Origin of the sequence: Enterobacter sp. T2 (assembly GCF_010692925.1) — a bacterium.
Lineage (GTDB): Bacteria > Pseudomonadota > Gammaproteobacteria > Enterobacterales > Enterobacteriaceae > Enterobacter > Enterobacter kobei.
On record NZ_CP048736.1, the window covers coordinates 3,960,488 to 4,854,376 of the forward strand.

Annotated in this window: 809 protein-coding genes, 17 tRNA genes, 13 rRNA genes, 1 other RNA gene, 16 pseudogenes and 2 riboswitches (1 of these 858 running past the window's edge); of the genes and pseudogenes, 377 read left to right on the plus strand and 479 right to left on the minus strand. The window is 54.4% G+C overall.

Annotated elements, in window-relative coordinates:
• The 4 genes from speA to G0034_RS18950 form a co-directional block, all read right to left on the minus strand.
• Window positions 1-1,372 carry the 5' portion of a biosynthetic arginine decarboxylase gene (speA, locus tag G0034_RS18930; RefSeq protein ID WP_014885182.1) on the minus strand. 605 nt of this gene lie to the left of the window's left edge, so only the first 1,372 of its 1,977 coding nucleotides appear in the window; the start codon lies at window positions 1,370-1,372; the stop codon falls past the left edge of the window.
• Between the two features lie 8 nt (window positions 1,373-1,380).
• Window positions 1,381-1,512, minus strand: a complete 132-nt coding sequence (gene yqgB, locus G0034_RS18935) for an acid stress response protein YqgB (RefSeq protein ID WP_127312443.1) — start codon at window positions 1,510-1,512, stop codon at window positions 1,381-1,383.
• A gap of 94 nt (window positions 1,513-1,606) precedes the next feature.
• Window positions 1,607-1,750: a small protein YqgG gene (gene yqgG, locus G0034_RS23695; RefSeq protein ID WP_418251728.1), complete on the minus strand. Its 144-nt coding sequence runs from the start codon at window positions 1,748-1,750 to the stop codon at window positions 1,607-1,609.
• Between the two features lie 68 nt (window positions 1,751-1,818).
• Window positions 1,819-2,037 (minus strand): hypothetical protein, encoded by a 219-nt coding sequence (locus G0034_RS18950; RefSeq protein ID WP_179121192.1) that lies wholly within the window; start codon window positions 2,035-2,037, stop codon window positions 1,819-1,821.
• Between the two features lie 138 nt (window positions 2,038-2,175).
• Between G0034_RS18950 and metK the strand changes: the two genes are divergently transcribed.
• The 8 genes from metK to ruvX all read left to right on the plus strand — a co-directional run bounded on the left by metK (window position 2,176) and on the right by ruvX (window position 9,222).
• Complete coding sequence (gene metK, locus G0034_RS18955) at window positions 2,176-3,330, plus strand: methionine adenosyltransferase (protein WP_014885184.1); 1,155 nt, start codon at window positions 2,176-2,178, stop codon at window positions 3,328-3,330.
• Between the two features lie 335 nt (window positions 3,331-3,665).
• Window positions 3,666-5,063, plus strand: coding sequence for a galactose/proton symporter (gene galP, locus G0034_RS18960; protein WP_014885185.1), 1,398 nt, complete (start codon window positions 3,666-3,668; stop codon window positions 5,061-5,063).
• A 58-nt stretch (window positions 5,064-5,121) separates the two neighbouring features.
• The gene (locus G0034_RS18965) at window positions 5,122-5,619 is read left to right on the plus strand and encodes a SprT family zinc-dependent metalloprotease (protein ID WP_014885186.1); all 498 of its coding nucleotides are present in this window, start codon (window positions 5,122-5,124) and stop codon (window positions 5,617-5,619) included.
• Between the two features lie 94 nt (window positions 5,620-5,713).
• Entirely contained in the window at window positions 5,714-6,421 is a 708-nt protein-coding gene (gene endA / locus G0034_RS18970; protein ID WP_014885187.1) for a deoxyribonuclease I, read from the plus strand.
• Between the two features lie 51 nt (window positions 6,422-6,472).
• Window positions 6,473-7,204: a 16S rRNA (uracil(1498)-N(3))-methyltransferase gene (gene rsmE, locus G0034_RS18975; protein WP_014885188.1), complete on the plus strand. Its 732-nt coding sequence runs from the start codon at window positions 6,473-6,475 to the stop codon at window positions 7,202-7,204.
• A 19-nt stretch (window positions 7,205-7,223) separates the two neighbouring features.
• Window positions 7,224-8,171, plus strand: coding sequence for a glutathione synthase (gshB, locus tag G0034_RS18980; protein WP_023331278.1), 948 nt, complete (start codon window positions 7,224-7,226; stop codon window positions 8,169-8,171).
• Window positions 8,172-8,245: 74 nt separating this feature from the next.
• On the plus strand, window positions 8,246-8,806 hold the full coding sequence (locus tag G0034_RS18985; protein ID WP_008499752.1) for a YqgE/AlgH family protein: 561 nt from the start codon (window positions 8,246-8,248) through the stop codon (window positions 8,804-8,806).
• Window positions 8,806-9,222 carry a Holliday junction resolvase RuvX gene (gene ruvX / locus G0034_RS18990; RefSeq protein ID WP_006811925.1) on the plus strand — a complete coding sequence of 139 codons (417 nt, stop codon included), beginning with the start codon at window positions 8,806-8,808 and terminating at the stop codon, window positions 9,220-9,222. The genes G0034_RS18985 and ruvX overlap by 1 nt, the downstream gene beginning before the upstream one ends.
• A gap of 10 nt (window positions 9,223-9,232) precedes the next feature.
• Here ruvX and G0034_RS18995 read toward each other — a convergent pair whose 3' ends face one another.
• Window positions 9,233-10,213 (minus strand): type IV pilus twitching motility protein PilT, encoded by a 981-nt coding sequence (locus G0034_RS18995; RefSeq protein ID WP_071922901.1) that lies wholly within the window; start codon window positions 10,211-10,213, stop codon window positions 9,233-9,235.
• A 17-nt stretch (window positions 10,214-10,230) separates the two neighbouring features.
• Between G0034_RS18995 and G0034_RS19000 the strand changes: the two genes are divergently transcribed.
• The 6 genes from G0034_RS19000 to G0034_RS19025 all read left to right on the plus strand — a co-directional run bounded on the left by G0034_RS19000 (window position 10,231) and on the right by G0034_RS19025 (window position 13,947).
• Window positions 10,231-10,932, plus strand: coding sequence for a YggS family pyridoxal phosphate-dependent enzyme (locus tag G0034_RS19000; RefSeq protein ID WP_045134813.1), 702 nt, complete (start codon window positions 10,231-10,233; stop codon window positions 10,930-10,932).
• A gap of 21 nt (window positions 10,933-10,953) precedes the next feature.
• A complete protein-coding gene (locus G0034_RS19005; protein WP_014885192.1) occupies window positions 10,954-11,520 on the plus strand; it encodes a YggT family protein in 567 nt (188 codons plus the stop codon).
• Window positions 11,517-11,813: a DUF167 family protein YggU gene (gene yggU, locus G0034_RS19010; protein WP_014885193.1), complete on the plus strand. Its 297-nt coding sequence runs from the start codon at window positions 11,517-11,519 to the stop codon at window positions 11,811-11,813. The genes G0034_RS19005 and yggU overlap by 4 nt, the downstream gene beginning before the upstream one ends.
• Before the next feature lie 3 nt (window positions 11,814-11,816).
• A complete protein-coding gene (locus G0034_RS19015; RefSeq protein ID WP_023331280.1) occupies window positions 11,817-12,410 on the plus strand; it encodes an XTP/dITP diphosphatase in 594 nt (197 codons plus the stop codon).
• The gene (gene hemW, locus G0034_RS19020; protein ID WP_014885195.1) at window positions 12,403-13,545 is read left to right on the plus strand and encodes a radical SAM family heme chaperone HemW; all 1,143 of its coding nucleotides are present in this window, start codon (window positions 12,403-12,405) and stop codon (window positions 13,543-13,545) included. The genes G0034_RS19015 and hemW overlap by 8 nt, the downstream gene beginning before the upstream one ends.
• A 63-nt stretch (window positions 13,546-13,608) precedes the next feature.
• Window positions 13,609-13,947, plus strand: a complete 339-nt coding sequence (locus tag G0034_RS19025; protein WP_179121193.1) for an endonuclease domain-containing protein — start codon at window positions 13,609-13,611, stop codon at window positions 13,945-13,947.
• Window positions 13,948-14,028: 81 nt separating this feature from the next.
• Here the strand turns inward: G0034_RS19025 and G0034_RS19030 are convergent, their stop codons facing one another.
• Genes G0034_RS19030 through trmB form a run of 3 tightly spaced genes read right to left on the minus strand, consistent with a single transcriptional unit; the run spans window position 14,029 to window position 15,848 of the window.
• Window positions 14,029-14,745 carry a YggN family protein gene (locus tag G0034_RS19030; protein ID WP_014885197.1) on the minus strand — a complete coding sequence of 239 codons (717 nt, stop codon included), beginning with the start codon at window positions 14,743-14,745 and terminating at the stop codon, window positions 14,029-14,031.
• Between the two features lie 57 nt (window positions 14,746-14,802).
• Complete coding sequence (locus tag G0034_RS19035; RefSeq protein ID WP_014885198.1) at window positions 14,803-15,129, minus strand: YggL family protein; 327 nt, start codon at window positions 15,127-15,129, stop codon at window positions 14,803-14,805.
• Window positions 15,129-15,848: a tRNA (guanosine(46)-N7)-methyltransferase TrmB gene (gene trmB, locus G0034_RS19040; RefSeq protein WP_014885199.1), complete on the minus strand. Its 720-nt coding sequence runs from the start codon at window positions 15,846-15,848 to the stop codon at window positions 15,129-15,131. The genes G0034_RS19035 and trmB overlap by 1 nt, the downstream gene beginning before the upstream one ends.
• Window positions 15,849-15,992: 144 nt before the next feature.
• Here trmB and mutY point away from each other — a divergent pair, with 144 nt between their 5' ends.
• The 4 genes from mutY to G0034_RS19060 all read left to right on the plus strand — a co-directional run bounded on the left by mutY (window position 15,993) and on the right by G0034_RS19060 (window position 20,072).
• Window positions 15,993-17,045 carry an A/G-specific adenine glycosylase gene (gene mutY, locus G0034_RS19045; RefSeq protein ID WP_014885200.1) on the plus strand — a complete coding sequence of 351 codons (1,053 nt, stop codon included), beginning with the start codon at window positions 15,993-15,995 and terminating at the stop codon, window positions 17,043-17,045.
• 26 nt (window positions 17,046-17,071) lie between these two features.
• Window positions 17,072-17,344 (plus strand): oxidative damage protection protein, encoded by a 273-nt coding sequence (locus G0034_RS19050; protein ID WP_003862425.1) that lies wholly within the window; start codon window positions 17,072-17,074, stop codon window positions 17,342-17,344.
• Window positions 17,345-17,468: 124 nt separating this feature from the next.
• Window positions 17,469-18,545 carry a membrane-bound lytic murein transglycosylase MltC gene (mltC, locus tag G0034_RS19055; protein ID WP_014885201.1) on the plus strand — a complete coding sequence of 359 codons (1,077 nt, stop codon included), beginning with the start codon at window positions 17,469-17,471 and terminating at the stop codon, window positions 18,543-18,545.
• A gap of 270 nt (window positions 18,546-18,815) precedes the next feature.
• A complete protein-coding gene (locus G0034_RS19060) occupies window positions 18,816-20,072 on the plus strand; it encodes a nucleoside permease (protein WP_014885202.1) in 1,257 nt (418 codons plus the stop codon).
• An 88-nt stretch (window positions 20,073-20,160) separates the two neighbouring features.
• On the opposite strand, the gene citG is transcribed toward G0034_RS19060, so the two are convergent.
• Genes citG through G0034_RS19100 form a run of 8 tightly spaced genes read right to left on the minus strand, consistent with a single transcriptional unit; the run spans window position 20,161 to window position 27,468 of the window.
• Window positions 20,161-20,964 (minus strand): triphosphoribosyl-dephospho-CoA synthase CitG, encoded by an 804-nt coding sequence (gene citG, locus G0034_RS19065; protein WP_032635576.1) that lies wholly within the window; start codon window positions 20,962-20,964, stop codon window positions 20,161-20,163.
• Window positions 20,942-21,481, minus strand: a complete 540-nt coding sequence (gene citX, locus G0034_RS19070) for a citrate lyase holo-[acyl-carrier protein] synthase (RefSeq protein WP_014885204.1) — start codon at window positions 21,479-21,481, stop codon at window positions 20,942-20,944. The genes citG and citX overlap by 23 nt, the downstream gene beginning before the upstream one ends.
• A gap of 2 nt (window positions 21,482-21,483) precedes the next feature.
• Window positions 21,484-23,001, minus strand: a complete 1,518-nt coding sequence (gene citF / locus G0034_RS19075; protein ID WP_179121194.1) for a citrate lyase subunit alpha — start codon at window positions 22,999-23,001, stop codon at window positions 21,484-21,486.
• A gap of 10 nt (window positions 23,002-23,011) precedes the next feature.
• Window positions 23,012-23,887: a citrate (pro-3S)-lyase subunit beta gene (gene citE / locus G0034_RS19080; protein WP_014885206.1), complete on the minus strand. Its 876-nt coding sequence runs from the start codon at window positions 23,885-23,887 to the stop codon at window positions 23,012-23,014.
• A 1-nt stretch (window position 23,888) separates the two neighbouring features.
• On the minus strand, window positions 23,889-24,176 hold the full coding sequence (gene citD, locus G0034_RS19085; protein WP_179121195.1) for a citrate lyase acyl carrier protein: 288 nt from the start codon (window positions 24,174-24,176) through the stop codon (window positions 23,889-23,891).
• 16 nt (window positions 24,177-24,192) lie between these two features.
• Complete coding sequence (citC, locus tag G0034_RS19090; RefSeq protein ID WP_179121196.1) at window positions 24,193-25,215, minus strand: [citrate (pro-3S)-lyase] ligase; 1,023 nt, start codon at window positions 25,213-25,215, stop codon at window positions 24,193-24,195.
• A 10-nt stretch (window positions 25,216-25,225) separates the two neighbouring features.
• Entirely contained in the window at window positions 25,226-26,089 is an 864-nt protein-coding gene (locus G0034_RS19095; RefSeq protein WP_023337766.1) for a fumarylacetoacetate hydrolase family protein, read from the minus strand.
• Between the two features lie 17 nt (window positions 26,090-26,106).
• On the minus strand, window positions 26,107-27,468 hold the full coding sequence (locus G0034_RS19100; RefSeq protein WP_179121197.1) for a 2-hydroxycarboxylate transporter family protein: 1,362 nt from the start codon (window positions 27,466-27,468) through the stop codon (window positions 26,107-26,109).
• Between the two features lie 347 nt (window positions 27,469-27,815).
• On the opposite strand from G0034_RS19100, the gene G0034_RS19105 reads away from it, so the two are divergent.
• Window positions 27,816-29,441 carry an ATP-binding protein gene (locus G0034_RS19105; protein WP_179121198.1) on the plus strand — a complete coding sequence of 542 codons (1,626 nt, stop codon included), beginning with the start codon at window positions 27,816-27,818 and terminating at the stop codon, window positions 29,439-29,441.
• Window positions 29,431-30,123 (plus strand): response regulator, encoded by a 693-nt coding sequence (locus G0034_RS19110; protein WP_023337769.1) that lies wholly within the window; start codon window positions 29,431-29,433, stop codon window positions 30,121-30,123. Before G0034_RS19105 ends, G0034_RS19110 begins: the two co-directional genes overlap by 11 nt.
• Before the next feature lie 54 nt (window positions 30,124-30,177).
• Here G0034_RS19110 and G0034_RS19115 read toward each other — a convergent pair.
• A pseudogene (locus G0034_RS19115) lies at window positions 30,178-32,312 on the minus strand (ornithine decarboxylase).
• A gap of 182 nt (window positions 32,313-32,494) precedes the next feature.
• Between G0034_RS19115 and G0034_RS19120 the strand changes: the two are divergent.
• Together G0034_RS19120 and G0034_RS19125 are read left to right on the plus strand one after the other, a co-directional pair.
• Complete coding sequence (locus G0034_RS19120) at window positions 32,495-33,208, plus strand: DUF554 domain-containing protein (RefSeq protein WP_023331294.1); 714 nt, start codon at window positions 32,495-32,497, stop codon at window positions 33,206-33,208.
• Window positions 33,209-33,303: 95 nt separating this feature from the next.
• A tRNA-Phe gene (locus G0034_RS19125) sits at window positions 33,304-33,379 on the plus strand.
• Window positions 33,380-33,519: 140 nt separating this feature from the next.
• Here the strand turns inward: G0034_RS19125 and G0034_RS19130 are convergent.
• Window positions 33,520-33,942 (minus strand): hypothetical protein, encoded by a 423-nt coding sequence (locus G0034_RS19130; protein ID WP_230278702.1) that lies wholly within the window; start codon window positions 33,940-33,942, stop codon window positions 33,520-33,522.
• Window positions 33,943-34,168: 226 nt separating this feature from the next.
• On the opposite strand from G0034_RS19130, the gene G0034_RS19135 reads away from it, so the two are divergent.
• Window positions 34,169-34,408, plus strand: a complete 240-nt coding sequence (locus G0034_RS19135; RefSeq protein ID WP_179121199.1) for a 2-thiouracil desulfurase family protein — start codon at window positions 34,169-34,171, stop codon at window positions 34,406-34,408.
• Window positions 34,409-34,454: 46 nt separating this feature from the next.
• Here the strand turns inward: G0034_RS19135 and G0034_RS19140 are convergent, their stop codons facing one another.
• Window positions 34,455-34,982 (minus strand): helix-turn-helix domain-containing protein, encoded by a 528-nt coding sequence (locus G0034_RS19140; protein WP_045134821.1) that lies wholly within the window; start codon window positions 34,980-34,982, stop codon window positions 34,455-34,457.
• A 672-nt stretch (window positions 34,983-35,654) separates the two neighbouring features.
• On the opposite strand from G0034_RS19140, the gene pgaA reads away from it, so the two are divergent.
• Genes pgaA through pgaD form a run of 4 tightly spaced genes read left to right on the plus strand, consistent with a single transcriptional unit; the run spans window position 35,655 to window position 41,803 of the window.
• Entirely contained in the window at window positions 35,655-38,093 is a 2,439-nt protein-coding gene (pgaA, locus tag G0034_RS19145) for a poly-beta-1,6 N-acetyl-D-glucosamine export porin PgaA (protein WP_179121200.1), read from the plus strand.
• 8 nt (window positions 38,094-38,101) lie between these two features.
• On the plus strand, window positions 38,102-40,051 hold the full coding sequence (gene pgaB, locus G0034_RS19150; RefSeq protein ID WP_179121201.1) for a poly-beta-1,6-N-acetyl-D-glucosamine N-deacetylase PgaB: 1,950 nt from the start codon (window positions 38,102-38,104) through the stop codon (window positions 40,049-40,051).
• Entirely contained in the window at window positions 40,044-41,375 is a 1,332-nt protein-coding gene (pgaC, locus tag G0034_RS19155) for a poly-beta-1,6-N-acetyl-D-glucosamine synthase (protein WP_023331300.1), read from the plus strand. The genes pgaB and pgaC overlap by 8 nt, the downstream gene beginning before the upstream one ends.
• Window positions 41,372-41,803, plus strand: a complete 432-nt coding sequence (gene pgaD, locus G0034_RS19160) for a poly-beta-1,6-N-acetyl-D-glucosamine biosynthesis protein PgaD (protein WP_014885222.1) — start codon at window positions 41,372-41,374, stop codon at window positions 41,801-41,803. The genes pgaC and pgaD overlap by 4 nt, the downstream gene beginning before the upstream one ends.
• Before the next feature lie 52 nt (window positions 41,804-41,855).
• On the opposite strand, the gene gss is transcribed toward pgaD, so the two are convergent.
• Window positions 41,856-43,718 (minus strand): bifunctional glutathionylspermidine amidase/synthase, encoded by a 1,863-nt coding sequence (gene gss, locus G0034_RS19165; RefSeq protein WP_063614122.1) that lies wholly within the window; start codon window positions 43,716-43,718, stop codon window positions 41,856-41,858.
• Between the two features lie 183 nt (window positions 43,719-43,901).
• Here gss and yghU point away from each other — a divergent pair, with 183 nt between their 5' ends.
• The 4 genes and pseudogenes from yghU to G0034_RS19185 all read left to right on the plus strand — a co-directional run bounded on the left by yghU (window position 43,902) and on the right by G0034_RS19185 (window position 46,149).
• On the plus strand, window positions 43,902-44,771 hold the full coding sequence (yghU, locus tag G0034_RS19170; protein WP_014885224.1) for a glutathione-dependent disulfide-bond oxidoreductase: 870 nt from the start codon (window positions 43,902-43,904) through the stop codon (window positions 44,769-44,771).
• A gap of 158 nt (window positions 44,772-44,929) precedes the next feature.
• Window positions 44,930-45,261: pseudogene (locus tag G0034_RS19175) on the plus strand (glycine zipper family protein).
• 195 nt (window positions 45,262-45,456) lie between these two features.
• Window positions 45,457-45,789, plus strand: coding sequence for a type II toxin-antitoxin system RelE/ParE family toxin (locus tag G0034_RS19180; RefSeq protein WP_058689869.1), 333 nt, complete (start codon window positions 45,457-45,459; stop codon window positions 45,787-45,789).
• Window positions 45,790-45,801: 12 nt separating this feature from the next.
• A complete protein-coding gene (locus tag G0034_RS19185; RefSeq protein WP_045268661.1) occupies window positions 45,802-46,149 on the plus strand; it encodes a helix-turn-helix domain-containing transcriptional regulator in 348 nt (115 codons plus the stop codon).
• A gap of 7 nt (window positions 46,150-46,156) precedes the next feature.
• Here the strand turns inward: G0034_RS19185 and G0034_RS19190 are convergent, their stop codons facing one another.
• Complete coding sequence (locus tag G0034_RS19190; RefSeq protein WP_045268660.1) at window positions 46,157-47,704, minus strand: methyl-accepting chemotaxis protein; 1,548 nt, start codon at window positions 47,702-47,704, stop codon at window positions 46,157-46,159.
• A gap of 257 nt (window positions 47,705-47,961) precedes the next feature.
• Here G0034_RS19190 and G0034_RS19195 point away from each other — a divergent pair, with 257 nt between their 5' ends.
• Window positions 47,962-49,002: an aldo/keto reductase gene (locus tag G0034_RS19195; protein WP_057058030.1), complete on the plus strand. Its 1,041-nt coding sequence runs from the start codon at window positions 47,962-47,964 to the stop codon at window positions 49,000-49,002.
• Between the two features lie 44 nt (window positions 49,003-49,046).
• Here the strand turns inward: G0034_RS19195 and G0034_RS19200 are convergent, their stop codons facing one another.
• Complete coding sequence (locus G0034_RS19200; protein ID WP_014171606.1) at window positions 49,047-49,535, minus strand: TIGR00645 family protein; 489 nt, start codon at window positions 49,533-49,535, stop codon at window positions 49,047-49,049.
• Between the two features lie 81 nt (window positions 49,536-49,616).
• The gene (locus G0034_RS19205; RefSeq protein WP_008499806.1) at window positions 49,617-50,120 is read right to left on the minus strand and encodes an ESA_00282 family adhesion-associated protein; all 504 of its coding nucleotides are present in this window, start codon (window positions 50,118-50,120) and stop codon (window positions 49,617-49,619) included.
• 104 nt (window positions 50,121-50,224) lie between these two features.
• Here G0034_RS19205 and G0034_RS19210 point away from each other — a divergent pair, with 104 nt between their 5' ends.
• Both G0034_RS19210 and G0034_RS19215 read left to right on the plus strand, forming a co-directional pair.
• Window positions 50,225-50,629: a hypothetical protein gene (locus G0034_RS19210; protein ID WP_014885230.1), complete on the plus strand. Its 405-nt coding sequence runs from the start codon at window positions 50,225-50,227 to the stop codon at window positions 50,627-50,629.
• Between the two features lies 1 nt (window position 50,630).
• A complete protein-coding gene (locus G0034_RS19215; RefSeq protein WP_014885231.1) occupies window positions 50,631-51,080 on the plus strand; it encodes a hypothetical protein in 450 nt (149 codons plus the stop codon).
• Window positions 51,081-51,122: 42 nt separating this feature from the next.
• On the opposite strand, the gene exbD is transcribed toward G0034_RS19215, so the two are convergent.
• Together exbD and exbB are read right to left on the minus strand one after the other, a co-directional pair.
• Entirely contained in the window at window positions 51,123-51,548 is a 426-nt protein-coding gene (exbD, locus tag G0034_RS19220) for a TonB system transport protein ExbD (RefSeq protein WP_014885232.1), read from the minus strand.
• 4 nt (window positions 51,549-51,552) lie between these two features.
• Window positions 51,553-52,284 (minus strand): tol-pal system-associated acyl-CoA thioesterase, encoded by a 732-nt coding sequence (exbB, locus tag G0034_RS19225; RefSeq protein WP_179121202.1) that lies wholly within the window; start codon window positions 52,282-52,284, stop codon window positions 51,553-51,555.
• Window positions 52,285-52,535: 251 nt separating this feature from the next.
• Here exbB and metC point away from each other — a divergent pair, with 251 nt between their 5' ends.
• Window positions 52,536-53,723 (plus strand): cystathionine beta-lyase, encoded by a 1,188-nt coding sequence (gene metC / locus G0034_RS19230; protein WP_014885234.1) that lies wholly within the window; start codon window positions 52,536-52,538, stop codon window positions 53,721-53,723.
• Between the two features lie 143 nt (window positions 53,724-53,866).
• Window positions 53,867-54,526: a DedA family general envelope maintenance protein YghB gene (yghB, locus tag G0034_RS19235; RefSeq protein ID WP_023338787.1), complete on the plus strand. Its 660-nt coding sequence runs from the start codon at window positions 53,867-53,869 to the stop codon at window positions 54,524-54,526.
• A 46-nt stretch (window positions 54,527-54,572) separates the two neighbouring features.
• Here the strand turns inward: yghB and G0034_RS19240 are convergent, their stop codons facing one another.
• Window positions 54,573-55,472, minus strand: a complete 900-nt coding sequence (locus tag G0034_RS19240; protein ID WP_179121203.1) for an AraC family transcriptional regulator — start codon at window positions 55,470-55,472, stop codon at window positions 54,573-54,575.
• A gap of 195 nt (window positions 55,473-55,667) precedes the next feature.
• Here G0034_RS19240 and yqhD point away from each other — a divergent pair, with 195 nt between their 5' ends.
• The gene (gene yqhD / locus G0034_RS19245; protein ID WP_023331305.1) at window positions 55,668-56,831 is read left to right on the plus strand and encodes an alcohol dehydrogenase; all 1,164 of its coding nucleotides are present in this window, start codon (window positions 55,668-55,670) and stop codon (window positions 56,829-56,831) included.
• Window positions 56,832-56,936: 105 nt separating this feature from the next.
• Window positions 56,937-57,764 (plus strand): 2,5-didehydrogluconate reductase DkgA, encoded by an 828-nt coding sequence (dkgA, locus tag G0034_RS19250; protein ID WP_014885238.1) that lies wholly within the window; start codon window positions 56,937-56,939, stop codon window positions 57,762-57,764.
• Between the two features lie 41 nt (window positions 57,765-57,805).
• Here the strand turns inward: dkgA and G0034_RS19255 are convergent, their stop codons facing one another.
• From G0034_RS19255 to G0034_RS19270, 4 genes and pseudogenes are all read right to left on the minus strand, one after another.
• On the minus strand, window positions 57,806-58,180 hold the full coding sequence (locus G0034_RS19255; RefSeq protein ID WP_230679503.1) for a carboxypeptidase-like regulatory domain-containing protein: 375 nt from the start codon (window positions 58,178-58,180) through the stop codon (window positions 57,806-57,808).
• A 129-nt stretch (window positions 58,181-58,309) separates the two neighbouring features.
• Window positions 58,310-59,320 (minus strand): annotated as a pseudogene (locus G0034_RS19260) (DUF3362 domain-containing protein); the annotation flags it as partial.
• Between the two features lie 114 nt (window positions 59,321-59,434).
• Window positions 59,435-59,764, minus strand: coding sequence for a hypothetical protein (locus G0034_RS19265; protein WP_000140246.1), 330 nt, complete (start codon window positions 59,762-59,764; stop codon window positions 59,435-59,437).
• Window positions 59,765-59,968: 204 nt separating this feature from the next.
• Window positions 59,969-63,244 carry a P-loop NTPase fold protein gene (locus tag G0034_RS19270; protein ID WP_023314849.1) on the minus strand — a complete coding sequence of 1,092 codons (3,276 nt, stop codon included), beginning with the start codon at window positions 63,242-63,244 and terminating at the stop codon, window positions 59,969-59,971.
• Between the two features lie 858 nt (window positions 63,245-64,102).
• Between G0034_RS19270 and G0034_RS19275 the strand changes: the two genes are divergently transcribed.
• Window positions 64,103-64,399, plus strand: coding sequence for a helix-turn-helix transcriptional regulator (locus G0034_RS19275; RefSeq protein ID WP_023314851.1), 297 nt, complete (start codon window positions 64,103-64,105; stop codon window positions 64,397-64,399).
• A gap of 423 nt (window positions 64,400-64,822) precedes the next feature.
• Window positions 64,823-65,479 carry an acrylate utilization transcriptional regulator AcuR gene (gene acuR / locus G0034_RS19280; RefSeq protein WP_023280966.1) on the plus strand — a complete coding sequence of 219 codons (657 nt, stop codon included), beginning with the start codon at window positions 64,823-64,825 and terminating at the stop codon, window positions 65,477-65,479.
• Window positions 65,480-65,541: 62 nt separating this feature from the next.
• On the opposite strand, the gene acuI (G0034_RS19285) is transcribed toward acuR, so the two are convergent.
• A complete protein-coding gene (gene acuI, locus G0034_RS19285) occupies window positions 65,542-66,525 on the minus strand; it encodes an acrylyl-CoA reductase (NADPH) (protein ID WP_023280857.1) in 984 nt (327 codons plus the stop codon).
• A 400-nt stretch (window positions 66,526-66,925) separates the two neighbouring features.
• Here acuI (G0034_RS19285) and G0034_RS19290 point away from each other — a divergent pair.
• The 5 genes from G0034_RS19290 (at window position 66,926) to fghA (ending at window position 70,499) form a co-directional block, all read left to right on the plus strand.
• A protein-coding gene (locus G0034_RS19290; RefSeq protein ID WP_223195083.1) for an IS1 family transposase occupies window positions 66,926-67,623 on the plus strand; the annotation gives its coding sequence in 2 pieces (ribosomal slippage) (window positions 66,926-67,175 and window positions 67,175-67,623; 699 coding nt in all).
• Between the two features lie 113 nt (window positions 67,624-67,736).
• Window positions 67,737-68,012 (plus strand): formaldehyde-responsive transcriptional repressor FrmR, encoded by a 276-nt coding sequence (frmR, locus tag G0034_RS19295; protein ID WP_017384071.1) that lies wholly within the window; start codon window positions 67,737-67,739, stop codon window positions 68,010-68,012.
• Window positions 68,013-68,046: 34 nt separating this feature from the next.
• The gene (gene frmA / locus G0034_RS19300; protein ID WP_017384070.1) at window positions 68,047-69,156 is read left to right on the plus strand and encodes an S-(hydroxymethyl)glutathione dehydrogenase; all 1,110 of its coding nucleotides are present in this window, start codon (window positions 68,047-68,049) and stop codon (window positions 69,154-69,156) included.
• A 43-nt stretch (window positions 69,157-69,199) separates the two neighbouring features.
• Entirely contained in the window at window positions 69,200-69,598 is a 399-nt protein-coding gene (locus G0034_RS19305; protein WP_012561111.1) for a VOC family protein, read from the plus strand.
• 64 nt (window positions 69,599-69,662) lie between these two features.
• A complete protein-coding gene (gene fghA / locus G0034_RS19310; protein WP_012561110.1) occupies window positions 69,663-70,499 on the plus strand; it encodes an S-formylglutathione hydrolase in 837 nt (278 codons plus the stop codon).
• Window positions 70,500-70,698: 199 nt separating this feature from the next.
• Here fghA and G0034_RS19315 read toward each other — a convergent pair.
• Window positions 70,699-71,832, minus strand: a pseudogene (locus G0034_RS19315) (IS3 family transposase).
• Window positions 71,833-72,448: 616 nt separating this feature from the next.
• Here G0034_RS19315 and G0034_RS19325 point away from each other — a divergent pair.
• Window positions 72,449-75,100, plus strand: coding sequence for an excinuclease ABC subunit UvrA (locus tag G0034_RS19325; protein WP_179121205.1), 2,652 nt, complete (start codon window positions 72,449-72,451; stop codon window positions 75,098-75,100).
• Between the two features lie 71 nt (window positions 75,101-75,171).
• On the opposite strand, the pseudogene G0034_RS19330 reads toward G0034_RS19325, so the two are convergent.
• A pseudogene (locus G0034_RS19330) lies at window positions 75,172-75,471 on the minus strand (IS66 family transposase); the annotation flags it as partial.
• Window positions 75,472-76,040: 569 nt separating this feature from the next.
• Window positions 76,041-77,174 carry a glutathione-independent formaldehyde dehydrogenase gene (locus G0034_RS19335; RefSeq protein ID WP_022651297.1) on the minus strand — a complete coding sequence of 378 codons (1,134 nt, stop codon included), beginning with the start codon at window positions 77,172-77,174 and terminating at the stop codon, window positions 76,041-76,043.
• Between the two features lie 431 nt (window positions 77,175-77,605).
• Between G0034_RS19335 and G0034_RS19340 the strand changes: the two genes are divergently transcribed.
• A complete protein-coding gene (locus tag G0034_RS19340) occupies window positions 77,606-77,932 on the plus strand; it encodes a four-helix bundle copper-binding protein (protein ID WP_022649401.1) in 327 nt (108 codons plus the stop codon).
• A gap of 447 nt (window positions 77,933-78,379) precedes the next feature.
• Window positions 78,380-78,976, plus strand: a pseudogene (locus tag G0034_RS19345) (LysR substrate-binding domain-containing protein); the annotation flags it as partial.
• A gap of 41 nt (window positions 78,977-79,017) precedes the next feature.
• On the opposite strand, the gene G0034_RS19350 reads toward G0034_RS19345, so the two are convergent.
• The 5 genes from G0034_RS19350 to G0034_RS19370 all read right to left on the minus strand — a co-directional run bounded on the left by G0034_RS19350 (window position 79,018) and on the right by G0034_RS19370 (window position 83,732).
• Window positions 79,018-79,677: an SDR family oxidoreductase gene (locus G0034_RS19350; RefSeq protein WP_007897903.1), complete on the minus strand. Its 660-nt coding sequence runs from the start codon at window positions 79,675-79,677 to the stop codon at window positions 79,018-79,020.
• A gap of 294 nt (window positions 79,678-79,971) precedes the next feature.
• A complete protein-coding gene (locus G0034_RS19355) occupies window positions 79,972-80,808 on the minus strand; it encodes a helix-turn-helix transcriptional regulator (protein WP_023279881.1) in 837 nt (278 codons plus the stop codon).
• Window positions 80,809-80,883: 75 nt separating this feature from the next.
• Window positions 80,884-81,735, minus strand: a complete 852-nt coding sequence (locus tag G0034_RS19360; RefSeq protein ID WP_023279882.1) for a DMT family transporter — start codon at window positions 81,733-81,735, stop codon at window positions 80,884-80,886.
• A gap of 106 nt (window positions 81,736-81,841) precedes the next feature.
• Complete coding sequence (locus G0034_RS19365) at window positions 81,842-82,717, minus strand: MBL fold metallo-hydrolase (protein WP_017384065.1); 876 nt, start codon at window positions 82,715-82,717, stop codon at window positions 81,842-81,844.
• An 82-nt stretch (window positions 82,718-82,799) separates the two neighbouring features.
• Window positions 82,800-83,732, minus strand: coding sequence for a LysR family transcriptional regulator (locus G0034_RS19370; RefSeq protein WP_158002126.1), 933 nt, complete (start codon window positions 83,730-83,732; stop codon window positions 82,800-82,802).
• A gap of 260 nt (window positions 83,733-83,992) precedes the next feature.
• On the opposite strand from G0034_RS19370, the gene G0034_RS19375 reads away from it, so the two are divergent.
• Window positions 83,993-85,117: an alkene reductase gene (locus G0034_RS19375; protein WP_023279877.1), complete on the plus strand. Its 1,125-nt coding sequence runs from the start codon at window positions 83,993-83,995 to the stop codon at window positions 85,115-85,117.
• A 95-nt stretch (window positions 85,118-85,212) separates the two neighbouring features.
• Window positions 85,213-85,521 (plus strand): ArsR/SmtB family transcription factor, encoded by a 309-nt coding sequence (locus tag G0034_RS19380; protein WP_032415288.1) that lies wholly within the window; start codon window positions 85,213-85,215, stop codon window positions 85,519-85,521.
• Window positions 85,522-86,067: 546 nt separating this feature from the next.
• On the opposite strand, the pseudogene G0034_RS19385 reads toward G0034_RS19380, so the two are convergent.
• The 5 genes and pseudogenes from G0034_RS19385 to G0034_RS19405 all read right to left on the minus strand — a co-directional run.
• Window positions 86,068-86,756, minus strand: a pseudogene (locus G0034_RS19385) (IS3 family transposase); the annotation flags it as partial.
• Window positions 86,757-86,846: 90 nt separating this feature from the next.
• Window positions 86,847-87,275: a hypothetical protein gene (locus G0034_RS19390; RefSeq protein ID WP_017384060.1), complete on the minus strand. Its 429-nt coding sequence runs from the start codon at window positions 87,273-87,275 to the stop codon at window positions 86,847-86,849.
• A 3-nt stretch (window positions 87,276-87,278) separates the two neighbouring features.
• A complete protein-coding gene (locus G0034_RS19395; RefSeq protein ID WP_017384059.1) occupies window positions 87,279-89,396 on the minus strand; it encodes a hypothetical protein in 2,118 nt (705 codons plus the stop codon).
• Complete coding sequence (locus G0034_RS19400; RefSeq protein WP_007897920.1) at window positions 89,384-91,150, minus strand: hypothetical protein; 1,767 nt, start codon at window positions 91,148-91,150, stop codon at window positions 89,384-89,386. Before G0034_RS19400 ends, G0034_RS19395 begins: the two co-directional genes overlap by 13 nt.
• Window positions 91,137-92,384: a tyrosine-type recombinase/integrase gene (locus G0034_RS19405; protein WP_007897923.1), complete on the minus strand. Its 1,248-nt coding sequence runs from the start codon at window positions 92,382-92,384 to the stop codon at window positions 91,137-91,139. The genes G0034_RS19400 and G0034_RS19405 overlap by 14 nt, the downstream gene beginning before the upstream one ends.
• A 613-nt stretch (window positions 92,385-92,997) precedes the next feature.
• Between G0034_RS19405 and G0034_RS19410 the strand changes: the two genes are divergently transcribed.
• Window positions 92,998-93,633, plus strand: coding sequence for a hypothetical protein (locus G0034_RS19410; protein WP_023279901.1), 636 nt, complete (start codon window positions 92,998-93,000; stop codon window positions 93,631-93,633).
• 135 nt (window positions 93,634-93,768) lie between these two features.
• On the opposite strand, the pseudogene G0034_RS19415 reads toward G0034_RS19410, so the two are convergent.
• Window positions 93,769-94,944: pseudogene (locus G0034_RS19415) on the minus strand (YgiQ family radical SAM protein); the annotation flags it as partial.
• Window positions 94,945-95,144: 200 nt separating this feature from the next.
• Between G0034_RS19415 and G0034_RS19420 the strand changes: the two are divergent.
• Window positions 95,145-96,620, plus strand: a complete 1,476-nt coding sequence (locus G0034_RS19420; protein ID WP_014885240.1) for a TrkH family potassium uptake protein — start codon at window positions 95,145-95,147, stop codon at window positions 96,618-96,620.
• 32 nt (window positions 96,621-96,652) lie between these two features.
• On the opposite strand, the gene ftsP is transcribed toward G0034_RS19420, so the two are convergent.
• From ftsP to G0034_RS19440, 4 genes are all read right to left on the minus strand, one after another.
• Window positions 96,653-98,065, minus strand: coding sequence for a cell division protein FtsP (gene ftsP, locus G0034_RS19425; RefSeq protein ID WP_023331309.1), 1,413 nt, complete (start codon window positions 98,063-98,065; stop codon window positions 96,653-96,655).
• A gap of 58 nt (window positions 98,066-98,123) precedes the next feature.
• The gene (gene plsC / locus G0034_RS19430; protein ID WP_179121206.1) at window positions 98,124-98,861 is read right to left on the minus strand and encodes a 1-acylglycerol-3-phosphate O-acyltransferase; all 738 of its coding nucleotides are present in this window, start codon (window positions 98,859-98,861) and stop codon (window positions 98,124-98,126) included.
• Window positions 98,862-99,024: 163 nt separating this feature from the next.
• Window positions 99,025-101,283 carry a DNA topoisomerase IV subunit A gene (gene parC, locus G0034_RS19435; protein WP_014885243.1) on the minus strand — a complete coding sequence of 753 codons (2,259 nt, stop codon included), beginning with the start codon at window positions 101,281-101,283 and terminating at the stop codon, window positions 99,025-99,027.
• Between the two features lie 118 nt (window positions 101,284-101,401).
• On the minus strand, window positions 101,402-101,803 hold the full coding sequence (locus G0034_RS19440) for a YgiW/YdeI family stress tolerance OB fold protein (protein WP_023337800.1): 402 nt from the start codon (window positions 101,801-101,803) through the stop codon (window positions 101,402-101,404).
• Window positions 101,804-101,942: 139 nt separating this feature from the next.
• On the opposite strand from G0034_RS19440, the gene qseB reads away from it, so the two are divergent.
• From qseB to lysM, 5 genes are all read left to right on the plus strand, one after another.
• Complete coding sequence (qseB, locus tag G0034_RS19445; protein ID WP_014885245.1) at window positions 101,943-102,602, plus strand: quorum sensing response regulator transcription factor QseB; 660 nt, start codon at window positions 101,943-101,945, stop codon at window positions 102,600-102,602.
• Window positions 102,599-103,936, plus strand: a complete 1,338-nt coding sequence (qseC, locus tag G0034_RS19450; RefSeq protein WP_014885246.1) for a quorum sensing histidine kinase QseC — start codon at window positions 102,599-102,601, stop codon at window positions 103,934-103,936. The genes qseB and qseC overlap by 4 nt, the downstream gene beginning before the upstream one ends.
• A 105-nt stretch (window positions 103,937-104,041) precedes the next feature.
• Window positions 104,042-104,623 carry an NAD(P)H-dependent oxidoreductase gene (locus tag G0034_RS19455; protein WP_014885247.1) on the plus strand — a complete coding sequence of 194 codons (582 nt, stop codon included), beginning with the start codon at window positions 104,042-104,044 and terminating at the stop codon, window positions 104,621-104,623.
• 31 nt (window positions 104,624-104,654) lie between these two features.
• Window positions 104,655-104,969 carry a putative quinol monooxygenase gene (locus tag G0034_RS19460; protein ID WP_008502984.1) on the plus strand — a complete coding sequence of 105 codons (315 nt, stop codon included), beginning with the start codon at window positions 104,655-104,657 and terminating at the stop codon, window positions 104,967-104,969.
• A gap of 151 nt (window positions 104,970-105,120) precedes the next feature.
• Window positions 105,121-105,561 carry a peptidoglycan-binding protein LysM gene (gene lysM / locus G0034_RS19465; RefSeq protein ID WP_014885249.1) on the plus strand — a complete coding sequence of 147 codons (441 nt, stop codon included), beginning with the start codon at window positions 105,121-105,123 and terminating at the stop codon, window positions 105,559-105,561.
• Between the two features lie 31 nt (window positions 105,562-105,592).
• On the opposite strand, the gene G0034_RS19470 is transcribed toward lysM, so the two are convergent.
• From G0034_RS19470 to G0034_RS19490, 5 genes are read right to left on the minus strand one after another with little or no spacing between them, the layout of a single operon-like run.
• Complete coding sequence (locus G0034_RS19470; protein WP_059373189.1) at window positions 105,593-106,468, minus strand: MurR/RpiR family transcriptional regulator; 876 nt, start codon at window positions 106,466-106,468, stop codon at window positions 105,593-105,595.
• Window positions 106,465-107,415 (minus strand): iron-siderophore ABC transporter substrate-binding protein, encoded by a 951-nt coding sequence (locus G0034_RS19475; protein WP_059373187.1) that lies wholly within the window; start codon window positions 107,413-107,415, stop codon window positions 106,465-106,467. Before G0034_RS19475 ends, G0034_RS19470 begins: the two co-directional genes overlap by 4 nt.
• A 9-nt stretch (window positions 107,416-107,424) precedes the next feature.
• Window positions 107,425-108,465 carry a FecCD family ABC transporter permease gene (locus tag G0034_RS19480; protein ID WP_059373185.1) on the minus strand — a complete coding sequence of 347 codons (1,041 nt, stop codon included), beginning with the start codon at window positions 108,463-108,465 and terminating at the stop codon, window positions 107,425-107,427.
• Entirely contained in the window at window positions 108,462-109,445 is a 984-nt protein-coding gene (locus G0034_RS19485) for a FecCD family ABC transporter permease (RefSeq protein WP_059373183.1), read from the minus strand. The genes G0034_RS19480 and G0034_RS19485 overlap by 4 nt, the downstream gene beginning before the upstream one ends.
• On the minus strand, window positions 109,442-110,254 hold the full coding sequence (locus G0034_RS19490; protein ID WP_059373182.1) for an ABC transporter ATP-binding protein: 813 nt from the start codon (window positions 110,252-110,254) through the stop codon (window positions 109,442-109,444). The genes G0034_RS19485 and G0034_RS19490 overlap by 4 nt, the downstream gene beginning before the upstream one ends.
• A 384-nt stretch (window positions 110,255-110,638) precedes the next feature.
• On the opposite strand from G0034_RS19490, the gene G0034_RS19495 reads away from it, so the two are divergent.
• Window positions 110,639-112,780 carry a TonB-dependent siderophore receptor gene (locus G0034_RS19495; RefSeq protein ID WP_179121207.1) on the plus strand — a complete coding sequence of 714 codons (2,142 nt, stop codon included), beginning with the start codon at window positions 110,639-110,641 and terminating at the stop codon, window positions 112,778-112,780.
• A gap of 83 nt (window positions 112,781-112,863) precedes the next feature.
• Here the strand turns inward: G0034_RS19495 and parE are convergent, their stop codons facing one another.
• Genes parE through nudF form a run of 5 tightly spaced genes read right to left on the minus strand, consistent with a single transcriptional unit; the run spans window position 112,864 to window position 117,272 of the window.
• On the minus strand, window positions 112,864-114,756 hold the full coding sequence (parE, locus tag G0034_RS19500; RefSeq protein WP_179121208.1) for a DNA topoisomerase IV subunit B: 1,893 nt from the start codon (window positions 114,754-114,756) through the stop codon (window positions 112,864-112,866).
• Window positions 114,757-114,784: 28 nt separating this feature from the next.
• A complete protein-coding gene (yqiA, locus tag G0034_RS19505; protein ID WP_023331317.1) occupies window positions 114,785-115,366 on the minus strand; it encodes an esterase YqiA in 582 nt (193 codons plus the stop codon).
• Window positions 115,366-116,193, minus strand: coding sequence for a 3',5'-cyclic-AMP phosphodiesterase (cpdA, locus tag G0034_RS19510; RefSeq protein WP_014885258.1), 828 nt, complete (start codon window positions 116,191-116,193; stop codon window positions 115,366-115,368). The genes yqiA and cpdA overlap by 1 nt, the downstream gene beginning before the upstream one ends.
• 27 nt (window positions 116,194-116,220) lie before the next feature.
• Complete coding sequence (locus G0034_RS19515; RefSeq protein WP_003862516.1) at window positions 116,221-116,643, minus strand: DUF1249 family protein; 423 nt, start codon at window positions 116,641-116,643, stop codon at window positions 116,221-116,223.
• The gene (nudF, locus tag G0034_RS19520; protein WP_008502974.1) at window positions 116,640-117,272 is read right to left on the minus strand and encodes an ADP-ribose diphosphatase; all 633 of its coding nucleotides are present in this window, start codon (window positions 117,270-117,272) and stop codon (window positions 116,640-116,642) included. The genes G0034_RS19515 and nudF overlap by 4 nt, the downstream gene beginning before the upstream one ends.
• 198 nt (window positions 117,273-117,470) lie before the next feature.
• Between nudF and tolC the strand changes: the two genes are divergently transcribed.
• The 3 genes from tolC (at window position 117,471) to G0034_RS19535 (ending at window position 120,977) form a co-directional block, all read left to right on the plus strand.
• Window positions 117,471-118,955 carry an outer membrane channel protein TolC gene (gene tolC, locus G0034_RS19525; protein WP_094166514.1) on the plus strand — a complete coding sequence of 495 codons (1,485 nt, stop codon included), beginning with the start codon at window positions 117,471-117,473 and terminating at the stop codon, window positions 118,953-118,955.
• 193 nt (window positions 118,956-119,148) lie between these two features.
• The gene (locus G0034_RS19530; protein WP_014885260.1) at window positions 119,149-119,814 is read left to right on the plus strand and encodes a DUF1190 family protein; all 666 of its coding nucleotides are present in this window, start codon (window positions 119,149-119,151) and stop codon (window positions 119,812-119,814) included.
• A gap of 2 nt (window positions 119,815-119,816) precedes the next feature.
• Complete coding sequence (locus tag G0034_RS19535; protein WP_023331320.1) at window positions 119,817-120,977, plus strand: glutathionylspermidine synthase family protein; 1,161 nt, start codon at window positions 119,817-119,819, stop codon at window positions 120,975-120,977.
• Between the two features lie 79 nt (window positions 120,978-121,056).
• Here G0034_RS19535 and ygiD read toward each other — a convergent pair whose 3' ends face one another.
• The gene (gene ygiD, locus G0034_RS19540) at window positions 121,057-121,845 is read right to left on the minus strand and encodes a 4,5-DOPA-extradiol-dioxygenase (protein ID WP_179121209.1); all 789 of its coding nucleotides are present in this window, start codon (window positions 121,843-121,845) and stop codon (window positions 121,057-121,059) included.
• Window positions 121,846-122,367: 522 nt separating this feature from the next.
• Here ygiD and G0034_RS19545 point away from each other — a divergent pair.
• The 4 genes from G0034_RS19545 (at window position 122,368) to G0034_RS19560 (ending at window position 127,255) form a co-directional block, all read left to right on the plus strand.
• Entirely contained in the window at window positions 122,368-122,928 is a 561-nt protein-coding gene (locus G0034_RS19545) for a fimbrial protein (RefSeq protein WP_014885263.1), read from the plus strand.
• A gap of 75 nt (window positions 122,929-123,003) precedes the next feature.
• Window positions 123,004-125,442: a fimbria/pilus outer membrane usher protein gene (locus G0034_RS19550; protein WP_179121347.1), complete on the plus strand. Its 2,439-nt coding sequence runs from the start codon at window positions 123,004-123,006 to the stop codon at window positions 125,440-125,442.
• A 6-nt stretch (window positions 125,443-125,448) separates the two neighbouring features.
• Window positions 125,449-126,210 carry a fimbrial biogenesis chaperone gene (locus tag G0034_RS19555; RefSeq protein ID WP_059373176.1) on the plus strand — a complete coding sequence of 254 codons (762 nt, stop codon included), beginning with the start codon at window positions 125,449-125,451 and terminating at the stop codon, window positions 126,208-126,210.
• On the plus strand, window positions 126,194-127,255 hold the full coding sequence (locus G0034_RS19560) for a fimbrial protein (protein ID WP_014885266.1): 1,062 nt from the start codon (window positions 126,194-126,196) through the stop codon (window positions 127,253-127,255). Before G0034_RS19555 ends, G0034_RS19560 begins: the two co-directional genes overlap by 17 nt.
• A 44-nt stretch (window positions 127,256-127,299) precedes the next feature.
• Here the strand turns inward: G0034_RS19560 and ribB are convergent, their stop codons facing one another.
• Window positions 127,300-127,953 (minus strand): 3,4-dihydroxy-2-butanone-4-phosphate synthase, encoded by a 654-nt coding sequence (gene ribB, locus G0034_RS19565; RefSeq protein WP_014885267.1) that lies wholly within the window; start codon window positions 127,951-127,953, stop codon window positions 127,300-127,302.
• Between the two features lie 106 nt (window positions 127,954-128,059).
• Window positions 128,060-128,210, minus strand: a riboswitch (FMN riboswitch).
• Window positions 128,211-128,329: 119 nt separating this feature from the next.
• Between ribB and ubiK the strand changes: the two genes are divergently transcribed.
• A complete protein-coding gene (gene ubiK, locus G0034_RS19570; RefSeq protein ID WP_014885268.1) occupies window positions 128,330-128,626 on the plus strand; it encodes a ubiquinone biosynthesis accessory factor UbiK in 297 nt (98 codons plus the stop codon).
• 102 nt (window positions 128,627-128,728) lie between these two features.
• Here the strand turns inward: ubiK and hldE are convergent, their stop codons facing one another.
• From hldE to G0034_RS19585, 3 genes are read right to left on the minus strand one after another with little or no spacing between them, the layout of a single operon-like run.
• Window positions 128,729-130,159, minus strand: coding sequence for a bifunctional D-glycero-beta-D-manno-heptose-7-phosphate kinase/D-glycero-beta-D-manno-heptose 1-phosphate adenylyltransferase HldE (gene hldE / locus G0034_RS19575; protein WP_179121210.1), 1,431 nt, complete (start codon window positions 130,157-130,159; stop codon window positions 128,729-128,731).
• Window positions 130,160-130,199: 40 nt separating this feature from the next.
• The gene (glnE, locus tag G0034_RS19580) at window positions 130,200-133,055 is read right to left on the minus strand and encodes a bifunctional [glutamate--ammonia ligase]-adenylyl-L-tyrosine phosphorylase/[glutamate--ammonia-ligase] adenylyltransferase (protein ID WP_179121211.1); all 2,856 of its coding nucleotides are present in this window, start codon (window positions 133,053-133,055) and stop codon (window positions 130,200-130,202) included.
• Window positions 133,056-133,076: 21 nt separating this feature from the next.
• Window positions 133,077-134,378 (minus strand): CYTH domain-containing protein, encoded by a 1,302-nt coding sequence (locus G0034_RS19585; RefSeq protein WP_179121212.1) that lies wholly within the window; start codon window positions 134,376-134,378, stop codon window positions 133,077-133,079.
• Window positions 134,379-134,607: 229 nt separating this feature from the next.
• Between G0034_RS19585 and G0034_RS19590 the strand changes: the two genes are divergently transcribed.
• Both G0034_RS19590 and G0034_RS19595 read left to right on the plus strand, forming a co-directional pair.
• Window positions 134,608-135,228, plus strand: a complete 621-nt coding sequence (locus G0034_RS19590) for a TIGR04211 family SH3 domain-containing protein (RefSeq protein ID WP_014885272.1) — start codon at window positions 134,608-134,610, stop codon at window positions 135,226-135,228.
• Between the two features lie 60 nt (window positions 135,229-135,288).
• Window positions 135,289-136,530 carry a multifunctional CCA addition/repair protein gene (locus G0034_RS19595; protein WP_014885273.1) on the plus strand — a complete coding sequence of 414 codons (1,242 nt, stop codon included), beginning with the start codon at window positions 135,289-135,291 and terminating at the stop codon, window positions 136,528-136,530.
• A 13-nt stretch (window positions 136,531-136,543) separates the two neighbouring features.
• Here the strand turns inward: G0034_RS19595 and bacA are convergent, their stop codons facing one another.
• Both bacA and folB read right to left on the minus strand, forming a co-directional pair.
• A complete protein-coding gene (bacA, locus tag G0034_RS19600; protein WP_023337815.1) occupies window positions 136,544-137,365 on the minus strand; it encodes an undecaprenyl-diphosphate phosphatase in 822 nt (273 codons plus the stop codon).
• A gap of 106 nt (window positions 137,366-137,471) precedes the next feature.
• Window positions 137,472-137,840 carry a bifunctional dihydroneopterin aldolase/7,8-dihydroneopterin epimerase gene (folB, locus tag G0034_RS19605; protein ID WP_014885275.1) on the minus strand — a complete coding sequence of 123 codons (369 nt, stop codon included), beginning with the start codon at window positions 137,838-137,840 and terminating at the stop codon, window positions 137,472-137,474.
• A 107-nt stretch (window positions 137,841-137,947) separates the two neighbouring features.
• Here folB and plsY point away from each other — a divergent pair, with 107 nt between their 5' ends.
• The 9 genes from plsY (at window position 137,948) to ureG (ending at window position 144,158) form a co-directional block, all read left to right on the plus strand.
• Complete coding sequence (gene plsY / locus G0034_RS19610; protein ID WP_014833311.1) at window positions 137,948-138,562, plus strand: glycerol-3-phosphate 1-O-acyltransferase PlsY; 615 nt, start codon at window positions 137,948-137,950, stop codon at window positions 138,560-138,562.
• Window positions 138,563-138,673: 111 nt separating this feature from the next.
• Window positions 138,674-139,501: an urease accessory protein UreD gene (locus G0034_RS19615; protein WP_045134842.1), complete on the plus strand. Its 828-nt coding sequence runs from the start codon at window positions 138,674-138,676 to the stop codon at window positions 139,499-139,501.
• Window positions 139,502-139,511: 10 nt separating this feature from the next.
• On the plus strand, window positions 139,512-139,814 hold the full coding sequence (locus G0034_RS19620; RefSeq protein ID WP_003862556.1) for an urease subunit gamma: 303 nt from the start codon (window positions 139,512-139,514) through the stop codon (window positions 139,812-139,814).
• 10 nt (window positions 139,815-139,824) lie between these two features.
• A complete protein-coding gene (locus G0034_RS19625) occupies window positions 139,825-140,139 on the plus strand; it encodes an urease subunit beta (RefSeq protein WP_014885277.1) in 315 nt (104 codons plus the stop codon).
• A complete protein-coding gene (gene ureC, locus G0034_RS19630) occupies window positions 140,132-141,835 on the plus strand; it encodes an urease subunit alpha (RefSeq protein WP_063614104.1) in 1,704 nt (567 codons plus the stop codon). The genes G0034_RS19625 and ureC overlap by 8 nt, the downstream gene beginning before the upstream one ends.
• Window positions 141,836-141,844: 9 nt before the next feature.
• Window positions 141,845-142,309, plus strand: coding sequence for an urease accessory protein UreE (gene ureE, locus G0034_RS19635; RefSeq protein ID WP_023337818.1), 465 nt, complete (start codon window positions 141,845-141,847; stop codon window positions 142,307-142,309).
• A 2-nt stretch (window positions 142,310-142,311) separates the two neighbouring features.
• The gene (locus G0034_RS19640) at window positions 142,312-142,857 is read left to right on the plus strand and encodes a HupE/UreJ family protein (RefSeq protein ID WP_179121348.1); all 546 of its coding nucleotides are present in this window, start codon (window positions 142,312-142,314) and stop codon (window positions 142,855-142,857) included.
• Window positions 142,857-143,531: an urease accessory protein UreF gene (locus G0034_RS19645; protein WP_179121213.1), complete on the plus strand. Its 675-nt coding sequence runs from the start codon at window positions 142,857-142,859 to the stop codon at window positions 143,529-143,531. Before G0034_RS19640 ends, G0034_RS19645 begins: the two co-directional genes overlap by 1 nt.
• 9 nt (window positions 143,532-143,540) lie before the next feature.
• Complete coding sequence (gene ureG, locus G0034_RS19650) at window positions 143,541-144,158, plus strand: urease accessory protein UreG (RefSeq protein WP_014885282.1); 618 nt, start codon at window positions 143,541-143,543, stop codon at window positions 144,156-144,158.
• A gap of 86 nt (window positions 144,159-144,244) precedes the next feature.
• On the opposite strand, the gene tsaD is transcribed toward ureG, so the two are convergent.
• The gene (tsaD, locus tag G0034_RS19655) at window positions 144,245-145,258 is read right to left on the minus strand and encodes a tRNA (adenosine(37)-N6)-threonylcarbamoyltransferase complex transferase subunit TsaD (protein ID WP_014885283.1); all 1,014 of its coding nucleotides are present in this window, start codon (window positions 145,256-145,258) and stop codon (window positions 144,245-144,247) included.
• 236 nt (window positions 145,259-145,494) lie between these two features.
• Between tsaD and rpsU the strand changes: the two genes are divergently transcribed.
• From rpsU to rpoD, 3 genes are all read left to right on the plus strand, one after another.
• The gene (gene rpsU, locus G0034_RS19660; protein ID WP_001144069.1) at window positions 145,495-145,710 is read left to right on the plus strand and encodes a 30S ribosomal protein S21; all 216 of its coding nucleotides are present in this window, start codon (window positions 145,495-145,497) and stop codon (window positions 145,708-145,710) included.
• Between the two features lie 115 nt (window positions 145,711-145,825).
• Complete coding sequence (gene dnaG / locus G0034_RS19665) at window positions 145,826-147,571, plus strand: DNA primase (RefSeq protein WP_014885284.1); 1,746 nt, start codon at window positions 145,826-145,828, stop codon at window positions 147,569-147,571.
• Window positions 147,572-147,736: 165 nt separating this feature from the next.
• Complete coding sequence (gene rpoD, locus G0034_RS19670; protein ID WP_014885285.1) at window positions 147,737-149,581, plus strand: RNA polymerase sigma factor RpoD; 1,845 nt, start codon at window positions 147,737-147,739, stop codon at window positions 149,579-149,581.
• 531 nt (window positions 149,582-150,112) lie between these two features.
• Here the strand turns inward: rpoD and mug are convergent.
• The gene (gene mug / locus G0034_RS19675) at window positions 150,113-150,619 is read right to left on the minus strand and encodes a G/U mismatch-specific DNA glycosylase (protein ID WP_014885286.1); all 507 of its coding nucleotides are present in this window, start codon (window positions 150,617-150,619) and stop codon (window positions 150,113-150,115) included.
• Window positions 150,620-150,744: 125 nt separating this feature from the next.
• Between mug and G0034_RS19680 the strand changes: the two genes are divergently transcribed.
• The 4 genes from G0034_RS19680 to G0034_RS19700 all read left to right on the plus strand — a co-directional run bounded on the left by G0034_RS19680 (window position 150,745) and on the right by G0034_RS19700 (window position 152,992).
• Window positions 150,745-150,820: transfer RNA gene (locus tag G0034_RS19680), tRNA-Ile, on the plus strand.
• Window positions 150,821-150,948: 128 nt separating this feature from the next.
• A complete protein-coding gene (locus G0034_RS19685; protein WP_023331330.1) occupies window positions 150,949-151,689 on the plus strand; it encodes a hypothetical protein in 741 nt (246 codons plus the stop codon).
• A 73-nt stretch (window positions 151,690-151,762) separates the two neighbouring features.
• Window positions 151,763-151,987: a helix-turn-helix transcriptional regulator gene (locus tag G0034_RS19690; RefSeq protein ID WP_023331331.1), complete on the plus strand. Its 225-nt coding sequence runs from the start codon at window positions 151,763-151,765 to the stop codon at window positions 151,985-151,987.
• A 357-nt stretch (window positions 151,988-152,344) separates the two neighbouring features.
• Window positions 152,345-152,992: a YagK/YfjJ domain-containing protein gene (locus tag G0034_RS19700; RefSeq protein WP_080350639.1), complete on the plus strand. Its 648-nt coding sequence runs from the start codon at window positions 152,345-152,347 to the stop codon at window positions 152,990-152,992.
• A 35-nt stretch (window positions 152,993-153,027) separates the two neighbouring features.
• On the opposite strand, the gene G0034_RS19705 is transcribed toward G0034_RS19700, so the two are convergent.
• Genes G0034_RS19705 through G0034_RS19730 form a run of 6 tightly spaced genes read right to left on the minus strand, consistent with a single transcriptional unit; the run spans window position 153,028 to window position 163,997 of the window.
• Window positions 153,028-153,645, minus strand: coding sequence for a hypothetical protein (locus tag G0034_RS19705; protein WP_023331334.1), 618 nt, complete (start codon window positions 153,643-153,645; stop codon window positions 153,028-153,030).
• Between the two features lie 21 nt (window positions 153,646-153,666).
• Window positions 153,667-155,025, minus strand: a complete 1,359-nt coding sequence (locus G0034_RS19710) for an McrC family protein (protein WP_179121214.1) — start codon at window positions 155,023-155,025, stop codon at window positions 153,667-153,669.
• Window positions 155,022-156,986: a DUF8426 domain-containing protein gene (locus G0034_RS19715; RefSeq protein WP_023331336.1), complete on the minus strand. Its 1,965-nt coding sequence runs from the start codon at window positions 156,984-156,986 to the stop codon at window positions 155,022-155,024. Before G0034_RS19715 ends, G0034_RS19710 begins: the two co-directional genes overlap by 4 nt.
• Before the next feature lie 29 nt (window positions 156,987-157,015).
• Window positions 157,016-160,264: a type I restriction endonuclease subunit R gene (locus G0034_RS19720; RefSeq protein WP_023331337.1), complete on the minus strand. Its 3,249-nt coding sequence runs from the start codon at window positions 160,262-160,264 to the stop codon at window positions 157,016-157,018.
• Entirely contained in the window at window positions 160,261-161,637 is a 1,377-nt protein-coding gene (locus G0034_RS19725; protein ID WP_179121215.1) for a restriction endonuclease subunit S, read from the minus strand. Before G0034_RS19725 ends, G0034_RS19720 begins: the two co-directional genes overlap by 4 nt.
• Window positions 161,637-163,997, minus strand: a complete 2,361-nt coding sequence (locus G0034_RS19730; RefSeq protein ID WP_179121216.1) for a type I restriction-modification system subunit M — start codon at window positions 163,995-163,997, stop codon at window positions 161,637-161,639. The genes G0034_RS19725 and G0034_RS19730 overlap by 1 nt, the downstream gene beginning before the upstream one ends.
• A 159-nt stretch (window positions 163,998-164,156) precedes the next feature.
• On the opposite strand from G0034_RS19730, the gene G0034_RS19735 reads away from it, so the two are divergent.
• A complete protein-coding gene (locus G0034_RS19735) occupies window positions 164,157-167,981 on the plus strand; it encodes an RNA-directed DNA polymerase (RefSeq protein ID WP_232952274.1) in 3,825 nt (1,274 codons plus the stop codon).
• Between the two features lie 292 nt (window positions 167,982-168,273).
• Here G0034_RS19735 and G0034_RS19740 read toward each other — a convergent pair whose 3' ends face one another.
• Complete coding sequence (locus G0034_RS19740; protein ID WP_023331342.1) at window positions 168,274-169,581, minus strand: tyrosine-type recombinase/integrase; 1,308 nt, start codon at window positions 169,579-169,581, stop codon at window positions 168,274-168,276.
• A gap of 561 nt (window positions 169,582-170,142) precedes the next feature.
• Here G0034_RS19740 and G0034_RS19745 point away from each other — a divergent pair.
• Window positions 170,143-171,312 (plus strand): coiled-coil domain-containing protein, encoded by a 1,170-nt coding sequence (locus G0034_RS19745; protein WP_023331343.1) that lies wholly within the window; start codon window positions 170,143-170,145, stop codon window positions 171,310-171,312.
• Here the strand turns inward: G0034_RS19745 and G0034_RS19750 are convergent, their stop codons facing one another.
• Window positions 171,313-172,077, minus strand: a complete 765-nt coding sequence (locus G0034_RS19750) for a siderophore-interacting protein (RefSeq protein WP_179121217.1) — start codon at window positions 172,075-172,077, stop codon at window positions 171,313-171,315.
• A gap of 147 nt (window positions 172,078-172,224) precedes the next feature.
• Between G0034_RS19750 and G0034_RS19755 the strand changes: the two genes are divergently transcribed.
• Window positions 172,225-172,719 carry a PadR family transcriptional regulator gene (locus G0034_RS19755; RefSeq protein ID WP_179121218.1) on the plus strand — a complete coding sequence of 165 codons (495 nt, stop codon included), beginning with the start codon at window positions 172,225-172,227 and terminating at the stop codon, window positions 172,717-172,719.
• Here the strand turns inward: G0034_RS19755 and G0034_RS19760 are convergent.
• Both G0034_RS19760 and G0034_RS19765 read right to left on the minus strand, forming a co-directional pair.
• A complete protein-coding gene (locus tag G0034_RS19760; RefSeq protein ID WP_179121219.1) occupies window positions 172,716-174,275 on the minus strand; it encodes a methyl-accepting chemotaxis protein in 1,560 nt (519 codons plus the stop codon). The genes G0034_RS19755 and G0034_RS19760 overlap by 4 nt on opposite strands.
• 336 nt (window positions 174,276-174,611) lie before the next feature.
• Window positions 174,612-176,132, minus strand: a complete 1,521-nt coding sequence (locus tag G0034_RS19765; protein WP_045134803.1) for a methyl-accepting chemotaxis protein — start codon at window positions 176,130-176,132, stop codon at window positions 174,612-174,614.
• Between the two features lie 435 nt (window positions 176,133-176,567).
• Here G0034_RS19765 and ygjG point away from each other — a divergent pair, with 435 nt between their 5' ends.
• Window positions 176,568-177,947, plus strand: a complete 1,380-nt coding sequence (gene ygjG, locus G0034_RS19770) for a putrescine aminotransferase (protein WP_023337828.1) — start codon at window positions 176,568-176,570, stop codon at window positions 177,945-177,947.
• A 72-nt stretch (window positions 177,948-178,019) separates the two neighbouring features.
• On the opposite strand, the gene G0034_RS19775 is transcribed toward ygjG, so the two are convergent.
• The gene (locus G0034_RS19775; protein WP_014885304.1) at window positions 178,020-178,622 is read right to left on the minus strand and encodes a helix-turn-helix domain-containing protein; all 603 of its coding nucleotides are present in this window, start codon (window positions 178,620-178,622) and stop codon (window positions 178,020-178,022) included.
• Window positions 178,623-178,664: 42 nt separating this feature from the next.
• On the opposite strand from G0034_RS19775, the gene G0034_RS19780 reads away from it, so the two are divergent.
• The 3 genes from G0034_RS19780 (at window position 178,665) to G0034_RS19790 (ending at window position 181,334) form a co-directional block, all read left to right on the plus strand.
• The gene (locus G0034_RS19780; RefSeq protein ID WP_023331348.1) at window positions 178,665-179,351 is read left to right on the plus strand and encodes a B3/B4 domain-containing protein; all 687 of its coding nucleotides are present in this window, start codon (window positions 178,665-178,667) and stop codon (window positions 179,349-179,351) included.
• Window positions 179,352-179,363: 12 nt separating this feature from the next.
• Window positions 179,364-180,212, plus strand: coding sequence for a dihydrodipicolinate synthase family protein (locus G0034_RS19785; protein ID WP_069602403.1), 849 nt, complete (start codon window positions 179,364-179,366; stop codon window positions 180,210-180,212).
• Window positions 180,213-180,362: 150 nt separating this feature from the next.
• Window positions 180,363-181,334, plus strand: a complete 972-nt coding sequence (locus tag G0034_RS19790) for a WaaS/CpsH family glycosyltransferase (protein ID WP_045134799.1) — start codon at window positions 180,363-180,365, stop codon at window positions 181,332-181,334.
• Between the two features lie 41 nt (window positions 181,335-181,375).
• Here the strand turns inward: G0034_RS19790 and lsrG are convergent, their stop codons facing one another.
• From lsrG to lsrA, 6 genes are read right to left on the minus strand one after another with little or no spacing between them, the layout of a single operon-like run.
• Entirely contained in the window at window positions 181,376-181,669 is a 294-nt protein-coding gene (gene lsrG / locus G0034_RS19795) for a (4S)-4-hydroxy-5-phosphonooxypentane-2,3-dione isomerase (protein WP_023331350.1), read from the minus strand.
• Window positions 181,666-182,553, minus strand: a complete 888-nt coding sequence (lsrF, locus tag G0034_RS19800) for a 3-hydroxy-5-phosphonooxypentane-2,4-dione thiolase (protein ID WP_014885309.1) — start codon at window positions 182,551-182,553, stop codon at window positions 181,666-181,668. Before lsrF ends, lsrG begins: the two co-directional genes overlap by 4 nt.
• Window positions 182,554-182,564: 11 nt before the next feature.
• Entirely contained in the window at window positions 182,565-183,566 is a 1,002-nt protein-coding gene (gene lsrB, locus G0034_RS19805; protein WP_014885310.1) for an autoinducer 2 ABC transporter substrate-binding protein LsrB, read from the minus strand.
• 1 nt (window position 183,567) lies between these two features.
• Window positions 183,568-184,545, minus strand: coding sequence for an autoinducer 2 ABC transporter permease LsrD (gene lsrD / locus G0034_RS19810; protein WP_179121220.1), 978 nt, complete (start codon window positions 184,543-184,545; stop codon window positions 183,568-183,570).
• Window positions 184,546-185,577, minus strand: coding sequence for an autoinducer 2 ABC transporter permease LsrC (gene lsrC / locus G0034_RS19815; protein ID WP_023338805.1), 1,032 nt, complete (start codon window positions 185,575-185,577; stop codon window positions 184,546-184,548).
• A complete protein-coding gene (gene lsrA, locus G0034_RS19820; protein WP_179121350.1) occupies window positions 185,574-187,061 on the minus strand; it encodes an autoinducer 2 ABC transporter ATP-binding protein LsrA in 1,488 nt (495 codons plus the stop codon). Before lsrA ends, lsrC begins: the two co-directional genes overlap by 4 nt.
• A 215-nt stretch (window positions 187,062-187,276) precedes the next feature.
• Here lsrA and lsrR point away from each other — a divergent pair, with 215 nt between their 5' ends.
• The 3 genes from lsrR (at window position 187,277) to G0034_RS19835 (ending at window position 192,067) form a co-directional block, all read left to right on the plus strand.
• Window positions 187,277-188,245: a transcriptional regulator LsrR gene (gene lsrR, locus G0034_RS19825; protein WP_179121221.1), complete on the plus strand. Its 969-nt coding sequence runs from the start codon at window positions 187,277-187,279 to the stop codon at window positions 188,243-188,245.
• 34 nt (window positions 188,246-188,279) lie between these two features.
• Entirely contained in the window at window positions 188,280-189,860 is a 1,581-nt protein-coding gene (gene lsrK, locus G0034_RS19830; protein ID WP_179121222.1) for an autoinducer-2 kinase, read from the plus strand.
• 185 nt (window positions 189,861-190,045) lie between these two features.
• Complete coding sequence (locus G0034_RS19835; RefSeq protein WP_032635479.1) at window positions 190,046-192,067, plus strand: NADPH-dependent 2,4-dienoyl-CoA reductase; 2,022 nt, start codon at window positions 190,046-190,048, stop codon at window positions 192,065-192,067.
• A gap of 82 nt (window positions 192,068-192,149) precedes the next feature.
• Here G0034_RS19835 and rlmG read toward each other — a convergent pair whose 3' ends face one another.
• Entirely contained in the window at window positions 192,150-193,286 is a 1,137-nt protein-coding gene (gene rlmG / locus G0034_RS19840) for a 23S rRNA (guanine(1835)-N(2))-methyltransferase RlmG (RefSeq protein ID WP_179121223.1), read from the minus strand.
• 83 nt (window positions 193,287-193,369) lie between these two features.
• On the opposite strand from rlmG, the gene G0034_RS19845 reads away from it, so the two are divergent.
• The 4 genes from G0034_RS19845 to sstT all read left to right on the plus strand — a co-directional run bounded on the left by G0034_RS19845 (window position 193,370) and on the right by sstT (window position 197,612).
• Window positions 193,370-193,873 (plus strand): YgjP-like metallopeptidase domain-containing protein, encoded by a 504-nt coding sequence (locus G0034_RS19845; RefSeq protein WP_014885318.1) that lies wholly within the window; start codon window positions 193,370-193,372, stop codon window positions 193,871-193,873.
• A 70-nt stretch (window positions 193,874-193,943) separates the two neighbouring features.
• Window positions 193,944-194,942, plus strand: coding sequence for a Gfo/Idh/MocA family protein (locus G0034_RS19850; protein WP_179121224.1), 999 nt, complete (start codon window positions 193,944-193,946; stop codon window positions 194,940-194,942).
• Between the two features lie 251 nt (window positions 194,943-195,193).
• A complete protein-coding gene (locus G0034_RS19855) occupies window positions 195,194-196,159 on the plus strand; it encodes a TerC family protein (protein WP_023331359.1) in 966 nt (321 codons plus the stop codon).
• Window positions 196,160-196,370: 211 nt separating this feature from the next.
• Entirely contained in the window at window positions 196,371-197,612 is a 1,242-nt protein-coding gene (sstT, locus tag G0034_RS19860) for a serine/threonine transporter SstT (RefSeq protein WP_023331360.1), read from the plus strand.
• A gap of 93 nt (window positions 197,613-197,705) precedes the next feature.
• On the opposite strand, the gene G0034_RS19865 is transcribed toward sstT, so the two are convergent.
• Together G0034_RS19865 and uxaC are read right to left on the minus strand one after the other, a co-directional pair.
• Window positions 197,706-199,193: a UxaA family hydrolase gene (locus G0034_RS19865; protein WP_023331361.1), complete on the minus strand. Its 1,488-nt coding sequence runs from the start codon at window positions 199,191-199,193 to the stop codon at window positions 197,706-197,708.
• A 17-nt stretch (window positions 199,194-199,210) separates the two neighbouring features.
• Complete coding sequence (gene uxaC / locus G0034_RS19870) at window positions 199,211-200,623, minus strand: glucuronate isomerase (RefSeq protein WP_014885323.1); 1,413 nt, start codon at window positions 200,621-200,623, stop codon at window positions 199,211-199,213.
• A 474-nt stretch (window positions 200,624-201,097) separates the two neighbouring features.
• Here uxaC and G0034_RS19875 point away from each other — a divergent pair, with 474 nt between their 5' ends.
• The 11 genes from G0034_RS19875 (at window position 201,098) to G0034_RS19925 (ending at window position 208,490) form a co-directional block, all read left to right on the plus strand.
• The gene (locus G0034_RS19875) at window positions 201,098-202,396 is read left to right on the plus strand and encodes an MFS transporter (RefSeq protein ID WP_023331362.1); all 1,299 of its coding nucleotides are present in this window, start codon (window positions 201,098-201,100) and stop codon (window positions 202,394-202,396) included.
• 181 nt (window positions 202,397-202,577) lie between these two features.
• The gene (gene exuR, locus G0034_RS19880) at window positions 202,578-203,354 is read left to right on the plus strand and encodes a transcriptional regulator ExuR (RefSeq protein ID WP_014885325.1); all 777 of its coding nucleotides are present in this window, start codon (window positions 202,578-202,580) and stop codon (window positions 203,352-203,354) included.
• Window positions 203,355-203,697: 343 nt separating this feature from the next.
• Window positions 203,698-204,360, plus strand: a complete 663-nt coding sequence (gene yqjA, locus G0034_RS19885; RefSeq protein ID WP_014885326.1) for a DedA family general envelope maintenance protein YqjA — start codon at window positions 203,698-203,700, stop codon at window positions 204,358-204,360.
• Window positions 204,361-204,362: 2 nt separating this feature from the next.
• A complete protein-coding gene (gene mzrA, locus G0034_RS19890) occupies window positions 204,363-204,746 on the plus strand; it encodes an EnvZ/OmpR regulon moderator MzrA (RefSeq protein WP_014885327.1) in 384 nt (127 codons plus the stop codon).
• 143 nt (window positions 204,747-204,889) lie between these two features.
• Window positions 204,890-205,258, plus strand: coding sequence for a DUF1090 domain-containing protein (locus G0034_RS19895; protein ID WP_014885328.1), 369 nt, complete (start codon window positions 204,890-204,892; stop codon window positions 205,256-205,258).
• 29 nt (window positions 205,259-205,287) lie between these two features.
• On the plus strand, window positions 205,288-205,593 hold the full coding sequence (locus tag G0034_RS19900) for an ElaB/YgaM/YqjD family protein (RefSeq protein WP_008503141.1): 306 nt from the start codon (window positions 205,288-205,290) through the stop codon (window positions 205,591-205,593).
• Between the two features lies 1 nt (window position 205,594).
• Entirely contained in the window at window positions 205,595-205,993 is a 399-nt protein-coding gene (locus G0034_RS19905) for a phage holin family protein (RefSeq protein ID WP_014885329.1), read from the plus strand.
• Window positions 205,990-206,286 carry a YqjK-like family protein gene (locus G0034_RS19910; protein WP_014885330.1) on the plus strand — a complete coding sequence of 99 codons (297 nt, stop codon included), beginning with the start codon at window positions 205,990-205,992 and terminating at the stop codon, window positions 206,284-206,286. Before G0034_RS19905 ends, G0034_RS19910 begins: the two co-directional genes overlap by 4 nt.
• Window positions 206,287-206,566: 280 nt before the next feature.
• Window positions 206,567-206,959, plus strand: a complete 393-nt coding sequence (locus tag G0034_RS19915) for a DoxX family protein (RefSeq protein ID WP_014885331.1) — start codon at window positions 206,567-206,569, stop codon at window positions 206,957-206,959.
• Between the two features lie 71 nt (window positions 206,960-207,030).
• On the plus strand, window positions 207,031-208,017 hold the full coding sequence (locus tag G0034_RS19920) for a glutathione S-transferase family protein (RefSeq protein WP_179121225.1): 987 nt from the start codon (window positions 207,031-207,033) through the stop codon (window positions 208,015-208,017).
• A gap of 107 nt (window positions 208,018-208,124) precedes the next feature.
• Window positions 208,125-208,490, plus strand: a complete 366-nt coding sequence (locus G0034_RS19925; RefSeq protein WP_014885333.1) for a DUF805 domain-containing protein — start codon at window positions 208,125-208,127, stop codon at window positions 208,488-208,490.
• A gap of 41 nt (window positions 208,491-208,531) precedes the next feature.
• Here G0034_RS19925 and G0034_RS19930 read toward each other — a convergent pair whose 3' ends face one another.
• Window positions 208,532-209,434 (minus strand): LysR family transcriptional regulator, encoded by a 903-nt coding sequence (locus G0034_RS19930; protein ID WP_014885334.1) that lies wholly within the window; start codon window positions 209,432-209,434, stop codon window positions 208,532-208,534.
• A 104-nt stretch (window positions 209,435-209,538) separates the two neighbouring features.
• On the opposite strand from G0034_RS19930, the gene G0034_RS19935 reads away from it, so the two are divergent.
• Window positions 209,539-210,240, plus strand: a complete 702-nt coding sequence (locus G0034_RS19935; RefSeq protein ID WP_014885335.1) for a pirin family protein — start codon at window positions 209,539-209,541, stop codon at window positions 210,238-210,240.
• 39 nt (window positions 210,241-210,279) lie between these two features.
• Here the strand turns inward: G0034_RS19935 and G0034_RS19940 are convergent, their stop codons facing one another.
• From G0034_RS19940 to garL, 11 genes are all read right to left on the minus strand, one after another.
• Window positions 210,280-211,581 carry an L-cysteine desulfidase family protein gene (locus G0034_RS19940; protein ID WP_179121226.1) on the minus strand — a complete coding sequence of 434 codons (1,302 nt, stop codon included), beginning with the start codon at window positions 211,579-211,581 and terminating at the stop codon, window positions 210,280-210,282.
• 20 nt (window positions 211,582-211,601) lie between these two features.
• Complete coding sequence (locus tag G0034_RS19945) at window positions 211,602-212,933, minus strand: SLC5/6 family protein (protein WP_014885337.1); 1,332 nt, start codon at window positions 212,931-212,933, stop codon at window positions 211,602-211,604.
• 260 nt (window positions 212,934-213,193) lie between these two features.
• Window positions 213,194-213,604: a Spy/CpxP family protein refolding chaperone gene (locus tag G0034_RS19950; RefSeq protein ID WP_023338812.1), complete on the minus strand. Its 411-nt coding sequence runs from the start codon at window positions 213,602-213,604 to the stop codon at window positions 213,194-213,196.
• Window positions 213,605-213,753: 149 nt separating this feature from the next.
• Window positions 213,754-216,048: a formate C-acetyltransferase gene (gene pflB, locus G0034_RS19955; protein ID WP_045268590.1), complete on the minus strand. Its 2,295-nt coding sequence runs from the start codon at window positions 216,046-216,048 to the stop codon at window positions 213,754-213,756.
• Between the two features lie 15 nt (window positions 216,049-216,063).
• On the minus strand, window positions 216,064-217,272 hold the full coding sequence (gene tdcD / locus G0034_RS19960; RefSeq protein WP_045268635.1) for a propionate kinase: 1,209 nt from the start codon (window positions 217,270-217,272) through the stop codon (window positions 216,064-216,066).
• Between the two features lie 30 nt (window positions 217,273-217,302).
• Complete coding sequence (gene tdcC / locus G0034_RS19965; protein WP_045281418.1) at window positions 217,303-218,634, minus strand: threonine/serine transporter TdcC; 1,332 nt, start codon at window positions 218,632-218,634, stop codon at window positions 217,303-217,305.
• Window positions 218,635-218,643: 9 nt separating this feature from the next.
• Window positions 218,644-219,633: a bifunctional threonine ammonia-lyase/L-serine ammonia-lyase TdcB gene (gene tdcB / locus G0034_RS19970; RefSeq protein ID WP_023331369.1), complete on the minus strand. Its 990-nt coding sequence runs from the start codon at window positions 219,631-219,633 to the stop codon at window positions 218,644-218,646.
• Between the two features lie 114 nt (window positions 219,634-219,747).
• The gene (gene tdcA / locus G0034_RS19975) at window positions 219,748-220,668 is read right to left on the minus strand and encodes a transcriptional regulator TdcA (protein ID WP_063434703.1); all 921 of its coding nucleotides are present in this window, start codon (window positions 220,666-220,668) and stop codon (window positions 219,748-219,750) included.
• A 687-nt stretch (window positions 220,669-221,355) separates the two neighbouring features.
• An RNA gene (gene rnpB, locus G0034_RS19980) (RNase P RNA component class A) lies at window positions 221,356-221,732 on the minus strand.
• A gap of 59 nt (window positions 221,733-221,791) precedes the next feature.
• A complete protein-coding gene (gene garR, locus G0034_RS19985) occupies window positions 221,792-222,682 on the minus strand; it encodes a 2-hydroxy-3-oxopropionate reductase (protein WP_023331370.1) in 891 nt (296 codons plus the stop codon).
• A gap of 20 nt (window positions 222,683-222,702) precedes the next feature.
• Window positions 222,703-223,473, minus strand: coding sequence for a 2-dehydro-3-deoxyglucarate aldolase (gene garL, locus G0034_RS19990; protein WP_014885347.1), 771 nt, complete (start codon window positions 223,471-223,473; stop codon window positions 222,703-222,705).
• A gap of 359 nt (window positions 223,474-223,832) precedes the next feature.
• Here garL and garD point away from each other — a divergent pair, with 359 nt between their 5' ends.
• The gene (gene garD, locus G0034_RS19995; protein ID WP_179121227.1) at window positions 223,833-225,404 is read left to right on the plus strand and encodes a galactarate dehydratase; all 1,572 of its coding nucleotides are present in this window, start codon (window positions 223,833-223,835) and stop codon (window positions 225,402-225,404) included.
• Window positions 225,405-225,484: 80 nt separating this feature from the next.
• On the opposite strand, the gene G0034_RS20000 is transcribed toward garD, so the two are convergent.
• The gene (locus G0034_RS20000; protein WP_117581451.1) at window positions 225,485-226,300 is read right to left on the minus strand and encodes a DeoR family transcriptional regulator; all 816 of its coding nucleotides are present in this window, start codon (window positions 226,298-226,300) and stop codon (window positions 225,485-225,487) included.
• Between the two features lie 251 nt (window positions 226,301-226,551).
• Between G0034_RS20000 and kbaZ the strand changes: the two genes are divergently transcribed.
• From kbaZ to G0034_RS20055, 11 genes are all read left to right on the plus strand, one after another.
• Window positions 226,552-227,847 (plus strand): tagatose-bisphosphate aldolase subunit KbaZ, encoded by a 1,296-nt coding sequence (gene kbaZ, locus G0034_RS20005; RefSeq protein ID WP_286079222.1) that lies wholly within the window; start codon window positions 226,552-226,554, stop codon window positions 227,845-227,847.
• Between the two features lie 20 nt (window positions 227,848-227,867).
• On the plus strand, window positions 227,868-228,341 hold the full coding sequence (agaV, locus tag G0034_RS20010; RefSeq protein ID WP_179121229.1) for a PTS N-acetylgalactosamine transporter subunit IIB: 474 nt from the start codon (window positions 227,868-227,870) through the stop codon (window positions 228,339-228,341).
• Between the two features lie 10 nt (window positions 228,342-228,351).
• Window positions 228,352-229,131, plus strand: coding sequence for a PTS N-acetylgalactosamine transporter subunit IIC (gene agaW / locus G0034_RS20015; RefSeq protein WP_023331376.1), 780 nt, complete (start codon window positions 228,352-228,354; stop codon window positions 229,129-229,131).
• Window positions 229,121-229,999, plus strand: a complete 879-nt coding sequence (gene agaE / locus G0034_RS20020; RefSeq protein ID WP_032635453.1) for a PTS N-acetylgalactosamine transporter subunit IID — start codon at window positions 229,121-229,123, stop codon at window positions 229,997-229,999. Before agaW ends, agaE begins: the two co-directional genes overlap by 11 nt.
• A 16-nt stretch (window positions 230,000-230,015) precedes the next feature.
• Window positions 230,016-230,450 carry a PTS galactosamine/N-acetylgalactosamine transporter subunit IIA gene (gene agaF, locus G0034_RS20025; protein WP_023331378.1) on the plus strand — a complete coding sequence of 145 codons (435 nt, stop codon included), beginning with the start codon at window positions 230,016-230,018 and terminating at the stop codon, window positions 230,448-230,450.
• A complete protein-coding gene (gene nagA, locus G0034_RS20030) occupies window positions 230,447-231,580 on the plus strand; it encodes an N-acetylglucosamine-6-phosphate deacetylase (RefSeq protein ID WP_032635452.1) in 1,134 nt (377 codons plus the stop codon). Before agaF ends, nagA begins: the two co-directional genes overlap by 4 nt.
• Window positions 231,581-231,826: 246 nt before the next feature.
• The gene (locus tag G0034_RS20035) at window positions 231,827-232,975 is read left to right on the plus strand and encodes an SIS domain-containing protein (protein WP_179121230.1); all 1,149 of its coding nucleotides are present in this window, start codon (window positions 231,827-231,829) and stop codon (window positions 232,973-232,975) included.
• 12 nt (window positions 232,976-232,987) lie between these two features.
• Window positions 232,988-233,860, plus strand: coding sequence for a tagatose-bisphosphate aldolase subunit KbaY (gene kbaY, locus G0034_RS20040; protein ID WP_023337849.1), 873 nt, complete (start codon window positions 232,988-232,990; stop codon window positions 233,858-233,860).
• A gap of 116 nt (window positions 233,861-233,976) precedes the next feature.
• Complete coding sequence (gene malX / locus G0034_RS20045; RefSeq protein WP_179121231.1) at window positions 233,977-235,548, plus strand: maltose/glucose-specific PTS transporter subunit IIBC; 1,572 nt, start codon at window positions 233,977-233,979, stop codon at window positions 235,546-235,548.
• A 12-nt stretch (window positions 235,549-235,560) separates the two neighbouring features.
• Window positions 235,561-236,733: a MalY/PatB family protein gene (locus tag G0034_RS20050; protein WP_023331383.1), complete on the plus strand. Its 1,173-nt coding sequence runs from the start codon at window positions 235,561-235,563 to the stop codon at window positions 236,731-236,733.
• A gap of 15 nt (window positions 236,734-236,748) precedes the next feature.
• Complete coding sequence (locus G0034_RS20055) at window positions 236,749-238,638, plus strand: alpha-galactosidase (protein WP_023331384.1); 1,890 nt, start codon at window positions 236,749-236,751, stop codon at window positions 238,636-238,638.
• A gap of 64 nt (window positions 238,639-238,702) precedes the next feature.
• On the opposite strand, the gene rsmI is transcribed toward G0034_RS20055, so the two are convergent.
• Window positions 238,703-239,566 carry a 16S rRNA (cytidine(1402)-2'-O)-methyltransferase gene (gene rsmI, locus G0034_RS20060; protein ID WP_179121232.1) on the minus strand — a complete coding sequence of 288 codons (864 nt, stop codon included), beginning with the start codon at window positions 239,564-239,566 and terminating at the stop codon, window positions 238,703-238,705.
• A 62-nt stretch (window positions 239,567-239,628) separates the two neighbouring features.
• On the opposite strand from rsmI, the gene G0034_RS20065 reads away from it, so the two are divergent.
• Genes G0034_RS20065 through dolP form a run of 4 tightly spaced genes read left to right on the plus strand, consistent with a single transcriptional unit; the run spans window position 239,629 to window position 243,341 of the window.
• Window positions 239,629-241,791 (plus strand): penicillin-binding protein activator, encoded by a 2,163-nt coding sequence (locus tag G0034_RS20065; protein ID WP_179121233.1) that lies wholly within the window; start codon window positions 239,629-239,631, stop codon window positions 241,789-241,791.
• Window positions 241,749-242,144 (plus strand): YraN family protein, encoded by a 396-nt coding sequence (locus G0034_RS20070; protein WP_014885358.1) that lies wholly within the window; start codon window positions 241,749-241,751, stop codon window positions 242,142-242,144. The genes G0034_RS20065 and G0034_RS20070 overlap by 43 nt, the downstream gene beginning before the upstream one ends.
• Window positions 242,145-242,165: 21 nt before the next feature.
• Entirely contained in the window at window positions 242,166-242,756 is a 591-nt protein-coding gene (diaA, locus tag G0034_RS20075; RefSeq protein WP_003861754.1) for a DnaA initiator-associating protein DiaA, read from the plus strand.
• Window positions 242,757-242,765: 9 nt separating this feature from the next.
• A complete protein-coding gene (dolP, locus tag G0034_RS20080; protein WP_014171764.1) occupies window positions 242,766-243,341 on the plus strand; it encodes a division/outer membrane stress-associated lipid-binding lipoprotein in 576 nt (191 codons plus the stop codon).
• A gap of 50 nt (window positions 243,342-243,391) precedes the next feature.
• Here dolP and G0034_RS20085 read toward each other — a convergent pair whose 3' ends face one another.
• Both G0034_RS20085 and G0034_RS20090 read right to left on the minus strand, forming a co-directional pair.
• Window positions 243,392-244,429 (minus strand): permease, encoded by a 1,038-nt coding sequence (locus G0034_RS20085; protein ID WP_023337853.1) that lies wholly within the window; start codon window positions 244,427-244,429, stop codon window positions 243,392-243,394.
• A gap of 40 nt (window positions 244,430-244,469) precedes the next feature.
• A complete protein-coding gene (locus G0034_RS20090) occupies window positions 244,470-245,114 on the minus strand; it encodes an NAD(P)H-binding protein (RefSeq protein ID WP_045268607.1) in 645 nt (214 codons plus the stop codon).
• Window positions 245,115-245,242: 128 nt separating this feature from the next.
• On the opposite strand from G0034_RS20090, the gene G0034_RS20095 reads away from it, so the two are divergent.
• On the plus strand, window positions 245,243-245,761 hold the full coding sequence (locus G0034_RS20095) for a type 1 glutamine amidotransferase domain-containing protein (RefSeq protein ID WP_023337854.1): 519 nt from the start codon (window positions 245,243-245,245) through the stop codon (window positions 245,759-245,761).
• Here the strand turns inward: G0034_RS20095 and G0034_RS20100 are convergent.
• Window positions 245,741-246,175 carry a YhbP family protein gene (locus tag G0034_RS20100; RefSeq protein WP_023331387.1) on the minus strand — a complete coding sequence of 145 codons (435 nt, stop codon included), beginning with the start codon at window positions 246,173-246,175 and terminating at the stop codon, window positions 245,741-245,743. The two genes, G0034_RS20095 and G0034_RS20100, sit on opposite strands and share 21 nt — an antisense overlap.
• 14 nt (window positions 246,176-246,189) lie before the next feature.
• On the opposite strand from G0034_RS20100, the gene G0034_RS20105 reads away from it, so the two are divergent.
• On the plus strand, window positions 246,190-246,519 hold the full coding sequence (locus tag G0034_RS20105) for a GIY-YIG nuclease family protein (protein WP_087530160.1): 330 nt from the start codon (window positions 246,190-246,192) through the stop codon (window positions 246,517-246,519).
• Here G0034_RS20105 and G0034_RS20110 read toward each other — a convergent pair.
• Window positions 246,506-247,009: a GNAT family N-acetyltransferase gene (locus G0034_RS20110; protein WP_014885364.1), complete on the minus strand. Its 504-nt coding sequence runs from the start codon at window positions 247,007-247,009 to the stop codon at window positions 246,506-246,508. The two genes, G0034_RS20105 and G0034_RS20110, sit on opposite strands and share 14 nt — an antisense overlap.
• Window positions 247,003-247,527, minus strand: coding sequence for a ubiquinone anaerobic biosynthesis accessory factor UbiT (gene ubiT / locus G0034_RS20115; protein ID WP_014885365.1), 525 nt, complete (start codon window positions 247,525-247,527; stop codon window positions 247,003-247,005). Before ubiT ends, G0034_RS20110 begins: the two co-directional genes overlap by 7 nt.
• A 211-nt stretch (window positions 247,528-247,738) precedes the next feature.
• Between ubiT and ubiU the strand changes: the two genes are divergently transcribed.
• The 3 genes from ubiU to G0034_RS20130 all read left to right on the plus strand — a co-directional run bounded on the left by ubiU (window position 247,739) and on the right by G0034_RS20130 (window position 250,706).
• A complete protein-coding gene (gene ubiU / locus G0034_RS20120; protein ID WP_117581473.1) occupies window positions 247,739-248,734 on the plus strand; it encodes a ubiquinone anaerobic biosynthesis protein UbiU in 996 nt (331 codons plus the stop codon).
• A gap of 7 nt (window positions 248,735-248,741) precedes the next feature.
• On the plus strand, window positions 248,742-249,620 hold the full coding sequence (locus G0034_RS20125; RefSeq protein ID WP_117581475.1) for a U32 family peptidase: 879 nt from the start codon (window positions 248,742-248,744) through the stop codon (window positions 249,618-249,620).
• Window positions 249,621-249,698: 78 nt separating this feature from the next.
• Window positions 249,699-250,706 (plus strand): luciferase-like monooxygenase, encoded by a 1,008-nt coding sequence (locus tag G0034_RS20130; protein ID WP_117581477.1) that lies wholly within the window; start codon window positions 249,699-249,701, stop codon window positions 250,704-250,706.
• A 62-nt stretch (window positions 250,707-250,768) separates the two neighbouring features.
• Here the strand turns inward: G0034_RS20130 and mtr are convergent, their stop codons facing one another.
• The 12 genes from mtr to G0034_RS20190 form a co-directional block, all read right to left on the minus strand.
• Complete coding sequence (gene mtr / locus G0034_RS20135) at window positions 250,769-252,013, minus strand: tryptophan permease (protein ID WP_117581479.1); 1,245 nt, start codon at window positions 252,011-252,013, stop codon at window positions 250,769-250,771.
• 142 nt (window positions 252,014-252,155) lie between these two features.
• Entirely contained in the window at window positions 252,156-254,051 is a 1,896-nt protein-coding gene (locus G0034_RS20140) for a DEAD/DEAH family ATP-dependent RNA helicase (protein WP_014885369.1), read from the minus strand.
• Window positions 254,044-254,124, minus strand: coding sequence for a protein YrbN (gene yrbN, locus G0034_RS20145; RefSeq protein ID WP_097397692.1), 81 nt, complete (start codon window positions 254,122-254,124; stop codon window positions 254,044-254,046). Before yrbN ends, G0034_RS20140 begins: the two co-directional genes overlap by 8 nt.
• Window positions 254,125-254,231: 107 nt before the next feature.
• Window positions 254,232-255,116 (minus strand): lipoprotein NlpI, encoded by an 885-nt coding sequence (gene nlpI / locus G0034_RS20150; RefSeq protein WP_013098912.1) that lies wholly within the window; start codon window positions 255,114-255,116, stop codon window positions 254,232-254,234.
• A gap of 109 nt (window positions 255,117-255,225) precedes the next feature.
• Window positions 255,226-257,364 (minus strand): polyribonucleotide nucleotidyltransferase, encoded by a 2,139-nt coding sequence (gene pnp, locus G0034_RS20155; protein WP_179121234.1) that lies wholly within the window; start codon window positions 257,362-257,364, stop codon window positions 255,226-255,228.
• A 242-nt stretch (window positions 257,365-257,606) separates the two neighbouring features.
• Window positions 257,607-257,876 carry a 30S ribosomal protein S15 gene (gene rpsO / locus G0034_RS20160; protein ID WP_003861789.1) on the minus strand — a complete coding sequence of 90 codons (270 nt, stop codon included), beginning with the start codon at window positions 257,874-257,876 and terminating at the stop codon, window positions 257,607-257,609.
• Window positions 257,877-258,030: 154 nt separating this feature from the next.
• Window positions 258,031-258,981, minus strand: coding sequence for a tRNA pseudouridine(55) synthase TruB (gene truB / locus G0034_RS20165; RefSeq protein ID WP_014885371.1), 951 nt, complete (start codon window positions 258,979-258,981; stop codon window positions 258,031-258,033).
• Entirely contained in the window at window positions 258,981-259,385 is a 405-nt protein-coding gene (gene rbfA / locus G0034_RS20170) for a 30S ribosome-binding factor RbfA (RefSeq protein WP_014885372.1), read from the minus strand. The genes truB and rbfA overlap by 1 nt, the downstream gene beginning before the upstream one ends.
• Window positions 259,386-259,472: 87 nt before the next feature.
• Complete coding sequence (infB, locus tag G0034_RS20175) at window positions 259,473-262,160, minus strand: translation initiation factor IF-2 (protein ID WP_014885373.1); 2,688 nt, start codon at window positions 262,158-262,160, stop codon at window positions 259,473-259,475.
• A gap of 24 nt (window positions 262,161-262,184) precedes the next feature.
• Window positions 262,185-263,687 (minus strand): transcription termination factor NusA, encoded by a 1,503-nt coding sequence (nusA, locus tag G0034_RS20180; RefSeq protein WP_014885374.1) that lies wholly within the window; start codon window positions 263,685-263,687, stop codon window positions 262,185-262,187.
• 28 nt (window positions 263,688-263,715) lie between these two features.
• Window positions 263,716-264,168 (minus strand): ribosome maturation factor RimP, encoded by a 453-nt coding sequence (gene rimP, locus G0034_RS20185; RefSeq protein ID WP_014833432.1) that lies wholly within the window; start codon window positions 264,166-264,168, stop codon window positions 263,716-263,718.
• A gap of 207 nt (window positions 264,169-264,375) precedes the next feature.
• Window positions 264,376-264,452 (minus strand) — tRNA-Met (locus G0034_RS20190).
• Between the two features lie 287 nt (window positions 264,453-264,739).
• Between G0034_RS20190 and argG the strand changes: the two genes are divergently transcribed.
• Entirely contained in the window at window positions 264,740-266,086 is a 1,347-nt protein-coding gene (gene argG / locus G0034_RS20195) for an argininosuccinate synthase (protein WP_014885375.1), read from the plus strand.
• A gap of 178 nt (window positions 266,087-266,264) precedes the next feature.
• Here argG and G0034_RS20200 read toward each other — a convergent pair.
• From G0034_RS20200 to rlmE, 6 genes are all read right to left on the minus strand, one after another.
• Window positions 266,265-266,351 (minus strand) — tRNA-Leu (locus tag G0034_RS20200).
• A gap of 9 nt (window positions 266,352-266,360) precedes the next feature.
• Entirely contained in the window at window positions 266,361-266,693 is a 333-nt protein-coding gene (secG, locus tag G0034_RS20205; RefSeq protein WP_003861803.1) for a preprotein translocase subunit SecG, read from the minus strand.
• A 223-nt stretch (window positions 266,694-266,916) separates the two neighbouring features.
• On the minus strand, window positions 266,917-268,254 hold the full coding sequence (glmM, locus tag G0034_RS20210; protein ID WP_014885376.1) for a phosphoglucosamine mutase: 1,338 nt from the start codon (window positions 268,252-268,254) through the stop codon (window positions 266,917-266,919).
• The gene (folP, locus tag G0034_RS20215) at window positions 268,247-269,095 is read right to left on the minus strand and encodes a dihydropteroate synthase (protein ID WP_014885377.1); all 849 of its coding nucleotides are present in this window, start codon (window positions 269,093-269,095) and stop codon (window positions 268,247-268,249) included. The genes glmM and folP overlap by 8 nt, the downstream gene beginning before the upstream one ends.
• A gap of 98 nt (window positions 269,096-269,193) precedes the next feature.
• Window positions 269,194-271,128 carry an ATP-dependent zinc metalloprotease FtsH gene (ftsH, locus tag G0034_RS20220; protein WP_013098921.1) on the minus strand — a complete coding sequence of 645 codons (1,935 nt, stop codon included), beginning with the start codon at window positions 271,126-271,128 and terminating at the stop codon, window positions 269,194-269,196.
• Between the two features lie 102 nt (window positions 271,129-271,230).
• Window positions 271,231-271,857, minus strand: a complete 627-nt coding sequence (gene rlmE / locus G0034_RS20225) for a 23S rRNA (uridine(2552)-2'-O)-methyltransferase RlmE (RefSeq protein ID WP_003861812.1) — start codon at window positions 271,855-271,857, stop codon at window positions 271,231-271,233.
• 127 nt (window positions 271,858-271,984) lie between these two features.
• Here rlmE and yhbY point away from each other — a divergent pair, with 127 nt between their 5' ends.
• The gene (gene yhbY / locus G0034_RS20230; RefSeq protein WP_003861814.1) at window positions 271,985-272,278 is read left to right on the plus strand and encodes a ribosome assembly RNA-binding protein YhbY; all 294 of its coding nucleotides are present in this window, start codon (window positions 271,985-271,987) and stop codon (window positions 272,276-272,278) included.
• A 151-nt stretch (window positions 272,279-272,429) separates the two neighbouring features.
• Here the strand turns inward: yhbY and greA are convergent, their stop codons facing one another.
• Window positions 272,430-272,906, minus strand: coding sequence for a transcription elongation factor GreA (gene greA / locus G0034_RS20235; RefSeq protein WP_014171793.1), 477 nt, complete (start codon window positions 272,904-272,906; stop codon window positions 272,430-272,432).
• A gap of 228 nt (window positions 272,907-273,134) precedes the next feature.
• Here greA and dacB point away from each other — a divergent pair, with 228 nt between their 5' ends.
• From dacB to pmrB, 3 genes are read left to right on the plus strand one after another with little or no spacing between them, the layout of a single operon-like run.
• Window positions 273,135-274,568, plus strand: coding sequence for a serine-type D-Ala-D-Ala carboxypeptidase (gene dacB / locus G0034_RS20240; protein ID WP_047026835.1), 1,434 nt, complete (start codon window positions 273,135-273,137; stop codon window positions 274,566-274,568).
• A gap of 2 nt (window positions 274,569-274,570) precedes the next feature.
• A complete protein-coding gene (gene pmrA, locus G0034_RS20245) occupies window positions 274,571-275,233 on the plus strand; it encodes a two-component system response regulator PmrA (protein ID WP_014885379.1) in 663 nt (220 codons plus the stop codon).
• A complete protein-coding gene (gene pmrB / locus G0034_RS20250; protein ID WP_023331397.1) occupies window positions 275,230-276,273 on the plus strand; it encodes a two-component system sensor histidine kinase PmrB in 1,044 nt (347 codons plus the stop codon). The genes pmrA and pmrB overlap by 4 nt, the downstream gene beginning before the upstream one ends.
• Window positions 276,274-276,307: 34 nt before the next feature.
• Here pmrB and cgtA read toward each other — a convergent pair whose 3' ends face one another.
• The 4 genes from cgtA to rplU form a co-directional block, all read right to left on the minus strand.
• On the minus strand, window positions 276,308-277,480 hold the full coding sequence (gene cgtA, locus G0034_RS20255) for an Obg family GTPase CgtA (protein WP_014885381.1): 1,173 nt from the start codon (window positions 277,478-277,480) through the stop codon (window positions 276,308-276,310).
• Window positions 277,477-278,451 (minus strand): DMT family transporter, encoded by a 975-nt coding sequence (locus G0034_RS20260; protein WP_014885382.1) that lies wholly within the window; start codon window positions 278,449-278,451, stop codon window positions 277,477-277,479. The genes cgtA and G0034_RS20260 overlap by 4 nt, the downstream gene beginning before the upstream one ends.
• 95 nt (window positions 278,452-278,546) lie before the next feature.
• On the minus strand, window positions 278,547-278,804 hold the full coding sequence (gene rpmA / locus G0034_RS20265) for a 50S ribosomal protein L27 (RefSeq protein WP_004385076.1): 258 nt from the start codon (window positions 278,802-278,804) through the stop codon (window positions 278,547-278,549).
• A gap of 19 nt (window positions 278,805-278,823) precedes the next feature.
• A complete protein-coding gene (gene rplU, locus G0034_RS20270) occupies window positions 278,824-279,135 on the minus strand; it encodes a 50S ribosomal protein L21 (protein ID WP_003025032.1) in 312 nt (103 codons plus the stop codon).
• Window positions 279,136-279,392: 257 nt separating this feature from the next.
• Between rplU and ispB the strand changes: the two genes are divergently transcribed.
• Window positions 279,393-280,364 (plus strand): octaprenyl diphosphate synthase, encoded by a 972-nt coding sequence (ispB, locus tag G0034_RS20275; RefSeq protein WP_032629753.1) that lies wholly within the window; start codon window positions 279,393-279,395, stop codon window positions 280,362-280,364.
• A 229-nt stretch (window positions 280,365-280,593) separates the two neighbouring features.
• Window positions 280,594-280,881, plus strand: a complete 288-nt coding sequence (sfsB, locus tag G0034_RS20280) for a DNA-binding transcriptional regulator SfsB (RefSeq protein WP_014885384.1) — start codon at window positions 280,594-280,596, stop codon at window positions 280,879-280,881.
• Between the two features lie 61 nt (window positions 280,882-280,942).
• On the opposite strand, the gene murA is transcribed toward sfsB, so the two are convergent.
• The 7 genes and pseudogenes from murA to mlaF form a co-directional block, all read right to left on the minus strand.
• A complete protein-coding gene (murA, locus tag G0034_RS20285) occupies window positions 280,943-282,202 on the minus strand; it encodes a UDP-N-acetylglucosamine 1-carboxyvinyltransferase (RefSeq protein ID WP_014885385.1) in 1,260 nt (419 codons plus the stop codon).
• Between the two features lie 50 nt (window positions 282,203-282,252).
• Window positions 282,253-282,507 carry a BolA family iron metabolism protein IbaG gene (gene ibaG, locus G0034_RS20290; RefSeq protein ID WP_008501458.1) on the minus strand — a complete coding sequence of 85 codons (255 nt, stop codon included), beginning with the start codon at window positions 282,505-282,507 and terminating at the stop codon, window positions 282,253-282,255.
• A 126-nt stretch (window positions 282,508-282,633) separates the two neighbouring features.
• A complete protein-coding gene (mlaB, locus tag G0034_RS20295) occupies window positions 282,634-282,927 on the minus strand; it encodes a lipid asymmetry maintenance protein MlaB (protein ID WP_014885386.1) in 294 nt (97 codons plus the stop codon).
• Window positions 282,927-283,562: a phospholipid-binding protein MlaC gene (gene mlaC / locus G0034_RS20300; protein WP_014885387.1), complete on the minus strand. Its 636-nt coding sequence runs from the start codon at window positions 283,560-283,562 to the stop codon at window positions 282,927-282,929. Before mlaC ends, mlaB begins: the two co-directional genes overlap by 1 nt.
• 17 nt (window positions 283,563-283,579) lie before the next feature.
• Window positions 283,580-284,128 (minus strand): outer membrane lipid asymmetry maintenance protein MlaD, encoded by a 549-nt coding sequence (gene mlaD, locus G0034_RS20305; protein WP_014885388.1) that lies wholly within the window; start codon window positions 284,126-284,128, stop codon window positions 283,580-283,582.
• Window positions 284,129-284,132: 4 nt separating this feature from the next.
• A complete protein-coding gene (gene mlaE, locus G0034_RS20310) occupies window positions 284,133-284,915 on the minus strand; it encodes a lipid asymmetry maintenance ABC transporter permease subunit MlaE (protein WP_032635433.1) in 783 nt (260 codons plus the stop codon).
• Between the two features lie 7 nt (window positions 284,916-284,922).
• Window positions 284,923-285,734 (minus strand): annotated as a pseudogene (mlaF, locus tag G0034_RS20315) (phospholipid ABC transporter ATP-binding protein MlaF).
• Window positions 285,735-285,961: 227 nt separating this feature from the next.
• On the opposite strand from mlaF, the gene G0034_RS20320 reads away from it, so the two are divergent.
• The 11 genes from G0034_RS20320 to npr all read left to right on the plus strand — a co-directional run bounded on the left by G0034_RS20320 (window position 285,962) and on the right by npr (window position 293,881).
• The gene (locus tag G0034_RS20320) at window positions 285,962-286,939 is read left to right on the plus strand and encodes a calcium/sodium antiporter (RefSeq protein ID WP_045134767.1); all 978 of its coding nucleotides are present in this window, start codon (window positions 285,962-285,964) and stop codon (window positions 286,937-286,939) included.
• A gap of 13 nt (window positions 286,940-286,952) precedes the next feature.
• Entirely contained in the window at window positions 286,953-287,939 is a 987-nt protein-coding gene (kdsD, locus tag G0034_RS20325; protein ID WP_050861515.1) for an arabinose-5-phosphate isomerase KdsD, read from the plus strand.
• A gap of 14 nt (window positions 287,940-287,953) precedes the next feature.
• Entirely contained in the window at window positions 287,954-288,520 is a 567-nt protein-coding gene (gene kdsC, locus G0034_RS20330) for a 3-deoxy-manno-octulosonate-8-phosphatase KdsC (RefSeq protein WP_023331400.1), read from the plus strand.
• Window positions 288,517-289,092, plus strand: a complete 576-nt coding sequence (gene lptC, locus G0034_RS20335) for an LPS export ABC transporter periplasmic protein LptC (RefSeq protein ID WP_014885393.1) — start codon at window positions 288,517-288,519, stop codon at window positions 289,090-289,092. Before kdsC ends, lptC begins: the two co-directional genes overlap by 4 nt.
• Window positions 289,061-289,615 carry a lipopolysaccharide ABC transporter substrate-binding protein LptA gene (gene lptA, locus G0034_RS20340; protein WP_023331402.1) on the plus strand — a complete coding sequence of 185 codons (555 nt, stop codon included), beginning with the start codon at window positions 289,061-289,063 and terminating at the stop codon, window positions 289,613-289,615. The genes lptC and lptA overlap by 32 nt, the downstream gene beginning before the upstream one ends.
• 6 nt (window positions 289,616-289,621) lie before the next feature.
• Window positions 289,622-290,347 carry an LPS export ABC transporter ATP-binding protein gene (gene lptB, locus G0034_RS20345; RefSeq protein ID WP_014885395.1) on the plus strand — a complete coding sequence of 242 codons (726 nt, stop codon included), beginning with the start codon at window positions 289,622-289,624 and terminating at the stop codon, window positions 290,345-290,347.
• Between the two features lie 47 nt (window positions 290,348-290,394).
• Window positions 290,395-291,828, plus strand: coding sequence for an RNA polymerase factor sigma-54 (gene rpoN / locus G0034_RS20350; RefSeq protein ID WP_014885396.1), 1,434 nt, complete (start codon window positions 290,395-290,397; stop codon window positions 291,826-291,828).
• A 22-nt stretch (window positions 291,829-291,850) separates the two neighbouring features.
• Window positions 291,851-292,138 carry a ribosome hibernation promoting factor gene (gene hpf / locus G0034_RS20355; RefSeq protein ID WP_014171818.1) on the plus strand — a complete coding sequence of 96 codons (288 nt, stop codon included), beginning with the start codon at window positions 291,851-291,853 and terminating at the stop codon, window positions 292,136-292,138.
• A gap of 82 nt (window positions 292,139-292,220) precedes the next feature.
• Window positions 292,221-292,712: a PTS IIA-like nitrogen regulatory protein PtsN gene (gene ptsN / locus G0034_RS20360; RefSeq protein ID WP_008501443.1), complete on the plus strand. Its 492-nt coding sequence runs from the start codon at window positions 292,221-292,223 to the stop codon at window positions 292,710-292,712.
• A 45-nt stretch (window positions 292,713-292,757) separates the two neighbouring features.
• Window positions 292,758-293,612, plus strand: a complete 855-nt coding sequence (gene rapZ / locus G0034_RS20365) for an RNase adapter RapZ (protein ID WP_014885397.1) — start codon at window positions 292,758-292,760, stop codon at window positions 293,610-293,612.
• Window positions 293,609-293,881 (plus strand): PTS phosphocarrier protein NPr, encoded by a 273-nt coding sequence (gene npr / locus G0034_RS20370; protein WP_003861872.1) that lies wholly within the window; start codon window positions 293,609-293,611, stop codon window positions 293,879-293,881. Before rapZ ends, npr begins: the two co-directional genes overlap by 4 nt.
• 38 nt (window positions 293,882-293,919) lie before the next feature.
• On the opposite strand, the gene mtgA is transcribed toward npr, so the two are convergent.
• The 5 genes from mtgA to lptF all read right to left on the minus strand — a co-directional run bounded on the left by mtgA (window position 293,920) and on the right by lptF (window position 300,179).
• Window positions 293,920-294,645, minus strand: coding sequence for a monofunctional biosynthetic peptidoglycan transglycosylase (gene mtgA, locus G0034_RS20375; RefSeq protein WP_179121235.1), 726 nt, complete (start codon window positions 294,643-294,645; stop codon window positions 293,920-293,922).
• Window positions 294,642-295,295, minus strand: coding sequence for an isoprenoid biosynthesis glyoxalase ElbB (elbB, locus tag G0034_RS20380; protein WP_014885399.1), 654 nt, complete (start codon window positions 295,293-295,295; stop codon window positions 294,642-294,644). Before elbB ends, mtgA begins: the two co-directional genes overlap by 4 nt.
• Window positions 295,296-295,527: 232 nt before the next feature.
• Window positions 295,528-297,861 (minus strand): aerobic respiration two-component sensor histidine kinase ArcB, encoded by a 2,334-nt coding sequence (arcB, locus tag G0034_RS20385; protein WP_179121236.1) that lies wholly within the window; start codon window positions 297,859-297,861, stop codon window positions 295,528-295,530.
• A gap of 135 nt (window positions 297,862-297,996) precedes the next feature.
• Window positions 297,997-299,079 carry an LPS export ABC transporter permease LptG gene (lptG, locus tag G0034_RS20390; RefSeq protein WP_014885401.1) on the minus strand — a complete coding sequence of 361 codons (1,083 nt, stop codon included), beginning with the start codon at window positions 299,077-299,079 and terminating at the stop codon, window positions 297,997-297,999.
• Window positions 299,079-300,179 (minus strand): LPS export ABC transporter permease LptF, encoded by a 1,101-nt coding sequence (gene lptF, locus G0034_RS20395; protein WP_014885402.1) that lies wholly within the window; start codon window positions 300,177-300,179, stop codon window positions 299,079-299,081. Before lptF ends, lptG begins: the two co-directional genes overlap by 1 nt.
• 266 nt (window positions 300,180-300,445) lie before the next feature.
• Between lptF and pepA the strand changes: the two genes are divergently transcribed.
• The 5 genes from pepA to ahr all read left to right on the plus strand — a co-directional run bounded on the left by pepA (window position 300,446) and on the right by ahr (window position 307,104).
• A complete protein-coding gene (gene pepA, locus G0034_RS20400) occupies window positions 300,446-301,957 on the plus strand; it encodes a leucyl aminopeptidase (RefSeq protein WP_014885403.1) in 1,512 nt (503 codons plus the stop codon).
• Window positions 301,958-302,075: 118 nt separating this feature from the next.
• Entirely contained in the window at window positions 302,076-302,519 is a 444-nt protein-coding gene (gene holC, locus G0034_RS20405) for a DNA polymerase III subunit chi (protein WP_014885404.1), read from the plus strand.
• A complete protein-coding gene (locus G0034_RS20410; RefSeq protein ID WP_014885405.1) occupies window positions 302,519-305,374 on the plus strand; it encodes a valine--tRNA ligase in 2,856 nt (951 codons plus the stop codon). Before holC ends, G0034_RS20410 begins: the two co-directional genes overlap by 1 nt.
• Window positions 305,375-305,497: 123 nt before the next feature.
• Window positions 305,498-306,001: a GNAT family N-acetyltransferase gene (locus G0034_RS20415; protein ID WP_014885406.1), complete on the plus strand. Its 504-nt coding sequence runs from the start codon at window positions 305,498-305,500 to the stop codon at window positions 305,999-306,001.
• A gap of 83 nt (window positions 306,002-306,084) precedes the next feature.
• Window positions 306,085-307,104, plus strand: a complete 1,020-nt coding sequence (gene ahr, locus G0034_RS20420) for an NADPH-dependent aldehyde reductase Ahr (protein WP_045134765.1) — start codon at window positions 306,085-306,087, stop codon at window positions 307,102-307,104.
• 43 nt (window positions 307,105-307,147) lie between these two features.
• On the opposite strand, the gene G0034_RS20425 is transcribed toward ahr, so the two are convergent.
• Window positions 307,148-308,788: a dihydroxyacetone kinase subunit DhaK gene (locus G0034_RS20425; RefSeq protein WP_179121237.1), complete on the minus strand. Its 1,641-nt coding sequence runs from the start codon at window positions 308,786-308,788 to the stop codon at window positions 307,148-307,150.
• Window positions 308,789-308,925: 137 nt separating this feature from the next.
• On the opposite strand from G0034_RS20425, the gene G0034_RS20430 reads away from it, so the two are divergent.
• Window positions 308,926-310,428: a helicase HerA-like C-terminal domain-containing protein gene (locus tag G0034_RS20430; protein ID WP_014885409.1), complete on the plus strand. Its 1,503-nt coding sequence runs from the start codon at window positions 308,926-308,928 to the stop codon at window positions 310,426-310,428.
• Here G0034_RS20430 and mnmL read toward each other — a convergent pair.
• Complete coding sequence (gene mnmL / locus G0034_RS20435; RefSeq protein WP_179121351.1) at window positions 310,408-311,349, minus strand: tRNA modification radical SAM protein MnmL/YtqA; 942 nt, start codon at window positions 311,347-311,349, stop codon at window positions 310,408-310,410. The two genes, G0034_RS20430 and mnmL, sit on opposite strands and share 21 nt — an antisense overlap.
• A 686-nt stretch (window positions 311,350-312,035) precedes the next feature.
• Here mnmL and gltB point away from each other — a divergent pair.
• Window positions 312,036-316,496, plus strand: coding sequence for a glutamate synthase large subunit (gene gltB, locus G0034_RS20440; RefSeq protein ID WP_014885411.1), 4,461 nt, complete (start codon window positions 312,036-312,038; stop codon window positions 316,494-316,496).
• A 9-nt stretch (window positions 316,497-316,505) separates the two neighbouring features.
• Window positions 316,506-317,924: a glutamate synthase subunit GltD gene (gltD, locus tag G0034_RS20445; protein WP_045134760.1), complete on the plus strand. Its 1,419-nt coding sequence runs from the start codon at window positions 316,506-316,508 to the stop codon at window positions 317,922-317,924.
• Between the two features lie 114 nt (window positions 317,925-318,038).
• Here gltD and G0034_RS20450 read toward each other — a convergent pair whose 3' ends face one another.
• From G0034_RS20450 to zapE, 9 genes are all read right to left on the minus strand, one after another.
• Complete coding sequence (locus tag G0034_RS20450) at window positions 318,039-318,599, minus strand: DUF1120 domain-containing protein (protein WP_179121238.1); 561 nt, start codon at window positions 318,597-318,599, stop codon at window positions 318,039-318,041.
• Window positions 318,596-321,016, minus strand: a complete 2,421-nt coding sequence (locus G0034_RS20455) for a fimbrial biogenesis usher protein (RefSeq protein WP_050861530.1) — start codon at window positions 321,014-321,016, stop codon at window positions 318,596-318,598. The genes G0034_RS20450 and G0034_RS20455 overlap by 4 nt, the downstream gene beginning before the upstream one ends.
• A gap of 4 nt (window positions 321,017-321,020) precedes the next feature.
• A complete protein-coding gene (locus G0034_RS20460) occupies window positions 321,021-321,725 on the minus strand; it encodes a fimbria/pilus chaperone family protein (RefSeq protein WP_014885415.1) in 705 nt (234 codons plus the stop codon).
• 120 nt (window positions 321,726-321,845) lie between these two features.
• Window positions 321,846-322,529, minus strand: coding sequence for a DUF1120 domain-containing protein (locus G0034_RS20465; protein ID WP_032635413.1), 684 nt, complete (start codon window positions 322,527-322,529; stop codon window positions 321,846-321,848).
• A gap of 453 nt (window positions 322,530-322,982) precedes the next feature.
• A complete protein-coding gene (gene sspB, locus G0034_RS20470) occupies window positions 322,983-323,477 on the minus strand; it encodes a ClpXP protease specificity-enhancing factor (protein ID WP_014885417.1) in 495 nt (164 codons plus the stop codon).
• Window positions 323,478-323,482: 5 nt separating this feature from the next.
• Complete coding sequence (sspA, locus tag G0034_RS20475) at window positions 323,483-324,121, minus strand: stringent starvation protein SspA (RefSeq protein WP_014885418.1); 639 nt, start codon at window positions 324,119-324,121, stop codon at window positions 323,483-323,485.
• Window positions 324,122-324,429: 308 nt separating this feature from the next.
• Window positions 324,430-324,822, minus strand: coding sequence for a 30S ribosomal protein S9 (rpsI, locus tag G0034_RS20480; protein ID WP_003860436.1), 393 nt, complete (start codon window positions 324,820-324,822; stop codon window positions 324,430-324,432).
• Window positions 324,823-324,837: 15 nt separating this feature from the next.
• The gene (gene rplM, locus G0034_RS20485; RefSeq protein WP_003860434.1) at window positions 324,838-325,266 is read right to left on the minus strand and encodes a 50S ribosomal protein L13; all 429 of its coding nucleotides are present in this window, start codon (window positions 325,264-325,266) and stop codon (window positions 324,838-324,840) included.
• Window positions 325,267-325,597: 331 nt separating this feature from the next.
• Complete coding sequence (gene zapE / locus G0034_RS20490; RefSeq protein WP_014885419.1) at window positions 325,598-326,722, minus strand: cell division protein ZapE; 1,125 nt, start codon at window positions 326,720-326,722, stop codon at window positions 325,598-325,600.
• A gap of 189 nt (window positions 326,723-326,911) precedes the next feature.
• Between zapE and zapG the strand changes: the two genes are divergently transcribed.
• The 3 genes from zapG to degS all read left to right on the plus strand — a co-directional run bounded on the left by zapG (window position 326,912) and on the right by degS (window position 330,008).
• Window positions 326,912-327,310, plus strand: a complete 399-nt coding sequence (gene zapG / locus G0034_RS20495; protein ID WP_010436126.1) for a Z-ring associated protein ZapG — start codon at window positions 326,912-326,914, stop codon at window positions 327,308-327,310.
• A 170-nt stretch (window positions 327,311-327,480) separates the two neighbouring features.
• Window positions 327,481-328,848 (plus strand): serine endoprotease DegQ, encoded by a 1,368-nt coding sequence (gene degQ, locus G0034_RS20500; protein ID WP_023331415.1) that lies wholly within the window; start codon window positions 327,481-327,483, stop codon window positions 328,846-328,848.
• A gap of 92 nt (window positions 328,849-328,940) precedes the next feature.
• Entirely contained in the window at window positions 328,941-330,008 is a 1,068-nt protein-coding gene (gene degS / locus G0034_RS20505) for an outer membrane-stress sensor serine endopeptidase DegS (protein ID WP_014885421.1), read from the plus strand.
• Window positions 330,009-330,099: 91 nt separating this feature from the next.
• On the opposite strand, the gene mdh is transcribed toward degS, so the two are convergent.
• On the minus strand, window positions 330,100-331,038 hold the full coding sequence (gene mdh, locus G0034_RS20510; RefSeq protein WP_014885422.1) for a malate dehydrogenase: 939 nt from the start codon (window positions 331,036-331,038) through the stop codon (window positions 330,100-330,102).
• 397 nt (window positions 331,039-331,435) lie between these two features.
• Here mdh and argR point away from each other — a divergent pair, with 397 nt between their 5' ends.
• The 3 genes from argR to yhcN (G0034_RS20525) all read left to right on the plus strand — a co-directional run bounded on the left by argR (window position 331,436) and on the right by yhcN (G0034_RS20525) (window position 332,923).
• A complete protein-coding gene (gene argR, locus G0034_RS20515) occupies window positions 331,436-331,906 on the plus strand; it encodes a transcriptional regulator ArgR (RefSeq protein ID WP_008502836.1) in 471 nt (156 codons plus the stop codon).
• A gap of 375 nt (window positions 331,907-332,281) precedes the next feature.
• Window positions 332,282-332,545, plus strand: coding sequence for a peroxide/acid stress response protein YhcN (gene yhcN, locus G0034_RS20520; RefSeq protein WP_014885423.1), 264 nt, complete (start codon window positions 332,282-332,284; stop codon window positions 332,543-332,545).
• Between the two features lie 111 nt (window positions 332,546-332,656).
• Complete coding sequence (gene yhcN / locus G0034_RS20525) at window positions 332,657-332,923, plus strand: peroxide/acid stress response protein YhcN (RefSeq protein ID WP_014885424.1); 267 nt, start codon at window positions 332,657-332,659, stop codon at window positions 332,921-332,923.
• 67 nt (window positions 332,924-332,990) lie between these two features.
• On the opposite strand, the gene G0034_RS20530 is transcribed toward yhcN (G0034_RS20525), so the two are convergent.
• The 5 genes from G0034_RS20530 to aaeX all read right to left on the minus strand — a co-directional run bounded on the left by G0034_RS20530 (window position 332,991) and on the right by aaeX (window position 337,968).
• Window positions 332,991-333,263: a barstar family protein gene (locus tag G0034_RS20530; RefSeq protein WP_045281399.1), complete on the minus strand. Its 273-nt coding sequence runs from the start codon at window positions 333,261-333,263 to the stop codon at window positions 332,991-332,993.
• Between the two features lie 44 nt (window positions 333,264-333,307).
• Window positions 333,308-334,762: an NAD-dependent succinate-semialdehyde dehydrogenase gene (locus G0034_RS20535; RefSeq protein ID WP_014885426.1), complete on the minus strand. Its 1,455-nt coding sequence runs from the start codon at window positions 334,760-334,762 to the stop codon at window positions 333,308-333,310.
• A gap of 89 nt (window positions 334,763-334,851) precedes the next feature.
• Entirely contained in the window at window positions 334,852-336,819 is a 1,968-nt protein-coding gene (aaeB, locus tag G0034_RS20540; protein ID WP_059372550.1) for a p-hydroxybenzoic acid efflux pump subunit AaeB, read from the minus strand.
• A gap of 5 nt (window positions 336,820-336,824) precedes the next feature.
• Window positions 336,825-337,757, minus strand: coding sequence for a p-hydroxybenzoic acid efflux pump subunit AaeA (gene aaeA / locus G0034_RS20545; protein WP_014885428.1), 933 nt, complete (start codon window positions 337,755-337,757; stop codon window positions 336,825-336,827).
• 7 nt (window positions 337,758-337,764) lie between these two features.
• Window positions 337,765-337,968 (minus strand): p-hydroxybenzoic acid efflux pump operon protein AaeX, encoded by a 204-nt coding sequence (gene aaeX / locus G0034_RS20550; RefSeq protein ID WP_003860416.1) that lies wholly within the window; start codon window positions 337,966-337,968, stop codon window positions 337,765-337,767.
• A gap of 179 nt (window positions 337,969-338,147) precedes the next feature.
• Here aaeX and aaeR point away from each other — a divergent pair, with 179 nt between their 5' ends.
• Together aaeR and G0034_RS20560 are read left to right on the plus strand one after the other, a co-directional pair.
• The gene (aaeR, locus tag G0034_RS20555) at window positions 338,148-339,074 is read left to right on the plus strand and encodes an HTH-type transcriptional activator AaeR (RefSeq protein ID WP_014885429.1); all 927 of its coding nucleotides are present in this window, start codon (window positions 338,148-338,150) and stop codon (window positions 339,072-339,074) included.
• 219 nt (window positions 339,075-339,293) lie between these two features.
• A complete protein-coding gene (locus tag G0034_RS20560) occupies window positions 339,294-339,908 on the plus strand; it encodes a YagU family protein (protein WP_023331418.1) in 615 nt (204 codons plus the stop codon).
• 46 nt (window positions 339,909-339,954) lie between these two features.
• On the opposite strand, the gene tldD is transcribed toward G0034_RS20560, so the two are convergent.
• The 8 genes from tldD to csrD all read right to left on the minus strand — a co-directional run bounded on the left by tldD (window position 339,955) and on the right by csrD (window position 352,220).
• A complete protein-coding gene (gene tldD / locus G0034_RS20565) occupies window positions 339,955-341,400 on the minus strand; it encodes a metalloprotease TldD (RefSeq protein WP_023331419.1) in 1,446 nt (481 codons plus the stop codon).
• An 84-nt stretch (window positions 341,401-341,484) separates the two neighbouring features.
• Window positions 341,485-345,282, minus strand: coding sequence for an AsmA2 domain-containing protein YhdP (gene yhdP / locus G0034_RS20570; RefSeq protein ID WP_014885431.1), 3,798 nt, complete (start codon window positions 345,280-345,282; stop codon window positions 341,485-341,487).
• Window positions 345,283-345,324: 42 nt separating this feature from the next.
• On the minus strand, window positions 345,325-346,794 hold the full coding sequence (gene rng, locus G0034_RS20575; RefSeq protein ID WP_014885432.1) for a ribonuclease G: 1,470 nt from the start codon (window positions 346,792-346,794) through the stop codon (window positions 345,325-345,327).
• Complete coding sequence (locus tag G0034_RS20580; RefSeq protein WP_014885433.1) at window positions 346,784-347,377, minus strand: Maf family protein; 594 nt, start codon at window positions 347,375-347,377, stop codon at window positions 346,784-346,786. Before G0034_RS20580 ends, rng begins: the two co-directional genes overlap by 11 nt.
• A gap of 10 nt (window positions 347,378-347,387) precedes the next feature.
• Window positions 347,388-347,876 (minus strand): rod shape-determining protein MreD, encoded by a 489-nt coding sequence (mreD, locus tag G0034_RS20585; protein ID WP_008502849.1) that lies wholly within the window; start codon window positions 347,874-347,876, stop codon window positions 347,388-347,390.
• The gene (gene mreC, locus G0034_RS20590) at window positions 347,876-348,892 is read right to left on the minus strand and encodes a rod shape-determining protein MreC (protein WP_008502850.1); all 1,017 of its coding nucleotides are present in this window, start codon (window positions 348,890-348,892) and stop codon (window positions 347,876-347,878) included. The genes mreD and mreC overlap by 1 nt, the downstream gene beginning before the upstream one ends.
• A 61-nt stretch (window positions 348,893-348,953) precedes the next feature.
• On the minus strand, window positions 348,954-349,997 hold the full coding sequence (gene mreB / locus G0034_RS20595) for a rod shape-determining protein MreB (protein WP_000913396.1): 1,044 nt from the start codon (window positions 349,995-349,997) through the stop codon (window positions 348,954-348,956).
• Window positions 349,998-350,279: 282 nt separating this feature from the next.
• Complete coding sequence (gene csrD / locus G0034_RS20600; protein WP_023337866.1) at window positions 350,280-352,220, minus strand: RNase E specificity factor CsrD; 1,941 nt, start codon at window positions 352,218-352,220, stop codon at window positions 350,280-350,282.
• A gap of 182 nt (window positions 352,221-352,402) precedes the next feature.
• Here csrD and acuI (G0034_RS20605) point away from each other — a divergent pair, with 182 nt between their 5' ends.
• The 16 genes from acuI (G0034_RS20605) (at window position 352,403) to G0034_RS20680 (ending at window position 369,507) form a co-directional block, all read left to right on the plus strand.
• Window positions 352,403-353,377, plus strand: a complete 975-nt coding sequence (acuI, locus tag G0034_RS20605; RefSeq protein ID WP_179121239.1) for an acrylyl-CoA reductase (NADPH) — start codon at window positions 352,403-352,405, stop codon at window positions 353,375-353,377.
• A 77-nt stretch (window positions 353,378-353,454) separates the two neighbouring features.
• A complete protein-coding gene (msrP, locus tag G0034_RS20610; RefSeq protein ID WP_023331424.1) occupies window positions 353,455-354,456 on the plus strand; it encodes a protein-methionine-sulfoxide reductase catalytic subunit MsrP in 1,002 nt (333 codons plus the stop codon).
• Window positions 354,457-355,056, plus strand: a complete 600-nt coding sequence (gene msrQ, locus G0034_RS20615) for a protein-methionine-sulfoxide reductase heme-binding subunit MsrQ (protein ID WP_014885437.1) — start codon at window positions 354,457-354,459, stop codon at window positions 355,054-355,056. It abuts the gene before it with no gap.
• A gap of 234 nt (window positions 355,057-355,290) precedes the next feature.
• A complete protein-coding gene (gene aroQ, locus G0034_RS20620; RefSeq protein ID WP_023331425.1) occupies window positions 355,291-355,743 on the plus strand; it encodes a type II 3-dehydroquinate dehydratase in 453 nt (150 codons plus the stop codon).
• Window positions 355,744-355,764: 21 nt separating this feature from the next.
• Window positions 355,765-356,226 (plus strand): acetyl-CoA carboxylase biotin carboxyl carrier protein, encoded by a 462-nt coding sequence (gene accB / locus G0034_RS20625; protein ID WP_010436174.1) that lies wholly within the window; start codon window positions 355,765-355,767, stop codon window positions 356,224-356,226.
• A gap of 10 nt (window positions 356,227-356,236) precedes the next feature.
• Window positions 356,237-357,586: an acetyl-CoA carboxylase biotin carboxylase subunit gene (gene accC, locus G0034_RS20630; RefSeq protein ID WP_003860388.1), complete on the plus strand. Its 1,350-nt coding sequence runs from the start codon at window positions 356,237-356,239 to the stop codon at window positions 357,584-357,586.
• Window positions 357,587-357,808: 222 nt separating this feature from the next.
• Window positions 357,809-359,710, plus strand: coding sequence for a M60 family metallopeptidase (locus G0034_RS20635; protein WP_179121240.1), 1,902 nt, complete (start codon window positions 357,809-357,811; stop codon window positions 359,708-359,710).
• A gap of 171 nt (window positions 359,711-359,881) precedes the next feature.
• Window positions 359,882-361,780 carry a M60 family metallopeptidase gene (locus tag G0034_RS20640; RefSeq protein WP_228037406.1) on the plus strand — a complete coding sequence of 633 codons (1,899 nt, stop codon included), beginning with the start codon at window positions 359,882-359,884 and terminating at the stop codon, window positions 361,778-361,780.
• 104 nt (window positions 361,781-361,884) lie between these two features.
• Window positions 361,885-362,127 (plus strand): YhdT family protein, encoded by a 243-nt coding sequence (locus G0034_RS20645; RefSeq protein ID WP_014885441.1) that lies wholly within the window; start codon window positions 361,885-361,887, stop codon window positions 362,125-362,127.
• Complete coding sequence (gene panF, locus G0034_RS20650; protein ID WP_045268628.1) at window positions 362,117-363,568, plus strand: sodium/pantothenate symporter; 1,452 nt, start codon at window positions 362,117-362,119, stop codon at window positions 363,566-363,568. The genes G0034_RS20645 and panF overlap by 11 nt, the downstream gene beginning before the upstream one ends.
• A gap of 11 nt (window positions 363,569-363,579) precedes the next feature.
• Window positions 363,580-364,461: a 50S ribosomal protein L11 methyltransferase gene (prmA, locus tag G0034_RS20655; RefSeq protein WP_014885443.1), complete on the plus strand. Its 882-nt coding sequence runs from the start codon at window positions 363,580-363,582 to the stop codon at window positions 364,459-364,461.
• 128 nt (window positions 364,462-364,589) lie between these two features.
• The gene (locus G0034_RS20660; protein ID WP_032635399.1) at window positions 364,590-365,330 is read left to right on the plus strand and encodes a carbonic anhydrase; all 741 of its coding nucleotides are present in this window, start codon (window positions 364,590-364,592) and stop codon (window positions 365,328-365,330) included.
• 330 nt (window positions 365,331-365,660) lie between these two features.
• Window positions 365,661-366,626, plus strand: coding sequence for a tRNA dihydrouridine synthase DusB (dusB, locus tag G0034_RS20665; RefSeq protein WP_179121241.1), 966 nt, complete (start codon window positions 365,661-365,663; stop codon window positions 366,624-366,626).
• 23 nt (window positions 366,627-366,649) lie between these two features.
• Window positions 366,650-366,946, plus strand: a complete 297-nt coding sequence (fis, locus tag G0034_RS20670; protein WP_000462905.1) for a DNA-binding transcriptional regulator Fis — start codon at window positions 366,650-366,652, stop codon at window positions 366,944-366,946.
• A gap of 179 nt (window positions 366,947-367,125) precedes the next feature.
• Window positions 367,126-367,290 carry a DUF2556 family protein gene (locus G0034_RS20675; RefSeq protein ID WP_014885446.1) on the plus strand — a complete coding sequence of 55 codons (165 nt, stop codon included), beginning with the start codon at window positions 367,126-367,128 and terminating at the stop codon, window positions 367,288-367,290.
• A gap of 135 nt (window positions 367,291-367,425) precedes the next feature.
• Window positions 367,426-369,507 (plus strand): putative bifunctional diguanylate cyclase/phosphodiesterase, encoded by a 2,082-nt coding sequence (locus G0034_RS20680; protein WP_023331429.1) that lies wholly within the window; start codon window positions 367,426-367,428, stop codon window positions 369,505-369,507.
• Here G0034_RS20680 and envR read toward each other — a convergent pair.
• Complete coding sequence (gene envR, locus G0034_RS20685; protein ID WP_032635392.1) at window positions 369,423-370,139, minus strand: acrEF/envCD operon transcriptional regulator; 717 nt, start codon at window positions 370,137-370,139, stop codon at window positions 369,423-369,425. The two genes, G0034_RS20680 and envR, sit on opposite strands and share 85 nt — an antisense overlap.
• Before the next feature lie 389 nt (window positions 370,140-370,528).
• Between envR and G0034_RS20690 the strand changes: the two genes are divergently transcribed.
• The 7 genes from G0034_RS20690 (at window position 370,529) to G0034_RS20720 (ending at window position 379,947) form a co-directional block, all read left to right on the plus strand.
• On the plus strand, window positions 370,529-371,668 hold the full coding sequence (locus G0034_RS20690; RefSeq protein WP_014885449.1) for an efflux RND transporter periplasmic adaptor subunit: 1,140 nt from the start codon (window positions 370,529-370,531) through the stop codon (window positions 371,666-371,668).
• An 11-nt stretch (window positions 371,669-371,679) separates the two neighbouring features.
• On the plus strand, window positions 371,680-374,793 hold the full coding sequence (locus tag G0034_RS20695) for an efflux RND transporter permease subunit (protein WP_179121242.1): 3,114 nt from the start codon (window positions 371,680-371,682) through the stop codon (window positions 374,791-374,793).
• 304 nt (window positions 374,794-375,097) lie between these two features.
• Window positions 375,098-375,319 (plus strand): lipoprotein, encoded by a 222-nt coding sequence (locus tag G0034_RS20700; RefSeq protein WP_008502867.1) that lies wholly within the window; start codon window positions 375,098-375,100, stop codon window positions 375,317-375,319.
• A gap of 474 nt (window positions 375,320-375,793) precedes the next feature.
• Window positions 375,794-376,819, plus strand: a complete 1,026-nt coding sequence (locus G0034_RS20705; RefSeq protein ID WP_014885451.1) for an amino acid ABC transporter substrate-binding protein — start codon at window positions 375,794-375,796, stop codon at window positions 376,817-376,819.
• A 67-nt stretch (window positions 376,820-376,886) separates the two neighbouring features.
• Window positions 376,887-378,068 (plus strand): amino acid ABC transporter permease, encoded by a 1,182-nt coding sequence (locus G0034_RS20710; RefSeq protein ID WP_014885452.1) that lies wholly within the window; start codon window positions 376,887-376,889, stop codon window positions 378,066-378,068.
• Between the two features lie 9 nt (window positions 378,069-378,077).
• Entirely contained in the window at window positions 378,078-379,181 is a 1,104-nt protein-coding gene (locus G0034_RS20715) for an amino acid ABC transporter permease (RefSeq protein ID WP_179121352.1), read from the plus strand.
• Window positions 379,182-379,188: 7 nt separating this feature from the next.
• Entirely contained in the window at window positions 379,189-379,947 is a 759-nt protein-coding gene (locus tag G0034_RS20720; protein ID WP_014885454.1) for an amino acid ABC transporter ATP-binding protein, read from the plus strand.
• Window positions 379,948-380,053: 106 nt separating this feature from the next.
• On the opposite strand, the gene rrf (G0034_RS20725) is transcribed toward G0034_RS20720, so the two are convergent.
• The 6 genes from rrf (G0034_RS20725) to G0034_RS20750 all read right to left on the minus strand — a co-directional run bounded on the left by rrf (G0034_RS20725) (window position 380,054) and on the right by G0034_RS20750 (window position 385,281).
• Window positions 380,054-380,169, minus strand: a 5S ribosomal RNA gene (gene rrf, locus G0034_RS20725).
• A gap of 43 nt (window positions 380,170-380,212) precedes the next feature.
• A tRNA-Thr gene (locus G0034_RS20730) sits at window positions 380,213-380,288 on the minus strand.
• Between the two features lie 14 nt (window positions 380,289-380,302).
• A 5S ribosomal RNA gene (gene rrf / locus G0034_RS20735) occupies window positions 380,303-380,418 on the minus strand.
• Between the two features lie 64 nt (window positions 380,419-380,482).
• Window positions 380,483-383,388, minus strand: a 23S ribosomal RNA gene (locus G0034_RS20740).
• 192 nt (window positions 383,389-383,580) lie between these two features.
• Window positions 383,581-383,656 (minus strand) — tRNA-Glu (locus tag G0034_RS20745).
• Window positions 383,657-383,741: 85 nt separating this feature from the next.
• Window positions 383,742-385,281 (minus strand): 16S ribosomal RNA (locus G0034_RS20750).
• The 16S, 23S and 5S rRNA genes sit together here with 2 tRNA genes alongside, the layout of an rRNA operon.
• Before the next feature lie 471 nt (window positions 385,282-385,752).
• Here G0034_RS20750 and G0034_RS20755 point away from each other — a divergent pair.
• Entirely contained in the window at window positions 385,753-386,307 is a 555-nt protein-coding gene (locus G0034_RS20755) for a gamma carbonic anhydrase family protein (protein WP_023337872.1), read from the plus strand.
• Here the strand turns inward: G0034_RS20755 and G0034_RS20760 are convergent.
• Genes G0034_RS20760 through dprA form a run of 6 tightly spaced genes read right to left on the minus strand, consistent with a single transcriptional unit; the run spans window position 386,283 to window position 390,067 of the window.
• Window positions 386,283-386,531 (minus strand): DUF1488 family protein, encoded by a 249-nt coding sequence (locus G0034_RS20760; protein WP_047624748.1) that lies wholly within the window; start codon window positions 386,529-386,531, stop codon window positions 386,283-386,285. The two genes, G0034_RS20755 and G0034_RS20760, sit on opposite strands and share 25 nt — an antisense overlap.
• On the minus strand, window positions 386,528-387,346 hold the full coding sequence (gene aroE, locus G0034_RS20765) for a shikimate dehydrogenase (protein WP_014885457.1): 819 nt from the start codon (window positions 387,344-387,346) through the stop codon (window positions 386,528-386,530). Before aroE ends, G0034_RS20760 begins: the two co-directional genes overlap by 4 nt.
• Before the next feature lie 4 nt (window positions 387,347-387,350).
• A complete protein-coding gene (gene tsaC, locus G0034_RS20770) occupies window positions 387,351-387,923 on the minus strand; it encodes an L-threonylcarbamoyladenylate synthase type 1 TsaC (RefSeq protein WP_023337875.1) in 573 nt (190 codons plus the stop codon).
• Window positions 387,916-388,470, minus strand: coding sequence for a DNA topoisomerase family protein (locus G0034_RS20775; RefSeq protein ID WP_023338824.1), 555 nt, complete (start codon window positions 388,468-388,470; stop codon window positions 387,916-387,918). Before G0034_RS20775 ends, tsaC begins: the two co-directional genes overlap by 8 nt.
• Window positions 388,471-388,497: 27 nt before the next feature.
• Window positions 388,498-388,971, minus strand: a complete 474-nt coding sequence (gene smg, locus G0034_RS20780) for a DUF494 family protein Smg (protein WP_008503477.1) — start codon at window positions 388,969-388,971, stop codon at window positions 388,498-388,500.
• The gene (gene dprA / locus G0034_RS20785; RefSeq protein ID WP_179121243.1) at window positions 388,943-390,067 is read right to left on the minus strand and encodes a DNA-protecting protein DprA; all 1,125 of its coding nucleotides are present in this window, start codon (window positions 390,065-390,067) and stop codon (window positions 388,943-388,945) included. Before dprA ends, smg begins: the two co-directional genes overlap by 29 nt.
• A gap of 128 nt (window positions 390,068-390,195) precedes the next feature.
• Here dprA and def point away from each other — a divergent pair, with 128 nt between their 5' ends.
• From def to mscL, 5 genes are all read left to right on the plus strand, one after another.
• Entirely contained in the window at window positions 390,196-390,705 is a 510-nt protein-coding gene (gene def / locus G0034_RS20790) for a peptide deformylase (RefSeq protein ID WP_006812188.1), read from the plus strand.
• Between the two features lie 25 nt (window positions 390,706-390,730).
• A complete protein-coding gene (gene fmt / locus G0034_RS20795) occupies window positions 390,731-391,678 on the plus strand; it encodes a methionyl-tRNA formyltransferase (protein ID WP_023331437.1) in 948 nt (315 codons plus the stop codon).
• Window positions 391,679-391,729: 51 nt separating this feature from the next.
• The gene (gene rsmB / locus G0034_RS20800; RefSeq protein ID WP_179121244.1) at window positions 391,730-393,016 is read left to right on the plus strand and encodes a 16S rRNA (cytosine(967)-C(5))-methyltransferase RsmB; all 1,287 of its coding nucleotides are present in this window, start codon (window positions 391,730-391,732) and stop codon (window positions 393,014-393,016) included.
• Window positions 393,017-393,038: 22 nt separating this feature from the next.
• Window positions 393,039-394,415, plus strand: coding sequence for a Trk system potassium transporter TrkA (gene trkA, locus G0034_RS20805; RefSeq protein ID WP_014885463.1), 1,377 nt, complete (start codon window positions 393,039-393,041; stop codon window positions 394,413-394,415).
• Window positions 394,416-394,561: 146 nt separating this feature from the next.
• Complete coding sequence (gene mscL / locus G0034_RS20810) at window positions 394,562-394,972, plus strand: large-conductance mechanosensitive channel protein MscL (RefSeq protein WP_014833515.1); 411 nt, start codon at window positions 394,562-394,564, stop codon at window positions 394,970-394,972.
• On the opposite strand, the gene G0034_RS20815 is transcribed toward mscL, so the two are convergent.
• The 33 genes from G0034_RS20815 to G0034_RS20975 all read right to left on the minus strand — a co-directional run bounded on the left by G0034_RS20815 (window position 394,973) and on the right by G0034_RS20975 (window position 411,887).
• On the minus strand, window positions 394,973-395,188 hold the full coding sequence (locus G0034_RS20815; RefSeq protein WP_014885464.1) for an alternative ribosome-rescue factor A: 216 nt from the start codon (window positions 395,186-395,188) through the stop codon (window positions 394,973-394,975).
• 57 nt (window positions 395,189-395,245) lie between these two features.
• Window positions 395,246-395,671 (minus strand): Zn(2+)-responsive transcriptional regulator, encoded by a 426-nt coding sequence (zntR, locus tag G0034_RS20820; RefSeq protein WP_014885465.1) that lies wholly within the window; start codon window positions 395,669-395,671, stop codon window positions 395,246-395,248.
• 2 nt (window positions 395,672-395,673) lie between these two features.
• On the minus strand, window positions 395,674-396,042 hold the full coding sequence (locus tag G0034_RS20825; RefSeq protein ID WP_014885466.1) for a DnaJ family domain-containing protein: 369 nt from the start codon (window positions 396,040-396,042) through the stop codon (window positions 395,674-395,676).
• 107 nt (window positions 396,043-396,149) lie between these two features.
• Complete coding sequence (rplQ, locus tag G0034_RS20830; RefSeq protein WP_001216368.1) at window positions 396,150-396,533, minus strand: 50S ribosomal protein L17; 384 nt, start codon at window positions 396,531-396,533, stop codon at window positions 396,150-396,152.
• Between the two features lie 40 nt (window positions 396,534-396,573).
• Window positions 396,574-397,563: a DNA-directed RNA polymerase subunit alpha gene (locus G0034_RS20835; RefSeq protein ID WP_002919219.1), complete on the minus strand. Its 990-nt coding sequence runs from the start codon at window positions 397,561-397,563 to the stop codon at window positions 396,574-396,576.
• Between the two features lie 25 nt (window positions 397,564-397,588).
• Window positions 397,589-398,209, minus strand: a complete 621-nt coding sequence (rpsD, locus tag G0034_RS20840) for a 30S ribosomal protein S4 (RefSeq protein WP_003863314.1) — start codon at window positions 398,207-398,209, stop codon at window positions 397,589-397,591.
• A 32-nt stretch (window positions 398,210-398,241) separates the two neighbouring features.
• Window positions 398,242-398,631 (minus strand): 30S ribosomal protein S11, encoded by a 390-nt coding sequence (rpsK, locus tag G0034_RS20845; protein ID WP_003863312.1) that lies wholly within the window; start codon window positions 398,629-398,631, stop codon window positions 398,242-398,244.
• Window positions 398,632-398,647: 16 nt separating this feature from the next.
• Window positions 398,648-399,004 (minus strand): 30S ribosomal protein S13, encoded by a 357-nt coding sequence (gene rpsM / locus G0034_RS20850; protein ID WP_003863308.1) that lies wholly within the window; start codon window positions 399,002-399,004, stop codon window positions 398,648-398,650.
• A gap of 146 nt (window positions 399,005-399,150) precedes the next feature.
• A complete protein-coding gene (gene rpmJ, locus G0034_RS20855; RefSeq protein ID WP_000868187.1) occupies window positions 399,151-399,267 on the minus strand; it encodes a 50S ribosomal protein L36 in 117 nt (38 codons plus the stop codon).
• Between the two features lie 31 nt (window positions 399,268-399,298).
• Window positions 399,299-400,630, minus strand: a complete 1,332-nt coding sequence (gene secY / locus G0034_RS20860; RefSeq protein WP_003863305.1) for a preprotein translocase subunit SecY — start codon at window positions 400,628-400,630, stop codon at window positions 399,299-399,301.
• Between the two features lie 7 nt (window positions 400,631-400,637).
• Window positions 400,638-401,072 carry a 50S ribosomal protein L15 gene (gene rplO, locus G0034_RS20865; RefSeq protein ID WP_014885468.1) on the minus strand — a complete coding sequence of 145 codons (435 nt, stop codon included), beginning with the start codon at window positions 401,070-401,072 and terminating at the stop codon, window positions 400,638-400,640.
• Window positions 401,073-401,075: 3 nt separating this feature from the next.
• Window positions 401,076-401,255 (minus strand): 50S ribosomal protein L30, encoded by a 180-nt coding sequence (gene rpmD / locus G0034_RS20870; RefSeq protein ID WP_003863301.1) that lies wholly within the window; start codon window positions 401,253-401,255, stop codon window positions 401,076-401,078.
• 6 nt (window positions 401,256-401,261) lie between these two features.
• Window positions 401,262-401,762, minus strand: coding sequence for a 30S ribosomal protein S5 (gene rpsE / locus G0034_RS20875; RefSeq protein WP_003863299.1), 501 nt, complete (start codon window positions 401,760-401,762; stop codon window positions 401,262-401,264).
• Between the two features lie 14 nt (window positions 401,763-401,776).
• Window positions 401,777-402,130 carry a 50S ribosomal protein L18 gene (gene rplR / locus G0034_RS20880; protein ID WP_003863297.1) on the minus strand — a complete coding sequence of 118 codons (354 nt, stop codon included), beginning with the start codon at window positions 402,128-402,130 and terminating at the stop codon, window positions 401,777-401,779.
• A gap of 9 nt (window positions 402,131-402,139) precedes the next feature.
• Window positions 402,140-402,673, minus strand: a complete 534-nt coding sequence (gene rplF, locus G0034_RS20885) for a 50S ribosomal protein L6 (RefSeq protein ID WP_003863296.1) — start codon at window positions 402,671-402,673, stop codon at window positions 402,140-402,142.
• Window positions 402,674-402,685: 12 nt separating this feature from the next.
• A complete protein-coding gene (gene rpsH / locus G0034_RS20890; protein WP_006178918.1) occupies window positions 402,686-403,078 on the minus strand; it encodes a 30S ribosomal protein S8 in 393 nt (130 codons plus the stop codon).
• A 30-nt stretch (window positions 403,079-403,108) separates the two neighbouring features.
• On the minus strand, window positions 403,109-403,414 hold the full coding sequence (gene rpsN, locus G0034_RS20895; protein ID WP_003863291.1) for a 30S ribosomal protein S14: 306 nt from the start codon (window positions 403,412-403,414) through the stop codon (window positions 403,109-403,111).
• Between the two features lie 14 nt (window positions 403,415-403,428).
• The gene (rplE, locus tag G0034_RS20900) at window positions 403,429-403,968 is read right to left on the minus strand and encodes a 50S ribosomal protein L5 (RefSeq protein ID WP_001096206.1); all 540 of its coding nucleotides are present in this window, start codon (window positions 403,966-403,968) and stop codon (window positions 403,429-403,431) included.
• Between the two features lie 14 nt (window positions 403,969-403,982).
• Window positions 403,983-404,297, minus strand: coding sequence for a 50S ribosomal protein L24 (rplX, locus tag G0034_RS20905; protein ID WP_003863287.1), 315 nt, complete (start codon window positions 404,295-404,297; stop codon window positions 403,983-403,985).
• Between the two features lie 10 nt (window positions 404,298-404,307).
• Window positions 404,308-404,679, minus strand: a complete 372-nt coding sequence (rplN, locus tag G0034_RS20910; RefSeq protein ID WP_002919748.1) for a 50S ribosomal protein L14 — start codon at window positions 404,677-404,679, stop codon at window positions 404,308-404,310.
• 166 nt (window positions 404,680-404,845) lie between these two features.
• Window positions 404,846-405,100 carry a 30S ribosomal protein S17 gene (gene rpsQ / locus G0034_RS20915; RefSeq protein ID WP_008503489.1) on the minus strand — a complete coding sequence of 85 codons (255 nt, stop codon included), beginning with the start codon at window positions 405,098-405,100 and terminating at the stop codon, window positions 404,846-404,848.
• Window positions 405,100-405,291: a 50S ribosomal protein L29 gene (rpmC, locus tag G0034_RS20920; protein WP_003863282.1), complete on the minus strand. Its 192-nt coding sequence runs from the start codon at window positions 405,289-405,291 to the stop codon at window positions 405,100-405,102. Before rpmC ends, rpsQ begins: the two co-directional genes overlap by 1 nt.
• On the minus strand, window positions 405,291-405,701 hold the full coding sequence (gene rplP / locus G0034_RS20925; protein ID WP_002919759.1) for a 50S ribosomal protein L16: 411 nt from the start codon (window positions 405,699-405,701) through the stop codon (window positions 405,291-405,293). The genes rpmC and rplP overlap by 1 nt, the downstream gene beginning before the upstream one ends.
• Before the next feature lie 12 nt (window positions 405,702-405,713).
• The gene (rpsC, locus tag G0034_RS20930) at window positions 405,714-406,415 is read right to left on the minus strand and encodes a 30S ribosomal protein S3 (RefSeq protein ID WP_000529945.1); all 702 of its coding nucleotides are present in this window, start codon (window positions 406,413-406,415) and stop codon (window positions 405,714-405,716) included.
• Window positions 406,416-406,432: 17 nt separating this feature from the next.
• Window positions 406,433-406,765: a 50S ribosomal protein L22 gene (rplV, locus tag G0034_RS20935; protein ID WP_002919773.1), complete on the minus strand. Its 333-nt coding sequence runs from the start codon at window positions 406,763-406,765 to the stop codon at window positions 406,433-406,435.
• Window positions 406,766-406,779: 14 nt separating this feature from the next.
• Window positions 406,780-407,058 carry a 30S ribosomal protein S19 gene (rpsS, locus tag G0034_RS20940; RefSeq protein ID WP_001138117.1) on the minus strand — a complete coding sequence of 93 codons (279 nt, stop codon included), beginning with the start codon at window positions 407,056-407,058 and terminating at the stop codon, window positions 406,780-406,782.
• Between the two features lie 16 nt (window positions 407,059-407,074).
• Window positions 407,075-407,896, minus strand: a complete 822-nt coding sequence (rplB, locus tag G0034_RS20945; protein WP_000301859.1) for a 50S ribosomal protein L2 — start codon at window positions 407,894-407,896, stop codon at window positions 407,075-407,077.
• Between the two features lie 17 nt (window positions 407,897-407,913).
• A complete protein-coding gene (gene rplW, locus G0034_RS20950) occupies window positions 407,914-408,216 on the minus strand; it encodes a 50S ribosomal protein L23 (RefSeq protein WP_000617546.1) in 303 nt (100 codons plus the stop codon).
• Complete coding sequence (rplD, locus tag G0034_RS20955) at window positions 408,213-408,818, minus strand: 50S ribosomal protein L4 (RefSeq protein ID WP_000424395.1); 606 nt, start codon at window positions 408,816-408,818, stop codon at window positions 408,213-408,215. The genes rplW and rplD overlap by 4 nt, the downstream gene beginning before the upstream one ends.
• Before the next feature lie 10 nt (window positions 408,819-408,828).
• Window positions 408,829-409,458, minus strand: a complete 630-nt coding sequence (rplC, locus tag G0034_RS20960) for a 50S ribosomal protein L3 (RefSeq protein WP_003863274.1) — start codon at window positions 409,456-409,458, stop codon at window positions 408,829-408,831.
• A 32-nt stretch (window positions 409,459-409,490) separates the two neighbouring features.
• Window positions 409,491-409,802 (minus strand): 30S ribosomal protein S10, encoded by a 312-nt coding sequence (gene rpsJ / locus G0034_RS20965; protein ID WP_001181005.1) that lies wholly within the window; start codon window positions 409,800-409,802, stop codon window positions 409,491-409,493.
• A gap of 247 nt (window positions 409,803-410,049) precedes the next feature.
• Complete coding sequence (locus G0034_RS20970) at window positions 410,050-410,415, minus strand: type II secretion system protein GspB, cryptic system variant (protein ID WP_023331440.1); 366 nt, start codon at window positions 410,413-410,415, stop codon at window positions 410,050-410,052.
• Window positions 410,412-411,887 (minus strand): peptidoglycan-binding domain-containing protein, encoded by a 1,476-nt coding sequence (locus tag G0034_RS20975; RefSeq protein WP_179121245.1) that lies wholly within the window; start codon window positions 411,885-411,887, stop codon window positions 410,412-410,414. Before G0034_RS20975 ends, G0034_RS20970 begins: the two co-directional genes overlap by 4 nt.
• Before the next feature lie 147 nt (window positions 411,888-412,034).
• Between G0034_RS20975 and gspC the strand changes: the two genes are divergently transcribed.
• The 12 genes from gspC to G0034_RS21035 are packed head-to-tail and all read left to right on the plus strand — an operon-like array spanning window position 412,035 to window position 422,743.
• Window positions 412,035-412,850, plus strand: coding sequence for a type II secretion system protein GspC (gspC, locus tag G0034_RS20980; protein WP_023331442.1), 816 nt, complete (start codon window positions 412,035-412,037; stop codon window positions 412,848-412,850).
• Complete coding sequence (gene gspD / locus G0034_RS20985) at window positions 412,851-414,836, plus strand: type II secretion system secretin GspD (RefSeq protein ID WP_179121246.1); 1,986 nt, start codon at window positions 412,851-412,853, stop codon at window positions 414,834-414,836. It abuts the gene before it with no gap.
• The gene (gene gspE, locus G0034_RS20990) at window positions 414,833-416,308 is read left to right on the plus strand and encodes a type II secretion system ATPase GspE (RefSeq protein ID WP_179121247.1); all 1,476 of its coding nucleotides are present in this window, start codon (window positions 414,833-414,835) and stop codon (window positions 416,306-416,308) included. Before gspD ends, gspE begins: the two co-directional genes overlap by 4 nt.
• Complete coding sequence (gene gspF, locus G0034_RS20995) at window positions 416,305-417,504, plus strand: type II secretion system inner membrane protein GspF (protein WP_179121248.1); 1,200 nt, start codon at window positions 416,305-416,307, stop codon at window positions 417,502-417,504. The genes gspE and gspF overlap by 4 nt, the downstream gene beginning before the upstream one ends.
• 9 nt (window positions 417,505-417,513) lie before the next feature.
• Window positions 417,514-417,957 carry a type II secretion system major pseudopilin GspG gene (gene gspG / locus G0034_RS21000; RefSeq protein ID WP_014885475.1) on the plus strand — a complete coding sequence of 148 codons (444 nt, stop codon included), beginning with the start codon at window positions 417,514-417,516 and terminating at the stop codon, window positions 417,955-417,957.
• Window positions 417,958-417,959: 2 nt separating this feature from the next.
• Window positions 417,960-418,460, plus strand: a complete 501-nt coding sequence (gene gspH, locus G0034_RS21005) for a type II secretion system minor pseudopilin GspH (protein ID WP_179121249.1) — start codon at window positions 417,960-417,962, stop codon at window positions 418,458-418,460.
• Window positions 418,457-418,825, plus strand: a complete 369-nt coding sequence (gspI, locus tag G0034_RS21010; protein WP_023331447.1) for a type II secretion system minor pseudopilin GspI — start codon at window positions 418,457-418,459, stop codon at window positions 418,823-418,825. Before gspH ends, gspI begins: the two co-directional genes overlap by 4 nt.
• Window positions 418,818-419,399 (plus strand): PulJ/GspJ family protein, encoded by a 582-nt coding sequence (locus tag G0034_RS21015; protein WP_023331448.1) that lies wholly within the window; start codon window positions 418,818-418,820, stop codon window positions 419,397-419,399. The genes gspI and G0034_RS21015 overlap by 8 nt, the downstream gene beginning before the upstream one ends.
• The gene (gene gspK, locus G0034_RS21020; protein WP_032635371.1) at window positions 419,396-420,355 is read left to right on the plus strand and encodes a type II secretion system minor pseudopilin GspK; all 960 of its coding nucleotides are present in this window, start codon (window positions 419,396-419,398) and stop codon (window positions 420,353-420,355) included. Before G0034_RS21015 ends, gspK begins: the two co-directional genes overlap by 4 nt.
• Window positions 420,252-421,496 carry a type II secretion system protein GspL gene (gene gspL / locus G0034_RS21025; protein ID WP_179121250.1) on the plus strand — a complete coding sequence of 415 codons (1,245 nt, stop codon included), beginning with the start codon at window positions 420,252-420,254 and terminating at the stop codon, window positions 421,494-421,496. Before gspK ends, gspL begins: the two co-directional genes overlap by 104 nt.
• A complete protein-coding gene (locus tag G0034_RS21030) occupies window positions 421,489-421,962 on the plus strand; it encodes a type II secretion system protein M (protein ID WP_032635368.1) in 474 nt (157 codons plus the stop codon). Before gspL ends, G0034_RS21030 begins: the two co-directional genes overlap by 8 nt.
• A gap of 1 nt (window position 421,963) precedes the next feature.
• A complete protein-coding gene (locus G0034_RS21035; protein WP_048339401.1) occupies window positions 421,964-422,743 on the plus strand; it encodes a prepilin peptidase in 780 nt (259 codons plus the stop codon).
• Window positions 422,744-422,777: 34 nt separating this feature from the next.
• Here G0034_RS21035 and bfr read toward each other — a convergent pair whose 3' ends face one another.
• From bfr to fkpA, 11 genes are all read right to left on the minus strand, one after another.
• Entirely contained in the window at window positions 422,778-423,257 is a 480-nt protein-coding gene (gene bfr, locus G0034_RS21040; protein ID WP_014885483.1) for a bacterioferritin, read from the minus strand.
• A gap of 72 nt (window positions 423,258-423,329) precedes the next feature.
• Entirely contained in the window at window positions 423,330-423,524 is a 195-nt protein-coding gene (gene bfd, locus G0034_RS21045) for a bacterioferritin-associated ferredoxin (protein ID WP_008503493.1), read from the minus strand.
• Window positions 423,525-423,703: 179 nt separating this feature from the next.
• Complete coding sequence (gene tuf, locus G0034_RS21050; RefSeq protein WP_014171903.1) at window positions 423,704-424,888, minus strand: elongation factor Tu; 1,185 nt, start codon at window positions 424,886-424,888, stop codon at window positions 423,704-423,706.
• Between the two features lie 69 nt (window positions 424,889-424,957).
• Window positions 424,958-427,072: an elongation factor G gene (gene fusA / locus G0034_RS21055; RefSeq protein WP_023331453.1), complete on the minus strand. Its 2,115-nt coding sequence runs from the start codon at window positions 427,070-427,072 to the stop codon at window positions 424,958-424,960.
• A gap of 96 nt (window positions 427,073-427,168) precedes the next feature.
• Complete coding sequence (gene rpsG, locus G0034_RS21060) at window positions 427,169-427,639, minus strand: 30S ribosomal protein S7 (protein WP_003861706.1); 471 nt, start codon at window positions 427,637-427,639, stop codon at window positions 427,169-427,171.
• A gap of 96 nt (window positions 427,640-427,735) precedes the next feature.
• Window positions 427,736-428,110 carry a 30S ribosomal protein S12 gene (rpsL, locus tag G0034_RS21065; RefSeq protein WP_000246815.1) on the minus strand — a complete coding sequence of 125 codons (375 nt, stop codon included), beginning with the start codon at window positions 428,108-428,110 and terminating at the stop codon, window positions 427,736-427,738.
• A gap of 124 nt (window positions 428,111-428,234) precedes the next feature.
• Window positions 428,235-428,522: a sulfurtransferase complex subunit TusB gene (tusB, locus tag G0034_RS21070; RefSeq protein WP_014885486.1), complete on the minus strand. Its 288-nt coding sequence runs from the start codon at window positions 428,520-428,522 to the stop codon at window positions 428,235-428,237.
• A gap of 7 nt (window positions 428,523-428,529) precedes the next feature.
• Window positions 428,530-428,889, minus strand: coding sequence for a sulfurtransferase complex subunit TusC (gene tusC, locus G0034_RS21075; RefSeq protein WP_014885487.1), 360 nt, complete (start codon window positions 428,887-428,889; stop codon window positions 428,530-428,532).
• A complete protein-coding gene (gene tusD / locus G0034_RS21080; protein ID WP_014885488.1) occupies window positions 428,889-429,275 on the minus strand; it encodes a sulfurtransferase complex subunit TusD in 387 nt (128 codons plus the stop codon). Before tusD ends, tusC begins: the two co-directional genes overlap by 1 nt.
• Window positions 429,275-429,997: a helix-turn-helix transcriptional regulator gene (locus tag G0034_RS21085; protein ID WP_014885489.1), complete on the minus strand. Its 723-nt coding sequence runs from the start codon at window positions 429,995-429,997 to the stop codon at window positions 429,275-429,277. Before G0034_RS21085 ends, tusD begins: the two co-directional genes overlap by 1 nt.
• A gap of 165 nt (window positions 429,998-430,162) precedes the next feature.
• Window positions 430,163-430,984: an FKBP-type peptidyl-prolyl cis-trans isomerase gene (gene fkpA / locus G0034_RS21090; RefSeq protein WP_023331457.1), complete on the minus strand. Its 822-nt coding sequence runs from the start codon at window positions 430,982-430,984 to the stop codon at window positions 430,163-430,165.
• Between the two features lie 237 nt (window positions 430,985-431,221).
• Between fkpA and G0034_RS21095 the strand changes: the two genes are divergently transcribed.
• The gene (locus G0034_RS21095; protein WP_008503009.1) at window positions 431,222-431,440 is read left to right on the plus strand and encodes a protein SlyX; all 219 of its coding nucleotides are present in this window, start codon (window positions 431,222-431,224) and stop codon (window positions 431,438-431,440) included.
• A gap of 51 nt (window positions 431,441-431,491) precedes the next feature.
• On the opposite strand, the gene slyD is transcribed toward G0034_RS21095, so the two are convergent.
• The 4 genes from slyD to kefG form a co-directional block, all read right to left on the minus strand.
• The gene (gene slyD / locus G0034_RS21100; RefSeq protein ID WP_014885491.1) at window positions 431,492-432,082 is read right to left on the minus strand and encodes a peptidylprolyl isomerase; all 591 of its coding nucleotides are present in this window, start codon (window positions 432,080-432,082) and stop codon (window positions 431,492-431,494) included.
• A 94-nt stretch (window positions 432,083-432,176) separates the two neighbouring features.
• Complete coding sequence (locus G0034_RS21105) at window positions 432,177-432,377, minus strand: YheV family putative zinc ribbon protein (RefSeq protein ID WP_003861689.1); 201 nt, start codon at window positions 432,375-432,377, stop codon at window positions 432,177-432,179.
• Window positions 432,378-432,390: 13 nt separating this feature from the next.
• The gene (gene kefB / locus G0034_RS21110; RefSeq protein WP_014885492.1) at window positions 432,391-434,196 is read right to left on the minus strand and encodes a glutathione-regulated potassium-efflux system protein KefB; all 1,806 of its coding nucleotides are present in this window, start codon (window positions 434,194-434,196) and stop codon (window positions 432,391-432,393) included.
• Complete coding sequence (kefG, locus tag G0034_RS21115) at window positions 434,196-434,747, minus strand: glutathione-regulated potassium-efflux system ancillary protein KefG (protein WP_014885493.1); 552 nt, start codon at window positions 434,745-434,747, stop codon at window positions 434,196-434,198. Before kefG ends, kefB begins: the two co-directional genes overlap by 1 nt.
• Window positions 434,748-434,885: 138 nt before the next feature.
• On the opposite strand from kefG, the gene G0034_RS21120 reads away from it, so the two are divergent.
• The 5 genes from G0034_RS21120 (at window position 434,886) to G0034_RS21140 (ending at window position 439,734) form a co-directional block, all read left to right on the plus strand.
• Window positions 434,886-436,790, plus strand: coding sequence for an ABC transporter ATP-binding protein (locus G0034_RS21120; RefSeq protein WP_179121251.1), 1,905 nt, complete (start codon window positions 434,886-434,888; stop codon window positions 436,788-436,790).
• A 15-nt stretch (window positions 436,791-436,805) separates the two neighbouring features.
• Window positions 436,806-437,747 carry a LysR family transcriptional regulator gene (locus G0034_RS21125; RefSeq protein ID WP_047027064.1) on the plus strand — a complete coding sequence of 314 codons (942 nt, stop codon included), beginning with the start codon at window positions 436,806-436,808 and terminating at the stop codon, window positions 437,745-437,747.
• Window positions 437,748-437,971: 224 nt separating this feature from the next.
• Entirely contained in the window at window positions 437,972-438,178 is a 207-nt protein-coding gene (locus G0034_RS21130) for a DUF4926 domain-containing protein (RefSeq protein WP_179121252.1), read from the plus strand.
• A 111-nt stretch (window positions 438,179-438,289) separates the two neighbouring features.
• Window positions 438,290-439,447: a DUF8093 domain-containing protein gene (locus tag G0034_RS21135; RefSeq protein ID WP_050862845.1), complete on the plus strand. Its 1,158-nt coding sequence runs from the start codon at window positions 438,290-438,292 to the stop codon at window positions 439,445-439,447.
• The gene (locus G0034_RS21140) at window positions 439,444-439,734 is read left to right on the plus strand and encodes a DUF6966 domain-containing protein (protein ID WP_014885498.1); all 291 of its coding nucleotides are present in this window, start codon (window positions 439,444-439,446) and stop codon (window positions 439,732-439,734) included. The genes G0034_RS21135 and G0034_RS21140 overlap by 4 nt, the downstream gene beginning before the upstream one ends.
• Before the next feature lie 334 nt (window positions 439,735-440,068).
• On the opposite strand, the gene mdcH is transcribed toward G0034_RS21140, so the two are convergent.
• From mdcH to mdcA, 8 genes are all read right to left on the minus strand, one after another.
• Window positions 440,069-440,965: a malonate decarboxylase subunit epsilon gene (gene mdcH / locus G0034_RS21145; RefSeq protein WP_179121253.1), complete on the minus strand. Its 897-nt coding sequence runs from the start codon at window positions 440,963-440,965 to the stop codon at window positions 440,069-440,071.
• A complete protein-coding gene (locus tag G0034_RS21150; protein WP_023337897.1) occupies window positions 440,965-441,582 on the minus strand; it encodes a malonate decarboxylase holo-ACP synthase in 618 nt (205 codons plus the stop codon). The genes mdcH and G0034_RS21150 overlap by 1 nt, the downstream gene beginning before the upstream one ends.
• Before the next feature lie 2 nt (window positions 441,583-441,584).
• Window positions 441,585-442,544 carry an AEC family transporter gene (locus G0034_RS21155; protein WP_023331468.1) on the minus strand — a complete coding sequence of 320 codons (960 nt, stop codon included), beginning with the start codon at window positions 442,542-442,544 and terminating at the stop codon, window positions 441,585-441,587.
• Window positions 442,545-442,667: 123 nt separating this feature from the next.
• Window positions 442,668-443,468 (minus strand): biotin-independent malonate decarboxylase subunit gamma, encoded by an 801-nt coding sequence (gene mdcE / locus G0034_RS21160; protein ID WP_014885502.1) that lies wholly within the window; start codon window positions 443,466-443,468, stop codon window positions 442,668-442,670.
• Complete coding sequence (locus tag G0034_RS21165; protein ID WP_014885503.1) at window positions 443,468-444,301, minus strand: biotin-independent malonate decarboxylase subunit beta; 834 nt, start codon at window positions 444,299-444,301, stop codon at window positions 443,468-443,470. Before G0034_RS21165 ends, mdcE begins: the two co-directional genes overlap by 1 nt.
• Entirely contained in the window at window positions 444,294-444,593 is a 300-nt protein-coding gene (gene mdcC, locus G0034_RS21170; RefSeq protein WP_014885504.1) for a malonate decarboxylase acyl carrier protein, read from the minus strand. The genes G0034_RS21165 and mdcC overlap by 8 nt, the downstream gene beginning before the upstream one ends.
• A 9-nt stretch (window positions 444,594-444,602) precedes the next feature.
• Window positions 444,603-445,460 carry a triphosphoribosyl-dephospho-CoA synthase gene (locus G0034_RS21175; RefSeq protein WP_179121254.1) on the minus strand — a complete coding sequence of 286 codons (858 nt, stop codon included), beginning with the start codon at window positions 445,458-445,460 and terminating at the stop codon, window positions 444,603-444,605.
• Window positions 445,460-447,115 carry a malonate decarboxylase subunit alpha gene (gene mdcA, locus G0034_RS21180; protein ID WP_014885506.1) on the minus strand — a complete coding sequence of 552 codons (1,656 nt, stop codon included), beginning with the start codon at window positions 447,113-447,115 and terminating at the stop codon, window positions 445,460-445,462. Before mdcA ends, G0034_RS21175 begins: the two co-directional genes overlap by 1 nt.
• A gap of 228 nt (window positions 447,116-447,343) precedes the next feature.
• On the opposite strand from mdcA, the gene G0034_RS21185 reads away from it, so the two are divergent.
• From G0034_RS21185 to G0034_RS21195, 3 genes are read left to right on the plus strand one after another with little or no spacing between them, the layout of a single operon-like run.
• A complete protein-coding gene (locus tag G0034_RS21185; protein ID WP_023331471.1) occupies window positions 447,344-448,366 on the plus strand; it encodes a hydrolase in 1,023 nt (340 codons plus the stop codon).
• A complete protein-coding gene (locus G0034_RS21190; RefSeq protein WP_003861664.1) occupies window positions 448,363-448,581 on the plus strand; it encodes a YheU family protein in 219 nt (72 codons plus the stop codon). The genes G0034_RS21185 and G0034_RS21190 overlap by 4 nt, the downstream gene beginning before the upstream one ends.
• Before the next feature lie 30 nt (window positions 448,582-448,611).
• Entirely contained in the window at window positions 448,612-449,481 is an 870-nt protein-coding gene (locus G0034_RS21195; RefSeq protein WP_014885508.1) for a phosphoribulokinase, read from the plus strand.
• 86 nt (window positions 449,482-449,567) lie between these two features.
• Here the strand turns inward: G0034_RS21195 and G0034_RS21200 are convergent, their stop codons facing one another.
• Window positions 449,568-449,972, minus strand: a complete 405-nt coding sequence (locus tag G0034_RS21200) for an OsmC family protein (protein ID WP_014885509.1) — start codon at window positions 449,970-449,972, stop codon at window positions 449,568-449,570.
• Window positions 449,973-450,283: 311 nt separating this feature from the next.
• Here G0034_RS21200 and crp point away from each other — a divergent pair, with 311 nt between their 5' ends.
• Together crp and G0034_RS21210 are read left to right on the plus strand one after the other, a co-directional pair.
• The gene (gene crp / locus G0034_RS21205; RefSeq protein WP_000242758.1) at window positions 450,284-450,916 is read left to right on the plus strand and encodes a cAMP-activated global transcriptional regulator CRP; all 633 of its coding nucleotides are present in this window, start codon (window positions 450,284-450,286) and stop codon (window positions 450,914-450,916) included.
• A 57-nt stretch (window positions 450,917-450,973) separates the two neighbouring features.
• Window positions 450,974-453,061 carry a YccS/YhfK family putative transporter gene (locus tag G0034_RS21210; protein ID WP_179121353.1) on the plus strand — a complete coding sequence of 696 codons (2,088 nt, stop codon included), beginning with the start codon at window positions 450,974-450,976 and terminating at the stop codon, window positions 453,059-453,061.
• Here G0034_RS21210 and argD read toward each other — a convergent pair.
• From argD to ppiA, 4 genes are all read right to left on the minus strand, one after another.
• On the minus strand, window positions 453,058-454,278 hold the full coding sequence (gene argD / locus G0034_RS21215) for a bifunctional acetylornithine/succinyldiaminopimelate transaminase (protein ID WP_286079223.1): 1,221 nt from the start codon (window positions 454,276-454,278) through the stop codon (window positions 453,058-453,060). The genes G0034_RS21210 and argD overlap by 4 nt on opposite strands.
• Window positions 454,279-454,364: 86 nt before the next feature.
• A complete protein-coding gene (gene pabA, locus G0034_RS21220) occupies window positions 454,365-454,928 on the minus strand; it encodes an aminodeoxychorismate synthase component 2 (protein ID WP_179121256.1) in 564 nt (187 codons plus the stop codon).
• Window positions 454,929-454,958: 30 nt separating this feature from the next.
• The gene (locus tag G0034_RS21225; protein WP_014885513.1) at window positions 454,959-455,543 is read right to left on the minus strand and encodes a putative adenosine monophosphate-protein transferase Fic; all 585 of its coding nucleotides are present in this window, start codon (window positions 455,541-455,543) and stop codon (window positions 454,959-454,961) included.
• Between the two features lie 105 nt (window positions 455,544-455,648).
• Complete coding sequence (gene ppiA, locus G0034_RS21230; RefSeq protein ID WP_014885514.1) at window positions 455,649-456,221, minus strand: peptidylprolyl isomerase A; 573 nt, start codon at window positions 456,219-456,221, stop codon at window positions 455,649-455,651.
• Window positions 456,222-456,498: 277 nt separating this feature from the next.
• On the opposite strand from ppiA, the gene tsgA reads away from it, so the two are divergent.
• Complete coding sequence (gene tsgA, locus G0034_RS21235; protein ID WP_023331476.1) at window positions 456,499-457,680, plus strand: MFS transporter TsgA; 1,182 nt, start codon at window positions 456,499-456,501, stop codon at window positions 457,678-457,680.
• Between the two features lie 18 nt (window positions 457,681-457,698).
• Here the strand turns inward: tsgA and G0034_RS21240 are convergent, their stop codons facing one another.
• On the minus strand, window positions 457,699-459,000 hold the full coding sequence (locus G0034_RS21240; protein ID WP_045134906.1) for a cytosine deaminase: 1,302 nt from the start codon (window positions 458,998-459,000) through the stop codon (window positions 457,699-457,701).
• A gap of 239 nt (window positions 459,001-459,239) precedes the next feature.
• On the opposite strand from G0034_RS21240, the gene nirB reads away from it, so the two are divergent.
• From nirB to G0034_RS21260, 4 genes are all read left to right on the plus strand, one after another.
• On the plus strand, window positions 459,240-461,783 hold the full coding sequence (nirB, locus tag G0034_RS21245) for a nitrite reductase large subunit NirB (RefSeq protein WP_069602426.1): 2,544 nt from the start codon (window positions 459,240-459,242) through the stop codon (window positions 461,781-461,783).
• The gene (nirD, locus tag G0034_RS21250; protein WP_014885518.1) at window positions 461,780-462,106 is read left to right on the plus strand and encodes a nitrite reductase small subunit NirD; all 327 of its coding nucleotides are present in this window, start codon (window positions 461,780-461,782) and stop codon (window positions 462,104-462,106) included. The genes nirB and nirD overlap by 4 nt, the downstream gene beginning before the upstream one ends.
• Window positions 462,107-462,241: 135 nt before the next feature.
• Window positions 462,242-463,615: a siroheme synthase CysG gene (gene cysG, locus G0034_RS21255; protein WP_014885519.1), complete on the plus strand. Its 1,374-nt coding sequence runs from the start codon at window positions 462,242-462,244 to the stop codon at window positions 463,613-463,615.
• 138 nt (window positions 463,616-463,753) lie between these two features.
• Entirely contained in the window at window positions 463,754-463,924 is a 171-nt protein-coding gene (locus G0034_RS21260; RefSeq protein ID WP_014885520.1) for a YhfL family protein, read from the plus strand.
• 144 nt (window positions 463,925-464,068) lie between these two features.
• Here the strand turns inward: G0034_RS21260 and trpS are convergent, their stop codons facing one another.
• The 12 genes from trpS to G0034_RS21320 all read right to left on the minus strand — a co-directional run bounded on the left by trpS (window position 464,069) and on the right by G0034_RS21320 (window position 474,030).
• A complete protein-coding gene (gene trpS, locus G0034_RS21265) occupies window positions 464,069-465,073 on the minus strand; it encodes a tryptophan--tRNA ligase (protein ID WP_045134907.1) in 1,005 nt (334 codons plus the stop codon).
• On the minus strand, window positions 465,066-465,827 hold the full coding sequence (gph, locus tag G0034_RS21270) for a phosphoglycolate phosphatase (RefSeq protein WP_014885522.1): 762 nt from the start codon (window positions 465,825-465,827) through the stop codon (window positions 465,066-465,068). The genes trpS and gph overlap by 8 nt, the downstream gene beginning before the upstream one ends.
• Window positions 465,820-466,497 (minus strand): ribulose-phosphate 3-epimerase, encoded by a 678-nt coding sequence (rpe, locus tag G0034_RS21275; protein WP_014885523.1) that lies wholly within the window; start codon window positions 466,495-466,497, stop codon window positions 465,820-465,822. Before rpe ends, gph begins: the two co-directional genes overlap by 8 nt.
• Before the next feature lie 41 nt (window positions 466,498-466,538).
• A complete protein-coding gene (gene dam / locus G0034_RS21280; RefSeq protein ID WP_014885524.1) occupies window positions 466,539-467,351 on the minus strand; it encodes an adenine-specific DNA-methyltransferase in 813 nt (270 codons plus the stop codon).
• A 67-nt stretch (window positions 467,352-467,418) separates the two neighbouring features.
• Window positions 467,419-468,714 carry a cell division protein DamX gene (gene damX, locus G0034_RS21285; protein WP_014885525.1) on the minus strand — a complete coding sequence of 432 codons (1,296 nt, stop codon included), beginning with the start codon at window positions 468,712-468,714 and terminating at the stop codon, window positions 467,419-467,421.
• 92 nt (window positions 468,715-468,806) lie between these two features.
• A complete protein-coding gene (aroB, locus tag G0034_RS21290) occupies window positions 468,807-469,895 on the minus strand; it encodes a 3-dehydroquinate synthase (protein WP_045268728.1) in 1,089 nt (362 codons plus the stop codon).
• Between the two features lie 56 nt (window positions 469,896-469,951).
• A complete protein-coding gene (gene aroK / locus G0034_RS21295; RefSeq protein WP_003861630.1) occupies window positions 469,952-470,473 on the minus strand; it encodes a shikimate kinase AroK in 522 nt (173 codons plus the stop codon).
• 286 nt (window positions 470,474-470,759) lie between these two features.
• Window positions 470,760-471,998 carry a DNA uptake porin HofQ gene (gene hofQ / locus G0034_RS21300; RefSeq protein ID WP_023331482.1) on the minus strand — a complete coding sequence of 413 codons (1,239 nt, stop codon included), beginning with the start codon at window positions 471,996-471,998 and terminating at the stop codon, window positions 470,760-470,762.
• Window positions 471,910-472,314 carry a HofP DNA utilization family protein gene (locus G0034_RS21305; RefSeq protein WP_032629558.1) on the minus strand — a complete coding sequence of 135 codons (405 nt, stop codon included), beginning with the start codon at window positions 472,312-472,314 and terminating at the stop codon, window positions 471,910-471,912. The genes hofQ and G0034_RS21305 overlap by 89 nt, the downstream gene beginning before the upstream one ends.
• Window positions 472,304-472,759 carry a HofO family protein gene (locus G0034_RS21310; RefSeq protein WP_023331483.1) on the minus strand — a complete coding sequence of 152 codons (456 nt, stop codon included), beginning with the start codon at window positions 472,757-472,759 and terminating at the stop codon, window positions 472,304-472,306. The genes G0034_RS21305 and G0034_RS21310 overlap by 11 nt, the downstream gene beginning before the upstream one ends.
• Before the next feature lie 3 nt (window positions 472,760-472,762).
• Window positions 472,763-473,257 carry a PilN domain-containing protein gene (locus G0034_RS21315; RefSeq protein ID WP_023331484.1) on the minus strand — a complete coding sequence of 165 codons (495 nt, stop codon included), beginning with the start codon at window positions 473,255-473,257 and terminating at the stop codon, window positions 472,763-472,765.
• Window positions 473,254-474,030 (minus strand): type IV pilus biogenesis protein PilM, encoded by a 777-nt coding sequence (locus tag G0034_RS21320; RefSeq protein WP_023331485.1) that lies wholly within the window; start codon window positions 474,028-474,030, stop codon window positions 473,254-473,256. The genes G0034_RS21315 and G0034_RS21320 overlap by 4 nt, the downstream gene beginning before the upstream one ends.
• 120 nt (window positions 474,031-474,150) lie before the next feature.
• Between G0034_RS21320 and mrcA the strand changes: the two genes are divergently transcribed.
• Window positions 474,151-476,703, plus strand: a complete 2,553-nt coding sequence (gene mrcA, locus G0034_RS21325; protein WP_014885532.1) for a peptidoglycan glycosyltransferase/peptidoglycan DD-transpeptidase MrcA — start codon at window positions 474,151-474,153, stop codon at window positions 476,701-476,703.
• A 79-nt stretch (window positions 476,704-476,782) separates the two neighbouring features.
• Here mrcA and nudE read toward each other — a convergent pair whose 3' ends face one another.
• Window positions 476,783-477,343 (minus strand): ADP compounds hydrolase NudE, encoded by a 561-nt coding sequence (gene nudE / locus G0034_RS21330; protein ID WP_179121257.1) that lies wholly within the window; start codon window positions 477,341-477,343, stop codon window positions 476,783-476,785.
• Between the two features lie 325 nt (window positions 477,344-477,668).
• On the opposite strand from nudE, the gene G0034_RS21335 reads away from it, so the two are divergent.
• The 5 genes from G0034_RS21335 (at window position 477,669) to pckA (ending at window position 483,836) form a co-directional block, all read left to right on the plus strand.
• Window positions 477,669-479,804 carry an intracellular growth attenuator family protein gene (locus tag G0034_RS21335; RefSeq protein WP_014885533.1) on the plus strand — a complete coding sequence of 712 codons (2,136 nt, stop codon included), beginning with the start codon at window positions 477,669-477,671 and terminating at the stop codon, window positions 479,802-479,804.
• 67 nt (window positions 479,805-479,871) lie between these two features.
• Entirely contained in the window at window positions 479,872-480,555 is a 684-nt protein-coding gene (gene yrfG / locus G0034_RS21340; RefSeq protein WP_059372990.1) for a GMP/IMP nucleotidase, read from the plus strand.
• Complete coding sequence (gene hslR / locus G0034_RS21345) at window positions 480,552-480,953, plus strand: ribosome-associated heat shock protein Hsp15 (RefSeq protein WP_014885535.1); 402 nt, start codon at window positions 480,552-480,554, stop codon at window positions 480,951-480,953. The genes yrfG and hslR overlap by 4 nt, the downstream gene beginning before the upstream one ends.
• Window positions 480,954-480,971: 18 nt before the next feature.
• Window positions 480,972-481,856, plus strand: a complete 885-nt coding sequence (gene hslO / locus G0034_RS21350; RefSeq protein ID WP_162184515.1) for an Hsp33 family molecular chaperone HslO — start codon at window positions 480,972-480,974, stop codon at window positions 481,854-481,856.
• 360 nt (window positions 481,857-482,216) lie between these two features.
• Entirely contained in the window at window positions 482,217-483,836 is a 1,620-nt protein-coding gene (pckA, locus tag G0034_RS21355; protein WP_023331490.1) for a phosphoenolpyruvate carboxykinase (ATP), read from the plus strand.
• Between the two features lie 101 nt (window positions 483,837-483,937).
• Here pckA and envZ read toward each other — a convergent pair whose 3' ends face one another.
• Together envZ and ompR are read right to left on the minus strand one after the other, a co-directional pair.
• Window positions 483,938-485,284: a two-component system sensor histidine kinase EnvZ gene (envZ, locus tag G0034_RS21360; protein ID WP_179121258.1), complete on the minus strand. Its 1,347-nt coding sequence runs from the start codon at window positions 485,282-485,284 to the stop codon at window positions 483,938-483,940.
• Entirely contained in the window at window positions 485,281-486,000 is a 720-nt protein-coding gene (gene ompR / locus G0034_RS21365; protein WP_001157751.1) for an osmolarity response regulator transcription factor OmpR, read from the minus strand. Before ompR ends, envZ begins: the two co-directional genes overlap by 4 nt.
• A 228-nt stretch (window positions 486,001-486,228) precedes the next feature.
• Here ompR and greB point away from each other — a divergent pair, with 228 nt between their 5' ends.
• The 5 genes from greB (at window position 486,229) to feoC (ending at window position 492,262) form a co-directional block, all read left to right on the plus strand.
• Window positions 486,229-486,702 carry a transcription elongation factor GreB gene (greB, locus tag G0034_RS21370; RefSeq protein ID WP_014885539.1) on the plus strand — a complete coding sequence of 158 codons (474 nt, stop codon included), beginning with the start codon at window positions 486,229-486,231 and terminating at the stop codon, window positions 486,700-486,702.
• Window positions 486,703-486,789: 87 nt separating this feature from the next.
• Complete coding sequence (locus G0034_RS21375) at window positions 486,790-489,120, plus strand: Tex family protein (protein WP_045135552.1); 2,331 nt, start codon at window positions 486,790-486,792, stop codon at window positions 489,118-489,120.
• Window positions 489,121-489,438: 318 nt separating this feature from the next.
• Complete coding sequence (gene feoA, locus G0034_RS21380; RefSeq protein WP_008503050.1) at window positions 489,439-489,666, plus strand: ferrous iron transporter A; 228 nt, start codon at window positions 489,439-489,441, stop codon at window positions 489,664-489,666.
• Window positions 489,667-489,696: 30 nt separating this feature from the next.
• Window positions 489,697-492,015, plus strand: coding sequence for a Fe(2+) transporter permease subunit FeoB (gene feoB, locus G0034_RS21385; RefSeq protein WP_014885541.1), 2,319 nt, complete (start codon window positions 489,697-489,699; stop codon window positions 492,013-492,015).
• 10 nt (window positions 492,016-492,025) lie between these two features.
• Window positions 492,026-492,262 carry a [Fe-S]-dependent transcriptional repressor FeoC gene (gene feoC / locus G0034_RS21390; RefSeq protein WP_069602427.1) on the plus strand — a complete coding sequence of 79 codons (237 nt, stop codon included), beginning with the start codon at window positions 492,026-492,028 and terminating at the stop codon, window positions 492,260-492,262.
• Window positions 492,263-492,306: 44 nt separating this feature from the next.
• Here the strand turns inward: feoC and G0034_RS21395 are convergent, their stop codons facing one another.
• Both G0034_RS21395 and bioH read right to left on the minus strand, forming a co-directional pair.
• Window positions 492,307-492,576 (minus strand): YdgH/BhsA/McbA-like domain containing protein, encoded by a 270-nt coding sequence (locus G0034_RS21395; protein ID WP_014885543.1) that lies wholly within the window; start codon window positions 492,574-492,576, stop codon window positions 492,307-492,309.
• Window positions 492,577-492,687: 111 nt separating this feature from the next.
• The gene (gene bioH / locus G0034_RS21400) at window positions 492,688-493,461 is read right to left on the minus strand and encodes a pimeloyl-ACP methyl ester esterase BioH (protein ID WP_023331493.1); all 774 of its coding nucleotides are present in this window, start codon (window positions 493,459-493,461) and stop codon (window positions 492,688-492,690) included.
• A 36-nt stretch (window positions 493,462-493,497) separates the two neighbouring features.
• Between bioH and gntX the strand changes: the two genes are divergently transcribed.
• The 3 genes from gntX to gntT all read left to right on the plus strand — a co-directional run bounded on the left by gntX (window position 493,498) and on the right by gntT (window position 496,495).
• Window positions 493,498-494,181 carry a DNA utilization protein GntX gene (gene gntX / locus G0034_RS21405; RefSeq protein ID WP_045135457.1) on the plus strand — a complete coding sequence of 228 codons (684 nt, stop codon included), beginning with the start codon at window positions 493,498-493,500 and terminating at the stop codon, window positions 494,179-494,181.
• A 61-nt stretch (window positions 494,182-494,242) separates the two neighbouring features.
• A complete protein-coding gene (nfuA, locus tag G0034_RS21410; protein ID WP_003861601.1) occupies window positions 494,243-494,818 on the plus strand; it encodes a Fe-S biogenesis protein NfuA in 576 nt (191 codons plus the stop codon).
• Window positions 494,819-495,178: 360 nt separating this feature from the next.
• Entirely contained in the window at window positions 495,179-496,495 is a 1,317-nt protein-coding gene (gene gntT, locus G0034_RS21415; RefSeq protein WP_014885546.1) for a gluconate transporter, read from the plus strand.
• A gap of 110 nt (window positions 496,496-496,605) precedes the next feature.
• On the opposite strand, the gene malQ is transcribed toward gntT, so the two are convergent.
• The gene (malQ, locus tag G0034_RS21420; protein ID WP_179121259.1) at window positions 496,606-498,684 is read right to left on the minus strand and encodes a 4-alpha-glucanotransferase; all 2,079 of its coding nucleotides are present in this window, start codon (window positions 498,682-498,684) and stop codon (window positions 496,606-496,608) included.
• A 9-nt stretch (window positions 498,685-498,693) separates the two neighbouring features.
• Complete coding sequence (gene malP, locus G0034_RS21425; RefSeq protein ID WP_047343549.1) at window positions 498,694-501,087, minus strand: maltodextrin phosphorylase; 2,394 nt, start codon at window positions 501,085-501,087, stop codon at window positions 498,694-498,696.
• Between the two features lie 585 nt (window positions 501,088-501,672).
• Here malP and malT point away from each other — a divergent pair.
• Window positions 501,673-504,378, plus strand: a complete 2,706-nt coding sequence (malT, locus tag G0034_RS21430; protein WP_014885549.1) for an HTH-type transcriptional regulator MalT — start codon at window positions 501,673-501,675, stop codon at window positions 504,376-504,378.
• Window positions 504,379-504,460: 82 nt separating this feature from the next.
• On the opposite strand, the gene G0034_RS21435 is transcribed toward malT, so the two are convergent.
• The 3 genes from G0034_RS21435 to glpE are packed head-to-tail and all read right to left on the minus strand — an operon-like array spanning window position 504,461 to window position 506,446.
• Complete coding sequence (locus G0034_RS21435; RefSeq protein ID WP_014885550.1) at window positions 504,461-505,219, minus strand: DeoR/GlpR family transcriptional regulator; 759 nt, start codon at window positions 505,217-505,219, stop codon at window positions 504,461-504,463.
• 16 nt (window positions 505,220-505,235) lie between these two features.
• Window positions 505,236-506,066, minus strand: coding sequence for a rhomboid family intramembrane serine protease GlpG (glpG, locus tag G0034_RS21440; protein ID WP_014885551.1), 831 nt, complete (start codon window positions 506,064-506,066; stop codon window positions 505,236-505,238).
• Between the two features lie 47 nt (window positions 506,067-506,113).
• Entirely contained in the window at window positions 506,114-506,446 is a 333-nt protein-coding gene (gene glpE, locus G0034_RS21445; RefSeq protein ID WP_014885552.1) for a thiosulfate sulfurtransferase GlpE, read from the minus strand.
• Between the two features lie 286 nt (window positions 506,447-506,732).
• Here glpE and glpD point away from each other — a divergent pair, with 286 nt between their 5' ends.
• Window positions 506,733-508,241 (plus strand): glycerol-3-phosphate dehydrogenase, encoded by a 1,509-nt coding sequence (glpD, locus tag G0034_RS21450; protein WP_014885553.1) that lies wholly within the window; start codon window positions 506,733-506,735, stop codon window positions 508,239-508,241.
• A gap of 87 nt (window positions 508,242-508,328) precedes the next feature.
• Here the strand turns inward: glpD and glgP are convergent, their stop codons facing one another.
• The 6 genes from glgP to asd form a co-directional block, all read right to left on the minus strand.
• A complete protein-coding gene (gene glgP / locus G0034_RS21455) occupies window positions 508,329-510,776 on the minus strand; it encodes a glycogen phosphorylase (RefSeq protein WP_014885554.1) in 2,448 nt (815 codons plus the stop codon).
• An 18-nt stretch (window positions 510,777-510,794) separates the two neighbouring features.
• The gene (glgA, locus tag G0034_RS21460; protein WP_014885555.1) at window positions 510,795-512,228 is read right to left on the minus strand and encodes a glycogen synthase GlgA; all 1,434 of its coding nucleotides are present in this window, start codon (window positions 512,226-512,228) and stop codon (window positions 510,795-510,797) included.
• A complete protein-coding gene (gene glgC, locus G0034_RS21465) occupies window positions 512,228-513,523 on the minus strand; it encodes a glucose-1-phosphate adenylyltransferase (RefSeq protein WP_023337914.1) in 1,296 nt (431 codons plus the stop codon). The genes glgA and glgC overlap by 1 nt, the downstream gene beginning before the upstream one ends.
• Before the next feature lie 17 nt (window positions 513,524-513,540).
• On the minus strand, window positions 513,541-515,514 hold the full coding sequence (glgX, locus tag G0034_RS21470; RefSeq protein WP_179121260.1) for a glycogen debranching protein GlgX: 1,974 nt from the start codon (window positions 515,512-515,514) through the stop codon (window positions 513,541-513,543).
• Window positions 515,511-517,697, minus strand: a complete 2,187-nt coding sequence (gene glgB / locus G0034_RS21475; RefSeq protein ID WP_014885558.1) for a 1,4-alpha-glucan branching enzyme — start codon at window positions 517,695-517,697, stop codon at window positions 515,511-515,513. Before glgB ends, glgX begins: the two co-directional genes overlap by 4 nt.
• Before the next feature lie 230 nt (window positions 517,698-517,927).
• Window positions 517,928-519,031 carry an aspartate-semialdehyde dehydrogenase gene (asd, locus tag G0034_RS21480; protein WP_023331502.1) on the minus strand — a complete coding sequence of 368 codons (1,104 nt, stop codon included), beginning with the start codon at window positions 519,029-519,031 and terminating at the stop codon, window positions 517,928-517,930.
• Between the two features lie 177 nt (window positions 519,032-519,208).
• Here asd and yhgN point away from each other — a divergent pair, with 177 nt between their 5' ends.
• A complete protein-coding gene (gene yhgN / locus G0034_RS21485) occupies window positions 519,209-519,802 on the plus strand; it encodes an NAAT family transporter YhgN (RefSeq protein ID WP_003861574.1) in 594 nt (197 codons plus the stop codon).
• Between the two features lie 100 nt (window positions 519,803-519,902).
• Here yhgN and tusA read toward each other — a convergent pair whose 3' ends face one another.
• Complete coding sequence (tusA, locus tag G0034_RS21490) at window positions 519,903-520,145, minus strand: sulfurtransferase TusA (RefSeq protein WP_014885560.1); 243 nt, start codon at window positions 520,143-520,145, stop codon at window positions 519,903-519,905.
• A 167-nt stretch (window positions 520,146-520,312) separates the two neighbouring features.
• On the opposite strand from tusA, the gene G0034_RS21495 reads away from it, so the two are divergent.
• Together G0034_RS21495 and G0034_RS21500 are read left to right on the plus strand one after the other, a co-directional pair.
• Entirely contained in the window at window positions 520,313-520,978 is a 666-nt protein-coding gene (locus G0034_RS21495) for a 7-cyano-7-deazaguanine/7-aminomethyl-7-deazaguanine transporter (RefSeq protein WP_014885561.1), read from the plus strand.
• A gap of 72 nt (window positions 520,979-521,050) precedes the next feature.
• Complete coding sequence (locus G0034_RS21500; RefSeq protein WP_023309515.1) at window positions 521,051-521,608, plus strand: DcrB family lipoprotein; 558 nt, start codon at window positions 521,051-521,053, stop codon at window positions 521,606-521,608.
• Window positions 521,609-521,611: 3 nt separating this feature from the next.
• Here G0034_RS21500 and G0034_RS21505 read toward each other — a convergent pair whose 3' ends face one another.
• Complete coding sequence (locus tag G0034_RS21505; protein ID WP_045135451.1) at window positions 521,612-522,829, minus strand: MFS transporter; 1,218 nt, start codon at window positions 522,827-522,829, stop codon at window positions 521,612-521,614.
• Between the two features lie 145 nt (window positions 522,830-522,974).
• Here G0034_RS21505 and G0034_RS21510 point away from each other — a divergent pair, with 145 nt between their 5' ends.
• Both G0034_RS21510 and acpT read left to right on the plus strand, forming a co-directional pair.
• Window positions 522,975-524,024, plus strand: a complete 1,050-nt coding sequence (locus tag G0034_RS21510) for an AI-2E family transporter (RefSeq protein WP_014885564.1) — start codon at window positions 522,975-522,977, stop codon at window positions 524,022-524,024.
• A gap of 100 nt (window positions 524,025-524,124) precedes the next feature.
• Complete coding sequence (acpT, locus tag G0034_RS21515) at window positions 524,125-524,721, plus strand: 4'-phosphopantetheinyl transferase AcpT (RefSeq protein WP_014885565.1); 597 nt, start codon at window positions 524,125-524,127, stop codon at window positions 524,719-524,721.
• Here the strand turns inward: acpT and arnF are convergent.
• From arnF to G0034_RS21555, 8 genes are all read right to left on the minus strand, one after another.
• Window positions 524,678-525,082 carry a 4-amino-4-deoxy-L-arabinose-phosphoundecaprenol flippase subunit ArnF gene (gene arnF, locus G0034_RS21520; protein WP_014885566.1) on the minus strand — a complete coding sequence of 135 codons (405 nt, stop codon included), beginning with the start codon at window positions 525,080-525,082 and terminating at the stop codon, window positions 524,678-524,680. The two genes, acpT and arnF, sit on opposite strands and share 44 nt — an antisense overlap.
• Window positions 525,079-525,414, minus strand: a complete 336-nt coding sequence (arnE, locus tag G0034_RS21525; RefSeq protein WP_014885567.1) for a 4-amino-4-deoxy-L-arabinose-phosphoundecaprenol flippase subunit ArnE — start codon at window positions 525,412-525,414, stop codon at window positions 525,079-525,081. Before arnE ends, arnF begins: the two co-directional genes overlap by 4 nt.
• Complete coding sequence (arnT, locus tag G0034_RS21530; RefSeq protein ID WP_179121261.1) at window positions 525,414-527,069, minus strand: lipid IV(A) 4-amino-4-deoxy-L-arabinosyltransferase; 1,656 nt, start codon at window positions 527,067-527,069, stop codon at window positions 525,414-525,416. The genes arnE and arnT overlap by 1 nt, the downstream gene beginning before the upstream one ends.
• Window positions 527,066-527,968 (minus strand): 4-deoxy-4-formamido-L-arabinose-phosphoundecaprenol deformylase, encoded by a 903-nt coding sequence (gene arnD, locus G0034_RS21535; RefSeq protein WP_050862867.1) that lies wholly within the window; start codon window positions 527,966-527,968, stop codon window positions 527,066-527,068. The genes arnT and arnD overlap by 4 nt, the downstream gene beginning before the upstream one ends.
• Window positions 527,965-529,947 carry a bifunctional UDP-4-amino-4-deoxy-L-arabinose formyltransferase/UDP-glucuronic acid oxidase ArnA gene (gene arnA / locus G0034_RS21540; RefSeq protein WP_014885570.1) on the minus strand — a complete coding sequence of 661 codons (1,983 nt, stop codon included), beginning with the start codon at window positions 529,945-529,947 and terminating at the stop codon, window positions 527,965-527,967. The genes arnD and arnA overlap by 4 nt, the downstream gene beginning before the upstream one ends.
• On the minus strand, window positions 529,944-530,927 hold the full coding sequence (gene arnC / locus G0034_RS21545) for an undecaprenyl-phosphate 4-deoxy-4-formamido-L-arabinose transferase (RefSeq protein ID WP_045135446.1): 984 nt from the start codon (window positions 530,925-530,927) through the stop codon (window positions 529,944-529,946). Before arnC ends, arnA begins: the two co-directional genes overlap by 4 nt.
• Before the next feature lies 1 nt (window position 530,928).
• Complete coding sequence (gene arnB / locus G0034_RS21550; RefSeq protein WP_023331508.1) at window positions 530,929-532,068, minus strand: UDP-4-amino-4-deoxy-L-arabinose aminotransferase; 1,140 nt, start codon at window positions 532,066-532,068, stop codon at window positions 530,929-530,931.
• Window positions 532,069-532,391: 323 nt separating this feature from the next.
• Window positions 532,392-532,898, minus strand: coding sequence for a phenolic acid decarboxylase (locus G0034_RS21555; protein ID WP_014885573.1), 507 nt, complete (start codon window positions 532,896-532,898; stop codon window positions 532,392-532,394).
• A gap of 99 nt (window positions 532,899-532,997) precedes the next feature.
• On the opposite strand from G0034_RS21555, the gene G0034_RS21560 reads away from it, so the two are divergent.
• Window positions 532,998-533,879, plus strand: coding sequence for a LysR family transcriptional regulator (locus G0034_RS21560; protein WP_014885574.1), 882 nt, complete (start codon window positions 532,998-533,000; stop codon window positions 533,877-533,879).
• A 32-nt stretch (window positions 533,880-533,911) separates the two neighbouring features.
• Window positions 533,912-534,706: an SDR family NAD(P)-dependent oxidoreductase gene (locus tag G0034_RS21565; RefSeq protein WP_047027090.1), complete on the plus strand. Its 795-nt coding sequence runs from the start codon at window positions 533,912-533,914 to the stop codon at window positions 534,704-534,706.
• A 5-nt stretch (window positions 534,707-534,711) separates the two neighbouring features.
• On the opposite strand, the gene G0034_RS21570 is transcribed toward G0034_RS21565, so the two are convergent.
• On the minus strand, window positions 534,712-535,158 hold the full coding sequence (locus tag G0034_RS21570; RefSeq protein WP_014885576.1) for an NlpC/P60 family protein: 447 nt from the start codon (window positions 535,156-535,158) through the stop codon (window positions 534,712-534,714).
• Between the two features lie 321 nt (window positions 535,159-535,479).
• Between G0034_RS21570 and G0034_RS21575 the strand changes: the two genes are divergently transcribed.
• Entirely contained in the window at window positions 535,480-536,142 is a 663-nt protein-coding gene (locus G0034_RS21575; protein WP_072093626.1) for an HAD family hydrolase, read from the plus strand.
• Between the two features lie 60 nt (window positions 536,143-536,202).
• On the opposite strand, the gene G0034_RS21580 is transcribed toward G0034_RS21575, so the two are convergent.
• From G0034_RS21580 to pcoA, 8 genes and pseudogenes are all read right to left on the minus strand, one after another.
• Entirely contained in the window at window positions 536,203-537,228 is a 1,026-nt protein-coding gene (locus G0034_RS21580) for a TerC/Alx family metal homeostasis membrane protein (protein WP_014885578.1), read from the minus strand.
• A 428-nt stretch (window positions 537,229-537,656) separates the two neighbouring features.
• Window positions 537,657-538,091, minus strand: coding sequence for a copper resistance system metallochaperone PcoE (gene pcoE, locus G0034_RS21585; protein ID WP_004388336.1), 435 nt, complete (start codon window positions 538,089-538,091; stop codon window positions 537,657-537,659).
• Window positions 538,092-538,306: 215 nt separating this feature from the next.
• Complete coding sequence (gene pcoS / locus G0034_RS21590) at window positions 538,307-539,707, minus strand: copper resistance membrane spanning protein PcoS (protein WP_002436614.1); 1,401 nt, start codon at window positions 539,705-539,707, stop codon at window positions 538,307-538,309.
• Window positions 539,704-540,384 carry a copper response regulator transcription factor PcoR gene (pcoR, locus tag G0034_RS21595; protein ID WP_001188930.1) on the minus strand — a complete coding sequence of 227 codons (681 nt, stop codon included), beginning with the start codon at window positions 540,382-540,384 and terminating at the stop codon, window positions 539,704-539,706. The genes pcoS and pcoR overlap by 4 nt, the downstream gene beginning before the upstream one ends.
• Before the next feature lie 54 nt (window positions 540,385-540,438).
• Window positions 540,439-541,317 (minus strand): copper resistance inner membrane protein PcoD, encoded by an 879-nt coding sequence (pcoD, locus tag G0034_RS21600; protein ID WP_233445827.1) that lies wholly within the window; start codon window positions 541,315-541,317, stop codon window positions 540,439-540,441.
• A gap of 55 nt (window positions 541,318-541,372) precedes the next feature.
• Complete coding sequence (pcoC, locus tag G0034_RS21605) at window positions 541,373-541,753, minus strand: copper resistance system metallochaperone PcoC (protein ID WP_000025662.1); 381 nt, start codon at window positions 541,751-541,753, stop codon at window positions 541,373-541,375.
• A 39-nt stretch (window positions 541,754-541,792) separates the two neighbouring features.
• On the minus strand, window positions 541,793-542,683 hold the full coding sequence (pcoB, locus tag G0034_RS21610; RefSeq protein WP_074133539.1) for a copper resistance outer membrane transporter PcoB: 891 nt from the start codon (window positions 542,681-542,683) through the stop codon (window positions 541,793-541,795).
• A gap of 5 nt (window positions 542,684-542,688) precedes the next feature.
• Window positions 542,689-544,505: pseudogene (gene pcoA / locus G0034_RS21615) on the minus strand (multicopper oxidase PcoA).
• A 234-nt stretch (window positions 544,506-544,739) separates the two neighbouring features.
• On the opposite strand from pcoA, the gene G0034_RS21620 reads away from it, so the two are divergent.
• Both G0034_RS21620 and G0034_RS21625 read left to right on the plus strand, forming a co-directional pair.
• Window positions 544,740-545,189, plus strand: coding sequence for a PcoE/SilE family metal-binding protein (locus tag G0034_RS21620; RefSeq protein ID WP_045268715.1), 450 nt, complete (start codon window positions 544,740-544,742; stop codon window positions 545,187-545,189).
• A gap of 288 nt (window positions 545,190-545,477) precedes the next feature.
• Window positions 545,478-546,215 carry a peptidoglycan DD-metalloendopeptidase family protein gene (locus tag G0034_RS21625; protein ID WP_044865871.1) on the plus strand — a complete coding sequence of 246 codons (738 nt, stop codon included), beginning with the start codon at window positions 545,478-545,480 and terminating at the stop codon, window positions 546,213-546,215.
• Between the two features lie 33 nt (window positions 546,216-546,248).
• On the opposite strand, the gene G0034_RS21630 is transcribed toward G0034_RS21625, so the two are convergent.
• From G0034_RS21630 to silC, 7 genes are all read right to left on the minus strand, one after another.
• Window positions 546,249-546,446, minus strand: coding sequence for a DUF2933 domain-containing protein (locus G0034_RS21630; protein ID WP_000843494.1), 198 nt, complete (start codon window positions 546,444-546,446; stop codon window positions 546,249-546,251).
• Between the two features lie 40 nt (window positions 546,447-546,486).
• On the minus strand, window positions 546,487-548,934 hold the full coding sequence (gene silP, locus G0034_RS21635) for an Ag(+)-translocating P-type ATPase SilP (protein ID WP_044865872.1): 2,448 nt from the start codon (window positions 548,932-548,934) through the stop codon (window positions 546,487-546,489).
• A 126-nt stretch (window positions 548,935-549,060) separates the two neighbouring features.
• A complete protein-coding gene (locus G0034_RS21640; RefSeq protein ID WP_000758228.1) occupies window positions 549,061-549,501 on the minus strand; it encodes a DUF411 domain-containing protein in 441 nt (146 codons plus the stop codon).
• 86 nt (window positions 549,502-549,587) lie between these two features.
• Entirely contained in the window at window positions 549,588-552,734 is a 3,147-nt protein-coding gene (silA, locus tag G0034_RS21645; protein WP_044865875.1) for a Cu(+)/Ag(+) efflux RND transporter permease subunit SilA, read from the minus strand.
• Between the two features lie 10 nt (window positions 552,735-552,744).
• Complete coding sequence (gene silB / locus G0034_RS21650; RefSeq protein WP_013087116.1) at window positions 552,745-554,037, minus strand: Cu(+)/Ag(+) efflux RND transporter periplasmic adaptor subunit SilB; 1,293 nt, start codon at window positions 554,035-554,037, stop codon at window positions 552,745-552,747.
• Window positions 554,038-554,150: 113 nt separating this feature from the next.
• Complete coding sequence (gene cusF / locus G0034_RS21655) at window positions 554,151-554,504, minus strand: cation efflux system protein CusF (RefSeq protein ID WP_001246153.1); 354 nt, start codon at window positions 554,502-554,504, stop codon at window positions 554,151-554,153.
• A gap of 28 nt (window positions 554,505-554,532) precedes the next feature.
• On the minus strand, window positions 554,533-555,918 hold the full coding sequence (gene silC / locus G0034_RS21660; protein WP_023331517.1) for a Cu(+)/Ag(+) efflux RND transporter outer membrane channel SilC: 1,386 nt from the start codon (window positions 555,916-555,918) through the stop codon (window positions 554,533-554,535).
• A 189-nt stretch (window positions 555,919-556,107) separates the two neighbouring features.
• On the opposite strand from silC, the gene silR reads away from it, so the two are divergent.
• From silR to copM, 4 genes are all read left to right on the plus strand, one after another.
• The gene (gene silR / locus G0034_RS21665) at window positions 556,108-556,788 is read left to right on the plus strand and encodes a copper/silver response regulator transcription factor SilR (protein ID WP_023331518.1); all 681 of its coding nucleotides are present in this window, start codon (window positions 556,108-556,110) and stop codon (window positions 556,786-556,788) included.
• The gene (gene silS / locus G0034_RS21670) at window positions 556,781-558,256 is read left to right on the plus strand and encodes a copper/silver sensor histidine kinase SilS (protein ID WP_023331519.1); all 1,476 of its coding nucleotides are present in this window, start codon (window positions 556,781-556,783) and stop codon (window positions 558,254-558,256) included. The genes silR and silS overlap by 8 nt, the downstream gene beginning before the upstream one ends.
• A gap of 250 nt (window positions 558,257-558,506) precedes the next feature.
• Window positions 558,507-558,938 (plus strand): silver-binding protein SilE, encoded by a 432-nt coding sequence (gene silE / locus G0034_RS21675; protein ID WP_023165800.1) that lies wholly within the window; start codon window positions 558,507-558,509, stop codon window positions 558,936-558,938.
• Window positions 558,939-559,085: 147 nt separating this feature from the next.
• Window positions 559,086-559,436: a CopM family metallochaperone gene (gene copM, locus G0034_RS21680; RefSeq protein ID WP_008786877.1), complete on the plus strand. Its 351-nt coding sequence runs from the start codon at window positions 559,086-559,088 to the stop codon at window positions 559,434-559,436.
• Between the two features lie 166 nt (window positions 559,437-559,602).
• On the opposite strand, the gene G0034_RS21685 is transcribed toward copM, so the two are convergent.
• Window positions 559,603-561,429 (minus strand): AAA family ATPase, encoded by a 1,827-nt coding sequence (locus tag G0034_RS21685; RefSeq protein WP_045268714.1) that lies wholly within the window; start codon window positions 561,427-561,429, stop codon window positions 559,603-559,605.
• A gap of 562 nt (window positions 561,430-561,991) precedes the next feature.
• The gene (locus G0034_RS21690; protein ID WP_001097217.1) at window positions 561,992-562,291 is read right to left on the minus strand and encodes a helix-turn-helix domain-containing protein; all 300 of its coding nucleotides are present in this window, start codon (window positions 562,289-562,291) and stop codon (window positions 561,992-561,994) included.
• 214 nt (window positions 562,292-562,505) lie between these two features.
• On the opposite strand from G0034_RS21690, the gene G0034_RS21695 reads away from it, so the two are divergent.
• Window positions 562,506-563,486, plus strand: a complete 981-nt coding sequence (locus tag G0034_RS21695) for an IS5-like element ISKpn26 family transposase (RefSeq protein WP_000019473.1) — start codon at window positions 562,506-562,508, stop codon at window positions 563,484-563,486.
• A gap of 581 nt (window positions 563,487-564,067) precedes the next feature.
• Here the strand turns inward: G0034_RS21695 and G0034_RS21700 are convergent.
• From G0034_RS21700 to phnC, 6 genes and pseudogenes are all read right to left on the minus strand, one after another.
• Window positions 564,068-564,587 (minus strand): annotated as a pseudogene (locus tag G0034_RS21700) (IS5-like element ISPst7 family transposase); the annotation flags it as partial.
• A 107-nt stretch (window positions 564,588-564,694) separates the two neighbouring features.
• Window positions 564,695-565,564, minus strand: coding sequence for a LysR family transcriptional regulator (locus G0034_RS21705; protein ID WP_004152692.1), 870 nt, complete (start codon window positions 565,562-565,564; stop codon window positions 564,695-564,697).
• Entirely contained in the window at window positions 565,558-566,568 is a 1,011-nt protein-coding gene (gene ptxD, locus G0034_RS21710) for a phosphonate dehydrogenase PtxD (RefSeq protein WP_004152693.1), read from the minus strand. The genes G0034_RS21705 and ptxD overlap by 7 nt, the downstream gene beginning before the upstream one ends.
• 8 nt (window positions 566,569-566,576) lie before the next feature.
• Window positions 566,577-567,404: a phosphonate ABC transporter, permease protein PhnE gene (gene phnE / locus G0034_RS21715; protein WP_004152694.1), complete on the minus strand. Its 828-nt coding sequence runs from the start codon at window positions 567,402-567,404 to the stop codon at window positions 566,577-566,579.
• An 8-nt stretch (window positions 567,405-567,412) separates the two neighbouring features.
• Window positions 567,413-568,276 (minus strand): phosphate/phosphite/phosphonate ABC transporter substrate-binding protein, encoded by an 864-nt coding sequence (phnD, locus tag G0034_RS21720; RefSeq protein WP_004152695.1) that lies wholly within the window; start codon window positions 568,274-568,276, stop codon window positions 567,413-567,415.
• Window positions 568,273-569,100, minus strand: coding sequence for a phosphonate ABC transporter ATP-binding protein (phnC, locus tag G0034_RS21725; protein WP_012637488.1), 828 nt, complete (start codon window positions 569,098-569,100; stop codon window positions 568,273-568,275). The genes phnD and phnC overlap by 4 nt, the downstream gene beginning before the upstream one ends.
• A gap of 341 nt (window positions 569,101-569,441) precedes the next feature.
• Here phnC and G0034_RS21730 point away from each other — a divergent pair.
• Window positions 569,442-569,750 (plus strand): annotated as a pseudogene (locus tag G0034_RS21730) (IS5/IS1182 family transposase); the annotation flags it as partial.
• Between the two features lie 145 nt (window positions 569,751-569,895).
• Here the strand turns inward: G0034_RS21730 and G0034_RS21735 are convergent.
• Together G0034_RS21735 and G0034_RS21740 are read right to left on the minus strand one after the other, a co-directional pair.
• On the minus strand, window positions 569,896-570,102 hold the full coding sequence (locus G0034_RS21735; protein ID WP_063151275.1) for a hypothetical protein: 207 nt from the start codon (window positions 570,100-570,102) through the stop codon (window positions 569,896-569,898).
• Between the two features lie 57 nt (window positions 570,103-570,159).
• Window positions 570,160-570,864, minus strand: a complete 705-nt coding sequence (locus G0034_RS21740) for an IS6-like element IS26 family transposase (RefSeq protein ID WP_001067855.1) — start codon at window positions 570,862-570,864, stop codon at window positions 570,160-570,162.
• Window positions 570,865-571,155: 291 nt separating this feature from the next.
• Between G0034_RS21740 and G0034_RS21745 the strand changes: the two genes are divergently transcribed.
• From G0034_RS21745 to G0034_RS21755, 3 genes are all read left to right on the plus strand, one after another.
• Window positions 571,156-572,394, plus strand: coding sequence for an IS110-like element ISEsa2 family transposase (locus G0034_RS21745; RefSeq protein WP_000219087.1), 1,239 nt, complete (start codon window positions 571,156-571,158; stop codon window positions 572,392-572,394).
• A gap of 475 nt (window positions 572,395-572,869) precedes the next feature.
• Entirely contained in the window at window positions 572,870-573,442 is a 573-nt protein-coding gene (locus G0034_RS21750) for a cytochrome b/b6 domain-containing protein (protein ID WP_001515348.1), read from the plus strand.
• Window positions 573,443-573,641: 199 nt separating this feature from the next.
• The gene (locus G0034_RS21755) at window positions 573,642-574,565 is read left to right on the plus strand and encodes a cation diffusion facilitator family transporter (RefSeq protein WP_000167917.1); all 924 of its coding nucleotides are present in this window, start codon (window positions 573,642-573,644) and stop codon (window positions 574,563-574,565) included.
• A 131-nt stretch (window positions 574,566-574,696) separates the two neighbouring features.
• On the opposite strand, the gene G0034_RS21760 is transcribed toward G0034_RS21755, so the two are convergent.
• On the minus strand, window positions 574,697-575,401 hold the full coding sequence (locus G0034_RS21760) for an IS6-like element IS26 family transposase (protein ID WP_001067858.1): 705 nt from the start codon (window positions 575,399-575,401) through the stop codon (window positions 574,697-574,699).
• On the opposite strand from G0034_RS21760, the gene G0034_RS21765 reads away from it, so the two are divergent.
• The 4 genes from G0034_RS21765 to G0034_RS21780 all read left to right on the plus strand — a co-directional run bounded on the left by G0034_RS21765 (window position 575,392) and on the right by G0034_RS21780 (window position 578,720).
• Window positions 575,392-575,868 carry a hypothetical protein gene (locus G0034_RS21765; protein ID WP_259820075.1) on the plus strand — a complete coding sequence of 159 codons (477 nt, stop codon included), beginning with the start codon at window positions 575,392-575,394 and terminating at the stop codon, window positions 575,866-575,868. The genes G0034_RS21760 and G0034_RS21765 overlap by 10 nt on opposite strands.
• Window positions 575,869-576,039: 171 nt before the next feature.
• Entirely contained in the window at window positions 576,040-576,309 is a 270-nt protein-coding gene (locus G0034_RS21770; RefSeq protein WP_004118036.1) for a metal-sensing transcriptional repressor, read from the plus strand.
• Between the two features lie 11 nt (window positions 576,310-576,320).
• On the plus strand, window positions 576,321-577,445 hold the full coding sequence (locus tag G0034_RS21775; RefSeq protein WP_004118031.1) for a nickel/cobalt efflux protein RcnA: 1,125 nt from the start codon (window positions 576,321-576,323) through the stop codon (window positions 577,443-577,445).
• A gap of 252 nt (window positions 577,446-577,697) precedes the next feature.
• Window positions 577,698-578,720 (plus strand): IS110 family RNA-guided transposase, encoded by a 1,023-nt coding sequence (locus G0034_RS21780; protein WP_000156887.1) that lies wholly within the window; start codon window positions 577,698-577,700, stop codon window positions 578,718-578,720.
• A gap of 408 nt (window positions 578,721-579,128) precedes the next feature.
• Here G0034_RS21780 and G0034_RS21785 read toward each other — a convergent pair whose 3' ends face one another.
• From G0034_RS21785 to G0034_RS21810, 6 genes and pseudogenes are all read right to left on the minus strand, one after another.
• Complete coding sequence (locus G0034_RS21785) at window positions 579,129-580,055, minus strand: hypothetical protein (protein WP_179121262.1); 927 nt, start codon at window positions 580,053-580,055, stop codon at window positions 579,129-579,131.
• Between the two features lie 11 nt (window positions 580,056-580,066).
• Window positions 580,067-581,623: a TnsD family Tn7-like transposition protein gene (locus tag G0034_RS21790; RefSeq protein WP_052684080.1), complete on the minus strand. Its 1,557-nt coding sequence runs from the start codon at window positions 581,621-581,623 to the stop codon at window positions 580,067-580,069.
• Between the two features lie 40 nt (window positions 581,624-581,663).
• Window positions 581,664-583,112, minus strand: coding sequence for an ATP-binding protein (locus G0034_RS21795; RefSeq protein WP_045269650.1), 1,449 nt, complete (start codon window positions 583,110-583,112; stop codon window positions 581,664-581,666).
• Window positions 583,112-585,234 (minus strand): annotated as a pseudogene (locus G0034_RS21800) (TnsB C-terminal domain-containing protein). The gene G0034_RS21795 and the pseudogene G0034_RS21800 overlap by 1 nt, the downstream one beginning before the upstream one ends.
• Complete coding sequence (locus G0034_RS21805) at window positions 585,221-586,063, minus strand: TnsA endonuclease N-terminal domain-containing protein (RefSeq protein WP_045269648.1); 843 nt, start codon at window positions 586,061-586,063, stop codon at window positions 585,221-585,223. The pseudogene G0034_RS21800 and the gene G0034_RS21805 overlap by 14 nt, the downstream one beginning before the upstream one ends.
• 142 nt (window positions 586,064-586,205) lie before the next feature.
• Window positions 586,206-587,408, minus strand: a complete 1,203-nt coding sequence (locus tag G0034_RS21810) for a BaiN/RdsA family NAD(P)/FAD-dependent oxidoreductase (protein ID WP_058690723.1) — start codon at window positions 587,406-587,408, stop codon at window positions 586,206-586,208.
• Between the two features lie 228 nt (window positions 587,409-587,636).
• Here G0034_RS21810 and pitA point away from each other — a divergent pair, with 228 nt between their 5' ends.
• A complete protein-coding gene (gene pitA, locus G0034_RS21815; protein ID WP_023337922.1) occupies window positions 587,637-589,136 on the plus strand; it encodes an inorganic phosphate transporter PitA in 1,500 nt (499 codons plus the stop codon).
• Window positions 589,137-589,189: 53 nt separating this feature from the next.
• Here the strand turns inward: pitA and uspB are convergent, their stop codons facing one another.
• Window positions 589,190-589,525, minus strand: a complete 336-nt coding sequence (uspB, locus tag G0034_RS21820) for a universal stress protein UspB (protein WP_003861224.1) — start codon at window positions 589,523-589,525, stop codon at window positions 589,190-589,192.
• A gap of 283 nt (window positions 589,526-589,808) precedes the next feature.
• Between uspB and uspA the strand changes: the two genes are divergently transcribed.
• Window positions 589,809-590,246, plus strand: a complete 438-nt coding sequence (uspA, locus tag G0034_RS21825; RefSeq protein WP_003861223.1) for a universal stress protein UspA — start codon at window positions 589,809-589,811, stop codon at window positions 590,244-590,246.
• A gap of 91 nt (window positions 590,247-590,337) precedes the next feature.
• On the opposite strand, the gene rsmJ is transcribed toward uspA, so the two are convergent.
• A complete protein-coding gene (gene rsmJ / locus G0034_RS21830) occupies window positions 590,338-591,090 on the minus strand; it encodes a 16S rRNA (guanine(1516)-N(2))-methyltransferase RsmJ (protein WP_014885581.1) in 753 nt (250 codons plus the stop codon).
• Window positions 591,091-591,096: 6 nt separating this feature from the next.
• A complete protein-coding gene (prlC, locus tag G0034_RS21835) occupies window positions 591,097-593,139 on the minus strand; it encodes an oligopeptidase A (RefSeq protein WP_023331525.1) in 2,043 nt (680 codons plus the stop codon).
• A gap of 206 nt (window positions 593,140-593,345) precedes the next feature.
• On the opposite strand from prlC, the gene G0034_RS21840 reads away from it, so the two are divergent.
• The 3 genes from G0034_RS21840 to G0034_RS21850 all read left to right on the plus strand — a co-directional run bounded on the left by G0034_RS21840 (window position 593,346) and on the right by G0034_RS21850 (window position 597,447).
• A complete protein-coding gene (locus tag G0034_RS21840) occupies window positions 593,346-594,188 on the plus strand; it encodes a 23S rRNA (adenine(2030)-N(6))-methyltransferase RlmJ (RefSeq protein ID WP_014885583.1) in 843 nt (280 codons plus the stop codon).
• A gap of 71 nt (window positions 594,189-594,259) precedes the next feature.
• Complete coding sequence (gorA, locus tag G0034_RS21845; protein ID WP_045269646.1) at window positions 594,260-595,612, plus strand: glutathione-disulfide reductase; 1,353 nt, start codon at window positions 594,260-594,262, stop codon at window positions 595,610-595,612.
• Window positions 595,613-595,797: 185 nt separating this feature from the next.
• Window positions 595,798-597,447: an alpha,alpha-trehalase gene (locus G0034_RS21850; protein ID WP_014885585.1), complete on the plus strand. Its 1,650-nt coding sequence runs from the start codon at window positions 595,798-595,800 to the stop codon at window positions 597,445-597,447.
• A gap of 53 nt (window positions 597,448-597,500) precedes the next feature.
• Here the strand turns inward: G0034_RS21850 and G0034_RS21855 are convergent, their stop codons facing one another.
• Complete coding sequence (locus tag G0034_RS21855; RefSeq protein WP_014885586.1) at window positions 597,501-599,090, minus strand: STY4199 family HEPN domain-containing protein; 1,590 nt, start codon at window positions 599,088-599,090, stop codon at window positions 597,501-597,503.
• A gap of 146 nt (window positions 599,091-599,236) precedes the next feature.
• Between G0034_RS21855 and G0034_RS21860 the strand changes: the two genes are divergently transcribed.
• Together G0034_RS21860 and G0034_RS21865 are read left to right on the plus strand one after the other, a co-directional pair.
• On the plus strand, window positions 599,237-599,776 hold the full coding sequence (locus G0034_RS21860) for a GNAT family N-acetyltransferase (RefSeq protein WP_023337926.1): 540 nt from the start codon (window positions 599,237-599,239) through the stop codon (window positions 599,774-599,776).
• Window positions 599,777-599,847: 71 nt separating this feature from the next.
• Entirely contained in the window at window positions 599,848-600,186 is a 339-nt protein-coding gene (locus G0034_RS21865; RefSeq protein ID WP_045269644.1) for a lysozyme, read from the plus strand.
• Here G0034_RS21865 and G0034_RS21870 read toward each other — a convergent pair.
• Both G0034_RS21870 and G0034_RS21875 read right to left on the minus strand, forming a co-directional pair.
• Complete coding sequence (locus tag G0034_RS21870) at window positions 600,165-600,767, minus strand: response regulator transcription factor (protein ID WP_014885589.1); 603 nt, start codon at window positions 600,765-600,767, stop codon at window positions 600,165-600,167. The two genes, G0034_RS21865 and G0034_RS21870, sit on opposite strands and share 22 nt — an antisense overlap.
• A gap of 173 nt (window positions 600,768-600,940) precedes the next feature.
• Window positions 600,941-601,699, minus strand: coding sequence for an SDR family NAD(P)-dependent oxidoreductase (locus G0034_RS21875; protein ID WP_023331529.1), 759 nt, complete (start codon window positions 601,697-601,699; stop codon window positions 600,941-600,943).
• Window positions 601,700-601,818: 119 nt separating this feature from the next.
• Here G0034_RS21875 and G0034_RS21880 point away from each other — a divergent pair, with 119 nt between their 5' ends.
• From G0034_RS21880 to G0034_RS21890, 3 genes are all read left to right on the plus strand, one after another.
• Window positions 601,819-602,718 carry a LysR family transcriptional regulator gene (locus G0034_RS21880; protein ID WP_023337927.1) on the plus strand — a complete coding sequence of 300 codons (900 nt, stop codon included), beginning with the start codon at window positions 601,819-601,821 and terminating at the stop codon, window positions 602,716-602,718.
• Window positions 602,719-602,768: 50 nt separating this feature from the next.
• Complete coding sequence (gene yhjD, locus G0034_RS21885) at window positions 602,769-603,794, plus strand: inner membrane protein YhjD (RefSeq protein ID WP_014885592.1); 1,026 nt, start codon at window positions 602,769-602,771, stop codon at window positions 603,792-603,794.
• Between the two features lie 261 nt (window positions 603,795-604,055).
• Window positions 604,056-605,378, plus strand: coding sequence for an MFS transporter (locus G0034_RS21890; protein WP_045135441.1), 1,323 nt, complete (start codon window positions 604,056-604,058; stop codon window positions 605,376-605,378).
• 94 nt (window positions 605,379-605,472) lie between these two features.
• On the opposite strand, the gene G0034_RS21895 is transcribed toward G0034_RS21890, so the two are convergent.
• Both G0034_RS21895 and pdeH read right to left on the minus strand, forming a co-directional pair.
• Window positions 605,473-607,515 carry an AsmA family protein gene (locus tag G0034_RS21895; protein ID WP_059373008.1) on the minus strand — a complete coding sequence of 681 codons (2,043 nt, stop codon included), beginning with the start codon at window positions 607,513-607,515 and terminating at the stop codon, window positions 605,473-605,475.
• A gap of 65 nt (window positions 607,516-607,580) precedes the next feature.
• Window positions 607,581-608,354 carry a cyclic-guanylate-specific phosphodiesterase gene (gene pdeH, locus G0034_RS21900; RefSeq protein WP_063944049.1) on the minus strand — a complete coding sequence of 258 codons (774 nt, stop codon included), beginning with the start codon at window positions 608,352-608,354 and terminating at the stop codon, window positions 607,581-607,583.
• Window positions 608,355-608,583: 229 nt separating this feature from the next.
• On the opposite strand from pdeH, the gene kdgK reads away from it, so the two are divergent.
• Window positions 608,584-609,513, plus strand: a complete 930-nt coding sequence (kdgK, locus tag G0034_RS21905) for a 2-dehydro-3-deoxygluconokinase (protein WP_014885596.1) — start codon at window positions 608,584-608,586, stop codon at window positions 609,511-609,513.
• Window positions 609,514-609,576: 63 nt separating this feature from the next.
• Here the strand turns inward: kdgK and G0034_RS21910 are convergent, their stop codons facing one another.
• The 9 genes and pseudogenes from G0034_RS21910 to bcsR all read right to left on the minus strand — a co-directional run bounded on the left by G0034_RS21910 (window position 609,577) and on the right by bcsR (window position 625,436).
• Entirely contained in the window at window positions 609,577-611,064 is a 1,488-nt protein-coding gene (locus tag G0034_RS21910) for a M16 family metallopeptidase (protein WP_179121263.1), read from the minus strand.
• A gap of 226 nt (window positions 611,065-611,290) precedes the next feature.
• A complete protein-coding gene (locus G0034_RS21915; protein ID WP_014885598.1) occupies window positions 611,291-612,577 on the minus strand; it encodes a dicarboxylate/amino acid:cation symporter in 1,287 nt (428 codons plus the stop codon).
• 159 nt (window positions 612,578-612,736) lie between these two features.
• Window positions 612,737-614,743: a biofilm formation regulator HmsP gene (hmsP, locus tag G0034_RS21920; protein WP_014885599.1), complete on the minus strand. Its 2,007-nt coding sequence runs from the start codon at window positions 614,741-614,743 to the stop codon at window positions 612,737-612,739.
• 119 nt (window positions 614,744-614,862) lie between these two features.
• Window positions 614,863-618,345 (minus strand): cellulose synthase complex outer membrane protein BcsC, encoded by a 3,483-nt coding sequence (gene bcsC, locus G0034_RS21925; RefSeq protein WP_023331534.1) that lies wholly within the window; start codon window positions 618,343-618,345, stop codon window positions 614,863-614,865.
• Complete coding sequence (bcsZ, locus tag G0034_RS21930; RefSeq protein ID WP_045135438.1) at window positions 618,327-619,433, minus strand: cellulose synthase complex periplasmic endoglucanase BcsZ; 1,107 nt, start codon at window positions 619,431-619,433, stop codon at window positions 618,327-618,329. The genes bcsC and bcsZ overlap by 19 nt, the downstream gene beginning before the upstream one ends.
• A 6-nt stretch (window positions 619,434-619,439) precedes the next feature.
• On the minus strand, window positions 619,440-621,860 hold the full coding sequence (bcsB, locus tag G0034_RS21935) for a cellulose biosynthesis cyclic di-GMP-binding regulatory protein BcsB (protein WP_176260954.1): 2,421 nt from the start codon (window positions 621,858-621,860) through the stop codon (window positions 619,440-619,442).
• A 10-nt stretch (window positions 621,861-621,870) separates the two neighbouring features.
• Window positions 621,871-624,487, minus strand: a pseudogene (bcsA, locus tag G0034_RS21940) (UDP-forming cellulose synthase catalytic subunit).
• Complete coding sequence (gene bcsQ, locus G0034_RS21945; RefSeq protein ID WP_014885603.1) at window positions 624,484-625,236, minus strand: cellulose biosynthesis protein BcsQ; 753 nt, start codon at window positions 625,234-625,236, stop codon at window positions 624,484-624,486. Before bcsQ ends, bcsA begins: the two are co-directional and overlap by 4 nt.
• Before the next feature lie 11 nt (window positions 625,237-625,247).
• Window positions 625,248-625,436 carry a cellulose biosynthesis protein BcsR gene (bcsR, locus tag G0034_RS21950; protein WP_008503237.1) on the minus strand — a complete coding sequence of 63 codons (189 nt, stop codon included), beginning with the start codon at window positions 625,434-625,436 and terminating at the stop codon, window positions 625,248-625,250.
• Window positions 625,437-625,610: 174 nt separating this feature from the next.
• Between bcsR and bcsE the strand changes: the two genes are divergently transcribed.
• The 3 genes from bcsE to bcsG are packed head-to-tail and all read left to right on the plus strand — an operon-like array spanning window position 625,611 to window position 629,036.
• Window positions 625,611-627,173 carry a cellulose biosynthesis c-di-GMP-binding protein BcsE gene (gene bcsE / locus G0034_RS21955; protein WP_063862187.1) on the plus strand — a complete coding sequence of 521 codons (1,563 nt, stop codon included), beginning with the start codon at window positions 625,611-625,613 and terminating at the stop codon, window positions 627,171-627,173.
• Entirely contained in the window at window positions 627,170-627,364 is a 195-nt protein-coding gene (gene bcsF / locus G0034_RS21960; protein ID WP_014885605.1) for a cellulose biosynthesis protein BcsF, read from the plus strand. The genes bcsE and bcsF overlap by 4 nt, the downstream gene beginning before the upstream one ends.
• Window positions 627,357-629,036, plus strand: a complete 1,680-nt coding sequence (gene bcsG, locus G0034_RS21965) for a cellulose biosynthesis protein BcsG (protein ID WP_014885606.1) — start codon at window positions 627,357-627,359, stop codon at window positions 629,034-629,036. Before bcsF ends, bcsG begins: the two co-directional genes overlap by 8 nt.
• Before the next feature lie 48 nt (window positions 629,037-629,084).
• Here bcsG and G0034_RS21970 read toward each other — a convergent pair whose 3' ends face one another.
• From G0034_RS21970 to pepQ, 12 genes are all read right to left on the minus strand, one after another.
• Window positions 629,085-630,077 carry a family 8 glycosyl hydrolase gene (locus G0034_RS21970; RefSeq protein ID WP_179121354.1) on the minus strand — a complete coding sequence of 331 codons (993 nt, stop codon included), beginning with the start codon at window positions 630,075-630,077 and terminating at the stop codon, window positions 629,085-629,087.
• Between the two features lie 16 nt (window positions 630,078-630,093).
• Entirely contained in the window at window positions 630,094-631,056 is a 963-nt protein-coding gene (gene birA, locus G0034_RS21975) for a bifunctional biotin--[acetyl-CoA-carboxylase] ligase/biotin operon repressor BirA (protein WP_023331541.1), read from the minus strand.
• A complete protein-coding gene (murB, locus tag G0034_RS21980) occupies window positions 631,053-632,081 on the minus strand; it encodes a UDP-N-acetylmuramate dehydrogenase (RefSeq protein ID WP_179121264.1) in 1,029 nt (342 codons plus the stop codon). The genes birA and murB overlap by 4 nt, the downstream gene beginning before the upstream one ends.
• 124 nt (window positions 632,082-632,205) lie before the next feature.
• Window positions 632,206-632,321, minus strand: a 5S ribosomal RNA gene (gene rrf, locus G0034_RS21985).
• A gap of 63 nt (window positions 632,322-632,384) precedes the next feature.
• Window positions 632,385-635,289: ribosomal RNA gene (locus G0034_RS21990) — 23S ribosomal RNA — on the minus strand.
• Window positions 635,290-635,469: 180 nt separating this feature from the next.
• Window positions 635,470-635,545, minus strand: a tRNA-Ala gene (locus tag G0034_RS21995).
• A gap of 108 nt (window positions 635,546-635,653) precedes the next feature.
• A tRNA-Ile gene (locus tag G0034_RS22000) sits at window positions 635,654-635,730 on the minus strand.
• A 70-nt stretch (window positions 635,731-635,800) separates the two neighbouring features.
• Window positions 635,801-637,340 (minus strand): 16S ribosomal RNA (locus G0034_RS22005).
• Between the two features lie 352 nt (window positions 637,341-637,692).
• Window positions 637,693-638,238, minus strand: a complete 546-nt coding sequence (hemG, locus tag G0034_RS22010) for a menaquinone-dependent protoporphyrinogen IX dehydrogenase (RefSeq protein ID WP_014885610.1) — start codon at window positions 638,236-638,238, stop codon at window positions 637,693-637,695.
• Between the two features lie 10 nt (window positions 638,239-638,248).
• On the minus strand, window positions 638,249-639,700 hold the full coding sequence (gene trkH, locus G0034_RS22015; protein ID WP_013099227.1) for a Trk system potassium transporter TrkH: 1,452 nt from the start codon (window positions 639,698-639,700) through the stop codon (window positions 638,249-638,251).
• Between the two features lie 41 nt (window positions 639,701-639,741).
• On the minus strand, window positions 639,742-640,356 hold the full coding sequence (locus G0034_RS22020) for an IMPACT family protein (protein WP_045281880.1): 615 nt from the start codon (window positions 640,354-640,356) through the stop codon (window positions 639,742-639,744).
• Window positions 640,356-641,687 carry a Xaa-Pro dipeptidase gene (gene pepQ, locus G0034_RS22025; RefSeq protein WP_045281881.1) on the minus strand — a complete coding sequence of 444 codons (1,332 nt, stop codon included), beginning with the start codon at window positions 641,685-641,687 and terminating at the stop codon, window positions 640,356-640,358. The genes G0034_RS22020 and pepQ overlap by 1 nt, the downstream gene beginning before the upstream one ends.
• A 190-nt stretch (window positions 641,688-641,877) precedes the next feature.
• Between pepQ and fadB the strand changes: the two genes are divergently transcribed.
• Together fadB and fadA are read left to right on the plus strand one after the other, a co-directional pair.
• Window positions 641,878-644,067 carry a fatty acid oxidation complex subunit alpha FadB gene (gene fadB, locus G0034_RS22030; RefSeq protein WP_179121265.1) on the plus strand — a complete coding sequence of 730 codons (2,190 nt, stop codon included), beginning with the start codon at window positions 641,878-641,880 and terminating at the stop codon, window positions 644,065-644,067.
• A 9-nt stretch (window positions 644,068-644,076) separates the two neighbouring features.
• Complete coding sequence (gene fadA, locus G0034_RS22035; RefSeq protein WP_008501515.1) at window positions 644,077-645,240, plus strand: acetyl-CoA C-acyltransferase FadA; 1,164 nt, start codon at window positions 644,077-644,079, stop codon at window positions 645,238-645,240.
• 182 nt (window positions 645,241-645,422) lie between these two features.
• Here fadA and fre read toward each other — a convergent pair whose 3' ends face one another.
• Together fre and ubiD are read right to left on the minus strand one after the other, a co-directional pair.
• The gene (gene fre, locus G0034_RS22040) at window positions 645,423-646,124 is read right to left on the minus strand and encodes an NAD(P)H-flavin reductase (protein ID WP_014885614.1); all 702 of its coding nucleotides are present in this window, start codon (window positions 646,122-646,124) and stop codon (window positions 645,423-645,425) included.
• Window positions 646,125-646,154: 30 nt separating this feature from the next.
• Window positions 646,155-647,660, minus strand: coding sequence for a 4-hydroxy-3-polyprenylbenzoate decarboxylase (gene ubiD, locus G0034_RS22045; RefSeq protein ID WP_023331547.1), 1,506 nt, complete (start codon window positions 647,658-647,660; stop codon window positions 646,155-646,157).
• A 170-nt stretch (window positions 647,661-647,830) separates the two neighbouring features.
• Between ubiD and rfaH the strand changes: the two genes are divergently transcribed.
• A complete protein-coding gene (gene rfaH / locus G0034_RS22050; RefSeq protein WP_020882871.1) occupies window positions 647,831-648,322 on the plus strand; it encodes a transcription/translation regulatory transformer protein RfaH in 492 nt (163 codons plus the stop codon).
• Here the strand turns inward: rfaH and tatD are convergent.
• The 9 genes from tatD to udp form a co-directional block, all read right to left on the minus strand.
• Window positions 648,319-649,101 carry a 3'-5' ssDNA/RNA exonuclease TatD gene (gene tatD / locus G0034_RS22055; RefSeq protein WP_032635121.1) on the minus strand — a complete coding sequence of 261 codons (783 nt, stop codon included), beginning with the start codon at window positions 649,099-649,101 and terminating at the stop codon, window positions 648,319-648,321. The two genes, rfaH and tatD, sit on opposite strands and share 4 nt — an antisense overlap.
• A gap of 41 nt (window positions 649,102-649,142) precedes the next feature.
• Window positions 649,143-649,913 (minus strand): Sec-independent protein translocase subunit TatC, encoded by a 771-nt coding sequence (tatC, locus tag G0034_RS22060; RefSeq protein WP_023331550.1) that lies wholly within the window; start codon window positions 649,911-649,913, stop codon window positions 649,143-649,145.
• Between the two features lie 2 nt (window positions 649,914-649,915).
• Complete coding sequence (gene tatB, locus G0034_RS22065; RefSeq protein ID WP_023331551.1) at window positions 649,916-650,458, minus strand: Sec-independent protein translocase protein TatB; 543 nt, start codon at window positions 650,456-650,458, stop codon at window positions 649,916-649,918.
• 3 nt (window positions 650,459-650,461) lie between these two features.
• A complete protein-coding gene (gene tatA, locus G0034_RS22070; protein WP_014885620.1) occupies window positions 650,462-650,716 on the minus strand; it encodes a Sec-independent protein translocase subunit TatA in 255 nt (84 codons plus the stop codon).
• A gap of 76 nt (window positions 650,717-650,792) precedes the next feature.
• Window positions 650,793-652,433 carry a ubiquinone biosynthesis regulatory protein kinase UbiB gene (gene ubiB, locus G0034_RS22075; RefSeq protein WP_014885621.1) on the minus strand — a complete coding sequence of 547 codons (1,641 nt, stop codon included), beginning with the start codon at window positions 652,431-652,433 and terminating at the stop codon, window positions 650,793-650,795.
• Window positions 652,430-653,035 (minus strand): ubiquinone biosynthesis protein UbiJ, encoded by a 606-nt coding sequence (gene ubiJ / locus G0034_RS22080; protein WP_179121266.1) that lies wholly within the window; start codon window positions 653,033-653,035, stop codon window positions 652,430-652,432. The genes ubiB and ubiJ overlap by 4 nt, the downstream gene beginning before the upstream one ends.
• A 13-nt stretch (window positions 653,036-653,048) precedes the next feature.
• Entirely contained in the window at window positions 653,049-653,804 is a 756-nt protein-coding gene (gene ubiE / locus G0034_RS22085; protein WP_014885623.1) for a bifunctional demethylmenaquinone methyltransferase/2-methoxy-6-polyprenyl-1,4-benzoquinol methylase UbiE, read from the minus strand.
• 66 nt (window positions 653,805-653,870) lie between these two features.
• A complete protein-coding gene (gene rmuC / locus G0034_RS22090; RefSeq protein ID WP_063614529.1) occupies window positions 653,871-655,328 on the minus strand; it encodes a DNA recombination protein RmuC in 1,458 nt (485 codons plus the stop codon).
• Window positions 655,329-655,467: 139 nt separating this feature from the next.
• Window positions 655,468-656,229, minus strand: coding sequence for a uridine phosphorylase (udp, locus tag G0034_RS22095; RefSeq protein WP_003860792.1), 762 nt, complete (start codon window positions 656,227-656,229; stop codon window positions 655,468-655,470).
• Window positions 656,230-656,484: 255 nt separating this feature from the next.
• On the opposite strand from udp, the gene G0034_RS22100 reads away from it, so the two are divergent.
• Window positions 656,485-657,288 (plus strand): dienelactone hydrolase family protein, encoded by an 804-nt coding sequence (locus G0034_RS22100; protein ID WP_014885625.1) that lies wholly within the window; start codon window positions 656,485-656,487, stop codon window positions 657,286-657,288.
• 41 nt (window positions 657,289-657,329) lie between these two features.
• On the opposite strand, the gene G0034_RS22105 is transcribed toward G0034_RS22100, so the two are convergent.
• From G0034_RS22105 to G0034_RS22125, 5 genes are read right to left on the minus strand one after another with little or no spacing between them, the layout of a single operon-like run.
• The gene (locus tag G0034_RS22105; RefSeq protein WP_023331554.1) at window positions 657,330-658,388 is read right to left on the minus strand and encodes a glycoside hydrolase family 130 protein; all 1,059 of its coding nucleotides are present in this window, start codon (window positions 658,386-658,388) and stop codon (window positions 657,330-657,332) included.
• Window positions 658,372-659,955: an alpha-amylase family glycosyl hydrolase gene (locus G0034_RS22110; RefSeq protein ID WP_179121267.1), complete on the minus strand. Its 1,584-nt coding sequence runs from the start codon at window positions 659,953-659,955 to the stop codon at window positions 658,372-658,374. The genes G0034_RS22105 and G0034_RS22110 overlap by 17 nt, the downstream gene beginning before the upstream one ends.
• 10 nt (window positions 659,956-659,965) lie before the next feature.
• Complete coding sequence (locus G0034_RS22115) at window positions 659,966-660,793, minus strand: carbohydrate ABC transporter permease (RefSeq protein ID WP_014885628.1); 828 nt, start codon at window positions 660,791-660,793, stop codon at window positions 659,966-659,968.
• Complete coding sequence (locus G0034_RS22120; protein WP_179121355.1) at window positions 660,794-661,660, minus strand: carbohydrate ABC transporter permease; 867 nt, start codon at window positions 661,658-661,660, stop codon at window positions 660,794-660,796.
• An 8-nt stretch (window positions 661,661-661,668) separates the two neighbouring features.
• A complete protein-coding gene (locus G0034_RS22125) occupies window positions 661,669-662,958 on the minus strand; it encodes an ABC transporter substrate-binding protein (protein ID WP_032635128.1) in 1,290 nt (429 codons plus the stop codon).
• Between the two features lie 186 nt (window positions 662,959-663,144).
• Between G0034_RS22125 and G0034_RS22130 the strand changes: the two genes are divergently transcribed.
• From G0034_RS22130 to G0034_RS22140, 3 genes are read left to right on the plus strand one after another with little or no spacing between them, the layout of a single operon-like run.
• Window positions 663,145-664,185 carry a LacI family DNA-binding transcriptional regulator gene (locus tag G0034_RS22130; RefSeq protein ID WP_179121268.1) on the plus strand — a complete coding sequence of 347 codons (1,041 nt, stop codon included), beginning with the start codon at window positions 663,145-663,147 and terminating at the stop codon, window positions 664,183-664,185.
• Window positions 664,186-664,214: 29 nt separating this feature from the next.
• Window positions 664,215-665,603, plus strand: a complete 1,389-nt coding sequence (locus tag G0034_RS22135) for a phosphohexomutase domain-containing protein (protein WP_179121269.1) — start codon at window positions 664,215-664,217, stop codon at window positions 665,601-665,603.
• Window positions 665,600-666,682 carry an ABC transporter ATP-binding protein gene (locus G0034_RS22140; RefSeq protein ID WP_014885633.1) on the plus strand — a complete coding sequence of 361 codons (1,083 nt, stop codon included), beginning with the start codon at window positions 665,600-665,602 and terminating at the stop codon, window positions 666,680-666,682. Before G0034_RS22135 ends, G0034_RS22140 begins: the two co-directional genes overlap by 4 nt.
• Before the next feature lie 32 nt (window positions 666,683-666,714).
• Here G0034_RS22140 and metE read toward each other — a convergent pair whose 3' ends face one another.
• On the minus strand, window positions 666,715-668,976 hold the full coding sequence (gene metE / locus G0034_RS22145) for a 5-methyltetrahydropteroyltriglutamate--homocysteine S-methyltransferase (protein WP_179121270.1): 2,262 nt from the start codon (window positions 668,974-668,976) through the stop codon (window positions 666,715-666,717).
• A gap of 115 nt (window positions 668,977-669,091) precedes the next feature.
• On the opposite strand from metE, the gene metR reads away from it, so the two are divergent.
• On the plus strand, window positions 669,092-670,045 hold the full coding sequence (gene metR, locus G0034_RS22150) for an HTH-type transcriptional regulator MetR (RefSeq protein WP_023331563.1): 954 nt from the start codon (window positions 669,092-669,094) through the stop codon (window positions 670,043-670,045).
• Here metR and G0034_RS22155 read toward each other — a convergent pair.
• From G0034_RS22155 to pldB, 3 genes are all read right to left on the minus strand, one after another.
• Window positions 669,933-670,832, minus strand: coding sequence for a carboxylate/amino acid/amine transporter (locus G0034_RS22155; protein WP_014885636.1), 900 nt, complete (start codon window positions 670,830-670,832; stop codon window positions 669,933-669,935). The two genes, metR and G0034_RS22155, sit on opposite strands and share 113 nt — an antisense overlap.
• Before the next feature lie 82 nt (window positions 670,833-670,914).
• Window positions 670,915-671,715: a sugar/pyridoxal phosphate phosphatase YigL gene (gene yigL / locus G0034_RS22160; protein ID WP_023331564.1), complete on the minus strand. Its 801-nt coding sequence runs from the start codon at window positions 671,713-671,715 to the stop codon at window positions 670,915-670,917.
• Window positions 671,716-671,746: 31 nt separating this feature from the next.
• Window positions 671,747-672,739, minus strand: coding sequence for a lysophospholipase L2 (gene pldB / locus G0034_RS22165; RefSeq protein ID WP_032629594.1), 993 nt, complete (start codon window positions 672,737-672,739; stop codon window positions 671,747-671,749).
• 111 nt (window positions 672,740-672,850) lie between these two features.
• Here pldB and rhtB point away from each other — a divergent pair, with 111 nt between their 5' ends.
• Entirely contained in the window at window positions 672,851-673,471 is a 621-nt protein-coding gene (rhtB, locus tag G0034_RS22170) for a homoserine/homoserine lactone efflux protein (RefSeq protein WP_014885639.1), read from the plus strand.
• On the opposite strand, the gene rhtC is transcribed toward rhtB, so the two are convergent.
• The 3 genes from rhtC to pldA all read right to left on the minus strand — a co-directional run bounded on the left by rhtC (window position 673,468) and on the right by pldA (window position 676,939).
• Entirely contained in the window at window positions 673,468-674,088 is a 621-nt protein-coding gene (rhtC, locus tag G0034_RS22175) for a threonine export protein RhtC (RefSeq protein WP_014885640.1), read from the minus strand. The two genes, rhtB and rhtC, sit on opposite strands and share 4 nt — an antisense overlap.
• Window positions 674,089-674,149: 61 nt before the next feature.
• Window positions 674,150-675,979 carry an ATP-dependent DNA helicase RecQ gene (gene recQ, locus G0034_RS22180; protein ID WP_087529447.1) on the minus strand — a complete coding sequence of 610 codons (1,830 nt, stop codon included), beginning with the start codon at window positions 675,977-675,979 and terminating at the stop codon, window positions 674,150-674,152.
• A gap of 90 nt (window positions 675,980-676,069) precedes the next feature.
• Complete coding sequence (pldA, locus tag G0034_RS22185) at window positions 676,070-676,939, minus strand: phospholipase A (protein WP_014885642.1); 870 nt, start codon at window positions 676,937-676,939, stop codon at window positions 676,070-676,072.
• A gap of 160 nt (window positions 676,940-677,099) precedes the next feature.
• Between pldA and yigI the strand changes: the two genes are divergently transcribed.
• Both yigI and rarD read left to right on the plus strand, forming a co-directional pair.
• On the plus strand, window positions 677,100-677,567 hold the full coding sequence (yigI, locus tag G0034_RS22190) for an acyl-CoA thioesterase YigI (protein ID WP_023331568.1): 468 nt from the start codon (window positions 677,100-677,102) through the stop codon (window positions 677,565-677,567).
• Window positions 677,568-677,618: 51 nt separating this feature from the next.
• Entirely contained in the window at window positions 677,619-678,515 is an 897-nt protein-coding gene (gene rarD / locus G0034_RS22195) for an EamA family transporter RarD (protein ID WP_014885644.1), read from the plus strand.
• An 84-nt stretch (window positions 678,516-678,599) separates the two neighbouring features.
• Here the strand turns inward: rarD and corA are convergent, their stop codons facing one another.
• From corA to lptM, 8 genes are all read right to left on the minus strand, one after another.
• Entirely contained in the window at window positions 678,600-679,550 is a 951-nt protein-coding gene (gene corA, locus G0034_RS22200; RefSeq protein WP_008501540.1) for a magnesium/cobalt transporter CorA, read from the minus strand.
• Window positions 679,551-679,700: 150 nt separating this feature from the next.
• Window positions 679,701-679,757 (minus strand): YsgD/CorL family protein, encoded by a 57-nt coding sequence (ysgD, locus tag G0034_RS23480; RefSeq protein WP_212743980.1) that lies wholly within the window; start codon window positions 679,755-679,757, stop codon window positions 679,701-679,703.
• Between the two features lie 149 nt (window positions 679,758-679,906).
• Window positions 679,907-682,069 carry a DNA helicase II gene (gene uvrD, locus G0034_RS22205; protein WP_014885645.1) on the minus strand — a complete coding sequence of 721 codons (2,163 nt, stop codon included), beginning with the start codon at window positions 682,067-682,069 and terminating at the stop codon, window positions 679,907-679,909.
• A 107-nt stretch (window positions 682,070-682,176) separates the two neighbouring features.
• Window positions 682,177-682,893 carry a 5-amino-6-(5-phospho-D-ribitylamino)uracil phosphatase YigB gene (yigB, locus tag G0034_RS22210; protein ID WP_023331570.1) on the minus strand — a complete coding sequence of 239 codons (717 nt, stop codon included), beginning with the start codon at window positions 682,891-682,893 and terminating at the stop codon, window positions 682,177-682,179.
• Window positions 682,893-683,795, minus strand: coding sequence for a tyrosine recombinase XerC (gene xerC, locus G0034_RS22215; RefSeq protein WP_014885647.1), 903 nt, complete (start codon window positions 683,793-683,795; stop codon window positions 682,893-682,895). Before xerC ends, yigB begins: the two co-directional genes overlap by 1 nt.
• Window positions 683,792-684,499, minus strand: a complete 708-nt coding sequence (locus tag G0034_RS22220; protein ID WP_023331571.1) for a DUF484 domain-containing protein — start codon at window positions 684,497-684,499, stop codon at window positions 683,792-683,794. Before G0034_RS22220 ends, xerC begins: the two co-directional genes overlap by 4 nt.
• Window positions 684,496-685,320 carry a diaminopimelate epimerase gene (dapF, locus tag G0034_RS22225; protein WP_179121356.1) on the minus strand — a complete coding sequence of 275 codons (825 nt, stop codon included), beginning with the start codon at window positions 685,318-685,320 and terminating at the stop codon, window positions 684,496-684,498. The genes G0034_RS22220 and dapF overlap by 4 nt, the downstream gene beginning before the upstream one ends.
• A 35-nt stretch (window positions 685,321-685,355) precedes the next feature.
• A complete protein-coding gene (gene lptM / locus G0034_RS22230) occupies window positions 685,356-685,559 on the minus strand; it encodes an LPS translocon maturation chaperone LptM (RefSeq protein WP_014885650.1) in 204 nt (67 codons plus the stop codon).
• A gap of 135 nt (window positions 685,560-685,694) precedes the next feature.
• Between lptM and cyaY the strand changes: the two genes are divergently transcribed.
• The gene (cyaY, locus tag G0034_RS22235) at window positions 685,695-686,015 is read left to right on the plus strand and encodes an iron donor protein CyaY (RefSeq protein WP_014885651.1); all 321 of its coding nucleotides are present in this window, start codon (window positions 685,695-685,697) and stop codon (window positions 686,013-686,015) included.
• 91 nt (window positions 686,016-686,106) lie between these two features.
• On the opposite strand, the gene cyaA is transcribed toward cyaY, so the two are convergent.
• Complete coding sequence (gene cyaA / locus G0034_RS22240; RefSeq protein WP_179121271.1) at window positions 686,107-688,650, minus strand: class I adenylate cyclase; 2,544 nt, start codon at window positions 688,648-688,650, stop codon at window positions 686,107-686,109.
• Window positions 688,651-689,000: 350 nt separating this feature from the next.
• Here cyaA and hemC point away from each other — a divergent pair, with 350 nt between their 5' ends.
• The 4 genes from hemC to hemY are packed head-to-tail and all read left to right on the plus strand — an operon-like array spanning window position 689,001 to window position 693,092.
• Complete coding sequence (gene hemC / locus G0034_RS22245) at window positions 689,001-689,942, plus strand: hydroxymethylbilane synthase (protein WP_032629599.1); 942 nt, start codon at window positions 689,001-689,003, stop codon at window positions 689,940-689,942.
• The gene (gene hemD / locus G0034_RS22250; protein ID WP_179121272.1) at window positions 689,939-690,679 is read left to right on the plus strand and encodes a uroporphyrinogen-III synthase; all 741 of its coding nucleotides are present in this window, start codon (window positions 689,939-689,941) and stop codon (window positions 690,677-690,679) included. The genes hemC and hemD overlap by 4 nt, the downstream gene beginning before the upstream one ends.
• 20 nt (window positions 690,680-690,699) lie before the next feature.
• Complete coding sequence (gene hemX / locus G0034_RS22255; protein WP_179121273.1) at window positions 690,700-691,890, plus strand: uroporphyrinogen-III C-methyltransferase; 1,191 nt, start codon at window positions 690,700-690,702, stop codon at window positions 691,888-691,890.
• Between the two features lie 2 nt (window positions 691,891-691,892).
• On the plus strand, window positions 691,893-693,092 hold the full coding sequence (gene hemY / locus G0034_RS22260; protein ID WP_032635138.1) for a protoheme IX biogenesis protein HemY: 1,200 nt from the start codon (window positions 691,893-691,895) through the stop codon (window positions 693,090-693,092).
• Window positions 693,093-693,641: 549 nt separating this feature from the next.
• Here the strand turns inward: hemY and G0034_RS22265 are convergent.
• From G0034_RS22265 to trxA, 17 genes are all read right to left on the minus strand, one after another.
• A tRNA-Pro gene (locus G0034_RS22265) sits at window positions 693,642-693,718 on the minus strand.
• 45 nt (window positions 693,719-693,763) lie between these two features.
• Window positions 693,764-693,848: transfer RNA gene (locus tag G0034_RS22270), tRNA-Leu, on the minus strand.
• Window positions 693,849-693,869: 21 nt separating this feature from the next.
• Window positions 693,870-693,945 (minus strand) — tRNA-His (locus G0034_RS22275).
• Window positions 693,946-694,012: 67 nt separating this feature from the next.
• Window positions 694,013-694,089: transfer RNA gene (locus G0034_RS22280), tRNA-Arg, on the minus strand.
• A gap of 102 nt (window positions 694,090-694,191) precedes the next feature.
• The gene (gene thrP, locus G0034_RS22285) at window positions 694,192-695,577 is read right to left on the minus strand and encodes a bifunctional threonine/serine APC transporter ThrP (protein ID WP_023331578.1); all 1,386 of its coding nucleotides are present in this window, start codon (window positions 695,575-695,577) and stop codon (window positions 694,192-694,194) included.
• A 197-nt stretch (window positions 695,578-695,774) separates the two neighbouring features.
• On the minus strand, window positions 695,775-696,515 hold the full coding sequence (wecG, locus tag G0034_RS22290; RefSeq protein WP_032635140.1) for a lipopolysaccharide N-acetylmannosaminouronosyltransferase: 741 nt from the start codon (window positions 696,513-696,515) through the stop codon (window positions 695,775-695,777).
• A gap of 12 nt (window positions 696,516-696,527) precedes the next feature.
• The gene (wzyE, locus tag G0034_RS22295) at window positions 696,528-697,880 is read right to left on the minus strand and encodes an ECA oligosaccharide polymerase (protein WP_045135417.1); all 1,353 of its coding nucleotides are present in this window, start codon (window positions 697,878-697,880) and stop codon (window positions 696,528-696,530) included.
• The gene (locus G0034_RS22300; protein WP_014885662.1) at window positions 697,877-698,956 is read right to left on the minus strand and encodes a TDP-N-acetylfucosamine:lipid II N-acetylfucosaminyltransferase; all 1,080 of its coding nucleotides are present in this window, start codon (window positions 698,954-698,956) and stop codon (window positions 697,877-697,879) included. The genes wzyE and G0034_RS22300 overlap by 4 nt, the downstream gene beginning before the upstream one ends.
• A complete protein-coding gene (gene wzxE, locus G0034_RS22305; protein ID WP_014885663.1) occupies window positions 698,953-700,203 on the minus strand; it encodes a lipid III flippase WzxE in 1,251 nt (416 codons plus the stop codon). Before wzxE ends, G0034_RS22300 begins: the two co-directional genes overlap by 4 nt.
• A gap of 1 nt (window position 700,204) precedes the next feature.
• Entirely contained in the window at window positions 700,205-701,335 is a 1,131-nt protein-coding gene (rffA, locus tag G0034_RS22310) for a dTDP-4-amino-4,6-dideoxygalactose transaminase (RefSeq protein ID WP_014885664.1), read from the minus strand.
• 4 nt (window positions 701,336-701,339) lie between these two features.
• The gene (gene rffC / locus G0034_RS22315; RefSeq protein ID WP_094166603.1) at window positions 701,340-702,017 is read right to left on the minus strand and encodes a dTDP-4-amino-4,6-dideoxy-D-galactose acyltransferase; all 678 of its coding nucleotides are present in this window, start codon (window positions 702,015-702,017) and stop codon (window positions 701,340-701,342) included.
• Complete coding sequence (gene wecC / locus G0034_RS22320) at window positions 702,014-703,276, minus strand: UDP-N-acetyl-D-mannosamine dehydrogenase (protein ID WP_179121274.1); 1,263 nt, start codon at window positions 703,274-703,276, stop codon at window positions 702,014-702,016. Before wecC ends, rffC begins: the two co-directional genes overlap by 4 nt.
• Entirely contained in the window at window positions 703,273-704,403 is a 1,131-nt protein-coding gene (gene wecB, locus G0034_RS22325) for a non-hydrolyzing UDP-N-acetylglucosamine 2-epimerase (protein ID WP_014885667.1), read from the minus strand. The genes wecC and wecB overlap by 4 nt, the downstream gene beginning before the upstream one ends.
• Window positions 704,404-704,459: 56 nt before the next feature.
• The gene (wzzE, locus tag G0034_RS22330; RefSeq protein WP_014885668.1) at window positions 704,460-705,506 is read right to left on the minus strand and encodes an ECA polysaccharide chain length modulation protein; all 1,047 of its coding nucleotides are present in this window, start codon (window positions 705,504-705,506) and stop codon (window positions 704,460-704,462) included.
• 13 nt (window positions 705,507-705,519) lie between these two features.
• A complete protein-coding gene (gene wecA / locus G0034_RS22335; RefSeq protein WP_014885669.1) occupies window positions 705,520-706,623 on the minus strand; it encodes a UDP-N-acetylglucosamine--undecaprenyl-phosphate N-acetylglucosaminephosphotransferase in 1,104 nt (367 codons plus the stop codon).
• A gap of 241 nt (window positions 706,624-706,864) precedes the next feature.
• A complete protein-coding gene (gene rho, locus G0034_RS22340; RefSeq protein ID WP_008501566.1) occupies window positions 706,865-708,124 on the minus strand; it encodes a transcription termination factor Rho in 1,260 nt (419 codons plus the stop codon).
• A gap of 344 nt (window positions 708,125-708,468) precedes the next feature.
• Entirely contained in the window at window positions 708,469-708,798 is a 330-nt protein-coding gene (gene trxA / locus G0034_RS22345; protein WP_006179218.1) for a thioredoxin TrxA, read from the minus strand.
• 144 nt (window positions 708,799-708,942) lie between these two features.
• On the opposite strand from trxA, the gene rhlB reads away from it, so the two are divergent.
• Both rhlB and gppA read left to right on the plus strand, forming a co-directional pair.
• Window positions 708,943-710,208, plus strand: a complete 1,266-nt coding sequence (rhlB, locus tag G0034_RS22350; RefSeq protein WP_014885670.1) for an ATP-dependent RNA helicase RhlB — start codon at window positions 708,943-708,945, stop codon at window positions 710,206-710,208.
• Between the two features lie 6 nt (window positions 710,209-710,214).
• Window positions 710,215-711,699 (plus strand): guanosine-5'-triphosphate,3'-diphosphate diphosphatase, encoded by a 1,485-nt coding sequence (gene gppA, locus G0034_RS22355; protein WP_014885671.1) that lies wholly within the window; start codon window positions 710,215-710,217, stop codon window positions 711,697-711,699.
• A gap of 55 nt (window positions 711,700-711,754) precedes the next feature.
• Here gppA and rep read toward each other — a convergent pair whose 3' ends face one another.
• Window positions 711,755-713,779, minus strand: a complete 2,025-nt coding sequence (gene rep, locus G0034_RS22360) for a DNA helicase Rep (protein WP_008501569.1) — start codon at window positions 713,777-713,779, stop codon at window positions 711,755-711,757.
• An 85-nt stretch (window positions 713,780-713,864) separates the two neighbouring features.
• On the opposite strand from rep, the gene ppiC reads away from it, so the two are divergent.
• Window positions 713,865-714,146, plus strand: a complete 282-nt coding sequence (ppiC, locus tag G0034_RS22365; RefSeq protein ID WP_008501570.1) for a peptidylprolyl isomerase PpiC — start codon at window positions 713,865-713,867, stop codon at window positions 714,144-714,146.
• 85 nt (window positions 714,147-714,231) lie between these two features.
• Here the strand turns inward: ppiC and ilvC are convergent, their stop codons facing one another.
• On the minus strand, window positions 714,232-715,707 hold the full coding sequence (gene ilvC / locus G0034_RS22370) for a ketol-acid reductoisomerase (protein ID WP_179121275.1): 1,476 nt from the start codon (window positions 715,705-715,707) through the stop codon (window positions 714,232-714,234).
• Between the two features lie 152 nt (window positions 715,708-715,859).
• Between ilvC and ilvY the strand changes: the two genes are divergently transcribed.
• Window positions 715,860-716,750 (plus strand): HTH-type transcriptional activator IlvY, encoded by an 891-nt coding sequence (ilvY, locus tag G0034_RS22375; protein WP_014885674.1) that lies wholly within the window; start codon window positions 715,860-715,862, stop codon window positions 716,748-716,750.
• Window positions 716,751-716,768: 18 nt separating this feature from the next.
• Here ilvY and ilvA read toward each other — a convergent pair whose 3' ends face one another.
• The 7 genes from ilvA to ilvL form a co-directional block, all read right to left on the minus strand.
• The gene (gene ilvA / locus G0034_RS22380; RefSeq protein WP_014885675.1) at window positions 716,769-718,313 is read right to left on the minus strand and encodes a threonine ammonia-lyase, biosynthetic; all 1,545 of its coding nucleotides are present in this window, start codon (window positions 718,311-718,313) and stop codon (window positions 716,769-716,771) included.
• 2 nt (window positions 718,314-718,315) lie between these two features.
• Window positions 718,316-720,166: a dihydroxy-acid dehydratase gene (ilvD, locus tag G0034_RS22385; protein WP_014885676.1), complete on the minus strand. Its 1,851-nt coding sequence runs from the start codon at window positions 720,164-720,166 to the stop codon at window positions 718,316-718,318.
• Between the two features lie 60 nt (window positions 720,167-720,226).
• Window positions 720,227-721,156, minus strand: a complete 930-nt coding sequence (ilvE, locus tag G0034_RS22390) for a branched-chain-amino-acid transaminase (protein ID WP_014885677.1) — start codon at window positions 721,154-721,156, stop codon at window positions 720,227-720,229.
• Window positions 721,157-721,174: 18 nt separating this feature from the next.
• Window positions 721,175-721,438: an acetolactate synthase 2 small subunit gene (gene ilvM / locus G0034_RS22395; protein WP_003860184.1), complete on the minus strand. Its 264-nt coding sequence runs from the start codon at window positions 721,436-721,438 to the stop codon at window positions 721,175-721,177.
• Window positions 721,435-723,081, minus strand: coding sequence for an acetolactate synthase 2 catalytic subunit (gene ilvG / locus G0034_RS22400; RefSeq protein ID WP_023331588.1), 1,647 nt, complete (start codon window positions 723,079-723,081; stop codon window positions 721,435-721,437). The genes ilvM and ilvG overlap by 4 nt, the downstream gene beginning before the upstream one ends.
• A gap of 2 nt (window positions 723,082-723,083) precedes the next feature.
• On the minus strand, window positions 723,084-723,134 hold the full coding sequence (ilvX, locus tag G0034_RS23580; RefSeq protein WP_201405605.1) for a peptide IlvX: 51 nt from the start codon (window positions 723,132-723,134) through the stop codon (window positions 723,084-723,086).
• An 86-nt stretch (window positions 723,135-723,220) separates the two neighbouring features.
• Window positions 723,221-723,319, minus strand: a complete 99-nt coding sequence (gene ilvL, locus G0034_RS22405) for an ilv operon leader peptide (RefSeq protein WP_094948593.1) — start codon at window positions 723,317-723,319, stop codon at window positions 723,221-723,223.
• A 341-nt stretch (window positions 723,320-723,660) separates the two neighbouring features.
• On the opposite strand from ilvL, the gene G0034_RS22410 reads away from it, so the two are divergent.
• Window positions 723,661-725,181 (plus strand): YifB family Mg chelatase-like AAA ATPase, encoded by a 1,521-nt coding sequence (locus tag G0034_RS22410; RefSeq protein WP_023331589.1) that lies wholly within the window; start codon window positions 723,661-723,663, stop codon window positions 725,179-725,181.
• A gap of 29 nt (window positions 725,182-725,210) precedes the next feature.
• Here G0034_RS22410 and G0034_RS22415 read toward each other — a convergent pair whose 3' ends face one another.
• Complete coding sequence (locus tag G0034_RS22415) at window positions 725,211-725,549, minus strand: MaoP family protein (protein WP_014885680.1); 339 nt, start codon at window positions 725,547-725,549, stop codon at window positions 725,211-725,213.
• 118 nt (window positions 725,550-725,667) lie between these two features.
• Here G0034_RS22415 and hdfR point away from each other — a divergent pair, with 118 nt between their 5' ends.
• The gene (gene hdfR / locus G0034_RS22420; protein ID WP_045269185.1) at window positions 725,668-726,489 is read left to right on the plus strand and encodes an HTH-type transcriptional regulator HdfR; all 822 of its coding nucleotides are present in this window, start codon (window positions 725,668-725,670) and stop codon (window positions 726,487-726,489) included.
• 93 nt (window positions 726,490-726,582) lie between these two features.
• On the opposite strand, the gene G0034_RS22425 is transcribed toward hdfR, so the two are convergent.
• The 9 genes from G0034_RS22425 to btuB all read right to left on the minus strand — a co-directional run bounded on the left by G0034_RS22425 (window position 726,583) and on the right by btuB (window position 734,944).
• A tRNA-Trp gene (locus tag G0034_RS22425) sits at window positions 726,583-726,658 on the minus strand.
• A 53-nt stretch (window positions 726,659-726,711) separates the two neighbouring features.
• Window positions 726,712-726,788 (minus strand) — tRNA-Asp (locus tag G0034_RS22430).
• A 56-nt stretch (window positions 726,789-726,844) separates the two neighbouring features.
• Window positions 726,845-726,960 (minus strand): 5S ribosomal RNA (gene rrf, locus G0034_RS22435).
• A gap of 64 nt (window positions 726,961-727,024) precedes the next feature.
• Window positions 727,025-729,929: ribosomal RNA gene (locus tag G0034_RS22440) — 23S ribosomal RNA — on the minus strand.
• Between the two features lie 180 nt (window positions 729,930-730,109).
• Window positions 730,110-730,185 (minus strand) — tRNA-Ala (locus G0034_RS22445).
• A 42-nt stretch (window positions 730,186-730,227) separates the two neighbouring features.
• Window positions 730,228-730,304 (minus strand) — tRNA-Ile (locus tag G0034_RS22450).
• Window positions 730,305-730,374: 70 nt separating this feature from the next.
• A 16S ribosomal RNA gene (locus G0034_RS22455) occupies window positions 730,375-731,914 on the minus strand.
• Window positions 731,915-732,297: 383 nt separating this feature from the next.
• Window positions 732,298-733,149, minus strand: a complete 852-nt coding sequence (gene murI / locus G0034_RS22460; protein WP_014885682.1) for a glutamate racemase — start codon at window positions 733,147-733,149, stop codon at window positions 732,298-732,300.
• Window positions 733,094-734,944, minus strand: a complete 1,851-nt coding sequence (gene btuB, locus G0034_RS22465; RefSeq protein WP_023338876.1) for a TonB-dependent vitamin B12 receptor BtuB — start codon at window positions 734,942-734,944, stop codon at window positions 733,094-733,096. Before btuB ends, murI begins: the two co-directional genes overlap by 56 nt.
• A 66-nt stretch (window positions 734,945-735,010) precedes the next feature.
• Window positions 735,011-735,186, minus strand: a riboswitch (cobalamin riboswitch).
• A gap of 104 nt (window positions 735,187-735,290) precedes the next feature.
• On the opposite strand from btuB, the gene trmA reads away from it, so the two are divergent.
• The gene (trmA, locus tag G0034_RS22470) at window positions 735,291-736,391 is read left to right on the plus strand and encodes a tRNA (uridine(54)-C5)-methyltransferase TrmA (protein WP_023338877.1); all 1,101 of its coding nucleotides are present in this window, start codon (window positions 735,291-735,293) and stop codon (window positions 736,389-736,391) included.
• 56 nt (window positions 736,392-736,447) lie between these two features.
• On the opposite strand, the gene G0034_RS22475 is transcribed toward trmA, so the two are convergent.
• Together G0034_RS22475 and fabR are read right to left on the minus strand one after the other, a co-directional pair.
• Window positions 736,448-736,807 carry a YijD family membrane protein gene (locus tag G0034_RS22475; RefSeq protein ID WP_008501783.1) on the minus strand — a complete coding sequence of 120 codons (360 nt, stop codon included), beginning with the start codon at window positions 736,805-736,807 and terminating at the stop codon, window positions 736,448-736,450.
• Between the two features lie 9 nt (window positions 736,808-736,816).
• On the minus strand, window positions 736,817-737,455 hold the full coding sequence (gene fabR, locus G0034_RS22480; protein WP_008501784.1) for an HTH-type transcriptional repressor FabR: 639 nt from the start codon (window positions 737,453-737,455) through the stop codon (window positions 736,817-736,819).
• Between the two features lie 196 nt (window positions 737,456-737,651).
• Here fabR and sthA point away from each other — a divergent pair, with 196 nt between their 5' ends.
• Window positions 737,652-739,052, plus strand: a complete 1,401-nt coding sequence (gene sthA / locus G0034_RS22485; protein WP_014885685.1) for a Si-specific NAD(P)(+) transhydrogenase — start codon at window positions 737,652-737,654, stop codon at window positions 739,050-739,052.
• Here the strand turns inward: sthA and oxyR are convergent.
• The 4 genes from oxyR to argC form a co-directional block, all read right to left on the minus strand.
• A complete protein-coding gene (oxyR, locus tag G0034_RS22490; RefSeq protein ID WP_014885686.1) occupies window positions 739,035-739,952 on the minus strand; it encodes a DNA-binding transcriptional regulator OxyR in 918 nt (305 codons plus the stop codon). The two genes, sthA and oxyR, sit on opposite strands and share 18 nt — an antisense overlap.
• A gap of 325 nt (window positions 739,953-740,277) precedes the next feature.
• Window positions 740,278-741,651: an argininosuccinate lyase gene (argH, locus tag G0034_RS22495; protein ID WP_032635165.1), complete on the minus strand. Its 1,374-nt coding sequence runs from the start codon at window positions 741,649-741,651 to the stop codon at window positions 740,278-740,280.
• A 77-nt stretch (window positions 741,652-741,728) separates the two neighbouring features.
• Window positions 741,729-742,505, minus strand: a complete 777-nt coding sequence (gene argB / locus G0034_RS22500) for an acetylglutamate kinase (protein WP_086527814.1) — start codon at window positions 742,503-742,505, stop codon at window positions 741,729-741,731.
• 6 nt (window positions 742,506-742,511) lie between these two features.
• A complete protein-coding gene (gene argC, locus G0034_RS22505) occupies window positions 742,512-743,516 on the minus strand; it encodes an N-acetyl-gamma-glutamyl-phosphate reductase (protein ID WP_023331592.1) in 1,005 nt (334 codons plus the stop codon).
• Between the two features lie 88 nt (window positions 743,517-743,604).
• On the opposite strand from argC, the gene argE reads away from it, so the two are divergent.
• The 5 genes from argE (at window position 743,605) to gldA (ending at window position 750,439) form a co-directional block, all read left to right on the plus strand.
• A complete protein-coding gene (gene argE / locus G0034_RS22510) occupies window positions 743,605-744,756 on the plus strand; it encodes an acetylornithine deacetylase (RefSeq protein ID WP_014885690.1) in 1,152 nt (383 codons plus the stop codon).
• A gap of 307 nt (window positions 744,757-745,063) precedes the next feature.
• Window positions 745,064-747,715 (plus strand): phosphoenolpyruvate carboxylase, encoded by a 2,652-nt coding sequence (gene ppc, locus G0034_RS22515; RefSeq protein ID WP_014885691.1) that lies wholly within the window; start codon window positions 745,064-745,066, stop codon window positions 747,713-747,715.
• Window positions 747,716-747,770: 55 nt separating this feature from the next.
• A complete protein-coding gene (locus G0034_RS22520) occupies window positions 747,771-748,532 on the plus strand; it encodes an AraC family transcriptional regulator (RefSeq protein ID WP_096218333.1) in 762 nt (253 codons plus the stop codon).
• Window positions 748,533-748,660: 128 nt separating this feature from the next.
• Entirely contained in the window at window positions 748,661-749,323 is a 663-nt protein-coding gene (fsa, locus tag G0034_RS22525; RefSeq protein WP_179121276.1) for a fructose-6-phosphate aldolase, read from the plus strand.
• Window positions 749,324-749,335: 12 nt separating this feature from the next.
• Entirely contained in the window at window positions 749,336-750,439 is a 1,104-nt protein-coding gene (gene gldA, locus G0034_RS22530; protein ID WP_014885694.1) for a bifunctional L-1,2-propanediol dehydrogenase/glycerol dehydrogenase, read from the plus strand.
• Between the two features lie 92 nt (window positions 750,440-750,531).
• Here the strand turns inward: gldA and katG are convergent, their stop codons facing one another.
• The 4 genes from katG to metB form a co-directional block, all read right to left on the minus strand.
• On the minus strand, window positions 750,532-752,712 hold the full coding sequence (gene katG, locus G0034_RS22535; RefSeq protein WP_023331595.1) for a catalase/peroxidase HPI: 2,181 nt from the start codon (window positions 752,710-752,712) through the stop codon (window positions 750,532-750,534).
• 148 nt (window positions 752,713-752,860) lie between these two features.
• On the minus strand, window positions 752,861-753,748 hold the full coding sequence (gene metF / locus G0034_RS22540; RefSeq protein ID WP_023331596.1) for a methylenetetrahydrofolate reductase: 888 nt from the start codon (window positions 753,746-753,748) through the stop codon (window positions 752,861-752,863).
• A gap of 225 nt (window positions 753,749-753,973) precedes the next feature.
• Window positions 753,974-756,406, minus strand: a complete 2,433-nt coding sequence (locus G0034_RS22545) for a bifunctional aspartate kinase/homoserine dehydrogenase II (RefSeq protein ID WP_023338878.1) — start codon at window positions 756,404-756,406, stop codon at window positions 753,974-753,976.
• A gap of 2 nt (window positions 756,407-756,408) precedes the next feature.
• On the minus strand, window positions 756,409-757,569 hold the full coding sequence (gene metB, locus G0034_RS22550; RefSeq protein ID WP_014885697.1) for a cystathionine gamma-synthase: 1,161 nt from the start codon (window positions 757,567-757,569) through the stop codon (window positions 756,409-756,411).
• A 275-nt stretch (window positions 757,570-757,844) separates the two neighbouring features.
• On the opposite strand from metB, the gene metJ reads away from it, so the two are divergent.
• The gene (metJ, locus tag G0034_RS22555) at window positions 757,845-758,162 is read left to right on the plus strand and encodes a met regulon transcriptional regulator MetJ (RefSeq protein ID WP_006179183.1); all 318 of its coding nucleotides are present in this window, start codon (window positions 757,845-757,847) and stop codon (window positions 758,160-758,162) included.
• Window positions 758,163-758,210: 48 nt separating this feature from the next.
• On the opposite strand, the gene rpmE is transcribed toward metJ, so the two are convergent.
• On the minus strand, window positions 758,211-758,423 hold the full coding sequence (rpmE, locus tag G0034_RS22560; RefSeq protein ID WP_003862040.1) for a 50S ribosomal protein L31: 213 nt from the start codon (window positions 758,421-758,423) through the stop codon (window positions 758,211-758,213).
• A 200-nt stretch (window positions 758,424-758,623) separates the two neighbouring features.
• Here rpmE and priA point away from each other — a divergent pair, with 200 nt between their 5' ends.
• The 7 genes from priA to rraA all read left to right on the plus strand — a co-directional run bounded on the left by priA (window position 758,624) and on the right by rraA (window position 766,583).
• A complete protein-coding gene (gene priA / locus G0034_RS22565; RefSeq protein WP_179121277.1) occupies window positions 758,624-760,819 on the plus strand; it encodes a primosomal protein N' in 2,196 nt (731 codons plus the stop codon).
• A 119-nt stretch (window positions 760,820-760,938) separates the two neighbouring features.
• Window positions 760,939-761,964, plus strand: coding sequence for a DNA-binding transcriptional regulator CytR (cytR, locus tag G0034_RS22570; protein WP_014885699.1), 1,026 nt, complete (start codon window positions 760,939-760,941; stop codon window positions 761,962-761,964).
• 93 nt (window positions 761,965-762,057) lie between these two features.
• Window positions 762,058-763,047, plus strand: coding sequence for a cell division protein FtsN (gene ftsN, locus G0034_RS22575; RefSeq protein WP_014885700.1), 990 nt, complete (start codon window positions 762,058-762,060; stop codon window positions 763,045-763,047).
• 94 nt (window positions 763,048-763,141) lie between these two features.
• Window positions 763,142-763,672 carry an ATP-dependent protease subunit HslV gene (hslV, locus tag G0034_RS22580; RefSeq protein WP_008501802.1) on the plus strand — a complete coding sequence of 177 codons (531 nt, stop codon included), beginning with the start codon at window positions 763,142-763,144 and terminating at the stop codon, window positions 763,670-763,672.
• A gap of 9 nt (window positions 763,673-763,681) precedes the next feature.
• Window positions 763,682-765,016: an ATP-dependent protease ATPase subunit HslU gene (hslU, locus tag G0034_RS22585; RefSeq protein ID WP_010436948.1), complete on the plus strand. Its 1,335-nt coding sequence runs from the start codon at window positions 763,682-763,684 to the stop codon at window positions 765,014-765,016.
• Window positions 765,017-765,084: 68 nt separating this feature from the next.
• Window positions 765,085-766,005 (plus strand): 1,4-dihydroxy-2-naphthoate polyprenyltransferase, encoded by a 921-nt coding sequence (gene menA, locus G0034_RS22590; protein WP_014885701.1) that lies wholly within the window; start codon window positions 765,085-765,087, stop codon window positions 766,003-766,005.
• A 92-nt stretch (window positions 766,006-766,097) separates the two neighbouring features.
• Window positions 766,098-766,583, plus strand: a complete 486-nt coding sequence (rraA, locus tag G0034_RS22595) for a ribonuclease E activity regulator RraA (RefSeq protein WP_014885702.1) — start codon at window positions 766,098-766,100, stop codon at window positions 766,581-766,583.
• A 77-nt stretch (window positions 766,584-766,660) separates the two neighbouring features.
• Here the strand turns inward: rraA and zapB are convergent, their stop codons facing one another.
• Window positions 766,661-766,900, minus strand: a complete 240-nt coding sequence (gene zapB / locus G0034_RS22600; protein WP_008501806.1) for a septal ring assembly protein ZapB — start codon at window positions 766,898-766,900, stop codon at window positions 766,661-766,663.
• 399 nt (window positions 766,901-767,299) lie between these two features.
• Here zapB and G0034_RS22605 point away from each other — a divergent pair, with 399 nt between their 5' ends.
• From G0034_RS22605 to fpr, 4 genes are all read left to right on the plus strand, one after another.
• Window positions 767,300-768,145 (plus strand): MIP/aquaporin family protein, encoded by an 846-nt coding sequence (locus tag G0034_RS22605; protein WP_014885705.1) that lies wholly within the window; start codon window positions 767,300-767,302, stop codon window positions 768,143-768,145.
• Window positions 768,146-768,166: 21 nt separating this feature from the next.
• A complete protein-coding gene (glpK, locus tag G0034_RS22610; protein WP_014885706.1) occupies window positions 768,167-769,675 on the plus strand; it encodes a glycerol kinase GlpK in 1,509 nt (502 codons plus the stop codon).
• 123 nt (window positions 769,676-769,798) lie between these two features.
• Window positions 769,799-770,809 carry a class II fructose-bisphosphatase gene (gene glpX / locus G0034_RS22615; protein WP_023331601.1) on the plus strand — a complete coding sequence of 337 codons (1,011 nt, stop codon included), beginning with the start codon at window positions 769,799-769,801 and terminating at the stop codon, window positions 770,807-770,809.
• A gap of 96 nt (window positions 770,810-770,905) precedes the next feature.
• Window positions 770,906-771,652, plus strand: coding sequence for a ferredoxin--NADP(+) reductase (gene fpr, locus G0034_RS22620; RefSeq protein ID WP_014885708.1), 747 nt, complete (start codon window positions 770,906-770,908; stop codon window positions 771,650-771,652).
• On the opposite strand, the gene G0034_RS22625 is transcribed toward fpr, so the two are convergent.
• Entirely contained in the window at window positions 771,653-772,072 is a 420-nt protein-coding gene (locus G0034_RS22625; protein WP_023331602.1) for a DUF805 domain-containing protein, read from the minus strand. It abuts the gene before it with no gap.
• Between the two features lie 112 nt (window positions 772,073-772,184).
• On the opposite strand from G0034_RS22625, the gene G0034_RS22630 reads away from it, so the two are divergent.
• Window positions 772,185-772,781 carry a DUF1454 family protein gene (locus tag G0034_RS22630; RefSeq protein WP_014885710.1) on the plus strand — a complete coding sequence of 199 codons (597 nt, stop codon included), beginning with the start codon at window positions 772,185-772,187 and terminating at the stop codon, window positions 772,779-772,781.
• Window positions 772,782-772,892: 111 nt separating this feature from the next.
• A complete protein-coding gene (tpiA, locus tag G0034_RS22635) occupies window positions 772,893-773,660 on the plus strand; it encodes a triose-phosphate isomerase (protein WP_003862019.1) in 768 nt (255 codons plus the stop codon).
• 81 nt (window positions 773,661-773,741) lie between these two features.
• Here tpiA and G0034_RS22640 read toward each other — a convergent pair whose 3' ends face one another.
• The 6 genes from G0034_RS22640 to cpxP all read right to left on the minus strand — a co-directional run bounded on the left by G0034_RS22640 (window position 773,742) and on the right by cpxP (window position 779,880).
• A complete protein-coding gene (locus G0034_RS22640; RefSeq protein ID WP_032635169.1) occupies window positions 773,742-775,046 on the minus strand; it encodes an SLC13 family permease in 1,305 nt (434 codons plus the stop codon).
• A 73-nt stretch (window positions 775,047-775,119) separates the two neighbouring features.
• A complete protein-coding gene (locus G0034_RS22645) occupies window positions 775,120-775,863 on the minus strand; it encodes a CDP-diacylglycerol diphosphatase (RefSeq protein ID WP_014885712.1) in 744 nt (247 codons plus the stop codon).
• Between the two features lie 107 nt (window positions 775,864-775,970).
• Window positions 775,971-776,960 carry a sulfate ABC transporter substrate-binding protein gene (locus G0034_RS22650; protein ID WP_014885713.1) on the minus strand — a complete coding sequence of 330 codons (990 nt, stop codon included), beginning with the start codon at window positions 776,958-776,960 and terminating at the stop codon, window positions 775,971-775,973.
• Between the two features lie 229 nt (window positions 776,961-777,189).
• Window positions 777,190-778,152, minus strand: a complete 963-nt coding sequence (gene pfkA, locus G0034_RS22655) for a 6-phosphofructokinase (protein ID WP_014885714.1) — start codon at window positions 778,150-778,152, stop codon at window positions 777,190-777,192.
• 174 nt (window positions 778,153-778,326) lie between these two features.
• Window positions 778,327-779,220, minus strand: coding sequence for a CDF family cation-efflux transporter FieF (gene fieF / locus G0034_RS22660; RefSeq protein WP_014885715.1), 894 nt, complete (start codon window positions 779,218-779,220; stop codon window positions 778,327-778,329).
• A 153-nt stretch (window positions 779,221-779,373) separates the two neighbouring features.
• Complete coding sequence (gene cpxP, locus G0034_RS22665) at window positions 779,374-779,880, minus strand: cell-envelope stress modulator CpxP (protein WP_023331606.1); 507 nt, start codon at window positions 779,878-779,880, stop codon at window positions 779,374-779,376.
• Between the two features lie 150 nt (window positions 779,881-780,030).
• Between cpxP and cpxR the strand changes: the two genes are divergently transcribed.
• The gene (gene cpxR / locus G0034_RS22670) at window positions 780,031-780,729 is read left to right on the plus strand and encodes an envelope stress response regulator transcription factor CpxR (protein WP_006179159.1); all 699 of its coding nucleotides are present in this window, start codon (window positions 780,031-780,033) and stop codon (window positions 780,727-780,729) included.
• Window positions 780,726-782,099, plus strand: coding sequence for an envelope stress sensor histidine kinase CpxA (gene cpxA / locus G0034_RS22675; protein ID WP_014885717.1), 1,374 nt, complete (start codon window positions 780,726-780,728; stop codon window positions 782,097-782,099). Before cpxR ends, cpxA begins: the two co-directional genes overlap by 4 nt.
• A gap of 53 nt (window positions 782,100-782,152) precedes the next feature.
• On the opposite strand, the gene yiiM is transcribed toward cpxA, so the two are convergent.
• Together yiiM and sodA are read right to left on the minus strand one after the other, a co-directional pair.
• Window positions 782,153-782,827, minus strand: coding sequence for a 6-hydroxyaminopurine reductase (yiiM, locus tag G0034_RS22680; RefSeq protein WP_014885718.1), 675 nt, complete (start codon window positions 782,825-782,827; stop codon window positions 782,153-782,155).
• Between the two features lie 71 nt (window positions 782,828-782,898).
• Window positions 782,899-783,519 carry a superoxide dismutase [Mn] gene (gene sodA / locus G0034_RS22685; RefSeq protein WP_004203668.1) on the minus strand — a complete coding sequence of 207 codons (621 nt, stop codon included), beginning with the start codon at window positions 783,517-783,519 and terminating at the stop codon, window positions 782,899-782,901.
• A 289-nt stretch (window positions 783,520-783,808) separates the two neighbouring features.
• Between sodA and rhaT the strand changes: the two genes are divergently transcribed.
• On the plus strand, window positions 783,809-784,843 hold the full coding sequence (gene rhaT, locus G0034_RS22690; RefSeq protein ID WP_014885719.1) for an L-rhamnose/proton symporter RhaT: 1,035 nt from the start codon (window positions 783,809-783,811) through the stop codon (window positions 784,841-784,843).
• Here the strand turns inward: rhaT and rhaR are convergent, their stop codons facing one another.
• Window positions 784,844-785,692, minus strand: a complete 849-nt coding sequence (gene rhaR / locus G0034_RS22695) for an HTH-type transcriptional activator RhaR (RefSeq protein ID WP_023336471.1) — start codon at window positions 785,690-785,692, stop codon at window positions 784,844-784,846. It lies immediately after the preceding gene.
• A gap of 72 nt (window positions 785,693-785,764) precedes the next feature.
• A complete protein-coding gene (gene rhaS / locus G0034_RS22700) occupies window positions 785,765-786,598 on the minus strand; it encodes an HTH-type transcriptional activator RhaS (RefSeq protein ID WP_050862892.1) in 834 nt (277 codons plus the stop codon).
• Window positions 786,599-786,899: 301 nt separating this feature from the next.
• On the opposite strand from rhaS, the gene rhaB reads away from it, so the two are divergent.
• From rhaB to rhaM, 4 genes are all read left to right on the plus strand, one after another.
• Window positions 786,900-788,369, plus strand: a complete 1,470-nt coding sequence (gene rhaB, locus G0034_RS22705; protein WP_045281586.1) for a rhamnulokinase — start codon at window positions 786,900-786,902, stop codon at window positions 788,367-788,369.
• Window positions 788,366-789,625 carry an L-rhamnose isomerase gene (gene rhaA / locus G0034_RS22710; RefSeq protein WP_179121278.1) on the plus strand — a complete coding sequence of 420 codons (1,260 nt, stop codon included), beginning with the start codon at window positions 788,366-788,368 and terminating at the stop codon, window positions 789,623-789,625. The genes rhaB and rhaA overlap by 4 nt, the downstream gene beginning before the upstream one ends.
• Before the next feature lie 72 nt (window positions 789,626-789,697).
• Window positions 789,698-790,528, plus strand: a complete 831-nt coding sequence (gene rhaD, locus G0034_RS22715) for a rhamnulose-1-phosphate aldolase (RefSeq protein WP_179121279.1) — start codon at window positions 789,698-789,700, stop codon at window positions 790,526-790,528.
• Window positions 790,529-790,555: 27 nt separating this feature from the next.
• Window positions 790,556-790,870, plus strand: coding sequence for an L-rhamnose mutarotase (gene rhaM / locus G0034_RS22720; protein WP_045134867.1), 315 nt, complete (start codon window positions 790,556-790,558; stop codon window positions 790,868-790,870).
• On the opposite strand, the gene G0034_RS22725 is transcribed toward rhaM, so the two are convergent.
• The 4 genes from G0034_RS22725 to G0034_RS22740 form a co-directional block, all read right to left on the minus strand.
• Entirely contained in the window at window positions 790,858-792,135 is a 1,278-nt protein-coding gene (locus tag G0034_RS22725; RefSeq protein ID WP_014885727.1) for an MFS transporter, read from the minus strand. The two genes, rhaM and G0034_RS22725, sit on opposite strands and share 13 nt — an antisense overlap.
• 44 nt (window positions 792,136-792,179) lie before the next feature.
• Window positions 792,180-794,303, minus strand: a complete 2,124-nt coding sequence (locus G0034_RS22730) for an alpha-galactosidase (protein WP_117582080.1) — start codon at window positions 794,301-794,303, stop codon at window positions 792,180-792,182.
• Between the two features lie 103 nt (window positions 794,304-794,406).
• Window positions 794,407-795,402, minus strand: a complete 996-nt coding sequence (locus tag G0034_RS22735; protein WP_014885729.1) for a LacI family DNA-binding transcriptional regulator — start codon at window positions 795,400-795,402, stop codon at window positions 794,407-794,409.
• 17 nt (window positions 795,403-795,419) lie between these two features.
• A complete protein-coding gene (locus G0034_RS22740) occupies window positions 795,420-795,968 on the minus strand; it encodes a helix-turn-helix domain-containing protein (protein ID WP_014885730.1) in 549 nt (182 codons plus the stop codon).
• 104 nt (window positions 795,969-796,072) lie between these two features.
• Between G0034_RS22740 and G0034_RS22745 the strand changes: the two genes are divergently transcribed.
• Both G0034_RS22745 and G0034_RS22750 read left to right on the plus strand, forming a co-directional pair.
• On the plus strand, window positions 796,073-796,732 hold the full coding sequence (locus G0034_RS22745; protein WP_014885731.1) for an AzlC family ABC transporter permease: 660 nt from the start codon (window positions 796,073-796,075) through the stop codon (window positions 796,730-796,732).
• Window positions 796,732-797,055, plus strand: a complete 324-nt coding sequence (locus G0034_RS22750; protein ID WP_117582082.1) for an AzlD domain-containing protein — start codon at window positions 796,732-796,734, stop codon at window positions 797,053-797,055. Before G0034_RS22745 ends, G0034_RS22750 begins: the two co-directional genes overlap by 1 nt.
• Before the next feature lie 40 nt (window positions 797,056-797,095).
• On the opposite strand, the gene G0034_RS22755 is transcribed toward G0034_RS22750, so the two are convergent.
• The gene (locus tag G0034_RS22755; protein WP_014885733.1) at window positions 797,096-797,308 is read right to left on the minus strand and encodes a YdgH/BhsA/McbA family protein; all 213 of its coding nucleotides are present in this window, start codon (window positions 797,306-797,308) and stop codon (window positions 797,096-797,098) included.
• A gap of 203 nt (window positions 797,309-797,511) precedes the next feature.
• Between G0034_RS22755 and G0034_RS22760 the strand changes: the two genes are divergently transcribed.
• Window positions 797,512-798,477, plus strand: coding sequence for a hypothetical protein (locus G0034_RS22760; RefSeq protein WP_286079224.1), 966 nt, complete (start codon window positions 797,512-797,514; stop codon window positions 798,475-798,477).
• A gap of 40 nt (window positions 798,478-798,517) precedes the next feature.
• Here G0034_RS22760 and G0034_RS22765 read toward each other — a convergent pair whose 3' ends face one another.
• A complete protein-coding gene (locus tag G0034_RS22765) occupies window positions 798,518-798,730 on the minus strand; it encodes a YdgH/BhsA/McbA family protein (RefSeq protein WP_014885733.1) in 213 nt (70 codons plus the stop codon).
• Window positions 798,731-798,844: 114 nt separating this feature from the next.
• Window positions 798,845-799,681, minus strand: a complete 837-nt coding sequence (gene fdhD / locus G0034_RS22770; RefSeq protein ID WP_014885735.1) for a formate dehydrogenase accessory sulfurtransferase FdhD — start codon at window positions 799,679-799,681, stop codon at window positions 798,845-798,847.
• 371 nt (window positions 799,682-800,052) lie between these two features.
• Between fdhD and fdnG the strand changes: the two genes are divergently transcribed.
• The 4 genes from fdnG to fdhE are packed head-to-tail and all read left to right on the plus strand — an operon-like array spanning window position 800,053 to window position 805,576.
• The gene (gene fdnG / locus G0034_RS22775) at window positions 800,053-803,103 is read left to right on the plus strand and encodes a formate dehydrogenase-N subunit alpha (RefSeq protein ID WP_179121280.1); all 3,051 of its coding nucleotides are present in this window, start codon (window positions 800,053-800,055) and stop codon (window positions 803,101-803,103) included.
• Window positions 803,104-803,115: 12 nt separating this feature from the next.
• The gene (gene fdxH / locus G0034_RS22780) at window positions 803,116-804,018 is read left to right on the plus strand and encodes a formate dehydrogenase subunit beta (protein WP_008501831.1); all 903 of its coding nucleotides are present in this window, start codon (window positions 803,116-803,118) and stop codon (window positions 804,016-804,018) included.
• Window positions 804,015-804,650 carry a formate dehydrogenase cytochrome b556 subunit gene (gene fdoI / locus G0034_RS22785; RefSeq protein ID WP_179121281.1) on the plus strand — a complete coding sequence of 212 codons (636 nt, stop codon included), beginning with the start codon at window positions 804,015-804,017 and terminating at the stop codon, window positions 804,648-804,650. The genes fdxH and fdoI overlap by 4 nt, the downstream gene beginning before the upstream one ends.
• A complete protein-coding gene (gene fdhE, locus G0034_RS22790) occupies window positions 804,647-805,576 on the plus strand; it encodes a formate dehydrogenase accessory protein FdhE (RefSeq protein ID WP_047343709.1) in 930 nt (309 codons plus the stop codon). Before fdoI ends, fdhE begins: the two co-directional genes overlap by 4 nt.
• Before the next feature lie 41 nt (window positions 805,577-805,617).
• Here the strand turns inward: fdhE and nadS are convergent, their stop codons facing one another.
• Together nadS and G0034_RS22800 are read right to left on the minus strand one after the other, a co-directional pair.
• Window positions 805,618-805,908 carry a NadS family protein gene (gene nadS, locus G0034_RS22795; protein WP_032635182.1) on the minus strand — a complete coding sequence of 97 codons (291 nt, stop codon included), beginning with the start codon at window positions 805,906-805,908 and terminating at the stop codon, window positions 805,618-805,620.
• Complete coding sequence (locus G0034_RS22800) at window positions 805,909-806,220, minus strand: hypothetical protein (protein WP_047624626.1); 312 nt, start codon at window positions 806,218-806,220, stop codon at window positions 805,909-805,911.
• Window positions 806,221-806,448: 228 nt separating this feature from the next.
• Here G0034_RS22800 and G0034_RS22805 point away from each other — a divergent pair, with 228 nt between their 5' ends.
• Window positions 806,449-807,369 (plus strand): alpha/beta hydrolase, encoded by a 921-nt coding sequence (locus tag G0034_RS22805; protein WP_179121282.1) that lies wholly within the window; start codon window positions 806,449-806,451, stop codon window positions 807,367-807,369.
• Window positions 807,370-807,377: 8 nt separating this feature from the next.
• Here G0034_RS22805 and fabY read toward each other — a convergent pair whose 3' ends face one another.
• The 6 genes from fabY to G0034_RS22835 form a co-directional block, all read right to left on the minus strand.
• On the minus strand, window positions 807,378-808,319 hold the full coding sequence (fabY, locus tag G0034_RS22810) for a fatty acid biosynthesis protein FabY (RefSeq protein ID WP_023336483.1): 942 nt from the start codon (window positions 808,317-808,319) through the stop codon (window positions 807,378-807,380).
• 44 nt (window positions 808,320-808,363) lie between these two features.
• Window positions 808,364-808,801, minus strand: coding sequence for a D-aminoacyl-tRNA deacylase (gene dtd / locus G0034_RS22815; protein ID WP_014885747.1), 438 nt, complete (start codon window positions 808,799-808,801; stop codon window positions 808,364-808,366).
• Complete coding sequence (locus G0034_RS22820; protein ID WP_014885748.1) at window positions 808,798-809,679, minus strand: virulence factor BrkB family protein; 882 nt, start codon at window positions 809,677-809,679, stop codon at window positions 808,798-808,800. The genes dtd and G0034_RS22820 overlap by 4 nt, the downstream gene beginning before the upstream one ends.
• Complete coding sequence (gene yihX / locus G0034_RS22825; RefSeq protein WP_045268693.1) at window positions 809,673-810,272, minus strand: glucose-1-phosphatase; 600 nt, start codon at window positions 810,270-810,272, stop codon at window positions 809,673-809,675. The genes G0034_RS22820 and yihX overlap by 7 nt, the downstream gene beginning before the upstream one ends.
• Before the next feature lie 119 nt (window positions 810,273-810,391).
• The gene (locus G0034_RS22830; protein ID WP_014885750.1) at window positions 810,392-811,192 is read right to left on the minus strand and encodes a DeoR/GlpR family DNA-binding transcription regulator; all 801 of its coding nucleotides are present in this window, start codon (window positions 811,190-811,192) and stop codon (window positions 810,392-810,394) included.
• Window positions 811,193-811,226: 34 nt separating this feature from the next.
• Window positions 811,227-812,123: a sugar kinase gene (locus G0034_RS22835; protein ID WP_179121283.1), complete on the minus strand. Its 897-nt coding sequence runs from the start codon at window positions 812,121-812,123 to the stop codon at window positions 811,227-811,229.
• A gap of 155 nt (window positions 812,124-812,278) precedes the next feature.
• Between G0034_RS22835 and yihU the strand changes: the two genes are divergently transcribed.
• From yihU to ompL, 7 genes are all read left to right on the plus strand, one after another.
• The gene (yihU, locus tag G0034_RS22840; protein ID WP_179121284.1) at window positions 812,279-813,169 is read left to right on the plus strand and encodes a sulfolactaldehyde 3-reductase; all 891 of its coding nucleotides are present in this window, start codon (window positions 812,279-812,281) and stop codon (window positions 813,167-813,169) included.
• Between the two features lie 17 nt (window positions 813,170-813,186).
• The gene (yihT, locus tag G0034_RS22845; protein WP_179121285.1) at window positions 813,187-814,062 is read left to right on the plus strand and encodes a sulfofructosephosphate aldolase; all 876 of its coding nucleotides are present in this window, start codon (window positions 813,187-813,189) and stop codon (window positions 814,060-814,062) included.
• A 14-nt stretch (window positions 814,063-814,076) separates the two neighbouring features.
• Window positions 814,077-815,318, plus strand: a complete 1,242-nt coding sequence (gene yihS / locus G0034_RS22850) for a sulfoquinovose isomerase (RefSeq protein WP_179121286.1) — start codon at window positions 814,077-814,079, stop codon at window positions 815,316-815,318.
• A gap of 17 nt (window positions 815,319-815,335) precedes the next feature.
• Complete coding sequence (locus tag G0034_RS22855; RefSeq protein WP_023336487.1) at window positions 815,336-817,360, plus strand: alpha-glucosidase; 2,025 nt, start codon at window positions 815,336-815,338, stop codon at window positions 817,358-817,360.
• 45 nt (window positions 817,361-817,405) lie between these two features.
• Entirely contained in the window at window positions 817,406-818,788 is a 1,383-nt protein-coding gene (locus tag G0034_RS22860; RefSeq protein WP_014885756.1) for an MFS transporter, read from the plus strand.
• Window positions 818,789-818,831: 43 nt separating this feature from the next.
• Entirely contained in the window at window positions 818,832-820,256 is a 1,425-nt protein-coding gene (locus tag G0034_RS22865) for an MFS transporter (protein WP_032635189.1), read from the plus strand.
• Window positions 820,257-820,330: 74 nt separating this feature from the next.
• Window positions 820,331-821,017 (plus strand): porin OmpL, encoded by a 687-nt coding sequence (gene ompL, locus G0034_RS22870; RefSeq protein ID WP_014885758.1) that lies wholly within the window; start codon window positions 820,331-820,333, stop codon window positions 821,015-821,017.
• 50 nt (window positions 821,018-821,067) lie between these two features.
• Here the strand turns inward: ompL and typA are convergent, their stop codons facing one another.
• Complete coding sequence (gene typA, locus G0034_RS22875) at window positions 821,068-822,891, minus strand: ribosome-dependent GTPase TypA (RefSeq protein ID WP_032635191.1); 1,824 nt, start codon at window positions 822,889-822,891, stop codon at window positions 821,068-821,070.
• 378 nt (window positions 822,892-823,269) lie between these two features.
• On the opposite strand from typA, the gene glnA reads away from it, so the two are divergent.
• From glnA to G0034_RS22895, 4 genes are all read left to right on the plus strand, one after another.
• On the plus strand, window positions 823,270-824,679 hold the full coding sequence (gene glnA, locus G0034_RS22880) for a glutamate--ammonia ligase (protein ID WP_008501856.1): 1,410 nt from the start codon (window positions 823,270-823,272) through the stop codon (window positions 824,677-824,679).
• Between the two features lie 169 nt (window positions 824,680-824,848).
• A complete protein-coding gene (glnL, locus tag G0034_RS22885; protein WP_014885760.1) occupies window positions 824,849-825,898 on the plus strand; it encodes a nitrogen regulation protein NR(II) in 1,050 nt (349 codons plus the stop codon).
• A gap of 11 nt (window positions 825,899-825,909) precedes the next feature.
• Window positions 825,910-827,322 carry a nitrogen regulation protein NR(I) gene (gene glnG / locus G0034_RS22890; protein WP_014885761.1) on the plus strand — a complete coding sequence of 471 codons (1,413 nt, stop codon included), beginning with the start codon at window positions 825,910-825,912 and terminating at the stop codon, window positions 827,320-827,322.
• Window positions 827,323-827,432: 110 nt separating this feature from the next.
• Window positions 827,433-827,543 (plus strand): YshB family small membrane protein, encoded by a 111-nt coding sequence (locus tag G0034_RS22895; RefSeq protein ID WP_023331639.1) that lies wholly within the window; start codon window positions 827,433-827,435, stop codon window positions 827,541-827,543.
• Window positions 827,544-827,642: 99 nt separating this feature from the next.
• On the opposite strand, the gene hemN is transcribed toward G0034_RS22895, so the two are convergent.
• Both hemN and yihI read right to left on the minus strand, forming a co-directional pair.
• A complete protein-coding gene (gene hemN, locus G0034_RS22900) occupies window positions 827,643-829,016 on the minus strand; it encodes an oxygen-independent coproporphyrinogen III oxidase (protein ID WP_047624616.1) in 1,374 nt (457 codons plus the stop codon).
• A 188-nt stretch (window positions 829,017-829,204) separates the two neighbouring features.
• On the minus strand, window positions 829,205-829,720 hold the full coding sequence (yihI, locus tag G0034_RS22905) for a Der GTPase-activating protein YihI (protein WP_014885763.1): 516 nt from the start codon (window positions 829,718-829,720) through the stop codon (window positions 829,205-829,207).
• 576 nt (window positions 829,721-830,296) lie between these two features.
• Here yihI and yihA point away from each other — a divergent pair.
• Window positions 830,297-830,926, plus strand: a complete 630-nt coding sequence (yihA, locus tag G0034_RS22910) for a ribosome biogenesis GTP-binding protein YihA/YsxC (RefSeq protein ID WP_179121287.1) — start codon at window positions 830,297-830,299, stop codon at window positions 830,924-830,926.
• 98 nt (window positions 830,927-831,024) lie between these two features.
• Here the strand turns inward: yihA and spfP are convergent, their stop codons facing one another.
• On the minus strand, window positions 831,025-831,072 hold the full coding sequence (gene spfP, locus G0034_RS23700; RefSeq protein ID WP_071892919.1) for a small protein SpfP: 48 nt from the start codon (window positions 831,070-831,072) through the stop codon (window positions 831,025-831,027).
• 166 nt (window positions 831,073-831,238) lie between these two features.
• Window positions 831,239-834,031, minus strand: a complete 2,793-nt coding sequence (gene polA, locus G0034_RS22915) for a DNA polymerase I (protein WP_179121288.1) — start codon at window positions 834,029-834,031, stop codon at window positions 831,239-831,241.
• A gap of 440 nt (window positions 834,032-834,471) precedes the next feature.
• Here polA and yihG point away from each other — a divergent pair, with 440 nt between their 5' ends.
• The gene (gene yihG / locus G0034_RS22920) at window positions 834,472-835,380 is read left to right on the plus strand and encodes a 1-acylglycerol-3-phosphate O-acyltransferase, YihG family (protein ID WP_032637788.1); all 909 of its coding nucleotides are present in this window, start codon (window positions 834,472-834,474) and stop codon (window positions 835,378-835,380) included.
• Window positions 835,381-835,403: 23 nt separating this feature from the next.
• Here the strand turns inward: yihG and dsbA are convergent, their stop codons facing one another.
• From dsbA to G0034_RS22935, 3 genes are all read right to left on the minus strand, one after another.
• Window positions 835,404-836,027 carry a thiol:disulfide interchange protein DsbA gene (dsbA, locus tag G0034_RS22925; protein WP_014885768.1) on the minus strand — a complete coding sequence of 208 codons (624 nt, stop codon included), beginning with the start codon at window positions 836,025-836,027 and terminating at the stop codon, window positions 835,404-835,406.
• A 27-nt stretch (window positions 836,028-836,054) separates the two neighbouring features.
• Complete coding sequence (locus G0034_RS22930) at window positions 836,055-837,041, minus strand: serine/threonine protein kinase (protein WP_179121289.1); 987 nt, start codon at window positions 837,039-837,041, stop codon at window positions 836,055-836,057.
• Window positions 837,042-837,116: 75 nt separating this feature from the next.
• Window positions 837,117-837,386 carry a YihD family protein gene (locus G0034_RS22935; protein ID WP_003861904.1) on the minus strand — a complete coding sequence of 90 codons (270 nt, stop codon included), beginning with the start codon at window positions 837,384-837,386 and terminating at the stop codon, window positions 837,117-837,119.
• Window positions 837,387-837,454: 68 nt separating this feature from the next.
• On the opposite strand from G0034_RS22935, the gene mobA reads away from it, so the two are divergent.
• Both mobA and mobB read left to right on the plus strand, forming a co-directional pair.
• Window positions 837,455-838,039 (plus strand): molybdenum cofactor guanylyltransferase MobA, encoded by a 585-nt coding sequence (mobA, locus tag G0034_RS22940; protein ID WP_014885770.1) that lies wholly within the window; start codon window positions 837,455-837,457, stop codon window positions 838,037-838,039.
• Window positions 838,036-838,539, plus strand: a complete 504-nt coding sequence (gene mobB / locus G0034_RS22945; protein ID WP_179121290.1) for a molybdopterin-guanine dinucleotide biosynthesis protein MobB — start codon at window positions 838,036-838,038, stop codon at window positions 838,537-838,539. The genes mobA and mobB overlap by 4 nt, the downstream gene beginning before the upstream one ends.
• Before the next feature lie 77 nt (window positions 838,540-838,616).
• On the opposite strand, the gene rrf (G0034_RS22950) is transcribed toward mobB, so the two are convergent.
• From rrf (G0034_RS22950) to G0034_RS22965, 4 genes are all read right to left on the minus strand, one after another.
• A 5S ribosomal RNA gene (gene rrf / locus G0034_RS22950) occupies window positions 838,617-838,732 on the minus strand.
• Window positions 838,733-838,796: 64 nt separating this feature from the next.
• Window positions 838,797-841,700 (minus strand): 23S ribosomal RNA (locus tag G0034_RS22955).
• Between the two features lie 192 nt (window positions 841,701-841,892).
• Window positions 841,893-841,968: transfer RNA gene (locus G0034_RS22960), tRNA-Glu, on the minus strand.
• Between the two features lie 85 nt (window positions 841,969-842,053).
• A 16S ribosomal RNA gene (locus tag G0034_RS22965) occupies window positions 842,054-843,593 on the minus strand.
• Window positions 843,594-844,045: 452 nt separating this feature from the next.
• On the opposite strand from G0034_RS22965, the gene G0034_RS22970 reads away from it, so the two are divergent.
• Together G0034_RS22970 and mdtD are read left to right on the plus strand one after the other, a co-directional pair.
• Entirely contained in the window at window positions 844,046-844,753 is a 708-nt protein-coding gene (locus G0034_RS22970; RefSeq protein WP_179121291.1) for a FadR/GntR family transcriptional regulator, read from the plus strand.
• Entirely contained in the window at window positions 844,750-846,183 is a 1,434-nt protein-coding gene (mdtD, locus tag G0034_RS22975; RefSeq protein WP_032635208.1) for a multidrug transporter subunit MdtD, read from the plus strand. Before G0034_RS22970 ends, mdtD begins: the two co-directional genes overlap by 4 nt.
• Here mdtD and rbsR read toward each other — a convergent pair.
• The 7 genes from rbsR to kup all read right to left on the minus strand — a co-directional run bounded on the left by rbsR (window position 846,149) and on the right by kup (window position 854,084).
• A complete protein-coding gene (gene rbsR / locus G0034_RS22980; protein ID WP_014881869.1) occupies window positions 846,149-847,141 on the minus strand; it encodes a ribose operon transcriptional repressor RbsR in 993 nt (330 codons plus the stop codon). The two genes, mdtD and rbsR, sit on opposite strands and share 35 nt — an antisense overlap.
• 3 nt (window positions 847,142-847,144) lie before the next feature.
• Window positions 847,145-848,074 carry a ribokinase gene (rbsK, locus tag G0034_RS22985; protein ID WP_050863397.1) on the minus strand — a complete coding sequence of 310 codons (930 nt, stop codon included), beginning with the start codon at window positions 848,072-848,074 and terminating at the stop codon, window positions 847,145-847,147.
• Window positions 848,075-848,180: 106 nt separating this feature from the next.
• Complete coding sequence (gene rbsB, locus G0034_RS22990; RefSeq protein ID WP_014881871.1) at window positions 848,181-849,071, minus strand: ribose ABC transporter substrate-binding protein RbsB; 891 nt, start codon at window positions 849,069-849,071, stop codon at window positions 848,181-848,183.
• 27 nt (window positions 849,072-849,098) lie between these two features.
• Window positions 849,099-850,064, minus strand: a complete 966-nt coding sequence (gene rbsC / locus G0034_RS22995; protein WP_045269673.1) for a ribose ABC transporter permease — start codon at window positions 850,062-850,064, stop codon at window positions 849,099-849,101.
• Window positions 850,065-850,068: 4 nt separating this feature from the next.
• Entirely contained in the window at window positions 850,069-851,574 is a 1,506-nt protein-coding gene (gene rbsA, locus G0034_RS23000; RefSeq protein ID WP_179121358.1) for a ribose ABC transporter ATP-binding protein RbsA, read from the minus strand.
• A 7-nt stretch (window positions 851,575-851,581) separates the two neighbouring features.
• The gene (gene rbsD / locus G0034_RS23005; protein ID WP_014881874.1) at window positions 851,582-852,001 is read right to left on the minus strand and encodes a D-ribose pyranase; all 420 of its coding nucleotides are present in this window, start codon (window positions 851,999-852,001) and stop codon (window positions 851,582-851,584) included.
• A 214-nt stretch (window positions 852,002-852,215) separates the two neighbouring features.
• A complete protein-coding gene (gene kup / locus G0034_RS23010) occupies window positions 852,216-854,084 on the minus strand; it encodes a low affinity potassium transporter Kup (RefSeq protein ID WP_014881875.1) in 1,869 nt (622 codons plus the stop codon).
• A gap of 222 nt (window positions 854,085-854,306) precedes the next feature.
• Between kup and ravA the strand changes: the two genes are divergently transcribed.
• A complete protein-coding gene (gene ravA / locus G0034_RS23015; RefSeq protein WP_023331650.1) occupies window positions 854,307-855,803 on the plus strand; it encodes an ATPase RavA in 1,497 nt (498 codons plus the stop codon).
• Window positions 855,797-857,247: pseudogene (viaA, locus tag G0034_RS23020) on the plus strand (ATPase RavA stimulator ViaA). Before ravA ends, viaA begins: the two are co-directional and overlap by 7 nt.
• Here viaA and asnA read toward each other — a convergent pair.
• On the minus strand, window positions 857,248-858,240 hold the full coding sequence (gene asnA / locus G0034_RS23025; RefSeq protein WP_014881878.1) for an aspartate--ammonia ligase: 993 nt from the start codon (window positions 858,238-858,240) through the stop codon (window positions 857,248-857,250).
• 151 nt (window positions 858,241-858,391) lie between these two features.
• Here asnA and asnC point away from each other — a divergent pair, with 151 nt between their 5' ends.
• The 24 genes from asnC to phoU all read left to right on the plus strand — a co-directional run bounded on the left by asnC (window position 858,392) and on the right by phoU (window position 883,439).
• Window positions 858,392-858,850, plus strand: coding sequence for a transcriptional regulator AsnC (gene asnC, locus G0034_RS23030; RefSeq protein ID WP_023331653.1), 459 nt, complete (start codon window positions 858,392-858,394; stop codon window positions 858,848-858,850).
• Window positions 858,851-858,940: 90 nt separating this feature from the next.
• A complete protein-coding gene (gene mioC, locus G0034_RS23035; protein WP_014881880.1) occupies window positions 858,941-859,390 on the plus strand; it encodes an FMN-binding protein MioC in 450 nt (149 codons plus the stop codon).
• Between the two features lie 374 nt (window positions 859,391-859,764).
• Window positions 859,765-861,654, plus strand: coding sequence for a tRNA uridine-5-carboxymethylaminomethyl(34) synthesis enzyme MnmG (gene mnmG, locus G0034_RS23040; protein ID WP_179121292.1), 1,890 nt, complete (start codon window positions 859,765-859,767; stop codon window positions 861,652-861,654).
• Window positions 861,655-861,761: 107 nt separating this feature from the next.
• Window positions 861,762-862,388, plus strand: a complete 627-nt coding sequence (gene rsmG / locus G0034_RS23045; RefSeq protein ID WP_179121293.1) for a 16S rRNA (guanine(527)-N(7))-methyltransferase RsmG — start codon at window positions 861,762-861,764, stop codon at window positions 862,386-862,388.
• Window positions 862,389-863,004: 616 nt separating this feature from the next.
• Window positions 863,005-863,385, plus strand: a complete 381-nt coding sequence (atpI, locus tag G0034_RS23050) for a F0F1 ATP synthase subunit I (protein WP_014881882.1) — start codon at window positions 863,005-863,007, stop codon at window positions 863,383-863,385.
• 8 nt (window positions 863,386-863,393) lie between these two features.
• The gene (atpB, locus tag G0034_RS23055) at window positions 863,394-864,209 is read left to right on the plus strand and encodes a F0F1 ATP synthase subunit A (protein ID WP_014881883.1); all 816 of its coding nucleotides are present in this window, start codon (window positions 863,394-863,396) and stop codon (window positions 864,207-864,209) included.
• Between the two features lie 49 nt (window positions 864,210-864,258).
• Window positions 864,259-864,498, plus strand: coding sequence for a F0F1 ATP synthase subunit C (atpE, locus tag G0034_RS23060; protein ID WP_000429386.1), 240 nt, complete (start codon window positions 864,259-864,261; stop codon window positions 864,496-864,498).
• 48 nt (window positions 864,499-864,546) lie between these two features.
• Complete coding sequence (gene atpF, locus G0034_RS23065) at window positions 864,547-865,017, plus strand: F0F1 ATP synthase subunit B (protein WP_003862370.1); 471 nt, start codon at window positions 864,547-864,549, stop codon at window positions 865,015-865,017.
• Between the two features lie 14 nt (window positions 865,018-865,031).
• Window positions 865,032-865,565 (plus strand): F0F1 ATP synthase subunit delta, encoded by a 534-nt coding sequence (gene atpH / locus G0034_RS23070; RefSeq protein ID WP_008500192.1) that lies wholly within the window; start codon window positions 865,032-865,034, stop codon window positions 865,563-865,565.
• 12 nt (window positions 865,566-865,577) lie between these two features.
• Window positions 865,578-867,119: a F0F1 ATP synthase subunit alpha gene (atpA, locus tag G0034_RS23075; protein ID WP_003862367.1), complete on the plus strand. Its 1,542-nt coding sequence runs from the start codon at window positions 865,578-865,580 to the stop codon at window positions 867,117-867,119.
• A gap of 51 nt (window positions 867,120-867,170) precedes the next feature.
• Entirely contained in the window at window positions 867,171-868,034 is an 864-nt protein-coding gene (gene atpG, locus G0034_RS23080) for a F0F1 ATP synthase subunit gamma (RefSeq protein WP_014881884.1), read from the plus strand.
• 31 nt (window positions 868,035-868,065) lie between these two features.
• Window positions 868,066-869,448, plus strand: coding sequence for a F0F1 ATP synthase subunit beta (gene atpD, locus G0034_RS23085; RefSeq protein ID WP_003862362.1), 1,383 nt, complete (start codon window positions 868,066-868,068; stop codon window positions 869,446-869,448).
• Between the two features lie 20 nt (window positions 869,449-869,468).
• A complete protein-coding gene (locus G0034_RS23090) occupies window positions 869,469-869,888 on the plus strand; it encodes a F0F1 ATP synthase subunit epsilon (protein ID WP_006177560.1) in 420 nt (139 codons plus the stop codon).
• Window positions 869,889-870,026: 138 nt separating this feature from the next.
• Window positions 870,027-871,397, plus strand: coding sequence for a bifunctional UDP-N-acetylglucosamine diphosphorylase/glucosamine-1-phosphate N-acetyltransferase GlmU (gene glmU, locus G0034_RS23095; RefSeq protein ID WP_179121294.1), 1,371 nt, complete (start codon window positions 870,027-870,029; stop codon window positions 871,395-871,397).
• Window positions 871,398-871,621: 224 nt separating this feature from the next.
• The gene (gene glmS / locus G0034_RS23100) at window positions 871,622-873,451 is read left to right on the plus strand and encodes a glutamine--fructose-6-phosphate transaminase (isomerizing) (RefSeq protein ID WP_014881886.1); all 1,830 of its coding nucleotides are present in this window, start codon (window positions 871,622-871,624) and stop codon (window positions 873,449-873,451) included.
• A 322-nt stretch (window positions 873,452-873,773) separates the two neighbouring features.
• Complete coding sequence (locus tag G0034_RS23105; RefSeq protein WP_179121295.1) at window positions 873,774-874,295, plus strand: fimbrial protein; 522 nt, start codon at window positions 873,774-873,776, stop codon at window positions 874,293-874,295.
• Window positions 874,296-874,396: 101 nt separating this feature from the next.
• Window positions 874,397-875,077, plus strand: coding sequence for a fimbria/pilus periplasmic chaperone (locus tag G0034_RS23110; protein WP_014881888.1), 681 nt, complete (start codon window positions 874,397-874,399; stop codon window positions 875,075-875,077).
• Between the two features lie 41 nt (window positions 875,078-875,118).
• The gene (locus G0034_RS23115; protein WP_502706673.1) at window positions 875,119-877,596 is read left to right on the plus strand and encodes a fimbria/pilus outer membrane usher protein; all 2,478 of its coding nucleotides are present in this window, start codon (window positions 875,119-875,121) and stop codon (window positions 877,594-877,596) included.
• 9 nt (window positions 877,597-877,605) lie between these two features.
• On the plus strand, window positions 877,606-878,661 hold the full coding sequence (locus G0034_RS23120) for a fimbrial protein (protein WP_179121297.1): 1,056 nt from the start codon (window positions 877,606-877,608) through the stop codon (window positions 878,659-878,661).
• A 246-nt stretch (window positions 878,662-878,907) separates the two neighbouring features.
• Window positions 878,908-879,948 (plus strand): phosphate ABC transporter substrate-binding protein PstS, encoded by a 1,041-nt coding sequence (gene pstS, locus G0034_RS23125; protein WP_014881891.1) that lies wholly within the window; start codon window positions 878,908-878,910, stop codon window positions 879,946-879,948.
• 81 nt (window positions 879,949-880,029) lie between these two features.
• Entirely contained in the window at window positions 880,030-880,989 is a 960-nt protein-coding gene (gene pstC, locus G0034_RS23130; RefSeq protein WP_014881892.1) for a phosphate ABC transporter permease PstC, read from the plus strand.
• On the plus strand, window positions 880,989-881,879 hold the full coding sequence (pstA, locus tag G0034_RS23135; protein WP_014881893.1) for a phosphate ABC transporter permease PstA: 891 nt from the start codon (window positions 880,989-880,991) through the stop codon (window positions 881,877-881,879). Before pstC ends, pstA begins: the two co-directional genes overlap by 1 nt.
• A gap of 47 nt (window positions 881,880-881,926) precedes the next feature.
• Complete coding sequence (gene pstB / locus G0034_RS23140) at window positions 881,927-882,700, plus strand: phosphate ABC transporter ATP-binding protein PstB (RefSeq protein WP_010426574.1); 774 nt, start codon at window positions 881,927-881,929, stop codon at window positions 882,698-882,700.
• Between the two features lie 13 nt (window positions 882,701-882,713).
• Complete coding sequence (gene phoU, locus G0034_RS23145; protein ID WP_008500182.1) at window positions 882,714-883,439, plus strand: phosphate signaling complex protein PhoU; 726 nt, start codon at window positions 882,714-882,716, stop codon at window positions 883,437-883,439.
• An 82-nt stretch (window positions 883,440-883,521) separates the two neighbouring features.
• Here the strand turns inward: phoU and yieH are convergent, their stop codons facing one another.
• Window positions 883,522-884,187, minus strand: coding sequence for a 6-phosphogluconate phosphatase (gene yieH / locus G0034_RS23150; RefSeq protein WP_179121298.1), 666 nt, complete (start codon window positions 884,185-884,187; stop codon window positions 883,522-883,524).
• A 165-nt stretch (window positions 884,188-884,352) separates the two neighbouring features.
• Here yieH and adeP point away from each other — a divergent pair, with 165 nt between their 5' ends.
• Window positions 884,353-885,690, plus strand: a complete 1,338-nt coding sequence (gene adeP / locus G0034_RS23155; protein ID WP_137675653.1) for an adenine permease AdeP — start codon at window positions 884,353-884,355, stop codon at window positions 885,688-885,690.
• A gap of 91 nt (window positions 885,691-885,781) precedes the next feature.
• On the opposite strand, the gene G0034_RS23160 is transcribed toward adeP, so the two are convergent.
• From G0034_RS23160 to G0034_RS23705, 10 genes and pseudogenes are all read right to left on the minus strand, one after another.
• Complete coding sequence (locus tag G0034_RS23160) at window positions 885,782-886,348, minus strand: NADPH-dependent FMN reductase (RefSeq protein WP_014881896.1); 567 nt, start codon at window positions 886,346-886,348, stop codon at window positions 885,782-885,784.
• Between the two features lie 36 nt (window positions 886,349-886,384).
• Window positions 886,385-887,131, minus strand: a complete 747-nt coding sequence (locus G0034_RS23165; protein ID WP_014881897.1) for a 4'-phosphopantetheinyl transferase family protein — start codon at window positions 887,129-887,131, stop codon at window positions 886,385-886,387.
• A 122-nt stretch (window positions 887,132-887,253) separates the two neighbouring features.
• Complete coding sequence (yidZ, locus tag G0034_RS23170; protein ID WP_032635227.1) at window positions 887,254-888,225, minus strand: HTH-type transcriptional regulator YidZ; 972 nt, start codon at window positions 888,223-888,225, stop codon at window positions 887,254-887,256.
• A complete protein-coding gene (locus G0034_RS23175; protein ID WP_063667056.1) occupies window positions 888,206-889,369 on the minus strand; it encodes an MFS transporter in 1,164 nt (387 codons plus the stop codon). The genes yidZ and G0034_RS23175 overlap by 20 nt, the downstream gene beginning before the upstream one ends.
• A gap of 111 nt (window positions 889,370-889,480) precedes the next feature.
• On the minus strand, window positions 889,481-890,845 hold the full coding sequence (mnmE, locus tag G0034_RS23180; protein WP_014881900.1) for a tRNA uridine-5-carboxymethylaminomethyl(34) synthesis GTPase MnmE: 1,365 nt from the start codon (window positions 890,843-890,845) through the stop codon (window positions 889,481-889,483).
• A gap of 72 nt (window positions 890,846-890,917) precedes the next feature.
• Entirely contained in the window at window positions 890,918-892,561 is a 1,644-nt protein-coding gene (gene yidC / locus G0034_RS23185) for a membrane protein insertase YidC (RefSeq protein ID WP_014881901.1), read from the minus strand.
• Between the two features lie 2 nt (window positions 892,562-892,563).
• Window positions 892,564-892,821: a membrane protein insertion efficiency factor YidD gene (gene yidD, locus G0034_RS23190; protein ID WP_001307474.1), complete on the minus strand. Its 258-nt coding sequence runs from the start codon at window positions 892,819-892,821 to the stop codon at window positions 892,564-892,566.
• Complete coding sequence (gene rnpA / locus G0034_RS23195; RefSeq protein ID WP_014072458.1) at window positions 892,785-893,144, minus strand: ribonuclease P protein component; 360 nt, start codon at window positions 893,142-893,144, stop codon at window positions 892,785-892,787. Before rnpA ends, yidD begins: the two co-directional genes overlap by 37 nt.
• A 16-nt stretch (window positions 893,145-893,160) precedes the next feature.
• Window positions 893,161-893,301: a 50S ribosomal protein L34 gene (rpmH, locus tag G0034_RS23200; protein WP_000831330.1), complete on the minus strand. Its 141-nt coding sequence runs from the start codon at window positions 893,299-893,301 to the stop codon at window positions 893,161-893,163.
• 228 nt (window positions 893,302-893,529) lie between these two features.
• Window positions 893,530-893,580: pseudogene (locus G0034_RS23705) on the minus strand (hypothetical protein); the annotation flags it as partial.
• Window positions 893,581-893,889 lie beyond the last annotated feature (309 nt).

The following is an 893,889-nucleotide window of genomic DNA, read 5'->3' on the forward strand; positions in this document are numbered from 1 at the left end:
CATGGCACATGTTCAGATAAAGCTGCTCCGCCCACGCACGCTCCTGCAGGCTGAAGGTGCCTGACGAGTAGCCGACGTGAATATCGTGCAGATCCATCTGGCTGTCGTGCAGCCATTCGCGCAGGGAGCGACGCGTGCCCGGCTCGTGCATCTCCTGCCAGGTTTCCCACATGCTTTGCAGGGAACGCGGTGCATCATCCTGCGGCGGCGTCGCTTCGGAAATTTCGCTACGCTCAACGCCGATGATATTAGAGACCAGCACCGTATGGTGCGCGGTCACCGCGCGACCGGATTCGGTGATCACCGTCGGGTGCGGCAGGCCGTGCTCTTCACAGGCATCACCGATCGCCCAGATGATGTTATTGGCGTATTCATTCAGACCGTAGTTCACCGAGCAGTCAGACTGCGAGCGGGTCCCTTCGTAGTCCACGCCCAGGCCACCGCCCACGTCGAAGCACTGAATATTCACGCCAAGCTTGTGCAGCTCAACGTAAAAACGGGCTGATTCACGCACGCCGGTGGCGATATCGCGAATATTGGCCATCTGCGAACCGAGGTGGAAGTGCAGGAGCTGAATGCTGTCCAGACGACCGCGCTCGCGCAGAATCTCCACCAGTTGCAGTACCTGGTTCGCCGCGAGGCCGAATTTGGATTTTTCACCGCCGGAGGACTGCCATTTACCGGAACCCTGAGACGCCAGACGCGCACGCACGCCGAGGCGTGGCACCACGTTAAGACGTTCAGCCTCTTCCAGCACGATCGCGATTTCAGTCATCTTCTCGATAACCAGATAGACCTTGTGGCCCATCTTCTCGCCAATCAGCGCCAGACGAATGTACTCACGGTCTTTGTAGCCGTTACAGACAATGACCGAACGGGTCATGCCCGCATGCGCCAGAACCGCCATCAGCTCCGCTTTGGAGCCGGCTTCGAGGCCCAGCGGCTCGCCGGAGTGGATAAGGGACTCAATCACGCGGCGGTGCTGGTTCACCTTAATCGGGTAAACCAGGAAGTAGTCGCCTTTATAGCCGTAGGATTCACGCGCGCGCTTGAAGGCGGCGTTAATAGAACGCAGGCGATGTTGCAGGATCTGCGGGAAGCAGAACAGTGCAGGCAAACGCTGGCCCTGTGCTTCACGGGCTTTCACCAGTTTGGCGAGGTCCACGCGCGCTTCAGGGACGTCCGGATCCGGGCAAACGCTGATGTGGCCCAGTTCGTTGACGTCGTAGTAGTTATTGCCCCACCAGGCAATATTGTATGTGCGCAGCATCTTGCTGGCTTCCTGGGAGCTCATCGCAACCTCCTGCATAGAACGTAGTACACCCTGTTCGCCCGCTGACGAAGGCGAAAAAGAAGACATGTCGTCAGACATAGCGAACCTCAACTCTTTGTATTAAGTGTAAAACAGTTGACTACTATCGCAGCGTTATACGGCGATAACAACCCATAAACGGCTCCGTTTCCCAGCAGAGTATGCTGAAATCCAGACCGTGCGACCGGTTTCTTATTCATATCATTGTAAAACACGTATCCGAACTCTGTATGACAAGGTTCGGCGAAACCACGAGAAAACTCTTGTATTAACAAGAGCGCCCTTGTTCAGTTTTCACACAGCCTGACCGGCCCTGGAATCCTGAGAAGCGCCGAGATGGGTATAACATCGGCAGGTTTGCAGACTAGAAATGCGGGTTGCGGGAATCAAATGCGCGCCAGAACGGCTGCGCTGAATTAGCGGAAAACGATGGTTCATTATCTCGTATCACCTCCACGGCCGCCTCTGCTGAAACGGACCCCAAGCCAAAGCTAAAAGTTCACTGCTTAACCCGGCTGGAAGTGGCGACTCGATGAGTTCATCGAGCGCTTATTTTGTATGAGCCGCGCGCCGCGTTTTATACCGAGAAGGGGGCTAAAAAGCAAAACAAAAATGCGTGGGTTGCCAGCGCCGTCAGGAAAAATTTCCAGCAGACATTTCAACGCCGTGAGAGATGAATCAAAAAAAACTGGAAATCGGGCGAAGATGTGACCTAAAATAGCCATCCAGATGTTAATCCATCTATACTGATTAACACTCATACTGCCAGTGTCAAAAACCTGCAGGCCTTGGTAGAATTATCTCCTTTGGCTATTCCACACAGCAGCTTGAGCTAACCAAATTCCTCTTAGGTGAAATAAAACATGGCAAAACACCTGTTTACGTCCGAGTCCGTATCAGAAGGACATCCTGATAAAATTGCTGACCAAATCTCCGATGCGGTGCTGGATGCGATCCTGGCGCAGGATCCTAAAGCGCGCGTCGCGTGCGAAACCTATGTCAAAACTGGCATGGTTCTGGTTGGCGGTGAGATCACCACCAGCGCATGGGTTGATATCGAAGAGATCACCCGTAACACGGTGCGTGAAATCGGTTATGTGCATTCTGATATGGGCTTTGATGCCAATTCTTGCGCGGTGCTGAGCGCCATTGGCAAACAGTCTCCAGACATCAACCAGGGCGTTGACCGTGCCGATCCACTGGAACAGGGCGCGGGCGACCAGGGCCTGATGTTTGGCTACGCGACCAACGAAACCGACGTGCTGATGCCAGCCCCGGTCACCTACGCGCACCGTCTGGTACAGCGTCAGGCTGAAGTACGCAAAAACGGCACCCTGCCGTGGCTGCGCCCGGATGCAAAAAGCCAGGTCACCTTCCAGTACGATGACGGCAAAATCGTTGGCATCGATGCGGTGGTACTGTCTACCCAGCATTCCGAAGAGATTGACCAGAAATCCCTGCAAGAAGCAGTGATGGAAGAGATCATCAAGCCGGTTCTGCCGACCGAATGGCTGAGCTCTGCGACCAAATTCTTCATCAACCCAACCGGACGCTTTGTTATCGGCGGCCCAATGGGTGACTGCGGTCTGACCGGACGTAAAATCATCGTTGATACCTACGGCGGCATGGCACGTCACGGCGGCGGTGCGTTCTCTGGTAAAGATCCGTCTAAAGTTGACCGCTCTGCGGCATACGCGGCACGTTATGTTGCGAAAAACATCGTTGCTGCCGGCCTGGCTGACCGCTGTGAGATTCAGGTTTCTTACGCCATCGGCGTGGCTGAGCCAACCTCCATCATGGTTGAAACCTTCGGTACCGAGAAAGTGCCTTCAGAACAGCTGACCCTGCTGGTACGCGAGTTCTTCGACCTGCGTCCATACGGACTGATTCAGATGCTGGATCTGCTGCACCCAATCTACAAAGAAACCGCGGCATACGGTCACTTTGGTCGTGAACATTTCCCATGGGAAAAAACCGACAAAGCCGCCCTGCTGCGTGAAGCTGCCGGTCTGAAATAATCGACTGACAAGAGCGTTAAAAAAGCCAGCCTTTGTGCTGGCTTTTTTTGTGTTTGGAACCGCTTACACGCCAGTCCATGTACCTCGCTTTCGGAATAATCTCTTTGCGTGATGGCATTTCTTGTGCTGTTACATTTCCTTTCAGTTAAGTCTGAAATGTATTCTTTCGCGATGCATATCACCTCATTTACCTCTATATTTTCAAAGCTTTAATAATTTTTACGGTTACACACCAGTGTAACCGATTACACCAATGTGATTAATCTCACATATTTTTACGGGTCACTCACCTACCCTTAACATCAATAAAACTGATAACCCAACTGGAGGGCATAATGCCTGACAATAAAAAACAGGGGCGTACGTCCAACAAGGCGATGACATTCTTCGTCTGCTTCCTCGCCGCCCTGGCAGGTTTACTTTTTGGCCTGGATATCGGCGTGATTGCTGGCGCCCTTCCCTTCATCGCAGACGAATTCCAGATTAACGCGCATACCCAGGAATGGGTGGTCAGCTCGATGATGTTTGGCGCAGCGGTTGGTGCTGTCGGCAGCGGCTGGCTCTCCTTCAAGCTCGGACGTAAAAAGAGCCTGATGATTGGTGCCATTCTCTTCGTCGCCGGTTCACTCTTCTCTGCTGCCGCTCCTAACGTTGAAGTGCTTATTCTTTCCCGCGTACTGCTGGGGCTGGCCGTCGGCGTCGCGTCCTACACCGCCCCGCTCTATCTCTCTGAAATTGCGCCAGAGAAAATTCGCGGCAGTATGATTTCGATGTACCAGTTGATGATCACCATCGGTATTCTCGGGGCTTATCTTTCCGATACCGCGTTCAGCTACAGCGGGGCATGGCGCTGGATGCTTGGCGTGATCATCATCCCGGCCATTTTGCTGCTGATTGGCGTCTTCTTCCTGCCGGACAGCCCACGCTGGTTTGCCGCAAAGCGCCGCTTCCACGATGCCGAACGGGTGCTGCTGCGCCTGCGCGACACCAGTGCGGAGGCGAAAAACGAGCTGGAAGAGATCCGCGAAAGCCTGAAGGTGAAGCAGTCTGGCTGGGCGCTGTTTAAAGAGAACAGCAACTTCCGTCGCGCAGTATTCCTCGGCGTGCTGCTGCAGGTGATGCAACAGTTCACCGGGATGAACGTCATCATGTATTACGCGCCAAAAATCTTTGAGCTGGCGGGTTATACCAACACCACCGAGCAGATGTGGGGCACCGTCATCGTCGGCCTGACAAACGTGCTGGCGACCTTTATCGCGATCGGCCTGGTGGACCGCTGGGGACGTAAACCTACCCTGACGCTGGGCTTCCTGGTCATGGCGATCGGTATGGGCGTGCTGGGCACCATGATGCACGTCGGCATCCACTCCCCAACCGCACAGTATTTTGCGGTAGGCATGCTGCTGATGTTTATCGTCGGGTTCGCGATGAGCGCCGGTCCGCTGATTTGGGTACTGTGTTCTGAGATCCAGCCGCTGAAAGGGCGTGATTTTGGTATCACCTGCTCAACTGCAACCAACTGGATTGCCAACATGATTGTCGGCGCGACGTTCCTGACCATGCTCAATACCCTGGGCAATGCCAACACCTTCTGGGTCTACGCCGGCCTGAACATCTTCTTTATTGTGTTGACCATCTGGCTGGTTCCAGAAACCAAACATGTTTCACTGGAACATATTGAACGTAACCTGATGAAAGGTCGTCCACTGCGCGAAATCGGCGCACACGACTAATCCTCCTGCGGGAGGCGCCTCTTGCGCCTCCCCGCTTCGCGCTTTATGCTCTGCCCCTATGAAAGCTCCCCGTCTCCCCATCGCCCTTCAGCAAGCCGTTATGCGCAGCCTGCGGGAAAAACTCGCCCAGGCGAACCTGAAGCTCGGTCGGAATTACCCTGAACCGAAGCTCGTCTATCAGCAGCGTGGCACCGCGGCGGGTACTGCCTGGCTGGAATCGTATGAGATCCGCCTGAACCCGGTGTTGATGATGGAAAACCAGCAGGCGTTTATTGAGGAAGTGGTGCCGCATGAGCTGGCTCACCTCCTGGTGTGGAAACATTTTGGTCGCGTCGCGCCGCACGGAAAAGAGTGGAAGTGGATGATGGAGGCAGTACTGGGCGTTCCGGCGCGCAGAACTCATCAGTTCGAGCTGGAATCTGTACGTCGCAATACGTTCCCTTACCGCTGCCAGTGTCAGCAGCATCAGCTTACCGTCCGCCGCCATAATCGCGTGGTCCGCGGCGAGGCGACCTACCGCTGCGTCAAATGCGGCGAACCGCTGATTGCGGAGTAATCATTTGAACATTCAGGAACTTTCCTGATCTGACTGATTGCATACAGGAAAAACATTCGTTACGTTGCGGGCTCGTTTTGACACGGAGTGTAAGATGTCCCGTAATTTTTCTCTCGCGGTCGCCTTTCTGACGACAGCGTTCTCAGGCCATGCTCTGGCCGATGGTATCAACAGTTTTTCCCAGGCCAAGGCAGCAGGCGTGAAGGTGAACGCCGATGTGCCGGGCGATTTCTACTGCGGCTGTAAAATTAACTGGCAGGGTAAAAAAGGGGTCGTGGACCTGGAGTCCTGCGGCTATAAGGTGCGTAAAAACGAAAACCGCGCCAGCCGCATCGAATGGGAACATGTCGTTCCGGCATGGCAGTTTGGCCACCAGCGCCAGTGCTGGCAGGATGGCGGTCGTAAAAACTGTTCTAAAGATCCTGTCTACCGCCAGATGGAAAGCGATATGCATAACCTGCAGCCCGCCGTGGGTGAAGTGAACGGTGACCGCGGCAACTTTATGTACAGCCAGTGGAACGGTGGCGAAGGCCAATATGGCCAGTGCGGCATGAAGGTGGATTTTAAAGAAAAAGTCGCCGAGCCGCCTGCCCGTGCGCGCGGCAGCATCGCCCGCACCTACTTCTACATGCGTGACCGCTACGACCTCAACCTCTCCCGTCAGCAGACGCAGTTGTTCAATGCGTGGGATAAGCAATATCCGGTGACGGAGTGGGAATGTCAGCGCGACGAACGCATCGCCAGAGTCCAGGGGAATCATAACCCGTACGTCCAGCGGGCTTGCCAGGCGCAAAAGAGCTAACCTACACTACGGCAATTCGCTTATCTCGCATGACATATGGAATTTCTGACTATGCGCATTCCTCGCATTTACCACCCTGAACTGATTACCGCAGGTCGCGAAATCGCCCTGTCTGACGATGCCGCCAACCACGTTGGCCGCGTGCTGCGCATGGGGGCTGGCCAGGCAATACAGCTTTTCGACGGCTCTAATCAGGTTTTCGAGGCGGAAATCACCCGGGCGGATAAAAAAAGCGTGCATGTGAATGTGTTGCGCGGTGAAGTGGACGATCGTGAATCGCCGCTGCACATCCACCTGGGCCAGGTCATGTCCCGCGGGGAAAAGATGGAATTCACCATTCAAAAATCCATTGAGCTGGGTGTAAGCCTCATTACGCCACTTTTTTCCGAGCGCTGTGGCGTTAAACTGGATGCGGAACGTCTGAACAAAAAGATCCAGCAGTGGCAGAAAATTGCCATTGCGGCGTGTGAACAGAGCGGCCGCAACCGCATACCGGAGATCCGCCCGGCAATGGACCTGGAGGACTGGTGTGCCGAAGAGGAGAGCGGACTGAAGCTCAATCTTCATCCGCGCGCCAGCGCCAGCATTAATACGCTGCCGCTGCCCGTTGAACGTGTACGCCTGCTGATTGGCCCCGAAGGCGGCCTGTCGGCGGACGAAATTGCGATGACGGCGCGTTACCAGTTTACTGATATTCTGTTGGGACCTCGCGTTCTGCGCACTGAGACAACGGCACTCACGGCCATTACCGCGCTACAGGTACGGTTTGGCGATCTGGGTTGAAGTATAAACGGAGAAGAACATGATTAAGCTCGGCATCGTGATGGACCCCATCGCAAACATTAACATCAAGAAAGATTCCAGCTTCGCTATGTTGCTGGAAGCGCAGCGTCGCGGCTATGAGCTCCACTATATGGAGATGAACGATCTTTACCTGATCAACGGTGAAGCCCGCGCGCGTACCCGCATCGTTAACGTCGAGCAGAACTACGACAAATGGTACGAGTTTGGCACCGAGCAGGATATTGCCCTGGCCGATCTCAACGTTATTCTGATGCGTAAAGATCCGCCGTTCGACACCGAATACATCTACTCCACCTATATCCTTGAGCGTGCCGAAGAGAAAGGGACGCTGATCGTCAATAAGCCGCAGAGCCTGCGCGACTGCAACGAGAAGCTTTATACCGCCTGGTTCTCAGACCTGACGCCTGAAACGCTGGTGACCCGCAGCAAAGCTCAGCTGAAGGAGTTCTGGCAAAAACACGGCGATATCATCATGAAGCCGCTGGACGGCATGGGCGGCGCGTCTATTTTCCGCGTGAAGGAAGGCGACCCGAACATTGGCGTGATTGCCGAAACCCTGACCGAACTGGGTACCCGCTACTGCATGGCCCAGAACTATCTGCCCGCCATTAAAGATGGCGACAAACGCGTTCTGGTCGTGGATGGCGAACCCGTACCTTACTGCCTGGCACGTATCCCACAGGGTGGCGAAACGCGCGGTAACCTGGCGGCCGGTGGACGCGGTGAGCCGCGCCCGTTGACAGAAAGCGACTGGGAAATTGCCCGCCGCGTTGGCCCAACGCTTAAAGCCAAAGGCCTGATCTTTGTTGGCCTGGACATCATTGGCGATCGCCTGACGGAAGTGAACGTCACCAGCCCAACCTGCATTCGCGAAATCGAAGCGGAGTTCCCGATCTCGATCACCGGAATGCTGATGGACGCTATCGAAAAACGTTTACAGAAATAATCTGTGACAGCGCCCGGCTTTATCCCCATACTGGGCGCTGTCGCTTTTTAAACCAGGAAACAGTACCTCTGACAATGAATTTACAGCATCACTTTCTTATTGCCATGCCTGCTCTCCAGGATCCGATTTTTCGCCGCGCCGTGGTTTATATTTGTGAATACAATGAAGACGGCGCGATGGGCATTATCATCAATAAGCCGCTGGAAAACCTGCAGGTTGAAGGGATTCTGGACAAGCTGAAAATCCCGGCTGAAGCACGACTGCCGGAGATCCGGCTTGATAAACCAGTGATGCTGGGTGGACCACTTGCAGAAGATCGCGGCTTTATCCTGCATACCCCGCCGGTATTCTCTTCCAGTATCCGCATCTCCGATAACACCGTGATCACCACCTCGCGCGACGTTCTCGAAACGCTGGGTACCGCAGAACAGCCTTCCGAAGTGCTGGTGGCGCTGGGTTACTCGTCGTGGGAGAAAGGCCAGCTTGAGCAGGAAATCCTCGATAACGCCTGGCTTACCGCACCAGCGGACATGAATATTCTGTTTAAAACCCCGATAGCCGATCGCTGGCGCGATGCGGCAAAACTGATTGGCATTGATATTCTGACCATGCCTGGTGTCGCGGGGCACGCCTGATGAGCGGAACACTTTTGGCCTTTGATTTTGGTACCAAAAGCATTGGCGTCGCTGTGGGTCAGCGCATCACCGGTACCGCGCGTCCGCTCACGGCCCTGAAGGCCAACGACGGCACGCCTGACTGGAATCTTATCGAACGACTGCTGAAAGAGTGGCAACCGGATGATGTTATCGTTGGGCTGCCGCTGAATATGGACGGCACCGAACAACCCCTTACCGCCCGCGCGCGTAAGTTCGCCAATAAAATCCATGGCCGCTTTGGCGTCTCCGTGAAGCTTCACGACGAGCGTCTTAGCACCGTCGAAGCGCGTGCTGGCCTGTTTGAGCACGGCGGCTTCCGGGCGCTCAACAAAGGCAGCGTAGACTCCGCCTCTGCCGTCATCATCCTCGAAAGCTATTTCGAACAGGGCTATTAATCTCAGGGGCCTATAGCCGCCCCTGCGCCCGTCTCTCCGCCACGCTTTGATCAAAGTTCTGCATTCCCGCCTGCTGGCCTGTTTGAATGATACCGGGCAGTTGCCACGTTTTTCCTTCACGAATAAGATTTGCCGCCGCCGGGGTATTCACCAGCAGTTCATACAGCGCGACACGCCCACCCTGCAGGTCGGGAAGCAGCCTCTGTGCCAGCACCGCACGCAGGCTACCGGCCAGCTGGTTACGTACCGGGTCTTTCTCCTGCGCCGGGAAGGTGTCCACCAGCCGATCAATGGCCTGCGAGGCACCCCGCGTATGCAGTGTCGCCAGCACCAGATGCCCGGTCTCCGCCGCCGTCAACGCGAGACGGATCGTCTCTGCATCACGCAGCTCCCCCAGCAAAATCACATCTGGATCCTCGCGTAACGCTCCGCGCAGCGCCTCGACAAAAGACGGGCAGTGCTGACCTATCTCCCGCTGCTGAATCAGGCAGCGTTCGCTCCGGTACAGATACTCCACCGGATCTTCAAGCGTGAGGATATGCCCGTCAGTATGGTGGTTGAGGAAATCGACCATCGCCGCCAGAGTGGTGGATTTGCCGCTGCCGGTCGCCCCCGTCACCAAAATCAACCCGTTGTCACTGGATAACAGTTCCGGAATGGCACGCGGCACGCCCAGCGAAGAGAGTGGCGAACAGGTGCGTGGCAGCAACCGCAGGGCGATGGACACCCCGTTAATCTGCTTAAACGCACTCCCGCGCAGACGCTGGCCTTCTGCCACCGTCACGGCAAAATCGACCTGACCGTGAGCCCACCAGCTTCCCTGCTGCTCATCATTGAGCCACGCTTTTAATAACGCCCCGACATCAGGCGGCGGAAACGGCGCGGGTTCAAGGCGTCCTGACCGGCGCCAGCGGGGTGGCGAATCACTGCACAGGTGTAGATCGGAGACGTTATGCTTTACACTAAGGGCCACCATTTCTTCCACATCCATAGACTACTCCTCGGAAAATGAACGACATTGCGCATAACCTGGCACAGGTCCGGGACAAAATCTCAGCTGCCGCAACGCGTTGCGGCCGTGCTTCAGAAGAAATTACGCTCCTTGCAGTCAGCAAAACCAAGCCTGCGAGCGCCATCGCAGAAGCGATTGATGCAGGCCAGCGCGCATTTGGTGAGAACTACGTGCAGGAAGGCGTGGATAAAATTCGCGACTTCCGGGAAAAGGGGAATACGGATCTTCAGTGGCACTTTATTGGTCCATTGCAGTCGAACAAAAGCCGTCTGGTGGCAGAGCACTTCGACTGGTGCCATACGATTGACCGTCTGCGCATTGCCACACGCCTGAACGAACAACGCCCGGCAGAGATTCCAGCGCTTAACGTGCTGATACAAATCAACATCAGCGACGAAAACAGCAAGTCTGGCATTGCGCTGAGCGAGCTGGATGCGCTGGCCGCAGACGTGGCCGCCCTGCCACGCTTAACCCTGCGTGGGCTGATGGCTATTCCGGCGCCAGAGTCAAGTTATGAAAGGCAGTTTGCCGTGGCACAGCAAATGGCTGTAGCATTTGAGGCGCTTAAAGCGCGCTACAACACGGTAGACACGCTTTCTCTGGGCATGTCGGATGATATGGAAGCCGCCATCGCGGCAGGCAGCACTATGGTGCGCATCGGTACCGCCATTTTCGGTGCGCGCGACTACTCCAAATAATAAGGAAACCTGAGGAACGCCATGAAGACGTTGACTTTCCTGCTCTCAACGGTCATTGAGCTGTATACGATGGCGCTTTTGCTGCGCGTCTGGATGCAGTGGGCCCGTTGTGATTTTTACAATCCGTTCTCCCAGTTTGTCGTGAAAATCACGCAACCTATTGTCGGGCCCCTGCGCCGTATTATCCCGGCCATGGGTCCCATCGACAGCGCTTCGCTGCTGGTAGCGTTTATTCTTAGCGTTATCAAAGCCATCGTGCTGTTTATGGTCATCACCTTCCAGCCGATTATCTGGATTGCCGCCGTGCTGATTCTGATCAAAACCGTCGGTCTGCTGATTTTCTGGGTGCTGCTGGTGATGGCCATCATGAGCTGGGTGAGCCAGGGGCGTAGCCCGGTAGAGTATGCCCTGATCCAGCTGGCCGAGCCGCTGCTGCGTCCGATCCGTAACTTACTTCCTTCTATGGGCGGCATCGACTTCTCCCCGATGATCTTGGTTCTGCTGCTCTATGTGATCAACATGGGGATCGCTGAACTGCTGCAGTCTACGGGCGACATGCTGTTGCCGGGGCTGTGGATGGCGCTATGAGTGCCGTAAGCACCTGCGCAGACGGGCTGGTTTTGCGGCTGTATATTCAGCCGAAAGCCAGCCGTGACAGTATTGTTGGACTGCATGGCGACGAGTTAAAAGTCGCCATCACCGCCCCGCCGGTTGACGGTCAGGCAAACGCGCATCTGACCAAATATCTGGCAAAACAGTTTCGCGTGGCCAAAAGCCAGGTCATCATTGAAAAAGGCGAACTGGGGCGGCATAAACAGGTAAAAATCCTCAACCCGCAATCCATCCCGACGGAAGTCGCGGCTTTGACAGAACAGGACTAAACCATGCAGAAAGTTGTTCTCGCGACCGGCAACGCCGGTAAAGTGCGCGAGTTGGCCTCGCTATTAAATGATTTTGGGCTGGATGTGGTCGCTCAGACCGATCTTGGCGTAGATTCTGCCGAAGAGACGGGGCTGACGTTTATTGAAAACGCGATCCTGAAAGCACGCCATGCCGCGCAGATTACCGGTCTGCCCGCCATTGCCGATGACTCCGGTCTGGCCGTCGATTTCCTTGGCGGCGCGCCGGGGATTTACTCTGCTCGTTATTCCGGTGTTGATGCAACCGACCAGCAGAATCTGGAAAAGCTGCTTGTTGCCCTGAAAGACGTACCGGACGAACAGCGGACCGCACAGTTCCACTGCGTGCTGGTCTATCTGCGTCACGCAGAGGACCCGACGCCGATCGTCTGCCACGGTAGCTGGCCGGGCGTGATTACCCGTGAAGCTGCGGGCAACGGCGGTTTTGGCTACGACCCGATTTTCTTTGTCCCGTCCGAGGGCAAAACCGCAGCGGAACTGACCCGCGAAGAGAAAAGCGCGATTTCCCACCGTGGGCGCGCACTGAAACTGTTACTGGAAGCACTGCGTAATGGCTAATTTGCCACCTCTGAGTCTTTATATTCACATCCCGTGGTGCGTGCAGAAATGCCCGTACTGCGATTTCAACTCGCACGCGCTGAAAGGTGAAGTGCCGCACGATGACTACGTTGCGCATCTGCTGGCTGACCTGGACGCCGATGTACCTTACGCACAGGGACGTGAAGTTAAGACCATTTTCATTGGTGGCGGTACGCCGAGCCTGCTGTCAGGCCCGGCGATGCAGACGCTGCTGGACGGCGTGCGTGCGCGCCTGAACCTGGCCGCGGATGCTGAAATTACGATGGAAGCCAACCCCGGTACCGTTGAGGCCGATCGTTTTGTCGAGTATCAGCGTGCAGGCGTGAACCGTATTTCCATCGGCGTGCAGAGCTTTAGCGAGCCAAAACTGAAGCGCCTGGGGCGCATTCACGGTCCTGAGGAAGCAAAGCGTGCGGCAAACCTGGCGACAGGACTGGGTCTGCGCAGCTTTAACCTCGATTTGATGCACGGCCTGCCGGACCAGTCGCTCGACGAAGCGCTGGACGATCTGCGCCAGGCGATTGAACTTAACCCGCCGCATCTGTCCTGGTATCAGCTCACCATTGAACCCAACACGCTGTTTGGTTCCCGTCCTCCGGTACTGCCGGATGACGACGCGCTGTGGGATATTTTCGAGCAGGGCCACCAGTTGTTAACCGCTGCGGGGTATCAGCAGTACGAGACGTCTGCGTATGCGAAACCGGGGTATCAGTGTCAGCACAACCTGAACTACTGGCGTTTTGGCGACTACCTGGGAATTGGCTGCGGCGCGCACGGTAAGGTGACTTTCCCGGACGGTCGCATTCTGCGTACCGCCAAAACCCGCCACCCGCGAGGGTATATGGAAGGCCGTTATCTCGAGCGCCAGCACGACGTTGAGGCGGCGGATAAACCGTTTGAGTTCTTTATGAACCGCTTCCGCCTGCTGGAAGCCGCGCCGCGCGCGGAATTTGCGCGTTACACCGGTCTGCCGGAGTCAGTGATTCGTCCTCAGATTGACGAGGCGCTGGCGCAGGGGTATCTGACTGAGTGTGAAGATTACTGGCAGATCACCGAGCACGGCAAACTGTTCTTAAATTCCCTTCTTGAGCTGTTCCTCGCCGACGATTCCTGAAGGCTAATTCAGGTTTTTGCATCCCGTTCTGCCAGCTGAGGGAAAGGCTGGCAGAGTGTGGGGATGGAAAACTCAAAACAACTTCGCAAACAAATGACGCCCGAAGAATTTCGCCTCTGGTATTTGCTCAGAGGTCGTCGGTTCTTTGGCTATAAGTTTCGCCGCCAGATGCCGATTGGGCCGTATGTTGCAGATTTTGCCTGTTTTAAGGCGAAATTGATTATTGAGCTCGACGGAGGGCAACATCAAAGCAAAGAGAAATACGATTCACGTCGTACAGAGTTTTTGCATACAAATGGCTGGGAAGTCGTGCGATTCTGGGACAATGAATTTACTTCTCAGGAAGAGGAAGTGCTGACGGTTATTCTTCAAAAATTGCAGAGCCTGATGCCCTCATCCTAACCCTCTCCCACAGGGAGAGGGAACGTTTACACCCTCTCCCCTGGGGAGAGGGCCGGGGTGAGGGGCCCAGCGCGCAGAGGATTACTTCAACGTCCCCACCAGCGCCTTCCGGCTATCTTCCAGCGACACCACGCGTTTACACACGTCTTTGCCGAACTGCTGGAAATCATCTTCCTGGTTCTTCCACTCGTTCTGAATTGAGGTCTGCAAGCCACCCAGACTGCCCAGCACGCCCTGCAGCGGGTTACCGCCGCCCTTCAGGACCGCTTTAGCCCCCATCTCGTTGATGCTGTCCTGCAGGATGCCGCCCATCGCCTGGTTCACCAGCTGCTGTCCGTCAGCACGGACCTGATCAATCGCCTTGTAGTGGAACGTCAGGCCATCAGAGCGCGTCTCGATAATCCGGTTCATCTGCTCTTTGAGCTGCTTATCGAGCTTCGTCAGGCGGGAGCGCATATTGCTGCTCTCCCCCACCTCTTTGGTAATGATCTTATCCAGTGCAACACGGCTTTTTTCAACGCGCGTCAGGGCACCTTCATTAATCCATGGCAGCGCGGTACGCAAATCGGCCTGATAGTCTTTCGCCTGCTCACGCTGTGCGGCTGTCAGATTGTACTCTTTGCCGTTAAAGGTGACGTTCCCTTGCGGCGTAATCACCAGATTGCCGTTCTCGCCTTTGACCTGCACGGTTTGCGGGCTTAACACCACGTCATCACGCGGGGTGACGCTACATTTATACTCCGCATGGGCGGTGAATCCGGTTGCCATCAAAGCAACAGCCAGCAACGTTTTGCGCATCTTAAACACTCCCTCAGACAAAATGGGCCAGCTAATGCTGGCCCCGTACTTGCTTTATTAGTCCCACCAAACGTCGAAAAGTTCGCTGACGCGGACATCTTCCAGCTTGTGGTCTTCAAGCCATTTACGAACCAGCGCCTGATGTTCTTCGGTGCATTTACCCACTTCCTGGGTGCAGATCAGACCTTCCCACGCCAGGTAACCGCTACCGTCGAAGGCCAGCTTGTTGGGCTCAATCACGTCGTTGATGAAGGCATCCACGTCCTGATCGATCTGTTCTACACTGGTGCCTTCCGGGAAACGCCACGCAACGGAGAAACCCACTTCCTGGAATTCTTCGATGTGCATTTTTTTACGCAGACGACGGCTACGATTCTTTGCCATTATTTCACCCTCTCGAACATTAAGTCCCATACACCGTGACCAAGACGATGGCCACGCTGTTCAAATTTCGTTACCGGACGTGAATCCGGACGCGGAACATAGTCGTTGCTTTCAGACTGGTTTTTATACCCGTCCAGAGACGACATCACTTCCAGCATATGTTCCGCATAAGGTTCCCAGTCGGTCGCCATATGGAAGACGCCGCCCAGTTTCAGCTTGCTTTTCACCAGCTCGGCAAACGGTGCCTGAACGATACGGCGTTTATTATGACGTGCTTTGTGCCACGGGTCAGGGAAAAAGAGCTGAACCATGGTTAAAGAATTGTCAGGAATCATTTTGTGCAGCACTTCCACCGCGTCATGACACATTACGCGCAGGTTCTCTACACCCTCTTCATGGGCAGTTGCGAGACACGCGCCGACGCCCGGGGAGTGCACTTCAATACCGAGGAAGTTTTGCTCCGGGCGAGCTTGCGCCATGGTCACCAGAGAGGTGCCCATACCAAAACCAATCTCCAGCGTGACTGGCGCTTCGCGGCCAAACAGCCCGGCAAAGTCCAGCGGCTGCTCGCTGAACTCAACGCCCATCACCGGCCAGTAGTTGTCCAGCGCATGTTGCTGCCCTTTTGTCAGGCGGCCCTGACGACGGACAAAGCTGCGAATACGGCGCAGCGGGCGACCGTTTTCATCAAATTCCGGTGAAATGACGTCGTTTTTCATAAAAGAGTTGTCTGCTTGTGAGAATGTTCGGGAAACGGGCATTATCCAAAGTTAAGGCGTCTATGCAAGCATGGGAAAGATCCGGTTTACAGCAGATTGACGCTGTGCTGCAATCTGCGTCCCTGATTATGTGAATCGATGACCATGCAAGCCTCTCAATTTTCAGCCCAGGTGCTGGACTGGTACGACAAATACGGGCGTAAAACCCTGCCCTGGCAAATTGAAAAAACGCCTTACAAAGTATGGCTCTCCGAAGTGATGTTGCAACAAACGCAGGTCGCCACGGTGATCCCATACTTTGAGCGTTTTATGGCACGCTTCCCGACGGTAACAGACCTGGCGAATGCCCCGCTGGACGAGGTATTGCACCTTTGGACAGGCTTGGGCTATTACGCCCGCGCGCGTAATCTGCACAAGGCCGCGCAGCAGGTCGCCACGCGCCACAACGGTAAATTCCCGGAAACTTTCGATGAAGTGGCAGATTTACCCGGCGTCGGGCGTTCAACGGCGGGAGCCATTCTCTCTCTCTCTTTGGGTAAGCATTTCCCGATCCTCGACGGCAACGTGAAGCGCGTGCTGGCACGTTGCTATGCCGTGGACGGCTGGCCCGGTAAAAAAGAGGTTGAGAAACGTCTGTGGGAGATCAGTGAAGCGGTTACCCCGGCCAACGGCGTCGAACGTTTTAACCAGGCGATGATGGATCTGGGTGCGATGGTTTGCACGCGCTCAAAACCCAAGTGCGAACTCTGCCCGCTCAATACTCTCTGCGTGGCCTACGCTAACCATTCGTGGTCGCAATACCCGGGGAAAAAACCGAAGCAGACGCTACCGGAGCGCACCGGTTACATGCTGCTGATGCAGCACGGCGACGAGGTGTTCCTGGCCCAGCGTCCACCGAGCGGCCTGTGGGGCGGTCTATACTGCTTCCCACAGTTTGAAGATGAAGATTTGCTGCGTGAATGGCTTAAACAGCGCGGTATTGCTGCCGATAACCTGACGCAGCTGACCGCGTTTCGCCATACCTTCAGCCATTTCCACCTGGATATTGTGCCGATGTGGCTTCCCGTGTCCTCATTTGCCTCGTGCATGGATGAAGGCACCGCTCTCTGGTATAACTTAGCGCAACCGCCATCAGTCGGGCTGGCGGCTCCCGTGGAGCGCCTGTTACAGCAATTACGTGCCGGTGCAATGGTTTAGCATCGACAAGAAAAAGAGGAATGAGTATGGCCAGAACGATTTTTTGTACTTTCCTGCAGCGTGACGCTGAAGGCCAGGATTTCCAGCTTTATCCGGGGGATCTGGGTAAACGCATTTATAACGAGATCTCCAAAGAAGCCTGGGGACAGTGGCAGAAAAAGCAGACCATGCTGATTAACGAGAAAAAGCTCAGCATGATGAACCCGGAACACCGCAAGCTGCTGGAACAGGAGATGGTGAACTTCCTGTTTGAAGGCAAAGACGTGCACATCGAAGGCTATACGCCTCCAGAAAAATAATATTGAGCGGCTGTTGCCGGGTGGCGCTGCGCTTACCCGGCCTACAAAACCGTAGGCCCGTGCAAGCGAAGCGCCGCCGGGCAATAGCAACGACTAAGCAAACACAACACGCACGCCCGGAATGATGAAAAAACTTTTAGCGCTAGCCCTTGTTGCGCCGTTGCTGGTCTCCTGTTCGTCAAAAAAAGGCGATGATTACAACGAAGCCTGGATCAAGGACACCAACGGTTTTGATATTTTGATGGGGCAGTTTGCCCACAACATCGAGAACATATGGGGATTTAACGAAGTTCTTATTGCCGGACCGAAGGACTACGTTAAGTACACCGACGCCTATCTGACCCGTAGCCACATCAACTTTGATGAGGGTACGATCACCATTGAAACCATCGCGGGTACTGACCCTGCGGCACGACTGCGTCAGGCGATTATCAAAACCCTGCTGATGGGTGACGACCCGGGATCTATCGATCTCTACTCCGATGCCGACGATATCACCATCTCGAAAGAGCCGTTCCTGTACGGTCAGGTTGTCGATCAAACCGGCCAGCCAATCCGCTGGGAAGGTCGCGCCACGAAATTTGCCGACTATCTGCTGCAGACGCGACTGAAGAGCCGCTCTAACGGCCTGAAGATAATTTATAGCGTCACCATCAACCTCGTGCCGAACCACCTCGACAAGCGTGCGCATAAGTATCTTGGCATGGTGCGTCAGGCATCACGTAAGTACGGCGTGGATGAGTCGCTGATCCTGGCGATTATGCAGACCGAATCGTCGTTCAACCCTTACGCGGTTAGCCGTTCCGACGCCCTGGGGCTGATGCAGGTAGTCCAGCACAGCGCCGGTAAAGATGTCTTCCGCGCGCAGGGCAAATCCGGCACGCCGAGCCGTAGCTATCTGTTCGATCCCCAGAGCAACATTGATACCGGCACGGCCTATCTGGCGATGCTGAACAATGTTTATCTCGGCGGCATCGATAACCCGACCTCACGCCGCTATGCCGTAATCACCGCCTATAACGGCGGCGCGGGCAGCGTGCTGCGCGTCTTCTCGAACGACAAAGTGCAGGCCGCAAACATCATCAACAGCATGGCGCCGGGGGATGTTTACTCAACCCTCACCACCCGCCACCCATCAGCGGAGTCCCGCCGCTATCTGTATAAGGTCAATACGGCGCAGAAGAACTATCGTCGTCGATAATCAACACACCTTCTCCTGCAAGGAGAAGGTGTTCTGCTTTCCCTCTCCCCGTGGGAGAGGGTCAGGGTGAGGGCATCAGGCCGCACTCACTCACCCCACCCATACGAAAATGTTATTTGCATCACAATCCAAACTGCAAATTAATGTGGATTGCATTTTTTTGCGGGAGGTAACAAAACATATCGTTGCCAACTGATAGAATTGCATCAAATAACAACCCTGAATGTTCCAAAAACAACATATCTCCCGCTCACTTGTGAGGAAAGTAACATGAACCTTAAGCTGCAGCTTAAAATATTGTCGTTTCTGCAGTTCTGCCTGTGGGGTAGCTGGCTGACTACACTCGGCTCCTATATGTTTGTGACGCTCAAGTTCGATGGTGCGTCAATCGGTGCCGTCTACAGCTCGCTGGGTATCGCGGCGGTCTTCATGCCAACACTGCTCGGTATCGTGGCGGATAAATGGTTAAGTGCGAAATGGCTGTACATGCTTTGCCATCTGGTGGGCGCGGGGACGCTGTTTATGGCGGCCGAAGTGACCACGCCGGGGGCAATGTTTATGGTGATCCTGCTTAACTCGCTGGCCTATATGCCAACGCTTGGGCTGATCAACACCATCTCTTACTACCGCCTGAAATCTGCCGGGATGGATATCGTGACCGATTTCCCGCCAATCCGTATCTGGGGCACCATCGGCTTTATCATGGCAATGTGGGGCGTGAGCTTCGCAGGCTTTGAACTGAGCCATATGCAGCTCTACATCGGTGCCGCGCTCTCCGTGCTGCTGGCGATCTTCACCCTGACGCTACCAACCATTCCGGTTTCAAACCAGCAGAAAAACCAGAGCTGGAGCACTATGCTCGGTCTGGACGCGTTCGCGCTGTTCAAAAACAAACGGATGGCGATCTTCTTTATCTTCTCCATGCTGCTGGGCGCAGAGCTTCAGATCACCAACATGTTCGGCAACACCTTCCTGCACAGCTTCGATAACAATCCGCTGTTTGCCGGAAGCTTTATCGTTGAGCATGCGTCGGTGATGATGTCCATCTCTCAGATCTCTGAGACGCTGTTCATCCTGACCATCCCGTTCTTCCTGAGCCGCTACGGCATCAAGAACGTCATGCTGATCAGTATCGCGGCATGGATGTTGCGCTTTGGTCTGTTCGCCTACGGCGACCCGAGCGCATTCGGCACCGTACTGCTGGTGCTGTCGATGATTGTTTACGGTTGTGCCTTCGACTTCTTCAACATTTCCGGTTCCGTATTCGTGGAAAAAGAAGTGAAGCCTGAAATCCGCGCCAGCGCTCAGGGCATGTTCCTGATGATGACCAACGGCTTCGGCTGTATTCTGGGCGGCGTGGTGAGCGGTAAAGTGGTAGAGATGTACACCACCAACGGCATCACCAACTGGCAGCCGGTGTGGCTGATCTTCGCCGCATACTCGCTGGTGCTGTTCTTCGCGTTCATCGCGCTGTTCAAGTACAAGCACGTGCGTGTGCCGAACGGTGCGCAGCCGATCGCGCACTAATCTTTGGTGTGTTGTGCCCGGTGGCGCTAACGCTTACCGGGCCTACAAAACCCAACCGTAGGCCGGGTAAGGCGAAGCCGCCACCCGGCTATTTTATTGCAGACAGCACCCACCCCACCGACAGCAAATCCGCGCTGCCCCCCGGACTCAGATTGCGTTCTATCAATGCGATATCCATTTTAAGCAACGCTTCGCGGTCCCAGCCGTTAGCCAGCAATTCCCGCGCGTAGTCCTGAACGTAGCGCAGCCCTTCCATGCCACCGCGCGACACCAGATTGCTGTCCTGATTGACTGACATCAGGCGTAACAGCAGGCTGTGAAGCGACCGTCCGTTCCACTGAGCCAACGCCTTACGCACTGTGGCAAAGCCGCTTTCCGCCTCACCGCGCGCGCCGGTTAAGCCGTGCTGCTGAAACTGCCGCTCGCCCGCCGTCGCCTGCCCGCTGCGCGCGGCCAACTCTCGCGACACCAGCCCGCGGCAGATGTTACCCACCTCACAACAGAGGCTGTCCGCAGAAAGATTGTTCACACGTCCGGCGGCGAAGCACAGTAAACCCAGGGCAAAAATCCCGCCTTTGTGCGTATTCACGCCGTTCGTCGCGGCGTACATCGCCTGCTCGCAGGCCATCCCCATTGGGCGGATAATCCGTAGCTGTGCGTCAGCGGGCTTATCTGCATGCGCGTTACCAAGTTCAGCAAAGCGCGCAAACCACGGCGTAATCGCCGCAATGCTGCGGGCAAACAGCGCGTGGTCCATATCGCGGTGGGAACCGTTATTGAGCTTGTCCACCAGCCCCGGTTTGGGCGTCAGCTCCAGCTCCTGCCACAGTGCCGCTTCGGCAAGCGCGGGCACGTCCGCAATGCGGGGTTTAGTCGCGAGCAAACCAGTCATCAATCATCTTCTCCACCCGGGAAACCACCTGCTCAACGGGATGGTTCCGCGAGCGGGAACAGGCATGCGCAGGTTCGTCGCAGATCAGGCAGCGTCTGAGATTTGCCCCCAGCGACTGACGCCCGACGTGGCCATGCTGAGGGCAGATAACATCCAGATCCCACAGCCTGCCGAGCGGGTGCGTCTGCTCCAGATCCGCGCAGTGCGCTTTAATTTCCGCTGCCGGATGAGCCACGCACCACAGGGCCTCGGGCCCGGTCGGAAGCCACAGCACCTGACGGTCCAGCACCTGCCAGCGGTTCTCCCATAGCAGCTGGTCGCACGTCTGGAGCGCTACGCCCATGGTGTTGCGATAGCGCAGGCTGTCTTTAATTTCCCCTGGCGTGACCAGCGTGAGGGAAATCACCGGTTGTTGATAGTGCTCAAGCATGTCAGCCTGACGCGCTGCGCGGCGCTCTTTCGCCGCCAGCAGTTCGTCCAGGCTGACACCCGTCCGCACGGGTGTCGCTACTGTCATAATCACTCCTTCACCTGTCGCACGGTGTCGATCACGCTGCCGTCGCGGTAGCGGATCACCCCGACGATTTTGTCGGTAAACTCAATCGGCTTTGGTACGCCCGTCAGCGATATCGCCCGTTCATAGAGCGCGTTGATATCCACAATCTTCAGCCCGGCAGCTATCAGCCGCTCACGCACCTCCGTGCGAGCCGGGTTAACCGCAATGCCGTGATCGGTGACCAGCACGTCGATGCTCTCACCCGGCGTGAGGCGCGTGGTGACGCGCTTCACGACCGTCGGAATGCGGCTGCGCAGCAGCGGCGCGACGACGATGGTGAGGTTCGCCGCAGCGGCCACGTCGCAGTGTCCGCCGGACGCGCCGCGCATCACGCCGTCGGAGCCGGTGATGACGTTGACGTTGAAATCAACGTCGATTTCGAGGGCGCTGAGGATCACCACGTCGAGCTGGTCGCAGCTTGCCGCCTTGCTGCCGGGGTTGGCGTAAACATTGGTGGAGATCTCCACGTGGTTCGGGTTGCGCGCCAGAGACGCCGCCGCCTGGCCGTCAAAGCACTGGGTGTCGAGCAGCTTTTCGATGAGCCCCTTCTCGTGCAAATCCACCAGGCTGCCGGTGACGCCGCCAAGCGCGAAGCGCGCCTTCACGCCGCTGCGCTCCATTTTCTCTTCCATAAAACGCGTGCAGGCGGTCGCCGCCGCGCCGGAGCCGGTCTGCATTGAGAAGCCCGGGTTAAAGTAGCCGGAATGTTCAATCACGTCCGCCGCATAGCGGGCGATCATCAGCTCGCGCGGGTTGCTGGTGACGCGCGCCGCGCCAACGCTGATTTTCGCCGGGTCACCGACGCTCTCAACCTGCACGATGTAGTCCACCTGGTCCTGCACCAGGCTGGCGGGCATATTGGGGAACGGCACCAGTTCTTCGGTCAGCAGCACCACCTTGCGGGCAAAGTGCGCATCCACCATGGCGTAGCCCAGCGAGCCGCAGCAGGATTTACCGTGGGTGCCGTTGGCGTTGCCAAACTCATCGCTGCACGGCACGCCGAGAAACGCCACGTCGATATTCAGCTCGCCGTCCTGCAAGAGCTTCACGCGCCCGCCGTGGGAGTGAATTTGCACCGGCTCGTCCATCAGCCCGTGGGAGATGGCATCCGCCAGCCTGCCGCGCATTCCGGAGGTGTAAATCCGGGTGATGACGCCGCTTTCAATATGCTCGATCAGCGCGTCATTGCAGGTCATCAGCGAGCTGGAGGCCAGCGTCAGGTTTTTGAAACCCATTCGCGCCAGCAGCGCCACGACGGTGTTGATCACCCGGTCGCCTTCGCGAAACGCGTGGTGGAAAGAGATGGTCATCCCGTCCTGCAGGCCGCAGCGCTTCACCGCCTCTTCAACGGAGGCGCAGAGTTTGCGGCGGTGCTTCGCGTCAGCATCCGCCAGCCACGGCGTCGCGCTGTGGGCGGTATCAAACGGTTTTAAGCCCCGCAGATGGGGGAAATTCATATGGAGAAGTTCAGTCTGGTTCATTCTGTCATCCTTACCGACGCACGCCGGAGGCCGCCGCGCGCTCCAGCACCACCTGCGCGTGGTTAATAATCGGTGCATCCACCATTTTGCCGTTGAGCGACACCACGCCCAGGCCGTTACGCTCGCCCTCTTCTGCCGCCTCAATCACTCGCTTCGCGTGTTCCACCTCTTCCTGCGTCGGGGCGTAAGCGTTATGCAGCAGGTCAATCTGGCGCGGGTTAATCAGCGATTTGCCGTTAAAGCCCATCTTGCGGATCAGATCGACCTCGCGCAGGAACCCGGCCTCGTCGTTAACGTCTGACCACACCACGTCGAAGGCGTCGATGCCCGCCGCACGGGCGGCGTGCAATACGGCGCAGCGGGCGTAGAACAGCTCGGTGCCGTCGCCGCGCTCGGTCTGCATATCCATCACATAATCAAAGGCGGCCAGCGCGATGCCGATGAGGCGCGGGGAGCTGCGGGCAATCGCCACGGCATTTATCACGCCAATGGCCGATTCAATCGCCGCCATGACGCGGGTAGAGCCGACTTCGCGGCCGCACTCGCGTTCAATACGCGCCAGGTGCCCCTCCAGCTCGTAGATATCGTCCGGGGTGTCCGTTTTCGGCAGGCGAATCACGTCCACGCCCGCCCGCACGGCGGCTTCCAGATCCAGCAGGCCAAACGGCGTGCTCAGCGGGTTAATGCGCACCACGGTTTCGATATCCTGATACATCGGGTGCTGTAGCGCGTGGAACACCAGCATGCGCGCGGTGTCTTTCTCGCGCAGGGCAACGGCGTCTTCCAGGTCAAACATGATGGAATCAGGCCGGTAGATAAAGGCGGTGGAAAGCATGGCGGCGTTGGCGCCCGGCAGGAACAGCATACTGCGGCGGAGTTTGCTCATTTCAGCGCCCCCAGTTGATGGTTTGATCATCGGCGGCACGCATCAGCGCGCTTTGCAGGCGGGCGCGAATAACACAGTCCAGCGCCCCTTTATCTTCAATAATGATGAGTCCCTGGTGCACGTTCATGGCGCGCAATGTGTCGTTGACCACCTGGCGAATCTGCTCGCCAAACTGCTTAATCACTTCACTGTGGATGACTATCTCCAGCTCGCCGTGAGCGGGAGCGATTTTCACCATCAGGTCGCTGGACTCCTGCGTGCCGGCCAGCGCCTCCCTTACAATATTCATGATAAATTCCTGGTAGTTATGCGACTTCGGCACTCGCACGGTAATGCGTTTCGAGATGCGCGAAGGTGGAGTCCGGGACAATCTCCCGGATCCGGGAAAACTGCTGTGCCTTGAGTAAACGGCGCACTTCGGACGCGGAAATGGCGTTGCCGGTGGCCTTGATGCGCGGCATTTCCACCACCTCAATATGCGAGGCCAGCAGGTCGTGCAGCGTCTGGTTGTACTGCCGGGTGATATCGCAAAAGGGCTCCGAGCCGATGAAGCGGTGAGTGATGCCCAGCGCCGGGGCAATAAAGTCGCGGAAAATCAGCACGTCGATTTCACTCCACGCCTGCTGCACTTTGCCGGTCTCCTTCAGGAAGTAGGCCGGGAAGGTGGCGCGGGAGATGATGTACTGCGAGCCTTCATGCACCACCACGTTCGGCAGATGTGCCACGCCCGCCCGCACCATCTCAATGCGCGCGCTAAACGGGAAGAACGACGCATCTTCACGCACCACGAAGAGATGCAGCGCATCGCACTGCTGCGCCGCCCGCTCCACCAGATGGCGATGGCCGAGGGTGAAAGGATTGGCGTTCATCACTATCGCGCCAATGTTCTCCCCGCTTTTGCGCTTCGCGCGCAGGGAACGGCAGTAGCGTTCGATCCCCTGCGGGGTGTTCTCCATCAGCACCGCGTTGTTTCCGCTCTGGGCAATCGGCCAGAAGCCACTGCGGGCAAAGCGCTCCCGGTTGCACGGACGGGTGCAGAGGAAGAGGTGAAAATGGCCGCGCTCCAGCGCCGCATTTTCCACCTCAGCCAGCAGCCGCGCGCTGAGGTTCTCGCCGCGAAGCTGCTCGTTGACCGCCACGCATTTGATGACGTTGGCGGCAAGCCCTGCGCAACCCACCAGCAGCGAGCCGGACCAGGCTTCGACAAACAGCGTGATGTCGTTGTCCAGGCCAAGGCCGCTGTCTGCCAGCAGGTAGCGAATCTGGCTTAAGCGTTCCGGATGCTTCGCCACCAGAGTGTGGCGAAAATCGATGGGTTGACTGTTCATGCCGTTTTACTCAGTGTGCTGCCGCAAGCCCGACGGCGGGCGCTTCCACGATCACGTTGCTCAGATGACCGATATGCTCGATCTCCACCTCAATGCGATCGCCCTCTTTCATAAACAGCGGCGGGTTACGCTTTTTCCCCACCCCGCCCGGGGATCCGGTGATGATCACATCGCCCGGGCTGAGGCGGGTGAAGGTGCTGATGTACTCGATCAGCTCCGCAACCTTGTGGATCATGCTGCTGGTGTTGTCTTCCTGCACCATGCGGCCGTTCAGCCAGGTGCGGATTGCCAGCTGGTGCGGATCCGGGATCTCATCCGCCGTCGCCATCCAGGGGCCAAACGCGCCGGTCTGACGCCAGTTTTTTCCGGCTGTAAACCAGGTGTGCTGCCAGTCACGGGCGGAGCCGTCCATGTAGCAGCTGTAGCCCGCCACGTGGCGCAGCGCGTCGTCGCGGCTGATGTTCTCCCCACCTTTGCCGATGATCACCGCCAGCTCGCCTTCGTAGTCGAATTCACTGGAGTGGCGCGGCTTCAGCACCGGTTCGTTATGGCCGGTCTGTGAATCCGGGAAGCGGACAAACAGCGTCGGGGCCGGGTTATGCTGGTCAAACTCCTTGCGCTTGTCGGCGTAGTTCATGCCCACGCAGAGAATTTTTTCCGGCTGCTCAATCACCGGTAAGAAGGTGATAGCGCTCATCGGCACGTCCACCGCGTCGTTCAGGTAGCGGGTGGCCTGCGCCAGCCCGTTGCCCTCCAGCAGCGCCTTGAGGTCGCTGTAGCGGTCGCCGAGACGGCGGCCTAAATCAATCACGCCGTCGGCCTGGACGATGCCGTAGCTGCGTTTTCCCTGGTATAAAAAGCTTGCGAGTTTCATTGTTCTTTCCTGAAAACTTAAACGAGGAAGTTGCCCAGAATCAGCAGAGAGACAGAGACGTTAATCGCTCCGCCGATACGGGTAGCAATCTGGGCGAACGGCATCAGGCTCATGCGGTTGCCTGCGGTCAGGATCGCCACGTCGCCGGTACCGCCCTGCCCGCTCTGGCAGCAGGAGACGATGGCGACATCAATCGGATGCATACCGATCTTTTTGCCGACGAAGAAGCCGGTCGCCACCAGCGCCGAAACGGTGCTGACAATCACCAGCAGGTTGCTGACGGTGAACGCCGCCACCAGTTCGTGCCATGGGGTGATAGCCACGCCGACGGCGAAGAGGATGGGGTAGGTCACGGAAGTCTGGAAGAATTTGTATACCACCTGCGAGCCCTCCAGCAGGCGCGGAGAGGCGCCGTTGCAGAGCTTCACCAGCACCGCCATAAACAGCATGCCGACCGGAGCAGGCAGGCCAATGAGCTTGTGGCCGAGCATGCCCAGCATGTAGAGCAGCACCGCCAGCAGCGCGCCAGAGGCGATAGTGGTCACGTCCGCTTTACCGGAGAACGCAGGCTGAGAGACGGTGGCATCGGCATTGGCGCGGTTAGGCATCAGCTGGCCTTCACCGGTCAGGTGCGGGTAGCGCTTACCAAGCTGGTTCAGGCAACCGGAGATAATGATCGCGGTCAGACCGCCGAGCATCACCATCGGCAGCACGCGGCCGAGCGCTACGCCCTGGTCCATGTGCAGCAGGGTGGCATAACCGATGGAAAGCGGAATTGCGCCTTCCCCGACACCGCCCGCCATAATGGGCAGAATGATAAAGAAGAAGATCTGGAACGGCTCCAGGCCCAGCGCGAGACCAACGCCCATCCCCACCAGCATGCCGACAATTTCACCGCACAGCATCGGGAAGAAGATGCGCAGGAAGCCCTGAATCAGCACCGTGCGGTTCATGCTCATGATGCTGCCGACGATAATGCAGCAGATGTAGAGATAGAGAATATTGGTGGATTTATAGAACTTCGTGGTGGACTCGACCACCACATCCGGCAGCAGGCCGTAATAGACCAGCGCGGAAGGGATAAAGGTGGCGCAAATCGCCGCCGCACCGAGCTTGCCGACAATCGGCAGGCGCTTGCCAAACTCACCGCAGGCAAAGCCGAAGAAGGCCAGGGTCGCTACCATCACCACGATGTCGCTCGGCAGCTTTCCGCCCAGACAATCAATCGCAATCAGTGCGCCCGCCAGAACAAACAGCGGCAGAGGGATAATCCCGATTTTCCAGGTATCCATAATATGCCACCAACGCTCTTTGAGCGAGGGTCGCTGAATTTCAATCGGGTCGTGGGTAACAGAGAAAGAATCGTCAGTTGTGCTCATAATAAGCCCCTTGGTTATTTTGTGCGTTCAGCTTAGAGTCACAAAGGCTTACTTTATGTGAGGGATGACATATTAAAAGCGAAGTTTTAATGGCCACTATGGTTTTAATGGTTTCTTTTATTTAATGTGATTTATGCCTTATTTATTATCGTGGTTTTTATGGTTTCTTTTCTGAACCGAACAAACAAATAACATTTATTCATATAGCCTGAACGAGTTAAGTCCTCAGGAAAAACATTTTACAGCCCCCGCTGTGCAAGGGATCACAAGTTTTCGGCAAAGCGCAGGCGGCCATAGAAAAAAAGATGATATATTGGCGATCTTTGTCGCTACCTTGCGTGATAGTTATGAAAGTCTCTTTCCAGATTAAGTTGTTTATTTCGCTGGTTGCCTTTTTCTCAGTGCTTTTTGCGTTACTGGGCGGATATTATTATGCCGATGTCGGTAAGCAGCTTTATCAGGAAATGAGTGCGCGCGCAAAAATACAGGCGGAGGAGATTGCGCTTATTCCGTCATTACGCAATGAAGTTGAACAAAAAGATATCACCGCGATCCATGATTTTATGCAGAAAATGGCTGCCCATAGCGATGCCAGCTTTATTGTCATTGGAGATAACACGGGAAAGCACCTTTTTCATTCCGTCTTTGCCGACAGAGTGGGCACGACGCTGGTTGGCGGCGACAATGAGGCCGTCCTGCAGGGGAAAAGCACGACAACCATCCGTAAAGGCGGACTGGGTATTTCGCTGCGCAGTAAAGCCCCTATCTTCAACGATGCCGGGCAGGTGGTTGGCATTGTTTCCGTGGGCTATCTCACCAGCTACCTGGATACCATTACCGTCAGTAAAGTGGTCAATATCCTGATTGCCGCCGTACTGCTGCTTTTGGCCCTCTTTATCTTCTCCTGGTTCTTTACCCGCAGTATAAAGAAGCAGATCTTCTCCCTCGAACCGCGAGAAATCGGCCTGCTGGTACGTCAGCAAAAGGCGATGATGGAATCTATCTACGAAGGGGTGATTGCCATTGATAACGAGCGGCGCATAGAAGTGATCAACCAGGCGGCGCGCAAACTGCTGGGGCTGAGCCAGCCGGCGCGTGAACTGCGCGGGCAGTTGATAAGCCAGGTGATCGACCCGGTCCCGTTCTTCGACACGCAGACGATGCTGGCTAAAGATACCCACGATGAGATTTGCCGTTTTAACGATCTCACGGTGATTGCCAGCCGGGTTCACATCATGCTTGAGGGCTCGCTACAGGGCTGGGTGATCACCTTCCGCGATCGCAACGAAATCGACTCTCTGAGCGCCCAGCTCAGCCAGGTAAAACGCTATGTCGATAACCTGCGCATTATGCGCCACGAGCAGTTAAACCGGATGACCACCCTCTCCGGCCTGCTGCATATGGGCCGCTATGAGCAGGCGATTGGCTACATACAGGCGCAGTCGGAACATGCCCAGGAGCTGCTGGACTTTATCTCGTCGCGCTTCTGCTCCCCGACCCTGTGCGGCCTGCTGCTCGGGAAAGCCGCCCGAGCGCGGGAAAAAGGCGTCGAGCTGAGTTTCGACCCGGCCTGTCGGCTGGATAAGCCGTTCCTGCCGCTTGGGGAGCAAGAGTTGATTTCGATTATTGGTAACCTGCTGGATAACGCCATCGAAGCAACACAGCGCTCGCCGCTTCCCCATGCCCCGGTGGAAGTGCTGATAAAACTCAGCGAGCAGGAGCTGATTATTGAAGTCGCCGACCAGGGCGTAGGCATTAAACCGGAGATCCGTGAGCGGATCTTTGAACGCGGCATCACCACCAAAACACGCGGCGATCATGGGATTGGTCTGTATCTGATCGAAAGCTACGTTACGCAGGCTGGCGGCGCGATAGAAGTTGCCGATAATACCCCACGCGGCGCCATTTTCTCATTGTTTATCCCGGCCTCGGGAACCGTCCGGCAACTGGAAGACACCGACTATGCAACATGAACTTATCGACGTACTGATTGTTGAAGACGAGAACGAACTGGCACAGCTGCACGCGGAGCTCATCAGCAAACACCCGCGTCTGAGACTGGTGGGGATTGCCTCGTCACTGGCCGACGCGCAGGTTCAGCTTGAGCGTAAACAGCCTCAGCTGATGCTGCTGGATAACTATCTGCCGGACGGCAAAGGCATCACCCTTATCAGTAACCCGATGCTGACCCGCGCCAACTGCTCGGTGATTTTCATCACCGCCGCCAGCGATATGGACACCTGCAGCCAGGCCATCCGCAACGGCGCGTTTGACTATATCCTCAAGCCGGTTTCCTGGAAGCGCCTCAGCCAGTCGCTGGAGCGCTTTGTGCAATTTGCCGAACAGCAGCGCGTCTGGAAGATTGTCGATCAGCAAAACGTCGATTCACTGTATCAACTCCAGGCGAAGAACTACCGCCAGGACAACGGCAGCAAAGGGATTGAGGAGAATACGCTGGCCCGGGTGCAGGCGCTGTTCAACGACAAGGCGACGCACTGCTTTACCGTGGATGAGGTGGTGAGCGAAACGGGGTTGAGTAAAACCACTACCCGGCGCTATCTGGAGCACTGCGTGGAGGCGGGGTTTCTGAGCGTGGAGATGCTGTACGGGAAGATTGGGCATCCAAGGAGGATGTACAAGCGTAGTGCGGTTTGATGAAACGTTCCCTCTCCCTGTGGGAGAGGGTTAGGGTGAGGGCAGCAGCCCGCACTACCTCAACACATACCCATACAGCCGTTTAATCCCGTCCGCATCCTTCTCGCTGTATACCCCTGCAGCTCCGGCGAGAAGCCCGGCAGCAGGTTGATGCCCTCTTCCAGCGCCAGGAAGTAACGCTGTACCGCCCCGCCCCAGACCTCACCCGGCACCACGCACAGCACGCCAGGCGGATAGGGCAGCGCCCCTTCGGCAGCAATCCGCCCTTCGGCATCCCGTATGCGCACCAGCTCCACGTTACCGCGAATGTAGGCCTGGTTCGCATCCTGTGGATTCATCACCACCTCAGGCAGGCTTTCTTTTCGGAACATCGCCTTCTGCAGATCTTTTACGTCAAAGCTGACATAAAGATCGTGCATCTCCTGACACAACTGGCGGAGGGTGTAATCCCGGTAGCGCACCGGATATTTCTGGTAGATGGTCGGCAGTACGTCCGACAGCGGCGTATCGTCTTCAATATGCTGCTCGAACTGTCCCAGCATTGCCACCAGCTGCGCCAGCTTCTCGCTGCTTTCAGCTGGCGTCAGCAGGAACAGGATTGAGTTGAGATCGCATTTCTCCGGCACGATGCCGTTTTCGCGCAGGTAGTGCGCAAGAATGGTCGCCGGAATACCGAACCCGGTATATTCCCCGGTTTCCGCATCAATACCCGGCGTGGTCAGCAGCAGCTTGCACGGGTCGACAAAGTACTGCTCGCGGGCATAACCCGCAAACCCGTGCCATTTCGCCCCCGGCTCGAAGCTGAAGAAGCGGCGCTCGCTGGCAATGGCGTGCGTCGGATGATCCTGCCACGGCCGCCCCGCCACCACCGGCGGGATAAACGGCTTAATCATATGACAGTTGGCAATGATCGCCTTGCGCGCCTCAATGCCCAGCTCAACACACTCCGCCCACAGCCTGCGCCCACTCTCGCCTTCATGAATTTTGGCATTCACATCCAGCGCTGCAAACAGCGGATAAAACGGGCTGGTGGAGGCGTGCAGCATAAACGCATTGTTCAGCCGCTTATGGGGGCAGAACCGCGCCTGGCCACGAATGTGGTTATCCTTTTTATGGATCTGCGACGTTTGCGAGAACCCGGCCTGCTGCTTATGCACCGACTGGGTCACAAAAATGCCAGGATCGTTCTCGTTCAGCTCCAGCAACAGCGGAGATGTTTCCGCCATCATCGGAATAAATTGCTCGTAGCCCACCCAGGCAGAGTCAAACAGGATGTAATCACACAGATGGCCGATCTTGTCGATCACCTGACGGGCGTTGTAGATCGTGCCGTCATAGGTGCCAAGCTGGATGATCGCCAGGCGGAACGGACGCGCCTCGTCGGCTTTCTCCGGCGCAGCCTCGCGGATAAGATCGCGCAGGTACGCGTCATCAAAACAGTGCTCGTCAATCCCGCCAATAAAGCCAAATGGATTACGCGCAGCCTCAAGATACACCGGCGTGGCCCCTGCCTGAATCAGCGCCCCGTGGTGGTTAGATTTATGGTTATTGCGATCGAACAGCACCAGGTCGCCGCGGGTCAGCAGCGCGTTGGTCACCACCTTGTTGGCCGCCGACGTGCCGTTCAGCACGAAGTAGGTTTTATCGGCATTGAACACTTTCGCCGCGAACTTTTGCGCATGCTTGGCGGACCCTTCGTGGATCAGTAAATCCCCGAGTTTTACGTCAGCATTGCACATGTCGGCACGAAACACGTTCTCACCGAAGAAATCAAAAAACTGTCGTCCCGCCGGATGCTTTTTGAAAAACGCCCCGTGCTGGTGACCAGGGCAGGCGAAGGTGCTGTTACCCATCTCCACGTACTGGCTCAGGGTGTCGAAAAACGGCGGCAGCAGATTCTCTTCGTAACGGCTGGCAGCAGTCTCCAGTTCCAGAAACTCCTGCGCTTTTCCCGAGATGACCGCGGTAGCACCGTCAGGCACGTCCGTTTGCTCCTGCGAGAAAATAAACACCGGTAACTGAAAGCCCGTGCGTTTCAGCAACGCGAGAATACCGCTGCGACTTTCAGCATTTGTCATGACGACTGCCGCCACATCGGTAAAATCCGTGTTATCCAGCGTCACCTTTTCACGGTGGGTTGAGACAGTGGAGAGCAGCTCGCGGCTGACGGCAATTTTCATGGTTTTCATAGGCGCTAGTTACCCTCACCGAATGGTGAGACAGGGAGGAGAAAATTCGCGCAATAATGTCACCTTTTATTTTGAGGTGCAAGAAGGAATCAATATGCACAAAACCTTCCAAAGCTAAGCGTAATGCCCGCTTTGCGTGTCATAATCATGCAATACCAATGATTAAGTAACAGGAGTTAGCGGTGGTAATTGGACCCTTTATCAACGCCGGCGCAGTGCTGCTGGGCGGCATACTTGGCGGCGTGTTAAGCCAGCGGCTACCGGAGCGTATTCGTACCTCCATGCCGTCTATTTTTGGCCTGGCCTCGCTGGGCATCGGCATCCTTTTAGTCATCAAATGCGCCAACCTGCCCGTCATGGTGCTGGCAACGCTGCTCGGCGCGCTGATTGGCGAATTTTGCTATCTGGAAAAAGGCATCAATAACGCGGTAGGCAAAGCCAAAAACCTGATTGCCCGACCCGGTAAGGCGAAAAACGGTTCGCACGAGTCGTTTATTCAGAACTACGTTGCGATCATTATTCTGTTTTGTGCCAGCGGCACCGGGATATTCGGTTCGATGCAGGAAGGGATGACGGGCGACCCGAGTATATTAATTGCGAAAGCGTTTCTCGATTTCTTCACCGCCACCATTTTTGCCACCACGCTCGGTATCGCCGTCGCGGCAATTTGCGTCCCGATGCTGCTGATTCAGCTGGCTCTCGCCACCTGCGCCGCGCTGATACTCCCGCTGACTACGCCGGCAATGATGGCGGACTTTACTGCCGTCGGCGGCCTGCTGTTGCTGGCGACCGGGTTACGCATCTGCGGGATTAAGATGTTTGCCGTGGTGAATATGCTGCCCGCGCTGCTGATCGCCATGCCGCTCTCAGCGCTCTGGACGCGCTTTTTCGCTTAAGAGTGCGGCGAAATGGCGAGAGATTGCGCAGTCCGTAACGAAAACAACATTTTTCGTTGACGACAGGAAGCAGATCAGGTTTAATGCGCCCCGTTGCCCGGATAGCTCAGTCGGTAGAGCAGGGGATTGAAAATCCCCGTGTCCTTGGTTCGATTCCGAGTCCGGGCACCACTATTTAGAAAACCCAGCCTATGGCTGGGTTTTTGCTTTATGGCTACGGCCGATTTCTGTGCGCTGATAAGCGTGGCTTTAATGCAGGCACGCTTACGCTAATAGCCCGATAAGTTAATACTGGCGGTGGCTCTTTTTTATCACTTAATTTTGCCGGATAAATTGCTGACCTGATTTGAAAGGTTGTCGTTGCTCCGCTTCATGTCATCAAGGCTTCTTTGCAAACGCTCGATCTTACTCTCCTGCTCAGAATTCTTTCTCTCAAGCTGCAAAACCTTCTGAGTTAGCTCATCGACTTTGCGGTTGTCGGACTTCATCTTCCTCAGGCTATCCTGCATCTCCCTTAGGTCCGACTCCCTGAAATCAGAAGACTCGATTTCATCTGCATTAGAAATTACCGGGATATATCCTCTATTAGCGCTGCTGGGTTTGATACTAACCTGAACTTTATTTAGCCCCGCAGAGTGCGCGTAACCTATTGAAGAAAAATAAAAAAAAGAAACAACACACAGACCAGACAGATATTTATTCATTTCTAACGTCCTTTTAAATTTTTCAATCACTTCCAGGAGTCTCCTTCTGGTATCACCCGCTCAGGATAAAACACATGGCTTAGCCTCTGGCAGTTCATAAACGGGGTTAAAGAGCAGAAGATACTGTTCGTTTTTCATTATAATACGCGTTTCCTCTCCCCCAAAATCCAACCGCCACCCGCTCATTTTCTGCCACCTTATATCCGCCGGTATCGAGATAAGCGCGTTACTACGCACCTTATCAAAGGTATCTCCCATGCCCATCCAAGATATAATCCTGCTTAGCGCCTGCCTGTCAGGGCACCTTGTCCGCTACAACGGTACCGATAAATCCTGTTCCTCAGATCTGCTGCAATACCGGCGCGAAGAAGGCCGTCTGGTCACCCACTGCCCGGAACTGGCGGCGTGGCTGGCGTTGAAAACTGCGCAGAGTCAGGGCGGGATTGAAAATCCCCGTGTCCTTGATTCGATTCTGAGTCCGAACACTACTGTTTAAAGAACCCGCCCAAAAGGCGGGTTTTTGCTTTTGATCTCTTTTCAATCTAGGGATCGTTCCCAATCACATCCAGCAGTTTATTTTTAAAGATAAACAAACACGCCTCATTGAAGTTCTCCGCCCCCAGCCGTTCCGAAAGTGCCGTTCGTTTGCGGTAGAGGCTTTTCACCGACGTATTCAGCTCATCGGCAACGGCTTCCATCGACATCCCTGCCCTCAGCAACCGCAGCATGATCGCCTCGTGCGTGCTAAGCCGTAAGTTAAGCAGCCATTTGGTTGTCAGACGCCTGCCCTTCATGTTGAGCACCAGATTAAACAGCGACGCCATATCCGGCGCGGTGAGCGACGTGTTCATAAACAACTTCATACTGAGTAGATTCTCTTCGCGATGTCGCATATCCAGCATAACGCAGCAGATCGTTTTCCTTGTTCTGGCCGGATGGCGTATCAGGTAATCATATAAACGGAGCGGAGAACGACTATCAATCAATACAGAGTATTCGTCGGCACCATTATCAAATATGTTTCTGTCAATCGAGTCGAGCAGGATAATATCTGGAAAAAAAAGCCTCATGCCCCTGACAAGATAGCGATCCTGAGTCACTAACACTATTGAAGTTGCCACTAACCATCCCTTTTAGATTAAAGCAAGAACGCTCCTTCCGAGAGAAGGCCGCCTTCGTTTTATAGCGCTGTTATATTAACGACAAATGTATTCTGGCTTTGAACATCCCTCAATACACACATTGATGAGTAAGACTTCCTGTAGACCATCATTCAATGTCTGACATTAATTATAAATAAAAAACAATCTCAGAAAAGACACTTCGCTAAACATTAAGAATTTTTGTCATGAAACTTCCCAAACATGCACAAGAAAGTACTTTAATTGATGCTTCCAGGCCTCATTAAAAATATAAACAAATTTGTCACAATAAAAATAAAATACTTAAATATCATAATGTTATAAATACAAAACCCCTTCAATATAATCATAAAAAACCGCTCACTACAGAATTATCTCAAAACCACCCACCCTCTATTCACCATATTTATCCGGCAACATATCAGGTGTACATTACCGTTTACCCAATCCACCGAGATAAGGATCCATAATTACCTTTAAGTAAGTACCCCATAACGTTACTGCATTCAGATTTAATGTTCTCATTTATCGCCTTTAACGCACAGTTAAAAGGCAGCCGTGTTATGCAATGGATTCATGATAAACAAATGGCAAATAGATATGGAAAGATCGCTTCGCTTCAATACGTTATTCTTTTATCGCACCCCGGGATTATTGTTACTGTTATTACTCTTTCCTGTTCTGGTTCAGGCAACGGAATCCGTTTATGAACAACAGATTCAACAGGCGCGTAACGGTAATTACACGCCGTTTCTTGATTATCTGCAGCATTATCAGCAACAGCACGCCCTGACGCCTGAACAGGTCGCAGACTGGTTACAGGTGGCATCCTGGGCAGGTCATGATGATGAGGTGATTGAGGTCTGGCAGCGTTATGGCATTTATATGCCGCTGCCCGCTCGCGGCGTTGCTGCCGTTGCCCAGGCCAGGAGAAATCAAAAAGCGTGGCAGCCAGCCTTATCGCTCTGGAAAGAGGCGTGCAGCCTTGCGCCGAATAACGATGATTATCGTATCGGCTATATCAAAACCCTGGCCGATGCCCGCATGGATGCACTCGCGCTGCAGGAAGCCCAGCAGCTGGTCACCCAAAACCTCACTCAGGCGCATCTTCAGACGCTCTCGTATGTCTGGTTACGCCAGGGAAAAAGCTGGGATCGGCTTCTGGCGGACACGCGCGCACTGGCTACCGCGCCAGAGAATAATGTCCTGCTCAGCGAGCTTGTCGACGCCCTGACGGATAACCGCGTGAATACCCCCGCGCTCGTACTTTCACAGCGGGTGCCGCTGTCCCCGGCGGAGCGTCGCCGTCTTGAGCGTAACGCCGCCGCCGAAAGGGTTCGCCTTGCCGATGTGCCAGGCAGAACAGAAAAGGAGCGCCTGCAGCTTGCGCAATCTGCGCTGAATCGTTACGACGTTCTGCTTTCTCGCTGGAAAAGCGAGCCGCAGGCGGCGGAAGATGTCATCCTTGCGCGTATAGACCGGCTCGGCGCGCTGTATGCCCATGCTGATTATCCGCGGGTCATCAGCGAGTATCAGGATCTTACGGCAGCGCAGCACCCGGTGCCGGACTGGGCAATCGGCTGGGTTATCTCCGCGTATCTGCAGGAGAAAAACGCCGATGCCGCCTTCTCGCTTCTGCAACGCTATCCGCAATACGCCGCCGATCCGCAGGACGAAGAGCACGCGCTTTTCTACGCCTGGCTGGATACCGGGCAGTATCGGGCCGCCCGCCAGTATGTAGAGCGCCAGACCCGTAACGTCCCCTGGACCCGCTACGATTTCGGTTCCCCTACCCCTCAGCCGAACGATCGATGGCTCACCGGGCAGTCTCTCCGTTTTAACTATCTGCTGGCGACCCACGCCCTGCCTGAAGCCGAAAAGCTGACTCAGCGTCTGGCGACAACGGCGCCGGGCAACCAGGGATTGCAGATTGACTACGCCACTTTGCTACAGGCGCGGGGCCTGCCGCGTGCGGCCGAGCAGAAGCTGAAAATGGCGGAGGCGCTGGAGCCATCAAATCTGGAGCTTGAGCAACAGCAGGCTTACGTCGCCATGGATCTACAGGAGTGGCAAGAGATGGATTTACTGGCCGACGACGTGCTTGCTCGCGCACCGGTCGATCGCAGTGCCCGTCGTCTGGACAGGCTCAGAACGGTTCATCATATGTCCGAGCTGCGCCTCAATGCGAGCAAGGGTTTGCACTCCGATAACCCCGTCAGCGGTACGCACGACCTGAACTGGGACGCCACGCTCTATGGCCCGCCAGTTGCGGATAACTGGCGGCTGTTTGCCGGCACCCGCTATGCAGAGGGTAATTTCGATGAAGGTAAAGGCACCAGCCGCCATCTCCTGGGCGGCGTGGAATGGCGGCCTCGTGATCTCCAGCTCGAAGCCGAGCTCTCCAGCAACCGCTATCACGGCGCGAACAAGCCGGGGGCTCGCCTTTCCACAACTTACTTTCTCACCGATAACTGGCAGCTCAGCGGCAGCCTTGAACGCGTATCTCGCACCACGCCCTTACGGGCATTACGCAACGGGATTAGCGCCAACCGGGGGGAAGGCGGCGTGCGCTGGTATCAAAACGAGCGACGTGAGTATCAGTTTAGCGCCGCCGTCAGCCGCTTCTCAGACCACAACCGCCGTCAGGAATACACCCTTACGGGTAAGGAGCGTCTCTGGCAAACCCCGTCCCTGACGCTGGATCTCGAACCGGGGATCGCCGCCAGTAAAAACAGCCTGCGGGACACGCTCTATTACAACCCGGCGCGGGATCTGTCCGTAACGGCCGCTCTGTCCGTCGATCATGAGATGTATCGCCATTACGACACCCTCTGGAGCCAGCAGTTCGTGGCAGGCGGCGGCAGCTACTGGCAGAAAAATCAGTCCGCCGGGGCCATCACCCTGCTGGGCTACGGACAACGCATCCAGTGGAACAACGTCATCGATACCGGCGTGATGCTGAACTGGGATAAACGCCCTTACGACGGCAAGCGCGAGAGCAATCTCTCCGTCACGTTTGATGCGACTTTACGCTTTTAAGGATGAATATGCTGAACATACGTTTTTCCATGAGTGTGATACTCATCGGCTGGTTCTGCCTCAGCGCGAGCATTTGCGCCCAGGCACTCCCGTTTATTGCCCCCAAAGAGAGACCCCAGCTGGAGGCGAGCAAGCCCTGGCCAACGAATCGATTTCTGGTGCTGGCCTACCACGACGTCGAAGATGATGCCGCCGATCAGCGCTACCTCTCCGTTCGCACCAGCGCGTTAAACGAGCAAATAAGCTGGCTTTTGCATAACGGCTATCACGCCATCAGCGTGCAGGACATTCTGGATGCCCATGACGGAAAAAAAACGCTGCCGCCGAAAGCCGTTTTGCTCAGTTTTGACGACGGCTACAGCAGCTTTTATACCCGCGTCTGGCCACTGCTTCAGGCCTGGAACGTCCCTGCCCTGTGGGCACCGGTAGGCAGTTGGGTGGACACGCCAGCAAATCAAAAGGTCAATTTTGGTGGTCTGATGACGCCCCGCGATCGCTTCGCAACGTGGGACATGGTGCGCGAGCTCAGCCAGTCTCCGCTGATTGAGATCGGCTCACATACCTGGGCCTCCCATTACGGTATCGTGGCTAACCCTCAGGGAAGCCGCGAGCCTGCCATCGCCAATCGCTTTTACGATAAGGCGACGGGCCGCTATGAAACCGATCGGCAGTTCAGCCAGCGGATCGGCGACGACGTGCATAAAGTGACCGAGAAAATCACGCAGGTGACGGGCAAAGCACCGCGCGCCTGGGTCTGGCCTTACGGTGCCGCCAACGGTACGTCGCTCGCCATCGCCAGACAACAGGGTTACCAGCTGGCCTTTACGCTGGAAGACGGTCTGGGGGACGTAAATGACCCTGGCAACATTCCCCGTCTGCTGATCGCCGGTAATCCTTCGCTAAAAACCTTTGCCAGTACGGTCAGCCAGATCCAGGAACACGATCCCGTTCGCGTCATGCACGTCGACCTCGACTACGTTTACGATCCCGATCCGGCCCAGCAAACCCAAAATATCAACAGGCTGATCCAGCGAGTTTACGACATGAAAATCAGCCATGTTTTCCTGCAGGCGTTTGCCGATCCGCAGGGCGATGGCCGGATCGAAGCGCTCTATTTCCCCAATCGTCGGCTTCCGGTCCGCGCCGATCTGTTCAATTTTGTCTCCTGGCAACTCCAGACCCGTGCGGGGGTGAAAGTCTTCGCGTGGATGCCGGTGCTCTCGTTCGATCTCGATCCCTCCCTGCCGCGCGTGCAGCGTCGGGATCGTCAAACGGGCCAGCTGCACGAGGCCACTGAACCTTATATACGGCTCTCCCCGTGGAACCCGCAGGTTCGCCAGCAGGTGACGGACATCTATGAAGATCTGGCCCGCTATAGCACCTTCAATGGGATTTTGTTCCATGACGATGCGGTGCTGACGGACGTTGACGATGCCGGACAAGACGCCGCTCAGGACACAACGCGTCAGAAAAGCCGTCTGCTGATGGGCTTTACCCGTGCGCTGGGCCAGGCGGTGAAGCACATCCGGGGACCGCAGATCAAAACCGCACGCAATATGTTCGTCTTACCCATCCTGGAGCCTGAAAGCGAAGCCTGGTTTGCACAGAATTTTGATGATTTTCTGGCGGCCTATGACTGGACGGTGCCGATGGCCATGCCGCTGATGGAGTCCGTTCCGGCGAACGAAAGCGACGCCTGGCTGACGCGTCTGGTTAACGTGGTCGCCGCACGGCCCGGCGCGCTCGATAAAACCATTTTCGAACTGCAGGCCAGAGACTGGGAGCAAAAAACGCAGCGTGCCGTTTCCGATAAACAGCTTGTCCAGTGGATGCGCGTTCTCCAGCTGAACGGCGTAAAAAACTACGGCTACTACCCCGACGATTTCATCAACAACCAGCCTGATATCTCCCGCATCAGGCCTGAATTTTCTTCCTACTGGTACCCTGACAATGACTGATCGCATCATCGCTTTTTCTATTTTGTGTCTGGTATTCGGGTTGCCTTTAGGCGTGGCCGCCCTTTTTACCGGCGAACTGATTCTGGATTTTGTGTTCTTCTGGCCGCTGTTCATGTCCGTGCTCTGGGTCACCGGCGGACTCTATTTCTGGTTTCAGCTTGAACGCCACTGGTCGTGGGATAAAGAGACCCCACCACCCTCGCTCGCTGGCGAGCCGCTTATTTCCATTCTGATCCCCTGTTTCAATGAGGAAAGGAACGCCAGAGAGACCATCAGCGCCGCGCTGGATCAGCGGTATAAGAATATAGAGGTTATCGCCATTAACGATGGCTCTTCTGATAACACGGCGGACGTGCTGCAGCAGCTGGCGCAGGAGCAGCCGCGCCTGCGGGTAATTAACCTCGCGGAAAACCAGGGAAAAGCCGTCGCGCTAAAAGCGGGTGCCGCGGCAGCCCGGGGCGATCTCCTGGTCTGCATTGATGGCGACGCCCTGCTCGACCGCGACACTGCGGTTTATCTGGTAGCCCCGCTGATTCAGTATCCTCACGTCGGCGCGGTCACCGGCAATCCGCGCATTCGCACGCGATCCTCGCTGATTGGGCGCATTCAGGTGGGCGAGTTCTCGTCCATTATTGGCCTTATCAAACGCACGCAGCGGATCTATGGCCGGGTCTTTACCGTGTCCGGCGTCATCGCCGCCTTTCGCCGCCAGGCGCTGGCGGACGTCGGGTACTGGAGCCCGGATATGATCACGGAAGACATCGACATAAGCTGGAAGCTTCAGCTGCGCCACTGGGATATCTTTTTCGAGCCGCGGGCGCTGTGCTGGATCCTGATGCCGGAGACGCTCAAAGGCCTGTGGAAACAGCGCCTGCGCTGGGCTCAGGGCGGCGCGGAGGTGTTTCTGGTCAACCTTCGCAAGGTTGTGCGCTGGGAGCATCATCGCATGTGGCCCCTGTTTCTGGAGTACGCGCTGTCCACGCTGTGGGCGTTCGCTTACGCGATGACGGTACTGCTGTTCATTATCAGCCAGGTCGCGCCGATTCCCGCCAGGCTGACCGTTGAGACCCTGTTCCCACCCGCGTTCACCGGTCTGCTGTTGGGCGTCATGTGCCTGCTGCAGTTCCTGGTCAGTTTGTTCATCGAGCGGCGATACGAGCGGAAGGTGGCAAGCTCGCTTTTCTGGGTGATTTGGTTCCCGATGGTGTACTGGATGATTGGCCTGTTCACTACCCTCGTCGCGTTTCCGAAAGTCATGCTTAAACGTCAGCGTGCCCGCGCGCGCTGGATCAGTCCGGACCGGGGAAAAGGAAGCATTCAATGAACGAAAATACCTTAATTTTGACTGAACATCGGCTGTTACCACGTCTTTTCGATGCCGCGTTAACTCTGGTGGCGTGGGGAGGATTTCTGTTTTTCCTGTATGCCAGGCTGTGGATGCAGTTAACCGAAGAGAGTGAACACCGGTGGAGCGTCATTATTGCCTCCTTTAATACGGTGTTGATCTATTTGCTGTTCGCCGCGCTTAACGGATGGCTGCTGATTTTGTGGTATCAGTACAACCGCCGCCGCACGCATGTAAGACGGCGTCAGCCGGGCTATTTTCACCAGGAGGAGCTGGCCCGCAGCTTTAATGTCTCACCACAGATCATCTCCGAGATGAGCCAGTACAACCTGCTGACGGTCTATCACGATCGGATTGGCCGTATTATTGATCTAAAGATCAGTCAGCAGGACGAGGAAGAAGAGTGAAGAAACGTCCCCGCAGAATGGTCTGCGGGGAGCTATTTCGAGCGGTTCTGAGTTACTTATCCTTCACCACAATCAGCGGTTCAATATCGCTCTCTTTCTTCACCACCAGCGAGTCATCTCCGCGCAGACAGGTGCCGCCGTAGTTCCCGCCGACGGTAAAGGTGCAGACCTGAATGTATTTGCCGTCAACGTTTGGCAGGCACCACAGCTGCTGGTAAATGTTTTTGCGATCGATAAACTTGCCGCTGGATTTATCCAGCAGTTCGTCCTGGGCGCTAATGAGATCGATATTGCTGCCGCAGCGTCCGGCAATCGGCTTGACGGCATAACCGGTCTGTTTCAGCAGGTCGTTAACCTCAAAATCGGTGTCGAGCAGGTAACGGTGGTTCGGGAAAAGCTGCCACAGTACCGGCAGAATGGCTTTGTTACCCGGTATCACCGTCCACAGCGGCTCAAAGACCAGCACTTCCGGACGCAGCAGGACGTCGATCAGGCGCACTTCACCCTCGGGATGTCCGGTCCGAATCGGCACGGCGGCATATTCGGTTTCGCTGACCTCGCGGATTTGCTCTATCGCCGTTTCCCACGCCCAGGTTTTCCACACGCAGTTGACGTGGCGACCTTCGTCGTCAATCAGCTGCCCGGCAGCATCCCAGCTTAGCGCCCCCAGCCCGTGCAAAATTTTGGTTTCAAACCCGGCCTGCAGCAGTGAACGCTGAATAAAGAGCGCGTGATAATCCTCTTCGACATCGTTGTCCTGCATGATGTGCACGAACGGACGCGCGTGGCTGTGTTTCCACGCGCCGGTCAGCTCTTCCAGCAACCCTTCTGCCGGGTTATGACCGTGGCCGCGATAACCGTTTTTCACCCACTCTTCGAGAATCAACCCGCCCTCGGTATGGCAGGACGCGGAGTCGGCATTGTACTCGTAGACCTTAATCCCGCGCTCATCCATGCAAAAATCCATACGGCCGGTGATCATATGGTGACGACGCCACTGCCAGGAGAGGCGCAGGCGCGGCCAGAGGATTTTTGGAATGTCGAAAAGCGCCAGCAAATTGTCATCTTTCAGCACCTTGTCCGTCGCGTGCAGGTACATCAGGTGCAGTTCGTTGGTGGCCTTGATCAGCTCCTGCTCGGCGCTTTCGGTGATGGTGAAGTACTGGCAGGGATCTTTATTGATCACATGACCGTTCGCGCGGATATACGCCTGCTGCAGCGCGTCATTTTCGTTGAGCCATTTTCCGTCGAACTGACGTTTGTTTTTCAGCCGCGCACCGCGAATTTTCAGCAGTTCGCCGTCGATTTCCTGCTGGGGAATGCTGTGTTCCGTGTCATCGGTCTGGATCATCCAGCCGAGAATTTCCGTGTCGCTGAAGGTGTCATGGATTGTGTAACATCCGTTCTCCACGCTCAGCCGCAGCTCGCGCGTCCACTGCTGCCCGAGCGGCAGCGGGGAGTGCAGGACGTTCTGCTCTGCAATGCGCACCTTGTCGTCCAGAAGCTGGGTGATTACCGCCACGTGGCCGGTCTCATGAAACTCACCGCCCTTTTGCCAGATCAGCAGCGCCCCGGCGCGCGGCGCGCGCTTCGAGCCGTTGGCAAACGCCTGAAGGGGCAGGATGTTATCGTTCACCACCTGACGCAAAAAGCGCAGGGAGAAGATCTCCCACGCCATGCCGACGTCGGTAAACACGAAACCATAGTTGAGGAACAGGAAACGGCGGGCAAACTCAACACACTGCCATTTGTGGCCCATGTATTCGTTGCCGATATAACTGCGAAAATCCGCATCTTCCGGGTATTTTCGCGGGTCCAGACTGCCGTAATTTGAAGAGTAAATCGCCACGCCACCCGGCGCATAGCCTAACAACGTCCCGAATGGCGCATCACTGCTTAACTTTCCTTTACGCATGTATCCAACCTAAAACAGGCAGGCGGCAATTTTTTGAAGGGTTGTCGTCGTCTGCACGTTGTAATTAACCTGACAGAGGTGGAATTATCATACACCTGCCCTGTCCATTACGCTCGCATCGTTAAACGGTTCCCCTGCCACCTGCTAAACTGCCTCAACACAACACCAAAGAGGCAGGCCAACATGTCAGACGAAAACACCTATCAGCCACCGAAAGTGTGGGAATGGAAAAAGAACGGCGGCGGCGCGTTCGCCAATATTAACCGCCCGATTTCGGGCGCGACGCATGAGAAAGATCTCCCCGTGGGCTCCCATCCGCTGCAACTTTATTCGCTGGGAACACCTAACGGCCAGAAAGTAACCATCATGCTTGAAGAGCTGCTGGCGCTGGGCGTGACGGGCGCGGAGTATGACGCCTGGTTGATCCGCATCGGCGAGGGCGATCAGTTCTCCAGCGGGTTCGTTGAAGTGAACCCGAACTCGAAAATACCGGCGCTGCGGGATCACTCCACGACCCCACCAACGCGCGTCTTTGAATCCGGCAATATCCTGCTCTATCTGGCAGAGAAATTTGGTCACTTCCTGCCGAAAGATCCGGCGGGACGCACCGAAACGCTGAACTGGCTGTTCTGGCTGCAGGGCGCGGCGCCATTCCTGGGCGGCGGTTTTGGTCACTTCTACAACTACGCGCCAGTGAAAATTGAGTACGCGATCGATCGCTTTACCATGGAAGCCAAACGCCTGTTCGACGTGCTGGATAAACAGCTGGCGCGCGGCCGTTACGTGGCGGGCGAGGAGTACACCATCGCGGATATGGCGATCTGGCCATGGTTTGGCTGCGTGGCCCTGGGTAGCGTCTATAACGCCGCCGAGTTCCTGGATGCCGAAAAGTACACCAACGTCCAGCGTTGGGCGAAAGACGTGGCGAACCGCCATGCCGTGAAGCGTGGACGCATCGTTAACCGCACCAGCGGCGAGCTGAACGAGCAACTGCACGAACGCCACGCGGCGAGCGACTTCGATACCAACACGGAAGACAAGCGTCAGGCGTAATGCTTTGCCGGGCGGGCCACCGCCCGGCAGATGAGATCCTTGCCAGGGGCATGATTAGCCTAAAGGTTGAGCCGCAATTGCTGGCACTATCTGGCCGTTTTTCTCGCGCAGATGTGAGAAACGACGTATCAACCGACAGCAGTCACAAAGGATCTGTTATGAAACTTCTTAAAACAACGCTGGTCATCAGCGCTCTCCTTTTTTCCACCTCGGGAATGGCCATCGACAAAACCGCCGCTGGCGCGGTAGCGGGCGCCGCCATTGGCGCGGCCACAGGCAAAGATCTGAAATCCACCGTCGGCGGTGCCGTTGTTGGCGCAGGTACAGGTGCCATGTTCAAAAACGGCGAAAAAGGTAAAGACGCACGTAAGGGGGGGCCGTGGGTGCCGTCGTTGGCGCAGGAGCGGCTGCCGTGACGGGCAAGAGTGTGCTGAAAGGAGCGGCCGTGGGTGCGGGCACGGGTGCACTGATTGGCGAAGCGACCCATTGATAAGCATTGCCGGGCAGCGCTGCGTTTTGCCCGGCCACAGCGTTGTTCAATAATCCCCCCCCCTGCCAAATCTCTCGTTTTTGCGATCCGCTTTCTGAAAATTATCTTCCCACTCAGTTATTACGATGCAAACAATTGCCTGTCGTAGCCTGAAGATTACAATGCTTTGCTTATCGTAAACTACAGGCTACAATAATGGCTAACGTTAAACACTACATTACAGCTGATGGATATGATCCTTTTGATGCATATCTGCGAAGTTTGAAAGATCCCATAGCAAAAGCCATGATTGCCACGCGTGTCGCCAGAATGTCGACGGGTAACTATGGCGATTGCAAACCATGCAGAGAGAGTGTTTCAGAGCTCAGAATTCACCGGGGACCCGGTTATCGTGTCTATTTTAGTGAAGTCTCCGATCCGGCAGATGGCGCAGTATGTCTGGTGCTATTGACTGGAACGAAAAAAAAGCAAAATGCAGACATTGAAAGGGCCGTTGAGTACCTCAACGACTACAAGCGCAGAATATAAGAGGAAATCGCAATGGCTAAATCAGCACTTCATGATGACGCAATGGTACAACTCCTGAAAGATTCTCCGGATTTCGCGCCCGTCTATCTTCACCAGGCTTTCATTGAAATTGACGAGCCAGGAGGCTATGAGGCGTTCATGCTCGCCTTACGGCATGTGATCGAAGCCTCTGGCGGGATGACTGTTATTGCAAAACGTGCTGGCATTTCTCGCGAATCACTTTATAAATCACTCTCACCAAACGGTAACCCCTCATTTAAGCGTATCGCAGAAGTGGCATCTGCAACGGGATATCCGATTTCTCGAATTGCAACAGCAGGGTTAAACGATAATACAAGGCCGCATCAGGCGGCCTTGTAACGTTGTGTTATGCCGTCAGGCGGAACTTCTGCACCGAACGCTGAAGCTCTTCGGTCTGACGTTCCAGCGCGGCGGCTGCCGCGGAAACCTCTTCCACCAGCGAGGCGTTTTGCTGGGTGACGCCGTCCATCTGTGTAATGGCAATCCCGACCTGCGAAATGCCCTTGCTTTGCTCTTCAGAAGCGGAAGCGATTTGCTTCATAATGGTCGTCACTTCCGTCACGTCGCGTAAGATGGCATCCATGGTCGTGCCCGTGTCGCCCACCAGCTGTGCCCCCTGTTCTACGCGATTAACCGAATCAGCAATCAGCCCCTCAATTTCCTTGGCCGCGTTGGCGCTGCGGCTTGCCAGATTACGGACTTCCCCCGCGACGACGGCGAAACCGCGGCCCTGCTCGCCCGCGCGTGCCGCTTCAACGGCTGCGTTGAGCGCCAGGATATTGGTCTGGAAGGCAATACTGTTGATGACGTTGGTGATTTCAGCAATTTTCTTCGAGCTTTCGGAAATACCGCTCATGGTGGTAACCACCTCTTCCACCAGCGAACCGCCGCGGCTGGCAGTCGTTGAAGCCACATCGGCAAGCTGGCTGGCCTGACGCGCGCTTTCCGCGTTCAGTTTCACGGTGGCGGTCAGCTGTTCCATGCTGGCCGCCGTCTCTTCCAGTGCGGCAGCCTGCTCTTCGGTACGCGAAGAGAGATCGTTATTGCCGCTGGAGATTTCCGTCGCCCCGCGCCAGATATTTTCACTGCCCGAGCGAATCGTACTGACGGCTTCACGCAGGCTGTCCTGCATGGCACTCAGCAGGGGAACCAGTTGTCCCACACAGTTGCGGCCGAACGGCGCAATGGGCTGGCTGAGATCGCCCTGAGCAATCTGGCGGAACTGCTGGCGGATACGCTCCAGCGGTTTTACCAGCATCGCCACCAGGTAACGGTCGGTAAAGAGCAGAATCAGCAGACCGATAATCGTGGCGACGATAATCACCGTGCGGGTCATACTGGTCAGGCCGTCCACCACCACGCGGGTACTGTCGAGCGTGTTCGCAGCGGCATTGTTGAACGCCTCGGCAGCCGCACCGAACGCACGGCTCAACGGTGGCGTGACGTTGTTGGCCTGCTGGCGGTAGCCTTCCAGAGCCCCCTGCTTCGCCTGCGCCATTTGCGGCGTCACGCCCTGGTCGAGCAGCGCCTGCCAGGAGCCGATCACCCGGGATGCGATCGCCTCATCCATCGGGCCGGGTGACATCGCTTTCATCTCGGCCAGTTTCTTGCCCATGTTATCCAGCGCCTGTTGGGCGGAGGACAAATCGGGCGTGCCGCCAGCGGCTTTGACTTCCATTGCGCGGCTCAGGCGGGTCACGAAGCGGAAATACTGATCGTTGCCCTGGCTCAGTACCGTCATCTGTTTCACCAGATGGCGATCAACTTCATTGCCCTCTGAAACGCGTGACAAAGACCAGGTGCTGTACAGCCCAACGCCCGCCCACATTAAACAAAAGATCCCGAGAATCGTCAGCATGACGAAGCGGATCGTGAAATTACGTAGCATATTCATAAGATTTCCTTGCCGTGAGGGTGAATTCGCCCAGAGGCGAGTACTCCTCTCTTTATCGGCAGGCAGCGCGGAAATTATAACCTTTTGTGATTATTTTTAATTAGCGCGGCTTCACAGGTCACACAGCCAGGGTTAATTATTACCTTTCAATATGAAGGGGTTAAACCCTGTCATCGCTTCTGTGAACAATTTATGATTTGATAAACGCAGAATAAAAACGCTGTTTCGAAAATTCATTAAATAAGAAAGGAGACATCATGTCCTGGCACCCTTCCCCTGACCGCTACGAGAACATGCAGTACCGCTATTGTGGAAAGAGCGGCCTGCGCCTGCCAGCGCTGTCGCTGGGTCTGTGGCATAGCTTTGGCCACGTCCAGCCTCTCGATGCCGAGCGCGCACTGCTACGTAAAGCCTTCGATCTCGGCATTACCCATTTCGATCTTGCCAACAACTACGGCCCACCGGCAGGGAGCGCAGAGGAGAACTTTGGCCGCCTGCTGCGAGAGGACTTTGCCGCGTACCGCGACGAGCTCATCATCTCCACTAAAGCCGGTTACGACATGTGGCCGGGGCCGTACGGTTCAGGCGGTTCACGCAAATACCTGCTCGCCAGCCTCGATCAAAGCCTGAAACGCATGGGGGTCGAGTACGTTGATATTTTCTACTCCCACCGCGTGGATGAAAATACGCCGATGGAAGAGACGGCCTCAGCGCTGGCTCACGCCGTGCAGAGCGGTAAAGCGCTGTACGTCGGGATCTCGTCCTACTCAACGGAGCGCACTCAAAAAATGGCCGGGTTACTGCGCGAGTGGAAGATCCCACTGCTCATCCACCAGCCGTCCTATAACCTGCTTAACCGCTGGGTCGATAAGACCGGATTGCTGGATGCGCTGGAAGCAAACGGTACGGGGTGCATTGCCTTTACCCCGCTGGCGCAGGGTCTGCTGACCGGGAAATACCTGAACGGCATTCCGGAAGGTTCACGCATGCAGCGAGAAGGGCATAAGGTGCGCGGGCTGACAGAGAAGATGCTGACCGACGCCAACCTGAGCAGTCTTCGTCTGCTCAATGAGATGGCACAGGCGCGTGGCCAGACCATGGCGCAAATGGCGTTGAGCTGGTTACTGAAAGATGCGCGCGTGACGTCAGTGCTGATTGGTGCCAGCCGTCCGGAACAGCTTGAGGAGAACGTGCGGGCGCTGGATAACCTGCGCTTTACAGAGGACGAGCTCACGCGGATTGACCAGCATGTTGCGGATGGGGAGTTGAATCTGTGGCAGGCGTCGTCGGATAAATAGTGCAGATTGATGCCCTCTCCCCTCTGGGGAGAGGGATATGCACTTTACTTCTTACTGATCTTATCCAGATACCCCATCACAAACGCCGACAGCACAAACGTCAGGTGGATAATCACGTACCACATCAGTTTATTATCCGGGACATTCTTCGCGTCCATAAACACGCGCAACAGGTGGATAGAGGAGATCGCCACAATCGACGCTGCCACTTTATTCTTCAGCGACGAGGCATCCATTTTGCCCAGCCAGTTGAGCTTCTCCTTGCGCTCGTCGATATCAAGCTGGGAGACAAAATTCTCGTAGCCGGAAAACATCACCATCACCAGCAATCCCCCCACCAGGGTCATATCCACCAGCGACAGCAGAACCAGAATCAGGTCCGCTTCGGCAATGGAAAAAATGTTCGGCAGAACATGCAGGATTTCCTGAAAAAACTTAATCGTCAGCGCGATAAGTGCCAGCGAAAGGCCAAAATAGACGGGAGCCAGTATCCAGCGGGAGGCGTACATGGCATTTTCAAAGAAGCGTTCCATAAAGTCCTGTTTGCAAAAGAAACCAGCGCCCAGTATATCTCAACGGCGCTGGCTGTTTGCAAGAACTCAACTGTTCATGACTTAGACGTTGTCTGGATTAACCTCCGGACGCGCATACTCCGGCCAGACCAGCACCACAAGTTCGGGGTAGGCTTCCAGACTGAACTCACGAAAACACTGGCGAAGGTTTAATACGTCCAGGTCTGAATACGAGACCTTCTCTCCGTTAAGACAGCGCTTTTTGATATTGTCGTAATATTTATAAACCGCTGAATTCAGGTCGCTGCAACGACGCTGCGCCTCAAACAGACCGGGCGTGTCATTAATTTCGGACATTTTCATACGCTTAATTGTCGCGTGTAAAAAGTCGATATATTCGTGATTTACCCGCCAGTACCAGACAGGCGTAACAGAGTTCATCAAAACAGAGAAATGGTCTTCACCTTCCTCTTTTGTCATCAGTTCAGGCTGTGGAGGTTCACTGGTGTCTTTCGACACTTTCGTTTTATTGAACTCCTGCATCAATAAAAGCACACCAGCGGTCAGTAATAGTAATGTGATGACCGTAAAAAAGATGCTGTTCATGGGTTGGCTCCATTTTTTTTGATTTTAAAATTGCCTCATGATATTGTCAACGAATCTCACGCCTTTACCAACCCCACCCTGTTGAAAATAAAGGAAATTAAAAAATGCTGCCCGACTATCTCGTCCCGGCTAAGTACCACATTACGCCTGTGGAACAGCAACCGACGGAAGAAGAAAAAAAGGCCAGTTTCACTCAGGGGAAAAGAAAGCTCTCCGATTTCGAGCCTGATATATTAATTGGTGTTTCCCGCACTGGCAAATCCCGTAATATGTTGCTGGAGGAGCACGATCGCCATATAAAAGACCGCTTATTTCGCGCTATAAAAATTGAGGCCTTCGTCCACCTGCTGAATGACCTCCAGGCTGAAGGCGAAATAGATGCCCAGAAACTAAGTCAAATAATGGCTGAAAAAACAAAAGAAATAAATGAAGCGGGCAATGAAATTTGGCTTAATCTAATTACGCGTGAAAAAAACAACCCTATTTTTTATACCCTTGGGGAAGATTAACGTGAAAGAAGTTAAAGACAACGACGTTTATTTGACTTTAGATGATAAAAAAAGTGATGAATTTATCTTAAAGCAAAATCTCGACGCCCTGAGAAACACAAAAAATATCGAGATGACGCGTATTACGCAAGACCTGGTATCGATTCCGGCGACGCTGGTGCGGCTGAAATGGCAGAATCGCCGCGAGATTTACCCGCTACAGGTCAAAGAAGAGATTTACGGTGCGGTGATAAATAGCCTCATCGAGCAGCAACCCGAGCTGAAAGAGAAGCTGCTGGGCCGGCTCGAGGCCAACTATCAGTATCTGCTTGCCAGAGAAGTCGCCACCCTGCGCCTGACGCGCAAGCTGTCAGCCGGTGAGTACCGTACCTCAAACGTCACCTGCGTTGCGCTCGACGAAGACACGCTGGCAACCTCCTCTGCCGCGCAGACGGATAATAAAAACGCATAAACCGACAGACATAAAAAAAGCCGGCTTTCGCCAGCTTCTTTACTATTTTTTGGCCGCTTTCTCTTCGCCGACCAGTCCAATCTTCAGATAACCCGCCTGATGCAGCGTGTCCATCACCTTCATCATGGTTTCGTAGTCGACGGTTTTGTCCGCACGGAAGAAGACGGTGGTGTCTTTCTTGCCGCCGGTTAGCTGATCCAGCGCCGGAATAACCGAAGCATCCGTTACCGGGTCGTTACCCAGGAACATCGATTTATCCGCTTTCACAGAAAGATAGATGGGCTTTTCCGGACGCGGCTGCGGCTGGCTGGACGAGGCCGGCAGATTCACCTTCACGTCCACCGTCGCCAGCGGCGCAGCGACCATAAAGATAATCAGCAGAACCAGCATGACGTCAATAAACGGCGTCACGTTGATCTCATGCATTTCACCGTTATCGTCCAGATTTTCGTTTAGACGCATCGCCATAATATCAACCTACGCGCAGTTTAGACGCCGCATGCACCGGTTTCACGGCGCTGGCATTCAGGTCGAGATCGCGGCTTTGCAGCAGCAGAACCTGAGCGGCAACGTCACCGAGCGTGGCTTTGTAGCTGCCAATCATACGCGCGAAAATGTTATAGATAACGACGGCCGGAATCGCCGCGACCAGACCAATCGCCGTCGCCAGCAGCGCTTCTGCGATACCGGGCGCAACAACCGCCAGGTTGGTGGTTTGGGTCTGAGCGATACCGATAAAGCTGTTCATGATGCCCCAGACCGTACCGAAAAGACCGACGAACGGCGAAATTGCGCCGATGGTAGCCAGATAACCATTACCACGTCCCATGTGTCGGCCAACGGCCGCAACGCGACGCTCCAGACGGAAACCGGTACGCTCTTTAATGCCTTCGTTATCTTCACTGCCAGCGGAGAGTTCCAGCTCGTTCTGCGCTTCGTTCACTAACAGGGTGGTCAGGCTTTTTGCGTGGAAGGATGAGGTCATATAAGACGCCTGATCCAGAGAGCGGGCTTCTGCCAGCTGCTGCTGTTCCCGCTTGAGGCGACGCTTCTGCGAAAGCAGCTCGGCGCTTTTGCTGAAGAAGATAGCCCAAGTGACAACGGACGCCAGAATCAGGCCGATCATCACAATCTTAACCACGATGTCAGCATGTTGATACATGCCCCAAACGGAGAGATCCGTCTGCATCAAATTATTACCCACTCTGTATCTCCAGGACGCAAATCACAAAATCTGAACGTAATAATATCAAAACGTCGTCGAATTGATAGTAGTTCTCATTAGTATTTGCATGGTGCCGTAATTTTCGCTCACTTTCCTTGCGCTTACGCAGTAAAAATTTCTTATGCGGTTTTTTGCTAATATTTTCTGCTTATTCGATAAGCATGCGGGTGAAGTTTTTCACAATCGTGGTAGTCTGGACGTCCAGACGTATAAAAACAGGGTTAGCGAACATGACTAAGAAGCATCTTGATACCACGCTGGTACAGGCCGGACGCAGCAAAAAATATACGCAGGGTTCGGTTAACAGCGTGATTCAACGCGCCTCCTCCCTGGTGTTTGACACCGTTGAGGAGAAAAAAATCGCCACGCGTAACCGCGCAAAAGGCGGGCTGTTTTATGGCCGTCGCGGCACGCTAACCCATTTTTCTCTGCAGGAAGCGATGTGCGAGCTGGAAGGCGGTGCGGGCTGCGCGCTGTTCCCGTGCGGTGCGGCTGCGGTCGCCAATACCATTCTGGCGTTTGTGGAACAGGGCGACCATATCCTGATGACCAACACCGCCTATGAACCCAGCCAGGACTTCTGCACCAAAATACTCAGTAAACTCGGCGTCACTACCGGGTGGTTCGATCCGCTGATTGGCGCAGGCATTGCCGAACTTATTCAGCCAAACACGCGCATCGTGTTCCTGGAGTCTCCCGGTTCAATCACCATGGAAGTGCACGACGTACCGGCTATCGTGAAGGCCGTGCGCAGCAAAGCGCCGGAGGCGATCATCATGATCGACAACACCTGGGCGGCGGGCGTGTTGTTTAAAGCGCTGGAATTCGACATTGATATCTCGATTCAGGCGGCGACGAAATACCTGATTGGCCATTCAGACGGGATGATTGGCACAGCAGTATCTAACGCACGCTGCTGGGATCAGCTGCGTGAAAATGCCTACCTGATGGGCCAGATGGTCGATGCAGATACGGCCTACATGACCAGCCGCGGTATCCGCACGCTGGGGGTTCGCCTGCGTCAACACCATGAAAGCAGCCTGAAAGTGGCAGAGTGGCTGGCTCAGCATCCACAGGTTGAGCGCGTTAATCATCCTGCGCTTGCGGGCAGTAAAGGCCATGAATTCTGGCAACGTGACTTTACGGGCAGCAGCGGGTTGTTCTCGTTTGTGCTTAAAAAACGGCTAGATAATGACGAACTGGCAAACTATCTGGATCACTTTACCCTCTTCAGCATGGCCTACTCCTGGGGCGGTTTTGAGTCCCTGATCCTGCCTAATCAGCCGGAGCAAATCGCGGCTCTGCGCCCTGGCGGCGAAGTGGACTTCAGCGGCACCCTGATTCGCCTGCACATCGGTTTAGAAAATGTGGACGATTTAATTGCGGATTTATCAGCAGGGTTTGAACGTATCGTGTAGAGTGCTCGCTGAAAATGTACTCCCCGGACGCTTTTCTTAACACTGCAAGCAGAAAAGTCTGCATGAGTTGCGCCTGCGATCAATCCCGGCAGGTATAATTGGGAGTACAATAGCGTTATCTCTGCTGTTCCACAGGAAAGTCCATGGCTGTTATTCAAGATATTATCGCGGCGCTCTGGCAACATGATTTTGCCGCACTGGCGGATCCGCACGTTATAGGCGTCGTCTATTTCGTGATGTTCGCAACGCTGTTTCTGGAAAATGGATTACTGCCAGCCTCGTTTTTACCCGGTGACAGTTTGCTTTTGCTTGCCGGGGCATTGATCGGTAAAGGCGTTATGGACTTTACGCCAACGATGGTTATCCTCACCTCTGCCGCGAGCCTGGGCTGCTGGCTGAGCTATCTGCAGGGCCGCTGGCTGGGGAACACGCGCGTCGTAAAAGGCTGGCTGGCGCAGTTACCGCATAAATACCATCAGCGGGCGACCTGTATGTTTGACCGACACGGCCTGCTGGCGCTGCTGGCCGGACGTTTTCTGGCTTTTATTCGCACCCTGCTGCCCACCATGGCGGGTATTTCCGGCCTGTCGAACCGCCGTTTTCAGTTCTTCAACTGGCTGAGCGGCCTGCTGTGGGTGGGGGTCGTGACCACGTTAGGCTACGCGCTGAATATGATCCCCTTTGTGAAACACCATGAAGATCAGGTGATGACTTTCCTGATGGTTCTGCCAATGGTCCTGCTGGTTGCAGGCCTGGTGGGAACCATTGCGGTGGTGATTAAGAAAAAGTACTGCAGCGCATAAACAAAAGCCGGGTGGCGGCTACGCCTTACCCGGCCTACGTTTCTCGTCAGGCGCCCTGCATCGTTCGTATACGCGACGCATCTTCTCCCGGCGTGACGCCGAAATAGCGCTTAAACTCCCGACTAAACTGCGACGCACTCTCATAGCCCACCCGCATTGCCGCCGCGCTGGCCTTCATGCCGTCGTGGATCATCAGCATCCGCGCCTTATGCAGCCGGTAGGTCTTGAGGTATTGCAGCGGCGAGGTGCTGGTCACCGATTTAAAGTTATGGTGAAACGCCGAGACACTCATGTTCGCTTCCGCGGCGAGCTGATCGACGTTGAGGTTTTCCGTGTACTGGCTCTCAATACGCTTGAGCACGCGGCTTATCAGACTGAAGTGGGTCTGTCGGCTCACCAGCGCCAGCAACGCTCCCCCCCCGGGGCCCAGCAGCACATGATAGAGAATTTCGCGAATGATCTGCTTGCCCAGGATACGCGCGTCCAGCGGCCGCTCCATGACGTCCAGCAGACGCTCGATGGCGCACAGGATCTCTTCAGACAGCGTGGCCGAGTTAATCCCGCTTGAAGCCATCGACGGCTGGAAGAGTTCATCTTCGCCTATCTCCATCAGCAGTTCCTGCAACTGAAGGATATCGACATTAACGCGAATACCCGCCAGCGGGACCTCCTCTGTCGCGAAAGTTTCACATTCAAAGGGTAAAGGTACTGTCAGAAGCAGATATTCATTGGTGTCGTAGCGGAACACGCGGTCATTGATATAACCAATTTTATGGCCCGAAAAGAGAAAAACGATGCCCGGCTGGTACATCACTGGCGTGCGCGTCCCGGGCTGCGTGCCATAGAGCAGACGAATATCAGGCAACGGTTCGCTGACACTATTTTCATTATCTATCAGTCTCTTAATCTGCGCGGTAAGCTGATGGCAGATCGCTTCACGGTTCATTTTTCGTTACTCCGGGTACGTTTTCCGACTTTTACAGTTTGCGCACTTTCCCGACGTTTCTCCAGCTCTCTGTAGAAATGGGCAAGACATTGGCAGGAATGTGCATTGAGAGCATAGCCCCGGACCGCCACAATGTGCAGCATCAGGCAGGCATCAGTGCCGCCACGGTTTTTCACCCACTAAAGGGAACGAGCAATGAACAATTTTAATCTCCATACCCCAACCCGCATTCTGTTTGGCAAAGACGCAATCGCTGACCTGCGTGCGCAGATCCCCGCTGATGCGCGTGTCCTGATCACCTACGGTGGCGGCAGCGTGAAAAAAACCGGCGTGCTGGATCAGGTTTACAGCGCCCTGGACGGTCTGGACGTGCGTGAGTTCGGCGGCATCGAGCCAAACCCGTCTTACGAAACGCTGATGAATGCGGTAAAAATCGCCCGTGAAGAAAACATTACTTTCCTGCTGGCGGTCGGTGGCGGTTCCGTTCTGGATGGCACGAAGTTCATCGCGGCGGCAGCGCACTACGCTGACGGCGTTGACCCGTGGCACATTCTGGAAACCCGCGGCAGCGACATTAAAAGCGCAATCCCGATGGGCTCCGTGCTGACACTGCCAGCCACCGGTTCCGAATCGAACAAAGGCGCAGTGATCTCCCGTAAAACCACCGGTGACAAACAGGCCTTTATGAACGAGCACGTGCAGCCTGTCTTCGCGATCCTCGACCCGGTTTACACCTATACCCTGCCTGCACGTCAGGTAGCGAACGGTGTGGTTGATGCCTTTGTTCACACCGTTGAGCAGTACGTGACCTACCCGGTGAATGCCAAAATTCAGGATCGTTTCGCGGAAGGCATTCTGCTGACGCTGGTTGAAGAAGGTCCGAAAGCGCTGAAAGAGCCGGAAAACTATGACGTTCGTGCCAACGTCATGTGGGCGGCAACGCAGGCGCTGAACGGTCTGATCGGCGCTGGCGTGCCGCAGGACTGGGCGACCCACATGCTGGGTCACGAACTGACGGCGATGCACGGTCTCGATCACGCTCAGACGCTGGCGGTGGTTCTGCCTGCGCTGTGGAACGAAAAACGGGATACCAAACGCGCCAAACTGCTGCAGTACGCAGAGCGCGTGTGGAACATCACCGAGGGTTCTGACGATGCGCGTATCGACGCGGCCATCGAAGCGACACGCAACTTCTTCGAAAGCCTGGGCGTACCAACGCGCCTGTCTGGCTACGGCCTGGATGGCAGTTCTATCCCTGCTCTGCTGGAGAAACTCGACGCGCACGGCATGACCCAACTGGGCGAGCACGGTGACATTACGCTGGACGTCAGCCGCCGTATCTACGAAGCGGCACGCTAAGCGTTTTTGTCCTCCCGACTTTCGTTTTTTGACATTTCGTCCAGACTTAATGCACACCCCATCGCCGGAGCCCCCCTCCGGCGATGCGCACCTGAAGGAGGAAAAATGGCAAACCAAACCGTAATCAAGCTGCAGGATGGCAACGTGATGCCCCAGTTGGGGCTAGGTGTATGGAAAGCCGGTAACGACGAGGTCGTCTCCGCCATTCATAAAGCCCTGGAAGTCGGCTATCGGTCAATTGATACCGCCGCCGCCTACAAAAACGAGGACGGCGTAGGCACTGCACTGGCCAGCGCCGGCGTCCCCCGCGATGAATTATTCATTACCACGAAACTGTGGAATGACGATCAAAAACGCCCTCGCGAAGCCCTGCAGGAGAGTCTGGAGAAACTTCAGCTCGATTTCGTCGATCTGTATCTGATGCACTGGCCGGTTCCCGCCATCGACCATTATGTTGATGCCTGGAAAGGGATGATTGAACTGCAAAAAGAGGGGCTGGTGAAAAGCATCGGCGTCTGTAACTTCCAGGTTCATCACCTGCAGCGCCTGATTGATGAGACAGGCATCGCACCGGTGATTAACCAGATCGAGCTGCACCCGCTGATGCAGCAGCGCCAGCTTCACGCCTGGAATGCGACCCACAAGATCCAGACCGAATCCTGGAGCCCGCTGGCGCAGGGTGGCGAGGGGGTCTTCGATCAGAAAATCATCCGCGACCTGGCGGATAAATACGGCAAAACGCCCGCACAGATCGTCATTCGCTGGCATCTGGACAACGGCCTGGTCGTCATTCCGAAATCAGTCACGCCATCACGTATTGCCGAGAACTTCGACGTCTGGGATTTCCGCCTGGACAAAGATGAGCTGGGTGAGATTGCGAAGCTGGAGAAGGGCAAACGCTTAGGGCCGGACCCGGATCAGTTTGGCGGTTAATACCTAAAACGAGCCCGGTCTTCCGCCGGGCTCGTTTTAATCTATAAATCTGACTGACATCTCGCTTCTCCGGGCAAGTCAGGCAATGTGCAAATAACGTTATACGCTTTCCCTTCAAGTTTATGTGGCCCACCGAGACCGCCGCCTGCTATTGCTTCATATTCCTTTCCGTTAATACTTATCTGGAGCGGGGTGTAATAAATCCAGTCCATCGGACCTATTGGCAGAAAAAAGATCCACTCATGCTGGCTCTGAAAAGCAAAACGACCGTTGTCGTCAGAAAGCGTTTGCTCCCTCTCTAATGTTATTTTAGCGCCCGGGACTGGCTTACCTGCGCTGTCGATTAGACGTCCTTCTACTTCTGGCTGTATCTGGCGGTGCATTACACAACCGCATAACGTCAGGCCAATCAGCATCGCTCCTGTTAACTTCCTTATTTTCATTTTGAGCCTCAGAAAAAAGCCGGGTGGCGGCTTCGCCTTACCCGGCCTACGCGCTGACCTGTAGGCCCGGTAAGCGCAGCGCCACCGGGCTTTGTTACAGGTTTAACCGATCTTACGTTTTACGTTCTTCTTCGTTCCCGCTCCACCGTTCGAACGCTGATGCACAATCGGCGTGTGCTTGGTCAGCGCCGGGCGCGTATTGCGGTTCTGGCGACGCGCTTCGCGCATCTCATCCAGCGTCGGGGCCGGTACCAGACAGTCGCGGCGTGAACCGATCAGGTGTTTTTTACCCATCTCTTCCAGCGCCTGGCGGATCAGCGGCCAGTTTTTCGGGTCATGATAACGCAGCAGCGCTTTATGCAGACGACGCTGTTTATCCCCTTTTGGCACCACCACCTCTTCACTCTTGTAGCCAATCTTACTCAGCGGGTTCTTGCCGGTGTAATACATGGTCGTCGAGTTGGCGAGCGGTGACGGGTAGAAGTTTTGCACCTGATCCAGACGGAAGCGACGCTGCTTCAGCCACAGTGCCAGGTTCACCATATCCTCATCACGCGTGCCGGGGTGCGCGGAGATAAAGTACGGGATCAGGTACTGCTCTTTGCCCGCCTGCTTTGAATACGTGTCGAACAGCTCTTTAAAGCGGTCATAGCTGCCCATACCCGGCTTCATCATCTTCGACAGCGGACCTTCTTCGGTGTGCTCCGGCGCAATCTTCAGGTAGCCGCCCACATGGTGGGTCGCCAGCTCTTTGATGTAGCGCGGATCTTCCACGGCGATGTCGTAACGCACCCCGGAGGCAATCAGGATCTTCTTGATGCCCTTCAGGTCGCGCGCGCGACGATAGAGATTGATCGTCGGCTCGTGGTTGGTATCCATATGCTCGCAAATGCTCGGATAGACGCAGGAGAGACGACGGCAGGTTTGCTCCGCGCGCGGCGACTTACAGCGCAGCATATACATGTTCGCGGTTGGGCCGCCAAGGTCGGAGATCACACCGGTGAAGCCTGGCACCGTGTCGCGAATCGCTTCGATCTCATTGATGATCGAATCTTCAGAGCGGCTCTGAATAATACGGCCTTCGTGCTCGGTAATAGAGCAGAGCGAGCACCCTATAATTCTGATCATTTAGAAATTTTTTTGCGTTTAAAATCAATGAATTGAAAGATTTCATTTTTCTAAGTCTGATAAAACAGATGAAAACCCAACTGACTATACTCATAAAACTCAATCTTTGCGCTGCTGTACGATACCAGTAATTACAGGCGCCGAGTTTAACATCATGAAAAGTAGCCCAATAATGAATGACGCAACGCCAGCTGCGGTGCCTAACTTCTGACTGAACACCATTGAAACAAAGTACATATTTGGGATAAAAACGGACATAGCAATCACGAAAAGTAACTTATTCAGATAATTATTTATTCGGGTCTTAACCTCAACTCTATCATAAAAAGCCATCGAAACGTAAGCAGTTATCAGTGAATAAAAAGACCATGTCATATAGTTAACCGATTCATTAAATGCCTCTCGCAAAAGCAAAGCACTTTCTGTCATTCCCTACCTCATTAAATCAATAGAAAATAAATCTGAATAATTTATTTTTAAAAGAAAAGAACACAACATAACTTCAGTAGTTATGATTAATCCCTGAATGATTATTTCTTAGCAAGATATAACATGCTTAATGTATATCAGGCAATAAAAAAACTCCCAAAGACCACCGCTGTGGTCTTCAGGTATAGGATTTAAAGAACGAACTCAGTCCGGAAACGTATCACTATCTTCTGTAACGTCCGCTTTCTCTGGTAACATTCTGTTTTTAATATACTGTGAATTCCTGCAGATGAGAGGAAAAATCTCCGAGTTATTCATTATACAACTCGTTGCCGTACGGGCGTCCTCCGGAGACCATGATGAAAATGAAAACGTCTGACGGTCAAGCCATTGAGACAATAATACATTATCAACAGAAGCGCTAAACAGCGCCGCAATAGCCCTGCGTTCAACGGCCTTCTCAGGTTCAATAAACGACAACTCATTATGAAAACGGGTAATAATCGCAATACGGCTGTCAATACGAATATGTCTTTCAAGTAAGACATCGTGCAACTCATCAAGTACAGTCTCTCTCTGGGTATCGTCGAGGCAAGACCACAGGAAATGAATGTTCTCGGCATTTGTGACAACGTCTGGCTCTGCATCACGGAACCATGATGCAAAGATACCCACACTACCTTCCATCCGGATATGCTGCCCCTGAAGTTGCATTTGTTCAAGGATAAAGCGCATGTTCACAGGAAGAACCGTAAAACACTCAATAAGCCTTTCAGAAGAACTAAATACTCCACATGCCAGGGCGTTCAGCTTTTTCTTCAAAATATCAAACTGCTCACCTGACTGATATACGTCATGGAGAAATACTGGACCCATAGCATTCACATCAGACTCAATTATTTTCTCTGACAGTGCTTTTTGACGCTCTCGCACAAATATTAAAAGAGAGGTTGCATTTGTAGCTTCTTTGATGACGTCATACTGACCTTTAACAAAGCTCAGGACAGGTATATTCACCAGAAGACCTAAATCAACAATCCTGCCAACAGCATTTTTGATGTACGGCAGAACATTTTTATCCTTAAGTGCTATAAAGATACTCTCGGCAGTACGTAGATAACGAAGATATGCAGCCAAAGCCAGGTCAAACCGTTCCTCACCAATATGTTCACTGTACGACTCGATACCGGCATAGTTACCATGGAGCACCATGTGAGCAACAGCCTGTGCAGCAAATTCCGCAGGGAAGAGATTCCTCGTCGCCGTATTATTAAGATAATATTGATTTAAAACATTATTATTCCAGTCCGGGCTCAGAACAATTTTTCTGAAATGGATAACGTCCTCAACAACCTGACGATTTTTAAGCGTCATTATTGCAGAGCTAACCTGAGCCCCACCTGTACCATCATTCTTTCCAATTACGTTCTGTACCGCCTTCGATGCAATATTGATATGCCGGATAATTCCCGGATTAAAAAGGTCTATCTGAGGTTGCTCAGCTCCATAGCGTAACATCTCCTCCCGACCGTGATTTCCGATATCTAGTGTGCCAATTTTCAGGTTTGACAAGGTCTCTTCATTATTGACAAGGTATTCCACATAAAATACGCCATCTACAAAATTCTCCATTTTATTCAGTAGTGATTCACCGGCCAGAACAGAGTATGAATCAGCTTCCTGCAGCAACGTCTGCGTGGATTCAGCCTCCAATTTTTCTGAATCCTGAATTTCATCAAGTTTACTCACAATAAACGATATTTGCCTTTCGACGAAAGGCTCTAGGCTTATCCGCCCGTCAGCCATCAGTTTCTGCAGACTCAATACGAAACCTTCATCATTCTTTTCTCTGAGTGAAACAGCATAACTCTGATTCAGCATTTGCACTGCGACTTTGAGTTGCGGTTCGGCGAGAGCCTGACACTTCTCATCCATCCGGCTATAAGAAACCAGCCAGTCTCGCATCTGAATATGTGGTGCCACTCGCTGCCATGCTTCAGCGAAACCCCACAAGGCCGTCAGTTCTTCAAGCCGTGGGATATTTATAGCACCAATCGCGTCTTTAAGAGGCGTATCAAGCAACTCGCTCCTGGCAAGCTCCACCGTGGACTGATAGTGGATGCTCATCAGAAATTCGCTCCATCTTTCTGTATCGTTATTAAAAATTCGGGATATTTGTTGATAAGTTAGCGAGAGCATCTCGTCAAAATCATCCGGAGCAATACCGGGTTCGGTCTGACTAGCTTTGGGATCGCGAAGTAATACTTTAATATCTCGCTCCCCGTATCTGACCACCAGTAAGTAGAGAGCAATAAGAATATGGCGATGATCTTCTGTTGCAGGAACGGTAAGGTTCAGAATATGAATATCATTAACAAACTTCTTCATTAATCGCGGTGTGATACGAGGATACTCAGAGGGTTTCCAGCGCTCAAGCAACACCGTTGCTTCCCGGCACGCTATCCCTGCATCCTCATTTACTGTTTCTTTCCAGTACTGCCTTAACGCTTCCTGCCATCCTGCCGAAATAAGAGGAGGAACCTGAAAACTTACAGGAATCCGCTTTGCAATAAACTCACGCCCGCTGAAACCCGCCACAGAAAGTGAGGCTGAAACCTGTCTTGCCGAATAGGGCACCACTATCCTGAAGTGTTCATGAGTGGCTCCGGCAATAAGCTCCATATCACTCCAGAGCTCTTTCACTTTGTCTGCACTGATTCGGTCCAGATTATCAATGATAAGGATGAAGCGATCTCCATGGGAAATGACCTCTTTGGAGGTAAATCCCTGCAGAGCTTCAGCCAGCTCAATAGCTCCGACCTCCTTATTAACTAGCCAAGTCTCTTCAATCCTGTCAGTACTGTTGCGTTTGAACAAATCACCAATACTCGAATACCCTTTCTTTCTGTACCATTCCATGTTCTGCAGGCATGCCAGTCCTGCGACCATAATGGCAGGAGAAAGAAACGCGGCCACCTCAACATAAAAAAGCCACCCTAATAATGACTCCTTGTTAGTAAAATATTGATTAAGGTCTGTTAGCACATAACGAAGCATCTGCACGGAAAGCAATGACAGTAAAATAAAAACGACGGTCAACCAGCTTAGCCTGCTGCTGACCCTCTTGTCGTATTCAACGATGTTACCCAGAGCCAGATTTTTATACTTATCCAACACATCCCGGGAGCCCGGACATTGTAGGCTGACCCCGTGGTGGATGACATCGATAAGCGCTTTTTTAGTTGAGCCATGATGGTAACGTTCTGCATCAAAGTTAATGAACGTAAAATCATCTTTAAGCTTTTTCTGCAGGAACTTCAATATTGTTGACTTACCTGAACCCAGCTCACCTTCCAGACCAATAATATTGACATCAGGTGTCCTGATGATCTGAGCCACATTCTCTGCAACTTTTTCATGACTGCTGCCTCTAAACATATCCTGGTCAGCGGGTGATTCCGTCTGCAATCGTAGAGTCATTCAGCAATTTCCTTCGTTATAACGTAAGATTCTTTCACTATTAGACACAGTACAGAGCCCACAGCAACCAAATGACTGCAGCCGGGGCAGTTTAGTTTTAAGCATGCATAAGCCGATTTCGATGGAATCCCTTTCACACAATAATATTGAATTGAAGCAATGAAAACATTAATGTGTTTGTTGTGACTAGCTGCAGGGGCCTGGAAGAAATTCCAAAGCCTGACAAACCGGAACAGGGCTTGCTCTGCTCCGGTTTTATCCAGTTCATCTTGAAGCCCTTGTTTTTGTTACATATCCCTGCTCACTCTTTCAGCCATTGTTAAGCTTCTTGTGTGTAATCTGCGAATAATACGGATGCAAAATTGATGCAATGGATTATACATACCTACAGCGCACGTTACGCTGAGCTGAATCGAATTTCAGAGAACGTTCTTCGCTATTACCCTGCCCAGCCAGTTGAACACATTTTATCATCCGGCCCCGAGAGTGACATGTTCTCTGCCTGGTACAGCCTTCATCAGAGTCAAACTAGACGTTATTTACAGGCAAAAGAAGACAGCTACAGAGTTTAAGTCTGACATTATTCGTGGCTGTGTCTGCCTTCGGAGTTTTCAGCTTATCCCGATAACAGCGGTTTTGAAAAATTGACGTTTTTTACACCGGTACATTGCCCGAACGCAATCTCCCCCGTAGCGAAATACCGCCCCGCAGAAAATCGTCCATGCTCGGCATGCCCCTGGAACATCAGCATCTTTTCAATAAAGGTTTTACAGCCTATAGTCTGTATAACACAAAATACACCTTACCTGCTGTATTACAGGGCGGTACTCCCTACTCAGTCTGCGAGGCAGGTCACTTATGAATAATCAGTTCCCGATAAAAACGCTGAACCAGCTCAGACCTGTGCTAATCGGGTTTCGCAAAATCAAGGGCTTCACGCAAAAAGATGTGTCTGAGAGGCTTGCCGTAACGCAGCAAACCTATGCCCGCCTGGAAGCAAACCCTGCTAGCGCCAGTATTGATCGTCTGTACAAGGTATTCAGTATTCTGGGCGTAGAAATAACGCTGTCATCTATTTCCCCTTCACCCTTCATTTCCCACACAGAGATGAGGGGGGCATTTGACAGCACTCCCGCCAGACGGGAGAAATGGTGACTATTAGAAGTTTGCTAGTTTTGTCGAATGACGCCAACTACATGTCCGCATCCATCGAGTAGTGGCTTCAAGCCACGATTGTCACTGCCTCCGCTGCCTTTTTCCAGTAACTCTCTCCTTTTAATTCTAATATTTAGGGGTGTCAACGCAAAGCAGAAACGGCACCTTCTTTGCGAGACAGAAATGACCTGTGATTGCCTGGCCGATTTATGGCAGCTAAGTGCGAGAAGCGGATATAGCGAATTCGCCATTGTACGGGATTAGCAGGTTTACTGAAGCAACCTGCGATGGCGTTATGGCAATAGTCAGTCCCCTGTCCAGTCGGCATAGGTGGCCACCTCGTCACCGCCGGGGATAAACTGATTGAAGCCTCCGCGCAAAATCACTTATTCTTTTCCGTTAATAAAATGCAGGAGCAAAGTCATGACTGGCGAAATTCGTGGGCGAGGCAGGCCACGAAAAACAGAGAGTACCTATACAGATACCCGTAATGACCTGATCCGAAGCGGGCTTGAACTGCTCACGCAGAATGGTTTTCTTTCAACGGGAGTCGATGCCATTGTCAAAAATGCCAGTGTTCCTAAAGGCTCATTTTATTACTATTTCAAGAGCAAAGAAGAGTATGCCCAGACTGTTCTGAGCGCCTATGACAGTTTCTTTGTGCATAAACTCCAAAAACATCTGTATGAATCATCCTTCACACCAATGATGCGTCTGGAAAATTTCATCGACGATGCCTGCGACGGCATTAAAAAGTACAATTTCACCCGGGGCTGTCTGGTTGGCAATATGATGCAGGAGAGTCCGGGTCTTCCACTGTCCTTTATCAAACAGCTCCACGAAATACTTGAGCGCTGGCAGGCGCTTGTGGCGTGCTGTCTGTCCGACGCGTTATCTTCGGGCGAAATCCGTTCCGATATGAATAATACGCAACTGGCGGCCATTTTCTGGAGCAGTTGGGAGGGTGCCGTAATGCGTGCCAAACTTTATTGCTCAACCCAGCCTGTGTACGACTTCTGGAGCTATTTCAAAAAGTCAGTACGCTATCAGCCCTCTAAGGACACGGCTGTTGAAAAGTAAAAAAGGGGCCGCAGCCCCTGATAATAATTATCAAACCCAGGCTGAGCCTGGCTTCCACTTCATTAGCTACACTGAATTACTGCCCGGCCACGAATTCCGCCACTCAGAAGTTTTTCGGCCACATTGATGGCATCACTCAGCGGATAAACGGTGGTCAGGCTATCCAGTCTGGACTCCGGTAAATACTGTACCGCCTGCTGCCAGATCGCCGCTCTTTTTTCCTTCGCGAACATGACACTGTCAATCCCTTTCAGCGTGACGCCACGCAGGATAAACGGAGCCACATTCCCCATTAGTTCCATCCCCTGTGCCATGCCGCAGGCTGCAACAATACTGCCATAACGCACCCCGGCGCATACATTGCAGAGCGTATGGCTACCGACTGTATCAATGGCGGCAGCCCAGCGTTCTTTCTGTAACGGTTTTCCGGGACAGGAGAGCTCGGAACGGTTAATAATCTCGTCCACACCGACCGTTTTATAGAGCCAGGCAGCCTCTTCCGGGCGTCCAGTAGACGCCGTAACGCGGTACCCCATTGATGCAAGGATCATGGCCGCAATGCTCCCGACGCCGCCGCTGGCACCGGTAACAAGTACCGGACCATCTTCAGGCTTAATACCATGATTCAGAAGTGCGTCTACGCACAGCATCGCGGTAAACCCAGCTGTTCCGATTGCCATTACGTGTTTGCCGTTAGCGCCAGCCGGGAGCGGCGTCAGCCAGTCTCCATTTACCCGTGCTTTTTCGGATAGTCCGCCCCAGTGTTTTTCCCCAACACCCCAGCCGGTCAGGAGAACCTTATCTCCGGCCTGATATTCGGGATGTGAACTGGCGGACACTGTACCGGTAAAATCAATGCCGGGCACCATGGGAAAGCGTCGGACGATTGGGCCCCGGCCCGTAATGGCCAGTGCGTCTTTGTAGTTGATGGATGAATAGTCAACATTGACCTCCACATCCCCCTGCGGTAGTTCACTTTCAGCGATTTCAGCAAGTTGCGCACTATAGCGTCCATCTGTTTTGTTGATTAATAAAGATTTAAACACGTTCACCTCGTTTGTCCGGGCGTTTACCGTTCAGTCATTAAGTCGTCAATAAATAATATTGACCGATCGTCTAATAATCAACACTACGATCCCAGTGCTTTGCCAGCATTCAAGAAACATTATTCATTTCATGCACTTAAAGCTGTCTTTTTTGACCGACATCAAACTGTATTCTGGTTTATCTGGTGCAGAGGGAAAATCAGCATCCCTGAAGATACATAGCTAATGCTTCAGAACACGGCTGATGATGCGATAAAACAACCAGGCTTTAATGAGTTAGTCTGAGCGGACCTTCGGCTCAGTAAATAGGTCCGCTCCGTGCCAAGAGCAGACGCTGGTAATTCGGGTAATGGTGCCAACTTACTGATTTAGTGTATGATGGTGTTTTTGAGGTGCTCCAGTGGCTTCTGTTTCTATCAGCTGTCCCTCCTGTTCAGCTACTGAAGGCGTGGTGCGTAACGGTAAAAGTACTGCCGGACATCAGCGCTATCTCTGCTCTCACTGCCGTAAAACATGGCAGCTACAGTTCACTTACACCGTCTCTCAGCCCGGTACACACCAGAAAATTATTGATATGGCCATGAATGGCGTCGGATGTCGCGCCAGTGCACGCATTATGGGCGTTGGCCTCAACACGATTTTACGACACTTAAAAAACTCAGGCCGCAGTCGGTAAACTCACGCATACAACCGGGCAGTGACGTCATTGTTTGCGCGGAAATGGACGAACAGTGGGGTTACGTCGGCGCTAAATCACGCCAGCGCTGGTTGTTTTACGCGTATGACAGGATACGGAGGACGGTTGTGGCGCACGTATTCGGTGAACGCACGTTGGTCACGCTGGAGCGTCTTCTGGGCCTGCTGTCGGCCTTTGAGGTCGTGGTATGGATGACGGATGGCTGGCCGCTTTATGAATCACGCCTGAAGGGAGAACTGCACGTTATCAGCAAGCGATATACGCAGCGCATTGAGCGGCATAACCTGAATCTGAGGCAGCATCTGGCAAGGCTGGGCAGGAAGTCACTGTCGTTCTCAAAATCGGTGGAGCTGCATGACAAAGTCATCGGGCATTATCTGAACATAAAACACTATCAGTAAGTTGGAGTCATTACCGGTGCTCTGATATATTTATTATACTATAGTGGGGTATGTGTTGATCTTAATGTAATACTCCCCTATAGTATAAGAAATACAGAGCAGTGAGGTAAGCAATGCCCAGTACTCCTGAAGAGAAAAAAAAGGTCCTAACCCGGGTTCGCCGTATCCGGGGTCAGATTGATGCTCTGGAAAGAGCACTTGAAAGTGGCGCTGAATGCCGTTCCGTTCTCCAGCAAATCGCCGCCGTCCGGGGCGCCGCTAACGGACTGATGGCAGAGGTGCTGGAGAGCCACATACGGGAAACCTTTGACCAGAATGACAGCTACAGTCATGAAGTCAGTAAATCAGTTGACGATACGATTGAGCTGGTTCGTGCCTATCTTAAATAGGTGAGGCCATTATTACATTGAGGATATATTACGTATGAAATCACGTGCCGCTGTTGCATTTGCACCAGGGAAGCCCCTGGAGATTGTTGAAATTGATGTTGCTCCGCCTAAAAAAGGCGAGGTGCTGATTAAAAACACCCACACAGGTGTCTGCCATACCGATGCCTTTACCCTCTCAGGGAATGACCCTGAGGGCGTTTTCCCGGTGGTTCTCGGCCACGAGGGAGCCGGTATCGTCGTTGAAGTTGGTGAAGGCGTCACCAGTGTGAAGCCGGGTGACCATGTTATTCCGCTCTACACCGCTGAATGCGGGGAGTGTGAATTCTGCCAGTCCGGTAAAACGAACCTCTGTGTATCGGTTCGCGAGACTCAGGGCAAAGGACTGATGCCTGACGGGACCACTCGCTTTTCATACAACGGTCAGCCTCTTTACCACTACATGGGATGTTCCACATTCAGTGAATACACCGTTGTGGCCGAGGTTTCTCTGGCAAAAATTAACCCGGAGGCGAACCATGAACACGTCTGCCTGTTGGGTTGTGGCGTGACTACCGGTATTGGCGCCGTCCATAACACGGCTAAAGTGCAGCCGGGCGATTCAGTTGCCATTTTTGGTCTGGGGGCAATTGGTCTGGCTGCGGTACAGGGGGCCCGTCAGGCAAAAGCGGGACGTATTATCGCTATCGATACTAATCCGACAAAATTTGACCTGGCCCGTCAGTTCGGGGCCACTGACTGCATTAACCCGAATGATTATGACAAACCGATTAAAGATGTTCTGCTGGATATCAACAAGTGGGGTATTGACCATACCTTTGAATGTATCGGTAACGTTAACGTCATGCGTGCAGCGCTGGAAAGTGCTCACCGTGGGTGGGGGCAGTCCGTTGTCATTGGTGTCGCAGGGGCCGGACAGGAGATTTCCACCCGTCCTTTCCAGCTGGTCACCGGGCGCGTATGGAAAGGTTCCGCGTTTGGCGGAGTAAAAGGCCGCACTCAGCTCCCCGGTATGGTCGAGGATGCCATGAAGGGGGATATTGACCTTGAGCCATTTGTAACCCATACGATGACACTGGATGAAATCAATGACGCCTTCGAGCTTATGCATGAAGGCAAATCTATCCGGACAGTGATTCATTACTGATCCCATCAGAATTTTAATCAACTCAAACTGAAGGAAGTGGAAAATGACAACTCCGGTAATTTCTGGTGACGGCATCTTTTCTCATGTGTTCATTGGCGCAGCCGATGTCGAGAAATCCTCCGCATTTTACGATGTCGTCCTGGGCACGCTTGGTATCAATAACCTCGGCCCGTTTGGCAACGGCTGGGTACTCTATGGCCGCGAAAAGCCGGCATTTATCATTGCCCGTCCGGGCAACGGTGAAGCACCTTCCGCTAACGGGGTGACTGTCGGCTTCGCTGCTGCCACCCCGGAAGAGGTTGATGCTTTCCATGCTGCCGGCCTTGCCGCCGGTGGAGCTGATGAAGGTCAACCTGGCCCGCGTGGTCACCTTCCCGGGGCCTATGCTGCCTACCTGCGGGATCCGGCGGGTAACAAAATCACGGCGTATACGTTTATCTGACGTCCGGATTTAAAGATACTTCCCCTGGCTTCGGTCAGGGGAAATAACCATGAGATAACGGCTGATGGAACTCATTGAGCAGCATGCCAGCTCTGGCGGCTGGCAAAACGTGTACCGGCATTATTCACAATCCCTTAATTGTGAAATGAATTTCGGTGTGTATCTTCCTCCCAAAGCAGTAACAGAAAAACTGCCGGTACTATACTGGTTGTCGGGCCTGACCTGTACTGAGCAGAATTTCATCACCAAATCAGGTATGCAGCATTATGCAGCCCGGCATAACGTCATCGTTGTTGTCCCGGATACCAGTCCCCGGGGTAATAATGTCCCGGATGCCGACAGTTACGATCTTGGCCAGGGGGCCGGTTTTTATCTGAACGCGACGGAACAGCCGTGGAATGTTCATTACAGGATGTATGACTATATTCTCAGAGAGCTTCCGGATGTCGTCATGAATCATTTTCCTGCAACGGCAAGAAAATCTATATCCGGTCATTCTATGGGAGGGCTGGGTGCTCTGGTGCTGGCTCTGCGAAATCCTGGTGAATATGTGAGCGTATCAGCATTTTCCCCGATAGTATCGCCTTCTCAGGTGCCATGGGGGCAACAGGCATTTAGCGCTTACCTGGGTGAAAACAGAAAAACGTGGGAAGCCTACGATCCAGTCAGCCTCATTTTACAGGGTGAAAAATTACCAGAAATCTTCATTGATCAGGGGCTGAGTGACGCCTTTTATGAAGAGCAACTGCGCACCAAAATCCTTGAGAGAGTATGCAATGAGATGAACCTCAATGCGTCGTTCCGATATCATACTGGATACGACCACAGCTATTATTTCATTTCCAGCTTTATTGGTGAGCACATTGCTTACCATGCCAACAGGCTCAGGCTGTCAGCATGAGTTGATTTCCAGCCTCAGAAAATGTGCTTAATTTTCAGGCCTGAACAGGGCCTGAACCCTGCAGACCTGAGATGTACTGTAACTGAATCGCCACGGATAATCTAGACACTTCCGAGCCGTTGATGGACTGACCCCGCCCCGGTAGACGATCCTGCCCTATAGTTTGGACTGACCCCACGCCTGTAGACAAATCCTGTCCTCACGACGAGGCCTGTTCGAAGGCCTCCGGACTGACGTCGCCGAGGTGGCTGTGGCGCCGGGACCGGTTATAGAAGACTTCAATGTAATCGAAGATCCGCCCGGGCCAGATCCCTGGTTTTATATATGCGTTTTCTGATCCGTTCTTTTTTCAGCGAACTGAAGAACGATTCGGCCACCGCATTATCCCAGCAGTTGCCACGCCGGCTCATGCTCGGCGCCAGGTTATTGGCCCGGTAGAAGCGCTGCCAGTCGTCACTGCCGTACTGGCTGCCCTGATCGCTATGTACGATAACCTCGCTGTCTGGTTTTCGGCGCCAGACCGCCATCATCAGCGCGTCGAGCGCCAGTTCGCGTGAGAGAGTGGGTTTCATCGACCAGCCGACCACATTACGGGCGAAGAGATCGATAACCACCGCCAGATACAGCCAGCCCTGCCAGGTGCGGATATAAGTAATATCGGTGACCCAGACCTGGGTGGCCCGGACAACGGTGAACTGCCGCTGCACGAGATTAGGAGCAACGACTGAAGGCCTGCCAGCGATACGACGTGGCGCTTTATAGCCGCGCACAGCTTTAATCCGGTCCAGTTGCATGATCCGACCCACCCGGTTTCTACCACAGGTTTCCCCGATTTCGTTCAGATCGCCATGAACCCGCCGGTAACCGTATACGCCTCCGCTCAGGGAATATGAGTCGCGGATAAGCATCAGCAGGCGCTGGTTATCTTTATCACGCGCCGAGACAGGGTTATGCAGCCACGCATAGAACCCGGCCCGGGCGACATTCAGTACCCGACACATCGTCATCACACCCCATACAGTTCGGTGCTCATTGATAAAGCGGTACTTCAGTCGGGCTCCTTTGCAAAGTACCGCGCGGCCTTTTTCAGGATATCCCGTTCTTCTTCGGTGCGTTTTAGCTGCGCCCGGAGTTTCAGGATCTCGCTTTTAGCTTCCAGTAAATCCCGGGCATGCTGCTCGCTGTTATCAGGTTTGATAGCCCGTAGCCACTTGTAGAGGCGGTGTGCAGAGACGCCCAGACGCTCAGATACTTAGGCGACGGAATAACCGCGTTCCGTTATCTGACGGACGGCTTCTTCCTTAAATTCAGGTGTAAATCGTGGTGTGCCCATACGCTCCTCCTATACTCAAACTATAGGGCAGGATCGTCTACCGGGGCGGGGTCAGTCCAGGGAGCCGTTAACGACCTGATGGCGGTTGTTCTGGAAAGCTATCTTCGGGAGGAATTCCCCGATACGGGCAAACGAAATGAGTCGCAGAAGAGGTCAATCGACGACACCATTTCGATAGTCCGCTCCTATCTCCGTTAACTCTGCCAGGCAGATGTCTGATGGGGTCTAAAACTGTAATGAAAGGAAATGACATATGAAATCACGTGCATTATTCATCTGTATTTTTTAATTGGTACCCGAAACCGCCTGAGTGTCGCCATCAGCTGGGTCTGGAACCACAGCGTCGCGTACCGGGGAGCCCGCATTATCACGGGAGCCAAATCTCCGGTCCCGGGTACGCCGCCAGCCAGTTCTCATACAGAAGGCGGATCCGCAGGGTACCGCTGAAACTTCAGCGGTGTCCCACATGGTACCACCGGGCCCAGCTTCAGCAATCTGTTTCCAGTCACACAAACGCTTTTTTCGACGGGCTTTCTGATCGAGCGGTCCGGCACACCAGATACCGTCACAAGAGGTGGCCTTATTAAGAGCGGACACACCTAGCACAGGAAATTCTATGGCAAAGAAACTTTTCGGTTATCATCCCATCCTGACTGACGACAACAATTCAGTTGTGATTCGCGGTGCTCGCGAGAACAACCTTAAAGAGGTGGATGTTTCCATTCCGCGCAACGCATTGGTTGTTTTTTCGGGTGTGTCAGGCTCGGGTAAGTCTTCACTGGCCTTTGGCACCATTTATGCTGAGGCGCAACGGCGCTACTTTGAATCGGTTGCCCCCTACGCTCGTCGCCTCATTGATCAGGTCGGGGTTCCGGATGTGGATGCCATTGACGGACTGCCGCCAGCCGTTGCGCTTCAGCAACAACGCGGTGCCAGTAACGCGCGCTCCTCTGTCGGCAGCGTGACCACCTTATCCAGTCTGGTGCGAATGATGTACTCACGGGCGGGCGCTTATCCTGCCGGACAACCGATGCTGTATGCCGAGGATTTTTCTCCCAACACGCCGCAGGGGGCATGCCCTTCTTGCCATGGTCTGGGCCATATCTATGAGGTAACTGAAACACTGATGGTGCCCGATCCCTCACTTAGTATCCGTGAAAAGGCTATTGCTTCCTGGCCCCCGGCCTGGCACGGACAGAATCTGCGGGATATTCTGGTGACGCTGGGGTATGACATCGACACTCCCTGGAAAAATCTGCCAGCGGAAGACCGTCAGTGGATCCTTTTTACCGAAGACACCCCCACTGTACCGGTTTTCTCGGGACTGAGTCCGGAAGATACGCGCGAAGCCGTCAGGAAAAAAATGACGCCGGGTTATATGGGGACCTTCACCGGGGCACGTCGTTATGTGCTACATACCTTCGCCAGCACGCAAAGCGCGTTGATGAGAAAACGAGTCTCCCGTTTTATGGAAGGCAAGCTGTGTCCGGTCTGTCACGGGAAAAGACTGAAGTCAGAATCATTGTCCGTCACCTTTGCCGGTGTGGACATTGGTGAATTTATGCAGATGCCCTTAGACCAGCTGGCGGAATTGCTCCTTCCAATCTCCCGGGGGGATTTCAGTGCCCACCACGCCGGCGCAGATGCCGACAGGGATATCACCCGTCGGGATCTGACAGAGCGTGCTGCATCCGGAAAAGCGGTCCATTCCGATAACGCCGATGTCTGCCGGACATCGGCGTTATCGGAAGAGAAACGACTGGCGGCACAACGGCTGACCGGTGGTGTCATGGCCCGGTTGTATCAGTTGCAGAAGCTGGGGCTGGGTTATCTTACGCTGGACAGAGCAACCCCAACTCTATCTGCAGGAGAGCTTCAGCGACTGCGTCTTGCCACGCAACTCAGTTCGATGCTGTTTGGTGTGGTCTATGTTCTTGATGAACCGTCTGCGGGTCTGCACCCCTCAGACAGTAAAGCGCTTTACGATGCGCTTGAGAACCTTCGTGATGCCGGCAACTCGGTGTTTGTCGTTGAACATGATCTTAACCTGATGCGACGGGCGCAATGGCTTGTTGATGTGGGACCGTCGGCTGGTGAACAGGGAGGACATGTTCTCTACAGTGGTATTCCTGAAGATCTGAAAGCCGTCACCCAATCTCGTACCGCGCGTTATTTATTTGATGAAGTCCGGCCACCACAATCTTTTGCCCGTATCCCATCCGGGTGGCTGAAACTGCAGGGGATCCATCGCCACAATCTTAAGTGGATCGATGTTGATATTCCTCTGGGTGTGCTGACAGCCGTGACGGGAGTCTCTGGCTCCGGTAAATCCAGTCTGATTGCCCAGGCCTTACCGGAACTGGTGCTTTCTTCACTTGGCGGTGAGCCAGAAGACGTGCTTTCCGAAGCCAGCGACGCTGAGGGGCCATCCGTAACGGAGAAAACGTACGGTACCCTGACCGGTGATACCGGACTGGTAAAGCGTCTGGTTCAGGTTGACCAGAAACCGATAGGCAGGACCCCCCGTTCAAACCTGGCGACATATACCGGGTTGTTTGATCCTGTTCGTAAGCTCTTTGCCGGAACGACTGACGCCAAACTCCATCATTACGATGCGGGTCAATTCTCTTTCAATGTGGCAAAAGGCCGCTGTGCAACCTGTGAAGGTGAAGGATTCGTCAGCGTGGAGCTGTTGTTTATGCCGAGCGTGTATGCACCGTGCCCGACCTGCCATGGCGCGCGGTATAACCGGGATACTCTCAGGATCTGCTGGCAGGACAAAAATATCGCGGAGGTCCTGCATATGACGGTGGATGAAGCCAGTCAGTTCTTTGCGACTGAAGAACCAGTGGCTCGTCCCCTCCGTCTGCTGAGTGAAATTGGTCTGGGCTACCTGCGTCTGGGACAACCAGCAACCGAGTTATCCGGAGGGGAGGCGCAAAGGATCAAGCTGGCAACCGAACTACAACGTAGCCAACGTGGCCACACGTTGTATATCCTAGATGAACCGACAACCGGCCTGCATGCTTCAGACGCCGACCGCCTCCTTGTGCAGCTGCAGCGGCTTGTTGATGCAGAAAATACGGTGATAATGATTGAACACGATATGCGGGCGGTTACTCAGGCAGACCAGGTTATCGACATCGGTCCTGGAGCGGGACATGAGGGAGGACGCCTGGTTGCCGCAGGAACTCCCGAACAGGTATCGCAGGTCAAAGAAAGCCGTACCGCACAGTATATTGCCAGGGAACTCTCACGGAACGGTTAAAAAGGGCTGTGTCGTCATTGCGTCAATGGCGGCACATTCCCGGCGTGTTCTGTATCAGTAATCTCCCGCAGGTATAATTTCAGCGCATCCCACTGGTTCAGCGCGTACGCGAACGCCTTCGACAGCTCCGAGTGCCGTGACAGCGTTTTCTGCTTTTCACGCAGCCAGCCCTCCAGCGCGGTCAGCAGCGGTACCGCTTTTTCCTGCCGAATGGCCAGCCGTTCCGCCGCGCTTTTGCCCCGGATGCCCGCCTCGATGCCATACAGCTCGCCGATACGGCACAGCGCTTCGGTCGTGGTGTCAGAGGGCGTCCGCACGTGCACGTCCGCCTGCAACACCCCGCTGAACCCCGCAAGATGCGACTGCGGATGTGTAACGCTGGCGTGATAGAAATTTTAAGTCAGTCATCAGGTGTCCACCTAATTAGGGGTCAGTTTGGATATCGAAAATTATTGTACGTCAAGGTTATTTTTTGACCTCTCTACTTTAGCGGGCCTCAGCCGACGAAACTTATCGGAAGCCGGTACCGGCCAGTCTGACTGAAGATGGAAGCAAAATTAATGCTGTGGGCTACCATACCTTCTTTAACAGGTGATTTGTGAACTGCAACTTCTCGGAACGGGAGTTTGCGCAAGGACCGGAAGTCCGCTTTTCGCTCATAGCGGACCGTTCCTGCGCACATGTCTGCTATGTGGTAGAGGCAGACAATACTTACAGCACAGGGCGTTAATAAATACGGAACAGATCAACCGCAGATGCCTCCTCCTGAATGTATTAATTTTGCTATCTCGTCGGCAAAATCAGGGAACAAGTCTGGATATGGAAGCGCCTGGCAGCTGAAAGTATGAATAATAACGCCCTGACAGGATATTTTATTGCACCCTGTCAAAAGTCATACATTCTTTCCCGGTTTTTGCTTTCTCATACCGGATAACTCTATTTAAGGCTTAAGGATAACCTTCGTCCATCCTTCATCCCGCTCATCGAAGTGCTTATATCCGGCAGGAGCCTCTTCAAGCGAAAGACGATGAGAAATTATTTTGCCCGGACTGGCTTTATCGTGATGGATGAGGCGAGACAGCTGACGGTTATAGGCCTTAACGTTCGCCTGGCCGGTACGGATTGCCTGTCCTTTAAACCAGAAACTCCCAAAATCAAATGGCATCTTACCCTCTCTGGCAAGCTCCGATTCAGCCCCCGGATCCTGAGGAATAAAGACGCCAACCACACCAATTCCCCCGGTTGCTTTCGTCGACGCAACAAGACTGTTCATGGTAACAGAGTTATCTTCATGGCCATGTTTGTTACAGCACTGATAGCCAACACATTCGCAGCCACAATCCGTACCGCGTCCATCCGTCAGGTCGAGAATTTTTTGTACAGCTTCATCGCCAGTAGCATTGATGCCCGTCGCCCCCATTTTTTCAGCCAGAGCCAACCGGTCTGTGTGCGTATCAACCACAAACACCTGTGAAGCACCTTTAATGATCGCCGAATGAGCTGCCATCAAACCGACCGGCCCCGCGCCATAAATGGCCACGCTTTCACCAGGCTTCAATCCGGCAAGTTCTGTTGCATGCCAGCCGGTAGGAAAAATGTCAGAGAGCATCACATAATCATCTTCTTTTTCTGCCGCATCAGGGGGAAGAACAAGGCAGTTAAAGTCGGCAAATGGCACCCGAAGCAGTTCCGCCTGACCTCCCTCCCAGGGACCCATTTCAGCAAAACCATAAGCTGCGCCTGCCGTACCCGGATTGGTAGTGAGACAAAAGCCGGTCAGACCTTTTTCACAGTTTTCGCAAAAACCACATCCCACGTTAAACGGCAGACAAACATAGTCGCCCACCTTAATACGTTCAACGCCTGAGCCAATTTCGACCACTTCACCCAGGTTTTCGTGACCCAGAATCCGTCCCTGTTCAAAGCTGGTCCGGCCCTCATACATGTGCAAGTCCGACCCACAAATGTTGGTGGTGGTGATGCGGACGAGTACATCCGTGGGGCGGACAATTTTCGCATCCGGTACGTCTTTTACTTTTACATCATAAGGACCGTTGTAAATTACTGCTTTCATGATCTTCTCCTTCTTGCGTGCGGAAAGGAAATGCTGCCCCGCGGATTGGGGTATCAATCGAGTTTAGCTGCCATAACAGATCTCGCGATCGGCGAAAGGACGATTAGGATGTTTCTTAACTAAGTGCATTGAAGTCTGTAAGACAGGTACTTACCGATGAAGGCTGCCTGGAAAACGTAAAAACATCACACGTTAATCCGGTTTTTTTAAGCAGGCAAGGGATTACGGACAGCTTTGAGCGAGAAGCGGATAAAGTAAATCTATCTCATTTCTGCATTGTGCCAGAAGTAGACATAGGTGAATTAGGTAACCCTAGAGATGCACTTTGAATCAATGATATGAAATGCTGAAAAGGTAATTAACTAATTCAAAATTTGAATAATCAGTTATCTCTTCCATGCTTAATACGTAACCTTAGCTAAGGAGAAATTATGTTAGACGAATACAAAAAATGCATCGAAGCCTGTTATCTATGTGCAACGGCATGTGATAACTGTGCGGCTTCGTGTCTCGACGAAGAGAATCTGGAGATGATGCGCGAGTGCATAAAACTGGATATGCAGTGTGCAAATATCTGCCGTCTTGCAGCTCAATTCATGACACTAAATAGCGGGTCTGCCCAGGATCTTTGCCGTCTTTGCGCTGATGTTTGTCAGAAGTGCGGTGACGAGTGTGGAAAGCATGAACATGACCATTGTCAGGATTGCTCAAGCGCTTGTCATCACTGCGCCGAACAATGCAGAAAGATGGCCGCCTGAGAAAAACTCAAATTACCAAACCCGCTTCGGCGGGGTTTTATATTCCCGGTAATAAGTCGTAGAAGGATGAGATAGATGAGTTTAAGAGTACGGGCGGGAAATAGATCTACTCGAAAGTACTAGCCTCAATGACAAATTCTGGCACAGATTATTTGATTGGCTCAATGTCCGTTTTCGCTGACAGCGGACTGCACCCCGCCGGGGTGACCGCTTCGTGCCAGAATTGGACGTTTCCAAAATCTGCATGCACTAATCGGTGGAGAGCAGATCTCACTGCATAGCCATGCAGACGCGCAGAAATCATCAGGGGCGTTTGAAAGGTGCCGGAAACAGGCGGGAGGCCGCAGAAACGTGCTGAGGGCGCCTGCGGCGGTGCGCCCAAGGGTTGTTATGTTTAATATGGCAGAACTTTCCTGTCGCTATCATTTTGACGCCCGCTATTCGCTCATAGATATGCCTGTCGCGTTTGCGGCTTTACTTGTTATACCCAACCTGCCTGATTTTTATCGCCAGCATCCCGGAATTGAAATTATCCTGAGCAGCTCAGACCGCCGACGGAATATGCTGCATGATGGCCTGGACTGCATACTGAGGGTGGGGGAGCTGGACGATGGCGACTATATCGCAAAGGAGGTGGGAACCGTTAAAATGACGACCTGCGCCAGTCCTGCGTATCTTGATCAACACGGCACCCCGGAAACAATGGACGAGTTGCAGCAGCATCAGGCCGTCAACTGGATTAACAGCAGCAACAGACAAGTTATGCCCTGGACATTCGGGACGTCAGAGGGCTCCACCGAAATTGAACTTCCAGGCAGGCTTGTCGTGGATAACTCAGAAGCCTACATTGCAGCAGGCCTGGCGGGGCTGGGAATACTACAGGGCATGAATATTTTTTTGCAGCCTTATCTCGATCGCGGGCTGTTGGTAGAGGTTCTGCCAGATAATACGTCCCCGAATCGCAAACTGTAACTTCTGTATCCGCACCGCCATCTCTCCCGAAAAGTACGGGCGTTTACCGACTGGCTGGAAAGTTTATTGTAAACGCCTGGGGGCCTGCAGCCTGCTGGTACGTGCGCTGCCTTTTATCGGCCCGCCAGCTTCTGTATGGCTTCACGGACAGGAGCATCGCCAGACGTCAGCTCAATGATGACGCGGCTGACGGCAGGTTGCTCAATGAGTTCAGCCAGCGTAGCCGCCACGTCATCACGGGGCACGTTACCATACGGGATGGCCAGGCCGGCACGTACATAACCCGTACCAGTCTTATCCTGCAGCGCGCCGGGGCGCAGGATCACCCAGTCAAGCTCGCTTTGTGCTAGTTCCACATCGGCCATTTTTTTAACACGCATATAATTTTCGAATGATTCAGAAGTGGTTTCTCCCCGTGCGGACTCCGGGAATGCAGAAACGAGCAGAAAGCGAGACACACCGGCACTGAGGGCGGCAGCTACCGACTTTTTCAGCCCTTCGCCGTCGACCGCATTGGTCATCTCCTGTCCCCCCTTACCGCCGGCACCGGCAGTAAACACCACTGTATCACTACCTGCAAAGTGCATCGCCAGCGCAGCTGCATCCAGCTCTGTCAGGCTCCCACTGACGGGCTCAGCACCCAGCTCGCCTAGCAATGCCTGCTGCTCTGGCTTACGGTAGAGGGCACGAACAGCATGCCCCCTACCTGAAAGGATCCTGCACAGACGCTGGCCGATTTTGCCTGCACCACCGATAATGAAAACATGAACCACAGTTGTCTCCTTCTGGGGTTATGATGTGTCCGAAATTATAACCTGACATCAGGTCAGTTCCTTTGAGCCTGACCGATTGCACTGCATGCTGCTGCCAGCACCAGACAGCTGGTCAGATACTCAGTTGTTCTTATAGCTGAGAACAACAGCCGTACCGATTTAGCTCTCCCGTCACGATGAGAACTCCTGAACCGGTTACACGCAATGCCGGCCAATATCTTCCGTTATATTCGAAAGATCCACGCAAGTTACTGAAGTGCGAGGGACGCAATGTGTACCTTGAACGAACTGAAGTCAGCGGAACCCTGAAGGTTCGATTCCATAGCGTTCAGAAAACTGCTTGCTGAAGCTCGATAGTGAATTGTAACCCACCCGCCCCGCGACCGTTTTTACCGGCAGCGTCGATGTCATCAGCAGGCGGAGAGCCTCCGCGATACGTGCATCGGCGATAACTGAGCGTAAGCTGGTTGACTCACTGGCCAGGTGGCGCCGAAGCGTGGGGCCACTGAGTCCCGTCAGATCTTCAATTTCAGCAGCACTCCAGGGATGAGCCGGTTTGTCCGCTACCATCTGACGGATTTTCATGGCCAGACTTGGCTGCCGGGCTCGCAGCAAAGCATGGTATCCCATGCCATAAAGCCAGAGCACCACTTCAACCATGGCGTGCAGGGAAAGCGGACGCTTCCCTTCCCGCATTGCGGCTGTCCAGCGGTTAAGGGGTGAAAGAAGAGCTGATACGGAAATGGCTGCGATGCTGCCGGTGTCCTGTGGTGGTGGTGCGGCAAGTAACAGCCTGGCTGCTTCAAGCTGTTCCTCCGCGAGCACCACGCTCAGGGCAACAAACTCACCACTTTGTTCTGAAGGGGCATATTCTATATCGATGCTACGGGCATTCGGGACGACCATAATCTCGCCCGGGATCACCCGGTGCCATTTCTCATTTTCACGATACCGGAATTCTCCTTCCAGCGGGAAGGAAAGGGTCGCACCTTCCACCTCGAACTTCTTTACCTGATGCGTCTGTTCTGCGCGAAGGCAATCGCAGGGAAGTGGAAAACGGGAGCGTGCCAGGGTAAGAAGCTCAGCGAGGAGATCATCAACGGGAGAATCGGAAAAGCTGACTGTTTGCATATTCATCCGGAATTTGACTTTGACCGCTATTATACGTCGCCATATACAAAAGCATACAGCGACGCGTGCGGTTGTCTATTCCCGGATGACAAAAATCAGGCCGATTATAGTTATTGCCATACCCACAAGCATGGGCAATGTAATGGCCTCTCCAAACAGCAACCACGCTTCAGCTGCCGTGAGAATGGGAACCAGGTAAAAGTAAGTAGCGACTTTGGTTGCTTCACCGCTTCGTATCATAAAAATCAGCAACATAATCGCCAGAACCGATACGCCAATAACCAGCCAGCCCAGACCCAGCGCAAATGATAAGCTCCACTGCGTCGGAGCAGATTCGAACATCAGGCTAATTGCACCCATCGATATTGTCAAAGTGACGTACTGTAAAAACGTGTTCGCAAAGATATGTCCATCTCCCTGAGCACGGCGCTGATAAAGCGCTCCGATCGTTACGCCAAATAACCCCAGCATGACCGACCCAAAAGCCACAGGATCCAGTGCAAAACTATGCTGGCCTGGCGAGAGCACCAGGAAAACGCCCGCAAAGCCAATCGCAATACCCAGCCATTTCCGGGGATGCAGGGACTGACGGTGCATGAGTGAAACCAGTATTGCAGTCAGTACCGGCTGCAGGCCGGTGATGAGCGCCACAATGCCTGACGGCATGCCACGATGGATGGCATAAAAGCATCCGCCCAGAAAGAAGCTCTGCAGGAAAAGTCCGACAATCAGGTTGCGAACCATTCCTCTGCCGGACGGAAAACGGGCCCTGAACCCCAGTGTAAGCAGCAGAAGGACCAGACAGGAAAATGCGCCACGCAGGAATAAAAGATGAAACGGCGCGCTGTACTGCACGGTAAATTTGGCTGCGACAAACCCTGACTCCAGAGGAATACAAAAAGCCAGGGCGCAAGAGTAATGAGCCATTTTTTTGTGAGGCAGTGATATTCATAGTATTGCAGGTGGGTTCTTGTCGGGCGATATGAAAGGGGATCTTCCCGGTCACTATTGTGTGCACCGGGAAGGAAGGTGATCAGACTGCGGGTGACCACAGGTCGTAATTCAGTGCGAAGCTGTTACCTTCACGGATAACCTTACCGGTAGTAGGCAGGTTGAAGTGCATACCACTGACAGCCAGGTTATCGCTCGCTGCGCGGTCAAGCACTTTGCTACGGATGGCCGCCGCCGCCGCAGGATCGCTGTCGAACGCGATAGTAACGTCAGGCTGAGCAACCTGAATGTGCGGGAAGTGAACAATATCACCCCAGATGAGCAGCGACTCTTTTTCATCACCCAGCAGATAACCGGTATGTCCTGGTGTATGGCCGAACAGCGGTACAGTCTGAATACCTGGTAAAATCGCTTCCTCGCGGAATGGCACCAGTTTGTCGTCATAAGCGCTGAAGGCGTTCCTTGCTACTTCAAAGAACGGCTTGAATGCGTCAGGCGCGCCAGCGGAAATGGTTTCATCACGCCAGAAAGCGAGTTCTTTCTCATGCACAAACAACTGCTGAACATTGCGGAAAACGGGAGTCTGCAGGGGGCCTGCAAGCCCGCCGATATGGTCAGGATGCGCGTGAGTCAGGAGAAGGGTATCAATCTGAAGCGGGTCAATGCCTGCCGCGGCCAGGGCTACCTGAAGCCGACCGCCCCAGCCATTGATACCTCCGGCACCACTGTCAATCAGGATGGTTCGCTCAGGCGTCTGGATAACGTAGACGTTGATATTAATACGGGGTACTGCTGGCACACCGCGCTTCTGCAGTAAATCCTCGGCACGTGAGCCGTCAATACCAGACAGCAGCTCAAAAGATACGTCCAGATAGCCATCACTCAGCATGGTCACAGTCATGTCACCTACTTTTTTGCGATTGATAGCCGGGGCCTGCCAGTTCAGTTGTGAAGTCATATTGGTCTCCGTTACGATTAGAGGTCATCAGGTTTTACTTTAGCAATAGTAACGAAATTTCTGGTTCGAACTGCTCATCCTGCTACGTAAACCGCTCATTCTTAAAATCCGGAGCACAGCAGGTTATATTGCTTTTGCCTTTCTCATGTAAGGTGTCGGTATTATCTTTACCGGAGCCTGTAATGGACATTATTGGAATTATCATGTCGGCGGGAAAAGCCTCTGACCAGTCCTCAAGCACCCGACAATAGTGTCCCGCCTCAATCCCCGCCAGGGCAGAAGACTCCGGCAGGTAGGCCAGGCCGTAGCCATCTTTTACTGCCTGAAGCATTGGATAAATGCTTGAAAAAGTAAGCTGCCCGTCCACTTTTTTCACAATCTCCCCCTGCCTGACAAATTCCCAGCCATACAGCGGGCCTGTGGGTGACAGACGTATATTGATGCAGTCATGTTTTTCCAGCTGAGAGGGATGTAGCGGCAGACCTCTTTCTGCAAGATAGGTGGACGATCCAATGACGACAAACCGTATGTCCGGTGCGATTCGGACGGCCACCATATCCTTTAATATGTCATCACCAATTCGGACTCCGGCATCAAAATTGCCCTCAACAATGTCGACAAAACCGTTCTGCTGCGACATTTCCACCTTGATATCCGAATATTTTTTTAGTAACGGTGACAATCGTGGCCAGAGACATTCATGAATCATGTGATCTGATACCGTAAGTCTGACCAGCCCAGCCGGTGTATGGCGCAGTCTCTGAAGAGCTGTCACGCCCGCTTCAATGCGCGCAAGACCGGGTTCAAGCGTCAGTAATAATTGTTTACCGGCTTCGGTGACAGCCACCCGCCTGGTTGTACGCATAAGTAACGGCATGCCAACGCGCTCCTCGAGACGACGTATCGTGTGTGAAAGCGTGGATGCCGAGATCCCGAGGCGGACAGCAGCCCGTGAAAAACTGCACTCCTGTGCTACTGCCATGAATGCAACATAGTCATTAAAATCGTGACGCATACCGTTCCCGTTCAGGATCTCCGATAACATTATCAGAACCATTTAGGTTCATGATGCCGATTCTGTGAGCCATCAGGCAACCCCCCCGTTCCGCTCATCCGATCATAATTTTTATAAATCTAGATATTGGTAAATCTCAATATGTGGAATAAAGTGTCGTGGTTCTGCGGCTACATCGGCCGAACGACGACATGCCAGGTCGTAAATGCTGAGACATGGCGTTTCAGTGATATTGAAAATTCGCTATATCAGGATATGTAATGAAGACGAAAAACCTGTTCTCTCCCACCAGACTAGGTCCCTACACCCTGAAGAATCGTGTTGTACTTCCGCCTTTAACCCGCTCACGGAGCTCACAACCGGGTGATATTCCGAACGAACTGATGGCTGAATATTACGCACAGCGCAGCAGTGCCGGGTTTATGGTGACCGAAGGAACACAAATCGAACCTCGTGGGCAGGGTTATGCGTGGACCCCGGGGATCTACAGCTCACGGCAAGTGGAAGGCTGGAAGAAAGTGACGCGGGCAGTGCATGAAAAAGAAGGCATCATTTTTGCCCAGCTCTGGCATGTCGGAAGAGTATCCCATAACTCCCTGCAGCCATGTAACGCCTCGCCTGTCGCTCCGTCGGCGATACCGGCAGGGGAAAACGTTAAGGTATTCATCGAAACCGGGCCGGGAGAGGGTGCGCTGGCTACCGCTTCCTGCCCCCGCGCACTGGAAAAAGAGGAAATTAGTGAGATTGTCAGGATGTACGCCGGGGCAGCTCAGAACGCCCTTGATGCCGGTTTTGACGGTGTGGAAATTCACTGTGCAAATGGATACCTGGTTAACCAGTTCATGTCATCCCATAGCAACAAAAGAGAGGATGAATATGGTGGCTCATTACATAACCGGCTGCGGTTTCTGCGCGAAGTGACGCAGGCTGTCGCTGATGTGGTCGGTAAAGACCGTGTGGGAGTCCGTTTTGCTCCGCTCTTTCAGACCACGGATGAAGTAAGGGTCTATCTTGGCCTGGTGGAAGATGATCCCCATGAAACCTATACCGAAGCCGTTAAAATTCTTGAAGAAATCGGAATAGCCTATATTTCTCTTGCTGAAGCCGACTGGGATGATGCTCCCGAATTGCCTGAAGCATTCAGAGCTGAAGTCCGTAAGTTATTCAGCGGTGTAATTATGTATGCCGGGCGATATACGCAAGAAAAAGCCGAACGGATTATCGGTGCTGGCTGGGGAGACATTATCGGATTTGGCCGCCCGTTCATAGCTAATCCGGATTTACCGCAGCGCCTTTATCATGAATGGCCACTGAATCCGGTCGATCCAACAACCATGTATGGTGGAACGGCAAAAGGCTACACAGATTATCCCGCCTTTGGCTAACCATTCTTATGAGCATCAGCTTTTCAAAAGCTGATGCTTAACGTAGAGAAGTATCGTAACATTGCAATTCCTCAATGCGACAAGTGACAGAGTTTATGCCTGATATTGATTTGAATGACGTGATTAAGGCGCTGGGAAACCCTGTTAGAAGAAAAATTCTGCATATGCTCAAGGAACCGAAAATACACTTCCATCAGCCTTATGCTGATGCGGACGAGTTCGGTGTGTGTGTCAGTATCATTCAGGAAAAGGTCGGGCTCTCACAGTCTACCGTTTCTCTTTACCTCTCAGCTCTTCAACGGGCACAACTTGTTACTTCTCAGCGCATCGGTCCCTGGACGTACTACAAACGTGACAATGATAAAATAAGGGTTGTTCTTGAGTTGCTGAAAAATACAATCTGATACAGGACTGAGCACATTCAGTGTAACAGTACCGGGGGTTCGTACTTGCGATCCCGGCAGGCATTCCATGAAAGCGCACTAATTCCTCAATATCAGGCTGCAGACCGGTCATAAGAGGCTAATAGTTTTGCAAAATATCCACCAGTTTGGGTCAAATCACTCTGTCGGTTGGTGTGCATACTCGGTGCAAGGACCTGCAGATATTTAAGATGGCGGATAGCTTGTTACAGTGCCGCTGATGACATTCCGACCCTGTTGCCGTCCGGGTAAGATAATACCTCTGACAGCGGTCATAAAAGCCCAACATAATTGTCTTTCGAGCCATATATTAATCGCTCATCGCGCTCTCTTTTTCGAAGAGGTGTCACTTAATCATGATCGGTCAGTACAAAAAGACAGTGCTTTTCCAAATTCCGGACGGTTGTATGCGAAAACGGTGAAGCTCAACAAATGGTGTCATCGCTGTGCAATGCTCTGCGGGCTCATTCTTTCAGTTAACTGTTTGGTTACAGCTTCAATGAAGTATTTCAGTTAATTCACAGCGAGGGTTTGAGGAAACCACGCTGTGATTACCCAACGCTCATCCGGAGCATCCGGATTGAACTGTCGCTGGAGCTTGTTGGGCGACACGATACTGGCCTCGCCTTTACATGCCCTCGGGCTCCGGTATCCGACCTGAGCCTTTATCCCGACACGTTTCATCAGTCGCCAGACTCTGTTCACTCCGCACTGTTGCCCGCTGTCCCGCAGATCCAGATGGATTTTGCGATAACCATAGACGCATCCCGATTCCAGCCAGAACTGTTTAATCTGTCCTGTCAGTCTCAGGTCTGCCTGATGGCGTTGTGAATGCGGCTGCTGAAGCCAGGCGTAAAAACCACTGGGATGTTCATCCAGCACCCGACAGAGCAGGCGAACAGGCCAGCAATAGGTGTTGTCACGAATAAAGGCGTACCTCAGTCGGACAGCTTTGCGAAGTACGCCGCGGCTTTTTTTAATATGTCCCGTTCGTCGGTAACCCGCTTCAGCTCTTTCTGAAGACGGCGGATCTCGGCCTGAGCATCTGACTGTTCTTTATTAGTGGAAGAATCCGGACCGTAGTTCTTTATCCAGGCGTAAAGGCTGTGGGTGGTGATATCGAGACGCGTTGCAACGCTGGCAACAGAATAACCGCGATCAACAACCTGTTTGACTGCTTCAATTTTAAACTCTTCAGGATAACGCTTACCGCTCATGGGCACCTCTCTTTAAGTCATCTTAAATGACTCTGAGGTGTCTGTTAAACCTGTGGCGATTCACCTCGCGTCCTTCCGTTCAGTATAGCCTCAGTCCCTGACACCACCCGAGAACGGAATGACGTCCCCTTTCTCCCTCCCGGTGTTGCGTTCAAGCTCCCTGACATACTGCTGTAAAAGTATAAGGTTATGTAACAGCTCTACATTTTCAGCCATCATCTTTTTGATTTCTTCCCTCAGCTCATTTCTCTGACGGCGATACTTTTCTTTCAGCTTGATCTGCTGCTCAATGCCCTGCTCATCAACCGGCGCGGTGCCCTGGCACGTTTTTTTCAGACTGCGGATAGCCTCCCTGACCTGCCTGTACTCAGGACAGTTATAATTCAGGGTGCCGTTTGCCAGCCCCGCTCGTTTTTCCACAGCATACTGGCTGATACGCTCCCCTGATAACATCAGTTCCCTCAGGGCCTGCTCTGCTCTTGCCTGTGTTTTTTTAACCCCCGACTGTTCGTTCGTCATGCTCTATTCATCCTTTTCAAAAAAACGGACAGCATCTGCATAAAAATCTCTCTCAAGCATCAGAAAATCCCTGTCAGCCTGAGGAGCATTATTTCGCACGGCAATCTCCAGAAGGTTGTCATAATGAGCCATCCTGCGTTTCCACACGGGAACAGAATCAGCTCCGGCCAGCATGTTCTCACATCCCGGATTGCAGGACGCTGACTGAACAACCGCCTTAAACTCGCAGTCATGGCCATTCATGCAATAAAAACCGTTTCCAAGAGATACCAGTTTTTGCCCGCCTCGTTTAGCCATGCTCATCGCTTTTTTCAGTGTAGGAAACGTCATCTGATGTAAGTGCCCACCTCTCTGGGACATCAGTAACTTCCCGCCTTCGCCATAAAGCAGGCCTTCATGCTGATAAGAAACAGCCCTGGAAGCTGAGAGTTCGGTATCAACCCTCTCAATCTCGGCAGCGAATGCCTGAGGGATCGCCCGGCTAAAATGCGAAGCGTTGAGTGCACCGGACATATACCACTCCGTCATGCCTCTGATTAAGTGCTTAAACTGCCGGATAAGATCATTAGTAGAAATCAGATCAAGACGCCTGAGGTGTACAGCAAGTGAACGGCGAAACTGATGGGTTCGCAATGGCCAGAAAGCCCCCTCCCGAATCTCCATCGCAACGCGTTCATCATCACGTATGTTTGGATTTAAAAGCCTGAACTCATCAATATGGTCACGTCGGATGAACAGATGGTGTCTTTTCACAAATTTCTTTGCCCACTCAGTCTGGCGCTGCGTCCCCATAAAAGAGAGTTTTTGCTCCGAGAACCACGACCTGATATTTAAAGACAATGGAACATTGTCCAGCGTCTTCCCGTCCAGGCCTGTCATGATTTGATTAATTCTGCGTAAATGCTGAAAAGGCTTTTCCACATAGCGACAAACAACCCAGTCTTCGTGACTTCCACCTTCCGGGGCGAACTTATGCAACACCGAACGAAGTCCCAGGATATCACCATCATAAATCAGTGAACCGTGCATCACGCCAAGCACTTCGCTGTGTCTCATCCCCGACATGGCCTGTATCACATTCATGACTTTTAACGTCAGCTCAAAATGCCAGGTGTTCAGCTTTATGTGATCAACGCCAATAAAATCAGATCTCCAGCGCTTATTTTTATGTACCGAGAACCAGCCCTGCATCCCGGGGCCAAGTGTCGCGAAAAGCGCCCGAATTTCCCCGGCAACAATATTGTAGTAATACGCGGCCCGGTAATCCGGTATGCTTTTTGCTGTCCCTCTTTTACGGGCTTCCAGCATCGACGTATAGTAAGGCGAATCATAAAAACCGTTTATGATAGCGCACAGCCGGGAAAACCCGTCAAAATCGAAATCACTGATTTCAGCATCCAGTTCAGTAATCAGCCCTTCCCAGACAGACATCATAAGACTGAAAGGCATACAATATGTCTGGTTTGAATCATCCACACTGTTGTAACTGTCGAAGCTAATATCAGGAAAGTAACCGTATTTTCGAAGACGGGTATGACCTGTCAGCGAGATATCCGCCAGGTCCATAAAGTAATTACGTAATGTTCTTTCAGAACGCTTCCTGCCGTGCTCATCCTCCTCCTTCATCTTTACAATGAAAGCATTCCGGACAAGCGGAAAACGAAGCTGAAACAGACTGCGATACCCCATAGACTCAATAATACGGGCTCCCGCCACAATGTTTGCACATTTCCGGATCAGGGACTGCGTCTTCGCGGTCCTGCCGACAATCCAGAGCAGGCTGGCTGAGATGATTTTGGCTTCAAGACGCAGTTCAGGATCCCGTATGCCTGAAAAATTAACGGTTCTTAACGTTTCACCAATATGGGTTCTGACATAGCGATTGGTCCAGACATCATCCCTGAAATAAATATTCAGCGTCTCCTCATTGATAAAACGCATATCATGTTCATCTGAGCTGGCGATAACCAGGCAGTTATTCAGACGTTCAAAGCTTTTGTTTTCTAGTGCCTCACAGATGATATCCTCAGTCGGAAACTCATCCCCTGAACGAAGCGGCGTTCCGGCAGGAAACTCCGCCATTCGACTACGGCTTACCTCTTTTTTCTTCAAATCTGCCATACCGGAGCCACACCTTCTCGCTGAAGTTTAACGCGCGCTTTTTTCAGGGTCGCCTCATCTACCAGCCCAAGCCGTAAATCAATCTTCAGGAGTAACGTTTCATAACGCTCCACAGCATTGACCGAACCGATGTACAACGGTTTTCCATACTCGATAGCATGCCTGAATGACAGCAGGAGCCATACAGACTCCAGCGTTTCCACAACGCAACTTTTTGAACATTCGACACAATGAGAAAAATCCGCACAAGCCTTTGGTGTCCGGCCAAATCGTTTTTGCTTTTTTATAAAGCGCAATTCAATATCTGTAGGCGGCTCCTGCGATCGACATCCCAGGCCATTCAATAAAAGATCCACACCCTCATCGCTTCCACGCAGATCGATCCCCAGCTCATCAGCAACTTTTACCCGCTCGGATAACGCACGTGTCGCAATCCCCTGATTCATAAGCGTATCAAGTGCAGCACTGAAGTTTTCCTTCGCCCCCTGTGGGTTACCTGCAGCATAATTCCGCCTGTAAGTGCCCCAGTTATGCTGTGCTTTTTCCGCCGTAATCAGACCATTCTTTAATGTTCTGTCCGTATACTGCTCAGACGTTTTGCGCAAGCCAGAAACGGTAATTGATGGAAGCGAGGGATTAAGCTGCCGCATCGTGGCCCACGCCCCCTCAGAGTTAGAAAATTTAGTCAGATGACTGGGATTAAGAGAATAAAGCTTACGGAATTTCACCTGCGGCTCACTCAGAAACAGCGCCTGTACCGGAGGGAAGTTATCTGCGGAAACCAGATAGTTAACGATGTCGTCCCTGAGCCTGATAAAAGACAGAAACCAGTAATAGCCCGCACGTTTGGTCACATACTCCGATTTACCTATCGTCAGACGTATATACTTATTCGCTCTCCCCTTATAAACATAATCAGTGCTGATACCCTTTTCATCCAGATGTATATCATCCCGCGTCAGACCCAGAACCTGAGAGGTGTTTCCCCATGTGTGGTAACAGAACAGAAAAAAAGAAGTAAGAAAGTAATTTTCCAGAACGTCCCTGATGATGATCTCTGCCCTGCTGACCCCGTTCTCTCCCGGATACCGGAAATACGCTTCATAAACAGGTGCCAGCAAAGACGGTGAGAAATGCCGCACCCCTTTTTCCGATTTAGCGATATGCTCCCGGATACATCCCGCAAGGAACTCATTCATGGATGACAACTGCCTCAGGATCTCGGAAAGTTCATTCCTGGTATAGCTATCCCTTCCCTGCTGCTGATACGTTCCTTTCGGTAAGAATTCATATTCATACCGCCTCTGAATCTGCCCGCCCGTAAGCAAAAACCGGTTGACCACGGACAAGTAGTGTCTTGCCATCCTGACTGAAATTTTTCGCCGACGAATATCGTTCATGAGATGTTTAATATACATTTCAACGCCTTCAGCCGTGCCATAGTCATACTGATTGACTGACTGCCATATAAAAAACATATTGAGATAACGGAAAATGGTTAACCTTCCGGCGGGACGGTAAGACAGAAGAAATCGTTTCAGAGAGGCAATAAAATCGCGTTTTTCAGGGCGGGCAAGATGCGAATGTTCACTAAACCATCCGGGGAGCAACACATAATCTGAAAAATGAGCCTGAAGATAAACGTCAAGTAAATAATATCGGTTCAGATCCCGCTGAGTGATGTGTCCGCTGACCGTCTCCCATGACAGCACATTTTCGGCCATCCACGTTATCTGCGTTTCACTCCGGCTCATATATGGCTCCATCGCGACCTGCAGCACCGTCAATCAATGCGTCCATGACCCCGGCGACTGCATCAGAAATCTGGTTTTGCTGAAGAAAGACGATGTATTTCATCGTCGTATTTTCGCTTTTATGGCCCATCCAGTATTTTACTGTACCCAGCGCATTTGCGGCCTGATCGGGATAGCAACTCAGTGCCGAGCGTAAAAAATGGGTCGCAAACGTTGCCCGCAAATCATGGGGTTTATGTCTGAACACATTTCCCGGAGCAGACCGGGCCAGGCGATGGCGAAAACTGTACCAGCGGGAGTAAAAGGCTTTTTCAGACATCCGTTTCCCGTTTGCCATTAAAAATAAAGGCTCGTGCCGCCCTTCCCCACCCTGTCGTGCACGCCATTTTTGGATCTTCTTTTCATACTCCTCATCCGCCAGATAATCCAGAACCTGCTCGTACAATCGTCTGGTGATGAAGAGTTCTCGCGTCATCCCAAACTTCGTATGAACTCCGCATCTCGGACCAATATGAAGCCCCCTGATGGTCAACTCAGATACAGGGACACTGGCAAGGTACTCTTCAGTAAAGAGTGACGACGGCAGGGTCAGCATTTCATCCAGCCGTAACCCACAATTTTTCATCAGCACAATCATTAAACTGAACAACCCGGACTCAGATTTCAGTGCCTCATCCAGGATATGAACCTCTGCATCATTCAGTGGGTTGATTGTCCTTTTTGTTGTGCTGGTTATCCTGATGGCAAGATCCGAACTTATCACCTTGCGTCGCCCGTCAACGACTTTTTCGACCAACGTAAAAAATGAGCTGGCAGCCAGCTCACCACACTTGCCCAGAAATACGTAAAACCGTCGGATAACGCTGATGTACACCGCCGCGGTGGATGAGGCGATGCGCCCCTGCCTTACGGCCCCCAGAAGATACTCCCTGAAGCCATATGTAGGGCTTTGGTATTTCAACGTTCCCGGGGTGAAAGGGTCAAGTCCGTTATCCTCCAGCCACCTTATCCAGCGTAAAAATGCCCGGGCTAAAGGCTTTAAATCCCTGGCCTGCAGGATAGCTTTATCCATAAGATAAAAGTGTACATATCGGCTCAGTTTTCGATTCTGGATGCCGCTAATATAAGGTATTTCAGCATACAGAAATCCGGGTTCAAATTTCAGTTTCGGCTCTGTTGCATCCAGTTTGCTGACACGCCCATAACGCGCATGAATGTTAGTGATTATCCTCACAGTCTGTCGCCCTGAAACGCCACCTCATGCCTACACTATAAATCCGGAAGAAGAAAAAACAAACAACCAGGTTGCCGGGAGTGAATATGCAAATCAGGAGGAAAGTAAAAGATGTAACGACACCATCACGATGCAATACATTGACCTCAACACGTTACCCGGACCATACGTGATAAACATCACAAATCCTTTGAGTGAAGAACTTAAGATGTGATTTTCATTTCCCGGCACAAACCGTGCCCTTAAAAAACAGGCAACGGATACATCTTAATGCCAGAAGTAAACCTTAATTGATTGAATACAGCCTGAGTCCATTGCAAAAATAACACACAGGGTAAATTCGCATATACAGAACCCAACGAAAAGCAAAAGAAACCTGTAACACATTTCGTTTACCTGTCACTTTCAATTGTAAAAGCCAGCAGAAAAAGCGCATATAACTATATTTATCCCTGCGGGGACTTTTGTTTGTGCTATATATTTTTTACAGAGAACCGCAACGCGTCCAAACACAAGAATATATTTACCTCTGGAAAATGGTCTGACTCCCTTTCACGTGGTTGTAGTGACCTGTTCTGTGATTCATGTAATGTCTTTTCTGGATGAGGAAAATATGTCATCACTGATATTTTATACAGACGAAGCACAAGCACTGATTGTAACAGATACCCTTGCCGTCACCGATAATGGGGAGCCGTTATCTTTTGTTTCCAAAGCAGGTTACATCCCCCAGCTAAGAACCATCATAGCAGGTACGGGGGCAGGTGGATTTTCTAACACCTGGTTGCTTGAAGCATCAACCAGAATGGTCGTATCAGGTATACAAAATCTCAATTATCATACATCGGCCTGTCTAAGGAGGCTGTGGAAACAATACAAGCATGACCATGCAATTCCCTCTTCTTCAACGGTGACAACCAGTGTTTATCAGTTCGCAATTTGCGAGGAAACAGGAAATATCGTTTCGTTCGCCTATCGCTCAGTCCATGATTTCGAATCAGAGCAATTACAATACGGAACAGGAGTAAAACCTGAGTGCCAAATCCTGGATGGGGATTTGTTGCAGACAATTCCTGTAATGATGAATGAACAAAGGGCTATACAGGCGACATACTCACACCCGGAACGGATCCATATTGGCGGTGAGATGATTGCGCATTATCTGACATCATCTATGTATCAATGCTTTAAGATTGGGGAATTTGAGGATTTCAGAACTCAGGGAGAGTATATATTGAGCAGGATTTAGGCAAAACGCGGTTCAGATAAAGTGCTTTTAACAGGCTTGCTGAACATTAAAAGGATATCTCTCAATTACGATGAATAGCTTGAATTCTAAAAATAGAAAAGTAGAGTTTAACTCTAAATACATAAAAACAAGAGTAAATGAACACCCGCCGAAGCAGCCGCGCATGATGTTGATCGAGAAACGGATCATCTCATACGCCGGGATACGGGCGTTGCCGTACGCCGGATGCGGCACGCGCTTGTACGGCAGCGCAAAGACGCTGTCCATCTCTTCGGTGGAGAGCGGGATCGCTGGCGGGTTGATCCAGATAAAGCGCTCGCCGTGCTTCTGCATTAACGCGCGGGCACAGCCCGGGTTGGTTTCGTGGTGCAAAATACGGGACGCATGGGCGTAGAGAACTTTGTCAGCCTTCACCTTCTCGTAAGACGGCAGCAGCACGTAGGTTTTTTCCCACGGTTTCGGGCGCGGCGGCTGCACGACAATCGCCTTTGCTTCCGCTTTCTTTGGCTCAACCGGTTTATTATCCGCACACGGCAAATCTTCGCCGTACGGGTGTGGGATAGGATCGATTTTGCCCGGCATATCAATGATGCGGGAATCCACCCCGCTCCAGCCCGGCAGCGCCTCTTTCACCATGATGGCCGTATTGCGCACGTCGCGGATGCTGCTCACCGGTTCACCCTGCGAGAGACGATGCGCCACTTCCACCAGCGGACGTTCACCGTTGCCGTAAATCAGCATATCGGCTTTGGAATCCACCAGCACCGAGCGGCGAACGGTATCTGACCAGTAGTCGTAATGCGCGGTGCGGCGCAGACTCGCCTCAATGCCACCCAGGATCACCGGCACGTCTTTCCAGGCTTCTTTACAGCGCTGGGTGTAGACGAGGGTAGCGCGGTCCGGACGTTTGCCCGCCACGTTATCCGGCGTATAGGCATCGTCATGGCGCAGCTTACGGTCGGCGGTATAGCGGTTGATCATCGAATCCATGTTGCCCGCGGTCACGCCGAAGAACAGGTTCGGTTTACCCAGACGCATAAAGTCGTCTTTGCTGTTCCAGTCAGGCTGGGAGATGATCCCCACACGGAAGCCCTGCGCTTCGAGCATACGGCCGCAGATGGCCATGCCGAAACTCGGATGGTCAACATAGGCATCGCCTGTGACCAGAATGATATCGCAGCTGTCCCAGCCAAGTTGGTCCATCTCTTCCCGGGACATCGGCAGGAACGGCGCCGGTCCAAAGCAGGCCGCCCAGTACTGGGGCCAGGAGAAGAGGTCACGATCCGGCTGGATCAGGGAAATGGCGCTCATAATGCTTCCGAAGAAAAAATAGACAAAAGGAGCGGGATTATACGCTGTTCATCCATCCAATTTGAAGAAAAGGATGCAGGAAGCAGACATAAAATCGCGGAAGTCGTTAAAATACAGCGCCCTGTTATTTTTGCATCATAATTACCCCTGACGCCTCCGGTTCTCTGCCGCCGGGAGGCATTCTGGCGTGGAGTTTCCGTGTGAAGTTCAACGATTCGTTACATGTGTCTCAACTGCGGGTTGTGCTCCACCTCTGCGGTTTCCTGGTTCTGCTGTACAGCCTTTCAATGCTGCCGCCGATGGTCATTGCCCTGCTGCACAAAGAGCGAACTTACTTTGCGTTTTTGACCACGTTTCTGACCTTTTTCAGCCTCGGGGGGTTAACCTGGCGGGCGACCCGTCACGCCGGCATACAGCTGCGCACCCGTGACGGTTTCGTGATCATTGTGCTGTTCTGGCTGCTGTTTTCAGTGATCAGCGCCATGCCGCTCTGGATGGATGATGGTCTGCATCTCTCTTTTGCGGATGCGCTCTTCGAAGGGGTGTCCGGGATCACCACCACCGGGGCAACGGTGATCGGGGACGTCAGCGCCCTGCCTAAGTCGTACCTTTATTATCGCGCCCAGCTCAACTTCATTGGCGGGTTAGGCGTCATCGTGCTGGCCGTCGCAGTACTGCCGCTGCTGGGCATCGGGGGCATGAAGCTGTATCAGTCAGAAATGCCCGGGCCGTTCAAAGAGGAGCGCCTGACGCCCCGGCTTGCCGATACTGCGCGTACCCTGTGGCTGACCTATTTCGCGCTGGGCGTGACCTGCACGCTGGCCTACTGGCTGGCGGGGATGCCCGTTTTTGACGCCATCTGTCACGGGCTTTCAACTGTGTCACTGGGCGGGTTTTCTACCCGCAGCGAGAGCATTGGCTTTTATGACAGCCACGCAATTGAACTGGTTGCCGGGGCCTTTTCGCTGCTTTCTGCCTTTAACTTTACCCTCTGGTACGTCGCCATTGTCAGACGCACCCTGAAACCGATCCGCCGCAGCCCGGAGGTCAAATTCTTTCTCAGTGCCGCCGCGGTGATTATCCTCATTACCGCCTGGCAGGTCTGGCATGCGGGAATGTACAACCCCACGGATAGCCTGGTGCACGCTTTCTTCCTTGCCAGCTCGATGATGACCGATAACGGTCTCGCGACGGCCGACTATGCCCAATGGCCTGCCCACACCATCTTTTTACTGTTGAGCGCCAGCTTCTTTGGTGGCTGCGTCGGCTCGACCTGCGGCGGGATCAAAGCGCTGCGTTTTCTCATTATGTTTAAGCAGAGTATTCAGGAGATGAATCAGCTGGCTCATCCGCGCGCGCTGCTGAGTATTAAGGTGGGCAAAAGCGTGGTGAATGAACGCGTTCTGCGTTCGGTATGGAGCTTCTTTTTTCTCTACGTGATGATTACCGGATTTTTTGTCTGGGCGCTTAATCTGATGGGCTATGACCTGTTTACGTCATTCGCCACGGTTGCCGCCTGTATCAACAATATGGGGCTGGGTTTTGGCGAGACAGCATCAACGTTTGGCACCTTAACCGAAGGGGCAAAACTGCTGATGTGCGCGGCGATGATCTTAGGGCGTCTGGAAATCTACCCGGTGCTGATTCTGTTCTCGCGCTTTTTCTGGCGGGCATAACACATTCCCGGCGAACCGGGAATGTCAGGGGGTTATGGCGCGGGGTTGATCAACATCTGCCCCACGGAGCCCCTGTCCATCATCTCCAGCGTCTGGCTATGGAACAGGAACGGGAAGTGCGGCCACGAAGGCTGGCCATAGTAGACAAGCAGTTCGACCTGACCATCCACCCAGACGGTATCTTTCCAGCCGCGATCTTCCGGGAACGGCATCGCACCGTTGACGTTACGGATCAGGAATGACACCCCTTCAATATGGAACGACTGCGGCATATCTGAACGGACCGTCCAGCGCTCCCAGGTGCCCTGCTGGGCGGTGATGTCGATACGGTTGACGTCCCACAGCGCGCCGTTGATGCCCGGATCGTCGCCCAGGCTGATATCACGGCTGCGCACCGGCGAACCGCCCATGATCTCCTGCGGCAGCAAACGCATCGGCAGGCTATCGGTGACCAGCGGCAGCAGGCCGGTTGGACGCAGGGTTAACACCAGCGTGGAGACCAGAATGCTCGACGGCTCGAAGAACCCGCGAATACGGTCAACAATGCTCGCGGCTTCGCCACAGGTGACAGAGACTTCATCCCCGTTGGTCATATCCACCAGAATTTCCCGACGTTCCCCCGGCGCCAGCGCCAGTTGCTTAACGGAGACCGGCGCAGGTAAAAAGCCCTGGTCACCGGAGATCACGTGGAGCGGGCGGCCATCGCTCATCTGCAGCTGATAACGACGGGAGTTAGAGGCATTAAGCAAACGCAGACGCACCCAACCGCGGGAAACTTCGACATACGGGCTTTGCGCACCGTTTACCAGCAGCGTATCGCCAACAAAGCCACCGCTCCCCGGCTCGCTGTACTCCGGCGTGCCAAAGTTATCCAGGCGCTTGTCCTGAATAATGATCGGGAAATCATCCACGCCGTAGTGGTTCGGGATCGGCAGCGACTTGCTGACCTCATCTTCCACCAGCCACATCCCGGCCAGACCGTTATAGACCTGCTGCGCCGTGCGGTTAGGCGTGTTGGCGTGATACCACAGCGTTGCCGCGCTCTGGCGGATCGGCAGGACGGGTGCCCAGTCGGCGTTGGGAGACATCATGCGCGCCGCGCCACCGATCAGCGGGCCTGGAACCTGTAAACCGCTGATGGTCATGGCAACATTTTCAGTGGTGCGGTTGCTGTAAATGAGCTTAACGTCATCGCCGTTCCACACGCGAACGGTTGGCCCGAGGTAGCGCCCGTTAATGCCCCATACCTGCGCGCGCGTGCCCTGGGTAAAAGACCAGTGGCTGCGCTGTAGCGTCAGAAATAGCGGCTGGCCGCGACGGGATTCAATCAACGGCGGAATGGGCAGCGGCTGTTGCTGCCCGGCGGCGCTGGCTGTCAGCGGCATCGCACCCGCACAGAGGGCAATCCCCGAAGCCTGAATAAACTGACGCCGACTGAGTGACATATAAGCTCCATCTGAAACGACTAACAACGCGGGAATTCGTTTTCCCTTTAACGCCGGATTAAATCTTACCGGCGGCTTCTCTTTCTGAGACTTCTTTGTCCAGCTGCGCAATACGCTGAGCCATCAGCTCGCGGCAATGTGCTGCCAGCTCGCGTACCTGGTCTTTACCGTATTTGCTGGTATCGACAGGCGGCAACATTTCGACAATCACCAGACCATTATTCAGGCGGTTAAGATTAATCTTATTCGAAGTATTGGAAACGCACACAGGAATAATTGGAACACCCGCCGCAATTGCGGCATGAAAAGCGCCCGTTTTAAACGGCAGCAGGCCACGCCCACGGCTACGCGTCCCTTCCGGGAACATCCAGATGGATATTTTGCGCTTTTTAAAATGATTCACCACTTCCGCAATGGTGCTGTGTGCTTTTGCGCGGTTATTACGGTCGATCAGCAGGTTACCGGTCAGCCAGTACAACTGGCCAAAAAACGGGATCCACAGCAGGCTCTTTTTCCCCACCGTCACGGTCGGCGGCAGAACGATATTGGAGGCCGTCACCATATCGTAGTTGTTTTGATGGTTGGCGATATAGATGGCATTACCGAAGTTCTCTGCCCCTTCAGGCAGGCGCTTTTCAACCTTCAGACCAAACAACGGTGCAAGGCGGCCGAACATATGGCCGAAGGTGGCAACGTGCTTAGGATTGCGCGGGCTGAACAGGCAATAAATTGAGCCGAAAACACAGACCAGAATACAGTAGATAACGGTAAGAATAAGACGAACAATATATAGCATAGCGACCTCTGAAGCCCCAACAGCTGACAATTATACTTCACCTGTGGCCAGGTAAGGACTTTATTACGAGCGCGTATTGTTAATCGCAACGCACGAATTAACAACGATTTTACGGGAAATTTTATTGAACTTCCCCCTCCGGACGGAGGGGGATATCACGAGACTACTCTTCGCTGTCACCCGCGCTGCTGCGCGCCGGTGAATCTATCTCCACACGGTCGATGCGCTGCAGGCCGCGCATCAGCGAACCGCGACGACCGCGTTCGCCCACCACTTTCTGCAGCTCTTCCGGGCGCAGTTTGATCTTACGCTTGCCAACATGAATGGTCAGCGTGCTCTGCGGCGGCAGCAGGAAGAGGTGCGCCAGACCATCTTCACCTTTCGCGGCTTCCGCCGACGGGATGTTGATGATCTTGTTGCCCTTCCCTTTCGACAGCTCCGGCAGGTCGCTGACCGGGAACATCAGCATGCGTCCGGCGGAGGTGATCGCCAGCAGCATATCGCTTTCGTTCTCGATCACCAGCGGCGTCATCACGCGAGCGTTGTCCGGCAGGCTAATCAGCGCTTTACCGGCACGGTTACGCGACACAAGATCGTTAAAGGTACAGATAAAGCCATAACCCGCGTCAGACGCCATCAGCAGCTTCTGGTCATCGGCTTCCATCAGCATATGATCAACCGTCGCCCCCGGCGGCAGCGTCAGCTTACCGGTAAGCGGTTCGCCCTGGCCGCGCGCGGAAGGCAGCGTGATCGGGTCGATGGCGTAGCTGCGACCGGTGGAGTCGATAAACGCCACCGGCTGGTTACTCTTGCCTTTCACCGCCGCTTTAAAGCTGTCTCCGGCTTTGTAGCTGAGACCCGGCGCGTCGATATCATGGCCTTTGGCGCTGCGCACCCAGCCGCTTTGCGACAGCACAATGGTCACCGGCTCGGAAGGCTGCATGTCATGCTCGTTCATCGCCTTCGCTTCTTCGCGCTCGTGCAGCGGAGAACGACGATCGTCGCCGAAAGCATCAGCATCCGCCTGCAGCTCTTTCTTCAGCAGGTTATTCATCTTGCGCTCGGACGCGAGGATCGCCTGCAGCTGATCGCGCTCTTTTTCCAGCTCGTTCTGTTCACCGCGGATCTTCATCTCTTCCAGTTTGGCGAGATGGCGCAGTTTCAGTTCGAGGATCGCTTCCGCCTGCGTCTCGCTGATGCCAAAGCGCGACATCAGGGCCGGCTTCGGCTCGTCCTCGGTACGGATGATCTCAATGACTTCGTCGATATTGAGGAACGCCACCAGCAAACCTTCGAGGATATGCAGGCGCTTCAGCACTTTCTCCAGACGATGGTTAAGACGACGGCGGACCGTATCACGACGGAACGTTAGCCATTCGGAGAGGATCTCCAGCAGGTTTTTCACCGCCGGGCGTCCGTCAAGGCCGATCATGTTCAGGTTGATGCGGTAGCTTTTTTCCAGATCGGTGGTGGCAAACAGGTGGTTCATCACCTGCTCCATGTCCACGCGGTTGGAGCGCGGCACGATCACCAGACGGGTCGGGTTCTCGTGGTCAGATTCGTCGCGCAGGTCGTCCACCATCGGCAGCTTTTTATTGCGCATCTGGGAGGCGATCTGCTCCAGCACTTTCGCGCCGGAAACCTGGTGCGGCAGTGCGGTGATCACCACAGCGCCGTCTTCTTTATTCCACACCGCGCGCATGCGCACGGAGCCGCGACCGTTCTGGTAGATTTTGCGAATTTCCGCACGCGAGGTGATGATTTCCGCTTCAGTCGGATAATCCGGCCCCTGAACGATATCCAGCAGCTCGTCGAGCGACGTTTTAGGCTGCTCAATCAGGGTGATGGCGGCTTTCGCCACTTCACGCAGGTTGTGAGGCGGAATATCTGTCGCCATACCGACCGCAATACCGGTGGTACCGTTCAGCAGGATGTTTGGCAGACGCGCAGGCAGCATCTTCGGCTCCTGCATCGTACCGTCGAAGTTTGGCACCCAGTCAACGGTTCCCTGACCCAGCTCGCCCAGCAGCACTTCGGCATATTTAGAGAGACGAGATTCGGTATAACGCATCGCCGCGAAGGATTTCGGATCGTCCGGTGCCCCCCAGTTCCCCTGACCATCCACCAGCGGATAGCGGTAAGAGAACGGCTGCGCCATCAGGACCATCGCTTCATAACAGGCGCTGTCGCCGTGCGGATGGTATTTACCCAGCACGTCACCGACGGTACGGGCGGATTTCTTGAACTTGGCGGTGGCGTTCAGCCCCAGTTCGGACATCGCATAGACGATGCGGCGCTGAACCGGCTTCAGGCCATCCCCGATAAACGGCAACGCCCTGTCCATGATGACGTACATGGAGTAGTTCAGGTAGGCGTTTTCCGTGAATTCATGTAGCGCGAGGCGCTCTGCCATATCGCTCATTACGTGTGATTCCTCAACTCAGAAACCGATGGGTTTCAGGCAATATTGCCGCAGATACTACCCTATCTGACGAGTTGAGTCACAAAGAAAAAGGGCCGGGTGAGCGGCCCTTTTCGGGTTATTTGTTCAGCTTGATAACCTGCTTCACATCGATTTCAAACTCGTTCCAGTCTTTATCGACTTTACCCTGCAGCTCCACTTTATCCTGCGGGGTCACGGTCACGCCGTTCCAGCGCTTGTGGTCAATTTCGACCACCACCGTACCGGACTCATCGCGGAAGGTGTAGCGGTCATCGGACAGGCGCTCGGTAATGTTCCCGCGCAGCTTCACCCAGGCATCGTCCTTCAGATCTTTCACTTTAGCCGCGGTGGTGAGGTTGGCGTTGTTATCGACAAAACCGCCCTGCTGAGTTTGCGTCTGGGCCGGCGTGGCGGATGGGCCACTAAAACCGCCCTGAGCAGCAAAGACCGGCGCGGTGGTCATCATCATGATGGCAGTAATTGCAGCGAATTTTTTCATCGTAATCTCTCCCTTTAATGTCGTTTCGCAGTCCATTAAACAGGGTAATCCTTAACAACTTCTTAAGGGGAAAATTTATTTATTTTTACTGTACACCAGCCGCTTAGAGAGGGTTTACTGGCGGCATCAAGGAGGGAACATGCGCATTTTACTGGTAGAAGATGACAAGCTCATCGGCGATGGCATCAAAGCGGGCTTAAGCAAACTGGGCTTTAGTGTGGACTGGTTTACCGAGGGGAAAACCGGGCAGGCCGCGCTCGCTTCCGCGCCCTATGATGCCGTGGTGCTGGACCTGACGCTGCCGGAAATTGACGGTCTGGACATTCTGCGCGCCTGGCGTGAAGGCGGACACAGCGAGCCGGTACTGATCCTGACGGCGCGGGATGCGCTGAACCAGCGTGTTGAAGGGCTGCGCCTCGGGGCGGACGATTATCTCTGTAAGCCTTTTGCCCTGATCGAAGTGGCTGCCCGCCTTGAAGCGCTGGTGCGCCGCAGCCACGGCCAGACGCGCAGCGAACTGCGCCACGGCAAGGTCACGCTCGATCCAGCGAGCCTTATCGCCACGCTGGATGGCGAAACGTTAACGCTTAAGCCTAAAGAGTTCGCGCTGCTGGAGCTGTTAATGCGTAACGCGGGCCGGGTACTGCCGCGCAAGCTGATCGAGGAAAAACTCTATACCTGGGACGATGACGTCTCCAGCAATGCCGTCGAAGTCCATGTTCATCATTTACGCCGCAAGCTCGGAAGCGACTTTATCCGCACCGTACACGGCATCGGTTATACCCTGGGTGACGCATGAAATTGAGCCTGAAGCTGCGCCTGACGCTGCTGTTTTTAGTCCTCTCTCTAACGGCATGGTTCGCCGCCAGCCTGGTGGCCTGGCAGCAGACCACCCACAAGCTGGATAAGCTGTTCGATACGCAGCAGATGCTGTTTGCCAAACGACTGCTGACGATGGAACTGGACGAGCTTCATGCGCCAGCGCGCATGCGAGAGGTGCCGAAAAAAGCCAAACACGGGCATCTTGACGACGACGCGCTGGCCTTTGCGATTTACGCTTCAGACGGCACGATGATCCTGAACGACGGCGAAAACGGCCGCGATATCCCGTATCACTATCGCCGTGACGGCTTTGACGACGGACGGCTTCAGGACGATAACGACGAATGGCGCTTTTTATGGCTAACCTCGCCAGACGGGAAATACCGCGTGGTGGTCGGCCAGGAGTGGGAGTACCGGCAGGATATGGCGCTCGACGTCGTCAGCTCACAGCTGACGCCTTGGCTGGTGGCGCTGCCGGTAATGCTGCTGTTGCTTATTGTCCTGCTGAGTCGGGAACTGAAACCGCTGAAAAAGCTGGCACAGACCCTGCGCGCGCGCTCGCCGGATGCCACCGATGCCCTGCCCACCCAGGGCGTACCGGCGGAAGTGCGCCCCCTGCTCGACTCGCTGAATCATCTCTTTGCGCGTACCCAGGAGATGATGACCCGCGAGCGCCGCTTTACCTCCGATGCCGCCCATGAATTACGCAGCCCGCTGGCGGCGCTGAAGGTGCAAACCGACGTGGCGCAGCTCTCTCAGGACGATCCGCAGGCGCAGGAAAAAGCGCTGACGCAACTGCACGCGGGCATCGATCGCGCGTCCCGCCTGGTGGATCAGCTCCTCACGCTGTCGCGTCTGGACTCGCTGGACAGCCTGGACGGTGTAGAACAGATAGCGATGGCCGATTTGCTGCAGTCCGCGGTAATGGATATCTACCCTCCGGCGCAGCAGGCGGGCATTGATATTCGTCTGAACATTAACGCGCCAGAGGTGACGCGCACGGGTCAGCAACTGCTCCTGAGCCTGCTGGTACGTAACCTGCTGGATAACGCCACCCGTTACAGTCCGCGCGGCAGCGTGGTGGATGTGACGCTGGATGCGCGTCGCTTTACCGTGCGCGACAACGGCCCGGGTATTTCCCCCGATGCGCTGGCGCGTCTCGGCGAGCGCTTTTACCGTCCGCCAGGTCAGGATGCCACCGGAAGCGGGCTGGGGTTATCCATTGTGAAACGCATCGCCGCCCTGCACGGGATGCACGTCGCGCTGGGCAACGCCCCTGAAGGCGGCTTCGAAGTGAACGTCAGCTGGTAAAAGATTATTGCATTTAACGCAAAAGACTTTGCACATTTTGCTCATTTTTCCGCTCCGTCCTCGCGCGTAGAATACCCGGCATACTCTCAGTCACGAGGACAAATAATGAGCAACATTTTGATTATCAACGGCGCAAAAGAATTTGCGCACTCTAAAGGCCAACTGAATGACACCCTGACCGAGGTCGCGGATGGTTTCCTGCGCGACGCCGGGCATGATGTTAAGGTCGTGCGTGCGGACAGCGAGTATGACGTGAAGGCGGAAGTGCAGAACTTCCTGTGGGCCGACGTAGTGATTTGGCAGATGCCGGGCTGGTGGATGGGCGCACCGTGGACGGTGAAAAAGTACATGGACGACGTCTTCACCGAAGGTCACGGTTCACTGTATGCCAGCGACGGCCGCACCCGTTCAGACGCGTCGAAAAAATACGGTTCCGGCGGTCTGATTCAGGGCAAAAAATATATGCTTTCCCTGACCTGGAACGCTCCTCTGGAAGCCTTCACCGAAAAAGATCAGTTCTTTGAAGGCGTGGGCGTCGACGGCGCGTATCTGCCGTTCCACAAGGCGAACCAGTTCCTGGGGATGGATCCGCTGCCGACCTTTATCGTCAACGACGTAATTAAAATGCCGGACGTCCCGAGCTATATCGCAGAATATCGCAAGCATCTCGCGAAAATTTTTGCTTAACTGGTAGCCTGGAATTAAAGGAGTAGTAACCATGCTTACAGTAATCGCAGAAATCCGTACTCGTCCAGGTCAACATCACCGTCAGGCGGTGCTGGATCAGTTCGCGAAAATTATCCCAACCGTACTGAAAGAAGAAGGCTGCCACGGCTACGCGCCGATGGTGGACGCCGCTACTGACGCAAGCTTCCAGGCCACCGCGCCAGACTCCATTATCATGGTTGAGCAGTGGGAAACCGTCGCCCATCTTGAAGCGCATTTGCAGACCGCACATATGAAAGCGTGGAGCGATGCGGTGAAAGGTGACGTGCTGGAGACCCACATCCGTATTCTGGAGCAAGGGGTTTAAGTTCGTGGAATTTGCCGGGTGGCACTGCGTTTACCCGGCCTACAAAACCTGAACCGTAGGCCCGGTAAGCGTTAGCGCCACCGGGCTTTTTTCGCACCTTAAACCTCAACTGCTATGCTTATTCTGACTTCATGATTAACAGGAGGATGGAATGGGTCTTTTTAACTTCGTAAAAGAAGCAGGCGAAAAGCTGTGGGATAACCTGACCGATCATAAAGGCCAGGGCGACAAAATCACCGAGCACCTCAAGAAACTCAACATTCCCGGTTCAGACAAAGTCCAGGTTAACGTTACCGACGGCAAAGCCAGCGTAACGGGCGACGGGCTGACCCAGGAGCAGAAAGAGAAAATCCAGGTCGCCGTCGGGAACATCGCGGGCGTCAGCGAAGTGGAGAACAATATCACCGCGACCGATGCCAAAGATGAAGCCACCTACTACACGGTAAAATCCGGCGATACCCTGAGCGCTATCTCCAAAACCGTGTACGGCGATGCCAACCAGTACAACAAGATTTTCGAGGCCAATCGCCCGATGCTCTCCAGCCCGGATAAAATCTACCCGGGCCAGACGCTGCGTATTCCTAAAGCGTGATCCACGAGTCGGGGGGGACCCCCGACTGTTTTTAACCGCTTTTCTTCCCCGGCTTTAACCCACGATGCAACTCATTGATACGCTTCATCGACTTAATGGTGCGCTGCGGTTCGGTGGAGGCAACGGATAAAACAATCATCTCCAGACACAGCAGCACCGTGCCATGAAGCGGGATTTTACCCTTCTCTCCGCCACGCGGGACGTGGATCACCACGCTGGCCTCTTTACTGAATTGTGAGTCGGTGGCATTGGTCAGCAAAACGGTGGGGATCCCCAGGCGTTTCGCCTCGCGCAGCGTGGTTTGTCCTTCCCGATGCGCAGATTTTTGCGCCATCATGATCAGCACATCGCCGCGCTGGAGCCCAATCAACTGTTCCGCAAGCCCTATCCCGGTACGGTTGAGCGGCATGGCGGGGAGTCCCATCCGGCTGAACAATCTGGCGGTGTATTCGGCCAGAACCCCGGACGCGCCAATACCAAACAGGGCAACCTGCCTCGCCTGAGCCAGCAGTGAGACCGCCTGCGCCATCGCGAGGCGGTTGTGGGGTTCAGACAAGACGTTACAGGTATGCTGGTGCCCCTCCAGCACGAAATCAATGCTCGCATTGACGTCGCTGGTAAGCGTATTCACCGTGGTGGAGATTTTTTCGCTGGAGGTCACCACCGGACCAAACCACTGCTCCAGCGTCTGCTTGAGATCGCGCAATCCACCAAAACCGAGTGCCTGGATGGCGCGGACGACGGTGGCATCCGACGTTTTAAGCAGCGTCGCGATCTCCATCGCCGTCTGTTCCATCACCGCTTCACGATTTTCATTGATATAGCGCGCCACCAGCAGCAGCCGCGGCGTAAGCTGGTGCGCCCGCGAGCGGAGGCGGTCGCCGAAAACATCGACTTTTCGGCTCATCGTGACGCCTCCGGCAAAGGACGTCCGGCAATCTGCGACTGCACCTGCGCGGCCATGAGCCCTAACGAGGCGAACGAGTTCGAGATGGCCTCTTCGCGCGAGATCAGTACGTAGTGGCCGGTTCGGCAGGCATTCAGGAACTGACACCAGCCGGGCATGACCGCATACATTGCTGCCAGCTCATCCTGCGGTTTGCCGCCCGTATCCCCGCGCCAGGTAGCGAAAACGAAATCAGCATCCAGCTCCGGCAGCCGTTCAGCACTGACGTCAATCCGTCCGCCCTCCGGGATGGACTCAATCAGCGGCGGGAAGGTAAACCCGGCATCACGCAGGACGCGCCCCAGCGAATGGTAGCTATGCATGGCGTTGATTTTCCCCTGATTAGCCTGAATCACCGACACGGTGATTTTGCGTGTGTCGATAGTCGCCTTCAGCGCCTTGATTTGTTCCTGATAGCGGCGTTCAAGAACCTTGAGCCGCGCCTGCGTGCCCGTCAGCTGCGCCAGTTTGCGGTAGATCTCCGGCGCGCCGCCGTCGAGATGATCGATACTCACCGTCGGGGCTATTTTTTCCAGCTGCTCCACCGGCGTGTTGCGGGTCGGCTCGGTAATGATCAGGTCCGGTTTTACCGCGGCGATGGCCTCAATGTCGATATCGGCAGTGCCGATAAATTTGATGTCGGAATTATCGAAGTCGACGCCGGTCAACATGCCGCTGGACCGCAGAAAGTGGCTACCGTCCGGTCGCGTGCGGCCATGGCTCGCCACGGGCGGTACGCCAAGCTCAATCAGTGGAATGGTGATATCCAGATCGTGTAACGAGACGATCCGTTTCGGATGTACCGGTACCACCACTTTCCGGTTCAGATCGTCCGTAAACGTCTGGGTCGGCTCGGCCGCACCCACCGCAAAGCCTACCAGCACCAGCATCGCAAACAGTACGCGCATCATAGTCTCCTAAAATCTGTCCCGACGCTGCCAGAGCAGCAGCAGGAAAAAGGGTCCACCAATCAGTGAAATCACAATGCCCGCAGGCAGCTGCAGCGGGAGGAATGCCAGCCGCCCGACGTTATCCGCCAGCAGCACCAGCAGCGCCCCCAGCACGGCGCTTCCCGTCAGGAGCGCGGTTTGCCCGCCGCGCAGCAGCAGGCGCGCCATATGTGGCGCAATGAGCCCGACAAAACCAATACTGCCCACGCAGGAGACGCAGGCCGCCGTCAGCACCACCGGGGCGAGAACGCGCAGCAGCGCCAGTCGGTTTGTGCGCACCCCCAGTCCCGCCGCCGCGTGGTTGCCGAGCAGCGCCACGTCGGCAGCGCGGGCGGTTAATAACAGCAGCGCAAATGCCGGAAGCGACCAGGCCGCCGCAATGCTGACCAGCGTCCAGTTTGCCGCGTGCAGGCTTCCCGCCAGCCATAGCATCGCCGTCTGCACGTCGCGCACGTCCGCCGTGGTCATAAAGACGCCCATTGCCGCGGCGAAGGCCCATGAAACGCCGATGCCGATCAGAATGAATCGTGGACGCGAAATATCACGCGCCAGGGCCACCACCAGCAGCGCAGTGAGTAGGCCTCCGGCTATGCCGACCAGCGGCCGCCAGCCTAGTCCCAGCGCCGGAAACTGAAAAATCAGCAGCAGTACCGCCGCGCTACAACCCTCTTTCACGCCGATAAGCCCCGGGTCCGCCAGGCCATTGCGGGTAATGGACTGCATTGCCGCGCCAGCCATGCCGAGCATCGCGCCGCACAGTACCGCCATCAGCAGGCGCGGCAGACGGATATCCATCACGATGTAGTGCGTCTCTGGGGTCAGGCTTTCGGGATAAAACAGCGCTCGCCCGATGGCGGATGCGGGGACGGGAAGCGAGCCGTGCGTCAGGCCAAAAGCGGTTAGCAAGCAGGCCGCCAGCGTCAGGACGGCCAGGCACGCCAGCGCTTTTGGACGAACCAGCGCCGAGAAAGCCCCCACGCGTAACGCACGCAATCCAGCCCGGTTCATTTGAACATCCTTGCAGCCATGAAGATAAAGACGGGCGCGCCGACCAGGGCAGTCATGATGCCGGTTGCCAGCTCCCAGGGCGTAAACAGCGTGCGGGCAGCAATGTCCGCCAGCAGCAGAACCAGTGCCCCGCACAAGGCAGACAGCGGCACCATCACGCGCAGATCGACCGACACCACACGGCGAATGAGCTGCGGCACCACAAGGCCGATAAAGCCAATCGGCCCGGCGAGGGAGACCGCCGCCCCGCAGAGCAGCGCGATAGAAAGCAGAGCGAGCAGGCGGGTTTTCAGCAGCGACACGCCCAGCCCCTGCGCCATCCTGTCGCCCATCGCCAGCATATTGAGCGAGGGCGATAACCCGAGCGCCAGCACAAACCCCATGACTGCCACCCACAGGGCAGCGGCGATCGTTTCACCGCTAAGCCCTGCTAAATCTCCCGCCAGCCAGGTCCGCATGGCGAGCAGCGTCTGTTCATCCAGAATGAGCACCGTGGCGGTAATCGACGCGGCAAACGCCGACATCGCCACGCCGCACAGGGTCACCTTCATCGGCGTGAGCCCGGCGCGGCCGGACGAGGAGAACATCAGTACCAGCAGAAACAGCGCAGCGGCGCCAGCGGCGGCAATCAGTGGGCGTCCAAACGGCAGCGTTAGCCCAAGCGCGCTCGTCAGTACCACCGCCAGTGCCGCCCCGGCATTGAGCCCCAGAATATGCGGTTCGCCGAGCGGGTTGCGGATCACGGATTGCAGCAGCACGCCCGCGACGCCGAGGGCAGCACCTGTCACCATCGCGCCGCAGAGACGCAGCAGCCGCAGTTTGATAATGATGTTATGGTCGAAATTGCGCGGGTCGAAATGGAAGAAGGCCTCCACCACCGTCTTCGGGGCGATAAAACGCGCACCGATACCCAGATGCGCAATCGCGCCCATCGCCAGCAGCAAGGTGAAAAGCAGGAAAGCCAGAGAGGTGCGCATCATGGCTGTTCCGTGACCTGGCGGAACGGCATAAAGAACGGTTTGCCGGTCAGCGGATTGATGGACATATGCACGTCGACATCAAATACCGCTTTAATCAACGCCGGCGTGCAGACGTCGCCCTCATGTAACACGCCCTCCACTTTTCCCTGGCGTAAAAAGACCAGTGAATCACCATAGTTCACGGCGAAGTTAAGGTCGTGCAGCACCACTATCACGGTACGTCCATGCGCGCGGGTCAGCGTATGCAGCAGTTCGAGGATTTCCACCTGATAGCGGAGATCGAGGAAGGTTGTCGGTTCATCCAGCAGGATATACGGCGTTTGCTGTGCCAGCGCCATGGCGATCCAGCAGCGCTGGCGCTGGCCGCCGGACAGGCTCTCGACAGGCCTATGGGCAAACTCCGCCGTGCCGGTCAGGCGCAGCGCCTCTTCCACCGCCCGCTCGTCTTCGTCGCTCCACTGGCGCATAAAATTCTGCCACGGAAAACGCCCGCGCGAGACCAGCTCGAAAACGGTTAACCCTTCCGGCAGCAGCGGCGACTGCGGCAGGATGCCAAGCTGGCGGGCGACCGCTTTCGTCGGCTGCGCGTGGATTGCCTTGCCGTCGAGAACGGCCGCGCCGCCCAGCGGCTGGAGTAAGCGCGCAATCGTACTCAGCAGCGTCGATTTTCCGCAGCCGTTCGCGCCCACCAGAACGGTTATTTTCTGCTGCGGGATCGCAAGGGAGATATCATCAACGATGATTTTTTTCTGGTAACCGGCAGAAAGATTCTCCAGAACCAGTCCCGGTTTTTGGGTGTTGTGAGCCACGTGAATGCCAACGTAATGAAAAACAGCAATAAATATAAATAAAAATCATTCTCTTTTGAGAGTTTGCCGCCGCGTCATGTAGTAGTCAAGTGAAGAAATACCCTTGAACAACCAGGGGTAACGGGGCATTTACACGCGACACAAAACACAAATAAGTATCTATTTTTCAATCAATTAAATGGTTAATCTTTTGTATTTCCGTCACGTTTCGCCTGTGTAGCCAATTTTTATCTTTTTTCATTTACTACTACATACCTGCATGATTGAATGATTCTCAATTACATGTTCGATGCCGGTTCTGGCTAACGAGCAGACCATTAAGGGCAATGACTCACACATTCTTCCGTGAAGGTGATTCACGGATATTTCGGGATAACAGATGTAATGGCTACGTTCACACCTTCACTCTCTGGGGTAAAAGGGCGCGCGCTCTTTTCTCTGCTGTTTATCGCACCGCTGGTACAGGCCGCAGACGCTAATACGGCTAAAGACGGCGAAACGCTTACCGTTATCGCCGATCCCACTGCCGTGGCGGAGGCCACCAACGGCTACCAGCCGCTGAACACCTCCACCGCGACGCTGACCACCATGCCCATGCTGGATATCCCGCAGGTGGTGAATACCGTCAGCGATAAAGTGCTTGAGGATCAGCACGCTACCACGCTCGATGAAGCGCTGTATAACGTCAGCAACGTGGTTCAGACCAACACCCTGGGCGGTACGCAGGATGCCTTTGTACGCCGTGGATTTGGCGCGAACCGTGACGGCTCGATCATGACCAACGGTCTGCGTACCGTCCTGCCGCGTAGCTTCAACGCCGCTACCGAACGCGTGGAGGTGCTGAAAGGCCCGGCCTCAACGCTTTATGGCATTCTCGATCCGGGCGGCCTGATTAATGTCGTCACTAAACGCCCGGAGAAAACCTTCGGCGGCGCAATTTCTGCCACCTCCTCCAGCTTTGGCGGCGGCACCGGACAGGTTGACGTGACCGGCCCGATTGACGGGACCCGTCTGGCGTACCGCCTGACGGGGGAGTATCAGGACGAGGACTACTGGCGCAATTTCGGTAACGAACGCAGCACCTTTATCGCCCCCTCCCTGACCTGGTTTGGCGATGATGCCACGGTGACCGTGCTCTATTCCCACCGCGACTATAAAACGCCGTTCGATCGCGGCACGATCTTCGACCTCAACACCAAACAGCCGGTGAACGTCGATCGCAATACCCGTTTTGACGAGCCGTTTAACATCACTGACGGGCAGTCCGATCTCGCTCAGCTTAACGCGGAATACCGCCTTAATAGCCAGTGGACCGCGAAGTTCGACTACAGCTACAGCAAGGATAAATACAGCGATAACCAGGCCCGCGTGATGGCCTACGATGCCAAAACCGGTAACCTCACCCGTCGCGTGGATGCGACCCAGGGCTCAACCCAGCGCATGCACAGCACCCGCGCGGATTTGCAGGGCAACGTGGATATCGCGGGCTTTTACAATGAGATCCTGACCGGCGTGTCGTATGAAAATTACGATCTGCTGCGTACGGACATGATGCGCTGTAAGAACGTCAAAGGTTTCAATATTTACCATCCGGTTTACGGCAAACTCGACAAGTGTACAACCGTCTCCGCAGCTGACAGCGACCAGACGCTGAAGCAGGAGAGTTACTCTGCCTACGCGCAGGATGCCCTGTACCTGACCGATAAATGGATCGCCGTCGCCGGGATGCGCTATCAGTATTACACCCAGTACGCCGGTAAAGGCCGTCCTTTCAACGTTAACACCGACAGTCGCGACGAACAGTGGACGCCAAAGCTGGGGCTGGTTTACAAACTCACGCCGTCCGTTTCGCTGTTTGCTAACTACTCCCAGACGTTTATGCCGCAGTCGTCCATTGCGAGCTATATTGGCGACCTGCCGCCGGAAACGTCGAATGCCTACGAAGTGGGCGCAAAGTTCGACCTGTTCGACGGGGTTACTGCCAACATCGCGCTCTTTGATATTCACAAACGCAACGTGCTGTATACCGAAAGCATCGGGGGCGAAACCATCGCCAAAACCGCGGGCCGCGTGCGTTCTCAGGGCGTTGAGGTGGATCTCGCCGGGTCGCTGACGGAGAACACCAACATTATCGCCAGCTACGGCTATACCGACGCGAAAGTGCTGGAAGACCCGGACTATGCGGGTAAACCGCTGCCAAACGTGCCGCGCCATACCGGTTCTCTGTTCCTGACCTACGATATTCATAATGCGTTTGCCGGGAATACGCTGACCCTCGGCGGCGGCGGGCATGGCGTGAGCCGTCGCTCAGCGACCAACGGTGCGGATTATTATCTGCCGGGCTATTTCGTGGCGGATGCGTTTGCGGCGTACAAGATGAAGCTGCAGTATCCGGTGACGCTGCAGGTCAACGTGAAGAACCTGTTTGATAAGACCTACTACACGTCATCTATCGCGACCAATAATCTGGGCAACCAAATCGGCGATCCGCGTGAAGTGCAGTTTACGGTGAAGATGGAGTTTTGATGTAAAAAAGCCCGGTGGCGCTCACGCTTACCGGGCCTACGATCCATTCCCTCTCCCCGTGGGAGAGGGTTAGGGTGAGGGCATCAGGCCTCAATATCCGCCATATCACCCTTCTCCTGCAGCCAGTTACGTCGGTCTTCCGAACGTTTCTTGGCAAGGAGCATATCCATCATGGCATTCGTTTGCTGTTCGTCTTCGTCGCTGATGGTCAGCTGCACCAGACGGCGCGTATTCGGATCCAGCGTCGTTTCACGCAGCTGCATTGGGTTCATCTCACCCAGCCCTTTAAAGCGCTGGACGTTAGGCTTGCCCTTCTTACGCTTCAGCTGTTCCAGCACGCCCGCCTTCTCTTCTTCCGTCAGTGCGTAATAAACCTCTTTGCCGAGGTCGATACGGTACAGCGGCGGCAGCGCCACGTGGACGTGACCGTTTTTCACCAGCGTGCGGAAATGCTTCACGAACAGCGCGCACAGCAGCGTGGCAATGTGCAGACCATCGGAGTCCGCATCCGCGAGGATACAGATCTTGCCGTAACGCAGCTGGCTCAGATCGTCGCTGTCAGGATCGATACCGATCGCTACGGAAATATCATGCACTTCCTGCGAAGCCAGCACTTCATCTGAAGAGACTTCCCAGGTGTTCAGGATCTTACCCTTGAGCGGCATGATCGCCTGATATTCACGATCGCGCGCCTGCTTGGCCGACCCGCCCGCCGAGTCCCCTTCCACGAGGAACAGCTCGGTACGGTTGAGGTCCTGTGCGGTACAGTCCGCCAGCTTGCCCGGCAGCGCAGGGCCGCTGGTCAGCTTTTTACGTACCACTTTCTTCGCCGCACGCAGACGGCGCTGGGCGCTGGAAATCGCCATTTCAGCCAGCATCTCTGCCGCCTGAACGTTCTGGTTCAGCCACAGGGTAAAGGCATCTTTCACCACGCCGGAGACGAACGCCGCACACTGACGTGACGACAGACGTTCTTTGGTCTGGCCGGCAAACTGCGGATCCTGCATCTTCACGGAGAGCACGTAGGCGCAGCGATCCCAGATATCTTCCGCCGACAGCTTCACGCCGCGCGGCAGAATGTTGCGGTATTCGCAGAACTCGCGCATCGCATCCAGCAGGCCCTGACGCAGGCCGTTGACGTGCGTACCGCCGAGCATGGTGGGAATCAGGTTGACGTAGCTTTCCGTCAGCAGCTCGCCGCCTTCCGGCAGCCACAACAGCGCCCAGTCCACCGCTTCGGTGTCACCGCTAAAGTTACCGACGAACGGTTTTTCCGGCAGCGTCGGCAGGCCGTTTACCGCTTCGCACAGATAGTCATTAAGACCATCGGCGTAGCACCAGGTCTGCTGGGTGTTGTTGACGTGATCGGTAAAAGTGATTTCAACGCCCGGACAGAGCACCGCTTTCGCTTTCAGCAGGTGCGTCAGGCGAGAAACGGAAAAACGCGGGCTGTCGAAGAAGCTTTCGTCTGGCCAGAAGTGGACGCTGGTACCGGTGTTGCGTTTGCCGCACGTGCCGACAACCTGCAAATCCTGCACCTTTTCGCCGTTTTCAAACGCGATGTTATAGACCTGACCGTCGCGACGGACGTTCACTTCCACCCGTTTGGACAGGGCGTTAACCACGGAGATCCCCACGCCGTGCAAACCGCCGGAGAACTGGTAGTTTTTGTTGGAGAACTTACCGCCCGCGTGCAGACGACACAGGATCAGCTCAACGGCAGGCACGCCCTCTTCCGGGTGGATGTCCACCGGCATGCCGCGCCCGTCGTCGATAACTTCCAGCGACTGATCGGCATGCAGGATGACGTCAACGCGTTTGGCATGGCCCGCCAGCGCTTCGTCCACACTGTTATCAATAACTTCCTGGCCCAGGTGGTTTGGGCGCGTTGTATCGGTGTACATCCCCGGGCGGCGGCGAACCGGCTCAAGCCCGGTGAGGACCTCAATGGCATCAGCGTTATAGGTTTGCGTCATGATTTAAACTAGCAATTCGCATTGATTGTCAGTGGCTGTGCAGTCCAAGAAAATCGACAATCTGGGTGAAATGATTCTCAAAGCCCGTGAAAGCATGGTTTCCGCCTTCTTCTATAGTCTGGCGGCAGGATGCGTAATACGCCACTGCCTGGCGGTAATCCAGCACTTCATCACCCGTCTGTTGCAGCAGCCAGATGAGATCCGGCGCTTCAAGCGGGTCGACCTGCATAACTTTGAGATCGTAAATATGGCGTGACTCTAGCACATATTGCTGCCCGGTGTAGGGGTTCTCGTTTTCACCAAGAAAGTCCCTCAGCAGCTCAAATGGCCGTACCGCCGGATTCACCACAACGGCCGGCAGCATAAAGCATTGCGAGAGCCAGGTGGCGTAGTACCCGCCCAGCGATGAGCCGACCACACCAAACGATTCACCGCCGTGTTCAAGCACGATGGATTCGAGCATTTCCGCCGCCTCCGCCGGATAAGGCGGCAGCTGCGGGATAATCATCTCAACATGGGGGTGATGCTCGCTCAGCCACTGGCGAAACTGTGTCGCTTTTGCGGAGCGCGGCGAGCTGTTGAATCCGTGCAGATAAAGGAGCGTAGACATCAATAGCCTTCTGAAGCGGTATCTGGTCGGAATTGTGCGCCTGCCAGACGGCAGACTTCCGTGGTCAGCGTGCCGTCGGCATGCAGTTCCAGCCAGCGCCAGCCTGGCGCGATAGTATCCAGCGTAAAGTTGGCACAGTGCGGTTTAAACTGCACGCAGGTCGACGGCGTCGCCAGCATGCGGCGCCCGTTCCAGTCGAGATCCTGTTCCTGATGAATGTGTCCGCACAGCAGATGTTTCACGCGGGGGAACTTCGTCAGCACGCGATCCAGCGCGGCGGAGTTACGCAGGCTGTGTTGATCGAGCCAGCTGCAGCCCGCCGGGAGCGGATGATGATGCAGCAACAGCAGGGTATGACGTTCAGGTTCGGCAGCCAGTTTGGTCTCCAGCCAGTCGAGTTGAAACTCGCTTAACTCACCGTGCGGGACCCCAAATACCTGGCTGTCCAGCAGCAGGATCTGCCACTTTTCACCCGCAAAAACACACTTCGCCGGAGAAATCCCCGCGTCCTGGAGCGAGCTGTACATCGCGGGCTGGAAATCGTGGTTTCCCGGCAGCCAGACGCAAGGCACGCTAAAGCTCGCGATGCCTTCAGCAAAATGCTGGTAGGCCGCGGAGGATTGGTCCTGCGCCAGATCGCCTGTTGCAACTATCAGATCGCAGTCGCGATGTTCAGCGTGAATGGCGCTAAGTACTGCCTGATAGCTCTCCCAGGTATTCACCCCGAGCAGCGTCTCATGCTTTTCGGCAAAAAGGTGGGTATCGGTGATTTGTAATATCCTGACTGGCGCCCCACCAGCAACAGTCAGGTTCAACAGGCTTTCCAAATGGTGTCCTTAGGTAGGTTTATGACGCTAACAAACCGGAATCGCCATTGCTCCATGTGCTAAACAATATCTTAGCCAGTCGGCTAAAAACTGGTTAATTTGATGCTTTTCGTCGCGTTGATGCAACTTTTTATTCGGGTAATCATACCGCGCCTTGAAGCGAAAGATCTGCTGACTCGAACACACTTCAGCGACCATCGCATCATGATAGAGGCGCACCGTCATTGACGGCAGGCTCCAGTAGCTAATGCTGGGCGCCGTTTGTTCAATTTCGACCAGCGTAGTGTAGCGCGTTGATTCTGTTATCGTTAACCGATACTGCGCATTGCTCACCTGATAGCTTACCGTTTCGCCGGGTGCGTCATTTCTCGGCAGCAGGCGGCGCAATTGTGCGAAATTGGTTTCGCACAGGCGCATCATTTCTGGGAAGTCAGGTGTATAGCGCTTCATTTTTTCCACTCGTTTCGTAATGTCTGATAATGCAGTTGCAGCCATTGCAGGGCAATGACAGATGCTGCGTTGTCGATTTTCCCCTCTTCTACCCACTGATAAGCCTGTTCCCGGCTCACCACATGAACCCGAATATCTTCGTTTTCATCAGCCAGACCGTGGATCCCTTCCGCCGTCGTGGCGTCCACTTCGCCCACCATGATGGACAAGCGCTCGCTGGTGCCCCCCGGGCTCGCCAGATAACTCAACACCGGTTTTGTACGACCAACCACCAGCCCGGCCTCTTCCAGCGCCTCGCGGCGGGCGACGTCTTCAACCGTCTCGCCCTCTTCGATCATCCCGGCCACCATCTCCAGCAGCCACGGGCTCTCACTGACGTCATACGCGGCGATGCGGATCTGCTCCACCAGCACAACTTCGTCACGCACTGGGTCAAAGGGTAGCAAGACAGCCGCATGCCCGCGCTCAAAAATTTCGCGTCTGATTTCGCCGCTCATTTCACCGTTAAACAGGCGATGCCTGAAACGGTAAAGATCCATTGAAAAAAAACCGCTATAAAGCGTTTCTCGTGCAATAATTTCTACATCGTTTTTGGCGAATGTCACGGGCAACTTTTCTGGTTTTTGCATGAGTCGAGTCCTGGTAGCAATGGTGATGAAATTGTGAATTTCAAGGCTGTTTGGCTGCCGTTTGTAAGGCTATATGGTAGATTGGTGCAAATTACCGCCAGATGGCACGTAACGCCAACCTTTTGGTGTGGATGATTCTGTTAGAATCGGCAATTATTTTTTAATTAGATCAGCGCTAATACTGCTTCACAACAAGGAATGCAAATGAAGAAATTGCTCCCCATCCTTATCGGCCTGAGCCTGACGGGCTTCAGTGCAATGAGCCAGGCGGAAAACCTGTTACAGGTCTACCAGCAGGCACGTCTGGGCAACCCTGATTTACGTAAATCAGCGGCCGATCGTGATGCTGCGTTTGAAAAGATTAACGAAGCGCGTAGCCCACTGCTGCCGCAGTTAGGTTTAGGTGCAGATTATACCTACAGCAACGGTTTCCGCGACGCTAACGGCGTTAACTCCAATGCTACCAGCGCCTCACTGCAATTAACACAGACGCTGTTTGATATGTCCAAATGGCGTGCCCTGACCCTGCAGGAAAAGAGCGCGGGTATTCAGGACGTCACCTATCAGACCGATCAGCAGACGCTGATCCTGAACACGGCCACCGCGTATTTCAACGTGCTGAGCGCCATCGACGCGCTCTCCTACACTGAAGCGCAGAAACAGGCGATTTACCGTCAGTTGGATCAAACCACCCAGCGCTTCAACGTGGGTCTGGTGGCGATCACCGACGTACAGAACGCCCGTTCACAGTACGACACCGTGCTGGCTAACGAAGTGACCGCGCGTAACAACCTCGACAACGCGCTGGAAGCGCTGCGTCAGGTCACCGGCAATTACTATCCTGAGCTGGCCTCTCTGAACGTGGACAGCTTTAAGACGGATAAACCGCAGGCGGTTAACGCGCTGCTGAAAGAGGCGGAAAACCGCAACCTGAGCTTGCTGCAGGCGCGTCTGAGCCAGGATCTGGCCCGCGAGCAAATTCGTCAGGCGCAGGACGGTCACCTGCCAACCCTGAGCCTGAGCGCTTCTACCGGCGTCTCTGATACCAGCTACAGCGGCTCTAAAACCAATACGTCACAGTATGACGACAGCAATATGGGCCAGAACAAAGTGGGCCTGAGCTTCTCCCTGCCGCTGTACCAGGGTGGTCAGGTTAACTCGCAGGTGAAACAGGCGCAGTACAACTTTGTTGGCGCGAGCGAGCAGCTGGAAAGCGCGCACCGCAACGTGGTGCAGACCGTTCGCTCTTCCTTCAACAACGTGAACGCCTCTATCAGCAGCATCAACGCCTATAAACAGGCCGTGGTGTCTGCACAGAGCTCCCTGGACGCGATGGAAGCCGGTTACTCCGTGGGTACACGTACGATTGTTGACGTGCTCGACGCGACCACCACGTTGTACAACGCGAAACAGCAGCTCTCCAGCGCACGTTACCAGTACCTGATTAACCAGCTGAACATCAAACAGGCTCTGGGTACGCTGAACGAGCAGGATCTGCAGATGCTGAACAGCACGTTGGGCAAACCGGTTTCAACGTCGCCAGAAAGCGTCGCGCCGGAGAACCCGGATCAGGTTGCCGCCGTTGATAACTTCAACGCTAACGGTAGTGCCCCTGCCGCACAGCAAGCCGCCGCGCGTAGCACGGCCCCCGTAAGCAGCGGTTCTAACCCGTTCCGTCATTAAGCATTGCCCGATGGCGCTTCGCTTATCGGGCCTACTTAATCGTAGGCCGGGTAAGCGAAGCGCTACCCGGCGCAAAATACCCCCGAACGTAAGCCAACGTAAAGATCCCCCTGATTCCGCCCCTCTTCGCTTCATTTTCAACCACTCATCCTCTATCCTGAGCGTTATTACCACTGGGTCCTGGAAGACAAATATGAAACGGACAAAAACGATTAATCACGCGTCGTTCCGCAAAAGCTGGAATGCGCGCCACCTCACTCCTGTTGCGCTGGCGGTTACGGCTGTCTTTATGCTGGCAGGCTGTGAGAAAAACGACGAAACGGTTTCGCTGTATCAAAACGCAGATGACTGTTCCGCTGCAACCGGTCAGGCCGCAGAATGTAAGACGGCGTACACCAACGCGCTGAAAGAGGCGGAACGCACTGCGCCGAAGTATGCCTCACGTGAAGACTGTGTGGCGGAGTTTGGTGAAGGCCAGTGCCAGCAGACGCCAGCTCAGGCAGGTATGGCGCCGGAAAATCAGGCGCAGGCGCAGTCCAGCGGCAGCTTCTGGATGCCATTAATGGCAGGTTACATGATGGGCCGCCTGATGGGTGGCGGCGCGGGTTACCAGCAGCAGCCGCTGTTTAGCTCGAAAAACCCGGCCAGCCCGGCCTATGGTCAATATACCGATGCCAGCGGCAAAGGCTACGGCGCAGCAACCCCGGGCCGTACCGTGACCGTTCCGAAAACCGCAATGGCGCCGAAACCTGCGACCACCAACACCATCACTCGCGGTGGGTTTGGTGAGTCTGTGGCGAAACAGACCAGCATGCAGCGCAGTGCGTCAGGCACCTCTAGTCGCTCAATGGGCGGCTGATCATGGAACGAGTCAGTATTACCGAACGCCCGGACTGGCGCGAAAAAGCGACCGAGTACGGGTTTAACTTCCACACCATGTACGGGGAACCGTACTGGTGTGAAGATGCTTACTACAAGCTCACGCTCGCTCAGGTGGAAAAGCTTGAAGACGTGACCGCAGAACTGCACCAGATGTGCCTGAAAGTGGTGGAGAAAGTCATCGACAGCGACGAGCTGATGACCAAATTCCGCATTCCAAAGCACACCTGGAGCTTTGTCCGTCAGTCATGGAAAACGAATCAGCCTTCGCTCTACTCTCGCCTCGATCTGGCATGGGACGGCGTGGGCGAGCCTAAGCTTCTGGAAAACAACGCGGATACGCCAACCTCTCTGTACGAGGCGGCATTCTTCCAGTGGATTTGGCTGGAAGATCAGATGAACGCCGGAAACCTGCCGGAAGGCAGCGACCAGTTCAACAGCCTGCAGGAGAAGCTTATCGCGCGTTTCGCCGAGCTGCGCGAGCAGTTTGGCTTCAACCTGCTGCACCTCGCCTGCTGCCGCGACACGGAAGAAGACCGTGGAACGGTGCAGTATCTGCAGGACTGTGCCGCCGAAGCCGATGTGGCGACTGAATTCCTTTATATCGAAGATATCGGTTTGGGAGAAAAAGGTCAGTTTACGGATATGCAGGATCAGGTGATCAGCAACCTCTTCAAGCTCTATCCGTGGGAATACATGCTGCGCGAAATGTTCTCCACCAAGCTGGAAGATGCGGGCGTGCGCTGGCTGGAGCCGGCATGGAAAAGCATTATCTCTAACAAAGCTCTGCTGCCGATGCTGTGGGAAATGTTCCCGAACCACCCAAACCTGCTGCCAGCGTATTTTGCAGAAGATGATTTCCCGCCGATGGAGAAATACGTCGTTAAGCCGATTTTCTCCCGCGAAGGCGCGAACGTGTCGATTATCGAAAACGGCAAAACGGTGGAAGCGGTTGAAGGACCGTACGGCGAAGAAGGGATGATCGTCCAGGCATTCTATCAACTGCCGAAGTTTGGCGACAGCTATACGCTGATTGGCAGCTGGCTGATTAACGACCAGCCCGCCGGGATTGGCATTCGCGAAGATCGAGCGCTGATCACGCAGGATCTGTCACGGTTCTATCCGCATATTTTTGTGGAGTAAGATCTGCCGGGTGGCGGCTTCGCCTGACCCGGCCTACGGTTTTGTAGGGCCGGTAAGCGTAGCGCCACCGAGCATGTTTTCACCCTACCTGCACCGACAGCATACTCAAACTACCCATCTCAATACCATCGACCGGGAGTGTCACCGGCTCCTGACCATCCCACGCGCCAAGAACGTACAGCAGCGGCAGGAAGTGTTCCGGCGTCGGGTTAGAGAGCGAACCGCCTTCGTGATCCAGATAGTTCACTAACGGGTGCTCTTCACCCGGTCCCTGCCAGGTCAGATTGGCTTTCACGTAATCGTTGAAAGCAGTAGCCCACGGGTACGGCGTATTTTCACCGTGCCAGCGTGCCGTGCGCAGGTTATGCACCACGTTGCCGCTCGCCACCAGCATGATGCTTTCGTCACGCAGCGTCGCCAGCTTACGCCCCATTTCCAGATGCCAGGCGGCCGGTTTGGTGCTGTCGATGCTGAGCTGCACCATCGGGATATCCGCATCAGGATACATTTTAATCAGCACGCCCCACGAGCCGTGGTCAAAACCCCAGGCCTCTTTATCCAGCGCTACAGGAACAGGCGCCAGCAGTTCGACCAGACGTTCTGCCAGTGCAGGCGAGCCCGGTGCCGGATAGTGCGTGTCATAAAGGGCCTGCGGGAAGCCGCCAAAATCATGTATGGTTTTTGGCGTTTCCATGGCGGTCACGCCCGTTCCCCGGGTGAACCAGTGTGCAGATACCACCACAATCGCTTTCGGCCGCGGCAACGTCTCCCCCAGCTGACGCCAGGCGCGGGTATAGACGTTGTGTTCGAGAACATTCATTGGGCTTCCGTGGCCTATAAACAGGGCGGGCATACGGGAAGAAGTCATGATGATATCCTTACAGAAGGTGTTAATTTAATGGTGCTACATTACGCGCAATCTGGCGCAGATGAACGCAGATAAGCATGAAGATCATCATCAGGAAATTTGAACATCCGAAACAACATAAGAAAAAATGAATGTCAGTGATGAGATTGAACCTGATTCAGCGCCAGGCAGCAGGCATCGGCGGTGGCAAACATACTAAAAATTAATAAATTCAATGAAAAAATAGTACTCACTGATAGTCTCTTTTTTTTACACGTATTTTTACATTTATTTATTTCCTGAAAGTCAACTTTTAAATAAGACATTATTATCGCTAATATCAACATGTTCTCACGTGGATAAAAATCCATTTTTCGCTGTTAATCCGATACTAAAGATCACTTCAAATTATATTTTAATGTTGACTACATTTATTTTTAAGAGCAATTAATCGCACTCACTCTTTTTTCACAGGTATAATCTCATGGTAATTTTCTGAAAATTAATATTCAGAGTATGAATTCATTGAAAAAGGATATTTTCATGCATGCAGGTAAAAAAGCACTGTTAGCCGTTGCGATGGCAACAATTGTCTCTGGTTCAGCATTTGCTGCCGATCAGGGCTCCGGGAAAATTAAATTTAAAGGCGTTGTTATTGACGCGCCTTGCAGCATTGCACCAGACAGCGTTGATAAAGAGGTGGATCTCGGTGAAGTGACCACCGCCGTCATCAATGCAAACAAGAAGTCCACCCCCGTTGCGGTAGATATTAACCTGCAGAACTGCGTTCTGTCAGATCCCGACGATGAGACGGCGACGCCAATAACCAAAGTGGAAGTGACGTTCAGCAGCACCGCCACCTACGCATCAGATACCAGCCTTCTGAGCAACACCTATGCAAGCGGTGCTGAAAACGTCGGTGTCCGTCTGCTGGACAACGACGAAGCAAACATCACCCTTGGCTCGGCAAAAACGGTGGATCTGCTGCCTAATTCAGACACCCAGACGCTGCACTTTAAAGCGCGCATGGAAGTGCCGACAGGTACCACTGCCACCGCGGGCCAGGTTGAAGCTAACGCCAACTATGTGCTGATGTATAAATAACGATTAAACATGATCCGTTATACCGACTGGTGATGTTTACCAGTCGGCTTTTTTATTTATTCGAGTAACAGAATGATGAAAAATAAATCACAATCGATAATCATCATTACTGCCATCTTGCTTGCGCACGCCGCCTCTGCCACTGAATTTAATATTAATGCTATCGATAAAGATTTACGGTCGGGCATTGATCTTTCTCGCTTTAAAGAAGAGACGTCCGTTACGCCAGGACGTTATTTTGTCACCGTCGCGATCAACGATATTCCACTGGCAAACGGCTGGGAACTGACCTGGAAAGAGGTTGATAACAAAGCCGAAGTCTGTATTCCCGCAGAACTGGCAGACACCTTTGGCCTGCAGGACACTGTTCGTAAGACCCTAACGCTTAAACAGGGCTGCGTGGATTTTACCCCGCAGGCGGATATTAAATTCCGCTTCGAGCAATCAACCCAAACGCTGCACGTCACCGTACCTCAGGCCATGATGCAATTTCGTCCGAACGACTGGATGCCCCCCTCCACCTGGGACAACGGCGTGGCCGGCGTGCTGCTGGACTACAACCTCTTTGCCAGCCATTATCAGCCGCAGGAAGGTAGCAGCACGGATAACGCGAACGCCTACGGAACCGCAGGTGCCAACCTGGGTGCATGGCGTCTACGTAGCGATTATCAGTACAATCAAACGCATGCCGAGGGAGGATCAACCCATAACGGCCGCTTCTCACGCGTCTATATGTTCCGTCCTCTGCCGACGCTTGGCGCGAAACTGACGCTGGGTGAGACAGACTTTCAGTCCGCTATCTTTGATGCCTTTACCTATACCGGGGCGTCGCTGATCAGCGATGAGCGCATGCTGCCCTGGTCTCTTCGCGGCTATGCACCGCAAATCGCCGGGATTGCGCAAACTAATGCCACCGTCACGGTGAGTCTCGCTGACCGCGTGATTTATCAAACTAAGGTGCCACCCGGCCCGTTTGTCATTCAGGATTTGAACCAATCCGTCCAGGGCACGCTGGACGTTAAAATTACCGAAGACGACGGCCGCGTGAGCACGTTTCAGGTGTCCGCCGCCTCCGTGCCCTTCCTGACGCGCAAGGGCCAGGTTCGCTACAAGCTTGCCGTGGGCAAACCCCGCGAAGATGCATCGCATGCCCTTGAAGACAGTGCCTTTATGAGCGGCGAGTTCTCGTGGGGCCTGTTCTCCAACACCTCACTGTACGGCGGCACGCTCGCCGATGGCGATAACTATCGCTCCATCGCAGCGGGCATCGGGCAAAACCTCGCGCTGATCGGGGCCCTCTCCTTCGATGTGACCCAGGCGACCAGCCAGCTCCCGAACAAACCCTCTCAGACGGGTTACAGCTATCGCTTCAACTACAGCAAACGCTTTGATACCACGGGAAGCCAGCTTACCCTGGCCAGCTACCGCTACTCCGACCCGCAGTTCCTCAGCTACGCACGCTTCCTGGACAGCGAGAATAATGACAGCCAGTCGGAAAAACAGACGTTTAGCATCACGGCCAGCCAGTACATTCCCGCGCTGTCACTCAATCTCTACCTTAGCCTGCTCCGACAGACCTGGTGGGACGAAGCGCCATCCAATACGGGCAGCCTGACCGCGGGGTATAACTTCGATCTGGGCCGCTGGAAAAACCTTGGCGTTTCGGCATCGTTCAGCAAAACCCACTATCAAGATCGTGAGGACGACAATCAGTTTTACCTGTCTCTCAGCGTGCCGCTGGATCCTGACCATCGCCTCAGCTATGACCTGCGCAACAGCGACAACCTGAGCCAGACCCTCTCGTGGTACGACACCTCTGATAAGAACAACACCTGGGGCGTTTCTGCCGGTACCGAAAGTCAGCAGACCGATGCAGGCGCGCAGTTCAGCGGAAACTACCAGCACTACTCCCCGCTCGGCGATCTCAACGTTTCCGGAAGTTATAAGGCGAATGACTACAGCTCCCTCAGCGCCAGCTGGAATGGGTCATTCACCGGTACGGCAAAAGGCATGGCCCTGCACCGCCGCAGCTACGGCAACGAACCGCGTGTCATGGTGAGCACGGACGGCATCAGCAATATTCCGCTAAACATGTCGCGTGACCAGACCAACGCTTTCGGGATCGGGGTGCTTCCTTCATTCTCCAGCTACTCACCGTCAAGCGTGCAGGTCAACCTGAACGATCTCCCCGAAGGCGTAGACGTGGATAACCGCGTCATGACCTCGACCTGGACAGAAGGGGCCATCGGCTACCGCCAGATCGCCACCCGGGCAGGAAATGATGTTCTGGGCATCCTGCGAACCGCATCAGGCATGCCGCCGCTGGGCGCGCGCGTCCAGATGGCGGATAGCGGTAAAGACGTGGGTATCGTCGCCGACGAGGGCCATGTCTGGCTGGGTGCCGTACAGCCCGAGCAGCAATTCCTGGTAACCTGGGGCGACGCCAGCCAGTGTCGCTTCACGCTACCTTCACACCTCACTAACCTTTCGCAGCTTATGCTGCCGTGTCAGTAAATTATGATGAAACTCACTCCACTGAAAAGCCTGTGCCTGATGTTGATCGGTACAGCATTCGCCAGCCAGGCGGCCATTAATCTGGATCGTACCCGCATCGTCTTTCCCGAAACCGACAAGGCCAGCAGCCTGAAGGTCGATAACCAGAGCAAAACGCTCCCCTATCTTGCGCTCTCCTGGATCGAAGACGAAAACGGTCGTAAGGAAGACAGCCACTTTATGGCGCTTCCTCCGATCCAGCGCATTGAACCCGGATCGTCATCCCAGGTCAGGATCGTGAAGCAGGCGGCCACCAACGCGCTGCCAAAAGATCGGGAATCGCTCTTCTACTTCAACCTGCGCGAAGTGCCACCAAAAAGCGCCAGCCTCGACGATGATCGCAGCGTCATGCAGGTCGCCATGCAGAGCCGTATCAAGCTGTTCTGGCGCCCGAAGGCTATCGTGAAAAAAGCAGGCGATCGTTCTGAAATGCGCATGGAGGTGACGGCAACGGCAAAAGGGCTGACAATTCATAACCCTACACCTTATTACCTCACCCTCGCCTGGCTAAGCAAAAATGGTAAAACCATGCTGCCCGGCTTTGACAGCCTGATGCTGGCACCCTTTGCCAGCGCCTCTGTCACCACCGGTGGCTATCACGGCAGCTATTACAGCATTGGTTATATCGACGATTACGGCGCACTGCGAAAGCTTGACGCGACCTGTCAGGGGACGTCGACCTGCCAACTTAAGGATGCGAAGGCCACAAGCGATGCGAAAGCTCACTAATGTTTTGATCGCGATGCTGCTGGCGCTGCTGCCCTTAAAAGCCGCGCTGGCGCTCGATTGCTATCTGGGCGCTCAGGGCGGCCCGGTGGAAGAGACAAAAACGATCAGTCCGTTTGCTATCCCCAGCAATGCACAGGTGGGGCAAAAGATCTGGGAATCTGACGACATTAAAATCCCGGTCACCTGTAACCACGATGTGGCCGGCAGCTTCGAAAAAGAGGACGTCTATGCCTGGGTCAACCCCTATCCAGCCGCTTCCGACCCTTACTACGAGCTGGGGGTCACCTATGAAGGCATGGATTATGACGCGACGGGGCAGCCAAACGGCGTAGATACCCGCCAGTGCCTTGATAATAACAACATCACCATGTACACCCCGGAACAAATTAAGCAAATGGGGTGGGAGAACCGACTATGCTCAGGCAATGCCAATGATATTCACACCACGCGCACGTTCATTGCCCGACTGCGCCTTTACGTTCGTATTAAGGCCGTTCCGCCGCACGGCTACAAAAGTTCGCTGGGGGACTACGTCGTGGTGCAGTTTGACGGAAAAGGCGGGGTTAACCAGATGGCCGATGCAAAAAACCTCAAGTACCACATTAACGGGTTAGAAAACATTACCGTCCTCGACTGCGGCGCAACCTTCAGTATTTATCCTGAGAACCAGGAGATAGATTTCGGTACCTTCAGTGCTCGCGACATCGTGAATCAGCAAACGCGCAACCGCACCTTTACGGTTAAAACCACGAAAGTGCAGGACGCCCAGTGTTCAGATGGCTTTAAAATGGACTCATCGTTTTACACGACGGAGTCGCTCTCCGAAAACGATACTGCCCTGTTGATTGGAAATGGCTTAAAGCTACGTATCCTCAATGGAACCCAGCCTTATACCTTCAACCACTACGAAGAGTATGCGGATTTCACCGGGAGTACATTGAACTATGAACAAACCTATACCGCGGAGCTCTCCCCCGACGCGGGAAAAGCCATTCAGTCAGGTCCGTTCGAAACGGTGGTGCTGTTTAAAATTAACTACCACTAGCCACAAAAAAGCCGGGTTTCCCCGGCTTTTTCACATCAGCGGTTTCAGCTGGCTTTGCGCTCGTGCGCCTGGCGGTACTCCACCAGATCTTCAATCGTGACTACCGGCATGTTGTGCAGACGCGCAAAGGTAATGCACTCCGGCGCGCGCGCCATGGTGCCATCATCGTTGGTCAATTCACACAGCACGCCAGCAGGTTTAAAGCCTGCCAGGGTCACCAGATCGATAGTCGCTTCGGTATGACCACCACGGGTCAGCACGCCGCCCGGCTGCGCACGCAGCGGGAAGACGTGGCCAGGACGGTGCAGATCGGAGGGTTTCGCCCCATCCGCAATGGCTGCACGCACGGTGGTCAAACGGTCAGCCGCCGACACACCAGTGGTTACGCCATGTGCAGCTTCAATGGTCACGGTAAAACCGGTCCCGAAGGCGCTGGTGTTGTTTTCAACCATCATTGGCAGATCAAGCTGCTGGCGGCGTTCTTCGTTGATACACAGGCATACGATGCCGCTACCGTGACGGATGGTCAGCGCCATCTGCTCAACGGTCATGTTTTCGGCAGCGAAAATCATGTCGCCTTCGTTTTCACGGTTTTCATCGTCAAGCACCATCACACCGCGGCCTTCGCGCAGTGCATCCAGTGCATGTTCAACACGTTGAATTGAAGTGCCAAAAGAGGAAAGTAGCGTCTGATTCATGGTAAAAAAACCTCATTAACATTATGGTTACCAGAATCAGGGCAGTCTTAGGAGCGCCGAACAAGCGGCAAAAAGATAACGTGAGCGGGCCCATGCCCGACTGGATCGTTACTCTCTCCCATCCGGACTCTAACCGTCGGCCCCGGAATTACACCGGATCTGCTGACCTTTGAGTAGTCACCCAAAGCGCTCGCGGGCTTTCAGCGTGAAGCTGATTTACCGCCGGTGGGGAATTTCGCCCCGCCCTGAGAATAAGCGAGATAACTATAACGCTATTGATTATGCTGGGCAATGCATAAGCATCAAACAATTTTGTTTACCCCGGGCATGACGCGCTACAATGGACACTGACACCTTTCCATCAAGGGAAACGACAATGATTGACCCAAAGAAAATTGAGCAAATTGCGCGTCAGGTTCATGAATCCATGCCAAAAGGCATTCGTGAATTTGGTGATGACGTTGAGAAGAAAATCCGCCAGACGCTGCAGGCGCAGTTGGTTCGCCTTGATTTAGTTAGCCGCGAAGAGTTCGACGTGCAGACGCAGGTTCTGCTGCGCACCCGCGAGAAGTTGGCGCTGCTGGAACAGCGTCTGAGCGAGCTGGAAAACCGTCATGCACCGGAAGAAGTGAAGCCAGCACCGGCGATTCCACCGGTGGATGATCAGGCATAAGTGCGGCCTGTTGTGCCCGGTGGCGCTTCGCTTACCGGGCCTACATGATCCCGGCGCAGCCGCCACGCGACATGAAAAAAACGGGCCAACTGGCCCGTTTTTTTACTGACTGTCTTTCTGGATCTTCCTGATGATGTTGGTGGTTGAACATCCGTCCTCAAAGTTGAGCACCATCACTTCACCACCGTTGGCCCAGACCTCTTCGCTACCTGCGATTTGCTCCGGCTTGTAATCACCGCCTTTGACCAGCAGGTCCGGCAGAATGCCAGCAATCAGGCGCTGCGGGGTATCTTCTTCAAACGACACCACCCAGTCCACCGCTTCCAGCGCGCCGAGCACAATCATGCGCTGCTCCAGCGGGTTCACCGGACGTGTTTCGCCTTTCAGACGTTTGGTCGACGCATCGCTGTTGACCGCCACAATCAGACGATCGCCCAGCTTGCGCGCATTCGCCAGATAAGAGACGTGACCCGCATGAAGAATGTCGAACACGCCGTTGGTCATCACCACTTTCTCGCCGCGTTTACGCGCAGCGGCAACAGCCACTTTCAGCTCGTCTTCGGTCATGACGCCAAAACCGGTGTCGGCACGCCCGCGCACCGCGTTTTCCAGCTCGATAGGGGAAACGGTTGAGGTCCCGAGTTTGCCGACGACCACACCCGCCGCAGCGTTCGCGAAGTAGCAGGCCTCTTCCAGGGAGTTACCCGCTGCCAGCGTCGCCGCCAGCACGCCGATCACCGTATCACCGGCACCGGTCACGTCGTACACTTCCTGCGCCTGGGTTGGCATATGCAGCGGCGCTTTGCCCGGCTGCAGCAGCGTCATCCCCTGCTCGGAGCGGGTCACCAGCAGCGCAGACAGCTCGAAGTCAGCAATGATCTTCATGCCGCGTTCAACCAGTTCTTCCTCGGTTTTGCACTTGCCCGCCACCGCTTCGAACTCAGAGAGGTTTGGCGTCAGCAGCGTCGCGCCGCGATAGCGCTCAAAATCGGTGCCTTTCGGGTCAATCAGCACCGGCACGTTAGCATCACGCGCCAGCTGAATCATCGTCTGCACGCTCGCCAGCGCACCTTTCGCGTAGTCGGACAGCACCAGCGCACCGATACTACCCAGCGCCTGGTTAATGCGCTCGTGCAGCGGCTCCGGATCAACGCCTTCAAACCCTTCTTCAAAGTCGAGGCGGATCAGCTGCTGGTTGCGCGACAGCACGCGCAGCTTGGTAATCGTTGGGTGGGTCGGAACAGAAACGAAGTCGCACTTCACGTTCACGTCCGCCAGCGACTTGCTCAGCGCACGCGCCGCATCGTCGATGCCGGTCAGGCCAACCAGACGCGACTGTGCGCCCAGGGAGGCAATGTTCATCGCCACGTTTGCCGCGCCGCCGGGACGCTCTTCAATGGTATCGACCTTAACCACCGGTACCGGTGCTTCCGGAGAGATACGGCTGGTTGGTCCATACCAGTAGCGATCCAGCATCACATCCCCGACAACCATTACTCCAGCACGTTCAAACTCTGGCAGTGTTACTTTCATTCCTGACTCCAGAAAGATTCACAATTTGCGCGCGATAATATCACACTTGATTTGTTACGCACGGCTCCACCAGCCATTTCTGCCAGCTTGCCGTCACCTGGGCGCGCTCTGCGGCAAAACAGTCCAGCGCGACATGTCCCGGCTGCTCCTGCAACGCCAGGTGATGAAGTTCATCGCGCAGCGTGGTGTAGGCGCGGGTTAAGGCCTGCGCCTCTTGCTCGTCCATAATGTCGTTTTGCGCCAGCAGTTCCAGAATGCGCACGTTATCCGACCAGCGCGTCAGCTTCGGCTTGTCGTGCGCGTGCAGCAGCACCAGATACTGAGTGATAAATTCAATATCGGTAATACCGCCCTCGTCGGCTTTTATATCAAAGCGATCGCGATGCTTATTGCCCAGATGCGCGCGCATTTTCTCGCGCATCTCGCGCACCTCGGTCTGCAACGTACTGCCCTCGCGCGGGGTGGTCATGACCGCCTTGCGAATCGCATCGAACTGCGCGTGCAGCTGCGGATCGCCATAGACCACGCGGGCACGCACCAGCGCCTGATGCTCCCACGTCCAGGCTTCGTTTTTCTGATAATCGGCGAAGGATTCCGTTGAGGTCACCAGCATGCCCGCCGCGCCGGACGGGCGCAGGCGCGCATCTACTTCATACAGAATGCCGGACGAAGTGCGGGTGCTGAACAGGTGCATAATGCGCTGGGCCAGGCGCAGATAGAACTGACGCCCGTCGATTTCGCGCTCGCCGTCGGTCATCACGTCCGCCGGGCAATCATGCAGGAAGATCAAATCCAGATCGGAACTGTATCCCAGCTCCCAGCCGCCGAGCTTGCCGTAACCCACCACCGCGAAGCCGCGCCCTTCTCGATCGGCCAGATGTTTTGGCTGACCGTAGCGGGCCACCATCTGCCCCCACGCCTGATGGACAACCGCGTCAATAATCGCTTCCGCAAGCCAGGTTAAGTGATCGCTCACTTTCATCACCGGCAGCGTTCCGGCAATATCGGCCGCCGCCACGCGCAGCATCTGTGCCTGTTTAAACTGGCGCAGCGCCTCCAGCTGTTGCTCTTCGTCCTCTTCAGGCACGCGCAGCAAATACTGGCGCAGCTCGTCACGATACGCATCCGTCGCCGTCGGCTGATAGAGCGTGTTCGGGTCGAGCAGTTCGTCCAGCAGCAGCGGGTAACGCGCCAGCTTGTTCGCCACCATCGGCGACGCGGCGCAGAGCGTTATCAGGTGCTTCAGCGCGCCCGGAAACTCGCTCAATAGCTCAAGATAGGTGGTACGCGTGATAATCCCGCTCAGCAGCGGCATCATGCGCGACAGCGGCACCGGCGCGTCTTCTCGCGAGCAGACCTCGCTCAGCAGGTGCGGCATCAGATGATCCAGCACCTGACGACCGCGCGGCCCGATGGCGCGTTTGTTCAGTTCGAGACGGAAATCGGCAATTAAAGCCACCACACGATGACGGGCATCATCGCTTAAGTGCGTCAGCACCGGCGTGGTGTCATCTTCCTGGAGCGCATCCTGCCACAGCTCGCGCCAGTGCTCGGAGAGCGCATCATCCGGGGATTCGCTTTCATCGTCGCCAATCAGATCGTTAAAGATGCGGCGCACGCCTGCCATGTGTGCGTCCAGCGTTTCGGTCAGTGCCGCCCAGTCGTCCGCACCCATGCCCCAGGCCAGACGCGCCCGGTTCAGCTCATCGCCCGGCAATGTCTGCGTCTGCTCGTCATTGATGCTTTGCAGCAAATTTTCCAGACGGCGCAGGAAAAGATAGGCTTCGCGCAGGGTTTGCGCGTCGCCGTCCGGCAGCAGGTGCAGTTGCTCAATGGCGCTCAGCGTCGGCAGAAGCGAGCGCGACTGCAGCGACGGCTCTCGCCCGCCGCGAATGAGCTGGAAGACCTGAACGATAAATTCAATTTCACGAATGCCGCCCGCGCCGAGCTTAATATTGTCCTTCAGCCCACGGCGGCGGACCTCGCGGGCAATCATCCCTTTCATATTACGCAGGGACTGGATCACGCTGAAATCAATGTAGCGGCGGAAAACGAACGGGCGCAGCATGGCGCGAAGTTCGTTAGCATAAGCGTCGTCGCTGTCGCCCATGATCCGCGCTTTGACCATTGCGTAACGCTCCCAGTCACGTCCCTGCTCCTGGTAATAATCCTCCAGCGCGGCAAAGCTCAGCACCAGTGGACCGCTGTCGCCAAACGGGCGCAGGCGCATGTCCACGCGGTAGACAAAGCCGTCCTGCGTCGGCTGGTCCAGTGCCTTGATCAGACGCTGGCCGAGGCGGGTAAAGAACTGGGCGTTGTCCAGCTCGCGGCGCCCGCCCCGCGTCGAGCCGTTTTCCGGCCAGGCAAAAATCAGGTCGATATCTGAGGAGAAGTTCAGCTCGCAACCGCCCAGCTTCCCCATCCCCAGAATTAACAGCGGCTGCGGAACCCCTTCTTCACTGCACGGCGTGCCCCACTCTTTACAGCAGGCGGCGTAGAGCCAGTCTCGCGCGGCGACGATCAGCGTTTGCGCCAGCTCGCTCAACTGCTGCAACGTACTCTCTTCGCTCACCAGCGCCAGCGACTGCGCCCAGGCAATGCGTACCATCACCCGGCGGCGGAACTGACGCAGAACGCGCATCAGCGTGGCTTCATCAGCCACATCTGCCAGCGCGGCTTGCAGCCAGCTGGCATACTGCCGCCACTCATCCGCCAGCGGCGGTGCGCTCTCCAGCTCTGCCAGCCAGTCCGGGTTGGCACTCACACTTTCCTGAACAAAATCACTGAACGTGAGCACGCTTTTGGCCTGCTCGCTTAACGATGACGCCGGTAAAGACTCGGGCAGACGTTCGCAAACGGTCTGCCAGTGCTGCTGTAACTGCGAAGAAAGCGGCATATCAGGGGTTCCTTGCCAGAATTAACGTTTTCCGCTGTGCAGCCAGTACGGATCCTGCGAAATGGCCTCGTTGCGGAAATGCTCGATCTCAATCTGCTGACGGGTTTCAATGGCATGCTTGAGCCCCTGCCAGTTTTCCAGCCAGGCCTGCGCCTTCACGCCCTCATACGCCCCCGACAGCAGCAACATGCTGTCGATATTACGCGCCAGACGGGGAAGCTGATCGCCGTACTGGTCACCCAGCGGATGTGCGAAGGTCGTTCTCAGCTCGGCAGCGTGACGGGAAAGATGGATATCCGCGAAGCGTTTAAAATTATCCGCGATTTTGGTCTGCGCTTTTGCATCCAGGAAGCTGCGCCAGCCGCGCGTCACCAGAAACTCGGTCAGCGCCAGTTTTGCCGCGGCGTTTTGCGGGCTGTAGATCACCGTTTGCGCGGAGACATCGGAATGCATCAGCGTTTCAGTTTGGGTCAGCAGGTCACGTAAGTGAGCACTTGCTTTACGCGGTACGATACCGCCAAACAGTGCCAGGGCATGACGCACCAGCCCAATGGCGGCCAGCACCTGTTTGCTGGCATTTTTCACGTTACGCGCCCAGAGTTCCTCATGGTACTGCCATTGAGAGAGGGCCAGCTCCAGCGCCGCTTCCATGCCCTGTTCAATGCTGGCCTTCGGAACAACACGCAGAATCGGGGTCTCTCTCAGCAGGCGTGGCGCATTCCCTGCCGCCAGGTGATAACCGCGCGCCGCTTTGCTCAGGCTGCCCTGACGTAAACCCGGCTGGCTCACCAGCTTGCGCGCCAGTTTCAGCACGTCGCTCGCATCTCCTTCCAGCAGTTCCAGCTCCAGCTCGCAAATAGGCTCCTGGCACTCACCCGCCTTCACTTCGCCTAAATCCAGCGCGATTTCAATGCGGCTCTTACCTTCCGTCACCAGCCATTTCTCACGGCAAAAATCGGTGCTGAACAGCGGCTGTACCTGCTCTGCCAGCGTGGCAGGCCGTTCACCTTCCGGCCAGACCTCCGCCGGGAAACGATCCAGCTCAAGTTCTGGCTTACTGATGTCGATATTGTATTCCGGGCGCTGGTGCAAACCGCCGACCACGCGGCCGGCGATTTTCATCGTCATCTCGTAGCGCCCGTTTGCGCCGCGGATGCGCAGCCCCATATCGTGGCTACGCAGCCAGTTGTCCGGCGTTTCGTAGTAGATGTTGAGCAACTGTACGGGTTCATGGTGCTCGCCGGAGAGCGTATGCAGATGCTGGCGGAGCGCGTCAACGCTGTCTTTTTCGACGATAAATTTTAATTCGATTTCCTGAGCCATAGCCTTGTACTTTTGCGGGCGTCACAGACGCGTCAATGAGGGCGAACTTCCTCGCCATTTGTTTGTCAGTACATAGTATTTTGCGCCAAATTGCCATGCAATGAGCAATTTGACGGGCGTAAATGTGTAGAGTCGTGACACAGATGATTCTGATTGCTGACGAATGCTTTGCGTAGAGACACTGTTGCCACTACTATCGTTCCACTATTTATGAAAATAACGACTAATGATGCTTAAATTACGCCTGATTGGACTTACTTTACTCGCTTTTAGCGCCGCAACCGCAGTGCACGCTGAAGAGAAGCGTTACGTTTCTGACGAACTGAACACCTGGGTACGCAGTGGCCCCGGAGATAATTATCGCCTCGTGGGCACGGTGAATGCCGGCGAGGAAGTCACCCTGTTACAGACCAACGCGGACACCAACTATGGTCAGGTTCGCGACAGTACCGGTCGTACTTCCTGGATCCCGCTGAAAGAGCTGAGCACCGTACCAAGCCTGCGCACGCGCGTTCCGGATCTGGAAAACCAGGTGAAGACTCTGACCGACAAGCTGAACAACATCGACGGTACCTGGAACCAGCGCACCGCAGAGATGCAGCAGAAAGTGGCACAGAGCGACAGCGTGATTAACGGTCTGAAAGAAGAGAATCAAAAACTCAAAAACGAGCTGATCGTCGCGCAGAAAAAGGTAAACGCCGCGAATCTGCAGCTTGATGACAAGCAGCGCACCATCATCATGCAGTGGTTTATGTATGGCGGCGGCGTGCTGGGCGTGGGTCTGGTGCTGGGTCTGGTCCTGCCGCATCTTATCCCAAGCCGCAAGCGTAAAGACCGCTGGATGAACTAATTCGTCTTCTCTGCCAGACTTACGTATCATTCTGGAAAAGAGAAAACGGGAGAGTTGGGCGTGAAGAGTTATCTGGTCGGTGGTGCGGTACGTGATGCGTTGTTAGGTCTGCCGGTCAAAGATAAAGACTGGGTTGTCGTTGGCGCCACCCCGGAAGAGATGCTCGACGCGGGCTACCAGCAGGTAGGCCGCGATTTTCCCGTGTTTCTTCATCCGAAAAGCCGCGAAGAGTACGCTCTGGCGCGTACCGAACGGAAATCCGGCTCCGGCTATACGGGTTTCACCTGCTACGCCGCGCCGGATGTGACGCTGGAGCAGGATTTGCTGCGCCGCGATCTCACCATTAACGCCCTGGCACAGGACGAAAACGGCCATATCATCGATGCCTACGGCGGACAGGATGACCTGCGCAACCGTCTTTTACGTCACGTCTCCCCGGCATTTTCTGAAGATCCGCTCCGCGTTCTGCGCGTGGCGCGCTTTGCCGCGCGTTACGCCCATCTGAGCTTCCGCATTGCGGATGAGACGATGGCGCTGATGACGGCCATGACCGAGGCGGGCGAATTAGAACACCTGACGCCGGAGCGCGTCTGGAAAGAGACGGAAAATGCCCTGACCACCCGCAACCCACAGGTCTTTTTCCAGGTCCTGCGTGACTGCGGCGCACTAAAGGTGCTGTTCCCTGAAATCGACGCGCTGTTTGGCGTACCCGCGCCGGCAAAATGGCATCCGGAAATTGATACCGGCGTGCACACGCTGATGACGCTGAGCATGGCGGCCATGCTCAGTCCTGAAGTAGACGTGCGTTTTTCCACCCTCTGCCACGATCTCGGCAAAGGCTTAACGCCGAAAGAATTCTGGCCACGGCATCATGGTCACGGCCCGGCAGGCGTAAAGCTGGTAGAAGGGCTTTGCCAGCGCCTGCGCGTGCCGAATGAGATCCGTGACCTGGCAAAACTGGTCGCTGAATTCCACGACCTGATCCACACCTTCCCGATCCTGAAACCCGCCACTATCGTGAAGCTGTTCGATAATATCGACGCCTGGCGCAAGCCGCAGCGCGTGGAGCAGATCGCACTCACCAGCGAAGCCGACGTTCGCGGCCGCACCGGGTTTGAAGCATCCGATTACCCTCAGGGGCGACTGCTGCGCGAAGCGTGGATTGTGGCAAAAGCGGTGCCGACGAAAGACGTTGTCGAGGCAGGATTTAAAGGCCCGGAAATTCGTGAAGAGCTGACGAAACGGCGAATTGAGGCCGTAACGGCGTGGAAGGAAAAACGTTGCCCTCAGCCGAAAGACTGAGGGCAGTGGGTCATCAGAAGAAGACCACGTAAACGGCAGCCGCGACAATAAAGCGGTAGATCGCGAACGGAATGAACGAGATACGCTTAATCAGCTGCAGGAAGGTTTTGATGGCAATCAGCGCCACGATAAAAGCGGTGATAAAGCCCACGGCAAACATCGGAATGTCACCCGTGGTCAGGAAGCCAATGCTTTTGTAGAGATCCAGCGCGGTGGCGCCCATCATCATCGGCACCGCCAGCAGGAACGAGAACTCCGACGCCGCGTAACGGCTCACGCCCATCAACATCCCGCCGGAAATCGTTGCCCCAGAACGGGAGAAGCCCGGCCACAGCGCCAGACACTGGAAGCAGCCAATGATAAATGCCTGACGATACGTCATATCGTCCAGCCCTTCCGCACGCGGGGTTTTTGGCTTCAGCACTTCAGCAGCAATCAGCAGGAAGCCACCGACCACCAGCGCGTACATCACGTTAATGGGGTTAAACAGCGATTTGATGGCATCGTGGAAAACCAGGCCCAGCACCACTGCAGGGATCATCCCGAGCAGAATATGAATGAGCGTCAGGCGTCCCGAGCCTTCGCCTTCACGCTGCGGCAGACGGCCAAAGTGGATGCCGATCAGGCCAAACAGGCGACGCCAGAACATCACGACCACCGCCAGAATAGAACCGAGCTGAATGACGACTTCAAACGTCTTTGCGGTATCGCCTTCAAAGCCCAGCAGATGGCCAACGATAATCATATGGCCCGTACTGGAAACTGGCAAAAACTCCGTCAATCCTTCGACCACACCCAGTATTGCCGCCACCAGCAGCGAGTGCATATCGCTCATCTATAAACCCCTAAAAAGATATAAAAAAAACGGTCGCCCCAACGGCTCCCGTGAAAGATACAGCTATAAGACCGATATAACCTAAAATGGTTTAGCAATTATGACGTTAAATCTTGCCTTTCAGATTTGTGCCACGCTCGATAATCACGCCCACATTGGCCGCACGCGCTACCGCTCCCGGCTTGCTCAGCTTGATGCGCACCCACGGTGAGTTGAATTTGGTCAGCAGCAGTTCCGCCACCTCTTCCGCCACACGTTCCACCAGCGCAAAACGCTGTCCTTCCACATGGCCGATGACCGTTTCACTGATGTCGGCGTAGCTCAGACAGTCATTCACATCATCGCTTTTTGCTGACTTGCGGTTGTCCCAGCCCATTTCGATATCGAACACTAACTTCTGCTCGATGGTCTGTTCCCAGTCGTAAACACCAATTGTGGTGATTACCGAAAGTTGCTCTATAAATACAATATCCATCACGACCTGCCTGCTTTTTGGCTAAACCGGATACCACTTCCGGCGAATTATGCGTATTATCCACAGATGCTGAGAATACAGATACATTTTCAAAACGGAACAGCGTTATGAGTGCAATCGCGCCTGGAATGATCCTCCTCGCCTATCTTTGCGGCTCAATCTCCAGCGCCATTCTGGTCTGCCGCATTGCCGGGTTACCTGACCCGCGTGAAAGTGGTTCCGGGAATCCGGGAGCGACCAACGTACTTAGAATTGGCGGCAAGGGAGCAGCCGTAGCGGTTTTGATTTTTGATGTTCTGAAAGGGATGCTACCCGTCTGGGGCGCTTATGCGCTGGGCGTTACGCCGTTCTGGCTGGGGCTCATTGCGATTGCTGCCTGCGTCGGCCACATCTGGCCCGTTTTCTTCGGTTTTAAAGGTGGTAAAGGCGTTGCAACCGCCTTTGGCGCTATCGCCCCTATCGGCTGGGATCTTACCGGCGTAATGGCGGGCACCTGGCTGCTCACCATCTTGCTGAGCGGTTATTCCTCGCTCGGCGCCATCGTCAGCGCGCTCATTGCTCCGTTTTACGTCTGGTGGTTCAAACCCCAGTTCACCTTCCCGGTGTCAATGCTCTCCTGCCTGATCCTGCTGCGTCATCACGATAATATTCAGCGTCTGTGGCGTCGTCAGGAGACCAAAATCTGGACGAAGCTCAAGCGAAAGAAAAAAGATCCGGAGTAAAACGCGCAACGCCGGCAGCAGAAAACGTATCCATAAGCGACTCATATGACAGCCTTCATTTCCGCCAGGGCATACTGAAACGTATCCCGATGGTGTGGAAATGGATGCAGCATGTTAGCAGCTCAGGTCACTGATAATACGTATAAAGGCTGGCAGGCATCGCTTGCCCTGCTGTTTTGTCACACCCCTGAGAAAACCCTCCTGCACGCCGCCCACCACGTCGGGCCGCTCACCGTTCAACGCCCGTTTTATCCCGAAGGGGAAACCTGTCACCTCTATTTACTGCATCCGCCCGGCGGCATTGTGGGCGGCGATACGCTGGACATTTCCGTTCGGCTGGACGCCAAAAGCCACGCGCTTATCACCATGCCCGGCGCCAGTAAGTTCTATCGCAGCAGCGGCCCGCAGGCCTGTCTGAATCAACACTTTTATCTCGATGATGGATCCACGCTGGAGTGGTTGCCGCAAGATACCATCCTCTTTCCCGGTGCCAATGCCGCACTGCGCTCCGTCTTCCACCTGAAGGCCTCCAGCACGCTGCTGGCGTGGGAGTTGTATTGCCTGGGTCGCCCGGTAATCGGTGAAACCTTCAGCCACGGCACGCTGGAGAGCCGCCTTGAGGTCTGGGTAGACGATGAACCGCGCCTGATTGAGCGTCAGCACCTGAGCGACGGCGATCTTGCGCCCGTTGACGGACATCCGTGGCTCGGCACGCTGCTGTTCTATCCGGCCGGGGAAACGCATCTTGATACGGTCCGCGAGCGCCTCGCACCGCTGGGAAATTATGCAGGTGCAACGCTTACCGACGATCTGCTGTCGGTGCGTTTCCTCTCCCACGATAACCTGATATGCCAGCGGGTGATGCGCGACATCTGGCAGTCGCTTCGCCCGCTTCTCACCCCTAAAAATGCCTGTTCACCGCGTATCTGGCAGACATAAGAGAAACGTTATGGAACTGACCCCCAGAGAAAAAGACAAGCTGTTGCTGTTCACCGCCGCGCTGGTTGCCGAACGCCGCCTTGCGCGCGGGGTTAAGCTCAATTATCCGGAATCGGTCGCGCTGATCAGCGCCTTTATTATGGAAGGCGCGCGCGATGGCGAAACCGTCGCCTCGCTGATGGAAGCGGGTCGTCACGTACTGACGCGCGACCAGGTAATGGAGGGCGTACCGGAGATGATCCCGGATATTCAGGTGGAGGCCACCTTCCCGGACGGCTCCAAGCTCGTCACAGTCCACAATCCGATCGTCTAAGGAGCACGTCATGATCCCTGGCGAATACCAGATCCAGCCCGGCACGGTTGCCCTCAACGTCGGGCGTGAAACCCAACAAGTGATTGTTGAAAACCACGGCGACAGGCCGATCCAGGTCGGATCGCACTATCACTTTTACGAGGTCAACCCGGCGCTGAAGTTCGACCGGGAAGCCACCAGAGGCTACCGGCTGAATATTCCGGCAGGCACCGCCGTGCGTTTCGAGCCAGGCCAGAAGCGGGAAGTCACGCTGGTACAGGTGACGGGCGCGCAGCGTATTTTCGGGTTTCGCGGCGAGGTGATGGGGGAGGTGAAAAATGGCTGACATTTCACGCCGGGCGTATGCCGATATGTTCGGCCCCACCACCGGCGATAAAGTGCGGCTGGCCGACAGCGAGCTATGGATCGAAGTGGAAGACGATCTCACGGTCTACGGTGAAGAGGTCAAATTCGGCGGCGGAAAGGTGATCCGCGACGGTATGGGCCAGGGGCAGATGACCGCCGACGACTGCGTGGATCTGGTGCTCACCAACGCGTTGATCATCGATCACTGGGGGATCGTGAAAGCCGATATCGGCGTCAAGAACGGGCGGATCTTTGCCGTCGGTAAAGCCGGTAACCCGGATATTCAGCCCGGCGTGACGATCCCAATCGGCGCCGCAACGGAAGTGATTGCCGCCGAAGGGAAGATCGTGACCGCGGGCGGGATCGACACCCATATTCACTGGATCTGCCCGCAGCAGGCGGAAGAGGCGCTGGTTTCCGGCGTGACCACCATGATCGGCGGCGGCACCGGCCCTGCGGCGGGCACCAACGCCACCACCTGCACGCCAGGGCCGTGGTACATCGCGCGTATGCTGCAGGCAGCCGATACGCTACCAGTGAATATCGGCCTCCTCGGCAAAGGTAATGGCTCTAACCCGGACGCCCTGCGCGAGCAGGTCGCGGCTGGCGCCATTGGGCTGAAGATCCACGAAGACTGGGGCGCAACGCCCGCGGCGATCAACTGCTCGCTGGAGGTTGCCGAAGAGATGGATATTCAGGTGGCGCTGCACAGCGACACGCTGAACGAGTCCGGGTTTGTCGAGGACACGCTGGCCGCGATTGGTGGGCGTACCATCCACACCTTCCATACCGAAGGCGCGGGCGGCGGCCATGCGCCGGATATTATCACCGCCTGCGCGCATCCGAATATTCTGCCCTCCTCCACCAACCCGACGCTGCCCTACACGGTGAACACCATCGACGAGCATCTCGACATGCTGATGGTCTGCCACCACCTCGACCCGGATATTGCCGAGGACGTGGCGTTTGCCGAGTCGCGCATTCGCCGGGAGACCATCGCCGCTGAAGACGTGCTGCACGATATCGGCGCGTTCTCGCTCACTTCGTCAGATTCACAGGCCATGGGCCGCGTGGGAGAAGTGATTATCCGTACCTGGCAGGTTGCGCACCGCATGAAGGTCCAGCGCGGCGCCCTGCCGGAAGAGACCGGCGATAACGACAACTTCCGCGTGAAGCGCTATGTCGCTAAGTACACCATCAACCCGGCGCTGACCCACGGCATCGCCCATGAGGTCGGTTCCATTGAGGCGGGCAAGCTGGCGGATCTGGTGGTCTGGTCACCGGCGTTTTTTGGCGTCAAACCTGCCACCATCGTCAAAGGCGGAATGATCGCCTGCGCGCCGATGGGCGATATTAACGCCTCGATCCCCACGCCGCAGCCGGTGCATTACCGCCCGATGTTTGGCGCGCTGGGCGCCGCGCGCCACGCCACCCGGCTGACGTTTATCTCCCAGGCCGCCAGCGCGAACGGCGTCCCGCAGCAGCTCAATCTGCAAAGCGCCACGGCGGTGGTGAAAGGCTGCCGGACGGTGAAGAAGACCGACATGATCCACAACGGTTTACTGCCCAATATTACCGTCGATTCGCAAACCTACGAGGTGCGCGTCGACGGTGAACTGATAACCAGCGAACCGGCCGACGTTCTGCCGATGGCGCAACGCTATTTCCTGTTCTGAGGAGTGATGATGATCTATTTAACCCAACGCCTGGACCACGCGCACCCGATTACCGCCAGCGTCACGCTGCCGATTGACGTGCGGGTGAAAAGCCGCGCCCGTGTGGCGCTGAACGACGGCCGCGACGCCGGGCTGATGTTGCCGCGCGGCCTGCTGCTGCGCGGGGGCGACCTGCTGACGACAGACGACGGTAGTGAGGTCATCGAAGTGATCGCAGCGGCAGAGTCGGTCTCCGTGGTGCGCTGCGCCGACCCGTTCCTGCTCGCCCGCGCCTGCTACCACCTGGGCAACCGTCACGTGCCGCTGCAGATCATGCCCGGCGAACTGCGCTATCACCACGATCACGTTCTCGACGACATGCTGCGCCCGTTCGGGCTGGAGGTGACCTTCGACTCCCTGCCGTTTGAACCGGAAGCGGGCGCCTATGCCAGCGATGCCCACAGCCATAGCCACTCTCACGCTCATTCACATTAAGGATTAATTATGCGCAAGCTCCTCCCCTGTTACTGCTGGCCTTTTCCGTTCCGGCGCTCGCCCATCCAGGCCACGGTGCCGACAGCTTCCAGGCCGGTTTTTTCCATCCCCTGACCGGGCTCGATCACCTGCTGATGCTCACCGGCGCGGGCGTGCTCTCGGCGCTGAGTGGCCGCAAACTCCTGCTGCCGTTTGCCACTCTCGGGATGATGCTCGTTGGCGCTGTTGCAGGCAGTCTGCTCGGCGGATTTAGCGGCATGGAGATGCTGATTATCGCCTCGCTGGCGGTCTGCGGCGTGATGATGTTTAAAACTGAAAACCGTCTGCTGCTGGCGGTACCTGCTCTGGCGATGTTCCACGGCTGGGCACACGGTGTGGAGATGTCCGGCCACAGCTTCTGGCTTTTCACCAGCGGGTTTATGTTCGCCAGCGCCACGGTGCTGTGCGCCAGCTTCGCGGCAGGTTTACTGCTGCGCCGTCATGACGGCCTGCGTAAAACGTTCGGCGGTGGGTTGATTGTCTCTGCCCTGCTGGCGTTGATGAGCTGATGGAGCACGCCCGCCAGTGGCTGCGCCTGATGCAGCTCTCCAGCAGTAGCCTGCCGGTTGGGTCGTTTACCTGGTCGCAGGGGCTGGAGTGGGCGGTAGAGGCAGGCTGGGTCACGAATGCCGACGCCTTTAAACGCTGGCAAATCCAGCAGATGGAGCAGAGCTTTTACTGCGTCGATCTGCCGCTCTTTACTCGCCTGTATCTCGCCTGCGAACAACAGGATTGGGTGGCGGCAAAACGCTGGACGGCATACCTGATCGCCTGCCGGGAAACGCGCGAGCTGCGCGATGAGGAGCGCAACCGTGGCGCGGCCTTTACGCGCCTGATTAAAAGCTGGGAGCCTGACTGCCCGACTGAATGGCTGACACTGTGTATGCAGAGCCAGCTCTGCGGCATGGCATGGCTCGGCGTGCGCTGGAGGATTGGCGCGCGCGAACTGGCGCTCAGTCTTGGCTACAGCTGGATTGAGAGCGCGGTGATGGCGGGCGTTAAGCTGGTGCCGTTTGGGCAGCAGGCGGCGCAGCAGTTGATTATCGACCTGAGCGACCACTTCGCCGCCGGGTTCGAAGAGGCATTTTTACGTGACGACGACGCACTGGGCGCAGCCACGCCGCTGTCTGCCATCGCCTCCGCACACCACGAAACACAATATTCACGACTATTCCGTTCCTGAGGAGTCAACATGGCTGATTACAAACATCCCCTGCGCGTCGGCGTCGGCGGCCCGGTAGGGTCGGGTAAAACCGCCCTGCTGGAAGCGCTCTGCAAGGCAATGCGCGATACATATCATCTTGCGGTAGTCACTAACGATATCTACACCAAAGAGGATCAGCGCATCCTGACCGAGGCGGGCGCACTGGAGCCGGAGCGCATTGTTGGCGTGGAGACCGGCGGCTGCCCGCATACCGCCATCCGCGAAGATGCCTCGATGAACCTGGCGGCGGTGGAAGCGTTAAGCGAGAAATTCGGCAATCTGGACCTGATCTTCGTCGAAAGCGGCGGGGATAACCTGAGCGCGACGTTCAGCCCGGAACTGGCGGATCTCACTATCTACGTGATCGACGTGGCCGAAGGGGAAAAAATCCCGCGTAAGGGCGGGCCGGGGATCACCAAATCTGACTTTCTGGTGATCAACAAAACCGATCTCGCGCCCTACGTGGGTGCGTCGCTCGACGTGATGGCGCGCGATACCAACCGCATGCGTGGCGAGCGTCCGTGGACGTTTACCAATCTGAAAGCGGGTGACGGTCTGGCGACGATTATTGCGTTTCTGGAAGAAAAAGGGATGTTGCGGGTGTAATGCGGTTTATCGCCGGGTGGCGGCTTCGCCTGACCCGGCCTACGGTTTTGTAGGCCCGGTAAGCGCAGCGCCACCGGGCAAAAAACTCACGCCTCAGGCAGTTCCGCCAGCGGCCAGCGCGGACGCACGGACACGCTCAGGTCAGACGTTGCCCCCGCGTTCAGACGCACCATCCCGGCGTAAGCGATCATCGCGCCGTTATCGGTACAGAACTCTGGACGGGCATAAAACACTTCCCCGCGACGCTTTTGCATCATCTCCGCCAGCTTCGCGCGCAGCGTGCGGTTGGCGCTGACGCCGCCCGCCATCACCAGACGCTTAAAGCCGGTCTGATCCAGCGCGCGCTTGCACTTGATCATCAGCGTATCGACCACCGCATCTTCGAACGCGCGGGCGATATCGGCACGGGTCTGTTCGCTGTCGTCGTTATTACGGATCGTATTCGCCGCGAAAGTTTTCAGCCCGGAGAAGCTGAAGTCCAGCCCTGGACGGTCGGTCATCGGACGCGGGAAGACAAAACGCCCTTCCGTTCCCTGCGACGCCATTTTCGAGAGCATCGGGCCGCCAGGATAATCCAGCCCCAGCAGCTTGGCGGTTTTGTCGAACGCTTCACCGGCGGCGTCGTCGATCGACTCGCCCAACAGCGCGTATTTGCCAATGCCCGTTACGCTAATCAGCTGCGTATGACCGCCGGAAACCAGCAGCGCAACAAAGGGGAACTCAGGCGGATTCTCTTCCAGCATCGGCGCCAGAAGGTGACCTTCCATATGGTGAACCGGAATGGCCGGCACGTCCCACGCGAACGCCAGCGAACGGCCTACCGTCGCGCCAACCAGCAGCGCGCCCACCAGACCCGGACCCGCGGTATAGGCCACGGCATCAATATCAGTTGAACGTAACCCGGCCTCTTTCAGCGCCGCCTGAATCAGGGGAACCGTTTTACGCACGTGGTCACGAGAGGCCAGTTCCGGCACGACGCCGCCGTAGTCAGCGTGCAATTTCACCTGACTATACAGTTGGTTGGCCAGAAGGCCTTTTTCGTCGTCGTAAATGGCGATGCCGGTTTCATCGCAGGATGTTTCAATACCCAGTACACGCATGACTTGTTTTACCTCGTTTCACTACCGCGCAGTGTAGAGCCTGGGCGGGGTGATGTAAAACTTTGTTCGCCCCAGGAAGAAGGCTCGTGTATACTCCTCACCCTTATTAAAGTCCCTTTCAAAATCGCATCGGTGCTTTACAAAGCAGCAGCATTTGCAGTAAAATTCCGCACCATTTTGAAATAAGCTGGCGTTGATGCCAGCGGCAAACCGAATTTATTAAAGGTGAGAGTTACATGCCGGTAATTAAAGTACGTGAAAACGAGCCGTTCGACGTAGCACTGCGTCGCTTCAAACGTTCATGCGAGAAAGCAGGTGTTCTGGCTGAAGTTCGTCGTCGTGAGTTTTATGAAAAACCAACGACCGAACGTAAGCGCGCTAAAGCTTCCGCTGTGAAACGTCACGCGAAGAAACTGGCTCGCGAAAACGCACGCCGTACTCGTCTGTACTAATCGCTTGAGGGCCTCAGCCCTCAATTGACAGACAGAGTAGTAGTCGTAAGGCCGTGCTTCCGGAAGGAATGCGCGGCTTGTTTTCGTTTATAAGTCGCTTAAATTTTTGGGGCATATGGCCGGAAGAATCCCACGCGTTTTCATCAACGATCTGCTTGCCAGAACCGACATCGTCGATCTCATCGACGCGCGGGTAAAGCTGAAAAAGCAGGGCAAGAACTACCATGCGTGCTGTCCGTTCCATAACGAAAAAACCCCCTCTTTCACCGTTAACGGTGAAAAGCAGTTCTACCATTGCTTTGGCTGTGGCGCACACGGTAATGCCGTCGATTTTTTGATGAACTACGACAAGCTCGAGTTCGTTGAAACCGTCGAAGAGCTGGCGGCGATGCATAACCTTGAAGTGCCGTATGAAGCAGGCAGTGGGCCAAGTCAGATCGAGCGCCATCAACGGCAAACGCTGTATCAACTGATGGATGGCCTGAATTCGTTTTACCAACAGTCTCTTAAGCACTCTGCGGCTGAGCCTGCGCGTCAATACCTGACAAAGCGCGGACTGAGCGACGATGTGATTGCGCGTTTCGCTATTGGTTACGCCCCGCCCGGCTGGGACAACGTGTTAAAACGTTTTGGCGGCAATAGCGAAGATCGTAAGTCTCTCATCGACGCAGGCATGCTGGTCACCAACGACCAGGGACGAAGCTACGACCGCTTCCGTGAACGGGTGATGTTCCCGATCCGCGATAAGCGTGGCCGGGTGATTGGTTTTGGTGGTCGCGTGCTGGGTGATGCCCTGCCGAAATACCTCAACTCCCCGGAAACCGATATTTTCCATAAGGGCCGCCAGCTTTACGGTCTTTATGAGGCGCAGCAGGATAACGCGGAACCTCCGCGTCTTCTGGTCGTCGAAGGCTATATGGACGTTGTCGCGCTGGCGCAGTACGACATTAACTACGCGGTGGCGTCATTAGGAACGTCCACGACGGCAGACCATATCCAGCTGCTGTTTCGCGTCACCAACAACGTGATTTGCTGTTACGACGGTGACCGCGCAGGACGCGATGCCGCCTGGCGTGCGCTGGAAACGGCGCTACCGTATATGACCGACGGGCGTCAGCTACGCTTTATGTTCCTGCCGGATGGCGAAGATCCGGATACGCTGGTGCGTAAAGAGGGCAAGGCGGCGTTTGAAGCGCGGATGGATCAGGCTCAGCCGCTCTCCACGTTTCTGTTTAACAGCCTGATGCCGCAGGTGGATTTAAGTACCCCTGACGGGCGCGCGCAGCTCAGTACGCTGGCGCTGCCGTTAATCAGCCAGGTGCCCGGCGAAACGCTGCGTATCTATCTGCGTCAGGAGTTAGGCAACAAGCTCGGCATTCTGGATGACAGCCAGCTTGAACGTTTAATGCCTAAACAGGCTGAAAACGGCACGGTTCGCCCCGCGCCTCAGCTAAAACGCACAACCATGCGTATACTGATAGGGTTACTGGTACAAAACCCCGAACTTGCTCCGCAAGTGCCATCGCTGGCGGGTTTGAACCACGAAAAATTGCCCGGACTTGGCTTATTTTCAGAACTGGTCAACACGTGTTTGTCTCAGCCAGGTCTGACCACCGGACAACTTTTAGAACATTATCGCGGCACAAAAGAGGCCGCTACCCTTGAAAAATTGTCGATGTGGGACGATATAGCAGATAAGGACATTGCAGAAAAAACGTTCACCGACTCGCTCAACCATATGTTTGATTCGATGCTTGAGTTGCGCCAGGAAGAGTTGATAGCTCGCGAGCGCACGCACGGCTTAAGCAGCGAAGAACGCCGGGAACTCTGGATGATTAACCAGGAACTGGCGAAGAAATAAGTGAAAGACAAAAGTATTTAACGGCTTAAGTGCCGAATATCGATCGGGGAGCCCCCGGCAGCCGCACTGAGAGGCAGCGGCAAAAATATAAGTACGCCCTCGCTTTAAAGGTTGGCAGCCCCATCGCCGACACCAATCAAACGAATTAAGTGTGGATACCGTCTTATGGAGCAAAACCCGCAGTCACAGCTGAAACTTCTTGTCCAACGCGGTAAGGAGCAAGGCTATCTGACCTATGCCGAGGTCAATGACCATCTGCCGGAAGATATCGTCGATTCAGATCAGATCGAAGACATCATCCAAATGATCAATGACATGGGCATTCAGGTGATGGAAGAAGCACCGGATGCCGATGATCTGTTGCTGGCTGAAACCTCCAACAATACCGACGAAGATGCGGAAGAAGCTGCCGCACAGGTACTGTCCAGCGTTGAATCTGAAATCGGGCGTACCACTGACCCGGTCCGCATGTACATGCGTGAAATGGGTACCGTTGAACTGTTGACCCGCGAAGGCGAAATTGACATCGCAAAACGCATCGAAGACGGGATCAACCAGGTTCAGTGTTCTGTTGCCGAATACCCTGAAGCGATCACCTATCTGCTGGAGCAGTACGATCGCGTTGAAGCGGAAGAAGCGCGCCTGTCTGACCTGATCACCGGTTTTGTTGACCCGAATGCGGAAGAAGATCTGGCGCCTACCGCGACTCACGTTGGTTCCGAACTGTCTCAGGAAGAGATGGATGACGACGAAGACGAAGATGAGGAAGAAGACGACGACAGCGCGGACGATGACAACAGCATCGACCCGGAACTGGCGCGTGAGAAGTTTGCCGAGCTGCGTACCCAGTACGAAGTCACGCGTGACACCATCAAAGCGAAAGGCCGCAGCCATGCCGCCGCGCAGGAAGAGATCCTAAAACTGTCTGAAGTATTCAAACAGTTCCGCCTGGTGCCAAAACAGTTCGACTACCTGGTAAACAGCATGCGCGTGATGATGGATCGCGTACGCACCCAGGAACGCATCATCATGAAGCTGTGCGTTGAGCAGTGCAAAATGCCGAAGAAGAACTTCATCACCCTCTTCACCGGCAACGAAACCAGCGAAACCTGGTTCAACGCCGCTATCGCGATGAACAAGCCATGGTCTGAAAAACTGCACGACGTGAAGGACGATGTCTATCGTGGTCTGCAGAAGCTGCATCAGATTGAAGAAGAGACCGGCCTGACCATCGAGCAGGTCAAGGACATCAACCGTCGTATGTCTATCGGTGAAGCGAAAGCCCGCCGTGCGAAGAAAGAGATGGTTGAGGCGAACTTGCGTCTGGTTATCTCTATCGCCAAGAAATACACCAACCGTGGCCTGCAGTTCCTGGATCTGATCCAGGAAGGCAACATCGGTCTGATGAAAGCGGTAGATAAGTTCGAATACCGTCGTGGTTACAAGTTCTCCACCTACGCTACCTGGTGGATCCGTCAGGCTATCACCCGCTCTATCGCGGATCAGGCGCGCACCATCCGTATTCCGGTGCATATGATTGAGACCATCAACAAACTCAATCGTATCTCCCGCCAGATGCTGCAGGAGATGGGCCGTGAGCCAACGCCGGAAGAGCTGGCTGAGCGCATGCTGATGCCGGAAGACAAGATCCGTAAAGTGCTGAAGATCGCCAAAGAGCCAATCTCCATGGAAACACCAATTGGTGATGATGAAGATTCGCATCTGGGTGATTTCATCGAGGACACCACCCTCGAGCTGCCGCTGGACTCTGCCACCACCGAGAGCCTGCGCGCAGCGACGCACGACGTTCTGGCCGGCCTGACCGCCCGTGAAGCAAAAGTGCTGCGTATGCGTTTCGGTATTGATATGAACACCGACCACACGCTGGAAGAAGTGGGTAAACAGTTCGACGTGACCCGCGAACGTATCCGTCAGATCGAAGCGAAGGCGCTGCGTAAGCTGCGTCATCCAAGCCGCTCTGAAGTGCTGCGTAGCTTCCTGGACGACTAACTTGTCCTGACAGTGAAAAAGCTCCCAATCGGGAGCTTTTTTTTGTTTATTACTTTTTCCTGTGGGCTGTGGGATCCCAGTAATTTATAAGCAGAAGCAATAACGTTGTTTCAGAGCGAATGCAGGCTTTCAGCGATGCTCTGATCCGGCTGTAAATCGCTGAGGCGTTTTCTGCAGGCCGGGGCGAGGCGCATGGATGCGCCGAGAGGGCGGGCTTTACAGGGACGTTACCTCCGCCCGTCCCCGATAAGCCGGAAGGAATAAGCCGAGGGCACCGCGAAGCGGCGATTTACCGCCGGGAGCCCGGGTCGCCAGGGTGGTGGCGACTGAGCCACCCTGGCACGTTCACAGGTCATGTCGTGACAGAGTAGCAAGGAACATAAAGTGAACGGAATGATCACCACAGCCGTATATTCCCCTCACCCTAACCCTCTCCCTCTCCCCGGAGGGGCGAGGGAACTGTTCCGTGCTGCTATAACGTTGTGGGGATCCCTTAGTCATGTGAGGTGAGGGCGTCAGGCCGCAGAACCCCTAAAGCCCTCGCACCATTAGCGCCTCATCCAGCTCCCGATACGCCTCCACCAGCTTATCCAGCGTTGCCCTGTTGAGCCCGCTCGGGTTGGGCAGCACCCACACCTGCGTCACGCCGATGGTGATGCTCTGCTTACCCCATTTAGCGCCGCGCTGACTAAACGCCTGCTCGTAGGCCTGCTTGCCGAGGATCGCCAGCGCTGCGGGCTGATAGTCCTCTATCTTTTTGACCAACTCCCGTCCGCCGCTGCGGAGCTCATGCAGATTGACCTCGCTCGCCTGCACCGTCGGGCGCTCGACAAGCATAGTAATGCCGCAGCGCGTATCCAGCAGGTGCTGTTCCTCTTCGGGCCTGAGTAATCTGTCGGTAAACCCGGCCTGGTGGATCACTTTCCAGAAGCGATTGCCCGGATGGGCGAAGTGAAAGCCGGTGTGCGCCGAGGACTTACCCGGGTTGATTCCGCAGAACACCACCCGCAGGCCAGGGGCCAGAATATCGTTGATCATTTTTACTCCCGATCAATCCATCGTAAGGGAAGTATAAAGGATTGATTATGCATTGTTTATAAAAACAGCAGGCAGGTGTGAATGGCTGGATTGCTGTAGAGAGTTACTTTATAATTCACCGCCACGGCCCCTTAGCTCAGTGGTTAGAGCAGGCGACTCATAATCGCTTGGTCGCTGGTTCAAGTCCAGCAGGGGCCACCAAATATATCAAGGACTTAGATGAGAAATTATCTAAGTCCTTTTTCTTTGCGTCAAATTTGGGTCAGGTAATGGGTCAGGTAACGTTTTGGCTTCGAACCTGAAATGCCAACTTCCAGACTAAGGTTTACATGAACACTTTTGCTTCGGACATCCATGCTCTGCTGCAACGCCTCGTCAGCGAAGAAACCCCAAACCTGAGTAAGTACGATAAGGATTTGCTATCACACCTTGAGGTGGCGCTATATAACTTACTGGTGGCTGAAAATGGATTGGAGTCAGTTTACAAGGTTCGTTTCGAGGATAGCGGCCATCTGTTAAAGCAACAAATTGCAGGTATGGGTCCGGGCTCAGTTACTGATTTAAAGGCCGATTTTCAGGTACTGGCTCCCCGATTTATTTTAAACCATTTGAACATCTTACGACTCGATAATGTAAAGCGTTACCTTTCTGACCGATTCAACAAAATCACGCTTGTAGAGTCAGGCCATGTTGTAAACAGCATGAGAAAAGATGAAAACCAGCGAGAAACTAAAAAACGGAAAAATGGTGGTCAAAAGAGCCATGAACGCATGGAGACAGTCAAGAATCATATTCATAATCTTGCAATGGCCTTTTTGGAAGTTCACTCTCCCAGACCTTCAGATGCTTCATTTACGTTGAAAGAAGTAAATGCTGCCATACATGAAGATGTCATCAATTTCTTCAAAGAAAATCCTGAGCTACCCCAGAGCAAAAAAATCCTCTTAAATCCCGATAACTCGCCTAAGGATGGACCTGACGCCACGCGTGCTATCGAAGACAAACTACGTTTGCTCAGAAAAGAAGGTCGGCTTAGACCATTTTTTGAGCCATCAACACCGAACCAGTAAGTGGTTCGGTATACGTCCCCAGTCGTACGAACCAGAATGCCTCCTACCCATTAAAACCAAAGAGGCATTATCAATGTTTGAAGTTTCACCAGAACAACGCCTTAGCATTCTAAAAACCTATGGACTGACTGTCGACAGATTGGTACGTGAAGATGAGCGCAAATCGATTACCAGCATCTCTCGTTCTCGTGCATGGGAGCTAGAAAATCAGGGCAAATTTCCCCCGCGCAAAAAACTGGGTTCTCACAGTTGCGCATGGCTGCTTTCTGATTTGTTAGTCTGGAGCCATCAGCGTTAGGGAGTCCGATATGGATATTTTCTCTCACAATAATATGGCACCGGTTTCTTTCCGACGTTACCTCAACAAAGTTGAAGTGTGCCTTTTTCTTCGCATCAGCTTACCGACGCTTAACCGCTGGATACGTAATGGCGATTTCCCCCCACCCCATAAATTTGGTCAGTGCATTGTGGGCTGGCCGCCAGAAATAGTTAAACGCTAAAGGATATAACGAAAATCAGCAGGCTCCCGGAGCCTGCGGGTTTTATTTATCATAAGCATGAACCTGAATGGCGTAATTTTTACAGACAATAAACCATCAGAGCTACAGGCCTCATGGCCATATTGCCAAAACTAACTCAGGATTATTTATAATATATGTCCACCAGCACACCCATGAATCCGTTTCAGATATCAAGAAAAAAGCTTGGTGTCTTTATCTATCAAGGTTATGCCTTACCCGTGTATGAATGTTCTCAGCGTGCGGTATATCCTGAACCTAAAATCATGCGTGCGATGATGAACTGCCTTACTGAGATATTCAGCCAATCGACTAAAGTGCTGGTGCTACGTTTCGACTTGCATGTCAAAGAACACAGCGAGTCTAATCAGGTCATCAGCCAATTCAGTCAGACACTGGCAAGCACACTGAAGAAACAATATTCTGGTACCTGGTTTCATCTGATGTGGGTTCGTGAGCATGGTCGTAGCCCGAAACAGCATTATCACTGTGTGTTAATGGCTAACGGTCACAAGATACAGCATCCGGCGAAACTCATCCCAATGATAGAGGAGCGCTGGCAGACCTCTTCCGGGGGCACTTTCAGCCTGCCATCTAACAGTTATTATTTCTGGAAACGTGGCGATAGCCATTTACTCGGCCTGATTATTTATCGGCTCAGTTATTTGGCGAAAAACATCACTAAAAAACGTTTCAATACCAAAACCAGACGTTACGGCAATCGTTGTATCTCTGCCAGCAGACAAATTCCCACACAAACGCTGAGTGTACTGTTAGGCTCATAGAGATTAGCCAATATAAAACGTTAAAGTGGAATTAATTAACGCACCTTATCCTTTAAACAAGAATGTTTTTTCACGATGCCAAGCTTCGTTATTTTGATGGCCACTTGCTCAAGTTCACCGAGGTTTACTGAGCAAATTTTAAAGTAATCATTGCCAGTGAATGGCTCAGAATGAGAATAGCTGCGCTCATTATTCACCGAAGAGCAACTAGCTGAATGCAGGCAAGTTGAATTTGTAGGATCCAGTCCAAGGCTTTCCTCACTCCTTTTTAGCAAATTTAAAACATAGCCTTCAGGGTTTGAATTCAGCCAGTCTTTATATTGCGCTTCGCTGTTATAAAGCTCCTCGCTGTGAAATCGTACAATGGAAGCATGTTGCCCAGTAATATATTTCATCGCAGCTAGCAAATAGGAGGCTTTGAAAGTCACATCCTGGTAGTCTTTCGCTAACAAACTTTCACTTTCTTCAAACCGCTCAACAAACGCCGCAACTTCTTTAGGATCGATACGGCTGATATTATCTTTTCCATTTCGAACAAACAGCTTTGTTTCTTCAGCGTAGAGAGTAAAAGGTACATTCCTTGACCCAGTGAACAGCTCAACAGGTTGGGAAAATGACTCCAACAGTAAATGGTAGAAATCCTTATAGGCCATTATTACTCCTCCCTCATCTCTCTAACCCACAAGTAATTCGTGGCTATTTTGTTGTTCGTCATAAACTGGTGAAGGATCATCACCGGGGAAGCAACGGAACGAATCCTGCCACTCGCCTTTTACCAACTCACCAGATTCAAGGTCAAAGGGCACACACCATAGAGATAAATCTTCGTCGAAACGGAACACCGGCAATGGTGTAGCAAAGTACTGATGGCGGGGATAAATCAGCATCATATTGCCTTGCCCATGAAGGTACTTTTGCCCATAGGCGAACATCTGATACAGGTCAACCTGGCTCATTTCATACTTCTTCAGACTGTCACCGGCTCTGTTATCTAATAGCTTCCATTTGGCATCCAGAACTACCGTCTGCTCACCGTTGATAAGAAAGTCCGGTTTAAGCATAAACCATCGTTGATATGACTCTTCACCAACAGGGACATGCTCTAACATGTACTGGCTCTTAGTCTGTTCTATAAGTTTGAAATCATGATGCAACGCTCCAGCCAGGCCGTATCCTACCCAGCCTTCATATAACCTCTCCATCGGGAACAACAGGGAAATTCCCTGATGGGGTCCATGTTGAAAATCTGGATTCATTTGCTCAAGAATGAGCTGGCACCACGGTTTTATGGCACGATAGTCGAGGAGATACTTGCCGTCACTCCATTGCCTCAAGGATTGTGTCGTATTGCCACAAATAGGCTCTATTCCATCCAGTTGGTGGCTAAGTGAATTTGCTAGCCTCCAGCTCTGCCCTTGTCTGGTCATTTTAAGCGCCCAATCCAAAGCCGTCCGTAACAGGCGGTTTTCGATGCGCTGAGGGGAGAACTCCGCATAGCGCACATGAAAATGAGTGCCTCTGCCCGGAGGCATTCTCATTTGTGCAGTGACATTCAATTGACCGCGGATGAACGCGCTATGTTCGTCCTCGATGAGGTGATAATCGAAACGCAGTCCTTTGCGTACTAAATCAGCAAGATGCCGCAAAAACTCACTGATTATCCATTCATGTAGAGGCTGCTCACTACGTTGCAATGCCGCCTGGTTCGCCTCGCGGGGCGTAATACCTAAAGAGGCGCTTAGCATTCGGCGTAAAAGCTGACGTAGAGGGTCTACCTCCGTTGGCGCTTCAAATGTGGTTTTTGGCAGAATTTCAATTGACTCGCCATTCGGGGATTGTAGATAACCGACATAGCTTCCCAAACGCAAAAACCGCTTCCCTTCTCGGCTGAGAATTTGAGAGGTCCCACTCCACGTTTGTTGCAATTGCTCAAGCCAGGATAAGGTTGCCTCAGAGACAATTCCCAAATCCATGCTGGCTGGTTGAGAGTTATCACAGGTAAGCAGAGCATATTCCCGGACCTGGATCATCATGCGACAATACCCTGATAAGCCTCTGCCGACGCGAAAGCATCTTGATTGATACGGAAGCGCCTGTCAGACAAACCATCCGCAATATCTTTCGGAAATAATGCAGAAAATGCTGGTAGTTGTACTGACTGCTGCAACAGAATAAAACGGTTTTCTTTCGCTTTCACCGAATCATTCAACACCCAACCAATGCGTTCATAATCATCAAAGAAATACTCTCTCAGCAATGGAATGATTTTGTCCTGGAAGATGCTGGCAAGACAGGCTTCGCGGTCGGCATTATTTTCTAATTTTTTTAGCGGCATAAAGTAAGCATGGCCAATCATATGCTCACTATCCAGCAGCGCTTCGATACGCTGATTAATACGCGTTAACAACGTTTCGACATCAACACCGAACGCAGTGACCCCAGCTAACAGCTCCGGTCGTGCAGGCATTTCGGTAAAGCTAAAGCGTCGTCTTAGCGCCAGGTCCATTTGGATAAGTGATTTATCCGCAGTATTCATCGTCCCAATGACATAAACATTTTGCGGTACTGAGAATGCTTGCTTTGAATAAGGAAGCATCAGCGACCGCTCATCATCGGCCCCTTGACGTTTGTCCGGCTCAAGAAGAGTAATAAGCTCACCAAAGATACGCGCTATATTACCGCGGTTGATTTCATCTATTATCAGTACATGTGGTAGATCCTGACTATCGACATTATCAACAGGAGCCAGCAACTGGGTTAATTTTTCACGATCAATCGTCGTATCCTGCAACTCATAAAGGGTCATCTGAGATAATGACTTGATGAAAATTTGCTCTTTAGGAAGACTTGGGGTGTATGTCCTTAGCCATTTAACTGAACGCATTTGATGGTAATACTCACGTTCATCATTGGGTAAATAACTATACTCACCTGTCATCTCAGCTATTGCACGGAACTTATGATTTCCATCAGAGACGACGACTAAGTCGCCATTCTTAATAATATTTTTAAAGGTATTCACGGCAACAGCCATATAATTACTGGTGCCTTCCAGTGACTGTTTTTCTGATGCAATCCGAGCTTTAACTGACTCATAGGTAGAGCAGTTACTAAAATCGATATCTTCTCCCCAACCTAGCAGGACATAATTGTTTGCCAGGCAGTCCTCATACACATCCTCTTCTCCGCCCATGGTATTACCCAGAGACATCTTCCAGATCCGCCGACCTTTGAGTGAGATAGATTGTGTTGCACTCCCCTGAACTTTAACCCTGGAGTTCAGGCACAGCTGTTTAAAAATACCATCCACAACTTCGTAGCGAAGCGCACCCGATTTTTCATCAGTAGTTGCGCGAATCCCTTCGATAAAATCTTCATAGGAGAAGCTCTGGTGGAAGGTGGTAAACATAATGCGCTGCTTTTCTACCAACGCCTTATAGCGTTCTTTTACCAACTCCCGTAAGTCATTGTCATGATGTTCCCGCGTGGTCTGTTGGTACCACGCATTATCGGCAATTTTGACCGCCATCTCGGTGGTACTGTAGGTTTTACCCGTGCCTGGTGGCCCAAAGAGAATCTGGTTTAAAGGGTACATTGGCAATTGTTCCTTGTTTTGGTTATCTCTTTTTAGTCCAGGTTGTCCACCCAGCAAAGCCACCAGCGCCTGTAACGCTTCAACGGATTCAACATCTACCGCAAAACCATATTGGGACGTACCATTATCTTTCGGGTAACGGCGGTAGCTGGTGCTTTTTACTTTTTCCCAAAGGCAGTGGATACCCTCGATGCGATCAATTTCCGCCTTTAGGGCATAAGTTTCTGGTGCAAGAACTAATGGGCTCTTTTTAACCACGCCGTCCCGGCTACGTTTGACGTACAGATACTTTCCATTCCCGAGTACGTGCTCGGATGCATAGCTTGGCTCGAATTTTCCAGCCTCAAGCCGGTACCCCAATTCATTCAACGCCTGGTATATCTCGAGCGAATTCAGCATTTCTTACACCACTCCTTGATGAAAAAGCGTTAAGCCCCTTTCAACATATCAAACACCACGCGGGCAAAGCCCTTCGCCAGTTCAGGGTTAGAAAGGTATTGCACCATCATCTCCTGCTGGGCGTCGTTGCTGTCCATCACGGCATCATCAATGGCTTTCGGGAAATCCCCCAGCATCGCCTGCTCGCGCGTATTGTTCGCGATCTGGGTCATCACCGCCTGGTTTTCTGACAGCTTGTCGCGCACCGCGAAGGCATAATTAATCATGTCTTTATCAGTGAGATTATCGGTAACGAACAGCTCATTAAGACGCGCCAGGATATTCGACAGAAACTCTTCTTTTTTGTCCTTCGGCTTCGCTGTGCCGACATCATTCCCCGGTGTGATTTTGTATTCTGCCGCATCTTCCTGCAGCTTTAGGTGCTGTTCGTGAAGCTTCGACAGGCGATAATGGCTCATCTCCACGTTGCTTAAATCAATTTCATCTTCTTCAATATGCTGTTCATGCAGTAACGGACGCAAATGACGAGCAAAGAGACTCAGCTTTTCAAGATTCTTGTCGTCATAATCGACGATTTGCGACATAAACTCGTAAAAGCGGACAAAGCTGCCGAGATCTTTCTTGAAGATATCCAGCTTACTTTTTTCTTTCTCGCACTCTTTAAAGGTGTTTTCCGCATTGGTGATCAGCACAACATCACCGGTCTTCTTGGTGCGTTCAAACATCTCTTTGGCCAGCATATAGGCATCAATCGCTGAGGTGTAACGATGCTTCCAGCGCTGCACTGCAGGTTTACAGATATTGCTAATGGCCGCGTTGGATTTGTTTTTACTGAAGAACGCCTCACAGAACTGCTCCACTTCGTTCCACAGGAAAATACCGCTGGTACGCAGCTTTTCATAAAGCTCAAAGACCAACTGCGGATCGCTGACATCCATCAGCTCTGCTGTCTGGTAGTACGGCTGGAAAGCCCCCAAAATCTCATCAGGTTCGTTGTAGAAATCGAGCACAAACGTGCCGGACTGTGCCTTCCCAGGATAGGTACGGTTCAGGCGCGACAGCGTCTGTACGCACTCCACGCCCCCCAGCTTTTTATCCACATACATAGCGCAGAGCTTGGGCTGGTCAAAACCGGTCTGGAATTTGTTCGCCACCAGCATCACCTGGTAGTCATCGGTATCAAACGCTTTACGCATATCCCGGCCTTTCAGGCCTGGGTTCATATTGATCTCGGTGAACTTTTGATTGAGCAGCGCAAGGCTGTTGTGGTCATCTTCATGGAATTCCACCTCCCCGGAAAACGCCACCATTGCGCTTATCTTGTCGTACTTGTGCTCGGCGATGTATTTATCGAACGCCAGCTTATAACGCACCGCCGCCTTACGCGAACTGGTCACCACCATCGCTTTTGCCTGGCCAGCCAGTAAATGCATCACATGCTTGCGGAAGTGCTCAACAATCACCTTCACTTTCTGCGACACGTTATGATCGTGCAGCGAGACCCACTGGTTAAGTTTGATTTTGGCTTTTTTGCTGTCCACTTCCCGGTCAGGATCGTCCAGCTTTTGCAGTAGCTTATACGCCACCTTGTAGTTGGTGTAGTTCTTCAGCACATCGAGAATAAAGCCTTCTTCGATGGCCTGACGCATGGAGTAAACGTGGAACGCTTCCGGCTTATTGGTTTTTGAAGCTGGTTCCTGCGGGTTAGGACGACGGCCAAAAAGCTCCAGGGTTTTGGCTTTCGGCGTGGCGGTAAAGGCGTAATAGTTGAGATTGTTGCTGCCTTTGCGCGCGGCGACGGTGGCATCCAGAATATCTTCTGAAGACATCTCCACATCGTCATCTGTTTCTTCGGTCATCAGCACTTCTTTCAGTTGACGCGCCGTAGAGCCGCTCTGCGAGGAGTGCGCTTCATCGGCAATCACCGCGTATTTACGCTGCTTGAGGCTGACGCTGTTTTCAATGGCCTTCAGCACAAACGGGAAGGTCTGAATGGTGACGATAATGATTGGCTGCGAGTTTTCCAGCGCGCTGGCCAGCTTCTCTGATTTAGAGCCATCACCTTCTTTGTTATTGATACGCCCGACTACGCCATCCTGATGCTCAAACTGATAGATAGTGTCCTGCAGCTGATCGTCCAGCACGGTGCGGTCCGTCACCACAATCACCGAGTGGAACTGCTTCTCACCATTCTCATCGTACAGGCGGGAAAGCTGATGAGCCGTCCAGGCGATAGAGTTCGATTTACCCGAACCCGCACTGTGCTGAATCAGGTATTTATTGCCGGTGCCTTCCACCGTGGCGGCGGTGATCAGTTTATTCACCACATCCCACTGGTGATAGCGCGGGAAAATCAGGCTCTCGCTTTTGTACTTTAGTCCAATGGCGTTTTCTTTTTCGACGATTTGCAGATGCACAAAACTGGCAACAATTTTCAGCAGATTGTCCGGCAGCAGCACCTCGTTCCACAGGTAGCTGGTGGCGTAGTCGTTGGCATCTTCCGGGATATCGTTTCCTGCACCGCCGTCATGGGTGCCTTTGTTAAACGGCAGGAAGAAGGTTTTATCGCCATCGAGTTTGGTCGCCATAAACACTTCGTACTGGCTGACGGCAAAGTGCACCAGCGCGCCGCGTTTAAAGGTCAGCAGCGGCTCAGGCTTATTGGTGCCAGGGTCCTTCGGTAAACGCGTTTTCTTATATTGAGTAATGGCGTTTTGCACCGTCTGCTTAAATTCAGACTTCAGTTCGAGGGTCGCTATCGGCAGGCCATTGACGAACAGCACAAGGTCGATACGCCACTTCTTCGCTTTTATACCCGTTTCTTCGAATGCGGCGTTCGACGCATGCGGGCTGTAAACCAGCTCCGGCACAATGCGGCAGATATTCTGTTTGTAGCGCGTCAGGGTTTCCGGATTGAGGTTATGTTCCGGTTTAAACTGGCACAGGGAAAAACGCGCGTTATGGCTTTTGATACCATGACGCAGCACGCCGAGCGTACCGTAGGTGCGAGACAAAACATCGGTGGCATTGATATCTGCTTTTTTCAGCTGCGCCACCATCGCATCGAGGAAATGACGCTCGGTATCGGTAGGATAAATTTTGGCAAACTTCTCCCACTCCTGCGGCTGCGTGGTCTGCACAAAGGTCAGCGCATCCTGCGAGTACAGCGCACGTTCACGATCATAGCCGTCGGTTTTTCCACTAACCCAACCTTTTTCCTCCATCTGAGTAATTATCTCATTTTGGAAAATCAGCTCTTTGGTGCTATCCATGCTCATGCGGTGGCCTCCTGTGACTCCTCAGTGCCCTGCGTGTCAGGGGCAACCCAATCGCGGACGTCGATTCTTCCGGTGACGGCGGCGGAGATAAGGGCAGCGCGGCGTTCCTGGAGAATGGTTATTGCGGTCATAGCATTGTCGGTAACCACATCATATTTTTTTGTAATACTATTTAAAGCATCAACAATTTCCTGCTGTTCGTTTTTTGGTGGCAAAGCCAACCATATCTTTATCAGACGAGTGAGCCCAAGATCATTATTTGTTGCACCTTGGGTATAAAGTTGAGATTGGGCGTAGCAAGATGTGCCATTTAAAGAATATGCTATGAAATCTGGGACGGCTTTTTCTTTTAATATTTTTAATACAGCTACGTGAACCCATACTTGAAATTTATCTTCAATATCAACAGTTCTAGCTATTCCCGTCGTGCCACCTTTTGTGTATAAAACATCACCTATTTCAGGGATCACTCTTTTGGAAAACTCATTGTAATCCTTTTCAGTTATATATTTAGCATCATCTAATGACCACCCATTAACTTTGATATTTCTTGCAGAAATAAACAAAACTCCTGAATCAACATAGTTAGGAGAGAAATGAGGCCCATCTGATACTTGATAACAAACCTTTCCTAATTGTATTGGAACCCAATGCTCCGGCACTTCCCCCAACCACTCCACGCCAGAATCTTTCATCGGCGCATCAGAGTTTAGCCCTTTGGTGACGGCATGGCTAATTACTGCCTGACGTTTTTCTTTTAGCAGTTCAATCAGTTGCTGTTGCTTCTCGATCATGTTGTCGATTTTTGTGGTTTCGTGATCGAGGAAATCTACTATTATTGATTGCTCTTTTTTACTTGGAAGCCCAAATTTAAAATTATTTAGAACTTCTGAAGGTACCCTCTTCAATCCACCAGCACCGGTCATAGCACCTTCAGCTATGGACATGAAGTTATCTTCCTGAAGACGATAAAATAAAAAATTATTGTTTATAATATCATTGCAACGTAAAACATAAATTTCAGAAGAACCAAATCCTATGCCATTATTCAAATCATGCGCAACGACCATGTTTTTATTTTCGAAGCATGGTGTGACTTTTGCAATTAGGATGTCTTCATTTTCAAAATATGTATATCCATTATATACATCGGTAACATCTTTTATTTCATCTAAACATAAGGAATTGAATTTGAGCTTTTCCATCGGAATGAAGCTACACATCCCTTTCATTTTTTCTACGCTAATGCTTGATTTAGAAGGATTTAATTGAGCAACATGTTTTATTGCTAGCGTTGTCCAATGAGCTGGAAGTTCGCCCAACCACTCAACCCCAGAATCCTTATACTCCGGATACGCCTTATACTTAGCCATCAGGAATGTACCTCCTGCAGCAGCTTCATAATCTCGGCGCTGACCGCATCCAGGTCGGCATCAATTTCTTCCAGCGGGCGCGGTGGCTGATAGACGTAGAAATGGCGGTTAAACGGAATCTCGTAACCGACAATCCCTACCTCGCCATCTTTCGCATCGCGCTTATCGGCGTTGATCCACGCGTCATTCACGTGCGGCAACACTTCGGCTTTGAAGTAGTTTTCAATCAGGTCGCTGGTGGACACTGCTGGGTTCAGCGGCACGTTCTCGTTATCGCGTAACTCACCGTCTTGTTCAAACTCAACCACTTTGCCTTTGTATTCAAACGCACCGTACAGCGGCTGAGCGGCTTCTTTCAGCACCTTCTTCACCACCGGTTCGGCATCCGGGTTTTTGGTGGTGATGGCGTCGATAAACTGCTTATTCTCTTTCGTGTCCAGCTTCACGCCAGCCGCTTTGATGGCCCCTTTCAGGGTCAGCTGGAACTGGTTAAAGTCATTGCTTACCAGCGTTTTGCCACCCGCCTGCGTACCCAGAGCCGTCTGAATCTGCTGCGCTTTTTCCATCAAGGCGCGCTGCGCCAGCCACAGTTTGCTGTCGAGCAGATCTTTAATCTGCTTCTCTTTCAGCTCGGCAAATTCAGCTTTAATGATGGCGCGCACATCGGCTTCCAGCTCGGAGAAATCACCGTAGTTATCCTCCTGCCATTGGGCTACGAACTCTTCATACAGACGTTCCATCGGCGCGTTAAACGGCTTCGGCGCAAAGCGCAGAGTCGCAATCGCCTCATCCGTCACCTGAGCAGATAAACGCAGCGGGCGTTCAATGGTCAGGCGGCGATAGCCAAAGTCGGTGCTGTTAAAGATTTTGCTGGCGAAGGTTTTCGGCGCTTCGATTTTGGCGGTGGCAGGCTGGCGACCACGGTTGGATTTTTGCTCGGCGGCTTTCTCCAGACCAAGCTCTTCCAGTGTTGTGGCATCCACCACCTCAAAATCACCGAAGGTCTGCGTGATCAGCTTGATATCGTCTTCGCCCATCAGGTTACGCTTGGAACCCAGCGATTTACGCATTTTGCCGCACAGGTTAGTGCCATCAATCAGCTGCACTTTACCCTTACGCTCAGGCGCTTTCTTGTTGGAGAGGATCCAGACGTAGGTGGCAATGCCGGTGTTGTAGAACATGTCCGTTGGCAGCGCGACAATGCCTTCCAGCAAGTCGGCTTCCAGAATGTAGCGACGGATTTCGCTCTCGCCACTGCCCGCACCACCGGTAAACAGTGGGGAACCGTTAAGGATAATCCCGATACGCCCGCCGTTGCTTACGGAGTCATCCACATTGTGGTTGTCGCGCATTTTGCTGATCAGGTGCATCAGGAACAGCAGCGAGCCGTCGGAAACACGCGGCAGGCCCGGGCCAAAGCGACCGTTAAAACCTTTCTGCGTATGTTCGTCGTTAATCTCGCCCTCAATCTTCTTCCAGTCCACACCAAACGGCGGGTTAGAGAGCATGTAGTCGAACTGGTCCAGCGGCAGTTGGTCGTTAGAGAGTGTGTTGCCCAGCTTAATACGGCTGACATCCTGACCTTTGATCAGCATGTCGCCTTTACAGATTGCGTAGGATTCCGGATTCAGCTCCTGACCAAAAGCACGCATCACCGCGTTAGGGTTCAGCTCATGCACATATTCCATGCCCGCAGAGAGGAAGCCGCCAGTTCCGGCCGTCGGGTCGTAAATGGTGCGGATGATACCGGGCTGCGTCAGGGCTTCATCATCTTCCATAAACACCAGCGAGGTTGTCAGACGCACGATATCGCGTGGGGTGAAGTGCTCACCAGCAGTCTCGTTAGAGCTTTCCGCGAAACGACGGATAAGCTCTTCAAACACCAGGCCCATTTCATAGTTGGAAATCGCTTTCGGGCTGAGATCGGTGGTGGCGAATTTCTTCACCACTTTGAACAGCAGGTTGGCGTCTTCCAGCAGGCCGACAAACTCACTGAATTTGAAGTGTTCGAAGATCTCACGCGCGTCCGGGGAGAACGCCTGTACGTAGCTTTCCAGGTTGGCTTTGATGTCGTTTTGCCCCATCTTGCCCAGATCCATCTTCGAGGTATTAAAGAAGGACAGCTCGCTGGCGCGCAGCAGAAACTTCTCTTTGGCATCTTCAGGCAGTGGGCTGGTTTTTAATTCATCATATTTCGCCACCACCGCATCTTTGGTCTCCGCTAACACACACTCAAGACGGCGCAGCAGCGTAAAGGGCAGGATCACGCGCCCGTACTGAGACTGTTTGAAATCACCGCGCAGCAGATCGGCCACCGACCAGATAAACGCAGCCGTTTGAGAAAAGTTCGTGTTAGTCATGAGCGACACCCAAAAAAATGGCATAAAAAAGTGGCAAGATTATACCCCATCAGGCATAAGATGCTTTGACTTATAACGCATCAGTTTGAAACACAATGGTGATGGGGGTCACAGGGGCTGACATGTACTTTTAAGATTAAAAAGCATTAACATCTACTTTTGAAGAAAACAGAAAAAAACAATCACAAACCTTTAAAAACAAAAACCATGCCAATTATTAATAAAAAGTATCAAGAGCTTCAGTTAACAGATGAGTACATTACCGATCCACTGCTCATGGCCCTAGCCTGGAAGAAAAGCCATCACTACATACGTACCACAAATTGGTATGCTGACAACTTTGAACTAGACCTGTCGGCTTTGGACCTAATGCAGCACTGTAAAGATTGGGTCAAAAGAATGCAGGACAAAAAAGAATTTAAATTTTCAGAGCTACAACTTGTTCCTGTACCAAAAGCCTGTAAATGGGAGTTTAAGACTGTCGAAAATAAGGTTCTATGGCAACCTTGTGATGAAAAAGAACTTACCCTACGCCCCCTTGCCCATATACCCATAGCTGAACAAACCATCATGACATTAGTCATGATGTGCCTAGCCAATACAATAGAAACCAAGCAAGGAAACCCAGACACCAGCTATGACATCGTCCACCAGAAAGGTATCGTCAATTACGGAAATAGACTTTATTGTCAGTATATTGACGATAAAGCAGAGCATAGCTTCGGTGCAACAGTGACATATAGTAAATATTTCACTGACTATCGGAAATTTTTAAACAGGCCTTATCATTTTGCGTCAAAAGCGCAAAGTGAAATTTCGCCGGACGAAGCCGTTTACATCATAGAACTAGATCTTGCGAAGTTTTTCGATTTAGTAAACAGGAAGACTCTAATTCAAAAGATAAAAAGCCATATCAGTGAGCCAATAAACAATAAAGAAAACCCTCTCATCAATCATTTATTTAAATGTTTTACAAACTGGGACTGGACTGCATCTAGTATAAAGAATTATGGCCTATGTAAGTCGGACGAAGTAAAAGAAATACCCAAAGGCATCCCTCAGGGATTAGTTGCCGCAGGATTTTTCTCAAATATTTATTTACTTGAATTAGATCTATTCCTGCAAAATAAAATCAACACAAACATCGCTGATAACATTAAACTTATTGATTACTGTCGATATGTCGATGATATGCGACTTGTGGTTAAGGTTAAAAAACAAAAAAATAATAATACCGAATTCATAAATGATGCAATAACTAATCTCCTTAACCATGAAATAGATAATCTTGGACTGATAATTAACCCTAAAAAAACAAAAATAGAGATTTTTAGAGGTAAATCAGCGGGCCTCTCACGCAGCCTAGAAAACATCCAGACCAAGTTAAGTGGTCCAATATCAATGGATAGCGCCAACGAACAACTTGGGCATCTTGAGTCATTATTAAGTCTAACAAAAACCGATTTTGAACCACCGAAAAATGGTAAATCAAATCGATTAGCTGAGATTGAAAAAGACCGTTTCGATGTCAGGGAGGATACCCTCAAGCGTTTTTCTGCAAATAAAATCAGTAAGATACTAAAAGAATTAAGACATTTCACCTCGCAGGATATAGATACTGATGGGGATGTTATTGCCGGGGAATGGGATTATCTGCAAGAACGTTTGGCACGGCGTTTTATTGTCTGTTGGAGCCATGACCCGTCACTGGCACTGCTACTCAAGAAAGGACTGGAACTTTTCCCAGATCCTAAGCTATTAGACCCTATACTTGAACAGCTTTGCACCCTCATTGAAAGCGATAATGAAAAACAAAGTGCTGTAGCTACTTATTGCCTTGCTGAAATATTTCGACATTCAGCAATGACTATTCATAAAAAAGATACCTATGCATTCCCTGCGCAAGCCAATGTGGATGGGTACTTTGAAAAAATACAACATTGTGCCGAGACATTCATTAATAAGCGCAGCGCCTCTGACAACGAAACTTGGAACCTGTTAATTAATCAGGCTAGTTTTCTGTTGCTTGTGCGTTTAGATAATACATTAGAAAAAAATGGCACTGATGCCAGGCATGATCTTATCTTAAAACTGGCATCAGGCTTTAGAACAATTACACTTCCCACTAAAATGGATAGCAAGACTATAGCCTCATGTATTTTGCTGGCTAGTCAATTAGTTAAAGATAACAAACCATTTATTCGCTCATGTGCTTCTTTGTGCGAAAGAATTTATGACAAAAAACACGTCATAAAATTGAAGAAAATAGTTAGCATAATATCACATCAAAACTTATCATTGTTTAAATTCTTAGTTTATCATTCACGACCTTTACAACAGAGGTGGCTAAACTCAGACTCCGTGAAAACAATAATTAATGAATGCCATATAGATATACAACCTTTGGCGACTTCTTTAGGCATGATAAAAAGTAGTCACTCATTACTTAGAATCATATCAAGACCTGATAACCCATTTTCCAATGAGATAATGGCATTAAAACTGATGCAAGCCCTTTTATTGGACAGGATTGTTTGCCTGGATAATAAAAAAGATTATCAAATAAGTGTAGCAAACACTAAAGTAACGTTTCATAACTACTCCAACCCTCCAACATCGAATGTCTTCGATGCAGGAATGGATGTGGATGCAAAATTATTCAAATCATCGGGATGGGTCGATTCTATTTTCACGGATGATGCAGACACTCAAATATTGTATAGAGTTGCCATGTGCATCCGATCAGTACTACTCGGCAAACAAGACTGGACAGATTTTGGTCAAGCAATTTCCCCCAAACAGGGTTATCGGGGTATTAAAACTAGTAGAGACAAACGTCAATTGGGGATGATGACAACACCTGAGTCCATTGCCGGTGAGAACTCTCAGGTTTCTGGTTGGCTTACCACACTCTTATCCAAGTTGCTTGCCTGGCCGGGAATTTCAGTGGGTGATAATGGATATCAATGGCCAGCAATTTTTACAGTAGATGCTGTCAGAAAACTAGTTGATGCTCGGCTGAGTAAGCTTAAGCAGGATTACTGCAAACTATCAGGAACTCCGGGACTTACAGAAAAAATACAGTTCGACTGGTCTGACTCGAAAAAAGCCCTAACAGTTGCTATGGTCCAGTCAAAACTGCCTGCAACGAAAGATTTTGCCAGCCATGGACTTCTTTTAAACTCCGCAAAATATAGAGTGATTCATCGCAGACATGTTGCTGAAGTGGCTGATTTAGTTGTAAAACACACGCTTGCACAAAAAACAACTCAACGAACTCATGGTGAAAAAATAGAGAACATTGATTTAATAGTATGGCCTGAGCTCGCTGTACATAGTGACGATTTGGATGTACTCATCGCCTTATCTAGAAAAACCAATGCAATCATATACTCGGGCCTGACATTTATTGAGCAACCTGGAATCAAAGGACCAAATAATTGTGCCGTTTGGATTGTCCCACCTAAAAGCAATAGCAGCCAGAAAGAAATGATAAGACTTCAAGGCAAGCATAATATGATGGAAGATGAGAAAGGCCGGGTTGAACCCTGGAGACCATACCAATTGATGCTTGAACTTGTTCACCCCCAATTCCCTGATAAAAAAGGATTTATTCTCACAGGCTCCATTTGTTATGACGCAACCGACATCGCACTAAGTGCAGATCTCAGGGATAAATCAAATGCTTATCTTGTGGCAGCATTAAACAGGGATGTTAATACATTCGATTCCATGGTTGAAGCACTGCATTATCATATGTACCAGCATGTTGTGCTCGTTAACTCAGGGGAATTCGGCGGATCTTACGCTAAAGCACCTTACAAGGAGCCGTTTAATCGTTTGATTGCTCATGTTCATGGCAATGATCAGGTAGCTATAAGTACGTTTGAAATGAACATGTTTGATTTCCGTCGTGATAATGTAGGAAAAAGTATGCAATCCGGGTTAGATAAAAAAACTGCTCCTGCAGGAATCACAATGTAATAAATATTAGATATTTTTATATTAGAGGTGAGGGGATGGCGTCACCTCTAATATTTTCGCTGATTGTATTTAGCATCAAATAATAAAGGTACAATTAATTTAAGTGACTATCATGAAAAAATTAGTTCCGCCATATCAAGTAACCCCGGCACAAATCTATCGTTCCGTTGCCAGTTCTACAGCCATTGAAACCGGAAAACCCGTGCAAGAAATTGAGCGACAGCTCAAACGTAACCGAACACTGGCGAAGAACGTCGGCCTCGCCAGCAAATCCAGAGATCCGATTAAGCCTCTATCTCTGCCCAAACAGGTTAACGACATTGTTTTCCTGCTGTTGCTGGTGGTTATTCACCCGAGACTCCCAGATCTCGAGAGCCTTACGCTTTTCAACTAGGTAATCGTAACGATCGTAGTGTTTAGAACTCACATCCTGTAGAGCATGGTTCTGAATGCGGTCACGCAGGTCTTTAGCAATACCCGCTTCGCCCATCAGGGTCTTACAGGTACGACGAATATCACGCGCAATAAAAAATGGGCTCAGCGCAAAGTGTTCCCGGTAATAGATGATGGCTTGTGCAAAGCTGTCTGTGCGCAAATGCTGCTCTGGCTTGGTTCGTTGCGGGAAGATGTAAGGACTCTGATTTAGATTTTCAGCTTTTAACCTTTCGAGTATCTCAAGAGCTGAGTCAGTCAAGGGCACCAGATGATCCCTTTTATTTTTCGACACACCCGCCACTACCAATAGCGTTTTCTCTTCCCAGTTAACAGCATCCCAACGGCTGGAAACCAGCTCATGAGGCCGCTGACCACCAGTGTAGACACACAAGTTGAGCAATTGGCTAATTAACGAACCTACCTTTGAAGCTTTAGGGAAATCCCCCATCAGCTGCTGCAACTCATCCAGCTTGAGCCAGTTTGTCCCTGCCTTCTCCGCTGAGGATTGTTTGGGTATGACGCCCACTGGATTCATCTGAAGACCAAACATCACATTCTGCTGATGGTTTGCCGGATCGTTGTCAGCTTTCAATCCATAGTTGAAGGCTGCCATCAGATAAGAGCGGACACGGTTTGCTTCAACCGAGGCACCTCGTTTAATAATGGCTGCCAGAATCTGTTTGATATGAGCAGGTGTAACGTCACGTGCTTTTGTTGCTTTAGGTATAAATGGGTAGGTTTCTTTTTCCAGCCGGTACAGAACCTGCTGCCAGGTACGTTTACCGTCTTCACGCATTTTGGTGGTGTACCCCAAAATGAGTTGCTCAATGCTGCCTTTGAGCTGGTCTTCATACTGTTGCTGTTCGGCAGTTAAAAGTTGTTCCGCGATTTCAGCCTTGGGTGCTTTTCCTTCTTTAAGAAGGCCCGCATGCTCTTTACATTGCTGCCTGGCCTGTGCCAGTGACAGCTCCGGGAACCGCCCTAGCAGAATGAACTGCCGTTTCCCTTGCCAAAAGTAGCGATAATAAAAAACTCTCTGGCCTGATGGCTCAACTTTCACCCCTAATCGCCCTGCCCCGCGTTCACCACTTTTGTCCCACTCATAATAGGCAGTTTTCTTCGGCTTTAAGCCGCTTATCAGCGAGACAGTTAAATTATCAGACATAGCCTTTTTCAGTCCTTCGGTGTTACGTTACCTGAACATTTACAGGTGACGTAGTGGGTGACGTAAGGAAGATACTGAAGGCCAAAACACAGCACAACATGAAACAACGAAAATGAATTAACACCATGTTATTAAACAAAATAAAATCATGGCGATGAAAAATGCACAAAGATGAAACGCGTTATTAATATGACTCATAATCGCTTGGTCTCTGGTTCAAGTCCAGCAGGGGCCACCAAATTTTAGCTTTAAATTCATATGATTAAGCCACTCGAATGAGTGGCTTTTTTGTTGGCTGAATGACGGGTGCCCCCTTGTTGTCCCCTGAGTTTTCCTCCTGGCATTCGCCAGGCTATATTCCTCCTCTGATTTTTTGCTGCACCCTGTGCAAGCACACACGGAATCAATCAAATGTAGTTCGTCCTGCCGCTCACCCTCACAAACCCTAAAAACTAAAGAAATCCCCCATCGCGCCGATCATCATCCGTGTGTATTATTTCCTGTAGCGTTGCCCACAACTACCCTTAACTCAAATACTTAAGCGCCAAAGCGAAAGGCATCATGAGCACACCGATCAAACGGCTAGAAATCATTAAAAATGCCATTGAACTGGAAGATGACGACATCATCCAGAGCCAGCTGACACGGCTGAAGAATGAAGCGTTTGACGATGAGCTACAGGCAATCGTCGTGGCGCTTGAGCAGAAGAATTACACCGCCGCCATCAGGGCCATTACCGCCTGGCTGCAGGGCCAGCGCGCCATCACCCCGTGGCGCGACCCGCAAGTGGCAGCCAGCAAGCTGGAGCTGAAGGCGCTGGAAGAGCGTCTGCGCGATCTCATCGATCGCCGCAACGCGCGGGTGCAGCAGCTTGATGAGTTCAACGATCTCTATTTCTCCCGTCTCGGCCCGCTGATGCAGCAGATCCTCGCCCTGCGTAAAACGCTGGCAGAGCTCAACCTGCGTCGTCAGCAGGCGGAAGCGCGTCGTCGCGAGGAAGATTACCGTCGCTGCCAGCGCTATATGGCGCAGGCGGTGGAGGTGCTGGCGACGCTCACCCAGCGCTGGCGCGATCTCCCGGCCGACTCCGTGCAGGCGGCTGAGGCGCGCAAGCATCTGGAGCAGCAAAGTAATTTGATTGCTAATTTGCTGGCCGAGGCGCTGGAGCTGGAGAGCGGCTTAACGCGCGAAGAGGAGCCTGCTCGCCAGGCGCGTGACGAAGCCAACGAAGAGTACGAGAAGTATCGCGAGCAACATCACGATGTCGAAATGCGGCTGCGCAAAGGGAAGCACCTCTCTGAAGAAGATCAGAACGAACTCAAGCGTCTCTGGCGGCAGGCGAGCAAACTCTGTCATCCGGACCTGGTGGCGGACGACCTGAAAGAGGAAGCCAACGCGATGATGGTGCAGCTCAACCAGGCCAAACAGCGTGGCGACGTCAAGGCTATTCGCTCGCTGGTCGCCCGCCTGCAGCAGGGCTTCGAGCCGCTGATGGCCAGCGACAGGCTGAACGATCTGGAACGTATCCGCAAAAAAATGGCGCAGGTACGCGAGCAAATCGACACCTTAGTGAACGAGCTGGCGGAGCTGGAGAAAGAAGAGTCCTGGCTGCTGGTGTCGTCGCTGAGCAATATGGAGGCGTACTTTGCTCAGCAGGAGAAAGCCCTGCACGAGGTTCGCGCCTCGCTCGAACACCAGGTGAACGAAGCGCAAATGGATTCAGCAGCCTGATTATTTAGCGTGCCAGTAGGCGCTGGCACGCACCAACTGTTGATCAATCGCGTCAGTGTCAAACTGACGGCTCAGGCTTTTTACTACCTTTCCTTCCCCGGTCAGCCAGATAAAGTACTCTTCCGCCGGAACGGTCAACGCCGCCAGACGATCCGCCACCGCCTGCTCGCTGTGGCCCACTACCCAGGTGATGTCGACGTCGCTCAGGTGCGCCAGATAGTCCTTATATGCGTCGTTCCCGACCGTTACTACCGCGTGAATTTCTGGGCGAACCGGCAGTTTAGCAAGACTCTCTAAGCGTCGACGTAGCGCAGGCATACCGGATTCATCACACACGTACAGTTGCCAGGCGTAATCTTCCGGCACCACCAGCGAACCGCGCGGCCCACCAATGGTCAACGTGTCCCCCGCTTTCGCCTCAACCGCCCAGTTGCTGGCAATGCCGCCGTCATGAATGAAGAAATCGAGCACCAGTTCATGGCGAGACTCATCATACAGCGGCGTATAGTCGCGCGTCTGCGGACGCACGCCGTCGCCCCAGTCGATGCCTTCATCAGTCACCACGGGCGGCACAAACACCGCCCCCGGTGCCGGGAAAAAGACTTTGGTGTGGTCGTCGAAGCCGCGGGAGCTAAACCCCTCCAGCGCCTCGCCACCTAATACAACGCGCTGGAAACCCGCGCTCACGCGTTCCACGCGGAGCACCGTCAGCTCGCGAAAACGCAGGTCATTACGAACACGCTGTGGGTAACGGCTAGATGCCATTTTTAGCCCCCTCTCTGATGAATACGATATATCTAAATTAATTTTTAAATGATAATGATTACTAATCAGTAAAAAAGCAAGATCTTTTAGATTGCATCTGAATATATCTTAGATATATTTTAGATATATCAAATTGAAGGAATTACTATGCGACACGAACATGATGGCGGCGGACGCCGACCGCGCTTTTTCGGCCACGGCGATCTGCGGCTGGTGATTCTGGATATCCTGACCCGCAATGCGAGCCACGGCTATGAGCTGATCAAAGAGATTGAGAACCTGACCCAGGGTAATTACACCCCGAGCCCTGGGGTGATCTACCCGACGCTGGATTATTTGCAGGATCAGACCTTTATCACCATTACGGAAGAAGAGAACGGCAGAAAGCGAATTGCGATTACCGTGACGGGCCAGCAGTGGCTGGATGAGAACCAGGAACAGCTTGAGCACATACAGGCACGCATCAAAGCGCGTTCTGTCGGCTTCCAGCTGCGCAAAAAACCGCAGATGAAGCGGGCGCTGGATAACTTTAAAGCGGTGTTAGACCTGAAGGTGAATCAGGGAGAGCTCAGCGACGCGCAGCTTAAGCAGATTATCGGCGTCATTGACCGCGCGGCGCTCGAGATCTCCCAGCTGGATTAAGCCGGAGCGTGTTCGCTCACGCGGAAGACGCGTACCAGCTCTTTCAGGTGCATCGCCTGTTCGTTAAGCGATGCCGCCGCGGCGACGGACTCCTCCACCAGCGCGGAGTTCTGCTGGGTGGTGGCATCAATCAGGCCAATCGCGCTGTTAATCTGCGAGATCCCTTCCGTCTGCTCATGGCTGGCCTGGCGGATCTCACGCAGGATGACGTCCATCTCTTCCACGTTGCCCACCATCCCGTTGATCAGCGCGCTCGCTTTTTCCACCAGGTTCATGCCGTCCTGGGTCTGACTGGTGGAGCTCTCAATCAGCTCACGGATTTCGCTGGCCGACGATGCGCTCTTCTGGGCAAGCTGGCGCACCTCACCGGCCACCACCGCAAAGCCACGACCGTGCTCACCGGCGCGCGCTGCTTCCACGGCCGCGTTCAGCGCCAGAATGTTGGTCTGGAAAGCAATGGCGTCGATCAGGTCGATAATGTCGGACATCCGGTTCGACGTCTCGTTAATCAGGCGCATTTTGCTGGTCACCTGCTTCATCATCTCACCGTTGTTTTTAACCACCGTGGCAGCATCTGCCGAGAGGTTGGTCGCTTCGCCAGTGTGCGAGGCGGTGTTTTTCACCGTCGCGGTGATCTGCTCCATCGAGGCTGCTGTCTGTTCAACGGAACTTGCCTGCTCTTCCGTGCGCGCGGCGAGATCCTGGTTACCCGCAACGATCTGCGCGGCTGCGCTGGAGATATTCTCCGAGCCGGTTTGCACCTGCTGCACAATGTCCAGCAGACGGTTTTTCATCTCCATCAACGCATGCAGCAGTAAGCCCGTTTCGTCTTTGCCGTGCGGCGTGATGCTGCCCGTCAGATCGCCCTCTGAAATGGCCTTCGCAAAATTCACCGCCTCGCCGAGCGGACGGGTGATAGCGCGCACGATAAACCAGCCGATCAGGCTGCCTGCCGCGACGCTAAAGAGGGTGATGAGGATCAGCAGCAGTCGGTTAGACCTGAAATCCCCTTCTACCTGCGCGCCTGCACTCTGCATCTCGCTGTTTTGAATGACAATCAGCTCCTTCACCTTCGCTTTATAAGCCTGCTGCACGGCAAGGGTGGTGGTCATCATCTCTTGAATGGCACCCGCACGATTGTTGTTCTGCACCGCCTGCAGGATGCGATAGCGCGAGTCCAGATACTGCTGGCGCACGCTGCGGATATCTGCCAGCACCTGCTGAGACTTTTCATCCTGCAACGCGTTGTTCAGCTCGCCCAGGATTACCGTGATGTGCTCGCTGATCTCTTTCAGGTGCTGCTGAGATTGCCCCGTGTAAGTGCCCTGCTCGTCCAGCAGCATCAGCTGTTGAGTGCTAATAAATTCCTGGAAGTTATCGATTAACTGGTTCGCTTTTACCGTGGTCGGATAATCACGGGTAATAATGGATTGCATCCCATTATTTGCCCGGTTCAGACTCAGCAGAGACAGGCTCGCGCTGATTGCCATCAGGACAATAAAGAACCCAAACGCCAGAAATAATTTCGTGCCGATCTTTACGTCATGTAAGAACATATTTACTCCATCGATGTGATTATTTCTCAGACGATCGCTGTTATCGGTAACGAATTCGCTAACTTTATGACTTTGATCGTTTTTTTATTTCATAACCATCACAATAGATAGGCAGAGACTATTAATTTCGTCTCATCGATCGTTACCAGACGACCAGAAGCGTGTTTTGCAAAACAGCATCATGGAAAACTGACTTAGGCAGGAATAAATAACTGAGGCACTTTTTTTAGTTATTTAATATTATATTAACAATAAAGCACATTAATAGTCACAAGCAGTCATAAAAAAGCCGTTTATTCCTTACGGAATAAACGGCTTTTCCGGAACTTTACTGACTCAATGGAGCACGGTTACCGCATCCTTCAGACGCCCGGCACGGTGTTTCACCATGGCAGAAATGTGTGCGCTCTCCTCGACCAGGTCGGCATTTTTCTGCGTGATGCTGTCCAGCTCGGCCACCGCACGGGTTAATTCTGAGAGCCCGGTGGCCTGCTCGGAGGTGGAGTGACTGATCTGAGCGATAAGCTGCGTCACGTTTTTCACCTGCTCGACAATGTCATCCATCGTGCGGCCAGCGGCGTGCACCTGCTCGGCGCCGGACTGCACTTTGCTGGCGCTGGCATCAATGAGTTTACGAATATCGTTAGCCGCACTGGCGCTGCGGCTGGCGAGATGGCGGACTTCGCCCGCGACCACGGCAAACCCTTTCCCCTGCTCACCCGCCCGTGCCGCTTCAACTGCCGCATTGAGCGCCAGGATATTGGTCTGGAAAGCGATGTCGTTTATCAGAGAGGTAATCGAGCCAATTCGCTGCGTGCTGTCGGCGATGTCATCCATGGTTTTGACCACGGTCTGCATCGCATTGCCGCCCTTCGTCGCCGCACTGCTCGCGGCAACGGAGAGTTTATCCACCTCGGCGGCAGTTTCAGAGTTGCTCTGCACGGACGCGGCCATCTGGTTCATCGTTGCGACGGTCTGCTGCACATTCGCTACCGTCTGACGCGTACGATCGTTCAGATCTTCATTACCCCGGGCCAGCCTGTCGCTGCCGTCACGCACGCTCACCACCTGGCTCGAGACGTCGTTGATCAACCAGCGGCACATCAGCCCAAGCTGGCCTATCGCGCGCAGGGTCAGTCCCAGCTCGTCACTGCGGTTCAAATGCTGCACGCTGTTGCGCTCCCCGGTAGCCACCCTCAGGGCCTGTCGCGCCACGTTTTCGACCGGACGCACAATCTGTTGCTCAAACAGCAGCGTCCCCAGCAGCATGACCACCGCAGCCGCAACGAGCGGCATCCACCCTGCGGAGGTGGCGATCAGCGTGGCGGCGAGGACGGCAAAAAGCACCGCCATTACGCTACGCACCCGCCAGCGCAGCGGCATGGCCGGCAGTTTACCCAGCCAGCCCTTTCCCACCACCAGTCCTTTATGAATACGTTTCTTACAGCTGCCGTCATTCAGCGCGCGGTAGAGCGGCTCCACGGTGGCTATCTCTTCCGCCGTGGCTTTGGTGCGGATCGACATATAGCCCGTCACCTTCCCGTGACGCACCATTGGCACCGCATTCGCGCGCACCCAGTAGTGGTCACCGTTTTTGCGCCGATTTTTGACAATCCCGCTCCACGGTTCCCCCTGTTGCAGGGTGTACCACATATCGGCAAAGGCGGCTTTTGGCATATCAGGGTGGCGCACCATATTGTGCGGCTGACCCGTCAGCTCATCAAGCGGGTAACCGCTCACCTGCACGAACGTGTCGTTGGCGTGGGTAATGTAGCTGTGGATGTCTGTGGTAGACATTAAGGTGGTGTCATCGTCCAGAGGATATTCATTCTGGGTGACATAGGTTGGAGAGGACATTGTGAGCATCCCTTGCAGGTTATTTGAATGTTAAATTTGTGGGTAATTGTTTTTTCGGCGGTAACCAATTTATCTTTAGTTGTTAAACTTGATGGAGATCGCAGATTTCACTTAAACCGCACTTTTTGTGAGAATTTATAATTCATTGATTTGAAATACTTTCTCTTGGAAATTACCTGCAAAGCATGACCTGTTAACGCCCGCTTAAGTGGCATGCATTGCACTCCTTTCGTGCAATTGCGCTTTTATGCCCCGTCCTGCACGTGCTGTGCCTTATCGCTAAATCCCGTTTCGGTTGTATCGGCATGATTAAATATTGTGCAACATTATTTTAACCTGGCGTTTATCCCGATTTTCGTTAAGTCCTCTGAAGTGGCGTAATCCCTGCAATACTTAAACCAGTATCATGTGATACGCGATCCCCGGGAGCATATTTTGAACAGGTTACCTTCCAGCGCCTCGGCTCTTGCCTGTACCGCGCACGCATTGAATCTCATAGAGAAGCAAACGCTTGATCATGAGGAGATGAAACAACTTAACCGAGAGGTCATCGATTACTTTAAAGAGCACGTCAATCCAGGATTTCTGGAGTATCGCAAATCTGTTACCGCCGGCGGGGATTACGGAGCCGTAGAGTGGCAAGCGGGAAGTCTGAACACGCTTGTCGACACCCAGGGACAGGAGTTTATCGATTGCCTTGGTGGTTTTGGTATCTTCAACGTGGGGCACCGTAATCCAGTTGTGGTTTCCGCCGTACAGAATCAACTTGCGAAACAACCTCTCCATAGCCAGGAACTGCTCGACCCGCTTCGCGCCATGCTCGCGAAAACGCTGGCGGCCTTAACGCCCGGCAAACTGAAATACAGCTTCTTTAGTAACAGCGGCACGGAATCGGTCGAAGCGGCGATTAAACTCGCCAAAGCGTACCAGTCGCCGCGTGGGAAATTCACCTTCATTGCCACCAGCGGCGCGTTCCACGGTAAATCCCTGGGCGCACTGTCGGCGACCGCTAAATCCACCTTCCGCAAGCCGTTTATGCCGCTGCTGCCGGGCTTCCGCCACGTGCCGTTCGGCGACATTAACGCCATGCGCACCGCGCTGAGTGAATGCCGTAAAACCGGCGATGACGTGGCGGCGGTGATCCTGGAGCCGATTCAGGGCGAAGGCGGCGTGATCCTGCCTCCGCAGGGCTATTTGCCTGCCGTGCGTCAGCTGTGCGATGAGTTTGGCGCCCTGCTGATCCTCGACGAAGTCCAGACCGGGATGGGACGCACCGGCAAGATGTTTGCCTGCGAGCACGAGAACGTTCAGCCAGACATTCTGTGTCTGGCGAAAGCGCTCGGCGGCGGCGTGATGCCGATTGGTGCTACGGTAGCCACCGAGGAGGTATTCTCGGTGCTGTTCGACAACCCGTTCCTGCATACCACGACCTTTGGCGGTAACCCGCTGGCCTGTGCGGCCGCGCTGGCGACCATCAACGTGCTGCTGGAACAAAACCTGCCTGCGCAGGCGGAGCAGAAAGGCGACATGCTGCTGGATGGCTTCCGCCAGCTGGGCCGGGAATATCCGGATCTGGTGCAGGATGCACGCGGCAGAGGGTTATTGATGGCGATTGAGTTTGTCGACAACGAAATCGGCTATAGCTTCGCGAGCGAGATGTTCCGCCAGCGGGTACTGGTGGCCGGAACGCTCAACAACTCGAAAACCATCCGTATTGAACCGCCGCTGACGCTGACGATTGAGCAGTGCGAGCAGGTGCTGAAAGCGGCACGTAAAGCGCTGGCAGCACTGCGTGTGAGCGTGGAAGAGGCGTAAAAAGCGCCGGGTGACGCTACGCTTACCCGGCCTAAGCAAGCCCGGTAAGCGTTAGCGCCACCGGGCAGTTTTTTACCGGTGAAACTCCGCCACCGTCATGGTGAAGCGAAGCACGGTATCGCCTTCGTTCCCATAGCCGTGCGCCATTTCTGTTTTGGCGACCGCCGACGCGCCAGCCTCAACCTGCGTCACCGTCTCGCCCACCGTCAGCGACAATACCCCCTCGTTCACGTGTAGCAGTTCACATGTGCCTGCCGGGTGCCCCGGTGAAGAGAAGTGTTCCCCCGGCTGCATCTCCCACTGCCACAGTTCAATCATGTCCGGGCCAGCGGTACCCGCCAGTAATCTGGCAGAACCGCCCTTTGCGCCCTGCCACAGAACCGGGATAGCCTGTTTTTCAATAACATGCACGACCGGTTCGCTGGAGACGTTAACAATATCCGCCACGGAAACGCCCAGCGCGGCAGCCAGTTTGCACAGGATAGCGATACTGGGATTGGCGGCCCCCTTTTCGATCTCCACCAGCATGCCTTTGCTGACGCTGGCGCGGCGGGATAGCTCATCCAGCGACAATTTTTTATCTTTACGCCAGTTGCGGATGCGGTTCGCCACGGCCAGGCTTACCTGGGCAACATCGGCCCCCTGCTCAGTCATTATATTGACTTTATCAGTCATTGGTCACTACCATGGTATAAAACAGTCAATACAGGATTATTTATGTCTCTCGTTACGCCGTCAATAGACCCGCGTCTTGCCGGGATTGCCCCGGGCTTTCGGGCGCTGAGCATTCTGGTTGAAGCCGCACAGATTACCCATCCAGAAGTTGCCCCCGCCGCGCTGACGCAGGCTTGCCAGCAGGTGTTGAATGATGATGTACCGTGGGCACAAGCGCATCTCGCTGCCTGGGATGAGGTATTTAAAAACTTTGGCGCGAAGCCAAAACGTACCCCCTGCTCGGCCTCCGCACTGCGAAAGCGGGTGCTTAAAGACGGTTCGCTACCTTCACTCGACCCGGTGGTGGACATCTATAATGCGGTCAGTATTCGCTACGCCATTCCGGTAGGGGGCGAGAATCTCGCGGCCTATTCCGGTGCGCCGCGCCTGACGCTGGCCGAGGGCAATGAACCCTTTGACACCCTGAAAGAGGGCCAGCCGGTGGTGGAATACCCGGATGCTGGCGAGGTCATCTGGCGCGACGATATGGGCGTCACCTGTCGTCGCTGGAACTGGCGACAAGGAATACGTACCCGTCTTGATAGCCAGGCGCAGACCATGTGGTTTATTCTCGAAAGTCTGCCAACGATGCCGTCAGGTGCGCTCGAAGAAGCGGGCGAGGAGCTGGTCAGCAATCTGCAACGATTAATGCCAGGCGCAACGGCTCAGGTTCAACTGCTGGAACTGTAAGAGGACAACACGATGTTTCACGGGTTAAGTGCGTTTCCGTTAACGCCCCTGAAAGAGGGGAAGTTTGACGAGCAGGCCTTTATCAACCTGCTTCGCCCCCTGGTCGACGCGGGGGTGGATTCGCTGGGTATTCTGGGTTCAACGGGCAGCTATGCCTACCTCACCGTTGAGGAGCGCACGCATATTACCCGCTGCGCGGTGGAACATGCCAATGGCATTCCGGTCATGGTCAGTATTGGCGCACTGAGACTGGATGACATTCTGCGTCTGGCTGAGCACGCGCAGAAGGCGGGAGCATCCAGCGTGCTGATGGCACCGGTGTCGTACCAGCGTTTGACGACGGACGAGGTATATTCGCTATATGAGACGGTAACTCGCCAGCTCTCCGTCCCGCTGTGCGTTTATGATAATCCCGCCACCACCGGGTTTGAGTTTAGCGACGAGCTGATGTTTGCCGTGGCGGCGCTGCCCAATATTGGCTCGGTGAAAATGGGCCACATGCCGGAGGATGTGTCGCGGGTGCGGGCGCGTCTTCCGAAGACGGTCACGCTGGGGATAAGCGGCGACTGGCGGGCAGCATCCGCCCTGCAGGCCGGGTTTGACGTCTGGTATTCCGTCGTCGGCGGGCTGTTCCCTCAGGCGGCACTGGCAATTGCGCACTCGAAAGACAGCATGGAATCAGAACGTCTGGAGCCACTGTGGGCGCTGTTCCGCCGTTACGGCAGCGTGCGGGTGATGGCAGCGGCAGCCGAGATGATGGGAAAAGTGGAGGCACCGGCGCTCCCCTTCCCACTGCAGGCGATTCAGGGTGAGCCGCGCGAGGCGCTTGCTGCGATCCTGGCGGACCTGAAGCTGGCCTGAAAAATGCCGGGTGGCGCTAGCGATTACCCGGCCTACAAAACTTCATCAATCTGTTGCGTCCCCGATCAAACGTGGAATCTCGCAATAATGATTCCTTTTCCAGTATGAGATATCATTTCCCGATAATCGGCCAGCCACCTCTGAGGGACCATGCGCTATTTTTTTCTGGAATGGGTCAATCCTTTCGAAATCATGATGCTTAATTCGCTTGCTCAGGATCATCCCGTTAAGCAAATTAATCGAATTATGCGACGTTATAAATCAATCAATGCCCTGTTACCAGGCAACGCATTAAAAAAATGGCATAAACGCACCCACTGTGCTGTGAAATTATCAGCAATCAAGCCCGATGATATTGCGATTTGCAATGGATACAGCGTCTTTCCATTCCTGGATTATGTCGCCAGTATGCCTTGTAAAAAAGTGCTGATTCTCCGCGACTCCGTTGAAGCCCTGACACGGAAACGACGTCACCTTGGGCAACTGGCTCAGGATCAAGATTACATCGAGACCGTTCGCCCGGTCTTTGATGCTATTTATAGCTTTGATCCCGCCGATTGCGAACGTTATAACCTGCGTGCGATTGAGCAGTTTTTGCCCTTTAGCTGGAAAGAAATCGAGCAGTTTCAAAAACAAAATCCAACTGAAAATAAAAGCTGTTTTTTTGTCGGTGGCTATGAACCCATTCGCGCAAATGTTGTGCGCACATTGACGCCGGTACTCGAAAATTGCGGCTACAAGACAGATTTCTACCTGCTGGATAAGTACGATAACCAGGGTAACTATCCCGATAATTGTCAAAATAAAAAACTGAGTTATCAGGAAAATATTGAAAAAGCCAAACGCTGCTCTGTCATGCTGGAAATAAACAAACCTGAGCAACAGGGATTAACTCTCCGCGCTCTGGAAGCCCTGATTCTGAATAAGAAGCTGATCACCACAAACGCGTCGATTAAAAACATGGCGCTTTACCATCCCGACCGTATTTTCATTTTTAACGGTGTAAATACCGAGAGTCTGGAAGCGTTTCTTCACAGCGACCTGCCTGAAAGAGATGAAAAACTCCTCAGACAATATTGTGCAGACAGCCTGCTCACAACGTTACAAAAGCATCATCCCTGATCGATGCTTGCCCGGCAGACCGGTCTACCGGGCAAAAAAAACTACTCCGGCAACAACCCCACAAAACTGCGTTTTTTGCGCGGCTCCGACATCAGGTCCTCAAGCTTATCCACGCACGCCAGATAGTGCGGCGTCTGCTTATGCGCCAGCACCGCCGCTTCGTCTTTATAGGCTTCGTAGATAAAGAACCGGGTTTTCACCCTCGGATCCTGCAGGACGTCAAAACGCAGGTTTCCCGGCTCCTTAATCGCCCCTTCATGGTTGGCGCGAAACACCGTCAGAAACTCGTCCACCCGCTCGGGTTTGATGTTGATCTCCACTAACGTCACGTTCATTTTGCTTCTCCCTGTTTCTCTTCCTGCCAGAACTGGAACGCTTCACGGGCGCTCATGTTCTCGTGAACCACTTTTTTCACTGCCTTCAGCATGGCGAGCGGCGCGCTGGACTGGAAGATATTGCGCCCCATGTCCACACCGGATGCGCCCTGGTCAATCGCGCGCCAGCACATCTCCAGCGCCTCGTGCTCCGGCAGCTTTTTGCCGCCGGCGATGACGATCGGCACCGGGCAGCTGGCGGTGACTTTTTCAAAGCCCTCATCCACATAATAGGTTTTGACGAACTGCGCCCCCATTTCGGCGGCAATGCGGCTGGCAAGTGAGAAATACCGCGCGTCGCGCGCCATCTCTTTCCCCACCCCTGTCACCGCGAGGGTTGGCATGCCGTAGCGGGCACCAGCGTCGACAAGCTTGATGATGTTGTTGATCGACTGATGCTCGAACTCGCTGCCAATGTAGACCTGTGCTGCGACCGCGCAGACGTTCAGCCGGAGCGCATCTTCCATTGCCACCGCCACGCACTCGTTGGACAATTCGCCCAGAATTGAGTTACCGCCGGAGGCGCGCAGCACAACCGGTTTGTTGGTGGCCGCAGGCACGGTGCTCCGCAGGATACCGCGGGTACACATCAGCACATCGGTTTCGCCAAACAGCGGCGCAATGGAGAGATCGATACGCTCAAGGCCGGTGGTCGGCCCCTGGAAATAACCGTGGTCAAAGGCCAGCATCACCGTGCGGTTGCTTTGCGGGTTGAAGATGCGCGAAAGCCTGGACTGCATCCCCCAGTCCAGCGAACCACAGCCCTTCAGGGTAAACGGCACATTTTGCTGTGGCGTGCCGATGCCAAAATCCTTCCCGTCTTTGATGTCGTCTAAATCAGCCATTTGTTCCCCCGTCAGAAATCGTATTTGTTGATGTTCTCTTTAGTGAACACCACGCGTTCCGGCAGCAGCACGATGCCGTTACCTTTCGCCTCATACTGGTAGCCCTGCACGCTGTTCGGTTCGACCTTCAGCGTACCGATCTCTTTCACGTCCACGCTGTCGCCAACGTTAAGATCGCCTTTTTTCAGTAAACGATCGGCGACATTGACCGCAATTTTGCCCTGTTGCACCACGTCCCACAGGCCGAAGGCTTTTACCGTGCCGCGCTCCACGTATGGACGCATGACGTTTGGCGTGCTGAACCCGACAATCGCCACCCCTTCCCGCTTCAGGTTTTCTGCTGCCTGCGCAGCGGCTGGCAGGGCGTTGGCATCCGGGGCGATGATCGCATCCAGATCCGGATACGCTTTTAAGATCCCCTCGGCGGTTTGCAGGGATTTGGTGGCATCGTTATAGCCAAACTGAGTGGTCACGATCTGCCACTGAGGATGATCTTTCTCGATTTTAGCCTTCGCCTCTTTCACCCACTGGTTCTGGTCGGTGACCGTTGGGCTGGAGTAGAAGAATGCCACTTTGGCATTCGGTTTGGTGACCTGCTTGCCCGCCATCTCCACCAGCAGGCCGCCGAGCTGTTCCGGCGTCCCCTGGTTGATATATATGCTGCGGCACTCCGGTTTGGTGTCGGAATCCCAGGTCAGCACTTTGACGCCGCGCTGCATCGCGCGTTTTAAGGCCGGGCAGAGGCCGTCCGGCGACACGGCAGAGACGATAATCGCGTTGTAGCCCTGGTTAACGAAGTTGTTGATGAGCTGCACCTGGCCGGAAACGCTCGGCTCGGTTGGACCGTCATAGGTGACGTCCACGCCGAGGTCTTTCCCCGCCTCTTTCGCACCGTTACCGCCGCTGGTGAAGAAGCCAACCCCCACCAGTTTCGGGATAAAGGCAATCCGATCCGCCGCCTGCGCCGAGGCGAAGCTGAGGGCCATTGCCAGGACTATCAGTTTTGTTTTCATCTTACGCTCCGGAAAGTTTTCTAAAGAGAGAACGCACCCATTCGCGGTGCAGACTCAGCGAACGACCCATCACCACCACAACCAGCAGCGCTCCTGAAAGCGCGCTCGATACCTGGTTGGGGATGCCGACCATCTGTAAACCCTGTTGCAGGTACCCCACCAGCAGCGCTGCCAGCGCCGTACCGACAACCGAACCTGACCCGCCGTAGATATTCGCCCCGCCGAGTACGGCGGCGGTGAGCGCAGGCATCAGCAAATCGCGCCCCAGATCTGACCGCGCGGAACCGAAATAGGAGACCATGACCAGTGCGGCAATGGCCGAGGCCACGCCCACCAGACCATACAGCGCGTAGGGCATACCGTTAACCGACAGCGCCGCATAGCGTGCCGCTCGCGGGTTCTGGCCAATCAAAAACAGATGACGGCCAAAGCGCCCGCGGTGGGTAATCAGCCAGAAGAAAACGGTAATCACAGCGAACAGCACCAGCGGGAGCGGCAGGCCAACGACCGTGAGATTCGCGAACGCGGTAAAGCTGTCCGGGAAGCCGCCGATGCCCTCATAGCCCGTCGCCCCCGCCATGCCGGAAAGCAGCAACGCCCCGCCACCGTAGAGATAGAGCGTGCCGAGGGTAATCACCAGTGGACTGATGCCGGTGTAGTGGATCAGCGCCGCATTCACCAGCCCGCACAGCAGGCCGAGCAGCAGCGTCAGCGGAATGGCCACCGCCATCGGCCACCCGGCCTGCATCATCACCCCCAGCGCGATGGCGCACAGGCCGATGGTCGAACCCAGCGAGATGTCGATCCCGCCGCTGATAATGACAAGCGTGAGCGGCAGCGCCACGATACCGATACCGATGAAGTCGCTGGTGCTGAACAGCAGCATATTGATGTCGAGCATGCGCGGGTTAATGGCGCCAAAGAGCAGGATCTCCAGCACCAGCAAAACCAGCAGCGCGCTTTCCCAGTTAAGCTTCATTTACGCCACCTCTTTTTTGCGTTTGGGAAAGGGAGTGACGTGCTTTCCCCCTCTGTGACCTGGCTGGAAGCGGCCGTATTTCAGCGCCCGCTGATGGCGCGCCAGCGCCTGACGCAGCCGCCCGTCGAGCACCAGTACGCCCAGCAGCACCAGCCCGGCGATAAAGTCATTCCACCAGGCTGGCAGCCTGAACAGCACCAGTACGGTGTCGATTTGGGTGAGGAAGAAAGCCCCAAGCAAGGCACCGATCAGCGTGCCGGTGCCGCCCAGCAGAGAGATCCCCCCGAGCACGCAGGCGGCGATGGCCTTCATCTCCAGCCCGCTGCCGGTCTGGTTGGGGACAAAACCAATTTGCGCGGCAAAGACAATCCCTGCGCAGGCCGCCAGCATGCCGTTCAGTGTAAAGGCGAGCATGCGGGTGCGGTTCACCGCTACGCCCAGCTGACGCGCGGCGGCGAGGTTATCCCCCACCGCGTAGAAATCACGGCCGAACGCGGTACGCGACAGCGTCCACGCGCCCGCGGCTGCGATAATTAACACCACCATACCGAGTGGCGACATGCCGATGGCAAGCGGTTCAGAGAGAGATTTCAGCCCCGGCGGCAACCCTTCAATCCACTTCCCGCCCGTCCAGAGCAGCATCGCCCCGCGATACAGCCCCAGCGTGCCGAGGGTGGCGACAATCGCCGGGATGCGCAGCCCCACCACCAGCACGCCGTTGAATGCCCCGGCCAGTGCGCCAATCGACAGTGCGAAGAGGATGGAAACGGGCAGGCTGTAGCCGCCATTGAGCGCCACGCCGACGGCGATTGCCGACAGCCCAACGGTCGAGCCCACCGAGACGTCAATATTGCGGGTCAGCATGACCAGCGCGGCACCGATGGCCAGCAGGATCAGGATCTGGGCACTGGCGAAGATCATCCCCAGCGTTTGCAGGCTGAAGTAAGACGGGTTCAGCGCCACCAGCACGGCAAACAGTGCCAGAATGGCGAGAAACGCGCTCAACTCACGGTTCTTTAATAAGGTCTTCATGATTGCCCCCCGAACGCCAGCGCCATCATCCTGTCGAGGCTAACGGCATGGCGCTGCAGCTCGCCGCTGAGTACGCCCTGATGCATCACCAGTACGCGATCGGCAAGGCCTGGGAACTCATCGAGATCGCTTGAGATCATCAGTACCGCGACGTTCTGCGCGGCCACGCTTTTGATGAGTTGGTAGATATCGGCGCGCGCGGAGACGTCCACGCCACGCGTCGGTTCATCGACAATAAGGAGTAAAGGATTGGCCTCCAGACAGCGCGCCAGCAGTACCTTCTGCTGGTTGCCGCCGGAGAGCGTACGCACGGTTTGATCCGCATGGTTGAGCTTAATCCCGAGCGCACGGTGATAGCGCTCTACCACCGCCGACTCCCGCTTGCGCTGCTGCCAGAGAGACGGCTCGTTCAGCACCACGGTGTTCCAGCGGATCGGCGCGTCGAGGAACAGGCCGGAAACCTGCCTGTCTTCCGGCAGGTAAACCAGCCCTTTTTCCAGACGTGAACCAGGCGGCTCGGCAGTGATTTCCTGATTCTCCAGCCAGACGCGCCCCCCGCGCACCGGACGCAGGCCGTAAAGCGTTTCGGCAAACTCGGTGCGCCCGGATCCCACCAGCCCGGCCAGGCCGACGATCTCACCGGCGAAGATCTCAAGACTCAGATCGATAAACCCCTCCCCGGTGAGATCCTCCACGCGCAGCACCGGGAAATCCTGCGGCTGGGTGCGGCGGTTGCCCGGCAACGCCAGCCACAGCTTTTGCGTCTCGCTCAGAGATTTTTCCCGACTCACTGGCGTCATGGCGGCAATCAGGGCGTTATCGTCAAACTGCGCGGTTTCACCGCTCAGCACCACTGCACCGTCACGCATCACCGAGATGTGGCTCGAAAGCAGGCGAATTTCCGGCAGCTTATGCGAGATAAAAACAATGCCGACGCCAAGCGCCTGCAACGCGCGGATCTGGCGGAACAGGCGTTCGGTTTCGCCGGGCGTGAGCGAGGCGGTGGGTTCGTCGAGGATCAGGATCCTGGCGTTGCGCATTAATCCGCGGAGGATCTCTACCATCTGCTGATCCGCCACTTCCAGAGTGCTGGCGGTGGCATCAAGGTTAAGCTGGCATTGCAGCTGCTGGAGCTTATCGGCCAGGCGCGGTTCCAGATCCCGTTCACGGGGCAGGCGAAAGAGGATATTTTCCCGCACCGTCAGGTTGGGGAACAGCAGCGGCTCCTGCGGTACCAGATAAATGCCGAGCTTATGCGCCTGCGCTGGCGTAAGCCGTGCAAAAGACTCCCCCGCAACCGAAAGTTCACCGCTGTCAGGCGTTTCAACTCCGGCGATGATCTTCATCAGCGTCGATTTTCCCGCGCCGTTCCCGCCCATCAGGGCGTGTACCTGGCTCGCGAGCAGCGTGAAATCAATGCCTTTTAACACCGGCACGCCCGAGAACTGCTTGCTGATCCCCCGCGCTTCAATAAGTGGTGTCATCATCGCTCCGCTATTGAACAAATGATTTTTAGATTTAATAATGTTCAAAAGCGTAGACGGTGAACTATATTTACAACCGTGCAGGGATCACAGTTTTATTGATTAAGATCCAGATAAAACAGAAACCCGCTTAAAGATCCGTTTTGTCGCGTGGCTCACATTTTCCCTTCGCGTCATCACGAACATATGATCTAAATTTTTATAAGAGTTCAATTATGAGCGATAAACGCACTGCGGAAGAAGGACGGTTTGCCGGGCTGGCGCTGGCGGAAGAGGAGCTGGTGGCGCGCGTGGCCTGGTGCTATTACCACGACGGGCTGACCCAGAACGACATCGGTGAGCGACTCGGGCTGCCGCGTTTGAAGATCTCCCGTCTGCTGGAGAAAGGCCGCCAGTCCGGGGTGATCCGCGTGCAGATCAACTCCCGTTACGAGGGCTGTCTGGCGCTGGAAACCGAACTACAGCAGCGCTTTGGGCTGAAGCTGGTGCGCGTGATGCCCGCCCTGAATACGCCGCCGATGAACGTGCGGCTGGGCATTGGCGCGGCGCAGTCGCTAATGGGCGTGCTGGAGCCCGCCCAGCTGTTGGCGGTGGGATTTGGTGAAACGACCATGAGCAGCCTGCAGCACCTGAGCGGCTTTATCAGCTCGCAGCAGATCCGCCTGGTGACGCTCTCCGGCGGCGTCGGGCCGTATATGACCGGTATCGGCCAGCTGGACGCGGCCTGCAGCGTCAGCATGATCCCCGCCCCGCTGCGCGTGTCATCCGCCTCCGTTGCCGGGATCTTAAAACGCGAAACCAGCGTGCGGGACGTGATCCTCGCCGCCACCGCCGCCGACGTGGCGGTGGTCGGCATAGGTTCGGTGAACCAGCGCCGTGACGCCACGATACTGCGCTCCGGCTATATCAGCGAAGGTGAACAGTTGATGTACGCCCGCAAAGGCGCAGTCGGCGACATTCTCGGTTATTTCCTTAATGCCGAGGGGGAATGCGTTGAGGAGCTGGAGATCCATAAAGAATTACTCGGCGTCACGCTCGATGAACTGGCGCAACTGCCCACCATCGTTGGCGTGGCCGGCGGGGAAGAGAAAGCCGATGCGATTTATGCCGCACTTAAGGGTCGCCGTATCAATGGCCTGGTGACGGAGGAGACGACAGCCCGCGCGGTGCTGGCCCTGACGTAACGGGGATGCCCTGCGCTAACAACGAGGCAAGCTCATGAGTTACCTTTTAGCGTTAGATGCAGGGACCGGCAGCGTTCGCGCCGTGATTTTCGATTTACAGGGCAACCAGATTGCCGTCGGTCAGGCCGAGTGGAAGCACCTGAGCGTGGAGAACGTACCGGGATCGATGGAGTTCGATCTCGACACCAACTGGCGGCTGACCTGCCAGTGCATTCATCAGGCGCTGGAGCGTGCGCACCTGACCGCGGCGGATATCCAGTCCGTTGCCTGCTGCTCCATGCGCGAAGGGATTGTGCTGTACGACCGCAACGGCGAGGCCATCTGGGCCTGCGCCAACGTCGACGCCCGCGCCAGCCGCGAGGTGGCCGAGCTCAAAGAGATCCACGACAACTGCTTTGAATCCGAAGTGTATGACGTCTCCGGGCAAACTCTCGCCCTGAGCGCCATGCCGCGCCTTCTGTGGCTGGCGCACCATCGCCCCGACATTTACCGCAAGGCCGCGACCATCACCATGATCAGCGACTGGCTGGCGGCGAAGCTTTCCGGCGAGCTGGCGGTGGATCCCTCCAATGCGGGCACCACGGGCATGCTCGATCTCTTTTCCCGCGACTGGCGTCCGGCGCTGCTCGACATGGCCGGGCTGCGCGCCGATATTCTCTCCCCGGTGAAAGAGACCGGCAGCGTACTGGGGGCCATTACCCATGAAGCCGCGCAGCAAAGCGGCCTGCGCGAAGGCACGCCGGTGGTAATGGGCGGTGGCGATGTACAGCTGGGCTGCCTGGGGCTGGGAGTGGTCCGCGCCGGACAAACGGCGGTGCTGGGCGGCACCTTCTGGCAGCAGGTGGTGAACCTGCCGCAGGTGCGCACCGACCCCGATATGAATATCCGCGTGAACCCGCACGTCATCCCCGGCATGGCCCAGGCGGAGTCGATCAGCTTCTTCACCGGGCTGACCATGCGCTGGTTCCGCGACGCCTTTTGCGCAGAAGAAAAGCTGATTGCCGGGCGGATGGGAGTGGACACCTATACCCTGCTGGAAGAGATGGCGAGCCGCGTGCCGGCAGGCTCCCACGGGGTGATGCCGATCTTCTCCGACGCGATGCATTTCAAGCAGTGGTACCACGCCGCGCCGTCGTTTATTAACCTCTCTATCGACCCGGAAAAGTGCAACAAAGCGACACTGTTCCGTGCCCTGGAAGAGAATGCGGCAATCGTTTCGGCCTGCAACCTGGCGCAGATTTCGCGCTTCTCCGGCGTGACGTTTGAAAGTTTAGTTTTTGCGGGCGGAGGAGCAAAAGGCGCCCTGTGGAGTCAGATCTTAAGCGACGTCACCGGACTGCCGGTACGCGTGCCGGAAGTGAAAGAGGCGACAGCGCTCGGCTGCGCGATTGCGGCAGGCGCAGGCGCGGGATTATTTGCAGATATGGCCTCAACGGGCGAGCGGCTGGTGAAGTGGAGCCGTGAGTTCACGCCAAATCCCCAGCATCGTGAGCTGTATGACGGCATGATGCAAAAATGGCAGGCGGTGTATGCCGACCAGCTTGGGCTGGTGGATAGCGGGCTGACCACATCGATGTGGCAGGCCCCGGGATTGGTACGGGTAGCGGCGCCGTAAAAAACGCCGGATGGCGCTGCGCTTATCCGTTCTGGGGTTTTGTAGCCCTGGTAAGCGCAGCGCCACCGGGGAAGTTCTTTGAGATCTATCACAATCATTCGATCCCGCTTTTACCTTTCCGCTGCCGCTGGCTAAATTAGTAACTCATCCGACCACATAACAATAATTTTACACTGGAAGAGACTATGAGCCGCTACCCGTCGTTGTTCGCCCCCCTGGATCTGGGGTTCACCACCCTTAAAAACCGCGTGTTAATGGGCTCGATGCACACTGGGCTGGAAGAGCGTCCGGACGGTGCCGAGCGTCTGGCGGCCTTCTACGCCGAGCGCGCGCGGCATGGCGTGGCGCTGATTGTCACCGGTGGCGTAGCACCTGCGTCTTCAGGCGTGACGATGGAAGGTGGCGCGGTGTTGAACGATGCGAGCCAGCTTGCACATCACCGTATCGTTACCGACGCGGTTCACAAAGAGGGCGGCAAAATCGCCCTGCAAATCCTGCACACCGGGCGCTACAGCTATCAGCCGAAACTGGTCGCGCCGTCGGCCATTCAGGCGCCGATTAACCGCTTCACACCGCATGCCCTCAGCCACGACGAGATCATAGCGCTGATTGACGACTTCGCCCGCTGCGCGGCGCTGGCGCGTGAAGCAGGTTATGACGGCGTCGAAGTTATGGGCTCAGAAGGTTATCTGATCAACGAATTCCTTGCCGCCCGCACTAACCAGCGCGAGGACGAATGGGGCGGCGACTATGTCCGCCGCATGCGCTTTGCCGTTGAAGTTGTGCGTGCGGTGCGCGAACGAACAGGAACAGATTTTATTATCATCTTCCGCCTGTCGATGCTCGACCTGGTGGAGGGCGGCGGGACGTTCGACGAAACCGTGCAGCTGGCGCAGGCGATTGAAGCCGCTGGTGCCACCCTCATTAACACCGGGATTGGCTGGCACGAAGCCCGTATTCCGACCATCGCCACACCGGTGCCGCGCGCGGCATTCAGCTGGGTGACGCGCAAGCTGAAAGGCAAAGTGTCTGTTCCGCTGGTCACCACCAACCGCATTAACGACCCGCAGGTGGCGGACGATGTGATATCGCGCGGCGATGCCGACATGGTGTCGATGGCGCGGCCGTTCCTTGCGGATGCCGAGCTGCTGTCCAAAGCGCAAAGCGGACGCGCGGATGAGATCAACACCTGCATCGGCTGTAACCAGGCCTGCCTGGATCAGATCTTCGTCGGCAAGGTGACCTCCTGCCTCGTCAACCCGCGAGCCTGCCACGAAACTAAAATGCCGATCGTTCCGGCGGCCAGCATAAAACGCCTGGCCGTCGTGGGCGCAGGCCCGGCGGGCCTGGCGTTTGCAGTGAATGCCGCCTCGCGCGGCCACAGCGTGACGCTTTTTGACGCCGCAGGCGAGATTGGCGGGCAGTTTAATATCGCCAAACAGATCCCCGGCAAAGAGGAGTTCTACGAGACCCTGCGCTACTACCGCCGGATGATCGACCTGACGGGCGTCGAGCTCCGGCTCAATCAGTTTGTCAGCGCGGCGGATCTGATCGGTTTTGATGAGGTGATCCTGGCAAGCGGGATCGTACCGCGAACGCCTGCGATCGCAGGTATCGATCATCCAAAAGTGCTGAGCTATCTCGACGTATTGCGTGACAAAGTGCCGGTCGGGAAAAGCGTAGCGATTATCGGCTGCGGCGGAATTGGCTTTGATACCGCCATGTACTTAAGCCAGCCGGGTGAGGCTACCAGCCAGAACATTGCCGAGTTTTGCGTGGAATGGGGTATCGACACCAGCCTGAGCCAGTCCGGCGGCCTGCGTCCGGAAGGACCGCAATTGCCGAAAAGCCCTCGTCAGATTGTGATGCTGCAGCGTAAAGCCAGCAAGCCGGGCGAAGGACTGGGTAAAACCACGGGCTGGATCCACCGGGCAACCCTGCTTTCACGCGGGGTGAAGATGATCCCGGCGGTGAGCTACGAAAAGATCGACGACGAGGGTCTGCACGTTACGATCGGCGGCGAACCGCAGCTGTTGCGCGTGGATCATGTGATTTTGTGTGCCGGGCAGGAGCCGAGAAGGGATCTGGCGGATCCGCTGCGCGAAGCCGGAAGAACGGTGCATTTGATTGGCGGATGCGATGTGGCGATGGAGCTGGACGCACGGCGGGCGATTGCACAGGGGACGAAGCTGGCATTAGCGATTTGATTTCTTGCCCGGTGGCGCTGCGCTTACCGGGCCTACAAAACCGTAGGCCTGTGCAAGCGCAGCGCCGCCAGGCAAAACAACCTTAACGACGACGCCCCAGCTTCACCGCCTTCAGCACCACAAACTTGTTGTTCGTCGCGATGGTGACGCAGTTGCCGAAAATTTTCTTCAGCTTGTGGAAGTAGTCCAGGTGGCGGTTCGCCACGATATACAGCTCGCCGTTGATTTTCAGACAGCGGCGCGCGTGGTGGAACATCTCCCAGGCAACGTTATCCGTCAGGGCATGCTTCTGATGGAACGGCGGGTTACAGAACACGGCGTTGAAGCGGAACGGCTCCACGCCGGAGAGCGCGTTGTTGATCATAAACTCGCAGCGATCCAGCGCCTCTGGCAGGTTAGTTTCCACGTTCAGACGGCTGGAGGCCACCGCCATTGGCGATTCGTCGCTAAACACCACGCTGGCGTCCGGGTTTTTCGCCAGCAGCGTCAGGCCAATCACACCGTTCCCGCAGCCCAGGTCGACGATCTCCCCTTCCAGATTTTCCGGCAGATGTTCCATAAAGAAGCGTGCGCCGATATCCAGGCCGGTACGGGAGAAGACGTTCGCATGGTTGTGGATGGTCCAGTCGGTGCCTTCCAGCTTCCAGCTCAGCGTCTCTGGCGCGTCGGCCAGCTCCGGTGCGCTAAACGTACAGTTGATCAGGCGCGCTTTTTTCCAGGCAAGCGTAGTGGTGGTTGGACCGAGGACTTTCTCGAACAGCTCCAGCGTCGACGTGTGGATATCGCGTGCCTTGGCACCCGCGATAATACGGGTTTCTGGCGTGACGACTTTTCGCAGCGCGCGCAGCTGTTGCTCCAGCAGCGCCATGGTTTTTGGCACTTTAATCAGCACCACACCCGGCGCCTGCGGGTGCTCCGCGGTGCTGTCGAGGAACTTCACGCTGGATTCGTCGATTTCGTTATGGCGCAGGTTTTCACGCGTCGCCAGCTCGCTTAAGTAAGAATCGCCGATGCTGTAAGGTTTGTGCTCCGCCAGGGCGCAGCCCAGCGCGCCGAATGCATCATTCAGGATCAGAACCGGCCCGAGGATTTCGGTATCATCCAACTGCTGCAGCAGATACTCATCCGCCGCTTCCCACGCCTGAAGCGGGTTAACGTCGTCCGTTTCCGGGAAACGTTTAAGGTTGAGTGAACGGAAACCGTTGTCTAAGTGGCTCATCGGCCCTCCTGAATGGTAAAATTTGGCGTATCCCTGAAAAGGGTGCGTGAGTATACCCGTTTTATTGTCGATTTGGGGCGTTGATGAACCAACTTACTTATCTCCAGGGCTACCCGGAGCATTTACTTTCTCAGGTTCGCAGCCTGATTGCCGAGCAGAAGCTGGGCGCGGTGCTGGAAAAACGCTACCCCGGTACGCACGATTTCACGACCGATAAAGCCCTCTGGCAGTATACGCAGGATCTGAAAAGCCGGTATCTGAAGAGCGCGCCGCCGATCAACAAGGTGATGTACGACAACAAAATCCACGTTCTGAAAAACGCGCTCGGCCTGCACACCGCTATCTCCCGCGTGCAGGGCGGCAAGCTGAAAGCCAAAGCCGAGATCCGCGTGGCGACGGTTTTCCGTAACGCACCGGAAGCCTTTCTGCGGATGATCGTGGTCCATGAGCTGGCGCACCTGAAAGAGAAAGAGCATGACAAAGCGTTCTATTCCCTGTGCTGCCACATGGAGCCGCAGTACCACCAGCTGGAGTTTGATACCCGGCTGTGGCTGACGCATTTATCGTTAAAGAGTAATGCGCAGTAACGCACGCGAATTGTCATGATGACGTGCTACAGTGGGTAAAGGTTCCCCGCTACGGAGTACGTAAACGTTTATGATACGTTTCGCAGTCATTGGAACGAACTGGATCACGCGCCAGTTCGTCGACGCCGCCCACGAAACCGGCAAACTTAAACTCACCGCAGTCTATTCCCGCAGCCTTGAGCAGGCGCAGAGTTTTGCGAATGATTACCTCGTCGAGCATCTCTTCACCTCTCTCGACGAGATGGCGCAAAGCGACGCCATAGACGCGGTCTATATCGCCAGCCCAAACGCCCTGCACTTCCCCCAAACGAAGCTGTTTCTCAGCCATAAAAAGCATGTGATTTGCGAGAAGCCGCTGGCGTCGAATATCCAGGAAGTGGAAGCCGCCATCGCGCTTGCCCGCGAAAACCAGGTGGTGCTGTTCGAAGCGTTCAAAACGGCCAGCCTGCCGAATTTCCTGCTATTGCAGCAGTCGCTGCCGAAAACAGGCAAAGTGCGTAAAGCCTTCATCAACTATTGCCAGTACTCGTCGCGCTATCAGCGTTATCTGGACGGCGAGAACCCCAATACCTTTAACCCGGCCTTCTCTAACGGCTCGATTATGGATATTGGTTTTTACTGCCTGGCCTCTGCAATCGCGCTGTGGGGCGAGCCGCACGGCGTCACGGCCACGGCCAGCCTGCTGGAAAGCGGTGTGGATGCGCACGGGGTCGTGGTGCTGGATTACGGCGATTTCAGCGTCACGCTGCAGCACTCTAAAGTCAGTGATTCTGTGCTGCCGAGCGAAATTCAGGGCGAAGCCGGGTCGCTGGTGATTGAGAAGATCTCCGAGTGTCAGAAAGTGAGCTTTGTGCCGCGCGGCGGTAAAGCGCAGGAGCTGACGCAGCCTCAGCATATTAACACTATGCTCTATGAGGCAGAGGTCTTCGCCCGTCTCGTGGAAGACAACGAAGTGAATCACCCGGGCCTCGCGGTGAGCCGCACCACGGCGAAGCTGCAAACGGAGATCCGCCGTCAGACCGGCGTGGTGTTCCCGGCAGACGGCGTGGGCGCAGAGGCTATCGCGTAAAGCTGTGTAATGAAAAGGCGCAGACCATTGACGAAACCGATGGTCTGACATATTTTGTTACCTGCAAAGGGGAGTAACTTCTTCGCCGGTGGATCGTCATTACGATGCGTGCAAAATCGCATCCGGTCGCCGGGCAACCTTCGTGGTTGTAAGTGAGACCTTGCCGGAAGGCGAGGTCTATGCATAAAAAGCTAACGGCTATCGTCTTCTGACCATAGCCGTTTTTGTTTTTTATGTGTAAGGAAAATAGTATGCATTCTGTCGGCACTCCAATGTTGTGGGGCGGATTCGCGGTTGTCGTGCTCATCATGCTGGCGATCGACCTCTTTTTGCAGGGGCGTCGCGGTGAGCACGGCATGTCCATAAAGCAGGCCGCCGTCTGGTCCCTGGTATGGGTCACCCTCTCTCTGCTCTTCTGTGCTGCCTTCTGGTGGTACCTGGCCTCAACCGAAGGCCGCGCGGTGGCCGATCCTCAGGCGCTCGCCTTCCTCACCGGCTATCTGATTGAAAAAGCCCTCGCGGTCGATAACGTCTTCGTCTGGCTGATGCTGTTCAGTTACTTTGCCGTGCCTGCGTCACTGCAGCGCCGTGTGCTGGTCTATGGCGTGCTGGGTGCGATTATCCTGCGTACGATCATGATCTTCGCCGGTAGCTGGCTGATTACCCAGTTCGAATGGCTGCTGTACGTCTTCGGCGCGTTCCTGCTGTTCACCGGGGTCAAAATGGCGCTGGCGAAGGAAGATGAAACCGGTATTGGCGAAAAGCCGCTGGTCAAGTGGATCCGCAGCCACCTGCGCATGACGGATAAGATCGAGAGTGAGCACTTCTTCGTGCGCAAGAACGGTCTGCTGTTTGCCACCCCGCTGCTGCTGGTGCTGATTCTGGTTGAGCTGAGCGACGTGATTTTCGCCGTAGACAGCATTCCGGCCATCTTTGCGGTGACGACAGATCCGTTCATCGTCCTGACCTCTAACCTGTTCGCGATCCTTGGCCTGCGCGCCATGTACTTCCTGCTGGCAGGTGCCGCAGAGCGCTTCTCGATGCTGAAGTATGGCCTGTCGGTGATCCTCGTGTTCATCGGTATCAAGATGCTGATCGTCGATTTCTACCATATCCCGATCGCTATCTCGCTCGGCGTGGTGTTCGGCATTCTGATCGTGACGCTGATTATCAATACCTGGGTTAACCGCCAGCACGATAAGAAGCAGCAGGTTTAGTGCGTTTTGCCGGGTAAGCGCAGCGCCACCCGGCACTTCCGTTAACCAATAGTTAAAAAACATGACGCAACACGTAAAATCCAGCATTTTACTCTTCCGCCTTGCCCTGCTTTCCCTGATACTCAACCAGGCAAACAAATACTTACATCCGGACATAAATGTGACTTAGAGCACATACAGGATGGAACGCAATTTCACTCAGGAATAACGTATGAGCACACAATCAAGCGGTCTGTTCGCGCGCCTGGCGCAGGGCAGCCTCGTTAAACAAATTCTCGTCGGGTTGGTACTGGGCATTCTGCTGGCAATGGTGTCAAAACCCGCTGCAGAAGCCACCGGGCTTCTCGGCACCCTCTTTGTTGGCGCCCTGAAGGCCGTCGCACCGGTTCTGGTTCTGATGCTGGTCATGGCCTCCATTGCCAACCACCAGCACGGACAAAAAACCAACATTCGCCCTATTCTGTTCCTGTATCTTCTGGGAACCTTCTCCGCTGCCTTAACGGCCGTGGTATTTAGCTTCCTGTTCCCGTCTACGCTGCACCTGACCAGCGCGGCCGGTGACATCACACCGCCGTCCGGCATTGTGGAAGTGCTGCGCGGTCTGCTGATGAGCATGGTATCCAACCCCATCACGGCGCTGATGAACGCGAACTACATCGGCATCCTGGTCTGGGCGATTGGTCTGGGCTTCGCGCTGCGTCACGGCAACGAGACCACGAAAAATCTGGTCAACGATTTATCGAATGCCGTCACCTTTATGGTGAAACTGGTGATTCGTTTTGCGCCAATCGGTATTTTCGGGCTGGTCTCCTCCACGCTGGCTACCACCGGTTTCGACGCGCTGTGGGGCTACGCGCAGCTGCTGGTTGTTCTGGTCGGCTGTATGCTGCTGGTGGCGCTGGTGATCAACCCGCTGCTGGTGTTCTGGCAGATCCGCCGCAACCCGTATCCGCTGGTGCTAACCTGCCTGCGTGAGAGCGGTGTGTATGCCTTCTTCACCCGCAGCTCTGCGGCAAATATCCCGGTTAACATGGCGCTGGCGGAGAAGCTGAATCTGGACCGCGATACCTATTCCGTGTCGATCCCGCTAGGTGCGACCGTGAACATGGCGGGCGCGGCAATCACCATCACCGTGCTGACCCTGGCAGCGGTACATACCTTAGGTGTTCCGGTCGATCTACCAACGGCGCTGCTGCTGAGCGTGGTGGCTTCTCTGTGTGCCTGTGGCGCGTCCGGCGTGGCGGGTGGCTCGCTGCTGCTGATCCCACTGGCATGTAACATGTTCGGTATCCCGAACGAGATCGCCATGCAGGTTGTGGCCGTCGGCTTTATCATCGGCGTATTGCAGGACTCCTGCGAAACGGCGCTGAACTCCTCAACCGATGTGCTGTTCACCGCAGCGGCCTGTCAGGCGGAAGACGCGCGTTTAGCGAAGAACGCTCTGCGAGGTTAACAGCAAAGCGGCAACCTCTGGTTGCCGCTTTTAATGTTTTCACCCTCTCCCCGTGGGAGAGGGCCGGGGTGAGGGCACCAGCCCGCACTCAACCTAAAGCGTCACACCACTCTTAAAGATCGCCAGCTCGCGAAAATCGTTCTTCTCATTGCAGGTCTGTCTGCCGCTGGCAAACGCCACGATGGCGTCCACAAACTCCGTCAGCAGCTGCGGCATCGCTTTGCCGTGAATCAGTTGGCCTGCGTCGAAATCAATCCAGTGCTTTTTCTTCGCCGCCAGCTCGCTGTTGGTCGCGATTTTGACCGTCGGCACAAAACCACCGTACGGCGTGCCGCGACCGGTACTGAACAGCACCATGTGGCAGCCTGCCCCCGCCAGCGCGCTGGTGGCGACCGCATCGTTACCCGGTGCGCTCAGCAGGTTCAGACCGTGGGTTTTCAGGCGCTCGCCGTAACGCAGGACGTCCACGACCCGGCTTGCCCCCGCTTTCTGGGTACAGCCGAGGGATTTCTCTTCAAGCGTCGTGATCCCGCCCGCTTTGTTACCCGGCGACGGGTTCTCATAAATCGGCTGATTATGGGCGATGAAGTACTGTTTGAAGTCGTTCACCATGGTGACGGTCTTCTCAAACGTCTCTTCGTCGCGGCAGTGGCTCATCAGAATGCGCTCTGCGCCGAACATTTCCGGCACCTCGGTCAGCACCGTTGTGCCGCCGTTAGCGATCACGTAATCCGAGAAGCGGCCCAGCATCGGGTTCGCCGTGATGCCGGACAGGCCATCGGACCCGCCGCACTCCAGACCAAACTTCAGCTCGCTTAGCTTGCCCGGCTGGCGTTTATCGTGACGCATCACCTCGTACAGCTGGTGCAGATGTTCCACGCCCGCCTCCACTTCGTCATCCTGGTGCTGACATACCATAAAATGAACGCGCGCCGGGTCAAATTCGCCCAGCGTGTCGCGGAAGGCATCGACCTGGTTGTTTTCACAGCCGAGGCCAATCACCAGCACCGCTCCCGCGTTAGGGTGGCGCACCATGTTTTGCAGCATGGTGCGGGTGTTGATATGGTCGTCGCCGAGCTGCGAACAGCCGTAGGTATGGCTGAAGAGATGTACGCCGTCGGTACCTTCAGCATCGTGAGTTTCTTTCAGAAAACGCGTCTGGATCTGGCGTGCAATGCCGTTCACGCAGCCGACGGTTGGAAGGATCCACAGCTCGTTGCGGATCCCCACCTCACCGTTCGCACGACGGTAGATCTGCACGTCCCGATCCGCCGCCTGCTCTTCTTCCACCTGAAAATCAGGTTGATAGCTGTACTCGTCAAGATCGCTCAGATTTGTGCGGGTGTTGTGGGAATGAATATATTCACCCGGCGCAATATCCGCCAGTGCATGACCGATGGGCAAGCCGTACTTCACCACGTTCTCCCCTTTCGCAATGGGGATCAGGGCAAACTTGTGTCCACGCCCAACGGCCTGGCGTAACGTCACCGACTGGTTGTTGAAGGTCACTTCCGTCCCTTCGGTTAAATCTGCCAGCGCGACGGCAACGTTATCCAGCGAATGGATTTTGATGTATTGCATATCAACCTCAGACGGCCTTAGTTCAGTTCAATGGCGAAGTAGTCACGCGCATTGTTAAAGCAGATGTTTTTCACCATGTCGCCCAGCAGCTGGATATCGGCTGGCGCTTCGCCTGCGTGAACCCAACGGCCAATCATCTGGCACAAAATGCGGCGGAAATATTCATGGCGCGTATAGGACAGAAAGCTGCGGCTGTCAGTCAGCATGCCGACAAAGCGGCTCAGCAGGCCAAGCTGTGCCAGCTGCGTCATCTGACGCTCCATGCCATCTTTCTGGTCGTTGAACCACCAGCCGGAACCGAACTGCATCTTGCCCGGCATCCCTTCGCCCTGGAAGTTGCCAATCATGGTGCCCAGCACTTCGTTATCGCGCGGGTTCAGGCAGTACAGGATGGTTTTGGGCAGCAGGTTTTGTTCGTTCTGTTTGCTCAGCAGTTTAGATAACTCTTCCGCCAGCGGGCGATCGTTGATGGAGTCAAAGCCCACGTCAGCACCGAGCAGTTTGAACTGACGCTGGTTGTTGTTGCGCAGCGCGCCGATGTGGTACTGCTGTACCCAGCCGCGACGGGCGTATTCCGCACCGAGGAACACCAGCACCGCCGTTTTAAACTGCGCCACGTCGTGCTCGTTAAGCGTTTCACCCGAGAGACGACGCGCCAGAATGCTGTCCAGCTCGGCTTCGCTGGCGTCCGCAAACAGCACCACGTCCAGCGCATGGTCAGAGACTTTACAGCCATGTGCCGCAAAGTGATCCAGACGTTTGGTCAGCGCGGTTTGCAGATCGGCGAAACGGCGGATATCGGTATCGGACACCTCTGCCAGCTTCGCCATGTAATCGTTGAAGGTGGCCTGTTCGATGTTGAAAGCTTTGTCCGGGCGCCAGCTTGGCAACACTTTAATATCGAAAGAGGTATCTTTCGCCACGACAGCGTGATGTTCCAGGGAGTCAATGGGATCGTCGGTGGTACCCACCATCTTCACGTTCATCTGCTTCATGATACCGCGTGCGGAGAAGTTATCCTGCGCCAGCAGTTCGTTGCACTGGTCCCAGATTTCATCCGCAGTGGCAGGTGAAAGCAGTTTGCCGGTGATGCCAAACGGACGGCGCAGTTCCAGATGGGTCCAGTGAAAGAGCGGGTTGCCGATCGTGTGTGGAACGGTCGCGGCCCAGGCGTCAAACTTCTCGCGGTCGCTGGCGTCGCCGGTACACAGGCGCTCAGCCACACCGTTGGTGCGCATCGCACGCCATTTATAGTGGTCACCCTTCAGCCAGATGTCATACAGGTTTTTGAAACGGTAATTTTCGGCAACCTGCTGCGGCGGCAAGTGGCAGTGGTAGTCGAAAATCGGCTGGTCTTTGGCATAGTCATGATACAGACGGCGAGCAAATTCGGTATCTAGCAGAAAATCGTCAGTCATAAACGGCGTCATTATCGTCATCCTCATTACGGGAGCGTCAGAAAGCGTATGTTCATATGCTGCAAAGTTATCACACCAATTTCCATCAGCAGACGTTTTTTTCGTGAGTAAGATCAATAAACGCCAACAAATAAATCCCCCTGAATGACGTAAACTCTTCTCCATCCCGCGCCAGCACTGGCTTCATCCGCAAAGCAGAATGCCCACACAAATAATCATACATTTGTGATATCACTCACCTTTTAAAGTTGTATGACAAGTTATCTTTTCGCCGTCGCAAACCATAAGCCGACGGAATGAATTGCCGGTGTGAAACATCGGATTTAACGGTACGGATACCGACTGAAAGACGCTTACTGATGGCAAAGTTCGGGCCGTTCCGGAACCACCTTCCGGCTACGCCCCTCCCGTTACACAGCTGCTCCCGGAAACGGTTGAGAGGTTGTCGTGCTCTGGCACGGAAATAACATAACGATGAGGTTTTAGATGCGTAAAATTAAAGGGTTACGTTGGTATATGATCGCACTGGTGACGCTGGGCACCGTGCTGGGCTACCTGACGCGTAACACCATAGCGGCGGCGGCGCCTACGCTAATGGAAGAGCTGCACATTTCAACCCAGCAATATTCCTACATCATTGCGGCCTACTCCGCGGCTTATACCATTATGCAGCCGGTTGCTGGCTATGTTCTGGATATTTTAGGCACCAAAATCGGCTATGCCTTCTTCGCCGTCACCTGGGCCATTTTCTGTGGCGCAACGGCGCTGGCAGGCAGCTGGGGCGGGCTCGCGCTGGCGCGTGGTGCAGTAGGTGCCGCCGAAGCGGCAATGATCCCGGCAGGGCTGAAAGCCAGCTCCGAATGGTTCCCGGCGAAAGAGCGTTCCATTGCTGTCGGATACTTCAACGTGGGGTCGTCGATTGGCGCGATGATTGCACCGCCGCTGGTGGTGTGGGCTATCGTGATGCACAGCTGGCAGCTGGCGTTCATTATCTCAGGCGTGCTGAGCTTCGCATGGGCAATGGCGTGGCTGATTTTCTACAAGCATCCGCGCGACCAGAAAAAACTCTCCGAAGAAGAACGCGAATACATTATTGGCGGTCAGGAAGCGCAGCATCAGGTCAACAACGGCAAGAAACTGTCCGTCTGGCAGATCCTGGGCACCCGTCAGTTCTGGGGTATTGCCCTGCCGCGCTTCCTCGCTGAGCCTGCCTGGGGGACGTTCAACGCGTGGATCCCGCTGTTCATGTTTAAAGTCTACGGCTTTAACCTGAAAGAGATCGCGATGTTCGCCTGGATGCCGATGCTGTTCGCCGATCTGGGCTGTATCGTGGGTGGCTACCTGCCCCCGCTGTTCCAGCGCTGGTTTGGTGTGAACCTGATTGTCTCCCGTAAAATGGTCGTGACCATGGGCGCGCTGCTGATGATTGGACCGGGGATGATTGGCCTGTTCACCAGCCCTTACGTGGCTATCGCGCTGCTGTGCGTTGGCGGTTTTGCTCACCAGTCACTTTCCGGCGCGCTGATTACGCTCTCGTCTGACGTCTTCGGCCGTAATGAAGTCGCCACCGCTAACGGCCTGACCGGGATGGCGGCATGGACTGCAAGTACGCTGTTTGCGCTGGTAGTGGGTGCCCTGGCAGACACCATCGGCTTTAGCCCGCTGTTCGCCGTGCTGGCCGTCTTCGACCTGATGGGTGCGGTAGTGATCTGGACGGTACTGAAAAACAAATCCGCCGAGGAGCTGCAGAAAGAGACGCTCGGGAAACCGGCCACGCAGAGTTAGCATCGCTGTGCCGGGTGGCGGCTTCGCCTTACCCGGCCTACAAACCCCGTAGGCCCGTGCAAGCGAAGCGCCGCCGGGCATTAAAGGCCGCTCCGTAGCGGCTTTTTTCATGTCAAAATCTGGAGAGTGGCACGCAGAAGTGGTATAACAAATCATCTGCCGTACCCTGCCTGGAGCGCATATGGACATCACCGAACCACGTCGTTTATATCAACAACTTGCTGCGGAGCTGAAAGATCGCATCGAGCAAGGCGTCTATCTTGTCGGTGATAAACTTCCCGCCGAGCGTTTCATTGCCGATGAAAAAAGCGTGAGCCGTACCGTCGTGCGTGAAGCCATTATCATGCTTGAAGTGGAAGGCTATGTTGAGGTCCGCAAAGGCTCCGGTATTCATGTGATTTCCAATCAGCCTAAACACTCTCCGGTAACGGATGAAAGTCTGGAATTCGCCAGCTATGGTCCGTTTGAGCTGCTCCAGGCTCGCCAGTTAATCGAAAGCAATATTGCCGAATTTGCCGCGACGCAGGTGACCAAGCAGGACATCATGAAGTTAATGGAAATCCAGGAGAACGCCCGCAAAGAAAAATGTTTCCGGGATTCTGAGTGGGACCTGCAGTTTCACGTCCAGGTTGCGCTGGCAACCCAGAATACGGCGCTGGCGGCAATCGTTGAGAAAATGTGGACTCAGCGCGTTCACAACCCTTACTGGAAAAAACTGCACGATCATATCGATTCCCGCACCGTCGACAACTGGTGTGACGATCATGATCAAATCCTTAAAGCGCTGATTCGTAAAGATCCTCACGCGGCAAAACTGGCGATGTGGCAACATCTGGAAAACACCAAGCAGATGCTGTTCAATGAAACCAGCGACGACTTCGAATTTAACGCGGACCGCTATCTTTTTGCTGATAATCCAGTGGTTCATCTTGATACGGCACCCAGTGCCGCAAAATAGATGACCTTTCTGCTGGCAGGCGCTTCGCTGCGCCTTCCGGCTTAAGTGGGTAAGCAAAACATATATAGTGTCAGCCTTTGTAAATCCCCTCGCTCACTTCCAGGGCTTACGCCAAAATCACCTCACCCTGCAAATTCTGTGACGCAGAACGTTGGGCTTTGTTACAATTGGATTCACTTCGTTATTTTGTAAGTTAGTGCTTGCTAACCAGCCAATTAACAGGGAACAGTGTTGGCCACACCGCAATGTGTCCGCGAGCGACCATAATGAAATCACAACAATGTCGCCGTACTGTTTGTCCCGGCTAACAGGCGTGACGTTAACCGATTTCCAGGAACACTGAATGGAACTTTTGACTCAACTACTGCAAGCCCTCTGGGCGCAGGATTTTGAAACGCTGGCCAACCCTTCCATGATTGGCATGCTCTATTTTGTCTTATTTATGATCCTGTTCCTGGAGAATGGTTTGCTGCCTGCGGCCTTCTTACCGGGTGACAGTTTGCTGGTGCTTGTCGGTGTGCTGTGTGCCAAAGGGGCAATGGCATTCCCGCAAACCGTTTTATTACTGACCATCGCGGCCAGCCTCGGCTGCTGGGTAAGTTATATCCAGGGAAGGTGGCTGGGCAATACCCGGATCGTACAGAACTGGCTTTCTCATCTGCCGGCGCATTACCACCAGCGGGCGCATCACCTTTTCCATAAGCACGGGCTTTCCGCACTGCTGATGGGCCGCTTTATTGCCTTTGTGCGCACCCTGCTGCCCACCATTGCCGGGCTGTCCGGGTTGAGCAGCACGCGCTTCCAGTTCTTTAACTGGATGAGCGGCCTGCTGTGGGTGCTGATCCTGACGACGCTGGGCTATGCGCTGGGTAAAACGCCGGTCTTCATGAAATACGAAGATCAGCTGATGTCCTGTCTGATGCTGCTTCCAGTGGTTCTGCTGGTCTTCGGCCTGATTGGCTCGCTGGTCGTTCTGTGGAAGAAAAAGTACGGAGCGCGAGGTTAACGATGGTTATCTCTCCCCTCGCCCTGCGCCGTTCTGCCTGTGCATTCATTGTACTGATGTTCCTCTGCGCCCTTCTGCTGGCCTGGAGCGCGCTTTCACATGAGGAATCTACGCTGGCCATTCGTCCGGTTAATCAGGGCGCCAGCGTGCCCGACGGTTTCTCTGTCTGGCATCATCTGGACGCGAACGGGATCCGCTTTAAAAGCATTACGCCGAAAGACGATGTGCTACTGATCAAGTTTGACTCCCGCACGCAAAGCGCCGCGGCGAAAGCGGTTCTTGACCGTACGCTGCCGCGTGGGTATATCATTGCCCAGCAGGAAGATGACAACCAGCCAGCGGCGTGGCTGTCATTGATTCGCGATACATCGCATCGGTTTGGATAATTACCAGGATTCCGAATCTTTTCACTCACTTTGGTGAATCCCCCGTTTACTTACTATGCTTAAGTACGCGGAGCACCCCTCGAATGTACTCCGCATCATTCTGGAAAGCGGCTTACGCCGCAACACAATGGAAGGTTTCGATAATGAAATTCCGCATGACTCTGGCTCTGGCCCTTTTTTCTTTAAGCACAGCGACCTTCGCCAACTCTCTCTGTCAGGAGAAAGAACAGGATATTCAGCGTGAGATCGGTTATGCCGAAAAGCATAACAATCAGCACCGTGTTGATGGTCTTAAAAAAGCGCTGAGCGAAGTGAAAGCAAACTGTACAGACAGCAAGCTACGTGCCGATCATCAGAAAAAAATCGCTGAACAGAAGGACGAGATAGCCGAGCGCCGTCAAGACCTGCAGGAAGCGAAAGAGAAAGGGGATGCGGAAAAAATTGCTAAGCGCGAGAAGAAGTTGAAAGAAGCGCAGGACGACCTGAAAGCGCTGGAAGCTCGCGATTATTGAGTTAACGGAAATCTCAACAGGAGAGAATCATGTCAAAAGATACGACGTCTGAACATCTGCGCGCTGAACTGAAATCCCTGGCCGATACCCTTGAAGAGGTGTTGAACTCTTCCGCCGACAAGTCGAAAGAAGAAGTGAGCAAGCTGCGTAGCAAAGCGGAGCAGGCGCTGAAAGAGAGCCGCTACCGCCTGGGTGAAACCGGTGATGCACTGGCAAAACAGACCCGTGAAGCGGCGGCTCGCGCGGACGAATATGTGCGCGATAATCCATGGACGGGGGTAGGTATTGGTGCCGCCGTCGGTGTGGTACTGGGTGTTCTTCTGACGCGTCGTTGATATGGAAGATCCTCGTCACGCACAAGGGCCTGCTAACAACGTCCTCGGCATCGGCCAGCGTATTTTAACCACGCTGGTCGGGATTGCCGAAACGCGCGTCCGGCTGGCAGTGGTCGAGCTGGAAGAGGAGAAAGCAAATCTCTTCCAGATGCTGCTGATGCTCGGCCTGACCATGCTCTTCGCCGCGTTTGGTCTGATGAGCCTGATGGTGTTAATCATCTGGGCCATTGATCCGCAGTATCGACTCAACGCGATGATTGCCACCACCGTCGTTTTGCTGGTCGCCGCGTTGATTGGCGGTATCTGGACGCTGCGCAAAGCACGCAAGTCGACTTTCCTGCGCCATACGCGTCAGGAGCTGGCTAACGATCGCGCCCTGCTGGAGGATGACAAGCCGTGAGCGATAAAGCCGAACGTCAGAAGCGCAAAGCCTACCTGTTGAGTCAGATCCAGCAGCAACGGCTGGATCTTTCTGCCAGCCGTCGCGACTGGATTGACGCGACGCGGCGGTTTGACCGTGGCTGGAATACCTTTCTGAGCCTGCGTTCATGGGCGCTGGTCGGCAGTAGCGTCATGGCTATCTGGACGGTTCGTCATCCAAATATGCTCATCCGCTGGGCACGCCGCGGTTTTGGTGCCTGGAGCGCCTGGCGTTTGGTGAAAGCGACGTTGCGTCAGCAGCAGCTGAGGTAGCCTTCTCGCCGGGTGGCGGCTTCGAGGTAAAAGCAAAACGGTAACTCAGGTTACCGTTTTTTGTTTTTGCGCCCTCTCCCCGTGGGAGAGAGTTGGGGTGAGGGCACCAGCGCGCACCTTTTTTTACTCAATATCTTTGAAGAAGATTGACAGTTTTCCTTGCTAACAATTGTCACCCGCCCCGTTTATTATCCTCTCCATCGACAGCATATCCGCGGTATCTACCCGGAATTGCACACAAATAAAGTTCAGCCGCTGATGTGGTTTCCTGGAGAGTAAAATGAAAAAATTAGAAGATGTTGGTGTACTGGTAGCGCGTATTCTGATGCCAATCCTGTTTATCGTAGCGGGTTGGGGAAAAATCACCGGTTATGCGGGTACCCAGCAGTACATGGAAGCCATGGGCGTGCCGGGGTTCCTGCTGCCTCTGACCATTCTGCTTGAGTTCGGCGGCGGCCTGGCGGTTCTGTTCGGTTTCCTGACCCGTACCACCGCGCTGTTTACCGCGGGCTTTACCGTGCTGACAGCGTTCATCTTCCACAGCAACTTTGCGGAAGGCGTGAACTCTCTGATGTTCATGAAAAACCTGACCATCGCGGGTGGCTTCCTGCTGCTGGCAGTCACTGGCCCGGGCGCATACAGCATCGACCGCCTTCTGAATAAGAAGTGGTAAGCACGCTATACTGAATAAACACAAAGCGAGGAGACATCTCCTCGCTTTTGCTATCTGACGGAGGAGAAAAAATGGGACAACTCGTAGACGGCGTCTGGCAGGATGTCTGGTATGACACAAAATCCACCGGAGGACGCTTTAAGCGCTCTGTTTCGGCCTTCCGTAACTGGCTGACCGCCGATGGCGCACCTGGCCCGAGCGGTGAAGGCGGCTTCGCGGCCGAGAAAGATCGTTATCATCTTTATGTTTCTCTGGCCTGCCCGTGGGCACACCGCACGCTGATTGTGCGCAAACTTAAAGGCCTTGAATCCCTCATTCCGGTTTCGGTGGTCAACCCGCTAATGCTGGAAAACGGCTGGACGTTTGACAGTGATTTCCCCGCCGCGACCGGCGACGATCTTTACCACCACGATTTCCTCTACCAGCTTTATTTGCGCGCCGATCCGCACTACACCGGACGCGTTACTGTCCCGGTACTGTGGGACAAGAAAAACCAGACGATTGTCAGCAACGAATCTGCGGAAATCATCCGCATGTTCAATACCGCGTTTGATGCACACGGCGCCCGCGCCGGGGACTACTACCCGGTTGAGCTGCGCGATAAAATTGACGAGCTGAACAGCTGGATCTACGACAACGTCAACAACGGTGTCTATAAAGCCGGGTTTGCGACCAGTCAGGAAGCCTATGACGACGCGGTCGGGAAAGTGTTTGAATCGCTGGAGCGTCTGGAGCAGATCCTCGGCCAGCATCGCTATCTGACAGGCGGCCGCCTGACGGAAGCCGATATTCGTCTGTGGACCACGCTGGTGCGCTTTGATCCGGTCTATGTCACTCACTTTAAGTGCGACAAGCATCGTATCAGTGACTATCTGAACCTGTATGGTTTCCTGCGCGACATCTACCAGATGCCGGGCATTGCCGAAACGGTCGACTTCGACCATATCCGCACCCACTATTTCCGCAGCCACAAGACCATTAATCCGACGGGCATTATCTCCATCGGCCCGTGGCAGGATCTGGATGAGCCGCACGGTCGCGACGTGCGTTTTGGATAAATATCAAGGGCATCACCAGATGCCCTTTTTTAATTCACAATCTCCATCTATCCTTATCTCGATCGCTTAAAAAACAAGTGATTGACCGATTATTGAGGCAAGGAAAAATGGACTGGTATTTAAACGTACTGCGCAACTATATTGGATTTGGTGGCCGCGCCCGCCGCAAAGAGTACTGGATGTTCATTCTGGTGAACTTCATCTTCGCGCTGGTGCTAAGCATCGTGGATAAAATTCTGGGCTGGGAGTGGGCGAGCGGGGAAGGCGTTCTCACCTCAATTTACGGCTTATTTATTCTGTTGCCTTCCTGGGCCGTGCAGTTTCGACGCCTCCACGATACCGATCGTTCGGCGTGGTGGCTGTTGCTGCTGCTGATCCCGATCGTGGGATGGATTGTGATTTTGATCTTCAACTGCCAGTCCGGTACGCCGGGCGAAAACCGCTTTGGTCCGGATCCTAAGATCGCTGCGTAAATTATTGCCCGGTGGCGCTTACGCTTACCGGGCCTGCACGCTTATTTGTTGTGGTGCGCAAAGAGTTTGGGTATTTCGCGCAGGCACCACGATTTGGCTTCGCCCATGCTGTCGCGACGCCAGGCCATAATAATGTCCACTTCGCTGGTGTACTCCGGGCTCACAACGCGCAGACGCCCTTCCGCAATATCTTTTTCCACAAACGGATACGGCATGGTTGCCACGCCAAGCCCGGCCAGCAGCGCCTGTCGTTTGTCTTCCAGTGAAGTGACCGTCAGACGAGGCTGTTTATCCAGCAGCTGCACCGTCAGCACCGGACGTTCACGCGCGGTATCAGCGACCGCCACGCCGCGATACTTCACGCGCGTCACTTCAGAGAGCGGCTCTGGCTCCTGGTGAATCGGGTGATTGGGTGCGGCAACGTAAACGTTCATCACGCTGTAGAGCTTGCGCGAGTTGATTTCCGACGACGAGCGGAAGTGCATATCCGGTGCAATAACGATATCCGCCCTGCCCGTCTCCAGGCGCTCCCACGCGCCTGCCAGCACTTCGGTAATGATCGACAGCTGCGTGTTCGCTTTATCAGCCAGACGGTCAACCAGCGGGAACAGCGCTTCAGTAGGCACCAGCGCTTCGGTCACTAACGTCAGATGGGTTTCCCAACCGCGCGCCAGCGCTTCGGCATCGGTCGTTAACTTATCCGCCGCTTCCAGCAACACGCGGCCGCGCTCCAGCAGCATTCGGCCCACGTTGGTGAATTTTGTTCGATGACCGGAGCGGTCAAACAGCACCACGTCCAGCTCCTCTTCCAGCTTCTGCATGGTGTAACTCAGCGCCGACGGAACGCGCCCCAGTTCATCAGCGGCTGCCGCAAAACTGCCGCGCCGGTCAATCGCGTCCATGACGCGAAGCGCCTCAAGCGTCAATGCTCTCTCTTTAGCCATCTCGTTCTCATTCAGGAAATTTGAACATACCGGGCAGAATATCTGGCTAACAATGCAGCGTCCATACCTTTACCATTGTTTTAGTGTAAAGAGAGGTCAAGTTTATGATTACGACAAGAACAGCTAAACAGTGCGGACAAGCCGATTTCGGCTGGCTGCAGGCCCGCTACACCTTTTCTTTTGGACACTACTTTGACCCTAAACTCCTCGGTTACGCTTCATTACGCGTATTGAACCAGGAAGTGCTCGCCCCTGGCGCGTCCTTCCAGCCGCGTACGTACCCGAAAGTCGATATCCTGAACCTGATCCTGGAAGGCGAGGCAGAATACCGCGATAGCGAGGGCAATCATGTCCAGGCAAAGGCTGGCGAAGCGTTGTTAATTTCCACACAGCCGGGCATCAGTTACAGCGAGCATAACCTCAGCAAAGATAAAACGCTGACCCGTATGCAGTTGTGGCTGGACGCCTGCCCTGAGCGGGAAAACCCGCTGGTACAAAAGGTAGATTTAACGGGCGATAAGCAGCAGCTGATTGCGTCGCCTGATGGCAGCAAAGGCAGCCTGCAGCTGCGTCAGCAGGTATGGCTGCATCATATCGAACTGAAGAAAGGTGAGCAGGCGAGCTTCCAGCTTCATGGACCGCGTGCGTATTTACAGTCCATCCACGGTACGGTGCATGCGGTAACGCATACGGAAGAGAAAGAGGCGCTCACCTGTGGTGACGGGGCGTTTATTCGTGATGAAGCGAATATTACCCTGGAGGCCGATACGGCATTGCGGGCGCTACTGATTGATTTACCGGTGTAATTAACCTTACCCCTCTCCCAAACGGGAGAGGGGTATTCTTTACACCTTACTCGCCATAATCTCGATAATCTGCCGATCCGTTGCCTGCATCGAGCGGCACGCCAGTGCGCACAGGTTGGAAATAGACTGTTCCACATCGTGCGCCACAATCCCCTCATTGCCCGTTACGGCAGAATCGTCCAGCGCCATCATGACTGCTTTCCAGGCACTGTTGACGCTGGTGGAGACTTTCATCGCGCAGCTATTGGAGGCGCCATCACAGATCATCCCACTGACATCCCCGATCATACTGCCGATTGCCATCGCAACCGTCTTGTAGCTTCCGTCCATCAGCCACGCCATACCTGCCGCTGCGCCCATTGCCGCCGTCGTTGCTGCACACAATGCGGACAAGCGCGGAAGCTGGTAGTGGATATAAATGGCCGACAGATGTGAAAGCATCAGCGCCCGCGCCAGCCGCTCGTCGTCAGCCTGAACGTGTTCAGCCACAACAACAACCGGCATAGTCGCGGTGATCCCCTGGTTTCCTGACCCGGAATTACTCATCGCTGGCAGTGTCGCACCGCCCATGCGGGCATCCGAGGCCGCGCTAGTGCGGATAACAATATCTGAACCCAGATCCTGTGCCATCCATCCGCGGGTGCGCTGTTTATCGAGCGTCGCACCAATGTGCAACCCCCATTGCCCGCTGAGCCCTTCACGTGAGAGCGCATCGTTCAAACGCCCGGCATCAAGGATAAACCGGATCGCATCGAACGGGACCTGCTCGACAAACTCCAGGATCTGCGAAAGCGTCGTGGTTGACAGCACCGCCAGGGGGTCACTCCCTGCCTCTGCCTGTTGATCGTCCAGCCTGAAGCGCGTTTCGCCCTGACACACCACCTCCACCACACGGGTATGCCCGCCCGCGATAGTCACCATCGCCGAGGCATCACCGGCGTATACACAGGCTCGTGAATAGAGAATCTCTTCGCACGGTTCCTGAAGTTTCACCTGCACCTGACCGGCATTCAGCAGCGCTTTAGCCCGTACCAGCGCATCCGCGCTGGCATCTTTCAGTACCTCCAGCCCCGCCTGCGCATTACCACTGATGGCGCCCAGCGCCGCCGCAATCGGCAACCCGACCATGCCGGTACCCGGCACCGTTACGCCCAGCCCGTTCTTCATCAGGTTCGGCGATACCCACGCCTCAATCTGTGTTACGTCGCCTGACAGGTGCTCTGCGGCAATTGCACAAGCCAGCGCCAGAGAAACGGGTTCGGTGCACCCCAGTGCAGGTTTAACTTCTTCCTGCACCACGCGAATAAATTGATTCCATAAAGGATGAGTTTGCTCAGACATCGTTACGACCTTAATTACCCTCAGGAGAATGCGAGGAAAGGAGAAACACAAAGCAGCAGCCCGGTGATAACAATAATCACCAGCGACACGCCTTTATATTTATGCAGTGCTGGTACTTTATAGACCAGCCATGCAGGGATCAGGCAGCCCACCATGCCGAAGATAGGGCTACAAATGGAGGTGAAGCTCAATACCGGCGCGTTTAAGACAATCGCGCTCCAGGCCAGCAGAATGGCGAATAACATGATGCCGCGCTGGACGGTGCTTTCATTGATTTTCTCTGTTGGCATTTTGCGGCGCAGGACGTTCATCACGATCCCCTGCGTGGCCTCACGAAAGCCCAGATAGACGCCGAAGAATGCCGTCATCACGGCAAAGATATTGAGAATTACGCTGACGATTTTGACCCAGCCCGCACCGTCGCCGCTGATAAATTGCGCCGCGATCGCCAGGGCAGAGATATTCTGTTCGTAGGCTTTGACCGCTTCGTCGTGTCCCATTGCCAGGGTGAAAGAGACAGCGTAAAAGAAGACCGTCACAAACAGTACGCCAAAAGCGATATTCATTGCCCGCAATGCTTTGTGTCGCGCCACTTCAACGGACTTTTCCCGTGAGCGGTACGAGATAACCATCGGGCTTAAAGTCTGAATAAACAGAATGGAGGTTAAGGTAAAGGGCAACGTAATAATGGCGTTTTTAATCAGCAGACCCACCGGTGGCAGCATGCCCACATTGGCTAAATGCCAGAGGCCAATCATCGACAGCCCCAGCGCGGCAACCACGAATAGTTTGGTCAGCACCATCAGGCTGGAGACCTTAAACAGCAGCTTTTCACCGCGTGAAGAAATGGCGACCAGAATGCAGATCAGGAATAAACCGTAGAACGGATTGTCAGACAGCAACCCGTCGGTCACACCGAAAGTATGCAAATACGATGCGCTGTCGTTGGTGATGGCAGTTGAATAAACAAACATCCAGATCACCAGCATCACGAAATAGAGCGCACCTAATAGGATGCCCCAGTTTTTACCTAAGTAACCGCTAATTACGCTTGGGTAGTCTTTGCATTCCGGAGACTCCGCCAGCGTATTAATAAACAAACGCTGGAACAGATACATGGCCGGATAACCAATAATCGACGAGAGCAAAAAGACCCACAATCCCATTAATCCAACCTGCACTGGGAGAAAAACAATCCCCGCGCCAATGGCCATCCCGATACTCATGATGACCCACCCCGTGTCGGTGCTGTCGAATTTAATCGCTTCTCGCCACTCGCTTTCACTCATTCCCGCCCGCCTTGCCGCAGGGGAATCATTCACAATCACACTGCTGTTTGTTGCCGTATCCATTGGGTACTCGCTTATTTTGTAGGGTAAACAGTTGTTTTTATTAGATTCCGATCGCCAGCGATTGCGATTCAGAGAATGCAGGTGCTTGTTATTGGTGTGGGAAGATCATATCCGGAGCGAGGGAGAAAAAAGTCACAAGTTTTATGGGGATTTTCAAAGACTGGAGGAAAAATTTCCTTTTTTAATTCTTTAAATGCATAACTTTTCTAAAAGTGACGACGATCAAGAAATAAAAACCCGCGCCGTGCGCGGGTAGGAAATCACTCAGCCAGCGCGTTAGCCATATCGGTTTTGACCTGCTTACGCTGCTCCGGCGTCAGCACCTGGCTGACGTCAAAGTAATATTTCACTCGGTAGTAGCGCGCCTGCTGCTCAATCTTACTGAAGGCAGAGAGCTGGCTTTTTACCGTGCTTTCGTCCCATTTACCCGCCTGGAACATGTCGATCAGCGCGCCGTCCTTCACGCCCGTCATTGGGATCTTGCTGACGTTTTGCTCCAGTTGCTGATGCAACTCTTTAATCTTATTAATCTGCTCATTGCTGAGCTTCAGGTGCTGTACCAGCGGATCCTGCGATGGAGACGGGGCTGCCTCAACGTTCGCGGCCTGCGCGGTAAAACTGCACACCGCCAACGACGCTGCAATCAAAGCAATACGGGTCATTTTCATCATCTTACTGTCCTTACATTTTGTTATTGGGAAAAGCAGGAACATTGTTTTTCAAGAGCGGATGAATATGTGTGAGTAATTATATAAACAATTTTGTATGTTTAGCGGGCAAAAAAATGCCCCCTGCGTTGAGGGGGCCTGAGAACACACTTTTAGATAGATTGAGTAAACGTCCTCGATATCACATCCTGCTGCTGCTCACGCGTCAGGGCATTAAAGCGCACGGCATAGCCTGAAACACGAATGGTCAGATTCGGGTAATTTTCCGGATGCGCAATGGCGTCCAGCAGCATTTCCCGGTTCATTACGTTGACGTTCAGGTGCTGCCCGCCCTCAATGGACGCTTCATGGTGGAAGTACCCGTCCAGCAGCCCCACCAGGTTGGTTTTGCGCACCAGCTCATCTTTGCCCAGCGCCTGCGGCACGATAGAGAAGGTGTAGGAGATCCCGTCCTTCGCATAGGTGAACGGCAGCTTGGCCACCGACGTCAGCGAGGCCACCGCCCCTTTTCTGTCACGGCCGTGCATCGGGTTCGCGCCAGGGGCAAACGGCGTGCCGCCGCGGCGACCGTCCGGCGTATTCCCGGTCTTCTGACCGTAAACCACGTTGGAGGTAATGGTCAGAATAGACTGGGTCGGCACCGCATTGCGATAGGTCGGCAGCGCCTGAATTTTCTTCATAAAGCGCTCAACCAGGTCGCAGGCGATGCTGTCCACGCGGTCGTCGTTGTTGCCGTACTGCGGATAGTCACCTTCGATGACGAAATCAACCGCCAGACCGGTGTGGTCGCGCACCGGTTTCACCGTGGCGTATTTAATCGCGGAGAGAGAGTCCGCCGCGACCGACAGCCCGGCGATGCCGCATGCCATGGTACGATAGACGTCACGGTCATGCAGCGCCATCAGTGAGGCTTCATAGCTGTACTTATCGTGCATGTAGTGAATGAGATTCAGCGCGCTGATGTACTGCACCGCCAGCCAGTCCATAAAGTGATCGAGGCTGGCCATCACGGTGTCGTAATCCAGCACCTCATCCAGCAATGGCGCGGTTTTCGGGCCGACCTGAATCTTCAGCTTCTCATCCACTCCGCCGTTGATGGCGTACAGCAGCGTTTTCGCGAGGTTGGCGCGGGCGCCAAAGAACTGCATCTGCTTGCCGATCACCATCGGGCTGACGCAGCAGGCAATGGCGTAGTCGTCGCTGTTGAAGTCGACTCGCATCAGATCGTCGTTCTCGTACTGCAGTGAGGAGGTGACAATCGACACCTGCGCGGCGTATTTCTTAAACGCAATCGGCAGCTGTTCAGACCAGAGGATCGTCAGATTGGGCTCCGGCGCAGGCCCCATGGTGTGCAGGGTGTGCAAATAGCGGAAGCTGTTTTTGGTCACCAGCGTGCGGCCGTCCAGCCCCATTCCGCCAATCACTTCCGTCGCCCAGATCGGATCGCCCGAGAAGAGCGTGTCGAACTCCGGCGTGCGCAGGAAGCGGACCATGCGGATCTTCATGATGAAGTGGTCGATCAGCTCCTGCGCCTGCACCTCATTTAGCCGTCCGGCCTGCATGTCGCGCTCAATGTAGATATCGAGGAACGACGCCGTGCGCCCCAGCGACATCGCGCCGCCGTTCTGGGATTTCACCGCCGCCAGGTAGGCAAAGTAGACCCACTGCACCGCTTCCTGCGCGTTCATCGCCGGACGTGCGATATCAAAGCCGTAGTTCGCCGCCATCTGCTGGATCTGGAGCAAAGCACGCTTGTGCTCCGCCAGCTCTTCACGCAGGCGGATCGTCGCTTCGAGATCGTCACCGCGTTCCAGCTTCGGCTGGAGATCCGCAAACTGCAGCTCACGCTCACGCACCAGATAGGTGATGCCGTACAGCGCCACGCGTCGGTAGTCACCGATGATGCGCCCGCGTCCGTAACCGTCCGGCAGACCGGTCAGCACGCCGGATTTACGGCAGCGCATCATTTCCGGCGAGTAGACGTCAAACACGCCCTGGTTATGGGTTTTACGCAGGTCGGTAAACAGGTATTCAAACTGCGGATCCATCTCGCGGCCGTAGGCTTCAAACGAGCTGCGGATCATGTTGATCCCGCCATACGGATGCAGGGCACGCTTGAGCGGTTTATCGGTTTGCAGCCCGACGATCGTCTCCAGATCCTGATCGATATAACCCGGCCCGTGAGCGGTAATGGTGGTGGCAATGTTAGTATCAAAATCTACCGGGGCGTGGGTGGCATTCTCCTGACGAATGCCGACCATCACCTTCTGCCACAGCGCCGTCGTTGCTGGCGTCGCCTGCGCGAGGAAAGCTTCGTCGCCTTCATAAGGGGTGTAGTTATGCTGAATAAAATCGCGCACGTTGACGGCGTTTTTCCATTCTTCACCGCGAAAGCCAGCCCATGCGTCGCTGTAGGGCGCGACGCCTGTATCGATTGTTACGTTCATGTGTTTCTCGCTATATCAGGCGTAAGCCGCAGCCGGAGTGACCTTCCCAAGACGGAGGGCGTCCAGCGCGATCATTTTTTCTTCATTGGTAGGGACAACCGCGCAGACTACGCGGGAGGAATCGGTGCTGATGACGCGCTCGCCCGCGCTGCCCGGCAGGCCATTTTTAGCCTCGTCGAGGAGAATGCCGAAGACCTTCAGATGCTCCGCCACCAGCGCGCGGATCAGTTTCGAGTTTTCGCCAATACCACCGGTAAAGATCACGCCATCCAGACGATGCAGCGATGCCGCGTGACCGGCGATATGCCGCGCAATCCGGTGGACAAAGGTGTGGATCGCCAGCTGCGCCCGTTGATTGCCTTCGTGCCAGGCTTTCTCCAGCGCGCGTAAATCGGAGGAGATGCCGGATATCCCCAGCAACCCGGACTCTTTGTTAACCACGCGCTCCAGATCATCAAATGACTGGCCGGTTTGCTGGGCAATCCACGCCATCGCGCCAAAATCCACGTCGCCACAGCGCGTGCCCATCACCAGCCCTTCCAGCGGCGTCATGCCCATGGAGGTATCGACGCTCTCACCGTTGCGCACCGCGCAAATGGAGGCCCCGTTACCAAGATGAGCAATCACCAGCCCGCTGTCGTCGGGGGACAGCCCGAGAAGCGTATGCGCCTGTCCGGCCACGTAACGATGGGAAGTACCGTGAAAACCGTAACGCCGCACGCCCAGCGCTTCAAAATAGCGGTACGGCAAGCCGTACAGATACGCCTGAGGCGGCAGCGTCTGATGGAAGCTGGTATCGAATACCGCCACCTGTTGCACGCCCGGAAACAACCGCTCTGCGGCTTCCACGCCGCTTAAGTTGGCGTAGTTATGCAGCGGTGCCAGCGGGGAAACCTGACGGATCTGCTCAATCACCTCTTTCGTAATCAGGGTCGACTCGCTGAAGAGGTCGCCGCCGTGCGCAATACGGTGGCCAATTAAGGCCACGCTGCTCATCAGGTTGCGCTTCTCCAGCTCCAGGGCGATGGCTGCCAGCGCCCCTTCGTAGTCCTGGTGAGCCAGTTTGACTGGCTCACCCCCGTTCACGGAAATAAAGGCCTTTTCGGTGTTGATACCGTCCGCAATGCCCGTCATCAGGGCCTCACAGCTGCTGGCGTCGAGCACCGAAAACTTAACAGAGGACGAACCGCAGTTAATAACCAGTACTACCGGAAACTCAATCATCATATGACTCCGCTCTTCCTGAGCTATGGGTTAGAACAGTTTGTAAACAATATTCAGAATGGTCAGCAGGCCCACAACCGTGACGAAGATGTTCTCGGGTTTGCCCTTATATTTCGCCATGGCTGGCGCTTTGCGGATGGCGTACATCGGCAGCAGGCACAGCAGAGAGGCGATGATCGGTGCGCCCATGGCTTCGATAAGGTCGAGAATGTTCGGGTTGGCATAGGCCACAATCCAGGTGGAGCCCATGATGAAGACCATGCTGATGGTGTTCAGCTTGCCAACGGAAACCTTCTTCTTATCCCCCTTATAACCAAACTTGAGGATCAGGCCGTTCAGCCCTTCCAGCGTGCCCAGATAGTGCCCAAAGAAGGATTTAAAGATAGCGACCAGCGCGATGATGGACGCACCGTATTCCAGCACCGTGGCAAACGTCGATTTGGTTCCCGACATGGAGGCAAAGTGGTTCGCCAGATAAGAGAGCACCGGAATGTTCTGCGCTTTGGCATCCGCCATGTTCTGCGGAGAGAGCGTAAACAGGCAGCTAAAGGCGAAGAACATCACTACGGCGACCATCAGCATGCTGGCGCGACCGATGATTTTGGAACATTTCTGCTCGGTAAACGCTTTACCGAACTCGGGCTCGTACTCTTCACGCTTGGAGACCACAAATGAGGAGACGATGGGCGAGAAGTTGAAGGAGAAGACCATGATGGAGATCCCCAGCCACACCGTGACCAGAATGCCGTCATGACCGGTAAAGGAAATATCGCTCAGGTTGACCTGGTCGATCACCGCCGAGTTCCAGTATGGGATCAGCGACAGGGAAATCAGCACCAGGCTGGCGATGAACGGGAACACCAGGAAGCTCATCACCTTCACCATCAGATCTTTACCAAACCAGATCACAAAGGCCATCAGCAGCAGCAGGAACAGCGCCACTACACCACGGTTCAGCGCAGGCAGCTGGAGCTGGTTTTCCCAGAACGTCATAAAGGTGTTGGTAATGGTCACGCCGTAAATCCACAGCAGTGGGCAAATGGCAAAGAAGTAGAGGAAGGTGATGACCACCCCACCGGTCTTGCCGAAGTGCTCTTCCACCGTTTCGGTAATGTTGCCGGAGACATTACTCCCGGACAGGCACAGACGCGCCAGCGCGCGGTGACAGTAAAATGCAATCGGGAACGCGAGGACCAGCATCAGCAGGATGGGGATCAACCCGCCAAAGCCTGCGCGAATAGGGAAGAACAGCACGCCTGCGCCAATGGCGGTTCCGAACAGGCCCAGCGTCCAGGTGGTATCAGACTTACGCCAGGAGGACGTTTTTGTCTGGCCAACGATAATGCTTTCTGTGTTGCTCATAGGTCACCTTTATGCGTCAACGAAGCCGGTAATTTGGGAAACACGGGAGAGATCGATATTGCCGCCGGAAATAATGCAGACGGTTTTTCGGCCCTGAATATAGTGGTCAAGTTTGCCGCTTAATAATGCCGCGCAGGCCAGCGCGCCAGCACCTTCCGTCACCACTTTATTTCGCTGAATAAGCGCAATCATGCTGTTGCGAATATCGTCTTCGCTCACCAGCACAATGTCATCAACCAGTTCGCGGACGATTTCGAAGGTTAATTTACCCGGACGAGATACGTCGCAACCGTCAGCTAATGTACCGGTGACGCGATGGTTGATGATTTCTCCGGCCTGGTATGATGCCGCCATCCCATGAACATTTTCAGACTGTACGCCAATAATATTAATGGTCGGGTTAATGGATTTAATGGCCGTTGCAATCCCGGCAATTAGTCCGCCACCGCCGATGGGAACAATCACATTATCCACATCATACAAATCTTCGAGAATTTCCAGGCCAATGGTGCCCTGTCCGGCGATCACTTTCGGATCGTCATACGGCGGGATAAAAATGCGCCCTTCCATCTCGACGATTTCACTCACTTTCGCGATGGTGTCGTTGAAGTTCTCGCCGTGCAGCACCACTTCCGCCGAGTAGTCACGCGTCGCGGCTACTTTAGACTTTGGCGCGCCCATCGGCATCACCACTTTGCCGTCAATGCCGAGCATTGCACACGAGAGCGACACACCCTGCGCGTGGTTTCCCGCCGAGCAGGCGACGACGCCCTTACGCTTTTCAGCATCGGTCAGCGAGCTTAATTTATTAAACGCACCGCGAATTTTAAACGAGCCGGTACGCTGCATATTTTCAAACTTCAGGAATATTTCACCCTTACAGCGCTCGCTGAGATAATTCGAACGCGGCATGCCGGTTTTATAGATTTTACCCGCCAGGCGTTTTCTTGCGTCCTGAATATCTTCAATCGTTACCGGAAGGTCGTAGGTAATGTGCATAATATCCTCGTTATAATAATTCATTCTTTTCAGGCAAAGTCAGGGTATCAGAGCATAAAATTATCTCTGGGCGTTTTTTATAAAATGTTTATTGCTTCTAAGGAGAACAATATTTCATCGTCGTCTTTCACCGGTGAGTGAGGCATATTGTTTTGCCAGTTCAACCAATACTGACGCGGATTTTTTAATTCTGTAATTTTTCGACCACACGGCGGCATAACGCGCCACGGGTAATTCATCCTCTACCGGCAGAACAATAAATTGATCCGAGCCGAACGGAGCAATCATGTCGCGTGGAATCACCGTCAGATAATCGGCATTCAGGACAAGGTTATAAATGGTGACCACGGAATCGGTCTGGACGATGTTTTCAATATTGATGTGGTTGTCTTGCAGAGTGGTCAGAAGTTCTTTGTAGTAGCCCATATCGGTTTGCGGCATCACCCACTGCTCATGCGTGAGCGATGCCAGTGTCGTCGGGCCGGTGCACGTTCGTGATTTACTGGCGACCAGCACAAATTCTGACTCAAACAAGGGCTCGACGTGCAGATCCTGCAGCAGCATCTCATCACTCAGCGTGCCGATGGCGAAATCCAGCCGACCATCGCGAATGGCTGGCAGGAAAGAGGAGAGCTGGGCTTCATACATAGATACGCGCGCTTTCGGGAACACTTCCTTGAATTTTTTGATCATTTCGGACAGGAAGGTGAAACCAATCAGGGACGGGTAGCCAAAGGAGACGTCCATCACGGTGCTGAAACTCAGGCTGTTGATCTCGCTCACCATGTTTTTCATTTCGCGGGTGATCGACTCTGAGTAGGAGAGCAGCACCTGGCCTGCGGCAGTCAGTTTTACGCCCGTGTTTTTACGCACCATGACTTCCACGCCGAAGTAGGATTCGATATCGCTGATGATTTTGCTGACGGCGGGTTGCGTCAGGCCCAGTTGTCTTGCAGCAGAACCTATGGAGCCACTTTTAATGACTTCCTGAAATACCACGAGGTGCTGTGTTTTCGGTAGAATAATAGTGTTCATAATATTCTGCGCTTATTTCCCTATGACGCAGCGGATTCTACCCAATATTGTTTCAGGGGGTATGTGCTGTTACTCACAATTTGCCTTCCCGCGTTATTCACCGGAACAACAAAAAACATAAAAAGCTTTTATCATCAATCAGATAGGCTTGCCAGATCACACCATTACGCTGATATCGATCAACAAAACCAACAGTAATAAATTTATTTTATGGCGATAACCTGGATAAATTTTCCTGCGTTAATAAAATCAATAAAGACGATCTTTCAGGCAATTAAAGACCAATAAATAACCGTTATTCAGTTGAAACATTCTTTCAATTTATCAATTTTTACAGATGCTTTTAGGCTGGCTTTCGATAAAAAGAGGAATACGTCACACATTCGCAGGATGAATGTTTTTAAATGCAATATGTAGATATCAAACATGAAAACATATTGATTCATTAAGACAACAATCACAACAAATTAACAACACCGTGGATTAACCCCTTTTCAGCGCGAAATTTTGTGATAACGATCGCCTGTAGATTGCCTGAGGCCATTGAAGAGATAAAAACAGTGAAATGTGCTTAATGTCGCAAATATGAGAATTGATGTCGTTTGTGGGGTTGTCGGGTGGCGCAGCACTTAACCGACCTACAACCTCCTGAAAGCAAAAACCCCGCCGAAGCGGGGTTTTTTAAGAAGTTGAAGCTGACCGATAAGCCGGGTTCTGTCGTGGACAGTCATTCATCTAGGCCAGCAATCGCTCACTGGCTCAAGCAGCCTACCCGGGTTCAGTACGGGCCGTACCATGTGAACCCCTATTTGGCCTTGCTCCGGGTGGAGTTTACCGTGCCACGGACTGTTACCAGCCGCGCGGTGCGCTCTTACCGCACCCTTTCACCCTTACCTGATCCCGCTTGCGCGGGCCATCGGCGGTTTGCTCTCTGTTGCACTGGTCGTGGGTTTCCCCCCCAGGCGTTACCTGGCACCCTGCCCTATGGAGCCCGGACTTTCCTCCCCTCCGCCCGTCTCCCCCGAAAGGGACGACGACGAAGCGGCGACTGTCTGGTCAGCTTCGGCGCGCAGTATAGAGGGTTTGCGCGCCGCTGTCACCTTCAGGTGCAGGCAAGACGTAATTAACGCGCGACTTCTACCTTTGCCAGTTTTTCGTAGTAGCACGCAATCGCGCTGTGATCGGCCGTGCCCAGACCATCTGCACGCAACGCCTGCATCATCTCCATCACCGCCGCGGTCAGCGGCAGCTGTGCGCCTACGCCGTGGGACGTATCGAGCGCGTTCGCCAGATCTTTAATGTGCAGGTCGATACGGAATCCCGGCTTGAAGTTACGGTCCATCACCATCGGCGCTTTGGCATCCAGCACGGTACTTCCCGCCAGACCACCGCGAATCGCCTGATAGACCAGGTCCGGGTTAACGCCCGCTTTGGTTGCCAGCGTCAGCGCTTCAGACATCGCGGCGATGTTCAGCGCCACAATGACCTGGTTCGCCAGCTTGGTCACGTTGCCCGCGCCAATTTCACCCGTATGCACCACGGAGCCTGCCATCGCTTTCATCAGGTCATAGTATTTATCGAAAATAGCTTTATCCCCGCCGACCATCACCGACAGCGTGCCGTCGATCGCTTTCGGCTCACCGCCGCTGACCGGCGCGTCCAGCATATCCACGCCCTTCGCTTTTAGCGCCTCGCTGATTTCACGACTTGCAAGCGGTGCGATAGAGCTCATATCAATCAGCACCAGGCCGGGCTTCGCGCCCTCAATGATGCCGTTCTCCCCCAGCGCGACCTCTTTAACATGCGGGGAGTTTGGCAGCATGGTAATGATGACATCGCACTGCTCAGCAATCGCTTTGGCGGTGGAGGCTGTTTCTGCGCCAGCCGCCATCACCTCGGCCACAGATTGCGGATTATGATCGGAGACCACCAGTGAGTAACCCGCTTTGATGAGGTTCTTACTCATTGGTTTACCCATGATCCCCAGGCCAATAAAACCCACTTTCAGCGTCATAACTGTTTCCTCAATGATGGTTATTTTTTAAAAGCGTCCGCTAATTTCTGCGTCGCTGAGCGGAACACCCCGAGATCGCTGCCGACGGCAACAAAGGTGGCTCCCCACTCCAGATAACGTCGGGCGTCGGCTTCAACCGGCGCCAGTATGCCGCTCGGTTTACCGTGTGCTTTGGCGCGAGCAAATATGTGCTGGATCGCACGCTGCACGTCAGGGTGGCTGGCATTGCCCAGGTGGCCAAAGGCGGCAGCCAGATCGCTTGGGCCGACAAAGATACCGTCCACACCGTTTGTGGCTGCAATAGCGTCGAGATTATCAACCCCCTGCTGGCTCTCAATCTGCACCAGAACAGTGATGTTGCTATTGGACTGCGCGAAGTAGTCCGGCACGGTGCCGAACATGTTGGCGCGGTGTGAGACGGAGACGCCGCGGATCCCTTCCGGCGGGTAGCGCGTTGATGCCACGGCCAGCGCCGCTTGTTCCTGGGTTTCCACAAACGGGATGAGGAAATTGTAGAACCCGATATCCAGCAAACGTTTGACGATCACCGGGTCATTGGTTGGCACTCGCACCACCGGGGCGCTGGCGCTGCCTTTCAGGGCCATCAGTTGCGGAATAAAGGTGCTGATATCATTTGGCGCATGTTCGCCGTCGAGCACCAGCCAGTCAAAACCAGCAAGGCCCAGCACTTCAGTACTTATTGGGTTTGCCAGCGCAGACCAACAGCCAATCTGGATCTGGTGCGCCGCGAGGGCCGTTTTAAACGTATTCGGGAAGATATTGTTATTCATCACTTATACCTTTTTAATTCCGCAGTTTGAGCCGGGATTATTTATTGCGAAACATATTGTTTTTATATTTATTTCTCTGACTGAATGTTGGCAATATAAAATCGTCCTTCAGTATAATCGTCACTTCACAACAGCACATTGTTTTTATGCTCAAGTATTGCGCCTCATTTCAACGCCATTTTGAGCATATGCCCAACGCTGTGGGCGCTAATGCACAGAATCAGGGATTAGTTAGCCTGACGCGATCGCGATCACATTTTTGACTGTCTTCTGCTGACATCCTTTATTTCCTCGAGAATAAAACGATTATCCAACGGGTTAAATTTACTATCTGACACTTTGCCGGAGAAATGTGAATAATGGCCGATATTGAAATGAGAGAGGCATCGCCGACGGCGTTTTATATAAAAGTTCACGATACGGATAACGTGGCGATTATTGTCAATGACAATGGCTTAAAAGCGGGAACACGCTTCCCGGACGGACTGACGTTAATTGAACATATTCCCCAGGGGCATAAGGTCGCACTGGTCGATATTCCTGCCCATGGGGAGATCGTGCGTTACGGTGAAGTCATCGGCTATGCCGTTCGCGCAATTCCGCAGGGAAGCTGGATTGAGGAGTCGCTGGTTGAACTGCCAAAAGCGCCACCGCTGAACACCCTGCCACTTGCCACCCGCGTACCGGAACCGCTTCCCCCACTGGAAGGCTATACCTTTGAAGGCTATCGCAATCCGGACGGCAGCGTCGGTACCAAAAATCTTCTTGGTCTCACCACCAGCGTACACTGCGTGGCGGGCGTGGTGGATTACGTGGTGAAAATCATCGAACGCGATCTGCTGCCGAAATACCCGAACGTCGATGGCGTGGTTGGCCTGAACCATCTCTATGGCTGTGGCGTAGCGATCAACGCGCCAGCGGCGGTCGTGCCGATCCGTACCATTCATAATATTGCCCTCAACCCGAATTTTGGCGGCGAGGTGATGGTGATTGGTCTGGGGTGCGAAAAACTCCAGCCTGAGCGTCTGCTCCAGGGTACCGAAGACGTCAAAGCCATTCCGGCAGACGAGGCCAGCATTGTACGCCTGCAGGACGAACGCCACATTGGGTTCCGGTCTATGGTCGACGATATTCTGCAGGTTGCTGAGCGTCATCTGGATAAGCTCAACCGACGCCAGCGCGAAACCTGCCCTGTCTCTGACCTGGTGGTGGGAACCCAGTGCGGCGGCAGCGATGCGTTCTCTGGCGTGACGGCCAACCCGGCGGTGGGCTTCGCGTCCGACCTGCTTGTTCGTTGCGGTGCGACGGTGATGTTTTCCGAAGTGACTGAAGTCCGTGATGCCATCCATTTACTGACGCCGCGCGCCGTCAATGAAGAAGTGGGCCAGCGCCTGCTTGAGGAGATGGCCTGGTACGATAACTATCTCGACATGGGTAAAACCGACCGCAGCGCGAATCCGTCTCCGGGAAACAAAAAAGGGGGCCTGGCGAACGTCGTGGAAAAAGCCCTGGGTTCGATTGCGAAATCCGGCCAAAGCGCGATTGTGGAAGTCCTCTCTCCGGGACAGCGGCCGACCAAACGCGGCCTGATCTACGCGGCAACGCCGGCCAGCGATTTTGTTTGCGGCACCCAGCAGGTGGCATCCGGCATTACGGTGCAGGTCTTTACCACCGGACGCGGCACGCCGTATGGCCTGATGGCAGTCCCGGTGATCAAAATGGCGACGCGCACCGAGCTGGCAAACCGCTGGTACGACTTAATGGATATCAACGCGGGAACCATCGCCACCGGAGAAGAGAGCATTGAGGACGTGGGCTGGAAGCTATTCCACTTAATTCTGGACGTGGCGAGCGGGCGGAAGAAAACGTTCTCGGACCAATGGGGATTACATAACCAGCTGGCGGTGTTTAACCCGGCACCAGTGACGTGATGACTTCCCACCCTGCCCTCTCCCTACGGGGGAGAGGGCAAAAAAAGCAGCGAACGCTCCCCTCTCCCGGTGGGAGAGGGTTAGGGTGAGGGGGAAACCAGCACTACATCAATCCCGCTTTTACGCAATCCATCCAGACTTTCCGCCGGAATGCCTTCATCGACAATAATCATATCAATCCTTTGCGTATCAATGATTTTATGCAGGCTTGAGCGGTTGAACTTGCTGGAATCAGTCACAACGATAATGCGCTCTGCCACCTCGCACATTTTGCGATTCAGACGCGCTTCATCCTCGTTATGCGTGCTCACGCCACGATCCAGATCGATGGCATCAACGCCCAGGAACAGCAAATCAAAGTGATAATTCTGTAAGGACTGTTCCGCCTGGTCGCCATAGAAAGACTGCGACTGACGACGCAAGTGGCCACCGGTCATCAGCAGTTCCACCCCTTCCGCTTCCAGCAACGCATTCGCCACATTCATTCCATTGGTCATGGCAATGACATCCGTGTGCTGGCGCAGCATTCTGGCAATTTCAAAGGTCGTGGTGCCAGAGTCGAGAATAATGCGATGGCCCGGCTTCACCAGCGCGGCGGCGGCCTGAGCGATGCTGCGCTTGACAGCCGTATTGAGCGAACTTTTATCCTCAACGGAGGGCTCGATGCCGGGCAAATTACCTTCACAAATTAGCGCCCCGCCGTAAGCGCGAACAGCGATGCCCTGCCTTTCCAGGAATGCCAGATCGTTACGGATCGTCACTGTCGATACGCCATATAAATGAGAAAGATCGTTAACCTGCACGCTTCCCTGCGCCCGCAACCGCTGAATGATCTGCTCTCGCCTTTCACTGGTACCGGTGACGCGCTTTTCTGCGGATGAATCGGAGCTATTCATATGAAGTCCTTAATCAATACACTTTCGTTTCATTTCGTTTTGCCTATTAACGCCTTTCTTTTTGTGGAATGCAAGCGCTGTCTGGGGGACATACGCAAACAAGCCCGACGCTGAAACCTTTCATTATGTTTCTTTTGTGAAACAGATCGGAAAACCATTATCTTTCGTTTTATTTTTACATCACCATCATGCAGGATTAAATGAAACAAAACGAAAGATGACTACCAACACCATCCGAAATGGAGAGGAAAGTGAAACATCTGACAGAAATGGTGGAACAACATAAACGGGGGAAGGCAAACGGAATTTATGCCGTATGTTCCGCACATCCACTGGTACTTGAAGCGGCCATTCGTTACGCCCAGTTACGCTGCACGCCACTGCTGATCGAAGCGACCTCAAACCAGGTGGATCAGTTTGGCGGCTACACCGGCATGACGCCCGCCGATTTTCACGGTTTCGTTAGCAGGCTGGCGGAGTTCCTTGGTTTTCCGACGTCACAATTGATCCTCGGCGGCGATCACCTGGGCCCAAACCGGTGGCAAAACCTGCCGGCTTTACAGGCGATGGCGAACGCCGACGATCTGATCAGAAGCTACGTCACTGCGGGGTTTAAGAAGATCCATCTGGACTGCAGTATGTCCTGCGAGGACGATCCGGTTCCCTTAACCGATGCCATCGTCGCTGAGCGCGCCGCGCGTCTGGCCAAAATTGCCGAAGACACCTGCCGTGCGAAATTTGGTGTAGCCGATCTGGTCTACGTTATTGGCACGGAGGTGCCGGTTCCCGGTGGTGCACATGAAACGCTGAGTGAACTTGAAGTCACCACGCATGAGGCGGCGCGCGCCACGCTTGAAGCGCATCGCCATGCATTTGAGAAAGTGGGGTTGAACGACATCTGGCCACGCATTATCGGCCTGGTGGTTCAGCCTGGCGTGGAGTTCGACCACGCCCACGTCTGCGATTATCAACCGCAAAAAGCCATCGCCCTGAGTGAAATGGTTGAAACCTATGACACGCTGGTATTTGAAGCGCACTCCACTGACTACCAGACATCACAGGCGTTGCGCCAACTGGTGAAAGATCACTTTGCAATCTTAAAAGTCGGCCCGGCCCTGACCTTTGCCCTGCGTGAAGCGCTGTTCTCACTGGCCGCCATTGAAGAGGAGCTGCTGCCAGCCAAAGCCAGCTCTGGCCTGCGTCACGTACTGGAAAACGTGATGCTCGATCGCCCCGAGTACTGGCAAAGCCATTATCACGGTGACGGCAACGCACGGCGGCTGGCACGGGGCTACAGCTACTCCGACCGCGTGCGCTATTACTGGCCAGACAGCGAGATTGACGATGCCTTTGAACGACTGGTCCGCAACCTGGATGACGAACCCATCCCGCTGCCGCTCATCAGTCAGTATTTGCCGTTGCAATACGGCAAAGTTCGCGAGGGCGCTCTCAAGTCGACACCGCGGGAACTCATCATTGACCACATTCAGGACATACTCCAGCAGTACCATGCCGCCTGCGAAGGCGTACCGACTCAACACGCATAATTAAAAAAGAGGAAAACACTATGCCAAACATTGTCTTATGCCGCATTGATGAACGCCTGATCCACGGACAGGTGGGCGTTCAGTGGGTAGGGTTTGCGGGGGCGAACCTGGTTCTGGTGGCAAATGACGAGGTTGCAGACGATGCGGTTCAACAGAACCTGATGGAAATGGTACTTGCGGAAGGGATCGCCGTGCGCTTCTGGTCTCTGCAAAAAGTTATCGACAACATTCACCGCGCCGCTGACCGCCAGAAGATTCTGCTGGTCTGTAAATCACCCGCCGATTTTTTAACGCTGGTAGAGGGCGGCGTGCCCATCACCCGTATTAACGTCGGAAACATGCATTACGCCAGTGGCAAACGGCAAATTGCCAAAACGGTATCTGTCGACGCGAACGATATCACTGCGTTCAACGGCCTGAAAGCGGCCGGGGTGGAATGCATCGTTCAGGGCGTTCCAACAGAGGCTGCTTTGGATCTCTTTAAACTGCTATGAGGGATTCACAATGGAAATCAGTCTGTTGCAGGCTTTCGCGCTGGGGCTTCTCGCCTTTATCGCGGGCCTGGATATGTTTAACGGGTTAACACACATGCACCGCCCGGTGGTACTGGGGCCACTGGTTGGTCTGATTCTGGGCGATCTGCATACCGGCATTCTGACCGGCGGCACGTTAGAGCTGGTCTGGATGGGTCTGGCGCCGCTGGCTGGTGCGCAACCGCCAAACGTGATTATCGGCACCATTGTCGGCACCACGTTTGCCATTACCACAGGCGTGAAACCGGATGTCGCCGTTGGGGTCGCTGTACCGTTTGCTGTTGCGGTACAAATGGGCATTACCTTCCTCTTCTCCGTGATGTCCGGCGTCATGTCCCGTTGCGATCGCATGGCGGCTAATGCGGACACGCACGGTATTGAACGGGTTAACTATCTTGCCCTGCTGGCGCTGGGTATCTTCTACTTTCTCTGCGCTTTTCTGCCAATTTACTTCGGTGCAGAGCACGCGAAAACCGCCATTGATGTCCTGCCGGAACGTCTGATAGACGGTCTCGGTGTTGCAGGCGGCATCATGCCAGCCATCGGCTTCGCCGTGCTGCTGAAGATCATGATGAAAAACGTCTACATCCCTTACTTCATTATCGGTTTTGTCGCTGCGGCCTGGCTGAAACTTCCGGTGCTGGCGATTGCGGCTGCTGCGCTGGCGATGGCGCTGATCGACCTGATGCGTAAATCACCTGAACCGACTGCGTCAACGGCCCAGAAAGAGGAATTCGAAGATGGCATCTAATCAAACCACTCTGCCAGGCGTGTCTGAAAGTGAAGAGACCCTGCTCACCGGCGTAAACGAAAACATCTATGAAGACCAGAGCATCGGTGCCGAACTGACGAAAAAGGACATTAACCGTGTCGCATGGCGCTCCATGCTATTACAGGCCTCGTTTAACTACGAGCGTATGCAGGCCTCCGGCTGGCTGTATGGATTACTGCCTGGGCTGAAAAAGATCCACACCAACAAGCGGGACCTGGCGCGGGCGATGAAAGGCCACATGGGATTCTTTAATACCCATCCGTTCCTGGTCACCTTTGTTATCGGCATCATTCTGGCGATGGAGCGCTCCAAGCAGGATGTGAACAGCATCCAGAGCACCAAAATTGCCGTGGGCGCGCCGCTCGGCGGCATTGGCGATGCCATGTTCTGGCTCACGCTGCTGCCCATCTGCGGCGGTATTGGTGCCAGCCTGGCGCTACAGGGTTCGATTCTGGGTGCGGTGGTCTTTATCGTGCTGTTTAACGTGGTGCACCTCGGCCTGCGCTTTGGTCTGGCGCACTACGCCTACCGGATGGGCGTTGCCGCGATCCCGTTGATTAAAGCCAACACCAAAAAGGTCGGCCACGCTGCGTCTATCGTCGGGATGACGGTGATCGGCGCGCTGGTAGCAACCTATGTGCGCCTGAATACCACGCTTGAAATCAAAGCCGGGGATGCGGTTGTCAAACTGCAAGCCGACGTCATCGACAAGCTGATGCCCGCATTTCTGCCGCTGGTCTATACCCTGACCATGTTCTGGCTGGTGCGTCGTGGCTGGAGCCCGCTGCGCCTGATTGGTATCACCGTGGTGCTGGGCGTTGTCGGTAAATTCTGTCACTTCCTGTAAAAGCAAAGAGGTCGCGATGTTAGGCATCATTTTGACGGGTCACGGTGGGTTTGCCAGCGGACTTGAACAGGCGATGAAGCAGATCCTCGGCGAACAGCCGCAGTTTATCGCCATCGATTTCCCGGAAACCTCCTCGACTGCGCGGCTAACCGCGCAGCTTGAGCAGGCGGTAACTGAACTGGATCCCCAGTACGATATCGTGTTTCTTACCGATCTGCTCGGCGGTACGCCGTTTCGCGTAGCGTCAACGCTTGCGATGCAAAAGCCGGGATGGGAAGTGATCACCGGCACCAACCTGCAACTTCTGCTGGAAATGGTGCTGGAACGCGACGGGTTAAGTAGCGAAGCGTTTCGTCTGCAGGCGCTCGCGTGTGGCCATCGCGGCCTGACCAGCCTGGTGGATGAGCTTGGGCGCTGTCATGAGGAAGCCCCTGCTGAGGAAGGGATATGAGCCAGCTGCTGCGCGCGCGACGGATCCTTACCGAACAGGGCTGGCTGGACGACCACCAGCTACGCATTGAAAGCAGTGCGGTTGCGGCGATTGAACCCATCCCGGCGGGCGTTACGACGCGGGATGCGGAGCTGCTTTGCCCGGCCTATATCGACACGCACGTCCACGGCGGCGCTGGCGTGGACGTCATGGATGATGCGCCCGGCGTGCTGGACACCCTGGCAATGCATAAAGCCCGCGAAGGCGTGGGCGCATTTCTGCCCACCACCGTGACCGCGCCGCTGAAGGCCATCCACGCCGCGCTGATGCGTATCGCCCGGCGCAGTCAGTCCGGCGGCTCGGGCGCGCAGATCCTGGGCAGCTATCTGGAAGGACCGTACTTTACGCCGCAGAACAAAGGGGCGCATCCGCCGGAGCTGTTCCGGGAGCTGGATATCGTCGAGCTGGACAGGCTGGCTGACGTTTCACAGGGCACGCTACGGGTGGTGGCGCTCGCGCCAGAAAAACCCGGCGCGCTGCAGGCGATTCGCCATCTTAAACAGCGCGGGATACGCGTGATGCTGGGCCACGGCGCTGCCACGTACCGGCAAACACTTGCCGCGTTTGATGCGGGTGCCGACGGGCTGGTTCACTGCTACAACGGCATGACGGGGCTGCACCACAGAGAGCCCGGAATGGTCGGCGCAGGGCTTACGGACAAACGGGCGTGGCTGGAGCTGATTGCCGACGGGCACCACGTCCATCCGGGGGCGATGCGCTTATGCTGCTGCTGCGCGCAGGAGCGCGTGGTGCTGATTACCGATGCAATGGAGGCGGCAGGTATGCCGGACGGACGGTATACACTTTGTGGCGAAGAGGTCTCGATGCAAAACGGCGTGGTTCGAACCGGCTCCGGCGGGCTAGCGGGCAGCACGCTGTCGCTGGATGCCGCGGTCAGGAATATGGTGGAGTATGCGGGCGTAACCGCCGAAGACGCTATCCATATGGCCTCGCTGCACCCTGCCCGGCTGTTGGGCGTTGACGGTCAGCTAGGATCCTTAGCCCCGGGTAAACGCGCCAATATCATTGCGCTGGACGGGGGTTTACACCTCCAGCAGATCTGGATTCAGGGACAGGCTCTCTCCCTTTAGCCCTTTCATTGTGTCTCCTGTTGGCCTTACGGCACCCGATCGTAAGGCCTTTCTTTTCCTTTCCTTAACTCTTCCCTTTCCTTTCACGATCGCACTTTTCGTTTTATTTCTTTTCTTTCATTGAAGTTTCGATTTCTTTTCTATAGATTTTATTTAACTGCTTAAGTGAACAAGTGAAACGAAACGAAAGATAGCGACACGATTGCCAGCGTCTGATGTGGAATTCACACGACTAAGGACTGAGTTATGCCACAAACCACTACCGCCGCGACAACCGGCACCTGGACAGAGGAAGAGATCCGCCAGCAGCCTGCCAGCTGGATCCGCTCGCTCAACAACATCGATAACCTGCGTGCTTCGATCGACAGTTTCCTGACGCCGCTGCTGCGCAAGGAGGATCTGCGGATCGTCCTGACCGGCGCGGGCACATCCGCCTTTATCGGCGATATCGTTTCTCCCTGGCTCGCGAGCTGCACCGGGAAAAACTTCACTGCCGTGCCGACAACCGATCTGGTCACGAACCCGGTGGACTACTTCAGCCCTGCGCATCCGCTGCTGCTGATTTCGTTTGCCCGCTCCGGCAACAGCCCGGAAAGCGTCGCGGCCGTCGAGCTGGCAAACCAGTTCGTGCCGGAGTGCTACCACCTGTCGATCACCTGCAACGAGGCGGGGAGCCTGTACCAGAACGCCATCGACAGCGATAACGCCTTTGCCCTGCTGATGCCTGCCGAAACGCACGATCGCGGGTTCGCGATGACCAGCAGCATTACCACCATGATGGCGAGCTGTCTGGCGGTGTTCGCGCCGGAAACGATCAATAGCCACACCTTCCGCGACGTCGCCGATCGCTGTCAGGCGATCCTCACCGCGCTCGGCGATTTCAGCCACGGCGTCTTTGGCAATGAAGCGTGGAAACGCGTCGTCTATCTGGGAAGCGGCGGCCTGCAGGGCGCGGCGCGCGAATCGGCGCTGAAGGTGCTGGAGCTGACAGCGGGCAAGCTGGCGGCGTTTTACGATTCCCCGACGGGCTTCCGTCACGGGCCGAAGTCGCTGGTCGATAGCGAAACGCTGGTGGTGGTGTTTATCTCCAGCCATCCTTATACGCGTCAGTACGATCTGGATCTGCTGGCCGAACTGCGCCGCGATCGCCAGGCCCTGCGCGTCGTCGCCATCGCCGCTGAAAACGCTCCGGTCATTGAAGCGGGTCCGCACATTCTGCTGCCGCCTTCACGTCCGTTTATCGATATGGAACAGGCGTTCTGCTTCCTGATGTATGCCCAGGTCTTTGCACTCTCCCAGTCGCTCAGCGTAGGCAATACGCCCGATACGCCATCCGCCAGCGGGACGGTCAACCGTGTAGTGCAGGGCGTTGTTATTCATCCGTGGCAGGCTTAAGAGGATCGGATCATGAGTATCATTTCAACCAAATATCTTCTGCAGGACGCACAGGCAAAAGGCTACGCCGTTCCGGCGTTCAACATCCACAACGCGGAGACGATCCAGGCGATCCTTGAAGCGTGCAGCGAAATGCGATCGCCGGTGATCCTCGCGGGCACGCCGGGCACCTTTAAGCATATTGCGCTGGAAGAGATCTACGCCCTGTGCAGCGCGTACTCCCACACCTACAACATGCCGCTGGCGCTGCATCTCGATCACCACGAATCGCTGGATGATATACGCCGCAAGGTCAACGCGGGCGTGCGCAGCGCGATGATCGACGGCAGCCACTATCCGTTTGAACAAAACGTGAAACTGGTGAAGTCGGTGGTCGATTTCTGCCACCTCAACGACTGCAGCGTCGAAGCCGAGCTGGGCCGTCTGGGCGGCGTGGAAGATGACATGAGCGTAGACGCCGAAAGCGCGTTCCTCACCGATCCGCAGGAGGCGAAACGCTTCGTCGAACTGACCGGCGTCGATAGCCTTGCCGTCGCCATCGGCACCGCACACGGCCTGTATACCAAACGTCCGAAAATCGACTTCCAGCGGCTGGCGGAAATCCGCGAAGTGGTCACCGTGCCGCTGGTGCTGCACGGCGCGAGCGATGTGCCGGATGAGTTTGTTCGCCGCACCATCGAGCTGGGCGTATGCAAAGTCAACGTGGCCACCGAGCTGAAAATTGCCTTCTCTGACGCGGTTAAAGCCTGGTTTGCCGAAAACCCGCAGGGGAACGATCCGCGCTTCTACATGCGGGTAGGCATGGACGCCATGAAAGAGGTGGTCAGAAGCAAGATCGCCGTTTGCGGCTCGGCAAACCGGCTCCTGCTTCCTGCCGAAGCCTGATCCCATCGCGCATTACGTCAATACCTAAAAAATAACTATAAGCCTCGCAAATATGAAGGCGCGTCCTTAAGCCGGACAGCGCATTCCATTATCCTAAAAATCCGAGGAGTCCCTACATGACACAGGAAAAGTCGTTTAAATCGAAAGCGTGGGAATTTTTCCAAAGCCTGGGAAAGACGTTTATGTTCCCCGTCTCTCTGCTGGCCTTTATGGGGTTGCTGCTGGGTATCGGTAGCTCCGTCACCAGCCCTTCCACTATTAAAAGCTTTCCCTTTCTGGGCGGCGAGTTAACGCAGCTGACCTTTGGCTTTATCGCCATGGTGGGCGGCTTCGCCTTTACCTATCTGCCGCTGATGTTTGCCATGGCTATCCCGATGGGCCTCGCCAAACGCAACAAGGCCGTGGGCGCCTTTGCCGGGTTCGTTGGCTATATGCTGATGAACATGAGCATCAACTACTACCTGACCGCCACCCACCAGCTTGCCGACGCCGCCACCATGAGACAGGTAGGACAATCGATCGTGCTGGGGATCCAGACCCTGGAGATGGGCGTACTGGGCGGCATCGTGGTGGGGGTAATCACTTACTTCCTGCACGAGCGTTTTCAGGACACGGTGCTGCATGACGCCTTTGCGTTCTTTAGCGGCATTCGTTTTGTGCCCATCATTACCGCACTCACGCTGTCGCTGGTCGGGCTGTTTATCCCGCTGTTGTGGGAATACGTGGCGCTGGGCATTGCCGGAATTGGCCATATCATTCAGAGCACCAGCGTTTTCGGACCGTTCCTGTACGGTGTAGGCGTGCTGCTGCTTAAACCCTTTGGTCTGCACCATATCCTGCTGGCGATGGTGCGCTTCACGCCGGCAGGCGGCATTGAGATGGTCAACGGCCATGAAGTGGCCGGCGCGCTGAATATCTTCTACGCCGAGCTGAAAGCCGGACTGCCGTTTAGCCCGCACGTTACCGCGTTTCTGTCACAAGGCTTTATGCCGACCTTTATCTTTGGCCTGCCTGCCGTGGCGTACGCCATCTACCGCACCGCGCGTCCGGAAAACCGCCCGGTAATTAAGGGGCTGCTGCTTTCCGGCGTGCTGGTTTCCGTCGTCACCGGTATTTCAGAACCGATTGAGTTTCTGTTCCTGTTTATCGCCCCCGCGCTTTACGCCTTCCATATCGTGATGTCGGGCCTGGCGCTGATGGTGATGGCCCTGCTGGGGGTCACCATCGGCAACACCGACGGCGGGATTTTGGATCTGCTGATCTTCGGCGTGATGCAGGGGATGTCGACCAAATGGTATCTGCTGTTCCCGGTCGGTATCGCCTGGTTTGCCATCTACTTCTTCGTCTTCCGCTGGTACATCCTCAAACACGATATCAAGACGCCGGGACGTGAAGTGGACGCGCAGGGTGCGCAGCAGGCCGTCGAAGCCAACACCCGCGCGGGTGGAAAATCGAAATACGATCACGGGCTTATCCTGCGCGCGCTCGGTGGCAAAGAGAACATCGAGTCGCTCGACAACTGCATCACCCGCTTGCGCCTGGTCGTGAAGGAGATGGGGCTTATCGATCAGCAGGAGCTGAAAGCGGCTGGCGCCCTGTCGGTGGTGGTGCTGGATGCTCACAGCGTTCAGGTGATCATCGGCCCGCAGGTGCAGAGCGTCAAAACCGGCATTGAAGCCTTAATCTAACAGGGGGTTGTTGTGTTTGATTTCGACAAAATCATCGAGCGTAAAAGCGATAAGTGCCGTAAATGGGACCATGCGTTTGTCTGCTCACGCTTTGGTGATGTCCCGCAGGGGTTTATCCCGCTGTGGATCGCAGACATGGACTTCACCTCGCCGCCGGCCGTTATTGAAGGCTTCCAGCGCATCGTGGAGCACGGCACCTTTGGCTATACCTGGAGCTTCGACGAATTTTACGACGCGGTGATGGCCTTCCAGCGCACGCGTCATCAGGTTGAGGTGGAGAAGTCGTGGCTCACCCTGACCTACGGCACCGTCTCCACGCTGCATTACACGGTCCAGGCGTTCTGCACGCCTGGCGATAGCGTGATGATGAACACGCCGGTCTACGATCCGTTTGCGATGGCGGCACAGCGCCAGGGCGTGCGGGTGCTTGCTAACCCACTGTCCGTGAAGGAAAACCGCTATCAGCTGGATTTTAATCTGGTTGAAGATCAGCTCAAAACCCACCGTCCAAAACTGTGGTTCTTCTGCTCGCCGCATAACCCCTCGGGCAGGATCTGGCGCGCGGATGAGATACGTCAGGTCTCCGATCTCTGTAAACGCTACGGCACGATTCTGGTGGTCGATGAGGTTCACGCAGAGCACATTCTGAAAGGCACATTCGTCAGCTGTCTGACCTCGGGCTGTGCCGCACTGGACAACCTGATCGTGCTGACGTCGCCAAATAAAGCCTTCAACCTAGGCGGGCTGAAAACGTCCTACTCCATGATCCCGGACGATTCGCTGCGCCAGCGCTTCCGCCAGCAGCTTGAGAAGAACTCGATTACCTCACCCAATATGTTCGGCGTATGGGGGATTATTCTCGCCTACCAGCACGGCCTGCCGTGGCTCGACGCGCTCAACGACTATCTGCAAGGCAATGCCCGCTACCTTGCGGACGCTATTCAGACCCACTTCCCGGCGTGGAAGATGATGAACCCGGAATCGTCGTATCTGGCCTGGATAGACGTAAGCGCCGACGACCGCAGCGCCACAGAGTTGACCCAACATTTCGCCCAGCAGGCCGGTGTCGTGATTGAAGACGGCAGCCACTACGTGCAAAACGGCGAAAACTACCTGCGGATTAACTTCGGCACCCAGCGCTACTGGCTGGAGCAATCCATCAACCGAATGCTGAAGCATTTCTGATTAGGATCTTAACCGATGAAAAAAGTGCTCACTCTCTCGCTGCTGGCCCTGTTTGTTTCTCACGGTGCTCTGGCCACCAACTACGTGCTCAATAACGACAATATTGCTCTGTCATTTGATGACGCAAACTCAACGGTAGTGGTTAAGGACAATAAGGCTAACCATCCGCTCACGCCGCAGGAGCTGTTCTTCCTGACGCTGCCGGACGAGACAAAAATCCACACCGCGGATTTCACCATTAAGCACGTCGAAAAGCAGGACAACGCTATTGTCGTCGACTTTACCCATCCGGACTTTAACGTAACGGTGAAGCTGAACCTGGTGAAGGGAAAATACTCCAGCATCGACTACACCGTTGCCGCAGTCGGCCAGCCGCGAGACGTGGCGAAAATTACCTTCTTCCCGACGAAAAAGCAGTCTCAGGCACCCTATGTTGACGGGGCGATCAACAGCTCGCCGATCGTTGCTGATTCGTTCTTTATTTTGCCGGACAAGCCCATCGTTAACACTTACGCCTATGAAGCGACCACCAATCTCAACGTAGAACTGAAAACGCCGATCCAGCCAGAGTCGCCGGTCAGCTTTACCACCTGGTTCGGCACCTTCCCGGAAATCAGCCAGCTGCGCCGCAGCGTGAACCAGTTTATTGATGCCGTGCGTCCGCGACCGTACAAGCCTTATCTGCACTACAACAGCTGGATGGATATCGGCTTTTTCAATCCGTACACCGAGCAGGATGTTCTGGGGCGGATGGACGAGTGGAATAAGGAGTTCATTACCGGACGCGGCGTGGCGCTGGACGCCTTCCTGCTGGACGACGGCTGGGACGACCTTACCGGGCGCTGGCTATTTGGCCCGGCATTCAGCGACGGTTTTGGCAAGGTTCGGGAAAAAGCCGACAGCCTGCACAGCTCGGTCGGACTGTGGCTCTCGCCGTGGGGAGGCTACAACAAGCCTCGCGACGTTCGCGTCTCGCATGCAAAAGAGTATGGGTTTGAAACCGTCGACGGGAAGCTGGCCCTGTCAGGACCGAACTACTTTAAGAACTTCAATGAGCAGATCGTTAAGCTTATCAAAAACGAACGCATTACCTCATTCAAGCTGGACGGGATGGGTAATGCCAACGCGCATATCCAGGGCAGCCCGTTTGCCTCGGATTTTGACGCCTCTATCGCTCTGCTACATAACATGCGCAGCGCCAACCCAAATCTGTTTATCAACCTGACGACCGGCACCAACGCCAGCCCATCCTGGCTGTTCTACGCCGACTCGATCTGGCGCCAGGGCGATGACATTAACCTGTACGGGCCCGGCACGCCGGTACAGCAGTGGATGACCTACCGCGATGCCGAAACGTACCGCTCCATTGTGCGCAAAGGCCCGCTGTTCCCGCTGAACTCGCTGATGTACCACGGGATCGTCAGTGCGGAAAACGCCTATTACGGGCTGGAGAAAGTACAAACGGACAGCGATTTTGCCGATCAGGTCTGGAGCTACTTCGCGACCGGCACGCAGCTGCAGGAGCTGTATATCACTCCTTCAATGCTGAACAAGGCGAAGTGGGATACCCTTGCGCAGGCGGCAAAATGGTCGCGGGAAAACGCCAGCGTGCTGGTGGATACCCACTGGATAGGCGGAGACCCGACGGCGCTTCAGGTTTACGGCTGGGCGTCATGGAATAAAGACAAAGCCATTCTTGGTTTGCGAAACCCGTCGGACAAGCCGCAAACCTACTATCTGGATTTAGCGAAAGATTTCGAAATCCCGACAGGAGAGGCAGCGCAGTTTAGTCTGAGAGCGGTATATGGCCGTAATGCAACCGTACCGGGACAATACAAAAACGCCGTGGTGATTACGCTACAACCGCTGGAAACGCTGGTGTTTGAGGCGGTGCCAGGAAAATAAAAAGTGTTCAGATCTGTAGGCCGGGTAAGGCGCAGCCGCCGCCCGGCAAAAAGACGGCTGGGGCTTACTCCCCCTGCTGCTCCAGCGCGTACTTATACAGGGCATTCTTCTTCACGCCGTGAATTTCCGCCGCCAGCGCAGCCGCTTTTTTAAGCGGCAATTCGGCCTGTAGCAATGCCAGCGTGCGCAGCGCATCGGCTGGCAGGGCATCCTCTTCTGCTTTATGCCCTTCGACAATCAGCACCATCTCACCTTTGCGGCGGTTTTCGTCTTTCTTCACCCACGCCAGCAGTTCACCCACCGGTGCGCCGTGAATGGTTTCCCAGGTTTTGGTCAGCTCGCGCGCCAGCACGACGTAGCGGGACTCACCCCAGACGGTAACCATATCGTCCAGGCTTTCCAGCAGGCGGTGGGTGGATTCGTAGAAAATCAGGGTGCGCGGTTCCGCTTCCAGGTCTTTTAAGACGTCGCGACGGCCTTTGGATTTGGCGGGCAGAAAACCTTCATAGCAGAAACGGTCAGACGGCAGACCTGCGGCGCTTAACGCAGCAATCGCGGCGCACGGTCCCGGCAGGGGCACAACGCGAATGCCGGCTTCACGGCAGGTACGCACCAGATGGTAGCCAGGGTCGTTAATCAGCGGCGTTCCCGCGTCGGAGACCAGCGCAATGTTCTGCCCCTCCTTGAGCTTCGCCACCAGCGTGTCGGCTTTTTGTTGCTCATTGTGATCGTGCAGGGCAAACAAACGGGCGTTAATCGCGAAATGCTGCAGCAGTAAACCGGTATGACGAGTGTCCTCAGCCGCAATTAAATCAACGGCTTGCAATACAGTGAGTGCACGTTGGGTAATATCAGACAAATTCCCGATAGGAGTAGGTACAATATAAAGCTGGCCTTGAGAATTATCTGCCGTTTCGTGTTGTTTCATTGTTTCGTCCGTATTGCCGATTTAATATTGAGCATTGCGTAAAAAAAATCACTGGATACAGTATGGTACCGTTAACGTTTCTTCGAAAAAAAGCCACGCGCAGCGTGCCGCTTCTGCTGGCAGCCCTGATCTTTGCAGGCTGCGGCACCCAGGCACCTGACCAGAGCACCGCCCATCTTGAGGGTTCCGCTCAGGCTGATTCTGGCTTTTATCTGCAACAAATGTCGCAGAGTTCAAATGATACCAGGATCAACTGGCAATTACTCGCCATTCGTGCACTGCTGAAAGAGGGAAAAACCCAGCAGGCTGCAGAGCTGTTCGGCCAGCTGCCGAAAGATCTTAACGATACCCAGCGTCTTGAGCAGAGCCTGCTCTCTGCCGAGCTGAAGGTCGCGCAGAAAGAGTATGACGGCGCGAAAAAGATCCTGGGTAGCATCGACCTGAGCGCGCTGGATAAAAACCAGCAGGCACGCTTCTGGCAGGCGGGTATCACCGCTGAACAGGGGCGTCCTTCCCTGACGCTGCTCCGCGCGCTTATCGCTCAGGAACCGCTGCTTGCCGGTGCCGATAAGCAGAAAAATATTGATGCCACCTGGCAGGCTCTTGCCGCCATGACCCCGGATCAGGCAAAGGCGCTGGTCATCAACGCGGATGAGAACGTGCTGCAGGGCTGGCTTGATCTCCAACAGATGTGGTTTAACAACCGCACCGACCCTAAGATGCTGAAGGCCGGTATTACCGACTGGCAGACTCGCTACCCGCAAAACCCGGGCGCCAAAATGCTGCCAACCCAGTTGGTGAACGTGCAGAACTTTAAGCCAGCATCGACCAGCAAAATTGCACTGCTTCTGCCGCTGAATGGTCAGGCGGCGGTGTTTGGCCGTACGATTCAACAGGGCTTTGAAGCGGCGAAAAACGGCACTATGCCGGTGACGGGCAGCGCGGTGCCGGTGCAGGCAGCACAGGCGGCCAACGTGAATGATGTTGTCAGCCCTTCCGCCGCCGAGACCAGCGATCTCACCACGGCGCAAACCCCGGCGCAAGGCACGATGCAAAACCCGGTGACCGCACCGACGACGCCTCCGCCTGCTGCAGAACCAGCAACACAGGCGCCAGTGGAGACACCTGCTTCTCCTGCAGCGCCTGAGGCAACAGCAGAACAACCTCAACAACAGCCAGCACAACCAACCACTCAACCAACCACTCAACCTGCCGCGCAGCCGCAGGCCGTGGCGACCACCAGCGCTAATCCTGGCACCGAACTGAAAATTTACGACACCAGTTCGCAGCCGCTTGACCAGGTACTGGCTCAGGTGCAACAGGACGGGGCGAGCATCGTTGTCGGTCCGCTGTTGAAAAACAACGTGGAAGAGCTGATGAAGAGCAATACCACGCTAAACGTGCTGGCGCTCAACCAGCCGGAGCAGGTTCAGAACCGGGCCAATATTTGCTACTTCGCGCTCTCTCCGGAAGACGAAGCTCGCGATGCGGCACGTCATATCCACGAGCAGGGTAAACAGGCTCCACTGTTGCTCATCCCGCGCAGTACGCTGGGCGATCGCGTAGCGAATGCCTTCGCCGATGAGTGGCAGAAGCTGGGCGGCGGTATCGTGCTGCAGCAGAAATTCGGTTCCGTCTCAGAACTGCGCGCGGGCGTAAACGGCGGAGCGGGTATCGCGCTTAACGGCAGCCCGGTGACCGCCAGCCTGCCACAGCAGCAGGGCGTGACCATTGGTGGGCTGACCATCCCTGCCCCACCTACCGACGCGCAGATCGGCGGCGGTGGAAAAGTGGATGCGGCTTATATCGTTGCCACACCGCAAGAGATCGCCTTTATCAAACCGATGATTGCGATGCGTAACGGCAGCCAGAGCGGCGCAACGCTCTATGCCAGTTCCCGCAGCGCGCAAGGCACCGCTGGCCCGGATTTCCGTCTGGAAATGGACGGCCTGCAGTACAGTGAAATTCCGATGCTCGCGGGCAGCAACCCGGCGTTGATGCAGCAGGCGCTGAGCAGCGTACGTAACGACTACTCACTGGCGCGTCTGTATGCCATGGGGGTCGATGCATGGGCGCTGGCGAACCACTTTACCCAGATGCGTCAGGTACCGGGCTTTGAGCTTAACGGCAACACCGGCGATCTGACCGCGACGCAGGACTGCGTGATCAACAGGAAGTTATCATGGCTCAAATACCAGCAGGGACAAATCGTCCCGGCCAGTTAAGCCGTAAAGAGACCGGCGATGCGTGGGAGTTAAAAGCGCGTCGCTGGCTTGAAGGCAAAGGACTGCATTTTATCGCCGCTAACGTTCGCGGACGTGGCGGCGAAATTGATCTGATCATGAAAGAGGGTCAGGTGATTGTGTTTGTAGAAGTCCGCTTTCGACAGTCTTCCCGTTTTGGCGGTGCTGCCGCCAGCGTGACGCTCGCCAAACAACATAAATTATTACAGACTGCCCACTTGTGGCTTGCCCGCCATAATGGGAGTTTTGATACTGTGGATTGCCGGTTCGATGTGATAGCCTTCACCGGAAATGAGATCGAATGGCTTAAAAACGCTTTTGGCGAAGACGCATAATTACGATTTAAAAGGGATAACGTGCTCGAAAGAATTAAAGTGTGCTTCACAGAAAGCATCCAGACTCAGATTGCCGCGGCGGAAGCCCTTCCGGACGCGATCTCTCGTGCTGCAATGACGCTGGTGCAATCCCTGCTTAATGGCAACAAAATCCTCTGTTGTGGCAACGGTACCTCAGCCGCCAACGCACAGCATTTTGCTGCCAGCATGATTAATCGTTTTGAAACCGAACGCCCGAGTTTACCTGCCATTGCACTTAATACCGATAATGTGGTCTTAACAGCGATTGCTAACGATCGTCTGCATGACGAAATTTACGCAAAGCAGGTGCGCGCCCTGGGGCATGCCGGTGATGTGCTGCTGGCCATCTCCACGCGCGGCAACAGCCGGGACATTGTCAAAGCCGTTGAAGCCGCGGTCACCCGAGACATGACTATCGTCGCCTTAACCGGCTATGACGGTGGTGAACTGGCGGGTCTGCTGGGGCCGCAGGATGTGGAAATCCGCATTCCGTCTCACCGTAGCGCACGCATTCAGGAGATGCATATGCTCACGGTAAACTGCTTATGCGATTTGATCGATAACACGCTTTTCCCTCACCAGGATGATTAAGGAGTTTTTATGAAGGCTTTATCGACCCTCGCAGTCCTTATGTCTGCATTGCTGCTTCAGGGATGTATCGCTGCGGCTGTCGTGGGTACTGCCGCAGTAGGCACCAAAGCGGCGACCGATCCACGCTCTGTAGGAACGCAGGTGGATGACGGTACGCTGGAGCTGCGCGTCAACAGTGCGCTGTCGAAAGACGAACAAATTAAGAAAGAAGCGCGTATCAACGTGACGGCTTATCAGGGCAAAGTCCTGCTGACGGGTCAGTCACCGAATACCGAACTCTCCAGCCGCGCGAAACAGATCGCCATGGGCGTTGAGGGCACTACGGAAGTCTTCAATGAAATCCGTCAGGGCCAGCCAATCAGCCTGGGTACGGCGTCGTCTGACACCTGGATCACCACAAAAGTCCGTTCCCAACTGCTGGGTTCAGATCAGGTGAAATCCTCAAACGTAAAAGTGACGACCGAAAACGGTGAAGTGTTCCTGCTGGGTCTGGTTACCGACCGTGAAGGGAAAGCGGCAGCGGATATCGCCAGCCGGGTCAGCGGCGTGAAGCACGTCACCACCGCGTTTACTTACATCAAATAAAAAAACCTCACTGTAGGCCCGGTAAGCGTAGCGCCACCGGGCTTTTTTTTTCACAGAAGCGCAATGCTTCCCACCAGCACCCCACTTAACGCTACCAGCCCCGCTGTCAGCCACAGCGCTTTTGCCGGGAAAGACTTACGCAGCATGACAAGCGACGGCAAACTAATGGCCGGCAAGGTGATAAGCAGCGCCAGCGCGGGCGCGGTGCCCATGCCAGCCAGCATCATGGTCTGAACAATCGGAATTTCAGCCGCCGTTGGGATCACAAACAGGCAGCCAGCAACGGCCATCGCAATCACCCACATCAGCGTGTTATCAATCGCGCCATCCGCATGCGGGAACAGCCAGACGCGCGCCGCGCCGAGCACCAGAACCGCCAGGATATAAACCGGAATGGTGCTCCAGAAAAGTTGCCACAGCGCTTTACCCCAGCGGGCAAAGAAACTGCCCTGCGGCTCGCTGATGTCCAGCTCAACAGAAGCGGGCTCTGGCGCTTTCTCTTTCACCAGATTTTGCACCAGCGTCGCCACCACCAGCACCGTCAGCAGCCCGGCAACCAGGCGGATAGCCGCAAAATGCCAGCCGAGCACAAAGCCCATAAACACCAGCGTTGCCGGGTTGAGCAGCGGGTTGCCCATCCAGAACGCCAGTGCACCGCCCATCGAGACACGCTGACGGCGCATTCCTGCGGCCACAGGGGCTGCACAGCATGAACACATCATGCCCGGCAGAGAGAAAATCGTCCCCAGCAAGGTGCCCTGAAAGCGTGGCTGCCCGAGGGTTTTCACCAGCCAGTTTCGCGGAATAAGTACCTGAATCAGCGACCCTAACAAGACGCCTAATACCGCAGCTTTCCAGACAGCAAGGAAGTAGACCATGGCGTAATCCCACGCCGCCTTCAGCGGGCTGGCATCCGCCTGCGCGAGTATCGATTTACCAATGCTGTGCGTTTCAGCGGCGGTGAAGGCCTTGCCATAGTACGGCTGCCATTTCACATACCAGAGGCCAATGATGACCACGAGAAAGAAGAGTGCGGGCTTCCACCATTGGACAGGTGTCGCCGCCTGAGATGAAGACTGACCAGTCATACCATTCCCCGGAGAGTGTTATTGAATAAGCCGGAGAAGTTTACGCCTCGCCCTGCGCGATTTCACGCAGTTTTGCCGAAGGGATGATATTGACCCCTTCCTGCGACGGTGCCAGCGCCTCTTTCAGCATCGCCTGCGCGACATCCCGCGCCTCAATGGACTTCCAGTTACCCGGCAGGATGCGAAACAGCGGAGCGAAAACAGACTCGTTAAAGCGCCGTTCGTCGCGGTGCCCCATCAGCATAGAAGGCCGCACAATGGTCAGATATTCCCACTTCTGGGCAATCAGCGCCTCTTCCATCTTGCCCTTCACCTGGTTGTAAAAAAACGGCGAGCCGTTGCTCGCGCCGTGCGAACTGACCACCAGAAAATGCTTTGCCCCCAATTTTTTCGCCGTCAGTGCGGTATCCACCACTAGGGTGTAATCCGCATGGACAAAGGCTTCTTTACTGCCCGCCTCACGCCGCGTCGTACCGAGGCAGCAAAAGGCGATATCAATCGGGTCCTGCACCTGCGCCAGCGCGTCGGTGAGCTGCGGGTCGTGTGGGTTAAAGACGCCAGAGATATCCAGCAGCGGGCGACGCGTCGGTGCGGCGATATAGTTAATATGGCGATCCTGGATCAGCAGCCGCAGCAGATGCCCGCCGACCAGCCCGGTTGCGCCCGTAATCAGTACCTGGCTCATCGTATCCCCTTTACAGAATTGTCCGTTTGCGAACTCAGCGTGGTCGACCACACTTAGAAGTCTGTTACAGGTAAGTATTTACCACAAGCGGAGAAAAATCAGTCTGAAGCCAAAACAACGGAGGAAGCATGGGCAAGAAAATCGCAGTCTTGATTACCGACGAGTTTGAAGATTCAGAATTCACCTCTCCTGCAGAGGCATTCCGCAAGGCGGGACATGAGGTCATTACCATTGAGAAAGAAGCGGGCAAAACGGTGAAAGGCCATAAGGGCGAAGCCAGCGTGACCATCGACGAAACCATCGATAACGTCAGCCCGTCTGATTTCGACGCCCTGCTGTTACCCGGCGGCCATTCACCGGATTACCTGCGCGGGGACGAGCGTTTCGTCACTTTCACACGTGACTTTGTCGCTACCGGAAAACCGGTCTTTGCTATCTGTCACGGCCCGCAGCTGCTGATCAGCGCCGACGTGGTCCGCGGACGTAAGCTGACGGCGGTGAAACCGATCGTGATCGATCTGAAAAATGCGGGGGCTGAGTTTTACGATCAGGAAGTGGTCAACGACAAAGACCAGTTGATCACCAGCCGGACCCCGGACGATCTTCCGGCGTTTAACCGGGAAGCGCTACGCCTGCTCGGCGCGTAGCCAGTGAAGCTTCTTGCCAAAGCCCAGCGTGTTGTCGGTAAATTTCAGCTCATCGAGGCGGATTTCCCACACCGGGGCTTTTAGCGCAGCGGCAACCGGGAAGCGGCGCGTGTAGTGCTTACGGCGCGCGTCGCTCTCTTCTCCCTCCAGCCGACGGATCTCTCCTTTGAACTGCACGCCACGGATCAGCGCGACCGTTTTGGGCTGGCCATTTACCGTACCCGCCACCTTCGCCTGCTGGCCGGTCATTTGCGCATGCCGCGTTTTGTCTTCGCTCATGACATAGAAGGCTACGCGCTCGGGATCGTAGTAATAAAAGGCGTTCGCGCACCACATCTCTTCGTCTTTACAGACGCACCAGGTGACGACATGCTGCTTCGCCAGCCAGCGGTTAATGGCTGCCAGTGTTTCCATTTTCGCTCTCTCTCATGCTATGGTGCGTTCACCTTAACATACTGAATCTGTTTACCGTGTGCTGGTTTCTCTATCTCGTCCGAACCCCTGATAACGCACTCTACACCGGGATCACTACCGATGTGGCGCGGCGTTTTTTACAACATCAAACGGGGAAAGGGGCAAAAGCGCTGCGGGGGAAAGGTGAACTTCAGCTGGCTTTTTACGCCGCCGTCGGCGACAGGTCGCTGGCGCTCAGGCTGGAATACCGGATTAAACAGCTGACGAAGCGCCAGAAAGAGCGCCTCGTTACCGGAGACGGCTCCTTTGAGGCGCTACGCGAAAGCCTGCTCAGAAACGATTGAAGTGATCGTGGTAATCAACCAGGCCACTCACACCGTTCAGGGCATCATCCGCCAGGCGATGTACCTGGAAGGCGGATTCGGTACCCGGCCAGCGGCAGCGCAGATCGTAATGCGCGGCCTGCTCGAAGCCTAAGCGGCCATAAAATGCCGGATCGCCCAGCGTGACCACGGCGGCATAGCCAAACTCATTCAGCGAGTCCAGCCCTTCATACACCAGCTGGCGCGCCAGGCCCTGGCCGCGATAGTTCTCATCGACCGCCAGCGGTGCCATGCCTACCCACTGCAGATCTTCGCCCTGAACAATTACCGGGCTGAAGGCAACATAGCCAACAACCTGACCTTCGTCATCGGTGGCTACCAGCCCTAAAGTAATCAGGCCGTCTTCACGGAGATCGTGGACCAGTTGGGCCTCCGCATCGCTCTCAAAAGCGCGGCGTAACAACGCATCGATACCCGGTGCATCAATCCCAATTTCGACTCGAATCAGCATGGCTCACCTACTGAAGTGTGTTTACTGTCAGGCGGGGTTTTCAGCCCAGCCTCAACGAAATCTGCCATTTGCATCAGCATCACGCGCAGCGCTTTCGGCATCTGCTCCAGCTCAATGGCATCCATTAAATTTTTCACGTACAGACCCAGCTCCGTATCGCCTTCAATGACCAGACGGCGCTGGAAGAATAACGTATCCGGATCCTGTTTACGCGCGGCGATCATCAGCAGATCGCTGGCACTGGCGCTAAAGCTCACATCCGCCTCGGCGGACTCACGCACAATGAGTTGATCATTCTCAACCGAGGTAAACCAGCGCAGCCCGATGTCACGCACCTCAATGCTCAGCCAGCGGCCTTCCAGAAACTCCAGCTCGCCGTCCTGCAGCGCCTGGCGGAATTGCCAGCTCAGGACCTGCTCGAGCACCTGACGTTTTAGCGCGAACGGCGCCAGTTTCACTGGCACGCTCAGCATTGATGGACCGAATTGTACGAGACGTGAACGCAGTTTATCCAGCACGAGCTTTACTCCCTGATAGCAATAGTCCCGCTATTTTGCCATATCCGACGCACAACATAGCGGCGTAAATCAACAAACCGTCGTCCGGTGACGCTCATTATTGGTGTCATCAATACGCCATTAGCTGCCTTAAATCAAAAATTGTCGCCCAGGGGTTAATTAAAATCCCAGCTCGTTAACAATTTTGCGATCGACTACATCAGGATAATTTATGGAGCTGCTCTGCCCTGCCGGTAACCTACCGGCGCTTAAGGCGGCCATCGAAAATGGGGCCGATGCGGTCTATATCGGGCTGAAAGATGATACCAACGCCCGCCATTTTGCTGGCCTCAACTTTACGGAGAAAAAGCTTCAGGAAGCCGTTAACTTCGTTCACCAGCACCGCCGCAAACTGCATATTGCCATTAATACCTTTGCGCATCCTGACGGCTATGCCCGCTGGCAGCGCGCGGTGGATATGGCCGCACAGCTGGGTGCCGATGCGTTAATCCTGGCCGACCTCGCCATGCTTGAGTATGCGGCAGAACGCTATCCGCATATTGAGCGCCACGTCTCTGTTCAGGCATCCGCCACGAATGAAGAGGCCGTGCGTTTTTATCATCAACACTTTGACGTCGCTCGCGTGGTGCTGCCCCGCGTGCTCTCCATTCATCAGGTTAAGCAACTCGCGCGCGTCACGCCAGTGCCGCTGGAAGTTTTTGCCTTTGGCAGCCTGTGCATCATGGCCGAAGGCCGTTGCTACCTTTCTTCTTATTTAACCGGTGAATCACCCAATACCGTTGGGGCCTGCTCTCCTGCCCGCTTTGTCCGCTGGCAACAAACCCCGCAGGGGCTGGAATCACGCCTGAATGAAGTGTTGATTGACCGCTATCAGGACGGCGAAAACGCGGGTTATCCAACGTTATGCAAAGGCCGATATCTGGTTGACGGTGAGCGCTACCACGCGCTGGAAGAGCCTACCAGCCTCAACACGCTGGAGCTGCTGCCGGAACTGCTGGCGGCGAATATTGCCTCGGTAAAAATTGAAGGTCGCCAGCGTAGCCCGGCCTATGTGAGTCAAGTGGCGAAAGTCTGGCGTCAGGCTATCGACCGCTGCATGGCGGACCCGCAAAACTATGCTCCGCAGGCAACCTGGATGGAGACGCTCGGTTCTATGTCCGAAGGCACGCAAACGACGCTTGGCGCGTATCACCGTAAATGGCAGTGAGATAACCATGAAATATTCATTAGGACCGGTGCTCTACTACTGGCCAAAAGAGACGCTGGAAGATTTTTACCAACAGGCCGCCACCAGCAGCGCTGATGTGATTTATCTCGGTGAAGCCGTGTGCAGCAAGCGCCGCGCCACCAAAGTGGGCGACTGGCTGGAGATGGCGAAAAGTCTCGCCGGAAGCGGTAAACAGGTGGTGCTCTCGACGCTCGCGCTGGTGCAAGCCTCGTCCGAACTGGGTGAACTGAAACGCTACGTTGAAAACGGTGAATTCCTGCTGGAAGCGAGCGACCTGGGCGTGGTGAACATGTGCGCCGAACGTAAGTTACCGTTCGTCGCGGGTCATGCATTGAACTGCTATAACGCCGTCACGCTGCGCCTGCTGCTCAAACAGGGAATGACGCGCTGGTGTATGCCGGTGGAACTCTCCCGCGACTGGCTGGTAAACCTGCTGACGCAGTGTGACGATCTCGGCATTCGCAATCAGTTTGAAGTGGAAGTGCTGAGCTACGGCCATCTTCCGCTGGCTTATTCCGCGCGCTGCTTTACCGCGCGTTCGGAAGACCGCCCGAAAGACGAGTGTGAAACCTGCTGCATCAAGTACCCGAACGGGCGCAGCGTGCTATCCCAGGAAAATCAGCAGGTGTTTGTCCTGAACGGGATTCAGACCATGAGCGGCTATGTCTATAACCTGGGCAACGAACTGGCGTCGATGGACGGCCTGGTGGACATAGTGCGTTTATCCCCTCTGGATACCGGCGTGTTCGCGATGCTGGACGCCTTCCGCGCAAATGAAAACGGCGCAGCTCCGCTGCCGCTAACGGCAAACAGCGACTGTAATGGTTACTGGAAACGCCTGGCCGGGCTGGAACTGCAGGCCTAAAAAAAGCTCACTTTGTTAACAACGGTTATCATTTTTTAATGCAGTATTAAAGACTGACCGTCGACAAAGTGAGCTGTTATGACTGACAAAACCCTTTCGTTTTCGGTGCTGGACCTGGCGCCGATCCCACAAGGCTCCTCGGCCAGAGAAGCCTTTTCGCATTCTCTCGATCTGGCTCAACTGGCTGAAAAGCGTGGCTACCATCGCTACTGGCTGGCCGAGCACCACAACATGGTCGGCATTGCCAGCGCCGCCACCTCGGTACTGATTGGTTATCTGGCGGCGAACACAACGACATTGCATCTGGGCTCCGGTGGCGTGATGCTGCCGAACCACGCCCCGCTGGTGATTGCCGAGCAGTTTGGCACGCTGAATACCCTCTATCCTGGCCGTATTGATTTGGGGCTGGGTCGTGCGCCGGGTAGCGACCAGCCGACCATGCGCGCCCTGCGTCGCCATATGAGCGGCGATATCGACAACTTCCCGCGCGATGTGGCTGAACTGGTTGACTGGTTTGACGCGCGCGATCCGAACCCACACGTGCGCCCGGTGCCGGGCTACGGCGAGAAGATCCCGGTGTGGCTGCTGGGTTCAAGTCTTTATAGCGCGCAGCTTGCCGCGCAGCTGGGTTTGCCGTTTGCGTTTGCCTCGCATTTCGCACCGGATATGCTGCATCAGGCTCTGCATCTCTATCGTACGAACTTTAAACCGTCTGAACGTCTGGAGAAACCGTACGCGATGGTGTGTATTAACATCATTGCCGCCGACAGTAATCGCGATGCTGAATTCCTGTTTACCTCCATGCAGCAGGCGTTTGTGAAGCTGCGCCGCGGTGAGACCGGGCAACTTCCACCGCCAGTGGAGAATATGCATCAGCTGTGGTCTGCCTCTGAGCAGTATGGCGTGCAGCAGGCGCTGAGCATGTCGCTGGTGGGGGATAAAGCGAAAGTGCGACACGGTCTGGAAGCGGTGCTGCGTGAAACGCAGGCGGATGAGATTATGGTTAACGGCCAGATTTTCGATCACCAGGCGCGTTTGCATTCGTTTGATTTGGCGATGCAGGTGAAAGAGGAGTTGGTGGGGTAGTTTTTTGCTTTGCTCCCTCTCCCTTTGGGAGAGGGTCGGGGTGAGGGAGCAAGCCGCACGTTTTACTGGTATACCGGCAACAGATTAAAGCTCGACAGCACGTGAATCACCGCGTTACCCACCCCAAACAGCAGAATCAGCGCAATCATCGGTTTGCCGCCCCAGACGCGGAATTTAGGGCTACCGAAGCGTTTACGTGATTTACGCGCCAGCAGCGCCGGCACAATAGCCGCCCAGATGGTTGCCGCCAGACCCGCATAGCCGATGGCGTACAGGAAACCGTTCGGCCACAGCAGCCCCCCCGCAACGGGCGGCAGGAACGTCAGCAGCGCCGTTTTGAAACGCCCCATCGCAGAATCATCAAAGCCAAAGAGATCCGCCAGGTAGTCAAACAGACCCAGCGTCACGCCCAGGAAAGAGCTCGCCACGGCAAAGTTGGAGAAGATCACCAGCAGCAGATCCAGGCTGCGGCTGTTCAGCACGCCGCTCAGCGCCTGAACCAGCACATCAATGTTACCGCCCTTCTGCGCAATGCCGATAAACTCTGGACGCGGGATGTTGCCCATCGTCCCTAGCAGCCAAATCACATACAGGCCCAGCGCCAGCAGCGTACCGTAGACCAGACACTTCACGATGGTGCGTGGATCTTTGCCGTAGTACTTCATCAGGCTCGGCACGTTACCGTGGTAGCCAAACGATGCCAGACAGAACGGCAGCGTCATCAGCAGGTACGGGGTGTAGGAAGTATTCACTTCCGCGACATTAAACAGCGTGGCGGGCGTGACGTGCCCCAGCAGGCTACCGAAGGTCAGGAAGAAGGTGATGACCTTTGCGCCCAACACAATCGCCGTCATGCGGCTCACCGCTTTGGTACTCATCCAGACGATAAAGGCCACGCCCAGAGCAAAACACAGACCCGCCAGACGCGCCGGAACGTTTAGCGACATCTCAGCAAAGGTGTGGTGCAGTATCGAACCGCTCGCGGAAATGTACGCGTAGGTCAGAATGTAGAGCACAAACGCGATGGAAAGCCCGTTTACCAGGTTCCAGCCCTTGCCCAGCAGATCTTTGGTGATGGTGTCGAAGCTGGAGCCAATGCGGTAGTTGAGGTTCGCCTCAAGGATCATCAGCCCGGAATGGAGCATACAGAACCAGGTAAAGACCAGCGCCGCCAGCGACCAGAAGAACCACGCACCGGACATGACCACAGGCAGGGAAAACATCCCGGCACCTATAATGGTTCCGCCGATGATCACCACGCCGCCAAGCAGCGAAGGTGACGTTTGGGTGGTGGTTAGTGTCGCCATACAGCCTTTTCTCCAGTCAATTATGCGGTTCTGCATTTTAGTGTGACGCACTGTACCAGTACAAGAGTACAAAGGGAATAAAAAAAGCCCCGATAGCATTTATCGGGGCTGTATATTTTACTTTACGTCAGAAGCGTAAGGCTTACGCGTCACCGAAACGACGACGGCTGGTGCCTTCTTCACGGCGTGGGCCACGGTTTTCGCGGCGCTCGCCGGAGAAACGACGACCTTCACCACCGCGACCTTCTGTGCGACCGCCTTCACGACGCTCGCCGCCGAAACTGCGACCACCGCCACGACGTTCGCCACCACGGTCAGGACGTGGCTGAGCATCGCCCAGCAGCTGCATGTTCATCGGCTTGTTCAGGATGCGGGTGCGAGTAAAGTGCTGCAGTACTTCGCCCGGCATACCTTTTGGCAGCTCGATGGTAGAGTGGGATGCGAACAGCTTGATGTTACCGATGTAACGGCTGCTGATGTCGCCTTCGTTAGCGATCGCGCCAACGATGTGACGAACTTCAACACCATCATCACGGCCCACTTCAATGCGGTACAGTTCCATATCGCCCGCTTCACGGCGTTCACGACGTGGACGGTCTTCACCACCACGCTCTGGACGGTCACCACGTGGGCCACGATCGTTACGGTCGCCACGACGTTCAAAGCGATCGTCACGGTCACGGAATTCACGCTTAGGACGCATTGGCGCATCAGGTGGCACGATCAGAGTACGTTCGCCCTGCGCCATTTTCAGCAGTGCCGCAGCCAGGGTTTCCATGTCCAGCTCTTCGCCTTCAGCCGTAGGCTGAATCTGCGACAGCAGTGCACGGTACTGATCCAGATCGCTGCTTTCCAGCTGCTGCTGTACTTTCGCGGCGAATTTTTCCAGACGGCGTTTGCCCAGCAGTTCTGCGTTTGGCAGTTCAGCTTCTGGAATAGTCAGCTTCATGGTGCGTTCGATGTTACGCAGCAGACGACGCTCGCGGTTCTCAACGAACAGCAGCGCACGGCCCGCACGACCCGCACGACCGGTACGGCCGATACGGTGAACGTAAGACTCGGAATCCATCGGGATGTCGTAGTTAACAACCAGGCTGATACGCTCAACGTCCAGACCACGTGCTGCCACGTCGGTTGCAATCAGGATATCCAGACGACCGTCTTTCAGGCGCTCCAGCGTCTGCTCACGCAGAGCCTGGTTCATGTCACCGTTCAGTGCTGCGCTGTTGTAGCCGTTACGCTCCAGCGCTTCAGCCACTTCCAGGGTCGCGTTTTTGGTACGCACGAAGATAATCGCCGCATCAAAATCTTCCGCTTCCAGGAAACGTACCAGCGCTTCGTTTTTGCGCATGCCGTACACAGACCAGTAGCTCTGGCTGATGTCCGGGCGAGTGGTGACGCTGGACTGAATACGCACTTCCTGAGGATCTTTCATGAAGCGTTTGGTGATACGACGAATCGCTTCTGGCATGGTAGCAGAGAACAGCGCGGTCTGATGACCTTCTGGGATCTGCGCCATGATGGTTTCGACGTCTTCGATGAAGCCCATACGCAGCATTTCATCTGCTTCGTCCAGTACCAGACCACTCAGTTTAGAGAGATCCAGCGTACCGCGCTTCAGGTGATCCAGCAGACGGCCCGGCGTACCGACAACAATCTGTGGGCCCTGGCGCAGGGCGCGTAACTGCACGTCATAACGCTGGCCACCGTAAAGGGCTACCACGTTTACGCCGCGCATATGTTTAGAGAATTCCGTCATGGCTTCAGCAACCTGAACAGCCAGTTCACGGGTTGGAGCCAGGACAAGGATCTGCGGTGCACGCAGGTCCGGATCGATGTTGTTCAGCAGCGGCAGCGAGAACGCTGCAGTTTTACCGCTACCAGTCTGGGCCATGCCCAGCACGTCACGACCAGAAAGCAGGTGTGGGATACACTCAGCCTGGATCGGAGATGGTTTTTCGTAACCCAGATCGTTAAGGGCTTCAAGGATAGGAGCCTTCAGGCCCAGATCTGCAAAAGTGGTTTCGAATTCAGCCATGTAGTACAAGTGCCTCGATATTAATGGCGGCCAGTCTACTTAGCTCATCGTGAAAATGATTAGCAATTTTCATTGAAAAGTGTGAACCGGCTCAAAGTAGGTGTATTGACGAACAACAACGCCCTCACCAGTTAAGGTGATGGCAATCAAAAGATTACGGGCTGATGTTTATGTCGTCAGCTATTGCTGGTCCGATTCTGCCAGGTCGTCTTGCTCCTGGCCCAAGAGCGATAATTCCAACAATGCATAACGGTGCTCAACGAAGTTGTGTACGTTGTTAGCAACCGCTAATTTGAACAGTGCCGTAGCGCTGTCCTTATCCCCCAGACTTAGGTAGTACTTACCTAAATAGAAGTTGGTTTCACTGAGATGCTCAGCGAGCGAGGTGTTATCCGTTGCGTCCGCCTTGAGGCGTTCCATCAGCGTTGCTTCGCTAATGTTGCCCAGGTAGAACTCGACAATGTTCCATCCCCACTGTTCCTTGTCCGATTTATCGAAGCGCTGTTTCAGGGCCTCTTTTGCCTGCTTCTCATCGAGCTTCTGCTCAACGATGTAAAGCCACAGGCTACGGAAAGGATCATTAGGATCGTCTTGATAAAACGCCAGCAGATCATCTTGCGCTAACTTATCACGACCGCCGTAGTACAATGCGATACCGCGATTCAAGTGCGCGTAGTTGTAAGTTGGATCAAGCTCAAGTACAGAATCAAACGCTTCATAGGCAGCATCAAAATTGCCTGCCTGCGTTAAATAAATGCCTAAGTAATTGAATACTTCAGGCATATCAGGTCGGATAGCCAGCGCTTGTGAAAAATCATTTCGCGCCAATGCCCTCAGACCGAGACTATCATACAACACTCCGCGCTCATATAAAAGCTGTGCGCGTTCGTCATCGGTTAAAGCCCGACTGGCAAGAATTTGTTCCATGCGTGCCAGAATCACTTCCTGCTGCAAAGTCGGTTGCAATGGCACTGCGAGGACTTCGCTCTTACGCCAGGCAGAGTTGCTGCATCCTGCCAGCGTTAAAGCTGTCGCAACGAAACACCAGCGCAAAAAAGGCTTCATTTCCCACTCCCGAAGACAACTATTGGATGAACGTCCTGTCCCCCGGCGGCTTAACAAGGCGTCCTGCCTGATACCAGGCCCTCCGCAATGCGGAGGGCAAATGGCAACCTTACTCGCCTTGCTGTTCAGCAGCCGAAGTTTCCGGCGCCGCAGCAGGCTGAGACTGCTCGGTTGCTTCTTTAATGCTCAGACGGATACGGCCCTGGCGGTCAACTTCCAGAACTTTAACCGGTACTTCCTGACCCATCTGCAGGTAATCGGTCACTTTCTCAACGCGCTTGTCAGCGATCTGAGAGATGTGAACCAGACCTTCTTTACCGCCACCGATGGCAACGAACGCGCCAAAGTCAACGATACGGGTCACTTTACCGTTGTAGATACGGCCCACTTCGATTTCAGCGGTGATCTCTTCGATACGACGGATAGCGAATTTCGCTTTCTCGCCGTCGGTTGCTGCGATCTTCACAGTACCGTCATCTTCGATTTCAATGGTGGTGCCCGTCTCTTCGGTCAGCGCACGGATTACGGAACCGCCCTTACCGATAACATCTTTGATCTTGTCTGGATTGATCTTGATGGTGTGGATACGTGGAGCGAACTGAGAAATGTCGCCACGCGGCGCGTTAATCGCCTGTTCCATCACGCCCAGGATGTGCAGACGCGCACCTTTAGCCTGGTTCAGAGCAACCTGCATGATCTCTTTAGTGATACCTTCAATTTTGATATCCATCTGCAGTGCAGAGATACCGTCGCGGGAACCCGCCACTTTGAAGTCCATATCGCCGAGGTGATCTTCGTCACCCAGAATGTCAGACAGAACAACGAAGTTGTCGCCTTCTTTCACCAGGCCCATTGCGATACCCGCAACAGCGGCTTTGATCGGCACGCCTGCATCCATCAGTGCCAGAGAAGCACCACATACGGAAGCCATGGAAGAAGAACCGTTAGATTCGGTGATTTCAGACACCACACGTACGGTGTACGGGAATTTGTCAGCTTCTGGCATCACGGCCAGCACGCCGCGCTTCGCCAGACGACCGTGACCAATTTCACGACGCTTCGGCGAGCCAACCATGCCGGTTTCCCCTACGGAGTACGGAGGGAAGTTGTAGTGGAACAGGAAGTTGTCAGTGCGCTCGCCCATCAGTTCGTCGATGATCTGTGCGTCACGAGCGGTACCCAGGGTCGCGGTGACCAGGGCCTGCGTTTCACCACGGGTAAACAGTGCGGAACCGTGAGTACGTGGCAGTACGCCAGTACGCACATCCAGACCACGGATCATGTCTTTTTCACGGCCATCAATACGCGGCTCGCCGGCCAGTACGCGGCTACGAACAACGTTTTTCTCGATAGCGTGCAGGATTTCGCCAATTTCGTTAGCGTCCAGCGTTTCGTCTTCAGCAACCAGGGTCGCGGTCACTTCAGATTTGATCACATCAACCTGAGCATAGCGCTCCTGTTTGTCGGTGATGCGGTACGCGTCGCTCAGACGAGACTCTGCCAGTGCCGCAACACGTGCGTTCAGCGCGTCGTTTGCTGCTTCTGGCTGCCAGTCCCAACGTGGCTTACCGGCTTCTTTCACCAGGTCGTTGATGTTCTGGATAACGATCTGCTGCTGATCGTGGCCGAAGACCACTGCGCCCAGCATCTGGTCTTCGCTCAGCAGTTCTGCTTCGGATTCAACCATCAGAACCGCCGCTTCAGTACCGGCAACAACCAGGTCCAGCTTACTTTCTTTCAGCTCTTCCTGAGTTGGGTTCAGCACGTACTGGTCATTGATGTAACCCACGCGCGCGGCACCGATTGGGCCATTGAATGGAATACCAGACAGTGACAGGGCAGCAGATGCACCGATCATCGCAACGATGTCCGGGTTAACCTGTGGGTTAACGGAAACTACGGTTGCGATAACCTGTACTTCGTTAACGAAGCCTTCCGGGAACAGCGGACGAACCGGGCGGTCAATCAGACGCGCGATCAGGGTTTCGCCTTCGCTTGGACGGCCTTCACGACGGAAGAAACCACCAGGGATTTTACCGGCAGCGTAGGTACGCTCCTGGTAGTTAACGGTCAGCGGGAAGAAGTCCTGACCTGGTTTAGCTTTTTTCTGGCCCACTACGGTGACGAACACCGCGGTGTCATCCATGCTTACCATAACGGCAGCAGTAGCCTGACGTGCCATCATGCCGGTTTCCAGCGTGACGGTATGTTGACCATACTGGAATTTACGAACGATCGGATTCAGCAAAATTCTGTCCTTTCTTAAATGTATGACAGCACACCACCGGCGTGCTGTCGATTTAACCCGACCTTCTTCGCATCCTCGCGACTAATGACAACCGACACCCCCATGGGTGAAGCCTCTCATTAGCCGCGCGAACCTCTGCAATGAAGATCATTTATAGCAACAATACAATAGTTTCCAGTGAATTGCTGCCGTCTGGTTGAAAAAAGGGGCCATCAGGCCCCCTTTTCTGAAACTCGCAAGACTTAGCGACGCAGACCCAGACGCTCGATCAGCGCGGTGTAACGTGCAACATCTTTACGTTTCAGGTAGTCGAGCAGTTTACGACGCTGAGAAACCATACGCAGCAGACCACGACGGCTGTGGTGATCTTTTTTGTGCTCTGCAAAGTGACCCTGCAGGTGGTTAATCTGTGCAGTCAGCAGAGCAACCTGAACTTCGGTAGAACCGCTGTCGTTAGTACCACGACCAAACTCAGAAACGATTTTAGCTTTAGCTTCAACGCTTAGAGACATTTTAAAACTCCAAAGTATAAAGAATGTAAGGGTGCCGATCTCTAATTCAGCGACCCCATGTACGCCTCGCAGATTGTTAAACAATTTACCAGGCGTTAAGCGGCAATATTCTACTCGTCTCCCCTGCTTATCGCAAGATGAGGCGTTATCACCGTCACGCGTCGACCGGATATTCGACGACCAGACGACGCGGCGCAACGCGCCCTTCACCATCCATTTCGCCCATGCCGATAAACTTACCGTCGTCACCTTCGGTCACGCGCACCAGCCCTTCCAGCGGAGCTTCCGCCGTGCGAACCGGGTTGCCGTTCTTAAAGTAAACGGACGATGTTAAAGGAAGATTAACCACCGGGAAGTCCGCTGCCGGACTGTCCATTGGCATCAGCAAGGGATCCAGCAACGCTGCTGGCGCGATCCCCTGTACTTCCGCCTGTTCAACCAGCTCGCGCAGGTGCTCAAGCGTCACCATCCGCTCAACCGGGTACTTACTCACCGCCAGACGGCGCAGGTAGATAACATGCGCACCGCAACCTAGTTTTTCACCGAGGTCGTCGATGATGGTACGAATGTACGTCCCTTTGGAACAGTGCACTTCCAGCTCCAGTTCATCACCTTCGTGGCGAATAAAGAGCAGCTCATACACGGTTATCGGACGGGCTTCGCGCGGAACGTCAATGCCCTGACGCGCATATTCGTAGAGTTTCTTGCCCTGGTATTTCAGGGCGGAATACATCGACGGCACCTGCATCGTGTCCCCGCGGAAGCTCTCCAGCGCAGCATCAAGCTGTTCAGCACTGAAGGTCACCGGACGTTCTTCCACGACCTGGCCATCCGCGTCGGAGGTATCCGTGCGCTGGCCGAGCTTCGCGATAACGCGGTAACGCTTATCGGAGTCGAGCAGATACTGGGAAAACTTTGTCGCCTCTCCCAGGCAGATCGGCAGCATACCGGTCGCCAGCGGATCGAGCGCGCCGGTGTGGCCCGCCCGGTTGGCGTTATAAAGACGCTTCACTTTTTGCAGCACGTCGTTGCTGGATGCCCCCTGCGGTTTGTCCAGCAGCAGCACGCCATGCACGTCGCGACCACGACGACGAGGACGACTCATTAGTCCTCCTTGCTGTCGTCCGTCGGGTTAACACGACGTTCGTCGTCATGTTTCACCACGCTGGTCACCAGATTGGACATGCGCATACCTTCTACCAGCGAGTTGTCGTAGAAGAAGGTCAGCTCAGGCACGATACGCAGACGCATCGCTTTGCCGAGCAGAGAGCGGATAAACCCGGAGGCTTCCTGCAGCGCTTTAATGCCGTTCTTCACGGCCGCTTCGTCCTGATCGTTCAGGAAGGTGACGAACACTTTGGCGTAGGCCAGGTCACGGGACATTTCCACGCCGGACACGGTGGTCATCACGCCGATGCGAGGGTCTTTAATTTCGCGTTGCAGGATAAGCGCGATCTCTTTTTGCATTTCCTGCGCCACGCGCTGTGGGCGACCAAATTCTTTCGCCATAATAAATTCTCCAGACAAAAAAGGGGCTTAAGCCCCTTTTGAAATAATTGCCGGATGGCGCTTCGCTAACCCGGCCTACGATCTCAATTAATCGATGCTGCGTTGGATCTCGATGATTTCGAACACTTCGATCATATCGCCAACGCGTACGTCGTTGTAGTTCTTCACACCGATACCACATTCCATGCCGTTACGGACTTCGTTAACGTCATCTTTGAAGCGGCGCAGAGATTCCAGCTCGCCTTCGTAGATAACCACGTTGTCACGCAGTACGCGGATTGGGTTGTGACGCTTGATGGTACCTTCGGTAACCATACAGCCCGCGATCGCACCGAATTTCGGTGATTTGAACACGTCACGCACTTCAGCCAGACCGATGATCTGCTGTTTCAGCTCAGGAGACAGCATGCCGCTCATCGCCGCTTTCACTTCGTCGATCAGGTTATAGATGACGGAGTAGTAGCGCAGATCCAGGCTTTCCGCTTCGATCACGCGGCGAGCAGAAGCATCAGCACGCACGTTGAAGCCTACCAGGATGGCGTTGGACGCAGCAGCCAGGGTCGCGTCGGTTTCGGTGATACCACCTACGCCAGAACCGATGATCTTCACTTTCACTTCGTCGGTAGACAGTTTCAGCAAGGAGTCGGAGATCGCTTCCACAGAACCCTGAACGTCAGCTTTCAGTACAACGTTCACTTCGTGAACTTCACCCTCGGTCATGTTAGCAAACATGTTCTCGAGTTTAGATTTCTGCTGACGAGCCAGTTTAACTTCACGGAATTTGCCCTGACGATACAGTGCCACTTCACGCGCTTTCTTCTCGTCACGCACGACGGTCACTTCGTCACCGGCAGCCGGCACACCGGACAGACCGAGAATTTCAACTGGAATGGACGGACCCGCCTCCAGCACTTCCTGACCCAGTTCGTTACGCATCGCACGAACACGACCGTATTCGAAGCCACACAGAACGATATCGCCCTTAAGCAGGGTACCTTCACGAACCAGAACGGTTGCAACCGGGCCACGACCTTTATCCAGGAAGGATTCGATCACCGCACCGCTCGCCATACCTTTACGCACGGCTTTCAGCTCCAGAACTTCAGCCTGCAGCAGGATAGCGTTCAGAAGGTCGTCAATACCGGTACCCGCTTTAGCAGATACTGGGATGAACTGTGCTTCACCGCCCCACTCTTCCGGCATAACGCCATACTGAGACAGTTCGTTTTTAACACGGTCCAGATCGGCTTCTGGCTTATCGATTTTGTTGACTGCAACAACCAGAGGCACCTGCGCCGCTTTCGCGTGCTGGATAGCTTCGATGGTTTGCGGCATTACGCCGTCGTCTGCAGCAACAACCAGCACAACGATATCCGTTGCCTGAGCACCACGAGCACGCATAGACGTAAACGCTGCGTGGCCTGGGGTATCCAGGAAGGTAATCATACCGTTGTCGGTTTCTACGTGGTAAGCACCGATGTGCTGGGTAATACCACCCGCTTCGCCAGAGGCAACTTTCGTAGAACGAATGTAGTCAAGCAGAGAAGTTTTACCGTGGTCAACGTGACCCATAATGGTCACAACCGGTGCACGCGGTTCAGCCGCAGCGCCAGTATCACGGTCGCTCATTACGGCTTCTTCCAGCTCGTTTTCACGACGCAGGATAACTTTGTGGCCCATCTCTTCGGCAACCAGCTGCGCGGTTTCCTGGTCGATAACCTGGTTGATGGTCGCCATTGCACCCAGCTTCATCATCGCTTTGATGACCTGAGAGCCTTTAACCGCCATCTTGTTCGCCAGTTCGCCAACGGTGATGGTTTCGCCGATCACGACGTCACGGTTAACAGCCTGAGCGGGCTTCTGGAAGCTCTGCTGCAGAGCGGAACCTTTACGCTTGCCGCCTTTACCACCGCGAACAGCAGCGCGTGCTTCTTCACGATCGGCTTTGGATTCAGCGTGCTTGTTACCTTTCTTCGCCGGACGCGCAGCTTTTGCATTACGACCACGGCCACGGCCGCCTTCTACTTCACGGTCGTTGTCATCTTCAGCCTGACGTGCGTGCTGAGAAGTGGTGACGTGGTAGTCGCTGGTGTCTTCAGTCGGTTCAACGGTATTCACACCGTTCTTCTCGTTTTCTTCTGCCATACGGCGTGCTTCTTCAGCGACGCGGCGAGCTTCTTCTTCGAGCTTGCGGCGTGCTTCTTCTTCGGCTTTACGCTTCAGTTCGGCAGCTTCATTTTCACGACGGGCTTTTTCAGCCTGGGCAGTTTTGGTCATTTCGTCTGTCTGTTGATTGCTCACTTTGTCTTTTTCCGCAGCGTCACGCTTCACTTTATCACTGGCGTCGCGTTTCGCTTTTTCTGCGGCCTCACGTTCAGCTTTTAATTCTGCCTCGCGTTTGGCGGCAGCTTCCGCCTCACGCTGAGCTTGTTCTTCCGCTTCACGCTGTGCCTGCTCTTCCGCGGCAAGGCGTTCTGCCTCTTGCGGATCACGTTTTACAAAGGTGCGCGTCTTGCGGACTTCAATTTGTACCGATTTACTTTTGCCACCGGTACCAGGAATATTCAACGTGCTGCGCGTTTTGCGCTGCAGCGTTAACTTGTCAGGCGTAGAACCGTGCTCACGGTTCAGGTGCGTTAACAAGGTTTGTTTTTCTTGCGCGGTCACCGAGTCATCAGCGGACTTCGGGATCCCTGCATCAGCAAATTGCTGTACCAGGCGGTCCACGGAGGTCTGAATCTCAGCAGCCAGCGATTTTACAGTTACATCAGTCATGCTGTTCCTTCCTGCTACAGTTTATTACGCTTCGTCGCCGAACCAGCAAATATTACGTGCGGCCATGATGAGTTCGCCGGCTTTCTCGTCGGTTAAACCTTCGATATCAGCCAGGTCATCAACGCCTTGCTCAGCGAGATCTTCCAGCGTACAAACACCACGGGCAGCCAGCTTGAACGCAATCGCACGATCAAGACCTTCCAGATTCAGCAGGTCATCAGCCGGCTTCTTATCGCCAAGGCTTTCTTCCTGAGCCAGTGCCAGGGTGGTCAGTGCGTTTTTAGCGCGTTCACGCAGGGCTTCAACGGTTGGTTCATCCAGACCGTCAATTTCCAGCAGCTCTTTCATTGGCACATAGGCCAGTTCTTCCAGCGTAGAGAAACCTTCCTCAACCAGAACAGTGGCGAAATCTTCGTCAATGTCGAGGTATTTGGTGAAGGTATCGATCGCCGCATGGGCTTCAGCCTGATGCTTGGCCTGCAGGTCGTCAACGGTCATTACGTTGAGTTCCCAGCCGCTCAGCTGTGACGCCAGACGTACGTTCTGACCGTTACGGCCAATCGCCTGCGCCAGGTTGCCCGCTTCAACAGCGATATCCATGGTGTGTTTGTCTTCGTCAACAACGATAGACGCCACATCTGCCGGAGCCATTGCGTTGATCACGAATTGCGCCGGGTTGTCATCCCACAGAACGATATCAATACGTTCGCCGCCCAGCTCGGTAGACACCGCCTGAACACGCGCACCACGCATACCGACGCAAGCACCGACCGGGTCGATACGCTTGTCGTTCGTTTTCACCGCAATTTTCGCACGGGAGCCCGGATCGCGAGCCGCCGCTTTGATTTCGATGACTTCTTCACCGATTTCCGGTACTTCGATACGGAACAGTTCAACCAGCATTTCCGGTTTAGAACGGGTCACGAACAGTTGAGCACCACGCGCTTCAGGACGCACGGCGTACAGCACACCACGGATACGGTCGCCCGGGCGGAAGTTTTCACGCGGCAGCATGTCTTCACGCAGGATCACCGCTTCAGCGTTACCCGGCATCCCTTCGGATTTGATCTCCAGAGAGATGTTGTCGCGGTTTACTTTCTTCACCACGCCGGTAATGATTTCGCCTTCCTGATCGCGGAACTGGTCAACCACCAGTGCGCGCTCGGCTTCGCGCACTTTCTGCACGATAACCTGTTTCGCGGTCTGGGTAGTGATACGGTCAAAGGTGACAGATTCAATCTGATCTTCAACGTAGTCACCCACGTTCAGACTTTCGTCTTCAAAACGTGCCGCTTCCAGCGTGATCTCTTTGGTCGGCTGGGTCACTTCTTCAACAATTACCCAACGACGGAATGTATCGAAGTCACCGCTTTTACGATCGATTTCTACGCGAACATCGATCTCTTGTTCGTATTTTTTCTTGGTTGCTGTAGCCAGTGCACTTTCCAGCGCTTCGAAAATCTTCTCACGCGGCAGTGATTTCTCGTTGGAGACGGCTTCAACAACAGCCAAAATTTCTTTGTTCATCGCGGGCTTTTCACCTCAATCCAGACTGTTAAAAGTGGGGAACCAGGTTCGCCTTCTGGATATTACTCAGCGCGAACACTTCATCTTTGCCTTCGACTGTCACCGTGATCATTTCACCATCAACGGCTTTGATAATTCCCTGCCATTTACGGCGGTTCTGTACGGCCATACGCAGAACGAGAGCCACTTCTTCACCGGTAAAGCGCACATAGTGCTCGGCCGTGAACATCGGACGATCGAGGCCAGGTGAGGAAACTTCCAGGTTGTACGCAACGGTAATTGGGTCTTCAACATCAAGAACCGCACTCACCTGGTGGCTGACATCAGCACAATCATCAACATTGATGCCATCTTCACTATCAATATAGATGCGCAGCGTCGATGTACGGCCGCGAACGAATTCGATGCCGACCAGTTCGTAGCCCAGTGCTTCGACCGGTGCAGTAATCATCTCTGTTAATTTTTGCTCTAATGTGGACAAGCCCACCCCCAAGACATAAAAAAAGGGCGTAAAGCCCAGTTATTCTGTAGTCAGATAACAAAAAACCCCGATAAATCGGGGCTTTAGATAACTGAACCCTATAGCCACAACTGTGGCCTGGAGCACTCTCCGAAAGAATTTTTTCAAATCCAGCTACGAAGGCTCTGAGTCTTCACAGTATATTTGAAAAAGAACTTTATGGGAAAGTGGTTGCGGGGGCCGGATTTGAACCGACGACCTTCGGGTTATGAGCCCGACGAGCTACCAGGCTGCTCCACCCCGCGCCTGAAACGTGGCAAATTCTACGCGTTTTGGACAGAATTTGCAAATAATGCTGGGATTTGGTACCGAAGACGGGACGTAAAATCGGCGTTTAGTATATTGATAGTTGACCCCACCTGTCAACCCAACTTCCATCAGACGAAACAGACCAAATTTTTTACAAAAAACGCACGAGTCTCTTCCGGTATTCGATAAAAGATGATTAAATGAATACTCACTTATTTTGCATAAAAATGCACAAGAGAGCGAAAGCGGTCTCTAATCAGTCAATCAAGCAGGGTTTTATTCTATGACGACGATTCTCAAGCATCTTCCGGTAGGACAACGTATTGGCATCGCTTTCTCAGGCGGCCTGGATACCAGCGCTGCACTGCTGTGGATGCGCCAGAAGGGAGCGGTTCCGTATGCATATACTGCGAACCTGGGTCAGCCGGATGAGGACGACTACGATGCTATTCCTCGTCGCGCGAAAGAGTATGGCGCAGAAAACGCGCGCCTGATTGACTGCCGTAAGCAACTCGTCGCGGAAGGTATTGCGGCTATTCAGTGTGGTGCGTTCCATAACACCACCGGCGGTCTGACCTATTTCAACACCACTCCACTGGGTCGCGCCGTTACCGGCACGATGCTGGTTGCCGCGATGAAAGAAGATGGCGTGAACATCTGGGGTGACGGCAGCACCTATAAAGGTAACGATATCGAACGTTTCTATCGTTATGGCCTGCTGACCAACGCCGAGCTGCAGATCTACAAACCCTGGCTGGATACCGACTTCATCGACGAGCTGGGTGGCCGTCATGAAATGTCCGAGTTTATGATTGCCTGCGGCTTTGACTACAAGATGTCCGTTGAGAAAGCCTACTCCACCGACTCCAACATGCTGGGTGCGACGCACGAAGCGAAGGACCTGGAATTCCTGAACTCCAGCGTGAAGATCGTTAACCCAATCATGGGCGTGAAATTCTGGGATGAGAACGTGAAGATCGCGGCAGAAGAGGTGACCGTACGTTTCGAGCGTGGTCATCCGGTTGCCCTGAACGGTAAAACCTTCTCTGACGACGTAGAGCTGATGCTGGAAGCGAACCGCATTGGCGGCCGTCACGGTCTGGGCATGAGCGACCAGATTGAGAACCGTATTATCGAAGCGAAAAGCCGTGGCATTTATGAAGCACCGGGGATGGCGCTGCTGCATATCGCTTATGAGCGTCTGCTGACCGGGATCCACAACGAAGACACCATTGAGCAATATCACTCTCATGGTCGTCAGCTGGGTAAACTGCTGTATCAGGGTCGCTGGTTCGATCCGCAGGCGCTGATGCTGCGTGATGCGCTGCAGCGCTGGGTGGCGAGTGCCATTACCGGTGAGGTCACTCTGGAACTGCGTCGCGGTAACGACTACTCCATCCTGAACACCGTGTCTGACAACCTGACCTATAAAGCAGAGCGTCTGACCATGGAGAAAGGTGAGTCGGTGTTCTCGCCAGATGACCGTATTGGTCAGCTGACCATGCGTAACCTGGACATCACCGATACCCGTGAAAAGCTGTTCAACTATGTTGAGAATGGTCTGCTCTCCGCAAGCTCCGGTAACGGCCTGCCGCAGGTGGAAAACCTGGAGCACAGCGATAAGAAGTAATCGCTATTCAGAAATGCAGAAGGCACTCTTAGGGTGCCTTTTTTATGCCCTTTTGTAGGGCGGGTAAGCGCAGCGCCACCCGCCATTTTGCCCGGTGGCGCTGCGCTTACCGGGCCTACGAAAACAAAAAGTACAGACGAAAAAAAAGACGTCTTTCGACGTCTTTCTTCTGGAATATTGGTACCGAGGATGGGACTCGAACCCACAAGCCCGTTAGGGCACTACCACCTCAAGGTAGCGTGTCTACCAATTCCACCACCTCGGTACGGAATACTTACTGCGGGATATCGCTGGTTGGCTTCGCCGGTGCAGCTGGCTGAGTCTGCTCAGTTTTCGCTGGCGCGCTCAGGTTTTCCCACTCGCTTCCTTTACTGGTCTTGTTGCTGTTGATATTGCCCAGCACCAGACTGATGATGAAGAACAGCGTAGCCAGAATCGCTGTCGTACGGGTCATGAAGTTCGCAGAACCACTTGAACCGAACAGCGTACCGGAAGCGCCTGCTCCGAAGGAGGCTCCCATATCAGCGCCTTTACCTTGCTGCAGCATAATCAGCGCTACGAGAGCGATGGCTACAATAAGGAAAATAACTAAAAGAGCTTCGTACATAATCAACCTGTTCCTTGCGGATTTGCCGCATACCAATGCTTCGACCAATTAGCAGGATTTTTGTTTCCCACTGAAGCGGGTGTGAATACTAACCAAAGCGAATGGCCTTCGCAAGGGCATTTTTGAGCCATTGTATCAACTGCGGAAAAAAACAGCAAAAAGCCATTAATTGCTTAAAACAAAGGCGACAAAAGTCGCCTTTTTAAACAGTTAGCGTGCAAGTTTATGCAGCTTTAACGGCATCAGCAATACGGTGGGCAAATTCAGTCACCTGCGCTTCATCCTCACCTTCCACCATAACGCGAATCAGTGGTTCAGTTCCGGACTTACGCAGCAGCACGCGGCCACGGCTTCCCAGCGCCGCTTCAACGTCAGCCATTACCGCTTTCACATTGTCATTTTCCAGCGGATCGCCTTTACCTGCCGTGAAACGCACGTTCACCAGGATCTGCGGGAACATTTTCATGCCGCTGCAGAGATCGTGCAGGCTCATATGGTTACGGGCCATCGCTGCGACGACCTGAAGCGCAGCCACGATGCCGTCACCGGTGGTGGTTTTGTCGAGCAGGATCACGTGGCCTGAGTTTTCTGCGCCAATGCGCCAGCCTTTCTCCTGAAGCTTCTCCAGCACGTAACGGTCACCCACTTTCGCGCGAACAAACGGGATACCCAGCTGTTTCAGCGCCAGCTCCAGACCCATGTTGCTCATCAGCGTGCCGACGGCACCACCGCGCAGTTGACCCTGACGCAGCCCTTCGCGGGCGATGATGTAGAGGATCTGATCGCCATCAACCTTGTTGCCTTCGTGGTCGACCATGATCACGCGATCGCCGTCGCCATCCAGCGCAATACCCAGGTCGGCCTTCTCTGCCAGCACGCGCGCCTGCAGGGCACGCACGTCCGTCGCGCCAACCTGCTCGTTAATGTTCAGACCATCCGGCTCGCAGCCAATGGTGATCACTTTGGCGCCCAGCTCGCGGAATACGTTTGGCGCAATGTGGTAGGTCGCACCGTTGGCGCAGTCCACCACAATTTTAAGGTGGGCAAGGCTCAGTTCGTTCGGGAAGGTGCCTTTGCAAAACTCAATATAGCGACCCGCGGCATCGACGATACGGTTTGCTTTACCCAGCTCTGCGGAGTCCACGCAGGTGATCTCTTTTTCCATTTCGGCTTCAATGGCTTCTTCCACTTCATCCGGCAACTTGGTGCCATCAATGGAGAAGAACTTGATGCCGTTGTCATAGAACGGGTTATGGGAGGCCGAAATCACAATTCCCGCTTCCGCGCGGAAGGTACGGGTCAGATACGCAACAGCAGGCGTTGGCATTGGGCCAGTAAAGGAAGCTGACAGCCCGGCGGCTGCAAGTCCGGCTTCCAGCGCCGATTCCAGCATATAACCTGAAATACGGGTATCTTTACCAATAATGATCTTACGGGAGCCATGACGTGCGAGTACCTTGCCAGCAGCCCAGCCAAGCTTAAGGACAAAATCAGGCGTGATAGGCGCATCGCCGACACGCCCACGGATACCATCGGTCCCAAAATATTTACGATTACTCATAGCGTTTGTTTTCCTTCGCTGCCAGTGTGGCTTCCACCACGCGCATGGCTTCTACTGTTTCTTTGACGTCATGGACACGAATAATATGCGCGCCTTGCATCGCCGCAATGACCGCGCAGGCCAGACTACCACTCAGGCGCTCGCTCGGCCCTACGTTAAGCAATTGGCCAATCATCGATTTTCTCGACATCCCCACCAGCAGCGGCAGGCCGAAGTGATGGAATTCCGATAAGCGCGCAAGCAGTGCATAGTTGTGGGAGAGATTTTTACCGAAACCGAACCCCGGGTCGAGCAGCAATTTCTCTTTTGGGATGCCTGCACGCTCACAGCGTTCAATATGCTCAATAAAGAAGCGATTCACATCAGCAAAGACATCGTCATACTTCGGCGCCTCCTGCATGGTTTTCGGCTGCCCCTGCATGTGCATCAGGCACACAGGCAACCCTGTCTCAGCAGCGGCTTCGATTGCACCGGGTTCAGTCAGCGAGCGGATATCATTAATAATGTGAGCACCCACTCTCGCCACTTCACGAATCACTTCTGGTTTGGAGGTATCGACGGAGATCCATACCTCAAAACGTTGTGCGATTGCCTCAACGACCGGCACCACGCGCGCCAGCTCTTCTTCCACCGACACATCCGCTGCCCCTGGGCGCGTCGATTCACCGCCGACATCAATGATGGTAGCACCTGCGTTGATCATTAAATTCGCGTGCTTAACCGCGTCGATAAGCGTGTTGTGCGTGCCGCCGTCAGAGAAGGAGTCAGGGGTAACATTCAGGATACCCATCACATGAGGATGTGAGAGATCGAGATGCGAGTCCTGGGCGAAGAGTTTCATGGCTAAATCCCTGGTATCAATATGGTTAAATGAAAAAGAAAAACCCCGGAGCAAGCTCCAGGGTTTGAGATACAGACAAACGCTTCAACAGCAGTGACTTACTTGTCGCCCAACTGTTCTGACATGGTGTTGCCCGGGTTCGGCGTACGCGGTTCATCGACCGGACGCGGCGCACGCGGGGTGCCATTGTTGTCAGAATTGTTGGAAGCACCTGGGTCTTCCCAGCCTGCTGGCGGACGCACTTCGCGGCGAGCCATCAGGTCGTCAATCTGCGGTGCATCGATGGTCTCATATTTCATGAGCGCATCTTTCATCGAATGCAGGATGTCCATATTGTCGTTCAGGATCTGACGCGCGCGACCGTAGTTACGTTCAATCAGCGCTTTCACTTCCTGGTCGATGATACGAGCCGTCTCATCGGACATATGTTTCGCTTTTGCCACGGAGCGGCCCAGGAATACTTCACCCTCTTCCTCTGCATAAAGCAGCGGACCGAGTTTGTCGGAGAAGCCCCACTGAGTGACCATGTTACGTGCCAGGTTTGTCGCCACTTTAATGTCGTTCGACGCACCGGTAGAAACATGTTCCGGCCCGTAGATGATCTCTTCCGCCAGACGACCACCGTACAGGGTTGAAATCTGGCTTTCCAGTTTCTGACGGCTGGCGCTGATCGCGTCGCCTTCAGGCAGGAAGAAGGTCACACCCAGCGCACGACCGCGCGGAATAATCGTCACTTTGTGTACCGGATCGTGCTCCGGTACCAGGCGGCCGATAATCGCGTGACCGGCTTCGTGATATGCCGTGGACTCTTTCTGCGCTTCCGTCATCACCATGGAGCGACGTTCCGCACCCATCATGATTTTGTCTTTCGCTTTCTCGAACTCCACCATGGACACCACGCGCTTGTTACCGCGAGCGGCGAACAGAGCAGCTTCGTTGACCAGGTTAGCCAGATCCGCACCGGAGAAGCCCGGGGTACCACGCGCAATAATTGCCGCGTCGATATCTGGCGCGAGCGGTACGCGACGCATGTGCACTTTCAGAATCTGTTCACGACCACGAACATCTGGCAGACCGACCACAACCTGACGGTCGAAACGGCCTGGACGCAGCAGCGCCGGGTCAAGTACGTCCGGACGGTTAGTTGCGGCGATAACGATAATACCTTCGTTACCTTCGAAGCCGTCCATCTCAACCAGCATCTGGTTCAGGGTCTGTTCACGTTCATCGTGACCACCGCCCAGGCCCGCGCCACGCTGGCGGCCTACGGCGTCGATTTCATCGATGAAGATAATGCATGGTGCTGCCTTCTTAGCCTGCTCGAACATGTCACGCACACGAGATGCACCGACACCCACGAACATTTCGACGAAGTCAGAACCTGAAATAGTAAAGAACGGCACCTTCGCTTCACCTGCGATAGCTTTCGCCAGCAGGGTTTTACCGGTACCCGGAGGGCCGACCATCAGCACGCCTTTCGGGATCTTACCGCCCAGTTTCTGGAAACGGCTCGGCTCGCGCAGGTATTCAACCAGTTCACCGACTTCTTCTTTCGCTTCGTCACAACCTGCAACGTCAGCGAACGTAGTCTTAATCTGGTCTTCCGTCAGCATACGCGCCTTGCTCTTACCGAACGACATGGCACCTTTGCCACCGCCGCCCTGCATCTGGCGCATAAAGAAGATCCAGACGCCGATAAGAAGCAGCATCGGGAACCAGGAAATGAAGATTGAAGCCAACAGGCTTGGTTCTTCTGGCGGCTCGCCTACCACTTTGACGTTTTTGGTCAGAAGGTTATCAAGCAGCTTAGGATCGTTCACCGGGATGTAAGTCGTGTAACGGTTACTATCTTTCTTGGTAACGTTGATCTCACGTCCGTTGATACGCGCTTCGCGAACCTGGTCCTGATTGACCTCCTGCAGGAAGGTAGAATAATCCACCTTGCGGCCATTCGACTCGCTGGGCCCAAAGCTCTGGAATACTGACATCAGCACAACGGCAATGACCAGCCAGAGTATTAGGTTTTTCGCCATGTCACTCAAGGGATTAACCTCATATTACAACTGTGTTAAAAACAGCGTCAGGATACTCTATATCCAGTTTCATTCAAACTTTCGCCTGAAATCTACCGGTTATCATTTTCGCCCGGTCGCTACAATATACACTTCGCGGGAACGGGCCCGGGAAGAGTCCGGCTTACGAACTTTGACCTTCGCAAACAGGGAGCGAATTTCCTTAAGATACTCCTCGAAACCTTCGCCCTGAAACACCTTCACAACAAAACTACCACCAGGCGCTAGTACATCACGACACATTTCTAACGCTAGCTCCACCAGATACATGGCGCGGGGGATATCCACCGCCGGTGTTCCACACATATTTGGTGCCATATCTGACATGACAACCTGGACCTTACTGTCACCTACACGATCAAGTAACGCTTTAAGCACTAATTCATCACGAAAGTCGCCCTGAAGGAAGTCGACACCGACGATAGGATCCATTGGTAAAAGATCGCACGCGATGATTCGGCCCGTTCCGCCGATCTGCGTTACCGCATACTGGGACCATCCGCCAGGTGCCGCACCGAGGTCAACAACCGTCATCCCCGGCTTAAAAAGTTTGTCACTTTGCTGTATTTCATCAAGTTTAAACCAGGCACGGGAACGCAACCCCTTTTTCTGCGCCTGTTGAACATATTTATCGCTAAAGTGTTCCTGAAGCCAGCGGCTGGAGCTGGCAGAACGCTTTTTACCTGTCATTTAACATTTCCGTCCTGGTTCATCGTTACTTGCCTGTGACGTAAATTTCTACGCAGCTATTTGGCGATATAAGGGAGATGGCGGTAGAATGAACCGTTTTCAATCCCAACGTAAGCAAAAATATACGATGAATCTGAGTACTAAACAAAAACAGCACCTTAAAGGTCTGGCACATCCGCTCAAGCCTGTAGTGATGCTTGGCAACAATGGTTTGACCGAAGGGGTGCTTGCCGAGATTGAACAAGCGCTGGAACACCACGAGCTGATCAAGGTGAAAATCGCCTCTGAAGACAGAGACACTAAAAACCTGATCGTGGAAGCCATCGTGCGCGAAACCGGCGCCTGTAATGTACAGGTCATCGGTAAAACGCTGGTGCTCTACCGCCCATCTAAAGAGCGTAAAATCTCGCTGCCACGCTAAGGATATCCTGAATCGAACACATTTTCTGTGTGAAACGAGGGATTTCTGTCAGCAGGCGAGCAAAATGCCATGCTCCTTGAGTTGATAAAAGGCCGCTATGCGGCCTTTTTCTTTTCTTTACAATGTATCAACATCTTACCAGAGATGCGAATTACAGGTATTCAACCTTGATAATTTCGTATTCCACTTCACCGCCAGGCGTGCGAATGGTAACAACATCATCCTGCTCTTTGCCAATCAGGCCGCGAGCAATCGGAGAGTTCACGGAAATCAGGTTCTGTTTGAAGTCTGCTTCATCATCACCCACGATGCGATAGGTCTGCTCTTCGTCGTTGTCCAGGTTCAGCACGGTCACGGTTGAACCAAAGATCACACGCCCATTGTTAGGCATCTTGGTGATATCGATAACCTGCGCATTGGACAGTTTTGCTTCGATATCTTTGATACGTCCTTCACAGAAGCCCTGCTGCTCACGCGCCGCGTGGTATTCAGCGTTCTCCTTCAGGTCGCCATGCTCACGCGCATCCGCGATAGCGGCGATAATTTCAGGGCGACGAACGGATTTCAGGAAATCCAGCTCTTCGCGCAGTTTTTCGGCACCACGTAAGGTCATCGGAATAGCTTGCATTTGTTATACCTCTTAAACATTCCTGTTGGGAGCAGTGTTCCCTGCCCCTGCCCCCCTAAGCGGGCAAGAAGCAAAAAGAAAACCGACCCGGGAGCAACGCCCCAGGTCAGCAGCAATTTTTCAATTTGATACGCATTTTACCGCGAAGTTCACTATGGGTCATCGTTTACTTTGCAGTGCTATGCACCGTAGTATGACGGTTTGTTTTCGGGTTGTTAGCGCGAGATTATGCGATTTTCCAGATTTATCATCGGATTGACTACCAGTATAGCGTTCAGCGTTCAGGCCGCGAATGTTGATGAGTACATTAATCAGCTACCCGCAGGTGCTAACCTTGCATTGATGGTGCAGAAGGTCGGGGCGCAGACGCCAGAGATTGACTATCACAGTCAACAGATGGCGCTGCCTGCCAGTACCCAAAAGGTGATCACTGCCCTCGCCGCGCTGCTTCAGCTCGGCCCTGACTTTCGTTTTACCACCACGCTTGAGAGCAAAGGCAACATTGACGGCGGTGTGCTGAAAGGCGATCTTATCGCCCGTTTTGGCGGCGATCCGACCTTTAAGCGCCAGGATATCCGCAATATGGTGGCGGTGCTGAAAAAATCCGGTGTGACGAAAATCGAGGGTAACGTGCTGATCGACACCTCGATTTTTGCCAGCCATGATAAAGCGCCAGGCTGGCCGTGGAACGACATGACGCAATGCTTTAGCGCACCACCCGCCGCCGCGATTGTTGACCGCAACTGCTTTTCAATTTCCCTTTACAGCGCGCCCAAACCGGATGATTTAGCGTTTATCCGCGTGGCATCCTACTACCCGGTGACCATGTTTAGCCAGGTGCGTACGCTGGCCAAAGGCTCCCCGGATGCCCAGTATTGCGAACTGGACGTGGTGCCTGGCGATCTTAACCGTTTCACGCTCACCGGCTGTCTGACCCAGCGCGCCGATCCCCTGCCGCTGGCCTTTGCGATACAAGATGGCGCGAGCTACGCGGGCGCCATTCTGAAGGATGAACTGAAGCAGGCAGGCATTAGCTACTCCGGTACGCTACTCCGCCAGACGCAGGTCAACCAGCCCGGAACGGTCATCGCCAGCAAACAGTCGCCTCCGCTGCACGATTTGCTGCGAATTATGCTGAAAAAGTCTGACAACATGATTGCTGATACGGTGTTCCGCATGATCGGCCACGCGCGTTTTGGCGTGCCGGGAACCTGGCGCGCGGGCTCAGACGCTGTGCGCCAGATCCTGCGCCAACAGGCGGGAATCGATCTGGGTAATACCATTGCTGTCGATGGTTCCGGATTATCGCGTCATAATTTGATCGCACCGGCAACCATGATGCAAGTGCTTCAGTACATTGCACAACATGACTCTGAGCTAAACTTTATTTCAATGCTGCCGCTTGCCGGGCATGACGGTTCTCTGCAGTATCGCGCCGGGCTTCACGCGGCCGGCGTAGATGGCAAAGTATCCGCTAAAACAGGTTCACTGCAGGGCGTTTACAATCTTGCAGGGTTCATCACGACCGCCAGCGGACAACGCATGGCCTTCGTACAGTATCTTTCCGGCTATGCCGTCGAACCGACCGATCAGCGCAACCGTCGTATTCCGCTGGTTCGCTTCGAAAGCAGGCTTTATAAAGACATTTATCAGAATAACTAGCGATGAAACTACTCATAGTTGAAGATGATCTGTTATTGCAGGAAGGACTCGCGCTAGGGCTTGCCAACGAAGGGTACGCTCTGGATTGTGCCGGTACCGCGGCAGAGGCGGATTCCCTGATCCAGAGCGGCGAATACAGTCTGGTGATCCTCGATTTGGGTTTGCCGGACAAAGACGGCGCGACGCTGCTCACCCAATGGCGTCGGCGCGGCATCGCTAACCCGGTGTTGATCCTGACAGCACGCGATGCGATTGAAGATCGTATTACCGGCCTCGATGCTGGCGCAGATGACTATCTGGTGAAGCCCTTTGCGCTCGCAGAACTTCAGGCCCGCGTGCGGGCGCTTATCCGGCGCTATCAGGGGCACAGCGATAATCTGCTGACGGACGGCGACATCACGCTCAATCTGCAAACCCAGCAGGTACTGCGTCAGTCCCAGCCCGTTGAAGTGACCCCCAAAGAGTTCGCCCTCCTGACCCGCCTGATTATGCGCAGCGGGCAAACGGTGCACCGTGAAACGCTGCAACAGGACATTTACTCCTGGCAGGACGATCCCGGCTCTAACACCCTGGAAGTCCACATCCATAACCTGCGTCGCAAGCTTGGCAAAGACAGGATAAAAACCGTCCGCGGCGTTGGCTATCGTCTGGAGAGCCAGAAATGAACAGCATGCGTCGGCGATTAATGGTGTTGCTGGCGGTCATTCTGTTATTTTTCCAGCTGATAAGCGTGATTTGGTTGTGGCATGAAAGTCGTGAGCAGATTGGCTTTCTGGTGAATGAAACGCTGTCTGCAAAAGCCCGCAATAACCATGTCGAAAAAGAGATCCGCGAGGCGATTGCATCTCTTCTGGTCCCTTCCCTGGTGATGGTCAGTTTCACTCTGCTGTTTTCATTCTGGGCGGTCACCTGGATAACCCGGCCTCTGAATAAACTCCGCGACAGCCTCGCTAACCGTTCGGCGGATAACTTAACGCCGCTGCCTATGTATTCCGACATGGAAGAAATAGGCGCCGTTACCACCTCTCTCAACCAGCTACTCGCCAGGCTGGACAGTACCATTCAGCAGGAGCGTCTCTTCACCGCAGACGCCGCCCACGAACTGCGAACGCCACTGGCCGGGATCCGGCTTCATCTGGAGTTAATGGCGCAGTCAGGCTCTCCGCAGGCAACAACGTTAATCAGCCGTATCGATCAGCTCATGCATACCGTTGAACAACTGCTGATGCTGGCCCGTGCCGGACAGGCGATGGCGAGCGGTCACTATGAGACCATCAACTGGACGGACACGATCATCACGCCCCTTGGTCTTGAGCATGAAGCCAAAGAACATACGGTGATATGGCCGGCCAAAAGTACCCTTACGGTGCAGGGTGACGCGGTGCTTTTGCGACTGATGCTGCGTAACCTGCTGGAAAATGCCGGACGTTACAGTCCACCAGGCACAACAATCACCGTGGCACTAACCGAGGTTGCGGGAGGTACGCTGGTCAGCGTGAGCGATCAGGGGCCCGGCATCGATGAAGCACATCGACAGTCGATCACCGAGCCGTTCCGTCGGCTCGATCAGCGCTACGGCGGTAGCGGCCTGGGCCTGAGTATCGTACAGCGTATCCTGCAACTCCACCGCGGTAAGCTGGCGCTGGAGAACGGTGCTGAAGGCGGCCTGATAGCAAGCTGCTGGCTCCCCTCAACGCTGGAATAAAAAAAGCCCCCGGAATGGGGGCTTTAGACAGATATCAGTGCTTGTAGATGAACTCGACACCTTCTTCGTCGTCTTCATCCCAGTCATCGTCCCAGTCGTCTTCCTCTTCCGCTTCCAGCTCTTCGAGCTGCTGACGGTGGTAGTCATCCCACATGAATTCGACTTTTTCTGGCTGTTTCGCTTCTTCAGCCTGAACAACCGGGTTTTCGATGATAAAGGTCATCACGTCCCAGCAGAGGTCTTTCACGCCAACCTGGCTTGCCGCGGAGATCAGGTAGTATTTATCTTCCCAGCCCATCGCTTCAGCAATCGCTTTAGCTTTCGCTTCCGCTTCCGCTTTATCCATCAGGTCGATCTTGTTGAAGACCAGCCAGCGCGGTTTAGACGCCAGTTTTTCGCTGTATTTTTCCAGCTCACCGATGATGATCCGGGCATTTTCAACCGGATCGGAACCATCAATAGGATCGATATCAATGAGGTGCAGCAGTACGCGGCAACGCTCAAGGTGTTTCAGGAAGCGAATGCCGAGACCGGCACCTTCCGCTGCACCTTCGATCAGACCCGGGATGTCAGCAACAACGAAGCTCTTCTCGTTATCCATACGGACAACACCCAGGCTCGGTACCAGCGTGGTAAACGGATAGTCCGCCACTTTTGGTTTCGCCGCAGAAACCGCGCGAATAAAGGTCGATTTACCGGCATTTGGCATACCCAGCATGCCCACGTCTGCCAGGAGCATCAGCTCCAGCTGCAGATCGCGCTTATCGCCCGGCGTACCCATCGTTTTCTGACGCGGAGTACGGTTAACGGACGATTTGAAGCGGCTATTGCCCAGACCGTGCCAGCCGCCTTTTGCAACCATCAGGCGCTGACCGTGTTTGGTCATGTCACCCATGGTTTCACCGGTGCCCTGGTCAATCACGCGCGTACCAACCGGCACTTTAATGGTCACGTCTTTACCGCGTTTACCGGTACAGTCGCGGCTCTGACCGTTCTGACCACGTTCAGCGCGGAAGGATTTTTCGAAACGGTAGTCGATCAGCGTGTTGAGGTTCTCATCCGCCTCCAGCCACACATCACCACCATCCCCGCCGTCGCCGCCATCCGGGCCACCTCGAGGAATATATTTTTCACGGCGGAAGCTCACGCAACCGTTGCCGCCATCACCAGCCACAACCAGGATCGTTGCTTCATCAACAAACTTCATTTTACTCTCCGTAACTCATTCGCCTGAGCGGGGACCGCTTCATTTTTGCGCCAACGTCCCCAAAGACGATGACCAATGGCGGAATACATCGCGCCCGCAACCACGACAAACGCACCGAGATAGCCCAACAGGTTGAGCATCGGTCTGACGAAGACATCGGGCCAGGCCATTGATAACAAATCTGAAAATAACAGGGTAAACAGCGGAGTCAGCGTGATCAATGCGCTAACCTGTGCTGCCTGCCAGCGCGCCATTGCTTCAGCAAGCGCGCCATAACCAACCAGCGTGTTAAGCCCACAAAAAATGAGGCACGCCAGCTGCCAGTCGCTCAGCTGGGTAATGACACCCGGCTTTGCTAACGGCAATAATGCAACTGTACATAAAGTGTACAGCAAAAAAAGGATCTGCTGTGAGGCCAGGCGCCGCAATAACACCTTTTGCGCGACGCCATAGCTTACCCAGACCGTAGCTGCTCCCACACCAAAAATCACACCCCAGGTGTAATCCGTCAGGCGGGTAAAAATTTCGATCAGGCTGGTGTTAAAGAACATCACCAGACCACACAGCAACATGCTCGCCCCGATAATCTGCGTCCCACGCATCTTCTCCTTGAGGATAAACACGCTGGCGACCATCATGCCCACAGGTGAAAGCTGACCAATCACCTGTGACGCTGTAGGGCTAAGATACTGCAGAGAAGAGCTGAACAGGATGAAGTTACCAAACAGACCGCCCGTCGCGATAGCCAGCAGCACCAGCCAGCGCGGTTTGCGGAAAAGTCGCAAAGGCGGAAGCTTACCTTTGATAGCCAGAATGGCGCCGAGGCCGATGCTTGCCATCAGAAAGCGATAAAAGACCACCGTAGGCGGCTCCATCACTTCCAGTACTTGCTTCATTGCAATTGGCAGCGCACCCCAGCACATTGCGGTCGTGAGCGCCAAAAGAATACCAATGCCGGCCTGCTGCTTCATGCCCGTTTTCCCTACAGAAAATTTTCCGGGTTTCCAATGTAAAAAGCCCCGCAACACGTTGCGGGGCTTTAATCCGTTACCGGACCGAGAAAACCTTACTCAGCAACGATGCTGATGTATTTACGGTTGTTCGGGCCTTTAACTTCAAATTTCACTTTACCGTCTGCTTTAGCAAACAGAGTGTGGTCACGACCGCAACCTACGTTGTTGCCAGCGTGGAATTTGGTACCACGTTGACGAACAATGATGCTACCCGCCAGAACGGATTCGCCACCGAAACGCTTAACGCCCAGGCGTTTAGCTTCTGAATCGCGACCGTTACGTGTGGAGCCGCCAGCCTTTTTATGTGCCATTTAAATCTCTCCTCAGGTCTTAGGCGCTGATGCCAGTAATTTTCACATCAGTGAACCACTGACGGTGGCCCTGCTGCTTACGGTAGTGTTTACGACGACGAAACTTAACGATTTTAACTTTCTCGCCACGACCGTGAGCAACAACTTCAGCTTTGATAACGCCGCCATCAACGAAAGGAACGCCGATTTTGACTTCTTCACCGTTTGCGATCATCAGAACTTCTGCGAACTCAACAGATTCGCCAGTTGCGATGTCCAGCTTTTCCAGGCGAACGGTCTGACCTTCGCTTACTCGGTGTTGTTTACCACCACTTTGGAAAACCGCGTACATATAAACTCCGCTTCCGCGCACATCCTCGTATGATTCAGAGTGCGCTATAAATATTCACAATAGGGCGCGAATATTACGCAAAACGCGAGCCTTTGACAAGTGCTACCATCAATACATGAAGAAAAAAAACACAACACGTACGGTAACGTTTATCTGAGCCGTTTTTTCAGTACAATCAGCACTACTATTGATAAACCGAAACCCTTCGTTACCCCATTGAAGATGGGATCAACAGGATGAAAAGCCCGGCTTTTGCGATGAATTTAGAAAAAATCAATGAGTTAACCGCGCAAGATATGGCGGGTGTGAATGCAGCAATCCTGGAGCAACTCAACTCTGACGTTCAGTTGATCAATCAGTTGGGCTATTACATTGTCAGCGGCGGCGGTAAACGCATTCGCCCGATGATTGCCATTCTGGCTGCCAGAGCCGTTGGCTATCAGGGAAATGCCCACGTCACGATCGCCGCACTGATCGAATTTATTCACACAGCGACGCTTCTGCATGACGATGTTGTGGATGAATCCGATATGCGTCGCGGTAAGGCCACGGCCAATGCCGCCTTCGGTAATGCCGCCAGCGTTCTGGTCGGGGATTTTATCTATACCCGCGCCTTCCAGATGATGACCAGCCTGGGCTCGCTGAAAGTGCTGGAAGTGATGTCAGAAGCCGTAAACGTCATCGCTGAAGGCGAAGTGCTGCAGCTGATGAACGTCAACGATCCGGATATTACTGAAGAAAACTACATGCGCGTCATCTACAGCAAAACAGCGCGCCTGTTTGAAGCGGCCGCGCAGTGCTCCGGCATTCTGGCTGGCTGTTCTGAGGCTCAGGAAAAAGGGCTCCAGGACTATGGTCGCTATCTGGGGACAGCCTTCCAGCTGATTGATGATTTGCTGGACTACAGTGCGGACGGCGAAACGCTCGGCAAAAACGTGGGCGATGACCTGAACGAAGGCAAACCGACCCTGCCGCTGCTGCATGCGATGCGCAACGGAACTGCAGATCAGGCGAAAATGATCCGTGAGGCGATCGAACAGGGAAATGGTCGCCATCTTCTGGAACCGGTACTGGAAACTATGGCGATCTGCGGTTCACTGGAATGGACGCGTCAGCGTGCCGAAGAAGAGGCTGATAAAGCCATCGCTGCCCTTCAGGTTATTCCAGACAGCCCGTGGCGTGATGCCCTTATTGGCCTTGCCCACATCGCTGTTCAACGCGATCGTTAATCCTTTCACGCCTCCCCGTTTCCATCGCGGGGAGGTTCTAAAACACCCCAGTAAATTCCGTATTCATGTAAATTCATCGGTTTAGAGACCGTATGAATAAAGGCATGTCTTATTCTGAATATCCCTTCAAGTAACGCGAACTTTTTAGAACAAGAGTTTGAAATGGGTATAGTAAGCCAGTCGTTTCAGAAGAAACGGCGTAGGTGAATCCGCACTTAAGGACAGCGTTATGGATACGAAATTTATCGACTGGCATACGGCAGATATCATTGCGGCACTGCGCAAAAGAGGGACGTCACTGGCAGCAGAGTCCCGCCGCCATGGTCTGAGTTCTTCCACCCTGGCCAACGCCCTGACCCGCCCCTGGCCAAAGGGAGAATTAATTATCGCGACGGCGCTGGAAACGCACCCGTGGGTGATCTGGCCCTCGCGCTACCACGATCCCATTACCCATGAATTCATCGACAGAACGCGCATGATGCGCCAGAGAAAGTTAAAGAAAGAACCACAGGAATAACGCGCTTTTTAGCAGGAACAGCAACCCCCCGGTCATCTCTGGCAGGGGGCTGCCGGAACGATTACTCGCCCTTCACACGCTCGATATTGGCACCCAGCGCGCGCAGTTTGTCTTCGATACGCTCATAACCACGATCGATGTGGTAAATACGATCCACCACCGTGGTACCTTCCGCAATACACCCCGCCAGCACCAGGCTTGCAGACGCACGCAGATCGGTTGCCATCACCTGAGCACCTGACAGTTTCTCCACGCCGTGGCAAATCACGGTATTGCTCTCGATCTCAGCATGCGCACCCATACGGATCAGTTCCGGTACGTGCATAAAGCGGTTCTCGAAAATGGTCTCTGTGATGAAGCCTGTCCCTTCGGCAACCAGGTTCAACAGGGTGAACTGCGCCTGCATGTCCGTTGGGAACGCCGGATGCGGCGCCGTACGCACATTGACCGCTTTTGGACGCTGACCGTGCATATCAAGGCTGATCCAGTCTTCTCCGATTTCGATATCCGCGCCTGCATCACGCAGTTTCGCCAGCACCGCATCCAGGGTATCAGGCTGCGCGTTGCGACAAACAATCTTACCGCCAGAGATCGCTGCGGCCACCAGGAAGGTGCCGGTTTCGATACGGTCGGGCAGAACGCGATACACACCGCCGCCCAGACGCTCAACGCCTTCGATGGTGATACGGTCAGTACCCTGGCCGGAGATCTTCGCCCCCAGCGCCACGAGGAAGTTGGCAGTATCCACAATCTCTGGTTCACGCGCGGCGTTTTCGATGATGGTCGTGCCTTCTGCCAGCGTTGCCGCAGACATGATGGTGACGGTTGCGCCCACGCTCACTTTGTCCATGACAATGTGCGCGCCTTTCAGACGACCGTTGACGGAGGCTTTAACGTAACCTTCTTCCAGCTTGATCTCAGCGCCCAGTTTCTCCAGACCATAGATATGCAGATCAACCGGACGCGCACCGATGGCGCAACCGCCCGGCAGTGAAACCTGACCCTGACCAAAACGCGCCACCAGCGGGCCAAGTGCCCAGATGGATGCACGCATGGTTTTCACCAGATCGTAAGGCGCAGAGAAGTTGTTCACGTTGCTGGCATCGATCCAGACGGAACCGTTACGCTCAACTTTCGTGCCCAGCTGGGTGAGCAGCTTCATGGTGGTGTCGATATCTTTCAGCTTCGGTACGTTCTGAATTTCTACCGGCTCTTCCGCGAGCAGCGCAGCAAAGAGGATTGGCAGCGCGGCGTTTTTAGCGCCAGAAATTGTGACTTCGCCCTGGAGACGCGTTGGCCCCTGTACACGAAATTTATCCATTGTGTGCTCTCTTATAAATTCAACCGTGCTGCGGGCCTGTCGCCCTCAGCTCAAAAACCGTTTAGTTTGCGATCGCGTGCCCACTCTTGCGGGGTGAACGCTTTAATCGACAGGGCGTGGATGCGGTTATCCGCAATATATTCCATCAGCGGCGCGTACACAGCCTGCTGTTTCTTCACACGGCTCATACCGTCGAACATCTCACCCACAGCAATAACCTGGAAGTGACTGCCATCGCCAGTGACGTGGGCTTCCTGAAGGGAGAGTGCATTCATCAGCACTGTCTGGATTTCATGATTTTCCATGGGTTCTTAATCATCTGATAGTGAAAACAAGCCCAACATCTTAGAGCAAAGTGGCGTCGTCTTAAACAAGCAAAAAGCCCCGACGATGAAACTGTCAGGGCTTTCGGAAGTAACGCACTGAAAATATTAACGAGGCAGGACGTCCGGAGGCAAATTGTAGAGTTGGGCAAGGGTAACGACATTATCGCTCGCGCCATGAAGCCTGACGCTTGTCCCCTGCTTTTTCCCCACAGCGACCAGATGGGCGAGCAGCGCAACACCTGCCGTATCCACCCGCGTGACGTCGGTTAAGTCGATGAGCGTCACGCCCTGCATCGCGTCGTGGCGTTTATCCCACAGTGGGTTCAGCAGGTCCTGATCAAGTTCACCGGACAGCTTTAACGTCTCACCTTCACGCGACCAGCTGAGTTGCTGCGACATTACTTTTTCTCGTCCAGAGTAATTTTCTGACGCGCAATAGACTGCAGTTGCGCGGTCAGGCCATCAATACCTTTGGTGCGCAGCAGGTCACTCCACTCGTTCTGTTTGGTGGTGATCATGCTTACCCCTTCGGCAATCATGTCATAGGCCTGCCAGTGCCCGGTCTGGCTGTTTTTACGCCACTGGAAATCCAGGCGCACCGGTGGACGGCCGTTAGGATCGTTGATCGTCACGCGGATAGGCACAATGGTGGCATCACCCAGCGGCTGCTCGGGAGCAATCTGATAGGTCTGGCCGTGGTACATCGCCAGCGCCTGACCATACGCCTGTTTCAGGTATTCACGGAACGCAGCAAAGTAGGCTTCACGCTGCGCAGGCGTCGCATCTTTGTAATAACGTCCCAGCACCAGCGCACCAGCATATTTGATCTGCACATAGGGCAGCAGTTCCTGGTCTACCACGTCACGCAGATAATCAGGATTCGCGCGAATTTTTGGCTGTTCGTTTTTGAGACGGTCGAAGGTTTTCTTCGCAGCTTCGTCCATCAGTTTGTACGGGTTGCTTTGATCCGCAGCATGAGCCGCAGTCAGGGGAGCAATGACCAGCATGGCAACCATTAACAGTCGTTTAAACATGAATGACTTCTCCTGAATTAATTCGTCGCACCTGGGGTCGGCGCAGCGTTGGTATGGTCTTCACTCTGCGCAGGGGCATCGTCAGACTTTTTATCATCCCCTTTACTGTTGTAAAGGAACTGACCAATCATATCTTCCAGCACCATCGCGGACTTCGTATCCTGGATAACGCTACCGTCTTTAAGGATAGTCGTTCCAAGCTCAGGGTCTTCAAAGCCAACGTTGAGCGCCAGGTATTGCTCTCCCAGCAGGCCGGAAGTACGGATTGACAGGGAGCTGGTGTCCGGAATGTGGTTGTAACGCTCTTCGATATCCATCGCAACGCGCGGCAGATACGTTTTCTCATCAAGCGTTATGTCTGATACACGCCCGATAACAACGCCACCAATACGCACCGGTGAGCGCGCTTTCAGGCCGCCGATATTATCGAAGGTGGCATAGACACGGTATGTCGGCTCGGTGCGCACTGAGGTGATATCCGCCGCTCGCAGACAGATAAACAGTGCGGCCAGCAGCGCCAGCAGCAGAAACACGCCGACCCAAATTTCATTTTTTCTCGTTTGCATGAACTCAATTCCCAAACATCAGTGCGGTGAGCACAAAATCCAGACCCAGTACGGCCAGCGACGAATGTACGACAGTACGTGTAGTTGCACGGCTAATGCCCGCCGACGTCGGAATGGCATCATAACCATTGAACAAGGCGATCCAGGTGACCGTAATGGCAAATACCACGCTTTTAATCAGGCAGTTAACCAGGTCCATTCGCAGATCGATGGCATCCTGCATGGCGGACCAGAAGAAACCGGCATCAATGCCTTTCCAGTGGACCCCCACCAGCGAACCACCCCAGATCCCCACGGCGACAAACAGAACAGTCAGTAGCGGTAACGAGATCACCCCCGCCCAGAAACGCGGAGAGATGACCCGACGCAGCGGGTCGACCGCCATCATCTCCATGCTGGAGAGTTGCTCGGTGGCGCGCATCAGGCCAATTTCTGCCGTGAGTGCTGACCCTGCACGACCGGCGAACAGCAGCGCCGCCACAACCGGCCCCAGTTCACGCAGCAGTGAGAGCGCCACCAGCATCCCGAGGCTGGTTTCCGCACTGTAGGTGGTCAGAACGAGGTAGCCCTGCAGCCCCAGCACCATACCGATAAACAGGCCGGAGACAATGATGATGAGCATCGACAGCACACCGACATTATAAAGCTGCCGCACCAGCAGAGGCGCGTGCTTGCGAAACTCCGGCTTGCCAACCAGCGCGTTGAATAACATTAATCCGGCACGCCCGAACGTCCTGATGGTTTTTATGCCACGGTGTCCAAGGGCGGCCAACGCATTTAACAGCATGAGTGGCTTAACTCCCTAATCCCAGTAAATCGTCACGATAATCGCCCGCCGGGTAGCGGAACGGTACGGGTCCGTCAGCAATACCATCGAGGAATTGCCGCACGCGCGGATCGCAATTTTCCTGAAGCGCCTGGGCGCTGCCGTGTGCGACGATCTTTTTGTCCGCCACGATATAGGCGTAATCGGCAATGCTCAACACTTCCGGTACATCGTGAGACACCACAATACAGGTTACGCCGAGCGCGCTGTTCAGTTCAGAGATAAGCTTCACCAGCACGCCCATCGTGATGGGATCCTGTCCGACAAACGGTTCGTCGAACATGATTAAATCGGGTTCTAATGCAATGGCTCGCGCCAGTGCGGCACGTCGCGCCATCCCGCCAGACAGTTCTGAAGGCATCAGTTTCGCAGCCCCCGCAGACCGACAGCTTCAAGCTTCATCATCACCGTGCTTTTCAGCAGTTCAGGCGGCAGGCTGGTATGTTCGCGCAGCGGATAAGCCACGTTATCAAAGACGTTCATGTCGGTGAACAGCGCCCCCGACTGAAAGAGCATACTCATACGTTTGCGGACAGTATACAGGCGCGAGCGCGACATCTCCGGGATGTTTTCGCCATCGAAGAGGATTTCACCGCTGTCAGGTGGTATCTGCCCACCAATAAGGCGCAGAAGGGTCGTTTTACCGATCCCGGACGGCCCCATGATGGCGGTAATTTTGCCACGTGGTACGGTCAACGAAATATCATCGAATATCAATCGATTACTACGCGAGAAACTCACACCGCGAACATCGACTAAATTCGCCATCGTTTGGCTCATTTATGGTTCCTTTCTTACCCTGCTCACGTTTAAGCGTGCAGCCTGAATCAGCCCTAAACTCAGCATTTTTACAGAATATTAGCCATTGAGGTTAGCGAAAGCTGGCATTTGTTTTACTTTTCCGGCGCATAAAGTCAAAATTAGGAATTCGTTACGCCTCAGACCGTATGCAGTCCAGCCATTCCCGCGCGATGGACCGACAAGTATACCTGAAGAAAGGACTTTTGATGCTTTTAGCAACAGCACTGTTAATAATTGGTTTACTTTTGGTGGTCTACAGTGCTGACCGTTTAGTGTTTGCTGCATCAATCCTGTGTCGCCTGACGGGCGTACCGCCGGTTGTCATCGGGATGACCGTTGTCAGTGTTGGCACGTCGCTTCCTGAAATCATCGTCTCTGTCTCGGCATCGTTGCACGGTCAGTTAGACCTTGCAATTGGCACCGCGATTGGCTCTAACATCGTCAACATCTTACTGATCCTGGGCCTGGCGGCGCTGCTCCATCCATTTCGCGTGCATTCTGATGTTCTGCGCCGGGAATTGCCGCTAATGTTAATCGTAAGTCTGCTGGCAGGCTGCGTATTTTATGATGGCGTACTGAGCTACAGCGACGGCATTTTCCTGCTGGCGCTGGCCGTCATTTGGCTGCTGTATAGTGTTAAAATCGCCCGCCAGGCTGAGAAGCTGGGTCATGACAGCCTCACGCGTGAGCAGGTCGCCGAACTCCCGCGCGAAGGTACGCTACCGGTCGCTCTGCTCTGGCTTGGCGTTGCGCTGATTATTATGCCGATGGCAACGCGCATGGTCGTGGATAACGCGACGGTGCTGGCGAACTTTTACGCCATGAGTGAACTGACGATTGGCCTGACGGTGATTGCTATCGGCACCAGCCTGCCGGAGCTGGCCACCGCCATTGCGGGGGCACGTAAAGGGGAAGATGACATTGCCATTGGTAATATCATCGGTTCCAACATATTTAATATCGCGATTGTGATGGGTCTGCCGGCCCTGATAACGCCAGGGCCCTTCAACCCTCTGGCATTCTCTCGCGATTACGGAGTGATGTTGCTGGTCAGCGTGATATTCGCCCTGCTCTGCTGGCGGCGGCAACGACAGATCGGCAAAGGCGCAGGTGCGCTGCTGACAGGTGGATTTATCGTATGGATGGCGATGCTGTACTGGCTCTCGCCTCTTCTCTCTGGGTAAACGGAAACGCATTATGTCGCAAATAGAATTGCAGCCGGGTTTTGACTTTCAGAAAGCAGGCAAAGACGTTCTGGAGATTGAACGTGAAGGTCTGGCGCAGTTAGATCAGTACATTAATCAGGATTTTAGTCTGGCCTGTGAGAAGATGTTTTACTGTGCCGGTAAAGTCGTGGTGATGGGGATGGGCAAATCCGGTCATATTGGCCGCAAAATGGCGGCAACCTTTGCCAGCACCGGAACCTCCTCCTTCTTTGTCCACCCGGGAGAAGCCGCACACGGCGACCTGGGGATGGTCACGCCGCAGGATGTTGTCATCGCGCTGTCCAACTCCGGTGAATCCAATGAAATCCTGGCGCTAATCCCGGTACTGAAGCGCCTGCAGGTGCCGCTGATTTGCATGACCAGCCGCCCGGAAAGCAGCATGGCGCGTGCAGCCGATATTCACCTGTGCGTAAAAGTACCCAAAGAAGCCTGTCCTCTCGGTCTGGCGCCAACGTCCAGTACCACCGCGGCCCTGGTCATGGGCGATGCACTTGCCGTTGCGTTGCTGGAAGCGCGTGGTTTTACGCCGGAGGACTTCGCGCTTTCCCACCCGGGTGGCGCGCTGGGACGCAAGCTGCTGCTTCGGGTAAACGACATTATGCACACCGGGGATGAGATCCCTCACGTCAGTAAAGAGGCCTCCCTGCGTGATGCGCTGCTGGAAATCACCCGCAAGAATCTGGGCATGACGGTCGTGTGTGACGACCTGATGAAAATTCAGGGGATCTTCACCGATGGCGACCTGCGTCGCGTGTTCGACATGGGTGTAGATGTCCGTACACTTGGCATTGCCGATGTCATGACGCCCGGCGGGATTCGCGTGCGTCCGGGTACGCTGGCCGTGGATGTGCTGAACCTGATGCAGTCCCGCAATATCACCTCCGTTATGGTTGCCGATGGCGACCAGTTGCTGGGTGTGGTACATATGCATGATCTGCTGCGCGCAGGCGTAGTGTAATGAAGGATAAGACAATGAGTAATGCGGGTGCATCCCTTGCAACCTGTTATGGACCGGTTAGTACCCAGATGATGGCAAAGGCGGAAAATATTCGTCTGCTCATCCTTGATGTCGATGGCGTACTCTCCGATGGCCTGATTTACATGGGCAATCATGGCGAAGAGCTGAAAGCGTTTAACGTCCGCGATGGCTACGGAATTCGCTGCGCGCTCACCTCGGGTATCGAGGTGGCTATCATCACCGGGCGGAAAGCTAAACTGGTAGAAGACCGCTGTGAAACCTTAGGGATTACCCATCTGTATCAGGGGCAATCCGATAAAATGGCAGCGTTCAACGATTTACTGGGTAAACTGGCGATCGCGCCGGAAAACGTGGCCTATGTCGGGGACGATTTGATTGACTGGCCAGTGATGGCTGAAGTCGGTCTCAGCATTGCGGTTGCTGACGCTCACCCGTTGCTGCTCCCACGCGCTGACTACGTTACCCACATCAACGGTGGCCGCGGTGCCGTACGTGAAGTCTGCGACCTGCTTCTGCTGGCGCAGGGCAAGCTTGATGAGGCCAAAGGGCAATCAATATGAGTAAAACCAGACGTTGGGTTATCATTCTGCTTTCGCTTGTCGCACTGGTATTGATTGGCGTGAACCTGGCCGATCGCGACGATACGCAAAAGGAAGTGATCAACAATAACGATCCAACCTACAAAAGCGATCACAGCGACACCGTGGTCTATAGCCCGGAAGGTGCGCTGAACTATCGCCTGGTTGCCCAGCATGTGGAATATTTTTCCGATGAGGGCGTTTCGTGGTTTACCCAACCCGTCATGACCACATTCGATAAAGACAAAGTGCCGACGTGGTCAATTAAGTCAGATCGGGCCAAACTGACAAATGACCGTATGCTTTATCTGTATGGCCACGTTGAAGTCAACGCCCTGACCGCTGACTCGCAACTGCGGAAAATTACGACCGATAATGCCCAGATCAACCTGGTAACCCAGGACGTGACCTCGCAGGATCTGGTCACACTGTATGGCACAACATTTAATTCCAGCGGTTTAAGAATGCGCGGGAACTTACGCAGCAAGAACGCCGAGCTGATTGAAAAGGTTAGAACCTCCTATGAAATTCAAAACAAACAAACTCAGCCTTAAAGTAATTATCGCCAGCGCGATGCTGGCGGCCAGTCTCCCCGCGCTTGCTGTAACGGGTGATACCGACCAGCCGATCCACATCGAGTCTGACACTCAGTCCCTCGATATGCAGGGTAACGTCGTCACCTTCACGGGTAACGTCGTGATGACGCAGGGCACCATCAAAATTAACGCTGATAAAGTGGTCGTTACCCGTCCGGGTGGCGAGCAGGGCAAAGAGATCATTGATGGTTACGGCAACCCGGCCACCTTCTACCAGATGCAGGACAACGGCAAGCCGGTGAAAGGCCGCGCCTCGCATATGCACTATGAGCTGGCGAAAGACCTGGTTATCCTGACCGGAAACGCGTATCTGGAACAGCTGGACAGCAACATTACCGGCGACAAGATCACCTATCTGGTGAAAGAGCAAAAAATGCAGGCCTCCAGCGAGAAAGGCAAACGCGTAACCACCGTGCTGGTTCCGTCTCAGCTGCAGGATAAAGGCAAGGGTCAGGCCCCGGCACAGAAGAAGAGTAACTAATTCGTTATGGCAACATTAACTGCAAAAAATCTCGCGAAGGCCTATAAGGGCCGCCGTGTCGTAGAAGATGTCAGTCTGACCGTCAACTCCGGCGAAATTGTGGGCCTGCTTGGCCCTAACGGTGCGGGTAAAACCACCACCTTCTACATGGTGGTTGGCATTGTCCCGCGTGATGCCGGCAACATCATCATCGATGATGAAGACATCAGCCTGCTGCCACTGCACGCGCGCGCGCGTCGTGGCATCGGCTATCTGCCGCAGGAAGCCTCTATTTTCCGCCGTCTGAGCGTCTTTGATAACCTGATGGCGGTTCTGCAAATTCGTGACGACCTGACCAGCGAACAGCGTCAGGATCGCGCCAACGAGCTGATGGAAGAGTTTCACATCGAGCACCTGCGCGACAGCCTGGGCCAGGCATTGTCCGGCGGTGAACGTCGTCGTGTTGAGATTGCGCGCGCGCTGGCTGCAAACCCGAAATTTATCCTTCTGGATGAACCGTTTGCAGGTGTTGACCCAATCTCCGTCATCGACATTAAACGTATCATTGAGCATCTGCGTGACAGCGGGCTTGGCGTGCTGATCACCGACCACAACGTGCGTGAAACGCTTGCCGTCTGTGAGCGCGCGTACATTGTGAGCCAGGGCAATCTTATCGCCCACGGTACGCCGCAGCAGATCCTCGAAAACGATCATGTTAAGCGCGTCTATCTTGGGGAAGACTTCAGACTCTGATAGGGTAGAGGTAACGTAACGCCGAACCGGAGAAAAATGCTCTGAACATGAAGCAAGGTTTGCAATTAAGGCTCAGCCAACAACTGGCGATGACGCCGCAGTTACAGCAGGCAATTCGTCTGTTGCAACTGTCCACCTTAGAACTCCAGCAGGAGCTCCAGCAAGCGCTGGACAGCAATCCCCTGCTGGAGCAAGCCGATCTTCATGATGAGGTAGATACACAGCAGTCCCAGGATACAGAATCGCTCGACACCGCAGATGCGCTCGAACAAAAAGAGATGCCGGACGAGCTTCCTCTGGATGCCAGCTGGGATGAAATTTATACCGCCGGCACCCCTTCCGGTACGCGTGCAGACTACCAGGACGATGAGCTACCGGTTTATCAGGGCGAAACCACCCAGTCGCTGCAGGATTACCTGATGTGGCAGGTGGAGCTGACCCCGTTCTCCGATACCGATCGTGCCATTGCCACCTCCATTGTCGACGCCGTTGATGACACCGGCTATCTGACCGTCACGCTGGACGACATTCTGGAGAGCATGGGCGATGAAGAGATTGAGCTGGAAGAGATTGAAGCCGTTCTGAAACGTATTCAGCGTTTCGATCCCGTAGGCGTGGCAGCGAAAGATCTGCGCGACTGCCTGCTGATCCAGCTTTCTCAGTTCAGCAAAGAGACGCCATGGCTCGACGAAGCACGCTTAATCATCAGCGATCATCTGGATCTTCTCGCTAACCACGACTTTCGTAGCCTGATGCGCGTTACGCGCCTCAAAGAAGAGGTGCTGAAAGAGGCGGTGAATCTGATTCAGTCCCTCGATCCGCGGCCTGGTCAGTCGATCCAGACGAGTGAACCCGAGTACGTGATCCCGGACGTGCTGGTCAGAAAACATAACGACCGCTGGGTCGTTGAACTGAACTCTGACAGCATCCCTCGCCTGCAAATCAACCAGCAGTACGCCTCCATGTGCACCAGCGCGCGCAACGACGCCGATAATCAATATATTCGTAGCAACCTTCAGGAAGCGCGATGGTTGATCAAGAGTCTGGAGAGCCGAAATGATACCCTGCTTCGCGTGAGCCGCTGTATCGTCGAACAGCAGCAGGCATTCTTTGAGCAGGGCGAAGAATATATGAAACCGATGGTACTGGCGGATATCGCTCAGGCCGTCGAGATGCATGAATCAACCATTTCCCGCGTCACCACGCAGAAGTATCTGCACAGTCCGCGCGGTATTTTTGAGCTTAAGTATTTCTTCTCCAGCCACGTGAGTACCGAGGGCGGCGGCGAAGCGTCGTCAACGGCGATTCGCGCACTGGTGAAGAAGTTGATCGCCGCGGAGAACCCCGCGAAGCCACTGAGTGACAGTAAGTTAACCACCATGCTGTCCGATCAGGGTATTATGGTGGCACGTCGTACTGTTGCGAAGTATCGAGAGTCTTTATCCATTCCGCCGTCAAACCAGCGTAAACAACTGGTCTGACACAACCGATAAGGAAGACACTATGCAGCTCAATATCACAGGACACAATGTCGAGATTACTGAGGCCTTACGTGATTTTGTGAACGCTAAGTTCGCGAAACTCGAGCAGTATTTCGAAAGGATCAACCAGGTCTACGTTGTGTTGAAAGTGGAGAAAGTGACTCATATCTCGGATGCGACCCTGCATGTAAACGGGGGTGAACTCCATGCCAGTGCGGAAGGGCAAGACATGTACGCTGCTATCGACGGCTTGATTGATAAGCTTGCGCGACAGCTCAATAAACATAAAGATAAACTGAAACAACACTAATTGTCCGGGCAGTTAACGGGTGCAGGACGGCCTGTTGTGAAAAACAACAGGCCATTTGTACAGTTAGCGCTTAGGTGAAATTATGATGAACAACGATTCCGCTCTTCAACTGAGCAATGTCCTTAACCAGGAATGTACCCGCAGTGCCGTTCACTGCCAGAGCAAAAAACGTGCGCTGGAGATCATCAGTGAACTGGCTGCAAAACAGCTGGGCCTGCCGCCGCAGGTGGTGTTCGAAGCGATCCTGACCCGTGAAAAGATGGGCAGTACCGGTATCGGCAACGGCATCGCGATCCCGCACGGCAAACTGGAAGAGGACACCCTGCGTGCCGTCGGTGTGTTTGTGCAACTGGAAACGCCAATTGCCTTTGATGCCATTGATAATCAGCCCGTCGATCTCCTCTTCGCGCTGCTGGTTCCTGCCGACCAGACCAAAACCCATCTACACACGCTTTCGCTGGTCGCTAAACGTCTGGCCGATAAAACCATCTGCCGTCGACTGCGCTCAGCCCAAAGTGATGAAGAGCTTTATCAGATTATCACTGAAGCAGAAGGCAATCAGGATGACGCGTAACCAGGAGATGGCCTTCACATCTGTTGTCCTGAGGAGAAACGGAACATGGTGCTGATGATTGTCAGCGGTCGTTCAGGGTCGGGGAAATCCGTTGCCCTGCGCGCGCTGGAAGACATGGGTTTTTACTGCGTAGATAACCTGCCGGTGGTGTTATTGCCCGATCTGGCGCGTACCCTGGCGGAGAGACAAACCTCTGCTGCCGTCAGTATCGACGTTCGTAACATGCCCGAGTCGCCTGAAATCTTCGAGCAGGCAATGAGTAACCTGCCTGACGCGTTCTCGCCTCAACTGCTGTTTCTCGATGCCGATCGCAATACCCTGATCCGCCGCTACAGCGATACCCGGCGTTTGCACCCGCTTTCCAGTAAAAATCTCTCGCTGGAAAGCGCCATCGACGAAGAGAGCGATCTGCTGGAACCGCTGCGTTCACGCGCCGACCTGATTGTCGATACCTCAGAGATGTCCGTTCATGAACTGGCGGAAATGCTGCGTACCCGCCTGCTGGGCAAACGCGAGCGCGAACTGACGATGGTGTTCGAATCCTTTGGCTTTAAGCACGGTATTCCGATTGATGCGGACTATGTTTTCGACGTGCGCTTCCTGCCGAACCCGCACTGGGATCCTAAACTGCGTCCTATGACCGGCCTGGATAAACCCGTTGCGGCGTTCCTCGACAGGCACACAGAAGTTCACAATTTTATCTACCAGACGCGAAGCTACCTTGAGCTATGGTTACCTATGCTGGAGACAAACAATCGTAGCTACCTGACGGTGGCGATTGGCTGTACCGGCGGTAAACATCGTTCGGTCTACATTGCCGAACAGCTGGCCGACTATTTCCGCTCGCGCGGCAAGAACGTTCAGTCCCGTCATCGCACGCTGGAAAAACGTAAAACATGACCGTAAAACAAACCGTTGAGATCACCAACAAGCTGGGAATGCATGCACGCCCGGCGATGAAACTGTTTGAGCTGATGCAGGGTTTTGATGCAGAAGTTCTGTTGCGCAATGATGAAGGCACCGAAGCGGAAGCGAACAGCGTTATCGCCCTGCTGATGCTGGATTCTGCCAAAGGGCGCCAGATTGAGGTCGAAGCCACCGGCCCTCAGGAAGAGGAAGCGCTGGCGGCGGTGATTGCGCTGTTTAATGCCGGGTTTGACGAAGATTAGGTCTGCCATTCTGGCGGGTGGCGCTGCGCTTACCCGCCCTACATCAGATGATTACGCTGCATAAACCCCTCTCCACCCAGCTGTCGCATCTGACGCATGATCCACGCCTGACGGCTTCGCACGTAGCCTGATGGGGCACTGGCCTTAAAGCGAAGAGGATTAGGCAGTACAGCGGCTAACAGCGCGGCCTCCGACATGCTTAGCCTGCTGGCAGGTTTATTAAAATAGCGTTGTGATGCAGCTTCGACACCAAATACCCCCTCCCCAAACTCGGCAATATTGAGATAGACGGTCAGAATGCGCTTTTTGCTCCAGATGGTTTCCATTCCCAGGGTCAGCCCCGCTTCCAGCCCTTTTCGCACCCAGCTTCGGCCATCCCACAGGAACAGATTTTTTGCCGTCTGTTGCGACAGGGTAGACGCACCGCGCACGCGATTTTCATGGCGTTCGTTATGGGCAAGCGCCTTTTCAATCGCGGCCACATCGAACCCCCAGTGCTCCGGGAACTTCTGATCTTCCGCCGCGATGACTGCCAGCCCCATCCACGGTGAGATCTCGTCCGTACTCACCCAGTCAGAATGCGCGACATAGCCAAAATCACCGGAGAACCACGCGCTGAGCTGACGCTCAACCATAACGGCTGAAAACGGTACTGGCAAAATGCTGAACACGGCCAGTCCGCCCCCCCAGAACACCGCCAGCACGAGTACGATGCGCAAAAGAAGGTATTTCACCCATTTTCCTGCGGAAGACTGTCGGCTCATTCCGTCAGCACCAGTACCCGGGCTACCAGTTTTTCAATACCCTCAGCCGCTTGCGCGATATTCTGCGCCAGCATGTACGCGGGCGTGGTGACAATTTTGTTCTCTTCATCCACGACAATGTCATCGACCGGGCACGGAACGTGTTCGCCACCCATCTCCTCGATGACCTCAGCAGTATCGATATCGGTCCCGATTGTCAGCCGTAAGGGGAAATCAAAAATGTTTGGCAGCATGGCCGGTGCAATGCAGATAAAGCCCAGCGGCTTACCCGCCGCATGCATCGCCTGCGCCAGCGCTTTTAAATCCGCGTCCACCTTGCAAGCCGCGCCTTCAGCAGCAAAAGTGCTGAGATTTTTCGCGGCACCAAAGCCACCCGGCACAATGAGCGCATCCAGTTCAGCAGCATTTGCCTGGGCCAGCGGACGAATTTCTCCCCGGGCAATACGCGCGGCTTCAATCAACACATTACGGGTTTCGGCCATTGGCTCGCCGGTCAGATGGTTAATGACATCCGCCTGATTTTTATCTGGCGCAAAACACATCACCTCTGCACCCTGTTTTGCCAGAGCCAGTAGGGTAATTACGGCTTCATGTATCTCTGAGCCATCATAAACACCGCATCCGCTCAGGACGACACCCATTTTTTTCATCTTGACGATCCTTCTTTGCAACTTGCTGAAGCACATTAATAATTTTGATTAAAACGCTATGCTTCACACATTTCACTGATTCATGTAACAAACCATTTAAGATTTGCTATCTTATCTGCGTGCGGCCTAAATTTTTCAGGCGGCGCCCATTCGAAAATAACGTTTAAAAACAGGCGCAGCCACGATTTCCCTGGTGTTGGCGCAGTATTCGCGCACCCCGGTTAAACCGGGGTCATTTTTTTCTGGCGTCCACCCAGGCTTTAAGCACCGCCACATCGTTCTGCCACTCTTGTTTCATCTCTTCAACCCAATCACCCACGTTATCTTCCCAGGCGGGTAAATCAGGCGACTGAATCTGTTGACCCAGCTGCTGCAGGTGACGTAACCCGACCGAGCCGGCGGCCCCTTTGATTTTATGCCCTTCTTCCACGATGCCCTTCTGGTCCCGTGCCGTCAGGTTTGACTCCAGCACGCTCAGATAGCCCGGCATCATTTTTTCAAACACAGCCAGACCGTCGGTAATCAGTTTCGGGCCGACCAGGTCAATGTACTGCTCCAGCATCGCGGTATCGAGTATCGTTTGGGCTTTTGCGCTATCAACAGACGTCATGGTGCTCTCCTCTTCATCACGGGTGTCCCAGAACTTCTTGATCATGGCGGTCAGAGCAGGCACCGCCAGCGGCTTGCTGAGTACATCGTCCATACCGGCGTCGAGATACTCTTTTTTGTCTTTCAGTACGTTTGCCGTTAGCGCCACCAGCGGCGGCAGTTCGTCAGCCGCGTACTGACGCGTCAGTTCACGCGAGATATCCAGCCCGGTCATATCCGGCAACTGGATATCCAGCAGAACGAGGTCATATTCGCCCGGTGTAAACATCTCCAGCGCGGCTTTACCGGTCATTGCCACATCCACGCTGTTGCCCAGTTTTTCCAGCACCGAGCGCGCCACAATGACGTTCAGCTCAATATCTTCCACCAGCAGGACGTGCAGGGCTGGCAGCGGCATATCGTCGTTTTCAAAGGTATCCTCAACTTCTTCCGCCACCGCTGGCGCATGCACCGTCAGCGTAAAGGTCGATCCTTTGCCCGGCTGGCTGGCAACGGTAATATCACCGCCCATGCTCTTCGCCAGCCGTTTAGACACCGCCAGGCCAATACCGGTCCCGGTGGCAGGTTTTCCGCCGTTGCTGTCCTTCACCTGGTAGTACATCGCGAAAATTTTGTCCTGCTCTTCCTGTGGAATACCGATCCCGGAGTCCTCCACCTCGAAGTGCAGCATGTCGCCTGCGTCATAGCGGATACGCACCGCCACCTGCCCTTTCTGGGTAAATTTCACCGCGTTGCTGATCAGGTTCCACAGGATCTGGCGCAACCGCGTACCGTCGGTAACCACTTTATGCGGCAGCGGCAGGGTGGGCTCCATGACGAACCTCAGCCCTTTCTGCTGCGCCTGAAGACCAGACAGATTTTCCAGATCGGCAAGGAAACTGGTGAAATCAATCGGCTGGTTATCAAGCTGAACCTTACGGCGTTCCATCTTATCCATATCGATAATATCGTTGAAGATATTACCCAGCGTAACCGCCGAGACATGAATTGTTTTCAGGTACTTTTCCTGCTCTGCAGTGAGATCGGTATCCAGCAAAATACGGCTCAGCCCCACAATGCCATTGAGCGGCGTACGCAGTTCGTGGCTAATGGTGGAGATAAAGGTGGTTTTATCGCGGCTGGCGCGCTCCAGGGCATCCTGATAGCGCTTACGCTCGGTGATATCACGGCCGAAGCCCATCAGGCCGTGGCGTTTCCCTACGCGGTCATAATAGGGCACCTTACGGATCTCAAAGCAGGCTTTGCGGCCATCCGGATAATCCAGCCACTGCTCGTAGGTCAGCGAGACGTTATGTCGGAACACTTTTTCGTCCGTTTCCATGACCTTGGCGGCCGCCTCCTCAGAGTAAACGTCCTGCGGCTTCAGATGAATCAACTGCTTCTCGCTTTTTCCGGTCAGGAGTTCCATTGCCCGGTTACAGCCGGAAAACTCTTTATCTTCGTTGCGGTAGAACACCAGATCCGGCGAAGCATCCAGGAACGAACGCAGGAAAGAGGATTGCTGCTCAAGCTGGATCTGCGTCACCTCGAGCTCTTTCATTTCAACTTTCAGCTGTTCCAGCGTGGCCTGACGCTCCGCCTCCGCCTTCTCACGATCTGAAATTTCCTGATTCAGCTGCGCAATATTGTCTTTAAGCTGAACGTTGAGTTTCAGATCGCGCTCGCGCATCTCCTCCAGTTTATCCACCAGTTTTGACAAGCGCTGACGAGACTCCTCAAGCTGTTCAACCACGACGGAAAGGAAATAGACGGCCCAGGGGGTAATAAGCAAGCCAAAGAAGATAGAGCGGATGACGTCGATACTCTCAACCTGGCCATGCAGAACCATGGTGACGGCCATTTGCACGACAATGGCCAGAACGACCAGCGCCAGCGCCAGCAGCATGGAGAAACGCACCAGCCCAAGCTTCATCATCAGGTCGACGTAATACTGGGCAAGCATTCGAATTTGCTTCATAGAGGATCCCTTCACGACTTTATCGCTCAATAATACTCAAATTCGGGGCAGGGCGTTGAAGGTTGTGAGAAAAAGTGCGGGGTGAAACAGGAGATTAGCCTCGCTCCCGGTCAACCGGAAGCGAGGAGAGGTCTGTCAGGAGCGTTTCAAAAGCAGCCAGAGACTGATCAGGAAGAAACTGGCACTCGGCAGCAGCGCGCCAATAATCGGCGGGATACCGTACACCAGCGTCAGCGGTCCGAAGATCTGATCGAGAACGTAGAAGACAAAGCCGAAGCTGATCCCCGTCACCACGCGCACGCCCATCGGTACGCTACGCAGCGGACCGAAGATAAACGACAGCGCCATCAGCATCATTACCGCCACGGACATCGGCTGGAAGATCTTGCTCCACATGTTGAGCTGATAACGTCCGGCATCCTGCCCGCTCGCCTTCAGGTACTTCACATAGTTGTGCAAGCCGCTGATAGAGAGCGCATCAGGATCCAGCGCCACGACGCCGAGTTTATCCGGCGTGAGGTTGGTCTTCCACGTGCCGCTGACGGTCTGCGAACCGGTGATCTGTTTTGGATCGGTCAGGTCAGATTCATCCACCTGCGACAAACGCCACTGCTTATGTTCGGGGTCAAACTTTGCCGAAGAGGCATGTCGTACTGACTCCAGGCGGCGCTGGTCATTGAAGGCGTAGATGCTCACGCCGCCCAGTTCATCATCGCCTTTTACCCGTTCGATGTAGACGAAGTTTTTACCATCTTTCGCCCACAGCCCTTGCTGCGTCGAGAGTAGTGAACCACCGTACATGGCCTGAGCACGATAGTTACGCGCCATCTGCTCGCCCTGCGGTGCCACCCACTCACCAATCGCCATGGTCAACAGCACCAGCGGGATAGCGGTTTTCATTACCGACAGCGCAACCTGCATACGGGTAAAGCCTGAGGCCTGCATCACCACCAGCTCGCTGCGCTGTGCCAGCATGCCCAGCCCGAGGAGTGCCCCCAGCAGGGCCGCCATTGGGAAGAAGATCTGCACATCTTTTGGCACGCTGAGCAGGGTGTACATCCCCGCGCCCAGCGCGTCATAACTGCCCTGCCCGGCTTTTTTCAGCTGGTCGACAAATTTGATAATGCCGGAGAGCGACACCAGCATGAACAACGTCATCATGATGGTGGTAAAAATGGTTTTACCGATATAGCGGTCAAGAACGCCAAACGCCTGCATTAGATGGCTCCTTTACGCGAAAACCGGGCACGTATGCGGCGCACTGGCACCGTATCCCACAGGTTTAATCCCAGCGCCAGTAAGATGTACAAGCTGTTAACGAACCACGTCCAGACCATAGGATCCAGCTTACCCTTCGCGCCGTTAGAGCGAATAGAGGTTTGCAGCAGGAAATAGATCAGGTAAAGCAGCATCGCTGGCAGCATAGAGAGCACGCGCCCCTGACGCGGGTTCACCACGCTCAGCGGAACCACAATCAGTGCCATCATAAACACGGTGAATACGAGCGTAATACGCCAGTGGAACTCTGCACGCGCTCTGTCGGTGTCGGTGTTCCACAATGTACGCATATCCATTTGCTCGGTATCCGTCGGATCGAGCGCCACCGCCTGATGGCCGATAATAGCCTGATAGTTCTGGAAATCCGTAATACGGAAGTCGCGCAGCATCGCGGTGCCTTCAAAGCGAGTGCCTTTATTCAGCGTGACAATCTGCGAACCATCTTTACTCTGCGCCAGCTGACCGGAATCTGCCACCACGACGGATGGACGCGCGTTACCTTTAGGTCGCAGCTGGGCCAGGAATACATCGTTGAATTTACTGCCGTCAACGCTCTCAATGAACAGCACAGAGTTACCGTCGGTCGCCTGCTGGAACTGCCCCTGCGCTAACGCCGCCATGCCGGGGTTCGCTTTCGCTTCGGCCAGCACTTCGTCCTGATGACGAGAAGACATGGGGCCCGCCCACATCACATTCACTGCCGCCACGATCCCCGTGAACAGCGCCAGTATCATCGCCGCTTTCACCAGTACGGCTTTGCTCAGGCCACAGGCATGCATCACCGTGATTTCACTCTCGGTGTACAGCTTGCCGAGCGTCATGAGCAGGCCGAGGAAAAGACTCAGCGGCAGGATCAGCTGCGCCATTTCCGGGATCCCTAAACCAAGCAGGGAAAGCACCAGATTCGTTGGAATTTCGCCGTCAACGGCCGCACCGAGGATCTTAACCAGCTTCTGACAGAAAAAAATCAGCAGCAGGATGAAGAGGATCGCCAGTTGGCTTTTGAGCGTCTCCCGCACCAGATATCTTATGATTATCACTTTAAATACGCCCGTAAAAACCCGTCTCTTTGCTGGAAAATCGCTTGTTTCATGGCTTAAACGTCATTTATTCTCTTGAGTCGTCGAAATCATCGCTAAGATTAAAACATCCGGCGGATTCACGCTTCAGGACTTTTTCTGACGTGTCGAAACCGTAGTAACGTAAGATTAACACGAAGTCACCACAACAGCGGACATGAGTTACGAAAGGTTTCAATTCTATCCGTAGCAGCCGCTGTTGTCTTTAAGATTCAGGAGCGTAGTGCATGGAGTTCAGTGTAAAAAGCGGTAGCCCGGAGAAACAGCGGAGTGCCTGCATCGTTGTGGGTGTCTTTGAACCACGCCGACTCTCCCCGATCGCCGAGCAACTCGATAAAATCAGTGACGGCTATATCAGCGCCCTGCTGCGCCGTGGCGAACTGGAAGGCAAACCTGGGCAGACGCTGTTACTGCACCATGTTCCAAACGTCCTGTCAGAGCGTATTCTACTGATTGGCTGCGGCAAAGAGCGCGAGCTGGACGAGCGTCAGTATAAGCAGGTCATTCAGAAAACCATTAATACGCTGAATGATACCGGTTCAATGGAAGCCGTCTGCTTCCTGACCGAGCTGCACGTTAAAGGCCGTAACACTTACTGGAAAGTCCGTCAGGCGGTCGAAACCGCAAAAGAGAGCCTGTACAGCTTCGATCAGCTGAAGACCAATAAAAGCGAGCCGCGTCGTCCGCTGCGTAAAATGGTCTTCAATGTGCCAACCCGTCGCGAACTGACCAGCGGCGAACGCGCTATTCAGCATGGTCTGGCGATTGCCGCCGGTATTAAAGCGGCGAAAGACCTCGGCAACATGCCGCCGAACATCTGTAACGCTGCCTATCTGGCCTCTCAGGCGCGCCAGCTGGCAGACTCCTACAGCAAAAACGTCATCACTCGCGTCATCGGTGAACAGCAGATGAAAGAGCTGGGGATGCACTCCTATCTGGCGGTCGGCAACGGCTCGCAGAACGAATCCTTAATGTCGGTCATCGAATACAAGGGCAACCCGTCCGAAGATGCGCGCCCTGTCGTGCTCGTCGGTAAAGGCCTGACCTTCGACTCCGGCGGCATCTCCATCAAGCCTGCCGAAGGCATGGATGAGATGAAGTACGACATGTGCGGCGCGGCGGCGGTTTACGGCGTGATGCGCATGGTCGCGGAGCTCCAGCTGCCCATTAACGTGATCGGCGTTCTGGCAGGCTGCGAAAACATGCCTGGCGGACGCGCCTATCGTCCGGGTGACGTGCTGACCACGATGTCAGGCCAGACCGTTGAAGTGCTGAACACCGATGCCGAAGGCCGTCTGGTGCTGTGCGACGTGCTGACCTACGTTGAGCGCTTCGAGCCTGAAGCGGTGATTGACGTCGCCACATTGACGGGTGCCTGCGTGATTGCACTGGGCCACCACATCACCGGACTGATGTCGAACCACAATCCGCTGGCGCACGAGCTTATCGGGGCATCTGAACAGGCTGGCGATCGCGCATGGCGTCTGCCGCTGGGTGACGAGTACCAGGAACAGCTGGAGTCTAACTTTGCGGATATGGCGAACATCGGCGGTCGTCCTGGCGGGGCTATCACCGCGGGCTGCTTCCTGGCACGCTTCACCCGCAAGTATAACTGGGCACACCTGGATATCGCGGGTACCGCATGGCGCTCCGGTAAAGCCAAAGGCGCCACCGGTCGTCCGGTGGCGCTGCTGTCGCAGTTCCTGCTCAATCGTGCGGGTTTTAACGGCGACGAGTGATGTAAAACGCCGGGTAGCGGCTTCGCCTTACCCGGCCGACAACGTCGCTCAACCGTAGGCCGGGTAAGCGTAGCGCCACCCGGCTTTGCATTTAAATCCACGACAAGAAGCCCCATATATGAAGAATGCAACGTTCTACCTTCTGGACAACGACACCCATCAGGATGGCCTCAGCGCCGTCGAACAGCTGGTGTGTGACATTGCCGCAGAACGTTGGCGCGCAGGTAAACGCGTTCTGATTGCCTGTGAAGATGAACAGCAGGCGATTCGCCTTGATGAAGCCCTGTGGGCCCGCCCACCGGAGAGTTTTGTCCCGCATAACCTGTCGGGCGAAGGTCCGCGCGGTGGCGCCCCGGTCGAGATCGCCTGGCCACAAAAGCGCAACAGCAGCGCGCGCGATATTCTCATTAGCCTGCGGGCAGACTTTGCAGATTTTGCCACCGCTTTCACAGAAGTGGTAGACTTTGTCCCTTACGAAGAATCTTTGAAACAACTGGCGCGCGAACGCTATAAAGCGTACCGCCTGGCTGGTTTTAACCTGAATACGGCAACCTGGAAATAATGGAAAAGACATATAACCCACGCGATATCGAACAGCCGCTTTACGAGCACTGGGAACAGCAGGGCTATTTCAAGCCTAACGGCGACGAAAGCAAAGAGTCCTTCTGCATCATGATCCCGCCGCCGAACGTCACCGGCAGTTTGCATATGGGACATGCTTTCCAGCAGACCATCATGGACACCATGATCCGCTACCAGCGCATGCAGGGTAAAAACACCCTGTGGCAGGCGGGGACTGACCACGCGGGTATCGCGACCCAGATGGTGGTTGAGCGTAAAATTGCCGCTGAAGAAGGAAAAACCCGCCACGACTACGGTCGCGACGCCTTCATCGACAAAATCTGGCAGTGGAAAGCGGAATCCGGCGGCACCATTACCCGTCAGATGCGCCGCCTCGGCAACTCCGTGGACTGGGAGCGCGAGCGCTTCACCATGGATGAAGGCCTGTCCAATGCCGTGAAAGAAGTTTTCGTCCGTCTGTACAAAGAAGACCTGATTTACCGTGGCAAGCGCCTGGTGAACTGGGATCCGAAACTGCGTACTGCCATCTCTGACCTGGAAGTGGAAAACCGCGAGTCGAAAGGCTCCATGTGGCACATCCGCTATCCGCTGGCCGACGGCGCAAAAACCGCAGACGGTAAAGATTATCTGGTCGTTGCCACCACCCGTCCGGAAACCCTGCTGGGCGATACCGGCGTGGCCGTTAACCCGGAAGATCCGCGTTATAAAGATCTGATCGGCAAATTTGTGGTGCTGCCGCTGGTAAATCGCCGTATTCCGATCGTGGGCGACGAACACGCCGACATGGAAAAAGGCACTGGCTGCGTGAAAATCACTCCGGCGCACGACTTCAACGACTATGAAGTGGGTCGTCGTCACGCCCTGCCAATGATCAACATTCTGACCTTCGACGGTGATATCCGTGAAAGCGCAGAAGTGTACGACACCAAAGGCAACGAATCTGACGTTTACTCCAGCGAGATCCCGGCTGAATTCCAGAAACTGGAACGTTTTGCCGCGCGTAAAGCGATTGTGGCTGCCGTTGACGCACTCGGCCTGCTGGAAGAGATTAAACCTCACGACCTGACCGTGCCGTACGGCGATCGTGGTGGCGTAGTTATCGAGCCAATGCTGACCGACCAGTGGTACGTCCGTGCCGATGTGCTGGCGAAACCGGCGGTGGAAGCGGTTGAAAACGGCAGCATCCAGTTTGTGCCGAAGCAGTACGAAAACATGTACTTCTCCTGGATGCGTGATATTCAGGACTGGTGTATCTCCCGTCAGCTGTGGTGGGGTCACCGCATCCCTGCGTGGTATGACAACGAAGGCAACGTCTACGTTGGCCGCAGCGAAGACGAAGTGCGTCAGGAAAACAACCTGAGCGCTGACGTTGCGCTGCGTCAGGACGAAGACGTACTGGATACCTGGTTCTCTTCCGCGCTGTGGACCTTCTCCACCCTTGGCTGGCCTGAGAACACCGACGCGCTGCGTCAGTTCCACCCAACCAGCGTGATGGTGTCCGGTTTCGACATCATCTTCTTCTGGATTGCGCGCATGATCATGATGACCATGCACTTCATCAAAGACGAAGACGGCAAGCCTCAGGTTCCGTTCCATACCGTCTACATGACCGGTCTGATCCGTGACGATGAAGGCCAGAAGATGTCCAAATCCAAGGGTAACGTTATCGACCCACTGGATATGGTTGACGGTATTTCGCTGGAAGATCTGCTGGAAAAACGTACCGGCAACATGATGCAGCCGCAGCTGGCAGAGAAAATCCGCAAGCGCACCGAGAAGCAGTTCCCGAACGGGATTGAGTCTCACGGTACCGACGCCCTGCGCTTCACCCTGGCGGCGCTGGCCTCGACCGGCCGCGACATCAACTGGGACATGAAGCGTCTGGAAGGTTACCGTAACTTCTGTAACAAGCTGTGGAATGCCAGCCGCTTCGTGCTGATGAACACCGAAGATCAGGATTGCGGCTTCAACGGCGGCGAGATGACCCTTTCCCTGGCGGACCGCTGGATCCTGGCGGAATTCAACCAGACCGTGAAAGCGTTCCGTGAGGCGCTGGACAGCTACCGCTTCGATATCGCAGCGGGCATTCTGTATGAATTCACCTGGAACCAGTTCTGCGACTGGTACCTGGAGCTGGCGAAGCCGGTGATGAACGGCGGTTCTGAAGCGGAGCTGCGCGGCACGCGCAACACGCTGATTACCGTTCTGGAAGGTCTGCTGCGCCTGGCGCATCCGGTCATTCCATTCATTACCGAAACCATCTGGCAGCGCGTGAAAGTGATTGCAGGTATCAATGCCGATACCATCATGCTGCAGCCGTTCCCGGAATTCGATGCTGCGCGCGTTGATGAAGCCGCTGCTGCCGATACCGAATGGCTGAAGCAGGCGATTGTTGCCGTGCGTAACGTTCGTGCAGAAATGAACATCGCCCCGAGCAAGCCGCTGGAACTGCTGCTGCGCGGCTGCAGCGAGGCTGCCGTGCGTCGCGTGAACGAGAACAGCACCTTCCTGAAAACGATGGCGCGTCTGGAAAGCATCACCGTGCTGCCTGCAGATGACAAAGGTCCGGTTTCCGTGACCAAAATCATCGACGGCGCCGAGCTGCTGATCCCGATGGCAGGTCTGATCGACAAAGATGCTGAGCTGGCGCGTCTGGCGAAAGAAGTGGCGAAAGTCGATGTAGAAATTGGCAAAATCGAAAGCAAACTGGCGAACGAAGGCTTTGTCGCCCGTGCGCCGGAGGCGGTCATTGCCAAAGAGCGTGAACGTCTGGTTGCCTTCGCGGATGCGAAGACCAAGCTGATTGAGCAGCAGGCGGTTATTGCTGCCCTGTAATGCTTTTACCCCTTACGCTTCAGGGCGTAAGGGGTACCCTTCCTGAAAACTCCTCGCTTGCACTCCCTTTTCTGCGGTGCTATTAACAGCAGTTGTGTGTCAATTTTTGTCATGAGTAATACTATGAGCGTGATTACCCCCGTCGCGACGACGATGCGTCGGATCACTGAGCAGGACAATCCGGCTATTGCCACCGTTATCCGCACCGTTTCTGCGGAGTATGGGCTGACAGCGGATAAAGGCTATACCGTTGCTGACCCCAATCTTGACGAGCTTTTTCAGCTCTACAGCCAACCGGGCCACGCCTATTGGGTCATAGAGCAGGACGGCCAGGTCGTGGGCGGTGGCGGCGTTGCGCCGCTGAGCTGCAGCGAGCCGGACATCTGTGAGCTACAGAAAATGTATTTCCTGCCGTCCGCTCGCGGACAAGGGCTGGCAAAAAAACTTGCGCAGCTCGCCCTTGATCATGCTCGTACTCAGGGTTTCACGCGCTGTTACCTCGAAACAACCGCCTTCCTCAAAGAGGCCATCGGCCTGTATGAACATCTTGGCTTTGAGCATATCGATGCGCCGCTGGGCTGTACGGGCCACGTCGACTGCGAAGTGAGAATGCTGAAAAATCTGTAAATTTTGTTCCTGCCCCCTTCTGTTAAGCGGCCGTAAACTGAATGCTCTACACTCTCAGTTCACACCACAACGGGGGAAACACGATGTCGAAGATAAAAAGCTACGCCGCACCGCAGGCGGGTGCAGAACTTGAGCTGTACGAATACGATGCGGGCGAACTAAAAGCAGAAGACGTCGAAGTGCAGGTTGATTACTGCGGGATCTGTCACTCGGATCTCTCGATGATCGACAACGAATGGGGCTTCTCGAGCTATCCACTGATTGCCGGGCATGAAGTCATTGGTCGCGTCGCGGCGCTCGGTAGCGCCGCCCAGGACAAAGGGCTGAAGGTCGGCCAGCGCGTAGGTATTGGCTGGACGGCACGCAGCTGCGGTCATTGTGATGCTTGTATCAGCGGCAACCAGATCAACTGCCTTGAAGGCGCGGTGCCAACCATTCTGAACAAAGGCGGATTTGCCGATAAACTGCGTGCCGACTGGCAATGGGTTATCCCCCTGCCGGAGAGCATTGATATTGAATCCGCCGGTCCGCTGCTCTGTGGCGGTATCACCGTCTTTAAACCACTGCTGATGCACCACGTCACTGCGACCAGCCGCGTAGGCGTCATTGGTATTGGCGGCCTGGGACATATTGCCATCAAACTGCTGCACGCAATGGGCTGTGAAGTGACGGCGTTCAGCTCGAACCCGGCAAAAGAACAGGAAGTGCTGGCGATGGGTGCGGATAAAGTGGTGAACAGCCGCGATCCTGAAGCGCTGAAGGCGCTGGCGGGTCAGTTTGATCTGATCATCAACACCGTCAACGTCGATCTCAACTGGCAGCCATACTTTGAAGCACTGGCCCACGGCGGTAACTTCCACACCGTGGGTGCGGTGATGAAGCCTCTGCCGGTTCCGGCGTTTACCCTGATCGGCGGGGATCGCAGCGTATCCGGTTCCGCAACCGGTACGCCGTACGAGTTGCGCAAGCTGATGAAGTTCGCCGGACGCACCAAAGTGGCGCCCACCACCGAGCTTTATCCGATGTCGAAAATTAACGAAGCTATCCAGCACGTACGCGACGGGAAAGCCCGGTATCGCGTGGTGTTGAAAGCGGATTTTTGATGTGAGTTTGCCGGGTGGCGGCTTCGCCTTACCCGGCCTACTTTTACCGCTGTGCCAATACGTTAAATACTTCTGCCACCGCAACCGCCCCCGGATCCATCACGCCATCCAGGTTTTCTTTGTTCACATACGACGAGCGCCCTGCTCCTGCTTTCTCCATTTTTGCCGTTGCTTCTGCCCCCTGCTGCGCTGCCTGCGCCGCTGCCTGAAGATCATTTTTCTGCAACGCCTCCAGCGCCGGTTGGAGCGCATCGATCAGGGTGCGATCGCCGAGATCCGCGCCGCCATACTGCTTCATTTGCGCCAGCCCGCTCAGCAGCGCATCCGGAAGCGATTTTCCGTCATGCAGCTTTTGCCCCGCTGCCGTGAAGAAGATCGACATCAGTACGCCACTCGATCCGCCCATCACCGTTGCCAGCCGCTCCCCTACCAGCAGCAGAAGCTTAGAGACATCATCAAGCGGAAGCGCATGCTCCTCCAGACGCTGCGCAATATCCCGCGCGCCTTGCGCAAAGGTGGAGCCGGTATCGCCGTCGCCCACTTTGGCATCCAGCGCGTTCAGACGATTTTCCAGATGGATCAGCGTCCTGGCTACCGAGGAGACAGACTTTTCGACCTGTGGGTTTTCCGACGGAGTGTATTCCACGCGATCATGGATGGCACTATGTGCGACGGTACGCAGTGGCGCAAACGCCACGGGTTTCTGCCAGCCCAGCGTTTCCACCTCTTCATGAAGCGCTTTTTCGAACAGATCGTTGAGCTTCAGCAGCGTCAGCGAAAAACCCTTCATATCCAGAGCGCTTACCAGCGGGGCCGGGCCAATAAGATAAGCAATACTCTCTTTCAGCGCCGAGTGCGCCAGCTCTTTGGTCAGTAACGCCATTTCCAGCGCCGATACGCCACCAAGATTGTTAATCAGCACCGCAAAGCGCCCTTCACCCGCCTGCGCTTTCAGAGGGGTCACCAGCGTGTCGATAATCGCTTTGCTGTTTTGTGTGTCGACAACGGAAGCGCCCGGCTCACCGTGGATCCCCAGCCCCAGCTCGACATGACCCTGCTTAATGCGTCCCTCTTCATCGTCACTGCCCGGCAGGTTGCAGGTTTGCATCGCCACGCCCAGACTCCAGAGGTTATCGCAGGCCTGTTGCGCAATATCCCGCACTTCACTCAACGATTTCCCCTGCTCCGCCGCATAGCCCGCAATCTTATGCACCAGCGCCGTACCGGCAATACCGCGCGGCTGTTTGTTGTCGGGCAGCGCGATATCGTCCGCCACAATCACCATTTCGACCTTCAGCCCGTAACGTTTGGCCTTCTCGGCCGCCAGACCGAAGTTCAGCCGATCGCCGGTGTAATTTTTGACAATCAGCAGGCAGCCGCGATCGCCCGTGACCGCGACAATGGCATTCAGCACCGCATCCACGCTCGGCGAGGCAAACAGATCGCCGCAGACGGCAGCCGTCAGCATGCCTTTGCCGACAAACCCGGCATGCGCGGGCTCGTGGCCAGAGCCGCCGCCGGAGATCACCGCCACGCGGCTTTTGTCCCAGTCACCGCGCGCGACAATCCTGATGGCAGGATCAATATCGAGTTTGACGAGATTCGCGTGTGGCGCAGAAAGCAGTATGCCTTCAATGGCATCGTTGACCAGCTGTTTGCGATCGTTAAAGAAGAATCTGGACATAGTTTCCCACTATTTTGTTAACCGTATGCAAAAGCATAGTCCGCGCTGGATAATGCGCCGCAAAGTCAGCAATTTACTCAGCCATTTTGCCGTCAGGTTGCCTATACTCCACCCAGGACTAAGAGAGGAAGCGCATTATGAGTACACCATTGTTAATTGCCCGGACGCTGGAAAAAGAGCTGTATCTGCTGCCCGCGATGGCGAACCGCCACGGCCTGATCACCGGCGCGACCGGGACGGGGAAAACCGTCACCCTGCAGAAGCTGGCGGAGTCGCTTTCAGAGATTGGCGTGCCGGTCTTTATGGCTGACGTGAAAGGCGATTTAACCGGTGTGGCTCAGGAGGGTACCGCCTCTGAAAAATTGCTCGAGCGGCTGAAGAATATTGGCATCACGGACTGGACGCCGCATGGCAACCCGGTGGTGGTATGGGATATCTTCGGTGAGAAAGGCCACCCGGTCCGCGCCACCGTCTCCGACCTCGGCCCGCTGCTGCTCGCCCGTCTGCTTAACCTTAACGATGTCCAGTCCGGGGTACTGAATATTATCTTCCGCATCGCCGATGACCAGGGACTGCTGCTGCTCGATTTCAAAGATCTGCGGGCCATTACCCAGTACATCGGGGATAACGCTAAATCTTTCCAGAACCAGTACGGCAATATCAGCAGCGCTTCTGTCGGCGCGATTCAACGCGGGTTACTGACTCTGGAACAACAGGGTGCCGAACACTTCTTTGGTGAACCGATGCTGGATATCAAAGACTGGATGCGCACCGACAGCAGCGGCAAAGGCATCATCAACATTCTGAGCTCAGAGAAGCTCTACCAGATGCCGAAACTCTACGCCGCCAGCCTGCTGTGGATGCTCTCCGAGCTTTATGAGCAGCTGCCCGAAGCGGGTGACCTGGAAAAACCGAAGCTGGTGTTCTTCTTTGACGAAGCGCACCTGCTGTTCAACGACGCCCCACAGGTCTTGCTGGATAAGATTGAACAGGTCATCCGCCTCATCCGCTCCAAAGGCGTCGGCGTGTGGTTTGTCTCGCAAAACCCGTCGGATATCCCCGATAACGTGCTCGGACAGCTCGGCAACCGCGTCCAGCATGCCCTGCGCGCCTTCACGCCAAAGGATCAGAAAGCGGTGAAAGCCGCCGCGCAAACCATGCGTGCGAATCCAGCCTTTGATACCGAAGCCGCCATTCAGGCGCTGGGCACCGGTGAAGCGCTGATATCGTTCCTTGATGCGAAGGGCAGCCCATCCATCGTGGAACGTGCGATGGTGATTGCGCCCTGCTCGCGTATGGGGCCCGTCACTGATGATGAACGTAACGGCCTGATTAACCATTCTCCGGTTTACGGTAAGTACGAAGACGAGGTGGATCGCGAGTCCGCGTTTGAGATGCTGCAAAAAGGCGTGCAGGCAACAACGGAGTCCCAGGATGCCCCTGCCGCAAAAGGGCAGTCCGTCGCCGTAGACGACGGCATTCTCGGTGGACTCAAAGACATTCTGTTTGGCAGCACCGGTCCGCGCGGCGGCAAACGCGACGGCGTGGTGCAAACCATGGCGAAAAGCGCGGCGCGGCAGGTCACCAATCAGATTGTACGCGGCATGCTGGGGAGTTTGTTAGGCGGCCGTCGCCGGTAGACGGGGAACCCACGGGCGCCCCAGCGCCGAACCCTGTACGCCGTTTTCCTGCAGATAGCGGTCAATTTCCACCATTCCCGTCCAGCGGTTCTCACACCAGAGCGGTGCCAGAAGCGTTGGACGGCGGGCGCTGGCCGAGATGCGATGGTAAACAATCTCCGGCGGCGTGTGGCGAATCATCTCCCCCGCGGTCACCGTATAGTCCTCAAGCTCAATACCGCTTAACCGCTCCGCTTGCCAGGCTTTCGCCATAATGCTTCCCGTAACGATGTGCAGCGGATGCAGCTTGATACCGTCCACGCCGGTTTCAACGACCTTTTCCAGCGTCTCCAGGCCGTGCTGCTGCCCTTCGCCAGGGAGACCGACAATCAGGTGTGAACAGACCTTCAACCCACGCGCGCGCGCGAGGCGTGTGGTGCGCTGGTAACAGGCGAAATCATGGCCACGGTTAATGCGGTGCAGGGTTTTGTCATGTGCGGTCTGCAAGCCCAGTTCCAGCCAGATCTCGTAGCCTTGCTCCTTATACTCGCTGAGCAAGTCCAGCACCGCCTCCGGCACACAGTCCGGACGCGTACCGACGCACAACCCCACAATGTTCGCCTGCGTGACTGCCTGCTGATACATGGACCGCAGCACCTGCACTTCCGCCCAGGTACTGGTGTACGCCTGGAAATAGGCCAGATACTGCTTTGCGCGGTTAACCCGGCTGGCCTGATGTGCGAGCTGCTCTGCAATAGATTTATGCTGCTGAGCTTCGTCAGCAAAGGAGGCCACGTTACAGAAAGTGCAGCCACCGCGCCCGATGGTGCCATCGCGATTCGGACAGCTAAAACCGCCGTGCAGCGTCAGCTTGTGAACCTTTTGCCCGTAGCGCTGCAAAAGATCCCCACCAAACATATTGACTAATTTCTGTAACTGCATAATCTGATAGACCGTCCCAAAGAAAGGGGACAAGCCTGCCATTTTTAGCCTCTGTCGGCGATGACCTGGATCAATCGCCCTGGACGGCCTTTACCTATATGAATAAATACTCAGGATTACTGCAGTTTCATTCACACCACCTGTGATTACTTTTCCTTATGTTCTGATTGTTTTTTTCATTTATAGCGCCAGCACTGAAAAACAGTGACTTTATGCGGGTTTAGAACCCATGCCAGATTATTGCTCTGCGTTAAAACCACTATTCAGCACGCTACGTTGATAATACCGCTTACATATAGTGAGACAGATCACACTCCGTTGCGGTCTACAAGGGCTTTTAATCAATGTAAAAATAGTTAAATACCTTTTACTTACAAATACATAGGCACTCTTTAGCACATTTTTGGATAAATAAGATTGCCATTTGACCTGTGTACCAATTCCCGATAAGTTGGAAATCCGCTGGAAGCTTTCTGGATGAGCGGCCTGCTCATCATATTTATGCAGTAATTGAGATTCCCTCTGAAGCAAGTCCTCAAACTTGTTTACCTGCGCGAAAGGATGAAAAGAGGGCGAATGCGAGGTACGCGTATGAAGCGCAAACCCCGTCGCCATGCTCTTTCTGCGCCTGTGCGCCACGGTAAAGTTCAGAGAGAAGCCCGACGAGCCTGGGGAGGTTCACTGATATGTTGTACGATAAATCCCTTGAGAAGGATAACTGTGGTTTCGGCCTGATCGCCCACATAGAAGGCGAACCTAGCCACAAGGTAGTGCGTACCGCTATTCACGCACTGGCCCGTATGCAGCACCGTGGCGCCATCCTTGCTGATGGTAAAACCGGCGACGGTTGTGGCCTGCTGCTGCAAAAACCGGATCGTTTCTTCCGTATCGTTGCGGAAGAGCGCGGCTGGCGTTTAGCCAAAAACTACGCTGTCGGTATGCTGTTCCTGAACCAGGATCCTGAAAAGGCTGCCGCTTCACGCCGCATCGTCGAAGAAGAACTTCAGCGTGAAACCCTGTCGATTGTCGGCTGGCGCGATGTGCCAACCAACGAAGGGGTGCTCGGTGAAATCGCCCTCTCCTCACTGCCTCGTATTGAGCAGATTTTTGTTAACGCGCCTGCGGGCTGGCGTCCACGCGATATGGAACGCCGCCTGTTTATCGCCCGTCGCCGCATTGAAAAACGCCTCCAGGACGATAAAGAGTTCTACGTCTGTAGCCTCTCCAACCTGGTCAACATCTATAAAGGTCTGTGTATGCCGGCTGACCTGCCGCGCTTCTACCTGGACCTGGCGGACCTGCGTCTGGAATCGGCCATTTGCCTGTTCCACCAGCGCTTCTCCACCAACACTGTTCCACGCTGGCCGCTGGCGCAGCCGTTCCGCTATCTGGCGCACAACGGCGAGATCAACACCATCACCGGTAACCGCCAGTGGGCTCGCGCCCGTACTTATAAGTTCCAGACGCCACTGATCCCTGACCTGCACGACGCTGCGCCGTTCGTGAATGAAACTGGCTCGGACTCAAGCTCCATGGACAACATGCTGGAGCTGCTGCTGGCGGGCGGGATGGACATCGTGCGCGCCATGCGTCTGCTGGTGCCACCGGCATGGCAGAACAACCCGGATATGGACCCTGAGCTGCGCGCCTTCTTCGACTTTAACTCCATGCACATGGAGCCGTGGGACGGCCCGGCGGGCATCGTTATGTCCGACGGTCGTTTTGCCGCCTGCAACCTGGACCGTAACGGTCTGCGTCCGGCGCGATACGTCATCACAAAAGACAAGCTCATCACCTGTGCCTCTGAAGTCGGTATCTGGGATTACCAGCCTGATGAAGTGGTCGAGAAAGGCCGCGTCGGTCCGGGCGAGCTGATGGTTATTGACACCCGCGGTGGGCGCATCCTGCACTCTGCCGAAACCGATCACGATCTGAAGAGCCGTCATCCATACAAAGAGTGGATGGAGAAGAACGTGCGTCGTCTGGTGCCGTTTGAAGATTTGTCGGACGAAGAAGTGGGCAGCCGCGAGCTGGACGACGATACGCTCGCAAGTTTCCAGAAACAGTTTAACTACAGCGCGGAAGAGCTGGACTCGGTTATCCGTGTGCTCGGTGAAAACGGCCAGGAAGCAGTCGGCTCCATGGGTGACGATACCCCATTTGCCGTGCTCTCCAGCCAGCCACGCATCATTTATGACTACTTCCGCCAGCAGTTCGCGCAGGTTACTAACCCGCCAATCGATCCGCTGCGTGAAGCCCACGTGATGTCGCTGGCCACCAGCATCGGTCGCGAGATGAACGTCTTCTGCGAAGCCGAAGGCCAGGCGCACCGTCTGACCTTTAAATCGCCGATCCTGCTGTACTCCGACTTCAAACAGCTCACCACCATGACCGAGGAGCACTACCGCGCCGACACGCTCGACATTACGTTTGACGTGAACGACGCGAGCCTCGAAGAGACGGTGAATGCGCTGTGTGACAAAGCCGAACAGATGGTGCGTAACGGTACCGTTCTGCTGGTGCTGTCTGACCGCAATATCGCGAAAAACCGTCTGCCGGTGCCTGCGCCAATGGCGGTGGGTGCTATCCAGACGCGTCTGGTGGATAAGAGCCTGCGCTGCGATGCCAACATCATTGTTGAAACCGCCAGCGCCCGCGACCCGCACCACTTTGCCGTGCTGTTAGGCTTTGGCGCGACGGCGATCTACCCGTACCTGGCCTACGAAACGCTGGCCCGTCTGGTGGATACCCGCGCGATCGACAAAGATTACCGTACTGTGATGCTGAACTACCGTAACGGCATCAACAAAGGCCTGTACAAGATCATGTCCAAAATGGGCATCTCGACCATTGCCTCTTATCGCTGTTCGAAGCTCTTTGAAGCGGTCGGCCTGCATGATGACGTGGCAAATCTCTGCTTCCAGGGCGTGGTTAGCCGTATCGGTGGAGCCGGTTTTGCTGACTTCCAGCAGGATCTGGTGAACCTGTCCAAACGTGCCTGGCTGGCACGTAAGCCGCTGGATCAAGGCGGTCTGCTGAAATACGTTCACGGTGGTGAATACCACGCCTATAACCCGGACGTTGTGCGCACGCTGCAGCAGGCGGTGCAGAGTGGTGAATACAGCGATTATCAGCAGTATGCTGAGCTGGTGAACAACCGTCCGGCGGCGACGCTGCGCGATCTCATTGCCCTGAATCCGGGTGATGAAGCGGTCAGCATTGACGACGTTGAGCCTGCTTCCGAGCTGTTCAAACGCTTCGACACCGCAGCAATGTCCATCGGCGCACTGAGCCCGGAAGCCCACGAGGCGCTGGCCGAAGCCATGAACAGCATCGGCGGTAACTCCAACTCCGGTGAAGGCGGTGAAGATCCGGCGCGTTACGGCACCAATAAAGTGTCCCGTATCAAGCAGGTGGCATCCGGTCGTTTTGGCGTGACGCCTGCGTACCTGGTCAACGCCGACGTGATTCAGATTAAAGTCGCTCAGGGTGCGAAACCGGGCGAAGGCGGTCAGCTGCCGGGGGATAAAGTTACCCCGTACATCGCCAAACTACGCTACTCGGTGCCGGGCGTGACGCTGATCTCCCCGCCACCGCACCACGATATCTACTCTATCGAGGACTTAGCGCAGCTGATTTTCGACCTGAAACAGGTCAACCCGAAAGCGATGATCTCCGTGAAGCTGGTTTCCGAACCGGGCGTGGGCACCATCGCCACCGGCGTGGCGAAAGCTTATGCGGATCTCATTACCATCGCCGGCTACGACGGCGGTACCGGTGCAAGCCCGCTCTCCTCCGTGAAATACGCAGGCTGTCCGTGGGAGCTGGGCCTGGTGGAAACCCAGCAGGCGCTGGTGGCGAACGGTCTGCGTCATAAGATCCGTCTTCAGGTGGACGGCGGCCTGAAAACTGGCCTCGACATCATCAAAGCCGCGATCCTCGGTGCGGAAAGCTTCGGCTTCGGTACAGGCCCAATGGTGGCGCTCGGCTGTAAATACCTGCGTATTTGCCACCTGAACAACTGCGCAACCGGTGTGGCGACCCAGGATGAGAAGCTGCGTAAGAACCACTATCACGGGCTGCCGTTCAAAGTGACCAACTACTTTGACTTCATCGCCCGGGAAACCCGCGAGCTGATGGCGCAGCTGGGCGTGAAGCGTCTGGTGGATCTGATTGGCCGTACCGACCTGCTGAAAGAGCTGGAAGGCTTCACGGCGAAGCAGCAGAAGCTGGAGCTCAGCAAGCTGCTGGAAACCGCGCAGCCACACCCAGGCAAAGCGGTGTACTGCACCGAGAACAACCCACCGTTTGACAATGGCGTGTTGAATGCGCAGCTGTTGCAGCAGGCGAAACCGTATGTGGACGAGAAGCAGAGCAAGACGTTCTGGTTTGATATCCGCAACACCGACCGTTCTGTGGGCGCGTCGCTCTCCGGTTATATCGCGCAAACGCACGGTGACCAGGGGCTGGCAGCGGATCCGATTACCGCGCACTTCAGCGGCACTGCGGGTCAGAGCTTCGGGGTGTGGAACGCAGGCGGCGTTGAGCTGTACCTGACCGGTGACGCCAACGACTACGTCGGTAAAGGCATGGCGGGTGGTCTGCTGGCAGTGCGCCCTCCGGTCGGCTCTGCCTTCCGCAGCCACGAAGCGAGCATCATCGGTAACACCTGTCTGTACGGCGCGACCGGCGGTCGTCTGTTCGCCGCGGGCCGTGCGGGTGAGCGTTTTGCGGTGCGTAACTCCGGTGCCATCACCGTGGTGGAAGGCATTGGCGATAACGGTTGTGAATACATGACGGGCGGGATTGTTTGCGTTCTGGGTAAAACCGGCGTGAACTTTGGCGCAGGCATGACGGGCGGTTTTGCCTACGTCCTGGATGAAGACGGTGAGTTCCGCAAACGCGTGAACCCGGAACTGGTGGAAGTGCTGGACGTTGATACGCTGGCTATCCATGAAGAACACCTGCGCGGTTTGATTACCGAACACGTGCAGCATACCGGTTCTTCGCGCGGCGAAGAGATCCTGGCGAACTGGCCGGCGTTCTCAGCGAAATTTGCGCTGGTTAAACCGAAGTCCAGCGATGTTAAAGCCCTGTTGGGTCACCGTAGTCGTAGCGCAGCAGAGCTGCGCGTGCAGGCGCAGTAAGGAATTCAGATGAGCCAGAACGTATACCAGTTTATCGACCTGCAGCGTGTTGATCCGCCAAAGAAACCGCTGAAGATCCGTAAAATTGAATTTGTTGAGATTTACGAGCCGTTTTCAGAAGGCCAGGCCAAAGCGCAGGCAGACCGCTGCCTGTCCTGCGGTAACCCTTATTGCGAATGGAAATGCCCGGTCCATAACTACATCCCGAACTGGCTGAAGCTGGCCAACGAAGGGCGTATTTTTGAAGCCGCCGAACTCTCTCACCAGACCAACACCCTGCCGGAAGTGTGCGGCCGTGTGTGTCCTCAGGACCGCCTGTGTGAAGGCTCCTGTACCCTGAACGACGAGTTTGGTGCGGTGACCATCGGTAACATTGAGCGCTACATCAATGATAAAGCGTTCGAGATGGGCTGGCGTCCGGATATGACCGGCGTGAAGCAAACCGATAAGCGCGTGGCGATCATCGGTGCTGGCCCGGCGGGCCTGGCCTGTGCGGACGTGCTGACCCGCAACGGCGTGAAGGCGGTGGTCTTTGACCGTCATCCGGAAATCGGTGGTCTGCTGACCTTTGGTATTCCGGCCTTCAAGCTGGAAAAAGAGGTCATGACCCGTCGCCGTGAAATCTTCACCGGCATGGGCATTGAGTTCAAACTGAATGTGGAAGTGGGCCGCGACGTGCAGCTCGACGATCTGCTGAAGGATTACGACGCGGTGTTCCTCGGCGTGGGCACCTATCAGTCCATGCGCGGCGGTCTGGAGAACGAAGATGCGCCGGGCGTGTTTGATGCCCTGCCGTTCCTGATTGCCAATACTAAGCAGATTATGGGCTACGGCGAAACCGCCGACGAACCGTTCGTCAGCATGGAAGGCAAACGCGTGGTGGTGCTGGGCGGCGGTGATACCGCGATGGACTGCGTGCGTACCTCTATTCGTCAGAATGCGGCGCACGTCATCTGCGCCTACCGCCGTGACGAAGAGAACATGCCGGGCTCTAAACGCGAAGTGAAAAACGCGCGTGAAGAGGGCGTGGAATTCCAGTTCAACATCCAGCCTCTGGGTATTGAAGTGAATGCTAACGGCAAAGTGAGCGGCGTGAAGATGGCGCGCACGGAGATGGGTGCGCCGGATGCGAAAGGCCGTCGTCGTGCAGAGATTGTCGCAGGCTCTGAGCATGTGATCCCGGCTGATGCCGTGGTGATGGCGTTCGGTTTCCGTCCTCACAGCATGGAGTGGCTGGCGAAGCACAGCGTTGAGCTTGACTCTCAGGGTCGTATTATCGCCCCTGAAGGCAGCGATAACGCTTTCCAGACCAGCAACCCAAAAATCTTCGCGGGTGGCGATATCGTTCGCGGTTCTGACCTGGTGGTGACAGCCATTGCCGAAGGGCGTAAAGCGGCCGACGGGATTATGAACTACCTGGAAGTGTAAGAAAAAAGCCGGACGGTATTTACCCTCCGGCTTTTTTTATGCGGTTTACAGCCATTGATTATCACCCTACCCCGCATGCAGCTCCGCTTTTAAGGAGTGCCACGAAGAGAAGGGTTACTTCGTCAATAAACTCCAGGACAAATCACTTTCCAGCGTAGTTTGATCTGTCAGATGGCTGAACGCGCTATCGTTGAGAACCGGCGAGAGCGTTACGTTGAAACTCATCTGCTGGCCGGAAGGAACCTGGTTATTCTCAAGCGCAATCACCGCCTCGTTATTACGCAGGTAGAGAGGTGTCGGCGTACCGTTTTCAGGCGTAAAATTTAGCTGATCAACTGTTTTACCCACACTGTAACTTTTGCCATCAACGGTCATGTTGTCAATTTTGACCGCGACACCACCGGACTGCCCAAAAAGAAACCGCCCCTTATCTCCAGCTGTACCGCGCAGTAACACCGCCATCTGCTGAGTCTGAGGACAGAAAACGTTGACCGTGATGTCACGATCGGCCATTTTGTGCCAGTCCTGTTGCGTCGTTTCGATCGTATCCCGACGCATCTCGTGATAATCCACCACCGGCTGTGAGAGGCTGATCTGGCAGTCTTCAGCATGGTTTACCCCTGTTATACCGAGCATCAGCAAGGCTACTAAGCCCGATAAGTGTCGACTGTTCATCGGCAGACTCCGTTCACTTCTTCGTAGAAGGCATTTTCGTCACGCTTATCAGCCAGAGTGTAATCAATCTTACACAGTCGGTTATTGTTACCGTCTAGCGCGTAGAGGGCGCTCAGCTGATCGGCATCGTTAATAAAGACGTGGCCATCATCAACCGTGGTCACGATATAGTTACCTTTCTCATCAACAATCGAGATCCCTTTATTCAGGGGCTGACCGTTAGCCTGCTTTACGCTCAGCATGACGCGGCGGCTGTTGAGTACTTTGAAATCAATCTCGCTGACCGAAGCATGGCCTGCGGCGATATATTTCGTGCCGTTAGCCAGCGTCATACTCTGCGGCAGCTTGTTAGCATCAATTTCTATGCGGGAGTTATGCCATTCGTTGAGAGAAGGCACCACGGCCTGGCCCCATGGATCGGTCCAGACGGTGCCTTGCGGAGTGGAAATTTCAACGCCGCTCTTCTTCTCGCTCAGTCTGGCAATCGCGAAGGTATCCTGAATCGAATACGGCGAGAAAGTCACGCCCTCTTTATGCATGGCCACGCCACCCGACAATGTCGCACTGTAGTTCCGCTGATTATCACCACTGGTTCCGCCCCCCACGCTTAGCTGCGTATAGTGGAGGTTAGTGTTGATGTTGCCATTGAAGCTGTTGTCTTTGGTATCCTGATCGCGATCGGCTGAGATGTAATAGTGCGTATTGTCTCCCAGCGAGCCGCTGTTAGACACGCCATAGGTGGTGCTATCACCCTGTTTACGCATATAGGAGCTGATCGACTGACTGCCACCGAGCGGGATGCTCACGTTGACGTAGAACATCTCATTGTCCTGATCGTCATCGACATTACCGACCGCACTTTGCCAGTTCATGGACACTGACGCGTACGAAAAGGTCTTGCCCCAGGACAGCAGGAGATAACGTGAGTCATCCCTACCACCATTGGTCTGGTTGTAGTTGAACCCTGCGCTAAACACACCCGCCAGAGGGGAGGAGAAACGAACGTTGCCGGAATAGGTATTGTCATATCCCTGATAATCGTCATCCATTGCGTCAGCCATTTCGCGGTACTCGCCGCTGTAATGCGTCGCACTGCCTGAAAGACCGACATACTCGTTCAGGATATAATCACTTTGCAGATCGGTTTTTACTCCGCTGCTGCTGTCACCAAAGCTCGCACTGCTGACTGCTGCGCCCGTTGAAAGAGTCCAGTCATCGTTTATCAGGAACTCTGTTCTGCCGCCTGCTGCCTGGTATTTTTCCGCAGCTGCACCAGAAGCCAGGAGATTCATCCACGGTGAGATGCGCCAGCCGTCAGAAATGTTCATTACCAGCGGATCGCTATATTCGCTTTCGATGCTGCGCACCTGACCTACAGAAAGGGTCAGCCCCTGTGGGCGTGAAAGGTTGCGCGCCCTTACCTGAGACGCCGGGACAATAAACCGGTTAGTCGCACCATCGGACTCTACCACCGAGACGTCCAGATCCACATTGTTGCGAACCACGGGCACGTCATCCAGCGTGAAGGGGCCAGCAGGCACAAGGGTACTGAAGACCAACTGCCCGTTCTGGCGGACTTCTACACGTGCCTGGGAAGACTGGGCGATACCGGAAACACTCACGCCAGAGCTTGTTTTCGCCAGGCCGCTGGTCGGCATAAACTGCACGCCGGTAATCGGCACGCCGCTCAACACGTTAGACATGGCGTTGATTTCACCCACCTGCATCGTCATCTTCTGCGCGGCAAATACATGTTCTGCATAGGTGTAAATGCTTTCAGCATTTCGGCTACCGTTGTCATCCGTCAGGATATAACGGCTGCGCAGCGCCCAGTCCATCGTGTTGAATCCGGCTTCCAGGCTGGCCTGAGAGTAGCGGCTAGTGTCGTTGTCACCATAGTCGTTATGGGTACTGAACAATGAATAGTTCAGCAGCGCCGCCGTTCCGCCATGCTGAAAGTTTTTGATATCTGCTGACAGACTGTTCACCGCTTCAGCTGGCAGATAGAGTTCAACGGCTTCCTGGTTAGGCAAAGCGTTGATGATGGCTTTAGGATAGTTATCACGAATATCGTGACACGCCTCATCAGACTTTATTGGCACAGGCATCAGCCCGGCAAACTCCATGAGATCGTTGTCAAAGCAAAGCACGCCATCTTTGTTGAAACGAACTGCAGCCATTCCTCGCTCTTTCCCATTGACCTTCACCGAAACGGAGTGAGTTCCGGGTAAAAATCGCGGTGCTTCAGCGAAGTAATGGTTGAGATCTGTATTCAACCCCAGCGTTTGCATAATCCCCGTATCGAAGGTGACTTCCCTCGCCAGGACGGATGTCGAATCAAGTAATACCAGAGGTAATGTGCCGCAAAGAATGGCGCGGACACAAAATGCAAGGCGGCTTTGTTTAATCACCGTCATATCCCTATTTATTTAATTCCGACGTAAAGCTCGGTACCTCAACGCCATAGCGGCTGGCCGGGAAAAACTTAACGCTGCTGTCACCGCTGACTTTCTTTTTCATATCAGCCGTTAGCGTTTCGCCAGGAAGAATGTAGGTTTTGGACAGAGTGGCACTCACACCTGAAGGCAGCAGCATTACGTTCTGCCCAAGACGGACCACATATTTGCTAGGGTTTTTCACGGTGACAGACGCGCCGTTTGAAGACCACTTAAGGAACTTCCAGGCATCAGTAACCACTCCCAGAGATGCCGGACGAATAAGCACGGGGATATCCTGGCGAATGTTTATACCGATCTTGATTTTTTTATCATCGTTTTTAGGTGGAATACCGTCAAACGTGACGCGTTTATAATGCTCAACGTCCAACGGTTGTTTATTCTGAAGAATAAAGCGCAACTGCTGCGTCTGACCTGGCTCAAGACGTACCACTGGCTGCGTCGCAATAAGCTTAAGACCGGTATCATCCGGCAGATCAACAACATTCGTATATAAAAGTGAAGGGTGCGAGTCGGTATTCTTGACGTTTATCGTTCCACTGTGCGTCGCTTCATCAATGATTAACAGACTGGTTTCAGGCACCATGCCTTCTGCATGTACAGCAACACTGGCAGACAATAATGTGGCAGTAATAAGTGTATTAATTAAAGTGGATTTTAAACCTTGCATAATAATATCTCCTTGAAAGCAACAACAGAACAGTCCATGTTTATCGCGCCGTTAAAAAGAGAGTAAATGCAGCGCATTTACTCTCCGGTAATTAAATAACATTTACTCGATTAAAAAGTCTTACAGATAACGCAGACTGATTGTTACCTGACCGTCAAGCTGGGTGTCATCAGTGATCGCCAGCGTGGTGGTATCCTGGATCGCCAGGGAGGTTACCAGTGGGAAGGTTGCAGTTTCGAACGCCAGAGGTGCCAAAGAGCCAACAGTCGCAACGGTGAAATCACGATAGTTGTCGCCCTGAGTAGAACCGTTGATGCTCTTAGTCCATACACCTGCAGAGCCCTGCTGGTAAATTGGATCAACAGTAGCGCCATCAGCCACTACGCTGTCAGTTTTAACAAACAGTGAATAAGAACCGATGCTTACTGGTGTTGCACCTGCAGTTTTACCGACACCATAAAGCTGGCTTTCAGAAGTCTGAGAATCCCCACCAAACATGCCATTCTCAACTTCGAGTTTCGCGTTTGAATCTTTGCGATCGTCAACCATGTTCCAGGAGACTTTCGTTGCCGCGGTGCAATTAATGGTCAGGTCGATATTTTTCTGACCCAGCTGGTTAACCGCTGTAGCACTCAAAGTGCCCAGATTAATTGTACCGTAGTCAACGGTACCACCATTACTTAATGTTGGCGTACATGCTGCATTTGTCAGCGTACCCTTAACCTTCAGAACAGCGGTAGGGTTAGCAGCAAATGCTGATGTTACACACAGAGAAAGGGCGGTAGCGAGTAATACTTTTTTCACTTGTTAATCCTTAACATACGAGAAATTGCAATATTAAATCACGTAATGGTAAATGCCTTTACCGATTACTGATTGTAGTCATGCTTGTCAGCATGCGCCCATAATATTATTTTTATAAATACATGCAATTTAGCAAAATTAATTTTGATATTAAGAATATCAAAAAAATGATTATTTCCTTAATTTATTAAGGAATTACTCGTTTAAAAAGGAGATTAACATCAAAAAAATAATATTACCCAAAATTTACCTTTACTTTTATCACTGTTTTGATATTGGCTTAAATCACAATAATTCACAGGAATTATAAATACATTTAATTATTAACCAAGTGATGAAGAATCAAGAGGTATAAACAATGCTTGTTTATACCTATCGTCACGATTATTTGAAATAAGAATAAAAAAAAGCCAGTGAAATCACTGGCTTTTAATAAACAGGCCGCAAGCGGATTTATTTCACTACGCGTAATGCTGGACGACCACCGCGCGGCGGCGGTGTGTCATCAGGATCGTCGTCGTCGTGATGGTCGGGCTTATCGCCGTCGATCACCGACATGACCGTTTCACCTTCAGCGCCAGCTTCTTCATCGTCATTGACGTGAATTGCGTCTTCGTCATACGCCGCTTCCGGCTCAAACATGGTACCTGCACCGTTTTCACGCGCATAAATCGCCAGCACCGCAGCCAGCGGCACAGAAACCTGACGCGGTACACCGCCGAAACGCGCGTTAAAGCGCACTTCGTCGTTGGCCAGTTCGAGGTTACCCACCGCGCGTGGCGCGATGTTCAGTACGATTTGTCCGTCGCGTGCATATTCCATTGGAACCAGCACGCCCGGCAACGTCACATCCACAACCAGGTGCGGCGTGAGCTGGTTATCCAGCAGCCATTCATAGAAGGCGCGCAGCAGATACGGACGGCGTGGGGTCAGTTGTGACATTTCCACAGTCATTAGCCTCGGCCGAGACGCATTTCACGTTCCGGTTCAGTTAAAGATGCCAGGAAAGAGTCGCGCTCAAATACGCGGGTCATATAGCCCTTCAGCTCTTTCGCGCCAGGACCGCTGAACTCTACGCCCAGGGTTGGCAGACGCCACAGCAGCGGCGCCAGGTAGCAATCCACCAGGCTGAACTCATCGCTCAGGAAGAAGGGTTTTTGGCCAAACACAGGGGCAATGGCGAGCAGCTCTTCACGCAGTTGCTTACGCGCTGCATCGGCTTCAGAAGCGGAACCGCTGGTGATGACGTTCATCAGCGAGTACCAGTCTTTTTCGATACGCTGCATGTACAGGCGGCTTTCACCACGCGCAACAGGGTAAACAGGCATCAGCGGCGGATGCGGGAAACGCTCATCCAGGTATTCCATAATGATACGGGATTCCCACAGGGTCAGCTCGCGATCCACCAGCGTCGGTACGCTTTGGCTCGGGTTGAGATCGATCAGATCCTGAGGCGGGTTATCCTTTTCCACATGCTCGATCTCAAAACTGACACCTTTCTCGGCCAGCACGATACGAACCTGATGGCTATAAATGTCAGTAGGACCAGAAAACAGCGTCATTACCGAACGTTTGTTGGCAGCGACAGCCATGAAAACCTCCAGGTATATTCAGAATTTTTACTGCTACCGGCCCAACAGGGGCCAGCCAGATGTTGTATCGCCCATCCCAGAGAAGACACATTGTTCAGGAATCGAACAAAAATCGAGTATTCACCGACATTTGGGCAGAAAATTGGATGATAGTTTACCAGATTTTGATGGCTTTGTGGTGAGGGGATTCTGGAAAAGAGGAAAAAGAGAAGATATATGCATGGATATTGTGGATAACCTGCGCATTATCCATAAAAAAACCCGCCGAAGCGGGTTTTTCGCCAATCGTTCTGCGTAAGCAGAATGGATTAACGTTTGGAGAACTGTGGACGACGACGTGCTTTACGCAGACCCACTTTCTTACGTTCAACCTGACGAGCGTCACGAGTAACGAAGCCAGCTTTACGCAGTTCAGAACGCAGGGATTCGTCGTACTCCATCAGAGCGCGGGTGATACCGTGACGGATCGCACCTGCCTGACCGGAGATACCACCACCTTTAACGGTGATGTACAGATCCAGTTTTTCTACCATGTCAACCAGTTCCAGCGGCTGGCGAACTACCATGCGGGCAGTTTCGCGACCGAAGTATTGTTCCAGAGAACGCTGGTTGATTACGATTTTACCACTGCCCGGTTTGATGAAAACGCGAGCTGCGGAACTTTTGCGGCGACCAGTGCCGTAGTATTGATTTTCAGCCATTGCCTATAATCCCGATTAGATGTCAAGAACTTGCGGTTGCTGTGCCGCGTGGTTGTGCTCGTTGCCTGCGTAAACTTTCAGTTTACGGAACATAGCACGACCCAGCGGGCCTTTTGGCAGCATGCCTTTAACCGCGATTTCAATCACACGCTCAGGACGGCGAGCAATCATCTCTTCAAAGGTCGCTTCTTTGATACCACCGATGTGGCCGGTGTGGTGGTAGTACATTTTGTCAGTACGCTTGTTGCCGGTTACAGCAACTTTATCAGCGTTCAGAACGATGATGTAATCACCGGTATCAACGTGCGGAGTGTATTCCGCTTTATGCTTACCGCGCAGGCGACGAGCCAGTTCAGTAGCCAGACGGCCCAGAGTTTTACCGGTCGCGTCAACAACATACCAGTCGCGCTGTACGGTTTCTGGTTTAGCTGTAAAAGTTTTCATTAAAAGCTTACCCAAATAATAAGTTACACGTTGGTGAACACCCAAACGTTTAGTCAGTTGAGGTTCACACGACAAAGTCCGGCAAACCTACCCCTTCGAATAGCACATGCCGACACATAGAAAGTTTCGGGAAAAAAACCTTCTCGTAACGTGGGGTCGCAAGATTATAGAGAAGTTGAGGTCAAAGATCGACCCTTAAATGTGATTTGGAATGGGTTTTTCGGGGGTTAAGTATTGTGCGGTCTGGTGCCCTCACCCCCGGCCCCTCTCCCACAGGGAGAGAGGAGCATTTACCTCACCCCCAGCCCCTCTCCACGGGAGAGGGTGGCATTTATGGCATATGCTCCCGCTTCAGGTATTCCTCGCTCTGCATCTCCTGCAGGCGCGACAGGCAGCGCTGGAACTCAAACTTAAGCCGCTCGCCCTGGTAGATCTCATATAAAGGTACCTCGGCGCTGACCACCAGCTTAACGTGGCGCTCATAAAACTCGTCCACCAGGGCAATGAAGCGTCGCGCTTCACTTTCCATCAGTTTCGTCATCACCGGCACATCCAGTACCATCACGGTGTGGAAGAGACGCGAAAGCGCAATGTAGTCGTGCTGACTACGGGCATCCACGCAGAGCGTCGTAAAGGAGACCGCCAGCGTTTGGTTTTCGACGCCGAGCGTTGGCAGCGGGCGATGGTTTATCTCCAGCGTCGGTGCATGTTCACGTTTTGTGCCCGCCAGCGCCAGCCACAGTTTATCCATCTCGCGGGTAGTCTGTGCATTGAGCGGTGAAAGCCACAAATGGGCCTGGGTCAGCGTGCGTAACCGGTAATCTACCCCGGCATCCACGTTCATGATGTCGCAGTGTTGCTTAATAGCATCAATAGCGGGCAAGAAGCGCGCCCGTTGCAGGCCGTTGCGATAGAGCTCGTCCGGCGGAATATTCGAAGTCGCCACCAGCGTGATCCCTCGGGCGAACAGGGCTTTCATCAGGCCACCTAGCAGCATGGCGTCGGTGATGTCAGACACAAAAAACTCATCGAAGCAGAGCACGTCTGTTTCCGCCTTGAATCTGTCGGCCACAATCTCCAGCGGATCGCTTTTGCCCTGCAGCGCGGTCAGTTCCTCATGCACCCGCAGCATAAAACGGTGAAAGTGCAGACGCTGCTTACGTGCGCCAGGCAGGCTGAGATAGAACAGGTCCATCAGCCAGGTTTTTCCGCGCCCGACCCCGCCCCACATATATAAACCACGCACCGGAGCCTGAGTCTGTGGCGTTTTTTTACCGAGCAATCGTCCAAATGCCGCTTTTAGCCCACTGCTCTGATCAACGTCAGCGGGTTTTGCCGTGAGTTCCTGATAAATCATCTCCAGGCGGTTTACCGCCTCACGTTGAACATCATCTGGTTGGTGCGTGCCCTCGTTAAGGGCCTGTTGATATCGTGACGCAGGGGACAGGTTTTGCATAATCTTATTGTTATTCCTTCAATTAACGCTCACCAGCAGGCGTGACTGATGAAAAAAAGGCCGTTCTACACTACGCGATGATACGTCAGGATTCCACTTCTGCGGAAATAGCGGTTATAGTGGCATTATCAGGCACAGGCAGGAGCCGAGCCAACACCCTACGGAACAACAAGACAACGGGAGAAGTTCATGACCTGGGAATATGCGCTAATCGGTTTAGTCGTCGGCATCGTGATCGGTGCTGTGGCCATGCGTTTCGGTAACCGCAAATTGCGTCAGCAGCAGTCACTGCAGTACGAACTGGAAAAGAACAAAGCAGAGCTGGAAGAGTATCGCGAAGAGCTGGTTAGCCACTTTGCCCGTAGCGCTGAGCTGCTGGACAATATGGCAACCGACTACCGTCAGCTGTATCAGCATATGGCGAAGAGCTCCAGCAGCCTGCTGCCGGAAATGACCGCGGAAACGAACCCGTTCCGCAACCGTCTGGCAGACTCGGAGGCCGGTAACGATCAGGCTCCGGTTCAGATGCCTCGTGACTATTCTGACGGCGCATCCGGTCTGCTACGCGGTGGCGCAAAACGCGATTAATCGCACAACCTGAATATATTTTACGGGCGCATCCCTTGCGCCCGTCCTTTCTTCCCGTCCCCAGCTATTATTTAGTCAAACGCCTCATTGTTCAGCGGTATAAAATTCAATAACATCATTATGATTTTGGGCCGTTCTTCTTTCATTCCAGGATACGAGAGTCAGCATCAATGAAGAAAAAAAACCAGCTGTTGAGCGCTTTAGCGTTAAGTGTCGGGTTATCCCTCTCGGCGTCCTTCCCTGCCAGTGCGGCGTTGCCCTCACAGGTGCCGGGACAAGCAGCCATTCCAAGCCTCGCGCCGATGCTGGAAAAAGTGTTGCCTGCGGTTGTCAGCGTGCAGGTTGAAGGCACGGCAGTACAAAGCCAGCGCGTACCGGAAGAACTGAAAAAATATTTTGGCGATGAGGGCCCTGACCAGCAGGCACAACCCTTTGAAGGTCTGGGTTCCGGCGTCATTATTGATGCGGCCAAAGGCTATATCCTGACCAACAATCATGTCATCAGCCAGGCCGATAAAATCAGCGTACAGCTGAACGATGGTCGCGAATTTGACGCCAAACTGATTGGCGGCGATGACCAGAGTGACATCGCACTGCTGCAGGTACAAAACCCGAGCAACCTGACCCAGATTGCCATTGCGGATTCCGACAAACTCCGCGTCGGTGATTTTGCCGTTGCCGTGGGCAACCCCTTTGGTTTAGGACAAACCGCCACCTCCGGCATTATCTCTGCGCTGGGGCGTAGCGGCCTGAATCTGGAAGGTCTGGAAAACTTTATCCAGACCGATGCCTCGATCAACCGCGGGAACTCCGGCGGGGCGTTGCTCAACCTTAACGGTGAGCTGATTGGGATTAACACAGCGATACTGGCGCCGGGCGGCGGCAGTATCGGGATCGGCTTTGCTATCCCGAGCAATATGGCCAAAACGCTGGCACAGCAGCTTATCCAGTTTGGCGAAGTCAAACGCGGGCTGTTGGGTATCAAAGGCATGGAGATGAGTGCGGATATTGCGAAAGCGTTCAATATTAACGTGCAGCGTGGTGCTTTTGTCAGTGAAGTGCTGCCAAACTCCGGCTCGGCAAAAGCAGGCATCAAATCAGGCGATGTAATCGTCAGCCTCAACGATAAGCCATTGAGCAGCTTTGCTGAATTGCGCTCGCGTATTGCCACGACTGAGCCCGGTGCGAAGGTGAAACTCGGTCTGATCCGTGACGGTAAGCCGTTGAACGTCGAAGTGACGCTGGATAAGAGTACCTCGTCATCGGCCAGCGCGGAGCTTATCGCCCCTGCGCTGCAAGGGGCAACGTTGAGCGACGGGCAACTGAAAGACGGTACGAAAGGCATTCGCATCGACACCGTTGAGAAGAGCAGCCCTGCCGCGCAGGCCGGATTGCATCAGGAAGACGTCATCATTGGCGTAAACCGTAATCGCGTGCAATCCATCGCTGAACTTCGCAAAGTGCTGGAGAGCAAGCCGGCGGTCATTGCCCTGCAGGTGATGCGCGGCAATGAGTCCATCTACATTCTGTTGCGCTAAGCATTTGCTATCCCGGACATCACCGCTGCGTGTGATGTCCGGATAACTCATGTTATGCTGCAAATCGTTCCTTTTATCACGACACGCGCATCATGCTTTCAAAGCTCTTACGTTCCATTGTTATCGGTTTGATTGTCGCTGGCCTGCTGCTGCTGGCGATGCCGTCTTTGCGTCAGTTCAATAAACTGTCCGCTCCCCAGTTCGACAGCGCGGATGAAACGCCAGCAACCTATAACACGGCCGTTCGCCGTGCCGCCCCTGCCGTGGTTAACGTTTATAACCGCGGCCTCAATAGCTCGGCCCATAACCAGCTTGAGATCCGCACGCTGGGCTCCGGGGTGATTATGGACGAGCGCGGCTACATTATTACCAACAAACATGTGATCAACGATGCCGACCAAATCATCGTTGCCCTGCAGGATGGCCGCGTGTTTGAAGCATTGCTGGTGGGTTCTGACAGCCTGACCGACCTTGCCGTGCTCAAAATCAATGCCACCGGGGGTTTGCCGGTCATTCCGATTAACCGCAAACGCACGCCACACATTGGCGACGTGGTCCTGGCTATTGGTAACCCTTACAACCTCGGCCAGACGATCACGCAGGGGATTATCAGCGCAACCGGTCGAATTGGCCTTAACCCGTCAGGGCGGCAGAATTTCCTGCAAACCGATGCGTCAATCAACCACGGTAACTCGGGTGGCGCGCTGGTTAACTCGCTGGGCGAACTGATGGGCATCAATACCCTCTCGTTCGATAAGAGCAACGACGGCGAGACGCCGGAGGGGATCGGCTTTGCTATTCCCTTCCAGCTGGCGACCAAGATTATGGATAAGCTGATTCGCGACGGGCGCGTCATCCGCGGCTATATCGGCATTGGCGGGCGCGAAATTGCACCGATGCATACCCAGGGCGGCGGTATCGATCAGATTCAGGGCATTGTGGTCAACGAGGTATCGCCTGGCGGTCCGGCGGCTAACGCGGGGATTCAGGTGAATGATGTCATTGTCTCGGTTAACGGCACACCGGCCGTCTCTGCCCTGGAGACGATGGACCAGGTGGCAGAAATTCGTCCGGGTTCGATCATCCCTGTTGAAGTCATGCGTAACGATAAAAAACTGACGCTGCATGTGACGGTTCAGGAATATCCGGCAACAAACTGACAGCCATAAAAAAACCGAAGCCAGTCAGTGCTTCGGTTTTTTTTTGCCGGGTGGCGCTAACGCTTACCCGCCCTACGGCAGTTGGCTCGTTTTACTTATTAACGAACTCTTCGCCCAGCGTGATATCTTTCTTCAGCGTATCCAGCATGCCTTCCATCGCGTTTTGCTCAAACGCGCTCAGCGTACCGATAGACTTACGTTCTTCAATACCATTTTTACCCAGCAGCAGCGGCTGAGAGAAGAAGCGGGCATGTTCGCCATCGCCTTCAACGTAAGCGCATTCAACAACGCCTTTTTCGCCCTGCAGAGCGCGAACCAGTGACAGACCGAAACGTGCCGCCGCCTGGCCCATAGACAGCGTTGCAGAACCGCCACCCGCCTTCGCTTCCACCACTTCGGTGCCCGCGTTCTGGATACGTTTGGTCAGGTCAGCCACTTCCTGCTCGGTAAAGCTCACGCCTGGGATCTGCGACAGCAGAGGCAGAATGGTGACACCAGAGTGACCGCCAATGACAGGCACTTCCACTTCTGTTGGCTGTTTGCCTTTCAGCTCAGCAACAAAGGTGTTGGAACGGATGATATCCAGCGTGGTCACGCCGAACAGTTTGTTTTTATCGTAAACACCTGCTTTCTTCAGCACTTCTGCCGCGATAGCGACGGTGGTGTTCACTGGGTTAGTGATGATGCCGATGCACGCTTTCGGGCAGACTTCAGCGATCTGCTGCACCAGGTTTTTCACGATGCCCGCGTTGACGTTGAACAGATCTGAACGATCCATGCCTGGCTTACGCGCCACGCCTGCAGAAATCAGCACCACATCAGCACCCTGCAGTGCAGGACGTGCATCTTCACCGGAGAAGCCTTTGATTTTTACAGCTGTCGGGATGTGGCTCAGGTCAACCGCCACACCTGGGGTTACCGGAGCAATATCGTACAGGGAGAGTTCTGAGCCTGAAGGCAGTTGGGTTTTCAGTAGTAGGGCAAGCGCCTGGCCGATACCACCAGCAGCGCCGAGGACTGCGACTTTCATCCTAAACTCCTTATTATGGTTAACTTAAGTATCTGTAAATCCGTTGCCGCGACCTTAATTCAGCAAGTCTTTAATTACAATTTTCGAAGCTAAAGAATTTGAGGTCACGCGTCTTTATCTCCCATCAGAAGGCTATCTGACGACAGAAGGCAACGCATTAAGAGGGGGTTACAATACACCCTGCCCCGCCACCAAAACAACATCATTTTGATAACATTTAATTTACTTTTAAGCTTATTTGCGTGGCGTGACCCAGGCATGTTTTCTGATAACGAAATCTGATAAAATCACTCCCTTTCATAACATTATTTCAGCCTTGCGCTGAGTAGATAATTTGCATAAAAATTCATCCACATGCATAATAATGTTGTTTCTTTCGTCATATTCCGGGTGACTTATGCGAAGCTCGTCTAAGCAAGAAGAATTAGTAAAGGCGTTTAAAGCGCTACTCAAAGAAGAGAAATTCAGTTCTCAGGGAGAAATTGTTCAGGCGCTGCAGGAACAAGGTTTCGATAACATCAATCAGTCGAAAGTCTCCCGCATGTTAACGAAGTTTGGCGCGGTACGTACCCGTAACGCGAAGATGGAGATGGTCTATTGCCTGCCGGCTGAACTTGGCGTGCCGACCACTTCCAGCCCCCTCAAAAATCTGGTTCTGGATATCGACTATAACGACGCCGTGGTGGTGATCCACACAAGCCCTGGTGCCGCACAGCTGATTGCCCGCATGCTGGACTCGTTAGGTAAAACGGAGGGCATCCTGGGTACCATCGCAGGCGACGACACCATTTTTACCACCCCGGCCAGCGGTTTCTCCGTAAAAGATCTCCACGAAGCGATTCTGGTTCTGTTCGAACAGGAACTGTAATCCTCTCTCCCCGTAGCGCTGCTACGGGGAACATCCTGCTCCAGCCTCGTTTTCCCCTGCATTCCACTGCCTCTGGTTTTAACAAATAGTGCTTTTTACCGCCTATTAACATTCATCTGGTGAATGATAAATCAAAAAATCGCACAAAAAATCAAAAGCAGATATCCATATGATTTTCTTAGATTTAAACACACTTAAAGCTCAAAAATCACTCAATATTATGCATTTTGGTTATAAAAAACGGTGTGTTTAACACGTAATAACACAGGAAACCATTAGTCTGGTATTAATTTTTACCGTTATTAGTGTATACTTGATTTTGTGATGAGGGTCACGAAACAAGACCCCACTAAAAAATTCGACGAGGTAAGAATCATGAAAATCAAAACTACTGTAGCGGCGCTGAGCGTCCTGTCTGTCCTGTCCTTCGGTGCTTTCGCGGCTGACGCTATTAATGCTGACCAGGCACAATCCCGTGAGGCAATCGGTACGGTTTCGGTCGGTGCAGTCGGCACGTCGCCAATGGACATGCATGAAATGCTGAACAAAAAAGCGGAAGAAAAAGGTGCATCATCTTATCGCATCATCGAAGCGCGTTCCGGTGACCACTGGCACGCAACCGCAGAGCTGTACAAATAAGTTTTAGTTATCACTGAAGATGTAATTCTCCACTCAACGGCACCAGGCATAAAAATAGCGGTTCAACCCTTCTCGCCGTTGAGCAAAAAACCTTTTCCAGGAGTAAAGACTATGAAAACCAAATTGATCATCGCAACCCTCGGTCTGGCATCCGTTCTCTCTTTCGGCGCAAGCGCAGCCGTACAGCAAGTGAATGCCGACCAGGCACAAAATCTGCAGCGTATGGGCAGCGTATCCGTCACGTCGGTCACCGGCTCACCGATGGATATCCGTCAGGAACTTGCCGCCAAAGCTGAAAAAGCAGGCGCCAGCAGCTATCGCGTCACCGAACTGAATCAGGGTGACCACTGGCATGCCACGGCAGAACTGTATAAATAAACCCTCGTCGTATCTCATCATACGACTTGCCCCTGGCCTGATGGTCAGGGGCTTTTTTATGGCTTGCTCAGTGGCGAGCATTGAAACGCAGTTGTCCTTCCAGCTCTTCTTCCGCTTCATCGAACAGTAATATCAGCGCCCCGAAACGTCTGCGCAGCTTATCGGGCAGATGGATAAACTCTATTTCCAGCGGTAGCGGCAACAGACTGCCGGTTACCACATCCCACAGCGTATCCAGGTTCGTCACGCTTTGTTGTTCAAGATCAAACACCCGTGTAAATTCCCGGTAGAAGTCTTCCTGACTGTCTATCTCATCAAAATCAAAGGTATAGGTTTTCATTACCAGCCACCAGTCCAGGCGAGCGGCAGATGCCGCTCCATCTATTATAATCCCCCGATATGCAGGGTTTTAACTTCCAGATACTCTTCCAGCCCCAGCACCGATCCCTCACGCCCCAGGCCGGATTCTTTCACGCCGCCAAAGGGCCCCAGCTCTGTGGAGACGGCGCACTCGTTAATCCCAATCATTCCGCTTTCAATTGCCTGTGAAACGCGGAAGACCCGCGAGAGATTCTGTGTATAGAAGTACGCCGCCAGACCATAAGGCGTGTTGTTGGCACGCTGGATGACTTCATCTTCTGAAGTGAAACGGAAGCACGCCGCGACCGGGCCAAACGTCTCCTCTTCTGCCAGCTTCATCCCTTCATGACAGTCCCCCAGTACGGTTGGCATCCAGAAATTGCCGCCAAGGGAATGAGGTTTACCGCCCGCCAGCACGGTCGCGCCACGCGCAACAGCGTCGTCAACATGTTCACGTACCTTGTCGACCGCTGCACCTTCAATCAACGGCCCGACGACGACGCCGTCCTCAAGACCATTTCCCACCTTCAGCGCCTTCACCGCATCAGCGAGTTTATTCACGAATTTGTCGTAGACGGTTTCCTGAATATAGAAGCGGTTCACGCTGACGCAGACCTGCCCGGCATTGCGAAACTTATTGGCGATCGCGCCTTTCACAGCCGCGTCGATGTCTGCATCCTCAAAGACGATGTACGGAGCATTTCCCCCCAGCTCCATCGAGACTTTTTTCATGGTTTCTGCGGCGTTACGCACCAGCGTTTTGCCAACCGATGTCGAGCCGGTGAAGGAGATTTTTCGCACGTCCCGGCTGGCCATAATCGCGTCGCTGATTTCGTGCGTATTCCCGGCGACTGCGTTGAGTACCCCATCCGGTACGCCGGCCTGTTTTGCCAGCGTCAGCAGCGCAAAAGCGCTGAGCGGCGTGTTATTGGCCGGTTTGATTACCCCGGTGCATCCGGCTGCCAGCGCCGGGCCTAACTTGCGGGTGAGCATCGCCATCGGGAAGTTCCACGGCGTGATAGCCGCGACAACACCTATCGGTTCACGGGTCGCCAGAATGCGCGAGCCGGGTTTGATCGGCGGAATAATTTCACCGTTCGCACGCTTGGCCTCTTCGGCAAACCACTGGATAAAGCTGGCGGCGTACTCCACTTCACCTTCCGCTTCTTTCAGGGGCTTACCCTGTTCGGTGGTCATTAGCCGTCCGAGCCAGCTTTTATTCTCAATAATCAGTTCGTACCAGCGGTAAAGAATGGCCGAACGCTCTTTCGCGGTTTTGGCGCGCCATGCAGGGAAAGCCTGGGTGGCGGCAGCAATTGCTGCTTCGGTCTCTGCTTTGCCGGCTTTCGCGACGCGGGCGATGACTTCCCCGGTAGCCGGGTTAAGCACATCAAACGTCGTATCCAGCGGTTTCCAGAGGCCGTTAACCAGATAGCCGGTCTGAAAAAGGGTATTGTCCTGAAGCGCCTGGGTCGTCATGTGTCCTCCCTTTCTGAATGTAAGAACGTGCTGGAATAAGTATAGCCACAAAAAAACCGACGCTTTTGGCGTCGGTTTTTTTACTTCAGTCAGTTATCGGTGAGGGCATTTTGATAGCGACGCAGCATCAGCGCCAGCCGCCCTACCGGTTCGGTGACCTGAAGCGGTGCATCCCAGTGCTTAAGCTTTTCCTGATAGATATCGAGCTCTTCAAGCAGCTGCGTAAAGTAACGGCGACGTTTGTCATCACTGCTGGCGGAAAGCACATGGTCCGCGGTACGACGCAGCTGACGGTGCCAGGCGGAGAGATCGTCGTTGATCGGCACCGGTGCACTGCGCAGACGCTGGTGCGCGATAATCATGGTTAACGCCAGGCGGAACTTCGCGATGTCGCCCGGAAACTTGTTCAGCAGTAAAAACAGCTGCTGATAGAGCGCCGGGAGGTGGTTCTCTTTACGACGCGCCGTATTGGTGGTCATCGACGACACGGCGGCAGAAACAAACTGATTCAATAACACACGCCCCGTCCGCGCCTGTGAGTTATCTCGCACCAGCAGAATGACCATCATCGCCAGGAAACAGCCCACCAGCTGGCCCAGCGCGCTGTCGAGGAATTGGCTGAAATGGAAAGTCATCGGGTTATCGAGCACGATGATGTTAATCGTACTCGCCAGCGCCCCTAGCGATCCCAGGCGACGCTTTTGCACTTCAATGCCGATAAAGAACGCCATCACCGCCAGGCTAATACAGAGCAGCAACATGCTTTGTTGCGTCGACGGGATGATGACCAGGAAATAGAGCGCCCCTATCGGCAGGGCGGCAATGGTACCGTAGAGGAAATCAACGGCAACCATACGCGGGTTAGGCAGACGCATCGCCAGTGCGGTCACAACGGCAATCATCACCATCGCGCCGCTGCCAGACGTCCAGCCTGTCCACAACCAGAACAGCGTACCGAGCATACAGGCAAGCGTGGTACGCCAGAAGTTGACCATCGCGTGGTGACGTTCGGCAGATTCGGCCTTGATGACCACTTCACCCTGGAGGACCTCTTCTTCCGCCGCGCTAATTTTGGTGTTGCCGATCACGCCACGTTTCAGCAGCAGATAGCGCGTCGCGGCCCCGACCCAGGTGTAGATGGTCACCGGCGTGTCGCGCTCCCCGGTCCAGGCGATCACCCGACGCATACGCTTAAGCTGTTTATGCACGTCCTGCACGGTTTCCACCGGCTCGGAAAACAGCTCACGGAACGTATCGGTGACCGCTTCCGGACGGGTGTTCTGGATGAGATACGTTTCGCACGCCTGGGTAATCAGCGTCAGGGAGACAGTATTGAGGGCTTTCAGGCGGCGGTTCGCACGGGCCCAGCGCGAGGACTCCATGTTGAGGTTGCTACGCATCCCCTCCAGCGCCTGCGTCCGGCGAACCAGCCCGCTCCAGGCGTTATCCACCTCTTCACTGTCGCCATGCTTAATGCACAGCTGCATCAGCTGGTACTGGGCAACGATCAGCGCGTCAAGTTCACGGTCGACTTCCTGTTTGATGGAGCGTGGAGAGAAAAGCAGGTCAGCGACAATCGCACTCACAATACCGATCACAATCTCGCTGCAGCGCTCCACTGCAAACTGCGGCGCGAGCAAAGGTTCAGACTGAATGGTGATGATAATAATCAGCGCGGTATAACCCGCCAGCCCCCAGGCGTAGGAGTTTTCCACTTTCACCAGAGACGAAATCCAGGTGCAGAAACCCGCCCAGATACAGCACACCATCAGCATCAACAATGGCGTGCGGATCATCAGAATAATAATGGTGAGTGCTGCGAAACAGCCGATAAACGTCCCGATGATACGCAGCATCCCACGATAGCGGATCGCGCCAGAATAGGGTTCCCCGCCAGCGGCAAAGGCAGGACCCGCCGCAACTATTGCAGCCGTCAGGACCGCCCAGCGAGGGGTTTCAAGCTGGAAGTGAAAGCCAACAAACAGCGCCAGCACAATGGCACAGGCCAGCTTCACGGCGAAGCGAATGTGCTGGCTGGCGATGGAAAAGATACCCATGGCGATTAACCAAACTCGCGCAGGCGATGGGCAATTTTACGGAAGAAGGAGTCCTGGCTGGCATCCCGATCTTTTTCACCGGTGATCACCACCGTCGCCGTGGTCCCCGCCGGCCACAGGTTGCCCTGCTGTTCATCAAGGTGAATACGTACCGGCACACGCTGCGCCAGACGCACCCATTCCAGGTTGGAATCCACCGTCGCCATTCCTTTGGTATCGTTAGAGCTGCTGGAGTTGGTCACCCCTGCAGCGACACTGTCGACGGTACCTTTGAAGACGCGGTTACTGCCCAGCGGCGTGATTTCCGCACGATAACCCGGACGCACGCCTTCCAGCTTGGTCTCTTCCATATAGGCGAGCACGTAGAAGGAGTTCTGTTTAACCAGCGCCACGGCAGTGGAGCCACGGGTAATAAACTCCCCGGCATAGACATTGAGGTTAGTGACCCAGCCGTCGGATGGCGCGCGGATCACGGTGCGCTCCAGATCGAGCTTAGCGAGATCGCGCGTGGCTTGCGCTTTCGCCAGCTGGTGCAGCACGGTTTGCAGCACGTTGTTAGACTGGTCTATCTCTTCACGGGACATGGCCTGAACGCCCAACTGGTTACGGCGGCCCGCCTCACGGCGTTTTTCCGATGCCAGCGCCTGGTAATAGGCGACATCTGCTTCCGCTTCTTCCAGCGCCTTCTGGTAACGAGGCTGGTCGATGGTGAACAGAACCTGATCTTTTTTCACCAGCTGGTTATCGTGAACATTCACCGCCGTGATTAGACCAGCCACATCGGGGGCGATGGCCACGACATCCGCGCTGAAGCGCGCATCACGCGTCCACGGTGATTCGGTGTAATAGACCCAGGCACGAAAAATAGCGATGAAGGCGAGGATAACCAGGGCCATCGTGATGGCAGTGCGGGAGATTTTTCTTGTTAGCGTTTTCACATCAACCTCAGACAAACATGCGCGATATCAGGTAAAACAGGCAGCAATACAGCGCGGTATTGAACAATGCAGGGTGCCAGACGAAATCGTAAATCCCGGTAGGGACCAGCACCTTGCGCACCAGCCAGAAGATCGCCAGTGATAAAAGTAGCTCGAAAAATATCGGTGGGAACGACAGACCGAACACCACGATAACGGGAAACAGACTCATGTTGACCTTGATAAGAGAGAGTGCAGGCTTCAGAATTTTTTAGCGCACGCCATCGCAGAAGAGCAAGAAACGTCGGGCGAGAATGGCGCAGCCGTTATGTAATTAATAATATATTAACGTAACTGTTATGCTGTTATCTATAATATGTGATCTAAATCACTTTTAAGCCAGAGTGAACAATGGAACGTTTAAAACGCATGTCGGTCTTCGCCAAAGTGGTTGAACTGGGTTCGTTTACCGCCGCGGCACGTCAGCTTCAGATGAGCGTATCATCCATTAGCCAGACGGTCTCTAAACTGGAAGATGAGCTACAGGTCAAGCTGCTCAACCGCAGTACCCGCAGCATTGGGCTGACGGAGGCGGGTAAAATTTACTATCAGGGCTGCCGACGCATGATGCACGAAGTACAAGACGTCCATGAACAGCTCTACGCCTTTAACAACACCCCGATCGGCACACTCCGTATAGGGTGTTCTTCAACTATGGCACAAAATGTACTCGCTGCCATGACCGCGGATATGCTGAAGGAGTACCCCGGGCTTACCGTCAATCTGGTGACGGGTATCCCGGCGCCGGATCTGATCGCCGATGGTCTGGACGTGGTGATCCGCGTGGGGGCGTTGCAGGATTCCAGCCTCTTCTCGCGTCGACTGGGCAGCATGCCGATGGTTGTCTGCGCCTCGAAAAGCTATCTTGCGCAGTACGGCGTTCCGGAGAAACCCGCGGATCTCACCAACCACTCCTGGCTGGAGTACAGCGTGCGACCCGACAATGAATTCGAGCTGATTGCCCCGGAGGGGATCTCCACCCGGCTGCTGCCGGAAGGACGATTCGTCACTAACGATCCGATGACCATTTCGCGCTGGCTGGTGGCCGGTGCGGGGATCGCCTACGTCCCGTTGATGTGGGTGATCAATGAGATCAACAGCGGCGTGCTGGAGATCCTTTTCCCTCGCTATCAATCCGATCCGCGCCCGGTCTACGCCCTGTATACCGAAAAGGACAAGCTGCCGCTCAAAGTGCAGGTGTGTATCAACTATCTGACCGACTATTTTGTGGACGTGGCGGAGCTGTTTCAGGGGATGCGGGGAAGAAGAAAGGAATAATCAATTTATTTCTGAACGCATAGAGGCAATGAATATTCCCAGGATGAATCCCTTGTTGATTCAGGAATATTCCTTCACCACTATCAGGAATAGAGAATTGACACTACTGCCGCCACCCCATTACTTTATATGCAGTCTGCTCGTCAGACTGTTATTAATTTGTTGCTGATATGAATAATAAAATGTATTCCGCAGGATGACGTTAAACAAGGAAAAGAAATGAATCTATTTGAACAAACACCGCCTTCACGCAGGCGCTATGGACTCGCCGCGTTCATCGGTTTAATTGCAGGGATTGTCTCCGCGTTTGTCAAATGGGGAGCCGAAGTACCGCTTCCACCACGCAGCCCCTCCGACTTATTCACCGGCGCATGCGGACCCGAGCAATTAATAAGAGCCGCAAGCCAGATTGACTGTTCCCGCAATTTTTTAAACCCTCCCTATGTATTTTTACGCGACTGGCTGGGCGTTGTTGATCCTAACGCGGCAGTTTATACATTTGCCGGACATATATTTAACTGGGTTGGCGTGACGCATATTATTTTCTCAATCGTCTTCGCTGTTGGCTATTGTGTCGTGGCTGAAGTCTTCCCGAAAATTAAACTCTGGCAGGGTTTGCTGGCGGGTGCGTTAGCTCAGCTCTTTGTGCATATGATCTCCTTCCCGCTGATGGGGCTGACGCCACCGCTGTTTGAGCTGCCGTGGTATGAACACGTTTCAGAGATCGTAGGCCATCTGGTCTGGTTCTGGTCGATCGAAATTATTCGTCGTGACTTGCGTAACCGCATCACACACGAGCCGGATCCGGAGATACCGCTGGGTAACTTACGTTAAAAAAAAGGCGCTACATCAGTAGCGCCATTTTTTATGCCGATTCAGGTCAGGCTGTGCCGCCTACCGTCAGGTTGTCCACTTTCAGCGTTGGCTGGCCCACGCCCACCGGCAGGCTCTGGCCCTCTTTACCGCAGACGCCCACGCCGTTATCCAGCTTCAGATCGTTACCGACCATCGAGATCTGCTGCATGGCTTCAATACCGGAGCCAATCAGCGTCGCACCTTTTACCGCTTTGGTCACTTTGCCCTTCTCAATCAGATACGCTTCTGAGGTAGAGAAGACAAATTTACCGGAGGTGATGTCCACCTGGCCGCCGCCAAAGTTTGGCGCAAAGATACCGTAATCTACAGACTCGATAATCTCCTGCGGCGTGGATTTGCCCGGCAACATGTAAGTGTTGGTCATGCGCGGCATTGGCAGGTGCGCGTAAGATTCACGACGGCCATTACCCGTTGGCGCGACACCCATCAGGCGCGCGTTGAGTTTGTCCTGCATGTAACCTTTCAGCACGCCGTTTTCAATCAGCACATTGTACTGGCCTGGCGTACCTTCATCATCGATAGCCACCGAACCGCGACGGTCAGGCATGGTGCCATCATCCACCACGGTGCACAGCTCAGATGAGACGAGCTGTCCAATCTGACCGCTGAACACGGATGTCCCGCGACGGTTAAAGTCGCCTTCCAGACCGTGGCCCACCGCTTCGTGCAGCAGCACGCCCGGCCAGCCTGCGCCCAGCACCACCGGGAATGTCCCGGCGGGAGCCGCAACAGCATTAAGATTCACCAGCGCCATGCGCACGGCTTCTTTTGCCCACGCGTCAGCGCGCGCTTCGCCATCTACATCGCCCAGGAACCAGTCATAGCCGAAACGACCGCCGCCGCCGCTGGAACCACGCTCGCGTTTACCGTTGTCATCAACCTGCACGCTGATGGAAAGACGCACCAGCGGACGCACATCGGCGGCCAGCGTACCGTCCGTTGCCGCCACCAGAATCAGTTCATAAACACCGCTCAGGCTGGCAGAGACTTCCTGCACGCGTTTATCTGCAGCACGCGCCACTTTGTCCACGCGGCGCAAAATATCCAGCTTCTCTTCGCGGCTCATGCTTTGCAGCGGATCGATACTGGTATAGAGCGCAGAGTGCGACACTTCACCGAGGGTTTTCACACGGCCATCGCCAGTATCACGCACAATGGTACGTGCAGCCTGCGCACTTTGCTCCAGTGCAGCCAGGCTAATCTGGTCGGCATAGGCAAAACCGGTTTTCTCACCGCTGACGGCGCGCACGCCGACGCCCTGGTCAATGTTATAAGAACCATCTTTGATGATGCTGTCTTCTAAAACCCAGGATTCGTGATAGCTCGACTGGAAATAGAGATCGCCGTAGTCGAGACGGCGTTCGGTCAGTTGACCAAGAATGGAGAACAGGTCCTGATGGCTCAGGCCGTTCGCTGCGAGCAAATGTTCACTTACCAGGTTCAGACTCATCGTATTGCTACTCGTTCGTTGCCGCCCATGGCGGTATAAAAATCGTATTTATTGAGAGTGAGGCAATTACCTGCCCACGTCAAATCATTGCTGTGCATCTTTGCGCGGCTGGCGCAGTACCTCGTTAATCTGGGGTTTATCCACCGGACCGGTAATGCGATAGCGCAGAATCGAGACTTTGCTCCACAGCGGGCCCAGCACTTTACTGGCAGCAAATACCGCCGCACCGACTATCGGGTTCACCACAAACGCCGCCGCCACGCCCACGCTCGCGGAAATTTCCGGCGCCACCACGGCTTCCATATCCAGCTCACGGCGTACCAGATTGACTGAGCCTTTCATGGCGATATCCGCTTCCAGGCCGTCTACCAGCGTGTCATCCGTATGCATCACGCCGTCCTTTATCCACGCCGTGCTGCGGATGGAATCGTAGTAGAAACCTTCGCTGAAGGTGTCGCTGAAATCGAAGCGCAGCTTGCGCAGCAGCGCATCAAAACTCAGCAGGCGCAGGATCTGCCCGGCTCGCCCCGTGCTCACATCGGCGATTTCCCCCTTGCCAAAGCGGGTTTTTAAAATACCGTTCAGTGACGCTTCGTCTGGCTTCCACGGCGCGTCTCGCCAGTGAAGATCGTAATTCACGTCAAATGACGATCCCCGCAGCGGCGTAGTGATGCCAAAGAAATTGGTTGCCGCATCCAGTTTGTTGCCTTTAATGTCGCCCTTCAGGGAGGTACGCTGTTCGCCCGGGTTATTGACCCATTCCCCTGCGGCCGTCATGCGGCCAAAACCGGTATCGACCAGGCCGCCGGAGAGCGTAAGCGTATTCCCCTGGATGGCAAAATCGCCGTCGATACGGCCATATTTTTGCCCCCACAGCCAGCATTCCGCGCAGCGCAGCTGGAGATCGGGCCAGCCGCTAAAATCGACGCGGGAGGCTTGACTCAGCGGCGATGTGTTCGCCGGTTGATCTTTACTCGCGGTGGCCGGGTTGTAGTAGAGATAGCGAATCGCTGCCTGCCACGGCGCGTTATTACGCATGGTAAGCGTGCCGTTGATCTCCCGGCCCTGCGCCTCCACTTTGGAGCCATTCGCGGTGGGCTGAGAAACAATGCTAAGGTTGTTCCACTGCTGTCCGCCCAACATCAGCGACGGCGTGCGTACCGTAACGGTTTGCGGGAACTGGGCGGCTTCATCCACGTTTTGTCCAACGCCTTTCTGGAACAGCGCCAGCCACTCCGCGCCATCCATCGGCGGAAGATTGAGCTCAACGCCCGCATGGTCGGGCAGCGGCGGCGTGGTTTTGCTGTCCGTCGTCCAGATAGCCCTGTCGAGGGTGAGTTTGCGATTAAGCAGCCAGCGGCTGTTGAAATGGTTTGTGCTGCCCGCATTTCCGGTCAACGCAAAGCTGTTCAGGTTGCCATCGACGTTGACCTTCACCGGCAGCGATTGTCCGGCCTGTTTATCCAGCGGCGCGGGCAACTGGCTGTGGATGTTTTTCAGGTCACCCGTGATGTCGACCTTATACTGCACGCCTGCGTGATAAGGCAGCTCAATAGCCACTTTGCCATTCCAGGCTACCGCGCCATCCACTGATGACGCGATCGGCTTCGGCAGGACGTCCATACGCGCAGGCTGCCAGTTACCGTCCAGATTGACGGCCACCTGGTAAGCTTTTTCACCCTCAGTGGTTGTGAAGTCAATATTCACCGGCTGATTAAACCAGCTGGCGGTCAGCGGCTCGCTCTTGAGGTTACCATTCACAAAACTGAACTGCCCGCTGAGGTTTTTCAGGGTGCTCTCAAGCGGTTTAATGTACAGACTGTTGTTCTTCAGACGGACATCACCTTTGGCGGTGGTCATCTCACCGTCAAGTGGGATATCAAGATGTAAGCGAGCATTCACATCGCCATCAAGCTGGAGCTGCTGCAGCGTCGCCGCCAGCGACTCTTTCAGCGGCGTCTCCTCAAAGTACGGCCCCACCGCTTTACCTGGACCGTTGATGTCGGCATCGATAAGCAGCTTCTCTTTTGAGTAGTCCGGGATGTTAGCCGTCAGGTTGCTGGCCGTCACGCCGCCCAGCGCAACGCTGTCAGACTTCATCCATAAGCCGTCATTGAGGAAGTTAAGTTCGATATCCAGGTTTTTCAGCGCAGGCCAGCCAGGCTGGAACGCGAAGGTGGCGTTGTGCAGCGGCACCAGCACCTGGAACTGACCTTCATTATGTTTGTACGGGAAAAGATGCGGATTACCACCGTAGACCAGTGTGGCATTATCCGCCTGACCGCCCTGAATCGCGCCGCTCAGATAGTCGACCAGCGCTTTCCCCATCAGGTTTTCCGGGAAATAGCGCCAGGCCTGAGAACCATCATCGGTACTGATGCCGGCCAGAATACCCAGCCAGGGCTCATCGCCATCTGGCTGCAGGTAGCGGAAATCGCCGCGTGCATGTACCGCTTTGGCTTTGACGTCGATATGCCTGCCATCAAGCTGGAAGCCCTTATCATTACGGAGCCAGTTCAGCACCGCATTGCCCTGTTCAATTTCCAGCGGCGCACGGAAGACCGTCTCGTAAGGCATTTTGGCGTTGTGCATATCCACCGTCAGCCTGCCGTTTTCCACACTGCCTTCCAGCTTGCCGCTGAAGTGCTCGGCTCCCGGAAGCAGCTTCCACTGCTTCCAGGCAAGATCGTTCCACGAGGCCTGGAAACGGGTTTTATCTGTGGCCTGAAGCGGGATATCCAGCGCCAGCGCATCAATCTTGCCGCTCGGCTGCGTTGCCAGCCAAATCTCGCCCAAATCCGGGGAGAGTTTCGCCGCCATTGAGCGCAGGCCTTCGATGGCTGTCAGATCCAGGTTACTGGCGCGGATACGCAGCTCATCGCTGCGTTTACTGGCCGCGCCGCCCACGTCCTGCTCCGGCATCCAGGCCAGCGTCAGCGCACCGCGCGGCCACGGCTTGCCGTCCATCGTGATGCGCGTATCCGGAATAGCAAACTGCCAGCCCTCTTTCTCCTGCGTCACATGCGCGGTGAGGTTATCGACGGAAAGCTGATGCTGCTGATTTTCGCCCTTCCAGCTTGCGCCCCCTTGCTTCAGCCAGATATCGCCGCTGGCGAATTTTCCCTTCGTCAGGGTTAGCCAGCCCTCAAGGCTAAAGCGGGCGGTTTCCAGCTGCATGTTTTGCTGTAACCAGTCGCCGAGCCAGGGCTTCACGTCCACATCGTCGGCCTGCAGCCAGACTTTACCGTTGTTTAACAGGCCGTCATCGTCGCGCAGATCCATACGTACCTGCATCACGCCGTGCTGGCCGTTCAGGCTGGACAGGCTCACCAGTCCTTCCGCGCGGTGTCGGTTCTTGCCGTTAAGCCAGGTTAGCTGTGGGATCGCCAGTTCGGCGCGCTGGCCGGAAAGGGTAATAAAGCTCACTTCGCTGTCGCGCAGATCGAAATGATCGAACTGGCGGAGGAAGAGATCGCTGAAGCGGTTGGCTTCCAGGCCCTGATTATCCTCACCGCCCGTTAGCGGCGTATTGGTCAGAAACTGAAGCTGGTAAAAGGTGAGATCGCGAAACTGCCAGCGCAGATGCAGCAGGCTTTGCCAGACGTCCAGCGCCAGGGTCACGCGTTTGATTTTCAGATGGCCGCCATCTTTCAGGCTGGCATTGATATCCCGGACGTCGAGCGTCGGGCCAAAATTTTGCCAGCTGGCGCTTAGCTGGCTTACGTCCACCGGCACACCGGTGGTGGATTCGATTTTTGCCAGCAGCTGCGGACGCCAGCTGTCGAGATGCGGCAAAACGAGGCGTAGCCCGCTCACGAGCAACGCGACAATCACGACCAGCGTTGCCCCTGTAAGCAATAAAATCCCCGGCAATCGCCTCACGCATCTCTCCTTGTCAGCTTTCGTCACGCAGCGTACTGCGTTTTACATCATCACAACGTCAAACTGCTCCTGGTTATAGAGCGGTTCAATTTGTACTTTTACCTGTTTGCCGACAAAGATTTCCACTTCCGCCAGCGCGTGCGACTCTTCGCCTTTCAACGCTTCCGCCACCGCAGGGGAAGCATAGACCAGAAAACGGTCGGAGTCGTAGGCGTGATGAACTCGGACGATTTCACGCATAATTTCGTAGCAGACGGTCTCAACCGTCTTTACCGTTCCGCGTCCATGGCAGGTTGGGCATTCATTACACAGCACATGCTCAACGCTTTCTCGGGTGCGCTTACGCGTCATTTCCACCAGCCCCAGCTGTGAGAAACCGTTAATGCTGGTTTTCACGCGATCCTTACTCAGCGCCTGCTCCAGTGAATGCAGCACGCGGCGGCGGTGATCTTCATTACTCATATCGATGAAGTCGATGATGATAATGCCGCCGAGATTGCGCAGACGCAGCTGGCGGGCAATCGCCTGCGTGGCTTCAATGTTGGTGTTGAAGATGGTGTCATCGAGGTTGCGATGGCCAACAAACGCACCGGTGTTGATATCGACGGTGGTCATCGCTTCGGTCTGATCGATAATCAGATACCCGCCGGACTTGAGCTCAACCTTACGCTCCAGGGCACGCTGGATCTCGTTTTCGACATCATAGAGATCGAAGATAGGCTGACGCCCGGTGTAGTGCTCCAGCAGGCCCGGCATTTCCGGGATGTATTCAGCGGTAAATTCCAGCAGCGCTTCATACGTCAGGCGAGAGTCCACGCGAATGCGGTCGAGCTGCGCATCGGCAAAGTCACGCAGAACGCGCTGAGCCAGCGCCAGCTCACCGTAAAGCTGGTAGCGGGTCTGGTTGCGTTTTTTACGCTCCATCACTTTGGTCCAGACGCGCTTAAGGTATGCGGCATCGGATGCCAGATCGTCTTCGCTGATCCCTTCCGCGGCGGTGCGGATAATAAACCCGCCCTGTTCATCGCAGTAGGCGCTGACCACTTTCTTCAGACGCTCGCGCTCGCTTTCGCTCTCAATGCGCTGCGAAACGCCGACGTGTGACGCGCCGGGCATAAAGACCAGATAACGGGAGGGTAAGGTGATGTCGGTGGTCAGACGAGCGCCTTTGGTGCCCAGGGGATCTTTCACCACCTGCACCATTAAGTCCTGTCCCTGACGCACCAGTTCGGAAATATCGCGCACGGCAAACTGCTTTTGCTCTTCGCCCGCAACGCACTCGGTGTGCGGCATGATATCGGAGGCATGTAAAAATGCCGCCTTATCCAGACCAATATCTACAAAAGCCGCCTGCATACCCGGCAGTACACGACTGACACGACCTTTGTAGATATTGCCTACTATTCCGCGCCGCGCTTCACGCTCAATATGAATTTCCTGAAGAATGCCACCGTCAATATAGGCCACACGGGTTTCCGATGGCGTTACGTTTACCAACAATTCAGCCGTCATAATTATCCCTTCCCTCACGCAGTGAGTTAAAATTGCTGAGCAACTCATACGTTTCCACCAGCGGTAAGCCGACTACGGCGTGATAGCTGCCATGAATCTTCCTGACAAAACAGCCACCCAGCCCCTGAATACCGTATGCACCTGCTTTATCCATCGGTTCACCGCTGGCAATATAAGCGGCGATCTCGTCGTCGGTAAGTACTCTGAACGTGACATCGGTTACCACCAGACAATCCAGCACGTGCTGGCTATCCGCCAGCGCGACCGCCGTCATTACCTGATGCGTTTGCCCGGACATTTTGCGCAGCATACGCGCCGCATGTTCGGTATCGTGCGGTTTCTCAAGCACTTCACCATTAAGGATAACGATGGTATCTGCTCCCAGCACCGGCAGATCGCGGGGCACTAACGCCACGCCCGCCTGCGCTTTCTCGCGCGCCAGGCGAGAGACGTATTGCTGCGCACTTTCGCCCTCAGCACGTTTTTCTTCAATGCCGGTCACGATGCGTTCAAAAGATACCCCTAACTGGGTCAGGAGTTCCTGACGGCGCGGGGAACCGGAAGCGAGATACAAAGACGTCATAGAAACCTTTTTATTGCACGGCAAACTGCTGGCGAACCTTACGCATCAGCAGGAACAGCCACGGCCAGAGCACACCGTTTACTACACTACTCCAGAACACTTCCGGTCGGAAAGAGACGTTGATCACTAAAAACTCTGCCCAGAAAACAACGATATCCGCAGCAAGCGACAACAACATCACGACCAGGGCCTGTTGCCAGAGCGCGAGGTTACGAAAGAGCTGGAATTTTAGTGCGACGAGGTACGCAATAATGCTCATGGACAGGGCGCGAACGCCCAGCGTAGAGCCACTAATGAGATCCAGTATGGCACCCATAACAAAACCCGTGCCGACATTTACGCGGTGCGGCAGGGCAAGGATCCAGTAAAGTAAAATGAGCAAGACCCAGTTTGGCCGGAAAACGAGAATGTTATCCGGCCAGGGCATAATCTGCAGCAACAGTGCAATGAGGAACGAGAGCCAGATGACCCAGCGTCCCTGGCTACGATAACTTGCCACTACTGCCCTCCCGAAGAGAGTTTAGGCGGTGGCGGCGCATCAGGCAGCGGCTGCGTTAACCCGGTTGCCGGCGCGGGCACTGGCGCAGGTGGCCCCATGGAGTCCGCAGGCGGAAGAACCTGCGGCATCATCTGCATCAGGCGTTCGTTTGCGACACGGTGCACCTCTTCAGGCGTCATCGGATTCGTGCCATTACGATCGGCACCCCAGAGCAGCAGCAGGTAGCGCAGACGCTGTAAACCCGCAGTCGGACGAGCCTGAATGACGGTGTACGCACGTTGAGTATCGAGCTTCACGGAAGAGACCACCGCAACCGGGTAACCCTCAGGGAAGCGTCCACCCAAACCGGAAGTCACCAGGACATCACCGACACGGATGTCCGTGTTCGCAGGCAGGTGCTCCAGCTGCAGATCGTCCGTACAGCCGTTACCGGCCGCAATCACGCGGATATCGTTACGCAGGACCTGGATAGGCAGCGCATGCGTGGCATCGCAAATCAGCAGCACGCGGCTGGTCAGCTTGGCGACGGCAACAACCTGCCCCACTACGCCTTTATCACTGATTACAGGCTGGCCTTCATACACACCGTTCACACTCCCTTTGTCGATCACAACCTGATCGCTGTAAGGATCGTTCACGGTGGAGATCACCTGGGTGACCATCTTCTGCTCATCCTGACGCAGCGGCGAGCCGAGCAGTTCACGCAGACGCGCGTTTTCCTGCTTATATTGCCCCAGCATCAGCAGTTCGCTGTTTTTCAGCAGCAGTTCCTGGCGTAATGCCCGGTTTTCAAGTTCGAGCTGGTCTCGTGAAGACAGCGTTTGAGAAACGGAGTCGAGCAGTTCACGGGGACCATTTGATATAAAGTAGAAAGGACTGACGGCGGTATCCATGTACGTTCTGATCTGGCTGAACGTACCGAGGCGGCTATCGGCAATAATGACGCCAAGCGCAACCAGAACCGCCAGAATAAGGCGAAACTGTAGCGATGGGCCACGGCTAAAAATTGGCTTCATAGGCTATGCGTATTCTCGTGTCAGAGAGAAAGGGTAGCGATTCGCTACCCTTTCACAATGACTACTCTTCGCTGAACAAGTCGCCGCCGTGCATGTCGATCATTTCCAGCGCCTTGCCACCACCACGGGCGACGCAAGTCAGTGGATCTTCTGCAACTACGACAGGAATACCTGTCTCTTCCATTAACAGGCGGTCGAGGTTACGCAGCAGCGCACCACCACCGGTCAGAACCATACCGCGCTCGGAGATATCGGACGCCAGTTCTGGTGGGCACTGTTCCAGCGCAACCATTACCGCGCTCACGATGCCAGTCAGCGGTTCCTGCAGCGCTTCCAGAATTTCGTTGGAGTTCAGGGTAAAGCCGCGTGGCACACCTTCCGCCAGGTTACGACCACGCACTTCGATCTCGCGCACTTCATCGCCCGGATAAGCAGAGCCGATTTCGTGTTTGATACGCTCTGCGGTCGCTTCACCGATCAGAGAGCCGTAGTTACGGCGCACGTAATTAATGATGGCTTCATCGAAGCGGTCACCACCGATACGTACGGAGGAGGAGTACACCACACCGTTCAGAGAGATAACGGCCACTTCTGTGGTACCCCCACCGATATCCACCACCATTGAACCGGTTGCTTCAGACACAGGCAGACCTGCACCGATTGCCGCCGCCATTGGCTCTTCAATCAGGAACACTTCACGAGCACCCGCACCCTGAGCAGATTCACGGATTGCGCGACGTTCTACCTGGGTTGCGCCAACCGGCACACACACCAGAACACGCGGGCTTGGACGCATGAAGCTGTTGCTGTGAACCTGCTTGATGAAGTGCTGAAGCATTTTTTCAGTCACGAAGAAGTCAGCGATAACGCCGTCTTTCATTGGGCGAATTGCGGCGATGTTGCCAGGGGTACGACCCAGCATCTGCTTCGCGTCATGACCCACTGCGGCGACGCTTTTCGGCGAGCCTGCACGATCCTGACGAATGGCCACAACAGAAGGCTCATTCAATACGATGCCTTGTCCTTTTACGTAAATAAGGGTATTCGCGGTACCCAGGTCAATGGACAGGTCATTGGAAAACATGCCACGAAATTTTTTCAACATACTAAGGGATAATCCTGAAAGCTGGGGCGGAAAACAAAATCCGCTTACTTTACCAACCACACGCAGCAGCGACAAGGCGCAAAAATCATCTGCAACGGTGAAAATTTGTGCAGTACGTTTCCTGATGTTACAAAATTGATCCCTGACTCCCTCAGGGCTGAGTCAACAGCAGCATTCCTTACTGACCTTTGTAACCCGTTAAAGGTCGTTCACTGGCTTTTTGCTCGACATACTCAAAGCTACAGGCGCGATATTCTACGTGAAAACAACGTAAACGGCAGGTCAAACAGAGTATCTTTGCAAATATTTTTTCACGTTGGTGTCAAGCGGTTGAGAGGCGGCAAAAAAATCGCCCTGACCGCCCATGACACCGCGCTCTGTTAACATCTGCCATTCGCCCCTGGAGCGCACGCCCGCGGCAAAGACTTGTGTTCGGGTTCCTTTACACGCTTCAACCAGACTCTGAACCAGCAGCTGGTTTTCCGTGCGCTTTTCAATATTTCTTACCAGCCCCGGATGCAGCTTTAATAGCTCCACATCCAGTTCCTTGATCCAGTCGGTACTGACCAGCGTTAAACCAGCTTGTGTCACCGCCACACGCGCACCGAGCGCGTTGATCAAACGAACCACCGGACGTAACCGGCTGATGTGTTGACCCACATCCGCCTCAGCAAGTTCAAAAATAATGCGTTTGCGTTGCGATTTTTCGCATTGCATTAATGTATCACGCAGCCAGCGCTGAAAACGCGGGCGTATTAACGACTCAACGGTGACCTGTAACGCCAGACTCTCTTCCGGCCAGAAAGATAAAAATGGGATCAGGCGGGAAATTTGCTGGCGGTCATACTCTTCAGACAGCCCAAATTGCAGCACCATTGGCAGATATTCCGCAGAAATAACTTCTTCCGTACCGTCAAAAATACGGCACATCAGTTCGCGATGATGGACATAGCCGTTTTTCATGACCGCCGGTTTTTGATAAATGCGTGGCCCACCGCGGCTCAGCATTTGCTCAATCAACGTACGCCACCGCACGTTTCCACGCCCTTTTTCCGGTAACGAGTCATCGTAAACGGCCCATCCGTTCGCCCCCTGCAACACGGCGTTGCGGGTGGCCGATTCCGCATGCTCCATCACCTGCTCCGTCGACTGACCGCCGCGCCAGGCGCAGATCCCCATATGCACCATGTCGTCGCGATCGAGCATTTTACTCTGGGGCAGCGCGTCTACCGCCTTCAGCAGCTGGCTGGCAATACTTTCCGACTCTTTTAGCGTGCGATGCGGCAATAACACGGCAAAGTCGCTGCGGTGATAGCGGGCCAACAGTGCCCCGGGGTAGCGCATGATAAAGGTGGAGAGCAGGTTGATCAGCGTAAAGAGATTTTCTTCCGCGGCCCGCTGCCCCCATGTGTCGCGCAGCAGATCGAAATCGGGCAGGCGAATCATCATCACCACGCCGTGAGTGCCCACTTTTTCCGAATCGTCGAGCAGCGTGGCCAGTTGATTATCAAAGAAAAGGCGGTTGTTAAGGCCTGTTTTATTATCCTGCGCGGCATAAGAGCGGATCAGCGTATCCATACGGCTGCGCTGGTCGCTGGCAAACTGAATTTCTGAGAGCAACGTATCCAGCGCACTGCTGGTGCGTGACGGCCATTCATGAACAGAGCCGCGCACCTGCGGGCCGCGCTCACCGTTCAGGATGCGGACGGAGCGGATTTCCAGCAGTTCCTGCCCTGAGAGCTGGCGGCGCAACCAGCGAACCGCGAGAAAAATGAGCAGAATAATGAATGCAACCGCGATCGTGAGCGGCGCGGTGGTCATCATGGAACGGAAATAGCTGGCCATCGGATCGAGATAGACCATGTGAATGGTCATACCCGGGTTTTTAAGGGAGTGCACCGTTACTTCCCGGTACTGACTCACTACGCCCGCAGGGCGATAACTTCCCTGCCGTTCATGGCTTAAAACCTGATGCTTTCCCTGCTGAATATCGATCCGAATAATATCAACCGGCACCATCAACTCATCCAGTTCCCGGGAGAGCGACGGGAGTGGCGTGGTCAGCAGACGCGTATCAATGACCGACGCAACAGACTGCACCCGGTTGACCAGTTTGTCCTGAATGGCGTTATAAAAGCTCAAAGAGCAACCCAGAAGCGTGACAAAGATGGTCAGCCCCGTTAGCAAGGTGATAAAAGCCGAGAACTTCGTCGTTAATCGCATCCTTGAGATTACTCCGTGGGTTGAGGGGGTAGCGAGTAAGCGCTAACTTGCATTTCAAATGCGGCATACTACCAAATCGGGCGTATCTGGCAATTTATTGCGTTAAATCGGCATTGAATTACCCTGAGCGAGTATAGTCTTCAGAAATTATTTTCCAATCATCTCAGTCGTGAGGACCCCGTATGCAGGCTTTGATCTTAGAACAGCAGGACGGCAAAACGCTTGCCTCAGTACAGGCCGTAGAAGAGAGCCGTCTGCCGGAAGGCGACGTCACCGTCGACATAGACTGGTCCAGTTTAAATTACAAAGATGCACTGGCGATCACCGGTAAGGGTAAAATCATCCGAAATTTCCCTATGGTGCCGGGTATTGATTTTGCTGGCCGGGTCCACAGCAGCGAAGACCCTCGCTTCCATGCGGGCCAGCACGTGCTGCTCACCGGCTGGGGTGTGGGTGAAAATCACTGGGGCGGGCTGGCAACACAGGCGCGCGTAAAAGGCGACTGGCTGGTGCCGATGCCGAAAGGCATGGATGGTCGCAAAGCGATGATCATCGGCACCGCAGGCTTTACCGCCATGCTGTGCGTGATGGCGCTGGAAGAGGCGGGGGTTCGCCCTGAGTCGGGTGACATTGTCGTGACTGGCGCCAGCGGTGGCGTGGGGAGCACGGCGGTAACGTTGCTTCACAAACTGGGTTACCAGGTCACGGCGGTTTCCGGCCGGGAAAGTACGCATGATTATCTTCGCCAGCTCGGTGCCAGCCGCATTCTTGGCCGCGATGAATTTGCCGAAACCCGTCCACTGGAAAAACAGGTCTGGGCGGGCGCGGTAGATACCGTCGGCGATAAAGTGCTGGCGAAGGTCCTGGCGCAGATGAACTACGGCGGCTGCGTGGCAGCCTGCGGTCTGGCGGGCGGCTTTACCCTGCCAACTACCGTCATGCCGTTTATTTTGCGTAACGTTCGCCTGCAGGGCGTGGACTCCGTGATGACGCCAGCGGCTCGCCGCACGGAGGCCTGGGAACGTCTGGTACGCGATCTGCCGGAATCGTTCTTTACCCAGAGCGCAACGGAGATAAGCCTCAGCCAGGCGCCAGACTATGCCAGTAAAATCATGGATAACCAGTTCCACGGTCGCGCGCTGGTGAAAATCGCCTAATCTTCAAATTTTCGTGACATATTCGCGTGAAGCGCTCTCCTCCGTCATGCTTAGAAAAACGCATGACGGAGGATGCCATGAAAAACCGAAAACTGACGGAAGCCGACGTAACGTCCGAGTCTGTCTTTATGTTACAGCGCCGCCAGATCCTGAAAATGCTTGGCATCAGCGCCACTGCACTGACGCTCTCCCCTGCGGCACATGCCGACCTGCTCGACTGGTTTAAAGGTAACGATCGCCCTAAGGCGCCTTCCGGTGCCCCGCTTACGTTTACGAAACCCGCCGAGTGGCAAAACAAACTGACGCTCACCCCTGAAGACAAAGTCACCGGCTACAACAACTTTTACGAATTTGGTCTGGATAAAGCCGATCCTGCCGCCAATGCAGGCAGCATGAAAACCGATCCGTGGACGTTGAAAATTGACGGCGAGGTGGCAAAACCCCTGACGCTCGACCACCACGATCTGACCACCCGCTTCCCGCTCGAAGAGCGCATCTATCGCATGCGCTGCGTGGAAGCCTGGTCGATGGTGGTACCCTGGGTCGGCTTCCCGCTGCATAAGCTGCTGGCGTTGGTTGAGCCCACCAGCAATGCAAAATATGTCGCCTTCCAGACGCGCTACGCTCCGGACGAGATGCCGGGCCAGAAAGATCGGTTTATCGGCGGTGGACTGGACTATCCGTACGTTGAAGGACTACGCCTCGACGAAGCCATGCATCCCCTTACCCTGCTGACCGTTGGCGTATACGGCAAGGCGCTTCCTCCTCAAAACGGCGCCCCCATTCGGTTAACCGTACCGTGGAAATACGGCTTCAAAGGAATTAAGTCTATCGTCAGCATTAAGCTGACCCGCGAGCGTCCGCCAACGACCTGGAACCTGGCAGCACCGGGTGAATACGGTTTCTTCGCGAATGTGAATCCGCATGTGGATCATCCCCGCTGGTCGCAGGCGACTGAGCGCTTTATTGGCGCGGGTGGTGCGCTGGACGTTAAGCGTCAGCCCACGCTGTTGTTTAACGGGTATGCGGATGAAGTGGCTTCGCTTTACCGTGGCCTTAATTTACGGGAGAACTTCTGAGTGCGTTTAACGGCAAAGCAGATTACCTGGCTGAAAGTGCTGCTGCATTTAGCTGGGATACTTCCTTTTATCTGGTTGTTCTGGGCCGCCAGTCAGGGCCTCTTTAGCGCCGATCCGGCAAAGGATATCCAGCATTTTACGGGTCGGATGGCTCTGAAATTTTTACTGGCAACCTTGCTCGTCTCGCCGCTGGCGCGCTACGCTAAACAGCCATTATTGATACGTACCCGTCGGCTTTTGGGGCTATGGTGTTTTGCCTGGGCGACGCTGCACCTTACCAGCTACGCCCTGCTGGAACTGGGAATTAACAATCTGACACTGCTTGGCCGAGAGCTGGTGACACGCCCTTATCTGACGCTGGGTATCGTAAGCTGGCTGGTTTTACTGGCGTTAGCGCTGACGTCCACGCAATATGCGCAGCGAAAGCTGGGCAGACGCTGGCAGTTACTGCACAACTTCGTCTATCTTGTCGCGATCCTCGCCCCCATTCATTATCTGTGGTCGGTGAAGATCCTCTCCCCGCAGCCAGTCCTGTATGCGCTGGCGGCAGTGGCGCTTTTAGCATGGCGTTACAAGAAGTTCCGCCAGTGGTTGCGATAGTTCGCGAAACTGTGCGTTTTCCCGCAGATTCCCCCTCAACCGCAAATCTTTTTTGGATTGCGGTTGATAATCTTCCCTGATAAGACCAGTATTTAGCTGCCAAATGCTACGAAATCGTTATAATGTGCGACCTTGGTTCCCCTGACAGTGGTTTTTGGCCTCTGAAAAGGTGACATTTGCGCTTCGACGGTATATTTTGTTTTTTACCCGAAAATCGCAGGAGATAGCGGCATAATGACTGACAAGTTCCATATCTTAGTATTGAACGGACCGAACCTGAACATGCTCGGCACCCGTGAGCCAGAGAAGTACGGCACGCTAACATTGAGCGAAATTGTTAACCGTCTGAGCACGGAAGCAGCGTCGCTGAATGTGGATTTGGATCATTTTCAGTCAAACGCGGAGTACGCAATCATCGACCGTATTCATCAGGCTAAAGACAATGTGGACTATATCCTGATCAATCCGGCCGCGTTTACGCACACCAGTGTTGCTATCCGCGACGCACTGCTCGCGGTGAGTATCCCGTTTATCGAGATCCACCTGAGTAACGTGCACGCCCGAGAGCCGTTCCGCCACCATTCGTATCTGTCGGATATCGCTACTGGCGTTATCTGCGGACTGGGCGCTGACGGTTATTCATACGCTTTACAGACAGCGGTAAAACGCTTGTCACAATCACACTAAACAAGAGTACGGAACCCACTCATGGATATTCGTAAGATTAAAAAACTGATCGAGCTGGTTGAAGAATCAGGCATCTCCGAACTGGAAATTTCTGAAGGCGAAGAGTCTGTACGCATCAGCCGTGCAGCCCCAGCCGCTAGCTTCCCGGTAATGCAGCAGGCTTACGCTGCGCCAGTGCAGCAGCCTGCGCTCTCCGCAGCCGTTGCACCAGCAGCTGAAGCCGCACCTGCCGCTGCAGCAGAAATCAGTGGTCACATCGTACGTTCCCCAATGGTTGGTACTTTCTACCGCACCCCGAGCCCGGACGCGAAGGCGTTCATCGAAGTGGGTCAGAAAGTCAACGTAGGCGATACCCTGTGCATCGTTGAAGCGATGAAAATGATGAACCAGATCGAAGCAGACAAATCAGGTACTGTGAAAGCGATTCTGGTCGAAAGTGGTCAGCCGGTTGAATTTGACGAGCCGCTGGTCGTCATCGAGTAACGAGGCGAACATGCTGGATAAAATTGTTATCGCCAACCGCGGCGAGATTGCATTGCGTATTCTTCGTGCCTGTAAAGAACTGGGCATCAAGACCGTCGCGGTGCACTCAAGTGCGGATCGCGATTTAAAACACGTATTGCTGGCGGATGAGACGGTCTGTATTGGCCCGGCTCCGTCCGTAAAAAGCTATCTGAACATCCCGGCTATCATCAGCGCCGCTGAAATCACCGGCGCGGTGGCAATTCATCCGGGTTATGGCTTCCTCTCTGAGAACGCCAACTTTGCTGAGCAGGTTGAACGCTCTGGCTTTATCTTCATCGGCCCGAAAGCCGACACTATCCGCCTGATGGGCGACAAAGTGTCTGCGATCACCGCGATGAAAAAAGCCGGTGTGCCAACCGTACCAGGCTCTGACGGCCCTCTGACCGACGACATGGATGCTAACCGTGCTCATGCTAAACGCATTGGCTACCCGGTTATCATCAAGGCGTCCGGCGGTGGCGGCGGTCGCGGTATGCGCGTAGTACGCAGCGATGCTGAACTGGCGCAGTCCATCTCCATGACCAAAGCGGAAGCGAAAGCGGCTTTCAGCAATGACATGGTGTACATGGAAAAATACCTGGAAAACCCACGCCACATCGAAATTCAGGTGTTGGCTGACGGTCAGGGTAACGCGATCTATCTGGCAGAACGTGACTGCTCCATGCAGCGTCGTCACCAGAAAGTCGTCGAAGAAGCACCTGCGCCGGGCATTACCCCGGAATTGCGTCGCTACATCGGTGAGCGTTGCGCCAAGGCGTGTGTCGATATCGGCTATCGCGGGGCGGGTACTTTTGAGTTCCTGTTCGAAAACGGCGAGTTCTACTTTATCGAGATGAACACCCGTATTCAGGTTGAACACCCGGTTACCGAAATGATCACTGGCGTTGACCTGATCAAAGAACAGCTGCGTATCGCTGCGGGTCAGCCGTTGTCCATCAAGCAGGAAGAAGTCGTGGTGAAAGGCCATGCGGTTGAATGCCGTATCAACGCCGAAGACCCGAACACCTTCCTGCCAAGCCCGGGTAAAATCACGCGTTTCCACGCGCCGGGTGGCTTTGGTGTGCGTTGGGAGTCTCATATCTACGCCGGTTACACCGTACCGCCGTACTATGACTCAATGATCGGCAAGCTCATCTGCTACGGCGAAAACCGTGACGTGGCGATTGCCCGCATGAAGAACGCCCTGCAGGAGTTGATCATCGACGGTATTAAAACCAACGTTGATCTCCAGATGCGCATCATGAGCGACGAGCACTTCCAGAATGGTGGAACTAACATCCACTATCTTGAGAAGAAACTCGGCCTCAACGAGAAGTAATCTAAAAACACGCCTGTTTATCAGGCGTGTTTATTTTTTGCGTCCTTGTTTCTCACCCCAAACTATTTACCGTCACTATATGTCCAACCCAACCTAGAAATATTCAATATCATCATTTTTTCTACATTTACTTTTCATCATTCCTCGGTTCTTAACGATATTACAGCGTGATGTAATGAGTCCGTTTTTCTTAATATTTTTTCGATAACGGACATATCTTTTATGAATATACTGAAAAGTGGCATACAGAAAAAATGCGTTGCTGCTGCGCTGTTATGTGCATCGGTAACGTCTTTGCCTTTATACGCTGAAACCACGGCCAACTGGTGGGAAAGATGGCAGGATAACCAGGCCTTCAATGAAGCTCTGGATGAACTCGGTATGAGTTATCAACTGTTATCTGAAGATCCACAAAAAACCCTCACCCGTTCAGCCGACCCGACTGATGTTCTCTACTGGCAAAAGCGCACCATGCAAATTTATGGTGATGCTGACAAAGACATTTATTATATTCCAGCCATTGAAGATCATGATGAAGCTCGTGCCAGAACAGGCTTCACAGGTCGCAACCCTTATTTTAATACCTATTATTATGGTGAACAGGGTGATACGTTCACATTGACCACCTCTTCCCAACCCGATGATGTGGTCTGCTACGCAGGACTGGAAAATCAATACAGCGGTACAATCACCACTAAATATCAGGTGCAGTTAAATGCCAATCACTCAACGCAATATACCCTGAGTGAAAATGGATTAATGCTGCTGGCCTGCTGGGATAAAAGTGGTACCTATAGCCATATGAACACACTCGTTCGTGTGGATGTCACATCGACGACCGCGAAAAAACACCCGCTATTTGTTTTCGGACTTAACACAAAAGAAGAGTGGAAGGCCCTGAGCCAGCAGAGTACACCGACCGGGCAAACGCTGCTGTTTGACGGGCGCTCTCGGTATATCGTAAATAATTCCACCGCTAAAGCATCACTGAATACCAATGTGCTGCAAATGCTGCGCGAACAATTAAGCTACGTCATGGACTATGATAAGGTTAACGGGCTTGATGGGTCATCGTATTTACATCAGCCTCTGCGCGGTTTGAATTTCGGTATTTTTAACAGCTGCTGCTGGTCTCAGGGAGGAGCCGGACGTATTGGGATCGGCTTTGGCAACAGCTTACCAACCGAAACCAGCTGGGGCCATTGGCATGAATATGGTCACCAAAATCAGATGACCTGGGCATGGGACGGGTTAACGGAAGTGACAAATAATATTATGTCCGTTTCAGCCTGCCGTGTGTTACGCGGAGAAGTAACGGATAAATCCTGTCACGAAAATCTGTATTACAACAATTTCTCCTGGGATCAGCAGGCCGTCGGTTCTTTCCTGAACGCTGGCGAAACACATCAGTTTGATACTGACAATGACGTCTTCCGTAAATTAATGATGTTTACCCAGCTGAAAACATCGTGGCCCGATCTCTTCGCTTATATTGGCAAAACCTACCGCGAAACCTATAACGAGGGTAAAGGCAAATCTCTGGTTGCAACCAATCAACAAAAAATTGATTTCTTTGTGGTCAATGCCAGCAAAGCAGCGGGACGTGATTTACGTGAATTCTTTACACGCTGGGGTTTAGGCTATTCCGCTGATGCTGACTCACAAATTGCAGCCCTGAAATTACCTCAGCCGAACAAAGTGACAAAAACCTTTACCGGTAGCCTGAACGGCTCTTCCCCGATTACGATTGAAGTTCCGGCTGAAGATAACACTGTGAATATTGCTTTTGTGACCAACACACCTAAGGCTGGCCCTACCTCTCTGGTCTGGGTTGAGGATGGTGAAACGCCACTGTATGCGCAGGTTGTCGATAGTCGTAACAGAAGCTTCATCGTGAAACTGCGTGGCCAGAACAGCCATGGCGGCTGCAATATTCATTCCGTTAACACCGCGGTTAACTGCAACTCAGGAACAAGCGCATATTTAAGAGTCGCTTATAAAGCAGAAGATAACCCGCATCTGCCTCAGGGCAGCTATACGGGTGTTCTTCATCTGATTGCGCGTGACTGGCACAACACGGACTGGACGGCAAACGTGAATGTCGATCTCTCCATTGTGAAGTAAGTGCTTTATTGCTGCGCCAGTTTCTGGCGCAGCAGAAAATGATTCGGCCTGACTTGCTTATTTATCAGATTAACTACAATGAATATTAATTAGTTCTACATTTAATAATCCGTTACGAAATGTTGTAATTAAACAAGCTTCACCTCATGTTTAATTACGGACATTTTAACTATGAATATATTTCAACATGGAATAAAGAAAACTTTTTCCATCGCAGCACTACTCTGTGCGTCTGTTTCTTCCGCTTGTTATGCGGCGGAGACGGTCTCTACTAACCAAACGATGTGGGACGAGTGGAAAAATAATCCGGGATTTACTGAAGCACTCGATGAATTAGGTATTGACTACAATAATTTAATCAATCCAGCTTATGCATCAACCTATGATGTACAAAATGTCAATAACCCCCTGTTCTGGCTCAACCGTACTTTAAAAGTTTACGGTGAGGCTGAACAAGGTCGCTATCAAATTCCTGTTACCGAAGTTCATGGCAATGGCACGAACAGAACCACCAACGGTGGACGTAATAATTACTTCTTAACACATACATGGGGCGTCAAGGGTGAAAACGTTACCCTCCGTCTCGGTGATGTTCCGCAAAATGTTTCCTGCTATGCTGCCGTTGATCCTAACTACGAAGGTATTGTCGGTCCTGCTAATGAGCTTATTCTGAATGCAAACGGTGACACAACCTACACATTCTCTCAGAACGCGCTGCTTATCGTTGGGTGTCAGGATAAAACCAAAAAAATGGAGAATATTGATACATTCGTCTCCGTTGATATTGTTAACGGCGGTACGTATCACCCCCTCTTTATCTTTGGTATGAATGACAGAGCCGAGTGGCGCCAGCAGGCACAGGCCACAACGCCATCAGGCTACCACTTTATGTTTGATGGCAGGACACGCTTCGTTGCAAGTCAGGCAATTGCGCAAAACTCAGCAACTAAAAATATAGAGCAGACCCTCCGCCAGTCGCTGCTGCGAACCATTACTTATGACAAAGTCGATGGGCTGGATGGCTCGAGCTGGTTGCACCAGCCTAGCCGTGGCTTGCTCTTCGTCTCTTATCAGAGCTGCTGCTGGGCAAATAGCGGGCAAGGGCTGATTGGCGTGGGTGGTGACAGCTCAATCCCTGAGACGCCGAGCTGGCTCGACTGGCACGAATACGGTCATCAGTTCCAGATGGGATGGTCCTGGAGTGACCAGGGAGAAGTTACCGTCAACCTTTATTCTATCGCTGCATGTTACACCACCCTCGGCGATACCGATTTCAAAAACTGTCATAGTAATGAAGGCTTTTACGGTTTCGGTTGGGATCAACAAGCTATCGGCACTCTGCTGAAATCCGGGCACACCTGGAATTTTGCTAAAGAAGATCTGTTCCGTAGGGCGTCTTTCTTTGGTGAAATAATGACGAGCTGGCCACAGCTTTACCCGGCACTGTCGAAAGCTTACCGTGAAGTTAACCAGAATGACCCAACCCTGGTTAATAGCAGCCAGAAAAAAATCGACTGGTTTACGCTTAATGCCAGTAAAATCGCCGGCGTTAATCTGAACCAGTATTTCCAGCAGTGGAATATTCCCCTTTCCGCAGAGGCGATTGCAGCAATTAATGCGCTGAATTTACCTCAGCCTAAGAAAGTTGCGAAAACCTTTACTGGTAGCCTGAACGGCTCTTCCCCGATAACGATTGAAGTTCCAGCTGAAGATAACACCGTAAATATTGCTTTTGTGACCAACACACCTAAGGCGGGCCCTACCTCTCTGGTCTGGGTTGAGGATGGTGAAACGCCACTGTATGCGCAGGTTGTCGATAGCCGTAACAGAACCTTCATCGTGAAACTGCGTGGCCAGAACAGCCATGGCGGCTGCAATATTCATTCCGTTAACACCGCGGTAAACTGCAACTCTGGAACAAGTGCATATTTAAGAATCGCTTATAAAGCAGAAGATAACCCGCTTTTGCCTCAGGGCAGCTATACGGGTGTTCTCCACCTGATTGCGAATGACTGGCACAACACTGACTGGACGGCAAACGTGAATGTCGATCTCTCCATTGTGAAGTAAGTACTTTATTGCTGCGCCAGTTTCTGGCGCAGCAGAAAATGATTTGGTATCCCCCCTGCAATGCGTACAATCCGCCTCTCACTATGAATTATCCAGGAGAGTGGATGGACGCTCGTTTTGTTCAGGCCCATAAAGAAGCGCGCTGGGCGCTGTGGCTGACCCTTCTCTATCTTGCCGCATGGTTGGTAACCGCTTACTTACCTAATTCAGACATCGGTATTACCGGCCTGCCTCACTGGTTTGAAATGGCGTGCCTGCTGGTACCGCTGGTATTTATCCTGCTGTGCTGGGCGATGGTTAAATTTATCTACCGGGATATTCCGCTGGAGGACGATGATGCAGCTTGAAGTCATTCTGCCGCTTGTCGCATACCTGCTGGTCGTATTTGGCTTGTCCATTTATGCCATGCGTAAAAGGGCGACCGGCGCCTTTCTGAATGAGTATTTCCTCGGTAGCCGTTCGATGGGCGGCGTCGTGCTGGCCATGACGCTGACGGCCACCTACATCAGCGCCAGTTCATTTATCGGCGGTCCCGGTGCCGCGTATAAGTACGGGTTAGGCTGGGTACTGCTGGCCATGATCCAACTGCCTGCCGTCTGGCTTTCTCTGGGTATTCTGGGTAAAAAGTTTGCCATTCTGGCCCGGCGCTATAATGCCGTGACGCTCAACGATATGCTGTTTGCACGCTACCAGAGTCGCTTGCTGGTATGGCTGGCAAGCCTGAGCCTGCTGGTCGCCTTTATTGGTGCGATGACGGTGCAGTTTATCGGTGGAGCTCGTCTGCTGGAAACGGCAGCCGGGATCCCCTACGAGACAGGGTTGATTATCTTCGGGGTAAGCATTGCGCTGTATACTGCGTTTGGCGGATTCCGCGCCAGCGTGCTGAACGATACGCTGCAGGGAATGGTCATGCTGATTGGCACGATCGTTCTGCTGGTGGGCATCGTTCATGCTGCGGGTGGACTTACGCATGCGGTGGAAACCCTGGAAGCTATTGATCCGAAACTGGTCTCGCCGCAAGGCGCGGATGATATTCTTTCTCCGGCATTTATGACGTCGTTCTGGGTGTTAGTCTGCTTTGGGGTGATTGGTCTGCCCCATACCGCCGTGCGCTGTATCTCCTATAAAGACAGCAAAGCCGTTCACAAAGGCATTATTATCGGGACGATTGTCGTCGCGATCCTGATGTTCGGCATGCATCTGGCGGGTGCATTAGGACGTGCAGTCATCCCTGACCTTACCGTGCCGGATCTGGTGATCCCGACACTGATGGTTAAAGTGCTGCCGCCATTTGCCGCCGGGATTTTCCTTGCTGCGCCAATGGCCGCTATTATGTCCACTATCAACGCCCAGCTACTGCAAAGCTCCGCGACGATCATTAAAGATCTCTATCTCAACCTGCGTCCTGAGCAGGTAGAAAATGAACGTCGCCTGAAGCGTATGTCAGCCATTATTACGCTGGTGTTAGGGGCATTGCTGCTGTTAGCCGCATGGCGCCCGCCGGAGATGATCATCTGGCTGAACCTGCTGGCGTTCGGCGGCCTTGAAGCCGTTTTCCTCTGGCCGCTGGTGTTGGGTCTCTACTGGGAACGTGCCAATGCTGCAGGCGCGCTGGGCGCGATGATTGTTGGCGGGGTGCTGTATGCCCTCCTCGCAACGTTTAAGATTCAGTACCTGGGCTTCCATCCTATTGTGCCTTCGTTACTGCTAAGTTTACTGGCGTTTGTGGTGGGGAACCGTTTCGGTCAGCCCGTCCCACAGTCCGCTATGATTTCTACTGATAAATAAAGAGTTTTGCCATGCCGTGGATCCAATTAAAACTGAACACAACCGGCGCGAACGCCGAGGAACTGAGCGATGCGCTGATGGAGGCCGGCTCGGTCTCCATCACCTTCCAGGACACGCATGACACGCCGGTCTTCGAGCCGCTGCCGGGCGAAACGCGCCTGTGGGGTGATACCGACGTCATTGGACTTTTCGATGCCGAGACCGACATGAAAGAGGTCGTCGCCATCCTGGAAAACCATCCACTGTTAGGTGCAGGTTTCGTGCACAAAATCGAACAGCTGGAAGATAAAGACTGGGAACGGGAGTGGATGGATAACTTCCACCCGATGCAATTTGGCAAGCGACTGTGGATCTGCCCAAGCTGGCGCGAAGTGCCAGATGAAAACGCCGTCAACGTGATGCTCGACCCGGGCCTGGCATTTGGTACCGGCACCCACCCGACCACCTCCCTGTGCCTGCAGTGGCTGGACGGTCTGGATCTGGCAGGAAAAACCGTGATCGACTTCGGCTGCGGCTCTGGGATCCTCGCTATCGCGGCGCTGAAACTCGGTGCGGCAAAAGCGATTGGGATCGACATCGATCCGCAGGCAATTCAGGCCAGCCGCGATAACGCCGAGCGTAACGGCGTCTCCGATCGTCTGGAGCTGTATTTGCCGGATGCGCAGCCAGCGGCCATGAAAGCCGACGTGGTGGTCGCCAACATCCTGGCAGGCCCGTTACGTGAACTGGCACCGTTAATCAGCGTACTGCCCGTTGAGGGCGGTCTGCTGGGGCTTTCAGGTATCCTGGCAAGCCAGGCCGACAGCGTGTGTGAAGCCTACGCGGATCTCTTCGCCCTTGACCCGGTGGTAGAGAAAGAAGAGTGGTGCAGGATCACCGGTCGTAAAAAATAAGCATTTGGCGTGGTCATCTGACCACGCCTCTCCTCCACTGATAGTCCTCTCTCCCCGCGCATTTCTCCGGTAAAATAACCATACAAATCATAATGATTTGAATTACAACAATTCACCGGAAGAATATTATGAAACACATTACTGGCAAGGCAGCGCTGATTGCGCTGAGTATGATCTCGACTTCAGCTTTCGCTTCACACTGGAGCTACGAAGGGGAAGGTTCACCTGAACACTGGGGTGAACTGGACGAGGCCTACAAGACCTGTCAAAACGGGATGAATCAGTCTCCGATTAACATTGAATCGACCGCAAACGCCCATTTCTCTCCGCTTAAAACGCACTACAGTGATGGCCCTATGACGTTGACGAACAATGGCCATACCATTCAGGCCAGTGAGAAAGCGGATACCCGCGACACGATAACCCTGGATAATCAAGCCTGGACTCTGCAGCAGTTCCATTTCCACGCGCCGAGCGAGAACACCGTGCATGGCAAAAAATACGCAATGGAAATGCATCTGGTGCATAAAAATAACGCAGGTGAGCTGACCGTAGTGGCCGTCATGTTTGATAAAGGCGCCGCGAACCCGGAGCTTGATAAACTGTGGAGCGTGATGCCCCAACAGGCCGAACAGAACATCTCCATTAAGCAGGATCTCAACCTGAACAAGCTGCTCCCGGTCAACAAAACTTACTGGCGCTTCAGCGGTTCACTGACCACCCCACCTTGTTCAGAAGGCGTCACCTGGATTGTGCTTAAGCATCCTCTCACGCTCTCAGCAGAGCAGCTGGAGAAATTCACCCATACAATGCATCACGATAACAACCGCCCGGTACAGGCTCTGCATGGCCGTCTTGTGGTCGAATAATCTGCATTTTTTGCCCTGAGATCATGTTCTAAAATGCGACAGAGATCGCAAAGAAGTGAGGAAATCTGCTGCGAAAAACAGCAGATTATCCCGCTCAACTGTCGCGTTTAATGAGAAATGATGAGAAGTTACGGGAAATTGTAAGCGCTCATAAAACAATCATTTAATTATAACCCAATGATTTAAATGATGAATAATTTTTAACGGAATGATTGAGCGGCGATTCCTTGATCTACAACAGTGGATTGTTCAAAGTTTGGCCTTTCATCTCGTGCAAAAAATGCGTAATATACGCCGCCTTGCAGTCACAGTATGGTCATTTCTTAACTCATGCGCATCGGACACCACCAGCTTAGAAATCGCCTGATCGCAGCCCCAATGGCAGGTATTACCGACCGGCCGTTCAGGACGCTGTGCTATGAGATGGGAGCCGGTTTAACCGTATCCGAGATGATGTCGTCTAACCCGCAGGTCTGGGAAAGCGATAAATCCCGCCTTCGGATGGTGCACATTGATGAGCCAGGTATCCGCACCGTGCAAATCGCCGGAAGCGTGCCTGAAGAGATGGCAGATGCCGCGCGTATTAACGTGGAAAGTGGCGCCCAGATTATTGATATCAATATGGGTTGCCCGGCCAAGAAAGTGAATCGCAAGCTTGCAGGTTCAGCCCTTCTGCAATACCCCGATCAGGTGAAGTCTATCCTGACGGCGGTTGTCAGCGCGGTGGACGTTCCTGTTACGTTGAAGATTCGCACGGGTTGGTCGCCGGAACACCGTAACTGTGTAGAGATTGCCCAACTGGCCGAAGACTGTGGCATTCAGGCCCTGACCATTCATGGACGCACTCGCGCCTGTTTGTTCAATGGTGAAGCTGAATACGACAGCATTCGGGCAGTTAAGCAGAAGGTTTCCATTCCGATTATCGCGAATGGCGACATAACTGACCCGCTTAAAGCCAGGGCTGTGCTCGACTATACGGGAGCTGATGCTCTGATGATAGGACGTGCAGCTCAGGGAAGACCCTGGATCTTCCGGGAAATCCAGCATTATCTGGACACTGGGGAGCTGCTTGCCCCACTGCCTCTGGCAGAGGTTAAGCGCTTGCTTTGTTCGCATGTTCGGGAACTGCATGACCATTACGGTCAGGCAAAAGGGTACCGAATTGCGCGTAAACACGTCTTCTGGTATCTCCAGGAGCACGCTCCAGATGACCAGTTTCGGCGCACATTCAACGCCATAGAGGATGCCAGCGAACAGCTGGAGGCGTTGGAGGCATACTTCGAAAATCTTGCGTAATGAAATAAAGAGCTGACAGAACTATGTTCGAACAACGCGTAAATTCTGACGTACTGACCGTTTCTACCGTTAACTCTCAGGACCAGGTAACTCAAAAGCCCCTGCGTGACTCGGTTAAACAGGCACTGAAGAACTATTTTGCTCAACTGAATGGTCAGGATGTTAATGACCTGTATGAGCTGGTACTGGCTGAAGTTGAACAGCCACTGTTGGACATGGTGATGCAATACACCCGCGGTAACCAGACCCGCGCTGCGCTGATGATGGGTATCAACCGTGGTACTCTGCGTAAGAAACTGAAAAAATACGGCATGAACTAATTTCGATTAGCGAAATGCTTGTTTAAAAAGGCGCTACTCGGCATGGGGATGCGCCTTTTTTATTGCCTGTTAATGTTATCGTCAACGCTTTGTAAACCCTCGCGTATCCCGCTTTTAAACCGCAACTTTTCGTGTATATTTCCACCACTTCAGTGGTTCTCTTCTCGCGGACTGACACAATGATTCGTAAATACTGGTGGCTGGTTGTCTTTGCAATCTCCGTTTTCCTCTTCGATGCCCTTTTGATGCAGTGGATTGAACTGATGAGCACTGAAACCGACAAGTGCCGCAATATGAACTCCGTGAACCCGCTCAAATTAGTGAACTGCTCAGAACTCGATTAACGCCCTGACGTCACTGCCCCCGAATTACCCACTAAAAACGGGGATTTAAAACCCTTTGAGCCGTTACCTTACGGTGATAATGTCTCGCCCTTCTCAACCTCTCCTGCTTAACGTCAGACACGAGTAGAACCGACCATGCTGGTTAGCCAATACAACCTTATCCTTGTAGTTCTCTCCTTCGTTGTGGCCATCCTCGCGTCGTATACCGCACTGAATATGGCGGCACGCGTCGCCGGAAGTCAGGGCGTCGCCGCCCGCGTCTGGTTGGCTGGCGGCGGTATTGCGATGGGCATTGGCGTGTGGGCTATGCACTTTATCGGCATGCTGGCGATGGACCTCTCCATGAGCATGAGTTACAACGTCAGCCTGACCATTTTATCCATGGTCATTGCCGTGGGTTCTTCACTGTTTGCACTCTGGCTCGTCAGCTGTGAACAACTGCGCTTGCGCCGTCTGCTACCCGGCGCGCTGGTGATGGGAAGCGGTATTATCGCCATGCATTACACCGGTATGGCCGCGCTGGAAGTGAGGCCCGGTATCGTCTGGGACACGTTGTGGGTGGCCATTTCAGTCATCATTGCCCTTGCCGCTTCGCTTGCTGCATTGTGGCTGACCTTCCGCCTGCGTCACGAAGCGGCTCAGGTCGTGCTGATGCGTCTGGGTGCCGCCATCACAATGGGCATTGCCATTGCCGGTATGCACTACGCCGGGATGAGAGCCGCGCAGTTTCCAATGTCGACGATGACGCACCATGTTGGTATTAACAGCAGCTGGCTCGCCATGCTGGTCAGCGTCGTCGCGCTCTCTATTCTTGGGATCACCCTGCTGGTGTCGATGCTGGATGCCCGTCTTCAGGCACGTACTGCCCTACTGGCCTCATCGCTTGCAGAAGCGAACCGGGAACTTGCTCAACTGGCGCTGCAGGATACGCTAACGCGCCTGCCCAACCGCATCCTGCTGGAAGACCGACTCGATCAGGCGATCAGTAAAGCCGATCGTGAAGGAACCCATTTTGCGCTGATGTTTATGGATCTCGACGGCTTTAAAGCCATCAATGACGCCTATGGTCATGATGTCGGTGACAAACTGCTGGTCGCCGTTACGCAGCGTCTGCTGCTGCTTCTGAAGGGCCAGTTCACTCTTGCACGTATCGGCGGTGATGAGTTTGTTCTGCTGGCTGAGGGCGAAGGCCCGGACGATGCGGCCTCACTGGCAAATTCGCTGGTACGCGCAATCGATAGCCCGTTCAACCTCGACCCTTATGAACTGATGGTGACCCTCAGCATTGGTATCGCTTTTTATCCTCACGACGGCAAAACCGAACGCGAGTTGATGTTTAACGCCGACGCGGCGATGTACCACACCAAGCATATGGGCCGAAACGGTTATCACTTTTTCCAGCCTTCCATGAACACCCTGGCGCAGACCCATCTTCAGTTAATGAACGATCTGTGGATGGCCATCGAACGCAATGAGCTGCGCCTGTTGTATCAGCCAAAATTTCACGCGCCCGCAGGACCTCTCCTCGGGTTTGAGGCACTGTTGCGCTGGCAACATCCTAAGCAGGGACTACTGACGCCGGATCTTTTCCTGCCACTGGCGGAAAAGACGGGGCTTATCATCCCTATTGGTAACTGGGTGATCAATGAAGCCTGCCGCCAGCTGAGAGAATGGCATCTTCAGGGACATCAAGACTGGTCAATGGCTGTAAACCTGTCGACATTGCAGTTTGAACAACCATCACTGGTTAAAACGGTTCTCGACTGCCTGGAGCGCCATCAGGTACCGCCGGAAATGCTGATCCTGGAAGTTACGGAAACGACGGCAATGAGCAACCCGGATGAGAGCGTACGGGTGCTGACAGAATTGACGAATGCAGGCGTGAAAGCGTCCATTGATGACTTTGGAACCGGGTATTCAAGCCTGCTGTATCTCAAGCGCTTACCGGCCTGTGAACTGAAGATCGACAGAGCATTTGTAAAAGAGTTAAGCGGGGAAAGCGAGGATGCCACCATTGTCTCGGCGATTGTGGCTCTCGCAAAAACACTTAACCTGAAAGTCGTGGCTGAAGGTGTGGAAACCGAAGCCCAGCAAACCTTTTTAACAGAGCTGGGTTGTAACACCCTTCAGGGTTATCTGTTAGGCAAACCAGCCAGCGCGCAGACCATAGAGGCGCTTTGTGCGCGAGGTGAAATGTTGCCTGGCGCTGAGCTGTAGTCATCCTGAGGCGACACGCGCAAGACAGGGAGTGTCGCCAGAATACTGTCGACCAGCGCGGGTGCCTGTTGATAGAGATTAAAACTGTCGGTATTCATTAACCAGTTTTTAATGATTCCGCTAAAAAAGCCATGCAATACAATCATGGTCAGCTCAACATTCATCTGCGCCGCAACGATTCTCTGAGAAATACATTTTTCCAGCGTGATACGTAAAGAATCATAATTAAAGCCAATGCGTTTACGGATTTCATCTTCTGAAATCATATCGCTATGAAACTCACATTTATGATACAGAATTTGTAAAAGCGCGCATTGCCGGGGTTCATGCGCGATATACTGTAGTGCAGTAATAAATTGCTCACGAAGCATTAACAACGGGTCATCATTTTCGGAAAGAGAAAGCCTGTCGCAAATAATGTCACGCAGCGGTAATTGCTGTTCCCAGATCGCATTAAATATCTCTGCTTTACTGGTAAAGTGCCAGTAGATGGCACCGCGCGTAACCTTTGCGGCATCCGCGATATCCGTCAGCGTGGTACTGGCCACGCCACGCGTCGCAAACTGCCCGATAGCCGCCTCAATCAACTGCTGTCGGGTCTGTTGAGCCTCTTCTTTTTTTTTACGCGCCATAGGCAGCTACTCGTTACTCACTGGGTTTATACGTGACCTCGGGTTCGGATGGCTGGAATTATTCCCTAAAACCCGTTTTCATTTTGCACAAAAAAAGTCAAATCCCTTAACTCATAATTTATACAAATGCATAATCAATATTTAATTCATGATGTGAATATTTTAAGGCATTAAACCCTCTTTATCTGGTTAGCCTGGAGGGGAGTATATTCATATCTTCTCCGGGCCCCATTCTGATTTTTCCTTCACGCCTCGTCATTCGCACTTATAAATTAAAAAACATTAAATATCCTCATTATTATACGCAGCTACATTTTATTTTTTTATCCCTCTGCCCCAACGACCGTTCTACGGCAAATCTCGGTTAATGGGTATTTAAAGGAACAGTAATGACGAATCATTTCAGACGTTTGCCCTTATCCGGTTTCATTGTCTGCGCTGTACTGCTCTCTGGATGCGATGGCCAGGAAAACCAACAACAACATCCCCAGGCACCTCAGGTCAGCGTGCATATCGTGAAAAGCGCGCCGCTGGCGGTCACCACTGAACTCCCGGGCAGAACGGATGCATTCCGCGTGGCGGAGGTTCGTCCACAGGTTAGCGGTATCATCCTGCGTCGTAACTTCACGGAAGGTAGCGATGTAAAAGCAGGAGATTCGCTTTACCAGATTGATCCTGCGACCTATCAGGCGGCTTACGACAGCGCGAAAGGTGAGCTGGCGAAGGCCCAGGCGGCGGCCAATATTGCGCATCTGACAGTAAAACGTTATCTCCCGCTGGTAGGCACCCAGTATGTCAGCAAGCAAGAGTATGACCAGGCCGTGGCAACAGCCCAACAGGCCGATGCCAGTGTTATCGCCGCCAAAGCCGGCGTCGAAAGTGCACGTATTAACCTTGCCTATACCAAAGTGACGTCTCCCGTCGATGGGCGCATCGGCAAATCCAGCGTGACAGAAGGTGCTCTCGTCACGAACGGGCAGGCCTCTGCACTGGCAACAGTCCAGCAGCTTGATCCGATTTACGTCGACGTCACCCAGTCCAGCAATGAATTTATGCGCCTGAAACAGACAAGCCTGCAAAAAGGCGACACGGCCAGCAGCGTTGAACTGCTGATGGAAAATGGTCAGCCTTATCCGCTGAAAGGAACGTTGCAGTTCTCAGACGTCACGGTGGATGAAAGTACCGGTTCGATTACCTTGCGCGCCATTTTCCCTAACCCTCAACACCTTCTGTTACCCGGGATGTTCGTTCGCGCCCGCATTGATGAAGGCACACAGCCGAATGCAATTCTGATTCCCCAGCAGGGCCTGACCCGTACGCCGCGAGGGGATGCAACCGTCATGGTGGTTAACGATAAAAACCAGGTTGAGCCACGCACCGTCGTTGCGCCTCAGGCCATTGGCGATCGCTGGCTGGTGACGGAAGGGCTGAAAAACGGTGACCGCGTGATTGTCAGCGGATTACAAAAAGCCAGGCCAGGTGCCACCGTCGTCGCCACCCCAGATACCACCACAGCGCCCGCCAGTTAAGGAACGACGACATGGCTAATTTCTTTATTCAGCGGCCGGTTTTCGCCTGGGTACTTGCCATCATTTTGATGATTGCAGGCGGGCTGGCTATTCTCAAACTGCCCGTTGCCCAGTATCCAACGATTGCCCCGCCAGCCGTTGCGATTTCCGCAACCTACCCCGGCGCAGATGCCCAGACGGTACAGGATACCGTGACCCAGGTTATCGAACAGAACATGAACGGTATCGATAACCTGATGTATATGTCCTCCACCAGCGATTCAGCGGGTAATGTCACCATCACCCTGACCTTCGAGTCGGGAACAGACCCGGACATCGCCCAGGTGCAGGTGCAGAACACGTTGCAGCTGGCCATGCCGCTGCTGCCGCAAGAAGTTCAGCAGCAAGGGATTGGCGTTGAGAAGTCCAGCAGCAGCTTCCTTTTGGTCGCCGGTTTTGTTTCGGACAATAAAAGCCTTACTCAGGATGATATCTCCGACTACGTCGCTTCGAACGTCAAGGATGCCATCAGCCGAACATCGGGTGTCGGCGACGTTCAGCTGTTTGGTGCCCAGTATGCGATGCGCATCTGGCTCGACAGTAACGCGATGAACAAATACCAACTGACGCCGCTGGATATTATCAATCAGTTAAAAACGCAGAACGACCAGATAGCGGCAGGCCAGTTGGGTGGAACACCATCAGTCCCTGGACAGCAGCTGAATGCCTCCATCATCGCGCAAACTCGCCTGAAATCACCGGAAGAGTTTGGTCGCGTCACGCTCAAAGTGAACCAGGACGGCTCAATGGTTCATCTGAAGGATGTGGCTCGCATTGAGTTGGGTGGCGAAAACTACAATATGGTGACCAAAATCAACGGGCAGGCGGCAACCGGTCTGGGGATTAAGCTCGCTACTGGTGCAAACGCGCTGGATACGGCGGCAGCCATCAAGAGCAAGCTGGCACAACTGCAACAGTTCTTCCCGCAGGGACTGAAGGTCGTCTACCCCTACGACACCACGCCTTTTGTGAAAATCTCGATTCATGAAGTGGTGAAGACCCTGTTTGAGGCGATCATTCTGGTCTTCCTGGTCATGTATCTGTTCCTGCAAAACCTGCGGGCAACGCTGATCCCAACGATCGCCGTGCCGGTTGTTCTGCTGGGGACCTTCGCCGTGCTGGCTGCGTTCGGTTTCTCCATCAATACCCTGACGATGTTTGGGATGGTGCTGGCGATAGGGCTACTGGTTGATGACGCCATCGTGGTCGTCGAGAACGTTGAGCGCGTGATGGTGGAAGATAAACTGCCGCCGAAAGAGGCCACGCAGAAGTCGATGGAGCAGATTCAGGGCGCGCTGGTGGGGATCGCCATGGTCCTCTCGGCGGTCTTTGTTCCGATGGCCTTTTTTGGTGGCTCGACTGGGGCCATCTATCGCCAGTTCTCGTTAACTATCGTTTCCGCGATGGCGCTATCCGTGCTGGTCGCGCTGATCCTGACCCCTGCACTCTGCGCAACGTTGCTTAAGCCCGTCTCCAGCGACCACCATGAGAAGAAAAGGGGCTTCTTTGGCTGGTTCAATGCGCTCTTTGATAAGAGTGTGGAACACTACAGCAACAGCGTGAGCGGTATTTTGCGTAAGACCGGTCGCTATCTGGTGGTGTATGTCATTATTGTTGGTGGCATGGCGGTGTTGTTCCTGCGCTTACCGACCTCCTTCCTGCCCGAAGAGGACCAGGGGGTCTTTATGACAATGGTTCAACTCCCGGCGGGGGCGACCCAGACGCGTACTCAGGCGGTCCTCGACCAGGTTCAGGACTACTATCTGGACAAAGAGAAGGCGAACGTTGAATCCGTCTTCACCGTAAACGGCTTTAGCTTTAGCGGCCAGGGTCAGAACTCCGGTATTGCCTTTGTCAGCCTGAAGCCCTGGGAGGAGCGCCCGGGCGAGAAAAATAGCGTTGAAGCTATCGTGGGTCGCGCGACAAAAGCGTTCAGTCAGATTAAAGACGGCCTGGTGTTCCCGTTCAACCTGCCTGCGATTATTGAGCTTGGAACCGCAACGGGATTCGACTTTGAACTTATCGATCAGGCTAACCTGGGACATACCCAGCTGACGCAGGCACGTAATCAACTGCTCGCGATGGTAAAAGAGCACCCAGACCTGCTGGTGCGCGTGCGTCCAAACGGACTGGAAGATACGCCTCAGTTCAAGCTGGATGTCGATCAGGAAAAGGCGCAGGCATTGGGCGTCAGTCTTTCCGACGTCAACCAGACCATCTCAACGGCGTTGGGTGGCACCTATGTGAACGACTTTATCGACCACGGGCGCGTGAAAAAAGTTTACGTGCAGGCAGATGCCCGTTTCCGCATGCTGCCGGGGGACATTAACAACCTTTACGTGCGCAGCGCGAACGGAGAGATGGTTCCCTTCTCCGCCTTTAGCTACTCTCACTGGGTTTATGGCTCACCTCGCCTGGAACGCTTCAACGGGATGCCTTCAATGGAGATCCTCGGGGAATCCGCACCGGGTAAAAGTACCGGGGAAGCAATGGTGTTGATGGAAAGCCTGGCCGCAAAACTGCCTGCAGGAATTGGCTATGACTGGACGGGCATGTCTTATCAGGAACGCCTTTCCGGTAACCAGGCGCCCGCACTGTATGCCATTTCACTGATCGTGGTGTTCCTGTGTCTGGCGGCCCTGTATGAGAGCTGGTCCATCCCATTCTCCGTGATGCTGGTTGTGCCGCTGGGTGTTATCGGTGCTCTGCTCGCCGCGTCGCTGCGCGGATTGAACAATGACGTCTATTTCCAGGTCGGCCTGCTGACGACAATTGGCCTGTCGGCGAAAAACGCCATCCTGATTGTCGAATTTGCTAAGGACCTGATGGATAAAGAAGGTAAAGGGATTATTGAAGCCACCCTGGAAGCATCAAGGATGCGCCTTCGACCGATCCTGATGACCTCCCTGGCCTTTATCCTTGGCGTCATGCCGCTGGTAATCAGTACCGGAGCCGGGAGCGGTGCGCAAAATGCTGTCGGTACGGGCGTTATGGGAGGCATGCTTTCCGCGACGCTGCTGGCGATTTTCTTTGTTCCCGTTTTCTTTGTGGTTGTCCGGCGACGGTTTACCCGCCATAAAGAGTAACGCCCCCATGAAAGGCACCCTGTGGTGCCTTTTTTATTTTTAATATAAACAATAGATTAGACATTATTGAATTGCAGTGTTAAAAATGCGGTGATTTACATTAAGTAGAAACGCCCTGTTGTGTCTTCATAATTTCTCCATTAATTCATCCTGAAACCGACTTTTCTCCACGATTTTTACAAACGACATACTTTGAGATTATTCCCCGTGCAACGAGGTGTTACCCCGGTGGTAAAATAGCCTCCAGTTCGTTAATAGCCCTCCTGGCTTTGTAGCGAATGAGAAATAATACTGAGGTAACATCATGAAAAGATTCATTTCCGTTGCACTTCTCGCTGCGCTACTTGCTGGATGCGCGCACGATTCTCCATGTGTACCGGTTTACGATGACCAGGGTCGACTGGTTCATACCAATACCTGTATGAAAGGCACCACCCAGGATAACTGGGAAACCGCGGGTGCTATCGCCGGCGGAGCGGCTGCCGTGGCGGGTTTGACGCTGGGTATCGTTGCCCTGACGAAGTAACATCAATTAAGAAAGCGCGGCTCGGGCCGCGCTTTTGCGTTTAAAAAGTGCATTGTTTTCTAATTAGTAAAAAAAAAGCCCCGTTTTTATTCAAGAAATTAATTCCCATCGACTGGCTATCACATCTTTTTAGTATATAAAAGTTTATTTCATATTTTATCGTGATGATTTTCACACATTAATCTTATTGAATACCCTGCCAATATTCACTTCAGAAACTATCTCTTGATTTATCTCATCCTCATCGAAACTTTTGCTCCGATTTGTGGCACAGGTTGTAATTTCGCACCGTTTCGGGGCGTTCGTTTTATTTAAGCGTGTCTACACTCAGCATTAAGCGTTCTGTTATCACTTATTTTGTGGAACGCAAAACTGGCATTACGTTTGCTTTATAAACGTTGGCCAAAGCCACAGACAGGTTTAGCGCTTAAAAAGCGCTTCTATAACGATAAATTTCGCCACACAGGATGCATTATGAAAAAGACGATGATAGCCAGCCTGACCGCTGCAGGCATGTTGTTTGCCGTAGCGGGCCAGGCCCATGCGGGTACGACACTGGATGCCGTTAAAAAGAAAGGTTTTGTTCAATGTGGTATCAGTGATGGTCTGCCTGGCTTCTCATATGCCGATGCGAACGGCAAATTTACCGGTATTGATGTGGATGTCTGCCGCGGCGTCGCAGCTGCCGTTTTTGGGGATGACAGCAAAGTAAAATACACCCCGCTGACGGCGAAAGAACGCTTTACGGCGCTGCAATCCGGTGAAGTTGACATGCTCTCTCGTAATACCACCTGGACCTCCTCTCGTGATGCAGGTATGGGGATGTCATTTACCGGCGTGACCTATTATGACGGCATCGGATTCCTGACCCACAATAAAGCGGGCCTGAAAAGTGCCAAAGAACTGGATGGCGCCACCGTGTGTATCCAGGCGGGTACGGATACTGAGCTGAACGTCGCGGATTATTTCAAAGCCAATAAGATGAAATACACCCCTGTGACGTTTGATCGCTCGGATGAATCAGCCAAAGCACTGGAATCCGGCCGTTGCGACACGCTGGCCTCTGACCAGTCACAGCTGTATGCCTTACGTATTAAGCTGAGCAACCCGGCAGAATGGATTGTGCTGCCAGAAGTGATCTCCAAAGAACCTCTCGGACCTGTTGTTCGTCGTGGTGATGAAGACTGGTTCTCCATTGTTCGCTGGACCCTGTTTGCCATGCTGAACGCGGAAGAGATGGGCATCAACTCGAAAAACGTTGATGAGAAAGCCGCTAATCCATCCAACCCGGATATGGCTCACCTGCTCGGTAAAGAGGGTGATTTCGGCAAGGATCTGAAGCTGGATAACAAGTGGGCTTACAACATCATCAAGCAGGTGGGTAACTATTCTGAGATCTTTGAGCGCAACGTAGGATCGGAAAGCCCGCTGAAGATCAAACGCGGCCAGAACAATCTCTGGAATAACGGCGGCATTCAGTACGCGCCACCAGTACGTTAAGTCAAAGCTGTAACGGGCACTGCTCAGGCGGTGCCCAGTCCAGAGTCATGGTTACTGAGGTTTCTTTATGTCCCATCGCCGCTCAGCCGTAAAAGGAACGCTATCCTTTTCTCATCCCGCGGTCCGCGCCTGGCTATTCCAGATCATTGCTATTGTTGCGGTTGTTCTCATCGCCGTGTATCTCATCCATAACACCATCACCAACCTGAATAACCGCGGTATTACCTCCGGTTTTGCGTTCCTGGATCGCAGTGCAGGGTTTGGTATTGTTCAACATCTTATTGATTATGAGGAAGGTGACACGTACGGACGCGTGTTTGTGGTCGGTTTACTGAATACGCTGCTGGTATCGGCGCTTTGTATTGTCTTCGCCTCGATATTGGGTTTCTTTATTGGCCTGGCTCGTCTTTCTGAAAACTGGCTCCTGCGGAAGCTTTCAACCTTTTATATTGAGACTTTCCGCAACATCCCACCGCTGCTGCAGATCTTTTTCTGGTATTTCGCGGTCCTGCGTAACCTTCCTGGCCCCCGTCAGGCCGTCGATGCGTTTGAGCTGTTTTTCCTGAGTAATCGTGGGCTATACATTCCCTCTCCGCAGTTCGCCGAAGGGCTTTACGCCTTCATCGTCGCAGTTATTATTGCGATCGCCATTTCTGTGGGGCTGTTCCGTTATAACCGCAAGCACCAGATTAAAACAGGGCAGCTTCGTAAAACATGGCCCGTTGGCGCTGCGCTAATTGTTGGCTTACCGTTAGTCGCTCACTGGCTTTTTGGTGCGGCTTTGCACTGGGATATCCCCCATCTGCGCGGGTTCAATTTCCAGGGTGGGATGGTGTTAATTCCTGAACTGGCAGCACTCACGCTGGCGCTCTCGATTTATACCTCCGCATTTATTGCAGAAATCATTCGCTCCGGGATCCAGGCGGTGCCTTACGGACAGCACGAGGCGGCGCGTTCACTTGGTTTACCGAATACCGTGACGTTGCGCCAGGTCATTATTCCCCAGGCCCTGCGGGTAATCATTCCGCCACTGACCAGTCAGTATCTCAACATTGTCAAAAACTCCTCTCTGGCCGCCGCGATTGGTTACCCGGATATGGTGTCTCTCTTCGCCGGCACCGTGCTTAACCAGACCGGACAAGCTATAGAAACCATTGCCATCACCATGTCTGTCTATCTGATCATCAGTCTGGCGATTTCATTGCTGATGAACCTTTATAACCGCCGTATTGCACTGGTCGAGCGCTAAGGATTTATGATGTCGAAAGCGATACTGTCGCACTCCTCGCGTCCAGCCAGCACAACCGGTGGACGTTTCATTATCTGGGCACGTAAGAACCTGTTCTCCAGCTGGAGCAACAGCCTGCTGACAATAGTCTGCCTGTGGTTGATGTGGGAACTGATCCCGCCGCTACTCAACTGGGCATTCCTGCAGGCGAACTGGGTGGGTTCCACGCGTGCCGACTGTACGAAAGCGGGCGCATGCTGGGTGTTTATTCACGAGCGTTTTGGCCAGTTCATGTATGGATTGTATCCTCATGAACAGCGCTGGCGGATTAATCTGGCGCTGGCTATCGGTCTGCTTTCCATCGCCGTAATGTTCTGGAAAAAGCTACCTCATCGCGGACGCTATATTGCCGGCTGGGCTGTGGCGTATCCCATTATTGTTTGGGTGTTGTTGTATGGCGGCTTCCTTGGGCTGGAACGCGTTGAAACACGCCAGTGGGGTGGTCTGACGCTGACGTTGATTATCGCTTCCGTGGGGATAGCTGGCGCTCTGCCGTGGGGCATTTTACTCGCTCTGGGTCGTCGTTCAACAATGCCGGTCGTGCGTGTGCTCTCCGTGATCTTCATTGAGTTCTGGCGTGGCGTACCACTGATCACCGTATTGTTTATGTCTTCGGTCATGCTGCCGCTGTTTATGGCAGAAGGTACAACGATCGACAAACTGATTCGTGCCCTGGTCGGGGTGATTCTGTTTCAGTCTGCCTATGTCGCTGAAGTTGTGCGTGGTGGCCTGCAGGCGTTACCTAAAGGCCAGTACGAAGCAGCGGAATCACTGGCTCTCGGATACTGGAAAACGCAGGGGTTGGTCATCCTTCCACAAGCACTCAAGCTGGTGATCCCGGGCCTGGTCAACACGATCATCGCCCTCTTCAAAGATACCAGCCTGGTCATCATCATCGGATTGTTCGATCTCTTTAGCAGCGTGCAGCAGGCAACCGTTGACCCTGCCTGGCTGGGCATGTCCACCGAGGGATATGTCTTTGCTGCTCTGATCTACTGGATCTTTTGTTTTAGCATGTCGCGCTACAGCCAGCACCTGGAAAAGCGCTTTAACACCGGGCGTACACCGCACTGAGGAAATTATGAGCCAAATTACTATGACACCCGCCGACGCGATGATTACGCTGGAAAATGTGAATAAATGGTATGGACAGTTTCATGTCCTTAAAGACATTAATCTCAAGGTAAAGCAAGGCGAACGAATCGTTCTTTGCGGCCCTTCCGGTTCAGGTAAATCGACAACCATTCGCTGTATCAACCATCTTGAAGAGCATCAGCAGGGACGCATTGTGGTTGATGGTATCGAACTGAATGAAGATATTCGCAATATCGAACGCGTGCGCCAGGAAGTGGGGATGGTATTTCAGCACTTTAATCTATTTCCCCACCTGACCGTTCTGCAGAACTGTACGCTTGCGCCGATTTGGGTACGAAAGATGCCGAAACAGGAAGCGGAGGCGTTGGCAATGCATTACCTCGAACGCGTACGTATTGCAGAGCACGCCAATAAGTTTCCCGGCCAGATCTCAGGCGGACAACAGCAGCGTGTGGCTATCGCCCGTTCGCTATGCATGAAACCCAAAATTATGCTGTTTGACGAACCGACATCTGCGCTGGATCCGGAAATGGTGAAAGAAGTGCTGGATACTATGATTGGGCTGGCGCAATCCGGGATGACGATGTTGTGCGTGACGCATGAGATGGGTTTTGCCAGAACGGTGGCAGACCGGGTGATCTTTATGGACCGCGGTGAGATCGTTGAACAGGCCCCACCGGATGAATTCTTTGCGCATCCGAAGTCGGAACGTACGCGTGCATTCCTGTCGCAGGTGATTCATTAGTCATTTGCTTTGCCGGGTGGAGGCTTTGCCTTACCCGGCCTACCGTTTTTTCTGCACATAAACGCAAAAAGGCCATCCTTTCGGATGGCCTTTTCACTTATTTGATGTCTGGCAGTTCCCTACTCTCACATGGGGAGACCCCACACTACCATCGGCGCTACGGCGTTTCACTTCTGAGTTCGGCATGGGGTCAGGTGGGACCACCGCGCTAAAGCCGCCAGACAAATTCTTTTACTTCTTGCCGAACTTTAACCTAAGTATAAAGTGGTGCTGATACCCAGAGTCGAACTGGGGACCTCACCCTTACCAAGGGTGCGCTCTACCAACTGAGCCATATCAGCACACTAAATTTGATGCCTGGCAGTTCCCTACTCTCACATGGGGAGACCCCACACTACCATCGGCGCTACGGCGTTTCACTTCTGAGTTCGGCATGGGGTCAGGTGGGACCACCGCGCTAAAGCCGCCAGGCAAATTCTGTTATCTGTATCAGGCTGAAAATCGTCTCTCTTCGCCAAAACACCTTCGGCGTTGTAAGGTTAAGCCTCACGGTTCATTAGTATCGGTTAGCTCAACGCATCGCTGCGCTTACACACCCGACCTATCAACGTCGTCGTCTTCAACGTTCCTTCAGGAGACTTATAGTCTCAGGGAGAACTCATCTCGGGGCAAGTTTCGTGCTTAGATGCTTTCAGCACTTATCTCTTCCGCATTTAGCTACCGGGCAGTGCCATTGGCATGACAACCCGAACACCAGTGATGCGTCCACTCCGGTCCTCTCGTACTAGGAGCAGCCCCCCTCAATTCTCCAGCGCCCACGGCAGATAGGGACCGAACTGTCTCACGACGTTCTAAACCCAGCTCGCGTACCACTTTAAATGGCGAACAGCCATACCCTTGGGACCTACTTCAGCCCCAGGATGTGATGAGCCGACATCGAGGTGCCAAACACCGCCGTCGATATGAACTCTTGGGCGGTATCAGCCTGTTATCCCCGGAGTACCTTTTATCCGTTGAGCGATGGCCCTTCCATTCAGAACCACCGGATCACTATGACCTGCTTTCGCACCTGCTCGAGCCGTCACTCTCGCAGTCAAGCTAGCTTATGCCATTGCACTAACCTCCTGATGTCCGACCAGGATTAGCTAACCTTCGTGCTCCTCCGTTACTCTTTGGGAGGAGACCGCCCCAGTCAAACTACCCACCAGACACTGTCCGCAACCCGGATCACGGGTCTACGTTAGAACACCAGCCATTAAAGGGTGGTATTTCAAGGTTGGCTCCACGCAGACTGGCGTCCACGCTTCAAAGCCTCCCACCTATCCTACACATCAAGGACCAGTGTTCAGTGTCAAGCTATAGTAAAGGTTCACGGGGTCTTTCCGTCTTGCCGCGGGTACACTGCATCTTCACAGCGAGTTCAATTTCACTGAGTCTCGGGTGGAGACAGCCTGGCCATCATTACGCCATTCGTGCAGGTCGGAACTTACCCGACAAGGAATTTCGCTACCTTAGGACCGTTATAGTTACGGCCGCCGTTTACCGGGGCTTCGATCAAGAGCTTCGCGTTGCCGCTAACCCCATCAATTAACCTTCCGGCACCGGGCAGGCGTCACACCGTATACGTCCACTTTCGTGTTTGCACAGTGCTGTGTTTTTAATAAACAGTTGCAGCCAGCTGGTATCTTCGACTGATTTCAGCTCCACCCGCAGGGGCTTCACCTACATATCAGCGTGCCTTCTCCCGAAGTTACGGCACCATTTTGCCTAGTTCCTTCACCCGAGTTCTCTCAAGCGCCTTGGTATTCTCTACCTGACCACCTGTGTCGGTTTGGGGTACGATTTCGTGTTACCTGATGCTTAGAGGCTTTTCCTGGAAGCAGGGCATTTGTTACTTCAGCACCGTAGTGCCTCGTCATCACACCTCAGCGTTAAAAAGGTACCGGATTTACCTGGAACCTCCGCCTACATGCTTAAACCGGGACAACCGTCGCCCGGCTAACATAGCCTTCTCCGTCCCCCCTTCGCAGTAACACCAAGTACAGGAATATTAACCTGTTTCCCATCGACTACGCCTTTCGGCCTCGCCTTAGGGGTCGACTCACCCTGCCCCGATTAACGTTGGACAGGAACCCTTGGTCTTCCGGCGAGCGGGCTTTTCACCCGCTTTATCGTTACTTATGTCAGCATTCGCACTTCTGATACCTCCAGCAACCCTCACAGGCCACCTTCAACGGCTTACAGAACGCTCCCCTACCCAACAACGCATAAGCGTCGCTGCCGCAGCTTCGGTGCATGGTTTAGCCCCGTTACATCTTCCGCGCAGGCCGACTCGACCAGTGAGCTATTACGCTTTCTTTAAATGATGGCTGCTTCTAAGCCAACATCCTGGCTGTCTGTGCCTTCCCACATCGTTTCCCACTTAACCATGACTTTGGGACCTTAGCTGGCGGTCTGGGTTGTTTCCCTCTTCACGACGGACGTTAGCACCCGCCGTGTGTCTCCCGTGATAACATTCTTCGGTATTCGTAGTTTGCATCGGGTTGGTAAGCCGGGATGGCCCCCTAGCCGAAACAGTGCTCTACCCCCGAAGATGAGTTCACGAGGCGCTACCTAAATAGCTTTCGGGGAGAACCAGCTATCTCCCGGTTTGATTGGCCTTTCACCCCCAGCCACAGGTCATCCGCTAATTTTTCAACATTAGTCGGTTCGGTCCTCCAGTTAGTGTTACCCAACCTTCAACCTGCCCATGGCTAGATCACCGGGTTTCGGGTCTATACCCTGCAACTTAACGCCCAGTTAAGACTCGGTTTCCCTTCGGCTCCCCTATACGGTTAACCTTGCTACAGAATATAAGTCGCTGACCCATTATACAAAAGGTACGCAGTCACCTAACAAGTAGGCTCCCACTGCTTGTACGTACACGGTTTCAGGTTCTTTTTCACTCCCCTCGCCGGGGTTCTTTTCGCCTTTCCCTCACGGTACTGGTTCACTATCGGTCAGTCAGGAGTATTTAGCCTTGGAGGATGGTCCCCCCATATTCAGACAGGATACCACGTGTCCCGCCCTACTCTTCGAGTTCACAACCTGTGCATTTTCGTGTACGGGACTATCACCCTGTACCGTCGGACTTTCCAGACCGTTCCACTAACACACAAGCTGATTCAGACTCCGGGCTGCTCCCCGTTCGCTCGCCGCTACTGGGGGAATCTCGGTTGATTTCTTTTCCTCGGGGTACTTAGATGTTTCAGTTCCCCCGGTTCGCCTCGTTAACCTATGTATTCAGTTAACGATAGTGTGTCGAAACACACTGGGTTTCCCCATTCGGACATCGCCGGGTCAAAGGTTCATATCACCTCGCCGGCGCTTTTCGCAGATTAGCACGTCCTTCATCGCCTCTGACTGCCAGGGCATCCACCGTGTACGCTTAGTCGCTTAACCTCACAACCCGAAGATGTTTCTTTCGATTCATCATCGGTTTGCGAAAATTTGAGAGACTCGAACACACATAACATGTGTGTCGTTTCAATTTTCAGCTTGATCCAGATTTTTAAAGAGCAAATATCTCAAACATGACTCGCAAGTCAGTTTTGAGATATGACGGCAGGTGACTTTCACTCACGAACCAGCAAGTGGCGTCCCCTAGGGGATTCGAACCCCTGTTACCGCCGTGAAAGGGCGGTGTCCTGGGCCTCTAGACGAAGGGGACACTGAAGTCTCAATCGCAAGACGCCTTGCTATTTACTTTTCATCAGACAATCTGTGTGAGCACTACAAAGGCAGGTTCTTTAAGGTAAGGAGGTGATCCAACCGCAGGTTCCCCTACGGTTACCTTGTTACGACTTCACCCCAGTCATGAATCACAAAGTGGTAAGCGCCCTCCCGAAGGTTAAGCTACCTACTTCTTTTGCAACCCACTCCCATGGTGTGACGGGCGGTGTGTACAAGGCCCGGGAACGTATTCACCGTAGCATTCTGATCTACGATTACTAGCGATTCCGACTTCATGGAGTCGAGTTGCAGACTCCAATCCGGACTACGACGCACTTTATGAGGTCCGCTTGCTCTCGCGAGGTCGCTTCTCTTTGTATGCGCCATTGTAGCACGTGTGTAGCCCTACTCGTAAGGGCCATGATGACTTGACGTCATCCCCACCTTCCTCCAGTTTATCACTGGCAGTCTCCTTTGAGTTCCCGGCCTAACCGCTGGCAACAAAGGATAAGGGTTGCGCTCGTTGCGGGACTTAACCCAACATTTCACAACACGAGCTGACGACAGCCATGCAGCACCTGTCTCAGAGTTCCCGAAGGCACCAATCCATCTCTGGAAAGTTCTCTGGATGTCAAGAGTAGGTAAGGTTCTTCGCGTTGCATCGAATTAAACCACATGCTCCACCGCTTGTGCGGGCCCCCGTCAATTCATTTGAGTTTTAACCTTGCGGCCGTACTCCCCAGGCGGTCGACTTAACGCGTTAGCTCCGGAAGCCACGCCTCAAGGGCACAACCTCCAAGTCGACATCGTTTACGGCGTGGACTACCAGGGTATCTAATCCTGTTTGCTCCCCACGCTTTCGCACCTGAGCGTCAGTCTTTGTCCAGGGGGCCGCCTTCGCCACCGGTATTCCTCCAGATCTCTACGCATTTCACCGCTACACCTGGAATTCTACCCCCCTCTACAAGACTCTAGCCTGCCAGTTTCGAATGCAGTTCCCAGGTTGAGCCCGGGGATTTCACATCCGACTTGACAGACCGCCTGCGTGCGCTTTACGCCCAGTAATTCCGATTAACGCTTGCACCCTCCGTATTACCGCGGCTGCTGGCACGGAGTTAGCCGGTGCTTCTTCTGCGGGTAACGTCAATTGCTGTGGTTATTAACCACAACACCTTCCTCCCCGCTGAAAGTACTTTACAACCCGAAGGCCTTCTTCATACACGCGGCATGGCTGCATCAGGCTTGCGCCCATTGTGCAATATTCCCCACTGCTGCCTCCCGTAGGAGTCTGGACCGTGTCTCAGTTCCAGTGTGGCTGGTCATCCTCTCAGACCAGCTAGGGATCGTCGCCTAGGTGAGCCGTTACCCCACCTACTAGCTAATCCCATCTGGGCACATCTGATGGCAAGAGGCCCGAAGGTCCCCCTCTTTGGTCTTGCGACGTTATGCGGTATTAGCTACCGTTTCCAGTAGTTATCCCCCTCCATCAGGCAGTTTCCCAGACATTACTCACCCGTCCGCCACTCGTCACCCGAGAGCAAGCTCTCTGTGCTACCGTTCGACTTGCATGTGTTAGGCCTGCCGCCAGCGTTCAATCTGAGCCATGATCAAACTCTTCAATTTAAGTTTGATGCTCGTGAATTAAACTTCGTAATGAATTACGTATGTTCACTCAGAGACTTGGTATTCATTTATTGTCCGAAGACATTAAGAATCCATGTCACTTTGAGTGCCCACACAGATTGTCTGATAAATTGTTAAAGAGCAGTGCAACGCGGCTTTCGCTCACCGTTGCGAGGTGGCGTATATTACGCTTTCCTCTTTCAGAGTCAACCCGTTATTTCAGGATTTTTTCTCTTCAACCGACCGGGTTGTCTGTGAAGTGATTCACATCTGCCGTGTCGATGGAGGCGCATTATAGGGATCCCATTTTTTAGCACAAGTATTTTTTAGATCTTTTTTTCCAACTGTTGATTTTCCGCGCTTTTCGCTGAAATCCCGCCCGATATGCTTAAATATTGACGTATTTTGCCTTGCCTCGATCCCATATTATGATCAAAGTCTTCTGTCTAGCGCTCATCCTTAGAGGTAGTTATGTCTACTGTATTACGTCCTTATAAAGATCTGTTCCCCAAACAAGGCGATCGCGTGATGATCGATGCCAGCAGCGTAGTCGTAGGTGATGTCCGACTGGCTGATGATGTCAGTATCTGGCCACTCGTTGCCATCAGGGGAGACGTTAACTCTGTGTCGATTGGCGCACGTACCAATATTCAGGACGGCAGCGTTCTGCATGTCACGCACAAATCCTCTTATAACCCGGAAGGTAATCCACTCATTATTGGAGAGGATGTCACCGTCGGTCACAAAGTGATGCTTCACGGCTGCACTATAGGAAATCGCGTACTTGTTGGCATGGGATCGATTTTGCTGGATGGCGTCATAGTAGAAGATGACGTAATGATTGGTGCCGGTAGCCTGGTCCCGCAGAACAAACGGCTGGAGAGCGGCTATCTCTATCTGGGTAGCCCTGTAAAACAGATCCGCCCCCTGAAGGAGGCAGAGATCGAAGGATTAAAATACTCGGCGAACAACTACGTTAAATGGAAGAATGACTATCTGGATCAGGATAACCAGACCCAGCCCTGATCGTCTTCCTGCTGGTCGCGGATTAAATCGCTGGCTTCTTCTTCAAGATCCCAGCGATTTTCACAAAATATGTCTAAAGGGTCTGAACCGCCAAAACGACGTAGCAGCGTTTCCCCATGAATGGCACAGGTAAGCTGCATCCCCTGCACCAGCACCGGGAAGCAGACTGCTTGTTTATCCTCATCCCAGCTCTCTCTGTCCGGGAAGTGAATAGCCTGATTCACGCCGAAAGCTCCTGCTTTAACTTTTCTATCACCGGCTCGACTGCAGGTAACACTCCATGCCAGAGCAGCACCGCATGCGCAGCCTGGCCCACCAGCATCCCCAGCCCGTCGGCTAACTGTTTCGCGCCATGTTCTTCACACCACATAAGGAAGGGTGTCTTCCCTTTCTGGTAAAACATGTCATAGAAGTACATATGAGAGTTGATAAGAGAAACGGGGATTGCCGGGATCTCACCATTAATGCCGCTGGACGTGGCATTGATGACCAGATCAAATTCACGGTCTTCGAGATCCTCAAGCGCGATGGCGCTCACGCTACCGGTATGGGCAAACAACGCCGCCAGCGCTTCTGCCCTGGAAAAGGTTCTGTTGGTAATGGTCACTGCACAGTCCAGTGAAAGCAGGGGCAACAGCACGCCCCGCGATGCACCACCCGCACCAATCAGCAGAACCCGGAAACCAGGCTTGATAAACGAAAGTCTTTCCAGATCGCTCAGTAAACCAATCCCGTCAGTGTTGTCACCCAGAAGGCGGCCATCCTCAAGCCGTTTTAAGGTATTTACTGCACCAGCAAGTGAAGCACGCTCGGTCAGTTCGTCTGCACGTTCAAATGCCTCTTCTTTAAAGGGAACCGTCACATTCGCCCCTTTGCCGCCCGCAGCGAAAAACGCCTCGAGCGTTGGGATAAATGCATCAACCGGTGCCAGCACGCGACCGTAAGGGTGATCTATCTGCAACTGTTCCGCAAATTGCTGATGGATCAAGGGTGACTTACTGTGTGCAATCGGGTTACCAAAAACAGCATAAGTTTCCATGAGATTACCCCTGGCGAAAACGTTCACCGGTTAATGCGTCGCGAATTTCGGACGGATTCAGGCGCCCTCCCGTCTCGCCGGCAGCAACCGGGAAATCATTCCCAAACTGTGCCAGCACTTCTTCGGTTGTCCGGCACGGAGGTAACCCGGTCAGATTCGCGCTGGTTGAAACCAGTGGTTTACCAAACGCCACACAAAGCTCAACCACCAGCGGATGGTCGGTGACGCGCACCGCCAGCGAATCAAACCTTCCGGTTAACCAGCGCGGTGTTGTCGGCTGGGCCGGGAAAACGAAGGTCACCGGTCCAGGCCATACGGAGAAGATGGCTTCACGCTGGGCCGGGGTAAGCATGGAATCATCAATGTAAGGTTTAAGCTGCTCATAATTGGCCGCGATTAAAATCAGTCCTTTTTCGACAGGCCGTTGCTTAAGTGCCAGCAATCGGCCAACGGCCGTCTCACTGTCAGGATCGCAACCGACCCCAAAAACAGCTTCAGTTGGATAAGCGATGACTTCTTCTTTTTTCAGTACGTCCACTGCATACGCAATGGAACCTGATGGCAGGTTATTATTCACTGTTTTGATCCGCCGGAACCGGCTTTCCACATTGTTTACTGGCGCAGAAGCGTTTAATGCCTTGCGCGGTTTTCTTCTCGATGAGTAGCGGATAATGGCAATGCACGCAGATACCCGCTACCGGTTTGAAATTGATAACGAACTGGCAGTCAGGGTAACGATCGCAGGAATGGAAAGTCTTACCAAAACGAGAACGACGCTGTACCAGTTGACCACGTTGGCACTGAGGACAGGCAATAGCCGTTTCATCTGGCTTATCAATTTGTTCTGTATGCTCACATTCCGGATAACGGCTACAGCCAATAAACATACCGAACCGCCCCTGACGCAACGCTAATTCACCACCACAGGCAGGACATAACTGCCCCTCCAGAATTTTGACGATATGTCCATCCGCCTGGCTTTTAAGAGGACGGACATAATCACATTCCGGATAGTGTGAACAACCGAGAAACGGACCGTGTTTCCCGGACCGAATAACAAGTTCAGCCCCGCACTGCGGGCAGGGCTCGTTTTTATGCACCGTAAATAGTGCGGATTTGGCCATAACAACTCTTGGTGCTGCACATTTGAATTAATGCAGCATACCTTCATTCACTTCAAAGAGTAATTCTTCCATTTGCTGATAGGCATTTTCACAACCCGGGATATTAAACAGAACCATCAGGATCACCCATTTGAGATCTTCCAGTTCAAATTCTGCCGTATCCAGCGCCATGACGCGCTCTATCACCATTTCTCTCGTTTCGAGGTTTAGCACCTGAATCTGCTCAAGGAATAAGATGAATCCCCGGCAGCTGGCATCCAGCCTTTCACACTCTTCAGCGGTATAGATGCGTACTGACAATGGGTCAGAAGCAAGCTGCATCGGTTCGGCGAGGCCTTCCTGATAATCAGCCAGTTTTTCCAGCCACATCAACGCATTATAGATATCTTCCCGCTCAAACCCCGCATCGGTAAGATCCTGTGTCAATTTGTCCTGATCCACTCGCATTTCTGCTTCGTTATGGATGTAAGTCTCAAACAAATACATCAGTACGTCGAACATGGCATGCCCTCCTTAATCGGACATAGCCGCCGGGTACAGCTGCGATCCACCCTGCTAACTCCAGTTCGAGTAGCTGTGCTACCGTTACTGGCACAGGTTGGCCGGCACGTTCAGCGACAACGTCAACAGGTGTTACCTCATCTCCTACGTTAGCCAGGAGCTTAGGAAATGGCAATGCCACCTTTCCCTGATCTGACGAATAATGTCGCTTTTCGGGATCTTCCTGCAGCCATTGCAACCCATGTTGCAAATTTTCAAGAATATCCCCTACCTCGGTTACCGGCGTTGCGCCCTGCTTTATCAGCGAATGTGGCCCTTCGCAGCCGGGGTTACCTATCGGACCGGGCAAGGCGAAAACCTCCCGCCCCTGCTCAAGTGCGCACCAGGCCGTGACCAGAGAGCCGCTTCGCACTGCCGCTTCAACGACCAAGACGCCCTGGCTTAACCCGCTGATAATCCGATTACGGCGCGGAAAGTTTGCCGGTCGGGGCTGTGCCGAGAGAGGAAACTCAGACACTATCGCCCCGTCAGATTCAATAATCTGCATCGCCAGAGCCTGATGCCGACGGGGATAAACGCTAAACAGGCCGTTCCCCAGCACGGCCACGCTACGTCCTTTTGCGGACAGCGCAGCGTGATGGGCGACACCGTCAATACCGCAGGCCAACCCACTGGTGATTGTGAAACCGCTTTGTGAAAGCTGTTCGCGCAGGATTTTCCCCCACCGCTCACCGTACCATGACGGCGCCCGACTCCCCACCACAGCCATTTGGACAGTATTAAGTGTCGCTAAGTTACCTTTTACACATAATGCCCCAGGATAATCGGGAATCGTTCGCAGCAAAGGGGGATAAAAGGGATGGTTTGCCGTCAACAAATGATTTCCCGGCATTTCAAGCCACTTAAGGCTTCGCTCCAGTTCACTTTCCTCTAAGGCAAAGAAACGGATAGCCTGTTTTGCTGACAGCCCGGCGTCTATGACAGCAGGAACATCTATATTTGTCTGCTTGTGCAACCGTGCAGCGGCTTCCAGCATCCCATCACCACACAGAGAACCCGTGTGGATAAGCCGTAACCATATCTCGGTAGACGTCATCCTTTCCCCCTGCCATAAGCGGCCTGCGCAATCATTGCGATTGGTCACTGATGCTGTCAATCGAACGGGGATTTGTCTAGAATAGAAGTAATATTCTTATCAACTCCTGAACACGACTCTGGAAATTTATGGCAGTTTTGCAAGTGTTACATATTCCGGACGAGCGCCTTCGCATCGTCGCTGAACCGGTTAAAGAAGTGAATGCAGAAATTCAGCGTATCGTCGATGATATGTTCGATACCATGTACGCTGAAGAAGGCATTGGCCTGGCGGCGACCCAGGTAGACATTCACAAGCGTATTATCGTGATCGACGTTTCTGAAAATCGCGATGAGCGTCTGGTGCTGATTAACCCTGAGTTGCTTGAAAAGAGCGGCGAAACGGGTATCGAGGAAGGCTGTTTGTCCATTCCTGAACAGCGCGCTTTGGTGCCACGTGCCGAAAAAGTGAAAATTCGCGCCCTGGATCGTGACGGTAATCCGTTCGAACTGGAAGCAGACGACCTGCTGGCGATTTGTATTCAGCATGAGATGGATCATCTGGTCGGTAAACTGTTTATCGATTACCTCTCGCCGCTGAAACAGCAGCGTATTCGTCAGAAAGTAGAGAAACTGGATCGTTTGCGCTCTCGCGCATAACGTCCCCCCGGATACAAGGATCATCGTGTCTAAAACACTACGTATTATCTTCGCGGGAACCCCTGATTTTGCAGCGCGTCATCTTGACGCGCTGTTATCTTCTGGTCACCAGGTTGTTGGCGTCTTTACCCAGCCGGACCGCCCGGCAGGTCGCGGTAAAAAACTGATGCCGAGCCCCGTAAAGGTGCTGGCAGAAGAGCATGGGCTACCCGTTTTCCAGCCCGCCTCCTTACGCCCTCAGGAAAACCAGCAGCTGGTTGCTGACCTGAATGCCGACGTAATGGTGGTGGTGGCGTATGGTTTAATTCTGCCAAAAGCCGTGCTTGATATGCCTCGCCTGGGCTGTATCAACGTGCATGGTTCCCTGCTCCCGCGTTGGCGTGGTGCGGCACCTATACAGCGCTCCCTGTGGGCGGGTGATGCTGAAACCGGCGTGACAATCATGAAGATGGATGTAGGTTTAGACACGGGCGACATGCTGTATAAGTTGACGTGTCCCATTACGGCAGAAGATACCAGCGCTACGCTGTATGACAAGCTGGCAGATCTCGGCCCACAAGGGCTCATTAAGACCTTACAGCAGCTTGCTGACAATACGGCGAAGCCTGAGGTTCAGGATGAGTCTCTCGTCACCTACGCCGAAAAACTGAGCAAAGAAGAAGCCCGGATCGACTGGTCTCTCTCCGCCGCTCAACTTGAACGCTGCATCCGCGCCTTCAATCCATGGCCAATGAGCTGGCTGATGATTGATGAGCAGCCCGTGAAAGTCTGGAAAGCGTCAGTGATAAACAGCGTCACAGCAGCTGAACCCGGTACGATTATCGACGCCAGCAAGAACGGAATTCAGGTTGCGACTGCAGAAGGGATCCTGAATCTTGAGTCGTTACAACCGGCCGGTAAGAAAGCCATGAGTGCACAGGATCTGTTAAATTCCCGTCGCGAATGGTTTATACCGGGCAATCGCCTTGCCTGATCCAATATTTGCTTAAAGCCCGGTGTTCCGGGCATTTTTATTTTTACGGTTATGAAAAAACAAAATCTTCGCAGTATGGCGGCGCAGGCCGTTGAGCAGGTCATCGAGCAGGGTCAGTCATTGAGTAATGTCCTGCCTCCCCTGCAACAAAAAGTATCTGATAAAGACAAAGCCCTGCTTCAGGAGCTCTGTTTTGGCGTCCTGCGCACTCTCTCTCAACTTGAGTGGCTCATTAATAAGCTGATGTCACGCCCAATGACCGGCAAACAGCGCACCATACATTATTTGATTATGGTGGGTTTTTATCAGCTTCTTCATACCCGAATCCCCCCTCATGCCGCACTGGCTGAGACGGTGGAAGGTGCCGTTGCGATTAAACGTCCTCAGTTGAAAGGGTTGATCAACGGTGTACTGCGTCAGTTCCAGCGACAGCAGGAAGAGCTGCTGGCTGAATTTACGCAAAGCGAAACACGTTACCTGCATCCGGACTGGCTTCTGAATCGCCTTAAAAAGGCGTATCCACAACAATGGCAAAACATTGCCGAAGCCAATAATCAACGTCCACCGATGTGGCTGCGCGTTAACCGGAATCATCATACCCGCGATGCCTGGCTGAGCTTGCTCGAAGAGGCCGGAATGAGTGGATTCACACATGATGCCTATCCTGACGCCGTGCGTTTAGCTTCCCCTGCACCGGTACATGCTTTACCCGGTTTTGATGAAGGCTGGGTGACCGTACAGGATGCCTCTGCTCAGGGTTGTATGACTTTCCTTGAGCCGAAAAATGGCGAGCAGATCCTCGATTTGTGCGCAGCACCAGGCGGAAAAACAACGCACATTCTGGAAGTGGCTCCGCAGGCCAGCGTGATGGCAGTCGATGTTGATGAGCAGCGTCTTTCACGCGTCTACGATAACCTTAAGCGTCTGGGTATGAAGGCACAGGTTAAGCAGGGCGATGGACGCAAACCCGCAGAATGGTGTGGTGAAACACAATTCGATCGTATTTTGCTGGATGCCCCTTGCTCTGCAACCGGTGTTATTCGCCGTCACCCCGATATCAAGTGGCTGCGCCGCGATCGTGATATCAAGGAACTTGCCCAACTGCAATCGGATATTCTTGACGCCATCTGGCCGCATCTAAAACCAGGTGGAACGCTGGTCTACGCGACCTGCTCCGTGCTGCCGGAAGAAAACAGCCAGCAAATCGCGGTCTTCCTTAAACGCACTCCGGACGCTACGCTGCGTGATACGGGAACACCTGAAAACCCGGGTCAGCAGAACCTGCCGGGTGCGGAAGAGGGTGATGGCTTCTTTTACGCTAAGCTAATCAAAGAGTGATGTTGAGAACAGGTCACAAGATATGAAGATTATCATTCTGGGCGCAGGACAGGTTGGTGGAACGCTGGCAGAAAACCTGGTTGGCGAAAACAATGACATCACCATTGTTGATACCAACGGCGATCGTCTGCGCGTATTGCAGGACAAATTTGACCTTCGCGTTGTGCAGGGTCACGGTTCTCATCCGCGCGTTCTGCGCGAGGCTGGCGCTGACGATGCCGACATGCTGGTTGCGGTCACCAGTTCTGATGAAACCAATATGGTGGCTTGTCAGGTGGCCTATTCGCTTTTCAACACACCAAACCGAATCGCACGTATCCGCTCTCCGGACTATGTTCGCGATGCCGAGAAACTGTTTAATTCAGAAGCGGTTCCAATCGATCATCTCATCGCGCCTGAACAACTGGTTATCGACAATATCTATCGCCTGATCGAATATCCAGGGGCACTGCAGGTGGTGAACTTTGCCGAAGGGAAAGTCAGTCTGGCTGTAGTTAAGGCTTATTACGGTGGGCCATTGATTGGCAACGCGTTGTCCACCATGCGCGAACATATGCCCCATATTGATACGCGCGTCGCCGCCATTTTCCGTCACGACAGACCTATCCGCCCGCAAGGCTCTACCATTGTCGAAGCTGGCGATGAGGTCTTCTTTATTGCTGCCTCTCAGCATATCCGTGCGGTGATGAGTGAGCTACAGCGTCTCGAAAAGCCTTATAAACGTATTATGCTGGTCGGCGGCGGCAATATCGGCGCGGGTCTCGCGCGCAGGCTGGAAAAAGACTATAGCGTGAAATTGATCGAGCGCGATCAACAGCGGGCTTCTGAACTGGCGGAGAAGTTGCAAAATACGATCGTATTTTATGGCGATGCGTCGGATCAGGAGCTGCTGGCAGAAGAACATATTGATCAAGTAGATCTTTTTATTGCCGTCACTAATGATGACGAGGCGAATATTATGTCTGCCATGCTCGCCAAGCGTATGGGGGCAAAGAAGGTCATGGTGCTTATCCAGCGTAAGGCTTATGTTGATCTCGTTCAGGGCAGCGTTATTGATATTGCCATTTCACCGCAGCAGGCAACGATTTCTGCCCTGCTAAGCCATGTACGTAAAGCGGACATTGTCGGTGTTTCATCACTCCGCCGCGGTGTGGCTGAAGCCATTGAAGCGGTGGCGCATGGTGATGAAACCACATCACGCGTTGTGGGCCGCGCCATCGACGAAATTAAACTGCCGCCAGGCACCATAATCGGCGCTGTCGTGCGTGGGAATGATGTCATGATCGCCAATGATAATTTGCGTATTGAACAAGGCGATCACGTAATTATGTTCCTTACCGATAAAAAGTTTATTACCGACGTCGAACGTTTATTCCAGCCAAGTCCCTTCTTCCTTTAATGAGTCGGGTGCTCGCATACGAGCACCCACGCTTTAACCGCTTAATTCCTGTGCCTTTTATTTTTCATAACGTTTAATTATCCCGAATGGCAAATAGCTAATCATTTGTTAAACTTATAGTCGTCAGCTGGCACAAGGAGAACATAATGAGTTTTATTAAAGAATTTCGCGAATTTGCGATGCGCGGGAACGTGGTTGATTTGGCAGTGGGTGTCATTATTGGTGCGGCATTCGGCAAGATTGTTTCATCATTAGTTGCAGATATCATCATGCCGCCTTTAGGGTTGCTCATCGGGGGCATTGATTTCAAACAATTCGCCTTCACGCTGCGTGAAGCGCAGGGGGATATCCCGGCAGTAGTGATGCATTATGGTGTATTTATTCAGAACGTATTTGATTTCGTGATTGTGGCGTTTGCTATTTTCATGGCTATCAAGCTGATCAACAGACTCAACCGTAAAAAAGAAGAGCCAGCAGCTGCGCCAGCACCAACGAAAGAAGAAGTCTTGCTGACTGAAATCCGCGATCTGTTAAAAGAGCAGAACAACCGCGTTTAATCAGCAAATTAAAGCAGGAAGGCCAGTGGTAAATAAGCGATTCGCTTGCTTGCCACTGGCCTCCCAGTTACCCCGTTTTGCATGTTTGTTTTTACGCAGATAACTTCCCTTCCCTTTTTTATTCTTTTCAACACGCTGTCGAAAAAGCGGGTCGTGAAGTAAGGCCTCAATGGCATTGTCTTTAATTTGTCCCTTCGTATGCTGATAGTGGCTCATCTTTTCTCCTGAGCATGGTTTATGACGACGGAAGTCTAGACCCGGGTGGATTAAAAATCAACATCCCCGCGTTTCTCCACTGGCCCCCTGTTCAAGGGCTTCAAGAATTGAACAATAAATACTGCTATGGGCCGTTCCACAGCAGGCATCATTCAGCCTTTGCAGAGAACGTTGCATGGTTTGCAGCTCCTGAATACGGGCTTCAACTTCATCAAGCCGGGCCTGCACGATGCTTTTTGATTCCTGGCAGGTATGATGTTCAGGATCGATGCGGATCGATAATAACTCGCGGATCGAGTCCAGCGTGAATCCAAGCTGTCGCGCATAGCGTATAAATCTTAAACGCTGTAGATCGTTATCGGTATAAAGCCGAAACCCGCCTTCTGTGCGTACTTCATGATCGATCATCTGCTGCTTTTCGTAATATCGGATAGTATCCGGCGTTACGTTCGCGAGCTTTGCAAGTTCACCGATACGGTACATCGCTACTCCTCGTTTATTTTCTGCATCAATCTTTCACTGTATTCGCCATGCAGAAATTCAGTACTCAACCCGGCCTGACGTAACTTGAGCTCGACAAGGGCAAGCCTGCGGCTAAGTTCAGTATGTCGTGGATCGTCCCGGCGAATACCTTTTAGCAAATCGATAAGTTCAACGGCCTCTCTGCGCTGCTCAAGCTCAGGAGGAAGACAGCCGGCGTTTTTTAGTAAACGGTATCCGGCCCGCAGTTCAGGCGCAATATGCGAATCATCTTCCAGCACAAGAGGTTCGCCGCTTCCGGGGAGATCGTCGAAATCACCTTTATTTTGGGCATCGCGAATATGACGTTCTGCCCACTGGTCAAGCAACCACATCGTCAGCTCCAGGGGATGAACAAAATTAATACAGACATTGTAGAGAAGTGGGGATACTGCGGATATAAAAAAACCCGCCGAGGCGGGTTTTTTTACGTTACTGCAGATTACTCTGCAGCAGCTTCTGCTTTCTCTGAACGATCAACCAGCTCGATGTAAGCCATCGGCGCGTTGTCGCCTGCACGGAAACCACACTTCAGAATGCGAGTGTAACCACCGGCACGGCTCGCGAAACGCGGGCCCAGTTCGTTAAACAGTTTTGCCACGATCTCGTTATCACGAGTGCGGGCGAATGCCAGACGACGATTAGCAACGCTGTCAGTCTTGGCAAGAGTAATCAGCGGCTCAACTACGCGACGCAGCTCTTTCGCTTTAGGCAGGGTCGTCTTGATGATTTCATGACGAACCAGTGAACCTGCCATGTTGCGGAACATAGCCTGGCGATGGCTGCTGTTGCGGTTCAGTTGACGACCACTCTTACGATGGCGCATGACCTTATCCTTCTCAGTAAAACCTTAACCTGTGATCCGGTTACTCGTCAGCAATGCTTGCTGGTGGCCAGTTTTCCAGGCGCATGCCCAGAGACAAACCACGTGAAGCCAGCACGTCTTTAATCTCGGTAAGAGATTTTTTACCCAGGTTCGGCGTTTTCAGCAACTCAACCTCGGTACGCTGTACCAGATCACCGATATAGTGGATAGCTTCTGCCTTGAGGCAGTTAGCAGAGCGGACAGTCAATTCGAGATCGTCAACAGGGCGCAGCAGGATCGGATCGAATTCTGGTTTCTCTTCTTTCACTTCCGGCTGACGAACATCACGTAAGTCAACGAAAGCTTCCAGTTGTTCTGCCAGGATGGTTGCCGCACGACGAATCGCCTCTTCAGGATCGATTGTGCCGTTGGTTTCCATTTCGATGACCAGCTTGTCCAGGTCGGTACGCTGTTCTACACGCGCTGCTTCAACATTGTAGGCAATACGCTCTACAGGGCTGTAGCATGCGTCGACCAGCAGACGGCCGATTGGGCGCTCATCTTCTTCCGAATGAATTCGGGCAGAAGCCGGCACATAACCACGACCGCGCTGAACTTTGATACGCATGCTAATAGCTGCGTTCTCATCGGTCAGGTGGCAGATCACGTGCTGCGGCTTGACGATTTCAACATCACCGTCGTGGGTGATGTCGGCTGCAGTCACAGGGCCAATGCCAGATTTATTCAGAGTAAGAATAACTTCATCTTTACCCTGAACTCTCACCGCCAGCCCTTTCAGGTTGAGCAGGATTTCAAGGATATCTTCCTGAACGCCTTCTTTGGTGCTGTACTCATGAAGTACACCATCAATCTCAACCTCGGTCACCGCGCAACCCGGCATCGATGAGAGCAGAATACGGCGCAGTGCGTTACCCAGAGTATGGCCAAAGCCACGCTCTAAAGGCTCAAGGGTCACCTTGGCGTGCGTCGAACTCACTTGCTCGATATCTACCAGGCGCGGTTTTAGAAACTCTGTCACAGAACCCTGCATTGTGTCCTCTCTTTGGTACTAAGCTTTACTTGGAGTAAAGCTCGACGATCAGGTGTTCGTTAATGTCCGCAGACAGATCAGAACGTTCCGGCTGACGCTTGAACGTACCTTCCATCTTGCCAGCATCAACTTCCAGCCAGGTTGGCTTTTCACGCTGCTCAGCCAGCTCCAGAGCGGCCTTCACGCGAGATTGCTTTTTCGCTTTCTCACGAATGCTAACAACGTCATTCGCTTTAACCTGATAAGAAGCGATGTTAACAACACGACCGTTTACCATGATTGCTTTGTGGCTAACCAACTGGCGTGATTCAGCACGAGTCGCGCCGAAGCCCATACGGTAAACAACGTTGTCCAGACGACCTTCCAGCAGAGCCAGCAGGTTTTCACCTGTGTTGCCTTTCAGACGTGCTGCTTCTTTATAGTAGTTACGGAACTGACGCTCCAGCACACCGTAGATACGGCGAACTTTTTGCTTTTCACGCAACTGCACACCATAGTCAGACAGACGCGGTTTACGCGCACCGTGCTGGCCAGGAGCTTGTTCAATTTTACACTTGGTATCGATCGCGCGAACGCCAGACTTAAGGAATAAGTCGGTGCCCTCACGACGGCTCAGCTTGAGCTTAGGACCCAAATATCTTGCCATTTTCTATCTCCAACTAACCTAAAAAACGAGCGTTATACGCGACGTTTTTTCGGCGGACGACAACCGTTATGAGGGATCGGAGTCACATCAGTAATATTCGTGATGCGGAAACCAGCGGCGTTCAGAGCGCGAACAGTAGATTCACGACCCGGACCCGGACCTTTAACCATAACTTCCAGATTCTTGATGCCGTATTCTTTTACGGCTTCAGCGCAACGCTCTGCTGCAACCTGAGCTGCGAACGGAGTGGATTTGCGAGAACCACGGAAACCGGAACCACCGGCTGTTGCCCAACCCAAAGCGTTACCCTGACGATCAGTAATAGTAACGATGGTGTTGTTGAAAGAAGCATGGATATGAGCCACGCCGTCAGAGACTTGTTTTCTTACACGTTTACGTGCACGAACTGGTGCCTTTGCCATTATTCAATCACCCCGATTATTTCTTGATCGGTTTGCGCGGACCCTTACGGGTACGTGCGTTGGTCTTAGTACGCTGACCGCGCACTGGCAGACCACGACGATGACGCAAACCGCGATAGCAACCAAGATCCATCAGGCGCTTGATGCTCATGCTGATTTCACGGCGCAGATCACCTTCAACGACAAATTTGGCAACTTCGTCACGCAGCGTGTCGATTTGTTCTTCAGACAGCTCACTGATCTTAACATCTTCAGCGATACCCGCTGCAGCCAGAATGGCTTTAGAACGGGTCTTGCCGACGCCGTAGATCGAAGTTAATGCGATCACAGCATGTTTCTGATCAGGAATGTTAATGCCTGCTATACGGGCCACTATGCACTCCTACTATTTAATATGTACGCACCATGCTGAAAAGCCCGTTTTCAGGATACTCAAATGGAAACGTACAGACATACAAAAGATTGGCTGGCTAATCTAGCCAGCTCAACCCAACTTTGCAAGAAAAATATGCGAAATAATCAGCCTTGGCGCTGTTTATGCTTCGGCTCGGCACTGCAAATCACACGGATGACACCATCACGCTTAACGATTTTGCAGTTACGGCATAATTTCTTGACGGAAGCACGAACTTTCATTTTTACTCTCCGTAACTTCTCAGGCGACCAATTAGCGGCCGTAGCCTTTCAGGTTCGCCTTCTTCAATGCAGACTCATACTGACTGGACATCATCAGAGTTTGCACTTGAGCCATAAAGTCCATAATCACGACAACAACGATAAGCAGTGAGGTCCCACCGAAGTAGAACGGTACTTTCATTGCATCACGCATGAACTCCGGGATCAGGCAGATAAAAGTAATATAAAGCGCACCAACCAAAGTCAGGCGGGTCATTACTTTATCGATATACTTCGCCGTTTGCTCTCCCGGACGAATTCCTGGTACAAATGCACCGGACTTCTTCAGGTTATCTGCTGTTTCACGCGGGTTGAAGACCAACGCCGTGTAGAAGAAACAGAAGAAGATGATCGCAGACGCATAGAGTAACACATAAAGTGGTTGCCCAGGCTGCAAATACAGCGAAATTGTTGTCAGCCAGTTCCAACCAGTACCGCCCCCGAACCATGACGCGATGGTTGCCGGGAACAGAATAATACTGGAAGCGAAGATTGCCGGGATTACCCCCGCCATATTCACTTTCAGCGGTAAATGTGTGCTCTGTGCAGCATAGACACGACGACCTTGCTGACGTTTCGCGTAGTTCACCACAATGCGGCGTTGACCACGTTCAACGAAGACAACAAAGAACGTCACTGCAAATACTAATACTGCAACCAACAGCAACAGGAGGAAGTGCAGGTCGCCTTGACGCGCTTGCTCGATAGTGTGGGCGATGGCTGGCGGAAGACCCGCAACAATACCGGCGAAGATAATGATTGAGATACCGTTACCGATACCACGCTCAGTAATCTGTTCGCCGAGCCACATCAGGAACATCGTCCCTGTGACCAGACTAACAACAGCGGTGAAATAGAATGCAAAGCCTGGGTTTAATACCAGGCCCTGCATACCAGGCATATTCGGCAGACCGGTAGCAATACCGATCGACTGGAATATTGCCAGCACCAGAGTACCGTAACGGGTGTACTGACTAATCTTACGACGTCCAGACTCCCCTTCTTTCTTCAATTCTGCCAGGGCCGGATGAACGACCGTCAGCAGCTGGATAATAATCGATGCCGAAATATACGGCATGATACCCAGAGCGAAGATAGAAGCACGGCTGAGAGCACCACCAGAGAACATGTTGAACATTTCAATGATGGTGCCTCGCTGTTGCTCAAGCAGTTTGGCAAGTACAGCGGCATCGATACCAGGGATCGGAATAAAAGAGCCAATACGGAACACAATCAGCGCGCCGATAACAAACAGCAGTCTGCGTTTCAGCTCGCCAAATCCACCTTTGGCACTTTGAAAATCTAATCCCGGTTGCTTAGCCATCTGCTACTTATTCCTCAATTTTACCGCCAGCAGCTTCGATAGCAGCACGAGCACCTTTAGTAACACGCAGGCCACGAACAGTTACCGGAGTAGAAACTTCACCAGACAGGATCACTTTCGCGAACTCGATCTGAATACCGATAATGTTTGCTGCTTTCAGCGTGTTCAGGTCTACAACGCCGCCTTCAACTTTCGCCAGGTCAGACAGACGGATTTCCGCTGTGATCGCTGCTTTGCGAGAGGTGAAGCCGAACTTCGGCAGACGACGGTACAGTGGCATCTGGCCACCCTCGAAACCGCGACGTACGCCACCGCCAGAACGAGAGTTCTGACCTTTGTGACCACGACCACCGGTTTTGCCGAGGCCAGAACCGATACCACGACCCAGGCGTTTACCCGCCTTTTTAGAGCCTTCGGCCGGAGACAGAGTATTTAAACGCATCTCTTACTCCTCAACTTTAACCATGAAGTAAACCGCGTTGACCATACCACGAACAGCAGGAGTATCCTCGCGCTCAACGGTATGACCAATACGACGCAGACCCAGGCCAAGCAGCGTTGCCTTGTGTTTCGGCAGACGACCGATTGCACTGCGGGTTTGAGTGATTTTAATAGTCTTTGCCATGGTCAATTACCCCAGAATTTCTTCAACGGATTTACCACGCTTGGCAGCGACCATTTCTGGAGAATTCATATTTTCCAGGCCATCAATAGTTGCACGAACCACGTTAATCGGGTTGGTGGAACCATATGCTTTGGCCAGAACGTTATGAACCCCAGCAACTTCCAGAACGGCGCGCATTGCACCACCGGCGATGATACCGGTACCTTCTGAAGCTGGCTGCATGAATACACGAGAACCCGTGTGAACACCTTTAACAGGGTGTTGCAGGGTGCCGTTGTTCAGCGCGACGTTAATCATATTGCGACGGGCTTTTTCCATCGCTTTCTGGATCGCTGCTGGAACTTCACGCGCTTTACCGTAACCAAAACCAACGCGACCGTTACCATCGCCTACTACAGTCAGAGCTGTGAAGGAGAAGATACGACCACCTTTAACGGTTTTAGATACGCGGTTTACCGCGATCAGCTTTTCCTGCAGTTCGCCAGCCTGTTTTTCGATGTGAGCCATCTTACACCTCTACCTTAGAACTGAAGGCCAGCTTCACGGGCAGCATCTGCCAGTGCCTGGACACGACCATGATATTGGAACCCGGAACGGTCAAAGGAAACATTGCTGATGCCTTTTTCCAGAGCGCGTTCAGCAACAGCTTTACCTACAGCTGCAGCGGCGTCTTTGTTACCGGTGTACTTCAATTGTTCTGAGATAGCTTTTTCTACAGTAGAAGCAGCTACCAGAACTTCAGAACCGTTCGGTGCAATTACCTGTGCGTAAATATGACGCGGGGTACGATGTACCACCAGGCGAGTTGCACCCAGCTCTTTGAGCTTGCGGCGTGCGCGGGTCGCACGACGGATACGAGCAGATTTCTTATCCATAGTGTTACCTTACTTCTTCTTAGCCTCTTTGGTACGCACGACTTCGTCGGCGTAACGAACACCCTTGCCTTTGTAAGGCTCAGGACGACGGTAGGCGCGCAGATCTGCTGCAACCTGACCGATCAGCTGTTTATCAGCGCCTTTCAGCACGATTTCAGTTTGAGTCGGACATTCTGCAGTGATACCGGCCGGCAGCGGATGCTCAACAGGGTGTGAGAAGCCCAGAGACAGGCCTACTGCATTCCCTTTGATCGCTGCACGATAACCTACACCAACCAGCTGAAGCTTTTTAGTGAAGCCTTCGGTAACACCAACAACCATTGAGTTCAGCAGGGCACGCGCGGTACCAGCCTGAGCCCATCCATCCACGAAACCATCACGTGGACCGAAGGTCAGAGCGTTATCTGCATGTTTAACTTCAACAGCTTTGTTGAGGGTACGAGTCAGCTCGCCGTTTTTACCTTTGATCGTAATAACCTGACCGTCGATTTTAACATCAACGCCGGCAGGAATGACGACCGGTGCTTTAGCAACACGAGACATTCTTTCCTCCGATTAGGCTACGTAGCAGATAATTTCGCCACCAAGACCAGCCTGGCGCGCTGCACGATCAGTCATAACACCTTTAGAGGTAGAAACAACTGCGATACCAAGACCAGCCATAACTTTTGGCAGCTCATCTTTTTTCTTATAGATGCGCAGGCCTGGGCGGCTGACACGCTGAATGCTTTCTACAACAGCTTTACCCTGGAAATACTTGAGAGTAAGTTCCAGTTCCGGCTTGGTGTCGCCTTCAACTTTAAAATCTTCGATAAAACCTTCTTCCTTCAGCACGTTGGCAATTGCCACTTTCAGCTTGGCGGAAGGCATGGTGACCGCAACTTTGTTCGCGGCCTGACCGTTACGGATACGGGTCAGCATATCCGCGATCGGATCTTGCATGCTCATCTGTCTTTACTCCCGTGATTCAATTGGTAATTACCAGCTAGCCTTTTTCAAGCCTGGCACTTCACCGCGCATGGCGGCTTCACGCAGTTTGATACGGCTCAACCCAAACTTGCCCACATAACCATGTGGACGACCTGTTTGACGACAGCGGTTACGCTGACGAGACGGGCTGGAATCACGCGGCAGAGACTGCAGCTTGAGAACCGCATTCCAACGATCTTCGTCGGAAGCGTTCACATCAGAAATGATCGCTTTCAGTTCAGCGCGTTTAGCGAAGAATTTATCAGCTAAAGCTACGCGCTTTACTTCGCGTGCTTTCATTGATTGCTTAGCCATTCAGTAACCCTACCTTACTTGCGGAACGGGAAGTCAAAGGCAGCCAGCAGAGCACGGCCTTCTTCGTCAGATTTCGCAGTAGTGGTAATGGTAATATCCAAACCACGCACGCGGTCGACTTTATCGTAGTCGATTTCTGGGAAGATGATCTGCTCACGGACACCCATGCTGTAGTTACCACGACCGTCGAAAGACTTAGCGGACAAGCCACGGAAGTCACGGATACGTGGAACAGCAATAGTGATCAGGCGCTCAAAGAACTCCCACATGCGTTCGCCACGCAGAGTTACTTTACAGCCGATCGGATAGCCCTGACGGATTTTGAAGCCTGCAACAGATTTGCGTGCTTTGGTGATCAGCGGTTTTTGACCGGAGATTGCTGTCAGGTCAGCTGCTGCGTTATCCAGCAGTTTCTTGTCAGCGATCGCTTCACCAACACCCATGTTCAGGGTGATCTTCTCGACCCGAGGGACTTGCATGACAGAATTGTAGTTAAACTCAGTCATGAGTTTGTTAACTACTTCGTCTTTGTAGTAATCATGCAGTTTCGCCATCGTACTACTCCAAATTACTTGATAGTTTCGCTGTTAGACTTGAAGAAACGGACTTTTTTGCCGTCTTCGAATCTAAAGCCTACACGGTCAGCCTTGCCGGTAGCCGCATTGAAGATTGCAACGTTAGAAACCTGAATAGCAGCTTCTTTTTCAACGATGCCACCTGGTTGGTTCAGGGCCGGAACCGGCTTCTGATGTTTCTTAACCAGGTTGATACCTTCAACGACGAGTTTGCCGGAAGACAGAACATTTTTTACTTTACCGCGTTTACCTTTATCTTTACCGGTTAACACGATAACTTCGTCATCACGACGGATTTTCGCTGCCATGATTCGCTCCTTAGAGTACTTCTGGTGCCAGAGAGATAATTTTCATGAACTTCTCAGTACGAAGTTCACGAGTTACCGGCCCAAAGATACGCGTGCCGATAGGCTGCTCGCTGTTATTGTTCAAAATAACGCATGCATTACCATCGAAGCGAATGACAGAACCGTCAGGGCGACGAACACCCTTCTTGGTGCGCACCACTACCGCTTTCAGCACATCACCTTTTTTGACCTTACCACGTGGAATTGCTTCTTTGATGGTGATCTTGATGATGTCGCCTACGCCTGCGTAGCGACGGTGCGAGCCACCCAGAACCTTGATACACATTACGCGACGTGCACCGGAGTTGTCGGCGACGTTCAGCATAGTCTGTTCTTGGATCATTTTAGTGCTCCGCTAATGTCAACTACTACCTGAGACTCTAAAATCAGAGCCGTTAAAAAGCCCCATATCGAGGGCGCGGCATTATAACACCGCTTCTGCAATATGGGTAGAAAAAATAAACGGCTCATCGCTGAGCCGTTTATTCGTATTGAGAATGCGTACTGTATTACAGAACCGCTTTCTCTACAACGCGAACCAGCGTCCAGGACTTAGTCTTGGACAGTGGACGGCATTCACGGATTTCAACCTTGTCGCCGATACCACATTCGTTGTTCTCGTCATGTACGTGCAGTTTGGTCGTACGCTTGATGAATTTACCGTAGATCGGGTGTTTCACAATACGTTCGATAGCTACAACAATGGATTTCTCCATTTTGTCGCTAACAACACGACCTTGCAGAGTACGGATTTTATCGGTCATTACGCACCCGCCTTCTGAGTCAGTAAAGTCTTAACGCGTGCAACATTGCGACGCACTTGCTTCAGCAGGTGAGTCTGTTGCAGCTGGCCACTTGCAGCCTGCATACGCAGGTTGAACTGCTCACGCAGCAGGTTCAGCAGCTCAGCGTTCAGCTCTTCAACGCTTTTTTCACGCAGCTCTTTTGCTTTCATTACATCACCGTCTTAGTTACAAAGGTGGTTTTGATAGGCAGTTTCGCTGCTGCCAGGCCGAAGGCTTCACGGGCCAGCTCTTCCGGAACACCGTCCATTTCATAAAGGACTTTGCCCGGTTGGATCAAGGCAACCCAGTACTCCACGTTACCTTTACCTTTACCCATACGAACTTCCAGCGGCTTCTCGGTGATCGGTTTGTCCGGGAATACACGGATCCAGATCTTACCTTGACGCTTAACTGCACGGGTCATTGCACGACGTGCTGCTTCGATCTGACGTGCAGTCAGACGACCACGGCCAACAGCTTTCAGACCGAAAGTGCCGAAGCTAACATCCGTACCCTGCGCCAGACCACGGTTGCGGCCTTTGTGCACTTTACGGAATTTTGTACGCTTTGGTTGTAACATCAGCGACGCTCCTTATTTACGGCCTTTACGCTGCTGCTTTTTAGGTTGAGCAGCCGGTTTTTCCGGTTGTTCAACAGCAGCCATACCACCCAGGATCTCACCTTTGAAGATCCATACCTTAACGCCGATTACACCGTAAGTGGTGTGCGCTTCAGAGGTGTTGTAGTCGATGTCAGCACGCAGAGTGTGCAGCGGTACGCGACCTTCACGGTACCATTCGGTACGTGCGATTTCCGCGCCGCCCAGACGGCCGCTAACTTCAACTTTGATACCCTTAGCGCCCAGACGCATTGCGTTCTGTACAGCACGCTTCATAGCACGACGGAACATAACACGACGTTCCAGCTGAGAAGTGATGCTGTCAGCAACCAATTTAGCGTCCAGTTCAGGCTTACGAACTTCAGCGATATTGATCTGTGCAGGAACGCCAGCGATATCCGCTACGACCTTGCGCAGTTTTTCTACGTCTTCGCCTTTCTTACCGATAACGATGCCAGGACGAGCAGTGTGAATAGTCACACGGATGCTCTTAGCTGGACGCTCGATAACGATACGAGATACAGACGCTTTAGCCAGTTCCTTAGTCAGGTACTGACGTACTTTAAAATCGCTGTCCAGGTTGTCAGCGAATTCTTTGGTGTTCGCAAACCAGGTAGAGTTCCATGGTTTTACAATACCCAGGCGAATACCATTAGGATGTACTTTCTGACCCATTGCTAGTCTCCAGAGTCTCAGCGATCGGACACAACCACAGTAATGTGGCTGGTGCGCTTCAGGATGCGATCTGCACGACCTTTCGCACGCGGCATAATGCGCTTCATGCTTGGGCCTTCATCTACGAAAATTTTCGCGACTTTCAGATCGTCGATGTCAGCGCCATCGTTGTGTTCAGCGTTAGCAATGGCAGATTCCAGTACTTTCTTGACCAATACCGCAGCTTTCTTGTTGGTATAGGTCAGGATGTCCAAGGCCTGCGACACTTTCTTACCGCGAATCAGGTCAGCAACAAGGCGAACCTTCTGTGCAGAAGAACGAGCATGGCGATGTTGAGCTAAAGTTTCCATCTCTTCCTCCTACCTTATTTCTTCTTCGCTTTTTTATCAGCAGCGTGGCCGCGATAAGTACGAGTCGGTGCGAATTCACCCAGTTTGTGACCAACCATTTCGTCGGTAACAAAGACTGGAACGTGCTGACGACCATTATGGACAGCGATGGTCAAACCGATCATGTTAGGAAAGATCGTTGAACGACGGGACCAAGTGCGCAGGGGCTTCTTGTCTCCGCTTTCCACCGCTTTCTCTACCTTCTTCAGCAAGTGCAGGTCAATAAAAGGACCTTTCTTGAGAGAACGTGGCATGGCTTATCCTCTAAAATTATTTGCTACGGCGACGTACGATAAATTTATCAGTACGCTTGTTGCTGCGGGTCTTCTTACCTTTGGTCTGAACGCCCCACGGAGTTACCGGGTGCTTACCAAAGTTACGACCTTCACCACCACCATGTGGGTGGTCGACTGGGTTCATCGCAGTACCGCGAACGGTAGGACGAACACCACGCCAGCGTGCAGCACCTGCTTTACCCAGAACGCGCAGCATATGCTCAGCATTGCCAACTTCGCCCAGAGTAGCGCGGCAGTCTGCTTCGACTTTACGCATTTCACCAGAACGCAGACGCAGGGTGACATAAGCACCGTCGCGCGCAACGATCTGAACGTAAGTACCCGCGGAACGCGCCAGCTGACCGCCTTTACCTGGTTTCATTTCTACGTTATGAACGGTAGAACCAACCGGGATATTGCGCATCGGCAGGGTGTTACCTGCTTTGATTGCAGCATCAACGCCAGACTGAATCTGGTCGCCAGCTTTCAGGCCTTTAGGGGCCAGGATGTAACGGCGTTCGCCATCTTTGTACAGAACCAGCGCGATGTTCGCGGAACGGTTCGGATCGTACTCAAGACGTTCAACAACTGCTGGGATACCGTCTTTGTTGCGTTTGAAGTCAACAATACGATAAGCCTGCTTGTGGCCACCACCGATGTGACGAGTGGTGATACGGCCATTGTTGTTACGACCACCGGATTTGCTGTTTTTTTCCAGCAACGGAGCAAAAGGTTTGCCCTTGTGCAGCTCAGGGTTAACCACTTTAACTACGTGGCGACGACCCGGAGATGTCGGTTTACATTTAACAACTGCCATTGTATTACTCCTCCGACTTACTCAGCGCCGCCAACGAAGTCCAGGTTCTGGCCTTCTTTCAGGGTGACGTAAGCTTTTTTCCAGTCGCTACGACGACCGATACGCTGTCCGTGACGTTTAACTTTCCCTTTAACAACCAGGGTGTTAACGACTTCGACTTCGACTTCAAACAGTTTCTGCACAGCAGCTTTGATCTCTGCTTTGGTCGCGTCTTTAGCAACTTTGAGAACGATGGTGTTTGTTTTTTCCATCGCAGTAGACGCTTTTTCAGAAACGTGCGGTGCGCGAAGCACCTTCAGCAGACGTTCTTCACGAATCATGCCAGCATCTCCTCAACTTGCTTAACAGCATCAGCAGTCATTACGACTTTGTCGAAGGCGATCAGGCTAACCGGGTCGATACCAGTCGCATCGCGTACGTCAACCTTGTGCAGGTTACGTGCGGCCAGGAACAGGTTCTCGTCCAGCTCACCGGTGATGATCAGCACATCTTCCAGAGCCATGTCTTTCAGTTTCTGAGCCAGCAGCTTAGTTTTAGGCGCTTCTACAGAGAACTTCTCGACAACGATCAGACGATCCTGACGTACCAGTTCGGACAGGATGCTTTTCAGCGCGCCGCGGTACATCTTTTTGTTAACTTTTTGACTGTGGTCCTGTGGACGCGCAGCGAAGGTCACGCCACCTGAACGCCAGATCGGGCTCTTGATAGAACCTGAACGCGCACGGCCGGTACCTTTCTGGCGCCATGGCTTTTTGCCAGAACCAGTTACTTCAGCACGAGTCTTCTGAGCACGAGTACCCTGACGAGCACCAGCTGCATAAGCAACAACAACCTGGTGAACCAGCGCTTCGTTGAAATCACGACCGAAGGTAGTTTCGGAAACAGTCAGCGCGCTCTGCGCGTCTTTCAATACTAATTCCATTGCTATCCCCTTACGCCTTCACAGCTGGTTTAACGATCAGGTCGCTACCGGTTGCACCCGGGACCGCACCTTTAACCAGCAGCAGGTTGCGCTCAGCGTCAACACGTACTACGTCCAGGCTCTGAACGGTTACACGTTCGTTACCCAGCTGACCTGCCATTTTCTTGCCTTTGAACACTTTGCCCGGAGTCTGGTTCTGACCGATAGAACCCGGAACGCGGTGAGACAAGGAGTTACCGTGGGTAGCGTCCTGGGTACGGAAGTTCCAGCGCTTAACGGTACCAGCAAAACCTTTACCTTTAGAGGTACCGGTTACGTCAACTTTTTTAACGTCAGCAAACAGCTCAACGCTAATGTCCTGACCTACGGTGAACTCTTCGCCTTCAGCAAGACGGAATTCCCACAGACCACGGCCAGCTTCTACGCCAGCTTTAGCGAAGTGACCCGCTTCTGGTTTGGTTACACGGTTAGCTTTTTTAGCACCAGTGGTAACCTGAATAGCGCGGTAGCCATCGTTAGCCAGATCTTTAACCTGAGTAACGCGGTTTGCTTCAACTTCGATTACGGTTACTGGGATAGAAACGCCATCTTCAGTGAAGATGCGGGTCATACCCACTTTTTTACCGACTAAACCAATCATTGTTTCAACCTCTCAATCGCTCGATGACCTGATTAACCCAGGCTGATCTGCACGTCTACACCGGCAGCCAGATCCAGACGCATCAGAGCATCAACGGTTTTCTCAGTTGGCTCAACGATGTCAACCAGACGCTTGTGAGTGCGGATTTCGTACTGATCACGCGCGTCTTTGTTAACGTGCGGAGAGATCAGAACGGTAAAGCGCTCTTTGCGGGTCGGCAGCGGGATCGGACCACGGACTTGCGCACCAGTGCGCTTAGCAGTCTCGACGATTTCCGCGGTTGATTGATCGATCAGACGATGATCAAACGCTTTAAGGCGGATACGGATTCTTTGGTTCTGCATGAGACCAGAGCTCCAATTATTTTATAAACGAAAATGATTACTCCTCAAACCCATTACGATTGATGGGAGAGTGTAACCGTTCTTACGTAGCTCCCCAATTGGGAGCATTGTTGAGTAACAAAATGCGCTACCCAGGTTCATATCGAACCAGCCGTCAATTACGACAAGCCCGCGCATTATACGTATTTACAGGCTTAATGCAAGTCGACTGTGTCGATAATAACCAACCTTTTGCAAGACACGTACACTACTGGTCAATATCTGCTATCGCCTGCTTAACACGCGCTTCAAGATCGCCCTTTCCTCCGGCAGCAACCGGATGCTCAGCGTCGCTTTCCTCCGACACACTAACATCCGTCTCTTCCACCGGCACCGGCAAGGGACGCTTCTTATAGATATAGTGCTCCTCAGAAAGCCGATAATGCTGAGGCTCTGGTGATGAAGACGCGTGCAGAGCAATCCCGCGGTACAGGTAATACCCTACGATCGCGCAACCCACACTATATAAAAGCCAGGACAATGCGATGCATATCCCCGCCCATAGCGGGCGCGGCATATCTGGCCGGACAAAGCGTACTTTGGGCTGCAAAGAGGTTACCGTTTGCTCGCTCATATCGCCCCTCTTTCCTGAATCAACGTTGGACTTTCACCCAGGGCTTGCCATAGCCTGATAAGTGACAACTGTCCCATCACACCATCGACTTTAATCTTATTTTGCGCCTGAAACTGGCGGACCTTCTCAGTTAGCAGCGAACTCCATTCTCCCGTCCCTTCCGCCTCGACATTCAGCACGCGGCTCAGCATCGTATCAAGCCAGACAATGTCATCGGTGCTACTCTTCTTTGTTATGCTTGCGTTGCCGTCGGGCGATGGCTTCCACATTCGCGTCACATTCCCTGTCCAGACATGGCTGAACCATGCCTTATCAAGGATCCATGTTTGATTTCCTGACAGCACGGTAAGCGTGTTCTCTCCTCCCCCGATCACGACGACAGGGAAACTGGCGCTACCTGCTTTCAGGGTGGCGACCCAGGGAAGTCCGTCAGACAACAGTGTTTCAAGCGTTTCGGTGCCGGAAAGGCAGGCCATCCCGCCCCGGTATGCCTGATCGCACCAGGCTTCCCCTTTGTCTACCTCATACCCCCAGACGCTAAACAGTAAACTGAGCGATTCATTGGTAGACATCGTCTCTGCCATCAGTCGCGCATGAGTTGAGACAGGTCTTGAGAATTCTACAGGAAGCAACGTTGTGAGCGGTGGCAGCCACTGGGAAAGAGGCCTGGCGAAGTATGCGCCTCCACCACCACATAGCACCGTTAACACCAACAGCAGCAACCAGGTTACGCCCTGACGGCCAGGTGCGGGCAGGTAACGCAACGCCTCACGCTGAAGAGAAGCGTCAATAATAGAGGCGGCATGTTCCTCCCCCTCCATCTTATTACGACGAATAACCCCTCCCAGTCGCGCGGCAAGATGAAGATTGCCATCGCAACGTCTCATGCATCGTCTGATAAATTGTTCCGGAAGAGTGTTGGTTGTCTCAGGGCCAATGCCTGCATGAGAGGAGATCACCTTGCGGTAATCTTTACTGTCCGGCGCGGGTATCTCAAACCATACCGGCTGTAATACCCGTAACTCACGCTGCTGACGACGGTTGAATATCCCTGTAAGTAGCAATCGGGCTTGCGGCATCATGGTCATAAACGCCAGAATCGTTGAAACAAGCCCCCTGGAGATTCGGTGTCCATCTTCCAGGACAAACAGCGGCATACTGCCGTGTGTCACGGTCCCCGCGCTGTACAGCTCCTCCCAGAGCTTCTCAACAGGGAATATTTTTCCCGCCAGACTGTTATCCGTCTGCGAATCCGCAATAATCACCCACTCCCACAGGTAACCTTTTCGGTTCAAAGGGCTGATGGTGAGCGCGCGATAAGGCCACGCGCTAATCACCCCTTGCGCAAGCACACTTTTTCCTGACCCTTTACCGCCCTGCAATATTAGCCATTGTTCCTGAATTAACGTGGAAAACATGCTGTCCCGAATCAGACAATGCCGCGTAGTATAAAAAGTATTTAGCTCATCCATGAATAGCCGCATTACCTCGAAAATTATTCTATTCCTAAAACAGGGATATATATTGCATATGACTTGCTGCGTGCCAATGACTGATTATATTATGACGGACTTAAACAAGAAACACGTTCACTCTTAGTCATTCTTAAAAGTGATTTCATGGCAACCATCTCTCCCTTAGTGAAAAATGCGTTATCGTATCGCACCCTGAGCCTTATGATTATATTGACTAGCGCTATGGGTATCTTTATCTTCATTTACTCAGCATATATACAGTGGGGTAATAACAAAGCGTCGCTGATTAATGAGGATATCATCACGCCATTGAATAATTTTAATGAAAAATATAAATGGAATTTATCATCGTCAGTCAATAATCGCATTGACGCGCCCCCATTAGTGAGTGGCAACGTAGATACTCTGTCCCATATCCATTTAAGCGGTATTATTCATAGTTCGGATAAATTATCGTCCCGGGCCATTCTGCAGGAAGGGGGGGAACAGAATGTCTATTCTATTGATGATGTGCTTAAATCATCCAACAGCACGCGCATCATTGATATCACTAAGAACCAGGTGTTTTTCTCCTCAGGCGGAAACACCGCGCAGCTTACGCTGCTTACCGAACTGACGCCACCTGCCGCAACGCCAGAAAAAGTGAACGAGCAGCCGGCACCAACAGATGTCACATTGTCAGATTTTATTGAAGCGATTCCTGTCGTTGATAAAAATGTCTTGCGTGGATTGCGCCTTTTACCTCGCGGTAATACAGAATTATTTTCACGGACAGCCATTGCACCTGGTGACATTGCTATTCAGCTTAACAATATGTCTTTAACGCAACAGGCGAATATAACCCATGCGCAGGAGGCACTTAGACATCTGCAGACGGCGCAGATTACCCTCTTGCGAAATGCATCACCAAAACTAATTAATGTTGCCGTTCAACAATTCCAGGACGGTCAGGATAAATAAATGGATGGAACCTCCGCAAGCCAGCGACTGAAAGCGCTTTCGCTGTTTTTTTTGCTCATCGCCACCGCTAAGCCCGGATATTCAGCTGATTACACGGCGAATTTTAACGGTGCGGACATTCAAACGTTTGTCAACATCGTGGGACAAAACATGGGGAAAACGATTCTGATTGATCCCGATGTTAAAGCATCCATTTCCGTCAGAAGCGTAGATACCTTTAATAAAGAGGAATACTATCAATTTTTCCTGAGCGTACTCGACCTTTATGGCTTTTCACTTATCACTCTTGATAATGGCCTGCTGAAAGTCGTGCGTTCAGAAACCGTGAAAAATCTTCCAGGAAAGCTTACCAGTAATACGCAACCCGGCAAGGGTGATGAACTGGTGACACGTATTGTTTCTCTGGAAAATGTTCCAGCGCGATCGCTGTCTCCTCTGCTTCGTCAAATGCTCGATGGCGGTAATGTCGGTAACGTCTCGCATTATGAGCCCTCTAATGCGCTGGTCATTACCGGCAAAGCATCAACCGTCAATCGCATGCTGGAAGTCATTAAACGTGTCGATGTCATGGGTGACGAGCAAGAGCAAATTATCCCGCTGAAATATGCTTCCGCAGTCGATCTTGCCGATGTCCTTAACACGCTGTCGCGTGAGAACGCAAAAGAGGCACAACCTGCGACACTCCAGACGCACATCGTTGCCGATAAAAGAAGCAATACGCTGATTATCAGAGGCTCAGAACGCGCCCGCGCAAGAATTACTGAGTTGATAAAACGTCTTGATACCCAGGAGCAAGGGCAAGGAAACACGCGGGTATGGTACCTGAAATATGCCAAAGCGGATAAGCTTGTTGACGTTTTAACCGGTGTCACACAAAAACTGAAAGAGGGCAAAAGTGGCACAACCAATACGGCAACCAGCAGCAGCCGCGATATCTCTATTACTGCAGATGAACAAACCAACTCACTGGTTGTGACCGCCGATCAGGGTATTCTCCAGCAACTCGATGAGGTTATCGCTAAGCTGGATATTCGTCGTGCACAGGTTCTGGTGGAAGCGATTATCGTTGAAGTTCAGGACGGTAAAGGTCTGAACCTGGGTGTGCAGTGGGCTGAGAAAAACGTTGGTGGACAACAGTTTACAAAAACTGGCCTGCCAATCTTTAACGCGGCACAGGGCGTGGGTGAATTCAAAGCAAACGGAGGGATCACCAGCGATAACCCAGCTTACAACCTCTTCAGTAATTATAACGGCCTTGCGGCAGGTTTTTTCAACGGCGACTGGGGGGTGCTCCTCACAGCACTCAATACCGACAACAAAAACGACATCCTGTCTACGCCCAGCATCGTTACGCTTGATAATAAAGAAGCAGCCTTCAACGTCGGGCAGGATGTGCCCGTACTTTCCGGTTCCCAGACGACCTCCGGCGATAATATTTACAATACCGTCGAGCGTAAGACGGTGGGGACCAAGTTAAAAGTCACCCCGCAGATTAACGAGGGTGATTCTGTTCTGATGGAGATCGAGCAAGAGGTTTCCAGCGTCGACACATCGACAAGCTCTTCCTCGCTCGGCCCAACCTTCAACACCCGAACAATACAGAATGCCGTCCTGGTGAAAAGTGGCGAAACCGTTGTGCTTGGCGGTTTAATGGATGACGCCAGTAAGCAAGAAGTTTCAAAAGTTCCCCTGCTGGGCGATATCCCTTTGGTGGGACAGCTTTTCCGCTACACATCCAATGAGAAAAGCAAACGTAACCTGATGGTCTTTATCCGCCCGACCATTATCAGAGACGATGAGGTCTATCGTTCACTCTCACGTGAGAAATACACTAATTTCAAAGATCTGCAAAAAGAGAGACGTGAAAAGCAAAGTGAAACACTGATTAACGTCGATAACATCAAAGAGCTTGAAGATCGGGCTTTTAATAATGCAACGGCGACACCGGACGCTAAAAATCCGTTCAGGGAAGGTCGAACGGAATGAGTCAGCACGCATGGAAAAAAGCGCAGCGCTATGGCATTGCCTTACAAGGAGAGACTCTCTTCTACTCGACAGATGCCACACTTGAGCATCTGCTCGAGTTCGCATCCGTTGCGCCAGAGTGCACCTGTTTTACCCGGCTCCCCCCGCAGCAGTTTGCCGAAAAGCTGGAGCTTATTTACCAACAGAACAGCGGGTCAGCCCAGTTAATTGCCGAAGATATTAATAACTCGGACGATCTCAATACTCTCTCTGAAGAGATCCCAACGAATGAAGATCTGCTGAACGAGCAGTCGGACGCGCCGGTTATCAGGCTTATTAATGCCGTGCTCAGCGAAGCAATTAAAGAACACGCCTCAGATATTCATATTGAAGTATTTGAAAAAGCGATGAGTATCCGCTTCCGGGTTGATGGCATCTTGCGCCCGGTGGTTCAGCCGAATAAAAAACTGGCGGCCTTACTCATCTCACGTATCAAAATCATGGCCAAACTGGATATTGCCGAAAAAAGGCTGCCGCAGGATGGACGCATTACCTTAAAAATTGGTCAGCGAAATGTGGATGTCCGTGTGTCGACGCTCCCGTCGCAGCATGGCGAACGTGTTGTTCTGCGTCTGTTGGATAAAAGTAGTCTGCGCTTATCCATCGATAAACTGGATATGTCAGCGGCAGACACACACAGTCTGAAGAATCTGCTTGCCCTTCCCCACGGTATTATTCTGGTCACGGGGCCAACGGGCTCCGGGAAAAGCACCACGCTCTACGCCATTCTCTCCGCGCTACATAGCCCCGAACGCAATGTGCTTACGGTAGAGGACCCAATTGAATACGAACTGGAAGGTATCGGACAAACCCAGGTTAATAGCCGCGTAGATATGTCATTTTCCCGCGGACTACGCGCTATTTTACGTCAGGATCCTGATGTCGTCATGGTAGGAGAAATTCGCGATAACGAAACCGCTCAAATTGCGGTTCAGGCTTCTTTGACCGGGCATCTGGTGCTTTCCACTCTCCACACCAATAGCGCGTGCGGTGCCGTAACGCGATTACGGGATATGGGCGTTGAGCCGTTCCTTCTCTCTTCCTCGCTCGTTGGGGTGATTGCCCAACGTCTGGTCAGACGGCTATGCCCCCACTGTAAAACGGCTCACGCCGTGCGGCCTCAGAAACTACAGCTTCTGCAAGCCCACGGGATAAATGCATCCCAACTCTGGCAAGCAAAAGGCTGCCCCGCTTGCAGACAAAGCGGCTATCAGGGGCGTATGGCGATCCATGAACTGTTACTCGCGACACCAGAACTGCGTGACGCTATTCACAATGAGCGTCATGAAAGGCAGCTGGAACAGATCCAGCGTCGTCATCACCTCAGCCTGCTGGCAAACGGTCTTCGCGTAGCGGCAGAAGGGATGACCTCACTTGAAGAAATTCTGCGGGTGACCTCTGAAGGTCAGACTCCAGCGGATGGGCGCCAATGAAATTTCACTGGACGGCAACGGACGCGCGGGGAAACCGCCATACGGGGCTGAGTGAGGCCGCGAGTGAAAGAGAGATGGTCGCGCAGTTGCGTAGCCAGGGGTTATTACCGCAAACGCTAAAACGGCAGCGACCCAAGGTTGCCCTCAGGGCTTTTTCGACACGAATCAGCCACAGCGAATTAACGCTTTTTACGCGTCAGCTGGCGACGCTGATCGCGGCGGCGTTGCCGCTGGATGAAGCGCTCGCCGTTGTTCAACAGCAAAAAGAAAATAAAAAACTGGCCGACGTCATCACTTCTCTGCACCTCGCCGTTCTGGAGGGACAGCCCCTCTCTGTGGCCATGCAAGCCCACCCTCGTCTGTTTGATACGGTCTTTTGCACCCTGGTAAAAGCGGGAGAGACGGTCGGCCAACTGGGCACCGTTCTTGAAAGGCTGGCCGAATATAATGAAGCACGTCAGCAAATGCGCAGCAAACTCACACAGGCGTTGATTTACCCTGCCCTGCTCACCACGGTCGCCATTCTGGTGGTTATCATTTTGCTTACCACGGTGGTACCGAAGGTCGCCGCGCAGTTCACTCATCTTAAGCACGAGCTACCGCTTTCCACCCGTACGTTACTGGCGATGAGTCACTTTCTGTCGACATATGGTCCCTGGATCGCACTGACGCTTATCTGTGGAGGAGCGCTGTTCTCTTTCTGGCTGAAGCGCGGGAAAAACCGGGATCATTTTCATCGCTGGCTCATCGCGTTTCGCATTACCTCCCCGCTGGTCTGCGCGATCAATAGCGCCCGTTATCTGCGCGCCCTGAGTATTCTCAATCGCAGCGGTATCCCCCTCCTGGAGGGGATGTCACTCTCGGCGGAAGGCGTTGGCAATCGGGAGATAGGCCGGCGGCTCAGCGACGCAGCAGAAAGCGTACGTCAGGGAAATAGCATCAGCCAGTCCCTGAAGCAGACGCAAATATTTCCCCCCATGATGATTTACATGATTGCTTCCGGAGAAAAAAGCGGTCAGCTCGGGGAACTCATGCAACGTGCGACAAATAACCAGGAGGTGCAGCTGCAAAACCGCATTTCGCTGACCCTGGCAATTTTTGAACCGGCGCTGATTGTTGTCATGGCAGCGATCGTTTTGTTTATCGTTGTCTCGATCATGCAGCCCATCTTACAACTCAACTCATTGATGAATTAAGGAAAAATCATGGAAGCGCAGAAGAAGGAAAGGCAGCGTGGTTTCACGCTTATGGAATTGATGGTCGTCATCGTGATTATGGGGGTTCTGGCCAGCCTGGTGGTGCCTAACTTAATGGGCAATAAGGATCGGGCAGACCGGCAAAAAGCCGCCAGCGATATTATTGCTCTCGAAAATGCGCTGGATATGTACAAGCTGGATAATCATCGTTATCCCACAACAGAACAGGGCCTGGAGGCGCTTATTACCGCCCCAGCGCAAGCTCCCCGGGCTGAAAACTACAACCCGGACGGTTATATCCGCCGTCTGCCCGCCGATCCGTGGGGGAATGACTACATCCTGATTAGCCCGGGTGAGCATGGCGCGATCGATATCATGTCCACAGGTCCTGATGCTGAAACCGGCACCGAGGATGATATCCACAACTGGGACAACGATAAAAAGTCACGCTAAAAATGGCCCATCAGAAAGGATTCACACTGCTGGAGGTGATGCTGGTTATGGTCATCATCGCCCTGGCGGCAGCCGGCGTTGTCGCTATGCAAAGTGACAGGCTGAGCGCTACCGGAAAGCTACTGCGGCAGATCGATGTCCTCAGACAGACAGCAAAATACATGTCAGACGTGGCGCTACTGGAAAAACATACTGTCGGCCTTCAGCTCACTACTGACGGCTGGCTTTTCTATGCACCGAAAAAGGATCGCACCGGTGAATGGCAGTGGCAGGAAATAGCAAACAATGACAATTTGCCGTTACGCGGCGATTGGGACGCACCGGCCAGGCCTGACGTGACACCCTTGTCGGAGGAGGCCAAACCGCAAATCGTCATCCTGCCCGATGGACAAGTCACTCCCTTTTCAGTGGTTTTCAACGCTGAAGATGGCGAAAAAATCGCCATCCTGCAATCAAACGGCGCGCTGCCGCTTGAGGTCATTCGCTTTAAGGAACCGCAATGAAACAACAAAGCGGAATGCTGTTGCTTGAAGTCTTGCTGGCAATGGCTATTTTTGCGACCGCCATTATTGCACTCCTCAACAGTATGCAATGGCAGCTTTCAGCGCTGGAAACGTTAAAACAGGAAACGCTAGCGCTTTGGGTTGCAGACAACGTACTCGTGACCTCGACTTACGGACAACTCGCCGCCAAAGAGGGAGCCTCTTCTCAATTAAATGAGACCTTCTCCTGGCAACTGGTTGAAGGGAAAAAAAGTTCGTCTCCTTTGCTTCAGAAAGAGGCCAGGGTGATAACGTCTGATGGCCGAACCCTCAGCCTGTATGCCTGGTCTTCAGATAGTAAGAAAACGGAGGCGAAGCATGAGTAAAGTCCCCAACGGCTTTACGCTTCTGGAAGTGATGCTGGCGATCGTCATTTTCTCAACGCTCAGCTTTCTGGCCTCTCAGGTGTTCTCCCAGGCAACCGAACAGTACCAGCGAGCCAAGAAGACTGGCGATGATTTTGAGGCCATCCAGCACACCGTGCTCATGCTTGAAAATGATTTAATGCAGTATGTCCCGCGGAAAAACCGGCAAACACCGCTCCCCTTCTTGAGTGAAAAAGAGAGCGTAATTTTCACAACACAAACCCGGGATCCCGCAATGCCTTTTGGGGCAACGTTCGTTTTGACGACCGTCCACTGGTATGTCGAAAACGACACATTATTCCGTGCAGTACGCTACTCATCCGACAGTGAAAAGGACGTGGCACCACAGCCACTGCTGGATCATGTCTCCCATTTTTCTGCAACAATGACGCCGGCGGATGAAAAGAGCGTGTCAACGACAGCCACGATAACGCTGGAGCGTGACGGTAAAGCGGAAATAACCCGACGCGTTGTCCTGCCCGGCTGGTTTCCGGAAAAAAAAGCCGCCAGTCAACCTGCAGGAGCGACGCAATGAACGCGCAAAAAGGTTCTGCATTGCTGATCGTTTTAATGATTCTGGCGCTGATGGCTGCGCTGGCAGCAGAGATGACGATAAGTTTTCAGGTTCAGCTCCAGCGCACCCGGCGCATCAATGATAGCCTGCAGGGGAAATACGCCCTGCTCTACGCTGAAGCACAATCTATGGACCGTTTTCAGGAGAAGCCTGGAGACGTACTCACCCACTCGGAGAGTCCTGGCGACGACACCGACGTCAGCTGGCAGATAAACGATCTGCACCATTGCTACAACCTGAACGCACTGAAGAATACGCCGGAAGAACCACTGGCGACGCCACCGTATGAAATCAGCGTGTTTTACGCCCTACTGGAGAAGCTCGCCGTTGAAAAATACCGGGCAGAAGAGATCGCACAATCCATCGCAGACTACATCGATGATAACGACTCAACGCGCGTTAAAGGTGCAGAAGACGAATACTATCAACATAGTCAGCCAGGCTACCTGACCGCCGGTCAGGTGCTCTTTTTACCCACAGAAGTGCGCAAAATTAAAGGGATGACTGACGCGCTTTATCAAAAACTCGCCCCTTTTATCTGCACCCGATTCAGCAGTGACCTCGCCATTAATATCAATACCCTTACTGAGCAGCAAGCGCCGCTTCTGGCAGCCCTCTTCCTCAACAATATCAGCTTGTCAGATGCAAAAATGCTCCTGAAAAAACGTCCTGTAAATGGCTGGGAAAAGGTAGAGGATTTTCTTTACCAGGCCCAACAGGATTTCAGCGCAGCAAAACCGCTGGTGGATTCGCTTAAAAAACAGATTACAACCAGCAGCAGTTATTTTTTGACCACATCCACGGTTCATGAGGGTGACCTTACCTTTGGTATGCGCACATTTTTCATTTATGACGAAAAAACTAAAACACTCAAACTCTATTTACGCCAGCTTACGGATGGCAGTAGCGAACAATAAAGCAGTTAACGTCCCTGCGACGAAACTGCTTATCCGCCTTTCTGGATCGACGCCGAATGCCCTTGAATGGGTGGAATATGATGGATGTGGCTACAGCCAGGTTCAGAGTCTGACAACAGAACAGTTGCCGGAGATTGCCGCACGCCCGGCATCAGGATGCACTCATCTCGTTATTCCGGCCCAAAAGGCAACGAGCAGAATAATCGTCATCCCAGACGAAAATTACGAACTGACCGATCAAAAACTTCAGTGGCTTGCGGATGAAACACTGGACGAAGGCATGCCCCCGCTGCACTGGACGCTACTCTCTCGGGAGGGAACGCGAGTTTCCGTCATTGGCGTTGACGCCGACTGGCTTATGTCCCAGCTTCGTCTCTTTGCCGGGGCTGGTTTTAACGTCACGCATGCGACGATTGACGCCCTTCGCTTGCCAGCCTGTGAAAGCGGCTGGACGGTATTATCAGACAGCGGTGGATGGTTGCTCAGAACGCATGAGAACAGTGTTGCCCATCTGACAGCCTCCTGGCTGGCACAGCTGCTAGCGCATTATCCCCCGCAAGAGGTCGTCAGCTACGGTCCACTGCCAACTGGCCTTTCCGCGAAGGAAACGCGTCCCGCATGTCATAGTTTGATACTCCATCCACAGGAACCACCCGCTAACCTTTTGCACGGGAAAATGCGCCCGCCTGCCCCGTGCTCTTTCTGGACCACCAATATCAAACGCGTGGCGCTTTGCAGCATTTTACTGTTAGCCGTGAGTGCGTGTCTGGCTCAGGCTGTCGTGTATTTGCAACTTCGGGAGTATGAAAAACAGCTGAGCCACACACTGACGCAGCAATGGCAACGTTATATTCCAGAAAACAGGCATACCCGTAATCTGCGTACCTATTTACCCAGGCAGCTACAGCAACGATCGCCTGCCCCCTATTTGCTCTTACAACAGCTTCAGGCTCATCTGTCCGCTTTCCCGGGACTGGCGCTGGAAGGGGTGAGTTATAACCCGGCACGTAATGATTTACGTCTTTTTATTTCTACCCGCGATGACCAACAGATCCAGGCGTTTTTAAATCAAAAACTGGCTGGCTACTCACTCAAAGTCGATAAACATGAACAGGGATTATGGACGATTCGAAATGATTAAACGCGCTCAGGAATGGTTTCACCAAAAAGATCCGCGTGAGCAGCGGCTGCTACTCGCACTGCTTGTCTGCGGTGTCAGCATTCTTTTCTGGTTTGGGCTCTACCAGCCCCTGAAGCAGGCTACGGACACCATGCAATCCCGCTATGCTAAGGTGCAACGCGATCTGCAGTGGTTGCAGAAACAGGTTTCGGCTGCAGCTCTTCTTCCGGAAAAGAGACCATCAGGCTCCCTGGAGAATCAGGTTAAAAGCAGTTTGCACATGCTGGGCACTGCCGCAAAACTCCAGCGCACCGATAGCGGAGAACTGACTGTATCGGCCGACGCTCTCAGGATGGACGCTTTTATGAACTGGCTGGCGGTGCTACAGGGAGACTACGGTCTGCGGATTGCGGAACTTGAATTCCACGCCAGTGAACAGGGTACGGACACTATAATCCTGACGCGTCTGACGCTCGGAGTGAAATAAAATGGATAGCTCACTGGTTACTCTGTTTCTCATCATTGGCCTGCTGTCAGGAACCGCAATGGGTATACTCACCTGGCGTTTGCCTGCCGAGATTTTACGACCGTCTTCGACAGGCGAGGCGGGTTCAACGTCAGAGTTTACGTTCTCTGGCTCCCGGTGCTGCCAGTGTCAAACCCCACTGTTCTGGTACGACACGGTTCCCCTGCTCGGCTGGATGCTTCTCAAAGGGAAATGTCGCCACTGCGGCCAGCCTGTTTCAACACGCTATCCCTTGCTGGAAGGGCTTTGTGCGATGATGGCCGTCATTTGCTATGCCCTCCATCCAGCATCAATGATAATGTCACTGGCGCTTTTTCTGTTCTTTTGGTTTGTACTCGCACTCAGCGTGATCGATCTGCAGCATTACCTTTTACCCGACAAGCTCACGCTACCGTTACTGTGGGTTGGCCTGTTGTTTAATGCCTTTTTTGGCCCTGTTTCCTCCCAGGACGCCATTGTGGGTGCCGCTGCCGGCTATTTAATTCTGTGGCTGCTCTACTGGCTGGTCCGCTTAATCTGTCACAAAGAAGGGATCGGTTACGGGGATTTCAAGATGCTTGCGGCAGTGGGCGCCTGGTGCGGCTGGCGAGAGGTACCCGTGATCCTTTACGTAGCGTCAATCGCAGGGATCTTTTACGGGCTTCTGCTGTGGGTAAAAAAAGGGCATTTCGGTGATCCGATACCTTTCGGTCCGGCACTGGCACTGAGCGGCTGGGGCTGTTTCTGCTGGGCAACGCTGTGAGGAGGCAGGAAGGAGGGTTTCCTTCCTGTATCAACTACTCTTTTTCTTCGCGGATTTGCGCTTGCAGATAGTTTTGAATACCCAGCTTATCGATCAAATCCAACTCGGTTTCCAGCCAGTCTATATGGCCTTCTTCATCGGCAAGGATCTCAATCATCATGTCACGGCTGACATAATCAAAAACGCTGTCGGCATAGGCAATGGCTTCACGGAGATCTTTGGCACCTTCAAGTTCCAGCCTGAGGTCGGAACGTAGCATCTCCTCGACATCTTCACCGATACCCAGCTTGCCGAGATCCTGCAGGTTTGGAATACCTTCAAGGAATAAAATGCGCTCGATATATTTATCGGCGTGTTTCATCTCATCTATAGATTCATGGTACTCAACGTCGTTCAGACGTTTAAGTCCCCAGTTTTTGAACATTCTCGCATGAAGAAAGTACTGGTTGATTGCGACAAGCTCATTTCCCAATAATTTATTGAGATAACTTATGATTTTAACATCACCTTTCATTATATAGTCCCTCCGCTTCCACTCATTGAAGCGTAGATCGGGCTACGGGGATGTCAAAAAAAAGATGGGCGCTTACGCGATCTCTTTGTATTCCGGGATCTGCATCAACTCGTCCTGCATGATTTCACGTGCAGCACGTACACATTTACCGCATTGATTTCCAACCGGAACAAATTTGCGAAGCTGCTGAAATGACTGTGGCTGAAACTGGCGAACGGCCTGACGTATTTTTTTGTCGCTTACACCATTACATAAACAAACGTACATAGAGACTCCCGTTCAAATTATGCGCAAAGTGTAAGTGAGAATGGTTATGATTACAATAGCACAAACGCCAGAATACGGGGCGGGTGCAGGCAAAAAATGCGAAAGTTTGTGACAACACCTGAGCAGCACAAAACAAAAAAGGACGCCGAAGCGTCCTTTTTTAATTCGGGGATAATAAATTAGCCCAGAACTTTAGCAACAACGCCCGCGCCAACGGTACGGCCGCCTTCACGGATTGCGAAACGCAGACCGTCGTCCATCGCGATTGGGTGGATCAGAGTCACAACCATCTTGATGTTGTCGCCTGGCATTACCATCTCAACGCCTTCTGGCAGTTCGATGGTACCGGTCACGTCAGTTGTACGGAAGTAGAACTGTGGACGGTAGCCTTTGAAGAACGGAGTATGACGGCCGCCTTCGTCTTTGGACAGGATGTACACTTCAGATTCGAACTTGGTGTGTGGCTTGATTGAGCCTGGCTTCGCCAGAACCTGACCACGTTCGATTTCTTCACGTTTGATACCACGCAGCAGAACACCAACGTTCTCACCAGCACGGCCTTCGTCCAGCAGTTTGCGGAACATTTCAACGCCAGTACAGGTAGACTTCGCAGTCTCTTTGATACCAACGATTTCAACTTCTTCACCAACTTTGATGATACCGCGCTCTACACGACCGGTAACAACGGTACCACGACCGGAGATGGAGAATACGTCTTCGATTGGCAGCAGGAATGGCTTGTCAATCGCACGCTCTGGTTCTGGGATGTAAGAATCCAGGAAGCCAGCCAGTTCGATGATTTTCTCTTCCCACTCTGCTTCGCCTTCCAGCGCTTTCAGCGCGGAACCACGAACGATTGGGGTGTCGTCGCCTGGGAAATCGTACTGAGACAGCAGTTCACGAACTTCCATCTCTACCAGTTCCAGCAGCTCTTCGTCATCAACCATGTCGCACTTGTTCAGGAACACGATGATGTAAGGAACGCCTACCTGACGACCCAGCAGGATGTGCTCACGAGTCTGAGGCATTGGGCCGTCAGTCGCAGCAACAACCAGGATCGCGCCGTCCATCTGCGCAGCACCGGTGATCATGTTTTTAACATAGTCGGCGTGGCCTGGGCAGTCTACGTGTGCGTAGTGGCGAGTCGGGGTGTCATATTCAACGTGAGAAGTGTTGATGGTGATACCACGCGCTTTTTCTTCTGGTGCGTTATCGATCTGGTCGAATGCACGAGCAGCACCGCCGTAGGTTTTAGCCAGAACGGTAGTGATTGCAGCAGTCAGGGTAGTTTTACCATGGTCAACGTGGCCGATAGTACCAACGTTAACGTGCGGTTTTGTACGTTCAAATTTTTCTTTAGACACGGCTATATTCCTTACTATAGTGCTCTCCCCTTCGGAGAGAGCACGGGACTTAGGTTTTAATCCTGTGGATTACTTACCACGGGCTTCAATAACGGCCTGAGCAACGTTGTTAGGCGCATCATCATACTTCAGGAATTCCATGGTGTATGATGCACGACCTTTGGTCAGAGAACGCAGCTGAGTTGCATATCCGAACATTTCAGACAGCGGAACTTCAGCGTGGATCTTAACGCCAGTTACTTCAGATTCCTGACCACGCAGCATACCGCGACGACGGCTCAAGTCACCGATAACGTCACCGGTGTTCTCTTCAGGAGTTTCTACTTCAACCTTCATGATTGGCTCAAGCAGAACTGGTTTTGCTTTCTTAAAGCCTTCTTTAAAGGCAATAGACGCAGCCAGTTTAAACGCCAGTTCAGAGGAGTCAACGTCGTGGTAAGAACCGAAGTGCAGACGAACACCCATGTCAACAACCGGATAGCCAGCCAGAGGGCCCGCTTTCAGCTGTTCCTGGATACCTTTATCAACGGCTGGGATGTATTCGCCAGGAATTACACCACCTTTGATGTCGTTGATGAACTCGTAACCTTTCGGGTTAGAGCCCGGCTCCAGTGGGTACATGTCGATCACAACGTGACCGTACTGACCGCGACCACCAGACTGCTTAGCGTGTTTACCTTCAACATCGGTAACTTTCGCGCGAATCGCTTCGCGGTAAGCAACCTGAGGTTTACCCACGTTCGCTTCAACGTTGAATTCACGCTTCATACGGTCAACGATGATGTCCAGGTGCAGTTCACCCATACCAGCGATGATGGTCTGGTTAGATTCTTCATCAGTCCATACGCGGAATGATGGGTCTTCTTTCGCCAGACGGCCCAGAGCCAGACCCATTTTTTCCTGGTCAGCTTTGGTTTTTGGTTCAACCGCGATGGAGATTACCGGCTCTGGGAATTCCATACGCTCCAGAATGATCGGGTGATCCGGGTCACACAGGGTGTCACCAGTGGTCACGTCTTTCAGACCGATAGCTGCAGCGATGTCGCCCGCACGAACTTCTTTGATCTCTTCACGTTTGTTAGCGTGCATCTGTACGATACGGCCAAAACGCTCACGCGCCGCTTTCACGGAGTTCAGGATGGTGTCACCGGAGTTAACCACACCAGAGTAAACGCGGAAGAAGGTCAGGTTACCCACGAATGGGTCGGTAGCAATTTTGAACGCCAGTGCAGAGAACGGCTCGTCGTCGCTTGCGTGACGCTCAGCCGGAGTATCTTTACCGTCGTCCAGGATGCCGTTGATCGCAGGAACGTCAACCGGGGATGGCAGGTAGTCAACTACCGCATCCAGCATCGCCTGAACACCTTTGTTCTTGAACGCAGAACCACAGGTTACCAGGATGATTTCGTTGTTCAGAACACGCTGACGCAGAGCTTTTTTGATCTCTTCTTCAGTCAGTTCTTCACCACCCAGGTATTTCTCCATCAGCTCTTCAGAAGCTTCAGCAGCGGATTCGATCAGGTTCTGGTGCCATTCGTCAGCCAGGTCCTGCATCTCAGCCGGGATGTCTTCGTATTCGAAGGTCACGCCCTGGTCTGCGTCGTTCCAGTTGATGGCTTTCATTTTCACCAGGTCGATAACGCCGGTGAAGCCTTCTTCAGCACCAATTGCCAGCTGCAGCGGAACAGGGTTCGCGCCCAGACGGGTTTTGATCTGACCAACAACTTTCAGGAAGTTAGCACCCATACGGTCCATTTTGTTAACGAACGCGATGCGTGGAACTTTATATTTGTTCGCCTGACGCCATACGGTTTCAGACTGTGGCTGAACACCACCAACTGCGCAATAAACCATTACCGCGCCGTCGAGCACACGCATGGAACGTTCTACTTCGATGGTGAAGTCAACGTGCCCTGGGGTGTCGATGATGTTTACGCGATGCGGTTCGTACTGCTTAGCCATACCTGACCAGAATGCAGTAGTCGCTGCGGAGGTGATAGTGATACCACGCTCCTGCTCCTGTTCCATCCAGTCCATGGTGGCTGCGCCGTCATGAACTTCACCGATTTTATGGTTTACACCGGTGTAGAACAGAATACGTTCGGTAGTAGTGGTCTTACCGGCGTCGATGTGCGCACTGATACCGATGTTACGGTAGCGTGCGATGGGTGTTGTACGAGCCATTTGATTCCTCGTTTGTTTCTTTAGGCGTTCAGTTAAGTTACCCAGAGCGGGCGGCTTCTCTGAAGCGCCCGCCTGGTGACTAATACTCCGAAGGGATTACCAACGGTAGTGTGCGAACGCCTTGTTGGCTTCTGCCATACGGTGAACGTCTTCACGTTTCTTAACTGCAGTACCTTTGTTTTCTGCAGCATCAGAAAGTTCGTTCGCCAGACGCAGAGCCATGGATTTATCACCGCGTTTACGAGCAGCTTCAACGATCCAACGCATTGCCAGAGCATTACGACGAACCGGACGAACTTCAACTGGAACCTGATAAGTAGAACCACCAACGCGGCGGGACTTAACTTCTACAGTTGGGCGAACGTTGTCGAGAGCGACTTCGAAAGCTTCCAGTTCATTTTTACCAGAACGCTGAGCCAGGGTCTCAAGCGCGCTGTATACGATGGCTTCTGCAGTAGATTTTTTACCATCTACCATCAGGATATTTACAAATTTTGCCAGCAGTTCTGATCCGAACTTCGGATCTGGAAGAATTTTACGCTGACCAATGACGCGACGACGTGGCATGGGAATACTCCGTTGTTAATTCAGGATTGTCCAAAACTCTACGAGTTTAGTTTGACATTAAGATAAATCAGTTTGGCCTTACTTAACGGAGAACCATTAAGCCTTAGGACGCTTCACGCCGTACTTGGAGCGAGCCTGCTTACGGTCTTTAACACCTGAGCAGTCCAGCGCACCACGAACGGTGTGGTAACGAACACCCGGAAGGTCTTTAACACGACCGCCACGGATCAGGATCACGGAGTGCTCCTGCAGGTTGTGACCTTCACCACCGATGTAGGAAGTCACTTCGAAACCGTTAGTCAAACGCACACGGCATACTTTACGCAGTGCGGAGTTTGGTTTTTTAGGAGTGGTGGTATATACACGAGTACATACACCACGTTTCTGCGGGCAGGCTTCCAGCGCAGGCACGTTGCTCTTTGCAACTTTGCGTGCGCGTGGTTTGCGTACCAGCTGGTTAACTGTTGCCATTAAATAGCTCCTGGTTTTAGCTTTTGCTTCGTAAACACGTAATAAAACGACCTCATACAATATGAGGACGCGAAATTTTAGGGCTACGTCGAAAAGGTGTCAAGAAATATACAGCGATCTCGGATCACCAGTTCATTTGACTGGCGTGCGTCACAGTAAGATTGACGAAATCAGTATAGCCAACCACGTCAATTTTGGCTGAAATTTGACCAGAAAGACCTCGCGCGTCCAGATCGTCCTTCAGCGCAGAGACTGTTATGGGGGCATTCGTGAGAATTTCAACGAAACGGCTGCCTTCAAGCGCCGCGAGCACGCCGTCCTGAATGAGCAGCAAATCATCACCTTCGCGCAGCATGCTCAACAGTGTGTCGATATCACATTGCCACGGTGAGTGGCTCAGAATATGGAGCATGGCGGCCTCAGAACGTCAAAACGGTGTCGTAGTGGGAAAGGTGTTCACGCAGATCAGAGGAAGGTAAGAGCGTCACATCCAGCACAAAAGACGACTTATCACTCAAACCGCGCGCCGTTAAGGAGTCGGCACAGACATAGCAGGTTTCGATATCGTACAGCGGCAGCACTTTGAAGGTTGCGATGTAATCGCGCGCCAGGATGGCCTGCGGCTGTTGGCCCGCGAGCAGTTGAAACACCCCGTCCCCCAGAAAAAAGACGCCGATATCTTCTGTTAATGCCGATGTCGCAAGTAACGCATCCAGCCCTTCGCGGCCAGAGGCGCTACCGTGCGGTGCAGAAGTAAAAACAAATGCCACGCGCTTCATCAGAATTGCACCACTCTGTCGCAGGTTAGCGCCGCCTGAGCCAGCTCGCCCAGACCACTCAACGAAAAGCCAGGCTGAAGGTTAGCGCCCGATAACCCCAGGCGATCGGCTTCGGTTGCATCCGTCACGCCGCGACGCAGTGCCGCCGCCACGCAGATGTTCAGCTCAACGCCCTGCTTTTCATTTAACGCCTGCCACGCGCGGACCAGATCAAACTCATCGCTCGCCGGTGACGTAAACTGGTTCGCGTTATACACCCCTTCCCGATAGAAAAAGACGCTCGCCAGTTCATGTCCGGCCGCCAGTAGCGCATGCGCAAACTGCAGCGCGCTGCTGGCCTGCTGAGTGCCGTACGCCGGGCCTGTCACCATTAACGCAAAACGCATTACTTATCTTGCCCTACGAAGTCGCCGCTTTTGAACTGGCGGATGTAGAGGTAGACCGTATGCTTGGAGATATTCAGACGATCGGCCACCTGGTTAATGGCGTCTTTGATATCAAAAATCCCTTTCTCGTAGAGATTGAGTACGATCTGACGATTCTTGGCATTGTTCGAGACGTTGCGATCGGCATTCACCTCTTCAATCGTAAACTCAAGCGTTTGAGTCACCAGATCTTCTACGGAGGAGGCAAAGTTAACGGAGGAGCCAACGTCTGGCGTTTCAGGCGGAATAAAGGTGCTCATGATCTGCGAGAAAGGCACATCAAGGTTCATGTTGATGCACAGCAGCCCAATCACACGATGTTCGCGGTTTCGAATCGCGATAGTTTCTGATTTCATCAGCACGCCGCTTTTGGCGCGGGTGAAATAACATTTGGAGACGCTGCTGTCCGCGCCGGTCATGTCATGCAACATACGCAATGCAAGGTCGGTGATTGGCGAACCAATTTTACGGCCGGTATGCTCACCATTAGCAATGCGGATGGCGGAACACTTCAGATCTTGCAGGGAGTGCAATACGATTTCGCAGTGGGAACCAATGAGCATCGCTAACCCGTCCACCACCGCCTCATAGGATTTAAGAATATCGAAGTCGGTCTGGTCAAAAGGACGTTGATCCAGCAAATCAAGTTCACTGGTTTCGTTGGTTAAAAGCGACCTGGACATGAAAAAAACACTCCTTTTCAGGAGCCTGTCGTTAGGTTTTCAGGGCAGGCTCATTATCTACACGGACAACTAAATTAATACAGCGTACCAGACGCTTTCCAGTGTTAATTATATCTGCCCCGCAATAAAAAAACCGCCGCCTTAAAGGCGGCGGTTTTCATTACATTACTTCTTAGCGTCTGTCGCAGCTTTCTGATCTGCCTGCGCTTCCGGTTTCGCATCCGCTTTCGGTGCTGGTTTAATGTCCAGCAGCTCTACGTCGAAGACCAGCGTGGAGTTAGCCGGGATACCCGGAACGCCCGTTTTGCCGTAGGCCAGATCCGGTGGAATAACCAGCTTGATCTTGCCGCCTTTCTTGATGTTTTTCAGGCCTTCAGTCCAGCCAGGGATCACACCGTCCAGACGGAAGGAGAGCGGCTCACCGCGGGTGTAAGAGTTATCGAACTCTTTACCGTCGATCAGCGTACCTTTGTAGTTTACGACAACAGTATCGCTGTCTTTCGGCGCATCACCGGTGCCTTCTTTCTCAACTTTGTACACCAGGCCAGTAGAGGAAGTCTTCACACCCTTCTCTTTAGCAAAGGTATCGCGGTAGGCTTTGCCTTTCGCTTCGTTGTCTTTCGCGTCCGCTTCCATCTTGGTCTGAGCGGCACCCTTCACGCGTGCTTCGAACGCCTGCAGCGTCTGCTCAATTTCCTGGTCAGACAGCTTGCTCTTATCCGCAAATGCGTCCTGTACGCCTGCGATCAGCTGGGCTTTATCCAGTTTGATGCCCAGTTTCTCTTGTTCTTTCAGAGAGTTTTCCATGTAACGACCCAGAGATGCGCCCAGTGCGTAGGCGGATTTCTGGTCGTCATTTTTGAACGCCGCTTTGCTGTCTGCAGTGGCAGCAGGCTTCGCAGCAGTATCAGCAGCGAATGACAGCGGCGCGTTCAGCGCAACAGCCATCGTCGTCGCCAGCAGCGTTACTTTAAACAGTGATTTCATCCATATCTCCAGGGCCTGGGGACTCTCACCCCAGCGTTAAACGTAAATGAGTGACGTACTATAAAACGTTGCAGAAGAAATCTACAGACAGACACTCCCAATTCTCACCACTTTTCAGACTATTTTTGTTTAAATAAGTTTCTTGCCAGCGGGATAGAGACTGCACTTAAGGATAAACTCAGTTAAACTGCGCCGCCGCTGGACCATCAGGTAAATCAGACATAAACGAGGTGAATGATGAAGGATACAACGATAGAAGCGAGAATGGCTGAGCTGGAAAGCCGCCTGGCTTTTCAGGACATCACCATCGAAGAACTAAACCAGACCGTCACAGCACATGAACTCGAAATGGCGAAGCTGCGGGATCACATGCGTCTGCTGACGGAAAAGCTAAAGGCAACGCAGCCGTCAAACATTGCCTCTCAGTCTGAAGAGACACCACCACCTCATTATTGAGGCGTAAAAAAAGCGGGGTTCCCCCGCTTTTTTATTTTCCGCTTAGCGGAATTAGTGGCAACCGCAGCCGCCGTTACCGCAACCACCTTTGCCATGGTCATGACCATGGTCGTGATCGTGGCCGTGACCACCGCAGCAGCCGTCGTGGCCGTGATCGTGGTCATGGTCGTGACCGTGCGCACCGTGAACGTGGCCATGAGCCAGCTCTTCTTCGGTCGCTTCACGGATCGCAACAACTTCTACGTTGAACTTCAGGTTCTGGCCAGCCAGCATGTGGTTGCCGTCAACCACAACGTGGTCGTCTTCAACTTCAGTGATTTCAACAGGCACCGGACCCTGGTCAGTTTCAGCCAGGAAGCGCATGCCAACCTGCAGTTCGTCAACGCCCATGAACACGTCTTTAGGAACGCGCTGAACCAGGTTGTCGTCATACTGACCGTAAGCGTCGTTCGCGCCGACAGCAACGTCGAATTTGTCGCCAACTTCATGACCTTCCAGCGCAGTTTCCAGGCCAGAAATCAGGGAACCGTGGCCATGCAGGTAGTCCAGCGGCGCACTCACCGGAGACTCATCAACCAACACACCGTCTTCTGTACGTACCTGATAGGCCAGGCTGACCACCAGGTCTTTTGCTACTTTCATGATATCTCCTGAGCGTGGGAAAATTGCTGGCGCAGATTGTAGCGGAAATCTGCACCCGTGTACCCTTTAGCTTAAAAAAACTCAGGGCATATCGCTAGTCCGGATGAAAAATGCCGATCACTTGCTCTTCTTTGCGAACATGATCGCGGGCCTCTTTATCGGCCTCACGCATCTGGTGACCACACTTAACACACTCAACGATATCAATATTATTTTCTCGCCACATCGCCAGAGTATCTTGCGCCTGGCAGGACGGGCATTTTGCACCTGCGATAAAGCGTTTACGGACAGCCATCTTTCGTTACCCTTTATTCAAATTCATCCCAGCCATCAAGCTGGCGTCGTTCCTGTTGCATCTCTCGCTGGAAGATCTCCTCCAGCTCGCGACGCGCTTCCCGCACGCGGGAGATCTGCGCCGTGTCGGTATGTACCGGCATCAGTTCGCGCAGCATTCGCATATCCAGCCGACGGAAGTGCATCTGGGCACGTTGCGCCTGATGAGGATGCATACCCAGCGAGATCAACGCCTTACGGCCTAACTCCAGCGCACTGGAGAACGTCTCACGGGAGAAGTGTTTCACACCCGCCTGCAACAATTCGTGAGCTTCAACACGTCCCCGGGCACGCGCCAGTATATGCAGGTGCGGGAAGTGCTGTTGACACAGCTCCACCAGTTTCATCGTGTCTTCCGGATCGTTACAGGTGATCACGATGGACTCGGCGGCCTCAGCGCCCGCCGAGCGCAGCAGCTCAAGCTGGGTCGCGTCGCCGTAATAAACCTTGTAGCCATATTTACGCATCAGGTTAACCGCACTGATATCGCGTTCCAGCACCGTAATGCGCATCTTATTCGCCATCAACAGGCGACCAATCACCTGCCCGAAGCGGCCAAAGCCCACCACTATCACCTGGGGTTTATCGTCTTCTACCCATGGCGCTTCATCTTCATCGTCCGTCGGGTTTAAGCGGCGCGACAGCAGTTTATCCACCAGCTTCATCAGCAGCGGCGTGGTCATCATCGACAGCGTCACCGTCACCAGCAGCAGCGCCATCTGATCGTCCTTAAACAGCTTCTGAGAGGACGCGGCGGAAAACAGCACAAACGCGAACTCTCCCCCCTGGCTTAACACGCTGGCAAACTGCATACGTTCCGAACTGCGCAACCCGTAAATACGCGCCATGACGTACAGCACCAGCATTTTCACCGCCACCAGGATGGCGACGCTGACCACAACCCAGAGCAGATGGGTATAAAGCACGCCTAGATTGAGCGCCATCCCCACCGAAATAAAGAACAACCCTAGCAGCAGCCCTTTGAAGGGATCGATGGCAATTTCCAGTTCGTGACGATACTCGCTCTCCGCCAGCAGCACCCCGGCGATAAAAGTACCCAGCGCCATTGATAGCCCCAGCGCGTCCATAAACAGCGCCGAGCCAAGCACCAGCAACAGCGTCGCAGCGGTAAACACTTCACGCACGCCCGATGCGGCAATAAAGCGGAACACCGGACGCAACAGGAAGCGTCCGCCAATCAGCATGCCCGCAAAGGCCAGCACCTTCATGGAAATCTTTGCCCAGTCGAAGCTATCGTCGCCAGAACCCGCCAGCAGCGGCACCAGCGCCAGCGCCGGGATCACCGCTAAATCCTGAAACAGCAGTACCGAAAAGCCCAACTGCCCGGCTTCATTGCGGTTCATCCCTTTGTCGCGCATCAGCTGCAACGCCATCGCCGTCGACGACATGGCAAGACCAATCCCGCCTATCACCGCGGCCTGCCAGGAAAAGTGGGTCAGCATTAGCAGGCCAGCCAGAATCGCGGCGCTGAACAACACCTGCGCGGCACCCACGCCAAAGATAGAGCGTCGGAGCTGCCACAATTTAGAGGGATTCAGTTCCAGACCGATGATGAACATCAGGAACACCACGCCGAGCTCGGAGAAATGGAGAATTTCATCCACATCGCTGATGAATCCCAGTCCCCAGGGACCAATGGCGATCCCCGCGAGCAAATATCCCAGTACCGCACCGATGCCGAGACGGGCGGCAAGCGGAACCGCGACGACGGCCGCAAATAAAAACAGTACCCCGGCGAGGAGCAAATTCGATCCTTCCATTAACGACCTCCTGCCGGAATCGGCGATGCCAGCCACTCGCCATAAGCTCTGGCGTGGCTGGCCAGTTCTTTCGGATCCTGACGCCGCGCCCAGTAGACAATGATCGGGCTCATCCAGTGCATACGGCACATCGCCGCCGTCAGCTCGAATGGCCGCAGGATATCGCTCATCGGATAACGGTTCAGCCCGTCGTGACGGTAAGCACTTTCGGGTTCACCAGTGGTGATCACGCTACGCCAGTACTTTCCCGCCAGCTGGTTTCCCCCCACCCCACTGGAGAAGCCGCGGCTCAGCACGCGGTCCAGCCACTCTTTCAGCAGTGCCGGACAGCTATAGGTATAAAGCGGGTGCTGGAACACAATCACGTCATGCTGACGAAGCAGTTCCTGCTCGTACGGAATATCAATAAAGAAATCAGGATAGTGCGCGTAGAGATCGTGCACCGTAACGTTACTGAGCTGTGTGGCCGGCTTAAGCAGCACCCGGTTCGCCACCGAGTCCTGAGATTCCGGATGGGCATACAGCAGCAGCACTTTCGCTGTCTGAGACATCATTCCCCTCCCGGTCGTGTTTCTGTTTTTGTGTATCGTTGTTGTTTTGGGCTACCATGGCGGCCCGGTGCGGAAAATGGCCCACACCTTACATTATCATAATGACAAATTAACATAGTCGGAACATACGGCGCTTCTATGATTGTTTTCTCCTCGTTACAAATTCGTCGCGGCGTGCGCGTTCTGCTCGATAACGCCACTGCTACCATCAACCCGGGCCAAAAAGTGGGTCTGGTCGGCAAAAACGGCTGTGGCAAATCCACGCTGCTGGCGCTGCTGAAAAACGAGATTAGCGCGGATGGCGGAAGCTTTACTTATCCGGGAAACTGGCAGCTCGCCTGGGTGAACCAGGAGACGCCTGCCCTGAGCGAACCGGCCCTCGACTATGTTATCGACGGCGACCGTGAATACCGCAAACTCGAAGCGGAACTCCACGCCGCCAACGAGCGCAACGACGGTCACGCCATCGCCACCGTTCATGGCAAGCTGGACGCCATCGACGCGTGGACCATTCGCTCCCGCGCCTCCAGCCTGCTGCACGGCCTGGGCTTCAGCAATGAACAGCTGGAACGCCCGGTCAGCGACTTCTCCGGCGGCTGGCGTATGCGCCTCAACCTGGCGCAGGCGCTGATGTGCCGTTCTGATCTTTTGCTACTCGATGAACCGACTAACCACCTCGATCTCGATGCGGTTATTTGGCTGGAAAAGTGGCTTAAGAGCTATCAGGGCACTCTGATTCTGATCTCCCACGACCGCGACTTCCTCGATCCGGTGGTGGATAAAATCATTCATATCGAACAGCAAACGATGTTCGAATATACCGGCAACTACAGCTCTTTCGAGCGCCAGCGCGCGACGCGCCTGGCCCAGCAGCAGGCGATGTACGAAAGCCAGCAGCAGCGCGTGGCGCACCTGCAAAGCTTTGTGGATCGCTTCAAGGCCAAAGCCTCTAAAGCCAAGCAGGCCCAGAGCCGCATCAAGATGCTGGAACGCATGGAGATGATTGCCCCGGCGCACGTCGATAACCCGTTCCACTTCAATTTCCGCGAGCCGGAAAGCCTGCCGAATCCACTGCTGAAAATGGAAAAAGTGAGCGCGGGCTATGGCGATCGCATTATTCTCGACTCCATCAAGCTCAACCTGGTGCCGGGTTCACGTATCGGTCTGCTGGGGCGTAACGGCGCCGGTAAATCAACGCTAATCAAACTCCTGGCGGGCGAACTTAACCCGGTCAGCGGCGAAATCGGCCTGGCGAAAGGCATTAAGCTTGGCTATTTCGCTCAGCATCAGCTGGAATTTTTACGCGCGGATGAATCGCCTATCCAGCACCTTGCGCGTCTGGCACCGCAGGAAATGGAGCAGAAGCTGCGCGATTACCTCGGCGGCTTCGGCTTCCAGGGCGATAAAGTCACCGAAAACACAGAGCGTTTCTCCGGCGGTGAAAAAGCCCGCCTGGTACTGGCGCTGATCGTCTGGCAGCGCCCGAACCTGCTGCTGCTCGATGAACCGACCAACCACCTGGATCTCGACATGCGTCAGGCGCTGACCGAAGCGCTGATTGAGTTCGAAGGCGCGCTGGTGGTGGTCTCGCACGATCGTCACCTGATCCGCTCCACCACAGACGATCTCTACCTGGTGCATGATGGCAAAGTTGAACCGTTCGACGGCGATCTGGAAGACTACCAGCAGTGGCTGATGGACGTGCAGAAGCAGGAAAACCAGCCGGACGAGTCGGCGAAAGACAACGCCAACAGCGCGCAGGCGCGTAAAGACCAGAAGCGCCGGGAAGCGGAGCTGCGCACCCAGACTCAGCCGCTGCGTAAAGAGATTGCCCGTCTGGAAAAAGAGATGGAGAAGCTCAACGCCACGCTTGCCACCGTTGAAGAGAAGCTGGGCGACAGCGGCCTGTACGATCAAAGCCGTAAAGCGGAGCTGACGGATTGCCTGCAAACGCAGGCAAAGACCAAATCGAGCCTCGAAGCGTGCGAAATGGCGTGGCTGGACGCGCAGGAACAGCTGGAAGCGATGCTGCAGGCCGACTAACACACCGGGAGGGTTATGCGTTTCGATACCACGAGCGAGATTACATTCCGCAAACTCAGCATCTTCATGACCTTCATGGAGAAAGGGAATATCGCCCGTACCGCCGAAACGCTCGGGCTGAGCGGTGTCAGCGTGCACCGCGCGCTGCACACGCTGGAAGAGAACGTGCGCTGCCCGCTTTTTACCCACAAGGGGCGCAATCTGATTGCGCTGCCTTCCGCCTGGACGCTGCTGGAATATTGCCAGGAAGTCATGCAGGTGATGGAGCGCGGGCTGGAAGAGTCGCGCAAAATCGCCGGTATCGGCCAGGGTCGGTTGCGCGTCGGTACGCTCTACTCGCTCACTCTGGAAACCGTACCGCGCCTGATTATGGGCATGAAATTACGCCGTCCGGATCTGGAGATGGATCTGACGATGGGCTCTAACGACACGTTGCTACACATGCTGGACGAAGGGTCGCTGGACGCCATATTGATCTCCATCTCCGAAAGCGATATCGACCGTAACAGCCTCGAAGTACTGCCCCTGTTTCACGACGACATTTTCCTTGCCGCGCCCGCGTCCGCCACGCTGAACGCACATGGGCCAGCGGATCTTCGTGATTACAAACATCAGAAATTTGTCTCGCTGGCAGAAGGGTTTGCGACCTACGCCGGGTTTCAGGAGGCGTTTCATATCGCCGGATTCGAACCGGAGATCGTCACTCGCGTGAATGACATTTTCTCAATGCTGAGCCTGGTGCAGGCGGGGGTCGGCTTTACGCTGATGCCGGGCAGGATGAAGAAAGTGTATGAGAACTCGGTGCAACTACTGAAGCTGGCGGAACCGTACCAGATGCAGCAGCTGATTGCGATTGTCTTTGCCCGCAACCGCGAGCAGGATCCGAGCCTGCGCGCACTGGCCGCCGAAGGGCGGATGTATGCGCGAAGCCTCACGGCAGATACCTCGGCCCCGTAAGCGGGGTGCATTCCCCCTGTTCCAGGGTTCACTAAAACTGAACGCCACGCGATGCACTGAAATGGCGAGCGTATTTTATGAACTGGATTACCTGGAATATGAACCGTGTCCCCGTTATCAACATCTCCCCCTCCCAAGCAACGGAACGGCGTTTAGTTGGATATATGAACCAGATGCTCGTCGTTCCATGCATGACGACGATTTTTGTTAAGTGAGTACAGCCGATGATAAGAGAAGAGTTTGAGGTGGTTGTGTTAGCGGAAGATTTGCCGGTGGAAGGATTAACTAAAGGCATGCTGGGTGACATAGTATTAGTACATGAAAAACCCCATCTGGCTTATATGGTTGAATTTGTTGATGATGCTGGGCGAACTATTGCAATGCCTTCACTGTTACCCAGCCAGGTGGCAGATTATATCCAACCGAAGTGAGAGGCAGGTACAATGGGGGAAGTGCTCAACAGAAACTGAACGCCACGTTTGACTTATCATCCGTCATCTCTGAATATCCACAAAAATAACATGGCTTAAAGCAGGAACAGGATGTTCACACTCTACATGAAATGGGATGCTGGCTGTGATTTAGCACCGGCTGATATTCAGTTCATCCTCACGCCACGCGATGCACTGGAAATGGCGAGCGTATTTTACGAACTGGATTATCTGAAATATGCCCCTCAAACCCGTTTTCAACATTTCACCATCCCCAGACGACGTGACGGCGTATACCACCGCTTCGCGGCGCAACCATACAACCGCAAGCACCACACGGAATACGACGGCCTTTATGATGAAGTAAAATGGAATCTTGAGCAGGGCTGGATGGTTGGCGTAAACACCGCAGAGAAGTGGGACCGTTTCCGCAACCCCTTCTTCTTCGATGACGACGGTAATCTGGTTTATGACTGTTTCATGGACAGCTATAGCGACAGTTTCCAGCGGGAAGTACGGAATATTTACGAACATTGCCTGAACGCACACCCGGGACGAAAACCTGCTCCGACCATTAAACAGTATAATTCCGATGCTCCCGTACAGCACGCACAGGCCACCAAAACCATCAACTGCAAAGCAGCCGGACGATTACTGGCGGCAGGTGGAATCTACAACGGCAACATTGAAGGCTTTAGGCAAACAGCGGAGCAACTTGGTGGTGATGCGCCAGCCGGATACACTGAAGTCATGGACAATAAGGGGCTAATCATTGCTGGCGCTTCTGTCGCTGCGGGATTTGGTCTTAGTCGATTAGGTACGGCAAGTGAGCTTTCTGAACTGGAGAATCTCCATGTTCTTGGAAAGGTCGAGGGCGAATATTCGATGATCAAGCCTGGACCATTGAGTAATAGATTTGCTGAAACGTTCTCAGGAGGTGTATATAAAGAAATAACGCTTTCTGAAGATACAGTTTTCTATCGAGGCGGCCAGAACGGTACTGATTTAGGACGTTTTTTTAGTTACGAGAAACCTCAAGGTATTATCCAAACTCGAATCGATAAAGCAGTTCTGCCTGAATGGCCTGATGGAAGCAAATCAATAATTGATAGTTACTTTGAAGTAGAAATACCTGCTGGCTCAAAGGTCTATATTGGAAATGTCGGTTACCAAACGGGTTTCTATGCGGGTGGTTCAGAACAGGTTTTAATTCCAGCTCCATGGGATATACCAGGAGTGAAAACACTAGGTTTTGGTAATCTAAAATGAAAGCTAATATTCAGAAATTTTTGGTAAAAATAACCCATCTGCTTTCAGATAGTGGTGAAACGAAATGGGCTGCAACATTTGAGAATTTCAGCAAGGACCTGGAGGTAGATTACGACACAACGTTAATCAAGATTAAACGTACATTCGGTGGCGCTGGGTCATTTAATGACGTAGTTTTACATCAAAACGGTCAAATGTTAACTAGTGAAAACAGAGAGTTGAACATACTGCAGGATCAACTTTATGACGCATTAACAGCAGAAATTGTGCGGACAAGAGGTCATTAAGCGCTTAATGATTGCCCCTGACATCCGTACCCGGCATAACGAAAATGTGCTCAGGAAGCGCTGCTATCATCCTATCTCAACGCTGCTGTGTTCCAGCGTAGTAGAGTTACTCTCCCATTCCAACTGCCGCATTTTTCACTGAAGAGAATGAAGAACTGGAACATTTGCGTCATAGGCTTTACCAGCAACTTGAGCAGGCAATCGATTTAATAAAAAAGGTGTTTACCCTAACACTCGTCATCAGCGTCGCTGACGCATGCTCAGGGAGATTTCTACCCTGAGCTATAAGTGCCAAACTTACCTTACGTTTTTCGAAAGCGCCGCCGGGCAAAACTCACCGCTGAAGCCGACCCGCCAAATGTACCGCTACCTCAACCCCGCTGCGTTCCAGCGAAATGGATTCCCCTTCCCACGCCGCCTGTCGCGTTAAGCAGGTCAGCACGCCGCCGGGCGGCATCTCGATTGCCAGCCGCGCATCGCGTTCATTCGCGGATATCACCGCCTCCTGCCAGCGCACGGTACGCGCCATATTCATCGCCAGATCGTCGGTAATTTTTTCCGGCTGCCAGAGCACGCGTCCGGTACTGCCGCTCAGATACGCGCAGCGTGGGCGTGAAAGCGTGACCGATTCAAACGCTGCCGCCAGCTTCTGCGCCGGGTCCGCCAGCAGTGCGCAGTGCGACGGCACGCTGACCGCCAGCCGTTTGGCCTTGCTCGCCCCTTTCGCCAGCGCCCGCTCGGCTACCTGCGCCATCCCTTCATCGGAGCCGGCAATCACGATCTGCGTTTCGGCGTTCAGGTTCGCGATATACGTGCCCGTGCCTTCGATAAGCTGTTCTACCTGCGACAGGGTCAACCCCATAATCGCCGTCAGGCCATAGCCGTGCGGATACGCCTGCTCCATCAGATCGCCGCGCAATGCAACCAGCTTAAGGGCGTCGGTAAATTCCAGTGCGCCAGCCATCACTGCTGCCGGGTACGCGCCAATCGACAAACCGCTCACAATGTCCGGCGTCACGCCGCGACGTTGAAGCTCGCGTGCCCAGGCCACGCCTGAAATCAACAGACAAAGTTGAACCGCGCGGGTGTGGCGTAACGAGGCTGCACTGTCCAGCGTATCGACTTCGCTTCCCAGTACCTTACGCGCCTGAGCCAGCGCCGTTCCCGGCAGGTTATGCAGCATACCTTCATGCTGCGTGCCCTGCCCCGGAAAGGTAAACAGTATTTTCATTACTCCTCCCTGCGCCACGGGTCCGTTACCAGACGCGGTCCGCGGCGGGTTTTCAGCAGCGTTTTGCCGTCGCGCAGCCACTCCGCCAGCGCGAATCCCCCTTCGGGTGTATCGACCTGCGTATCCGCCCGGCACAATGCATGGCCGAGCTGCGACTGCCATGCGGTAAACGCATCAGGGGAAATCGGCTGAGGGGCGCGGATCAACAGGTCGAGATCGCTGTCGGCGTGGATAACCGGAATACCGGTCGCCAGTGCATAGCCAGTGCTGCCGGTAATGCCCCACGACCATGGCCACAGCTGCTGAGAAAGTTGTAGCGCCACCTGTACCGGTGGCTGCGTCACAAAGGGCGAGCGCAGCAGATCCGCCGTTACGCTCAGTGATTCGGGTGACACCACACGCGTTACGTGTTCTGGTTTCACCCATCCGGCCGCCCGCTGGTCGCGGCGCAGGCCGCGCACGCCAACGGGAATACGGCCAGCGTTATCAACATCACGCCGCACTACGACCGGCAAACCGGTATGCCAGGCCGCCTCCACCCAGTCGTCGGTGATGCCTTCCAGCGCGTCTCGCGCGGTAAGCCAGATGAGGTCGTGGGGGCGTAATGTTATGGTCATGATTACATTCCTGAGGTCAGCGAGATAAACAGCGGCAGCGACAGGATACACAGTACGGAGCTTAACAGCAGCACGGCTTCCGCATCCGGAGACTGCACGCCAAAGCGGTTACCGAACACCACACCGAAGAAGCCCGCAGAAAGCGCAATCATCAGGATAGCGGTGATCGCCACGGAACCGTGCAGACCAAAGAGTAAAACGATACCCCAGGCAATCGCAGGCTGAATCAGCAGCTTGGCGATAGTTGACGTGATCACCATGGTGTTGATCTGCAGCTTACGGGCAGAGAGGATCACCCCGGTCAGGAACAGCGCTGCAGCGGTCGCGGACAGCCCCAGCGGTTTAATCGCCGCCAGCACCAGTTCCGGCATTTTGATACCGATGGCGGACAAAATGACACCCAGCAGCGGGCCCATCACGATCGGTTTTTTAATCGAACGCCACATCAGCACCGGCAGCATGGAGAGCGTTGAGCCAGAGTTATTCCCTTCGGTGCGCGCTTTTTCACGTTCCAGAATGAGCAGGCAGAACGGGGTCATCAGCACCGAACCGCAGGCGATGGAGACCGCAACTGACAGTGATGTCGATGAACCTTCACCCAGCACGCTGCCCAGAATAGGCAGGCCGAGCGCCGCATAGTTTGGCAGGGCGACGGTCAGCGTCAGCACGGCGGCATCCTGCGGCGATTTTTTAAAGACGCCGGTGGCGAGGAAGTAGATGGCCGCATAGGTTATCCACATCGCCAGGGTCAGTACCAGAATCAGCGGCGACTGGGCCACAATGCCGGTCCACGGCGTTTGCACGGTGGCGCTGAACAGCGCGGCAGGCAGTGCAAAATCCATCACGAAAATATTAAGCAGGGAAACGTTTTTGTTATCGACCATCTTTGCCTTACCGGCCCAGAATCCCAGCAGCATGATGACGAAAATCGGTGCAAGAGCATGAACAATTACGTAAGTCATAATTCACCTGTAGTAAAAAAGTTTAAGCACTGGCGCGATGATTATTATTTTCAGGATGCAGGTTCCCGCGCGGACGTAACGGTTACGTCCGCGGGGTCGTGCATCTGGCAGGTCTCTTTTTACTTACCAGCTTGCCCGCATGCGTTCGCGTACGAGGGCAGAGCTGCGGCGGTTGTCAGCACCCAGACGATTGTTCAGCGTGGTGTCCTGACGAGCGTCACTGATGGCCTGTTGCAGGGTGGTTTTCACCTGCGCCAGATCGTTATCGGAGGGGGCATCCGGGTTGCTGATGTCCAGCAAGTTTGAAAGCAGCCCCAGGGTGGCGTAGTTGCTGATGTCATAGGCCATCGGCGGAATGGTGGCCGCCAGTTTTTCCAGCGCGTCGACGGTTCGCAACGTAATGCGCGCCGCAGACTCTTTACCCATCGCGTGGATCAGCACCCCTTTATCGTTGAAAGCAATCAGGCGGTTAGCCTGGTAGCCATGCGCCAGAAATGCGCCGGACATCGCTTTACCGACGATAAGCCCAATCACCGGATGACCGGCCAGACGCGCATTCGCATACGCGGCGGCAGCCCCCGCCAGCGCCTGGTGGATACCAAACGCCTCTTCGCGACGGCCATAGGCCTGGCTTGGGACGTCAATCACCGCCACAATCGGACGCTTCACGGACTTACTGGCATCCTCGGCCACGGTTTCGCTCACCACTTTCGCCAGCGTCCAGCCCTCCAGCAGACCAACTTCCCCTTTCGCCGCGCGCGGGAAATGGTTGTGGGCATCCGGCACCACGGCAACAAAACGCACCGCCTCACCGTTCAGTTCGCCGTCTGCCGCCTGCACGGACGGGCAAAGCCCTTCCACACGTTTTGCATTCGGCGCGAGCAGAGTCATCCAGAGTTCGCCACGGCTTATTGCGTTAGTCATCATTTCACCTCCCGGGCAAAAAGCGCGTTAATTTGTTCGGCATCGGCCTGTTTGCGGGTGTCGAAATTCGTCAGACGGTTCAGGTAATCGTCGTAGTTATCGGTGCGGTGTTTCGCGGGTACGCCCCTGGCAATCGCGTCGTTCATCGCCGCTTTCACCGCGTTGATACCGTCACCGACCAGCGCGTCAACCAGCCCGCTTTGATAGCGCACTTCGCCACCGGTCATGCTCCAGATAAACGGACGGTCTCGGGAGTCGTACTCTTCAATCCCCGCTTCCTGCTCGATGACCTGCGGACCGTTCAGTCCGAGACGCGCTTCGCGGGTCACAATCAGGTAGCTGCACAGCGCCGCCGCGATGGACATCCCACCGAAGCAGCCCACGGTCCCTGCGACAATCCCGATAACGGGCGTGTAACGACGCAGGTCAACAATCGCCGCGTGGATATCGGCAATGGCGGCCAGACCCAGGTTCGCCTCCTGCAGACGAACGCCGCCGGTTTCGAGGCACAGCACAGCCTGAGTCGGAATGCCGTTGCGGTTATCTTCTGCCGCCAGCTCCAGCGCCGCCGCCATTTTGGCACCGGACACTTCACCCATGCTGCCGCCCTGGAACGCACCTTCAATGGCGACCACAACGGCTGGCTGACCGTTGATCGTGCCTTTCGCCACCACCATGCCGTCGTCCGCCTGCGGAACAATGCCCTGTGGCCCAAGCCACGGAGAGATAATGCCTTCAAACGGATCCAGCAGTTCGCGATAGCTACCCTCATCGAGCAGGGCCTGCGCACGCTGGCGTGCTTTCAATTCGATAAAGCTGCTGTCATCACGCATGGCTCACCCCCTCAAAAACCTGTTCGATACGAATGCGAGCCACGCCCGGCGTCGCGCCGAAATCATGAATGGTCAGTTTTCCTGCTGGCAGGCTACTGACCGTTTGCAGGCGGTTGAACAGTGCCTCCCAGCGACCCCGGCTGTTGTCGACGGAGGTGGTGATATCAATGGTTAACGTCTGGCCCGGTTCGGCGGTGAAGAGCACCTCCATATCCCCGGAACCGACTACCCCTGCCAGGGCCCTGCCGCTTAACGCGCGGCTGGCTGGCACGGTCAATGTGATTTTTTCCATAACATCCTCTTAATGCTTTGAATAAGGCGTTTCGACGCGATCGAGAAACAGCGTGGCAGCAAGCAGGTCAGCAGCGCCGCCTGGGGAGGCGTTTAGCGCCAGCATCTGACGGTCTAAGTTCGCCAGCGCCTGCTGGCCTGCAGCCGTTTCACAACCTCCGGCGTTCAGTACCGCACGGGCACCGTCCTGCATGGCGTCCAGCCCCTCCAGCCCGGCGCGCGACAGCACGCAGGTGTCGGTAAGCGACGTCATGATCGCCATCAGCGCGTCAAGCCTGGCGTGCGTTTCACTGCTGCCGTTGAGACGGCTCAGGCGAAGCTGCGGCAACGCGCGCTGCATAATGTGCGGGAACGCCTGCTGAGCCTCTTCGCGTGCACCCGGTACGCGGTAGCGCTGCGTGGCGCGAAGGCCTTTGCTGAACACTTTCGGCGCCGCCTCGTCAGGGAGTTTCGCCAGCTGCGCGGCGGTGCGGGCGACGTCGTGCGCCCTGGCTTCCCCGCCCAGCATCGCCACCGCGCTGACCAGCAACCCCAGCGCCCAAATCGCGCCGCGATGGGTGTTTACGCCACACGTTGCAGCCATCATCTGCTGCTCGCCTTCGCGACCAAGACGGCCAACGGTTTGCCGAAGCGCAATATCTGCCGGACGCAGCCAGCTTTGCTGCGCCAGCGCCTGAAACGTCGGGGTCAGGCTGCGCGCGGAGCGCTCCATCAGCGCAAGGGATAAATCGTGGTGCGCACCGTTCCCCCGACTGTCCACCAGACCGGGTTTCGGGCTTAATCGTGCTTCGTCAATCAGACACTGCGTGGCGGTTCGCGCCAGCCATTCGGCACCGCCTTCAACCTGAATCTGGGGCAGAAGTTTCATTACCAGCTCCGGAATTTCGCAGGTGGGTTGTACAGACCGCCGGACCATTCAACGAGGTCTGACACGCTGCCCGCCGCCAGCAGAGAGCGGGTGGCGTCGGTGCGGCGAATACCCATATCTTCCGGATAAACAACCTTGCCGCTCTGGCGCAGTTCCGCCACGCGTTTAGCATCCACGCCCAGGCCGATATCGGTAATACCCGCCACAGCGGCGACCATGGCACGACGCTCCTCAAGATCTTTGGCGCGATAGAGGTAAGCAATCCCCTCTTCCGTCAGCACGTGCGTCACGTCGTCGCCGTATATCATGACCGGCGCCAGAGGCATCCCGGACGCTTTTGCCACGTCAACAGCATCAAGCTTTTCCACAAAGGTCGGCTTTACGCCCGCCTGGAAGGTTTCCACCATCTGCACGACCAGTTTTTTACCGCGCTGCATCGGGTCAGGTTCGGTGATCATGTTCAGCCAGGCCGGTGTAGCGTGGCGACGACCGTGTGGGTCGTGCCCCATGTTTGGCGCACCGCCGAAGCCGGAAAGACGACCGCGTGTCACCGTTGAGGAGTTGGCGTAACCATCAACCTGCAGGGTTGAGCCGATAAACATATCGACCGCATACTGACCGGCCAGCTGACAGAACGCACGGTTGGAACGCATGGAGCCGTCGGCACCGGTAAAGAAGATGTCCGGACGGGCTCGGATATACTCTTCCATCCCCAGTTCGCCGCCGAAGCAGTGCACGCTTTCCACCCAGCCGCTTTCAATTGCCGGGATCAGCGTTGGGTGCGGGTTCAGGGTCCAGTGCTTACAGATTTTGCCCTTCAGGCCGAGCTGTTCGCCGTAGGTCGGCAGCAGCAGCTCAATCGCTGCGGTGTTAAAACCGATCCCGTGGTTGAGGGACTGCACCTGATGTTCCGCGTAGATGCCCTTAATCGCCATCATCGCCATCAGGATGTGTTCCTGTTTGATCAGGCGCGGGTCACGGGTAAACAGCGGTTCGATAAAGAATGGCTTGTCGGCAACGACAACATAGTCAATCCAGGAGCCCGGAATATCGACGCGCGGCAGGTCGCATTCGTCGTCCACCAGTTCATTCACCTGCGCAATCACAATCCCGTCGTGGAAGGCCGCGGCTTCCACCAGTGCCGGAGTATCTTCGGTGCTCGCCCCGGTGTAGAGGTTGCCTTTGCGGTCTGCTTTAAACCCCGCAATCAGCGCCACGTTGGGCGAGAGGTCGACGTAGAGGCGTGAATAGAGCTCGATATAGGTATGGATAGCGCCGATTTCGAGCTGACCATCTTCCAGCAGCTGGGAGATTCGCAGGCTCTGCGTCCCGGAGAAGGAGAAGTCCAGCTTGCGGGCGATGCCTTTCTCAAAGATATCCAGATGCTCGCTACGACCGACGCTCGGCATGATCATATGCAGATCGTGGACAATTTGCGGGTTCACTTCAGCCAGCGAGCGTGAAAGGAAATCGGCCTGCTTCTGGTTGTTACCTTCCAGAACGACCTTATCGCCAGGGGCGATCAGTTTTTCCAGCATGGCGACAAGATCGCCGGTTGGCAGTACCTTGCCCTGCACCGGTACGGACGCCAGACGACGCGCTTTTTCGCTGCGTCGCGTGTTCCATTGCCGGGTGGGTGTTTGCCCAGATAACATTATTAACCTCCTGATTCAGCTAATCATTTTGATTTGCTTAACGTTGAGTAAAGTGTGCGCTCTGGTGGGCAAGGCATCAATTAAGCGTAGAGCGGAATCATTAGCCTGAGAGTAATAATCACGGTAAAGATTTGTGATCGGGATCAGTTCATGTTTCGGAAAACCAGGCTAAACGGGGTACAATTCGGAAAGTATCGTTAATTTCCGACAAGAATCAGCATCGCGCTTATGACCCAAATCATTCCAACAGACTTCGACATTGCAGCCGAAGACAGCACCGAGTTCGTGCCCATGCGCGGTGTGTCCAACTGCCATTTGCAGACCATGCTGCCACGGCTGATCCGCCGTAAGGTTCAGTTCACGCCGCACTGGCAGCGGCTTGACCTGCCAGACGGTGATTTTCTGGATCTCGCCTGGAGCGAAGACCCCGAGCAGGCACGTCATAAGCCGCGTCTGGTGGTTTTTCATGGTCTGGAAGGGAGTCTGCACAGCCCTTATGCGCATGGATTGATTGAGGCAGCAAAAGCGCGCGGCTGGCTCGGGGTGGTGATGCATTTTCGTGGCTGCAGCGGCGAGCCAAATCGTCAGAAACGCATCTATCACTCGGGTGAAACCGAAGACGGAACCTGGTTTTTACACTGGCTGCGGGAAAACTATGGCACCGTGCCAACGGCGGCCGTGGGGTATTCGCTGGGCGGAAATATGCTCGCCTGCCTGCTGGCCAAAGAGGGCGACAGCGTACCACTCAATGCCGCAGTGATTGTCTCCGCGCCGTTTATGCTGGAGCAGTGCAGCTACCATATGGATAAAGGGTTTTCCCGCGTCTATCAGCGCTATCTGCTCAACCTGCTGAAAGCCAACGCCGCACGTAAGCTGAAGGCTTACCCGGATACCCTGCCGGTCAGCCTGCGCCAGTTGAAAAAGGTGCGCCGCATTCGTGAATTCGACGATCTGATCACCGCAAAAATTCACGGCTTCGCCGATGCGATCGACTATTACCGTCAGTGCAGCGCCATGCCGTTGCTCAGCAAAATCACCCAGCCGACGCTGATTATTCACGCCAAAGATGACCCGTTTATGGATCATCATTCTATTCCCGCGCAGGAATTCCTTCCCGACAATGTTCACTATCAGTTGACTGAACATGGCGGCCACGTTGGATTTATTGGCGGGACGCTGCGCCGCCCGAAAATGTGGCTGGAGGCGCGTATTCCTGACTGGCTTACTCCTTATCTGGACGGTGCAAAATGATCATCCCCTGGCAGGATCTGTCTCCCGAAACGCTCGATAATCTGATTGAAAGCTTTGTATTACGTGAAGGCACCGATTATGGTGAACATGAACGCTCACTCGAGCAGAAGGTCAACGATGTAAAACGCCAGCTGAAAAGCGGCGACGTGGTGCTGGTGTGGTCAGAACTGCATGAGACGGTCAATATCATGCCCCGCAACGCGTTTCACGGCTGACCTTCCAACCTTTTCAGTCAGGGAGTTGCTATGTCTGCCAGACATCCCATTATTGCCGTTACGGGGTCGAGTGGTGCGGGAACGACCACCACCAGCCTCGCGTTTCGTAAGATTTTCGCCCAACTGAATCTCCGGGCGGCGGAGGTCGAAGGCGACAGTTTTCACCGCTATACGCGACCTGAAATGGACATGGCGATCCGTAAGGCGCGCGATCTGGGTAAACACATCAGCTATTTCGGTCCCGAAGCCAATGACTTTGGCCTCCTTGAGCAAACCTTCCTGGAGTACGGTCAGAGCGGCAAAGGGCAATCGCGTAAGTATCTGCATACCTATGATGAAGCTGTGCCGTGGAATCAGGTGCCGGGCACCTTTACCCCCTGGCAGCCGCTGCCGGAACCCACCGATGTGCTGTTTTATGAGGGATTACACGGCGGCGTAGTCACCCCACAGCATGACGTGGCGCGTCATGTGGATCTGCTGGTTGGCGTGGTGCCTATCGTGAACCTGGAGTGGATCCAGAAGCTGACGCGCGACATGAGCGAGCGCGGCCATTCGCGCGAAGCGGTGATGGATTCGGTGGTGCGCTCCATGGAAGACTACATCAACTACCTCACGCCACAGTTCTCCCGCACGCACATTAACTTCCAGCGCGTGCCGACGGTGGACACCTCTAACCCGTTCGCGGCGAAAACCATCCCGTCGCTGGACGAGAGCTTTGTGGTGATCCACTTCCGCAATCTCGAAGGCATTGATTACCCCTGGCTGCTGGCGATGCTGCAGGGCTCGTTTATTTCGCACATGAATACGTTAGTGGTACCAGGCGGAAAAATGGGGCTGGCGATGGAGCTCATCATGACGCCGCTGGTGGAGCGGTTGATGGAAGGGAAGCAGATTGCGTGAGTTGTTCTGCCCGGTGGCGCTGCGCTTACCGGGCCTACGTTCATGCTTTTGTAGGGCGGGTCAGCGAAGCGCCACCCGCCAAAAGATTAAGCCTCGATCACTTCATACGAATGCGTGATTTTTACCGCTTTCTCCAGCATTAACGCCACAGAGCAGTATTTTTCCGCAGACAGATCCACCGCACGCGAAACCGCCGCGTCTTTAAGCGCTTTACCGGTGACCACAAAGTGCAGATTAATGTGGGTGAACAGGCGTGGCGCCTCTTCGCGACGTTCTGAGGTGAGTTTAACCTCGCAATCCGTCACGTCATGACGACCTTTTTGCAGAATCGACACCACGTCAATCGCGCTGCATCCACCCGCCGCCATCAGCACCATTTCCATTGGGCTGGGGGCTTTATCGCCGGAGTTACCGTCCATCAAAATCTGGTGCCCTGACGCGGATTCGCCCAGGAACGTTAAACCTTCAACCCATTTCACGCGCGCTTGCATATTCTTTAACTCCAACGTTGCATTTTCGGTGACAGATTACGCGTGCGTTACATTTCTCGCAACGGAAGGCGACCTGCATCATGCTGAAGCGAGACACCAGGAGACACGCGGCGAAAGCTATGCTAAAACACTCAGGATGCTACAGTAATACATTGACGTTACACATGTATGCAGAGGACATCAAACTTTACTGGCTGCGAAACGTTACGACAGCCGACTTCCCAGGGTATGGGTAAGAATTCGATTGCAACCCCAGAGTCCGGATGCATCTGATGACTCTGGTGACAGCTTATAACAGAGGATAACAGCGCATGGTGCTTGGCAAACCGCAAACAGACCCGACTCTCGAATGGTTCTTGTCTCATTGCCACATTCATAAGTACCCATCGAAGAGCACGCTGATTCACCAGGGTGAAAAAGCGGAAACGTTGTATTACATCGTCAAAGGCTCGGTGGCAGTGCTGATCAAAGATGAGGAAGGGAAAGAGATGATCCTTTCTTATCTGAACCAGGGCGATTTTATCGGTGAACTGGGCCTGTTTGAAGAAGGCCAGGAACGTAGCGCCTGGGTTCGTGCAAAGACAGCATGTGAAGTGGCTGAAATTTCTTACAAGAAATTCCGTCAGTTGATTCAGGTAAACCCTGACATCCTGATGCGTCTTTCTTCCCAGATGGCGCGTCGTCTGCAGGTCACATCCGAGAAAGTGGGTAACCTCGCCTTCCTGGACGTCACCGGTCGTATCGCGCAGACCCTGCTGAACCTGGCGAAACAGCCTGACGCCATGACCCACCCGGACGGCATGCAAATTAAAATTACCCGTCAGGAAATTGGTCAGATCGTCGGTTGCTCCCGCGAAACGGTGGGCCGTATCCTGAAAATGCTGGAAGATCAGAACCTGATCTCTGCCCACGGTAAAACCATCGTGGTCTACGGAACGCGTTAATTCCGCTCAAACGGCGTGCCATCGCAAGGTGTCACGCCGTTTTTGTCTCTATTCCCCATGTGGCGCAGGCTGATCTATCACCCGGAAGTTAATTACGCACTGCGACAAACGCTGGTGTTGTGCCTTCCTGTGGCCGTGGGCCTGCTTCTGGGACAACTCCAGCAGGGTCTGCTGTTTTCTCTCGTTCCCGCCTGCTGCAACATCGCCGGTCTGGACACGCCGCATAAACGCTTTTTCAAACGCCTGATCGTTGGCGGTTCGCTGTTTGCTGGCTGTAGCCTCGCCGTGCAGCTTTTACTGGCGCGCGATATTCCGCTGCCGCTGATCCTGACCGTACTGGCGATGAGCCTCGGTGTTACCGCAGAAATCAGTTCCCTGCACGCCCGCCTGCTTCCCGCTTCACTGATTGCCGCCATCTTCACCCTGAGCCTCGCCGGGAATATGCCGGTGTGGGAGCCGCTGCTGATCTATGCCCTCGGCACGCTGTGGTACGGGCTGTTTAACTGGTTCTGGTTCTGGCTGTGGCGGGAACAGCCGCTGCGTGAATCTCTGAGCCTGTTGTATGTGCAGCTTGCGGATTACTGCGAAGCCAAATACACCTTGCTGACCCAGCATACCGACCCGGAAAAATCCTTACCGCCGCTGCTGACGCGCCAGCAAAAGGTGGTGGATCTGATAAGCCAGTGCTATCAGCAGCTGCATATGCTCGCCGCCAACAAGAATCACGAATATAAACGCCTGCTGCGCACTTTCCAGGTGGGGCTGGATCTGCAGGAGCATATCTCCGTGAGCCTTCATCACCCACAAGAGGTGCAAAAGCTGGTCGAGCGCAGCCACGCCGAGGCGGTGATCCGCTGGAATGCGCAGACCGTCTCCACGCGCCTGCGGGTGCTGGCGGACGACATTCTCTATCACCGCTACCCCACGCGCTTTAACATGGATAAACAGCTCGGCGCGCTGGAGAAAATTGCTCGTCAGCATCCGGATAACCCGGTCGGCCAGTTTGCCGCCTGGCACTTCAGCCGCATTGCCCGCGTGCTGCGCACCCAGCGCCCGCTGTATCCCCGCGACCTGATGGCGGATAAGCAAAAACGTCTGCCGCTCCTGCCAGCACTCAGAAGCTATCTCTCTCTTAAGTCTTCTGCCCTGCGCAATGCCGCGCGGATTAGCGTTATGCTCAGTATCGCCAGTCTGATGGGCATGGCGCTGCATCTGCCGAAACCGTACTGGATCTTAATGACCGTGCTGTTTGTCACCCAGAACGGCTACGGCGCCACGCGGGTACGTATTCTGCACCGGGCAGGCGGCACGATGGCGGGGCTGATTATTGCGGGCGTAACGCTACACTTCCACGTTCCCGAGGGGTATACCCTGGCTGGGATGCTGGTGATTACGCTGGTGAGTTACCTGATTATCCGCAAAAACTACGGCTGGGCGATGGTGGGCTTTACGGTGACGGCGGTATATACCCTTCAGCTGCTTACGCTAAACGGCGAACAGTTTATCGTTGCCCGCCTGATCGATACGCTGATTGGCTGTCTGATTGCCTTTGGTGGCATGGTCTGGCTGTGGCCGCAGTGGCAAAGCGGATTGCTGCGCCAGAACGCCCACGACGCGCTGGAGGCTGACCAGCAGGCCATTCGTCTGATCCTGAGCGACGACCCGCAGCCCTCCCCGCTGGCGTATCAGCGGATGAAAGTTAATCAGGCGCACAACGCCCTGTTTAACTCGCTCAACCAGGCGATGCAGGAGCCAGGCTTTAACGCGCACTATCTGGCGGACATGAAGCTCTGGGTCACGCATAGCCAGTTTATCGTCGAGCATATTAACGCCATGACCACCCTGGCGCGCGAGCACACGATGCTGACGCCGGATCTGGCGCAGCGTTATTTGCAGTCGTGTGAAATCGCCCTGCAGAGGTGTCAGCAGCGTCTGGAGTATGACGCGCCGGGTGAGTCGGGGGATTCGAACATTCTGGAAGCGCCGGAAACGCTGACTCACGGGCCGATGAGCACCCTGGAGCAGCATTTGCAGCGCGTGCTGGGCCACCTGAACACCATGCACACCATTTCGTCGGTGGCATGGCGTCAGCGTCCTCATCATGGCATTTGGTTAACGCGCCGGTTAAAACGAACCGAGTATTAGCCTTTAACGATCTTCGCGACCGCTACGGCAAAGCGGGTTAACCCGTCTTCAATGTCTTTCTCTTCCACCACCAGCGACGGTGCGAAACGCATCACGTCTGGCCCCGCATTCAGCACCATTACCCCTTCGTGGGCGGCAGCATGCAGAAAATCGCGGGCGCGGCCTTTGTACTGTGGCGTGAGCTCGGCACCGATCAGCAGACCCATGCCACGGATTTCGCTGAACACATCATACTGGTCATTGATCTTTTGCAGATGTTTTACGAACAGCTCACGCTTCGCATTCACGCCGTTCAGCACTTCTGGGGTATTGATGATATCGAATGCCGCCCCCGCCACAGCGCTCGCCAGCGGGTTACCGCCATAGGTTGAGCCGTGCGAACCGACATGAAACGCAGAGGCGATCTCCTGAGTCGTCAGCACCGCACTCACCGGGAAACCACCGCCGAGCGCTTTGGCACTGGTCAAAATATCCGGCGTCACGCCGTAGTGCATATAAGCGAACAGATCGCCGGTACGTCCCATTCCGCACTGCACTTCATCAAACACCAGCAGCGCCTGATGCTCATCACACAGCGCGCGTAGCCCTTGCAGGAATTCCGGGGTGGCCGCCGTCACGCCGCCTTCGCCCTGAATTGGCTCCACGACTACCGCGCAGGTGTGGTCGTCCATCACCGCTTTCACCGCATGCAGATCGTTAAACGGCACATGGACGATATCGGCCGGTTTTGGGCCAAAGCCGTCGGAATACTTCGGCTGGCCGCCGACGGAGACGGTAAAGAACGAGCGCCCGTGGAAGGCGTTGTGGAAGGCGATGATTTTGGTTTTGTACGGGCTGTGACGCGTCGTCGCGTAATAGCGCGCCAGCTTAAAGGCGGTTTCGTTGGCTTCGGTGCCGGAGTTCATAAACAGCACACGCTCGGCAAACGTGGCATCAATGATTTTGCGGCCCAGACGCAGCGCCAGCTCGTTGGTGAATACGTTACTGGTGTGCCACAGGGTTTCGCCCTGGGTTTTCAGCGCCTCCACCAGCGCAGGATGGCAATGACCCAGCGCCGTGACCGCAATACCGCCCGCGAAATCCACATACTCTTTTCCCTGCTGATCCCAGACGCGGCTGCCTTTCCCCTTAACCGGGATAAACTCAGCCGGTGCATAAATCGGCAGAATCACTTCATCGAATGTTGCGCGGGTAATTGCTGGTTGTTCAGTTGCCATGTCATGCCCATCCATTTTATGTCACATTGATTGTGAAAATATAATCACAAAATATGCATAAAAAATCACAGCAAGGCAACAGATATTCAGCGATGGAAGAAATTAGCCAGCAGGTCATGCCCTTGCTCGCTAAGGATACTTTCCGGATGGAATTGCACGCCCTCAAGATCCCACTCGCGGTGGCGAATCCCCATGATCTCCTGCGTATCGCTCCAGGCGGTCACCTCAAAGCAGTCTGGCAGCGTCGGCGGGTCAATCACCAGCGAATGGTAGCGCGTCACGGTTAAGGGATTATTGAGCCCCGTGAATACCCCGATACTGGTATGCGTGACCGGCGACGTTTTTCCGTGCATCACTTTCGCGGCACGCACGATGGTGGCGCCGAATACCTGGGCAATGGCCTGATGGCCCAGGCAGACGCCCAGAATGGGCAGCTTGCCAGCATAGTGCCGGATAACATCCAGAGACACGCCCGATTCCGACGGCGTGCAGGGGCCGGGTGAAATCAAAATTTTCTGCGGAGCCAGCGTCGCAATATCGGCCAGAGTCACGTCATCGTTACGGCGGACAACCACCTCTGCTCCCAGCTCACAAAAATACTGGTAAAGGTTCCAGGTGAAGGAATCGTAGTTATCAATCAGCAGAATCATGGCGGCTCCCGAAAAAAATGCCGCCCTATTCTACTCAGATTCCCGCGCTTCGCTCACTACTTTGGCAAAGACAGCGTTCAGCGCAGTCAAATCGCCCGTCGCGCCGCTTCGGTTCGCCGCCACCCACTGCTCGGGATCGATACCCCGCCAGTCCAGCATATACCCGGCATGAATGGCCAGCTGCTCAAAGAAGACCCGTTGGGCAATACCATTGCCGCTCATAAAAGGATGCAGCATATTGATTTCACAGTAGTAGTGACTAACTCTGTTCACAAAGGTTTCTTTCTGAAGACCCACCAGATACTTTTCGCTTTCCAGGTCCGCCATCAATTCATTGCCCATCTTCTCGATGTACTCGAAGTGGCAGAAAGGAATGTCACCTTTAAAAATATCGTCGGTACGGTATTCGCCCGCCCGCTTCAGCTCTTTGCGATACAGATGGCGGTGAATAAGACAAAGATGGGGTAAACCGGGCGCGGAAGGCCCGAGCTCCAGCGTCTCAATATGGGGTTCTGAAGGACCATGACCTTTTTCAAGGAGACAACTGGCCTGAAGATTGACGTTACGCTGCTGCTCCCAAATACGGGATTTTTGCTTGTCGGTGAGTTTTTTCACTTAACGCCTCCCTGAATAGTCCGTTTGCCACAAGTATAAGCAGCAAAACGCGCTTTCGCAGGGAGGGGGCATTACACGGGCGAGCGCCGCCCGTGTCAAAGAGGGTTACGGCAGTACTTTTGCGGAGAGGATCACGACCGGTTTGGACGGCACATTCTGGTACGGGCCGACGTCATGAGTAGGAACCTGAGAAATCTTATCCGCCACGTCCATCCCTTTCACAATTTTACCGAAGACCGCGTAACCGAAGTCGCGCTGGCCATGGTCGAGAAAGGCGTTATCCGCCACGTTGAGGAAGAACTGGCTGGTGGCGCTGTCTTTATCCGCCGTACGCGCCATGGAAATCGTGCCGCGCTTGTTCAGCAAGCCGTTGTCCGCTTCGTTTTTGATCGGCGGGTTCGGCTGCTTCTGCTGCATCTGCTCGTTGAAACCGCCGCCCTGAATCATGAAGCCAGGGATCACGCGGTGGAAAGTGGTGTTGTTATAAAAACCACTGTTCACATAGTCGAGGAAGTTTTTCACGGAAACCGGAGCTTTCTGGCTATTCAGTTCCAGCTCAATATTCCCGGCAGAGGTGGTCAGCAGAACGTGAGGGTCCCCTTTGGCTGCCAGCGCAGCAGGGGAAACGGCAGAAAGAGCAAACACAGCTGCGACAGCCGCCAGTGTTGATTTGAGCATGAGAATTCCTTAACAAAGCGCAGTATAAAAAGCGAATGGCTTGATTCTAAAGAGCAGTATGAACGGAGACCAGCCTTTTACCTAATTTTACGAAATTGAAACAGTTGTAACCACGCAAACGATTGGTTACGGCGTCTTTTTATGTGATATAGATCACATAAAAAACTGCAATGAAGTTTAAATTTCTTTGAAAAGGTATGAATGGATCACTTTAATGTCTAAAATCTGCCCGCTCTCAGCGCCCTCCGGGCGCTTTTCTTTTTTGAACAGGCCAGACATGACTAACAGCAATCGCATCAAGCTCACATGGATCAGCTTCTTCTCCTACGCCCTGACCGGCGCGTTGGTGATCGTCACCGGGATGGTGATGGGGAATATCGCAGACTACTTCCAGCTGCCCGTCTCCAGTATGAGTAACACCTTTACCTTCCTCAACGCCGGTATCCTCATCTCTATCTTCCTGAATGCCTGGCTGATGGAAATCGTGCCGCTGAAGACGCAGTTGCGTTTTGGCTTTGTGCTGATGGTCGCCGCCGTGGCGGGTCTGATGCTGAGTCACAGCATCGCGTTGTTCTCCGCCGCCATGTTCGTGCTCGGCCTGGTCAGCGGGATCACCATGTCGATCGGTACGTTCCTGATTACCCATATGTATGAAGGCCGTCAGCGCGGCGCGCGCCTGCTGTTCACCGACTCCTTCTTCAGCATGGCCGGGATGATTTTCCCGATGGTGGCCGCCGTTCTGCTGGCACGCAGCATTGAGTGGTACTGGGTCTATGCCTGTATCGGTCTGGTTTACGTAGCAATCTTTATTCTGACCTTCGGCTGTGAATTCCCGGTTCTGGGCAAAAAAGCGCAAACCAGCGCAGAACCCGTCGCGAAAGAGAAATGGGGCATCGGCGTACTGTTCCTCTCCATCGCCGCCCTGTGCTATATCCTGGGCCAGCTGGGCTTTATCTCCTGGGTACCGGAATACGCGAAAGGCCTGGGCATGAGCCTGAACGACGCGGGTAAACTGGTAAGCGATTTCTGGATGTCTTACATGTTCGGCATGTGGGCGTTTAGCTTCATCCTGCGCTTCTTCGATCTGCAGCGCATCCTGACGGTGCTGGCGGGCCTGGCAACCGTGCTGATGTATCTGTTCATCAACGGTTCCCCGGACAATATGCCGTGGTTCATTATGACCCTGGGCTTTTTCTCCAGCGCGATTTACACCTCGATCATCACGCTGGGCTCCCTGCAGACCAAAGTAGCTTCGCCGAAGCTGGTTAACTTCGTGCTGACCTGCGGTACCATCGGCACCATGCTCACCTTTGTGGTGACGGGGCCGATCGTTGCCCACAGCGGCCCGCTGGCGGCGCTGCACACCGCTAACGGTCTGTATGCCGTGGTGTTCATCATGTGCTTCGTGCTGGGCTTCGTGACTCGCCACCGCCAGCACAACGCGGTAGCGTCTCACTAACCTTCACGCCCCTTTGCGCTACGCAGAGGGGCTGTTTCTGGCAAAGCTGACCTCTTCACCCCCGATATCCATCTGAATCCACGTCTGCGCCAGCTGCGTCGTGGCAATCACCCGCCCCTGACGAATCGACCAGCGCACCGGCACCTGACAGCGCACCGCTTCAAACCCGCTTTCCGCAGGCAAAATCACCAGATTCGCCGGATTGCCCGTGGCAATACCGTAATCGCTCAGGCCAAAGGTACGGGCGCTGTTATGGGTGATCAGATCCAGGCCGCTGTCGATTTGCGGATAGCCCATCATCTGGCAGACGTGTAACCCCATGTGCAGCACCTGGAGCATATTGCCGGTTCCCAGCGGGTACCAGGGGTCAAAAACATCGTCATGACCAAAGCAGACGTTAATGCCTGCTTCCTGGAGTTCCTTCACGCGCGTGATGCCGCGGCGCTTAGGATAGTCGTCAAAACGCCCCTGCAGGTGGATATTGACCAGCGGGTTAGCGACGAAGTTAATCCCCGACATCTTCAACAGGCGGAACAGGCGCGAGGTGTACGCACCGTTGTAGGAGTGCATGGCGGTAGTATGGCTGGCGGTCACGCGCGGACCGATGCCGGCCTCGTAGGCCAGGGTAGCCACCGTTTCGACAAACCGCGACTGTTCGTCGTCAATTTCATCGCAATGGATATCCAGCGGACGGTCATATTTCTTCGCCAGTGTAAAAGCAATATGCAGCGACTGGACGCCATACTCGCGGGTGAATTCGAAGTGCGGGATCGCCCCCACCACGTCGGCACCCAGTTTTAACGCCTCTTCCAGCAGCGCCGCGCCGTTCGGGTAAGAGAGAATACCCTCCTGGGGGAACGCGACGATTTGCAGCGTCACCCATGGGGCCACCTCCTGCTTCACCTCCAGCATGGCCTTCAGGGCGGTGAGCGTCGGGTCGGAGACATCCACATGGGTACGGACAAACTGAATGCCGTTGGCGATTTGCCACTTCAGCGTTTTCCAGGCGCGCGCTTTGACGTCGTCATGGCTGAGTAACGCTTTGCGCTCCGCCCAGCGTTCAATGCCCTCAAAGAGCGTGCCCGACTGGTTCCAGTTCGGCTCGCCTGCCGTCTGGGTGGTATCAAGATGGATATGCGGCTCGATAAACGGTGGGATCGCCAGCCCGCCGCGCGCGTTCAACACTTCATAACTTTCAGCGCGGGTGTCGTCCATTGGGGTGATGTCACCAAATCGCCCGTTCTCAATGGCGAGTTGCCATAGTCCTTCCCGGCCCGGTAAGCGAACATTCTGAACAAGCCAAAGCGGTGTTGTAGACATTTCTTATCCCCTGATCAACGCAACGTTGTTTAAGCATATTTTTGTTCAAAAATACGCCATTGCTTTGTACACAAAATCGACGCCCCCGAAAAGCCTGCGATTTCCATAACTTATAAAAATCCTGACAAATCAGCCGCATACCACCTAAGGAGTAGGCGAAGACGTATTTGATTTACATCAATAAGCGCCCCTGCTGAATCGTTAAGGTAGGCAGTAATAGAAAAGAAATCGAGGCAAAAATGAGCAAAGTCAGACTCGCTATCATCGGTAACGGCATGGTCGGCCATCGCTTTATTGAGGATCTTCTCGATAAAGCCGGTGCCGACCAGTTCGATATTACCGTGTTCTGTGAAGAACCCCGCAAGGCGTACGACCGTGTGCACTTGTCTTCCTACTTCTCCCATCATACCGCCGAAGAGCTCTCTTTAGTGCGTGAAGGTTTCTATGAGAAGCATGGCGTAAAAGTGCTGGTGGGCGAACGCGCCATCACCATCAACCGTCAGGAAAAAGTGATCCACTCCAGCGCCGGGCGTACGGTTTTTTACGACAAGCTGATCATGGCGACAGGCTCGTATCCGTGGATCCCGCCTATTAAAGGTTCTGAAACTCAGGATTGCTTCGTTTACCGTACGATTGAAGACCTCAACGCCATTGAATCCTGCGCACGCCGCAGCAAGCGCGGCGCCGTTGTCGGCGGCGGTCTGCTGGGCTTAGAAGCCGCGGGCGCGCTGAAAAACCTCGGCGTAGAAACCCACGTCATCGAATTTGCCCCGATGCTGATGGCCGAACAGCTCGACCACATGGGTGGCGACCAGCTTCGCCGTAAAATCGAAAGCATGGGCGTGAAAGTTCACACCAGCAAGAACACCAAAGAGATCGTGCAGGAAGGCACCGAAGCACGTAAAACCATGCGCTTTGCTGACGGCAGCGAGCTGGAAGTAGACTTTATCGTCTTCTCCACCGGTATTCGTCCACGCGACAAGCTGGCAACCCAGTGCGGTCTGGCCGTCGCGCAGCGCGGCGGGATCATGATTAACGATACCTGCCAGACCTCCGACCCGGATATCTACGCGATTGGCGAATGCGCCAGCTGGAATAACCGCGTATACGGTCTCGTGGCGCCAGGCTACAAAATGGCGCAGGTCGCCGTGGACCATATTCTCGGCAGCAAAAACGCCTTCACCGGCGCGGATATGAGCGCCAAGCTGAAGCTGCTGGGCGTGGACGTGGGCGGTATCGGCGATGCGCACGGTCGCACGCCTGGCGCTCGCAGCTACGTCTATCTCGACGAAAGCAAAGAAGTCTACAAACGTCTTATCGTCAGTAAGGACAATAAAACCCTGCTCGGCGCAGTACTGGTAGGCGATACCAGCGACTTCGGTAACCTGCTCCAGCTGGTGCTCAACGCCATCGAGCTGCCGGAAAACCCGGACGCGCTGATCCTCCCGGCGCACGCCTCCAGCGGTAAACCGTCCATCGGCGTGGATAAACTGCCGGACAGCGCGCAGATTTGCTCCTGCTTCGACGTCACCAAAGGTATGCTGATCTCTGCCATCAACAAGGGCTGCCATACCGTTGCCGCGCTGAAAGCCGAAACCAAAGCCGGTACCGGCTGTGGCGGATGTATTCCACTGGTGACTCAGGTGCTGAACGCCGAGCTGGCGAAACAGGGCATCGAAGTGAACAACAACCTGTGCGAGCATTTTGCTTACTCTCGCCAGGAGCTGTATCACCTGATCCGTGTGGAAGGCATTAAGTCCTTCGACGAACTGCTGGCGAAACACGGCCAGGGTTACGGCTGTGAAGTGTGTAAACCGACCGTCGGCTCCCTGCTGGCCTCCTGCTGGAATGAATACGTGCTCAAACCCGAGCACACGCCGCTGCAGGATACCAATGACAACTTCCTGGCGAACATTCAGAAAGACGGCACCTACTCCGTCATTCCACGTTCCGCCGGTGGCGAAATCACGCCGGAAGGGCTGGTCGCGGTGGGCCGGATCGCCCGCGAATTTAACCTGTACACCAAAATTACCGGTTCACAACGTATCGGGCTGTTTGGGGCGCAGAAAGACGACCTGCCAGAAATCTGGCGCCAGCTGATTGAAGCAGGCTTCGAAACCGGCCACGCGTATGCCAAAGCGCTGCGTATGGCAAAAACCTGCGTGGGCAGCACCTGGTGCCGCTACGGCGTGGGCGACAGCGTCGGCTTCGGCGTGGAGCTGGAAAACCGCTACAAAGGCATCCGTACCCCGCATAAAATGAAGTTCGGCGTCTCCGGCTGTACCCGTGAATGTGCCGAAGCGCAGGGTAAAGACGTGGGTATTATTGCCACCGAAAAAGGCTGGAACCTGTACGTCTGCGGTAACGGCGGGATGAAACCACGCCATGCAGACCTGCTGGCAGCGGATCTTGACCACGACACGCTGATTAAGTACCTCGACCGCTTCATGATGTTCTACATCCGTACCGCCGATAAGCTGACCCGTACAGCGTCCTGGCTGGATAACCTGGAAGGCGGCATTGATTATCTGAAAGCGGTGATCATCGACGACAAGCTGGGCCTGAACGAGCATCTGGAAGCAGAGATGGCTCGCCTGCGCGAGGCAGTGATCTGCGAGTGGACCGAAACCGTGAATACCCCTGCGGCGCAGACACGCTTCAAACACTTTATCAACAGCACCCAGCGCGACCCGAACGTGCAGGTGGTGCCAGAGCGCGAGCAGCATCGCCCGGCAACACCGTATGAACGCATTCCAGTCACGCTGGTGGAGGAAAACGCATGAGCCAGTGGGTAAACATTTGCGAGATTAACGACATTCTGCCCGCCACCGGCGTGTGTGCGCTGCTGGGTAACGAGCAGGTCGCGATTTTCCGTCCCCGTCACGATGAACAGGTTTTTGCCATCAGCAATATCGACCCGTTCTTCGAGGCCAGCGTGCTCTCCCGTGGCCTGATTGCCGAGCACCAGGGTGAACTGTGGGTCGCCAGCCCGCTGAAAAAGCAGCGTTTCCGTTTAACCGACGGACGCTGCATGGAAGATGAAAGCGTCTCCGTGAAGCACTATGACGTCCGCGTGAAGGACGGCAAGGTGCAGCTCAAAGCGTAACCCCCCGCCTTTTCAATAGGAAAGGCTTATGACCCCTTATGGGTAACGGCAGGAAAAACCGTATATTTTCGGCGATTCCTGCTGTTATCCTGACGTCAATGCTTACCCCCTCCTTGAATGCTGTGAGGTATCGTCGTGGACCACCTGCCGATTTTTTGTCAATTACGCCATCGCGACTGCCTGCTTGTAGGCGGCGGCGATGTGGCTGAGCGCAAGGCGCGCCTGCTGCTGGAAGCGGGGGCCCGACTGACCGTGAATGCTCTCACCTTCACCCCGCAGTTTGACGTCTGGGCCCAGGAAGGGATGCTCACGCGGGTACAAGGAGAGTTTGATGAATCCCTGCTGGATACCTGCTGGCTGACCATTGCCGCAACGGATGACGATGCCGTGAATCAGCGCGTCAGCGATGCCTGCGAAGCGCGGCGTATCTTCTGCAACGTGGTAGATGCGCCGAAAGAAGCCAGCTTTATCATGCCGTCGATTATCGACCGCTCACCGCTGATGATTGCGGTGTCATCCGGTGGACGCTCACCTGTTCTCGCCCGCCTGCTGCGGGAAAAACTGGAAGCCGTGCTGCCGCAGCATCTTGGTCAGATTGCCCACTATGCCGGACAACTTCGTTCCCGCGTGAAGCAAACCTTCGCGACCGTAGGGGAGCGTCGTCGCTTCTGGGAAAAGTTCTTTGTGAACGACAGGCTGGCGCAGTCGCTGGCGAACCAGGACACAAAAGCGGTGGAAGAGACGACCGAACAGTTACTGAACGAACCGCTGGATCACCGTGGTGAAGTGGTGCTGGTCGGCGCGGGTCCTGGCGATGCAGGCTTACTGACGCTGAAAGGCCTGCAACAGATCCAGCAGGCGGATATCGTGGTCTACGACCGCCTGGTCTCCGATGACATCATGAACCTGGTGCGTCGCGACGCCGATCGCGTCTTCGTCGGCAAGCGCGCGGGCTACCACTGCGTACCGCAGGAAGAGATTAACCAGATCCTGCTGCGTGAGGCGCAGAAAGGTAAGCGCGTGGTGCGTCTGAAAGGCGGCGATCCGTTTATCTTTGGTCGCGGCGGCGAAGAGCTGGAAACCCTGTGCAACGCAGGTATTCCGTTCTCCGTGGTGCCAGGGATTACGGCGGCGTCCGGCTGCTCAGCCTACTCCGGCATCCCGCTGACCCACCGCGATTACGCGCAGAGCGTGCGTCTGGTGACGGGCCACCTCAAAACCGGCAGCGAACTGGACTGGCATAACCTGGCCGCTGAAAAGCAGACGCTGGTCTTCTACATGGGGCTGAATCAGGCCGCCACCATTCAGGCGAAACTGCTGGAGCACGGCATGGAGGCAGATATGCCCGTTGCGCTGGTTGAAAACGGTACCGCCATTACGCAGCGTGTTGTCGATGGTGTGCTGACTCAACTCGGCGAGCTGGCGCAGCAGGTTGAAAGTCCGGCGTTGATTGTGGTGGGTCGCGTGGTTGAATTACGCGATAAGCTGAACTGGTTCTCGAATCACTGACACATATTTTTCCTTCTTCGAGTAGTCCTTAAGCGGACTACTCCCCTCTAACGGCTACCGCTAACATACCGCCCGCATAGTGGAACTTTTCCATTTATTCCCTCGTATTACATCCAATTTTTTAGACAAGGAATGCGTATGTTCAAGCTGGCAAAAGCCGCCGTTCTGGTTGGCCTGTTATCGACCCTGACGGCCTGTACCGGTCACGTTCAAAACACCAAAAATAACTGCAGCTACGATTATCTGCTGCACCCGGCGATCTCCATTTCGAAGATCATCGGTGGTTGCGGACAGGCGGCACAGCAGTAAGCCGTTTTCAGGCGTAAAAAAACCGGGGTTTCCCGGTTTTTGCATTTACGCGGTGCGGTTTTTTGTCGGGTGGCGGCTCCGCCTTACCCGACCTACAGGGTCCCGTAGGCCGGGTAAGCGTCAGCGCCACCCGGCAAAGCAGGCTCAAGGTTTACTAACAAACCCAATCGCTTCATACACCGCTTTGAGGGTTTCTGACGCGCGCGCGCTGGCTTTTTCCGCGCCGTCTTTCATCACCTTCTGCAGGAAAGCTTCGTCGTTACGGTAGCGGTGATAACGCTCCTGCAACTCGGTCAGCATGCCGGAAACGGCGTCTGCCACTTCACCTTTCAGGTGACCATACATCTTGCCTTCGAAGTGCTGTTCCAGCTCTGGAATGCTCTGGCCGGTCACACCGGAGAGAATATCCAGCAGGTTGGAAACGCCCGCTTTATTCTGCACGTCGTAGCGCACCACTGGCGGCTCGTCGGAGTCGGTCACCGCACGCTTAAGCTTTTTAACCACGGATTTCGGATCTTCCAGCAGGCCGATAACGTTGTTGCGGTTATCGTCTGACTTGGACATCTTCTTGGTCGGTTCCAGCAGCGACATGACGCGTGCGCCCGATTTCGGAATAAACGGCTCTGGTACTTTAAACACCTCGCCATAAAGCGCGTTGAAGCGCTGGGCGATATCGCGGCTCAGCTCCAGGTGCTGTTTCTGGTCTTCACCGACAGGAACCTGGTTGGTCTGGTACAGCAGAATGTCAGCCGCCATCAGCACCGGATAGTCAAACAGACCGGCGTTGATGTTTTCAGAATAGCGTGCGGATTTATCCTTGAACTGGGTCATGCGGCTCAGTTCACCGAAGTAGGTGTAGCAGTTCAGCGCCCAGCCCAGCTGTGCGTGCTCTGGTACATGTGACTGAACGAAAATGGTGCTCTTCTCAGGATCAATGCCGCAGGCCAGATAGAGGGCCAGGGTGTCCAGGGTGGCTTTGCGCAGCTTCTCAGGATCCTGACGCGCAGTGATAGCATGAAGATCCACGATGCAGTAAATGCAATGGTAGTCATCCTGCATGCTGACCCACTGACGCAACGCACCCATGTAGTTACCAATGGTCAATTCACCTGACGGCTGTGCGCCACTAAATACGATGGGCTTAGTCATTATTCAATTCCTGATGTTCACTGTGCGAAAGCCCGAGTGCGGGCAACAAATCTTTGAAGTGGTCGAACACAACATCCGGCTCACTCAGCGTTATGGCCTCACCGTAGTTGTAGCCATAGGTCAATCCGACGGAAGGACATCCTGCCGCGCGGGCAGCCAGAATATCATTGCGGGAATCCCCGACAAAGAGCAGCTCCGCAGGTGTTAAGGATAATTTTCCTGCCACCAGCAACAGCGGTTCCGGATGCGGCTTTTTGTTTTGCACATCATCGCCGCCCACAATCACGGAGAAATATTTCGCGATATCCAGCGCGTCGAGAAGAGGGGCAACAAACGGCGTGGGTTTATTGGTCACTAGCCCAAGCGGGATGCCTTGGGCATGCAGCACGCTCAGGGTTTCCTGGACGTCCGGGAAGAGAAAACTCCCCTCTTCAACGGTCTCTTCATAGAAACGATTGAACAGTTTGCGCAGGATACGCAGCTGCTCATCCTGAGGGATATCTGCGTGATCGACGCTCGGTTTGCCCTGCGCGGAACGCTGCGACGCGCGCTCCTGACGAGCCCACGTTAACGCGCGCTCCATCAGCACATCGGCACCGTTGCCAATCCACGTCACAACACGTTCTTCGCCCGCAACGGGCAGTTCAAGGGCATACAGCGCCTGATCCACGGCGCTCGTTAAGCCCGGCGCGCTGTCAACCAGCGTGCCGTCGAGGTCGAACGCTACACCCCGAATTGCCTGCAATTTATCCATGACTTACCTTCGCCAGCTCGCGGCGCATTTCATCAATGACTTTTTTGTAATCCGGTTGGTCGAAAATGGCCGACCCGGCAACGAACATATCCGCGCCCGCTGCCGCAATTTCACCAATGTTATTCACTTTCACACCGCCGTCCACTTCCAGGCGAATATCGTATCCTGACTCATCAATACGACGGCGCACTTCGCGCAGCTTGTCCAGCGTATGAGGGATGAACGACTGACCGCCAAAGCCCGGGTTAACAGACATCAGCAAAATGACGTCCAGTTTATCCATGACATGATCGAGATAGCTCAACGGCGTGGCCGGGTTAAACACCAGACCCGCCTTACAGCCATTCTCTTTGATCAGCTGCAGGGTGCGGTCCACATGTTCTGAGGCTTCCGGATGGAAAGTGATGATGCTGGCCCCCGCCGCGGCGAAGTCTGGCACGATTCGGTCGACCGGCTTGACCATCAGGTGAACGTCGATCGGCGCGGTGATGCCGTAGTTACGCAGCGCCTTGAGCACCATTGGGCCAATCGTCAGGTTGGGGACATAGTGGTTATCCATAACGTCGAAATGGACGACATCTGCGCCAGCCGCGAGAGCTTTAGCCGTGTCTTCACCCAGGCGGGCAAAATCGGCCGACAGAATTGAGGGAGCAATCAAAAACTGTTTCATCCGCATCTCCTTGAAATGTGTTTACCGGCGGGCAAAACGGCTCAGGGGCGATAAAGAGCCAGGAGTTCGTCCACCTTTTTACGTGTGCCGCCGTTGCTGCTAATGCTACGCCGCACTTTAACCTGAAAATGCTTCGCGGCTTTATACCATTCGCGCGTATCAGGCGTATCGTGATTCGAAATTAACACCGGAATTCTTTTGCTGACCAGCTTTTCCGCCATCTCCGCCAGACGCGCCTGTTCGGCCGGGCTGAAGCTGTTGGTATGGTAGGCGGTGAAATTCGCCGTCGCCGACAGCGGGGCGTACGGAGGGTCACAGTAAACCACCGAATTTACGCCCGCCAGTTCCATACACTCCTCATAGGAGAGACAGTGGAACTCTGCATTCTGCGCTTTTGCAGCAAAGTGATATAACTCGTCCTGCGGGAAGTACGGGCGCTTATAACGACCAAACGGCACGTTGAATTCACCACGCAGATTATACCGGCACAGGCCGTTGTAACCATGACGGTTGAGATAGAGGAACAACAGAGCGCGGCGGAACGGATCCTGGCTCTGATTAAACTCCGTGCGGAACCGATAGTAGACGTCAGGGTTGTTGTTCTCAGGCGTAAACAGCTTACGCGCCTCTTCCACATACTCATCGGTACGCAGTTTGACGATGTTATAGAGGCTGATAAGGTCGCTGTTGATATCCGCGAGGATATAACGAGAAAAATCGGTGTTCAGGAACACCGATCCTGCACCCACGAAGGGCTCGATAAGACACTCGCCTTTTGGCAGGTGCTTTTTAATATCATCGAGCAGGGGGTATTTCCCCCCTGCCCATTTCAGAAAAGCGCGATTTTTTTTCATGCTGACTAACTGATTACACCTTCTCCGGCTGTGGAGAAAGCTCCGACAGCATCCTGCGCTTTAAACATTACTTCAGATCGGCCTGAACCTGATGAATCGGCTTCGCCCATGGGTTTTTAGCCTGAACATCTGCAGGCAGCGACGCCACGGCACGTTTCGCTTCATCTTTGGATGCATAAACCCCGCTAACCAACACATACCACGGTTGACCGTTTCGGGTCGTCTGATAAACCACGTAGTTTTTCAGATTTGATTTCTTCGCCCAACCGTTGAGGTTGTCATAGTTAGACGAACTGCTCAACTGCAGCGTGTAGTTGCTGGATGGCGCAGATTTCAGCGAGCTGACGTTGCCTGCGGTTTTGCCTGCTGTCGTGCTGGAAGCCGTCGCGGCAGGCGCAGTGGTGGCCGCCGGTGCCGTTGTGGTCGCCGTCGCTTTCGGTGCAGTCTGCGTGACTGGCGCTTTGGCCGGCTCGTTCACGGCAGCTGTAGCCGTGTGTTTCGGCTGTGTCGGTGCGGCTTTCACTTCAGGCGCTTTGACTACGGCCTGAGGTTTGGTTTCACGCTTAGGCTCAATCACCGCCTGCTTACGTTCAGGACGTGTCGCCGTTTGCGTCTGACGCGGCTTGGTTTCCGTCGCCGCAGTTTGCGGCTGAGCGTTACCACCGCGAATCGGCGCAACGGTTGCAGGTTCAGTTGGCAGCGTAGAGTTCACCACAACGTTATCAACCTGCTGCTGGTTCTGTGGCTGCGTCAGTGCATTGTTCAGGTCTCCCTGAACTTCTACACGCTGCTGGCCTTCAGGCGTAACGGGAGCCTGGCCCTGAGCTGGGGTTGATGACACAGGCGGCAGGGAAACATCCTGCGGCGTCGTGGTGTTGCTGGCAGTCTGCTCAGCGGAAGTGGTGCCCGGCGCTGGCTGCGCACCGTTCGCCTGATCCGTCGCATCGTTACCGGAAAGATTAATGCTCTTCTCAGTAGAAGCCGTCTGCTCGGTTGAGTTCGTTGACGGTGCTTTCAGCGCGGAGCCAATGCCAACAATCAGCAGCACAAGCACCAAAACGCCAAGGCCCATCATAATATACTGGCGGGAAGCCGGTTTCTGCGCAGCGGCTTTTTTACGTTTACGCGGGCGACGCTCTACAGGCTGTTCGTCCATTGAATCTTCTTCGGACTCATAATCCTCTTCTTCTCGCTCATCACGCGCGTTGCGGCTACGCGAAGGGCGACGATCGTCTGCATCCAGTTCAACATCGTCAAAGTTGATCTGCGGCTCGTTATCACGTTCTGAAGATTGACGAGAACGACCAGTACGACGATCGCTGGGATCGGGTTTCAGCTCGTCTTCTGGTTTGAATTCATCCATTTAACACCCCACTCAAAGGCTTATGCCTACGTCTTTGCATTTCGCCTGAAGCTAAACGACCACCGGTAAAAGTGGCCTGACCTTTCTAGTTGTTACGCCTGCTGACAATCAGCGATAGCGCCAAGAACGACATCGTGCGACACTCCGCCGCGCACTTCACTCTTCCCTATTGCAAGCGGGAGTACAAGACGCATCTCACCTGCCAATACTTTTTTATCGCGCATCATGTGGGGTAAATACGCTTGCGCCGACATCTCCTGCGGCCCGGTTACCGGCAAACCTGCACGTTCAAGCAGCGCAATGATACGTGCCGTCTCTTCCGGTTTAAACTGACCCAGACGTTCAGAGGTGCGGGCTGCCATGACCATTCCGGCTGCGACGGCTTCACCGTGCAACCAGTTGCCGTAACCCATTTCGGCTTCAATGGCGTGACCAAACGTATGCCCAAGATTCAGTAAAGCACGTAAGCCGGTTTCACGCTCGTCTGCGGCGACAACTTCTGCTTTCAGTTCACAACAACGACGAATGCAGTATGCCAGTTTTGCTTCATCCAGGCGCAACAACGCATCCATATTCTCTTCCAGCCAGTTAAAGAACTCGCCATCCAGAATAATGCCGTATTTGATCACTTCAGCCAGACCCGAAGCCAGCTCGCGCGTCGGCAGGGTTTTCAGACAGTCGAGATCCACTACGACCGATGCGGGTTGGTAGAACGCGCCAATCATGTTTTTGCCGAGCGGATGGTTGACTGCGGTTTTGCCGCCGACAGAGGAGTCGACCTGTGACAGCAACGTGGTCGGGATTTGAATAAAACGAACGCCACGTTGATAACTTGCGGCCGCAAAGCCGGTCAGATCGCCCACAACACCGCCGCCCAGGGCAAGCAGTGTTGTATCGCGACCATGCGGTTTTTGCAGCAATGCGGTAAAGACGGTATCCAGTACCGTCAGGCTTTTATACTGCTCGCCATCGGGCAGAATCACACTGTCGACTTTAACGCCTGCCCGCTCAAGCAGGTGGCGTACGCGGTCGAGATAAAGCGGAGCCAGCGTCTCATTGGTGACCAGCATCGCCTGATCACCCGCTTTTAGTGGTAAAAAGGAAGCTGGGTCGTTAAACAAACCAGCCGCGATGGTGATAGGGTAACTACGTTCCCCGAGAGTAACTGTAATCCTCTCCATGACGCGACATCCACCTTTAATGCTTTACCCGCAGGCGAGTGTATATAAAGCCAGAATCAGTTGCTTTCCAGCATATGAATAATCTGGTTTGCAACCACTTTAGCGCTCTGATCGTCAGTGCGAATGGTCACATCGGCAATCTCTTCGTACAGCGGATTGCGTTCATCGGCCAACGCTTCCAGAACTTCGCGAGGTGGCGTTTCAACCTGCAGCAACGGGCGCTTTTTATCGCGCTGCGTACGTGCCAGCTGTTTCTCAATGGTCGTCTCAAGATAGACCACTACGCCACGGGCGGAGAGACGGTTGCGGGTTTCGCGAGATTTCACAGAGCCGCCGCCTGTTGCCAGTACGATGCCCTGTTTTTCCGTGAGTTCGTTGATCACTTTTTCTTCTCGGTCACGGAAACCTTCTTCGCCTTCTACATCGAAAACCCAGCCCACATCAGCTCCGGTTCGTTTCTCAATCTCTTGATCAGAATCGTAAAATTCCATATTGAGTTGTTGAGCTAACTGACGCCCAATAGTGCTTTTGCCGGCACCCATAGGCCCAACCAGAAAGATATTGCGTTTCTCTGCCATTTTATCGGTACTACTAAGACTATTCGTTAATGGTAATCCCCGCTTCGCAGACACCCGGCGTAGCAGGACATGAACTGAAACCTCATATGCAATAGAGCGAGAGTCAGACTAAAAATTATCTCAATACTCCGGCTTGTTTGGCAACTGATTAAATCACCACGCCGGTCGCATAAGGTAATAAGACGTAAGTCCAACTCAAATCGGTACTCCTTGTATGCTAATTCATGCCCCACGTCAAACATCTGCAACAAACTGAATGCAAAATCATTGCGGGGATCGTTACCCGTCAGTGAATAGCCACCAGACGTGGTGTAATAAACACCACTAACTCACGCCGTTCATTGTCTTTTCCATCATGGCGAAAAAGTTGTCCCAGCCAGGGGATGCGGCTAAGCCCGGGTACGCCGTCACTGCCGGTTTTATTCTTTTGCGAGAAAATCCCGCCCAGCGCCAGCGTTTCTCCACTTTTGACCTCCACCTGGGTTTCTATCTCCTGCTTGTCGATGGCCAGCGTTTCACCGTCAGCCTGCTGCAACACCTGTCCCGGCATGTTTTCACTGATGTGTAATTTCAGTCGCACGCGTCCACCGGGCAATACCACCGGCGTGACCTCCATTCCGAGTACTGCCTCTTTAAACTCCACCGAGGTCGCGCCGCTTTCGCCGCTTGAGACCTGATACGGGATCTCACTGCCCTGCTTGATGCTTGCCGGTTGCATATGCGAGGCCAGCAGCCGGGGGCTGGCGATGATATCGACCTGCTGTTTTTGTTCCAGCGCAGATAACTCCAGATCCAGCAGCCTGCCGTTAATCCGCCCGATGTTAAACCCCACATGGCTGGTTGCGCTGGCCACGGACAGATCGCTGCCAAGGGTCGTAATCTGTCCAACCCTGCCCGCCTCGGTAGCGTCAGCGAGATTCCATTTCACGCCCAGCTCACGGAGGCTTTTTTCATTAATGGTGACAATGTGCGCCGCCAGCTCAACCTGCTCGACGGGAATATCCATCTGCAACGCCCACTGTTGCAGCGCTTCCAGCGCGGCCGCGTTATCTCTGACCAGCAGGCGGTTGGTACGTTTGTCGACCGATACACTCCCCTTTGGACTCAGAAGCTTTTCCGCGGCTTTTTGCAGTTCCCCGGCATCCGCATATGAAAAAGGGAGGCTTTGCGAGACCAGCGGTGCATCAAGCTGTCGACGCGCCCGCTCCTGCTCTAAACGTTCCCGCCGATCGCGCAGCCATGCCGGGGTATGAACATAAAAAATGCTGCGCTCCTCGTGCAAAACGAGCCCGGCGCTGGCAACGACCGTCTGCAATGCTTGCCACCAGGGGACGCCCGTCAGATTAAGCGAGAGCGTGCCGCTGACATCGGGCGATATCACCAGATTACGGTTCTCCTGCGTAACCAGTGCCTGGAGCACCTGGGCCACAGGAACATCATCCACCACCAGCGTGACCGGCTTTGGCGCGGCGGCCCACAGCGGGTGGCTGAACGCCAGCAGCAACAGCACTATCCTTAACGTCATTTGTATCCTTTCCTTCTCGTTGCCACGTCCATTGCCCGGGTTCACATGTCTCCCCCACGGCAATGACCAGTTCCGTTTCATTGATGGCGGTTATCTGCCAGCCCGCCGGAAAACGATCGTGCATTTTCATACGATGCCAGCGCTGTTGCCCGTCCTGTAAAATAGCCAGTCGCTGCTGTCCTGCTACCATTCCGCGGTAGTGCCACTGCGCCAGCTCGCCCGTAGCGCAAGGGTCATCCGGCGGACGAAACGGATCGCGGATGCCGGTCAATAACAGCACGGAACAAACCAGCAGGCACTTCGCGCTATTTCGCATGTTCCAGCTCCAGCCGCAGGCGTAACACCGTACTTTGGGGCGAAATCGTAAAAGCAGCGACCTGCACATCCCGCTGTGCCAGCCGGGAAAAGAGTGCGGGGATCGCCTGCCACGCCGATTCCAGCGCCAGTTCGCCGCCGTTCTGCAACGGCTTCCAGTGCAGGAGCGTTGTTCCTTCACCCTGAAAATCGAGCGGCGAAAATGGCATCATCTCCCGTGCCGTCTGGGTTTCTGGACGAAGCGCTGTCTTACTGGCGGAAGGCCACAGCGACGCGTTAGTCCGCACCTCCTGGACCAGCTGCTGCTGTCGCTCTGTACACTCCCTCTCAACTGGCCGAAGCACCGTGCTCCATGCTGCCAGTCCCACAAGGAAAATCCCCAGACACATGCAGATCAGCCGACACCAGGGGCGGCTATCACACCAGCGTTCTAACAGAGTCTCCACGCGCTACCCCTCGCTTTTCAGGTGCAGAGTGAACATCCAGCGCCCTTGGCTATCCTGCCGAAGCTCCCCTTCAGGCCCGGGCGTAAAGCCGGCGAGTTGTCTCACCCCGTTGCGCAGCGCAGAGAGAGCCGGAAGGGTGGAGGCATACCCGATCATCATCAGCGCGGGAGGCTGATAACGCAGCTCTGTCAGCCAGACCTGTGGGGGCATGGCGCGGGAAAGTGATTCCAGCACCGGTTGCCATGCGTGTCGTTGCAGCGTGCCCGCAGGCTTCTGCGTCACGGTGGTCAGTTTCTGGCGAGACATAAGGCCACGCTGCACGGACTGGGTTCCCACAAGCTGACTTTGCAGCGCGCGCAGCGTTACCTGATGGTTCATTCGCAGACTGAAAACGATCATGAGGATCAGCAGCGACGTGCTGATAAACATGCCGCCCCAGAAACGCAGGCATCGCGCGCGACGCTGCTGACGCCAGGGCAGGAAATTGGTGACGTTCATTCAGGCTCCTCACTCATAGCCAGTGCCAGCGCGACGGTAAAGTCAGCTCCGCATTCGGGGAGAGGAGCATGGCAGCGTTGCAGGGTTTCCCATGGCGTCCGTTGGGTATCAAACAGCGCGATGTCGTTCGGGTTGAGGGCCAGCAGCGCCGCCAGCTCAGTGACGTTTTCTGCTTCCGTGGTGTATCGACGTCCCCACTGGTGGCGCATGGCCCACAGCCATTGATGCTGATCCCGCCAGGCGACGCACGGCGTCGGTGCTACCGCAGGGAGCAGGTTCCCCAGCGCGCTGGCATCCGGGGTGATGGTCGCCAGCCGCAAATGCAGTGTTTTCGCCAGCGCCAGCAGCGTTTCAACCTCCTTGTTTTGTGCGGCAGTGACGTGATACGTATTGCTGAACGTATCCTGGGTGTAATCGAAACAGAGGGTATCTGCGGACATCTCCAGTTCGCGCGAGAGCGACGCGCCCAGCCATGAGAGCTGTTCGCTGTCGCGCAGCGCAACCGCCGGGCGGGGAAGCGACCTTTGCAGAGTGCGCGCGGCTGGGAATGAGAGATAGACCCGGTGATAATGCGGCAGCGTCTTTCGCCAGTCGCGCAACGCATCAACCAGCTGTTCCGGCTGGCAAATTTTGCCGTCACGAATCGTGCCTTCAGCAAGAGTGAATGCCCACCAGCGGCGTAAACACCAGCCGCCTCTCTCCCGGGCCAGCGCCGCAATCAGCACCCTATCCTGTTGAATATGAACGCCCGTTTGCCATGTTTTGAAAGCCATACTTCACGATCTCCTTATCGCCCGTCGCCGTGACGGCTATATCAATGAATCAGGCTTGCCTTTATACTACCGCGCGATTGTTTAGAAACTGCCCAAGTGAAACCAAATGGGAAATCTCCGGTGAAGTTCGTAAAGTATTTATTCATCCTTGCAGTCTGTTGCATTCTGCTGGGAGCAGGCTCGATTTACGGTTTGTACAAATATATTGAGCCACAGCTACCTGATGTCGCCACGCTTCGCGATGTGCGGCTCCAGATCCCGATGCAAGTCTATAGCGCCGATGGCGAATTGATGGCGCAGTATGGCGAGAAGCGTCGTATCCCGCTGACCTTAAACCAAATTCCGCCCGTGATGGTGAAAGCCTTTATCGCCACCGAGGACAGCCGTTTTTACGAGCACCACGGTGTCGATCCGGTGGGGATTTTCCGCGCCGCGAGCATTGCGTTGTTCTCTGGTCATGCCTCCCAGGGGGCAAGTACCATTACGCAGCAGCTGGCGCGTAACTTCTTCCTCAGCCCTGAAAAAACGCTGATACGTAAGATCAAAGAGGTGTTCCTGGCGATCCGTATTGAGCAGTTGCTGAGCAAGGACGAAATCCTTGAGCTGTACCTCAATAAAATCTACCTGGGCTACCGTGCTTATGGCGTGGGGGCTGCGGCACAGGTGTATTTCGGTAAACCGGTGGATCAACTCACCTTAAGCGAAATGGCCACCATCGCCGGTCTGCCTAAAGCGCCTTCTACGTTTAACCCGCTCTATTCGCTCGATCGCGCCACCTCGCGTCGTAACGTCGTCCTGTCACGTATGCTGAGCGAAGGCTATATCAGCCAGAGCGAGTACGACCAGGCGCGCAACGATGTCATTGACGCCAACTACCACGCCCCTGAGATCGCCTTCTCTGCGCCTTACCTGACCGAAATGGTGCGCCAGGAGATGGTGAGCCGTTATGGCGACAAGGCCTATGAAGATGGCTATCGCGTGTACACCACCGTCACTCGCAAAGTGCAGCAGGCGGCTCAGGAGGCGGTGCGCAACAACGTGATGGACTACGACATGCGTCACGGCTATCGCGGCCCGTCAAACGTGCTCTGGAAAGTGGGTGAAAGCGCGTGGGACAGCAAAAAAATCACCAGCACGCTGAGGGCGCTGCCAACCTATGGCCCGCTCCTCCCTGCTGTCGTGACGCAGGCCAATCCTCAGGAAGCCGTTGCGACCCTGGCGGATGGCACTTCCGTCTCCCTGCGTATGGACGGGATGCGTTGGGCACGACCTTACCGTTCGGACACTCTGCAAGGGCCAACCCCGCGTAAAGTCACCGATGTGGTACAGACCGGACAGCAAATCTGGGTGCGTAAGGTGGGCGATGCCTGGTGGCTGGCGCAGGTCCCTGACGTCAACTCGGCCCTGGTCTCGATCAACCCACAGAATGGTGCGGTCATGGCGCTGGTTGGCGGGTTCGATTTCAACCAGAGCAAGTTCAACCGCGCGACTCAGGCACTGCGTCAGGTTGGCTCCAACATCAAGCCGTTCCTCTACACCGCGGCGATGGATAAGGGCTTAACCCTTGCCAGCATCCTTAACGACGTGCCTATCTCCCGCTGGGACGCTGGTGCCGGTTCCGACTGGCAGCCGAAAAACTCGCCTGCGGAATATGCCGGCCCTATTCGTCTTCGTCAGGGTCTGGGACAGTCGAAAAACGTGGTGATGGTACGTGCCATGCGCGCAATGGGCGTTGACTATGCGGCAGAGTATCTGCAGCGTTTCGGCTTCCCGGCGCAGAACATCGTTCGCACCGAGTCGCTGGCGTTAGGCTCCGCTTCCTTTACGCCGCTTCAGGTCGCACGTGGATACTCGGTGATGGCCAACGGTGGCTTCCTGGTTGACCCGTTCTTCATCAGTAAAATCGAGAACGATCAGGGCGGCGTGCTGTTTGAGGCAAAACCGAAAATTGCCTGCCCTGAGTGTGATATCCCGGTCATTTACGGCAATACACCGAAATCCGAGGTGCTTGAAAACAAGGACATGGAAGACCCTGCCGTGTCTCAGGAGCAGCCGAATATCGTTGTACCGCAGCCACAGCTGGAGCAGGCTAACCAGTCGCTGGTTGCACAGACCGGCGCGCAGGAGTATGCCCCGCATGTGATCAACACGCCGCTGTCGTTCCTGATCAAGAGCGCGCTGAACACCAACATCTTCGGTGAACCAGGCTGGCAGGGTACCGGCTGGCGTGCGGGACGCGATTTACAGCGCCATGATATCGGCGGTAAAACGGGTACCACCAACAGCTCGAAAGATGCATGGTTCTCCGGCTACGGTCCGGGCGTAGTGACCTCGGTGTGGATCGGTTTCGACGATCATCGCCGTGACTTAGGTCGTACCACGGCATCCGGCGCGATTAAAGATCAGATTTCCGGCTACGAAGGCGGCGCGAAAAGCGCACAACCGGCGTGGGATGCGTACATGAAATCCGTTCTTGAAGGCGTACCAGAGCAGCCATTAACGCCACCGCCGGGTGTGGTCACGGTCAATATCGACCGTAGCACCGGACAGCTCGCTAATGGCGGTAATAGCCGCGCCGAGTATTTCATCGAAGGCACGCAGCCAACCACGCAGGCGGTGCATGAGGTGGGTACAGAGATTATTGATAACGGCGAAACGCACGAGCTGTTCTAAGCATAAAAATGCCCGGTAAAAACCGGGCAAAGAATCCCAGGCCGGGTAAGGCGAAGCCGCTACCCGGCTTTTTTATGACCTACAACCGCCCCTGCCCCTTCAACCATTCCCGAACCAGGAACAACGCGCTCACGTTGCGGGCCTCGTTAAAGTCTGGGTCTTCCAGCAGATCCATCAGATGCGCCAGCGGCCAGCGCACCTGCGGCAGCGGTTCCGGCTCATCTCCCTCCAGCGATTCAGGGTAGAGATCTTCAGCCACCACAATATTCATTTTGCTGGAAAAATAGGACGGCGCCATGCTCAGTTTTTTCAGGAACGACAGCTCATTCGCACCAAAACCCACCTCTTCTTTCAGCTCACGGTTTGCCGCTTCAAAGACCGTTTCGCCCTGGTCGATCAGTCCTTTGGAGAACCCAAGTTCGTAAGATTCTGTTCCCACGGCGTATTCGCGGATCAAAATCAGATGATCGTCGACGATAGGGACAATCATCACCGCTTCGCGCGAAGAGGGGCGCATACGTTCATAAACACGACGCACACCGTTGCTGAACTCCAGGTCCACACTTTCAACATTAAACAGGCGCGATTTGGCGACAGTTTCAACATTCAGAATGGTGGGTTTTTGTAGTGGTTTGCTCATCTTGATGGGGTCTTAACAGTGTGAACTGGCTTTATTGTGCGATATGCCGCACGGTTTCGGCAATGTCAATCGCTCTTTATTTACATTTATGCAACGTAGCTGGGATCAATCCTCAATTCAAAACAAATGTCAAGAGGTTGAAATGTTTCCAGGAATTTGCTGATATCGCGCCATAAGAGGCTTTGCTATCATCACCGGTCACTGGGATGCGCTTCAGAATGCTCAAGTTCGACTCCATACTTGCCGATAGCCAGCCACAGACTCTCATTCAATGTAAAGGTGCTACTGATTACACCTGTAAGAAGATTAGTAAGATGGGGAAAGCATGAGCACCATTTTGATTGTTCTCGCTGCTATGCTGGCCAGCGCATTGATTGCAGGGTGGCTGTACTGGCGACGCGCACAGCGCCGTTACCGGCTGCCTTTTTTAAATGCCTTCGCGGGTGCGACCACCCGTAAACTCGCGCAAGATGAGCGCGATGCAGTTGAAAACTATCTCGAAACGCTGAACCGTACCCAGTTATCGCCTGGGCCGACGGGAGCTACAGCTGCGCCTGTCGCACTGAAACTTAACGCGCAGAGCGACACCGTGCTCTGCGTGACGCGTTCCATTACTCGCTACGGTATCACAACGGACGACCCCAACAAGTGGCGCTACTATCTTGATTCCGTCGAGGTACATCTGCCCCCCTCCTGGGAACAGTACATTAACGACGAAAACAGCGTTGAGCTGATTCATACCGATTCGCTGCCGCTGGTTATCTCGCTTAACGGTCATACCCTGAGTGAATATCTTCACGAAGCTCCGCGTTTTGCGCTGGAACGCGCGAGTTCAACACAGGCCTCCATTCGTGGCGAAGAGACCGAGCAGATCGAACTGCTGAACATTCGTCAGGAAACGCATGAAGAATACGCCCTGAGCCGTCCGGACGGCATCCGTGAAGCCATTCTGATCGTTGCCGCTTTCCTGCTCTTTTTTGTCTGCCTGCTGACGCCGGACGTCTTTGTTCCGTGGCTGGCAGGGGGCGCTGTGCTGCTTCTGGCTGCCGGACTGTGGGGGCTTTTTGCACCGCCGGCCAAAACCTCGTTGCGGGAGATCCACTGCCTGCGCGGCACACCAAAGCGCTGGGGTCTGTTCGGTGAAAACGATCAGGAGCATCTCAACAATATTTCGCTCGGTATTATCGACCTTATCTATCCGCGCCACTGGCAACCGTGGATCGCGCAGGATTTAGGGCAGAAAACCGATATTGATATCTACCTTGACCGCCACGTTGTGCGTCAGGGACGCTTCCTGTCTCTGCATGATGAAGTAAAAAATTTCCCGCTTCAGCACTGGCTCCGTAGCACGGTCATTGCTGGCGGCGCCGCGCTGGTGTTTATCATGCTGCTGCTTTTCGTACCGCTGGATATGCCCATCAAATTCACCCTGTCGTGGATTAAAGGCGCGCAGACCATCGAAGCGACCAGCGTCAACCAGCTGGATGAAGCAGGGGTGCGGGTGGGCGATACGCTGCGCCTGAAGGGAACCGGGATGTGTAATATCCACAGCCCGGGCGGATGGAACACGCGGCAGAGCTCGCCTTTCATGCCGTTCGACTGCTCGCAAATTATCTGGAACGACGCGCCGCCGCTGCCATTACCGGAATCCGAAGTGGTGAATAAAGCCACGGCGCTGACCCAGACGGTTAACCGCCAGCTGCACCCGAAAGCGGATGACGATTCACGCGTCAGCCCTGCGCTCCGTTCTGCCATCCAGAAGTCAGGCATGGTTCTCCTGGATGACTTTGGCGATATCGTTCTCAAAACCCAGGATTTATGTTCCTCGCAGGATGAGTGCATACGCCTCAAAAACGCGCTGGTTAACCTGGGGAACAGCAAAGACTGGGACTCACTGGTCAAACGCGCCGAAGCGGGACGACTGGACGGTGTCAACGTCCTGCTGCGTCCGGTAAGCGCCGAATCGCTGGATAACCTGGTCGCCACGTCGACATCGCCGTTTATGATGCGCGAAACCACCCGTGCGGCGCAGGCGCTCAACAGCCCGGCACCGGGCGGCTTTGTGATTGTCAGCGATGAGGGCAGCGACCTGGTCGATCAGCCTTACCCGCAGGTGGCGCTTTATGACTATCCGGCACAGGAGCAGTGGGGTCAGTTCCAGCGTCTGGCGCAGATGCTGATGCAAACCCCCTTCAGCGCCGAAGGGATTGTCACCAGTATTTATACCGATGCCAACGGCACCCGTCATATCGGCCTGCACAGGATGCCGGATAGCGCAGGATTGTGGCGATACATTGGCACCTCTCTGCTGATGATCGCCATGCTTATCGCCATTGTCTGGAACGGTATTATGGCGCTGCGCCGCTATCAACGCTCGCGCACCCGTCTTGCTGAGATCCAGCAATATTATGAAAATTGCCTTAATCCCAAGCTGATCCCCTCCTCCGAGAGCCTGATCTGATAACCTCGTTGCGCGACAAGATGTGCTACCCTGTCGCGCACGTTTCTTCTGGCTGGAGTTCCCCCTTATGCATCTTGATATCGACTGGCAGCAGGTCGACACCGTTCTGCTGGATATGGACGGCACGCTGCTCGATCTCGCCTTTGATAACTATTTCTGGCAAAAGCTGGTACCGGAAACCTACGGCGAACAGCAGGGTATCTCCCCGGCAGAAGCACAGGCATTCATTCGTTCGCAATATAGCGCGGCGCAACATACGCTAAACTGGTACTGTCTTGACTACTGGAGCGAGCGCCTCGGTTTGGATATTTGTGCCATGACCACCGCCCAGGGCCCGCGCGCGGTACTGCGCGAAGATACGGTTCCGTTCCTGGACGCGCTGAAAGCCAGCGGCAAGCGCCGTATTTTGCTGACCAACGCGCATCCACATAATCTGGCCGTGAAGCTGGAGCACACGGGGCTGGCATCGCACCTTGATTTATTGCTTTCTACCCACACATTTGGTTATCCGAAAGAGGATCAGCGGTTGTGGCATGCGGTGAAGGAAGAGACCGGCTTGCAGCCGGAACGCACGCTGTTCATTGACGACAGCGAGCCCATTCTGGATTCCGCGGCAACGTTTGGCATTCGCTATTGTCTGGGCGTCACCAATCCTGACTCTGGCCTGGCTGAAAAACGCTATCTGCGACATCCTGGACTGAACGACTACCGCCAGATGATCCCCTCACTGACCGTGAAGGAGACGCCATGAAAGAAAAACCCTCTGACGGGGTAAGACTGGATAAATGGCTGTGGGCGGCCCGTTTTTATAAAACGCGCGCCCTTGCCCGCGAGATGGTTGACGGCGGTAAAGTGCATTACAACGGCCAGCGCAGCAAGCCGAGCAAGCTGGTTGAGCTGAACGCCACCTTAACGCTACGCCAGGGCAACGATGAAAAAACGGTGGTGATTAAAGCCATTACCGAACAACGTCGGCCCGCATCGGAAGCCGCACTGCTTTATGAAGAGACGGCGGAAAGCGTTGAGAAACGCGAGAAGACCGCGCTGGCGCGCAAAATGAATGCGCTAACCATGCCCCACCCGGACCGGCGGCCGGATAAAAAAGAGCGCCGCGATCTGATGAAATTTAAACACGGTGAGACAGAGTAACCCTCACCCGCACGAGAGATGAAAATGGCCCAACACGACCAATTACACCGCTATCTGTTTGAACAATTCGCCGTGCGCGGCGAACTGGTCACCGTATCCGAAACCTGGAAACAGATTCTGGAAAACCACAATTACCCGCTGCCGGTGAAGACCCTGTTGGGCGAACTGCTGGTTGCCACCAGCCTGCTGACCGCGACGCTGAAATTTGCCGGTGATATTACCGTGCAGTTGCAGGGTGACGGCCCAATGACGCTGGCAGTGATCAACGGCAATAACCAGCAGCAGATGCGCGGCGTCGCACGCGTTCAGGGCGATGTGCCAGAAAATGCAGACCTCAAAACGCTGGTGGGGAATGGCTACCTGGTGATCACCATCTCCCCTGAGGAAGGTGAACGCTATCAGGGCGTGGTCGGCCTCGAAGGGGATACCCTGGCAGCCTGCCTGGAAGATTACTTCATGCGTTCTGAACAGCTGCCGACGCGTCTGTTCATCCGCACCGGTGAAGTGGATGGTCAGCCTGCTGCGGGCGGTATGCTGCTGCAAGTTCTGCCAGCCCAGGACGCACAGACCAATGACTTCGAGCACCTGGCGACGCTGACCGAAACCGTCAAAGCAGAAGAGCTGTTTAACCTGTCGGCGACTGACGTGCTGTGGCGTCTGTACCACGAAGAAGAAGTGACCGTTTACGACCCGCAGGCGGTGGAGTTCAAATGCACCTGTTCTCGCGAACGCTGCGCGGGTGCGCTGAAAACCCTGCCAGATGAAGAGATCGACAGCATCATGGCGGAAGACGGCGAAATTGATATGCACTGTGACTACTGCGGTACGCACTATGTGTTCAATTCAATGGATATCGCTGAGATCCGCAACAACGCCTCCCCGGCGGATCCGCAGGTTCACTAATACCCTTCCCTCTCCCCATCCAGTTCCCTCTCCCAGTGGGAGAGGGTTAGGGTGAGGGCAAAAAACCTCGCTTAAGCTGAATCGTTTTCCGTATGTAACTCTTACGTAATTTTCTTACGTGTATGCGATTACATTCACATTCTCTCCGATAAAATCACCAGCCTTTAACCTTTTCGGAACATTTTCCCCAACCAAAAAGCGATTCCTGCGATAATCCGCCTGCACTGTGACTGGAGTCGCAGCGTTTTCCGTTAGTAAGGGTTTTGTCCAGATGCGTAAATCTATGAGCCCCGTCGCGGTTAACAACCCCAGAAAAACCCTACAATTTCAGGCAGTACATATTGGCTAAGGAGCAGTGATATGCGTGTTACTGGTTTAACCCCGCAAGATCTCAAGGCTTATGGTATTCACGACGTCCAGGAAGTCGTCTACAACCCCGACTACGATACGCTGTATCAGGAAGAGCTCAATCCAGCACTGGAAGGATACGAGCGCGGTGTGTTGACGAATCTTGGTGCTATCGCCGTCGATACCGGTATTTTTACCGGTCGTTCGCCGAAAGATAAGTATATCGTCCGAGACGAAACCACCCGCGATACGCTGTGGTGGGCTGACAAAGGCAAAGGGAAGAACGACAACAAACCGCTCTCCCCGGAAACCTGGCAGCATCTGAAAGGGCTCGTCACCCATCAACTTTCTGGCAAGCGTCTGTTTATCGTAGACGCTTTCTGCGGCGCTAACGCCGACACCCGTCTCTCCGTACGTTTCATTACCGAAGTAGCCTGGCAGGCGCATTTCGTGAAGAACATGTTTATTCGTCCAACCGACGAAGAGCTGCAGGACTTCACGCCTGACTTCATCGTAATGAACGGTGCGAAATGCACTAACCCGCAGTGGAAAGAGCAGGGCCTGAACTCCGAAAACTTTGTCGCCTTCAACCTGACCGAGCGTATCCAGCTGATCGGCGGTACCTGGTACGGCGGCGAGATGAAGAAAGGGATGTTCTCGGTCATGAACTACCTGCTGCCACTGCGCGGCATCGCGTCCATGCACTGCTCGGCGAACGTCGGCGAGAAAGGCGATGTGGCGGTGTTCTTCGGCCTGTCCGGCACAGGGAAAACCACCCTCTCCACCGACCCGAAACGTCGTCTGATTGGCGATGACGAACACGGCTGGGACGATGACGGCGTGTTTAACTTTGAAGGCGGCTGCTACGCGAAGACCATTCGCCTGTCAGAAGAGGCTGAGCCGGATATCTTCCACGCAATCCGTCGCGATGCGCTGCTGGAAAACGTCACCGTACGTGCCGACGGCTCTATCGACTTTGACGACGCCTCGAAAACCGAAAACACGCGCGTGTCATACCCGATCTACCACATCGACAACATCGTGAAGCCGGTGTCAAAAGCGGGTCATGCTACGAAGGTGATTTTCCTGACGGCGGATGCCTTTGGCGTGCTGCCTCCGGTATCTCGCCTGACCGCCAGCCAGACGCAGTACCACTTCCTTTCTGGCTTTACGGCCAAACTGGCGGGTACCGAGCGCGGCGTGACGGAGCCAACCCCAACCTTCTCCGCCTGCTTCGGCGCAGCATTCCTGTCGCTGCACCCGACGCAGTACGCTGAAGTGCTGGTGAAACGCATGCAGGCGTCTGGCGCGCAGGCCTACCTGGTGAACACCGGCTGGAACGGGACTGGCAAACGTATCTCTATCAAGGATACTCGCGCCATTATCGACGCCATTCTGGATGGTTCTCTCGATAACGCCGAAACCTTCACGCTGCCGATGTTTGACCTGGCCATCCCAACGTCGCTGCCGGGTGTGGATACGCATATCCTCGACCCGCGCAATACGTACGGTTCGCCGGAGCAGTGGCGCGAGAAGGCAGAATCGCTGGCGAAGCTGTTTATTGAGAACTTCGAGAAATATACCGATACACCAGCGGGCGAAGCGCTGGTGAGTGCGGGACCGAAGCTGTAGGTAAAAGCAAAAAGGCAACGAAAGTTGCCTTTTTTAATGTTTTCCCCCTCTCCCAGTGGGAGAGGGCCGGGGTGAGGGCATCAGGCCGCACCGTTTAATGATTAACTCTCTTTCACCTGTCCGCGCGTCACCGGCACCGGTAACCAGGCGCGAATGCTCAGCCCACCCCGCTCGCTGGTGCCGATCTCCAGCAATCCGTTATGGTTATCGATAATACGCTGCACAATCGCCAGGCCTAAGCCCGTACCACTGGTGCTGCGCGCACTGTCGCCACGCACAAACGGCTGGAACAGATGATTACGCTGCTCGGGCTTAATACCCGGACCGTCATCTTCCACCTGGAACCAGGCGCGGTTGAGTTCAGACCCGCTGCTGACTTTAATCCAGCCGTTACCGTAGCGCGCCGCGTTGACCACCATGTTCGCCACCGCACGCTTAATGGAGAGCGGGTGCATACGGACCTGAATTTCACCGGCCTGAAGGGCAGTATCAATTTCACGTTCATAACCACTTTCCGCGGCCACCACTTCACCCAGCACCGCGTTCAGATCCGCCATCTCCATCGGCATCTCCTGCCCGGTACGGAGATAGTCGATGAACTGCTCGATGATGGCGTTACACTCTTCGATGTCCTTGTTGATGGACTCGGCGAGATAACCATCTTCTTCGCCCATCATCTCCGTTGCCAGACGGATACGCGTCAACGGCGTGCGCAGGTCATGACTGACGCCCGCCATCAGCAGCGTACGGTCATCCGCCAGCTGCTTCACGCCTGCGGCCATGTGGTTAAAGGCCCGCGTCACAGAACGCACTTCCGAGGCGCCATACTCGCGCAGCGGGGGAGGAATAATGCCTTTACCGACCTGCAGCGCAGCGTGCTCCAGGTCGACCAGCGGTCGGTTCTGTATACGGATAAACAGCCAGGCCCCGCCTATCGCCAGCAGCATAATGGCGAGCGTATAGCGGAACAGCGGCGAGAAATCGCCCTGATGGATTTCCGTCAGCGGAACGCGCACCCAGATGTTGGGTGACAGCCAGGTTTTCAGCCAGACGACAGGCGAGCTTTTGTTAACCTCAACGCGGACTTCCGTTGGGCCACCCAGCTGCTGCGCCATCTGCTGGCTAAGAAATTCGTAGTGCTGCGCCCAGCGCAAACCCGCGTCTTCTGCCGCCTCATTCGAGTAGAGCGAAATGCCCAGTTCACGGTAGATTTCACGGCGAAACGCCGGGGGAACGACCAGTTGCGTGCCGTCTTCCAGTTGCAGTTTATCGGTCATTAGCATACGGACTTCGTATGCCAGGACCTTATTAAACTGCTGGAGGCTCGGCAAAATCGCAAAGTTCAAAACCACCAGGTAGGTCGTCACCAGGCTGACGAACAGCAAGGTGACGATCAGTAACAGGGTGCGGGCAAATGAGCTTCGCGGCGAGAAGCGCATTCGCCTCATGCTTTAGAGCCGTCCGGGACAAACACGTAGCCCAGACCCCATACGGTCTGAATATAACGAGGATGCGCCGGATCTTCTTCCACCATGCGGCGCAGACGGGAGATCTGCACGTCGATGGAGCGTTCCATTGCGGAGTATTCGCGACCACGCGCCAGGTTCATCAGCTTGTCACGGGAAAGCGGCTCACGCGGGTGGCTGACCAGTGCTTTCAGCACCGCAAACTCACCGCTGGTGAGCGGCATTGGCTCATCTTCACGGAACATCTCACGCGTACCGAGGTTCAGCTTGAACTTGCCGAAGGCAATCACCGCTTCTTCCTGCGACGGTGCGCCAGGCAGCTCGTTCGCCTGACGACGCAGCACGGCACGAATACGCGCCAGCAGTTCACGCGGGTTAAACGGTTTTGGAATGTAGTCATCCGCGCCGATTTCGAGGCCCACGATACGGTCAACTTCTTCACCCTTCGCGGTCACCATGATGATCGGCATCGGGTTACTCTGGCTACGCAGACGACGGCAGATAGAGAGCCCGTCCTCGCCCGGCAGCATCAGGTCGAGAACCATCAGATGGAAAGATTCACGGGTTAGCAGACGATCCATCTGCTCAGCGTTCGCGACGCTACGAACCTGGAAGCCCTGCTCGGTCAGATAACGCTCCAGCAGCGCACGCAGGCGCATGTCGTCATCCACGACCAGAATTTTGTAGTTCTCTTGCATTGTGTGTACTCCCAAAGGTTCGGATAGTCTTTGTGACAGCGTATTCTAAAAAAGTGCACGTATTCGACCAGCGAAATCTGGTATAAATTCTAGTCGAAATTGTTACAAAGCATATTTAACAGCAGCTTATCTGCTCATTTCATCACATAAATCATTATTAATCCTGTCTGTTACACTGTGCGGTACGTATTGTGCGCCAGACAGAAAACCGGCAGCAAAGGCTTTACCATGAAAACGCCCCTGATCACCCGCGAAGGGTACGAAAAACTCAAAAAAGAGATGGATTACCTGTGGCGAGAAGAGCGCCCTGAAGTAACCAAAAAGGTGACCTGGGCGGCAAGCCTGGGCGATCGCAGCGAAAATGCTGACTACCAGTACAACAAAAAGCGACTGCGTGAGATTGACCGTCGGGTACGCTACCTGACCAAGTGCCTTGAGAACCTGAAAATTGTCGATTACTCCCCGCAGCAGGAGGGCAAAGTGTTCTTCGGCGCGTGGGTGGAGATTGAAAACGACGACGGTGACACCCTGCGTTTTCGCATTGTCGGCTACGATGAAATTTTTGGTCGTAAGGATTACATCTCCATCGACTCCCCGATGGCCCGCGCGCTGCTGAAAAAGGAAGTGGGTGATTTGGCCGTCGTTCAGACTCCCGCCGGTGAAGCCAGCTGGTACGTCAATGAGATCGTCTACGTAAAATAGTCCGAGAGCGCCCTCCCCGGCTGGCATTTTGCCGTGTCAGCCCGTATAACTATCCCCTGATTTTTCGACTCAACAGATGATAAAGCCATGATGAAAGATTCGCTCTGCCGCATTATTGCGGGTGAACTTCAGGCCAGAGCCGAACAGGTAGAAGCTGCCGTTCGCCTGCTTGATGAAGGGAACACCGTGCCGTTTATTGCACGTTATCGTAAGGAAGTCACCGGCGGTCTGGATGACACGCAGCTGCGTAACCTGGAAACCCGTCTGGGATACCTGCGTGAACTGGAAGACCGTCGTCAGGCGATCCTCAAATCCATTGGCGAACAGGGCAAGCTGACCAGCGAACTGGAAAGCGCCATTAACGGCACCCTGAGCAAAACCGAACTCGAAGATCTCTATCTGCCTTACAAACCGAAGCGCCGCACGCGCGGGCAGATCGCGATTGAAGCAGGCCTTGAGCCGCTGGCCGACCTGCTGTGGAATGAGCCGTCCCACCATCCGGAAACTGAGGCGGCGAAATTCATCGATGCCGACAAAGGCGTCGCGGACACCAAGGCCGCCCTCGACGGTGCGCGTTACATTCTGATGGAACGCTTTGCCGAAGACGCCGCCCTGCTGGCTAAAGTGCGTGATTACCTGTGGAAGAATGCGCACATCGTCTCTACCGTCGTGGCGGGGAAAGAGGACGAAGGCGCGAAATTCCGCGACTACTTCGATCACCACGAACCGATATCTACCACCCCATCACACCGTGCGCTGGCAATGTTCCGCGGCCGCAACGAAGGTGTGCTGCAGCTCTCTCTGAACGCTGATCCGCAGTTTGACGAGCCGCCGAAAGAGAGCCACTGCGAGCAGATCATCATTGACCATCTCGGCCTGCACCTTAACAACGCTCCGGCAGACAGCTGGCGCAAAGGCGTGGTGAGCTGGACCTGGCGCATCAAGGTGCTGATGCACCTCGAAACCGAGCTGATGGGCACCGTGCGCGAGCGCGCCGAAGATGAAGCGATCAACGTTTTCGCCCGTAACCTGCATGACCTGCTGATGGCGGCGCCTGCTGGCCTGCGCGCGACCATGGGTCTCGATCCGGGCCTGCGTACCGGCGTGAAAGTGGCGGTGGTTGACGGCACCGGCAAGCTGGTCGCCACTGACACCATCTATCCGCACACCGGACAGGCAGCGAAAGCGGCTGTCGTGGTTGCCGCTCTGTGTGAAAAATACAACGTCGAGCTGGTCGCCATCGGTAACGGTACGGCGTCCCGCGAGACTGAACGTTTCTTCCTCGACGTGCAGAAGCAGTTCCCGAAAGTCACGGCGCAGAAGGTGATCGTCAGCGAAGCGGGCGCATCAGTCTATTCCGCCTCCGAGCTGGCGGCGCAGGAATTCCCGGACCTGGACGTTTCATTGCGCGGCGCGGTCTCTATCGCCCGTCGTTTGCAGGATCCGCTGGCGGAGCTGGTGAAAATTGATCCGAAATCCATCGGCGTGGGCCAGTACCAGCACGATGTGAGCCAGACTCAGCTGGCACGCAAGCTGGATGCGGTCGTAGAAGACTGCGTAAACGCCGTCGGTGTTGACCTGAATACCGCCTCCGTGCCGCTGCTGACCCGCGTGGCGGGCTTAACCCGCATGATGGCGCAGAACATCGTCGCCTGGCGTGATGAGAACGGCCAGTTCCAGAACCGTCAGCAGCTGCTGAAGGTGAGCCGTCTGGGGCCGAAAGCGTTTGAGCAATGCGCGGGCTTCCTGCGCATCAACCACGGCGATAACCCGCTGGATGCCTCCACCGTTCACCCGGAAGCCTACCCGGTGGTGGAACGTATTCTGGCCGCCACCCAGCAGGCGCTAAAGGACCTGATGGGCGATAGCAGTGCCCTGCGCAACCTCAAAGCGGTGGATTTCACCGACGATAAATTTGGTGTGCCAACCGTCACCGATATCATCAAAGAGCTGGAAAAACCGGGCCGCGATCCGCGTCCTGAGTTCAAAACGGCGACCTTTGCTGACGGCATCGAGACCATGAACGATCTGCTGCCCGGCATGGTGCTGGAAGGTGCGGTAACTAACGTCACCAACTTCGGCGCGTTTGTGGATATCGGCGTGCATCAGGATGGCCTGGTTCACATCTCTTCTCTCGCCGACAAGTTCGTTGAAGACCCGCACACCGTGGTCAAAGCGGGCGACATCGTGAAGGTGAAAGTGCTGGAAGTGGACCTGCAGCGCAAACGTATCGCCCTGACCATGCGTCTGGACGAGCAGCCAGGCGACACCAACGCGCGTCGTGGCGGAAACGGTGGCGCTCGTGACTCCCAGCGCCCGGCCGCGAAAGCGGCAAAACCGCGCGGGCGTGATGCTCAGCCAGCGGGCAATAGCGCGATGATGGATGCGCTGGCGGCCGCGATGGGCAAGAAGCGCTAAGTGATAAACGCCCGGTGGCGCTACGCTTACCGGGCCTACGGTTTTGTAGGCCGGGCAAACGCAGTGCCGCCCGGCAAGCAGGCCGCAAAGAATTAAAACAAATAGAGTGCATCCATATTTAAACCACTAATTATCACTTCATTAACAAATAACTCTCTTCTCTTTATCTCCGCATTTCAGCAAATATTGAGCAAAGTCAAACAGGCCGTAAATTAATACACCAAACAACATTCCGTCACAGTTTTATTATTGCTGATAAAAACTATTCTCATTATCATCCCATAGTAGATAATTTAACCTTTCGTGGAAGCAGGCGTTATGCAATTCACTCCAGACAGTGCGTGGAAGATTACCGGTTTTACCCGCGAAATTAGCCCGGCCTATCGGCAAAAGCTGCTCTCGCTGGGCATGCTGCCCGGCTCGTCATTCCAGGTGGTGCGCGTGGCGCCGTTAGGCGATCCGGTTCACATTGAAACCCGACGCGTGAATCTGGTCCTGCGTAAAAAAGACCTCGCATTAATAGAAGTCGAAGCCTTATCCCGATAACGAGCCAGCGGTTTCAGTGAGTCTAAAAAAATGAAAAAATTAACTATTGGCTTAATTGGCAATCCTAATTCCGGCAAGACCACGCTATTTAACCAGCTCACGGGCGCGCGCCAGCGCGTCGGTAACTGGGCAGGCGTAACCGTTGAACGTAAAGAAGGCCAGTTCACGACAACGGATCATCAGGTCACTCTGGTTGACCTTCCCGGCACCTATTCCTTGACCACCATTTCGTCGCAGACCTCGCTCGATGAGCAAATTGCCTGCCACTACATTCTGAGCGGCGACGCGGATCTGCTGATCAACGTGGTCGACGCCTCCAACCTCGAGCGCAACCTCTACCTGACGCTGCAACTGCTGGAGCTGGGTATTCCCTGCATCGTGGCGCTCAACATGCTCGACATTGCAGAGAAACAAAAGCTGCGCATCGACGTCGATGCCCTCTCCGCGCGCCTGGGTTGCCCGGTAGTGCCGCTGGTCTCAACGCGCGCTCGCGGGATTGATGCCCTGAAGCTGGCGATTGACCGTCACACGGGAAATCACGACGTTGAGCTGGTGCATTACGCCCGCCCGCTGCTGCGCGAAGCCGATCTGCTGGCGCAGGAGATGGACAAAAGCATGCCTGCAAAACAGCGCCAGTGGCTCGGCCTGCAGATGCTGGAAGGCGATATCTATAGCCGCGCCTATGCCGGACATGCGGCAGATAAACTGGACGCGACGGTGGCCCGTCTCAGCGACGAGCTGGACGACCCGGCGCTGCACATCGCCGATGCACGATACCAGGCCATCGCCTCGATTTGCGACGTGGTCAGTAATGCCCTGACGGCGGAACCCAGCCGCTTTACGGCGGCGGTGGATAAGATTGTACTCAACCGCTTCCTCGGTTTGCCGATCTTCCTGCTGGTGATGTACGTGATGTTCCTGCTCGCCATCAACATCGGCGGCGCACTCCAGCCGATTTTTGACGCCGGTTCCGTCGCGATCTTTGTACACGGGATTCAGTGGGTGGGTTACACCCTGCACTTCCCGGAGTGGCTGACCATTTTCCTCGCTCAGGGGCTCGGCGGGGGCATTAACACCGTTCTGCCGCTGGTACCGCAGATCGGCATGATGTATCTGTTCCTCTCGTTCCTGGAAGATTCAGGTTATATGGCGCGCGCCGCGTTCGTCATGGACCGCCTGATGCAGGCCCTGGGTTTGCCCGGCAAATCCTTCGTACCGCTGATTGTCGGCTTCGGCTGTAACGTGCCGTCGGTCATGGGTGCCCGTACCCTAGATGCTCCGCGTGAACGCCTGATGACCATTATGATGGCGCCGTTTATGTCCTGCGGTGCGCGTCTGGCCATCTTCGCCGTCTTTGCGGCCGCCTTCTTTGGTCAGCAGGGCGCGCTGGCAGTCTTCTCGCTGTATGTTCTGGGCATCGTGATGGCGATCCTGACCGGTTTAATGCTCAAGCACACGATTATGCGCGGTGAAGCCTCACCGTTTGTCATGGAGCTGCCGGTCTATCACGTTCCACACCTGAAAAGCCTGGTGATCCAGACCTGGCAACGCCTGAAAGGGTTTGTGCTGCGCGCCGGTAAGGTGATTGTCATCGTCAGCATTTTCCTGAGCGCGCTGAACAGCTTCACCCTCAGCGGTCAGGCAGCAGATAACATCAACGATTCTGCCCTCGCCTCCGTCAGCCGCATCATCACGCCGGTCTTCAAACCGATTGGCGTGCATGAGGATAACTGGCAGGCGACCGTGGGCCTGTTCACCGGTGCGATGGCGAAAGAGGTGGTTGTCGGCACCCTGAACACGCTCTACACCGCGGAGAACATCCAGGAACAGGAATTTAATCCGGCAGCGTTTCACCTCGGTGATGAACTGCTGGGTGCCGTCGAGGAGACCTGGCAGAGCCTGAAAGATACCTTCAGCCTCAGCGTGCTGGCGAACCCGATTGAGGCCAGCAAAGGCGACGGTGAAATGGCGACGGGTGCCATGGGCGTGATGGGCGAGAAATTTGGTAGCGCATCTGCGGCCTACAGCTATCTCATCTTTGTTCTGCTCTATATTCCGTGCATCTCCGTCATGGGAGCGATTGCGCGTGAATCCAGTCGCGGCTGGATGGGCTTCTCCATTCTGTGGGGGCTGAATATCGCTTACTCGCTGGCGACGCTGTTTTATCAGACCGTTAATTTCAGTCAGCACCCACGCTACAGCCTGGTTTGTATCCTCGCGGTTGTCCTGTTTAACGTGATTGTTCTTGGCCTGCTGCGCCGGGCACGCAGCCGCGTCGATATCGACCTGCTGGCAAATCGTAAAACCGCCGCGACCTGCTGCAACAGCCCGGCGGGCGACTGTCACTAAGGAGCACACCATGGCGTCATTGATTCATGTGCGTGACATGCTGGCTCTGCAGGGCCGGATGGAGGCGAAACAGCTGAGCCTCAGCCTGCATACGCCCCAGCCGATGATCGATGCCATGCTGGAACGCCTTGAAGCCATGGGTAAAGCCGTGCGGATCCAGGAGGAGGCAGAGGGTTGCCTCTCTGGCAGTTGTAAAAGTTGTCCGGAAGGAAAGGCTTGCCTGCGGGAGTGGTGGGCACTGCGCTAATACTGCACTCATAAAGCCGGGCATCGCTGCCCGGCTTTATCATATTACTTATAGACGTCCGCGGTGGCGCGTACGTTTTTGGTCTGTTTTTCTGCACTGGTGACGACGTAGTACGTCCCGCCCATTTCATCCGCTTTCTTCGACAGCTCTTTTCTCGCATCCATCGGCGCGGTGGTGTCAGACGTAGAAATCTCACCGATTTTCGTCAGATTCATGCCGGCAACTTTATCTTTTTCCAGCTCTTTTGCCGCAAAGACGCCAAATGACAGTGACCCAATAACCAGAGAAGTGACAATACCTGTAACAAGTTTCATAGCCTGACTCTCCATAGGATTGTTGTTTTGATCATCGTAGGCATAACAACCGCAACGACATCTGGAGTATGGTTGCGGTGTGTAACTTTTTCCAGGCTGGATAGAAAATAATCAGTCTAAACGTTGACTTAACGCAATGAGCGCTGAACAAAATTCCGTCGGATGAGAGATAAACGGGGCATGCGCGGCTTTGGCAATGACCTGCGATTCGCTGTCCGGCCAGAGGGAGTCCAGCAAGGGCACCACTTTGCGCGGCACCAGCCCGTCAAGATAACCATAGATACGCAGATGCGGCATCGTCAGCGCGGCCAGCGGCTCACGCAGATCGACCGTTTTCAGAATTTCAAGGCCGCCGTTGAGCACCTCAACGTCCGGCATCGGCAAAGAGAGCACCACCTGCTTCAGCGCTCTGGCATCCTGTCGCGCGGTTTCGGTGCCCATCGTCTGTAGCGCGAGGAACCGCTCTACGGTCCGCTGGAAATCGTCACTCAGCTGCTGCTGGAAACCCGCCAGCACGTCAGGCTTTATGCCGGGCCACGTCTCCTGCGCGCTAAAGCAGGGCGATGAGGCCACCGTCACCAGCGCATTTACGCGCTCGGGCCAGGAAAGCGCAATCTGGCTTGCCACCAGCCCGCCCAGACTCCAGCCCAGCCAGATGGCATGTTGTGGCGCCGCGTTCAGCACCTCCTGCGCCATCTCTTCGAGCGTCATCGCACCATAACCATGGCTACGGCCATACCCCGGTAGATCAACCAGATGTAACGTAAATTGCGAGGCAAGTTCCTCGTTTATGCAATGCCATACTTCTGCATTCAGGCCCCATCCGTGCAGCAGCACAAGATGGCAATTTCCTGTCCCAACGGTCTGCCACCACAGCGTCTTCATCAGTTACTGTTCTCTTTTTTCACATGGAGGTTGAACATGCTAACAGTGCCCGGCTTGTGCTGGCTATGCAAAATGCCGCTTGCCCTTAGCGCCTGGGGCGTCTGTTCCGTCTGCACGCGTTCGCTGGAAAGGCGTATCACCACCTGCCCACAATGTGGTTTACCCGCCGCGAACCGCTATTTACCCTGTGGCCGCTGCCTGAAAAAACCCCCGCCGTGGAGCGCGCTGGTGGCGGTGGATGATTACGTTCGACCGCTGAGCAGGCTGATTCACGCCCTGAAGTTTTCCGGCCACAGTTCGCTGGCACCGCCCCTTGCCCGCCTGTTATTGCTGGCGGTTTTACAGGCACGGCGAACCCGCGCCCTGCCGAAAATTGATATGGTGGTCAATGTTCCCCTGTATCGCCGTCGCCACTGGCGGCGTGGTTACAATCAGAGCGACCTGCTCTGCCGTCCGCTCGCCCGCTGGCTCGGCTGTCGATACACTGCCAGCGCACTCACCCGCGTACATGCCACCGCCGTTCAGCATCAGCTCAACGCCCGGCTGCGCAAAAGAAACCTCAAAAATGCCTTTCGCCTTGAATTGGCGGTTAACGGCCTCCATATCGCGATTGTGGATGATGTCGTCACCACAGGCAGTACCGTTGCTGAACTTTCCCGACTGCTTTTGCGAAGCGGCGCCGCGTCGGTTCAGGTATGGTGTCTGTGCCGTACCTTGTAGCCCTTCTTCAATGGGCGTATGATTATACCCAGGTAATTTAGTCAACTATTAGGCCAAAGCTATGATCCGTATTTCCGATTCTGCACAAGCGCACTTTGCCAAACTGCTGGCAAATCAGGAAGAAGGGACGCAGATCCGCGTGTTTGTGATTAACCCGGGCACGCCGAATGCAGAATGCGGTGTCTCTTATTGTCCGCCAGACGCTGTGGAAGCAACTGACACTGCCCTTAAGTTTGAACAGCTCACCGCTTATGTTGATGAGCTGAGCGCGCCGTATCTTGAAGATGCGGAGATCGACTTCGTCACCGACCAGCTGGGCTCTCAGCTGACCCTGAAAGCGCCGAACGCCAAAATGCGTAAAGTCTCCGACGATGCCCCGCTGATGGAGCGCGTTGAATATCTGCTGCAATCCCAGATCAACCCCCAACTGGCGGGCCATGGTGGTCGCGTTTCCCTGATGGAAATCACGGAAGATGGCCTGGCGATCCTGCAGTTTGGCGGCGGCTGTAACGGTTGCTCTATGGTCGATGTTACGCTGAAAGAAGGGATCGAGAAGCAGCTGCTGAACGAGTTCCCGGAGCTGAAAGGCGTACGTGACCTGACCGAGCACCAGCGCGGCGAGCATTCTTACTACTAAGCCGTCTGCCTTTGCCCGGTGGCGCTGCGCTTACCGGGCCTACAAAACAGTTACTGCATCCGAATCGCAGGCCGGGTCAGGCGAAGCCGCCACCCGGCTTTTGTTTTCCCGCCGCGCCTCCTCTATATGTTGACCTGCGTCTCATAATTCACATTTTGCCTGCCTGGGTGATTCTCAACCACGCCATGTTACCCGTATCATTCTCGTGGGCACTAAGCACACTCATAACAGCCGACTAAACTTAATGGTTTGCAAGGCATCAGTATTAGTGCCGTTACTTCTCTGTTCCCAGTTGGGACAATCGGAATGTGTCGTTGAAACAATGACGTTACCCATAACAATTCAAAGGCCAGGTAAATCATGCCATTAGTCATCGTTGCTATCGGTGTTGTGTTATTACTGCTCTTGATGATCCGTTTCAAAATGAATGGATTTATCGCTCTGGTTCTGGTGGCACTTGCAGTCGGTCTGATGCAGGGTATGCCGCTGGTTAAAGTTATCAGCTCCATTAAAGCCGGTGTCGGCGGCACGCTCGGCAGCCTGGCGCTGATCATGGGCTTCGGTGCCATGCTCGGCAAAATGCTGGCAGACTGCGGCGGCGCGCAGCGTATTGCCACCACGCTTATCGACAAATTTGGTAAGAAGAACATTCAGTGGGCAGTGGTATTGACCGGTTTTACCGTCGGTTTCGCGCTGTTCTATGAAGTGGGCTTCGTGCTGATGCTGCCACTGGTGTTCACCATCGCAGCGGCGGCTAACATTCCGCTGCTGTTTGTGGGTGTGCCAATGGCTGCGGCGCTGTCCGTGACCCACGGCTTCCTGCCACCTCACCCGGGCCCAACGGCAATCGCCACCATCTTCCACGCCGATATGGGTAAAACCCTGCTGTTCGGTACGATTCTGGCAATCCCGACCGTGATTCTGGCAGGCCCGGTATATGCCCGCTTCCTGAAAGGTATCGATAAGCCAATTCCGGAAGGTCTGTACAGCGCGAAAACCTTCACCGAAGAAGAGATGCCTGGCTTTGGCGTCAGCGTCTGGACCTCACTGGTACCGGTGATCCTGATGGCGATGCGCGCCGTGGCAGAGATGATCCTGCCGAAAGGTCATGCGTTCCTGGGCGTGGCAGAATTCCTGGGCGATCCGGTCATGGCTACGCTGATTGCCGTCCTGATCGCGATGTTCACCTTCGGTCTGAACCGGGGTCGTTCAATGGATCAGATCAACGACACATTGACCTCTTCCATCAAAATTATTGCCATGATGCTCCTGATCATCGGCGGTGGCGGTGCGTTCAAGCAGGTGCTGGTTGACAGCGGCGTGGACAAATACATCGCTGCGATGATGCATGAAACCAACGTGTCGCCGCTCCTGATGGCCTGGTCTATTGCCGCGGTTCTGCGTATTGCGCTGGGTTCTGCAACCGTTGCTGCGATTACTGCAGGCGGTATCGTTGCGCCGCTGATTGCCACCACGGGCGTCAGTCCTGAGCTGATGGTTATCGCGGTCGGTTCCGGTAGCGTGATTTTCTCTCACGTGAACGACCCGGGCTTCTGGCTGTTTAAGGAGTACTTCAACCTGACCATCGGTGAAACCATCAAGTCCTGGTCCGCGCTGGAAACCATTATTTCGGTGTGTGGCCTGGTTGGGGTGCTGCTGTTGAATATGGTGGTTTGATGTCATAAGTCGGGTGGCGGCTTCGCCTTACCCGACCTACTGGCTCCATGTAGGCCCGGTAAGCGTAGCGCCACCGGGCAATAAAAAACCCGCCACTGGCGGGTTTTTTATCACTTCTTAGCAGCCGCTTTTCGCCGCTTATCCAAATCCTTAATCAGCCTGTTCACCCCGTCATCGGCAAACATCTTCTCAAGCGTTGTGGACAATTTGCGACGCCAGTTCTTGTACTGATAGCTGGTGCCCGGGATGTTCACCGGCTCCGCCATATCAATCCAGTCTTCCGGCTGAAGGCCAAGCAGAGCGCTGTTGCTGTCGGCAATATAGCGCTGCAAACCGCGGTTGAGCGTTGGCGTCATCGCCATCAGCGACGCCTTGTGACCGGCGCGCTTCGGCAGGCAGCCATGCTTATGCAGCGCATCCAGCAGCCCCTGCTTCGCCAGCTCGCGATCCTGATACAGCCCGCGCAGAACCTCTTCATCAGGATAGAGACCCAGCGTTTTCCCGAGCGTCAGATCGCCGCTTTCCCAGTAGCCTCTGAGCGTAGGAAGATCATGCGTCGTCGCGACTGCCATTGACTGTTCTGGATACGCTTTCGGCGCGCGGAAGGTTTTCTCATGGTCGTTTTCAAAATAGAGCACTTTATAGGAGTACACGCCGCTGTCGCGGAGCTTGCTGACAATTTCCACCGGCACGGTACCGAGATCTTCCCCGATCACCATACACTGGTGACGCTTACTCTCCAGGGCCAGGATCGACAGCAGATCGTCTACCGGATACTGGACGTACGCGCCGTGATCGGCCGTTTCACCGTAAGGGATCCACCACAGGCGCAGTACGGACATGACGTGGTCAATACGCAGCGCGCCACAGTTTTGCATGTTCGCGCGCAGCAGGTCGATAAACGGCTCGTAGGCGCGCGCCGCCATCACGTGCGGATCCATCGGCGGCAAGCCCCAGTTCTGACCGAGCGGCCCAAGGATATCCGGCGGCGCACCGACGGACGCTTTCAGGCAGTAAAGCTCACGGTCACACCAGGTTTCCGCGCCGCCTTCTGCCACACCGACGGCCAGGTCGCGATACAGGCCGATCGGCATGTTATAGCCCTGGCTTACCTGCCAGCAGGCGGCAAACTGGCTGTAGGCCAGCCACTGCAGCCACAGATAGAAGTCCACCTCGTCGGCATGCGTTTTACAGAAGGCTTTGACTTCCGGGGTGTCCACGGACTGGTACGCTTCCGGCCAGACCGGCCAGCCCCAGCGCATTTCGTCCTCTTTCACCTGATACGCGTGCAGCGCATCGAATGCCGCCTGCCAGTAGAGGCTTTCGCCTTCCTGCGTCACAAACTGGCGGAAGGCCGCCATCTGATCGTCATTGCGTTTAGCAAAGCCTTTCCAGGCCAGACGCAGCGCCGCCATTTTTAGCGCGGTTACAGTAGCATAATCGACCCAGTCCGCTTCGCGGGCCTGTTTCAGCATCTGCTTCGTGGTCTCAAGCTTCCACCACGCCTGCGCGTCTTTACTGTTTTTAAAATCATCCAACGCGTTAACGTCGATATAAATGACGTTCAGCCAGCGACGGGAGGACGGGCTGTACGGGCTGGCGCTTTCCGGGTTCGCCGGATAGAGCGCGTGGATCGGGTTGAGGCCGATGAACGCGCCGCCGCGCTCACCCACGGAGGCCAGCATATTCTTCAGATCGCCAAAATCGCCAATGCCCCAGTTGCTGTCGGAACGCAGCGTGTAGAGCTGCACGCAGGCGCCCCACAGCTTTTTGCCTTCGAGCAGCGCCTGCGGCTCATAGCAGCGTTTTGGCGCGACGATCACCCGACAGTGAAAACGCTGCTCGTCCTGGGTGAGCGTCAGGCTGTGATAGCCCTCCGGCAGTTTCGCCGGAAGGTTAAACGCTTTGCCGCCGGTGGCGTGGCCTTTATGCTGATGCCCCTCTTCGGTGGTGAGCAGCCAGCTAAACTCGCCGCGCCCCTCCACCGTCAGCGACATTTTTTTGCCCGCAGTAAAGACCTTTACGTTTGGCACCGGTAGTGCCGACGCTTTCGCGTCGGCTTTGTGCATGGCATTCAGCAAACGTCTTTTGGTGTCCGCACCAATAGACTGCGGTTTGCCGTGCGCATTGATGTAACTGAGGCTAATTCCCGCCGCCTGCGCGGCACTGTCCAGACGTTTACTCTCCATCGCGCTTCCTTAGCGTTTTGCCTGCCAGATACGAGCCTGATAATCACGGATTGAGCGGTCAGAGCTGAACATACCGCAGCGCGCCGTGTTCAGAATGCATGCCCGGGTCCACGCGTCCTGGTCGCGATACAGCACGTCGACCTGCTTTTGCGCGTCCACATAAGCGGTGAAATCGGCCATCACCAGATACGGGTCACCGCCATGCTTGTCCATGCTGTGCAGCATCTGGTCAAACGCGTGCTTGTCACCGTCGCTGTATTTACCGCTCTCCAGCTCTTTCAGCACCGCATCCAGCACTTTGTCTTTCTTACGCCATTTCACCGGGTCGTAGCCTTTGGCCTTGATGGCTTTCACCTCTTCCACGGTATGACCGAAGATGAAGATATTCTCTTCACCGACCTGCTCAGCGATTTCAACGTTCGCACCGTCCAGCGTGCCAACGGTCAGCGCACCGTTCAGCGCCAGCTTCATGTTACCGGTGCCGGAGGCCTCTTTCCCTGCGGTCGAGATCTGCTCGGAAATATCCGCCGCCGGGATCAGCATTTCAGCCGCCGAGACGCAGTAATCCGGTAGGAACACCACCTTCAGCTTGTCTCCCACCTTCGGATCGTTGTTGATCGCCGCCGCCACTTTATTAATGGCGAGGATGATATTTTTCGCCAGGTAGTAGCCCGGTGCCGCTTTCGCACCGAACAGGAACACGCGCGGCACGCGGTCGGCCTGCGGGTTCTCGCGGATCTCTTTATACAGCGCCAGGATGTGCAGCAGGTTAAGGTGCTGACGTTTGTACTCATGCAGGCGCTTGATCTGGATATCGAAAATGGCATTCGGGTTGATCTCAATCCCGGTGCGCGCTTTCACAAACGCCGCCAGACGAACTTTGTTCTCCAGCTTGATGGCACGGTACTGCTCGCGGAACTTCGCGTCATCCGCGTATTTTTCCAGGTTGATGAGCTGGTCCAGATCGTTGGCCCACTCTTTCTTCAGGGTCTTATCCAGCAGATCGGCCAGCAGCGGGTTGCACTGCTTGATCCAGCGACGCGGCGTGATGCCGTTGGTCACGTTGTGGAATTTGGTCGGCCACAGCTGGTGATATTCCGGGAACAGATCTTTAACCACCAGATCAGAGTGCAGGGCCGCTACGCCGTTCACCGCAAAGCCGCTCACCACGCACATGTTCGCCATGCGAACCTGCTTATCGTGGACCACTGCCAGCTTCGCCCAGACCGCTTTATTGCCTGGCCAGGTTTTATCCACCAGGGTTTTAAACCGATCGTTAATCTTGTTGATGATCTGCATATGGCGCGGCAGCAGCGCTTTCACCAGCTTCTCATCCCAGCACTCCAGCGCTTCCGGCATCAGGGTGTGGTTGGTGTAGGCGAAGGTGCGGCTGGTAATCGCCCAGGCGTCATCCCAGCTCAGCTGATGCTCGTCGATCAGCACGCGCAGCAGTTCAGGAATGGCGATGGTCGGGTGCGTGTCGTTGAGCTGAATCACTTCGAAGTCCGGCAGCTGTGCCAGCTTGCGGCCCGCCAGGTGATGACGGCGCAGAATGTCCGCTACGGAGCAGGCGCACTGGAAATACTGCTGCATCAGACGCAGTTTTTTACCCGCCAAATGGTTGTCGTTCGGGTAGAGGACTTTGGTCAGCTTCTCGGCGTCGATACCCTGCTGCTCGGCACGCAGGAAATCGCCGTCGTTGAATTTGGTCAGGTTGAACGGATGAGCGTGCTTCGCCTGCCACAGGCGCAGCGGCTGTGCCACGCCGTTACGGTAGCCAAGCACCGGCAGATCCCAGGCTTCACCGGTGATGGTGAAAGCCGGTTCCCAGAGGCCTTGCTTTGTGACTTTCCCGCCGATGCCGACCTGCACGTCCAGCTGCGCATTGTGGCGGAACCACGGGTAGGTATTGCGGTGCCAGTCATCTGGCGCTTCCATCTGGTGACCATCAGCGAACGACTGACGGAACAGGCCATACTGATAGTTGAGGCCATAGCCAATGGCGGACTGGCCAACCGTTGCCATGGAGTCAAGGAAGCAGGCCGCCAGGCGACCCAGACCACCGTTACCGAGAGCCGGGTCAATCTCTTCTTCCAGCAGGTCAGTCAGGTTGATGTCGTGCGCTTTCAGCACATCACCCACCTCCTGATACCACCCAAGGTTCAGCAGATTGTTGCCCGTCAGGCGGCCAATCAGGAATTCCATCGAGATATAGTTGACGTGACGCTGGCCTTTGACGGGCTTCGCCACGGGTTGAGCATCCAGCTGCTCTGCGAGCGCCCCGCTCACCGCCTGCCACCACTGGTGAGGCGTCATCTCGTTTGCAGCATGAAGGCCAAAACGCTGCCACTGACGCGTCAGGGCAGCCTGGAATTGAGCTTTGTTGAAGGTAGGCTGTGACATAGGGGATCGGCATCCTTTAGAAAGAAAACACAAGTTGGCGCTAGTGTGCCTGGCTCATTTCACCTCTTCCTCATCCTGTGGGGGATTAGACAGGGAGGAGTAGCGGGGATGAGCATAAAAGTGTGATCGAGGCCACTCTCAGAGCATAGCCTGAGTGTGCCCGGAAGAGGAAAACGTCACCGGGAAGAATGTCAAAGAAATGAAATGCAGTTTCGGATGAAATTAATCCGCGCTGAAATGATTACTTACGTAGAATAATATTTCTGCAATTGGGTCATATCTAAGGAGATTATTAAGCTCACTGAACTTTACCCGGACTTTATTAAATTTGGCGTCACTATCCCTTTCTGAAACCAGTTTCAGCATAACCGCAAGAGAACCATACAAGCCAGCACTGGCGCGGCGTCACAGCCCTTTCAGGAAAGTTCCATCATCTGCCTGAATGTTTTGTGACAGAGTGCAAATTCAGAGCCACCAAATCCAGACATAACTTGCAATAGTTCTCTATCTGTCCGACCTTATAGCTATTAATTACGAAGCGCAAAAAAAATAAAATCTCTCGTTCCCCACAGTGAAGTGAAACCTATGTTGATTCCGTCTAAATTAAGTCGCCCGGTTCGTCTCGACCATACAGTGGTCCGCGAGCGTCTGCTGGCTAAACTTTCCGGCGCGCATAATTTCCGACTGGCGCTGGTTACGAGCCCTGCAGGTTATGGAAAAACAACGCTCATTTCGCAATGGGCCGCAGGTAAGAGCGATCTTGGCTGGTACTCCCTTGATGAGGGCGATAACCAGCAAGAGCGTTTTGCCAGCTATCTGATTGCTGCCATTCAACAGGCCACGAATGGACACTGCGTCGCCAGTGAGGTGATGGTGCAAAAGCGCCAGTACGCCAGCCTGTCCTCCCTTTTCTCTCAGCTGTTCATTGAACTGGCTGAATGGCATCGTCCGCTTTATGTGGTGATTGATGATTATCATCTGATTTCAAATCCGGTTATCCACGAGTCGATGCGTTTCTTCCTGCGCCATCAACCGGAAAACCTGACCCTGGTGGTGCTGTCGCGCAACCTGCCGCAGCTGGGCATTGCCAACCTGCGCGTGCGCGATCAGCTGCTGGAGATTGGCAGCCAGCAGTTGGCCTTTACCCATCAGGAAGCGAAACAGTTCTTCGACTGCCGCCTGACCTCGCCGATTGAGGCCGCTGAAAGCAGCCGCCTGTGCGATGACGTCGCGGGCTGGGCCACGGCGTTGCAGCTGATTGCCCTCTCTGCGCGGCAAAACAACAGCCCGACACACCAGTCGGCACGGCGTCTGGCCGGTATCAACGCCAGCCATCTCTCTGATTATCTGGTGGACGAGGTGCTGGACAGCGTTGATCCTTCAACCCGTCATTTCCTGCTGAAAAGCTCCCTGCTGCGTTCGATGAACGACGCGCTGATCGTGCGCGTTACCGGCTGTGAAAACGGCCAGTTACAGCTGGAAGAGATTGAACGTCAGGGCCTGTTCCTGACACGCATGGACGATCCCGGCGAGTGGTTCAGCTACCATCCCTTGTTTGGTAGCTTCCTGCGCCAGCGCTGTCAGTGGGAGCTTGCCACAGAACTGCCGGAAATCCATCGCGCCGCCGCTGAAAGCTGGATGGCGCAAGGCTTCCCGAGCGAGGCCATTCACCACGCGCTGGCTGCCGGTGACGCCAGTATGCTGCGCGATATTCTGCTCAACCACGCGTGGGGGCTGTTTAACCACAGCGAACTGACGCTGCTGGAAGAGTCGCTGAAAGCCCTGCCGTGGGAGAGCCTGCTGGAGAACCCGCGTCTGGTTCTGCTGCAGGCCTGGCTGATGCAAAGCCAGCACCGCTACAGTGAGGTCAATACCCTGCTGGCGCGTGCCGAGCAGGAGATGGAAAGTGAAATGGATACCACCCTGCACGGCGAATTTAACGCCCTGCGGGCGCAGGTCGCAATTAACGACGGCGACCCGGATGAAGCGGAACGGCTGGCGATGGTCGCGCTGGATGAACTGCCGCTGGCTAATTTCTACAGCCGCATCGTGGCGACCTCGGTACACGGGGAAGTACTGCACTGCAAGGGCGAGCTGACGCGCTCCCTTTCCCTGATGCAGCAAACCGAGCAGATGGCGCGCCGCCATGATGTGTGGCACTACGCCCTGTGGAGTCTGATTCAGCAAAGTGAAATTTTATTCGCTCAGGGGTTCCTGCAGGCTGCCTGGGAAAATCAGGAAAAAGCGTTCCAGCTGATTCGTGAACAGCATCTGGAACAGCTGCCGATGCACGAGTTCCTGTTGCGCATTCGCGCTCAGCTGCTGTGGGCATGGTCACGCCTCGATGAAGCAGAAAGCTGCGCCCGTCAGGGTGTGAACGTGCTCTCTGGCTTCCAGCCGCAGCAGCAGTTGCAGTGCCTGGCGCTGCTGGTGCAGTGCTCGCTGGCGCGCGGCGATCTTGATAACGCCCGCAATCACCTTAACCGTCTGGAAAACCTGCTCGGCAACGGCCAGTACCACAGCGACTGGGTGTCAAACGCCGATAAGGTCCGGGTGATTTACTGGCAGATGACGGGGGATAAAAAATCCGCCGCCAACTGGCTGCGTCATACGCCAAAACCAGAGTTTGCCAATAACCACTTCCTGCAAAGCCAGTGGCGCAACATCGCCCGCGTGCAGATCCTGCTGGGTGACTTCGAGCCTGCCGAGATCGTACTGGAAGAGTTAAACGAAAACGCCCGTAGCCTGCGCCTGATGAGCGATCTGAACCGCAACCTGCTGCTGCTTAACCAGCTTTACTGGCAGGCGGGACGCAAAAATGACGCCCAGCGCGTGCTGCTGGAAGCGCTGCAGCTGGCGAACCGTACCGGGTTTATCAGCCACTTTGTGATTGAAGGTGAAGTGATGGCGCAACAGCTGCGCCAGCTGATTCAGCTGAATACCCTGCCTGAGCTGGATCAGCATCGTGCTCAGCGTATTCTGCGCGAGATTAACCAGCATCATCGCCACAAATTTGCGCATTTTGATGAGAACTTCGTTGAGCGTCTGCTGAACCATCCGGAAGTGCCGGAGCTTATTCGCACCAGCCCGCTCACCCAGCGGGAATGGCAGGTGCTGGGGCTGATCTATTCCGGCTACAGCAACGAGCAGATTGCCGGTGAGCTGGCGGTGGCGGCGACCACCATCAAAACGCACATTCGTAATCTGTATCAGAAGCTGGGTGTGGCGCATCGTCAGGATGCGGTACAGCATGCGCAGCAGCTCTTGAAGATGATGGGGTACGGAGTGTGATTCCTTGCCCGGCGGCGCTACGCTTGCACGGGCCTACGGGGTTTCGTAGGTCGGGTAAGCGCAGCGCCACCCGACACAATTCCTAGCACAATTCTAACTGCAAATTATTATCTTTAATCACCTGCATCACGCCCGCTGGCGGCATCGCGTCGGTGTAGACCGCATCCACAATGCTGATGCTGCCCATGTTCACCATCGCGTTACGGCCAAACTTCGAATGATCCACCACCAGCATCACGTGGCGTGAATTTTCAATAATCGCGCGCTTGGTGCGCACCTCGTGGTAATCAAACTCCAGCAGCGAGCCGTCGCTGTCGATACCGCTGATCCCCAGAATGCCGAAGTCGAGGCGGAATTGAGAGATAAAGTCGAGGGTCGCTTCACCGATAATGCCCCCGTCGCGGCTGCGCAGTTCTCCACCGGCGAGGATGATCCGGAAATCGTCTTTCTGCATCAGAGTGTTGGCGACGTTCAGGTTGTTAGTGACCACGCGCAGGTTCTCGTGATCCAGCAGCGCGTGAGCAACCGCTTCCGGCGTGGTACCGATGTCAATAAACAGCGTCGCCCCGTTTGGGATTTGGCTCGCCACTTTACGGGCTATGCGTTCTTTTTCCGCCGTCTGCGTGGCTTTACGGTCATGCCAGGAGGTGTTGACCGAGCTGGACGGCAGCGCCGCCCCGCCGTGGTGGCGCAAAATACGGTTCTGATCGGCCAGATCGTTCAGGTCACGACGGATCGTTTGCGGGCTGACGGCAAACTGCTCGACGAGCTCTTCGGTGCTGACGTATCCCTGTTTTTTGACCAGTTCGATAATGGCGTCATGACGTTGTGTTTGTTTCATCAATTATCCCTGAGAATTATGTTCGTTTTCGCGCATGGAGCGTGTCGGCAAGCGCCATTGCCAGCCCGACCGCCAGGCCGGTGACGTGCGCACCATTGGCGATAGACATACCAAACAGATCAAACCATCCGGCAATTAGCCATATTAACGCAAAGGCTATTAATCCGCGTTGTAAATAGATGCCGCTTTCCGGGTCGCGCTCTCCGCGAAGCCAGACATAGCCCATCAGGGCGTAGACGACGCCCGACAGCCCACCGAACCACGGGCCGCTGAATTTATGCTGCACGTAGCCGCTCAACAGGGCGCTAATCACGGTGATCACGATCAGCTTACCGCTGCCGAGTCGCTTCTCGACAATCCCGCCGAGATACCACCACCACAGCAGGTTGAAGAGAATATGCATCACTGAGAAGTGCATCAGCGCATGGGTGAAGTAGCGCCAGACGTCAAACTCCAGAGAGGGGTCGTACGGCCACGCCAGGGCGATCATCACGCTCTGGTCGCCCACCACGTTCATGATAATGAAGACGATAATACAGGCGGCCATCAGCAGCAGCGTAAACGGCCCTGCGCGCTCGCGAATAGTGGCAAGAAAAGGGAAACGACTGTAATGCAATCCGCTGCCCGTCTGGCCGGATTGCCAGCTTGCCGCCAGATAGCGCGGGTCGCCAGGATTCTCAAGAAAACGCGCCAGCTCCTCGTTTACCCGCCCGGCCTGGCTCTCATCGGCCAGCCAGACATCGGTCTGCGTATGTTGCTGAATGGTCAGAATAACGCCCTGCGTTGCCATATAGTCGACAAACGCCTGGGCGACGCGCGGATTGGTAAAAGAGGTGATCATCAACATGGGCAGCGGTCGCTTATTTCCACACAAAAGGGAACAGTATAGCGGGATTAGCGCTCAAAGGCGTATTCCACTTCTGCCGGGAAATGACGATGCCAGGCATCGAAGCCGCCGTCGACGCTGTACACCGCGTCGTAGCCCTGCTGAAGCAGATACTGCGCCGCGCCTTTGCTGCTGTTGCCGTGGTAACACATCACCATCACCGGCGTATCGAAGTCGTTATCGCGCATAAACGCGCCCAGCGTGTCATTGGTGAGATGGAACGCGCCCGGCGTATGGCCCATCGCAAAACTCTGCGGATCGCGGATATCCACCAGCACCGCCGTTCCCTGGTGCATCTTCTGATGGGCTTCTTCTACGTTAATACATTCAAACTGATCCATGGTGTTCTCATCTTATATTCGGGTGTGGTGCGGTTTTCCCCCTCACCCTACCCTCTCCCGGAGGGAGAGGGAAACGGATCCCCCTCTCCCCGTGGGAGAGGGCTGGGGTGAGGGCATCAGACCGCACTATTTTACCCCGTAGTGTACGTCCTGGCGGCGGGTAAACGCCATTATGTTATCCATATCACTCTAAATTGTTTTTTTGATGTTACCAAAAGCGCGTTCCTTTGCTATTATGAGCGATATCGAACATTTTTGAGCTTTAACGAAAGTGCATGAGGGTGTTATGGAAACCAAAGATCTGATTGTGATAGGCGGTGGCATCAACGGTGCCGGTATTGCGGTCGATGCCGCAGGACGCGGTTTATCCGTGCTGATGCTGGAAGCTAACGATCTCGCCTGCGCGACGTCGTCCGCCAGCTCCAAGCTGATCCACGGTGGCCTGCGCTACCTGGAACACTACGAATTCCGCCTGGTCAGTGAAGCGCTGGCCGAACGTGAAGTGCTGCTAAAAATGGCGCCGCATCTGGCGATCCCGATGCGTTTCCGTCTGCCCCATCGCCCGCACCTGCGTCCGGCGTGGATGATCCGAATTGGTCTGTTTATGTACGATCATCTGGGTAAACGCACCAGCCTGCCGGGTTCGAACGGTTTGCGTTTTGGCTCAGAATCGGTCCTGAAGCCTGAAATCGTGCGCGGTTTCGAATATTCCGACTGCTGGGTGGACGATGCACGTCTGGTGCTGGCGAATGCGCAGATGGTGGAGAAGAAAGGTGGAGAGGTGAAAACCCGTACCCGCGCTACCGCCGCGCGTCGTGAAAACGGCCTGTGGATCGTCGAAGCAGAAGACATTGATACCGGCGAGAAATTCAGCTGGAAAGCGCGCGGTCTGGTGAACGCCACCGGTCCGTGGGTGAAGCAGTTCTTCGACGACGGCATGCATCTGCCTTCGCCGTACGGCATCCGCCTGATCAAGGGCAGCCATATTGTGGTGCCGCGCGTACACACGCAAAAACAAGCGTACATTCTGCAGAACGAAGATAAGCGCATCGTGTTTGTGATCCCGTGGATGGACGAATTCTCGATCATCGGCACCACCGACGTGGAGTACAAAGGGGATCCGAAAAACGTTGAGATCGACGAGAGCGAAGTGAACTACCTCCTTAAAGTGTATAACGCACACTTTAAGAAACAGCTGTCCCGCGATGACGTGGTCTGGACTTACTCCGGCGTGCGTCCGCTGTGCGATGACGAGTCTGACTCACCGCAGGCCATCACCCGCGACTATACGCTCGATATTCACGACGTAGACGGCCAGGCGCCGCTGCTGTCGGTGTTTGGCGGCAAGCTCACCACCTACCGCAAGCTGGCGGAGCACGCGCTGGAAAAACTGGCCCCGTACTATAAGGGCATTGGCCCGGCATGGACCAAAGGCGCGGTACTGCCCGGTGGTGATATCGGCGACAACCGCGACGATTATGCCGCGAAGCTGCGCCGTCGCTTCCCGTTCATTACCGAAGGCATGGCGCGCCACTACGCCCGCACCTACGGCAGCAATACCGAGCTGTTCCTCGGTGATGCGAAGGACATTGCGGATCTGGGCGAGCATTTCGGTCACGAGCTGTACGAAGCCGAGCTGCGTTACCTGGTCGAGCACGAGTGGGTTCGCCGCCTGGACGACGCCATCTGGCGCCGTACCAAAGAAGGGATGTGGCTGAATGCCGAACAGCAGTCGCGTGTGGCGCAGTGGCTGCAGCAGCATGCGGGAAAGCGTGAGCTGTCGTTAGCGTCGTAATTGAAAAAAAGCCGGGTGGCGGCTCCGCCTTTCCCGGCCTACTCGATCCCGTAGGCCCGGTAAGCGCAGCGCCACCGGGCTTTGTTTTTACAGCCTAACCGGATCAATATGCCAGATCGTCTCGGCATACTCCTTAATGGTCCTGTCGGACGAGAAATACCCCATATTGGCGATGTTATGCATCGCAGCACTGGTCCACTTCTCCTGCTGACGGTACAGTTCGTCCACCTTATCCTGACAGTCCACGTAGCTGCGATAATCCGCCAGCACCTGGTAGTGATCGCCAAAGTTAATCAGCGAATCCACCAGATCGCGATAGCGGCCCGGCTCGTCCGGGCTGAATACACCGGTCGCGATCTGCGTCAGTACCTGACGTAACTCTTCATCTTTTTCATAGAACTCACGCGGCGAGTAGCCTTTTCTGCGCAGCGCCTCCACTTCTTCCGTGGTGTTCCCGAAGATAAAGATGTTCTCAGCCCCTACGTGCTCCAGCATCTCAACGTTCGCCCCGTCCAGGGTGCCAATGGTCAGCGCACCGTTGAGGGCAAACTTCATGTTACTGGTCCCGGAGGCTTCCGTACCCGCCGTCGAAATCTGCTCAGAGAGATCCGCCGCCGGGATGATCAGCTGCGCCAGGCTTACGCTGTAGTTCGGGATGAACACCACCTTCAGCTTGTCGCCAATATCCGGATCCAGGTTGACGACCTTCGCCACATCGTTGATGAGATGGATAATGTGCTTCGCCATGTAATAGGCGGAAGCGGCTTTACCGGCGAAGATTTTCACGCGCGGCACCCACTCGGCCGTCGGGTCGGCCTTAATCCGGTTGTAGTGGGTAATCACATGCAGCACGTTCATCAGCTGACGCTTGTACTCGTGAATACGTTTGATCTGCACGTCAAACAACGCTTTCGGGTTGGCGACCACGTTCAGATGCAGCGCAAGGTAAACCGACAAACGCTTTTTGTTCAGCAGCTTGGCTTCGCGCACGGCTTTGTTCACCGTCGGGAAATCAATGTGCTGTTCCAGCTCGCTCAGCTGGCTCAGGTCGGTGCGCCAGGTGCGGCCAATGTTCTGATCCAGCACGTCAGAAAGCGGCTGGTTCGCCAGCGCCAGCCAGCGACGCGGCGTGACGCCGTTGGTCACGTTGCAGAAACGCGTCGGGAAGATCTTCGCGAAATCCGCAAACAGCGACTGCACCATCAGGTTTGAGTGGAGCTCAGACACGCCGTTTACCTTGTGGCTGATCACTACCGCCAGCCAGGCCATGCGTACGCGACGACCGTTGGATTCATCAATGATCGACGCCCGGCTCAGCAGGCCGGTATCGTTCGGATACTGCTCCTGCAGCGTCTTGAGGAAGTAGTCGTTAATCTCGAAGATAATCTGCAGATGGCGCGGCAGGATTTTGCCGAGCATATCCACCGGCCAGGTTTCCAGCGCTTCGCTCATCAGCGTGTGGTTGGTGTACGAGAACACCTGGCAGGTCACTTCGAATGCCTCATCCCAGCTGAACTTATGCTCGTCGATAAGCAAACGCATCAGCTCTGGAATAGAGAGCACCGGGTGCGTGTCGTTGAGGTGAATCGCGGTTTTCTCCGCCAGATTGGCGTAGGTTTTGTGCAGCTGGTGATGGCGGCTGAGGATATCCTGAATCGTCGCCGAGACGAGGAAATACTCCTGGCGCAGGCGCAGCTCGCGGCCGGAGTAGGTTGAGTCATCCGGATAGAGGACGCGGGACACGTTTTCAGAGTGGTTTTTATCTTCCACCGCGGCGAAATAGTCACCCTGATTGAATTTACCGAGGTTAATCTCGCTACTGGCCTGGGCGCTCCACAGGCGCAGCGTGTTGGTGGCATCGGTGTCATACCCGGGGATGATCTGGTCGTAGGCCACGGCCAGGATCTCTTCGGTCTCCACCCAGCGGGATTTTTTACCTTCCTGCTGAATACGCCCGCCAAAGCGCACCTTGTAGCGGGTATTGTGACGCTTGAACTCCCACGGGTTGCCATACTCCAGCCAGTAGTCCGGCGACTCTTTCTGACGCCCGTCGACGATGTTCTGCTTGAACATGCCGTAGTCGTAGCGAATGCCGTAACCGCGTCCCGGCAGCGCCAGGGTCGCCAGCGAGTCGAGGAAGCAGGCGGCAAGACGCCCCAGGCCGCCGTTGCCGAGGCCCGGGTCGTTCTCTTCGTCAATCAGCTCTTCTAAATCCAGCCCCATCTCTTCGAGGGCGGTTTTAACGTCGTCGTAAATGCCGAGCGACAGCAGCGCGTTGGAGAGCGTGCGGCCAATCAAAAATTCCATCGACAGGTAGTAAACCTGACGCGTTTCCTGCGAGAGCTGGGCGCGGTTTGATCGCAGCCAGCGTTCAACTAAACGGTCGCGCACCGCAAACAGAGTGGCGTTCAGCCACTCGTGTTTGTTGGCGATGACCGGATCTTTCCCGATGGTGAACATCAGCTTATAGGCGATGGAGTGCTTTAACGCCTCAACGCTGAGCGTGGGTGAAGAGTAGCTAAATGGAGCATTCATATCAGTAACTTCGCCTCGTTACATCAAGCGTTGATAAAGATCGCGGTACGACTGCGCCGCAACGTGCCAGCTAAAGTCCATGGACATCGCCTGACGTTGTACGTAACGCCACAGCGACGGACGGGACCACAAGACGAAAGCACGCCGAATCGCCCGAAGCAGCGACCAGGCATTACTGTCTTCAAAAACAAACCCGCTGGCGATACCGTCCGCCAGGTTTTCCAGTGAGCTATCGGACACCGTATCCGCCAGCCCGCCCGTACGGCGTACCAGCGGCAGGGTGCCGTATTTCAGGCCATAGAGCTGCGTCAGGCCGCAGGGCTCGAAGCGGCTTGGCACCAGAATGACGTCTGCGCCGCCCATAATGCGGTGCGAAAATGCCTCGTGGTAACCAATCTGCACGCCCACCTGCCCCGGATGTTCCGCTGCCGCCGCGAGGAAACCTTCCTGCAGCACCGGGTCGCCTGCGCCGAGCAGCGCCAGCTGTCCGCCCTGCTCGAGCAAGCCGGGCAGCGCCTCCAGCACCAGGTCCAGCCCTTTCTGGCTGGTCAGGCGGCTCACCACCGCGAAGAGCGGCACTTTGTCGTTGACCTTCAGCCCCATTGCAATCTGCAGCTGGCGTTTGTTTTCCGCTTTGTCTTCCACGGAATCGCGACCATAGCGTGCCGCCAGCAAGAGATCGGTTTCCGGACTCCAGATCTGTTCATCCACGCCGTTCAGAATGCCCGACAGGCGGCCTTCCCGATGGCGCTGTTGCAGTAGCCCTTCCATGCCGTAGCCAAACTCCGGCTGGGTGATTTCTCGCGCATAGGTTGGGCTGACCGCCGTGATGTGATCGGCGTAGTACAGCCCCGCCTTCAGGAACGAAATCTGCCCCTTAAACTCCAGCCCGTGCATGTTAAAGAACGACCATGGCAGATCGATGTCATTCATATGATGCGCGTAGTACATCCCCTGATAGGCGAGGTTATGCACCGTAAAGACCGATTTTGCCGGGTGACCGCGCGCGGCGAGATACGCCGGAGCCAGCCCGGCATGCCAGTCGTGCGCGTGCACCACATCCGGACGCCAGAACGGATCAAGCCCCGTCGCCATTTCTGCCCCGACCCAGCCGAGCAGCGCAAAGCGCAGCACGTTGTCGGTATAGGCGAACAGGTTCGTATCATGATACGGGCTGCCCGGTCGGTCGTATAAGTGTGGCGCGTCGATCAGGTAAATCCCTACGCCATTGTAATGTCCAAACAGCAGGGTGATGCGTCCGGCAAACGTCTCACGGCGGGTCACAACCTTTGCATCAGGAATGCCGCGCCGGATATCCGGGAAGGCAGGCAGCAGGACTCGGGTATCCACGCCTCCGGCGATTTGTGCCGCCGGTAATGCACCAAGAACATCCGCCAGACCGCCCGTTTTTAACAACGGGAACATCTCAGAACATACGTGTAAAACCTGCATCATCGCTCCTGTTTGATCTGCAGCTTCCGCAACATTTCCCGTGTGACTAACACGATCCCCTCTTCCGAACGGTAGAAACGACGCGCGTCTTCTTCCGCGTTTTCACCGATGACCATCCCCTCAGGGATGACGCAGGCGCGGTCGATCACGCAACGACGCAGACGACACGAACGCCCTACCCAGACATCCGGCAATAAGACCGCCGAATCGATATTACAGAATGAATTTATCCGCACGCGCGGGAACAGCACGGACTGCACCACCACCGAACCGGAGATAATGCACCCGCCAGAGACCAGCGAGTTCAGCGTCATACCGTGGCTGCCGGAGCGGTCCTGCACGAATTTGGCCGGCGGCAAGGATTCCATGTGGGTACGAATCGGCCAGTTCTGGTCGTACATATCCAGCTCAGGCGTGACTGAGGCCAGATCGAGGTTCGCTTTCCAGTACGCTTCCAGCGTGCCCACATCGCGCCAGTAAGGCTCGGCATTCGGGTCTGACTGCACGCAGGACAGCGGGAAAGGATGTGCATACGCCATGCCAGCTTTGGTGATTTTCGGGATGATGTCTTTACCAAAGTCGTGGCTGGAGTTTTCGTCTTTGTCGTCGTCTTCCAGCAGCTCATAAAGATAATCTGCATCAAAGACATAGATCCCCATGCTGGCGAGGGATTTGGTGTCATCGCCCGGCATGGTTGGCGGGTTCGCCGGTTTTTCGACGAAGTCGATGATTTTATCGTCGGCGTCCACGTGCATCACGCCAAATGCCGTCGCCTCGGCAACGGGCACCGGCAGACACGCCACGGTGCAGCGCGCCCCTTTTTCGACGTGGTCGATGAGCATGTGGGAGTAATCTTGCTTGTAGATGTGATCCCCGGCGAGGATCACAATGTATTCCGCGTTATAGCGACGAATGATGTCGAGGTTCTGCGTCACCGCATCCGCCGTCCCGCGATACCAGTTCTCGCCGTGAACACGTTGCTGAGCAGGAAGGAGATCGACAAACTCGTTCATCTCTTCACTGAAGAATGACCAGCCGCGCTGAATATGCTGAACCAGCGTGTGCGACTGATACTGCGTAATGACGCCAATACGGCGAATGCCTGAGTTCAGGCAGTTGGAGAGCGCAAAGTCGATGATGCGGAACTTACCACCAAAGTGAACGGCCGGCTTGGCGCGCTTGATGGTCAAATCTTTCAGACGGGTACCACGCCCGCCCGCAAGTATCAGGGCAACCGTTTTTAATGGTAGCTGGCGTGCCAACATTAAGGGATCGTTCTTCTCTAATCTAACCATGACTAACTCCTTTTTTATCATCTTTGGAATACGCACACTCCGTGCGCAGGCCCGTGCCAGACAGCCATTACTACCGGATTATCCGCTCCGGCAAAGGGGGGAACAGCGCGCCATTCCCCGTCAGGTAAAACAATCTCTGCGACGTCATCCGTCGCGTTCAGCGTCACCAGCCACTTATCCGACAGCAGGATTTGCAGACAGGTGATGCCGTGTTGCCACTCTTGCGCACTCAACGGTTGCGCGTCTTTATTCAGCCAGCGAACGTTGCCGTCGCCCTCTTCCCACCAGCGATCGGCGGTGAGCGCGGGGATCTGCTGGCGAAGGTGGATCAGCGCTGCGGTGAAATGGGTCAGTCCACTGTTCGCCTCACCCCAGTCGAGCCAGGTCAGGGTATTGTCCTGGCAATAGGCGTTATTGTTGCCGTGCTGACTGTGGCCCTGCTCATCGCCCGCCAGCAGCATCGGCGTGCCCTGCGATAACAAAAGCGTCGTCAGCAGCGCATGAACGCTGGCGCGACGCCGCTCAATCACGTCCAGGCTCCCGCCTAATCCTTCTATACCATGATTAAAGCTATGGTTATTGTTAGTGCCATCGCGATTCTCTTCGCCGTTCGCTTCATTGTGTTTCTGATTGAAACAAACGCAGTCGCGCAGCGTAAAACCGTCGTGCGCCGTCACCAGATTAATGGTGGCCGACGGCCGTTTGCCGTCGCGCCTGAAGAGATCGCTGGAGGCGGCAAAGCGCCCGGCGAACTCCCCCAGTGACAGATCGCGCGCCAGCCAGAAGCGGCGCATGGCATCGCGATAATGGTCGTTCCACTCGGCAAACAGCGGCGGGAAATTCCCCACCTGATAGCCGCCCTCACCGATGTCCCACGGCTCGGCGATCAGTTTCACCTGCGAGAGCACCGGGCAATTTTTGATGGCCTCAAACAGAGGAGCCTGCTGGCTGAATGCCGGCGTGCGTCCCATGACGGGCGCCAGGTCGAAACGAAAACCGTCGACGTGGAACGTCTCAACCCAGTATTTCAGGCATTCATAAGCAAAATGCGTGACCGCCGGATGGCTGAGGTTGAGGGTGTTACCGCAGCCGGTCCAGTTCTCGTAATCGCCATCCTCTCTGATCCAATAATAGCTACGGTTATCAATTCCGCGCATGGAGAGCGTCGGGCCGTCGAGATCGCTTTCAGCGCTGTGGTTCAGCACCACGTCCAGAATGACCTCAATGCCCGCCGCGTGCAGCGCCTTCACCGCATCACGAAACTCGTCCCGCGCCGTCTCCGGATGGGCGGCGTAGCGGGGTTCAAGGGCGAACATCGCCAGCGGATTGTAGCCCCAGTAGTTGCTCAGCCCCAGCCGCTGCAGACGGGGTTCATTGGCGAAATGGGCGACGGGGAGCAGTTCCAGCGCGGTGATGCCGAGGTGTTTCAGATAGGCAATCATCGTCGGATGGCCAAGTGCCTGATAGGTGCCGCGCATCTCTTTGGGGATCGACGGGTGCAGCCAGGTCAGCCCTTTGACATGCGCTTCATAAATTACGGTGTTGCCCCACGGCGTGCGCGGCGGAGCATCGTCTTCCCAGTCGTAGAGGTCGTTCACCACCACGCTTTTGGGCACGACCGGCGCGCTGTCGCGGTGGTCGGGCTCACCGTAGCCGACGTGAAACAGCGGGTCGTCTTTAAACTCGCCATCGACGCGGTGCGCGCACGGGTCAATCAACAGCTTCGCCGGGTTAAACCAGTGCCCCTGAGCCGGTTGCCACGGACCGTGTACGCGAAAACCGTAATGCATCCCCGGACGCCCGCCGGACAGGTACCCGTGCCAGATATCCCCTGTGCGAGACGGTAAATCGTAACGGTGCTCGTTACCTTCCCCGTCAAACACACAAAGTTCCACCCGCTCCGCGTGAGCGGAAAAGAGCGTGAAGTTCACGCCCTTACCGTCAAAACGCGCGCCGAGCGGTTCGGGATGACCTGCCGTAAGCTGCGTCATTCACCCTCCCGCATCAGCCAGATGGTGCCAAGCGGCGGCAGCGTCAGGCTCAGGGAGTTTGGCCGCCCGTGGCTTTCGATGGCGTCGCTCTGCACCAGCCCGCCGTTACCGGCGTTGCTGCCGTGGTAGTGCATGGAATCGGTATTCAGAATTTCGCGCCATTTCCCCGGCTGGTTAATGCCAAAGCGGTAGTGTTCGCGCGGTACCGGCGTGAAGTTACTGGCGACGATGATTTCGTTGCCTGCTTTATCACGACGCACAAAGACAAATACCGAACGCTCATGGTCGTCCACTACCAGCCACTCGAAGCCGTAGGGGTCGAAATCCAGCTCGTGGAGGGCTTTGTGATGGCGATAGGTCAGGTTCAGGTCACGCACCAGACGCTGCACGCCGTGGTGCCAGTTGTCGCCGCCTTCCAGCAAATGCCAGTCGAGACTGGAGTCGTGGTTCCACTCGCGCCCCTGGGCAAATTCATTGCCCATAAACAGCAGTTTTTTACCCGGGAAGGCAAACATCCAGCCGTAGTAGGCGCGCAGGTTGGCAAATTTCTGCCACGCATCACCCGGCATACGGTCGAGAATGGATTTTTTGCCGTGCACCACTTCATCGTGCGACAGCGGCAGCATGAAGTTTTCGGTGTAGTTGTAGAGTAGGCCGAAGGTGAGCTTGTCGTGATGGTACTGACGGTACACCGGGTCGAGCTTCATGTAGTCGAGCGTGTCGTGCATCCAGCCCAGGTTCCACTTATACCAGAACCCCAGACCGCCTGATGACGGCGGTCGGGAGACGCCTGCAAAGTCCGTCGACTCCTCCGCCATGGTAACCGCACCCTCGACCTGCTCACCGATAATACGGTTAGTGCTGCGCAGGAATTCAATCGCTTCCAGGTTTTCGCGGCCGCCATACTCGTTCGGGATCCACTCGCCCTCTTTGCGGCTGTAGTCGCGGTAGATCATTGACGCCACCGCATCCACGCGCAGGGCATCAATGCCGAAGCGCTCAATCCAGTACAGGGCATTGCCGACCAGATAGTTCGCGACTTCACGACGACCATAGTTGTAGATCAGCGTGTTCCAGTCCTGGTGATAGCCTTCGCGCGGATCGCTGTGCTCGTACAGTTTTGTGCCGTCAAACTCTGCCAGCGCAAAGTCATCAGAAGGGAAATGACCAGGCACCCAGTCGAGGATCACGTTCAGCCCGGCGGCGTGCGCGGCATTAATGAAATAGCGGAAGTCATCGCGCGTGCCGAAGCGGCGTGTTGGGGCATACAGCCCGGTTGGCTGGTAGCCCCAGCTGCCGTCGAACGGATGCTCGTTAACCGGCAGCAGTTCGAGGTGGGTAAAGCCCATCCATTTAGCGTACGGCACCAGCTGGTCGGCGAGTTCCCGGTAGCTCAGCCAGAAGTTGTTATCGGTGTGGCGGCGCCAGGAGCCGAGATGCACTTCATAGACGGAGATCGGCGCATCAAAGCGGTTGGCCTGTTTACGCTCTTCCGTCTGGACCACCTTCTCCGGCAGGCCGCAAATCAGCGACGCCGTGTCCGGACGCATCTGCGCCTCGAAAGCATACGGGTCGGCTTTAATGCGCAGCTTGCCGTGAGCATCGATCATTTCGAATTTGTAGAGCTGGCCGTTATGCGCCCCCGGGATAAACAGCTCCCAGATGCCCGTCTCCCGGCGCAGACGCATCGGATGGCGACGACCGTCCCAGTAGTTGAACTGCCCGACAACGGAGACGCGCTGGGCGTTAGGCGCCCACACCGCAAAACGCGTGCCGGTGATGCCGTCCATGGTATCCGCATGAGCACCCAGCGTTTCATAAGGGCGCAGATGCGTACCTTCAGACAGCAGCCAGGCGTCCATCTCTTTTAAAAGCGGACCGAAGCTGTAAGGATCATCAATCAGGTTTTGCTGGCCGTGCCAGATAACGGCGAGTTGATAACGAAAGGGGTTTTTACGACGGGGCATGATGCCCGAGAAGAAGCCACGCGAGTCGAGGCATTCAAGATTGGCCACCTTGCGGCCGGTTTTGGGCTCGATGACCCACACTTCGGTCGCATCCGGTAACAACGCCCGAACTTCCAGCCCGGCCTCTGTACGGTGCATCCCCAGCACGGAAAAGGGGTCGGCAAAATGACCCGCAATAAGCGCATTAATCACGTCTCTATCCACACGATCGGACATGGTATTCATCCTGTTTTTTATGTCGTCCTTTTTTAGCGCCTGGGACGACTTTAATGTGACCTGACGGGCATCCACTCAGTCCCGTCCTAACCTCAGGTAAGAAATGACTCTTCCTTAAAGCATAGCCAACGCTCTACATGACTCCTGATAAAAAATAAGACATACGCGTGTTACTCCATGTAGTACGCAAAAAAAGGGGGTGAAAATCACCCCCGGTCATTAACAAATTATTACGCCAGCTGGCGTAGCATGCGGCGCAGCGGTTCGGCGGCGCCCCACAGGAGCTGGTCACCGACGGTGAACGCGGAGAGGTACTCCGGCCCCATGTTCAGCTTACGCAGACGGCCAACCGGCGTGGTCAGCGTGCCGGTGACGGCAGCCGGGGTCAGCTCACGCATGGTGATATCGCGATCGTTTGGTACCACTTTCGCCCACGGGTTGTGCGCGGCCAGCAGCTCTTCCACGGTCGGAATAGACACATCTTTTTTCAGTTTAATGGTGAAGGCCTGGCTGTGGCAGCGCAGTGCGCCGATACGCACGCACAGACCGTCAACCGGAATGGTGTTCGCGGTATTGAGGATTTTGTTGGTCTCAGCCTGACCTTTCCACTCTTCGCGAGTCTGGCCGTTATCCAGCTGTTTGTCGATCCACGGGATCAGGCCACCGGCCAGCGGTACGCCAAAGTTATCCACCGGCAGAGCGCCGCTGCGGGTCAGATCGGTGACTTTACGCTCGATATCGAGGATCGCGGATGCCGGGTTTGCCAGCTCGGTTGCGACACTGTGGTGCAGCTGGCCCATCTGGGTCAGCAGCTCGCGCATATGACGCGCGCCGCCGCCGGACGCGGCCTGGTAGGTCGCCACGGAAACCCATTCAACCAGATCCTGCGCAAACAGGCCGCCAAGGGACATCAGCATCAGGCTGACGGTGCAGTTACCACCGACAAAGGTTTTCACACCGTTGTTCAGGCCATCGGTGATCACGCCCTGGTTAACCGGGTCGAGAATAATGATGGCATCGTCTTTCATGCGCAGCGAAGAGGCCGCGTCAATCCAGTAGCCCTGCCAGCCGCTTTCACGCAGCTTTGGATAGATTTCGTTGGTATAATCGCCGCCCTGGCAGGTCACAATAATATCAAGTGCCTTCAGCGCTTCCAGATCGTAAGCATCCTGCAACGTGCCTGTGGTACCACCAAAGGACGGTGCAGCCTGGCCGAGCTGGGAAGTGGAGAAGAAGACCGGGCGGATAGCGTCGAAATCGCGCTCTTCAACCATGCGTTGCATGAGTACAGAGCCGACCATACCGCGCCAGCCGATGAAACCAACGTTTTTCATAGCATTTTTTTCCTGCTGAGGGTGTGTGCTGATTGTGCAAGCCAGTATTGAACTGGGATATGCTTCACATTACAAAATGCTGCCAAAGTCGCAAGCGAAATTAATCGATGATTGCCCGGCAATCAGAAATACAGCTAATTATCATAATAACCATAGAGATGTTCAGGGATAATTTACATGAGTGAAATCATTTCCGCAGCGGTTTTATTGATCCTGATAATGGATCCACTGGGCAACCTGCCTATCTTCATGTCGGTGCTGAAGCACACTGAGCCGAAGCGCCGCCGGGCGATCATGATCCGCGAGCTGCTCATCGCCCTGCTGGTGATGTTTATCTTCCTGTTTGCGGGAGAAAAGATCCTCGCCTTCCTGAACCTGCGCGCAGAAACGGTCTCCATTTCCGGCGGGATTATTCTGTTCCTGATTGCCATTAAGATGATTTTCCCGAGCGCCGAAGGGAGCAGCAGCGGCCTGCCCGCGGGCGAAGAGCCGTTTATCGTACCGCTGGCGATTCCCCTCGTCGCCGGGCCGACCATTCTGGCCACCCTGATGCTGCTGTCACATCAGTATCCGAATCAAATGAGCCACCTGGTGATTGCCCTGCTTATCGCCTGGGGCGGGACATTTATCATCCTGCTGCAATCGTCGCTGTTCTTGCGCCTGCTGGGGGAGAAAGGGGTTAACGCGCTGGAGCGCCTGATGGGGCTGATTCTGGTGATGATGGCGACGCAGATGTTCCTGGACGGGATCCGCGCGTGGATGAAAGGCTAGGTAAAAGCAAAATGGCCACGCAGTGGCCATTTTTAGTGTTTGCCCCCTCTCCCCGTGGGAGAGGCCGGGGTGAGGGCATCAGACCGCAGCGGCGGACCACCTACCCCTTACGAATCAAATACCGGTACGGCAGCGCTTCTGTCTGCTGCGCCACAAGCTCATGCTCCATAAAGGTACAAAACCCGGGAATATCGCGGGTCGTGGCCGGGTCGTCTGCAATAATCAGCAGCGTTTCACCGGGCTGCATGTTACGCACGGTCTTGCGTACCATCATTACCGGCTCCGGGCAGCGAAGGCCCTGAGCATCAAGGGTATGGTCTGGGCTGGAAAACAGGTCGGTCATGGTCTTCTCGGTCTGGTAAAAACGGCTGTAGTTTACGCCCGGTGGCGGACAATGCAAACCAGGTTAACGATTGCGCAAAAATCAACCATTGCAATGTCCAGCCAAAGCAGTATCATGCTGCGGTTTTTATTGGGTTCCCTCACCCCAACGTATAAAAAGGTCACAATATGACGCAGTTCTCTGAATCACAGCGCGTTAAAGCGTTGTTCTGGCTTTCGCTTTTTCATTTACTGGTGATCACGTCCAGTAACTATCTGGTGCAGCTCCCCATCTCCATCTTTGGTTTTCATACCACCTGGGGCGCGTTCAGTTTTCCGTTTATTTTCCTCGCCACGGATTTGACCGTGCGTATTTTTGGCGCACCGCTGGCCCGCCGCATTATTTTTGCGGTCATGCTTCCGGCGCTGTTCATCTCATACGTGGTGTCGTCCCTGTTTTATATGGGAAGCTGGCAGGGCGTTGAGGCGCTGACGCACTTCAACCTGTTTGTCGCCCGTATCGCCGCGGCAAGCTTTATGGCCTACGCGCTGGGGCAGATCCTTGACGTGCACGTGTTTAACCGTCTGCGCCAGAACCATCGCTGGTGGATGGCGCCTACCGCCTCCACGCTATTCGGTAACGTGAGCGATACGCTGGCCTTCTTCTTCATCGCTTTCTGGCGCAGCCCGGATGCCTTTATGGCCGAGCACTGGATGGAAATTGCGCTGGTGGACTACTGCTTCAAGGTCCTCATCAGCATTGTCTTCTTCCTGCCAATGTACGGCGTGCTGCTGAATATGCTGCTGAAAAGGCTGGCAGATAAATCTGAAATCACGGCATTGCAGGCTGGTTAAGGGTTCGCTTTATCAGTTGTGATAAGATGGACGAATGAGCCGTTATGGCCGTTTATCGAAAGGAAGAAGTCAATGCGCAATCTGGTTAAATATGTCGGGATTGGCCTGCTGGTTGTGGGTCTTGCAGCCTGTGATAACAGCGACACGAAAACGCCTGCTCAGGGCGCATCCGCAGAGAGCAACGCGACCGGCCAGCCGGTGAATCTGATGGATGGCAAACTCAGTTTCTCTCTGCCAGCCGATATGACTGACCAGAGCGGCAAGCTGGGTACCCAGGCGAACAACATGCACGTTTACTCCGACGCAACCGGTCAGAAAGCGGTCATTGTGATTGTGGGCGACGATACCAGCGAAGACCTGGCCGTCCTGTCTAAACGTCTGGAAGATCAGCAGCGCGGCCGCGATCCGCAGCTGCAGGTGGTGACCAATAAATCCATCGAGCTGAAAGGCCACACGCTGCAACAGCTGGACAGCATCATCTCTGCCAAAGGCCAGACCGCTTACTCTTCTGTGGTGCTGGGCAAGGTGGATAACAAACTGCTGACCCTGCAGATCACCCTGCCAGCGGAAGATCAGCAGAAAGCGCAGACGGCGGCTGAAAACATCATTAACACCATCGTGATCCAGTAACCTTCACGATGATGACGTGGCCTCCGGTGCTTGCACCGGGGGCCATTTTTTTAGCCGCCACGTCAGTAACAAGGCAATTATCACCAGACCCGCTGCGGCAAGATAAATCACCGGTACCCCTGCCCAGGCCATCACCAGCCCCGCCAGCGGCCCGGTAATGCCTAACGACATATCCATAAATACCGTATAGGTCGCCAGCGCCGCGCCCTGGTTCTGCTGCGGCACCGCTTTCACCGCCACCACGCCCAGCGCCGGGAAGACCAGCGAGAAACCGGCCCCCGCAAGGAAGACACCCATTTTCGCCATCCAGGGTGCACTGGCGATACCGGTCAACAGCAGCCCGACTATCTCGACCGCAAAGCAGATCATCGCCACATTCAGCCCACCCAGACGGTTGATGCCGTTCGGGAAAAGCAGGCGCGCGCCAACAAACGCCACGCTAAAGAGGGTTAACGCAAAGGCCGCGCCCTCCCAGCCTTTGGCGTCATAGAACAGGGTAATGAAGGTCGCAATGACGCCGAAGCCGGTCGTCGCCAGGGCCAGTGCCATACCGTACGGCCATACGCGGCCCAGCACAGCCCGAAACGGCAGTGGCTTGCCCTTGCTGGCCTTTACTTTCGGGCGCGGCAGGGCAAACAGAATCGCCAGAAGCGCGACCACCATAATGGTGATGGCGAGTCCATAGAGCCCGCCAAAGGCATAACAGGCCACGCCGAGCGGTGCACCGAGCGCCATCGCGCCGTAGGTAACAATTCCGTTCCAGGAGATCACCCGGCCAATGTGTGATGCGCCGACAACGCCCACGCCCCATAGCGTGGAGCCGGTTCCCGCCAGACTTTGCCCAATACCGAGGATGACGCGGCCCAGGCAGAGGAGCGTCAGACTGACCAGCGGCCAGGCGCTGGTTGTGGCCGCCAGCAGGTAGCTCAGGCCACTGAGGAAACAGCCGCACAACCCCACCACGACGATGCTTTTTGGTCCGAACATGTCCGCGTAGCGCCCGGCATGCGGCCGGCTTAACAGCGTGGCGAAATACTGCAGGCTAATCACCAGCCCCGCCCAGAATGCGCTAAACCCCATTACGTCATGGACATAGCCCGGCAAGACCGCCAGCGGCAGACCAATGGTCAGATAACTGGCAAAGTTGAAAATGACGACGGAAACAATACGCAGATTGAGGCGCAATCCGCTCAGCGCCGGTTCAGCGGCAGGTTCGGGCATGGAGTTAGACCTGAATTTTTTGCAACAGTGTTTCACTATTACCACGACGCCATCAGAAAATCAGCCCCGACTTTCAGATTATCGGTGCCAGACGAAGCGGAAGCCAGGCACTACACTTAATGCGTCATCTTACTAAGGAACGCGCATGATCTCCCCCCAGCCCGATAAAGCAGGACTCCACATTTTATTAAAACTCGCCTGTCTGGTGGTTATCCTCGCGGGTATTCATGCTGCCGCTGACATTATCGTCCAGCTTCTGCTGGCACTCTTTTTTGCCATTGTTCTCAATCCGCTGGTGACCTGGTTTTTACGCCGGGGCGTTAGCCGCCCGGTGGCCATCACTATTGTGGTGATTGTAATGCTGATTGGCCTGACGGCACTCTTCGGCGTACTGGCCGCATCGCTGAGCGAATTCTCCACCATGCTGCCGCAGTACAATAAAGAGCTGACGCGCAAAATCATCGCCCTGCAGGAGATGATGCCCTTTCTTAATCTGCATATCTCGCCAGAACGGATGCTGCGCAGGATGGATTCAGAGAAAGTTATGACCTACGCCACCACGCTGATGACCGGTCTTTCCGGCGCGATGGCCAGCATTTTGCTGCTGGTCATGACGGTGGTGTTCATGCTGTTCGAAGTCCGTCATGTGCCCTACAAGCTGCGTTTTGCATTAAATAACCCGCAAATCCATATTGCCGGTTTACACCGCGCGCTGAAGGGCGTGTCCAAATATCTGGCGCTGAAAACGCTGTTGAGCGTATGGACCGGGATCATTGTCTGGCTGGGGCTGATGCTGATGGGCGTCCAGTTCGCCCTGATGTGGGGGGTGCTGGCATTTCTGCTGAACTACGTTCCCAACATTGGCGCCGTGCTCTCCGCCGTGCCGCCGATGATTCAGGCGTTTCTGTTTAATGGATTTTATGAATGTATGCTGGTCGGCGCGCTGTTCCTCGTCGTGCATATGGTGCTGGGGAATATTCTCGAGCCGCGCATGATGGGGCACCGGCTGGGCATGTCGACGCTGGTGGTATTTTTATCCTTACTGATTTGGGGATGGCTGCTGGGCCCGGTTGGGATGCTGCTGTCGGTTCCGCTGACCAGCGTATGTAAAATCTGGATGGAGACCACCAAAGGGGGCAGCAAGCTGGCGATCCTGCTGGGGCCGGGACGACCCAAAAGCCGGTTGCCGGGCTAAGCCGCTGGTCGGGTTAGCCATTATCGGGGACAATAGATTATAGTAATGGTTTCGCCGCGCAACTTTGCGACTCTCTGTTTGACTGAAGGCCAGACGTTATATGTACCAGGTTTTTCTGGGAAAAATCTCCTCGCTGAGCACCAACCGCTGGGCTGAAGCGCTCTCCCGACACGCGCCCGAAGGCGCCCATCGCGCGCGCTGGCTCGCTGGACGCGGGTTGCTTTCGCGTCTGTTGGCGCCGACGCCACTCCCGGAGATTATCCACAACGAACAGGGGAAACCCCTTTTTGCCGGCGACTATCCGCTGTGGTTCAGCCTTAGCCACTCGGGAGATGAGATTGCGTTAATTATCAGTGACGAAGGTAACGTGGGCTGCTCCCTGGAACGTATTCGCCCGCAGGATAACTGGCGCACGCTCGCTAATGCCGTCTTCAGCGGCGCCGAGCATGAAGAGCTGGAAAAGGAAACGCCAGAGCGCCAGCTTACGGCATTCTGGCGTATCTGGACGCGAAAGGAAGCGATCGTTAAACAGTGCGGCGGTCACGCCTGGCAAATGGTTAGCATTGACAGTACCGCCAGCGCGTTTCATTCAGTCAGCCACTGCCGCATAGACTCGCTGAGCCTTGCGGTCTGTACCGCAACGCCCTTCGAACTCAGCGCCGGCCTGATCCATTCTGCTGACGACGTGCTGGCCTAAAAATCGTTAATACACCCAGCATAATAAACCCGACGCCCACCAGCCCGTGCCAGGAGAAGTGTTCCCCCCAGCCGGGCAGGACGATTGCCGCGGCCCACACCAGAATATAACTGAGGCTCAGCAAGGCATATGCTTTGCTGAGCGCCATGCGATGCAGCGCCAGATACCAGCAGCCCATAGAGGCCACATACCCCATCAACCCCAGCAGCAGCGCGCCCGTGCCGGATGAGAAGTGCCACAGCGCGGAAATAAGCGCCAGAACATCGCTGACCGGCGGCAGTGCCTGCATGGCATCGCGCAGCAACAGCTGTGCGGCGCTGACTAACAGCACGCTGCATAACGCCCAGAACGCGCCTTTCACAGGCTTCCTCCCAGCACGATAATCCCAATGATGATAAACCCGACCCCCAGCCAGTGGTGCGCAGCAACGTGTTCGCGCCAGAATACTTTTGCCGCCAGCGTTACCCAGACAAAGTTGAGGCTCAGCATAGGATAGGCGACGCCAACGGGCAGGCGTTGCAGCACCACCAGCCAGACCAGCATTCCGCTACCCAGCGCCAGCCCTGCCAGACCAAGCCACAACATAATGTGCGCGCCGCGCCGCCCGGCTTTCGCCGGACGGGTGGCCTGTTTCTGGCATAACTGCCCCGCGCAGCTGAGCAAGCTTGCCAGTACCAGCCAGGTCCAGGTCATCACTTCGGCAGATACTCCAGCAAGGCAAACCGTCCCTGGATATAGAGATTGTCCGGCTGCGGTAAATTCGCCCGTGAGATATCGTCACGCTTTGACAGCAGAACCACCAGCGACACACGCCCCTGCTGACGATGCGTCGCCAGCCACTGCGCGAAGTCATCTTTGTCGACGTAACGATCTTTCACATCGGGATAATCCAGCCCGTAACGCAGTTCGCCGCTCTGACCAAACAGCGTAATGTCATTACGCTTCAGCTCCCACGCCAGACCCGCGGCCACGCCAACGTTATTGGCCAGCACAAATCGGCTTTCCTGAAGCGGCTCGCGCACGGTATCGACCAGCGACTGCGGCTGTTTGGAATCCACCACCAGGTTAGGAATGGCAAAACCAATCAGCAATGCCAGGCCTGCAGGACACAAGGCTGCCAGCCACCACCGCTGCTGACTCTGTCTGAACGTAAACCAGCCCACCGCGGCCCAGAGGAGGAACGCCACCACTGCACAGAACACTTTGTACAGTTCGACCGGCGTCCAGACCGGATGCTTAGCCAGCCCCCATGGCGAGACCACCAGCGCCGCAATCACGCCGATCACCCCAAACGCCAGGTTAATCCCACCGTTAATGCGCAACGCTCTCGCACCTTTTTCCGCCGCGAGGCAGGCATAGCGCGCCATCAGGATAGCCAGCGGGGCAAAACAGGGCAGGATGTAGGTCGGCAGTTTGCCTTTGGCGATGCTGAAGAACAGCAGCGGCATCACCACCCAGCCCAGCAGATAGAATCCTCCACCCGCGCTTTGTCTGTCATTCCAGCCGAGACGAAACGCGCCCGGCAGCAGTGCCAGCCACGGCAGACTGCCCGCGAGCAGGAACGGCAGGTAATACCAGAATGGGGCTTTATGCTGGGCGTCGCTCTGGGCAAAACGCTGAATATGTTCAACCCAGAAGAAGTAACGCCAGAAATCAGGCTCACGCTGCGCAATCGCCAGCGCCCACGGCAGGACAATCAGCACGCAGCTCAGGATCGCGAGCCAGCCAAAAATCAGCACCTCTTTCCAGCGCTTCTGGACGATCACCCACGGCAGCACGCCAATCACCGGAACGGCCAGCGCCAGGAAGCCTTTGGTCATCACCCCCATCCCGCAGGCCAGCCCAAGCAGCACATAGCCACCCGCTTTTCCGGCCACGGTTTGGGCCTGCGAGGCCAGCCAGAAGCTGCACATCGCCGCCACCAGCCACAGGGTGATGATAGGATCCAGCACCGCATACGTGCCGATACCGTACACCAGGAACAGGGTCAGGAAGATAAGGCCGGAGAAAATGGCTACTCGCTTATCCCGCCAGAGACGCCAGGCCATCCAGATCACCAGCAGCGCCGTTAACCCGGTGGAGAATATCGCCCCGGCGCGTACGGCAAAGTTGGTGTGCCCGAACAGCAACTGCCCGAGACTGTTGATCCAGTAGCCAGCAATCGGTTTTTCAAAGTAACGCAGCCCCAGAAAATGCGGGACGACCCAGTCACCCGATGCCAGCATTTCGCGGCTGATTTCCGCATAGCGCGTTTCGTCAGGCTGCCACAGCAGGCGGACATCGACAGGAATGAGGTAGTAAACGATAAACAGTGCGAGAAGCGCTAAGCCATAACGGGCTGTTTTCATGGGACCGGACTCACGGTGTGTTGATGGCCAAGCCAGCCTTCCCGGCCAGCCAGTTCATTACGGACAATTTTTCCCACAGGCAGGGTGCTGAAGTCGTCGGGCAGCAGCTCGCTCAACGGGCAGAATTCAATGCCCTCCTGAGCGGCCAGGGTCAGCAACGCATCGAAATCATGCTGATACGCAATCCCCTCTACTTCTGCATGGATGGTATACACCGGCGTACCCGTATCGCGATGCATACGGTCCAGAATATAACGATTAAATTCTTCCGCCTTCACCTCGCGTCCGACCACTTCATCCCAGGTGGGAAGCGTGACCGGAATTTGCACCGTACCGTAGTGATTTTCGCCTAACAGCGGCAAAAACGGCCCGGTTCCGCGGCAATCGCTGTTGTAGCGAAACGCAAAGGCTTCTTTGGCCTTTACGACCCGTTGATCCGCACGCCATCCTGCCACGGCGGAACAGCGCACGGGCTGACCGGTGATGGCCTCCAGCTCCAGCATTCCACGCTCAATTTCACGGGAGAGACGCGGGATATCCCAGACGCCTGCCCACGCCTGCCAGGCGTGATGATCCCAGGCATGCAGGCCGACCTCATGCTGCTGCGCCGCCTCACGGATAACCGCTTCGTTACCCGCGCCGATGCGTCTACCGGGCCAGGCGGTGCCGGCCAGCAGAATATCCCAGCCGTAGAGAGATGCTGCGCGTGAGCGCAGCATTTTGAACAGAAATGCCGGTTTAATCAGACGCCATAAATGGCGTCCCATGTTGTCAGGCCCCACGCTGAAGAAGATGCTGGCACGCACACCGTGCTTGCTCAGCAGTTCCAGCAGCCTGGGGACGCCGTCACGCGTTCCCCTGAAGGTGTCGACATCAATGCGTAAACCGACTTTTTTCATGAGACCTGTTCCGACAGCTCCACGGTGCGCAGGAAGAAATCGAGCGTCTCGTCAATGGTTTGCTCCATCTTCACCGTCGGTGTCCAGTTCAGGCAGCGCTTCGCATTGCGAATGCTCGGCTTACGGTGCTCAACGTCCTGGTAGCCTTTACCGTAGTAGCTGCTGCTTTCCACTTCGCGGAAACCGGCAAACGGTGGGAATTTATCGCGCAGCGGATGGCGCTCAAAGCTGGCCAGCAGCATCTCAGCCAGTTCGCGAATGCTCGCTTCGTTGTCAGGGTTCCCGATGTTGATGATTTGACCGTTGCAGCGGTTATCTTTGTTTTCGATGATGCGGAACAGCGCTTCGATACCGTCGCTGATATCCGTGAAGCAGCGTTTCTGTTTGCCACCTTCGATAAGCTTAATCGGTGAGCCTTCCACCAGGTTCAGGATCAGCTGGGTGATCGCACGGGAGCTACCGATACGCGCCGCGTTCAGGTTATCCAGACGCGGGCCCATCCAGTTGAACGGACGGAACAGGGTAAAGCGCAGCCCCTCTTTCTCACCGTAGGCCCAAATCACGCGGTCCAGCAGCTGTTTGGAGACAGAGTAGATCCAGCGCTGTTTGTTGATCGGCCCGACCACCAGGTTAGAGGTGTCTTCGTCGAAGTTTTTGTCGGTACACATGCCGTACACTTCAGAGGTGGACGGGAAGATGATGCGCTTGTCGTATTTCACGCAGTCGCGAATGATCTTCAGGTTCTCCTCGAAGTCCAGCTCGAACACGCGCAGCGGGTTACGGGTGTACTCGATAGGCGTGGCGATGGCGACCAGCGGCAGTACCACGTCACATTTTTTAATGTGGTATTCAATCCACTCGGAATGGATGCTGATATCCCCTTCCACGAAGTGGAAGCGTGGGTTGTCGAGGAAACGACTGATCGCATCCGCGCCAATATCCAGGCCATAGATTTCGTAGTTATCGTCTTTGAGCAGGCGTTCAGTCAGATGGTTACCGATAAAGCCGTTTACGCCGAGGATCAGCACGCGGGTGCGGCGTTTAACGGCAACCACCGGGGCGCTTGTGATCAGCGCCCCGGCGACCAGACCCAGAGACTGGGCCAGTTGCGTGCCCTGCACGTAAAGACCGCTGTCGGTTTGCCCGGTAATAATCTCCAGCGCCTGCTCGCCGCAGCTCACAATCAGCGGGGAGACGGAGACAACGGTGCCCGGTTTTGCCGCCGGGATGTCGTCGCGCACGCGGGATTTCCAGACGATAAATTTGCTTACGCCCGCAAAGCTGTATGCCCCCGGCCACGGGTCGGTCACGGCACGCACCAGGTTGTGAAGCTGGCGAGCAGGTTGGTTCCAGTCCAGACGACCATCCTCCGGCGTGCGGCGACCGAAGGTACTTGCTTTGCTCTCATCCTGCGCGGTCTCGCTGAAGGTGCCGTTCAGGATAGCTGGCAGCGCGTCGCGCAGCAGGCTTTGTGCCACGGTGCAAAGTTTCTGGTGCAGCTGCAGCGCCGTTTCATCCGCATCGATTGCCACGCGGTGCTGGGCAATGATGGCCCCCGCATCCGCACGGTGGACCATCCGGTGCAGGGTCACGCCCGTTTCCGTTTCGCCGTTCACCAGCACCCAGTTCAGCGGCGCGCGCCCACGGTAGGCTGGCAGCAGTGAGCCGTGAAGGTTAAATGCTCCTTTTGCGGCCAGGCCGAGGATCTCGTCGCAGATCAGGTTGCGATAGTAAAACGAGAAGATGACATCAGGGGCAAGCGCGCGGATGCGCTCCACCCACAGCGGATGGTTCACGTCGTCCGGGGCATAAACCGGAATCCCCCGCTCGGCGGCGATGCGCGCCACTGAGCTGAAAAAGTGATTTTCGCCCGCCGTGTCCGGATGGGTAAAGATTGCCGCAATGTCATAGCCCGCTTCCAGCAGGGCCAGCGTGCCCGTGCAACCCATATCGTGATAGGCAAATACAACAGCTTTCATGGGTGGATTTCCTCTTGAGATGCTTTGTGTTCCTGACGGACAACACGTTGAATAAAGTAGCGCGGACGTGCGCGGACATCGTTATAAATTCGGCCAATGTATTCACCGAGCAGGCCCATGCCGACAAACTGGGCACCGATGAACATAAACAGCACGGCAAAAAGCATGAAGACCCCTTCAGCCGCCCACTGCGGGCCAAAGACCAGCCGCAGCACCACCAGCAGGACGGAGAGCGCGAACCCCGCCAGCGCGATGATGCTGCCGAAAACGCTCAGCAGACGCAGCGGCGTGGTGGTCAGGCAGGTGATAAGGTCGTACATCAGGTTGATGAGACGCATGAAGCTGTACTTCGATTCCCCGTGCTCACGCTCGGCATGCAGGACCGGGATTTCCGTTGCCTTACGGGCGAACGTGTTAGCGAGGATCGGAATAAACGTGCTGCGCTCGTGGCAATGCAGCATGGCGTCGACAATATGACGGCGGTAGGCGCGCAGCATGCAGCCGTAATCGCCCATCGCTTTACCGGTCGTACGTTGGATAAGACGGTTGATAGTGCGTGAGGCCAGCTTGCGGAACAGGCTGTCCTGACGGTTCTGACGCACCGTGCCGACCACGTCATAGCCTTCATCGGCTTTCGCCACCAGGCGTGGGATCTCCTCCGGCGGGTTTTGCAGATCCGCGTCCAGGGTGATGATCAGATCGCCCGTAACGTGGCTAAATCCGGCCATGATCGCCGAGTGCTGGCCGTAGTTACGGTTCAGCAGCACGGCAACAATATGGCTGCCTTCAGCCTGGGCAGCATCGGTCAGCATCATTGCGGAGTCATCGCTACTGCCATCGTCCACCAGCAGAATTTCATACGCTTTGCCCAGCGTCTCGCAGGCGGCCGTCGTGCGGCGAATCAGTTCAGGCAGGCTCTCCTGTTCGTTATAAACAGGAATGACGACGGAAACTTTTTGTACGGGTGGTGCACTGAACATATCAATGTCCTGCAAGCTGATGGAGCGCGGTAATGACGCGGGTTGTGTCGTCATGAGTCATGTCCGGGAAAAGAGGGAGAGAACAAATACGTGCGCTATTCCATTCCGAATTCGGGAGCGATACATCAGGAAAACGCTCGCGGTAGTATTTTTGAGTGTGCGCCGCACGGAAGTGCAGGCCGGTACCGATGCCCTTCTCCTTCAGCGCCGCCATCAGGTTGTCGCGTGAAATACCGCAGCGGGCTTCATCAACGCGAATAATAAACAGGTGCCAGGCGTGAACGTGCGGCCATGCCGGGATGGTCAGCGGCTGGAACGGCGTATCGGCCAGCTCCCGCAGGTAGCGTTGCGCGATTTCCTCACGGCGTTTGTTGGCCTCTTTTAATTTGCCCAACTGCACCAGCGCCAGCGCGGCGTTAATATCCGCCAGGTTGTATTTATAGCCCGGCGAGATCACTTCAGCCTGCGGTGCACGACCGTGCGTCTGGCGGTCATAGGCATCCACCCCCAGGCCGTGGAATTTCAGACTGCGGATCCGCGCAGCAAGCTGAGCGTTATCCGTGACAACTAAACCGCCTTCTGCACAGGTCATATTTTTAATGGCGTGGAAGGAAAAAATCGCCGTCCCTTTCCAGCCCACATGGCGGTTCTTGTAATAGGTTCCGGCGGCATGGGCAGCATCTTCAATAACGGGAATACCGTGACGTTCGCCAATGGCATGAATCGCGTCGATGTCACACGGTGCGCCAGCATAATGGACGGGGATAATGGCTTTAGTACGCGAGGTTATCGCCGCTTCAACGGCGTCAGGCGTCACCATCAACGTGTCGTTGTCCACATCAATCATCACCGGTGTGGCACCCAGCAACACGATCATATTTAGCGTGGAAACCCAGGTCTGGGAGGGGGTGATCACTTCATCGCCGGGGCCAATATTCAGCGCCATCAGCGTGACATGCATGCCCGCGGTGGCAGAACAGACGGCAATCGCATGCTGATTGCCCGTCAGGTGACAAAATGCCTCTTCAAGCTCCTGATTTTTAGGCCCCGTGGTGATCCAGCCCGACATCAAAACGTCCTGAACCGCCGCCATTTCTTCGGCACCCATTGAGGGTCGCGAAAAGGGCAGAAAATCACTCATTATTAATTTCCTTGCAATAAAAATGGCACGTTTTTGATATTAACCAAATGCCGGTCCGTTTATTTCAACGAACCATAAACTCATATCAAAATAGCTTTTATTTCTTAGGGAAAAATTAAGACAACGTTTATAACGTTATAGAACTACTAGCAGACACTTTAAAAACAACAAGTTAAATTAATATTAAATATTTTTTATTGTGATCTTCACAACGTTTTGCCAGGAAATGATTTAAACCAAACATCAACAAACAAAAAAAATCCCGGCCATTTCAAAATAATATGAAATAGCCGGGAACTTTTCTTTTTAGTTAATTGTCGCGCTTATTTTAAGTTTTCTGGAAAGTTTTCAGGTAACTCGCTGGCCGCACAGGCAATCACGCTGTCATCATTTGGACCACAGTCGCGCACAAAGGTGATTGTCGCGAATTCATCAATCACTTCTGTGGGATATGCCGGCCCGGCATCGCGATAGCTATTCATCAGCGGAATATGATCGTTCTGGAAACAGACGGTTTTTTCCGGATTGTTCATTACCCAGCGCGGGAAGAAGATGGTGCCGTGGAACAGGTTGTCGCCCAGGTTAACAATCAGGCTCACGTCAGTACCGGTTGGCTCAGTCCAGGAGATTTTATAGATGCTCTCCCCGACGCGAACGATATACGCCTGCTGATCTTTTACCCAACGGTTTCCGACCAGGCCGCTGTGAATACGGTAGTCGAGGGTGTTTTCATTTTTGACGTAAATCTCGTAGTTCCAGCCGTTATCGTAGGTATAAACCAGATGTTTGCCGACGAAGCCGCTTAAGTCATGTTTGTCGAAGTTGCTCATGATGTGTCTCCTTTGTTTTGATGAACGTATCGTACCCCTTCAAAAAATGAATGAATAACGCTATGTTTGAATCAAATTAATTCAAAAATTAGATATGTCATGCATAAAACAACTCTTGAACAGTGGTCACTCCTGGAAAAAGTGGTCGAGGCCGGGAGTTTTGCCAAAGCGGCAGAACAGACACACCGCAGCCAGTCTTCCGTCAGTTACAACCTCTCTTTACTCCAGGAGCGCCTGGGCATTGCGCTGCTGGTGGTGGAAGGGAGACGGGCAGTCCTCACGCCCGCAGGAGAATTATTGCTGAATCAGGTAAAACCGCTGCTGAAAGCGTTCTCTTATGTTGAGACGCGCGCCGCGACGCTGCATAGCGGCATGCGCACCCGAGTCGATCTGATCGTAGACAGTATTTTTCCCCGCCGCAGGCTGTTCGCGATTTTAAGACAATTCCAGCAACGGTATCCGCAAACCCAGGTGCGCCTTACCGAGGTGCTGGAAAATAGCCGCGCGGACACGATAAACGACGAAGCGGACGTAATGGTCCTGACCCGCCGCCAGGACATTACCGGGCTTGGCGAGTGGCTGATGAATATCGACTTTGTCGCCGTGGCGCATTACCAGCACCCGCTCTTTTGTCTTGATGCACCGCTTAATGATGAGATGCTGCGCCCGTGGCCGCTTATCCAGATTGCGGATAGCCAGAACGCCGCGCGGGCTGCCGGCGAGTCGTGGACGTTCTCCACCATTGATGCTGCCATAGAGGCGGTTGTCTCTCAGGTCGGCTACGGCTGGCTGCCAGAGGAACGCATCCAGCCCCTGCTGGAGCAAGGCTTACTGAAAATCCTTCCGCTGAACCACGGTGTCCGCCGGGCCACGCCGCTGCATTTGATCGTGAAACGTACCCTCGCCCCGCTGGATGAGCAGGTTGAAACCCTGCTGCGCCTTTTTAGCCAGGAGCCGTCATCACCACCTGCTACGCTTTAAGGTCCGAACGCTAAAACGATAAGGAGCAGAAGATGAAAATCGACTTTGCGGGGAAAGTGGCGCTGGTGACTGCCTCAACCGGCGGTATCGGGTTCGCCATTGCCAGAGGCCTGGCGGAAAGCGGCGCGGAAGTGATCGTGAATGGCCGCAGCATCGACTCGGTGAACAAGGGTATTCAGCAGTTACAGCAGGTTGTACCCGGCGTACAGGTGCGTGCCGCCATTGCCGATCTCAGTACGGCAGAAGGGGTTGAGTCGCTGCTGAAGGTCGCAAGTGATGTCGATATTCTGGTGAACAACGCCGGAATTTACGGCCCGCAGGACTTCTATAGCACCGACGATGAAACCTGGGAGCGTTACTGGCAGACCAACGTGATGTCCGGCGTGCGTCTTTCCCGCGCCCTGCTGCCAGGCATGGTGAAAAAAGGCTGGGGACGGGTGGTGTTTATCTCTTCCGAATCGGCCTGCAATATTCCGGCGGATATGATCCACTACGGGGTGACTAAAACGGCACAGCTCTCGCTCGCTCGCGGGCTGGCGAAGTTCGTAGCAGGAAGCGGCGTGACGGTGAACAGCGTACTGCCGGGGCCAACACTGTCGGACGGTTTCGCTGAAATGATGAAAGATGAAATCGAGAAAACCGGGAAATCGCTGGAGCAGCTGGCGAAAGAATTTGTCATGGCCAACCGCCCCAGCTCGGTTATCCAGCGTGCGGCCACGGTAGAAGAGGTGGCCAATATGGTGATTTATGTCTGTTCGCCTCAGGCCTCCGCCACCTCGGGCGCAGCGTTGCGCGTCGACGGTGGCGTGGTGGATGACATCATCTGATCCCGTTACGCCGCACTGCCCGTCACGCGGCGGGCCGTGATGTAATGTGCTTGCCAGTAGTCATCGGTCAGGGTTGACACCGTCACCCCCTGGCTGCTGGAGGCGTGAATAAACCGGTTGTCACCGATGTAGACACCGACATGCTTGCGGTTTGGCCCCGTCTGGAAGAAGACCAGGTCGCCGGCCTTAAGACGGTACTGCGCCACCTGCACGCCGCGATGGATTTGCTCGCTGGTCGTGCGCGGCAAATTAAGATTCGCCGCATCGCTGAACAGGTGCTGCATCAGTGCAGAGCAATCCACGCCGCGGTGGCTCGTGCCGCCCCACTGATACTGGGTTCCCTTCCACTTCTGGTATTGATCGAGAATGCGCGAGCGCAGCGGACCCGTTTCCTGATGAAACAGCGCCGATTTCGCGGGTGATTCCGCAAACGCAGAATTCATCGAGATCATCGATGCGGGCAGTTGAAAACTCATTGCAGAAAACGAAGCAAAACTGAGTGTGAGGATTGAAATAAGCGATCTTAACGTCATATCAAAAATCGTGGCTTAGAGTGAATTTTTCCTTACGCGTGGGGGCCAATGTTCCCCCGAAATATCTTTCGATGTGGCGATAATATAGACAGTTCATTTTTTCACCAACGACTATCGAGGCCAAAAATGGACTCACTTTCAGATCGCAAGATCGTGAAAAAAAGAGTGGTGATGTAAGGACTGTTCAGATAAAGCAGGTAAACTGATCCGCAGAATGTGTATTTCAGCTAAGACGTATTTATGACCAATATGATTGCCGACGAGACGGTGGCTAAATCCAGCGTGCTCTCTGTCTTTGATTTTGATGGGACACTAACGCACCACGATAGCTTTATCCCTTTCCTGCGTTTTGCCTTTGGGAAACGCTACTTCGCAGGCCGCCTGGTGCGCATGGCGTTACCTACGCTGCACTGCGTTCGCCGCAAGCTGACGCGGGATGAGCTAAAGGAAGTGCTGATCAAAACATTCCTGACGGGAGTGGATGAGCACTGGCTGCGCCAGCAGGCGGAAGCATTTTGCGAAAAATACTGGAACAAGCTGATGCGCCCCGAAGGGGTTCTGGCCGTGGCGGCGGAGGTGAATTCCGGTGCGGAGGTGACGATCTGTTCTGCCTCTCCGGCGCTGGTGCTTCAGCCCTGGGCGGATAAGCTCGGTATTAAGCTGATTGGAACCCAGCTGGAAGTGAAAGACGGCAAGCTGACAGGACGCATCACCGGCAATAACTGCCGCTGTGCCCAGAAAGTCGCTAGACTGGAAAAAGTGTATGGCGATCTGAAAGCCTATCACCTGCGCGCCTGGGGAGATACCCGCGGTGACCACGAGCTGCTGGCCGCGGCGCAGGATCCTCACTGGCGGCATTTCCACCACCCGCGCAAGCGCCGGAATTCGCCGATTAAGGGTTAGGTGCGGTCTGGTGCCCTCACCCCGGCCCTCTCCCACGGGGAGAGGGAGAAAGGCAAAGCATCAGGCCTCACGTTTCCCAGGGAACATCACGCTCGCAATAATCCCCAGCGCCAGCACGCCTAAAACCACAAACAGGCTCGCCGTCGCGCCAATGCTGTACCCGTGATGCCAGAAGTGATCGGTGGCATTTAACCCCAGCTTGAACGCCACGAAGAACAGCAGCAACACCACGGCTTTCTCAAGGTGGACCAGATACTGCTTCAGCGCTTCCAGCACAAAGTAGAGGGTACGCAGGCCGAGAATGGCGAACATCATGGCGCTATAGATAATCAGCGGCTCGCGGCTCACGGCAATAATGGCCGGTACGGAGTCAAATGCGAACATCACGTCAGAAAGTTCCACCACTGCCACGCAAAGCAGCAGCGGCGTCGCGTAGCGTTTCGCCTTCTTCACGCGCCCGACCATGACGTCCTGGTTTTCCGGCTTTTCAAGCTCCGCATCCACCTCTTTCTGGGTCAGGATAAAGGCATTGCTGCTGATTTTCGGCCAGACCGGATAGAAGCGCTTCACCAGGCGGTACGCGAGATGGCCGGAGTAATCTTCCACTTCGTCACTCTCTTCATTGCGTTTGAGCATCATCACCGCCGTCCAGCCGACAACCAGCGCAAAAATGACCTCCACGTACGGCCCCAGGCTCAGCAGGCTGGTTCCGATCGCCACGAAAATACCGCGGAAAACAATCGCCCCCAGCACCCCCCAGTAGAGCACGCGGTGACGGTACTTATCCGGCACGCCGAACCAGGCGAAAATCGCCATCATCACAAACAGGTTATCGACGGAAAGCACCTCTTCCAGCGCATAGCCGGTGAGGAACAGGCTCGCCATCTCTGCACCGTGGTGGACATACAGGAACCCGGCGAACGCCATCGCCATCATGACCCAGAAGATGGACCACATCGCCGCGCTTTTCAGCGAGACAGGTTTATCGTGACGGTGCATAAAGAGGTCGATAAACATCGCCCCAACGGCCATCACCACAAAGACAACAACGGTTTCCGTCGGGAAACCGAGATGAGCAGCTGACATACACAACCCTTTTTTGGATACAAAACACCATGCAGACAATAAAAAGCGCGAGCCCGTTAAGGGCACAGCACGCAAAAAAAATAAATATTAACTGTTCTTTTCGGCTGTGTAGAGACATTAAAGTTGTATCCTTTAACCTGAAAAAGACTTTAAAGTTGTAAACTTTTAAAAAAAACACATACAAAACATGATACTAAGTGTGTATCACACGCTGTTCCAACATTATGCCTTGATGTTCTTGCAGGAACTGCAATTTACAGGAGGAAAAAGGTGTTTTTGTAGTTATCTGGCGTTACGTGACAGTGTTGGTCAGATACTTCCACCTCTTCAGAGTTAAAGTTTGATATATGGGAAAAAAACGCTCCCGGACGGGAGCGTAAGCCAGTGACTTCGGCGTCAAATGAGGGTCTAACAAGTGGAGCTGCGGGTTAATTCTGGGTGATCTGGCTGCGATGCTTTTCAGCCTGCTGCTGATGAATAACGGAAGATTGACCATTATTCGCCTTCTCATGCACAACAGCGGCTTTCTCATGCTCGTTCATTTCGGAAAATGATTTTGCTGTTTCGTTAGAAGCTGCTGGCTTGGATTTCATCATTTTTTTATGCATTTCAGCCATGTCCTGATGGGCAGCAGAATTGCCGTTTTGCATCATTTCATGGGACATTGCGGCCTGATCGTGACCGCTCATATCCATCATTTTCATGCTCTCCCCCTGAACTGCACTTTTTTCAGCGGATGATTGCATCTGATGGGCAGGCGCCTGGGCATTATTTACCTGGTCATGCATGTTCATTGTCTCTGCAGCCCAGGCAGATGAAGCGACAGCCATCATGGCAATAAAGGATACAAGGATCTTTTTCATGGTTGGGTCTCCGGTGTTTTCATACCCGAACAATCAATGCTTATAACAGAGAAAGCATTTGATCTCAGGGCTGGTTGATCATCACGCCAGGAACCGGGCGATTGAATTATCACGCTGTCCTGATTTATGGCTGATTATAAAAAACCGCCTCTGTTTATCGCGTGACTGAACGATGACATTTTTGTCACCTTCCGGGTTTCTCCTGAATAACGGTATTAATCCATTAACAGACGCACACTGAACACAATTTCCCGCCCCTGCTGTTCTGCTGACAGCTCGCCGCCGTGAGCATGAATGATCGACCTTGTAATTGATAATCCCAGCCCCGCGCCTTCCGTGTTGTAGAACCTTGATGAGTCTGCGCGATAGAACCGGTCAAACAAACGTTCCAGATTAGCGGGAACCTGGCCGGACATCGTATTCGTAATCATCACGTTCACACAGTCACTGTCACGCTCAAGGTGTATCGCTGTACAGGTGTTATCGGGAGAATACTTGATTGCATTGGAAAGCAGGTTACTGAAAGCACGTCGGAGCATATCGCTGTCTCCGGCAACAACGCCCTCTCCTTCAACCGTGATTGTCTTTCCTGTTTCGTCTGCCAGGGGCTCGAACAACTCACGTAATTCATTCAGTTCGGCTGCCAGATCCACATCATGTTTATCCAGCCGCAGCAGACCATGCTCTGAACGTGCCAGAAAAAGCATGTCACTGGTCATTCGTGACAACCTTTTCAGTTCTTCCAGGTTAGCGAATAAAATTTCGCGGTAATGCGAAACATCCCTTTCCTTAGCCAGTGCAAACTGCGTCTGCATCATCAGATTACTGACTGGTGTGCGCAGCTCATGCGCGATGTCAGACGAGAAATCTGACAGTTTCCGGAATGCCCCCTCCAGGCGATCAAACATATTATTGAACTCCTGCATGGTCTCAGAGATTTCCGGCGGAGCCAGATCGGGATTTAGACGCTGATCCAGGCTGTGTACAGTCATGGAGGAAGCCAGACTGGTCATTTCCCGTAACGGTTTCAGACCAATACGTGTGGTCAGCCAGCCCAGAAAAACAGAAATAAAGACCAGACCGATATTGAACCAGAACAGCCAGGTACTGAGTTTGTCCATAAACAGGGTGTGATACCCAGTATCCGTGGCAACCGTAATGATGACATGTTTGCTTTTACCCTGTTCCGGCGTCACGGCAACCCGCCGCGAGATACTGCGGTACACGGTGTTATTTTCTTCCGTCTGGATCATATAGTCGAGAATATCACCCGACTTATTAAGCAGGACCGCTGGAACAACAGAATTTTTGGCATAGAGTTCAACAATTTTTTCATTTTCCATGTTTTTTATAGAAATGAATAAACCATTGTGCCCTACCATCGCATCGTTTATTTTTTCTGATAATGACTTAATATCCGTTTTGTTCCGGAACGTCTCTGTTTTAAGAAACTCTTCGGTGAGCTGAAGTTTACCTGTCAGAAAATCGCGGTCCTGATTATCGAAATAGCCATTAAGGGTGCTAATCAGGATAAAACTTGATAACCACCATACCGTAAGCATCACCGCAGAAAAAATCAGGCTCAGGCGTGTGGTCAGGGAAATTTTGAACCTCACTCTTCTCTGATCTCCAGGACATATCCGGCACCGCGAACGGTATGGATCAGTTTTGGCTCAAAGTCATCATCAATTTTACTTCTCAGACGTCTCACGGCGACATCAATCACATTCGTATCACTGTCAAAATTCATGTTCCAGACCAGGGACGAGATAAGACTCCTGGGTAACACTTCTCCGGTGCGTTGCAGCAGCAACTCAAGCAGAACGTATTCTTTACCGGTGAGATGGATCTTCTTCCCCGAACGGATCACGGTCCGGCGCACCATATCAACGGTCATATCGGCGATGGTGCAGACTGTTGCGGCCTGCGAGCGTGCCCGGCGCAGTAGGGTTCTTACACGTGCAACCAGCTCCGTAAAATCAAAGGGCTTAATCAGGTAGTCATCTGCGCCAAGCTCCAGTCCTTTCACTTTGTCCCGCACGTTGTCCTTTGCGGTTAAAAACAGGACCGGTTCTTCGTGCCCGGACTCCCTCAGTGCGCTGATGATTTGCCACCCGTCGAGGAAAGGCAGCATCACGTCCAGTATTATCAAATCATACTGTCCCTTCGACGCGGCCCCGAGACCATCGCGGCCATTATTAAAGAGATCGGCCTGATAGCCTTCCTCAACCAGTCCCTGCTGCAGGTAACGACCTGTTTTTTGTTCGTCTTCAACGATTAAAATACGCTGCATGGTCAACTCGCTGATATGAAAGTAAAAATCTCACGCATGAGCTTTGGCTGTCCCCTAGCTGACCTGAGACGGAGCAAGCATTCCGAGCCACGCTACGGCGCCCAGAATGATAATCGCAACAACGAATTCTGTCAGGATGCTGTTTCGCATCAGGGCAACGCTGCGATCATAATTCCCTTCCCTGACCATAACTTCAAGCCGGGGACCCAGGTGAAACCGGTTTGCTGCAGCCAGAAGAAGCATCAGAACAAACAGAGCCGTCTTGGCAAGCAATATCCTCCCCCAGGAACTGTTGAATAAGGGAGTTAAGTTACCCTCAGCAATATACAGATAGTTGACCAGCGCACTCAGGATCAGGGCTACAACAATCACCGTTCCTGCCGTGGCAAATTTTGCCAGGGAGTCAGATATCACAATGACGCTCTGTGCATTATGCTCGTTTCTGCGCATCAGCAGGATAGCAAATGCAACCAGAGCACCTGTCCAGGCACCTGCAGCGCCGAGATGGGTCAGATCGCTCAGTAAATGGAGATAGTAATGCAGACCGTCATGCATAACGGCGTGTCCTCCCCAGGCAAGTGTAGCCAGCGCCACGCCCCCACTCATCGTCATCAGCAGGCAGGACAATAGTCTCTTATTAGTGTAAAGGAACAAAGCACCGAGTGTGGTAAACAGGGCACAGAGCCTGACAATCCAGCTAATACCCACATCAGTTTCTTCTATCACCATCTCGATAACATGGATGGATAATTCTCTGAGGTCAGTTACTCCACTCATGGCATTAGATACCAGGAGCATATTAATGCCAGTAAGAATGATGCCTGTAACAACAGCAAAGGTTATAAACGACCTGAAATTAGTCAGGTTATAGGTTTCATGTCTGACACCGCTTATTCCATATATCTGAAAAAATGGCAATCCAAATATTACCATCAAATCCAGATAAAGAAGAAAACGAATAACAATCATAATCAGGTCGTTCATAATATTACTTCACTGTAAAGGTGTAATTACCGGTAATAGGGTGCGTATCTGAAGAAACCGCGCGCCAGTCAACACGATAAGTGCCAGCGGGTAAAGGCTCTCGCGGAATAATGACCATCGATTTAGGGTCAGCGCCTGGCGCCACTTTTGCCGCGACCGGCATCGGAGAATGTGATGACATGCCTTTCATACCCGTCATCGTTAATTTTGCACCTGAGAATTTCACGGTCAGATTTTCCGAGAAATTAAGCTGAATCTTTTCCGGGGCCGCTACGGCTGAATCAGCCTGTGGCACAGAGCTTTTTAATTCCGGATGGGCCATAGCAGAGAAAGCAACGCCCATAACGAGGCCACCTGTAAGAATGGCTTTATTTAAAATCGACATTTTATTTACCTGTTTAGTTGAGTGTTTTATATCAGTGCGTTAAAACCAGATTCTGGCTCCCGCCAGGAATACTACCTGATGGTCTTTCTCACCTTCTCTTTTCGCCATATCGGATGTTTTCCCGTAAAGTTGATTCCAGGAAACGCCTATATAGGGTGCAAACTCACGGCGTATTTCATAGCGCAGCCGGAGCCCCAGCTCTGTGTCAGTCAGTCCCCTGCCGCGACCCCGCGATTCATCATCCTGACTGTAGAAATTCACCTCATAGGATGGCTGGAGTATGAGCCGGTTAGTCAGTAAAACGTCGTATTCTCCTCCCAGACGAAGGGCTGCTTTTCCGCCATTACTGACAAAACCCGTAATTTCAGACTCAAAATTATAGAGTGCCAGCCCCTGAAAACCGACAGCAGCCCAGGTCCGGGCAGAAGCAGGTCTGAAATCCTGCCTGACACCCGCAACCAAATCCCACCATGGGCCAACCGCATGTCCCCAGAGTAACTGCGCTTCAGCCGCCTCCGTTTCCCCATTGCTTCGTTCACCTTCACTCTTTAGCCAAATCCGATCTGTGTCGCCTCCAATCCAGCTGTTAACACTCCAGCTGAAATTGTTGGTGTTATCCGACCGTTGCCATTCCAGTTGATCCAGCAGAACCAGATAATTAATCGCACTGTCGTGAATCGCATGCCCCTGTAAATTGCCGAATGCAGCCTTCCGGTCGGCATCGGTAACAGGCGGAATTGGCGTTCTGCTCTCAGTTACAATGGGCTCCATTGACGTCATCTCAGTGAAATTCTCATCTGCTGGCATCTGCATGGCAGACATGTCGTGCCCGGCGTGGGGATCTGCAGAGACGGAGCCCGCCGCAATAGAAAGCGGTGAGGTAAACAAACCGGCGACCAGAACAGGTATGGCCTTCAAATTTCTCTTCATTCGCATCATTCCTCCACCCGGACTTCACGAAACATTCCCATTTCCATGTGATAGAGCAAATGGCAGTGATACGCCCAGCGGCCAAGCGCATCTGCTGTCACTCTGTAACTGCGTTTTGTACCAGGGGGAACATCTATTGTGTGTTTACGAACCATGAAATTACCGTTTTCATCTTCCAGATCGCTCCACATACCATGCAGGTGAATGGGGTGAGTCATCATGGTATCGTTGATCAGCGTGATCCTGAGCCGCTCACCGTATTTCAGCAGCACCGGTGCGGCATCTGAAAACTTGATTCCGTTAAATGACCAGGCAAACTTTTCCATGTGGCCGGTTAAATGCAGTTCTATGGTACGGCCAGGTTCACGTCCGTCAGGATCCTCAAAGCGGCTTTTCAAATCCGCGTACGTGAGAACCTTTCTTCCGTTATTTCGAAGACCAATACCCGGATCATTTAATTTCGGAGAGACGCTCATCGCCTGCATATCAACCAGTGGGTTATCCGTTTCTGACGCAGGATGACTTTGCATACCCGGCATTCCGGCCATCCGGGAATGATCCATACCGGCCATGCTGCTGTGATCCATGGGCGCGGAGGATGTCCCGCTATCCGGAAGGTCAGCACCGTCCATAGACATCATCTCTCCGCTGTTATCCATGCCTCCCATCTGGCTGTGGTCCATTCCTGCCATATCATGTCCCATTCCCCCCATACCCATATCTTCCATGGTCAACAGAGGACGGGGATCGAGGGGGGAACGGCAGCACTTAACCCCTCTCTCGTGGCCAGTGTCCCTCGAGCGTAACCGGTCCTGTCCATGGATTGTGCGAAGATGGTATAGGCCTCACCCTGAGGCTCCACAATGACATCATAGGTTTCGGCAACGGCAATCCTGAATTCGTCAACGGTAACCGGGTTTACATACTGGCCATCTGCAGCCACGACCGTCATTTTCAGCCCGGGGATACGGATATCGAAATAGGTCATTGCCGAGCCGTTGATAAACCGTAAGCGTATCTTTTCACCGGGACGGAACAGTCCGGTCCAGTTTTTCAGCGGGGCCTGCCCGTTCATGAGATAGGTGTAGGTGTAGCCACTGACATCCGCGAGGTCAGTCGGATTCATTTTCATTTCAGCCCACATTTTCCGATCGGCAATGGTGGCTGACAGCCCCCTGGTATTCACGTCGCGGAAAAAAGAGCCAACGGTTGGTTTATTGAAATTGTAGTAATCCGACTGTTTTTTTAATTTTTTCAGCAGGCTGTGAGGATTTTCATCGGTCCAGTCAGACAACATGACCATATGCTCACGATCGTAAGCAAACGGTTCTGGCTCCCTGGCATCGATGATAATGGCACCGTATACCCCCTCCTGTTCCTGCAGACCGGAATGGCTGTGGTACCAGTAAGTCCCGTTCTGCTTAACCTTAAAGGTGTAAACGTAGGTATCATCAGGCTCTATGCCCATAAAACTCAGCCCCGGAACACCATCCATATTGGCCGGAAGAATAATGCCGTGCCAGTGAATGGACGTCTGTTCATTAAGACGGTTTTTGACCTTCAGGGTAATGGTGTCACCTTCTTTCCAGCGAAGAACGGGCCCCGGCAGGCCTCCATTGATTGTTTTGGCCTGACGCTCACTGCCCGTGATATTGACGGCCGTTTCACCAATGGTCAGGTCAAACTGAGTACCCTGCAGGGATGCGGCAACTGGCAGGCTCAGACTGGAACGCGCATTGAAACTCCATACGCCAAGACTTCCGGCTACGCCAGAGAGGGTTAACCCCTTCAGGAAAGTTCGTCGAGACGTTTTCAACAGCATGCGCATTCCCTTATTTAAAGTATGGTTACTGACAGAATTCGAGAACCGATTTAAATTAAATTACTGGTTCATCCACTTACAATGAAATGAAGCTAGCACACCTTAAGAAACAAATTCATTACAATCGTGTAATGTACATAGCTGTATTACATTTACGTCATCTTCCCCACAGGTTGATTATTTTTATATATGATCATAAGGACATCTTTTATGTACCTCAGAAGGTAATTACACATGAATATATTAATCACGACCACTGCGTTTACAGCTTTATTTTGTGGGGCAGCTTTTGCTCAGTCCAGTGATATTGCCCATGAAGCACATCGATTTGTTAATAATGCCTCAGCCGTCAGTCATGTGAATTCCTCGACGCATGAAAACTTACCGGACAGGGTTAATAAAAACAACACGCCCTCATTCTCTGAAATGAATGAACATGAAAGGGCCATTGTTGCTCATTCATTTATGAACAACAGCGCGTCCTATGCGCATCAGAAAATGATTGAGGAACATAAAAAAATGCTGTCCGGCAGTGATGCAAATTCAAAGACCTCGTCTTCTTCTTTTAACGAACTGAATGCCGGAGAAAAAGCCACTCTCGTGCATGAGCAGGTCAATAATGCCGGTGCGGAAGCACATCAGACGCAGGCAAGAAAGCTTCGCGGGCTGTATTCGACCAGGTAACTGCAGGCGGGTTAGTGCTTAGCGTCAGGTGCGCAGCAGGGCTTTACTGACGGGTTACGTAGCAGGACATGAGCCCCATATTGCTCTGCCGTAACCTGTTTCAGTCCCGTTAATCATCACCGTCGGGCTGGTCATACAGTTCCCAGAGCTTCAGGAGCAAACGGGAAACAAGATATGTTACAAAAATGACGACCATCAACGGTGCTCCCGATTAACTGACAGATGACACGCCTCCTGAAAACCCCTAGCATACGCCGCAGTGTTCATGCTAACGGCGAATTCCAGTAAATGTATTCTACCGATGTCGTAAAAGAAAATGCCTACCTTTCAGCCACCCGCTCGGGGCTGGAATCGAACGAGATCGCTACTCTTCAGCGCTCCTTGCCTTCCCGGTTTAATCTGCGGCATTTGAAAAAAAATGAATCATTAAAACTCGTACTGCAAAAGAAAGCGGGAAAATCACGTGTCGTGGCCTATAAATTTACGTCCGGTTCATTTAATTACACGGCGTATCGTATATCAGATAAAAAGTTCTATAACCTTTCCGATACTTCCGGGAAAGGCAGTCTCGATTATCCGTTACCGGCCACAGCAAGACTCAGTTCGCCTTTCAATCCTGCAAGACTTAACCCGGTATCGGGAAAAGTGAGTCCCCATAATGGCATTGATTATTCCATGCCCATGAACACGAAAATAGTCAGCGTCATCGACGGAAAAATCACCCGGGCCGAATACAACAGTACCATGGGATATTTTGTTGAAGTAACGGGAAAAGCCGGTGTTAAAACTCGCTATCTCCACCTCAATAAAATACTCGTTACTAAAGGGGCCAGGGTTACACGGGGAGGTGCTATTGCGTTATCCGGTAACAGCGGACGTTCATCCGGTCCTCATCTGCATTACGAGCTGGTCATCAATAACAACTCTGTTAACTCTCTGGCGTTCCGGGCAGCGGCACCCGCTGATAACAAACTCGAACAGCATGCCTTTGCGCATGCCAGAGACTACGAACGATACCTGGACTGATAACGGGACCGCGACGCGGCCCCGTCTGCCGGATTAATTTTTTTTATCGTTTTCACTTCCGTGATGTTGATGATCTCCATGCCCTCCGTGGCCGTGGAAAAGATGCATTAGCGGGCAGACCAGCAATAACAGATATGGCCAGTAACCTGCCACATGTGACCAGTGTTCGCGCAGGAGAGCAAATGCCGCGATCGCGGCGACAGCAATAAGCGCATAGGTGGTACTTTTCATACTGGACTCCTTCTGTTCGTAACTGACCCTTCACTCAGTGTTATTTCCCGAGCCTGACACTTTTCAGACGCAACGCATTCACAATGACGCTGACGGAGGAAAGAGCCATGGCCGCCGCCGCAATAACTGGCGACAGCAGTATTCCATACACAGGATAAAGCAGACCTGCAGCCACAGGCACGCCAAGTGCGTTGTAGATAAATGCAAAAAACAGATTCTGACGGATATTTTTCATGGTGATCTCTGACAGATGACGGGCCCTGTTCAGTATCATCAAGTCGCCTTTGAGAAGGGTGACTCCGGCACTTTCAATTGCCACATCTGTACCCGTTCCCATGGCTATACCCACGTCAGCCGCTGCCAGCGCCGGGGCATCATTCACACCGTCTCCGGCCATCGCAACCACATGGCCAGACGCTTTCAGTCGGGTTATCACTGCTTTTTTGCCATCCGGCAGAATTCCGGCTTCAACCTCATCTATTCCCAGTTTCCGTGCGACTGCTTCAGCAGTAAGCTGGTTATCCCCGGTGAGCATAACAATGCGGATCCCCGCCTGACGCAAAGCTTTAAGCGCATCCGGCGTGGTTGTTTTCACGGGATCCGAGATAGCTATCAGGCCTGCAAGGTCCCCGTCTGTGGCCACATAGATAACGGTAGCGCCTTCCATCCGCAACGTATCCGCAACGGCCTTTTGATTATCAATAACGATACTGTTTTCCTGCATAGCCAGTTCATTACCAATAACAACCCGTTGACCTTCGACATCGCCTGAGACACCTTTACCCGACGGTGCATCGAAATGAGTGACTGCGGGTATTGCGATCCCCTTTTCCTGTGCTGCTTTAACTACTGCCATACCCAGCGGATGCTGCGAGCCTTTTTCCACTGCGGCTGTTACACGCAAAAGAGATGTTTCCCCACCCGGATTGAGACTGATAATCCCTGTCACCGTAGGCGAACCTTCCGTGAGCGTGCCTGTTTTGTCGACAACCAGCGTGTCCACTTTTTCAAGACGCTCAAGGGCTTCGGCATTCCTGATTAACACCCCGGCCTGGGCTCCTTTGCCCACCCCCACCATTATCGACATCGGCGTGGCCAGCCCCAGCGCGCAGGGACAGGCAATAATCAGGACCGACACAGCCGCAATGAGACCGTGCGCCATCCTGGGCTCGGGCCCCCAGACAGACCAGATCACGAAAGCAACAACCGCGATAAGTATCACCAGAGGAACAAACCAGCCTGAAACGCTGTCAGCCATTCTCTGGATGGGGGCACGCGAACGCTGTGCATCAGCGACCATCTGAACAATTCGTGAGAGCATTGTTTCATCACCGACTTTCTCTGCACGGATGATGAGACTCCCTGTCTGATTAATGGTCCCCCCGATGACAGGGTCACCCTCCGTTTTGGTAACCGGCATAGATTCCCCGGTCACCATCGATTCATCAACGGTTGTTTTGCCTTCGATCACAATACCGTCGACCGGAATACTCTCTCCAGGTCTGATGCGGAGCTTATCGCCAGGCAGAACATCTTCCGCATTAATATCCGTTTCATGACCGTCATGATCCAGCCGCCTGGCGGTTTTGGGGGCAAGATTCAGTAGTGCAGTAATGGCACCTGAGGTTTGTTCCCGTGCCCGCAGCTCAAGAACCTGTCCCAGCAGAACAAGCACCGTAATAACTGCTGCGGCTTCAAAATAAACGGCCACCAGGCCATCCATGTTTCTGAACGATGCAGGAAACCAGGAGGGGAAGACGGTTGCAATGACGCTGTACACCCAGGCTACGCCGGTGCCCATTGCAACAAGGGTAAACATATTCAGGGAGCGGTTACGTAACGACATTCCGGCCCGGGCGAAGAATGGCCAGCCACACCACAACACGACAGGAGAGGCCAGAAGCAGCTGCAGCCATGTGTTGTACTGTGGCGGTACTGTATTCCTCAAGGCGGGAAACAGATGAGATCCCATTTCGAGTACCAGAACCGGAAACGCCAGCAACAACCCCAGCCAGAAGCGTCTTGTCATGTCGCGAAGTTCATCACTTGGCCCCGTGGATGCCGTAGCTACGAGCGGCTCCAGTGCCATTCCACAGACAGGACAGCTTCCGGGACCACTGCGGCGTATCTCCGGGTGCATCGGACATGTCCACACACCTTCAGAATTCTCTTTCTCCGCCTGGTGGTGAGGCTGTTTTATCTGATCAGGGCTGACTTCGTGATGATCGTGGTGATGGTGATGGGAATGTTCACTGGCATCTTCGGTAAGATAACGATCGGGATGGGCTTTAAATTTACTCTCACAGCTGGCGGAGCAGAAATAAAGTTGATGGTCCTGGTATCGAATGCTGCTGTGCGCCCTGTCGGGCAGGATGGCCATCCCGCACACGGGATCTCTCACCTTATGCAATACGTGGCTCTCGTCCGGGGATAATGTCTGCTCAGAAGCAGTCTGGTTGTTGTGTTGCACTGCATTGTCATTTTTCACAGTAACTCTCCTTATGCATACCGAAGCATCTTCTGTCTTCAGGGTATGTCATGGATGCGATTACCACGAATGCCGCCGGCATAAGAGTGCCTGCTGCCGGCGTCCCGTTATCAGCCGTTCCGCTGACTATTCGATTCGCTGGAAGACTTTTTTACTTCCATCCGGTGAGAATGCGATAACATCGTAAGCCTCTTTTCGGGCTCCCATCTCCATTCCAGGACTTCCTGCTGGCATACCGGGGGTGGCGAGACCGTATATACCTGAACCAGACTGCATTGCCTTATGTATCGTTGTCGCAGGCACATGGCCTTCAATGATCAAATTACCGGCAACCGCGGTATGACAACTTCGCAGTCCTGCAGGAATAGCATGCTTTTCTTTCAGGGCTGACAGCGCCTGATCATTCATGACGTGAGTTCGTACTTCAAACCCGTCTTTTTCCATCGCTTTGCCCCACAGGGAACAACAGCCACAGTTTTCAGATTTGTACATATCAATCACTTTTTCACTCGCCATCGCGGGCAGTGAAAGGCCGAGAGCCAGCGCCATCAGAACCACTTTTTTCATACTCACCTCTGTATATTATCGATTTAAACCCTGACGTCAGGGTGAATCAGTAAAGAAGGACACCCACAGGGGGTGCCCTTTCAGGTTCAGGACACGCTTTTTTTATGTCTGCGCAGCCAGATTAATTTGTAGGCGGCAGGAATAATGAACAGGGACAGCAGCGGAGCCGTGATCATCCCACCAATCATGGGTGCCGCGATACGGCTCATGACTTCTGAACCTGCACCGGTTCCCCAGAGTATTGGCAGCAGACCCGCAATGATCACCGCCACGGTCATGGCTTTCGGCCGGACACGCAGTACGGCACCATGATAGAGGGCTTCATCAAGGCCTTCCGGTGTGAACGTCTCTTTACGGGACAATTCCGGGTGCGCTTCAATGGCATGACGCAGATACATCAGCATGACCACGCCAAACTCTGCTGCCACCCCGGCCAGGGCGATAAATCCGGTTCCGGTCGCCACAGACATATGGAAGCCCTGCCAGTACAGGAACCATATCCCGCCAATCAACGCAAACGGCAGACTCATCAGAATCAGCAGGGCTTCGTCAACACGGCGAAATGCCAGATATAACAGGATGAAAATGATCATCACCGTCATCGGTACCATCAGTTTTAATTTCTTGTTGGCGTGCTCGAGTAATTCAAACTGTCCTGAGAATGCCACACTGGTCCCCGGTCTCAGTTTCACTTTCTCGCTGATGACCGTCTTAATATCGTTAACCACTGACACCATGTCCCTGCCGCGGGCATCAACATAAATCCAGCTGGCTGGCCGGGCATTTTCGGTTTTCAGCATGGTTGGTCCGGAAACGACTTTAATATCGGCAACATCGCCCAGTGTGATCTGCTGCTTCATCGGGGTCAGGATCGGCATCTGTTTCAGCGCCTGCGGACTGTTGCGGTAATCCTGTGGGTAACGAATGTTAATAGGGTACCGGGCCACGCCTTCCACCGTTTCCCCTACCGTCGCACCGCCGATGGCTGATGAGACGAACAGCTGGACATCACCTACTGTCATCCCGTACCGGGAAGCTTTTTCCCGGTTAATGTCCACATCAATGTAACGTCCACCTTCCAGTCGCTCAGCCAGGACAGACACCACACCCGGTACCGTTTTGGTTACCGCCTCGATACTCTGCGCCGTCGCGTCGATATCCGACAGAACAGTCCCGGACACTTTGATACCTATCGGGCTTTTGATCCCGGTTGAGAGCATATCAATACGGTTACGGATTGGCGGCACCCAGAGGTTTGCCAGCCCCGGTAAACGGACGGTCCTGTCGAGTTCTTCAATAATCTTGTCAATCGTCATGCCTGGACGCCACTGATCCTCAGGTTTGAGCTGGATCGTGGTTTCAACCATTTCGAGCGGTGCGGAATCCGTGGCGGTCTCTGCTTTACCGGTCTTGCCAAATACAGAGGCCACTTCAGGAACGCTTTTGATTAACTTGTCCGTCGTCTGCAGGAGCGCTGCAGCTTCAGCCGGAGAGACACCCGGCAGGGTCGACGGCATATACAACAGGTCGCCCTCGTTAATCTTCGGCAGAAACTCACCGCCCACCTGGCTCAGCGGCCAGATAACGGTGAAAATGGACAAGGCCGCAACCAGCAGGGTTGTTTTTGGCCAGTGGAGAACCCGCAACAGCAATGGATGATACGCTTTGATCAGTACCCGGTTCAGGGGGTTACTGGTCTCTGCAGGAATTTTCCCCCGGATCCAGAATCCCATCAGAATCGGAATGACGATGATGGCCAGCGCGGCCGCGCCCGCCATGGAGTACGTTTTCGTGAATGCCAGCGGGCCAAACAGACGTCCTTCCTGACCTTCCAGGGTAAAGATAGGAATAAAGGACAGGGTGATGATCAGCAGGCTGATAAACAGTGCGGGTCCCACTTCAACGGAGGCATCGGTAATCACCTTCCAGCGGGTGGCGTTGTCAATCTGCTCACCCGGATGCTGATGATCCCACTCCTCAAGCCGCTTATGCGCATTCTCAATCATCACAATGGCGGCATCCACCATCGCACCGACGGCAATCGCTATCCCTCCCAGCGACATGATATTGGCGTTCAGTCCCTGGAAGTGCATGACGATAAAGGCGATACACAGACCAAGCGGCAGAGAGATAATCGCCACCAGGGCAGAACGTACGTGCCACAGGAACAGGGCACAGACGATGGCCACCACGATAAACTCTTCCAGAAGTTTGGAACTGAGGTTATCAATCGCCCGGTCGATGAGCTGGCTGCGATCGTAGGTGGTCACGATTTCAACGCCTTCCGGCAGGCTGGCCTTCAGCGTCTCAAGTTTATCCCTCACTGCCGTGATAACGTCGCGTGCATTTTTACCCGACCGCAGGATCACCACGCCGCCAGCGACTTCGCCCTGGCCGTTCAGCTCGGCAATACCACGCCGCATTTCAGGCCCGGTCTGCACGCGGGCAACATCCCGCAGATAAACCGGCACGCCGTTCTCGCCTGTTTTCAGGACGATGTTATTAAAATCATCAATGCTCTGAAGATAACCGCTGGCACGGACCATATACTCAGCTTCGGCCATTTCAACGGATGAGCCACCGGCCTCCTGGTTAGACGATTCAAGGGCCTGTTTCACTTCGGGCAGGCTGATACCATACTGAGACAGTTTTACCGGATTGACCTGAATCTGGTACTGTTTCACCACGCCGCCAACCGAAGCGACCTCAGCCACGTTCGGGATGGTTTTCAGCTCAAATTTCAGGAACCAGTCCTGCAGAGAACGCAGTTCTGAAAGGTCGTGTTTTCCGCTGCGATCGACAAGGGCATATTCAAATATCCAGCCCACCCCCGTGGCGTCCGGACCGATTTCAGAACTCACACCGGCGGGCAGTTTTCCCTGTACCTGGTTCAGGTACTCCAGCACGCGGGAACGGGCCCAGTACAGATCGGTGCCGTCTTCAAAAATGACATACACATACGAATCACCGAACTGTGAAAAACCACGCACGGTTTTTGCGCCAGGCACGGACAGCATGGTGGTGGTAAGTGGATAGGTGACCTGGTTTTCTACAATCTGCGGGGCCTGGCCGGGATAGCTGGTTTTGATAATGACCTGCACATCTGACAGGTCAGGCAAGGCATCGACAGGCGTGTTAATAATCGTCCATGTGCCCCAGATGCTGAGAAACAGGGCCCCCATCATGACCAGGAAACGGTTGGCGACAGAGCGCCGGATAATCCATTCAATCATCGTCGTCTCCTCAGTGCCCTGAATGCATATTTACAGGCTGGTCAGACATTGCTGGCATACTGCTTTCTGTTTTTTCAGGGTGGCGCATACGTTCCAGTGCGCCCGTAATATTGGCTTCAGAGTCAATGAGGAACAGGCCACTGACCACCACGGTATCGCCTTCATTCAGGCCGGAGCCGATGCCGGACTGTTGCTGTGACTCATGCAGAACGTGGATCTGTTTCGGCACAAACTTGCCTTCATCATCAACAGTAATCACGCGCTGTTCTTTGCCGGTATCGATAACGGCCTGGCTTGGTATCAGCAGCATCTCCTGGCTCCTGGTATTCAGTTTCAGATAGGCATTCATGCCCGGCTTGAGAAACTCATCCTTATTAGAAACCTGGAGACGGACCTGAAGCGTACGGGTTGTCTGATCCACGCTGGGAAGAATGTTCCATTTTTCGACATGGAATGTTTTATCCGGATAAGCCGGTACCGAAATTTCAAACTGCGACGTATCTTTCAGCAGATAGGCGATAGATTCTGGCACTGCAGCGCTGATCCAGACCGGGTCCATTCCCTGAATCTGAGCCACCACCTTATCTTTCGAAATATTCATGCCGGTGCGCAGGTCAAATGCAGTAATGACGCCATCAATAGGTGCTTTAATGGTAAAACGGGTCTGGATGGTGCGGGTTGTACGCAGCCTTTGAATATCCTCTTCCGGCATACCAGCCAGACGAAGTCGCTCCAGAACCCCTTTTATCTGGGTTGGCGTACCGCCTGTACCGGATAACAGCAGGAACTCACTTTGTGCCTCAACCCATTCAGGAATGGTGATATCGATAAGCGGCGTGCCTTTCTTCACATGATCGCCAATCGTCAGGGGATACACTTTTTCGACGAAACCGTCAGAACGCGCCTGCACAATGACAAACTGATACTCGTTGTAACTGACATTAGCCGGGATTGTCTGAGAATAATTCAGCATTCCTCGCGTGACTTTTTGCGTTTTTAATCCCAGATTCTGAACCTGGGTTGGGTCGATACGGATCCCGCCACTGCTTTTATCGCCACTTTCATCAGCATATTTTGGCACCAGGTCCATATCCATAAAGGGCGATTTTCCGGGTTTATCAAATTTGGTATCCGGTTTCATCGGGTCATACCAGAAAAGTACCTTTTTCTCCGGTGCCTTTTGTTCTGTTTGTACTGTTTTTTGTGATGAGTTTACATACTGCCAGGCAGTAACCGATATCAGCCCTCCTGCTATGAGGCTGCTGATAATTATTGCAGCATATTTTATCTTTAAAGAAGCCATACAATTTCTCGCTGAAAAATCAAAACACCTGGCATATGCGCCCGATCATTCATTCACAGTAATCCCTTAATGAATGTTCAGGCGCACTGGATGTATTCGCTCCGGACTGTTAATCAGGATTGCGTCACGTTAATGCTTTTGAGTAAGGAGATATTGCCCTGCTGAATAAACGAGAAATCGACATGGTTGCCGGTTTTCAGGGCATTGATAGCGTCGTCTGCATTAACAAAAGTGAAGCGCATGGTCATTGCAGGCCAGCCCACCGCAGGGATTGCTTCGTGCGAAATGGTGATTTTTTTACTATTCATATCAATGTCTTTAACGACACCGGTGCCCTTGATAACCTGCTGTACCGAAGCATCACTGGCAGCATTCATATCGCCATGCTGATGTGTTTCAGCATGAAGACCGGCAGAGAACATGACAGAGAAGGCACCAAATAAAACGGCTTTAAGTGAATTACGCATTTTTAATTTCCTGATTAATTAAATAAATTTACTCTACCCAACCGCCACCCAGCGCGGTAAACAGATTAATTTCGTTAACCTGTCGGGAATAGGTAAGATCGAGAATGGTTTGCTGCGTAGCGAAGAGGGAACGTTCTGCATCCAGCACTTCGATGTAACTGACAGCACCACTTGCATACAATCCTCTGGCACGCTGGAGAGTTATCTGAAGTGAATCAAGATAACGCTGCTGTGACTCAAGTTGCTGGCTAAGGCTGTCGCGCAGCGCAAGCGTGTCGGAAACATCCTTAAAGGCTGACTGAATTTTTTGTTCGTAATTAACCACCGACTGTTGCTGGCGAATTTCAGCCAGCTTCAGATTGGCTTTATTCCTGCCAGCATTAAATATAGGAATTTCAATTTTAGGGATAAAATTCCACATTCCACTTCCTGACGTAAACAGGCTGGACAGCTCCGTACTGCTTGCGGAAAGACCACTGGTCAGGGTAATGGAGGGGAAAAAGGCCGCTCGCGCTGCGCCAATATTGGCATCAGCCGCTTTCAGCTGATATTCCGCTTCCATAATATCCGGTCGCTGCAGCAAAATTTGTGAAGACAGATTTGGTGGCAATTTTACTGGTGCTATCTCCCCGCCTTTCATCCCTTTTTCTGACGGAAGTGCGCGGTACGTTCCCAGCACCAGTTGCAGGGCATTGTTTGCCTGAGCCAGATCGCCTTCTCGTTTGGCTATTTCGGCGCGGGTACTTTCGATTTGTCCTCTCGCCTGTTCAAGCGCCAGAACGTTCGTACTCCCGGTCACGAGCTGCTGCTCAACGAAAGCATAGGACTGTTGATAATTTTTCAGCGTTTCCCGCGCAATACGGAGTTGTTCGTACGCCAGTTGCTGGCTGAAATAGCTTTGTGAAACGTTGGATACCAGCAGGATGTGTACGGCCCGACGGGCTTCTTCGCTGGCAAAGTAGTTCTGGCGATCAGCGTCACTCATGTTCTTAAGTTTGCCGAAAAAATCGAGCTCATAGCTGAGTTCCAGACCCGCGTCGTACTCCTGTGTGGTCGGCTTGTCGCCTTTCAGGCCACCGCTGTATGTGATCCCGGATGAGGCATTCAACTGGGGATAACGATCTGCATCCGTGACGTTGAACTGGGCCCGGGCCTCTTCAACCTTCAGGGCAGCCATTCTCAAATCACGGTTATTATTCAGGGCTTCAGTAATCAGCCGTGTAACCTGGGGATCGACAAAAAAGTTACGCCAGCCCGTATCCTGATAACCATTCACTGCTGGCGTCAGGCTGTTTCGGGACAGTGAAAACTGCTGGGGTACCGGTGCTGCCGGGCGCTGATATTCAGGAGCCAGAGAGACACAACCGGCCAGGATGAATATCGTGCTAATGCTGAGTAATTTTAATTTGAACATAACGCTTCTCGTCCAGGCAGACCTGGTAAATGGTTCAAATGAAGTCCAGAGTATTGATAGGGGTACTTTACCGAACGCTCTCTGTTTGGCGGGTGACAGGATAATGACAATGTTGTCATTTTTGCTGTAATCCGTTGATAACGATCGTGGGCGCAATAGAATGACCTTAGCAGCCAGCCGGGGAGCAAGATGAAAATATTGATCGTCGAAGACGAAATTAAAACAGGTGAATATCTCAGCAAAGGGCTTACAGAGGCAGGGTTCGTAGTGGATCACGCTGATAATGGTCTTACCGGATATCATCTCGCCATGACAGCCGAGTATGATTTAGTCATTCTGGACATCATGCTGCCTGATGTGAACGGCTGGGATATCATCCGCATGCTGCGCACTGCCGGAAAGGGTATGCCGGTCTTACTGCTGACGGCCCTCGGCACGATCGAACACAGGGTCAAAGGACTGGAACTGGGTGCGGACGATTATCTGGTTAAACCCTTTGCGTTTGCCGAACTGCTGGCCCGGGTGAGAACCCTTCTGAGGCGGGGAAACACGATGATCACGGAAAGCCAGTTGAAGGTGGCTGATCTCTCGATGGATCTCGTATCCAGAAAAGTCAGTCGCGCCGGAAACCGCATTGTGCTCACCAGTAAAGAGTTCAGCCTGCTGGAATTTTTCATTCGGCATCAGGGCGAGGTTCTTCCCCGCTCCCTGATTGCCTCTCAGGTCTGGGACATGAATTTTGACAGCGACACTAACGCGATTGATGTCGCCGTAAAGCGACTCCGCGCTAAAATAGACAACGATTACGGGACAAAGCTGATCCAGACTGTCCGGGGCGTGGGCTATATGCTGGAGGCCCCGGATGCATAGCAAACCTTCCAGGCGCCCTTTCTCACTCGCCCTGCGGCTGACCTTTTTTATCAGCCTGTCCACGATACTGGCTTTTATCGCCTTCACCTGGTTTATGCTGCATTCTGTTGAAAATCATTTTGCCGAGCAGGATGTCAGCGATCTTCAACAAATCAGCACTACCCTGAACCGTATACTGCAGTCCCCGGTGGATCCGGATGAAAAAAAAGTAAGCAAAATAAAGGAGTCGATTGCCAGCTACCGCAACGTTGCCCTTTTGCTCCTCAATCCCAGGGGGGAAGTGCTCTTTAGTTCAGCGCAGGGGGCGGCACTACGCCCGGCCGTGAATTCCGCAGATTTTAGCGAGCACAGCCGCGCACGGGATGTCTTTCTCTGGACGGTGGAGGATCCTGCGAGACCGATGGATACCGGGTCTGAAATGAAGATGGAAACATACCGGATTATCGCCTCCTCTGGCCAGGCGATATTTCAGGGCAAACAGCAGAACTATGTCATGCTGACTGGCCTCTCCATTAATTTCCATCTCCATTACCTCGATGCGCTGAAAAAAAATCTGATTGCGATCGCCGTCGTGATAAGCCTGCTGATTGTTCTGATCATTCGCATCGCTGTCCGTCAGGGGCACCTGCCCCTTCGTAATGTCAGCAATGCCATTAAAAACATCACCTCCGAGAATCTTGATGCGCGGCTGGAACCGACACGCGTTCCCATTGAGCTGGAGCAGCTGGTTATCTCGTTCAATCATATGATTGGAAAGATTGAGGATGTCTTTACCCGCCAGGCCAATTTCTCTGCCGATATCGCGCACGAGATCAGAACGCCCATCACCAATCTGGTGACGCAGACTGAAATCGCACTGAGTCAGGATCGAACCCAGAAGGAACTTGAGGATGTCCTCTACTCCAGTCTTGAAGAGTATAACCGGATGACCAAAATGGTCAGCGACATGCTGTTTCTGGCGCAGGCGGACAATAATCAGCTGATACCTGACAGGGTCCGGTTTGACCTCAGAGCAGAAGTCATGAAAGTCTTCGAGTTTTTCGAAGCCTGGGCCGAAGAACGCAATATCACGCTCAAATTTAACGGAATGCCCTGCCTGGTTGAGGGAGATCCACAAATGTTCAGAAGAGCGATCAATAATCTGTTATCCAATGCCCTGCGTTATACCCCGGAGGGACAGGCCATCACCGTCTCAATAAGAGAGCAGGAGAGTTTTTTTGACCTTGTGATTGAAAATCCGGGGAAACCAATCCCTGAAGAACATTTATTAAGGCTTTTTGACCGTTTTTATCGGGTGGATCCGTCCAGACAACGAAAAGGAGAAGGCAGCGGCATCGGCCTTGCGATTGTAAAGTCAATCGTGGAAGCACATCACGGAAGAGTGCGGGTGGAATCGGACGTACGCTCCACGCGTTTTATCTTATCCGTGCCCAGACTGGAGAAAATGATCCCGGAAATCCAATGCTGAGAATAAAGATTTAAATGACAAAGATGTCATTAGCCTGTCATGCAGCAAACAGAAGCCATTCGATATAATTAGTGCAACTTATCAGGAAGGCTGGATTGCTTCATCAATACCCGGCGTCAGAGTACGCCAGGAAATGAATATCCAGCCTTCTCCCGGAGAAATAAACGCTGCCGAACCTGTTTCAGTTATGGAACTGAAAACACCGGTTGTACTTCCCCGGACATCACTAATTCAGAAATGGAGAGTTATCATGAAAAATATCGTATTAGCATCTTTGCTGGGCTTTGGTTTAATTACATCGTCCTGGGCCACTGAAACCGTGAATATCCATGATCGCGTCAACAATGCACAGGCTCCTGCTCACCAGATGCAGTCTGCTGCGGCTCCTGTCGGGATCCAGGGGACTGCTCCTCGTATGACCGGTATGGACCAGCATGAACAGGCCATTATTGCTCATGAAACCATGACGAACGGCTCGGCGGATGCGCACCAGAAAATGGTGGAAAGTCATCAGAAGATGATGGGAAATAACACAGTATCCACGACCGTCCCGTCAACATCTTACACGGCGATGAATGAGCATGAAAGAGCAGCGGTTGCCCATGAATTCATGAATAACGGGCAATCCGGCCCACATCAGGCCATGGCCGAAGCGCACCGCCGCATGATCAATGCAGGCTGAATGCGACTGTAGTATCCGTGCTTTTACCCTTTCCTTGATAGATTATTCCTTAACCGGATATGTTGTGAGATTTTTGCCCCCGTCAGGGGGCTTTTTTATCTGACTCAGCTACAATTAACCGGTACCTACCTGAAAAGGATTTATTAAATGAAAATCAAAAACACCCTTTTTGTAATATTAATGTTATCCCTGCCAGCCATTTCTGCTGAACATTCGGAAATGAAAATGTCAGATATGCACTCATCGGCATCGTCACAGGAATATATGGCTGGCATGAAAGACATGCATGACAAAATGATGGCCGCCGTTAATGAGCCCGATCCCGATAAGGCCTTTGCAAAAGGTATGATCGCACACCATGAAGGAGCAATAGCAATGGCTGAGACCGAACTTAAATACGGAAAAGATCCCGAAATGAGAAAGCTTGCGCAGGACATCATTAAAGCTCAGAAAGGTGAAATCGAGCAGATGAATAAATGGCTTGGCAGTCAAAAATAAAGATTGCAAAAACGCCATAATAAGCGTAATTTTAATTCACTCCCGGGCACGGGAGCCTGTTAAACGTTAAATAATTAAAACCCGATTAATTTCGGGTTTTTTATATACTATACTCCGGTCCTTTGCTGTGGACCGGAATATATGCAGCAGCGATAATTTTTACACATTATCTCGTCATGGCAACAATATCGCTCAGGATCTCAACCAGCTCAATCCTTTCCTGCATTCCGTCATGATAGGTTGATCTTGAGATGATTCTTTCCGCTGTCATCCGGGGCCAGAATTTATCAAGCACATTATCGGGCTTCATTCCCACCGCCCGGCCAATTATTTTTTTAGCATCACAGGTGTCCGTAAACGTGACGGCTACACCGGTCATTTCTTCGATCAGATCCGGGCAGAGATAGTTCTCTATTTCACGTTTACGCGTGGCGAAGAATACCTTACCGGCATCCTCCACTTCTCTTTTACGTTTCTGAATGGACATAACCTGTGCAGGGTCTCCCCCAATATCGGAGTCCAGAAAAACGCACCAGGGAAGCCCCAGATCGTTGGCCAGATTCAATGTAACCCAGTGTTTGACGCTGCCACACCCTCCTATGAGGACTGGCACTATTTTCACGTCCTCCAGAGAGGCTGGCAGCACACCTGACTGTTTTAATGAACTGGCCGCATGCCTCAGGAAAGTGACATCCGACTTTCCCTCTACCAGAACAATCCCCTTCGCCCTTTCCATACCGGTCTCTGGTAGCACCCCCAGGCTTTCAGTGGCTTCCTTCAGCACAGCGTCATCCGGCATTTTTACTACGGGTTCACCCGCCTCATTTCGGGTGACATAACGTACACCTTCGACAGGGATCAATCCGGCCAGCGCCGGGACATGGGTGGTGACGATAATCTGACGGTGCGGCTGGCCTGCCAGTGCCAGCAACGCTTTCATCAGCATCATCTGATAGTTTGGATGCTGTGACGTTTCAGGCTCTTCGATGGCATAAATCATGTTTCTGGGCGTCCCCGCGACATTCTTTTCAGCCTCAGCCCGGAAAAAATTCAACAGGATAAGCCTCCTTATCCCGCTGCCGCGCTTATTGATGGGGATGCCATTTTCCCCGTCCAGGGTGAAATTGAAGGTCCACTTGGGTTTTTCCTTAAATCGTGGAGTCAGTTCACTGGCGAGTTCGGGGGCCATTTCACGTAATTTATCCAGCGTTCTCTGTGCGACATCCAGTACGCTGTCCTGGATCTCATTTTCCAGCGCTGTAATTTTGTCCTGCAGCGCCGCCTGAGCGTCTTTTACGGCCTGCTGTAAGGGGTTTTTAGCTTCTGAATCCCCGTCGCTGCTTTCCCTGTCGGCTTTGAAAATCGCATACGTGGGCAGCAAATCGAGGATCTTACCCCATAATGATTTTGTGTCGGTTCCAAACTCTTTATCGACATCCAGCAACATTTCCGAACAGGTATAGGGAGCGGCGGCTTCCCTGATGGCCTGACGCCATAACGATGCGGTGCGTTTATCCGCCACATTTTTTTCAACTTCTTTTCCCACCGCCTTGAGTTCGGAAATTTTCATGCCCAGTAAATTTCTCAGGGGCTCCTCATCCGGGTGGATGCAGCGGATGCAGGTCTGCTCCGGTTTTCCTGAGGTCGTTGCTTTAAACGTTTTGACGATTTCAAAATTGCCGTCTTCATTCAGCAGATGTTCTGAGGCGAGCGTGGTCTGCACCCTGTCGTCGATCATGATAAAATCGGGCAGATCATCGAATTCACAGGCTATTTCAAAACGGCCCTCCCCTTCTCTCAGGCTGAAACAGTTCATGTCATTCTTGTCAGCCTTCATTCCTTCTGTTTCAAAAAAAATAGCCAGCGCTTCCAGAAGCGTTGATTTCCCAAAGTCATTACGACCAACAATGCCCGTCATGCCTTCATCAATAATGATTTCAGTAGAGTTTCTGTAGCCTCTGAAGTTTTTCAGTTTTAATTTTTTGAGCCGCATATGAAGTCCTGTGTGTAAGAAAGCGTTTTGCTGCAACCTGAATACAAAATATATTTTCAAATGCCTGCCAGCATGCAGGGATAACCGTTATTGAGAATATCTTAACGACATTTCTGGATTATGATCTGGTCGCGCTTTCTGAACTTTACTGCTCCTCAAAACACCGGAAGCCAACTTGTGGTTCGATACATGGCTAAGTTAAAACTCCAGAATGATGGGTAATAATTTCAATGCTCATTATATTTTTTGGAACTGACTCATGGCTTTTATGACTTAAATGATAATAATACACATTCTTTGATATTAATTATGTCGTACGGACATTGATAAATTTAAAGGTAGATAGATTTTCATTTACGGATTATTTCCTAAATTCATCGATAATGTGATCGACATAAAATTTTCATTTAAGAGTGAAGAGATAATTTATGGTTGTCCGAAACAGCTCAAACTGGTGTATTTAACATAACAGAAGAAACGAAAGGCTTCATAGCAACCTGATACTTCAGGCCGCTAAGGGGTTAATATTGCTGCAGACAATTAGACCGGGAAGCGCATGGCGTCACCATTTCTCCCGCCTGGCTGGAAGTGAAGAATCATTGTGCAAAGCTCCGTATTCGGGCTTTGCATCTGACAATGGTTCCCTGGATGAAAGTACGATCTCCACTCCAAGGACGCTGAACACTCTAAACAAACGCTCAAAACCCACACTTGCAGGGTTGGCCTCCAGTCGGGCATAAGTTTGCTGTGTTACACCCAAACGTTCAGAAACATCTCTTTGCGTCAGTCCATTGGCTTTGCGAAAGCCGATTAAAACAGGACGCAACTGATTCAAGGTCTTCAAAGCGTATTGAGTGTTCATAAGTGATCTTCCGTATCGACGGGTTAACAAGCACAACGAATGGATTTACAGCAGATAAGCTGTAATACTCATTAACAGACTATAGGCTGTAATACGCCTCTTGCCAAGATTCGGCATCTTTCAAAAACAAGGCCGTGTTGAGTAAGGGAAGGTGCGAACAAGTTCCTGATATGAGATCATCATATTCATCCGGAGCGCATCCCAGAGGGACATCATGAGCCATCAACTCACCTTCGCCGATAGTGAATTCAGCACTAAGCGCCGTCAGACCCGAAAAGAGATTTTCCTCTCCCGCATGGAGCAGATTCTGCCATGGCAAAACATGGTGGAAGTCATCGAGCCGTTTTATCCCAAGGCGGGCAATGGCCGACGGCCCTATCCGCTGGAGACCATGCTGCGTATTCACTGCATGCAGCATTGGTACAACCTGAGCGACGGTGCCATGGAAGATGCCCTGTACGAAATCGCCTCCATGCGCCTGTTTGCCCGATTATCCCTGGATAGCGCCCTGCCGGATCGCACCACCATCATGAATTTCCGCCACCTGCTCGAGCAGCATCAACTGGCCCGTCAATTGTTCAAGACCATCAATCGCTGGCTGGCCGAAGCAGGCGTCATGATGACCCAAGGCACTTTGGTGGATGCCACCATCATTGAGGCACCCAGCTCTACCAAGAACAAAGAGCAGCAACGCGATCCGGAGATGCATCAGACCAAGAAAGGCAATCAGTGGCACTTTGGCATGAAGGCCCACATTGGTGTCGATGCCAAGAGTGGCCTGACCCACAGCCTAGTCACCACCGCGGCCAACGAGCATGACCTCAATCAGCTGGGTAATCTGCTTCATGGAGAGGAGCAATTTGTCTCAGCCGATGCCGGCTACCAAGGAGCGCCACAGCGCGAGGAGCTGGCCGAGGTGGATGTGGACTGGCTGATCGCCGAGCGTCCCGGCAAGGTAAAAACCTTGAAGCAGCATCCGCGCAAGAACAAAACGGCCATCAACATCGAATACATGAAAGCCAGCATCCGTGCCAGGGTGGAGCACCCGTTTCGCATCATCAAGCGGCAGTTCGGCTTCGTGAAAGCCAGATACAAAGGGCTGCTGAAAAACGATAACCAACTGGCGATGTTATTCACCCTGGCCAACCTGTTTCGGGTGGACCAAATGATACGTCAGTGGGAGAGATCTCAGTAAAAACCGGAAATAACGCCAGAAATGGTGGAAAAAATAGCCTAAATAGGCTGATTCGATGTGTTTGCGGGAAAAAAATCGGCCCAGATCCGCGAAATTTTAATCAGCGAGTCAGCTTGGGAAGAAATGACCTGCTTATTCGCACCTTCCCTGTCATCGGCGGCGGTACGCTGGCTACCGTGAGCACCTACACACTCAGCTGCCTGATGAGCGCCGCTCTGGAGTTACCGCGTTGCTGCATTGTGATTGCCAACCTATCCGGCAGCTATGTGGCTCAGACCAAGGCAATTGCCGAAGCAATCTCTAACCTCCAGCAAGAAGCCAGTCGCCAAGCGAGCACCATCACCCCCGTGCAGTTGGCGGGTACCTGTTCATCCCTGGCGCCTCTCCGCCTTGATGCTGGCAGATTCAGTCTGGCCTCGCGGTTCGACCTACCGAAATATCGGCGGTTACATTGTCCCCAGAGCTTCAGACCCGGCTGTTACCGGCCACGCCTGTCTGGGTAGGGAACGAGTGGTGGAACAGTCGGTTCCGTCGGGCGTTAACCTGCGGAACAGAAACCCATGCGACTTTCAGGTCGCACTGCCGAAATAATACTGGTTTCCCTTCTTGGTCTGGTGCATTTCCGGGTCGCGCTTGCCGTCCTTGTTCTTGGTCGAACTGGGCGCATTGATCAGCGTTGCATCGACGATGGTGCCCTGGCGCAGCGACAGGCCGCGGTCGCCCAGAGCCATTGATGACAGCGAGGATGCCGGCCGCCAGCTCGTGTTTCTCCAGCAAGCGGCGGAAGTTGAGAATGGTGGTTTCGTCGGGGATGCGCTCCAGGTGCAGCCCGGCAAACTGGCGCAGGATCGTGGTTTCGTACAGCGCTTCCTCCATCGCTGGATCGCTGTAGCCGAACCAGTTCTGCAGCAGATGCACACGCAGCATCGCCATCAACGGGTAGGCCGGACGGCCACCTTCACCCTTCGGATAATGTGGCTCGATCAAAGCAATCAAGCCCTTCCACGGCACCACCCGATCCATCTCGATCAGGAACAACTCCTTGCGGGTTTGCTTGCGCTTGCCAGCGTACTCGGCGTCGGCGAAGGTCATCTGCTTCATCGGGAAACTCGGTGGGTGGGGGCGCGGTATTTTGCCAAATCAGAAAGTCTTTTTCAGAGTTTCCCTAGGCTGACAAGCCAAGCGCTGGATCGCAACCATCCATCACCTTATCCAGCTAGATCTGCCTCCTCCAATAAGTGCCGCACAAATCCCGGCGGGTGCAGATTTCCGGGAGGTTTGCGCCAGATCAGTTGGAGACGCTTTTCAAGCCCCGGGATGGGAAGAGCTACCAGCGCGCCACTGCGAACTTCGTCTTGTACTGCGGAAGCCATCACCAACGACACGCCGAGTCCCGCCCTCACTGCTTGTTTGACTGCCTCGGTGCTGCCTAGCTGCATACCGCTGCGAGGCACGCCCAGTTCGCCAAAGTATTCGGTCAGAAGCCGTCCGGTACCGCTACCCGGTTCACCTCCCAGCATCGGCAGGTCCACCAGACGATCACGTTCTATGCACCCTGCTTCAGCCAGCGCATGGTCGGGGCTGACGATAAGCACCAGCGGCTCGACCCGCCAGAGGCGGTGTTCGAAGTCGGGGTGAGGTAGCCACCATTCCATGATCGCGGCGTCGAGCTGGCCCGCCAGTAGCTGGTCGGCCACATCCGGGTTGGCGGCGATGCGCAGATCCACCTCGCCCCTCTCATTTGCGGTCGTCAGATAGTTGCGCACGAATGGCTGGAGAAGGTAGGTGCCGATGTTGGTGCTGGCCCCGACGCGCTCACGATTGCCATGCAGGGCTTCTAGCGCCCGGGCGTGCATGTCGAGCAAGGCGGTCGCATGCGGCATGAAGGCCAGCGCCCGTGTGGTAGGCTGGCAGCCGCTACGACTGCGCTGCACCAGCGTTACGCCGACCTGCTCTTCAAGCTTCTGCAAGTGCTGCGACACCGTCGGCTGGGCCAGCCCCAACGCCCTCGCCGCGCTCTGAAAACTGCCTGTTTGAACGATCGCTACCAGGCTCTTCAGCCAGACCGGATTCAACATGCGGCAGGCTCGGCCTTGGGCAGACGGTTCGCAGCGTTGATTGGGCGCGCACCTGCCAATACCTGGATGATGTTCTGCGCTGCACAACGTTCAATCTCCAGGCGCACCGCGCGCACTGCCGACCCTATGTGCGGAGTGAACAGCGTATTCGGATGCGCGAGCAGCGCAGGATCGATCAGCCGCGGCCGGTCCGCGCGAGCCCAGTCTTCCATTTCGAATACATCCGCCGCATACCCGCCGAGCTGGCCTCGCTCAAGCGCCGCGAGCACGGCGGCTTCATCCACTACCGAACCACGACAGGGGTTTACAAGCAGAGCGCCCGGCCGTACGAGGGCAAGCAGCTCGGCGTTGACCAGATGCTGGGTATCGGCATTCAAGGGAAGCGCCAGCAGGATGAAGTCCGAGCTGGCGAAGAGTTCGCTGCACGCCACCTGGCGCAGGCCGAGCCGTTGCTCGGTTTGTGTATCCAGAGCCTTCGCCTCGTGGTACTGCAGGGTCGCGCCCCATCCCTGCAAGCGCTCAGCCATGGCCAGTCCGATGGCGCCCATGCCAAGGATGCCGACCGTAGCGTTATCCAGCCCCGTGCCGTAGAACTGTGGTTGCCAGCCCTGGAACTCGCCAGAGCGGACGAACGCATCTGCTGCCCGCAGATGCCGCCCCAGCCCCACCGCCAGTCCGATCGCCAGCTCGGCAGTCGGGACCGTCAACAGATCAGGCACGAAGGTCAGCCAGACCCCGCGGGCAGTACAGGCGTCCACATCGAAATTGTCGAAGCCCTTGAGCGCGCAGCCGACTACACGCAGCTCAGGGCAGGCTTGAAGAAAGTCTGCATCGACCCGATCGGGCATGAACGCCATCATCGCCTGAGCATCGCGACAGCGGCGCAGAATTTCCTCGCGCGTCAGCGTGCTGTCGGTCTGGTTGGTCACCAGCTCGCAATGTGGCGCCAGCAGTTGCAGGATCTCATCGTGTACTCGGTGAGTTATAACGAGTTTCGGCAGCATGTTTTGTCCTATTTGAAACGTTTGCGCAGCACGCCACTGAAGGCGTCTACTAGCGTGACCATGGCCAGGATGACCAGCAGGATTGCTGCAACCTCCTGGTACTGCATGATGCGCAGCGAGCCCATGAGTTCGAAGCCGATACCGCCGGCGCCAACCATGCCCATCACGGTGGAGGCGCGAAAGTTGTATTCCCAGCGGTAGATCGCCACGTCGGCGAACTGCGGCGTCACCTGTGGCAAAACCGCGTGCAGCAGCACTTGCATCGGCGTAGCCCCCGCCGCCCGAGCGGCTTCCACCGGCGCTTCGTCGACGTGCTCGATGGCCTCGGCGAAGAACTTGCTGACCATGCCGACCGAATGCAGACCCAGGGCAAGCACGCCCGGCAAGGCGCCGAACCCTACGGCTGCAACGAAGATGATGCCCATGATCAGCTCCGGCACCGACCGCAGGGCATTGAGCAGCACCCGGGCAACACCGAACACAAGGGGGTGCGGCGCCGTATTGCGCGCTGCAACGAAGGCCACCACCAGCGAGAACACCACTGCGATGGCCGTACCGGCGATGCTCATCGCCAAGGTGTCGATCAAGGGGCGAATCCAGCTTCGATAGCCCGAAAAGTCTGGCGGCATGGCCTCGCCTGCCAGGGTCGCGATGGAGGGCAGCCCGTTCAGCAGCGTGGTGGCATCGAGCAGCCCCACGTACCAGCAGGCCAACAGCACCACTCCGAATACAATCGCCACCTGCCCCAGCTGGCGCCACCAACCGAGGCCGAAGCCTCGAAGGATGTGCTCGCGTTGCTCTGCAGGCAGCGCCTGCACGTCGTAATGAGTAGACATATCGGTGCTCACATCGTGGCGAAGTCGAGGCCGAGCAGCGATCCCATTTTGCGGATCACATCGTAGTCGGCGTCGGTGATTGGCGCGAAGGCCTCGGCCTTGAAGTTGCGCAGCACTTCGGGATCGTCGATACCGACGAATACATCCCGCACCTTGGTTTTCAGCTCGGGGCTCAGGTTCGAGCGCATCGCCCAGGGGTACTGGGGGTATTCGCCGCTGTAACCAAGTACTTTCACCTTGCTCGGATCGATTAGGCCACGTTCGACTACGTGATTGAAAATTACCTCCGACAGCCCACCCGCATCGGCGTTGCCGTTCGCCACGTTGACGGCAACGGCGTCATGCGTGCCCACAAAATATTCTTCGTAGTCCCGCCCACCCGTCAAACCGGCCGTCTCAAGAAGCACGGTTTTGGGAATCAAATGGCTGGACGTCGATGCCCGGTCACCATAGGCCATCTTCTTGCCCTTAAGGTCGGCATACTCATTCACGCCTGACGCCACATTGGCGATAATCACCGAGCGATAGGTCGGCTTGCCGTCGATGACCGTGACAGCGAAGGGCTCGATGTCGCTTTTGCTTTTGGCCATGACGTAGGACAGCGGACCGAAATACGCCAGGTCGATACGGCCAAAGCGCATCGCCTCAATCATCGAGGAATAGTCGGTGGTTACGATCAGCTGCACCTTCTTGTCCAGATGCTCTTCCAGATAATCCTTCAGCGGCTGGTTACGCTTGATCAGCTCGGAGGCGTTTTCGTCCGGCAGCAGGGCAACCTTTAGCACATCCGGATCGGCATCGGCCGCTAGGGCGGACAAACTTGAAACAGCGGACAGCAAGCAAGTCAATAAGAGCGCGGATAAGCGTTTCATCGGGACATCTCCAGTGAAGGTTCGAGCATGACAGGTGGTTCAGCCGGAGCATTCGCTGGCTGAGTCGTAGAGCGGCCTGCATAGATGCGCTCAAGCTGCGCATCGGTGAGTTCCGAGGGCGCGGCATCGAAAACGATCTGAGAATCGGCCAGCCCGACGACGCGATCGGCGAAGCGGCGGGCATATTCGAGTTGATGCAGCGAAACGATGGCGGTGATGCCGTCTTCCTTGCAGATGTCGCGCAGCAATCCGAGAACACGGACCGAAGTGGCCGGGTCGAGACTGGCTACCGGCTCATCGGCCAGAATGATCGCCGGCTGTTGCGCTAGCGCACGCGCGATGCCTACCCGCTGCTGCTGGCCACCGGACAGTTTGTCCACCCGGCTTAGCGCCTTGTCTGCCAGACCGACCCGAGCGAGGCAACTGAGCGCAATCTCCTGATCGGCACGCGGCAGAGGAAACAGCGAGCGGAGCGTGTTGTGAAAGGCCAGCCGACCGGTAAGCACATTAGCCAGTGCGCTTTGACGTTCGATTAGCTGGTGGTGCTGAAAGATCATGGCGGTACGCCGACGATGCTGACGCAAGGCCGAGCCGCTGCCGAGCTCACCGAGTTCGCTGGTGACACTGCCGCCAGTGGGCGTGACGAGTCGATTGAGACTACGGAGCAAGGTCGACTTGCCTGCGCCCGAGAGACCAAGCAGCACGGTGAACTCACCACGCCGAAATGCAATCGAGGTATCGCGTAGGGCTGTCACGCCGCCTGGATAGACGACGCTCAACCGGTCGACCCGCAGCACGGCGTCCTGTATTGGATGGGGCATCATTTGATCACCTTTTGCAATATTGCTGGCCGCACAATTGCGGTTCGCGATGCAAAGGATAGAAATTCCTTGTTAACGCACTGTTTCTAAAGGATGACATTTCGATGAATACTTCGAATCTGCCGTAGCGGGGCGGCAAGCGAAGCCGTGGAAGAACGGGCGCAACGTAGCGTCTTTCTTCACGCGGGATACAGGAGGCTTTGATTGATACTGCTGCGGATTCGCTACAGTAACGTTGGGCCAGAACGTAATGCCATCCAAGCAAGAGAGCGCACACTAGGGAAACTCTGAAAAAGACTTTCTGATTTGGCAAAATACCGCGCCCCCACCCACCGAGTTTCCCGATGAAGCAGATGACCTTCGCCGACGCCGAGTACGCTGGCAAGCGCAAGCAAACCCGCAAGGAGTTGTTCCTGATCGAGATGGATCGGGTGGTGCCGTGGAAGGGCTTGATTGCTTTGATCGAGCCACATTATCCGAAGGGTGAAGGTGGCCGTCCGGCCTACCCGTTGATGGCGATGCTGCGTGTGCATCTGCTGCAGAACTGGTTCGGCTACAGCGATCCAGCGATGGAGGAAGCGCTGTACGAAACCACGATCCTGCGCCAGTTTGCCGGGCTGAACCTGGAGCGCATCCCCGACGAAACCACCATTTGTTGGCGCTGATGGAAAATTGACCCACCCTGCCGATTGAAATTTGACCCAGGGCGGATTGCTGATTTTGTTACCAGCAACTGTGGATAAGTCTACCAGCGCAGCTGCTGTTGCCCCCACTCCTTCGCTAGCCCAGTTCAGTTGTTTAAGACCTGCCACACGCAGCCATGTAGCAGGCCGTCGTCGCCATGAAATCAGAACGGCTCATCGTATAAAATGTGGCAAAGAAAGGTGATGCCAGCGCCAGCGTTAACAGAACTAAGGCGAGCGGTATGAAGCGGTTGCCGGCGAAACTGCCATTGCCGATCGCCGTCATCGTGCGGAACATCTCACTTAGCGCCAGGATCATCATAAAACGGCACTGTTGCAAAGTTAGCGATGAGGCAGCCTTTTGTCTTATTCAAAGGCCTTACATTTCAAAAACTCTGCTTACCAGGCGCATTTCGCCCAGGGGATCACCATAATAAAATGCTGAGGCCTGGCCTTTGCGTAGTGCACGCATCACCTCAATACCTTTGATGGTGGCGTAAGCCGTCTTCATGGATTTAAATCCCAGCGTGGCGCCGATTATCCGTTTCAGTTTGCCATGATCGCATTCAATCACGTTGTTCCGGTACTTAATCTGTCGGTGTTCAACGTCAGACGGGCACCGGCCTTCGCGTTTGAGCAGAGCAAGCGCGCGACCATAGGCGGGCGCTTTATCCGTGTTGATGAATCGCGGGATCTGCCACTTCTTCACGTTGTTGAGGATTTTACCCAGAAACCGGTATGCAGCTTTGCTGTTACGACGGGAGGAGAGATAAAAATCGACAGTGCGGCCCCGGCTGTCGACGGCCCGGTACAGATACGCCCAGCGGCCATTGACCTTCACGTAGGTTTCATCCATGTGCCACGGGCAAAGATCGGAAGGGTTACGCCAGTACCAGCGCAGCCGTTTTTCCATTTCAGGCGCATAACGCTGAACCCAGCGGTAAATCGTGGAGTGATCGACATTCACTCCGCGTTCAGCCAGCATCTCCTGCAGCTCACGGTAACTGATGCCGTATTTGCAGTACCAGCGTACGGCCCACAGAATGATGTCACGCTGAAAATGCCGGCCTTTGAATGGGTTCATGTGCAGCTCCATCAGCAAAAGGGGATGATAAGTTTATCACCACCGACTATTTGCAACAGTGCCCATATAGTCATTCGTACCCTGAGAATTACACTTTGAAGTGATTCAGGGTATGCGCTTACTGGTTACGAATATTGAGCGAGAATCATGTGATGATCGCCGCTTTTCTTTCGAGCCAGTAGGTGCTCCACGTTCGCTAACGAATACTCAGGGCATGCAGATAAACTGCTGGCTATATTTCTTTCGAAGAGCGTGGAATGCATACCAATCCCCGATAAAAAGGAGTTGGTGATGACTGTGACTAATCAATTTGCTGCGCACGTTGGTCTGGACTGGGCTGATAAAAAACACGATGTCTGTGTTCAGTTTAAAAACGGTGAACGCGTATTCGATGTGATTGAACATACAGCAGAAGCGCTTGATGCCTGGCTTACTGAGTTACACCAGAAAGTAAAAGGTAGAATCGCAATAGCTCTCGAACTGAAGAAGGGCCCCGTGGTATATGCTCTTCAAAAATACCCCTTTATCACCGTTTTCCCCGTCCACGCATTGTCCCTGGCTCGTTATCGGCAAGCCTTCTCGCCCAGCGGCGCTAAAGATGATCCGCAGGATGCCGAGCTGGCATTAGAGTTAATGCTGCGTTACCCCCAGAAGATAAAAGCTATTGAACCCGACAATGCGGATATTCGCTTACTTCAGCAACTGGTTGAGCAACGTCGTCAGTTGGTTGAAGATAAACGACGCTTTGTGAACCGGATAATCAACACGCTTAAACAGTATTATCCTCAGCCACTGGAGTGGTTCTCACATCGGGGTAGCTTACTGTTGTGTGAGCTGATTATCCGGTGGCCCAGTCTGCAACAACTGAAACGAGCCAGACGCGACACGATCCGCAACTTTCTGAATGCCAAAGGTGGTCGCGCTATGGCCCTTACCGAGCAACGTGTTGCGAGTATTGATAATGCGATCCCATTGACTACAGACCCGAGTGTTATAGAGGCTAATGCTTTGATGGCAGCAGCACTGGCGACACAAATTAAAGTCGTGAGTGAAATCATCAAAACCTATGACGAACGAATCGAAACGCTGTTTGACACATTGCCAGATGCGGGGCTGTTCAAATCACTTCCGGGCATGGGACCGTGCATGGGCCCACGGATGCTTGCTGCACTTGGTGATAACCGTGACCGGTTTAACAGCGCTGAAGAAATTCAAAACTACGCAGGTATAGCACCGGTGACCGAACGAAGCGGCCAAAAATCCTGGGTTCACTGGCGATGGCAATGTGCCAAGTTCGTCAGGCAGACCTTTGTTGAATGGGCTGCCAAGACGGTTAATTCATCATACTGGGCCAAACTGTATTATCAGGGCCTCAGAGAAAAGGGCAAATCTCATCAGTCTGCGATCCGGGCACTGGCGTTCAAATGGATAAGGATCATTTACCGCTGCTGGAAGGCCAGAACCTGTTATGACGAAGCGAAATATTTGCTGGCTCTCGAAGCGAGACACTCGCCCTTACTGAAGCCATAAAAAGCTTGTCGAATGTCTCAGGGCGTGAAGCGGACATTGCAGACTGCCCAGTAGAAAAAGTGCTATCAGAATTATCTAAAGGAAGATCGTATTTACCATGTCTCATTCTAACTGTTTAATAAATTACAAAAATTAAAATTTCCATTTAATATCATCGCGTTAAGCAAGAGAATTAAACCTCTCATTTAATTTATGATTCTTATTTAATTCATGAGTTGGTGTAAAAATAGGTTGCCGCACTATAGAAAGACACATATTTAAACCCAGCAGGAAATCATATTTGAAAGTAATGTGTTTAAGGGGCTGCGTAACAAGAACAGCAAGTAAACACATAGTAATAACAGTTACCATTCCCATTTCGCAAGTGGCCATATCAGAGGTGAACTAATGCCTGCTGCAATTTTAAGAATTAAGGTTATCCTAATAATTCTTTTGTATGATTAAGATCATCGATAAATTTACTAAGGACTCATTAATGAAATTGCGACTCTGGAATCTATTACCCCATGATTACGCTCCTTTTTTTCGTATTCTTCACATCATTGTGGCATTTCTAATATTATCACAAATTATTAACTCTAATCTGACAGAGACCGAAGCAATTGGTGAACATAGTCTTGAAGGAGTTATAACCTGGATGCACATTATTTCAGGGTTAGGACTGATTATTTGTGGTTTTATTATGTTAAGTTGGATGCTTACTCAAAGAGGTTTTACTTATTATTTTTCATGGGTAGGGCTTGACTTTAGTGGTATTAAGCAAGATATAAAAACGTTGACTAGTTTCCGACTGCCCGATGCACATTCGGGAGGTATTGCCAGTACAATCCAAGGATTTGGAGTTCTAGCATTGCTAATTGTAGCACTTTCAGGTGGCCTATGGTTCTTGTTGAATACCATGCAGTCAAATCTGGCTGAAACAGTAATCCACTGGCATAAGTTCTTTACTACTTTCATTGAGGTCTATTTTTATGCACATGGTGCAATGGGAGTTTTGCATATTTTAATTGAAAAATATAAAAGCCGCTCAGTTAACCTAAGTGACTAATCTGTTGTGAGATAATATTACTTCAAGTTGAAGAAAACCCTAAAAATAAAATTTAGTTTACTAGAAGATGAAACAGCACTTGCAGAGACTTTTTAATTAAATTTAATAAAAACGAAAAAATATTCATGGCGAAATGATTGTTTAATTATCTATCATGGATAGAAATGTGAGTTAGTCGTCCTATTTTAGGAAGTTAATAATGACTAAAACAAAAGGGTTACCTCGTCCGCTGACGCACTACGCTTGGCTTTCCATTGCCACGGCTATTGCCACTATCGGACTCAAAGGTGTGGCGTGGAAAATGACCGGTTCGGTCGGTCTGCTATCTGATGCCATCGAATCCGTAGTTAACCTCGCAGGAGCCCTAATGGCGCTCTGGATGCTGACCTTGGCTGCGCTTCCGGCCGATGAGAACCATGCATATGGGCACGGCAAAGCCGAATATTTCTCGAGTGCTTTCGAAGGATTTCTGATCCTATTGGCGGCAGCCAGTATCGCCTATACCGCAGTTGAGCGGATGTTAACTCCACAGCCGCTTGAGGAGATTGGTCTCGGATTACTGGTTTCAACAGTCGCATCAATCCTTAATTTTGTGACGGCTCGCATTTTGTTAAGGGCTGGCAGGCAGCACAACTCTATCACTCTTGAGGCAGATGCTCATCACCTGCTGACCGATGTCTGGACGTCGGTCGGTGTCATTTTTGGTGTCGGACTGGTTTATCTGACCGGCTGGTTTTGGGTCGATCCGATCGTTGCATTGCTGGTCGCAGCCAACATCGTTTGGACTGGTTATCAGCTTATGAGTCGTTCAGCTGCAGGTCTGATGGACGTATCGCTACCCACGGAAGAACTCAAAAAAATCGAGTCACTGCTGGCAGGATATCGTGAACAGGGGCTTGATTTCCATGCACTACGTACACGCCAGGCTGGCGGGCGGGCGTTTATGACAATGCACATCCTAGTTCCTGGGCGATGGACTGTTCAATATGGGCACGACTGGGCCGAGCGTATAGAGAATGATATCCGCACCGCACTGCCTTTTATCCATATCACCACTCATGTGGAACCGTTGGAAGATCCCGCGTCAATGAACGACCAAACGCTCGACATTTCTGATCACTAAACTAACCACATGTCGCTGGTCGGGCAGGGTAACAAACCTCGCTCTACAAAAATTTCAGGTATTCTCTATAATTCTGAGGGGCACTGTTGCAAAGTTAGCGATGAGGCAGCCTTTTGTCTTATTCAAAGGCCTTACATTTCAAAAACTCTGCTTACCAGGCGCATTTCGCCCAGGGGATCACCATAATAAAATGCTGAGGCCTGGCCTTTGCGTAGTGCACGCATCACCTCAATACCTTTGATGGTGGCGTAAGCCGTCTTCATGGATTTAAATCCCAGCGTGGCGTTGATTATCCGTTTCAGTTTGCCATGATCGCATTCAATCACGTTGTTCCGGTACTTAATCTGTCGGTGTTCAACGTCAGACGGGCACCGGCCTTCGCGTTTGAGCAGAGCAAGCGCGCGACCATAGGCGGGCGCTTTATCCGTGTTGATGAATCGTGGGATCTGCCACTTCTTCACGTTGTTGAGGATTTTACCCAGAAACCGGTATGCAGCTTTGCTGTTACGACGGGAGGAGAGATAAAAATCGACAGTGCGGCCCCGGCTGTCGACGGCCCGGTACAGATACGCCCAGCGGCCATTGACCTTCACGTAGGTTTCATCCATGTGCCACGGGCAAAGATCGGAAGGGTTACGCCAGTACCAGCGCAGCCGTTTTTCCATTTCAGGCGCATAACGCTGAACCCAGCGGTAAATCGTGGAGTGATCGACATTCACTCCGCGTTCAGCCAGCATCTCCTGCAGCTCACGGTAACTGATGCCGTATTTGCAGTACCAGCGTACGGCCCACAGAATGATGTCACGCTGAAAATGCCGGCCTTTGAATGGGTTCATGTGCAGCTCCATCAGCAAAAGGGGATGATAAGTTTATCACCACCGACTATTTGCAACAGTGCCCCCCGGTGATAGCGCAAAACAGTGCTCCGGAGCGGGATACCCCGTCCGTCATACCGTCACAGGAAACGAAGGCGGCGGGTGTTCAACGCAACCAGATGGTGATTACGCTTAAGCCAAACGAAGCCGCAGAGATTAAACTCGACATGCGTAAGGATGCGCAGGTGAGTTATCAATGGACAAGCTCCGGACCGGTTAACGTTGATGCCCATGGTGATCCGACCAATGCGCCGAAGGGGTTCTATCACGGTTACGGGAAAGATCGCCAGATCACCGCCAAAGTGGGGATTATCCAGGCGGCTTTCGACGGAAAGCATGGCTGGTTCTGGCGCAACCGTGGCACGAAGAGCGTCACGATCCGTCTGGATACCAACGGCCAGTACATGACGATTAAACGCGTTATTTAATCTGCCAACCCGGGCTTGCCCGGGTTTTTCGCCTCCGTTCAGCCCCTTTTATTTCTGCTCCTGCCCGGAAGAATGCTTGCCTTTGCTCATCCGCTTCTTTAACATTCCTTATCCCCCTGGGGGGATGTGGCGAGGCGAATATTCCCATCGCCCGGAGAAGAGGAGGAAATCATGTCAGTTCACACTTCACACCCCGACATCATTAAAAGGCTGAAACGTGCCGCAGGGCATCTGAAGAGCACTATCCAGATGCTCGAAGACGAAAAACCGTGCCTGGATATCGCCCAGCAGTTGTCCGCTGTGGAAAAGGCGATAACGAATGCCAAGCGAACGCTTATTCATGATCACCTGGACCATTGTCTGGAACATGCCCTGGAAGACAGCCAGCATGCATCTGACACGTCGCTCAGCGAATTTAAAGAGATAACCAGGTACCTTTGAGGTAAGAGAAAATGACCGATTTTTCTGCGTTGTTACAGCAGGGCGTGGCCAACGCATGGCTGTTTGTTCCCAGCGCCATTTTGCTCGGTGCGCTTCACGGTCTTGAGCCGGGACATTCCAAAACCATGATGGCCGCTTTTATTGTCGCTATCCGGGGAACCGTCAGACAGGCTGTCATGCTGGGCCTGGCTGCCACGCTTTCCCATACGGCCATCGTCTGGATGATTGCGCTGGGCGGGATGTATATCAGCCGGAAATTCACCGCTGAATCAGCCGAACCCTGGTTTCAGCTGATTTCCGCCGTCATTATTCTCGGCACTGCGGCATGGATGTTCTGGCGGACATGGAGCGGTGAACGTCTGTGGAAACTGGAGCAGGAAGAAGAACATGCGCACGGGCATCATGAGCATGACGAAACGCGGATTATTGATACCGGCCACGGTAAAGTCGAACTCTCTATTTTTGAAGAAGGCCAGCTGCCGCACTGGCGTTTTCGTACCCTGAGCGGTCAGAACTGGCAAACCCGGGATGTCTCACTGGTGACAAACCGGGGTAAAGGCACCTTTTCGCAGGTCTTCGATTTTGTCGAGAAAGACGGCTTCATGGAGTCCACACAGGCTATCCCGGAGCCGCACAGCTTTGAGGTTCGTCTGACGTTAGGTCATCGCGGTCATGTTCATGACTACGACGTGACATTTCATGAACACGAACACGAACATTCAGCGCTCGAAGGACTGGATGCCTCCTCAAAGGAATACCAGGATGCGCATGAAAAAGCCCATGCTAACGATATTAAAAAACGCTTCGCCAACCGGAATGTGACCACCGGTCAGATAATCCTGTTTGGGCTGACAGGCGGGCTGATCCCGTGTCCGGCTGCCATTACGGTCCTTCTGCTTTGTATTCAGGTGAAAGAGTTTTCACTCGGGGCCGCGCTGGTTTTATGCTTCAGTATTGGCCTGGCAATCACGCTGGTCACGGTGGGTGCCGCAGCGGCCTACAGTGTGCGACAGGCCACAAAGCGCTGGCGTGGATTTGATACCCTGGCGCGTCGGGCTCCCTATTTCTCCAGCGTGCTGATTGCCCTGGTGGGAATTTATATGGGCTATCACGGCTGGTCAGGGATTATGCAATAACCCTTGCGTATTCGTCCCGGCAGTCGCCGGGGCGTTGCACTAAGTTCTCCGAAGCAGATGTAAAACCAGTCAGACAATCTCGCACCCACTATTTCAATAGTTACAGCTATCCCGTCTATACCACTTTGGTTCCTGCCTGCCCTTCGGCAGTACAAATGTTCGCCTTAACGAATGGAAGGGACTTCCCCTGATTATGCGCCTGATTAACTCTTGTGCAATCATGGGGTACACATCGTCCCGGAGGAATTCGTTATGACTATCACGACTGTCGGTATCGATCTTGCTAAAAATGTGTTTGCTGTTCACGGTGTTGATCAAAATGGTAGAACTGTTCTGGTTAAGCCTAAAGTATCGCGTGCTGCACTTCCTGAGTTAATTGCAAGTTTGCCTCCCTGTGTTATCGGGATGGAAGCATGCTCCGGGGCTCACTACTGGGCAAGATTGTTTCGGCAGTATGGTCATGAGCCACGTCTGATGGCTGCTAAGTTTGTATCGCCTTATCGTATGGCCGGAAAATCAGGAAAAAATGATGCAGCTGATGCTCAGGCTATCTGTGAAGCTGTTCGTCGTCCGCATATGCGGTTCGTACCAGTGAAAGACGAAAGCCAGCAGGCCATGCAGTGTTTACATCGTACCCGTCAGGGTTTTATCGAAGAGAAAACAGCAACGTATAATCGTCTGCGAGGATTGATATCTGAATTCGGTGTCATCGCGCCACAAAGTGCTGATGCCCTGCGCCACATGGTTTCTGTGCAGAAGAGCTCTTTACCGCTTCAGGTTCAGCAATGTGTTGATGATTTGATGGAACACGTTGATCGCATTGAAGCTAACATCACTGAATATGACCGAATTTTGTCCCACATAGCCAAAACAGATCATCGCAGTCAGCGGCTGATGGAGCTAAAGGGCGTTGGTCCCACAACGGCCTGTGCACTGGTCGCCAGTATCGGTAATGCACATGATTTTAAAAATGGACGTCAACTGGCAGCCTGGCTGGGGCTGACGCCATCACAATACAGCAGCGGGGGAAAGTCGAAACTCGGCAGGATCACAAAAGCCGGTGATTCGTATCTGCGAACGCTTCTGGTTCAGGGGGCTCGTTCAGTGCTTATTGGCGCCGGGAAAAGGACTGACTCATTCAGCCGTTGGGTTTGTATGTTGGTTGAGCGCAGAGGGTACTGGCGGGCTGTTGTGGCCATCGCCGCCAAAAATGCGCGGCTGTGTTGGGCATCACTACATTACGGTGATGATTTCCGGCTGTACTCAGTCAACTAAAGCTCGAAGCTGTATAACCATCTGACCTGCAATTCGTTGATGATAAAGGGTTAGACCCCGTGAGGCCTATCTGGCTATTGTACAGGATATACGTATCCGCTTAACGAACAAGAACCTCACGCGCGTCTTTCATCAGGGCCCGAATCGATGACGATTCATCATGGCCGTTTATAGTACCGCAGTCTCTCCCCTTTATTTTTACTGAAGAGCAGACAGAAACCATAAATACCGGCTTTGACATGCCGGGGAAGTCCTTATAGTACAATATTTTCCGTTTCCCAAACGGAGCCCTCATACACAGGTGGTAACCCCCAGGGATACTCGATGAGTGATAATTTATTCCTGCCCCAGTCAAAATATATAACCTTATCTAATTAGCTTTCTTAGTATTTTATAAATGAAGTGAAATTAGCGAAGAAGTTTTACATTGGAAAGTGAGCAAATATATTTACCATTCAACTGGCAAAATTTACAATCTGTAGCCCTTAGCCTGAGAAAATGCTCATTAACAGAATAATAATCAAGTCCGATAGAGGCATAACTTACGTCCTCAAAAAGATAAGCAATAAAGGAGTTGAAATTACAAAAATTAATTTCACTTAACATCTTGAACACCGCAGAAATATATCTATCATGCATTATCTTGACTTCGATAACCTTAGATAAACTTGAATGCGACTTACATTTGAAGAGATCAAAGAGAAAGTAAATCAGCATATTTTTATTGTCCGAAATCCATTTTAAAATTTTATTACGGGCACATGGTAATATATACACTGGATTTTTGAAAGGGTTTGAAACGTCAACCACAAGGGAACAATAACCATGAGGATTTATTCCACTTATAATTAAATCACTAAGTCCTTTCACTGCATTCAAATAGTTATCAAAACAAACCTCATATAAACTGGTACTATGAACTGCACATTTAGATTCAAACAACCATCTATGACGCAGATAACCAATGCCTTTAGAGTGTATATCTTCAACAATACATTTGTGACAGTAACGAATGTTTGAGATGTTTACCAATGGATATGAATTAGTTATGTGTAAATTATTTCGACAGGCATCTTCAACAGCGTTAAAATACCCGTAAACACCAGAAGATAACGACACTATATTGGAAGTTAGTATATAACCATTTCTAGTGGCAAGAATGTCATATATATCCTGCAAGCTATGCAATTTGTACATATCAATCAGTTCGAACCGAGGAAAGGCATCGTACCTTAGTGCGCCATGCTTTGATATTATGTTCCTGCAATTGGATAAGTTATACATTATCTGTGAACGCAGAAGAAAACTGTGCCACAATTCATTTTCGTAAACCATATAACTCCCTCTTATTTAATTAGTTCCATTTTTCTGAGAAGTATCATTGTCATTGGTAGTTTATCTCTGTATTTTAAAAGCCAGCCATGCCCTCCCAGTAAAGCATCTAGACTTGTAAGTGACATCGAGTACTGCCCCTGAGATAAAACATCATTTATTAATGATGATGAGATAATATCTCTCTCGCTCCAGTCTACTCTTTTATTTTTATAGCATCGTATTGTTTTAGGAAGACAGGAATTAAGCCAGTCACATTCATGTTTATTTAGCCAATAGAAACTTGCATAACAACTTTCTTTGACTAACTTTCGTGTTATAGAAACGGATTGATTATGTATAAATCTTAATATCTTCTGCTTATGACGCCGTCTTAAAGAATCTTTTTTACATTTTTTACGCCATGAGCATAAACCGTAACAAGATGAAATTACAGAGGATACAGCTCCTTCCGATAATGAGTTTTTCTCAGCTATGGATGCCAGACTAAACCCCCTTACAGCCATAGACTTGATAAGCAATTCAGTGAATATATTAATTTTTGTGTTTCGCTTAAACGTCCTCAGGTATTTTTTATAAATAAGTGTTTTAATGTAACATCTGCTGCGACTAAATTCCTTCCCAAGGTTGCTAACACTAGTATTATTTTCAGTTATATGAAAACTGTATTTCTTATGACTTTTAAAGGTTTCTTTCTTTTTATTAGTACGACTTCCTGCATACGTTGGCCAGCAAGTATTTAACAAACAATAACAAAGCAAAAGATGCTTTGTGGGATGCTGACAACATTTGTCTTTGAGTATAGGCTCCCAGTAGTGATAATCAGTTAGGGAAGTTGGTAAAAGCTCCGATGAACCCTCCCCAAATAACTGGCACTTAGCATAAACATGTGCGTAGAATACATTTTTCTTTAAATTTCCATCCAATGATAATAAATTCAACTTTTTAAGTACATCCATGTAATTGGGGTGTGTAATATCTTTTCTTCTGATTATATTTATGGACTCATAACAAAACTTAGCAAAATCGAAGTCTATCTCATTGCTAAGTTGTTCTGTATACGAAACAGGAGGCATCAGTCCAATACGTATGTGCGGTGAAGAAGGGACATGGATGCTTTCAAGCGCTACCGGATGCCGATGGCAGGTTGTAACCCCATGAAGCTGATGCGCCAGATGCCAATAAGTAACACCATAATGAAAAGTATCTTCACGAGCGCAAACCGGGCAAAACTTCAATAGTGTGCGCTGCCCTAGTGAAAAATTACTAAGGCGGCACAATCGATTAAGCCTGGCAGGGGTCGTGTTGAAATCCATAATTTCATTACGACTGATTGGTAGTGCCCAGGCAAAAAGAGGGAGTAAAGTCTGTTCATGCCAGAGCTGATCTGCACTTTCGGATGTATGAAGAGAAATAGCCTTTAATCCTGAATTGAGAATTGGATGGACGTTCATATCAGGTTTGTTGAAAATGATCGTTAACAGAGAAGATGGGGACATACCGTACACGGTAGTTGTCCGACAAAACCGGCTGAACAAGGATTCATCAGGCAAAACAGGCAACATTCTCATTTCCCACACCTCTTTTTGACCGTTACGAACTGTTACCTCATTACAATTTATTAAGTGGATCTATATTTATAAGCCCGCAACGCTGAAGAGCATCGTAGGTATTTTTCTTTTCAGCTGTTCTGTTGATAACAAGATCGTGGTCAAGAGACAGTATTTTCTCGTCGAAATTGCGCAAAACCTCGTCTATTTTTCCTACGAATTCCTTGTGCTGTGGCCTGTCTATATCCCCAGGGATCAAAGCCTTTAGGGACTTCTCTGCCATGATTTTAGCCGAAGCATCACCCTCATTAGATGAAGAGAGCCATTTAGCTTCCTCATCTTCAGTCGCGGCCCCCGGGAGTAAAGTACCCTTATATTCCTCCGTATGACTCACGAGTACCGGTACAGAGGCCGACAAGACTGCACCAGTGATGATTTCATTGCCGCTACCGATAACCTTTAATTGTGCCCCCCGATAAATCATCTGAGCCAATCCAATGTTGCCTTTAGATAAAATGAATAATTTTTTGTTTAACTCATCATTTAATGGAGTTTCAACATTTGTCCATTGTAATGGCCATAAATAATGAATAAACGATTGCCAGTCTTGTGAATCGTATCTAACATTCTTAATTTTCATGTAACCACCAGACTCTGCCCGCCTGGCAATTCTCATTTTCTTTGTCAGCGTCTCGTCAAAAGGATGATTTCCACAAAAAACCATAGATACCCCCATGGAATCTACAATTTCATGTAAAAAATCAATCAACTTACTCTCCCCCCCGGTTCTTGAAAATTTAAGCCTCTGCATTTCATCAATAACAAGGATACCCAAAAATGATGATTTAATTCTTTGTGCAATCTGGCGAGCCAGAGCACCATTTCTAATCTCAGGTGCAGTTCGTTCAATACCAATTGCATCATCTAATTTTTGTAAAATCTCTTCACAAAGGTCTCTCACACTTGAATTGTATGGACAATTAATCTTTACCCATACGATTTGCTTACTGAAGCCGGGAAAAACTCCTTTATAGCTGCTGTGTTCTATAATCTGAGGGAAATGATCCATGACTTGCTCAATCATGGTAGTTTTTCCAGAACCACTCATTCCAACTATCGTAATGGTTTCAGCCTGGGATTTAAAATATCCACTTTCGGGTTCAATATCAGGACGCTCATTTCCATAGTAATGAAGATATTGAATTGTTCCGCTTTTTAAAGGATTACGAGCTGCATAGCTTTCCCTAAGTGCCCGTAAAATCATTTTATAAGCCTGGATAAGATTGGTTTGAGGGCAACGGAATTTCTTTATACGTTCGACATACTGCTCTCTAACATTCGCCGGGGCAGTCCAGCGGATTTTTTCGTCAATTTCGGGGAAATAACTCATTTCCAGAAGTACTTCATCTTCCGTAAGCGCTTCAGGAAGTGCTTCAATTAAGGGATTGCCACGATACTCAGGTAACTCCTGTTCTTTATATATCGCTGAAACGCTCCGTATAAGGTTCATTATTCTGCGTCCTCAGTCTTCTTCTTACCTTTTAACCATCTTTGTTTCTCCTCCCGGCCAGGCAAAAGCAGAACATTACTGGATGAAGGAAGTAGGGGTTCAGATCTTCCATTAGCAACATGAGTTCGCCCTAATGAATCAAGTTCATTTTTCCTGTTCTTTTTAATATCTTTACCATGTACCCGGCGAGATTCGTATATTTCATTTAATCTTTCGTTACCTTTCCTGTTAAATTCATCTTTATTATTGATATTGCTGAGCGAATCCAGAGTAAATAAATTAATTTCTTTTTGAGTATCTACCCAATCAGCCATTACATCTGTATCAAGATGAGTTTTTCCTTTAAATACATCTCTTTTCTTAAGTAGGTAATGTTTTTTGAAAATGCTATTTTTGTCAAATCTTACATATATATAATCTACGCAATTGTCATCTATTCTTGCTTCACAAGTGGTTCTTCCAAATACTCTGGCACCTGATGCAATTTCAGGATCACATTCATAAAAAAGATTATTGTACTGAATCCCACCGGCGGTAATGTTAGCGTTCACAGGGATTAACAATCGTGCGATCACTTCGTCGGCCCCAACGGCTCTTGCGCTGAATCTCCCGTGCTTTAAGCTTATCATCCAACTATTTTTTGGTGATATTACGAGATCATTTTCAATCAGTAAGGGATTGATATAAGCCAGTTCTTCATACGTTCTCTGATTATGTGCAAGTATCTCCCGAATCAGTAAAGACGTGACCTCCTGAATCGTTAAACAAGCCCTGGATTGCGGTGTTGGCTCTCCTTTAACAATCTTTCCCCTTCGTGTTGTTCCAATAAGCCTATGAATAACCTCATCATTCATAATGCCGAAACAGCGTTCAACAATGCTTTTTCTGTCGCCTCTACCGACTGGCGCAAACTCAAGTTTTGTCAGGGGGTCATCTCTTCCTGAGGTTTAAGACCAATCATCTCCCCGTTGTCACACATCAATGTTAATGGAATATGAGAACAAGGCCAATCATCATCAGTAATAGAGATTCCAAATAATCTACAATATTCTTTTTTTGGCATAAAGCAATTTGCTAACGCTTGTCGGGCGGCTCGCCATGAAGCATGATATAAAGAAACATGAAGGCCAACAATCATTCTTGTTGCACGATCCACCACTGTATAAATAGTAGGACGCCCAATGACTTTTCGTCTGTTTAAACTCGAAATAAGATGTACATCAGCGACAGTTGAGTCTATTTCGAATACATCACCCGGCAAAACAGTTGTATTAGCCACACTACCTAAAAGCGCCCGCATTTTGAGGTCTATTTCTTTTTTCGTGTTCTTCTTATTTATCGAGAAATCTTTAGTGAAGAGTTTTTTATTCCAGTATGAAAATTGTTTTAAAGAAGGAACATATGGAGCTCTATTTTCTAGGTTTGCTGTTTTAATTTCATCCCTAAAATACAAATCAATATGTCTCTCTAATGTTTTCTTTATCGTATCTCCGTTAACTTTATAATGATACGTAATGAGAGATTTTCTAATATTATTTATATCTCTTTCATTAAGAATGAAAACACGTGATCGTTCATTAGGTAATGCTCTGTTTTTTTTGGAATTCCCAAGTTTAATTTCATGTTTGATTCTACTTTTCCCAGCGGCGCCACAGTTCGAGAATGCGGGTAGCAATGCATAAATATCCTGCCCATGTCGCCAGTACAACGCCAGAAGCGTTCTGATAGTATATTGTGATATTTTTTTATTTCTGGAGTAATCCATTAAAAGGTGAGACTTTTTATGTAATGCATAGTCAAACAGAAACATTCTGTCATCTACAAGATCTTTAATGATATTGTAATTTTCATCTCGCCTTCCTCTGTCTTCATCTGTTATTTTTTTCTCATCTACTAACATATATGAAGGGTATATATAATCTTTACAAGTTATGCTATTTGATTCAATATAATATTTAAACATTGAAAATGAGAAAGGGATTGGCTTACCCGTTCTTTCTGATTTTATTTTAAACAAAATTAACAAGTCAACCTTTCTGTCAAAATCCAAAACACGGTAAAGTCCCTCTGCAAGCAAATCAGTGCCTTGAGAGAGCCAGACTGAATTCCTAATAATATCCATTTGCGTTCAGTCCTATATAGTGGTCATTGGAAATTATCTTTATCAGACCGGTTTCGAGTATTGGATATGATAAATCAACATTTATCATTTTTAATCCAATCATTGCCTGCAATAACATCATCGCTTCTTGTGCATCTACCCCAAAGATTGATGAAATCATTGCTCGTAGTCCTACTATGGGATAAACATCTGGTTTAAGCTTCCATAGGATTTTATCAAGAGGATATTTATCATAAAATTCAGAACCATCTCTTAATACAGAAGTAGCCCAGCAAATGTTTTTACCGACGACGTTATTGAGTTCCGAGCCAACATAAATTTGAAAATCAACATCAATCAACTGCCAAAACATCCTCTCTATTTCAAGTTTTTGGGCTTCGCGTTCAGGTATGCTCTCGTTATGTTTTACTGCTATAGCTTTGTATCGAAGTCCGCCTTCAGGAGTTCTCAAGGTCAGTAAAAAATCGGTTGTCATAACATTCAGAACTTCGACAGGTACTCCTCTTACTCCCCTCACCATAGGATGTTGAAAATGTAGATGATTTGCTATTTGTTGGGTAAGCCGGAGAGGAAAGAGTGGGAATTGTTCCCGGATATCAATCACCGAGTCATTAAACTCAGCCAGATAGAAAAAGTTACTTTCGACAGAAGAAAGGAGATGATGGTTTCGAAACGTCTTAAGGCCAAAGACTATCGAACGGTTTCCACGGGATTTAACGTCCTGAGCTCTAAGCCAGGGCTGATAACTTTGGCCATAGCCCACTCCTATGCCGTCACCTAGCGCATTTTCATAATCCAAATAGGATTTGAGACGCCTACCCCTACCCATGATCGTACCCAAAAAACGACATTGATACGTACCTATATGTGCATTTTATAGTCTCCAACCCTATAACCACACATTCAGTAAGTATACAACATTAGCGTCGTTTTTTGAGAATGGTTACAACTTTAGTGCTTTGTGTACAACTTTATTGTCCTCGGACATCGGCCAGCGCCTGCGCACACGCCCAGGCACTTGCCCACGCCCACTGGAAGTTATACCCGCCGAGCCAGCCGGTGACGTCCATCACTTCGCCGATAAAGTAGAGCCCCGGCACGTTGCGGGCTTCCATGGTGCGCGAGGAGAGTTCATTTGTATCAACGCCGCCCAGCGTCACTTCCGCCGTGCGGTACCCCTCGGTGCCGTTTGGCTGAACGCGCCAGTTTGTCAGCGTCTCCACCAGCGTCTCTTGCTCGCGGCTGTTCAATTGCTTAAGCGATACGTCCGGGATCTGCCCCAGCACCTGAAGGCACTCCACCAGACGTTTTGGCAGCTGCATCGCCAGCGTGTTTTTCAGGCTCTGATTCGGGTGCGCCTCGCGCTGCTCGTTGAGGAACGCGTCCAGGTCGCAGTCCGGCACCAGATTCACCGTGACAAATTCACCCGGCTGCCAGTAGCTGGAGATTTGCAGTACCGCCGGGCCAGAGAGCCCCCGATGGGTAAAGAGCAGGTTTTCACGGAATACCGTCCCGTCTTCGGCAGTCATGACGGAAGGAACGGAGACGCCAGAAAGCGTCTGAAGCTGTTCAAGAAGGGGTTTGTGCAGCGTGAACGGCACCAGACCCGCGCGCGTGGGCAGTACCTTAAGACCAAACTGCTCGGCAATCTTATAGCCGAACGGGGACGCGCCCAGACCCGGCATAGAGAGGCCACCGCTGGCGATGACCAGATTATCAGCACTGACGGTTTCACCGTTCAGCTGCAGCGTGTACCCCTGTTCGTCGCGGGCGACCTCCAGCACTTCCGTGCGCAGACGCATCACCACGCCGCCCTTCTCGCACTCGGCGACCAGCATATCGACAATCTGCTGCGCGGAGTCGTCGCAGAACAGCTGTCCCAGCGTCTTTTCATGCCACGCGATGCCGTGCTTGCCCACCAGGTCGATAAAGTCCCACTGGGTGTAACGCGCCAGTGCAGATTTGCAAAAATGACGGTTTTGGCTCAAATACGCCGCGGGTTCGACATAAAGATTGGTGAAGTTACAACGCCCGCCGCCCGACATCAGGATCTTGCGGCCAGGCTTTTTTCCGTTGTCCAGTAACAGCACACGACGACCCGCCTGTCCGGCCATCGCCGCACAAAACATACCCGCCGCACCGGCGCCAATTACCACGGCATCAAACCTTTCCACGTCAAAATCCTCTTCGTTAACTGCCGCGGATTGTAAAGTTTCCTCTGTGGTCACACCAGCGTAAAAAGTTCTTACAAAGCCATTCCATTGAAATTTAACGATTATCCCTTCAAGCACTTTTCTCAAATCAGGTGGTATGTCAAAAAAAGTCTATATTTCACTTTGCCCGTTGCGCATTTGTCCTGGATAATGCGCCGCGTTCATGTCCTCAAAATGGCGTAACGTCCTATGCTACATTTGTTTGCCGGCCTGGATTTACATACCGGGCTTTTATTATTGCTTGCTCTGGTTTTTGTACTGTTTTACGAAGCGATCAACGGCTTCCACGACACTGCAAACGCAGTAGCAACGGTTATCTACACTCGCGCAATGCGATCGCAACTTGCGGTTGTTATGGCGGCGGTATTTAACTTTTTTGGTGTCCTTCTGGGCGGACTGAGCGTGGCGTATGCGATCGTGCATATGTTGCCAACGGATCTGCTGCTTAACGTGAGTTCCGGTCATGGCCTTGCCATGGTGTTCTCAATGCTGCTTGCTGCCATTATCTGGAACCTCGGTACCTGGTATTTTGGCCTGCCTGCATCCAGCTCTCACACCCTCATCGGCGCGATTATCGGTATCGGGTTAACTAACGCCCTGATGACCGGGACATCCGTCGTTGATGCGCTGAACCTGCCTAAAGTACTGGGCATTTTCGGTTCTCTGATCATCTCTCCAATTGTGGGTCTGGTGGTTGCGGGTGGATTGATTTTCATCCTGCGTCGCTACTGGAGCAACACCAAGAAACGTGCGCGCATCCACCTGACGCCAGCAGAGCGTGAGAAGAAAGACGGTAAGAAAAAACCGCCATTCTGGACGCGTATCGCGCTGATCATTTCCGCTATCGGCGTGGCCTTCTCTCATGGCGCGAACGATGGGCAGAAAGGCATTGGTCTGGTGATGCTGGTCCTGATCGGTGTCGCACCGGCAGGTTTCGTGGTTAACATGAACGCCTCTGGTTACGAAATCACCCGTACCCGTGATGCCGTCAACAACGTTGAGACCTATTTCCAGCAGCATCCCGATCTGCTGAAAAAAGCGACCGGCGTTGATCAGCTGATCCCATCTCCGGAAGCCGGTGCAACTACCGCGCCGGGCGAATTCCACTGCCATCCGGCAAACGCGATTAACGCGCTGGAACGCGCCAAAGGCATGCTGGGCGATATCGAAAGCTACGACAAACTGGCCGTTGAACAGCGTGGTCAGCTGCGTCGTATCATGCTCTGCATCTCTGACGTGACCGATAAAGTCGCGAAACTGCCAGAGGTGAATGCCGACGACAAACGTCTTCTGAAGAAACTGAAAAGCGATATGCTCAACACCATTGAGTACGCGCCAATCTGGATCATCATGGCCGTCGCGCTGGCACTGGGTATCGGTACAATGATTGGCTGGCGTCGTGTGGCAACCACCATCGGCGAGAAGATCGGTAAGAAAGGCATGACCTATGCGCAGGGGATGTCCGCGCAGATGACGGCGGCGGTTTCTATCGGCCTGGCGAGCTACACCGGGATGCCGGTATCCACCACCCACGTACTCTCCTCGTCCGTGGCAGGTACCATGATTGTTGACGGTGGCGGTCTGCAGCGCAAAACCGTGACCAACATCCTGATGGCCTGGGTGTTCACCCTTCCGGCGTCCATCCTGCTGTCTGGTGGTCTGTACTGGATTTCGCTGAAGCTGATCTAATCAGCTGAAGGCGACAAAAAGCGGGTCAGGAAACTGACCCGCTTTTTTTATGCTCAGTGCCAAATCATCAATGCAATCATACTGACCACAACCAGCCCGCACAGGGCGCTGGTCAGAATGAACTGCCGACGCAGACGCTCGCACCGACGGATAAACTCTTCATCGTGATGATCGCGGTAACGCTGGTAGTAGATATATCCCACCAGTCGCATCTGTTTGCTGGGCTGTCCATGCGAGGTGAAGAACCCTCCACCGTCCACATACTGATAAAGCAACGGATCGCAACCACGAAGTACCACTAACAGCGCACGTAACGATGAGAAGTAGCGCGCCATATTCACTATGCAAACTACGCATAACGCCCAAAACAATGCGACGGTGCTAATCATACATCCTCCCCGGCGTCCGCCCACGGAGCAAGGCTCCTGAGCTCCCGCACCCCAATGCCCTGACAGACAGTTCAGTGAAAGAATGACCAAAAGTCGATCCGGTTCGCGTTTTAATATCCGAACGGCTCATTAAATAGTGTAGGAGATCCGTTAATTTTTTTGCCACAAGGTTAATCGTTATCAACACCAAAGCTTGAAAAATATGTTTAACTGGGCCGTAATGAAAGTATCAGACGACGGCATTCTCATTTAGTCATCGATAACTTAAGGAAGGAGTAACACTATGGCTTACAAACACATTCTCATCGCGGTAGACCTCTCTCCGGAGAGCAAAGTGCTGGTTGATAAAGCGGTATCCATGGCACGCCCCTACAACGCGAAAGTTTCCCTGATTCACGTTGATGTGAATTACTCCGACCTCTATACCGGTCTGATCGACGTGAATCTCGGCGATATGCAGAAGCGCATCTCCGAAGAGACGCATCACGCCCTGAGCGAACTGTCCACCAACGCGGGCTACCCGATTACCGAGACCCTGAGCGGCAGCGGCGACCTGGGTCAGGTATTGGTTGATGCGATTAAGAAATATGACATGGACCTGGTCGTATGCGGTCACCACCAGGACTTCTGGAGCAAGCTGATGTCGTCCGCGCGCCAGCTGATCAACACCGTTCACGTGGATATGCTGATTGTTCCACTGCGTGACGAAGAAGACGAGTAAGTGTAAAAAGCCCGGTGGCGCTAACGCTTACCGGGCCTACAGGCAGCATTGAACGTAGGCCGGGTAAGGCGAAGCCGCCACCCGGCTTTTTTTATTCCGGTGTACCTGAATAGATATCAAACCGGTGCCCTTTCGTGGTCACCGCGTTAGTCGTGGCCACGTCCGCCAGGGGCGGCGCGTAGTCAGGGCGCTTCACCACCACCCGCTTCGTCGCGAGCTGTCTGGCAGGCTCCAGCAGACCATCTGCATCTAAATCCGGCCCCACCAGCGACTGAAACACCCGCATCTCTTTCTTCACCAGCGCGCTTTTCTGCTTATGCGGGAACATCGGGTCGAGATAGACCACCTGCGGGCGCGGGGTGATATCGGTGAGCGCCGTCAGGCTGGAGGCGTGGATCAACTGCAACCGCTCCTGCAGCCACGGGCCGATTTCCGGGTCCGCGTAGCCACGCGTCAGCCCGTCGTCGAGCAATGCGGCGACCACCGGGTTACGCTCCAGCATTCGCACACGACAGCCAACAGACGCCAGCACAAACGCATCGCGACCCAGCCCCGCCGTGGCATCGACCACGTCCGGAAGATAGTTCCCTTTAACCCCCACCGCTTTGGCCACCGCCTCGCCGCGACCGCCGCCGAACTTGCGCCGGTGCGCCATCGCACCGCCGACAAAATCGACAAAAATCCCGCCGAGTTTCGGTTCGTCGCGCTTACGTAATTCAAGATGCTCCGGTGTCATCACCAGCGCCATCAGGTTATCTTCATCGTGCTCCAGCCCCCAGCGGGCCGCCAGAACAGATAAGGCGCCGTCTCCGGCGCCTGTTTCATCCACTAAGCAGATTTTCACGAACTATCAGCCTTTGATCCCGTAATGCTCAAGCATCGCATCCAGCTGCGGCTCACGGCCACGGAAGCGTTTGAACAGTACCATTGGCTCCTCAGAACCGCCGCGGGTCAGGATGTTATCGAGGAACGACTGGCCGGTTTCACGGTTGAAGATCCCCTCTTCTTCGAAGCGGGAGAAAGCATCCGCTGCCAGCACGTCGGCCCACAGGTAGCTGTAGTAACCTGCCGCATAGCCGCCTGCGAAGATGTGACTGAACGCATGCGGGAAGCGGCCCCAGGTTGGCCCAGGGATCACAGCAACCTGCTTTTTAATCTCGGCCAGCGTTTCGAGGATTTTCGCCCCTTGTTCCGGGCTAAACTCGGCGTGCAGACGGAAATCAAACAGGCCGAACTCCAGCTGACGCAGGATGAACATCGCTGCCTGGTAGTTCTTGGCCGCCAGCATTTTATCCAGCAGCTCTTTCGGCAACGGTTCGCCGGTCTCATAGTGACCAGAGATAAACGCCAGCGCGTCCGGCTCCCAGCACCAGTTTTCCATAAACTGGCTTGGCAGCTCGACCGCATCCCACGGTACCCCGCTGATGCCAGCCACGCCTGCGGTTTCGATGCGGGTCAGCATGTGATGCAGACCGTGACCGAACTCGTGGAACAGGGTGATCACTTCGTCGTGAGTAAACAGCGCAGGTTTGCCATTCACCGGGCGGTTAAAGTTACAGGTCAGGTAAGCGACCGGCTTTTGCAGGGAACCGTCGGCTTTACGCATCTGGCCGACGCAGTCATCCATCCACGCTCCGCCGCGCTTATTCTCACGCGCGTAGAGATCAAGGTAGAAGCTACCGCGCAGCTCATTCTTGTCGTCATACAATTCGAAGAAGCGCACGTCCGGATGCCAGACGTCGATATCGGTTCGCTCTTTGGCTGTGATGCCGTAGATGCGCTTCACCACTTCGAACAGGCCGTTAACGGCTTTGTTTTCAGGGAAGTACGGGCGCAGCTGCTCATCGCTGATGCTGTAAAGATGCTGCTTCTGTTTTTCGCTGTAGTACGCAATATCCCACGGCTGCAGCTCGTCCACGCCGAACTCCGCTTTCGCAAAAGCACGCAGCTGAGCCAGCTCTTTCTCACCCTGAGGACGGGCGCGTTTTGCCAGATCGGTCAGGAAGTCGAGCACCTGCTGTGGGTTCTCCGCCATTTTGGTGGCGAGGGATTTGTCGGCGTAGTTTTCGAAGCCCAGCAGCTGTGCCAGCTCGTGACGCAGGGCGAGGATTTCCGCCATCACCGGGCTGTTGTCCCACTTACCGGCATTCGGCCCCTGATCGGAGGCGCGCGTGCTGTAGGCGCGGTACATCTCTTCACGCAGTGCCTGGTTGTCGCAGTAGGTCATTACCGGCAGGTAGCTTGGGATATCCAGCGTTAACAGATAGCCTTCCTGCTCTTTCGCTTCGGCCTGCGCTTTCGCTGCTGCCAGCGCGCTTTCCGGCATCCCGGCCAGCTCGGATTCATCGGTAATCAGCTTCGTCCAGCCCATGGTGGCGTCGAGGACGTTGTTGCTGTACTGGTTGCCCAGCTCGGACAGGCGCGCGGCGATTTCACCGTAGCGAACCTGCTTCTCTTTTGGCAGACCAATCCCGGACAGCTCGAAATCACGCAGGGCGTTATCGACCGATTTTTTCTGCGCCGTGTTCAGCTCGGCGTAATGGTCGCCGTCACGCAGATCGCGATACGCTTTGTACAGCCCTTCGTGTTGGCCGACCCAGGTGCTGTACTCCGAGAGCAGCGGCAGGGTCTGTTCATAGGCCTCGCGCAGTTCCGGGCTGTTTTTCACCGAGTTCAGGTGGCTTACCGGGGAGAAGATACGCCCCAGCACATCGTCCACTTCGGCCAGCGGCTGACACAGATTTTCCCAGGTGTACGGTGCGCCCTGCGCCACCACGCTTTCTACCGCCGCGCGGCAGTTGTCCAGCGATTGCGTAACGGCTGGAACCACATGCTCAGGGAGGATTTTAGAAAACGGCGGCAACGAAAAAGGCGTCAGTAATGGATTGGTCATAAGCGCTGTCCTGTTGAAATAGGTGAATGAAGCGCGCATCCGGCGCTGTGCATATCATTAATTAATGGGGTTAAGTGTAGAGGATTTCAATGCCGGACGTCGTGGAAAAGCGCCCGGTGGCGCTGCGCTTACCGGGCCTGCGGGTAATCTGTGCCGTTCTGCTGTAAACTGTGGCAAATCGTCAATTCAGCGGAAAATCATTACCCATGCTCAGTTATCGCCACAGCTTCCACGCTGGCAACCATGCCGACGTCCTCAAACACACCGTTCAGAGCCTGATCATTGAATCGCTCAAAGAGAAAGAGAAGCCGTTTCTCTATCTGGACACCCACGCGGGCGCGGGCCGTTATCAGCTGAGCGGCGAGCATGCCGAGCGTACCGGTGAATATCTGGAAGGGATCGCCCGCATCTGGCAGCAGGACGACCTGCCAGCCGAACTGGAACCGTACATCGGCGTGGTGAACCACTTCAACCGCAACGGCCAGCTGCGCTACTACCCAGGCTCACCGCTGATTGCCCGCCAGCTGCTGCGCGAGCAGGACAGCATTCAGCTGACCGAACTGCATCCGAGCGATTTCCCGCTGTTGCGCTCTGAATTTCAGAAAGATAACCGCGCCCGCGTGGAGAAAGCCGACGGCTACCAGCAGCTGAAAGCCAAACTGCCGCCCGTTTCCCGCCGCGGCCTGGTGCTGATCGATCCGCCGTATGAAATCAAAACCGACTATCAGGCGGTGGTGACCGGCATCCACGAAGGCTACAAACGTTTTGCCACCGGCACTTACGCCCTGTGGTACCCGGTGGTGCTGCGCGCGCAAATCAAACGCATGATCAAAGATCTGGAAGCGACCGGTATCCGCAAAATCCTCCAGATTGAGCTGGCCGTGCGCCCGGACAGCGACCAGCGCGGCATGACCGCCTCCGGCATGATTGTGATTAATCCGCCGTGGAAGCTCGAAGCGCAGATGAACAACGTGCTGCCGTGGCTGCACAAAACGCTGGTGCCTGCGGGTACAGGCCACGCCACCGTCAGTTGGATCGTGCCGGAGTAATCGCAGCCATCGGTGGAAACTATTGATTTCAGGTATACAATCGCGGCAATTCACGATTAAGGATAAAAGCTATGACTAAGCATTATGACTACATCGCAATCGGCGGCGGCAGCGGTGGCATCGCCTCCATCAACCGCGCAGCCATGTATGGCCAGAAATGTGCGCTGATCGAAGCTAAAGCGCTGGGCGGCACCTGCGTGAACGTGGGTTGTGTACCGAAGAAGGTGATGTGGCACGCGGCGCAAATCCGCGAAGCGATCCATATGTACGGCCCGGATTACGGCTTTGACACCACCCTCAATCACTTTGACTGGGGCAAGTTAATCGCCAGCCGTACCGCCTACATCGACCGTATTCACACCTCCTACGACAACGTGCTGGGTAAGAACAACGTCGATGTGATCCACGGCTTTGCCCGCTTTGTGGATGCGAAAACGATCGAAGTGAACGGTGAGACGATCACCGCCGATCATATCCTGATCGCCACCGGCGGTCGTCCGAGCCACCCGGACATTCCGGGCGTGGAATACGGCATCGACTCAGACGGTTTCTTTGAACTGCCTGCGCTGCCTAAGCGCGTTGCCGTGGTTGGCGCGGGTTACATTGCGGTAGAGCTGGCGGGCGTGATCAACGGCCTGGGTGCGGAAGCGCACCTGTTTGTGCGTAAACACGCGCCGCTGCGCAGCTTTGACCCGCTGATTGTCGAGACGCTGGTTGAAGTCATGAACGCTGAAGGCCCAACACTCCACACCCACGCGGTGCCGAAAGCGGTAGTGAAAAATGCGGACGGCAGCCTGACGCTGGAGCTGGAAGATGGCCGCAGCCAGACCGTCGACTGCCTGATCTGGGCGATTGGTCGTGAACCAGCGAATGACAACTTTAACCTGGCCGTGACCGGCGTGAAAACCGACGAAAAAGGTTATATCGTCGTCGATAAGTTCCAGAACACCAGCGTACCGGGCATTTACGCAGTCGGCGATAACACCGGTGCCGTAGAGCTGACCCCGGTGGCCGTTGCGGCGGGACGTCGTCTCTCCGAACGTCTGTTTAACAACAAGCCTGACGAGCATCTCGATTACACCAACATCCCGACCGTGGTCTTCAGCCATCCGCCCATCGGCACCGTTGGCTTAACCGAGCCGCAGGCGCGCGAGCAGTATGGCGACGACCAGGTGAAAGTGTATAAATCCGCGTTCACCGCGATGTATACCGCCGTCACCTCTCACCGTCAGCCATGCCGCATGAAGCTGGTCTGCGTGGGCCCGGACGAGAAGATTGTGGGTATCCACGGCATTGGCTTCGGCATGGATGAGATCCTGCAGGGCTTCGCCGTGGCGCTGAAAATGGGCGCGACCAAGAAAGACTTCGACAACACCGTGGCAATCCATCCGACCGCCGCGGAAGAATTTGTTACCATGCGTTAAGGCAGAAGCCCCTCTCCGGAGGGGCTTTTTTTATTCACATTCATAAATCGTTGCAAAACGAATGCTCCGAAAATAGTGATCTACCGCACATTTCCCTCCCCATCTACCGAAGCGAATGTCTACGCTTATAAGACGCCCGGAAAAAAACTGTCTTTAAGTACACACAACCGGAGGTCCCTATAACCATGTTCAACCAGAAACTACAGGCTACCGAGAATATCGAATTCGAGATCGCAGAAGAGCTGCGCTACGAGACCGATCCCTGCGAGTTGAAACTGGATGAAATGATTGAGGCGGAGCCGGAACCCGAAATGATCGAGGGGCTACCCGCCTCCGATGCCCTGACGCCCGCCGATCGCTATCTGGAACTGTTCGAGCATGTTCAATCAACACGCCTGTTCGCGGACAGCAAAACCTTCCCTGACTGCGCGCCGAAGATGGACCCGCTGGATATCCTGATCCGCTATCGTAAAGTGAAACGTCACCGGGATTTCGACCTGCGCCAGTTTGTAGAGAACCACTTCTGGCTACCGGCCACCTACGGCACGGAATATGTTTCTGACCCCGGTCTGTCGCTAAAAGAGCACATTGACAGCCTGTGGCCGGTGCTGACGCGCGAACCGCAGGACCATATCCCCTGGTCCTCTCTGCTGGTGTTACCGCAGGCCTATATTGTGCCCGGCGGGCGATTCAGTGAGACCTATTACTGGGACTCCTATTTCTCCATGCTGGGGCTGGCGGAGAGCGGACGTAACGACCTGCTGAAGTGTATGGCGGATAACTTCGCCTGGCTGATCGAGCGCTACGGGCATATCCCAAACGGTAACCGTACCTATTACCTCAGCCGCTCTCAGCCGCCGGTCTTTGCACTTATGGTCGAGTTGTTTGAAGAGGACGGGGTACGCGGCGCGAAGCGTTACCTTGAGCACCTCAAGATGGAGCACGCCTTCTGGATGGACGGTGCCGAGTCGCTGCTGCTTAATCAGGCCTATCGCAGCGCGGTACGTATGCCGGATGGATCATTGCTCAACCGCTACTGGGACGACCGCGATACGCCCCGGGACGAATCGTGGATTGAGGACGTAGAAACGGCCCGTCACTCCGGACGTCCGCCAAACGAAGTGTATCGTGACTTGCGCGCGGGTGCAGCCTCAGGCTGGGATTACTCCTCCCGCTGGCTGCGTGAGCCTGGCCGACTGGCCAGCATTCGCACCACGCAGTTTATCCCGATCGATTTGAATGCTTTCCTGTTCAAGCTGGAGAGTACTATCGCCAATATCTCGGCGTCGAAAGGGGATAAAGAGACCGCTGAACTGTTCCATCAGAAGGCCAGCGATCGCCGCGCCGCGATTAACCGCTACCTCTGGGATGAAGAAAGCGGCTGTTATCGCGACTATGACTGGCGCCGCGAAGTGATGGCGCTGTTCTCTGCGGCGAGCATTGTGCCGCTGTACGTCGGTATGGCCACGCATGAACAGGCCGATCGACTGTCGGATGCGGTGAAAACGCGACTGCTGACGCCGGGCGGGATTCTGGCAACCGAGTATGAAACCGGCGAGCAATGGGATAAACCCAACGGCTGGGCCCCGCTGCAGTGGATGGCCATTCAGGGGTTCAAGCAGTATGGCAATGACTCACTGGGCGATGAGATCGCCTGGAGCTGGCTGCAGACGGTGAATCATTTTTATAAGACCCACCACAAGCTGATTGAGAAGTATCATATCGCCAGCAGTACGCCACGCGAGGGGGGCGGGGGTGAGTATCCCCTTCAGGACGGCTTCGGCTGGACCAACGGCGTAGTGCGACGGCTGATAGGGTTGTATGGGGAGCCTTGAGTGGGGTGCGGTCTGGTGCCCTCACCCCGGCCCTCTCCCACAGGTTAAAAGGATCAGCGAATCACCTCATAAATGGCAGTCTGAATAGACTGCCATTTTTTCGTGGTGGCATCCGGTTGCGACTGCGCACGCCGCGTAGCCATATCCAGATCGTGCTGCTGGCGCTTCACCACGGCGGGCACGGTGCAGAACGCTTTGAGATACGCTTTACGCACTGAGGTCAGGGATTCACCGTTCGACATCGCGTGGCTGAGCGTGTTGATAAAGCGACGGCATGGCTTCTCTTCCGTCATGTTCCGTCGGTAGCGCAGCATGAGCTCCAGCACGTCGTCATGGCCTGCCGACATCGCCTCTTCGGTCCATGACAGCTTCCAGTCCATCCCGCCCTGCAAAAAGAGCTGCGCGACACGAGTATCGTTGCGGTTAATCGCTGAACGGAAATTATTGTCGTCCCAGGTCACCCCCATGCGGGTCAGCGTCTCGCGCGCAGAAGGGGTTTCGCGCATATCTTTCGGCGGAGCCGCTTGCGCAGTGTGTTCGGCCGACGACTGCGGTTTGCTGCTGGTCACCAGCCAGAAGCCGCCCACCAGGATGGCGATTACCATCACGCCAACCGCGCCCCATAACGCACCGGAGATAAGCTGCTCACGCTGTTCGGGCGTGCGCGGCGCGCGCTGGGTCGGCTTTTCAATCGTGTCACGAACCTCAAACAGATCGCCACCGGTAACACGATCCATTTTCTGCGCCTTTTCCCAGAAAGTGTGCAGTTCACTGGCGTCCACCGCCATCAATCCGGCCGGGTTGACGCGCGTTCTCCCCTCTTCGAATGCACGTTGAACCGGTCGGGATATCTGCATGTAGTAGTTATCCAGCAGCTGAATTTGCGCCGAACTTAACGTTTTCTGAACCGTGATGTTGTTGCGAATTTGCCGAATATCATCAAGGAAGGTTTGCAGCGTTTTACGCGGTTCTACCAGGAGCGTCAGCATGGCAGGATCGTTAAACAGCGAGGCGTAATACCGGCTGAACTCTTTTTTATCCACCAGCATCTGCGCCAGTTCACTGAACATCATCCCACTCAGGATATCGTTGATCTCCCCGAGCTTCAGCCAGCGTCTTACCCGGTCGGCATTAAATAAGGTCTTGAGATGATTATTGAGCCGCACCTGATCGGGCCAGGCCTGCTGAATAAGTCCTTTAATCATCAGCTCAATGGCGCGAACCTGCTTGTGCGCCTGCTGTTGCTGCAGTTCGCTACCCGTTGCCAGCTCCGTGCTGTAAGTCAGCAACGGCTGCTGCAAACGAAGATGTTCCAGCGTGGTCACAAAGCGCATCGCCGCAATCAGCTGGTTTTCGCTGACATCCTGCCCGCTTTCATACTGTGGAACGCGCTGCTGCAGCAGGCGCAGCTGCAACGTAAATTCCGACATCTCGGCATCATTCAGATTGAGCGTCTTCGCAACGGCTGCCCATCCCCCGAGCGCTAAACGTGCGCTATCCAGTTGTTCCAGGAGCCAGCGTGGATCTTTTCCCTCAGAAACATGTACATTCAGGAGAAGCAAAATTTCAACCGACGCCTGGCGAATGACCGCCAGACAGTGTTCAAACTGTTCGCGAATATGATGTGATGTGCTGAGAGTCATTGTTTTCCTTAAGCGACAACGAAGACATCAGGAATGGGCACTTATGGCCATTTTTCTTTTATTTATACATGCTTAACCATACCTGACTTTCTGTTGAAATAAAGTGACAACCCTAAAATCATTAAAAATGTTTCAGGAGAATCTTAATGCCGGTTTTAATGACTTCACGCCTGAATTGCTCGCCTCTGCAGGAGCATGACTGGCCCTTTTTTCTGGCGTTGCAGCAACATCCTGACGTGATGCGCTTTGTGGCGGAAAACCGTCCCGTTGCCGCAATTCGTGAGGCGTTTGATTCTCGTCTGCCCCTCTGGACGCCGGGCAGCACGCACTGGCTGTGTCTCGTCGTCCGTGATGCCACCTCTCAGGCACCGCTGGGCGTGACCGGGTATATTCATCGTGAGGACGATTGCGCTGAAGTGGGCTTTCTTTTTGCACCCGAGGCGCAGGGGAAAGGTTACGGTTTCGAATCCCTGCAGGCGCTTTGCGATTACGCCTTTCGTGAGGGCGGACTACGTCGGCTCACCGCCACCGTCACGGCGGGAAATGTCGCCTCCAGACGTCTGCTGGAAAAAGCCCACTTTCGTCTGGAGGGGGAGCTTCGCGAGAGCTATTACCTTTCCGGACGCTGGCAAAATGACTGGTTATTGGGTTTATTGCGGCATGAATATCTGAACCATAACGCCTGATCAACAGCCATTTGGCGGATATTTTTCATTGTTCAATTCCTCTACAGTATCGCCATTACGAGGAAATGAATATGAAAGGTCATACGCTGAATATCTCTTATGCCGCCATTGATTTAATAAAGAAGCATCAGGGGCTTTCACTGGAGAAATATCGTGATGAAAATGGTTTATGGGTGATCGGCTATGGACATGCGATCCATGAGGAGGACAATTTTCACGGAGGCATTACTCCGCTTCAGGCAGAATGTTTGCTTCAGGAAGATATTCAGTTATGTGAGAGGCTGCTGCGGGAAAATATAACACGCCCATTAACCCAACAGCAGCATGATGCATTGGTAGTATTGATATTCAGTTTCGCCGAGACGCCTTCACGTCTGAACGCGCTGTATCAGGCTATCGCCCGGGTATAGTACATGGCCGCCTGGGTCCGGTTTTTCACCTCCAGCCGCCGAAAAAGTGCTTCCAGATGCGCTTTTACCGTGGCCGCGCTGATGTTGAGATTGCGGCCAATCTCTTTATTTGACTCCCCCGCAGCCAGCAGTTTGAGTACCTCGCGCTGACGCTCGCTTAAACAGAGTAACGGCTGCGCTGATGATTGCTGGCTAACCCACTCCCCGGGAAAGCAGACCATCCCTCTCGACACGGAATCCAGCACGGCGGCAAACCGTTCGGGGTTAGCGTTACGGGGGATAATGGCCATCACGTTTCGCTGCATGAGCTGCTCAACCCATCTGGCCTCTTTTCTTGCCAGAACCATAATCACCCGTATCGCCGGGAAGGAATCCATAAGCTCTTCCAGGAAAGCACTCTCCTCTTCCTGGATCAAATTGCCGTCAATCATCACGATAGCAGACGGTGAAGCAGATATTTGCCCCCATAAATCGTCCGCCTGACAAGCGCCCGTTATATTTATTTCAGGAATTAACTCCTGCAGACCGTGTATCGCTCCATGAATAAATATCGACTGCCTGTCAAACATGATTACTCGCATCGTTTTTCTCCCTCTGAGAATAGCGAAGGGGGATTCTACAGAGGCAGTATTTAAGAAAAAACTCAATGAATGGAGAGGTTACAAATCCGCGAGTGGTTTTTATATTTGCCCGTACTTTGACACATCAGTTTTAAGGATTTCCTTAAGGGGTTCCCTCCCCTTAACAGCAGGCCTCACAGGAACATACCGCCTGACACCTCAATACGTTGCGCGTTCATCCAGCCCAGCTTATCGCTGAGCAGTGCCGCGATGGCATCGCCGATATCGTCCGGCAACCCCACCCGCCCCAGCGCCGTCTGTGATGCCAGCATCTGATTAAGCTGCGCGTTGTCGCGAACGCGTCCACCGCCAAAGTCGGTTTCTATCGCGCCCGGCGCGATAATATTGACGGAGATACCACGCGCACCCAGCTCCTTCGCCTGATAGCGGGTCAACACTTCCATCGCCCCTTTCATCGCTGCATAGGTACCGGAGCCTGGCTGGGTAAATCGGGCCAGCCCGCTGGAGACGTTGAGGATCCGGCCTCCGTCATTCAGCAGAGGCAGCAGGCGCTGTGTCAGGAAGAAAGGCCCTTTGAAATGAATATTCATCGCCTCATCAAACTGGGCTTCCGTTGTGTCGGTATAGGGTGCATATAAACCCGTCCCGGCATTGTTCAATAAATAATCAAAGGTGTCGCGTTGCCAGACGGTCTTAAGGATTTCCTGAAGCTGCTGAGCAAACTTATCGAAGCTGGCAATATCACCGACGTTGAGCTGTAATGCTGCAGCATTCACGCCTTTTTCCTGAATTTCGCGAACAACCTCCAGCGCGTCCTGCTGATTGCTGTGGTACGTCAGAACAATTCCCGTTCCGTCTGCCGCCAGCTTCAACGCCGCGTTTTTACCCAAACCACGGCTACCACCCGTCACTAATGCGATACGTTCAGTCATCATAAACCTCGTTTTGGCTGTTATGGAGATTGAGAAAGAGCTTATTAGGTGATAGAAGATCAATAAAGAGGGTTTAAAACGCTTCACTGTTTCAACAGCAACAACAATGAGCTTCATCTATGGATAAAATTCACGCAATGCAGCTGTTTGTGCGCGTCGCGGAACTGGAAAGTTTTTCCCGTGCTGCAGAAACCTTAACGCTGCCGAAAGGCAGCGTTTCGCGGCAAATTCAGGCCCTTGAAAACCGCCTTGGCACCCAGCTGTTGCACCGGACCACGCGTCGCGTCAGCCTGACGCAGGACGGCATGGTCTATTACGAACGGGCAAAAGATCTGCTGGCAAACCTTGATGAACTGGACGGACTGTTTCAGCACGATCCCTCCACCATAAGCGGAAGGCTGCGCGTGGATATGCCCGTCGGCGTTGCTCGAAATTTAGTCATCCCCAGACTGCCGACTTTTTTGCAGCAGTACCCGGGTATTGAACTGGAACTCAGCAGCAGCGATCGTCTGGTGGATGTGATTCGCGAAGGGTTTGATTGCGTGGTCCGCGTGGGTTCCCTGAAAGATTCAGGGTTAATTGCCCGGCCGCTGGGGAAACTGACGGTAATTAACTGTGCCAGTCCGGATTATCTGGCGCGTTTTGGCTACCCTGAAACGCTGGATGATTTGGGCTCACACGCGGTGATTCACTACGCCGCCATGCTGGGTACCCGTCCGCAGGGCTTTGAATTTTATAACGGCAGTGCAACGCAGTGGATAAAGACGGGCGGCGTATTAACCGTCAACAGCACGGAAACCTATCAGGCGGCCTGCCTTGCCGGGCTGGGCATCATTCAGGTTCCACGTGTTGGGGTACGTGATTTACTGCGGACGAAAAAACTGATTGAGATCCTCCCGCAATATCGCGCGGAACCGATGCCCGTGTCCCTGATTTATCCCCATCGCCGCAACCTCTCCCGTCGGGTACATCTGTTCATGGAGTGGCTGACCGAACTCACAAAAGCTTACGTGGATTAGTCGCAAGCTATAATTCAGTAACATCCAGCCTAACGAAAAGGAAAAGACGCGTGACGCCGGAAAATAACCCGCAACGACCCACCCAACATTTAGATTATGATCCCATCAAGAAGATGGAAACCGGGCCAGAAAAGGCTAAAACCCCAGGGGCGGCCAGCAAGACGCTGGGCACCGTCACCAGCCTGGCAGAAAGAATTCAGCAGTTTCCCATGGTTGCGCATTTGATACGTGCGACCGAGCGCTTTAATGACCGCATGGGGAACCAGTTTGGTGCTGCCATCACCTATTTCTCCTTCCTGTCGATGATCCCCATTCTGATGGTGTCGTTTGCAGCGGCCGGTTTTGTGCTCGCGTCGCACCCGACGCTGCTGCAGGATATTTTCAATAAAATCCTGAATAACGTCAGTGACCCGACCCTCGCCACTACGCTAAAAAGCACGATTAATACCGCTGTTCAGCAACGTACGACCGTTGGGATCGTTGGTTTGCTTATCGCCCTTTACTCCGGGGTAAACTGGATGGGCAACCTCCGCGAGGCCATTCGCGCCCAGTCGCGTGAGGTGTGGGAGCGTAAGCCGCAGGATCAGGAGAAAATATGGGTTAAGTATCTCCGCGACTTTGTTTCGCTGATTGGCCTGCTCATTGCGCTCATCGTTACGCTTTCGATTACCTCCGTGGCGGGCTCCGCACAGCAGATGATTATCTCTGCACTCTATCTGGATTACATCGAATGGCTGAAACCGGCCTGGCGCGGCATTGGGCTGGCGATTTCCATTTTCGCCAACTACCTGCTGTTCTTCTGGATTTTCTGGCGTTTGCCCCGTCATCGTCCGCGCAAGAAGGCCCTGCTCCGCGGAACGCTGATTGCGGCGATAGGCTTTGAAGTGATTAAAATCGTGATGACCTACACTCTGCCGTCGCTGGTGAAATCCCCGTCGGGCGCGGCGTTCGGCTCCGTGCTGGGGTTGATGGCCTTCTTCTACTTCTTCGCCCGCCTGACCCTGTTCTGCGCCGCGTGGATTGCCACCGCCGAGTACAAAGGCGACACACGCATGCCGGGAAAAACACACCGCTAACCCCTCTCTCGGGCTGAAATTTCAGCCCGACTCATCATTTCAGCATATAAATCCAGCCCGTAACTTTTATTTAACCAAAAACCAGTTTTATTCACCAATATTTAAAAACTGTGAAGCATTTCATGGAAGCATTTTCGCTGGCCTGAAAATTATCCGCTTTTTGTTGCTTTTATCACCAGAACGCGACTTTGTTACAGATTGAAATGTCGCTTTTGCTGTGCGTAATATGGCCTTTCGTTCGATAAAAAATAAGAAAATATTATGCAAGCAACAGCCACAACACTCGACTCTGGCGCGGAAAACGTCCCGGTCAACTCGCGCAATAAAGTTGTCGTCGCATCGCTGATTGGCACCGCCATTGAGTTCTTCGACTTTTACATTTACGCCACCGCTGCGGTCATCGTCTTCCCGCATATTTTCTTCCCTCAGGGAGACCCGACGGCGGCGACGCTGCAGTCTCTGGCAACCTTTGCTATCGCGTTTGTTGCACGTCCGATTGGCTCTGCGCTGTTTGGACACTTTGGCGACCGTATTGGTCGTAAGGTCACCCTGGTGGCCTCGCTGCTGACGATGGGGATCTCCACCGTGGCGATCGGCCTGCTGCCGACCTACGAAACCATTGGCATTCTGGCGCCGGTCCTGCTGGCGCTGGCGCGTTTTGGTCAGGGTCTGGGGTTGGGCGGTGAATGGGGTGGCGCGGCGCTGCTGGCGACCGAAAATGCCCCGCCGCGTAAACGCGCGCTGTACGGTTCATTCCCGCAGCTTGGCGCGCCGATTGGCTTCTTCTTTGCCAACGGGACCTTCCTGCTGCTTTCCTGGCTGCTGACGGATGAACAGTTCATGAACTGGGGCTGGCGTATTCCGTTTGTCTTCTCTGCCGTGCTGGTGCTGATTGGCCTGTATGTCCGCGTGTCCCTGCATGAGACGCCGGTGTTCGCTAAAGTGGCCGCGGCGAAAAAACAGGTGAAAGTCCCGCTGGGCACGCTGCTGACCAAACACGTCCGCGTCACCGTGCTGGGCACGTTCATCATGCTGGCAACCTATACGCTGTTCTACATCATGACGGTTTACTCCATGACCTACAGTACCGCCGCCGCGCCGGTTGGGCTGGGTCTGCCGCGTAACGAAGTACTGTGGATGTTGATGATGGCGGTCATCGGGTTTGGTGTGATGGTGCCGATTGCCGGCCTGCTGGCGGATAAATTCGGTCGTCGTACGAGCATGATTACGATCACCACGCTGATCATTCTGTTTGCCCTGTTCGTCTTCCCGCCGCTGCTGGGTTCGGGTAGCCCGGCACTGGTGATGGCCTACCTGCTGATTGGCCTTAGCCTGATGGGGCTCACCTTCGGCCCAATGGGCGCGCTGCTGCCAGAGCTGTTCCCGACGGAAGTGCGTTATACCGGTGCGTCGTTCTCCTACAACGTCTCTTCCATTCTGGGGGCGTCCGTTGCGCCATACATCGCCACCTGGCTGCAGGCAAATTATGGTCTGTTCTACGTGGGCGTTTACCTGGCGGCCATGGCGGCGCTGACGCTGATTGCGCTGCTGCTGACGCATGAGACTAAGCATCAGGCACTGTAAGCTAATGCCGGGTGGCGGCTACGCCTTACCCGGACTACGATTCAAAATGTTGGCCGGGTAAGCGCAGCGCCACCCGGCAAAAACATCCCGCACCTTACTTCTTCATCTGCGACAAAATTGTCCGACACTGATTCGCCTCACCTTCTGACGGCGAGATCAATGCCAGCAGCGCGGCGGCTGGGGTGACCAGCGTCGCGAGGGCTGCGGCCACCGCACCACGCGCGATCAGCGGCCCGGGCTTCACGCCTGCCTGCGGATTTTTAAAGGTGCCGCGGACATAAAGCGGCGAGCGCAGGGTAATAATACGGATCCCTTTACTTTCCGGGTCGATCGTCAAATCCAGCTGCTCTGAGGCCATGCTGGCGGTACCGGTCACGTTAATCACCGCGTTTTCCGTGTCGAAGGCAAAAATCTGCGGACGCGCCACGCCGTTTACCAGATCCAGATTGGCCGCGGCGCAGTTCACCCGCACCTCGTCATCCCCGAAAATTTGCCCGATGATAAAGTTGCCCACGTTCAGCCCCAGGATCTCCATCAGGTTGCGGCTGACCAGGCCGTCGTTCATCAGCAGTTTCAGGTTACCATTGCCGCTGCCCAGCAGCGCCGCCACGGAATTCCCTACCCCGCGAATGTCCGCGTCACCGTTCATTTCACCGAGGGTTTTCTGCATCAACTCCACGTTTGGCATCAACTCTTTCAGCTTCAGCCTGCGGGCCTGAATTTCGGCGCGTCCCTGCATCGGCTTTTTATCGCCCTCGAGGTGAATGTTCGAGGAAATCGTTCCGCCCGCCATACCAAACTTCAGCGGCTGCAGGCGCAGATCGGCGTTTTTAAGAATGACATGCGTCGAGAGATCGCTCAGCGGCAACGTGCTGCCATGCTCAATTTTACGCCCTTTGAAGCGTACATCGGCATCCATCACGTCCCATTTGTCAGTTTCGAAGCGATCGTAAGGCAGCACTTTCCCCGCAGGCTGAACGTCCTTTTTAACCTCTTTCGACTTCGTGCCTTTGCCCGAATCCACGCCAATCAACGGGCCCAGATCGGCCAGACGTAGCTGGCTGGACTCCACATCCCCTTCCAGTTTCGGGCGCGGTTTTCCGGTGGTGTAGGTTAGCGAGCCGTGGATATCACTGTCACCGATACGGCCGTTAAAATCCCGGTAGTCAAAGACAGACGATTTTTCGGTGTCGATTTTGGCAACCAGATGCCCGTCCGTTTCGAACGGCGGCGTATCGGGCAGCAACACACCGGTCAGCTCATACAGTTCACCCAGCGAATCACCGGCAAATTTCAGCCGCAGATCCACGCCCCCCATGTTCATCGGGTCGTTGACCGTGCCCACGAATGCCACGCGCGTATTCCCTGAACGGAAATCTGCCTGCACCGGGAACGGCGTACCTTCGCTCCTGAGCGCCAGCATGCCGCCCATTTTTCCTTTCCCACTCAGCGGCTGGCCGTTGTAGCGCCCTTTGGCCGTCAGGCCGAACACATAATCTCCCGCTTTGGCGTTATCGCCTTTCGCCTGGTTGCCCGTCACTTCGCTAAACGGTAGCGGTTTACCCAACGGATCGACCAGGATCTCCACATCCGCCTTGCTGACCTTATCGTCGATGGCGATCCGCCCGCGATCGAAAAGAATATTGTCGAGACGGAATGACCATGAAGAGGGCCGGGCATTGGGATCTTTTTCGCCGTCGCTGGCAAGGTTAAACGTCCAGTTGTTGTTCTTTTCAGAAAGGCGGATCAGACGCGCATCAGGCTGCTGGAGTTTAATCCACGGCAGATAGACGGTTTTGGTCAGGAGCGCTAACGGCGCCAGCGTGGCTTCAACGCGTGGCAGATGGACCATGGTGACGTCCGGAATATCCGGCGGGTTGCCGAGAATAATGTCGTCGGCGTGGACGTGCGGCCAGGGGATCCAGCTTCGCCAGCCGGTCTCCTGTTTCTGACGTTCCCATACCACGCCCAAATCGCCGCGGATGGCGAAGGGACGGTTCAGCTCAGCTGAGACTTTCTGGTTGATGGTCGGCTTAAGGCGATTCCAGTCAAACGTCGCAATAATGACGACGATAACCACGATCAACAACAAGAAAATCCCTGTAGTCCAGGAGATAACCCTGGTTGTCTTTGTCATTTTTGTCCCCTTTCCTGATGGCCTGTCCTGTAAAACTATAGTCCAGACAAGGGGAAACGGGCGGATCAGAGGTGAGTTATGACGGTATCGAGGGTATCCATAGGAACCGGACGAGAGAGGAAATAACCTTGTGCGGCAGCGGCGGGTGAGTTTTGCACATCGCGCCACTCTTCCAGCGTTTCCACACCTTCGACAATCACCCCTTTGCAATAGCGGTTCATCAGCTGCAATAACAGCGTAAACAGGTTTCGCCCTTCCGGGGTCTGACGCAGCATAATAAACAGATCGCGGGCCACTTTGATGTAGTCATAACGCACTTCGCTCAGCGCAGAGAAGTTCGCCATGCCCGTACCAAAGTCATCCAGCCACAGCGGGCCAAATTCACACATCGAGGCAAACGAGGAGTCCTGCGGCAGCCGGACGTGCTCCACCAGTTCAAAACGCATCCACGGCAGAGTGGCGATCAGTTCCTGCAATTTTGCATTCTGACGCAGCGCCAGCAGTGTCGGGCCATCCACGTTAACCGAGGCGAGGATATTGTGCCGCTCGAAAAAGGCCTGTTTGGTCGCCAGCATACGAAGCTGCTCTTCCAGCACGTCAAGGCGCTGGCGAACGGCAACTTCGGCAAAATAGCGATCTGGCGCGATACGCTGTAAAGGGTTTGACGGGTGCGTAACAACGGTCAAAATTTCAATGGCCATCAGTCGACCGTCCGTTCGGTAGATCGGCTGATAGGTATACGCACGCTCACATTGCAGCCAGTAGCGATGCTCCTGCAAGTTCTCAATACTTGCCTCAGGCGTAGTGCTCAGCCGCTGGATAACCTGCTCTGACTTCATTTCAGATGTCCTGTTGTTGGATGGCCTTTCTGGACTCGTCACTGGGTTATCGGCGCGACAATTGAGAACTTTATGTTCAATTCACCGGGAAAATGAAATTAAGATGACAGAAATTTGCCGGAACACGTGCTGGCTCAAATTAAATAATGGAACATCGTTTTAATATAGTTGACCATCTAATTCACTCAGCGCACACTGCTGATAAATTCTTCTGTTCAGGTTCACGACTATGTCCAAAAAAATTGCCGTGATTGGCGAATGCATGATTGAGCTGTCCCAAAAAGGCGCGGAAGTCAGCCGCGGATTTGGTGGCGACACGTTAAACACTTCCGTCTATATCGCCCGTCAGGTTGCGCCAGAAGCACTCTCCGTGGACTATGTTACCGCCCTCGGCACGGACAGCTTCAGCCAGCAGATGCTGGAAGCCTGGCAGAATGAACATGTGGGCACCGCGCTGATCCAGCGTATGGAAAACCGCCTTCCCGGGCTTTACTACATCGAAACCGACAGCACCGGCGAACGCACGTTTTATTACTGGCGTAACGAAGCCGCGGCGAAGTTCTGGCTGGAGAGCGATGCAGCCCCGGCCATTTGTGAAGCACTGGCAAGCTTTGACTATCTCTATCTGAGTGGGATCAGCCTGGCGATCCTCAGTCCAGTCAGCCGCGAAAAGCTGCTGTCGCTGCTGCATAAATGCCGCGCCAACGGCGGTAAGGTGATTTTTGATAACAACTACCGTCCACGCCTGTGGGCCAGCCGTGAAGAGACGCAGCAGGTTTATCAGCAGATGCTGCAGTGCACGGACATCGCGTTCCTGACGCTCGACGATGAAGACGCCCTGTGGGGTGAGAAGCCCGTAGATGACGTGATTGCACGCACGCAGGCGGCGGGCGTAAGCGAAGTCGTCATTAAGCGCGGGGCGGAATCATGTCTGGTCGCGATGGCGGGTGAAGCGGTGGTTGAAGTCCCGGCGGTGAAGCTGGCCAAAGAGAACGTGATTGATACGACAGCGGCAGGGGACTCCTTCAGCGCGGGTTACCTGGCGGTACGTCTGACCGGGGGAACGCCGGAAGCCGCGGCACAGCGCGGACACCTGACGGCCAGCACCGTGATTCAGTATCGCGGGGCGATTATTCCGCGTGAGGCGATGCCTGTTTAACCAAAGTGCGGGCTGATGCCCTCACCCTGGCCCTCTCCCACAGGGAGAGGGCATGTCTACGCATTACTGTCCTTGCGGAATATCCGTCGCGTCCGGGTGTAAATCATCCGCTGCGGTCGCCAGCTGCGGCGCGGTAACCATAATAGAATCCCAGGTCTTCTGAAGTTCCTTCATGTCATATTCCGGCTCGCCTTTCGGCTGCATAAGGATCAATGCCATATCCTGCGACAGCTGCTGACGTAAATCCTGATTTAACATATCCACGGTCAAACCGTTCAGGAAATCCTGACGAAGCTTCTGGTACTGTTCAGGCGCAATGTCGACAACCTGATTCTGCAGGGAGCGGATGCGCTGGCTGATCAGAATATCGGTATCGGCACGCGCGTAGGTCGCAAACAGCTTCTGCAGCTCCAGTTTTTTCTGGGCCACCAGCGCATTGAACTCCTCTTCAGAGAGGCCCTCTTTACGCACTTTTGCCAGCTCTTTGGCAACCACACCCAGATTCGCATTCAGCTTATCGCCCGGCGATTCAACGTTAATGGCACATTGCGCACGCTGGAAAAGCACGCGACAGTCAAAGCCAAGACCAATATTCTTCACGTTATTCTTACTGAGCGTCTGCTGAACGTGCCAGAACAACGCTTCACGCGCCAGGTCGGCACGCCAGTAGCGCAGCAGCGCGGCGGACTCGCGGATAGGCTGCCAGGCGTTATCCCACATCACGGAGAGTCGGTCCTGACGCACGGTGTCCGTCATAATGCTGACAGGTTCGGCGCGCAGCGGAGAGAGTGTCGGAACCGGGGCAGGCGTTTCACGCTTGCCTTTCAAATCGCCAAACGCTTTGTTGATCTGTTCAACCACCGCGCGGCTATCGACATTGCCAACCACAATCAGCGTCATGGCGTCCGGGGTGTACCATTTCTGGTAGAACGATTTCACCTGTTCGGCATCGACCGGCTGCTTCAGCGGCTCCGCCGGATCGTGACCCAGCAACGTTGAACCTTTCAGACGGTAGCGCCACCAGCCCTCTTTGGTATCCGCAGGCCAGGTCGCCACCATGTCGCTGTTGCTCAGCGCATAGTTAACGGTATCCGGCGTAATCGCCAGGTTGCCTGAGGCATCAGCGAGATAGGTCAGCGCTTCTTTGAGCAGATCGTTACGGTTATTTGGCAGGCTCAGGTTAAACATGGTGTAGTCATAGGAGACCACAGCCGGAGGCAGCGGGCGTTTTGGATCGATGGCCTGTTGCCACAGCGAACGCACCTGAACCGCTTGCAGGCTGCCGCTCTGAGTGAGCGCCAGACGGGGAATAAAATGGCTAAAACCGGTTTGCTGAGTACTTTCCGTAAGGGAGCCGGTATTAACGGACAGACGGATTTCAACACGATCGCTCGGACGTTGCGGGGTGGATAAAACCTGCCACTGGAAACCGTTCGCTAACGTGCCTTGTTGCCAGGCCGGGTCTGGCTGGAGCGCATCTGCCTGCACATAACTGGCTGCTGCCATCATCAGCAAACCGCCGGTTAAGAGTCGAATTTTTGTGCCCTGCATGTGAACCCCTGATCAACATTCCTGGTTAAAAAGAGTGACTCGCGACGCGCTGCACTCTAAAAGATGACGATGAAAACACGTCGATTAGACCGCGCGTTCGGCAAAACGTCACGGTCCGAAGTGAAATATACCCAAAAAAAATCTTGTCGAATTATGACAGGTATGAAGGGTTATTATGCGCAGGAGCCCGCATCCCGACAAGGGAATGCGGGCATTTGTAACAAGATTAGGAGGTTAAACCAGGAGTTTTGCTATCAGACACGCGATTATTCAGCGTATCGTCGAGTTTTTTGTGATCCAGCTCTTTCACCCATTTCGCGACAACGACCGTCGCCACACCGTTACCTACCAGGTTGGTTAATGCGCGCGCCTCGGACATAAAGCGGTCAATACCGAGAATCAGCGCCAGGCCCGCCACCGGCAGATGCCCCACCGCAGAAATGGTAGCCGCCAGCACGATAAAGCCACTGCCCGTTACGCCTGCCGCGCCTTTCGAGGAGAGCAGGAGCACCACCAGCAGGGTGATCTGATGGAAAATATCCATATGGCTGTTGGTCGCCTGAGCGATGAACACCGCCGCCATCGTCAGGTATATCGACGTACCATCAAGGTTGAAGGAGTAGCCCGTCGGGATCACCAGCCCGACCACCGACTTACGGCACCCGAGTTTTTCCATCTTGTCGAGCATACGCGGCAACGCCGATTCTGAAGAAGAGGTCCCCAGCACAATCAGCAGCTCTTCACGAATGTAACGGATAAATTTGAAGATGTTGAAACCTGTCGCACGGGCAATGGAGCCCAGCACCACCACCACGAAAAGAATACAGGTGATATAGAAGCAGATAATCAGCTGGCCCAGCTGCACCAGCGTACCTACGCCATATTTACCGATGGTGAAGGCCATCGCACCGAAGGCACCGATTGGCGCCAGGCGCATGATCATATTGATGATGCCAAAGATGACCTGTGAGAAGCTCTCAATCACATTAAAGATAAGTTGGCCTTTGCTGCCCAGACGGTGCAGGGCAAAGCCAAACATGACGGCAAACAGCAGTACCTGCAGAATGTTTCCGCTGGCAAATGCGCCAATGACGCTGCCGGGTATCACGTCCAGCAGGAAGGCCACCACGCCCTGATCCTTCGCCTGCTCGGCATAGACCGCGACCGCTTTGGCATCGAGCGTTGAGGGGTCAACGTTCATGCCCGCACCAGGCTGGACCACGTTAACGATAATCAGACCAATAATCAGCGCAAGGGTACTGACCACTTCGAAATAGAGCAGCGCCACAGCACCGGTACGGCCTACCGCTTTCATGCTTTCCATGCCAGCGATGCCCGTGACAACCGTACAGAAGATTACCGGGGCGATGACCATTTTGATGAGCTTCACGAACGCGTCGCCAAGCGGTTTCATTTGCGCGCCCAGCTCAGGGTAGTAATGCCCCAGCAAAATACCGATGGCGATGGCTGTCAGGACCTGGAAATAGAGACTTTTGAAGAGTGAGGTTTTCATAAGGTGTCCTTGGGAAGAAAAACCACAGGTTTTGTAAGGTTATGGTTAACCTGCGGCTCTAAAATAACACCCGTATAACAGGACAGAAATAAACTCAGTTCAAATTTGAAACACAAATGTTAAGAACTTTGAGCTGGCTCGCACAAGCCAGCAACAAAATTACACTTTTGCGTGATTGTCAGCACCGGGAAGATAGCGTTGTTCAAAGACATCCGCAGGAACAGCAGCGGCAAAAAGGAAGCCCTGACCGCTCTCTACGCCCGCCTCTGCCAGCCAGATGCGCTGCGCGTCGGTTTCAATCCCCTCGGCAATCAGATGCAGATTGAGACTGCGCGCCATCTGAATAATGGCCTGCACCATGCTGCTGTCCTCTGGCAACCCTTCGACAAACGCTTTGTCGATTTTCAGCACATCCACCGGCAGGGTTTTCATATGCTGAAGCTGACGCAGCCCGGCGTAGCCCATACCAAAATCGTCCAGCGCGATGCGAATGCCGGCATTGCGCAGCGGCTTCAGAATGGCAACGGCTTCGTTAGGATCGTCAATGCGTCGGCTCTCCGTCACTTCCAGCGTCAGCGTATCAGGCTTGATCCGGTAGCGATTGATCAGCTCCAGCATTTCGGAAACCATCGTCGGATGCATGAGCTGCAACGCAGACAAATTGACCGACAGCGGCAGCGTCACGCCGCGCTCCTGCCAGGCGGCAAGCTGGCGGCAGGACTCCTCCAGCACCCAATAACCGACGGTGACCATCAGGCCACAGGATTCAATGCGTTCAATCAGCCCCTCCGGCAGCTCCCATGAGCCGTCCGGCTGCTGTACACGGAGCAGCGCCTCGGCGCTTTTTACTTCACCCGTCTGTAAATTCACCTGCGGCTGTAGCCAGAGAGCAAACTGACGGTTATCCAGCGCGGTCAGGATGTCGCTCTCTTCCGTCAGGCGCTGCTGCGCCTTTTCCATCTGTTCCGGGTCGAAGAACTGGATCTGATTTTTGCCTTTGCGCCGGGCGGTAAACGCCGCCGAGAACGCGCGGCGATACAGCTGCTCCGCCGTTAAATCACCGTAGTACATGGCGATACCGATACTGGCGCTTGGACGCAGCTGGATCCCCTGAACAGGCAGCCGCTCGTTAATGACAGTGAGCACTTGCTGACCTAATGTGATGGCATGCCACGGCTCTTTCACGCCGTTGGCTATCACCACCAGGTCATAACCGCTGACCTGCGTCAGCACCATGCGCGGGGCCAGGACAGATTTCACCTTTTCCACCAGCGTCAGCAGCAGCATTTCACGCTGGCTCTCCTTGAGCACGCCCGCCGTATCCTGCAGGGTTTCACAGGCGATCACCATCAGCGCCGTGGTTTGCTGGCGCGCAACCGTCTGCTCCAGCATCGCCATCAGAAACGCCTTATTAGGAAGTTCTGACACCGGGAATCGCGTAGCGCTGTTATTTAATTCATCCTGCTGACGCTGGATGCGCTGCTGGTTGAGGTTATAGCTGCGTACCAGCATCCCGATCTCATCGTCATGATGAAGGCGCGGCAGTTCAAGCTGGTGCCCCATCTGATCCTGCGGCGCAAGCGCATTCAGCTCGCGGGCGATACGGCGCAACGGATGCACAATCAACCTGTTAATACACCAGGTTAACGCCACGCTGAGAATCAGGGTCATAAGTAAGCAAGTGGTCACTAACGTAACCACCCAACTCATGACGAACTTATACATGCGATACGAGTCTGCCTGCAGGACCAGGTAGGCCAGCGGCTGCGGATTGGCAGGACGTTCCAGCGAATAGAGAGGCAGAGAAATTTGCACCGGCAGTTCAAACAGGCGCATGACCATCATCGGGACGGGGCGTTCCGGGATAAAGCTCATCCGCAGCGCCTGGAACTGGTTGGGCAAGACGACATCCGCGCGGCTCACGATGCCAGCAGGCTGAATGCGTTTTAAAATGGTTTCCGCTTCGGGAATATCCCCTTTCAGGATCGAGGCGGAGAGTGGGCCGCGCACCGAGCGGGCGATACTTTCTAACTGCGAAGCCGTGTTATAGCGATTCTGCTGCACGGAATGAAACAGCAAAATGACGCAGAAAAGCAGGACAAACAGCATCGTGACGGCAGACACCATCGCCATCTGTTTGATCGTTAAGGAACGGCTGACACGCAAAATGACTCTCCACAAAACTCGAAGCGCAGGGCGCGCCAGGGTGTAAACCTGGCGCGCCTGAGTATACCCGATTGCTGTGCTATTAAGAGAGACTTACAAATGGATTAAGGAAAATCCGATTACCAGTCCGCGTAAGGAATGAGCGGCTGCGGCGGTAAGTCCATATCGCCCTGCCAGCCTGCGGCAGAGTAACGCACATAAATCAGCGCATGGCTTGGGGTATAGTCTTTCGCTTCCTGAATATCCACGCCCATGCCCACAAACCAGTTGGACGTGACCCGGCGTTCGATAATCGCCCGTGCGGTGTAACCCGTGCCGGAGCTGCTGCTGCCGGTTTCCATCGCGCCCCGGTCAGTATAGCGGCCGGGTTCATCGGTCGGGATCAGACTCTGAATCGGGTAGCGCAGTTCATCTTTGGTTTTGGAGTGTGACCAGGAGACAGAGCCGCCCAGCTCCCAGGACCAGTTTTCCGTGCGTTTACGCCAGGTCACCGGCAGTGCGAAGGAGACATACTCCTGCGGGCTGTAATAGCCGCCCTGACCCAGGGTATATCCGCTCAGGTCTTTGTCGTAATGCCAGAGCATATTGGAGACGCCGACCGTCAGGCGCTCGTTGTTTTTATTAATGAGCTTGTAGTAGTAACCCGTCATCCAGCGGACGCGCCAGTTATCTTCCACATTTTTACCCGTCAGCGTTTCTGCGTTCAGGCTTGACCAGACGCCGTTCGCCTCACCTTTGTCATAGCTGATGCTTACGCCACCCCCGGTCGCCCGTACGCCGCCCCAGGTGGTGCCGGTATTGGTATCTTTCTGCCCGGCGAAGGCCAGCAGTGAACTGGAGATTGGCCGACGATGGGCGTTGACGGTATAACCGATGGGACCCAGATCGCTGCTGTAGCTCAGGCCGCCCACCACGTCGACGACGTCAAAGCCCATTGGGGTGGTACCAATATCCATCGACCAGGTTTTATTCTGCCAGCCGACGGCGACGCTGGCGCCACTGTCACTCTGATGGGTGCTGCCGCTACACGGTGTTTCGTAGCAGGTCCCCCATTTAGGGTCGTACGTACCGTTATTGTTATCAAATGAACCGGCGTCCATATTGACCAAATCGCTTCTGAAGAACATGCGGCCATCAGAGAGCGGGGCATCGACCTGGAGCATGGTGGTATGGGCTTTCAGATCGGAATAGCCCCCCGTGCCGCTGGAGCCCCAGTAATCGTGCTGCAGCGTGACGTTAACATCCTGCTGACGGTACAAATCACCGGCGTCACTCCGTACGCCGCGCTTCAGCCAGTCATCTTTTTCATCGTTACGCGTCAGACGGGTGAAACTGTCGTTGTCCACCGGACGGGTCGTCGTGATGCCTGATGACACCATCGCGTCTTTATACGTCTCCAGCGCTTGCTGAGGCTGACCGTTCTGCGCCTGGAAGCGCGCGGCATCACGTAACACCAGCGCTTTTTCCATTGAGGCAGGCTGCGATTTGGCCTGCGGAATGATGTTGTTGAAGGTCTGCTCTGCGGCGGCGGAATCGCCCAGCCCCGCCTGCGCCATCGCGATCCGGCGCTGCATATTAAGGGATAACGGTTCGCCATTTTGCGCGGCAGGCAGTTTCGCCAGCTCGGCACGCGCAGCGTCCTTGTTACCTTGCGCGCTATAAATCTCGGTCAGACCGAGGATCGCGTCCTCGTTCTGCGGCTCACGCTGCAGGACGGCGTTGTACGTCGTTTTCGCCGATTCCAGATCGCCACGCTGCTGCGCCCAGTCGGCCAGCGTTAAGTCGATACGGGTAGAGGTCGGCTGCTGACGCAGAAGGTTTTCCGCCTCCTGCTCTTTACCGCTGTCGCGCAGGCGGTTGGCGGTTTCCAGCACCTGGTTACTTTGCAGACGGTCGGCCAGTTCCTGAATGTTGCCATTCCACTGGCTACGCGGCAGCGTATCCAGATGCGCCAGCGCGGCCCGGTCCTGATTGTTCCCGGAGAGATAGAGCCCGTTGGCATACACCTGATCCGGGTCAGACGGTTTCTGGCTGGCAAGCTGGCGCATCAGGGTGTCCGCCTGGCTGCGCTGGCCCGCGCTGTAGAGATCGCGCGAGAGACGATACGTTATCCAGACGTCGCCTGGCGAGAGCGCCAGACGGCGGCGCTGTATTTCTGCTGCCTGGGCGTATTTCCCCTGATTCTCCAGCTGTTCGGCCTGGGCAGACAGTTGCTCGTTAGTCAGGCTACGTTCAATATCATCAATGCTCCGGCGCTGGCTGGCAGAAAGCGACTGGATAAACTGCGAGGCTTTCTCCGGTGACTGTGCGCGGTAAATATTGGCCAGACCGCGAACCGCATTGCTGTTACCGCTGTCCATACGCAACGCCTGACGATAATAACGCTCCGCCGCATCGTTATCTTTACGTGCCGCCGCGGCATCACCCAGGCCCAGCACCGCGTAACTGTCGGTATTGTCGATGTTACGTGCCTGCTGATAGTAACGTTCCGCCTGTGACGGGTTATTCGCCTTGAGCGCCGCATCGCCCTGCTGGATCAGCAGCCAGTAGCGGTTGACCTTCAGCAAACTGTCCCATTTACCCCGGTTATCGCTCTGCGGGTCGAGGGCTATGGCCTTTTCGAACTGCGCCACCGCGCGGGCACGATCGCCTTTCTGGGAATAAGCCTGTCCCAGGGCACCCACCGCTTCACTGTCAGCATGGTTGGCGCTGACGGCTTTTTGCAGCTCCGCAACCGCCTTACTCCCCTGCCCGGCATCCACTGCCGCCAGACCTTCCGCTTTCGCCCGGAAGGCCGGGTCTGCGAGCTGTTTTTGCTGCGCTTCAAGCTGGGCACGCGCCGCCGCGACGCTATCGCCGTCGCTGAAAACGCTCAGGTATTTTTGCAACGCGCTAACGCTGGCGCTGCTGGCAGGCTGGTCTTTGATCTGCTCATACCACATGTCAGACGCCTGGCTGCGGCCGCCGGTCGATTTAGCCATCTCCCGCAGGACCGCAAAGCCCTCATCGCGGCGCCCGCTCTGGAACAGGAGCTGGGAAAGCGTCGTCTGCAGCTGCGTATTACCGGGGCTGCTGCTGTTAATTTTTTTCAGCTGGTTAATGGCCGCATTGCGGCGGGCAGGATCTTTCGCCACCACATTCCAGTATTCCGTCGCCACGTCGCCACCCGGCGGGTTGCCGTCAAAGAGCTTGTCATAGGCGGCAATCGCCTCCTGAGTGTGCCCTGTCGTGGCGAGCAAGCGCGCCTGCTGTAACTGCTGTCGGCCATCCGGGGTGGAAAGCAGCATCGTATTGCGTGAGGACTGATACGCGCTGGAGCCTGGAGCGATCCCTTTCAGGCGATCCAGCTCTTTTTGCGCACCGGCGGTATCGCCCTGGCGCAGCAGGTAACGAAAACGGGCGGCGATAACATCAGGGTTGTTCGGATCAATCAGTTCAAGACGATAGAGCGACTGACGAACCAAATCCTCACGCTGTGTCGACTCGCCCAGCCGAACCTGCTCCAGCAGCTGTTTCTGCTGCGGAGAGTTAACGGCCTGCGCCAGCGGCATCAGTGCCAGCCCAAGCGATAAAGTGAGTAAATTTACTGTGAACTTGCGCATTCCTGGCCCCAATCCGGTATTAAGTCACCTTTAGCGGTGAAGCGAAAACGATGCTGATCCCATCCCTGACCAAAGAGAGTCAGTACATAGCTGTAATAGGCGTTGTTATCGGGAAAATGGTCTGCAACGCGCTGGCGCTGAACCGCCTGAGCATCGCGCTGTTGTAAAAACGGCAGCATGGCGGCAGAGAACCCGACCGGACCATTGCCGGTGCGTTTACCCGTCGCCACGTCCACTTTTTCCGGCGGCACGCCCTGTTTCATTGTTTTTGCCGCCATCGGCTGGAAGCGCGTCAGCAATCGGGCTTTCTGAGGATCTTTATCACTCATCATGCCCACCCAAAGATAGACACGAATAGCGTCGTAGCCCCCTACCAGCGCTTTATCCTGCTTTAACTGCCAGCCTCTGTTTTTCTGATACTGCACCCAGTCCGGCGAGAACCCCTTTGGCGCGCTTTCCAGCAGCAGTCGCAGATTCGTTTCACGAAGCGTGGTCCACGGGGCACCAAAGCGGGTGAAATAGCTTGCTAACTGCGGAGGAAGATAGCTGGGGTTAAAGCGCCAGGCGTTTTCATCAGCAAAACCGACTTTACCCGGAAGCAGCATGGCGCCGAGCCCTGGTACTTTCACCACTTCCTCACCGGCAATGCGTTTCAACAGCGCCTTACCCGTGCGGGTGTAGTCCGGATGTTTCCATAACCGGCCCGCTTCAAGCAGTGACCAGGCGATCCAGACATCGGCATCTGAGGCGGAGTTGGTATCAATCACCGCCCAGTTTTCTTTGTCTTTCTGCCCCCAGAGCCAGGCAGGCAGATGGTCGTTGAGATTGCCGCCGGCAAGGTTATCGCGCGTCCATGTCAGTATTTGCTCAAACGCGCGGCGATCGTTGGCGGCCAGAGCAAAGAACAACGCATAGCTTTGCCCTTCCGACGTCGTAATTTTGCGCGTGTCACTGGGATCAATGACGCGCCCGCCCTCGCTGATGTAATCCTTTTTGAACTGCTCCCAGGCAGGCCAGGTACAGGCGGCGCGAAGAGGAAGCGCCGCCAGCATCAACGCTGCTACTGCACACCAGCGAAAGGCTTTCATCACATCTTACTCATCCGGGTTGAGGCGACGACGGCTGATGATACGCAGCAGACGCCACAGCACCCATGCCAGCAAGACCACGCTGACCGCGGCCAGGATGGCGAGCAGAACCGGATGGTTAGACAGCGCATACCACAGGCGTTCGAACCACGGCAGATGGCCGACGTAGTACACATCACCCACGCGCAGGCTGTTGACGCCAGACTCACGGATCACCGACACAGAGCCAAACATCGCGGCACGTTTACCACTGTCGTTCATCGCCGTATTCAGCAGTTCATAGCCACGCGGGCTGTCCGCCAGAAGCGCCACCACGCTACGCTGATCGTTATAAGGTGACTGGAAGCCCACTACCGCAGCCATCGCCCCCTGAGAGGTGACGGCCGTTTGCGCGCTGGCCTGGCGATCGTTCGCATCCGGCATGATGCTCGGGAAATCGGTCTGGCGCAGCGGGGTGTTAACCCAGGACTCCGTGGCTTTCACCAGCAGATCAATACGCTTATCATCCTTCAGCTTATCCGGAATCGTACCGATGACCATGATGTCAGCGTCTTTGTTCTGAATCTGGCTGCCATCGTCCGTCAACGTGACGTTAATTGCCGGCAATCCCGTCTGGGCCCCAACGGTTGCTATGGTATCAAGCAGGGTTGTCACCTGACCTTCGTTTGGCGCTTTTGGCATCACAACGATGGACTCAGAGAGATCGGCCATGCGGCTGAACGGGAAGCCCGCGTTAGCAAAGGCGCGCAGATCCGGCATCGCCAGGAAGTGATAGTACTTCGAGAAGTCGATGGTCGACTCATCGCCGATGACAACGTGGTTCTGAACCTGCTGGAAGGTGATGCAGTTATCCACCGAACCGCCAGGCATCGGGTTCATGTACTGGAAGTCAAAACGCAACTGGTTGATTGACCCAAGCTTCAGTGCCGGAATGGAGACATCCGTTTTACCGTCCAGCAGCCCCTGCAGCACCGGCAGGCGAAGCATCAGTCGGTTAGTGTCCTGGGTACTTTGCAGGCTGAACGATTGCAGGAACTGGTTGTTCAGGCTGATATCCATGCGCGAGCTGTCTTTCGTCGCCGGCGCGGTATAACGGTAGTTAAGATTGATATCGATGCCGTTGGTACGCAGAAGGTACAGATCCGGCGGCAGGTTCAGTGACAGGCTAATTGGCGAGGGTTCAAGCCCGGACGCCTGCAGCTGCTCTTCATAGGTTTTCAGCTCACCAAACGTCACGACACGGTCGGTACGCACCCAGTTTGGCGCATCATAAGGTTTACGCGCCAGCAGCGGCTTGACCTCGTCCACCACGACGCTGTTGCCGCGGAAAAGAACGTTGCCCTGGGCAATCGCTTTTGCCGCCTGGACCAGATCTTTATCGTCACGACCAAAGACCACCAGCAGCTTCACGTACGGGTTATCCGGGTGGCTGACCATCTCAATGGTTGGCGCTTTGACTTCAGGATGATCGCGCAGGAAGGCAGGACGTTTCGCGTTGGTGGCAAATACAATCGCGTTTCTGTCCGGCATTTTGTCATACATCACCGGGAAATTCTGACCGCGCCAGCCGGAACGCGAACCAAACCAGGAAGCCACAATGGTGGCCGCCAGCTGCTCGGTTACGTCCGGGGACGACGCAAACACCATCGGCAGCGTGAGCGGACGGTTATCACGAGGATCGAAGAACGGCACCGGGAAGGCGGAGAGATCGTTCTTCAGCGCCAGAGACTGATAGGTCATCTGCAGCGAGGAGTTACGCCCGATGTCCATCCACAGCGTGTTGCTGGCTGGGTTTTCACAGACATCGCGGTAGTGACCCACAAACTCCAGACGAATGCGGTTAAAGTCGGTAATGAACAGCGGGTTAATCGGCACCTGCGCCTGCGTTTTCTTACCCAGTTGTTCTTTGGTAACCGGCAGTACGTCCATCAGCTCATCGTTCAGGTAAACCTTCAACTGAGACTGGGTCGGCAGCAGGGACGGCGACGGGGTATATTCAAGGTTCAGCACGGCATTCGAGACGACTTCATCGCTGCGCATGCCAAATTCAATGCCGCCATTAGGATTGATGCCGCGCAACACCATGCTGCCCGGCGGCGGCGCGATTTGCGCGAAGGTCAGCTTGACGTCGCGTGACGGGGCATTTTCCGCGACAACGGGCGCATTCGCCCCCCGAACACCCGGCATCACCTGTCCGATAACCGGGTTCTCGGCGGGTAGAGTGTTCCCCTCCGTTGGCTGGTTCGGAATGACATTTTCTGTTTGACCGGGCGCGGCAGTAATAACCGGATCGGTTGCCTGCGCGACCACAGGCACTGTTGGCGCAGGCGTTGCCGCTGCGTTATCAGGCTCTGCGTTAGCCATTGTTGCGGGGAGCGCACTCATCCCCATTGCCACTGCACATAACCAGGAAAGTTTTGTTTTCATCGCGTTATCATCATTGTTGAGCCATAACCGGGTCCGCCTGCTTCGCCTCATCCCGCTCAGGACGACGAGGAATGAACGACACGACCCAGGAAACCAGCGAAGTAAGTGACCGGAAAATTAATTTCACCGACGACGGGGCAAATTCTGCAAGGTGACGATAGCCACGGAACCCCAGCTTCAGAATATCCAGCAGGCTTTCCAGAGGTTTATCTTCCGGGAAGCTGTCCTGCCAGAGAGCCCATGTATCCGCACGGGCAAACGTACACTGCACAAAATCAATGTGTTGCTTTTTGGTCAACGGCATCAGTTGCAGACCGACTTCATTGCCCGCCACACGCGCTACCTGCGTCGGGAAGACATACTCCTGCTGGCCACGCTTAAGCAGCAGGTTAACTTTTTGCCCTTCCAGCACTTTCGCCTGGCCGTTGATTTTGATCCCCAGACCACCGTCAGAGAAGTCGTGCACGGTACAGGAGAAGAGGTGACCATCTTCACGGGCAATCGCCGCGGGCATGCAGATTTCAACGCGATGCGCGCGACGAACCTGTTTACTCTCCACCGACACCGCCACCGCGCCGCCAAGAATAATCAGGTTGTAGAAGACCCAGGCCATACTCACAAAGACGGTCAGGATTTCGTTTTCCGGGCCGTAGAAGTAACGCCAGATACCGGCGATGACGCCAACGATGTTCAGCAGCACCAGGAAGATATACGGACGGGAGATCACCCAGTCGACGTACTCCTCTTCCACCAGCCCCCCCTTCGCGGTGACGTTGAATTTCCCTTTATGCGGGTTGATCAGCGCCACCATCGTTGGCGGCGCAATGTACCAGGCCAGCACCGTTTCGTAGATTTCACTCCAGAAGGAATGGCGATATTTACCCTGAATCTTCGAGTTCGTCAGGCTCGCGTGGATCATGTGCGGCAGAACAAACAGCGCAATCATCAGCGCCGGGGCGTAGATGATATAGGCGTGAAGGAGCAGAAACGCCAGCGGCGCGGTCAGGAAGATCAGCCGCGGGATGCCGGATAAGAAGTGGAACATCGCGTTGACGTAGCAGAGACGCTGCGCCAGCTTGAGCCCTTTCCCTATCAGTGGATTATCGAGACGGAAAATCTGCACCATGCCGCGCGCCCAGCGAATACGCTGACCAATGTGCGCCGAGAGCGATTCCGTCGCCAGACCGGCGGCCTGAGGAATACGCATATAGGCCGAGGTATAACCCCGACGGTGCAGACGCAACGAGGTGTGCGCATCTTCAGTCACCGTTTCGACGGCAATACCGCCAATTTCATCCAGCGGTTTACGGCGGATAACCGCACAGGAGCCGCAGAAGAACGTGGCGTCCCACATGTCGTTACCATCCTGCACCAGACCATAGAACAGCGTGCCTTCGTTCGGGGTCTTACGGAAACGGCCAAGGTTGCGTTCAAACGGGTCCGGCGAGAAGAAGTGGTGCGGCGTCTGCATCATCGCCAGCTCTTTCTCTTTCAGGAACCAGCCCATGGTCATCTGCAGGAACGATCGCGTAGGTACGTGGTCGCAGTCAAAGATCGAGACAAACTCCCCGGTAGCATACTTCAGCGCGTTATTGATGTTACCGGCTTTAGCATGTTCGTGCGTCGGACGGGCGATGTATTCGACGCCGACCTCTTCCGCGAACTGGCGGAACGCTGGGCGGTTGCCGTCATCCAGGATCCAGACCTTGAGTTTATCTTTCGGCCAGTCGATGCCGAGCGCAGCATAAATGGTGTTTTTCACCACGCTCAGGTCTTCGTTGTAGGTTGGGACGAAGAGATCGACAGTCGGCCACGTCGTGGTGTCCTTCGGCAGCGGTACGGGCTGGCGATTGAGCGGCCAGATGACCTGGAAATACCCCCAACACCAGCACAATCCAGGCATAGGTTTCGGCAAACAGCAGAATCAGACCGCAGACCAGACTCACCGGGTCGTCCCAGTTCAGCGTTGAGGTGTAACGCCACCAGATATAGCGGCAGGAAACGGTCAGCGACAGCACAATCAGCATCAGCGCCGAGAAGCGGCCCGGAATACGACGCACCAGCAACGCCACGCCCCACAGCAGGATCAGGAAGGTGAACTGCGCCAGGGGATTGAAGGGTTGCGTAATACAGACCAGCGCCAGAATCAGTGAGAACACGACAATCACGCCGAGGATAAAACGCCGCAGGCCCGGGTGGAGGTGCCCGAGCTCTTTTTGGTTATCCAGATGGCTGGTTTTGTCGGTCACGCTGTCAGGCAATTTATCCAGCCACTGGTGATAGCGCTCGCGCAGCTGTTGAACGCGGGAGAAACTGCGCCAGTGCGGCGTCTGGCGTTCTCGCTGTGACGAAGTGACGACCAGCCAGACGGCCTGAATGAGATAACGCGCCGGATCCAAAGGCCGCGGCCGGTCAGGGTTAATGTGTGGATATAATTCATTATGGTGCGCACGTATGCGCTGCCAGCGCGGATGTTCAAGCGGAATGAACATCCAGGCCATAATCATCCAGAAACAGCCAAGCGCGGCACTGAATGCCGACGCACCATGCCGACGAAAATGTCGGTAGCGTTCGCTCAGACGCGCATTAACCGGCGGGATAAGGAACCAACTGGCGAGTCGACTCATACCGAACTCCCTGCCGGCTCCGCCGCGTTGGCGAAGTTCAGCAGACACCAGTTAGCCAGCGTGAGGATCTCTTCTGCCGCCAGGGAATCGCTGCGGTACTCGCCGAGCGGCTGCTTGGAGGCCAGGGATTCTGCCATTCCTTCATCCCGGTGAATCACAATGGGTAGCAGGCGACGCTGACTCTGTAGCCAGACCTGGTAGAGATCGTCCTGGATCTGGCTCCCGATGCGTAAGTCATTAATCAGGAGGTGCGCATTTTGCGGCAGCCCCTGTTGATGCAGACGAATATGGCAATTTGCATCCACGTTGACGATGGAGAGAACATGATCGCACTGCGCGATAAGCTGCCGGGTTAACGTCCCGGCGCCGTGCGGCAGATCCACCAGGATCCACTGGTAGTGGCCTTTTTCTTTCAGACTCTGCAACGCAAGCGTGAACTGCGAAAACAACCGCTGATAAGCGGCTTCATTCTCACGTTCGGTGGTGGTGAGCTGACCAAAAGGCAGTAAATCAAGCTGAGAGGTATAGCGCAGCCCTGCATCCCGCCAGTCTTTATCATCAAGCAACGCGCGTGCCCAACCCGCTTCACGAGTGAAGTCGACGTTGAACGACATACGCAGCAAATTATCGGCGCAGGCGTCAATCACCAACACCGATTCACCTAAAAGCTGTAATGACCACGCCAGCGCCGCGGTAACGGATGTGGTACCCACACCGCCACGGACACCCTGTAATCCGAGTATGGCCATCAATGGCTCCCTTATTGTTGATGGGCGAATTCAGCTAATAATGGCCAGCGTTTAATAGCCGCGGCCAACTGTTCCCGCTGGGAAATATCGGTGTAATCTATTTCAGGTAAAGAAAAGGCCTGCGTCAGCGCCAGAAAATCGTTTTGGAATGTATAGCCCAGGGTCGAGTCGACTGGGGTTCCGGGTTCGTTATTATCCATTTTTCTGCCATCCCTTTGAGGAAAATCGCACGCTCAGAAGTTGCGGGGCGTCCTGCCCTGACAAATTTCATTTACATGCTAAATCTGATGTTCTTTAATTTCAATGTTAGGTTTATTTCTACGCTTTCGCTAGTAAACTGAGATACAGATAAATTAGACGAAAAGAGGGACACCGTGGACTCCATATTTTCTATTGGCATCCAGTCATTATGGGACGAATTGAGCCACATGCCAGTCGGTGGAGTCTGGTGGATTAATACCGACCGTAATGAAGATGCCATCAGTCTGGTAAACCAGACAATTGCCGCCCAGGATAAGGATTCCCGCGTGGCTGTCATTAGCATGGGCGAAGAGCCGAAGAAAATTATCACGCTGGAAAGTGACGGCGGACCGCAAACCGTGCGCTTATTTTCCATGTCAGCAGAAGTGGATAGTCTATACTTTTTGTCCCGCGACGTTCAGTGCTCCATTGATCCGGATCACTATTTAGTGATTCTTAAATGCGCAAATAACGTCCTGCAAAATATCTCTGCTGAAAAACTGCTGCCGTGGCTGGAAAAAATCAATAAATGGGCAAAATTTCAAAATTGCACGCTATTGGTCGTCAATCCCGGCAGTAATAATGACAAGTTGTTTTCACTTTTAATGGGTGAATATCGCTCCCTGTTCGGTCTGGCCAGCCTGCGTGACCAGGTGGGCAGCTATCTCTACGATATTGCTTTCTGGTGTAATGAAAAAGGCGTGAGCGCCAGGCAACAGCTGACCCTGAAACAGAGTGAGGGGAAATGGCACCTGGCACAGCAGGAAGAAACGGTTGTGCAGCCGCGCAGTGATGAAAAACGCATCCTGAGCCATATTGCGGTTTTAGAGGGCGCGCCCGCGCTGTCGGAAAACTGGTCGCTGTTTGAGTCTAACGAAGCGCTTTTTCATGAAGCTCGTACAACCCAGGCGGCAACCCTTGTTTTCTCGTTGATGCAAAATAACCAGATTGAGACGCTGGCGAGACAAATTCATACCTTACGTCGCCAGCGCGGCAGCGCATTAAAAATTGTGGTGCGGGAAAACAATACCAGCCTGCGCGCCACCGATGAGCGTCTGCTGCTTGGCTGCGGAGCAAATATGGTTGTTCCATGGAATGCGCCGCTGTCACGCTGCCTGACGCTAATCGAAAGCGTTCAGGGCCAGCAGTTCAGCCGCCATGTGCCGGAAGACATTTCCACCTTGCTCTCCATGACGCAGCCGATGAAGCTGCGCGGATACCAGAAATGGGATAACTTCTGCGACGCCGTCGGCAATATGATGAGCAACACGCTACTTCCTGCGGACGGGAAAGGGGTGATGGTTGCCCTGCGTCCTGTTCCGGGTATCCGCGTTGAACAGGCTCTCACCTTATGTCGTCCGAATCGTACAGGGGACATCATGACCATTGGCGACAATCGCCTGGTGCTATTTTTGTCCTTCTGCCGGGTGAACGATCTTGATACCGCGCTTAACCACATCTTTCCCCTGCCTACCGGGGATATTTTCTCAAACCGTATGATCTGGTTCGAAGATAATGCTATCAGCGCGGAGCTGGTGCAGATGCGCGCACTTCAGCCTGAACAATGGGTTAAACCGCTGGCGATCACCAGCGATGCAAAACCGATTCTCAATGCCAGACATGACGGCCATGTCTGGCGTCGGGTTCCGGAACCCCATCGCTTATTAACCGAGAATGGGGAGAACGTACCATCATGAATATCAGCGATATTATTCAACTGGTCGTATTCTGTGCGCTGATCTTTTTCCCGCTTGGCTACTATGCGCGCCATTCCATACGTCGTATCCGTGATACGGCCAGAGTGATGTTTATAAAACCTCGCTATGTAAAACCAGCCGGAACACTGACACGGGCATCACACGTCAAGGCAGACCGAAAACATGACTAATTCTACCTATACCGCTTCGTCACCCTCGCCGCTCTGGCAATACTGGCGCGGCCTTTCCGGCTGGAACTTTTACTTTCTGGTGAAGTTTGGTTTGCTCTGGGCAGGCTATCTGAATTTCCATCCCCTGCTTAACCTGGTCTTTATGGCCTTCCTGCTGATGCCGTTGCCGAATATCAGGCTGCATCGTTTACGTCACTGGGTAGCCATCCCCGTCGGCTTTGCGCTGTTCTGGCACGATACCTGGCTACCGGGTCCGGACAGCATAATGAGCCAGGGATCACAGGTTGCGGGCTTCAGTGCAGACTACATGCTTGATCTGGTTGAGCGCTTTATTAACTGGCAGATGATTGGCGCTATCTTTGTCCTGCTAGTGGCCTGGCTGTTCCTGTCGCAGTGGATCCGCGTCACGGTGTTTGTTGTCGCCATTATGATCTGGCTTAACGTGCTGACGCTGGCAGGACCGGACTTCTCCCTGTGGCCTGCAGGTCAACCAACCACCACGGTGACCACCACGGGTGGAAGCGCAGCGGCTACTGTTACCACGGCAGGCGATACGCCTGTGGTAGGTGATATTCCAACCCAGACCGCACCGCCGACCTCCACCAACCTCAATGCGTGGCTTTCCAGCTTCTATACCGCAGAAGATAAGCGACAGACGAAATTCCCGGATGCACTGCCGGCAGATGCTCAACCGTTTGAGCTGCTGGTGATTAACATCTGTTCCCTCTCCTGGGCCGATGTGGATGCAGCCGGATTAATGTCTCACCCACTGTGGTCTCATTTCGATATCCAGTTTAAAGATTTCAACTCTGCCACCTCATACAGCGGCCCGGCAGCGATTCGCCTTCTGCGTGCAAGCTGCGGTCAGACATCGCATAAAAACCTGTACCAGCCGGCAGGGAATCAGTGTTATCTGTTCGATAACCTCGCGAAGCTGGGCTTTACGCAGCATCTGATGCTGGGACATAACGGCCAGTTCGGTAACTTCCTGAAAGAGGTGCGTGAACAGGGTGGCATGCAGGCGCCGCTGATGGATCAAACCGGGCTTCCCGTTACTCTGCTCGGCTTCGACGGTTCACCTGTTTACGACGATACAGCCGTACTGCAGCGCTGGCTGCAAACCATCGAAAAAGACAGCAACCCGCGCAGTGCGACGTTCTTTAACACCCTGCCGCTTCACGACGGTAACCACTTCCCGGGCGTGAGCAAAACGGCAGATTATAAAGTGCGTGCGCAGAAATTCTTCGACGAGCTGGATGCGTTCTTCACTGAGCTGGAAAAATCAGGCCGTAAAGTGATGGTGGTTGTCGTGCCTGAACACGGCGGCGCGCTGAAAGGCGACAGAATGCAGGTGTCAGGTCTGCGTGATATTCCAAGCCCGTCCATTACCAACGTGCCTGCGGGCATTAAATTCTTTGGTATGAAGGCTCCGCACCAGGGCGCGCCGATTGAGATTACACAGCCAACCAGCTATCTGGCAATTTCAGAACTGGTTGCCCGTGCAGTGGACGGGAAGCTGTTTGTGGAAGATAGCGTGAACTGGAATCAGCTCACCAGCAACCTGCCGCAAACGGCAGAGGTCTCCGAAAACGCGAATGCTGTTGTGATTCAGTACCAGAACAAACCGTACGTTCGTCTGAACGGCGGAGATTGGGTACCGTATCCGCAATAAAGGATTTACCCCTCTCCCCTGTAGGGAGAGGGGATTGTCAGTGCGTTATTATTGCGCTGAAATCCATACCAGCATTTTCAGACTTGCCGAATAGTAGTCGTCTTTAGAGGTGATTTCCGGTTCGCCGGATGGCTGACCCATCGTTAAATCCCTGACCGCCAGCAGACCCCCTTCCATCATATAGGGCGCGTATTCGTTGGTCGTGACGTTAACCCAGGCGGGTGTATGTTCCCGTGGGAACTGACCAAACCAGGCTTTCCAGGGCGTCAGCAGCGGGCTTTGTTTATCAGACCAGGCTATGTACAGCGGAATACGAATCGCATCGTAGCTCATTCGCGGTGGCCAGTCTTTGGCCGGCGTCAGCTTGCCCGCGGATGCCAGCGAAACCCAGTCTGTCGGTAGATTCGCTGTACCCGATCCCATTTTTCCCAGCAGACGTTTCCCGTCCTTTATCAATTCACGCCAGACCGGCAAATGACTGCGTCCGGCAAAGGCCTGCCAGGCCGGAAACACAAAATAGGAAGGATTAAGGACCACTTCACCCTCAAGCTTAAATCCCTGTACGCCGGGCAGCATCACGCGGTAACCCGCATAGCGGATTACGTTGTGGTCAACCAGTGCTTTCGTAATCGCATCCGATGCGGCGCTGTAGCGTTTGTCATGCCAGCGCGCATCGGCTTTTAACAACGCCCATGCAATCAGGACATCGCCATCTGTGGCGTTGTTTTTATCAGCGACCGGATTAGACTCCGCGGGGTTATAACGCCAGTAAAACAGACCATTTTCGCTGTTCTTTAGCGTCCTGTTGGTCCATTGCCAGAGCTTATCGAACGTGGCTTTATCGTCGTTAGCCACCGCCATTAACATGGCGAAACCCTGACCTTCCGTATGCGAAACGTCACCGTTGCCGGTATCAACAATGCGGCCTTCCGGTTTAAAAAAGCGCGCCTTGTAACTCTCCCAGGCCTGACCCGCCTGCGAGAGAGGAGAGAACAGCAAGCTCATCATCACAGCCAGGGTCGCGCAAACGGGTTTTCGCATCATTCACCCCATTCGGTTATTCGGCACTTCGCAGTGAAATTTCACCGCCCATCCACGGCTTGATCACGCCATCCTGTTCCAGGAGCAACGCGCCCTGAGCGTCAATCCCGCGGGAAATGCCGTAGATCTCTTTATCACCAATCAGTAATTTCACCGGGCGATTGATGAAGTTGTCCAGTTTTTCCCAACGAGACAGGAACGTTGCGAGCCCTTCCTGTTCAAAAAGCGTCAGTGAACTGCGCAACTCTTTAATCATACGCACGGCAAGGATGTTACGATCGATGACGATCCCCGCCTCCTGGAGATTCGTCCAGGCCTGGTTGACCACATCGTTTTGTACGTTACGCATCACCATATTGAGGCCCGCGCCAATAACGATTTGCGCCGCATCGCCCGTTTTTCCCGTCAGTTCGACCAGAATACCGGCAAGTTTACGATCGTTCAGGTAAAGATCGTTAGGCCATTTAACACGCACCCGATCGGCGCCCAGATCGTGTAGCACCTCTGCCATGACAATCCCGATGACCAGACTCAGGCCAATCGCTGCGGCAGGGCCTTGATCGAGTCGCCAGTACATGGACAGGTAGAGGTTGGCACCAAAGGGCGAGAACCATTTTCGCCCTCGGCGACCACGCCCGGCCTGCTGATACTCTGCAACGCAGGCATCGCCGGATTTCAGTTCAGGCAGACGATCCAGAAGATACTGGTTCGTTGAGTCAATCACCGGCAGCACCGCAACATTGCCGTGCCCAATCTGGCTACGAATCACGTCTTCATTCAGCAATTGAATGGGTTCCGGCAGGCTGTACCCTTTTCCAGGAACGGTAAAGACATCGACACCCCAGTCGCGGAGGGTCTGGATATGCTTATTAATGCCTGCACGGCTCATGCCAAGCTGCTCACCCAGCTGCTCGCCAGAATGAAACTCCCCATCCGCAAGGATGCTAATTAGGGTTAACGGGATGGTATTGTCTTTCACGCGATGGTCTCCACGGCATTCACTTCACCTGTGCGGCCAATGAAGCGGACTTCTGGCTCCAGCCAGACGTTAAACTTTTCACCCACACGTTCACGAACATAATGAGCCAGTTTGACCACGTCATCACTGCTCGCATCATGTTGATTGATCAGTACCAGAGCCTGCTGCTGATGAACGGCAGCGCCTCCGACTGAAGTGCCTTTAAGCTGGCATTGATCGATAAGCCATCCCGCAGCCAGCTTCACGCTGCCATCTGCCTGAGGGTAATGTGGTGCTGCGGGCCATCCTTCAAGGAAGACCTTTGCCTTTTCGCTGTCGATCACCGGGTTTTTGAAGAAACTTCCGGCATTTCCATTTACTTTCGGGTCGGGAAGCTTGGTCATGCGCATATGACAAACCGAGTCAAACACATCGCGGGGGGTGGCGGTAGCCGGATCGAGACGCGTTAAATCACCGTAGGTCAGTACGGGCTGCCAGTTCTTCGACAGGCGCAGGCCCACGGCGACAATCACGTAGCGATCCTGATATTCATGTTTGAAGATACTGTCACGGTAGCCAAAACGGCACTGTTCTGCGGTTAAACGCTTAGCCGTTCCAGTCGCCAGTTCGATGCAGTCGACGTATTCACAGACATGTTTCAGCTCGATGCCATAGGCACCGATGTTTTGAATCGGTGATGATCCAGCGCAGCCCGGAATAAGCGCAAGGTTTTCCAGGCCAGGCATCCCTTTTTCCAGGGTAAATTGCACCAGGTGATGCCAGTTTTCTCCGGCCCCCACGTGCAAGTGCCAGCTATCGGCGCGCTCTTCCACATCAATTCCCATGATGCGGTTAACGATCACTGCTCCCGCAAAATCGTCGAGAAACAGGACATTACTTCCTTCGCCCAGAATCAGTACGGGTTCGTTTTTTTCGGTTGCGCTTTGCCATGCATTCAGCAACTGCTGTGCAGTATCGGCACGGACAATGTGATTAGCATTGCGTTGAATACCAAAGGTATTCCAGGGCTTAAGGGAGTGGTTCATAGACGCTATCCTGATGCAAAAACGCAGGTAGTTTACCGTATAAGCAGGGCGTTGGGGGATTAGTTTGTATAGCGCAGAAACGCAAAAAGGCCATCCTTACGGATGGCCTTTTCACTTATTTGATGCCTGGCAGTTCCCTACTCTCACATGGGGAGACCCCACACTACCATCGGCGCTACGGCGTTTCACTTCTGAGTTCGGCATGGGGTCAGGTGGGACCACCGCGCTAAAGCCGCCAGGCAAATTCTGTTATCTGTATCAGCTGAAAATCGTCTCTCACCGCCAAAACAGCTTCGGCGTTGTAAGGTTAAGCCTCACGGTTCATTAGTATCGGTTAGCTCAACGCATCGCTGCGCTTACACACCCGACCTATCAACGTCGTCGTCTTCAACGTTCCTTCAGGAGACTTATAGTCTCAGGGAGAACTCATCTCGGGGCAAGTTTCGTGCTTAGATGCTTTCAGCACTTATCTCTTCCGCATTTAGCTACCGGGCAGTGCCATTGGCATGACAACCCGAACACCAGTGATGCGTCCACTCCGGTCCTCTCGTACTAGGAGCAGCCCCCCTCAATTCTCCAGCGCCCACGGCAGATAGGGACCGAACTGTCTCACGACGTTCTAAACCCAGCTCGCGTACCACTTTAAATGGCGAACAGCCATACCCTTGGGACCTACTTCAGCCCCAGGATGTGATGAGCCGACATCGAGGTGCCAAACACCGCCGTCGATATGAACTCTTGGGCGGTATCAGCCTGTTATCCCCGGAGTACCTTTTATCCGTTGAGCGATGGCCCTTCCATTCAGAACCACCGGATCACTATGACCTGCTTTCGCACCTGCTCGAGCCGTCACTCTCGCAGTCAAGCTAGCTTATGCCATTGCACTAACCTCCTGATGTCCGACCAGGATTAGCTAACCTTCGTGCTCCTCCGTTACTCTTTGGGAGGAGACCGCCCCAGTCAAACTACCCACCAGACACTGTCCGCAACCCGGATTACGGGTCTACGTTAGAACACCAGCCATTAAAGGGTGGTATTTCAAGGTCGGCTCCACGCAGACTGGCGTCCACGCTTCAAAGCCTCCCACCTATCCTACACATCAAGGACCAGTGTTCAGTGTCAAGCTATAGTAAAGGTTCACGGGGTCTTTCCGTCTTGCCGCGGGTACACTGCATCTTCACAGCGAGTTCAATTTCACTGAGTCTCGGGTGGAGACAGCCTGGCCATCATTACGCCATTCGTGCAGGTCGGAACTTACCCGACAAGGAATTTCGCTACCTTAGGACCGTTATAGTTACGGCCGCCGTTTACCGGGGCTTCGATCAAGAGCTTCGCGTTACCGCTAACCCCATCAATTAACCTTCCGGCACCGGGCAGGCGTCACACCGTATACGTCCACTTTCGTGTTTGCACAGTGCTGTGTTTTTAATAAACAGTTGCAGCCAGCTGGTATCTTCGACTGATTTCAGCTCCACCCGCAGGGGCTTCACCTACATATCAGCGTGCCTTCTCCCGAAGTTACGGCACCATTTTGCCTAGTTCCTTCACCCGAGTTCTCTCAAGCGCCTTGGTATTCTCTACCTGACCACCTGTGTCGGTTTGGGGTACGATTTCGTGTTACCTGATGCTTAGAGGCTTTTCCTGGAAGCAGGGCATTTGTTACTTCAGCACCGTAGTGCCTCGTCATCACACCTCAGCGTTAAAAGGTACCGGATTTACCTGGAACCTCCGCCTACATGCTTAAACCGGGACAACCGTCGCCCGGCTAACATAGCCTTCTCCGTCCCCCCTTCGCAGTAACACCAAGTACAGGAATATTAACCTGTTTCCCATCGACTACGCCTTTCGGCCTCGCCTTAGGGGTCGACTCACCCTGCCCCGATTAACGTTGGACAGGAACCCTTGGTCTTCCGGCGAGCGGGCTTTTCACCCGCTTTATCGTTACTTATGTCAGCATTCGCACTTCTGATACCTCCAGCAACCCTCACAGGCCACCTTCAACGGCTTACAGAACGCTCCCCTACCCAACAACGCATAAGCGTCGCTGCCGCAGCTTCGGTGCATGGTTTAGCCCCGTTACATCTTCCGCGCAGGCCGACTCGACCAGTGAGCTATTACGCTTTCTTTAAATGATGGCTGCTTCTAAGCCAACATCCTGGCTGTCTGTGCCTTCCCACATCGTTTCCCACTTAACCATGACTTTGGGACCTTAGCTGGCGGTCTGGGTTGTTTCCCTCTTCACGACGGACGTTAGCACCCGCCGTGTGTCTCCCGTGATAACATTCTTCGGTATTCGTAGTTTGCATCGGGTTGGTAAGCCGGGATGGCCCCCTAGCCGAAACAGTGCTCTACCCCCGAAGATGAGTTCACGAGGCGCTACCTAAATAGCTTTCGGGGAGAACCAGCTATCTCCCGGTTTGATTGGCCTTTCACCCCCAGCCACAGGTCATCCGCTAATTTTTCAACATTAGTCGGTTCGGTCCTCCAGTTAGTGTTACCCAACCTTCAACCTGCCCATGGCTAGATCACCGGGTTTCGGGTCTATACCCTGCAACTTAACGCCCAGTTAAGACTCGGTTTCCCTTCGGCTCCCCTATACGGTTAACCTTGCTACAGAATATAAGTCGCTGACCCATTATACAAAAGGTACGCAGTCACCTAACAAGTAGGCTCCCACTGCTTGTACGTACACGGTTTCAGGTTCTTTTTCACTCCCCTCGCCGGGGTTCTTTTCGCCTTTCCCTCACGGTACTGGTTCACTATCGGTCAGTCAGGAGTATTTAGCCTTGGAGGATGGTCCCCCCATATTCAGACAGGATACCACGTGTCCCGCCCTACTCTTCGAGTTCACAGCCTGTGCATTTTCGTGTACGGGACTATCACCCTGTACCGTCGGACTTTCCAGACCGTTCCACTAACACACAAGCTGATTCAGACTCCGGGCTGCTCCCCGTTCGCTCGCCGCTACTGGGGGAATCTCGGTTGATTTCTTTTCCTCGGGGTACTTAGATGTTTCAGTTCCCCCGGTTCGCCTCGTTAACCTATGTATTCAGTTAACGATAGTGTGACGAATCACACTGGGTTTCCCCATTCGGACATCGCCGGGTCAAAGGTTCATATCACCTCGCCGGCGCTTTTCGCAGATTAGCACGTCCTTCATCGCCTCTGACTGCCAGGGCATCCACCGTGTACGCTTAGTCGCTTAACCTCACAACCCGAAGATGTTTCTTTCGATTCATCATCGGTTTGCGAAAATTTGAGAGACTCGAACACACATAACATGTGTGTCGTTTCAATTTTCAGCTTGATCCAGATTTTTAAAGAGCAAAACTTCGCAGTGCACCTTTTCAGGTGCACTCTGAAGTTTTCTTGTTTTCGCAGTAAAAGATGGTGGAGCTATGCGGGATCGAACCGCAGACCTCCTGCGTGCAAAGCAGGCGCTCTCCCAGCTGAGCTATAGCCCCATCGTTTTGCCAACCTCTGTACCGGTAATTTTTGTTGAGGCAAGGCGTGGTGACACGAAGCATACTTAAGTATGTGAGTGTCGCCGCAACGCAGCATCAGCAAAAATTTGGTAGGCCTGAGTGGACTTGAACCACCGACCTCACCCTTATCAGGGGTGCGCTCTAACCACCTGAGCTACAAGCCTGCAGAGATTTTTACTGCTGTTTTTTCATCAGACAATCTGTGTGAGCACTGCAAAGGCAGGTTCTTTAAGGTAAGGAGGTGATCCAACCGCAGGTTCCCCTACGGTTACCTTGTTACGACTTCACCCCAGTCATGAATCACAAAGTGGTAAGCGCCCTCCCGAAGGTTAAGCTACCTACTTCTTTTGCAACCCACTCCCATGGTGTGACGGGCGGTGTGTACAAGGCCCGGGAACGTATTCACCGTAGCATTCTGATCTACGATTACTAGCGATTCCGACTTCATGGAGTCGAGTTGCAGACTCCAATCCGGACTACGACGCACTTTATGAGGTCCGCTTGCTCTCGCGAGGTCGCTTCTCTTTGTATGCGCCATTGTAGCACGTGTGTAGCCCTACTCGTAAGGGCCATGATGACTTGACGTCATCCCCACCTTCCTCCAGTTTATCACTGGCAGTCTCCTTTGAGTTCCCGGCCTAACCGCTGGCAACAAAGGATAAGGGTTGCGCTCGTTGCGGGACTTAACCCAACATTTCACAACACGAGCTGACGACAGCCATGCAGCACCTGTCTCAGAGTTCCCGAAGGCACCAATCCATCTCTGGAAAGTTCTCTGGATGTCAAGAGTAGGTAAGGTTCTTCGCGTTGCATCGAATTAAACCACATGCTCCACCGCTTGTGCGGGCCCCCGTCAATTCATTTGAGTTTTAACCTTGCGGCCGTACTCCCCAGGCGGTCGACTTAACGCGTTAGCTCCGGAAGCCACGCCTCAAGGGCACAACCTCCAAGTCGACATCGTTTACGGCGTGGACTACCAGGGTATCTAATCCTGTTTGCTCCCCACGCTTTCGCACCTGAGCGTCAGTCTTTGTCCAGGGGGCCGCCTTCGCCACCGGTATTCCTCCAGATCTCTACGCATTTCACCGCTACACCTGGAATTCTACCCCCCTCTACAAGACTCTAGCCTGCCAGTTTCGAATGCAGTTCCCAGGTTGAGCCCGGGGATTTCACATCCGACTTGACAGACCGCCTGCGTGCGCTTTACGCCCAGTAATTCCGATTAACGCTTGCACCCTCCGTATTACCGCGGCTGCTGGCACGGAGTTAGCCGGTGCTTCTTCTGCGGGTAACGTCAATTGCTGCGGTTATTAACCACAACACCTTCCTCCCCGCTGAAAGTACTTTACAACCCGAAGGCCTTCTTCATACACGCGGCATGGCTGCATCAGGCTTGCGCCCATTGTGCAATATTCCCCACTGCTGCCTCCCGTAGGAGTCTGGACCGTGTCTCAGTTCCAGTGTGGCTGGTCATCCTCTCAGACCAGCTAGGGATCGTCGCCTAGGTGAGCCGTTACCCCACCTACTAGCTAATCCCATCTGGGCACATCTGATGGCAAGAGGCCCGAAGGTCCCCCTCTTTGGTCTTGCGACGTTATGCGGTATTAGCTACCGTTTCCAGTAGTTATCCCCCTCCATCAGGCAGTTTCCCAGACATTACTCACCCGTCCGCCACTCGTCACCCGAGAGCAAGCTCTCTGTGCTACCGTTCGACTTGCATGTGTTAGGCCTGCCGCCAGCGTTCAATCTGAGCCATGATCAAACTCTTCAATTTAAGTTTGATGCTCGTGAATTAAACTTCGTAATGAATTACGTATGTTCACTCAGAGACTTGGTATTCATTTTTCGTCTTGCGACGTTAAGAATCCATGTCACTTTGAGTGCCCACACAGATTGTCTGATAAATTGTTAAAGAGCAGTGCCGCTTCGTTTTCGCTGCGGCGCGGGGTGTGCATATTACGCTTCCCCGCTTCAGAGTCAAGCGTTTATTTTGCTTTTCTCTGCTGACCCGGCGGCGTGTGTGCCGTTGTTCCGTGTCAGTGGAGGCGCATTATAGGGAGTTATTTCACAGTGACAAGCACAAAATACAAAAAACTTTTCGTTCGCTCACTTTTCAAACTTAACGCTTATTTAAGTCGCGAATCGTCCGTTAAATGTGCGATTTCCCGCGCAAAACTGGCCACCTGCGACCAGTCGGTATAAACCACTTCTTTGCGGGTATCGGTTTCACCACCGGTCATTTTCATAATCAGGCGGATCATGAAACGGTCATACCAACGGTATCGAGGGTAACGCAGCGCACCAGCAAAAACCGCGCACAGGTCTGGCTGCCACGGTGAGCTGAGTAAAAACTTGCGCGTATAGCTGTTGGTCTGCGGCGTACGCTTCTCGGCTTTACGCGCAACCAGATTGACCGAGTAAAACGCGCCGGGCAATTTGTTGAGCACCGCCGTGTGCTTTTTCACAAAGCGATCCAGCGCTGGATGGAAATGCCCGTAACGAATAGAGGCGCCAATCACCACGCGATCGTACTCCTGCCAGGTGATCTGCTCCGCGCGATTCAGGTTCACCACATCCGAGTAAATACCCAGTTCTTTCAATTCCGACGCCAGATACGCGGCAATCTCACGTGTTTGTCCGTCTCGCGTAGAGAAAAGAATCAGTGTTTTCATCAACGGCTCCTTATTCGCGCCAGAATGTTGGGGTGAAGAGCACCAGCAGCGTAAAGACCTCAAGACGGCCAAACAGCATATTGGCAATGAGGATCCATTTCGCGACCGGGTTCATACTGGCAAAGTTATCCGCCACGACCCCCAGGCCTGGCCCGAGGTTATTCAATGTTGCGACGACGGACGCAAAGGCGGAGAAATCATCCACCCCCGTCGCGATGATCGCCAGCATACTGACGATAAAGACCAGCGCATACGCCGAGAAAAAGCCCCATACGGCTTCGAGAATACGTTCCGGCAGCGCGCGGTTCCCCAGTTTAATGCTGTAGACCGCGTTCGGGTGGACCAGTCGTTTCAGCTCACGGTTGCCCTGCTTGAACAGCAGCAGAATACGAATCACCTTCAGACCACCGCCCGTCGACCCGGCGCAGCCGCCAATAAACGCAGAGCACAGCAGGAGTACCGGCAGGAACAGCGGCCAGCGCGCAATACTGTCCGTGGTAAATCCGGCGGTCGTCGCCATTGATACCACCTGGAAGAACGCCTGGTTTAGGGTCGTCAGCGCGGAGTTGTAAACATCATGGAACCACAGCACCAGGGTACAGATGACGACCAGCGTAAGCTGGACACCAATGAACATGCGGAACTCAGGGTCGCGCCAATACACCTTCAGGCTTCGCCCGCTCAGTAAAGAGAAGTGCAGGCCATAGTTACAGCCAGAAATCAGCAGGAAAATCGCAATGATGGTGTTGATCGTTGGGCTATCGAAGTAGCCCACGCTGGCATCGTGGGTGGAGAACCCGCCGATAGCGATTGTCGCAAAGCTGTGTCCGATGGCATCAAAAGCAGGCATCCCGGCAAACCAGAGCGCCAGCGCACAGGCCACCGTCAGCAGGACATAAATCAGCCACAGGGTTTTCGCCGTCTCGGCAATACGCGGGCGCATCTTGTTATCTTTCAGCGGCCCGGGCATTTCAGCCCTGTACAACTGCATCCCACCGACGCCCAGAATGGGCAGAATAGCTACCGCCAGGACGATGATCCCCATGCCGCCGAACCACTGCAGCATCTGGCGATAAAAGAGGATGGCGTGGGGTAATGAATCCAGACCCACCAGCGTCGTCGCCCCGGTGGTCGTTAACCCCGAGAACGATTCAAAAAAGGCATCCGTGATGCTCAGGTTAGGTTGCTCGGAGAAGATAAAGGGCAGCGAACCCACGCTCCCCAGCACCGTCCAGAACAGCACCACGATCAGAAAGCCTTCGCGGGATTTCAGCTCACCTTTCTGACGACGATTCGGCCACCACAGCAGCGAGCCAATCGCCAGTGCGACAAAAAAGGTCTGGGTAAATGCCCGCCCCGCGCCGTCCCGGTAGATAAGCGCCACCAGTCCTGGGAGAATCATCGTCCCGGAAAAAAGTATGACCAGCAGTCCAACGATTCGGGTTATGGCACGAAAATGCATCTCTGCCGCTTCCTTTGGTATTCAAAAAAGTGAGGTGGGGATTATTCTTCAATCGGCAGTAATTGCAACGAACCGCGACTAAAATCTGCCAGTTTTGCTGAAAAAGCAGCCAGCTCCGCCTGAGGAAGCGCCACGCGTAATTGCACCATCGCCTGAAAGTCACTGTGCGCGATAACGCCATTAAACTGTTTCAGCAACGCTTCGATGCCGGATAATTGGGCGTAATCGCACAATAGAGTATATTCGGTGAGCGGCGTTTTGCGGGTGGTCGTCAATATATTCAGTGCCTGCTGAACGCCACCGCCATAGGCTTTCACCAGCCCGCCCGTGCCTAACAAGATGCCGCCGTAGTAACGCACCACCACGGCGGTAATTTCACCCACGCCGCTGCCCATCAGCTGCGAGAGCATGGGTTTACCGGCGGTTCCCGCGGGTTCACCGTCATCGGAAAAGCCAAGCTGTTGCGAATCGTCCGGGGGCCCTGCCACCCACGCCACACAGTGGTGACGTGCGTCAGGATGCACAGCCCGGACAGACTCGACAAATGCCTTTGCCGCTTCAACGCCGTCGGTGTGTGCCAGCAGCGTAATAAAGCGGCTTTTCTTGATTTCCTCAACAAAGGTGACCGGTTCAGCCGGTATCAGCCAGCTTTCCATCAGGCCAGCTTCAGGTCTCGCGTCATATTCTCGATACCGTTCTCGTGAATCACCACGTTATCTTCGATACGAATACCGCCAAACGGTTTCAGTGCGTCAATTTTTTCCCAGTTGAAGTGTTTGCTGAACTGACCATCACGCCATGGCGCCAGCAGGGATTCAATAAAGTAGATCCCCGGTTCAATCGTCAACACCATACGCGGCTCAAGAATACGGGTGCAGCGCAGGTAAGGATATTTAGACGGTGCCGCAAGATGCGTACCGGTATCATCCTGCATAAAGCCAGCGACGTCGTGAACCTGCAGGCCCAGCGGGTGACCAATACCGTGCGGCATGAATGGCCCGGTGAGATCGTTCTCGACCATTGCCTCTTCGCTCATGTCTTTCACAATCTGATGCTTACGCAGCAGCTTCGCGATGCGCTGATGGAACTGAACGTGATAATCCACGTAGCTGGTACCGGCTTTCATGGTACCAATAAGCGCCAGTTGCTCATCGTTCACGTCTTTAATCAGCTGCGCGAAATCGGTGTCAGCGTTAGCCGCCCAGGTACGGGTCAGGTCAGCCGCATAACCGTTGTACTCAGCGCCGGCATCAAGCAGGAAGCTGCGCATTTCCGACGGAACCTGATGGTCCAGTTTGGTGTAGTGAAGAACAGAAGCATGCTCATTCAGCGCGACAATATTGCTGTATGGCACGTCGGTATCACGGTGGCCGGTCGCGGTCAGGTACGCCTGGTTGATATCGAATTCACTCATGCCGGACTGGAACGCCTCGTGTGCGGCACGATGGCCATTCACCGCCGTTTTTTGCGCTTCACGCATGCAGTAAAGTTCGTAATCGGTTTTGTACGCGCGGTAGTAATGCAGGAAGTCCAGCACCCCTTTCGGGTTGAGTTTGTCCGCGGGAATATCCAGACCCAATGCACGCTCCGGAACCGGGCCAATATAGGCGATATTGCCGCGTGCAGCAGGTAGCTGGCTGCCAATGCCGTCCGCTTTTGGCAGCGCAATCACGTCAATTTCTTCAGTCCAGAAAGAGGTCGGCAGCGGCTCCACGTTGTGCCAGTAATCGACCGGCAGGTAGAACCACAGTTTCGGCTTGTTCACGCCATCCACAAGTAACCAACAGTTAGGCACCTGAGTAACAGGCACCCAGGCTTTAAACTGCGGGTTAACCTTGAACGGATAGGCGTGGTCATCAAGAAATGTGTTTATCAGCTCGCCGGAATGGATAAGCAGAGCATCCAGTTTGAAGCGGGCCAGTACATCGCGGGTACGTTCCTGTAGGGTAACGATATGATTTTTATAAAGCGAAGCCAGTGAGTCCATCATTCTTCCTTTCGTTTTTTTGACCTCAAGTCATCGCATCTTAGCACACCTCGCTCCGGCTGCGTGATTTCCACCGACCGTGATCAATGCAGCAATTTCTTAATGAGTAATTTGCATTTTATTAACACAAATCCCACACTCCGTTTCATCTGGTATGACCAGATCCAATTGCTGGATTCAGGAGACTGACATGCTCTACAAAGGCGACACCCTGTACCTCAACTGGCTGGAAGATGGCATTGCCGAACTGGTGTTCGATGCCCCCGGCTCAGTGAACAAGCTTGATACCGCGACGGTGGCCAGTCTTGGCCAGGCGTTGGAAGTACTTGAAAAGCAAACTGAATTAAAAGGGCTGCTGCTGCGCTCAAACAAAGCAGCCTTTATTGTCGGTGCCGATATCACCGAATTCCTTTCCCTGTTCCAGGTGCCTGAAGAACAGTTGAGCCAGTGGCTGCACTTTGCTAACAGCGTCTTTAACCGTCTGGAAGATCTGCCTGTTCCGACTATTTCCGCCGTTAATGGTTACGCATTAGGCGGTGGCTGCGAGTGCGTGCTGGCGACCGACTACCGTCTGGCCACGCCGGATCTGCGTATCGGCCTGCCGGAAACCAAACTGGGGATCATGCCGGGCTTTGGCGGATCCGTCCGTATGCCGCGCATGCTGGGTGCTGACAGCGCGCTGGAGATCATCGCCGCCGGTAAAGATGTCGGCGCGGAACAGGCGCAGAAAATCGGCCTGGTGGACGGCGTGGTTAAGCCAGAAAAACTGGTTGAAGGCGCTCTGGCTATTCTGCGTCAGGCCATTAATGGCGATCTCGACTGGAAAGCCAAACGCCAGCCGAAGCTTGAGCCGTTAAAACTCAGCAAGATAGAAGCCACCATGAGCTTCACCATCGCCAAAGGCATGGTGATGCAGACGGCGGGTAAACACTACCCGGCGCCGATCACGGCAGTGAAAACCATTGAAGCGGCCGCCCGTCTGGGCCGTGACGAAGCCCTGAAACTGGAAAATCAGAGCTTCGTCCCGCTGGCGCACACCAACGAAGCCCGCGCGCTGGTTGGCATCTTCCTGAACGATCAGTTCGTGAAAGGCAAAGCTAAACAGCTGACCAAAAACGTTGAGACCCCAAAACACGCGGCGGTACTCGGGGCGGGCATTATGGGTGGCGGCATCGCCTACCAGTCAGCCTGGAAAGGCGTGCCGGTAGTGATGAAAGACATTAACGAGAAATCCCTGACGCTGGGCATGACCGAAGCGGCCAAGCTGCTGAATAAACAGCTAGAGCGCGGCAAAATTGACGGGCTGAAGCTCGCGGGCGTGATCTCCACCATTCAGCCTGTGCTGGAATACAGCGGTTTTGATCGTGTGGACGTGGTCGTTGAGGCGGTCGTAGAGAACCCGAAAGTCAAAAAAGCGGTGCTGGCGGAAACGGAAGACAAAGTTCGTCCGGATACCGTACTGGCCTCTAATACCTCGACTATTCCGATTAGCGAACTGGCGAGCGTACTGAAGCGTCCGGAAAACTTCTGCGGAATGCACTTCTTCAACCCGGTACACCGTATGCCGCTGGTCGAAGTGATCCGAGGGGAAAAAACCTCTGACGAAACCATCGCCAAAGTGGTGGCGTGGGCAAGCAAGATGGGCAAAACGCCGATCGTTGTTAACGACTGCCCGGGCTTTTTCGTCAACCGCGTACTGTTCCCTTACTTCGCCGGTTTCAGCCAGCTGCTGCGCGATGGGGCAGACTTCCGCAAAATCGACAAAGTGATGGAAAAACAGTTCGGCTGGCCGATGGGCCCGGCGTATCTGCTGGACGTGGTCGGTATTGATACCGCCCATCACGCCCAGGCGGTGATGGCGGCAGGCTTCCCGCAGCGCATGCAGAAAGATTATCGCGACGCGATTGACGCCCTGTTCGACGCTAACCGCTTCGGTCAGAAAAACGGCCTGGGCTTCTGGCGCTATAAAGAAGACAGCAAAGGCAAACCGAAGAAAGAAGAGGATGCGGCGGTGGATGGCCTGCTGGCCGACGTATGCCAGTCAAAACGTGACTTCACCGACGATGAGATCATCGCCCGCATGATGATCCCGATGATCAACGAAGTGGTGCGTTGTCTGGAAGAAGGCATTATCGCCAGCCCGGCCGAAGCGGATATGGCGCTGGTATACGGCCTGGGCTTCCCTCCGTTCCACGGCGGCGCGTTCCGCTGGCTGGACACCATCGGCAGCGCCCGCTATCTCGATATGGCTCAGCAGCATCAGCACCTCGGCCCGCTCTATGAAGTGCCTGAAGGGCTGCGCAACAAAGCGCGCCATAACGAACCCTATTACCCAGCAGTTGAGCCAGCCCGTCCGGTTGGCGAGCTGAAAACGGCTTAAGGAGTCACAATGGAAAAGGTTGTCATTGTTGATGCGATTCGCACCCCGATGGGCCGTTCAAAAGGCGGCGCATTCCGTAACGTGCGCGCGGAAGACCTCTCCGCACACCTGATGCGTAGCCTGCTGGCGCGTAATCCGGCGTTGGACCCCGCCGCGCTCGACGATATCTACTGGGGCTGCGTGCAGCAGACCCTGGAGCAGGGCTTCAATATCGCGCGTAATGCGTCACTGCTGGCGGAGATCCCGCATTCGGTTCCGGCCGTCACCGTTAACCGTCTGTGCGGTTCGTCTATGCAGGCGCTGCACGATGCGGCACGTATGATCATGACCGGCGATGCTCAGGCCTGCCTGGTCGGCGGTGTGGAGCATATGGGGCACGTCCCGATGAGCCACGGCGTCGATTTCCATCCGGGGATGAGCCGTAACGTGGCAAAAGCTGCGGGAATGATGGGTCTCACCGCGGAGATGCTCTCCCGCCTGCACGGCATCAGCCGTGAAATGCAGGATGCGTTTGCCGCACGTTCCCATGCCCGCGCCTGGGCTGCCACGCAGTCCGGCGCATTTAAAAACGAGATCATCCCTACCGGCGGTCACGATGCGGACGGCGTTCTGAAGCAGTTCAGCTACGACGAAGTGATCCGCCCGGAAACAACGGTGGAAGCACTTTCTACGTTGCGTCCGGCATTTGATCCGGTCACCGGTACGGTCACGGCAGGTACCTCGTCGGCGCTGTCCGACGGAGCTGCGGCGATGCTGGTGATGAGCGAAAGCCGCGCCCGTGAGCTGGGGTTAACCCCACGCGCTCGGGTACGTTCGATGGCTGTCGTGGGCTGCGATCCTTCAATCATGGGTTACGGCCCGGTTCCGGCCTCGAAGCTGGCGCTGAAAAAAGCGGGACTAACCGCCAGCGACATCGATCTGTTCGAGATGAACGAAGCCTTCGCCGCGCAGATCCTGCCGTGCATTAAAGATCTGGGGCTGATGGAACAGATCGACGAGAAAATTAACCTCAACGGCGGCGCGATCGCCCTCGGCCACCCACTCGGTTGCTCCGGGGCGCGTATCAGCACGACGCTGATTAATCTGATGGAGCGCAAAGATGCCCAGTTCGGACTGGCAACAATGTGCATCGGGTTGGGTCAGGGTATCGCGACGGTGTTTGAGAGAGTGTAAATCAGGAAAAGTATTTCAAAGCCAATGACGTCAGAACAAGGCGGCAAGCGAGCGAATCCCGATGAGCTTACTCAAGTAAGTGATTCGGGTGAACGAGCGCAGCCAACGCAGTTATGGCGTCATTGGCGAAGAGAGAGAGTTTAGTTGCCGTTCTTCCCGCCTGTCAGGGGCGGGTTTTTTATTTAAATGAAGGCAAACGCATCGCCAAACAGGCGATCTTCACGCGCGTCACGTTCGTTACAGAACAGGTCCCGGGCGATTTTCGCCATCTCGAAACGACCTGCGATATAGATATCGTGTCCTGCCAGCGTGCCGTGATCCTGCAATACCGCCGTCAGCACGGTACCGCTACGCCCACGCCAGCCCTCTTCCGGCTGCTCAACCACCGGCTCAATGCGCAGGTTAGGATGGGTTACGCTCAGCGCTTCCAGCTCAGACAGGTCATATAGATGCTTCTCTTCGCGGCCACCCCAGTAAATGGTGATGTCACGGTCCGGGTTACGTGCCAGAGCGGTCAACAGAATAGAGCGCACATAAGAGAAGCCCGTACCGCCAGCGATCAGGATCAACGGACGATCTTCGTCATCGCGCAGCCACGCTTCGCCGTGAGGAATGTCGACCACAATCTCACGTTCTTTCAGGATGCGGTCCATAACGGCCATCGCGTACAAGTTAAGCTCAGACGCACCAATATGCAGCTCAATAAATTCTTTCTCTGCTGGCGTAGAGGCCATAGAGAAAGGACGCTTATCACGCTCATCCATCACTACCATTAAGTACTGACCAGCGCGGAAAGAGAATGCCGCTTCTGGCACTAAACGGACGCGATATACGGTGTCGGTGATGGCATCTACCGAGGTCACTTTACAGCTTAAGGTTGTCATTCGCTCTCTCTGTCGTGAAGTCTATAGGGCTTAACGGCCTGTTTCAGGTTTACCGTTATTCATTATGGCCAGTTCATCCCAGATCGCGTCAATACGCGCGGTCACGGCAGGATCTTTTTTGATCGGGCGACCCCATTCACGGTCGGTTTCGCCAGGCCATTTATTTGTGGCATCCAGTCCCATTTTTGAGCCAAGACCGGAAACCGGCGAGGCAAAGTCCAGGTAATCTATCGGCGTGTTCTCGACTAACACCGTATCGCGCGCCGGGTCCATTCGCGTGGTAATCGCCCAAATGACGTCATTCCAGTCGCGAGCGTTAACGTCATCATCGCAGACAATAACAAATTTGGTATACATAAACTGGCGCAGGAAAGACCAGACGCCCATCATCACGCGTTTCGCATGACCGGGATACTGCTTCTTCATCGTCACTACCGCCAGGCGATACGAGCACCCTTCAGGGGGCAGGTAAAAATCAACGATTTCCGGGAACTGCTTTTGCAGGATCGGCACAAACACTTCATTCAGCGCCACCCCCAGTACTGCGGGTTCATCCGGTGGACGACCGGTGTAGGTAGAGTGATAAATCGCATCTTCACGCTGCGTAATGTGCGTAACGGTAAACACCGGGAAGTTATCCACTTCGTTGTAATAACCGGTGTGGTCGCCGTAAGGGCCTTCCGGTGCCAGTTCGCCCTGCTCAAGGTAACCTTCCAGCACAATTTCCGCACTGGCCGGAACTTCGAGATCGTTCGAAATACACTTCACGACTTCGGTTTTTGTCCCGCGCAGCAGGCCGGCAAACGCATATTCAGAGAGCGTATCCGGCACGGGCGTGACGGCTCCCAGAATAGTGGCCGGGTCAGCGCCTAATGCGACAGAGACCGGGAAACGTTCACCCGGATGCGCAGCGCACCACTCCTGGAAATCCAGCGCGCCGCCGCGATGCGACAGCCAGCGCATGATGAGCTTATTCTTACCAATCAACTGCTGGCGGTAAATACCCAGATTTTGCCGTTCTTTATGCGGACCGCGCGTGACGGTCAAACCCCAGGTGATCAGCGGCGCAGCATCTTCAGGCCAGCACTGCATAATGGGAATTTTGGTCAAATCAACCGCATCGCCTTCCAGCACTTTTTGCTGGCACGGCGCACCGCGCAGGCGTTTGGTTGGCATGTTCAGCACCTGCTTAAACTGTGGCAGCTTGTCGAACAGATCGCGGAAGCCTTTCGGTGGCTCTGGCTCTTTCAGAAATGCCAGCAGCTTACCCACTTCACGCAACGCGGTAACGTCTTCCTGCCCCATCCCCAATGCGACACGACGCGGTGTACCAAACAGGTTGCACAGCACCGGCATGGAGTAACCTTTCGGATTTTCAAAGAGTAACGCGGGGCCACCGGCACGCAGGGTGCGGTCAGCAATTTCTGTCATTTCCAGATAAGGATCAACAGGAAGTGTAATGCGTTTGAGTTCGCCCTGCTTTTCCAGCAGCGTCAGGAAGTCGCGGAGATCGTGGTATTTCATGCAGTTAGTCATGGCCTCTCTGTAAGCGCTTCATTATACGGCGTAAGCCTGCTTGATGCTGTAATTTTGTTAAATTAGCGTGAACTTATGCGTTCTGTTCCAGGTTGACCCATTATAATCAACTTAGCGATCCCTCCAGGGTTTTGATATGCTTGCGCCCCGAACTAAGGGAAAGAGTGATTATGCAGGCCTGGTATTTACTGTATTGCAAACGCGGGCAACTTCAGCGCGCGCAGGAACATCTTGAACGTCAGTCTGTAAATTGTCTGACACCCGTGATCACGCTTGAAAAAATGCAGCGCGGGAAGCGCACAACCGTCAGTGAGCCGTTATTCCCGAACTACCTGTTCGTGGAGTTCGACCCTGAGGTGATCCACACCACCACCATCAGCGCAACGCGCGGCGTCAGCCACTTCGTTCGTTTTGGCGCCCACCCGGCCACCGTTCCGTCGACGGTCATTCATCAGCTTTCGGTGTATCAACAGCCCGAAGGGATCACCGACCCGGAAACCCCTTACGCGGGTGATAGCGTCGTCATTACGGAAGGTGCATTCGAAGGCCTGCAGGCGATTTTCGCCGAGCCGGACGGTGAAGCACGCTCCATGTTGTTGCTCAACCTGCTGAACAAGCAGGTGTTGCAGAGCGTCAAAAATACCGACTTCCGTAAAGTTTAAAAACTGATCCTGAAGAGATGGCGCACGTTGTCATCCGTCTGCGCAGAAAGCCAGTGCGGATCGTCTCCACGCCATCGCGCCACGCGCTCAACAATGTGCCCCAGGTATGCAGGCTCATTTCGACGCGATGACGGTTTGGGCGTCATATCTCTCGGCAGCAGATAAGGCGCATCGGTCTCAATAAGCAAACGGTCGGCCGGAATCAACGGTAACAGCTCGCGTAGCTCAAGCCCGCGGCGCTCATCACAAACCCAGCCGGTAATGCCGAGAAACAGCCCGCGCGCCAGGCACTCCTGCGCCTCCTGCCTTGAACCGGTGAAGCAGTGCAGCACCGCGCCGGGGAGTTTATCCAGCCAGGGATCCAGAAGCGCGAGAAAACGTTCGTGCGCGTCGCGGCAATGCATAAAGACGGGCATTTCAAGCTCTGCCGCCAGAGCAAGCTGGGCAGTGAATGCCTTTTCCTGTTCGTCAGGCGTGGAGAAGTTGCGGTTAAAATCGAGCCCACACTCGCCAATGGCCACCACCTCAGCGGTTTTCGCCAGCCTGTAAAGGATTTGTGCGCTCTCCTCGGTCCACTGGCTGCTGTCATGAGGGTGGATGCCTGCGGTTGACCAGCAGTGTTCATAACGTTGCGCCAGAAGCTGCGCCTGCTCGCTCTCATGAAGGTTAGTTCCGGTCAGCAGGAGTCCTTTAACGCCGGCGTCAAAAGCACGCGCAACAACGTCATCGCGATCTTTTGCAAACTGCGAGCTGGTCAGGTTGAGTCCGATATCAAACATGCGAATCCCCATATAACAACCGCCCTGACGGGCGGCTGGTTTTACTCTTCAGTGGTCTTTTCAGACGCATCGTCTACATCGTCCGATCGGCGTCCTTTACCCACGTAGAAACGCGAGAAGAATACGCCAACCTCAAAGAGGCAATACATCGGTATGGCCAGTAACGTCTGCGAGAAAACATCCGGCGGCGTGAGCAGCATGCCGACCACAAATGCACCTACCAGGATATACGGACGCTTTTTACGCAGGTCTTCAGGGGTGGTTACCCCAACCCAGCAAAGCAGCACAATGGCGACCGGCACTTCAAATGCCACGCCAAACGCCATAAACAGCGCCATGACGAAGCTGAGATAGCTGGCGATATCTGTCGACACCTGCACCCCTTCCGGCGCGGTATGCGTCAGGAAGCCAAAGGCCAGCGGGAAGACAACGAAGTAGGCAAACGCCATACCGATATAGAACAGCAACGAGCTGGAGACCAGAAGCGGGATCACCAGTTTACGTTCATGTTTATACAGCGCTGGTGCCACAAACGCCCATACCTGATAAAGGATGACGGGTGCAGACGCAATCAACGACACCCAAAATGTGAGCTTAATAGGGGTAAAGAACGGTGAGGCAACATCTGTTGCAATCATCGTTGCCCCCAGCGGCATCTGCTTAATTAGCGGTGCAGAGACCACCTGATAGATATCGTTGGCGAAATAGACCAGGCACAGGAATATCACCAGAACCGCAATAATGCAGTTTAACAGGCGCTTACGCAGCTCAATAAGGTGCGTAATAAGCGGTTGAGTATCATCTACTGCCATGGTTACGCTTTATCACTCGACGAGGGGGATGATTCGGAAACAGGCGCGACGGGTTTCGCTTCCGCCACTTTTATCGTGGGGTCTTCCGGCTGCGCCTGTTTTTTCACTTCGGTTTCCTGCGGCGTCTGTTCTGGCGCGGCGGCCTGGTGCTCAGCACTCGCTGGCGTCACGCCCTCACGTTGCGCTTCGCTGTCCTTCACCACCGGGTTATGAATGGTGTTCGCTTCATCGCTCGCTTTTTCAGGATCGTTAACGCTGTAAGAGCGCTTCATGGATTCCGCCGCTTCGCGCAGTTCATCCATTGAGGCTTTCAGTTCCGGCGTCAGGTTATCCATGCTCGCCTTCTCGACCTTTTTCAGGCTTTCCTGAAACTCCTGGAGCTTAAGTTCCTGTGCCAGTTCATTCTGAACGGTCGATGCCAGCGATCTCAGCGCACGCACCCAGCCCACAACGGTTTTCACCGCCACGGGCAGACGCTGCGGACCCAGCACGATCAGGCCAATCACAAAGACTAGCAGCAGCTCACTAAAACCAATGTCGAACACGACTTACACCTGCTCTTTATCGTGGCTTTTGGCGTCTTCTTTTTTGGCTTCTTCTTGCTTATCGGAGATGGATTTTGCAGTAAAATCAGCATCCTGGCTGGCTTTATCCTGCTTGTTCTCATCATCGCTCATTGCTTTCTTGAAGCCTTTGATAGACGCGCCCAGATCGGAACCGATAGAACCGAGCTTTTTAGTGCCAAACAGCAGCACGACGATGACGGCAATAATGACTAATTGCCAGATACTGATACCACCCATACAAATTCCTCAGGAATAGATGATTAATTGGTCAAGTCGCATTATACGTATGCGACCCGTCGATGGCGACGCAAACTCAGCGCGTTTTTCTCCATCCGGCTAGCCAGACAACAACCCCGCCAGCCATCAGCCAGGCGGGCATCATCTGCCAGTCCGGACGATTGATTAGCAGCAACGTACCGCTCAACAGCAGCGTTGCACCAATCCCAAAGAGATAGCGTGATTGTCCCTGGCGCACGCGACTGGACTGAAGCTCGCGGGCGATTTTATCCATGCTGTGCTGAAGGTTCTTGCTCTGACGCAAACTGTCGTAAACCAGTTCAGGAATTTCGGGCATTTTTTCAATCCAGAACGGGCCTTTCTCTTTCAATGAGCGCACCAGCGCTGGAAAACCTACCTGATCCTTAATCCAGGATTCCAGGAACGGTTTAGCCGTCTTCCACAAGTCTAACTGAGGATAGAGTTGGCGACCTACACCCTCAACGTAAAGTAATGTTTTCTGGAGTAAAACTAATTGCGGCTGAACTTCCATATTAAAGCGGCGAGCCGTATTAAACAGGTTTAACAGCACGTGCCCGAAGGAGATTTCTGCCAGCGGCTTTTCAAAAATCGGCTCGCAGACGGTACGAATAGCAAACTCAAACTCTTCGACGTTGGTGTCCGGCGGAACCCAGCCGGAGTCAACGTGCAGCTCAGCCACCTTACGGTAGTCACGGTTGAAGAACGCGATAAAGTTCTCGGCCAGATAACGCTTATCTTCTTTATTCAGCGACCCCACAATCCCGCAGTCGATACCGATATACTTCGGATCCTCAGGATGCTCGTAGCTCACAAAAATATTGCCCGGGTGCATATCCGCATGGAAAAAGCTGTCGCGGAACACCTGAGTAAAGAAGACCTGAACGCCACGTTCGGCCAGCAGCTTCATGTTCGTTCCCTGCTTCTCCAGCGCCGCCACATCCGAAACCGGAATACCGTAGATGCGCTCCATGACCATCATGTTCTGACTGCAGTAGTCTGAATAGACCTCAGGCACATAAAGCATCGGGCTGTTTTCAAAGTTACGACGCAGCTGAATGGCGTTTGCTGACTCGCGCAGTAGGTTAAGCTCATCAATCAGCGTTTTTTCGTATTCCCGCACCACTTCCATCGGACGCAGACGACGGCCATCAGGTAACAAACGTGGTACCCAGCGCGCCAGACGATAAATCAGCTTCATGTCAGCTTTGATGACCGGCAGGATATCCGGGCGGATCACCTTGATCACCACCTCTTTGCCGTTCTCTTTCAGACGCGCGGTATGCACCTGAGCAATAGACGCCGACGCCAGCGGGGCTATTTCGAAATCGTCAAACCAGGTTTCAACGGGAAGATTACCCATTGCCTCTTCGATCTGTTTCTTTGCCCTCACTCCGTCAAACGGGGCAACACGGTCCTGCAGCATTGCCAGTTCATCGGCAATATGAGGCGGGAAGAGATCGCGGCGGGTTGAGAGCATCTGTCCGAACTTAATCCATACCGGGCCAAGCTCCTGCAGCGCCAGACGCAGACGTTCACCCAGCGGCTGACCTTTATGACGATTAGGCATCCAGAACAACATCCGCCGCCAGATTCTAAGCGGCAGCGTGATACGCATTTTGGGGATAAGCTCATCGAGCCCGTAACTCAAAAAGGTGTGGACGATAAAATAGAGGCGCCGAATTTCACCAGGCGTCATTTGCCCTCCAGTTTTTCCAGCCGTTTGGTTAATGCATCAACCGCACGTTCAACAGCAGCGGTTTCTTCCGCAAACCATGCCACTTCCAGCGGACCGGGGGCCATGCGCCACTCTTCAGTCAGGACTTCTGCGGCATAGCGCTGCTGCCGTTCCAGATTTTTGCGCAAGAACGCCGTGCCGCCATGAATAGCTTTCCCGATCCCTTCAGCGGCGATGTCACCAATAAAAGGCGCGAGCAGTTCTGCCGGGTCAAACTCCGCCAGATCGCTGAGCGCAACGAAGTTTTGTACGACCTGGATGTCGCCCTCCACTTCCAGCTCACCGCTGCGGATAAGCGCCGTCAATTGCTGGCGATCGCGCAGTTTTGGCAGCACGCTCATATGGGTAATGACCGAGCAATCCGCCTCGCCTTCCCACTCACCCAGAACATCGAGCTGGCGTTCGCTGAAGACCAGCACGAGCGGCGTTGAGAACTCTTTTAATACAATGCGCAGGACCTTCCCGTTAAGTCGCTGACGTGCAGCTTTTAGCGCCGGCGCGCGATACAGGAAGGCATTGAGCACATTCTCGATGCCTGCGGCGACTAAGGATTTAAAGGGCACGGGACACCTCCACTCAGAATTTGTAACCGCGATGCAGCGCAACGACACCCGCCGTCATGTTGAAGTATTCAACGTTCTCAAATTCCGCATCCTGCATCATGGCTTTTAGGGTGTCCTGATCCGGGTGCATGCGAATGGACTCCGCCAGATAGCGGTAGCTCTCCGCGTCGTTCGCCACCAGTTCACCGATACGCGGCAGCACGTGGAAGGAATAGGCGTCGTAGGCTTTGCTCAGCGGCTCAATGATCGGTTTAGAGAACTCGAGCACCAGCAGACGTCCACCCGGCTTCAGTACACGGTACATGGAGCGCAGCGCTTTTTCTTTGTCGGTGACGTTACGCAGGCCGAAGGAGATCGTGATGCAGTCAAAGGTATTATCCGGGAATGGCAGCGCTTCGGCGTTAGCCTGCACGTATTCCACATTGCCCACCACGCCGATGTTACGCAACTTTTCGCGTCCCATTTTCAGCATGGAGTCATTGATATCGGCCAGAACAACGCGGCCAGTTTCACCCACCAGACGGGAAAACTTCGCCGTCAGATCGCCTGTTCCACCAGCTAAATCCAGCACGGTTTGTCCACGGCGCACACCGCTGCAGTCAATGGTGAAGCGTTTCCACAAGCGATGAATGCCGAACGACATCAAGTCATTCATCACATCGTACTTCGCCGCCACGGAATGAAATACGTGGGCCACCATGTCAGCTTTCTGCGCTTTGGCGACAGTCTGAAAGCCAAAGTGCGTCGTGTCTTGTGAATCGTCAACCATCTCAGAGCCTGCTAATCAGTCAAATGTTCGTGAAGTGTAACAGATTGGGCGCGTTTGCCCTACGATTCAACCGCCGTGATAGAAACGTGTCGGCGGCTCGTCAGACGATAAATCCGTCGTTAACTCGTTGTCTTCGCTGGGTGTCTTTTGTTCATCTGCGCCTTCACGCAGACGGAACTCTTCGTCTTGCGCCGTGGCCTGCTCCACCAGTTCCGGATTAATCTCGCGTTTGACCTCCACCCCCAGGCCGCGGAATGCTTCAGCCTGAGCAAGCAGGTTGCCCCGCCCGGAGGCGAGTTTTTTCATCGCCTGACGGTAGTTATCCTGCGCACGGTCCAGGCTTTGCCCGACCGAGGACATATCGTCCACGAAGAGGCGCATTTTGTCGTACAGCTTGCTGGCACGCTCGGCAATCTTCTGTGCATTGCGGCTCTGGTGCTCATAGCGCCACAGGTTAGCAATGGTACGTAATGCCACCAGCAGGGTGGTGGGGCTCACCAGCATAATATTATTTTTGAGCGCTTCGGTGATCAGTTCGGGCTGTCTGTCGAGGGCCAGCAGGAACGCCGGTTCGACCGGAATAAACATCAGCACATAGTCCAGCGAGCGCAGCCCCGGAAGCTGCTGATAATCTTTTCTGCCCAGCAGTCGGATATGGTTACGCACGGAGGCAATATGCTCCTGCAGCGCCGACTCGCGCGTGTAGTCGTCTTCCGCATTAAAGTAACGCTCATACGCCACCAGCGTCATTTTGGCGTCGATCACCACATCTTTCCCCTGCGGCAGACGCACAATGACGTCTGGCTGCATCCGCGAGCGGGCATCGCTCTCGATACTCACCTGCGTTTCGTATTCATACCCCTCGCGCAGGCCAGAGGCCTCCAGCACGCGGGTGAGCACCACTTCTCCCCAGTTACCCTGGGTTTTGTTATCCCCTTTTAGCGCCCGAGTGAGGTTGACCGCCTCCTGCGCCATTTGCGCATTCAACTGCTGAAGATTACGAATCTCGTGCGCCAGCGTGTGCCGCTCGCGGGCTTCCTGTCCAAAGCTGTCCTGCACCTGACGGCGAAAACCGTCCAGCTGTTCACGCAGCGGCGTCAGCAGACTGTTCAGACTCTGGCGATTCTGTTCGTCAACGCGGCGGTTGCTGTGTTCGAAAATGCGGTTGGCGAGATTCTCAAACTGCTCGCTGAGGCGCTGCTCGCTGTTAATCATCTGACGGATTTTGTCTTCCGCATGCAGCTGCGTGGATTCGAGGCGGGTAGTCACTTCGCGGAGATCGGCCTCCAGCGACGTGTTGATATCACGCAGGTTGCGCAGTTCGTTATTGAGCAGCTCGCACTCGTCGCGCCAGTGGTCACTTAGCGCAAGCTGTTGCTTTACCGCGCTGAGCTCGGCGACGATCTCTTCGCGCTCCGCCAGCTGATCGGCCTTCTGCTGCGCATGCTGGTAGCTGGAAATCAGCCAGCCTATCGCAACGCCCGCCAGCGCAATCACCGCATAAATCAGGATTGAGATATCCACAATGCCCCCTGCATCAACGTATTACCCGCACAAAATAGAATTGTGCTGTATAAACGTCCAGTTTGAAAGGGTTTTCCTGCGAGGTGCTACGCAAAAAATAAAGGCCGAACGCGTCGGCCTTTGATTTGAGAAGAGAGGGCTAGATCAGGCGACGAGCCGCTTCCACCACAATTTTCACCGCATGACTTTCGGTCTGCTTCATGGTTTCGGCGTTCGGGATCTCCTGCTGAGTACGGTTGACGATAACGCCCGCCACCATACCGGCACGCAGACCCTGGCTTGCACACATGGTCAGCAGCGTCGCGGATTCCATTTCGTAGTTCATTACGCCCATGGACTGCCACTCTTCCATTGAGCCTTTGAAACGGCTCACAACGCGGCCAGAGAAGGTGTCGTAGCGCTCCTGGCCCGGGTAGAAGGTGTCGGAAGAAGCGGTTACGCCAACGTGGGTGGTCGCGCCCACGGACTTCGCGGCTTCAACCAGCGCCGTGGTGCATTCGAAGTCAGCCACTGCCGGGAATTCCATAGGCGCAAAGTGCAGGCTTGCCCCGTCCAGACGAACGGATGCTGTCGTCACCAGTACGTCGCCCACGTTGATGTGCGGCTGAATCGCGCCGGTCGTGCCGATACGCAGGAAAGTACGAATGCCCAGCTGCGCCAGTTCTTCAACAGCAATAGAGGTAGACGGACCGCCGATACCGGTGGAGCACACAATCACCGCTTTGCCATCCAGCTCTGCACGCCAGGTGGTGAATTCACGATGGGCAGCCAGCTTGACCGGCTTATCCATCAGCGCGGCGATCTTTTCCACACGCTCAGGGTCGCCAGGGACGATAGCGAGCGTAGCCCCTTGTAAATCATTTTTAGTGAGGCCGAGATGAAAAACATCAGACTTAGACATAGGTGACTCCTCTGTGGGTCGGTTAGTCAGAAGAAGTAAAACGGTACTTTACAGAAGCAGTAAGCATAATTTCGTGATGCATCTCACCATGAATGAAAATGATTGCAGTGAATTTCCATCAAAAAGTGATTTACATCACATTAACAAGTTATATCGTCAGGTGCTGCACAAAAGATAGACCGTTTAAGGCACTGTGAGTTGTTAACCTGGTGTCTATATTTACCTTTGCGCTAACTCATTGGTACGGAGAATGCCATGACTGAAAAAACCGGTTTTGCACCTGCTGCAGCCCCGCTTGCTTCAACCATCGTTTCAACCTCAGAAGAGGCCATTACGGCGGGAGAGACCTCCATTCCCTCGCAGGGGGAGAATATGCCTGCCTGGCACGCACGACCAAAATCGGCAGACGGTCCGCTGCCCATCGTGATTGTGGTTCAGGAGATTTTTGGGGTTCACGAACATATTCGCGACCTCTGCCGTCGCCTGGCACTTGAAGGATATCTGGCCGTTGCGCCAGAACTCTACTTCCGTCAGGGCGATCCGAACGACTATAGCGATATTCCAACGCTGTTCAGCAATCTGGTCAGCAAAGTCCCGGACGCGCAGGTGCTGGCCGATCTCGACCACGTTGCCAGCTGGGCGGCGCGTAACGGCGGCGACCCGCACCGTCTGATGGTCACCGGCTTCTGCTGGGGCGGACGCATTAGCTGGCTGTATGCCGCACACAATCCGCAGCTCAAAGCGGCTGTCGCCTGGTATGGCAAACTGGTGGGCGAGAAAACGCTGAATTCGCCAAAACATCCGGTGGACATCGCCACTGAGCTCAATGCCCCGGTGCTGGGTCTGTATGGCGGCCAGGACACCGGTATTTCGCTTGATTCGGTAGAAACCATGCGCCATGCGCTACGGGCAGCCAATGCCAATGCGGAGATTGTGGTGTATCCGGATGCCGGACATGCGTTTAACGCAGATTACCGTCCGAGTTATCACGCGGAATCGGCGAAAGATGGCTGGCAGAGAATGCTGGCGTGGTTTAGCCAGTACGGCGGGAAGAAATAAACACTTCGCAGCCCCGGCTTTCGCCGGGGCTGCGTCAGGGCTTACTCCAGGCCCAGATGTTTCCACAGCTCGTCCATCGGCAGCGTGGCCAGGGCGATACGCTCATCCGCCGCACCATACCAGATATGCAACGTGTCATTACGCACCAGCGCCCCACAGGTAAAGACGACGTTACCGAAAAAGCCTTCACGCTCATAGGGCGCGCTCGGCTCCAGCAGCGGTACGGAAGATTTGGCGATGAGGGTGAGCGGATCCTCAAGATCCAGAAGCAGAGCGCCCAGGCAATAACGCTGGCTAGCATCCACGCCGTGATAAATCTCCAGCCAGCCGCGCGCGGTCTTGATCAGCGGCGCGCCGCCACCCGACTTCAGCGCATCCCATTCGTCTCCCGAGCGTCCCAGCAGATGCCGGTGGTTTCCCCAGTGCAGCATATCGGGCGATTCGCAGATCCAGATTTCCGGGTGGCCGAAATGGCAGGGCGCGGGCCGGGTAAGCGCCCGGAAGGATCCGCCAACCTTCTCCGGGAAGAAACAGACGTCGCGGTTATCAGGGCAGAAAATCAGCCCTTTCTTGTCGACGGAGATAAAATCAACGGTGGTCGCCAGCGCGGTGGAGATACCCAGCGATGACACGGCGGAGTAATTGATGTACCAGACATCGTCAATCAGGGTGATACGCGCATCTTCACAGCCAAATTCCTCATAGCGGCTGTCGGCGGTAATAAACGGCTGTTGATCGATGGTGAAATTTACACCGTCCTGGCTTCGCGCCAGGCGCAGGTGGGACATTGACGTCAGCCAGACCTGAGCCGGGTCGCTTTTCAGCACAATGGTACGCGGGTCGCTAAAATCATAGCGCGGGTCGTTGCGGTCGAACGTTTTTGTTGCCGCCTGCCAGCCGCCGGACTGCTGCACCAGAAGCGGAACGACGATCTTCTGTGGGTCATCATTTATCACGCTCTCGGCAACCCGAAGCAGCAGGATAATCTCCCCATGATACTCCGTTACACCGGCGTTAAAGACGCACTCCACTTTCCGTCCTGGCAGAGAAGGCACCACGTCGCTGGGGGTGATCAACGGATTCTTACCGTGTCTGTTCATATACACTCCTTTTTATCAGAATTTGATTTTTGTCCAGCTGCTGCGCGTTTTGGCCGTACAGGACATCCGCTTCAATGGCCCACAATGGGTTTTGTACCGGCAGGCCAAAATTCACGGCCACCCAGACCTGTTCCTGCGTCGTTGTTCGGGTAAACCAGACGCACGCCTTATGGCGTTTCAGCAGGCTGCACTCCCCATGCTGTAGCGCCCCGATGGCGGCCCGAAGCGCAATGAAGGTCTGGTACTGACGCCACAACGAGCCGGGCGTCGATATCTGATGTTCGGCATTGAGCAAGGGATAGTCCTGGCTGACGGGCATCCACGGCGTGGAGGTGGAAAAGCCCGCAAACGGTGCGTCGCACCAGAGGAAGGGGGCACGGGACCCATCCCGTGAATGTTCAATGGCCTGCGCCAGCGCGTCGGCGGCACTGCAACCCTGCCGCATGGCCGTGTCGTAGAAGGTTTTTCCCTGAATATCAAAAATCTGCCCGACCGTCTGAGGCACATAGTCGGGCATCCCCAACTCGTCACCCTGAAAAATAAACGGTACGCCGCGCACGGTCAGCTGTAGCGCCAGAACGGCCAACGCCCGGGCGGCGTCATGCGGGCCTTCACCAAAGCGGCTAATCATGCGCGGCATATCGTGGCTGGAAAAGAATAGCGTCGGCAGGCCAGACTGCAGCGCCAGCGTGGCGTTAATCTCGTCGCACAGGCGTGCCGCATCGAAGGTTTTCTGGCTGCCAATATTGAAGTTAAAGACCACGTCCATCAGCGACGGGGCCTGATAACGGGCCAGGGTCTCCCTCTCCTCGCTGCCAATTTCGCCGATCAGGAAAACATCCCCTTGCTGCCTGGCATGTTGGCATACGCGCTGCAGCGTGCCGATGAGCCCCGGCTGATTCACGTCATGCTCATGCTGCTGTACTCCCGCTTTCTCCGGATTGTCAGGCCCGATGCCGCGCGTGCTGAGGAAATTAATCACGTCGAAGCGGAAGCCATCCACGCCCTGTGCCTGCCAGAAATCAATGACCTGAAGCATTTCCTGCTCTACCGCGGGGTTCGCCCAGTTAAGATCGACCTGCTCAGGCGCGAATTTATGGTAGTAAAACTCGCCGGTGTCCGGCTCCGGGCTCCAGGCGCTGCCGGAAAAAAATGACTCCCAGTTGTTAGGGTGCGCGCTGAAAAGAAAATAGTCCCGATAGCGGCTTGCGGGATTATTCCAGGCATCCTGAAACCACGGATGCTGCGAAGAGACATGATTAAGCACCAGATCGATAATGACCCGGATCCCCTTTTCATGGCAGCGATGAACGACGTCGCGAAAATCGGTCAGCGTGCCGAATCGTGGGTCGACGGCGCAGTAATCACTAATGTCATACCCGTTATCCACCAGAGGAGAGGGGTAAAACGGCGTGACCCAGATGGCACCGATGCCTAACGCGCTCAGGTAATCCACTTTTGAGAGCAGGCCTGGGAAATCACCCAGCCCGTCACCGTTACCATCGCAAAACGACGGCAGATAAATTTGGTAACAGGTACAGGCCTGCCACCAGGGTTGTTTGTTCACCGTACATTCCTTATTTCAGTGATAACGACATGCCCTGCAGGAAATATTTCCGGAACAGGATAAACAACACGATGACCGGCAGCATTTGCACCACGGCTCCCGCCATCACTGGCCCCAGATAAACGCCGTAGGATTTACTGAAGGTGGCCAGCAGCACCGAAAACGGCATTTTGTCGGCATCGCGCATGACAATCAGCGGCCAGAGGAAGTTGTCCCACGAGCTTGAGAAGGTAAATAGCGCCACGATCGCCAGAATGGACTTGTTCAGCGGCATCATGACGTGCCGCAGAATGGCCCACAGGCTGGCATGATCCAGACGCGCGGCGTACAGGTAATCGTTGGGCGTGCCCTTGAAGCTCTGGGACACCATAAAGATCCCCCAGGCACTCATTGCATAAGGCAGGATCATGGCGCTGTAACGGTTGATCAGCCCGAGCTCACGCATCAGCACAAACTGTGGAATGATGAACATGAAAACCGGGAAAACCATCTGCACAATCAACAGATTACGGAAAGCGTTTTTGCCCCAAAATTCCGTTTTTGCCAGCGCATAACCCACCAGCATGGAGGTGACGGTCACGCTCGCGGTCACGGTGACGGAAACAAAAAGCGAGTTAAACAGCGTGCGCAGAAACGGCTTATCGGCCCGGTTGCTGTTATCGAAAAGGAAAGTGTAATTTTCGAGCGTCAGCGTGCCCGAAAAGAGATCCGTGGTATAAATCTGTGCCGTAGGCTTCAGGGATGACACGACCATCCAGACAAACGGATAGAGCCAGCTTAACGCCAGAATAAACATCAGCGCATGAATTAGCAGGCTCAGGGGCGTGAGTTTTTTCATTCATACAATCTCAATGTGTTTTTCGAATAACCGACGAAATAGCCAGATCATCAGGAAACTGCAGGCAGCGACGATAATCGACATGGCAGCAGCCCAGGTAGGTTTCATATTTTGAAACGCGGCTTCGTACATGACCACCATGGGACTGGTAGTACTGTTTAGTGGCCCACCACCGGTAATTAAATAGGGCTCTGTAAAAATACTGAACGCCACCGTAATAGCCAGCACCATCACCATCACAATTTGCGGATTCATCATCGGAAGCGTTATTGCCCAACCTTTCTGAAAACGCCCGGTTTTATCGAGAATAGCCGCACTATAAATATCCGATGGAATAGCCTGCATGCCGGAATAGAGAATTAATCCGTAATAACCGACAAATTTCCAGGTCACGATAAGCGCAATGGATAGCATCGCGCAGTCAGGGTTGGTAAACCACGGCACGGAAATCCCAAACCACGCAGACAATAAGCGGTTAACCGGGCCATACTCATTAAAAAGACGGGAAAAGACAATTGAGTACGCCACCCCTGACGAGATATTTGCCAGTAAAAAGCTTAAGGCGATAACCCCCCGGCCATAGTTAATTCTGCGTAATCCGGCAGCAAAAAGCAGCGCGGTAATAAACACGATCGGGACATACCACATTAAAAAGCGGCAAATGTTCCACATGGATGTCCAGAATAATGCATCGTGCAGTACGCCAATAATATTCTGCAAACCGGTAAATTGCGGCACGCCGATAAACTGCCAGCGGGTCACGCTTAGCACCACCAGCCAGGCAAGGGGGTAGAACCAGAATAGCAGCGAATAGCCAATCCAGGTGGAGGCCAGCAGGCCTCCGGTTCGGGATTCATATCCAGCCATCATGCCCCCTACTGGCCCGCGAGGGCGCTGATTTCCTGCTGAGATTGTTTCAGCGCGTCGGCAGGCGTACTGGTTTTGAATATCACGCGCTCAAGCATCTGCGTCATGCTGCGCTGTATTTCTGTCGTCTGGTTTGTTGCCGCAGGAGGAAGCGCGACGTCCACCCACGAGGCGATCTGTTTCTCTAGCGGATTTTGTTTGAAGTAACTGACAAAGATCGGATTACTCATTAAATCCGCGCGGGCAGGCGGCATCCCTGTCAACTCAAGCCACAGCCGGTCATGTTCAGGGTTACTGAAGACCCACTGCATAAACTGCCAGGCCTGCGCCTTTCGCTTACTGGAACTGAAGATCACCAGACCTTTGCTGTCGCCGAACGTATAGGGGTGTTCAATGCCCGTCTCGGTCAGCATCGGACCGATCTGAATCGTTTTTAATATGTCCGGATACTGCTTGCGATAGCGGGCTAAATCCCACGGTCCGCGCGCTGAGGCGATAACCTGCCCCGTTGCGAGCGGATCCTCGGCAGAGGTGAAGTCGTAGCTGCTCCACTTATTGTTAAAAACGTTGCCCATGAAGGTCAGCACGGCCTCGCCAGCAGGCGTGGTCAGCGCAGGTTTTTTATCGACCAGATACGGCTTGCCGTGGCTCTGGGCGTAGAACAGCGGAATGAAGTCGAACCAGCGTTCCCACCAGTTTTTACCTGCCGTAAGCTGTATCACATAGCCGTGATTATCCGCCGCCCGACGCTTCGCCAGCGCGTAAAGTTCATCGTAGCTAACCGGTACCCGATCAAAACCGTATTGCTTTAGTAAATCACCACGCCACCACCAGACAATCGGGTTGATATATACCGGCAGTACCGTTTGTTTGCCGTTTAATTCCCAGGCTGACAGCAGAGAAGCCATTTGCCGTTTCTGAATCGTTTCCTGAAAACCCGGCATTCTGGAGAGATCTTCTATCTGCCCGACATCAACAAGCTGGCTGGCAAAACCAATAAATATATTGGTTGAAATATCCGGTTCAGTCCCTGATGCCAGCGCGTTCATTATCGCTTCTTCTGAACTGTTTGCGGCAGGAATAGCGGTAAATTCGACGGGCATATGGGCAGGGTCTTTATTCCATTCCGCCACTATTTTACTCCAGAAGGCTTCTTCATTGACGGTGGGTGTGACCCACATTTTGATTGTTTCACGCGCCCTGGATTGTGTCTCTTTTTTATCATCAGGCCCGCAACCGGTAAGAAAAAAGAGGAATATTACCGATGCTATTAATTTTGCTGCTTCTGCAACTCTCACGTTATATCTCCCTGATGTCGATAAGTGTTAATCGCTCACTGCTGCACTCTGTGAATGGTGCGTAAGCTAACACCCCTTTTTTATGTTTAACGTTAAACAAATCACAAAACTATTTATATTTAACGATAAACTCAGCCGCTATTATTTATTTAATTACGCCTCATAAATAATTTACGTGAATATAAAATGCCTAATTCATTTAGCAAAAGAAAGAATAAAAACGTGACGATTAAATCGCTGGCAGCAGAGATGGGTATTTCACATACCACGGTATCTAACGCGTGGAATAATCCCGAAAAGCTGTCTGCTGAATTACGTGAAAAGATACTTGGGTACGCCCGTCAGGTTGGATTTCAGGGGCCGGATAAACTCGCCCGGGCTTTACGCACCGGAAAATCCGGGGCGATCGGCGTCATTTTTAACGATGCCATGAGCTATGTTTTTATCGATCCGCATGACGTCAGCCTGATGCGCGGCGTCGCGACCCGCTGCGAAGACCGTAATATTAATCTGGTGCTGATACCGCTTCAAAAAGGGCCTTCATCGCTCACTACCCTGGTGGACGGGTATATTCTCAACGCCACGCATAACAGCGCCGCCATTATTCAACAAACCCTGGCCCGCAATCTGCCTGTGGTGACGCTCGATTTTCAGCTTCCGCAGTTCAGCAGCGTGTCGGTGGATAACACACGCGCCATGCGTGATATCACCCACTACCTGATACAAAAGGGTCATCGCCATTTCGGCATTATTGCCTTCCCGTCTCACCCGAACGCGCGCGGGATGCGGCCTCTGACGCACCGCGTGACGGGGGATAACCAACTCATGCTGACCCGCGTGAATGCCTGCCGCGACGCGTTTCAAGAGCACGGTATTACGCTCAGCGACTGCTGGCTGTGTGAAACCCATCACGATGAGCCACACGGCGAACGGGCAGCGGAAGCATTGCTGACGGCACACCCTGAGATCACGGCGCTGATCTGCTTATCCGATCGTTTTGCCATCGGCGCGGTGAATTATTGCCAGCGACAGCGTCTTGCTATACCTGGCCGGGTCGCCATTACCGGATTCGACAATACCGCCCGGCAGTATAACGGGCCTGGACTTACCACCATCGCGCAGGATGCCGAACGTAAAGGTGAAATCGCGGTTGATCTGCTTCTGAACAATGGCCCCATCACCCACGTTGCGCTGGAACACCGGCTTATCGAGCGTGATACGGCATGAGATTACCCTGCTTAAGATAAGAGTGAACTATGGATGAACTAACGTGCTTTAAAACCTATGACATTCGTGGCGAAGTTGACGTCAATCTCACCCCTGACATTGCGCGTCGCATCGGAAGGGCGTACGCCGTCTGGCTGCATCCCCGGCGCGTGGTAGTAGGCGCTGATGTCCGCCTCAGCTCGGGGGCGCTAAAAACGGCCCTGGTCGACGGGCTTACCGCAGGCGGCGTCGATGTTATCGACCTGGGCATGACCGGTACGGAAGAGGTCTATTTCGCCACCCGGGAATTGCGGGCAGACGGAGGGATCCAGGTGACGGCGAGCCACAATCCCGCCCATTACAACGGCTTTAAGCTGGTTGGCCTTGAGGCGCGCCCGATCAGTAATGACAACGGTCTGCTGGAGATCAAAGCGCTGGCAGAACAGAACCGCTTTCCACCCTGCGTGCGTCGTGGGGGCATTTTTCCCTTCGACAATCGCCCGGCCTGGGTGAACGCTCTGCTGCGATTTATCACTACGTCCCCAACGCGAACGTTACGCCTGGTGGTCAACGCCGGGCACGGCACCGCAGGTCCGGCGCTAGATGCGCTTGATGAGGGCTTAAAGCGTGCCGGTGTACCGGTCGAGTTTATCCGTATTCATCACCAGCCAGATGGCCGCTTTCCCGCTGGCGTACCTAACCCGATGCTGCCTGAAAACCGGCAAAGCACCCGACTGGCCGTCATCGAACATCACGCCGATGCTGGCATCGCCTGGGATGGCGATTTCGATCGTTGCTTTTTCTTCGACGAGCGCGGGGATTACGTTGAGAACTATTATCTCGTGGGGCTGTTTGCCGAACATTTTCTGCGACGCTATCCCGGCAGCCGCATCATTCTTGATCCCCGCTTAATCTGGAACACGCTCGAGACGGTCGCCCGTTGCGGCGGTAGCGCAATCGTGAGTAAAACCGGGCATGCCTTCCTGAAAGCCCGGATGCGAAGGGAAAGTGCCATTTACGGCGGCGAGATGAGTGGCCATCACTATTTTCGCGATTTTGGCTACTGCGATAGCGGCATGATCCCGCTGATCCTGATGCTCCAGATCCTGGGCGCAGACGCGCAGCCGCTCTCTCATCTTATGCGTCACGCACAGGCCCGCTATCCGGTGTCTGGCGAAATCAACCTGACGGTCAACGAGCCCGCCGCACTCCTCAATGACGTCGCCGCGCACTATGCCCCGGTCGCATGCGAACGCGACAACTGCGACGGCCTGAGCCTGTCCTTCGCAGACTGGCGTTTTAACCTCCGCGCCTCCAATACCGAGCCGCTGGTTCGCCTTAATGTTGAAGCGCGGGGAGATACCGCTCTGCTTGTCCATAAAACTCATGAAGTGCTGATGCTGATTTCTGCCCTGCAAGGGGCTCAGGAGACATTATGACCGCCCTTTCATTACGACATATTCATAAAAAGTACGATAAAAACGTCATCGTGGCGGATCTGTCACTGGAGATAGCATCAGGAGAATTTATCGTTCTTGTGGGCCCCTCCGGGTGCGGGAAATCGACGCTGCTGCGCATGATCGCGGGATTAGAGGCGCCAGACAGTGGCATGCTGATGATGGGCAATGAGGATGTCACCCACCTGGCGGCGGGCAAGCGGAGCTTATCGATGGTTTTCCAGTCCTACGCACTTTATCCGCATATGACCGTACGGGAGAACCTCGCCTTTGGCTTACGCAATATCCGCACCCCGGAGGCCGACATTGCGCAGCGCATCACCCACGCCGCCAACATGCTCAGGCTGGACGAGCTGCTCGACAGGCTTCCGCAACACCTCTCCGGCGGCCAGCGCCAGCGCGTGGCGATAGGTCGTTCTATTGTCCAGCAGCCCGCGCTGTTCCTGTTTGACGAACCCCTTTCCAACCTTGACGCCGCTCTGCGGGTTGAAATGCGCCAGGAGATCCAGCAACTCCATAATACCCTAAAAAACACCATGATTTACGTCACGCACGATCAGGTCGAGGCGATGACGCTGGCCGACCGTATCGTGGTGATGTGTAAAGGCAATATTGAGCAAACGGGTACGCCGCTTGAACTGTACAACACCCCGGCGAACCGCTTCGTGGCCGAATTCATCGGTACGCCAAAAATCAATATGTTACCCGCCGTCTGGCAGCAGGGGGCATTGCATATCGACCCTGATACCGTCTTCCCGCTTTCGCGTCAGCCCGCAGACATTCAGGAGGGGGAATCGGTATTTGTCGCGATCCGCCCTGAACACCTGGGTTATCAGCAGCCGGGGGATTTTAGCCTGAGCGGGAAAACGCGGTTATGCGAACTGCAGGGAGATTCAACCCTGGTGTGGCTGGACGTGGCAGGGCATGCCGTGTGCCTGAAATCCTTCCAGCAACTGAGTCTGCCTGCGCAGCAACGTATCACGCTGACCGTGCAGGAGGCTCATCTGCATCTCTTTGACGCGGCAGGCAAGCGGATTGCAATGACGGAAAATGCCGCCTGAGTAGAGTATCAGGCGGCGGGAAATGCGCAGACTTACCCCTGACGCAAATTCTGCGCTGCCTTCACCATGTTGGCGAGCGCTGCGCGGGTTTCCGGCCAGCCGCGGGTTTTCAGGCCGCAGTCCGGGTTCACCCACAGGCGCTCTGCCGGAATACGCTGAGCGGCTTTTTTCAGCAGGGCTTCAATCCACTCCACGCTCGGCACGTTCGGGGAGTGAATGTCGTACACCCCCGGTCCGATTTCGTTTGGATAGTCGAACTCTTCAAACGACTCGAGCAGCTCCATATCTGAACGCGAGGTCTCGATGGTGATCACGTCGGCATCCAGCGCGGCAATGGAATCCATAATGTCGTTAAATTCGCAGTAACACATATGGGTGTGGATCTGCGTGTCGTCCTTCGCCACCGACGCATTGATGCGGAAGGCTTCCACGCCCCACTTCAGATAGTCATCCCAGTCGCTGCGGCGCAGCGGCAAACCTTCTCGTAACGCCGGTTCGTCAATCTGGATAATGCCAATGCCAGCGGCTTCCAGATCCGCCACCTCATCACGCAGCGCCAGCGCGATTTGCTTCGCAATGGTTTCACGGGTCACGTCTTCACGCGGGAACGACCAGCACAGAATGGTCACCGGCCCGGTCAGCATGCCTTTTACCGGCTTGTCGGTCAGAGACTGAGCATACTTCGCCCACGCCACCGTAATCGCTTCCGGGCGGCTGACGTCACCGATCACCACCGGTGGCTTCACGCAGCGGGAACCGTAGCTCTGCACCCAGCCATTCTGGGTAAACACGAAGCCGTCCAGGTGTTCACCGAAGTATTCCACCATGTCGTTACGCTCGGCTTCACCGTGCACCAGCACGTCCAGACCTAAACGCTCCTGCTCGATGATCGCCTGCCTGATGTGCTCAGCAATGCCGGTACGGTAGTGATTCGCATCCAGATTGCCCTTTTTGAAGTCGAGACGCAGGCCGCGGATCTCGGTCGTTTGTGGGAATGAACCGATCGTCGTGGTTGGCCATGCGGGCAGGTTGAAGCGGGTGCGCTGGGCTTCGGCACGGACTTCATACGGACTCTGGCGCTGGCTGTCCTGAGCGGTGATGGCCGCCAGACGTTTTTCCACTGCCGGATTATGCACGCGTGCCGAATGACGGCGCGCCTGAATCGGGGCGCTCCATTCGGTAATCGCCGCCGTGTCACCGCTGTTCAGCGCGTCGCGCAGCAGCGCCAGTTCTTCACATTTTTGCAGGGCGAAGGCAAACCAGCTTTTCACTTCCGGGTCAAGACGGGTCTCCACGCTCAGATCGATCGGACTGTGCAGCAGTGAACATGATGAGGCCACCCACAGCTCACGTTTACCGACAATGTCTTTAATTTGAGCATACTTTTCGGTGAGATCGGCACGCCAGACGTTACGACCGTTTACCAGCCCCGCTGAGAGCAGCCAGTCTGCGGGCAGACGTTTGTGCAGGTCCTTCACGTCATCTTTGCCGTGAACCAGGTCAACATGCAGGCCCTGAACCGGCAGCGCGGCAATCGTGCTCAGGTTAGGCGTCACGCCCTCGAAATAGGTGGTCAGCAACAGCTTCACCTGCCCGGTAAGCGCGTCATACGCCGGTTTGAAGGCATCGAGCCAAACCTGGGGCAGCTCAAGCACCAAAGCAGGTTCGTCGATTTGCACCCACTGAATGCCGCGTTTACCCAGCTCAATCAGTACCTGTTTGTAGACGGGCAGAATGTCCTTCAGCAGGCTGAGGCGGTCAAACGGCTCGCCTTTGACTTTGCCCAGCCACAGGTAGGTTACCGGTCCGAGCAGCACCGGTTTCACCTGGTGGCCCAGCGCCAGCGCTTCGTCGACTTCGTCCAGAAGCTGTGTCCAGGTCAGTTTGAACTGCTGACCTTTTACGAACTCCGGCACCATATAGTGATAGTTGGTGTTAAACCACTTGGTCATTTCCGCCGCTGCCGCGGGTTCACCCGTTGGCGCACGACCACGGCCGATGCGGAACAGGGTATCGATATCTACCGATCCATCTTTGTTCTGATGACGAGCCGGCACGTTGCCCAGCAGCAGGCTGGTCGTCAGAACATGGTCGTACCAGGCGAAATCGCCCACCGGCAGCAGGTCAATGCCTGCCTGCTTTTGCTGATCCCAGTGACGGGCGCGCAGCTCGCGCCCCACGGTCAGTAGTTCTTCACGGGTAGCGTTACCCGCCCAGTAGCTTTCTTGCGCTTTTTTCAGCTCGCGACGCAGGCCAACGCGAGGGAAACCGAGAGTGTGATTGCGGATTGTCATGTTATGCCCCTTGTGAATTTCGCTATTTAGACGTCCAGATGTTTACACATCTATAATTGGCAGGTACTGTATATTCCTCAAGCGCAAAATGTTCATGGCGAAGTGAAGGACTTTCATGATCGAGATAAAACACCTGAAAACGCTGCAAGCGTTGCGGAACTGCGGATCGCTCGCGGCGGCTGCGGCCACGCTGCACCAGACCCAGTCTGCCCTTTCTCACCAGTTCAGCGATCTGGAACAACGCCTCGGATTTCGTCTTTTTGTGCGTAAGAGCCAACCTCTGCGCTTTACGCCGCAGGGTGAAATTCTTCTTCAACTGGCGAATCAGGTCCTGCCGCAGATCGCCAGCGCGCTACAGTCCTGTAACGAGCCGCAGCAGACAAAACTGCGCATCGCCATTGAGTGCCACAGCTGTATTCAATGGCTGACCCCTGCGCTTGAGAACTTCCGCCAGAAGTGGCCGCAGGTGGAGATGGATTTTAAATCCGGTGTGACGTTCGACCCGCAACCCTCTCTGCAGCAGGGTGAGTTGGATCTGGTGATGACCTCCGACATTCTGCCGCGCAGCGGCCTGCACTATTCGCCGATGTTTGATTTTGAAGTGCGCCTGGTGCTGGCACCGGATCATCCGCTGGCGGCTAAAACGCGCATCACGCCGGAAGACCTGGCAACAGAAACGCTGCTGATTTATCCGGTTCAGCGCAGTCGCCTGGATATCTGGCGTCATTTCCTGCAGCCGGCAGGCATTAGCCCGCAGCTGAAAAGCGTGGATAACACCCTGCTGTTGATTCAGATGGTTGCCGCCAATATGGGCATCGCGGCGCTGCCGCACTGGGTGGTGGAGAGTTTTGAACGCCAGGGCCTGGTGGTGACCAAAACCCTGGGTGAAGGACTGTGGAGCCGTCTGTACGCTGCCGTGCGCGATGGCGAGCAGCGTCAGCCGGTGACAGAAGCGTTTATTCGCTCAGCGCGGAACCACGCGTGCGACCATCTTCCGTTTGTGCGGAGCGCGGAGCGACCCAGCGGCGATGGACCCACAGTGAAGCCAGGATCACCGCTCCCCCAATAAGGAAACTCGGCCAGTGCGGTTGCTGCTGCCAGATGGCGAGGTTGACCAGCAGCCCCGCCGGGACGTGCACGTTGTTCATGATCCCGAGCGTTCCGGCGTCGACCTGCGTCGCGCCGTAGTTCCACATGAAGTAACCCAGCCCTGACGCCACCACGCCCAGCCAGACCAGAACGCCCCACTGCACCGACGTGGTCGGCAGCTTTTGCGGGTTACCGAGCAGAAACCACGCCGACACCGCGACAATCGCCGCGCCCATATAGAACCACGCAAATGCATTGTGCTGCGGCATCGGACGGGTTTCCATCAGGCGTTTGTAGCCCACCATGCCGATGGCGAAACTGATGTTGGCGAGCTGGACGAACATCAACCCGGTCCAGAAGTGATCGCTGACTTTGTCATAGCGAATGATCGCCGCGCCAATCACCGCCAGCGCCGCGCTCAGCAGGTATCCCCAGCGCAGACGACGCCTGCTGAGCAGGTCGTAAATCAACGTAATATAGAGCGGCGTCAACACGGTAAAGAGCAGGAATTCAGAGACGGACAAATAGACGTAAGCCCGGAAGCTGAACAGATACATGATGCCCAACTGCATTGCGCCCACCAGCATGTACAGCACAATCGTTTTCAGCGATTGACCACGCGTGCGCAGAAACGGCAGGAATACCAGCGCCGCCAGCCCCACGCGCATCAGCACCGAGAAGTAGCTGTCGACCGAACCGGCAAGGTACTCGCCAATCAGGCTAAAGGAGAAGGCCCACAGGATAGTGGTGATAATGAGTAGCGCCACAATGCTTGTCTCTCAGAAAGAAGGACAGGCATTGTAGCGGACTCTTCAGTTGACATCTGGTCAACAAACAACCAAATGAAGATTATTCAAGGAACAGCTTGCGCAGGTATTTCGGTACCGCGTTGTCAGCGTTGGAACCAATCACTTCCAGCTCCGGATGCAGATCTTTCAGACGCTGATGCGCGTTCTGCATGATGCAGCCCTTGCCTGCCATGGAGAGCATTTCAGCGTCGTTCATGCCGTCACCAAAAGCGATGCAGTCTTTCAGCGCGAAACCCAGACGTTTCGCGACCGCTTCCAGCGCGTGACCTTTGGAGACGCCCCCCGCCATCACTTCCAGACAGGTCAGGGTTGAGAAGCTCACGTTGACGCGATCGCCCCAGCGGGCGTTGATCGCCTGTTCCAGTGGGAGCAGTTCTTCATGGCTATCGCAGGTGAAGAACACCTTACTGATACCTTCCGGCTCAAGAAGGCCCGGCTCGTACAGGGAGTAGTTAAATACCGCTTCCTTGAAGAAACGCATTTCATCCGGGCGGTGGCGGTTCATGAACCAGTCGTCGTTGCGGTACACGTTGGTGATGATAGCCGGGTTGTTATGCACCACGCCGAAGAGATCGGCGGCAATATCGCGATCCAGGTTATGGGTAAAGATCAGGTTACCGTCAGTATCATGCACGCGCGCACCGTTGGAGGTGATCATGTACGATTTGATCTCAAGATTATCGCGGATCTGCCCCACGTCTACGTGGTGGCGGCCGGTGGCAAACACAAAGTTCACGCCACGGGCAGTCAGAAGCTTTAAGGTCTCTTTCGCGTAAGGCGACAGGGTGTGGTCAGGGGAAAGCAGCGTGCCATCTAAATCAGATGCAACAACCTGGTACATAGGGATTTCAACCTCTGGTGGAAAACAATAATCAGTTATGCCTGTTGAAAAATTCAACAATGGCGTTGAGCGCGACTGAGCGCATAGCGTCCTTTTCGAAAAGGATCTCATGGTAAGCGCCGTTGATGACCAGCGGTTTTCCCCCTTCACAAGGGTGACCGGCGGCGGCGCGCAATTCACAATAACGGTCATGCATGCGGTTATCGACCACACGCTCTTCTTCAGCCTGAATCAGGAGTGTTGGCGTGTCATCATCACCTACCCCCGCCAGCACCTGTTCACCGGCCAGAATCCCCTCCCGCACCCAGTGCCAGGTCGGGCCACCGACGCGTAAGCGCGGTTCATCGGCATAAAAGCGCAGGTTGCGGCGATAACGCTGCCGACTGTGGGTTAAGACGTTGATGGCGAACGGCAGCGCGCGCCAGCGTCCGGTCCCGATGGCATAGCCTTCACGAATGCGCTGATGGCCCTCAGCCCAGTCGAGAAGATGACGCACCATCCAGTCGGGGAAACGTATGACGATACCGTACATCGGCGCGGTTAGCGCAATGGCATCACACTGGTGTTGATACCGCTGCAAAAACAGCGTCGAAATAGCGCCACCCATGGAGTGCGCAAGGATATAGCGCTTACGCCAGGGGCCGGGCTGCACTTCCTGCTGCCAGAACGCGGCAAAATCGTCGACGTAATCGCTGAAGCGATCGACATGTCCACGGTGCGTGTCCTGTAGCATGCGTCCGGACAGCCCCTGTCCACGGTGGTCGATGATGAGCACATCGAACCCCATATGGACCAGATCGTAGGCCAGTTCGGCGTATTTAACGTAGCTTTCAATGCGCCCCGGGCAAACCACGATTACCCGGTCATTTTTCTCATCACGGAAACGAACGAAGCGTACCGGGATGCCCCCGACGCCCGTAAACTCATCTTCCTCACGCTGCCGCCAGAAATCGGTCAGCGGCCCCATAGAGAAAGCAGCAAATGCGTTTTCTCGTGTTTCCCAGTCCTTTTTCTGCTGAAACATTGGGTTTCCACTCACGTAATCCAGGGAATATCGTTTTTTTTCGTAACCGGTCACAAAATGACTCATCAATAGCGTATTGTGGCATAAAAACAGACGATTCGGGAGTTTCAAATGACCTTCGAGTGGTGGTTCGCCTACCTGCTGACATCCATCATCCTTAGCCTTTCACCGGGTTCGGGTGCGATTAACACCATGACTACCTCCATCAACCACGGCTATCGCGGGGCAGCGGCGTCGATTGCCGGTTTGCAAACCGGGCTGGGCATTCACATCGTCCTGGTCGGGATTGGGCTGGGAACGCTGTTCTCCCGCTCGGTGCTGGCGTTTGAAGTGCTGAAATGGGCCGGTGCGGCATATCTTATCTGGCTGGGTATTCAGCAGTGGCGCGCGGCTGGCGCCATTAACCTGAATACGCTCGCGCAGACGCAAAACCGTGGTCATCTGTTTAAGCGGGCAGTATTCGTCAACCTGACCAACCCGAAAAGCATTGTGTTCCTCGCCGCGCTGTTCCCACAGTTTATCGTGCCGCACCAGCCTCAGGTGATGCAGTACGTGGTGCTGGGTGCGACCACAATTATTGTCGATATTATCGTGATGATTGGTTACGCGACGCTGGCACAGCGGATTGCCGGATGGATAAAAGGGCCTAAGCAGATGAAGGCCCTGAACAAAGTGTTTGGCTCGCTGTTTATGCTGGTTGGCGCGCTGCTTGCGTCAGCGCGTCATGCTTAGCGAGAAATGATGAGATGAATGCCGAAGCCGGCGAACAGCGCGCCGGCGAAGCCATCGATCCACTTCGCGATACGCTGGTAGCCACGGCGCATCGCCGGTAAGGCAAACAGGCTTGCCACGATAGTGAACCACGCGAAGGTCTCCACGACGATAAGCAGGAAAATGCCCCAACGTGCGCCCGCGCCAACGCTGTCGCCCACAAACAGCGAGAACACCGAGCCGAAATAGATAATCGCTTTCGGATTCGCCAGGTTGGTCAGCAGCCCTTTTACAAAGCTCCGTCCACCCGTTGCCAGCTCCACCTTAGGTTCTTGCGTTTTTTTCTCTTCTTTTTTCAGCGCCCCGCGCAGCATCTGGTAGCCCATCCAGCACAGGTACAGGCCACCGCCAACCATAATGATGTTATGCAGCCAGGCCATCTTCGCCAGGATCAGGTTCAGACCGAGCAGCGCAACGGCCGCCCAGACCATGACGCCCATGGTAATACCGAGCACGCCCATCATCGCCTCTTTACGGGAACGACTGACTGCTGTTTGCGATACGAAGAAAAAGTCAGGGCCCGGACTCATCAGCGCAACGATGTGCACTAACGCCACGGTGAGAAATAGCATTAACATAATTGGCTCGCAGGGAAATAATTCAGTGAGTCATCATACTGGCACTTTTTTGGCCGGCTGACTACTCCTCATCATCTCCGTCAACGTGAGTACGGATAAGCGCCATAAACTCCTTACCGAAGCGCTCCAGCTTGCGCGTGCCTACGCCGTTGACGCTGAGCATTTCGCTGGCGCTGAGCGGCATCTGTTCCGCCATCTCAATCAGCGTCGCGTCGTTGAACACCACGTAAGGCGGGATGTTCTCTTCATCAGCAATGGCTTTACGCAGCTTACGCAGTTTGGCAAACAGCTTGCGGTCATAGTTACCGCCGTAGGATTTCTGCATCACGCGTGGTTTGAGGGCGACCACGCGCGGTACGGCGAGCTTCAGTTCAACGTCACCGCGCAACACCGGACGCGCGGCTTCGGTCAGCTGTAGCGCCGAGTGCTGAGCGATGTTCTGCGTGGCAAATCCGAGGTGAATCAGCTGACGAATAATGCTAACCCAGTGCTCGTGGCTCTGATCTTTACCGATCCCATAGACCGGCAGTTTGTCGTGGCCCATGTCGCGGATACGCTGGTTATTGGCGCCGCGCAACACTTCCACCACGTAACCCATCCCGAAGCGTTGATTCACACGGTAAATGGTCGAAAGCGCCTTACGCGCGTCCATCAGGCCATCGTACTGCTTCGGCGGATCCAGGCAGATATCGCAGTTGCCGCACGGCTCCTGTCGCCCTTCACCAAAATAGTTGAGCAGCACCAGACGGCGGCAGGTTTGCGCTTCGGCAAACGCCCCCATCGCGTTGAGCTTATGGCGTTCGATATCCTGCAGCTGTCCCTGCGGTTTCTCTTCCAGACAGCGGCGCAGCCACGCCATATCGGCTGGATCGTAAAACAGCATCGCTTCCGCAGGCAGACCATCACGCCCGGCGCGGCCGGTTTCCTGATAGTAGGATTCGATATTACGCGGGATATCGAAATGCACCACAAAACGCACGTTAGGCTTGTTAATCCCCATTCCGAACGCCACCGTCGCGACCACAATCTGCAGGTCGTCACGCTGGAATTTCTCCTGCACATCCGCGCGGATGTGGTTCTCCAGCCCAGCATGATACGCCGCGGCGCTAAAGCCACGGTTTTGCAGACGCGCGGCGGTGTCTTCCACCTTCGCCCGACTGTTGCAGTAGATAATGCCCGACTTGCCGCGCTGTTCCTGGACATAGCGCAGGAGCTGATCCAGCGGCTTGAATTTTTCCATCAGCATGTAGCGGATGTTAGGGCGGTCGAAGCTGCTGACCTGAATATAGGGATCATTCAGCCCCAGCAGGCGAACGATATCCAGACGCGTCGTATCATCTGCCGTGGCGGTAAGCGCCATAAACGGCAGTTCCGGGAAGCGCTGACGGAGCTGGCCGAGGGCGGCATATTCCGGGCGGAAATCGTGCCCCCACTGCGAGATACAGTGCGCTTCATCCACCGCCAGCAGGACCGGGTTCCAGTGTGCGAGATGGTCGAGGAAGTTATCCAGCATCAGGCGTTCCGGCGCGATATACAGCAGACGAACCTGCCCGGTGCGACACCCGGCCATCACCTCTTGCTGCTGCTCCCGGGTTTGCGTGGAATTAAGACAGGCCGCCGCCACGCCGTTAGCGAGCAGTTGATCAACCTGGTCTTTCATCAGAGAAATAAGGGGCGATACCACGACCGTCAGGCCGTTAAGCACCAGCGCGGGCACCTGATAACAGAGTGATTTCCCGCCGCCGGTCGGCATAACGACCAAACAATCACGGCCTTCCAGCACGGTTTCAATGATGGTTTCCTGGCCAGGGCGGAACTGCTGGTAGCCAAAGGTTTCATGCAAAACCTGTTTAGCCAGCGACTCCTGATTCAATACTTCCGCCTGCGCCACGTTAACCCCATATGCCAGAAATGAAACAGGCGCTATTTTCAGCGCCTGAGAGAGAAACTTCAACGTTTAACGCAAAAACATTCGAGCAGCTTAGAGAATATCGTTGAGCATTACGCCCACACCCACGCGGGTCTGGTTGAAGTTATAGTCGATCAGCGACTCGCCGTAACCGCTGTACACCTGCGTATAGAGGCGCACATGCTTCGTTACCGGGTAGCTCAGGCCCACTTCCGCACCACCATAGCCGGTATTCCAGTTGTACTGGCCTTTCGCGCTCAGCACGGCATCGCCTAACTGGTAGCCGACCTTGAGCTGGTAGTACCCCATATATTTGGTGATATCCGGGTTATCGTCGGTGCTCCCCACCACATACCACGGCTTCACTTCCACCATCCAGTTGCCGTTCTGCGCCATCAGGCGCGTATAGGCACGGTTCCAGCTACGAGACGTGGGGTCGGAACGGCCGTTAGAATCGTGATTAAAGCCGACTTCGACGTCACGCAACGTCCATCCGGCAAATTCATAATCCGTTGCAAAGCCAAGGAACAGCTGCGGCTCATAGTTGGTTTCACGGAACGGCGAAGATTCGCCGCTGTTGGAAAGTTGCCACCAGGATTTCTGCGTATAAGAGGCACCGAGTACCGAGTTCGGCCCCAGAATACCGCGCCAGAACGGGAAGGCGAGGCTCAACTGGAACTTCACCTCATCTTTACGCGCATTATCAGACCAGTTATAGGAGCTTATCGCTTCTTTGTTCAGATCGCTGGTCTGGGTGTAAATCACGTAGTTGGTGTCATACGGGTAAAGCGTGAACGGATTGTCATGCTCCTGAAGCATGTTAGCAATGATGCTACCGTGTACGGATGGCGCATCGTGCACTTCTTTAACTGTCGCTTCCTGCGCATATGCTGTGAGGGGCAGCGCAACCGCCGCCAGTAACCAACCCAGATACGTCCGCATCGGTGGTGTTCTCCTGAAATAGTGACGTGTAATGAATAATTTTATCCGGGCATTCTACAGACTTCTGCGCCAACTTCCGCCTCCTCGTTTCTGAAAGTGGAAATCCGTATTGTTGAGGCATAAAATCAACATTTCATTAACAATAGGGATGTGATGCCTCATGTCAGCCATGCTTACCTCTGAAGAAGTGTTAAAGCTCGTGGGCGAGATTTTTGTTTACCATATGCCATTTAACCGTGCGCTGGGTCTGGAGCTGGAGCGTTACGAGAAAGAGTTTGCCCAGTTGAGCTTCAATAACCAGCCGATGATGGTGGGCAACTGGGCGCAAAGTATTTTGCACGGCGGGGTGATTGCTTCCGCGCTGGACGTGGCGGCTGGTCTGGTCTGCGTGGGCAGTACGCTGACGCGTCATGACACCATCAATGAAGACGAACTCCGCCAGCGTCTAGCACGCATGGGCACCATTGATTTACGCGTCGATTATCTTCGCCCCGGACGCGGCAATCGCTTTACCTGCACCAGCAGCCTGCTGCGTGCGGGGAATAAAGTTGCGGTGGCGCGCGTAGAATTACACAACGAAGAACAGGTTTATATCGCCAGCGCAACCGCCACTTATATGGTGGGTTGAAGCGGCAAAATCGGGTAAAATTAATTCACTTTTTTGTAACGGATTTTCCCGATGGATGCTAAACAGACGCGGCAGGGCGTTTTACTCGCCCTTGCCGCTTATTTTATTTGGGGTATTGCACCGGCGTACTTCAAGTTTATCGCTTATGTACCGGCCGACGAGATCCTCACTCACCGCGTCATCTGGTCCTTTTTCTTTATGATCGCGCTAATGAGCCTCAGCCGTCAGTGGTCCGGCGTCAAGACGCTGCTCAAAACGCCTAAGAAAGTTTTCCTGCTGGCACTCTCGGCGGTGCTCATTGGCGGAAACTGGCTGCTGTTTATCTGGGCGGTGAATAACCACCACATGCTCGAAGCCAGTCTTGGCTACTTTATTAACCCGCTGGTGAACATCGTACTGGGGATGCTTTTCCTCGGCGAACGTTTCCGCCGTATGCAGTGGCTGGCGGTGTTTCTGGCCTTCTGCGGCGTGCTGGTACAGCTCTGGACGTTCGGCTCGCTGCCGATTATTGCCCTCGGCCTGGCGTTCAGCTTTGCGTTCTACGGTCTGGTACGTAAGAAGATTGCGGTGGAAGCCCAAACGGGGATGCTGTTTGAAACCCTGTGGCTGCTGCCGGTGGCGGCGATCTACCTCTTCGGTATCGCCGACAGCGCCACCAGTCATATGGGCAGCAACCCGTGGTCGCTGAATCTGATGCTGATGGCGGCAGGCGTGGTGACCACTATTCCTCTGCTGTGCTTCACCGGTGCGGCAACGCGTCTGCGTCTCTCCACGCTGGGCTTCTTCCAGTACATCGGCCCGACGCTGATGTTTCTGCTGGCGGTGGTGTTTTACGGCGAAGTGCCGGGCGCAGATAAGATGGTGACGTTCGCCTTTATCTGGGTAGCGCTGGCGATTTTTGTCGCCGATGCGATTTACACCCAGCGCAGAGTGCGCAAAGGGCTGTAGTGCCTTTTTGCCGGATGGCGGCTGCGCCTTATCCGGCCTACACGTTCTGTAGGCCCGGTAAGCGTAGCGCCACCGGGCGGATTCTCAAAGCCAGTTACGACGCTTAAAGTACAGATACGGCGCCAGCCCGGCGAGGATCATAAAGATAATCGCCCCCGGGTAACCAAAGCTCCACTTCAGCTCCGGCATAAACTCGAAGTTCATCCCATAGCTGGAGGCCACCAGCGTCGGCGGCAGGAACACCACGGATACCACCGAGAAGATCTTGATGATGCGGTTCTGCTCGATGTTAATAAAGCCCATCGCCGCCTGCATCAGGAAGTTCACCTTCTGGAACAGGGATTCGTTGTGCGGCAGCAGGGATTCGATATCGCGAAGGATCTCACGCGCCTGCTCCAGCTGACCACCCGGCAGACGCGCCTTGCGCACGAGGAAGTTCAGCGCGCGCTGGGTATCCATCAGACACAAACGCACCTTCCAGCCGATATCTTCCAGCTCGGCCAGCGTGGAGAGCGCTTCGTCGTATTCATCGCCCTGATGGCCTTCCATGATCACGCGGCTCAGCTTTTCCAGATCGCTGTAGATGTTTTCAATCTCATCCGCCAGCTGTTCAATTTTGGTCTCAAACAGGTCGAGCAGCAGTTCGTAAGCGTTGCCGTCCACCATTGCCTGGCTGCGGGCGCGCATGCGGTAGAGACGAAACGCGGGCAGTTCACGCTCGCGCAGGGTAAACAGGCGACCGTCGCGAATGGTAAAGGCCACGGTGGAGTTGCCCGCATGGTCTTCCGCATCTTCAAAAAAGAAGAAGGAGTGAATGTGCAGGCCGTCTTCATCTTCAAAAAAACGCGCAGATGCTTCAATGTCTTCCAGTTCAGGACGGGTTGCCAGGCTTTGCCCCAGCTCAGATTGTACGCGAAGGCGCTCATCGTCGTCCGGCTCGACCAGATCCACCCATACGGCATCAATGAGGGGCTGTGACTCTTCGGCTTCAAGCCGAGTCAGTCGGTTATTTTCGAGTTGAAATGCGCTCAACATGACCGGGACTCCCAATGCAAAAAATATCGGACAGTTCGGTGGGCACACAGAAACAAATTGGGTTTCAGACCATTAAACAGCCTGACTCAGCGCGACGGGAATAATGCAGTCGCTGACAACCACTAAGGCCATCAGCAAGGGGAGATAGCCTTAGGAGTTGTTCCTGGATGACAGGGAATTGAGCCAGTATCTACTGGGTGTGTCCAAGGCGAATGTCCTCTTAGCGTAATCGTGCGCGCATGTTACGCCAGCAGTAACTGTGGCGTCAACACGCAACGGAACGCTGAAGGGCATTAATTGACCTTCAACGTATAAGGCTAGCAGATTATTACAAAATAATGATATTTTTCTGAAAGTTACACTGTTTCCAGCTTAGCGTAAGCGGCCACCAGCCATTTGATCCCCTGCCCCTGGAACGCCACCTGCAGGCGGCTGTGCTCGCCGCTGCCTTCCAGATTTACAATGGTGCCTTCGCCAAACTTCGAATGGCGCACGCGCTGACCCAGCTTGTAGCCGGTGTCCGTTTCAGAGATCGGTGATCCCATACGCGGATGGCTGACAGGGCGGCTGATGCTGGCACGCAGGCGCACTTCCTCCACGCACTCCTCCGGCAGTTCACCAATAAAGCGAGACGGACGGTGGTAGACCTCTTTCCCGTACAGGCGGCGGGTTTCCGCATAGGTTAGCGTCAGCTTTTGCATCGCGCGCGTCACGCCCACATAGGCCAGTCGACGCTCCTCTTCCAGCCGTCCGCCTTCATCGAGCGACATCTGGCTCGGGAACATCCCCTCTTCCATCCCGACGATAAAGACCTGCGGGAACTCCAGACCTTTGGCGGAGTGCAGGGTCATCAGTTGCACCGCATCCTGCCAGGTGTCCGCCTGCCCTTCACCCGCCTCCAGCGCGGCGTGGGAAAGGAAAGCCTGCAGCGGCATCAGGTCTTCGTCTTCTTCGTTGTAGCTGAACTGGCGCGTTGCCGTGACCAGTTCCTCTAAGTTCTCAATACGGGTCTGACCCTTCTCGCCTTTTTCCTGCTCGTACATGGTGCGCAGGCCGGAGTCTTTGATTACCCGGTCAGTCTGCACGTGCAGCGGCATATCGGCGGTTTCCTGCGCCAGGGCGTCAATCAGCTCAAGGAAGCGCTGCAATGCGCTGGCCGCACGACCGGCAAGGGCTTTCTCCTGCAGCAGTTCGCGGCACGCCTGCCACAGCGTCAGCTGACGGTCGCGCGAGGCCTGACGCACCACGTCCAGCGTGCGGTCGCCAATGCCACGGGTTGGGGTGTTGACCACGCGCTCAAACGCCGCGTCATCATTACGGTTCGCAATCAGACGCAGATACGAGAGCGCATCTTTGATTTCCTGACGTTCGAAGAAGCGCATACCGCCATAAATGCGGTACGGCATACCTACCTGCAGCAGCGCCTCTTCCAGCACGCGTGACTGGGCGTTACTGCGGTAGAGAATGGCGCACTGCTCTAACGCGCCGCCGTTATCCTGCCAGGTTTTAATACGGTTCACCACGAAGCGGGCTTCGTCGAGCTCGTTGAAGGCGCAGTAAATTGAAATCGGCTCGCCGTCGACGCCGTCGGTCCACAGCTTTTTACCCAGACGCCCGTTGTTGTTTTCAATCAGGGCGTTGGCTGCGCTCAGAATGTTGCTGGTGGAGCGATAGTTCTGCTCCAGACGGATGGTTTGTGCGCCGGGGAAGTCATTGAGGAAGCGCTGGATGTTTTCCACCTGCGCCCCGCGCCAGCCGTAGATCGACTGGTCATCATCCCCCACGATCATCACCTTACCGGTATCGCCCGCCAGCAGGCGGATCCATGCGTACTGGATGTTGTTGGTATCCTGGAATTCGTCCACCAGGATATTGGTAAAGCGTTCACGGTAGTGCTGAAGGATATGTGGTTTGTTGAGCCACAGTTCGTGGGCGCGCAGCAGCAGCTCGGCGAAATCCACCAGACCGGCGCGATCGCACGCTTCCTGGTAGGCTTTGTAGACGTTTTGCCAGGTCTGCTCCACCGGGTTGCCGAAGCTCTGAATATGGTGCGGGCGCAACCCTTCATCTTTCTGACCGTTGATGTACCACATCGCCTGACGCGGCGGCCACTGTTTCTCGTCAAGGTTCATCGCCTTGATCAGACGCTTCAGCAGACGGAGCTGGTCTTCGCTGTCGAGGATCTGAAAATCCTGCGGCAGGTTGGCGTCCATATGGTGCGCGCGCAGCAGGCGGTGCGCCAGGCCGTGGAAGGTGCCGACCCACATGCCGCCCTGGCTGGTACCCATTAACTGGGCGATACGGTGGCGCATCTCCGCCGCCGCCTTATTGGTAAACGTGACGGCCATGATTGAGTACGGCGAGCAGTTTTCCACGCTCTGCAGCCACGCGATACGGTGAACCAGCACGCGCGTCTTACCACTGCCCGCCCCAGCCAGCACCAGCATGTTAGTGCGCGAGGCCGCTACGGCTTCACGCTGTTTGTCATTAAGGCTGTCGAGCAGGTAAGAAACGTCCATTGGCACCGTCACATAGTATTCAGGAACAGAGCAAAACGCCCGGTGGCGCTTCGCTTACCGGGCCTACAACTGCAAAACCCTGGTAATTTATACAATATTACTGGTGATTATATCAGCGTCGTGAGGGATGCCAACCGTGAAATTTCCACGTGCGGCAGAAGACGGCTATCCAGCGTGGTCATCAGGTCGGCGTTCTCTGGTTTGATCCAGCAGGCCTGCATGCCGCAGCGGATAGCGCCAGCCACGTCGGTGGTGAGGTCATCACCCACATGCAGAATGTTACCCAGCGGCAGAGTTAGTTTTTCCGCCGCCAGATGGTACATATCGCTGAACGGCTTGGCGCGCCCATGCGGGCCCGCGCGCAGCACAAACTCAAAGTAATGATCGAGACCAAACAGCTCCGGCTGCGCATTGCCGTTTGTGATGGCCACCAGCGGCCACTTTTCGGCGAGCTTCGCCAGCGTGTCGTGGGTCTCCTGCGGCACGTCGATACGGCTGCGCCATTTGGCAAAGTTTTCCATCGCTGCCTCAGCACCGATGGCCGCGTCCTGCACGCTCAGACCCGCGTTGAGCATCGCCTGCTCCACCGCGCGACGACGCCATTCGGTCACGTCGTGGTAAATGTCCGGCTCGGTCTCCCGCAGGGACTGACGCAGCGTCTGGAAGTCCTTGTTCTGCATCGCTTTCAGCGCCGGATGGTAATTCTGTACAAACGCCAGCGATTCCTGCTCGGTACGCAGAATCACCTCGCGGTTGTCATAAAGGGTGTCATCAAGGTCAAACGTCAGGGCTGAGATCTGGCCGAGTGGGCGGTAAAAACGCATTATTTCCCCCGTTTGGCGCGTGGATGCGCCGCGTCATACACCGAGGCAAGGTGTTGGAAGTCTAAGTGGGTGTAGATTTGAGTGGTCGACAGATTCGCATGGCCGAGGAGCTCCTGCACGCCGCGCAGATCGCCGCTCGACTCAAGCATGTGTGTCGCAAAAGAGTGGCGCAGCTTATGCGGGTGAACATGACTGTTCAGCCCCTGCTTAATACCCCACTCCGCAAAGCGCTTCTGTACGTTACGCGCCGAGATCCGCTTGCCGAGTTTCGATAAAAACAGCGCATCTTCTTCCGCGCCAAACAGTCCGCGCAGGTCAAGCCAGTGCTCAATCCAGGCGACGGCATTGCGGCCAATGGGCAGGCGGCGCTCTTTGCTGCCCTTGCCCATTACCCACACTTCGCCGGTGTCCAGATCGAGATGTTTTAAATCGAGGTTCACCAGTTCAGACAGACGCAGGCCTGCACCGTACATCACCTCCAGCATCGCGCGGTCACGCACCGCCAACGGATCGTTCAGATCGATATCCAGCAGACGGTTTACGTCGTCGACGTCGATATTTTTCGGCAGATGGCGCGGGGCTTTCGGCGTGGCGATCCCTTTTGCCGGGTTGGCTTTTATGCCGCCCTGGCTGACCAGCCAGTCAAAGAAACTGCGTAGCGCGGAGAGCCTGAGCGCCAGGCTCGCCGGGCTGAGGTTTTTTTTACGGCTACGCACAACGAACCCGCGTACCGTGGCAGCGTCACATTGTTGCCAGCTTTTCAGGCCGATCTCGTCGGCAATCTGCATGATGGCATCAAGCTGACGCTGGTAGTTAAGCAGCGTAATGGGGCTGAGCTGACGTTCCACCCCCAGATAGCGCAGAAAGCGCGCGACGTCAGTGGAAAGCGGTCCGTCCGTCATACGCGTTCAATCCAGCGCTCCAGCAGTTCGGGCAGCATCAGGGCGATCTCCTGCAGCAGGTGCGTGGCCTGGCCTTGCTCGTAGTGGTGCGCGTCGCGGCTGGTAAATAACATGACGCCCAGATCGCCATCGCGTCCCATCAGCGACATCGCCACCGAGCCAATCGCCTTCGCTTCCGGTAATACCACCAGCAGTTCAGGCCCGTTCAGCGGCCCCAGATAGTGATGCGCATGGCCCAGACGCTGAATGCGCAGCGGTTCAAACGCCTGACGACTGAGCGCCAGATGGGTAAACCCGGACGGTGCGCCAATGCGCCAGCGGTCAGGGAAAAGACGAATCGTTGCACCCGCCAGCCCAAGCTCACGCGCCCAGCGGTGGAAGCGGCTAAGGAACTCATCAAGGCTGTGCGCCGAGGCCAGACGCGCCTGCAAATGCAGCAAACGATAGAACAGGCTTTCGTTGGTACTGGCCTGTTCCATCAGCAGCGTCATGTTCTCTTCTAGCTGATTGATGTGGTTGCGCGAGCGCGCCATGTGCCATTCGACCAGCGACACGGTCCCGCGAACCGGATGCGGCACGCGCATCTCTTCGACGACGCGTGCATTGCGAATAAAAAACTCAGGATTGCGCAGCAGATAATCCACAACAGCTCTGTCGTCCAGTTCCGTCACTGTTTCCTGCAGTTCTTCCCCTGGTTGTTTCATAGATGGATAAACCCGTCATAGACATGTGCCGCCGGGCCAGTCATATACAGTGGATGACCCGGTCCTTTCCAGGCGATATCAAGCCGACCGCCCGGTAACTCGACGCGAACCTCTTCGGCGAGTAGCCCCTGTGAGATGCCGACCGCCACGGCCGCACACGCACCGCTACCGCAGGCCTGGGTTTCGCCCGCGCCGCGCTCGTAAACCCTCAGGCGGATGTGCTCACGCTTCACCACCTGCATGAAACCGATGTTCGCCCGCTCCGGAAAACGCTCGTGGCCTTCCAGCACCGGACCGAGCGTTTCAACCGCGGCGGTTTCCACATCTTCCACCTGAATCACGCAGTGCGGATTACCCATCGAGACGACGCCGCACAATACTGTCTGCTCGGCCGCACGCATAATATAGGTCTTTTCCGCTTTATTTGCGCGAAACGGCACGGCAGAGGGTTCGAAGTTAGGCTCGCCCATGTTCACGCGCACCAGTTCGTCATCGGTGACGCTGAGCACCATGCGGCCGTTGGCCGTACTGACGCGAATATCGCGCTTGTTGGTCAGCCCTTTCAGGCGGACAAAGCGGGCAAAACAGCGCGCACCGTTGCCGCACTGGTTAACCTCGCTGCCGTCCGCGTTAAAAATACGGTAGTGGAAATCGAGGTCGGGATCGTATGGCGGCTCAACCACCAGCAGTTGATCAAACCCCACGCCCAGATGCCGATCCGCCAGGCGACGGATAAGTTCCGGGGAGAAAAACACATTCTGCGTTACCGCGTCGACGACCATAAAATCGTTGCCAAGGCCATGCATTTTAGAGAACTGCATCATTTGCTCCATTGCGCGGGTACAGAACGTTGTCGTCAGAGATTAACCTGAGTCGGGCCACCGTTGTCGCCACGATCGTTAGTATTTGGCGTGGTAGACTCAATGCCGCTTTGGACGGGTTTCGTCGGCGGCGGCGCGGTTTTATCCGCAGGTGGGAAGTAGAGTGGTCCCTTCAGTCCGCAGCCCGTCAGGCTAAACAGGGTGATGAGAACGGCAAGCGTTCGGAAAGCGTTTTTCATTATAAAGTTGCCCGTAAGTTCAAATCTGTTTCTATCATCGCAGGAGAAGACACAAAAGCAAGAGTTTGCCGCTTTCCTGCAACGGGAATTATTTAGCGTTATACTGCCGGCATCACGAAAAACAGGAACAAAACCATGAACGACAGTGAATTCCATCGCCTTGCAGACACCCTGTGGATGACCATCGAAGAACGTCTCGACGACTGGGACGGCGACAGCGATATCGATTGTGAAATCAACGGCGGCATTCTGACCCTGAGCTTCGAAAACGGCAGCAAAATTATTATTAACCGCCAGGAACCGCTTCACCAGGTCTGGCTGGCCGCAAAACAGGGCGGCTATCATTTCGATCTGAAAGACGGGGAATGGATTTGCGACCGCAGCGGCGAAACGTTCTGGGATTTGCTGGAGCAGGCAGCGACGGCGCAGGCGGGTGAGACCGTCAGTTTCAGGTAGTTTTGTTGCCGGGTGGAGCTGCGCTTACCCGGCCTACGGGTTCGGGCTGTTGTAGGCCCGGTAAGGCGTAGCTGCCACCGGGCTCACGAAATCAGGAGAAATACTGCTGCAACAGCGGTGCGGTATCCTGGTTTGCTGGCACCGCAGGGGTAATTGCCTGCGTACGGAACGGGATCACCTGCGCTCGCCCATCAACGTGCACAATCTGATAGAACTGCGGCAGGTTGAAGTTGATAAAGCTGGAGCCATAGGTGAAGCGATCATGTGAAGAAGAGTAGAAACGGCTGACGTCGCGCACCAGCTCCTCTTTGCTACCTTCACAATGGTGATACACCTCGGCGCGGTTGGTCTCATCCAGAATGTAAATGTTAAACCCGGCATCGTCGCCCGACTCTTCGAAGAAGAACTGAATAATCCCTTCACTCGCAAAGCCGTCCACCACCTGTGGCAGTTTGACGTGGTTGGTTTCCACCTGGACCGACAGTCCATGCAGCTTGTTATGTGAAATCGCCCCGTAAAACTCAATGGCGTTTTCCAGCTTCTGTACCGATACATTCAGACGTTCGAAGAACAGCCCCCAGGTCTGGCCGGAGACGCGCAGCGCTTTAAAGCGCCCGGTTTCCTGACGGGTACTGGAGAGACGCAGCTCGATGCACTCGGAGACCAGCTGCTGCACGCGGGTACGAATCAAACCGCGCAGGTGCTGGCTGTAGCAGAACACTTCGACGCTGTCCGGCGGCGCGGCGTCCTGGTGCATTTTGCCCAGAATAGTTTTCAGCGCTTCGATCATCGCCTGCTCGCCGTTGAAATGCAGAGTACGCACTTCATTCCACGAGTTGCGGTACAGCAGATCCACGCTGCCCACCAGACAGTTTTGCTGTTCGCCAAAGCTGAAGACGTCCAGTTTGCGGAAGTCAAAATGGACTACCTGATTACGGAAAGCTGCCGTCGGGTCGTATTCCAGGTTGACGATAATCGCCAGATGGCGAATTTCACAGGGGCTGTAGAGCGCTTTCGGCGTTGGCGCAGGCAGACGCAGTGGGAAGTGGTGCGAAACATCCGCCACCATCTCCTGCAGCTTGGCTAAATCGACGACCTCGTTGCCCTTGATAAACAGGCGGGTGCGTGAAGTCAGCAGACCGTTAAACCACGCCCAGGCCACCAGTTTGTTCAGGTAGCGGTTATATTCCAGCGGCTGATGGCTGACGATCGAGTCCATGCTAGGCGCACGGTTGTACAGATACCACCCGGTGCGGTTTGCGCGGCCCGGCGGTACATAGATAAAGGTCAGGTTCGGTTCTGACAGGTCAGGCGAAATCTGCGGGTTCACCAGGGTGACTTTGCCCGGCAGCGCTTCAAACGCGGCATAGAGCTTACGGGTCAGTACGCCAATGTCCTGCGGGCTGGCGGAGACGCTAAGGTTGTTGCGGCGCGCAAAGCGGATCAGGTTACGGTAGCTTTGCATCATCGCATCGAGCAGTTCGTTATGCGCTTCACGCACCTGATCGATTTTCCAGTTAGCGCGGTTGTCGAGCATGGACAGACGCGCTTCGTCCCACCCCCACTCTTTCACTAACTGGCTGACCACTTCACGACGCCAGCCCACACAGGCGCGCTCGCGGCTCAGTTTTTCGCAAACTTTGAGATAAAAACATCGACGCACCAGGTCAAGACGCGTCGAGTCATCAATGGCTTTCAGGTATTCGGTAACGCGTTCCAGCATCATGCAGTAGGCATCAAGCCCGTAGGAGACAATCTCACCATCGTGCAGGCGCTGCTTAATATCTTTCGCCAGCAGACGCGGCGTGGGGTATTCCCAGGAGTAGGCTTCAAGCAACAGCGTTTTCAACACCGCTTTGTACGGTGAATCAATGCTCTTATAGAGCTGCCAGAGGCTAGCGCCAAAGTACTCTTCTGCGGACAGGGAGCTAAGGCCGCCCAGATCCAGCCACTCGTTTGGCGTCAGAACGCCCTGCGAATAAAGCGACATGACGTAGTCGTCATAATTCTCTTCTTCATCGCACGGCACCATATTCCACAGAATACGCTTCCCGGCCAGACGCACAGCAGTACGATAAAATTCATCCAGCAATAAGATGTGCTGAGTCGAGCCGCAGTCTTCACCACCCAGACTGCCGCTTTCGTTATGGCGGAAACGGTTTTCATCAATCAGGAAGAAGCTCACTTCCACGCCAAGCGACGCGGCCCAGCTCTCCAGCAGGCTGCATTTACGCTGCAGCAGCTGCCGCTCTTCGTTATCGAGCCAGGATTGATGGCAGACCCAGATATCCAGGTCTGAAGAACAGCTTTGCCCTACCGATGAGGTACTCCCCATCGTGTAAACGCCGGTAATCGGCAATTCACCTGTCGGTGATTCCTGCGGCGGCATGCCGCGGTAGAGTTCCAGCTCGTTCAGATAATGCTGTTGGGTTTCATCAGGCGTGAAAAGACATATGCCTCTGGGAACGTTACCGTCAAGGTACCCAGGCATCAGCGGATGGTGATAGTGCAATAATGTCGGCAGCAGACTGTATACCTGCTGGAAAGCAGGGCCCATGGCAGCAAGCGCGCGATCCACGCGCAATTGATTTATGGCATCCAGTCTCTGTTTCAGAGTCTCAATATAGAGGTACAAGACGTATCGCCTGATGTTTCCGGGTGTCGTAAGCCATTCAAAACACGAATAACCGCGAGCCCGCAGTATTTCAAAAAGATAACCGTTACCCTTTTTTCGCCCTTATCATTATGGTGGTACCGACGAAAAAATGGTCTAAAACGTGATCAATTTAACACCTTGCCGGTTGACCGTAAAGAAAGATGCGCTACATACAAGTGTAGCACCGTTCTGTACGTGTAAATTCCTGAATACGGCTATGGCTGGCGAATACGCCACCGTGTCCCTCTCGCGCTTCATCAACCGTAAAACTGCCATCCCAGAGTCAACAATGTTAGGATGGTTAGCGATTGATAATGACGGTAACAAGCATGTTAGACAATGTTTTGAGAATTGCCACACGCCAAAGCCCTCTCGCGCTCTGGCAGGCACATTATGTTAAGCAGCGCCTTGAAGCCTGCCACAATGGATTGCGCGTCGAGCTGGTGCCGATGGTCACGCGCGGTGACGTGATCCTGGATACGCCACTGGCGAAGGTGGGCGGCAAGGGCCTGTTTGTCAAAGAACTGGAACTGGCATTGCTTGAGAACCGCGCCGATATCGCCGTGCACTCCATGAAAGATGTGCCCGTCGAGTTCCCGGAAGGGCTGGGGCTGGTGACCATCTGCGAGCGCGAAGATCCGCGTGATGCGTTTGTCTCTAACCGCTATGACTCGCTCGATGCGTTGCCCGAAGGTAGCGTAGTTGGCACCTCCAGTTTACGCCGTCAGTGTCAGTTGGCGGAGCGTCGCCCTGACCTGATCATCCGCTCGCTGCGCGGCAACGTCGGCACACGCCTGGGCAAACTGGATAACGGTGAATACGATGCCATTATTCTTGCCGTCGCTGGACTGAAGCGTCTGGGGCTGGAGGAACGCATTCGCGTGGCGCTACCACCAGAACTGTCGCTGCCGGCCGTGGGCCAGGGTGCCGTCGGCATTGAGTGCCGTCTGGACGATGTGCGTACGCGCGAACTGCTCGCGCCGCTGAACCATGACGAGACCGCTATCCGCGTAAAAGCCGAGCGGGCGATGAATACCCGCCTCGAAGGCGGATGCCAGGTGCCGATTGGCAGCTATGCTGAATTAACCGAAGGGAAACTCTGGCTGCGCGCGCTGGTGGGTGCCCCGGACGGTTCACAGATGGTACGCGGCGAACGTCGTGGCAATCCGCAAGATGCCGAACAGCTTGGCGTGTCGCTGGCGGAAGAGCTGCTGAATAACGGCGCGCGTGAAATCCTGGCTGAGGTCTATAACGGAGAACCCCCTGCATGAGTATTCTTGTCACCCGCCCTTCTCCCGCAGGAGAGCAGTTAGTGAGCCGTCTGCGCACACTGGGGCAGGTGGCCTGGAGTTTTCCGCTGATTGAATTCTCCCCCGGTCGCGAGCTCTCTGCGCTCGCCGATCGGATAAATACCCTGCAGGAAGGCGATCTGTTGTTTGCGTTGTCGCAACATGCCGTGGAATTCGCCCACGCCCAGCTGCAACAGCAAAGTCTGTCCTGGACAACTGCCCCACGCTATTTCGCCATTGGTCGCTCAACGGCGCTGGCGCTGCATACCGTAAGCGGCGCTGATGTTCGCTACCCGTTAGATCGGGAAATTAGCGAAGTCTTGCTACAATTATCTGAATTACAAACTATTGCCGGAAAGCGCGCGCTCATTTTGCGCGGCAATGGTGGCCGCGAGCTGCTGGGCGAAACGCTGCGTGAACGGGGTGCCGACGTGACGTTCGTTGAGTGCTATCAGCGTTGCGCAAAGCACTACGATGGCGCGGAGGAAGCGATGCGCTGGCACGCGCGCGGCATTAATACGCTGGTGGTCACCAGCGGTGAAATGTTACAACAGCTTTGGTCGCTGATACCGCATTGGTATCGCGAAAACTGGTTACTCCGCTGTCGGCTTCTGGTCGTCAGTGAGCGTCTGGCGAACCTCGCCCGGGAACTGGGCTGGCAGGATATTCGGATCGCTGATAACGCCGACAACGATGCGCTGCTGCGCGCATTACAATAACTCTCAAATGGGAAGCCATAATGACGGAACACGAAAAATCCTCCGCCGTGGTTGAAGAGACCAGGGAGACTGTGGACACCACGCCACAGCCAGAGACGACTGAGAAAACCGCTGAGAAGAAAAACGGCAGCAACAAAACCAGCCTCGCGCTGAGCGCAATTGCCATCGCCATTGCACTGGCGGCAGGTGTTGGCCTGTACGGCCTTGTGAAGCAACAGGGCGCTAACCAGACGGCCACCAGCGATACGCTGGTCAATCAGCTTACCTCCCTGCAAAAAGCGCAGGAAACGCAGAAAACCGAGCTGGAAGCGGTGATTAAGCAGCAGGCTGCCGCGCTGGCCGAGGCAAACAGCAAACAGCAAGAGCTGACCAAACAACTGGACGAAGTACAGCAGAAAGTCGCCACGATTTCCGGTACCGATGCCAAAACCTGGCTGCTCTCTCAGGCCGATTTCCTCGTAAAACTCGCCGGGCGTAAGCTCTGGAGCGACCAGGACGTTACCACCGCCGCCGCACTGCTGAAAAGCGCCGATGCAAGCCTGGCAGACATGAACGATCCCAGCCTCATTACCGCACGTCGCGCGATCACCGAAGATATCGCGAGTCTTTCCGCCGTTTCGCAGGTGGATTACGACGGCATTATCCTGAAGGTGAACCAGCTTTCGAATCAGATTGATAACCTGCAGCTGGCGGATAACAACGACGACGACTCCCCCATGGATTCCGACGGTACCGAGCTTTCCAGCTCTCTGAGCGAATGGCGCATTAACCTGCAGAAAAGCTGGCAGAACTTTATGGACAGCTTTATCACCATCCGTCGTCGCGATGAAACCGCTGTACCGCTGTTAGCGCCGAATCAGGATATCTATCTGCGCGAAAACATCCGTTCCCGCCTGCTGGTGGCGGCTCAGGCTGTGCCGCGTCATCAGGAAGAGACCTACAAACAGGCGCTGGATAACGTCTCGACGTGGGTGCGTGCGTATTACAATACCGATGACGCGACGACCACCGCTTTCCTCGAAGACATCGACAAGCTGAGCCAGCAGAACATCACGATGAACGTACCGGATAAGCTGACCAGCCAGCCGATACTGGAGAAACTGATGCAGACGCGCGTGCGTAACCTACTGGCACAGCCGGGCGTTCCGGTAGAGCAAACAGGTGGAGCGGCACCAGCGCCAGCGCCTGAAAGCGCGCCACAAGGAGAGTAATGATGCTAAAAGTTCTCTTACTCTTCATCTTGTTGATCGCCGGGATCGTCCTGGGACCGATGCTTGCCGGTCATCAGGGATACGTTCTGATCCAGACCGATAATTACAACATCGAAACCAGCGTAACGGGTCTGGTGATTATTCTGGTCCTCGGCGTCGTGGTACTGCTGGCAGTCGAATGGATCCTGCGCCGTATTTTCCGTACCGGCGCGCATACGCGCGGCTGGTTCGTTGGCCGCAAGCGTCGTCGTGCGCGTAAGCAAACCGAGCAGGCGCTGCTTAAGCTCGCCGAAGGCGATTATCAGCAGGTTGAAAAGCTGATGTCGAAAAATGCCGACCATGCAGAACAGCCGGTGGTGAACTATCTTCTGGCTGCCGAAGCAGCGCAGCAGCGCGGTGATGAAGCCCGTGCGAATCAGCATCTGGAACGTGCGTCAGAACTGGCTTCCGGTGACCCGATTCCGGTGGAGATCACCCGCGTTCGTCTGCAGCTGGCTCGCAATGAGAACCATGCGGCGCGCCATGGCATTGACCGCCTGCTGGAAATAGCTCCCCGCCATCCTGAAGTCCTGCGTCTTGCCGAACAGGCTTATATTCGTACCGGTGCGTGGGGCTCGCTGCTGGACATCATTCCGTCAATGGCGAAGGCCGAAGTGGGTGATGACGAGCATCGTGACGAGCTTCAGCGTCTGGCATGGATTGGCCTGATGGATCAGGCACGCGCCGACCTGGGTAGCGACGGCCTGAAGACCTGGTGGAAAAATCAGAGCCGGAAAACGCGTCAGCAGGTTCCTCTGCAGGTGGCGATGGCGGAACATCTTATTGAATGTGACGATCATGACACCGCCCAGGAGATCCTCCTCGACGGTCTCAAGCGCCAGTACGACGATCGTCTGGTCATGGTGATCCCGCGCCTGAAAACCAATAACCCAGAGCAAGTCGAGAAAGTGCTGCGTCAGCAGATCAAAACCGTCGGCGACCGCCCGCTGCTGTGGAGCACGCTGGGCCAGTCGCTGATGAAGCACGGCGAATGGCAGGAGGCGAGCCTCGCCTTCCGTGCGGCACTGAAACAGCGTCCGGACGCCTATGACTACGCGTGGCTTGCCGATACGCTCGACAAACAGCATAAGCCAGAAGAGGCTGCTGCCATGCGGCGAGATGGGTTGCTGTTAACGTTGCAGAACAACGGCACACAGCAGTAATTCACAGGGAGGCCAGACGGCCTCCTTTTTTTATGCCCATAAAAAAACGCCTGCTATAAAAGCAGGCGTTAAAACAGGTCTGTAAGACAACATATTTGGTGCTTCACTCAACGTTATGTCCATGGTGTCTGATGAGGCCGAAGCGACATCTGTCAGTGGACGATAAGCACCGTAAATGGCTCTGCGTCATTCCTGAGTTTATGAGGCACTAAGGCGAACATAAGAGATGGAATGAGCATCTACACGTATATTATTGCACGATTGCACGTAACGTGCCAGAGTTACACGCAAAACGTTTACATGACGCAACATTTTAAGATAAAAGGAAATTATGCTATTAAGCACTGTCTGAAGCTTCATAACGTATCGCTAAATGCAGAAATATGTCGTCAGAAAGAGACAGTAAAGCCCCTAAATAAATATTTATATTATTTTCAACGGATTACATGTCGCTGAATCGCGACACTGAAAAAGGGCGCTGTCGGGGAATCACTACAGGAAAGAAACATCACAGAAAACAAAAAACCCCGCCGAAGCGGGGTTCAAAATTGGTCGGCGAGAGAGGATTCGAACCTCCGACCCACTGGTCCCAAACCAGTTGCGCTACCAAGCTGCGCTACTCGCCGATGTACTGCTTTTTGAATTTTTAGTTCAATTCATTTAAAAAGTCGTGGTGCGAGGGGGGGACTCGAACCCCCACATCCTAAGGACACTAACACCTGAAGCTAGCGCGTCTACCAATTCCGCCACCTTCGCAATTCACAACTCTTTCAATAATGGGGTGGCTAATGGGATTCGAACCCACGACAACTGGAATCACAATCCAGGGCTCTACCAACTGAGCTATAGCCACCACTGTATTCTTTCACGCGGTACTGACTACTTCTCAGACCACCGCAGCTCTAGCGCCGGGACTAAAATGGCGCGCCCGACAGGATTCGAACCTGAGACCTCTGCCTCCGGAGGGCAGCGCTCTATCCAGCTGAGCTACGGGCGCTTAGCGCCGTTGCGGGGCTGGATATTACGTACCTCCGTCCCCGCTGTCTAGTGCTTTTTTGAAAAAAATGCGCGTTTGGTTATGGTTTGCACATTTTGCCGCTTATTCCTCCACTTTGTGCGTGGTGCCGCGGCGACCCAGGCCAAAAAGCTTATACGCGGCCGTCACTGCCGCCAGGAAGATTAGCCCGACAAACAGCGACATGCGGGTATCTTCATTAAAGTACATTCCAATTAATACGCAAATCAGGAACGCCATCGTTAAATAGTTCGCATACGGGAACAGGATCGAGCGGAACGGATGGCTGGCGATCGCTTTTTTATGTGCATGACGGAAACGCAGCTGGCTGATGAGAATGACAAACCACGGCACCATGCCCGGCAGCACGCTGGCACTGTAGACGTAAACAAACACACGCTGCGGATTAGGAATGATGTAATTGAGGCATGAGCCAATCAGCAGAATCACAATGGATACCGCGACCCCCGCAACCGGCACACCCGCCCGTGATACTTTACTCATTGCCGCAGGTAGCTGGTTATTTTTCGAGAGTGCGTAGAGCATACGGCCACAGCTGTACATCCCGCTGTTACAGCCAGAGAGTGCAGCCGTCAAAACCACAAAGTTGATGATGCCTGCTGCTGCGGTAATACCAATCTTCGCAAAGGTTAAAACGAACGGGCTTCCGGTCGTGCCAATTTCATTCCACGGGAAGATGGTCACGATAACGAAGATCGCGCCCACATAGAAAATCAGGATGCGCCACAGCACTTTGCCCACCGCGCTGCGCAGCGTGACCTGCGGGTTTTTCGCTTCACCGGCAGTAATACCGATCAGCTCCACACCCTGATATGAAGCCACCACGATACACAGCGCTGTCAGGAAGCCCTTCCAGCCGCCAGCGAAGAAGCCGCCGTGTTCAGTCAGGTTGCCAAAGCCGATGGCGTGCCCACCGTTGCCAAAGCCAAAGAAAATCACGCCCAGACCAATCACAATCATCACGATGATGGTGGTCACTTTGATCATCGCAAACCAGAACTCGATTTCACCGTACAGGCGCACCGCGGCCAGGTTTGCCAGCGCCACCAGCCCCACGGCAATCAGCGCCGGTATCCACTGGACCATGTCCGGGAACCAGAACTGGACATAGACCCCTATCGCGGTGATTTCAGAGATGCCCACCGCCATCCACATAAACCAGTAGGACCAGGCTGTCAGGTAGCCGAAGAACGGGCTCATATAACGGTGCGCGTAAACGGCAAAAGATCCGGTTACGGGTTCCAGAAAGAGCATTTCGCCCATTGAGCGCATGATGAAGAAAACAAACAACCCGGCGATGATATACGCCAGTAATACGGAAGGGCCTGCCCATTTAAGGGTGCTTGCGGAGCCCATAAACAGGCCCACGCCGATAGTGCCGCCCAGCGCGATCAGTTCGATATGACGAGCTTCCAGCCCACGCTGTAGCTCCGGTTGTTTCTCTGCCATAGATCCTCGATTGTGTTTGCTGTTTCCCGGCTTAATACCGGGTATTGTTTTTTAGGGGGACTAAAATACGGAGCGAATGGTTTCTTAAAATCGACCAAATGGCAAACGATGCATAAAAAAAATGAATGCATTGCACAAATTATCAGCAGTTTTGCAGGCGAGTTGCAGCGCGAACAGCATATCGCGCTACATTTTGATTACATTTTCCCGGTGTAGTGCCAGGCGAGGTAGCGAAGCAGACGAATCTGTCGTTTAATACGGGTGGGTTGTGAAAGCAGGCGGTAGAGCCATTCCAGCCCCATATTTTGCCAGACCGTCGGTGCACGCTTAACGTGGCCGGTAAAGACGTCGTAGGTGCCTCCTACGCCCATATACAGGGCATCCGGGCTGACCAGCCGACAGTCGCGCATCAGGATTTCCTGGCGCGGGGAACCCATCGCCACGGTGACAATTTTTGCCCCGCTGTCGCGAACGCGTGCAAACAAGGCCTGCCGTTCTTCAGGCTTAAAGTAACCATCCTGACTGCCGACAATATTAACATTCCACTGACGACGCAGCTTCTCTTCGGTCTGTGCCAGCACTTCGGGCTTACCGCCAATCAGGAAGACTGGCGTCCCCTCCGCGCCCGCGCGGGCCATAAGATGCTCCCAGAGATCGGCCCCCGCCACGCGGGAAACATTAGCGCCAGGAAACTTTTTACGGATAGATCGGACCACGCTAATCCCGTCCGCGTATTTAAATTCAGCCGCTTCAATCAGGCTTTTGACTTCGGCGTTATCTTCCACCGCCAGCATCTTTTCTGCATTGATGGCAACCAGCGTACCGGATTTCATCTGACCATCGGCAAAAAGAAAATCCAGCGCGTGCTGCATATCGCGCCAGCCAATAAGCTGCAAACCACGAAGCGCATAACGCGGTGCAGAAGTTTTATCCGTCATGACTATCCTTTCTTAAACTTGCGACAGCGTTGTGCTGCCCTGTTGCCCGCGCTTGTGCACAAGCCCTGCACTGTCAAACAGCCAGTACAGCAATTTGGCCAGTAACAGGCTGATGCCGAAAACGACCATGAAGAACACCACGCGCGAAACGAATGAATCCAGGCCTTCGCGCGCCAGTACGATCATATTGAAAATGGCACCAAAGCAGAAACTGTGCAAAATGGCCGCTTTGTAGCGGTTCGTCTCTTCAATACCGCGCAGGTAAAGCCAGTCGAACCATTTAATAATCAGCCCTACGACAACCGCACCGGGCAGGATAAACCAGCCGCCGCCCATTACCACCAGGGAGCCGATCAGCGTTGGCGAGATCGCCAGACCCGAATGATTGTTCAACACTTCCCAGGTAAAATAGTTCGCGGTATTGAGCACCACGCCAGGGCGGTCCGGCCATAGCCAGCTCGGGATAAAGACATAGAAGTCGCGAACAATCGGCGCAAGCCCCTGGAAATCAATCTTGTCGTAGTTTTGCAGCAGCAAGGCCAGGTTTTCCCACGGCGAGAAGGTATCGCGCGTCAGGTAGAGGAACGTGTAAAACGCCTCATCGCCCGCCACGTTCATCCCGTAGCGCTTCAGCGCCAGCCAGAACATCCCCACAATGCCAAACACCCCTGCCGCCACCAGCATCCACAGCGAGATCCAGCCGCGGATGATGCCAATAAACAAGAAGATAGCGAAAGCGATGATGATATTGGCGCGCGTACCGCCCACAATCATGTAGGTCAGGATACCGAACGCGACGGTACTGACCAGGAAGAACAGCCACGCTTTACTGTCCTGTCGCAGGAAGAAAATCACCAGCATCGCCGGGATAAAGAAGTAGAAGAATCGCTTTAACGCCACGCCCGAAACTTCAGCCGAAAAAATCTGGCTGTAGGAGTTGAGCTTAAACAGCAGGAAGCCGTTATGCATAAAGAAGATCCCGACACTGACCAGGGCGATAGCCATTAATATCACCCATGTCAGGTGGGTCTCCACACGATTCATAGTAAAGAGCGCCCGGCGTGATGCAGTGGCCCTGGCTGAACGCAGCCGCGTTTTGTAGGTGACATAGTAAACCGCATAGAAACAGGTCGCCGCCAGAAGCGCCTGGAGCAAGATTTCCGGCGGCGCGACGCTCACGTCAAACCGGAAGACCAGAATGCTGGTCAGCGGAAAGCCGAAAAAGAAGGTCAGCAGAAACAGTAACGAGAAGAATACGTTAAAGTTGAAGCGCACCCGGCGGAATTCAAACCAGGTGAGGGTGGCGATAAACAGCGTGCTCAGAAGCCAGACAACCAGTAAGCCGCTGAATTGCAACTGACTCATGCTTTCTCTCCTGACGCGATACGCAGCGCACGGTGCCACGGCGTGAGATAGTTCGGGCTGAAAAAGTCGATACTGTTTTTATCCACCAGCGTGAGCTGGCGTTGTGCTTCCCGTACCACCTCGACATTCAGCGTATCGGAGGTAAACAGCACCGGAATATGCTGTTCAACCATATCCTGCCAGAATGGGTTGTCACGGTTGAGCACGCACGGCACCCCCGCCTGGATCAGCAGACACAACGTACCTATCCCCTGCTGACGCGCAAAGATAAAATAGCCGAGATCGCATTTTCTTAGCAGCATAAGGTATTCATCAAACGCCAGCTTTTCACTGAGGATTTGAAGATTCTCAGGGCTAAAAAGCGTAAGACCCTGCTGGCGAACCTCGTTGATGTAGGCGTCGTTATTGGCCGGATAACCCATCGGCACGACCACGTTCACCGTGTCGCCAAACTGCTGGTGTACCGCCCGCAGCGCGGCAACATGCTCGTTACTGCGGTCGCCTGAATTTCCCACCAGAATCGTCAGCTTGCCTTCACGAACCGTGTCATTCGCCAGGGTATTTAGCGCCGGATCCATGCGGGTTGGGAAATAGATTAGCTCACCGCGCACGTTCGGATGCTGTTTCGCAAAATAGTTGAGATCGCCACGGGTGGCAAAAACGCAGCCCACCCTGCCCTGTGCCATCCGGCGAAGGGGATAGAAAAGGCGGAATTTCCAGCCGCGTGAGACTTCGTAGAGATCCGCCCCCCAGATATGCCAGCTGCACTGGGAAGGTTTGATTCCCCCGCTGAGCAGGGCCAGCCACAGGCCGGTATTGAACTGCCCGTGGAAAAAGAAACGTTGCTGGCGATTCGCTTTGGCTTTGGCAATGACCGCCTTCGCCAGCGCGGCCTTGTCCGGCCAGAAGCGAAGAGTCAGCGCCGGAAATGCCTCGCTCAGGCCCTTATCCTGACCTGCAACCATAAACTCACGTGCATCAGGGTTACCCGGTGCCAGTTCATCGTTAAAGAACCGCAAAACGGTCTGGTTATGGTGTGGGATATCCGATCCCAGGATGTGAATCAGTGCAGTCATGCGCGTTTACGCCACAATAAAAATACGCCGCAACAGGCAGCGAAATAAACGATATAGGTTGCCATATAGGCCTGAGCCGCCCCCAGCGCACCATGCGAAGGTATCAGCCAGTGTGAAAATGCCGTCAGTAACCCAAACTGGCTTATCTCCGCCAGGATATACAGCCGCAGCGAGGCTTTCGCAATCACCAGGTAGCCGAAAACGTAAGCCCCCACTTTCAGCACATCGCCCACCAGTTGCCAGGCAAACAGATCGCGCATGGCGGTAAACTTCGCTGAGAAAAGCAGCCAGATGGCGACATCGCGCAATAGCCAGACGGTAAAACTGGCCGCCGCCACGGCGGGAAGCACAAAGCGCAGCGAGCGGAAAATCTCACGGGTAATATCCTGCCTGGACGTCAGACGCGATAAGGTTGGCAGCAAATAAACGCTAAAGGAAGCCGTAATAAACTGTAGGTAGGCGTCGGAAATACTGCTTACGCCCTGCCAGATCCCTACCTCATCCCAGCTATAATGCGCCGCCAGCAGGTTTCGCATCATCACGTAAGCCACCGGCAGCGTGACGGAAGTGATGAGCGCCATCAGGGTAAATTTACCCAACTGGCTGGCAAGCACTTTGTCCCATTGCGGTTTGAGGTAGCTCAGAGGGATAACGCCCCGACGCATCAGCATAAACGCGGCAGGAACGACAACCAGCGCCGGAACCAGCGCCAGCCCGAGCAGTGCCCCTTCATAGCCACCCAGGCGGTAGCAGAAGTAATAGGCAATCACGCCGATGACGCTCCCCAGGATTAACGCAAGCGCGTTCCCGGCAGCATCACGAAAGCCTTTCATCAATGCCAGCAGCAGGTTTGCCCAGGCAATACCCATCTGAACCAATGCGACCAGACGCACCAGCCCCTCATACTGGGTGTGCCCAAATAATCCCTGACTGATGGGGGCCGCCGCGAGCAAAAATACGATAGCCAGCAGGGTCGAAAACCCGGTAACCATCGCCGACGCGGTGCCGACGACCCTGCGAAGCTGTGCCGCATCATCATGATACTGAGCAACGTATTTGGTCACACCGTTGAAGATACCAGCCCCGGCCAGCACGCCAAGGACGGTCACCAGCTGGCGGAAGTTCCCCGCCAGCCCGACGCCTGAAGGACCGAATGAGACGGCCAGCAGCTTGACGACCAGCAGTCCGGCGCCAATCTTTACAAGCGTGGACGCGGCGGTCCACACCGATGCTTTTGCCAGAGACATATCAGCCGAAATAACTCAGAAGGGTATTAATCACCGTACGCTGGTTAACTGGCGCGAGGTTGTAGAACAGTGGCAAGCGAAGCAAACGCTCACTTTCTTTTGTAGTGTAACGGTCTTCACCGGCGAACACCCCGAACGCCTCGCCTGCCGGGCTCGAATGTAGCGGAATGTAGTGGAAGACAGCCATAATTTCGGCTTCTTTCAGCCAGGCGATGAGCTGGCTGCGATCGTCGTTATCCCGAAGCTTGATGTAGAACATGTGGGCATTGTGAACGCAATCAGCCGGAATAGTTGGCAGCTCGATACGCCCGGCTTTTGCCAGCGGTTCAAGTGCATCGTAATAGGTTTGCCACAGGGACAGGCGCTGAAGGTTAATCCGCTCCGCCGCTTCCAGCTGTGCCCACAGATATGCCGCCTGCAGATCCGCCATCAGATAGCTTGAGCCGATATCGCGCCAGGTGTATTTATCCACCTGCCCGCGGAAGAACTGGCTGCGGTTGGTGCCTTTTTCACGGATCACTTCCGCACGCTCCACGAGCGCCGGGTCGTTGATCAGCGTCGCGCCACCTTCTCCACCCGCCGTATAGTTTTTCGTTTCGTGGAAACTAAAGCAGCCAATGTGGCCGATAGTGCCCAGCGCGCGTCCCTTGTAGGTGGACATCACACCCTGAGCGGCATCTTCCACCACAAACAGGTTGTGTTTTTTGGCGATCGCCATGATGGTGTCCATTTCACAGGCTACGCCCGCGTAGTGAACCGGCACGATCGCCCGCGTTTTGTCGGTGATCGCCGCGTCAATCAGCGTCTCATCAATGTTCATGGTATCCGGGCGGATATCCACAAAGACGATTTTTGCTCCGCGCAGGACAAACGCATTTGCTGTGGAGACAAAGGTATAGCTCGGCATGATCACTTCATCGCCGGGCTGGATATCCAGCAGCAGTGCCGCCATTTCCAGCGATGCCGTACAGGACGGGGTCAGCAGCACTTTAGCGCTGCGAAAACGCTGCTCCATCCACTGCTGACAGCGACGGGTGAAACCGCCATCACCGCAAAGTTTGCCGCTGCCCATGGCAGACTGCATATAGTCGAGTTCCGTACCGACGACGGGGGGGGCGTTAAATGGAATCATCTTGTCACCTGTATAACCAGTAGGCGGTGGCGTCGATGTTGGCACCACTCGCAATATAACGTTTAAGCGCGGCAGTGTTGCCCATTTGGGTAGCCACCCGCAGCGTCACACTCTGCTGCTGCTGCGCCCAGTGCAGCGCCGCCTGCATGAGTTTTGCCCCCATACCGCGTCCGGCTAATAAGCCAATACGCGCCTCGCGCTCGTTGAGCTTACGCAGCGAAACGAATCCCTGTATCTGACCGTCCGCGGCACGACACACCAGACAGACGTGGTCAAAGGTGCCTTTGACCGCATTCTCAATCCACTGGGCATAGAAGCGTCCGCTGTCATCAGGTGCATACCAGGGCGCACGAAAGCGGCTCTGAGCAAATGCCTTAGCCGCCATCTGGCGTAATACAGGGATATCCTGTTCCGTTGCAAGTTCCGCCCCGCACGCATCGTGTCGGGTAAGGGCAATAGACAGGTCTGCCTCACCTTCAACCAGCTGAAAACCGTGTTGCTGGAGCACATCAAGCCAATCGGCGCGGTCCGCCGGGATCTTAGCCTGCACGCGCTGCCAGGCGCTGAAGTCAGCTTCCTGCAGAGCAGGCGCATCCTCACGCAAGCGCACTATCGCCGAGGGGAGTGCAAAAAAAGTGCTTTCCCATTCAAGGGATTCAAGCACGCCGTGGAGTTCACTCAACGCCAGACGCCTTTGGTATCAACGACATACTGTTGATGCACGGTATCACCAGACGTCGCTTTAAACTCTTTATGATCCACCAGCAGCACCAGCACATCCGCCGTTGCCAGCGCGTCATCAAGGGTCGTCAACGTGCAGTGCCCCGCCAGTTTAGCCGGCAGTTCATGGATATTCGGCTCAACCACCACCGTGTCGCCCTTGTGCCATCCGGCGATCATCTCGGCAATTTCCATTGCCGGGCTTTCGCGCAAATCGTCAATATTGGGTTTAAACGCCAGGCCAAAGCAGGCGATTTTCAGCTCGCTGGCACACTTGCCGCTCTCTGCCAGACAATCGGCTACTGTGGCTTTGACCTGGTTGAGCACCCAGTGAGGTTTGCTGTCGTTCACTTCGCGCGCGGTACGGATCAGACGCGCCTGCGCCGGATTCTGCGCCACGATAAACCACGGATCGACGGCGATACAGTGTCCACCCACACCCGGGCCCGGCTGAAGAATGTTCACGCGCGGATGGCGATTCGCCAGGCGAATCAATTCCCAGACGTTAATCCCCTGATCGGCGCAGATCAGCGACAGCTCATTCGCAAAGGCGATATTCACGTCACGGAAGCTGTTTTCCGTCAGCTTGCACATTTCAGCGGTGCGGGAGTTGGTGACTACGCATTCGCCTTCGAGGAAAATTTTGTACAGGGTGCTGGCACGTTCCGAGCAGACGGGGGTCATACCGCCAATAACGCGATCGTTTTTAATCAGCTCAACCATGACCTGGCCCGGCAGCACTCGCTCCGGACAGTAGGCGATGTTGATATCCGCCTGCTCTCCCGCCTGTTGCGGGAAGCTTAAATCGGGACGCGCGTCGGCCAGCCACTGCGCCATCTGCTCGGTGGCGCCCACTGGCGAGGTCGATTCCAGGATCACCAGCGCCCCTTTCTTCAGCACAGGGGCAATGGATTTCGCTGCCGCCTCGACGTAGACCATATCGGGCTCGTGCTCGCCTTTAAAAGGCGTCGGGACGGCGATCAGGTACGCATCCGCTTCCACTGGCGTCGTGCTGGCACGCAGGAAGCCGCCGTCAACGGCCTCTTTCACCACGCGGTCCAGATCGGGCTCAACAATATGAATTTCGCCGCGGTTAATGGTTTCCACCGCCCGGGCATTGATATCCACACCGACAACCTGTTTCTGACGAGAGGCAAACGCCGCCGCGGTGGGCAGGCCAATGTAGCCAAGACCAATGACAGAGATGGTAGTAAAACTCATAGCGATACCCGATTGTGTTTAAGTGCATGCAAAATACGACCACAAGCCTGGCCATCTCCGTACGGATTATGGGCCCGGCTCATTGTCTGATATGCGTCATCATCATGCAGAAGTCGCGTCACCTCTTCGACGATGAGCTGCGCGTCAGTACCGACCAGACGCACGGTACCCGCTTTAACCGCTTCCGGGCGTTCAGTCGTTTCACGCATCACCAGCACCGGCTTGCCGAGGGACGGTGCTTCCTCCTGAATGCCGCCGGAATCGGTGAGGATCAGCCAGGCATGGTTCATCAGCCAGACAAACGGCAGGTAGTCCTGCGGTTCAATCAGCAGGACGTTTTCAACATGGCCAAGGATGCGGTTGACCGGCTCGCTGACGTTAGGATTGAGGTGGACCGGATAGACAATCTGTACATCGACGTTCTGCGCCGCAATTTCAGCCAGCGCGTGACAGATTTGCTCAAAACCCCGGCCAAAGCTTTCGCGACGATGGCCTGTGACCAGAATGGTTTTTTTGCCGTTATTCAGGAATGGATAGCGGGCTGCGAGCGCTTTCTGCAGATCGCTGTTTGCCAGGACGCGATCGCGTACCCAAATCAACGCATCAATGACCGTATTGCCGGTCACAAAAATTTTGTTGTCGGCGATATTTTCGCGCAGCAGGTTCTGACGCGAATTCTCGGTAGGGGCAAAATGGTACATCGCCAGATGGCCGGTAAGCGTACGGTTGGCCTCTTCTGGCCACGGCGAATAAAGGTTGCCGGTACGTAGGCCCGCCTCAACATGGCCGACGGGAATACGCTGGTAAAAAGCGGCCAGGCTTGTTGCCATCGTCGTCGTGGTATCGCCATGTACCAGAACAACGTCGGGCTGGAATGACTCCAGGATCGGCTTGAGACCTTGCAGTATGCGGCAGGTTATTTCCGTCAATCCTTGTCCCGGTTTCATAATATTGAGGTCGTAATCCGGGACGATGGAAAAGAGCGTTAAGACCTGGTCGAGCATCTCACGGTGCTGGGCCGTAACGCAGACTTTCGCTTCAATATCAGGGTCGCTGGCCAGCGCATGTACCAGAGGCGCCATCTTAATGGCCTCCGGCCTGGTGCCAAATACGGTAAGTACTTTCACATCGATTCTCTTCGATTAGACGATGAAGGCCCTGGCCTTCATCGTAAACGGCGTTCTTAGTTTGCGCGACGACGCGTTAACGCAACACCAGCACCAGCGAGTGCACCCACAATCCCCCACATGATCATCAGGAATGCACGGCGCGGACTATCGCGTTTTACAGGTTCTTCAGGTGTTCTCAAATAACGATAGGTCTGAAAACGCGGGTCCATCGTGGGACCGACATTAAGCGTGTTCAGCATCGCGCGATTTTGATCGTAGTCGAGGTCAAAATCAGGGCCAACGGCCTGCAGATTTTCCAGACGCGCCTGCAACATTGGGCGACCAAGCAGGAACATTTCAGAGTCAGGCAATTCATCTGCCGGGACATCCGTCTCAGAGCGGGAAATATTGTGCTGCTCCGCAATTTTCAACGCCTGTTCAATGTTATGTATGCGTCGGGCGAAAATGGCATTTGCCACTTCCTCCTGGCGTTTGACCTGCGCCTTCATCTGGATTGTGCGGGCTGCCCATGCGCCTTTCAGCTCTTCATTAAGATGGCTTGCGGCACGCTGGCTGGCAAACGCGACGTACTGACGCAACAGATTGTTGGCGTCCGGCGCGGTTTCTGCAATCAGCTTGACGCTGTCGTTGACGTTACGCAGCGCATCACCCGGCATAAATTGAACATTGTTAATCAGATCGTCCAGCAGCGCGGCATCGGCTTTGGTGTTATCAACCCGACGCTGCTTGTAGTAATCCGTCTGGGACCAGAAATCGCGGCGTGTATCCCACGAGGCCAGTTGCATCACAAACTCTTTATAGGCTTCATCCATAACGGAAGCCTGGTCCGGCGTCGCGAGATTGGCTTTAATATCCAGGTTTCGCAGGAATTGCTGCTGGGAATAGTACCCCCCGAGCATGTTAACCGTTGGTCTGTCTGTGATTGCCGTGGCGCTCCACTCCTGTTTTGCAAAGAATGTGTAGGCCAGCGCTAACAGTGCAAACCCCAGCGCGATCCCCGCAATCCAAAGTTTGCCTGCCCATAACACGCGAAACAAACCCCGAATATCCAGTTCATTCTCAGTTACCACTGATTTCGCTCCCGCCAACGGTTGAGTCATCATAGTCCCGGTTTTACTTAGTTAATGTTGTGTTTTTGCCACTGTTACGACGCATCCTGCGCTTAAGACGTTTAATGAATCGCGCGACTTTCCATGCGCGCTTAATGCAGTAGCCATAGAGAGAAAAAGCTAGCAAGAACAATACCAACATAGCCCACTCAGGCACAAAATGTGTATATTCCGCCGTCACACCAATCCCCGCTAGAATAGCAGCCGCCAGTGTAATTAGCACAAATGCCTGCCGGGAAGTGAATCCGGCTCGCATGATCAAATGATGAATGTGCTGACGGTCAGCAGAGAAAGGGCTCATCCCTTTACGAAGCCGGCGATACATAATCGCGACCATATCCATTAACGGGATGGCAATAATCCACAATGCCGTTACAGGACTAATGGGATGCACGTCACCCTGAGTGGTTTCCAGCAAGATCCAAATGATAGTAAAGCCGATGAACGTGCTACCCGCATCGCCCATGAATACTTTGTAGCGTCGACCCAGTGCGCCAAGATTTAACATGATATATGGCAGGATCGCCGCAATCATGGCAAAACACCACATAGCCAGGCTGTATTGCCCGTCGAACCATAAAATGAAACCTATTGCGGCAAATGAGACGCAGGACAGTCCTCCCAGCAATCCATCAATACCGTCAACCATGTTAAATGCGTTAATCGCAACCCACACAGCAAAAAGCGTCAGGAAATAACCGAATGGGCCGAGCTCCATCTCCCAGAGGCCAAAAATATAACCCAGGCTACTCAGGTGCAACTTTGCGAATGTCATCATGGTGATGGCTACAGCAGCCTGAACGAAGGCACGGATCTTGACGCTAATGTCATAACGATCGTCAAGAGCGCCGACCACGACGAGAACGGTTGCACATGCCAGGTACAACCGGGCGTGGGGAATGTAATAATCAGCTATTGCAAAAGTGAAGCAGATACCTGCAAAAACAGAAATTCCCCCAACCAGAGGGATCATGCCTTGATGCCGCTTACGGAAGTTAGGTTTATCCACTAATCCCAGGTATTTTGCCACCTTACGAGCCAGAAACAAAAAGCAGGTGGTAAATAAGAAAATACTGGTTAGTTCAGTAAACGTATCAAGTAGGTTCACAATGGATGTTCTCAACAAATGTTAGTCAAGGAAGTATAACCATCAAGGCGCTGAGCCTGAAGTTATAAAGCAAACCTCTTACAATTCCATTTGCTTATTATTCAAGCTATTAATGTTTTTACTGTGCGAATTATCTTATTGTCGCACTGACCGGTCAAAATTGGGAGTAGATGGTACTAGCGTATAATCCATAAAAGAAAAACGCCACGTAAAAACGTGGCGTTTACAGGCTTTATTTACGTTACGAGCGCTTCATCATATCGAAGAAATCGTCGTTCGTTTTGGTCATCGCCAGTTTGTTAATGAGGAATTCCATTGCGTCGATTTCACCCATTGGATGGATGATTTTGCGCAGGATCCACATTTTCTGCAGCTCTTCCTGGGTAGTGAGCAGCTCTTCTTTACGGGTACCGGAACGGTTGTAGTCGATTGCCGGGAAGACGCGTTTTTCAGCGATCTTACGAGAAAGGTGCAGTTCCATGTTACCTGTACCTTTAAATTCTTCGTAAATCACTTCGTCCATTTTGGAGCCGGTATCGATCAGCGCCGTTGCGATGATGGTCAGGCTGCCGCCCTCTTCGACGTTACGTGCCGCACCGAAGAAGCGTTTCGGACGGTGCAGGGCGTTGGCGTCCACACCACCGGTCAGTACTTTACCGGAAGCCGGAACCACGGTGTTGTAAGCACGTGCCAGACGGGTAATGGAGTCGAGCAGGATGATCACGTCTTTCTTGTGCTCAACCAGGCGTTTCGCCTTCTCGATAACCATTTCCGCGACCTGAACGTGACGAGAGGCGGGTTCGTCAAAGGTAGAAGCAACCACTTCACCTTTAACCAGACGCTGCATCTCGGTCACTTCTTCCGGACGTTCGTCAATCAGCAGTACCATTAGCACGCAGTCTGGGTGGTTATAGGCGATGCTCTGCGCGATATTCTGCAGCAGCATCGTTTTACCCGCTTTTGGCGGTGCCACGATCAGACCACGTTGGCCGCGACCAATTGGCGATGCCAAATCCAGAACACGCGCGGTTAAGTCTTCCGTTGAACCATTACCACGCTCCATGCGCAGGCGAGAGTTCGCGTGCAGAGGCGTTAAGTTCTCAAAGAGGATCTTGTTACGTGAGTTTTCTGGCTTGTCAAAGTTAACTTCATTGACTTTCAACAGCGCAAAGTAGCGTTCACCCTCTTTAGGAGGACGAATCTTACCTGAAATGGTGTCACCAGTGCGGAGGTTGAAACGGCGGATTTGGCTGGGGGATACGTAGATGTCGTCAGGGCCGGCGAGGTAGGAGCTGTCTGCAGAGCGGAGGAAACCAAATCCGTCTTGCAATATCTCCAACACACCGTCGCCAAAGATATCTTCGCCACTCTTAGCATGCTGCTTCAGGATGGCGAAAATGATGTCCTGCTTGCGCATACGAGCCTGGTTTTCCAGCCCCATATTTTCGCCGAGAGTGATCAGCTCAGAAACCGGCGTATTCTTTAATTCGGTAAGATTCATAATGGTGTGGGTTCTTAAACTCGGGGTGATTCTCGAACTTAATGTTGTGAATGGTATGGCAGGGTCATCCATGCCTGTTTAGCGGCCATCATCTCATGTCTGTTCGCTGTCTGGTCACAGGGAAAGAACGCAGAACTGAAACGACAAGACGGATTGAGTGACAAGCCCGGAATTTAGCCACTTCTCGCACTGTTGATGTCAACAAGGGGAAGTATCGGGTAAAACAAGATTCAAACAACAGATATGTTTAAAACGAAGTCATAGCTAACTTAGCACGACTTAAGCCGGGCGTCCAGAGTTCCACATCATTTAGCCGGGTGCTCTGGACGCGCAGCGGAGAAACCTTACGCCAGGTTAGCGTCCAGGAACTCTTTCAGTTGACCTTTGGACAGCGCGCCCACTTTGGTCGCCGCCACTTCGCCGTTTTTGAACAGCAGCAGGGTCGGGATGCCACGGATACCGTATTTTGGTGCGGTGCCCGGGTTCTGGTCGATGTTCAGTTTGGCAACGGTCAGTTTGCCCTGATATTCGTCAGCGATTTCATCCAGAATCGGAGCGATCATTTTGCAAGGACCACACCATTCAGCCCAGAAATCGACGAGGATCAGCCCGTCAGCCTTAAGTACGTCCGTGTCAAAACTATCGTCAGTCAGGTGAATAATTTTATCGCTCATATATAACTCCACAGGAATAAGCCTGGTACGTTGGTTTTGTCTACACCAACGACGTGTTGATGTCGCATTAACCAACTAAAGGTTGACTTTATTTCACCGGATACGCTTTCGTAAAGCAATAGTAAGCTGATATTCTACCACACTATGAGCAAAACACATTTAACAGAACAGAAGTTTTCCGACTTCGCCCTGCACCCAAAAGTGATTGAAGCCCTTGAAACTAAAGGGTTTCATAACTGCACGCCCATTCAGGCTCTCGCACTGCCGCTGACGCTGGCCGGTCGCGATGTTGCAGGGCAGGCGCAAACCGGTACCGGCAAAACGATGGCGTTTTTAACGTCAACGTTTCATTATTTACTTTCTCACCCAGCGATTGCAGACCGCAAAGTTAACCAGCCGCGCGCGCTCATTATGGCCCCGACGCGAGAACTGGCGGTACAGATCCACGCAGACGCTGAACCCCTGGCACAGGCTACCGGTCTGAAGCTTGGCCTGGCCTATGGCGGTGACGGCTACGATAAGCAGCTGAAAGTGCTGGAAAGCGGCGTGGATATCCTGATTGGTACCACTGGCCGTCTTATCGACTACGCCAAACAGAACCACATCAACCTCGGCGCAATCCAGGTTGTGGTGCTTGATGAAGCCGACCGTATGTACGATCTGGGCTTCATTAAAGATATCCGCTGGCTGTTCCGCCGCATGCCGCCGGCCAATCAGCGTCTGAACATGCTGTTCTCTGCCACCCTCTCTTACCGTGTGCGTGAACTGGCGTTTGAACAGATGAACAACGCCGAATACGTGGAAGTCGAGCCTGAGCAGAAAACAGGTCATCGCATTAAAGAAGAGCTCTTCTATCCTTCTAATGAAGAGAAAATGCGTCTGCTGCAAACGCTGATCGAAGAAGAGTGGCCGGACCGCGCCATTATCTTCGCAAACACCAAACACCGCTGTGAAGACATCTGGGGCCATCTGGCTGCAGACGGTCACCGTGTGGGCCTGCTCACTGGCGACGTTGCACAGAAAAAACGCCTGCGTATCCTCGACGAATTTACCCGTGGCGATCTCGATATTCTGGTCGCAACCGACGTGGCAGCGCGTGGCTTGCACATTCCTGCCGTTACGCACGTCTTTAACTATGATCTGCCGGATGACTGCGAAGACTATGTACACCGTATCGGTCGTACCGGTCGCGCGGGTGCGAGCGGCCACTCAATCAGCCTTGCGTGTGAAGAGTATGCGCTGAATCTTCCAGCCATTGAGACGTACATCGGTCACTCGATTCCGCAGAGCAAATACAATCCGGAAGCGCTGTTAAGCGAACTGCCGCCGCCTAAGCGTCTTACACGCCCACGCTCCGGCAATGGCCCGCGTCGTTCAGGCGCGCCGCGTAATCGTCGTCGTTCAGGTTAAGAAAATATGCTCAGCTCCACCTCGCTTTATGCAGCAATCGATCTCGGTTCGAATAGTTTTCATATGCTGGTTGTGCGCGAGGTGGCAGGGAGCATACAAACGCTGACGCGCATTAAGCGCAAGGTCCGCCTCGCGGCGGGCCTGAGCAGCGATAATGTCCTCTCTCCCGAAGCCATGGAACGTGGCTGGCAGTGTTTGCGACTCTTTGCAGAGCGTCTGCAGGATATCCCGCATGCCCAAATCACCGTGGTCGCCACCGCGACGCTCCGCCTGGCGGTTAACGCCGTGGATTTTATTGCCAAAGCGCAGGAAATCCTGGGGTGCCCGGTTCAGGTTATCAGCGGCGAAGAAGAAGCTCGCCTGATCTATCAGGGAGTTGCGCATACGACAGGCGGGGACGATCGCCGTCTGGTGGTGGATATCGGCGGTGCCAGTACCGAGCTTGTGACCGGTACCGGCGCGCAGGCGACCTCGCTGTTCAGCCTGTCGATGGGCTGCGTAACCTGGCTTGAGCGTTACTTCGCTGACCGCAATCTGGGTAAAGAGAATTTCGACGAGGCAGAAAATGCCGCGCGCGAAGTGTTACGTCCGGTGATGGACGAACTGCGCTACCACGGCTGGAAAGTGTGTGTCGGTGCGTCAGGTACCGTTCAGGCCCTGCAGGAAATCATGATGGCGCAGGGAATGGACGAGCGCATTACGCTTGCCAAGCTTCAGCAGCTTAAGCAGCGCGCTATTCAGTGCGGACGCCTGGAAGAGCTGGAAATTGAAGGCCTGACGCTGGAACGTGCCCTGGTCTTCCCGAGCGGGCTCGCCATTCTGATCGCCATTTTCACCGAGCTGAACATCCAGTGTATGACCCTTGCCGGCGGCGCGCTGCGCGAAGGTCTGGTCTACGGGATGCTGCATCTTTCAGTGGATCAGGACATCCGCAACCGTACTTTGCGCAACGTGCAGCGTCGTTTTCTGGTTGATATCGATCAGGCTGGCCGCGTATCGCAGCTGGCCTCTCGCTTTGCCGATCAGGTCGCTAATGCCTGGGATCTTGACCCTCTGAGCCGCGATTTATTGCTGAGCGCTTGTGCTCTGCATGAAGTGGGGCTGAGCATCGACTTTAAGCAGGCCCCGGCTCATGCAGCCTACCTTGTGCGTAACCTTGACTTACCGGGCTACACGCCCGCACAGAAAAAGCTGCTGGCAACGCTGCTGCTGAACCAGACCAACGCCGTTGATCTCTCCTCTCTTCATCAGCAAAACGCTGTACCGCCGCGCGTGGCCGAGCATCTGTGCCGCCTGCTGCGCCTGGCGATTCTGTTTGCCAGCCGTCGTCGTGATGATTTGCTGCCTGCGATTAATCTGGTGGCCGATGATGAGAAGCTGACGTTGACGCTGCCGGAAAACTGGATTGATCATCACCCGCTCGGCGCAGAGATGATCGAGCAGGAGTGCCAGTGGCAAAGCTATGTGCACTGGGCACTGGAAGTAAAATAAGAGAGTAGAATATGCCGGGTGGCGCTGCGCTTACCCGGCCTGCAAGCCTTCAAACTCATCCCTTCTCTTTGGCTTTTGCCAGCATGGCGCGAATGTTTGCCACGTTCGCCTGGCCTTTGTGCATCCGCTCTTCAGCGGTAATCACCTTGCGCTCTTGTTCCCAAATCAGGTCGTCCTGCGGCAGTTCCAGCAGAAAACGGCTTGGCTCCGGGCGGACAAGTTCACCATACTGGCGGCGCTCTTTACACAGCGTGAACGTCAGCTCTTTCTGCGCACGGGTGATCCCCACATAGGCCAGACGCCGCTCCTCGTCGACGTTGTCTTCATCAATACTGCTCTGATGGGGCAGCAACCCCTCTTCCATGCCGACCAGATACACATACGGAAACTCCAGCCCTTTTGACGCATGCAGCGTCATCAGCTGAACCTGATCGGCCTCTTCTTCGCTCTCGCCGCGCTCCATCATGTCGCGCAGGGTAAAGCGGGTGACCACCTGGGTCAGGGTCATCGGCTCATCGATTTCCGAGCCTTCCAGCATTTCGGTCATCCAGCTGAACAGCTGATTAACGTTTTTCATGCGCATCTCAGCCGCTTTCGGGCTGGCGGAGGTTTCGTACAGCCAGGATTCGTAATCAATACCGTGAATCAGATCGCGCACCGCCGCCACCGGCTCGCGCTCTGCAAGACGCTGTACTTCGCCAAGCCAGTGGGTGAATCGCGTTAACGAGTCGTAACCGCGCCCGGTCAGCGTCTGGCTTAGTCCCATATCGAAGCTGGCCGTAAACAGGCTTTTATTGCGGGTCATCGCCCATTCACCCAGCTTTTGCAGCGTCGCCGGACCAATTTCGCGCTTCGGCGTATTCACGATGCGCAGAAACGCGCTGTCGTCATCCGGGTTAGTGAGCACACGCAGATAGGCCAGCAGATCTTTAATTTCAGGCCGTGAGAAGAACGAGGTGCCGCCCGAGATTTTGTACGGTATGCGGTTCTGCATCAGCATCTTTTCAAAGACGCGCGACTGGTGATTACCGCGATAAAGGATCGCGTAATCTTTATATTCGGTTTTGTTGACGAAGTGGTGGGCAATCAGTTCGCCCGTCACGCGCTCCGCTTCATGTTCTTCATTGTTGGCGCTGAGCACTTTCAGCTCCGTGCCGTAGCCCAGCTCGGAGAACAGGCGCTTCTCAAATACGTGCGGGTTATTGGCAATCAGGATGTTTGCCGCCTTCAGGATCCGTCCGGAGGAGCGGTAGTTTTGCTCCAGCTTAATCACCTGCAGCGCGGGGAAGTCTTTACTCAGCAGCACCAGGTTTTGCGGACGCGCGCCGCGCCAGGAGTAGATCGACTGGTCGTCGTCGCCTACCACGGTGAAACGGGCACGCTGGCCCACCAGCAGCTTTACCAGCTCGTACTGGCTGGTGTTGGTGTCCTGATATTCATCCACCAGCAGGTAGCGGATTTTATTCTGCCAGCGCTCGCGCACCTCTTCATTTCGCTGTAAAAGCAGCGTCGGCAGCAGGATCAGGTCGTCGAAGTCCAGCACATTACACGCTTTCATGTGCGCATCGTACAGACCATAACAGTGGGCGAAGATCCGATCCCGTTCGCCTTTGGCGATCGCCGCAGCCTGGGCCGGGGTCATTAGATCGTTTTTCCAGTTAGAGATCGTCGAGATCAGCTGCTGCAACAGCACCTTGTCATCTTCGATCAGCCCTTCAGTGAGCTCTTTGAGTAATGCCACCTGGTCGGTGTCATCGAAAAGCGAAAAGTTGGATTTCATCCCCAGCGCGGCATACTCACGTTTGATGATATCCAGCCCCAGCGTGTGGAACGTGGAGATCATCAGCCCGCGCGCCTCTTTGCGCCCCAGCGTCTGGCCGACACGTTCTTTCATTTCGCGTGCCGCTTTGTTGGTAAAGGTGACCGCCGCAATGTGACGGGCCTGATAACCACAGCCGCGGATCAGGTGCGCAATCTTATTGGTGATGACGCGCGTTTTACCGGATCCTGCTCCCGCCAGCACCAGACAGGGTCCGGTGACAAATTCGACGGCTTGTTGTTGTCCGGGGTTTAGACGCATAAATGATCACTCAATGAAAGTCAGGAGGGGAGAATAACAGCGTGGTAGTATAGCGAGCCTAATCCATACCACTCAAGGCACGATCATGGCAAAAACAGCAGCAGCACTGCATATTCTTGTTAAAGAAGAGAAACTGGCTCTGGATCTTCTGGAGCAGATCAAAAACGGCGCCGACTTCGGCAAGCTGGCTAAGAAGCACTCAATTTGTCCGTCAGGCAAACGTGGCGGCGATTTAGGTGAATTCCGTCAGGGCCAGATGGTGCCGGCGTTCGATAAAGTGGTCTTCTCCTGCCCGGTGCTGGAGCCGACGGGTCCGCTGCACACGCAGTTTGGCTACCACGTCATTAAAGTGTTATATCGCAAATAAAAAGCCGGGTGGCGGCTGCGCCTTACCCGGCCTACATTTTACGTGTTTGTAGGTCGGGTAAGCGAAGCGCCACCCGACAAGGTTGTTAACCCGCTACCGCGATACGCTTCATATCGGTCATGTAGCCACGCAGTTTGTGACCCACTTTCTCGATCTGGTGGCTGCGAATCGCTTCATTCACATCGCGCAGCTGCGCGTTGTCTACCGCACCTTCCGCAATCGCTTCGCCCAGATCGCCCGGTTGCAGGGTGGTCATGAACTCTTTCAGCAGCGGTACGCAGGCGTAGGAGAACAGGTAGTTACCGTATTCAGCGGTATCAGAGATAACCACGTTCATTTCGTACAGACGCTTACGGGCGATGGTGTTCGCGATCAGCGGCAGTTCGTGCAGAGATTCGTAGTAGGCAGACTCTTCGATGATGCCTGAATCCACCATGGTTTCGAACGCCAGCTCAACACCCGCCTTCACCATGGCGATCATCAGTACGCCTTTATCAAAGTACTCCTGCTCGCCAATTTTACCTTCAAACTGTGGCGCCGTTTCGAACGCGGTTTTGCCGGTCTCTTCACGCCAGGTCAGCAGTTTCTTATCGTCGTTCGCCCAGTCCGCCATCATGCCGGAAGAGAATTCGCCGGAGATGATGTCGTCCATATGTTTCTGGAACAGCGGTGCCATGATGGTTTTCAGCTGTTCAGACAGGGCGTAAGCACGCAGTTTTGCCGGGTTGGACAGACGGTCCATCATCAGCGTAATGCCGCCCTGCTTCAGCGCTTCGGTGATGGTTTCCCAGCCGAACTGAATCAGTTTTTCCGCGTAGGCCGGGTCGGTGCCTTCTTCCACCAGCTTGTCGAAGCACAGCAGAGAACCGGCCTGCAGCATACCGCACAGAATGGTCTGCTCGCCCATCAGGTCAGATTTCACTTCGGCAACGAAGGAAGATTCCAGAACACCCGCACGGTGGCCGCCGGTCGCCGCAGCCCATGCTTTAGCAATCGCCATGCCTTCGCCTTTCGGATCGTTTTCAGGGTGGACCGCGATCAGGGTCGGTACGCCGAAGCCACGTTTGTACTCTTCGCGTACTTCCGTACCCGGGCACTTCGGCGCCACCATCACTACGGTGATGTCTTTGCGGATCTGCTCGCCAACTTCAACGATGTTGAAGCCGTGGGAGTAACCCAGTGCAGCGCCGTCTTTCATCAGCGGCTGTACGGAACGCACCACGTCAGAGTGCTGTTTGTCCGGGGTCAGGTTAACCACCAGATCCGCCTGCGGGATCAGCTCTTCGTAGGTGCCCACTTTGAAGCCGTTTTCGGTAGCTTTACGCCAGGAAGCACGCTTTTCAGCAATCGCTTCTTTACGCAGGGCATAAGAGATATCCAGACCGGAGTCACGCATGTTCAGGCCCTGGTTCAGACCCTGTGCGCCACAGCCGACGATGACCACTTTTTTACCCTGAAGGTAGCTCGCGCCATCGGCAAATTCATCGCGCGCCATGAAGCGGCATTTGCCCAGCTGCGCCAGCTGCTGGCGCAAGTTCAGTGTATTAAAGTAGTTAGCCATGGGTGATACCTCGTGATGTTGTGTGTCTTATTGTTCGGTTCGCGTTTCAGCGAGAATAGAACCACATTACAACAGGAAATTTATTGCGGAAATTGATATATTCACAACGTCATATTGCAATTTTTGCAATATAAAAAGAGGGAGTGGAATCGATGGATTTACGCGATCTGAAAATGTTTCTGCATCTGGCGGAAAGCCGTCACTTTGGCCGCAGCGCACGGGCGATGCACGTCAGCCCCTCCACGCTCTCGCGCCAGATACAGCGCCTTGAGGAAGACCTCGGCCAGCCGCTGTTTGTGCGCGATAACCGCACCGTCACGCTCACGGAAGCGGGCGAAGAACTGCGCCTTTTTGCCCAGCAGACGTTGCTGCAGTATCAGCAGCTACGGCACGCCATTGACCAGCAGGGGCCGTCGCTGTCCGGCGAGCTGCATATTTTCTGCTCCGTCACTGCCGCCTACAGCCATCTGCCGCCCATTCTTGATCGCTTCCGCGCGGCACATCCATCGGTTGAAATTAAACTGACCACGGGCGACGCCGCCGACGCGATGGAAAAAGTGGTGACGGGCGAAGCGGATCTCGCCATTGCAGGGAAACCCGAAACGCTCCCGGGTGCGGTAGCGTTTTCAATGCTCGAAAATCTGGCGGTGGTACTGATTGCCCCGGCGCTGCCCTGCCCGGTGCGAAACCAGGTATCGGTAGAAAAACCGGACTGGTCCACGGTGCCGTTTATCATGGCCGACCAGGGGCCAGTGCGCCGTCGCATTGAGCTGTGGTTCCGCCGACAAAAAATCAGTAACCCGTTGATTTACGCCACGGTCAGCGGTCATGAGGCGATGGTGTCGATGGTGGCGCTCGGCTGCGGCGTGGCGCTATTGCCGGAAGTGGTGCTGGAAAATAGCCCGGAACCGGTGCGCAATCGCGTGATGATTCTGGATCGCAGCGATGAGAAAACGCCGTTTGAGCTTGGCGTGTGCGCACAAAAAAAGCGGCTGCATGAGCCGCTTATTGATGCGTTCTGGAAGATATTGCCCAACCATTGAAGTCGGGTTGCGCTCCGCTTATCCTGCCAGGAAGAAACGGAAGGCGGGGTTGTGGGTTTCGTCGTGACACTCATAGCCCAGTTCGTTCAGCCGTGTTTCAAAATCCGGCTCGTGCTCACCCAGTTCAAACGCCGCCAGCACGCGGCCGTAGTCGGTGCCGTGGCTGCGGTAATGGAACAGGGAGATGTTCCAGTGCGTGCCCAGCGTGTGCAGGAATTTGAGCAACGCGCCCGGTGATTCCGGGAATTCGAAGCTGAACAGGCGTTCCCTGAGCGGCTTCGAGGGACGCCCGCCGACCATATAGCGCACGTGCAGCTTCGCCATTTCGTCGTCTGAAAGGTCCACCACGCTGTAACCACCGTCATGCAGGAGGTTAAGGATCTCTTTACGCTCCTCGACGCCACGGCTCAGACGCACGCCGACGAAAATGCAGGCATCTTTGGCATCGGCGAAACGGTAGTTGAACTCCGTCACCGAACGACCGCCCAGCAGCTGGCAGAACTTCAGGAAGCTCCCCTTCTCTTCCGGAATAGTCACCGCCAGCAATGCTTCACGCTGTTCACCCAGCTCGCAGCGCTCGGACACGTAGCGCAGGCCGTGGAAGTTCACGTTGGCGCCGGAAAGCACGTGCGCCAGGCGCTCGCCGCGGATGTTGTGCTGCGCGATGTATTTTTTCATCCCCGCCAGGGCCAGCGCGCCGGACGGCTCCGCCACCGCACGAACATCCTCAAACAGATCTTTCATTGCCGCGCAGATAGCATCGCTATCAACCGTGACGATATCGTCGAGGTATTCCTGGCAGAGACGGAAGGTTTCATCGCCAATGCGTTTTACCGCCACGCCCTCAGCAAACAGACCAACGCGCGGCAGATCCACCGGATGCCCGGCATCCAGCGCCGCTTTCAGGCAGGCAGAGTCCTCCGCTTCAACAGCGATGACTTTGATCTGCGGCATCAGCTGTTTGATCAGCACGGCCACACCCGCCGCTAACCCGCCGCCGCCCACCGGAACGAAGACGCGGTCGAGATGGGCATCCTGCTGCAGCAGTTCAAGCGCCAGCGTGCCTTGTCCGGCAATGACCATCGGGTGATCGAACGGCGGCACCCAGGTGAAGCCCTGCTGCTGCGCCAGCTCAATGGCTTTGGCTTTAGCTTCGTCAAAATTGGCGCCGTGGAGCAGCACTTCCCCGCCGAAACCGCGTACCGCGTCGACTTTGATGTCAGCGGTAGCAACCGGCATCACGATTAGCGCTTTCAACCCCAGACGAGCAGACGAGAACGCCACGCCCTGCGCATGGTTGCCCGCCGAGGCGGTAATGACGCCGCGCGCTTTTTGCTCGTCGGTCAGTCCGGCCATCATCGCGTAGGCGCCGCGCAGCTTGAAGCTGTGCACCGGCTGGCGGTCTTCGCGCTTCACCAGGATCACGTTGTCGAGGCGCGAAGAGAGTTTTTCCATTTTCTGAAGCGGCGTGACCTGCACGGCTTCATAGACCGGTGCGCGTAGCACCGCTCTCAGATATTCCGCCCCCTCGGGGGCGGCGGATAAGGGTTGTGACTCGGCCATCATTAGCCCCCAAGTTTCGATTTATCGCGCACCGCGCCTTTATCTGCACTGGTGGCAAGGCTCGCGTATGCGCGCAGGGCGAAGGAGACTTCACGCTGACGATCTTTCGGCGTCCAGGCTTTATCGCCGCGCGCTTCTTGTGCCTCACGACGGGCCGCAATTTCCTGGTCGCTCAGCTTCAGTTGAATGCCGCGATTCGGGATATCGATTTCGATCAGGTCACCGTCTTCAATGATGGCGATGTTGCCGCCGCTTGCCGCTTCCGGTGAAACGTGGCCGATGGAGAGCCCGGACGTACCGCCGGAGAAACGGCCGTCGGTGATCAGCGCACAAGCTTTGCCGAGACCCATGGATTTCAGGAAGGTGGTTGGGTAGAGCATTTCCTGCATGCCCGGCCCGCCTTTCGGCCCTTCATAGCGAATAACAACCACGTCGCCTTCTACCACTTTGCCACCGAGGATGGCGTCCACCGCTTCATCCTGGCTTTCGTACACTTTCGCCGGGCCGGTGAATTTAAGGATGCTGTCGTCCACGCCTGCCGTTTTCACGATGCAGCCGTTTTCCGCGAAGTTACCGTACAGCACGGCCAGACCGCCGTCCTTGCTGTAGGCGTGCTCCAGCGAACGGATGCAGCCTTCGGCGCGATCGTCATCCAGGGAATCCCAGCGGCAATCCTGCGAGAACGCCTGCGTGGTACGGATCCCGGCGGGACCGGCGCGGAACATCGTTTTCACCGCGTCGTCTTTGGTCAGCATCACGTCGTATTGGTCCAGCGACTCCGGCAGCGTCAGGCCGAGCACGTTTTTCACGTCGCGGTTCAGCAGCCCGGCGCGATCCAGCTCGCCCAGGATACCGATTACGCCACCGGCACGGTGAACATCTTCCATATGGTATTTCTGGGTGCTTGGCGCAACTTTACACAGCTGCGGCACTTTACGGGACAGCTTGTCGATATCACTCATGGTGAAGTCGATTTCGGCTTCCTGCGCGGCGGCCAGCAGGTGCAGAACGGTATTGGTGGAACCGCCCATGGCGATATCCAGCGTCATCGCATTTTCAAACGCCGCTTTGCTGGCGATGTTGCGCGGCAGTGCACTGGCATCATCCTGCTCGTAGTAGCGTTTGGTGAGCTCAACGATGCGTTTACCGGCGTTGAGGAACAGCTGTTTACGATCGGCGTGTGTCGCCAGCAGCGAGCCGTTACCCGGCTGCGACAGGCCCAGCGCTTCGGTCAGACAGTTCATGGAGTTGGCGGTGAACATCCCGGAACAGGAGCCGCAGGTCGGACACGCGGAGCGTTCAACCTGGTCGCTCTGCTCGTCAGACACTTTCGGATCCGCGCCCTGGATCATCGCATCGACCAGGTCGAGCTTGATGATTTTGTCGGACAGCTTGGTTTTACCGGCTTCCATTGGGCCGCCGGAGACGAAGATCACCGGAATGTTCAGGCGCAGGGAGGCCATCAGCATCCCCGGGGTGATTTTATCGCAGTTGGAGATACAGACCATTGCATCGGCGCAGTGGGCGTTGACCATGTACTCAACCGAGTCGGCGATCAGCTCACGCGACGGCAGTGAATAGAGCATGCCCCCGTGACCCATTGCGATACCGTCATCCACCGCGATGGTGTTGAACTCTTTCGCCACACCGCCGGAAGCTTCGATTTGCTCGGCAACCAGTTTACCGAGGTCGCGCAGATGCACATGGCCTGGCACAAACTGGGTGAAGGAGTTCACCACGGCGATAATTGGCTTGCCGAAATCGGCGTCGGTCATCCCGGTGGCGCGCCACAGTGCGCGGGCACCCGCCATGTTACGGCCGTGGGTGGTGGTGGCTGAACGATACTTAGGCATGCTTTATTTACTCCCGTCTGACTATTCAATGGGACGGTGCGTGCCGTCCCAAATTTATATTTAGTGATTAACCTGATCCAACCAGCCGTATTTATCTTCTGTTTCGCCAGTAAAGAGGCCAAAGAAGGCTTGCTGGATGCGTTTGGTGACCGGGCCACAGCGGCCTTCGCCGACCTGAATACCGTCTACGCTACGAACCGGCGTGATTTCAGCCGCCGTACCGGACATGAACACTTCATCAGCCAGATACAGGGATTCGCGGGACAGCACCTGCTCGCGCACTTCGATACCCAGGTCTTTCGCCAGCTTGATGATGGCGTCACGGGTAATACCCGGCAGCGCGGAAGATGTAAATGGCGGCGTGAACAGGATGCCATCTTTCACTTCAAACAGGTTTTCACCTGCGCCTTCCGAGATGTAGCCATTCACGTCCAGCGCGATACCTTCCTGATAGCCGTGACGGCGCGCTTCGCTACCGACCAGCAGAGAGGAAAGGTAGTTACCGCCCGCTTTAGCAGCGGTCGGGATGGTGTTTGGCGCCACGCGGTTCCAGGAAGAAACCATTGCGTCGATCCCCTGCTCCAGGGCTTCTGCTCCGAGGTAAGCCCCCCACGGGAACGCGGCAATGATCACATCGGTGTTGTAACCGGCTGGCGGGTTCACGCCCATACCGACATCACCCACGAAGACCAGTGGACGAATGTAGGCGCTGGTCAGGTTATTCTTGCGAATGACTTCGCGGCAGGCTTCCATCAGCTCATCAACGCTCTGTGAAACCGGGAAACGATAAATTTTGGCTGAATCATGCAGACGCTGCATGTGTTCGCGATGGCGGAACACCACTGGCCCTTTGTGAGAATCGTAGCAACGGATACCTTCAAAGACGGAGGTGCCGTAGTGCAGCGCGTGGGACATGACGTGGACCTTCGCGTCCTCCCAGCGAACCATCTCACCATTGAACCAAATGTAATCAGCTTTTTTTGTCGTCATTTTTTCGTCCTGTCACGCTTAAGCGCGGATTTGTTGTGATGTGGTTGTGCTCTGGCAGATGGCAACATGGGCAACGTCTACCAGTTTTGATAACTGACTAAACAGTAAGTCGACCGGCCGCGGGCTGGCAACGGTTAATTCGATACTGATGTTCTGCGCGTCGGTGGCCGTCTCCATATTCATAGAGCAAATCTGAAAACCACGATGACGGACCACACGCAAAACGCGTTCTAAGGTTTCCGGGTTGAAGCGAGCCTGCACGGCGACCTGATGTTGCATCATGATAATTTCTCCAGCATTTGTGAGTTACTGGCACCGGGCGGTACCAACGGCCAGACGTTCTCAAGCTCGTCGATTGAGACATGAAGCAGGTACGGCCCTTCGCTTGACAGCATGGTGTCGAGTGCCGCTTCAACCTGGTCTTTACGGGTGATGTGCTGGCCAGGAATGCCGAAGGCGCTGGCCAGGGTGAGGAAATCGGGGTTATCGGTCAGGGTGGTTTCGCTGTAACGCTCCTGGAAGAACAGCTGTTGCCACTGTCGAACCATCCCTAAACGCTGATTATCCAGCAACACGATTTTCAGCGGCAACTGCTTGCGCTTAACGGTGCCCAGCTCCTGAACGTTCATCATGAAGGAGCCGTCACCGGAGATACAGATAACCGTATCGTTCGGGCGAGCCACCTGCGCACCCACGGCGGCAGGCAGGCCAAAGCCCATGGTGCCTAAGCCGCTGGAGGTGATGAAGTTTTCCGGACGGGTGTAGGTCATGTGCTGGGCTGACCACATCTGGTGCTGGCCTACGTCGGTGGTGATGACGCTATCAGCCGGTTTACGGTCAGACAACTGTTTCAGCAGCAGCGGTGCGTAGATAGCATCGCCAGGATGGTCGTAACGCCAGGCGTGTTCGGCGCGCATCTCTGCGGCGTGCTGGCGCCACGCGCTGATATCCAGTGGCTGCGCCAGTGCCGGTAACAGCGTATTGAGATCGCCCTGCAGCGCGACGTGCGCCTGACGCAGTTTGTTCATCTCCGCCGGGTCGATATCCATATGGATAACTTTGGCATTTGGCGCGAAGGTATTCAGTTTGCCAGTAACGCGGTCGTCAAAACGCGCACCCACGGCGATGAGCAGATCGCACTCTTGCACCGCCAGGTTTGCGGCTTTAGTGCCGTGCATCCCCAGCATGCCGAGATAGTATGGGTCGTCTGCATCAACCGCACCAAGACCTTTCAACGTGCAGGTGGCAGGCATTTGCGTTACCGCGATAAATTCACGCAGGGCAGGCACGGCCTGCGCCATGCCGACACCCCCGCCGACGTACAGCATCGGCTGTTTCGCCTGCGCCAACATCTGGCGCGCCTCTTCAACCTCTGCATGCGGGAACGCATCGTCGCTTTCCACGGTGGAGAAGTGCGGTTCCAGTTCGCCGAGTGCAACCTGGATATCTTTCGGGATATCCACCAGAACGGGGCCAGGGCGGCCCGAGCTCGCCACTTCGAACGCTTCGGCCATTACGCGCGGCAGCTCATCCAGAGACTGGACAAGGAAGCTGTGCTTGGTGCAGGCCAGCGATAAACCAAGCACGTCCACTTCCTGGAAAGCATCGGTACCAATGAACGGGGAAGCCACCTGACCGGTGATCGCCACGACGGGCACGGAATCGAGCAGCGCATCAGCCAGGCCGGTAATCAGGTTCGTTGCGCCCGGGCCTGACGTTGCCATGCACACGCCGGTTTTACCCGTCGCGCGGGCATAGCCAATAGCGGCCATTGCTGCCCCCTGCTCGTGTCGGCACAAGAGATGTTCCACGCCGCCGTCATACAGTGCATCGTAAATCGGCATGATCGCGCCACCCGGATAACCGAATACGGTCTCGACTCCCTGCGCGCGCAACGCATGTACAACCCATTGTGCCCCATTCATAGTTAGTTCCCCGTCATAAATCTGGAGAAACAGAATTTTATGCTAGTCGTCATGTCCTGCTCCTCGTTTACGTTTTTTAGTCATAAAAAAACCCCCGGACCTTTCGGTGCGGGGGTCTTAGTTCGTTAAGGCTTGATTTCTAAGCCTTTCCTAGTCCAAGTGCAGCCCCGCACGGTGGGATAATAATCACCACCACGCTAATCACGACCAGGCTAATCACTCGTAGAAGGGCTGTCATTTTCAGTTCTTTTTGCATCTTGTTCGAAGGAATACCTAAAGAGGTATCACAGTTTTTAAATCAAACACAAGATTTATTTATGACGCATTTGGTTAGGCCGCGAATCATATTTCTTAAAATCGTTGTTTTATATGGGGAAATTGAAGAATGAATATTTTTCATATTTTTACGACGGCGCTAACCATCAAAACGGCGCTTTTTACCTTCTGCGAGAAGTCTTCCACGGGTATGTAATGATTTCAGTGTGCGCTTAAAATCTCTGAATAAGAGCCGTAAATACGCAAAATGACGCTAAACAGACAAAAGAGGCACTGGCATAGTCGTACCAGGAGGTAGTGCAAATGTCACTGTCAGTTGTTTATACGCGTGCGGCTCTCGGGGTGAAGGCACCGCTTATTTCTGTAGAGGTTCATCTGAGTAATGGGCTACCCGGGCTCACGCTCGTCGGGCTACCTGAAACGACGGTTAAAGAAGCCCGGGATCGCGTTCGCAGCGCAATAATAAATAGCGGTTATACCTTCCCCGCGAAGAAGATCACCATCAACCTGGCTCCCGCCGATCTGCCCAAAGAGGGGGGACGATATGATTTACCTATCGCGATTGCGCTTCTCGCGGCCTCTGAGCAGCTTAATACGACCAGGCTAGGCTCGTACGAGTTTGTGGGAGAACTCGCGCTCACAGGCGCGTTAAGGGGCGTTCCCGGTGCGATATCGGGCGCGCTGGAAGCTATACGCGCAGGGCGGCAAATCATTGTCGCGAATGAAAATGCATCAGAAGTGAGCCTTATCGCCGAGAAGGGGTGTCTTGTCGCAGGGCATTTACAGGAAGTTTGCGCCTGGCTGGAAGGGCGCCATGAACTGTCCGAGCCGGAAGAGTGTGACAATGTTATAGCCGATACCCCAGAGGATCTCAGCGAGATTATGGGACAGGAGCAAGGGAAACGGGCGCTGGAGATTACGGCCGCAGGTGGACACAATCTTCTGTTGATTGGCCCGCCTGGTACGGGTAAAACGATGCTGGCGAGCAGGCTGAGTGGCTTGCTGCCACCGCTCAATAATCATGAAGCGCTGGAAAGTGCCGCCATTTATAGCCTTATCAGTTCTACCTCGTTGCAAAAACAGTGGCGCCGTCGCCCTTTTCGTTCACCTCATCATAGTGCTTCACTGACGGCGATGGTCGGCGGTGGGTCTATTCCCGGGCCGGGTGAAATTTCACTGGCGCACAATGGCATTCTGTTTCTCGACGAGCTGCCTGAGTTTGAGCGCCGCGTCCTGGATGCCCTGAGAGAACCCATTGAATCTGGAGAGATACACATCTCACGCACGCGAGCCAAAATAAGCTATCCCGCGCAGTTTCAGCTGGTCGCTGCGATGAATCCCAGCCCTACGGGTCATTATCAGGGCAATCATAACCGCTGTACGCCAGAGCAGACGTTGCGCTATCTGGGAAAGTTATCCGGCCCGTTCCTCGACCGTTTCGATTTATCCCTCGAAATCCCCCTTCCCCCGCCGGGCCTGCTCAGGCAAAAAGGCATCACGGGTGAAAGCTCAGCAGATGTACGCGAGCGGGTCATTGCTGCCCAGACGCGACAATATGCCCGTCAGAACAGGCTGAATGCGCGGCTGGATAATGCCGGGATCCGGCAGTTTTGTTCTCTTAACATGGAGGATGCGGTTTGGCTGGAGGAAACCTTGACGCGTTTTGGTCTTTCTATACGCGCGTGGCAGCGTTTGCTGAAAGTGGCCAGAACCATTGCTGACGTGGAGGGTTGTAGTGACATTCAGAGGAAACACTTGCAGGAGGCGCTGAGCTACCGCGCTATCGATCGTTTGCTGCTCCATCTGCAGAAGTTGCTGGCGTAAAAAAGGGGCCGTAGCCCCTTCTCATCATCTTAGTCATCAGACTCAGTGTAGTCTTCTGCGCCTTCCATCTGTGGCTTACCGCCGGAGAGCGTATGGAAGCGTTTTGGACGCTTAATGCGCGCCATGTACTTGATCCATACACGTTCTGCTTCAGACTGTGGCTCACGCTCGCCACGGCACACTAAGACAAACTGCTTTTCATCTTCAGTTGCAGGCTCACGCTTACCCAGATCCAGCTCGTTGAAGGCATAACCATGACGCTCAAGCAGCTGCGCCTCTTTGATGGTGAAATCGCCGTGACGAGAGAACCCGCGCGGATAATGTTTATTGTCGAAAAAACGATTAGTCGTCGTAAAGCTTTCCGCCATCCTACACGCTCCTAATTCTTTGGCCGAGCTATTTATGGCGCGGAGTATTAGTTACGCTTGACAGAGTGTAAAACAAAACATTTAAATCATAACGACAAATTATTTTGCGGAGAAAGATGTGGATACGGAATTGCTAAAAACTTTCCTCGAAGTGAGCAGAACACGCCACTTTGGGCGAGCAGCTGAAGCCCTTTACCTGACGCAGTCAGCGGTCAGTTTTCGTATTCGACAGCTGGAAAACCAACTGGGTGTGAATCTTTTTACTCGCCACCGCAACAACATACGTTTAACGCCTGCCGGTGAGAAACTGCTCCCCTATGCGGAAACGTTGATGAATACCTGGCAGGCAGCACGTAAAGAGGTTGCCCATACGTCGAGGCACAATGAGTTCTCGATAGGGGCCAGCGCGTCCCTGTGGGAATGTATGCTAAGTCAGTGGCTTACCCGGCTATATCGTTCTCATGAACATTTGCAATTTGAAGCCAGAATTGCGCAACGCCAGTCCCTGGTTAAGCAACTTCATGAGCGCCAGCTTGATCTTCTTATCACGACCGAAGCCCCCAAGATGGACGAATTTAGCAGCCAGATTGTAGGGCAGTTTGGTCTGGCACTTTATGCTTCTGAACCTTCAATGATGAAAGCCGATCTGACCTATTTGCGCCTGGAGTGGGGTCCTGATTTTCAGCAGCATGAGGCGGGATTGATAGCCCCAGATGATGTTCCACAGTTAACCACCAGTTCTGCCGAGATTGCCTGTCAGCAACTTCCCTTGTTGAATGGTTGCACCTGGTTACCAGCCCGTTGGGCAGATACTAAAGCGGGGCTACATACCGTGATAGATTCCACCACCATTTCGCGCCCGCTGTATGCGATTTGGCTGCAAAACAGCGATAAGCAGTCGCAGATAAAAGATCTCTTAAAAATCAATATTATGGAATGATGCATCAGCCAGCAGGGAAGCTGGCTGAAAATTCAGGTGTGCCGTTGTATTTCAGGCAAAAAAAAATCCTTTGCCGAAGCAAAGGATTCGATATGGCAGGGGCGGAGAGACTCGAACTCGCGACACCCGGTTTTGGAGACCGGTGCTCTACCAACTGAGCTACGCCCCTAAAGTTTTTTGCCATTAAGCCTGCCAGTGAGGCAGGCTTAATGTCTTAATAAGTGGCGGAACGGACGGGACTCGAACCCGCGACCCCCTGCGTGACAGGCAGGTATTCTAACCGACTGAACTACCGCTCCACCGAAGACTGCTTGTAACCACCGGATTTATGCACCGGCTTACTACTAAATTTGATGCCTGGCAGTTCCCTACTCTCACATGGGGAGACCCCACACTACCATCGGCGCTACGGCGTTTCACTTCTGAGTTCGGCATGGGGTCAGGTGGGACCACCGCGCTAAAGCCGCCAGGCAAATTCTGTTATCTGTATCAGGCTGAAAATCGTCTCTCACCGCCAAAACACCTTCGGCGTTGTAAGGTTAAGCCTCACGGTTCATTAGTATCGGTTAGCTCAACGCATCGCTGCGCTTACACACCCGACCTATCAACGTCGTCGTCTTCAACGTTCCTTCAGGAGACTTATAGTCTCAGGGAGAACTCATCTCGGGGCAAGTTTCGTGCTTAGATGCTTTCAGCACTTATCTCTTCCGCATTTAGCTACCGGGCAGTGCCATTGGCATGACAACCCGAACACCAGTGATGCGTCCACTCCGGTCCTCTCGTACTAGGAGCAGCCCCCCTCAATTCTCCAGCGCCCACGGCAGATAGGGACCGAACTGTCTCACGACGTTCTAAACCCAGCTCGCGTACCACTTTAAATGGCGAACAGCCATACCCTTGGGACCTACTTCAGCCCCAGGATGTGATGAGCCGACATCGAGGTGCCAAACACCGCCGTCGATATGAACTCTTGGGCGGTATCAGCCTGTTATCCCCGGAGTACCTTTTATCCGTTGAGCGATGGCCCTTCCATTCAGAACCACCGGATCACTATGACCTGCTTTCGCACCTGCTCGAGCCGTCACTCTCGCAGTCAAGCTAGCTTATGCCATTGCACTAACCTCCTGATGTCCGACCAGGATTAGCTAACCTTCGTGCTCCTCCGTTACTCTTTGGGAGGAGACCGCCCCAGTCAAACTACCCACCAGACACTGTCCGCAACCCGGATTACGGGTCTACGTTAGAACACCAGCCATTAAAGGGTGGTATTTCAAGGTCGGCTCCACGCAGACTGGCGTCCACGCTTCAAAGCCTCCCACCTATCCTACACATCAAGGACCAGTGTTCAGTGTCAAGCTATAGTAAAGGTTCACGGGGTCTTTCCGTCTTGCCGCGGGTACACTGCATCTTCACAGCGAGTTCAATTTCACTGAGTCTCGGGTGGAGACAGCCTGGCCATCATTACGCCATTCGTGCAGGTCGGAACTTACCCGACAAGGAATTTCGCTACCTTAGGACCGTTATAGTTACGGCCGCCGTTTACCGGGGCTTCGATCAAGAGCTTCGCGTTACCGCTAACCCCATCAATTAACCTTCCGGCACCGGGCAGGCGTCACACCGTATACGTCCACTTTCGTGTTTGCACAGTGCTGTGTTTTTAATAAACAGTTGCAGCCAGCTGGTATCTTCGACTGATTTCAGCTCCACCCGCAGGGGCTTCACCTACATATCAGCGTGCCTTCTCCCGAAGTTACGGCACCATTTTGCCTAGTTCCTTCACCCGAGTTCTCTCAAGCGCCTTGGTATTCTCTACCTGACCACCTGTGTCGGTTTGGGGTACGATTTCGTGTTACCTGATGCTTAGAGGCTTTTCCTGGAAGCAGGGCATTTGTTACTTCAGCACCGTAGTGCCTCGTCATCACACCTCAGCGTTAAAAGGTACCGGATTTACCTGGAACCTCCGCCTACATGCTTAAACCGGGACAACCGTCGCCCGGCTAACATAGCCTTCTCCGTCCCCCCTTCGCAGTAACACCAAGTACAGGAATATTAACCTGTTTCCCATCGACTACGCCTTTCGGCCTCGCCTTAGGGGTCGACTCACCCTGCCCCGATTAACGTTGGACAGGAACCCTTGGTCTTCCGGCGAGCGGGCTTTTCACCCGCTTTATCGTTACTTATGTCAGCATTCGCACTTCTGATACCTCCAGCAACCCTCACAGGCCACCTTCAACGGCTTACAGAACGCTCCCCTACCCAACAACGCATAAGCGTCGCTGCCGCAGCTTCGGTGCATGGTTTAGCCCCGTTACATCTTCCGCGCAGGCCGACTCGACCAGTGAGCTATTACGCTTTCTTTAAATGATGGCTGCTTCTAAGCCAACATCCTGGCTGTCTGTGCCTTCCCACATCGTTTCCCACTTAACCATGACTTTGGGACCTTAGCTGGCGGTCTGGGTTGTTTCCCTCTTCACGACGGACGTTAGCACCCGCCGTGTGTCTCCCGTGATAACATTCTTCGGTATTCGTAGTTTGCATCGGGTTGGTAAGCCGGGATGGCCCCCTAGCCGAAACAGTGCTCTACCCCCGAAGATGAGTTCACGAGGCGCTACCTAAATAGCTTTCGGGGAGAACCAGCTATCTCCCGGTTTGATTGGCCTTTCACCCCCAGCCACAGGTCATCCGCTAATTTTTCAACATTAGTCGGTTCGGTCCTCCAGTTAGTGTTACCCAACCTTCAACCTGCCCATGGCTAGATCACCGGGTTTCGGGTCTATACCCTGCAACTTAACGCCCAGTTAAGACTCGGTTTCCCTTCGGCTCCCCTATACGGTTAACCTTGCTACAGAATATAAGTCGCTGACCCATTATACAAAAGGTACGCAGTCACCTAACAAGTAGGCTCCCACTGCTTGTACGTACACGGTTTCAGGTTCTTTTTCACTCCCCTCGCCGGGGTTCTTTTCGCCTTTCCCTCACGGTACTGGTTCACTATCGGTCAGTCAGGAGTATTTAGCCTTGGAGGATGGTCCCCCCATATTCAGACAGGATACCACGTGTCCCGCCCTACTCTTCGAGTTCACAACCTGTGCATTTTCGTGTACGGGACTATCACCCTGTACCGTCGGACTTTCCAGACCGTTCCACTAACACACAAGCTGATTCAGACTCCGGGCTGCTCCCCGTTCGCTCGCCGCTACTGGGGGAATCTCGGTTGATTTCTTTTCCTCGGGGTACTTAGATGTTTCAGTTCCCCCGGTTCGCCTCGTTAACCTATGTATTCAGTTAACGATAGTGTGTCGAAACACACTGGGTTTCCCCATTCGGACATCGCCGGGTCAAAGGTTCATATCACCTCGCCGGCGCTTTTCGCAGATTAGCACGTCCTTCATCGCCTCTGACTGCCAGGGCATCCACCGTGTACGCTTAGTCGCTTAACCTCACAACCCGAAGATGTTTCTTTCGATTCATCATCGGTTTGCGAAAATTTGAGAGACTCGAACACACATAATATGTGTGTCGTTTCAATTTTCAGCTTGATCCAGATTTTTAAAGAGCAAAACTTCGCAGTGCACCTTTTCAGGTTCACTCTGAAGTTTTCTTGTGTTCGCAGTAAAAGATGGTGGAGCTATGCGGGATCGAACCGCAGACCTCCTGCGTGCAAAGCAGGCGCTCTCCCAGCTGAGCTATAGCCCCATCGTTTGTAATCTCTGTACCGCTCATCCTTTAAAAGGAGTTTGGTAGGCCTGAGTGGACTTGAACCACCGACCTCACCCTTATCAGGGGTGCGCTCTAACCACCTGAGCTACAAGCCTGCAGAGATTTTTACTGCTGTTTTTTCATCAGACAATCTGTGTGAGCACTACAAAGGCAGGTTCTTTAAGGTAAGGAGGTGATCCAACCGCAGGTTCCCCTACGGTTACCTTGTTACGACTTCACCCCAGTCATGAATCACAAAGTGGTAAGCGCCCTCCCGAAGGTTAAGCTACCTACTTCTTTTGCAACCCACTCCCATGGTGTGACGGGCGGTGTGTACAAGGCCCGGGAACGTATTCACCGTAGCATTCTGATCTACGATTACTAGCGATTCCGACTTCATGGAGTCGAGTTGCAGACTCCAATCCGGACTACGACGCACTTTATGAGGTCCGCTTGCTCTCGCGAGGTCGCTTCTCTTTGTATGCGCCATTGTAGCACGTGTGTAGCCCTACTCGTAAGGGCCATGATGACTTGACGTCATCCCCACCTTCCTCCAGTTTATCACTGGCAGTCTCCTTTGAGTTCCCGGCCGGACCGCTGGCAACAAAGGATAAGGGTTGCGCTCGTTGCGGGACTTAACCCAACATTTCACAACACGAGCTGACGACAGCCATGCAGCACCTGTCTCAGAGTTCCCGAAGGCACCAAAGCATCTCTGCTAAGTTCTCTGGATGTCAAGAGTAGGTAAGGTTCTTCGCGTTGCATCGAATTAAACCACATGCTCCACCGCTTGTGCGGGCCCCCGTCAATTCATTTGAGTTTTAACCTTGCGGCCGTACTCCCCAGGCGGTCGACTTAACGCGTTAGCTCCGGAAGCCACGCCTCAAGGGCACAACCTCCAAGTCGACATCGTTTACGGCGTGGACTACCAGGGTATCTAATCCTGTTTGCTCCCCACGCTTTCGCACCTGAGCGTCAGTCTTTGTCCAGGGGGCCGCCTTCGCCACCGGTATTCCTCCAGATCTCTACGCATTTCACCGCTACACCTGGAATTCTACCCCCCTCTACAAGACTCTAGCCTGCCAGTTTCGAATGCAGTTCCCAGGTTGAGCCCGGGGATTTCACATCCGACTTGACAGACCGCCTGCGTGCGCTTTACGCCCAGTAATTCCGATTAACGCTTGCACCCTCCGTATTACCGCGGCTGCTGGCACGGAGTTAGCCGGTGCTTCTTCTGCGGGTAACGTCAATTGTTGTGGTTATTAACCACAACACCTTCCTCCCCGCTGAAAGTACTTTACAACCCGAAGGCCTTCTTCATACACGCGGCATGGCTGCATCAGGCTTGCGCCCATTGTGCAATATTCCCCACTGCTGCCTCCCGTAGGAGTCTGGACCGTGTCTCAGTTCCAGTGTGGCTGGTCATCCTCTCAGACCAGCTAGGGATCGTCGCCTAGGTGAGCCGTTACCCCACCTACTAGCTAATCCCATCTGGGCACATCTGATGGCAAGAGGCCCGAAGGTCCCCCTCTTTGGTCTTGCGACGTTATGCGGTATTAGCTACCGTTTCCAGTAGTTATCCCCCTCCATCAGGCAGTTTCCCAGACATTACTCACCCGTCCGCCACTCGTCACCCGAGAGCAAGCTCTCTGTGCTACCGTTCGACTTGCATGTGTTAGGCCTGCCGCCAGCGTTCAATCTGAGCCATGATCAAACTCTTCAATTTAAGTTTGATGCTCGTGAATTAAACTTCGTAATGAATTACGTATGTTCACTCAGAGACTTGGTATTCATTTATTGTCCGAAGACATTAAGAATCCATGTCACTTTGAGTGCCCACACAGATTGTCTGATAAATTGTTAAAGAGCAGTTGCAACGCGGCTTTCAGCTCACCGTTGCGAGGTCCCGTATATTACGTTTTCCTCATTCAGAGTCAAGCGATTATTTTTGCTTTTCTCTGTTGGCGCTCATCTCTGAACCCCGCTAACCCGGCGGCCTGTAAGCCGTTGTTCCGTGTCAGTGGAGGCGCATTATAGGGAGTTCTCAGACGTTGACAACCCCTCTTTTAAAAAAAACTTTCAACCGTCTCTTTTTTGCTCAAAACCGTGCTATAGCGCCAGTTTTTCGAGCGTTTGAAAGCCATAACGGCGTAAAACGGGTAAAAGTTGCTCAGTCTCTTTCGTAATTGCCATACAAAAAGCAATATTCGCATCGGCTGATTTCGCATCAGGCGCTTCATGTTCCAGCAGCCAGGCCGTACGACGCGCGATAGCCGCACCGGAATCCACCAGCCGTGTTCCCTCCGGTAGTACCTCTAATAGCTCTTCCTGTAGTAACGGGAAGTGGGTGCAGCCGAGCACAACCGTATCCGGGGGTTCGGGCATCCGCAACCATGGACGAAGAATACGACGCAGCTCGTCGAGTGATACCGCCTGTCCATGCAATTTCGCTTCGGCCATCTCCACCAGCTCTGCCGAACCGAGCATCGCAATCTGGCATTCGTTAGCAAAACGCTCGATCAGCTCGCGGGTATAAGGACGCTTTACCGTACCTCGCGTGGCCAGCAATCCCACAATGCCATTCGCCGTCAAACGTGCCGCAGGCTTGATTGCAGGCACGACGCCCACAACCGGGAACGGGAATTTTTCACGCAGGGCGGGAAGGGAAACGGTGCTCGCCGTATTACAGGCGATGACGGCCAGTGCAAGGGGATAGCGCTTTTGCACTGCGGTGACGATTTCAACCACGCGCTCGACGATAAAGTCCTCACTCTTTTCCCCGTACGGGAACGCGACATTATCGAAAGCGTAAATGTAATGGAGATCCGGCAGGAGATGCCGAATCTCATCATAGACCGAAAGCCCACCGACGCCGGAATCAAATACCAGCACGGTGGGACGCGGATTAGAAGGTGTAGCTGCCAGACAAGGTGTATTCCCGTCCTGCAGTTTGGTAGCCATAAACTGTCTCGTAATCTTTATCGAACAGGTTGGCTATTTTACCACGAACTGTGAGGTGTGAGGTGACAGGATACGAAACTGCGACATCCCACAGGCTGACACCACCCATTTTTACACGTTCTGTAGAATAGGTATTCGGATCGACCGCAACGTCATAGCGTGTACCCAAATAACGATAGGAAACATTCCAGTCGAGATCCCATACCTGCCAGTCAAGCTGGTACTTAACCTGCTGCTTAGAACGGCGCGCCAGAACTTCATTGGTTTTAGTATTACGTGGGTCAACATAGTCATAGGAAATTTGGTGCCCTACCGGACCGGTATCAAACTGCGCGGTGGCTTCAATCCCTTTGATACGGGCTTCGTCCACATTGTAGTACCGGTAGTTTGCGTCGTAGCCAATTAGGTTATCAATGTCGTTACGATAACCCGTTACGCGCCAGTTAACCGGCCCCGTCAGACCTTCAAAGCCTCCTTCCCACTGTTTACTCTCTTCAGGCTTAAGGTCAGGATTGCCATATTTCTCACTGTGAATCTGGCTCATCGTCGGTGCTTTATAAGCCGTGCCATATGAACCAATAATCCGGTAACCATCGATAAACTCCCACGCAGCACTGGTTTGCCACGTAGCATGATTGCCAAAATTCGAGTTATCATCGTTACGTGCCGCAGCTTCTAACGTGATGCTGTCAAATTGCTGCATCGCCGAGAGGAAGACGCCCGTATTGCGCTGCTCATAGCCGTTATCCATAGCGCTAGAACCAGCCTGAGTTTTTTGTTTCTGCCAGTCCAGGCCCGCACCAATATTACCATGACCTACTTCAAGGGAATTTAACCACTGTGTGGTGTACTGCTTCACATCGTCCGTCGTTGCGGAATCTGAATAACGCCCTTTCTTCGGGTCATAGTTCTGATCTTTGCTGCGACCATAACCTATGGCCAACTGCGATTTAAATATCCCCTGACTGTAGCGCAGGCCAGTATCCCAATTTTGACTGTAGAGTTGGCGCGTATCCGGTCGTCCATCAACAACAAAATTAGCATCGTAATGGTCATAGCCGTCATACGCAGTGCGATTGTCGTAACCAAAGCCGCGGAAAAAACCACTTATGCTATCGGTAATTTGCTGTTCCACAGAACCGTAAAGTGACTTACTCATAAAACCGTCACGATCCGGCTGACGCGGAGCATCTTTCGCACCGATATCGAAACCACGGGTATAAGTGTAATTACCCGCCATGGTGATTTTGGTTTTATCCAGAACCTGCTGGAAAGAACCGTCATAAGTTTGATAACCCTTAGAACCCACTCCGGCAGAAATTTCCGCTCCCGGTTTATCGCGCCCGGTGATAATGTTGATCACACCGCCAATCGCGTCGGAGCCATACAGCGCAGAACGCGGGCCGCGGATGTACTCAATGCGCTGAATCAGCGAGGTGGGGATTTGGCTAAGATCGGGAACGTTGCTGATCCCGGCATTGTTCAGCGGTACACCGTCAATCAGAACCAGAACGTGACGGGACTCAGTACCACGAATAAAAGTAGAAGAGGTCGCACCCAGGCCACCACTTTGCGCGATGTCCACTCCCGGCAAACGCGACATGATTTCCACAACGCTCTTTGCCTGCCAGCGTTCAATATCTTCTCGTGTCACAACGGACGTCGGCGCCAGAACGGTTTTTGCCGGTTGTTCAAAACGATTTGCCGTCACCACCAACGAGTCGGCGCTATCCTGCGCCCAGCCCGAAAATGCCGTGACGGACAGCGCCGTCAACAGCGATACTTTTTTAATCATTGTTAAAGCATCCACAATATAAGAAGGATGCCGCAGGCCCCATCGATAGCACGCGATGATGAAACCAAATGCGACGTGATCCCGGCAGGTCTTCGGGCTAGGTGGCGTTATACGGATGAAGACTTCCCATTTTCACAGTGTCTACAACGTTCATCCCGCCAGTCTTTACCGCTGCGCGTCAGCTCCAGAATTACACTGGATTCCCTTTTCACTCTCAGGAGACCGGAAACAGAATGCTACAATTAGACACGTATAGATGTCCAGACAGCTATGAGCCATTAAATCTGGACATCCCCTGCACAATGCCTACAATCCCCGCGTAATTCTTTATCACTCAGGACGCATCATGACCCCAGAACACCTCCCGACAGAACAGTACGACGCGCAGCTGGCAGAGAAAGTCGTCCGCCTGCAAAGTATGATGACGCCGTTCAACGCGCCCGTTCCCGAGGTGTTCCGCTCTCCCGTCAGCCACTACCGCATGCGCGCCGAGTTCCGCATCTGGCACGACGGAGATGACCTGTACCACATCATTTTCGATCAGCAGACGAAATCCCGCATTCGCGTGGACAGCTTCCCGGCGGCGAGTGAGCTCATCAACCAGCTGATGACCCTGATCATTGACGGTGTGCGCGATAATCCGGTGCTGCGTCATAAGCTGTTCCAGATTGACTATCTGACCACGCAAAGCAATCAGGCGATTGTCTCTCTGCTCTACCACAAAGCGCTGACCGACGAATGGCGCGAACAGGCAGAAGCCCTGCGCGATGCGCTGCGTGCGCAGAACATCAATGTCCACCTGATTGGCCGCGCGACCAAAACCAAAATCATGCTGGATCAGGATTACGTCGATGAGCGTTTGCCGGTAGCGGGTAAAGAGATGATTTATCGTCAGGTCGAGAACAGCTTCACTCAGCCGAACGCCGCGATGAACGTGCAGATGCTGGAGTGGGCGCTCAAGGCGACGGAAGGATCTAAAGGCGACCTGCTTGAGCTGTACTGCGGTAACGGCAACTTCTCCCTGGCCCTGGCACGTAACTTTGATCGCGTTCTGGCAACCGAAATAGCCAAGCCGTCAGTTGCCGCCGCGCAGTACAACATTGCCGCTAACCATATCGACAACGTGCAGATCATTCGTATGGCCGCAGAAGAGTTCACGCAGGCCATGAACGGCGTGCGGGCGTTTAACCGCCTGGAAGGGATCGACCTGAAGAGCTACCAGTGTGAGACGATTTTTGTCGACCCGCCGCGCAGTGGCCTGGACAGCGAAACCGAAAAGATGGTGCAGGCGTACCCGCGCATTTTGTACATCTCCTGTAACCCGGAGACGCTGTGCAAGAACCTCGAAACATTAAGCCAGACGCACAAAGTTGAACGCCTGGCGCTGTTCGATCAGTTCCCGTATACGCACCATATGGAGTGCGGCGTTTTACTTACCGCACGGTAATCTGTAGGCCGTTTTTGGCAGGTGGCGCTTCGCTTACCTGCCCTACAAATAATTCATTACTCTGGTAACTGGCTCTTACGGCTACGCATGCGCGAGCCAATCCAGAATACCAGCGCCACAGACAGTACCGCAGGGAAGAAGTTAGATCCGATATCCGGGTACTCCGCACGCACCACGGTGCTATACAGCAATACGCCGAGAATAAAGCAGGCAGCGGCCAGCCCCGGTAACCCCACCGGCATGGTGCGGTTCAGGTAACGTTGATGCAGGCAGTACACCGTCAGCACCAGCGCAATAAGCGGGAAAATCGAAAACGGAACAATTGAGCTAAAAATAGCGGCAAACGTCCCATTAATGGATAAGCCAGCGATCAATGCCAGCAACAGCGTCCCTTTATCCTGACCTGACTGTTTCATTACTCACCTTCACTCTTCGGTTTGATGTGCCAGTTTCTCTTGTTCACGGCGATACCAGTAGTACGCGCCTTTGGAGATCATCCTGAGCTGCAATACCAGTCGCTCTTCGAGCTGTTTGCGTTGTTCAATGCTGACATCCAGCGCTTCGGCACCCGCGCTGAAAACAATCGTCACCATCGCCTCAGCCTGTGCTTCAGTAAACGCACGCGGCATATGGTTTTCGAGTTCAAGATAGTCGGCAAGTTCCGCGATGAAGTGCTGAATTTCACGCGCGACGGCGGCACGAAACGCCGCCGATGTGCCCGAACGCTCGCGCAAAAGCAGACGAAACGCGTTGGGGTTATTGCCAATAAATTCCATAAAGGTCGACACGGAGGTGCGTATCACGCTCCCCCCTTTGGCGATACGCTGACGTGCCTGGCGCATCAGCTGGCGCAGCATCAGACCGCTTTCATCGACCATGGTCAGGCCCAGTTCATCCACATCACGGAAATGACGATAGAAGGACGTTGGCGCAATCCCGGCCTCGCGTGCGACTTCGCGCAGGCTCAAACTGGCAAAACTCCGCTCGGCACTCAGTTGACTGAATGCGGCTTCCACCAGCGAACGCCGGGTTTTCTCTTTTTGTTGTGCTCTTACGCCCATCACGATAGTTGAATCCTTCCAAAGGCCTGCTGGCACTATACCAGAGAATAAAATTAATCTGTTTGCCTGGCTTTGTGAATGATTGTTTACGTGCGGTTTGTGCTCCACTGCCGGAAAAAAGCACAACGATAATTGGGTTACCCTGGCAATGATGTTATGATTCTGTTGCTTTTATGTATAAGAACAGGTAAGCCTTACCATGCCACATTCCTACGATTACGACGCAATAGTTATTGGTTCCGGCCCCGGCGGCGAAGGCGCTGCTATGGGTCTGGTGAAACAGGGAGCCAGAGTAGCGGTCATTGAGCGCTACCATAATGTCGGCGGCGGTTGCACCCACTGGGGCACCATCCCTTCAAAAGCCCTCCGCCACGCCGTTAGCCGCATTATCGAATTTAACCAGAACCCTCTTTACAGCGACCACTCCCGACTTCTTCGTTCCTCCTTTGCCGACATCCTGAATCATGCGGATACCGTCATTAACCAGCAGACGCGCATGCGCCAGGGGTTTTATGAGCGTAACCACTGTGAGATTTTGCAGGGCAACGCGCATTTTGTGGATGAACACACCCTGGCACTTGAATGCCACGACGGTTCGGTGGAGACCCTCACCGCCGAAAAATTTGTGATTGCCTGCGGATCGCGCCCTTACCACCCGGCCGACGTCGACTTCTCGCACCCGCGCGTTTACGACAGCGACTCGATTCTGAGCCTGCACCATGAACCCCGCCACGTCATTATCTATGGCGCAGGGGTCATTGGCTGCGAATATGCGTCGATCTTCCGCGGAATGGATGTCAAAGTTGATCTCATCAACACGCGCGACCGCCTGCTGGCATTCCTCGATCAGGAGATGTCAGACTCTCTCTCCTACCACTTCTGGAACAGCGGCGTGGTGATTCGCCACAACGAAGAATACGAGAAGATTGAAGGTTGCGACGACGGTGTGATCATGCACCTCAAGTCCGGTAAGAAGCTGAAAGCGGACTGCCTGCTGTACGCCAACGGTCGTACCGGCAACACCGATTCCCTGCAGCTGGAGAATATCGGACTTGAGACCGACAGCCGCGGTCAGCTGAAGGTCAACAGCATGTACCAGACTGCCCTGCCGCACGTTTACGCGGTCGGCGACGTGATTGGTTACCCAAGCCTGGCCTCTGCCGCTTATGACCAGGGCCGTATTGCCGCACAGGCGCTGGTGAAAGGTGAAGCGACGGCGCATCTGATCGAAGATATCCCGACCGGCATCTATACCATTCCGGAAATCAGTTCCGTAGGGAAAACCGAGCAGCAGCTGACGTCAATGAAAGTGCCATATGAGGTGGGTCGCGCGCAGTTTAAACATCTGGCGCGGGCGCAAATTGTCGGAATGAGCGTGGGGACGCTGAAAATCCTGTTCCATCGCGAGACGAAAGAGATCCTCGGCATTCACTGCTTTGGTGAGCGCGCGGCGGAAATCATTCACATCGGCCAGGCGATTATGGAGCAAAAAGGCGGCGGTAACACCATTGAGTACTTCGTTAACACCACCTTTAACTACCCGACTATGGCGGAAGCCTATCGGGTCGCCGCGCTGAACGGCTTAAACCGCCTGTTTTAACGCGTTATCGAAATGGCCATCCATCGCACCGCGGATGGCCTCTGCCAGCTGCTCATAGCGGCTGCGCAGCGGTGACCCCGGACGATAAACAAGGCCGATCGTGCGACGCGGTTCCGGCTTAATGCACGGCAGATAAACCACGCCGTCACGCTTACGCTCGCGCGGCACGGCCAGCGCAGGCAGCAGCGTAATCCCGCTTCCCGCCGCCACCATATTACGCAGCGTTTCCAGGCTGGTTGCGCGGAAATGGGTATCTTCGTCGGCACCCGCTTCAAAGCAAAAGCCCATTGCCTGATCGCGCAGACAGTGGCCATCTTCCAGCATCAGCAGCTTTTCACCGGCCAGATCGGCCATCGGCACGCGATCGCGGTTCGCCCACGGGTGATCTTCATAGATCGCCAGCATCATTGGCTCATCGAACAGCGGCACTTCAATAAACGCTTCGCTCTCTTTCACCAGCGCCAGAATAGCGCAGTCAAGCTTGCCGCTATCTAACTGCGCCAGCAGTTGATGGGTTTGCGCTTCATGCAGGTACATTTCGAGTTTTGGGAAAGTCTGGTGCAACATTGGAATAATGTGCGGCAAAAGATACGGGCCAACGGTTGGGATCAGGCCAATATGCAGTGGGCCGGACATCGCTTCCCCCTGCTGGCTTGCCATTTCCTTGAGCACTTTGACCTCGCGCAGCACGGTGCGCGCCTGATCCACCAGCAACAAACCGGCCTGGGTGAACAGTACCTTACGACTGGTGCGCTCCAGCAGCATCACGCCCAGCTCATCTTCCAGCTTGCGGATCTGACCGCTCAGCGTCGGCTGGCTGACGTGGCAGGAATCTGCAGCACGGCGAAAATGGCGGTGCTCGGCTAGCGCTACCAGGTATTCAAGATCACGAATATTCATTATTCATCCTCCGTCGCCACGATAGTTCATGGCGATAGATAGCATAGCAACGAACGATTATCCCTATCAAGTTTTCTGTTGAATAATACACCACATAGACGAGGCGGCACGTGTTTGACCCTTGACGTCCCCGCACCGTCATCGAGTTTCTCTCAAAACTCGAACAACTAAAGCCAACGTGAACTTTTGCGGACCCCGTGGTCCGCTTTTTTTTGCGTAAAAAAGCCCGAGGTAAACGCAAAATGGCAACCGAAGTTGCCATTTTTAGTGTTTGCTCCCTCTCCCTATGGGAGAGGGCCGGGGTGAGGGCACCCACCCGCACCGATCAAACCAACCGGTTTTTCGCATCCGTAATCGCCTGCGCGACCTGCTTCGGCGACACGCCGCCTTTCGCGGCACGCTTATCCAGGCAGGATTGCAGCGCCAGAATCGGATAGACATCCTCCCCGATAACCGCACTGAACTTCTGCAAGTCGGCCAGTGCCAGATCTTCCAGCGGTTTACCCTGACGAATCGCCTCCACCACCGCTTCGCCCACAATATGGTGCGCTTCACGGAACGGTACGCCCTTCGCGACCAGGTAATCCGCCAGCTCGGTGGAGTTGGCATACCCCTGCTGCGCCGCTTCCTGGCAGCGCGGACGTTTCACCTGAATGCCATCCAGCACCAGCGCCCCCATATGCAGACAATCCAGCCAGGTGTCGAGCGCGTCGAACAGCCCTTCTTTGTCTTCCTGCATATCTTTGTTATAAGCCAGTGGCAGCCCTTTCAGGGTCATCATCATACCGGTCAGTGCGCCCTGCACACGGCCACACTTGCCGCGAATCAGCTCCAGCGCGTCCGGGTTTTTCTTCTGCGGCATCAGGGAAGATCCGGACGTCACGCGGTCGGACAGCTCCACAAAACCGGCTTCACCGGAGTTAAAGAAGATCAGGTCTTCGGCAAAGCGCGACAGATGCACCATCCCGATAGACGCATTGGAGAGCAGCTCCAGTACATGGTCACGGTCAGAGACGCTGTCCAGGCTGTTACGGGTGGCGGACGCAAAGCCCAGCCAGCCTGCGAGCTGTTCACGGTCGATTTCATACGCGGTACCGGCCAGCGCGCCGCTGCCCAGTGGGCTGACATCCAGACGTTTCAGGGTGTCCTGCAGACGGCTTTCGTCACGCGCCAGCATCTCAACATAGGCCAGACACCAGTGGGCAAAGGTCACCGGCTGCGCGCGCTGCAGGTGGGTATAGCCCGGCATCACGGCGTCCTGGTTGTTCTGCGCGGTCTCTACCAGCGCGCTCTGCAGCTGACGGTTAGCTGCCAGCAGCTCGCCAACGGTCTCTTTACACCACAGCTTCAGGTCGGTCGCAACCTGGTCGTTACGGCTACGGCCGGTGTGTAGCTTTTTACCCAACTGACCGACTTTGTCGATAAGTTTGCCTTCCACCCAGCTGTGAATATCTTCGGCATCGCTCTGCAGGATTTGCTGCGGATCCAGACGCACCTCTTCCAGAAGGTTATTCAGCGCCTCTTCCAGTTGTAGCTGCTCCTCTGCGGTCAGCACGCCAACGGTCACCAGCGCTTTGGACCAGGCCACAGAGCCGACAATATCCTGTTCGGCCAGGCGGTAGTCGAAGCGCAAAGAGTCATTGAACTGTTTGAACCGCTGATCCGCTGCCTGTGTAAAACGCCCACCCCAAAGTGCCATAACATGCTTCCTTAATATCTTTGAATTTCATTGACCGGTGGCGCTGCGCTTACCGGGCCTACAAAACATTAAATCGATTACGCTAAAATACGCGTGCCAATCGGCGTGCCGTTAAACAGCGCCGGCAGTTGTTCCGCGTGACGCCAGGAGGCGATATCCACCGGGCGACCCAGCGTGCGAGCGGCATCCAGCGCGGCGTTCACTTTGACGATCATGCCGTCAGTAATGATGCCCTGCGCGATCAGCTGTTCGGCTTTGGCCGCGGTCATTTCCGCGATGCGCTGGCCTTTGCCGTCCAGAATGCCGCTCACGTCGGAAAGCAGGATCAGGTCTGCGCCCAGCGTAGCCGCCAGAGCCGTTGCCGCCTGATCCGCGTTAACGTTCATCAGCTCGCCCTCTTCGGTCACGCCGATAGAGCTCACCACTGGCAGGAAACCACCTTCCAGCAGCGTGTTAATCAGCTTAGGCGAACCCGGCTGCGCCAGTCCAACGTGGCCGAGCTCTTCATCGAGCTGGGTCACTTTTACGCTGTCGCCATCCCCCAGGCAGAGGCCAACGGAGGCAATATGATGTTTCTTCGCCCATGCCAGCAGCGTTTTGTTCGCCGTTCCCGCCAGCGCGCCGGTAATGATGTCAATCTGGTCAGCGGGCGTGACGCGCAGGCCGTTTTTCTTTTTCACCGGCAGGTTGAGCCCTTTCATCAGCTCATCTACCACGCAGCCGCCGCCGTGCACAATCACCAGCGGACGTTGGTGTGATTCACGATAGTTCACCAGCGCGGTAAACAGACGCTCCAGCGCTTCTTCGCTGTCCAGCAGTACACCACCGAGTTTGATAATTAATGGGTTCATCATCACACCTTAAATAAGAGCCTGCGTTTCAGGGAAGCCGAAACGAATATTTGCACACTGCATTGCCTGTGCGGCAGCGCCTTTGAGTAAGTTATCTTCTGCAGCGACCACAATCAGGTGTTCGCCCTGTACGGCAAAGCCGATGTCGCAGAACGGCAGTCCGACCACGTTTTTCAGCGCCGGCACGCCTTTGTCATACAGACGCACCAGCGGTTTATCCGCATACGCCTGCGTGAAGACCTCGCTCACCTGCTCTTTGGTCACGCCCGGTTTCAGGCGGCAGGTGATGGTTTCAAGGATCCCGCGCGGGAAGCTGCCCAGATGCGGCGTGAAAATGACGTCCGTACCCAGATGCGTCGTGATTTCAGGGTGATGGCGGTGATTAAACACGCCATACGGCTGAAGGCTCACTTCGCAGAAGCTATTAGAGATCGCCGCTTTGCGCCCTGCTCCGCTCACGCCGCTGGTGGCGTTGATCACCGGCCACTGGTTCAGATCCAGCAGACCTGCGTCGATCAGCGGTTTCAGGGAAAGTTGCGCCGCCGTCGGGTAGCAGCCCGGCACGGCAATCAGATCCGCTTCTTTGAGTTTGTCTGTGCTCCACTCCGCCAGGCCGTAAACCGCTTTTTCAAGCAGATCGGGGTGCTGATGGGTGAAACCGTAATATTTTTCGTAGAACGCGCCGTCGTTAACGCGGAACGCGCCGGAGAGATCGAACACCACGCAGCCGGCTGCCAGGAACTGCGGTGCCAGGTCATGACTGACTTCGTGCGCAGTGGCTAAAAACACCACGTCAACGCCGTCGGTGAACTCACTGATGTCAGACATCGGCTGCAGCGGCAGATCGACAATGCCCAAAAGCCACGGATGCAAATCGGAAATTAACTTTCCTGCATCATTGCTTTGCGCTGACACGGTCAAAGCGGTTATGGTCATATGTGGATGGCGATTCACGTAGCTTACAAGCTCTGCGCCCGCATAACCGCTAGCGCCTACAATCAGCGTATTCAACATCGGGTTCCTTTATGCTCAACGTTAATGTATTTTTATTCACATTTATTGCATGAATATTGATACTATCACGACCTAAGGTGTGTCAACAATGAAAATGAACTTACCGCCATTTATCGAGATCTACCGCGCCCTGATTGCCACACCGTCCATCAGTGCAACGGAAGAAGCGCTGGATCAAAGCAATGAGTCTTTAATCAATCTGCTGGCGGGTTGGTTTAGCGATCTTGGGTTTAACGTTGAGGTACAGCCCGTCCCCGGAACCCGTCATAAATTTAACCTGCTGGCCAGCACCGGAACCGGTGCGGGCGGCCTGCTGCTTGCCGGTCATACCGACACCGTGCCGTTTGACGATGGCCGCTGGACCCGCGATCCGTTCACCCTGACCGAGCACGACAACAAACTCTATGGTCTCGGCACCGCCGACATGAAAGGCTTCTTCGCCTTTATCCTCGACGCGCTGCGTGATGTGGACGTGACAAAACTGAAAAAGCCGCTCTACATTCTGGCGACTGCCGACGAAGAGACCAGCATGGCGGGCGCGCGCTACTTCTCTGAAAACACGTCGATTCGCCCGGATTGCGCCATTATCGGCGAGCCGACGTCACTGCAACCGATTCGCGCGCACAAAGGCCATATCTCGACGGCCGTGCGCGTGCTGGGCCAGTCCGGCCATTCCAGCGATCCGGCGCGCGGCGTAAATGCGATTGAGCTGATGCATGACGCCATCGGGCGCATCATGACCCTGCGCGACTCGCTGAAAGAACGTTATCACTATGACGCGTTCACCGTGCCGTATCCGACCCTAAACCTCGGCAGCCTGCACGGCGGCGATGCCTCCAACCGTATCTGCGCCTGCTGCGAACTGCATATGGATATCCGCCCACTGCCGGGTATGACGCTGAGCGATCTCGACGGCTTGCTGAATGAAGCGCTGGCTCCGGTGAGCGAGCGCTGGCCGGGCCGCCTGACGGTCTCCGAACTACATCCGCCGATCCCGGGTTATGAGTGCCCTCCGGATCACCAGCTGGTTGAAGTGGTGGAAAAACTGCTTGGTGAAAAAACCGACGTGGTGAACTACTGCACCGAAGCGCCGTTCATTCAGACGCTGTGTCCGACGCTGGTCCTTGGCCCTGGCTCCATTAACCAGGCGCACCAGCCGGATGAGTATCTGGAAACCCGCTTCATCAAGCCCACTCGCGAGTTGATTACCCAGGTTGTGCACCACTTCTGCTGGCATTAAAAACTGCCCCTCACCCTACCCCTCTCCCCAAAGGGGAGAGGGAATTTGAACACCCTCTCCCCTTTGGGGAGAGGGCAGGGTGAGGGGAGTAAATCCCGCGATCTCCGTCACATTCCCATAAGCATCTCTTATCTGACGCAATGCGAATTAAATTTCGTAAATTGCCCGCATTTATTCGTTTGCTGAACCGTTTTCGCAGCAATTGACGACGGGGGTTTTACGTGGCTTTATAAAGGGAGATGACAAAATATTGTCCAGCAGATTTTCGCATGGGCATAAACAAAAATGATGGGGTGACTGGGTTTTTATGAACGAACAATATTCCGCGTTGCGTAGTAATGTCAGTATGCTCGGCAAAGTGCTTGGAGATACCATCAAAGATGCGTTGGGGGAAAACATCCTCGAACGCGTTGAAACCATCCGCAAGCTGTCTAAATCTTCCCGTGCCGGTAACGAGGCCAGCCGTCAGGAACTGCTCACCACCTTGCAGAACCTCTCCAACGATGAGCTGCTGCCCGTTGCCCGTGCCTTCAGCCAGTTCCTGAACCTGGCCAACACCGCTGAGCAATACCACAGCATTTCGCCTAATGGCGAAGCTGCCAGCAACCCGGAAGTGATTGCCCGTACGCTGCGTAAACTGAAAGACCAGCCCGATCTCACCGAAGCCACCATCAAAAAAGCGGTGGAGTCTCTCTCGCTTGAGCTGGTTCTGACCGCTCATCCAACCGAGATCACCCGTCGTACCCTGATCCACAAAATGGTGGAAGTGAACAACTGCCTCAAGCAGTTGGATAACAAAGACATCGCCGACTATGAACGCAACCAGCTGATGCGCCGTCTGCGCCAGCTGATTGCCCAGTCCTGGCACACCGACGAAATTCGTAAGCAACGCCCCAGCCCGGTCGACGAAGCCAAATGGGGCTTTGCGGTGGTGGAAAACAGCCTGTGGGAAGGGGTGCCGAACTACCTGCGCGAGCTGAACGAACAGCTGGAAGAGAACCTCGGCTACCGCCTGCCGGTCGACTTTGTGCCGGTACGCTTCACCTCCTGGATGGGCGGCGACCGCGACGGCAACCCGAACGTCACTGCGGAAATCACCCGTCACGTTCTGTTGCTGAGCCGCTGGAAAGCGACCGATTTGTTCCTGAAAGATATTCAGGTGCTGATTTCCGAACTGTCGATGGTCGAAGCGACGCCGGAACTGCGCGCGCTGGCCGGTGAAGAAGGCGCCAGCGAGCCGTACCGTTTCCTGATGAAAAAACTGCGCGGTCAGCTGATGGCGACTCAGGCCTGGCTGGAAGCGCGCCTGAAAGGCCAGCGTCTGCCGAAGCCGGAAGGCCTGCTCAGCCAGAACGAACAGCTCTGGGAACCGCTGTACGCCTGTTATAAATCACTCCAGGCCTGCGGGATGGGCATCATCGCTAACGGCGAACTGCTCGACACCCTGCGCCGCGTGAAATGTTTCGGCGTGCCGCTGGTGCGTATCGACGTACGTCAGGAAAGTACCCGCCATACCGAAGCGCTGGGTGAACTGACCCGCTATCTCGGCATCGGCGACTATGAAAGCTGGTCCGAAGCCGACAAACAGGCATTCCTGATCCGCGAACTGAACTCCAAGCGCCCTCTGTTGCCGCGCAACTGGGAGCCAAGCAACGAAACCCGCGAGGTGCTCAACACCTGTAAAGCGATCGTGGACGCACCGAAAGGATCGGTGGCCGCCTATGTGATCTCCATGGCGAAGACCCCGTCCGACGTGCTGGCCGTTCATCTGCTTCTGAAAGAAGCGGGCATCGACTATGCCCTGCCGGTGGCGCCGCTGTTTGAAACCCTCGATGACCTGAACAACGCCAACGACGTGATGACCCAGTTGCTGAACATCGACTGGTATCGCGGCTTTATTCAGGGCAAGCAGATGGTGATGATTGGCTATTCCGACTCCGCCAAAGATGCGGGCGTGATGGCGGCATCTTGGGCGCAGTATCAGGCGCAGGATGCACTGATCAAAACCTGCGAGAAAGCCGGTATTGAGCTGACGCTGTTCCACGGACGCGGTGGCTCAATCGGCCGAGGCGGCGCGCCTGCACACGCGGCACTGCTGTCGCAGCCGCCGGGCAGCCTGAAAGGCGGCCTGCGCGTGACCGAGCAAGGTGAGATGATCCGCTTCAAATACGGCCTGCCGGAAGTGACCATCAGCAGTCTGTCGCTTTATACCAGCGCCATTCTGGAAGCAAACCTGCTGCCACCGCCGGAGCCGAAAGCGTCCTGGTGCCATATCATGGACGAACTGTCGGCGATCTCCTGCGATCTTTACCGTGGCTACGTGCGTGAAAACAAAGATTTTGTGCCTTACTTCCGCTCGGCAACACCTGAGCAGGAACTGGGTAAACTGCCGCTGGGCTCGCGTCCGGCGAAGCGTCGCCCGACCGGCGGCGTAGAGTCACTGCGCGCGATTCCATGGATTTTCGCCTGGACGCAGAACCGTTTGATGCTGCCTGCCTGGCTGGGTGCCGGTGCCGCGCTGCAGAAAGTGGTGGAAGACGGTAAACAGAACGAACTGGAAACCATGTGCCGCGACTGGCCATTCTTCTCTACCCGTCTGGGTATGCTGGAGATGGTCTTCTCGAAAGCTGACCTGTGGCTGGCGGAATACTACGATCAGCGTCTGGTTAAGCCTGAGCTGTGGGCGCTGGGTAAAGAGCTGCGCGAACTGCTGGAAGGCGACATCAAAGTGGTGCTGGATATCGCCAACGACTCACACCTGATGGCAGATCTGCCGTGGATCGCCGAGTCTATCCAGCTGCGTAACATCTACACCGACCCGCTGAACGTCCTGCAGGCAGAGCTGCTGCACCGTTCTCGTCTGGCGGAAGAAGAAGGTAAAGAGCCGGATCCACGCGTTGAGCAGGCGCTGATGGTGACGATTGCGGGCGTTGCGGCGGGTATGCGTAACACGGGCTAATCGGCTATGCCGGGGGGTGCTTGCGCCCACCCGGCAATACCCCGGTATCCATAACATGTTCCACGATATTACGCACATCCTGTCGGATCTGATTAAAGGCGCATTCCCCCTGGATCAAGTGCACTTTGTCGCGCCTGCCGAGAATAACCGCACATCACCTTGTCTCTCAGTTATCCTGGAAATCCGCTGCGAAGCCTTCTTTTCCGCATCCGGGAACGTCCCACTGCATTCTTCAAACTCGCTCAGAATAAGCTTCGGCAAACAGCAGCTGACGCTTCAGCTCTACCGGGGTAAAGCTCTTATACAACAGCAGCAGATTGCCAGAAGAGGACCCCGGACGGGCGCGTTTCTCCTGCAAACGCTCAATGAGCTGCAGATGCAGCCAACTGAGCAGGACACGGCCAGGTTGGTGATATTAAGTCTGCTCAGCCACTGCCGCGATCTGCTTGGCAGTGATATCCACACTGATAGCCGCAGTCGCGCATTATTCGAAGCCGTTCGTCGCTTTATTGACGAAAACCATGCCTCGGCGCTGACCCGGGATTCCGTTGCCGGGGCATTTTATATTTCCCCTAACTATCTCTCTCACCTTTTTCAGAAGACCGGGAACGTCGGGTTCAATGAATACCTGACGCAGACCCGTCTGGAACACGCGCGCCAGCTGCTGAAAGGCTATGACCTCAAAATTAAAGATATCGCCGCACGCTGCGGATTTACCGACAGCAACTACTTTTGCCGTCTCTTTCGTAAGCACACCGAGCGCTCCCCTTCCGAATATCGTCGTCAGTATCACAGCCAGCTGAGCGCCAAAAAATAGCATTGTGATCGTTCTCTCACTTCACTAAGGACATTACATTTGTCCAGTATTTGGCAAAATTGACCTGTATCCGCCGTACTCTGCCGCGCCTTATCCTTTATTCAACCTTTCTGACTTAAGGAAAAATAATGGAACTGTACCTGGACACCGCCAACGTGGCGGAAGTTGAGCGTCTGGCGCGGGTATTCCCGATCGCGGGTGTGACCACTAACCCGAGCATTATTGCCGCCAGCCGGGAGTCCATCTGGAGCGTGCTGCCGCGCCTGCAAAAAGCCATCGGTCCCCGGGGCACTCTGTTTGCCCAGACCATGAGCCGTGACGCCGGGGGAATGGTGGCGGAAGCCAAACGTCTCAGTAATGCCCTGCCGGATATCGTGGTGAAAATCCCGGTAACGGCAGAAGGGCTTGTAGCGATTAAGGCATTGAAAAACGAGGGGATCACTACACTCGGGACGGCCGTATACAGCGCCGCACAGGGTCTGCTGGCTGCGCTGGCGGGCGCGTCGTATGTCGCACCGTATGTGAACCGCGTCGATGCCCAGGGCGGTGATGGTATACGCATGCTCCAGGAGCTGCAGTCTCTTCTGGAAATGCATGCCCCTGAGAGCAAGGTGCTGGCCGCCAGCTTCAAAACGCCACGTCAGGCGCTGGACTGCCTGCTGGCCGGATGCGAGGCAATCACGCTTCCTTTAGATGTAGCGCAACAAATGCTCGGCACGCCGGCGGTAGAGTCAGCCATAGAGAAGTTCGAGCAGGACTGGAAAAACGCGTTTGGTAACCTCAACCTCTAAGGGAGAAATGTTATGGACCGTATCATTCAATCGCCGGGAAAATACATCCAAGGCGCTGATGTGCTTACCCGTCTCGGCGACTACCTGAAACCGCTGGCAACGCGTTGGCTGGTTGTCGGCGATAAATTTGTGCTGGGTTTTGCTGAAGAAACCTTGCGCCAGAGCTTTAAAAACGCAGAGCTGCATGCAGAAATCGCACCGTTTGGTGGCGAATGTTCACAAAATGAAATCGATCGTCTGAAAAAACTGGCCGATAGCGCCGACTGTCTGGCCGTGCTGGGTATTGGCGGCGGGAAGACGCTGGACACCGCCAAAGCGCTGGCACACTTTATGGACGTGCCGGTTGCGATTGCCCCGACCATTGCCTCCACCGATGCACCGTGCAGCGCACTTTCCGTAATCTATACCGACAGCGGCGAGTTCGATCGCTACCTGATGCTGCCGCACAACCCGAACATGGTGATTGTGGATACCAAAGTCGTCGCGGGTGCACCGGCTCGTCTGCTTGCTGCGGGGATTGGCGATGCGCTGGCGACCTGGTTTGAAGCGCGCGCCTGCTCGCGCAGCGGTGCCACGACGATGGCGGGCGGTAAATGCACGCAGGCGGCACTCGCGCTGGCGGAGCTGTGTTACAACACGCTGCTTGAAGAGGGTGAGAAAGCCATGCTGGCGGCGGAACAGCATGTCGTAACGCCTGCGCTGGAACGCATTATCGAAGCCAACACCTATCTCAGCGGCGTAGGTTTTGAAAGCGGTGGACTGGCTGCGGCACATGCGATTCACAACGGTATGACGGCGGTGCCGGATGCGCATCACTTCTATCACGGTGAAAAAGTAGCGTTTGGTACGCTGACGCAGTTGGTGCTCGAAAATGCGCCGGTAGAAGAAATAGAGACCGTCGCGGCGCTTTGCCACAGCGTGGGACTGCCGATCACGCTGGCGCAGTTGAATATTAAAGAGGATATTCCGGCCAAAATGCGTCTGATCGCAGAAGCGTCCTGTGCAGAAGGGGAAACTATTCACAACATGCCGGGCGGAGTAACGCCAGATCAGGTGTATGCGGCGCTGCTGGTGGCTGACCAGTATGGACAGCGGTTCCTGCAGGAGTGGGAGTAATAAAAAAAGCCGGGTGGCGCTACGCTTACCCGGCCTACGAATGACATGCTTTTGCAAGCCGGGTAAGGCGTAGCCGCCACCCGGCACACTGGTTACTTCACGTCAAACCGATCCAAATCCATCACTCTCGCCCAGGCGGCAACAAAATCACGCACAAACTTCTCGTGTGCATCGCTGCTGGCGTAGACTTCAGCCAGCGCGCGCAGGACGGCGTTTGAACCAAACACCAGGTCCGCGCGGGTCGCGGTGTATTTCACTTCGCCACTGGCGCGATCGCTACCGGCAAACAGCTCGTTTGAGTCGTCGGTCGCCTTCCACTGGGTATTCATATCCAGCAAGTTCACGAAGAAGTCATTGCTCAGCACGCCCTCACGGTCGGTGAACACGCCATTCTTGCTGCCATCGAAGTTTGCCCCGAGTACGCGCAGACCGCCGACCAAAACCGTCAGTTCGGGTGCGGTCAGCGTCAGCTGCTGCGCTTTGTCGATCAGCAGTGATTCGGTGGTTGACGTATCCACCTGCGCACGGTAGTTGCGGAAGCCATCGGCAATCGGCTCGAGCAGGTTAAACATCTCGATATCCGTCTGGTCCTGGCGCGCATCCACGCGGCCCGGCGTAAACGGTACGGTAACGTAAACGCCTGCCGCTTTCGCCGCCTGCTCAACGCCTACCACGCCCGCCAGCACGATGATATCGGCCAGGGAGGCTTTATTGGTGGTGCGCTGGATGGCTTCCAGAGCCGGTAATGCACGTACGGCAGCGGCGTTAACATCCCAGTCGCGCTGAGGCGCCAGCGCCAGACGCGCACCGTTGGCGCCGCCACGCTTGTCGCCACCGCGGAAGGTCGATGCAGACGCCCAGGCAACGGAAACCAGCTCACTCACGGAGAGACCCGAGGCAATGATTTCCGCTTTCAGGCTTTCAATGTCTTCTTTCGAAGGATTGAACACCGGCTGAGGCAGCGGATCCTGCCAGATCAGATCTTCTTTCGGCACTTCCGGACCAATGTACCGCGCTTTTGGCCCCATATCGCGGTGAGTCAGTTTGAACCACGCGCGCGCAAAGGCTTCGTTGAAAGCCTGCGGATCGTTCAGGAAGCGGCGAGAAATTTTCTCGAATTCCGGATCAAAACGCAGCGTCAGGTCGGTGACCAGCATCGTTGGTTTGCGTTTTTTCGACGGGTCGAACGGGTCCGGCATAATTTCTGGCGCATCCACGGCTTCAAACTGAATGGCACCTGCCGGGCTGCGGGTCTGGACCCACTCATATTTGAACAGGTTCTCGAAGAAGTAGTTGCTCCACTGGGTCGGAGTTTGTGACCAGATAACTTCCAGACCGGACGTAATGGCATCTGCACCAACGCCTGTACCGTGCGTACTCGCCCAGCCCAGGCCCTGCGCTTCAATCGGTGAGGCTTCAGGGTCGGTGCCCACATGTGTGGCTTCACCTGCGCCATGGGTTTTACCGAGCGTATGACCACCGGCGATCAGCGCCACGGTCTCTTCGTCGTTCATGCCCATATTGCCAAAGGTCGCGCGGATGGCTGCCGCCGCGGACAGTGGTTCACCGCTGGCGTTTGGCCCTTCCGGGTTAACGTAGATCAGGCCCATTTCGGTTGCGGCCAGAGGACGCTTCGCCAGCGCTTCGGGGTCACGGTGGGTCAGCCAGGCTTTTTCATCGCCCCAGTTCACGTCCAGATCCGGTTCCCAGACGTCTTCACGACCGGCACCGAAACCAAAGGTGCGGAAACCGGAGTTTTCCAGCGCCACGTTCCCCGCCAGGATGAACAGGTCAGCCCAGGAAATTTTTTGCCCGTATTTTTGCTTGATGGGCCACAGCAGACGACGCGCTTTATCCAGACTGACGTTATCGGGCCAGGAGTTCAGCGGTGCAAAACGCTGTTGACCGCGTCCTGCCCCGCCGCGTCCATCAACGGAGCGATAAGTACCCGCGCCGTGCCACGCCATGCGAATAAACAGGCCAGCATAGCTGCCCCAGTCAGCAGGCCACCACGGCTGAGAGTCGGTTAAAAGCGCTTTTAGATCGCCTTTGAGGGCAGAGTAGTCGAGTTTGCTAAATTCTTTGCGGTAGTCGAAGTCTTCACCCAGCGGGTTAGAACGGTTGGAATGTTGGTTAAGAAGGTCAATGCGGAGTTGCTTTGGCCACCAGTCACGGCTGCTTGTACCTGCTCCCGCGCTGTGATCGGCGCCGCCGTGATGGAACGGGCATTTGCCGGCTGATGCTGCGTTATTGGTCTCGTCTGACGTGCTCATCGCTATGCTCCCTTGTACAGTGTTACCGTTACGATATACACCACTAGCAATAAGATATAGTTGAAATAATCCACAGATTCGATAGTTAATACCTTTTAACTATCTGCTTGATTAAAAAGCCCTCATTTTATAAGGGCTTTCTATTTTTTTATGCCGGACGAACGCCCAGGGTGTGACAGATGGCATAGCTCATTTCCGCGCGGTTGAGCGTGTAGAAGTGGAAATCCTTCACCCCTTCGCGGCTTAAGATCTTCACCATGTCCATCGCGATGTTAGCGCCCACCAGCTTGCGGGTCTCCGGGTCATCGTCCAGCCCTTCATACATTTTGGACATCCACAGCGGAATGCGCACGTTGGTCATATCAGCAAATTTCTTCGCCTGTTTGAAGTTAGAGACCGGCAGGATCCCCGGGATAATTTCAACGTCGATGCCCGCGGACACACAGCGGTCACGGAAACGCAGGTAGCTCTCCACATCAAAGAAGAACTGCGTAATCGCGCGATTGGCACCCGCATCCACTTTACGCTTCAGGTTGAGCAGGTCCGCCTGGGCGCTTTTCGCTTCCGGATGAACTTCAGGATACGCGGCGACGGAGATATCAAAGTCGGCCACGTCTTTCAGCAGCGCGACCAGGTCGGCGGCATACATTTCCGGCTTACCGCTTCCCGGTGGCAGATCGCCGCGCAGGGCGACAATATGACGGATACCGTTGTTCCAGTAGTCCTGGGCAATGGCACGTAACTCGTCACGGGTGGCGTCGATACAGGTGAGGTGCGGCGCAGCTTCCAGACCGGTACGGTCTTTAATGCCTTTGATGATGCTGTGCGTGCGGTCGCGCTCGCCGGAGTTCGCACCGTAGGTCACGGAGACAAACTTTGGCTTCAGGCTGCTCAGGCGATCGATAGAGCTCCACAGGGTTTGCTCCATTTCACTGGTGCGCGGCGGGAAAAATTCAAAAGAGACGTTAATCTGGCCGTTTACTTCGGCCAGGCTCTGATTCAGTGCTTCCCGCTGGTTGGCGTGAAAAAAGCTCATACCTTACCTCTATCTGTCGCGTGTCATTGTTTGTTGTATTGTGAACTTCTATACGTTTAGACGTCCAGATGTAAAAATGACGGAAAAGCGGAGGGACGTCAACATAAATAATCAACAATAACGGTGAGGTTTGCTCAGGGAAGATGAAGGAAATTCATGATAGGGTGAGCGCGGTCCGATGCCCTCACCCTGGCCCTCTCCCACAGGGAGAGGGAAATGTAGACGTTACAGCAGCTTAGCCAGACGGTTGATGTCGGACTGGATCGCTCCGGCGGTGACATCGCGCCCCGCGCCCGGGCCACGGATCACCAGCGGATTATCGCGGTACCAGCGGCTTTCGATCGCGAAGACATTATCGCACGGCAGCAGCGCCGCCAGCGGATGGTCAGGTCGCACCGCCTCGACGCCGACACGGGCTTTACCGTTGGCCTCAAAACGCGCCACATAGCGCAGCACCAGTCCCATCTCGTTCGCCGCTTCCAGACGCTGCACCATCTGCTCGTTAAGCTCTTCACCATTTTCAAAGAAATGGTCCACAGACCCTTCTTCACAGCCAGCAGGCACCAGGGACTCGACGCGGACGGCATCCGGTTCGATGTCGTAACCCGCTTCGCGCGCCAGAATCACCAGCTTACGCATCACGTCTTTACCGGAGAGGTCAACACGCGGGTCAGGCTCGGTTAAGCCCTGCTGCCACGCCTGATCCACCAGGTCGGTAAACGGTACGGTGCCGTCAAACTGCAGGAACAGCCAGGAGAGCGTGCCGGAGAAGATCCCGCTCAGCGCCAGAATGCTGTCGCCGCTTTCAATCAGGTCACGCACAGTGTGGTTAACCGGCAGGCCCGCGCCAACGGTGGCGTTATACAGCCAGTGGCGGCCTGTTTTTTCAAACGCGTCGTGGATCTGACGATATTTATCCGTGCTGCTCGCCCCCGCCAGCTTGTTCGCACTGATAACGTGGAAACCGTGGCTGGCGAAATCCAGATACTGATCCGCAAGCTGTTCGCTGGCGGTGACGTCCAGCACCACCAGATCGTCATACGGGTGCGCGCGCATCCACAGGAACAGCGACTCTTCATCCTGCTCGACGGCCTCATCGTTAAAGAAGGCCAGCGCCCGGCTGGCGTCCAGCCCTTCGTAATTCAGCAGGCTGCGGCGGCTGTCCACCACGCCTGCGAGAATGAATTCAAACCCGGTACGTGCCGAAAGCGTCACCTGCTCGCGGGCGAACAGCTCCAGCCAGCGGGAACCGATGTTGCCTTTACCAAACAGCACCAGGCCGATGCGTTTTTCCGCGCGGAACAGGGAGGTGTGCAAACCCTGAATCAGGCTTTCGGTTGGCCCTTTACGCAGCACGGCGACCAGGCTGATGCCCTCTTCTGACTGCCAGGTAAATTCAACCGGCTGGCCTTTCAGCTGCTGCCAGAAGCGGTGGCAATGCAGCGGGTTACGGGTGACGCCCGCCCCCACCATCGCCACCAGCGCCAGCCCCTGACGCAGGCGAAGCTCGCCCGGCAGGCCCGCTTCATCCAGAATCTTCAGGGCGCTGTCCGCCACTTCAGCGGTATAGCAGAACTGCAGCAGCTGGCGGTCGTTATGCACGCCAACGGCCAGCGGACGCACCTGGGCACGCTTTAACACCAGGTCGATATCTTTATGCGCCAGCTTGAAATCCTGGCCCGCGGGCACCTGGAACTCAATCAGGCAGATGTCATCATGACTGGTGACAATACGCGCCCCGGTACCGGACGCCAGCACGCGCTCGATACGCGTAGAGCCTTGATCCGGGGTATAGCTACAGCGCAGCTGCAGGTCGATATCGCTGCCGGACACCGGCTGCAACGTGCGCGCGTGCAGTACCGGCGCGGCCAGGCGAGCGAGCTCGCTGGCTTCGTCCAGACGCAGCAGCGGCAGCAAACAGGCATCTTTCACTTTACGCGGGTCCGCGCTGTAAACGCCGGCCACGTCGCTCCAGATGGTCACGCGGGACACGCCCGCAAGCGCACCGATTTGCGTTGCCGAATAGTCAGAACCGTTACGGCCCAGCAGCACGGTTTCGCCCGCGTTGCTGCGGCTGATAAAACCGGTGACAACAATACGTTTGCCGGGATGCTGCACCAGGAGCTGTTGCAGCAGCGGATAGGATAACCCTTCATCCACCTGCGGCTGTGCGGCGCGTTCGGCGCGGAGGAAATCACGGGCGTCGAGCCAGGCGGCATCCACACCCAGATGTTGCAGCACGGCAGCCATCAGACGTGCAGACCACACTTCACCGTGGCCCACCACTTCGGCATACACCGCGTCGGTGATCCCGCTGTCCAGCAGGGCCGCCAGACGTTCAAGATCGTGCGTAAAAGCGCTGATCAGCCCGTCGGCAACGTCCGCTGGCAGCAGGCCAGCAATCAGTTCGCTCTGATAGCGGCGTAAGGACTGTTGCACCTGATGCGCAGAAAGGCGATCGGTCTGGCTCAGTTTCAGCCAGCTAATCAACTGGTTGGTGGTGCTGCCCGCCGCGGAGACAACCATCATGTCACCCGGCTGTGAATACTCCGTCATGATCCCTGCAACGCGCAGATAACATTTCACATCAGCAAGACTACTACCACCAAACTTGTGCAGCTGACGACCCTTCGCCCCTGCCTGCGCTATCACACTCATGATTACCCCTTGGCTGCGACCCGGAAGCCATTTTCCAGATCGGCAATTAAATCTTCAGAATCTTCAATACCGGTCGAGATACGCAGCAGCGTCTCGGAAATCCCGGCGGCGGCACGTGCTTCCGGTGCCATACCGGCGTGCGTCATGGTTGCGGCGTGGGAGATCAAGCTTTCAACCCCACCTAATGATTCCGCCAGCGTAAACAATGACAGCCCGCTCAGGAAGCGACGCAGCGTTTGCTCGTCGCCGTCCAGTTCAAAACTTAACATCGCGCCAAACCCTTTCTGCTGGCGCGCGGCAATCTCGTGCCCCTGGTTTTCCGGCAGCGACGGGTGATAAAGCTTCTTCACCAGCGGCTGGGTTTTCAGGAAATCGACAATGGCCTGGGCATTGCGCTGCGCCACTTCCATACGCGGAGAAAGCGTACGGATGCCGCGCAACAGCAGGTAGCTGTCGAACGCCCCGGCGGTGACGCCAATGTTATTGGCCCACCATGCCAGTTCCGTGACAACGTCGGGATCTTTTGCAATCACCACGCCCGCTACCACGTCAGAGTGGCCGTTCAGATATTTAGTGCATGAATGCAATACCAGATCAGCACCCAGTGCGAGTGGGTTCTGAAGGGCCGGACTGAGGAACGTATTATCCACTACACTTATCGCTCCCGCATCCCTTGCGAGCTGACAAATTTTCGCAATATCGACAACGCGCAACAATGGGTTGCTTGGACTTTCCACCAGAACGAGCTTTGGTTTCTCTGCCAGCGCCTGTTTCAGCGCCTGTTCGTCGTTTTGATCGACAAACAGCACGCGATAGCAGCCGCGTTTCGCCAGGCTATCAAACAGGCGATAGCTGCCGCCATAGCAGTCGTGCGGGGCCACCAGCAGGTCGCCCGGCTTCAGAAATACCGTCGTCACCAGGTGAATCGCAGACATCCCGGTGTTGGTCAATACGGCCCCTGCGCCCCCTTCCAGCTCGGCCAGCGCACGCTGGGTCACATCACGCGTAGGGTTGCCACGACGCGAGTAGTCGTGCGCGCGGGGTTCATTAAATCCGGTGAAATTGTAGGTACTGGAAAGATGAATCGGCGGGACAACGCAGCCGTACTGCTCGTCATCATTTAATCCGCTACGCACTGCAATAGTGGCCTGTTTACGCGTCATGGTGAGGGCTTCCTGGCGAATGAGGTGAAAAGTCAGGCACCAGAGTAAACATTCAAATTATGGACGTCAATACATCTGGACATCTAAACTTCTTTGCGTATAGATTGAGCAATGCGCAAATAGCCGTTAAAATTATATGCTTTAGTGCACGCTGCAGCGGCAATATCCGTGCCACGGTATCGTCTCTACGGTAAACTACGCAAGATTACGGTTCAAAACGGGCAGTGACCGGTTTGCACCTTTAGATTAATGACTGAGAGGATTAAAGGTATCTCATGGCTGAATGGAGCGGCGAATATATCAGCCCATACGCTGAGCACGGTAAGAAGAGTGAGCAAGTAAAGAAAATTACGGTTTCCATTCCTCTGAAGGTGTTGAAGATCCTCACCGATGAACGTACGCGTCGTCAGGTGAACAACCTGCGTCACGCGACCAATAGCGAACTGCTGTGCGAAGCGTTCCTGCATGCGTTTACCGGTCAACCGTTGCCAAACGATGACGATCTGCGCAAAGAGCGTAGCGACGAAATCCCGGAAGAGGCGAAGGTGATCATGCGTGAACTGGGTATTGACCCGGATACGTGGGAATACTGAGAAGCGGATACAAAAAAGGCACCTTGCGGTGCCTTTTTTTCGGGAAACTTATTTAGCGCCCGGGATGCTGAAACGCTTGTTGAAGCGGTCAACACGGCCACCGGTTGCAACATCACGCTGCTTACCAGTGTAGAACGGGTGGCATTTGCCGCACACGTCCAGGTTCAGATCGTGACCCACGGTGGAGCGGATCTGGATAGAGTTACCGCAAGAACAGTTTGCAGTAATCATTTCGTATTTCGGGTGAATATCTTTTTTCATGGGAGAACCTCAGTTAAGGCCGCGTCGCTCTTCCAGCCCTAACGCCAGACACCACGCGATGTTGAATGTAAGTTCTTTGGCGTAAAGTACACCAAAGGCGGCGAATCATACAGAATTTGACCAACGTATGCAAACTGATCCGCACGCCGCTTCCACTAATGTGTATACTAACGCGCCACTTTTCAAGTCAGGAAGATTCGATGCCCGTCGCTCACGTTGCCCTGCCCGTTCCGCTTCCCCGCACCTTTGACTACCTGCTGCCCGACAGCATGAGCGCCAAAGCGGGCTGTCGCGTGACCGTGCCGTTTGGCAAACAACAGCGTGTGGGGATCGTTGTTTCCGTCAGCGATAAAAGCGAACTCCCCCTTAATGAGCTGAAATCGGTCATTGAGGTACTGGACAGCGAACCGGTTTACTCCACCAGCACCTGGCGACTGCTACTGTGGGCGGCTGATTACTACCATCATCCGATTGGGGATGTCCTGTTCCACGCCCTGCCTATCCTGCTGCGCCAGGGTAAGAGCGCCAGCCATGCGCCGATGTGGTACTGGTTTGCCACCGAGCAAGGGCAAGCCGTAGACATTAATAGCCTCAAACGATCGCAGAAACAGCAGCAGGCGCTGGCCGCTCTACGCCAGGGTAACATCTGGCGGCATCAGGTCGACGAACTTGAGGTGAGCGAAGCCGCTTTACAGGCCCTGAGAAAGAAAGGTCTGAGCGAGCTGGCAAGCCAGGCCCCAGCCCTTCACGACTGGCGCGACGGCTTCTCCGTTTCAGGGGATCGTCTGCGCCTGAATACCGAGCAGGCCACCGCGGTCGGCGCCATTCACAGCGCCTCGGACCATTTTTCTGCCTGGCTGCTGGCGGGCGTCACCGGTTCCGGTAAGACCGAAGTGTATCTGAGCGTGCTGGAAAACGTGCTCGCGCAGGGCAAACAGGCGCTGGTCATGGTGCCGGAAATTGGCTTAACCCCTCAAACCATCGCTCGATTCCGCGAGCGCTTTAACGCGCCGGTTGAGGTCCTGCACTCCGGTCTGAACGACAGCGAACGCCTCAGCGCCTGGCTGAAAGCGAAAAATGGCGAAGCGGCGATTGTGATCGGCACCCGCTCGTCGCTGTTTACGCCGTTTAAAAATCTTGGCGTGATCGTGATCGACGAAGAGCACGACAGCTCCTATAAGCAACAGGAAGGCTGGCGCTACCATGCCCGCGATCTGGCAGTTTATCGCGCCCACAGCGAGCAAATTCCGATCATTCTCGGCTCCGCCACCCCTGCGCTCGAAACCCTGCACAACGTGCGCCAGCGCAAATATCATATGCTGCGTCTGACGCGTCGTGCCGGGAATGCCCGTCCGGCCATTCAGCACGTGCTCGATCTAAAAGGTCAGCAGGTTCAGGCCGGGCTAGCACCCGCATTGATTATCCGCATGCGTCAGCATTTGCAGGCGGGCAACCAGGTAATTCTGTTCCTCAACCGCCGCGGATTTGCACCCGCCCTGCTGTGCCACGACTGCGGCTGGATTGCGGAATGCCCACGCTGTGACCACTACTACACCTTCCATCAGGCACAGCGCCACCTGCGTTGTCACCACTGCGACAGCCAGCGTCCGGTGCCGCGCCAGTGTCCATCGTGCGGGTCAACGCATATCGTGCCGGTCGGACTAGGAACGGAACAGCTTGAGCAGGCGCTGGCGCCCTTCTTCCCTGACGTTCCAATCTCTCGTATCGACAGAGACACCACCAGCCGCAAGGGCGCGCTGGAACAGCAGCTCGCGGAAGTACATCGCGGCGGGGCGCGCATTCTGATTGGTACCCAAATGCTGGCAAAAGGGCACCACTTCCCGGACGTCACGCTGGTCGCCCTGCTGGACGTGGACGGCGCGCTGTTCTCTGCGGATTTCCGCGCGGCCGAGCGTTTTGCCCAGCTCTATACCCAGGTGGCCGGACGGGCAGGGCGCGCAGGCAAACAGGGCGAAGTGGTTCTGCAGACGCACCACCCTGAGCACCCGCTGCTGCAAACCCTGCTGCACAAAGGCTATGACGCCTTTGCCGAGCAGGCGCTGGCCGAACGACAGACCATGCAGCTGCCGCCGTGGACCAGCCACGTCATCATCCGCGCGGAAGATCATAACAACCAGCAGGCACCGCTTTTCCTGCAGCAGCTGAGAAATCTCCTGCAGGCCAGCCCCCTGGTGGATAATCAGCTGTGGATCCTGGGTCCGGTACCGGCGCTGGCGCCGAAACGCGGCGGACGTTTCCGCTGGCAAATTTTGCTCCAGCATCCTTCGCGGATCCGTTTACAGCACATTGTTAGCGGCACGCTGGCGCTGATCAACACCCTGCCTGAAGCACGTAAAGTGAAGTGGGTGCTGGACGTCGATCCCATCGAAGGCTGAAGACGGATCGAAAAATTTAACGCTCCTCACACTTTTTATGAAAATTCTGTAACCGATTCCATTAACTATCTGTAAAAATGGTGATGTCAGAAGTTCGGTGTTCAGGCGAGGAGAAGACGTTGAAGTCCAGGAAAGAGGTTGCCACGGCGACCATGAAAGACGTTGCCGAGAAAGCACAAGTCTCAACGGCAACCGTGTCCCGCGCATTAATGAACCCGGATAAAGTCTCCCAGGCGACCCGCAACCGGGTTGAGCAGGCTGCGCTTGAAGTGGGTTATTTCCCACAGGCGATGGGGCGCAACGTCAAACGCAATGAGTCACGCACAATCCTTGTGATTGTGCCGGACATCTGCGATCCCTTCTTCAGTGAGATTATCCGCGGTATAGAAGTGACGGCAGCGGAACAAGGCTACCTCGTTCTGATTGGCGACTGCGCCCATCAGAACCAGCAGGAAAAGACCTTTATCGACCTTATTATCACCAAGCAGATCGACGGCATGCTGCTGCTTGGCTCGCGCCTGCCGTTTGACGCCAGCATCGAAGAACAACGCAATTTACCGCCGATGGTCATGGCTAACGAGTTTGCCCCTGAACTTGAGCTGCCGACGGTCCATATCGATAACCTCACCGCCGCATTCAACGCGGTGAACTATCTTCAGGAGCTGGGGCATAAGCGCATTGGCTGTATTGCCGGGCCAGAAGAGATGCCGCTGTGCCACTACCGCCTGCAGGGCTACGTTCAGGCACTGCGCCGTACTGGCGTTACCGTCGATCCGCACTACATTGCCCGCGGTGATTTTACCTTCGCAGCCGGTGGCCAGGCGCTGGAGAAGCTTCTGGACCTGCCTGAACCGCCAACCGCCGTATTTTGTCACAGCGACGTGATGGCGCTGGGCGCGTTATCGTACGCCAAACGCCGCGGCCTGCGCATACCGAAAGATTTATCCATCATCGGATTCGATAATATTTCGCTTTCAGAATTTTGCGATCCGCCGCTCTCAACGGTCGCGCAACCGCGCTATCAAATCGGTCGCGAAGCGATGCTGCTTCTGCTGGATCAGCTTCACGGTCAAACAGTTAGCAGCGGCTCGCGGTTGCTGGACTGCGAACTGATAGTCCGGGGCTCTACCCAGGCATTGACTTAACGTAAACGTCTTTAGGACACCCTTATCTGGTCAAAGCCCCGCCGCTTAAGTAACATGGCGGGCTGACGAACGAATAAATACAGCGAAACGATAGTGGCACAACGAGATTATGTACGTCGCGGCCAGCCGGCACCTTCGCGACGCAAAAAGAGTAGCTCAAGGAAAAAGCAACGTAGCCTGCCTGCTGTCTCGCCAGCAATGGTCGCTATTGCTGCGGCTGTTGTCGTCGCCTTTATTGGTGGTCTGTACTTCATCACGCACCATAAAAAGGAAGAGTCCGAGGCGCTTCAGGCCAGTAAAGTGGCCGGTAATGGCCTTCCTCCGAAACCTGAAGAGCGCTGGCGCTATATCAAAGAGCTGGAAAGCCGCCAGCCTGGCGTGCGTGCGCCTACCGAGCCCTCTGCCGGTGGTGAAGTGAAGAATGCCGATCAGCTGACGGACGAGCAGCGCCAATTGCTGGCACAAATGCAGGCCGATATGCGCCAGCAGCCGACGCAGCTGAACGAAGTGCCATGGAATGAACAAACGCCAGCGCAGCGTCAGCAAACGTTGCAGTTGCAGCGTCAGCGCCAGGCTCAAATTCAGCAGCAACAGCAGCAGCAGTGGACGCAAACTCAGCCGGTACAGCAGCCGAAGGCACAGCCTTACCAGCAACCGCAGCAGCAGACGCGTACGGTACAATCTCAGCCTGTTCAGCAGCAGCCAAAAGCACAGCCGCAAAAACAGGCGGCTCAACCGTATCAGGATCTGCTCCAGACGCCAGCGCATACCACTGCACAGCAGCCGAAAACGCAGCAGGCTGCGCCGGTGACCAAAGAGACCGAAGCGCCGAAGCAGACGGCGGAGAAAAAAGACGAACGTCGCTGGATGGTACAGTGCGGTTCGTTTAAAGGTGCGGAGCAGGCCGAAACCGTGCGTGCTCAGCTGGCATTTGAAGGGTTTGATTCACGCATTACCACCAATAATGGCTGGAATCGCGTGGTGATTGGCCCGGTCAAAGGCAAAGAAAACGCCGATGGCACCCTTTCTCGTTTGAAAGTGGCCGGCCACACAAACTGCATTCGACTCGCCTCCGGGGGTTGAAACCCCCAAAATCTCCCCCATCTATCATTTAATTCAGCCCTGAGCACAGGCTCAGGGCTTCTGTTTCCCGAATTTGTAACCAGGGGGTCTGCTCGTGACAACAATAGTAAGTGTACGCCGTAACGGCCATGTGGTAATCGCCGGTGATGGCCAGGCCACGCTGGGTAATACCGTCATGAAAGGCAACGTGAAGAAAGTCCGTCGTCTCTATAACGACAAAGTGATCGCCGGTTTTGCAGGCGGTACAGCTGATGCCTTCACGCTGTTTGAACTGTTTGAACGCAAGCTTGAAATGCACCAGGGTCATCTGGTGAAAGCGGCCGTTGAGCTGGCAAAAGACTGGCGTACCGACCGTATGCTGCGCAAGCTCGAAGCGCTGCTGGCGGTAGCCGATGAAACCGCTTCGCTGATCATCACCGGTAACGGTGACGTTATTCAGCCTGAGAATGACCTGATTGCCATCGGCTCTGGCGGCCCTTATGCCCAGGCTGCAGCCCGCGCGCTGTTGGAAAATACCGACATGAACGCACGTGATATCGCGGTGAAGGCGTTGGATATTGCAGGTGATATCTGCATCTATACCAACCATAACCACACCATCGAAGAATTGACCTCCAAAGCGTAAGGATCTCCCATGTCTGAAATGACCCCACGCGAAATTGTCAGCGAACTGAACAAACACATTATCGGCCAGGATAACGCCAAGCGCTCCGTGGCTATCGCTCTGCGTAACCGCTGGCGTCGTATGCAGCTTGACGAAGAGCTGCGCCATGAAGTGACGCCGAAAAACATTCTGATGATCGGCCCAACCGGCGTCGGTAAAACCGAAATTGCCCGTCGTCTGGCGAAGCTGGCGAACGCGCCTTTCATCAAAGTCGAAGCTACCAAGTTCACCGAAGTGGGCTATGTGGGTAAAGAAGTGGACTCCATCATCCGCGATCTAACCGATTCGGCGATCAAAATGGTACGCGTCCAGGCAATTGAGAAAAACCGCTATCGCGCGGAAGAGATGGCCGAAGAGCGCATTCTCGACGTGCTGATCCCACCGGCGAAAAACAACTGGGGCCAGGCTGAGCAGCAGGCTGAACCGTCTGCCGCGCGTCAGGCATTCCGCAAAAAACTGCGTGAAGGCCAGCTGGATGATAAAGAGATTGAGATCGATCTTGCTGCCGCGCCAATGGGTGTAGAAATCATGGCACCTCCTGGCATGGAAGAGATGACCAGCCAGCTGCAGTCCATGTTCCAGAACCTGGGCGGCCAGAAGCAGAAAGCACGTAAGCTGAAAATCAAAGACGCGATGAAGCTGCTGATTGAAGAAGAAGCGGCGAAGCTGGTGAACCCGGAAGAGCTGAAGCAGGATGCTATCGACGCGGTTGAGCAGCACGGCATCGTGTTCATCGACGAAATAGACAAAATTTGTAAGCGCGGCGGCAACAGCTCCGGCCCGGACGTGTCCCGTGAAGGCGTTCAGCGCGACCTGCTGCCGCTGGTTGAAGGCTGCACCGTCTCCACCAAGCACGGTATGGTGAAAACGGACCACATCCTGTTTATCGCTTCCGGCGCGTTCCAGGTTGCCAGCCCGTCTGACCTGATCCCGGAACTGCAGGGTCGTCTGCCGATCCGCGTTGAACTGCAGGCGCTGACCACCGAAGATTTCGAACGCATCCTGACCGAGCCAAACGCCTCTGCGACCGTACAGTACAAAGCGCTGATGGCGACCGAAGGCGTGAACCTGGAGTTCACCGAAGACGGTATCAAACGTATCGCCCAGGCCGCGTGGCAGGTTAACGAAACCACCGAAAACATCGGTGCGCGTCGTCTGCATACCGTGCTGGAACGCCTGGTGGAGGATATCTCTTATGATGCGAGCGACCTTAACGGTCAAACCATTACCATTGACGCTGAATATGTGAGCAAACATCTTGATGCGTTAGTGGCAGATGAAGATCTTAGCCGTTTTATCCTATAATCGCGGTTATTGCATTCTCATCACCGTTAATGGGGGCTAATGCCCCCATTTTTATTGGCTAAATACTTATGACTGATATCAGCCGTACTCAGGCGTGGCTCGAAAGTCTACGCCCTAAAACGCTTCCTCTGGCCTTTGCCGCCATTATCGTCGGCACGGCACTTGCCTGGTGGCAAGGTTATTTTGATCCTCTGGTCGCTGCGCTGGCATTGATTACCGCAGGGCTGCTGCAAATTCTCTCCAATCTCGCTAACGACTACGGTGATGCGGTGAAAGGCAGTGACAAACCTGACCGTATCGGACCGCTGCGCGGGATGCAGAAAGGGGTGATTACCCAGGCACAGATGAAGCGCGCGCTGATTATCACCGTGGTACTGATTTGTTTATCGGGTCTGGCACTGGTGACGGTCGCCTCGAAAACCACCAGCGACTTCATCGGCTTCCTGGTGCTGGGCTTGCTCGCAATTATCGCGGCCATTACCTACACCGTCGGTACGCGTCCTTACGGGTATATTGGCCTCGGGGATATCTCCGTGCTGGTGTTCTTCGGCTGGCTGAGCGTGATGGGGAGTTGGTACCTGCAGGTGCATACCGTTATCCCTGCCCTTTTCCTGCCCGCAACCGCCTGCGGTCTGCTGGCTACGGCGGTACTCAACATCAATAACCTGCGCGATATCGACAGTGACCGTGAGAACGGTAAAAACACGCTGGCGGTACGTCTGGGGCCGGTCAATGCGCGCCGCTATCATGCCTGCCTGCTGATTGGTGCCCTGGTTTGTCTGGCACTGTTTAATCTGATCTCGCTGCACAGCGTATGGGGCTGGCTGTTTATACTCGCCGCGCCGCTGCTGATTAAGCAGGCCCGCTTCGTCATGCGTGAACTTAGCCCGGCCGCGATGCCGCCGATGCTGGAACGAACGGTAAAAGGCGCCCTGCTGACTAACCTGTTGTTCGTCATTGGGATTGTCTTAAGCCAGACGCTCAGTTAGCTGACAAATATCAATTAACAATTGATGATTTTGCCAACAACGCATTTAGCACGATATACTGAACACATTCGCAGCAACTGAGCGGTAAACCTATGAAATACGATACCTCCGAGCTTTGTGACATCTACCAGGAAGATGTCAACGTCGTTGAACCGCTGTTCTCCAACTTTGGTGGACGGTCGTCGTTTGGCGGACAAATCGTCACGGTGAAATGTTTCGAGGACAACGGGTTGCTGTACGATCTGCTCGAACAGAACGGTCGTGGCCGCGTTTTGGTCGTCGATGGCGGCGGTTCCGTGCGTCGCGCTCTGATAGATGCAGAGCTGGCCGGCATTGCCGTGCAGAACGAGTGGGAAGGCATTGTGGTGTACGGTTCCGTGCGCCAGGTGGACGATCTCGAAGACCTGGATATCGGGATTCAGGCGATTGCGGCCATTCCGGTAGGCGCAGCGGGTGACGGCATCGGTGAAAGCGACGTCCGCGTCAATTTTGGCGGCGTGACCTTCTTCTCCGGCGACCATCTTTACGCTGATAACACCGGGATTATTCTTTCGGAAGATCCGCTGGATATTGAGTAATAAAACAGTAAGCGTAAATCATAAAAAAACCGCCAATAACAATGTGGCGGTTTTTTTTGTCCCGCGGGCAATGGGAATCAGACTTCTTCCATACGTCCCAGCAGCGCCTGCAGGCGATCCTGCCAGCCGTTCTGCTGTTCGCGCAGCTGGTTGTTTTCACGCTCCAGTTCTTCGCGGCTGTGCTGCGCGTTCTGCACTTCCTGCGCCAGGCTGTTGTTTTTCTCTTTCAGCTCTTCAATTTCCATTTGCAGCAGCGTGATGGTGTCAATCGCCTGCTGTACTTTCGATTCCAGTTTCTCAAACACTTCTAAAGACATGATGCTACCTCTCCTGAATTGCAAGGCGACGCTTTAACGTAAACGCGCACGACATATTTCATCGATTGTATGGAGCGCGGCGCTCTGTGTCCAGCGACACGCCGCGTAGATCGCGGTTTGCAACACTTTTCGGTCTCGTCCTGGTGCGTTCGCGGCATATACCACTAAGTTGTTAACTCATTCGTTAATGAAATGATTCAGCTCACATTCCATTTCTGATGCAAAAACGCGCTTTATGGCGCGAAAACGCTCATTTTATTGACGCAGACCACACATTTTGATTTCGATATTTCTCGTTTTTGCTCGTTAACGATAAATTAACACTATGTCTACAGGGCATCGTGGCTGTCACGGGCGACCACGCTAACAATAAACATCAATTTCTTCAGGATTCCGATTATGAGTCAGACATCAACCTTAAAAGGCCAGTGCATTGCCGAGTTCCTTGGTACCGGGTTGTTGATATTCTTCGGAGTGGGCTGTGTCGCTGCACTGAAAGTGGCGGGTGCCAGTTTTGGTCAGTGGGAAATCAGTATCATCTGGGGTCTGGGCGTGGCGATGGCCATCTACCTGACTGCAGGGGTTTCTGGTGCACATCTTAACCCGGCGGTGACTATCGCACTGTGGCTGTTCGCGTGCTTCGACGGACGCAAAGTTGTTCCCTTCATTCTTTCTCAGTTTGCCGGCGCGTTTTGTGCAGCGGCGTTAGTTTACGGGCTTTATTACAATCTTTTCATCGACTTCGAACAGACGCATCATATGGTGCGCGGCAGCGTCGAAAGTCTGGATCTGGCAGGCATCTTCTCAACCTATCCAAACCCGCATATCAATTTTGTGCAGGCGTTCGCAGTTGAAATGGTGATTACCGCTATTCTGATGGGCGTTATCCTGGCGCTGACCGACGACGGAAACGGCATTCCGCGTGGCCCGCTGGCACCTTTGCTGATTGGTCTGCTGATTGCGGTGATCGGCGCATCCATGGGCCCGCTGACCGGGTTTGCGATGAACCCGGCGCGTGATATCGGACCGAAAGCCTTCGCGTTTATCGCGGGATGGGGCGACGTGGCCTTTACTGGCGGGAAAGATATCCCTTACTTCCTGGTACCGCTGTTTGCGCCGGTAGTTGGGGCTGCGCTGGGCGCGTTTAGCTACCGCAAATTAATTGGTCGCCACTTACCGTGCGACACCTGTGTGGAAGAGGAGAAGGAAACGACTTCTACCGCACAACAAAAAGCTTCGCTGTAATCTGACTACGGGACACATACCATGACCGAAAAAAAATATATCGTTGCGCTCGACCAGGGCACTACCAGCTCCCGCGCTGTCGTAATGGATCATGACGCGAACATTGTCAGCGTGTCTCAACGTGAATTTGAGCAAATTTACCCTCGTCCAGGCTGGGTAGAACATGACCCAATGGAGATCTGGGCTTCACAAAGCTCAACGCTGGTTGAAGTACTGGCGAAAGCCGATATCAGTTCCGACGAGATTGCCGCTATCGGTATTACCAACCAGCGTGAAACGACGATTGTCTGGGAACGCGAAACCGGTAAGCCTATCTATAACGCTATTGTCTGGCAGTGCCGCCGTACCTCAGAAATCTGTGAACAGCTGAAGCGTGACGGGATGGAAGAGTACGTGCGCAGCGCCACCGGTCTGGTGGTTGACCCGTACTTCTCCGGCACCAAAGTGAAGTGGATCCTCGACCACGTGGAAGGTTCACGCGAGCGTGCAAAACGCGGCGAGCTGCTGTTCGGGACCGTTGATACCTGGCTTATCTGGAAGATGACCCAGGGACGCGTTCACGTTACCGACTACACCAACGCCTCGCGTACCATGCTGTTCAACATCAACACCCTGGAGTGGGATGACAAGATGCTGGACGCGCTGGATATCCCACGCGCGATGCTGCCTGAAGTGCGCAAGTCTTCAGAAGTCTACGGTCAGACCAACATTGGCGGTAAAGGCGGCACCCGTATTCCTATCGCCGGTATCGCCGGTGACCAGCAGGCGGCACTGTTCGGCCAGCTGTGCGTCAAAGAAGGGATGGCGAAGAACACCTACGGCACCGGCTGCTTTATGCTGATGAATACCGGTGAGAAAGCGGTGAAATCAGAAAACGGCCTGCTGACCACCATCGCCTGCGGCCCTCGCGGTGAAGTGAACTACGCCCTGGAAGGTGCGGTGTTTATGGCGGGTGCGTCTATTCAGTGGCTGCGTGACGAGATGAAGCTGATTAGCGATGCCTTCGACTCCGAATACTTTGCAACCAAAGTGAAGGACACCAACGGTGTGTACGTGGTGCCAGCGTTCACCGGCCTGGGCGCACCGTACTGGGATCCCTATGCACGCGGTGCGATTTTCGGTCTGACGCGTGGTGTGAACTCGAACCACATTATTCGCGCCACCCTGGAATCCATTGCCTACCAGACGCGCGACGTGCTGGAAGCGATGCAGGCAGACTCCGGCATTCGCCTGCACGCCCTGCGCGTGGACGGCGGCGCGGTAGCGAATAACTTCCTGATGCAGTTCCAGTCCGACATTCTGGGTACCCGCGTTGAGCGCCCTGAAGTGCGTGAAGTCACGGCGCTGGGTGCGGCATATCTTGCCGGTCTGGCGGTAGGCTTCTGGCAGAACCTGGACGAGCTGCAGGAAAAAGCGGTTATCGAACGCGAGTTCCGCCCGGGCATCGAAACCACCGAGCGCAACTTCCGCTACAGCGGCTGGAAGAAAGCAGTGAAGCGCGCCCTGGCGTGGGAAGAGCACGACGAGTAATCCTATATTCCCTCTCCCATGGGGAGAGGGTCAGGGAGAGGGGCCCAAACAGCACCGGTCCCCTCTCCCCTCCCCACTCTGTGATAAACTTCGTGCAATTCCTTTTGATTGCACGAGTACCTCATGAAACGTGAACTTGCTATCGAGTTTTCCCGCGTCACCGAAGCGGCCGCCCTCGCAGGCTATAAATGGCTGGGGCGTGGCGACAAAAATACCGCGGACGGTGCTGCTGTCCATGCCATGCGCATTGTACTTAACCAGGTCAACATCGACGGCACTATCGTCATTGGCGAAGGCGAGATCGACGAAGCGCCAATGCTCTATATCGGTGAAAAAGTCGGTACCGGCAAAGGCGATGCGGTGGATATCGCCGTAGACCCGATTGAAGGCACCCGCATGACGGCGATGGGGCAGGCCAACGCGCTTGCGGTTCTGGCCGTGGGCGATAAAGGCTGCTTCCTTAACGCGCCGGATATGTACATGGAAAAGCTGATAGTCGGTCCTGGTGCGAAGGGCGCAATCGACCTCAGCCTGCCGCTGGAAGAGAACCTGCGCAACATCGCCAGAGCTTTGGGCAAACCCCTGAGTGAACTGACCGTGACGATTCTGGCAAAACCGCGCCACGACGCCACCATCGCGCAGATGCAAAAGCTCGGCGTGCGCGTGTTTGCCATTCCGGATGGCGATGTTGCCGCCTCAATTCTGACCTGCATGCCGGACAGCGAAGTAGACGTGCTGTACGGCATCGGCGGTGCGCCGGAGGGCGTGGTCTCGGCGGCGGTGATCCGCGCGCTGGACGGCGATATGCAGGCGCGCCTGCTGCCCCGCCATGAGGTGAAAGGCGACAGCGACGAGAACCGCCGTATCGGTGAAAACGAGCTGGCGCGCTGCGAAGCAATGGGTATCGAAGCCAATAAGGTTCTCGCGCTGAATGAAATGGCACGCAGCGACAACGTTGTCTTCTCCGCCACCGGCATCACCAAAGGTGACCTGCTGGACGGCATCACCCGCAAGGGCAATATGGCGACCACCGAAACGCTGCTGATCCGCGGTAAATCGCGCACCATTCGCCGCATTCAGTCCATCCACTATCTCGATCGTAAAGACCCGGACGTACAGACGCACATTCTGTAAAACCGTTTGATCGATAGAGCTTTCCGGCCCGAAGGGGCTGGAAATGTTTCCCACAAGTACGGAAGATAGAACAGAGAAACAGCACAGGAGAAGATCATGGCGGACTGGGTAACAGGTAAAGTCACAAAGATAGAGTTCTGGACCGATGCGCTATTTAGTCTCACCCTGCATGCTCCCGTTCACCCGTTTAAGGCCGGACAATTTGCGAAGCTGGGGCTGGATGTCGACGGCGAACGCGTGCAGCGCGCCTACTCTTACGTTAACGCGCCGGATAATCCGGATCTTGAGTTCTATCTGGTGACCGTCCCGGACGGTAAGCTCAGCCCGCGCCTTGCCGCCCTTAAGCCCGGTGACGATGTGCAAATTGTGAGTGAAGCAGCAGGTTTCTTTGTACTCGAAGAGATCCCTGATTGTGACACGCTCTGGATGCTGGCAACCGGCACGGCCATTGGCCCCTACCTCTCCATTCTGCAATATGGCAAAGACCTTGAGCGCTTTAAAAACATCGTGCTGGTGCATGCTGCGCGCTACGCCGCAGACCTGAGCTACTTGCCGCAGATGCAGGCGCTGGAACAGCGATATGGCGGGAAGCTGAAAATTCAGACCGTCGTCAGCCGCGAAACCGTAGCAGGTACGCTGACCGGTCGCGTGCCGGCGTTAATTGAGAGTGGTGTGCTGGAAAACGCAGTGGGTTTGCCGATGACTGCAGACACCAGCCACGTCATGCTGTGTGGTAACCCGCAGATGGTTCGGGATACGCAACAGCTTCTGAAGGATACCCGGCAGATGACGAAACATCTTCGCCGCCGACCGGGTCATATGACTGCCGAACACTACTGGTGATCAGCGGTACTTCACCTCAAGGGTGTCTTTACCGTATTTATTTTCGCTCTGGGTGCCGATAAACGCGCCCAGATCGACAATCATCATCACGAAGATAACGGACGGCAGCAGTCTGCCCACCACCCAGGGAAGAATGGACGGCAGCATCCCCCAGTTCCCTGCGACCAGCATCCACGCCAGAATAATCAGAAAGGCCCACGCGCCGGAACGGCCACGATCGTGAAGACGTTTCACCACCACGGCAGCCGTTGGCCACAGCAAACAGACCAGCGCAAAAGCCGCCGTTTGCGTGCTCAACCAGGCATTGTACGCAACGAAAAACAGAAGCAGCATGGCGACAACCCACGTCACCATCCAGACCCAGAAATCACGGCGTCCGATACGCCCTTTGAATGAAAACAGCCACTGCTGTATGGTCATGTAAGGTTCCTTATTATCATTTAGTCCGCATTTTACCCTGGAGTTGTGACCTTTTGACAAGCCGGGCAGATATCGTTTTAATCATGAGCACTTACGGCCAGGGGCAATGTTGATGAAAAGTTCGGCACACACTCTCTTCCTGTGTATAGCGATGCTTGGCGCGGGTTTTCCGCTGCACGCCGCCGACACGTCGGCCCCTACCACAGCACCCTATTTGCTGGCAGGCGCGCCGTCGTTCGATCAATCCATCAGTCAGTTTCGTGAAACCTTCAATCAGACCAACCCTACGTTGCCGCTGGATGAGTTTCGCGCGATTGATAGCTCTCGTGATACCCCAACCCTGACCCGCGCGGCGAGCAAGATAAACGAAAACTTGTATGCCTCCACGGCGCTGGAGCGTGGGACGTTAAAAATCAAAAGCATGCAAATCACCTGGCTACCGATCCAGGGCCCAGAGCAGAAAGCGGCAAAAACGAAGGCGCAGGAGTACATGAGCGCGGTATTACAGGCGTTTACGCCCGCGCTGACGAAAAAGCAAAGCCAGCAAAAGCTGCAAAAGCTGCTGGCCGCGGGTAAAAACAAGCGGTACTACGCCACAACTGAAGGGGCAATTCGCTATGTGGTGGCGGATAACGGCGAAAAAGGACTGACCTTCGCAGTTGAACCGATTAAGCTGGCGCTATCTGACACCCTCGGCGGGGCGAATTAATGACAAAAAGCAAAGCCTTTCGAGGGAAAATCTCTATACTGATTCACAGACCATGCTGCCCGACAGGGCGGCCATATTCCTTAATTCGCTTATTTAGCGTGGAGAATTGAAATGCGACATCCTTTAGTGATGGGTAACTGGAAACTGAACGGCAGCCGCCACATGGTAAACGAACTGGTTGCGAACCTGCGTAAAGAGCTGGCTGGCGTAACGGGCTGCGCGGTTGCTATCGCTCCGCCGGATATGTACCTGGACCTGGCTAAACGCGCCGCTGACGGCAGCCACATCATTCTGGGTGCACAGAACGTTGACGTTAATCTGTCTGGCGCGTTCACCGGTGAAACTTCCGCTGAAATGCTGAAAGATATCGGCGCAAAATACATCATCATCGGCCACTCAGAGCGTCGCACCTACCACAAAGAATCCGACGAGTTCATCGCGAAGAAATTCGCTGTGCTGAAAGAGCAGGGTCTGATCCCGGTTCTGTGCATCGGTGAAACCGAAGCAGAAAACGAAGCGGGCAAAACCGAAGAAGTGTGCGCACGTCAGATCGACGCGGTTCTGAAAACGCAGGGCGCAGCAGCGTTCGAAGGTGCAGTCATTGCTTACGAGCCAGTCTGGGCGATCGGTACCGGCAAATCTGCAACGCCAGCGCAGGCTCAGGCCGTGCACAAATTCATCCGTGACCACATTGCTAAAGCCGATGCGAAAGTGGCTGAGCAAGTGATTATCCAGTACGGCGGTTCCGTAAACGCTTCCAACGCTGCTGAGCTGTTCACCCAGCCAGACATCGATGGCGCGCTGGTTGGCGGTGCATCCCTGAAAGCTGACGCTTTCGCGGTGATCGTTAAAGCGGCAGAAGCGGCTAAACAGGCGTAATTGCCTTTGGGGCGGGTGGCGCTTCGCTAACCCGCCCTACGCTCTTCTCCTCCCTCTCCCTTCGGGAGAGGGTTGGGCGGACTACACTTTCCCCAGCAAGCTAAACCACAGATAATCCAGCGGCAGCAGCACCAGATACGTCGCAACAGCCAGCGCCAGACAGAGCATCATCCCCGCCTTTGCAGGCACCTTCCCTAGCCCCATCGCCACAACAATCGGCGACGCCTGATACGGCAGCAGCGGCGTGGAATAACCCAGTACCTGAATCATAATCACCGACAGCAGCGGGAAGCCGGTGGCATCTGAGAAGCTCTGTGCCAGGGTGGTATACAGCGCCGGAACGCCGTTGGCAGTCATAATGAAGTTGAGCGCGGTGGTGATACCGGTCAGCGCCAGGAAACTGGTGAACGGTTTGTCTGCGTCCAGCGGCATAATGCGGAGCAACGCTTCGCCCACCGCCGTACCGATACCGGTTTGCGTTACCACGATGGCCAGCCCAAGAATGCCTGCAACATAGAGGCAGGTACGCATATTCACCCCCGCAGAAAACTCTTCCCCGGTGATAAAACCAACGCGCGGCAGCATAACGATGACGGACGCCGCCAGCCCAGTCCATGCCGGCCCAATACCATGCCAGCTCTCCGTGACCCACATCACCAGCACCACCGCCAGCAGCCAGGCGAGGCGCTTTTCATCCTGCCCCATGGGTTCAGATGGCGCCAGATCCTTCGGCGGTTTTGGGCTGCCGGGGAATAACCAGCAGATGAGGCCAATCAGGATCAGTCCTTTGAGAATGCCCAGCACCGGGGTGTGCAGCAGCAGATACGGAACATAGTTCAGGTGGATGCCGTACGAGCCTTCCGCCGCACCGCTCATCACCAGGTTAGGGACGTTAGCAGGCAGGATAGTTGCCGAGAGCTGGAAAGTGCCGAACCCCACAGCCAGCGCCAGACCAAACCAGGCGCGGGAACCGTCAGGGATACCGGCACGTTTCGCCATCGCCGCAACAATCGGCATCAGCAGCGCAATACGCCCCATATTTGACGGCATCACAAACGCCAACGCATAGCTCAGCAGCACCACACTCGCCACCATCACTATCCAGGAATCGGTAAGCTTTGCTGACAGCGCCCGGGCGGCCCTGTCAGCCAGACCGGTTTTACGGATCGCCACCCCCAGTACAAAACCGCTGAATACCAGCCAGAAAGCCGACGAGGCAAAGCCGCCGAAAATGGCTTCCGGCGGGGCGATTCTGGCGGCCATCGCTGCCGTGAAAAACAGCAGCGCGGTGATAAATTCTGGCAGTAGCGACGTCGCCCATAGCACGATGGTGACGCCAACAATCAACGAAGGCAGCAGCAGAGGATGAGATAACCAGAGCGACATACCTGTCTCCTGTAGATTTTTTCAGCAAGTCTACGGCGACAGGCAGGACGAGTAAACGCTATTTATGGTGGGGTCACTTCAGGATAGTGCATTGATGATCCTGCAATTCCTCAGCCGAGGCGCGGTTAAGCATGAGCAGGTTTCGCTCGGTCGCCAGCAAAACAAACGAACCATCCGACTGCTGCGCCATCGCCAGCGCAAAGCGCCCCATGTGGTCGCGCGCTTCGGGTAGCTCTTCCGCCAGCATCATAAACGGGCTGCGCTGGACCAGTTCATTCTCCGTTACCCGTCGGGCAAGATACTCGTGCCCCTCCAGCCCACCGGGTAGAGGTAGCCACTGGGTGCTGATGTCGCCCTGTGCCGCATTGAGTTTCTCACGTACGTCCGGGCGCAGACAGGAGATATGAATATGGAAATGGTTCTGCGTACGGCCAGTCGGCGAGTTAATCGTCAGTGAAATGGCGCTGTCAGGCACCTCAGATCCCCGCTTCAGGGTCATAAAGCTGCGCGACTGCCACGCCAGCCAGAAGAAATTTGGCGTGTGAGGCTCGGTCAGGAGCGGGCTTTCGGTTCCATTAATGCGGTATGTCGGCATCAGCAGATACTGCAACGGCCCGTTGCGGTCTTTAAATACGACATAGCCCGCATCAGGCTTCACCTGTGCGCAGGGTGCCGGGTTACGGTGTTGCAGTTGATTAGGCAGGCACTGGTCGAGAACGATATGACGCAACGCATTCGGATTACCCGCTTTTATCCAGTACACGCCGCCAGCGGCAAGGGCGATGATAATAAGGATCAATAAGATAATTTTTTTCACAACGCGTTCCCTGTTTTCGATAGAGGCGAAAGAGTAACGCAAAATGATGACCAAATAAAAAACCCGGTGGATTTCTCACACCGGGTTACCGTGCCGTTTGATAACGCTTAGCGCTGGCTAATCTGGTCGAAGGTGCCGCCATTAGAGAAGTGCTCTTTCTGCGCTTTCGTCCAGCCGCCGAACACATCATCAATGGTGAAGAGCTTCAGTTTCGGAAATTCCCCTTCATATTTCTTCGCAACAGCCGCATCGCGTGGACGATAGTAGTTTTTCGCCGCAATTTCCTGGCCTTCAGGCGAGTAGAGATATTTCAGGTAGGCTTCCGCCACCGCTTTTGTCCCTTTCTTATCAACCACTTTGTCGACCACGGAAACAGTCGGCTCGGCAAGAATAGACTCGCCTGGGGTCACAATCTCGAACTTGTCTTTGCCCAGCTCGTGGGTGGCCAGCAGGGCTTCGTTTTCCCATGCGATCAGCACGTCGCCGATACCGCGCTCGACGAAGGTGTTGGTGGCGCCACGCGCGCCGGAGTCCAGCACTTCGACGTTTTTGTACAGCGCTTTCACGAACTCCTGCGCTTTGGCCTGGTCACCGTTGTTGTGATGCAGCGCGTAACCCCAGGCCGCCAGGTAGTTCCAGCGAGCGCCGCCCGAGCTTTTCGGGTTTGGTGTAATCACTGACACGCCCGGTTTTACCAGGTCGTTCCAGTCTTTAATCTGTTTCGGGTTGCCTTTGCGTACCAGGAAGACGATGGTCGAGGTGTATGGCGCAGAGTTATCCGGCAGGCGTTTGATCCAGTTTTTGTCGATACGACCACGCTCGGCAATGGCGTCGACATCGTAGGCCAGCGCCAGGGTCACCACATCGGCTTCGATACCGTTGATGACGGAGGTCGCCTGTTTACCGGAGCCGCCGTGAGACTGGCGAACCACGACATTGTCGCCAGTTTCCTGTTTCCAGTGCGCCGCAAATGCTTTGTTGTACTGCTCGTACAGCTCACGCGTCGGGTCGTAAGACACGTTCAGTAACTGGATGTCCTTCGCCAGAACGCTGGTCGATGCCAGCAATAATGTTAAACCCACGCCCCATTTATTCATCGCCCGGCTCTCTTGTGTAGTGTTTTGATGAATGCAGCGTGCCAGAAAGCGATTCGATGATTAAAGAATAAAAAAAGATTGGCTATAACGTAGAGGAATAAAAAGAAGAATGTGAGCAGCCAGATGCCCTCACCCCAACTCTCTCCCACGGGAGAGGGAGCAAACATAAAAAACGGTAACCCAAGGGTTACCGTTTTGCATTTACCTTGCCACCGGGCAACAGAGCCGATCAGTACAGTTTTTTCGCGCAGTCCAGCCAGTCACCTTTGAACGGACGCTTCATATTTTCAATCGCGTCGATGATGTCATGGTGAACCAGTTTTTCGTTCTGAATACCGACGCAACGGCCGCCGTGACCCTGCAGCAGCAGATCGATAGCGTACGCGCCCATACGGGACGCCAGAATGCGGTCGTAAGGGCCAGGGGAACCGCCACGCTGGATGTGACCCAGTACGGTCGCGCGGGTTTCGCGCTTGGTTTCGGCTTCGATGTACTTCGCCAGCTCGTCAACGTCACAGATGTGCTCGGTGATAGCCACGATCGCGTGTTTTTTACCTTTCGCGATGCCGGCTTTGATTTCAGCGACCAGATCTTCACGGCTGAATTCCACTTCCGGAACCACCACGAACTCACAACCACCGGCAATCGCCGCGGCCAGGGTCAGGTCACCGCAGTAACGCCCCATCACTTCAACGATAGAGATACGCTGGTGAGAAGACGAGGTATCGCGCAGACGGTCGATCGCTTCAACAACGGTACCCAGTGCAGTAAAGAAGCCGATAGTGTAGTCAGTACCTTTGATGTCGTTGTCGATGGTGCCCGGCAGACCGATGCACGGGAAGCCCATTTCGGTCAGACGTTTTGCACCCATGTAAGAGCCGTCACCGCCGATAACCACCAGCGCGTCCAGACCGCGTTTTTTCATGTTCTCGATAGCCACTTCACGGATGTGTTCGTCACGGAATTCCGGGAAGCGCGCAGACCCAAGGAAGGTACCGCCACGGTTAATCATGTCGGACACGCTGTAACGGTCGAGCTGAACCATACGATCTTCATACAGACCCAGGTAACCATCATAGATACCAAAAACTTCCAGACCTTCCGTCAGCGCTGCACGGACAACACCACGAATTGCCGCGTTCATGCCCGGCGCATCACCGCCGCTTGTCAACACACCGATTTTCTTAATCATGACTACCTCTGAACTTAGGAATGCAAAATTGAAATCTGTTGCCGGAAGAAACTTATCGACCAACGAATACTGCAAATAGTATATCAATCCCTTCCAGCTGAATTGATTCAGGTCAGACCAAATGGCGGTAATTTATACACAAAATGCTGGCCTGGCTCACTTTTTTACAACCAATTACGAAAGCCCCACGTGTCCGGGTACAACCGAGCAGGGATCCTGGTGAATAATGACGTCTGAACCAGGAAAACGCTGCAAAATTGCCTGCTCGACCTGCTCAGCAATCACGTGAGCCTGTACCAGTGGCAGGTTGTCTTCCATTTCAATATGAATCTGAATAAAGCGGGTCGGCCCTGACTGCCGCGTTCGAAGATCGTGTGCACCGCTGACGCCAGGCCAGGAGGTCACAAGAGAAAAAATTTCATTGCGTTCTGCGTCCGGAAGGGCTCGGTCAAGCAACGATTGCACCGCGTCATACCCCATCCGTAAGGCGCTATACAAAATATAGATGCCGATACCTAACGCAAATAGCGCATCGGCCCGGTGCCAGCCATACCAGGCCAGGCCCAGCGCAATAAGAATTGCCCCATTCATCATAACATCAGATTGATAATGAAGCATATCCGCCCGTACAGCCTGGCTTTGCGTTTTGCGAACCACCCAGCGCTGGAACGTTACCAGAACAAGTGTGCTTATAAGTGCAACGACCGTCACCACTACGCCCACACCGGGATCGTTCATAGGTGTCGGCGAGACGAGATGCTGAATGCCGGTCAAAAACAGGAACAGTGCAGAACCGGAAATAAACATGCTTTGCGCCAGCGCGGCCAGCGACTCCGCTTTACCGTGCCCAAACGTGTGCTCTTCATCCGCGGGCTGCAGTGAATAGCGCACCACCAGCAGGTTGGTCAGCGAGGCGGCAATATCCATTAGCGAATCCACCAGCGCCGCCAGAATACTGACCGAACCGGTATACCACCAGGCAAAGATTTTAATCAGTAACAGGCCAGACGCCACAACGGTTGCCGCAATAGCGGCCCGGCTTACCAGCCTTCCATAGGATTGATTCATAAACGCTCCTGTCATGTCTTGCCGCTAGTATAACGGAAGCATAGGGGGACGGAGGATGAATAAACGGTTAACAAATCAGAATGCGGGGCAAAAAAAACCCCCACATCATGTGGGGGAAGACAGGGATGGTGTCTATGGCAAGGAAAACAGGGTTTACTGGTTACTACGGGTACTGCTATTGCTACTGAAAAGCGTCGCATCCAGGCTTCGCTGCATCCGTGCAACCTCACGCAACTGGTCCATTCGTTGCTGATGTCGGGTGTTCAAAACCGCTTGCTGCTCGGGCGTTAGCAGGTGGAACATCTGGTTACGGACCTTCGCCATCTCTACCTGGCGGGCAACCTGTTCCTGCGCCATTTTTTCGGCCTGAGCGCGTACAGCGCTTTCGTCAAAATTTTCTGCGGTGACAAGGCGATGCATTGTCTCCATTTCGCTAACATTAACAGGGGGCTGGTCGTGTCGTGCCCTCTGCATCAGATCTCGCATCTGTTGACGCTGATGTTCGGTTAAACTTATGCCGTCAAACATATGGCTTTGGCTACTGAGCTGCGTTGCGCCCTCTGGTGAGGGACCGGTATCGCCGTTGATAGCTACAGCGGCCTGGCTAAACGCACTGAACGCCAGCGTTGAGGCCATGACGGCAGCGGTAACTTTGCGCATCACTTGCTCCCAAAATCTTTCGTGTCGCGATTCAACGAGAGACAGTCTACGATTCAGGCTGCAAACATGCGTCAGGGGGTGTAAAACAACGTAAAGTCATGGATTAGATAGCCTTGATGTCGTAATTTCTGCCTCGGAGGTATTTAAACAATGAATAAAATCCTGTTAGTTGATGATGACCGAGAGCTCACATCCCTTTTAAAGGAGTTGCTCGACATGGAAGGTTTCAACGTCCTGGTTGCCCATGATGGCGAGCAGGCGCTGAGTCTCCTTGACGACAGCATCGATTTACTTTTGCTCGACGTCATGATGCCGAAGAAAAACGGTATTGATACGCTGAAAGAGCTTCGCCAGACACACCAGACCCCCGTTATCATGCTGACCGCCCGCGGCAGCGAACTTGACCGCGTTCTCGGCCTTGAGCTGGGTGCGGATGACTATTTACCGAAACCGTTCAACGATCGTGAACTGGTGGCCCGTATTCGCGCTATCCTGCGCCGTTCCCACTGGAGCGAGCAGCAGCAGAATACCGACAACAGCTCACCCACGCTGGAAGTGGACTCCCTGAGCCTGAACCCAGGTCGTCAGGAAGCGAGCTTCGACGGTCAGACCCTGGAGTTGACCGGCACAGAGTTCACCCTGCTTTATCTGCTGGCGCAGCACCTCGGCCAGGTGGTATCGCGTGAACACCTGAGTCAGGAAGTGCTGGGCAAACGTCTTACCCCGTTTGACCGCGCCATCGACATGCACATCTCTAACCTGCGCCGCAAGCTGCCGGAGCGTAAAGACGGTCACCCATGGTTTAAAACCCTGCGTGGTCGCGGCTATCTGATGGTTTCCGCTTCATGATAGGCAGCTTAACCGCCCGCATCTTTGCCATCTTCTGGCTGACGCTGGCCCTGGTTTTAATGCTCGTGTTGATGTTGCCAAAACTCGACTCACGCCAGATGACGGAGCTTCTTGACAGCGAGCAACGTCAGGGCGTGATGATCGAGCAGCATGTTGAAGCGGAGCTGGCAAACGATCCGCCGAACGATTTGATGTGGTGGCGCAGGCTGTTTCGCGCTATCGACAAGTGGGCGCCGCCCGGGCAACGCCTTTTGCTGGTCACCAGCGAAGGCCGCGTCATTGGGGCCGATCGCAATGAAATGCAGATTATCCGTAACTTTATTGGCCAGGCGGATAATGCCGATCACCCACAGAAAAAGAAATATGGTCGGGTAGAGATGGTCGGTCCTTTCTCGGTACGGGATGGGGAAGACAATTACCAGCTCTATTTGATTCGCCCTGCGAGCAGTTCCCAGTCCGATTTCATCAACCTGCTGTTTGACCGTCCGCTCCTGCTGCTGATTGTTACCATGCTGGTCAGCTCGCCGCTGCTGTTATGGCTGGCGTGGAGTCTGGCAAAACCCGCACGTAAGCTGAAAAACGCCGCCGATGAAGTGGCGCAGGGTAACCTGCGACAACACCCTGAGCTGGAAGCGGGGCCACAGGAATTCCTTGCCGCCGGGACCAGTTTTAACCAGATGGTCAGCGCCCTCGATCGAATGATGACCGCACAGCAGCGTCTGCTATCGGACATCTCGCACGAGCTGCGCACCCCGCTTACGCGTTTGCAGCTTGGCACCGCGCTGTTGCGCCGCCGCAGTGGGGAAAGTAAAGAGCTGGAGCGTATTGAAACGGAAGCTCACCGCCTGGACAGCATGATTAATGACCTGCTGGTGATGTCACGCAACCAGCAGAAAAACGCGCTGGTCAGCGAAACGGTGAAAGCCAATCACCTGTGGCATGAGGTGCTGGACAACGCGGCGTTCGAAGCGGAACAGATGGGCAAATCGTTCACCGTCAACTTCCCGCCGGGTCCATGGCCGCTGTACGGCAACCCCAACACGCTGGAAAGCGCGCTGGAGAATATTGTGCGTAACGCTCTGCGCTACTCGCATACCAAGATTGAGGTGGCGTTCTCGGTAGATAAAGACGGGATCACCGTTATCGTGGATGACGACGGTCCTGGTGTCAGCCCTGAAGATCGGGAGCAGATTTTCCGTCCGTTCTACCGTACTGACGAAGCGCGCGACCGTGAATCCGGCGGTACAGGTTTGGGTCTGGCAATTGTTGAAACCGCCATGCAACAGCATCGCGGCTGGGTGAAAGCTGACGACAGCCCGCTGGGCGGGTTGCGGTTAACGCTGTGGCTGCCGTTGTATAAGCGTTCGTAACGGTATGTGCCGGGTGGCGGCTTCGCCTTACCCGGCCTACTTTCTGCGGAGCACTATTTTCCCCACAATCTCCGCGAATTATCTTCGATCTTGTTGCTTAACCGCCGCTTCTGCATCGTTCTGGTCCAGCTGGTCGATAACCCCGCCGCAGACAGCAACCGATGATATTGTTCATCATCAAACGGCATATGCCAGGCGATGGCGCAGGCGTCATACACCGACACGTCGCTCAGGCGCGAAGCCAGCTCAAGCGGCGCATCCGCCGAAACCTGCCCGGCCAGCACCACACGGTACAGCCAGCCGGTTTTACCCGCGCTTTGCAGCTGGGCCGACATATCCTGAATGCCGAAGTGGTAGTTGAGCTTGAAGCACGGCGAGCGAGGCTGCGTCACCTGAATCAGGGCGTCGCCCCAGCGATAAATATCGCCGATAAACACGTTCTTTTCCGTCAGCCCTTCCGTCGAGAGATTCTCACCAAATGCAGGCGCGACGAAGAGGTCCGCCTGGTCAGGAAATTCGGTTTTCCAGTGCTGATAGTGCTCGCGAGGATAGTGACACAGCGCGCGATCCGGCCCGCCGTGGATTTTCTTTTCGGCCTGCTCATCGCCTGCCAGCCCAAGGTCGGTTAAGGTCAGTTCACCGTCAACCTGCACTTTCGCGATGGCGCTCGGGCGGCTGCCGTCGTACTCCCTTACCTTGCCTGTAAACACATTCACCGGGTAATGCATCGCTGCCTCCATTACGCAGATACAAAAAAAGCGAGTCATCAGACTCGCTTCTCACAGGCGTCAATGCAACCTTATTTTTTAGCGGCGAAACGCGCTGCTGCTTCGTCCCAGTTCACCACATCCCAGAACGCTTTGATGTAGTCAGGGCGACGGTTCTGGAACTTCAGGTAGTAAGCGTGTTCCCACACGTCCAGACCCAGGATCGGGAAGCCGGATGCGCCAGAGATCGCTTCACCCATCAGCGGGGAGTCCTGGTTAGCAGTGGAAACCACCGCCAGTTTGTCACCTTTCAGAACCAACCACGCCCAGCCAGAGCCGAAACGGGTTGCAGCGGCTTTTTCGAATTCCGCTTTGAAGTTGTCAACGGAGCCGAAGTCGCGCTCGATAGCCGCTTTCAGGTCGCCCTGCAGGGTGGTACCGGTTTTCAGGCCTTTCCAGAACAGGCTGTGGTTAGCGTGGCCGCCCGCGTTGTTACGCAGAACGGTTTTCTTGTCCGCTGGCAGCTGGTCCAGTTTAGTGATCAGTTCTTCAGCAGACAGGTTAGCGAACTCTGGCAGGCTTTCCAGCGCAGCATTCGCGTTGTTCACATAGGTCTGGTGGTGTTTAGTGTGATGGATTTCCATCGTCTGCTTGTCGAAATGCGGTTCCAGTGCGTCGTAGGCATACGGCAGGGATGGCAGTGTATAACTCATAATCCTCTCCATTATTGTCGGGCGGCACAGCTGTTAATGCCGCGTAAGCAGTTGGTTCATTATAGTTAATTAAATGATATTGAAAATGATTATCAATGCCGTAGTTTTTGTAAGGTCATTCCTTTTCTGATGAAGCGTGAAAATGTGAATCTGCTCACGCGCTTAACGCGTTGATTGCCATTTAAAACCAAAGTGCGGCAGCCTCCCGAAGGTGGTCGTTCTGCTTAATTTTTACACTCATCGGGTCGGTGGGATGCCATTGACCGATAAAAACGATGAGGACGTAAACATGAATCATGCGATTACGATGGGTATTTTCTGGCATTTGATAGGTGCGGCCAGTGCAGCCTGCTTCTATGCTCCGTTTAAAAAAGTCAGGCAGTGGTCATGGGAAACCATGTGGTCGGTTGGCGGTGTGGTCTCCTGGATCCTGCTTCCCTGGGCCATCAGCGCCATGCTACTCCCGGATTTCTGGGGCTACTTCTCCTCTTTTAACGCCTCCACTCTGCTGCCGGTGTTTCTGTTTGGTGCCATGTGGGGCATCGGCAATATTAACTACGGCCTCACCATGCGCTATCTCGGCATGTCGATGGGGATCGGCATCGCGATTGGCATCACGCTGATTGTCGGCACTCTGATGACGCCCATCCTCAACGGTAACCTCGACGTGTTACTGAATACCGAAGGCGGCAGAATGACGTTGCTGGGCGTGCTGGTAGCGGTTATTGGCGTCGGAATAGTGACCCGCGCGGGCCAGTTGAAAGAGCGCAAGATGGGCATTAAAGCCGAGGACTTTAACCTGAAAAAGGGTCTGCTGCTGGCGGTAATGTGCGGCATCTTCTCCGCCGGAATGTCGTTTGCCATGAACGCCGCCAAACCGATGCACGAGGCGGCCGCCGCGCTGGGCGTCGACCCGCTGTACGTGGCGCTGCCCAGCTACGTGGTGATCATGGGCGGCGGCGCACTGGTTAACCTCGGCTATTGCGTAATTCGTCTGGCAAAAGTTGAGAGTTTGTCGCTAAAAGCCGACTTCTCACTGGCAAAACGGGTCATCATCACCAACGTACTGCTTTCGGCACTCGGCGGACTGATGTGGTACCTGCAGTTCTTTTTCTACGCCTGGGGACACGCCAGCATCCCGGCACAATATGACTATATGAGCTGGATGCTACACATGAGCTTCTACGTGCTGTGCGGCGGACTGGTGGGTCTCATCTTGAGGGAGTGGAACAATGCCGGACGCCGACCGGTGGGCGTTCTGAGCCTGGGCTGCGTGGTGATTATCATTGCGGCCAACATTGTCGGCCTCGGTATGGCGAACTGATTACGCCGCCCTGCGACTGTGATGACGCCATTGCACCGGCGTCATCCCTACCTCGCGATTAAAGACCACCGAAAAGTAGTTACTGTCCTCAAAGCCGCAGCGCATTGCCACGTCACTGACCATGAACTCTGTATGCTGGAGCAAATACTGGGCGTGGCAAATGCGCAGCTGGCGCAAATAGTGATTTACCGTCATGCCCGTCTGGGTACGGAACTGCTGACGCAGGGCACGTTCGCTGCACTGCTCCTGCTCGCAGAACTTTTCCAGAACAAAGCTTTTATTCAGGCTGGCCGCCAGCGTGGCAATCAGCTTATCGAGCAGGGTCTCCTGCTGCGTGGCAGAGGGGTTATCCGTCTCGTAGCGATGCCGTTTAAGCATCATCACCAGCTGTGCGAAGAGGATCTCCGCCATCGGGTTAGCCAGCGGATCGGTTTTATAGCTCTCCTGTTCAAGGAGGGAAATGGCCTGACGGATGGCAGTCATGCCGCTGCTGCTTAAACGCCAGTGTGGCGAGCCTTTCGCGCCGTTGAAGCCGGGAATGCATGCTGCCCAGTCAACGTTAAGGCTGAGCCGATCGGGGCAGTAGATAACGTTCTGTAAAACCAGGTCATTCACCGAGGCGTAGGCGTGTTTATCTTCGGCACGAATGTAAAACAGATCCCCCCGGGTAATGCGGTAAGGCCGATCGTTGAGAATGTGCAGACCGTTGCCGCGCCACACCAGCACCAGCTCATAAAATTCGTGCGTGTGTTCAGCAAAGACGTTTTGCGGATAGCGATCCGCCACCGCAACAGCTTGTTCAGCGGAGGCAAAAAAGTCATCTTTGCGAAGAATTAACGGTGCGGCCACATCACCACCTCAACGGCGAAAACCTGACATTATTACCCGCTTTACGGCAGCAAAACGTTGACTGGGCTCGCGTTACTGTAGTGAGGTGTCCCTCCCCTGGCGAATATCACGCGGAGACCAGCTGAACTCCCGACGAAACAGCGTCGAAAAGTGGTTACTGTCGCCGAAACCGCAGCGATAAGCGATATCCGTGACGCTTTCATCACTGTGGCGAAGCAGGTGGCGCGCTTTTATCAGCCGCAGTCGGTTAAGGTAACGCTGGGGCGTCTGCCCGGTTCGCTGCTTAAGCTGGCGGTGCAGGGTGCGCAGGGAGAGTGAAAAATGACTCGCCAGCATTTCCCAGCAGATATCCTCGGCAAAATGTTCCTCCAGCCAGGCCATCAGCTGGTTCAGGCGGGCTTCGCTGCTCTCCCCCTCCACCGGGTTACTGCGGCGCAACGCCACCAGCAGCTGCATAAACAACATCTCGCGCGTGGCGAGCGCATGCATCTCCTGTCCGTCCTGACTCTGCTCCATCTGAAGCAAAATCTGGCGAACCTGCTGCAGCGTGGCCTGATTCACGCGCCAGTGCGACGGATAATGTCCTTCCTTCTCCTGCGGCAGTAGCTGATGAAGCCCCGCGAGAAACTGGAATGCGTCCGGGGATCGATAGAGCACGTTCGTCAGGCACAGGTTGTCGGTATGCTCATACAGATGCCGATCGTGGTCGCGCACAAAGCAGACTGTGCCGCCGCTGATGGTGTAGGGCTGACCGTTAAAGACATGGATGCCCGTGCCATGCTCAACAATCACGATTTCATGAAAATCATGATGATGCTCCGGGAAAGCCGCCTGCGGCAGCCGCGGCTCTATCGCCACAGGCGAGCCATCCGCCGGAAAAAAGTCCACGCTGTGCAGTACGGTCATAACGCCCCCCACCAATGAGAAATGTTCTCAAAATAGTAAATAAGGCCTCTCACCCTCACCTTAAATTTTCGACAGCAAACGCCGCAAAACCTGCCTGTTTTTCAAGAATAAGCGGGAAAGATCCGGAATTGCGGTCAACGTCACAGTGGCTGAACGGCGCGCCTTCGCGGAAAAGTGTGAACCCCCTCACGTTCACCTTTGCTTTCTTGCCAGCACGGGTTGCGGACTGTCAGTGGCGAGAAGGTGGTCTTTTCGCCCCTTTTTTACACTCAGCGCTAATGATTTCAAGAAGGATCCGACCATGACCTTTCGCCATTGTGTCGCTGTGGATTTAGGCGCATCCAGCGGCCGTGTAATGCTCGCCACCTGGGACTGCGACCAGCACACCCTTTCCCTTCGCGAGATGCATCGTTTTGCGAACTGCCTGCAAAAACAGGACGGCTTTGATACCTGGAACATTGATGAACTTGAGACGGAGATCCGTACCGGGCTCAAAAAAGTCTGCGATAGCGGGATCCTCATCGACAGCATCGGCATAGATACCTGGGGCGTCGATTATGTCTTGCTGGACAGCAGCGGCGCTCGCGTTGGCCTGCCCGTCTCCTACCGCGACAGCCGCACGGATGGCCTGATGGCGCACGCCATCGCCCGGCTCGGTAAGGATGATATCTACGGGCGCAGCGGCATACAGTTTCTGCCGTTTAACACGCTTTATCAGCTGCGCGCGCTGGTCGAGCAGCAGCCAGGGCTGGCAGCAGACGTTGCCCATGTGCTGCTGATCCCGGACTACCTGAGCTATCGCCTGACCGGCAACATGAACTGGGAATACACCAACGCCACCACCACCCAGCTGGTCAACATCAACTCGGATAACTGGGATGAGCACCTGCTGGCCTGGACGGGCGCATCCCCGGCGTGGTTCGGTACGCCGACCCATCCCGGCAACGTCATCGGCCAGTGGGTGTGTCCGCAGGGGAATGCGATCCCGGTCGTTGCCGTGGCGAGCCACGATACCGCCAGCGCGGTTATTGCCTCACCGCTTTGCGGTAAAGATGCCGCCTATCTCTCTTCCGGCACCTGGTCGCTGATGGGCTTTGAAAGCAAAACGCCTTACGTCAGCGAGGAGGCAATGGCCGCAAATATCACCAACGAAGGCGGGGCCGAAGGGCGCTATCGGGTGTTAAAGAACATTATGGGGTTGTGGCTGCTCCAGCGGGTGCTTAAGGAGCAGAAAATTACCGATCTGCCCGGGCTTATCGCCGACACCGAAAAGCGCAAAGCCTGTACGTTCCTGATTCATCCCAATGACGATCGCTTTATCAATCCGGCGCACATGAGCACCGAGATCCAGGCCGCCTGCCGCGAGGCCGGACAGCCTGTACCATCAAGCCCGGCCGAACTGGCGCGCTGTATTTTTGACAGCCTTGCCCTGCTTTATGCGGATGTGCTGAGCGAGCTGGCCAGCCTTCGCGGCAGACCGTTCGACACGCTGCATATTGTTGGCGGCGGTTGCCAGAACGCGCTGTTAAACCAGCTTTGTGCCGATGCCTGCGGCATCACCGTGGTGGCGGGCCCGGTCGAGGCCTCCACGCTCGGCAATATCGGCATTCAGCTGATGACCCTTGACGAACTGGCCAGCGTGGACGATTTCCGCTCGGTAGTCACCGCTAGCGGCAGCCTGACCACGTTCCTTCCCGATCCCTGCCATGAAATTGCCCGCTACCGGACGCAGTTTCAGCAAAACCGACTGACTAAGGAGCTTTGCGCATGACCACTCAACTTGAACAAGCCTGGAACCTGGCTAAACAGCGTTTCGCCGCCGTCGGCGTGGATGTCGAAGCGGCACTGCGTCAGCTCGACCGTCTGCCGGTCTCCATGCATTGCTGGCAGGGCGATGACGTCGCCGGCTTCGAAAACCCAGGCGGTTCCCTGACGGGGGGTATTCAGGCAACCGGTAACTATCCCGGGAAAGCGCGCAACGCGATCGAACTGCGCGCCGATCTGACGCTGGCGCTCAGCCTGATACCCGGTCCGAAGCGCCTGAACCTGCACGCGATTTATCTGGAATCCGACGAGCCGGTCGCGCGTAATGAAATCCAGCCGAAACACTTTAAAAACTGGGTGGCGTGGGCAAAAGCCAACGGTCTGGGCCTGGACTTCAACCCGTCCTGCTTCTCGCACCCGCTCAGCGCTGACGGCTTTACCCTCGCCCATGCCAGTCACGAGATCCGTCAGTTCTGGATCGACCACGTGAAGGCCTGCCGCCGCGTTTCAGCCTGGTTTGGTGAACAGCTTGGCACCCCGTCGGTGATGAATATCTGGATCCCGGACGGCATGAAGGATGTCACCATTGACCGCCTCGCCCCGCGCCAGCGCCTGCTGGCTGCACTGGATGAAGCCATTAGTGAGAAGCTTAACCCGGCGCACCATATTGATGCCGTGGAGAGCAAGCTGTTCGGCATTGGCGCGGAGAGTTATACCGTCGGCTCGAACGAGTTCTATATGGGTTACGCCACCAGCCGCCAGACTGCCCTGTGTCTGGATGCCGGGCACTTCCACCCGACGGAGGTCATCTCCGACAAAATCTCTGCCGCCATGCTCTACGTGCCGCGCCTGCTGCTGCACGTCAGCCGTCCGGTGCGCTGGGACAGCGACCATGTGGTGTTGCTGGATGACGAAACGCAGGCCATTGCCAGCGAGATCGTTCGCCACGACCTGTTCGACCGCGTCCATATTGGCCTCGACTTCTTTGACGCCTCCATCAACCGCATCGCGGCGTGGGTTATCGGCACCCGCAACATGAAGAAAGCGCTGCTTCGTGCCCTGCTGGAGCCCACTGAAGCACTGAAACAGCTGGAGCAGGAAGGTGACTACACGGCCCGCCTGGCGCTGCTGGAAGAGCAGAAATCGCTGCCGTGGCAGGCCGTGTGGGAAATGTACTGTCAGCGCAACGACGTACCAACAGGCAGCCAGTGGCTGGAGAACGTGCGGGCGTATGAGAAAGACGTGTTGTGCACACGCGGGTGATTCAACCCTCCCCGCAATATAAGTAGGCCGGGTAAGCATAGCGCCACCCGGCATTTTCAAAGGAACCACAGTATGCAGACCATCACCCATTCCTGGTTCGTCCAGGGCATGATTAAAGCCACCTCTGACGCCTGGTTGAAAGGGTGGGATGAGCGTAACGGCGGCAACCTGACGCTGCGCCTGGACGATGCCGACATCGAGCCGTACGCCGCTGATTTCCACCAAAAACCGCGCTATATCGCCCTGAGCCAGCCGATGCCGCTGCTCGCTAACACGCCGTTTATCGTCACCGGATCCGGCAAGTTCTTTCGCAACGTCCAGCTCGACCCGCAGGCCAGTCTCGGCGTCGTGAGGGTGGACAGCGACGGCGCGGGCTACCACATTCTTTGGGGGCTCACGGACGAGGCAGTACCCACCTCTGAACTGCCAGCGCACTTCCTCTCGCACTGCCAGCGCATCAAGGCGACCCACGGTAAAGACCGCGTCATCATGCACTGCCACGCCACCAATCTGATTGCCCTGACCTACGTGGTGGAAAACAACGCCGATCTCATCACCCGCAAGCTGTGGGAAGGCAGCACCGAGTGCCTGGTGGTCTTCCCGGACGGCGTCGGCATTCTGCCGTGGATGGTGCCCGGTACCGACGAGATCGGCCAGGCAACCGCCAAAGAGATGCAAAAGCATTCTCTGGTGCTGTGGCCATTCCACGGTGTTTTCGGCAGCGGCCCGACGCTGGATGAAACTTTCGGCCTGATCGATACCGCTGAAAAATCAGCTGAAGTGCTGGTGAAGGTCTATTCCATGGGCGGTATGAAGCAGACCATTACCCGGGAAGAGCTGATTGCACTCGGTAAACGCTTTGGCGTTACACCGATGCAGTCGGCACTGGATTTGTACCCATAGCCGTCCGCGAAAGCGACTGGAGGCATGATGATCCGCAAAGCGTTTGTGATGCAGGTAAACCCGGACGCGCACGAGGAGTATGCGCGTCGCCATAACCCCATATGGCCCGAGCTTGAAGCAGTGCTGAAAGACCACGGCGCGCACCGCTACGCCATTTATCTCGACAAAGCACGCAACCTGCTGTTTGCGACCGTAGAGATTGAATCGGAGGAGCGCTGGCGCGCGGTAGCGAATACCGACGTTTGCCAGCGCTGGTGGGAACATATGGGCGACGTTATGCCGTCAAACCCGGATAACAGCCCGGTGAGTACGGAGCTTACCGAAGTGTTTTACCTGGACTGATGTGTTAACGCTGCTGCCCCCGAGGCGGCAGCAATCTCCTGCCTGCTGCTCAACGTAAACGCCGACACCACCGTAATTGCCAGCACGAAACAGCCCAGCATCAAATACGTCTCCTGGAAACCGATCCGGTCATACATATTTCCGGCAAAGGCAGAAAGGAAAATCGCCGCCGACTGTTTGGCAAACTGGAAGCCGATCAGATAGATAGTCGCCGACAGTCGGGTATCAAACACCCCGGTGATGTACTTAAAGGCGCCCACCAGCAGGAACGGGACTTCCAGCGCGTGCAGCATCTTCAGGGCAATCACCTCCACGGCAGTGGTAGCGAACGACGAGCCGATAATACGCGTCGCCATTATCACCCCGGCGATCAGCAGCGTATTTTTCGCGCCGATACGGTTAATGATCCACGGCGAGCAGAACATGATGATGGCGTTACAGATTTCCCCCGCCGTGGTGGCAAAGCCAAAGGCGCGAGTGCCTTCCTGCGGCGTGGCGAAGAAGGTTTTAAAGAAGGTGGCAAACTGCTGATCGAAAACGTCATACACGCAGGCAACGCCAATCACGTACAGAATGAACATCCACATTCTGCGCTGGCGGAACAGCTTAAAGACGGTTCTGGCAGTGATCTGCGGCTGGTTGGCTCCCAGGGCGTTCATCACCTGCGCCGTCTGGTTGGGCTTCGGCTTCGCGACCACCAGCAGCAGCATCAACAGCAATGCGGCCCCTGATCCCATCCAGAATACATACGACGGATCGATGCCGAACAGGATGCCGCCCGTAGACGCGCATAGCCCCCAGCCGAGACAGCCGAACATGCGCGCCTTGCCGTATTCGAAGAAGCTGTTGCGGCTCACGCGTTCGATGTAGGCCTCGATTGCGCCCGATCCCGCCGAGAAGACAAAACCGATATACAACCCGCCGCTCAACGCCCCCAGCCAGATACTGGTTTTCAGCAGGGGCGCGAAGACGTACAGGAAGAACGGTGCGAACAGGAATAACAGCACCGAGATTATCCACAGCAGGTGTTTTTTCAGCCCCAGCTTGTCCGAAATCACCCCCAGCACCGGCTGGAACGCAATGGCCGACAGCGAGATGCAGGAGAAAACAATCCCGGTATGGGTTTTATTCAGGCCGATGATATCCGACAGCCAGATCGGCAGGAACGGAAAGCAGGTGGCCATGATGAAGAAGTAGAGAAAGAAGAACAGCCCGAAGATCCAGAAATTTGGGTTGTCTTTGTGGGTACAGGTTGTTGTGTTCATTATTTTTATCCTCAACGGAGGGCCAGTTTCCCGGCCCATCACCTTTACACGCGTTCCACGCCAATCAGAATGGCGGTTTCCGGATCGAGAATCGGCAGCGCAATGCCCGCCTGCATCAGCCACTCACCGCTCACCGTTTGCGGTGTTTCCATCCACGCCGGCAGCTTGCGCATGGTGTGCCCGCCTTCGCCCGTAATTTGAATATTCGGGTGATCGAGCAGCGCGACGCGGTACTGCGCGCTGGCCTCCAGCCCCGGCATGCGCAGCGGCATCATCAGGCTGTAATCCGGCATCGCGAGCTGGCTGACCATAAATAGCCCCTGCGCCTTGTCTTCGCTCACAATCCCCTGCGCCAGCGTGGTGGCGTCCGGCATATCAATCCGCCATTGGGTGCCGTTGTGGATCACCTCTCGCCACTGCTTGTGCAGCGCGGCGTAATGTCGGTACCCCTCGCGCTCCTGCGCGTCCACGGTGAGCGGATCCAGCTCCAGCCCCATATGGCCAAACAGCGCCGTCAGGCCGCGAAATTCAATGCTGTGCTGGCGGAAGGTGGCGTGGCATTTATGATGACCGATATGCGCCCCCATCACCTCCGGCGGGAAAAAATAGCTCATGCCACGCTGGATGGTGCTGCGCTCCAGCGCGTCGTTGTTGTCGGACGCCCAGAAGCGATGGCTCCGGCTCAGCACTTCGTAATCAATGCGCCCGCCGCCGGAAGAGCAGGATTCGAATTCAATATGCGGGAAGCGCTCGCCCAGCACATCCAGCAGCCGGTAAAACTGACGGGTCTGGGCGTCGGCGGCGGCTTTACCGTTGTGTCCCGGCTGCACCAGCTCGCGGTTCATGTCCCACTTCACGTAGTCGATCGCATGCTCGCCCAGCAGCCAGCTCATGCGTTCCACAAGATAATCAAAAGCCTGCGGAATGTTGAGGTTGAGCACCAGCTGATGACGCCCGGTCGCCTGGGCATAGCCCGGCAGCGCCAGCACCCAGTCAGGATGCGCGCGATACAGATCGGAGTCCGGGTTGATCATCTCCGGCTCAACCCAGATGCCAAACTCCATGCCGAGCCGTTTGACGTGGTCAATCACCGGCGTCAGGCCATTCGGATATTTTTTCTCATCCAGATACCAGTCGCCCAGCGCGGCGTGGTCGTCATTGCGGCCTTTGAACCAGCCGTCGTCAATAATAAAGCGCTCCACGCCCAGCGTGGCGGCCTCGTCGGCCATGCGCATGATGTAATCCGGATCGTGGTTGAAGTAGATCCCCTCCCAGGTATTGAGGTGTACCGGACGCGGTTTATTTTCCGGGAAGCGGATGACGTTGTCGCGCAGGTAGCGATGGAAAGACTGGCTCATGCCGTTCAGGCCCCGCGGGGAGTAGCTGGCATACAGGCGCGGTGTCCAGAGCGTATCGCCCTCTTCTATCGCCATTTCCCCCGACAGGTAGAGCGCTTCGGCCTGAATATAACGGCGACCGTCGGTTTTCGCTTCCGCGCGCAGGCGATGGTTCCCGCTCCAGCCCAGATGCACGCCCCAGACGTCACCCTGCATTTCGCTGAACGATGGCGTACCGGCTATCAGTGCAGGAAAGTGTTCGTGGGAGGTTTTACCCCGGCGGTTTTCAATCACAACGCTGTCGTGCTCAAGGTTTACGCGGTGCGGCTGGAACTCTCTGATCCAGCGTCCGTGGAAGGCCATCACCTCCCGGGCGCGCTCGGCCACCGGCAGCGTGACGGCAAAGCGGTCAACCTGCCAGGGACGTGCTTTCAGGTTCGTTAAACCGTGACGAACCACCAGCACGCCGCTGTCGTCCAGCGCCAGCTCGCTGGTCAGACGCAGGCCCGCATAGTCATCTTCAGCGGTAATCGTCAGGGTGTTTAATTCCTGCTGTACCCGCGTAGTTCTGAATACCGGGGAACCGTCCAGCCCCTGTCGGTGCCCCTCAATACCCGGCGAGCCAAACAGGCCATGCCCGAGTTCAGCCATCAGCGTAACCGGAGAATCGACATCCAGCCTGCCGTTAGCAACGGGCCGCGAAAGGGTTTCAGCATTTTGCGGCAAAAAGTGCTGAAGATGCGGCCCCCAGTAAATAATTTCGGCGAACGGGCGCGTTTTTATCACCACATCTACCGTTGCGCTTTCAAGTCGTAAAATAGAATCTTGCATCAGACATCTCCTGTCATGGGATGCCTTGAGTTTTGATCCGAAACGTTTCGGATACAAACCAAAACGTTTCGGATTTGTGATCGGGTTTAGAAAATGGAGATATTCAGGCCGTCTGGCCGGGGGAGAATTCCGGTTGCCAGAGCACCTGAAGCTGCGCAATATCGTCGCCGTTAATTAGCCGGCGGACCATGTCGGCAATCTGTTTTCCGACACCCTGACGGGTGGACTGGATCACCGACGCCACGTCGGTATCGACGATACTGTCCTGCGGCAGTCCGTCGTAGACCACCAGCGACACGGCGTTGTCGCCGGATAAACGCCCCAGCTGTTCGAGCGCCATCGCCGCCCCGTCGCCGTGGGTGTTGCAGTCAGTAATGATCGCCGTGGGCGGTTGCGGCAGGGCAAGCAGTTCTTTCGTGGTGGCATATCCCACGCGGCGCGACGGCGGCATGGCGCGCAGCCATTCGCTGGAAAGCCCGGCTTCCCGCAGAGCGTCCAGATAGCCCTGACGGCGCTGGGTGATAAATGCCTGATTATTGCTTTCGCCGAGCAGCGCAATACGCTGATGGCCTTTCTCAATCAGCCAGCGGGTAGCATTGTACGTACCGGCATAGTTATCGAAATCAAACCACGCGTAAGGCTGCGGCAGCTGGCTGCGCCCAAGCGCCAGGAAAGGGAACCCGGCGGCCTGCAGCTGCTCAAGCCGCGGATCGCGATCCAGCGTATGCGCCACAATCAGCGCATCGACGCGCCGGCTCTGTACCATGCGCATATAGCTGTGCTTATCCGCCAGATCGTCATCGGCAATGAGCAGTAAGTCGATCTCATGTCGCGCCAGTTCGTGGCTAATTTCGCCGACCATGTCCATAAATACACTGTTATTGAGCGGAACAGGATGGACGGGAAACACCAGCCCGACCGCGTCAATTTTGCCCATCTTCAGGCGGCGGGCGAAGGTGTTAGGTCGGTAACCACGGCGCTGAGCCTCGGCTTCCACGCGGGCGCGCGTCTCAGCAGAGACGTCGTCATAGCCGTTGAGGGCGCGGCTGACGGTCGTAATGGAGAGTCCCAGCTCTTTGGCAATGGCTTTAAGCGACATGATTTTCCGTATCTACGTTAATTTTGTTCCGCCACCAGCAACGCATGCGTGTCTGGCTCCAGCGCCTTAAAAATGTGCGGCTGGTCGGCGGGGTAACAGATGTAATCCCCGGCGGCGAGCTCTTCTGCCGCATCCAGCAGGCCGACCAGGGCCCTTCCCTGCATGACGATAATATGTTCTACCGAGCCAGGCGAATGCGGCTGAGAAATGCGGTCTGCACCCGGCTGGGTCATCAGGAGATAGACATCCCGTCGCGCGCCTGGCGGGCACGCAGCCAGCAGTATGGCTTCATAGTTTGCCTGTCCGGCAACCACTTTCGTTCCTTCACCACGGCGGATCACCTGCGTGCTCGGCAACTGCGGCTCCAGCAAACGGGCGAAGGGAATATCCAGCGCCACGCAGAGCGACCACAGCGTCTCCAGGCTGGGGTTGCCGTTGCCGGATTCCAGCTGGGAAAGCGTGGATTTAGCGATCCCGGCACGGCGGGCAATTTCCGCCAGTGAAAGCCCGGTTCGCAGGCGTTCTCGCACCAGGCTTTTGGCGATTACGCTAATTGGCTGCGTCATATAACGGCCCTTTTTGTTCTATAAATCGAACGAATCGTTCGTCTTGAAAAACAGTTCTGTTGCGTTCATTATAATGGATACACGTTCGATATGGCTAAAATTGTATGAAGCATCATCTCTCCTGCCTTAAAGGCGACACGATAAAAGCAATCATCCTGGTTTGCCTCGCGGTCGGCGTGGTCGGGATGTCTTACGGCTCACTGGCGATGGCCTACGGTTTCCCGCTTTGGGTGCCGTTTGTTCTCTCGCTCACCGTCCTCGCGGGCGCATCGGAATTTATGTTTATCGGCATTGTGGCCAGCGGCGGTAACCCTCTGGCGGCGGCGGCAGCCGGTTTGCTGGTCAACGCACGCCATGTGCCGTTTGGCGTGACGGTGCGTGAACTGGTAGGCAAGCGCGGCCTGAGCCTGTTGGGCTGCCACATTATGAATGACGAAAGCGTGGTGTTTGGCCTGTCGCAAAAAACGCCCGAGCAGCGTAAGGCGGCGTACTGGTTATGTGGTTTAGGCGTTGCAATTATCTGGCCGGTGGGCGCCTTGCTGGGCGCCATGGTCGGTAAGCTGCTCCCGGCCCCGGAAACCATCGGGCTGGATGCGGTCTTTCCGGCCATTCTGCTGGCGTTAGTGGTTCCCGCGTTTAAAAACCGTACCACGTTAATCCGCGCCTGTAGCGGTGCCGTGCTATCCCTGGCTGCCGTACCGTTTGCCCCGGTGGGATTACCGGTGCTGCTCTCTTTACTCGGTCTCGCTGCGAGGAAGAAATAATGGAAAATATGACGATTTTTATTCTCGGCATCGCCATTTTGTCTGCGGGAACCTATTTGATGCGTCTCGGCGGAGCAAAACTCGGCAACCGACTGGCACTCTCTGAACGATCTCAGGCGCTGCTGTCAGATGCGGCAACGGTGTTGCTGTTTTCTGTGGCGCTGGCGACCACATTTTATGAAGGGGAACATTTCGCCGGGATGGCGCGCGTGCTGGGCGTGGCGTTTGCGGTATTTCTGGCGTGGCGAAAAATGCCATTGATTGTGGTGATCATCGCGGCGGCAGTAGTGACGGCGCTACTGCGCGTGGCGAGCATAAACTAAAAAAGCGCCCCGGGGGCGCTCTTTCGACGGTGTGACTGGCTTATTTATTCAGTTCAGCAGTCATGTGTACGCGGTTACCCGTGAATGCCTGGGTAATTTTGTAGGATGATGCACCCGCTTCCTGAGCCTGTGCCGCGATTTTAGCTTCTGCACCGTCGATGGTAGAGGCGGTTGCGGTCACAGTCTGTGCAGCGAAAGAACCGAAAGAAGCAGCCAGAGCGATTACAGCGACAAAAGTTTTGATGCTTTTCATGATATAAACCCTTTCATTAAGTTGTTCAGGTAAGGCACTGTGCCTTGATGAGATAAATACTAGACCTCATCGCGAACAACTAAAAGCGGAAGGATTTGCTATTATCATTCAAAATTACTGAACTCAAAAAAACGTCATGCATTGCGCTGATATCTGTTTCCTGATGTCCTGAACGTCAGCCTTTTTCAGGGAGAAAAACGCCGATGCAAAGCAGAAAACAACCCTCATTCCTCATCAGACATAGTACTGCCGTCCATTTTATCGCTTATGCGGGCGCCATTTTTGTCATAACGCCCTTTAACAGTAAAGCGATGCCCGTCTTCGTCTGGATGGCCATGCTGATAGCCTGCGCTATCATCATTTCCTCACGCATAAAACCCCTCACGCTGTTGCAGCTGTCCCAAATGGAATGGGGTGAATACAAAAAAATAGCGGGCTCGACGCTGATGTCTTCTCTGCTGTTTTTAACATCGTGTGTGGCATTTAAATATTTCGCCAGAAATGGCCTGGAGCTACCCGTCACGCTCGCGATCGGGACGGTGGGATGTATCTACTATTCCATCACCCTCTATCTGGACGCCGTGGATGATGACAGAAAGAAAATTGCGAAAAAGGCTTTCACCCTTACACGTGGTGTATGGCTGTTAATTTCCTTCATCTGCTACATACTGGCGCGAAAGGTCTTTATGGACGTCACGGATGTCACCTACGAGGCGACTTTCAATAAAATTACGTCGTTTGGGTTCTTTTTAATCTTCTGCACCTTATTCTTTTCCATGGTATTTCTGCTATTCACGATGGCGCTTCCCTTGTTGCAGAATTCATCGGTCCAGTTTAACGTCATGGCGATTTCTGCCCCCCTTTTCTGCGCTGGCTATATCTTCTTTATTGCCTATAACCTCAATACCAGCCGGGTGCTTGAATACGTCCTCAATGTGACAATCGATTACGACACTCGGGATACGTTTTACTGTAACAATGAATATCGAATTCTCAACGACTATCCCAATGCGCGCTTTATGATGGTAGGTGAAGGTAATTATCGCGTGTTTACGCCAAAAAAGCGGGATTACGGGATCTGGCGTCTGACCTGTAAAAACGTCGCGCCTTTTTATTCCCTGGTAGAGGTTCAGGATAGAAAAGATATTGTTAAAAAAGAGAAAAAATAAAAAAGCGCCCCGTGGGCGCTCTTTCGACGGTGTGACTGGCTTATTTATTCAGTTCAGCAGTCATGTGTACGCGGTTACCCGTGAATGCCTGGGTAATTTTGTAGGATGATGCACCCGCTTCCTGAGCCTGCGCCGCGATTTTAGCTTCTGCACCGTCGATGGTAGAGGCGGTTGCGGTCACAGTCTGTGCAGCGAAAGAACCGAAAGAAGCAGCCAGAGCGATTACAGCGACAAAAGTTTTGATGCTTTTCATGATATAAATCCTTTCGTTAAGTTGTTTTGGTAAGGCACCGTGCCTTGATGAGATAAATACTAGACCTCATCCCGAACAACTAAAAGCGGAAGGTTTTGCCTGAAACATTCAAAATTATTGATCAACTATTAATCGCTGCGGATGGGTATAGATTGTTGCCCTTCCCGGCTTGCAGAACCCGACCAGCGTCAGGTTGCAGCGCTCCGCCACTTCCACCGCCAGCGTTGTGGCCGCCGATACCGCAAACAGGATTTCCACACCGCACATTGCGGACTTTTGCACCATCTCATAACTTGCACGGCTGGAAACGAGCGCCGCGCCCTGTTGCCAGACCTCGCTTTCTCGCGCCCGGCGTCCCAGCAGCTTATCCAGCGCGACATGGCGACCCACGTCTTCATGCCCTCCGGCAATATCGCCCGACGGCAACACCCACGCCGCCGCATGCGTACAACCGCTCAACTGGCCGATGGGCTGTACGTCGTTGAGATGTTCAAGCGCATGATCAAGGTGTGCCAGATTGAAGGTCTGGGTAAACGGCAGCGGCGCAACGGGCTTGCCGATATCATTGAGCTGCTCAACGCCACACACGCCGCAGCCGGTGCGTCCGGCCAGCGCGCGGCGGCGCTCTTTCAACCCCATAAAGCGACGGCTGGAGAGTTCGATTTGCACTTCAAGACCGTTACACGCCTTCACCACGTCCATCCCGTAGATCTCCTGCGGATGCGCAATAATGCCTTCCGAGAGAGAAAAGCCAATGGCGAACAGGTCGAGATCTTTCGGCGAAGCCATCATCACCACATGCGAAATACCGTTGTAAACAAGCGCAACAGGCACTTCTTCCGCCAGCAAATCGGGCGTGGCGTGGGTAATGTGGGGCGGTCTGCGTACCGACAGTTCCACAATGCCTGCAGGCAGTGGCGACGAGTGGGTAGCACGGTTTTGTTTAGACACAGCGGTATTCCTGAACAACCACGGAGGTGAGCCTGCTATTGCAGCATAAACAACAGGCCTTACGCATAGTATGGATCAACTTTTCGACAATCATTCTCCTACTCATTTAGAAGGGGTGCAACCCGGCCAGCGCTACACCGCTTTAACATGCAGAAGCAATAGCGTGATCTGTATCACACTTTATAATCAACATGGTGATAATACGTTCACTTTGTATTAACGCCATTAGAACAGGTGTACCGACATTGTGGTATTCTGATGATATCCCTCGGAGAAATGAGGGATTAACGCAAATTTTTTCCTTTGCGGTCATTCTTCAACCGCGAAGTCAAAACTACATATGTAAGCAATGTCGAAACAAGGAGTGACCCATGCAGGTCAGCAGAAGGCAGTTCTTTAAGATCTGCGCTGGCGGTATGGCAGGCACAACGGCAGCAGCACTGGGCTTTGCGCCCGGCGTCGCGCTGGCGGAAACGCGGCAGTATAAACTGCTGCGCACCCGTGAAACCCGTAATACCTGTACGTACTGCTCTGTCGGTTGCGGGCTGTTAATGTATAGCCTCGGCGACGGTGCTAAAAACGCCAAAGCGTCTATTTTCCATATCGAAGGTGACCCGGATCACCCGGTCAACCGCGGCGCGCTGTGTCCGAAAGGGGCCGGTCTGGTGGACTTTATCCACTCTGAAAGCCGCCTGAAGTTCCCTGAATATCGTGCGCCTGGCTCCGACAAATGGCAGCAAATCAGCTGGGAAGAGGCGTTTGACCGCATCGCTAAACATATTAAAGAAGACCGTGATGCGAACTTCATTGAGAAGAACGCCGACGGCGTGACGGTCAACCGCTGGCTCTCCACCGGGATGCTGTGTGCTTCAGCGTCCAGTAATGAAACCGGCTATTTAACCCAGAAATTTACGCGCGCACTCGGTATGCTCGCGGTCGACAACCAGGCGCGTGTCTGACACGGACCAACGGTAGCAAGTCTTGCTCCAACATTTGGTCGCGGTGCGATGACCAACCACTGGGTCGACATCAAGAACGCCAACCTTATTGTGGTGATGGGCGGTAACGCCGCTGAAGCGCACCCTGTCGGGTTCCGCTGGGTGATGGAAGCCAAAATCCACAACGGTGCGAAACTGATTGTGATCGATCCCCGCTTCACGCGTACAGCGTCAGTGGCGGATTTCTACACCCCTATTCGTTCAGGTACTGACATCACTTTCCTGTCAGGCGTATTGCTGTACCTGATGACCAACGAAAAATACAACCGCGAATACACCGAAGCCTATACCAACGCCAGCCTGATCGTGCGTGAGGATTACCACTTCGAAGATGGCCTGTTCAGCGGTTACGACGCCGAAAAACGCAAGTACGACAAAACCAGCTGGAACTACGAGCTGGATGAGAAAGGCTTTGCGAAACGCGATACCACCCTGCAACACCCGCGCTGCGTGTGGAACCTGCTGAAAGAGCACGTCTCCCGCTATACGCCGGAGGTGGTTGAAAACATCTGTGGTACGCCGAAGGCGGACTTCCTGAAGGTGTGCGAGCTGATAGCCGAAACCAGCGCGAAAGATAAAACCGCGTCGTTCCTCTACGCCCTCGGCTGGACGCAACACTCCATCGGTGCGCAGAACATCCGTACCATGGCGATGGTTCAGCTCCTGCTCGGCAACATGGGCATGGCAGGCGGCGGCGTGAACGCCCTGCGCGGTCACTCCAACATTCAGGGTCTGACCGACCTCGGCCTGCTGTCTCAAAGCCTGACAGGTTATATGAACCTGCCAAGCGAGAAACAAACCGACCTGCAAACCTACCTGACGGCCAGCACGCCAAAACCGCTGCTCGAAGGCCAGGTGAACTACTGGGGCAACTATCCGAAGTTCTTCGTCTCGCTGATGAAAGCCTTCTACGGCGACAAGGCGACGGCGGAAAACAGCTGGGGCTTTGACTGGCTGCCGAAGTGGGACAAAGGCTACGACGTGCTTCAGTACTTCGAGATGATGCATCAGGGTCAGGTCAACGGCTATATCTGCCAGGGCTTTAACCCGGTAGCCTCGTTCCCGAACAAGAACAAGGTTGTTGAGTCCCTGTCGAAACTGAAGTTCCTGGTGACGATTGACCCGCTCAATACTGAAACCTCGACCTTCTGGCAGAACCACGGCGAATCGAATGACGTCGATCCGTCGAAGATTCAGACTGAAGTGTTCCGTCTGCCATCTACCTGCTTCGCGGAAGAGAACGGGTCTATTGTCAACTCCGGCCGCTGGCTGCAGTGGCACTGGAAAGGTGCGGACGCCCCGGGCATCGCCATGAACGACGGCGAGATCCTGGCCGGTATTTTCTTACGCCTGCGTAAGATGTACGCGGCTGAAGGTGGCGCGAACCCGGAACCGGTGTTGAACATGACCTGGAACTACTCGACGCCTGAAAATCCTGCGCCGGAAGAAGTGGCGATGGAGAGCAACGGTAAGGCGCTGGCGGATGTTATCGACCCGACCACCGGCACCGTGCTGGCGAAGAAAGGCGATCAGCTCAGTACCTTCGCCCATCTGCGCGATGACGGTACCACGTCAAGCGGCTGTTGGATCTTCGCTGGTAGCTGGACGCCGAAAGGCAACCAGATGGCCAACCGCGACAACGCCGACCCGTCGGGCCTCGGCAATACGCTGGGCTGGGCGTGGGCGTGGCCGCTTAACCGTCGCATCCTCTATAACCGTGCCTCCGCTGACCCGCAGGGCAACCCGTGGGATCCGAAGCGTCAGCTTCTGAAGTGGGACGGCGCGAAATGGGGCGGCGTGGATATTCCGGACTACAGCACTGCCGCACCAGGCAGCGATGTCGGACCGTTTATCATGCAGCCTGAAGGGATGGGACGTCTGTTTGCCATTGATAAGATGGCAGAAGGGCCGTTCCCGGAACACTACGAGCCGTTTGAGACGCCGCTGGGCACTAACCCGCTGCACCCGAACGTGGTCTCTAACCCGGCAGCGCGTATCTTCAAGGGCGACTTTGAAGCGCTGGGTAAAAAAGACAAGTTCCCGTACGTGGGCACCACCTATCGTCTGACCGAGCACTTCCACTACTGGACCAAGCACGCGCTGCTTAACGCCATCGCGCAGCCGGAGCAGTTTGTGGAGATCGGCGAGAAGCTGGCGAACAAGCTCGGCATCGCTCATGGCGATACCGTGAAGGTCTCCTCTAACCGCGGCTACATTAAAGCCAAGGCGGTGGTGACCAAGCGTATTCGCACGCTGAACGTTCATGGTCAGCAGGTGGATACCATCGGCATCCCAATTCACTGGGGTTATGAGGGCGTGGCGAAGAAAGGGTTCATTGCAAATACCCTGACGCCGTTCGTCGGTGATGCGAACACGCAGACGCCGGAGTTTAAGGCCTTCCTCGTGAACGTGGAAAAGGTGTAACGGAGACGACTTATGGCTTATCAATCTCAAGACATTATCCGTCGTTCCGCGACTAACGGTTTCACGCCCGCGCCTCAGGCGCGGGACCACCAGCAGGAAGTGGCGAAACTTATCGACGTGACCACCTGTATCGGCTGTAAAGCCTGTCAGGTGGCCTGCTCTGAGTGGAACGATCTGCGTGACGAAGTGGGTCACAACGTTGGGGTGTACGACAACCCTGCGGACCTGACCGCCAAGTCCTGGACGGTGATGCGTTTCTCGGAAGTGGAGCAGAACGACAAACTGGAATGGCTCATCCGCAAAGATGGCTGTATGCACTGCGCGGATCCGGGCTGCCTGAAGGCATGTCCGTCAGAAGGGGCTATCATTCAGTATGCCAACGGCATCGTCGACTTCCAGTCCGAGCAGTGCATCGGCTGCGGCTACTGCATTGCGGGCTGTCCGTTCGACGTACCGCGCCTGAACCCGGAAGACAACCGCGTCTACAAATGCACGCTGTGCGTTGACCGCGTCACTGTCGGCCAGGAGCCCGCGTGCGTGAAGACCTGCCCAACCGGCGCTATCCACTTTGGCTCTAAAGAGGATATGAAAACGCTGGCGGCAGAGCGCGTGGGCGAGCTGAAAACCCGTGGTTACGACAATGCGGGCCTGTACGATCCGGCCGGTGTTGGTGGTACGCATGTGATGTATGTGCTGCACCATGCCGACAAGCCGAATCTGTATCACGGCCTGCCGGAGAACCCGGAAATCAGCGCCACCGTTAAGTTCTGGAAAGGCATCTGGAAACCACTGGCCGCGGTAGGTTTTGCTGCCACCTTCGCAGCGAGCATCTTCCACTACGTCGGCGTCGGTCCGAACCGTGCGGAAGAGGAAGACGACAACCTGCATGAAGAGAAAGACGAGGTGCGCAAATGAGAAAACGTGACACCATCGTGCGCTACACCGCGCCGGAACGCATCAACCACTGGGTCACCGCCTTCTGCTTCATGCTGGCGGCGATAAGCGGGCTGGGGTTCTTCTTCCCCTCCTTCAACTGGCTGATGCAGATCATGGGGACACCACAACTGGCGCGTATACTGCACCCGTTTGTTGGCGTCATCATGTTCGCGTCGTTCATCATCATGTTTTTCCGCTACTGGCACCATAACCTAATCAATCGGGATGATATCTTTTGGGCGAAGAATATTCGTAAGATCGTCGTCAACGAGGAAGTAGGTGATACCGGGCGTTATAACTTCGGTCAGAAATGCGTATTCTGGGCGGCGATTATCTTCCTGGTCCTGTTGCTGGTCAGCGGCGTGATCATCTGGCGTCCGTATTTTGCGCCTGCTTTCTCAATCCCGGTGATCCGATTAGCGCTGATGCTGCATTCATTTGCCGCAGTGGCGCTAATTGTGGTTATCATGGTGCATATTTACGCTGCCCTCTGGGTGAAAGGCACCATTACCGCGATGGTGGAAGGCTGGGTAACCAGTACGTGGGCGAAGAAACATCACCCGCGCTGGTACCGTGAAGTCCGCCAGAAACAGGAAAAGTCATCTGAATGAGTATTCGCATAATCCCGCAAGATGAGCTGGGGTCGAGCGAGAAACGTACGGCGGAGTATATTCCGCCGTTGTTATTCCCCAGACTCAAGAACCTCTACAACCGCCGCGCAGAGCGTCTGCGCGAGCTGGCAGAGAACAACCCGCTGGGCGATTTTCTGCGTTTTGCTGCGCTTGTCGCCCACGCGCAGGAAGTGGTGCTGTACGACCACCCACTGCAAATGGACCTGACTGCGCGCATCAAAGAAGCCAATGAGCAGGGCAAGCCGCCGCTGGATATTCACGTCCTGCCGCGCGACAAGCACTGGCACAAGCTGCTGCATTCGCTGATTGCCGAGCTGAAGCCCGAAATGAGCGGTACTGCGCTAGCGGTCATTGAGAACCTGGAAAAAGCGTCCGAACAGGAGCTGGAAGAGATGGCGAGTGCGCTGTTTGCTTCCGACTTTTCGCTGGTCAGCAGTGATAAAGCGCCGTTTATCTGGGCGGCACTGTCGCTCTACTGGGCGCAGATGGCAAGCCTGATCCCCGGCAAAGCCCGCGCCGAGTACGGCGAAGCGCGCCAGTTCTGCCCGGTGTGCGGTTCCATGCCGGTCTCCAGCATGGTACAGATTGGCACCACCCAAGGGCTGCGCTACCTGCACTGCAACCTGTGCGAAACCGAATGGCACGTGGTGCGCGTGAAGTGCAGCAACTGCGAGCAGACCCGCGATCTCAACTACTGGTCGCTGGAAAATGAAGAAGCGGCAGTGAAAGCCGAAAGCTGCGGCGACTGTGGGACATACCTGAAGATTCTGTATCAGGAAAAAGACCCGAAAGTCGACGCGGTAGCCGACGATCTCGCCTCGCTGATTCTGGACGCCAAAATGGAGCAGGAGGGCTTCGCCCGCAGCTCAATCAACCCGTTCCTGTTCCCGGGTGAAGGGGAGTAATTTCCACCAAAGCCCGGTGAGCCTCTGTGCAACCGGGCTATTTACTGCGATAGCGCAGGGATGACATGTTGAGGGTCGTTAGCAATGGCGCGCAAGAGCGCTTTGGCCGGGCCTGTGGGTGAGCGTCTGCCTTGTTCCCAGTTACGCAACGTATCAACACTGACTGAGATTAAGTTCGCGAATTTACTCTGCGACAACCCGGACGCCTGGCGAATTTCTTTTATTTTCATCGCATCGATTTGAAACGTACGCGACGGCTCGCGTTGGCCCTCGGCAATTTCGTTCATTTGCGCAATGCTTTGGGTTAATCGCTCAAACAGCGCCTTATCCATTTACCACCTCTCTATCATCTTTTTCAGAATGGCTTTCTCCTTCGCGGACAGGTCATCTTTGATCCCTTTGCGATAAATGAGCAGCAACCTAATTTCAAACTCACGCGTACGATGAAAATAAATAACCCTTACTCCACCACGCTTTCCCTTGCTTCCAGAAAACCAGCGAATCTTTCGCAGGCCCCCCGTATTCTGAATCAGATCGCCATTATTAGGTTGCGTTACCAGGAAAACCTGAAGCTTATGGTATTCGTCGTCATCCAGTAACGTTTTGACGTCTTCTGTGAAAATATCCGTTTCAATGAATAGCATAAATTATACGCCATTGGCTTAGAGTAACACATCTCCTATGTACGTCAATGACGTACTCCCATATGAGCTACGTTATTGATATTCGAGCAACTAATCCATTTATTTCATTGAGTGTATAAGGATTTTGCGAGCCTTTTTCCAAATCTCTGGTTTAACCCAATTTCTTTGTTTTCATCTGCTGTAAACCAGGCTATAAACTGTATAAACACACAGTAAAAGGACGTAACCATGGCTCTGGAGAAGGGTATTGATAAGCTGGTACAGGAGTTTATTGCCGCAGGACGACCTTCCTCGCGAAAGCAGAGTATTGATGACCGGAGAAGCGGATATGTCGCCAGCACAGCGCTGGCCGGGGAAAAAGAAACTCGTGTCCAGGTTGAAACGCTTGTTATTGAGGATTTGACCTTTCGGGTATTTTCGCCTGTCAATGCCCCTGAAACGTTACCTTGTGCCTTCTACTATCATGGTGGGTGTTTTGTCAGCGGTGGGTTTGACACGCATGATAATCAACTCCGTCAACTGGCTTTTCACAGCCACTCCCGGGTCATTGCGGTTCAGTACAGACTCGCACCCGAGCATCTCTTCCCCGCCGCACACGACGATGCAGAAAGAGCTGCAGATCTTATCTGGCACAATGCCGAAAAATTAGGCGTAGATAAATACCGGGTCACCCTTTGCGGAGACAGTGCAGGCGCACATCTGGCGCTGGTGACGTCGCTAAGACTCAAAACGAAAGGTGTCTGGCAAGCTGCACAGCTGATTCTTATCTACCCTATGCTCGACGCTACGGCCAGTTTTGAAAGTTATATTCTCAATGGTGCAGATTATGTCATCACCCGAGATACCTTGCTTAGCGGGTATGAGATGTATCTCGCAGACACTGACCGTCAGCATCCCGAAGCCAGCCCATTGTGGCGGGATGATTTTCACGGTCTTCCCCCTGTGCACATCATTACCGCAGAGCACGATCCGCTGTGTGATGAAGGAGAAATGTTGTATCAGCACCTGACAGAGCAAGGAGTGGAGTGTACCGCTCAACGCTGGCTGGGTGTCATCCATGGCTTCTTCCAGCTTGGTGGTATTAGCCAGTCAGCGCGAGACGTAATGCGGGATATCGCCGGACGGATTAGGCACGTCCGGGAAGAGTAAACAGGCGATCACTCCTCTTCATTCCCCCCCTCTTCATACGCGCCATACGGCTTCGCAGGGAGAACGATGTAAGTTCCTTCAAACACCGCGCCCGGGGTGTCATCGCCAAACAGCTCAACCTGCATCTGCACGCGCGCTTTGCGGCCACGCGCCAGACGATCAAGGTCGCCGCCCAGTGCGCCAAGATCAGCCACCGCGCTCGGTTTACCGCTGATCGGCGCGCTGTAACGGATATGGGCATCGGCCAGAATGATGGTGCCGCCAAGATGGCGCTCGCGCAGCATCAGCCAGATCAGCCCCCAGCCGGTGAGCGTTGCCAGAGAAAACAGGCTGCCAGCAAACAGGGTGTGGTGAGGGTTCTGGTTGCCGATTTCCGGCATGGTGGTAATGAATTTTTGCCCGGTGTACTGCTGGATGCGCACGCCCATCTTTTCACTCAGAGGGATATGTTCATACCAGGCTTGCTGTAACTGACCGCACCAGTCTGCGCGATGCAGAATGTCGTCCAGAGTGGCAATGGGTTTGATCATCAAAAAATGACGAATCGGCGTGGTTTGCGGGGCGGTGATTTCCCCCTGATTTACAAAACCGAGTTTGGCAAAGAACTCCACGGCATCTTCGCGGGCGCTACAGGTGACGCGCTTAACGCCCTCCTGCCGGGCGACGGACTCCAGGGTCATTGCCATTAGCGTCCCCAGCCCTTTGTCCTGTACGGAAGGGTGAACCGCCATAAAGCGAATAGATGCTTCGTTATCGGCATTGATATACAGACGCCCGACGGCGACGAGATTGCCCTCCTCGTCCATCACCATCTGGTGATGGGCCATTGCGTCCCAGGCGTCGCGCTCAGAGCCTTTCGGTTGATGTAATGGCTTGCGCAGCATTTCCCAGCGGAACTGGTAATAGGCTTCTAACTCTTCTTCCGTTTGCGGTACTCGAAGGTGATACATAGCTGTACTCTCTCTTGTTACCCGCGGCCACGCCGCCAGTTGGCTCATACCTGGAGCCAGAATGTGACGGGGCCATCGTTCACCAGCGAAACCTGCATATCTGCAGCGAATCGTCCGGTTTGCGTATGCATTTCCTGCTGGCGACAACGCTCAACAAAGTATTCGTAAAGTGCTTCTGCACGATCCGGCGCGGCGCCTTTCGAGAAACTCGGGCGCATGCCGCGCTCGGTATCCGCTGCCAGCGTAAACTGGGACACCACCAGCACGCTGCCACCCGCCTGCTGGACGTTCAGGTTCATCTTGCCTTCCGCATCGCTGAAAATGCGGTAACCCAGCACCCGCTCGCATAAGCGGTTAGCTTTTTGTTCGTCATCATCCTTTTCGACACCTAACAACACCAAAAGTCCTGGGCCAATTTCACCCGTCACCTCTCCCTCCACGGTGACGCTGGCACGGGTTACGCGCTGTATCAATGCAATCATGGTTGGTCTGCTTCTTGTTGTTTTTCAGCTGCTGCTGCTTTTTTAAGTTCGCGGTATACGCCGAGAGTGACAGTTATTTCGGCACCAAGCAAGACGATACACCAGGTCCAGTAGACCCAGACAAACAAAATGGGGATCACCGCCAGCACGCCGTAAATCAGCTGATAGGACGGAAACATGGTGATGTAAAGGGCAAACCCTTTTTTACCCAGCTCAAAAAGCACGGCCGCCACCAGCGCCCCCACTACCGCATCGCGGTTTGGTACGCGCGTGGTCGGTACGACGCTATAGAGCAGCCAGAACGAAAGCCATGACAGGATCAGCGGAAAGATGCGAAGCACATTATCAATAACGCCGTTTAAATCACTCGCCCAGCGCAATGACAGAAGGTAAGAGCTGATGGCAAGGCTCGCCCCGGCCAGCAGCGGGCCGAGCGTGAGGATCATCCAGTACACGGCAAAAGAGTAGACTTTTGGCCGCGCTTTTTTACTCCGCCAGATTGTGTTCAGTGCGCTATCAATGGCATACATCAGCAGCAGCGCAGTGACAATCAGCCCGCATGCCCCCACCGCCGTCATCTTGTTGGAGTTGGCAACGAACTGCTCGATGTAGTTCTGGATAACATCCCCGGTGGCAGGAATGAAATTCGCAAACACGAAATGGCGAAGCTGCAGGCTGACGTCCGCAAACATCGGAAAGGCGGAAAATAGCGCAAAGATCACCGCCACCAGCGGCACTAATGAGAGCAACGACACGTACGCGAGGTTTCCCGCCAGCGTGGTCATGTTGTCCTCATCAATGCGGTGCCAGAGCAGTTTTAGCCAGGCTCTCAGCGGGCGCGTATGATGCGTGGCTTTTTGATGAACGGTTTTTAACATAACTGCTTCGCAAAGTAGTTGGGTATCGTCTCTTTTCCGGTCACCAGAATTGACGTGATACCTAACTGGTTAGCTCCCTCTATATTATCGGCATTGTCGTCGAAAAAGACGGCATCGGCGGCAGTGAAACCTTCTGCCTGCAAAACGGCCTGATATATCCGTGCTTCGGGCTTGCGCATACCCATCTCCTGCGAGAGATAGATTTTATCTGCCGCTGCCTTAACTTCAGGGTATTCTTCAGGCCAGAACGTGGTGTGCAGGCGGTTAGTATTCGACAGGACAACCACACGGTGCCCCTGCTCACGCAGTTTGTGCATGATGTCGATCACTTCCGGGCGGATGGCGACAAATACCGCCTGCCAGCCGTGCGAAAACTGCTCATAGCTTAACGACAGCCCCATGTCCTGGCAGAAACGCTCTGCGAATTCTTCGTCACTTATTTCACCGCGCTCATGCTGATGAAAGGTTTCGCCCATCGCGAAATTCTGCTTTAACGTCGCCAGCGGAACACGGCTAAAGTCGCTCCATGCGCCCAGCACGCGATTAAAATCGATATCGACGATTACATTTCCTAAATCAAAGATATAAAGCATGTTTATCTCCTGCTCGCCGTGGAAAAATAACTGTAGCGGGAAAGAGAAGGTTTGGCTATGTGCGAGATTCAGCTTAAAGAAAGGAATGGCCCGAAGAGAGATATCGGGCCATAAAAAGGTCAGCCAGCCTGCTGTTCTTCTCCTGAACTAACTTCAACTACTTCCACTTTGCTGGATTTGAGGAGATTTTGCAGCGCCGAGCCGGGAAGTTCATCCGTGAACAGCGCCGTGGCCTGCGCCACGTTGCCAATTTCTACGGCGGCGGAAGCGCTGTATTTCGTATGATCGGCTGCCAGTAAAATATGGCGCGAGTGAGCCATCATGGTTTTCACCACGCTGGCTTCATTGACGTCAAACTCCATCATCGCACCGTCGTGCTCAATCGCCCCTACGCTGGTCACGAGATAGTCCGCCCGGAAGCCGGATACAAACGCCGTCGCCGCCGGGCCGATAATGCCGCCGTTATGCGGGCGCAGCGTGCCGCCGGGGACCATCACTTCAAAGCGCGGGTTTTTATAGAGAATGTGCGCCACCCGCAGGCTGTTGGTGATAATACGCAAATGGTTGTGATTGAGCAGCGCCCGGGCAACATGCTCCACCGTCGTCCCGATGGTGATAAAGATGGTCGAGCCATCGGGAATGTAGTCCGCAATCGCCTCGGCAATCGCCCGCTTCTCTTCGGTGAGCGAAACTTCACGCTGCTCGAACGCCGTGTTCACCACGCTGGACGCCCTGCCCGCACCGCCATGATGACGCGTTATGAGTCCCTGCTCGCTGAGCTTACGGATATCCCGTCGTACCGTTTGTGTGGACACATCCAGCAGCTGCGCCAGTTCATCAATATTCATATAGCCGCGATCGGCAATCAGCGTCAGCAGCTGATCGTGACGCGGGTTGCCGGTCAGTTCGGTAAGACTCATGGGCTGTCCTCTGAAAACCATCACGCCCCGCATTTTATACAAAAAGTGACAAAAAAGAGCGGGTTTGATCACAGTCGGGTATACCCGCACGCCCGCCGGGCCTGGTGCATTTCAGGGCGGCGACGGCGCTGGCAAAACGCACGGCGTCAGCGGCGGACGCTTGCTGCGCCAGACTGACCGCCAGCGCACCGTGGAAAACGTCGCCCGCCCCTGTGGTATCAACCACCTCGACCTCAAAGCCAGGCTGATGACATAACCTGCCGCTTTCCAGCCAGAAGCAACCGTCTCGCCCCTGCGTAACGTACACATGTCCATTTGTGAGCATTTGTGCTTTTTTCAGCGCGTCTTCAGCTCCATCCAGCTGCGTTAAACGCCGCAGTCCCGGCGCGGAGAAGGCGGCATGATCGCTTAGGGCGATCAGTTCCGCGATGTCCTGCGGAGTGACATCCGCATCAAGTAAGGTGGGTACGCCCTGCTGGCGAGCACAGATAAACGCCTGTTTTGCCCCGTCATGCCAGCGCACGTCTGCTAATACGATATCCCATTGTGAGAAGTCGACGTCTTGCAGCCAGTCAGCCTCAGCGGGAAGATCGGGGCTGGGGTAGTTCGCAATCACGCGCTCCCCGCTGGCGTCCACCAGCACTGCGGATTGTGACGATCGGGCCCCTTTAAACACGCGCGTGTAGCGGGTATTCACCCCCAGGGATTCCAGCTCCGCGAGCAGGCGTCTTCCGGTCTCGTCGTCACCCACGCGGCCAATAAAGTCCACCTCAGCCCCCAGTTTCGCTGCCGCCACCGCCGCAGTTGCCGCCGGGCCACCGCCCACTTCCGTATAATCTTTTGCGACATATTTCCCACCTTCCCTTGGTAAATCATCGAGATACCAGATGCGATCCAGCACGGTAATGCCGACACAAACGATGCGAGTCATGGTGATTCCTTGTGCGATTTCTGATGCTGCCATTTTAATTTCATCAAATGTTTAAAAAGTGACCCCTGTCAATTTTTTGACTATAAATTACAAATACGATCAAAAACAGACAACACAAACGCGCAAAAATTGACACGATGTGACAGGAGAAAGGCATGTCAGCAATCGCATTTATCGGTTTAGGGCAGATGGGCGCGCCAATGGCGAAGAATCTGCTGAAACAAGGTCACCGGCTTCAGGTCTTTGATGTGAACCCGCAGGCCGTCCAGACGCTGGTGGAGAGCGGCGCACAGGCAGTGGCGACGCCAGCGCAGGCCGCTGCGGATGCCGAATTCGTCATAACCATGCTGCCCAACGGCGACCTGGTGCGCAGCGTCCTGTTCGGCGAGCACGGCGTTTGCGAAGGGTTATCCCGCGATGCGCTGGTGATCGATATGTCCACCATTCATCCACTACAAACTGACGCGCTGATCCGTGACATGGCGGAGCGCGGCTTCAGCCTGATGGACGTCCCCGTCGGACGAACGTCTGACCATGCCATCGCCGGTACGTTACTTCTGCTGGCAGGCGGCACGGCGCAGCAGGTTGAGCGCGCCACGCCGGTATTAATGGCGATGGGCAATGAGCTGATCAACGCTGGCGGGCCGAGCATGGGTATCCGCGTGAAGCTTATCAATAACTACATGAGCATCGCCCTGAATGCGCTTTCAGCAGAGGCGGCCGTACTGTGCGAAGCGCTCGGCCTCTCCTTCGACGTGGCGCTCAAGGTCATGAGCGGCACGCCGGCAGGCAAAGGCCACTTCACGACCTCATGGCCGAACAAGGTGCTGAAAGGGGATCTTTCACCCGCCTTCATGATCGACCTTGCGCATAAAGATCTGGGCATTGCGCTCGACGTGGCCAACCAGCTCCACGTTCCCATGCCGCTCGGCGCGGCTTCCCGTGAAGTTTACAACCAGGCTCGCGCCGCCGGGCGCGGGCGCGAAGACTGGACGGCCATTCTTGAACAGGTTCGCGCATCTGCCGGGCTGAAAAAATCACACTGATACGAAAGGACTGAGGAATGACGATGTACACCCTGAAAGATATCACCCGACCTTCCGGCGGTTTTGCCATGCTGGCCGTGGACCAGCGCGAAGCGATGCGCCTGATGTTTGCTGCGGCAGGCGCGCCGGTGCCGGTAACCGACCAGCACCTCACGGATTTTAAGGTTAACGCGGCCAAAATCCTGTCGCCGTATGCCTCCGCTATTCTGGTTGACCAGCAGTTCTGCTATCGCCAGATCGTTGAGCAGCAGGCCGTCGCCAAAAGCTGCGCGATGATTGTGGCAGCGGACGAGTTTATACCGGGCAACGGTATTCCGGTCGATAGCGTGGTGATCGACAAAAACATCGACGCGCAGGCAGTAAAACGCGATGGCGGCAAGGCGCTGAAGCTGCTGGTGCTGTGGCGCAGCGATGAAGATCCGCAGCAACGTCTGGAGATGGTGAAGGCGTTCAATACGCTGTGCCATAGCAACGGACTGCTTAGCATTATCGAACCGGTGGTGCGTCCGCCGCGTCGCGGTGCCGCGTTCAACCGCGAGCAGGCGATTATCGACGCCGCCAGAGAGCTGGGCGATAGCGGTGCCGACCTCTACAAAGTGGAGATGCCGCTGTTCGGTAAAGGTACGCAGCAGGAACTGCTGGCCGCCTCGCAAAAGCTGAACGCGGAAATCAATATGCCGTGGGTGATCCTCTCTTCCGGCGTGGATGACAAGCTCTTCCCGCGCGCGGTGCAGGTTGCCATGCAGGCGGGGGCTTCAGGCTTTTTAGCCGGTCGCGCCGTGTGGTCCTCCGTGGTGGGGCTGCCGGATATTGAAATGATGCTACGCGACGTCTCTGTGCCAAAACTGCAGCGTTTGGGTGAGATCGTCGACGAAATGATGGCTCGCCGCTAAGAAAGGACCCGAACATGAAATGGTTTAACACCCTGAGCCATAACCGCTGGCTCGAACAAGAGACCGACCGTATTTTCGATTTCGGTAAAAACGCCGCCGTGCCGACCGGCTTTGGCTGGCTGGGCAATAACGGCCAGGTGCGTAGCGATATGGGCACACATCTGTGGATCACCGCCCGCATGCTGCACGTGTATGCGGTGGCCGCCAATATGGGGCGTCCCGGGGCGTATACCCTGGTTGAGCACGGCATTAATGCCCTCAACGGCCCGCTGCGCGACAAACAGCACGGCGGCTGGTACGCCTGTGTGAACGATGAAGGCGTGATCGACGCCTCCAAGCAGGGCTATCAGCATTTCTTCGTGCTGCTGGGCGCGGCGAGCGCCGTGACCACCGGCCATCCGCAGGCGCGCAAACTGCTGGACGATGCGATTGAGGTGATCGAGCGCTATTTCTGGAGCGAGGAAGAACAAATGTGCCTCGAATCCTGGGACGAGGCCTTTAGCAAAACCGAGGATTATCGCGGCGGCAACGCCAACATGCATGCCGTTGAAGCGTTCCTGATCGTCTATGACGTCACGCACGACCGCAAGTGGCTCGACCGCGCCCTGCGTATCGCCTCGGTGATTATTCACGACGTGGCGCGCAAAGGTGAGTACCGCGTTAACGAGCATTTCGACACGAACTGGAACCCGATCCGCGATTACAACATCGACAATCCTGCCCACCGCTTCCGCGCCTACGGCGGCACGCCGGGCCACTGGATCGAGTGGGGCCGCCTGATGTTGCACCTGCGCGCCGCGCTGGAAGCCCGTTTTGAAACCCCGCCGGAGTGGCTGCTGGAAGATGCGAAAGGACTGTTCCATGCCACCATCCGCGACGCCTGGGCACCGGACGGGGCCGATGGTTTCGTCTACTCCGTAGGCTGGGATGGTAAGCCTATTGTCCGTGAACGCGTGCGCTGGCCTATCGTCGAGGCGATGGGCACGGCTTACGCACTCTACACCGTAACCGGCGAAGCACAGTATGAAGCCTGGTATCAGAAGTGGTGGGATTACTGCATTAAGTACCTGATGGATTACGAGAACGGTTCCTGGTGGCAGGAGCTGGATACCCATAACGAAGTGACAACCAAAGTCTGGGACGGCAAGCAGGATATTTACCATCTGCTGCACTGCCTGGTGATCCCACGTTTGCCGCTGGCACCGGGCTTAGCCCCGGCAACGGCCGCCGGTTTGCTGGACTGCCTGGCCAAATAATAAAAGACGGAGTTTTTATGCGTACCCTACACAATATTGACCTGAAAAATAACGAAAGGGGTTTCACCCTGCACTGGGAAAACCGCCTGATTTTGTCCCATACCGCGGATGCGCCCTGCCTGTGGATCGGTGCAGGCGTCGCCGATATTGAGATGTTTCGCGGCAATTTCAGCATCAAGGACAAACTAAACGAAAAGATCGCGCTGACGGACGCAACCGTCACGCAGCAAAGCGCGGGCTGGGCGATCCGCTTTACCCGTGGCGATGCGGTCAGCGCGACGCTGCTGGTGGGCGTGGATGGCGAAGGCCGCCTGGAGATGAAGCTTAAAAACGATGCCACCCGCCATAACCGCATCTGGCTGCGGCTGGCGGCTCAGCCAGAAGATCACATTTACGGCTGCGGCGAGCAGTTCTCTTATTTCGATCTGCGCGGCAAGCCGTTCCCGCTGTGGACCAGCGAACAAGGCGTGGGCCGTAACAAGCAAACCTACGTGACCTGGCAGGCCGACTGCAAAGAGAACGCAGGCGGCGATTACTACTGGACCTTCTTCCCACAGCCTACCTTCGTGAGCACCCAGAAGTACTACTGCCACGTGGACAACAGCTGCTACATGAATTTTGACTTCAGCGCGCCGGACTTCCACGAACTGGCGTTCTGGGAAGATACCGCCACGTTGCGCTTCGACTGTGCGGAAACCTACGTCGGCCTGCTGGAAAAACTCACCGGACTGCTGGGGCGTCAGCCTGAACTGCCGGACTGGGTTTACGACGGCGTGACGCTGGGTATTCAGGGCGGCACCGAGGTCTGTCAGCAGAAGCTCGACGTCATGCGCAAAGGGGGCGTGAAGGTGAACGGCATCTGGGCGCAGGACTGGTCCGGCATTCGCATGACCTCCTTCGGCAAACGCGTGATGTGGAACTGGAAGTGGAACAGCGAGCTGTACCCACAGCTTGACGAGCGTATTCCACAATGGAAACAGGAAGGCGTGCAGTTCCTCTCCTACATCAACCCGTACGTCGCCAGCGATAAAGATCTCTGCGAAGAAGCAGCGAAACGCGGCTATCTGACTAAAAATGCCGACGGCAAGGACTACCACGTCGAGTTTGGCGAGTTCTATGCGGGCGTCATCGACCTGACCAATCCTGAAGCCTACGACTGGTACAAAGAGGTCATCAAAAAGAACCTGATCGAACTGGGCTGCGGCGGCTGGATGGCCGATTTCGGGGAATATCTTCCGACTGACACGTTCCTGCACAACGGCGTTAGCGCAGAGATCATGCACAACGCGTGGCCAGCCCTGTGGGCCAAATGTAACTACGAGGCGCTGGAGGAGACCGGCAAACTTGGCGAGATCCTGTTCTTTATGCGCGCAGGCTACACCGGCAGCCAGAAGCACTCGGTGATGATGTGGGCGGGAGATCAGAACGTCGACTGGAGCCTGGACGACGGTCTGGCATCCGTGGTGCCTGCGGCGCTGTCTCTGGCGATGACCGGGCATGGCCTGCACCACAGCGACATCGGCGGCTATACCACCCTGTTCGAGATGAAGCGCAGTAAAGAGTTGCTGCTGCGCTGGTGCGATTTTAACGCCTTCACGCCGATGATGCGCACCCACGAAGGTAACCGTCCTGGCGATAACTGGCAGTTCGACGGCGATGCGGAAACCATCGCGCACTTCGCGCGCATGACCACCGTTTTCACCACCCTTAAGCCGTATATCAAAGCCGCCGTCGCGCAGAACGCGAAAAGCGGCCTGCCGGTGATGCGCCCGCTGTTCCTGCACTACGAGGACGACGCACGCGCCTACACGCTGAAATACCAGTATCTGTTTGGCCGCGATCTGCTGGTGGCGCCCGTTCACGAAGAGGGGCGCACGGACTGGACGCTCTATCTGCCGCAGGACAACTGGGTGAATGCGTGGACCGGGGAATGCTGCCAGGGCGGTGACGTGACCGTTGATGCCCCACTCGGCAAGCCACCGGTCTTCTATCGCCAGCACAGTGAATGGGCAGATCTGTTTAGCACCTTACGTCATATCTGATAAGGCTCGCCCGCAGGGAAACCTGCGGGCAGACGGAGAACAATAATGAGTCAACATACTTCTGATCCGGCAACCCTGCGCCTGCCGTTTAAAGAGAAACTCGCCTACGGGATGGGCGATCTCGGCTCTAACATCCTGCTGGATATCGGCACGCTGTATCTGCTGAAGTTTTACACCGACGTGCTGGGGCTGCCGGGCACCTACGGCGGGATCATCTTCCTGATTGCGAAGTTCTTTACCGCCTTCACCGATATGGGCACCGGGATCATGCTCGACTCCCGGCGCAAGATTGGCCCGAAAGGGAAATTCCGCCCGTTCGTGCTGTACGCCGCCTTCCCGGTGACGCTGCTGGCGATTGCCAACTTCGTGGGCACGCCGTTTGAGGTGACCGGTAAAACGGTGATGGCAACCGTGCTGTTTATGCTGTACGGCCTGTTCTTCAGCATGATGAACTGTTCTTACGGCGCGATGGTGCCCGCCATTACCAAAAACCCGGACGAGCGCGCCTCGCTGGCCGCATGGCGTCAGGGCGGTGCCACGCTCGGCCTGCTGCTCTGTACCGTGGGCTTTGTCCCGGTGATGAACCTGATTGAGGGCAACGATCAGCTAGGCTATATCTTTGCCGCCACCCTCTTCTCGCTGTTCGGGCTGTTCTTTATGTGGTGGTGCTATAAGGGCGTGACCGAGCGTTACGTCGAGATGCAGCCTGCCAATCCGGCGCAAAAGCCGGGGCTGTTGCAGTCTTTTCGCGCCATCGCCGGGAACCGACCGCTGTTTATTCTGTGCATCGCTAACCTGTGCACGCTGGGTGCCTTTAACGTCAAGCTCGCCATCCAGGTCTACTACACGCAGTACGTGCTGAACGACCCGATTCTGCTGTCGTATATGGGCTTCTTCAGCATGGGCTGTATTTTTATCGGCGTCTTTATGATGCCCGGCGCGGTGCGGCGCTTCGGTAAGAAAAAGGTCTACATCAGCGGGCTGATGATTTGGGTGGCCGGCGATCTGCTCAACTACTTCTTCGGCGGCGGCTCGGTGAGCTTTGTGGCGTTCTCCTGCCTCGCGTTCTTCGGTTCCGCGTTTGTGAACAGCCTGAACTGGGCGCTGGTCTCCGACACCGTGGAGTACGGCGAGTGGCGCACCGGCGTGCGCTCCGAGGGAACGGTCTATACCGGCTTTACCTTCTTCCGCAAGGTATCTCAGGCGCTGGCGGGCTTCTTCCCGGGGATCATGCTCACGCAGATCGGCTATGTGCCCAACGTAGTGCAATCCGCCGGTACGGTTGAAGGGCTGCGGCAGCTGATATTTATCTATCCAAGTCTGCTGGCGGTCATCACCATCGTGGCGATGGGCTGCTTCTACAACCTCAACGAGAAGATGTATGTGCGCATCGTCGAAGAGATCGAACTGCGCAAGCGTACGGCATAAATGACGTGATAGAGCGCCCTGCGGGGCGCTCTGAGGATCGACCATGAGAGATAATATTGATCCGTTAACCCTGAAATTGAGCCTGCGTGAGAAGTGCGCCTACGGGATGGGCGATTTTGGCTCGAACCTGATGCTGTGTATTGGCACGCTGTATCTGCTGAAGTTTTACACGGATGAACTGGGCATGCCCGCGTTCTATGGCGGCATTATTTTCCTGGTAGCGAAATTCTTCACCGCGTTTACCGACATGCTGACCGGCGTGCTGCTGGACTCCCGGCGGAATATCGGTAAGAAGGGAAAATTCCGGCCATTCATTCTCTACGCCTCCGTCCCGGTGGCGCTGGTCGCGACGGCGCAGTTTATGGCCAACGACTTTAGCCTGACGGTGAAAACGGCGCTCGCCACGGTGCTCTTTATGCTGTTTGGCCTGTGCTATAGCCTGATGAATTGCTCCTACGGCGCGATGGTTCCGGCCATCACCAAAAACCCGAACGAGCGTGCGCAGCTTGCCGCCTGGCGTCAGGGCGGCGCGACGGTGGGGCTGTTGCTCTGCACCGTGGGCTTTATGCCCATTCAGGCACTGTTCATCCACCAGCCCTCACTCGGTTATCTGGTGGCCGCGCTGGTGTTTGTGACGGGTGGCCTGTTCTGCATGTGGTGGTGCTACAGCGGTGTGAAAGAGCGCTACGTGGAGCTCACGCCCGATCACCATAAGCCCGGCATTCTGAAATCGTTCTGCGCGATTTTCCGCAACCCGCCACTGCTGGTGCTGTGCATCGCCAACCTGTGTACCCTCGCCGCGTTTAACATCAAGCTGGCGATTCAGGTCTATTACACCCAGTACGTGCTGAACGATCTTCATCTGCTGTCGTGGATGGGTTTTTTCAGCATGGGCTGCATTCTGATTGGCGTGTTTCTGGTGCCCGGCGCGGTGAAGCGCTTTGGCAAGAAGCCGGTGTATCTGGGTGGGCTGGCACTGTGGGCAGTGGGTGACGTGCTGAACTTCTTCTGGGGGACCAGCTCCCTGCTGTTTGTGCTGTTTTCCTGTATGGCCTTCTTCGGCACGGCGTTTGTGAACAGCCTGAACTGGGCGCTGGTGCCGGATACCGTCGATTATGGCGAATGGAAAACCGGCATCCGCGCCGAAGGGTCGGTTTACACCGGTTATACCTTCTCGCGCAAAATATCCGCCGCCCTCGCTGGCTTCCTGCCCGGCATCATGCTGACCCAGATTGGCTACGTTCCCCATGCCGTTCAAAGCGCGGGCACGCTGCTGGGATTGCGTCAGCTTATTTTCCTCTGGCCATGCGGTCTGGCAATCGTCGCCGCTGTGACCATGGGGCTGTTTTATAAACTCAACGAAGCGCGCTTCGCCTTTATTATCGAGGAGATTGGAAAACGGAAAAAACAATCAGCGAATACCCCTGAGATAACCACCAACAATAAAGCGTCAGCAGTCACTTTATAACAATAAATCCGGCCAATATGTCCTTCCTGTTAATCAGGAGGGAGGCCTTTCTGTACCTGATACATGGACAAATTATGAAAAGAATCATCACTGTACTGATCGTGTCGTCTGTGTCCTGCCCGGTATTTGCCGGGGCCTATGTCGAAACCCGCGAAGCTTACAATACGGCCTCTGAACTGCACGAGGTGATCCTGCGTGCGGGATATAACTTTGATATGGGCGCGGGGCTGATGTTCACCAATGCCTATAACGTGGGGAAATGGGATGAGCTGAAGCACAGCTATAACGAAATAGAGGGATGGTATCCGCTCTTTAAACCCACCGACAAACTCACCTTCCAGCCCGGCGGATTGATTAATGACAGCAGCGCCGGTTCGGGTGGTGCCGTCTATCTGGACACCAACTATAAATTCATCGACTGGTTTAACCTGACCTTCCGCTATCGCTATAACCATAACAATTACGATACGCCGGACTATAACGGTCAGATGGATAAGAACGACACGCACGAGTTTGCCAACTACTGGAATTTCAAAGTAACGGATGCGTTTTTCTACACGTTTGAACCGCACTTTTTCCAGCGGGTGAATGATTATCACAGCAAAAATGGCAAAGACCATCACTGGGAAATCACCAATAAATTCAGCTATAAGATCGACAGAAACTGGCTGCCGTACCTCGAACTTCAGTGGCTGGACAGATGGAATGATTACAACCGCGAGCAGTACCGAATTCGCCTGGGGTTACGGTACTCGTTCTAACAAAAAAGCCGCTGATTTCTCAGCGGCTTTTTTACTACGGATTGACCGTATTAGTCTTCTTTCGCACCGCGCATAGCACGTTTACGATCGTTCTCGGTCAGGTGACGTTTACGGATACGAATTGACTGTGGAGTCACTTCGACCAGTTCGTCGTCATCGATGAATTCCAGAGCCTGCTCCAGAGTCATCTTGATCGGTGGAACCAGAACCGTTGCTTCGTCAGTACCGGACGCACGCATGTTGGTCAGTTTCTTACCGGTCAGGCAGTTTACGGTCAGGTCGTTAGAACGACTGTGAATACCGATGATCTGGCCTTCGTAAACTTCTGCACCGTGACCCAGGAACAGCTTACCGCGATCCTGCAGACCGAACAGCGCGAACGCAACCGCTTTACCCTGACCGTTGGAGATCAGCACGCCGTTGTTACGCTGGCCCACTTCGCCCGGACGCACGTCGTCGTAGTGGCTGAAGGTGGAGTACAGCAGACCGGTACCGGAGGTCATGGTCATGAACTCAGAACGGAAGCCGATCAGGCCACGGCTTGGAATCACGTAGTCGAGACGTACGCGGCCTTTGCCATCTGGATTCATGTTTTTCAGGTCGCCTTTACGCTCGCCCAGTGCCTGCATAACAGAACCCTGGTGCTGCTCTTCAACGTCCAGCGTTACGTTCTCAAACGGCTCTTGTTTACGGCCGTCGATTTCGCGGAAGATAACTTTCGGACGGGAAACCGCCATCTCGAAACCTTCACGACGCATGTTTTCGATCAGGACTGACAGGTGCAGCTCGCCACGACCCGAAACGCGGAATGCGTCAGCATCCTGAGTTTCTTCAACGCGCAGCGCAACGTTGTGCACCAGCTCTTTGTTCAGGCGGTCAAGGATCTGACGAGAGGTAACGAATTTACCTTCTTTACCACAGAACGGAGAGGTGTTGACGTTGAAGAACATGGATACGGTTGGTTCATCAACGGACAGAGCAGGCAGCGCTTCGACGTTCTGCGGATCGCAGATGGTGTCGGAGATGTTCAGCTCGCCCAGACCGGTGATCGCGATGATGTCGCCCGCTTCCGCGATGTCGCTCTCGATACGCTCAAGACCCAGGTGAGTCAGGACTTTACCGACTTTACCGTTACGGGTTTTGCCTTCGCTATCAATGATAGTGACCTGCTGGTTAGGCTTCACCTTACCGCGCTTGATACGACCAATGCCGATGACGCCAACATAGTTGTTGTAGTCGAGCTGGGAGATCTGCATCTGCAGGGTGCCGTCCAGGTCAACGTTTGGCGCAGGAACACGGTCAACAATCGCCTGATACAGCGGGGTCATGTCTTCAGCCATGTCTTCATGGTCCAGACCAGCGATACCGTTCAGCGCAGACGCGTAAACGATAGGGAAGTCCAGCTGCTCGTCGGTCGCGTCGAGGTTAACGAACAGGTCGAAGACCTGGTCAACAACCCAGTCAGGACGCGCGCCAGGACGGTCAACTTTGTTGATAACAACGATTGGCTTCAGACCATGGGCAAAAGCTTTTTTGGTCACGAAGCGCGTCTGTGGCATTGGGCCATCCATTGCGTCAACGACCAGCAGAACGGAGTCTACCATGGACATTACACGTTCAACTTCACCACCGAAGTCGGCGTGCCCTGGGGTATCAACGATGTTGATACGGTAGTCATTCCATTTAATCGCGGTGTTTTTCGCGAGGATGGTAATCCCACGCTCTTTCTCCAAATCGTTGGAGTCCATCACGCGTTCTTGGGTTTCGGCACGCGCATCAAACGTACCGGATTGCTGCAGCAGCTTGTCAACCAGGGTAGTTTTACCATGGTCTACGTGCGCGATGATGGCGATGTTACGCAAATTTTCGATCACAACTTTGCCTCAGGCATTTAGAAATAGCGCGTTATTGTACACGGATTAATCGCACTACAAAACAGGATCACAAACATCCCCCGCAAACAAGTATTGCAGAGATGCTTTGTGATCGCTTTCACGGAGCGGTAAAAGGGCACTTTAACGTAAATTGCACCAATATGGTGCTCAATGTTCACATTGAAGCACTATACTGGTGCAACAAATCCATTGTGGTGCAGCCCTTTTGCACTATGGTGCGCATGATAACGCCTTTTTGGGGTGTTTTAAAAGTTGGCACAGATTTCGCTTTATAAAAATACATGGCACACGGCCAGTACAAACAGAAATTGAAGACCTCGTTACCACGACGACAATGACCAATCTGGAGAGTTAAGTATGTCCGCTGAACACGTTTTGACGATGCTGAACGAACATGAAGTGAAGTTTGTTGATCTGCGCTTCACCGATACCAAAGGTAAAGAACAGCACGTCACAATCCCTGCTCATCAGGTGAACGCCGAATTCTTTGAAGAAGGCAAAATGTTTGACGGCTCCTCCATTGGTGGCTGGAAAGGCATTAACGAATCCGACATGGTTCTGATGCCAGATGCGACCACCGCGGTCATTGATCCGTTCTTCGAAGAACCAACCCTGATCATCCGTTGCGACATCCTCGAGCCAGGCACGCTGCAGGGCTACGACCGCGACCCACGTTCTATCGCTAAACGCGCTGAAGAGTACCTGCGTTCTACCGGCATCGCGGACACCGTGCTGTTCGGGCCAGAGCCAGAGTTCTTCCTGTTCGATGACATCCGTTTCGGTGCCTCTATTTCTGGCTCCCACGTAGCAATCGACGACATCGAAGGTGCATGGAACTCCTCCACCAAATACGAAGGTGGTAACAAAGGTCACCGTCCAGGCGTGAAAGGCGGTTACTTCCCGGTTCCACCGGTCGACTCTGCACAGGACATCCGTTCCACCATGTGTCTGGTGATGGAAGAAATGGGCCTGGTGGTTGAAGCTCACCACCACGAAGTCGCGACTGCGGGTCAGAACGAAGTGGCTACCCGCTTCAACACCATGACCAAAAAAGCGGACGAAATTCAGATCTACAAATACGTTGTGCATAACGTTGCGCACCGTTTCGGTAAAACCGCGACCTTCATGCCAAAACCGATGTTTGGCGATAACGGTTCCGGTATGCACTGCCACATGTCTCTGTCCAAGAACGGCACCAACCTGTTCTCTGGCGACAAATATGCTGGTCTGTCTGAGCAGGCGCTGTACTACATTGGCGGCGTTATCAAACACGCTAAAGCGATCAACGCCCTGGCGAACCCAACCACGAACTCCTACAAGCGTCTGGTCCCGGGCTACGAAGCACCAGTCATGCTGGCTTACTCTGCGCGTAACCGTTCTGCTTCTATCCGTATCCCGGTGGTGGCGTCTCCTAAAGCGCGTCGTATCGAAGTTCGCTTCCCGGACCCAGCGGCTAACCCATACCTGTGCTTCGCAGCACTGCTGATGGCCGGTCTGGACGGTATCAAGAACAAGATCCACCCAGGCGAAGCGATGGACAAAAACCTGTACGACCTGCCGCCAGAAGAAGCGAAAGAGATCCCACAGGTTGCTGGCTCTCTGGAAGAAGCCCTGCAGGCGCTGGACGCAGACCGTGAGTTCCTGACGGCGGGCGGCGTGTTCACTGACGACGCTATCGATGCTTACATCGCCCTGCGTACCGAAGAGAACGACCGCGTGCGCATGACGCCACACCCGGTTGAGTTCGAACTGTACTACAGCGTTTAATTAAGTTGTTTTACCCGGCGTGACAAGCGCCGGGAGTAGTTGCCGTGGAAACTTTTAGCCCATCTCCGGATGGGCTTTTTTCTCCACCAACAACCTGATCTCACGCGCTTTTTACGCCGAAAAAGCTATACTGCACTAAAACAGTGCAACGACTCCAGGAGACTGCTGAATGGCAACTGGCACGCTGCCCGATGCTGGGCAGATCCTCAATTCTTTAATTAACAGTATCTTGCTGGTCGACGACGAGCTGGCCGTTCATTACGCCAACCCGGCGGCGCAGCAGCTGCTGGCCCAAAGCGCGCGGAAACTGTTTGGTACCCCGCTTCCGGAACTCCTGAGCTATTTTTCGCTGAATATTGGCCTGATGCAGGAAAGTTTGCAGGCCGGCCAGGGGTTTACCGATAACGAAGTGACGCTGGTGATCGACGGGCGCTCGCATATTCTGTCGCTGACTGCGCAACGGCTTCCAGAAGGGATGATCCTGCTTGAAATGGCGCCGATGGATAATCAGCGTCGCCTGAGCCAGGAGCAGCTCCAGCATGCGCAGCAAATTGCCGCCCGTGACCTGGTGCGTGGTCTGGCGCATGAAATCAAAAACCCGCTGGGTGGGTTACGCGGTGCGGCGCAGCTTCTGACCAAGGCGTTACCCGATCCTGCGCTGGCGGAGTACACCAACGTCATCATTGAGCAGGCGGACCGTCTGCGTAATCTGGTTGACCGTCTTCTGGGGCCGCAACAGCCGGGAATGCATGTTACGGAAAGCATTCACAAGGTGGCTGAACGCGTCGTGAAACTCGTCTCGATGGAGCTGCCGGAGAACGTCACGCTGGTGCGTGATTACGACCCCAGCCTGCCGGAACTGGCGCATGACCCGGATCAAATTGAGCAGGTCCTGTTGAATATTGTCCGCAATGCCCTGCAGGCGCTGGGACCTGAAGGGGGCGAGATTATTTTACGTACCCGTACCGCCTTCCAGCTCACCTTACACGGCGTGCGCTATCGGCTGGCGGCGCGCATCGACGTCGAGGATAACGGGCCCGGTATTCCCTCCCATCTTCAGGACACTCTGTTTTATCCGATGGTCAGCGGTCGCGAAGGCGGGACCGGCCTGGGCTTATCTATCGCCCGCAGCTTGATCGATCAGCACTCCGGAAAAATTGAATTTACCAGTTGGCCGGGACATACCGAGTTTTCGGTTTTCCTGCCGATTAAAAAATAAAGGTGACGTTTATGCAACGAGGGATAGTCTGGGTAGTCGATGACGATAGCTCCATCCGTTGGGTGCTTGAACGCGCGCTCACAGGGGCAGGATTAAGCTGCACGACGTTTGAGAGCGGCAGCGACGTGCTCGATGCACTCACCACCAAAACGCCAGACGTTCTGCTTTCGGATATTCGCATGCCGGGCATGGACGGGCTGGCGCTTTTAAAGCAGATTAAACAACGCCACCCTATGCTTCCGGTCATCATAATGACGGCACACTCCGATCTGGATGCCGCTGTGAGTGCCTATCAGCAAGGGGCGTTCGATTATCTGCCCAAACCGTTTGATATCGATGAGGCGGTGGCACTGGTTGAGCGTGCGATTAGCCATTACCAGGAGCAGCAACAGCCGCGTCACGCGCCCGATTTTGGGCCTACCACCGACATCATCGGCGAAGCGCCAGCGATGCAGGATGTGTTTCGCATTATTGGCCGTCTGTCGCGTTCATCCATCAGCGTGCTGATTAACGGTGAGTCGGGAACTGGTAAAGAGCTTGTGGCGCATGCCTTGCATCGCCACAGCCCGCGAGCAAAAGCGCCGTTTATCGCCCTGAATATGGCCGCGATCCCAAAAGATTTGATTGAGTCCGAGCTGTTCGGCCACGAGAAGGGGGCCTTTACCGGCGCGAATACCATTCGCCAGGGGCGCTTCGAACAGGCTGATGGCGGGACGCTTTTCCTGGACGAGATCGGCGATATGCCGCTGGATGTTCAGACCCGCCTGTTGCGCGTGCTGGCCGACGGGCAGTTTTATCGCGTGGGCGGCTACGCGCCGGTGAAGGTGGACGTGCGCATTATCGCCGCGACGCACCAGAACCTGGAGCAACGCGTACAGGAAGGCAAATTCCGTGAGGATTTATTCCATCGCCTGAACGTGATTCGCGTTCATCTGCCGCCGCTGCGTGAGCGCCGGGAAGATATTCCCCGCCTGGCGCGCCATTTCCTGCAGGTGGCCGCCCGCGAGCTGGGTGTGGAAGCCAAGCAGCTTCACCCGGAAACCGATGCCGCCCTGACGCGTCTGGCGTGGCCAGGCAACGTGCGTCAGCTGGAGAATACCTGTCGCTGGTTAACCGTAATGGCAGCCGGGCAGGAAGTGTTAATTCAGGATTTACCGGCCGAACTGTTTGAAGCGACCGCGCCTGAGAGCAGCACCGGTCACGCGTTGCCGGACAGCTGGGCGACGCTGCTGGCACAATGGGCCGACCGCGCGCTGCGTTCCGGTCATCAAAACTTGTTGTCTGAAGCCCAGCCAGAGATGGAACGTACGTTGTTGACCACCGCGCTTCGTCATACGCAAGGCCATAAGCAGGAAGCCGCCCGCCTGTTGGGATGGGGGCGTAATACCCTGACGCGCAAGCTTAAAGAGCTGGGAATGGAGTAATCTTACCCGAAGTGTAAAGGTTATTAATTGAGCGCAAATTGCCGTTATTTTGCGCTTTACTGTTCTGATGAGTTTTGTATGATCGTGCCCGGAAATTGAGGGTGTCGATCATGCTGGAAACTTTGGTAAATATGCTCTCTAGCGGAGCCGTTGAAAGCCACACGCCACAAACCGCCGTTGCGGCTGTTTTGTGTGCGGCGCTGGTGGGGCTGTTTAGCTAGCGAGCTGTCAATGAAAAGCCGGGTGGCGGCTTCGCCTTACCCGGCCTACAAAAGCGCAAATGTAGGCCGGGTAAGCGAAGCGACACCCGGCATTGCTGCTTAAATTACCCGCGAGAACTGCTGCATGCGCGCCTTCTGGCGCAGATACGCGTCAAAGCACATACAGATGTTACGAATCAACAGACGCCCCTTCGGCGTGACCTCAACGGCACTCTCCGACACCTCCACCAGCCCATCTTTCGCCAGCGGTGCCAGAAGCTTCAGATCTTCCGCGAAGTAATCCCTGAAGTGCAGATCCCACTGCGCCTCAACATCGCTGAATTCGAGACGGAAGTTGCAGATAAGCGCCTTGATCACATCGCGACGGATACAGTCATCACGGGTTAACGCAATGCCGCGCCACAGGGCGTTGCCGGTTTCATCCACCTGCTGATAATACAGCTTCAGCTCTTTCTGGTTCTGCGCGTAGCAGTCGCCCATCATGCTTATCGCGGAGACGCCCAGACCGAGCAGATCGGTATCGCCCTGCGTGGTGTATCCCTGGAAGTTGCGGTGCAGCACCCCTTCTCGCTGGGCGATCGCCAGTTCGTCATCCGGACGAGCAAAGTGATCCATACCGATAAACTGATAGCCGGTCTCGGTCAGAGAAGTAATGGTTTCCTGCAGGATATCCAGTTTCTGCTGAGCAGAAGGGAGATCCGCATCTTTGATTTTACGCTGGGCGGCAAACAACGTCGGCAGGTGCGCATAGTTAAAGACGCTCAGGCGGTCCGGGTTAAGCTCGGCCACACGCTTCAGAGTGAAGGCGAAGCTCTCTGGCGTCTGTTTTGGCAGGCCGTAAATCAGGTCAATATTGGTCGACGTAAAGCCGATTTCACGCGCATGATTGAGCAAGGCAAAGATAAACTCTTCGTCCTGCTCGCGGTTCACCAGACGCTGGACCTCTTTGTTGAAATCCTGCACGCCCATGCTCAGACGGTTGAAGCCTTCCGCGCGTAAGTGATCCAGGACATCCAGCTCAATTTCACGCGGATCAACCTCGATCGAGATTTCAGCATCGTCGTTAAAATTAAAGTGGCTGCGTAAAAGCGTCATCAAACGCGTGATTTGCGCTTTATTCAGGTAGGTTGGCGTGCCGCCGCCCCAATGAAGCTGGCTGACGTGACGCCCTTTAAACAGCGGTGCGCGGTGAAGAATTTCCTGTTCGAGCGCATCGAGATACTGATCGGCTTTATGCTGCTGACGGGTAACGATTTTATTGCAGCCGCAGAAGTAGCAGAGCTTGTGGCAGAACGGAATATGGACGTAGAGCGACAGCGGGCGCTCAGGATAGCGCGCAACAGCCTGCTGAAAATCCGCCTCGCCGAAGGCATCGGAGAACTCCAGCGCAGTGGGGTATGACGTATAACGCGGCCCGGAATAGTTATATTTCTGGATTAGGGCCAAATCCCAGTCGATAGTTGGTGCTGACATGCTCACTCCTTCCGTTGGTGTCGCGTTCGTATACGGCGGCCCGTTCTGGCCCCGTTGCGGGCCATCATTCGGGTGCGCAGCCACTTCTGTCGCCGCGACAACCGCCGTAGTTTAACGAATAACCACACCAGATAACATATAACCGGAAGGGTTATAAGCAGGACTATCGTACCTGCCGGGTGCAAATGTTAGTTTCCACCCTTCAGAAGACGCATCATATCTTCCTGCTTTTCATCTTCTTCTTCGTCGTCTTCGTCGTCATAAGACAGACCCAGCTTCTGCATCAGCTCATCAATGCGGTCCAGTTTGGCATCCACCCATGATTGCTCTTCAGCGGTCAGGGTTTCACCCTCTTCAAGACGTTCCAGCAGCGCGTCCAGGCGCTCATCGTTCTCCAGCAAATCCAGCTCAGCCTGCGGTGAAAGCATAGGTTTCTCGCTCTTTGGTTTGTGCTGCTTAGTGACCGGGGTGTCTGTCACGCCCAGAGGAATGGGAGTTTTACTGCCGATACGAGGATCTTTCTGCTGTTTGCCTTTTGCAGAAGCGCCAGCTGCACCACCGCCGTTCGCACGGCTTCCCGCAGCATGGCCACGATGTTTTTTATCGCGTTTGCGATCGCGCGCTTCCTGGTTCAGTTCTTCGCGCGTTTTGCGGCGTGCTTTCGCAGGGCGTTTAGCACCCGCTGCGGAGGTTGGTTTTTTCATGATGTTTTGTCTTTAAGTCGTTTTCTTCAGTATAGAATTGCGGCGAAATCTAGCAGAAAGCAAGCAAAGAAAAAAGGCGACAGAGCAATCTGTCGCCTTTTTTCCTGACTCACAACCCTTAGCGGGTCAGACATTCCATGTTTACCAACAACAAACCCTGTTTATCCCTTGGCTGATACCGTCCGTGTACGGTTCCCTTTCCTTTTAAAACGCCTCCAGGCGCCGGTCGTCCTGACTGTCCTGCGTCTTCGCCTCCTGGCGCTCCTGACCCTAATCCTTAAGTCGAATTCCTGTTGGCTTCCTCGCCCTGACGCATACTTTACCTTGTTCGCTTAAACTAACAAGCAACGAAACGGTGCAAAAAGAGATTTTCAGACAATTACCCGGAAATAAGCTTATGATTTAAAACAGTTTGGCTTTTTTGACACCTGCGAATTCTCTTAAATCTCCCATAGCATGATGAGCCGATCTCTCACACAAGTGCGGGCTTTCCCCTGCAAGCTCTGTGTAATGAGAAAAGCCTTTTGTTGGCATTCGGGTATAATCCCCCCAGATTACGATTTTGGAGACGACCACGTGACTACCTGGAACTACCAACAGACGCATTTTGTCACCAGTGCGCCCGATATTCGCCACCTGCCATCTGATACCGGTATTGAAGTGGCTTTTGCTGGCCCCTCCAATGCGGGGAAATCCAGCGCCCTGAATACGCTGACCAATCAGAAGAACCTGGCGCGCACCTCAAAAACGCCTGGCCGTACCCAGCTGATCAACCTCTTTGAAGTGGCTGAAGGCAAACGCCTGGTCGACTTGCCGGGATATGGTTATGCGCAGGTGCCTGAAGAGATGAAGATCAAATGGCAACGTGCGCTGGGCGAATACCTGGAAAAACGCATGTGCCTGAAAGGTCTGGTGGTGCTGATGGACATTCGCCATCCGCTGAAAGATCTCGATCAGCAGATGATCGACTGGGCCGTCGCAAGCGATATTGCCGTGCTGGTGCTGCTGACAAAAGCCGATAAGCTGGCAAGCGGTGCGCGTAAAGCGCAGGTGAATATGGTTCGCGAAGCGGTACTGGCCTTCAATGGCGATGTACAGGTGGAGCCTTTCTCTTCGCTGAAAAAACAGGGTGTAGACAAGCTGCGCCAGAAGCTCGATAGCTGGTTTAACGAGCTGGAACCCGCGACAGAAGCGGAAGAAGAGTAATACTGAGCGCGGCAAAGCCCGCGCTTTTTTTTGCCTGAACTTTTCTTTGCCACAATAAAAAACGCCCCAGTCATTACTGACTGGGGCGGCTAAAATATTCAGCCAAATCCGATTACGTGAAGTAAAAGGTCTGAAAGATAGAACATCTTACCTCTGTACCCTACGTCGATAACTCTACCCCTTTTTTTGCTGCAGAAAAAGCACTTTTTGTAGTTTTTTTTCATTCTTTACATAGGGAATTCTAATGATTGTCACAAAACGCACGTAGTTATGTTGCTAACTTACATAAAAAGCGCGTTATTCACAGAACCGTTAGTGAGCCTGATCCCAGTTTTCACCACTCCCCACTTCCACCAGCAACGGCACGTCAAGCGTCATGCTGCTTTCCATCAATTCGTGGATCTTTTTCGACACGGTGTCGAGATCGTCTTTATGCACTTCAAACACCAGTTCATCGTGTACCTGCATGATCATTTTCACGCGCGGCTTCTCTTTCTCCAGCCAGGCATCCACGGCAATCATTGCACGCTTGATGATGTCTGCTGCAGTTCCCTGCATCGGGGCGTTGATCGCGGCACGTTCTGCGCCAGCGCGGCGCGCCGCGTTGCTGGATTTGATGTCCGGAAGATAAAGACGGCGGCCATCCAGGGTTTCAACGTAACCTTTCTCTTTCGCCTGAGCGCGAGTGCGTTCCATGTACTCCAGCACGCCCGGGTAACGTTCGAAGTAGAGATCCATATACTTCTGCGACTCTTTACGCGGGATGTTGAGCTGGCGTGAAAGGCCGAAAGCGCTCATACCGTAGATCAGACCGAAGTTGATCGCTTTTGCGCTGCGGCGCTGCTCGTTTGTCACGCTGTCCAGCGGCAAACCGAACACTTCCGCTGCGGTCGCCCGGTGAATATCTTTCCCTTCCGCAAATGCCGTCAGCAGGCCTTTGTCACGGGACAGGTGCGCCATAATGCGCAACTCAATTTGCGAGTAGTCAGCCGAGACAATCAGGTAGTCATCAGGTGCAATAAAGGCCTGGCGAATGCGACGCCCCTCTTCATTACGCACCGGGATGTTCTGCAGGTTTGGATCGGTTGACGAGAGTCGACCGGTTGCCGCAACCGCCTGATGATATGACGTATGCACCCGGCCCGTTTTCGGGTTGATCATCAGCGGGAGCTTGTCGGTATAAGTAGACTTCAGCTTCGCGAGACCACGGTACTGCAGGATCACTTTTGGCAGCGGGTAATCCAGTGCCAGTTCTTCCAGCACCTCTTCAGAGGTGGATGGCGCACCGCCAGGGGTTTTCTTCAGCGGCTTGATGCCCTGTTTTTCAAACAGGATGGTTTGCAACTGTTTCGGCGAAGAGAGGTTAAACGGCTCGCCTGCAAGCTCATGGGCTTTCTGCTCAAGCTCGGTCAGACGCTGTGCCAACTCTCCGGAGTGGTTATGCAGCACCGTAGGGTCGATTTTTACGCCGTTGCGTTCAATACGCGACAACACGGGAACCAGCGGCATTTCGATATGCTGGAACACGTTGAGCGGACCTTCATGCTTCTGCAGTTTCGGCCACATTTTCAGATGCAGCTGCAGCGTGACGTCAGCATCTTCCGCCGCATAGCGCCCAGCTTCTTCGAGCGCTATCTGGTTAAAGGTGAGCTGATTTTTTCCTTTACCGGCAATCTCTTCAAAGGTGATAGTTTTGTGCTTGAGCCAGCGGTCAGATAAGGAATCCATATCATGACGACCCGCGACGCTGTCCAGAATGTAGGATTCGAGCATGGTGTCGAAGGCAATCCCGCGCAGTTCAATGCCGTAGTTTTGCAGAATACCGCGGTCATACTTGAGGTTTTGCCCGACCTTCAGCGCCTTTTCGTCTTCCAGAATCGGCTTCAGCAGCTCAAGCACGCGTTCGCGAGAGATCTGCTCTGGTGCATCCAGATATTCGTGCGCCACAGGCACATAGGCTGCCATACCCGGCTCTGTTGCAAAGGACAGACCCACCATGTTGGCAGAGATATTATCGAGGCTGTCAGTTTCGGTATCAAAGGCAAACACCGGTGCCTTTTTCAGTTTCTCGATCCAGGCGATCAGCTGCGACTCTTCAAGAATGGTTTCGTAGTTATCGAAGGAGAGGACTGTGGCTTCTTCTTCTGCCTGCTCTTCGGCATCAACGACAATCGTCTCTTTTGGCTTTGCAGCAGGTTTGGCCCCTTTCGCCTGCAGCCACTTACCCGCTTCCACGTCAGTGGTCCAGCGCTTGAATTCGTATTTCTTAAACAGGCTCAGCAATTCGTCAGCAGAAGGCTGTTGCACTTCCAGCTGCTCACAGCCCAGTTCCAGTTCGACATCGGTTTTGATTGTTGCCAGCTTATAAGAGAGATAAGCCACCTCTTTGTTCTCTTCCAGTTTGCCGGCCATGGTTTTTGCGCCACGGAAGGAGAGGCCTGCAATTTTGTCTGATTCGGCGTAAAGCGTATCCAACCCACCCAGCCCCTGAAGCAACGCCTGCGCGGTTTTTTCACCGACGCCGGGCACACCAGGAATGTTATCCGAGGAGTCGCCCATCAAGGCAAGGAAGTCGATCATCAGTTCCGGCGGCACGCCATACTTAGTGACCACCTCTTCTGGCCCCAGAATGGTATTGGTCATAGTGTTAATCAGGGTGATGCCTGGCGTCACCAACTGTGCCATATCTTTATCACCGGTGCTGATCAGTACCGGACGACCCATTTTTTCTGCTTCTCGCGCCAGCGTACCGATGACGTCGTCGGCTTCCACGCCAGAGACAGCCAGCAGCGGCAGGCCCATCGCTTTCACCATGGCGTGCAGCGGCTCAATTTGCGCACGTAGATCGTCAGGCATAGGCGGACGGTGGGATTTGTAATGCTCGAACAACTCATCGCGGAAGGTTTTGCCTTTCGCATCAAAAACGACTGCCGCATGGGTTGGCTGATACTGAAGGATCAGGCTGCGCAGCATATTCAGCACGCCGTACATTGCGCCGGTAGGTTCCCCTGCGCTATTGGTCAGAGGAGGAAACGCATGGTATGCCCGATACAGGTAAGATGAGCCATCGACGAGAATAAGTGGGTTTTCTGGGATCTGAACCATAATGTCCGTGCCTTTAATCAATTTATGCGTAAAGGATGCCACATAAGGATGAAAACATCAGTTATTCAGTCCCGATACAGAAAAAGATTTTGCGATCGTGAGGATCGTTCGCAAAAATCAAACTGTGGATAAGTTTGTGAATATTTTCACTTCAAATGAAAAACAGACAGCCATTGCAGATCAAGACTGATAATAAATCATTAGATATCATATTGTTAATTAAGCGCATCACATAAAAACAGCTTACTGATGGCAATTTAGTCTATGTGGATATAAGTCCTGATTAGTGCGCAATATTAGAGAAATCTTCTGCGTCAGGGTAAAAGCGGTCAAATGACGGCGTGAAAGCGCCAATACTTTGTCGTTTTTCTGGTAAAATCAGCGCCCAGCGCCGACGTGTCGGCCGCGCTCTTACCGCTAACCACCTGAAAAAACTCATCATGTCGAGATTGCTCGCTGCAATAACCTTACTGTTAAGCATCATTTTAACTATTCTGGTGACGATCGCCTGTTCCGTGCCGATCATCATCGCCGGGATCATTAAACTGCTGCTGCCTGTGCCCTCGGTGTGGCGAGCCGTGTCAGCGTTTTGTAACTTCATGATGTACTGTTGGTGTGAAGGGCTGGCGATCCTGTTGTGTCTGAACCCGCATCTGAAGTGGGATGTCGAAGGACTGGAGAACCTCAATAAAAAGAACTGGTATCTGCTGATTTGTAATCATCACAGCTGGGCCGACATCGTGGTGTTATGCGTGCTTTTCCGCAAACACATCCCGATGAATAAATACTTCCTCAAGCAACAACTTGCCTGGGTACCTTTTATTGGGCTGGCCTGCTGGGCGCTCGATATGCCGTTTATGAAACGCTATTCGCGCAGCTATTTGCTTCGTCATCCGGAGCGTCGTGGTAAGGATGTAGAGACCACCCGCCGTTCCTGCGAAAAGTTTCGCGCGCATCCAACAACCATTGTGAACTTTGTGGAAGGCTCCCGGTTTACGGAAGAGAAACGTCAGCAAACACGCTCCCCGTATCAAAACCTGCTGCCGCCAAAGGCGGCGGGCATTGCGATGGCGCTTAATGTACTGGGTGCTCAGTTCGATAAGTTACTCAACGTCACGCTCTGCTACCCGAAGAACGATAACACCCCGTTCTTCGATATGCTCAGCGGCAAGCTGACACACATTGTTGTGCGGGTGAATTTAGTTCCCGTCGATGCCGAACTGCATGGCGACTACGTTAACGATAAAAATTTCAAACGTCGTTTCCAGCAGTGGCTTAATACACTCTGGAAAGAAAAAGACGAGCAGATAGACACCATTAAATCTTCATACAAAAACGCCGGTCAGTGACCGGCGTTTTCATCTCTAAGAACTTACTTTTTCTCAACCAGGTATTTCACGGTGTCAGCATACTGCTGAACGAAAATATCCATGCTGCTGGTGTCCATGCCCTGCATGTTCAGCTGATATTTACCGTTAACGAACATCGCCGGAACGCCCTGAAGCTGCAGGTCAGACGCCGCTTTTTCCTGCTGAGCAACCAGAGATTTCACCACAAAGCTATTCCACGCGGCGTCATACTCTTCCCCTTTCACACCGGCATCAACGAACACTTTACGGATATCCGCTGTGGTCTGAACGGTCTGGGTTTTCTGCACGGCTTCAAACATTGGGGCGGTGATCTTATCTTCCACGCCCAGTGCCATCGCAACCGCCCACGCCTGAGTCAGGTCTTTACCTAATGGGCCCAGGAACTCAACGTGGTACTTGGTCATTTTGGTGCCTTCCGGCAGTTTTTTCTTCACGTTGTCAGAAACATGCAGCACTTCTTCGAACTGGTAGCAGTGCGGGCAGTAGAACGAGAAGAACTCGAGAACCTGTGGCTCGCCAGCAACCGGCTTCTCCAGCGTAGTGTACTGTTTGCCGTCGGTAAATTGTGCAGCAGAAGCGCTAAATGCCAGAATCATACCTGCCAGCGCCAGCCAAATTTTTTTCATGATTAACTCTCTCCTGGGTGTGTCCTATTAATACATCGGCGTTAATTGCAGCGGGGGTTCCTGAAGAACCTTAACCTGCTCAGTGAATGTAGATATCTGGCTGCGCCAGTAATCTTCCCCGGTAAGCCACGGGAAATTACGGGGAAATGCGGGATCGTCCCAACGCCTGATTAACCACGCGAGATAATATACAAAACGCATCGCACGTAAAGGTTCAATCAGGGCAATTTCGTCTGAATTAAACGGGCTAAATTCTTCATAGGCTTCAATAATGGTTTCAAGCTGCATGCGTTGCTCGGCTTTGTCGCCATTCAGCAGCATCCACAGGTCCTGAACCGCAGGCCCCATGCGCGCATCATCAAGATCGACGAACAGCGGGCCATCGCGCCAGAGTATATTTCCGGCATGACAATCGCCGTGCAGGCGCAAGACGGAAATATCATCGCGCCAGCAGGTTTTTACCGCAGCAATAAGTTTATCGGTGGCGCTGAGGAAATCAGCCTTTAGCCCAGTGGGGATCAGTGCAGAGGTTTCGAATACCTGGCGCGGCTCGATAAGATATTCCTGAATACCGATCGTCGGTCGGGCTGTGAATACCGTTTTTCTTCCCGTCAGGTGAATGCGACCCAGATAGCGGGCAACCCACTCCATTTGATCGATATTATCCGCTTCAAACTGGCGGCCACCCAGGCTTGGGAATACAGCGTAATAAAAGCCTTCATGCGTCAGCAGCGTTTGGTTGTTGAATTTTATCGGTGCGGCAACCGGGACATCGTCATCCAGCAGATCGTGAGCAAACTGATGCTCTTCCTGAATTTGTTCTGCGGTCCAACGTTCAGGCCGGTAGAACTTCACGACAAAGCGCTGACGATCCTCATCCTGAAATTGATAGACACGGTTTTCGTAGCTATTTAAAGGCGTTAACCCCGAATCCACACGAATGCCCTGTTCAAACAGGGCATCCATAATGGTATCCGGGTGTAATGTCTGGAAAGTAAAAGCCTGGTCGTTCATCCGATCATCCGGAAATTATACGAATGATTCAGGATATCATCTTGTGGCGATTTCGGTGGCTCCGCTTACAAGCTTTTACTCTTTAATTACGCCACGGGCGCGCAGCAGCGCCGTTTTAAAATCTTCCTCATAATCCTTCTGAATACCAGGAATAACAGCATCTTTGGCAGAATCGCGCATTTTGAGGTGGTAGATCAGGATGTCGTCAGAAAGGTCTGCCAGTTCGCCGTCAAAACCTGACTCTTTTGCCAGTTTCTGCAAGAATTGCATCAGATTAAGCTCTGGCTCTTTTTGCCAGGCTGGCTGGAGGAGTTCAATAACTTCATTCAGACGTTTACATTTCATGGTGGTGCTCCTTTCATTTAGAGTGACACGTTAGCAGGGTCAATCCCACAATAAAAGAGGCGATATTCGTGAATCTTAGCCAGGAAATCATTGGGGTCGTTCTGGCAGGTGGCAGAGCAACGCGGATGGGAGGAAAAGATAAGGGGCTCCAGCTCCTGAATGGCAAACCCTTATGGCAATGTGTCGCTGATACGCTCGCCGGCCAGGTGACAACCCTGGCCATCAGTGCTAACAGGCATATCGACACGTATCAGCACAGCGGGTATGCCGTGTATCAGGATAATATTGAGGATTACCCGGGGCCGCTGGCCGGTATGCTCTCAGTGATGCAGCAGTCGAACGGTGAGTGGTTTCTGTTCTGTCCCTGCGATACCCCGTTTATTCCATCCTGTCTCGTTGAGCGTCTGGTTCAGCTTCGTGGCACAGCATCCGTGGTTTGGGTACATGACGGCGAGCGCGACCATCCTGCTATTGCCTTAATGCACCGCTCGCTAGTGTCTTCTCTGGAGGCGTATCTGGCGGCGGGAGAACGCAGAGTGATGGTGTTTATGCGACAGTCTGGCGGCCATCCTGTTGATTTTAGCGATTTCAAATCGGCTTTTGTGAACGTGAATACGAGTGAAGATTTGCAGAGGATGCAGGAGAAGAGATGATCCCCGTTTTAGCTATTTCCGCATGGAGCGGCACAGGGAAAACCACGCTGCTGAAGAAACTGATACCCGCACTGTGTGCGAAAGGTATTCGCCCCGGATTGATTAAGCATACGCACCATAACATGGATGTCGATAAACCGGGAAAAGACAGCTATGAGCTGCGTAAAGCGGGTGCCGCGCAGACAATCGTGGCAAGCAATCAGCGCTGGGCATTAATGACAGAAACGCCAGATGAGGCACCGCTGGATTTGGCTTATCTGGTCAGCCGGATGGATCATTCCAGCCTGGATCTGGTGCTGGTCGAGGGGTTTAAGCATGAGGCTGTACCTAAGATCCTGCTGTTCCGAAGCGATGCCGGGCACGATGTTAGCGAGTTAACGCTTGATGAGCATGTGATTGCGGTGGCCGGTGATGTTGTATTGCCGCTTGAGGTTTCGCTGTTGGATTTAAATGATGTGGATGGGATAGCGGAGTTTATTGTGACGTGGAGTGCGGTTTGATGCCCTCTTCCTGCGGGAGAGGAAAACCCAAAGCAAAAAACCCCGCACCTTACGGTACGGGGTTCTTCTTGATTGATGCCTGGCAGTTCCCTACTCTCACATGGGGAGACCCCACACTACCATCGGCGCTACGGCGTTTCACTTCTGAGTTCGGCATGGGGTCAGGTGGGACCACCGCGCTAAAGCCGCCAGGCAAATTCTGTTATCTGTATCAGGCTGAAAATCGTCTCTCACCGCCAAAACAGCTTCGGCGTTGTAAGGTTAAGCCTCACGGTTCATTAGTATCGGTTAGCTCAACGCATCGCTGCGCTTACACACCCGACCTATCAACGTCATAGTCTTTAACGTTCCTTCAGGAGACTTAAAGTCTCAGGGAGAACTCATCTCGGGGCAAGTTTCGTGCTTAGATGCTTTCAGCACTTATCTCTTCCGCATTTAGCTACCGGGCAGTGCCATTGGCATGACAACCCGAACACCAGTGATGCGTCCACTCCGGTCCTCTCGTACTAGGAGCAGCCCCCCTCAATTCTCCAGCGCCCACGGCAGATAGGGACCGAACTGTCTCACGACGTTCTAAACCCAGCTCGCGTACCACTTTAAATGGCGAACAGCCATACCCTTGGGACCTACTTCAGCCCCAGGATGTGATGAGCCGACATCGAGGTGCCAAACACCGCCGTCGATATGAACTCTTGGGCGGTATCAGCCTGTTATCCCCGGAGTACCTTTTATCCGTTGAGCGATGGCCCTTCCATTCAGAACCACCGGATCACTATGACCTGCTTTCGCACCTGCTCGAGCCGTCACTCTCGCAGTCAAGCTAGCTTATGCCATTGCACTAACCTCCTGATGTCCGACCAGGATTAGCTAACCTTCGTGCTCCTCCGTTACTCTTTGGGAGGAGACCGCCCCAGTCAAACTACCCACCAGACACTGTCCGCAACCCGGATTACGGGTCTACGTTAGAACACCAGCCATTAAAGGGTGGTATTTCAAGGTCGGCTCCACGCAGACTGGCGTCCACGCTTCAAAGCCTCCCACCTATCCTACACATCAAGGACCAGTGTTCAGTGTCAAGCTATAGTAAAGGTTCACGGGGTCTTTCCGTCTTGCCGCGGGTACACTGCATCTTCACAGCGAGTTCAATTTCACTGAGTCTCGGGTGGAGACAGCCTGGCCATCATTACGCCATTCGTGCAGGTCGGAACTTACCCGACAAGGAATTTCGCTACCTTAGGACCGTTATAGTTACGGCCGCCGTTTACCGGGGCTTCGATCAAGAGCTTCGCGTTACCGCTAACCCCATCAATTAACCTTCCGGCACCGGGCAGGCGTCACACCGTATACGTCCACTTTCGTGTTTGCACAGTGCTGTGTTTTTAATAAACAGTTGCAGCCAGCTGGTATCTTCGACTGATTTCAGCTCCACCCGCAGGGGCTTCACCTACATATCAGCGTGCCTTCTCCCGAAGTTACGGCACCATTTTGCCTAGTTCCTTCACCCGAGTTCTCTCAAGCGCCTTGGTATTCTCTACCTGACCACCTGTGTCGGTTTGGGGTACGATTTCGTGTTACCTGATGCTTAGAGGCTTTTCCTGGAAGCAGGGCATTTGTTACTTCAGCACCGTAGTGCCTCGTCATCACACCTCAGCGTTAAAAGGTACCGGATTTACCTGGAACCTCCGCCTACATGCTTAAACCGGGACAACCGTCGCCCGGCTAACATAGCCTTCTCCGTCCCCCCTTCGCAGTAACACCAAGTACAGGAATATTAACCTGTTTCCCATCGACTACGCCTTTCGGCCTCGCCTTAGGGGTCGACTCACCCTGCCCCGATTAACGTTGGACAGGAACCCTTGGTCTTCCGGCGAGCGGGCTTTTCACCCGCTTTATCGTTACTTATGTCAGCATTCGCACTTCTGATACCTCCAGCAACCCTCACAGGCCACCTTCAACGGCTTACAGAACGCTCCCCTACCCAACAACACATAGTGTCGCTGCCGCAGCTTCGGTGCATGGTTTAGCCCCGTTACATCTTCCGCGCAGGCCGACTCGACCAGTGAGCTATTACGCTTTCTTTAAATGATGGCTGCTTCTAAGCCAACATCCTGGCTGTCTGTGCCTTCCCACATCGTTTCCCACTTAACCATGACTTTGGGACCTTAGCTGGCGGTCTGGGTTGTTTCCCTCTTCACGACGGACGTTAGCACCCGCCGTGTGTCTCCCGTGATAACATTCTTCGGTATTCGTAGTTTGCATCGGGTTGGTAAGCCGGGATGGCCCCCTAGCCGAAACAGTGCTCTACCCCCGAAGATGAGTTCACGAGGCGCTACCTAAATAGCTTTCGGGGAGAACCAGCTATCTCCCGGTTTGATTGGCCTTTCACCCCCAGCCACAGGTCATCCGCTAATTTTTCAACATTAGTCGGTTCGGTCCTCCAGTTAGTGTTACCCAACCTTCAACCTGCCCATGGCTAGATCACCGGGTTTCGGGTCTATACCCTGCAACTTAACGCCCAGTTAAGACTCGGTTTCCCTTCGGCTCCCCTATTCGGTTAACCTTGCTACAGAATATAAGTCGCTGACCCATTATACAAAAGGTACGCAGTCACCCCATAAAGAGGCTCCCACTGCTTGTACGTACACGGTTTCAGGTTCTTTTTCACTCCCCTCGCCGGGGTTCTTTTCGCCTTTCCCTCACGGTACTGGTTCACTATCGGTCAGTCAGGAGTATTTAGCCTTGGAGGATGGTCCCCCCATATTCAGACAGGATACCACGTGTCCCGCCCTACTCTTCGAGTTCACAGCCTGTGCATTTTCGTGTACGGGACTATCACCCTGTACCGTCGGACTTTCCAGACCGTTCCACTAACACACAAGCTGATTCAGACTCCGGGCTGCTCCCCGTTCGCTCGCCGCTACTGGGGGAATCTCGGTTGATTTCTTTTCCTCGGGGTACTTAGATGTTTCAGTTCCCCCGGTTCGCCTCGTTAACCTATGTATTCAGTTAACGATAGTGTGTCGAAACACACTGGGTTTCCCCATTCGGACATCGCCGGGTCAAAGGTTCATATCACCTCGCCGGCGCTTTTCGCAGATTAGCACGTCCTTCATCGCCTCTGACTGCCAGGGCATCCACCGTGTACGCTTAGTCGCTTAACCTCACAACCCGAAGATGTTTCTTTCGATTCATCATCGGCTTGCGAAAATTTGAGAGACTCGAACACACATAACATGTGTGTCGTTTCAATTTTCAGCTTGATCCAGATTTTTAAAGAGCAAATATCTCAAACATGACTCGCAAGTCAGTTTTGAGATATGACGGCAGGTGACTTTCACTCACGAACCAGCAAGTGGCGTCCCCTAGGGGATTCGAACCCCTGTTACCGCCGTGAAAGGGCGGTGTCCTGGGCCTCTAGACGAAGGGGACACTGAAGTCTCAATCGCAAGACGCCTTGCTATTTACTTTTCATCAGACAATCTGTGTGAGCACTACAAAGGCAGGTTCTTTAAGGTAAGGAGGTGATCCAACCGCAGGTTCCCCTACGGTTACCTTGTTACGACTTCACCCCAGTCATGAATCACAAAGTGGTAAGCGCCCTCCCGAAGGTTAAGCTACCTACTTCTTTTGCAACCCACTCCCATGGTGTGACGGGCGGTGTGTACAAGGCCCGGGAACGTATTCACCGTAGCATTCTGATCTACGATTACTAGCGATTCCGACTTCATGGAGTCGAGTTGCAGACTCCAATCCGGACTACGACGCACTTTATGAGGTCCGCTTGCTCTCGCGAGGTCGCTTCTCTTTGTATGCGCCATTGTAGCACGTGTGTAGCCCTACTCGTAAGGGCCATGATGACTTGACGTCATCCCCACCTTCCTCCAGTTTATCACTGGCAGTCTCCTTTGAGTTCCCGGCCTAACCGCTGGCAACAAAGGATAAGGGTTGCGCTCGTTGCGGGACTTAACCCAACATTTCACAACACGAGCTGACGACAGCCATGCAGCACCTGTCTCAGAGTTCCCGAAGGCACCAATCCATCTCTGGAAAGTTCTCTGGATGTCAAGAGTAGGTAAGGTTCTTCGCGTTGCATCGAATTAAACCACATGCTCCACCGCTTGTGCGGGCCCCCGTCAATTCATTTGAGTTTTAACCTTGCGGCCGTACTCCCCAGGCGGTCGACTTAACGCGTTAGCTCCGGAAGCCACGCCTCAAGGGCACAACCTCCAAGTCGACATCGTTTACGGCGTGGACTACCAGGGTATCTAATCCTGTTTGCTCCCCACGCTTTCGCACCTGAGCGTCAGTCTTTGTCCAGGGGGCCGCCTTCGCCACCGGTATTCCTCCAGATCTCTACGCATTTCACCGCTACACCTGGAATTCTACCCCCCTCTACAAGACTCTAGCCTGCCAGTTTCGAATGCAGTTCCCAGGTTGAGCCCGGGGATTTCACATCCGACTTGACAGACCGCCTGCGTGCGCTTTACGCCCAGTAATTCCGATTAACGCTTGCACCCTCCGTATTACCGCGGCTGCTGGCACGGAGTTAGCCGGTGCTTCTTCTGCGGGTAACGTCAATTGCTGTGGTTATTAACCACAACACCTTCCTCCCCGCTGAAAGTACTTTACAACCCGAAGGCCTTCTTCATACACGCGGCATGGCTGCATCAGGCTTGCGCCCATTGTGCAATATTCCCCACTGCTGCCTCCCGTAGGAGTCTGGACCGTGTCTCAGTTCCAGTGTGGCTGGTCATCCTCTCAGACCAGCTAGGGATCGTCGCCTAGGTGAGCCGTTACCCCACCTACTAGCTAATCCCATCTGGGCACATCTGATGGCAAGAGGCCCGAAGGTCCCCCTCTTTGGTCTTGCGACGTTATGCGGTATTAGCTACCGTTTCCAGTAGTTATCCCCCTCCATCAGGCAGTTTCCCAGACATTACTCACCCGTCCGCCACTCGTCACCCGAGAGCAAGCTCTCTGTGCTACCGTTCGACTTGCATGTGTTAGGCCTGCCGCCAGCGTTCAATCTGAGCCATGATCAAACTCTTCAATTTAAGTTTGATGCTCGTGAATTAAACTTCGTAATGAATTACGTATGTTCACTCAGAGACTTGGTATTCATTTTTCGTCCGAGGACGTTAAGAATCCATGTCACTTTGAGTGCCCACACAGATTGTCTGATAAATTGTTAAAGAGCAGTGCCGCTTCGTTTTCGCTGCGGCGCGGGGTGTGCATATTACGCTTTCCCGCTTCAGAGTCAAGCGTTTATTTTGCTTTTCTCTGCTGACCCGGCGGCGTGTGTGCCGTTGTTCCGTGTCAGTGGAGGCGCATTATAGGGAGTTATTTCACAGTGACAAGAGGAAATTTAAAAAAAGTTTCCGTCCGTGTTTTTTTTCACCAATAGCGGTGAAATCAAGCTACAAATTGTTCTATTTGATGTATCTACAACCACAATCACATTCGAGGTGGCATAATTATCAGCATGAAACATTAAGGAATAAACGCGATGCCATTAAGCGCACAACAGCTGGCCGCCCAAAAAAACCTCTCCTATGTGCTGGCAGAAAAGCTGGCGCAACGGATTTTAGCGGGAAAATATGCCCCGGGCAGCATCCTGCCGGGTGAAATGGAGTTGGGCGAGCAGTTTGGGGTGAGCCGTACCGCCGTTCGTGAAGCGGTGAAAACCCTGACGGCAAAAGGGATGGTTCTCCCGCGCCCGCGCATTGGTACGCGCGTGATGCCGCAGAGTAACTGGAATTTTCTCGATCAGGAGCTGCTCTCCTGGTGGATGACAGAAGATAACTTTCATCAGGTGGTCGATCACTTCCTCGTGATGCGTAGCAGCCTTGAACCCCAGGCCTGCCTGCTTGCCGCCACGCTCGGAACAGCAGAGCAGAAAGCGCAACTTAACGCGTTGATGGAAGAAATGGTATACCTGAAAAAACACTTCAACCGGGAACGCTGGGTTGAGGTCGATATGGCCTGGCATGAACATATCTATATGATGAGCGCCAATCCCTTCCTGACCTCCTTTGCCTCGTTATTCCATTCGGTGTACCACACCTACTTTTCCTCTATTACACAAGACGAAGTGGTAAAGCTGGATTTGCATCAGGCGATAGTGGATGCCATTCAGGAGAGCGACGGGCAGCGAGCCCTGAGTGCGTGCCAGGCATTGCTGGCCGCGCCAACCCACCAGCAGGTAGATAAATGACAAAGAAAAAAGCGCGCAGCATGGCCGGATTGCCGTGGATTGCAGCCATGGCGTTCTTTATGCAGGCACTGGATGCCACCATCCTCAACACAGCGCTTCCCGCTATTGCACAAAGCCTCAACCGCTCCCCGCTGGCAATGCAGTCCGCCATCATCAGCTATACCCTGACGGTGGCGATGCTGATCCCGGTAAGCGGCTGGCTGGCTGACCGCTTCGGTACCCGCAGAGTTTTCATGCTGGCCGTAACGCTCTTTACCCTGGGTTCGCTGGCCTGCGCGCTCTCCACTTCCTTAACAGAGCTGGTTATCTTCCGCGTGTTACAGGGCATTGGCGGCGCGATGATGATGCCCGTGGCGCGCCTGGCATTGCTGCGTGCCTACCCACGCAGCGAGCTGCTTCCCGTGCTCAACTTCGTCACCATGCCGGGCCTCGTCGGCCCGATACTGGGCCCGGTACTCGGCGGCGTGTTTGTGACCTGGGCAAGCTGGCACTGGATCTTCCTGATTAATATCCCGATTGGTGTGGCAGGGCTGTTCTACGCTCGCAAATATATGCCCAACTTCACCACGCCAAGACGCAGCTTCGATATGGGCGGATTTTTCCTGTTTGGTCTGAGCCTGGTGCTGTTCTCCAGCGGGATGGAGCTGTTTGGTGAGAAAATCGTTGAAACGTGGCTGGCACTGGCCGTCATCCTCAGCGGTATTCTGCTTTTCCTTCTTTATATACGTCATGCGCGTCGCCACCCGACACCGCTTATCTCTTTATCGCTGTTTAACACCCGGACCTTCTCCGTCGGGATTGCAGGAAACATAGCTTCACGCCTGGGGACAGGATGCGTACCGTTCCTGATGCCATTGATGTTGCAGGTAGGTTTTGGCTATCCGGCCCTGATTGCTGGCTGCATGATGGCGCCCACGGCAATGGGTTCAATTCTGGCAAAATCAACCGTTACGCAGGTACTGCGCTGGTTTGGCTATCGTAAGACGCTGGTTGGCGTGACGATCTTTATCGGCCTGATGATTGCGCAATTCTCTCTGCAATCCGCCTCTCTTCCCGTCTGGATGCTGATCCTGCCGTTGTTTGTGTTGGGCATGGCAATGTCGACGCAATTTACGTCGATGAACACCATTACCCTTGCCGATCTGACTGACGAGAATGCCAGTAGCGGCAACAGCGTGCTGGCGGTAACGCAGCAGCTGTCGATCAGTTTAGGGGTGGCGGTAAGTGCAGCAGTGCTGCGCTTTTATGAGGGTTTTGAAAGCGCAAATACCGTTGAGCAGTTCCACTATACCTTTATTACGATGGGCGCACTCACGGTGGTATCGGCGCTGGTCTTTATGCTGTTAAAACCGAAAGACGGCCGAAACCTGATCAAAGAGCGCCACAAAGCAAAGGCTAAACCGAACCCCGTTCCATCAGAACAGGAGTAAGCTGCAGACGTTGCTGTTGCAGCGTGGGCTGCGCCATTCGGTGGATCAACACATCAATGGCCAGCTCACCCAGTTCATCTTTCGGCTGATGAATGGTGGTCAGCGGCGGCGTCATGTAGCGCGCCAGTTCGATATCATCGTAGCCAATGATCGCCATATCGTCCGGAACGCGTAACCCCGCCTGATACAACGCCTGATAAGCACCAAATGCCATCGCATCGTTACCGATAAATACCGCCTGCGGACGCGGCTCTTGCATCAGCAATGTCTGCATCGCCTCAAAGCCGCCGTTAAATTCGAAATCACCGGTGATCCGGTAGCCGTCAGGGATGGCAAGACCCGCGCGTTCCATCGCCGAGAGATAACCTTCCAGACGCAAGCGCGCCGGGGTTTTATCCAGCGGGCCGGTAATGCAGGCGATGCGGGTATGACCTTTATCGATCAGATGCTGAGTTGCCATGTCGCCGCCCAGCAGGGAATTATCCTGAATCAGATCGCTGGTCCCATCGAACGGCGCCCAGTCCATCATCACCGTAGGAATTGAAGGGTAGCGCTGGATAATCTCTTTCGACGGTTGATGGGTTTCGGTACAGAGCAGCAATAACCCGTCGACGCGTTTTTGCATCAGCGTTTCCAGGTTACGGTTCATGCGCTGTTCGTCACCCTCGGTATTGCACAGCACCAGACTGTAGCCACGCTCGAAGCAGCTGCGCTCTACGCCGCGAACAAGTTCAGAATAAAAAGGGTTGGTACTGGCGGTGATCAGCATACCGATGGTGCGCGTCTGGTTAAGCTTAAGGCTGCGCGCCAGCGCCGACGGCGCATAGTTGAGATCTTTTACTGCGGCTTCGACTTTCTCCCGAATCGCCTCGCTAACGAAACGATCGTTATTAATAACGTGAGAGACAGTCGAAGTAGAAACGCCCGCCATGCGGGCGACATCTTTCATCGTAGCCAAGCGTTACCCCTGCTGACTTAAGAATTCATCGATCTCTTTGCGCCACGGTACGGAAGGCTGTGCCCCTTTACGCGTCACCGCAATTGCGGCGGCAGCATGCGCAAAGCGGATCGCATCATCCATCACTTTGCCTTCCAGCAGCGCCGTCACCAGCGCACCGTTAAAGGTATCGCCTGCGGCAATCGTATCAATGGCTTTAACCCTGAAGCCCGGCACGCGACGCCCTTCGCCGTTTACGCTTGCCCACACCCCACGGCTACCAAGAGTAATGATAACGGTCCCGATGCCCTTTTCATGCAACACTTTCGCCGCACGCGCGGCATCATCATCATTTTCAACACGAATGCCCGTCAGCTTTTCCGCTTCGGTTTCGTTTGGCGTAATGATGTCCACCAGCGCCAACAACTCGTCTGATAATACACGGGCTGGAGCAGGGTTAAGTACGACAGTGGTATGATTTTCATGCGCAATTTTGGCGGCGGCCAGCACGCTTTCAACCGGTGACTCCAGCTGCATCAGCAGGGCTTCGGCTCCACCGATGAGTGCTCGTTGCGCTTCTACGCGCGCCGTCGTCAGCGCAGCGTTAGCACCCGCATGAATACCGATGACATTCTCACCTTCAGCGTTGACGAAAATCAGCGCCACGCCGGTAGACTCCCCCGTAACAACGCTGAGCGGCGCGATATCAATATTATCGCTGGCCAGCTGTTTACGTACGCGCTCACCGGTATCGTCATCACCCGTGCAGGCGATAAAGGCAATATTCGCCCCACTGCGTCCGGCGGCGACGGCCTGGTTTGCGCCCTTACCGCCAAATGCTACCTGGTACTGATTACCCGTGACGGTTTCGCCCGGTGCAGGGAATGATTCAAGGTTAAGAATGTGATCGGCATTGATACTGCCAAGGACGACGAGGTTACCTGCGGTTTTCATGGTTGGATTGTCCATCTGAGAGCGCCACCGGTGTTACCCGGTGGCGTATGCCACACTTTTCTTTATTGGTGTCCCTCAGGCAGCCAGCGACTGCCTGATTCGCCTTTTACTGCTTGATGACCAGCTTCAGGTCAACAGGGTATTTGGCCTGAACTTTTTCGCCCTTCAGCACTTTGTCGGCAGTTTGTACGCCAGTCGCGCCAATCTGCTCAGGCAGCTGAGCGATGGTCGCAGCCAGTTTGCCATCATTTACCGCTTTTTCACCATCCGGCGTACCGTCAAATCCGACAACCATCACATCAGATTTACCTGCAGTCTGCAGGGCTCGCAGCGCACCCAGCGCCATCTCATCGTTCTGTGCAAACACAGCCTGCACGTCAGGATGTGCGGTCAGCAGGTTCTGCATAACGTTCAGACCTTTAGTACGGTCGAAGTCTGCTGGCTGGCTCGCCAGGACATTGAATTTGTGTGCAGCAACAGCCTGCTGGAAGCCTTCGCCACGCTCACGCGCTGCGGACGTCCCGGCAATCCCCTGCAGTTCGATGACTTTGGCGCCTTCACCGGCTTTCTTCGCAATGTAATCACCGGCGATTTTACCGCCCAGCACGTTATCAGACGCGATGTGGCTGACTACATCGCCTTTGTTCGCCTGACGGTCCAGCGTGATCACCGGAATTTTCGCCTGGTTTGCCATTTTAACGGCGTTACCTACGGCGTCAGAATCGGTTGGGTTGATCAGCAGGATTTTGGTGCCACGAACGGTTAAGTCCTGAACGTTCGCCAGCTCTTTCGCCGGGTTGTTCTGAGAATCCAGCACGACCAGGTTGTAACCCAGCTTGTCAGCTTCTTTCTGCGCACCATCCTTCAGGGAGACGAAGAACGGGTTGTTCAGGGTAGAGACAACCAGCGCGATGGTGTCTTTCGCCATGGCGTTAGCACTTACGGTTGCGCTCAGCGCGACAGCAGAAACCAGGGTAGCCAGTTTTTTCATGTTCATATCTAAGATGTCCTGTAGTGTCGTCAGTTACTGTTTTTTGTTGTCTACCAGTACCGCCAGCAAAATCACCACTGCCTTAACGATCATCTGGTAATAGGAGGAAACACCTAACAAATTCAAACCATTATTCAGGAAACCGAGGATCAGTGCGCCGATCAATGTCCCAACAATGCGACCTTTACCGCCCGCCAGACTCGTACCGCCCAGAACCACCGCCGCGATGGCATCCAGTTCATAGCCCGTACCCGCCGTTGGCTGCGCAGAAGAAAGACGCGCCACTTCGATGATGCCCGCCAGAGAGGCCAGCAGGCCGCACAGGGAGTAAACGATAATTTTGACTTTATTGACGCTAATACCGGACAGACGCGTTGCCGCTTCGTTACCGCCCAGCGCATAAATGTAACGACCCAGACGAGTGTGATGCAGCATGTACCACGCCGCCAGGAAGACGATAGCCATGATCCAGACCGGCGTCGGGACGCCCAGCGGACGGCCAATACCGAACCAGCCAAACAGATCGGCATTATCCGCAAACCCGGTATTGACCGGGCTACCGTTGGTGTAGACCATGGTCACACCACGCAGCAGCAGCATCATGACCAGCGTGGCGATAAACGCCTGAACACGCCCTTTTGCCACGATTACGCCGGTTACAGCGCCAATCGCCGCGCCTGCTGCCAGTGCAGCGGCAACCGCCACCAGCGCGTTGACTTCAATCCCGACAAGCGAAGCGGCGATCGCACCGGTGAGCGCCAGCAGGGAACCGACGGACAGATCGATACCCGAGGTCAAAATCACCAGCGTCATCCCGACCGCCATAATGGCGTTCACAGACGTCTGCTGCAGAATGTTGAAGAGGTTATTAACGGTGAAGAAATTCGGACTCATGGTCGACACAATCGCGATCAGCACCAGCAGGGCAATCAGCGATTTTTGTTCCATCAGCCATGCCTTTGTGAAATAGCGGCGACCAGAAACAGCCTGGGTAGTCATCTTCTTACTCCTGATTCACGCGATTAAGCTTGCCCACAGCGGCAGCCATCAGAACTTCCTGGGTGGCCTGCTCGCGAGTGAATTCACCGCCGAGATGCCCTTCATGCATGACGATAATGCGATCGCTCATGCCTAATACTTCTGGCATCTCGGAAGAGACCAGAATGATGCTCAGCCCGTCGGCCTTGAACTGGTTAATCAGCTGATAGATCTCTTTCTTTGCGCCCACGTCTACGCCGCGGGTTGGCTCGTCGAGGATCAAGACTTTCGGGCGCGTCATCAGCCCGCGGGCAATCGCCACTTTCTGCTGATTACCACCGGACAACAGGCCAATCGCCTGCTCCATTGACGGCGTTTTGACGTTAAAGAGACGGATAAAATCACTGACTGCCTGCTGCTCGTCTTTATGCTTAAGGCTTCCGCCGCTGCGGCTGAAATAGCGCAGCGCGGTAAGCGACATGTTCTCTTTTACCGACATGCCCAGCACTAAACCGTCGCGCTTGCGGTCTTCAGAGATATAGACGATACCGTTCGCCAGGCCATCCTGCGGAGAGCGCGTCACCACTTCATGACCGTCGAGGGTGACATAACCGCTGGTGCGCGGCAGTGCGCCGTAGAGCACTTTCATCAGTTCGGTACGTCCCGCGCCCATCAGACCCGCGACACCGAGGATCTCACCCTGGCGCAGGGTAAAGGTCACATCGTGAACGCCCGGACCGCAGAGGTTATCCACCTTCAGACGGATCTCACCCGGCGCTTTATCCAGACGCGGATACTGATCTTCCAGCTTACGTCCCACCATCATTTCGATGAGCGTATCTTCGGTCAGCGTCGCCACTTCGCGCTCGGCAATAAACTGCCCGTCGCGGAAGACGGTGACGTCATCGCAAATCTCGAAGATCTCTTTCATGCGGTGAGAAATATAGACAATCCCACGACCCTGCGATTTCAGCTCGCGGATCACGCGGAACAGGGATTCGGTTTCGGTATCAGTCAGAGCGTCGGTCGGCTCATCCATGATGATGACTTTGGATTCAAAGCTCAGCACCTTCGCGATTTCCACCATCTGCTGATCGCCGATGGAGAGCTCGCCTACCAGACGGTCGCTCTTAAAGCGCAGGTTCAGCTTCGCGAGCAGCTTGTCCGCTTCGGCGTACATGGTTTTCCAGTCGATTTTGCCAAACCGGTTCACAAACTCACGGCCGAGGAAGATGTTCTCCGCAATGGTGAGCTGCGGGATCAGGTTTAGCTCCTGGTGGATGATACCGATACCCGCTTCCTGAGAAGATTTCGGGCTGTTAAAGGTGGTCTCTTTACCCAGCCAGAGCAGCGAACCGGCATCACGCTGGTAGATCCCGGTCAGCACTTTCATCATGGTGGATTTGCCCGCACCGTTTTCGCCCACCAGCGCCATCACGCGACCGGAGTAGACATTCAGCGCCGCACCGGAGAGGGCTTTTACGCCCGGGAACGATTTATCGATCCCCTTGAGTTGCAGTAATGCGTCCATGATGGCCTCAGAAGGTGACGCCAGCACAGAGAATGATATTCGCATACGGGGAACACTCCCCGCTGCGAATCACCGCCTGACTGTCTGCGGTTTGTTGTTTGAACTGCTCGTGCGTTGTGTAACGAATTTCTATGGTGTTTCCCTGGTGTTGCTGCAGTTGCTCAATAAACTTAAGCAACGTTTCGTGGAGTTGCGGATTATGTTGTTTGATTTCCGCCGCGAGAATGGCCGCCTCAACCTGCATCTCCGACGTCACCACATCCAGTACCTGCATAAACGAAGGAACTCCCTGCGTTAACGCCATATCAATACGGGTTGTGCTGCGCGGAACCGGTAAGCCTGCATCGCAAACCACCAGCGTATCGGTATGCCCAAGACGGGAAATGACCGATGAGATTTCTGAGTTGAGAACTGTGCCTTTCTTCATTTTCTGCTCCACTAGCGAAACGTTTCGCTAAAAAGAGTGTAGCCGCAAGAGTGTTCAGAAAACCATCATGGCGTAACAGATTTGTGATCAACGTCGAAACGTTTCGCTAAGTGAAACATGAGGGGGGAAATTGCCCGGCGGCGCTTCGCTTGCACGGGCCTACGGGTTGGGTAGGCCGGGTAAGCGCAGCGTCACCCGGCATTTTCAGAAGGACTTAAATCTCGACCTGCGTTCCCAGCTCAATCACGCGGTTAGGCGGGATCTCAAACTGGTCAGGCGCACGCAGGGCGTTACGCTGCAGGATAAGATAAAGCTTACCGCGCAGGCGCAGATACCAGGGACGCTTGCCGATAATCAGCGACTCGTGCGACATAAAGAACGACGTCTCCATCATCCGGCAGCTTAACCCTTCAAGACCGCAGCGGTGGAACACCTCTTCCACATTTGGCGTTTCGCGCCAGCCGTAACTCGCCACCACGCGCCAGAATGTCGGGGACAGCTGCTCGATTTGCACGCGACGCACGTTGTGAACGTACGGCGCATCTTCGGTACGCAACGTCAGCAGGATCACGCGCTCGTGCAGAACCTTGTTGTGCTTGAGGTTATGCATCAGCGCGAACGGGATGACGTTCAGGGCACGAGACATATACACCGCCGTTCCCGGCACGCGCACCGGCGGGGATTTCTCCAGGGAAGCGATCATCGCTTCCAGAGAGTTACCGTGCTCATGCATACGACGCAGCAGACGGAAGCGCTCGCTCTTCCACGTGGTCATCACGATGAACATCACCAGACCCAGCGTCAGCGGCAGCCAGCCGCCGGAGACAATCTTGTCGAGGTTCGCAGAGAACAACGGCACGTCGATGCACAGGAAGCCCACCAGAATCATTGCCACAAGGAATTTATTCCAGTGCCAGTTTCGGTACGCCACGGTGGTGGAAAGAAGCGATGTCAGCACCATCGTACCGGTTACCGCAATACCGTACGCCGCCGCCAGGTTACTGGAGTGCTCAAAGCTCACGATAACAATCACAACCGCGAAATAGAGCAGCCAGTTAACGAACGGAATGTAAATCTGACCCGACTCCATCTCAGAAGTATGGATGATGCGCATTGGCGAGAGATACCCCAGACGCACGGCCTGGCGCGTCAGAGAGAACACCCCCGAAATCACCGCCTGAGAAGCAATGACGGTCGCCAGCGTCGCCAGAATCAGCATCGGTACCAGCGCCCAGTCAGGCGCCAGCAGGAAGAACGGGTTCTTAATCGCTTCCGGGTTCTTGAGCAGCAGCGCGCCCTGACCGAAGTAGTTCAGCACCAGCGACGGCAGCACCACAATAAACCATGCCACGCGGATAGGCAGTTTCCCGAAGTGCCCCATATCGGCATACAACGCCTCAACGCCAGTGATGGAGAGCACGACCGCGCCAAGCGCCACGAAGGAAACAACTTTATATTCGAGGAAGAAATGCACGGCCCAGTAAGGATTCAGGGCATGCAGCACTTCAGGGTTAGCAATAATGCTGCGCAAACCGAGGGCCGCGAGGATCAGGAACCAGGCCAGCATAATCGGCGCAAACAGTTTACCCACCAGCCCGGTACCGTGCTTCTGGATCGCAAACAGCAGCGTTAATACGATTATCGCCAGCGGAACCACCCACGTATCGAGCTGTGGCGCAATAATCTCCAGGCCCTCTATCGCCGAGAGGACCGAAATGGCGGGTGTGATAACCACCTCTCCGTAGAAGAAACTGCCGCCGATCAGGCCGATAATCACCAGCACGGACGTCATTCTGGCGGAGGTGTTGCGCCCGGCAAGGGACATCAGGGTCAGGATCCCGCCTTCGCCCGCGTTATCTGCACGCATAACGAAGGAGAGATATTTAACAGAAACAACCAGGATCAGCAGCCAGAAGATGAGTGACAAGAAGCCAAACACGGCATCACGCTCAACACCAAAACCAAACTGGCCGGACAGACATTCACGAAGCGTATAAAGCGGGCTGGTACCGATATCACCGTAGACAACCCCGATCGCAGCAAGCGTTATTGCGGGTAATGATTGCTTATTATCAGTGCTCATAGACTAGTCTTTTCGTTTAAATAACAAATGTGTTCCCGGTCCCTTGGCCCACAAAAAGCGCACAGTATGCACGATTCGTTGCAAAATCGAACCCCTAAATGCAACCGCATTAATGTAGCGCAAAGAAAATTGCGCCGCACTTCAGCCTATTACCAGCTCTGACTGAAACGTCTATACTCGCTTCAATTGGCCGCCACGACGGCGAAAGGATGCAAAACTATTATGGCTCACTCACATTTATTAGCAGAAAGAATTTCCCGCCTCAGTAGTGCGCTAGAGAAAGGCCTTTTCGAGCGTAGCCACGCCATTCGCCTTTGCTTACTGGCAGCGTTGAGCGGTGAAAGCGTGTTTCTGCTGGGTCCGCCGGGCATTGCCAAAAGCCTGATCGCACGCCGCCTGAAGTTCGCTTTTCAGAATGCTCGCGCCTTTGAATATCTCATGACGCGCTTCTCCACCCCCGAAGAGGTTTTCGGTCCGCTCTCTATTCAGGCCCTCAAAGACGAGGGGCGTTATGAGCGTCTGACAGCGGGTTATCTTCCGGAAGCAGAAATTGTCTTTCTCGATGAGATCTGGAAAGCCGGCCCGGCAATCCTGAACACCCTGCTCACGGCGATTAACGAACGCCGGTTTCGCAACGGGGCCAGCGAAGAGAAAATCCCCATGCGTCTGCTGGTGGCCGCGTCAAACGAACTGCCCGAAGCCGACAGCAGCCTGGAAGCGCTGTATGACCGTATGCTGATCCGCCTGTGGCTCGATAAAGTCCAGGACAAGTCAAACTTCCGCTCTATGCTGGTCAGCCAGCAGGATGAGAACGAAAACCCGGTGGCGGCTTCTTTGCAGGTGACGGACGAGGAGTATTACCAGTGGCAGGAAGAGATCGGCAAAATCAAACTGCCCGATGCCGTTTTTGAACTGATCTTCATGCTGCGCCAGCAGCTTGATTTACTTCCTTCCGCACCGTATGTCTCGGACCGTCGCTGGAAAAAGGCGATTCGTCTGCTCCAGGCAAGCGCCCTGTTCAGCGGTCGTGATGCCGTCGCGCCCATCGATCTGATCCTGCTGAAAGACTGCCTCTGGCACGACGCAGAAGGCATGAACCTGATGCAGCAGCAGCTGGACGTATTGATGACCGGACACGCATGGGGGCAGCAGGCGATGCTCAACCAGCTGGGGGCGATTACTCAACGCCGCATCCAGCTCCAACAGCAGCAAAGTGATAAAACGGCGCTGAAAGTCAATCGTCTGGGCGGTATGTTCGCCCGCAAACCGCATTACGAACTCCCCGCCGATCTGACCGGTACGACGCTAACGCTGCTGCTCCAGCAGCCGCTCAAACTGCATGATATGCAGGTGGTACACATTACGGTTGAGCGCGAGGCGCTATCTCAGTGGCTCGACAAAGGCGGTGAGATCCGCGGAAAACTCAACGGCATCGGTTTCGCGCAGCCGCTCACGATGGAAGTGGACAGCAGCCAGCACCTGGTGATCCGCGACGTCAGCCTGCAGGGCTCGCGTCTTGCGCTTCCTGGCACCGCTTCTGACAGCGTGCCGGAAGAGATCAAACAGCAGCTGGACGCCCTGGATACCGAATGGCACCAGCAGCACACTCGCTTTAGCGAGCAGCAAAAATGCCTCTTTATTCATAGCGACTGGTTAGGTCGCATCGAAGCCAGCCTGCAGGATGTCAGCGCGCAGATCAAACAGGCGCGTCAATGCTAACGCTGGACACGCTCAACGTGATGCTGGCGGTCAGCGAGGAAGGGTTGATCGAGGAGGTGGTGATTACCCTTCTGGCGTCGCCACAGCTGGCGGCGTTTTTTGAAAAATTCCCGAAGCTCAAAAAGGCGATGACCGACGATCTTCCGCGCTGGCGAGATAATCTGCGACAGCGATTCAAAGAGACTGAAGTTCCGCCGGAACTGACGGAGGAAGTCGCGGCCTATCAACAGTGTCAACGGCTCTCCACGACGCAGTTTATCGTCCAGCTCCCACAAACCCTGGCAGTACTCGATAACGTCCACTCTCCGTTTGCCAGCCAGGCCCGGGCGCTGGTCACGGATAACGCCACCTTTACCCCCGCACTGCATACTCTCTTTTTACAACGCTGGCGCCTCAGTCTGGTGGTTCAGGCCACAACGTTAAACCAGCAGTTGCTGGATGAAGAACGTGAACAGCTGCTCAGTGAAGTTCAGGAACGCATGACCTTAAGCGGTCAGCTTGAGCAGGTGCTGGTGGAAAATGAAAACGCCGCAGGACGTCTCTGGGACATGAGTGCCGGTCAGCTCAAACGCGGAGATTACCAGTTGATCGTCAAATACGGCGATTTTCTGGCGCAGCAGCCGGAATTGATGAAGCTTGCTGAACAGCTGGGGCGCTCAAGGGAGGCAAAATCAGTTCCAAAGAAGGATGCCCCAATGGAAACCTTCCGCACCCTGGTGCGTGAACCGGCAACCGTGCCAGAACAGGTCGACGGGCTCCAGCAGAGCGATGACATTCTGCGCCTGCTGCCCACCGAACTGAGCACGCTGGGAATGACCGAGCTGGAGTATGAGTTCTACCGTCGGCTGGTGGAAAAACAGCTTCTTACCTACCGGCTGCACGGCGAAGCGTGGCGCGAGAAACTTAGCCAGCGTCCGGTCGTCCATCAGGATTTTGATGAACAGCCGCGCGGGCCGTTTATTGTTTGTGTGGATACGTCCGGTTCGATGGGCGGATTTAACGAACAGTGTGCAAAAGCGTTTTGCCTGGCACTGATGCGCGTGGCGCTCGCCGACCGCCGTCGCTGCTTCATCATGCTCTTCTCCAGCGAAGTCGTGGGTTATGAGCTGACGAACCAGCAGGGAATAGAGCAGGCAATCCGTTTTTTAAGCCAGCGTTTTCGCGGGGGCACTGACCTGGCCAGCTGCTTTCGCAGCATCGTTGAGCGGATGCAGGGGGTGACTGGTACGACGCCGATGCGGTCGTCATTTCCGATTTTATCGCCCAGCGACTGCCGGATGATGTGGTTAATAAAGTGAAGGAGTTACAGCGGGTGCATCAGCACCGTTTTCACGCCGTCGCGATGTCCGCTCATGGAAAACCCGGCATCATGCGCATCTTCGATCATATCTGGCGCTTTGATACCGGGTTGCGTAGCCGCCTGCTCAGACGCTGGCAGCGTTAATTAAAGAAGAGATCCCACGCTGTCACGCACCTGCTGCGGCCAGACGCCACACTGTACCTGACCAATATGCGGCAGTTGCAACAGCAGCATGGTCAGACGGGACTGGCCGATCCCTCCCCCGATGGTCTGCGGCATTTCGCCGCGCAGCAACGCCTGGTGCCACTCTAATTTGAGCCGATCTTCGTCACCGGTCACCGCCAGCTGGCGTTTCAGCGCGTCGGCATCCACGCGGATCCCCATAGAGGAGAGCTCAAATGCATCTTCCAGTACCGGGTTCCAGACCAGGATATCGCCGTTCAGCCCGGCATAGTCGTGCTCACCCGCGGTGCTCCAGTCATCATAATCCGGCGCACGGACGTCGTGGCGTTTGCCATCAGAGAGTTTGCCGCCAATGCCGATCAGGAATACTGCACCCAACTCTTTCGCGATCGCACGTTCACGGCCTTTGGCATCAAGATCCGGGAAACGGCTCAACAGTGCCTGGCTATGAACAAAGTGGATCGTTTCCGGCAGGAACGGTGCCAGACCAAACTCTTTGCTCACGGCCGCTTCAGTCGCTTTGATCCCGGCGTAGATCGCCTCAACGGTGGATTTCAGCGTGCCAAGGTGACGCTCGCCATCACCCATCACGCGCTCCCAGTCCCACTGGTCAACGTAAACAGAGTGAATAGGTGAAAGGCGGTCTTCATCGGGGCGAAGGGCTTTCATGTGCGTGTAAAGCCCTTCGCCCGCGCTGAAGTCGTGTTGTCCCAGGGTTTGACGCTTCCACTTCGCCAGGGAATGAACCACTTCGAACTGGGCATCTGGCAGTGTTTTCACTTTCACCTGTACCGCTTTTTCGCATCCAGACAAGTTATCCTGCGTCCCGTCGCCCACCCGGCTCAGAATCGGTGCCTGAACCTCAATCAGCCCAAGCTTCTCTTCCAGCTGGCGGGAAAAATGGGATTTAACGAAACTGATCTGGCGTTGTTTTGCGATGTAAGCGGTTTTCATTATTTATACTCCTGCGTCCTGTTGGTAATGATTAAGCAACAGAACCGGCACTTAATTCAATAACTCAACAACAAAAAGCCGACTTCACTTTTGAATCGATAAAATATTACGCTAGAATAGAAAGAATCATCAATCTTCATAAGAAAAAGCTATGGAAAATTATCAGATCGACAATCTCGACCGCGGCATACTCGAGGCGTTAATGGCCAATGCCCGTACCGCCTACGCCGAACTGGCGAAACAGTTTGGCGTCAGCCCGGGAACCATTCACGTTCGCGTAGAGAAAATGAAGCAGGCGGGGATCATTACCGGCGCGCATATTGACGTCAGCCCGAAGCAGCTGGGTTACGACGTCTGCTGCTTTATCGGCATCATTCTTAAAAGCGCAAAAGACTATCCTTCCGCCCTGGCCAGGCTCAATGCGCTGGATGAGGTCACCGAGGCGTACTACACCACGGGGCACTACAGCATCTTTATAAAAGTGATGTGCCGATCCATCGATGCCCTCCAGCAGGTACTTATCAACAAGATCCAAACAATTGATGAAATTCAGTCCACCGAGACACTGATCTCCCTGCAAAACCCGATCATGCGTACCATCCGCCCATGATCGGGCAAATTCATTCCCACATTTTCCACAGGTAGATCCCAGCTCGTTCACAGCGTACAATATCTCCCTCTTTATCTGAGCGAGCGATCAATGGCGGACATTACCCTTATCAGCGGCAGCACCCTCGGTGGTGCGGAATATGTAGCGGAACACCTGGCTGAGAAGCTGGAAGATGCGGGCTTTTCAACACAAACCCTGCACGGACCGCTGCTTGAAGATCTCCCGACTGACGGGGTCTGGCTGCTGATCACCTCCACGCATGGCGCGGGCGATCTGCCGGATAACCTGCAACCTTTATATGACGAACTGCAGGAACAGCAGCCTGACCTCTCAAATGTCCGTTTTGGCGCTGTGGGGATCGGCAGTCGTGAATATGACACCTTTTGCGGGGCAATAGAGAAAGTCGAAGCTGTTGTCACCTCTTGCGGAGCAAAACAGCTGGGTGAAACACTCAAGATCAACATCCTCGATCATGATATTCCGGAGGATCCGGCCGAGATCTGGTTGAGTGAATGGAAAAATTTACTCAAAAACGATTAAAGATCGCGCGATCAGATGTGGATAACTCTGGTTAAAAGCTCGTATTAACCCGTAGTTATCCAAAGAACAACTGTTGTATCGTTTTTAGCCTGTGTATAAAGTCGCGATCTGATCCCAGCTTATACGGTCCAGGATCACCGATCATTCACAGCAAACGATCCTTCCTAACTGCATGATCTTATTTGCCGGATCGGACTTATCCACACAAGTATGCGATCCTAATAAGAGATCACAATAGAACAGATCTCTAAATAAAAAGATCTTCTTTTTAATAGCCCAGGATCCCAATGCTTTCTCGAAAGACTAAAGTTGAGTAGAATCCACGGCCCGGGCTTCAATCCATTTTCATACCGCTTTACGCGAGGCAGACCACCATGTTTTATCAGGATCCTTTTGACGTCATCATCATTGGCGGGGGTCACGCAGGCACTGAGGCCGCAATGGCCGCAGCGCGTATGGGTCAACAGACCCTGCTTTTGACACACAATATCGACACGCTGGGACAAATGTCCTGTAATCCGGCGATTGGCGGCATTGGGAAAGGACACCTGGTAAAAGAAGTGGATGCGCTTGGCGGCCTAATGGCGAAAGCGATCGATCATGCAGGCATCCAGTTTAGGATACTAAACGCGAGTAAAGGGCCGGCAGTGCGTGCCACTCGTGCACAGGCAGACCGCGTGCTTTATCGTCAGGCCGTACGTACCGCGCTGGAGAACCAGCCAAACCTGATGATCTTCCAGCAGGCGGTAGAAGATCTTATCGTTGAGAACGATCGCGTCGTGGGTGCTGTGACCCAGATGGGCCTTAAATTCCGCGCCAAAGCGGTGGTACTGACCGTCGGCACCTTCCTGGACGGGAAAATTCATATTGGTCTGGATAACTACAGCGGTGGCCGTGCAGGCGATCCGCCATCCATTCCGCTCTCTCGTCGTCTGCGTGAACTGCCACTGCGCGTAAGCCGCCTGAAGACTGGCACACCGCCGCGTATTGATGCGCGCACCATTGATTTCAGCGTGCTTGCGCAACAGCACGGTGATAACCCGATGCCGGTCTTCTCGTTCATGGGCAATGCGGCGCAACATCCGCAGCAGGTACCGTGCTACATCACGCATACCAACGAAAAAACCCATGACGTGATCCGCAATAACCTCGATCGCAGCCCAATGTACGCCGGTGTGATCGAAGGGATCGGTCCGCGTTACTGCCCGTCGATCGAAGACAAAGTGATGCGCTTTGCCGATCGTAACCAGCACCAGATCTTCCTGGAGCCGGAAGGGCTGACCTCAAACGAAATTTATCCGAACGGTATCTCCACCAGCCTGCCGTTCGATGTGCAGATGCAGATTGTTCGCTCAATGCAGGGCATGGAGAATGCGAAAATCGTTCGCCCTGGCTACGCTATTGAGTACGATTTCTTCGACCCGCGTGACCTGAAGCCAACCCTGGAAAGCAAATTCATCCAAGGCCTGTTCTTCGCGGGCCAGATTAACGGCACCACCGGTTACGAAGAAGCGGCTGCACAGGGTCTGCTGGCCGGTCTGAACGCTGCCCGTTTCTCTGCCGAAAAAGAGGGCTGGGCCCCGGCGCGTTCTCAGGCCTATCTGGGCGTACTGGTTGACGATCTCTGCACCCTGGGCACAAAAGAACCGTACCGTATGTTTACCTCTCGTGCGGAATATCGCCTGATGCTGCGCGAAGATAACGCCGACCTGCGTCTGACTGAAATGGGCCGCGAGCTGGGTCTGGTCGATGACGAACGCTGGGCACGCTTTAACGAGAAGCTGGAGCGCATTGAACAGGAACGTCAGCGTCTGAAAACCACGTGGGTTAATCCACAGGCGGAAACCGCTGCCGAAGTGAACGCTCACTTAACTGCGCCGCTCTCACGTGAAGCCAGCGGTGAAGATCTGCTGCGTCGTCCCGAAGTGACCTATGAGAATCTGGTGAAACTCACCGCGTTCGCCCCGGGTCTTGAAGATGCCGAAGCCGCTGAACAGGTCGAAATTCAGGTGAAGTACGAAGGCTATATCGCGCGCCAACAGGATGAGATTGAAAAACAGCAGCGTAACGAAAACACGTTGCTGCCGGAAATGCTGGACTACCGTCAGGTGACGGGGCTTTCCAACGAAGTGATCGCTAAGCTGAACGATCATAAACCGGTATCCATCGGCCAGGCATCACGTATCTCTGGCGTTACGCCTGCCGCGATTTCGATTCTGCTGGTGTGGTTGAAGAAACAGGGTATGCTGCGCCGCAGCGCGTAATGCCCAGAACATTGCCCGGTGGCGATGCGCTTACCGGGCCTACTGAACCCGTAGGGCGGGTAAGCGAAGCGCCACCCGCCACCTAAGTTTTCCAACAGGTATTCACCGTGCTCAACAAACTCTCTCGTCTGCTGGATCAGGCAGGTATTTCGCTCACCGATCACCAGAAAAACCAGCTGGTGGCCTATGTCGATATGCTGAACAAATGGAACAAAGCGTACAACCTGACGTCGGTACGCGACCCCAACGAGATGCTGGTACGCCATATTCTCGATAGCATCGTTGTGGCACCGTATCTGAAGGGTGAGCGTTTTATCGACGTTGGCACGGGGCCCGGTCTGCCAGGGGTTCCGCTGTCGATTGTCCGGCCGGAAAGTCATTTCACGCTGCTGGACAGCCTCGGTAAGCGCGTGCGCTTTTTACGACAGGTTCAGCATGAGCTGAAGCTTGAGAACATCACGCCCGTTCAAAGCAGGGTAGAGGCGTTTCCGGGAGAACCGCCGTTTGACGGTGTTATCAGCCGCGCCTTTGCTTCACTCAATGACATGGTGAGCTGGTGTAAACATTTGCCCGCAGAAGAGAAAGGGCGTTTCTATGCGCTGAAAGGGCAACTGCCGGGTGATGAAATTGAACAGCTTCCGGACGGTTTTGCCGTTGAATCCATCGAGAAATTAAACATTCCTCAGCTCGACGGTGAACGTCATCTGGTGATAATTAAGCCAAACAATTTTTAAAAAATTAATAAAAAATGTGGAATTTGTGCTGTTCTGGTGATGTTAAAAAACAGCACAACTCACATGGATTTACCCGTTAGCATTTAACCTCTTTTTTACCATGGTTTTTCTTATGGTTAACGTTGCGCCTATTATTCACCGTGAAGATAGTCAACTATGAAAATATCAGTCTGCTAAAAGTGGAAGACTGTAATCAGAGTGCGATGTTAATTATTTATTAAGAATGTCAATAAAAGGTTTTTATTGTGTACGGGGCTGTTTTGAAAATAGTTGCGATATTTTATCTTTGATTTCAGAAAGATACTCCTGTGCGATTTACGGCTTTGATAAATACAACCTTATCGCAAATGTGTGTTTTGTGATCTCGTGCACGCTTTGTAGTCAACGTTTTCGCGCTGTTTGCAGTTTTGCTCGAAGGTCGATGCTTTCAGCGAAAGTTGAAAAATAGCGGTGGGGAAAAATATTTAAACATTTATTCACCTTTTCGCTACTTAATGTTTGAAATCACGGGTACGCACCGTATAATTTGTCCGCTTTTTGATGCTTGACTCTGAGCCTTAAAGGACGTTTTATACGACACGCGGCATACCTCGAAGGGAGCAGGAGTAAAAACGTGATGTCTGTGTCGCTCTTGAGTAGAAACGTTGCTCGTAAGCTTCTGTTCATTCAGTTTCTGGCTGTGATAGCAAGTGGACTGTTGTTTAGCCTCAAAGACCCCTTCTGGGGCATCTCCGCCGTGTGCGGGGGTTTGGCAGTTGTGCTGCCAAACGTGTTGTTTATGATTTTTGCCTGGCGTCATCAGGCGCATACACCCGCCAAAGGCCGCGTGGCCTGGTCCTTCGCTCTTGGCGAAGTGTTTAAGGTGTTGCTGACCTTTGCTTTACTGGTGATGGCGCTGGCGGTTTTGAAAGTGGTCTTCATGCCGCTGATAGCAACGTGGGTTTTGGTGCTGGTGGTACAAGTTCTGGCTCCAGCTGTAATCAATAACAAAGGGTAAAAGGCATCATGGCTTCAGAAAATATGACGCCGCAGGATTACATAGGTCACCATCTGAATAACCTTCAGCTGGACCTGCGTACATTCTCGCTGGTGGATCCGCATAACCCCCCGGCCACCTTCTGGACGATCAACATCGACTCCATGTTCTTCTCGGTGGTATTGGGTCTTCTGTTCCTGGCCATGTTCCGCAGCGTTGCTAAAAAGGCGACCAGCGGTGTTCCAGGGAAATTCCAGACATTCGTTGAAATGATCATCGGCTTCGTCCATGGCAGCGTGAAAGACATGTACCATGGTAAGAGCAAGCTGATTGCTCCGCTGGCCTTGACCGTGTTCGTTTGGGTCTTCCTGATGAACCTGATGGACCTGCTGCCAATTGACCTGCTGCCGTTCATCGGCGAGCACATCTTCGGCCTGCCTGCGCTGCGTGTTGTACCGTCTGCGGACGTGAACATCACTCTGTCGATGGCGCTGGGCGTGTTTATCCTGATTCTTTTCTACAGCATCAAAATGAAAGGCGTAAGCGGCTTTGTGAAAGAGCTTACCTTGCAGCCGTTCAACCACTGGGCGTTTATTCCGGTCAACCTGATCCTGGAAGGCGTTAGCCTGCTGTCCAAACCTGTTTCACTGGGTCTGCGACTGTTCGGCAACATGTATGCGGGTGAGCTGATTTTCATTCTGATCGCGGGTCTTCTGCCGTGGTGGTCACAGTGGATTCTGAATGTGCCATGGGCCATTTTCCACATCCTGATCATTACGCTGCAAGCCTTTATCTTCATGGTTCTGACGATCGTCTATCTGTCGATGGCGTCTGAAGAGCACTGATTTTTTACCAACACTACTACGTTTTAATTGAAACAAACTGGAGACTGTCATGGAAAACCTGAATATGGATCTGCTGTACATGGCTGCCGCTGTGATGATGGGTCTGGCGGCTATCGGTGCTGCGATCGGTATCGGCATCCTCGGGGGCAAATTCCTGGAAGGCGCAGCGCGTCAACCTGATCTGATTCCTCTGCTGCGTACTCAGTTCTTTATCGTTATGGGTCTGGTGGATGCTATCCCAATGATCGCTGTAGGTCTGGGTCTGTACGTGATGTTTGCTGTCGCGTAGTAGTTGTTTTAAAACCCCAAGCCACAGAAATTTAAGAGGTATTGTGCTGTGAACATGAACGCAACAATCCTCGGCCAGGCCATCGCGTTTATTCTCTTTGTCTGGTTCTGCATGAAGTATGTATGGCCGCCTTTAATGGCTGCCATCGAAAAACGTCAGAAAGAAATTGCTGACGGTCTGGCTTCTGCAGAACGCGCTAAGAAAGATTTGGACCTTGCACAGGCCAACGCGACAGACCAGCTGAAAAAAGCGAAAGCGGAAGCTCAGGTCATCATCGAACAGGCTAACAAACGCCGTTCGCAGATCCTGGACGAAGCCAAAGCTGAAGCAGAACAGGAACGTACTAAGATCGTGACACAGGCTCAGGCTGAAATTGAAGCTGAGCGTAAACGTGCTCGTGAAGAACTGCGTAAGCAGGTTGCGATTCTGGCTGTTGCTGGCGCCGAGAAGATCATCGAACGTTCCGTGGATGAAGCTGCTAACAGCGACATCGTGGACAAACTTGTCGCTGAACTGTAAGGAGGGAGGGGCTGATGTCTGAATTTGTTACGGTAGCTCGCCCCTACGCCAAAGCAGCTTTTGACTTTGCTATCGAACACCAAAATGTCGATCGCTGGCAGAATATGCTGGCGTTTGCCGCTGAGGTGACGAAAAACGAACAAATGGCCGAGTTGCTTTCCGGTGCGTTAGCGCCTGAAACTCTCGCCGCGTCGTTTATCGCCGTGTGCGGAGAGCAACTGGATGCCAACGGCCAGAACCTGATTAAGGTGATGGCAGAAAATGGTCGTCTCCGTGTGCTCCCGGATGTTCTCGAGCAGTTTGAGCACTTACGTGCCCTTAGTGAAGCAACAGCTGAAGTCGAAGTGACTTCAGCGACTGAACTGAGTGATGAACAGCTTGCGAAAATCACCGCCGCGATGGAAAAACGTCTGTCACGCAAAGTTAAGCTGAATTGCAAAATCGATAAGTCTGTAATGGCAGGCGTAATCATCCGCTCGGGTGATATGGTCATTGATGGCAGCGTACGCGGCCGTCTTGAACGCCTTGCAGACGTCTTGCAGTCTTAAGGGGACTGGAGCATGCAACTGAATTCCACCGAAATCAGCGAACTGATCAAGCAGCGCATTGCTCAGTTCAATGTTGTGAGCGAAGCTCACAATGAAGGTACTATTGTTTCTGTAAGTGACGGTGTTATCCGCATCCACGGCCTGGCCGATTGTATGCAGGGTGAGATGATTTCCCTGCCGGGTAACCGTTACGCTATCGCACTGAACCTGGAGCGCGACTCCGTAGGTGCGGTTGTGATGGGTCCATACGCTGACCTCGCCGAAGGCATGAAGGTTAAGTGTACTGGCCGTATTCTGGAAGTGCCGGTTGGCCGTGGCCTGCTGGGCCGCGTTGTTAACACCCTGGGTGCGCCAATCGACGGTAAAGGTCCGGTTGAGCACGATGGCTTCTCTCCAATCGAAGTTATCGCACCAGGCGTTATCGATCGTCAGTCCGTCGATCAGCCTGTTCAGACAGGCTATAAGTCTGTTGACGCCATGATCCCAATCGGTCGTGGTCAGCGTGAACTGATCATCGGTGACCGTCAGACCGGTAAAACCGCGATGGCAATCGACGCCATCATCAACCAGCGTGACTCCGGCATCAAATGTGTGTACGTGGCTATCGGCCAGAAAGCGTCCACCATTTCTAACGTGGTTCGTAAACTGGAAGAGCACGGCGCGCTGTCTAACACCATCGTGGTTGTGGCTACCGCTTCTGAATCTGCTGCACTGCAATACCTGGCGCCATACGCGGGTTGCGCAATGGGCGAATACTTCCGTGACCGCGGTGAAGATGCACTGATCGTATACGATGACCTGTCTAAACAGGCTGTTGCTTATCGTCAGGTTTCCCTGCTGCTCCGTCGTCCACCAGGACGTGAAGCATTCCCGGGCGACGTATTCTACCTCCACTCTCGTCTGCTGGAGCGTGCTTCCCGCGTTAACGCGGAATACGTCGAGAACTTCACCAAAGGTGAAGTGAAGGGTAAAACGGGCTCTCTGACCGCACTGCCGATCATTGAAACCCAGGCGGGTGACGTTTCTGCGTTCGTTCCGACCAACGTAATCTCCATTACCGATGGTCAGATCTTCCTGGAAACCAACCTGTTTAACTCCGGTATTCGTCCGGCGGTTAACCCGGGTATCTCCGTATCCCGTGTTGGTGGTGCTGCTCAGACCAAGATCATCAAGAAACTGTCCGGTGGTATCCGTACCGCGCTGGCACAGTATCGTGAACTGGCTGCGTTCTCTCAGTTCGCATCCGATCTGGACGAAGCAACCCGTAAACAGCTGAGCCACGGTCAGAAAGTGACCGAGCTGCTGAAGCAGAAACAGTACGCACCAATGTCTGTTGCTCAGCAGGGCCTGGTACTGTTCGCGGCTGAACGCGGTTACCTCGAAGATGTGGAACTGGCGAAAATCGGTAGCTTCGAAGCCGCTCTGCTGGCTTACGTCGACCGTGATCACGCTCCGCTGATGCAAGAGATCAACCAGACCGGTGGCTATAACGACGAAATCGAAGGCAAGCTGAAAGCTATCCTCGATTCCTTCAAAGCAACCCAATCCTGGTAATCGTCCGGCGGCTTGTCTCAGGACAAGCCGCCTGGCATTGAGGAGAAGCTCATGGCCGGCGCAAAAGAGATACGTAGTAAGATCGCAAGCGTCCAGAACACGCAAAAGATCACTAAAGCGATGGAGATGGTCGCCGCTTCCAAAATGCGTAAATCGCAGGATCGCATGGCGGCCAGCCGTCCTTATGCAGAGACCATGCGCAAAGTGATTGGTCACCTTGCAAACGGTAATCTGGAATACAAGCACCCTTACCTGGAAGAACGCGACGTTAAGCGCGTGGGCTACCTGGTGGTGTCGACTGACCGTGGTCTGTGTGGCGGCTTGAACATTAACCTGTTCAAAAAACTGCTGGCGGATATGAAAGGCTGGTCCGATAAAGGCGTTCAGTGCGATCTGGCACTGATTGGCTCTAAAGGCGTCTCTTTCTTTAACTCCGTTGGTGGCAACATTGTCGCTCAGGTGACCGGTATGGGTGATAACCCGTCCCTGTCCGAACTGATCGGCCCGGTTAAAGTGATGTTGCAGGCCTATGATGAAGGCCGTCTGGACAGACTGTACGTTGTCAGCAACAAATTTATTAACACCATGTCTCAGGTGCCTACGATCACTCAGATGCTGCCTTTACCGGCATCAGAAGATGACGAGTTGAAGCAGAAAGCCTGGGATTACCTGTATGAACCCGATCCGAAACCGCTGCTGGATACCCTGCTGCGTCGTTACGTTGAATCTCAGGTTTATCAGGGCGTTGTAGAAAACCTGGCCAGCGAGCAGGCCGCACGAATGGTGGCGATGAAAGCCGCGACCGATAATGGCGGCAGCCTGATTAAAGAGCTGCAGTTGGTTTACAACAAAGCTCGTCAGGCCAGCATTACTCAGGAACTCACCGAGATTGTCTCGGGGGCCGCCGCGGTTTAACCAGGTTTACGAATTACGTAGAGGATTCAAGATGGCTACTGGAAAGATTGTCCAGGTAATCGGCGCCGTGGTGGACGTCGAGTTCCCTCAGGACGCCGTACCACGCGTGTACGACGCGCTTGAGGTACAGAATGGTAACGAGAGCCTGGTGCTGGAAGTTCAGCAGCAGCTCGGCGGCGGTATCGTGCGTACCATCGCGATGGGTTCTTCCGACGGTCTGCGTCGTGGTCTGGAAGTGAAAGACCTTGAGCACCCGATCGAAGTGCCTGTAGGTAAAGCAACACTGGGTCGTATCATGAACGTATTGGGTCAGCCAATCGACATGAAAGGCGACATCGGTGAAGAAGAGCGTTGGGCTATCCACCGCGCGGCACCTTCCTACGAAGAGCTGTCAAGCTCTCAGGAACTGCTGGAAACCGGCATCAAAGTTATCGACCTGATGTGTCCGTTTGCGAAGGGCGGTAAAGTTGGTCTGTTCGGTGGTGCGGGTGTAGGTAAAACCGTAAACATGATGGAGCTGATCCGTAACATCGCGATCGAGCACTCCGGTTACTCTGTGTTTGCGGGCGTAGGTGAACGTACTCGTGAGGGTAACGACTTCTACCACGAAATGACCGACTCTAACGTTCTGGACAAAGTATCCCTGGTTTACGGCCAGATGAACGAGCCACCAGGAAACCGTCTGCGCGTTGCGCTGACTGGTCTGACGATGGCTGAGAAGTTCCGTGACGAAGGCCGTGACGTTCTGCTGTTCGTTGATAACATCTATCGTTACACCCTGGCCGGTACTGAAGTATCTGCACTGCTGGGTCGTATGCCTTCAGCGGTAGGTTATCAGCCTACGCTGGCGGAAGAGATGGGTGTTCTTCAGGAACGTATCACCTCTACCAAAACCGGTTCTATCACCTCCGTTCAGGCGGTATACGTACCTGCGGATGACTTGACTGACCCATCACCAGCCACCACCTTTGCGCACTTAGATGCAACCGTGGTACTGAGCCGTCAGATCGCGTCTCTGGGTATCTACCCGGCCGTTGACCCGCTGGACTCCACCAGCCGTCAGCTGGATCCACTGGTTGTGGGTCAGGAACACTACGACACCGCGCGTGGCGTACAGTCCCTGCTGCAGCGTTACCAGGAACTGAAAGACATCATCGCCATCCTGGGTATGGATGAGCTGTCTGAAGAAGACAAACTGGTGGTAGCACGTGCGCGTAAGATCCAGCGCTTCCTGTCCCAGCCGTTCTTCGTTGCGGAAGTATTCACCGGTTCTCCGGGTAAATACGTTTCCCTGAAAGACACCATCCGTGGCTTTAAAGGCATCATGGAAGGCGAATACGATCACCTGCCAGAGCAGGCGTTCTACATGGTTGGTTCCATCGAAGAAGCAGTGGAAAAAGCCAAAAAACTTTAACGCCTTAATCGGAGGGTGATATGGCAATGACTTACCACCTGGATGTCGTCAGCGCAGAGCAACAAATGTTCTCTGGTCTGGTCGAGAAAATCCAGGTAACGGGTAGTGAAGGTGAACTGGGTATTTTCCCGGGTCACGCACCGCTGCTCACCGCCATTAAGCCTGGTATGATCCGCATCGTTAAACAGTTCGGTCATGAAGAGTTTATCTATCTGTCCGGCGGCATTCTTGAAGTGCAGCCAGGCAGTGTGACCGTTCTGGCCGATACCGCTATTCGTGGCCAGGATCTCGACGAAGCACGAGCCCTGGAATCGAAGCGTAAGGCTGAAGAGCACATTAGCAGCTCTCATGGTGACGTGGATTACGCTCAGGCGTCTGCGGAGCTGGCCAAAGCGATCGCGAAACTGCGCGTTATCGAGTTGACCAAAAAAGCGATGTAACACCGGCTTGAAAAGCTCAAAAGCCAGTCTGTATACCAGGCTGGCTTTTTTTTTGTGCCTTAATTCATGATGAAAAAGATGTAGAATTTTAAGCATCAAACGTTTTTACTTCTCACTTAAATTACCGTCAGGATGCGTATGTCAAACAGTGCGATGAGCGTGGTGATCCTTGCCGCTGGCAAAGGTACCCGCATGTATTCCGATCTGCCTAAAGTGCTTCACCGTCTGGCAGGAAAGCCAATGGTGCAGCATGTCATTGATGCAGCGAATGAACTGGGGGCCCGCCAGGTCCATCTGGTTTATGGACACGGTGGCGATCTGCTTAAAAAGGCGCTGAGCGATGACGCGCTCAACTGGGTGCTCCAGGCTGAACAACTGGGTACTGGCCATGCAATGCAGCAGGCCGCCCCTTTCTTTGCCGATGACGAAGACATCCTGATGCTCTACGGAGACGTCCCGCTGATCTCCGTCGAGACGCTGACTCGCCTGCGTGCAACCAAACCGCAGGGCGGCATCGGTTTATTAACCGTCGTGCTGGACGACCCAACGGGCTATGGCCGTATCACACGTGAGAACGGCCACGTAACGGGTATCGTTGAACACAAAGACGCCAGCGATGAACAGCGTCAGATTCATGAGATCAACACCGGTATCCTGATTGCCAATGGTGCAGATATGAAGCGCTGGCTGTCGAAGCTCAATAACAACAACGCGCAGGGTGAGTACTACATCACCGATATCATTGCGATGGCGTACCACGAAGGGCGTGAAATTGCCGCCGTTCATCCGGCGCGCATCAGTGAAACGGACGGCGTGAATAACCGTCTGCAGCTTTCTCGTCTCGAGCGCATTTATCAGTCTGAGCAGGCCGAAAAGCTGCTGCTGGCCGGCGTAATGCTGCGCGATCCAGCGCGTTTCGATCTGCGGGGGACCTTGTCGCACGGGCGAGATGTTGAGATTGATACTAACGTTATCCTTGAAGGCAACGTTCAGCTTGGCAACCGCGTCAAAATTGGCGCCGGCTGTGTGATCAAAAACAGCGTCATCGGTGACGACTGCGAAATTAGCCCGTACAGCGTGGTTGAAGATGCTCATCTGGACGCGGCGTGTACTATCGGTCCGTTTGCGCGTCTGCGTCCAGGTGCTGAGCTGCTGGAAGGCGCTCACGTAGGCAACTTCGTGGAAATGAAAAAAGCGCGTCTGGGGAAAGGCTCGAAAGCCGGTCATCTGACCTATCTGGGTGACGCAGAAATTGGCGACAACGTGAATATTGGTGCAGGAACCATTACCTGTAACTATGACGGTGCCAACAAGTTCAAAACCATTATCGGCGACGACGTGTTTGTGGGTTCTGACACGCAGCTGGTGGCGCCTGTCACCGTAGGTAACGGCGTGACCATTGCCGCCGGGACGACCGTGACGCGTGACGTGGCGGATAACGAGTTAGTGTTAAGCCGCGTGCCGCAGGTGCACAAGCAGGGCTGGAAACGCCCGGTGAAGAAGAAGTAACAACAAGGCGGGTGGCGCTACGCTTACCCGCCCTACGATTGAGTTGGCCTGATAAGGCGTAGCCGTCATCAGGCACACCCGGGTGAGGAGATAAATATATATCTCCCCCCACAAGCAGTACCCATAACTATAACCCCACTCTCTACAAGGCTCGGGGTGCCCGGAAAGGGCAAATACAGGTCAGCGACAACGCAGGCATCATGCCTAAATTCGGAATCTAAAATATGTGTGGAATTGTTGGCGCAGTTGCGCAGCGTGATATTGCTGAAATCCTTCTCGAAGGTTTACGTCGTCTGGAATACCGTGGTTACGACTCTGCCGGTCTGGCTGTCGTAGATGCAGAAGGTCATATGACCCGTCTGCGCCGTCTGGGTAAAGTGCAGATGCTGGCCCAGGCTGCGGAAGAACATCCGCTGCACGGCGGGACGGGTATTGCGCACACCCGCTGGGCGACGCACGGTGAACCATCCGAAGGTAACGCCCACCCGCATGTGTCTGAACACATCGTGGTCGTCCATAACGGCATTATCGAAAACCACGAACCCCTGCGCGAAGAACTGAAAGCGCGCGGTTATACCTTTGTCTCAGAAACCGACACCGAAGTGATTGCTCACCTGGTGCACTGGGAGCTGGCGCAGGGCGGCACGCTCCGTGAAGCGGTACTGCGCGCTATTCCTCAGCTGCGCGGTGCGTACGGTACGGTAATCATGGATTCCCGCGACCCGTCCACGCTGCTGGCCGCGCGTTCCGGTAGCCCAATGGTTATCGGTCTGGGGATGGGGGAAAACTTCATCGCCTCCGATCAGCTGGCACTTCTGCCGGTGACCCGCCGCTTTATCTTCCTGGAAGAGGGAGATATCGCGGAAGTGACTCGCCGCAGCGTGACCGTTTTCGATACCAAAGGCGAGCAGGTTAAGCGTCAGGAGATCGAATCGAATCTGCAGTACGATGCGGGCGACAAAGGCGCCTACCGTCATTACATGCAGAAAGAGATTTACGAGCAGCCAAACGCGATCAAAAACACCCTGACCGGGCGCATTAGCCACGGCGAGGTGGATCTGAGCGAACTGGGTGCCAATGCCAATGAACTGCTCGGCAAGGTTGAGCATATTCAGATCGTCGCCTGTGGCACCTCCTACAACTCCGGTATGGTCTCTCGCTACTGGTTTGAATCCCTGGCGGGTGTGCCGTGCGACGTGGAAATCGCGTCTGAATTCCGCTATCGCAAATCCGCTGTGCGTCGCAACAGCCTGATGATCACCTTGTCTCAGTCCGGTGAAACGGCAGATACCCTGGCAGCGCTGCGTCTTTCTAAAGAGCTGGGTTACCTGGGCTCTCTGGCCATCTGTAACGTTCCAGGTTCTTCACTGGTGCGCGAGTCCGATCTGGCGCTGATGACCAAAGCGGGCACCGAAATTGGCGTCGCCTCTACTAAAGCGTTTACCACTCAGTTGACGGTTCTGCTGATGCTGGTGGCGAAGCTGGCGCGCCTGAAAGGTGAAGATGCTTCCGTTGAGCACGACATCGTTCACGGGCTGCAGGCGCTGCCGAGCCGTATTGAGCAGATGCTGTCTCAGGACAAACGCATTGAAGCGCTGGCGGAAGATTTCTCTGACAAACATCACGCCCTGTTCCTGGGCCGTGGCGATCAGTATCCGATCGCGCTGGAAGGCGCGCTGAAGCTGAAAGAGATCTCCTACATTCACGCTGAAGCTTATGCGGCAGGCGAGCTGAAACACGGCCCTCTGGCGCTGATTGATGCGGATATGCCGGTCATCGTTGTGGCACCAAACAACGAACTGCTGGAAAAACTGAAATCCAACATCGAAGAAGTGCGCGCCCGCGGCGGTGTCCTGTACGTCTTCGCTGATAAAGATGCCGGTTTTGCCAGCAGCGACAATATGCACATCATCGAAATGCCGCATGTCGAAGAGGTGATTGCACCGATCTTCTACACTGTTCCGCTGCAGCTGTTGGCTTATCACGTGGCGCTGATCAAAGGCACTGACGTTGACCAGCCGCGTAACCTGGCGAAATCGGTCACGGTTGAATAATTTTATATATTGAAGTGAAATAGCCCCATAAATCTATGATTGTGGGGCTATTTTTTGATCGGTAAATATAAATTTACTCTGAAAATATAATTCTGGAATAATAGGGATATATAAATCCTGGTAGAATTAATCCTGTTTTTTTAAATATAATATTATATTAAGACCTCATTTCATCCTGAACTATTCCATATTCAGCTGGCGAGAATAATATTTCTTCTTGTTATTTTTTATTTTAAAGAGTTTAATGCTCTTCGCTTGTATGCCCTGAAGTATTTATCAGGGAAATAGTATTTTGCAATGTATAATTCAGGATGGTGTTGTAATGAAAGGAAATACGTTAAAGAGCATTGTTGTGCTTTCCTCTTTATTTTTCGGTGCGCAGACACATGCGGCCAATGGCAATGGTACTGTCCATTTCACGGGCGAAATTATCGATAGTATCTGTGAGGTGTCTACCGGTACTAAAGACCAGACCGTTGATTTAGGCAAAGTGAATAAATCAACGTTTACCGGCGTGGGGTCAATGGCGTCGGTTCAGGCATTCCAGATCGATCTGCTGAACTGCCCGGATACCTACAAAAAAGCCAGCGCCCGTTTTGACGGCACCGAAGACGGTGACGGGTACCTGAAGCTGTCTTCTGGCGGGGCGAGTGGCGTTGCGATTGCAATTTATAACCGCGCCGATAACAGTCTGCTTAAGCTTTACAATCAGTCTACGCCTGCCACTATTTCATCCGGCAAGGCGTCGTTGCCATTTATGGCTCGCTATATCGCCACGTCTGCAACCGTAACGGCGGGCACTGCCAATGCGGATTCGGAATTTACGATTACATACAGTAATTAATTCCTTCAATCTCTTTCTGTAAAAAAATAATCAGGCCTGGTGAGGTTGGGTTTGTTGCGCCCTTTTATCGGAAATTATCCAGGCCTGTTACAGGATATAATATGCGCAGGCGTTTTATAATTTTATTTGTTGCTCTTCTTTTCTCATTCGCTACCGGGACGTCAAGTGCCGGGATTGTTATTGGTGGCACCCGCGTTATCTTCCCTGGAAATAAAGCAGATACCACCCTCTCTGTCTTAAATAAAGATACGGCACTGCCTTACCTTCTTCAGGCATGGGTTGAGCCTTTTAACAATGCGGATAAGCACCAGCCGCCCTTTACGGTTATTCCTCCCGTCTCCCGGCTGGAGCCCGGCCAGGAGCGTGTCCTGCGTATCATTAAAACGCAGGGCGAATTACCGTCTGACAAGGAGTCCGTGTTTTGGCTGAATATTAAAAATATTCCCCCGTCGACAACCGAAGAAAGCAGCAAGCTGGAAATTGCCATCAAAACGCGCATTAAACTCTTCTGGCGTCCGGCGGGTGTTAAGGAAACGCCTGAAACAGCCGCTCTGAAAGTGAAATGGCAACGGCAGGGCAGCATGCTGGTGGTTACCAACCCGACGGCCATTCACGTCAATGTGATCGACGTGGTTATTGATGGCAAGCCGCTCGACCTGGCGATGATAATGCCGTTTGAGACACGTCGGCTGGCGCTGCCTGCTGGCGTGAGCAAAATGCTCACCTGGCACAGTATTAATGATTACGGCGCGATTAGCGACGCTATTCAGCAACCTCTTTAACCGCGGCGGGGTTGCTTGTATTGAAACGCTTTCACTCTTTGATTTTATCCCTGCTGTGGCTGGGAGGAAGCTATCCGCTTCTCGTCAGTGCCACACGACCACTCTTTAACGTGCGTCTGCTGGAGCTTGATCGGCCCATTGAGGTCGATATCAGCCAGTTCAATCGCCCGGATAACCTGCCTGAAGGAGAATATCAGGTTGATATCTATGTGAACGATCGATTCATTGCGCGCAGGGCGGTGCGTTTTTTCCGCCACGATCCGGAGAGTGCGTTGGCGCCTTGTTTTGTGGATGTAAAAAACACGCTGGCGATGTTTGGCCTGAAAGTGAACGCGATTAAAGCGCTGGATACGGTGAATGCTGAAGGTTGTGAACCGGTGCCGGTGCTGCCTGGCGCGAAATGGACGCTGGACAGCGAAAAGCTTGCGCTGAAGGTGTCGATCCCTCAGGTCTATCTGGACGCCACGGCGCGTGACGCCATTTCGCCCTCGCGCTGGGATCAGGGTATTGACGCTTTGATGCTGAACTACGATTTCTCCACGACCCAGACGCTGAAGTCAGACTATGACAGTGACGATCTCTACTACCTGAATTTACGCAGCGGGCTGAACATTGGCGGATGGCGTCTGCGTAACTATAGCGCCTTAAATGCGGTCAACAGCCGCGGTAACGTTCGTTCGCTGAGCACGTACTTACAGCATGATATTGCCAGCCTGCGCAGCCAGGCCATGGCGGGTGATACGTGGACCGCGAGCGATCTCTTCGACAGTTCACAGGTGCGCGGCGTGCGTCTGTACACCGACAGCGACATGCTCCCCGATAGCCAGAACGGTTTTGCGCCGGTGGTGCGCGGCGTGGCGAAAACCAACGCCGTGGTCACCATCCGCCAGAACGGCTACATGATTTATCAGTCGGCCGTGCCGCAGGGGCCGTTTGCGTTGACCGATCTCAACACCACCTCAAGCGGCGGAGATCTGGACGTCACCATCAAAGAGGAAGACGGCAGCGAGCAGCATTTTGTTCAGCCTTACGCATCTCTGGCAATTTTGCGTCGGGAGGGGCAAACGGATGTGGACATCAGCATTGGTGAGCGTCGTGATAACGATCGGTTTATGCCAGAGGTGATGCAGGCACAGGTATTGCACGGAATGGCGTGGGGAATGACGCTGTATGGTGGCACGCAGCTGGCGGACGATTACCGCGCGTTTGCCGCCGGCATTGGTAAAGATCTCGGCAATATCGGCGCTATTTCGATGGATATCACCCATGCCCAATCGCACTTTACGGACGATGACGAGCAGGGGCAATCCTGGCGTTTTCTGTACTCAAAAACGTTCGACGTCAGCAATACCAGCCTGCGTATTGTAGGTTATCGCTATTCAACGGAAGGGTTTTACACCCTGGGCGAATGGGCATCGCGCACGGGCGATAGCGAGAACTTCTGGCATACGGGCAACCGCCGCAGCCGGGTAGAAGGCACCTGGACTCAACCGTTTTCCGAGGGGTACGGTAATGTCTATCTTACACTGAGCCGGGAGCAATTCTGGCGTACAGACGATGTGCAGCGCCTGATACAGATAGGCTACAGCAACAGCTGGAAGCAGGTGGTGTGGAACCTGTCGTGGAACTATACCGATACGGTGTCTGACAGCATGGGAGAGTGGCAACAAGAAGATGAAAGCGAGCATCTCGTTATGCTGTCGCTGTCTCTGCCGCTTTCGGCCTGGTTACCCAACAGCTACGTCAACTACAACTACGCCCACAGTAACCATGGCACACCTTCCCACCAGATTGGGTTGAACGGCAATCTGCTCGACGATAACAATCTGAGCTGGAACATACAGCAGTCAGTGTATGAAAACCGCGGCACCTCGGCGGGAAATGCGGGTCTGGTCTGGGATGCGTCCTACGGCTCGCTAAAGACGAATTATGCCTGGAGCGACGAAAGCCAGAGCCTGAACTACGGCGTCAGCGGCGGCGTGTTGATCCACGACGAAGGCATCACCTTCTCACAGGAGATGGGCGAAACGGTGGCGCTGATCAAAGCGCCTGGTGCGGCAGGGTTATCGGTAGATAACGCCAGCGGCGTTGCCACCGACTGGCGCGGCTACACCGTGAAGACGCAGCTTTCACCCTACGATGAGAACCGTATTGCGCTTCAGAATAAGGATTTTGTTTCAGGCAACGTTGAGCTGGAACGCAGCGTGCAAAACCTGGTGCCTACGCGTGGCGCGGTGGTGAAAGCCGAGTTTGTTACGCACATCGGCTATCGGGTGCTGTTTAGCGTTTCACTGGCGAACGGCAAGCCTGCACCGTTTGGTGCGGTGGGTACCGCTGCGCTTGATGTGGGAAGCGCAACGGGAATTGTCGGTGACAAAGGTGAACTCTATCTCGCCGGGATGCCCGAATCGGGGCAATTTTCGCTGACGCTCAGCAGCGGCAAGGCCTGTCTGGCTGATTATCACATCCATCAGAAACCTGATTCCGGGCTTGTGCAACTGCCTGTCATTTGTCGATAAAGGATAAGAATGAAACCCCAATTCTGGCTTTTTACTCTCTTTTTTGCCGCTTTTTTTTTACAGGCGGCGCCTACCGGATACTGCGTACCAGACAATGGCAAATACCATAACTATTTCACTGTCGCGGAACAATTAACGACGCTTGATAACCTGGTTGGCATGCAGCATATGATCGATATGAATAACTCTACGACCTCGTTTAAGGGAACGTGCTACTGCCAGACGGGGAAAAATGAAAGTTACGATCATGCTTACATCACCAGCGTGGTTAATCCAGCCCTGCAGCCCACCACTAGCAGAAACAATATCTCCTATTATTATCTCAATAAGTATCTTGATATCGGTTTGCAAATCTACATTCTTGGCGTTGGCTACACCACCGTTCCCTTCGATCACCTGCCAAATGACATTGGGGGAACGTACCGGTGTCATAATGGCGTCAGTTCGCAAACCACGTTTTACAGCGGTGGGTCGGGCTTTATTTATCTGTATGTCAAAAAACAATTTACCGGCACGATCACCATACCGTCGATGGTCATGGCAAATATCTATGCCACTATCGATCCCCGTACCGTCTCGAGCGAAATCATCTCGGATGTGATTGTGCAGGGATCGGTCACGGTCCCGCAAACCTGCGAGATAGATGAAGGCCAGGCGATAATGATTGATTTCAAGTCTATTCTGGCATCGGAATTCTCAGCAAACCGGGGCCAGGCGTTGTCTTCCCGCAAGATTACCCGGCAGGTCAATATCAAATGTTCAAATATGATGTTTACCGACACGCTGGGGGCATCCTTCCACGCCTCTGCCGCGACAGCCGACAGTACGATGGTAGCCACCGATAATCCTGACGTGGGTATTAAGATTTACGATAAACATAACAGGGAAATTAATGTTAACGGCGGTGAACTTGAGGCGGAAACGACGAAAATGCCCGTGACTCTAGAAGGTGAGACGCTGGGGACGCTCACGTTTTCAAGCGCTCCGGCTAGCGCAACCGGGTCCAGACCCGCGCCCGGTCCGTTCAACGGTACGGCTACCCTGACGATTGAAATCGGACACTAATCCATTAACGGCTGTTTATGACAGCCGTTGTCATATTTCACGGACAAAACGGCGATCTTTAAAATAAAAATGACAAAAAAATGAATGCCTGATGAATTAAGTGCTATATTTTTCATGTGGTTACACCTTCCTTTGTGTTTGTCATAAAACTGTCATATTTCGTACATTTATCTGTCACCTGTTTGTCCTATTTTGCTCATCGTAGCCACTTAAACAATGATTTACGAAATCCTTGCAGGAGACATTATGAAAGTTATGCGTACCACTGTCGCAACTGTTGTCGCCGCGACCTTATCTCTGAGCGCGTTCTCTGTATTTGCAGAAGCAAGCCTGACTGGCGCTGGTGCAACCTTCCCTGCGCCGGTGTATGCCAAATGGGCGGATACCTACCAGAAAGAAACCGGTAATAAGGTTAACTATCAGGGTATCGGCTCCTCCGGTGGCGTAAAACAAATTACCGCTAACACCGTTGATTTCGGTGCATCAGACGCGCCGTTGTCTGACGATAAACTGAATCAGGAAGGCCTGTTCCAGTTCCCGACCGTGATCGGTGGTGTGGTTCTGGCTATCAACCTGCCGGGCGTGAAGTCTGGTGAGCTGGTGCTGGATGGCAAAACCCTGGGTGACATCTACCTGGGTAAAATCAAAAAATGGGATGACGAAGCGATCGCTAAGCTCAACCCAGGCCTGAAGCTGCCTGCTCAGAACATCGCCGTGGTTCGCCGCGCGGATGGTTCTGGTACCTCCTTCGTCTTCACCAGCTACCTGGCAAAAGTGAACGAAGAGTGGAAATCGAAAGTCGGTTCCGGCTCTACCGTTAACTGGCCAACTGGTCTGGGCGGTAAAGGTAACGACGGTATCGCTGCGTTCGTACAGCGTCTGCCTGGCTCAATTGGCTACGTAGAATACGCGTACGCGAAGCAGAACAACCTGTCCTACACCAAACTGGTGTCTGCTGATGGCAAACCAGTAAGCCCGACCGAAGAGAACTTTGCTAACGCTGCAAAAGGCGCTGACTGGAGCAAATCCTTCGCGCAGGATCTGACGAACCAGAAAGGCGAAGGTGCGTGGCCAATCACCTCCACCACCTTCATCCTGGTTCACAAAGAGCAGAAGAAACCTGAGCAGGGCGCTGAAGTGCTGAAGTTCTTCGACTGGGCATACAAAAACGGCGCTAAACAGGCTAACGACCTGGACTACGCCAGCCTGCCAGACAGCGTGGTTGAGCAGATTCGTGCTGCATGGAAAACCAACGTGAAAGACAGCAGCGGTAAAGCATTGTATTAATTTAGCATTCTGACGAAAATGGCGGGCGGCGCTTGCGCTTACCCGCCGATTTCGTAAACGCGTTTAACAGAAGAGTGATTTATGGCTGCAACCAAGCCTGCATTTAACCCTCCGGGTAAAAAAGGTGACATGATTTTCAGCGCGCTGGTCAAACTGGCTGCGCTGATTGTGCTATTGCTGCTGGGCGGCATTATCGTGTCTCTGATTTTCTCCTCCTGGCCGAGCATTCAGAAATTCGGTTTCTCCTTCCTGTGGACCAAAGAGTGGGATGCGCCGAACGACGTTTACGGTGCACTGGTGCCCATTTACGGCACGCTGGTGACCTCGTTCATCGCTCTGCTGATTGCGGTTCCGGTAAGCTTCGGTATTGCCCTGTTCCTGACGGAGCTGGCGCCAGGCTGGCTGCGTCGTCCGCTGGGCATCGCCATTGAACTGCTGGCGGCCATTCCAAGTATTGTGTACGGCATGTGGGGCCTGTTTATCTTTGCGCCGCTGTTTGCCACATACTTCCAGGAGCCGGTGGGAAATGTTCTTTCTGCCATTCCGTTTGTGGGCGCCCTCTTCTCAGGCCCGGCATTCGGTATTGGTATTCTTGCGGCAGGGGTGATCCTCGCCATCATGATTATTCCGTACATTGCGGCGGTTATGCGCGATGTCTTTGAACAAACCCCGGTGATGATGAAAGAGTCGGCCTACGGCATCGGCTGCACCACCTGGGAAGTCATCTGGCGCATTGTCCTTCCGTTCACCAAAAATGGGGTGATCGGCGGCGTCATGCTGGGATTAGGTCGTGCGTTGGGTGAAACCATGGCGGTCACCTTTATCATCGGTAACACCTACCAGCTCGACAGCGTCTCTCTGTATATGCCGGGTAACAGTATTACCTCTGCACTGGCGAACGAGTTTGCCGAAGCGGAATCCGGGCTGCACGTCGCGGCGCTGATGGAACTGGGTCTGATTCTGTTCGTTATCACCTTCATTGTTCTGGCGATTTCCAAGCTGATGATCCTGCGTCTCGCGAAAAATGAGGGGGCACGCTGATGGCGACTCTCGAAATGCAAAGCACCGCTCAGCTGGCGGAATCCCGCCGCAAAATGCAGGCAAAGCGTCGTTTTAAAAACCGCATTGCGCTGACGCTTTCCATGGCGACGATGGCGTTCGGCCTGTTCTGGCTGATCTGGATCCTGATGTCCACCATCACCCGTGGTATTGATGGCATGTCGCTGGCGCTGTTCACCGAAATGACGCCGCCGCCAAACACGGCGGGTGGTGGTCTGGCGAACGCCCTGGCGGGGAGTGGATTACTGATCCTGTGGGCGACCGTGTTCGGTACGCCGCTGGGCATTATGGCGGGTATCTACCTGGCAGAGTACGGGCGTAAATCCTGGCTGGCTGAGGTGATTCGCTTCATTAATGACATCCTGCTTTCTGCTCCGTCGATTGTCGTGGGTCTGTTTGTTTACACCATCGTGGTTGCGCAAATGGAACACTTCTCCGGCTGGGCGGGTGTGATTGCGCTGGCGCTGCTGCAGGTGCCTATTGTGATTCGTACCACCGAGAACATGCTGAAACTGGTGCCGGACAGCCTGCGTGAAGCGGCTTATGCGCTGGGTACGCCGAAGTGGAAAATGATCTCTGCGATTACGCTGAAAGCGTCGGTCTCCGGGATCATGACCGGGATTCTGCTGGCTATCGCCCGTATTGCCGGTGAAACGGCTCCGCTGCTGTTTACTGCCCTCTCCAACCAGTTCTGGAGCACGGACATGATGCAGCCGATCGCCAACCTGCCGGTGACGATCTTTAAATTTGCGATGAGCCCATTCGCGGAATGGCAGCAGCTGGCCTGGGCCGGGGTGCTGATCATCACCCTTTGCGTACTGTTGCTGAACATTCTGGCGCGCGTCATTTTCGCGAAGAAGAAACACGGTTAATTTTTTACGGCGCGGCAGCTCGCGGCGCCGAATGAGGAAAAGAGTCAATGAGTATGGTTGATACTGCCCCGGGTAAGATTCAGGTTCGTGATTTGAACTTCTACTACGGCAAATTCCATGCCCTGAAGAACATCAACCTGGATATCGCGAAGAACCAGGTCACGGCATTTATCGGTCCGTCTGGCTGTGGTAAATCCACGCTGCTGCGTACCTTTAACAAAATGTATTCGCTCTATCCGGAGCAGCGTGCTGAAGGTGAAATCATCCTGGACGGTGAAAACATTCTGACCCAGGCGCAGGATATCGCCCTGCTTCGCGCCAAAGTGGGGATGGTGTTCCAGAAACCGACGCCGTTCCCGATGTCCATTTATGACAACATCGCCTTTGGCGTTCGTCTGTTTGAAAAGCTTTCCCGTGCCGATATGGACGAGCGCGTGCAGTGGGCATTGACCAAGGCCGCATTATGGAACGAAACCAAAGATAAACTTCACCAGAGCGGGTACTCTCTGTCCGGTGGTCAGCAGCAGCGTCTGTGCATTGCGCGCGGTATTGCTATTCGCCCGGAAGTGTTGCTGCTTGATGAGCCGTGTTCAGCGCTGGACCCGATATCAACTGGCCGTATTGAAGAGCTGATCACCGAGCTGAAGCAGGATTACACCGTGGTTATCGTGACCCACAACATGCAGCAGGCTGCGCGTTGCTCCGATCACACCGCGTTTATGTACCTGGGCGAGCTGATCGAGTTCAGCGATACGGACGCGCTGTTCACCAGACCGGCGAAGAAACAAACCGAAGATTACATTACTGGCCGCTACGGTTGATTTGGAGTGAATCATGGACAACCTCAATCTTAACAAACACATTTCCGGCCAGTTCAACGCAGAGCTGGAGAGTATTCGCACGCAGGTGATGACCATGGGTGGCATGGTTGAACAGCAGCTTTCCGATGCGATTACGGCGATGCACAACCAGGACAGCGAGCTGGCGAAGCGCGTCATTGAAGGCGACAAGAACGTCAACATGATGGAAGTCGCCATCGACGAAGCGTGCGTGCGCATTATCGCGAAACGTCAGCCGACGGCGAGCGATCTGCGTCTGGTGATGGCCATCATCAAAACCATCGCCGAGCTGGAGCGTATTGGTGACGTGGCCGACAAAATCTGCCGCACCGCGCTGGAGAAATTCTCTCAGCAGCACCAGCCGCTGCTGGTGAGCCTGGAGTCACTGGGTCGGCACACCGTGCAGATGCTGCACGACGTGCTGGATGCTTTTGCGCGTATGGATCTGGACGAAGCGGTGCGTATCTACCGGGAAGACAAGAAGGTCGACCAGGAATATGAAGGCATCGTGCGTCAGCTGATGACCTACATGATGGAAGACTCCCGTACCATCCCAAGCGTGCTGACCGCCCTGTTCTGCGCGCGCTCCATCGAGCGTATCGGCGACCGCTGCCAGAACATTTGCGAATACATTTTCTACTTCGTGAAGGGTCAGGACTTCCGTCACGTCGGCGGCGACGAGCTGGACAAGCTGCTGGCGGGTAAAGACCCGAAAGAGTGATTTTTGTGGCGGATGGCGCTAGCGCTTACCCGCCCTACGCTCTAACTGGTTTTCTCCCTCTCCCTTTGGGAGAGGGGAAACACTACCGAGTAATATCCCACCCGCGCGCTTTCCACAGATCCGGCAACTGCGCCAGATCGGTAAAGGTCGTCACGTTTGGATGAACGATCGGCTTGTTGTGCGGATCGGCACAGAAGTAAAACACCTCCATCCCTGCATCAATGCCGGACTGCGCACCCGCAGACGAGTCATCCACCAGAATGCAGTTCTCGACGTTGACGTGCATCGCTTTCGCCGCATGGAACATCAGCGCCGGATCGGGCTTCCAGCGCTGGATATCGTAGCCGCTGAACAGTTTTTCCGGGAAATGGTGCAACATTTCAAGCTTGCCGAGCGAGTGCTGCATTTTGCTGACCGGACCGTTAGAGACCACGCAGATCGGCACCGTCATCGCATCCAGCAGCGCGTTTGCGCCTGATATAACTTCCAGCTCTGAGTCGAACAGGCGTGCAACCTCGGCGCGATACACCGGCTCCAGATCCGCTTTTGCCAGAAAGACACCGTGTTCTTCGTTAATGATGTCGATAATCTCGTAGAGCTTCACGCCCTTAAAGCGCTTAAACACCTCTTCGAGCTCCAGCGTAATGCCAAATTCCTGGAACATGGTGACATACGCGCGGGAACAAATGACCTCACTGTCGACCAGCGTACCGTCGCAGTCAAAAAATACCGCTTCAATTCCGGACATGCCTTTCCCTTTTAACAAGTTTAACGTTTTCGTACGGCAGTTCGCCGGGACGCAATCGTTGCCGTATAAGCAAAATCAATGAAAAAAGTATCACGTAACTGCCACTATTGTCGCATTTTGGTATAGGATAGCGACGAATTTTCCCTCCTTGTTCGGAAATTGATGATGAGTCAACAACACACTACCCAGACATCTGGTCAGGGTCTGCTTGAGCGCGTGTTTAAACTGCGCGAGCACGGCACAACGGCACGCACCGAAGTGATCGCCGGTTTCACCACCTTCCTGACGATGGTCTACATCGTTTTTGTGAACCCTCAAATTCTGGGCGTTGCTGGCATGGATACCAGCGCCGTCTTTGTGACTACCTGTCTGATTGCGGCGCTTGGCAGCATCCTGATGGGCGTGTTCGCTAACCTGCCGGTTGCGCTGGCTCCCGCTATGGGTCTGAACGCCTTCTTCGCGTTCGTGGTGGTTCAGGCGATGGGGCTGCCGTGGCAGGTAGGCATGGGCGCAATTTTCTGGGGCGCTATTGGTCTGCTGCTGCTGACCATTTTCCGCGTACGTTACTGGATGATCGCGAACATTCCGGTGAGCCTGCGCGTGGGTATTACCAGCGGTATTGGTCTGTTCATCGGTATGATGGGGCTGAAAAACGCCGGTGTGATCGTCGCGAACCCGGAAACGCTGGTGAGCATTGGTCATCTGACCTCGCATAACGTGCTGCTGGGCGTGCTGGGCTTCTTCATCATTGCGATCCTGGCCTCCCGCAATATTCATGCGGCAGTGCTGGTATCCATCGTGGTCACGACCTTACTGGGCTGGATGCTGGGCGACGTTCACTATAACGGTATCGTCTCTGCGCCACCGAGCGTTTCAACCGTGATTGGTCACGTTGACCTGGCGGGTTCCCTGAACCTGGGCCTGGCGGGTGTGATTTTCTCCTTCATGCTGGTCAACCTGTTTGACTCTTCCGGTACGCTGATTGGCGTGACGGACAAAGCAGGTCTGGCGGATGAGAAAGGGAAATTCCCACGCATGAAGCAGGCGCTGTTTGTGGATAGCATCTCTTCCGTCGCGGGCTCTTTCATCGGCACCTCGTCTGTTACCGCTTACATTGAATCCTCTTCCGGCGTGTCCGTGGGCGGTCGTACCGGCCTGACGGCAGTGGTGGTGGGTATTCTGTTCCTGCTGGTGATCTTCCTCTCTCCGCTGGCGGGTATGGTTCCTCCGTATGCGGCAGCTGGCGCGCTGATTTACGTGGGGGTGCTGATGACCTCCAGCCTGTCACGCGTGAAGTGGGATGATTTAACCGAAGCGGTGCCGGCGTTTATTACCGCCGTGATGATGCCATTCAGCTTCTCGATCACCGAAGGTATCGCGCTGGGCTTTATCTCGTACTGCGTGATGAAGATCGGTACCGGCCGCTTCCGCGATCTCAGCCCGTGCGTGATTGTTGTTGCGCTGCTGTTTGTGCTGAAGATTGTGTTTATCGATGCGCACTAAGGTGCGGTTTGTGGTGTCAGGTGGCGCTTCGCTTACCTGAGCTACTGAAGAGTGTAGGCCCGGTAAGCGCTAGCGCCACCGGGCTTTTTTATCAGGCTTTAACCCGCTTAATATAATCCCCAAACGCCGTCAGCTGACCAGACAGATGGTCACGCGTGCTCTGGTCCACCACGTCACCCGTCTGCGGGTCGACCTTGTTCTGAATCACGCCACCCATAAACTCCGGCTTGTTCATCACCATCGCATCCAGGAATACCAGGATCTGGCGCAGGTGGTACTGGCAGCGTGCGCCACCAATGGCACCCATAGAACTGGTCTGGATGAGTACCGGTTTACCCGCCAGCGGCTGCTCAGGTAAACGGGACAGCCAGTCGATGGCATTCTTCAGGCCACCCGGAACCGAGTAGTTATACTCCGGGGTGACAATGACCACGCCGTCGGCCTGGCGGATCTGATCTGCCAGCGCCTCAACGCTCTGCGGGAACCCTTCTTCCTGCTGGACATCTGCATCATACAGCGGGATGTCACCAATAGACGGCAGGGCGCTAATCTCCATACCTGCCGGTGCCAGCTGTGGCAGCGTGCGGGCAACCATCCCGTTAAATGAACCTTTGCGCAGGCTTCCCAGTAACGTAACAACTTTCAACGTATCAGACATGATTACTCCTGTTTCATCATGATGACCCTGAATGGATCAGCTAAGGATGTATGCTTTTTCTGCCGGTAAACTGGTTAATCGCATCAGACGTGCGGCGGGTTCGTTGGCTCGCTCGGGCACATCCGGAAGAGTACGCCATCCCTCTTTACTGTCAAATGCCCAAACCTTTAGCCGTTCGATGGCGGGGCTGACGGCAACGGACCATATCAACACATCTTCTGCATCGCTGAGCGCTTCTACAAGCGTTGCCTGAGCGGCACGCAGGCGTCCGGAGCCTGGCAACAGCTGCAACTGACGTGCGTCATCTGAGGCACAACCGCAGAGCTTGCGGATGCTCTGGCGCAGGGTGATGAGCTGAGCTCTGGCCTCGACGGGATCGGTTTGGTTGCGCACCCAGAGTTTTTCATTACTTGAGAGCGGGTAGTCATCGTGCGGGCTTGCACCGTGGAATCCTCGCGTTGCACGCTGAAGCTCCATATCCAGCCCGCAATCCCCCTCGGTGGTTAGCGCTACACCAATGATATTCCCCGTGTAGGCAATAGAAAAACGGGGGAGATCCGGGTCGGCAAAGACCGGGCGGCCTTCGGGTTGGGTGATGATCTCCGGCAGTTCGCTGGTGCCATACAGCATGAACATCAGTTCTGCGAGCAGCGCTCTGGACGCTAAAAAACGCGTTCTGCGGTGTTCGGGGAGTTTGAGCGCCTCACTGTGACAGGCGGAAGAGATTCTGGCCGATACGAGACGTCCTTCTGTGAGTATCCCTCTTGCAAAGTGCGTTGCCATTTTTCGCTCCTTGATAATGGTCGTATTCGGTTAAACGGTTACATGATTATCGCTCAACTTGCCTCCTGTTTTAATCAGTAAATGGGCGTAAGAGAAGCCTTAGGACCGAACTTTACATTTTCTTAGGCAAAAATCGGACTGTTGGCACCGTATAAGGCCTTGATGGTCTCCCGTAGCCAGAGGATTTTCGGATTATGGCTGTTCCGTTTATGCCAGATCAGCGTGAAGGGAACGGTCAGCTTTTCAGCCTGCGCTTCGTCAATGGGAATGGGAAGCGCGATCAGCTTCCGCTGGTGGAGGTGATTATAGTGATGGCAGTAGTGCGGAGCGGTGGCTATATAGTTATGACCGGGCTGAGCCGCCATAAACATCGCCTGTTCGAAGCCCGGCAGGCTCATGGCGATGGTGCGCTCACGTCCCATCTCCTTGAGAACTTCATCAAGCGCCCAGGTGTCGCTGCGTTCCCAGAAGATGCTGATATGGGGGTAGCGCAGGAAGGTCTCCAGATCCCACTCTTCCTGAAGTGCCGGATGGTCCTCGCGCAGATAGACGCACGGACGGTCGCTAAACAGGATTTCGTAGTCGATAAACCACGGCATCAGTTTCAGCAGTTCCCGCGAGCGCGGGTGCGTTTCGCGGCCGGTGAAGCCCACATCCACTTCCCCGCGCGTAATGGCGTCCAGCGAATCGTAATCCCAGTGACGCATCTTCACCGTTGCCTGCGGATAGCGCTGGTTCACCTGTTCCAGCAGGTCATTAAAGCGGATAAGCATCAACGGCGTTTCTGCAGCCAGCATGAACGTTAGCCCGCCCGGCGAATCATGATGGAATTTGTCGAGGATCTGGTTGCCGATTTGCATCCAGTCCGCCAGGTCCTGCTCCAGGCTGACCGTTAGCGGCGTGGGCAGTAGCCCTAACGGCGTTTTGACAAACAGCGGGTCGTCGAACCAGTCGCGCAGCTTGCCCAGTGATTTACTTACCGCTGACGGCGTGACGTTCATCCGCTTTGCGGCTTTGGTGACGCTGCGCTCCTGCAGCAAAAGCTGCAGACAAAGCAAAAGGTTAAGATCGAGATTACTGATGGGCTTCTTCATAGTTTGCCGCAGGCTGGATAACCAAAAGTAAAGTGATGCAGACCATGCTACAGCCAATCAGAATCCCGATCAGCATATTGAGCGCGTTAAGTCCGATGACCGCCGCCAGCCAAATCCACAGCGATGAACCGCAGACCTGCGCGATCCCCAGCACCGAGCTTGCCACGCCTGCCCGCAGCGAGAATGGGCCGAGCGCCTGACTCATCGCGACGCCAAAACCAACCGAGAATCCGGCGCAAATGAGGGTAATGCCCACCAGCATCACCGCGTGTGAGCTTGCCGTCGCCAGGATCAGACCTGCAGCGAGGAACAACACCTGCGAGGTCAGCATCAGCATGCGCTGGCTGAAAATATTGAGTGCAAAAGGAGTAGAGAAGGAGACGGCCATACTGACCATGGCGGTTAAGGCCATCACCGTTGAATATTCTCCGCGATCGAAGCCCATGGTCTCCATCAGCAATATAGGTGAAACGTTTACATAGGTCAGGATCACCGCCACGCTGAGCGTAGTGACGGCCAGGCGACTGAGGAAAAAGCGGTTGATGAGCTTCTCGGCCGGGTGAATTCTTGCGGTATGACCGCTATTCTGCGAACCCGGGTGGGTCTCTTTCAGCACGGCAATCGATAGGATAAACACCAGCGCCCCCATGGCTGCCATGGTCCAGAACAGGCTTTGCCACGGGAGTTTCAGCATGATCAGATAGCCTACGACGGGAGCCAGCACCGGGATGATGCAGGTTATGCCGTTCAGCATGGAGAGCACCTTCGCGCGACGCTGGGCGCTTAAGGTATCGCGCAGGATCGCAAAGGCCACCACATAGCAGCCACCCGCTCCAATGCCCTGAATAAAACGTCCTGTCAGGAACAGGGTGCTTTCCTGGGCGACGGAACACAGTATCGATGCCAGCGCGAACACAATCGCACCGGTAATCGCGACAGGCTGACGACCTGCCTTATCCGCAATTTTTCCGGCAAACACCATCGACGACGCCATCCCCGCGAGGTAGGCCGAAAACGCAATATGCAGCTGCGCTTCGCTGGCACCCAGATCGTGGGCGATGTGCGGTAATCCCACCAGATACATATCAATGCCAGACGGATAAAGCAGAACGAGCGCAAAACTACAAAACAGAAAACGAGCCATAAACCCCCCATGGATGCAGGCAAGCAGAATAGGGGGAGAAGAGGGATTAGGCGAGTTGCCATTTGGACAATGGTGATTTCCTGAGAGGAAATCACCATGGATTAGCGGATGTTATTTGCCAATACAGAAGCTCGAGAAAATCCTTCCCAGCAGATCGTCCGAGGTAAACTCCCCGGTGATCTCACTCAGATTCTGCTGCGCCAGACGCAGCTCTTCCGCCAGCAGTTCACCCGCCCAGGCGCCGATCAGCTGTGCTTTACCCTGGTCAAGATGACGGGCCGCCTCTTCCAGCGCCTGCAGGTGACGACGGCGCGCCAGGAAGCCGCCTTCCATGCTGGTGTCAAAGCCCATGCTCTGCTTGAGATGGTTACGCAGGTCGTCCACGCCCTCACCGGTGCGCGCCGACAGGCGAATGAGCGAGTGACCATTCACATCGCTGATACCCAGCGTTTCACCGGTCACGTCTGCTTTGTTGCGCACTACGGTGATCGGCAGCTTAGCCGGCAGGCGGGCGATAAAATCTGGCCAGATCTCAGCCGGGTCAACGGCGTCGGTGGTGGTGCCGTCCACCATAAACAGCACGCGGTCAGCCTGCTCGATCTCCTGCCAGGCGCGTTCAATACCGATACGCTCAACTTCATCGCTGGCATCGCGCAGACCGGCGGTATCGATAATGTGCAGCGGCATCCCGTCGATGTGGATATGCTCGCGCAGCACGTCGCGGGTGGTACCGGCAATGTCGGTCACAATGGCCGCTTCACGGCCCGCCAGGGCGTTCAACAGGCTCGATTTCCCGGCGTTCGGGCGCCCGGCAATGACCACCTTCATCCCTTCGCGCAGCAGGCTGCCCTGACGCGCCTCGGCGCGCACCGCGTCGAGGTCGCTCATCACCTGGTTGAGCTGGGCTTCGATTTTTCCGTCAGAGAGGAAGTCGATCTCCTCGTCAGGGAAGTCGATAGCTGCTTCCACGTAGATCCGAAGGTGAGTAAGTGCTTCCACCAGGTGATTCACGCGGGCAGAAAATGCCCCCTGAAGCGAGTTCAGGGCGGAGCGAGCCGCCTGTTCAGAACTGGCGTCGATCAGATCGGCAATCGCCTCGGCCTGGGCCAGGTCAAGCTTATCGTTCAGAAAAGCACGCTCGGAGAACTCGCCCGGCTTCGCAATACGCAGGCCTGGCAGGGTCAGAATACGTTTTAACAGCAGGTCGAGGATCACCGGGCCGCCGTGGCCCTGCAGCTCCAGCACGTCTTCGCCGGTAAAGGAGTTCGGGCCGGGGAACCACAGCGCTATGCCCTGGTCCAGCGGCGTACCGTCGCTGTCTTTAAACGGCAGGTAATCCGCGTAGCGCGGTTTTGGCAGTTTACCCAGCACCGCTTCAGCCACCTCGCGCGCCTTCAGGCCGGAGATGCGCAGAATACCTACACCACCGCGTCCCGGTGGGGTTGCCTGGGCGACGATAGTGTCGTTATGGCTCATGGTTGCTCTCGTTCAATACAAATAAAAAAGGCGGTCAATCGACCGCCCTTATTTTAGCGTTAACTTATCGGATCAGGACTTTTTCTTTTCGCGGCTATGCAGGCCACGTTTTTCCAGACCACGGTAAATCAGCTGCTGCTGGATGATGGTCACCAGGTTGCTGACGATATAGTACAGCACCAGACCTGACGGGAACCACAGGAAGAACACGGTGAAGATGACCGGCATAAAGGTCATGATCTTCTGCTGCATCGGGTCGGTCACGGTGGTCGGCGACATCTTCTGGATGAAGAACATCGTCACGCCCATCAGGATCGGCAGGATGTAGTACGGGTCCTGTGCAGACAGGTCATGGATCCACAGGGCGAACGGCGCATGGCGCAGCTCAACGGAACCCATCAGCATGTAGTACAGCGCAAGGAAGATTGGCATCTGAATCAGCAGCGGGAAGCAACCACCCAGCGGGTTCACTTTCTCTGCTTTATACAGGGCCATCATTTCCTGGCTCTGACGCTGTTTGTCATCGCCCAGACGCTCACGCATTGCCTGAATCTTCGGCTGCAGCATGCGCATCTTCGCCATGGAGGTGTACTGCGCTTTGGTCAGCGGGTACATGATGCCACGAACGATAAAGGTGATAACGATGATGGAGAAGCCCCAGTTACCCAGGAAGCTGTGGATGAACTTCAGCAGCTTAAACAGCGGCTGAGAGATGAACCACAACCAACCATAATCGACGGTCAGATCCAGGTGCGGCGCAACAGCAGCCATTTTGTCCTGAATTTCCGGGCCGACCCACAGGGTGCTTGCCAGCTTACCGGTTTGACCCGGCTGAACCAGAACTGGCTGAGATTTGTAGCCGATGGCTGCAATACCGTTGCCCAGGTTCGCGGTATAGAAGTTATTGGTACCGTCGTTGTTTGGCACCCATGCAGTCGCGAAATACTGCTGCAGCATTGCCACCCAACCGCCTTTAGCACTGACGTTCAGGTTTTCGTTATCGGCAATGGTGTCGAACTTGTATTTCTCATACTTCGCGTCAGGCGTGGAGTATGCCGCGCCACGGAAGGTGTGCAGCGCGAAGTTGCTGCTTCCGGTGTCACGGTGAGACGGCAGATTGATGGACTGCTTCAGCTGACCGAAGGTAGACAGTTCCAGCGGTTTCGCACCGGTGTTCTGTACGCTGTAGCCCACGTTTACCGCATATTCACCGCGTTTCAGGGTGAAGGTTTTGGTGAACGTGTTGCCTGCCGCGTCGGTATAGGTCATCGGGATAACGAGTTCGTTCTGGCCATCAGCCAGCGCAAAGGTGTCGCTCTCGACGTTATACAGTGGACGCGCACCGTTAGCCGGGTTATCCGGGCCATCACGACCGGTCAGGCCGCTCTGCGCCTGATAGATAAACTCTGGCGTGGTTTCCAGTAACTGGAACGGTTCGGTAGACTTCAGCTCTTTCGGGTAGGTCAACAGCAGCGCCTGCTCAACATCACCACCACGGGTGTTGATAGTCAGCTCAAGCACATCGGTCTTAACCGTAATCTGTTTCCCCTGGCCACTGGCCGGTACGCCCTGGTCGGCGGCGCTACCCGCTGCGGTGGTCGTAGTCTGCGTGGTCTGCTGCTGGGGTTGAGGATTTTTATCCTGCTCCCATGCCTGCCAGATCATGAAAGACACGAACAACAAAGCGATGATAAGAAGATTGCGTTGCGAATCCATCGTTAGTGTTCTCTGGTATCAAAAGGTCCTGGGGGGACGGGGTCGTCTCCACCGGGGTGTAAAGGGTGGCATTTTAATACGCGTTTCACCGTCAACCAACTGCCTTTTATCACTCCAAACCTGCGCAATGCCTCAATTCCGTAGCTTGAGCATGTTGGTGTGAAACGGCAGTGCGGCCCGAGTAGCGGACTAATCAGGCGTTGATAGACCCGAATGAGGGCTATCAGGACCCGTGAGCCAGGCGACAGTGGCGGCGCCATAATTTTTCCAACGCTTCCGAGAGAGCACGGTTATCGAGGTCGGCAACCCCCTTTTTAGCCACCACCACGAAATCCATAGAAGGCAGTTCGTGCTGACGTAAACGGAAGCTTTCACGCGTCAGACGTTTAATCCGATTGCGTTCATGCGCGCGCTTAACGTTTTTCTTGGCGACTGTGAGACCGATGCGGGGATGCCCCAGCGAATTTTGGCGGCCGAGGATGGTGATTTGCGGCGTGCCAGCCCGTTGTGGCTGCTGGAAGACGAAAGTGAAATGAGTGGGAGTTAACAAACGTAACTCCCTGGGAAATGCGAGCTTAACCACTCAGGGGTTAGCTTTATTACTTGGAAACGGTCAGACGAGCGCGGCCTTTAGCACGACGACGTGCCAGAACCTGACGACCATTTTTAGTAGCCATACGAGCACGGAAGCCGTGAGAACGGTTGCGCTTCAGTACAGACGGTTGAAAAGTGCGTTTCATGGCGATTTCTACCTAAACTTGAATAAATTCACTGACTTTTGCGTATACCCGAACGAGTTTCGAACGACTAACGCCTCAGCGTGGGTGATTAAAGAGGCCGGATTGTAATAATTGTACACTCCGGAGTCAATTCTCTTTCCTTATTTCCCGCGTATTTCCGCACGATTTCGCGTGGAAAATGAGCAACGGACGACGCAGGAAGATGAGCATCACGCGCCGGGTCGAGGATTATACGGGCTCGGCAACAAAGCGCAAGGATCGTCCCGGATCTTCGTTAGATCATTTAAGCAATAAATTGTCGTTGCTCATTAAATTTTCCAATATGCGGGCTAAATCGCGAGGCACTCGCGCCAGGATCGTTTACACTTACCCGGTTTCGGATCTTCCTGTGGATAAATCGGGAAGAATCTGTGAGAAACAGAAGATCTCTGGCTCAGTTTAGGCTATGATCCGCGGTCCCGATCGGGATCCCAGGATCCTGGTCAGGATTAAATTGCAGATAGCAATTCGCACGTCACCCTTTGCACAGGGTCATGTCGATGTGCGCCAACAATCATGAATATTCAATAGTTTTCTTTTATTGTTCGA

Bases quoted from the DNA above. Each gene is read 5' to 3' on its own strand.
- yqgB (WP_127312443.1), bottom strand. From the start codon at position 1,512: ATGAATAAGAAACCGGTCGCACGGTCTGGATTTCAGCATACTCTGCTG.
- yqgG (WP_418251728.1), bottom strand. From the start codon at position 1,750: ATGAACCATCGTTTTCCGCTAATTCAGCGCAGCCGTTCTGGCGCGCAT.
- G0034_RS18950 (WP_179121192.1), bottom strand. From the start codon at position 2,037: ATGGCTATTTTAGGTCACATCTTCGCCCGATTTCCAGTTTTTTTTGAT.
- metK (WP_014885184.1), top strand. From the start codon at position 2,176: ATGGCAAAACACCTGTTTACGTCCGAGTCCGTATCAGAAGGACATCCT.
- galP (WP_014885185.1), top strand. From the start codon at position 3,666: ATGCCTGACAATAAAAAACAGGGGCGTACGTCCAACAAGGCGATGACA.
- G0034_RS18965 (WP_014885186.1), top strand. From the start codon at position 5,122: ATGAAAGCTCCCCGTCTCCCCATCGCCCTTCAGCAAGCCGTTATGCGC.
- endA (WP_014885187.1), top strand. From the start codon at position 5,714: ATGTCCCGTAATTTTTCTCTCGCGGTCGCCTTTCTGACGACAGCGTTC.
- rsmE (WP_014885188.1), top strand. From the start codon at position 6,473: ATGCGCATTCCTCGCATTTACCACCCTGAACTGATTACCGCAGGTCGC.
- gshB (WP_023331278.1), top strand. From the start codon at position 7,224: ATGATTAAGCTCGGCATCGTGATGGACCCCATCGCAAACATTAACATC.
- G0034_RS18985 (WP_008499752.1), top strand. From the start codon at position 8,246: ATGAATTTACAGCATCACTTTCTTATTGCCATGCCTGCTCTCCAGGAT.
- ruvX (WP_006811925.1), top strand. From the start codon at position 8,806: ATGAGCGGAACACTTTTGGCCTTTGATTTTGGTACCAAAAGCATTGGC.
- G0034_RS18995 (WP_071922901.1), bottom strand. From the start codon at position 10,213: ATGGATGTGGAAGAAATGGTGGCCCTTAGTGTAAAGCATAACGTCTCC.
- G0034_RS19000 (WP_045134813.1), top strand. From the start codon at position 10,231: ATGAACGACATTGCGCATAACCTGGCACAGGTCCGGGACAAAATCTCA.
- G0034_RS19005 (WP_014885192.1), top strand. From the start codon at position 10,954: ATGAAGACGTTGACTTTCCTGCTCTCAACGGTCATTGAGCTGTATACG.
- yggU (WP_014885193.1), top strand. From the start codon at position 11,517: ATGAGTGCCGTAAGCACCTGCGCAGACGGGCTGGTTTTGCGGCTGTAT.
- G0034_RS19015 (WP_023331280.1), top strand. From the start codon at position 11,817: ATGCAGAAAGTTGTTCTCGCGACCGGCAACGCCGGTAAAGTGCGCGAG.
- hemW (WP_014885195.1), top strand. From the start codon at position 12,403: ATGGCTAATTTGCCACCTCTGAGTCTTTATATTCACATCCCGTGGTGC.
- G0034_RS19025 (WP_179121193.1), top strand. From the start codon at position 13,609: ATGGAAAACTCAAAACAACTTCGCAAACAAATGACGCCCGAAGAATTT.
- G0034_RS19030 (WP_014885197.1), bottom strand. From the start codon at position 14,745: ATGCGCAAAACGTTGCTGGCTGTTGCTTTGATGGCAACCGGATTCACC.
- G0034_RS19035 (WP_014885198.1), bottom strand. From the start codon at position 15,129: ATGGCAAAGAATCGTAGCCGTCGTCTGCGTAAAAAAATGCACATCGAA.
- trmB (WP_014885199.1), bottom strand. From the start codon at position 15,848: ATGAAAAACGACGTCATTTCACCGGAATTTGATGAAAACGGTCGCCCG.
- mutY (WP_014885200.1), top strand. From the start codon at position 15,993: ATGCAAGCCTCTCAATTTTCAGCCCAGGTGCTGGACTGGTACGACAAA.
- G0034_RS19050 (WP_003862425.1), top strand. From the start codon at position 17,072: ATGGCCAGAACGATTTTTTGTACTTTCCTGCAGCGTGACGCTGAAGGC.
- mltC (WP_014885201.1), top strand. From the start codon at position 17,469: ATGAAAAAACTTTTAGCGCTAGCCCTTGTTGCGCCGTTGCTGGTCTCC.
- G0034_RS19060 (WP_014885202.1), top strand. From the start codon at position 18,816: ATGAACCTTAAGCTGCAGCTTAAAATATTGTCGTTTCTGCAGTTCTGC.
- citG (WP_032635576.1), bottom strand. From the start codon at position 20,964: ATGACTGGTTTGCTCGCGACTAAACCCCGCATTGCGGACGTGCCCGCG.
- citX (WP_014885204.1), bottom strand. From the start codon at position 21,481: ATGACAGTAGCGACACCCGTGCGGACGGGTGTCAGCCTGGACGAACTG.
- citF (WP_179121194.1), bottom strand. From the start codon at position 23,001: ATGAACCAGACTGAACTTCTCCATATGAATTTCCCCCATCTGCGGGGC.
- citE (WP_014885206.1), bottom strand. From the start codon at position 23,887: ATGAGCAAACTCCGCCGCAGTATGCTGTTCCTGCCGGGCGCCAACGCC.
- citD (WP_179121195.1), bottom strand. From the start codon at position 24,176: ATGAATATTGTAAGGGAGGCGCTGGCCGGCACGCAGGAGTCCAGCGAC.
- citC (WP_179121196.1), bottom strand. From the start codon at position 25,215: ATGAACAGTCAACCCATCGATTTTCGCCACACTCTGGTGGCGAAGCAT.
- G0034_RS19095 (WP_023337766.1), bottom strand. From the start codon at position 26,089: ATGAAACTCGCAAGCTTTTTATACCAGGGAAAACGCAGCTACGGCATC.
- G0034_RS19100 (WP_179121197.1), bottom strand. From the start codon at position 27,468: ATGAGCACAACTGACGATTCTTTCTCTGTTACCCACGACCCGATTGAA.
- G0034_RS19105 (WP_179121198.1), top strand. From the start codon at position 27,816: ATGAAAGTCTCTTTCCAGATTAAGTTGTTTATTTCGCTGGTTGCCTTT.
- G0034_RS19110 (WP_023337769.1), top strand. From the start codon at position 29,431: ATGCAACATGAACTTATCGACGTACTGATTGTTGAAGACGAGAACGAA.
- G0034_RS19135 (WP_179121199.1), top strand. From the start codon at position 34,169: ATGCCCATCCAAGATATAATCCTGCTTAGCGCCTGCCTGTCAGGGCAC.
- G0034_RS19140 (WP_045134821.1), bottom strand. From the start codon at position 34,982: ATGAGGCTTTTTTTTCCAGATATTATCCTGCTCGACTCGATTGACAGA.
- pgaA (WP_179121200.1), top strand. From the start codon at position 35,655: ATGGAAAGATCGCTTCGCTTCAATACGTTATTCTTTTATCGCACCCCG.
- pgaB (WP_179121201.1), top strand. From the start codon at position 38,102: ATGCTGAACATACGTTTTTCCATGAGTGTGATACTCATCGGCTGGTTC.
- pgaC (WP_023331300.1), top strand. From the start codon at position 40,044: ATGACTGATCGCATCATCGCTTTTTCTATTTTGTGTCTGGTATTCGGG.
- pgaD (WP_014885222.1), top strand. From the start codon at position 41,372: ATGAACGAAAATACCTTAATTTTGACTGAACATCGGCTGTTACCACGT.
- gss (WP_063614122.1), bottom strand. From the start codon at position 43,718: ATGCGTAAAGGAAAGTTAAGCAGTGATGCGCCATTCGGGACGTTGTTA.
- yghU (WP_014885224.1), top strand. From the start codon at position 43,902: ATGTCAGACGAAAACACCTATCAGCCACCGAAAGTGTGGGAATGGAAA.
- G0034_RS19180 (WP_058689869.1), top strand. From the start codon at position 45,457: ATGGCTAACGTTAAACACTACATTACAGCTGATGGATATGATCCTTTT.
- G0034_RS19185 (WP_045268661.1), top strand. From the start codon at position 45,802: ATGGCTAAATCAGCACTTCATGATGACGCAATGGTACAACTCCTGAAA.
- G0034_RS19190 (WP_045268660.1), bottom strand. From the start codon at position 47,704: ATGAATATGCTACGTAATTTCACGATCCGCTTCGTCATGCTGACGATT.
- G0034_RS19195 (WP_057058030.1), top strand. From the start codon at position 47,962: ATGTCCTGGCACCCTTCCCCTGACCGCTACGAGAACATGCAGTACCGC.
- G0034_RS19200 (WP_014171606.1), bottom strand. From the start codon at position 49,535: ATGGAACGCTTCTTTGAAAATGCCATGTACGCCTCCCGCTGGATACTG.
- G0034_RS19205 (WP_008499806.1), bottom strand. From the start codon at position 50,120: ATGAACAGCATCTTTTTTACGGTCATCACATTACTATTACTGACCGCT.
- G0034_RS19210 (WP_014885230.1), top strand. From the start codon at position 50,225: ATGCTGCCCGACTATCTCGTCCCGGCTAAGTACCACATTACGCCTGTG.
- exbD (WP_014885232.1), bottom strand. From the start codon at position 51,548: ATGGCGATGCGTCTAAACGAAAATCTGGACGATAACGGTGAAATGCAT.
- metC (WP_014885234.1), top strand. From the start codon at position 52,536: ATGACTAAGAAGCATCTTGATACCACGCTGGTACAGGCCGGACGCAGC.
- yghB (WP_023338787.1), top strand. From the start codon at position 53,867: ATGGCTGTTATTCAAGATATTATCGCGGCGCTCTGGCAACATGATTTT.
- G0034_RS19240 (WP_179121203.1), bottom strand. From the start codon at position 55,472: ATGAACCGTGAAGCGATCTGCCATCAGCTTACCGCGCAGATTAAGAGA.
- yqhD (WP_023331305.1), top strand. From the start codon at position 55,668: ATGAACAATTTTAATCTCCATACCCCAACCCGCATTCTGTTTGGCAAA.
- dkgA (WP_014885238.1), top strand. From the start codon at position 56,937: ATGGCAAACCAAACCGTAATCAAGCTGCAGGATGGCAACGTGATGCCC.
- G0034_RS19255 (WP_230679503.1), bottom strand. From the start codon at position 58,180: ATGCTGATTGGCCTGACGTTATGCGGTTGTGTAATGCACCGCCAGATA.
- G0034_RS19265 (WP_000140246.1), bottom strand. From the start codon at position 59,764: ATGACAGAAAGTGCTTTGCTTTTGCGAGAGGCATTTAATGAATCGGTT.
- G0034_RS19270 (WP_023314849.1), bottom strand. From the start codon at position 63,244: ATGACTCTACGATTGCAGACGGAATCACCCGCTGACCAGGATATGTTT.
- G0034_RS19275 (WP_023314851.1), top strand. From the start codon at position 64,103: ATGAATAATCAGTTCCCGATAAAAACGCTGAACCAGCTCAGACCTGTG.
- acuR (WP_023280966.1), top strand. From the start codon at position 64,823: ATGACTGGCGAAATTCGTGGGCGAGGCAGGCCACGAAAAACAGAGAGT.
- frmR (WP_017384071.1), top strand. From the start codon at position 67,737: ATGCCCAGTACTCCTGAAGAGAAAAAAAAGGTCCTAACCCGGGTTCGC.
- frmA (WP_017384070.1), top strand. From the start codon at position 68,047: ATGAAATCACGTGCCGCTGTTGCATTTGCACCAGGGAAGCCCCTGGAG.
- G0034_RS19305 (WP_012561111.1), top strand. From the start codon at position 69,200: ATGACAACTCCGGTAATTTCTGGTGACGGCATCTTTTCTCATGTGTTC.
- fghA (WP_012561110.1), top strand. From the start codon at position 69,663: ATGGAACTCATTGAGCAGCATGCCAGCTCTGGCGGCTGGCAAAACGTG.
- G0034_RS19325 (WP_179121205.1), top strand. From the start codon at position 72,449: ATGGCAAAGAAACTTTTCGGTTATCATCCCATCCTGACTGACGACAAC.
- G0034_RS19335 (WP_022651297.1), bottom strand. From the start codon at position 77,174: ATGAAAGCAGTAATTTACAACGGTCCTTATGATGTAAAAGTAAAAGAC.
- G0034_RS19340 (WP_022649401.1), top strand. From the start codon at position 77,606: ATGTTAGACGAATACAAAAAATGCATCGAAGCCTGTTATCTATGTGCA.
- G0034_RS19355 (WP_023279881.1), bottom strand. From the start codon at position 80,808: ATGCAAACAGTCAGCTTTTCCGATTCTCCCGTTGATGATCTCCTCGCT.
- G0034_RS19360 (WP_023279882.1), bottom strand. From the start codon at position 81,735: ATGGCTCATTACTCTTGCGCCCTGGCTTTTTGTATTCCTCTGGAGTCA.
- G0034_RS19365 (WP_017384065.1), bottom strand. From the start codon at position 82,717: ATGACTTCACAACTGAACTGGCAGGCCCCGGCTATCAATCGCAAAAAA.
- G0034_RS19370 (WP_158002126.1), bottom strand. From the start codon at position 83,732: ATGCGTCACGATTTTAATGACTATGTTGCATTCATGGCAGTAGCACAG.
- G0034_RS19375 (WP_023279877.1), top strand. From the start codon at position 83,993: ATGAAGACGAAAAACCTGTTCTCTCCCACCAGACTAGGTCCCTACACC.
- G0034_RS19380 (WP_032415288.1), top strand. From the start codon at position 85,213: ATGCCTGATATTGATTTGAATGACGTGATTAAGGCGCTGGGAAACCCT.
- G0034_RS19390 (WP_017384060.1), bottom strand. From the start codon at position 87,275: ATGACGAACGAACAGTCGGGGGTTAAAAAAACACAGGCAAGAGCAGAG.
- G0034_RS19395 (WP_017384059.1), bottom strand. From the start codon at position 89,396: ATGGCAGATTTGAAGAAAAAAGAGGTAAGCCGTAGTCGAATGGCGGAG.
- G0034_RS19400 (WP_007897920.1), bottom strand. From the start codon at position 91,150: ATGAGCCGGAGTGAAACGCAGATAACGTGGATGGCCGAAAATGTGCTG.
- G0034_RS19410 (WP_023279901.1), top strand. From the start codon at position 92,998: ATGTCATCACTGATATTTTATACAGACGAAGCACAAGCACTGATTGTA.
- ftsP (WP_023331309.1), bottom strand. From the start codon at position 98,065: ATGTCACTCAGTCGGCGTCAGTTTATTCAGGCTTCGGGGATTGCCCTC.
- plsC (WP_179121206.1), bottom strand. From the start codon at position 98,861: ATGCTATATATTGTTCGTCTTATTCTTACCGTTATCTACTGTATTCTG.
- parC (WP_014885243.1), bottom strand. From the start codon at position 101,283: ATGAGCGATATGGCAGAGCGCCTCGCGCTACATGAATTCACGGAAAAC.
- G0034_RS19440 (WP_023337800.1), bottom strand. From the start codon at position 101,803: ATGAAAAAATTCGCTGCAATTACTGCCATCATGATGATGACCACCGCG.
- qseB (WP_014885245.1), top strand. From the start codon at position 101,943: ATGCGCATTTTACTGGTAGAAGATGACAAGCTCATCGGCGATGGCATC.
- qseC (WP_014885246.1), top strand. From the start codon at position 102,599: ATGAAATTGAGCCTGAAGCTGCGCCTGACGCTGCTGTTTTTAGTCCTC.
- G0034_RS19455 (WP_014885247.1), top strand. From the start codon at position 104,042: ATGAGCAACATTTTGATTATCAACGGCGCAAAAGAATTTGCGCACTCT.
- G0034_RS19460 (WP_008502984.1), top strand. From the start codon at position 104,655: ATGCTTACAGTAATCGCAGAAATCCGTACTCGTCCAGGTCAACATCAC.
- lysM (WP_014885249.1), top strand. From the start codon at position 105,121: ATGGGTCTTTTTAACTTCGTAAAAGAAGCAGGCGAAAAGCTGTGGGAT.
- G0034_RS19470 (WP_059373189.1), bottom strand. From the start codon at position 106,468: ATGAGCCGAAAAGTCGATGTTTTCGGCGACCGCCTCCGCTCGCGGGCG.
- G0034_RS19475 (WP_059373187.1), bottom strand. From the start codon at position 107,415: ATGCGCGTACTGTTTGCGATGCTGGTGCTGGTAGGCTTTGCGGTGGGT.
- G0034_RS19480 (WP_059373185.1), bottom strand. From the start codon at position 108,465: ATGAACCGGGCTGGATTGCGTGCGTTACGCGTGGGGGCTTTCTCGGCG.
- G0034_RS19485 (WP_059373183.1), bottom strand. From the start codon at position 109,445: ATGATGCGCACCTCTCTGGCTTTCCTGCTTTTCACCTTGCTGCTGGCG.
- G0034_RS19495 (WP_179121207.1), top strand. From the start codon at position 110,639: ATGGCTACGTTCACACCTTCACTCTCTGGGGTAAAAGGGCGCGCGCTC.
- parE (WP_179121208.1), bottom strand. From the start codon at position 114,756: ATGACGCAAACCTATAACGCTGATGCCATTGAGGTCCTCACCGGGCTT.
- yqiA (WP_023331317.1), bottom strand. From the start codon at position 115,366: ATGTCTACGCTCCTTTATCTGCACGGATTCAACAGCTCGCCGCGCTCC.
- G0034_RS19515 (WP_003862516.1), bottom strand. From the start codon at position 116,643: ATGAAGCGCTATACACCTGACTTCCCAGAAATGATGCGCCTGTGCGAA.
- nudF (WP_008502974.1), bottom strand. From the start codon at position 117,272: ATGCAAAAACCAGAAAAGTTGCCCGTGACATTCGCCAAAAACGATGTA.
- tolC (WP_094166514.1), top strand. From the start codon at position 117,471: ATGCAAATGAAGAAATTGCTCCCCATCCTTATCGGCCTGAGCCTGACG.
- G0034_RS19530 (WP_014885260.1), top strand. From the start codon at position 119,149: ATGAAACGGACAAAAACGATTAATCACGCGTCGTTCCGCAAAAGCTGG.
- G0034_RS19535 (WP_023331320.1), top strand. From the start codon at position 119,817: ATGGAACGAGTCAGTATTACCGAACGCCCGGACTGGCGCGAAAAAGCG.
- ygiD (WP_179121209.1), bottom strand. From the start codon at position 121,845: ATGACTTCTTCCCGTATGCCCGCCCTGTTTATAGGCCACGGAAGCCCA.
- G0034_RS19545 (WP_014885263.1), top strand. From the start codon at position 122,368: ATGCATGCAGGTAAAAAAGCACTGTTAGCCGTTGCGATGGCAACAATT.
- G0034_RS19550 (WP_179121347.1), top strand. From the start codon at position 123,004: ATGAAAAATAAATCACAATCGATAATCATCATTACTGCCATCTTGCTT.
- G0034_RS19555 (WP_059373176.1), top strand. From the start codon at position 125,449: ATGAAACTCACTCCACTGAAAAGCCTGTGCCTGATGTTGATCGGTACA.
- G0034_RS19560 (WP_014885266.1), top strand. From the start codon at position 126,194: ATGCGAAAGCTCACTAATGTTTTGATCGCGATGCTGCTGGCGCTGCTG.
- ribB (WP_014885267.1), bottom strand. From the start codon at position 127,953: ATGAATCAGACGCTACTTTCCTCTTTTGGCACTTCAATTCAACGTGTT.
- ubiK (WP_014885268.1), top strand. From the start codon at position 128,330: ATGATTGACCCAAAGAAAATTGAGCAAATTGCGCGTCAGGTTCATGAA.
- hldE (WP_179121210.1), bottom strand. From the start codon at position 130,159: ATGAAAGTAACACTGCCAGAGTTTGAACGTGCTGGAGTAATGGTTGTC.
- glnE (WP_179121211.1), bottom strand. From the start codon at position 133,055: ATGCCGCTTTCTTCGCAGTTACAGCAGCACTGGCAGACCGTTTGCGAA.
- G0034_RS19585 (WP_179121212.1), bottom strand. From the start codon at position 134,378: ATGGCTCAGGAAATCGAATTAAAATTTATCGTCGAAAAAGACAGCGTT.
- G0034_RS19590 (WP_014885272.1), top strand. From the start codon at position 134,608: ATGCTTAAATTACGCCTGATTGGACTTACTTTACTCGCTTTTAGCGCC.
- bacA (WP_023337815.1), bottom strand. From the start codon at position 137,365: ATGAGCGATATGCACTCGCTGCTGGTGGCGGCAATACTGGGTGTGGTC.
- folB (WP_014885275.1), bottom strand. From the start codon at position 137,840: ATGGATATTGTATTTATAGAGCAACTTTCGGTAATCACCACAATTGGT.
- plsY (WP_014833311.1), top strand. From the start codon at position 137,948: ATGAGTGCAATCGCGCCTGGAATGATCCTCCTCGCCTATCTTTGCGGC.
- G0034_RS19615 (WP_045134842.1), top strand. From the start codon at position 138,674: ATGTTAGCAGCTCAGGTCACTGATAATACGTATAAAGGCTGGCAGGCA.
- G0034_RS19620 (WP_003862556.1), top strand. From the start codon at position 139,512: ATGGAACTGACCCCCAGAGAAAAAGACAAGCTGTTGCTGTTCACCGCC.
- G0034_RS19625 (WP_014885277.1), top strand. From the start codon at position 139,825: ATGATCCCTGGCGAATACCAGATCCAGCCCGGCACGGTTGCCCTCAAC.
- ureC (WP_063614104.1), top strand. From the start codon at position 140,132: ATGGCTGACATTTCACGCCGGGCGTATGCCGATATGTTCGGCCCCACC.
- ureE (WP_023337818.1), top strand. From the start codon at position 141,845: ATGATCTATTTAACCCAACGCCTGGACCACGCGCACCCGATTACCGCC.
- G0034_RS19645 (WP_179121213.1), top strand. From the start codon at position 142,857: ATGGAGCACGCCCGCCAGTGGCTGCGCCTGATGCAGCTCTCCAGCAGT.
- ureG (WP_014885282.1), top strand. From the start codon at position 143,541: ATGGCTGATTACAAACATCCCCTGCGCGTCGGCGTCGGCGGCCCGGTA.
- tsaD (WP_014885283.1), bottom strand. From the start codon at position 145,258: ATGCGTGTACTGGGTATTGAAACATCCTGCGATGAAACCGGCATCGCC.
- rpsU (WP_001144069.1), top strand. From the start codon at position 145,495: ATGCCGGTAATTAAAGTACGTGAAAACGAGCCGTTCGACGTAGCACTG.
- dnaG (WP_014885284.1), top strand. From the start codon at position 145,826: ATGGCCGGAAGAATCCCACGCGTTTTCATCAACGATCTGCTTGCCAGA.
- rpoD (WP_014885285.1), top strand. From the start codon at position 147,737: ATGGAGCAAAACCCGCAGTCACAGCTGAAACTTCTTGTCCAACGCGGT.
- mug (WP_014885286.1), bottom strand. From the start codon at position 150,619: ATGATCAACGATATTCTGGCCCCTGGCCTGCGGGTGGTGTTCTGCGGA.
- G0034_RS19685 (WP_023331330.1), top strand. From the start codon at position 150,949: ATGAACACTTTTGCTTCGGACATCCATGCTCTGCTGCAACGCCTCGTC.
- G0034_RS19690 (WP_023331331.1), top strand. From the start codon at position 151,763: ATGTTTGAAGTTTCACCAGAACAACGCCTTAGCATTCTAAAAACCTAT.
- G0034_RS19700 (WP_080350639.1), top strand. From the start codon at position 152,345: ATGTCCACCAGCACACCCATGAATCCGTTTCAGATATCAAGAAAAAAG.
- G0034_RS19705 (WP_023331334.1), bottom strand. From the start codon at position 153,645: ATGGCCTATAAGGATTTCTACCATTTACTGTTGGAGTCATTTTCCCAA.
- G0034_RS19710 (WP_179121214.1), bottom strand. From the start codon at position 155,025: ATGATGATCCAGGTCCGGGAATATGCTCTGCTTACCTGTGATAACTCT.
- G0034_RS19715 (WP_023331336.1), bottom strand. From the start codon at position 156,986: ATGCTGAATTCGCTCGAGATATACCAGGCGTTGAATGAATTGGGGTAC.
- G0034_RS19720 (WP_023331337.1), bottom strand. From the start codon at position 160,264: ATGAGCATGGATAGCACCAAAGAGCTGATTTTCCAAAATGAGATAATT.
- G0034_RS19725 (WP_179121215.1), bottom strand. From the start codon at position 161,637: ATGGCTAAGTATAAGGCGTATCCGGAGTATAAGGATTCTGGGGTTGAG.
- G0034_RS19730 (WP_179121216.1), bottom strand. From the start codon at position 163,997: ATGACTAACACGAACTTTTCTCAAACGGCTGCGTTTATCTGGTCGGTG.
- G0034_RS19740 (WP_023331342.1), bottom strand. From the start codon at position 169,581: ATGTCTGATAATTTAACTGTCTCGCTGATAAGCGGCTTAAAGCCGAAG.
- G0034_RS19745 (WP_023331343.1), top strand. From the start codon at position 170,143: ATGAGCACACCGATCAAACGGCTAGAAATCATTAAAAATGCCATTGAA.
- G0034_RS19750 (WP_179121217.1), bottom strand. From the start codon at position 172,077: ATGGCATCTAGCCGTTACCCACAGCGTGTTCGTAATGACCTGCGTTTT.
- G0034_RS19755 (WP_179121218.1), top strand. From the start codon at position 172,225: ATGCGACACGAACATGATGGCGGCGGACGCCGACCGCGCTTTTTCGGC.
- G0034_RS19760 (WP_179121219.1), bottom strand. From the start codon at position 174,275: ATGTTCTTACATGACGTAAAGATCGGCACGAAATTATTTCTGGCGTTT.
- G0034_RS19765 (WP_045134803.1), bottom strand. From the start codon at position 176,132: ATGTCCTCTCCAACCTATGTCACCCAGAATGAATATCCTCTGGACGAT.
- G0034_RS19775 (WP_014885304.1), bottom strand. From the start codon at position 178,622: ATGACTGATAAAGTCAATATAATGACTGAGCAGGGGGCCGATGTTGCC.
- G0034_RS19780 (WP_023331348.1), top strand. From the start codon at position 178,665: ATGTCTCTCGTTACGCCGTCAATAGACCCGCGTCTTGCCGGGATTGCC.
- G0034_RS19785 (WP_069602403.1), top strand. From the start codon at position 179,364: ATGTTTCACGGGTTAAGTGCGTTTCCGTTAACGCCCCTGAAAGAGGGG.
- G0034_RS19790 (WP_045134799.1), top strand. From the start codon at position 180,363: ATGCGCTATTTTTTTCTGGAATGGGTCAATCCTTTCGAAATCATGATG.
- lsrG (WP_023331350.1), bottom strand. From the start codon at position 181,669: ATGAACGTGACGTTAGTGGAGATCAACATCAAACCCGAGCGGGTGGAC.
- lsrF (WP_014885309.1), bottom strand. From the start codon at position 182,553: ATGGCTGATTTAGACGACATCAAAGACGGGAAGGATTTTGGCATCGGC.
- lsrB (WP_014885310.1), bottom strand. From the start codon at position 183,566: ATGAAAACAAAACTGATAGTCCTGGCAATGGCCCTCAGCTTCGCCTCG.
- lsrD (WP_179121220.1), bottom strand. From the start codon at position 184,545: ATGAAGCTTAACTGGGAAAGCGCGCTGCTGGTTTTGCTGGTGCTGGAG.
- lsrC (WP_023338805.1), bottom strand. From the start codon at position 185,577: ATGAAGACCTTATTAAAGAACCGTGAGTTGAGCGCGTTTCTCGCCATT.
- lsrA (WP_179121350.1), bottom strand. From the start codon at position 187,061: ATGACACCACTTATTGAAGCGCGGGGGATCAGCAAGCAGTTCTCGGGC.
- lsrR (WP_179121221.1), top strand. From the start codon at position 187,277: ATGAGCGATAAACGCACTGCGGAAGAAGGACGGTTTGCCGGGCTGGCG.
- lsrK (WP_179121222.1), top strand. From the start codon at position 188,280: ATGAGTTACCTTTTAGCGTTAGATGCAGGGACCGGCAGCGTTCGCGCC.
- G0034_RS19835 (WP_032635479.1), top strand. From the start codon at position 190,046: ATGAGCCGCTACCCGTCGTTGTTCGCCCCCCTGGATCTGGGGTTCACC.
- rlmG (WP_179121223.1), bottom strand. From the start codon at position 193,286: ATGAGCCACTTAGACAACGGTTTCCGTTCACTCAACCTTAAACGTTTC.
- G0034_RS19845 (WP_014885318.1), top strand. From the start codon at position 193,370: ATGAACCAACTTACTTATCTCCAGGGCTACCCGGAGCATTTACTTTCT.
- G0034_RS19850 (WP_179121224.1), top strand. From the start codon at position 193,944: ATGATACGTTTCGCAGTCATTGGAACGAACTGGATCACGCGCCAGTTC.
- G0034_RS19855 (WP_023331359.1), top strand. From the start codon at position 195,194: ATGCATTCTGTCGGCACTCCAATGTTGTGGGGCGGATTCGCGGTTGTC.
- sstT (WP_023331360.1), top strand. From the start codon at position 196,371: ATGAGCACACAATCAAGCGGTCTGTTCGCGCGCCTGGCGCAGGGCAGC.
- G0034_RS19865 (WP_023331361.1), bottom strand. From the start codon at position 199,193: ATGCAATACATCAAAATCCATTCGCTGGATAACGTTGCCGTCGCGCTG.
- uxaC (WP_014885323.1), bottom strand. From the start codon at position 200,623: ATGACGCCGTTTATGACTGACGATTTTCTGCTAGATACCGAATTTGCT.
- G0034_RS19875 (WP_023331362.1), top strand. From the start codon at position 201,098: ATGCGTAAAATTAAAGGGTTACGTTGGTATATGATCGCACTGGTGACG.
- exuR (WP_014885325.1), top strand. From the start codon at position 202,578: ATGGACATCACCGAACCACGTCGTTTATATCAACAACTTGCTGCGGAG.
- yqjA (WP_014885326.1), top strand. From the start codon at position 203,698: ATGGAACTTTTGACTCAACTACTGCAAGCCCTCTGGGCGCAGGATTTT.
- mzrA (WP_014885327.1), top strand. From the start codon at position 204,363: ATGGTTATCTCTCCCCTCGCCCTGCGCCGTTCTGCCTGTGCATTCATT.
- G0034_RS19895 (WP_014885328.1), top strand. From the start codon at position 204,890: ATGAAATTCCGCATGACTCTGGCTCTGGCCCTTTTTTCTTTAAGCACA.
- G0034_RS19900 (WP_008503141.1), top strand. From the start codon at position 205,288: ATGTCAAAAGATACGACGTCTGAACATCTGCGCGCTGAACTGAAATCC.
- G0034_RS19905 (WP_014885329.1), top strand. From the start codon at position 205,595: ATGGAAGATCCTCGTCACGCACAAGGGCCTGCTAACAACGTCCTCGGC.
- G0034_RS19915 (WP_014885331.1), top strand. From the start codon at position 206,567: ATGAAAAAATTAGAAGATGTTGGTGTACTGGTAGCGCGTATTCTGATG.
- G0034_RS19920 (WP_179121225.1), top strand. From the start codon at position 207,031: ATGGGACAACTCGTAGACGGCGTCTGGCAGGATGTCTGGTATGACACA.
- G0034_RS19925 (WP_014885333.1), top strand. From the start codon at position 208,125: ATGGACTGGTATTTAAACGTACTGCGCAACTATATTGGATTTGGTGGC.
- G0034_RS19930 (WP_014885334.1), bottom strand. From the start codon at position 209,434: ATGGCTAAAGAGAGAGCATTGACGCTTGAGGCGCTTCGCGTCATGGAC.
- G0034_RS19935 (WP_014885335.1), top strand. From the start codon at position 209,539: ATGATTACGACAAGAACAGCTAAACAGTGCGGACAAGCCGATTTCGGC.
- G0034_RS19940 (WP_179121226.1), bottom strand. From the start codon at position 211,581: ATGTCTGAGCAAACTCATCCTTTATGGAATCAATTTATTCGCGTGGTG.
- G0034_RS19945 (WP_014885337.1), bottom strand. From the start codon at position 212,933: ATGGATACGGCAACAAACAGCAGTGTGATTGTGAATGATTCCCCTGCG.
- G0034_RS19950 (WP_023338812.1), bottom strand. From the start codon at position 213,604: ATGATGAAAATGACCCGTATTGCTTTGATTGCAGCGTCGTTGGCGGTG.
- pflB (WP_045268590.1), bottom strand. From the start codon at position 216,048: ATGAACGTAACAATCGATACAGGCGTCGCGCCCTACAGCGACGCATGG.
- tdcD (WP_045268635.1), bottom strand. From the start codon at position 217,272: ATGATTGAGTTTCCGGTAGTACTGGTTATTAACTGCGGTTCGTCCTCT.
- tdcC (WP_045281418.1), bottom strand. From the start codon at position 218,634: ATGAGCAACACAGAAAGCATTATCGTTGGCCAGACAAAAACGTCCTCC.
- tdcB (WP_023331369.1), bottom strand. From the start codon at position 219,633: ATGCACATTACCTACGACCTTCCGGTAACGATTGAAGATATTCAGGAC.
- tdcA (WP_063434703.1), bottom strand. From the start codon at position 220,668: ATGAACACTATTATTCTACCGAAAACACAGCACCTCGTGGTATTTCAG.
- garR (WP_023331370.1), bottom strand. From the start codon at position 222,682: ATGACGCTGAAAGTGGGTTTTATTGGCCTGGGGATCATGGGTAAACCA.
- garL (WP_014885347.1), bottom strand. From the start codon at position 223,473: ATGAATAACAATATCTTCCCGAATACGTTTAAAACGGCCCTCGCGGCG.
- garD (WP_179121227.1), top strand. From the start codon at position 223,833: ATGGCCGATATTGAAATGAGAGAGGCATCGCCGACGGCGTTTTATATA.
- G0034_RS20000 (WP_117581451.1), bottom strand. From the start codon at position 226,300: ATGAATAGCTCCGATTCATCCGCAGAAAAGCGCGTCACCGGTACCAGT.
- agaV (WP_179121229.1), top strand. From the start codon at position 227,868: ATGCCAAACATTGTCTTATGCCGCATTGATGAACGCCTGATCCACGGA.
- agaW (WP_023331376.1), top strand. From the start codon at position 228,352: ATGGAAATCAGTCTGTTGCAGGCTTTCGCGCTGGGGCTTCTCGCCTTT.
- agaE (WP_032635453.1), top strand. From the start codon at position 229,121: ATGGCATCTAATCAAACCACTCTGCCAGGCGTGTCTGAAAGTGAAGAG.
- agaF (WP_023331378.1), top strand. From the start codon at position 230,016: ATGTTAGGCATCATTTTGACGGGTCACGGTGGGTTTGCCAGCGGACTT.
- nagA (WP_032635452.1), top strand. From the start codon at position 230,447: ATGAGCCAGCTGCTGCGCGCGCGACGGATCCTTACCGAACAGGGCTGG.
- G0034_RS20035 (WP_179121230.1), top strand. From the start codon at position 231,827: ATGCCACAAACCACTACCGCCGCGACAACCGGCACCTGGACAGAGGAA.
- kbaY (WP_023337849.1), top strand. From the start codon at position 232,988: ATGAGTATCATTTCAACCAAATATCTTCTGCAGGACGCACAGGCAAAA.
- malX (WP_179121231.1), top strand. From the start codon at position 233,977: ATGACACAGGAAAAGTCGTTTAAATCGAAAGCGTGGGAATTTTTCCAA.
- G0034_RS20055 (WP_023331384.1), top strand. From the start codon at position 236,749: ATGAAAAAAGTGCTCACTCTCTCGCTGCTGGCCCTGTTTGTTTCTCAC.
- rsmI (WP_179121232.1), bottom strand. From the start codon at position 239,566: ATGAAACAACACGAAACGGCAGATAATTCTCAAGGCCAGCTTTATATT.
- G0034_RS20065 (WP_179121233.1), top strand. From the start codon at position 239,629: ATGGTACCGTTAACGTTTCTTCGAAAAAAAGCCACGCGCAGCGTGCCG.
- G0034_RS20070 (WP_014885358.1), top strand. From the start codon at position 241,749: ATGGCTCAAATACCAGCAGGGACAAATCGTCCCGGCCAGTTAAGCCGT.
- dolP (WP_014171764.1), top strand. From the start codon at position 242,766: ATGAAGGCTTTATCGACCCTCGCAGTCCTTATGTCTGCATTGCTGCTT.
- G0034_RS20085 (WP_023337853.1), bottom strand. From the start codon at position 244,429: ATGACTGGTCAGTCTTCATCTCAGGCGGCGACACCTGTCCAATGGTGG.
- G0034_RS20090 (WP_045268607.1), bottom strand. From the start codon at position 245,114: ATGAGCCAGGTACTGATTACGGGCGCAACCGGGCTGGTCGGCGGGCAT.
- G0034_RS20095 (WP_023337854.1), top strand. From the start codon at position 245,243: ATGGGCAAGAAAATCGCAGTCTTGATTACCGACGAGTTTGAAGATTCA.
- G0034_RS20100 (WP_023331387.1), bottom strand. From the start codon at position 246,175: ATGGAAACACTGGCAGCCATTAACCGCTGGCTGGCGAAGCAGCATGTC.
- G0034_RS20105 (WP_087530160.1), top strand. From the start codon at position 246,190: ATGCTATGGTGCGTTCACCTTAACATACTGAATCTGTTTACCGTGTGC.
- G0034_RS20110 (WP_014885364.1), bottom strand. From the start codon at position 247,009: ATGCTGATTCGAGTCGAAATTGGGATTGATGCACCGGGTATCGATGCG.
- ubiU (WP_117581473.1), top strand. From the start codon at position 247,739: ATGGAGCTGCTCTGCCCTGCCGGTAACCTACCGGCGCTTAAGGCGGCC.
- G0034_RS20125 (WP_117581475.1), top strand. From the start codon at position 248,742: ATGAAATATTCATTAGGACCGGTGCTCTACTACTGGCCAAAAGAGACG.
- G0034_RS20130 (WP_117581477.1), top strand. From the start codon at position 249,699: ATGACTGACAAAACCCTTTCGTTTTCGGTGCTGGACCTGGCGCCGATC.
- mtr (WP_117581479.1), bottom strand. From the start codon at position 252,013: ATGGCGACACTAACCACCACCCAAACGTCACCTTCGCTGCTTGGCGGC.
- G0034_RS20140 (WP_014885369.1), bottom strand. From the start codon at position 254,051: ATGGCTGAATTCGAAACCACTTTTGCAGATCTGGGCCTGAAGGCTCCT.
- yrbN (WP_097397692.1), bottom strand. From the start codon at position 254,124: ATGAAAATTGCTAATCATTTTCACGATGAGCTAAGTAGACTGGCCGCC.
- nlpI (WP_013098912.1), bottom strand. From the start codon at position 255,116: ATGAAGCCTTTTTTGCGCTGGTGTTTCGTTGCGACAGCTTTAACGCTG.
- rpsO (WP_003861789.1), bottom strand. From the start codon at position 257,876: ATGTCTCTAAGCGTTGAAGCTAAAGCTAAAATCGTTTCTGAGTTTGGT.
- truB (WP_014885371.1), bottom strand. From the start codon at position 258,981: ATGAGTCGTCCTCGTCGTCGTGGTCGCGACGTGCATGGCGTGCTGCTG.
- rbfA (WP_014885372.1), bottom strand. From the start codon at position 259,385: ATGGCGAAAGAATTTGGTCGCCCACAGCGCGTGGCGCAGGAAATGCAA.
- infB (WP_014885373.1), bottom strand. From the start codon at position 262,160: ATGACTGATGTAACTGTAAAATCGCTGGCTGCTGAGATTCAGACCTCC.
- nusA (WP_014885374.1), bottom strand. From the start codon at position 263,687: ATGAACAAAGAAATTTTGGCTGTTGTTGAAGCCGTCTCCAACGAGAAA.
- argG (WP_014885375.1), top strand. From the start codon at position 264,740: ATGACGACGATTCTCAAGCATCTTCCGGTAGGACAACGTATTGGCATC.
- secG (WP_003861803.1), bottom strand. From the start codon at position 266,693: ATGTACGAAGCTCTTTTAGTTATTTTCCTTATTGTAGCCATCGCTCTC.
- glmM (WP_014885376.1), bottom strand. From the start codon at position 268,254: ATGAGTAATCGTAAATATTTTGGGACCGATGGTATCCGTGGGCGTGTC.
- folP (WP_014885377.1), bottom strand. From the start codon at position 269,095: ATGAAACTCTTCGCCCAGGACTCGCATCTCGATCTCTCACATCCTCAT.
- ftsH (WP_013098921.1), bottom strand. From the start codon at position 271,128: ATGGCGAAAAACCTAATACTCTGGCTGGTCATTGCCGTTGTGCTGATG.
- rlmE (WP_003861812.1), bottom strand. From the start codon at position 271,857: ATGACAGGTAAAAAGCGTTCTGCCAGCTCCAGCCGCTGGCTTCAGGAA.
- yhbY (WP_003861814.1), top strand. From the start codon at position 271,985: ATGAATCTGAGTACTAAACAAAAACAGCACCTTAAAGGTCTGGCACAT.
- greA (WP_014171793.1), bottom strand. From the start codon at position 272,906: ATGCAAGCTATTCCGATGACCTTACGTGGTGCCGAAAAACTGCGCGAA.
- dacB (WP_047026835.1), top strand. From the start codon at position 273,135: ATGCGATTTTCCAGATTTATCATCGGATTGACTACCAGTATAGCGTTC.
- pmrA (WP_014885379.1), top strand. From the start codon at position 274,571: ATGAAACTACTCATAGTTGAAGATGATCTGTTATTGCAGGAAGGACTC.
- pmrB (WP_023331397.1), top strand. From the start codon at position 275,230: ATGAACAGCATGCGTCGGCGATTAATGGTGTTGCTGGCGGTCATTCTG.
- cgtA (WP_014885381.1), bottom strand. From the start codon at position 277,480: ATGAAGTTTGTTGATGAAGCAACGATCCTGGTTGTGGCTGGTGATGGC.
- G0034_RS20260 (WP_014885382.1), bottom strand. From the start codon at position 278,451: ATGAAGCAGCAGGCCGGCATTGGTATTCTTTTGGCGCTCACGACCGCA.
- rpmA (WP_004385076.1), bottom strand. From the start codon at position 278,804: ATGGCACATAAAAAGGCTGGCGGCTCCACACGTAACGGTCGCGATTCA.
- rplU (WP_003025032.1), bottom strand. From the start codon at position 279,135: ATGTACGCGGTTTTCCAAAGTGGTGGTAAACAACACCGAGTAAGCGAA.
- ispB (WP_032629753.1), top strand. From the start codon at position 279,393: ATGAATTTAGAAAAAATCAATGAGTTAACCGCGCAAGATATGGCGGGT.
- sfsB (WP_014885384.1), top strand. From the start codon at position 280,594: ATGGATACGAAATTTATCGACTGGCATACGGCAGATATCATTGCGGCA.
- murA (WP_014885385.1), bottom strand. From the start codon at position 282,202: ATGGATAAATTTCGTGTACAGGGGCCAACGCGTCTCCAGGGCGAAGTC.
- ibaG (WP_008501458.1), bottom strand. From the start codon at position 282,507: ATGGAAAATCATGAAATCCAGACAGTGCTGATGAATGCACTCTCCCTT.
- mlaB (WP_014885386.1), bottom strand. From the start codon at position 282,927: ATGTCGCAGCAACTCAGCTGGTCGCGTGAAGGTGAGACGTTAAAGCTG.
- mlaC (WP_014885387.1), bottom strand. From the start codon at position 283,562: ATGTTTAAACGACTGTTAATGGTTGCCATGCTGGTCATTGCTCCCCTG.
- mlaD (WP_014885388.1), bottom strand. From the start codon at position 284,128: ATGCAAACGAGAAAAAATGAAATTTGGGTCGGCGTGTTTCTGCTGCTG.
- mlaE (WP_032635433.1), bottom strand. From the start codon at position 284,915: ATGCTGTTAAATGCGTTGGCCGCCCTTGGACACCGTGGCATAAAAACC.
- G0034_RS20320 (WP_045134767.1), top strand. From the start codon at position 285,962: ATGCTTTTAGCAACAGCACTGTTAATAATTGGTTTACTTTTGGTGGTC.
- kdsD (WP_050861515.1), top strand. From the start codon at position 286,953: ATGTCGCAAATAGAATTGCAGCCGGGTTTTGACTTTCAGAAAGCAGGC.
- kdsC (WP_023331400.1), top strand. From the start codon at position 287,954: ATGAGTAATGCGGGTGCATCCCTTGCAACCTGTTATGGACCGGTTAGT.
- lptC (WP_014885393.1), top strand. From the start codon at position 288,517: ATGAGTAAAACCAGACGTTGGGTTATCATTCTGCTTTCGCTTGTCGCA.
- lptA (WP_023331402.1), top strand. From the start codon at position 289,061: ATGAAATTCAAAACAAACAAACTCAGCCTTAAAGTAATTATCGCCAGC.
- lptB (WP_014885395.1), top strand. From the start codon at position 289,622: ATGGCAACATTAACTGCAAAAAATCTCGCGAAGGCCTATAAGGGCCGC.
- rpoN (WP_014885396.1), top strand. From the start codon at position 290,395: ATGAAGCAAGGTTTGCAATTAAGGCTCAGCCAACAACTGGCGATGACG.
- hpf (WP_014171818.1), top strand. From the start codon at position 291,851: ATGCAGCTCAATATCACAGGACACAATGTCGAGATTACTGAGGCCTTA.
- ptsN (WP_008501443.1), top strand. From the start codon at position 292,221: ATGATGAACAACGATTCCGCTCTTCAACTGAGCAATGTCCTTAACCAG.
- rapZ (WP_014885397.1), top strand. From the start codon at position 292,758: ATGGTGCTGATGATTGTCAGCGGTCGTTCAGGGTCGGGGAAATCCGTT.
- npr (WP_003861872.1), top strand. From the start codon at position 293,609: ATGACCGTAAAACAAACCGTTGAGATCACCAACAAGCTGGGAATGCAT.
- mtgA (WP_179121235.1), bottom strand. From the start codon at position 294,645: ATGAGCCGACAGTCTTCCGCAGGAAAATGGGTGAAATACCTTCTTTTG.
- elbB (WP_014885399.1), bottom strand. From the start codon at position 295,295: ATGAAAAAAATGGGTGTCGTCCTGAGCGGATGCGGTGTTTATGATGGC.
- arcB (WP_179121236.1), bottom strand. From the start codon at position 297,861: ATGAAGCAAATTCGAATGCTTGCCCAGTATTACGTCGACCTGATGATG.
- lptG (WP_014885401.1), bottom strand. From the start codon at position 299,079: ATGCAGGCGTTTGGCGTTCTTGACCGCTATATCGGTAAAACCATTTTT.
- pepA (WP_014885403.1), top strand. From the start codon at position 300,446: ATGGAGTTCAGTGTAAAAAGCGGTAGCCCGGAGAAACAGCGGAGTGCC.
- holC (WP_014885404.1), top strand. From the start codon at position 302,076: ATGAAGAATGCAACGTTCTACCTTCTGGACAACGACACCCATCAGGAT.
- G0034_RS20410 (WP_014885405.1), top strand. From the start codon at position 302,519: ATGGAAAAGACATATAACCCACGCGATATCGAACAGCCGCTTTACGAG.
- G0034_RS20415 (WP_014885406.1), top strand. From the start codon at position 305,498: ATGAGCGTGATTACCCCCGTCGCGACGACGATGCGTCGGATCACTGAG.
- ahr (WP_045134765.1), top strand. From the start codon at position 306,085: ATGTCGAAGATAAAAAGCTACGCCGCACCGCAGGCGGGTGCAGAACTT.
- G0034_RS20425 (WP_179121237.1), bottom strand. From the start codon at position 308,788: ATGTCCAGATTCTTCTTTAACGATCGCAAACAGCTGGTCAACGATGCC.
- G0034_RS20430 (WP_014885409.1), top strand. From the start codon at position 308,926: ATGAGTACACCATTGTTAATTGCCCGGACGCTGGAAAAAGAGCTGTAT.
- mnmL (WP_179121351.1), bottom strand. From the start codon at position 311,349: ATGCAGTTACAGAAATTAGTCAATATGTTTGGTGGGGATCTTTTGCAG.
- gltB (WP_014885411.1), top strand. From the start codon at position 312,036: ATGTTGTACGATAAATCCCTTGAGAAGGATAACTGTGGTTTCGGCCTG.
- gltD (WP_045134760.1), top strand. From the start codon at position 316,506: ATGAGCCAGAACGTATACCAGTTTATCGACCTGCAGCGTGTTGATCCG.
- G0034_RS20450 (WP_179121238.1), bottom strand. From the start codon at position 318,599: ATGAACAGTCGACACTTATCGGGCTTAGTAGCCTTGCTGATGCTCGGT.
- G0034_RS20455 (WP_050861530.1), bottom strand. From the start codon at position 321,016: ATGACGGTGATTAAACAAAGCCGCCTTGCATTTTGTGTCCGCGCCATT.
- G0034_RS20460 (WP_014885415.1), bottom strand. From the start codon at position 321,725: ATGCAAGGTTTAAAATCCACTTTAATTAATACACTTATTACTGCCACA.
- sspA (WP_014885418.1), bottom strand. From the start codon at position 324,121: ATGGCTGTCGCTGCCAACAAACGTTCGGTAATGACGCTGTTTTCTGGT.
- rpsI (WP_003860436.1), bottom strand. From the start codon at position 324,822: ATGGCTGAAAATCAATACTACGGCACTGGTCGCCGCAAAAGTTCCGCA.
- rplM (WP_003860434.1), bottom strand. From the start codon at position 325,266: ATGAAAACTTTTACAGCTAAACCAGAAACCGTACAGCGCGACTGGTAT.
- zapE (WP_014885419.1), bottom strand. From the start codon at position 326,722: ATGCAAAACCTGTCCCCTGCGTCACGATATCAACAGGCCCTTAACGAG.
- zapG (WP_010436126.1), top strand. From the start codon at position 326,912: ATGACCTGGGAATATGCGCTAATCGGTTTAGTCGTCGGCATCGTGATC.
- degQ (WP_023331415.1), top strand. From the start codon at position 327,481: ATGAAGAAAAAAAACCAGCTGTTGAGCGCTTTAGCGTTAAGTGTCGGG.
- degS (WP_014885421.1), top strand. From the start codon at position 328,941: ATGCTTTCAAAGCTCTTACGTTCCATTGTTATCGGTTTGATTGTCGCT.
- mdh (WP_014885422.1), bottom strand. From the start codon at position 331,038: ATGAAAGTCGCAGTCCTCGGCGCTGCTGGTGGTATCGGCCAGGCGCTT.
- argR (WP_008502836.1), top strand. From the start codon at position 331,436: ATGCGAAGCTCGTCTAAGCAAGAAGAATTAGTAAAGGCGTTTAAAGCG.
- yhcN (WP_014885423.1), top strand. From the start codon at position 332,282: ATGAAAATCAAAACTACTGTAGCGGCGCTGAGCGTCCTGTCTGTCCTG.
- yhcN (WP_014885424.1), top strand. From the start codon at position 332,657: ATGAAAACCAAATTGATCATCGCAACCCTCGGTCTGGCATCCGTTCTC.
- G0034_RS20530 (WP_045281399.1), bottom strand. From the start codon at position 333,263: ATGAAAACCTATACCTTTGATTTTGATGAGATAGACAGTCAGGAAGAC.
- G0034_RS20535 (WP_014885426.1), bottom strand. From the start codon at position 334,762: ATGACGACCCAGGCGCTTCAGGACAATACCCTTTTTCAGACCGGCTAT.
- aaeB (WP_059372550.1), bottom strand. From the start codon at position 336,819: ATGGGTATCTTTTCCATCGCCAGCCAGCACATTCGCTTCGCCGTGAAG.
- aaeX (WP_003860416.1), bottom strand. From the start codon at position 337,968: ATGAGTCTGTTTCCCGTTATCGTGGTGTTCGGTCTGTCGTTCCCACCG.
- aaeR (WP_014885429.1), top strand. From the start codon at position 338,148: ATGGAACGTTTAAAACGCATGTCGGTCTTCGCCAAAGTGGTTGAACTG.
- G0034_RS20560 (WP_023331418.1), top strand. From the start codon at position 339,294: ATGAATCTATTTGAACAAACACCGCCTTCACGCAGGCGCTATGGACTC.
- tldD (WP_023331419.1), bottom strand. From the start codon at position 341,400: ATGAGTCTGAACCTGGTAAGTGAACATTTGCTCGCAGCGAACGGCCTG.
- rng (WP_014885432.1), bottom strand. From the start codon at position 346,794: ATGACGGCTGAATTGTTGGTAAACGTAACGCCATCGGAAACCCGTGTG.
- G0034_RS20580 (WP_014885433.1), bottom strand. From the start codon at position 347,377: ATGACGTCTTTGTATCTCGCTTCCGGTTCCCCGCGCCGTCAGGAACTC.
- mreC (WP_008502850.1), bottom strand. From the start codon at position 348,892: ATGAAGCCAATTTTTAGCCGTGGCCCATCGCTACAGTTTCGCCTTATT.
- mreB (WP_000913396.1), bottom strand. From the start codon at position 349,997: ATGTTGAAAAAATTTCGTGGCATGTTTTCCAATGACCTGTCCATTGAC.
- csrD (WP_023337866.1), bottom strand. From the start codon at position 352,220: ATGCGATTAACGACGAAGTTCTCGGCTTTTATCACCTTGCTAACGGGG.
- acuI (WP_179121239.1), top strand. From the start codon at position 352,403: ATGCAGGCTTTGATCTTAGAACAGCAGGACGGCAAAACGCTTGCCTCA.
- msrP (WP_023331424.1), top strand. From the start codon at position 353,455: ATGAAAAACCGAAAACTGACGGAAGCCGACGTAACGTCCGAGTCTGTC.
- aroQ (WP_023331425.1), top strand. From the start codon at position 355,291: ATGACTGACAAGTTCCATATCTTAGTATTGAACGGACCGAACCTGAAC.
- accB (WP_010436174.1), top strand. From the start codon at position 355,765: ATGGATATTCGTAAGATTAAAAAACTGATCGAGCTGGTTGAAGAATCA.
- accC (WP_003860388.1), top strand. From the start codon at position 356,237: ATGCTGGATAAAATTGTTATCGCCAACCGCGGCGAGATTGCATTGCGT.
- G0034_RS20635 (WP_179121240.1), top strand. From the start codon at position 357,809: ATGAATATACTGAAAAGTGGCATACAGAAAAAATGCGTTGCTGCTGCG.
- G0034_RS20640 (WP_228037406.1), top strand. From the start codon at position 359,882: ATGAATATATTTCAACATGGAATAAAGAAAACTTTTTCCATCGCAGCA.
- G0034_RS20645 (WP_014885441.1), top strand. From the start codon at position 361,885: ATGGACGCTCGTTTTGTTCAGGCCCATAAAGAAGCGCGCTGGGCGCTG.
- panF (WP_045268628.1), top strand. From the start codon at position 362,117: ATGCAGCTTGAAGTCATTCTGCCGCTTGTCGCATACCTGCTGGTCGTA.
- prmA (WP_014885443.1), top strand. From the start codon at position 363,580: ATGCCGTGGATCCAATTAAAACTGAACACAACCGGCGCGAACGCCGAG.
- G0034_RS20660 (WP_032635399.1), top strand. From the start codon at position 364,590: ATGAAACACATTACTGGCAAGGCAGCGCTGATTGCGCTGAGTATGATC.
- dusB (WP_179121241.1), top strand. From the start codon at position 365,661: ATGCGCATCGGACACCACCAGCTTAGAAATCGCCTGATCGCAGCCCCA.
- fis (WP_000462905.1), top strand. From the start codon at position 366,650: ATGTTCGAACAACGCGTAAATTCTGACGTACTGACCGTTTCTACCGTT.
- G0034_RS20675 (WP_014885446.1), top strand. From the start codon at position 367,126: ATGATTCGTAAATACTGGTGGCTGGTTGTCTTTGCAATCTCCGTTTTC.
- G0034_RS20680 (WP_023331429.1), top strand. From the start codon at position 367,426: ATGCTGGTTAGCCAATACAACCTTATCCTTGTAGTTCTCTCCTTCGTT.
- envR (WP_032635392.1), bottom strand. From the start codon at position 370,139: ATGGCGCGTAAAAAAAAAGAAGAGGCTCAACAGACCCGACAGCAGTTG.
- G0034_RS20690 (WP_014885449.1), top strand. From the start codon at position 370,529: ATGACGAATCATTTCAGACGTTTGCCCTTATCCGGTTTCATTGTCTGC.
- G0034_RS20695 (WP_179121242.1), top strand. From the start codon at position 371,680: ATGGCTAATTTCTTTATTCAGCGGCCGGTTTTCGCCTGGGTACTTGCC.
- G0034_RS20700 (WP_008502867.1), top strand. From the start codon at position 375,098: ATGAAAAGATTCATTTCCGTTGCACTTCTCGCTGCGCTACTTGCTGGA.
- G0034_RS20705 (WP_014885451.1), top strand. From the start codon at position 375,794: ATGAAAAAGACGATGATAGCCAGCCTGACCGCTGCAGGCATGTTGTTT.
- G0034_RS20710 (WP_014885452.1), top strand. From the start codon at position 376,887: ATGTCCCATCGCCGCTCAGCCGTAAAAGGAACGCTATCCTTTTCTCAT.
- G0034_RS20715 (WP_179121352.1), top strand. From the start codon at position 378,078: ATGTCGAAAGCGATACTGTCGCACTCCTCGCGTCCAGCCAGCACAACC.
- G0034_RS20720 (WP_014885454.1), top strand. From the start codon at position 379,189: ATGAGCCAAATTACTATGACACCCGCCGACGCGATGATTACGCTGGAA.
- G0034_RS20755 (WP_023337872.1), top strand. From the start codon at position 385,753: ATGTCTACTGTATTACGTCCTTATAAAGATCTGTTCCCCAAACAAGGC.
- aroE (WP_014885457.1), bottom strand. From the start codon at position 387,346: ATGGAAACTTATGCTGTTTTTGGTAACCCGATTGCACACAGTAAGTCA.
- G0034_RS20775 (WP_023338824.1), bottom strand. From the start codon at position 388,470: ATGGCCAAATCCGCACTATTTACGGTGCATAAAAACGAGCCCTGCCCG.
- smg (WP_008503477.1), bottom strand. From the start codon at position 388,971: ATGTTCGACGTACTGATGTATTTGTTTGAGACTTACATCCATAACGAA.
- dprA (WP_179121243.1), bottom strand. From the start codon at position 390,067: ATGACGTCTACCGAGATATGGTTACGGCTTATCCACACGGGTTCTCTG.
- def (WP_006812188.1), top strand. From the start codon at position 390,196: ATGGCAGTTTTGCAAGTGTTACATATTCCGGACGAGCGCCTTCGCATC.
- rsmB (WP_179121244.1), top strand. From the start codon at position 391,730: ATGAAAAAACAAAATCTTCGCAGTATGGCGGCGCAGGCCGTTGAGCAG.
- trkA (WP_014885463.1), top strand. From the start codon at position 393,039: ATGAAGATTATCATTCTGGGCGCAGGACAGGTTGGTGGAACGCTGGCA.
- mscL (WP_014833515.1), top strand. From the start codon at position 394,562: ATGAGTTTTATTAAAGAATTTCGCGAATTTGCGATGCGCGGGAACGTG.
- G0034_RS20815 (WP_014885464.1), bottom strand. From the start codon at position 395,188: ATGAGCCACTATCAGCATACGAAGGGACAAATTAAAGACAATGCCATT.
- zntR (WP_014885465.1), bottom strand. From the start codon at position 395,671: ATGTACCGTATCGGTGAACTTGCAAAGCTCGCGAACGTAACGCCGGAT.
- G0034_RS20825 (WP_014885466.1), bottom strand. From the start codon at position 396,042: ATGTGGTTGCTTGACCAGTGGGCAGAACGTCATATTCGCGATGCCCAA.
- rplQ (WP_001216368.1), bottom strand. From the start codon at position 396,533: ATGCGCCATCGTAAGAGTGGTCGTCAACTGAACCGCAACAGCAGCCAT.
- G0034_RS20835 (WP_002919219.1), bottom strand. From the start codon at position 397,563: ATGCAGGGTTCTGTGACAGAGTTTCTAAAACCGCGCCTGGTAGATATC.
- rpsD (WP_003863314.1), bottom strand. From the start codon at position 398,209: ATGGCAAGATATTTGGGTCCTAAGCTCAAGCTGAGCCGTCGTGAGGGC.
- rpsK (WP_003863312.1), bottom strand. From the start codon at position 398,631: ATGGCAAAGGCACCAGTTCGTGCACGTAAACGTGTAAGAAAACAAGTC.
- rpmJ (WP_000868187.1), bottom strand. From the start codon at position 399,267: ATGAAAGTTCGTGCTTCCGTCAAGAAATTATGCCGTAACTGCAAAATC.
- secY (WP_003863305.1), bottom strand. From the start codon at position 400,630: ATGGCTAAGCAACCGGGATTAGATTTTCAAAGTGCCAAAGGTGGATTT.
- rplO (WP_014885468.1), bottom strand. From the start codon at position 401,072: ATGCGTTTAAATACTCTGTCTCCGGCCGAAGGCTCTAAAAAGGCGGGT.
- rpmD (WP_003863301.1), bottom strand. From the start codon at position 401,255: ATGGCAAAGACTATTAAAATCACTCAAACCCGCAGTGCAATCGGTCGT.
- rpsE (WP_003863299.1), bottom strand. From the start codon at position 401,762: ATGGCTCACATCGAAAAACAGGCTGGCGAACTGCAGGAAAAGCTGATC.
- rplR (WP_003863297.1), bottom strand. From the start codon at position 402,130: ATGGATAAGAAATCTGCTCGTATCCGTCGTGCGACCCGCGCACGCCGC.
- rplF (WP_003863296.1), bottom strand. From the start codon at position 402,673: ATGTCTCGTGTTGCTAAAGCACCGGTCGTCATTCCTGCCGGCGTTGAT.
- rpsH (WP_006178918.1), bottom strand. From the start codon at position 403,078: ATGAGCATGCAAGATCCGATCGCGGATATGCTGACCCGTATCCGTAAC.
- rpsN (WP_003863291.1), bottom strand. From the start codon at position 403,414: ATGGCTAAGCAATCAATGAAAGCACGCGAAGTAAAGCGCGTAGCTTTA.
- rplE (WP_001096206.1), bottom strand. From the start codon at position 403,968: ATGGCGAAACTGCATGATTACTACAAAGACGAAGTAGTTAACAAACTC.
- rplX (WP_003863287.1), bottom strand. From the start codon at position 404,297: ATGGCAGCGAAAATCCGTCGTGATGACGAAGTTATCGTGTTAACCGGT.
- rplN (WP_002919748.1), bottom strand. From the start codon at position 404,679: ATGATCCAAGAACAGACTATGCTGAACGTCGCCGACAACTCCGGTGCA.
- rpsQ (WP_008503489.1), bottom strand. From the start codon at position 405,100: ATGACCGATAAAATCCGTACTCTGCAAGGTCGTGTTGTTAGCGACAAA.
- rpmC (WP_003863282.1), bottom strand. From the start codon at position 405,291: ATGAAAGCAAAAGAGCTGCGTGAAAAAAGCGTTGAAGAGCTGAACGCT.
- rplP (WP_002919759.1), bottom strand. From the start codon at position 405,701: ATGTTACAACCAAAGCGTACAAAATTCCGTAAAGTGCACAAAGGCCGC.
- rpsC (WP_000529945.1), bottom strand. From the start codon at position 406,415: ATGGGTCAGAAAGTACATCCTAATGGTATTCGCCTGGGTATTGTAAAA.
- rplV (WP_002919773.1), bottom strand. From the start codon at position 406,765: ATGGAAACTTTAGCTCAACATCGCCATGCTCGTTCTTCTGCACAGAAG.
- rpsS (WP_001138117.1), bottom strand. From the start codon at position 407,058: ATGCCACGTTCTCTCAAGAAAGGTCCTTTTATTGACCTGCACTTGCTG.
- rplB (WP_000301859.1), bottom strand. From the start codon at position 407,896: ATGGCAGTTGTTAAATGTAAACCGACATCTCCGGGTCGTCGCCACGTA.
- rplW (WP_000617546.1), bottom strand. From the start codon at position 408,216: ATGATTCGTGAAGAACGTCTGCTGAAGGTGCTTCGCGCACCGCACGTT.
- rplD (WP_000424395.1), bottom strand. From the start codon at position 408,818: ATGGAATTAGTATTGAAAGACGCGCAGAGCGCGCTGACTGTTTCCGAA.
- rplC (WP_003863274.1), bottom strand. From the start codon at position 409,458: ATGATTGGTTTAGTCGGTAAAAAAGTGGGTATGACCCGCATCTTCACT.
- rpsJ (WP_001181005.1), bottom strand. From the start codon at position 409,802: ATGCAGAACCAAAGAATCCGTATCCGCCTTAAAGCGTTTGATCATCGT.
- G0034_RS20970 (WP_023331440.1), bottom strand. From the start codon at position 410,415: ATGAGCGAGCAAACGGTAACCTCTTTGCAGCCCAAAGTACGCTTTGTC.
- G0034_RS20975 (WP_179121245.1), bottom strand. From the start codon at position 411,887: ATGGATGAGCTAAATACTTTTTATACTACGCGGCATTGTCTGATTCGG.
- gspC (WP_023331442.1), top strand. From the start codon at position 412,035: ATGGCAACCATCTCTCCCTTAGTGAAAAATGCGTTATCGTATCGCACC.
- gspD (WP_179121246.1), top strand. From the start codon at position 412,851: ATGGATGGAACCTCCGCAAGCCAGCGACTGAAAGCGCTTTCGCTGTTT.
- gspE (WP_179121247.1), top strand. From the start codon at position 414,833: ATGAGTCAGCACGCATGGAAAAAAGCGCAGCGCTATGGCATTGCCTTA.
- gspF (WP_179121248.1), top strand. From the start codon at position 416,305: ATGAAATTTCACTGGACGGCAACGGACGCGCGGGGAAACCGCCATACG.
- gspG (WP_014885475.1), top strand. From the start codon at position 417,514: ATGGAAGCGCAGAAGAAGGAAAGGCAGCGTGGTTTCACGCTTATGGAA.
- gspH (WP_179121249.1), top strand. From the start codon at position 417,960: ATGGCCCATCAGAAAGGATTCACACTGCTGGAGGTGATGCTGGTTATG.
- gspI (WP_023331447.1), top strand. From the start codon at position 418,457: ATGAAACAACAAAGCGGAATGCTGTTGCTTGAAGTCTTGCTGGCAATG.
- G0034_RS21015 (WP_023331448.1), top strand. From the start codon at position 418,818: ATGAGTAAAGTCCCCAACGGCTTTACGCTTCTGGAAGTGATGCTGGCG.
- gspK (WP_032635371.1), top strand. From the start codon at position 419,396: ATGAACGCGCAAAAAGGTTCTGCATTGCTGATCGTTTTAATGATTCTG.
- G0034_RS21030 (WP_032635368.1), top strand. From the start codon at position 421,489: ATGATTAAACGCGCTCAGGAATGGTTTCACCAAAAAGATCCGCGTGAG.
- G0034_RS21035 (WP_048339401.1), top strand. From the start codon at position 421,964: ATGGATAGCTCACTGGTTACTCTGTTTCTCATCATTGGCCTGCTGTCA.
- bfr (WP_014885483.1), bottom strand. From the start codon at position 423,257: ATGAAAGGTGATGTTAAAATCATAAGTTATCTCAATAAATTATTGGGA.
- bfd (WP_008503493.1), bottom strand. From the start codon at position 423,524: ATGTACGTTTGTTTATGTAATGGTGTAAGCGACAAAAAAATACGTCAG.
- fusA (WP_023331453.1), bottom strand. From the start codon at position 427,072: ATGGCTCGTACAACACCCATCGCACGCTACCGTAACATCGGTATCAGT.
- rpsG (WP_003861706.1), bottom strand. From the start codon at position 427,639: ATGCCACGTCGTCGCGTCATTGGTCAGCGTAAAATTCTTCCAGATCCG.
- rpsL (WP_000246815.1), bottom strand. From the start codon at position 428,110: ATGGCAACAGTTAACCAGCTGGTACGCAAACCACGCGCACGCAAAGTT.
- tusB (WP_014885486.1), bottom strand. From the start codon at position 428,522: ATGCTCCATATTCTGAGCCACTCACCGTGGCAATGTGATATCGACACA.
- tusC (WP_014885487.1), bottom strand. From the start codon at position 428,889: ATGAAGCGCGTGGCATTTGTTTTTACTTCTGCACCGCACGGTAGCGCC.
- tusD (WP_014885488.1), bottom strand. From the start codon at position 429,275: ATGCGTTTTGCGTTAATGGTGACAGGCCCGGCGTACGGCACTCAGCAG.
- G0034_RS21085 (WP_014885489.1), bottom strand. From the start codon at position 429,997: ATGTCCAGGTCGCTTTTAACCAACGAAACCAGTGAACTTGATTTGCTG.
- fkpA (WP_023331457.1), bottom strand. From the start codon at position 430,984: ATGAAATCACTGTTTAAAGTAACGCTGCTGGCGACGACGATGGCTGTT.
- G0034_RS21095 (WP_008503009.1), top strand. From the start codon at position 431,222: ATGAAGGATACAACGATAGAAGCGAGAATGGCTGAGCTGGAAAGCCGC.
- slyD (WP_014885491.1), bottom strand. From the start codon at position 432,082: ATGAAAGTAGCAAAAGACCTGGTGGTCAGCCTGGCCTATCAGGTACGT.
- G0034_RS21105 (WP_003861689.1), bottom strand. From the start codon at position 432,377: ATGGCTGTCCGTAAACGCTTTATCGCAGGTGCAAAATGCCCGTCCTGC.
- kefB (WP_014885492.1), bottom strand. From the start codon at position 434,196: ATGGAAGGATCGAATTTGCTCCTCGCCGGGGTACTGTTTTTATTTGCG.
- kefG (WP_014885493.1), bottom strand. From the start codon at position 434,747: ATGTCTCAGACAGCGAAAGTGCTGCTGCTGTATGCCCATCCGGAATCT.
- G0034_RS21120 (WP_179121251.1), top strand. From the start codon at position 434,886: ATGATTGTTTTCTCCTCGTTACAAATTCGTCGCGGCGTGCGCGTTCTG.
- G0034_RS21125 (WP_047027064.1), top strand. From the start codon at position 436,806: ATGCGTTTCGATACCACGAGCGAGATTACATTCCGCAAACTCAGCATC.
- G0034_RS21130 (WP_179121252.1), top strand. From the start codon at position 437,972: ATGATAAGAGAAGAGTTTGAGGTGGTTGTGTTAGCGGAAGATTTGCCG.
- G0034_RS21135 (WP_050862845.1), top strand. From the start codon at position 438,290: ATGTTCACACTCTACATGAAATGGGATGCTGGCTGTGATTTAGCACCG.
- G0034_RS21140 (WP_014885498.1), top strand. From the start codon at position 439,444: ATGAAAGCTAATATTCAGAAATTTTTGGTAAAAATAACCCATCTGCTT.
- mdcH (WP_179121253.1), bottom strand. From the start codon at position 440,965: ATGAAAATACTGTTTACCTTTCCGGGGCAGGGCACGCAGCATGAAGGT.
- G0034_RS21150 (WP_023337897.1), bottom strand. From the start codon at position 441,582: ATGACCATAACATTACGCCCCCACGACCTCATCTGGCTTACCGCGCGA.
- G0034_RS21155 (WP_023331468.1), bottom strand. From the start codon at position 442,544: ATGACTTACGTAATTGTTCATGCTCTTGCACCGATTTTCGTCATCATG.
- mdcE (WP_014885502.1), bottom strand. From the start codon at position 443,468: ATGACTAACGCAATAAGCCGTGGCGAACTCTGGATGACTCTGCTCGCG.
- G0034_RS21165 (WP_014885503.1), bottom strand. From the start codon at position 444,301: ATGCGTGATGACAGCAGCTTTATCGAATTGAAAGCACGCCAGCGTGCG.
- mdcC (WP_014885504.1), bottom strand. From the start codon at position 444,593: ATGGAAAAAATCACATTGACCGTGCCAGCCAGCCGCGCGTTAAGCGGC.
- G0034_RS21175 (WP_179121254.1), bottom strand. From the start codon at position 445,460: ATGAAACTTCTGCCCCAGATTCAGGTTGAAGGCGGTGCCGAATGGCTG.
- mdcA (WP_014885506.1), bottom strand. From the start codon at position 447,115: ATGTTATCTGGGCAAACACCCACCCGGCAATGGAACACGCGACGCAGC.
- G0034_RS21185 (WP_023331471.1), top strand. From the start codon at position 447,344: ATGACCCAAATCATTCCAACAGACTTCGACATTGCAGCCGAAGACAGC.
- G0034_RS21190 (WP_003861664.1), top strand. From the start codon at position 448,363: ATGATCATCCCCTGGCAGGATCTGTCTCCCGAAACGCTCGATAATCTG.
- G0034_RS21195 (WP_014885508.1), top strand. From the start codon at position 448,612: ATGTCTGCCAGACATCCCATTATTGCCGTTACGGGGTCGAGTGGTGCG.
- G0034_RS21200 (WP_014885509.1), bottom strand. From the start codon at position 449,972: ATGCAAGCGCGCGTGAAATGGGTTGAAGGTTTAACGTTCCTGGGCGAA.
- crp (WP_000242758.1), top strand. From the start codon at position 450,284: ATGGTGCTTGGCAAACCGCAAACAGACCCGACTCTCGAATGGTTCTTG.
- G0034_RS21210 (WP_179121353.1), top strand. From the start codon at position 450,974: ATGTGGCGCAGGCTGATCTATCACCCGGAAGTTAATTACGCACTGCGA.
- argD (WP_286079223.1), bottom strand. From the start codon at position 454,278: ATGGCAACTGAACAACCAGCAATTACCCGCGCAACATTCGATGAAGTG.
- pabA (WP_179121256.1), bottom strand. From the start codon at position 454,928: ATGATTCTGCTGATTGATAACTACGATTCCTTCACCTGGAACCTTTAC.
- ppiA (WP_014885514.1), bottom strand. From the start codon at position 456,221: ATGCTCAAATCAACACTGGCGGCTGTCGCAGCTGTGTTTGCTCTTTCT.
- tsgA (WP_023331476.1), top strand. From the start codon at position 456,499: ATGACTAACAGCAATCGCATCAAGCTCACATGGATCAGCTTCTTCTCC.
- G0034_RS21240 (WP_045134906.1), bottom strand. From the start codon at position 459,000: ATGTCTACAACACCGCTTTGGCTTGTTCAGAATGTTCGCTTACCGGGC.
- nirB (WP_069602426.1), top strand. From the start codon at position 459,240: ATGAGCAAAGTCAGACTCGCTATCATCGGTAACGGCATGGTCGGCCAT.
- nirD (WP_014885518.1), top strand. From the start codon at position 461,780: ATGAGCCAGTGGGTAAACATTTGCGAGATTAACGACATTCTGCCCGCC.
- G0034_RS21260 (WP_014885520.1), top strand. From the start codon at position 463,754: ATGTTCAAGCTGGCAAAAGCCGCCGTTCTGGTTGGCCTGTTATCGACC.
- trpS (WP_045134907.1), bottom strand. From the start codon at position 465,073: ATGACTAAGCCCATCGTATTTAGTGGCGCACAGCCGTCAGGTGAATTG.
- gph (WP_014885522.1), bottom strand. From the start codon at position 465,827: ATGGATAAATTGCAGGCAATTCGGGGTGTAGCGTTCGACCTCGACGGC.
- rpe (WP_014885523.1), bottom strand. From the start codon at position 466,497: ATGAAACAGTTTTTGATTGCTCCCTCAATTCTGTCGGCCGATTTTGCC.
- dam (WP_014885524.1), bottom strand. From the start codon at position 467,351: ATGAAAAAAAATCGCGCTTTTCTGAAATGGGCAGGGGGGAAATACCCC.
- damX (WP_014885525.1), bottom strand. From the start codon at position 468,714: ATGGATGAATTCAAACCAGAAGACGAGCTGAAACCCGATCCCAGCGAT.
- aroB (WP_045268728.1), bottom strand. From the start codon at position 469,895: ATGGAGAGGATTACAGTTACTCTCGGGGAACGTAGTTACCCTATCACC.
- aroK (WP_003861630.1), bottom strand. From the start codon at position 470,473: ATGGCAGAGAAACGCAATATCTTTCTGGTTGGGCCTATGGGTGCCGGC.
- hofQ (WP_023331482.1), bottom strand. From the start codon at position 471,998: ATGACGTTAAGGATAGTGCTGTTGCTGCTGGCGTTCAGCCACCCGCTG.
- G0034_RS21305 (WP_032629558.1), bottom strand. From the start codon at position 472,314: ATGCGAAATAGCGCGAAGTGCCTGCTGGTTTGTTCCGTGCTGTTATTG.
- G0034_RS21315 (WP_023331484.1), bottom strand. From the start codon at position 473,257: ATGAACGTCACCAATTTCCTGCCCTGGCGTCAGCAGCGTCGCGCGCGA.
- G0034_RS21320 (WP_023331485.1), bottom strand. From the start codon at position 474,030: ATGGCTTTCAAAACATGGCAAACGGGCGTTCATATTCAACAGGATAGG.
- nudE (WP_179121257.1), bottom strand. From the start codon at position 477,343: ATGAGCAAACCACTACAAAAACCCACCATTCTGAATGTTGAAACTGTC.
- G0034_RS21335 (WP_014885533.1), top strand. From the start codon at position 477,669: ATGAGCACCATTTTGATTGTTCTCGCTGCTATGCTGGCCAGCGCATTG.
- yrfG (WP_059372990.1), top strand. From the start codon at position 479,872: ATGCATCTTGATATCGACTGGCAGCAGGTCGACACCGTTCTGCTGGAT.
- hslR (WP_014885535.1), top strand. From the start codon at position 480,552: ATGAAAGAAAAACCCTCTGACGGGGTAAGACTGGATAAATGGCTGTGG.
- hslO (WP_162184515.1), top strand. From the start codon at position 480,972: ATGAAAATGGCCCAACACGACCAATTACACCGCTATCTGTTTGAACAA.
- pckA (WP_023331490.1), top strand. From the start codon at position 482,217: ATGCGTGTTACTGGTTTAACCCCGCAAGATCTCAAGGCTTATGGTATT.
- envZ (WP_179121258.1), bottom strand. From the start codon at position 485,284: ATGAGGCGAATGCGCTTCTCGCCGCGAAGCTCATTTGCCCGCACCCTG.
- ompR (WP_001157751.1), bottom strand. From the start codon at position 486,000: ATGCAAGAGAACTACAAAATTCTGGTCGTGGATGACGACATGCGCCTG.
- greB (WP_014885539.1), top strand. From the start codon at position 486,229: ATGAAAACGCCCCTGATCACCCGCGAAGGGTACGAAAAACTCAAAAAA.
- G0034_RS21375 (WP_045135552.1), top strand. From the start codon at position 486,790: ATGATGAAAGATTCGCTCTGCCGCATTATTGCGGGTGAACTTCAGGCC.
- feoA (WP_008503050.1), top strand. From the start codon at position 489,439: ATGCAATTCACTCCAGACAGTGCGTGGAAGATTACCGGTTTTACCCGC.
- feoB (WP_014885541.1), top strand. From the start codon at position 489,697: ATGAAAAAATTAACTATTGGCTTAATTGGCAATCCTAATTCCGGCAAG.
- feoC (WP_069602427.1), top strand. From the start codon at position 492,026: ATGGCGTCATTGATTCATGTGCGTGACATGCTGGCTCTGCAGGGCCGG.
- G0034_RS21395 (WP_014885543.1), bottom strand. From the start codon at position 492,576: ATGAAACTTGTTACAGGTATTGTCACTTCTCTGGTTATTGGGTCACTG.
- bioH (WP_023331493.1), bottom strand. From the start codon at position 493,461: ATGAAGACGCTGTGGTGGCAGACCGTTGGGACAGGAAATTGCCATCTT.
- gntX (WP_045135457.1), top strand. From the start codon at position 493,498: ATGCTAACAGTGCCCGGCTTGTGCTGGCTATGCAAAATGCCGCTTGCC.
- nfuA (WP_003861601.1), top strand. From the start codon at position 494,243: ATGATCCGTATTTCCGATTCTGCACAAGCGCACTTTGCCAAACTGCTG.
- gntT (WP_014885546.1), top strand. From the start codon at position 495,179: ATGCCATTAGTCATCGTTGCTATCGGTGTTGTGTTATTACTGCTCTTG.
- malQ (WP_179121259.1), bottom strand. From the start codon at position 498,684: ATGGAGAGTAAACGTCTGGACAGTGCCGCGCAGGCGGCGGGAATTAGC.
- malP (WP_047343549.1), bottom strand. From the start codon at position 501,087: ATGTCACAGCCTACCTTCAACAAAGCTCAATTCCAGGCTGCCCTGACG.
- malT (WP_014885549.1), top strand. From the start codon at position 501,673: ATGTTGATTCCGTCTAAATTAAGTCGCCCGGTTCGTCTCGACCATACA.
- G0034_RS21435 (WP_014885550.1), bottom strand. From the start codon at position 505,219: ATGAAACAAACACAACGTCATGACGCCATTATCGAACTGGTCAAAAAA.
- glpG (WP_014885551.1), bottom strand. From the start codon at position 506,066: ATGTTGATGATCACCTCTTTTACCAATCCGCGCGTCGCCCAGGCGTTT.
- glpE (WP_014885552.1), bottom strand. From the start codon at position 506,446: ATGGATCAGTTTGAATGTATTAACGTAGAAGAAGCCCATCAGAAGATG.
- glpD (WP_014885553.1), top strand. From the start codon at position 506,733: ATGGAAACCAAAGATCTGATTGTGATAGGCGGTGGCATCAACGGTGCC.
- glgP (WP_014885554.1), bottom strand. From the start codon at position 510,776: ATGAATGCTCCATTTAGCTACTCTTCACCCACGCTCAGCGTTGAGGCG.
- glgA (WP_014885555.1), bottom strand. From the start codon at position 512,228: ATGCAGGTTTTACACGTATGTTCTGAGATGTTCCCGTTGTTAAAAACG.
- glgC (WP_023337914.1), bottom strand. From the start codon at position 513,523: ATGGTTAGATTAGAGAAGAACGATCCCTTAATGTTGGCACGCCAGCTA.
- glgX (WP_179121260.1), bottom strand. From the start codon at position 515,514: ATGACGCAGCTTACGGCAGGTCATCCCGAACCGCTCGGCGCGCGTTTT.
- glgB (WP_014885558.1), bottom strand. From the start codon at position 517,697: ATGTCCGATCGTGTGGATAGAGACGTGATTAATGCGCTTATTGCGGGT.
- asd (WP_023331502.1), bottom strand. From the start codon at position 519,031: ATGAAAAACGTTGGTTTCATCGGCTGGCGCGGTATGGTCGGCTCTGTA.
- yhgN (WP_003861574.1), top strand. From the start codon at position 519,209: ATGAGTGAAATCATTTCCGCAGCGGTTTTATTGATCCTGATAATGGAT.
- tusA (WP_014885560.1), bottom strand. From the start codon at position 520,145: ATGACCGACCTGTTTTCCAGCCCAGACCATACCCTTGATGCTCAGGGC.
- G0034_RS21495 (WP_014885561.1), top strand. From the start codon at position 520,313: ATGACGCAGTTCTCTGAATCACAGCGCGTTAAAGCGTTGTTCTGGCTT.
- G0034_RS21500 (WP_023309515.1), top strand. From the start codon at position 521,051: ATGCGCAATCTGGTTAAATATGTCGGGATTGGCCTGCTGGTTGTGGGT.
- G0034_RS21505 (WP_045135451.1), bottom strand. From the start codon at position 522,829: ATGCCCGAACCTGCCGCTGAACCGGCGCTGAGCGGATTGCGCCTCAAT.
- G0034_RS21510 (WP_014885564.1), top strand. From the start codon at position 522,975: ATGATCTCCCCCCAGCCCGATAAAGCAGGACTCCACATTTTATTAAAA.
- acpT (WP_014885565.1), top strand. From the start codon at position 524,125: ATGTACCAGGTTTTTCTGGGAAAAATCTCCTCGCTGAGCACCAACCGC.
- arnE (WP_014885567.1), bottom strand. From the start codon at position 525,414: ATGACCTGGACCTGGCTGGTACTGGCAAGCTTGCTCAGCTGCGCGGGG.
- arnT (WP_179121261.1), bottom strand. From the start codon at position 527,069: ATGAAAACAGCCCGTTATGGCTTAGCGCTTCTCGCACTGTTTATCGTT.
- arnD (WP_050862867.1), bottom strand. From the start codon at position 527,968: ATGAAAAAAGTCGGTTTACGCATTGATGTCGACACCTTCAGGGGAACG.
- arnA (WP_014885570.1), bottom strand. From the start codon at position 529,947: ATGAAAGCTGTTGTATTTGCCTATCACGATATGGGTTGCACGGGCACG.
- arnC (WP_045135446.1), bottom strand. From the start codon at position 530,927: ATGTTCAGTGCACCACCCGTACAAAAAGTTTCCGTCGTCATTCCTGTT.
- arnB (WP_023331508.1), bottom strand. From the start codon at position 532,068: ATGAGTGATTTTCTGCCCTTTTCGCGACCCTCAATGGGTGCCGAAGAA.
- G0034_RS21555 (WP_014885573.1), bottom strand. From the start codon at position 532,898: ATGAGCAACTTCGACAAACATGACTTAAGCGGCTTCGTCGGCAAACAT.
- G0034_RS21560 (WP_014885574.1), top strand. From the start codon at position 532,998: ATGCATAAAACAACTCTTGAACAGTGGTCACTCCTGGAAAAAGTGGTC.
- G0034_RS21565 (WP_047027090.1), top strand. From the start codon at position 533,912: ATGAAAATCGACTTTGCGGGGAAAGTGGCGCTGGTGACTGCCTCAACC.
- G0034_RS21570 (WP_014885576.1), bottom strand. From the start codon at position 535,158: ATGATCTCGATGAATTCTGCGTTTGCGGAATCACCCGCGAAATCGGCG.
- G0034_RS21575 (WP_072093626.1), top strand. From the start codon at position 535,480: ATGACCAATATGATTGCCGACGAGACGGTGGCTAAATCCAGCGTGCTC.
- G0034_RS21580 (WP_014885578.1), bottom strand. From the start codon at position 537,228: ATGTCAGCTGCTCATCTCGGTTTCCCGACGGAAACCGTTGTTGTCTTT.
- pcoE (WP_004388336.1), bottom strand. From the start codon at position 538,091: ATGAAAAAGATCCTTGTATCCTTTATTGCCATGATGGCTGTCGCTTCA.
- pcoR (WP_001188930.1), bottom strand. From the start codon at position 540,384: ATGCAGCGTATTTTAATCGTTGAAGACGAACAAAAAACAGGTCGTTAC.
- pcoD (WP_233445827.1), bottom strand. From the start codon at position 541,317: ATGGTAATATTTGGATTGCCATTTTTTCAGATATATGGAATAAGCGGT.
- pcoC (WP_000025662.1), bottom strand. From the start codon at position 541,753: ATGTCGATTTTAAATAAAGCCATTCTTACAGGTGGCCTCGTTATGGGC.
- pcoB (WP_074133539.1), bottom strand. From the start codon at position 542,683: ATGAAGAGAAATTTGAAGGCCATACCTGTTCTGGTCGCCGGTTTGTTT.
- G0034_RS21620 (WP_045268715.1), top strand. From the start codon at position 544,740: ATGAATATATTAATCACGACCACTGCGTTTACAGCTTTATTTTGTGGG.
- G0034_RS21625 (WP_044865871.1), top strand. From the start codon at position 545,478: ATGTATTCTACCGATGTCGTAAAAGAAAATGCCTACCTTTCAGCCACC.
- G0034_RS21630 (WP_000843494.1), bottom strand. From the start codon at position 546,446: ATGAAAAGTACCACCTATGCGCTTATTGCTGTCGCCGCGATCGCGGCA.
- G0034_RS21640 (WP_000758228.1), bottom strand. From the start codon at position 549,501: ATGAAAAAAGTGGTTCTGATGGCGCTGGCTCTCGGCCTTTCACTGCCC.
- silA (WP_044865875.1), bottom strand. From the start codon at position 552,734: ATGATTGAATGGATTATCCGGCGCTCTGTCGCCAACCGTTTCCTGGTC.
- silB (WP_013087116.1), bottom strand. From the start codon at position 554,037: ATGGCTTCTTTAAAGATAAAATATGCTGCAATAATTATCAGCAGCCTC.
- cusF (WP_001246153.1), bottom strand. From the start codon at position 554,504: ATGCGTAATTCACTTAAAGCCGTTTTATTTGGTGCCTTCTCTGTCATG.
- silC (WP_023331517.1), bottom strand. From the start codon at position 555,918: ATGTTCAAATTAAAATTACTCAGCATTAGCACGATATTCATCCTGGCC.
- silR (WP_023331518.1), top strand. From the start codon at position 556,108: ATGAAAATATTGATCGTCGAAGACGAAATTAAAACAGGTGAATATCTC.
- silS (WP_023331519.1), top strand. From the start codon at position 556,781: ATGCATAGCAAACCTTCCAGGCGCCCTTTCTCACTCGCCCTGCGGCTG.
- silE (WP_023165800.1), top strand. From the start codon at position 558,507: ATGAAAAATATCGTATTAGCATCTTTGCTGGGCTTTGGTTTAATTACA.
- copM (WP_008786877.1), top strand. From the start codon at position 559,086: ATGAAAATCAAAAACACCCTTTTTGTAATATTAATGTTATCCCTGCCA.
- G0034_RS21685 (WP_045268714.1), bottom strand. From the start codon at position 561,429: ATGCGGCTCAAAAAATTAAAACTGAAAAACTTCAGAGGCTACAGAAAC.
- G0034_RS21690 (WP_001097217.1), bottom strand. From the start codon at position 562,291: ATGAACACTCAATACGCTTTGAAGACCTTGAATCAGTTGCGTCCTGTT.
- G0034_RS21695 (WP_000019473.1), top strand. From the start codon at position 562,506: ATGAGCCATCAACTCACCTTCGCCGATAGTGAATTCAGCACTAAGCGC.
- G0034_RS21705 (WP_004152692.1), bottom strand. From the start codon at position 565,564: ATGTTGAATCCGGTCTGGCTGAAGAGCCTGGTAGCGATCGTTCAAACA.
- ptxD (WP_004152693.1), bottom strand. From the start codon at position 566,568: ATGCTGCCGAAACTCGTTATAACTCACCGAGTACACGATGAGATCCTG.
- phnE (WP_004152694.1), bottom strand. From the start codon at position 567,404: ATGTCTACTCATTACGACGTGCAGGCGCTGCCTGCAGAGCAACGCGAG.
- phnD (WP_004152695.1), bottom strand. From the start codon at position 568,276: ATGAAACGCTTATCCGCGCTCTTATTGACTTGCTTGCTGTCCGCTGTT.
- phnC (WP_012637488.1), bottom strand. From the start codon at position 569,100: ATGATGCCCCATCCAATACAGGACGCCGTGCTGCGGGTCGACCGGTTG.
- G0034_RS21735 (WP_063151275.1), bottom strand. From the start codon at position 570,102: ATGATGATCCTGGCGCTAAGTGAGATGTTCCGCACGATGACGGCGATC.
- G0034_RS21740 (WP_001067855.1), bottom strand. From the start codon at position 570,864: ATGAACCCATTCAAAGGCCGGCATTTTCAGCGTGACATCATTCTGTGG.
- G0034_RS21745 (WP_000219087.1), top strand. From the start codon at position 571,156: ATGACTGTGACTAATCAATTTGCTGCGCACGTTGGTCTGGACTGGGCT.
- G0034_RS21750 (WP_001515348.1), top strand. From the start codon at position 572,870: ATGAAATTGCGACTCTGGAATCTATTACCCCATGATTACGCTCCTTTT.
- G0034_RS21755 (WP_000167917.1), top strand. From the start codon at position 573,642: ATGACTAAAACAAAAGGGTTACCTCGTCCGCTGACGCACTACGCTTGG.
- G0034_RS21765 (WP_259820075.1), top strand. From the start codon at position 575,392: ATGGGTTCATGTGCAGCTCCATCAGCAAAAGGGGATGATAAGTTTATC.
- G0034_RS21760 (WP_001067858.1), bottom strand. From the start codon at position 575,401: ATGAACCCATTCAAAGGCCGGCATTTTCAGCGTGACATCATTCTGTGG.
- G0034_RS21770 (WP_004118036.1), top strand. From the start codon at position 576,040: ATGTCAGTTCACACTTCACACCCCGACATCATTAAAAGGCTGAAACGT.
- G0034_RS21775 (WP_004118031.1), top strand. From the start codon at position 576,321: ATGACCGATTTTTCTGCGTTGTTACAGCAGGGCGTGGCCAACGCATGG.
- G0034_RS21780 (WP_000156887.1), top strand. From the start codon at position 577,698: ATGACTATCACGACTGTCGGTATCGATCTTGCTAAAAATGTGTTTGCT.
- G0034_RS21785 (WP_179121262.1), bottom strand. From the start codon at position 580,055: ATGGTTTACGAAAATGAATTGTGGCACAGTTTTCTTCTGCGTTCACAG.
- G0034_RS21790 (WP_052684080.1), bottom strand. From the start codon at position 581,623: ATGAGAATGTTGCCTGTTTTGCCTGATGAATCCTTGTTCAGCCGGTTT.
- G0034_RS21795 (WP_045269650.1), bottom strand. From the start codon at position 583,112: ATGAACCTTATACGGAGCGTTTCAGCGATATATAAAGAACAGGAGTTA.
- G0034_RS21805 (WP_045269648.1), bottom strand. From the start codon at position 586,063: ATGGGTAGGGGTAGGCGTCTCAAATCCTATTTGGATTATGAAAATGCG.
- pitA (WP_023337922.1), top strand. From the start codon at position 587,637: ATGCTACATTTGTTTGCCGGCCTGGATTTACATACCGGGCTTTTATTA.
- uspB (WP_003861224.1), bottom strand. From the start codon at position 589,525: ATGATTAGCACCGTCGCATTGTTTTGGGCGTTATGCGTAGTTTGCATA.
- uspA (WP_003861223.1), top strand. From the start codon at position 589,809: ATGGCTTACAAACACATTCTCATCGCGGTAGACCTCTCTCCGGAGAGC.
- prlC (WP_023331525.1), bottom strand. From the start codon at position 593,139: ATGACCAATCCATTACTGACGCCTTTTTCGTTGCCGCCGTTTTCTAAA.
- G0034_RS21840 (WP_014885583.1), top strand. From the start codon at position 593,346: ATGCTCAGTTATCGCCACAGCTTCCACGCTGGCAACCATGCCGACGTC.
- gorA (WP_045269646.1), top strand. From the start codon at position 594,260: ATGACTAAGCATTATGACTACATCGCAATCGGCGGCGGCAGCGGTGGC.
- G0034_RS21850 (WP_014885585.1), top strand. From the start codon at position 595,798: ATGTTCAACCAGAAACTACAGGCTACCGAGAATATCGAATTCGAGATC.
- G0034_RS21855 (WP_014885586.1), bottom strand. From the start codon at position 599,090: ATGACTCTCAGCACATCACATCATATTCGCGAACAGTTTGAACACTGT.
- G0034_RS21860 (WP_023337926.1), top strand. From the start codon at position 599,237: ATGCCGGTTTTAATGACTTCACGCCTGAATTGCTCGCCTCTGCAGGAG.
- G0034_RS21865 (WP_045269644.1), top strand. From the start codon at position 599,848: ATGAAAGGTCATACGCTGAATATCTCTTATGCCGCCATTGATTTAATA.
- G0034_RS21870 (WP_014885589.1), bottom strand. From the start codon at position 600,767: ATGCGAGTAATCATGTTTGACAGGCAGTCGATATTTATTCATGGAGCG.
- G0034_RS21875 (WP_023331529.1), bottom strand. From the start codon at position 601,699: ATGACTGAACGTATCGCATTAGTGACGGGTGGTAGCCGTGGTTTGGGT.
- G0034_RS21880 (WP_023337927.1), top strand. From the start codon at position 601,819: ATGGATAAAATTCACGCAATGCAGCTGTTTGTGCGCGTCGCGGAACTG.
- G0034_RS21890 (WP_045135441.1), top strand. From the start codon at position 604,056: ATGCAAGCAACAGCCACAACACTCGACTCTGGCGCGGAAAACGTCCCG.
- G0034_RS21895 (WP_059373008.1), bottom strand. From the start codon at position 607,515: ATGACAAAGACAACCAGGGTTATCTCCTGGACTACAGGGATTTTCTTG.
- pdeH (WP_063944049.1), bottom strand. From the start codon at position 608,354: ATGAAGTCAGAGCAGGTTATCCAGCGGCTGAGCACTACGCCTGAGGCA.
- kdgK (WP_014885596.1), top strand. From the start codon at position 608,584: ATGTCCAAAAAAATTGCCGTGATTGGCGAATGCATGATTGAGCTGTCC.
- G0034_RS21910 (WP_179121263.1), bottom strand. From the start codon at position 611,064: ATGCAGGGCACAAAAATTCGACTCTTAACCGGCGGTTTGCTGATGATG.
- G0034_RS21915 (WP_014885598.1), bottom strand. From the start codon at position 612,577: ATGAAAACCTCACTCTTCAAAAGTCTCTATTTCCAGGTCCTGACAGCC.
- bcsC (WP_023331534.1), bottom strand. From the start codon at position 618,345: ATGCGCAAGTTCACAGTAAATTTACTCACTTTATCGCTTGGGCTGGCA.
- bcsZ (WP_045135438.1), bottom strand. From the start codon at position 619,433: ATGAAAGCCTTTCGCTGGTGTGCAGTAGCAGCGTTGATGCTGGCGGCG.
- bcsB (WP_176260954.1), bottom strand. From the start codon at position 621,860: ATGAAAACAAAACTTTCCTGGTTATGTGCAGTGGCAATGGGGATGAGT.
- bcsQ (WP_014885603.1), bottom strand. From the start codon at position 625,236: ATGGCCATACTCGGATTACAGGGTGTCCGTGGCGGTGTGGGTACCACA.
- bcsR (WP_008503237.1), bottom strand. From the start codon at position 625,436: ATGGATAATAACGAACCCGGAACCCCAGTCGACTCGACCCTGGGCTAT.
- bcsF (WP_014885605.1), top strand. From the start codon at position 627,170: ATGAATATCAGCGATATTATTCAACTGGTCGTATTCTGTGCGCTGATC.
- bcsG (WP_014885606.1), top strand. From the start codon at position 627,357: ATGACTAATTCTACCTATACCGCTTCGTCACCCTCGCCGCTCTGGCAA.
- G0034_RS21970 (WP_179121354.1), bottom strand. From the start codon at position 630,077: ATGCGAAAACCCGTTTGCGCGACCCTGGCTGTGATGATGAGCTTGCTG.
- murB (WP_179121264.1), bottom strand. From the start codon at position 632,081: ATGAACCACTCCCTTAAGCCCTGGAATACCTTTGGTATTCAACGCAAT.
- hemG (WP_014885610.1), bottom strand. From the start codon at position 638,238: ATGAAAACACTGATTCTTTTCTCTACGCGAGACGGACAAACACGTGAG.
- trkH (WP_013099227.1), bottom strand. From the start codon at position 639,700: ATGCATTTTCGTGCCATAACCCGAATCGTTGGACTGCTGGTCATACTT.
- G0034_RS22020 (WP_045281880.1), bottom strand. From the start codon at position 640,356: ATGGAAAGCTGGCTGATACCGGCTGAACCGGTCACCTTTGTTGAGGAA.
- pepQ (WP_045281881.1), bottom strand. From the start codon at position 641,687: ATGGACTCACTGGCTTCGCTTTATAAAAATCATATCGTTACCCTACAG.
- fadB (WP_179121265.1), top strand. From the start codon at position 641,878: ATGCTCTACAAAGGCGACACCCTGTACCTCAACTGGCTGGAAGATGGC.
- fadA (WP_008501515.1), top strand. From the start codon at position 644,077: ATGGAAAAGGTTGTCATTGTTGATGCGATTCGCACCCCGATGGGCCGT.
- fre (WP_014885614.1), bottom strand. From the start codon at position 646,124: ATGACAACCTTAAGCTGTAAAGTGACCTCGGTAGATGCCATCACCGAC.
- ubiD (WP_023331547.1), bottom strand. From the start codon at position 647,660: ATGACTAACTGCATGAAATACCACGATCTCCGCGACTTCCTGACGCTG.
- rfaH (WP_020882871.1), top strand. From the start codon at position 647,831: ATGCAGGCCTGGTATTTACTGTATTGCAAACGCGGGCAACTTCAGCGC.
- tatD (WP_032635121.1), bottom strand. From the start codon at position 649,101: ATGTTTGATATCGGACTCAACCTGACCAGCTCGCAGTTTGCAAAAGAT.
- tatC (WP_023331550.1), bottom strand. From the start codon at position 649,913: ATGGCAGTAGATGATACTCAACCGCTTATTACGCACCTTATTGAGCTG.
- tatA (WP_014885620.1), bottom strand. From the start codon at position 650,716: ATGGGTGGTATCAGTATCTGGCAATTAGTCATTATTGCCGTCATCGTC.
- ubiB (WP_014885621.1), bottom strand. From the start codon at position 652,433: ATGACGCCTGGTGAAATTCGGCGCCTCTATTTTATCGTCCACACCTTT.
- ubiE (WP_014885623.1), bottom strand. From the start codon at position 653,804: ATGGTTGACGATTCACAAGACACGACGCACTTTGGCTTTCAGACTGTC.
- udp (WP_003860792.1), bottom strand. From the start codon at position 656,229: ATGTCTAAGTCTGATGTTTTTCATCTCGGCCTCACTAAAAATGATTTA.
- G0034_RS22100 (WP_014885625.1), top strand. From the start codon at position 656,485: ATGACTGAAAAAACCGGTTTTGCACCTGCTGCAGCCCCGCTTGCTTCA.
- G0034_RS22105 (WP_023331554.1), bottom strand. From the start codon at position 658,388: ATGAACAGACACGGTAAGAATCCGTTGATCACCCCCAGCGACGTGGTG.
- G0034_RS22115 (WP_014885628.1), bottom strand. From the start codon at position 660,793: ATGAAAAAACTCACGCCCCTGAGCCTGCTAATTCATGCGCTGATGTTT.
- G0034_RS22120 (WP_179121355.1), bottom strand. From the start codon at position 661,660: ATGGCTGGATATGAATCCCGAACCGGAGGCCTGCTGGCCTCCACCTGG.
- G0034_RS22130 (WP_179121268.1), top strand. From the start codon at position 663,145: ATGCCTAATTCATTTAGCAAAAGAAAGAATAAAAACGTGACGATTAAA.
- G0034_RS22135 (WP_179121269.1), top strand. From the start codon at position 664,215: ATGGATGAACTAACGTGCTTTAAAACCTATGACATTCGTGGCGAAGTT.
- G0034_RS22140 (WP_014885633.1), top strand. From the start codon at position 665,600: ATGACCGCCCTTTCATTACGACATATTCATAAAAAGTACGATAAAAAC.
- metE (WP_179121270.1), bottom strand. From the start codon at position 668,976: ATGACAATCCGCAATCACACTCTCGGTTTCCCTCGCGTTGGCCTGCGT.
- metR (WP_023331563.1), top strand. From the start codon at position 669,092: ATGATCGAGATAAAACACCTGAAAACGCTGCAAGCGTTGCGGAACTGC.
- yigL (WP_023331564.1), bottom strand. From the start codon at position 671,715: ATGTACCAGGTTGTTGCATCTGATTTAGATGGCACGCTGCTTTCCCCT.
- pldB (WP_032629594.1), bottom strand. From the start codon at position 672,739: ATGTTTCAGCAGAAAAAGGACTGGGAAACACGAGAAAACGCATTTGCT.
- rhtB (WP_014885639.1), top strand. From the start codon at position 672,851: ATGACCTTCGAGTGGTGGTTCGCCTACCTGCTGACATCCATCATCCTT.
- rhtC (WP_014885640.1), bottom strand. From the start codon at position 674,088: ATGTTAATGCTATTTCTCACCGTGGCGTTAGTGCACATCGTTGCGCTG.
- pldA (WP_014885642.1), bottom strand. From the start codon at position 676,939: ATGCGGACGTATCTGGGTTGGTTACTGGCGGCGGTTGCGCTGCCCCTC.
- yigI (WP_023331568.1), top strand. From the start codon at position 677,100: ATGTCAGCCATGCTTACCTCTGAAGAAGTGTTAAAGCTCGTGGGCGAG.
- rarD (WP_014885644.1), top strand. From the start codon at position 677,619: ATGGATGCTAAACAGACGCGGCAGGGCGTTTTACTCGCCCTTGCCGCT.
- corA (WP_008501540.1), bottom strand. From the start codon at position 679,550: ATGTTGAGCGCATTTCAACTCGAAAATAACCGACTGACTCGGCTTGAA.
- uvrD (WP_014885645.1), bottom strand. From the start codon at position 682,069: ATGGACGTTTCTTACCTGCTCGACAGCCTTAATGACAAACAGCGTGAA.
- yigB (WP_023331570.1), bottom strand. From the start codon at position 682,893: ATGCGTTTTTACCGCCCACTCGGCCAGATCTCAGCCCTGACGTTTGAC.
- xerC (WP_014885647.1), bottom strand. From the start codon at position 683,795: ATGACGGACGGACCGCTTTCCACTGACGTCGCGCGCTTTCTGCGCTAT.
- G0034_RS22220 (WP_023331571.1), bottom strand. From the start codon at position 684,499: ATGAAACAACCAGGGGAAGAACTGCAGGAAACAGTGACGGAACTGGAC.
- dapF (WP_179121356.1), bottom strand. From the start codon at position 685,320: ATGCAGTTCTCTAAAATGCATGGCCTTGGCAACGATTTTATGGTCGTC.
- lptM (WP_014885650.1), bottom strand. From the start codon at position 685,559: ATGAAAAACGCTTTCCGAACGCTTGCCGTTCTCATCACCCTGTTTAGC.
- cyaY (WP_014885651.1), top strand. From the start codon at position 685,695: ATGAACGACAGTGAATTCCATCGCCTTGCAGACACCCTGTGGATGACC.
- hemC (WP_032629599.1), top strand. From the start codon at position 689,001: ATGTTAGACAATGTTTTGAGAATTGCCACACGCCAAAGCCCTCTCGCG.
- hemD (WP_179121272.1), top strand. From the start codon at position 689,939: ATGAGTATTCTTGTCACCCGCCCTTCTCCCGCAGGAGAGCAGTTAGTG.
- hemX (WP_179121273.1), top strand. From the start codon at position 690,700: ATGACGGAACACGAAAAATCCTCCGCCGTGGTTGAAGAGACCAGGGAG.
- hemY (WP_032635138.1), top strand. From the start codon at position 691,893: ATGCTAAAAGTTCTCTTACTCTTCATCTTGTTGATCGCCGGGATCGTC.
- thrP (WP_023331578.1), bottom strand. From the start codon at position 695,577: ATGGCAGAGAAACAACCGGAGCTACAGCGTGGGCTGGAAGCTCGTCAT.
- wecG (WP_032635140.1), bottom strand. From the start codon at position 696,515: ATGACGGATAAAACTTCTGCACCGCGTTATGCGCTTCGTGGTTTGCAG.
- wzyE (WP_045135417.1), bottom strand. From the start codon at position 697,880: ATGAGTCAGTTGCAATTCAGCGGCTTACTGGTTGTCTGGCTTCTGAGC.
- G0034_RS22300 (WP_014885662.1), bottom strand. From the start codon at position 698,956: ATGACTGCACTGATTCACATCCTGGGATCGGATATCCCACACCATAAC.
- wzxE (WP_014885663.1), bottom strand. From the start codon at position 700,203: ATGTCTCTGGCAAAAGCATCGGTGTGGACCGCCGCGTCCACGCTTGTA.
- rffA (WP_014885664.1), bottom strand. From the start codon at position 701,335: ATGATTCCATTTAACGCCCCCCCCGTCGTCGGTACGGAACTCGACTAT.
- wecC (WP_179121274.1), bottom strand. From the start codon at position 703,276: ATGAGTTTTACTACCATCTCTGTCATTGGTCTTGGCTACATTGGCCTG.
- wzzE (WP_014885668.1), bottom strand. From the start codon at position 705,506: ATGACTCAACCGTTGGCGGGAGCGAAATCAGTGGTAACTGAGAATGAA.
- rho (WP_008501566.1), bottom strand. From the start codon at position 708,124: ATGAATCTTACCGAATTAAAGAATACGCCGGTTTCTGAGCTGATCACT.
- trxA (WP_006179218.1), bottom strand. From the start codon at position 708,798: ATGAGCGATAAAATTATTCACCTGACTGACGATAGTTTTGACACGGAC.
- rhlB (WP_014885670.1), top strand. From the start codon at position 708,943: ATGAGCAAAACACATTTAACAGAACAGAAGTTTTCCGACTTCGCCCTG.
- gppA (WP_014885671.1), top strand. From the start codon at position 710,215: ATGCTCAGCTCCACCTCGCTTTATGCAGCAATCGATCTCGGTTCGAAT.
- rep (WP_008501569.1), bottom strand. From the start codon at position 713,779: ATGCGTCTAAACCCCGGACAACAACAAGCCGTCGAATTTGTCACCGGA.
- ppiC (WP_008501570.1), top strand. From the start codon at position 713,865: ATGGCAAAAACAGCAGCAGCACTGCATATTCTTGTTAAAGAAGAGAAA.
- ilvC (WP_179121275.1), bottom strand. From the start codon at position 715,707: ATGGCTAACTACTTTAATACACTGAACTTGCGCCAGCAGCTGGCGCAG.
- ilvY (WP_014885674.1), top strand. From the start codon at position 715,860: ATGGATTTACGCGATCTGAAAATGTTTCTGCATCTGGCGGAAAGCCGT.
- ilvA (WP_014885675.1), bottom strand. From the start codon at position 718,313: ATGGCCGAGTCACAACCCTTATCCGCCGCCCCCGAGGGGGCGGAATAT.
- ilvD (WP_014885676.1), bottom strand. From the start codon at position 720,166: ATGCCTAAGTATCGTTCAGCCACCACCACCCACGGCCGTAACATGGCG.
- ilvE (WP_014885677.1), bottom strand. From the start codon at position 721,156: ATGACGACAAAAAAAGCTGATTACATTTGGTTCAATGGTGAGATGGTT.
- ilvM (WP_003860184.1), bottom strand. From the start codon at position 721,438: ATGATGCAACATCAGGTCGCCGTGCAGGCTCGCTTCAACCCGGAAACC.
- ilvG (WP_023331588.1), bottom strand. From the start codon at position 723,081: ATGAATGGGGCACAATGGGTTGTACATGCGTTGCGCGCGCAGGGAGTC.
- ilvL (WP_094948593.1), bottom strand. From the start codon at position 723,319: ATGACAGCCCTTCTACGAGTGATTAGCCTGGTCGTGATTAGCGTGGTG.
- G0034_RS22410 (WP_023331589.1), top strand. From the start codon at position 723,661: ATGTCACTGTCAGTTGTTTATACGCGTGCGGCTCTCGGGGTGAAGGCA.
- G0034_RS22415 (WP_014885680.1), bottom strand. From the start codon at position 725,549: ATGGCGGAAAGCTTTACGACGACTAATCGTTTTTTCGACAATAAACAT.
- murI (WP_014885682.1), bottom strand. From the start codon at position 733,149: ATGGCTACCAAACTGCAGGACGGGAATACACCTTGTCTGGCAGCTACA.
- btuB (WP_023338876.1), bottom strand. From the start codon at position 734,944: ATGATTAAAAAAGTATCGCTGTTGACGGCGCTGTCCGTCACGGCATTT.
- trmA (WP_023338877.1), top strand. From the start codon at position 735,291: ATGACCCCAGAACACCTCCCGACAGAACAGTACGACGCGCAGCTGGCA.
- G0034_RS22475 (WP_008501783.1), bottom strand. From the start codon at position 736,807: ATGAAACAGTCAGGTCAGGATAAAGGGACGCTGTTGCTGGCATTGATC.
- sthA (WP_014885685.1), top strand. From the start codon at position 737,652: ATGCCACATTCCTACGATTACGACGCAATAGTTATTGGTTCCGGCCCC.
- oxyR (WP_014885686.1), bottom strand. From the start codon at position 739,952: ATGAATATTCGTGATCTTGAATACCTGGTAGCGCTAGCCGAGCACCGC.
- argH (WP_032635165.1), bottom strand. From the start codon at position 741,651: ATGGCACTTTGGGGTGGGCGTTTTACACAGGCAGCGGATCAGCGGTTC.
- argB (WP_086527814.1), bottom strand. From the start codon at position 742,505: ATGATGAACCCATTAATTATCAAACTCGGTGGTGTACTGCTGGACAGC.
- argC (WP_023331592.1), bottom strand. From the start codon at position 743,516: ATGTTGAATACGCTGATTGTAGGCGCTAGCGGTTATGCGGGCGCAGAG.
- argE (WP_014885690.1), top strand. From the start codon at position 743,605: ATGAAAATGAACTTACCGCCATTTATCGAGATCTACCGCGCCCTGATT.
- ppc (WP_014885691.1), top strand. From the start codon at position 745,064: ATGAACGAACAATATTCCGCGTTGCGTAGTAATGTCAGTATGCTCGGC.
- G0034_RS22520 (WP_096218333.1), top strand. From the start codon at position 747,771: ATGTTCCACGATATTACGCACATCCTGTCGGATCTGATTAAAGGCGCA.
- fsa (WP_179121276.1), top strand. From the start codon at position 748,661: ATGGAACTGTACCTGGACACCGCCAACGTGGCGGAAGTTGAGCGTCTG.
- gldA (WP_014885694.1), top strand. From the start codon at position 749,336: ATGGACCGTATCATTCAATCGCCGGGAAAATACATCCAAGGCGCTGAT.
- katG (WP_023331595.1), bottom strand. From the start codon at position 752,712: ATGAGCACGTCAGACGAGACCAATAACGCAGCATCAGCCGGCAAATGC.
- metF (WP_023331596.1), bottom strand. From the start codon at position 753,748: ATGAGCTTTTTTCACGCCAACCAGCGGGAAGCACTGAATCAGAGCCTG.
- G0034_RS22545 (WP_023338878.1), bottom strand. From the start codon at position 756,406: ATGAGTGTGATAGCGCAGGCAGGGGCGAAGGGTCGTCAGCTGCACAAG.
- metB (WP_014885697.1), bottom strand. From the start codon at position 757,569: ATGACGCGTAAACAGGCCACTATTGCAGTGCGTAGCGGATTAAATGAT.
- metJ (WP_006179183.1), top strand. From the start codon at position 757,845: ATGGCTGAATGGAGCGGCGAATATATCAGCCCATACGCTGAGCACGGT.
- rpmE (WP_003862040.1), bottom strand. From the start codon at position 758,423: ATGAAAAAAGATATTCACCCGAAATACGAAATGATTACTGCAAACTGT.
- priA (WP_179121277.1), top strand. From the start codon at position 758,624: ATGCCCGTCGCTCACGTTGCCCTGCCCGTTCCGCTTCCCCGCACCTTT.
- hslU (WP_010436948.1), top strand. From the start codon at position 763,682: ATGTCTGAAATGACCCCACGCGAAATTGTCAGCGAACTGAACAAACAC.
- menA (WP_014885701.1), top strand. From the start codon at position 765,085: ATGACTGATATCAGCCGTACTCAGGCGTGGCTCGAAAGTCTACGCCCT.
- rraA (WP_014885702.1), top strand. From the start codon at position 766,098: ATGAAATACGATACCTCCGAGCTTTGTGACATCTACCAGGAAGATGTC.
- zapB (WP_008501806.1), bottom strand. From the start codon at position 766,900: ATGTCTTTAGAAGTGTTTGAGAAACTGGAATCGAAAGTACAGCAGGCG.
- G0034_RS22605 (WP_014885705.1), top strand. From the start codon at position 767,300: ATGAGTCAGACATCAACCTTAAAAGGCCAGTGCATTGCCGAGTTCCTT.
- glpK (WP_014885706.1), top strand. From the start codon at position 768,167: ATGACCGAAAAAAAATATATCGTTGCGCTCGACCAGGGCACTACCAGC.
- glpX (WP_023331601.1), top strand. From the start codon at position 769,799: ATGAAACGTGAACTTGCTATCGAGTTTTCCCGCGTCACCGAAGCGGCC.
- fpr (WP_014885708.1), top strand. From the start codon at position 770,906: ATGGCGGACTGGGTAACAGGTAAAGTCACAAAGATAGAGTTCTGGACC.
- G0034_RS22625 (WP_023331602.1), bottom strand. From the start codon at position 772,072: ATGACCATACAGCAGTGGCTGTTTTCATTCAAAGGGCGTATCGGACGC.
- G0034_RS22630 (WP_014885710.1), top strand. From the start codon at position 772,185: ATGAAAAGTTCGGCACACACTCTCTTCCTGTGTATAGCGATGCTTGGC.
- tpiA (WP_003862019.1), top strand. From the start codon at position 772,893: ATGCGACATCCTTTAGTGATGGGTAACTGGAAACTGAACGGCAGCCGC.
- G0034_RS22640 (WP_032635169.1), bottom strand. From the start codon at position 775,046: ATGTCGCTCTGGTTATCTCATCCTCTGCTGCTGCCTTCGTTGATTGTT.
- G0034_RS22650 (WP_014885713.1), bottom strand. From the start codon at position 776,960: ATGAATAAATGGGGCGTGGGTTTAACATTATTGCTGGCATCGACCAGC.
- pfkA (WP_014885714.1), bottom strand. From the start codon at position 778,152: ATGATTAAGAAAATCGGTGTGTTGACAAGCGGCGGTGATGCGCCGGGC.
- fieF (WP_014885715.1), bottom strand. From the start codon at position 779,220: ATGAATCAATCCTATGGAAGGCTGGTAAGCCGGGCCGCTATTGCGGCA.
- cpxP (WP_023331606.1), bottom strand. From the start codon at position 779,880: ATGCGCAAAGTTACCGCTGCCGTCATGGCCTCAACGCTGGCGTTCAGT.
- cpxR (WP_006179159.1), top strand. From the start codon at position 780,031: ATGAATAAAATCCTGTTAGTTGATGATGACCGAGAGCTCACATCCCTT.
- cpxA (WP_014885717.1), top strand. From the start codon at position 780,726: ATGATAGGCAGCTTAACCGCCCGCATCTTTGCCATCTTCTGGCTGACG.
- yiiM (WP_014885718.1), bottom strand. From the start codon at position 782,827: ATGCATTACCCGGTGAATGTGTTTACAGGCAAGGTAAGGGAGTACGAC.
- sodA (WP_004203668.1), bottom strand. From the start codon at position 783,519: ATGAGTTATACACTGCCATCCCTGCCGTATGCCTACGACGCACTGGAA.
- rhaT (WP_014885719.1), top strand. From the start codon at position 783,809: ATGAATCATGCGATTACGATGGGTATTTTCTGGCATTTGATAGGTGCG.
- rhaS (WP_050862892.1), bottom strand. From the start codon at position 786,598: ATGACCGTACTGCACAGCGTGGACTTTTTTCCGGCGGATGGCTCGCCT.
- rhaB (WP_045281586.1), top strand. From the start codon at position 786,900: ATGACCTTTCGCCATTGTGTCGCTGTGGATTTAGGCGCATCCAGCGGC.
- rhaA (WP_179121278.1), top strand. From the start codon at position 788,366: ATGACCACTCAACTTGAACAAGCCTGGAACCTGGCTAAACAGCGTTTC.
- rhaD (WP_179121279.1), top strand. From the start codon at position 789,698: ATGCAGACCATCACCCATTCCTGGTTCGTCCAGGGCATGATTAAAGCC.
- rhaM (WP_045134867.1), top strand. From the start codon at position 790,556: ATGATCCGCAAAGCGTTTGTGATGCAGGTAAACCCGGACGCGCACGAG.
- G0034_RS22725 (WP_014885727.1), bottom strand. From the start codon at position 792,135: ATGAACACAACAACCTGTACCCACAAAGACAACCCAAATTTCTGGATC.
- G0034_RS22730 (WP_117582080.1), bottom strand. From the start codon at position 794,303: ATGCAAGATTCTATTTTACGACTTGAAAGCGCAACGGTAGATGTGGTG.
- G0034_RS22735 (WP_014885729.1), bottom strand. From the start codon at position 795,402: ATGTCGCTTAAAGCCATTGCCAAAGAGCTGGGACTCTCCATTACGACC.
- G0034_RS22740 (WP_014885730.1), bottom strand. From the start codon at position 795,968: ATGACGCAGCCAATTAGCGTAATCGCCAAAAGCCTGGTGCGAGAACGC.
- G0034_RS22745 (WP_014885731.1), top strand. From the start codon at position 796,073: ATGAAGCATCATCTCTCCTGCCTTAAAGGCGACACGATAAAAGCAATC.
- G0034_RS22750 (WP_117582082.1), top strand. From the start codon at position 796,732: ATGGAAAATATGACGATTTTTATTCTCGGCATCGCCATTTTGTCTGCG.
- G0034_RS22755 (WP_014885733.1), bottom strand. From the start codon at position 797,308: ATGAAAAGCATCAAAACTTTTGTCGCTGTAATCGCTCTGGCTGCTTCT.
- G0034_RS22760 (WP_286079224.1), top strand. From the start codon at position 797,512: ATGCAAAGCAGAAAACAACCCTCATTCCTCATCAGACATAGTACTGCC.
- G0034_RS22765 (WP_014885733.1), bottom strand. From the start codon at position 798,730: ATGAAAAGCATCAAAACTTTTGTCGCTGTAATCGCTCTGGCTGCTTCT.
- fdxH (WP_008501831.1), top strand. From the start codon at position 803,116: ATGGCTTATCAATCTCAAGACATTATCCGTCGTTCCGCGACTAACGGT.
- fdoI (WP_179121281.1), top strand. From the start codon at position 804,015: ATGAGAAAACGTGACACCATCGTGCGCTACACCGCGCCGGAACGCATC.
- fdhE (WP_047343709.1), top strand. From the start codon at position 804,647: ATGAGTATTCGCATAATCCCGCAAGATGAGCTGGGGTCGAGCGAGAAA.
- nadS (WP_032635182.1), bottom strand. From the start codon at position 805,908: ATGGATAAGGCGCTGTTTGAGCGATTAACCCAAAGCATTGCGCAAATG.
- G0034_RS22800 (WP_047624626.1), bottom strand. From the start codon at position 806,220: ATGCTATTCATTGAAACGGATATTTTCACAGAAGACGTCAAAACGTTA.
- G0034_RS22805 (WP_179121282.1), top strand. From the start codon at position 806,449: ATGGCTCTGGAGAAGGGTATTGATAAGCTGGTACAGGAGTTTATTGCC.
- fabY (WP_023336483.1), bottom strand. From the start codon at position 808,319: ATGTATCACCTTCGAGTACCGCAAACGGAAGAAGAGTTAGAAGCCTAT.
- dtd (WP_014885747.1), bottom strand. From the start codon at position 808,801: ATGATTGCATTGATACAGCGCGTAACCCGTGCCAGCGTCACCGTGGAG.
- G0034_RS22820 (WP_014885748.1), bottom strand. From the start codon at position 809,679: ATGTTAAAAACCGTTCATCAAAAAGCCACGCATCATACGCGCCCGCTG.
- yihX (WP_045268693.1), bottom strand. From the start codon at position 810,272: ATGCTTTATATCTTTGATTTAGGAAATGTAATCGTCGATATCGATTTT.
- G0034_RS22830 (WP_014885750.1), bottom strand. From the start codon at position 811,192: ATGAGTCTTACCGAACTGACCGGCAACCCGCGTCACGATCAGCTGCTG.
- G0034_RS22835 (WP_179121283.1), bottom strand. From the start codon at position 812,123: ATGACTCGCATCGTTTGTGTCGGCATTACCGTGCTGGATCGCATCTGG.
- yihU (WP_179121284.1), top strand. From the start codon at position 812,279: ATGTCAGCAATCGCATTTATCGGTTTAGGGCAGATGGGCGCGCCAATG.
- yihT (WP_179121285.1), top strand. From the start codon at position 813,187: ATGACGATGTACACCCTGAAAGATATCACCCGACCTTCCGGCGGTTTT.
- yihS (WP_179121286.1), top strand. From the start codon at position 814,077: ATGAAATGGTTTAACACCCTGAGCCATAACCGCTGGCTCGAACAAGAG.
- G0034_RS22855 (WP_023336487.1), top strand. From the start codon at position 815,336: ATGCGTACCCTACACAATATTGACCTGAAAAATAACGAAAGGGGTTTC.
- G0034_RS22860 (WP_014885756.1), top strand. From the start codon at position 817,406: ATGAGTCAACATACTTCTGATCCGGCAACCCTGCGCCTGCCGTTTAAA.
- G0034_RS22865 (WP_032635189.1), top strand. From the start codon at position 818,832: ATGAGAGATAATATTGATCCGTTAACCCTGAAATTGAGCCTGCGTGAG.
- ompL (WP_014885758.1), top strand. From the start codon at position 820,331: ATGAAAAGAATCATCACTGTACTGATCGTGTCGTCTGTGTCCTGCCCG.
- glnA (WP_008501856.1), top strand. From the start codon at position 823,270: ATGTCCGCTGAACACGTTTTGACGATGCTGAACGAACATGAAGTGAAG.
- glnL (WP_014885760.1), top strand. From the start codon at position 824,849: ATGGCAACTGGCACGCTGCCCGATGCTGGGCAGATCCTCAATTCTTTA.
- glnG (WP_014885761.1), top strand. From the start codon at position 825,910: ATGCAACGAGGGATAGTCTGGGTAGTCGATGACGATAGCTCCATCCGT.
- G0034_RS22895 (WP_023331639.1), top strand. From the start codon at position 827,433: ATGCTGGAAACTTTGGTAAATATGCTCTCTAGCGGAGCCGTTGAAAGC.
- hemN (WP_047624616.1), bottom strand. From the start codon at position 829,016: ATGTCAGCACCAACTATCGACTGGGATTTGGCCCTAATCCAGAAATAT.
- yihI (WP_014885763.1), bottom strand. From the start codon at position 829,720: ATGAAAAAACCAACCTCCGCAGCGGGTGCTAAACGCCCTGCGAAAGCA.
- polA (WP_179121288.1), bottom strand. From the start codon at position 834,031: ATGGTTCAGATCCCAGAAAACCCACTTATTCTCGTCGATGGCTCATCT.
- yihG (WP_032637788.1), top strand. From the start codon at position 834,472: ATGTCGAGATTGCTCGCTGCAATAACCTTACTGTTAAGCATCATTTTA.
- dsbA (WP_014885768.1), bottom strand. From the start codon at position 836,027: ATGAAAAAAATTTGGCTGGCGCTGGCAGGTATGATTCTGGCATTTAGC.
- G0034_RS22930 (WP_179121289.1), bottom strand. From the start codon at position 837,041: ATGAACGACCAGGCTTTTACTTTCCAGACATTACACCCGGATACCATT.
- G0034_RS22935 (WP_003861904.1), bottom strand. From the start codon at position 837,386: ATGAAATGTAAACGTCTGAATGAAGTTATTGAACTCCTCCAGCCAGCC.
- mobB (WP_179121290.1), top strand. From the start codon at position 838,036: ATGATCCCCGTTTTAGCTATTTCCGCATGGAGCGGCACAGGGAAAACC.
- G0034_RS22970 (WP_179121291.1), top strand. From the start codon at position 844,046: ATGCCATTAAGCGCACAACAGCTGGCCGCCCAAAAAAACCTCTCCTAT.
- mdtD (WP_032635208.1), top strand. From the start codon at position 844,750: ATGACAAAGAAAAAAGCGCGCAGCATGGCCGGATTGCCGTGGATTGCA.
- rbsK (WP_050863397.1), bottom strand. From the start codon at position 848,074: ATGAAAACCGCAGGTAACCTCGTCGTCCTTGGCAGTATCAATGCCGAT.
- rbsB (WP_014881871.1), bottom strand. From the start codon at position 849,071: ATGAACATGAAAAAACTGGCTACCCTGGTTTCTGCTGTCGCGCTGAGC.
- rbsC (WP_045269673.1), bottom strand. From the start codon at position 850,064: ATGACTACCCAGGCTGTTTCTGGTCGCCGCTATTTCACAAAGGCATGG.
- rbsA (WP_179121358.1), bottom strand. From the start codon at position 851,574: ATGGACGCATTACTGCAACTCAAGGGGATCGATAAATCGTTCCCGGGC.
- rbsD (WP_014881874.1), bottom strand. From the start codon at position 852,001: ATGAAGAAAGGCACAGTTCTCAACTCAGAAATCTCATCGGTCATTTCC.
- kup (WP_014881875.1), bottom strand. From the start codon at position 854,084: ATGAGCACTGATAATAAGCAATCATTACCCGCAATAACGCTTGCTGCG.
- ravA (WP_023331650.1), top strand. From the start codon at position 854,307: ATGGCTCACTCACATTTATTAGCAGAAAGAATTTCCCGCCTCAGTAGT.
- asnA (WP_014881878.1), bottom strand. From the start codon at position 858,240: ATGAAAACCGCTTACATCGCAAAACAACGCCAGATCAGTTTCGTTAAA.
- asnC (WP_023331653.1), top strand. From the start codon at position 858,392: ATGGAAAATTATCAGATCGACAATCTCGACCGCGGCATACTCGAGGCG.
- mioC (WP_014881880.1), top strand. From the start codon at position 858,941: ATGGCGGACATTACCCTTATCAGCGGCAGCACCCTCGGTGGTGCGGAA.
- mnmG (WP_179121292.1), top strand. From the start codon at position 859,765: ATGTTTTATCAGGATCCTTTTGACGTCATCATCATTGGCGGGGGTCAC.
- atpI (WP_014881882.1), top strand. From the start codon at position 863,005: ATGTCTGTGTCGCTCTTGAGTAGAAACGTTGCTCGTAAGCTTCTGTTC.
- atpB (WP_014881883.1), top strand. From the start codon at position 863,394: ATGGCTTCAGAAAATATGACGCCGCAGGATTACATAGGTCACCATCTG.
- atpE (WP_000429386.1), top strand. From the start codon at position 864,259: ATGGAAAACCTGAATATGGATCTGCTGTACATGGCTGCCGCTGTGATG.
- atpH (WP_008500192.1), top strand. From the start codon at position 865,032: ATGTCTGAATTTGTTACGGTAGCTCGCCCCTACGCCAAAGCAGCTTTT.
- atpA (WP_003862367.1), top strand. From the start codon at position 865,578: ATGCAACTGAATTCCACCGAAATCAGCGAACTGATCAAGCAGCGCATT.
- atpG (WP_014881884.1), top strand. From the start codon at position 867,171: ATGGCCGGCGCAAAAGAGATACGTAGTAAGATCGCAAGCGTCCAGAAC.
- atpD (WP_003862362.1), top strand. From the start codon at position 868,066: ATGGCTACTGGAAAGATTGTCCAGGTAATCGGCGCCGTGGTGGACGTC.
- G0034_RS23090 (WP_006177560.1), top strand. From the start codon at position 869,469: ATGGCAATGACTTACCACCTGGATGTCGTCAGCGCAGAGCAACAAATG.
- glmU (WP_179121294.1), top strand. From the start codon at position 870,027: ATGTCAAACAGTGCGATGAGCGTGGTGATCCTTGCCGCTGGCAAAGGT.
- glmS (WP_014881886.1), top strand. From the start codon at position 871,622: ATGTGTGGAATTGTTGGCGCAGTTGCGCAGCGTGATATTGCTGAAATC.
- G0034_RS23105 (WP_179121295.1), top strand. From the start codon at position 873,774: ATGAAAGGAAATACGTTAAAGAGCATTGTTGTGCTTTCCTCTTTATTT.
- G0034_RS23110 (WP_014881888.1), top strand. From the start codon at position 874,397: ATGCGCAGGCGTTTTATAATTTTATTTGTTGCTCTTCTTTTCTCATTC.
- G0034_RS23120 (WP_179121297.1), top strand. From the start codon at position 877,606: ATGAAACCCCAATTCTGGCTTTTTACTCTCTTTTTTGCCGCTTTTTTT.
- pstS (WP_014881891.1), top strand. From the start codon at position 878,908: ATGAAAGTTATGCGTACCACTGTCGCAACTGTTGTCGCCGCGACCTTA.
- pstC (WP_014881892.1), top strand. From the start codon at position 880,030: ATGGCTGCAACCAAGCCTGCATTTAACCCTCCGGGTAAAAAAGGTGAC.
- pstA (WP_014881893.1), top strand. From the start codon at position 880,989: ATGGCGACTCTCGAAATGCAAAGCACCGCTCAGCTGGCGGAATCCCGC.
- pstB (WP_010426574.1), top strand. From the start codon at position 881,927: ATGAGTATGGTTGATACTGCCCCGGGTAAGATTCAGGTTCGTGATTTG.
- phoU (WP_008500182.1), top strand. From the start codon at position 882,714: ATGGACAACCTCAATCTTAACAAACACATTTCCGGCCAGTTCAACGCA.
- yieH (WP_179121298.1), bottom strand. From the start codon at position 884,187: ATGTCCGGAATTGAAGCGGTATTTTTTGACTGCGACGGTACGCTGGTC.
- adeP (WP_137675653.1), top strand. From the start codon at position 884,353: ATGAGTCAACAACACACTACCCAGACATCTGGTCAGGGTCTGCTTGAG.
- G0034_RS23160 (WP_014881896.1), bottom strand. From the start codon at position 886,348: ATGTCTGATACGTTGAAAGTTGTTACGTTACTGGGAAGCCTGCGCAAA.
- G0034_RS23165 (WP_014881897.1), bottom strand. From the start codon at position 887,131: ATGGCAACGCACTTTGCAAGAGGGATACTCACAGAAGGACGTCTCGTA.
- yidZ (WP_032635227.1), bottom strand. From the start codon at position 888,225: ATGAAGAAGCCCATCAGTAATCTCGATCTTAACCTTTTGCTTTGTCTG.
- G0034_RS23175 (WP_063667056.1), bottom strand. From the start codon at position 889,369: ATGGCTCGTTTTCTGTTTTGTAGTTTTGCGCTCGTTCTGCTTTATCCG.
- mnmE (WP_014881900.1), bottom strand. From the start codon at position 890,845: ATGAGCCATAACGACACTATCGTCGCCCAGGCAACCCCACCGGGACGC.
- yidC (WP_014881901.1), bottom strand. From the start codon at position 892,561: ATGGATTCGCAACGCAATCTTCTTATCATCGCTTTGTTGTTCGTGTCT.
- yidD (WP_001307474.1), bottom strand. From the start codon at position 892,821: ATGGCGCCGCCACTGTCGCCTGGCTCACGGGTCCTGATAGCCCTCATT.
- rpmH (WP_000831330.1), bottom strand. From the start codon at position 893,301: ATGAAACGCACTTTTCAACCGTCTGTACTGAAGCGCAACCGTTCTCAC.